Here is a 915,563-nt window from a genome sequence, read left to right as displayed (position 1 = left end):
CCGTTCCAGACGCCCAGGACCGAGCTCGCGACCACCGCCCAGAAGCCGAGGAGGAACAGCCACTCGACCGGGGCGCCGTAGCTCTGCCCGAGCAGGTTCGCCACGCCCACCAGGTCGGCGTTGCCCTCGATGCCGAACTTGGCGATCGTCAGGAACTCCGCGCCCACGATGAGCATCGCGACCGCGAAGATGCCGGCGAGGACGTAGCTGATGATCACGTCCACGCGCATCACCCGCACCCACGGCGGCGAGCGCCAGCCCTTCTCCCGTGCCCAGTAGCCGTAGGCGATGATCGAGAGGGTGCCGCCGAACCCGCCGATGATGGAGACGACGTAGAGCAGCGAGCCGTCGGGCAGCGACGGGATCGATCCCGACAGCAGGTTGCCCACGTTGGGCCGGATCGCGACGGCGACCGCGACCGCGCAGACGAACATCATGCCGACGAGGATCTTCATCACCAGCTCGAAAAGCCGGTAGCGGCCGACGAGCACGACGATGAACGCCACGACGGCGTGCACGATGGCCCAGGCGGTCGGCGACAGCCCGGGGACCATGGCGTTGGCCGCCAGCCCGGCCGCGCTCGGACCGGCCGCGCCGAACACCATCGCCAGCACCAGGACATAGGCGGCGAACGGCACCAGCACCCAGCGGGACAGCGACTGCCACGCGGTGATGAGGGTGGTGCCCGAGCTCAGCGTCCACCGCGCGATGCCCTCGGTCATGAAGAACTTGAGCACGACGGCGAGCAGGATGGCCCACAGCAGGCCCATGCCGTACTGTCCGCCCGCCACCAGCGCCGTGATCATGTCACCGGATCCGACCGCCGCGGCGGCCAGCACCAGGCCGGGGCCGATCGTCCGCAACCAGGCCCCGGTCGAAGCGGGGATCCGCGGTTCCTCGGCGGCGCGCACTTCCCTGGACGTGTCCATGTCTACACCTCGATCTCGTCGACGTGGTCGCTCATGGCCACGTAGTAGGGGTGGCGGCGGGTGAGCAGCCGGATGCCGTTCCGGACCACGAGGAAGGTGAGTTCGTGCTGGTAGCCGCCCTCACCGAGGATGCCGAAAGGCACCTCCACGTTGAGGACCATGTCCTCGCGCAGCGTGAGGTCCCGTTCCCCGGGCCGGAACCGGGGCATCCAGGGCTGGGCCGGGGCGAGCAGCGGCGCGTCCCGGGCCTCGACGCCGATCCCGTGCCCCACGTGCGAGTGCCGGAAGCGGGTGATTCCGGCGGCGTGCATCGTGTCCCGCGCGAGCGTGTAGAGAGCGGACGCCGTCACGCCGGGCCGCGCGGCCGCCAGCACGGCGTCGACGGCGGCGGTGACGGCCCGGTAGTGGTCCAGCTCGGACGGCGACGGCTCGGCGAGGACCTGCACGACGCCGCCCGTGTCGGCGCAGTAGCCGTCGACGACGAGGCCGCAGTCCCAGCGGAACCGTTCGCCTGGGCTCGCCCGCCGGCGGCCGGGGCGGCGGAAGACCGCGCTGCGGTCGCCGCTTCCGGCCATGAAGAACGTCGGCAGGGCTCGTCGCCTGGAGATCGCCTGCCGCCAGGCGAGTTCCACGTCCACGTCGGTGCCGCCCGTCCCGAGCACGGCGAACGCCTCGGTCAGCGCCTGCTGGCTGATCTCGCCGGCCTTGCGCAACGCCTCGACCTCGGCCGGCGTCTTGATGATCCGCGTCCACTGCAGGATGTCCGCGCCGCCGTCGCTCCAGCGTGCGGCGACGTCCTCCTCCCGGAGGCGGCGCCATGCCACTCCGCCGTCGTCGGTGTCGACCCAGATCGCGGCCCGCTCCAGGCCGAGCTCGGTCAGCAGCGCGCGCAACGCGGAGACCGGGTCGGCGTGCAGCCGCCCCTCGACCTCCAGGATGCCGGCGTCGGGGCCGGGACCGGAATCGGCCACTGCGAGGATCGGACGCCCGTAGACGTGCATCCGGTCGGTGCCGATGCCGGCGTCGACCATGTCGGCGATCTCGGCGGAGGGCATCACGAAGTGCGGGCGCTCGGGGTCGTCGGCGGTGACGAGACCCCAGTAGGAGTTCTGCGGGTACAGCCTCCCCGTCGCGGACGCGAAGCCCCCGGCGTATCGGACGTTCGGATAGCTGGTGGCGAGGACGGCGTCCGCGCCGACCTCCTTCATGGTCGCGAGTAGGCGGTCGATGTTCAACGCGCGCTCCTTGGTGGTGTCTCCCGTGGCTACGGCTGATTGCTTCGAGCCCGCGGGCCCGGCACGGCCGCGGCGGGACCTCGGTGGGGGGTGGGCGGGGAACGGTGTCAGGGCTGTGCGCTGGACACCGGATGGAGATGCGCTCGGGGTCGAGGACATCTCATCGACACATAATTTTTACTGGTACCTAACATTGGGCGGCTGGGCCATGAGTGTCAATAGCTGTCGCGTATTGACATATCGGCATCGGAGAGGGTCTACTGCCTGGCAAATTCCGGGGAATCAGGCACGACGAAGCACACCGCCGGCACTGTTCGCGGTGCGCCCACCCCTCCACGCTTTCATCTGACAGATGAATTTCCTGGGAACGGGTGACTCTATAGTCGTTTACGGCCTCGCCCGGGAAGCGCTCAGCGGGAGCGACGGCCGAAGGAACGGATCGCGGCCCGGACGGCGTCATGACCGGGGCCGGTGGGGAAGCCGAGGCGGATGACGACCTCGGCCGCGTCGAGCCGTGCCGCGGCCGCGCACGCCTCCTTCACGAGCTGTTCCGGAGGGCCGCAGAGGAGCCTGTCGCGGAAGTCGGACCAGCCGATCCGCACGCCCGGCTCCTCTCTCAGCCGGCCGGCGCCCACGCTGAACTCCACCAAGGAGCGCTCGACATGCGGCCACCAGATCCGCTCGGACTCGTGGTCGGCGGCCGGCCAGGCGTTGCGCATGAGGATCACCTCGCCCTCCGATCCGGCGGCGGACCAGTAGATCTCGGCGAGACGCTCCAGGGTCGTCAGCGAATGGGAGGGGTCGGTGATCCAGGGCAGGCCGAGCAGGCCGGCGCGGCGCACGCTCGGCTCGGCCATCGCGCCCACGGCGAGAGGGAGCGGCCGGGACGGCCGCGGGTACAGCCGCGCCTCGGCCAGGCGCAGCGAACCCACGTCGGCGGTGACGGTCTCACCTGCCCACAGCCGCCGGATCACCGCGAGGGAGTCGGCGAACCTGCGTCTCATCTCCGCGCGGGGCACGCCCATGGCGGCGTAGTCGCCGTCCAGGCCTCCCATCCCGACGCCGACCCGGTGCAGGCGGTCACCCACGAGCGCGCCGAGAGTGCTCATCTGTTCGGCGAAGGCCAGCGGGTTGTGCAGCGGCAGCAGGGCGACACCGGTGCCGATCCCGATGCGCGGCGTCCGGCCGGCCACATAGGCGGCCAGCGTGAGCGGCGCAGACGGGTAGTCGTCGTCCCTGCCGTGGTGTTCAGGGAAATAGCAGGCGTCGAAGCCCGCCTGGCCGGCCGCCTCCGCCAGTTCGACGGCGCGCGCCAGGCTGTCGCGATGCTCGTCCTGCTCACGGAGCATCTGGGGGACGACGAGCAGGCTCAGTCGTGTCATGGGGTCCCACCTCCTGGGGGGATGGACGGTGGGACGCGCTAGATGAAGTCGGTGCCCCAGGTGAAGAAGGTCTCGCCTCCGTGGTCGGTGACCAGGGTGATGTCCTCCAGCCAGTGACGGGTGCGGATGTCCCCGGGGTAGAAGATGTGCGTCGCGACGACCATCCCCTTCTCCATCCGCCAGTCGAGGGCGCCGCCGGTGGTGTAGCCGCCCCCTCGCGGAGCCTCCAGCTCGCCGTGTTCCAGACCCATCCCGTGGAAGTAGATGAACGCGGCCTCGGGACGCGGCAGCCCGTGCCGCCGCAGCACGTCACGGCCCAGGGCCTGCAGACCGCTCACCGTGCTTCCCGGCACCAGCGCCGCGTTGATCTCCTCCAGGGCCGCGCCGCAGGCGTCCGCCACCCGTTGTCCCTCTCGGGTCGGTTCGTTGCCGGCGATCCAGGTCTTGCCACCGTCCCAGCAGTACTCCAGCCACTCGCCGTGACCGTCGATGACGATGTGCGCCCCCTCGGGGATCACGTAGTCCATCTCACGCAGGCTCTGCATCAGCAGCGCGTCGGGCTCCCCCGGCAGGGGGTTGGCGACGGCCAGCGGGGAGGGACCGCGGACGAATCCGCCCAGCTCGACCGCATGGCGGAAGTAGGAGTGGTTGATCTCCTGCCAGGTCTGGCCCTGCTCCCAGCCGGCCGCCGTCCGCTCGATGGCGAGCTGGTTGATCCGGGTGGCCTGGCGGAGCATGGTGAGCTCCTCGGCGGTCTTCACCGACCGTACGAACTTCATCATCCCGTAGCCGTCGACGATCTCGGCGTCGGGCAGGTCGAGCGAGCCTGCGAAGGACAGGTTGTCCGTGGCGACCCGGCCCCGCCCCAGCCCGAGGTCGGTGATCGCCGACATCACGGCGGCCTTGAGCCCGATGTAGTAGTTCGCGGCGGCGTGCTTGCCGGCCTCGGTCTCCGCCCAGGCCTTCGGGAGGAACCGGTGCAGCCCGTTGTGCTCGTCCGGCAGGTCGAGCTGGCGGATGCCGCCCGCGTACGCACGGATGTCGGTGATCCAGGTGGGCTGGTTCAGGAAGAAGGGGAACTGCTGGTCACCGACCAGCATGATCGGGTGGTCGGGGGCGTGCCGCGACAGCACGATCGCGGCCAGGCCGTTGGCCTCCTGGAGCGCGTGCCTCGCGGACGGGGTGAAGCCGGAGAAGTAGTAGACGTTGGTGTCGTAGTAGCTGACGAATCCGTCGATCCCCCGCTGTTCCATGACCTCGAACATGCGGTCGGTGTTGCAGAACTTCGCCGGCCGGACGGGGTGCCCGAACTCCGGCAGGTTCCGCCGCTTGACCTGGGCAGGTTCCATGCTGTTCTCCTCGGCTGATCTCCTGGGGGTCACGCCTGACCGGCGACCACGTCGACGGTGGCGGCGCCGGATTCGTAAAGGAAGACGGGGTTGAGCTCCACGAAGCCCAGCCGGCCGGCGGCCACCGCGTCGAGCGCCGTGGCGACGACGTCGAGCAACGCGTCGACGTCCAGGACGGGCCGGCCCCGGTATCCGTCGCACAGCCGCCCCACCGGTGAGTCGAGCAGCCGGCGCCGGCGGGTGGGAGCGTTCCATCGGTGCGAGATGATCGCTTGGCCGGGGATCAGCTCGGTGAGCAGACCTCCCGGTCGTACGAGCGCGAACGGCCCGACTTCGGGGTGTTCCATCGCCGAGACGAAGAACTCCGTCCCGCCCGGCGGCGCCATGCGCTGTACCAGCACGTCGTCGTCGTGCTCCCGGCAGGCGGCGGCGACTCTCGCGAACGCCTCCCGCAGCTCGTCCTCGCCCGTCACCACGGCGACCGCGCCCAGCTCGGACCGGTGGACGATGCCGCGGCCGGCGGCCTTGACGACGGCCGGGAAGCCGAACCGGCGGGCGGCCTCCGCCGTCGGCGCGGGCGCCCAGTCCACCCAGGGCAGGCCCGGCAGGACGGCACGCGCCTCGTCCAGTCCGAGACCTCCGCCGCGGCTCGGGACATGTGCGCCCGAGCCGCCGTCCGGCGCTCGCGTGCGAGGGGCGGAGGTGAGGGCGAGTGCGGCGACGGCCCGCTCGACCGTGGGGACCACCGCGACTCCCGCGGCGGCGAGCCTGGCCGTCTCCTCCTCCCCGAGCCGGTCGTCCTCGGACAGGTGGCACAGGACGAGCGGCGCCACGGGCGCGGACGGCCCGCGATCCTGGGCCACCAGATCGGAGACGAGCGTCGCGGGATCGTGAGCCAGACCGGAGGTCACCGCCACGGTGACGTCGAAGATCCCGGAGGCGCGGTAGGCGCCTATGGCGGAGGTGAACACGCCGGTCTCGTTCAGGAAGGGGATGTCGAGCGGGTTGGCGGACTCCAGCCGCGGGTCGAGCCGTACGGCCTGCTGGTCCTGGCCGGGTTCGGCGAGCCTCAGGCCGGGCGCCTCGTGGACCCGGTCGGCGCCGATCACGCCGCTCGCGCCCGAGACGGTGACGATGCCCACGGCCGCGTCGCGGTGCCCGGTCCCGCACGCCGCGGAGACGACCAGGCAGTCGGCGAGGGTCGCGAGGTCGTCCACCTCGGTGAATCCCGCCTCCGCCAGGACGGCCGTGGTGGCGTCGTTGGGGCCGACGAGCCGCCCGGTGTGTCCGCCCGCCGCCGCGCGACCGGCCGCCGTACGCGCGGCCTTGTAGACGAACAGCCGCTTGCCGCAGGCGTGGGCCGCTGCTGACACGCGGTCGAACCAGTCGATGTCGGTCAGGCCCTCCAGGAAGATCCCGACGACGTCGACGTCGTCGCGGGCCAGCAGGCCGGCGGTCAGCTCCATGGCACCGGTGTCCATCTCGTTGCCGGTGCTGAACCAGTGGGCGATCCCGGCCCCGCGCCGGAGCAGGCCCATCAGCAGGCCGTTGCCCAGCGCGCCGCTCTGGGTCACCAGGCCGATCCGGCCCAGGCGGGGGGCTCGCCGCGTCAGCACGGTCGAGAAGTTGAGGTGCGCCCCCGAGCCGACCGACATGGTGCCCACGCAGTTCGGGCCGATGACCCGCATCCGGAAGCCGGGCCGCCGGATCACCTCCTCCAGTTCCCGCCGTGGCCGGCTGGACGGCGATTCGAAGCCGCTGCCGATCACGACCGCGGCGCCCGCGCCGGCCTCGTCGAGGTCCGATACGGCCGCGGGGACCAGGTGCGCGGGGAGGTTGACGATCGCGACGGCGCGTTCGAGCCGGGGCAGCGCCTTGGTCCTGGGCACGCACGGCACCCCCAGGATCGACTCGTGCCGCGGGTGCACGACGTGCAGTCCGCCGCGGTAGCCGTACCGCAGCAGGAAGGCCAGCGCGCGGCTGGAGAGCTTCGACTCGTCGGCGGAGGCGCCCACCACGACCACCTCGGAGGGCGCGCACATCAGGTCCACCAGCCCGGCGCCGTCGAGACGCGAGCTCCCGGCGGTTTCGCGGGCGCCGGTCACGCTCATTCGTCACCCCCGAAGGAGACGGTTCCGGTCCCGTAGTGCAGGCGGCGGTACTGGACGCTCACGGCGCGATGGTCGATGGGGACGTCGACGAGGGTGGGCGCCGGCTCGGCGACGAAGGCGGCGACGGCCGCGCGGAGTTCCTCGTCGGAGTCGCAACGCTCGGCCCGCAGCCCGAAGGACCGCGCGGTGCGGGCCAGGTCGGTCCGGCCGAACACCGCCTGCTCGCCGCTGATGCCGCGGGCGGCGAGCTTGTGGTACTCCGCGCCGTACGCGCCGTCGTTCATGACGATGACCAGCAGCGGGATGTCGTGCCTTGCGATGGTCTCCAGTTCCTGCACGTTCATCAGCAGGCTGCCGTCGCCCTCGATCACCGCGCTGGGAGTGTCGATCCCGGCGGATCTCCGGGCGACGGCCACGCCGATGGCCGTGGGCACCGCCTGCCCGATCGCGCCGAAGTCGTAGGTGAAGTGGTAGCTCGCCGGGCCCCGGCCGGTCATCCCGGGCACCACGTAGTTCCAGAAGTGGCCCACCCCGACGGTGATCGACGCGTCCTTCGGCAGGGCCCGGTCGATCGTCGCGACTGCGGCTTCGGGACGGTGCGTGCCGGGCGCCGGGCCGTCCGGCTGATCGTCCGCCCGGTCGGGCCGGGGCCGCCCGGAGGGGGCGTCACGGGCCGCGCCGCGTGGTGGCATCAGTTTGAGTATCTCGGCGACGGCTTCGGCCGCGTCGGCCCGCGTGTAGGAGTCCGCGACCCGCTGACCGTCGAGGTAGCCGGCCGGATCGGTGTCGATCTGGACGACGCGGGCGGCGGGGAAGAGGTATCCGCCCTCGGTGGTGTAGTAGCCCATGCGGGCCCCCACGCCGAGCACGAGATCCGCTCCGGCGAAGATCTCCCTGGCCGCCTCGGACGCGAAGGCGCCCGCGAGTCCCACGTCACGCGGCTCCCCTTCGAACCAGTCCTTGGCCCGCAGGGTCGTGGCGACGCGCGCGCCCGCCCGTTCGGCGAGTTCGAGGATGTCGGCCCGGCAACCGGCCCGGACCGCTCCGGCGCCCGCCACGATGACGGGAGAGGTCGCGGCGCCGAGCAGGTGGGCGATCTCGGCCGCGGACTCGGGTGACGGCCGGAGCGGTGCCTGCTCAGGCACCAGCGCGGCGGAGGTGGTGATGACCTCGGTCCAGGGCTGGTCGGTCTCCTGGAGGTCGTACGGCACGCTGAGCACGACCGGCGCCCGGTGCGTGCGGGCGGTGAAGAAGGCCCGCGCGACCGCGTCGAGGGCCTGGTTGACGGTGGAGACCCTGATGAACTCCGCGCCCGCGGCGCGCACCAGGGGTTCCTGTTCGAGTTCCTGCAGGTGGAAGGCGGCCTCGACCGGTGTCTGCCCGGTCAGGATCACCATCGGGGTGCGGTGCCGTACCGACGCCGTGAGCGAGGTGAGAACCTGCGTGAGGCCGGGGCCGCAGGTCACCGTGGCGACGCCCACGCGTCCGGAGGCTCTGGCGTAACCGTCCGCCATGGCGACCGCCGCGTTCTCGTGACGGGCGTGGATGACGGTGACGCCGGGCCGCTCGGCCATGGCGGTCATCCAGAACATGTTGCCGTCGCCCATGAGCCCGAAGAGTGTGTCGACGCCCTCGGCTTCGAAGGCGGATGCCAGGTAGTCGTACAGGAGCACGAGTCCTCCCGGTGCCCGTCGAGGTGCGGGCCTCGACGTGTTTGCTAGCAGCAAATATTGAGTCAGAGGAAACACCGCGTCAAGAGGCAGCGGAGATCTCCTGCCGATCACGCCTCGTAGAGCAGGGAAAACGTGGCGAGCCGACGAAAGTTCTAGCTTGACTCTTCGCTCAGAGAAAATATGTTGCTATACAAGACTCCGTCGAGGACCCCTCGACCCGTGCCGGCGGAGACCGGCCGGTCTCCGCCCCAGGAGGTAGCAGGCGATGGCATCCAGACTCGGACTCGCGCCCCAGATCGATCCAGAGCAGTTCGCCCACATCGAAAGCCTGGTCGGCACACCGATCCGCATCGAGCCCTTCAACCACGAGGCGACCCGGGACACCATCCGCCACTACGCGCTGGGCATCGGGGACGACAATCCCCTGTGGTGCGACCCCGCCTACGCAGCCGCCGGGCCGCACGGCGACCTGCTCGCCCCGCCGACGTTCCTCTATTCGGCCTTCGACGGCGCGATCGGCGCAGGCCTGCCCGGCGTGCAGCCGGTGTACGCGGGAACCGAGTGGGTGTTCCATCGGCGCGTACGCCGCGGTGACGAGGTCGATCCGAGTGCCGTCTTCAGCGGTGTCCGCCGGCTGAGCGGCTCCACGAGCAGCGACATGGTCCTGCAGAGCTGCGACATCGGGTACCGCGTAGCCGGTTCGCCCGTCGCGACCGCCCGCGCCCACACCTTCCGCCTGCCGCGCCGGGACGCCTCCGGCGGTGGGCTGGCCTACGAGCCCCGCGAGGAGTACGTCTACTCCGACGCGGAGCTCGACCGGATCCGCGAGCACGCGCTGTCGGAGTACCGGCGGGGCTCCGCGCCCCTGGTCTTCGGCGAGCTCGCGCCCGGCACACCGATCCCGTCCGTGGTCAAGGGGCCGATCGACCGCATCACGATGACCTCGTACTACGCCGGATGCATCGGATCGCCCGGCTACAAGGCGTGCGAGGTCGCCTGGAAGTACCGCGACTGGGCGCTCAACGACCCCTCCCGGCTGCCGTCCAACTACGACCCGAGCTACTTCGCCGAGACCGTGCTGCCCAGCCTCGGTCACCAGGACGCCGACGTCGCGCGCGAGATCGGCATGCCCAACGCCTACGACAACGGCCCTCAGCGGTGCGGGTGGTTCTCCCACGCCGTCACCAACTGGATGGGAGACACCGCCTTCCTGCGGACGCTGTCGATCCGGCTCCGGCGGCCCGACATCCTGGGGGACACCGTCTGGATCGGCGGGGAGGTCGAGACGCTCACCGAGCAGGACGGCCTGGGAGTGATCGGCATCCGGCTGGAAGCCGTCAACCAGCTCCGGCAGGTCGTCGCCACCGGCGCCGCCGAGGTGCTCTGCTCCCTGACCCCGTCGGATGTGCCCGTCGAGCCGGCGGACGAGACGCGGTGAAGCTGGAGCAGTCCGTCGTCATCGACGCCGACGCGGCCCACGTCTGGGCCCTGCTGTGCGAACCCGAGTCGGCCGCCGGCTGCGTGCCGGGAGTCCGGCTCGACGGGCGCGACGACGACGGACACCACCGAGGCGAGCTCACCGTGAGCTTCGGGCCGACGCGGGTGGCGTTCTCCGGCGTGGCGGAGATCGTCATGGCTCCGGAGGACATGAGCGGGACCATCGTCGCGCGGGGCGCCGACCGGCAGGGCCGCAGCAGGGCGTCGGGCACGCTGCGGTTCCGCCTCGTCCCCGGCGACGGTTCGGTACGGCTCGTCTCCTCGGCGGACGTCGCCATCAGCGGGCCGCTGGCCGGTTTCGCGGAAAGCGGCGGGCGGCACGTGGTCGAGCAGCTGCTCGCAGGGATGGCGGCCAACGTCTCCGCCCGGCTGCGGGACGAGCGTCCGGCTCCCGGCACCGTGCGGCTGTCGCTGCGCGAGGTCCTGGCCGCCTGGCTCGCCCGCTTCTCGCGGTGGCCGTGGCGGCGCGGCGGCGGAGACTCCCCGACCCCCGAGGGGCGATGAATGGCCGGATACACCTTCACCCCCCTGACGCCGACCGCGTTCCTGGAGCGCTCGGCCGTGGTTCACGGTCACAGGACGGCGATCGTCGACGGCGACCGCCGTTTCACCTACCGGGAGTTCGGCGAACGCTGCCGGCGCCTGGCCGGAGCGCTCACCGCGACGGGTGTCCGTCCGGGCGACCGGGTGGCCGCCCTCTGCCTCAACAGCCACGTCATGCTGGAGGCGCACCATGGCGCCCCCTGGGCCGGCGCCTCCCTGGTGTCCCTCAACCCTCGTCTGTCTTCGGACGAGCACGCCTACATCGTCAGGCATTCCGGCGCCAGAACGATCATCGCGACCGCCGAGCTCCTGGACCGGGCCCGCGACGTCGCTCTGGCGTGCGACGCCGAGCTCGTCGTGGCCGGCGGCCCGGAGGACGACTACGAGGACCGGCTCGCCGCGGCCGGCCAGACCGTCGTACCCGTCGCGGACGAGGCGGCGCTGGTGGCCGTCAACTACACCAGCGGCACCACCGGCACTCCCAAAGGGGTCATGTACCACCACAGGGGCGCCTACCTGCAGTCGCTGGCCATGGCCTACCACCTGGGGCTCGCCGCCGACAGCGTCTACCTGTGGACGCTTCCCATGTTCCACTGCAACGGCTGGTGCTTCACCTGGGCCGTCACGGCGGCCGGCGCCACCCATGTCTGCCAGCGGTCCTTCGACCCGGCGGGCACCTGGGGCCTGGTCCGCGAGCACGGCGTCACCCACCTGTGCGCCGCCCCGACCGTGCTCACGATGCTCGCCGCCGGGCACCCCGGCGACAGGCGGGAGGGTCTTCGGGTGCGCGTGGCCACGGGCGGCGCGCCTCCGTCGCCGTCGCTTCTGGAGCGGCTGGACGCCCTCGCTATGGACGTCACGCACCTGTACGGCCTGACTGAGACCTTCGGCCCCATCGCGATCAACGAGTGGCTTCCCGAATGGAACCGTGAAGCACCGAGTGAGCGCGCCCGCCTGTTGAGCCGCCAGGGCGTGGGCAACATCGTCGCCGACCGGCTCCGCGTCGTCGACGACGCCGGAGCCGACGTGCCGCGGGACGGCGAGACGGTGGGCGAGATCGCCGTGCGGGGCAACGACGTGATGCTCGGCTACCTGGGTGAGGCGCCGCCTGCCGATGACTGGTGGCGAACCGGCGATCTGGCCGTCATGCACGGGGACGGCTACGTCGAGATCCGTGACCGGCTGAAGGACGTCATCATCTCCGGCGGCGAGAACATCGCCTCGGTCGAAGTGGAACGGGTGCTGGAGAGCCATCCCGCGGTGCTGGAGTGCGCGGTCGTGGGCCGCCCGGACAGCACGTGGGGCGAGGTGCCCGTCGCCTATGTGACGATCCGGCCCGGACAGGCGGCGACGGAGGCTGAACTGGTGCGGTACGTCCGAGCGAGAACGGCACATTTCAAGGCTCCGAAGACCGTACTCTTCGGGCAGTTGCCGAAGACCTCCACCGGTAAGATCCAAAAAGGACTGCTCCGTGAGAACCTCCGCCGGTCGGCGTCCGCCGGCCTCGCGACATCCGATGGCCCGCCGGGTGATTGAACCTCCGGTTGTCCGGGCGCCGAACGCAATACGACCATGACATGCTCGGGGGCAAGGCGATGAAGGAAGAGCCGGGAAGTCTGGAGTCCATCCAGATCGGGTCCAGGCTGCGCAGCTGGCGGCTGGCCTCGGGCCTTTCTCTGCACAAGGTGGCTGACACGTCGGGCCTCTCCCCCGGCTACATCAGCCAGGTCGAGCGGGGTCTGGCCAACCCGTCCCTCGAGTCGCTCAAGAGGCTGGCCGACGCCGTGGGCATGCGGATCGGCGACCTGTTCGTCGATGAGGGCGACGGGTCCCCGGAGAGCTCCCGCTTCGTCGTGACCAAGCGGGGCATGCGCAAGCAGATCCGCTATCCGGGGTCCGGCATCCTCAACGAACTGCTCACGCCGGACCTGCAACGCCAGTTCGAGGCGATCTGGGTGGAGGCGCAGCCGGGGGCGACGAGCGGCGGTCATCCCCACTCGCACGCGGGAGAGGAGTGCGGTGTCGTCATCTTCGGTTCGATGCGGTTCTGGGTGGGCAACGCCGATCTGGAACTCGCCGCCGGAGACTCCATCTATCTCGACTCCACCGTGCCCCACCGCTGGGTCGCCACCGGCACCGAGCCCCTGGTCGCCGTCTGGATGATCACACCGCCGACCTTCTAGAGGAGCCTTCACCGGCTCGGAGCGTCAAGATCGCCCACGTCTGATCCGGGACATCGGCTCGTACCGAGACCGTACTATACGGTATGGTACGGTGCAGGTATCCATCGACCGAGGGACAGACGTGTCAGCATTGCCCGATCCGGTCTGGCCGGTCGTCGTCCTGGCGATCATCCAGGCCGGGGACGCCGTCATGTGCGTCAAGCCCGTTCCGTTCATCGCCCGGTGCTTCGAGGATGTGAACTGGCCGCGGCGCTACTGGTGGATCATGCCGCCGCTGAAGTTCGCCGCCGCGGCGGGGCTGATCCTGGGCATCTGGCTGCCTTACCTCGCCGCCGTGACCTGTGCCGCGCTCGTCCTCTACTTCCTGGTCGCCATCGCGATGCACATCGCGGCCCGGGACTTCGGCCGCAACCTCTTCCTCAACGCCACCGGGATGCTGCTGATCTGCGTCGCCGTGGGCGTCTACAGCTTCATGACGTGACTCTCCGCGAGCGCGGAGCGTTCCATACCAGATGGTACGTTGATCCGATGAGCACGGCACGAGACCGGTGGCTGGACGAAGGCCTGAAGATCCTCGCAGAAGAAGGTGCGGCGGGGATTCGCATCGACCGGATCGCCGCTCGGCTCAACCTGTCGAAAGGGTCGTTCCACCATCACTTCGATGGCGCCGAGGGATACAAGAAGGCGCTTCTCGCCCATGTCGAGCGCCTGTCGGTCGAAGCGCTCAACAGCGCGATTTCCGAGATCGGGGAATCGGCCGGTGCCCGGGCGATCCTCACCCGGCTGACGGAGCTCGTCCGCCCCGGGAACACGGGGCTCTATCGGCCGGAGATCGACACCGCCCTGCGGGCGTGGGCGACGTGGGACGCGGATGTGCGGGTCGTGCAGACCCGCCTGGACGAGGCCAGACTGTCCGCGCTCCAGCGGGTGTGGCGATCAGCCGTCACCAGCGACGAGGAGGCCCGGACCGCGGCCCTGTTGCCCTACCTGCTCGCGGTCGGAGCGAGCGTCGTCTACCCTCCTGTCGACGCCGACCGGCTTCGCGAGCTCTACGAGATCCTCCTGCCACTCGTACCGGACGGCGCGACGCCGCTGCCGTGACCCGCATCGGTCAGGAACAGAAGTCCGTGATGGTGGCGGTAAAGATCCCGGTGAGCCGGTCCAGCGAGGCCAGATCCGCCCACTCGCGGGCCGCGTGCGCGCCCTCGCCGTCGGCGCCGAACAGCAGACAGGGGATGCCGGCGCGGTCCAGCAGGGCCGCGTCCGTCCAGAAGGGCTCGCCGCGCACCACCGGCGGACGCCCGAGGACCGCCTCCGCATGGCGGGTCAGCGTACGGACGATCCGCGCCTCCGGGTCGGCCTGGAACGGTTCGCGGTGCAGTCCTCGCGTGAGGCGGTAGCGGAAGCCGGGCACGGCGGCGGCCAGGCGATCCAGCACGGCCGTCAGCTCTGCCTCCACCGTGTCGGCGTTCTCGCCCGGTACGGTGCGCCGCTCCAGGGTGACGCGGCAGTGCGCCGGGTAGGTGGAGGGCTCCTGGCCTCCGGCGATGACCGAGGCGTGCACGGTGCCGGTGCCGAGCAGGGGGTGCGCCGGGCCCTGAGCGAGACGCGTCCCCAGCTCCTCCAGCGCGACCAGGAAGTGCCCGGCCTTGGCGATGGCGTCCACGCCCAGGTCGGGCCTCGAACCATGGGCCGCACGACCCTCGATCACCACGTCGAACCAGGCGAAGCCCTTGTGCGCCAGGGTGACTTCGAGATGACTCGGCTCGGTGACGATCGCCGCGTCCGCGGTGAAGGACTCCAGCACCTCCTCCGTACCGGTGCTGCCGTGCTCCTCGTCCGCGACGCACGCGAGGAGCACATCGCCGCGCAGCGGCCCGCCGGCCGTGGCCCGGACGGCGGCGATCATCATCGCCGCGAGACCGCCCTTCATGTCGAAGGACCCGCGGCCGTACATCCGCCCGTCACGGATCTCCGGATCGAACGGGTCACCGTCGTAGCCGGCCACACCCACCGTGTCCAGATGACCGTTGAGCATCAGCGACCGGCCGCCACCGGCCCCGCGAGCGATCGCGACCACCGACGGCCGGCCGCCGCGCTTGTCCAGACGGTGCACCTCGAAACCGCGGGCGGCCAGCCACTCGCCGCAGAAATCGGCGATGGCGCTCTCGCCCGCGCCGTCGGCCGCGAGGTCCGGGTTGACGGAGTCGATGGCGATCAGTCTGGCCAGCAGGCCGCGGGGGTCGAGGGGGTCAGCGGCGGAGGGAGTGGCAGGGGGCATGCGGACCTTCCGAAGGGCGGGGCGGTAGATCGACGGTTCGATTATCGGCGTCTCCGGCGTCTCGGGGATCTTCGTGGGAGGCGTCAGGCAGGCTCCGGCGATCACACGGGCGCTCAGGCCGCCTGGAAGGAACGCCGCGACAGGCCGACGCCGTAGCCGTCGAGAGTGGTCACCACCGGGGCGGTGGGGTCGGTGGCCGCGCCGAGGGCGACGAACAGCGGGGTGAAGTGCTCGACGGTCGGGTGCGCGTACGGCATGCCGGGGGCGGCGGTGCGGAAGCGGGCGAGCTCGGCGACGTCACCGCGGGCCAGCGCGTCGGCGGCCCAGGCGTCGAAGTCGGACGACCAGCCGGGCACCTTGTTCTCCAGGAACATCTCCCTGGTCAGGAACGGCAGGCCGTGCGTCATGTGCCCCGAGCCGATCACCAGCACGCCCTGCTCGCGCAGCGGCCGCAGCCGCTCGCCGATGGACAGCAGCCGATCGGGGTCCTCGGTGGGCAGGCTCAGCTGCAGCACCGGGATGTCGGCGGCCGGGTACATGATCTTCAAGGGGACCCAGGCGCCGTGGTCAAGCCCGCGGCTGGTGTGCCGGTGCACCTGCCCGGTGTCCGGCATGACTCCCACGACCTGCCGCGCCAGCTCCCCGGCGTCGGGCGTGTCGTAGCGGAAGGTGTAGTACAACGCGTCGAAGCCGCCGAAGTCGTACACCAGCTCGCTGGGTCGTTCGGCGCTCACCGACAGCGGCGCTGACTCCCAGTGCGCGGAGACGACCAGGATCGCCTTCGGCTTGGGCAGGGCCCTGGCCCAGTCGTGCAGCGGAGTGAGCCACTCGGGGCTCTCGAAGGGCATGGGTCCGCCGCCGTGGGACAGGTAGAGGCTGGGCAGCGGCCCGTCCTGGGCCGTCCACGGCCGGTGCGGTTCGGCGGCCTCGAGGGCGGCGGCGCGCTTCAGGTGCGTGGCGAACGGGTGCGCGGCGGGTATGCGGGCGTCGGCGGCGGTCGTGGTGGTGGTCATCGGGGCTCCTCGTCGGGGAGATCATGGGTGTCTCATCGGGCCGAGGGCCGCCGGGGGCGCGGCCGTCGGTCATCCCGCGCGGGGTCGCGGGGGCGGCTGTCAGGCGACGACGGCGAACCCGCCGGTCCAGGCGATCTTCTCGCCGGCCGCGAGGCCGATCTGCAGGAAGCCGAGGGCCTCCAGCTCGCGGGCCCGGCTCAGCGGGCCGGTGTCGACGGCGCGCAGGCCAGCGTCGGTGACGATCTGGGCGAGCGCGGCCTTGGCACCGGCGTCGTCGCCGGCGATCAGCACGGTCGTGGGCTGCTCGCCGACGTTGCCCTGGGACAGGGTGGCGGCGAAGTTGGTGTTGAACGCCTTGACCACCTGGGAGCGGGGCAGCGCCTCGGCGATCTCGGCGGTGGCCGAGCCGTCGGCCGCGACCGTCAGGGAGTCCATCGTGGAGAAGTCCACCGGGTTGGTGATGTCGACGACGACCTTGCCGTCGAACTGTCCTTCGCGCTGGGCGATGACTCCGGCCACCCCTCCGTACGGGACGGCGAGGACGACGATGTCACCGGTGACGGGCTTGCCTGTGTCGTCCCGGCCGAGAAGTTCGACGGTGTTGCCGCTTCTGCGGACCAGGTCGGCGATGGCCGAACCCATGGCGCCGGGGCCGATGATGCTCACCTGTGTCATGTCGGTGCTCCTTGTAGTGGTTGTTGCACGACTGGTACCCATGAGAGCAAACTTGTCGCTACAACTATTCCTGGACGAGGGACCTGACCGTGGACACTCCGTGGCTCGACCGGCGGCAGCTACGCGCCTGGATCCGCCTGCGGGCGGTGCTCGAACTGCTCCCCGGGATCCTGGACGCGCAACTCCGCCGTGACTCCGGGCTGACCGAGTTCGAGTACTACACGCTGGCGATGCTGTCCGAGGCGCCCGGCCGGACGCTGCGCATGACCGAGCTGGCCCAGCAGACCAACGCGACGCTGCCCCGGCTCTCGCACGTGGTGACCCGCCTGGAGGGCCGCGGCCTGCTGGAGCGCGTCCCCTGCCCTGAGGACCGCCGGGCGATCAACGCCCGGCTCACCGACCACGGGTGGGCGAAGGTGCGGCAGGCCGCGCCCGGGCACGTGGCCACCGTCCGGCACCACATCGTCGACGTGCTCACCGACGAGCAGCTCGACCAGGTCACCGCCATCAGCGACGCCATCCTGGCCGAACTGGACCCGTCGCGGGCCGTGGCCGCGCTCTACACCCGCTACGACGAGGCCTCAGACGGGGATGACGGCCCACCAGACGACGCCGAAGCGCGGCGCGGCGACGGCAGGACGGACAGCTCGCAGGCGTAGGAATCGGCCGGCCCGTCCAGCCGTCCGACATCGCGCCCCGCCGAACGGGAACGGGTCGTCGAGGGCCGGTTACCAGGCCGCCTCGATCACCGGGCGGGACCCCAAGAGCTCGGGATCGGGAGATCCGGGGTGGACCAAGGACGTGACGTGTCCCTCGTCGACTCTGCTCAGTGGATGGAAGTTGCCCGCGAGCAGCAGGTGGCGCCCGGTGCCGTCGTAACGGATCAGGTTCCAGAGCGCGATGCTCTCGCCCTCGTGGTCCCTGCTCAACAGGGTGCGGATCTTGCGTCCGTCTGTGACGGAGTACTCGTCCACGGTGTAGCGGTGCGGTCGCCGGCCGTCGGACAGCCGGCTGTGGCCGATCAGCATGCTGCGGCCGTCCGGGTTGATCGTCGAGGCCGTGACCTCCTGCCCTGGCGCTACGACGCGACTGGCCGCGAGTGTGGTGCCGGAGGCGGCCGTGTCCAGGACCCGGGCCTCGGATCCGACCACGAGACCGAGGGTGCGGCGATCGGCCGCCCATGACAGGCTCTCGATCTGTCCCGCGACGTTCGTCGTCCACGTGCGTGTCGTACCCGTGGGCAGATCGACGACCGTGAGCTGGGCCCCGGGGCAGAAGCGCAACGTCTCCCCCTTACCGCACACCTTGCCGTCGAGGCTGTAGGAGAGCCGGGTGCCGTCGCCGGTGACAGCAAGGGAGCTCGCCGTCGTACCGAGCACCTTGGGGATCACGTCGTGAACCAGCTCGGCCGGCCTCCCTTGTCCGTCGACCCGCGCTCGGTGGAACCTTGTGCTGCTCACCTGCGTCTCGCGCGACTGGACGCTCTGGGCGATGTAGAAGGTCTCACCGTCGCCGGCGCCCGCGAGCAGATATCCACCGGGCTCCCGGAAGCTTCCCTCAGGGGTGGGGGGCAGCCCGAGCCGGCTCGTGACCTTCCCGGTACGGGCGTCGTGGACCGTCACGCCGTCAGCGCTCGCCATCAGCAGGAAACGCGGGCCGGTGAGAGCGTGCGTCGCGGGCGCGGTAGGCGCGCCTCGTGTCCCGGCCACCATGGCGGCGACCGCGCCGATGACCACGACGACGAGCGCGGCCGCGAGCGGGACCGCCAGGGCGAGCCGGCGCGCGGGAAGGGCCCGCGCCGCCGGGCGCAGGGTTTCCGGGCGGATCCGCTCGGCGTCGGCGGTGAGGGCGTCCTTGAGCTGATCTTCGAGCCAGGAAGTCATCGGTTTCCCTCCAGTTTGACGGTGAGTGCCTTCAGGGCTCGAAAGACGGTCGATTTCACTGTTCCGCGGCTGACTCCCATGGCTTCGGCGATCTCGGCCTCGGACAGGTCGAGGTAGTAACGCAACACCACGGCTTCTCGCTGGCGGCGGGGTAAGGCGCGTACCGCGTCGGACACCTCCCGGCGCGTCTCCCCCAGCAGCGTGACAGCCTCCGCCGACCGGAACGGCTTCTGCCGATCGCCGGTGAACCTGCTCATGATGGACCGGCGGCGGTGGACCATGCGGCATCCGTTCACCACACTCGCCCGCAGGTAGGGCAGCGCCCGATCACGGTCGGTCAACCGGCTCCATCGGCGGTGCAGCGCCGCGAAGGCGTCCTGGACGACGTCCTCGGCCGTCTCCTGATCGCCCACCAGCAAGTACGCCAACCGGACCAGGCCCAGCCGCTGAGTCAGGAAGAGTTCGGCCACGACAGCCTCGTCCATGGCCGGGGCAGGCGGTGGCTCCGGCTCCTCCACCGTTCGTTGAATCGCGAATCGCATACCTCTTCCATGCACAGTCGCCGTCCAGGTTGCCTCGTGAGACGGAAGTCACCATCATGCGCCCCGGGCGAAATCCGGATGAGTGTGGCGCCTCAAGGCTGCTAACGTGGCCGTCATGGCACGAGGTATCTGGTCGCAGAAGATCCGCTCCGCCCGCTGACGGCGGCGCCTTCTTCCTGCTGAATCCGCGCTCGCCGTCCCGGTTCCCGCCGGGCGGCCCTTTGCTGTTGCCCGGCTCCACTGCGAGCTGCGGAGCACCGTTGAACCTCATCCCCAATACCGAAACCATGTCCCTGCCCGTCGAGGCGGGTGACAGCGCACACGTACGCGCCACGGGCGTCACCGTCACCCGCGGGTCCCGGCGTGTCCTGAACGACGTCTCGATCACCGTCTCCGCCCGGTCGCGGGTCGCCGTCGTCGGCGAGAACGGCCGCGGCAAGACGACGCTGCTGCACGTCCTCGCCGGACTGATCACACCGGACGACGGCGCCGTGCACCGTGCCGGCACGATCGGACTGGCCCGCCAGGAGCTGTCCGCGCGAGCGGGCGAGACCGTCGGCACCCTGACGTCCGAGGCGCTGGCCGCGTCGCTCGCGGCCCTCGACGCGCTGGAGGAGGCGACCCTCGCCATGACCGAGGGCGACCCCGCCGCCGACGACCGCTACGCCGCCGCGCTCGACGCCGCCACCCGGCTCGACGCGTGGGACGCCGAACGCCGCGTCGACGTCGCCCTGGAAGCCCTCGGCGCCTGCACCGACCGCGACCGTCCGCTGGCGACGCTGTCGGTCGGTCAGCGCTACCGGGTGCGGCTGGCCTGCCTGCTCGGCGCGCGGCACGACGTGCTGCTGCTCGACGAGCCGACCAACCACCTCGACGCGGGCGGGCTGGACTTCCTGACCCGCAGGCTGCGCGAGCACGACGGCGGCCTCGCCGTCGTCAGCCACGACCGGGCGCTGCTGCGCGACGTCGCGGACCGGTTCCTCGACCTCGACCCGGCCCGTGACGGGAAGCCGCGGCTGTACGCCGGCGGCTATGACGCCTGGCAGGACGCCCGGCGTCGCGAGCGTGAGCGCTGGGAGCAGGACCACGAGCAGCAGCAGGCCGAGCACCGGCGGCTGCAGGACGCGGTGTCGAAGGCCCGCGACCGGCTCTCCACCGGCTGGCGGCCGGACAAGGGGACCGGCAAGCACCAGCGCCAGTCCCGCGCGCCGGGCGTCGTGCAGGCCCTGAACCGTCAGCGGGAAGCCCTGCTGGCGCACCGGATCGACGTGCCCGAACCGCCGCCGTCGTTGCGGTGGCCGGACCTGGGCGTCCGGCCGGGGGCGCCGCAGCTGCGCGCGCATGGCGTCGCCGTCGGCGGGCGGCTGGCCGGGCCGGTCGATCTCACCCTCGACGGAGGCGACCGGCTGCTCGTCACCGGGCCGAACGGCGCCGGGAAGTCCACGCTGCTCGCGGTGCTGGCCGGTGCGCTCCAACCCACCGACGGGCACGTCTGGACGGCGCAGGGGGCACGGATCGCCCAGGTCACCCAGGAGACCGCCGGGCAGGACCCCGCGCTCACCGCCCGCGAGGTGTACGCACGCCACGTGGGGCGGCTGGTGGCCCACAAGGGACTGCGCGACGCCGACGCCGTCCCGCTGGGATCGCTCGGGCTGCTGGACTCCGAGGCGATGCGCACGCCGGTCGGGCGGATGTCCCAGGGACAGCAGCGGCGCCTCGACCTGGCGCTCGCGCTGGCCGGCCGGCCCGGCCTGATCCTGCTGGACGAGCCGACCAACCACCTGTCACCGGCGCTTGTCGACGAGCTGACCGACGCGATGCTCAAGACGAGCGCCGCCGTCGTCGTCGCCACGCACGACCGGCAGCTCCTGCGGGACCTCGCCGGCTGGCCGCGTCTGGAGATAGGCCCGCCGTAGCGAGGGCTGCCGCCGGGTCGCGGTGCTCAGAGAAGATCGTCGATCGTGATGGGCACGGAGCGGATGCGCCTGCCCGTGGCGTGGAAGACGGCGTTGGCGATGGCGGCGGCCATCCCGACGAGCCCGATCTCGCCGACGCCCTTCACCCCGACCGGGTTGTACGCGTCCGGGACCCCGACGAAGGTCACGTCGAGGTCCGGGACGTCGGCGTTCACCGGCACGAGGTAGTCGCCCAGGGTGGCGTTGGCGATCCGGCCGGTGCCCGGATCGGTGACCGTCTCCTCGAACATCGCCATGCCGATCCCGCCGACCGTGCCGCCGATGATCTGACTCCTGGCCAGCTTCTCGTTGAGTATCAGGCCGCCGTCGATCACCGACACGACCCGCGCCACGCGCAGCCGCCCCAGCTCGGGATCCACCCGGACCTCCACGAACCGCGCGCCGAACGGCCCGGCGGGAGCCATCCCGGCCTCCTCCGCCCGGCGCGGCTCGCTGTCGCCGTCCGCGCTCAGCTCCTCCAGCCCGTGCGCGGCCAGGATGCCGGTGTAGGACTCGCCCCGCCCGGGCTCGCCGGCGCGGTGGATCCGTCCGTCCGTGACGGTGACGTCGTCGGCCCCGCAGCCGGCCAGCGGCGAGGCCGGGTCGGCGCCCGCCAGGTCGAGGAAGGCCCGCAGAAGGGCACGGCAGGCCGCGTGCACGGCGTTGCCCAGGGCCGCGGTGAGTCCGGAGCCGCCCGCCTGGGGCCCCGGGGGCATGCCGGTGTCGCCGAGCCCGAACGTGACGCTCCCCGGCTCCAGGCCGAGCAGCTCGGCCGACAGCTGCGTCATGACCGTGTACGTGCCGGTGCCGATATCGGTCACCGCGCTGCGCACGTACGCCGTCCCGTCGCCGCGCACGGTCGCCCTGGCCCGGCAGGGGGCCTGGTACCAGAAGTAGCTGACCCCGGCCAGGCCGTACCCGACGAGCCAGTCGCCCTCGCGCATCGAGCCGGGTTCGGCCCCGCGCCGGGCCCAGCCGAAGCGGTCGGCGCCGACCTCGTAGCACTCGCGCAGCGCCTTGCTCGACCACGGCAGGCCGGAGCGCGGGTGGACCTCGGCGTAGTTGCGCAGCCGCAGCTCCAGCGGGTCGAGGCCGAGCATGTAGGACAGTTCGTCCATCGCCGACTCGAGCGCGAAGTTGCCCTGGGCCTCGCCCGGCGCGCGCATCGAGTTGGTCCACGGGATGTTCAGCCGTACCTGCTGGTCCCGGGTGGAGACGTTCGGGCAGGCGTACGCCGTCGTGGAGACGGATGAGCACGGCTCGATGTTGTCCCCCTCGATCGAGAGGGTCGACACGCTCTCGTGCTCGATCGCGGTCAGCCGGCCGTCGCGGGTGGCGCCGAGCCGGACGCGCTGCGCCGTGGCCGGGCGATGGCCGATGCCCGTGAACATCTCCGGGCGGGCCAGTTCGAGCCTGACCGGCCGCCGGGTCCGCCGCGCCGCCATCGCGGCGAGCACGACGTGCGGCCAGACGCGCAGCCCCGCGCCGAAGCCACCGCCGACGTACGGGACCAGCACCCGCACTCCCGCCTCCGGCACGCCGAACATCCGCGCGAGCGTGGCCCGCACCAGGACGGGCCACTGGGTGGAGTCGTGCACGGTGAGCGCGTCGCCGTCCCACGCGGCCAGCGTGGTGAAGAGGCCGAGCGGGTTGTTGGTGTTCTCGGCGGTGGTGTACGACGCGTCGACGACGGCGTCCGCGCGGGCGAGCCCGGCGGCCACGTCACCCCATGAGGCGTCGCTGTCCCACGGGTCCGCCACCCGCTCCGCCCGCGGGTCGTCGAGATCCAGCAGCGGCTCGGCCCGCTCGTAGCCGACCTCGACCCGCCGCGCCGCCGCCCTGGCCTGCTCGGGCGTGTCCGCCACGACGACGGCGACGTACTGGCCGTAGGAGAGGATCCGGTCGTCCTGCAGCGGGGGCGGCGGCGTACGCAGGAGGGACTCCGGGCCGGAGCCGAGTCGCGGCGCGTTGAGGTGCGTGAGCACCGCCAGCACGCCCGGGGCGCTCTCGGCCGTGCCCGTGTCGAGCCGGGTGATCCGCCCTGAGGCGATGGTGGCCCGCACGACGGCGGCGTGGGCCATGCCGGGCAGGCTGACGTCGTTGGGGTACGGCGCCGCGCCGGTCACCTTGAGCGGGCCGTCCACCCGGTCCGTTCCGGCGCCGACGATCCGGGGCCGTTCGACGGTCGTCATGACGCCACCCCCGCGACGGTACGCAGCGCGCGCGTCAGCGTGCGCTTGGCCAGCTCCACCTTGAAAGCCGTGCCCGGCACGGTGAACGGGTCACGCACCGCCCGCTCGGCGGCCTCCCGGAACGCGGCCGGGCCCGCCGGCGCGCCGCGCAGGATCTCCTCCGCGTCGCGGGCCCGCCACGGTACGGTGCCGACCCCGCCGAGCGCGACCCGTGCCTCCCGGATCAGGCCGCCGTCGAGCAGCAGGGTCACAGCCGCTGAGGTGAGCGCGAACTCGTAGGACATGCGGTCGCGGACCTTCAGGTAGCCCGACCGGGTGCCCTCCGGAGGCAGCGGGACGTCCACGGCGGTGATCAGCTCACCCTGGCCGAGCATGTGCTCCACATCGGGCGTGGCCTCCGGTAGCAGGTAGAAGTCGGTGAGCGGGATGGTCCGCTCCCCCGCGGACCCCCGGACGCGCACGATCGCGTCGAGCGCCACCAGCGGGACGGCCAGGTCGGAGGCGTGCGACGCGATGCAGTGCTCGCTCGCTCCGAGGATCGCGTGCATGCGGGCGGCGCCGGTGACGGCCGCGCAGCCGGTGCCGCGGCGGCGCTTGTTGCAGTCGGGCACGGTCGGGTCGCGGAAGTAGCGGCAGCGGGTGCGCTGCAGCAGGTTGCCGCCGATGGTGGCCATGTTGCGCAGCTGGACCGACGCGCCGAGCAGCAGCGCCTCGCGGACGAACGGCGCCCGCGCGCTCACGTACGGGTCGGCCGCGAGTTCCTCCATCGTGGTCAGCGCCCCCACCCGCAGCGTGTCGCCGTCGAGCCGGACACCGCGCAGCGGGAGCCTGGTGATGTCCACCAGCCGTCCGGGCTCCAGCACGCCGTCCTTCATGAGGTCGAGCTGGGTCGTGCCGCCTGCCAGGTAGCAGGCTCCCGGGTCCGCGCTCACCGTGGCGACGGCCTGCCCCACCTCGGCCGCCCGGACGTAGGTGAACTCACGCATCGCCGCCACCCGCCCCGGCGACCTCCCGGATGGCCGCCACGATGTTCGGATAGGCGCCGCAGCGGCAGAGGTTGCCGCTCATGAACTCCCTGATGTCCGGGTCCGAGCCCGCGCGCCCCTCGGCCAGCAGGCACACCGCCGACATGATCTGCCCGGAGGTGCAGTAGCCGCACTGGAAGGCGTCGTGCCGCACGAACGCCTCCTGCATGGGGTGCGGGCCGCCTTCGGAGCCCAGCCCTTCGATCGTGGTGATCGCCCGGCCGTCGCACTGGGCGGCGAGCGTGAGGCAGGACAGGATGCGCCTGCCGTCCGCGATCACCGTGCACGCGCCGCAGGCGCCCTGGTCGCAGCCCTTCTTCGTGCCGGTCAGACCCAGCCGGTCGCGGAGCGCGTCCAGCAGGGTGAGGCGGGCGTCATCCAGGTCGAGCGGATAGTCCCTGCCGTTGACGGTCAACGTCGTCATGTCCCCGAATCCCCCGAACGCCGAGCCGGTCCCGGCGCTCAGGCGGCGCCGGGCCTTCCGGGGGGAGATCCGTTTCGTACGGTACCCGCGTACTCCGATGATGTACCCGACGTCCCCCGAGCGTCTCGGACCGGACTCCTTTTCGGTCACCTGCAACACGCTGAAGGGTGCCGGACATTTACCAAGGTGTCCGGCACTTTTCGCGAGGAGACGTTGTGACACATCAAGATCGCTTCGAGGCGATCTATGACGCGTACTACCCGGCCATCCATCAGTACGCAGCCCGCCGTACCGACTCGGCCGACGACACCGCCGATGTCATCTCCGAGACGTTCCTCACCGCCTGGCCCGACGGTGAGCGGGGCTGCTGTGGCTGTACGGCGTGGCCGCGAGGTGCCGGCGCTGGACTGCTGGGAGGGGCTGACCAGCGAGCAGATCGCCAGGCGGTCCGGCGACCGAGTACGCCAACGCGGCGGTCTCCATCAACAAGTCCGGCGACTATTTCGCCGTGACCATCACCGACCCCACGGCCGACCGCCGGCGCTTCGAGGAAGCATTCCGCGCGGTCGGGCTGAACGTCACGGTGAAGGTCATTCCGGTGGCGCCGGACGAGGTCGGCAACCTGATCGGCCCGGCCGTGCCGGAGGGCTTCGACTGGCACGGAAGCATCGGGACGCAGGCGGATCGTCAACGGATCGCGCGACCACAGCTCCGACACCGTCGACCTCTTCGTCATCCCCGGATCCGGTTCCGCCCCCGATCCCCGGGAGGTCGCCACACCCAAGTGGTACGACGACCAGCCAGGTTGATCGTCAGTCCGAAGCGTTCTGTGCCTAGCTCACCTGGCGCCAGCCGGGTGGAGGGTCCTCGCCGGCCCGGCCGTCGACCGCCTCGCGCAGGAGGTCGGCGTGGCCGGTGTGCCTGCCGTACTCCTCGATCAGGTCGCAGACCAGGCGGCGCAGGCTGGCGTGCCGCCCGTCGGGAGTGGAGACGTGGGCGAGCTGGTCGAGGCCGCCGTCGGCCAGCGCGGCGGCGAGCGTGGCGCGGGAGCGGGCGACCGCGTCGTCCCAGAGCCGGTACAGGTGCTCTGGACTGTCGGTGTCGGCGGAGGTGAACGGCCAGTCGTCGCCGCCCTCCCAGTCCTCCCACGCCGAGCCGATCGGCTTGCCCCGGAACTTGACGTTGAACATGTGGTCCTCCACCACGGCCAGGTGCTTGAGCAGGCGGCCGAGGGTGAGCGCGGAGGCGCCCACCCGGGTCCGCAGCCCGTGCTCGTCCAGGCCGTCGGCCTTCCAGCGGAAGGTGGTGCGCAGCCGATCGAGCGCGCCGAGCAGGTGGGCGCTCTCGTCACCGGCCAGCGGCGGTTCCCATGGCGTATCGGTCATGTCGTAACCCTGGCATGGGATCGAGGGCGGTCAGCCGTCCAGTCGTACGCGATAAATCCGGCGACGTCGTTGGTCATCCCGAGATAATGGCCGATGTGGAGGAGGTCGAGGTCGTCGTCGCCCATCAGGAGCGCGCGACCCTGCGCGTCGGCGACGTGTTCCTGAAGATCGACGCTGATCGGACGCGCGCCGACGTCGAGGTCGAGGCGATGGCCATGGCGCCGATCCCCACCCCGGAGGTCCTGTGGCGGAAGCCGCCCGTGCTCGCCCTCGCCGCCCTGCAGGGGACGGCGCTCGGCCGCCTCGGCGAGCCGTCGACCGCGTCGTCGGCGGCGTGGGCCGCAGCGGGTGCCGCCGCACGCACGCTGCACGACGCGCCGCCGCCGCCCTGGCCCGGCCGGAGCCTCGACGAGGTCGCATCGCGCCTCGACGGCGAATGCGCGTGGCTCGTCGCGAACGGCGTCCTCCCCGCCGACGTGGTCACGCGGAACCGCCGGGTCGCCGAGGCCGCGCTCCGGCCGTGGACACCGGTGTTCACGCACGGCGACCTGCAGGTCACCCACGTGTTCGCCGACGGTGACGAGATCACCGGCGTGATCGACTGGTCCGAGGCGGGGCCGGGTGACGCCCTGTTCGACCTCGCCACCTTGACGCTCGGACACGAGGAGCGCCTCGGCGACGTCGTCGCGGGCTACGGAACCGACGTCGACCTCGACGTGATCCGCGGGTGGTGGTCCTTACGGAGCCTGCGGGCGGTCCGCTGGCTGATCGAGCACGGTTTCGACCCGTGGCCCGAGGTCGCCGTGCTGAACGCCCGGCTGTGAGGCCGCACGAGCCCGACGACTACGCCATGTCCTGACGCGAGCGGCGCACACCCAGGTGAAAGTTTCAGTCTCGACGTGCGCGGACGCCTGCCCGCGCCCCCGGCGCTGGTCGGCCCGGCCTGCCCGGTTCTATGGTGACGATCTCGAACCTCCTCGCGAGAGGGACACCATGGCACTCAGCGCTCGTCGTCCTGCCCAGGTTCTGCGCCTCGTCCTCGTCCTCGCCCTGACGCTGACCGCCGGCGCGGTGCTGTCCGCTCCCGCCGCGCTCGCCGCCGCCTACCGCTCGGCCACCTCCTCGGGCTGGGGCCCCAGCCCGGCGGCGGGAAAGGCGGCCGCCGAGGCCAACGCCCGCGCCGCGCTGAACCAGCAGGCCGCCGCGGCCGGCGAGGTCTGCTCGGGCGTGTCTGTCACCACCAGGCACCTCTACACCGCGCCCGACGGTTCGGCGTGGATCTACGAGGCGACCGCGTCAGGCAACTGCGAGGTCCCGCCGCCGGTGTCGTACACCGTCCCGCGCACCGAGACCCGTCAGGCCGGCGGCACGAGCCCGAACGTCGCCGTCGAGAACGGCGCGCAGGCCGCCCGCGCGGCGCTCCTGGCCGCGGGCCAGGCGTGCACGGGCTACGCCACGACGTCGTCCCTGGTCTACACCGCGCCCGGCGGCGTGTGGTGGATCTACGACGTCACCGTCTCGGCCACCTGCACCCACTGACACCGGCACCACGAAAGACATCGACCGGCCACTCTACGTGCTAGAAAAGTCGCTCCGAGTAACATGCGTCCATGACGAGACCGTTCCGCAGCTTGACCATGCTGTTCACCGCCGCACTGGCCCTCACGGCGGTCCCACACCCCGCCTCCGCGTCCTCGCAGAACCCTCCCCGCGGCTGCGCCATGAAGGAGATCACCTCCGGCAACTACTCCGCCAGGGCCACGATCTGCCTCACCGAGGCGTGGAAGACCCACACCTTCGGCGAACGCACCCTGGAGCCGACCAACACGCTCACCCTGGAGTGCTGGCACGGCGTCGCCCTGTGGTCCAACTCCGACTGCTCGATGAGCTCGAAGCTGTCCCTGTCGAAGGACGGCGTCCCCGCCTGGACCGAGTCGCGCAGCAACAGCGTGTACATCGCCCGTTCCGGCAACACCAGCACCTACACCGACCACTACGCGTGCCGGGGACGGGGCGAGTACGAGCTGCGGTTCGAAGGCGGCACGGTCCACGTCACCCCGCATTCCAGCAGCGCCAGCCTGACCATCCCGGCCTTCTCCGTGAAGGCGCGCGGCTGCGCCTGAACGCCGACCGCAGGTGAGGGGCTCCCCCGGACGACGGGGCAGCCCCTCACGCCGAACGACGTGACGGCAAGCCACCGGAGCCCGGGAAGGTCAGGGCGGGGCCGTTCCGTCACTCGCGGCACAGGCGGCGTCGAGGCGCTCGAACGGCCCCGGACCGTCGTGCGGCTTCGGCGGGGCACCGAGGTGGCGGACGCGAAGCTCGTCCATCAGCTCCTCGACGAACGCCGGGCCCTCATCGCGCATGAGCCGCTGCCGGCTCCGGAGCTCGTCGCCGCCCGGCCGCCAGTCGAGGCCCCAGTTGCCGAGGGCGTAGATGATCGGAACGGTCTGGATGCCGGCTTCGGTGAGGCTGTAGCGGGCGCGCTGCCCCCGCACGGCGGTGCCGCGGGTGAGGATCCCCGCCTCGACGAGCCGTACGAGACGGTCGGCGAGGATGTTCGAGGCGATGCCCTCGATCGACCCGGTGAGCAGCGCCCGGAAGTAGCGGCGGTCGCCGAAGATGACGTCGCGCAGCACGAGCAGCGACCAGCGATCTCCGAGCACCTCGACGGCGGCGTTGATCGAACACCCGGACCGTGGTTCCACTTGTTCCTCCTTGACAGGTATTTCGCCCCCCCTATAGTAGTTGCACACTGCAACCACTTTGGAAGAGGAGCTGATGGGTCGCTTCATCTACTCGATGCAGGTATCCCTCGACCTGCGGATCGAGCAGGTTCCGGGGGACAACGGCGCCGGCGAGTGGCTGCGCGTCGACGAGGAGCTGCACCGCGAGGCCAACGCGCGGACGCGGACGCTCGCGCTCATGGTCCACGGCCGGGTCTACTACGAGGCCATGGAGGAATACTGGCCGCGGTCAAGCGAGGACGCGTCGCTGCCGGACGTCATGCGCGAGTACGGTGAGATCTGGACCGCCAAGCCCAAGGTGCTCGTCTCCCGCACCCGCCGTAGCGCCGGCCACAACACCCGGATCATCGGCGGGGACGACGCGATCGAGCGGCTCGCCGCGCTGCGGGCCGAGACCGACGGCAGCATCAGCGTGGGCGGCGCGGCGCTCGCGACGCAGCTGCTCCGGGCGGGGCTTCTTGACGAGTTGCTGCTCTTCACCCATCCCTCGATCCTCGGCTTCGGCAGGCCGCTGTTCGACGACTATGACCTGCCGATCGATCTCGACCTGCTGGAGCAGCGATCGTTCGAGCAGGGCGTCACGATGCATCACTACGCCGTACGGGACGCGAAGGAGACGAGCTCGTGCTGAGGCAGGTCGCGGAGGGTGTGCTCGTCCATCAGAGCGAGCTGCTCCAGAACAACACCGTCGTCGTGCTGGGCCGGGCCGGCGTGATGCTCATCGACCCCGGGATAACGGGCGACGAAATGGCGTGCCTCGCGAACGACCTTCGCGAGCTGGGCCGGCCTGTTGTGGCAGGCTTCTCGACGCATCCTGACTGGGATCACGTGCTCTGGCACGCAGCGCTCGGCGACGCGCCCCGTTACGGTACGGCCCGCTGTGCGGCTTCCATGCGAGACCTGCGCTCGAACCCGGATTGGAAAGACCGCGTCGCCGAAGGGCTGCCGCCGGAGATCGCCGACGAGACACCGCTGGACCTGTTCGGCCTCATCACCGCTCTGCCTGCCGGAACCACCCGGATTCCGTGGGATGGCCCTCAAGTCCGGATCATCGAGCATCCGGCTCATTCCCCGGGCCACGCGGCGCTGTTGATCGAGGAACGCGGGGTTCTCGTCGCCGGCGACATGCTGTCCGATGTCCTGGTTCCGATGTTCGACGACTTCAACGGCACCAACGACCCGGTCGAGGAGTACCTCGCCGGGCTGCGGCTGCTTGAGGACGTGGCGGGCGATGCCGATGTCCTCGTCCCCGGTCACGGGTCCGTCGGCGGAGCCGACCAGATACGCGCGCGGATCGAACTGGACCGCGCGTACGTGCACGCCTTGCGTGACGGCCGTACTCCCGACGACCCACGACTCGGCCCGTCGGCCAAGCCCGGCTGGGAATGGGTGAGCGACATACACGCGGGCCAAGCCCAGAGCCTCGCCCGGAGAAGCGAGCGCGACGGGACGCCCGGCTAGCGCTCGGCGTGCGGCACAGCCGGTACGCGCGAACGCGAGGAAGCTCCGGCGGCCTTGGGGACGCTCAGGTGGTCCACCAGCCCCGCAGCGTGTCGAGCGCCGGCGTGGACAGCCAGTTGACGACGAAGCCGAGCAGGAAGGCCAGGACCAGGAAGACCACCTGCTGCACGAGCTGCGCCCTGGCCTGGCCGACCAGGTGCTTGCCGATGACGACGTCCACCATCCTGGTCTGCTCCTCCGTCAGCTGGACGAGTCCGAGGATGAGGCCCACGACGATCGCCCACCCGAACATGACGGCGAGCACGACGCTCGCACCGGCGGCGAACCCCCTGAGGAGCTCCGACCCCCATGCGAAAAGCGTCTCGGCCGGCGGCCGGTTCTGCGCGCCCCGCCCGGGGTCACCCTCGGAAGACGGAGATGTCTGCACTCCATCAGGGCTCGTCCGGACCACCGAACGCGAGCTCACCGGCGAGTCCGCCAGGTGCCGGAGGTGAGCAGGACGCCCACGACGAGCCAGTAGAGGCCGGCGATCAGCCCGCCGCCGAGCTGGGCGAGGATGATCTCGCACGCCCAGAGGGCCGGAAGGGCCGCCGCCACGGCGCGGGGCACCTGCCCGGCCCGCCACAGCGACACCGCCATCATGATCGCCCCCACGAGCATGCCGAGGTTCGCCGGTACGGCCACGAAGGGGAACCACGCGTAGTCCTCGCCGCGCAGGTTCGACGACGTGGCGCCGAACGCCAGCAGGACGTGGCCGGCCGAGACGACGACGGCTCCCACGAGGGCGGCACGGCCGCCGTGGCGGGCCAGCGCGACGAGGCCGGGAACGAGAAGGATCAGCGAGGCCGCGAACAGGCCCAGAAGGAGGTGCTCCTCACCGAGCACGCGAGGATCATCGTCCATGGGCCGCATCGCCTGCATCACGCCCGTGACGGCCATGGCCAGCCCGCCGGCGGACGCCGCCAGCCCCGCCGCCACCCGCCCGCTCTGCGCCGTTTCGTTGATGGTCACGGCGTCACGGTAGGAAGCGGCGGCGGCCGGGCGCGTCCACCACGGGAGCGCCGCCTTCGTACGACCGGAGGCTGATGCGACTACGCCGCACGGCTGACGCCCTCGGACCGGCGGTGGGGTATCCCGGCGCAAGGGGGCCGTCACGGCGAGCGGATCAGCGTGCCGAGGTCAGCGACCTGCCTCTTTACGGGGCCGGCGGGCGGCCAGCTCGACCTGGAGGAACAGGGCGGCCAGCACGGCCAGCACGGCCGAAGGGGCCAGGAGCCACAGCCAGCGCTGGGCCCACCAGCCGGCGGTGGGCTCCGCCGACAGGGTGCCGCCCAGCCCTTCATAGGCCCACAGCACCACCAGGTAGGCGGTCATGTGCCAGAGAAAGATGGTCAACGCGGCCACGTTGAGGGCCACCACCGGCTTCCAGGCAACCGGCCGGCGCAGCAGGCGCTCGGCGGCCGGCGTGATCAGGGCCAGCAGCCCGAGTTGGAAGACGGCCAGGGCGGCGATGGCGGCGTTGGTCGGGAAGATGTTGGATTCGGCGCCGGTGGTGCCCACCATCGAGAGGGGGTAGCCCGCTCCCACGGTCAGCCCGGCCAGCCCGGCCAGCCCGATCCCGGCGACGGCCAGCCGTTGCGCCGGCGGCCGCCGCCCCAGCTCCCAGCCGCGCCAGGCGTAGCCGAGCTGGTGGCAGAACAGCCACACCAGGGCGGCGGTCACCCAGCCCGCCCAGACCAGGCCGGCGCCGCGGTTCGCCACGCTGCCGAGAGCGATCAGCAGCACGAGCGCCGCCAGGACTCCGGCTCCGTAGCGGTCGTGCAGGCTCGCGGTGATCGGCACCACGGCGATCAGCAGGCCGTACACGCCCAGGAACCACAGCGGCGTCAGGTAACCGGGGAACCACTCCCACATCCATCGGTGCGGGCCTGGCAGGGCGGCGGCGATCAGCTCGCCGGCGAGCCAGACCAGGGCCCAGACGGCGGTCGGCCACAGCAGCCGGCGCAACCGGCCCCGGACGAACTGGCCGGCGGTCGTCCCGCGTGCCTGGGCCCGCTGCCGGCCGACCAGGTTGGCGTACCCGCCGACCAGGAAGAACACCGGCATGATCTGCAGCACCCAGGTGGCCAGCCAGCCACCGGGCACGGCATCGATCGGGTTGGGCATGGCCAGGCTGCCGTCGGCGGTGCGATGGTTGACCGACAAGGTCCAGTGCCAGAGGGTGACGACCACGATGCACAGCGCGCGGGCGGCGTCGACCACCCGGTCACGGGACGCCGGCGTGTCCGCCACCATCCGGTCCAGCGTCGATCGCCTGCCCGCGACGCGGCCGGTCTGCCGGTCCTGGCGTCCGGCGCTCAGCGGTACAGCTCCTCGATGTCCGCCGCGAAGTCCTTGTGGACCAAGGAACGCTTGACCTTCAGGGTCGGGGTCAGATACCCGTTCTGCTCGGTCAGGTCGACCGCGAGGATCCGGAACCTGCGGATCGACTCGGCCCGGCTCACCGCCCTGTTGGCCTCGTCCACGGCCGTCTGCAGCCTGGACAGCAGATCCGGATCGTCACGGAGCTCGGCCGGGCCGGCGTGCTCGGGCCTGCCGGCGGCCCGCTTCCATGACGCCAGCGCCTCGGCGTCCAGGGTGATCAGGGCGGCGGTGTACGGCCGCCGATCGCCCACGACCACGGCCTGACTGATGAGCCGGTGGGTGCGCAGGCGGTCCTCGAGCGGCTCCGGGGCGAGGTTCTTGCCGCCGGCGGTGACGATGATCTCCTTCTTGCGGCCCGAGATCGTCAGGAACCCGTCCTCGTCCAGGGCGCCGAGGTCGCCGGTGAGCAGCCAGCCATCGGCGGTCTGGCTCTCCCTGGTCTTCTGTTCGTCGCGCCAATAGCCCTGGAACAGGATCGGGCCCCTGATCAGAATCTCCCCGTCGTCGTCGATCCGGACCTCGACCCCGGGGAGGGGCGGCCCGACCGTGCCGATCTTCTGTGCGTGGGGCAGATTGACGGTCGCGGCGGCACTGGTCTCGGTCAGCCCGTAGCCTTCCAGCACGGTGATGCCGATTCCTCGGAAGAAGTGGCCCAGCCGTGCGCCCAGCGGCGCTCCGCCGGAGATGGCGTAGCCGACCCGGCCGCCGAGCGCGGCCCGCAGCCGTCCGTACACCAGCCGGTCGGACAGGCGGTGTGCCAGCCGCAGGCGCAAGCCCGGCCGCCCGTCGTCCAGCGCCTGGCTGTAGGCCACGGCGGTCCGCTCGGCCCAGTCGAAGATCCTGCCCTTGCCCTCGGCCTGGGCCCGCTGCTGAGCACTGTTGTGGACCCGCTCGAACACTCTGGGCGCCGCCAGCAGGAACGTCGGTCGCAGGGCGGCCAGGTCCTCGGTCAGCCTGGCCCGGTCGGCGCTGTGCGCCAGGCACACACCCCGTTCCACGCAGGCCACCTGGATCACCCGCGCGAACACGTGGGCCAGTGGGAGGAACAGCAGGGTCGAGGCGTCCCGGCCGAAGATCCGCTCCAGGCTGTCGATCGCGACGCGCGCCTCGTACAGCAGGTTGCCGTGACTCAGCATGCAGCCCTTCGGGCGGCCCGTGGTGCCCGAGGTGTAGATGATCGTCGCCAGGTCGTCGGCCGACACCGCCCGTCGGCGCTCACGCAGCCGGGCCTCGTCCACGGCCAGCCCGTCCTCGCGGAGACGGTCCAGCCCGCCGTCGTCGATCTGCCACACCCGCGGCCGCCCGGGCAGGCCCTCGGCCGCGTCCTCGACCAAGCGGCGATGCGTCTCGTGCTCGACCACCGCCGCGACCGGGCCGGCGTCCTCCAGCACCCAGCGGACCTGCTCGGCCGAGGAGGTCTCGTAGATCGGGACCGGCAGCGCCGCCACCGCCCACAATGCGTAGTCCACCAGCGTCCACTCGTAGCTGGTGGCGGCCAGCAGCGCGACCCGATCGCCGGGCTGTATCCCGGCAGCGAGGAAACCGGCCGCCAAGCTGCGGACGTCGGCCGCGAACTGCCCGGCCGTCACCGGACGCCAGCCGCCGGCCGACCGGCGCCGGAACAGGACCATGTCGCCGTCGACCCGGTCGTCGGCGAACACCACGTCGGCGAGCTGGGCGTCGGGGGCAACGGTCATCGGGGCCGGGACTTCACGGACACGCACCATCCGTCCTCCTGTGCAGAAGGGGCGAAGCAATTAGCCTGCTTCCCCAGGTCACCGGGCACACACGTGACAGCCGTCGCCGACCGTGGACCTGGTGAACCGGCTCGCCCATCCCACCGACGCCGACATCGCCGCGGTCGACGCGTGGTGGGCCCCGGGCACCGGCGTCCCATCGACGCCTTCGGGCGGGGCCGCTGTGTCCGGTGAATGTCCTCAGGGTGTCCTGGGCTGATCTATCCGTACCGCATGAGGATGAAGCCCAGAACTGACAGTCAGGAGGACTGATGGGAACTCGCAGCATTCCCGGCCCCAGGCGCGCGCTCAGGGCACTTGTCATGCTCATCGGGTTGGCACTGGTGGTGCCGACCATGATCGTCGCGTCGACGACGTCGGCGACGGCCGCATCGACGGCCACATCGACGGCCGTCGCGACCGCGGCCTGGACCCCTCGGGTCGTTCCGCTCTACTCCGGCGAGCCTCGCATGGACCTGAGTTTCCCTGAGATGCGGGAGGAGTTCCTGGATATCTGCGAGACCGAGCAATTCAATGGTTACGCATGCATCACCGTGGGAGACGGCGACGGAACGCACACCGGCTTCCCTATGTTCAAGTGCGGCTGGCGGAAGGTCTACAACTTCATCAACGCGGGCGCTGTCGTGAACAACCAGTACGGCGGCGCGAGGGTGCGGCTCTACAACGCCTCACAGGCGGAGATCGCGTCCTACGGAAACGGCAGGCACGGCATCCCCAACGAAATCCTGTACGCGACGGAGTGGATCAGCGTCTGCTGAACCAGCCTCCTTGGAACGACGACGTACGCCCCCGCCCGTCACCAGGTGGGGGCGTCTTCGTCTTCTCGAGGGTTAACCGTCCCGCCTCAATACCGCGCCGCCGCGCCCGTACTCCAGACGCCATCCCGGCGGCCATGTGTTCCCAGGATTCGGGTGCGTCACCCGGACGTCTGTGCAGGTGACGCGGCCGGCGAAGGTCGCCTTGTCGAACGAGACAGTGCCGCTGAAGGTCGCCTGATCGAAAGAGGTGGTGCCCTTGAAGGTCGCCAGGAGGAACGAAGCCTCCTCGCTGAAGGACGCCTTCTCGAACCAGGTCGAGCCGCCGAAGGTCGCTCCGTAGAAGTCGGCGTAACTGGCGAAGGTGGCGCCCCGGAACGCGGTGTAGTCGGTGAAGGCCGCCCCGCCGAAGTCGGCGTGGCCGGTGAAGGTCGCGCTGTGAAACGAGGCATAGCCGGTGAACGAGGCGTCGCCGACGAAGGTCGCGCGGCTGAACGAGGTGCGGCCGATGAAGGTCGCCCCGTGGAAGTCCGCGTGAAGGACACGGCAGTTGGCGAGACCGAAGTCGAGCAGGGTGGCGTAGGACAGGTCGAGGCGCATGCCCGGCCAGAAGCGCGGGTTGACCGAGGTGGGGCGCTGCCACCAGCGGCGTTCGCACCAGGCCAGGTGGTCGGCGAGAAGGCGCTGCGCGGTGAGCCGAACCTGGCGTTCCTCCTCCGGCGCCCGGCCGGCCCGGGTCTCGGTACGGCCCAGCGAACGGGTGCGGGCGGCGCGCTGGGCGGCGCGGATCCGCTGCTGCCGGTCCTCCTCGCGCGGCGGCGTCCACGGCATCCGGAGATACGCGCAGATCACGTCCACGACTGTCTGCCTCAGCCTCGGGTTGTTCTGCGCGAGCTGTTCGAGCGCGTACAGGCCACCGAGCCGGACCGGGGCCGAGCCGCCGCCGAGCTGTTCGACCGCCTTGCTGAAGCGGTCGGTGTCATGGCCACGCTCGCCGAGCCGGAAGGTGCGCCGCGCGGTGTCGGCGTTGCGCGCGGTGTAGAACACCGCCAGCAACGCGGCCAGGCCGGTGGCCACGGCCAGGACGTTGCCGCGAACGGCCGCGACGGCGGCGGCCCAGTCGGTGCCGGTCAGCTCGTTCGGGGGCGAGGTCGCCGGTGGTGGGATGCCGTCATCGAGGGTGACGCCGTCGATGTTCTCCAGAACCCAGGTGGCTCCCGGGCCCAGCATCCACACCAGCGCCGGGACGGTCACGAGCACCAGCACCGCCACGATGATCGACGAAGGCTTCACCGTCCGGACTGCCGCTTCGCGTTCTTCTTGGCCATGGGCTTGATGATGCTCAAGCGGCCAGGACGCCGGAGGTCGCGTGACAAGATCGTGACCCCTCGGGGAAGGCCGCGCCATATCGCCGTTGACACTTTCCCGTTAGCGCCTCTTGACCGCATCATCGTTAACGAAATACTGTTGCCATCGATTACATGTCATCCGGTCACCGGCCGGAAGGCTCTCCCGGGACCAGGGACCGGGCCCTGTCGCAGAGCCGGTTCCGTACGGAGAAGGAGCATGATGATCTTCCACGGCAGCGGATCCACCTCCGAACCGGACGTGCCACCGGGACAACGGACGAAAGCCCCTGAAACGCCCGCGCCCAGCCGTCGTGCGGTGCTCAAGGCCGCCGCGGCGGGCACGGCCGTGGCCGCTGCGGGCGTCGCCGCTCCCGCCGCCGCGACTCCCCCGGCCGCCACCGCTCAGGCGTACGCCGTCGCCCCGGGGGCGTCGGTGGAGGTCGCCATGACGGTCAACGGGCGGCTGCGCAAGGTCGTCCTGGAGCCGCGGGTGACGCTGCTGGACACGTTAAGGGAGCGGCTCGGCCTCACCGGCACCAAGAAGGGCTGCGACCGGGGCGAGTGCGGGGCGTGCACGGTGCTGGCCGACGGCGAGCGGGTCAAGTCGTGCCTGACGCTGGCGGTGATGCGGCAGGGGGCCGAGATCACCACGGTGGAAGGGCTGGCGCGGGGAGAGGAGCTGCACCCCGTACAGGAGGCGTTCATCCGGAACGACGCCTTCCAGTGCGGCGCGTGCACTCCCGGTCAGATCATGTCCGCCGTGGCCTGCATCGACGAGGGGCATGCGGGCTCGGAGGCGGAGATCCGCGAGTGGATGAGCGGCAACCTGTGCCGGTGCGCGGCCTACCAGAACATCGTCGCCGCCGTCGCCGACGCCGCGAAGGAGGTGCGGCGATGAGGGCCTTCGGTTACACGGTCGCGCGCGATCCGGCCGAGGCGGTGCGGCTGGCCGCGACCACCCCCGGCTCGACGTTCGTGGCAGGCGGCACGGACCTGCTGAACCTGATGCGCGACGGCGCGGAGGCGCACGACCACCTCGTGGACGTCAACCGGCTGGACCTCGGCAAAATCACCGTCGGCTCCGGCTCGTTGCGGATAGGCGGGGCGGCCCGGATGCGGCAGGTCGCCGAGCACCCCGGAGTGCGGCGGGAGTTCCCGATGCTGTCGGAGGCGCTGCTGGCCTCGGCGTCCCCGCAGATCCGCACCATGGCCTCGATCGGCGGGAACCTGTTGCAGCGCACCCGGTGCGGCTACTTCCGCGATGCGGCCTCTCCCTGCGCCAGGCGGGTACGGGGCAGCGGCTGCCCGGCGATCAGCGGGCAGAACCGGGGACACGCGATCCTGGGAGGCAGCGAGCACTGCATCGCCACGCACCCGTCGGACCTGGCGGTGGCGCTGACCGCCCTGGACGCGACCGTGCGCCTGCTCGGTCCCGGCGGCGAGCGCGCCGTCCCCATCGCCGGCTTCTACCTTCTCCCCGGGTCCACGCCGGACCGGGAGACCGTGATGCGCCCGGGTGAGCTGATCACCAGGGTGGACGTGCCGCGCACCGCCCTGGCCGGGCAGTCGCGCTACCTGAAGCTGCGCGACCGGGCCACGTTCGAGTTCGCGGTGGTGTCGGTGGCGGCCGCGCTGCGGACGAGGGGCGATGTCGTACGGGACGTACGGCTGGCTTTCGGCGGCGTGGGCACCCGCCCGTGGCGGGACACCCGCGTCGAGGCGGCGCTGCGGGGCCGGCCGCTCACCCGGCAGGCGATCGACGAGGCGGGCCGGATCCTGGTCAGGGACGCGAAGCCGTACGAGGGGAACAGGTTCAAGGTCGAGCTCGTCCAGCGGGCGCTGGTGAGCGTTCTCGGCGAGCTGGGAGGGCTTCGATGAGCGGGCTGGTGGGGCAGGGCGTGGCGCGGGTGGACGGCCGGGCGAAGGTCACCGGCGCGGCCCGCTACGCCGCGGACCAGGAGGTGCCCGGTGTGCTGCACGGCGCCCTGGTGATGAGCACGATCGCCCGCGGCGAGGTCCTGGAGATCGACCGCAGGGCGGCGCTCGCGCGTCCCGGCGTCGTCGCGGTCCACACCCACGCCGACATGCCGCGGCTGAACCTGCCGAACTTCCCGTACAACAGGCCTTTCATCCCCATGCAGGACACGCGGGTGCACCACCACGGGCAGCCCGTCGCGTACGTCGTGGCCCAGACCCTGGAGCAGGCACAGGAGGCCGCCGGCCTGGTGAAGGTGCGCTATCGGGCGGAGGATCCGGTCGCCCGGATGGCCGACGTGCTCGACGAGGCGTTCCTGCCGGACGATTTCCGCGACAGGCCCAACGAGTACAGCCGCGGCGATGCCGCCGCGGCGCTCGGACAGGCCGCGGTACGCGTCGACCGGACCTACAGCAGCCCGATGCAGCACCACAACCCGATCGAGCCGCACACCACCACCGCCGTCTGGGAGGACGACGGCACGCTGATCCTGTACGAGAGCACCCAGGGCGTGGTCTTCGCCCGCAACACCGTCCAGATCGCGTTCGGGATGCCCGAGGGGAGCGTCAGGGTCGTCTCCCCCTACCTGGGCGGTGGTTTCGGCGCCAAGGGCCCCACCTATCCGCACACGTTGCTCACCGCGGCGGCGGCGCGACTCTGCGGCCGGCCGGTGAAGCTGGTGCTGACGCGCGCGCAGATGTACACCTCCAACGGTCACCGCGCCGAGTACCGCCACCACCTCCGGCTCGGCGCCACCCGGCAGGGCGCGCTGACCGCCGTCGTCAGCACCTCGACGGCTCAAGTGACCCGCGTCGACGAGAACGTCTACAACGGCGGTGACTCCACGGTGCGCCTGTACGCCTGCCCGAACGTCCACGTACGGCAGCTGGGTGTGCGGCTCGACCTGCCGACGTCGAGCTACATGCGCTCGCCGGAGACGACCGCTCACTTCGGCCTCGAGACCGCCATGGACGAGCTGAGCTACGAGCTCGGCATCGACCCGGTGGAGCTCCGGATACGCAACCACACCGAGGTCGACCAGCAGCCCGATCCTCCCGTGCCGTACGCCGACAAGCGGCTGCTGGAGTGCTATCGGGCCGCGGCCGAGGCGTTCGGCTGGGCCCGGCGCAACCCCCGGCCGGGCACAACCAGGGACGGAGACGAGTACGTCGGCTGGGGCATGGCCACCGAGACCCACACGCACACCGTCATCCCGTCCCGGGCTCGCCTCACCATCGGCCCCGACGGGCGCGCGACCCTGCGGGCCGCCACCCAGGAGATCGGCACCGGCACCTACACCGTGCTCACCCAGATCGTCTGCGAGGGGCTCGGCATGCCGCTCGACCAGGTCACGACGCTGCTGGGCGACACCGCCTACCCCGACGCGTCCTTGTCGGCGGGGTCGTCCACCATGCCCAGCGTGGCGGCCCCGGCGGCCGACGCGGCGGCGAAGGCGCGGAACGCCGTGATCGCGCTCGCCGTCGCCGACCCGCGCTCCCCGCTGCACGGCGTGCCCGCCGAGGAGGTCGTGGCCCGGGACGGCCGGCTGTCCGCCGGGGGCGACCGCGTGGACACCTACCGCGCGGTCATGACCCGCCACGGCCGCTCCGTCGAGGTGACCGGCGACAAGCGGAACAGCACGCCCGGGCACTCGTTCGGCGCGGTGTTCCTGGAGGTGCGGATCCAGCCGAGGCTGGGCAGGTTGCGCGTGACCCGGGTGGTGACCGCGCACGACCTGGGGCGGGTGCTCAACCACCGGACCGCGCGCGGGCAGGTCATCGGCGGTGTGATGTGGGGGCTCGGCTTCGCGCTGATGGAGCACACGATGGTGGACCCGGCCACCGCCCGGGTCGTCAACCCGAACCTGTCCACCTACCTGGTCCCGGTCTGCGCGGACGCGCCGTCGGTGGAGGCGTTGTTCGTGGACCGGCCGGAACCGGACGCCGAGCTGGCCGGGATCCGCGGATTCGGCGAGACGCCCGGGACCGGCGTGCCCGCGGCCATCGGCAACGCGATCTACCACGCCATCGGCCGGCGCCTCAGGGACGTCCCCTTCACCCAGGACAAACTGCTCTGACCTCGGCGCGCGGGGGTCAGCGGCTCTGTCGAGGAGCTCGTCCGTGGGCCGGCCGTACATGGGTGTCCTACGCCGTGGTTTCAGCCGAGCGGGGTGAGGATGCCGGCCAGTTCGCCGGGCTTGGAGAGGAAAGGCGAGTGGGAGGCGTCGAGCGTGACGACGGAGGTCGGGTTGTCCGGGAACGCGGCGTCGGCCTCCGCGACGAACTTCGCCTGCAGGCCCGGCCGGATGGCCATGTCCCGCGTACAGACGATGTACGTGCGCGGCACCGACCCCCAGCCGTCGCGGGTCAGGGTGGTGGCGCCCAGCATGACGCCGATCGGGCCGTCGGGTGTCAGCAGGCCGGTGGCGGCGTCGGCGAGGACAGGGTCCACGTCTCCGTAGAACGCCTCGCGAAGCCCCTGCCGGTAGACCGCGTCGTCCGTGGCGAAGTCGAGCCGCAGCGCGCCTATGGCGGCCGGGTCACCCTGCAGCAACGGCGCGACCCGGTCGTCGGCGGCCTCGGGAAGCCGTGTGTACGCCGCCGCGGACACGCCCGACGCCGGCATGTACGCGGTGAGGTAGACGGCGTGCGCCACCAGTTCGGGTGTCCGCTGCGCCGTTCGGGTCAGTACGGGACCGGCCGCGCTGTGGGCGACCACCGTGACCGGCTCGCCACCGCCGATCCGCTTGATCTGCGAGGTCAACAACTCGGCCGCCTCGTCGAGAGTCACGTCCGCCACGGGCGAGACCTCGGTCCCGACCGCCTCGGGGGTGTACGGCTGTTCGGTTGACCATCGAGGACGGCGGGCGTACAGCCCATGCCCCGCCATGTCCACCGCGACGGTCAGGCGGCCGCCGGCCACCACATGGGGGACGACTTCGTTCCAGCACCAGGCGCCGTGCCAGAAACCGTGGACTAACACCAGCGTGGACATGAACACTCCTTGGGTGATCGGGTGAACGACGGCCGCGGAGCCGGCCGGAATCAGATGATGGTGAAGGCGGTGAGCGCGCCGATCCAATAAGGATCACCTTTCGCTCGGGCGGCGATCCGCCGTTGCCAAGGGTTCTATCTGATCGACTACGCCACCGGCGGTTTGGTTCATCATCACATCGACGTTTTTCAGGCTCCCGACGTCAAGGCGCGTGGGAGGGCGTGGACCCCGCTAGCCTCTGGTGATCACACCGCAGGCGATGCGGCTGCCGGAGTCGCCGGCCTTCAGAGTCTCGGCGTCGGGCCCGGCCTCACCTTCCGCGTTCCGGTAGCGGTCGGGGATGTTGGCGTAATTGTCGGCCAGGGAGTGGATCATGATGGCGCTGCCGTCGCCGTCGAAGAGCTGTGCCACCTGGAAACGGTCGGTCACCGATGAGGCGGTGGCGGTGCCGTCCGCGCCGACCAGCAGGTTGGGCAGGTCTCCGGTGTGCCGGTCGTGCGGTTGCGAGCCCAGGTCGAAGTGTCCTCCCGCACTGAAGAAGGGGCTGCCGGTGTCGGGGTCCTTCGACTGCGCGTCGCAGACGCCCTTGGCGTGGACGTGGAAGCCGTGAAAACCGGCCGGCAAGTTCGTCACCCCGACCGTGATCCTGGACTTGCCGTTCCCGGCGTCCTCCACCTGGAGCGAGCCGACCGTCTGGCCTTCGGCATTCTTGATCACGGCACCGGCCGGCGCACCGTCCCGCGCCGGCATCATCGCTCCCAGCGCGGCCGCGCTCAGGGCGACCACTCCCACGCCCAGCATCACGACCAGAGCCAGACGAGCCTTTCGTACCATCGGAAGTCTCCCCCTGTGTGGCGTCTTCCCCAGGTGAAGACGACGGCGGCACCGTTGGACGCGAGAACGGCGAGCCGCGATGTCCAAGGGGCCTCGCCACAGAAATCCCCCCGGCTTCGTCCACTGCCCCGATGCCGGAGGTAAAAGTTCGCCATCGCCAGAGCGTCCGGCTCGAAGCCTTGGGAACTCGTCACAGAAGTGCCGTCAGGGCTCCCCTGAGACGCGGGGATACCCTGACACTGGACCGCTCAACGGCGGCGTCGTCTACTGCGGCGGCGTCGGCGTGACGCTGATTCGCCGTTTTCGAAGCCGTCTCCCGGCTCCGGCTGCACCAAGCGGATGGACGCGCCGACTAGGTAGTAGCGGATAGCCATGGTCATCCCCCCAAAGCGATCGGCGGCTGGGAGAGCACCAGGCCCACAGTCGGGTACCGCTTCAGCACCCTCCCGTAGGTACAAACCCAACGGCTCGCCCGTACCTTCCCCAGATATCCCCTGAACGGGGCTGCTGGCTGGGCTTTTACCAGTCGGGTCCCGGGCTGCGACAACCGGTTCCCGCGCGTGACTTCTTCGGTGTGAAAAGATCACGGCCATCGACAGCACTCCGTAACCCACCACCTGGAGAAGGCGTCTTGGGGAACGCCCCAGGTCGAGAGGCAGCCATGCGGTCACGAACCTATCTGTACGACCTTCTCGTCTCGACGATCTTCACCGAGGGACTCGACGAAGACGACCTGTGGATGCTGGGATTCTGCGCCCTGTGGATCAAGGGTACGGACCTCGACACCCTCGCCCCGGCCTTCCGCCTGGACCTCGCCACCCGTACCCCCTGCTACCTGAGCGAGATCCTCGACCACCACATCGACGACGGCTCCCGCTGGGTGGCCGAGGTCAACGGGTGGATCGGGATCGTGCCGGGGCCCTACGACGATGACGCGCGATTGCTGTCCGTCACCCAGGGCGGCCGTCAGGCCATCAGCTTCAGCATGGACATCCACGGCAGGGAGTACTTCAAGTACGCCCGCGACGGGCGCATGATCGTCTCCTTCGAGCCCGACTCTCCTGATCGTAGATTCGGCGACGATCCGCACGCGCTCGACCACCTGATGGACGGGCTGCGCTTCGAGATCACCGATGACAACGTCGACCCCGTGGAAGCGCACGAGAGCGTCAGCTCCGCCTTGGCACTGATCGGACGGATCACCGAAACCGACCTCGCCACCGGCTGGTTCCAGGCGCGGCACTCGCGCATCCGCGACCTCGACACGCCTTCGTACCCCGACGGCTGAACGTCCTGACGGACAGGGGCTACATCTGGTCCCCGTTCTCGGCCATGGGGTTCACGCCGGGGTGGGGGCGTCGTGGCAGTGGCGTGCCGCGGCGGTCCGGGCGGTGCTCGAAGTGCCACCACTCGTTGTCGTAGACGCGGTAGAGGTCGTAGCGGGCGCCGTGCTCCTCCAGCCAGCGCGCGCCTTCGCGGGGGCGTACGTCCAGCGCGATGCCCTTGACGTGGCCGGATTCCGCCGGCGGTAACACGAGCATGCGGGCCGAGGCCGGGGAGCCGGAGCGGCGTACCTCCTCGTCGAACATGCGTTGCTGGACCTGGGGGTCGCGGTATCCCGAGGTGAGGCCGACGAGCTGGCCGTGACGCCAGAGCGCCTCGGTGCGTGCCGCGGTGAACGCCGCCATGGCGCCGTCGGTGAGCCCGGTGAGGTCCTCGGCGGGGAATCGCATCCCCAACGCCCAGCGGCACGCCAGTTCGCGGGCACGGCCCGGATGGCGGACGAACCCCACGGGCAGCAGGAGCACGGCGAGCACCAGCGTGACCGCGGCGAACAGCCGGTCACGGGGCCGGAGTGGGATGGTTCGCGGTTCGTTCATGACGAACAACGATCGGCGCCGGATGCGCGCGCGCCGTCCGCCGCATGTCACCGTTCGTCGACGGCGGCCGGCGCCGGGTGCGACCGTGATACAACCATGACACGGTGCTGACGAGGCGGGGACACGGCTGGCCGACAGTGGAGGGATTGACCGGCGGGCGAGGTACGGAGCGTGCTGTGAAACTCGGCGGCGTGTCGCGAGTGTTGCTGATCGAAGATGACCCGGCCGTACGGGAGGGCCTGGAGCTGGCCCTGACCCGGCATGGACACCGGGTGCGGGCGGTGGAGTCCGGCGAGGAGGGGCTGGACCGGCTGCGCGTGGACCTTCCCGACGTCGTCGTGCTCGATCTCATGTTGCCTGGCATCGACGGGTTCGAGGTCTGCCGCCGCATCCGGGCCGCCCGGGAGGTGCCGATCATCATGCTGACCGCGCGCGGCGACGACATGGACGTGGTGGCCGGGCTGGAGGCGGGCGCCGACGACTACGTGGTCAAGCCGGTGCAGCCCAGGGTGCTGGAGGCACGCATTCGCGCGGTTCTCCGGCGGATCGGGCGGGACCAGGCGGAGCTGGAGCGGTATGGGGACCTGACCATCGATCGCGCCGGGCTGGTGGTCGCCAAGCGCGGCGCGCCTGTCAGCCTAGCCCCGACCGAGCTGCGCCTGCTGCTCGAACTCTCCGGCACGCCCGGCCGGGTGCACAGCCGCCAGCAGCTGCTGGAGTCGGTGTGGGAGCACGGGTACTTCGGCGACTCGCGTCTCGTGGACGCGTGCGTGCAGCGGTTACGCGCGAAGATCGAGGACGACTCGGCGGCGCCCGTCTACGTTCAGACGGTGCGTGGGTTCGGGTACCGGTTCGGGCCGGTGTGAGCCGCCGGTGGCACGGTGGCCGAGCCTGGGGTTGCGTGCCCGGCTGTTGTCCGCGTTCGCCCTGCTGTGTGTGGTCACCGCGGCAGGGGTGGCCGGCGGGATCTACGTCCATGCCCGCAACGACATCCTGCAGCGGACCCAGGATGCCGCGGTGGAGGCGATGCGGAGCCGGCTGGAGGCGCTCTACCCCTTGCGAAGTGCGACGCCGGGCCCGGCCGAGCTCGGCGAGATCGCCCGTGCCATGACCGACCGGAACAGCTCCGCGGTCGCCTTCTACCAGGGTGCGCAGTCACCGGCCGGCCCGCCGCCGGGACAGGCGGTGCCGGGCCGTCCGCCGCGTGCGCCGGGCCTGGCTCCCGGAACGATCTCACCCGAGCTGCGGCGGACGGTGGCCGAGGGCGGCATGGCGTGGCAACGCGTGGTGTGGCAGGGCGAGCCCTTCCTGATCATCGGCGCGCCTCTGGTGATCACCGAGCCGGACCGGACGACGCGGGTGTCGGGCATCGAGGTCTACACCGCCCACAGCCTGGTTCCCGAACAGCGCAGCATCGACGGGCTCGCCGCCTGGGCCTGGCTCACCGGCGGGGCGGCCCTGGTGTTCGCGGTCGTCCTGGCGTCGCTGGCCACTCGTGGCGTGCTGCGCCCGGTGCGCGAGCTCGGCCGGGCGGCGCGCCTGCTGGGCGAGGGCGACCTGCGGGCCAGGGTCGCGGTCCGAGGCTCCGACGAGCTGGCCGACGTGGCGCGCACGTTCAACGACACCGCCGCGGAGCTGGAACGGCACGTCGAGCAACTCCGTGAGATGGAGGCCGACTCGCGCCGGTTCGTGGCCGACGTGTCCCACGAGCTGCGCACCCCGCTGGCCGCGCTCGCCGCGGTCGCCGACGTCCTCGACGAGGAGGCGGCCGGGCTGCCCGAGCACGCCGGCAGGGCCGCCAGGCTGGTCAGCCAGGAGACGCTCAACCTCACCGGGCTGGTGAACGACCTCATCGAGATCAGCCGGTTCGACTCGGGCGTCGCGACCCTCGCGCTGAACGAGGTCGACGTGGCCGAGCTGGTGCGCGCGACCCTGCGTGCCCGGGGCTGGTCGGAGTCCGTGCACACCGAGCTTCCCCCCGGGGTGACGGCGCGCCTGGACCCGCGCCGAGTGGACGTCATCCTCGCGAACCTGGTCGGCAACGCCCTGCGGCACGGCGAGCCGCCGGTGTCGGTACGGCTTTCCGCCGATCCGCGGTGGGTCGCTCTCGAGGTCCGCGACCACGGACCGGGGCTGGACGAAGCGGTGCTGCCGCACGTGTTCGACCGGTTCTACAAGGCCAGCGCGGCCAGGGCCAGGTCGGAAGGCAGCGGCCTCGGCCTCGCCATCGCGCGGGAGAACGCGCGCCTGCACCGAGGTGACCTCACTGTCGTCAACGCCCCGGACGGCGGCGCCGTGTTCACGCTGCGCCTGCCCTGCCGGACCCACGATCCGGACGGAGGCTCCGCGTGAGGACCGGGCCGGCCCGCCGCGTGCTCGCCGCGGGTCTCGTAGCGCTCGTCGCCGTGGCCGGCTGCGGTGTGCGGCCCAGCGACGTCATCCCCGCCGGCGACCCGCCGAGCGGAGGCGTCGCGCCCACCACGACGATCACCCTCTACCTGGTGAGGAACGGCCGGCTCCTGGCGGTGACGCGGCCCGGACCGGGTGGTCGTCCACTGTTCGAAGCGGACACGCTCGCGCTGCTCGCGGCCGGACCCACCGCGAGGGAACAGGCGCGCGGATTCACCACCGACGTCCCGTCCGAGGCCGGCCCGTTCTCGGTGACCGCCGAGCCGGTCGGCCACGTGACGGTGACCCTGTCCACTCCTGCCGGCGAACTGTCCCCGCTGGCCGTCGACCAGATCGTGTGCACGGCCGGCGCCACGTCGCCGGAGAAGCTCCTCCAGGTCACCGTCGTCGGTGCCGGGCAGAGCGTCGGCCCCCGGACGTGCCCGGAGTGACGGCTGCGCCCTGTCACGCTCGCGCATGACAGGGCGGGCGTAGCTCAGTGGTGCACCGTGATGTTCCCTCCGGTGACGGTCTGAGGATCGAAGCGGTCGATGTCGAACTCGTCGACCCGCCGGTTGTCGTACGCCGGCGGGCCGCCCGGGTACGGTGCCTGGCTGAGCGGCCACACGACCAGACGCAGTCTGTCCGGCTCGTCATGGCCGTACAGGACGAAGCCGTACCCGCTCCGACCGGCCACGGTCGCCTTGCCCTTGACCGCCGCCTTGCCGTCCGGCGTGATCACCAGCCACTCGAGTTCGGTGGCGTCGAGGTCGAAATCGGTGCCGGTGAGGCGGGCGCTCACCTTGCCGCCGCCCGGCGCGGCGAAGGAGTCCGTACGACCGTCGTCCCAGACGATCGCGCAGGTGTGGGTGTCGTTGGCGCCCGGATCGGTGAAGGGCGCCGTGAGGCTGACCGGCGTGCCCGCACGATGGACGGACCACGGCGCGGGACCGGTGATGGACGGCCGCGGCGGCGCGTTGCGCAGCCGGACCCGCGCCGAGTCGCTCACCGGCGCGTTGACCCCGTCGCTCGCGGTGAGCGTGACGGTGAACGTGCCGTCGTGGGGTGGGTCCTGGCGCCGCCCGGCTTGGGCGGGCAGCCCGGGCATCCGGCGAACTGGTCCACCTCCCACTGTCCGACATTCTCCGGCCATCGGCGAAGTGACTTGGCCCCGGCACGCTTCGGCGTCGACCCACGCGGCCGAGGACGGCGCCGACACCTCCACCTGCCGGGTCTCCAGAAGCGCTCATCGCGTTCAGCCCTGACGGCCGCACCCTCGCCACCGGCGCCAACGACAAGACGGTCCGCCTGTGGGACGTGACGACTCGGACCGCGACCGGGGAGCCGCTGACAGGCCACACCAGTGTGGTGCGTGACGTCGTCTTCAGCCATGACGGAAGGCTGCTGGCCAGCGCGGGCGACGACAAGACCGTTCGCTTGTGGGACATCCCCGACCGCAGGCTGATCGCCACGATGACGGGCCACACCGGCGAAGTCCTCAAACTGGCCTTCTCCCCGGACGGCCGCGAACTGGCCAGCACATCCCTGGACAAGACAGTCCGGTTGTGGAACACGGCCGATCGGTCGACGACGACGATCCTCAGCGCGGGCACCGGCTTCGCGGGCGTCGCGTACACCCCGAACGGCCTGATGACCGGCGGAGTCACCGGCGACGTCCTGCTGTGGACCACCGATCCGGAGCGGGTGGCCGGGCAGGTATGCGCGGCCACCCGCTCCGACCTGTCCGACCAGGAATGGCACAGATACGTGCCGACATGGCCGAAGCCAGTGCTCTGTTCCCCCGATGACCACGGCTGAGGTGGCTGCCGAAGAGGGCCACGCTGGCTCAGCAGGGCGAATCCCAGTACACCGCGAGAGCTACGCCGCCACCGCCGCTTCCGATGCCGGGGTGCCGCTGGCCGAGGTCCAGGAGCTGTTCGGCCACACCGCCGGCCACCACCCAGCGTTACAGCCGTTGCCGGCTCGGCTACTGGCCGACCTTCGCGCACGTCGCCCAGGGCCGGATCCGGACCACCTCGTCGCTCACGTTTCTCACACGCACGTGCCAGTACGTGTTGAAGGGACCGGTACCCATGTCCGGGATCCGGACCTCGGCATCACTGTAAAGCTCACGGGTCTCCTCAAGCAGCTGGTACCGGCCCCCGATGACGATCTTGCCCGGCGGGCACTGCGCGGTGGAGTTATCGGAACCGCCGGGGGCGATGGACACCGTCGACCCCATCACCGTCTCCACCTCCGACAGACCGGGAGCCCCGCGATCCCCCTGTGGTCCCTGGGCACCGATGTCTCCCTGCGGGCCCGCGGGGCCGACCGGGCCGGACTGGTTCCAGGTGATCTCCCGCTCACGGACCCCGCAGACGCCTCCGCTGGTGGGAAACGGCGTGGGGCTTACCGTGGCGATCGACTGCGGCGCTGTCGACTGCGGCAGGGCCCCCGGGGGGATCCTGACCGTCCCGTCTTCCCGCACACAGGCAGTGATCACTCCTGTGTCCGTGTTCTGCGTTGACGCCACGGCCATCCCCGTCGCCCCGAGACAGAGTCCCGCCAGCACTCCGGCCGTCAAACCTACGCGAGCGCGCATGACATGTCCTCCCGTTATGGTTACGGCCCCATCATGATCAATGGATCTTGTGGGGGACTTGCACGCCACAAGGAGCGTCCTGAAGACCAGGTCGGCATTGCCGGCTCACCCTTTTTGCTTCGAGCCGGCCACACAAGGCCGGATACGTGCTCCCCAGAGAAATGAGAATGATCCTCGCCGCGCTCCCGACGTTGCTGCCCGCCGTAGGCGCCGGCCTGTTTACGTGATCGTTCGTACCTCTTCTCGGGAAAGCGTGTCACCCGTGTCTTCGCAGGTAGTCATGCCACGCTTGGAGCCACGAGTGGAGTTGCCTCCCGCTCCGCGAGGCTGTCCACCCTCACATGGCGATGAAGGAGCACCGATGCTCACCACCCGGTTCGTGCCCGGCTCACCGTGCTGGGTCGAGCTCGACAGCCCGCACCTGGAGACCGCCGAACGGTTCTACGGCGGCCTGTTCGGCTGGGAGTTCGAGGAGCAGGTGCCCGAATACGCCTTCTGCCAGCTCGGCGGCAGGAACGTCGCGGGAATCGGCGCGCTTATGGGAGAGGCGGTCACCACTGCCTGGACCCCCTACTTCCTGGTGTCGGACTGCGAGGCCACCAGCCAGACGGTCGAGCGGGCGGGCGGCACCGTCCTCATGCCGCCGGTGGACATGGCATCCCAGGGACAGATGGCACGGTTCAGGGATCCGGCCGGCGCCGAGTTCGCGATCTGGCTGCCCGGCGACGTGCCGGGCGTGGACCTGGTCAACGAGCCTGGCTCGATGGCCTGGATCGAGCTCCGCGAGTCCGACACTTCGGCCGTCCGCGGCTTCTACAAGTCTGTCTTCGGCTGGCGGTTCGAGGACGCGCGGATGGGTGATGTGACCTATCAGCTGATCTCTCCGTTCGGCAGCGCGCCGGGCACCGGCTCGTCTGTGGCAGGTCTGGCGCCGCTCGCACCCGGCGACCGGCCCCACTGGCTGACCTACTTCGAAGTGCCCGACTGCGACGCGGCAGTGGCCCGGTGCCAGGAGCTCGGCGGCACGGTCCGCAGCCCGGCGGAGGAGGTGAAGGGCGTGGGCCGGATGGCATCCCTGTCCGATCCGCACGGTGCCCGTTTCGCCGTCATCACCAGCTCCGGCTGACGCACCGCGCCGGGCCGGCGGGTTGGGCGGAACCGCACTGCCGGCCCTCGCCGCCTGGGGCGTGAGCCGTGCTCGAAGCACCGGGGACAGCCTCCCGCCCGAAGTCCGTACTCACCTCCGGTATCGACAGGCGACGCTGATCGACGGGCGATTGGTTCTGCAGTCGCAGCTCATCGATTGCACGCGGGTAGTTGAACGGCGATGCCGAGCCCGCCCGCGGGGCGCGCGACGATGGTGAGTGTTCCGTCGTGCGCGTGGGTGATGCTCTTGACGATGGCCAGGCCGAGTCCGACGCCCGCGTGGTCGTCGCGTACTCTTCCCGTGCCGCGCTGAAACGGTTCCGTGAGTGCCGGGACCACCTCTGGAGACAGCTTCTCGCCGGTGTTCTCGACGGTGAGCGCCTCAGGGCCGATGCCGGTTCTGATCCACACGGTTCCCTGTACGGGCAGGTTGTGCACGATCGCGTTGTGCACCAGGTTCGTCGCCAGTTGCAGCAGGAGCGCCTGCGACCCCTCAACCGGGGTGATCTCACCTGAGGTCTCGATGGTGACACCGCGTTTCTCCGCGAGCGGGAGCAGTGTCTCGACGGCCTCTTCCACGACCAGGGACAGGTCGACGCGTTCCCGTACGAAGGATCTCCGGTCGGCGCGGCTGAGCATGAGGAGCGCCTCGGTGAGGTCGATCGCCCGGGTGTTGACGGCGTGCAGGCGTTCGACGAGTTCGCCGGTGTCACGGTCGGGATCGCGGCGGGCCACGTCGAGAAGCGTCCGTGAGATCGCCAGCGGGGTGCGGAGTTCGTGTGAGGCGTTGGCCGCGAATCGCTGGTGCTCGGCGACGTGTGCTTCGAGCCGTACGAGCATGGCGTCGAAGGCGTCGGCGAGTTCGCGGAACTCGTCCGCGCGGCCGGGCAACCGGATCCGGTGGGAGAGCGATCCGTTCGCGGCCATGCGCGTGGCGTCGGTGATGCGGGTCAGGGGGGCGAGCATGCGTCCGGCGAGAAACCATCCTCCCAGCAGGCCGAACACCAGCAGGAACGCCATCACCGCGGCCGCCGCGGGGGCGAAGGCCCCCAGGAGGAGGATGCGGTTGGGCGCCACGTAGAGAAGGGCGGGCCAGCCGTCGGGCACGTACCGCAGGAGGAACACCCACACGGCGGCGAGCAGCAACGCGCCCGCGAGCATGAGGAACCCGGCGTAGCTGAGGGTGAGCTTGAGCCGGACGCTCGTCCCGCGCGCCCTATCCACCCTCGTCTCCCACGTCGATGCGGTAGCCGACGCCGGGCACGGTGGCGATGAGCCACGGTTCGCCGAGCCGTTTGCGCAGCGCCGAGACCGTGATGCGGACGGCGTTGGTGAAGGGGTCGGCGTTCTCGTCCCAAGCCCGCCGCAGGAGTTCTTCCGCGCTGACGACACCGCCTTCGGCGGCGACGAGGACTTCCAGCACGGCGAACTGTTTGCGGGTGAGCGCGACGTAGCGGCCGTCGCGGTGGACCTCGCGGCGGAACGGGTCCAAGCGCAGGCCGGCGATCTCGCGTACGGGCGGCCTGTTGTGCGCGCGCCTGCGGTCGAGTGCCCGGAGGCGGAGCACGAGCTCCTGGAAATCGAAGGGCTTGGTGAGGTAGTCGTCGGCCCCGAGCCCGAACCCGGAGGCCTTGTCGTCGAGCCGGTCGGCGGCGGTGAGCATGAGGATGGGCATGCCGCTGCCCGAGGCCACGATGCGCTTGGCGATCTCGTCGCCCGAGGGGCCGGGGATGTCGCGGTCGAGGACGGCGATGTCGTAGGCGTTGACGCTCAGCAGCTCCGTCGCGGTGTCGCCGTCACCGGCGATGTCGGCGGCGATCGCCGCCAGGCGCAGCCCGTCGCGGATGACCTCTGCCAGGTAGGGCTCGTCCTCGACGATCAACACACGCATGCACTCGATGCTAGGAGCCCGGGCGTATCGCCGGCGTATCGGAAACCGCATACGCGCTGACAACACCGCGCCGCCTTGACTACGGGCATGGCCCACAGCGAAGCGAGGACCCGGCAGTGACCGGCTCACGGCATGACCCGGCCGCGCGGCTTCCCCGGACGGCCGCGAGCCCCGGCGCCGTGGCCGCCCGCGCGCGGAACCTGACCAAGACCTACGGCCGGGGCGAAACCCAGGTCCATGCACTGCGCGGCATCGACCTCGACCTCCCGCGAGGCGGGTTCACCGCGATCATGGGCCCGAGCGGATCGGGTAAATCCACGCTGATGCACTGCCTGGCCGGACTCGACCAGGCCAGCGGCGGCACCGTCACGGTGGCAGGCACCGACCTCGGATCGCTCGACGACGACGCGCTCACGATCTTCCGCCGCGAGCACGTCGGCTTCGTGTTCCAGTCGTTCAACCTGCTGCCGATGCTCACCGCGGGCGAGAACATCGTGCTCCCGCTCGAACTGGGCGGCCGCCGGATCGACGACGCTGCGCGGGAACGCGTCCGCCTGCTCGCCGACATCCTCGGCGTGGCCGACAGGCTCGCGCACCGGCCCGCGGAGCTGTCCGGCGGACAGCAGCAGCGGGTCGCGATCGCGCGCGCCCTGATCACACAGCCGGACCTGCTGTTCGCCGACGAGCCCACCGGAAACCTGGACAGCACCACGTCGGCGGAGGTGCTGGACCACCTGCGCCGCTCGGCACGCGAACTCGGCCAGACCGTCGTGATGGTCACCCACGAGCGGGACGCGGCGGCGTACACCGACCACGTGGTCACCATGCAGGACGGGCGGATCGCCTGATGCGTGCCGTCTTCCTCGCGTCGCTGCGCACGTACAGCCGCAGGTACGTCGCGGCGGCGGTCGCGGTCACCGTCGCCGTCGCCTTCGTCGTCGTGGTCGGCATGCTCTCCTCCGGCGCGCGAAGCGGGCTCATGGACGGCTTGGGGGCGCCGTACCGCAATGCCGAGCACGTGGTCTCCCCCGAGGGGTGGCCGTCGTCCGAGCTGGACCCGGAGGCCGTGATCGCCTTCACCGAGCGGCACGGCGAGAACGCGTCCGCGATCGGCCGGGCGACGCTTCCGGCGCACGCCGGGAGCCGGAAGCTCTCGGACACGACGACCGTAGGGCCGATCGCCACCTCGCAGGTGTGGCGCTGGCAGGAGCTCAGCTCGGGCCGTTTCCCTGCGCGTACGGGCGAGGCCGCGGTGGACGTGTATGCCGCCTTGGCCGAGGACCTCGCGGTCGGCGACCGGATCACGATCGGGGTGGGAGCCGCCGCGGCCGACGTCCAGGTGGTCGGTCTCGTGGAGTCGCCCTCTCCCCCGGCCCAGGCCTCGATGTACGTCACCTGGCCCCAGTTGCTGCTGTGGCGCGACCACCTCCATCTGGGCTCGGTGGCGGTGCGCGGCGAGGTGGGCCCGCTCCCTGAAGGCGCGAAGGCGCTGTCGCCGGAGGCGTTCACCGCTGAGCGGCTGACCCACGTGCAGAACAGGGTCGACAGCCTGTCGGTGATGTTGCTGTTGTTCGCCGGCATCGCGCTCTTCGTCTCGATCCTCGTCATCGCGAACACCTTCTCCATCCTGTTCGCGCGACGACTCCGCGACTTCGCGCTGCTGCGCTGCGTCGGCGCGACCCGGCGGCAGGTGGTGCGTTCCGTACGCCGCGAGGCGGCCGTCGTCGGCGTGCTCGCGTCGCTGACCGGGACACTGGTCGGCGTCGGTCTCGGCCACGGGCTGATCGCCCTGATCGACGCCCTCGCGTCCGCCGTGCCGATGGGCGCCGCCGAGCTGCCCGTGCCCTGGCTGCTGGGAGGGTTCGCCGTCGGCCTGGCGGTCACCATGGTCGCGTCCTGGTTGCCGACCCGGCGCGTGATCCGGGTGAGCCCGCTGGCGGCGCTGCGCCCGGACGCCGGGGTGGACGCGCGCACCCGCACCGGCCTGGCGCGACCCGCGCTCCTGCTGGTCATCGGACTGGCCCTGCTGGGGGTGGCGATGGACAGGAGCAGCACGGCGCTCATGCTGGCAGGCGGAGGATCGGTGTTCGCCGGGGTGTTGCTCTCCGGTCCGGTGCTCGTCCCCCGCCTGGTCCGGATCGCGGGCGCGCCGCTCGGCCCCACCGTACGGCTCGCGGCCGAGAACGCCGCACACCATCCGCGCCGGACCGCCACCACCACCGCCTCCCTGCTGGTCGGCGTCACCCTGACGAGCGCCGTACTCACCGGGATGGCCACATGGCGGACGTCCTTGAACGAGCAGATCGGCAGAGACCACCCCATAGACATCACGCTCACGTCGCCCAAGGGTCCGCTCACCACTGACCTCCTCACCCGGATACGTCGCACTCCCGGTGTGGAGCGGGCGATTCCCGTGTATGGCGCCGTGGCCCAGGTGGCCGGGCTCCACGACCCCATCCCGGTCGTCACCGCGCCCACCGCCGGGCAGGTGGCCCGCGACGGCGGAGTGTTCGCACGGGTCGAGCCAGGGAAGATCAGAATTGATTTTGACGCCTTCGGCAAGGGCCTGACTCCGCGGCCGGGTGACCGGGTCACGGTGCGCGCCGGCGACCGGCGAATCCAGCTGCAGGTGGCCGTCGGCACCGGCTGGGGCCCGGCCGGCGTGGTCGCGCCCGAGACGCTGGCGACGCTCACCGACGCCCCCGAGCCGCGTGCCGTCTGGATCCGCGCCTCCACCGGCGCCGACCCGGCTCGGCTCGGCGCCGACCTGGACGAGCTGTCCGATCCCGTCGGCGCGACGATCGAGAACGGTTTGCGCACCTGGGAGTCGCTGGACCAGCAGCTGCAGATCTACACCTGGTCAGCGCTCGGCCTGCTCGGCATCGCCATCGTGATCGCCCTGATCGGGATCGCGAACACCCTCGGGCTCTCCGTGCTCGAACGTGCCCGCGAACACGCGATGCTGCGCGCGCTCGGGCTCACCCGCGGGCAGCTCCGGCGGATGCTGGCGGCCGAGGCCGTCCTGCTGTCGCTGGTGGCCACCGTGCTCGGCACCGTGCTCGGCGTCGGTTTCGCCTGGGTCGCCTGCGAGACGATCGTGAAACCGGCCCTCCGCGACGCCACCATGCACATCCCTTGGCTGTCGCTCGGCGTCGTCGTCCTCATCGCCGCCCTGGCCGGACTCCTCGCCGCCGTTCTCCCCGCACGCCGGGCCGCCCGGGTGAGTCCGGTCGCAGGACTGTCACTCGGCTGAGGGTCTACGGATGACCGGAGGTTCAGGGAAGACGTAGACCACCTGCGCCTTCGCGGTCGCAGATCATCGGCGGCGAGGCGCTCCGGCGATCCACGCGCAGGCAAGGCCTTCTTCAGTCGCCGGCGGCCGGCGCCTCGTCGGCGCTGAGCGTCCGCAAGATGTCGACCAGTGTTGACAGTTGCTCGGCGGTGAGTGGCCTGAACAGCTCTTCCGCCGCCAGTTCATAGCCGGCCGTCCAGTCCTGAGCCAGGGCGGCCCCTTGCGCCGTCACTCGAAGGAGTACGGACCGGCGGTCGTCCGCGCTGGTCTGGCGTTCGAGCAGTCCGTCGCGGACGAGCGCGTCGACCAGGGTGGAGGCGGTCCCCTGCGCGATGCCGACCGCGAGAGCGAGCTCGGTGAGACGAACCGGCTGCGACCGCGCCACCTCCACCACCAGGCGGGATCTCGGTGTCGACACCCCGTGCTCGCCCAGACGCTCGTTGAAGTGACGTACGAGAACCTTCGCCGTACGGCTGAACTCGTCGGCGACCTGTGCTGCGGTCACGCCCTTGTCCGCGTGTGGCATCGCCCACCTCCCACTTGACGCCCCCATCGTACGGGAGGTTACATAGACGTAGATGCATTGATATCAAACTATTTGGTGCCGATGCATTTGAGGTGGCTGAAGCCGCCTTCAGAACTCAGGGCGCGCGATAAGTGTGCGCTCAATCACAAGGAGTGAACACATGAAGATCTTCATCACCGGCGGCAGCGGTTTCGTCGGCGGAACTCTCCTCCACCGACTCGTCGCCGAGGGACATGAGGTCATGGCACTGGCCAGATCAGGCTCGAGCATCCAGCGGGTACGTGCGGCCGGCGCCGAACCCGTGTCCGGCGATCTCGCCGAGCTCGGCCGGGCCGGCTCCCCGGCGCCGAAGTGGCTCGCCAAGCTGCGCGAGGCCGACGCGGTCGTGCACGTCGCGGCGTACATGGAGTTCTGGGGGCCCGACTCGCTCTTCGAACAGGCCAATCACGTGCCGACGGCCGCCCTGCACGCCGCGAGCGTCGCGGCCGGGGTGCGACGCTTCGTGCTCATCAGCGCCGCGTCCGTCTCCACGGGCAGCCAACGCCGTCCCGTCGTCGACGAGTCGACGCCGGAGGGCCGGCCGAACATCGCCTACAGCCGGGTCAAGCTGGCCACCGAGCGCGCGCTCCTGGAAGCCCGCAGCGGGAAGACCGAGCTGGTGGTGCTCCGCCCGCCGTTCATCTGGGGCCGCGGAATGACGACGATCAACGAGATGGTCGAGGTCGCCGAGGCCGGACGGTTCGCCTGGATCGACGACGGCAAGCACATCGTCGACTTCGTCCACGTCGAGAACCTGGCCAGTGCCGCGATCCTCGCGCTCACGCGGGGCCGCCACAAGGGGGTCTACTACGTGACGGACGGCACGCCGATGCCCATCCGAGACTTCCTCACCCCCTTGCTGGCGACCCGCGGCGTGGATCTGTCCAAGAGCCGCAGCGTCCCCCTGGCGATGGCGGCGCCCATGGCGGCGATGATGGACCGCACGGCACGCCTGCTTCGCCGGAAGACGGCGCCGCCGCTGACGAACTGGCTCGTCAGCTTCACCGGCCGTGACCGTTCCTACGACATCACCGCCGCCACGAAGGAGCTGGGCTACTCGCCTGACGTGACGCTGGAGAAGGGCCTGGCGGAGATGAGCTTCTCGTGAGGTGACGACGAAGAGCCCGTACTCGCGGGCCAGCCGCAGAACCTCGGTGCCCGGCAGGACCGTGTACGGCGATCCGTCGTCGCCGACCAGGATGAGTCCGGGCAGATCCCGCTCGGCGAGCAGCCGCACCGCGTCGCCGACAGATGCGTTCAGGTCGAGCACGGGAAGGTCGATGATCAGGTCACGAGCGCGCACAGTGCATCCTCAAGCCTCGACAGCATGACGCGCCGACCAGACTTCCCCGCTCACCTGAGACGGCCCCATCCACACATACGTAGGGCGCGGCACCGGTGGGGGTGTGGTCGGCGCCGCGCACGACACCCAAGACCCCACGGGAGATAGCTGCGACCTCACTCGGTGAGACGCGCGAGCGCTCTACTGTTCATCTCGCGTTCGCGCACGCTACATCGACCTCGGTCAATATAGACGCCAGTCGATGCCATTCGGGAGTGAACGATGTCCAGCACGCACAAGCGAGGCGATCTCGCAATCGACCAACGGCTTGCTCTCGCCACCGCCGCCCGTCGCCTGGCCGAGGCGTTCGCCGGCACGTTCGGCGCGGAGACCATCGAGCGGTTCCTTCACACCAGCTACGACCAGTTCGCCGGCAAAGCGGTCGTGCCCCACTACCTGCCCTTGCTCGCCGAGCGGTTCGCCCGCCAGCGCCTGCACGCCCTGGCCCGGGTCGAGGGACATCACGACGGTCGTCCGATCGTGCTGTTCCTGTGCGTGCACAACGCCGGACGCTCGCAGATGGCACTGGGCTTCTTCGAGCAGTCGGCCGGAGATCGTGCCGTGGGCTGGTCCGGTGGCTCAGAGTTCGCCGTCGAGGTCAACCCGGCGGCCATGGAATCCATGGCCGAGCTCGGCATCGACATCTCACGCGAGTTCCCCAAGCCGTGGACCGATGAGATCGTCCGCGCCGCCGACGTGGTGGTCACGATGGGGTGCGGCGACGCCTGCCCGGTCTATCCCGGCAAGCGCTACCTCAACTGGGAGCTCGACGACCCCGCGGGCAAGAGCGTCGAGGACATCAGGCCGATCCGCGACGAGATCGAGCACCGGGTCCGCCGGCTCCTCGCCGACCTCGAGATTCCAGCGAGCCGAACCTCGGGTATCGAGACTCAATAGATGTCTGTCAATATAGACAGTGGTCCATGTCAGATGCGAGGAGACGCGATGGAACCACTCGAGGTGCTCCAGTGCAGCCCGCCCCTGGCGCGCGAACCGCTCGACGCCGAACAGGCCGCCGGCCTGGCGCGGGTGTTCAAAGCGCTGGGCGATCCCGTACGGCTGCGCATCCTGTCGATCGTGGCCAGTCACGAGGGCGGCGAGGTGTGCGTGTGCGACATCACCGACGCGTTCGAACTGTCCCAGCCGACGATCAGCCATCACCTGAAGGTGCTCAAGGACGTCGGCCTGCTCACCTCCGAGCGCCGCGCCTCCTGGGTCTACTACCGCCTGGTGCCCGAACGACTCGGCGAACTGTCGGCCCTGCTCGACACCCCCGCCGCCGTCTGAGGAAGGAAAGCGGCTTTGTCATCGACCGACGTGACAGCCAGAACCCCGGCGGTCATCGGCGGCCTGTCCACGCTCGACCGGTTCCTGCCACTGTGGATCGGCTTGGCGATGGGCGCCGGACTGCTGCTCGGACGGACGGTGCCCGGCCTCGACGCGGCCCTGGAAGCGGTCAAGATCGGTGAGATCTCGCTGCCCATCGCGCTCGGCCTGCTGCTCATGATGTATCCGGTGCTGGCCAAGGTCCGCTACGACCGGCTCGACACCGTCACCGCCGACCGCCGGATGCTGCCGGCCTCCCTGGTCCTCAACTGGGTCGCGGGCCCGGCTCTGATGTTCGCCCTGGCCTGGGCCCTCCTGCCCGACCTGCCGGAATATCGCACCGGGCTGATCATTGTCGGCCTGGCCCGATGCATCGCCATGGTCCTCATCTGGAACGACCTGGCCTGTGGCGACCGTGAAGCCGCCGCCGTCCTGGTCGCGCTCAACTCGATCTTCCAGGTGGTGGCGTTCGGCGCCCTCGGCTGGTTCTATCTGCAGATCCTGCCCGGGTGGCTGGGTCTGCCACAGGCGGCGCTGGACGTCTCGATGTGGGACATCGCCCAGTACGTGCTGATCTTCCTGGGCATCCCGCTGATCGCCGGCTATCTCTCCCGCAAGCTGGGCGAACGCGCTCGGGGCCGGGAGTGGTACGAGTCCCGCTTGCTGCCCAGGATCGGCCCCGTCGCACTGTACGGTCTGCTGTTCACCATCGTGATCCTGTTCGCACTCCAGGGCGAGACGATCACCTCCCGGCCCGGTGACGTGGCCCGTATCGCCCTTCCCCTGCTGGCGTACTTCTTCCTCATGTTCGGTGGCTCGTTCCTCGCCGGCCGCGTGATCGGTCTCGGGTACGAGCGGACCACCACGCTCGCCTTCACCGCGGCGGGCAACAACTTCGAGTTGGCCATCGCGGTCGCGGTCGGCGTTTTCGGTGTCACCTCCGGGCAGGCGCTGGCCGGGGTGGTCGGGCCGCTGATCGAGGTGCCCGTGCTGGTCGCGCTCGTCTACGTCAGCCTGTGGGGCCGCCGATTGTTCCGAGGCGAGGAGACCGTTCATGCCTAGCGTCCTGTTCGTGTGCGTGCACAACGCCGGCCGCTCCCAGATGGCCGCCGGGTGGCTGTCGCACCTGGCCGGCGACCGGATCGAGGTCCGCTCGGCCGGCTCGGCCCCGGCGGACCGGATCAACCCGATCGCCGTCGAGGCGATGCGGGAGGTCGGCGTCGACATCGCCGCCGCACAGCCGAAGGTCCTCACCACCGAGGCCGTCGAGGCATCCGACGTGGTGGTCACCATGGGCTGCGGGGATGCCTGCCCGATCTTCCCGGGCAAGCGGTACGAGGACTGGAAGCTCGACGACCCTGCCGGTCAGGGCATCGAGGCCGTCCGGCCGATCCGTGACGCCATCCGCGCCCGCGTGGAGAAGCTCATCGCCGAGCTCACCGGCTGATCTGGGCGACCGTGTCTCTCGCGGTCCGGCCGGCGCCGATGAGGGTGGCCGAGGCGGGTCCGGTCCAGTCGCCGTAGCCGAGCAGGTGCAGCCGGGGCTCGCCGATGGCGCGGGTGCCCTCGGTGGGGATGAGCCCGTCGGGACCGCGCAGGCGCAGCGGTGCCAGATGGCCGAGCGCGGGCCGGAACCCGGTGCACCACAGGATGACGTCGCAGGCCAGTTCGCTGCCGTCGGCCCAGGAGATGCCTCTCGGGGTGATGCGCGTGAACATCGGCTCGGCCTTGAGCACGCCCCGCTCGCGTGCCTCGCGCACGGGCGGCACTGCCACGATGTCGCCGAGGTCTCCGATACCCGGGACGGTCTCCCCCGCGAGGGCGGCGCGGTGGCGGCGAGTGGCCAGCTCGAACAGCGCGCGTCCGTCGAGCTCGTCGGGCAGCAGGCGCGGCGGGCGCCGGGTCACCCAGGTCGTCGTGGTGACCGTGGAGATGTCGGCGAGCAGTTGGGCCGCGGAGTTACCGCCACCGACGATCACCACATGACGGCCGCGGAAGGACTCCGGATCCCGGTAGTCGACGGTGTGGAGTTGCTCGCCTCCGAAGTGGCGCATGCCGGCGTAGTGCGGCACGTACGGACGCCACCAGGTTCCGGTCGCGCTGATCACCGTCTTGGCCTGCCAGACTCCCCGATCGGTCTCCACGACGAGGTGGCCATCGCCTCTCCTCACGGCGTTCGCGATGACCGGCCTGAGCACGGGCAGCTCGTACCGGCGTTCGTAGTCCGTGAGGTAGGCGACGGTGTCGGCCGCGCTCGGGTAGCCGCCATCGGGCGGGACGGGCATCATACGGCCCGGCAGCGAGCTGTACTGGGCGGGCGAGAACAGGCGTAGCGATGCCCAGGCGTGCTGCCACGCTCCGCCCGGCCGCTCCCCGGAGTCGAGGATGACGAAGTCGGCTCCGGCTCTGCGCAGGTAGTAGCCTGCCGCCAGCCCCGCCTGCCCGCCGCCGATGACCAGGACGTCGACCTGGCGGATCACGCGTTGGCCGCGGGCTCGGCCAACGGGCTGAACAGCTCGCCGAGCCTCGCGACCTGGGCGGGCACGATCCAGTAGTAGACCCAGGTGCCGCGCCGCTCGCCGTCGATGAGCCCAGCATTGCGCAGGGTCTTCAGGTGGTGCGAGATGGTGGGCGCGCTGAGGTCGAAGGCGCCGGTCAGGTCGCACACGCAGGCCTCGCCATCGGGATGCGAGCCGATCATTGACAGCAGGCGCAGTCGTGCCGGGTCGGCCACGGCCTTGAGCAGCGCGGCCAGCTCGACGGCCTCGGACTCCTCCAGCGGCTGCTTGGCGATCGGGGCACAGCACGCGACGGGGCTGACGGTCATCGAAGACACCTCTTATTAGAAGGATGTCTAATCGTAGGCGATGGTAGGCGACCAGGGCGAATGCCGGAGAACATCGCGATCCGCCCCGACAGGCTGGCGTAGGCGGCGCTCCCGTACCGCTCGGCCAGCAGGTACGGGAGCGTGATCGTACCGACGCCGAACCCGATCCCGAACAGCAGCACGCACCCGATCGCCCCCGCCGCGCTCTCCCCCACCACCGGCAGCAGCAGCGCGCCCAGCCCTTGCACGGCGAAGACCGCGGCGGCCACCGGAGCGGCCGCCCAGCGACGGCGCAGCCCCGTGGTGACCACCCGGCCTGTCACCGACAGCACGCCGAGCAGCCCGGCCACGGTCGCGGCGAACACCGGCGCGTGACCGAGGTGGATCAGGTACGTGACCAGCAGGACACCGATAACGGCGACCCCGCCGCCGTGCGCGGTGAAGGCCGCGACCAGGAACCAGAACGGCCGGGCCCGCACCGCCTCCCGCACCAGGTCCGCTCGCCGCCCGGGCTTGGCGGCCGGCATCCTGGACCGCCGCACGACCAGGGCGTCCAGCCATCGCCCGGCCCGGGGCGCGCACAGCGCGGTGGTCAGCACGGCGAGGGTGAGCGCGGCGGCGATCTGCGTGCCGGTGGCGCGCAGGTCACGGCTCATCGGCATGAGGAAGACCGAGAAGGCGTAGTAGAGCACGCCGTAGCCGATGGTCTGGGTGACGGCGAGGGCGGCCACGATGCGCCACCCGTGATCGAGGCGGCCACCGCCCCCGGCTCCGGGGGCGGTGGTCTCGACGCCGGGGTTCACGTCGTACAGGCGATCACGTCGCGACCGGCGGCCGTCGTCCGCCACGTGCCGGCGCCCGCCTCGGCGATGAAGCCCTGAGCCTCCAAGCGCCAAGCCAGGGTGCCGGCCATCCGCCGGATGGCCGCGGCATAGCCGGGGTGGGCGCCCGGCTCGCGCGCGGCGAGCAGTTCCTCGGCCAGCAGATCACCAGGGATCAGACCATGCGTGCAGATCAGGCGCAGGGCCTCTTTCCGCGCTGCCGTGGGATAGCCGTCGGACATGTCGCGCTCCTTTCAGCCACAGCAGCTTCCACCGGAGGAGACAGTCGCCAGCGGGAGAGGTGTGGCCAGCAGCCCGCCGCTGATACCGGTGGCCAGGCCGATCCGCTGCTCCTGTGCCTCGGCCAGGTTGCTGGAGCACACGCCGGTCTCCGGCAGCTCGAGCTGGACGTCGCGGGCCGCCTCCCAGTCCCCCGCCAGCGCGGCGGCCACCGAGCGGGCCTGCTCATATCCGGTGGCCAGCAGGAACGTGGGGGCGCGGCCGTAGCTCTTGACGCCGATCGCGTAGTAGCCCGGCTCGGGGTGGGCCAGCTCGTCGGCGCCGTGCGGAGGGACGGTGCCGCAGGAGTGCTGGTTCGGGTCGATGAGCGGGGCCAGAGCACGGGTGGAGCCGAGGATCGGGTCCAGGTCCAAACGCAGTTCGGAGGCGATGGAGTGGTCGGGACGGAAGCCGGTCGCGCCGATGATCCGGTCGACGCTGATGTCTCGCCCGTCGAGACTGTTCACCCGTACCCGCTCGCCGGCCTTCTCGACGCCGTGCGTGAAGAAGCCGGTGAGGAGGCGGACGCGGCCGGAGGTGACGAGGGCGTGCAGGCGGGTGCCGAGAGCGCCGCGGGCGGGGAGCGCGTCGGCCCCGCCGCCGCCGTAGGCGCGGGCGGCGTCACCGGCGCGGATGGCCCAGGTGATCTCGGTGTCGCCGAGCTGGGCGAGGGCGAGCAGGGTGGTGGCCGCGGAGTGCCCGGCACCCACGACCAGGGTGTGCTTGCCCTGGTAGGCCTCCCGGTCGGCGCCGAGCACGTCGGGCAGTGCGTGCTCGATCTCGACCTCGTCCTCGCCGCGCGCGGGCAGGCCGGATGCGCCGAGCACGTTGGGAGTGGTCCAGGTGCCGGAGGCATCGACGACCGCGCGGGCCCTGATCTCCTCTCCGTCGTCGAGCCGGATCAGGAAGGGCGCCTGATCGCGCCCATTGGTGCGGACGCGGTCGTAGCCGAGGCGGCTGATCGCGGTCACCTTGGAGCGGAAGCGGACGTTCGGGCCGAGGGCCTTGGCGAGTGGGGCGAGGTAGTGGCCGACGATTTCGGCGCCGGTGGGCAGCCACTCGGGGTCGGGGGCGGTCCAGCCGTGCGCCTCCAGCAGGCGGCGGGCGGCGGCGTCGATGTCGTACTTCCACGGGCTGAAGACCCGCACGTGTCCCCACTGCGCGATGGACGCGCCCGCCTGCTCGCCTGCTTCGAGTACGAGGAAGTCCAGGCCACGCTCGGCCAGGTGGGCGGCAGCGGCCAGCCCGACCGGCCCCGCGCCGATGACGACCACGGGAAGCGCCTCGGCGTCGATGGAGATCCCGGGCTGCTCGCTCTCCAGGGACGTGGTGGTGCCGCAGCATGCGTCGCTCATGATCACCGCTCCTGATTAGATATCTTTCTAAACAGAGCCCATCATGCGGCGCTGGTTAGAAGAATGTCAAATCAGCCGCATGGGCCGTCCGGCGGACAGCACGCCCGCAGGGTCGCCTGCAGATCCGCGAGCGCCCGCGCGATCCCATTCGGATCGACCCGGTAGTAGACGGTCTTCCATTCCCGCCGCGCCACCAGCACGCCACTGTCACGCAACGTCGCCAGCTGCGCGGACGCGGCCGACTGGGCCAGGCCGAGACGCTCGGCCACCTCGCCGACCGTCAGCTCGGACTCGCCACTGAACAGCAGCAGGATCTGCTGGCGGGTATCACTGGCCAGCGCCTTGAGGAAGCCGCGCGCGGCGTCGGTCAGCTCGATCCCGTTCGTCGTCTCCACAGGCCGACTCTACTGCCTCGTATTGTCAGTTCATGATTTCACGATTTGACGATACGATGCCGAACATGGACACGATCATCATCGGCGGCGGACAGTCAGGGCTGGCCGCCGCCCGCGCCTTGCGCCACGCCGGCCTGGCCCCCGTCATCCTCGAAGCCGGCGAGCGGCCCACCGGCTCCTGGGCGGGCTACTACGACAGCCTCACCCTCTTCTCGCCCGCCCGCCACAGCGCCATGCCCGGCCAGGACTTCCCCGGCGACCCCGACCGCTACCCCACCCGTGACGAAACCGTCGCGTACCTGGAGAGCTACGCCGCCACCCTCGACGTCGAGATCCGCACCGGCACCAAGGTCGCCACAGTCGAATCCGACGGCGCGGGCGGGTTCCTCGTCCACACCACGGCCGGCGAGACCCTGCGAACCCGTGGCATCGTCGCGGCAAGCGGCTCGTTCAGCAACCCGTACATCCCCGACCTGCCTGGACACTTCACCGGACAGTCGCTGCATGTCGCCGGGTACCGCAACCCCAAGGAGTACGCCGGGCAACGCATCGTCGTGGTCGGCGGCGGCAACTCGGCCGTCCAGGTGGGCTACGAACTCGCCGAGGTCGCCACCGTCACCCTCGCAACCCGGCAGCCGGTCCAGTTCATGCCGCAGATGGTCGGCGGCCACGACATCCACCACTGGCACACCGCCACCGGCTTCGACGACCTGCCCCCACACTGGCTGGCCCGCCTGGCCGGCGGCACCCTCGTCCTGGACACCGGCGACTACGCCACCGCCCTGCAGGCTGGACGGTTCGACCGGCGGCCGATGTTCACCGCCTTCGACGGCGACGAGATCGTCTGGGCCGACGGCACCCGAGAAGTCGTGGACACCGTCATCTTCGCCACTGGTTACCGGCCCAGCCTGGACTACCTGCGCCCGCTCGGCGCCCTCGACGCCCATGGGCTGCCTTTGCAGGTCGAAGGCCTGTCCACCACGCATCTCGGGCTCGCGTATGTCGGGCTGGAGTTCCAGCGCTCGTTCGCCTCCAACACGCTGCGTGGCGTGGCTCGCGACGCCGCCCACCTCGCCACACCCTTGGCCGTCTACGCCGGCGAGGCCCTGGCGGCATACGGCTTCTGACGTGGAATCCCCTCTGGTCACGGTCGCTCTGCTGCTGCTCCTGGTGGCGACCATGCTGACCGTCGGAACGCTGCGGGCTGGACCGCCCCGGATCCGGACGAACTGCCCACCGGCACCGAACTGGCCGATCATTATCTACGACCCCTGGCCCAGGTTCCCGGCATCGCACCGTACGTCCGCTACTCAACCAGGGTTGAGGGGATCAGCCGCCTGGACACCGACCGCCTGCGTACCCATGGACGGGAGACGGCACCGTTCGTGCTGCTCCTCAACGACGGCGAAGAGCTGCTCGCCCGCGCCGTCATCGACGCGTCAGGCGCCTGGCTCACCCCCAACGTGATGGGCGCCAACGGACTCCCGGCCGCAGGAGAGGCCGACGCCGGGCCGTGGATCGACCATGCGCTACCCGACGTTCTGGGCGCCGAGCGTTACCGCTACGCGGGCAGGCACACCGTCATCGTGGGCGCCGGTCACTCGGCGGCCACCACGCTCCTCGCCCTGGCGGAGCTGGCCGACGAGGAACCGGACACGCGGCTGACTTGGGCGATCCGCGCCGACGCGCCCGAGCGGGCCTACGGCGGCGGGGACGACGACGCGCTGCCCGCCCGCGGCTCGCTCGGCTCCGGCCTGCGGCTGCTGGTCGACAAGGGTGTGGTGGAGCTGGCCGCGTCCTTCAAGGTCCGAGGCGTACGCGCACGACCGGACGAGACCGGTGTCGAGCTGGTCTCCCGGCACGCCGGGAGACCTGGATCCGATCCTCGGCACCACCCGCCTGCTGGCCACCGGATATGAGCAGGCCCGCTCGGTCGTCGCCGCCCTGGCCGGTGACTGGCAAGCGGCCCGCGACGTCCAGTTGGACCTGCCCGCCACCGGCGTCTGCTCGGCCACCCTGGGCGTCAAGGCCGTCGCCGAACAGTTCGGCCTCGCCCATGACACGCCCGCCCGGCTGATCGCCGCCACCACCCGCCATCTCGACGGGCACACCAGCGCGGCCGACGCGGTGCTCGCAGCGGCTGCCGAACTCGGCATCGACAAGAGTGCGGCCCTCCAGCTCGCGGCCTTCGCCGCCGACCAGTTCGGCAGTGCGTCCATCTCGTGACAGCGGCGTCTATCTGACGTACGAATCCATCACGAGGAAGGCACGACCATGACGGCATGCTGCCCGCCCACCACGATGACGACCTGCTGCGAGGGTGAGGCCAAGGCCGAGTGCTGCGGCACCCGGCAGACCACGACCGGGGGGACGGCGGAGAACGAGGCGCCGAGCACCTGCGGCTGTCGGTAACCATGGAGGGAGGGGCTCGGAGCAGTTCGTGCCCCTCCCTCGGCAGGAGGCCACCTCATGCTCTCCAGAACCGAGGACCTGGTCGATGCGTGGCAGGCGATGCGCGATCAGCTGCTCGCCTTCGTCATCGTCCGCGTGGGCAGCCGCCCGGACGCGGAAGACATCGTCCAGGACGTGTTCATCAAGGTCGGCGAAGGCATCAACGGACTCCGTGACGGCAAGCGCCTGGAGGCGTGGATCTACCAGGTGACGCGCAACGCGATCATCGACCACCAGCGGGCCGCGGCACGCATGCGCAACGCCGAAGTCCGTGCAGCGGCCGAGGAACGGCTCACCACCTCGGAAGAGCCGGACGAGCGCGAAGCCTTGACCTCGCTGACCGGCTGCCTGGCCCCGCTGCTCGCCTTCCTGGGCGAGCGCGACCGGCAGGCGATCACCATGGTGGAGTACGACGGCCTCACCCAGACCGAGGCGGCACGACGCCTGGGCATCTCGACCTCGGGCATGAAGTCACGCGTCCAGCGCGCCCGCGCCCGCCTGCGCGATCTTCTGACGCAGTGCTGCCAGATCGCCGTGGACGTCCGCGGCGACGTACGCGCGATCCGCCCCTCAGGCCCTTGCACCTGCGCTCCCCTGTCATCTCACCCCTCCGACACGAGTGACCCGTAACAGCTCCTCGCTGCCGCTGTGCGACTTTCCGTCTGGCGCTGCTGCGTGCCGGCGGTGTGCTGCGAGCGACCAAGACCGGCCGGACCGTCCTCTACGAGATCGAGTTGGACGCACTCGCCGAGGTCTTCCGGGGCATCGCCGACGCTCTCGACCGCGCGCACGACGAGTACAACCGCGCCGGCGCATGCGAGCCGACGGCCACAACGAAAAATGACCAGTACAGTCGTCGATCACGACGCAGATCTCACCCATTCCGACGTCTCACCATCCAGACCTCGCCTCGCTGTTGAGTACTGGACAGTGGCCATGGAGGGCCAGTCCTCCTGCGGCTCCTGCGATGCGACCCTCACCGTGCTCGGTGAGATTTGCGCCTGCTGACTTGGCGAGGTGGCACGGCGCAGGGCCGTGCCACCCGCTGTGGCGTCAGCCGGACTTCGGCTGGGATCGGCCGCACTTGAGTGTCGTGCCTTCCCAGCGGCACCACTCCTGGTAGCCGGAGGTGAAGGGCGCGCCCACCCACGGATATCTGTCGTCGGGGAGCTCGGCGGGCATGACGCCGGTGAAGTTGGCCGCGTCGTCGATGCTGCCGCTGCCGGTGTACTTCGTCTGCATGGGATACGGGTAGACGGGGCGGGTGCGTACGACGTCGTCGCCGTTCTTCTTGCCGGCGATGACCTTCTGCGGGGCGATGCCCTTCTCCACCCAGTCGTACAGCGGGCTGAACAGGTCGAAGGTGTCGGGGCCGTGGCCACCGGTGCAGTGGTAGACGCCGGGGAACATGAACAGGCGGGCGAACTGCTGGGTGGCCTGCGAGCCGCCCATCCGCTTGGTCACCGCGTCGTAGTAGGCGAGCGTGCTGCCGGCCGGGATGGCCGGGTCGGACCAGCCGTGCCAGAGGATGAGCTTGCCGCCGCGATTCTTGAAGGCGCGCAGGTCAGGGTCGGTGGAGTCGTAGACGCCGCGCATGTCACGCAGCTTGTCGAGGGTCTTGCGGTCGAAGCGGTGGTCGGCGAGCGTGAAGGATGCGGGCGGGTTGCGCCAGGAGCCGAAGTACTTCAGATAGTCGAGTCCGAGTGAGGCGAGCACGGCGCGCTGGCCGGCGGGGGCGACAACGTACCCGAGCCAGGCCGGCTCGGTGCCCCTGGGGAGGCCGGAGGGGAACAGGCGACGGCCCTTGTCGTCCACCGGCCCCTGGTAGAACTTGCGGACCACGTCCACCTGCGCGTCCGTCAGGCAGTCGGCCTGTGGGCCGGCCGTGCAGCGCAGGCTCGCTGGGTCGAACGAGCACCGGCGGGGGTCGTCGATCTGGCCGTCTTGCAGGCCGTCAACGGTGTCGCAGGCATCCAGCACCTTCTGGTGCAGGAGCTGTATCTTGTCCACGCCGAGGATCTGGCCGCCGTCGGGGGCGGTGTTGGCGTTGGCGATCCACGGGAAGAACATGCCGGCCAGCGCGGTGAGGTTGTTGCCCGGCGCTCCGGCGATGATGCCGTCGAAGTCCTCGGGGTGACGCTGGGCCTCCATGAGGGCCTGGCGTCCGCCGTTGGAGCAGCCGGCGAAGTAGGAGTACCTGGGCGCCTGGCCGTAGTACGCCTTGATGAGGGCCTTGGCGGCCAGTGCGGTGACGTGTTCGGAGCGGTAGCCGGCGTCGACCCGCAGCTGTGGGCTGGAGTGCGCCCACAGCCCGTCGACGGAGCTTGCCCCGATGTGGCCGCTGTTGTCGGCTCCGATGACGACCTTGCCGTCGTCGGGTGGGGCGCAGTTGCCGGGCAGGTGGTGGTTGGAGTCGTCCGGGTCGGCGAACCCGCAGAAGCCGCCGCAGCCGAGTTGCAGGTAGCGGCCGCTCCAGGCTTCGGAGGGCAGCCGGACCTCGAACTGCACCTGTGGTGAGACGTACCCCTTGACCTGGCAGTACGCGGGTTTCTGCGCAGTGGCGGAGACCGCGGTCGCGCTCAGGATTCGGGTGGGGGCTTCGGGGAGGCCCGTGAGGTCGATCCCGCCGAGTCGCTGACAGGTGATGGCGGGGGTGAGGTCCGTGCTCGTGCTGGCGGCGACCTGGCCGGGGACGGCGCCCGTGGCGAGGATCAGCAGCAGGACGGAAGCTAAGAGCCGGGCTGTGCCTTTCATGGCCTTGTCCTTTTCGGGGGTGCGGTCAGTTGACCTGGCGGCGGCGCCCGGCCCAGTACGGGGCGCGCAGCGATCTCTTGTCGATCTTGCCGGAGGGGTTGGCCGGCAGGGCGGGGGCGAAGTCGATGCTCTTGGGCGCCCACACGCTGCCCTTGCGCTCCTTGACCAGAGCGATGAGCTCTTCGGCGGCGACCTCGGCGCCGGGCCGGGTGACGACGACGGCCTTGACGGCCTCGCCCCACTTGTCGTCCGGGACGCCGATGACGGCGCACTGGGCGACGGCGGGATGGGTCACCAGGACATCCTCGATCTGCCGGGGGAAGACGTTGAACCCGCCCGTGACGATCATGTCCTTCTTGCGGTCGACGATGAAGACGTAGCCGAGCTCGTCGACGAAGCCGATGTCGCCGGAGCGGACCCAGCCGTCCTGCATCACCTCCGGGTCGAGACCGCTGTTGACGTAGCCGGCCATCTGGCCGGGCTGGGCGGCGCAGATCTCGCCGATCTCGCCGGCGGGCAGGGCGCGGCCTTCGGGGTCGCGGATGGTGAGCTCGACGTGGTACATCGGCCGTCCCGCGGAGGCCAGCCGTTCCTCCCATTCGAGGGTGTCGAGCCGGTGGTCCTCCTTGCGCAGGCAGGTCATGTAGCCGGGCTCGGTGCCGGCGTAGGTCTGCACGAAGATCGGGCCGAACGCCTCCAGCGCCCGGCGCAGGCCCTCCGGGGCCATCGGCGATCCGGCGTAGATGACCGTGCGCAGCGACGACAGATCGGCGTCGGCCCGGCGCGGGTGGTCCAGGAGCATGTAGACGATCGTGGGCACGACGGCGGTGGCGGTGACCCGTTCGCGCTCGATGGCGTCCAGGAGCAGATCGAGGTCGAGGCCGGGCAGGATGACGTTCGTCCCGCCGCGCATGAAGACCGGCATGACGAAGGTCTGCGTGAAGTGGGTCAGGGGCGCGCCGTGGGCGAACACCTCGCCCGGCCGGATGTCGCCGATCTCGAGCCCCGCGGTGATGGCGTAGTGCGACCAGGTCGCGTGCGTCTGCAAGACGCCCTTGGGCACGCCGGTGGTGCCGGAGGTGAAGCCGACGAACGCCAGGTCGTCGTCGGCGAGCTCGATAGCGGGCGGCGCGGTCGGCTGAGCGGCGAACGTCTCCTGGTAGTCCAGGATGCCGGGAATGGTGTCGCCTCCACTGGCCAGCCGGACGACGTGCTTGAGGTTGGGCAGCCGATCCCGGATCTGGGCGATGGCGTCGTCGAAGGCCTGGTGGTAGATGAGCGTCGAGGCCTGCACCTCCTCCAGGAAGAAGCAGAAGTCCTCGGCCGTGGCCCGGGGGGGCATCTGGGTCATCGCCGCGCCGGACTTCCAGATGCCGACCATGGCGGGGACGAACTCCAGGCAGTTGGGCATCAGCAGCCCCACCCGGTCGCCCTTGCCCACGCCGAGTTCCGACAGGCCGTTGGCGATGCGGTTGGCCCAGCCGCTCATCTCCTGGTAGGTGAGGCGGCGTTCTCCGTCGACGAGTGCGGTGCGCTCGGCGTAGTACGCGCACGCCATGTCGAACACTCTCGGTGTCGAACCCCACATGATGGTTACCTCCCTGTTCCGGCGAGCGTGGCCGCCGTCGCCTGTCGCGCTTGCTCGTACTCCCGGCGGGTACGCCGGACGAGCTCCGCGACGCTGGTGATCTCCGTAACCCCCGAGACGCTGTGGCCGGCGCTCCACACGTGGCGCCGGGTCAGCAGGCGATGCTGGGTGAAGCCCTTCACCGGGGCCGCGGCCTCCGCCGTCTGCTCCTCGAGCCAGGCGCGCAGGAAGTTGGCGGGCAGGCCACTGAGCGCAGTGGACAAGGTGACGTCGTCGAGGGTCGCGTCGACCAGCGCGGCCCGGAAACGCTCACCGGCGAGGCTCTCGTGCGTGGCGATGAACTTGGTCCCCATATAGGCCAGGTCGGCGCCGAGGACCTGCGCTGCCCAGACGGCGGCTCCGTCCGGCACCCCTCCCGCCAGGACGATCGGCCCGTCGAACCGAGCGCGGACAGCGCGGACGAACGACAGCGGATTGGCCCAGCCGGTCTGGCCGCCCGCCCCGGCGGTCAGCAGCACCAACCCGTCCACGCCTGCCTCGATCGCGCGCTCCACGTGGTGCAGGCTCGCCACGTCGGCGAAGACCAGGCAACCGGCGTCGTGCAGCGGCTCCAGCACCGGAACCGGGGAGCCCACGCTGGTGACGACCAGCCGAGTGCCGTGGCGGACCAGGCACTCGACGTCGGCTCGCAATCGCTCGTTGGAGCGATGGACCACCAGGTTCGCGGCGAACGGCGCGGCGTGGTCCTGTTCGGCGATCGAAGCGGTGATCTTCCCGAGCCAGGCTTCGAGCTCCTCCGATGAGCGGGCGTTGTGCGTCGGGAAGGCGCCGATGACCCCGCTGCGGCACGCCGCGATCACCAGTTCCGGTCCCGAGACGTCGGTCATCGGCGCGGCCATGAGCGGTAGCGCCAGCCGCGACAGCGGCGACGGTAGGGCCATCGTCCCTCCACTAGTGAAGATCAAATATTGCGTTGATGAGGCTCACATGCCTGCTTCGCTGCGTATTTGATATCGTAAGTAAATATGGATTAATGTCGCTTTGGCAAGAGTGAGTCGTCGGCTCCAGTCCCGTGGAGGACAGAAGATGGACCGTACCGTCCAGATCGCGGGCGTCGGGATGATCCCGTTCGCCAAACCCAGCGCAAGCGAGCCCTACGACGTGATGGCCGGGAGCGCCGCGCGAGCCGCGCTGGCCGACGCGGGCATCGACTACCGCCAGGTGCAGCAGGCCTACGCCGGCTACGTGTACGGCGACTCGACCTGCGGACAGGCGGCCCTCTACGACCTGGGCCAGAGCGGCATCCCCATCGTCAACGTGAACAACAACTGCTCGACCGGCTCCTCGGCGCTCTGGCTCGCCCGGCAGGCGGTCATGTCCGGAGTGGCCGACTGCGTGCTCGCCCTGGGTTTCGAGCAGATGCGCCCCGGCGCGCTGGCGAACGTCTGGGACGACCGCCCCAGCCCGCTTGCCCGGAGCGCGGACGCCATGACCGCCATCCAGGGCATCGACGACCACGCCCCGATCGCCGCGCAGTACTTCGGCGGCGCGGGGATGGCTTACGCCGACAAGTACGGCACCGCTGACGAGACCTTCGCCAAGATCGCGGTCAAGGCCCGCCGGCACGCCGCGAACAACCCCTACGCCGTCTTCCGCACCCCCGTGAGCGAGGAGGAGGTGCTGGGCTCTCCCCCCATCTACGGGCCGCTGACCCGACTGCAGTGCTGCCCGCCGACCTGCGGCGCGGCCGCCGCCGTGGTGTGCAGCCAGGAGTTCGCCCGCCGGCACGGCCTGGACGCCACGGTGACGATCCGGGCGCAGGCGCTGACGACCGACACCCCGACCACCTTCGACAGCGGCGACATGACCAAGGTCGTCGGCTATGACATGACCCGGGCCGCCGCGACCCGCGTCTACGAGGAATCGGGCGTCGACCCGCAGGACATTCCCGTGGTGGAGCTGCACGACTGCTTCACCACCAACGAGCTCATCAGTTACGAGGCCCTCGGCCTCACCCCGGAGGGAACGGCCGAGAAGTTCGTGCTCGACGGCGACAACACCTACGGCGGCCAAGTGGTCACCAACCCCTCGGGCGGGCTTCTGTCCAAGGGCCACCCGCTCGGCGCCACCGGTCTGGCGCAGTGCGCCGAACTGGTGTGGCAGTTGCGCGGGCAGGCCGGGAAGCGCCAGGTAGACGGCGCCCGGCTCGCCCTCCAGCACAACCTCGGACTCGGCGGCGCCTGCGTCGTCACCCTCTACGAGCGGACGGCCTGACATGACCGCGGACCTGCGCACACCCGCCTTCACCGTGCCCGCCGAGCGGGGCCGCCTGCGCTTCTTCGCCCAGGCCATCGGCGAGCACGACCCCGTCTACAGCGACCTCGACGCCGCCCGCAAGGCCGGGCACCCGGACCTCCCCGTTCCGCCCACGTTCCTGTTCTGCCTGGAGATGGACCGGCCCGACCCCTTCTCCTTCCTCGCCGAGGCCGGGATCGATCTCGCCCGAGTCCTGCATGGCGAACAGCGCTTCACCTACCACGCCATGGCTCACGCCGGCGACGAGCTGACCTTCGAGTCGCACATCGCCGACACGTACGAGAAGAAGGGCGGTGCCCTGCGCTTCCTCGTCCGGGAAACGCGCGTCACCCGAGCCGGCGAGCCCGTCGCCGACCTGACCAACGTCATCGTCGTCCGCGGGGAGGCAGCCGCGTGAACAATCTCCATGACATCGCCGTGGGAACGGAGCTGCCGCCGCTGCGCGTGCCTTCCATCTCGCGTACGACGCTCGCGCTCTACGCCGGCGCCTCCGGCGACCACAACCCCATGCACATCGACCTGGACGCGGCCCGGGCCGCAGGCATGGACGACGTCTTCGCTCACGGCATGCTCTCCATGGCCTACCTCGGCCGGCTGCTGACCGGCTGGGTGCCCCAGGAGCGCATCCGCTCCTACAGCGTCCGTTTCGCCGCCATCACCCCCGTCCACGGACAGCCGACCTGCACCGGCCGCGTCACGGCGATCGAAGAGGCCGACGGCGAACGGCGGGCCCGGCTGGACCTGCGAGTGATGCTGAAGGACGGCACCGTCACCCTCGCCGGCCAAGCCCTCGTCGCCCTCATCTGAACCATCGAAAGGACACCCGTGGGAACGCTCGACGGAAAGACCGCCCTCGTCTCCGGCTCAGGGCGCGGCATCGGCCAGGCCATCGCCCTGAAGCTCGCCCAGCAGGGAGCCCGCGTCGTCGTCAACGACCTGGACCCCGACCCGGCCGAGGAGACCGTACGACTGATCAAAACCAGCGGCGGTGAAGCCGTCGCCTGCGTCGGCAGCGTCACCGACGACGGCTTCGCCGACCGGTTCGCCGCCACGGCCGCCGACACCTTCGGCGGCGTCGACATCGTGATCAACAATGCCGGATACACCTGGGACAACGTCGTCCAGAAGATAACCGACGAGCAGTGGGACGCGATCATCGACGTCCACCTCAAGGCGCCCTTCCGGATCCTGCGCGCGGTCCAGCCGATCATCAGCGCCCGCGTCAAGGAGGAGCGCACCCGGGGCGTGCACGTCCAGCGCAAGGTGGTCAACATCTCCTCCATCGCCGGGCTCAGCGGGAACGCCGGGCAGGCCAACTACGGCGCGGCCAAGGCCGGCGTCGTCGGGCTGACCAGGACCCTGGCCAAGGAATGGGGGCGGTACGGGGTGAACGTCAACGCTGTCGCCTTCGGTCTCATCCGCACCCGGCTCACCGAGGCGACGGCCGGCGGCGACGCCACCATCGACGTCCAGGGCCGGGAGATCAAGGTGGGCGTGAACCCCGACCTGTTGTCCGCCATGGAACGCATGATCCCGCTCGGACGGGCCGGCACCCCGCAGGAGGCCGCCGGCGCGGTCTACCTGCTGTGCACGCCCGAGTCCGACTACATCAGCGGCGAAGTGATCGTCTGCGGGGGCGGGTACCGCTGACGTACCGGCCTACGATGCGCAGGTGGCTTCGACCGAGGGGAAGACGATGAAGGCGCGGACCGCGGCGGCGCCGGCCCGGGGCAGCCGTCCCCGCAACCGCAAGGCGCAGATCGTCTCCATCGCCGCCGAGCTCTTCCATCGCCAGGGCTACCACGCCGTGACGATGGAAGAGATCGCGAGCGCGGTCGGCATCACGGCGGGTGCCCTCTATCGGCACTTCCGCAACAAGCAGGAACTGCTGGCGCGCACCGTCCTCGACGGGCTCCTGGCGTTCGAGACCCTCGTCGACAACCACACCGCCGGTGACGTCGACGGCCTCCTGCGCGCCATGGCCGCCCTGACGCTGGACCGGCGCGACCTCGGCGTGCTGTGGCAGCGGGAGTCCCGCAATCTCCCGGTGCCCGAGCGCGACCAGCTCCGCCGCCGCTTTCGCTCCATCGCGGCCCGTACGGCGACGACCCTCGTCGCTGCCCGTCCCGGCCTCTCCCCCGCCGACGCCGACCTGCTGGTGTGGGCGATCTTCGCCACGTTCGCCAGCCCGTCCCACCACTCGGTGACCCTGCCGCGCGCCCGTTTCGAAGACCTGCTGCACGCGATGGGCAGCACCCTCACCGAAGTCGCCCTGCCTCAGGCGCCGGGCCCGTCAGCCGGCGCGACCCCGTCCGATCAACCGCGCCCGGGGCTGGCTCGCGCCTCCCGCCGGGAAGTCCTCATGGACGCGGCCGCCCGGCTGTTCAACGAGCGCGGCTACCAGGCCGTGAGCATGGAGGACATCGGCGCTGCCGCGGGCATCAGCGGCGCGGGCATCTACAACCACGTCACCGCCAAGTCCGACCTCCTGGTGGCCGCGCTCACCCGCGCCGCCGACGCCCTGCAGCTCGACGCCTCCCGCGCCTTCGCCACCGCCACCAGCCCTCGGGACGCTCTCGACCTGCTGCTGCGCTCCTACATCGACCTGACGGTCAGCCACAGCCACCTCACCGGCACGTTGATCACCGAGGTGATCCACCTTCCCGCCGAGCAACGCCACACGATCCGGCGCCTCCAGTACGACTACGTCAGCGAGTGGGTGCACCTGCTCACCGCCGAGCGACCCGAGCTGATCGAAGCTGAGGCCCGGGTCGTCGTGCACGCGGTCTTCACCACCATCAACGACATCGCCCGGATCGACCATCTGCGCGAACGGGGTGATCTGTCTGGCGATCTTCTTGCCGCCTGCCAGGCTCTCCTGCTCGCACGCCCCGGGTGAGATCAGCGGCCGGGTTCTGCGTCGAGCCGGCTCAGTGGCGCTCCGCGAGCTTGGCGAGAACGTCCAGTTCGAAGAGCCACGGCGGTGCCTCCGGCGTTGACGTACTCAAGCCACACGGGGACGCTCATGACGCAAGGGTCGCGCCTTGTTCGTGGGTGATGCAGGCGATGCGTCACGTGCCTTGTCCTCGCCGCCGGCATGGCGCGGCCGGCGCACGTTCGACAAACGTGCTTCTCAGGGCTTTCGCTGTTCCCTTTGATCTATTATCGTCGATTAACGATGAGCGAGGAAACGGGGCCGCTGCCGCGCGCGGAGGCCGAAGAGTACGCGAGCTGGTTCAAGGCACTGGCAGACGCGTCGCGGATCCAGATCGTGTCGCTCCTGGCCCGGCGGCGCGCGCCGATGAGCGTGGGCGAGATCGTGGCCGCCTCAGGGGTGGGCCAGTCCACCGTCTCGCACCATCTGAAGATTCTGGCCGAGGTGCGGTTCGTGCTGGTGGAGCGGCGGGGCACCGCCGGCCTGTACCGGATCAACGAGGTCTGCGTGAGCTGTTTCCCGACCGCCGCCGACGTGGTCATGGGCAACTCCGCCCCGACCCCGCCCACCTGCGAGTAGAGGAGCGATGCCATGGCGCAAGAGGAGATCATCAGGCGCTATTCCGCGCTGGCCCGCGACGCCGCGGCCGGCCGGACGGTCGCCGACTGCGGCCCGGAAGCCTTCGACCAGGGCCGATTCGGCGCCGCCGGCTACGACGACCTCGGTCTGCTGCCCGAAGCGGCGGTACGGGCGAGTCTGGGCTGCGGCAACCCGGTGGCCGTCGCCGAGTTGCGGCCCGGTGAGACCGTGCTCGACCTGGGCTCGGGCGGCGGCATCGACGTGCTGCTGTCCGCCCGTCGCGTCGGCGAGCACGGCAAGGCCTACGGGCTGGACGCCAGCGCCGACATGCTGGCCCTGGCCCGCCGCAACGCCGAGCAGGCGGGCGCGCGCAACGTGGAGTTCCTGCACGGCACGATCGAGCGGGTGCCGCTGCCGGACCGGTCGGTGGACGTGGTCATCTCCAACTGCGTCATCAACCTGTCCAGCGACAAGGCCGCGGTGCTGGCCGAGGCGTTCCGGGTGCTGCGGCCGGGTGGCCGGTTCGGTGTCAGCGACGTCGTGACGGACGGCGAACCGGACCCCGATCGGCGGGCGGCCGTCGAAGAGCGGATCGGCTGTGCGGCCGGGGCGCTGCCGGTGGCGGAGTACCGGCGGCTGCTGGCCGCATCGGGGTTCATGGACCTGCACATCACGTTGACCGCCGGCCACGGCGACGGCGTGCACTCGGCGATCGTCCAGGCCGCCAAGCCCGCCGCCCCGCCGGGGACGGAGATCAGGCCCATGCGCGACGACGACGCCGACCAGGTGCTGGCCATCTACCAGGCAGGGCTGGACACCGGCCAGGCCAGTTTCGAGACCACCGCCCCGAGCTGGGAGGGCTTCACCGCGGCCAGGCTCCCCCACCTGCGCTACGTGGCCTTCGACACCGGCACCGGCCAGGTGCTCGGCTGGGTGGCCGCCTCCGCGGTCTCGGCCCGGCCCGTGTACGCCGGGGTGATCGAGCACAGCGTCTACGTCCACCCGGGATGCCAGGCCCAGGGCATCGGCCGGGCGCTGCTGTCGGCGTTCATCGCCGCCGGCGAGGACGCCGGAATCTGGACGATCCAGTCCGGCATCTTCGCCGAGAACGCCGCCAGCCTGGCCCTGCACCAGGCGCTCGGCTTCCGGGTGGTCGGCACCCGGGAACGCATCGGCCGCCACCACGGCGTCTGGCGGAACGTCCTGCTGATTGAGCGCCGCAGCCCCGCAACCAAGAACAGACGGCCGTAGAACCGTTTCGCGGTCTCCAGGTGCGGACTGTCGAGTTCGATCCAGCACGGCGAGCCTGGCACGAACCGGGTGGTGAGCATGCGTACTCCCTCACGACAAGCGAGGGCGATCCACCCTGGTGCAGCCGATGTCGTGGACGACGGGTTGTCCCCGTCACACGCGCCCCTGACTCTTGTCTTGACATGGCGACAATCCCCGAGGTGTGCTGGATGTAAGGCCTATATCGCCGCATGTCAGTGAGGCGATGAGGATCTCGACGGGGGCGTCATGGCGACTTATGCGTATCGCTGTCTGGAGTGCGGGCCGTTCGAGGTGCGCCTGCCGATAGGGACCGCTGAGGCGGTTGCCGACTGCCCGGCGTGCCGGTCTCCGGCTCGTCGCGTCTTCACCGCGCCGAGCCTCGCCCGGCAGTCCCCGGCGATGTCCGCCGCGCTGGCCCGGGACGAACAGAGTCAGGAAGCACCCGAGGTGGTCACGCACGTGACTCCCGAGCGGCGGCGGACACCGCAGCACCCGGCGCTGTCGCGCCTGCCTCGGCCTTGAGCAGGCATGACGATCGATCCGAACGTTGCGTACGCCTGGACTCGTGGCGTTCCTGAACACACCGCCCGTCCGGGGCGTGAGGAGGTGTGTGGGGATGGGAGCCGTCGGACTCCTGTACGTGGGCGCAGTGCTCTTCCTCAATGGTCTGATGCTCCTGGGAAAGGTCGAGCCGCGCGCAGCCGGGATCTTCAATCTCTTCGTCGGAGCCTTGCAGGTGGTCACACCGACCCTGCTGATCGTCTTCAGCCCCGGCGATCCGGCCGTGCTCCTGAACGCGTCGGGACTCTACCTCTTCGGGTTCACCTATCTCTATGTGGGGATCAATCTGCTGGGCGGATTCGACACCACAGGTGTCGGCTATTTCTCGCTCTTCGTGGCCATCATGGCGCTCGGATACTCCTACGCCAACTTCCAGCTCCTCGGTGATCCGGGCTTCGGAGTCATCTGGCTCTACTGGTCCTTCCTGTGGACGCTCTTCTTCGTCCTGCTCGGCTTGAAACGCACGCAGATCACCAGGTACACGGGCTGGGTCGCGGCTATCCAGGGATGGGTCACGGCGGCGATCCCGGCATTCATGATCCTCACCGGATCCTGGCGCACCACAGCCCTCTTCGCGATCGTTCTCGCCGTGTTCGGCCTGGTGGTGTTCGCCGTGCTGTGGCCGCTGACGAGACACGGGGAACCGGCCGGCGAAACTTCGGAGGCGCAGGGGACCACCGGCACGCATCGCTTCCACCGGACCTGACCGAGCTCGAAGAGAGGTGAGGCGACACGCTGACCGCGAAGGAGTCATCGACAAAGGAGGGGAAGCTGTCATGCCGAAAGTCGTATTCAGCGTCGACCAGTCGAAGCCGATGAAGGACCAGGCGACCCCAGGCCACAACCGCTGGCACCCGGATATTCCCGTGGTGGAAATGGTACGTCCCGGTGAGGAGTTCCGGGTCGAGTGCCGCGAATGGACGGACGCCCAGATCGGCAACAACGATTCGGCGAACGACGTGCGCGATGTCGACCTGAGCTTCGCGCACATGCTGAGCGGGCCCATCGGGGTCGAAGGAGCCGAGCCCGGAGACCTCCTCATCGTCGACATCCTCGACCTCGGCCCGGTGCCGCAGCAGGTCGGGGACGCACCAGGACAGGGCTGGGGCTACACCGGCATCTTCGCCAAGCGGAACGGCGGCGGATTCCTGACCGACTACTTCCCCGACTCGTACAAGGCGATCTGGGACTTCCACGGTCAGGTCGCGACATCCCGCCACCTGCCGGGAGTCCGGTTCACCGGGATCACCCACCCTGGACTCTTCGGCACCGCGCCGTCGGCCGAGTTGCTCAGCTCCTGGAACCGCCGGGAGCAGGCGCTCATCGACACCGACGCGGGACGCGTTCCGCCGCTCGGCCTGCCGCCGTTGCCCGAGCACACGCTCGCCGGCACCGCCAACGGCGACCTGGCACAGCGGATCGCCGCCGAGGGAGCACGCACCGTGCCGGCGCGGGAGAACGGCGGTAACCACGACATCAAGAACTTCACCCGCGGCGCCCGGGTCTTCTACCCGGTCCACGTCCGTGACGCCAAACTCTCCGGAGGCGACCTGCACTTCAGCCAGGGCGACGGGGAAATCACCTTCTGCGGCGCCATCGAGATGGGCGGCTACATCGATTTCCACGTCGACCTCATCAAGGGAGGCATGGAGAAGTACGGTGTCACCACCAATCCGCTGTTCATGCCGGGAAACGTGGAGCCGAGATACTCCGAGTTTCTCTCGTTCATCGGGATCTCGGTGGACCACGACACCGACACCAACTACTACCTTGACGCGACGGTGGCCTACCGCAGGGCCTGCCTCAACGCCGTCGAGTATCTCAAGAGGTGGGGTTACAGCGGCGAACAGGCCTATCTGCTCCTCGGCTCGGCGCCGATCGAAGGGCGTGTCAGCGGGATCGTCGACATTCCCAACGCCTGCTGCTCGCTCTACCTGCCCACCGAGATCTTCGACTTCGACGTACGTCCGAACATGGAAGGGCCCGTCAAGCAGGACCGGGGCAAGTGCGCCGTGACGAGTTGAGCGGGGGACATCACCGAGACCACGACGGCGGGGCCGACCGGGCCTCGCCGCTCGTCGCTTGGACCCCGAGAGGTCGGCGATCAGGTCGGTGCTGTGGCTGAATGCCAGGATGCGAGGCGAGCTTCACCTCACGGCGTGCCGCCGATAGCGCATGCACGGCACGGAGGACGACCGCAGGTGCACTGCGTGATGGCATCGAGGACACCGTGGTCGTGGTAGAGGCACTGGTCGTAGCAGGTGTGACGGGGAATGAACCCCGCCTGGATCTCGTCCGGCCACGGGTCTTCGCCTTCACGGCAGCGTACGAACTGCTCCGGGTGCGTCGCGTGCAGTCCCTCCAGGCGGGTCCGAGCCTGGGTCTCCAGCGTGCGGGCCTCCGCCACCAGGGTCTTCAGCTGGGAGGCGAGGTCGGAGTACCGGTCGTCGCCGGTTCGTACGTGGGCCGCCCGCAGCGCCATCATGGCGTTGCCCAGGAAGCGGCCGGCGTCCTGCAGGTCCGTGGAGTGGTGCAGCTGCATACCTGTCACGCCCCGAACCCACACGGCGTCGTTGTTCATTGATCAACCTTTCGAAGGTGCGAGCGCTCCTGTTCCGGAGTTGTACGAGGCTGTCAACGAGGGTAACTGGAATTGTGGGTGAATTGCCGCATTTGTGAGGTTAGCCATGGGTGGTGGAAGTGACTTTGAAATAGCTTTGCCAGAATTTTGGCCAGTGGCCATCCCATCCAAGGTGGCTTGCACGCCGGTGTGCGGGTGTTCAGGAGTCGCCGACCACCACGACCACAGCCCTTGCCGTGTCCCCGGCCGCGCAGCCGTAGACCAGGCTCGATCCGTACGGGTTCATCCGGTCCAGCGGGAATCCGGTCGTTCACGGCGAACGGGTTGTGCGTGGTCACCACGCCGATGCCGGAGATGTCCAGAAAGGCGTCGCGCAGGGCGGCGCGGGCGGCCGAAACCGGCGCCTTGGGCATCCGCACGCTGATGTGTCGCCTCTGGTGACGGACGTGATCGATCACTCCGCTTACCAGCCGGTGTTTTCGGGATGTCTCAGTCAAGGGCGGGAAGCGAGGGAACAGGAGCGAGGCCGAGATAACGGCCTGCCGCGCTCAGAGCCGTGCGAACATCATCGGCGACCTGCTGAATGGCGGAGTCCCTGGAGACTTCAGGGGAGTGACCGAAGCCGATCCAGACCTCGGCTGTGGTGCGGCCACGAGAGATCCGCTCGCTGTAGACGCCCGGCACGAGTTCCCCGAAGACGAGCAGTTCCTGCAGGCCGGCCTGACGCCACCAGGCGAGCCACTCCGGAGCCTCGTTGACAGCTTGGACAAGGTGTCCGGCGACATCGGCGTAGGCGCTGTCGTGCGGCAGACTCTGGTCGGTGGTGCTCCAGAACACCTGGAGCCAGTGCTTGCCGGGGCGGGAGAAGTCCACAACGAACGGGGCCGCCGGCTCCTGAGGTTCACCGAACAGGGCCTTGCGGTAGGGCTCCAGATGCTCCAGGAACACCGGCCAGTCCGCGGCCCGGACCTCGCGGAGATAGTTGTCGTCGGCACGGGTGGCCACATTGAACGCCACGGCGGCCAGGCGACGCAGGTCGTCGGAGACGGTGAAGGGGTTGCGGTCCAGCCAGTGATGAGCGGCCTCATCGGGAGCGATTCCCGAGATGCGGGCCGCGATCAGACAGGCGATCGCCAGGGCGGCCTCCACTTGGCCCTCCTCGGCATAGTCCTCGCTGTCGCGGACGAACTCGTCGAGCACCGCGATCATCGCCGTCGCGATGTCATCGCCTTCTTCCAATTCCGCGATGGCGTCGGCGGCCTCGTCGCTGTCGAAGGGGCCTTCGAAGAAGGGCGTCGGGTCATCCATGCTGCGGCTCCTTAGCGAAGAGGCGATCAGGGTATGGGCAGGGGTCACGGTCATGTCGGGCGAAGTGGTGTACGTAAGCCGATCCTCAACCGTGGAGATAGGGCTCCCAGGTCATGGTTTTGTCGGCCCCGCGCGAACGGGGATGGTCCCAGGTGGGCGACGACCAGGCGGGCGTGCTCGCCTGGTCGTCGCCGCACGCGTGACAGGTCCCGCCCGAGGGCGGGGATCCCGCACGTGATCTGCGCCTTCGCGTGCTTGTCGATCACTGAGCCGTTTTCATCCCTGTGCGGCGGGCGGGACCCAGCACACAGCAGGGCCGTCGTCCCCTGCCCCCGTTCCGAGGGCGACATAGGAAATCGATGATGCCATGCGACCTTGAATGTCCTCTTGGCGAACCTCTGACAGACGATCAACAAAGTCGCGACTCAGCTCCCGCTTACTCGGGGCACCCAGGGCAGGTCACGGCCTACGGCGAGTGCCCGTCTTCTGTCGGCCGCACCTCGCTCAGGACAGAAGAGGGACATGGGATGGGTTGATGAAGCCCGGAGAGAAGGCCGCCATATCCGGTTCCTTTACGAGTTCGGTGCGGATTTCCAGGCCTTCACGCCGGGGGCCGGCTGGGAAGACCTCAAGATCGGCCTTGGCTCCATCCGGCTGTTCGAGGGCTGCGCGATGGTGAGCGACATCGGCTGGATCCGCGAATCGAGTCGGCTCATGGGCTTTCTGATGCCGTGTCCGGTGCGTGTCTTCGGTAACCAGGAGCGCGACGAGGCACTGCGCTGGCTGAGTTCGCTGCCTGAAGGTCCCGGTGTCTCCCACCGTCTCGTACCCGAGTCCGGGGTCATCGTGGTCGAGGTCAAGGAGCCCTTGCGAACCCAGGACTTCGATGCGCTGGCGTTGACAGCCGACGGCTGGCTCGAAACACACGCTGGATTGGCGGGCGTCGTCGTCCACGCTCGCAAGTTCCCCGGTTGGGAGAACATCGCGAGCCTGCTTCGACATGTGCGCTTTGTTCGCGACCATCATCGGAAGATCAGAAAGGTTGCCCTGGCATCCGACAGCGAGCTCGCCGGCTTGGCGCCTCACCTTGCGAACCACTTCGTCCAAGCCGAAGTGCGGCCCTTCCGATACGACGAACTCGATGACGCCATCGCGTGGGCGGCGAGCCCTCCCGAGCAGCGCGCGACCCGGCCGGACTGATGCGGTGGCCGTGGCCTTCCAGGATTCTGTTGTGCATACCCATCCGAGGCGGTGACACCATCGATCCGGAGCGGGCCACCGCGGTGGCCGGCATACAGAGAGCCGGGCATCGCGCCGAGCAGGAACGAGGACACCGCGCTCAGGTCGTAAGCGGTGGCGGGGGCCGGCACGTCGATGAGTCCCCCACCGATCCGGTCTGGCCGCGATTGCCCCGCAGATTGTTCAGGCAGCGGCATCACCCGGTTCCCGGGCGAGTGGCCTGAGGTGACGGTCAGTTACGGGGCAGAGCGAACGGGCCGGGAAGCCGAAAGAAGCACCCGCGGTGATGGACCATGGTCTCGCCAAAGAATAAAGATCACAGCCATATGGGTGCATGGAGCATGCATACGGGTTCGGCCCTGCTCGGGCTGAATAGGTGTGCGGTGGCACTGCAGGTCATGCTGGAGTGCAGCGACCGTGACGCCCGTGACGACATTCCGTTCGGAAACATCCGAACAAACCGATATGCTTGGCTCGTGAGTGTCGATGAGTTCGTGGAGGATGCCGGGCTCTTCTACGAGCGGCTCGGGCTGAGCCGCACGTCAGGCCGGGCGATGGGCTGGCTGCTGACCGCCGGCACCTCCGGCGCCGACGCGCCGGAGCTGGCCGAGGCGCTGGCCGTGGCCAAGAGCAGCATGAGCGTCGCGCTGCGGCAACTGGAGCAGGCAGGGCTGGTCGAGCGGTTCCGGGTACGCGGCGAGCGGCGCGATCGCTATCGGCTGGCCGAGGACGTCTTCGCCCGAGCTTTCCGCGCGAAGATGGCCGAGTTCGAGAGCTTCCGCGCCCTGGCCGAGCAGGGACTGCGGGCGGTTGGCGACGATCCGGCGCGCAGGCGGCGGCTGGAACTCATGCGCGACATGTACGCGTTCATGATGGACCGCTTCCCCCGCCTGCTGGAGGAGTGGGACGAGCTGAAGGACCAGCGATGAGACCCTTACTGATCACCATGGGCAGCCGCGGGGACGTCCAGCCGTACCTCGCCCTGGCCCGCGGGCTGATGGCCGCCGGTCACCGGCCGCTCCTGGCCGCGCCCCGGCGGTTCGGGCCGCTCGCCGCCGCCCACGAGGTGGAGTTCGCACCGTTGACCGACGAGATGCTCGCGCTGCAGGACACCGTACGAGGACAGGGCGTGCGCGCCGCGATCACCGCCGCCGGCGCGGTCAAGCCGATGCTCCGCCGCCTGCTCGACGACCAGGCCGCGCTCACCGCAGGCCCGGCCGACGTGGTCGTCTACCACCCCAAATCCCTTGGCGGACCGTACGTCGCGGAGAAGCTCGGCGTCCCCGCCCTCGCCGGACTGCTGCTCCCGCTCTACCTTCCCACCGCCGCCTTCCCCTCCCCCATCCTTCCCGTACGCGTGCCGCGCGCACTCAACCGGGCGAGCTGGCGCATCTCCTCCGCCGTCGAGGCGCCTTATCGGGGCACGGTACGGGAATGGCGGGCCGGGCCGCTCGGTCTGCGCGGCCGGTGCCGGCCGGTGGCCGACCTGGTCAGGGCCGGCGGCGTGCTGCACGCCTGGAGCCCCTATCTGCTCCCTGCCCCCGCCGACTGGCCCGCCGATGCCCAGCCCACCGGGTTCTGGACGCTGCCCACTCCCGGCAGCTGGACGCCGCCCGAACGGCTGGCCCGGTTCCTGGAAGACGGCGACCCGCCCGTGTACGTCGGCTTCGGCAGCTCATACAGCGGCGACGCGGAGAGGCTGACCGCGACGGTGCTGGAGGCCGTCCGGCTGACCGGGCGCCGCGCGGTCCTGGCCACCGGTTGGGGCGCCCTGCGACAGGGCTCGGAGCCGGACGGCGTTCTGATGATCGACGAAGCTCCGCACGATTGGCTGCTGCCCCGTGTGGCCGCCGCGGTGCACCATGGCGGGATCGGCACGGTGGCCGCCGCGCTGCGCGCGGGCGTCCCTCAGGTGATCCGGCCCTTCCTCGGGGACCAGCCGTTCTGGGCCGATCGGCTGCACCGCATCGGCGTCGCGCCGGCTCCCGTCACCGGCCGCCTCACGCCCGGCAAGCTTGCCGCCGCCGTCGAGGCCTCGGCCGTGCTGGCCTCGGCCGCCCGCGCGCTCGCCGCACAGGTCGGGGCCGAGGACGGCGTGACCACCGCTGTCGCCCGCATCGCTCGCGCGAAAGGAGCGCGAGGCCCGGCTCCGCGAACCGACGGTGACACATCACCTTTGCCCTGAGGCGAGGCCGCCGGCCACGAAGTCGATCAGCTGGTCGAGGATCTTCGGGTATGCCGGCCTCCGTCGTACCCGTCGGAGCCGGTACGCGGCCGGGCACCCTGAGGATCCTCGGCCAGGAGCAGCGGAGCATGTTCGAGGAGAGGGTGGAAGGCTCCGACGCGGTCCCATGCCTCGACGACGCCGTCGGTGAAGACAGGATGCGCTCCCCGTCCCCGAAGGGAACGCGGTACAGCTTGGGCCGCCGAGATGCCTGGCCAGGCTCGCCTCCAGCCGGTCTCCCACCTCGGCCAGGTCGGGCTCGTCGTGAGCGGCTCAGCGGAAGGCGCCCAGAACCCAGGCCACCGCCTCCAGGCCTTGCCCTGGACGTCTCTGACGAGCAGACGCACCCCGTGCGGGGCGGTGACGACCTCGTACAGGTCTCCCCCGATCCAGGCTTCGGCCGCTGCGGAGGTCGGCCGCCCTGCGGGGCACCGGCCGCAGCAGCACGCGCTGGGCGGCCTCAGTGACCAGCCTGACGTTGGCCGGCTCGCGCTCCCGCCGCAGCCGCAGCGGGCATGGCCTGCGGCACGAAGCGTACGAAGGGAATCTGCCGCCCGACCTCGAGGTAATCCTCCACGCTGCCGTCCACTGCGAAGCCCATGATGGCGCAGAGCCGGCGGGCGGCGGCCTGATGGCGTGGCGCGTACCGAGCCATGATCTCACCACCCTCCTCAGCAGGCAGCAGCCGGGCGACGGCGGGGAAGGTTCTGCCGCCCACCTGGAGGACGACCTCCGGTGTCTTCGTGATGTTCCTGTACCAGTCGGCGCGCGGGCCGAAGCCTGAGGCCGCCACGTAGCCGCGCCCGTCGCGCTCCACGACCTCGATGACGGCCTGGCGGGGCTTTCCCGAGACGCGGCCGACATGGATGAGCAGCATCACCCTGCTCCCCAGCAGCCGGCCCAGCCCCAGCCGGTACAGGTGAATGGGCAGCCGCCACAACGTGCGCCGCAGCCCCGACGGCGGATCAGGCCTCTTCACGATGTCCATGCTGTTCCTTCCTGACTGTTTCCGATTGAGGGCTCAGCAGGTCCTCGACGGCCGCCATCGCCTCGCCGGTGTCCAGGCCGGGGTCGAGCATGCGGTGGAGCATCAGTCCGTCGATCAACGCGGCGACCAGGGTGGCCGCGCCGGAGCGACGCCCCGTCGACCAGTCCGGATGCAGCTCACCGAGCCGCCGCCCGAGCCGCTCACGCGCCCGCCGCAGCTCGTCCCGCAGCACCTCGCCGAGCGCGGGGTCGCGCATCGCCCCCGCGATGAGCTCGACGCCCATCCGGATCATCCGTTCGTCACCGGCGGTCTCGGAGGTGAGCCGTTGGACGACCGTGAGCGCCTGCCGGTCGTCCTCGGCGGCGAGCAACTCGTCCAGGAGCGGGCCGATGATCAGTTCACCGGCCCTGCGGGCGATCGCCGTCCGCAATCCCGGCAGACCCCCGAAGTGGTAATGAATCAGGCCCGGTTTGGTCATGGCCCGCTCGGCCACGGCGCGCGTGGTGACGGCCGGCCAGCCTCCTTTGCACAGGAGCGCGACACCAGCGTCGACAAGCTGCTCCCGGCGGCGGTTCCCGCGGGCGGAACTTGGTCGTTCGACCAACTTGGCCATGTGGCCAAGATACCACTCACCTCTCGGCCATTCACCCCCCGTCCCCCTTTGGTGGACAGGCGTCCGACCTCCATCAGCGCCCCGACCTCCCGGTCAGCGTCCCCAGGACAGAGCGAGCGATGATGGAGTGAGAGCAGTGAGGAGGTCTCTCCATGGCGAACCTTCCTGCACCCTTCGTCCTGGTGGGAGTGAACGGCTCGGACACCAGCAAGGATGCTCTGCGCTGGGCGGCACGCCAGGCCGAACTGACCAGAGCCGAACTCCACGTCATCCACGCCTGGCGCCTTCCGACCAGCTATGGCTACTCCATGGACTTCTCCGATGCGGACTTCGCCGGTGCGGCGCGCAAACTCCTGGAGCAGGTGGCGGACGAGGTCCTGGGCGATTCCATGTCCGTACCGGTCACCCTCCAGGTGTTCGAAGGCCATCCCGCCACGGTGCTGATCGACGCCGCGCGTGACGCCTCTCTGCTCGTCGTGGGCAACCGGGGGCACGGGCCGGTCATCGGCACGCTGCTGGGATCGGTGGCCCTGCACTGCGTGCACCACGCACCGTGTCCGGTCGTCGTGTTCCGGCACCCGCCCGACGCAGTCAGCCCCACTGGAAGCGAACGGTAGGAACGGCGCACGCAGGGTATTCAAGGCATGCCGCGGCGTCAGACAGGAAACGGGGATCGGGGTGCTTCTCGAGTCAGGGAGTGAACTCCTCCATCTCGCCGGCCGCGACATCGCTACCGTTCAACCGCCAAAACGGTCATGTGTGGCGTGGCGAACACCGGCCAGGTGATCAAAGCGGAGTCTGCGGACGATCGTCCAAGGAACGGGATAGACGATGGGGCCATCCGATCTTCGGGGCAGGCTGGCTGTCCTGGGAGACATGCTGCGCACCCAGCTCTGGCTGCTGCCCTCCCTCGGCGTGGGTCTTGCTCTGGGTCTTGGAGTGGGACTACCCCGACTGGATGCGAGGCTGGGACCCGACGTCCCCTCGTGGGCGGCGCCCTACCTGTTCGGCGGGGGTGCCAGCGCGGCCCGGGCAGTGCTGGGCGCCATCGCCGGCTCTCTCATCACGGTGACGTCGCTGACCTTCTCCATGACGGTGGTGGCCCTGCAACTCGCGAGCAGTCAGTTTTCGCCGCGCCTCCTACGCACGTTCACCCGGGACCGGGTCGTCCAGTCCACCCTGGCGCTGTTCCTGGCCACCTTCACCTATACCCTCACCGTGTTGCGCACGATCCGATCCCCCGGCGAGTCAAGAGACATCTTCGTGCCCCAGATAGCGGTGACCACGGGATTCGTCCTGGCTCTGGTCAGCGTTCTCGCCCTCGTGCTGTTTCTCGCGCACCTGGCCCGGGAGTTGCGGGCGGAAACGACGTTGCTCAGGGTGCACGCCGAGGCGAACGAGACCATCCACCGGGTCCTTCCGCCGCGGAGTTCCACGTCGCTGGATGTGAAACCCGTGTCGCCGCCTCCTGACACGTTGCCCCTGCGCGCTGGGGCCTCCGGTTTCGTGCTGAGGATGGATGAGAGCTCACTGCTGTCCGCGGCGGTGGAGGCCGACGCCGTCCTGCTCATCGACTGCTGTCCAGGCAGCCTGCTGGTCGCAGGGACCCCGCTGGGAGCCGGCTGGCCGCGTGCCGCGGGATCGTTCGACACCGATGTCGAACTCCGGCTCACCCGGCAGGTCGCCGGGGCGATAAGCACGGGGCCCGAACGCACTGCGGCTCAAGACGTGACGTACGGGCTGCGGCAGCTCATCGACGTGGCCGTCAAGGCGCTGTCGCCGGGGATCAACGATCCCACCACGGCCGTCCACGCCCTGGGCCATGTGTCGATCGTCCTGTGCGAGCTGGCAGGCCGTCAGCTCGGGCCACGGCCGCTGCGTGACGAGCGGGGCGACGTACGGGTCATGCTGTATCAGCCGAACATCGCCGACTTGCTCACGATGACGCTGGTGCAACCCCTCCACTACGGCGCGCACGACTCCACCGTCCTGGCCCAGATGTTCTTCCTGCTGCGTGACCTCGCCTGGCACGTTTCCGCCGACCAGCGCCCGGCAATCACCCATCAGCTGGAGGTCCTGCGCGCCCAAGCCGCCGGGCAACGATTCGGATCGAGGGAGATGGCGCGTTTCGACATGCTGTCCACTCAGGTCGAACAGGCACTGGCCGGCCGCTGGGCACCCGCGTGGATTCCGTCGTGAACATGCTCCTCCCTGAAGCGCCGCGACGGTGGCGGGGCGGCGATCGATCGATCTCGCCTACCGGCTCCGTGACTCTCCGGCCAGGCTGAGGATGTCCTCCGGGAGGCCTCGTGCGGCGGATCCGGCGCGCGGGCCGTCGGCGGCGGCCGCCATCCTGGTGTGGGTGGCGGCCAGGCGTATGGCGTCGGCGAGCGCGTCCGAGGTCAGACGGCGCTGCGGCCGGGACGGCATGGCGGCGCCGGCCAGGAACACTGCGGCGATGCCGCAGCACTCCTCCTGCCGCAGCCCTCGACACCACGAGCATGCAGGCCAAGGCATCGGCGCCGATGCCCATCCCGGCAGCTCAGGCCGCAGTTCGGTGGTCACGTCCGCCGCCTGGCGCGCGACTGCGAGACCCTGCCGGCAGAACCCAGGATCAAACACCCACTTACAGCACGCCTCCTGCCAGACACCCCGCTCCTCCGACAAGCGGCCCCGGCGGTCCGCCCAAGGCAAGCGATGGCCGCCCTGGGACAAGCAGGCCGCCGGGTATTGCTTCAAGAGCCCCCGCAAGGCGCTCGGTCCGAGGAGCGCCGGGCGTCCCCGATGGCGCGGGCTGCGTTGATCAGGCCGATGTGGCTGAGGGCCTGAGGGTAGTTGCCGATCGCCTCTCCTGTGGTGGGGTCCGCCTCTTCGCTGAGCAGGCCGACATCATTGGCGCAGGAGGCGGCGGTCTCGAACGCCCGCCTGGCCGCGGCGTCCTGACCGATGAGGGCCAGCGCGTGGGCGAGCCAGAAGGTGCACAGCAGGAACGGGCCCTCCTGGCCCGCCAGCCCGTCGGCGGAACGGTAGCGGTACACCAGCCCTCTCGCGTCGGTCAGCCGGGTGGCGACAGCCTGCACGGTGGAGCGGATTCTCGGGTCGTCCGGCGGCAGGAATCCGACCAGAGGCATCATCAGGGTGGCGGCGTCGACATGGGTGCCACCGAACGTCTGGGTGAAGGCACCCGCCTGCTCGTTCCATCCGTGGGTCAGGATCGCGGTGTGGATCTCGTCCCGGACGCGCGTCCAGTCGGCGACCCGGGAGGCGGCCCCCAGCACGGGGGCCAAGGTGATCGCTCTGTTGAGTCCCACCCAGCACATCAGCTTGGAGTGCGTGAAGTGCCGGCTGGGGCCACGGACCTCCCACAGACTCTGATCCGGCTCCTGCCAGCGGCGCGCGGCGGTCTCGGCCACTCCGATCAGCAGCGAGCGCGTGAGGGGGTCGAACGGGCCGATGTCCCGGTAGGTCTGGTGGGCGGCATCGAGCAGTTCGCCGTACACATCGAGTTGGCGCTGGCGCCAGGCGTCGTTGCCGACCCGTACGGGGGCGCTGTCCCGCCATCCCCGCAGATGCGACAGCTGCCGTTCGCTCAGGTCGCGCTCGCCGCCGATGCCGTACATGATCTGCAGGTCCGGGTCCGCGTCGACCTGGGTCGCGCAGGCGCGGGACAGGAAGGTGAAGAAGGCGGTTTCTTCCTCCTCGCAGGTGGCCGTGTTCAGGGCGTGCAGGGTGAAGCTGGCATCGCGGACCCAGGTGTAGCGGTAGTCCCAGTTGCGCTCCCCGCCGATGCTCTCCGGCAGGGAGGTCGTGGCCGCGGCCACGATGGCCCCCGTCGGGGCGTAGGTCATCGCGCGCAGAACCCGGCCGCTGTGGTTGACCTGCCGGCGCCAGGGGCCCTCGTAGTCGCCGTGCCCGCGTGACCAGGAGCGCCATCCCGCGACGGTGTCGCGGATCCGGCGCGCGACGGCCCGGGAGGTACGGCGCGGCGGGTCGGGCGCCCAGGCCCGGTCGGTCTGCAGGGCCAGGCCCACGTTCTGTCCCGCGCGCAGGGTGAGAGCGGCGTCCGCGACCGAGCCGCTGGTACGGAACTCCACCGGACTGGACAGGGTAAGCACGTCGGAGCCCCCACGGGCGATCAGGCCGCCGCGGACCGGTTGCATCAGCGGGCGGACGAGCCCGAACTCGGGCCGGGGCGCGTACACGATCTCCACCGGCACTCGCCCTTCGGTGCAGGCGAGCCGACGGAGGAGCAGGCCAGGGGAAGACGTGCCCAGCGCGTGGGCGCGTTCGCCACGACCCAGCGCGAGCGCGTCCAAGAGCACCAAGGTGCCGTCGCGCGTCCTGAACGTGGTCTCCAGCACAAGGGTGTCCTCGACGTACCGACGGGTCACCTCGGCCGGACATGTCGGCCGGATCGTCCAGAATCCGGCCTCTTCGTCCAGCAGCCGGGCGAAGAGCGCCGGACTGTCGAAACGCGGCAGGCACAGCCAGTCGACAGAACCGTCGGACGTGACCAGCGCGGCGGACCGGCAGTCCGACAGCATCGCGTAGTCGCCGATCGGCCGGGCACTCAATGTCCGGCCCGCCCCACGTCCAGGCGTCGCAGCACGTGGAGCAGTGCCGAGACGGCGAAGAGCACCAGGGTGACCAGGATCCATCGGTGGAGGTAAGGGAGGGTACTCAAACCGACCGCCGCCCTGTAGTTGGGCTCGGCGCCGCGCAGGATGAGTGGGGACCACACCACCAGCAGCAGGAGGGAGAACGCGGCCGGCACGCGCAGGTAGTTGACCGGAGCCGGCCGCCGCCCCGCCGGCCGGGGCCTGCGCCGAGCAGTCGTACGACGGCGGCGGGTACGGGCAGCGGCAGACCGTGCGGCGAGGTCAGCGGCGGAGTAGAGAGGGAACAGCACCAGATCGTGGAGGATGACGGCCCCCACGAGCCACACCAGAAAGCCCCGCCAGATCCCCACCTCGACCACCCGGGTGGCGGCGTAGCCGGCGACCAGGAAACAGAGGGCGAGGACGAGCAGGTGCCACGGCGGAGCGCCGTAGGTCCTGGCCCACCGGCTGTGGCCGTTCACGATCGCTCCTGGATGAAGTCGAGCTCGCGCACCCACTTCGTGTTGTGCACGCCGGGGGCGTTGGGGACGATGACCCGCGCCGGATAGCCGTGGTCGAGAGACAGGTCGGCGCCGTTGACCCGCAGCGCCAGCAGCGAGCGCGGGTCGGCGACCTGCGCGCCGCTGAGCGAGGCCCGACCGAAATAGCCCCCGCGTTGCAGAGAACTGGTGGTGACACCTGTCGAGCCGGCCCGGATCCCGGCGAGGCGGGCGAGGTCGGCCAGCCGTACACCGGTCCAGGTCTGGACGGTCGACCAGCCTTCCACACAGGCGATCGGCAAGGCGTAGGTGTACAGCGGCATCGCCAGCAGGTCTTCACGGAAGAGGTGCACCCGCTGTGGTCCGACGAGTGCCAGCCGCCAGGACGCGCCGGTCTGAGCTGCTGTCACGCCGAGGCTCGCCGCCGTCTTGTTGACCTGGAAATCGTTGGGGCCAGGACCGTAGAGGCGCCCATGAGGAGCGAGCAGCGCGGTACGGCGCAGCGGCCCGTCGATGCACTGGCCGACGGACAGGCCGAACATGATCAGCGAACCGCCGCCGGCGAAGGCCAGCAGGCCGCGTCTGGACATCGTGGGGGGCGCCGGGTCGACGGCGACCAGGCCATCGGGGTCCGGCGGCTCCGGGCGGGTGTCCGCCACGGAGCTGCGCAGGTGGTCGCGCAGGCCGTACGTCCGCAGGGTGTGGATGACTCGGGGCAGCTTGATGACGACGTGGACGACGAAGGCGGCCAGGAAGATCCATGCGCCGTAGAAGTGGGCCGGGTAGAAGGAGAACGGGAAGACGTAGAAGAGCTGGATGTTGAGGATTCCGGTCACGAACTGGAAGACCGCGCCGCCGACCAGCAGCAGCAGGCTGGCCCGTTCGACGGCCTCCGCGACGGAGCGGGCGGGCGGCCAGGAGAACAGCTTGGGGATCACCGACCACAGCTTGGCCAGCAGGATCGGCACCAGGGTCAACCCGCCGACGACGTGCACGCCCTGGGTGACCCGGTACAACCAGACGGGGTCCGTGGGCCAGTCGAACAGATAGAAGCCCAGCAGTCCCCTGCCGGGGGTCGTGTCGTTGCCCGGCAGCCGGGGCTCGTACGCGGCGTACGACACCAGCCCGGTGATCGCGACGAGGGTGATCCCGGCCAGCAGGACCAGTCCGAGCACCGAGGTCAGCCAGGGGCCGCGGAGCGGACTGCGCCAGAACTCCGGCCGGAACGGCCCGGGCGGCCCGCTCCACCCCTTGAGGCGCGCGGCCAGGCGGCCCTTCTTGCCGGCTTTCGCGCCGCGCCACACATCCGGCACCGATCCCCCCGAAATCCCACGTCGACTGTCCGGTCTCCTTACCGGAAGCGGTCTTTCCAATGCCACGCCCTCGCACCCATTCGGCAATATCAGGCCGTCCGCCGTGCTGCCGGTGAGGGACGGACCACGCGTACGACCACCCCTGCGGCCACCGCCAGCGCGGCAAGGGCGTAGGCGACGGTCCCCGAGCCGGTGCCCAGGTACGCCGCGCCGCTCGCCAGCGGGACGCCGAGCCACTCCCACCGGCCGTCGAGGGCGACCAGCGCGACGACCAGCACCGCGTACCAGGAATAGCCGGGTGTGAACACGAGGAACCCCACCCCGGTCACCACCAGCGCGCCCTGCCACGGCCGGTCCGCGTCACCGTGGCGGAGGACGTGGAAGATCGCGATCCCGACGATGACCAGGGCCGCGGGCAACGCCCACGAGTCGGGAAGGACCAGTCGCAGCAACGCATACCGGTCCCTGCTGCCGGCATCGTCGTAACCCTCCTCGGTCAGGTACCCGAAGAGGTATCCGAGTACCGAGCCGCGCGAGGCGAGTGCGTACGGCAGATAGGCGAGCGCCACGACGAGGGCGGCGGGGCCGAGGACGGCCAGAGTGTCGAGCATCCGGCGCGCCGGCGTCCTTCCGTCTGCCGCGAGGACCCCGGAGAGCGCTCCGGGGGCGGTGACGGCGGGCAGCAGCTTGGCCGCGGCCGCCGCGCCGAGCAGCGTGCCGCCGAGGACCCTGTGCCTGTTCACCGTGGTCAGCACGATGACGGTGAGCAGGACGCCGAGCCCGTCGACGTGGGCGTTGTTCACCAGTTCGAGCGGGACGGCGGGACACCACGCGTAGCAGGCGGTGTACGCCGGAGCGTTACCCCGGGTGCCGGCCCGCCGGCCGAGCGCGATCAGCAACACGGCTGAGGTCGCGAGCGCCAGGAGCGCGCCGCCGACCTGCAACGGCTTGTGCCGTGCCCCTTCGGGAGAGAGCCCGTGCACCAGCAGGAAGTACGCCTCCGCCAGCGGCGGATAGATCGTGTGCACGCCGGGACGGTTGATCCGCGTGCACGACGCGACCGTGTCTCCGGAGGGGATCGGGTAACGATCGGGCCCCTCGCAGCCATCGCCGCTGGGGAAGAGCCAGCGGTCGCGCAGCCGCGCCAGCGCCGCCTCGGCCGGTGTGTGATCGTAGGGCGAGACGCCCGCGGCCTGCACCCGTCCGTCCCAGGCGTAGCGGTAGGAGTCGGTGCTGGTGGCGGGCGGCGAGAGGAGGCCGGTGGCGGTCACGGCGATCCCACCGGCGATCAGCAGGCACGTCGCCTGGCGTGTCGGCAGCCCGCGCACAGCCCATATGGCCGCGTAGAAGAACGCCCACGCCAGCGCGTACGGCCAGAACAGGCCGCGGCGGTCCGCCGGAACGGCGTCCTGGCCGATCGCCCACGCGAGCGTCCCGGCCAGGGCGACCAGCAGGACGGCCGTTCCCGCCGTGCGGCGGATCACGCCGGGCAGGCCAGGGGTGCGGTGGCGAACTCCTTCATTCCCTCGTCGAACCCGATCCGGGCGTGGAAGCCGAGCTCCGCGCCCGCCTTGTGCGGAGCTGCCACGATGTGCCGGACGTCACCCAACCGGTACTCCCCCGTCGTCACCGGCTCCGGCCCGCCACGCTGACCGGCCAGTGCCGCCGCCAGGTCGCCGATACTGCGCGGCTCCCCGCTGGCGATGTTGAACGCGTCCAGCAGGCCGGGCCGGCCGCCGGAGAGCGCGGCGACGTTCGCGCGGGCGACATCGCGGACGTGGACGAAATCCCGCAGTTGCCCGCCGTCCTCGAACACCCTGGGTGCTCGACCGGCCTCCAACGCGGATCTGAAGATCGCCGCCACCCCGGAGTACGGCGTGTCCCGTGGCATCCGCGGCCCGTACACGTTGTGGTAGCGCAACGCGACGGCCGTGCCGCCGGTCTCGCGCGCCCAGTTGGCGGCCAGATGCTCCTGCGCCAGTTTGCTGGTGGCGTACGCGTTGCGGGGATCCGTCGGCGCGTTCTCATCGATGGTGGCGTGGACCACCTCCGAGTCGCACCGGGGGCAACGAGGTTCGAAGTGCCCGCGTGCCAGAGCGGCGGCGGAACGCGGCGCGGGCCGTACCCTGCCATGACCCGGGCAGTCGTAGGCGCCCTCGCCGTAGACCACCATCGAGGAGGCCAGTACCAGCCGCCCGATCTCGTGCCGGGCCATCGCGGCGAGCAGCACGGCCGTGCCGTACACGTTGACCGAGGCGTAGTCCGGCAGGTCGGCCACGTTCACGCCGAGCCCGACCTTGGCCGCCTGGTGCACGACGACGTCGGCCCCTGTCATCGACCGGTCGAGCGCGGCGCCGTCGCGCACGTCGTCGCCGGTCCTGAGGTCGAGACGGATCACCTCGTGCCCGGCCGCTTCCAGCGCCTCCGCCACATGGCTTCCGATGAACCCGGCCGCGCCGGTGACCAGCACCTTCGCCTCGCGAGAAGGGGTCATCACGACACCGCCGTCCCGGCGAGCGCGGCGGCGAAGCGGGAGTGGGGAGCCAGCGCCGCCACCTCGATCGCGTCCGCCATGGTGTCCACGTCGGTCAGGCAGGGCAGGCAGGCGACGCTCATCCCTGCCTCGGTCAGTCTGTTCAACTGGATCTCTCCCGTGATCGGCTCGGACATCGGCACACCGAGCAGCAGATCGGGGTCGGGGGCGCGCAGCCCGAGCAGCCAGAACCCGCCGTCCGTCGCGGGGCCGAAAACCGCGTCGTGGGCGCCGAGCAACGACACGGCGTCGGCCAGCAGGCCGGCGGTCACCTGCGGGGTATCCATGCCGATGAGCACGATCGGGGTGGGCGAGAGCCGGTGGGCGTCGTCGAACGCGGCGGCGAGCCGTTCGTCCAGGCCGTCGCCGCGCTGCGGGACGACCGTGAACCCAGTGGGCAGCCACGCCCCGGGAGACCCGTCGAGAGCGATCACGCGGCGGGCCACCGGAACCCGGGCGACCGTCCGCAGCGTATCCTCCAGGGCGGCGCCGGCCAGTGCCGCAGCCTCGCGCGGCGTGCAGGGCGGGGTCAGGCGGGTCTTCACTCTCCCTGGTACGGGCTCCTTGGCGATCACCAGGAGTTGCGCGCCGTCGGCATGGTGCGAACTCACGTCATACCGCCCTGTCTGCCATGACCCGGCGCATGTCACCGATCGTCCGTAGCGTGCCGCGCACCGTACCGGTCACCTTCGACCTCCCCGTACGGGCCAGATAGTCCACCTCGACCTCGGCGATCCGCCAGCCGGCCGCACCGGCGCGCAGCACCATCTCCAGGGGGTAGCCGAACCGCCGGTCCACCAGTTCCAGGGCCGACAGGGCGGCGCGTCCGCACGCCCGCATCGGCCCCAGGTCGTGCAGGTCCGCGCCGGTACGGCGGCGCAGCTCGCGAGCCAGCACGGCGTTGCCGAGCCGGGCGTGCACCGGCCAGGAGGCGCCCGGTCCAAGGACGCGGCGACCGAGGACAAGATCGGCCTCACCCGCCCGGACCGGGCCGGCGACGCGCGGCAACTGTCCAGGATCGAGGGACGCATCGGCGTCCATGAAGCACACCACGTCCGCCGTCGCGGCCGTCAGCCCCGCGTGGCACGCGGCGCCGAATCCGGGCCGGGGCTCGGCCACCACCATCGCGCCGAACTCCGTCGCGACTCTCGCGGATCCGTCGGTCGAACCGTTGTCGACCACGATCGGGCGGAAGCCGGGCGGCATCCGCCCGAGCACCCAGGGCAGGGCCGCCTCCTCATTCAGACAGGGCAGAACCACGTCGATCTCCATGGGCCGACGCTAACGCGGCGACAGCGCCGTTCTTCTTACGAAAGGATGACGTCGTTCCGAGAAATGACCGGCTCGGGTCCGCGGAAACACAGTTTCATGGTCGGCCTCGCGGTTTGGGCCGCTGGGCCCCGTGCCCTGGCAGGACATGCGACGTGTCGTAATCGGTCATATTTTGGCTTTCCACTGAGGGCATGTTGGACGCACTTTTGCCCGACGGTCGTGGCCTCGTGCCCGTAACAGCCTCGTAAGGATCGGCTCCGACCCGTCGGGGTAGTGTCTGCAGCGTGATCATCGGTAGCCGTGCGAACGTCGTCCTCCACTGGGGAAAAGCCGCGTGATCGGCGCTTTCTATGAAGAAAGTCTCAAAGGCAGAGACGTAGAAATCGAATATTCCGACGGCCTGATACGACCGCTCTCCGCCGAGCGCTGGCTCCGGTACAACGAGGGCGACGAGCACATTCTGGCCCGATGCGGCGGCCCTACGCTCGATGTCGGTTCGGGACCCGGAAGACTGACCGTTGCGCTCACCCGGATGGGGATTCCCGCCATGGGCATCGACATCGCGCCGTTGGCCGTGGAGCTGACCCGCCGCGCCGGCGGTCTGGCGCTGCGCACGTGCGTCTTCGAGCCCCTTCCAGGAACCGGGCGGTGGGCCGAGGCGCTCCTGGCCGACGGCAACATCGGCATCGGCGGCGACCCGGCAGCCCTCCTCCGGCGCATGCGCGAGCTGGTCAGGCCAGGAGGCACAGTGATCGCCGAGCTCTCACCACCGAGGTCACAGAGCAAGGTCCAGACCGTACGGCTGCGCCAGGCCGGGCGTACGGGCGACTGGTTCACCTGGGCGACCGTCTCGATCGACGATATCGCCGCCCTTGCCGGGCGATCCGGGTTCCCCACCGTCGAACGCTGGAACGCGGCGGGGCGATGGTTCGCATCCCTCTCATGACCCGTCCGGCCGCGCGGCCCCGCGCCCAGCCGACGACGGGGTGCCCGAGGTGACCGCCAGCCTGCTGCGCGCGGAGAAGGCGGCCCAGCGCACGAGAGAGAGCCAGGCCCGCATCGGCGACGCTCATCGAAGGGCGGCCGGCCGAGACTGAACCGGTCCGGGGGCGGTCTTACGAACGCTGATCCAGCTCGCGCCGTCCCTGGGGTTGCGCCTGCTGCTGCGTGACCTGGGCGGCGGCTACGGCTTCACGGCCTCGACGAAGCGCTCGATATCCGACACCGTCAGCTCCCGCCCGGCCAGCTCCCCGGCCGGCGCCAGGTAGCGGTGCCGGTATTCGGCGCTGCCGACCTGCTCCCGCTCGATCCAGCCATAGCGTCCCAGCAGAGCGCCCACCTCGTCCGGAGCCAGGCCGAACCGCCACACCCGCCGCTTCGTCACGAACTCCTCATGCAGCGCCGCCGCCCCGTGGCCGCCGCTGTGCAGGAAGTCGGCCAGCACGTAGGTGAACAGCAGACGGCTTCCCGGGGCCGCCCGGGACAGAAACGCCAAGGCGGCGTGCACGGCCTCCTCGCTCAGGTACTGCGTGACCGCCTCCCACACGAACACCGCCGGCCGGTCGGCCTCAAAGCCGTGCACGGCCAGCGCCGTGGCCAGTACGTCGGCCAGTTCGGCGGTCTCGAAGTCGACCTCGATGAGCCGCACCCGTTCCGGCACGCCGCCGGGCAGCGCCCGCAGCCCCTGCCGCTTGCCGGCCACGTTCACCGGCAGGTCCAGCTCATAGGCCCGCCCGCCCGGCGGCGTCAGCCGGCAGGCCCGGGTGTCCAACCCGGCCCCGAGCACCACCAACTGCTCGATCCCGGCGCCGAAGGCTTCGGCGACCTTGTCATCGGCGTACCGCTTGCGGCACAGCACGCCGCCCCACACCCCCGGCGCGCGCCGGTCGGACGCGCCGGCCATCCACGCGCGCACGGCCTTCCACCGGCACGCCCGCACGGCAGCGCGCGCGGCCACCGGCAGGAGCCCGGCCGCCAGCCCGTCCTCGATCAGCCGCCGGCCGGGCGGCTCGTACTGCTCGACGGCGGCGATCACCATGGGGCCGAGCGCCGTCTGCGCCGCTGCGGGCCGTCGTGTCATGCGTCATCCCTCCGAAATCCCTCTGAACGGTCCGGTTGCGAGGGTGGCGGCGGGGCGTCGTCGAACACCTTGGCCATCCACTCGAACATGGCGTGCGCCTGCCGCACCCGGGCGGACCGCTCCTCCTCCGGGCCCTCGTCCTGGCCGGCCAGCGCCAGTCCGTCCCGGGTGATGTCCAAGAACGCGGCGATCGAGGCGATCTGCCGTTGCACCACGATCGACCAGGCGTCCTCGGCCATCCGGTAGTAGACGGTCCGCTCACCCGGCCGGGTTCGCCAGGCGAGGAATCCCATGCTGGTCAGCAGCCGCAGGTTGGAGGTCAGGGAGGCGCGGCTGGCGCCGATGGCCTCGCTGATCTGCCCCGCTGACTGCTCGGCCGGATCGCAGATCATCAGCCAGCCCAGCACTCGGCCGGCGATCGGCGGCACGCCGTCACGCGCGAGATACATGGCGATCCGTTCCGCCCACTCCACCTGCTGATCCCGTCGGCTGGTCATGCATCCTCCCCTCTTGCAGCTATTTCAGTATGAGCTAAAATACCTGCATTGATCAAGGATGCGCCCGGCTGGGGGTGCTGTGGTGAGCCGGGAAGTCTGGTCGGCCCGCGACGCCGTCGCGGAGAAGCAGGAGGACTTCCCGCATGACCACCCGCACCCTCAACGCGCTGCTCGGCAGCGGGGTCGTCGCCGGTGTGCTGATGCCGGCGCTGCTATGGGCCGACGGCGCCACCCGCCCGGGCTACAGCCTGTGGCACCACGGCGCCAGCCAGCTCGGCACCGGCGAGCGCGCCTGGCTGCAGACGATCAACTTCACCCTCGGCGGGCTGCTTCTGGCGGCCTTCGCACTCGGGCTGCGCCAGGTGCTGCGCGCCGGTCGCGGCGCCACCTGGGGGCCGACCCTGCTCGCCACCGCCGCGGTCGGTCTGGTGGTGGCCGGGCTGGTGCCGACCGACCCCGCGCTCGGTTATCCGCCCGGGCAGCCCACCGGCGTCACCACGAGCGGCCTCATCCACCAGGCGGCCGGCTTCGCGCTGTTCGCCGGGCTCAGCGCGGCCGCCGTTGTCCTGGCCCGACGGCTGCGCGAGCACAGCCGCGGCTGGGCGCGCTACTCGCGCCTGTCCGGTCTCCTGATCATCGCCTTCGCGTTCGCCGCCGGCATCGCCTACCGGCTCGACACCCTCGGCCGATGGCAGCCCGCCCCCGCCGGCCTGCTCGAACACCTGTCCCTGCTGACCGGCTTCTGCTGGATCATCGCCGTCGCCACCCACCTGCTGCGCATGCCCATCCCTGACGCCACTTCCAGATGATCAGCTTCCCGAAGGTGCCCGTTCCAAGATCACTATCTGGGTGTCGATGCTCGACCTTCAACCGGCCAGGATCTCGGTGACGACGACATACAGCGCCCACAGCGACAACCCGGCCATGATGACGATCTCGCGCCAGCCGAGGGCGGGCCTGGCCTGGATGGCGTACGACATGGTGATGTTGGGCGCCGCCGGCGCGGGCGGGCGCCGGTTCTCGGCCAGGGGCTCGTTGAAGCGGTGGATGAAGATCTGGATGAGGTTCATGCCGGCGACCAGCCCCGCCGCGAAGCTCAGCGCGCTCAACCCGGCGGCGAACTGCAGGGCGATGATGGCCACGACGCACAGCAGCGTGAGGGTGTCGTAGATGCCGATGAGGCGCTGCGAGCGCGCGTAGTAGGCGGCGATCCGCTTGATCCGGACGTCATAGGGGACCAACAGCCACAGGCCGAACTTGGCCAATGCCTGCAGATAGAACAGCGCGATCACGATACCCAGCGCGATGGTCATGTCGACGTCCTTTCATAAGGTCGGGATGTCGTCGCCGCCGGTGGGGGCGGCGGTGAACCACGGGCTCAGCACGGCGGGCTCGACCAGCACGACGGAGTCCTCGGCCAGGCCGAGGATCCGCTCCAAGGCCTGGGTGTGGGCAGCGACCGTATCCTGGGCGCCGGACAGGTCCGGCCGGCCGGTGGCGTCGAAGGAAAGGACCAACTCGGCCAGCCGGTCGTTGAGGTCCTGGATCAGCGCGACGAGGACGCGGCCGGTGGCCTCCGGATGCGTGACGGCGAGCGTGTTCTCTCGCGCGCCTTGCTCAAGGATGCCGGCCAGCAGCGGCGCGATGCGGTCGGCGATGGTCGGGCGCAGCTTTTGCCGGACGACAGCGTTGTCGTCGGACTGCCAGACGCGTAGCAGCGCGACGAGCAGGTCGCGCCGCTGGTCCTTCCAGCGGCCCAGCCCGGTGAGGAAGCTCTGCAGCTTCTGCAGCGCCGGTGCGTCCGGGTCGGTGGCCAGTGGCGCCAAGGCGGCGGCAATCTGGTCGGCCATGCGTTCCATCACCGCTTCGACGAGCGCCTGCTTGGAGTCGAAGTAGTGGTAGAAGGCGCCCTTGGAGGCGCCCACCTGGGACCACACGTCCTGCACGCTCATCCGTTCGTAGCCCTTGGTGCGCAGCAGGATCTCTGCCGCGTCCAAGAACTGCGTCCGCCGTCCGGCATGCGCGGCCTGATCAACTGTTCGCGCCACTCGGTCCTCCCACTCCATTAACAAACCGGCTGCCGGTTTATTAATAGCATGAAGGACCCGGCCGCGTCTTGGCCCACCGGACAACAGTCACGGGTGCACATGCCGTTTCTCTTCGGGAGCCCCCTCTTCCGTGAAGTAACCCGGTCTGGTGCCTTCACAGAAGCCCAGCTCGGCCGTTCCGGCCCAAGGGCAGGATCGCCGCAAAATCACTTCACGAAAGGTCGTCGGCCTGCCCGACGCCCTCGCCGGGGCCGACGACAGCCTCGGTGAGTGGATCGAGCGCTACCTCGAGCTGGCCGTGCGTGGGGTCCGTTCGGCGGAGGTCACCGCCAAGATCGCCCGGCACCTGGATCACTAGCCTGCTACTGGCTGGCACAGCCTCTTCTCCTGCGCGACGTGCGGGCGTGTGCCCGGTGCAGGCCGACGAGTAGCGGCCTGGATCCCTTCATGTACTGCCTGGACCTGCTGGTGCCGTTGATCAGCCTGGGCCACGACACCACCTGGGACCCTGCCGAGCGCACGCCAGGCCCCGGAGCCTGTACACCACTCCACCCGACGACATCGCCGCCGGCTGTGTCGAAGAGCCGTGATCACGAGGCCCGGGCATCTGGCAGGAGCAGCGACGCTAACCGTGGCGCGTCACCGCCAGGGTGCGCAGGACGCAGAACTCGTTGCCCTCGGGGTCGGCCATGACCACCCAGCTTCGGTCTGGGCCTTGGCCCACGTCTCTCTTGGTGGCGCCGAGGCCCAGCAGTCTGGTCACCTCGTCGTCGGTGCTGCCGTCAATGGGGCTGATGTCGAGGTGGAGCCGGTTCTTCACGGTCTTGCCCTCGGGCACCTGAATGAACACCAGGGTGGGCGGCATCTGACGGGCCCGGACTTCCTCGATGGTCGGCTCCCAGGAGCCTATCTCGACCTTGCCCTCGTTCCGGTCGATCACCTTGAAGTCCAGGACCGCGCACCAGAAGGCCGCGAGTCTCTCCGGATCGTGGCAGTCGACGGCCAACTCGGTGAATCTACTGGTCATGTCTCCATTCCCTCTGTTTCACGGCGTTCCGAACCATGCGGAGAGTGCCTCGCGCAGCGGGGGCATGGCGCTGTCCGTGGATTCGTCGAGGCCGGCGGCCCAGGCGACGTGGCCGTCCGGGCGGATCAGCAGCGCGTCAGCCGGCCGATCGTCGGTCTTGGCGGTGTGGACGTCGAGGAGATGCCGCCAGTCCCGGGCGATCTGGCGGAGCTCTGGGCGGTCGGCCAGGTCGAGGAGGACGGGCCGGGCGGTGTGCAGGAGGTCGGCGACGCTGGTGACGCCCTGGTCGGTGTGCAGGGTGAGGTCGGGGGCGAAGGTGCCGGCCAGCGGGTGGTGGTGGGAGCCGGGCATCGGGTAGCGGATGTCGGTTCCGGCGACGAGGGCTCCCATCCGGCGTAGCGGCTGCTCGTCGGTGAGCAGTTCGGTGAAGACGTCGCGGAGTGCTTCGGCGGCCGCGTCGTGCCCGCGCCGCAGCGCTACCTGCGCTCGGGTATGCAGCAGGGTGCGGGCGCCGGCCAGGTGACGTTCGGTGTGGTAGGTGTCCAGCAGGCCGGCCGGGGCCGTGCCGTGGAGGTCGGCGGCCAGCTTCCAGGCCAGGTTGACCGCGTCCAGCATGCCGGCGTTGAGCGCCACTCCGGTGGCGGGGAACAGGTGTGCCGCGTCGCCGGCGAGCAGGATGCGACCGGCACGGTATCGCTCGGCCTGGTGGGCTTTGAAGGTGAACCGGGACAGCCGGGTCGATCCGGCCAGGGGCAGGTGTGCGCCGAGCACGCGGTGGACGCTGTCCTGCAATTCGGCCAGGGTCATGGGGACGTCGTCGTCGTATTCGGTGGTCTCGTCCTCGACGGTGTAGAGGGAGACGGACTGGGTGCCGGGTGAGGAGCCGACGCCGAGCAGGCCATGGTTCGTGCGGGTGAAACCGGCGCGGATCGTGCCGAAGCCGGGGATGTCGAGATCGCCGTTGCCCAGAACGGTGACCGTGTGGGGCAGGGTGACCTGGGCCAGGCGGTTGACCTCGGGATAGGTGGTGCCGGGGAACGGAATGCCGGCCCAGCCACGGATGCGGCTGCGCGCGCCGTCGCACCCCACGAGGTACCGCGTGCTCGTCCGGTAGGGGCCGTCCGGGCCGCGCACGTCCACGGTGACCGCGTCGTCGTCCTGGGTTACCCCGGTCACCTCGTGTCCTCGGCGGAGGTCGACGCCGAGTTCGCCTGCTCGTTCGCCGAGCAGCCGCTCGAGCAGTTGCTGCGGCAGCGGCAGGGCGTGCATCGGGGGATCCGGCAGCTGGGTGAAATCCAGGTGCACGCCGCCGAACGGGAACCGGGGAGCCGGCGCAGGGCCGGTGCAGGCCGCTTCGAAGCGTTCCAGCAACCCCCGGTAGCGCAGCAGCTCCAGGATCTGCCCGCCCAGGCCCCCGGCCTTGGGGGTGTCGCGGGGACGCGGCTGTCGTTCCAGCACCAGCGGCCGCACTCCGGCCAGGCACAGCTCGGCGGCCAGCATGAAACCCGTCGGACCGGCCCCCACGACGATCACGTCGGCGTCCCCCGCCGGCCGCTCCTCTCGCAGGTCTTCTTCTGCGGGCCGGGCGGCATCGTGGTGCTTCATCATCTATGACCTTTCGATCGTGTCGTTCGTCGCGTCGGAACGCGCGAATCGGGACGGAGCTGTCAGCCGGGTGCCAGGCGGCTGAGGTGTTCCCAGGCGCGGTACTCTTCGGCCCTGGCCTGGTTCATCTGCTGAACCAGATCGAAGGACCGGCTGCCGACGATCAGCCGCAGGGGCGGGTCGGGCAGGTCCACGAGCCGCATGACGACCGGCGCGGCCGTGCTCGGGTCGGAACCCGCTTCGTCGCCCCACATCTCGGTCAGCTTCGCCCGCAGCGGGTCGTACGCCGGGTCGGGCATGGTGGCCGTCGTGCCGATCGTGAACAGGCCGGTGTCGTAGCCGCCCGGCTGGACGATGGTGACCTTGACGCCGAAGGGTTCGACCTCCATGGCCAGCGCCTGGCCGAGGGAGTCGATGGCCGATTTGCCGGCCGCGTACAGGCCGGCCGAGGCCATCCCGCCGCCCGTGCCCATCGTCGTCACCAGGAGGATGTGGCCCGAGCCCTGGGCGCGCAGGTGGGGCAGCACGGCCTGGATGACCCAGATCTGCCCGAGGACGTTGACGTCGAAGTGGGCTCGGATCTGGGTCTCCGTGGCCTCTTCAACCATGCCGTACAACATCGCGCCGGCGTTGTTGACCACGATGTCGAGCCTGCCGAACGCGGCCACCGCCCGATCCACACCCTCGCGCACCGCGGCGCGGTTGGAGACGTCGAGCGGAACGCACGCCAGGGTGTCGGGATGGCGGGCCCGCAGGCCCTCCAGCGGCGCCATGTCGCGGGCCGCGGCCACGACGCGATCTCCCCTGCTCAGCGCGGCCTCCGCGAACGCCCTGCCCAGCCCTCTGGACGCGCCCGTGATGAACCAGACACGCATGACACTCACTCCTTGCATCAGTCTTCGAGAGCCTGGTAGACGGTGGTCCAGAAGTCGCTCATCAGGTGGGCGGGGTCGGGCACGCTGTAGCCGAGCTGGCAGAGCAGGATGCCGGTGAGCTGGTTGGCCGGGTCGGCGTAGGCGGAGGTGCCGCTGCCGCCGTCCCAGCCGAACTGGCCGATCGGGGCGTAGTCGCCGCGGTAGGTGCGCACCGCCATGCCCAGGCCCCAGCCGCCCTGCTGGCCCTGGCCGAAGGAGATGTGCACGGCGTTGCGGGCCAGCGCGGTACGGGCGGCGTTCTGCTCCGGGGTGAGCCGGTTGGTGGTCATCAGCTCCACCGCCGGCCGCGACAGGATCCGCCGGCCCTCGTGAACCCCACCGTTGAGCAGCATCCGGAAGTAGGCGTGGTAGTCGTCGGCGGTGGAGACCAGGCCGCCACCGCCGCCCTGGAACGCCGGGGGCTTGCTCCACCTGCCGCCCTCGGGTTCGTCCCACGCGAGGAACTCGCCCGTGACGGGGTCGGGGGCGTACAGGGTGGGCAGCCGGTCGATCTGGCCGGCGGGCACGTGGAAGCCTGTGTCCTTCATGCCCAGGGGCTCGAAGATGCGCTCGCGCAGGAAGTCCTCGAAGCTCTGGCCGGTCACCCGGGACACCAGCACGCCGACCAGGTCGCTGCTGATCTGGTACTGCCACTGCTCGCCGGGCTGGTGCATCAGGGGCAGCTCGCCCAGGCGGCGCATCCACTCGTCCTGTTCCGGAACCTCGGTCGGCAGGTTCGGGGTCAGCCCTCGCTCGAAGATGGCGTTCAGGATCGGGGTGCCCAGCGCGGTCATGTCCATGCCCAGGCCGAAGGTGGAGGTCAGCACGTCGCGGACGGTGATCGGGCGGCGGGCCGGCACGATGGCGTCCAGCTCGGCGTCGATGCTCTTGAGCACCTGCCGGCCGGACAGCTCGGGCAGCCACGGGTCGACCACGTCGTCCAGCCGCAGCCGGCACTCGTCCAGCAGCACCATCGCCGCCGCGATCGAGACCGGCTTGGAGGTGGAGGCCATCCGGAAGATCGTGTCGCGGCGCATCGGCGCGCCGCCGCCGTGCCGCATCGTGCCCAGCGTCTCCACGTGGGTCTGGCCGCCGCGGCTGACCAGGGCCACCAGGCCGGGGATCTTCCCCGAGTCGACATGCCGTGCCAGCACCTCACGCAGCCTGCGCAGCCCTTGCTCAGAAAAGCCGTTTCCGCCGATTGCCATGATCCTTGTCTCCTTGTCGTCATGATTGGTCCGCCGGTTCCGTTCCGACCGGCGTTCGTGCGTTCACCCTCGCGAATGGGCCTGACATCGGGCCGTGCCGCCGTCGTGCGATCGAGCCCTTCCTGCGGAGGCGCGCCCAGGAAGAACTGGTCGGCGCCTTCGCGCCCCAGGTGCTGGTGCTCGGCGACGAAGCCGCGCGTCTCCCGCTCGTAGGCGGCGAACGCCCGCGCGTGGCCGCCGCCGGCGGCCAGCTCACCGGCCAGGATGTAGGCGCCGATCAACGCCTGGGAGGCGCCGCGACCCGACGCCGGCGCCGCACGGTGCCCGGCGTCCCCGAGCAGCACCACCCGGCCCGGGAACCAGCGGTGCATCTCCACCTGGGCGTTCGCCTCGAAGAAGAGGTCCTTCGCCCCCCGCATCTCCTCCAGCAGGCGCCGGACCAGCCGGCCTTCGTCGGCGAACCGCCCGGCCACGATGCGCTTGTGCTGCCCGGCGTCATCGCGGTCGTAGGCCAGCGGCCCGGAGGCGAAGCGCAGCGCCGCCCGGGCTCGGGCGCCGTCGCGGGTGCCGAGCACCGCGGTCGCCTTGCCCGGTACGCGGTGGACCCGGCCGCCGTCTTCGGCGCCGCAATGGCCGGGCAGGCCGAAGACCGCCGTGCAGAGGCCCAGGTGCCGGACAAAGCGCTCGGGCGGCCCGAAGACCAGCGAGCGGGTCCCCCGAATACAGCCCGTCAGCGCCGGCCACCAGGTCGTCCCTGAGGATCCCCAGGTCGCCCGCACGGACCGCCACGGGCAGCGCGGCGTACTCGGGCGCCATCGCCGCATCACCCAGCCGCAGGTCCAGCGCTTCGGCCCGCTCCAGCAGAGCCATCCGGTCCAGCACGTCCAGCGCCTCGCCGCGCAGGCCCGCCGCACACCCGCCCGCGCGCACCCGCGGGGCGCGCTCCACCACGGTCGGGGTGAACCCGTGGTGGAGCACCCAGTACGCCAGTGCGGCCCCGGCGACGCCGGCACCGCAAACCAGGACGTCCATCCACGTGCTCCCTCGACCAGGCGAATCGTACGCATCGAGGATCAAGTACGGTGAACACCCGAAACAACGACGAACCCCGAAAGATCACCTTCAGCGGGAGTGAACGGAGCAGGTCAGGCGTGGAACTGCGGGACATCGAGATCTTCCTGACCCTGGCCGAGGAACTGCACTTCGGCCGCACCGCCACCCGGCTGTGCCTGTCACCCGCTCGCGTCACCCAGACGATCCAGAAGCAGGAACGGCAGGTCGGCGCTCCGCTGTTCGAGCGCAACAACCGCACGGTCCGGCTGACACAGGTCGGGCGGCAGCTCCGGGACGACCTCCGGCCGCTGTATGCCGGGCTGAGGGACAGCATGGAACGCGCCCAGCTCGCCGGCCAGGGCATCACCGGCATCCTGCGGGTCGGCATGCTCCCGCTCAACGCCCACGACCTTCGCCCCTACTGGGACGTCTTCCGCCTGCGCCACCCGCTGTGGAAGCTGCGCGTCCACAAAGCACAGGTGGGCGAAGCCTTTCCCGCGCTGCGGCGCGGAGACATCGACGTCCTGGTGAGCTGGCTCCCCGTCGACGAACCCGACCTCACCGTGGGGCCGGTCGTGTTCGCCGAGCAGCGCGTGCTCGCCGTCGCCACCGACCACCAGCTCGCCTCGCGCGCGTCGGTCTCGCTGGAGATGGTCTCCGACTTCCAGCACCCGCACGCCGACACCGGGCCAGGCTACTGGTACGACGCCTACGCCCCGCGCCTTACCCGGCGAGGCCGTCAGATCGAGCGCGGTCCCGTGGTGCGGGACGCGGAAGAGGCCATGACCCTCGCCAGCATGGACGGGCTTGTCGTGCTCTTCCCCGCCCACGTCACCCGCTACTGGGTACGGCCGGACATCGCCTACCTGTCGGTCACCGATATGGAGCCGCTGTCGTACGCGCTGGTGTGGCGGAGCGAGGCTGAGAGCGAGCCCGTCCGGGCCCTGGCCGGGGTCATCCGCGATCTGGGCCCTCTTCCGTCGGCCCCTGCCCCTTGAGGTGGCCTCGGCGCGACCGCGATCGCCGGCAGCGAAATAATACGAACGCAAACCCCAGCACAGCGAGGCACACCTGAACTGGGCCACCGTGACCATGATGACCAGACGGCTGACCAGGAAAAACACGCGACGGTGGGACAACCACCCGAAGTCGCACCGCCTCCGCCGCACAAACCCTGGACCAGGCGTACGTCGTCACGGCCTGCTGGCGGCGGCATGACCCGGCAGCCCGGTTCTGGTCGAACGTGATGCGTTTGCGGGTGCGCCATCCGGAGGCGATCTGCCGGTCGGTGCTCGCCTCCAGCCGGTCCAGCGCCGCCCGGCTCCGGTCCCGGCCGCTGGCCAGCCGATCGCCGGCGGCGCTGGCCTGCTGGTCCCCGGCGACGTCGTCCTGCTCCTGGCCCAGATCGCGATCGGCGGTCAGCCGCTGCTCGCGCATGGCCTGCACCGCATGCGGCATCGCGGGGAACGTGCCGTCCCTGGCCCAGCGCCGGAACCGCGTGTACAGGCTCGAGCTCTGCGAACGGAGAGACAGCCTGATCTCTCGGCTCAGCGAACCTGGCGCCACCGCCTGGATGCGGGGAGGCACAGTAAGCGTGGGGGAAAATCACCTTATTCTGTCGTTCGTGGGGAATCGAGGGCGTTCGGCATCGGGGAGCGTGCGCATCACGCGTGCGAACGCGCGGTTCCCGCAGTGGCGGGCGCTGCTGAGCTATCGGGCCATGCGGCAGCGGGCCGGGCAGTTCGTGGTCCAGGCAGTGCGCCCGATCAGCCTGGTGGTGGAGTTCGGCTGGCCGGTGCGAGCGCTGATCGGCCACGCCGAGCGGCCGCTGTCGAACTGGGCCGAGCAGATGCTGCAGACGGCCGGCGGCGAGCGGGTGGCCGTGGCCCCCGGCCTGCTGGGTGAGCTGGGCGGCAAAGACGAGGACACACCCGAACTGGTGGTGGCCAGCCCGGGGGACGCTGAGCTGTCCCGCATCCAGGTGGGCCCGTCCTTCCTGTGCGCGGTGTTCGACCAGCCGAGCAACCCCGCAAACATCTGGACGATGGCGCGCTCACTGGACGCTTTCGGCGGCGGAGGCCTGATCGTCACCGGGCACACCGCCGACCCCTACGATCCCCGATCGGTGCGAGCCTTGCCCGGGTCGCTGCTGACGCTGCCGCTGGTGCGGTCCCCCTCCCGGCAAGTACTGGCATGGGCGGAGCGGCTGCGCGCCCAGAGGCAGCCGCCGACGGTGGTAGGCACTGACGAGAACGGCACCTGCGACGTCGCCGAGCCGGGCCTGACCAACCTCACCCTGCTGGTCATCGGCGACGAGACCAACGGACTGAGCGCGGGATGGCGACAAGCGTGCGGCACGATAACGCGCATCCCGATGGCCTGTTCAGCCAGCTCCCTGAACGTCGCCAGCGCGGCGACCGTGGTGTCGTACGAGGCCGCCCGTGAGCGTCGCGGCCCCACAGCATGACCTACCGTCACGCGATTGCCCGGACCAGCCATGAGGACCTGGCCAGCGGCGCGGTGCTGCATTCAGCCCCGGGCTATCCCGCGTTCCCCGTCCGGCTGGCCAGCGAGATCTTCCAGCGGGCGCTGGCTCTGCGCGGCGGCGACCAGCCCGCCGTGCTCTGGGACCCGTGCTGCGGCAGCGGTTACCTGCTGACCGTGCTGGCGTTGCTGCACCGGCGCCAGATCGCTGCGGTGCTGGCCTGCGACCTCGATCCTGAAGCACGGAACCTGGCCGAACGCAATCTCGCCCTGCTGAGCCAGGCCGGTCTGGCGGCTCGCGCCGCCGATCTCAAGGCCCGCGCTGCCCGCTTCGGCAAACCGGCCTACGACTCGGCCGCGCGTGCCGCCTGCCGTCTCGCCGCCGAACTCGACGCCGCCGGAGGGGACGTGCCGCACGCGGTGCGCCAAGCCGACGTGTTCGACCCTGCCCAGCTCCAGCGGACACTCGGCCAGCACGCACCCGACATCGTGATGACCGACGTCCCCTACGGCGAACAGACCCATTGGCGCGGTCCCAGCGCGGCGGCAGGGGTCAGCGGCATGGTCGAAGCTCTATCGGCCGTGCTCCCGCACGGCAGCGTGATCGCGGTGACGGTGCGGGGCCGCAAGGTTCCCATGGACCGCGGGCCGCGGCCCCAGGCGTCCTTCAAAATCGGTACCCGAGCCGTCGCGCTGTTCCGAACCTCCTAACGTTCTCGTGCTTCCGCACGTGCGTGACAGCCGGAGGACGGCACACATTCGTGGTGAGGTCCTTGCCCGCGGGCGTCGGCGATGCGAACGGTTCACGCTTGAGACGCCGTCCTCATCCACGACAGCAGCACGCCCTCGGCGCGTAACTGGTCGTCGATCGCCGACAGATAGCGTGAGTTCCACAAACGACGGCGCTGGCTATGACGACAAGTCCCCGGCGGCGACCCGGCGAGATCGTCCTCGCGCAGGCACCCGACCGAGCTGTCCTATCGATGTCGAGCGCGTCGACCGTGCCCAGCAGGACAGGTGCACGCTCGGCGGGTGGTGGCGTGCGGACACACCACCGCACGGGCGGCCTCCTCGGCACAGGCTGCTCTGACCTTGGACGCGAGAGCGTGCCACACGCCCAACCGGGCGCGGAGGCACAGGGGCGCATCATCGACGATCCAGCCTCGTGTCATGGTGCCGTGGCCGGACGCCTCCGGCCTTCCCGAGGGGGCGGTGCGCCGCCGCGCCGAGGGCGAGAACGGCGTATCCGCAAGTCACCGCCAGACCCGCCCATGGCGGAAGCGGGTGGTAGCCGCTGATCGGCGACAGGTCCACGTCCACATGCGCGAACGTGGGGACGCTCTGCGTGATCGCGAACCCGGCGGCCGGGGTGACCATCAGCAGCCAGGGCGCCGAACCCCAGGTCGCCAGCAGGTAGGGCACGACGACCAGCGCGACGGTCAGCCCGATGGCGACGACAACCCGCCTGACCACCGCCGCCAGGGCCAGCGCCAGCACGGCAGCGGCCGCCTCGCCCGGGTCCGCCGACGCGGTGCCCCGTCCCCGAAACGGGCCGTCCCGGAAACGGTCGTTCACGGGACGGTTCAGAGGCGTCTCGAGTTCGCCCGCCGCCGCTTCGCCGCCTGACGGCTCGTATCAAGCAGGCAGGACGAGGGACGGTCTTTTCGAGCAGGCTTCTCAGCCCCGCGGGCTCAGGCCCGCCACGGCCAGCCGGAACAGCCGGTCCGCACGGGCCGCCGGGTCAGTGTGGTGCTCCGTCGCGAGGACGATGCCGACGATCAGCGCGATCAGGTCGGCGACGGTGACGCCTTCCGCCACCGTCCCGTCCTGCACGGCGCGCTGCAGCAAGGGATTCCCCGCCTCTGTCATCCTCGCCGAGCAGGTGTTCTCGTGTACGGGGTCGGGCTCGGCCCCGTCGTAGGCCAGTGCTGCCGCCAGCCCGCGGGCCGCGACGCAGTAGGCGACGACGTCACTGAGCCATTCCAGGAGCGCGTCACGGCTGTCACCTTTGCCTGTTAGCTCACGGGCGCGGGTGGCCAGGGCCTCGATGCGTTGATGGGAGACCGCCTCCAGCAGCGCCCGGCGGGTCGGGAAGTGGCGGCGCACGGTGGCCGAGCCGACCCCCGCGATGCGCGCGATCTGTTCCAGGGAGGCGCCGGCCCCGTACGCGGCGACCTCCTCCTCGGCCACGGCGAGGATGCGCGCGTAGTTGCGCCGGGCGTCCGCGCGCTGTCGGTCGGGCATGGGCGTCATCTCCAGAGTTGCTAAATGGCGGGGCCCGCCATATCGTATCGCACAGAAAACGGCGACCCCCGCCGTTTATGGCCCTGGGGAGCACTATGCCTGCAGATTCCGCACCTGTCCTGGTCACCGGCGCCACCGGCAGGCAGGGCGGCGCCACCGCCCGCGCCCTGCTCGCTGCAGGCGTTCCCGTACGCGCTCTGGTGCGTTACCCCGACACCGAGCGAGCCAAGGCCGTCGAGGCGCTGGGCGCCGATCTGGTCACCGGTGACCTCCACGATCGCGATGCGGTGGTGCGGGCCGCCACGGGTGTCCGCGCCGTCTTCTCTGTTCAGATGCCCGCCCTGGCTGCCGAAGGTTTCGATTTCGACGGAGAGGTGGCCCAGGCCGTCAACCTCATCCAGGGCGCGCAAGCTGCGGGAGTGCCGCAGTTCGTACACACGTCCACCAGCGGCGCCGGTCAGCACACCGAGGCTCCTGGCTGGATCGCAGGCCAGTGGGGCTCCCTGGACGCCAGCCTGGGAGCCAAGAGCACGATCCAGGACCGGGTTCGCGCGGCCGGCTTCTCCCGCTGGACGATCCTCAAGCCGGGCTTCTTCATGGAGAACTTCCTGCCGTCCATGGCTTTCCTGTTCCCGCGGGGCGTTGAAGGCGGTCTGGTGAGCGTCGTGAAGCCGGACACTCGGCTCTCCCTCGCCGCGGTGGACGATATCGGCAGGGCAGCCGCCGCAGCCATCGCCGAGCCCGAGCGGTTCCACGGGGTCGAGCTGGAGCTGGCGAGTGACTACCTGTCGATGACGGAGATCGCCGAGGTTCTCTCCCGCGCGCTGGGCACGCACCTGTCCGCGCCGGACATGACCGAGGAGCAGGCACTAGCCGTCGGAATGCCGGCGATGGGCGCCTCACACGAGTGGATGAACATAGCCGGCCAGCCGGCCCGCCCGCAGTACGCCAGGGACCTCGGTCTCTCGCTCACCAGCTTCGAGGAATGGGCTCGGCAGTACCTGCGGCCCGCGGCTTGACCAGAGACGGCCGCCGGCTGCTTGGCGTCACCCGGCCCTGGTCCTCATCCCTCCCCGGCCATCGTCTCGCTGATCTCAGCCGTCAAGATGGCCCGCCACGCCTGACTCCTGCCTTACGTGCCTGACACGCCTGAAAGCATCTGACCAGCCATTTCGCTCGTCAACCAAGATAAGTCCGGCTGACCGGGGGCCCCGTATGTGCTTCGTGACGGGTTCGTCAGTGACAGGGCGAAACCGGGTATCCGGGTCAGGATCCCCTCGTCTGCCAGCTTGTCAGGTCGGATGGAGGGGTGCCATGTTCCCGGCCAGCGACGTCCCGATCCAGCACTCGTCGTCAGGATGCTCCACGCCGGGTGGGCTTCCGGCGAGTTCTACCCCGGAGCCGTCTGGACCAGCCCAGAGACCGGCCGGGCGGCGGTGTGCCGGGCGAGACACGCTGGTCCAGCGCTCCCGTGCGGAAGGCCCGATCGCATCGGCGACATCGACGCCGGCGAACGCGATGACGTCGGCCGCGGTCGCGAGCTCCAGCGCGCGTTCCGGAGCCCGCTGACGGGTATCGCGATCGCCGAACTGATGGGTCAGCAAGGCGATCACGGCCGTCAGATCGCCTACCGGCGGTTCGAGCCCGCGATGCGCGATCACCGCCGAGGTGGGAGGGAGGTACGGGGCGGCGCGGTTGAAAAGGGATCAAGCCGCTACCAGCCACGCCGGTGTGATACCGGCGCTCTCTCCAGGAGCGGCGGCCACACGTCCGGAGCCGCTTGGCAGCCGACGGACGACAAGCCGGCTGCCGAGCCATGCATCACCGTGTGGGCAACCGCTGCGCGCTCACTTTCGCATCATGCCACTCAGCCATGCCCATCCGGTGCCGGGGCGGCAGCGGGCCGTGCCCGCGTCCGAACGAGATTCGAACGGTGAGAGTCGAGCACGTCACCGGGTCGCTTACGCACCACAGTGAGGGGGTGGTCCGGTCCGATGCGCGGGGCGGTCTCCGCGGGCCGGACCTGCCGACGGGTGATGTGCCGTCGTTCGTCTGGGACGAAACCGCGCCGCGGCGGCGCATGAACACCATGGCCGCCGCAGTCCACCCATGCCGCCAGGGGCGGCGTCATGTTTGGCATGCGGCCGTTCGAGGATCCGCCGGATGAGCGGACCCAGACGCTGGTCGTCCTCGGCGCGCGGGGCGACCTGACAGCACGGCTGCTCCTGCCGGGCCTGGGCGGCTTGGTTGTCGCGTCTTCGCTCGCCGACCTCTCCTTGTAGGCAGCGACAAGGGCGAAGGGAGCGACGAGGAGTGGCGGGCGGTCGTCGCCGGGACGTTCTCGACGGGCGAGGCGAGAGGACCGGCCGCCGACGCCGTCGTCCGCAACGCGTGCTACGTGGCCGCGGACGTCACCGACGACGGCGACTTGCGCCGTCTGCTGGCGTGCCGTCGTGGTCGCCTCACGCTCTACTTCGCACTGCCGCCGGCGGTCACGGTCGAGTCCTGCCGGGCGACTCCGGTGGCGATGAGGCTCGCGAGGAAAGGGCTGGCGGTGACATCGATACCCGGCCCGGTGGCGTTGACCAGCCAGCCGACGTCGAGGCCGGTCATGGCTCCGTCCAGGTCGGCGCGGATGCGCAGCCCGTCCGTGGCGGGCTCGGCGGTGAGCAGGCTGCCGCGCAGCAGCCGCAGCCGTCCGCCGGCGCGCAGGTCGTCGATGGCGGTCGCCGAGTGGGGCGGGATGCGGTGCCGGTGGATCTCCCAGTAGCGGGCCACCCTGCGCAGGAACAACCGCCGCTCGTCCGGCCCGAGCCGCTGCCACAACTCCTGGACGTGCGGTCGCAGCCCTTCCAGCACGCCCTGCCAGTCGCCGCTCGCCCGTACGGCCTTTCGGGTGGCGGCCAGCAGGTCCGTGACGCGCAGCGGGCCGTCGGGGATGGTCACCGGGAGGGGCAGGGCCGGGCGTACCAGGTGCGGGCGAGGGAGGAGGGCGCGCCGGGACAGCGCGTACACCACGGTGTCCGGGTCACGGTGAGGGCCACGTCCACCATCGTCAGGCCGGTGCCGAGGACCAGCACGGGTGCGCCGTCGTCGATGCCGGTCAGGGCGCCCGGCGCCCATGGGTCGGCGATGTGACGGGGGTGCGCGGCCACGCCCGGCAGCGGGGCGGGGCTGCCGTTGCCGAGGGCCAGAACGACCGCGTCGGCGGCCATGCGGCGGCCGTCGGCCAGCCGTACCGCGTGGTCGGCGTCCAGAGCGACGGCCGCGGCGGTGACGCGGTGAAGCGGGCGCGTGGGTAGATCTTCGGCGGCGGCCAGCACCTCGCGCAGGTAGCGGCCGTAGATCGCGCGTGGCAGGTAGTCGTAGGCGTGCACGCCCGTGGTGCGCGCCCAGGCCAGCAGGTGATCCGGTTCGTCGTCGAGGGCGCTCATCCGCTCGACGCGGGTGTTGAGCAGGTGGTGCGGGTCGGTGGTGGAATAGGCCTGGCCGAGCGCGTGCCGGCCGCCTTGGTCGATCAGCGTGACCGCCACCGGGGTGCCGGTGGCGCGGGCGAGTCTTAGCAGGTGGATCGCGGTCAGGGCGCCGCTCGCGCCGCCCCCGACGATGATGACCGAAGGTAGGAGCATAAACCCACTATACCAGTGGGGTATATAGGATTCAGGTATCAGAACGGGGTCCTGTCGTATCCGGCCGGACATTCCGCTGAGCAATGAGGCGCTGGTCAGCGGGGCTCGTCCCGGGTAGTCCAGCCATGTTTGGTGATGAGCTTGGAAGCGCATTGCGGAGTTGGTTGATGCGTTCTTGGGCGTCGAGGCCCTGGATGCCGATGGTGAGGGCTGAGTCGGTGGCGTAGTAGGTGGTGTGGCATCCTTCGGCGGCGACCCGAGCCGCGGCGTGGATCCGGCCCCGGAGCCGGATGAGCTTGCGCTGGTCGGTTACGCGGTCGAGGCCGTCGATAGTGAGGTAGCGCAGGAAGGGGCCGGGAATAGTGAAGAATCCGTCGGGTAGCCCGGCCTCGCCGCCGCCCGGGCCCACCGGGCGCGCGGCCAGTCCGTCACACAGATCGCCCGCGAGTTCGGCGTCGGCAGGTCAGCGCTGTACCCGGCGCTGGGCAGCCCCCGTCGACAATCGGCGCTGCCCAGGAGGTAGCGCGGTGAGCGGCGGCTATCCAGCGGGCTTCGCCGCCTTCGGGCGCTCGTGACCCGGTGCAGGGGAGGTTGGCGTACTCGCCGCCACCCCATGCCCTGCGCGGCCCACCCCAGCCAGGCTCTGACGGGCCCGGCGGCGGGCGCAGAAGGCAGGACGAGGGCAGCGGCAGTCACCGCCCCCGCCCCGCCCTGCCCGCCAGGAAGGAGAGCCGATTCATGGGCCTGGCATCGCGCTGGTCTGGCTGGCCATAGGCGTACGCCCGCCGGGTAAGCCCGTCTGCCTGTCTGATCAGGGAAGCGGCAGTTCTCTGAGCTGCCGGCGGGAGGTGATACCCAGCTTGCGGAAGATGTTGCGGAGGTGGGCTTCAACCGTGCGTGGGCTGAGGAACAGTTGCGCAGCGACCTCCCGGGAGGTCGCCCCGGTGGCCACCAGCCGTGCGATGTGCAGCTCGTGGGCGGTGAGGGAGTCGGTGGGCTGGGCGGTCCGTTTGCGGGGATGCTCACCGGTGGCGCGCAGCTCGCGGGCGGCGCGCTCGGCGAACGCCTCCATGCCCATGCCCGAAAGCAGCCGGTGGGCGGTGCGGAGCTGTTCACGGGCGTCCTGGCGGCGGCCCTCGCGGCGCAGCCACTCGCCGTAGACGAGGTGGGTGCGGGCGAGGAAGACGGCCCACCGGCAGTTGGTGAGCCGTACGATCGCCTCGCGGTAGTGCTCCTCGGCGGCAGGACCAGTAGTGGTCAGCGCACGCGATCTCGCGGCCAGCCCCAGCGCGAAGTCCGTCCCACTGGCGCGAGCCCGGGAGCTGAGCTGCTCCAGCGCGGCTGCCGCACGCTCCGGCTCACCGGCGCGGGCTGCCGCTTCGACGAGCTCGGGAAGGGCCAGGCTGCTGTACGCCAAGTCGTCGTGCTCGCAAGGCGGTGTCGCGGCGGCGAGAGCGTCGTCGTAGTTGCCCAGGCCGTTGTGCAGCACTGCGAGTGTGGCATGGGCCAGGTCGACCGTTGTGCCCTCACCCCGCTCCGTCGCCTCCTTGACCATGGCCGCGTACAGTTCCAACGTCTCGGGCTGTCGGCCACGCCAGGCAGCTAGCATGAGCCGGGCGTTCGGCAGCGGCGGGGCCCCGGTTGCCTGCGTGATCGCGGCCTCCTCGGCGGCCAGCTCGGTGGCACGGGCGAGCTCACCGGTGAGCACGAGTATCGACGCGACGGCGTTGAGCGCGGCAGGCAGCGTGGACAGCGCGCCGGCCTCGCGGGCGAGCCGGACCGCGCGGCCGGCCAGTACGTAGAGTGCCTCGTCGTCCCACAGCATCGACGCGACATAGCAGGCCAGCCACAGCCAGCGGCGGTCGTCGTCGTCAACTCGGGATTCGTGGTCAAGAAGTGTCGCCAGTGACCGCTGCAGGGTGGGAACACTCGCCTCAAACCCTTGCGTGAACCTCGTGGCCAGCCCGTCCAGCAGCAGATCGACCGGCTGCGGCGGCGTCGGTGGTGAGGGCGCGTCGTGGGCGGCTTCGGCCGCCTCGGGTAACCCGCAGCCGCGGGCGAGGTGACCGGCGTGGATCGCGGCATCAAGCGCGTGCAGGTAGGTTTCGCGGGCCAGCGTCGGGTCCAGTGGGGCGAGTGTCTTGGCGGCGTCGAGCAGCATCCCCGGCATGTCGCTGCCTCGCGTCAGGTGGAACGCGATCTGGGCGCGCAACAACTCGAGCCGCGCGTGTTGCAGGGCGTCTAATGGCCCGGTCGCGGCGCCGGCCAGTAGTTCCAAGGCGGCCTCGGATGCGCCGGCGTCGTGCTTGGCGTGCGCGGCTTCGAGTGCCCGCGTCGCACGGGCGGCAGGATCGGGGGTCAGCTCGGCCGCGTGCTTCAAGAACGCGGCTGCTGCGGCCACCCCACCGCGGGCACGGACCCGGCCGGCCGAGCGCTCCAGCTCGGCGGCGGCCTCCTCGTCGGTGCCCAGCACGGCCTGCGCGCGGTGCCAAGCGCGCCGGTCAGGGTCGACCTGTGGGTCGGTGGCGTCGGCCAGCGCGCGGTGGGCTCGACGCTGATCCGGCGCTGTGGCCGCCTGGTAGACCGCGGAGCGGACCAGCGGATGACGGAACCGCACCCGAGCGCCTACCTCCAGCAACCCGCCGGCCTCCGCGGGTAGGGCCGCCTGAGGGGAGATGCCCAGGTGGGTGGCCGCGCGCCACAGCAGCGCCGTATCGCCGGTCGGATCGGCCGCCGCGACCAGCAGCAGCAGCCGCGCCTCGGCGGGCAGGCCGGCCGATCGGCGTTGGAAGCTGTCCTCGATGCGGCGGGGAACGCTCAGCGCATCTGGCAGCTCGAACCCTCCGGCCAACTTCGCCGGGTGTGCGCCTCGGGGCAGTTCCAGCAGCGCCAACGGGTTGCCTCGTGCCTCGGCGAGGATCCGCTCGCGTACGGCGTCATCCAGCGGTGTGTGTACGCCGGCGGTCAACAACACGCGGGCGTCGGTCTCTCCGAGCCTGTCCAGGCGGAGTGCCGGCAACCCGGAGAACTGCTCGACGTCACCCTCGTCGGAGTCGCGCACCGCGACCACCAACGCCACCCGCTCGGCCTCCACCCGCCGTGCCACGAACGCCAGGACCTGCGCGGACGCTTCGTCCAGCCACTGCGCATCGTCGACGAGACACAGCAGAGGCCCCTCCTCGGCGACCTCGGCCAGCAGGTTGAGGACGGCCAGCCCGACCAGGAAGCGGTCCGGCGTGGTACCGGCTCTCAGTCCGAACGCCACACCCAGGGCGGCCTCCTGCGGGTCGGGCAGCGCGTCCGCGCGGCCCAGCAGCGGCGCGCACAGCTGGTGCAGACCCGCGAACACGAACTGCGTCTCCGACTCCGCTCCGACCGAGCTCTCCACCCGGAAGCCCGAGGGGGCCGCGGTCTCGCGGGCGTACTCGAGCAAGGCCGTCTTACCGATGCCAGCTTCCCCGCGCACCATGAGCGTCCCGCTGCGCCCGGCCCGTGCCTGCTTGAGCAGTTGTTCGACCGCCTCGCGCTCCGCACGCCGACCCAAGAGGTTCGTCAGCTTCGCTCCTTCGAGTACGTACCGGATTAGGTGATTCTTACCTATGCGAACCGCAGCCCGCCAGGCCGGGCTCGGGATGTGGGCGTGATGACCGGCGAAAGACATCGGGGCTTCCACCGAGGCGAAGACACCGCGTCCGGCGCGAGTCTGGTGACACGGCACGAACCGGCATGGGGTCAGCCGGACCTCCTCGGCCCGGGAACGGGCCTGACCCGTGACGCCACCGGCTCGTGGACACGAAAGGAAACACCATGCCCGCCACTCCCGTCATCGACGTCGAACGTCTGAACGTCACCTACGGCGACTTCGCCGCCGTCCGTGACCTGTCCTTCCACGTGCGGCGCGGCGAGTTCTACGCGTTGCTGGGCACGAACGGAGCCGGCAAGACGTCCACCCTGGAGGTGGTCGAGGGTCACCGCCGGGCCGCCTCCGGCTCGGTGCGGATCTTCGGTGAGAGCCCGCAGGATCGGCGCGCGGTGCGGCCGCGGATGGGCATCATGCTGCAGGAGAGTGGCTTCTCCCCCGATCTGACGGTGCGGGAGTCGGTCGGCCTGATCGGCACGCTGAGCGGGAGACGCGACGACGTGGACCGGGTGCTCGGCATCGCAGGCCTCACCCGCAAGGCGAGCACCAGGGTCTCCCAGCTGTCCGGTGGCGAGAAGCGCCGCCTGGACTTCGCCACCGCCGTGTACGGCGGGCCCGAGCTGGCCATCCTTGACGAGCCCACCACCGGGCTGGACATCCAGTCCCGCGACGCCCTCTGGGCCGCTGTCGACAGGCTGCGCGAAGAGGGGTCCACGATCGTGCTCACCACTCACTACTTGGAGGAGGCCCAGCAGCGCGCCGACCGCATCGGCCTCATGCACGAGGGCACGCTCCATCGGGAAGGCACGGTCGCGGAGCTGACGCAGTCCCTGCCGTCGGTGATCAGGTTCGCGCTTCCACCCGGCGCTCCTGAGCCGCCGACCGTGGGTGCGCTCAACGGGGCCTTCCACATCGAGACCTTCAGTCTGCAGGACGACCTCTACCGGTTGCTGGGTTGGGCGCATGACACCGGGGTGGAGCTGCGAGACCTGCAGGCCGGCCCGACCCGCCTCGACGACGTCTTCCGCGCCATCAGCCGCGGCTGAAACCACACGGCACTTCGCCACGAGAGGAACCGCCAGCATGTTGGAGATCGCTCGCAGTGAGATGATCCAGATCTTCCGGAACCGGCTGGTCCTGGTCACCGGCCTTGTCATCCCGGTCGTCATCAGCGGCTACTTCGTCTACCAGCACGAGGTGTTCTCCGATCTCGGCAGCCTCGGCTACATCGCGGCGGTCGTGATGTTCAGCGTGCTGGCCTTCGGGCTGTACACCGGGGCGGTGATCACGCTGGCCTCGCGCCGGCAGAACCTCTTTCTCAAGCGGCTGCGCGCCACCGCCGCGGGCGACGCGGCCATCCTCGCCGGGCTGGTCCTGCCGGTCACCGTTATCGCGCTCATCCAAGCGGTCGCGATCCTGATCGTGCTGGGTGTGGTCGCCACCGCACCGGCTCAGATCCCGCTCCTCGTGGTCGCGATCCTGGCGACGACGGCCATGCTGGTCGCCCTGGCTCTGGCCACCGCAGGACTCACGAACTCTCCAGAGCATGCCCAGGTGACCACCCTTCCGGTGAGCCTGTCCGTGATCGCGGTGGCCAGCTGGGTGGGAATCACCGGCACCGAGGACCTCGCCCTGCTCAAGCGGCTGCTTCCCGGAGGCGCGGCCACCGAAGTGGTCGTCAACGCCTGGAACGGCGGCGTCCCGCTCGCCGACTCCCTGCCCCTGCTGCTGATCACCATGGTCTGGGTTCTCGTCGCCGTGGCACTGGCTGTCCGGCTCTTCCGCTGGGAGCCGCGCCGATGAGCCTGACGTCCGCCGAAGGGGCTCAGCCGGTCTCAGCGACACGATCACTATCAGACGGCGGAGAAGGACTGATGAATGCGGGTCGAGTCATTGACGGCCGGTACGAACTGGGTGACGTCATAGGTCGGGGTGCTACGGCCCACGTCCACCGCGGGCGCGACATCCGCTTGGGCCGTCCGGTTGCCATCAAGATGCTCCGCAAGAACCTCGTGCGGGATCCCGTGTCCTGGTCCCGCTTCGGGCGCGAGGCGATGACGGTGGCTGGTCTCAGCCATCCCGCCATCGTCTCCATCTACGACACCGGGCACGAGGAAGTCGGAGGTGGCTCGGCGGGCGAAGTCCGGGTTCCCTTCATCGTCATGGAGTACGTCGAGGGGCGGTCCTTGCGGGATCTCCTCAGGATGCGCGTGCTCACGCTCAACGAAACGATTCAGTACCAGGTCGGGATCCTCTCGGCGCTCGATTTCAGCCATCGAGCAGGCATCGCCCATCGCGACATCAAGCCGGCCAACGTGATGATCACGCCCGAGGGCGCGGTCAAGGTCGTGGACTTCGGAATTTCGCGTGCCACCGGCGATCCGGCCGCGACCCTGACCCAGGCCCAGGTGGTCCTCGGAACTCCTTCGTACCTCTCTCCCGAGCAGGCGCGCGGTGAAACCGTGGACGCCCGCAGCGACCTCTACTCCGCAGGCTGTGTGCTCTACGAACTCCTGACCGGGCGGCCACCGTTCGTCGGAGACAACCCCTTCTCCGTTGCCTACCAACACGTCTACGAGCAGCCCGCGCAGGCCGGCACCGCCCTGCCGGCACTTGACGCCGTACTCGCGAAGGCTCTCGCCAAGGAGCGGGAGGACCGTTTCCAGGACGCGCGCTCGTTCGAGGCGGCGCTCTTGTCCGCGGTGAGAGACACCAGGCACGTCCATCACGGCGCTCTTGTGAGCACCTTCGACACCGACGCGCCCTTGGCACTGGCCACGGGCAGCCGCATCGGCATGGCCGACGTCGGCTGTTGACCAGCACAACAGAACCGAGCAACGAGGAAAGGAACCATCATGGGATTCATCACCGTCGGGAACGAGAACAGCACCCGCATCGAGCTCTACTACGAGGATCAGGGCGCGGGACAGCCCGTGGTCCTCATCCACGGGTACCCCCTGAACGGTCGCAGCTGGGAGCGCCAGGCGCGCAGCCTGCTCGCCGCCGGGTACCGCGTCATCACCTACGACCGTCGCGGCTTCGGCCAGTCGTCCAAGACCGGGTCCGGCTACGACTACGACACCTTCGCCGCCGACCTTCACATCCTGCTCGAGACCCTCGACCTCCGCGAGGTCGTCCTGGTCGGTTTCTCGATGGGCACCGGGGAGCTCGCCCGCTACGTCTCGCGGTACGGCCACCAGCGGGTCGCGAAGCTCGCGTTCCTCGCCTCGCTGGAGCCCTTCCTCATCGCCCGCGACGACGACCCCGAGGGCGTGCCGCAGAAGGTCTTCGACGGAATCGAGGCCGCGGCCAAGAGGGACCGCTACGCCTGGTTCACACAGTTCTTCTCCGACTTCTACAACCTCGAGGAGAACCTCGGCAGCCGGATCAGCCAGGAGGCGGTCGCCGGCAGTTGGAACGTCGCCATCTCCAGCGCTCCGGTGGCGGCCCACGCCGTCGTCTCCTCGTGGATCGAGGACTTCCGCGCCGACGTCGAGGCGGTCCGGGCCAGCGGCAAGCCGGCCTTGATCCTGCACGGTACGGCGGACAACATCCTGCCGATCGAGGCCACGGCGCGCCGCTTCCGCAGGCTCCTCCCGGACGCCGAGTACATCGAGATCGAGGGCGCGCCGCACGGGCTGCTCTGGACGCACGCCGACGACGTCAACGCCGCGCTGCGGTCCTTCCTCGGCTGACCGATGAGGGGCACCGCGAGGAAGAGCCCATGGGCAAGAAGCTGACGTCGGTCCGAGGCGATCCAGACCTCGCGCAGCGCGGCGGCGGCAACGAGCGCACCGCCGGAGGATGCCGGATGCCGTCCCGACCACCGCGGTGCCGCGCCACCTCCTCCCCACGTGGGAGATGCACGGCCGCACCGCACCTCACACACCCGAAGGAGCACGTCCATGACGCTCATTGCAGTCCTCGGGCATCTGCTGTCAGAGCAGCACCCCGACCCGACACACCCGGCCACCGTCGCGTGGCCGCGACAAGGAGCTGAGACCCGATGACCAGCCCGGTGACGACGAGTTGGCCGAGCCTGCGGGTCTCGGACTGGACCCCCACCCGCGAGACCCTGCACATGTGGACCCAGATCGTGGGCAAGATCCGCATGGCCCACGCCCCGCTGCTCAACCACTGGTGGCAGGTGACCCTCTACGTCAGCCCGCGCGGGTTGACGACCTCGACGATCCCGTACCGAGCGGGGGCCTTCGAGATCGAGTTCGACTTCCTCGGCCACCGGCTCGAGGTCCGCAGCAGCGACGGCGGCGTGCGGAGCCTCCCGCTCCGGCCGATGCCGGTCGCCGAGTTCTACACCCGGATCCTCGACATGCTCGACCAGCTCGGGATCGAGGCGCCGATCCGGCCGCACCCCAACGAGGTCGAGCCGGCGATCCCCTTCGCCGACGACCACGTCCACGCCTCCTACGACGGTGAGGCGGCCGCCCTGTGCTGGCGGCAGCTGTTGCAGGCGAACCGGGTGATCGGCGAGTTCCGGTCGCACTTCGTCGGCAAGGTCAGCCCGGTGCACTTCTTCTGGGGCGGGATGGACCTCGCCTGCACCCGCTTCTCCGGGCGGTCAGCTCCCCCGCACCCCGGCGGAGTGCCGAACTGCGGGGACTGGGTCATGGTCGAGGGCTACTCGCGGGAACTGTCCAGCTGCGGGTTCTGGCCCGGCGGCGGAGAGGAGGGCGCCTTCTACTCCTACGCCTACCCCGAACCCGACGGGTTCGCCGACCAGCCGATCGGCCCCGAAGGCGCGTACTTCAGTTCTGAGTTCCAGCAGTTCCTGCTGCCCTACGAGGCCGCCCGCGCCGCACCGGACCCAGACCGCGCCGTCGCCGAGTTCCTCCACACCACCTACGAAGCCGCCGCCGACCGCGGACGCTGGGACCGCTCCACGCTGGAGGACAACCCCTTCCGGTGGCGCTGAGCTGCTGCGCCCCACGGAACGACCCGAGCACGAGAACGCTCCCCAGAAGGAACCGTGAGCACCCTCAAGCTCGCGATCGTCTACTACTCCGCCACCGGCACGCGCCACGCCGCGATCAACAGCGGCCACCACCTCCTCCAGCACCACCCGGGCCGCAAGACGAGCCAAGCGGCACCCAGACAGGAATACGCACCCAAGCCGAACGCCAGTGCCTCAGCCCGATCCCTGCGGCGCAGATCAAACCGATCCGGATCGGTCCCGACGGCCCGCCCATGCCCATCTCGTTCGTAGAAAGTGATCACATGCGAAAAGCCCTGACAGCCCTGACCGTCGCCGCCGTGGCGACGGCCCTCCTGCCGGGAGTGCCCGCCGCGGCAACGGCCAAGCCGAGCGCGGTGCGGTGGGGGCCGTGCCCGGAGAGCGTCGCCGCGTCCAATCTGGAGTGCTCGACGCTCAAGGTCCCGCTGGACTACCGCAAGCCGAACGGGCGGACGATCGACATCGCGATCTCCCGCCTGGCGAGCAAGGACCCGACACGACGGCGCGGCGTGCTGCTCCTCAACCCGGGCGGCCCCGGCGCGGCGGGCCTGCGGTTCCCGGCCGATCTCGTGGCCGCCGGCATGCCGCGCAGCGTGCTGGACACCTACGACGTGATCGGGTTCGACCCGCGCGGCGTCGGCCACAGCACACCGGTGACCTGCGCTCTGACACCGGAGCAGCAACTACGGGGCAACATCCCCCCGTACGCGCCCACCCCGGCCGACGTCGCCAAGCAGGCCAAGCAGGCCAAGGCCATCGCCAGGCAGTGCGCCACGTCGAAGACCGGGTTCATGCTGCCGTACGTCACCACCGCCAACACCGCCCGCGACATGGACCGCATCCGGCAGGCACTGGGCGAGCCGAAACTCTCCTACCTCGGCTACTCCTACGGCACCCACCTCGGCGCCGTGTACACCACACTGTTCCCGCAACGCGGCGACCGGATCGTGATCGACAGCAACCTGCCCCCCAGAGGCGTCAACTACGAGGACAGGAGCCTGTTCGCCCAAGGCGTCGAGGACCGCTTCCCCGACTTCGCCGAGTACGCCGCCGCCCACCCCGGGCACGGGCTGGGCAGCACACCGGAACAGGTGCGCGAAAAGTACTTCGAACTCGCCGGACGGCTGGACACGACACCGTTCCAGGGAGCCGACGGCGCGCTGTTCCGGCTGCTCACGTTCTCCATGCTCTTCAACGACGCGAACTTCCCCGCTCTGGCCGGGCTCTGGCAGGCGTTCGACACCGGCCAGATGCCGGCGGGGGCGGCGGATGATTCCGTACTGTATCCGGACAACTTGATGTCCAGTCACCAGTACGTGGTCTGCGACGACTCGCGCTGGCCCCGGTCGATCCCTACGTACCGGCGCGCCGTCGAGGCCGACCGAAAGCATTACCCGATGTTCGGCGCGGCGTCGGCCAACATCCGGCCGTGCGCGTTCTGGCCGTCCGGCCCCATCGAGGCGCCGGTGCGCGTCACTGACCGGGGCCCGTCGAACGTCCTCATGGTGCAATTCCTCCGCGACCCGGGGACACCGCTGGCCGGCGCCAGGAAGATGCAGCGGGCGCTCGGCAACCGGGCCCGGATGGTGACCGTCGATCAAGGCGGCCACGGCGTTTACCTGCTCGGCAAGAACACGTGCGCGGACACCGCGGTGACGACGTTCCTGACCACGGGGAAACGCCCGGTCCGGGAGCTGGCCTGCGCGGCAGAGCCCGCCTGATCCGAGTCGCCACGTCGGGCCTGCTCGGCGAACCGGCTCGCAGGCCCGACGAGTACAAGAAGTACAGGCTGTCGAAGGCGCCGCACCGAATCGGCACGCCGGTGCAACAACGTACCCGGCGTTACGAACAGCCGCAGGCGACCGGGTGCAGACAGTAGCCGCACCAACGCGCTGGGTCGCGCCTTCAGAAGATCCGAGTGTGCCGCGATCGACCGTGGCCCCGTGCTGGCCCTGCTCGCCCCCTGGCTGCGCAAACACCCCGCCGGCCAGGGAGGGCGGCTTCGCCCCGTGGAAGAGGTGGGAGCAGGTGGCAGGACCACAGCAGTCCCCGTCGCGTACCAGCGGGACAGGTAGACGTACGCGGCTGGCGCCGTCGGTGAAGTACAGCACAGCAGCTAGGTACGCATCGCCCGATGCAGTTGCGAACTCCCGCAGTGGGATGAGCGCTCCGGAACACGGATCCACCGGACGCCGGGGTACGTCCTGGCCTCCATGCCGAGGCAGTTCAGGGGAGCCCAGGCGGGCGAAGGCGTCCGGCGTGACGATCGGGATGCCGTACGCGCGGGCTCTGCGGGCCTTGCCGGACATCGAGTCGGGATCGGCGGCGACCAGCAGCCGCACCCGCTTGGTGATGTTCCCGTACGGGACGTAACCGGCCCGGCGTGCCCGCTCCTCCTAGCTCTCCCGGCCGCCGTCCATCTCGCCGGTGAACACGACTGGATCCCCGGGCTCCAGGCGGAAACCGCCCGCGCCGGGCGGATACCCGGGCGGCGCGGACAGATCGACATGACCTTCGCCCAGATCGCACAGATCGTCGGGAACGATCTTCCACCCAGCGCCTTCAAGTATCCAGCCTGGTGGGCGAGCGATCCGAAGCACACGCAGGCCGTATGGCTCGATGTCGGCTACGTTGCCAGGCCGGACCTCGGGACAAGGCAGGTGAGATTCGTGAAGGCCTGAACGAAGCATGCTCCCGGCGTGAGCCCGGGTGGGCTACTGGTCATTGTCCTCACCCTCCTCGTCCACTAGAACGACACGTCTTGACGACTGAGGGTTGAGGCATGGACACGGATTGTGACTATCTTGAGATGATCAGCATATGCCGCTTGCTCGTCGCCTTTACGACGTAGATCACAGCCAAGCGTCGCCCGGAGGGGAACTCGGTCAGGGTATGCCGGTTGAACATCGCCGGCCGAGCATGGTCGTCGGACGAGCCCGCAGCCTGCCGTCCCATGGCGGCCCGAGGGAGGGGGTGACGGATCACCCGGGGGTCAGATCGGGGTCAGACGATCGGAAAAGCCGGATCCCGATCTCGGAATCCGGCCTCTGACCTGCTGCGATGTGGTGGGCGATACTGGGATCGAACCAGTGACCTCTTCGGTGTGAAGCAGACATACTGATTATGTGATCAGGCGTTTGACCTGGTAAAGCCCGTGATCATAGTGCACTGAGGCGCATGATCAGACCTTGCTGAGCGCCCCGGATGTCACGCACTTTGTCACTCGCTCGCGCGATGGGACTCGAACCAGGATCTTGGTGTTCTGATCCATTGGGGAGGGTTCTGAGGATCCGCAGATCGGGCATTCAAGTGCAGCCCGGTTCAGACTCGTTCACCTGGCATGGCTCCTTACGTGGCGCCCCTGTGGCCTTCAAGCCAATCATGGCTGCTGAGTAGGAACGCCGCCTTGGGAGGTCTTGTCGTTGCTGTCGGACGGCAAGGCTGGAGGTTCATGGCGGTGGCGAACTAGAGCACTGAAGATCTTCCAAGCCATATCACGACGGAACTTCTTCTTTGAGCTCATCGCGACGGTGGCCGATGCAGCCATTAACAGTATGTACAGCACCGGAGGCAAGAGCATGACTACCGGCAAGCCCTGAAGGATAGAGAAAAACCCCACCTGCATCTCCGTCAGCGTGTCTGTCGTCCCAGCGCTGACGTGGCGGGTTTACCGACGTACGGAAGCGTCGGGCTCGATGATCAACATCGACCGACAGCGACCTGGCTTATGGGGCCAGGCTCCCGTACGTTGTCCTTCTTGTGATCGTGAGTCACACGTCCGGCAGTCCGGATGAAGGTCTGACATCCCCATACTAGGGGACCGGCCTGCCATCCCGCTGCGAGTTGCGCGATCTCTCGCTCGTAGAGCAGCTAGTCGATCACCGGGGCTGGCGTTTTCGCTGCTCACGCCTACACTCGTGGGCGCTCTTGTACCTGGCAGCGCTGCGGCGGGCATCCTGGCTATCACTCAGTCGGCCGCTCAAGCTCATGATGCCCTTAGTTCACTCAAGCCTTCTCGACAGCGTTCAGGCTCATGGTGCACAATGATGTGCTATGCCGATTAACGATACTCACATAAGAAGATATCTGCCACATGTTATGCTAGGCGGAATTATTGCCCTGATGGCAATGACAAGCATTTTCGAAAAGACCTGCAAGCGCGCACCGAAGAGAAATATTGAGGATTCTGAGATAGTCAAAATCGAAGCATCTGTTACAGCGGATGACTTGGATAAAGAACAGATAGACCAGCTACATGCGGCGACTCTTAAGGCGTCCGACTCCTGCTTTGAATTAAAAAAGATCTGCGCCACTGTCCTAGTTCCCGCCTCAAGCCTAGTGTCATTGCTATCTGGCCAGAAACTAAATGGGGCTGTCTTTGTTTCAGCCCTGCTTATAATCACAGCTTTTTGGTTGGCTGACGCAGTAGGGTACTTTTATCAACGCAAACTAAGGGCTAATATGACGAGGATATGGCAGCGTCGGGCGGCACGCTGCCCAGATGGATACGAACACATACCAGCTCCTCAAAGAGTCGGAGCTTTTAGATCGGCATTCAACTCTTCAATGATCTATTACCTGCTGCTATCAAGCCTCGTTGGCCTTGCTTTCCTTCTGTACTTTTTGGGTTTTATCTCTCCAGGACTAAGCAGTAAACCGTGAAAATCTTTGTGAGTTACGCGCGGCGAGATAATGACATTGAGAGATTGTATGCCATCAAGCAGGAGCTTGTCCACCTAGGCGAAGTATACATAGATGATCTACATGACCACGCTGACCAGGATCGCCAAAGCGTGGTTGAGCAGGCAATGCATGAAGCGGAGCTTTTCGTGATAGTAGAGTCCCCCCATTACCGTAAAACAGAATGGACCAGTCGGGAGTTCCTATTTGCCCTCGACAGTAAGCGACCAACCCTAACGTTGAAGATCTGCGAGGGCAATATTAACCTTGCGCAATAATGTCTGTGCACAGCGCCTGAATAGTTTTCTGGCTGCTAAATGCCTGAGAGCAAGTCGCACCAGAACTGTAATGTCGAATGTTGAATGTAGTCCACTTCTGAATGTTCTGTGTTTTGCACCATAAATCCTTCAACGCGAGCGTCAGCACGCAACTCCATCCATCCCATCTGCCGTCGACCCACCGCGGAGCGGCAGCGGGCCGGCGACGGAGGTCGTGCGGTGGTGGCGTGGCTGGTGTGCCATCCCGTCTGCCATCGACCCAGGCAAGCCCCGGCAGACCACCTCCTCCGTCGCAAGCCCGGCCGTGACCGTTGGGCGCAAGCCCGGCTTGACGTGTCCCTGCGCCTGGGCGCCTTCCACGGTCGTGCGACAAACGGACACAAACCCGACATTTGTGGATCAGCTCGTTTCATGTGGCCCTCGGCTTGGTTCCGTTGCAGCCCTTCGGTCGATTGTGCTCCTTGGGTGACGGCATACTGGTTTGGTGACAACAATCGAGATCGACGACGAGCCGTCCGAGCTCCCCAAGGAACCTCTCCAATCGGTTGATCCCTATCTCGACATGTTTCTACACCGCTTGGTGGAGATGGGTTCGAATGCGTCTGTATCGGTCACTCTGTTCATCGGCGGGTCCGTACTCACAGGTGACCTCATTTCCTACGACACGTGGCAAGATCACTTGGTTGACTCCCTCGCTACTGCGGCGCCGGGGCTAGCGGCAGGCATGCGAGAGGGGATAGACGCCGCGAAAGAAGAAGCAGAGCAAGGTCGGCAGGTTGGCGACGAGCAAGAAGAGAGCGATGGCGCGTTGGGACCGCCGCGACGTTTCGTTCATCTCAAAGACGCAGTCCTCATCAACGGTGGAAGCACCGTAGCGGTTCCGCTTTGGCGCGGACGGATGGAATGCGTAGATGGGTGGATGCTGGGACGGTTCCAGAACTTTTAGCAGCTTAACCACAAGTGTGACGTTTTGCGACGTTCATGGAGTGGTTGATGCCCAAGGCGCACGACCCGTCTTCACCTGTCCGTCTGCCGTCGTACCATCCGAAGGGGTAGCGGATCAGCCGTAGGGCTGCCCTGGCCGCGCGCCCGGGCCTCCAGGCCGCGATGAGGAGGCGGTCATGCGGCTGGTCTACTAGGGCTTGCCCTGGGACGGCGGCAGGCGGGGCAAGCTTTCACCGCAACCGTCCACCGCCGCACGCCCCACTCTCCCCCGCCCCCGCTAGCTGACCCTGGGTCGCGACTGGACGCCAGGTTCTGTCAAGGCAGGCTTCGCGTGTACATGAGCCTGTGAGGTTCCACGTCCGCCGTGCTTCCAACGGCCACAGCCTGCCTTGACAGGTTCTGGTGGCCCGCGAATCCTCGGGCAGCGGGGGCGGGGGAGAGCCCACGACGCTTCCACAGTCATCCGCCCCCACCGGAGGCATGCAGTAAGGTCCGCCGGCGACTGCGCGGGCATGCGCTTAGCGAGCTCGACCCCGTGACTTGAGTCGTGCGCCCTCCCAAAGAGCGGCCCTGTCCTCGTCCGCGCCAGCCGACCGACGTTCTGCGGGTCGGGCATGGAGCCCAAGTGGAGTGCCCGGCCCGCGTCGCGTCGGCGGCGCGTGCGGCCCGGTCAGGGCCGCTTTAAGTTTGTAGAGAAAGTTCTCACACAGGGGTCACACAACTACGTCGATACTGCGGAGGCAGGAACGGAACGCCTCACCGAGGTAGTCAAGGACGGCTCGGCCTTTTTCAGCGGTGGCTAGTGAGGGCCGACCGATGACACCCGTTTTGGTGTATGCCTCCATGCCGACGGTCAGGAGATCCTTGCGGTCGTTGGCTACGTGATCGACTGTGTCATAGCCATCTCGCACCAGCTCAGGATTGGTGGCCAGCAGGATGGAAACCTCAAGCTCGCCAGCGTGCATATCTTCGTGCCCGCTGGTCTCCATGTTGGCCTTGGTTCGTGCTGTTTTCCAGTCAGTGCTAGTTGGAAAGAGCGCCATACATCGTTCGGCGATGGTGGCTTCCTGCACGATGTTAGAGAGCACGTAATTGCCGCCATGGGCATTGATCAAAATTAGCTTATTGATGCCGGAAGCCCGTAGCGATGTTTGGATGTCAGCGACGAGAGCGAATAGCGTTTTGGCTGAGATGCTCACCGTTCCGGGCCAAGCTTTGTGTTCGTGGGAACAAGAGATGGTGATTGGCGGCAAATAGCGCACTGGATAAAGCTGTGCGATTTCGCGGGAGATGATGGAAGCGATGGCCGCATCGGTGGCCAGCGGCAGGTACGGGCCGTGTTGCTCGAAGCTGCCAATCGGCAGGATAGCGACGTGCGCATCTCGCACGTGTTCATCCTTCGTTGTTTGAGTTGGCAGCAAATGATTCACGAAGGCTCCTCGCCGGAGTGTGTTGCTCACGCAGCATGGCGCGTGAGCTGGGCTAAGCGCTTCGTCAAGTCTTGCACGAGAGGCAGTTTGGCGACAGGTGTTAAGTGATCGCGAAGGGCTTCCAGTTGCGTCCGGATGCGTGCTGAACCGGTCCGCTGGGCGATGGTCAAGGCTTCGCTTCCAGCCTGAACGGCGCGCTCGACCTCGCCTTGAGCCGCGGCTGCGGTGGCCAACCGCGCCAGGCAGAGACCCTTGTCGCGGGTCTGGGTCGCTTCGGGCCACTGCGTGAGACTTCGCTCGAAGACCGGCAAGGCAGCGTTCGGGTTGCCGAGGAGCACCCATGACATTCCGGCTTCCATCTGGACGTACGACGGTGTGCAGTAGCGGGCTTTGTCCGTCGCGAGTTGAGCAAGTCCCTCGGTGGCGTACTGGATGGCTTGATCTATGGCGGACTCGAACTCGCGAGGCTCGCCGAGAAGAGCGTGTGCATTGGCGAGCTGCCGGAGGGACACTGCCCGAAGCCGTGGCGTGAGGTCCTGGGCAGCGTTGAGGGCAGCGTTGGCTAGGCCCAGGCCCTGTCCAGGGTGGCCGGCTTCAGTGGCGATATTGCTCTTTCGCATAAGGATGTAGGCCACAGCTTGAGGATCAGCCAGTTCTTGAGCGTAATCGAGTGCTCGGTTGGTCCAAATCATTGCGCAATCAGGGTCACCAGAGTCCTGATAGAGCCAGCCGCAAAACTCGGCGAATTGCGCAGCGACTTCGAGCATCTGGCGGCGATCCGCTCCACGTGTTGATTGCACTAGGCGGTCTATGAGTGGAAGTTGAGCCTGGACGGCCGGTGCCAGGTAGAGCGGGCCAAGAAGGGTGTCTGCCCGAGTGTGCTCAGCCAGCACGTTTGAGAGATAAGTGATCACCTCGGGAGAAGGAGCACCTGGCAGAGCTTGTGGCAGCACGGGCAGTGGCGCCACGGTCATCGGGGACTTGGAGACAAGACCGAGATCACTCTCGGAGGCTCGGTACAGCTCGCAAAACACCCGCCGGTAAGGCTCGGGGACTTCTCGGCGGTTGTTCTCGTACATGGAGACCAGGGTTCGCAAGCTGGCCCGAGAAGGAATGTCGATCTTCAGAGCATGGCCGATCTTTTCAAAACGGACGATGGCCTGCTCTTGAGACCAGCCATGCCGCTTCCGGCACTGTTTGAGCAAGTTCGGCATATCCATCACACCTCGTAATGGTCCGGCCTACGGTTGCCATTTCCTCGGTGAACCTATGATGCATCATAAATGTGCTGCTCGCGCGGGGTTAACAGACTTAACGAAGCCTGTTGGGGTTTGTCCTCTACCGTAACGATGCGCGCTGACAGTTTCATGGAGCAAACAGGGAGTTCGCGCCACAAGGGTGCGGCCCTCGATTCGGAGGTGAGCTTCGTGAAGCTCTTGATCGATGTCACCGGCAAGTCGTTCATGGTGACGAAGGAAGCGGTCGAGAAGACCGACCAGAACGGGCGTCAGAAGTCCGAGCGGGAGACCGGCCGACCGATGTGGGTCACGCAGGTCATGGCGCTGGACGAGACGGGCGGCGAGATGATCAACGTCACCACGGCCGGTGAAAGGCCCACGGTGAACGTCGGTTCTCAGGTCGCCCTGTTCAAGCTGGAGGCACTGCCTTGGGCGACCAACGGTCGCAACGGCGTGGCCTTCCGCGCGGCTGACATCAAGCCCGCTGGTGCTCCGGCCAGCAAGTAGACCGCATTCCCTGACCTACGCCAAGGACAGCGTTCCGAGCTGAAGGTCGGACCGAAGTCCGCTCACATCAAGCAGGTGATCAGTGGCCTACATAGGGCCCTGTCGTCCGGAGAGTTTCTGCTACCCCTCCGGCCTGATCTGCCTGATCCGCCAGGGATCGGTTCTGACATCTACGTGAGGACCGATCTCGGCGGTCACCCCGATGAGGGGTCTCACCTGGCTATCCAGGTTCCTGCCGAGCCGTGATCGGTTCAACCCCCGTTCTCAGAGGAGTCGTCATCGTGACGAACACCGCCGATTTCGCTGCGGTTTTTGTGACGCTCTACGTCGCACACAGCGTAGGAGATCACTGGGTTCAGACCCACCACCAGGCGTGCGCCAAGGGCGCACCCACCATGGCGGGACGACTGGCGTGCCTTCGGCACGTGGCCACCCTGACCATCATCAAGGCCGTCGCCTTCGTCGCGCTCGCCCTGGCCACCGGCCTGACGGCAGAGCCACTGCCTCTGCTCGCCGGACTCGCGGTGGACGCGCTCTCGCACTACTGGGCGGATCGCCGTACCACCCTCGCCCGTCTCGCCGAGCTCATCGGCAAGGGTGACTTCTTCCGGATGGGCCTGCCCCGTCCCGGCACCGACGACGCCCCGCACCTCGGCACCGGCGCCTACGCCCTCGACCAGTCCTGGCACGTGGGCTGGCTCTTCATCGCCGCACTCATCATCACCGCGTAATTCGATCAGAAGGGATATCTCTCATGGGCTGGCTCTTCAAGAACCGCGAAGACGCGATCACCTGCAACTCCGACGCTGCCGCCGATGCGTGGCGCAAAGCCGCCAAGGCCAAGAAGGCCGGCGACCAGAAGACCGCCAAGGCATGGACCGACTGGGCGCGTGACTGCGACCAGACCGCAACCAAATTCGCCAACGGCGACTACGACGACGTTATCCAGAATCCCTGATCACGGGTCATAAGGCGTCGTTATTCGACCTCGCCGTGCTTATCACGATCTACGCAAGCGGGACCGTATCGCCTGCTACAACGCACGGTCCCGCTCTCAACCCCCACCCCTCATGATGAGGAGGAGAGTCATGTCCAAGCGTACCTTCGGGACGCACAACAACAACAGAGGCGGTTCCGGCCGTCGCGGTAGCTCCGTCACGGTCATTCAGACCAACGTTCAGTACAGCTACCTGCGCACCGCGAAGATCACCTTCTACGTGATCTTGGCGGTCGTCGGCATTTTCGCCGCCGTCATCTCCACCTACTACCTGCCCCCGCTCGCCGCCGTCCCCATTGGCCTCGCGGCCGGAACCCTCGTCGGCGGGCTCATCGCTGCCATCGTCGCCATCTGGCCCGTGCTTCGGGCTATCTGGTGGTGGCTGCCGGAAATCACTCTCGTCCTGGTCGTGGTCGGCGGCTGGGTGTACCTGCAAGAGCAGACCAACCCGCTCATCACCGGCGCGGCCTACGCCAGCGTCATCGCCGGTTGCGGCCTTGTGCCCGTCTCGCGCCGTTACACGCTGGCGCTGCTGTGGTGCCTCATCGTCCGGCACCGCCTGCGCACCTGCTTCGCCACCTTCCTGCCGACCGACCGGCACGGCCATCTGCCGTTCATCGGGTGGGCCAAGCCCATCCCGGTCGGGGAACGCGTCTGGGTCTGGCTCCGTCCTGGCCTGTCGCTCGATCAGATCGAATCCCAGCTCGGCAGAATCGCCGTCGCCTGCTGGGCCGCCTCGGTCACCGTGACCAAGGCCCGCTCCTCCAACTCCGCCGCCATCTACCTGGACATCAAACGTCGTGATGTCCTCGGCGGCCTGGTCGGCTCCCCTCTCACCGAGGACCTGCCGACCGACGTCCCGGCCATCACCCGGCCGGTTGCCACCGTTCCGGCTCAGCTCGATCTGGCTGACGTGCCGGACACCGACGACACCGACCCTGCCGAGCGTCCAGCCGCCCGTAAGAACGGCCGGCCCCCGGCCGCCAGCGGCATTCCTGCCAAGACGGCCACGGACAACCCTGACCTCGACTGGATCTGACGCGTCGCTCTGCTACCGGGGGAACCTCGTTCATCTCTCCCGGTAGCGCCTCTCATTCGCCTGACCTGTAAGAGGTGACGCTGCCATGCACGCGGCTCTTTCCGAACTCCAGGCCACGATCCCGGTAGCGCCGTCGATGTCCATGTTCGACCCGGTGTTCATCGGGATCGACGAATTCGGCAACCCTGTCTATCTCGACCTGGTGTATCACAACCTGCTGGACGCCGGAGAACCCGGCGGCGGCAAGTCCGTACTGATCCAGAACCTCGTTGGGCACGCCTTCCTGTGTCACGACTTCACCCCCGTCCTGCTCGACCCCAAATGGGTGGAGCTGGGGATGTGGATGGAAGCCGCCCAAGCAACCGGCGGCGTCTTCGTCGGCCCCGACATCGACAAGGGCCTACGCGTTTTGCGGCGCCTGCAAAAGGTGATGGACCGCCGTTACGCCTGGCTGGTCGCACACGGCCGCCGCAAGTTCCTGGCCAGCGATGCCATCAAAGTCATCGGCGTCTTCATCGATGAACTGGCCTACTACACCGCCACCACCGGCACCCCCGAGCAGCAGAAAGAGTTCATCGCGCTGGTGCGTGACTTGGTCGCACGTGGCCGCGCCTGCGCCATGCCGGTGATCGCTGCCACTCAACGCCCGAGCGTGGACATCATCCCCACCTCGCTGCGCGACCTGTTCGGCTACCGGGCGGCCTTTCGCTGCACCACCCCGAACAGCTCGGACATCATCCTCGGGCACGGCTGGGCCTCGGCTGGATTCAACGCCCAAGCCATCAGCCCCCGATCCCCCGGCGTCTTTTACCTCATCGCCGAAGGCGGCATCCCGCACCTGGTCAAGGCCGCCTATCTCACCGACGAGCAAATCCATCAGCTCGTCGACTACGTCACCTGGAGCCGCCGTAACGGCGACCAGGCCCCGATACCTCTCGCCGCTTGAACGGAGAACCCGTCATGCCCCACGATCACGACACGGTCTCGGCCCTGGATGAGGTGCCCTGGCCCGACGAATCATCCCATGAGCTCAACGGGGAAACGCTGCCTCTGTGCTGCGTCGAGTGCAGCAACAGCAGCTTCACCGAGATCACGATCACGACCGACCAGGGCCGTCAGAGCGCCCTGGAATGCGCCTGGTGCGGGGAGGTGTACCTCGATGCCTCCTGAGGTCACCCCCGGTATCGCCTGGCTGGAAAGCCCGCCGATCATCCAGCACAACCGCTGGTACGACACGCTCAGCCGCCCCTACAGCTGGCAACTGCCGATGTTCTGGCTCAAGAACGACATCGACACCAGCGAGACCACGACGAAGGCCATGACCGTCCCGGCCTCCGCCTACGACGACCCCCACTGGAGGCCGCTGTGATCTACAAGGCCTACCGCCCTGACGGCAGCCCCGACCTGCGTAACTGGATCGTCCAGTGCGACAACCAGTGCCGCAACACCGTTGCCCTGTTGGAGGCGACCCCCGCCGGCTGGTTCGTCGGCCACCGCGACAACGGCCGTATCTACTGCCCGGCCTGCATCGAGGTCCTCGCCATGGGCCTCATCTCCTGGGTACTGGCCTGCCCGTTCTGCCAATCTTCCAGGCTCATCATCGGCACCGACAGCGACGGAATCGCCGAGTTCGTCTTGTGCGACGGACAGTGCCGCTCCACCTACCTGGCCGCCGACGGCTGGCACTGCAGCTGCTGCGGCGACCCCATCACCTAGATCCGGCGTGGGGCCGGACCTCTCGCCAAAGATCCCCGGCCCCCGCCTCAGCTCACTCCCAGCGATTAAGCAAAGGAGCAGAACCATCATGCACTCTATCCCCGCTTCGGCTGCCCGGATACCGCAGCTCGAACGGCTCAATGCCACCCCCGGCACCCGGGTCGTCTTCTACGACCCCACCGGTAGTCAGTACCGGCTGCCCACCTACCCGTGGAAGTGGGCGCCCAAGAACCTGAAGACCCGGCGTCAACTCGCCGCCCTCGGTCTGCGCCCCGGCGGACAAGCCCCCGTCGCTCAGATCCTGTGGCGTAACGGTGGCCGTGTCGCCTACCTCTACGACGTCACTCGCGCGCTGCCCAAGCGCAAGCCCACCCGCAAGCAGCTGGCCGCTCTCGACAAGGCCCAGCGCGTACGCCGCATGAAGCGGAGCGCCTCATGAGTCGCTCCATCGAAACGCCCGACTACGCCGCCTTCCTCAAGAGGATCATCCGCGCCTACAGCAAGCGCATCGCCGAAGGCGACATCGAAGCCCTCGCCGACCTCGCGGGCGTCGTCGCCGAACTCGACCACGCCATCGCCCAGGCCGTCACGCAGCTGCGCGCTGACTACGGCTACTCCTGGGCCGACATCGCCCGGCCCCTCGGCATCACCCGCCAGGCCGCCCAACAGCGCTGGGGCGGTGAACGCTGATGACTGCGGGGATCGTCTACCTGCTGCACTTCGAGCGGCCCTACAAGCACGCTCGTCATTACATCGGCTGGACCCCTGGCGACCTCAACCGCCGCCTGCGCCAGCACCGTAACGGCACCGGTGCCCGCCTCATGGCCGTCATCACCGCCGAAGGCATCGACTTCGTCGTGGCCCGCACCTGGACCGGCGGACGTAACCTCGAACGCTCCTTAAAACGGCGTGGCGGAGCCTCACGCTGCTGCCCCCTGTGCGGCATTACCCCTCGGGTCACCGGCTGGGACCAGCCTGACACCGAACCCGCCACGGCAGACACAACGCTGCCTTACTCGATCAACGTCGTGCCCGCCATCTGCGCGTGCAACCGGATCACCCACATCGCGGCCTCACTGATCGCCACAGTCTCGATCACCTGTAGCGACTGCCACGAACCCGTCGTCCCCCAACGCGACGCTCAGGAGGAACACCATGTCCTCACCCGCTAACCGAACCGAACGCGTCGAATCCGGCGTCCAACTCGTCATCCTGCTCCTGGTCGGCCTCATGGCCGGAGCCGCCTCCTTCACCCACGTCCACGACTGGACCATGGCCAACAGCCCCGAAGGAACCGGCGAATGGTTCGGCTGGGCCAACGCCGTCATCTCCGAACTCACCCCCACCGCCTCCGGCCTGGAAGTCCGGCGACGCAAGCGCAACGGCCAATCCATCACCTACCCGATGATCGTCCTCATCGCCTCCGCCGGTCTGTCCATCGCGGCCCAAATCGCCGTCGCCAAACCCCATCCGACCGGGTGGCTGATCGCCGCCATCCCCGCCCTGGCCTTCCTGGCCCTTACCAAGCTGGTGCTCTCCCGCACTCCCACCACGCAACCGGCGGCAACCCTCACCACGACACAACCGGCGGCACTCGACACGGCCACCGTGCCGGAACCTGACCCCGAAACCACGCCTCAACCTGCGGACACGTCCCTCGGCCACGAGCGCCAGGACCACGCGCACACCGACGCGCGCACCGACCGCACTGTCCAGGAGCGGACCCCGGCCCTGCCGGTCCTGCACCTACCCGTTCCCGCCCTGGAAGGACAGCACTGACTCATGACCCTCCAGCTCGACACCGCTTCGGCGCTGGCTCTCACCCCCGGGACCACTTCCCTGGCCCCGGGCGTGGGGGCGAACACCGAAACCCCCTGCTCCGGCCTCTTCGACCATGAAGGCCGCCAGCACATCCGCACCGCCCTGGAACGCGCCGCACGCCCCGACTACCCCGCCTGGCTCGGTCACGTCGAATCAGCCGCGGCTTGCACCCGCCCCATCCGGCTGCATGGCAACCTGGCCACCGTCGACACCCGCACCGGCGAACTCCTCACCGTCCGGCACACCTCCACCCTGCCGGACGGCGTCATCTACAAAGCCTGCGGCAACCGCCGCCACACCGTCTGCCCCGCCTGCGCCACCACCTACCAGCACGACGCCTACCACCTCGTCCGTGCCGGACTCGTCGGCGGCAAGACCATCCCCGAAACCGTCCGCACCCACCCGGCCGTGTTCGCCACCCTCACCGCCCCCTCCTTCGGCCCCGTCCACACCCGCGACGTGCGCCACTGCGCCTGCCGAGACAAGACCCGCTGCACCTGCCGCCCCGCTCCCTGCCACGCCCGCCGCGACGCACCGAGCTGCCCGCACGGACGACCGCTGGCCTGCTGGCAACGCCACGCTGTCGGCGACGAGCAGCTCGGCCGGCCCCTGTGCCCCGACTGCTACGACCACAACCACCACGTCGTGTGGAACCACCACGCCGGAGAACTCTGGCGCCGCACCAAGCAACACGCCGAACGCCACCTCAACCAGCTCGCCCGGCAACGCGGCCTGCCACGAGTCCGGCTCTCTCACGGCAAAGCCGCCGAATACCAAGCACGCGGCGCAGTCCACTTCCACATCCTGCTGCGCCTGGACGGCATCGACCCCGGTCAACCCGAGGTCATCACCCCGCCCCCGACCGGCATCACCGTCGACGACATCACCGCCGCCGTCACCCTGGCCGCCACCACCATCACCTACACCACCCCCGCCCACCCCGACCAGCCCGGCGGCTGGCCCATCGCCTGGGGCCACCAGCACGAGATCCGGCCCATCACCCTGTCGGCCTCCGGCGACGCCCTCGACGACCAAGCCGTAGCCGCCTACCTCGCCAAGTACTCCACCAAGGGCACCGAAGCCACCGGCCACACCTCCCGACGGCTGACCGCCGACACCATCGACCTGTACGCCAACCCCACCGGCACCCACCCCGAACGGCTCATCGCCGCCGCCTGGAACCTCGGCCACACGCCAGAATGGAGAGGACTACGCAGGTGGGCGCACATGCTCGGCTTCGGCGGACACTTCCTCACCAAAGCCCGCCGCTACTCGATCACCTTCGGCTCCATCCGCGAACAACGAGCCGCCTACAAACGCGCACACGCCCTCAACCGAGGCCAGCCAAGGCCAGAGGGACACCCCGAAACAGCGCGATTCCAGCGTCAAGCCGTCCTTGACACCAAAACCGAGGAAACCACCCTCGTCATCGGATTCCTCACCTACGCAGGCACCGGCTGGCACACCACCGGTGACCAACTCCTCGCCAACACGGCAGCGGCCCAAGCCCGCGAACGCACCCGAGCAGGACGCGAAGAACTCGCCCACCAACAGGCATGCAGTTCGTCCACACCGCTCGCCGCCTGACCAACCCTCAGACCGCGAACGGAGCACCACCATGCCCACCGAAGGTAAGGACGTCCGCTACCCGGGCCAAGCGCTCTACGACGTAGACGAAACCGTCCTCGTCCTGCGCCTGTCCCGGCGCTACCTCTACCAAGAGATCCGCGCTGGACGCCTCCGCACCGTCAAAGCCGGACGCGCGCGACGCGTCCCGGCCGACGCCATCGCCGAGTACGTCAAGCTCCTGGAGCAGGAAACGCAGGTCGCCTGATGCCCAAGCAACGCGCACACGGCGACGGTGGCCTCTACTGGAGCGAATCCCGCCAACGATGGATCGCCGAAGTCACCACCGGTTACAGCCCATCAGGCCGACGCATCACCCGCAAAGCCGCCGGTCGAACCAAGACCGAGGCCAAGACCAAACTCAAGGACATCATCCGAGACCTTGATGACGGCCTGAGTCTCGCCCCAGGCCAAGACACCGTGGCGGACATAGTACGGAATTGGCTGGACTTCGGCTTGTCCGGCCGTGCGGCTTCAACGATCAAGACAAAGCGGACACTTGCTGAGAAGCACATCGTTCCGGACCTCGGGGCGTGCAAGGTCCGGCAGCTCACCGCCGACGATGTCGATCGCTGGCTTGCACGCAAAGCGCAACAAGTGAGCACGCGTACTCTGCAAGAGCTCCGTTCGATACTCAAGAGATCGATCAATCGGGCTCAAGCACGCGACAAGGTCAAGCGGAACGTCGTGCTCCTATGCGAGCTGCCAACGGGGAAGTCTGGACGTCCCTCCAAGGCGCTCACAATGGAGCAGGCGGCAGCAGTCCTGGAGGCGAGCGAGACGGCCAAGCCGTGGCTTCGGGCCTATGTCCTCGTGTCGCTGCTCGTCGGCCTTCGCACCGAGGAGGTTCGCGCCCTACTCTGGGCGTACGTCGTCGTCCTGGACGAAGAAACCGCAACCTGGACGCCCGTCAAGGATGCCGGATGGGATCACAACGAGTTTGGCGTCTACGTGTGGAGATCCGTTCGGATCGGTGGTGACACCAAGACCGCTCGGTCACGCCGAACCCTGAAGCTGCCCCAGCGTTGCGTCACCGCGTTGCGGGCTCTCTGGGATCATCAACGCTGTCTCCGCGATACGGCCGGCGATCGGTGGCAGGACAACGATCTCGTCTTCGCCACGCGGACTGGAACCAATCTTAGTGCCGCCAATGTCCGGCGAGAGGTCCGGCGTGTGATCGAGAGGGCGGGCCTGGCTGCCCAGGAGTGGACTCCGCGCGAACTGCGGCACAGCTTCGTCTCTCTGCTCTCCGCTGACGGCGTGCCCATCGAGCAGATCGCTCGCCTGATCGGCCACACAGGAGGCTCGGCGGTGACGGAGAAGGTCTACCGCCAGCAGATCCGCCCCGTGATGCAGGAAGGGGCTGCGCTCATGGATCGCATCTTCCCTGCCCACGGCCACGGCCTTGAGGAGACGTAAAGTCACTCAGTTTGTCACTCGGAAGATCAAAAAAGGCCGGTTCCTGATATGGAACCGGCCTCTGAGCTGGTGGGCGATACTGGGATCGAACCAGTGACCTCTTCGGTGTGAACGAAGCGCTCTCCCGCTGAGCTAATCGCCCGCCCCGCCTGGCCCCCGTGGGGCCCGACGGGGAAAACCATACCGCACTCCGGCACCCGCTGGCGAAACGATAGACGGCAGGGTGAGGATTCGGGGTGAAACGCGGCGGTTGCCCACCGCCGTGGCAGGCTCGTGGCATACCATCGTCGTGTCCCGGGTAGACGCCCGACGTGCTCACTATCGAGAACGGTCGTCGGCGGCTCCCTGAACGAGATCCACTGCACGCAAAACCCTTGCAAATACGGCCCAACTGATCCCGTTTAGCCAGGTAGATGCCTAAATGTCCAGCTGTGAGTTGCGTTACAGAAGGCCCTCGGAGCGGAATCTTTCCAACGGGTTTCTTCGTTCCGCCGTCATAGCTCGGACGAGGACGAAGTACGCCCGAGCAGTGAAAGCCCCGTAGAGGGGACCTACGACGAAAAGGTTTGGCTGACGATGAACAGCACCACCGTCTCCGCCGAGCTTGGCCTTCGGCTTGTGGTCCCCGACCGTACTACCGTCCCCCTTCTCGCCGGGCTCAGCTACACAGCCGACGACCCGTACGCCATCCGCATGGCCTTCCACGTGGGGAACGACGAGCCGGTCGAGTGGATCTTCGCCCGTGAGCTGCTGACCGTCGGCATCGTCCGGCGGGTCGGCGACGGCGACGTGCAGGTGTGGCCGGCGCGCGCCGACGGCGAGCGCACGCTGCACATCAGTCTGACCTCCCCCTTCGGGCAGGCGCTGTTCGAGGTGCCGCTGGCCCCGCTGACGGAGTTCCTGCACCGCACCTACGAGAAGGTGCCGGCCGGGCGGGAGACCGACTACATGGATCTGGACTCCGAGCTGTCCAACATGCTCTGGTCGAGCTGAGCGGGTCAACGGGCGGGCAGTTTGTCCAGGATCTTGCGCATCCTGGCGATCTCGATGCCCTGGCCCGCGTACATGTCCCTGGCCATGAGACGCATCCGCTGGTCCCTGCCCCCGGCCAGCTCCTCCTCCGCCATCTTGAGCGCGCCCTCGTGGTGCCTGATCATGAGCTGCAGGAACATGCGGTCGAAGACGCCGCCCTCGGCCGCGCGTAGCGCCTTCAGCTGCTCCTCCGTCGCCATGCCGTAGCCCTCCATGCCCTGGTGGTCGTGACCGGACGGGACGCGGCGGCCCAGGGCGGCCAGCCAGTCCGACATGATGGTGATCTCGGGTTGCTGGCTGAGCGCGATCTGCTCGGCGAAGCCGAGCACCGAGGCCGTGGTGGTGCGGTTCGCCGCCAGGGCGGTCATCTCCAGCGCCTGCCGGTGGTGGGGGATCATGCCTTCGGCGAAGCGCACGTCCGCCGCCGTGGGGGTGGCCGGCACCTGCCCGATCCGTTCGCCGGGGGTCGCGGTGCGGGCTGTCGCGCCGGGGCTCTGCGGCACGATCACCGGCGCCTCGGTGCCGACCGGTGACGGCTGCGGCGCCTCCGCACCGCAGGCCGCGAGGGCCGACGATGTCAGCAGAACTGTGACCAATAGCGCGCGCATTCCGGACCTCTCTGGCATAGCTTCCATACTGAGCTATGAGACGAGGGGGACAGGCGTGATCTTCGCCAAGGTTCGATGGGCCGCGCTGGGGGCGGCCTTTCTGCTGGTCACCGCATGCGCGGGGAGCCCAGAGCCGGAGGCGGAGGCGCCGCCCGCCAGCCAGCGGCCTCAGTCGTCGCAGAGCGAGGCCTCGCCGGGTGAGGTCATGACGAGCGAGAACGTCACGCACGTGGCGAACGTGCCGCGCACCGCCCCGCTCAACGGCCCGATGGACTGGAACACCGACCTCGCCTTCCAGGGCGACTACCTCTACATGGGGAACTTCGGCGGGTTCTCGATCTTCGACATCAGCGACCCCACCGCCCCGAAGATCGTCAGCCAGGTCACCTGCCCGGCGCAGCAGAACGACGTGTCGGTGCACGAGAACCTGGTGATCCTGTCGATCGACGCGCCGCGCAGCGGCGAGGGCTGCGACTCGACGGAGGACCGGGGCGCGTGGGAGGGCCTGCGCATCTTCGACGTCAGCGACAAGAAGAACCCGAAGTACGTGGGAGCCGTCGCCACCGAGTGCGGCTCGCACACGCACACGATGGTGCCCACGGACGACAAGCTGCTCGTCTACGTCTCCTCCCCCGGGCCCGAGCCCTCCTCCGACACCTGCCCGCCGCCTCACCAGCTGCTGCAGATCGTGGAGATCCCGATGGACGACCCGGCCTCCGCCAAGGTGCTGGCGACCCCGGAGATCCCGATCGAGAACCAGGGTGAGGGCACCGGCTGCCACGACATCACCGCCTACCCGGAGAAGAACCTGGCCGCGGCCGCCTGCTTCGGCGACGGCTTCCTGCTCGACATCACCGACCCGGTGAGCCCCAAGCTGATCCAGCAGGTCACCGACCAGGAGAACTTCCAGATCTGGCACTCGGCCACCTTCAACAACGACGCGACCAAGGTGCTGTTCACCGACGAGCTGGGCGGCGGCTCGTCCCCGACCTGCACCTCGGAGATCCCCGCCACCAAGGGCGCGAACGCCGTGTACGACATCGTCGGCGGCAAGCTGGAGAAGCGCGGCTACTTCAAGATCCCGCGTGAGCAGCAGGAGACCGAGAACTGCGTCGCCCACAACGGCTCGCTGCTGCCGATCCCGGGCAAGGACATCATGGTCCAGGCCTGGTATCAGGGTGGCGTGTCCTTCCTCGACTTCACCGACTCCAACGCCATCAAGGAGATCGGCTTCTTCGAGCGCGGCCCGTACCCGGAGGAGGGCATCGCCGGGTCGTGGTCGGCGTACTACTACAACGGGTACGTGTACTCGGCCGACATCCAGATGGGCCTGGACGTCCTGAAGATCGACGACCCGCTGACGGATCCGGCCAAGGACGTCAAGATGGACGACTTCAACGTCCAGACCCAGAAGAGCTACTGACCTGAGCGGGGCCGCCCCGGCAGGGGCGGCCCGGCGCGGGACTCAGGGGTCGAGGTCGGCGGCGGCGCGCTCGGCGAACACCCGCATGGCCTTGGCGGTGATCGGGCCGGGGGCGACGGGCAGCACGGTGTCGTCGACGCGGGCGATCGGCTGGACGTCGCGGGTGGTGGAGGTGAGGAACGCCTCCTCCGCGGAGTAGAGGGCGGACAGCGGCACGTCGGCCTCCTCGGCCCCGGACCACTCGACGACCAGCGCGCGGGTGACGCCCGCCAGGCAGCCCGCCTCCAGCGTCGGGGTGAGCAGCCGTCCGTCGCGGACGATGAAGATGTTGGAGCCGGTGCCCTCGCACAGGTTGCCGGCCAGGTTGCCGAAGATCGCCTCGCCGCCGCCGCGGGCCTTGGCGTAGGCCAGGGCCTTGGCGTTGTCGCCGTAGGAGGTGCTCTTGACGCCGGACAGGGCGCCGCGCTCGTTGCGCGGCCAGGGCACGACGGTGACGTCCGCGGCGGCGGGGAACGGCTTCTGCTCGTCGACGATCACCACGGAGGTCGCGCCCTGGTTGCCGCGGTCGGAGCCGAGCGGGCCGGGGCCGCTGGTGTAGGTGACGCGGATGCGGCCGAGCGGCCAGGCGGGGGCGGCGGCCAGGCACTGCTCGATGCCGCCGGCGATGGCATCCAGGTCGGGCTCGGGCAGGTCCATGCGCCGGGCCGAGAGCCTGAGCCGGTCGAGGTGGCGGGTGAGGGCGAAGGACCTGCCGTTGACGATCTTGATCGTCTCGAACACGCCGTCGCCGACCATGAGGCCGTGGTCGAAGACCGAGACGGTGGCCCGCGCGGGGTCGTGCAGTTCGCCGTTGACCCAGACCGGGACGTTCATCGCTTTCCTCCTGAGGATGCCAGTGTGATCAGCCTGGACGCCTTGAGCTCGGTTTCGAGCCACTCCCGCCCGGGGTCGCTGCCCCAGGTGATGCCCGCTCCGGTGCCGAAGCGGATCTGGTCGGCGCGGATCCAGAACGTGCGGATGCCGACGGCCAGCGCCGCGGTGCGCCGGTCGGCGTCGACCCAGCCCACGGCCCCACAGTAGGGCCCGCGCGGCTCGGGTTCGAGTTGATTGATGATGCGCAGAGCCGAGGATTTGGGCGCGCCGGTGACCGAGCCGGGCGGGAACGTGGCGGCGAACAGCTCGGCCCAGCCCACTCCCGGCTCCAGCCGGGCGCGGACGGTGGAGACGAGGTGGACGAGGCCGGGGTGCTCCTCGACGGCGCACAGCTCGGGCACCTCGACGCTGCCGGGGACGGCGACCCGGCCGAGGTCGTTGCGGACCAGGTCGACGATCATGACGTTCTCGGCGTGGTCCTTCTCCAGCAGGTCGCCGGCGGTGACGCCGGTGCCCTTGATGGGGCGGGACTCGACCACGTCGCCGTCGCGCGACAGGTAGAGCTCGGGCGAGGCGGAGACCACGTCGAGGCCGGGCAGGTGGATGACGGCGGCGTGCGGGGCGGGGTTGCCGGCGGCGAGCCGGGCGGCCAGCGCCAGCGGGTCGGACCCGGCGGGCAGCGGGGCGGTGAGGACGCGGCAGAGGTTGGCCTGGTAGACCTCGCCCTGCTCGATGTGGTCGCGGATGGCGCGCACGCCGGCCTCGTAGGCGGCCCGGTCGAGGGAGCTGTGCCACTCGCCGGGGCGCGGGCCGTGCCAGGGACCGCGCGGCGGGGGCAGCGGGGCCCGGCGCACCCGGTCGAAGCGGGCGCAGGTGACCTTGCCCTCGTAGTCGACCACGACGGCCCACCAGCCCTCGCCGTCGAGCGCCGCGAGGTCGGTCGTCACGTCGCGCAGCCCGGAGGCGAACCGATCTCCTAAGTGCGCGTATCCGTCGTACACGCCTTCCATTCTCCCAGCATTCCGGCGAGCTCCGTCGCCGCCGGGAGCGCCGGGTCGGGCAGGGCCGCGTACACGGTCCGCGCGGGCAGCTGCCCGCGCAGGCGGCGCAGGACGAGCGAGGCCGGCACGGCGCGGGCGGCCAGCTCCGGCACGAGCGTGACGCCGAGCCCCGCGGCGACGAAGCCGAACTTGCCCGACCACTCGGCGACCCGCAGCCCGCCGCGCGGGGTGAAGCCGGCGGCGGCGCAGGCGGCCAGGAGCAGGGTGGGCTGGCCGCGCGGGGCGGCCTCGATCCACGACTCCCCGGCCAGGTCGCGCAGGTCGACGTCGTCCTGGCCGGCCAGCGGGTGGTCGCGGGGCAGCGCGACCAGCAGGCGGTCCTCCAGCAGCGGGACCAGGCGGAGCCCGCCGGGCGGCGTGACCAGGTAGTCGCTGATCACGGCCACGTCGAGCGCCCCGGCGTGCAGGCGCTCGATCAGGCGCGGGCTGAGCGCTTCGGCGAGCCGCAGGTCGACGGCCGGCCGGCGGTCGGCGAACCGTTTGAGGGTGGCGGGCACCAGGTCGGCGTTCGCGGTGGCGAACGAGCCGACGCGCAGCGTGCCGCCGCTGCCGCGGTGCAGCGCGGCCAGCTCCTCCCCCGCCCGTTCGAGCCGGTCGAGGACCCCGGCGGCGTGCCGGTGCAGCAGGTGACCGGCGGGGGTCAGCCGGACGCCTCTGGGCAGGCGTTCGAAGAGCGGCCCGCCGGCGGCGCGTTCGAGCGCGGCGACGCGGCGGGAGACGGCGGACTGGGTGTAGCCGAGCAGCTCGGCGGCGGCGGTGAACGACCCGCTCCTGGCGACCTCGTCGAACAGGCGGAGCGTGGCGGTGTCGAAGGCATTCGTGTCAGGCATGGCTGCCATGCAATCTAGTCGCTGGTGGAATACCACGCGTTCGGCTTCACTGTGGGACGTGATCGCATTTCTCGGACAGGGACGCATGGGCGTCCCCATGGCCCGGCGGCTGGAGCGCGCCGGGCACAAGGTGACCACGTGGCGGCGCGGGACCGGGGTGACGGCCGCCTCGGCCGTGGAGGGCGCCGGCCTCGTCATCACGATGCTGCGGGACCCGGCCGCGGTGCGTGAGGTGCTGGCGGCGGCGCTGCCGGGGCTGCGGCCCGGGGCGACGGTGGTGGAGATGTCCACGATCGGCCCGGAGGAGGTGCGCGGGCTGCGCTCGCTGCTGCCGCCGGAGGTGCGCCTGGTGGACGCGCCGGTGCTGGGGAGTGTCGGCCCGGCCGCCGAGGGCGCGCTGACGGTGCTGGCCGGCGGTGACGTGTCCGGCTGCCGCGAGGTGCTGGAGGTGTTCGGCACGGTGCGCGAGTGCGGCCCGCTCGGCGCGGGCGCGGCCATGAAGCTCGCCGTCATGAGCGCTCTCGTGCCCGCCCAGGTGCTGGTCGCGGAGACGCTCGCGTACGGGACCGCGCACGGGGTGGATCGTGCGGCGCTGCTGGAGGTGCTGGCGGGCACCCCGCTCGGACCGGTGGCGGAGCGGCTGCGCGAGCCCGCGCGGGAGACCCGCTACGCGCTCGGGCTGGCGGCCAAGGACCTGGGCCTGGCCGCGTGGCCGGGGGCGACGCTGGCGAGCGCGGCCCACCGGCGGCTGCGGGAGGCCGAGGCGGCGGGCCTGGGCGAGCGGGACCTGACCGCCGTCGCCGGGCACGTCGAGGGCGGGCGTGACCCGGTCGCGGGAGAACGGCGGGCGGTGCCGCTCAACCCCGCGACGGTGCCGGCCACGAACGGGATGTACTCGCACGCGGTGCGCGTGGGCGACATGCTCTACGTGTCCGGCCAGGCGGCCTTCGACGAGCGGGGCCGGCTGGTCGGCGAGGGGTCGATGACCGAGCAGGCCGAGCACGTCTTCCGGTGCCTGGGCGAGATCCTCGCCGACCAGGGCGCGGGGTTCGGCGACATCGCGTTCCTGCGCACGTACCTGACCGACATGGACGACCGTGTCGAGTACGGGCAGGTGCGCAGGAAGTACATCACCGGCACTCCCCCGGCCAGCACGACCGTGGAGGTGTCGAAGCTGTTCATGCCGGGGCTGCTGCTGGAGGTGGACGCGATCGTCGCGCTGCCGTCCTAGCCCAGCGGGCCGGTGACGGACTCGGCCGCCGCGACCACGCCGTCCTCGGCCACCAGCCGCACCGCCGCGTCGATCTCGGGGGCGAGGAACCGGTCGGGACCCGGCCCCGGCACGGTCTCGCGCAGCGCCCCGACCACGGCGGCGGTCGCCGGGGCGGGCGTGAGCGGGCGGCGCAGGTCGAGCGCGCGGGCGGCGGTGAGCACCTCGACGGCCAGCACCCGGGTGAGTCCGTCGACGGAGCGGCGCAGCTTGCGGGCCGCCGACCAGCCCATCGAGACGTGGTCCTCCTGCATGGCGCTGCTGGGGATGGAGTCGACGCTGGCGGGCACGGCCAGCCGCTTCAGCTCCGAGACGATGGCGGCCTGCGTGTACTGGGCGATCATGTGACCGGAGTCGACCCCGGGGTCGTCGGCCAGGAACGCGGGCAGGCCGTGGTTGCGCGCCACGTCCAGGAAGCGGTCGGTGCGCCGCTCGGACATCGAGGCCAGGTCGGCGGCCACGATGGCGAGGAAGTCCAGCACGTACGCGAGCGGCGCGCCGTGGAAGTTGCCGTTGGACTCGACCCGGCCGTCGTCGAGCACGGCCGGGTTGTCGACGGCGCTGGCCAGCTCGCGCGCGGCGACGGTGGCGGCGTGCGCGATCGTGTCGCGGGCGGCGCCGGCGACCTGCGGGGCGCAGCGCAGCGAGTAGGCGTCCTGGACGCGGGTGCACGCCTCGGGGTCGCGGTGGCTGGCCATGATGCCGGAGCCGGCCAGGATCCTGACCATGTTGGCGGCGGCCGCGGCCTGGCCGGGGTGCGGGCGCAGGGCCTGGAGCTCGGGGGCGAACACGCGGTCGGTGCCGAGCAGCGCCTCGACGCTCATCGCGGCGCTGACGTCGGCGGTCCTGGCCAGGCGGGTCAGGTCGTCGATGGCGAGGATGAGCATGCCGAGCATGCCGTCGGTGCCGTTGATGAGGGCCAGGCCCTCCTTGGCGGCGAGCTCGACCGGCTCGATGCCGGCCTGCTTGAGCGCCTCGGCCGCCGGGGTGACATTTCCGGATTTGTCGCGTACGACGCCCTCGCCCATGAGCGTGAGGGCGACGTGCGCGAGCGGCGCGAGGTCGCCCGAGCAGCCGAGACTGCCGTACTCGTGCACCACCGGCGTGATGCCCGCGCTGAGCAGCGCGGCGAGGGTCTTGGCCGTGGTCGGGCGGATGCCGGTGTGGCCGGTGGCGAGCGTGTGCAGGCGCAGCAGCATGAGGGCGCGCACCACCTCGGTCTCCACCTCGGGGCCGTTGCCCGCGGCGTGCGAGCGCACCAGCGAGCGCTGCAGCTGCGCGCGGAGCGCCGGGTCGATGTGGCGGGTGGCCAGCGCGCCGAACCCGGTCGAGATCCCGTACGCGGGGACGGGGGCCTCGGCCAGGTCGTCCACCCGCTGACGGGCGGCGGCGACCGCGGCGACCGCGTCGTCGGTGAGCCGGACGGGGGCGCCGTGTCTGGCCACCCGGATGACGTCGTCGAAGGTGAGCGGATCGGGACCGACGTTCACGACCTCGTTGTCGCGCATGATGTGCTTCTCCCGCTTAGGTAACCGGCGAATGCGATGTTAGCTCCTTACCGGAGAACAGCGCGGCCAGCCCCTCCCGTCCCTCCCCGGTGAGCACGACCGCGCGCGGCAGGCTGCCCCTGCGGTACCAGCCGCGCTCCAGCAGCACCGCGGTGACGGCCGCGCCGAGCGCGCCGCCGAGGTGGGCGCGGCGCTCGGTCCAGTCGAGGCACTCGGGCGCGAACCTGCGCTTGGCCCGGCGCGCCCGCGCGACGTCCACGCCCAGCTCCGCCAGCAGCCGCTCCCCCTCCGGGGTGACCCGCTCGCCGTCCAGGCAGCCCTGCCCGCGCAGCGCGTCCAGCAGCGCCACGCCGGCCCGCCCGGCCAGGTGGTCGTAGCAGGTGCGCGCCTCCTCCAGCAGCCGGGCCTGCCGCGACTGCCGCAGCGACCGCACGGGCGGCCGCGCGCTCACCCTGGCCAGCACCTCCAGCACCTCCGCGACCTCGTGCCCGGCCAGCCGGTAGTAGCGGTGGCGGCCCTGCCGCACCACGCCGACCAGCCCGCCGTCGAGCAGCCGGGCCAGGTGGGCGCTGGCGGTGGCCGCGCTCACCCCGGCCACCCGGGCCAGCTCGCCGGCCGCCAGCGCGCGCCCGCCGAGCAGCGCCGTAAGGATCGCGGCCCTGGTCGGGTCGGCGATGAGCGCCGCGACCGGCGCGATGTCCGCATCGGATGGGTTACCCATACCGTGACCGTAGCCCAGGTACGTTTCGACGCCGGTCGAAGCGTCACCGGTGCCGGGTCCCGAGCGTGCGGCGGCCGAGCAGCCCGCCGATCACGATCATGCCGACGCCCAGCACGAAGTGCAGCCAGTCGTCCGCGGTGTTCAGCGGCACGAAGTTGGCCGCGCTCTCCTTGTCGACGAGCAGCCCGTAGACCCACAGCAGCAGGTAGATGACGCCGCCGCCGATGAGGAACGCCTTGGCCGCGGCCGCCGTGCGCGCCATGAGCAGACCGGCGACCCCGAACAGCAAGTGCACGATGTTGTGCAGGACCGACACCTGGAACAGGCCGAGCAGCCGCGCGTCGGAGTGGTGCCCGGCGAACTGCATGGTGTCGTAGTTCGTGGTGACGCCCGGCACGAAGCCGAGCAGGCCGACGATCAGGAACGCCACCCCCACGAGCAGCGCCGCCTTCTGTACGGGCGAGCGCGTGGTACCGGCGTGAGACTTCGGGGTGACCATGAGACCCTTCCCCCTCGTACGGGTTTCCGGCTCCCACACCGCTACCCCGCGATGCGCGCCGCATGCGCCTCGATAGGGTGGCGGACGTGCATGAGCAGGGAAGAGTCGCGCTGGTCACCGGCGCATCGCGCGGCCTGGGCGCCGCGATCGCGCGCCGGCTGGGCGCCGACGGGTGGGCCGTCGCGGTCAACTACCGTTCCGACACGGCGGGGGCCGAGGTGGTGGCCGGTGAGATCAGGGCGGCCGGCGGGCACGCGGAGGCGTTCCAGGCGGACGTGACGGACGAGGCCGCCGTCACCGGCCTGGTGGCCCGGGTCGCGCGGGCGCTCGGGCCGGTCGAGGCGCTGGTGCTCAACGCCACCGGCCCGCAGCCCGAGCAGGGCGTCGAGGAGCTCACCTGGCAGGCGCAGCTCGACCAGCTCACGTTCTTCGTCAAGAGCCCCACGCTGCTCGTCCAGGCCTGCCTGCCCGCGATGCGGGAGCGCGCCCGGGGCCGGGTGATCCAGATCGGCTCCGACATCGTGGACCGGTCGCTGCCGCGTACCTCCGCCTACACCGCCGCCAAGGCGGCGCAGCACGCGATGACCCGCTGCTGGGCGCGCGAGCTCGGCCCGTACGGGATCACCGTGAACGTGGTCGCGCCCGGCTGGATCCCGGTCGAGCGGCACGCCGGTCTGGAGGCCGGCGACTACGTCGCGGAGGTGCCGGTGGGGCGGATCGGCACGCCGAGGGACGTCGCGGCGGCGGTGGCGTTCGTGGCCTCCGACGAGGCCGCGTACCTGACCGGGCAGCGCGTCACCGTCAACGGCGGGCACACGTCGATCCCCGTCTGACGGACAATCCGGTTTGGGGAGTCGGCGAGTATTCGCTATGGTTCTCTCGTCACCCGGAGTTCATCCGGGCGGGCGCGGAAGTGGCTCAGTGGTAGAGCATCACCTTGCCAAGGTGAGGGTCGCGGGTTCGAATCCCGTCTTCCGCTCGGTTTCCCCACGCGGACGATTAGCTCAGCGGGAGAGCGCTTCCCTGACACGGAAGAGGTCACTGGTTCAATCCCAGTATCGTCCACCACCAGCCCTCGGCCCCGCCGAGGGCTTCTCTGCGGGCGACACTGGTTCATCGGGACACCAGCCTCGCTTGAGACGACCAGAATCTGTCGGTCACGGTGGCGTCATCGAGCTGGATGCTTGATTCAGCCCGGGCAGGTTTCCCGATATGGAGGGCCGAACCCCGAAACGAAACTGCGCCACTCCTGAGCGTTGAGGCCACGCTCGACGACGACGCAGGCGACCCGCACCGGATCGGCGGCAACCTCATTGAGGAAGCTGAGGTCCCAGAGGACCAGCTTCCGATCTCTGAGATTGGTGGCGGCTACCCGCCCATCACTGCTGAAGGCGATGGGACTGGTCACCCTGGATGCCAGGTCCCAGGTCTGAGCCACGGGATAATCTGGAGAGATCAGGTCCCAGAAGGCCACCGCCACACGCGGAGTTGTCCACCCGGTCTTGTCTCGCACATACGTGACTTTGTTCGTGAAGGCGAATCTTCCATCGCGGCTGAGCGACAGGTCGTAGGCGTATGTGTCGGTGGCGCCCTGCAGCGAGTAGGGCCGGGGGGCGTCGAAATCGGCAAGGTCCCAGTAGCGCAGGTCCCCGTGAACACCGACCTCGTCGGAGTCCCCCCACTGGCTGCTGTGACCGGCGGTCATGGCATGCGTCCCGTCAGAACTCAGCGTGATGCTGTATGTGGTGTCGCTCTCCTTCGGCAGAGGCAACGCCTTTGATTTCACATCGCGCCAATCCCGAAGGTCCCAGGCGGTCACGCCGCCACTTCGACTCTGCGACTGGCTGCTGCTCTGGTCGGCAGTCAGAGCGCGGCCGCCGTCCGCGCTCAGTGCCACCTCGTAGGTGGTGTCAGGCCGGTGGGGCAACGGGAGTGGCAAGGATTTCGGCTTGTTCGGGTCCCCGAGATCCCAAAGTGTCACTGCGCCACGAAAGTCGGTGCTGTATTCGTTGCTTCGATCGGCCACGAGGGCGTGGCGGCCATCGGCGCTGAGCGCGATCCCGTACACCGTTCCCTTCCGGTCCGGTGTCGGCAGTCTCCAGGAGCGCGGTCCGCTCTGCGCGGTGAAGTCCCAGAAGAGCACGCTGCCGGTGAAGTCGTCCCGCCCTAGATCGCTGTTCGCGGTGAGACCGTATCTGCCGTCGGCGTTGAGCGCTACGGCGTGACGGCGCCCAGAGCTCGCGGGCAAGGGCAGGGCGGTGGGCTGCGGCGCAGAGCCGTCGCGGGTCTCCCAGAGGGTCACACCGCTCCCAGAAGTCGAGACTTCGACGGCGACGAGAGCACGCACTCCGTTCTCGCTGAGCGCCACGTCGATGACCTCTGCGCCCTCCTGGACGGGCACCGCCCGCGGAGTCGCCCGGTAGAGCAGATTCCACAAGGTCATGGCGCCCTTAAACCTGGCGCCCAGGGCTCCCCTGTACGTGGCGATCATTGCGTGTCGACCATCGCCGCTGATCTCGAAAGCCGCTATGTCCTCGCCTTCGAGAAGCGGCAGGCGCTCCCAATAAGGAAGCCCGGGATCGGTGATGTCCCAGACCGTCACCGTATTCCTCTGTGTCACGGTTCCACTATGGTTGCGGGGATCCGGAAACGCTGCTATCAGCGCGCGGCTGCCGTCAGCGCTGAGCGCCGTTTCGAAAGTCATGCCATTACGGTTGGGCAGCGGCAACAGCCACGATCGCGGAGCGCTTGGAACCGTCACATCCCACAGGATCACGCCACCCGCGCCGTTCTTGCCAATGCTGTCGAAGGACATGAGGGCGCGGCGGCCGTCAGCGCTGAACGTCGTCCCGAAATTCGTTCCCTTGTCCCTGGGCAGTGGCAATGACCAGGATCGCAGCGCGTGCGGGTCGGTCAAATCCCAGAGTGAGACACTTTGCTTGAAGTCGTTACCAAGGCCGCAAGCCACGTCGGTCACTAGCGCGCGACGGCCGTCGGCACTGAGCGAGGGGAAATACAACGTGTCCGGCCGCAGTCGGAAAGATAGGGCTGAGGACCGCGGATTACGCGGGTCCGTGAGGTCCCAATGAGTCACTCGTTTCGTCATGCAGCTCTTTCGGCTGATGCGCTGTTCCACGGTAAGGGCATGGCGGCCGTCGGCACTGAGCTCTGCGGCGTATGTCGTGTTCTCGCCCCTGGGCAGCGGAAGCATCCAACTGCGCGGTGCGCCCGGATCCGTGAGGTCCCAAACTTCGACGACTCCGATGAGATCCGGGGCTGGCGTGCCACCGAATGTGCCGGCATAGTTGCTGGTCAGCGCGCGCCGACCGTCTGCGCTGAGCTGCACGGTGTAGTCAATACCGTCTCCGCCGGGTCGGAGGACCCGTTGTCGCGGAGCGGCGGGATTTTCCAGGTCCCAGAGGACCACATCGTTCCCCTGAACGCTGGCGGATGTGCTGGCGTCATCATGGCTCACGACGAAGTGCTCGCTGCTGGAAAGGGCGTAGTCGCCGTTGCCGCTGAGCACTATGGAGGTCGCCCGGCTGTCCCCGTCCTCGAAGAGTCTGGTTTGCGGCGGGGTCGTGACCAGCAGCGAGGCCAGGCTCGATCGAGTGTCTGCGCTGTCCGGATCGAGCGCGACCCCGGCAATGCCCAGGCGCAGTGAGGTTATGCCCTGTGTCTCCTGCAGCGACTCCGACTGAGCCGTGAAATCACGGCCTACCGCTATGTCGCGCTGCTGCTCGACCAGCCGCAACGACGCCTCCGCCGACCGCCACTGAGCGACGGCGGCTCCGCCGGCCAGCATAGTGCTCGTCAACAATGTGGCGAGGACCACCATGAGCAGGTTGCGCCGGCGGACGCGCAGTCGCGCCGCACGCTGCTCCGACGCCTCGCGTTCGATGCTCGCGTCAATGAAGTCGGCCGAAACGTGGGTGAGGTTCGCTCGATGGGGCGGCTCGGCCAAGTAGCGGGCCAGCGCCAGGCGACCCGTCTGGTAGAGCTCCCCGGCATCTCGGCCACCGCGATCCCATGCCACCGCCGCCTCAGTCAGGTGCTGCTCGATCAGCAGCCTGGCGCGATCGGTGTCCAGCCACAGCCGCAGCCGTGGCCATGCCCGGATCAGCGCCTCGTGAGTAACCTGGACCTCGTTCTCGCTTACCGTCACCAAACGGGCGGCGGTGAAGGCCTCCAGGACAGCCCGCGGGTCGCCGACTCCTGGCGTTTCCGCCATGGATAGCACGTCGTCGACCGGGACGACGCGGCGGCTGTCGTCGGTCGCGTCCCCGAGACGCACGAGACGCACGAGCATGCGACGGGCCGTCTCCTGATCAGCCGCAGGAAGGGCGTGCAGGGTGCTGTCCGCCGTACGAGCCAAAGCCTGCGCGATCCCGCCCGTAGCCCGATACCCGCTGAGGGTGAGCACTCGATTCTCCCTGCGCTGCCAGGTGGCCAACAGCGCATGCGAGAGCAGAGGCAGTGGTGTGGTGTCTGCACCGCCCCCTAGATCCTCCAAAAGCAGATCCACCAGACCATCGTCCAAGGCGAGCCCTGCCAGTTCGGCCGGCTTTTCGATCACTTCACGAAGCTGCTCGGTTCGCAACGGGGGCACGATAACGGCGTGCTCCAGCGCTGTGACCAGGGCGGGATAGGGGGTGCAGCGGCCGAAAAAGTCGGCCCGCAGGCCCAGCGCTACCGTGCAGCGCGCCGCTGACGTGGTCAACGCCTCGATGAACGCCTTGCGCCAGTCCTCCCGCTCACATACCACGAACAGCTCTTCGAACTGGTCGACCACGATGACCAGGTCAGCGGGGAGCGACTCGTGTCCGGCCACCATGGTCGGATCGAGCGCCGACAGGCGGCGCTGAAAGGCATCGAGCGGATCCGAACCCGGTGTCATCACCATGTACGGCCGTGGCGCGAGGGCCGTGAGGAGCCCGGCACGCAGGACAGACGACTTTCCCGAACCTGAAGGCCCCGTCACCAGGAGTGGCCCTGGTCTGGCCTCCATTACCTGCGAGACGAGCGTGCGGACGAGTTGGTCACGTCCGAAGAAGAACGCCTCATCCTCCACTCCGTAGGCGGCCAGCCCGCGATACGGGCAATCCTGGATATCCTGATCAGGGCCGGGGTCGGCAGGCAACGGACGGCCCTGGGGGGCGCGATAAGCGCCATTGACCGCCAAGGGCCGGCCGCCACTGACGTCGGCGGCCTGGCGCCGCGGCAGCGGCAGACCTCGAGCCCCCAAAGCCCGGCGCAGACTGCGGTGCACATCGTCGAGGGTCAGCAGGCGGGGCGCCTGGGGGTCGCCCGCCACCAGCAGGTTGACCAATGCTCCGGTGAAGGCCGGATGTCCGTCCCCGTCGGGTACCCAGGCTGCCTCTTCGCGGCTGGTGGCAGTCAGCAGGTAGCAGCCCGGCCATGACGTGGCACGGCCCGCCCAGCAGCAGTCCAGGATCACCAGGGCATGGGGCGCGGGACTCGACGATAGGATCGTGCGCACCTCTGGGTACGGCAGCGCCTGGTTGCGCGCCACCCCGCGCGTGAGATCGACGCTGGCCTGAGTGGCTAGATACAACTCGTTGTCGACGCCGATGAGTCCATGACCCGCGTAGGCGAACACCAACAGCTCTTCGGCCTGCTCCGCCAGCAGGGCGACGGCTTCTGCCAGCTCGTGCGGGGTCTCTGGGTCCGGAAGGACCGTCAACCGGCTGGCCGCGAGGCCCGCGTGCCGCGTCAGGGCGTTCGCCAAGTCAAGCACGCCAGACTTGACGGCGGGAACGCCGACGACACGCGCGTCGTCCCGGTGCGAGCTCGAGCCTACTAACAGCACTCGCGCTCCTGGTTGGGCCAGCAGCAGAGGCGCCATCAACGGGCAACCAAGATTGAACTGGTCGAAGGTCCATCGATCGGCCTGTCGTGGGTGCCGAGGGCCGCGGCCAACTCACGCATCCCTGTGGCGAGCACGTCCCCGATCAGCGCCTCGGAGCCGTGCCGGCTTGACCGGACCTGTTGGGTGCACGGTCCCGACCCCGCCAGCAGCCCCGCCACCTGGCTAGACATCTGGGGGTCCCTTGGAGGCACTGTCCTCCAGGGCGGTGAGCACCTCGGCGATGACGGCTCGAGTTTGTTCGTTGCTCAGCGTCCTGACCCGGCTGGCGCTGACCGTCACCTCGGTGCCGTCCGGGCGCTTGGCCGTGATCTTCACATCGCTGGTGCGGTACCGGAGCCAGGCGATGGTCACTCCAGCCAGCGTCGCGATGATCTCGGGCGAACCAGTGATGATCTGCACCGCCTCGGCTACCGGTCCCAGCGCGCCCGGCGGTGGTCGTGTCTCTACTAGGCGCACGGCACCGCGCAAGTCCGGCTCCCGCTGTAACCAGGCGTACAACTCCCGCACCTCGGCCGATGTCCCCGCCACCAGCCGTACCGTTCCCTCCGCTCCGCCTGTGCCACCCGTGCCAGCCATCCGGCCCCCTACATACTCACGCCCGCCGTCGGCTCGCTGACGGCTACTGGCATATCGGTCGGCAACACCTTCGCGCTACTCATGACGACTGTCATTCACGCCCTGTAAGTCGTTGAGGTGATCGGCTCACCGCCCGGTCGTCGTGAGACGGGGGTTGCGTCCACGACGTTGCGCAACCAGTCACCATTGGGGCCGCACGTGAGGGGATACCTGGCTGACGCCACGATGCCGACCGCGCTCCGGCTATCTGGTGGAGCGCCGCCAGGCGCTCTCTTCCGGCGGGCTGTCCGAGCGGAGCGAGAGCCTTCAGGGGCCGGCCGCCAGGCCGGCTGGAAGTAACGCCTGAGCTGAAGGGCGCGGAGCGCCTCCTGGGCGAAGCCCTTTGTGTCGGGTGGGTGCCTGGGGTTGGGGTCGAGGGTGCCTGGGGAGGGGGCGCTGCACCGCCCGTATCGGTCCCAGGAGGTCGCCGGGTCAGGTGGACAAGCCGTGCAAGCGGAGCAGGTTCTCGCCGAGGATCTTGCGTTTGGCCTGGTCGGTGAGCTGGGGGTAGCCGTAGCCATCGCAGAGGTCCTGCGGGATCTGGAAGTCCTTGAAGGTGCGCAGCGCCCACTGCGGGTGGAAGATGGGCGCTTCCGACCCGTACACGATCTTGTCTTCGCCGCACCAGAAGAGCAGTTTGTCGATGATCTCGGCGAACATGCGGGGGGCGCGCACGACGAAGTCGATATCGGGGAAGTTGGCGGCGGCGCCGTCCATGTCCCAGGTCTGGGTGTGCTCGATGGGCTGCGGGCCGAGGCACGCCCTTGTGCACGCCGATGAGGTTGACGCCGAGGTCGCGGGCCTTTTCGAGGTCGGGGAAGGCGACGCGCGGGTCGTCCATGCGCCACGGGTAGGGGGAGCCGTAGTCGTAGCGGACGTCGTAGAGCTTGAAGGCGCGGGCGTTGTGCTCGCCGACCTGGCGGTCCATGAGGCCGAGCGCCTTGCGGCCCTCCAGGGGGTTGATCGAGCCCCAGAAGACGGTGCGTTCGGGGTCGCGGGCGGCCAGTTCTGCGCATGCGCGATGCTGTCGAACACGAACATGTCGTCGATCACCGCAGCTCCTCCCTGATATATGCCGATTTGTCGGGCACAGACGCGGAGTCGGGCACGCGGGCGGCGAACGGGCACCCGCCGGTCGTCAGCAGCAGCTCCACGCGGGCCCGGCCGCCGCTCAGCTCGACGGAGCGGACCAGGCCCATCTCGACGACGGAGATGCCCTTCTCGCGGCAGCACGAGTCGTAGACCGAATCCAGCGCTCGGTATGCCATGGCGGTATGTCCGGCATAGCCCCATCGTCGGCCTAGGGTGTCGCCCGGGGTAACCTGCCCGTTTTCAGATGACGCACGTTCTGGGTACGGCGGATGCTGGTGTGCTTGACATCCTCCCCCTCCTGAAGGAGGGGGAGTCCCACGGTCGCCCGTGAGGGTTCCTGTTTCACCGCCGGTCGCCCGCCCGAGAGGACTCTCGTTGAGGTCTTACACCAGCTCCACAGGCGTTTCAGCTCTCCGCCAGCCCGGCGGCGAGGATGTTCTTGGCCGCGTTCACGTCCCGGTCGTGGACCACGCCGCAAGCGCAGGTCCAGTCGCGGACGTTCAGCGGCATCTTCTCCCGCTGTGCCCCGCACGCCGAGCACAGCTTGGAGGACGGGAACCACCGGTCCACGACCACCAGCGTGCGACCGTACCAGGCCGACTTGTACTCCAGCATGCCGCGCAACTCCCGCCACGAGGCGTCCGAGACGGCACGGGCCAGGCCGCGGTTCTTGACCATGTTGCGGACGGTCAGGTCTTCCACGGCGATCACTTGGTTTTCGCGAACAAGCCGTGTGGTGACCTGGTGCAGATGGTCGCGTCGCCGGTCGGCGATCCGGGCGTGCACCCGCGCGACCTTGACCCGGGCTCTGGCCCGGTTGTTCGATCCCTTCTCCTTGCGGGCCAGCGCCCGCTGGGCCTTGGCCAGATTGCGCCGATCAGCCCGCTCATGCTTCGGGTTGATGATCTTCTCGCCGGTGGACAGCGTGGCCAAGGCGGTGATGCCCGCATCCACGCCCACCGACCGCCCGGCCGGAGCCAGCGGCGTGATCTTCTCCTGCACCAGGACGGACACGAACCAGCGTCCGGCCGCGTCCTTGCTCACGGTCACCGTGGACGGCTGCGCGCCCTCGGGAAGCGGGCGCGACCACACGATGTTCAGCGGGGCGTCCATCTTCGCCAGCGTCAACCGGCCGTCTTGCAAGCGGAACGCCGAGCGGGTGTACTCCGCCGCTGCCCGCGACTTCTTCCTGCTCTTGAACGTCGGGTACTTGGCCCGTTGGGCGAAGAAGTTGGCGAAGGCCGCTTGAAGGTGGCGCAGTGCCTGCTGCAAAGGCACCGAGGACACCTCGGACAGGAAGTCGGCCTCGCCGCTGCGCTTCCATGCTGTGAGCATGGCCGAGGATTCCACGTAGGAGACGCAGCGGCCTTCCTGTGTGTAGGCGCGAGTGCGCTCGTGCAGTGCCTTGTTGTAGACGAGGCGGACGCAGCCGAAGGTCCGGGCCAGCTCGGAGGCTTGCTCGGGGGTCGGGTAGAAGCGGTATTTGTAGGCCCGCTTCACGATCTGCGCCACGCCCCATACTCTACGTCAACGATCAGTCACGAGTCGTGTGTTTGTTCGATATGCCGGTTCGCCTGGCGGCGAATCGGCTGCCCCTGTCCTGCTTCACAAGGGTCCGATTCCTCCCCCGCCTGAAGGCGGGGGTCTCCTCGGAGGTACACGATGAAAGGCGAGGAACCCAGTGATCTCATCCGTAGCGTGTCCCGCGCGCTGCGCGTGCTGGAGGAGGTCTCCCAGTCCGACCGGCCGCTGACGGTCAAGGTGATCGCGCGCCGGTGCGGGCTGAATCTGTCGACGTCCTACCATCTGGTGCGCACGCTCTGTTACGAGGGTTACCTGCATCGGCGGCCCACCGGGGACTACCTGCTCGGGCCTCAGGTGGCCGAGCGCTTCCACGACATGCTGGACGCCTTCCGCCGGCCTCCGGAGGCGTGGGCGGTGCTCACCCACCTGGCGGCGACCACCGGGCACACCGCCTATCTGGCGCGGCTGGCCGACAGCCGGCTGGTGGTCGCGGGGGTGGCGGAAGGGCCGGCGTCGCCGTACCTGGAGGATCTGCAGACGGGGCTGGAGGCGGCGCCGCACGCGACGGCGCTCGGCAAGGCGCTGATGCTGACGCTCCCCCGGGAGGCGCGGCGGGCGCTGCTCGCCGAGACCGGGATGCGGCGGTTCACGCCCGCGACGCCGGTCCGGCCGGAGGAGCTGGAGGCGGAGCTGGGCGGGATGCGCGAGGACCAGGTGGTGGAGGAGCACGGGCAGTTCCGCGAGGAGGTGGCGTGCGCCGGCGTCGCGGTGCCGGGGGCGACCGCGGACCCGCGCTGGGCCCTCGCGATCTCGACGCGAGGGCTGGACATCCCGCCGTGGGTCCGCCGCAGGCTGCGCGAGGCGGCCGCCGACCTGGGGGGTTAGGCTGCGGTCATGAGGGTCGTCGTGTTCGGCGCCACCGGCATGCTCGGGCAGGGCGTGCTGCGCGAGTGCCTGGCCGACGACCGGGTGGAGGCGGTGCTGACCGTCGGCCGCTCCCTCACCGGGCTCGCGCATCCCAAGCTCCGCGAGATCCGGCACGCCGACCTGCTCGACCTGGCGCCCGTCGCGGGCGAGCTGGCCGGGTACGACGCCTGCTTCTACTGCCTGGGGGTGTCCTCGGCGGGGATGGGCGAGCGGGAGTACCGGCGCGTCACGTACGACTTCACGCTGTCGGTGGCGGGCACGCTGGCCGGCCTCAGCCCGGGCTCGACGTTCGTGTACGTGTCGGGGATCGGCGCCGACGCCCGGAGCCGCACGATGTGGGCCAGGGTGAAGGGCGAGACGGAGAACGCGCTGCCGGCGCTGCCGCTGGAGGTTTTCGTGTTCCGCCCCGGATACATCCAGCCGCTGCACGGGGCCACGTCCAGGACCCGGCTCTACCGGCTGGCGTACGTGGTGGCGGCGCCGTTCTATCCGATCCTGCGGCGGGTGTTCCCGTCGTCGGTGACCACGACGGAGCAGATCGGGCGGGCTATGATCGCGGTGGCCGCGCACGGTGCGCCCGTCCGGGTTCTCGACGCGGCCGCGATCAACGCTCTGTGACACCCTGGAATAACGCGGTATGCCCGGACGCTTACATAGCTGTTGAAACTTCAACAGTACAGGTGGGTGACTAAAATGCAGTTTGGGATCTTCAGCGTCGGCGACGTGACCACGGATCCGACCACGGGGCGGACCCCCACCGAGGGCGAGCGCATCAAGGCGATCATGCGGATCGCGCTCAAGGCCGAGGAGGTGGGCCTGGACGTGTTCGCCACCGGGGAGCACCACAACCCGCCGTTCGTGCCGTCCTCGCCGACGACCATGCTCGGCTACATCGCCGCCAGGACCGAGCGGCTGGTGCTGTCCACCGCCACCACCCTGATCACCACGAACGACCCGGTCAAGATCGCGGAAGACTACGCGATGCTGCAGCACCTGGCCGACGGCCGGGTGGACCTGATGATGGGGCGCGGCAACACCGGGCCGGTCTACCCGTGGTTTGGGCAGGACATCCGGCAGGGCATCCCGCTGGCGGTCGAGAACTACGCGCTGCTGCACAAGCTGTGGCGCGAGGACGTGGTCGACTGGGAAGGCCGCTTCCGGACCCCGCTGCAGGGCTTCACCTCGACGCCGCGCCCGCTGGACGGGGTGCCGCCGTTCGTGTGGCACGGCTCCATCCGCACTCCGGAGATCGCCGAGCAGGCCGCCTACTACGGCGACGGGTTCTTCGCCAACAACATCTTCTGGCCGAAGGAGCACTTCATCCGGCTGATCAGCCTCTACCGGCAGCGGTACGCCCACTACGGGCACGGCACGCCGGAGCAGGCCATCGTCGGGCTCGGCGGGCAGGTGTTCATGCGCAAGAACTCCCAGGACGCGATCCGCGAGTTCCGCCCGTACTTCGACAACGCCCCGGTGTACGGCCACGGGCCGTCGCTGGAGGACTTCATGGCCGAGACGCCGCTGACGGTCGGCAGCCCGCAGCAGGTCATCGACCGTACGCTCCAGTTCCGCGAGTATTTCGGCGACTACCAGCGGCAGCTGTTCCTCATGGACCACGCCGGGCTGCCGCTGAAGACGGTGCTGGAGCAGCTCGACATCCTCGGCGAGGAGGTCGTGCCGGTGCTGCGCAGGGAGTTCGCGATCGGCCGCCCGGCCGGCGTCCCCGACGCCCCCACCCACGCCTCCCTGGTCGCCGCCCGGGAAGCCGAGAACGTCAAGGAGGTCAACGCATGAAGCTCGTCGTCGTGACGGCCGGGCTGACCCAGCCGTCCTCCACCCGCCTACTCGCCGACCGCCTCGCGCAGGCCGCCGGCGAGCGGCTCGGCGGCGCGGCCGAGACGACCGTCGTCGAGCTGCGCGACCTGGCGGTGGACATCGCCAACAACTTCGTCACCGGCTTCCCGAACACCCGGCTGCGGCAGGCGATCGACGCCGTCACCGGGGCCGACGGCCTGATCGCCGTGACCCCGGTGTTCACCGCCTCCTACAGCGGGCTGTTCAAGTCGTTCTTCGACGTGATCGACCCGCAGGCGCTGGCGGGCAAGCCGGTCCTGATCGGCGCCACCGGCGGCACGCCCCGGCACTCGCTGGTGCTGGAGCACGCCATGCGTCCGCTCTTCGCGTACCTGCGCGCCGTGGTGACGCCGACCGCCGTGTACGCGGCCTCCGAGGACTGGGGCGGCGGCGACGACGCCTTCACCGACGGGCTGTCCGACCGGATCGCCCGCGCGGCGTCGGAGCTGGCCGACCTCATGGGCCGCCGGGCCCCGCACGCCGCGCCGCCGGTGAACGGGAACGGGAACGGGAAGCGGGCCGGCGGCGCGGAGGCCGAGGAGGTCGTCCCGTTCGAGGAGTATCTGGCCTCGATCCGGCCCTCGTCCTGACGGTCAGCGCCTGGCATTGACGGACACCACGTCGTAGGCGGTGTCGGGGGCCGGTGGGGTGGTGAAGCGGGCGTTCGGCAGGTAGAGGCGCCCGCCGAAGGCCGCCACCGTGGTCGGCACGTCGAACCGGTCGTCGGTCAGCCGGTCGACGACCCGTCCCGACGAGCCGTCGGCGCTCATGCGGACCACGGCCACCGTGTTCAGCCGGTTCTGCACCACATACAGGGTGCGGCCGCGCAGCAGCAGGCCGTCGCCGTTGGCGAGCGACTCGCCGCCGAGGTCGACCTCGGTGGTGACGCCGCTGCGCGGGTCGGCCTTGAACAGCTTGCCGGTGTTGGACTGCACGACGAGCAGGTTCCTGTGGTCCGGCGTGGGGGCGATGCCGTTGGCGTTGGTGCCGGTGGCGAACTGGATCGCGCCGGTGAGCGGGATGGTCACCGCCTCCCGCGGGAGCCCGCCGTGGCGGCCGAGCGGGAGCTTGTAGAGCACCGGGTTGGCCGAGTCCGTGATCCAGGCGGCGTCGCGGAAGAGCAGCACGTCGTTGACGAACGCGGTGCCGGTGGCGAGCTGGTACGACCTGATCACCGCGCCGGTGCGCAGGTCGATGACGCGTGCGTCGCCGGCGTTGCCCCCGGCGACGAACAGCCGCCCGCGGTCGTCGGACTTGAGGCCGAGCGACTGGGTGCCCGGGCCCTTGCTGATGATCTTCCCCTGGCCGGTGCGCAGGTCGGCGCGGTAGATGTCGCCGGTCGCCCGCGATCCGAAGTAGGCGTGCGGGCCGGGGCCGATCTCGATGCCCTCCGGCTGGAACCCCGCCGGCAGCGGGAAGGCGGCGGGCGGGGCGGCCGCCTGGGCGGGCGGGGCCAGGAGCGCGCCCGCGAGCGCCGCGCAGAGTGCGGTCTTGAGGATCGCTGATCTCATGCGGCCCACGATCCCCCTGCCGCAGGCCGCCGCAAAGGCCCAGGAGCGGGCTTCACAGGGACCTCTGAGGATTGTTCACTCCCCGTTGCGCAGATCGGTCAGCCGTTCGGACGCGTACCGGATGTCCTCGAAGCGGACCGTGGCGCCCTGTCCGGTGGGGCTCTGGGCGAGGAAGCCGGCCTCGGGGTCGCCGTCGAGCGCGAAGTATCTGATGAGGCCCCAGGGGCCGGCCCCTTCGGCGACGTGGAAGGCGAAGGCGGCGCCGACGCGGGAGACGCGGAGCCTGATGTCGTCGCCGGTCATGGGCACGGAGTTGCAGTCGTCGGAGACGCCCCGGGTGACCACCGAGACGACGGTGGGCGTGCCCTGCGGGGAGAGTTCGAGGCAGAGCTTGGCCCACCGGTCGCCGTCGGCGTACAGCAGCAGGACGCCCGCGTCGAAGGTGGAGCGGAGGTCGAGCTTGACCCGGGCGCTGAGGGTGAAGTCGCCATCGAGCCGTCCCACCAGGGCGGGTGCGTTGGCGTAGCGGTTCGGCTCGCCGGGGTCGGAGAACAGGTCGGTGCCCGCCGCCGCGGTGATGACGAGCGTGTCGTCGCCGTCGGCGCGCCACCCTTCGGGCTCGTTCAGCCAGCGCAGCGGGGCGGGGAACGCGGGCAGGGATACGGCAGCCATCAGGCGTCTTCCTCCAGAGTCGTCACGCGACCGGTCCGCCCTCACCCTAGCCCTGATTGGGAGCGCTCCCAATAGATCTGGCGCTCTCGTCCGTGATCCCGGTGTCGGCGGCCAGCAGGAACGCCTTGCCGAGGATGAGCGCGAGCGTGCCGTCCTCCTCGAAGGGCAGGAAGATCCGCCCGCCGGGCTTGCGTGCGCCGGCGATGGACAGGGGGACGTCGCCGGGCTCCATGAGGACGCCCGCACTGCCCAGGTGGATCTTGTAGGTGCGCAGGTCGCCGCGGACGACCAGGTGGCGGTCGGTGAGCGTGCACCGGCCGGCGATGGCGGTGCCGGGCAGGATGCGCTCCAGCGCGTCGCGGCGCACCCGAGCCGACGCCGGCAGCTCGTACGCCTCGGCGGAGCGCGCGTGGCGGTCGCCGTCCAGGGCGGGGTCGGCCACGAACAGGTCGACGTCGCGCATGGCCTCGCTGAAGACCAACGGCGGCACCCCGGCCAGGGGCGTCTCCCGCCACTGGCGGCCGTCGCGCCGGTCGAAGCGGACCTGGGCGGTGGTCGCGTACGCGGCGTCGCCGGTCAGCTCGTAGCCGAACCGGACCCGCCACGCGCCCTCGGCCAGCTCCTTCCACGCCTCGCCCGGCTCGCCGTGGTGGCGCAGCCAGGCGGGCTGCCAGCCGCGCTGCTTGGCGAGCGCGTAGAGGCGGTCGTGGCCGACGAGGCGGGCGGCGAACCTGCCGGAGGAGGCGGCGTGCTCCTCGGCCGGGGTGAGCGCGTAGACCTCGCGGTAGGCCTGCTTGAACGGCTGGCGCAGCCGCCGCTCGGCGACGGTCTCGCGCCAGGCGCGGATCTCCTCCATCGGGGCGCGGGCGGGGTGCCAGAGGGTGACCTCGCCTCCGGGCTCGCGGTCGCCGGGCAGGAACGGGGCGCCGTCGTGCCAGATGAGGGCGCGGGCGACGGCGCCGGTGACGGGGTGGTCGCGGTAGAGGCGGGCCCACTCCCCCGGCGGCCAGGACCGTTCGACGCCGAACAGGGCCTCCAGCCGGTCACGCTCGGCCGACAGGGTGTGCCGCACCTCCTTGACCAGGGCCTTGATCTCGCCGGCGGCGGCGAGCCCGGAGGGCAGGCCCCGCCTGGTGCGCCCGCCGGCGTCGCGGGCGGTGACGCGCACGGTCCTGGCGTCCTCGACGGTGACGGTGACGGTCCACGCGCCGTCGGCCCAGGCGCGGCTGCCGTCGGCGGACAGCCCGTGGCCGGGGACGCCGCGCTCGACGAGCTGGGCGGCGGTGACGCCGTGACGGGCGGCGGCCGTGGCCAGGGCGGCGGCGATCTGCTTGAGCAGGGATCTGCTCCTGACGTCCTGCTGGAGGCGGCGCAGCGCGTCGACGGCGCCCTCGCACTCGGCCAGCGCGTGGACGACGCCGCTGGCCAGTTTGAGGTCGGGCTCCGTGCCGCTGCCGTGGCCGCCCGCCGCGAGGACCAGCCGGGTGAGGGCGGGCGCCGCGCCGCCGGCCCCGGCCAGGGCCGCGGCCCAGGCGAAGCCGCGGGCGACGTCGGTGTTGACGTCGGTCATGAGGAGGCGGGCCGGGCCCCCGTGACGGCCGCCCTCGTAGCGGGCGCCGTCGAAGGCGCGCAGACCGGCCGCGACCAGCTCGCCGGCGCCCTCGCCCGCCAGCAGCTCCAGGCAGCGGGCGCGCCACGCCTTGGCCGGGCGCGGGCCGCCGGCCACGCTCAGGTGGTCGACGAGGGCGACGAGGTGCGGGGCGGGCGGCTCGCCCAGATGGTCGCGTACGGCCGCGCCCCAGCCATCTCTGCCCAGGGGCAGAGCGAGCGGGCTGGGATTGACCCGGGCGAGCGCGCGCTGCATGCCCTTGCGCTCGTCGGGGCTGAGCGGGCACTCCTCGATCGCGTCGAACAGCGGCTCGACCGCCTTCCACGGCTCGTGCCGCGCCTCCGCGGGGAGCGCGGCGCTCTCGCCGGCCAGATGGCTGATCCAGCCGACGTCGCCGTGGTCGAGCCGGCGCTTCCTGGCGGCGGCGAACAGCTCGGTCATCTCGGCCGGGGTCCACGCCCCGCCGCGGTGGACCGCCAGCGACAGCTCGCGGCCGTATGCGTCGGCCCGCAGCCGGGCGAGGCGGACGGCGGCCTCGCGGCAGGTGGCCCGGTCCGCCTTCGCCAGGTGGCGGTGGACCACCTCCAGCACGGTGTGCGCCTTCGCGCGGATCCGCTCCCGCTCGTCGTGGGCGGTGATGTGGAGGTCGTCCATGGCGCGGTCGAGCGTCTCGAGCTTGTCAAGCCATTCCAGCATGGCGCCGATCATGCCCGACGGCACCGACAAAGACGCCGCCCCCGGCTGTCCTGCCGGGGGCGGGGTTCCGGTACGGATCAGCGCAGGAACGCGGCGGCCACCCCGGCGTCGACGGGGACGTGCAGGCCGGTGGTGTGCGACAGGTCGCCGCCGGTGAGCGCGAACACGGCCGCGGCCACGTGCTCCGGCAGCACCTCCTTCTTCAGCAGCGTCCGCTGGGCGTAGAACTCGCCGAGCTTTTCCTCCTCGACCCCGTACACGGCCGCCCGGTTGGCGCCCCAGCCGGAGGCGAAGATGCCGGAGCCGCGGACCACGCCGTCGGGGTTGACGCCGTTCACCCGGATGCCGTGGGCGCCCAGTTCGGCGGCGAGGAGCCGTACCTGGTGGGCCTGGTCGGCCTTGGCGGCGCCGTAGGCGACGTTGTTCGGCCCGGCGAAGACGCTGTTCTTGGAGGAGATGTAGACGATGTCGCCGCCCAGGTCCTGGTCGATCAGCACGCGGGCGGTCTCGCGGGAGACGAGGAACGAGCCGCGCGCCATCACGTCGTGCTGGAGGTCCCAGTCGTCGAGCGTGGTCTCCAGCAGCGACCGCGACAGCGACAGCCCGGCGTTGTTGACGACGAGGTCGACGCCGCCGAAGGCCAGCACGGCCTGCCGGATCGCCTCCTGGACCTGCTCCTCGGAGGTCACGTCAACGCCGGCCGCGATCGCCACGTCCCGCCGCAGGTGAGCGGCGGCCCCCAGCTCGGCGGCGACCTTCTCGGCGGCGGCCAGGTCGCGGTCGGCGACCACCACGCAGGCGCCCTCGGCGGCCAGCCGGCGGGCGGTGGCGGCGCCGATGCCGGACCCGCCGCCGGTCACCAGGGCGACCCGCCCGGCCAGCGGCCTGGGCTTCGGCATCCGCCGGAGCTTGGCCTCCTCCAGCTCCCAGTACTCGATGCGGAACTTCTCCGCCTCGTCGATGGGCCGGTAGCTGGACAGCGCCTCCGCGCCGCGCATCACGTTGATCGCGTTGACGTAGAACTCGCCGGCCACCCGGGCGGTCTGCTTGTCCTTGCCGAAGCTGAACATGCCGACGCCGGGCACGAGCACGATGGCCGGGTCGGCGCCGCGCATCGGCGGCGAGTCCGGGGTGGCGTGCCGCCGGTAGTAGGCGGCGTAGTCGTCGCGGTAGCGGGCGTGCAGCTCGCGCAGCCGGGTCACCGCGTCGGCCAGGGGGGCGTCCGGCGGCAGGTCCAGCACGAGCGGGGCGACCTTGGTGCGCAGGAAGTGGTCCGGGCAGGAGGTGCCGAGCGCCGCCAGCCGGGGGTGTTCGGCGCGCGACAGGAAGTCGAGCACCTCGGGGGTGGCGGTGTAGTGGCCGACCTGCCGGGCGTCCGTGCCGGCCAGGCCCCGGACGACGGGGAACAGCTCGGCGGCGCGGCGGCGCCTGGCCTCCTCCGGCAGCGGCTCGTGGACCACCGGCCCGAACGGGTCGGGACGGCCGTGCGCGGCGATGTGGGCCTCGGCGGTGCGGATGATGTCGAGCGAGTTGCGCTCGCACTCCTCGCTGGTGGCGCCCCAGGCGGTGATGCCGTGGCCGCCGAGCACGCAGCCGATGGCCCGCGGGTGGTCCTTCTTGATGGCGGCGATGTCCAGGCCGAGCTGGAAGCCGGGCCGCCGCCACGGCACCCACACCACGCGGTCGCCGAAGATCCGCTCGGTCAGCTCGGGACCGTCGGCGGCGGTGGCGATCGCGATGCCGGAGTCGGGGTGCAGGTGGTCCACGTGAGCGGCGTCGACCAGGGCGTGCATGGCGGTGTCGATCGACGGGGCCGCGCCGCCCCTGCCGTGCAGGCAGTAGTCGAACGCGGCGACCATCTCGTCCTCGCGCTCGACGCCCGGGTAGACGTCCACCAGGGCGCGGACCCGGTCCAGGCGGAGCACGGCGAGGCCGGCGGCCTTGAGCGTGCCGAGGTCGCCGCCGGAGCCCTTGACCCACATGAGCTCGACGTCGCCGCCGGTGACCGGGTCGGTCGCGGAGCCCTTGGCGGAGGTGTTGCCGCCGGCGTAGTTGGTGTTGCGGGGGTCGGCGCCGAGCCGGTGGGAGCGGGCCAGGAGTTCGTCGGGCGTGGTCATCAGGCGCCCCACCCGGCCTGGGCGCCGCCCACCCGGTCGGCGGCGATTTTCTCGAAATATCCGGACTTGGCGTACGCGGCCATCGGGTCCGGCGCCAGCCCCGACTCCTCCCGCAGCTCCGCCAGCAACGGCCGCACGTCGGTGTTGTAGGCGTCCATCAGCACGGCGTTCGCGCCGAGCACGTCACCGGCCCGCTGGGCCGCGGCCAGCGCCTCCCGGTCCACGAGCAGCGCCTTGGCGGTGGCCTCCTGCACGTTCATCACCGACCGGATCTGCCCGGCGATCTTCGGCTCGATGTTGTGGCACTGGTCGAGCATGAAGGCGGTCCGCTCGGTGAACCCGCCGCCGCCGATCACCTCGTACATGATCCGGAAGAGCTGGAACGGGTCGGCGGCGCCCACCATGAGGTCGTCGTCGGCGTAGAAGCGGGAGTTGAAGTCGAAGCCGCCGAGCTTCCCCTCGCGCAGCAGGAACGCCACGATGAACTCGATGTTGGTGCCCGGCGCGTGGTGGCCGGTGTCGACCACGACCTGCGCCTTCGGGCCGAGCTTCACGCAGTGCGCGTACGCGGTGCCCCAGTCGGGCAGGTCGGTCATGTAGAAGGCGGGCTCGAACAGCTTGTACTCCAGCAGGAACCGCTGGTCGTCGCCGAGCCGCTGGTAGACGGCGGCCAGCGCCTCGGCCAGCCGGTCCTGCCTGGCCCTGATGTCGTCCTGACCCGGATAGTTGGTGCCGTCGGAGAACCACAGCTTGAGCGTGTCGGACCCGGTGGCGTCCATGATGTCCACGCATTCGAGCAGGTGCGCCAGCGCCTTGGCCCGCACCTTCGGGTCCGGGTGGGTGACGCTGCCCAGCTTGTAGTCGTCGTCCTGGAACACGTTGGAGTTGATCGCGCCGATGCCCACCCCCAGCCCGGCTGCGTGACTTGCCAGGTCGGCGTAGTCGTCGACCTTGTCCCACGGGATGTGCAGCGCCACCGTCGGCGCCACCCCGGTGAACGCGTGCACCTGGGCGGCGTCGGCGATCTTCTCGTACGGGTCGCGTGGCACCCCCCGCTGGGCGAACACCTTGAAGCGCGTGCCGGAGTTGCCGTACGCCCACGACGGCGTCTCGATCCGCTGGGCGCGGAGCGATTCCTTGATCATTCTCATATCCCCGATTCAATCCAGATGGAAGACTTCTCCGAGCAGGACCCGGCCCTGGTCGGCCCGGCCCGACTCGAAGAACGGCGCCATGTCGGTCTCCCACCGGGTGCTCACCCCGGTGGCCGCCATCGCCCGCTGCGCCGCCTCGAAGTCGTCGGTCTCCAGGTAGCCGACCAGCAGGCCGTCGTCGCTCAGGAAGAGCGAGTAGTTGCGCCATCCGGCCCCGCGCAGCGCGTCGAGCATCTCCGGCCACACGTGCCGGTGCCGCTCGCGGTACTCGTCGAGCCGGTCCGGCCGGACCTTCAGCAGGAAGCACACCCGCTCCACAGATCTCTCCTTCCCGCGCACGCGCGCCCCGGGCCGGTCCCGGGACGCGCGCGCACTGTGTGTCGATGCGTGAGGGTCAGAAGTCGAAGTCGTCGATGTTGGACGCCTCGAAGGTGAACGGCGGGCCGAGGATGACCTCACCCTTCGCGCCGATGGTCCGCTCGCCGAGCTTGCCCGCCTTGAACGTCTCGCCCTCGGCGCCGGTGATCTGGCCGGACACCAGCGCGGCGGCCGCGTAGGAGGCCAGGTAGCCGAGGTCCTTCGGGTTCCACAGGGCGAACTTCTCGACGGTGCCGTCCTTGACGAACTGGCGCATCTGGTTCGGCGTGCCGAGGCCGGTGAGCACGACCTCGCCCTTGTACTTGGAGCCGGAGATGTAGCGGGCCGCCGCCGCGACGCCGACGGTGGTGGGCGAGATGATGCCCTTCAGGTCGGGGTAGGCCTGCAGCAGGCCCTGCGTCTCGGTGAACGACTTCTGGTCGTCGTCGTCCCCGTAGGCGACCTTGACCAGCTCCATGTCCTTGTACTCGGCCTTGGTCAGCTCGTCCTTCATGAACTCGATCCAGGTGTTCTGGTTCGTGGCGTTGGCCGTGGCCGACAGGATCGCGATCTCGCCCTTGTGGCCGATCATCTCGGCGAGCAGCCGGACCTGGCTGCGGCCGACCTCCTCGGAGCCGGCCTGGTTGATGAACAGGTCACGGCACTCGGGCGCGGCGTCCGAGTCGTACGAGACGATCTTGATGCCCTTGTCCCTCGCCTGCTGGAGCGGGCCGCACACGGCGTTGGGGTCGTTGGCCGAGATGAGGATGGCGTCGTGGCCCTGCTGGGTGAGCGTGTTGATGTAGGAGATCTGCGAGGACGCGGACGCGTCGGACGGGCCGACCTCCTTGGCCTCGCCCTGGAACTCCCCGGCGGCCTCGGCCCCCGCCTCGGCGACGATCGTCATGTAGGGGTTGTTGATCTGCTTGGGCAGGAAGGCCAGCTTCAGGCCCTGCTTGATCGGCGCGTCCGGGTCGGCGGCGGCCGCCGCGGACGAGGCGGGCGGCTGGGCGGGCGCGGACGTGACGCTCGACTTGGTGGTGCCGCCGCAGGCCGCGACGCCGAGGGCGAGCACTGCCGTGAGTGCGGCGAGGCGCATCGGTCTCATGGGGTTCCTTTCAGTGCCGACGTGCCGGATCTGACCGGTCTGAGCAGGGAGATGAGACGGGGGGTGAGCACCGAGACGATGAGCAGGAGGCCGGTGACGATCGACTGGATCTCGGTCGAGACGTCGTTGAGCATGAGCAGGTTGCGCAGCAGCCCGATGAGCAGCACGCCGGCGATGACGCCGCCGAGCGTGCCCTTGCCGCCGTCGAAGTCGACGCCGCCCAGCAGCACGGCCGCGATCACCGCCAGCTCGATGCCGAGCCCGTTGTCGGCGCGCGCGGACCCGTAACGCAGGGTGAAGACGACGCCGGCGAAGGCGGCGACCGTGCCGGAGAACACGAACAGCAGCAGCTTGATCCGCTTGACCCGGATGCCGCTGAAGAACGCGGCCTGCTCCTGCGCGCCGATCGCGAACAGCGCCCGGCCGAAGCCGGTGGCGTGCAGCACCACCGCGACGACCACGGCCAGCAGGACGAACAGCGCGACCGGGTACGGGACGAACGTGCCGGGCACGTCGTCCACGGCCAGCGCCGTGTACTGGGGCGGGAACTGGGCCACCGCCTTGTCGCCGAGCACCACGTACGCCAGCCCCCGGTAGAGGGCGAGGGTGCCGATCGTGACGGCCAGCGACGGCAGCCCGAGCCGGGTGACGAGCAGCCCGTTGACCAGCCCGCAGAGCGCGCCGGTGAGCACCACGAGCGGGATGATGGTCTCGATCGCCATGCCGCCGTCCCACAGCGCGCCGACCAGCGCGCTCGACAGGCCCAGCACGGACGCGACCGACAGGTCGACCTCGGCGGCCACCACGAGCATGGTCATGGCGAGCGCGATGAGCGCGATCTCGCCGAGGTCGCCGAGCGCGAACGACAGGTTGCCCGCGGTGGCGAACGAGGGCGAGCCGAGGGCGCCGCCCGCGAACACCGCGACCAGCAGCAGCCCGATGATCACGTCCCAGCGGAGCACTCTAGCCATGGCGGCTCCTCCTTCTGAGCAGCCGGGCGACCCGCAGGGCCAGCACCCGGTCGACGCTGATGGCGATCAGGAGCAGCGCGCCGGTGATGGCCTGCTGCCAGAACGGGTTGACCCGGAGCACGACCAGGGCGCCGCCGATCACGGTGAGCAGCAGCGCGCCGAGCGCCGCCCCGTACACGCTCCCCACGCCGCCGGTGATGGCCACGCCGCCGACCACGACCGCGCTGATCACCAGCAGTTCCCAGCCGTTGGCGGAGTCGGCGACGACGGTGCCGAAGCGGGCCAGCCAGAGCACTCCGGCGAGCCCGGCCAGGCAGCCGCTGACCAGGTAGGCGGCCAGGACGCGGCGGCGGACCGGGACGCCGGCCAGCCGGGCGGCCTCCGGGCTGGACCCGATCGCGTAGAACTCCCGCCCGCTCGGGTAGGCCCGCAGGTAGTAGCCAATCGCGAACATGATCACCACGGTGATGAGCGGCAGGTACGGCACGCCGAGCACGGCCCCGTTGCCCAGCGACAGCAGCGCGGGCGGCAGGTTGACCGCGTTGATCTGGCGACCGGCCGCGACGTAGTGGCACACGCCCTGGAAGACGTAGAGCGTGCCGAGCGTCACGACCAGGGCCGGCACCCGGCAGAAGCTGACCAGCAGCCCGTTGAGCAGGCCGCAGGCGGCGCCGATGGCGACGCCGAGCACGACGCCCGGCACGACCCCCCAGCCGCTCGCGAGCGCGTCGCCCACCACGAACGCGACCAGCCCGACCACGGAGCCGACGGACAGGTCGAGGTTGCGGGTGATGACCACCATCGACTGGCCGACGGCCAGCAGCGCCAGGATCGCGGTGTTGAGCAGGATGTCCTCGACGCCCTGCCCGGACAGGAAGTTCGGGTTGACGGCGGCGGTGCCGCCGACGAGCGCGGCCAGCGCGAGGACCAGGCTCAGCTCGCGGGCCCTGAACACCAGGTCGACCAGGTTGCGGGCGCTGCGGTCGCGGGCCGCGGGTTCGGGCCGGGTGGTGGTGGCGGTCACGCGGCCCTCCCGGTGGCGGCGGACATGACGCTCTCCTCGGTGGCCTCGGCGCGCGGGATCTCGGCGGCGATCCGGCCCTCGTGCATGACCAGCACCCGGTCGGCCATGCCGAGCACCTCCGGCAGGTCGGAGGAGATCATCAGCACCGCGATGCCCTGCCCGGCCAGCTCCGACAGCAGCCGGTGCACCTCGGCCTTGGTGCCGACGTCGATGCCGCGGGTGGGCTCGTCCACGATGAGCACCGACGGGCCGGTGGCCAGCCACTTGGCGAGCACGACCTTCTGCTGGTTGCCGCCGGACAGCACGCCGACGCCGTCGCGGAGACCGGCGAACTTCAGCCGGAGCCGGACCGCCCAGTCCCTGGCCCGGTCGCGTTCGGCGGCGCGGGAGATGGTGAGGCCGCGGCGCAGCGAGCGCAGCCCGGTCAGGCCGATGTTGCGCTCGATGGACAGCTCCATGACCAGGCCCTGCTGCCGCCGGTCCTCCGGCACCAGGGCGAGCCCGGCGGCCATGGCGGCGGTCGGGCTGGCGGCGGGCAGCGGCCGGCCGTCCACGTGCACGGCTCCGGCGTCCCACCGGTCGATGCCGAAGACCGCCCTGGCCACCTCGCTGCGGCCGGCCCCGACCAGGCCGGCGAGCGCGACGATCTCGCCGCGCCGCACCTCGAACGAGACGTCGGTGAAGACGCCCTCCCTGGTCAGCCGCTCGACACGGAGCGCCACCGCACCCGCCTCGGTGTCCTGCTTGGGATAGAGGGCGCCGAGCTCGCGGCCGACCATCCGGCGGATGAGGTCGTCGTGGGTGAGCCCGCCGACGGGCTCGCTGGCGATCCAGGCGCCGTCGCGCAGGGTCGTGACCCGCTGGCAGAGGGAGAAGATCTCGTCCAGCCGGTGCGAGATGAACAGGACGGCGCACCCCTGCCCGCGCAGCGCCTCCACCACCGAGAACAGCCGGGCCACCTCGTTGCCCGACAGCGCGGCCGTCGGCTCGTCCATGATCAGGACCCGGGCGTCCCTGGAGATGGCCTTGGCGATCTCGACGAGCTGCTGGTCGGCGATGGACAGGCCGCGGGCCGGCTGTTCGGGGTCGACGGTGACGCCGAGCCGGGCGAACAGCTCAGCGGACCGGGCCCGCATGGCGCGGCGGTCGATGCGGCGCAGTGAGGTGCGGGGCTGGCGGCCCATGAAGATGTTCTCGGCCACGGACAGGTCGGGGAAGAGCGTCGGCTCCTGGTAGATGACGGCCACACCGGCCCGCTGGGCGTCGGCCGGGTTGTGGAAGACGACGGGCTCGCCGTTCAGCAGCACCTGGCCGCTGTCCGGGCGGTGGACCCCGGCGAGCGTCTTGACGAGGGTGGACTTGCCGGCGCCGTTCTCCCCCGCGAGCGCGTGCGCCTCCCCTGCGAACAGTTCCAGCGACACCTCGCGCAGGGCCCGCACGGCGCCGAACGACTTGCTGACGTTGGCGAGCGCGAGGGCGGGGGGACCACTCATGCGTCCTCCGGACGACAAACGTTTTAACTGGATGTTTCCGGAATCTAGGTGCTGCACCCGTGGCCGTCAATGCCTTCAGCCGATGTCTGGCGCAGATGGAGTTGCTACGTTTTAATCAAGGTCGTGCGATTCACAGCTGTTGATCTGGGCGCCTCCAGCGGGCGGGTGATGAGCGCCGGCGTGTCCGGCGGACGGATCGAGCTGGAGGAGGTGCACCGTTTCCCCAACCGGCCCGTACGGGTGGGGGGAACCCTGCACTGGGACATCCTCTCCCTCTACCAGGGGGTGCTCGACGGGCTGCGCGAGGCTGGCCCGGCCGAGTCCGTCGGGGTCGACTCGTGGGCGGTGGACTACGGGCTGCTCGACGGCGACGGCAGGCTGATCGGCAACCCGGTGCACTACCGCGACGCGCGCACCGCCCGCTTCACCGAGCGGGTGGACCCGTACGAGGTGACGGGGATGCAGTTCCTGCCCTTCAACACCGTCAACCAGCTGCTCTGCGAGCCGCTCGACCGGGCCGAGACCATGCTGCTGATCCCGGACCTGCTCGGCTACTGGCTGACCGGGACCATCGGGGCCGAGCGGACCAACGCCTCCACCACCGCCCTGTACGACGTGAGCGGGCGGGAGTGGGCCTGGGAGCTGATCGACAAGCTGGGGCTGCCCAGGCGGATTTTCCCGAGCTTCGCGGACTTTCTGGAAAGCGCTTCCCCGTTGCGGGAGGACGTGGCGGAAGAGGTCGGCTACCGCACGGAAGTGGTCAAGGTCGCCTCCCACGACACCGCCTCGGCCGTGGTGGCCGTGCCCGCCGGGACCGACCGCTTCGCCTACGTCTCCTGCGGCACCTGGTCGCTGGTCGGCGTCGAGCTGCCCGCGCCCGTGCTCACCGAGGAGAGCCGCCTGGCCAACTTCACCAACGAGGCCGGGATCGACGGCACCACCCGCTACCTGCGCAACGTCATGGGCCTGTGGATCCTCCAGGAGTGCCTGCGCGCCTGGGGCGGCCCGCCCCTGGAGCCGCTGCTGGCCGAGGCGGAGACCGCGCGCACGGACACGGTCGTCGACCCGGACGATCCGTCGTTCCTGCCGCCGGGCGACATGCCGGCCAGGATCGCCGCCTACTGCGCCCGCACGGGGCAGCCGGCGCCGGAGGGGCGCGCGCAGGTCGTACGATGCATCCTGCAGAGCCTCGCCCTCGCCTACCAGCGGGCGATCGCCGACGCCGTCCGGCTGAGCGGCCGGCCGGTCGAGGTCGTCCACCTGGTGGGCGGCGGGTCGCTGAACACGCTGCTGTGCCGGCTCACCGCCGACGCGACCGGGCTGCCGGTCGTGGCCGGTCCCGTCGAGGCGGCCGCGCTCGGCAACGCGCTGGTGCAGGCTCGCGCGCGCGGCCTGGTCGGCGGCCTGGCCGAGATGCGGGAGCTGGTCCGGCGCAGCGCGGGCGTGCGCACCTACGAACCACGGGAACGCGGATGAGTATCGACGGTTGGGACGAGACGCCGGCCGGGGCAACCCGGCCGAGCCCGTCCATCAAGGATGTCGCGGCCCTGGCGGGGGTGTCGCCCGGCACCGTCTCCAACGTGCTCAACCGGCCCGAGAAGGTCGCCGGGGCCACCCGCGACCGGGTGGAGAACGCGATCAAGGAGCTGGGCTTCGTCCGGCACGGCTCGGCGTCCACGCTGCGCGCCGGCCACAGCCGCACCATCGGCCTGTCCGTGATCGACATCGGCAACCCGTTCTTCACCGACGTGGCCGCCGGGGTCGAGGACCTGGCCAGCGAGCGCGGCTACGCCGTCATCCTGGGCAACTCCTCGGGCAGCCGGGTCAAGGAGGAGCGCAACCTGCTCGTCTTCGCCGAGCAGCGGGTGCGCGGGGTGCTCATCACCCCTTCCGACCAGGACCCGATCCGGCTCGACCGGCTGCGCGAGCGCGGCATCAGCGTGGTGCTCGTCGACCACCCGGCCGAGCGGCCCGACCAGTGCGCGGTCGCGGTCAACGACGTGACGGGCGGGGCGATGGCCGTCGAGCACCTGCTGGCGGGCGGCGCCGACCGGGTCGCCTACGTCACCGGGCCGGCCGCCATGCGCCAGTGCCAGGACCGGCGGCGCGGCGCCGAGCGAGCGCTGGCCGCCGCCGGGCGCGACCCGCGCGACCTGCGCGAGGTGGCCATGCCGGCGATGACCGCCGCCGCCGGGCAGCAGGCCGCCGAGAAGCTGCTGGCCCAGGACGTGCTGCCGGACGCGCTGTTCTGCGCCAACGACCTGCTGGCGCTGGGCGTGCTGCGCGGGCTGCTGCAGGCGGGGGTGCGGGTGCCGGAGGAGGTGTCGCTCATCGGGTACGACGACATCGACTTCGCCTCGGCCTCGACCGTGTCGCTCAGCTCGATCAGGCAGCCGACCTACCAGCTCGGGCGGGCGGCCACCGAGCTGCTGCTCGACGAGTGCGACAACCCCGACACGCACGCCCACCAGCAGATCATGTTCCAGCCCGACCTCGTCGTGCGGGAATCCACGCGGTAGCTTGGGGGGCCAACCGAACAACGGGGAATGTCATGACCAACGGTGTTCGTCACGTGCTCGGGTTCGTCGCCGGCCTGTTCCTCCCGTCGTTGATTCTGGTCGGCCTGCTGTACGGCACGGGCGAGATCACCCTCTCCGCCCAGCGGTTCTTCGCCGTCTCCTGGGCGGCGATCGGGGTGCTGGTGGTCACCGCGATCGGGCTGGCGTTCCTGGTGGGGTCGCGGCTGTCCCCCGTCGCGTCGCTGCTGGGCGGGCTGCAGTACACGGTGCTGGGCCTGCTGCCGATCCTGGAGCTGGGCGGCACGCGCCTGCTGCCGACGAACTGGCTGCCGCTGCCCCTGGCCAGGGGCTACATGAACGCCGGTTACCTGGGGTTCCTGCTGCTTCTCGGCGTGCTGCTGCTGGCGGCGTCGGCGTTCCCGTCGCGGTGGCGCGGCCGGCCCAGGACGGACGGCCAGCCCGCGCCCTACTACGCCCCCGGTCCACATGCCTACTCCGGCCCCGCCGGTCCTTCCGGCCCGCCGCCCGCCGCCGAGCGCGACCCGTACGCCGGTGAGCCGTGGCGCGGGGACGACGCCACCCGCCCGATGCGCCGCGACTGACCGGCCGGAGGCACGGGGCTGGCAGAATGCCTGGCATGCGTGACACCACCATCGCCGCCTTCCTGTCCGAGCTCGCCGGCAAGGTGCCCGCGCCGGGCGGGGGCGCCACCGCGGCCCTGCACGCGGCGCAGGCCGCGGCGCTGCTGGGCATGGTGGCCCGCTACTCCACCGGCGAGAAGTACGCCGAGCACGCGGCGGTCGTCTACGCCGTGATCGGCGAGACCGACGAGCTGCGGGCGCGGGCGCTGGACCTGGCGGAGGCCGACGCGGCGGCGTTCACCGCGGTGAGCGACGCCTACCGGCTGCCCAAGGGCGAGGAGCGCAGCCTCTCCATCGCCCGCGCGCTGGCCGGCGCGGCCGAGCCGCCCGCGCGGGTGGCCGAGACGGCGTACCGGCTGGTGGAGCTCTGCGAGGCGCTGCTGCCGATCGGCAACCGCAACCTGCTCACCGACGTCGCGGCGGCGGCCGAGGCGGCGCGTGCCGCGCTGACCACGGCCCGGGTGAACGTCGAGGTCAACCTGGGCGGCATCACCGACGAGGGCACCCGCGGCGCGCTGCTGTCGCGCCTGGCCGAGGTCGACTCCGCCGCCGCCCGCGCCGAGCGGGTGACGGCCGAGGTACGCACCGGTCTGAAGACGTGAGCGACCCCTTCGCGCCGTAGGACTGGCGCAGGGAAACGGACGGGAGTTGAGGACACTGGCGGGCGAGAGGGCGGGCGCGTGAGGAAGCTGACCGGCAAGGAGCTGGCGCAGGCGATCAGGGCGCAGACGGCCGCCGAGGTGGCGGCCGGGCCGCAGCCGCGGCTGGCCGTGGTGGTGGCGACCGACGACGAGGCGAGCCTGTGGTACGTGCGCTCGATCGCCAAGGCGGCGGCCGGGGTGGGCATCGCGGCCGACATCGTGGACCTCGGCCCCGCCGCGAGCCCCGGGCAGATCCGCGAGAGCCTCGTCAGGCTCAGCGGGGACGGCGGCGTGCACGGCCTGATGCTGCAGACGCCGCTGCCGCCGGGCGCCTCGGCGCAGGAGCTGGCCGGGGCCATCGACCCGCGCAAGGACGTCGACGGCGCCAACCCGCTCTCGCTGGGCAGGCTGGCCGCCGGGCTGCCCGCGTTCGCGCCCGCCACGGCGGCGGCGGTGATGGCGCTGCTCGACCATTACGGCGTCGAGCTGAAGGGCAGGCGCGCGGTGGTGGTGGGCCGCTCCACGGTGGTCGGCAAGCCGCTGGCCCACCTGCTGCTCGACCGGCACGCCACGGTGACGGTGTGCCATTCGCGCACCCACGACCTGGCCTCCGTCACCGCCGCCGCCGACGTGCTGGTCGCGGCCGTGGGCCGGGCGGGGCTGATCGGCGCCGATCACGTGGCCCCTGGCGCGGTCGTCATCGACGTCGGCACCAACCCCACCGACGACGGCGGCCTGGCCGGCGACGTCGACTTCGAGCCGGTGTCGGCCAGGGCCGGGGCCCTCACCCCGGTGCCGGGCGGCGTGGGGCCGGTGACCACGGCGCTGCTGCTGCGCCACACCGCGAGGGCGGCGAACCTTCCGTGAGCCGTCATTCCGGCGGCTTCGGGCTCGGCCGGGCCGGGGACGTGGACGAACTGATGCTCGGCTCGATGGCGGAGGCCCGCGATGCGTGACGTCCTGGTGGTGCAGAACAGCCGGAGCGGCGGCCCGGGCCGGTGGGGCGGCTGGCTGGAGGAGGCGGGGCTGCGGCTGGACGTGGTGCACGCCTACGACGGCGAGCCGGTGCCCGACCGGCTGCGGCACGACGCCATGATCATGCTGGGCGGCGGCTACCTGCCGGGCGACGACGACCGGGCGCCGTGGCTGGCGCCGACCCGCAAGCTGGTGGCCGAGGCGCTGGCGGCGGAGGTGCCGCTGTTCGGCATCTGCCTGGGCGGGCAGATGATCGCCGAGGTGGCGGGCGGCGAGGTGACCGCCGACGCGGGCGCCCCCGAGAACGGCAGCCTGCCGGTCACCATCCGGCCGGAGGCCGCCGATGACCCGCTCTTCCACGACCTGCCCGGCGTGGTGCCGGCCATCGAGCACCACGTCGACGCCATCACCGCGCTGCCGCCCGGCGCGGTGTGGCTGGCGGAGACCGCGCGCTGCCCGTACCAGGCGTTCCGGGTGGGCGGCCGGGCGTGGGGGGTGCAGTTCCACCCGGAGGTGCCGCCGGCTCGGATCAGGGAGTGGCGGGCCGACGGGTTCGACCCGGACGAGGTGTACGCGCGGGCGGTGGCGGACGAGCCGGTCTCCGCGCCGATCTGGCGGGAGGTGGCCCGCCGCTTCGCCGGGCTCGTCTGAACGGCGGTCAGCTCGTGTACGCGTCGTAGCCGAGCTTCACCGCGACCGCCAGGCCGCAGGCGGCGGCGAGGTAGCGGAGGCTCTGGCCGGGAAGACGCCGGGCGATCTTGGGGCCGAACCAGCCGCCGAGCAGGAACCCCAGGGCCAGCGGGACCGCCGCGCCCCAGTCGACCGGCCCGAACACCGCGAAGCCGGTGGCGGCGACCGCGTTGGCCATCCCGGACAGCACGTTCTTCAGCGCGTTCAGCTTGGCCGGGCTGCCCTCCAGCATCGACGACAGGACCGCCAGCATGAGGATGCCGCCCGCCGCCCCGAAGTAGCCGACGTAGATCGCGACGGCGAACAGCGCGCAGCGCATGAGCGGCCCGTGCTCGCTGTCGAGCTCTCCCCGGGGCGGGCGGATCAGCAGCAGCGAGGCCAGGCCGATCAGCCACGGGGCGATCTGCTCGAACGTCTCGGACGGGGTGACCAGCAGCAGGAAGGCGCCCGTCGCGCCGCCGAGCATGGTCAGCCAGCCCAGCCTGAGCACCCGCGGCCCCTGCCCGGCCAGCTCGGGCCGCGAGCCGAAGGCCGCGCCGAGGCCGGTGAACAGCAGCGCGACCGTGTTGGTGACGTTGGCGGTGAGCGGCGGCAGCCCGAACGCGAGCAGCGCCGGATAGGACACGATCGAGGCGAGGCTCACCACGGTGCTGACCACGCCGGCGAACGCGCCGACGGCGAGCAGGCCGAGCACCTCTCCCACGATCACCCGGACATGCTAGGCGGCGTCCGTCCTCACGCGGTGGCCGGGGCTGTCAGGATCGCCTCACCTGCCGCGCGCCGTACGGGCTCGCGGTGGCCGGGGCCGTCAGGGTCGCCTCACCTGCGGCGCGCCGTACGGGTGAGTCCGGCCGCCAGGATGGCGGCGGCCAGTCCGGCGGCGGCGGCCCAGCGGCGCTGGCGGGTGACGCGCCGCTCCACCTCGGAGTACGGGGTCGTGGAGAACGACACCAGCTCGTAGCGGGACGCGTACCGGCCGGGCAGCGCCCGCTCGAGCGCGTGCTCCAGCCGCTTGCCGGCCAGGAACAGGCGGGAGCTGACCTTGTCGCGCATCTCCACGAAGTTGTCCAGCGCCAGCCGGGCGATCACGTCGGTGTCGGCCTTGCGCCGCTCGAACAGCTCCAGCGCCGCGGCGAAGTCGTCGCCCGTCTCGTCGAGGCACCGGTCGAGCTCGACGCAGTCCTCGAAGCCGCAGTTGGCGCCCTGGCCGTAGAAGGGGACGATGGCGTGCGCGGCGTCGCCGATCAGCCCCGCCGTCACCTCGCCGGTGGTCACGTGCCAGGGGCTGCAGCGCATGGTGACGAGGTGGCCGACGGGATTGGCCTGGTAGTGCTCGACCAGGCCGGGCATCAGCTCGAACGCGTCCGGATACTCACCGGCGAAGCGCGCCCTGATCCGTTGCGGGGTGTCGAGGGCGGCCAGGTCGTCGTGCGGCCAGAACAGGGTGCAGGTGAACGACCGGTCGGGGTTCGGCAGGGCGATCATCATGGCGCGGCCGCGCGGCCAGATGTGCAGCGCCCCCGGCTCCATGGCGTACGCGCCGTCCCTGGGCGGGATGGTCAGCTCCTTGTAGCCGTAGTCGAGGTACTCCTGCCTGAAGTCGACGCCCGGCAGGGCCTGCAACCGGGCCCTGACCGCGCTGTGGGCGCCGTCGGCGCCGATCACCATCCGCGCGCGGGCGGTGGCGCCCGAGCCGAACTCCAGCCTGCCGGTCCGCTCGTCCAGCCCGGTCAGCCGGTGCTCGAACAGCACCTTGACCCCCGGCATGGCGGTGGCCGCGTCCAGCAGGATCCTGTTGAGCTCGGCGCGGCCGATGGAGTTGATCGCGTGCCCGCGGTCGGCGCTGTAGGGCTGGAAGGTGAGCTCGCCGTCGAGGGCGTGCATCATCCGGCCCGGCATCGGGATCGCGGCTCCGAGCACCTCCCGGTCCAGGCCCAGCCGGCGCAGCGCGTCGACGCCCCGCTCGGAGATCGCCAGGTTGATGGACCTGCCGCCGTCGGCCCCGGCCCTTCTCGGGTCCGGGCGTCGCTCGTACAGGGTGACCTCGTGTCCGCGGCGGGCGAGGAAGCAGGCGAGCAGGCACCCGACGAGCCCCGCGCCGACGATCGTGACCTCCATCACTCCTTCGTACGGGCGAGGCCGCGTGATGTCCAGAGCTAGTGGAGCGCTTCGGCGATGGCGTGGGCGGTGGCTTCCCAGATGGGGGTGCGGGGGTCGATGACGGCGAAGTGGTCACCCACCATTTCCAGATAGGTCACCTCGTCTCCGGCGTTCGCCGCGGCGCGCGCGTACCGTCGGCCGAAGTCCACCAGGTCCAGGTCGTCGCCGGAGCCCTGCACGATCAGCTGCCGCACCTTGATCGGCACCCGTACCAGCGGCGACGCCCCGCCGTAGACGCGTTCGGCGGTGGAGCGTTCCCGCTCGGGGAGGTCGTCCCAGGTGGTGACGCCGAGCGCGGCGGCCACGGCGCCCGTGCCGACCCAGCGCCGGTCGCCCTCGACCAGGTCGAGCACCCCGGCCAGGGACACGGCCAGCGCCACCCCGGCACCGTCGGCGGCGGCCCGCAGCGCGAGCTGGCCCCCGGCCGAGTGTCCCGCGACCGCCAGCCGTCCCAGGTCGAGCGGCGCGTCCAGGCGGGTGAGCGCCTCCACCCCGGCGGCCACGTCGGCGGTGGTGGCGTCCCAGCCGTGCAGGTCGGGGCGGCGGTACTCGAGGTTCCAGACGGCGAACCCGCGGGCGGTCAGATCGGCGCAGAGCGCCTCCATGAGGTCGGCCGCCCAGACGGACCGCCAGTATCCGCCGTGCACCAGCACCACCACCGGCGACGGACCCCCGGCCACCTCCCCTGCACGAACCCCCAGCACCGCGGCACGCCTGCGGGGCAGCAGGGGGACCCCATGCTCCCCCGAAGCGGCATCACCTTCCGCGACCGGGATCGCGGACCCCACGTCGCCGGCCGGCGAGGGATCCCCGGAAGGGACATCACCCTCCGGAACCGCACGCGCGGGCCCCGCGTCGCGCGCTGACGGGAGGTAGAGGTGGCCCCACTGGTCTCGATGCGGGCCGTACGGGATGCGGACGTGGGGGTGTCTGATGCGGTGGACCGCGTGGCGGACGGCCCACCGGAGGCCGGCGAGGCCGCGGCCGTGGAGGTGGGTGGCGTCCTCGGCCACCTCGACGCCGTCCGCCCGCCAGATGTCCAGCCAGGTGACGGGCCCGAGCGGCTCGGCCATCAGGGTCCGCAGCTCGCCGGGTCCCGGCAGGATGACGACCGCGTGGCCGGCCGAGTTGTGCCGCTCCCCCTGCCCGCCGCCCGAGCCCGGATGGCGGCGGCGGGTGCGGGCCCGGACGTCGTCGGGGTCGCGGACGCGGGTGATGACCCCGCGCACGCCCAGGGAAACGAACTCGCGTTCGGCGATCTCGCCCAGGAGGGCCTCGTCCGCGGCCAGTCCAGGGCCGATCAGCACCAGGACATCGCTCATGACTTCCGACACTACAGAAGTTTCACCATCTGGGCCTTTGCTTAATCTTGTATCGGTATAGAAGTGGCCCGGCGTAGGTTGACCGGGTGCGTGTCGATCTTCTTCATCCCTGGCCGGAGAGCGTCGCCGAGGCGGAGGCCGTCCAGGAGCTGCTCCGCCCGCGCGTCGAGCTGACCGGCCCGGACCGGTTCGCCACGGTCGCGGGCCTGGACGTGCACTACCACGGGGACGACGACCTGTCCGCCGCCGTGGTGGTGCTGGACGCGGCCACGCTGTCCGTGGTGGAGCAGGTGGTGGTGAACGGCAAGGCGGCCTTCCCTTACGTGCCGGGCCTGTTCGCCTTCCGCGAGCTGCCCGCGCTGGTGGAGGCGCTGGAGCGGCTCACCGTCACGCCGGACCTGCTGGTGTGCGACGGGTACGGGCTGGCGCATCCGCGCGGCTTCGGCCTGGCCTGCCACGTGGGCGTGCTGACGGGCCTGCCGGCGCTGGGCGTCGGCAAGACCCCCTTCGTGGGCGCGCACGAGCCGCCGCCCCCGGAGCGCGGCGCGTGGTCGCCCATCGAGCTGGACGGCGTCGTGGTCGGACGTGCCCTGCGCACCCGTGACGGCGTCAAGCCGGTGTACGTGTCGCAGGGGCACCGCATCTCGCTGGAGACGGCGACCGGCCAGGTGCTGGCCCTGACGCCGCGCTACCGGCTGCCCGAGCCGATCCGCAGGGCCGACCACCTGGCCAGGCATCGGGACCCGGCCGCTAGGGCCGCCACGACCAGGTCACGAGCCACACGCTGACCCCGAACAGCGCCGCCCCGAGCGGGACGTGGACCAGCACCTGGCCGGAACCGCCCAGCATGGTCTGCACGAACCCGAGCAGCAGCGCCACCAGGCTGACCAGAGCCGGCCAGCCCGCGCCGCGCCCCGGCCGCCACAACAGGACAGCCGTGACCAGCAGGACCAGGCCGAGCACGTGGACGGCCCCCGAGCCCGCCCCGTGCATGCCCGGCCCCGCGCCGCCGAGCATCTGGCCGGCCGTGACGGCCTGGAAGAGCACCGCCGCCGCGTTGAGCAGCGCCGCCGCCCGGAACGCCGTCAGATATCCGCTGCGCTGCACGACCTGGGTGACCACTGGTTTCTCCTTCGACCTCGTACGAGATCACCAGGATCGCGGCCCCCGCCCCCGCGGACATCCGCCGCCGGTCGTCATCGCGTGTACACCAGGAGTCGTACCCGGGGCCCGTCAGGCGGGCGGGTGGGCGCCGGAGTGTTCCAGGGGCGGCAGCACCGCCTGGGCGTCGGCGCCGCCGGACCAGAGGCCGATCATGAACGCGGCCGTCGCCTCCAGCAGCTCGGCCCGGCCGAGCCCGCCGCCGTCGACCGGTGCGCACCCCAGGTCCTCGGCCAGCCCGCGGGCGAGCGCGAGCGCGTCCGGGTCGTCGCCGCAGAGCGGCACGGCGAGCGGGCGCCCGCCGAAGACGGGCGGCGTCATCCGCCACACGTCCACGTGACACAGGTTGAAGGCCTTGACCACGTGCCCGCCGCTCAGCCGGGCGATCTCGCGGGCGACGGGCCGGAAACCGTGCGGTCCCACGTCGTTGGTGACGTCGATCACCGGCTTCCCCCGCGCCGCGTCCCCGGCCTCGGCGAGCACCGCGGGCACCGCCTCGGCCAGGACCGCCACCACGGCGACGTCCCCGAACCCGGCCGCCTCCCGGAACGTCCCCGCCCGGGCGCCCGTCGTCGCGGCCAGGGCCGACGCCCTGGCCGGGTCGCGCCCGCTCACCATGATCTCGTGCCCGGCCCTCGTCCACTGGGCGCCGAGGGCGCCGGCCATGTTCCCCGCTCCCAGGATCCCGATCCGCATGTCACTCCTCCACGTGCTGGTACATGTAGGAGAGACCCTAGAAAGCCCGATACGCACCATCCGGTGCCTTACGGAGGCCGCGTTGTTCCTCGCCGACTGCCAGGCCAGGCTCGCGTTCGACCTGCTGGCCAACACCTGGAACGCGGTCGTCCTGTGGTCGCTGCGCCACGGCCCCCGCCGCCCGGCCGACCTGCGCGTCCAGATCGGCGGCATCAGCCAGAAGGTGCTCACCGAGACGCTGCGCCGCCTGGAGTTCAACGGCCTGGTCCACCGCCGGGCCTACGCCGAGGCGCCGCCCCGCGTCGAGTACGAGCTGACGGACCTGGGCCGGAGCCTCGTCGGGCCGATCGGCGCGCTCGGCGCGTGGGCGTTCGAGCACGCCGAGGAGGTGATGGCGGCGCAGGACAGGGCGGGCGCATGACGTGGTCAGCCTTTCAGCCCGGTGTGCGCCAGCCCTTCGATGAACTGGCGCTGCGCCAGCACGAACACCACCAGGACGGGCAGCGCCGTCATGCTGGCCGCGGCGAGCTGCACGTTCCACATGGGCCCGCCGTAGGCGTCGACGAACTGGGTGAGCGCCTGCGGGAGCGTGAAGTTGGCGGGCGTGGACAGGTAGACGATGGGTTCGAGGTAGAGGTTCCACGAGTGCAGGAAGGTGAAGATGGCGACGGCGCCGAGCGCGGGCCGGGCCAGCGGCAGCGCGACCCTGGCGAAGGTGCCGAACCGGCCGAGCCCGTCGACGCGGGCCGCCTCCTCCAGCTCGCCGGGCAGCGCGATGAAGAACTGCCGCATGATGAACGTGGCCAGCACGCTCGGCGCGCCCAGGATGGGCACCAGGATCAGCGGCCAGTGCGTGTCGGTCAGACCGGCGGTGTGGAACATCTGGAACAACGGGACGATCGTCACCTCGCTCGGGATGAGCAGCCCGACCAGCACGACCACGAACAGCGCGTTCTGCCCGGGGAAGCGGATGCGGGCGAAGGCGTAGCCGGCCATGGCGGCGACCGCCATCGTGCCCACGGTGACGACGGCCGCGATGTAGAGGCTGTTCCAGTACTGCTGGGCGAACGGCTGCAGCTCGAACACCCGCCCGTACGAGGAGAAGTCCCACCGGCCGGGCAGAAGCGACGGCGGGAAGGAGAAGATGTCGCTGATCGGCTTGACCGACGAGGTGACCATCCACCAGGTCGGGAAGACGAACGGCACGCACAGCGCGCACAGCGCCCCGTACAACGCGAGCTTGACCCTACGACTCATGGAAGACCCACTTCCGGCGCATCCGCCACTGCACCAGCGTCAGCACGGCGACGATCAGGAACAGCAGGACCGACAGCGTCGCCCCGTACCCGAAGTGCCGGAACTGGAAGGCCTGCTGGTAGAGGTAGTAGACGAGGACCGTGGTCGACATGCCGGGCCCGCCCTGGGTGAGCACCGCGATCTGGGCGAACACCTGCAGCGACCCGACCACGGTGATGATCGAGGTGAGCAGGATGGTCGGGCTGATCAGCGGCACCGTCACGCGGCGGAAGCGGGTCCACGCGCCGGCCCCGTCGAGGTGCGCGGCCTCATAGAGCTGCCTGGGCACGCCCTGCAGCGCGGCCAGGAAGAGCACCATGTTGAGGCCGACGTTCTTGATCACCTGGACGACGACGACCGACAGCAGCGCGGTGCCCTCGCCGCGCAGCCAGTTGGGCCCGTCGACCCCGGTGACGGCGAGCAGCCCGTTGACGCCGCCCTCGCCCTGGAGCAGGAACTGCCAGACGATGGTCCAGGCGACCAGCGACACCAGCACCGGCGAGAAGAACAGGGTGCGGAAGAACGTGGTGCCGGCGAGCTTCTGGTTGAGCAGGATGGCCAGGGTGAGCGCGAGGGCGAGGTTGAGCACGACCAGGCCGACCGAGAACAGCGCGGTGCTGGTCAGGACCGCGCCCATGTTGGGGTCGGCGAGCAGCTTCTCGTAGTTCCGGCCGCCGACGAACTCGAACGTGCCGGCCAGCACGTTCCACTCCTGGAGGCTGTACCAGACGACGAGGCCGAGCGGCAGCAGCACGAACAGGACACTGCCGGCGAGCTGCGGCGAGACGAGCAGGTAGCCGACGAGGGCGTCGCGGCGCGGGATGGTCCAGAAGGGGCGGCGCCGGGCGGCGGCGTGACCCGCCACCCGGTCGCCGATGTCCGTCGCGGTCATGTCACGCGCCGAGCATGGGCTGGATCTTCGCGCACACGCCATCCAGCACGGTCTTGACGTCGGCGTCGGCCACCCACAGCGCGTCGAGCGAGGCCCGGACGGTCTGCGCCAGCTCGGCCTGGCCGGTGTGGCTCGGCTTGACGACGCCGGTCTCGATGCCGTCGATCACGACCTCCTGGAGCTGCTCGGGCTTGAGCAGCGGGCTGGTCTTGGCCATGGTCTCGGCGGTGAGCAGGGAGTCGCGGGCGGGCGGGAAGTAGGCGGCGAGCTTGGCGGAGTTCGCCTCGTCGGTGAAGAAGGCGAGGAAGTCGGCGGCCGCTTCGGCGTTGGGCGACTTCTTCAGCACGCCGATCCCGGCCTGCCCGATGACCGCGTACTGACCCTTGGGCCCCGCGGGCAGCGGCACCAGGTCCCAGCCGAACTCGCCGTCCTCCAGCATGGCGGCGCGCGAGATCTGCGCGACGACCATGGCGGCGTCGCCGGCGAAGAAGTCGGCGACGGTGCCGGGGGCGGGCATGGCCTTGTCCTTGAAGATCATCGTGTGCAGGAACGTCATCGCCTCGACCATCTCGGGGCTGTTGAACCGGCAGGCGGTGCCGTCCTCGCTGTAGGCGGTGGCGCCCCAGCCGCGCCAGATGGTGGCCAGGTTGTCCCAGCCCTTGTAGTCGAAGTCCCAGATGGTCAGGCCGTGCTTGCCCTTGGCGGCCACCGCCTTGTTGATCTCGTTGGCGTGCTCCCAGTCCCACTGGCCCGCCTTGATCAGCTCCTGGGGCGTCTTCTGGCCGGCGGCCTTGACCAGGTCGGTGTTGACGAACACGCCGAACGGCGAGGTGGAGAACGGGTAGGCGAACAGCTCGCCGTCCTTCTCCCACAGCTTGGTCGCGGCGGGGACCAGCTCGCCCGGGTTCTGGATCTTGCTCTTGAGCGGGACGAGCGCGCCTGAGCCGACGAAGTCGGGGGCCGAGTTCTCCAGGATCCAGGCCAGGTCGGGCGGGTTGCCGCCGGCGATCTGGGTGGTGAGCGTGGTCGTGTAGTTCTCGAACGGCAGCGGGTCGAAGGTGATCTCGCCGGTCTCCGGGCGGGTCTTGCGGTAGTCGTCGGCGATCTCCTTGAACAGCTTGAGATGGGCCTCGTTCGAGGTCCAGATCGTCATCCGGAGCGGCTGCGGGCCCTGCGCGGCCGGCGCGTCGCCGCCTCCGCCGCCGCAGGCGGTGACCGTGAGCAGGGCGCTCAGCGTGAGGGCGGCCAGCTTCGTCTTCATAGGGGGGTTCTCCTTCGTCAGTATCCGGTGACGTCGGGCCAGCGCAGCTCCACCCCGTCGCGGGTGAGGCGGTGCTGGTAGTCGGCCAGGAGCCGCTCGTCCTCCCGCACGGCGTGCGGGGTGGTGGCGTGGTCCAGGCAGAACGCGGCGAGCGCGCCGGCGGCCTCGCCGACGTTCCACTCCACCGGGTGCAGGCGGTAGGCGCCGTTGGTGATGTGCGTGGTGCCGATGTTCTTGCAGGCGGGCAGCAGGTTGACCGTCCGCCGCGGGATGAGCGCGCCGAGGGGGATCTCGAACGGGGAGCAGGCGACGTCGATGTAGTTGTCGCCGCCGGTCGAGGGGTGCAGGTCGATGCGGTACATGCCGACGCCCACAGAGTCGGGGTAGGAGACGGCGCCCTTGTCGCCGCGCACCGCCGCGGACAGGTCCTGCTCGGTGACGGTGGTGAGGGCCCGGATGCGCCGGGACTCGCGGATGTAGGGGGCCATGGCCAGGCCGTCGGCGCCGCCGGTCACGTCGCCGCGCGGGCGCAGGCCGGGGTAGCCGGTGCCGCCGTCGTGGCGGGGCGCCTCCGTCTGCAGCCAGTAGAGCACCGACAGGGACAGCTCGCGGGCCGCCGCCAGGTGCCGGCCGGCGTCCGGCACGTCGATGACGGGGCCTTCGAGATAGTCGATCATCGGCCAGTTGACCAGCGTGATGTCGCTCTCGTACGCGCCGGGCAGGAAGTTGTCGCGGGCGGCGATCCTGCGGAAGGTCCACAGGTTGGCGTCGCCGGGGTTGACCCGCTGGTCGGCCTCCACCAGCCGGGGGTCGTCGCCGGGGTTGGGGGTGAAGGAACGCTCCACGATCTCCAGCGTGCGCGGGCTGGGGCAGCGCCACGACAGCAGCTTGTCGCCCCAGAACGACGGCTGGTAGGACCGCCAGAAGTCGTACGAGGCCGGCCGGTCGACGGTGTGGTCGCCGTCCACGTGGTCCATCGCGAAGCACACGGACACGGCCTGCATGTTGAGCGGCTGGGCCTCCTGCGGCGCGCTCGGCTCGCCCGTCTCGGCCTGCGACTCGAACCCGGTGACGTACTCGACCCCGGCCAGCGGCAGCAGCTCGCCGGTCTCGGTGGCGTCCAGCACGTACGCGGCGGTCGCGGTGATCTCGCCGCCGCCGTCTCGGTGCGCGAGCCGCACCGCCGTCACGCGGTCGCCGTCGGTCTCGGCCGCCACCGGGCGGTACGGCTGCAGCACGCGCAGCCTGCCCGACCCGCGGTACTGGGCGAGCATGGCCTCGATGACCGCGACCGCGACCCTGGGCTCGTGGCAGAGCCTGCTGACGTGGCCGGCGCCGGGGTTCAGCTCGCCCCACGCCCGCGCCCGCTCGGTCAGCGGGTAGTGGTCGCGGTAGTAGCGGCGGATGCCGTCGCGCAGCGCCCGATAGCTGGCGGTGACGCCGAACCGCTCCACCCAGGTGTGCTCGTCCGGCGGCACCGCCTGGCTGGTGAGCTGGCCGCCCAGCCAGTCGTACTCCTCGGTGAGCACCACCGAGCGGCCCGCCCGCAGCAGGGCGAGGGCGGCGGCCACGCCGCCCAGCCCGCCGCCCACGACGAGCGCGTCTGCCGATATCTCAACCACGTGGGGGATCACCTTTCGTCGGGGACGGGCGCCAGCGTCGATCCGTCGACGAGCTCGCACGCCAGCAGTTCCTGCGGGTTTCCGCCGCGTTCCAGCACCCGGGTGAGCAGCTCGACGGCCCTGCGGCCCATCTCGCGCCGGGGGATGCGGAACCCGGTGAAGTCGATGTCGGTGGAGACCGGCCTGGTGGGCGCGCCGAGCGCGACGATCGACAGGTCGCGCGGCACGTCCAGGCCCCGGGCCAGGGCCGCTTCGGCGATGGCCGCGCCGTCGGCCAGCTCCTCGGCGAACACCACGGTCGCGCCGGACTCGAACAGGCCGGCGGTGGTGGTCAGGTGCAGGCCCTCCGCGCCGGTCTCCGCGACGCCCGCGATGAAGCCGCGCAGCCGGTCGGCGTACGACTCCGCGCCCCGGCCCACGCCGACGTAGGCCATCCGCCGGTGCCCGAGCGCGGCGGCCCGCGCGACCAGCGCGCGCACCGCCGGCGGATACTCGGCGCCCACGTACGGCACGGGCCCGCCCGCGTCGTCGCGGCGGCCGACCGAGACGAACGGGATGCGCTCGGCCAGCAGCCTGGCCAGGTCGTCGCGGTCGACGGTGCGGCCGAGCAGCACGCAGCCGTCGGCCAGCCGGATCCGGCTCTCCGCGCTGAAGATCCGCCGCCGCTCCCCCTGCGCCGCCTTGGCGCTGGTGAACAGCAGCAGGTCGCAGCCCGCCTCCTCGGCGCACTCCTCGATGCCGACCAGGAACGGGTGGTAGAAGTCGGCGCTCTCGGCGGGGAAGACCGCCTCGTAGGTGAACACGCCGTAGATGCGGTTGCGCCGCTCGGCCAGCCGGCGCGCCGCCGGGTCGGCCACGTAGCCGGTGTCGCGGATCACCTGGAGCACCCGGTCGCGGGTCTCGGGCGAGATCCGCACCTCGCTCTCGGCCTTTCCGTTGAGCACCAGGGACACCGTGGTCTGGCTCACCCCGGCCATCCGCGCGATGTCCTGCTGCGTCAGACGCCGCCCCGAACTCGTCACAGTCCGTCACCCGTTCCGTTGCTAATGCGCATTAGTGCGACATTGTGCGACCGCACGCACTGCGCGGTCAAGAACTAATTCGTATTAGCACAGCGGATCGGTCGAGCGGCGGCCTACAGCCGCATCTGCGCCGGCATCAGGGTCTCGGCGTCGGACAGCTCCACGCCCAGCAGCTCGCCGCCGCCGCCGAAGTCGAGCACCACGCCGTCGGCGACCACCTGCCGCGCCGCCTCGCCCGCCACGATCTCATGCTTCATCGATATATAGGCGATGTTGTGGTAGCGGTCCCAGCTGGTGTAGACGGTGCACGGACGTCTGCCGCCCGGCTCCTCCTCCGAGGCGAGCAGGCCCTCCCTGGATTCGTGCGAGCCCGCCAGCGCCGCCCGCACCATCGCCATCGCCAGCTCCACTGCCTGCAGGGATTCGGCGCCCGTGGCCTTCCGCTCGTGCTCCCAGCCGGCCAGCCCGTCGATCCGGTACGGGCAGGACCAGTCTCCCCCGGCCTCCGCGTACGGCATGCCGATGGCGGCGACCACCTCCCGAGGGGGCTCGGTGCGCAACGTCAGCGTGCGGCGAGCGATCTCGTACATGTTCGTCGCTTTACCCGGAGCGCCCGCTCGGGAAGACTGCCCATGCGACTTCACGAAGGGGGCGTGTGATGACCGAGTCGTTCGGAACACGGTTACGAGCCAGGATCGACAAGTACGGACCGCTCTGCGTGGGGCTGGACCCCAGTCCCGAGCTGCTGCACGCGTGGGGGCTGGACGACTCCCCCGCCGGTCTTGAGCACTTCAGCCGGGGTGTGGTCGACGCGGTGAGCGACCTGGCCGCCGTGGTCAAGCCGCAGTCGGCCTTCTACGAGCGCTGGGGCAGCCGGGGCGTCGCGGTGCTGGAGCGCACCGTCGCCGACCTGCGCGACGCCGGCCCGCTGGTGCTGCTCGACGTCAAGCGCGGCGACGTCGGCGCCACCATGGCCGCCTACGCCGAGGCCTACCTCGACCGGGGCAGCCCGCTGGCGGCCGACGCGGTCACGCTCAGCCCTTATCTCGGGTTCGGCAGCCTGGCGGGCGCGATCACCTCGGCGCTGGCCGCCGACGCGGGCGTGTTCGTCCTCGCCCGCACCTCCAACCCCGAGGGCGCGCGCCTGCAGGAGGCGGTGGCCGGGGAGATCTACGAGGGGGTACGTGCCGCGAACGCCGGTCGCGACCCGCTCGGCTCGGTGGGCGTGGTGGTGGGCGCGACGGTGACCGACCCCGGCTACCCGCTCGACCGCCTCAACGGCCCGATCCTGGCGCCGGGGCTGGGCGCCCAGGGAGCGACTCCGGCCGACGTCGGACGCTTGTTCGCGACCGTACGGCACGCGGTGCTGCCGTCGGCCTCCCGGTCCCTGCTGGCGGACCAGACCGGACTACGGGCCCGTACGGAACGCTACCGCGACGAGTGCGCCCACCACCTGAGCCCCTGACACCACCCGTCGCTTTCCCACACGCCCGCCCCTTGCCCCCGTCAGCCCACCCGTCCCTGCCGCTGCTCCACAGCTCCGAGGCGTGGAACGCGAACCGATCGAACAGGCCGTCGTCCTGATGACGTCTCAGGTGCAGCATGGGCGAGTCGTGTCCGACCAGCTTGGCCAGGTGAGGCGTCACAAGCATCTCGGAGTCGAACCGGAACACGCTCATGGCGATGTGCTCGTCGCCGTACCTGGCCTCGATCCCAGGGACGTCGCGTAGCCGCTCGATCTCCGACAGCGTGATCCGGATGCGTGTGGACACGGTCAAGGGGACGTTCTCCGCTTCCTCACGGCTCCGTGTGACGTCACTCTCCGGGTCGCCGACGAGGAAGCGGATCTTGCAGCCCTGTTGAGCCTTCCGCTTGAGCGCCTTCGCCAGGTTGGGATGTTCCAGCCACAGGAAGTAATTCGTGTAACCGGCGAACACGATCTCGTTGCGTGCCGCGTTGATGAGATTGCGCCAAATCGATTTCGGGCATGCAGAGCGATACGGATAAACTGACAAGACTTCTTTGTCCGGCCCCGTTTTCACTGTGTTGCGGATTGCGTCTGGCCATAGCACGGCTGCCTCAACTCCTAGTGCCTCTGCGGCGGCCCACCGGTGCCGCAGGTGCGGATACGAGCTTCGTCCTGCAACCAGCGTTCGACCGTCTTGACGTCAACTCCACACCGGTCGGCCAAGCTCTGGTTCGCGACCTGGGCGTTCAGCATGGCGGCGCGTAGAGAGACGTTGGTCGCGATACACCTCGGACTGGAGGACGCCAGGGACGTTCTGAGCGTAACGCCATCACATCCCGGACGCCTGAATAACGTGGTGGATTCGTCACTCTTGAGTAAGCAGTCTTACCGCATGTCCACACCGGTAATTCTCGAAGACCTCCAGGTGACTTTTCCTGATTGGTGCATGTGGCGCAGTTCCGCAGGACGCCTGTGGGCGACCCGGAACGGCCGACGCCTGTCGCAGCACGAGATCCGACACGGTCTCTGCCAGACGATCGACGCTGACGACGTCGCCCAGCTCGCCGAGCTGTTGCGGCAGCAGGAGGCGGCGGAGCGGGCATTGTGAGCACGCCCGGCGCGTTCCCGCCCCGGCTGCGCGTGACCGGCTGTCCCGCGTACGTCTCTCCGAAGGGCTGCCGCACGGACTGTGCCCCCCTGACAGGGACGGCGTCGCGACTGCCCGGTGGCTGTTACAGCTTGCCGAGGGCCTTGGCCAGGGCGGTCGCGGCGGAGGCGATCACCTTGTCGTCGTGCGGAGTGTCGTCGTCGTTGCGGTTGGTGAAGACCGACAGGATGATCGGCGCGCTCGATCCGGGTGTCCAGACGATCGCGAGGTCGTTGGCCGTGCCGTGGTTGCTAGCGCCGCCGGTGCCGGTCTTGTCGCCGACCGTCCAGTCCTTGGGAAGTCCCGCCTTGATCCGGTTGGCCCCGGTGAGACTGGCCTTCAGCCAGCCGACCAGCCGCGCCCGGTCCTGCGCGTGGAGGGTCTTGCCGGTGGTCAGCTCGGCGAAGGTCCGGGCGGCCGCCGCGGGGGTGGTGGTGTCGCGCTTCTCGCCGGGCGCCCAGTGGGTGAGCGTGGGCTCCGTACGGTCCAGGCGGCTGGTCCGGTCACCGGTGGCGCGGAAGAACCGGGTGAGGCCGGGCGGCCCGCCGATCTGCTTCAGCAGGGTGTTGCCCGCGAAGCCGTCCGATTTGGTGATGCCGGCGCGGCACAGCTGGGCGGGTGTCATCCCGGTGTCGGTGTATTCGGTGGTCTCCGGGGAGTTCCCGGTCAGCTCGGCCATGTCGGCGGGCTTCCAGCGGATCACCTTGTCCATCAGCCCGGGGGCGCTGGTGCGCGCCTTGTGCAGCACCGCCGCGCACGCGAACACCTTGAAGCTGGAGTTGAACGGGAAGCGCTCGCCGGCCCGGTAGCCGACTGTCCTGCCGGTCGCCAGGTCGATGCCGACCGCGCCGATACGCCCGTCGTAGGTCTTCTCCAGTTCCCGCAGCGTCTTGTCCAGTTCGGAGCCGGTGGCGGCGCCCGCCCCGGGCGCGAGACCGCCCAGCAGCACGGCGACGGCCGATGCCAGAACCCCTAGTCGCAGTCGTGTCATGCCGAAAAGAAGATCAGAAACCGGCCGGGTCCGTCCAATAGTGGTATTGGGCTGGCTTTCATACCGGTGTGGATATCGTCGCCTGTACGGTGCGGGCTACCGAGCGAAATCAGACCGTTCGCGACACATGAGACGTGGACGGAGGCTGCCCTCTGTCACCGTTCCCCCATGACACGCATCGAGCTGGTGGAGCGGATGCGCGGCTCCGGGGTGCTGTGGCGGGGCTCTCTGGACGGGGTACGGCGGCTGGTGCCGCTCGCGGTGCCCGGCGCGCTCGTGCATGCGCCTCTGTCCGGGTTCGTCCTGCTGCTGATGGTGGTGTGGGCGGGCCGGTCGGCGGCGGTGGTCGACGGGCGGCTGGACCTGATCGGGGCGTCCGGCGGGGAACTGCTGGCCTGGACGGTGACACTGGCAGTGCTGGTGGTGCTCGCGCAGGCGGTGGTGTTCCCGGCGACCGTGGTGCTCGCGGCGGGGCTGCTGGTGGGCCGGCGGGTTCCGCCGGTGGTGGCGCTGCGGATGGCCGCGCGGCGGTTCCCGGCCATGTTCCTCCTGGTCGTGCTGGCCTTCGTGGCCTACACGGCGATCGTGGCCGCCGGGTCCAGCGTGCTGGTGGTGACCGGCCGGGAATGGCCGGCCACGGTGGTCATGGTGGTGCTGGGGCTGGTGGCGATGCCCGGCCTGCTGGCCGTGCCGTCGGTCATGCTGCACGGGTGCACGGCGCCGGGCGCGGTCGTCCGCGCCTACCGGTTGGTCCGCTACCGGGAACTGCCGACGGCCTGCACGCTGGCTCTCGGGGTGGTCGTGGTGCCCGTGGCGGTGGCGCGGGCGGCGGAACATGCCCTGGCGCCGCTGCCGGGGCCGCTGTCCACGGCGGGGTGGGCGGTGGCCGGGACGGTCCTGGCGCTGGCCGTGACGCCGGTCCAGGCGGCCGTGGTGGCGCGGCAGTTCCTGCACTGCGTGGCCTGGCGCACCGAGACGCATGACGAGGATCTGGAGCACGGCGTGCCGGCCGGGACGGCGCGGCCGGTCAGGGCGGCGCTGTGGCCGGTGGTGCTGGCGCCGGGGCTGCTGTTCGGCGGGATCGTGCTGGTCAACCCGTTCGGGTGGACAGAGGTCACCGAGACGGTGGTGTCCGGAGGCGAGGATTCCGAGGCCCGGGGATCGGGAGCCGGGACGCTGTCGTTCCGGCCGTGGGAGCTGCGGAGCGCGCACGCCGGTCACGACGGCGAGCTGAAGGTGGTGGTGGACGGGTTGTACACCGCCGGGGGCGTGCTGACGTGCGGCGATCCTTCGTGCGAGCGGGCCGGCCTCGCCTGGGCGGACGACGTGGCGGATCTCTCCGACAAGGCGAGGAACGGGTACGCCGCCGCGCGGCTGCCGGACGGCAGGATGGCGGTGACCACCTGGTCGGGGCCGCGGCTCAGGGTGTCACACTGCGGGACCTTCGCCTGCGCGGCGGCCCCGGGCGGGGCGGTCGTCGCGGAGGCGCGCGACCGGCCGTTCCACGCGGGGGTGGCGATGGCGGTACGACGGGACGGCGGGCTGGTCGTGGCCTTCGCCGACAGGGAGCGGGCGGACGACGGCGACGACCTCGTCACCCTCATCTCCTGTGCGGACGCGGCCTGTTCCCGGCCGGAGCCGACCGAGGCCGCGCGGCTGGCCCCGGCCGCGTATCTGCACGGCCCGCCCGTCCTGGCGGTCGCGGCGGGGCCCGGGGGCCGGCGGGTGGCCGCCCGGTTCGACGTCGTCACCGGCCAGATCCACGTCATCTCGTGCGCGGACGCGGGCTGCCGGCGACCGCGCGTGACCAGGCCGGTGCCGCCGTATCCGGCGCGGGACGACGCCGGGCTGCGCCAGGAGACCGGGCTCACGCTGGCGGTGCGGGCGGACGGCCGCCCGGTGATCGCGTACCGGGACGTACGCGACCGTGCGGCCAAGCTCCTGGACTGCCGCACCCCTGACTGCGCGCGGGCGGACGTCGTCACCCTGGACGCCGGCGACACGGACCTGGCCACCCCGGCGCTGGTCCTGGACCGGGCGGGCCGGATCCTGGTCGCCTTCCAGAACGCCGAGGGGACCCGGATCATGCTGGCGACGTGCACCGGGGGCCGTTGCACGAGCACTCCTGTGGCCAGGATCCGCGGCGGCGCCGGCGAAACCCTCGCGATGACCCTGGACGACAGGGGCAGGCCGGTGATCGTGTGGCTGGACTACGACGCCGCCCCGGAACCCGGCTGGGAACTGGTCATCACCACACCACTCAACCTCACCAACTGACCGGCATCAGCCGACGAGGCCGATGCCGGGGAGATCTACGAGGGGGTACGGGCCGCGAACGCCGGGCGCGACCCGCTCGGCCTCAACGGCCCGATCCTGGCGCCGGGGCTGGGCGCCCAGGGAACGACGCCGGCCGACGTGGGGCGGGTGTTCGCCGCCGCGCGGCACGCGGTGCTGCCCTCGGTGTCCCGGTCCTTGCTGGCGGACCAGTCGGGGTTGCGGGCGCGCGCGGAGCGTTACCGCGACGAGTGCCTCCTGCACCTGTCGCGCTGACCCTGGTTACCTGCTCACCACCGGCCAGGCCATGCCGTACGGACGCTCGCCGGCAATTGCGGCGAACTGGCCGCTTTTCAGAGATCCTCTTCTATAGAGTTCCCCGATGACTGACACCCCTGTGGCCCATGATGTCCGTGGGAAGTCACGTCCGCTGAGACTCAGCGCCGCCGCGTGCGCCCTGGCCGTGTTGACGTCCTGCGGTGTGCTGCCCCAGCCGGATCGCGCCGCCTCTCCGGCCGCGGACGCGTCGGCGCCCGCTCCGGCTGAGCCCGACACGCCCCAGCCCTCGCAAGGCACAGCCACCCCTGCCGCTTCCACGAGCCCCTCCTACAGCGATCCGCACTCCGACGCCCGCCGGCCCCTCGCCAGCGCCCTCGCCACCCACGCGGACCACGGCAAGCGCACCGTCCGGGCCGACCTCGTCGGACTCAACCGGATCGGCGACCATGTCGCGGTCCAGGTACGTCTCACCGAAACGGGCGAACGCTCCATGTACGTGTGGCACCACGTCGAGGACCGCATGGCAAGCGGGCGCGACAAGGACGACATGGCATCCGGCCTCGGCATCATCGACGCCGCCGCCGGCCGCCTGCTCATGCCGTCGACCACGCCTGACGGCGGCTGCGCCTGCACCGTGGAGGACGACTTCGAGAGGCCGTGGCTCGAACCGGGCAAGCCACGCACCTTCTTCGCGCTGGTGCCCGCGCCCTCTGGGGGCGCCACCTCGGCGACCGTGTACACCCCGTTCGCCCCGCCCTTCGTCAACGTCCCCATCAGCGACGAACCACCGCAGCCGCCGCCCAACCAGCAGATCCCGGACCCGGCAACAGCCCAGCTCACGCCGCTCTCCTATCCGGTGGAACTGCCCTCGGCCAGCCTAGACAACAGCATGGAGACGACCACGGACGATCGGCGGGTACGCATCAATCTCTCCTCCGACGTGCTCTTCAAGGTGAACAAGGCGGACCTGTCCGCGGGCGCGCGCCACGTGCTCGAACGCACCGCGGGCCAGATCGACGAGTCGGATGCCGCCGAGGTCGCGATCGACGGCCACGCGGACTCGACCGGCACCGACGCCATCAACCAGCCGCTCTCCGAACGCAGGGCCGACACCGTGCGCAAGGATCTCGCATCGCTGGTCACCCGGGAAGGGGTGACGTTCCGTGCGCGGGGCCACGGTTCCGCCCAGCCGCTGTACTCCAACGCCGACGCGGACGGCCGGCGCAAGAACCGCCGGGTAACGGTCAGTTTCGACCGGCCGGGAACACTGCCCGCGCCTTCCCCGAGCAGCACGCCGAGCCCTGTCGAGTCGGGGCGTCCCGGCGGTAGCAGCAGCACGAACGTCAAGGGACAACCCTTCACGGTCGAGGTCGACCCCATCCGCGTCATCGGCGAGGGGATCGGCCTCATGGTTTTCAGGACCACCAACAACGGCATCAAGGAGACCTGGCTGCACGACCTCAGCGATCGCCCGACGGCCCTGCCGGGCAGGGGCGGCATCGGCGGCGCCACGAACGTCGACGTGGTGGACCCCCGGGGCGAGACCCTCCACGGGGCCGCGGTCGTCTACGGCCGGCAAGGCTCCCGGCTCTACTGCCTGTGCACCCCCACCAAGTACAAGAGCGACCACCTAGCGCAGGAGACCAAGGAGCACTGGGCCGTCATCAGCCTGCCGCGGGACCCGTCGAGCGTGCGGGTCCGAGTAGCGGAGTTCCCGCCTCTGGCCGATGTGCCGGTCATCTAGACCGCCAGCCGCCGCGGCGCGTTACGCGACGAGTGCCTCCGCAACTGTCGCGTTCCGGGTAGCGACCAAGGAGGTGCGGCTGTTCGGCCTCGGGCCCTTCCCGCGCGGCCGGATGAACGCCGCCCGCCGCGCGATGGACCGCAGGGAACTGGCTGCTCGCCCTGCTGGCCGCGGCCGTCTCCGGCGGCGGGCTGGTCTGGCTGCTGGCCGGCGCCGCCGAGGGACGGTTCACCGTCGGGGACGTGTCCGTCTTCATCGCCGCGGTCGCGGGCGTGCAGGGCTCGCTCGGCGGCTCGGTCACCGCCGCCGCCTCGGCGCACCGGCTGCTGCTGTTCGGTCACTACACCGCGATCGTCAGGAGCGGCTCCGACCTGCCGGAGCCGGCCGAGCCTCGCGCCCTGCCGCCGCTTCGGAGCGGCATCGAACTGCGCGACGGCTGGTTCCGCTACAGCGACGAGCACCCGTGGGTGCTGCGTGGCGTCAGCCTGCGCATCCCGCACGGCTGTTCGACGGCGCTCGTCGGGCGCAACGGAGCCGGCAAGAGCATGCTGGTCAAGCCGCTGCGCGCGAGGCGCGATCCTGTGGGACGGAGCGGACATCCGGGACGTCCCGGCCACCGAACTGCGCGCCCGCATCGGCGCCGCCTTCCAGGACTTCGTCGCGTACGACTTCAGCGCCGCCGACAACCTGGCCGTCGGCGACCTGTCGGCGGCGAACTCCCCTGCCAGGATCGAGGAGGCGACCCGCCGCGCCGGGGTGCACGACGTGCTGGTGAGCCTGCCGCACGGCTACGACACGCTGCTGACCCGTATCTTCGCCGGCACGTTTCCCGAAGAGGACCCGCAGGTTGGGGCCATGCTGTAGGGCGGGCAGTGGCAGCGGGTCGCGCTCGCCCGGGCCTTCCTGCGCCGCGACCGCGACCTGATGATCCTCGACGAGCCGAGCGCCGGGCTGGACGCCGAGGCCGAGCACGACATCCACACGCGGCTGCGGCGGCTCCGGCGGGGCGGCACCACCCTGCTCATCACGCACCGGCTCGGCGCCGACCTCATCGTCGGCCTCGACGACGGACGGATCGCGGAGCAGGGTGACCATGACTCCCTGATGAGGGCGGACGGCCCCTACGCCCGCATGTTCGCCCTCCAGGCCGCCGGGTACGTCTCGCCCGCGGAGCTGCCATGATCGCGGCGGGGCTCGCGGCCGTGCTGTGGCTGCGCCGCCGCCAGGCCGGATACCATGCCCCCCGGGGCGGCTCCTGGGCGTGGTGACCCGCCGCCTGGGCGCCACTTCCTGACCCTGTTCACGGTCGAGGTCGGGCCCATCCGCGTCCACCGGCTACGGCATCGGAAAGACCTCCTCGGCGATCAGCCCGTGGGGCCGATGTCGGGGCGTTCCTCCTCGCCCTCGGCATGGTCTCGTTCCTCGGGGCGGTCCTCGTCGGGCCGCTCCGGCTCGTCGCGGGCCTCGGGAGGGTCCGCGGGGATGGGGCGGCGGGACTTCTCGGTGCTGGCGCCGGAGCGCTCCGCGACCACGTCGCTCTCCGCGCCGAGGCCGTCCGCCGCAGGGGGCGTGTCGCCGGGGTTCTCGCTCATACCTTCCCCGTGCCCTCACCTCATGGTTCGATGCGGGCGGGCCCGGATCCGATGGGGCCGGCGTCAGCCGGGCGCGGCGGCGAGCTCGGCGTCGATCTCGGCGCGGAGCGGCATCGAGGTGGACGCCCCCTCGCGCCGCACGGAAAGCGCCGCCGCCGCCGCGGCGAAGCGGAGAGCCTCCGCCGCAGGACGCCCCTCGGCGCGGGCCACCGCGAGCGCCCCGGCGAACGTGTCGCCCGCCGCCGTGGTGTCGACCGCCTTGACCGGTACGGCGGGCACGTGGAGCCGCTCCCCCGCGCGCGATCCGTACAGCGCGCCCTGGGAGCCGAGCGTGATGACCGCCTCCTCGACCCGTTCGAGCAGCTTGTCCAGGGCGGCGCCGGGGTCGGCGGCGCCGGTGATGCCGGCGGCCTCGTGCTCGTTGGGCAGCAGCAGGGTGACAGCGTCCAGCAGGGCCTCGGGCAGCGGCTGCGCGGGGGCGGGGGTGAGGATGACGGGCACGCCGGCCTCGCGGGCGGCGCGGGCGGCGGCGGTGACGGCCGGCATCGGCAGCTCCAGCTGGAGCAGCAGGGCCCGCGAGGCGGCGATGACGGCGCGCTCGGCCGCGGTGGGGCCGGTGACGGTGCCGTTCGCGCCCGGGACGACGATGATCGAGTTGCCGCCCTCGTCGTCGACCACGATGTGCGCGATGCCGCTCACGCCGGGCGCCCGGCGCAGCAGCCCGACGTCGACGCCCGCCCCGGCGAGGGTGTCACGCATCTCGGCGCCGAAGACGTCCTCGCCGACCGCGCCCAGGAACGTCACCGGGGCGCCCGCGCGGGCGGCGGCGATGGCCTGGTTGGCGCCCTTGCCGCCGGGCACGGTGCGGAAGTCGCGCCCGGTCACGGTCTCGCCCAGTTTGGGCGCGCGGCCGACGTAGGCGACCAGGTCCATGTTGGCGCTGCCGAAGACGGTGATCACGGGTGCATCAACTCCTGGGTGCGGCGGGCCAGCTGTTCCAGGCCGATGCCGTCGAAGCCGGTCAGGCTGCTGGCCAGGCTGTCGCGCAGCGCCCACTCGCTGGGGACGCCGCCGTTCAGCGCGCCGGCGATGGAGCCCGCGGTGGCGCCGGCGGAGTCGGTGTCCCAGCCGCCGGCGACGGCTCCGGCGACGGTGGCGGTGAAGTCGCCGCGGCCGTGCACGAGGGCGGCGGCGATGAGGGCGGCGTTGTTGATCGTGTGCACCCAGTGCAGGTCGCCGTGCCGCTCGTGCAGCAGGTCGACGACGCGCTCGAAGTCGTCCTCGCGGGCGGCGTCCTCGGCCGCCTGCCGGACCGCCCGGTGCAGCCGGGATCGGGGCGGCACCACCGACAGCCCCGCCTCGACGACCTCCTCGGCGGAGCCGGCGACCATCGAGGAGGCGCACATGGCGGCCGCGAACATGGCGCCGTAGAGTCCGTTGGCGGTGTGGGTGAGCCGGGCGTCCCGCCAGGCGTACTCGGCGGCGGTGCCGGGATCGCCCGGGTTGACCCACCCGTACACGTCCGCCCTGATCAGCGCGCCGATCCACTCCCTGAACGGGTTGCGGCGGGTGGCGGTCCGCGGGGGCTCGACGCCGTCGAGGAGGTTGCGGTACGCGACGCGCTCGGCGGTGAACGTGCGCCCGGCGGGCAGCTCGTCGAGCCAGAGCCTGGCCACGTCGTCGGTGGAGAACCCGCGGCCGTGCCGTTCGAGCACGGACAGGGCGAGCAGCGGGTAGTTGAGGTCGTCGTCCTCGGGGATGCCGTCGATGTTCTCGGCCAGGGAGTTGACGGCGCTGCGCCGGTTCCACGGCCACCGCGCGGCCACCTCGTCCGGCAGGCCCTCGGCGGTGAACCAGCCGCGGATCGGCCAGTTCCCGGTGGCCTCGGCGATCTCCCTGATGCCCGTACGCGGGATCTTCTCGACCGGCTTGCCGAGCACGCACCCGGCGGCGCGGCCCTGCCAGGCGCCCAGCACCCGGTCGTGGGCCGCTACGACGCCGCGCGCGGGCCGCGGCCAGCCGGGGCAGGCGGCGATGATCGCGAGCAGGTCGCCGGGCTCGTCGAGCGGCGACGGGAGGGCGGCCAGCTCGTCCAGGAGCTCCTCGGCGAGCGGGCGCAGCGCCCGCGCGCCGGGCTCGGACGCGCCGGCGCGGGGCGGGGCGTCGTGCCCGCCGGCGGCGTGCCAGCGCTTCGCGACCAGCGTGGCGTCCCTGCCGTCCTCGGCGGCCTGCCTCAGCTCGTGGCCGACCAGGTCCTCGGGCTGGACCCAGGTGAGCCGGATCATCGATCCTCCAGGAGCGCGGCGAACGCGGCCTCGTGGGCGCGGCGCCGGGCCACGTCGCCGGCGTGCACGCGGCGGGCGACGGCGGCGAGGGCGCGGCCGGGCGCCACCAGGTCGGTGCGGCTGGCGATGCCCACCCGCTCGATCCACTCCTGCGGGACCGCGCCGAGGCCGCCGAGCGCGCCGGCGATGGCGCCGCCCATGGAGGCGATCGAGTCGGCGTCGCGGCCGTAGTTGACGCCGCCCAGCACCGTCTCCCGGTAGTCGCCCTTGGCGATCACCAGGAAGGCCAGGGCCAGCGGCAGCTCTTCGATGCTGTGCACGCGGCTCGGCCTGCGGGCGCCGAGGCCCTGGTCGCGGTAGGTGTCGGCGACCGTGTCGTAGGGCCGCACGGCGGTGCGGAGCGCCTCGAACGAACCGTCCCAGTGGCCGAGCCCGCGAGCCGTCTCGCACACGGCCTCGATGGCGGCGCGGGTGCCGTCCTTGGCCAGCCGGATACAGGCGGCGACGACCGAGTCGGCGGTGGCGCCCGGCCGCATCGCCTCGGCCACCGCCGCCGCCATCACCCCGGCTGCCTCGCGGCCGTAGCTGGACTGGTGCGCGCCGGTCAGGTCGACGGCCTCGGCGTAGGCGGCGTCGGGGTCGCCCGCGTTGACGACGCCGACGGGGGCCACGTACATGGCGGCGCCGCAGTTGACGATGTTGCCCGTGCCGGCCTCGCGCGGGTCGGCGTGGCCGTAGTGGAGGCGGGCGACGATCCACTTCTCGGCCAGGAAGATCCGCTGCAGCGGCAGCGCCTCGGCCTCCAGCTCGGGGATCCACTGACGCTCGGCCATCAGCTCGGGCACCATGTGCTCGGCCATCGCGTACGCGTCGAGGTGGCCGCGCGCCTTCTCGTACACGCGGATGAGCGCGTGCGTCATGAGCGTGTCGTCGGTGATGTGGCCGTCGCCCTTGTGGTACGGGGCGATGGGGCGGGCGTTGCGCCAGTCGTCGTTGAACGGCGGCACGATGCCCTCGACCCGGCCGCCGTAGCGTTCCACGATCTGCTCGGGGGTCCAGCCCTCGGTCGCGCCGCCCAGCGCGTCACCGACCGCCGCCCCCGCCACGCAGCCAGTCGCCCTGTCTTCAAGCGGCGTCATGAGAGTCCTTTCAGAAGTTCGATGAGATCTTTGCCCGCCAGCTCCGGCAGGCAACAGCCGGCGAGCGTGCGGGCTGGTGTGATCCACCCCTCCGGGATCGCACCGTACCCCCCGCAGGCCCCCGTGAGCGCGCCCGTGAGCGCGGGGGCCGAGTCGGCCAGCGCCGCCAGGCACGCGGCGGCGGGCACGGCCCGGCCGAGCTCGCCGTCCGACGCCTCGGTCAGGGCGAGCGCGGCGGGCACGGTCAGCGCGGCGCCCACCCCGTAGCTGTAGACGTGGTCGAGCAGGGCCGCGTCCAGCGCGGGCACCGCGCCGAACGGGTCGCCCGCCGCGCGGGCGGCGGCCAGTGCCAGGCGGGCGTTGTGCCCGATGGCGGTGTCCTCCGGCAGTACGGCGAGCGCGGCGCCGACGGCCTCGGCCGCCGAGCCGGTGGCGACGGCCTCGGCCACGGCGGCGGCGACGGCGCGGGCCCCGAGCAGGCCGTCTCCGGCGTTGGTGACCTGGGCGTCCTCGTCCGGTGCCGCGCCGCGCAGACCGTAGGCGACGGCTCTCACGGCGGCGGCGTCGTCGAAGTGGTGCGGGTTGTCGTGGCCGCTGGCGGGCGGCTCGACGCCTCTGGCCAGGTTGTCCAGTGCGGTGGCGACCGAGACGCGGGCCCTGATGTCGTCGCGGCCGACGAGCGCCCGGAACGCGTCGGCGCGTGGCGTGCCCATGGTGAGCAGCGTCCAGGCGAGCCATTCCGCGTCGTCGGACGGGCCGACGGCCAGCGGCGCGGTCGGCTGGTTCAGCGCGAACGGCACCGGCAGCGTGGTGACCCGGTGCTCCTCGGCGAAGGCGTCCAGCTCCCGGTGGAGCCTGCGGCTCCAGGGGGCGTGCAGGGCGGCCCGATGCCTGGCCGCGGGCCAGCCCGCGGCGTCTCCCACGGCGAGCCCGATGACGGCTCCCGCGATCCTGTCCCCCGACATGCGTCCTACAGCCCTTCCATCCGCTCGTCGCCGGCATCCGGCCCCGCCGTTCCGCCTCCGGCCGCATCCGCGGATCCGCCCGGCCCCGCCGGAGGCCGTCCAGCCGCACCGGCAGATCCCGCCGGGCGGGGAAGTGCCGCCGATCCCGGCGTACCCGCGGATTCCGTCGTGGTTCCCCCGGGAGGCCCCGATCCCGCCGGGTTCTCGCCGGCACGGCCGGGTCGCGTCGCCCGGGTGCTCGCGGTTGCGTGAGCGGTGGCGAGGTCGTCAGCGACGTCCCGTATGTCCCGGCCCGCTACGACCGGCAGGCACTTCCCGGTGGCGGGGCCGATCCTGGCCGCCCAGCGCGCGGGCACGCCGCGCTCGCCCCGCGACGCGCCCGCGACGGCGCCCGCGATGGCGCCGATGGTGTCGGCGTCCCTGCCCAGGCTCACCCCGAAGGTGACGGACTCCTCCACGTCGCCCGCGCCGTACAGGTAGGCGGCCAGAGCCAGCGCCACCGCCTCGGGCGCGAGGTCCGTCCACGGGTAGTGCCTGACCACGACGGCCTCATGCAGCGCGACGGCCGGGTCGGGGGCGGCGAGCGCGGCGCGCGCCCGGACGATGTTCCTCGCCGTCCACGAGTCGGCGGCCACCGCCGACAGCGCCGCCTCCACCGCGTCGGACGGATCGGCCCCGGCCATCGCGGCGGCGACGGCCGCGGCGACCGCGCGGCCGCCGAGTATGCCTTCGCCCGACTGGCTGACCCGCCCGTCCTCGGTCACGAGCCGGGCCGCCTCCGCCGGGTCCCCCGGGCAGAACATCCCGTACGGGGCGGCCCGCATGGCGAGCCCGTCGGACCACCCGTGCTGGTGGACCAGCCCGGTCAGCGGCGGCTCCAGCCCGCGCCGCAGCGCCTGGACGGTGCCGAGCTCGGAGAACCCGGCCCCGCGCATCGGCCCGGTCACGGCCGGGATCACCCGCTCCCGGTACGCGGCCGCGACCAGCGCGGACGTCAGCCCGTGCCCGTGCTCGGCCAGCAGCCCGGCGGCGAAGATCGCGTACTCGGTGTCGTCGGTGCCGCCGCCCTCGATCTCGGTGAGCCGCCCCCAGCGGTGACGGATCTCCGCCGGGGTGAGGTTCTCGGCGGGCGCCCCGAGGGCGTCGCCGGCCGCCAGGCCGAGCAGACACCCCCGGGCCCTGTCGCGATACGTCACCGCTGATACCGCTCCAGCACGTCGTTGCCCTCCTCGACGAGCCGCTTGGCCGCCTCGTCCAGGGTGACCTTGTTGGCGAAGAACTCCTGCAGCACCGGCGTCGCCACCTTGCTCTTCCACTCGTCGTAGCCGTTCACCTTGAGGAACGGCGCCACCACGAGGTCCTTGGCGGAGGCGGTGGCGACGTCCCAGCCGTCCTCCTGGCCGGTGATCGACGGGTCGGAGGCGGCCTCCTGCGAGGTCGGCAGCAGCCAGTCGCCCTTGGCGAGGCGGGCCTGGTTCTTGCCGTTCAGGAAGAACGACATGAACTGGATGGCCTGCTCCTGGTGCTCGCTGTCGGCCGACACCGACAGGGTCTGCGACACCGCGCCCTGGTTCGAGGTGGTGCCCTTGAGCGGCGGCAGCGTCACCCACTCGAAGCCGTCGGGGGCCTGCTCGGCCACCTGCTGGCGCAGGTAGACGCCGACCGGGAGCATCGCGTACTTGTCGGCGAAGAAGCCGGGCAGTGGGTCGGCGGTGCCCATGCCGAGCGCCGCCGGGTCGGCCGTCTTGTCCTTGTAGAGCTGGTCGTGGATGCGCTGCAGGACCGCCTTCTCCTCGGGGCCGACCTTGACGGTGGTCTTGCCGCCGGCGGTCTGGAAGAAGGTGCCGTCGAAGTTCAGCGCCAGGTTGAGCACCTTGTTGACCGGCGACTTCATCGGCCAGGCGACGCCGTACGTGTCGCCCTTGGTGAGCTTCTTGCTCGCGTCGGCGAACTCGTTCCACGTCCACGGCTCCGCGGGCGTGGGCATGCGCACCCCGGCCTCGGTGAGCAGCTTCTTGTTGGCGATGATGACCTGCGACTCCTGGAGGAACGGCACGCCGAACACACCCTGGTTGCCGCTGCCGTCGTCGAAGGTGACGGTGTCCCAGGCGGCCTGCGGGATGTCGTTCTGCAGGGAGGCGGGCAGCTTGTCCTTCAGGTCGAGCAGGTAGCCCTTGGACGCGAAGCCGGCCAGCGCGGGCGAGTCGTCGTGGAAGACGTCCGGCGCGTCACCGCCCTCGAACGAGGTGACGAGCTGGTCGTTGACGTTGTCCCAGCTGCCCTGGACGTAGGTGACCTGAATCTCCGGGTTGGCCTTGTTCCACTCCTCGACGATCGCCTTGTTGGCCTCCACCGACTCCTTCTGCCAGGCGAGGCTGAGGAAGTCCAGCTTGACCGGTTCGCCCGACCCGCCCGAGGAGTCGCCGGTGTCCCCGCCGCCGCTGCCGCACGCGGCGGCCAGCGCGACGACCGCCACCGCCGCCAACGCGGATTTGATACGCATCTGAGCCTCCTAGCCCTTCACAGCGCCGGCCATCAGGCCGGACCTGAGCCGTCGCTGGATGATTGCGAAAAAGATCAAGCTCGGGATCGTCGCCATCAGCGACGCCGCGGCCAGCGGGCCGAGCCTTGCCACTCCCTCGGGGCCGGTGAACCGCACCAGCGTCAGCGGGAGCGTCATCACGTCCGGGTCCTTCAGGACCACGAGCGCGAACAGGAACTCGTTCCACGACGAGATGAACGAGAACAGCAGCGTCGCCACCACGCCCGGCGCCAGCAGCGGGGCGACCACCTTGACGATCGCCCGCATCCGGCCGGCGCCGTCCACCGCCGCGGCCTCCTCCAGCTCGCGCGGCACCGAGCGCACGTACCCCTGGAGCATCCACAGCGCGAACGGCAGCGTGAACGTCACGTGCACCGCCACCAGCCCGGCCAGCGTGTTGACCAGGTCGAGCTCCCGCATGACCATGAACAGCGGGATGATGATCAGGATGAACGGGAACACCTGGCTGACCAGCACCCATCCGAGCGCGATCCGCTTCAGCACGCCCTGGTAGCGGGCGAGCGCGTACGCGGCGGGCAGCGCGACCGCCACGGTCAGGAACGCGCTGGCCAGCGCCACGACGAGGCTGCGCAGCCCGGCCCCGACCAGGTCCTGCTCGCCGAACGCGGCGGCGAAGTTGGCCAGCGTCGGCTCCCGGGGGATCCAGGCGGGGTCCAGGCTGGCCATCTCCTGCGGCGTCTTCAGCGCCGTCGACAGCAGCCAGACCAGCGGGAAGCCCAGGAAGACCAGGTAGACCAGCAGCGCCGCGTACTGGGGGATCCTTCTCATGACGCCTCCCTCAGCTGCCGCCACAGGTAGACGCCGAGCAGGGCGAGCACGACGACCACGATGGCGACGCCGAGCGCGGCCGCGTAGCCGAAGAAGCCGTAGCGGAACGCCTCCTCGTACGCGAACAGCATCGGCAGCCGCGTCCGCCCGCCGGGCCCGCCCTGGGTGAGCACGTAGACCAGGCTGAACTGGTTGAAGTTCCACACGAAGTCGAGCGAGGTGATGGCCACGATGACCGGGCGGAGCTGGGGCAGCGTGATGTTCCAGAACCGGCGCCAGGTGCCCGCCCCGTCCATCGCGCCCGCCTCGTACAGCTCCCTCGGGACGGTCTGCAGGCCCGCCAGCAGCACCACCGTGGTCTGCGGCATGCCGCTCCAGACGCCCATGACGATGACGGCGGGCAGCGCCCAGGTGAAGTCGGCCAGCCAGTTGATGTCGGTGCCGAGCGTGCTGTTCACGATGCCGGCGTCTGGGTGGTAGACCAGCCGCCACATCAGGCCGATCACCACGGGCGGCATCGCCCACGGCACCATGGCCAGCACCCGGGCCACGCCGCGCAGCGCCAGCCGCTCGTTGAGCAGCAGGGCCAGCCCCAGCGAGGCGAGGAACTGCAGCGCGGTCACCGAGACCGCCCAGATCATCCCGACCTGCATGGACTGCCAGAAGTCGTCGTCGCCGAGCAGCGCGGCGAAGTTGTCCAGGCCGGCGAAGCTGGTGACGTGGTTCCTGCCGGACTCGGCGTCGGTGAACGCCAGCGAGATCCCGTACAGCAGCGGCCCGACGCTGAAGATCAGCACCGGCACCAGCGCGGGCAGCAGGAGCACCCACATCTCGCGGTTCCTGCGCGGCCCGCGCCCGCTCCGCCGGCGACCGGCGGGCGGCGCGGGCCGCGTCGCCGTGGCCGTCACGGCGTCCCCCTCTCCGCGCCGGGCGCCTGGTACGGTGCGGGCTCCTCCCCCGTCGTCGAAGCCCGTACCGCGAGGCGCGGCGGCACGGTCACCCTGCGGGGCTCCCTGTCGCCGTTCTTCAGCCGGTCGACCAGCAGCTCGGCGGCGGCCTTGCCACGTTCGGCCGACCCCAGAGAGACGCTGGTGAGCGACGGCCAGGAGGCCGCCGCCAGGTCGGTGTCGTCCATGCCGGCCACCGCCACGTCGTCCGGCACCCGCCGCCCGGCCGCGCGCAGCACGTCCAGCGCGCCGAGCGCGATCAGGTCGTTGGCGCACATCAGCGCGTCGACGTCGGGCCGCCGCTCCAGCAGCGCCGCGACGGCCCTGCCGCCCTCGGCGCGGTAGAAGTCGCCGATCTCGACCAGCTCCTCGTCGTACGGCAGCCCGAGATCTTCCAGCGCCTCCCGGTACGCGGCCCCGCGCGCGGCGCCGGGCACCGTGTCGGTCGGGCCGTTGACCATGCCGATCGTGCGGCGGCCGAGCCGGTAGAGGTGGTCGATGGCCAGCTTCACGCCGGTGCGCGAGTCGGCCCTGACGTTGTCCACGGGCGTGCCCTCCGGCACCGACCCGATGATCACCACCGGGGCGCGGGCCGCGGCCAGCATGTCCAGGTGCTGCTCGGTGACGCGCAGCGGGCTCATGATCAGCCCGTCCACGTACCGCTCCCCCAGGCTGTGCAGCACGTCGATCTCGTCGGCCACCACCGCGTCCGTGGAGTGCAGGACGAGGCGGTAGCCGGCGGACTTGAGCACCGGCTGGATCTGGCGCAACATGGCGAGGTAGGCCGGGTTGCCGACGTCGGCCATGGCGAAGGCGACCTGGTGGGTGCGGCGGGACTTCAGGGAGCGGGCGACGGCGTTGCGCACATACCCGAGCTCCTCGGCGGCGGCCATCACCTTCCGCACGGTCTCCTGCCGGGTGGGCAGGCCGTTGAGCACCCGCGACACCGAGGCGATGGAGACACCGGCGCGCTCGGCGATCGTGGTGATCGTGGGTCCGTCGGCCAAGGCTGTCCCTTCCGTGTACGTAAACGATTTCAGCAAAGAGACTGTAAACGTTTACTGCGTGTGCGCCATGTAACCCGCCCGCCACGTCCCCGGTCAAGTCACGATCCCATCACGCGCGACACGCCCGGAAAACAGAAGTGTGATGAAAACCACGCTTCAGGGGCAAAACCGGGCCTCGGGGGCATGACTCACCGGGTGCGCGGGCCGAGCGGGACGATCATCGGAGAGCGGGCGTCCCGGACCGGCGGGCGGCACCCGCGCGAGTCTCCGCCCGGAGTCCGAATCCGAGGACGTCATGCCTGGTCAAAGGCCCTTTCGGCACCATCTGACGCCGTATCCCGGCACATCGGGGCTACGGTGAGACGTCAAGCGTGGCCGGCGGCGCGATCCTCCGCGGCGGCGCGCCCGGGTGGGAGACGGCGTGCGGCGGAGCGGCCGCCACGGCCCCGCGGACACGTTGAGCGGCGCTTTCCGCTACACGAACCGCTGGTATCCGCCATGATTAGCCACTGCACTACGGGTAACAGAATCCCCGATCGTTAACTCCCCGAGGAGAACTACTGATGGCACTTCCTACTCTCACCCCCGAGCAGCGCAAGGCGGCGCTGGAGAAGGCCGCGGAGGCCCGTGCCGCCCGCACCGCCCTGCTGGCGAAGGTCAAGGCGGGCGAGCTGTCGTTCTCGCAGCTGCTCGAGCGCGACGACGACATCGCCAAGAAGATCAAGGTGTCGCAGGCCCTGCGCGCCGTGAAGGGCGTCGGCCCGGCCAAGGCCACCGCTCTGATGGAGGAGGCCGGCGTCGACGAGAAGCGCCGCCTCGGCGGCCTGGGCGCCCAGCAGCGCAAGAAGCTGGTCGAAGCGCTCGGCTGACCACCGGGCGGCCAGGTCCGCGCGATGCCCGCGCGGACCGGCCGGCGACACCGGGATCGGCCGGCGCCGAGGGATGCCGGCCGTCGCACAAAGGGGATGACCGGGCCGAGTGGGGGCTGACGGGCGGATGTCACCGCCCCGAGGCGGGCCCGGTTCCGGCTGGCGCGACCAACGGGCACGCCAGCTGCTCCGGCCCTCGCCGGGGCAGGCCCGGCGGTCGGCACGGCCGCCCGCCGCACCGGCACGACCACCGCCCAGGGCGGCCCCGGGTCGCGCCGCGGGGATGACACGCGCTCAGGAGCCGCGCGGCAGAGCGACGCGCTCAGGCGCGCGTCATCATCACAGCGCGCTCAGGACCGCAGATAGGCCAGGACGGCCAGGACCCGGCGATGCTGGTCGCTGTCGTCGGCGTAGAGGCCGAGCTTGCTGAAGATGCTCCTGATGTGCTTCTCCACGGCCCCGTCGCTGATGACGAGCTGCCTGCCGATGGCGGGGTTGGACTTCCCCTCCGCCATCAGGCCCAGCACCTCGCGCTCGCGCGGGGTGAGCGAGGCGAGCGGGTCGTCCCTGCGCCTGCGCACCATCAACTGCGACACCACCTGCGGGTCGAACACGGTCCCGCCCGCGGCGACCCGCCGCAGGCCCTCCAGGAACTCCTCCACGTCGACGACCCGGTCCTTCAGCAGGTAACCCACCGCGCCCCTGGCGTCGGCGAGCAGGTCGTCGGCGTACGACACCTCGACGTACTGCGACAGGATGAGCACCGGCGCCCCCGGCACCAGCTCCCTGGCCCGCACGGCGGCGCGCAGCCCCTCGTCGGTGAAGCTCGGCGGCATCCGCACGTCCACCACCGACACGTCCGGCCGGTGGGCGGCGACGGCCTCGACGAGGGCGTCGCCGTCGCCGACGGTCGCCACCACCTCGCAGCCGAACTCCTCAAGCAGCCTGACCAGGCCCTCCCTGATCAGCACGGCGTCATCGGCCACGACTACACGCACGGCACCTCCGCTACGATCACCGTCGGCCCGCCTTCGGGCGAGCTCACCGCGAGCTCCCCGTCGACGGCGCGGAGCCGGTCGGCCAGCCCGGCGAGACCGTGTCCCTTGGCGACGTGCGCGCCGCCGACCCCATCATCCCCGATGCTCAGCACCAGGCGATCACCGGTGTGCACCAGCCGGATGGTGCAATGGGATGCCCGGCTGTGCTTGGCCACGTTGGTGAGCGACTCGGCGACGACGAAGTAGACCGCGTTCTCGACCGCGGCGTCGTACCGGCCGGTGGCCCGCACGTCCAGGTCGACGGGGACGGTGCAGCGGCCGGCGAGGGCGGCCAGGGCGGGCGCGAGCCCTCGGTCGGACAGGACGGGCGGGGCGATGCCGCGCGACAGGGCGCGCAGCTCGTCGAGCGTCTCGCGGGTCGAGGTGATCGCGGACCTGATCGTCGCCTGGGCGGCCTCGGGGTCCTTGTCGAGCTGCCGCTGCGCACGCGACAGCTCCATGGCCAGCGACACCAGCCGCTGCTGGGGGCCGTCGTGGATGTCGCGCTCCAGCTTGCGCAGCGCGTTGGCCTCGGCGGAGACCGCGGCGGCACGCCCCTCGGCCAGGTCGTCGATGCGCTCCTGCAGCTCGGCCACGCCGGTGAGCAGCACGCGGCCGAGACCGGCGCGCAGCAGCGAGGAGCCGCGCACCACGAACGGCATGATCAGCAGGAACAGGAACCCCAGCGTCACGTAGAAGACCAGGTTGACCAGGTAGCCGTCGCCCAGGCCGAGCAGCTCGGGCAGCTCGACGTTGCCCGGGATGCGCGAGGTGACCAGGCCGTAGATCGGATAGGTCAGACCGGCCAGGGGCACCGCCCAGAAGACCGTGGTGAGCACGAACGACACCAGCGCGAGCGGGAAGTTCACGATGGCGTGCAGCAGGTCGAGCCAGGACTGGCCGCTGGTGAGCGGGTTGATGATCCGGCGGAAGCGGCCGGCGCCCGGCGGCGGCGCCTTGTAGCGGGGGCGTACGGGCGGGCGCTTGAGCACGTCGGAGAGCCAGCCGCGCTCCGCGTCGGCGAACAGGCGGGCGGCCAGCATCGTCCCGGCCAGCACCGGCACGCCGATCCACACGACCATGCCGCCGAGGCCCGCGGCCAGCCCGGCGATCGAGATCACGAAGGCGAGCGCCGTCGCGGGGAACCCCACGAGCGTGTAGCGGGTGTCCAGCAGAACCCGCCTTGTCAGGGAGCGCATGCCCCAAACGCTAAGGCCCCCGCGTGCCCTTTTCGACCCGGTCTGCCGGTGTCAGGGGGTGGGGACAGCCCTACCCCCGGCGGTCCTGCCGGCCTGCCCGGAAGACGGTGGCGCGCGTCAGTGTGCCCGGGAGCCGCCGACGGAAGCCTTGAACCCATCGTTCCCCCGATGAATCGAGGCATCCCCGATGACCGTCCTGCTGGAGCGGCCGCGCACCGCGCCGCCCGCCGCACGCGATCCGTTCATCGACGTCCTGCGGGTGCTCGGCATGGCGCTGGTGGTGCTGCAGCACTGGACCATCCCGGTGCTCGGCTTCGACGGCGCCCGGCTGACCACCGGCAACGCGCTGGCCACGCCGGGCGTGTGGGTGGTGACGTGGATCAGCCAGGTGATGCCGCTGGTGTTCTTCGCGGGCGGGGCGGCGAACGCGATCAGCTTCCGCCGTTCCGCCGCCGGCGGGCCGCGCTGGCTGACGGGCCGGCTCCGGCGGCTGGCCTGGCCGCTGCTGCCGCTGGCCGCGGTCTGGATCCCGCTGCCGCACCTGCTGCTCGCGCTGGGCGTGCCCGAGCAGCCGCTGCAGGTGGGGGCCCGGCTGACGGGCCAGCTGCTGTGGTTCCTCGCCGTCTACCTGATCGCCGTGGTCGCGACCCCGTACCTGCTGGACCTGCACGAGCGGTACGGTGCGCGCGTGCCGATGGCGCTGGCCGCCGGGGCGGTACTAACGGACGTGGCCCGGTTCGCGTCCGGGATCGACGCGGCCGGCTACCTGAACGTGCTCTTCGTGTGGCTGGCGGTGCACCAGCTCGGGTTCCTGTACGCGGACGGGCGGCTGGCGCGGCCGGGCCTGATGGCGGCCTGCGGGTACGGGGCGGCGGCGCTGCTGGTCGCGTTCGGCCCGTACCCGGGCAGCATGATCGGGCTGCCCGGCGCCGAGACCTCGAACATGGCGCCGCCCACGCTGCCGATCATGGCCGTCGGGTTCGGGCAGGTGGGGCTGGCCGTCCTGCTGCGGGAGCGGATCCTGCGGCTGCCGCTGCGCCGCCTGCTCGCCTGGGCGGGGCCGCGGATGATGACCGCGTACCTGTGGCACATGCCAGCGCTGTTCGCGGTGACGGGCGTGGTCGTGGTGGGGCTGGGCGTGCCCACGCCCGAACCCGGCGGCGGGGACTGGTTCGCGGGGTGGCCGCTCTGGTTCGGGCTGCTGTGCCTGGTGCTGTGGCCGCTGATGCGGTGGTTCGCCCGGTACGAGGAGCCGCCCGCGTTCGCGTACGGGATCGCCGGCTGGGGCATCGCGCTGGCGGCGGCCGCGCTGGTCGGCGGCGGGCTGCTGACGCTGACCGTCGCGGGGTTCGCGCCGGGGGCGGCGCCGGTGGCGGCGGTCGCGGCGATCGCGGGCGGGCTGTGGCTGACGAGGGTGAGCGCGCCGAAACGCGACCGTCATCTCGCCGGGGCAGAATGACACGCCATGACGACCATCCGCCCGCCGGTCGAGTCCGATCTGCCCGCCGTCGCCGCGGTCTACGCCCACTACGTCACCGAGACCGTCGCCACCTTCGACGAGACGCCGCCGACCGTGGACGAGTGGCGGGCGAAGGCGGCGGCGATCACCGGGGCGGGGCTGCCGTTCCTGGTGGCCGAGGAGGACGGCGAGGTGCTCGGGTTCGCCTACGCAACCCGCTACCGGCCCAAGCCCGCCTACCGGCACACGCTGGAGGACACCGTCTACCTCGCGCCCGGGGCGACCGGGCGCGGGCTCGGCGGGATGCTGCTGGCCGAGCTGATCGCCGCCGCCCGGCAGGCCGGCGCACACCAGCTCGTCGCGGTCGTCGCGGGCAGCGGCGACGAGACGGCGTCGCTCAACCTGCACGCCGCCTTCGGGTTCGTGGAGGCGGGCCGGCTGCGCCGGGTGGGGTTCAAACACGGCCGCTGGATCGACACCACGCTGCTCCAACTCGGCCTGGGGTCCTAGCATCCCGCAGACTTCGGCAGGATAGAGGTGTGAGCCTTCTCATCGACCGCCTGCCCGACGAGATCGACGCCGATCCCGACACCATCTACGAAGCGTTCGCCTCCTGGAACGCCGAGAGGGGGCTCACGCTCTATCCCGCCCAGGAGGAGGCGCTGATCGAGGTGGTCTCGGGCAGCAACCTGATCCTGGCCACCCCCACCGGCTCCGGCAAGAGCCTGGTCGCCGCTGGCGCCCACTTCACCGCCCTGACCCGCGACCAGCGGACCTTCTACACCGCGCCCATCAAGGCGCTGGTGTCGGAGAAGTTCTTCGACCTGTGCGCCGTCTTCGGCACCGAGAACGTCGGCATGATGACCGGCGACGCCAGCGTCAACCCGGGCGCGCCGATCATCTGCTGCACCGCCGAGATCCTGGCCAACGTGGCGCTGCGCGACGGCGCCAGGGCCGACATCGGCCAGGTGGTGATGGACGAGTTCCACTTCTACGCCGAGCCCGACCGCGGCTGGGCCTGGCAGGTGCCGCTGCTGGAGCTGCCGCACGTGCAGTTCGTCCTGATGTCGGCGACGCTCGGCGACGTGTCCATGTTCGAGCGCGACCTGACCCGGCGCACCGGCCGCCCGACGGCCGTGGTCAAGAACGCCGAGCGGCCCGTCCCGCTGGTCTACTCCTACCGGATGACACCGCTGCACGAGACGCTCGAGGAGATGCTGTCCACCTCCCAGGCCCCCGTCTACGTGGTCCACTTCACGCAGGCGGCCGCCATGGAGCGGGCCCAGTCGCTGATGAGCATCAACATGTGCACCAAGGCCGAGAAGGAAGCGATCGCCACGATGATCGGCGGCTTCCGGTTCACCACGCGCTTCGGCCGCGCCCTGTCGAGGCTGGTCCGCCACGGCATCGGCGTCCACCACGCGGGCATGCTGCCCAAGTACCGGCGGCTGGTCGAGCGGCTGGCCCAGGCAGGGCTGCTCAAGGTCATCTGCGGCACCGACACGCTCGGCGTCGGCGTCAACGTGCCGATCCGCACGGTGCTGTTCACCGCGCTGTCCAAGTACGACGGCAACAAGGTGCGGCGGCTGCGCGCCCGCGAGTTCCACCAGATCGCCGGCCGGGCGGGCCGCGCCGGGTTCGACACCATCGGTTACGTCGCCTGCCAGGCCCCCGAGCACGACATCGAGAACGCCCGCGCGCTGGCCAAGATCGGCGACGACCCGAAGCGGCGGCGCGGCTACGCCCGCAAGAAGCCGCCGGAGGGGTTCGTCGGCTGGAGCGAGGAGACGTTCCAGAAGCTCCAGCAGGCCGAGCCCGAGCCGCTCCAGTCCCGGTTCAAGGTGAGCAACGCGATGCTGCTGGCCGTCATCAACCGGCCCGGCGACTGCTTCCAGGCGATGAAGCACCTGCTGACCGACAACCACGAAGACCGCAAGTGGCAGCGGCGGCACATCAGCCAGGCCATCGCGATCTACCGGTCGCTGCTGGCCGGCGGCGTCGTCGAGCAGCTCCGCGAGCCCGACGAGCAGGGCCGCCGCGCCCGGCTGACCATCGAGCTGCAGGAGGACTTCGCGCTCAACCAGGCGCTGTCGACGTTCGCGCTGGCCGCCTTCGAGCTGCTCGACCGCGAGTCGCCCGGTTACGCCCTCGACATGGTGTCGATCGTCGAGTCCATCCTGGACGACCCGCGCCAGATCCTGTCGGCCCAGCTGAAGAAGGCGCGCGGCGAGGCCGTCGCCGAGATGAAGGCCGACGGCGTCGAGTACGAGGAGCGCATGGAGGCGCTCGCCGAGATCATGTACCCGATGCCGCTGGAGGACCTGCTGCTCGGCGCGTACGAGACCTACCGGCGCGGCCACCCGTGGGTCGGCGACTACACCGTCAGCCCCAAGTCCGTGGTCCGCGACCTGTACGAGCGGGCGATGACGTTCAGCGAGTACATCCAGTTCTACGAGCTGGCCCGCTCCGAGGGCACCGTGCTGCGCTACCTGGCCGACGCCTACCGCACGCTCTCGCGTACCGTCCCCGAGCACCTGAAGACCGAGGAGTTCGTCGACCTGATCGAGTGGCTCGGCGAGCTGGTGCGCCAGGTCGACTCCAGCCTGATCGACGAGTGGGAGAAGCTCGCCAACCCCGGCGAGGCGCTGGAGCGGCGCGACCAGCTGGAGACCAAGGTGCGCCCGGTCACCGGCAACCCTCGGGCGTTCCGGGTGCTGGTGCGCAACGCCATGTTCCGGCTCGCCGAGCTGTGCGCGCTGGAGAAGGAGGCGGAGCTGGAGGAGCTCGCTCCCGACGTCGACTGGGGCGCCGCGCTCGACGCCTACTACGACGAGCACGAGGAGATCCTCACCGACGCCGACGCCCGCGGGCCGGCGCTGCTGCGCATCGAGGAGGAGCCCGGCGTGTGGAAGGTCCGCCAGACGGTGAAGGACCCCGCGGGCGACGGCGACTGGGGCATCGACGCCCAGGTCGACCTGACGGCGTCCGACGAGGAGGGCCACGCCGTCATCCACGTGCAGGGGCTCAACCGGCTCTAGGAAGTCAGCGCCCTCGTCATGAACACGCTGTTGGGGTCGGGGCGGTAGTCCGCGAACGGCTCGCAGAAGGTGAAGCCGAATTTCTCGTACAGCCGCCGCGCCGGCAGGTAGAACTCGGCGGAGCCGGTTTCGAGGCTCAGCCGCCGGATCCCCATCCGCTCCGCCTCGGCGATGATGTGGGCGAGCAGGAAGGACGCCACGCCACCGCGCTTGCGGGCGGTGGCGGTGCGCATGGACTTGAGCTCGGCGTGTCCGGGGTCGAGCCGCTTGATCGCGCCGCAGCCGACCAGCGTGCCGTCGTCCCACACGGACCAGAACGTGATCTCGGGGCGGCGCAGGCCGTCGAGGTCGAGGGCGTGTTTGCTCTCGGGCGGCGTGGTGGACAACATCTCTCTGACGTGCTCGTCCAGGAATTTGGCGATCTCGTCGCCGGTGAGGTCGTCGACCACGATCTCCATTTTTGCCGCCCCCTCCGCTCGCCGATTGACGGTACATCTCCCGCGTTAAGGGGATGTTTCGGCGTTTTCACGGAGGGAGACTCTCTCCCCGGGGTCCTGGGCTGGCCCCCGCGAAGAGCAGCCCCGGCTCCCGGCGGGGAAAGAAAAAGCCGTGTGCCGGAATGGACTGGCAAGGGCATTCCGGCACACGCCTGTTAATTCATAATCGCTTCACGATGTTCGGCGTCTCGTCATGACAATGTCCCAAGATCGTGACATTTCGCCTTCCGGGCCTCTCAGCAGGCGGCAATCCTGCAGATCTTGCCCAGCATCTTCTTGCTGTCCTTGATCTGCATCTTGAAGTCCGAGGTGGCGGGCTTGCTCCACTCCCCCGCGACTGTGTAGATCACCAGCGCGTTCGCGCGCCGCGTCACGATGCCGCGCTCGCCGCCGATGGCCACCCGCCTGCCGCTGTAGGCCTGGCCGGTGACGGCGATCGACTCGTCGCCGAGCTTCACCCGCTTGCCCGTGAACCGGTAGCTCTTGGTGCCGCAGGCGGAGACCGCGGAACGGATGTCCCGCATCGCCTTCTCGGCCCCGGCCTTCGAGGTGTAGAGGATCACCTGCTCGGACTTCGAGTAGTCGGGCACGGCCGTGTAGATGAGGGTCTTGGCGGCCTTCCGGCCGGACCGGGCGAGCGTGGCCCTGTCACACGGGTTGACGACGAGCCGCGCGGCGGTCCGACCGCTCACCGCCCAGCTGTGCTCGGGGTTGTCATCCTTCTTGGCGGCCGCCTTCTCGTACAGCATGAAACCGTCGGGAATGGCGACCGCTGCGGCTAACAGGAGTATGGAGATCATGGTCCCCGATGGTACGAGCCGCCGATGCAGGGATTCTTGCAGCCCGCTTGCTCAGCCGCCGGAGACGTCGGACTCGGCGTCCTCGGGGACGACGGTGTCCCAGGCGTCGTCGAGCCAGCCTTCAGGCAGGTGGACCTTGGTCCGCTCGCCGGACTTGCCGCGCGGCGTGTCGGTGTGCGGCGGCCACGGCTGGTCAGGGTCCAGCTCGGCCAGCCCGGCGCGCAGCTCGTCGAGCGAGTCCGCCGTCGTCACCCGCCGCCGCGCCTCGGCGCCCACGGTGAAGCCCTTGAGATACCAGCCGATGTGCTTGCGGAAGTTGGCGATGGCGTAGCGCTCGGTGTCGAACGCCTCGACCATCATCGTGGCGTGCCTGGCCATCGTCCGCGCCACCTCGCCGAGTGACGGCCTGGCCCGCTCGGCGCTCCCGTCGAACGCACTCCGCAGATCCCTGAACAGCCACGGCCTGCCGAGGCAGCCGCGGCCCACGACCACGCCGTCGCATCCCGTACGGGCGACCATCCGCAGCGCGTCGTCGGCGGACCAGATGTCGCCGTTGCCCAGCACCGGGATGTCGGGCACCGCCTCCTTGAGCCGGGCGATGGCGTCCCAGTCGGCCGTCCCGCCGTAGTGCTGGAGCGCGGTGCGCGCGTGCAGCGCCACCGCCGCGACGCCCTCCTCGGCCGCGATGCGGCCGGCGTCGAGGTAGGTGAGGTGGTCGTCGTCGATGCCGGTCCGCATCTTCATGGTGACGGGCAGCGGTCCCGCGTTCGCCACCGCCGCACGCAGGATCCGCCGCAGCAGGTTGCGCTTGTACGGGAGCGCTGAGCCGCCGCCCCGCCTGGTGACCTTGGGTACGGGGCAGCCGAAGTTGAGGTCGACGTGGTCGGCCAGGTCTTCCTCGGCGACCATCTTGACCGCCCGGCCCACCGTCACCGGGTCGACCCCGTAGAGCTGGAGGCTCCTGGGCCGCTCCGGCTCGGCGAAGCGGATCATCTTCATGGTCTTGGCGTTCCGCTCCACCAGGGCGCGGGAGGTGATCATCTCGCACACGAACAACCCGCCGCCCTGCTCGCGGCAGAGCACCCGGAACGGCGCGTTCGTGATGCCCGCCATCGGCGCCAGCACCACCGGCGGCCACACCTCGATCGGCCCAATCTTCATCCTTGAAGTTGTAGCGCAGGTCCGGCGGGAAGCGGTATTCGCACGGGTGAGGCGGGGCGGCGGGAAATTCGCTAGAGTAGTCGGGCAACGCGGAAGTGGCTCAGTGGTAGAGCATCACCTTGCCAAGGTGAGGGTCGCGGGTTCGAATCCCGTCTTCCGCTCGGACAGGTTGCCCGGTGGAGTGGCCGAGAGGCGAGGCAGCGGCCTGCAAAGCCGTGCACGCGGGTTCAAATCCCGTCTCCACCTCGACGGACGATTAGCTCAGCGGGAGAGCGCTTCCCTGACACGGAAGAGGTCACTGGTTCAATCCCAGTATCGTCCACCATCTCCACGAAGTCGCGGGTTCGGCATGCGTCCAGCGCTTCGCCGTTCCAGGTGATCGCCTCGGCATACCGTAGACATACCGGGCGTTCCTAAGCTTGCGCGGGTGTCTCGCAACGATCGCTGGATCAGAGGTCTCGCCCTCCTGATCCTGGCTGCTCCCATGCTCGTGACAGGTCCGCAGGCCGGGGCGAAGGCCCTGTCGGACGTAGGCTTCTTCGGACGGTGGCTGGATGGCGCCTGGGACGTCGGATCGCGGTTGTCCTACAGCCATCCGGGCCTGACGGCCATGCAGAACGCGGTCAAGGCGGGTGACTACGGCCTGGCAAAACAGCGGTTGCTCGACTATTTCCGGACACGTCCAGGGATATCGGCGGGCAGCTTCTCCCACCCGGACTGGCCGGGAGCCGTGGAGCTGACCCCGGACCACATCTGGACGCTTGACGGCGGCGAGGTCTACATCAGGACGCTGACGATCGGCACGGCGGAGACGACGGTGACGACCGACGTGACGAGCAGCGTCACCGGTGGCCGGAGCGGATTCTTCCTGATGAGCCGGTACAAGGACCCGGTCGTCGCGCACTTCCACAGCAGGAGCAAAGGCTCCGGCAAGCCCACCCTGCGCTTGACCTTCGCCGACGGCTCGGCGAAGAGCCTCCACCCGACGGACGACACCCACATCTGGGCGGGCCATCCCGGCAACGTGTACGGCGACAAGTACCTGCTGCAGGTCAGCGACCAGGGCGCGGGCCCGTTCACGGCCGCCACCCGCAAGGCCTACCTGCAGTTCGACCTCGACGGCCTGCCCGAGGTGAAGAAGGCCGAGCTGACGCTGACCGCCAGGGCGGACGCCAGTAAGCAGGTCATGCTGTTCGGCAACGGCGAATCCTTCGACGAGGACACCCGCACCTGGTCCAACACCGTGCAGTACACGTACTCCTGGGAGGGTGACCCGGGCGGCTTCGACTGGAAGAAGCCGGCCGGCGCCGACAAGGAGTACCACGTCCAGCTCCCCCGCTTCTCCTTCGCCGGGCCACTCGCCACCGCCTATCAGCGGACCGGTGACGAGAAGCACGCCCGCGCCCTCATCGGCCTGATGACCGACTTCATCGAGGACGCCGACACCTACGACTCCGACGAGGGCGCGGGCTCGTACCCGAACAGCCTCTCCGTGGCCCGCCGCATCCAGAACTGGATTCCGGCGTACGAGATCCTGCGCAAGAGCCCGTCGCTGACGGCCGAGGCCAACGCCGAAATCCTCAAGGCGTTCAACCGGGCGGGCATGCACCTGCAAGAGAGCGTCCAGGGCGCGCCGAACTGGAAGCAGACGCAGAAGGTCACGTTGCTGCACGCCGCGGTGTACTTCCCGGAGTTCCGCGCGGCCACGGGGTGGCGCGGCAACGCGGTCGACTTCCTGGGGTCGCAACTCGACGACTCGACCTACCCCGACGGCGGCTACTGGGAGGCGACAGACGGCTACGCCCGCTCCTACGCCTCGCAGTACGTGGACATCGCCCTGTTCATGCGGCCGCACGGGATCGAGTTCAGCGACGCCACCAAGGCCAAGCTGCGCAAGCTGGGCCGTTTCCTGATGGATCAGACCTACCCGAACGGCTACGGGCCCGGGTACGGCGACGGCGAGAGCAGGGACATCCGCTCGACGCTGAGACGGCTGGGCGAACTGCTGGGCGACCAGGAGCTGATCTACGTCGGCACCTCCGGCGCCTCGGGGCGGAAGCCCGCGCACACCTCGTCGCTGTATCCCGACACCCGGGTGGCGGTGTCCAGGTCCGGCTGGAGCCGCGACGACTCCCACCTGCGGCTCAACATCGACCGGGGCAACCACAGCCACACGGACGAACTGGCGGTCACCGCCTACGCGTACGGCAGGGCTCTGCTGCCCGACATGGGGACATACACCTACAGTTCTGACCCGCGCGCGCAATGGCTGCGGTTCAGCACAGAGGCGCACAACACCATCGAGATCGACAACCAGGCACAGGATTCGAAGGCTCCGGGAGCGATCACTCACCTGGTCACCAACCCGGTCTTCGACCGGATCGGCGCCCACACCGAAGCCTCCGGCGGCGCGCGCCACGAGCGATCCGTCCTGGCCCTGCACTCGGGCCTCTGGCTCGTCTCCGACCGGCTGAAGCCCACCGACGGCGCGGCACACCGCTACGAGCAGAACTGGCACTTCGGCGCGGAGGCCGGCCCCGCTCTCCGATCCGGATCGAAGGTCGCGACCACGGCCTTCGACGGCACGGGTCCGAACATCAGCGTCCTACCCGCCGACCCGGGCCAGATCAGCGCCTCGCTGCGGGACGGCCACCACGCGCCGTACATGTACCGGGTGGAGAACGCCAAGTACGCGTCGTACGTCAAGACGGCCGAGGGCGGGACGACCTTCGACACCCTCCTGCTGCCCTCCAGAGGAGCGGCGGACCCGGCGGCGGCGGTGGAGCGGCTCCCGGTCAGCGGCACCTCGCCGTACCGGGCGACCGCGCTGAGCCTGGACCTCGGCGCGCGCGGCGACGCGGTCTACTACAAGTCGTGGTCCAGCCAGCCCTCGCGCTCGTTCGGGCCCTACACCTACGACGGGAAGATGTTCTACACGGAGAACGGCGCCACCGGCCGGACCATCGTCATGGTCCACGGCACATCCGTCGAACGTGACGGCCAGACCCTGGTCGAGTCCCCGGCCGAAGTGGCCGACCTCGCCGTGCGCATCAGCGCGGACGGAACCGTCCGCATCGACGGCACGGGCCTGACCGCGAGCACCGACCGGGCGCGAGCCATCGCGATCGACGCATCGCACGCCACCGAAGTGGTCCTCAACGGCACGCAGGTGCCCTTCACCCGCGACGGCGCACTCATCTACGCGGCGGCCGTCGCGTGACGACGGGTTCGGCCGGGCATGCCCTCATGGCGGGCGAGTGGGCCGCGGCCGCGCGGCTCACGCGGGCCGGTGACCCGGGCCGTCAGCGGACGCCGCGGGGGCGGAACTGGATGCTGATGCGCGGGCCCGCCGGGCGGGTGGTCTTGGGGACGGCGTGTTCCCACGTGCGCTGGCAGCTGCCGCCCATCACGATGAGGTCGCCGTGACCCAGGTCGTAGCGGAGTGACGAGCCGCCGCCGCGCGGGCGGAGCAGCAGGGGGCGCGCGTAGCCCACGGACAGGATCGCCACCATCGTGTCGTGGGCGGCGCCGCGGCCGATGGTGTCGCCGTGCCAGGCCACGCTGTCGCGGCCGTCGCGGTAGTAGCACAGGCCGGCCGTGGCGAACGGCTCGCCCAGCTCCTCGCGGTAGTGCTCGTCGAGGACGCGCCTGGCGTCGGCGAGCACCGGGTGCGGCAGCGTCTCGCCCTCGTCGTAGAACTTCAGCAGCCGCGGCACGTCGACGACGCGGTCGTACATCTTGCGCCGCTCGGCCCGCCACGGCACCGACTCGGCCAGCCGCTCGAACAGCTCGTCGGCTCCCGACAGCCAGCCCGGCCGCACGTCGACCCAGGCGCCCCGGTCGAGAGGGACGCGGCGGACCGTCGAGCCGAGCGGCCCCACGGCGAGTTCCTCGTTCAGGCTCAGCAGAGATGCTTGGTAAACAGCCGCCATACCACCGAGTGTAGGTGATCGTTCAAACATGTTTTCGACTGTGCCGGATCCCGCGGGCGGGGCATGAAGGACGAGAAGAATCGCGTGGCGTCGTCCCGGGCCGCAGCGGGGCCGCCACATCCGATCGAGGAGCACGTCATGCTCACCACTGAGTTCCTGCCGGGCAGCCCGTGCTGGGTCGATGTCGGCAGCCCCGACATCGAGGCGACCGCCGGCTTCTACAGCGACCTGTTCGGCTGGCGGTTCCAGCCGGCGATGGAGGGATACGGCTTCTGGCAGGCCGACGGCAAGACGGTCGCCGCGGCCGGGTCGGTGATGGAGGAAGGGGCCGCCGCGTCCTGGATGGTGTACTTCCAGACGCCTGACTGCGACGCCACCGCCAAGGCGGTCGAGCTGGCCGGTGGGCTGGTCCGCGCCCAGCCGTTCGACATCGAGGGGCAGGGGCGGATGGCGCAGTTCACCGACCCCGCGGGGGCGGAGTTCGCGGCCTGGCAGCCGGGTGGCACGCGCGGTCTCGACGTGGTGACCGATCCGGGGTCGTTCGCCTGGGCCGAGCTGTTCGTGCCCGACACCGACGGCATCCGCGGCTTCTACCGGTCGGTGTTCGGCTGGCGGTTCGACGACGTCGACATGGGAGATCTGACCTACCCGGTGGTCTCGCCGGCCGAGGGCGGCGCCGACTCGTCGATGGCGGGGCTGGTGGGGCTGCCGCCGGGTGACCGGGCCCACTGGGTGCCGTTCTTCGAGGTGCCCGACTGCGACGGGGTGGTGGCCAGGTGCCAGGAGCTCGGCGGCACGGTGCGCACGCCGGTGGACGACGTGCCGGGGGTGGGGCGGATCGCCTACCTGTCCGATCCGCACGGGGCGCGGTTCGCGGTGATCACCAGCACGGCCTGAGCGCGCCGGTGTAACGTCTCCTGAGTGTTGACACGTTACATGCTCGGCGCCCTCGCCTCCCGTACCGGCGACGAGATGTCCGGGCCCGCGCTGCTGGTCGCCGGGCTGGCTGTCACCGGGTCGCCGGTGCTGGCGTCGTCGCTGCTGGCGGGGCTGACCGTGTCGGCGGCGGCCGGGGGGCCGCTGCTGGGCGTGGTGCTCGACCGTACCCGCAGGCCGGGGCGGGTGCTCGGGTGGTGCCTGGTGGGTTACGGCGCGGGGCTGCTCGTGGTGCTGGCCGGGCTGGGGCGGCTGCCGGACGCGGCGCTGATCGGGGTGGCGGTGCTGACGGGGTTGCTGGGGCCTTCGCTGAACGGTGGGTGGACGGCGCAGCTGCCGTTGGTCGTCGGGGCCGGGAGGCTGCCGCGGGCGAACGCGCTGGACGCGATGAGCTACAACGTGGCCGCGCTGGCCGGGCCTGCGCTGGTGGGGGTGATCGCGACCGCCGCGGGAGGAGAGGCGGCCGTCGTGGCCGGCGTGGTGCTGCTGGTGGCGGCCCTGCCCGCGGCCCGGGTGCTGCCGGCGCGGGAGGAGAGGCTCGGGAAGCCGGGGGCGGTCCGGGAGGAGCTCGCGGCCGGGTTCCGCGCCATCGCGGGGAACCGGGCGCTTCGGCGGGCGACCGTGACGTCCATGGTGTCGATGGCGGGTCTGGCCATGCTGATCGTGGCCGCGCCGCTGCTGGGCCTGCGGCTCGCGGGCGACGCCGGGTACGGGGCGCTCCTGCTGGCGGTGACGGCGGGAGCGGCCCTGGCGGCCAACGCCGTGATCGCGCGGGCGGGGGTGCGGTGGCGGCCTCTCCGGGCGGGACGGCAAGGCAGTGCCGGGGTCGCGCGGGCGGGGATGGGGTGGGACACGGTGATGGTCGTGTCCACCCTGTTGATCGGGATGGGGACGCTGGTGGCGGCGGTGGCGGGGGCGTTCGCGGTGGCGGTGGTGGCCGCTGTGGTGGTGGGCGTGGGTGAGGGGCCGCAGCTCACGGCGCTGTTCGCGGTGCGGCACCGGGAGGCGCCTGAGCGGGTGCGCGGCCAGGTGTTCACGACCGGGGCCAGCTTGAAGATCACTTCGTTCGCGGCGGGTTCGGCGCTGGCGGGGCCGCTGGTGGCCTTGTCCCCGGGAGCCGCGCTGCTCGCGGGGGCGGGCGTCCAGCTTCTGGCCGTGGCGGCGTACGGTCTGCTCTCGCTCCCCCGGTCGGCCCTGGAAGGACCTACGCCGTACGGTCCTGACGAAGAAACACAGTCGGGTGATCAAGCTGGGCGGGTGGAGCGGTAGGCGGCTACGCGTTCGCGGGTGGCGCAGCGTGGTGTGCAGTAGCGGCGAGGGCTGCCGCCGCCCGCGTGCAGGAAGGGGCGGCGGCAGGTCGCCGACGCGCACAGGCCGCCGGGGACGCGCTGGTGGTCGGCCAGGAGGACGGCGAAGGCCATCGCCGAGGACGCCTGGAACCATTCGCCCCAGGGCGCGTCGTCGTGGCCGTCGACGTGCACGTGCCAGCCGGTCGTGCCGTCGTGGCTGGTCAGGCGGGGCGGCCCGGCGGCGGTCGCCAGGAGGCCGTTCAGCAGGGCCGCCGCCGCGCCGGGGCCGGGCGCGGCGAGGACCTCGACGAGCCGCCCTGCCGCCTCCCGCATCGCCCGCACGTCGGCCCCGGTGAGGTCGAGCGGCCCCCGCTCCCCGTGGGCGCGCAGCACCCGGGCCACCGACTCCGCCGTCGCGTCCTCGTACAGCAGGACCGTGCACAGGTCGACGGCCCTGGCCGCGATCGCCTTGGTCGAGTGATCCTCCACGTTCCCGAGCGTAGGGGGTCAGCCGCCGCAGGCGGCGACCACGAGCGAGTCCTTCAGCACCGTGTAGCGGTCCCTGAGCCTGACCGCGCCGGTCCCGGTGTCGATCTGGACGACGCTCGTCCGGCCGGCCTGGGTGGTGAGGTGGAGCGTGACCTGCCGGTCGCCGGTCCAGTCGATGGCGTTGAGGTCGCCCTTGGGCAGCTTGACCGGGACCCGGCCGAGCACCTGGTCGGTCTCGACGTCGTACAGCACGAGCTGGGACTTGCCGGCGACGAACGCGGCGGCGGTGCGCCCGTCGGCGGCCAGGGCGAGCGGCATGTTGGCGGAGACGAGCTGCGGCGGGGTGGCGCGGGAGACGAGCTCGCCGGTGTCGGCGCGGACCACGACGTCCGTCACGGACTCGTCGGCGTCGACGGTGGTGAGGACCTCGCCGCCGTCGCCGCTGAAGTCCACCAGGGTCTCGCCGCGCGGGAGCGTGCCGAGGCGGGCGCCGTCGGAGGTGCCGAAGATCCGCACCTGGCCGGTGCCGATCGTGACGGCGAGCCGGCCGCCGTCGTCGGACAGGACGAGCCCGACCTCGTACTGCGGCACCCGGGGCACCGCGCCGGCCGGCAGCCGGGTGACGCCGCCGCCGAGGGTGCGGACGGCGAGGCGGTGGGAGTTCTTCGCGAAGTACGCGACCTTCGTGCCGTCGCCGCTGACCGCGACGGGCGCGGGGAGGTACTTGTAGGGCTTGCCGTCGGCCTTGAGCGCGACGGTCTGCGCGTCGGCCAGGACGCGCTGCTCGCCGCTGTGCATGACCAGCCGCCACGGGCCGCAGGGCAGCCGGCCGTCGTCGCCCCTGTCGCAGCCCTTGATGGAGGCGTAGCGGACGGCGTCGTGGTGCGGCGCGGCGTGGGCCGGCGCGGTCAGGGGCATGGTCAGGGGCACGGCCAGCAAGGCGGCGGTCAGCAGGATGACCTTCATGTCACTCTCCCGCGACGGTGTAGAAGTAGGGGTCCTTGCCGGTCGTGTAGCGCTCGGTCTGCTTGACGGCGCCGGTCGCGGGATCGGCGGTGAGCACCCGGACCACCGCCGTGCCGCCCTTCCCTCTCCCGGGCACGGCGACCGTGAGCTTGCCGCCCTCGCCCCACCGGGCGGTGAACGGGGTGTCGCCGGGGGCGAGCGCGAGGTCCACGCCCTCGGTCAGCTTGCCGGTCGCCAGGTCGTACAGGCGCAGCCTGGGCGGTTTGCCGCGTTCGGGGTGGCCGGAGACGACGACCGCGACGGTCCGCCCGTCGCGGGCCAGCGCCTTGACCGGCGCGTTGGCCACGACCTGCGGCGGCGTGCGCCTGACGGAGGTGCCGTCGGGCTCGTGCACGACGAGCGCGGTGGTGTTGTCGGCGGTGACGCGCTCGGTGAGCACCCGGTCGCCGCCGGGGCTGAAGCCGATCGGGGTGTCTCCCCCGCGCAAGTCGGAGGTCCGGCGGGTGGCGAGGGTGTAGAGCTTGGTGGGCACGCGCTCGGCCTGGTCGAGGTAGTCGACCAGCACCCGGTCGCCGGCGGGCGACAGGGTGAGCGAGACCAGGTCGGTGCCGGCGCCCTTGGGCAGCAGCGACCTGGGCAGCAGGGTGCGGCGGCCGCTGGGCAGGTGCCACACGACCAGGCGGTGGTCGCCGGACCGCTGGTGGGCGACGGACCGGCCGTCGGCGCTGACGGCGAGCGGGGCGGCCTCGCCGGTGCTCCTGCCGCGCCGGTCGACGCTGACCCCGGCGACGGCGGAGCTGGTGGTCACGCCGCCGCCGGGGGCGAGCAGCCGCCAGGTGGGACACGGGACCGTGATGCCGGATCTCTCCGTACAGGTGGGGATCCACGCCAGGCCCACCTGAGCGGGCCGGGCGTGCGCGGCGGGCGCCCAGGCGACCCCGCCGAGGACCGCGGACGCCAGGAGGGCGGCGGTCGCCGAGCAGATTCTCATGCTCACTTGGACAACCGGCGGGCCGCACCCGCGGATCACGGATGCGTCACGTTCGGGGCAACGGCCGGCGGCCGGGGAAGCCGAGCTCCGAGCGGTGGTACCAGCCCAGCTCCGGCTCACCCTCGATCCAGCACAGCCGTACGGACGCGCCGTCGAGCACGGCGGGGAAGTCGAGCAGCACGGGCGCGATGCCCTTCACCTCCAGGCCGAGGCCGGCCCAGCGGGACAGGATCTCCTGCATGCCCGCCTCGATGCCCTTGATCTCGGGCAGCCCGCCGAGCGGGGAGACGCCGCCGGTGTCGCGGTCGTAGGTGATCTCGGCGAGGTCGGCGCGGGCGGCGACGAGCTCGCGGGCCTCGGCGAGGATCCGCGGCATCAGCGAGCGCGCCTCGGCGACGGAGAAGAGCCTGTCCATAGCCGGGAACGTTAGCGGTTCGGCTCGTAGGCGCGGAGCAGGAGCTGCTCGGCGTGGTCGAGATAGCCGTCGAGGTAGGCGGCGGCGCGGTCGGGCTCGCCGGCCTCGATGAGCTTGAGCAGCTCGCGGTTGCGGTCGAGGAACGGCTCGTGGAAGTCGCGCGGGTTCTCCATCACGTGGAAGACCAGGCGCAGCTCGGCGAGGAGCTGGCGCATCGCCTCGTCGAGCCTGGGGCTCTGGTTGAGGGTGACGAGGGCCTGGTGGTAGCGGATGTTGGCGGTGCCGACGGCCCGCCAGTCGCCGGCCTCGGCGGCCCGCTCGGCGTCGGTCATCGCCTCGCTGATCTGCGCCAGCGCCTGCGGCGTCGGGGGGCGGCGGACGGCCGCGCCTTCGAGCACCCGGCGCACGCGGTAGAGGTCGGAGACGTCCTCGGCCGACAGCACGCGGACGAACACGCCCCTGTTGAGCCGGTGGTCGAGCAGCCGTTCGTGGCTGAGCAGCCGGAACGCCTCGCGCAGCGTGTTGCGCGAGACGCCGAGGGCCTCGCAGATCGACTCCTCCGACAGGCGCTGGCCGGGCATGAAGAGGCCTTCGATGATCCGGTCGCGCAGGATGTCGGCGACCCGCTCGGCGGTGCTGCTGCGCCCGAGGCGGGATCGGTCTTGTGCGAGGCCGGCTACTGCGTCGTCCACAGGCAACAGGAAATCATCGAACAAACCTCTTGTCGAATCGTTCAACGATCCTTACGTTGAAACGGTGACCCTCTGAACGAAGGAGCGATCGATGTCCGGCTCCACCCCCCAATCCCGGCGGGTGATCCTCGCCAGCCTGATCGGCACATCGCTGGAGTGGTACGACTTCTTCCTGTACACGACCGCCGCCACGCTGGTCTTCGGCAAGCTGTTCTTCCCTACCTTCGACCCGCTGAACGCGACCCTGCTGGCCCTGACCACGAACGCGGTGGCGTTCGTCGCCCGGCCGCTGGGCGGGATCGTGTTCGGCCACTTCGGCGACCGCACCGGGCGCAAGACGGTCCTGGTCGTGACGCTGCTCGTGATGGGCGTCTCGACGTTCCTCATCGGCGTGCTGCCCGGATACGACACGCTGGGCGTGCTGGCGCCTGTCATGCTCGCCACGCTCCGGTTCGTGCAGGGGCTGGGGCTCGGCGGCGAGTGGGGCGGCGCCGTGATCATGTCGCTGGAGCACGGCGACCCGCGCCGCCGCGGATTCAACGCGAGCTGGCCCCAGGTCGGCGTCCCGGCGGGATACGTGCTGGCCACCGGCCTGCTCGCGATCCTGTCGTTCACGCTCCCCGACGCCGCCTTCATGTCGTGGGGCTGGCGGGTGCCGTTCCTGCTGTCGGGGCTGCTGGTCCTCGTCGGCCTGTGGGTGCGCCTGAAGATCACCGAGTCGCCGCTGTTCGCCGAGGTCGAGCAGAAGGGCGCCAAGGCGCGGATGCCGCTGCTGGAGGTGCTGCGCACGCACCCGCGCGCGCTGCTGTCGGCCTTCACCGCCCGGATCGGCGTGGACGTCGCCTTCTACACCTTCACCGCGTACATCCTGGTCTACCTGACCGGCCCGCTGGGCCTGGATCGGCAGGTGGGGCTGAACGCGGTGCTGATCGCCTCGGCGCTGCAGCTCGGGCTGATCCCGCTGTTCGGCTCGCTGTCGGACCGGTACGGGAGGCGCCCCGTGTACTTCGCCGGCGTCGTGGGCGCCGCGGTCTGGGTGTTCGCGTTCTTCCCGCTGCTGGAGACCCGGTCCACGTTCCTGATCATCGTGGCCGCCGTGGTCGCGCTCGTCACCCACGCGGCGATGTACGGGCCGCAGGCGGCGTTCATCGCCGAGCTGTTCAGCACCCGGCTGCGCTACAGCGGGGCCTCGATGGGCTACCAGGTGGCCGGCATCGCGGGCGGCGCGCTCGCCCCGGTCATCGCGATCAAGCTCGTCGACACGTTCGGCACCACGCTCGCGGTGTCGGTGTACGTGGTGATCGCGCTGGCGATCACCGCCCTGGGCCTGGCCATCGCGCCGGAGACGCGGGACCTGGACCTGGCCGCCGAGCCGATGCCGCAGCGCACCTGAGACCGCCCCTCCTGGAGTTGCCGCGAGAGCCGCGGGCGGCGGCTGCCACCGCCGCCCGCGGGGGGAAGGACGACCATGCGAACCGCCCTGCTCGTGATCGCCGCGCTGATCTGCGTGCCGACGCTCGTCGGACTCGTCGGGGGCCTGGAGAGGACCGACGCCGGCGAGGTGGCCGTGGTCCGCGACGGCGGCTGGTTCGACGACAACCAGGTGCGCGCGGTCATCCCGCCGGGCTCCGGCCTGACCTGGGCCGGCCTGTGGTCGTCGGTGCACCCGTACCCGGCGCAGCAGCGCTTCTACACGATCACCGCGGACGCCAGGCGCGCCACCACGCTGGGCGTGGACGTGGTGACGGTGCCCAGCGGCGACGGCGTGAACCTGGGCGTCGAGGGCACCCTGTACTTCACGCTCAACCTGGATCCGGCGACGCTGAAGACCTTCGACGACAAGTACGGCACCCGTACCTTCCGCGGCCAGGACGACTCCTTCCTGTACGCGTGGGAGGGCGACGAGGGGTGGACCGCGTTCTTCGGCCAGGCGGTCCGGCCGGTGATCGACAACGCGCTCCGCACCGAGGTGGGCGCCCGGCGCTGCGCCGAGCTGGTGCCGTCGTGCGCACTGCTGGAGAGCTCGGCGCTGAAGCCGCGCGACAGCAACACGAACATCAGGGCGGTGCAGGACGGGGTGAACGCCGCGCTCGCCCGCGACCTGCCGCGCACGCTCGGCGGCGCGTTCTTCACCGGCATGACCTTCTCGCTGTCGCGGATCACGCTCCCGGCCGAGGTGCAGAAGTCGGTGGACCGCTCGCTGGCGGCCGGCGCCGCCGTCTCCGAGGCGCAGGCGAGGGTGGCGCAGGCCGAGGCGGAGGCCAGGGCCAACCAGGCCAGGCAGGACGGCTACGACAAGTGCCCCGCCTGCGCCGAGATCGACAAGCTGAAGTCACTCCCCCAGGGCATCACCGTCTACGCCCCGGGGAACCAGGACGCGGTCGTCGTGCCCACCCGCTAGGCCCGGGGCTCGCCCGGAACAGGGGCACGGGTGAGCCACGGGCCCTTGAAGGCGGCCAGGGTCAGCAGGAACAGCACCTGGCCGCCCAGCCCGACCATCAGCCACGTCTCCCAGCCGGCCGCGGCGACGACCTGCGGCGAGACCACCAGCATCGCCACGATCATGACGCGGACGACCATCCCCCACAGCCCGAGCGCGGAGCCCTGCAGGCGGGCGTCCACGTCCTCGGCGTTCTCGGAGAAGTTGGCCATCCACGGCACGTACGCGATGCCCAGGGCCAGGAACAGCATCGCGTACACGACCACCACGTGGGTGGCCGAGGCGCCGGCGCCGACCAGGCCGATGAAGTAGGCCAGCGCGGCGATGGTCAGCACGGTCCCGGCGGCGGTGAACGGCTTGCGCAGCCGCAGCCGGTCGGAGATCCGGCCGACCGCGATGACGGCCAGCGCGTTGAGCACGATGCCGAGCGCGACCACGCCGTTGGCGGCCGCCGCGGCCATGCCGAACGCGGTGACCAGGATCGTCTGGCCGAAGATGGCGAAGGTCCAGTAGAGCACCTGCCAGCCGGTGTTGCCGAGCACGTGCGCCCACAGGTGCGGGTGCCGGAACAGCTCTCTCAGCTTGCCCGGGTCGATCTTCTCCTCGGCGCTCACCTCCGCCTCGGCGTCCATGACCTGGGCCCGCAGCGCGGCGGACGGCTCGGCGATCTGCCAGATGATGATCGCGCAGAGGGTGAGCGAGACGACGCCCATGAGGATGGCCTGCGACTGCCAGGCGTTGCCGAACAGCGGCAGCGTCAGGCTCGCCAGCGCGGAGGCCAGGAACGAGGCGCCGACCGGGCCCCAGGTCCAGAACGCGAACGCCTGCGCCCGTCCCATCCGGGGCGAGAAGTCGCGCACCAGCGAGGCGGTGATGGTGATGCCCGCGCCCTCGATGAACAGCATCAGGCAGCGGACCGCGAGCAGCCCGCTCACCGAGTCGACGGTGGCGAGCAGGAAGTTGCAGGCGGCGGTGACGGTGAGCGTGGGCACCAGGATGGCGACCCGGCCCCACCGGTCCGACAGGATGCCGCCGAACCCGGCGGACACCCCGCCCACCAGCACCGAGAGCGCCGCGATGAGCCCGTACTCCTCCAGCGACATGCCGAGGTCGGTCATCAGCAGCGGCAGGATGGTGGCGATCGTGGTCTCGAAGTTCGCCACCAGGCTGGCGAGCACCGCGATGGCGAGCAGGCGGACGCGGCGGGCGCCGACGGGATAGACGCTGAGCTCGCGGACGTAGAACGGCTTCATCCCCAACCTCCGGGGCACGAGCGGGACAAAGGGTCGCTCTAGAACGCGTTTCTAGTAGATCCACAGTTTGCTGCTGAACGCGCGCAAGTCAACGCCCACGAGCGTCACGATGTGATCTCGGTCACCATTTCGCACGTTGTAACGCAATCGCCGCCGATTCCCAGAACCTGATCGACCGTTTACGCATAAACTGCGCGCCTGTGAGCCTCCCTGTACGTGAACGTTCCCCCCGCCCGGGCGGCGGCCGGCACCGGCGGCCGGTCCCCACGTCCCTCCCGCCGGACGCGCCCGTACTCGTGCTCGCCGCGCCCGGCAGCGCCACCGGCGTGGCGGCGGACATCGCCGCCGTGGTGCGCGTCGACAACCCCCAGATCGAGGTACGGCTCACCACCGTGGACGAGCTGGCCCCGGCGCTGCCGGAGGGCCGGGACGCGATCGTGGTGCCCCTGCTCACCTGGGACGATCCGGCCGTCCTCGGCCAGATCGGCCGGGCCGTCGCCGACAGCGGCTCGGGCGCCGTCGTGACGGGCGCGCTCGGCCCGCACCCGCTGCTGGCCGAGGCGCTCCACATCAAGCTGGCCGAACGCGGCCTGGCCAGGGCCGACCGGGTGCGCCTGCTCAACGTCCACAGCCCCGTCGACGCGGTCATCCTCGGCACGACCGGTGGCGAGCAGGCCGTGCACGCGGCACAGGCGACCGCGGTGCTGCTGGCCTCCCGGCTGACGCTCCCGGTGGTGGCCGCCTCGCTTGACAGCGAGCCCGGAGTCGCCGTGGCCGCGGACCGGCTGCGCGCGGCCGGCGCCCAGCGGCTGGCGCTCTCGCCGTGTGTGATCGGCCACGAGGCCCCGGCTGACCTGGGGCGACGCGCGGCGGAGGCGATCGGCGCCGGCCACGCGGAGCCGATCGGCGCGCACAGCATGATCGCCGAACTTGTCGCCCGCGCTTACGGCAGTCAACTGGCCACTTGACAAGGGCTTGTAGAGATCACTCAAGTAGCGTTACCGTCGGCCCATGTGCGAGGTCGTGTGCAAAGGTGAGCGTTTGTGGCTTCGTGAGGTCACCGAGTCGGATGCCGCGCCACTGCACGCGATCTACGGAGATCCGGCGGCCACCCAACACATGCCGTTCCCGCCCCGCACGGTCGGGCAGGTGGCCGAGGTCGTGCGGGAGGCGGTGGCCGCCGCCGCCGAGAAGCCGCGCCGCCTGTACGCGCTGGCCGTGCTCGACGCCCACGACCGGAGCGTGATCGGCGTCGCGCGGCTGCACGTCGACGCCGAACGCCCGCACTGCGCCGAGATCGGCCTCGGCCTGCGCCCCGACCACTGGGGCCGGGGCATGGGCACCGACCTGGTACGGCTGCTGCTGACCTTCGGCTTCAAGCAGCTCGGCCTGCACCGCATCTGGGGCGCGCGGGCCCCCGCCAACCTGCCCGCCCAGCTGGCCATGCTGACGGCGGGCATGGTCGAGGAGGGTCGCCTGCGCCACCACGTGGCCGCCCCCGACGGCTGGCGCGACTCGGTGATCCACGCCGCGATCGAGGACGAGTGGCGCGGCCGCTGACTCAGCGGACCAGCCCGAAGAACGCCCGGACGTCCTCCACCAGCAGGTCGGGCGCCTCCATCGCGGCGAAGTGCCCGCCGCGGTCGAACTCCGACCAGTGCACGATCTTGTGCTCGCGTTCGGCGACGCGGCGGACCCCGGGGTCGCCGGGGAAGACGGCCACCCCGTGCGGGAGCGCCGACGGCTCCTGCCCGCGGCCCCAGGACGCGGCGCTCTCCTTGTACAGCCGGGCCGAGGAGCCCGCGGTCCCGGTGAGCCAGTAAATGCTTATGTTGGTGAGGAGCTGGTCGCGGTCCACCGCGTCCTCGGGCAGCTCGCGGGCCGGGTCGGTCCACTCCTTGAACTTCTCGGCGATCCAGGCGAGCTGCCCTGCCGGGGAGTCGTGCAGGCCGTACGCGAGCGTCTGCGGCCGGGTGGACTGGATCATCGCGTATCCGGAGCCGTCCTGGTCGCCGTAGACGGCCAGACGGGCCCGCTCGGCCTCGGTCAGGCCCTCCAGCTCGGCCGGATCCCCGCTCGGGAAGCCGAGCCCGCCGTTGACGTGCACTCCCACGACCCGTTCCGGGTCGAGCCTGCCGACCATCGGGGAGATGACGGCGCCGGTGTCACCGCCGTGCGCGCCGTACCGCCCGTAGCCGAGCCGGCGCATCAGCTCCTTCCACGCCGCCGCGACCCTGGCCATGTCCCAGCCGCGCTCGCGGGTGGGCCCGGAGAAGCCGAAGCCGGGGAGGGACGGGGCGACGACGTGGAAGGCGTCGGCCGGGTCGCCGCCGTACGCGCGGGGGTCGGTGAGCGGGCCGACGACCTTCATGAACTCGGCCACCGACCCCGGCCAGCCGTGCGTGACCAGCAGGGGCAGCGCGTCCGGCTCGGGTGAGCGCACGTGCAGGAAGTGCACGTTCTGTCCGTCGATCTCGGTGGTGAACTGCGGGAAGGCGTTGAGTGCCGCCTCGTGCGCGCGCCAGTCGTAGCCGGTGCGCCAGTACTCGGCGAGTGCTCGCGCGTACGGGACAGGCACCCCGTACGACCAGCCGGCGCCGTCCAGCTCGTCGGGCCAGCGGGTACGGGCGAGGCGCTCGCGCAGGTCGTCCAGGTCGGCCTGCGGGACGTCGATGCGGAAGGGCCGGATGTCGTTGTCCATGACGCCCACGCTAGAAGCCGGTTAGGACAGGTACGGTCCTAGGTGTGCTGGAGACCTCGGCTCGACTGCTGAAACTGCTGTCCCTGCTGCAGACGCGGCGCGACTGGCCCGGCGCGGAGCTGGCCGGGCGGCTCGGCGTCTCGGCCCGTACGGTGCGCCGCGACGTGGAGCGGCTGCGGGAGCTGGGCTACCAGGTGCACGCGTCGGCCGGGGTGCCCGGTTACCGGCTCGGCGCGGGCAGCGACCTGCCGCCGCTGCTGCTCGACGACGAGGAGGCGGTGGCGGTGGCTGTCGGGCTGCGCACGGCCGCGCAGGGCGGCGTGGCGGGCATCGAGGAGACCTCGGTGCGGGCGCTGGCCAAGCTGGAGCGGGTGCTGCCGTCGCGGCTGCGCCACCGGGTGAACGCGCTGCAGTCGATGACCGTGCCGCTGACCGGCGGCGCGCCCGCGGTCGAGGCGGGCACGCTGTCGGCCATCGCGGCCGCCTGCCGCGACCACGAGGGCCTGCGCTTCGACTACCGGGCCGGGGACGGGACGGTCACGGAGCGGCTGGTGGAGCCGCACCGGCTGGTGGCGTCGGGCCGGCGCTGGTATCTGGTCGCGTTCGACCGCGGGCGGGACGACTGGCGGGTGTTCCGGGTCGACCGGCTGCGGCTGCGCACGCCGAACGGGCCGCGGTTCGCGCCTCGGGAGCCGCCTGCAGAGGACCTGGCGGCCTACACCTCACACAGGATCTCCAGCGCGCCGTACCGTTACCGGTGCCAGGTCATCGTGCACGCGCCCGCGGAGACGGTCGTGGCGCGCATGCCGCCGTCGGTGGCCGCCGTGGAGCCGCTCGACGGGGGCGGTTGCCTGCTGACCAGCGGCTCCAACTCGCTGGACGAGCTGGCGTTCTGGCTGGTGTCGCTGGGGATGGCCTTCGAGGTGCGCGAGCCGCCCGAGCTGGCGGCGCACCTGCGGGTGCTGGCGCGCAGGCTGGCCGACGCGGCTGACGGCTGAGACGGCGGGTGTCGGCGCGGGGAATTGTCGGTGGCGGGCCCTACCATGAGCCTCCTCACGGAGGGATGGCCCATGCTCGACTCGCTGATCGTTCCCCTGTTCGTCACCACCGACCTGCCGCCCCGGGCCGAGCTGGCGGAGTTCGGCGAGCTGGTCGCCGGCGCGGCGCGGACGCTCGGCTACGACGCCTTCCTGTCGGGCAAGGTGTTCTGGCTCGACCGCCCGGTGCTGCCGGGGCAGCGGCCCGCCGCCGAGACCGAGTCGCGCTTCGCCGGGATGCTGGGCCACCTGGCGGTCTCGGGAGACGCGCATCCGGTCCGTGAGGTGGTGGCCGACCTGCGCACGGCGATCGGCGCGGCCGTCTCGGTCCGCTACGGCGACGCCGGCGCGCCGCCCGCCGTGTTCGCCATCCGCGACCGCGACGTCCGCGAGCGCACCCCCGAGACGGCGCTCCACGTCGGCACCCGCGACGCCCCGGCCGAGCTGGTGACGGTAGCGCGGCCTTACCTCTGACGGCCCGGCCTGCTTGTCGTGGCCCTTCAGGCGGCCAGTCCTATCAGGGTGTAGGGGGCCCACAGGTCCGGGCGCGACGACCCGTACAGCTCGCGTGACTCCAGCATCGCCGCCCTGAGCGCCCTGCCCGGGCCGGCGGCGGCCAGCCGGGCGTGGAAGGACGGCAGCAGCTCCCGCGCCACCTCGGGGTGCGCCGGCCACTGCGGCAGCAGCGCGGCGACGGCGCCCGCGCGCAGCAGGGCGTGCCCGAGCGCTGTCACGCCCGCGCCGCCGGGTGGCGGCTCGCAGCCGCTCACGGCGACGAGCCGGGCCTCGATCCGCAGGTCCATGAGCGCGCGGGCGTTCAGCAGCCCGCCGGGAAGGCGGATCCCCGAGCCGTACGGGTCGGCGCCGTCGTAGCAGGCCGGGCAGGCCAGGTGCACGGTGTCCCAGACGCCTTCCAGATCGCGGGCGGCCGCGGTGACCGGCGGGCTGCCCAGCACCGCGGCGACGGCGGCCGCGTCCTCGCCCTGGCCCGCCACCAGCGTCCGGCCGCCGTGACCGGCGCGGCGCAGCGCCTGCCGGGCCAGCGCGGCCGCCGACGGCGCGTACGCCACGGCGTAGCGATCGAGCAGCAGCCGCCCGCCCGGGGCGAGCGCGTGCAGCGGCAGCCCGTGCAGGTCGCCGTGCGGCAGCAGATACAGCACGTCGAGATCGTCGCCCAGCTCCTCGATCGCCTCGCCGAGCAGCAGGTCGGCGACCACCCGCCACAGCTCGGCCCGCCTCCGCCCGCCGTCGCCGGCCCTCGCCGTCGCGGCGAACTCGGCCAGCAGCTCCGGCCCTGCCGAGGTGGCGAACGCGCGCGGCCTCGCCCATCCCGCGCGGTGCGCCACCACGCTGACGAGCGCCTCGCCGGTGTGGAACGCTACGACGCCGCTTCCTTCCGGCAGCAGGTCCAGGAGCCGGCCCGGGTCGACGCCGATGGACCGCGCGACGTTCTCCTCCAGCCCGAGCAGCGTCTCCTTGGCCCGTTCCGCATGCGCCCAGGCCCTGGCCCCGCGCCCCAGACGGACGGCCAGCCCCACCGCCCTGGAGCGGAGCCGCTCGGCCGCCGCCGAACCCGTGTCGTCCAGCTCACCGGCCCGCTCGGCGTCCGCCAGTGCGGCCGCCAGCTCACCCAGCTCCTCGCCTGCCGCCGCCCTGGTCGCATACGCGGCGGCCAGCTCCGCCCGATGCGCCCCGCCGAGCCCCGGCACGCGCCCCCCGCCATCGTCCCCGTCCGACCACAACACCCCACCCACAGCCGCCCCTGGCCCCTGCCCACCCAGACCCGACCGGCCCACACCCCCGGCAACCGACCCTTGGGGCTCAGCTGCAACCACGTCCGACCGCCCCGCGCTCTCGACGGCCGAACTCTGCACCTCACCATCCGACTGCTGCGCGCCCTCGACAACCGACCTCTGCTGCTCACGTGCAGCCAAGTCCGACCGCCCTGCGCCCTCGACGGCCGAACTCTGCACCTCACCATCCGACTGCTGCGCGCCCTCGACAACCGACCTCTGCTGCTCACCTGCAGCCAAGTCCGACCGCACCGCGCTCTCGACGGGCGGATTCTGCACCTCACCATCCGGCTGCCGCGCGCCCTCGACAACCGGCCCGGATCCCTGCGGCTCATCGCCAACCGGTTCCCGCTGGTGTAGGCCGCCGACGCTCGGCTCCGGCGGCTGTCCGCCGGCGGCGGCAGTCGGTCGCTGGGTGCCGCCGCTGAACGGCGTCGGCCGCTGAACGTTCCCCGTTGTTGGCTGGGTGCCGGACTCTAGGAGGTCGATGGCTGCCGAGGCGCGGGCACGGGCGGCGCTGAACCGGCCGGCGCGCAGGTCCAGAGCGCCGAGTTCGGCCAGCGCCACGGCCTGGCCCTCGCCGAAGCCGATCCGCTGTGCCAGCGACAGCGCCTCGGCCAGGCGGTCGACGTCGCCCAGCCGGCCCAGCGCGATCAGGTCGCGCACCACGGCTCGCTGCCGTCCGCGCGCCCGGTCGATGTCCAGGGCCCGTTCGGCGAGCCGTGCCGCGCTGTCGCGTTCTCCTCTGGCCGCGTGTACGGGGGCCAGTTCCCCGCACACGGTGGCCACGGTCGCGTCGTCGCCGACGGCCTCCCCGAGCGCCAGCGCCTCCTGGTAGAGAGTTGCGGCCTCGTCCACGTCTCCCTGGCGGAAGCGCGTCCTCGCCCGTACGGCCAGCAGAGACGCCCGCATGCCGCGCCAGGCGGGGCCGGCGGCGAGCGCGAGCGCCTCGGCGAGCACCGCCCCGGCGTGCGACCAGCGCCGGTCCTCCGCCAGCGCCGCGCCGAGCGCCCCGAGCGCGGCCACCAGCCGCACCGGCATCGCCTGCCCGGACTCGCGCGCCAGCCGGACGGACTCCGCCAGGTGACCGATCGCCTCGGCCGTGCGCCCCAGCGCGACCGCGGCGGCGCCACGCCCGCGCAGGTGCTCGCTCAGCAGGCCGTCACGCAGGTCGCACCCTTGCTTCGCGTACTCGTACGCGGCCTCAGGATCGTCCGCCTCCAGCGCCAGCGCGCACAGTTTGGCCAGCAGCCCGGAGCGGCGGCGCGGGTCGGCGGCGGCGCCGGCCGCCTGCCGTGCCAGCGCGAGCGCCCCGGACAGATCGCCTGCCGCCTCGGCCTCCTCGATGCGTACGCGCTCGGCCAGCCGTTCGGCCAGCTCCGGGTCCGCGCCGCCGCGCCGCACCGCGGCCAGCGCCTGCGCCAGCGCCGCCCGTCCCCGCGCGACCTCCCCCGCCGCGAACTGCAGCTCCGCCAGCCGCACCAGCACGGCCGGATCCGCTCCCCCGACCGGGATCACCTCGTACGGTGCGTCCCCCGTAGGCCCGGTCACCGCGCCACTGAGCCCCTCTTCCAGCGCCTTCCTCGCCCGGCGCAGGTCGCCCCGCTCCTCCAGCGCGAAGCCGAGACGCAACGAGGCGAGCGCGGCCAGACCAGCGTGCCCGGTCGCGCGAAAGCCGTCGGCGGCCAGCCCTAGATGCTCCACCACAGCCGCCGATCCCCCCGCACGAGCAGCCCCCCAGCCACCGTCCTCCCGCTCCCCCAGCCCGCCCACCCCGGCGACCGGCCCACCTCCGGGCCCCACCGGCAGACGCCCCCCCACCCCCACTGCGCGGTCCACCGCAGAACCAACCGACGGACGCTCCCCCGCCGCCGCACCACTCTCGGAACCCGCCGGGGGATGATGGCCGACTTCGGTTGCGCGGTCGCCCACAGAACCCACCGGCGGACGCTCCCCCGCCCTCGCTGCGCGGTCCGCTGCAGAACCAACCGACGGACGCTCCCCCGCCGCACCACCGCCAGAACTCACCGGCGGACGCTCGTCCCCTGCTGCGGCTGCCTGGTCCCCCGCCGAACCGACCGACGAACGTTCCCCCGCCGCCGGACCAAGCCCGGAACCTGTGGGGGGATGCTGGCCGACTTGGGCTGGGCGGTGCTTCGGCGCTGGGCGGTTGTGTGCGTGGACTACCGCGAGGCGTTCGTGGACTACCGCTTCCCTCAGGGGGTCGCCCGCTCCCAGGCCGAGGGCGGCTCGGAGCCGGTCGAGTGCGTCGTCCGGGTGGCCGGTGCGGAGGTCGGCGGTGGCGCGTACCAGGGCGATGGAGAACAGGGCGCCGATGTCGCCTTCCGCCACGGCGGGGCGCATCGCCAGGTCAAGCTCGGCCGAGGCCTCGTCGCAGCGGCCCAGCTCAACCAGGCAGGCGGCGCGCATCGTCCGGGCGGCGGCCACGCGTTCGGGGGCCGCGAACGCCTCGGCGGCCGTCCCGAAGTCCTGGGTGGCCTGTTCCATCCCGGCGCCGGTGAACCCGATCACGCCGAGGTGGTAGCGCACGGCGGCGACCCCGTCCCGGTGGCCGAGCTGGTTGTAGGCGCGCTCGGCCCGCTCGAACGCCCGCCTGGCCCCGGGCACGTCGGCGCGGGAGAGACGGCGGCGGGCGATGTGGTACCACTCGTCGGCGGCCTCGCGCCGCTGGCCGCGCCGCCGGACCACGTCCACGATGGCGGCCTCGCACGCCGCCGCGTGATCCGCGTGCCCGAGCTCGTACAGCAGCACCGCGTGCCCGTCCAGCGCCTGGCAGGCGTCGTCCCACTTGCCGATGGCCTCCAGCTCGGACGCGCAGGTGCTGATCAGCTCGGCCGCGGCGGGCAGGTGGCCCAGCTCGGCGCCGGCCCGCGCGCCCGGGATGAGCGCCCGCGCGGCCCGCTCGGCGTCGCCGCGGGTCAGGTGCAGCTCGCGGGCGCGGCCCGCACGTTCCAGCGCCTCCGCCCGGTCGCCCGCGTCGAGGTACGCCGCGGCGGCCCTTTCCTGGTACGTGGCCTCGTCCGCGTGCAGGCCCGCTTCCCGGCACAGTTCGGCGGCCCGCCGGTAGCAGGCGGCGGCCCGGCGTGGCTCCCCTGCCCGGGCGCAGGCGTTCCCCATGGCGGCCCGCTGAGCCGCCTCCTCCCGAGGGTGTCCGAGGGCTCCGTAGCCGTCGGCGGCGTGTTCGAACGCCCGTAACGCGGCCTCCCAGGCGCCGAGTTCCTCGTGCTCGTTCCCGATCCTGGAGTACGTGTCGGCCGCCTGGACCGGTTCACCCGCCTCCGCGAACGCCTTCCCTGCCCGCTCCAGCAGTTCGATCGCCATTCTCCGGCCCCTATGCCCGGCCAGGCCCGTTGCGGCCCTCACCAGATACGTCGCGGCGCGTACGTTCTTGCTTTCGTCGCCGGGGCCTTCCTCCGCGGCTCTCCCGCCGATCCCGGTAGCGCGACCGGGATCGGCGCTGTCGCCGGTTCCGGCCTCGTCCCCGCTTCTGGCGGCGATGTAAGTGGGCCCGGCAATGACGTCGGGGGGGCCGGCAGTGGCATTGGCGGGGCCGGTGACGACGTCGGGGGTCCCGGCAGTGACATCGGCTGGGCTGGCGACGTTCCAGGAACCGGCGCCGCCGCCGGTCCCGAATACGGCGCCATCGTCAGTCCGGGAAACGCCTCCGGCTCCAGCGACGTGGGCAGTAGCAGTGGTGTCGACGGAACTGTCGCTGTCGTCCGTTCTGGCGACGCCCTCGGTTCCGGCGGAGATGTCGGCGGTACCGGCAACGTCGGTGGTTGTGCTGGTACCAGTGGTGGCTCGTGACTGCGATGCGCCCGGGGTGTTGGTCTGACCGCCGGTTCGGGAGTCTCTGGCTGCCCTGGCGTGGCGTTCGCCGAGGCGGAGCAGGTCTCGGGTGGTTTCCTCGTCGTCGCAGACCATGGCGAGCCGGGTCGCTGCCTCGGCCAGCGGCTTGTCCGGCGTCCCTGACAGGGCGCCGAGCGCCAGGCGGAGCAGCGAGGTGAGCTCGGGATCGCCGCCGGGCACGTTCCCGGCGAGTTCCAGCGCCTCGACCAGGTCCTGCTCGTCACCTCGTACGGTGAACCGCACCAGCAACCCCTTGACCAGCGCAAGCGGTACGAGCGACGCTCCCGCCCCCGTGGGCGGCGGTGCTTCGAGAGTGCGTGGCCGAGGCGACGGCTCTCGCACCGCACTAGCCGGGGTGCCTTGCGCCGAAGGCAAGCCGCCGAACGGGTCCCTCGGGGTCACGGTCTGCGATGTGGGTGATGCGCCCGGCGGCGGTACCGCTGAGGGAGGGCCGGACGGAGGCGCGGTGGTTCCGGTGGCGAGGTAGGCCAGCTCTGCGGCTTTGCGAGCCGCCTGAACGGCAGCGTCCAGGTCCGCGATCTGACGGGCCGCCTGAACGGCACCCCCCGCGTCGGCGGAGCTGCGAGCCTTCTGGATCGAACCATCCCAGTCCGCAGAGCGCCCGGCCGCCTGCACCGCCACACCCGACTCGGCGGGTCCGCGTACCTCCCGAGCCGCAGGATCCCGGTCCGCAGGGCGCTCGACCGCCTCCACGGCGTCCCAATCGGCGGGTCGGCGTCCCGCCGGGGCCGCAGCGTCCCAATCGGCGGGCTGGTGTCCTACCAGGGCCTCAGCGTCCCAATCCGCAGGGCGCCCGGCGGCCTGCACCGCCTCGTCCCAGGCGGCCGGCCGGCGTCCCGCCAGGGCCTCAGCGTCCCAATCCGCAGGGCGCCCGGTCGTCTGCACCGTCACGTTCGGCTCGGCGGGTTCGCGTACCTGCTGGGCTGCGGCGGCGAGGGTGGCGCGGTGGCGTAGTACGTCCGAGAGGACTGTGTGCGCTTCCGCCTGGAAGCGCGGGTCCGTATCCGCCGCTAGTGCCTTCCGGAGGGTTGTCACGGCCTCGGCGGCGGTGTGCGCGGTGAGGTCCAGGCGCAGGGCCTGGCCGAGCAGGAGGAGGACTCGGGGGCGCTGGGGGTGGCGGCCTGGGCAGGCTGCGACGGCGGCGCGGGCGGCGGAGATGGCGGTGCGGGCGTCTCCTGTTCGTGTGGCGCGGTGGAGGAGGACCCCGGCCAGGCCGGTGAGGAACGCGGGCCGTTCCGGATGTCCCTCTGGTGCGCGTACCACCGCCTGCCGCAGGGTCTGTACGGCGATCTCCAGGTCCGCCAGGTCGCCGCTCCCCCGGTAGCGCCGCCAGTGGCGGCGGCCGAGCAGGTCGAGCCGGGTCGCCGCGTCGTCCAGCCTGGCGGCGGCGTTCCCCAGCTCCGATGATCCCGTCCAGGCCACCGGATCCTCCGGCCAGGTGCCTGTGTGACCATACGGACCCGGAAGGCCCTCAGGTTGGCTCGCGGAACGGTCCGGTCCCGGGGCGGTTTCCGGGGCATCCAGCGGGGCTGGGGATGCGGGGTCGTGCGGATGGGATGCGGGATGGGCGGGAGGCACCGGGGGGGTCGGAGCGGGGGGTAGGGCGGCGAGCATGTCGCGGCCGGCTTCGAGGGAGCGGAGGTCGCCCGTGACCACGTACCACTCCACCAGGGCCGTGCCGTAGCGGGACAGGACCGCCGGGTGGGCGCCGGCCTCGTGCCAGTGGTCGAGGCAGGCCTGGCCCACCCGCAGCAGCGCCAGCAGGTCGGCGTCGGCGCAGGACGCGGCGGCACGGGTGGACGCCAGGAGGAGGAGGTCCAGGAGCGCCGCGGAGCGTTCCGGTCCCAAAGGGCGGCCGGCGGCCAGGAGGTACGCCCTGATCAGGGGGGTGTCGCCGGGCAGCGCGTGCCCGAGCGCCGCCGCCAGGTCCGTCACGTGGCCCGGGCCGGCGAGCGCGGCCCGGAACAGGGCGTGCACCGCGTCGTCGAGCGCGCCGCCGTCGCCGGCCGTCCGGTACAGCCGCACCAGGCCGTTGCCCAGGATGGCCAGCGCCTCGGCGGCCCAGGCTGGTGCGGGCATGTCAAGGGCCTGCTCCAGCAGCACCTGCCCGAGCCGGTCGCACACCTCCGCCGTGGGCGTGGCGAGCGCGCGGCGGAGTATGGCGTGCAGGAGCAGCCCCACGTGCGGGTACGCGTCCACGTCCACGTGGCGGAAGACCTGCTCCGCCAGCTCCGCCCAGGTCTCGGCGGTGGCGGCGGCGGGGACGTGCGTCCCGCGCAGCCGTTCCGGCAGCCCGTCGGGGTCGAGCACGGCGACGGCGGCGAAGAACACGCCTGCCACGGCCGCCTCGCCGTCCTCCTCGGGGGCGAGCCGGTAGCGGGCCAGGTGGAGCACCCCGGCCAGCCGCCAGACGGCGGCGTCGCGTGGCCCGCCGTCGCAGGCCAGCATGGCGTCCTCGGCGTCGTCCAGCGCCGCGTCGTCCAGCACCAGCCGGGGGTCCGCCGCCCGCTCGAACTCCTCGATTCGGGCAGCGAGCACCCTGGCCGGATCTTTCATGGGGCCTAGGCTCTCATCAGCCCGTCCTTCACGTACAGCACCGTTCCGGACGAACCGCCGCGAGCCTGGCCGATGGGGCGAACGCCACGAACGAGGTCAACATCTCGTACAGGCCCCGGCGTGCCCGGGTGAGTGCCGGGCGCGCCGGGGTAGGTGCCTGGGCATGCTCTATGGCAAGGAACACGTCCGGCGCTACCGCGAGACCGGCGGCGCCGAAGGACACGACTGGAACGGCACCACGACCCTCCTGCTCACCACGAAGGGCCGCAAATCCGGCGAGCCGTACACGACGCCGCTCATCTACCAGCCGCACGGCGACGACTTCGTGGTGGTCGCCTCCAAGGGCGGTGACCCGTCGCACCCCGACTGGTACAAGAACCTGGCCGCCGACCCCGAGGTCGAGGTGCAGGTCAGGAGCGACCGGTTCAAGGCGCGCGCCCGCACCGCCACCGACGAGGAGCGGCCGGAGCTGTGGCGGCTGATGACCGCCACGTGGCCCGACTACGACGAGTACACCAAGAAGACCGACCGCAAGATCCCGGTCGTGGTCCTGGAGCCCCAGCGCTGATCAGAACGTCACCAGCGGCTCCCCGACGAAGTCCGCGATGAAGTTCACGAAGAAGAACCCGAAGAACAGGAAGTTGAGCACCAGGATGACGTGGTGCCACCAGCGCGCCCGCGCCGGCTTGGGCAGCTTGCTGTTGAGGTACATGAGCATGAACGGGTAGATCAGCGCGCCGAGGTTCGACATGTTCGCCGACCACTCCACCAGGGCCACCGGCAGCGACAGGTGGATGACGATCGCGATCACGATCAGCAGCACGATCATGAACGGGTAGTAGAAGCGCCGCGGGTCGCCCTCGATGAGCCTGCGCAGCCTGGGGCTGGTGGCATGGGCGGCGTCGGTGGTGACCCGCACCATCGCCTCGAAGATGCCCAGCTGCGTGCTGAACAGGATGAGCACGCCCATGATCAGCGCTAGGACGAACATCGCCTGCCCGTACTCGTCGCCGAGCGCGGCGGCGACGAAGGTGGGCACGGTCGCCCGGGTGGGCTGCTGTCCCGACAGGTTGACCGCGTGCGCCATGAGGATCGTCGGCAGGAGCATGCCGAGCATGGCGCCGACGAAGAACACGCCCCACATGTCGACCATGATCAGCCGGTACCACCGCCGCCACAGCCCCCGGTTGCGCTCGTCGTCGGGGAAGGTGACGCCGCTGGCCAGGATCTCCTGCCGGCCGCCGCGCAGGCCGGCGATGTAACCGGCGCGGTGGCCCATGCCGTAGCCCTTGTCGCGGTAGTGGCCCATCACGTACCAGTTCAGTCCGGAGGCCAGGGCGGTGAAGCCGGCCAGGCCGCCGAGCTGGGTGGCGGTGATCCCGGCGGGCGGGGCGGCCGGGGTGAAGAAGCCCCTGATGCCCTCCCACCACAGCTCCCACGGCACCACGAACAGGTCGATGAGCAGCAGGGCGACCAGGATGGAGCCGACCATGATCCAGTTGGCCAGCTCCAGGGCGCGGCTGACCCGCCGGGCCGCCGCGGTGATCAGGAAGACCAGCACGAGCAGCGCGATGGCCCACAGCCGGGGCTCCTCGGCCCCGGCGGGCGGGATGTCGCCGTGGACGAGCGCGTACACGCCCTGCCCCGCGGAGGCGGCCCAGCCGCCGGCGATGAACGCGAAGATGACGATGAACACCGACAGCGGGACCCACAGCTTCCAGCCCGGCGGCACCCTCCCCCAGCCGACCACCGGGGTCTCGCCGGTGGCCGTCACGTAGCGGGCGCACTCGACGTTGTAGAACGTCTGGAGCACGGCCGAGACCAGGATGACCCAGCCGACGCCGACGAAGCCGTACTGACCGACGCTGAGCGGGCCGAGCAGCCATTCGCCGCTGCCGATGGAGATGCCGAGGGCGATCAGGCTGGGCCCCACGGCGAACTTGAACAGCTCTACCTTGCCGATCCGGGGGACCTTGAAGACCTCCTCCGGCGTCGGCAGATCGGTGACTTCGAGGTCCGGGCGGCTGACTCCGAGGGGATGCGTCATCTCTGCCTCCTGCCGTTCAGGGTGATCCCGTACGGCGGGCAGGACAAGGCCCAAATGAGACCTACGTCACATAAGTGACGCGTACAGCTCCATCGTGCGGCGGGCGATCGCGGGCCAGGAGAAGTGTTCGACGGCCCGCGCCCGTCCGGCGAGCCCCATCGCGCGGGCCCGCGCCGGGTCCTCCAGCAGCGTGTTCACCCGCCCGGCGAGGTCGGCGGCGAACCGCTCGGGGTCGTGCGGAGTGCCGTCGGGGCCCTGGTCGATCGGTACGAGCAGGCCCGTCTCACCGTCGGCGACCACCTCGGGGATGCCGCCGGTGGCCGTCGCGACCACGGCGGTCTCGCAGGCCATGGCCTCCAGGTTGACGATGCCCATCGGCTCGTAGACCGACGGGCAGACGAACACCGAGGCGTGCGTGAGCAGCTGGATCACCTCGGGCTTGGGCAGCATCTCGGAGATCCAGAACACGCCCTTGCGGTCGAGGCCGCGCACCAGCCCGGCCACCTCGGCGGCGATCTCCGGCGTGTCGGGCGCGCCCGCGCAGAGCACGAGCTGCGCGTCGGGGGCGAAGGACCGCGCCGCGTGCAGGAGGTGGACCAGGCCTTTCTGGCGGGTGATCCGGCCGACGAAGATGACGTACGGTCGATCGCGGTCGATGCCGTACTTTTTCAGGATCTGATGGTCCTGGTCCGGGGCGTACTCGGCGGTGTCGATGCCGTTGTGGATCACGCTCACCTTGGCCGGGTCGATCTGCGGGTAGGCGGCCAGCACGTCGCGGCGCATGCCGGCCGACACCGAGACCACCGCGTCGGCGGCCTCCAGGGCGGTGCGCTCGGCCCACGACGAGATCGCGTAGCCGCCGCCCAGCTGCTCGGCCTTCCACGGGCGCAGCGGCTCCAGGCTGTGCGTGGTGACCACGTGCGGGATGCCGTGGAGGAGCTTGGCGGCGTGCCCGGCGAAGTTGGCGTACCAGGTGTGCGAATGGACCAGGTCGGCGCCCTCGCAGGCCGCGGCGATCTCCAGGTCGACGCCGAGCACCTGGAGCGCGGCGTTCGCGCCGGTCAGCCCGGCGGGCGTCCGGTAGGCCGACACCCCGGGCTCCTCCCTGGCGGCGCCGAAGCACCGCACCCGCACGTCGGCGAGCTCCCGCAGCTCGCGGGAGAGGTACTCCATGTGCACGCCCGCGCCGCCGTAGACCTCCGGCGGGTATTCGCGGCTGAGCAGATCCACTCGCATGACTCGACTTTACGAGGAATCGCGGGCGTCCGGACACGGTGACAGGCGCCCGAGCGGGAAACAACCGGTGCGCTGATGGCGGCACATAGAGGGATCACTCCGGACACCTCGGGAGAGGGCCGGACAGAGTTACGTCGATAGATGCGCCGATTGGGGGTAGCGTCCTGGACATGAGGTCCCGGAGGGTGCTTGCGGTCGTGCTGGCGGGTGGAGAGGGAAAGAGGCTGATGCCTCTCACGGCGGACCGGGCGAAACCGGCTGTGCCGTTCGGCGGGATGTATCGGCTGATCGACTTCGTGCTGTCCAACCTGGCCAACGGCGACTACCTGAAGATCGTCGTGCTGACCCAGTACAAGAACCACAGCCTGGACCGCCACATCTCCCGCACCTGGCGGCTCTCGGCCATGCTGGGCAACTACGTCACCCCGGTGCCCGCGCAGCAGCGGCTGGGGCCGCGCTGGTTCTCGGGGTCGGCCGACGCCCTCTTCCAGAACCTCAACCTGATCTACGACGAGATGCCCGAGCACGTGATCGTGTTCGGCGCCGACCACATCTACCGGATGGATCCCCGGCAGATGGTCGAGCAGCACGAGCAGTCGGGCGCCGACGTGACCGTGGCGGCGATCCGCCAGCCGCTGTCGCTGGCCGACCAGTTCGGCGTGATCGAGACCGACCCGCAGGGCAAGCGCATCGTGGCCTTCCGGGAGAAGCCCAAGGACGCGGTGGGCCTGGCCGACTCCCCCGACGAGGTCTACGCCTCGATGGGCAACTACGTGTTCAAGACGCAGGCGATGATCGACGCGCTGCGCGAGGACGCGCTCGACCCGACCAGCAGACACGACCTGGGCGGCAACATCATCCCGATGATGGTCAAGTCGGGCGGGGCCGACGTCTACGACTTCGCCCACAACATGGTGCCGGGCTCCACCGAGCGCGACCGCGGCTACTGGCGCGACGTCGGCACGCTCGACGCCTACTACGAGGCCCACATGGACCTCATCTCGGCCCACCCGATCTTCAACCTCTACAACGACAAGTGGCCCATCCACACCGGTCACGACCCGCTGCCGCCGGCCAAGTTCGTGCACAACGACGGCGACCGGGTCGGGCGCGCCCTGGAGTCGCTGGTCTCCCCCGGCGTGATCGTCTCGGGCGGCACGGCCGTCCGGTCGATCCTGTCGCCCAAGGTCGTCCTCCACTCCCACTCGCTGGTGGAGGACTCGGTGCTGATGGAGAACGTCAAGGTCGGCCGGGGCGCGATCGTCCGCAAAGCCATCATCGACAAGAACGTCGTCATCCCCGACGGCGCCCGCATCGGCTTCGACCTGGAGTACGACCGCACCCGCTTCGCCCTGACCCGGAGCGGCGTGGTCGTGATCGGCAAGAACGAGATCGTCGACCGCTGAGAGCGTTCGCCTAGAGTGGGCGGGTGCATCCTGATCTCCGCCGGTCCCTGGTCAAAGAGCTGAGCGAGTCGGAGCGGCCGCGGCGTTACTGGCGCGGCGACGACGAGCGCGGCGGGGTGTGGCTGTTCGAGAGCGTCGAGGGCGACGGCGAACACTGGGCGATCCGGCAGGCGGAGATCGACGGGGCGCGGCGACTGCGCCGCTACTGGTGGCGCCACCCGCAGGACGAGCACGGGTTCCTCACCGACCAGCCGCTCGACATCTGGGACCTGACCGAGATCGACGGGGCCGCGTTCGAGGCCGTCTGGACCGCCGGCGAGTGACCCGCGCCGGGTCCGGCCGGTAGGCGTGGTCCCTGGTCACCCGCTACCGTCCCAGGTCGGCGGGGTGAGCATGGTGTCGATGCGGCGCAGCTCGTCGCGGTGCAGGGCGCTCAGCAGGGCCAGGACCCGCTCCCCCTCGGCGGTCAGCAGCACGCGGACCGCCCGGCCGTCGTCGGGGTGGGCGCTCCGGCGTACGAGGCCCTGCCGCTGGGCGCGGCTGACCAGCTCGACCACGCTGTGGTGACGCAGGAGCAGCCGTTCGGCCAGCTCCCGCACGGTCGCCCAGTCGCGGCCGGGGAACCCTTTCAGCGCCAGCATGAGCTGATACTGCTGGGGGGCGAGGCCGGCCGCGCGCACCGCGTCCTCGCTGAACCGCAGGTAGCTGCGGATCCCGAAACGGAACCGGGCGAGCGCCTCGAAATCCTGCTTCGACAGCGGCTCGCTCTCCGCCGCCGCCTCTCGAATCCCCCCATCACCATCCATGGGATCCATTTTATATCGTGCTACGATGTAAATCATTCAGGTGGGATACGAGATGAGATCGCACCTGGCGCGAGCGCCCAGGAGGTGTGTCGTGCTCGACGACCGCGAACGCGACGAGTTGCGTAGGATCCAGCGCCGGCTGCGCGACGAGGATCCGGATTTCACCGAGTCCTTCCACAGTGACGCGCGGCACCTGCCCCGGCGAGCGCCCGACCTGTCCAGACGGACCTACACGGTCCTGCTCGTCATCAGCTCCACGTCCTGCCTGATCATGATGGCGGCCGGGTCGCCGTTCATCGCCCTGCTGTTCGCCGGGCTGGCCGCGTGGGTCTGGTACGCGCGCGCCCACCCCTACGAGGACGACCAGTGACGACCGCGGACCTCGGCGCATGAGGATTTGAGGTCTTCGGCATCACTCGGTGTTGTAGTACGTTGGCGGTGATTTCCTTTCATCCGCCTTTTCTGGGGGTCCGCTTGATGCGGTCGCGCCACGTCATGGTGGCTGCAACGCTCCTTCTCTCCGCCGCCTGCATGAATGACAGCTCTCCAACTCGGCCACAGCCGACCCAGGCCGCCGTCGATTCCGTCACCACGGCGCCGTGCGAGTTCCGGGCCGTCAAGGGCGAACCGCCATCCTGGGCCCGGACAGGATTCACCCCCGGCGTGGAGATGCATTATGCCTCCAGCAGCCGCGGTGACATGCTCGCCATCCTTTTCGGCTATCCGCTTTACAGCCCACCGCTGCCGGGGCGGGGCAACAAAATTCTGTGGCGTTCCAGAGCGCCGCTGATTCCGTCCGAGCCGTTGCGCATCGAGGCCCGGCTGAACGGCGTGGGCGCGCCGACGCGCATCACCGTCGAGGGCGGCCCCGGGCCTTCTGCGGTCGACCTGCCGAGCCCCGGATGCTGGCGCCTGGACCTCGCGTGGAGCTCTCACACGGACTCCATCGACCTGGAGTTCGTCAGTCGATGACCGGCTCCCCCGCCGCCGCGTCGAACAGCACCGTCCGCCAGTCCCCGACATTGGCGAAAACGGCGCCGCGGGTCCGGACACCGAACCGGCGGGTGACCCGCGCGGCCTTGATGTGCGCCGGGATCCTCCCCATCTGGTAAACCTGGCCGAGGTTGTGGAAGAGGGTGACGCTCAGCACCCTGCGTGCCGCCACGTCCGTACGGGTCGCGATGAAGACGAGCCCTTCGAGCCGCGGCGTGATGCGCGCCGAGATCCAGGCGTGCGCGATCCGGAAGGCGAGCAGCCGCCACAGCCCGCCACAGTCGAACCTGGTCACGACGACGACACCACCGTCTGGATCCGGGGCACAGCGCCCGGCGGCGGCGGCCACTACACGATCTGGAGCAAACCCAGGCATATCAGCACTACTCCGCTCAAGGCCCGTACAGTACGGATGAACACCCGCTCTCCGCCCAGGAACGCCCGGCCGGGAACGTGGTTGAGTGCCGTCCCAATCACCGTCCCCGCCACCGAGCCGATCACCATCCCGACCAGGAACACCGGTGCCGCCATGGGGTTGAGCAGCACCGTGACCACGAGCGCGCCCCAGATGAGCGACGTGGTCTTCTGCGTGGTGAACAGCAGACCGAGGTCGACGCCCCAGAGCACACCGCGCCAGCCGGGCCGGAGCGCCCGCGCGTAGTCCTGGGGCACCTGCCGCATCACGTGCGGAGTGCGGTTCAGCACGTCCGCGACGCCCACCCCGACCAGCAGCGTGCCCGCCGCCACCTCGCGCCACCGGAGCGGGAGCACGCTCCCGAGCCCTTCCGCCACGACGGCGGCCAGCAGCGCGATGACCGTTCCGCCCACCACGAGACCCACGGAGTAGCCCGCGATGAAGCGGCGTGCTGCGCCAGGCGACCGCCTGGACAATGGACCGGCCACGCCGACCATCGAGCGGCCTCAAGGGCTCCAGTACTGCAGGACGAAGCCGGCCAGGGCCAGTGCCACGATCGCCGGGACGTCCATCAGACGAGGTCCTTTCCCGGCGCGACGCTCACGCCGCCCGCTGCGCCGGAGGGGTCGTCGAGGGCGGCGATCCAGCTCGACAGGGCGTTGAAGGAGCTGAACACCACAGCGGACCGCACGACCCCCTCGGGGGAGAGCGCCACCGCCGCCGGGCTCATGCCGACGCCGAGCGCCGACATGCTGAATTGTCCTGAGACGTCCACGTAGCCGGGCAGGTCAGCCAGCCCGTACTGCGCCACGAACTCCCTGCCCGAGGCGGCCGACGCGCACGACACCACGACGCCGACGAGGTCCACGCCCGAGGAGGCGAAGAAGCCACGCGCCTCGGGAGCCAACTCCTGGCACGCCCCGCAGGTCGTACTGAGGACGAGGAGCACGCCCGGCGGCCGGGCGAGCCCGTCGGGGAACTCGATGACCGTCGCGCCGAGCTTGGCGTCGGGCAGCGGCTGCACGGACTCGGGGCGCCTCGTCCCGCCGCCCGCGGACGACTCGGAGATCCGCGCGTTGAGCTCGCCCAGCATCGCGAAGAGGATCACGACCGCCAGGCTGAGCAGCACGAGCAGGGTGACCATCAGTGCCGTGATCATGTTTCGGTCCGTTCGCGCGCCATGGTCCCTCTCACGAAGACGATCAGATGGCGGCGGTTCGCCCAGACGGGGACGAACATCGCCGTGTTCAGCGCGAGCAGCAGGACAGCCTGATCGTAGGCGGTCTCACGCAGCGCCGGCACCAAGGCCCAGGCCAGGATCGCGGCGCCGGCCAGCACGTTCCAGGCCCCGAACGACCGCGAACCGCTCCGGCCGAAACAGCCGCAGGGCAGTGAGCTCGCCCGCAGCCGTCCCAGGACCCCCACCACCGCGAATCCCGTTCCCAGCAGGGCCGCCAGCAGCAAGGTGAGCAGGTGCTCCTGGCCGAACACGGCCAGGACGGCCAGCGCGATCTCCGCGGCGGCGACCGCCCGGACCAGGGCCACAGGTGGCGGTCTCCGTGCGCCGGTCAGCTCACCGAGAGCCTCGGCCAGACCGTGCGGGCTGACCAGCTTGCCGGCGCCCGAGCTGAGCAGGGCCGCTGCGAGCAGCGCGCTGAGGACGGCAGGCAGCACCCCCATCGCCGGCTACGACCGGAGCCCGGCCGCGGTCAGCCCTTCGCCCACGGCTACCTTGCGGAGGTGGACCACGTGGTCCTCCCCGTAGACGGCGACGGGCGCGGTCGAGTAGCGGGCGCCCTTCTCCCCGGTCAGCTGAACGGCCGTATCGACCTTGATCTGCTTGGTACGGAAATGAATGGCGATGACGTCGACAGGCTTCTCGTCCTCGATGCGCGCGCAGACCGCCACGTTCACCGAGCCTTCGTTCTCGAAGATGTAGGCGTAGCCGTGATTCGTCGGGGTGATCGACATTGCGGGCCTCCGGATCGTCCGTCCGTTGCTCAGGGATAGCAGCTGATGGAGGCCCTTCCGGAGGCCTCACAGCATTGACAGAAGGACGCCCCCGAATAGCAGCCCCAAATGTAGTACGCGTTGTTCGCGCACGTGCTGTAGGGGAAGGTCGGGCAGTAGACCAGGCGGCAGCACAGGTATTCACAGATGGCCTGTGCGGAAGCGGGCCGCGCCTGAGTGGCGACGGTCGTGGCGGCGGCCAGCGCGCTGGCGCCCATGGCCCGGGTGAAGAAGCGACGAGTCAACCGGCGGTTGCGCTGCGGGGGCTCATGAACTGCCACGGCCACTCCATCAGAGTCGATCGTTTTGAATTGATCTCTTCAGGAGAGTACAACATCATTCACCCATCAACAAGAATATGTTTTTGGAGGAGTCGGACTTTCTGTGTTAACGTAAAACACCTATTAAGGTCAGGCTGCAACGACCTTCAGGAATTCGATTCCCGCTCTTCTTCGGCCGGACAGCGGCCTCGCCAGCTGATAGGTCCGGGCACCAGCGGTTTCACGGCGAGCCGGGCTCGACGACCGCGAACGCGACGAGGATCTGCGTCAACCGGCGAGGCGGTGGCGGGCGAGCGCGTCGTAGAACGGCTGGTGGTGCTCGGCGACGCGGCGCAGGTGCTCGTTCGTGTCGGGCGTCTCACGTCGCTCGGGCGCCTTCCCGGCCACCAGGCCGCTGCTCTCGGCCACCTCCGCGTGCCACTGGTCGGTGCGCCGCCAGTTGTCCCGTCGACCGGGTTCCCAGCGCATCGCCTCGGGCTTGAAGTCGAGCCCGACCCGCTCGCAGTACGCCCGGACCGTCGCCTCCGGATCGGCCACGAGATCGTCGCCGTCGATCACCAGCGGGATCTCGCCGGTGGCCGACCGCACGGCGTCGAAGATGGTGTGCAGGTACTCGAAGCCGTACTCGTCCAGGGTGGCCCCGGGGTTCATGGCGTAGTGCGAGGAGATCGCGGCCCGCGGCTCCCGGATCATGAACGTGTTGACGACGTCGCTGAACAGGCGCTTGTCCTCGAGCAGCGGCGTGTAGGTGTAGTCGGAGGTCTCCTTGGCGAACACCCGGCGCTCGCCGGCGCTGACGTCGAGCATCAGGTCGAGCATCTCGATCGGCGAGGTGACCCGCCTGCCCGCGAACTCGACGTGGCCGTCCGCCTGGAGGTACGAGAACGGCTCGTGGGCCACCTCCAGATCGCCGCGCTCGATCATGACGCGCAGGAACGCCGTGGATCGCGATCGGGGCACGGCCCACAGCAGGATGGGCTTGCGCGCGGCGCTCATTGCGACCACTCCGTGGGCCGGCGGTCCCAGCGGAACCCGCGCAACCGCGCCATCAGCTCCTCGCTCAGCGGTTCGGCGTCGCTGGTGGCGATGTTGGCGCGTACGTGCGTGAGTTTGCGCATGCCGGGGATGACGGTGGCGACGTCGGGGTTCTGGAGGATGAAGCGGAGCGCGAGCTCGGGCATGGTCATGTCCTCGGGCACGATCCGCGCCAGCCGTTCGGCGCGCTCCACGCTCGGGACGAGGTTCTCGGGGACGAAGTACGTGTTGCGCCAGTCGCCCTCGGGCCAGCGGGAGTCGCGGGTGAGGGTGCCGGTGAGGGTGCCCTCGTCGAAGGGCACCCGGGCGATCACCGCGACGTCCAGCTCACGGCACGCGGGGAACAGCTCGTCCTCGGGGGCCTGGTCGAAGATGTTGTAGATGACCTGCACCGTGTCGATCAGCCCGGTGCGCAGGGTCTCCAGGACGTTCCAGGGCTCCCAGCGGTTGACGCTGATCCCGACGCCTCTGATGAGCCCGCGTTCCTTCATCTCGATGATCGCGTCCTGCCAGGCCGCGTCGTGCGCCCAGGCGTCCTCCCAGACGTGGAACTGGAACAGGTCGACGGACGGCGTGCCCAGCCCTTCGAGGCTCCGGTGCAGGTACTCCCACAGGTGATCAGGCGGGTAGACCTCGGACAGTTTGGAGTCGCGGGTGGACGGCCAGGCGCGGTCCATGGGCGGCGGCTTGGTGGCCAGGTGGAGGCGGCGTTCCGGGTGCCGTTCGACCAGCCGCCCGAGCATCCTCTCGCTGTGTCCCCGGCCGTAGATCCAGGCGGTGTCGAAGAAGGTGCACCCGAGCCGCACGGCCTCGTCCAGCGCGGTGTCGCCGGTCTCGTCGTCGGCGCCCGTCCAGCCGCCCTCTCCACCTGCTATCCCCCACATTCCGTAGCCGACCTCGCTGACCTTCCAGCCGAGCCGGCCGAATCGACGCTCACGCATCACCTGCTCCTTCCTTTCTGTAAGCCTTCTCTTGCCGTCTAGCTCCAGCGGTTCCCGCCGGAGCCGAACCGGGTCTGCCGCACCACGGGGCCGGCGACCTTCATCCGCTCGACCCGGACGACGCCCCGGTGGACGGACAGGGTCACGCTGCCGTCGATCTCGCCGACGAGCCGGTCGATCGCCTCCCGCGCCGCCCGCGCGGCGGGTTCGAGCCACCGCGCCTCGTACATCGCCGAGCCCAGGACGGCGGACAGCCGGTCGTAGAGCTCGCGGCTCGCCCCGTCGAGGCTCGCCTGCAGGACGCGGGTCCACGCGCGGTCGAGCAGCTCCAGGCCGGGCGCCTCGTAGACGCCCCGGCAGACCGTGCCGATGATGCGCCGCTCGACCACGTCGCGCAGCCAGACCCCGTGCCGCGCGCCGAGGTCGTTGGCGCGCTTCATCCACTCGACCGGGTCGGGCCCGCTCCCGTCGAGGTCGGCGACCCGTCCCTCGCGGAAGAGGACCGTGACGGTCTCGGGTTCGGCCGTGGCCTGCTCGGGCCACGCGCTCCACCGGGGGTCGAGCCGGGTGACCGGCGTTTCGAGGTCTTCCAGCTCCGCCGACTCGTGCGAGACGCCGGCGAGGCTGGCATCGGTGGACCGTTCGGCGCCGCTGCCCGGGTCGAGGCTCAGCCCGTGCTCGGTGACGGCCGCGAGCATAGTCTCGCGGTCGGGGAACCGTTCGAGCGCCCGCTGATCCGTCCACGGCTCGACGACCGGCAGGTCCGGCGCGACGTGGGCGCCGTAACGAGCGAAGCGGCGCTGGTCGTTGCCCCCGCCGACACAGCCGTGCGCGAGTGCCCGGCATCCGTCGGCCCGCATCAGCGGCGCGAGCCCGCTGACGAGCACGAAGCGCGCCGCGCCGGTCGTGTTCCAGTAGCCGCCGTCGTGGCGGGCGCGGTACCGCAGGAGATCCGACGCCACGGCGGCGATGGACGGCCGTAAATCCACGACCACGGATTCGTCCCCGAATCGTCGCAACGAAGAAGCGAGCGCGTCCAAATCCGGGGGATCCGCCTGGCCGATGTCGGCGATATAGTGCCTCGCCGGCGTCGGCAGTTCACGAAGCCAGACCCCGACGGCCAGGGAGGAAAGTCCTCCCGATTGGAATAATCCGAGAGGTGCGTTGTCGCCGGTTTGCCGCACGACTCCCCCTTACGTCGACAGATGGGGCGCGATGCCGGCGCTGAATGGGCCGACCGTCACCGACCCTACCCATGGATTCGGGACCTTCACGTCCGGAGCGCCCGGGATCGCGGACGCGAACTGTCCGGCCCTTGTCGAATTTCAGCGCCGTCGAGGCGTTCTGCTGCGGCTCGCCTCCGGCCTCATTCTTCGGGCCGGGACGTGCGCTTACCTGGTCATTGACAGGCGACGATCATTTCGCGGGCGTCCGCTGATCATTTTTCGCTCTTCGGCAGATTGTCACAAAACAGCGCGTCCGCAGATTGGCGCGCGCCGCCTCGGGTAACGCCGAATATGCTCTTCGCGACTTCCCCCAGGCCGTGCCTGTCCGGCGTGCCCGGCGCCGCACGGCGTCCGGCCGGCCCGGTCGTCGCTCCACACCGATTTCAGTCCGCGGCACATTCTCGTTCCCGCAGGCCATACCGCCTCGCACACCGGCATCCTGGCCCGCGGCGGCGACACCCGGGTTGCGCATCCCGGTCTCATGTTCCAAGATGTGAGTAACTTGTAATCCAACTGATATCGGTTACTTCGGTTCGAACGTGCGGCACTCCGGTCGTCTGACGAAAGGAGGAAACACGTGGTCAGCGCACGCCCGAAGGCGCCACCCGCTTGATCGGCCGGGCTCGCGATATCCGGCGGGCCGCTCATGCCCGCGGGCAATTCTGTGGATTTCCGGCGCCCGTACCCGGCCGCCGAAAACTCCGAATCTCACCAGAACCCTCGCCATGCCTGCCGAAGGACCGGTTTCCGCTGTCCGGAAACCACAAATCCGAATGGTCACCGATCTGCCTGACACGACGATCTGTTGCCGTCGAGAACATCGGGAGCACGATGACACGCCAACCGCATGAGAATCCAGACGAACACCATCTGGCCGCCATTCACTTATTCCTTGGGCCGCACCACGATTTCCCCCGGCGGAGCACCGTCCTCGATCTGTTCCACGCACAAAAGGAAAACGCGCCGGACCGTCCCGCGATCCGCTATCGGGACATCACGGTGAGTTATGCCGACCTCGACGCCTGGGCCAATGTGACGGCCAATCGACTGATCAGCGGCGGTGTCCGGGCCGGACAATTGATACCCGTGTTGATAGCGGACGGGCCCGAATTCCCGATCTCGCTCTTCGGGGTGATGAAGACAGGATCGGCGTTCGTACCGCTTGATCCTGCCTGGCCGGTCGACCGTCTCCGCGCGATCGTGGCCGAGTTGTCGCCGCCCGTCGTCGTGGTGTCGCCGGCGACCGCGGGCATCATCGGCGAACTGGAGCAGGCCCTCCCGACGGTGATCGTCGACTGCGCGGAGCCACCCGGTCCGGCCGACCGGAAACCGCCGCCGGCCGGTCGCGCGCCGGGGCCGGAAGACCTGATCTACGGGTTCTACACCTCCGGCTCGACCGGCGCGCCCAAGTGCGCGCTCAACCACCACCGCGGCCTGGTCAACAGGCTGACCACGATGTCGCGCCGGTTCGGTGACGGGGCCGATCACGTGACGCTGCAGAACAGCCGGTCCACGTTCGACTCCTCGATGTGGCAGGTGCTGTGGCCGCTGGTGTCGGGCGGGCAGGTCGTGCTGCCGCACCGCGACGGCATCCTCGACCTTGAGGAGACGGCCACGACCATCGGCCGCTACGGCGTCACGATGACCGACTTCGTACCGTCCGTGCTGGAGGCGTTCGTGTCGCTGCTGGAGGTGCGCGAGGACCTGCGTGAGGCGACGTCGAGCCTGCGGCGCATGCTGATCGGCGGGGAGGCGGCGGGCGCCGGCGTGGTGCACCGGCTGCGCGCGCTGCTGCCGGGGCTGGAGGTCACCAACACGTTCGGGCCGACGGAGTGCTCCATCGGGTCGGTGTTCCACGACGTCACGGACGCCGACGCCGACCGGATCCCCCTCGGGCGGCCCATCGACAACACCGCCGCGATCCTGCTCGACGACGACCTCAAGCCCGTCCCGGTGAACACTCCCGGCGAGATGTATCTCGGCGGCGAGTGCGTCGGAGCGGGCTACCTCAACGATCCCGAGCGCACCGCGCGGGTGCTCGTGGCCAACCCGTTCCCCCAGATCCCGGGTGGGAAGCTCTATCGGACCGGCGATCTGGCACGCCTCGACGAGGACGGCCTGATGTACTTCATCGGCCGGCGCGACGAACAGGTGAAGCTCGGCGGGGTGCGCGTCGAGCTGGGCGATGTCGCCTCGGCCGTGGCCGACCATCCGCTCGTGGGCAACGCGGTGGCGATCGTGCTCGGCGAGGCGCCCGAGTCCACGCTCGTCTGCTGCGTCACGCCGCGCTCGCCGGACGACCCGCCGTCGCCGGAGCTGCTTCGCGGGTACGCGGCGGAGAAGCTGCCGGCCGAGCAGGTGCCGCACCGGATCGTGGTGCTCGACGCGCTCCCCCTCAACCACAACGGCAAAGCGGACCGCAAGGCGCTGGCCGCCCTCATCGTGGCCCAGACGGCGACGCAGGAGGGCCCGGCGGAGCCTGTCGAGCCGCCGGCCGACCCGATGGAGGAGCTGGTCTGCTCCGCCTGGCGCGACGTGCTCGACCGGGAGCAGGTCTCGGTGGTCGTGCCGTTCTCCGACTACGGGGGCACCTCGCTGCTCGCCTACCGGCTCACCGCCGCGATCAGCGAACGGCTGGGGAAGCCGGTGCCGCCCCGGGACCTGCTCGTCGCCTCGACCGTGCGCGCGCAGGCGGCGCGGCTCACCCAGGGCGTCGACGACGACTGCGCCGAGCTCGCCTACATCAGGCACGACCTGGCCTGGAGCCCGCCGCAGACCCTGCTGCTCACGGGCGCGACCGGCTTCGTCGGGGCACACGTCCTGGCCGAGCTGCTGACGCGCTCCAACGCCGGGCTGATCTGCCTGGTGCGGTGCGCCGACCCCGCCGACGGCGCCCGGCGGCTGACCGAGGTCCTCGAACAGTACGGGCTGACGTCCGCCTGGCAGCTGCTGCCCACGGCGCTCAAGACCGGACGGGTCGAGGTGATCCCCAGCGACCTGGGCAGCGAGCTGCTCGGCCTGCCGCAGGGGCGGTTCGACGCGATCGCCTCCACGGTGTCCGGCGTCGTCAACGCCGCGGGCGCGGTGAACTTCCTGTCCGGCTATCTGGACCACCGCCCCGCCAACGTGCTCGGCGTACAGGAGATCATCAAACTCGCCTCGGGCGGCGCGCGCGTGCACACCCTGTCGACCTTGAGCATCTTCCCGCCCGCCGGGCCGGGCGCGCCGCCCGTCACCGAGGACCGGCTCCCGGCGACGGAGGAGGTCGCCGCGGACGGCTACAACCGATCGAAGTACGTCGCCGAGTCCCTGCTCGCCGACGCGCACCGGCAGGGCGTCAGATCCGTGGTGTACCGCCTCGGCGAGGTCTGGCCGCACCGCGCGACCGGCGTGGCCAACCCGGACTCGCTGGCGCACAACCTGTTGTACGCGTGCGCGCGCACCGGATGCGTGTTCCCGACCGGGGCCGAGATCGACGTGACGCCCGTCGACGTGGTCGCCGAGTTCGTGGCCCACGCGGCGACCGGCGACATCGAGGTGCCCGACGGCGCCATGCACGTGCTGTGGCCGGCCCGGCTGCGCTTCGCCGAGGCGTTCGGCGTGCTCGCCGAACGGTCCGCGCTCGACCGGGTCGGCTACCCCCGGTTCCGCGACCGCCTGGAGGCCATCGCCGAGACCGACGAGCGGCTCGCCGGGCTGCTCCTGCTGCTGCCGCCCCCGGTCGCCGACCAGGACGCGGCACCGGCCGAGTTCGACCGGATGTTCACCGACGGCTCCCGGCACTTCGACACCCGGCGGTTCAGCCGCCACGCGACCTCGCTGGCCAGGCCGGAGACGGACGGGCTCAGGACGCTCGACCGCTACCTCGGTGAACTGACCGGCATTCACGCCTTCGTACCACAAGAAAGGTGAGCGTCATGGAAGAGAGATTCGTCGTGGTGATCAACCACGAGGAGCAGTACTCGATCTGGCCCGCGGGCCGGGAGATTCCGGCCGGCTGGACCGAGGCCGGTGCGGAGGGAAGCAAGAGCGACTGCCTTGCACACATCGCGCGGGTGTGGACCGACCTGCGCCCGATGAGCGTGCGACGGTGAAGGAGGAGAACGAGATCATGTCCACACCCGACAAGCGTGACGCAGCCGACATCAGACGCGCCCTGCTGGAGAGGAAGGTCCGCCAGCGCGTGGCGGAGAAGGCCGAGCGGGAGCGGATCGTCCCCGTCCCGCGTACGGGCAAGATGGCCATCGCCGAGCAGCAGCGGTTCCTGTGGTTCCTGCACCAGATGGTCGCGGGCGCGCCGGTGTACAACGTGCCGTTCGCGATGCGCCTGCGCGGCCCGCTCGACGTGCCCGCCCTCTCCAAGGCGCTGCGCGGCATCGTCACGCGGCACGAGAGCCTGCGCACCCGGTTCGGCGACGAGCACGGCGTGCCTTTCCAGACGGTCGATCCGCCGCCCGAGACGTGGGACCTGCCGGTGACCGACGGGACCGAGGAGTCCGTCCAGGACTGGATCGACGGGCAGGTGCGCGAGGAGTTCGACCTGCGCAACCACCCGCCGTACAGGTTCGCCCTGCTGCGGCTGGGCCCCGAGGAGCATGTGCTGTCCATCGTCTGGCATCACATCGTCATCGACGGATGGTCCTCGCGGCAGTTCGCCGAGGAGCTGACGGCCCGTTACACCGATCCGGACGGCTCGGAGTTCCCCGAGCTGACCCTCCAGCCCGCCGACTTCGCGGCCTGGCAGCGGCTCTGGCTGCTCAGCGACGGACCGGCCAAGCAGATCGACTACTGGCACTCCGCGGTGGACGGCATGGAACCGCTGGAGTGGCGCACCGACCGGCAGCGCCCGTCGGCGCCCACCGGTGCCGGCCGCATCCACGAGACCCGCCTGCCCGACGACCTGGCGCGGAAGATCCGCGACATGGCTCAGGCCGAGGGGGTCTCCCTGCTCGCCCTGACGATGGCCGGCTACCAGGTGCTGCTGAACCGCTACACCGGTCAGCAGGACATCGCGCTCGGGTCGGTACTCTCCGGGCGGACCCGCTCGGAAGTCGAGCCCATGATGGGGTTCTTCGCCAACACGGTGGTGGTCCGCGGGAACCTGGAGGGCGATCCGGTGTTCCGCGACCTGGTGCACGCCGCCAACGACAACATCCTGGAGGCGATGGCCAACCAGGACGTGCCGTTCGGCCGCCTGGTGGAGGAGCTCAAGCCGGAGCGGCTGCCGGGGCGGAACCCGCTGGTCGCCCACCTGTTCACGCTGCTGCCCGAGCCGATGATCGCGCGCTGGCGGCTGCCCGGCGTCGAGGTCGAGATGCTGACCCCGCAGCCGGAGACGACCCGGTTCGACATCACGTTCCAGATCAACGACCTGCCGGACGGCGGCCTGGGCGTGTGGATCGAGTACTCCTCCGAGCTGTTCGACCACGAGCGCATCGAGCAGCTGGTGGAGCATTTCAGCACGGTCATGGCCGACGCGCTGTCCCGGCCGGACGCCCGGGCGAGCTCGCTGGACATCATGCCCGACAGCGAGTACCTGCGCGTGCTCACCGCGTGGAACCCCGAGCCCGGTGAGCGCGACGAGCGCCTGCTGCACGAGCTGTTCGCGGCGCGCGTGGCCGAGGCGCCCGACGCGGTCGCGATGCGTTTCGCGGGCGAGGACCTGACCTACGCGCAACTGGACGAGCGGTCCAGCAGGCTGGCGCACGCGCTGGTCGAGGAGTTCAAGGTGACGCCGGGGCGCGTGGTCGGCGTGCTGCTCGAACGCGGCTTCGACCTGCCGGCCGCCGAACTCGGCGTGCTCAAGGCGGGCGGCGCGTGGCTGCCGCTCGACCCGCAGTACCCGGCGGAGCGGCTGGCCTACCAGCTCGGCGACGCCGACGTGGCCGCGGTGGTGACGACCTCGGATCTCGCCGACCGCCTGCCCGCGGAGGTGGAACGGATCCTGCTGGACTCCGACACGCTCGACGGACGGCCGGTTTCGCCGCCTTCCGTGCAGGTGGCGCAGGAGGACACGGCGTACGTCATCTACACCTCTGGCTCGACCGGCACCCCCAAGGGGGTCATGGTCCCCCACCGGGCGGTGGTGAACTTCTGCACCACCTTCCAGCGGATGTTCTCGGTGACGCCGGACGACCGGATCCTGCAGTTCTCCAACCCCGCCTTCGATGTGAGCGTGTCGGACGTGTTCTCGACGCTGACCGCCGGCGGGACCATCGTGGGCGCGCCGCGCTCCGAACTGCTCGACCCGGAGGCGCTGCAGGGGCTGCTGGCCCGCGAGCGGGTGACGATGGTGGACATCCCGCCCGCCGTCCTGGGGCTGCTCGACCCGTCCGAGCTGGACGCCCTGCGGGTGTGCTTCATCGGCATGGAGCCGTTCGGCCCCGACCTGGTCAACCGGTGGAGCAAGCCGGGACGCGAGTTCCACAACGGGTACGGGCCGACCGAGGCCACGGTGACCTGCGTGGACTACCTGTGCCCGCCGGAGCCTCTGGAAGGAACGCCGCCCATCGGCCGGGCGATGGCCAACCAGCGGGCCTACGTCCTGGACAAGGGCCTGCGGCCGGTGCCGGTCGGCGTGCCCGGGGAGCTCTACATGGCGGGCGCCGGGCTGGCGGTCGGCTACCTCGGCCGGCCCGACCAGACCGCCGAGAAGTTCCTGCCCGACCCGTTCGCCACCACCCCGGGCGAGCGCATGTACGCCACCGGCGACCTGGTGCGCTGGAACGGTGACGGCAACCTGGAGTTCCTGGGCCGGGTCGACCGCCAGGTGAAGCTGCGCGGGCTGCGCGTGGAGCTGGGCGAGATCGAGCACGCCATCGAGAGCTTCGACGGCGTGCGGCAGTGCGTCGTGACCGTACGCGACGCGGGCACGCCCTCGGCCTGGCTGGCCGCGTACGTGGTCGGCGACGTCGAGCCGGACGAGCTGCGCGAGTTCCTGAGCGGGCGGCTGCCGCTGCACATGGTGCCCACCGACTACGTGCGGCTGGACCAGCTCCCGCTGACCTCGACCGGGAAGGTGGACCACGGGAAGCTGCCCGACCCCCGCCCCGACGGCGGCGCCGGTCAGGCCGAGCTGACCACCGAGACGCAGCGCAGGGTGGCCGATATCTGGCAGAGCCTGCTGAGCCTCGACCCCGGCAGCGTCGGCGCGCAGGACAACTTCTTCCTGCTCGGCGGCAACTCCCTGCAGGTGACCCAGATGATCTCGCGGGTGCGCGACGCCTTCCAGGTGACGCTCGACCCGCGGCGGCTGTTCAGCTACCCGCTGCTCAGCCAGTTCGCCGCCCAGATCGACGACGCGCAGCACGCGCTGCTCGGCGAGGACGAGGTGGCGAAGCTGGAGGCGCAGGTCGCCGATCTGCCCGAAGAGGAGGTCGATCGGCTGCTGAAGGAGTCGAGCTGATGGCCGGGTCGCACCCCTCCGCCCTGGCGGAGAAACGGCGCGCGCTGCTGGACCTGCGGCTGCGGCGCCGGCGGGAGGAGGCCCTCGCCCAGCAGGAGGCCGCGCCGCCGGAAGGGCGGCCGCGGCCCTCCGGCCGGACGGTGTCCCCGCTCGTGCCGCTCGGCCCGGCGGGCACCGAGCCGCCGCTGTTCCTGGTGCACGCGGCCGGCGGATCGGTGGCCCCCTACGTCGCGCTGGCCGGGCTCCTGGGCGACGACCGCCAGGTCTGCGCCCTGGAGGACCCCGGCCTGCACGGCGGCGCGATCGGGGAACGCTCGCTCGCGGACCTCGCGGCCACCTATCTGGCCGCGGTCCGCGAGGCCCGGCCCGACGGGCCGCTGCACGTGGGCGGCTGGTCGGTCGGCGGCGCGGTGGCGCTGGAGATGGCACGCCATGACGGCGACGTCGCGCTGACGTTCGTGCTCGACACCGCCGTCCCGGACGCGCCGTCCCGTCCCGGCGACGACGAGCTGAGCGCGTGGTTCGCCTCCGACGTCGCGGCCATGGGCGCCGAACCCGGCGAGGCCGAGCTGGCCGAGCGGTTCCCGGTGTTCGCCGCGAACGTGCGCGCGCTCCTGACGTTCCGTCCGTCGCGGGTGGACAGCAGGGTCGTACTGCTGTGCGCCGAGAAGTCCGAGGGCGAGAAGCTCAGCCGGTGGCGGCCCTACGCCGACGAAATCCAGGTGGTGCCGGGCGACCACTACACCATGCTCCGACCCCCACACATCGAGGCGCTGGCGGAAGCCATGCGCCACAGATTGAGCGAGGTGAGTGTCCGATGATCCCGGCCTTCACGCCGGAACAGGACGACTTCCGGGAAGAAGTCTGCAAGCTCCTGTGCGAGGACGAGGTGCGCGCGGAGATCGCGCGGTCCCGGCGGACGCCGTACGGGCAGGAGACCGGCCTGCTCGACGTGCATCGGCGGCTGGGCAAGCTCGGCTGGCTCGCGATCAACTGGCCCGAGCGCTACGGCGGAGCGGACGCCACGATCGTGGAGAAGGCGATCCTCACCGAGGAGATGATCCGCCACGGCGTGCCCGACAACGTGCACTCGCTGGGCGTCGACATCGTCGGGAACGCCATCCACCTGTTCGGCACCGAGGAGCAGAAGGAGCGGTTCCTGCCGGGACTCGCACGCGGCGAGATCACGGCCAACGTGCTCTTCAGCGAGCCGGACATCGGGTCCGACCTGGCGTCGCTGACCACACGCGCCGAACCCGACGGCGACGGCTGGCGCCTGCACGGCCGGAAGATCTACAACATGAAGGCGCAGCACAGTGACTTCGCGCTGTGCGCGGCCCGCACGTCGACCGGGCCGGTGAACTTCGCCGGGATCACGCTGTTCCTGGTGCCGCTGCAGTCCATGGGCGTGGTCATCGAGCCGGTGTGGAACCTGTCCGAGGAACGCTTCGACCTGGTGACGCTCGACGGGATCCGGATCGGGCCCGAGGACGTGCTCGGCGAGGCCGACGACGGCTGGCAGGTGCTGGGCAAGGTGCTCCCGCTGGAGCGCACCGGGCTGGACCACTCCGCCAAGGCGGAACGCACGCTGGCCGCGCTGCGCGAGCACGCCCCGCCGGGGTGCGAGCAGCGGCTCGTCGAGCTGGACACGCGGGTGCGCGCGGCCCGGCTCCTGGCCTGGCGGTGCGTGGCCAACCTGCACGAGGGCCGGCCCGACGAGGTCCACTCGGCGACCGCGAAATGGTACACGTCGGAGACGGCCAAGGAGGTGTCGGTGGCGGCGGTCGAGATCCTCGGGCCGCGGGCGCTGCTGGACGCACGCGATCCCGACGCGATCGCCGACGGCGTCCTGGACGCCGCGTTCCGGGAGGCGCCGGGGCTCACGCTCGCCCAGGGTTCCTCTGAGATCATGCTCTTCTTCGTCGCCACATCGAAACTGGGGTTGCCGTCATGACCACGATGATCGCCGACTTCTTCGACGAGGAACTGGCCCCGCTGGTGCGGCGGATGGCCGACCGGCCGCGCGCGGAGGGCTGGGACGACGACGACAGCCGGGAGACCCGCGCGATGGTGTGGCAGGGGCTGGCCGAGCTCGGCGCGCTCGACGCGTCCGGCCCCGACGCCGTGCGGCTGGCCGAGCTCCTCGGGTCCGTGCTGTACCAGGGCCCGCTGCTCGACACGCTCACCGCGCGGGAACTGCTCGGGGACGACCACATCGGCCGGTCCCCGGTGGCGCTGGCGGTGGCGGACGAGCCGCTGTCCGAGCAGGACGGCGTGGTCTCCGCGCGGCGGACCTTCGTCGGGTTCGCCGCGGAGGTGGACCACTTCCTCCTGGGCGGCGCCGGACCGCGCCTGGCGCTCGTGCCCGCCGGCCATCCCGCCATCACGACGCGCCGGTACGAGGAGACGAGCCGGGGCGAGGCGTACGAGGTCGTCTTCGACGGCGCCCCCGTGACCGCGTGGGCCGACCCCACCCGGTGGGAGGCGGCGCTGGCCGGCGCACGGGTGCGCCAGGCCGCGTACCTGGTGGGCCTGGCCCAGGCGGCGCTCGACCACGCCGTCGGCTACGCGAAGACCCGCCGCCAGTTCGGCCAGCCCATCGGCAAGTTCCAGGGCCTGGCGTTCCGGCTGGCCGAGCTGGCGATGCACATCGACGCGACGCGCCTGCTGGTGCACGACCGCGACGCGGCGGCGCACGCGGCGGCCGACCTCGCGGCGGCGTCGGACCTGGCCCGCACCGTCACGACGCGGACCATGCAGGTCCACGGCGCCGCGGGCATGCGGTCCGACGACGACGCCCAGCTGTACTACCGGCGGGCCGCGGCCGAATCGGTCCGCCTCGGCACGCCGGACCAGTTGCGACGCGAAAGCCGGGAGACGCGATGACGATCGTCGTGGCGCAGGAAGAGGAAACCAATGGACCTGGTGATACAGAAGTACGGCGGAACATCACTGGGTGACGCGGGCAAGATCCGTCGCGTGGCGCGGCGCATCGCCGCCGCGGACGGGTCCGTGGTCGCCGTGGTCTCCGCGATGGGCCGCACCACCAACTCCATGATCGAGCTGGCCCGGGACCTCACCGACACGCCGCACGCCCGGGAGCTGGACCTCCTGCTCAGTACCGGTGAACAAGCCTCCGCCGCCGCGCTCGCCATAGCGCTGCACGAGCTGGGCGTGCCCGCCCGCTCGTTCAGCGCCCACGACTGCGGCATCATCACCGACGGAGTGCACGGCCGCGCGCGTATCGTCAACGTCGATCCCGTACGCATCCGCGAATGCGTCCAGGACGGCCACGTCCCCGTCGTCTCCGGCTTCCAGGGCCTGTCCGCCGACAACGGCGAGCTCACCACCCTGAGCCGGGGCGGCTCCGACACCACCGCCGTCGCCCTGGCGGCGGCGTTACGGGCCAGGGTGTGCGAGATCTTCACCGACGTCGAGGGCGTGTTCACCGCCGACCCGCGACACGTCGCCGACGCCCGCAAGGTGGACCGCCTCTTCTACGAGGACATGGCCGAGCTGGCCGCCTGCGGCGCCACGGTGCTCGCGCATCCCAGCGTGGAGTACGCCGGCGCCCACCGCGTTCCCGTGCACGTCCGCTCCAGCACGACCGAGGCCGCCGGCACCTGGGTGACCGGCTTCCGCTCGGCCGCCCCGCTCGACGGGGAGCGGTTCACCGCCGTCGGCGTGGCGCACCGGACCGGTCAGCTCCGCTGCCGGCTCGACGGGGTCGACCCCGGCGCCCTGACCACGATCGCCGCCGCGCTGGCCGATCCGATGCCGCCGGTGGACATGCTCGGCCAGCCGGCCGCCGACGCCTCCGCCGGTTCGCTGGGGTTCATCGTGAACGCCGCCGACCGGGACAAGGTGGACGAGGCGCTCGCCGGCCTGCGCGCGGCCGACGCCTTCACCGGATGCCACTGGTCCGGCCCCATGGCGAAGGTGTCGCTGGTGGGCTGCGGTTTCTGTGCCCACCATCCGCAGGTGCGGCTCCTCGTGGACGCGCTCAAGGCCCGCGGCGTCACCGTGACGGACGTGATCGTCCGCGCCCGGCGCATCTCCATCACCTGCGCCGAGCACGACGTGCTCAACGCCGTGACGCATCTCCACCGCATGTTCCTCGGCCCCGGCACGCTCGCGGACGCCCATCCGCACGGCGGTCGCCGCCACGCGGAGCACCGCGCCCACGCGCCGGGACCGCAGCGGAGACATCCGGACCCGCAGTCGACAGAAGCAGAGGGGATACGCCATGAAGGAAGCATCGGCGCGCACGGCCGGAAGGGATGAACGCACCTTCCGGTCCCGGCATCTCTGGCAGCTCACGGTCATCTGCGGCACCCAGTTCCTGGTCGCCCTCGACTATTCGATCATCAATGTCGCGGCTCCGAGCATCCGCGAATCCATGGACTTCTCCTCCGGTGGAGGCGTCGCGTGGGTTCTTTCCGCCTATCCGCTCGCCTTCTGCGGCTTCCTCCTTCTCGGGGGGAGGATCGCCGATCTGTACGGAAGAAAGCGGGTGTTCATCTGGAGTCTGGCCGGATTCCTGCTCGCCTCGCTGCTGGCGGGCCTCGCCTGGTCGCCGGCGGCTCTCATCGCGGGCCGCGCCCTGCAGGGGGTCGCCGCCGCGTTCATCGCTCCGGCGGGTCTGGGGCTGCTCCAGGCGGCCATCCCGGAAGGACCGCCACGGGAGCGCGCCCTCGGCATCTACGGGTCGGCGCTGTCGGCGGGATTCGTCTCGGGCATGGTCCTCGGGGGCGTCCTCACCGAGTTCGCCGGATGGAGGTCCGTCTTCCTGATCAACGTGCCCATCGTCGTGGCGTTCGGCCTGCTGGCCAGAGCGCATCTTGAGGAGAGCCGGGACAGGCACGCGTCCCGCCACCTCGACCTCACCGGCGTCGTCCTGGCGACCGTGGGCATGGTCGCGTTCGTGTTCGCCCTCACCGAAGGGGAGAAGTACGGCTGGTCGTCGGTCCCGATCCTCGCCTGCGCGGCGGTCGCGGTGCCGGCCGTCGCCCTCTTCGTCTGGGTGGAGTCCCGCAAGGACAACGCCCTCGTGCCGATCTCCATCTTCCGCACGGCCGCCATCGGCGCGGCCAACCTGGTCAACGTCCTGCTGATCTGCTCCTACGGGGGAATGCTCTTCGTCCTCACGCTCTATCTGCAGACGCATCTCGGTCTGGGCGCGCTCCAGACCGGCCTCACGTTCGCGGTCTCGGGCGCGATCGCCATCGTCGTCGGAATCTACGCGGGCAGGTACGTCGAGCGCTTCGGGCTCTACCGCGTGCTCCTGTGCGGGATCGTCATCGAGACGGCCGGCATTCTGATCATGGTGGGCCTGCCGGAAGGCCACGGGTTCGCCCTCGTCCTGATCGGCACCTCCGTGAACGCGTTCGGCCACATCATCGCCCTGGTCACGACGAGTATCGCCGGCACGAACGGCGCCGAGGAGGGGCGGCGGGCCACGGCCGGCGCGCTGCTCAACGTCTCCCAGCAGCTGGGACTGGCCGTGGGGGTGGGAGTGGTCACCTCGGTGGCGGCCCACTTCGCCGCGGCCTCCGGCGGAGCCGTCGACGGCTGGCGCTGGGCGCTCTGGTGCTCGGTCGTGTTCGCGGTGGGGGCGATCGTCGCGACCGTCCTTCTCCGGAAGCGTTTCCAGGGGGAGGCCACGGCTCCGGCCTGACGCCTAGCCAAGGGCCGCGTAACCATTTAAACTAGACGTAATGGTTACTCTAGCTATCAAGGCCCAGTCTCCCTGGCAGGACGCCCACTTCGTCGGCGGCCACCCGGTCCTGGACCTCACGAACACCGTCTTCGACCGCAACCACCCGGCGGAGGACGGCGAGCTGTTGAACACGCCCTCGGACGTCCTGACGTGGTGCGCGTCCGCGGGGCTGTTCGAGGAGACGCCGCCCTTGCCGGAGGCGTCCGCCAAGGATCTCGTACCCGAGGTCCAGGCCGTCCGGGAACAGGCGTGGGCCGTGTTCAGCGCGATCGCGCGCGGCGAGGCGGCGCCGGCCGGGCCCTTCGGCGCGCTTCTCGAACGGGCCGGAAAGGGCGTGGGAGCCGACCAGGTTCAGCGGATCGACGCCGCGCTCGACCGGTTCACCGCGGACTGGACGGCGCCGGGAGCGATTCCGGCCGTCCTGTCGCTGCTGGCGGTCCACGCGGTGTTCACCCTTCCGTCCGGCCGCGTCAGGGCCTGCGGGAGGTGCGGCTGGCTGTTCCTGGATTCCTCGCGGGGCGGACGCCGCCGCTGGTGCAACATGAGCATCTGCGGGAACCGGGAGAAGGCGCGCCGCCACCGTCAGGGCCGGACGCCCTGACCGGCGCGCCTTCCCAGGGATCAGGTGAGCTGCCGCCGCATGATCGGCCGGTCCTTGCGCGGGCGAGCCACCTCGGCGAATCCGGCCTTGAGGAAGGCGCTGGCTATCCCCGTCATCGCCGTGTCCGAGCCCGCGCGTTTCCCCTCGGGAGGCTCGACCGGATACCCCTCGGCGGTCGTGTAACCCTCGGACGCCGCGTACGCGCAGACGGCTTCGAGGATGCCCGGCAGCAGCCCGGAGCCACGGTGCTTCTTGTGGACGAAGACGCACGCGAGCGCGCAGACCGGCTCGTCGTCCACGCTCGACAGGAGCGGCGAGCGTTCGAGCCTCGGGAACGCGGAGCGCGGCCCGAGTGAGCACCACGCCACCGGCGCGCCGTCGTCGTAGACGATGACGCCCGGCACCGGTTTCCGCTGGGCGAGACGGCTCATGGCCTTCTTGTTCCCTTCGCCCTTTCCTTCCGTCCACTCCGCGATGGAGAGCCGCCAGTGCATGCACCAGCACCCCCGGGCGCCTCCGTTGTCGCCGAGAACCGTCTCGAAGTCGTTCCAGGTCTTCTTGGACAGCTCTTCGACGGTCAAAGAGCCGTTCCGCTTGCCACGAGCGTTCATCCGCCACACCGCCGATCTGGTTGTTCGTAGCGTTTCCGGCCGCGCGTCCTGGGAAGTTGATGACCTCTCCTCCGCTCGGCCGGTCCGGGTCTTGCGTGAGACCGAGTAACCCGATATCACCTATTTATAGGTTACTATAGACACGTACGGCCGCGAAGACGGTCTATCTGGCACAGCGACGACGGAGGGTCTGCACATGGCCGGAGAAGACGTCCTGGACATGCTCGAAGCCGAGGCGATCCATGTGCTGCGCGAGGTCGCCGGCGCGTTCCGCCGCCCGGTGCTGCTGTACTCGATCGGCAAGGACTCCTCGGTGCTGCTGCACCTGGCGATGAAGGCGTTCGCGCCGGGCCGGATGCCGTTCCCCGTGGTGCACGTCGACACCGGCTGGAAGTTCCGCGAGATGATCGCCTTCCGGGACGAGACGGCCGAGCGGCTGGGGCTCGACCTGCGGGTGCACACCAACCCTGAGGGAGCCACGCCGTTCACCCACGGCGCTCACGAGTACACGCGGATCATGAAGACCGTCACGCTGCGCCGGGCGCTCGACGACGGCGGGTTCGACGCCGCGATCGGCGGCGCGCGACGCGACGAGGAGCGGTCACGGGCCAAGGAGAGGATCTTCTCTCTGCGTGAGCCCGGTCATCGCTGGGAGCCGCGCTCGCAGCGTCCGGAGTTCTGGTGGCGGGCGAACACCGAGCTGGCGGAGGGCCAGACGATGCGGGTGTTCCCCCTGTCGAACTGGACGGAGCTGGACGTCTGGCGCTACATCAAGCGAGAGGACATCCCCGTGGTGCCGCTGTACTTCACCGCACCCCGCCCGGTCGTCGAGCGGAACGGCTCGTTGATCATGGTGGACGACGAGCGCTTACCGCTGGAGCCCGGCGAAGAGCCGCGACTGCGCCACGTACGGTTCCGCACACTCGGCTGCTACCCGCTGTCCGCGGCGGTCGAGTCGAAGGCGGCGACCGTCGACGAGGTCATCGACGAGATGAGACGCGACCGCAGGTCCGAACGCGCCGGCCGGCTCATCGACGGTGAGGGCGGCACCTCCATCGAGAGCAAGAAGTCGGAGGGATACTTCTGATGATCTCCATGCTTCGAGTGGTCGCGTGCGGCTCGGTCGACGACGGCAAGTCCACCCTCATCGGACGGCTGCTCGCCGGCACCGGCGGCGCCACCGACGACCAGCTCGACTACGCGCGGCGGACCAGGCGCGGCGGTTCCACGATCGCTGCGGGCGCGGTGGACTACTCACTGCTGACCGACGGGCTGGAGGCGGAGCACGAACAGGGCATCACCATCGACGTCGCCCACCGCTTCCTGGACCTGCCGTCCGGGCGCCGGGTGATCATCGCCGACGCGCCGGGACACGAGCAGTACACCCGCAACATGGCGGTCGCGGCGTCCACCGCGGACGTCGCCGTGTTACTCGTCGACGCCACCAAGGGGGTCCGCGAGCAGACCCACAGACACCTGGCGATCTGCGCGTTGATGGGTGTGCGGGCGGTCATCGCGGTGGCGAACAAGCTCGACGCGGTGGACTACGACCAGGCGGTGTTCGAGAAACTCGCGAGCGAGGTCCTGGCGGCGGCGAACGGCCTCGACATGGCGGCGAGCGTGATCCCGGCCAGCGCCGTGCAGGGCGACAACGTGGTCGAGCCCTCGCCGAACCTGCCCTGGTACGACGGGCCGACGCTGCTCGGCGCGCTGTCGGAGTGGGAGCCGGCCGAGGGGTCGCGGGCGGACGACGCCGGCGGCTACCGGCTGCCCGTCCAGTACGTGATCCGGGCGGACGACTTCCGCGGTTTCGCGGGCACCGTGATCGGCGCCCCGGTCCGGCGGGGCGACGCCGTCGCGGTCGCCGGCAGCGGGGTCGCGTCCAGGATCGACCGGCTGATCGGCCCCGGCGGCGGCGACCTCGACCAGGCCGCCCCCGGCACCCCGGTGACGGTGACGCTGGCCGACGACGTCGACGTCCGGCGCGGAGACCTGCTGACCACGCCGGAAGCCCTGGGCGACGGACTGTCCCCGGCCACGGCGTACTCCGCCACCCTGATCTGGACCGCCGGGGAGCCGCTGCGGCACGGCCGCTCCTACCTGATGCTGGCCGGGCCGCGGACCGTGCCCGCCACGGTCACGGCCGTGCGCGGCCGGATGGAGGTGGTGTCCGGCAAGCGGCTCGCCGCGCGCGCCCTCGGCCTCAACGACATCGGCACGGTCGAGCTGGCCACCGACACCCCTCTCTGCCTGGACGGTTACCAGGAGTGCCGGGACACCGGCAGCTTCCTGCTCGTGGACCGGGTCAGCAAGGAGACGGTGGCGGCCGGCATGGTCCGGCACGCGCTGCGGCGCGGCCGCAACGTCGTCCGGCAGACCTTCACCGTCGACCGCGACGCCAGGCAGGAGCTGAAGGGGCAGCGGGCCAAGGTGCTGTGGCTGACCGGTCTGCCGGGCTCCGGGAAGTCGACCATCGCCAACGCGCTGGAGCGGCGGCTCCACGCCATGGGGCTGCACACGTACGTGCTCGACGGCGACAACGTCCGCAGCGGACTCAACAGAGACCTCGGGTTCACCCCGGGAGACCGGGCGGAGAACGTGCGCCGGGTCGCCGAGCTGACCCGCATCCTGCTGGACGCCGGGCTGATCGTGATCGTCGCGCTGGTCTCGCCCTTCCGGACGGACCGGGCGGCGGCGCGGAGCCTGTTCCCGCCGGGCGACTTCGCCGAGGTCTGGGTGGACACCCCGCCCGAGGTGTGCGCGAGCCGGGACCCGAAGGGCCTGTACGCCCAGGCGAAGGCCGGCAGGCTGCCCAACATGACCGGCCTCGGCCAGGCCTACGAACCGCCGGAGCACCCTGACCTGGTGGTCGACGGCTCCGGATCGCCCGACGAGGTGGCGGAGAAGCTGGCCGGACTGCTGCAGGGTTAAGAGGGTGGGCCCCGGGCCGGGCTGGCGTGGGCCGTGCCCGGGGCGGAGGGCCGTGTCCGGCCGGGGGTCGCCACTCCCGCCGGTCCAGATCAGTGCCCGCGGCCCTCTTCTTTCAGGGCCGGTGTCCGAGTGGCAGGATTCGAACCTGCGACGCTCCTGCTCCCAAGGCAGGCGGGCTGCCAAGCTGCCCCACACCCGGGTGGTGAAGAACCGCCTGTGAACCCCGGCGGCCGGGTCGGGTCAGCCGGATGCCGGGCAGGCGCCGGGAGACGGGGGAAGCGGTTCGCGCTTCAGGCCGGTCACTGCTCGCCCCCTTTCTCCTCGGTCTTGACGCTGTCAACGCTAGACCGATGATCGGCCGGAGCGCCAGCGGTTTTACGGCGAGCCGGGTGCGCCGGGCCAGGGGACGCCCGCGCGGGTCTCGGGCGACTCGACGCGGAAGCGGGGCATGGCCTCGGGGTGGTTCTCGCGCACGTACGTGATGAGATGCTCGCGCACGTCGCACTTGAGATCCCAGGCGGAGGCCGAGTCCGCGGCGCTCATCAGCGCGCGCAGCTCGACCAGGCCGTTCAGCTGGATGTCGGTGACCTGGAGGGTCCAGTCCTTCTGGTCCCACAGCGGGTTGGTCTGCAGGTAGCGGTAGAGCTCCTCACGCAGCTTCTCGACCGGTACCGACCAGTCGACGCGCAGGTAGACGACGGCGAGGACCCGGCTGCCGTGCCGGGTCCAGTTCTCGAACGGGGTCTGCGTGAAGTAGGAGACCGGCAGGACCAGGCGCCGCTCGTCCCACAGCCGCACCACGACGTAGGTGAGCGTGAGCTCCTCGATCCTGCCCCATTCCTCCTGCACCACGACGACGTCGTCCAGGCGCAGCGCGTCGCTGAAGGCGAGCTGCAGCCCGGCGAGCATGTTGCCGAGCGTCGGCTGGGCGGCGATGCCGACGACCGCGCCGGCGATGCCCGCGGACGCGAGCAGACCCGCGCCCAGCGCCCGCACCTGCGGGAAGGTGAACAGCATCGCGCCGAACGCGATCACCACGACGGTCGCGGTGGCGGCCCGGCGCACCAGCGTGATCTGCGTCTTGATGCGGCGGGCCCGCCGGTTGCGCTCCCCCTCCACGAGGTCCAGGCGCTCCAGGGCGACGTCCGTGAACGCGTACGTCGCCTGGATGATCAGCCAGGTCGCCGCGCCGATGATGAGCAGCGTGACGACCCGCTCGACGGACTCGCCGAACGCCCGCTGCTGCGGCTCAGGGCCGATCATCAGCGGGTAGAACATGATGTTGAACGTCATCAGCAGGACGGTCGTCACCACCGGCCAGTGGCAGTGCTTGACCAGGCGGCTGCTGAAGGTCCACTTGCGCCCGACCCTGAGGAGCACCTGCCGGGTCAGCTCCAGGACGATGACCGCCCCGATCATCGCGCCGGCCAGGTTCAGCCAGGCGCTGGAGAACTGCACGTGAGCGACCCCCCGAAGATTCAGAAGTTCTCGTCAAAACTCACATTGCCCTCAACCGCCACCTGATAAGCGGACACCCGGCGTTCGAAGAAGTTGGCCAGCTCCTGCACGTCCTGGAGCTCCATGAAGGCGAACGGGTTCTCGGTGCCGTAGCGGCGGGGCATGCCCAGCCTGACCAGCCGCTGGTCGGCGACGTACTCCAGGTAGGCGCGCATCTGCTCGGCGGACATCCCGGGCATGCCGTCGCCGCACAGGTCGCGGGCGAAGGCCAGCTCGGCGGCGACCGCCTCCTCCAGCATGCGGCCGACCTGCTCGCCCAGCTCCTCGTCGAACAGCTCGGGCTCCTCCGCCCGGACGGTGTCGACGACGCTGAACGCGAACTCCATGTGCATGGACTCGTCGCGGAACACCCAGTTCGTCCCGGTGGCCAGCCCGCTGAGCAGGCCGCGGGAGCGGAACCAGTACACGTACGCGAAGGCGCCGTAGAAGAACAGGCCCTCGATGCAGGCGGCGAAGCAGATGAGGTTGAGCAGGAACCGCCGCCGGTCGCCCGCGTTCTCCAGGCTCCGCAGGTCGCCGATGGAGTCGATCCACCGGAAGCAGAACTCGGCCTTGTCGCGGATCGACGGGATGTGCTCGATCGCGGCGAACGCCTTGACCCGCTCGTCCGGGTCGGGCAGGTAGGTGTCGAGCAGCGTCAGGTAGAACTGCACGTGCACCGCCTCCTCGAACAGCTGCCTGCTCAGGTAGAGCCGGGCCTCGGGGGCGTTGACGTGCTGGTAGAGGTTGAGCACCAGGTTGTTGGCGACGATCGAGTCACCGGTGGCGAAGAACGCGACCAGCCGGTTGATCAGGTGCCGTTCCTGGGCGGTCATCTTTGCCAGGTCGGCCACGTCGGAGTGCAGGTCGACCTCCTCCACCGTCCAGGTGTTGCGGATGGCGGCCCGGTAGCGCTCGTAGAAGTCCGGGTAGCGCATCGGGCGCAGGGTGAGGTCCATTCCGGGGTCGAGAAGCATGAGGGGATCTCCTTACTGGCAGGCTTCGCAGACGTCGGGGTTCTCCAGCGAGCAGGCCACCTGCTCGACGGCGGCGGCCGGCTGGACGGTGGTCTGCGCGATGCGGGTGGCCGGGCGGGAACGCAGGTAGTAGGTGGTCTTCAGGCCCTGCTTCCACGCGTAGGCGTACATCGACGAGAGCTTGCCGATGGTGGGGGCGGCCATGAACAGGTTGAGCGACTGGCCCTGGTCGACGTACGGCTGGCGGGCGGCGGCCAGGTCGATGAGCGCCTTCTGCGGCAGCTCCCAGGCGGTGCGGTAGAGCAGCTTGAGGTCGTCGGGGATGCCCGGCAGGTGCTGCACGGACCCGTCGGCGCGCTTCAGCCCGTCGCGCGTCGCCTGCGTCCACAGCCCGCGTTCCCGCAGGTCGGCCACCAGATAGCGGTTGACCTGGAGGAACTCGCCGGACAGCGTCTCGCGCTTGAACACGTTGGACACCTGCGGCTCGATGCACTCGTAGCAGCCGGCGATGGACGCGATGGTGGCCGTCGGCGCGATGGCGATCATGAGCGAGTTGCGCAGCCCGGTGGCGGCGATCTTCTCGCGGAGCGCGTCCCAGCGCGGCGAGCCGGCGGCGGCGTAGTGGTCGGGGTGCAGCACGCCCGCCGCGGCGCGGGTGTCGTCGTACGAGGGATGCCGCCCGCGTTCGGCGGCCAGGTCGGCCGAGGTGTCGTAGGCCGCCAGCGCGATCTCCTCGGCGATGCGGGTGGACAGCTCCAGCGCCCGGGGCGAGTCGAACGGGAGGCGGAGCGCGAAGAACACGTCGGCCAGCCCCATCACGCCGAGCCCGATCGGCCGCCAGCGCCGGTTGGCCGCCCCGGCCTCGGGCGTCGGGTAGAAGCCGAGGTCGATGGTGCGGTCCAGGAAGCGCACGGCCGTCCGGACGGTGGCGCGCAGCCGCTCCCAGTCGAGGCCGTCGCGCCCGTCCAGGTGGGCGGCGAGGTTGACCGAGCCGAGGTTGCACACCGCGGTCTCGGCGTCGCTGGTGACCTCCAGGATCTCGGTGCACAGGTTGGACAGGTGGATGACGTTCTCCGGCCGGGCGGTCTGGTTGGAGGTGCGGTTGGCCGTGTCCTTGAACGTCATCCAGCCGTTGCCGGTCTGCGCGAGCGTCCGCATCATCCGCCCGTACAGGGTCCTGGCCGGGATCCGCCGGGTGTGCCGGCCCTCGGCCTCGTAGGCCCGGTAGGCGCGGGTGAACGCCTCGCCGTGCAGGTCGGGCAGGTCGGGGACGTCCTTGGGGTCGAACAGCGACCAGTCCTCACCGGCCTCGACGCGGCGCATGAACTCGTCCGGCACCCAGTTGGCCAGGTTGAGGTTGTGGGTGCGGCGGGCGTCCTCGCCGGTATTGTCGCGCAGCTCCAGGAACTCCTCGATGTCGGCGTGCCAGGTCTCCAGGTAGACGCAGGCCGCGCCCTTGCGCCGGCCGCCCTGGTTGACCGCCGCAACGGAGGCGTCCAGGGTGCGCAGCCACGGCACGATGCCGTTGGAGTGGCCGTTGGTGCCCCGGATGAGCGAGCCACGTGAGCGCACCCGGGTCCACGAGATGCCGATGCCGCCCGCGTACTTCGACAGCCGGGCGACCTGCGCGTACCGGTCGTAGATCGCCTCCAGCTCGTCGCGCGGCGAGTCGAGCAGGAAGCACGACGAGAGCTGCGGGCGGCGCGCGCCCGCGTTGAACAGGGTCGGCGAGCTGGGCAGGTAGGACAGCGTCGCCATCAGCCGGTAGAGCTCGGCGGCCTCCGCGACGGTCTCCGACAGCCCGCAGGCGACCCGCAGGAAGAAGTGCTGGGGCCGCTCCAGCACGGTCCGGGTGACCGGGTGGCGCAGCAGGTAGCGGTCGTAGACGGTGCGCAGCCCGAAGTACTCGAACCGCTCGTCGGCGGCGTCCGAGACGAGCGCGTCCAGCTCGGCGGCGTGCGCGGCGACGAACTCCGCCAGGCCGTCCTGGATCAGCCCCGCCGCGTGGGTGGCGGCGATCGAGCCGGAGAACGACCGCACCCCGTGCGCGGCCGCCTCGTCGGCGATCTCCTCGGCGAGCAGCCCGGCGGCCACCCGCGAGTTCGCCGGGTCGGCGATCACCCGGGCGGCGGCCTCCTCGATGGCCAGGCGCCGATCACCCTCGACGATCTGTGTCACGTGCTCTCTCCTCGCGAGCTCATCCCCGTGAGGGCGCGCGAGAGCACGGCGGCGCACGCCGCTAGGCCCCCGGGCCCTCCCTCGAGGCCCTGGACATGGTCCATCGCCGGCAGGTCTTCGGGCTCGCGGGCGTCTCGCACTCTCCTACTGGCCGTCGCTTCCCGGATCTTTCCAGTGCTCGTTGACGGCGGTCGTTCCCGCTCACCGCTGCGGGGCAGCCCCGGAATCGCACCGGGTTCCCTTTTGCTCCGCCCCGGGCGGGGGCGAACCGGCGAACGATCGAGATCCTACATCTAGTGGCTGCTTTCGCAACCGCCACATCATGTTGTGCCCTTGCCGCTTTCGAGGAGGCCGAGATCGCGGAGCACGGCCTTGGTGCGGCGGACCTCGGAGACGACCCAGGCGGCGAAGCGGTCGCCGGCCAGCGGGATCGGCGTCCAGTCGCCCTCCCGGCAGGTACGCTGCCAACCGGGCGAGCCGGTCACCTCCTCGCACATGCCGATGGCCGCCTCCCGGCTCTCCTGCGGCATGCCGCCGGGCCCGACGGCGGCGCACCAGCTCGCGAAGTCCACCCGGACCCCGAGCTCCAGCAGGCTGGGCGCGTCCAGCCCGGGGAACCGCTCGGCACAGGACACGGCCAGCACCCGGACCCGGCCCCGGTCGATGTACGGGCGCCAGCCGGCGAGCGGGCCCGTCGCGGCGACGGCGCGGCCGGCGAGCAGCGCGGTGGCGACCTCGGAGATGCCGGGGTAGCCGGTGTAGTCCACCTGCCGGGTGTCGGCGCCGAGCCCGCGCGCGATGAGCCCGAACAGCAGGTGGTCGGGGGCGCCCTGCGGCCCGCCGGCGAGCGGGGTGCCCGTGGGGTCGGCGCGCAGGCGGGCGCCGAACGCGTCGAAGGTGGCCAGACCCGAGTCGCGCGGCACCAGCACCACCTCGACCTCGCCGGCCAGCCGGGCCAGCGGGGTGGTGCCGTGCAGGGGCGACTCGGCCGCGTTCAGCTCGGCGGCGGCGAGCGCGGGCAGCCCGGTGATGGTGATCGTGGTGACCGGCCCGGCCCCGCCGACCGGGTAGCCGGCTCCGCGGGCCACCTGGGTGAACGCCTCGGCGACGCGGCTCCAGCGCTCGCCGCCGCCGAGGATCTCGTACGCGCCGGGCGCGCGTCCGGCGTGACGGTCACCGCAGCCGGCCAAGCAGGCGGCCATTCCCAGGCCTGTCACGAGGAACCGCCTGCGCCGCATGACCCGCCTCCCCCGAAGTGTCCACTTCAGGTTATTTACAGATCACGCAGAGTTACACATGCCGGATATCACCTACTAAGGTTTCCAGGCCATCCCGGCCAGCAGCGGCAGCCGTGTGGCGCCGACCAGGCGTGGCCGGTCGGGCCGCCACTCGTGGGCCTGCACCAGACCGGGCTCGATCATGACGAAGTCACCGAAGAACGCCTGGATCTCCTCCGGTCCCCTGCCGGTGCCGCCCGCCGGGGCGTCGCCCGACGAGGTGGCGTGCGCGATGGCCAGGTGGCTGCCCGGCGCCAGCGCCTCCCGCAGGAGGGCGACCACGGCGTGCGGGTTCATGCTGTCGGGCACGAAGTGGAGCACCGACACCAGCAGCACCCCGACCGGCCTGGCCGGGTCGAGGAAGCCGGCGGCGCCGTCGAGCATCCGCGCGGGGTCGAGCAGGTCGGCCTCCACGAAGACAGCTCCGGCCTGCTCCTCCAGCAGTTCGCGGCCGTGCGCGGCCACCACCGGGTCGTGGTCGACGTAGACGACCCTGGCGTCCGGGACCACCTCGTGCACGTTGCCCTGGGTGGGCAGGCCGCTGCCCACGTCCAGGAACTGGGTGACGCCCTGCGCGGCGGCGTAGCGGACCGCACGCTGGAGGAACTCCCTGGCGGCGCGCGCCTGCGGCACCGCCTCCGGTATCAGGTCCGCCAGCCGGTCCAGGGCCTCGCGGTCGACCGCGAAGTTGTCCTTGCCGCCGAGCAGGTAGTCGTACATTCGGGCGAGATTGGGAGTGTCGGGGTCGGACTGGGGCACATTTTCGACCCTAGGCGCTCCCCTCCCGGGGCGACACCGGCCGGATTCCGACTATGACCCAGCCGAACGGTAAGGATTTGCTAACCCCCTCTTGCCGCTATTCCACCGTGACACTCTTGGCCAGGTTGCGCGGCTTGTCCACGTCCCTGCCGAGGGCCACCGCGGCGTGGTAGGCCAGCAGCTGGAGCGGGATCGTGAGCAGGATCGGGTCCAGCTCGATCTCGTTCTTGGGCACCACGATGCAGTCCTCGGCCAGCTTGGTGTCCGGCTCGCGGTGGCCGACCATCAGCACGCTGCCGCCGCGGGCGCGGATCTCGCCGAGCGTGGTGAGGTTCTTGTCGAGCAGCTCGTCGTCGGGGACGACCGCCACCGTCGGCATCTCCGGGCCGATCAGCGCGAGCGGGCCGTGCTTGAGCTCGCTGGCCGGATAGGCCTCGGCGTGCACGTACGAGATCTCCTTGAGCTTCTGGGCGCCCTCGCGGGCCACCGGATAGCCGCGGACCCGGCCGACGAACATCATGCTCGCGTGCTTGGCGTACTTCTGCGCCAGCTCGGCGATCTTGTCGCCCTGGGTGAGGATCTCCTCGATCTGGCCCGGCAGCCTGCGCAGGCCCTCGCAGATGCGCCGGCCGTCGGCCGGCGACAGGTCGCGCACCCGGCCCAGGTGCAGGGCGAGCAGCGCGAACGCGACCGCGGTCGAGGTGAACGCCTTGGTCGAGGCCACCGACACCTCGGGGCCCGCGTGCAGGTAGACGCCGCCGTCGACTTCGCGGGCGATGGCGCTGCCGACCGCGTTGACGATGCCGATCACCCGGCCGCCCTTGCGCTTGAGCTCCTGCACGGCGGCGAGCGTGTCGTAGGTCTCGCCTGACTGGCTGATGGCGACGTAGAGCGTGTCCTGCTCGACGACGGGGTTGCGGTAGCGGAACTCGCTGGCGGGCTCGGCGTCGGCCGGGATGCGGGCCAGCTCCTCGATCAACTGGGCGCCGATCTGGCCGGAGTAGTACGCCGAACCGCAGCCGATGACCTTCACCCGGCGGAAGGAGCGGGTCTCGCGGGCGTTCATGTTGAGCCCGCCCAGGTGGGCCACGTTGAAGCGCTCGTCCAGGCGGCCGCTCATCGTGCGGGCGGTGGTCTCGGGCTGCTCGGAGATCTCCTTGAGCAGGTAGTGCTCGTAGCCGCCGGTGTCGTAGTGACCGGCGTCCCAGTCGACGGTCAGCGGCTCCTTGGCGGTCTCGCGGGCGTCGCTGGCGAAGGTGTGGAACCCGTCGGCGCGCAGCACGGCCAGCTCGCCGTCCTCCAGGTGGACCACCTGGCGGGTGTAGCGGACGAGCGCGGCCACGTCGGAGGCGGCGAACATCTCCTTCTCGCCGATGCCGAGCACGATCGGGCTGCCGTTGCGGGCCACGACCACCTCGCCCGGCCGCTCGGCGTCGATCACCGCGATCCCGTACGTGCCGACGACGCTCTTGAGCGACTTGCGTACGGCCTCCTCAAGGGAGTCGTTCTCGTCGACGGCGGCGGCGATCACATGGGCGAGCACCTCGGTGTCGGTCTCGGACCGGAACTCCACGCCGTCGGCGACGAGCTTGGCCCGCAGCTCCCCGGCGTTCTCGATGATGCCGTTGTGCACCACCGCGATGCGCTCATCGCCCGACAGGTGCGGATGCGCGTTCTCGTCGCTGGGCACGCCGTGCGTCGCCCACCGGGTGTGGCCGATGCCGAGAGCGCCCTTGAACCTGGCCGGCACCACCTTGGCCAGGTCGGCGACCCTGCCCTTGACCTTGCGGACCTTGAGTCCTTTGCTGGAGACGACGATCCCGGCCGAGTCGTAGCCGCGGTACTCCAGCCGCTGCAGCCCTTCGAGCAGGATGGGTGCCGCGTCCTTCGGCCCCACGTACGCGACGATTCCGCACATCCGAGTCTCCTATCCGTAGACGATCCGGCGCAGTTGCCGCAGCGACAGCTCGGGCGCCGCCACCCGGCGGGCCCTCAGCTCGGCGGCGATCCTGGGAAAGATCTCATCGTTGGTGAAGCCACGGGCCTGCAACTCCCCGTGGCGACGCCGGACGAACTCCTCCGAGGGCTCGGAGAAGTACGACAGCACGTCGGCCACCACGCGCGCCGCCTCGCCGGGCCCGAGCGGGCTCGTCCGGGTGAGGTGGACGATGAGGTCCTCGTAGGGATGCCGCGCCGTAGACACAGACGAGGACATTACGCAGATGGAACGAGACACGCCAACATCCTGCCCGATTTCGGGCAGAATCAGCTCGGACGAGGGCTCAGCTTCTCCCAATCAGGTGTGCGGCTTTAGGTAGATCCCATGCGGGCGCGGGAATGGTGACGCACAGTGTTCGCGTCGTACCGTCGCGTGGAGGTCCGTCATGCTGTTGCAGGTCGCCGTCGCCGCCGCCGTCCTGGCCGGCCAGCCGGGGGGACGCCAGGACGACTTCGCCTCGGCGGCCAGGGAGTACGGGGTGCCGGTCAGCGTGCTCCTGGGCGTGTCGTACCTGCAGTCGCGCTGGGACGCGCACGCGGGCGAGCCCTCCACGGCGGGCGGTTACGGCCCCATGCACCTGCTGGACCCCGCGCTCATCACGGGCGCCGGCCCCCGCTCCGGCGGCCGGCCGCACGGCCCCCTCCCCCGCTCCGCCGCACCGGGCCACCAGCACGGCGACGCCCGCGGCGACTCCGCCCGCCCCCGCCCGCACCTGGATCCCCGGGGCGAACCCGCGACGGGCCCGGCGGAAGGCAAGGGGACGACACCCCACGAGACCACCCGGCCGGCATCCGGCTCCCCGCGAGCGACCTCGAAAGAGGCGGCGCGGACCGGAAGCGGCGATCGGCGAGAGGCGGCGCGCCCTGGAAGCGGCGATCGGGGCGCGACCCTCGGCGAGGCGGCGCGGTCCGGAAGCGGCGGCCAGGGCGCGACCGCGGGCGAAGCGGCGCGGACCGGAAGCGGCGATCGGGGCGCGACCGCGGGCGAAGCGGCGCGGACCGGAAGCGGCGATCGGGGCGCGACCGCGGGCGAAGCGGCGCGGACCGGAAGCGGCGATCGGGGCGCGACCGCGGGCGAAGCGGCCTCGTCCGGAGGCGACTGGGGGGCGACTCTTGGGGAGGCCGCGCGGTTGACGGGGGTCAGCGTCGAGCGGCTGCGCAGGGACGCCGCCGCGAACATCCGGGCCGGCGCCGCCCTGCTCGCGTCCTACCAGGGCGTGCCCAGCGCCGACCCGGCCCGCTGGCACGCCGCGGTCGCCCGCTACTCGGGCTCGCCCGCGTTCGCCGACGAGGTGCTGCGGGTGATCCGCGACGGCGCGGCCCGACGGGCGGACGACGGCTCCCTGGTCCGGCTGCCCGCGCACCCGGCGCTCCGCTCCCCCGTCCGTCCGACCGATCCGGGGGACGGGGCCGAGTGCCCGCCGTCGCTGGAGTGCCGATGGATGCCCGCCGCGTACGCCAGGACCGGCGAGCAGGACTACGGCAACCACGACCGCATGAGCCGCCCCCGCCGAATCGACTACATCGTCATCCACGACACCGAGGGCCCCTTCCGGGGCATCCCACGCCTGATCCGCGACCCGGAGTACGTGAGCTGGCACTACACGATCCGCTCCCGCGACGGCCAGATCGCCCAGCACGTGAAGACCCGCGACATCGCCTGGCACGCCGGCAACTGGGACGTCAACACCCGCTCGGTCGGCATCGAGCACGAGGGCTACCTGGCCAGGGGTGGCACCTGGTACACCGAGGCCATGTACCGCGCCTCGGCCCGGCTGGTCCGCCACCTGGCCGCCGAGCACGACATCCCGCTCGACCGGGCCCACATCCTGGGCCACGACAACGTCCCCGGCACCACCCCGGACACCCTCGCCACCATGCACGAGGACCCCGGCCCCTACTGGGACTGGGCCCACTACTTCGACCTGCTCGACGCCCCCTTCGACAAGCGCCCCCGGCGACTCGACACCCTGAGGAAGGCAACCACCGACGAGCCCGCCACCTCGTACGGCGAAGAACCAGACCACCCCGACACCACCAGTCCCTCCCACGCCCAGCCTCCGGCGGCCCCAGCCATACGCGACCACACCACCGCAGACCTGCCCATGCACCACACCGCCGCGGACCCGACCGCGCACGACGGAACCGCCGCGGACCACCACACCCCTGCGGATCCTGCCGCACATGGCCGGACCGCCGCGGACCCCGCCATGCGTCACCACACCGCTGGAGATCCGACCGCGCATGACCAGACCACCGCGGACCGTGCCACGCACCACCCCACCGCTGCAGACCTAGCCGCGCATGACCGAACCGCCACGGACCCCGCCATGTGCCACCACACCGCTGGAGATCCGGCCGCGCACGACGGGACCGCCACGGACCCTGCCACGCACCACCGCACCCCTGCGGATCCGGCCGCACATGACCAGACCACCGCGGACCCTGCCACGCACCACCACACCCCTGCAGACCTAGCCGCGCATGACCGGCCCGCCGCGGACCACCACACCCCTGCAGACCTAGCCGCGCATGACCGGCCCGCCGCGGATCCGGCCGCGCGTGATCAGACCGCCGCCGACACCATCGGGCTTGATCAGGCCACAGCGGACGCGGTCGTGCATGGTCAGAGCGGCCCGGTCGTGCGCGACCAGACCTCCATGCGCGACCAGACCGCCGCAAGCTCGGTCGTGCGTGATGGGGTCGGGTTCGGCAGGGTTGTGCGGGAACGGCCCGGGCGTGGGGGATCCGTCCTGATCCTGCCGGAGTACGACGAGCACCGGCCGCGTTTCACCGGCTGCAAGAGCGCCAAGCCCGACCGGCCGTGCCCGCCGCACGGCGCGTCCGCGGTGTGGCTGCACACGGCGCCCCGCCACGACGCGCCGCTGGTGGACGACATCGGCAAGCGCGTCGGCGAGCCCAGCACGTACAGCGTCTACGACCACAGCGCCCGCGCCTCCGCCGGGCAGCGGTTCGCGGTGGCCGGGCGGCGCGGCGACTGGACGGCCATCTGGTATCTCGGCCGCCGCGCCTGGTTCCACGACCCGCACGAGCACCCGACCGCCGTCCGCGCCCGCGGCCCCGTGGTGGTCCCGCGCGGACCGGACGTCAAGGTGTACGGGCGCGCCTACCCGGAGAAGTCGGCCTATCGCGGCACGGGAGTCGCCTACCAGCCTCACGTCGCGCTCCCGTACCGGATCGGCCCCGGCGAGGCGTACACGGTCGGCGACACCCTGACCGGTTCGTACCATGCGGCCGGATACAAGCCCGCGAGCCACGTCACCGTGAGGGGCAGGCAGCGCTACCACCAGATCCAGCTCGGCCACCGCGTCGCGTTCGTCAAGGCGGAGGACGTCCGCCTCGTCCGCTGATTTTCGCCCCGGGAGGTGCTCCATGGACACGGGCACTCCCGGAAAGCGATATGGTTTTCTTCGTAACCGGCTGGCGCCGGAGACACGCGGAAGTGGCTCAGGGGTAGAGCATCACCTTGCCAAGGTGAGGGTCGCGGGTTCGAATCCCGTCTTCCGCTCGGAGTTCAACTCCTGGTGGAGTGGCCGAGAGGCGAGGCAGCGGCCTGCAAAGCCGTCTACACGGGTTCAAATCCCGTCTCCACCTCGGCAGGTTCGGCGGATCTCACGAGATCCGCTAAGGTAAGAGCAGTGCCATGCGGAAGTGGCTCAGGGGTAGAGCATCACCTTGCCAAGGTGAGGGTCGCGGGTTCGAATCCCGTCTTCCGCTCTGAGTGACAACTCAATACGGACGATTAGCTCAGCGGGAGAGCGCTTCCCTGACACGGAAGAGGTCACTGGTTCAATCCCAGTATCGTCCACCCCACAAAGCCCCAGATTCTGGCACCCGCCGGGTCTGGGGCTTTCTCGTTGCACCGGTCCAGGGCGAATCATCGAGCGGTCTTGACCTCAAGGGCGTCCATCATCACGCTCCGTTTACCATTTGGCCGCTTCTGCGCAGATTGCGTCACGCTGCGTGCATATAGCCACTCCGAGCGGGTAGCGCGCTGACATTGGCTCCTCGGAGGGGGAAACCGTGGACATCAACATAGGCCAGGGCATATCCGATGCCTGGCGAATGATCGCGACATTCGTACCAAGACTCATCGCGTTCCTGGTCATACTCATCATCGGCTGGATCGTGGCGAAGCTGCTGGAGAAGGTCGTCGACAAGGTTCTGGAGCGGGTCGGGTTCGACCGGGCCGTCCAGCGCAGTGGCGTGCAGAGGTGGCTGGAGCGCAGCCAGTACGACGCGAGCAGCCTGCTCGCCAGGATCGTCTTCTATGCGATCATCCTGGTCACCCTGCAGATCGCGTTCAGCGTGTTCGGGCCGAACCCGATCTCCGCGCTGCTGAACGCCGTGGTGGCGTGGCTGCCCATGGCGATCGTGGCCATCGTGATCATCGTGGTGGCCGGCGCGATCGCGAAGGCCGTCGGCGACATCATCAGGGGCGCGCTCGGCGGGCTGTCCTACGGCCGCCTGCTGGCCGTGGCCGCGGAAGTGTTCATCTGGGCGCTGGGGATCATCGCCGCGCTCAACCAGATCGGCGTGGCCACGGCGGTCACCACCCCGGTCCTGATCGCGGCGCTCGCCACAGTGGGCGCGATCGCGGCCATCGGCGTCGGCGGCGGGCTCGTGCGGCCCATGCAGCAGCGGTGGGAACGCTGGCTCAGCCGGATCGAGGAGGAGGCGCCGCAGGCCAGGGCGCACGCGGAGGCGTACCAGCAGGGGCGTGAGCACGCCCGTGCCATGACGCCCGAGGAGATGGCCGAGCGCGGCACGTCGGAGCAGCGGATCACGCCGCAGACCGGCACCGGGACGGTCGGCTCCACCCGGCCGGACATCCGGGAGCCCTGACTCCCGCCGACCTCCGGGACGATGCAGGGGCGGCCGGGCCGACTCGGCCCGGCCGCGACCCCGCGTTCACCGGGGGCCGTGCTGGTCACAGGCGACGGACCCGCACCCGAAGGCTGAACGAGCTCATGGCAGAGGCGGGCGGGCGGTTCGAGATCCCGCCCACCGACCCCTCCGCATCACCAACAGGCGGTAAGGAGGTCTGGACGCTGTGACACCGCGCCGACCCTGGGCAGGGGGAAAGCAGAGCGAGCGCTTCCTGGGAGGTGGGTCAGATGTCCGAGCCCCAGCCTGACGTGGTTTCTTCAGAAGAACGAACGCATGCGCTCGAGGCCGAGCTGAACGCTCTCAGGGCCCGGGCCGACAAAGTCGACCAGCAGCTCCAGGCGTTGGCGGAGGCGAGTCTGGCCCTGGCCCGCGGCCTGGAGAGCCCTCCGGTGGAGGAGCCCGGGCAGCCGCATGCGGAGCGGGCCGCACGACTCGCCCACGAGCTGCTGCTCGCGGCCGGCCTGGGCCGGAGGAGGAGCGAGGGGAGCGAGGGGAGCGAGGGGTAGGCGCCCCGCCATAAGCGGAAGTGGACCACACCGATGACACTGCAGATCGTGGCGGGAACGGCCAACCACGCGCTGGCCGGCTCCGTGGCCGGGATTCTCGGCATCGCGCCGGTCTCCGCGGCGGTGGAGCGATTTCCGGACGGAGAGCTCCGGCCCGTCGTGGGCGGGATGCGGGGTGCGGACGTCTATCTGGTCCAACCCACGAGCCCGCCGGTCAACGAGCACGTGATGGAGTCGCTGTTGCTGATCGACGCCTGCCGTCGGGCGGGCGCGGCGCAGATCACCGCGGTCATGCCGTACTTCGGGTACGCCCGTCAGGACCGTCGTGGCCGGTCCGGGCAGGCGATCGGAATCCGCGTCGTCGCGGACGCGCTCGCGTCGGCCGGGATGCGGCGTCTGATCGTGACGGATCCGCACACGACCGCGCTGGAGGCGATCTGCGCTGTTCCGGTGGAGATGCTGACGGCCGTGCCGTCCCTCGCCCGCGTGCTGGGTGAGCAGGTGCCGGACGAGGCCGTGGTGGTGGCGCCTGATCTCGGCGCGGTCAAGCTGGCGGAGCATTACGGCGCTCTGCTGTCGTGTCCTGTGGCGGTGGTGCGCAAGACCAGGCTGAGCGGGACACGTGTGGTCGCCGAGGAACTGGTGGGGGATGTACGGGATCGTCCGGTGGTCATCGTCGACGACATGATCAGTACGGGCGGCACTATCGAAGCTGCCGCGGAGGTGGTGGCCGGCCACGGTGCCGCGCCGGAGATCGTGGTGGTGGCGACGCACGGGTTGTTCGTGGCATCGGCGGCCGAGCGCCTCGGCCGTGCCATGATCCGGCGGATCCTGGTCACCGACACCGTCGCACAGCGGCCCGACTCGGGAATGCCGCTTGATGTGTGCTCGGTGGCGCCGCTCCTGGCCGATGCCATCGGGCGCCTGTACCGGAACGAGCCGCTGGACAAGCTGCCGGCGCGGGCATGACGGTCCCGCGGACGGCCTAGGCGGGGAGGTCGCCGGTGAGGAAGCCGTGCCGGTGGGCGAGCCAGCACGCGGCCGTCAGGCGGAGCGCCGGGGGGTCGGGCAGGCCGTCGTAGAACCAGCCCCACTCGCGCAGTCCGTCCAGGAAGCCCAGCACGTAGTCGCCCAGGATCTCGGGGTCGAGCGGGATCGTGTCCCGCAGGATCGCGGCGTGCTGGTCCACCGCGGCGACCAGCGCGGGGTCGGTGGCCATCCTGGCGAGCTGGTCCTGGCCCAGCTCCCCCATCACCCACTGCAGGGGCGCAGCCGCCCACCCATCCTCGAAATGCACCTTTAAACCATAAACCACCCCAAAACCCCTTTACCCTTCGGCGTCGATGTCCGCGAGCGTGCGCTGCGCCACCGCGAAGGCCGAGTTGGCCGCCGGTACCCCGCAGTAGACGGCGGTCTGCAGCAGCACCTCCTTGATCTCTTCACGGGTGAGCCCGTTCCGCAGAGCCGCCCGTACGTGCATCGCGAGCTCTTCCATGTGACCGCGCGCCACCAGCGCGGTGAGCGTGACGACGCTGCGGGCGCGCCGGTCGAGGCCGGGACGGTTCCAGATCTCGTCCCAGGCGTAGCGGGTGATGAAATCCTGGAAGTCGCGGGTGAAGTCGGTGATGGCGGCGTTGGCCCGGTCGACGTGCGCGCCGCCGAGCACCTCGCGCCGGGTCCGCATCCCGTCGGCCCGGCTCTCCCCCGCGGCCTTGCCCGCGCCCGCCGGCCAGGTGTCGGAGAGGTGGCGCAGGATCGCGGCCGTCGCCGGGACCGGACGCTGGACGGTCGCCAGGTGCGAGGCCGCCGGGATGGCCGCGAGCAGGGCGCCCGGGATGCCGGTGGTCAGGGTGAGCGCGTGCTCCAGCGGCGTCGCCGGGTCGTCGGCCCCCGCCACGATCAGCGCGGGCGCGGCGATCTCCGGCAGCCCGGCCCGCAGGTCGTAACCGGCCAGCGCCTCACAGCAGGCGGCGTAGGACTCGTCGTCGACCTGGCCGAGCATGTCGATGACCCAGCCTCCGTCGTACCCGTCGGTGAACCAGCGTGAGGCCAGCACGGGCCCGAGCGACCGCACGCCCGCGTTCCGTACCTGTGCCGCCCGCTCCCGCCACGGGCCCGGCTCGCCGAACCTGGCGGACGAGCAGCACATGATCAGGCTCCGCACCCGCTCCGGTGCCCTGAGCGCGGCGGTCGCGGCGACCGCGCCGCCTACCGAGATCCCGCCGATGGCGAAGTACGGCTCGTCCACCAGGTCGAGCACGGCCAGGGCCAGGTCGTCGAGCGTGAACCCGCCGGCCGCGGGCGAGCCGCCGTGACCCGGCAGGTCGTACCGCAGCACCCGCCACCGGTCGGTCAGCGCCGGCAGCTGGGGCTTCCAGACGTCCAAGGTGGTGCCCAGCGACGGGCCGAGCACGAGCAGCGGCCCGCCGGCGGGGCCGTCGACGCGATGATGGAGCTTCACTGGTGTCCTTCTCTGTCTCGGTACGCGGCCAGGACTCGGTCGGTGAGGGCCGGGGCCGCGCCCAGGTAACCGGACGGGTCCAGCAGGTCGGCGGGGGCGTCGAGGGGGCCGTCCCGGCGGAGCGTCTGGGTGAGCGCGTCCCGGCCGAGGTGGGCGGCCAGGCGTTCGGAGACGATGCGGCCGCCGGTGAGCCCGGCGTTGGCGCGCATCTGGCCCGGGAAGACCTGGAGGCCGGCGGTCAGTTCCGCGGCGGTCTCCGCGGCGCCGCCGGTCAGCCGCAGGCACTCGCGGAGCGGGCTCCACTCGGCCTGCCAGGCGCCCGCCGCGCGTTCGTGCTCCCCCACCTGGGCCAGCGCCTGCGCGTAGACGGGGACCTGGAGCGAGGCGGCGCGGATCAGGACGGACAGGGCGGGGTTGCGCTTGTGCGGCATGGCGGACGAGCCGCCCGGTGACGCCTCGGCGACCTCGCCGACCTCGGTCTGGGACATGAGCACGACGTCGGCGGCGATCTTGCCGAGCGCCGTCGACACCCCGGCCAGCGCCGCGCCCAGGTCGGCGACGACCGACCGTTCGGCGTGCCACGGAATCTCGGGCGCGACCAGCCCGGTCTCCTGGGCGAACAACTCGACGACGCGCAGGGCCCGTTCCCCTGCCGAAGGCGGGTGTCCACCGACGCCAGAGGCCGCCCGCCCTTCACGCGTACGACCTTCGCCGGGCTGGTGTGGAGTGGGAGAGGGTGTCTCTGCGGCTCCCGCTCCTTCGGAAGACTGCGCCCTCGCGGAAGCGCCTTCGGTGGCTTCGGTGAGGGCGGAGAGGGTGCCGGCGGCCCCGCCGAGCTGGGCGGGGAGGGGGACGGCCGCCAGGCGGTCGCGGGCGCGCAGGACGCCTGCCAGCCAGGTGGCCGCCTTCAGGCCGAAGGTGGTGGGGACGGCCTGCTGGCCCAGCGTGCGGGCGGCCATCACCGTGGTGCGGTGCCGCTCCGCCAGGCCGGCCAGGGACGCCGCGACGGCGTCGAGGTCGGCGAGGATGGCTTCGGATGCCCGGCGGGCGACCAGCATCGCGGCGGTGTCCAGGATGTCCTGGCTGGTGGCGCCCAGGTGCACGTGGGAGGCCGCCGCGCCGGCGGCCTCGCGCAGGTCGGACACCAGCGGCACGACGGGGTTGGCCGACCGGCGGGCGCGTCGGGCCAGGGCGGGCACGTCCACGTCCAGTTCCGCCGCCGCGCGGCCGATCAGCGCCGCCGCCTCCTCCGGCACCAGACCCGCCCGCGCCTGCGCTCGGGTCAAGGCCGCCTCGGCGTCCAGCATCGCCCGTACCCAAGCCTGGTCGGACGTCAACTCCTCGACGCGGACGCCCGCACGCACCGGCGCCAGGAGCCCGCTATCGAGCGCCCCGGAACCCTCTCCGGAGCCGCCCGCGACGGCGGCGATCCCCCAGGAGGCAGCACCAGAACCCCCGGACGCGCCCGCTGCCGCACCGCCGAAACCCCCGGAAGCAGCACCAGAACCTCGGGACGCGCCCGCTGCCGCGCGACCGGAGCCCCCGGAGGCAGGACCGGAACCCCCCGATGCGCTGTCGGGGGTGTCGTCAGAAGTCAAGGAACACCGTCTCCCCTTCGCCCTGCAGGCGTACGTCGAACTCGTAGGTGTCCCCCTTCCCCGTGGCGAGGAGTGTCGCACGCCTGGCCGGGTCGAGTCCGTCCAGCAGCGGGTCAGGAAGGTCCTCCAGGTACACGCGGGTCAGGACGGAGCGCAGCAGGCCGCGGGCGAAGATCTGCAAGGAGAGGTACGGCCCGGAGGGACGGATGGTTCGAAAGCGGTAGCGGCCGTCGGGATCGGTGGCGCAGCGGCCGAATCCGGACACGCCGCCGTCGCCGCGGCGGAGCGCGCCCCGGTCGCCGGTGCGGCCGAGCCACAGCTCCAGCAGCGCGTCCGGGACCGGCTCGCCGGCGCCGTCCCAGACGCGGCCGGTGAGCGTGATCGCCTCCGGGTGCCGCTCGGGGACGAGCTCCCAGTCGTGCTCGTACGGGAGCGCGTGCGCGAAGAAGGGGCCGACGGTCTGCGAGGGGGTCGCGGGCATCAGGACTCCATGGGGGTACGGCCGAGGACGACGTCGAAGGTGTAGCCGAGCGCCCACTCGGGCTGGGTGACGTCGTGCGCGTACGAGGACACGAGCCGCTGGCGGGCCGCCTCGTCCGGGATGGACTGCATGATCGGGTCGAACGGCATGAGCGGGTCGCCGGGGAAGTACATCTGGGTGACGAGCCGCTGGGTGAAGGCGGTGCCGAACACCGAGAAGTGGATGTGGGCGGGCCGCCAGGCGTTCGGGTGGTTACGCCAGGGGTACGCGCCCGGCTTGATCGTGACGAACCGGTAGCGGCCCTCGTCGTCGGTGAGGCAGCGGCCGGCGCCGGTGAAGTTCGGGTCGAGCGGGGCCGGGTGCTGGTCGCCCGCGTGCGCGTACCGTCCGGCGGAGTTGGCCTGCCAGACCTCCACGAGCGTGCCGCGGACCGGGCGTCCGCCGTCGTCCAGGATGCGGCCGGTGACGATGATCCGCTCACCGATCGGCTCGCCGGCGTGCTGCCGGGTCAGGTCGGCGTCCAGGGAGCCGACCTCGTCGTGCCCGAAGACGGGGCTGCTCAGCTCGATCGCGTCGGGGTCGGCCTTGAACGCCACCGGGGGCCGCGACGGGGCGCGCAGCACGGTGCTCTGGTAGCCGGGATACAGGTAGGGCGGATGAGTCATGGTCTGTCCTTCGGTCACCATTCGTAGCCGACGTAGTTCTCCGCCAAGGTGGTCGCCGCCGCCTCGGACGAGGTCACGTAGTCCAGGTAGGAGAGCTGCAGCCGCCGCCCGTAGGCGTCGTCGGAGTCGAACGTGTGCAGCAGCGTCGTCATCCACCAGGAGAAGTGCTGGGCCCGCCAGACCCGCTTGAGGCAGGCGGCGGAGTAGCCGTCGAGCAGTTCGGCCGAGCCGTCCTCGAAGTACGCCGCCAGCGCCTCGGTCAGCACGCGCACGTCGGCGACGGCCAGGTTGAGGCCCTTGGCGCCGGTGGGCGGCACGATGTGGGCGGCGTCGCCGGCCAGGTAGAGCCTGCCGTACTGCATGGGCTCCACGACGAAGGAGCGCATCGGCGTGACGCCCTTCTCCACGATCTCACCGGTGGTGAGGGTGAAGCCCGGCACGGTCTCCAGGCGGGCCTTCAGCTCGTCCCAGACGCGCCCGTCGGGCCAGTCGTCGACGTCGGCGTCCGGCGGCACCTGCAGATAGAAGCGGCTGACCGTGGGTGAGCGCATGCTGTGCAGGGCGAAGCCGCGTTCGTTGCGCGCGTAGATGAGCTCTTCGGACGAGGGCGCGACGTTGGCGAGGATGCCGAGCCAGGCGAACGGGTACTCGCGCTCGTACGCGGTCAGCACGCCCTCGGGCACGGCCGGTCTGGACACGCCGTGGAAGCCGTCGCAGCCGGCGATCACGTCGCAGTCGAGCCGTTCGCCGCCGAAGGTCAGGTAGGGCCGGTCCTCCAGGGAGTGCAGCGCCACGTCCTCGACCTCGAACCGGATGTCGCCGCCCGCCTCCAGCCTGGCGGCGATGAGGTCCTTGACCACTTCCTGCTGCCCGTACACGGTGATGGCCCGGCCGGGCACCAGCTTCTCGAACGGGACGCGGTGTCCCGCGCCGCCGTACCTGAGCTCGATGCCGTGGTGCGGCAGCCCCTCCCGGAGCATCCGCCCGCCGACGCCCGCCTCGACGAGCGTGTCCACCGTGCCCTGCTCCAGCACCCCGGCGCGGACGCGCCGCTCGACGTAGTCGCGGCTACGCCTCTCCAGCACCACCGAGGAGATGCCGCGCAGGTGGAGCAGGTGAGACAGAAGCAGGCCGGCGGGCCCGGCTCCGATGATCCCTACCTGAGTCCGCATGCGGAAAGCATCCTGCCTTCCCGCCCCGCGGATCGAGGGGGCGCTTCCACTGAGCGGAAGAATCCTGCGAGGATGGGCGCATGGCAGGTGGAGCACGGGAGCCGGGCAGGAGCGTGACGTCGAAGGTCCTGGCGATCCTCGGCGCGTTCGACGCCGCGCACCCGCGGCTGACGCTCACCGAGGTGGCGGCGCGCAGCGGGGTGCCGCTGACGACGGCGCACCGGCTGGTGGGCGAGCTGGAGCGGTGGCAGGCGCTCGGCCGCGGCCCCGACGGGCGGCTGAGCGTGGGGCTGCGGCTGTGGGAGCTGGGGCAGCTCGCGCCCGGCCGGTTGCAGGACCTGGCGCACCCGTGGCTGCAGGAGGTGTTCGCCGGCACCGGCGAGAACGTCCACCTGGCCGTCCGCGAGGGCCTGGAGGTGCTGTACGTCGACAAGGTGTACGGGCGGCGGGCGGTGCCGATCGTGTCCAGGGCGGGCGGGCGGCTGCCGATGCACCCGACCGGGGTGGGCAAGGCGCTGCTGGCCTACGAGCCCGACTGGTTCGTCCGCGCCTATCTGGCGCGCGAGCTGGAGCGGCCCACCCCGCACACCATCACCGAGCCCGGCCGGCTGGCCCGCGAGCTGTCCACGGTCCGCGCCCAGGGATACGCGCTCACGTACGAGGAGATGACCTTGGGCTCCTGCTCGGCCGCCGCCCCGGTGCTGGTGGAGGGCCGGGCCATCGCCGCGCTGGGCATCGTGCTGGCGTCCCGCCGGGCCCGCGAGCTGCCGCGCCTGGTCGACATCCTGCGCACGGCGGCGGGGGGCATCGCCGAGTCGTACTCCGCCGCCGCCTGAACCCGCAGGTGGGGGGTAGTAGCCCGGCATGCGCATTCTGATGTCGGGAGCGGGCGGGGCGCTGGGCAGGGCGACCGTGCCCGCCCTGGTCAAGGCGGGTCACGAGGTCCGCGCGCTGGGCCGGGGACCTGGTGAAGGCGGCGACTCCCGGTGGTTCCCCGGCGAGCGGGTGAAGGACGCCGTGCGCGGCTGCGACGCCGTCCTGCTCCTGCCTGAGCGGCGCGCGGACCCGGCGGCCGCTCGCGCGCTGGTGGCCGCCGCGTGCGGGGCGGGCGTGCCGCACCTGCTGCGGGTGGCGGCGCCGGCGACCGGGCGGGAGCGCCGGCGCCGGGAGGACGCCGAACGCGTCGTCAGGAGCAGCGGCCTGGGCTGGACCCTCGTCCGCCACAGCCACCTGCACCAGTCGCTGGACCTGCTGCTGCGGCAGTGGGCCGCCTCTCCCGTGCTCCCGGTGGACCCGTCGCTGCCCTGGCAGCCGGTGGACGCCCGGGAGGTGGCCGGCTACCTGACGGGGCTGCTGGCGGGCGAGCCGCGCCGGGCGGCGCTCGCGTACGGCGGCCCGGAGGTGCTCAGCACCTCCGAGCTGGTCAGGACCTGGCTCAGGGCGCGCGGGCTGCGCCGTCTGTGCCCGCGGGTGCGCTATCCCGGCAAGGCGGCGGCCGAGCAGCGGGCGGGCCGGCTGATGGTCAGGAACGCCCCGCTGGGCACGCTCGGGTGGCGGGAGTGGCTGACGCCGGCGGCCGAGCTGTCGGACGACTTCGCCGAGGAGCACACCGCGTCGCCGACCAGCCCGGCGAACCAGCCGGAGCGCGATCCGGATGTGCGGGTGTACGGCGGCGACGAGGGTTACCAGCGGCAGACCCGGGCGTAGTATGCCGTTTTGCTGGGGTTTCTCCTAACCTGTACGGTCCCTTCCGTTACACTGAACACCTTGTTCAGTGCCGCCGACCGAGGGTTCGATGACGGAGCCAGAGACCGCCCGCCTGGGTGCGCGCATCCGGACGTACCGGAACATGCGCCGCATGACCGTGCGCGGACTGGCCGTCGAGGCGAAGGCGAGCCCGAGCTTCATCAGCCAGCTTGAGCGCGGCCGGACCAGCGCCAGCATCGGCATGCTCAGGCGGATCGCCACGGCGCTCGGCCTGACCGTGGCCGACCTGTTCAGCGAGGAGGACGAGATCGGGCACCGCGTGGTGCGCCGCCCGTCGCGTCCCGAGTTACGCACCGCCCCCGGCACCCGCAAGTACCTGATCTCCCAGCGTCCCCTCCAGAACGTGGAGGTGTACGCGGGCGAGTTCGACCCCGGTGCCTCCACCGGGGACGAGCCGTACTCCCACGGCGAGTCGCAGGAGATCCTCCTCGTGCTCCACGGCCGGATCACCGTGTGGCTCGGCCCGTCGGGCTCTGCCTCCCCGCACGTGCTCGGGCCGGGTGACAGCGTGGAGTACCGGACCTCGGTGCCGCACCGCGTGGCCAACGAGGGCGACCAGCCGGCCGAGGTCATCTGGGTGATCAGCCCGCCCACCCCGGCCTGAGCACCCGGATCACCGACGGGGCGCCCGGCTCCGTTCCTCTCTTCCCCACTAGCCTGACATGGAAGGCGGTTTCAGACGTGAATGGGATCCCGCTGACGGGGGACTTCGCCAACGGCGGGGTCTCGTTCTGGTACCGGCAGGCCGGACTGCCGGCGCGCCGGGCGCCGCTGCCCGGCCCGCGCGTGTACGACGTGGCGATCGTGGGCGGCGGTTACACCGGCCTGTGGACGGCCTACTACCTGAAGAAGGCCCAGCCTGACCTGCGGATCGCCGTGCTGGAGAAGGAGTTCGCCGGGTTCGGCGCGTCCGGCCGCAACGGGGGCTGGCTGTCGGCGGAGTTCGCCGGGTCGCGCAAGCGGCACGCCAGGGCGCGCGGCCGCCAGGCCATGATCGACCTGCAGCACGCCATGTTCCGCGCGGTGGACGAGGTCATCGACGTGGCCCGTGAGGAGGGCATCGACGCCGACGTCCACAAGGGCGGGCTGGTGCACGCCGCCACCAACCCGGCGCAGCGCCGCCGCCTCCGCGCCGAGGTCGCCGACCTGCGCACGTGGGGGTACGGCGAGGACGACATGCGCCTGATGGACCGCGACGAGATGGGCGAGCGGCTGCACGTGGCCGGCGCCATCGAGGGCGCCTACTCGCCGCACTGCGCCCGCATCCAGCCGGCCAAGCTGGCGATCGGGCTGGCCCGCGCCGCCGAGGCGCTGGGCGTGGACATCTTCGAGAGCACCACGGTGACCGAGATCCGCCCGCGCGAGGCGGGCCGGGCGTCGGCCGTCACCACGCGCGGCACGGTCACGGCCGAGTACGTGATCCGCGCGACGGAGGGCTTCACCGCCAGCCTGACGGGCCAGCACCGGCAGTGGCTGCCGATGAACAGCTCGATGATCGTCACCGAGCCGCTGCCCGCCGAGATGTGGAAGCACATCGGCTGGTCGGGCAACGAACTGCTCGGCGACCAGGCGCACGGCTACATCTACGCGCAGCGCACGGCCGACGACCGGATCGCCATCGGCGGGCGGGGCGTGCCCTACCGGTACGGGTCGCGTACCGACGTCTGGGGGGCCACGCAGGCGCAGACGGTCGCGTCGCTCTGGCGGATGCTCGTCAAGTTGTTCCCCGCCACCGCCGACGCGCGGGTGCAGCACGCGTGGTGCGGCGTGCTCGGGGTGCCGCGCGACTGGTGCTCGACGGTGCACCTGGACCACGAGACGGGGCTCGGCTGGGCGGGCGGCTACGTCGGCAGCGGCGTGACCACCACCAACCTGGCCGGGCGCACGCTGCGCGACCTGGTGCTGCGGCGCGACACCGAGCTGACGTCGCTGCCGTGGGTGGGCCGCCAGGTGCGGCAGTGGGAGCCGGAGCCGCTGCGCTGGATCGGCGTGCAGCTGATCTACGCCCTCTACAGGGCCGCCGACCGGAGCGAGAACGACCACGGCACCACCACCTCGCCCTACGCCCGCATCGCCGACCTGATCTCCGGCCGCTAACTCCAGGGGTCGTAGTCGACCTCCAGCGGCTCCTGCGGCGGGCGCTCCGCCTCGGGGACGTGCTGGAGGTTGACGCGAATCCGGTACCACACACTGCTGCGCCCGCGCATGCCGTCGACCAGCACGTCGGCGGGCTCCAGGCGGGCGGCGACGCCGGGGTGGCGGGCCTTCCAGCGTTCGAGGCCGGCCAGCGCCTCGTCCTTGTGCTGGGCCTTGGCGATCTCGATGACGGGTCTGGTCTGCCGCCTGCGGCCGGTGCCCTTGGGCGGCTTGGCCGGTGGGCCGAGCTCCTCGGCCAGCGCGAGCAGGCCGTCGAGGGAGCCGGGGTGCAGGTCCATGTCCTCCCACGGGTCGCCCGACTCGGCCAGCCGGGCGGGAACGGTGTCGACGGTGAACGCCTCCGGCCGGCAGCCCGGCACCTCGTCCCAGGTGAGCGGGGTGGAGACGCGGGCGTCGGGGACGGCGCGCACCGAGTAGGCGGAGGCGACGGTGCGGTCGTAGGCGTTCTGGTTGAAGTCGACGAACACGCCGTGGCGCTCCTCCTTCCACCACCGGCTGGTGGCCAGGTCGGGGGCGCGCCGCTCGACCTCGCGGGCCACGGTCTCGGCCGCCTTGCGCACCTGGGCGAACGGCCAGCGCCGGTCGATGCGGGCGTAGACGTGGAAGCCGCGCGAGCCGGACGTCTTGGGCCAGGCGGTCAGGCCGTGGTCGGCGAGCACCTCGCGGGCCACCTGGGCGGTGCGCAGCACGTCGTCCCACTCGACGCCGGGCACCGGGTCGAGGTCGATGCGCAACTCGTCGGGGTGGGCCAGGTCGTCGGCGCGCACGGGGTGCGGGTTGAGGTCGACGCACCCGAGGTTGACCACCCAGGCGAGCTGGGCCAGATCGGTGCAGACGACCTCCTCGGCGCTGAGCCCTGACCGGTATTTCAGCTCGGCCACCTCGATCCAGCCGGGCCGCTTGGCGGGGGCGCGCTTCTGGAAGAACGGCTCCTCCTCCACGCCGCGCACGAACCGCTTGAGCACCATTGGCCGCCCGTGGACGCCGCGCAGCGCCGCCTCGCCCACGGCCTGGTAGTAACGCACCAGGTCGAGCTTGGTGTGGCCGGTGCGGGGAAAGATCACCTTGTCGGGGCTGGTGATGCGGACTTCGCGGCCGGCGACCTCGATGTCAGACATGTGGTCACGATACGCGCACCCCCCGACATCCCCACGGCACCGGCACGACGCGCTTCCGGACAGGGAGACGCTGTCCCGGCCCGATCGGCGCGGACTGGACGGGGTGCGCGCCGTGCCGGCTGGTTCGGGGTTCTATGACCGGGGGTTCGCTCGTTCGGTGGCGGACTGCCACTGGTCGTGGCTGTGCTGTTCCCAATACTGCAGGCCCAGCCGCTGGTGCGCGGCGATCGCGGCCCGCGCGTGCTCCGCCGCCTCCTCCGTACGGCCGAGCCGGAGCGCGAGCTGGGCCAGCGCGTCGCGGACCGAGCCGAAGACGGCGCTGCCCGAGCCCATCACCACGAGCTGGTCGGCGATGGGCAGCAGCCGGGCGTAGAGGTCGTCGGGCGAGGGGGTGCCGAGCCTGGCGGCGACCAGGCCCCACACCGGCCACAGGAAGTCGGCCGACCAGTCTTCCCGCAGGGTGCCGCCCCATCGGGCGAGCAGCTCGCGGGCCAGGACCTCGCGGCCGTTCTCCAGGGCGGCCAGGATCGCGACGGGGCGTACCGGCGCCATCAGCGCGGGCTCGGAGGCGGCGACCAGCTCGTCCACCAGCCCGGCGGCCTCGCCCCGCGCGCGCCCGCACAGGTAGCGGGCGATCAGGCGGCGCGCGTCCAGGCCCCACAGGCTGGCGCCGTAGCGGGGCGCGGGGAAGCGTTCCAGCAGCGACTCGGCCTCCGCCCAGCGGGCGCGCAGCATGAGCCCGCCCGTCTGCGCCACCCGGACCATCGCCTCCAGCTCGGGCCTGCGCAGCTCGCGCAGGAGCTGCTCGCAGCGGGACAGCTCGTGCTCCCACTCGGCGAGGTCGCCGGCGCGCAGCAGGCACGACATGCGGATGACGCGGGCGACCAGCCTCTCCTCGCGGCGCAGGCACGGGATGGCGAGCAGCTCGTCGACGGCGCGCAGCCGCTCGTGGTTGCGTCCCGGTACGAACGCGGCCAGGAGGTAGTTGTTCAGCGTCCTGGCCAGCAGGGCGGGGTCGCCAGTGGCGCGGGCCAGCTCGACCGCCTCGGCGGCCCGGCGCTCCCCTTCCGCGCGGCGCGGCCCGTAGTGCAGCTCGACGCCGAGCGTGCCGAGCAGGGCCGCCCTGTCGTGGTCGCCGAGCGGGCCGGCGAGCAGGTTCTCCAGCACGTCGGCCAGGTCGTCGTCGACGAACCCGTACGGCCGCCAGTTCCACACGGCGGGTGCGCCGAACGCCGTCACCGCCGGCACCAGCGCCGCCCGGTCGCCGATCCGCTGCGCCTGCGCGACGGCCTCGGCCAGGTCGCGGAACGCGCCCTCGGCGTCGCCGACCGCACGCCTGGCCTGGCCCAGGCCGGTGAGCGTGCGGCAGCGGGCGGCCGAGTCGCCGGGCGGCAGGTGGGCCAGCGCCAGCTCCCACAGCGCGACGGCCTCCTGGTAACCGTGCCGCCCGGCTGCCTGGCGCGCGGCCTCGGTGGCGTACGCGACAGCCTTCCCGGCCGGAGCCAGCGGAGCGGCGGCGGCGAAGTGCGCCGCGAGCACCGCAGGATCAGGACCCGCGCTCCGCCCCCCGAGATCCCCACCCCACGCCCGCTCCGCCGACCGGCCCCCGGCATCGGCGCCCGACGCCCGCTCAGGGCGCCGTCCTACGTTGTCGTCCGGGCGGCGTTCCAGGTGGTCGGCGGGCTCGGTAGCCGACGCGCCTTCCAGATGGTCGGCGGGGCCGGGAGCTGACGCGCGTTCGAGGTGTTCGGCGGCGCGGAGGTGCAGGCGGGCGCGGTCGAGGCGGGTGAGGCCGGTGTCGAGGGCCTCGCGGACCAGGGCGTGGGAGAAGCGGTAGCCGGTGGCCGACTCGGTGATCAGGCCGGTGGCGAGGGCGGGCTCCAGGGTGGTCATGACGTCCTCGACCGGACGGCCGGCGAGGGCGGACAGCAGGTCCACGTCCGCCTCGCGGCCCGCCACGGCGGCGGCTTTGAGCAGGTCCTGGGTGGGGCCGGGCAGCCTGGCCAGGCGGCGGCCGATGACGTCGCGGGCGCCGGGCGGCACCCGGTCGCGCTCGCTCTCCGGCAGCCGGAGCAGCTCCTCCAGGTAGAACGGGTTCCCGCCGGACCGGTCGAGCAGCGCCACCGGGTCGGCGCGCACGTCCCGCTGCCGCAGGTAGGCGCGTACCTCGTCGGCACCGAAGGGGACGAGAGGCAACCGCAGCCCTTCTCTCGACAGCGCGCCCAGCGTCTCGCCGAGCCGCTCCCGCTGCTCGTCCGGCCGGAGCGTGACGATCGCCAGCGTGGCGGTACGGGGCAGCTCGGCGGAGACGTACTCCAGGAGCTTCAGCGACGAGGCGTCGGCCCAGTGGAGATCCTCCAGCACCAGCAGGGTCGGCTCCTCGCGCAGGTAAGCCAGGACGTCGTCGTACAGGTCGAACAGCTCGGCGTGCGGCCGCGCGGGCAGCACCCCCGCCTGGCGCCAGGGCCAGAACGCGGGCGCGCCGCCCTCGTCGGGGCACCGTCCCCAGACGACCCGGAACCCTCGGGATCCGGCGACGTCGGCGGCGGCGCGGGCCAGGCTCGTCTTCCCGATGCCCGCCTCGCCGCTCACGATGACCAGCCCGCCACGCCCTCCCCTGGCCTCGGCGAGCCGCTCCTCCAGCGCCCGCACCTCTCTCTCCCGCCCGACCAGCCTTTCGCGTCCGCCCTCCCGATGCCGCGCCACCCCGGCCGCCGCACCCGGCTGCGGCCCCGCCTCGGTCGCCGAAGGGGTCTCCAGCTCGGGCGACTGGGTGAGGACAGCCTGTTCCAGGCGCCTGAGCGCCGGTCCCGGCTCGATGCCGAGCTCGTCCGACAGCAGCGCGCGCACCCGGCGCAGGGCGGACAGCGCCTCGGCCTGCCGCCCCGCCCGGTAGAGGGCCAGCACCAGCAGCGACCACGCCCGCTCCCGGTACGGGCCGGCCGAGACCAGCTCCTCCAGCTCGGGCACGCTCGCCTCGCCGAGCTCCAGCCGGGCGGCGAGCCGGTCCTCGACCACACCCGAGCGCAGCTCCGACAGCCGCGCCGCCTCCGCCCCGGCGAACCCCAGCCCGGGAAACTCCGCCAGCGGCTCCCCGCGCCACAGCCCGAGCGCGCGGTCCAGCACGCCCGCCGCCTCGGCGGGCCGCCCCGCCGCCAGCAGCCGGCGCCCGTCGGCCGCCCACGCGGCGAACCGGCCCGCGTCGGTCTGGGCAGGGGTGATGTCCAGCAGGTAGCCGGGCTCGCGGGTGAGCAGCAGGCGCGGCGGGGTGCGTGGCCGGCGGCCCGGCTCCAGCACCCGCCGCAGGTGGGAGACGTACGCCTGGAGGGTGGCCGTCGCCTTGGCCGGAGCCTCGCCCGCCCACAGCTCCTCGACGAGCCGGTCCAGCGAGACCGGGCGGCCGGGGCTGAGCGCGAGCATGGCGAGCACGGCCCGCTGCTTGCGGGTGCCGGGGTCCAGCCGCGCCCCCGAGGCGTCGGCCACTTCCAGGGGGCCGAGCAGTCGCACGTCCACGAACCCCAAGTCAACCCCAAGTCAGCCGCAAACAGGAAAACGCATGCTTGTCCCCATGAACGAGCTGAAGAACATGATCAAGGGCAGACTGTGGCTCCCGGGTGACGCGGGGTTCGACGAGGCTCGTACGCCGTGGAACCTGTCGGTGGACCAGCCGGTCGCGGCGGTCGTGGAAGCGGCGGGCGCCGACGACGTCGCGGCGACGGTCGGCCACGCCGCGCTGCACGGGCTCACCGTGACCACCCAGGCGAGCGGGCACGGCGCGGTGACGGCCGAGGGCGTGGTCCTGCTGCGCACCCACCTGATGGACACCGTCGAGATCGCGGACGGCGTCGCGCGGGTCGGCGCGGGCGCGAAGTGGGGCCAGGTGCTGTCGGCGGCCGGGCCGCTCGGGCTGACCGGCGTCGCGGGCAGCTCCCCGGTGGTGAGCGTGACCGGGTACACGCTGGGCGGCGGGCTGGGCTGGTTCAGCAGGAAGTACGGGTTCGCGTCCGCGAGCGTGCTGGCCGCCGACGTGGTGGACGCCACCGGGGCGCGGGGGCGGGTGACCGCCGAGTCGGACCCGGAGCTGTTCTGGGCGCTGCGCGGGGGCGGCGGCGACTTCGCGGTGGTGACCGGGCTGGAGTTCGCGCTGAGCCCGGCGCCCGTCCTGTACGGCGGGCGGATGATGTGGCCGGCGGAGCGGGCGCCCGAGGTGCTGGCGGCCTTCCGCGAGGTCACGGCCGGCGCGCCCGAGGAGCTGACGGTCTGGTTCGACCTGCTGAAGTTCCCCGGCGCCCCGGGGCTCGTCGCGGTGGACTGCACGTACCTGGGCGAGGACCCCGGTGAGCTGCTGCGCCCGTTCGACGCGATCGGCGGCGCGATCGGCGACACCAGGGCGGTGCTGCCCGTCGCCGACCTCGGCTCGATCTGCGCCGAGCCGACCGACCCGACCCCATCGGCCGGGCGGGTGGAGCTGCTGACCGGGCTGGACGACGCGGTGGCGGCCGCGCTGCTCGCGGACCCGATCGATCCGCTCTTCAGCGTCCAGGTGCGGCACCTGGGCGGCGCCCTGACCCGCCCCTCGGGCGGCGCGGCCGGCGAGCTGACCGAGCCGTACCTGCTGTACATGGTGGGCCCGGCCATGCCCGGCACCGCCGAGCGGATGGACGTCCTGTCGAAGGCCCTGGTGCCGCACACGAGCGGGCGCAAGCCGTACACGATGCTGCACAGCGGGGAGCAGGCCGCGTCCGCCTTCGACGCCGGGACCCTCGCCCGGCTGCGCGACCTCAAGCGGGCCCGCGACCCGCACGGCGTCCTCAGGGCCAACTACCCGGTCCTGGGCACCGCGTAGGAGCCCGGGGTCAGATCGCTCCGAAGTCCCCGTGCCGGCCCGCGCCCCCGGCGAAACGCGCGGCACCGGAGGCGGCGTCCGGCAGGGAGACCAGGCCGTGCCGGAGCTCGTTGCGCATGGCCTCCCGCTCCCCCAGCCCTTCCTGCTCCAGGACGGACATCCGATCCCCCCGCAGGCACGCCTGCGGGAATCGGGCGATCTCCAGGGCCAGCGCCTCCGCCTCCCGGCGGGCCGTCCCGTCGGCCACCACCCGGTTGGCCAGGCCCATCTCGTACGCCTCGCGCGCGCCGACCGGGCGGCCGGTGAGGATCAGGTCCATCGCCCTGCTCCGGCCGATGAGGCGCGGCAGCCTGACCGTGCCGCCGTCGATGAGCGGCACCCCCCACCGCCGGCAGAACACCCCGAACACCGCGCTCTCCTCCGCCACCCGCAGGTCGCACCAGAGCGCCAGCTCCAGCCCGCCCGCGACCGCGTGGCCCGAGACGGCGGCGACGACCGGCTTGGACAGCCGCAGCCTGGTCGGCCCCATCGGCCCGTCGCCCTCCTCGCCGACGTGGTTGTCCAGCTTCTTGAGGTCGGCTCCGGCGCAGAACGTGCCGCCCTCGCCCCAGAGCACGGCCACGTCGGCGTCGGACGCGTCGAACTCGCGGAAGGCGGCGGCGAGCGCGCCGGCGGTCTCGCGGTCGACCGCGTTACGCGCCTCCGGCCTGCTGATCACCACCGTGGTGACCTGGCCCCGGCGCTCCACGCGTACGGTCATGCTGCCTCCTCGGGGAGCCCGTGCCGAGCCTACGACGCCGATGTCACGAGCCATGAGGCGGCGGCGGCCACGATCGCCCGCACCCCGGTGTCGAGAGTGGGCTGGATCACCGGGGCGAAGCGGGCGTTGTGGTTGACCGGGATGTCGCTGTCCAGGGTGCCCTGCTCCGCCGCGCGGGCGTACCGGCCGGGGTCGGTGCCGCCGATCCCCCAGTAGGTGTACGGGACGCCGAAGGCGTCGGGGATCCTGCTGAAGTCCTCGCTGGCGGTCTGCGGGTCGAGAGTGCCGGCCCGGTCGCCGAAGTGCCGGGCGAACGCGTCGGCGACCCGGCGGGTGGCCGCCTCGTCGTTGACGGTCGGCGGGAAGCTCCCGAAGCGCTGGATGTCCGGTGGTTCGGGGGCGCCGGCCGCGGAGCACTCGGCCCTGGCGATGCGCTCGACGGCCGCGCGCACCTTCGCCCGGGTGTCTTCGTCGTAGGTGCGGACGTTGATCTCCATCTGGGCCGACTCGGGGATGTTGTTGGGATTGGTACCGGTATGCAGGCTGCCCACGGTCACCACGGCGAGGGTGAGCATGCCGATCTCACGGGAGACGATGGTCTGCAGCCGCACCACGATCATGGACGCGATCACCACCGGGTCGATGCCCGACTCGGGCCGCGAGCCGTGCGCGCCGCGCCCGTGCACGGTGATCCGGTAGTTGTCGGCCGACGAGAGCACCGGGCCTGGGCGGGTGCCCACCCGACCCGACGGGAACGGCAGGACGTGCTGGGCCAGGCACACGCCGGGCCGGGGGACACGGTCGGCCAGACCGTCGGAGAGCATGGCGTCGGCGCCGTCGCCGGGCTCCTCAGCGCACTGGAAGAGCGCCACCAGGGTGCCGTTCCAGGCGTCGCGGGCTTCGGCCATGAGCCGGGCGGCGCCGAGCAGGCAGGTGACGTGGACGTCGTGCCCGCAGGCGTGCATCACCGGCCGCGGCTCGCCGCCGTCGCCCGGGGCGGTGACGGTGCTGGCATAGGGCAGGCCGGTCCGCTCCCGGATCGGGAGCGCGTCCATGTCCGCGCGGACCAGCACCACCGGCCCGTCGCCGTTCTCCAGCACGCCGGCCACTCCGGTGCCGCCGATCCCGGCGCGCACGTCGTAGCCGCAGCCGGTCAGCCGCCTGGCGGCTTCGGCGGACGTGCGGCGCTCGGCGTGGCCGAGTTCGGGGTGGGCGTGCAGGTCCTTGTAGAGCGCTTCCAGGCCGGGCCTGATCCGGTCCAGGCCGGCGAGGATCTCTGTGCCGCCCGGCATGCCGTGCCCCTCTCATGAGTACGGACATACCTGGTCATCCCCGACGGGCCGGTTCGTATACGCCAACCTGCGGCAACATCCTTACCAACACCCGCGACCCCGGACACGGTGATCATTACCCTCGGGAGGGTGCGGATGGACACGGCCACCACGGTCCTCGACCTGGTCGGGGTGTTCCTCAACGCCCTGCTCGGCGGGACGGTGGCGCGGCGCGACCGGCTGGACCTGTTCGGCTTCCTCGTGATCGGGATCGCCTCCGGGCTCGGCGGCGGGCTGATCCGCGACGTGCTGCTGCAGCACGGCCCTCCGGCCGCACTCACCGACCCCGCCTACATCCCCACCGCGCTCGCCGGCACCGGGGTCGCCTTCCTGCTCGACATCTCACCGCCCGACTGGAGCCCGGCGTTCAAGTTCCTGGACGCGGCGGCGCTCAGCGTGTGGGCGTCCGTCGGGGCGCAGAAGACCATGGGGGTCGGCCTGGGCTGGCTCCCGGCGATCCTGCTCGGCACGATCACCGCGGTCGGCGGCGGCGCGATCCGGGACCTGCTCCTGCAGCGCGTCCCCGCGGTGCTGCAGGACACCCGCTGGTACGCCTCCGTGGCCGTCCTCGTCGCCGCCGTGGAGGTGCTGGGCATCGCCACCGGATTCCCGGTCGCGGGCACCGTCGCCGCCATCACGCTCGGCGTTCTGCTGCGGATCGTCGCCGAGTGGCGCGGCTGGACCGTGCCCCGCGGGCTGGAGGTGCGTCCGTCGGCGGTGCTGCGCCGCAGGCGACGGCGCGACGGCGACCCGTGAGCCTCTCTGACCCCACCGTGATTTGTCACCCGCCGCTGCTATGAAGAACGTGATCATCCAACCCCCCACGGAACGGGTGCGTTCATGACGACGGTGACATTTCGCGATGAGACCGCGACAGGCCGGGCTCTGGAGGAGTTCTCCCTGCCCGGGCTGCCGGAGCGGATCTCCGCCAGAGAGCTGGTACGGCTCCGCGTACGCGAGGAGGTGGCCCGGCACAACGCCGCCCCCAGCCACCACTTCCGAGGCCTGGTCAAGCCCACCGACGCCGAGACCGAGCTGAACGGCTACCGGATGCGCACCGCACGCAGGCTCGACTGGGAGAGGCAGGCCGACGCGGCCGAGGCCGCGTTCGCCCGCAACGGGTTCCTGCTGCTGGTGGGCGACCGGCAGATCGAGGACCTGGACGAGGAGGTCGTCCTCACGACCGACCCGGTGGTGTCGTTCGTCAAGCTCGTCCCGCTGGTCGGGGGCTGACGTGGACTATCAGATCCTCAAGGACTCGCCGCTCAACAACGACTACACCTCCGTGTACTTCGCCAACGACCACCGCGACCTGTTCGACCGCCTCGACGCCGCCTTCGCGGCGGAAGAGGAGCTGGTCTGCGGGGAGGACGAACGCGTCCCGTTCGCCGTCTGGGCGCAGATGCGGCTCAGCCTCGGCTGGGACGGCGGCCACGAGCACGACGAGCGCCGCTTGGCGGTGATCCGCGACGTGATCGACCGGATGCCGGACCTGCCCATGGAGACCGTCAAGCAGTTGTGGGGCGTGGCCGACAGGCTCATGACCTGGGAGCACACCAACATCCACGAGCTCTACAGGCTGCCGCTGGACGCCACCGCCCGGCTGCCGTACCACGAACGGCGTGACGTGCTCAACCACCGGCCCAGATGGCTGGCCCAATACTGGAAACCCGCCTGGGAGGTGCTGCGCGAGCCGATCGGGACGTTGCTCACCGAGCCCGAGACCGGTGACCCCGCCGCGACCGTCCGCAACATCATGTGGGAGGACGACGCCTTCGCCCGGCGCATGATCGAAGCGCACGCCGCCCGGCTGGCCGCGCCCGAGGTGCTGCCGCTGCTGCGCCACTGGAACACGGCGACCGCGTCGAAGCCGAGCGCCCGGTGGCTGAAGCGGGCCGCCGCGCTGCTGAGCCCGGAGGCGGACGAGGTGATCCGGGACGTGCTCCGGATGCTCGTCGCGCACCGGGAGGTCACCCACCGCCACCAGTACCGCGGCGGCGGCGAATGGACCGAGACCGTCTTCCTGCGCGAGCGCACCGCCGTGCCGCTGCGCGGCATGGTCTGGACGTGCGAGCTCGTCGACCAGCCGTGGGTGACCTCGCTGCTGGGTGACGTCGCCGTGACCACGGGCACCGGCATCGGCGGCACGGGCGCCAACGCCCGCAGCGAGAAGCTGGCCAACGCCGCGGTCGGCGTGCTGGGCCGGCGCGGCGGCCTGGAGGTGGTCGCCCAGCTCGCCCGCGTCCAGGCCAAGGTGCGCAAGAAGACCATTCTCGCCGGAGTGGCCAGGACGATCGGCGCGGTGGCCGCGCAAGCGGGGCTCTCCCCGGAGCAGCTCCTGGAGCGCACCGTGCCCGGCTTCGGGCTGGGGCCCGACGGCGTCCGCACCGAGCAGGGCCTGCGCCTGGCCGCCGACGGCACCGTGACCTTCACCGATCCATCCGGCAAGATCCGCAAGACCATCCCCAGGAGCGTCGATCGGGAGCTTCTGGCCGAGTTCAGGGCCGCCGCCAAGGAGCTGAGGAAGACCCTGCCGGCCGAACGGTTCCGGATCGAGCGGGCCCTGGCCACCGAGCGCGTCTGGCGCTGGCGCGACGTGTGTGCGTTCTATCTGGACCATCCGGTCACCGGCACGCTCGCCCGTACGCTCATCTGGGAGATCCTCCAGGGCCCCGCCGGGATTCCGGTGCGCCGCGAGGACGGCTGGGAGCTGACCGGCCCGGACGGGCGCCGCATCCAGCCCGGCCCTGACACCCCGGTCCGTCTGTGGCATCCCATCACGCACGGCGTGGAGGAGGTCCGAGCCTGGCGCGACCATCTCATGGACGCCGGCCTGCGCCAGCCGTTCAAACAAGCCTTCCGCGAGGTCTACCTGCTCACCCCGGCCGAGGAGGCGAGTCACGACCACTCACGCCGCTTCGCCGGTCACCTCCTGCGGTACGGCACGGCCAAGGCGCTGCTGACCGAGCGCGGCTGGACCGGCATGTCGCTGGGCCACTGGGGCTGGGAGTACGGCTCCGACCAGGCCGAAGCCACCCGCGAACTGCCCGGCGGGCTGGCCGCGCACTGGGACTTCCACCTCGACGAGCACTCCTTCGACCGCGACGGCGTCGGCACGGTCTCCATCTGCGTCAGCGGAAACCTCCGCTTCACCGGCGCGGACGGCCGGACCATCCCCCTGGAGCGGGTCCCTCCCCTGGTGCTCTCCGAGACGCTGCGCGACGCGGACCTGGCCGTCGGCGTCACCTCCACCGGCCTCGACCTCCAGGGCCACGGCGACTACTGGCAGTCCTACAGCTTCGGCGCGCTGTCGGAGACCGCCCGGATCCGCCGCGACGCCCTGACCCGGCTGCTGCCCCGCCTCTCCATCGCGAGCCGCTGCGAGCTCACCGAACGTTTCCTCCGGGTCCGCGGCGACCTGCGCACCTACAAGATCCACCTCGGCTCGGGAAACATCCTCATGGAGCCCGACGACGCCTACCTGTGCATCGTCCCCGGCGGCGTCGGCGACCAGGTCTTCCTGCCCTTCGAGGAGGACGGCGGCATGCTGTCGGTCGTGCTGTCCAAAGCGTTCCTCCTGGCCGCCGACACAGCCATCGCCGACCCGTCGATCACCCGGCAGCTCACGAACCGGAGGCCTTCTTGACCTTCGTGCCGACGCCCCCGAACAGGGCGAGGCCGCTGACGACGATCCGCGGCGCCCCCCGCTCCCGGCGCACGGCGCTTCTGTCGAACGCGCCGAACAGGCCGAAGCCCTTGACCTCGACCTCCACGTCGTCGGGCACGATCACCTCGGTGTAGCCCCACAGGGCGAAGGCGCGCACCCGGATCTCCCGGCTCGCGAAGCGGGCGTCGCGCAGGTCGATCTCCCCGCCGCCGAACACCGCCAGCGAGGTGAACGCGGGCGGCGCGACCCAGCGGCCCCTGCGGCTGAACCAGCCGAACACGCTCAGCGCGAACCGGGAACTCGGCTCGTCCCGTACCACCAGCGTCTCCGCGCGGGCGGGCTCGGGGAGGCCGCGGCCCGCGTACGCGAGCTCGTCCTGGGTCCTCGCCTCGTAGATCTCGCTCAGCCGCTGATCCAGCTCGCCCAGCTGGATCCTGCCGGTGGCGGCGGCCGACTGGAGCCGCTGGGCGGCCTGGTCACGCTCCTCGTCGGAGGGGCGTACCTGCCGGCTCGGGGGGTGCTCGACCATGCTTCGGAGTCCTGTCTGTGCGGTCAGCGTGACCACACCATCTTATTCTCCAACTGGAGAACAGGACTCCTCCACCATGTGCGCCCCCATCATCCGGGCGAGCTGAACGCGGAACTCCGCTTCGTACGCCGGGTCGTCGGGATCGTGGCCCAGGCCCGCCAGCCACGACCGGCCGCCGATGGCGAACCCGTACGCGGCCGACAGCCCGACCAGCACGACCGCCTCGATGCGCGCCCGGCTCGGCACCGGCCCTCCCGCGAGCGCGGCGCGGATGCCGGCCTCCATCGTGTCGACCAGCTCCACCAGCTCCGGACGCGCGGCGCCGCGGTACTCCGCGTGCATCTCGGCCCAGACGAACAGACGCAGATAGCGCTCGTCCGCCAGGGTGTCGAACAGCACCCCCATGATCCCCGCGGCGGTGGGCACGCCGTCCTCGGCCTGGATGCGCTCGCGCACCCGCGCCTCGATGCGATCGTTCTCGGCCCGCAGCACCTCCCGGACCAGGGCGGCATAGGTGCCGAAATAGTGGGAGGCGAGCCCGTGCGCGACCCCGGCGGCCTCGGCGATCTGCCGCAGGCTGACGTTGTCCGGACCTCGCTCCCTGATCAGCCCGGCCGCCGCCGCCAGCAGCTCGGCGCGCGATTCCGCGGGACTCCGCCTGCGTCTGGGTGCCATGACCGGCAGTTTATGGTCCGCCGGACGATCAAGACCGGCAGCAGGGCGCTTATTCAGCATGTTCCAAAAGCAGTATGCTTACAGCATGGATGCCACCTTGCAAGTCAGAGGCCTGGACGAGGAAGTCGTCGCCGAGCTCAAGGCGAGGGCCGCCCGCAAGCGGATGTCGCTGTCCGCTTACGTGGCCGGCATCCTCACCGAAGTCGCTGCCACTCCGGCTCCGGACACGATCAGAGAACGGCTGGAGGCCCTCCGGTCGCTGGGCGGCGGCGCGAGTCGCGACGACGTCGTCGCCGAGATACGGAAGACCCGCGAGTCGTGATCGTCATCGACAGTTCGGCGCTCGTCGAGGCCCTGGCCGGACACTCCCCCGCCGACGAACTGCTCGCCCGCGTCGCCGAGAACCGGCTCCACATCCCTCACCTGCTCGACTACGAGTTCCGTAACGCCCTGCGCGGCCTGCTCCTCGGCGGGAAGATCAGTGAGGCCCGCGCCGAAGGTGCCCGGATGGTCAAGGCGGGCCTGCCCTTCACCCGTCACGCCGACGACCTCACCGCCGATCGCGCCTGGGACCTGAGGGCCAACTTCAACGGCTACGACGCCACTTACGTGGCCCTGGCCGAAGCACTGGACTGCACTCTGGTCACCACCGACGAGAAAATCCACAAGGTGGCCCGCAAGTACGTCAACGTCGACTTCTGCTGATCTGTCGTCGCAGGCGCGTCGCTCCCCAGCGGGGTGACGGCCCGCGGCCCTTCCGTCTCAGAGGCAGGCCGGCGCGGTGCCGGGCTGAACGCGGACGAATGACGGGCGGCTGAATTCCGGCGGTACGAACCCGCGCCCCACGCACAGCACCAGGCCGGCGCCGGACTGGTTGACGAGGACGGCCTGGCAGCCGGGAGGCGGCTGGTTGCGGAACGACTGGAGCTGAGAGAGCTGCGGCTGGAGCGGTCTCGGAGGCTGACAGCTCTCGTAGACGATCGTGCGGCTGCCGGTCTCGCTGATCAAGGTCAGCTGCCCGTCCGCCGCGTGGGCTGCGCCCGTGCCCGCCAGGGTCAGAGCGGCCAGGGCCGCCCCGGCGATGAATGTCACCTTCGGAAATCCCATGCGCCCAAGCCTGATTCACCGCAAGAGGGGGCTCCAGGACGGCAGCCGGACTTCAGCCGGTCATTTCCACTGCCTTCACCTGCGCGGCTACTGAACGGTTCGGCGGGCGCCGCGATCTGACGCGCCGGAACCGTCGTCCTCGACCGCCGGGGACTCTCCGCCCGGGTCGCGGCGGCGTGACTCGGCCACGCGGGCGCCGGAGAGCCGCTCCGAGGGCCGCGCCGCCGTGGCGCAGGTCGTAGCCGTGACTCTGGCTCGCGCCCGTCTCGGCCAGGGCGATGAGCACCGCGGCGGTCTGCGCGGAAGGGCGTCGCGCTCGTGCCATCTGCAACCCCTGGTCACGTGGTACGGGTGTCGTACTGCTCCCGGTTGGCGAGGACCTCGTCCATGTGCGTCTCCGCCCACGCCTTGATGCCGTGCATGAGGTCGCGGAGCGAGAGGCCGAGGTCGGTCAGCTCGTAGGTGACCGTGACGGGCACGGTGGGCGTCACCGTGCGGGTGATCAGGCCGTCGCGTTCGAGGCTGCGCAGGGTCTGGGTGAGCATCTTCTGGCTGACTCCGGCCAGGCGGCGGGACAGCTCGGAGTAGCGCATCGGTCTCGGCTCACCGGCGCAGTCCCCGCCGGGGCGCGGGCCGTCGCTCCCGAGCGCGGCCAGGATCAGGGACACCCACTTGTCGGAGATCCGGTCCAGGAGCCGGCGGCTGGGGCAGCCGGCCAGGAACGCGTCGTACTCCATCTTCGCCTGCGCCCGCTGCTGGGCCGCCGTCGTCGTCGGCATCGGCCGCTCCTTCCTACCGCCGGGTGAGATACGCACTCCGGAGTGCGTACTTCCCGTCAGAGAGTAACCCCTCCATGGTGGTGCAAAAGCTCCCGTTTCTCCATAGGAGGCGACATGTCCACCACCTTCCGCACCGCCGTCGTCCGCACTCCGGGCGGCCCCGACTCCATCGAGATCATCGACGTGCCCCTCGTCGAGCCCGGACCGGGTCAGGTCCGGGTCGAGATCGCCGGGGCCGCGGTCAACCCCGTCGACCTGGCGGTCGCCGCCGGGGTGTTCCACGGGCGCGGGCTGGTCGACCAGCCCCACCACACCGGTCTGGGCTGGGACTTCTCCGGTACGGTCGCCGCCGCCGGACCGGGCGTCGGCTGGACGGTCGGCACCCGGGTCGCGGGACTGATCGACGGGTTCGACCGCGACTTCGGCACGTACGCCGAGCAGCTGATCGTGTCGGCCGACGACATCGCGCCCGTGCCCGCCGGCCTCGACCTGGTCGCGGCGGCCGCCGTCCCGCTCAACAGCCTGGCCGCGGCCCAGCTCGTCGACCTGCTCGGCGACGGTGACGGCCGGAGCCTGCTGGTGACCGGCGCGGCGGGCGCTGTCGGCGGCTACGTGCTCTCGCTGGCCCAGGATCGCGGGTGGCGGGTCACCGGACTGGCCCGTACGCAGGACGAGGAGTTCGTGCGCGACCTCGGCGCCGGCTTCACCACGCGGGCCACGCCCGGCTGGGACGCGGTGGCCGACGGCGCCGCGATGCAGGAGCAGGGCATGCCCCTCGTCCGCGACGGCGGCCTGTTCGTCGGCGTGCAGCCGGGGGCGGCGCCGGCGGAGGTGCGGGGCATCACCGTCCGCGTAGTGGTGGCGCGGCCGGACGGCGCCCGGCTCGCGCAGCTCCTGGAGGCCACCGCCGATGGCCGCCTCCCGGTGCGGGTGCACGCCGTCGTGCCTCTCGACGAGGTCGCCTCCGCCCACCGCGCGGTCGCCAAGGGCGGCGTACGCGGAAGGTACGTTCTCACGCCGGGCACAGCGGCGGGCTGACAATATGTGACCGCACTCATCACCGGTCGGGAAGATCACCACCGGCGGGCATGGGAACAATCGACGTACTGGTGATCTCCGACCGGCGCCCCGAGCCTCGCTATGGAAAGAACGAGGCGCCATCGAGCAGGCGACCACGCCGTACGGCCGCCACATCACCCTTCTGCTCGGATAGTCTCGCCCGCGCTATCCGAGGAGCCGCTGGGTATCCCGACGACCTCGACGATCACCCCGTGGTCACGCCGGAGCGTATCGGCGAGCGCGACAAGGGCGACCTGGGCGAACGGGTAAAGCGAGTCGGGCGTCAGTTCCTTGCCCTTGAGGAGGATGGCCAGCACGACCTTGCCCGGCACGAAGTTCTCCGGCACGGTGAGCTGGCCATCGCTCAGCTCGGCCACCTTCGCGCTGAACTTCGCGCGGGCGTCCGGCTCGTTGTACAAGGTCCGGGTGGAGATCAGCGCCTGGGCGAACTGGTGGCTGAGAGGCTCCGAGCTCTCCGCCGCCTTGACGTGCACCAGCGTGTGCCGGTCAGTCAGCCCGTCGCACGCCTCGTAACCCTTGCCCCTGGTCTGCTGCCGGGTCCGATTGAACTTGCGGTCGAGGCACAGGTACCGGCAATGCAGCAGCGCGGTTGGGAGGTGGGCCACCACTCGGACTATAGAGTCGACCTGGGTCTGGTCAGCGCCGACCTGTTCACGTTCATCGGCGCGGCCCAGATCGATGAGTGGAACGAACTCCTCGCCCGCTACGGCCACGACCCCGACCTCGCCCAGCAGGGTTTCGTCAGCCGAGTGAACCAGGTGATCGCCACCGAAGGCGTCCTTGAGGCTCTGAGGAACGGCGTGAAGGATCGCGGCGTCAAGGCGGAGACTGCCTGGAGGCCAAGCACCTGTCCGACGGCCGCGTCGCCTTGCGTGACACCGAGCAACCAGACACCGAGCCCTGGGTGCTCCGCCGCGCCGTCTGGGACAAGTTCGTCGCCGGCGCAAAGAACGGCATCTTCGACTTCTAGGGTCAGCGGCCCTCGGCGACCCGCTGGGGGCCGACACCCGAACTCAGGCGAGCCTGTACTTCCGCCTGATGGAAGCGGCCTCCTCCTCGGTCACCTCGCTCGGCGTACGATTCAGGACCTGACGCAACTCATCCACGATCGCCTGCCCTGAAGTGCGGGCACGGGAGCTGAACTGGGCGAGCTGGGCGTCGAACTGCTTGGCGGCCGGCCCGGTCCAGACCTTAGCCGAGTGGAACATCCGGCAGGGACGGTCGACGTCCGCGTTGATCTGCTCGATCATCGGGCCGATGGTGCTGACGGCCTGCTGGAGCGCCTCGTACAGGGGATTGCGCACCATCGCGGCCATCGGCTCAGTCCTTGGTCTTCTCGGGAGCGGGGGTCGCGTCGAGGATCAGCTTCGGCGCCACCAGCTTCATCATGGCCACCACGTCTGCGGCGTTGTCCCGTCCCTTGACGCCCTGGATGAGTTCCACGATCACCCGGTCGGAGCCATGCACCAGCATCGCAGCCGCCTGAGCTTCATCGGCGCTGCCGTTCTGCCCGTAGGAGCCAATCGCACCGGGAACGATCTCTGGCAATCGCCGGGCTCCATGACTGACTTCCCACGCGACCTCACTTTCCGATCCAGCGGGAGAAAGAGTTATTTGTAGTACTTTTGGCTTGTTTCCGGTGGGCTCGTAGACGCGGCATGAACCCGTGCCATAGTCCAAACCGTCAAGTTCCCTTCCCACTGTGAGGTCGAAGAACCCCTCGACAATTGGATCCCGTAGCCCTGTCATGAGCCGCACCGCATCGAGCGGCACATAGTCGCAGACATAGGGCGCAGCAGCTATCGACGGAAGTGGCCTCCTGTCGACCGGCGGGCTTTTTTGCTGCTCGCACGCGGTGAGTAAGATCATTGCGCTTAGCAGTACGACCGATACGGTGCGAGGAATTCTCCACATCACTGGTGCTCCGGCTTGCCATCCTCGAAGCCCCAGCGCGACTCGTTGCGGGCCCGATTCCATTGCTGACCGGCGAGCCCGTCGTATAGCCACGTCTGGTAGGCATCCAGTCGAGGCTGGACATCCCCCGGATAAGGTGCCATCTCATGCTGTGTCATCAGACTATTTCCGTCATCCTTCAGGAAGTTGTTCGGCGACTTACGCGGGTCGTCCCCCTTCTCCACTCCATCCAGGGATCCCCATGGATGCGTGGGAGCGGCAGGCTCGCTCTTGCCGAACAAACCGTTTCTAAGCATGGCGTCGGCAATCAACTGATCGTGCAGATAATGTGCCTCACCCATAGCGATGTTGGCCTCGTACGTGGCCTTGACCCTGTTCAGATCGGTCTTGGCCGAGTCCTCGATCAAGCTGGTCCACGAACCCAGAGTGGTAGCCGTTATCGCCCATGCAGCCGTCTGCGGGATGCCGAGCCCTGTGTTGACCGCAGCCATGAATACCTTCATGTTCCGCTCCTGCTGCTCGTCCAGTTTCGTTCCCAGCTCGATTTTGGCTAGCCCGCTTGCATGTGTGATCAGTCCGAGACCCGCCCCGGTTTCCCGTATGTTGGCCAGGAGCGATTTCGTGCTCTTTCCTGCCGCTGCTTGTGCGGCGCCATGGTCGATCAGTTTCCTCGACCACGCAATCTGAGCCGCCATCACCGTTGCCAGCGCCTTGGCATCATGCTTGAAAACATCTTCCATGACCTTGTGGAGGGCCGGCTTCTCGAACTGCGCGCCCCATAGCTGATCACTCGCCAGCAAATGGGGACGATCGTTCACGAACACGCTGGATTTCCCGCCGGTCTTAGGTGCTTCGGCAATACGATTGACATCGTTTATATACGCGCTGATGATACGTGCCGCACTGCCGGTCGTGGCAAAGGCAGGCCCTTCGGTTCCGGCCAGAACGCGCTCGGCCTCCCAGCGGATGAAATCCGAGGCGATCTTGGCCGAGATGAATCCCGGCGACGGTTCCGGGGGTGAGCCGTCGCGATCGCGGTAGGTCATCGTCGCCGCTTCCAGCGCCGCCCCGAACGCCGCCCCGTCGTCATGCATCCGCCGTTCGGTGACGTACCGCTTCATGATGCCGGGGTCGCCGACGAAGACGTCCTGGGCTGCCTTGGGGTGGTTGGCGAGCGCCTTCATGACCCCGATCATCGGATCGTGCGGAATGCCGGTCGCTGGCTTCTCGTTCCAGGTCTTCCGGTCCAGGCCCTCAAGCGTTTTGGCGGCGGCCACCAGGAAGTCCCGGCTGAACTTCCCGTACGGGAGCACCGCCGCGAGCGCGTGCTGATCCACCGGCACACGCAGATGGTCGAGCAGTTCCTTCCGCCATGACTCGCTCAGCCGCGGGCTGGCCGCGCCGAGCGTCTTGCCCAGCGCCGCCTGTAATCGCTGCCTCCGCTCGTCCTTGTGGTAGACCAGCGCCGCCATGAGGTGGCGGAACCTCTCCGTCCCGAGCGCGTACATCAGGGAGGTGGCGAATCCTGCGTCGCCCGCCCGTTTCTCCAGCTCGGCGACGGTCTTCTCGTCAACTTCGCCGTTACGGTCGACCTCACGCAGCTTGAGTGCCGCCGCGTACACATCCGGCTGGCTGGAGGCGGCGCTGTACAGGTGCTCGTCGAACGGCGCCAGCCCGCCGGCCCCCACCGCGCCCCACTCCGGTTTCGCCGCCTGGATGGTCTCGTTGCGGCGGCGCAGTTCCGGCCGCTTGGCGCCGATCCAGTTGCCCAGTTCCCGCAGCGCGTTCAGCCGTGAGGTGTCCAGATCGAGGTCTTCCAGGGTGCGGCGGATCCGCGGTTCGTGCCTGCCGAGCGTGCTCTCCGCCTGGCCGAGATCGCGCTCGAACGCGTGCATCAGTTCCGGGTCGATCCCCGAATACTCCCAATCGGGCGGCTGCGCGACCGCCGGTGGGGTCCGGGAAGGCTCCGCCGGGCCTTTCTCGGTGCGTGCCTGGGGCTTGTCCGGCGGCCGCTCGGGTGACGGCTGAGGATTCGGCGACGGGGTCGTCATCAATAATCTCCGGCACGGTACGTAGTCGGTGCTCGCAAAGGTTCGCCGTTCCTTCAGACAGCTTCAGCACACCTATCCGCATACCGCAGTATGCTTGCCCTATGGCGGACACGACACGTATCACTGTGACCTTGCCGAGCGATCAGGTGACCGAGCTCAGAAAGCTCACCGACAACGTCTCCGGCTACGTCGCCGAGGCGGTGGCACGCCAGTTGCGGCACCAACTCCTCGGCGAAGACCTGCGGCGTCACCAGGAAGAGCACGGGGAGTTCACCGATGAGGAACTGGCTCGCGCTCGCGCCAGGATCTTCGGGTCCTCCGACCACGACGGCGCGGCGGACCCGTCGTGATCAAACGTGTCGAGACCGTCGTCCTGGACTGTCAGGGCCTGTCCGCCTGGATCGCGGAGGACCGTAAGATCCTCGCGATGTTGCAGGTGTTCCACACCATGGGTGCCGACTTCGTCATCGGGGCCAACACCATCGTCGAAGTCAGCCACGCCCGGGTGAACATGTCCCGACTGCAGTGGGTGCTCTCCCGGGTGAAGGTTGAGCCGGTGACCCAGGGCACGGCGAAAGTGTCCGCGAAGTTGCTCAAAACCGCAGGGCTGCACGGCCACCGGCACGCGATCGACGCGACGGTCGCTGAAGTAGCTCTGCGCCAACCGGCTCCGGTCGCCATGCTGACATCCGATGTCGACGACATGGCCCGGCTGTGCGGCGACCGGGTCAAGATCATCGGCATCTGACCAAGCCCGTCGCACATAGAGCCCGGAGGACTGGATCAGTCGGCGACGAGTGCTCAGGGCTGGCTCCACAGGCGGCTCGCTCGTACCCTGGTGATCCCCCACTCACTCCCCCAGGAGGTCTCCTCGTGCCACAGCTCGCCTTCGCCAGCACCTTCTGGGAGAGCTATGACGCCCTGGAGAAGGACGTCAAGGCGGGGGTGCGCAAGGTGATGCGGCGGTTCCAGGAACTCACCGTCAACCAGCTCCACGGGAAGAAGGGCGTGCACCTGGAGTCGGTCGCACAGGCGAAGGACTCCCGCATCCGGACCGTACGGATCACCGGCTTCTGGCGAGGTGTGGTGCTGGCAGCGACGTCTTCCTGCTGCTGAACATCCTGCCGCACGACGACGCCGACGAGTGGGCGAAGAAGCGCCGGGTCAGCGTCAACAGCGCCACCCCGGCGCCGGAGGCTTTCGCGAGCCTGTTCCCGGAGGGCCAGTTCGAGGTGCTGCAGTATCTCGCCGAGGGCTTCGCGCCCGAGGAGGTCTACCGGGACATGGTCGCCGAACGACGGCCCGGCGGCGATCAGGTCGGCCAGCCGAGCCTGGAGATGGCGATCGCCAACACCATGAGCCACATCACGCTGGCCACCGGGCCGCAGGGGCCGGCCGACATCCTGGAGAAGCCGTTCGCGGCGTGGCGGGTCTTCCGCGAGGGAGTCGTTGCACGTGTCGTGGAGCGGGACGCCGAGTCCGTTCCTGCCGATCAGCGCCGCGCCGAAGGACGCAGCGCGCCGCTGGTGAGACCGTCGCGGGCCGGCGAGGCCGCTCGATCACCCAGTTCGGCACCCTGGCGTTCGAACTCTTCGAGCGCCAGGAAGGCTTCCCCGTACAGCCGCTGCTCCTGCCCTGGGTTCTCCGCCGGGCCGTCTGGACCAAGTTAGTGGCAGGCGCGAAGAACGGCATCTTCGACTTCTGACGTTACGGCCATGCGACTCCCGGCGATTCCCCCTCAGGGTCGAAGCGTTCTCAGGTGGTGCACCGAAAAGGGAGAACGGTGCTTCCGTCGAGCCGCAGGAGCTTGTGGCGAAGCGATCCACTGTCCGCGGCCCATGGGGGAGCCGCGGACAGTTGATCTGCTCACCTTCGCAGGGGAACGCATCCGTACAGGTACGTGGCCTACGTTGCCGAGCATTCCTGCCGGGCTTTTCCGCCATGCGAGGGCTGGTGCACACCGGCGGATAGAGCAAACCTTTTGCCCTGTTCCAAGCAGGCTTTTCGAATGCGCGCTTAGTAGCAGCGCTCCTTGACGGTGATGGTGACGGGGTCGGACAGGGTTTGCGTCCCGTCCGAAGCCGTCATCTGCGCCGTGTAGACGCCGATCGGGAGCGGGTCGAACTCTGCGAAGACCCAGCCGTTGATCGTTGTCGAACCGTTCGAGTTGGTGTGATTCGAGCCGGGTGGGATTTCGTCGGCCTGGGTGACGACAGCCCCGGGGGGCAGATTCTCCACTGTGACATGGACGGTCGACGACCAGCTGCCGACGACAGCGGCCACGAAGTATGTCCAGTGAGAGTGGCCGTGTTTGATGCAGATTTGGTTTTCCCCCATGAGGTCCCACGTCGCCGCCGAAGCGGGGGTGCTGCCGGCCAAGGCGATGGCCAGTCCTGCCGTCGCGCCGAGCGCCGCTCTGGCGGCGCGGTGACTGATTTTCACGGCTGCCTCCCTTGGTTCTTGTTCCACAGAAACCTCTGACTCAGCAATCATTGATGATTAAAGAACCTTCTGACAAGAAAGTTTCTGTGTTCTTATGAAATTTTCATTCGAGAGTAAAGGGAAGATCGTCCAGCCGGGCGAGGGCGGTCAGGCCGAGAGGGCGGCCGCCGCTTCCCGGTAGATGACATCGGGGTCCTCGGACAGCCATGCCTTCACCTGGCGGCTCCAGTCGTCGGCGAGCACTTCAGGCCGGTGCGCCTCGATGCCGTCGAGGGCCGCCGCGACGATCGCCTCGGGAGCGCTCTTGTCGCCGTCGTACCAGGCCATCATGTCGGTGTCGGCGGCGCCCAGGTGCAGGCCCGTGACCAGGGTGCGCTGTCCGGCCAGTTCCAGGCGTGCGCTGTTGGTGAGCGCCCACTCCGCGGCCTTCGCCGCGTGGTATGCGCCCGCACCGGCGGAGGCGAACCATGAGATGGCGGACAGAACGTTGAGGATCGCGCCGTCGGCCAGCTGGGGCGCGAAGGCACGGATCACGTGGAGAGTGCCGTAGAAGTGGGTGTCCATCTCGCGGCGGATCACGTCCAGGTCTCCGGTGACCAGATTCGTCCCGGTCGAGATTCCCGCGTTGTTGATGACGATCTTGACGTCGGATGCCGCTGTCACCGCGGCGGCGACCGATGCCGGATCGGTGATGTCCAGCCGCAGCGGGACGACTCCCGGCACGTCGATGAGGTCGGGACGACGGGCGGTGGCGTACACCTTGCCGGCGCCGCGGTCGAGGAGGGACAGGACGAACTGCCGGCCCAGGCCGCGGTTGGCCCCGGTGACCAGCACATGTGCTCCGTTGATCTGCATGCGGATACGCTAAGACCTGACGTTGACGTCAGAGGCAAGTCTTGTGATGGAGGTCATGGTGCGGATCGGCGATCTGGCGGCGAGGTCGGGCGTCAGCGTGCGGGCGCTGCGCTACTACGAGGAGCAGGGACTGCTGGAGGCGCACCGGAGCAGCTCCGGGCAGCGCCACTACCCCGAGTCGGCGGCCGACCGGGTCCATCTGATCCAGATGCTGTACGCGGCCGGCCTGTCCAGCCGGACCATCGCCGAACTGCTCCCCTGCGTCGAATCCAAGGTCAGCACTCCCGCCACGCGTGCCCGGCTCGCCGCCGAACGCGATCGCATCGATGCCCAGATCGCGGAGTTGACCCGTACCCGTGATCGTCTGGACACGGTCATCCGCGTCTCCGAAAGCCCGGACAGCGACTGCACCAGACTCGCGTATCAGGACGTCCCCGCAGAAGCGGGTCGCTCCGCGACCCCGTGATGCCGTGCGGCCAGGGCAGGGCACGGCCCCGAAGCCCGGTGGGGGGCGTCAGGTCTCGATCGTCCCGATCTCCTCGTACTGCTCGATGGCGGAGGTGGTGTCCATGCCAGGCGCCTCGCGGTCGGAGTGGGCGGCTTTGAACGAGTCGGAGCGCAGCCAGGCGATGAAGTCCGCGCGGGAGTCGAACTCCATCGTGGACACGTAGGGCTGCCCTTCCTCCGTGGGGCGCAGGAGGGAGCTGCGCCGCAGGCCGGGGACGCCGGCGAGGGTGGCGCGCATGCTCTCCATGAAGGTGGCCTCGAACGCCTTGGCGTCCTCGGCGGGAACGTCGATGCGGTTCATGATCATGTGCATGGGGGATGCCCTTCTCCGTAGCGCCATGGCTCCTTTTCCCGACGCCCTGTCGGGATGATACCAACGCACCGTCGATAAGTGGTCGCCGAGTTGCAAGCGAACCCTGCGACTGGGCACGCCTGGGTGATGATGCGGATACCAACTCAGTGCGAGGCCGCCGACGGTGGCGCCGGCTTCGGCGGCGACTGACCGGGAGACCGGCTCGGCCGCGTCTCAGTCGGTGTCGGTGGCGGCGAGGACGTGGACCAGGAGGCGGTCGGGGTCGAGGGCGGCGATGCCGACGTCCCAGGCGACCTGGTAGAACCAGGCGGTCGAGGCGTCGAACAGGACCCAGGTGCGGCCGGCGGCGTCCTCGACGCGGGTGCCGCCCGCCAGGGCGGTCATCGACTGCCAGGCCAGCAGCCTGCCGTAGGCGCCGCCCCGGCCGCTGCCGTAGGCGGAGCCGATGGCCGCCGCCGCGAACAGCACCCGCATCACCTCCGACGGCGTGGCGGCGCGCACGGTCACCTCGCCCTCGCCGGCGAGGCAGGTCAGCCCGAGCCCTTCCAGCAGCTCCGCGTCCAGCTCGGCCGGCATCGCGAGCCGGAACGCCCGCGCCTCGATCCGGCCGTTGGAGTCCTCCGCCCAGTTCTCCACGGCTGCCGTGAGCAGGCCGGGCGCGAGCAGCTCCACCGCCGGCATCTGGTGGCCGGGCCGCCGCGGGAAGCCGGACCGCTCGACGGGACCGAACGGGATCGCGTACGACGCCCCGCGCAGGCTGTACGAGGGCAGGTCCAAGGCGTCCTCGAAAGGCAGCAGGGCCGGCGGGAGGATGGCCAGGGGGTGGTTCGCGTCCGCCAGATGGGCGGTCACCCGGCGGACGGCGCCTTGCTGGCCGATGTCCGGGTGACGCAGCACCAGCTCCTGCGTCAGGCACGCGAACAGCTCCGGCGCCTGCTCGTACTCCTCGTACAGCGGCAGCAGGTTGTCCACCGGCTGGGCGGAGGCGAGCTGGGCGGCGGCCAGGCGGACCCGGGAGTCGAGCTGCTCGGTCGCGGCCAGGCGCACGGCGCAGGCCGCGTTGCCGGGGCCGGGGGTCAGCGCCAGGGCCTGCTGGATGTGGAGGAGGACGGCGTCGCGCTGCCAGCCGGGCTCGGCGGCGCGCAGGGTCAGGGCCAGCTCGTACAGGTCTCCGGCCCGTCCCTCGGCGGCGGCCCGCTCGACCAGGTCGTAGTGGCGAGTGACGTCCTCGGCCTCGTGAAGTCCGGCCGGCAGCTCATCCAGCGACATGGGCGTCCTCGTGTAGGTCGGGCCACGCAGCATACAAGCGGACGTGATCTACGGCGAGCCCCGCGACCGGACTGGACGGGCTAGCGCTGCTTGAGGCGCTGCGCCTCTTTGCGGACCTCGGCCTGGGTGGAGCGCTCCTGCTCCAGCCACGCGGGGTTCTCCGCCTTGAGCGCGTCGATCTCGGCGGTGGTGAGCGGGTCGGTGATGCCGTTTCTCATCAGGCCGGAGATGGACACCCCGAGCTTCGCGGCGACGACCTGCTTGGGGTGGGGGCCGTTGCGGCGCAGGTCGGCGAGCCAGGCGGGGGGTGAGGCCTGCAGCGCGTTCAGCTCGCTCCGGGAGACCACGCCCTCCTGGAACTCGGCGGGGGTGGCCGAGAGGAGGATGCCCAGCTTCTTGGCCGCCGTCGCGGGCTTCATCGTCTGGGTGGTCTTGGGCTTGGGCGTGGTCATGGAGTCCAGCGTAGTCAGGCGGAACCGGTCCTTCTCACATCGGTACGCTGACGGGGTGACTCTTGAGGAGACCGGCGGGGTGTTCCGGCTGGCGTACCCGCCCGGCGTGACACCGGCGAAATGGGTCGGCGTCTGGGCCGAGAGGGTGCCCGACGTGCCGCTCACCCTGGTCCCGGCTCCCGCCGCCGACGTGGTGGGTCTGCTGCGCGGCGGAGGCGCCGACGCGGGGTTCGTGCGGCTGCCGGTCGACCGTGACGGGCTCAGCGTGATTCCCCTGTACGTGGAGACCACGGTGGTCGTGGTGCCGAAGGATCACGTGGTGACCGCGGCCGACGAGGTGACCGTCGCCGATCTGGCCGACGAGGAGGTCTTCCACCCGCTGGACGACGCCATCGAGTGGACGGTCCGCCCCGGGCAGCCCGCGTTCGAGCGGCCGGCCACGACGGCGGACGCGGTCCGGCTGGTGGCGGCCGGGGCGGGGCTGCTGGTCGTCCCGCAGTCGCTGGCGCGGCTGCACCATCGCAGGGACCTCACCTACCGGCCGGTGCCCGGCGCGCCGCAGTCGCAGGTGGGGCTGGCCTGGCTCACGGACGCGACGACCGACCTGGTGGAGGACTTCATCGGGATCGTCCGCGGGCGCACGGCGAACAGCTCGCGGGGCCGTGCGCCTCAGCCTTCGGCGGAGAAGCCGGCGCGGCGGGAGGCGGCGAAGCCGGTCCAGCGCGGCTCCGGACGCCGGGGGATGGCGACCGGCGGCCGGAAGAAGGGCCGCCGGGCCCGCTGACCGTTCGAACAGAAGTGCGGGTGGTCAGAAGGTGAAGGCTCCTCGGGTGAGTGTGTCGAAGTGGTCCAGGTCGTCGGCGGGGCGGTCGAGGCCGCGGAGGGGCCCGTGGTCGGCGAGGTGGGCGTCGGCGTAGAGGCGGGCGACCAGGGCCTTGCGGGAGCCGTGGCCCGCGCGCTCCTCCCAGCCCGCCTGCTCGGCCAGCAGCGCGGCGGCGTACACGTCGGCCATGAACTGGGCCAGCGGGTAGAGCCGGGCCTCGGCCACGGCCGGGTCGAGCGAGGACCAGGCGGTGATCGCCTTGCCCAGGTCGTCGACGCGGCCGCGTACCAGGGACCAGTCGCCCGAGGGAGCCTGGTCCACGGCGGCGGCCAGGCGGTCGAGGAACGGCTCGTGGGCGTTCTCGCGCAGCATGGCCCGGCGGACGTCGAGGCAGAGGATGTGGTCGCCGCCCTCCCAGATGGGGTTGACCTGGGCGTCGCGGAGCAGCCTGGCGACCGGCCACTGCTCGATGTAGCCGTTGCCGCCGTGCACCTCGACGGCGTCGCTGGCGGCGGTGAGGCCGAGGCGGGCGGCGCGCAGCTTGATCAGGGCGGGGGCCAGGCGCAGGCGCGGCCCGACGTGGCCGTCGAAGACGAGCGCCTGGACGGCCTCGACCTCGACGATGAGCTCGGTCAGCTTGCGGCGCATGAGGGGCTGGTCGGCGAGCGGCCGGCCGAACGCCTCGCGGGCGCGGGCGTAGCAGAGCGACTCGGTCAGGGCGCGCCGGGCGATGCCCGCGCCCATCATGGCGACGCCGAGCCTGGAGGCGTTCGTGAGCTTCATCATCGTGCCGAGGCCGGAGCCGGAGCCGGGCCCGGCCAGCAGGAACGCCTCGGCGCCGCTGAACTCGACCTCGGCCGAGGCGACCGAGCGGGTGCCGAGCTTGTCCTTCAGCCGCCTGATGCGTACGCCGTTGCGGGTGCCGTCGCGGCGCTCCCACAGCACCAGGAACGGCGCCACGGAGCCTTCGTGCCTGGCCAGCACCACGAACGCGGACCCGTTGGCGTTGGAGGCGAACCATTTCAGCCCGGTCAGCGACCAGGCGTCGCCGGACGGCTCGGCGGTGGTCTCCAGGGCGGCCAGGTCGGAGCCACCGGTCCGCTCGGTGAACATCTGGGCGGCTTCGCCGGAGTAGTCGCCGTTGGCGAAGATCTCCCGTACCCGTTGCTTGACGTCGTCGGGCGCGTGGCGTTCGGCGAGCGAGACGACCATGTCGCCGCCGGTGCCGAGCGCGCAGCCCATGCCGATGTCGGCCTGGTCGAGCAGGTAGGTCCAGGCGGCGGCGAGCGCGGCCGGGTCGGCGCCGTGGGCCCGGGCCTGCTCGGCGAAGGCCGGGGAGGTGAAGTTGTCGGCCATGAGCGCGTCGCGGGCGGCGTGGAACGAGGGCGGCATGACGACCTCGCTGATGTCACGCCCCCATTTGTCGTACTTCTCCAGCCGGGGCGGGTTGCGGTCGGTCTCCTCCGCGTGCGCGGCGATCGGGCCGCCCATGAGCGCGCCGAGGCGGTCGAGGTGCGGCTCGGCCCAGGCGTAGCCGTCGCCGAGGTGGCGGCGCATGAGCAGCTGGAGCGACGGGTCGCAGCGCCACCAGTTGCGTCCCGCGGCTCCCTGGTAGCGCTCGGTGGCGTAGCGGTCGCTGGAGTCGAAGGGTTCGACGAGATACCTGCCCATACCACCGAGCATTACATATCATCGACACGCGATGGAAGAGCGTAATACACTCAGCGCCCGCTCGGCCGTGCTCAGCGCGCTGCTGGGCAGCCATCCGCCGAGCCTGCCCGCCCGCCGCCTGGTGCGCGTCGGCGCGCTGTTCGGCATCGCCGAGGGCACCGTACGGGTCGCGCTGTCGCGCATGGTGGCGGCCGGCGACCTGGTCCAGTCCGGCGGCCGCTACGCGCTGACCGAGCGGCTGGCCGAGCGCCAGGCCAGGCAGGACGAGAGCCGCGCCCCGCACACCCGGCCGTGGGACGGCACGTGGGAGATCGCCGTGGTCACCGCCGAGCGGCGCGCGCCCGCCGACCGGGCCGCGCTGCGGCACGCCATGACCACGCTGCGCCTCGCCGAGCTGCGCGAGGGCACCTGGATGCGGCCCGCCAACCTGCTGCGGGAAGAGTGGCCGGCGGTCGTGACCGCCCAGTGCACGCTGATCGACGGCCGCCCGCACGCCGACCCCACTCCCCTGCTGTGGGATCTCGACGGCTGGGCGGCCGAGGCGCGCGGGCTGCGGCGCTCGCTCGACCGGGCCGAGGGACTGGCCGAGGGGTTCCTGGTGTCGGCGGCGGTGCTGCGCCACCTGCTGGCCGACCCGCTCCTGCCGCCCGAACTGCTGCCGGACGACTGGCCGGGCGCCGGGTTGCGGGCCCGCTACGACGACTTCGACCGCCGCTTCCGCGAGCTGCTGGACCGGCATCTCAGAGATTGACGCCGAACACCACCCGTTTGCGCCGGAACTCGGCCAGGCTCCACACCTTGCCGCCCCGGGCGGTCAGGTCCTCCGGGCCGATCGGGAACGGCCGCCGGGCGAGCTTCCCGTTCTCGTACACGAGCAGCCTGCCGTTGGCGCCGGAGCCGGCGGACTGGCTCAGGTACCACCGGCCGTCGCGGGAGATCGCGCCCTGGATCTTCTCGTGCCCCATGACGAACGCGTCCGCGGGCTCGCCGTCCAGCTCCAGGTTCCAGCGCACGACCCGGCCTTCGCGGTGGTCCTCGGCGTACTCGCCGGAGATCAGCGTGTGCGGGGTGGTGCTGCGGTCCAGGCCGACGAACGAGAACCTGGCGCCCTTGACCGCGACCCTCCAGAAGTCGGTCTGCGGGATGACGTAGCGGTAGCCGAAGGCGTGCAGCCGGCCTCCGTGCCGGCCCACCCGCTCCCCGTCGCCCACGCCGGCCTGCGCGCTGGTCAGGTCGAGCACGTTGTTCAGGTCGAAGACCCGCAGGCCCCTGGTGGTGTCGGCGACGTAGAGCAGGTCGCCGTAGCAGGCGACGCCGCCCGCGTGGATGTCGATGGGCTTGTACGACCCGTCGGGGGCGGCCTCGACCAGCAGCGCGTGCCGGTATTTCAGCGTCGAGGGGCTTAAGAACGTCACCCTGATCCCCCGCTCGCCCGCCTCCGGCCGGTAGTACCACGTGGCGACGAACACCGAGACCGGGATCGTCCCGGAGTCCGCCCCGCAGGTCAGCCCTTGCGGGTACCAGTCGGCGGTCTCCTGGTCGCCCTGGTCGAACGCGTACCACACCGACGGCTTGGGCATCGACCCGAACGCCTCGGGCGCGCCCTTGCGCACGGCCTTCCTGTTGGCCTGGGCCAGCACCTCCTCGATCGGGGCGGCGCGGATCTCGCCGGCCAGCTTCGCCGCCCCCTCCGCCAGGGTCCCGGTGTCACGCACCAACCGGAAGGGGGTCCCGTCGGTGGGTTTCATCCCCGTGTCAGCCATGCATCCCTCGCTTTTCCCGTCTGTACGCAAGAGTCTGACGGAAGGGGTGACGAGAAGGTTGCGTCACTACGACCACAGGTGTACCGGCAGCCCCGACAGTGCCAGCTCCCGGTAGCGGCGCACCAGCCGGGCCCGGTCGCCGCCGAACTCGGCCAGCTTCTCCCGCTGCCAGGCCGCGCCGGTGCGGCGCAGCCGGGTGCGCTGCTCGATGATGCCGAGCGCGTCGTCGGCGTCCTTCACCGACACGCCGTTGGCCAGCAGCGCGGCGCGCGCCTCGGGCAGCAGGCTCAGCACCAGGTCGGCGGCTTCGAACTCGCCGTCGCGGCCCGGCCACGACAGCTTGGCGTCCAGCCCGTGCATGGCCGCGCGGTAGAAGTTCTGGTACGCCTCCGCGAACCGGTAGCCGGTCAGGTCGCGCTCGGCCTGCGCCAGCGTCAGCCCGAGCAGGAACGCGGTGTTGGCGGTCATGTCGGCGCACGACGGGCCGGCGGGCAGGGCGCGCATCTCGATGCGCAGGTGGCCGCCGTCGGCGGGGTCGTAGACGGGCCGGTTCCACTGCCAGATCGTGCCCTGGTGCAGCCGCAGCTCGGGCACGTCCGTACGGTCGCCGTCCTCGACGAGGTTGGGCACGACCGGGTCGTAGTCGTTGACGTACCGTTCGAAGAGCTCGTACGCGCCCTCGCGCACCCAGTCGGAGCCGAAGGTCACCCGCCCGTCCTTGCGGTAGAGCCGCTCCACGTCGCGGTCGTCGGCCGCCTCCTCGAACAGCGCGATCCTGGTCTCCTCCCACAGCGTCCGGCCGAGGAACGCCGGCGAGTTCCCGCAGGCCGCCAGCACCGGGCCGATCGCCAGCTGGGCGGCGTTGAACAGCCGGGCGAACCGGTTCGGCGGCACCCGCAGGTGCACCTGCCAGGAGGTGTTGGCGCTCTCCAGGATGACGTTCTCCACGCGCAGTTCCAGGTCCTCGACCTTGACCAGGAACGGTTCCAGCCGCAGCCGCCGCAGGCCCCTGCGCAACGCCTCGTAGCGGTTCTCCTCGCTCATCGCGTCGGCGGTGAAGTCGCCCACGTCGAGCGTCGGCAGGATGCCGATGGGCAGCGCCCCGCCTCCTTCGACGGCCTCGTCAACCATGCACATCGTCTCCTGGATCTCCGCCCCCAGCCGCTCGAACGGCCGCCCGGCCAGCGGGATGGGGGTGAGGTTCACCTCGATGTTGTAGCGGCCCAGCTCCAGCACCACGCGGGGATCGCCGAGGCGGTCGCGCACCTCGCTGTTGCGCGGCAGCGGCCTGCCCTGCTCGTCGACGAGGAAGAGCTCCAGCTCCGCGCCGATCGTGACCGGCCCCTCGCCGAAGCCGGGGCGGTCGAGCAGCTCGCGCAGCACCGTGAGCTGCTCGTGGAGCCGCTCGCCGAACCGCAGGAATTCGTCCTCGGTAAACCGTGCTTTATCCAGATCCTGTCCCATGCCCCTCATCTGTCCTGGGAAGGGGGGTTGACACCCGTCACCAGGTCACAGTGCGCTGTCCTGCGGAACGGGACCGTGACGCGAGGCCTGTGCGAGCTGCGGCGGCTCACTCTAAGCTCATGAGATGCGTGCTGTTGTCTACGACGAATTCGGTGGCGAGCTCGACCTGCGCGAGCTGCCCGACCCGGCGCCCGCCCCGCACGGGGCGGTGATCCGCGTCGAGGCCACCGGCCTGTGCCGCAGCGACTGGCACGGCTGGCAGGGGCACGACCCCGACATCCGGGTGCTGCCGCACGTGCCCGGCCACGAGCTGGCCGGGGTCGTGGAGGCGGTCGGGGCCGAGGTGCGCGGCTGGCGGCCGGGGGCGCGGGTGACGGTCCCGTTCGTGTGCGCGTGCGGGTCCTGCGCGGCGTGCCAGGCGGGCGAGCAGCAGGTGTGCGAACGGCAAACGCAGCCGGGGTTCACCCACTGGGGCTCCTTCGCCGAGCTGGTGTCGATCGACCACGCCGACGTCAACCTGGTCGCGCTGCCGGAGGAGATGTCGTACGCGACCGCGGCCTCGCTCGGCTGCCGGTTCGCCACCTCCTTCCGTGCGGTGGACCAGGTGGCCGGGGTTCGGCCGGGCGAGTGGGTGGCGGTGCACGGCTGCGGCGGTGTCGGCCTGTCCGCCATCATGATCGCCACCGCGGTGGGGGCCAGGGTGGTGGCCGTCGACATCAGCGGCGACGCCCTCCACCTGGCCGAGCTGGCCGGCGCCACCCACTTCGTCGACGGCTCCGCGGGCGACTCCGCCACCCAGGTGCGGGAGCTGACCAGGGGCGGCGCGCACGTGTCGATCGACGCGCTGGGCAGCCCGCGGACCTGCGCCGCGTCCGTCGAGAGCCTGCGCCGCCGGGGCCGCCACGTCCAGGTCGGGCTGCTGCCCGGCGCGGCGACGCCGGTGCCGATGGGCCGGGTGATCGCCCAGGAGCTGCGGCTGCTGGGCAGCCACGGGATGGCCGCGCACGCCTACCCACGCATGCTGGAGCTGATCAGGGCGGGCGTGCTCCACCCCGACCAGCTCGTCACCCGTACGGTCGGGCTGGCCGACGCGGGCAAGGCGCTCGCGTCGATCGGCTCCGTGGCGGGCGTGACCATGATCATGCCCCGCGGCCCGTTCTGAATCGCGCTTTTCCGGCCTACATGGCTGGGTATGTAGCCCCGCAGTGACCAGGACCCCACAGAGCGCGAGGAATCCGCGATGATCCGCACCATACTGGCTGAGGATATGCATCTGGTCCGGGGGGCGCTCGTCGCCCTGCTCGCCTACGAGGAGGACATCGAGATCGTCGCCGAGGTCGACAGAGGCGACAAGATCCTGCCCTCCGCGCTGGAGCACCGGCCGGACGTGGCCGTGCTCGACATCGCGCTGCCCGGCAAGGACGGGCTGGCCGCGGCGGGCGAGCTGCACGACGAGCTGCCGGAGTGCGGCGTGCTGATCCTCACCGGGGTCGGCACGCCCGGGCTGCTCAAGCGGGCGCTGGACGTGCACGTGCGGGGTTTCATGGCCAAGGACGCGCCGCCCGGCCACCTGGCGGACGCCATCCGGCGGGTGGCCGACGGGGAACGGGTGATCGACTCGGAGCTGGCGATCGCCGCCATGCGGCCGCCGGACGCGCCGCTGACCCGGCGGGAGCTGGACGTGATCGGCGCGGCCGCGGAGGGCGCGTCGGTGCCGGAGATCGCCGCGTCCCTGTTCTTAGGGGAGGGAACCGTCCGCAACTACCTGCACCGGACCACCGCCAAGCTGGGCGCCCGCAGCCGCATCGACGCCATCCGCATCGCCCGCGAGGCCGGCTGGATCTGAGGTGTGCCGCGCGATGAACGCCAGCGCGTCGGCCGCCAGCGCGATCGAGCGGCTCGCCGCCCGGGCGCCGTGGCCGACGTCCGGCTCGTGCCGCAGCAGGATCGGCCGGTCCCCCGAGGTGGCGTGCTGCATCGCCGCGCACATCTTGCGGGCGTGCATCGGATCCACCCGGGTGTCGGCGGCCGACACCGTGAACAGCGTCGCCGGGTAGTCCACCCCCTCCCTGACCCGGTGGTAGGGCGAGTACGCGAGCAGCCAGGGGAGCTGCTCCGGGTCGTCGGCGCACCCGTACTCGGCCACCCAGGACGGCCCGAGGCCGGAGTGGTGGTAGCGGACCATGTCGAGCAGGCCCGCCGAGCAGACCGCGGCCGCGAACAGGTCGGGCCGCTGGGTGATGGCGGCGCCGACGAGCAGGCCGCCGTTCGACTCTCCCCAGACGGCCAGCCGGTCCGGGGTGGTCCAGCCGTCGGCGATCAGCTTCTCGGCGGCGGCGACGAAGTCGTCGAACACGTTCTGCTTGCGCTCCAGCATGCCGTCGCGGTGCCAGGCCTCGCCCTCCTCGCCGCCGCCGCGCAGGTTGGCGATGGCGAGCACGCCGCCGGCCGCCACCCAGGCGAGCGAGTCCGCGGCGTAGCCGGGCAGCAGGGGGACGCCGAACCCGCCGTAGCCGTTCAGGATCGCCGGGCGCGGCCCGCCCCCGGTGTCCGGGCGGGCGATGACGATCATGCGGATGCGGGTGCCGTCGGCGGATTCGTACTCGACGTGCCGGCTCTCCACGTCCGGCGCGGGCGCCTGGCCGGGCGGCGCCGCCCACAGCTCCGCCGTGCCGTCGCGCGCGTCGTACCGCCACACCTGGGGCGGGGTGACCGCGTCGGTGTAGCTGAACCAGGCCTCGTGCCCGCGGCCCGGCCGGGACGTGAACGCGCCGACGGAGCCGTTGCCCGGCAGCGGCACCGGCCCGGCGGCCTCTCCCGTCTCCGCGTCGTACACGGTGATCTCCGCGACGGCGTGGCGGACGGCCGAGACCAGGAGCCTGCCGCCCTCCAGAACGGTGAAGGCGCCGAGCACGGCGTCCGGGTCCTCGGGGACCAGCTCGCGCCAGCGGTCCGGCTCGGCCGGGTCGGCCACGCACAGCCTGCGCCGCGGCGCGTCCCGGTCGGTCAGCAGGTAGAGCCGGCCGTCCGGGCCGATCCCCGCCGCGGTGCGCGCCCGCACGCCCCGCTGGGCGGCGCGCAGCGACGGCTCCTCCGGCCCGCCGCGCGCCAGGTCGGCGACCCACACGTCCTGGTACGCGGACCCGCCCGCGGAGACGAGCAGCCACCGGCCGTCGGGGCTGATCGAGATCCCGTACCCCACGGCGCCCGCGCCGCACACCGGCACGTCCTCGGCGACGCCGAGCCGGTGCAGGAACACGCCCTCGTGGAAGCGCACGTAGTAGAACGCGTCGCCGCCGGGCAGCCACGCGACCGGGGAGTAGCGGCAGCCGCCGATCGGGCCGTCGAGCACCAGGCCCGTGTCGAGGTCGCGCACGTAGAGGTCCGCCCGCTCGTCGCCGCTGCGGGAGAGCTGGTACGCCAGCAGTCTGCCGTCCGGGCCCGGGTGCCAGTCGTCGAGGGTGGTCAGGCCGGCGGGGTCGAGCTCCATCGGGTCCAGCACCGGCACGCCGTCGCGGTACAGCACCGGGTGCTCCTGGCCGGCGGACTGGCTCTGGTGGAAGCAGCGCTCGCCGCGCCACACGGGCGGCGTGACCATGCCGACGGCGCCGAGCTCGGTCAGCCGCGCGTGGAACGCCTCGCGCAGGGGCGGGGCGGCGCCGCGCCACAGCTCGTCCTGCTCGGCGAGCCACGCCTTGGTCTCGGGGCTGCCGGGGTCCTCCAGCCAGCGGTACGGGTCGGCGACGCGGTGGCCGTGGAGGTCTTCCACGAGCGGCAGGCGCACGGTTTCTGGATATCTCATGGCACATCCCGGGTCTCTCAGGGGACGGTCTCCGGTTGCCAGTGACCGGCCAGGTCGGCGTAGAGCGGCGATCGGCTGATCAGCTCCTCGTGGCTGCCCACTGTCGTACGTGAGCCGTCCATGAGCAGGATGCGGCGGGCGCGCAGGGCCGAGGTGAGCCGGTGCGCGACGACCACCAGCGTGCCGCCGCGCCGCGTGAACGCATCCTCCACGCGGGCCTCGGCGGCGGGGTCGAGGTGGCAGCTCGCCTCGTCCAGGATGATCAGGCGGGCGGGCGACAGGTAGGCCCGCACCAGCGCGACGAGCTGCCGTTCCCCGGCGGACAGCGCCTTCGGCTCGACCAGCGCGCCGTACCCGCCGATCCGCTCGACGAGCCACTCCGCACCCAGCGCGGCCACCGCCGGCCCGGGGTCCGCGCCGTCGCTCAGGTAGGTGAGGTTCTCCCGCAACGTGCCGCGGAAGACGTACGCCTCCTGCGGGATGAGCACCCGCGCGGAGTGGTCGGCCGCGTGCGCGGGGACGCCGCCGATGGTCACCTCCCCCGCGCCGGGCCGCAGCACCCCGGCCATGAGCGCGGCGAGCGTGGACTTGCCCGCCCCGCTCGGTCCCACCACGGCGAGGTGGTCGCCTTCCGGCACCCGCAGGTCCAGGCGGTCCACGACGGGCTCCGAGTGCGGCCCGTACGCGAACGTCACGCCGCGCAGCGTCACCTCCGCGCCCGCGGGCCGCGCGCGCGGGGCGGCGGGCGGCTCCGGCGGCGCCCCGGCGACGATCCGCGACAGCGTCGCCACCAGCCGCACCCCGCTCACGCCGAGCCCGTGGACCAGGCCGTTCAGCGCGGGGACCAGCGACTGGGTGAGGTACGCGAGCATGCCGACGATGACGCCCGCGCCCGCTCCCCCGGAGGCCAGCCACGGGGTCCCGGCCAGCACCAGCACGACCGGCAGCCACCCGCCGACCCCGAGCGCGGCGGTGCGGACGGCGGTCACGCGGGCGAGGGCCCGGGCGGCGGCGGCCTGCGCCTCCACCCGGCCGGCCAGCCGGTCGGCCACCCGGTCCTCGTCCCCGCACGCGACGATGTCCCGCAGGCCGCCGGCGGTGACGGCCATGGCCGCGGCCAGCTCCTCGTCGGCGATCAGGAAGGCCCGCTGCCGCCGCGCCAGCAGCGGCAGCGACATCAGGAACAGCCCGAGCCCGGCGGCGAACGGCGGCAGCACCAGCACCAGCGCCCCCGGGGCCAGGGTCAGCATGCCGAGCAGCACGCCGCCGGCGGTGAACGCGAACCCGCGCACGGTGGTGACGACGGCGGCGAAGGCGTCCCTGGCCAGCTCGACCTGCATCCCCGCCCTGGCGACCGCCGAACTGTCCTGGCCTTCCCGTACGGCGCCCTCCACCACGCGGGTCAGCAGGTCGTCGCGGAACGGCTCCGCGACGGCCGCCACCGCGAGCACCACCTGGCGCGCGGCCAGCGCCGCCACCACCCACGCGCCTCCCAGCGCCGCCAGCCAGCCGAGCCCCGTCCCCACACTGCCGGCGGCGAACCCGTCCTCGATGGCCCGCGCCACGGCGTGCCCGATCAGGAACGCGGGCAGCGCCTCCAGCACGGACCACGCGCCGATCCTGGCAACCTGCCCCGGCCGCCGCCACACCGCCTGCCACACCATCCCCGTCACCCTGCACCTCCCCGCGTCCAGGGAGTGCCCGGGCGCCGAGCGGCGGCCATCGGCGTGGTGCAAGCGACCGAGATACGGCGGACAACGCGAGGCCGAGACTTGGGCCCCCGCGTTCCCTTCCGAGGAGTGACCGGGTGACGGGCGGCGGCCATCGGGGTGGCGCGGGCGGCTGAGGTCCGGCGGACGACGCCCGGCCTGGACCCAGGCCTCCTCGTTCCCTTCCGAGGAGTGACCGGGTGGTGGGCGGCGCGAACGGGGGTGATCTGGGAGGGCGGTCTGGTTGGAGGGCGGCCTGGGTGCTGGGTGGGGTGGAGGGTCATGGGGTGGCTCCCTGGAAGACCGCGCGGTAGTCGGGGTCGGGCCACAGGTCGTGGTGCGGGGCGACGGCGCGGACGGCGCCGTCGTGCAGCCAGACGACCTGGTCGGCGCGGGCGGCGGTGGCGAGGCGGTGGGCGACGACGATCCGGGTGCGGCCGCGGGGGTCCGCGGTGAGCGCCAGGGAGACCTGACGTTCGGTGACGGTGTCCAGGCTGGAGGTGGCGTCGTCGAGCACCAGCAGCCGCTCGCCGCGGGCGAAGGCACGGGCCAGGCCGAGCCGTTGCCGCTCACCGCCGGACATGGGCGCGGCGTCCAACGGAGTGTCGTAGCCGGAAGGCAGCCGGCGTACGAAGTCGTCGGCACGGGCCGCTCGTGCCGCCGCCTGTACGGACCCGGGGCCGATGGCCTCGCCGACGGTCTCGCCGACCAGGACGGGCCGTTCGAAGGCGTACCCGACGGCGCGGCGCAGCCCGGCGCGCGTCAGCTCGGGCAGCGGGACCCCGTCGAGCAGTACGGTGCCGCGCGCCGGGTCGGCCAGCCGGGCGGCGAGCGCGGCGAGCAACGACTTCCCGGACCCCGAACGACCGACGACGGCGGTGACGGACCCGCCGGGGATCACCAGCCGCGGCACGGCGAGCCCGTCGACGACGACATCCCGGAACTCCACCGTCCCCCGCCCACCGCGCCCCGGAGCAATACGAGGCGAACCGGCCGCCTTCCCCCCGCACGGGCCAGACACCCCTGCCATGGACGAAGAGGAGACAACGCCACCCTCCGGAGATGCCGGGACCTCGGCGGGTGAGGTAACGGTCTGTGGAGAGGGGGGTCCGTTGGGGGACTCGGGGAGGGTTCGGGTGCCGTAGGAGGGGGTGGGGGTGGTGAGGATGTCGTTGACGCGGGATGCCGCCGATCGTGCCCGGGCCAGGCCGCCGAAGTAGCCGAGGGCCGAGCTGAGGGAGGCGCCCAGCACCGCGTACCGGGCGGCCGCGTACAGCTCGCCGACGGTGAGGTCGCCGGCCGCGAGCAGGAGGCCGCCGGCGGCGAGGACCGCCACCTCGACCAGGGGCACGACGAGACCGGCCCGCACGCCGGAGGAGGCGTTGGCCCGCCACAGGTCCATGCCGTGCGCGCGCAGCCGGGGCAGCGGCGCGAGGACGCGGCGCGCCTCGGTGGCGGCGGTGCCGGCGGCGGCGATGGTGCGGGCGCCGTCGAGCGCGTCGACCAGCCGGCCCGCGATCTCGCCCTGCGCCTCCTGGTAGCCGCCCGCGATGGCGGTGCTGGCGCGCAGGAAGGCGCGGAGCACGACCAGGATGACCGCCACTCCGCCGACGAGGGCGAGCGCGAGCCGAGGGTCGATGAGGACGAGCGCGACCAGCGCCCCCACGGTGGGCACCATGAGCGACAGCGCGCCGGTCACCGCCTCGGGCGCGCGGCCGACCTCCTCGGCGTTCAGGCCGGCGCGCGTGACCAGCTCCCCTTCGGGGAACCGGCGGGTCATCAGGGGTCCGGCGCCGAGCACGTGCCGGAGCACGCGCAGCCGCAGCCGGGACGCGGCGTGCGCGACGCTGGCGCCGCGCGCCCATACGCCGAGGCTCTCGCACAGCGTCGCGGCGGCGACCAGGGCCACGCACAGCCCGAGCCAGAAGACCCGGTCGGGCCCGGTGGCGAGGAGGGCGTCGACGGCGCGGCCGATCGCGTACGGCAGGGCCAGCTCGGCGGCGGCGCCGCCGAGCGCGGTGCCGGCCAGGACGGCCGGCCACGGGCCGCCGCGCCGTACCGCGTCCAGCACCAGCCGGTCTTGGGCCCGCACCGGGAGCCTCCTTGGGGGTACCTTGGTACTACGGGGCTGAGTTGGGAAGGGCCCCCGTGCCGGTATCAGCGGTACGGGGACCCTAGGCCACACAGGATCAGTGGCAGATGGCGACGCTCAGGTTGCTGGGCTTGCCGGAGTGGCACGTGAGGACAGTCAGCGAGCTGCCGCCGCTGGCCACGTCGGTCGACGCCGGAGCCTCCAGACCCTGCAGGTCGAGAAGAACCATGTGATTACACCTCCTTCGGGGACTCGGTGCCGAGAGGCCGCTCGGGTGCGGCCTCGAGGAACGGCAGACGGCACGGACGTTCGCCCTGGGCCGTGCCGATGGCGAACAGCACGCCCGCCGTTCCGGTCGAGAAATCCATGGACAGCCGCAAAAGCTGGTCACCGGGGAAGGCGAGCCCTTCCCCGTACGGGAGCGCGTGCCAGCTCAGGGACTTGATGTGCGGTTCGATCACGGGGTCGCCGGCCAGCGCGGCGATGATGCCGGCGCGGCCGGTGAACATGCCGGGCTGGACGAAGAACCCGGACCGGGCCACCAGCTTGAGCTCGGCCAGGGCGGTCGCCAGTTCGTCGTCGTGGCGGTGGGCCAGGTAGCGGGCCAGGACGGCGGCGATGCCGACGGATCCCTCGTCGAGGTACGGCAGCAGCCGCCAGCCCTGGTTGACCTGGAGCGAGCCGTCCACCGCGTGGGCGCAGCGGCGCAGGTCCTGCCGGAGGGCGCGCTCGGCCAGGTCGAGCAGCGCCGTGTCGCCGGTGTGCTCGTAGGCGTGCAGGAAGAGCAGGGCGGGCCCGGACGAGCCGTACAGGAGCCCGGCGCGCGGGTGCTCGCCGCCGCTGGTCTCGGGCACGTCGCCGACGTCGCCGAGCCGGTCGGCGCAGATGCCGGCGGCGCGCAGCGCCTCGTCGGTGCGGCCCAGGCGCAGCAGGTTCAGCCCGATGCCGGACAGTCCCGAGTGCAGGGCGGACTCCAGGCGCTCCCAGTTCTCGCGCATGGCGATCTCGACCAGGTCGTGCGCGTCCTGCCGGTGCCCGAGCAGGTCGAGCACGTACGCGATGCCGTGCAGCCCGTCGTACAGCCCGATCCCGGAGCCGGGGACGGGGTGCGGCGCCCGCTTGCGCAGCCACTCCTCGTGCTCGGGGAAGCGGCCCGCGCCGGTGGCGTGCAGCGCGTAGAGGACGCCGGCGGCGCCGGTGGCCATGTTGAGCCCGCCGCCCGGCCGGAACTGGGTGACGTCTCCGGGGAAGAGCCTGTCGTCCCGCTGCGGCGTGGCCGACGCCAGGATGGCCCGGCACATCGCGTCGCGCAGTTCCGGCCAGGGGGCGGAGCCCGGCAGCGGCATCGGCGCCGGCTCACCGGCGTCGCCCGCGATGATCCCGACGGTCTCGTCCAGGTACGCGGGCGGGACCGGGAACGTCTCGGCGACGAGCCGCCCGAGCTGGACGACCTTGGGGCGGTGCAGCGGCAGCATGATCGTGCACTGGGGGGCGAACAGCCCCAGCCGCAGGCAGGCGAGCGCGTACTCGTCGACGCCGGCGCCGCGCCGGTCCTCGGGGGCCGCGAAGGCCGGGTGCCCGAGCGCGGGGCGGGTGTCGTCGGCGAGCAGGGTGGCGACCTCGTAGTCGATGAGCACCACCCGCCCGCTCTCGGTGAGCAGGATGTTGTCGGGGTGCAGGTCGCCGAAGACCACGCCGCGCTCGTGCAGCGCGGCGACGGCCCGCCCGACCTGCTCCAGGGTCTCCAGCGCCCAGTCCGTGTACTCGGCGAGGTCCCGCTCGGTGCAGGTGGCGCGGGTCAGGGGGAAGCGGTGGACGAGCCGCCGCTGCAGCGCCACGCCGTCGACGAACTCCTGCACGAGGAAGTGGTGCTCGCCGAGGACGAAGTGGCCGCGGAGCGCGGGGACGGCCGCCAGCCCGTCCAGCCGTTCGAGGATGGCCCGCTCGTGCTCCAGCCGGGCCACGGCGTCGCGGCCGGCCGCGTCCAGTCCCGCGTACGGGCGCGCTTCCTTGAGCACGACCTGTTCCTGGGTGCGTAAGTCGCGGCCCAGGTAGACGCCGCCGCCGTTGGAGAAGTGGAGCACGCTCTCGATCCGGTACGGGAGCTCCGAGGTGGTGACGGCGTTGCGCGCGGCCAGGTGGGGCTGGAGGAACTCGGGCAGCGTCGTCCAGGGCGGCACCGTGAAGGTCGAGCCGCGCACGTCGGGCACCAGCCGGCCGCCGCCGTCCTCGACGGCGAGCACCCGCTCGCCGGAGCCGGACAGGGTGTGCCGCTCGGCGAACCCGCCGTAGCGGACGTACAGCGGGCCCTCGCCGTAGCGCAGGTCACTCAGGATGTACGGGCCGCGCACGTCCTGCAGCAGCTCGCGCAGCTCCTTCAGGACGAGCTCCAGCTGGGCCTCGTCGCGGGGGTAGATGGTGACGAGCTTGCCGCTGGAGGCGCGGGAGGCGGCCTTGGAGTTCGTCATGACCAGCACGGCGAGGCCGCGCAGGAACTTGAACGCGATCCCGCGGGGCACGCAGTAGTCCCAGACCGTCTCGATCGCCTTCTCGGCGTCCTCGACCCGGGCGGAGACGTGGATCTTCCAGCCTTGGGCGGGCAGGGGCGGGGCGCCAGTGGGAGCAAAATAACACCATGTGTCGGTCTTCTCGTGAAACCAATTCGCGGGAAGGGCCCGGCCGAGAATGGCGAATTCGGCATCCGCGGCGTCAGTGTGCTCAAGGTTGTCGTAGAAGACGGGATCGGCCAGGCAGTACAGCTCGTGCTGGTCCATCAGGTGCGACCTCCGGTGCGTTCTCGTATGAGATTGCTCCAGAAGCCCGCTTGACGTCTAGTAGCACATTACATGACTCATATCTGTTAAAATAATTCTCTATTGTGTGTTTTTCATCAATCAACGGTTGTGCGGCAGATAAACCGTGAAGGTGAACGACCCCTCGGGCGCCGGCGTCGCCTCCAGCCAGCCCCCGAGCATGGCCATCCTCTCGGCCACGTTGAACAGCCCCTGACCGGCGCTCTCGGTCTTGCGCCGCGGGCTCGCCCCGTCGTTGCGGATGGTGAGCCGGACCAGATTGTGACGTTCCATAAGATGGATCGAGCACTCCTTGGCCTCCGTGTGACGCAGCACGTTCGTCACGCCCTCGCGCAGCGCGTGGGTGAGCGCCTCGGCCTCACCCGGGGAGAGCTCCCGGCAGGACACCTGCACCTGGCAGCGCACGCCGACGGACTCCAGCAGGGCGGAGGCCGAGCTCAGTTCGGCCTCCAGCGACAGGCCGCGGGTGCCGTGCGCCACCGCCCGCACGTCGGCGGCGAGGCCGCGTACCAGGGAGATCGTCACCTCCAGCTCGGCGCCCGCCTTCTCGTCGTCCTCCTCCACCAGCCGCTGGAGGAGCTGGAGCTTGAGCACCAGGGCGGTGAGCCGGTGCCCGAGCAGGTCGTGCAGGTCCCTGGTGAAGCGGCGGCGCTCCAGCGAGACGGCCTTGCCGATGGCCTCGGCATGGGCGTCCGACAGCCTGTCACCGCGCAGGACCAGGTGGACGATCACGTACTCCAGCAACCCGACCGCCGGCGCGGCGACGGCCCAGCCCCGGTCGGCCACGTCCGGGAACGCGAGCAGCACCGGGCCGCACGCCAGCGCGAGCGCCACCAGGACCGGCGACCTGATCCGGCCGGTCAGCAGCAGCAGCCCGCCGGCCAGCAGCCCGCACACGGGCGTCCAGGCCGCTCCGAACAGCGGTAACGGCAGGTACGTCAGCCAGACCTGCGCCCCGAAGATCCACCACCGCCCGTCGCCGCCCAGCAGCACGCCCAGCACGAACGAGGCGTGCACCGCCAGCAGGGCGAGCAGCGTGAGCGACCCTGCCACGGCGTCGCCGGAGCCCGCCAGGCCGGAGAACACCGCCGCGGAGAGCCCCAGCGCGCCGGCCGCCAGCCCGATGCCGCCGATGACGAGCGGTGAGTACGCCGACGAGCGCAGACGGTGAACGATGTCGGCTACGTTCACCCGTCTCCCCGTTGAGTGGCCCGATCCCGCCCTGGCGGGAAAAGGCCCGCCCCCATCCCAATCGACCCGATCCGAGCGGGTCTGTAAAGGGTTCTTTCCGCTTTTGGACACTCCGTTGTACAGAACCTCCCGGCGCATCGCAACGCCGCAGGCTGCCCTAAAGTTGCCCCATGGAATACACACGGCTCGGTGACACCGGCTTGAAAGTTTCTCGTATTTGCCTGGGCATGATGAGCTATGGCGATCCGGGCAAGCAGGAATGGGCGCTGACGGAGGACGCGGCGGAGCCGATCGTCCGCCGGGCGGCCGACGCGGGCGTGACGTTCTTCGACACCGCCGACATCTACTCGCGCGGCGTCAGCGAGGTCGTCACCGGCAACCTGCTGCGCAAGATCTTCCGCAGCCGCGACGACTACGTGCTGGCGACCAAGGTGTTCTTCCCGATGGGCCGGGGCGCCAACGACGGGGGCCTGTCACGCAAGCACGTGCACGCCTCGATCGACGCCTCGCTGCGCCGGCTCGGCACCGACCACGTGGACCTCTACCAGATCCACCGGTGGGACCCCGAGACGCCGATCGAGGAGACCATGGAGGCGCTGCACGAGGTGGTCAAGGCGGGCAAGGCCCGCTACATCGGGGCGTCGACCATGTGGGCGTGGCAGTTCGCCAAGGCGCAGCACGTGGCGGAGCTGCACGGCTGGACCCGGTTCGTGTCGATGCAGAACCACTACAACCTGCTCTACCGCGAGGAGGAGCGCGAGATGCTGCCGCTCTGCCTCGACCAGGGGGTGGGCGTGATCCCGTGGAGCCCGCTGGCGCGCGGCGTGCTGGCCCGCGCGGGCGCGCCCGCCGAGACGGCGAGGACGGGCTCCGACGCGCGCATCGAGGCCCTGTACGCGCCGGAGGCCGACCGCCAGGTGCTCGACCGGGTGGCGGAGCTGTCGCGCGAGCGCGGGCTGCCCGCCGCGCAGGTCGCGCTGGCCTGGCTGCTGCACCAGCCGGCGGTCGACGCGCCGATCGTGGGCGCCACCAAGGACCGCCACGTGGACGACGCGGTGGCGGCCGTGGGGGTGTCGCTGTCGGACAAGGAGCTGGCCTTCCTGGCGGAGCCGTACCGGCCGCGTGAGGTCCGTTTCTGACACGTCCGATCGGTACAAGACGCGGAGGCGGCGGACGGCGGAGCATGGACGCATGAGTCACGACCGTTCGTCCGCCGCCTCCTTCATGGCGGGGCATGCCAGGGTTCTCGACCGCCGCCGCTTCGAGCTGATGGGGGGCGGCGGCGACGTGGCCGGCGTGCTGGCCGCGCTCGACGCCTACCGCAATCCCGACGGCGGCTACGGGTGGGGCCTGGAGCCCGACCTGCGCTCGCCGGAGAGCCAGCCGGGCGCGGCGCTGCACGCGTTCGAGGTGCTGGAGGAGATCGCTCCGGCGACGTCGCCGCGGGCGGCGGAGCTGTGCGGGTGGCTGGAGTCGGTGACGCGCGACGACGGCGGGCTGCCGTTCGCGCTGCCGCTCGGCCTGCCCGCCGCGACCGCGCCCTGGTGGGCGGGCGCCGACCCGTCGGTCTCGTCGCTGCAGATCACCAGCGTGTCGGCGGCGGCGGCGCACCGCGTGGCCGCGCACGACCCGGCCGTCGCCGCCCACCCGTGGCTGCGCCGGGCCACCGACCACTGCCTGGAGGCGATCGGCGCGCTGCGGGAGCCGCCCGGCGCCTACGTGCTGGCGTTCGCGGTGCGTTTCCTGGACGCCGTGTACGAGTCGCGCCCGGAGGCCGCCGGGCTGCTGGCGCGGCTGGCGAAGCTGGTGCCCGCGGACGGGCGGGTGCCGGTGGCGGGCGGCACGGCGGACGAGGCGCTGCGGCCGCTCGACTTCGCCCCGTACCCCGGCCGCCCGGCGCGTGAGCTGTTCGCGCCCGGCGTGGTCGAGGCGGACCTGGACCGGCTGGCCGGCGAGCAGCGCGACGACGGCGGCTGGAGCGTCGAGTACGCCCGCATCTCGCCCGCCGGGGCGCTCGACTGGCGGGGCGCGATCACCGTGTGGGCGCTGGGCGTGCTGCGCCGCAACGGCCGCTGAATTGTCGGAGCGGCCCCCTAAGCTGGGGCGCATGGCACGGGCAAACGACGAGGCGGCCGCCGCTCTCCAGGAATACGCGGAGCTGTTCGCGCTCACCGGCGGCGACGCCTTCCGGGTGCGGAGCTACCAGAAGGCCGCGAAGGCGATCGCCGGCTACCCCGACGACATCGCGGCGGTCGACGTGCGCGGCGTGCCCGGCGTGGGCGAGGCGATCGCCAAGAAGATGGAGGAGTTCCTCCGGCGTGGCAGCTTCCGCCAGCTCGACGACCTGCGCGGCCGAGTGCCCGAGGGGGTCAGGCGGCTGACGCGCGTGCCGACGCTGGGCCCGAAGACCGCGATCATGCTCTACGAGGAGTTCGGCGTCGACTCGCCCGCCGCGCTCGCCGAGGCGATCAGCGGTGGCCGGCTCGACGGGGTCAAGGGTCTCGGCCCGAAGACGCTGGCCAACCTGCTCAAGGGCGTCGAGCAGCTGGAGCAGTCCGGCCTCCGGGTCCACATCGGGGTCGCCATGGCCCTGGCCGAGCAGGTGATGGCCTCGCTGTCCGCCGAGCGCGTCGCTTACGCGGGGTCGCTGCGCCGGATGCGCGACACGATCGGCGACATCGACATCCTGGCCGTCGCGCCCGAGTCGATCATGGAGGAGTTCCGCGCCCAGCCCTACGTCGCCGAGGTGATCGCGGCGGGCGCGAAGAAGACGTCCGTCCGCACCACCTCCGGCATGCAGGTCGACCTGCGCGTGGTGCCCGCGGAGTCGTGGGGCGCGGCGATGCAGTACTTCACCGGGTCCAAGGAGCACAACGTCGCGGTCCGGGAGATCGCGGTCAAGAAGGGCTGGAAGCTCTCGGAGTACGGGCTGTTCGAGGGCGAGCGGGTGATCGCCTCGGAGTCGGAGGAGGAGATCTACGCGGCGCTCGGCATGCGGTTCGTGCCGCCGCCCATGCGCGAGGACGGCGGCGAGGTGAAGGCGGCGCTGGCCGGCGAGCTGCCCGTCCTGGTGGAGCTGTCCGACCTGCGCGGCGACCTGCACACCCACACCGACCTGACCGACGGCATCGCGTCGCTCGACGACATGGTGGCGGCCGGGGCCGCCCTGGGCTACTCCTACTACGCGGTCACCGACCACGCCCCCGACCTGGCGATGCAGCGGATGACCCTCGACAAGGCGCTGGAGCAGCGCGAGCGGGTGGCCGCGCTGCAGGCGCGCCACCCCGGCATGCGGCTGCTCCACGGCACCGAGCTCAACATCGCGCCCGACGGCTCGGTCGACTGGCCCGGCGAGATCCTGCGCGGCTTCGACGTGTGCGTGGCCTCGGTCCACTCCCATTTCACGATGGGCCGCGACGAGATGACCCGCCGGTTCATCGCCGCCTGCGAAAACCCGTACGTCGACATCATCGGCCACCCGACCACCCGCAAGATCGGCAAGCGCGGCATGGTCGACGCCGACTGGGACGCCGTCTTCCGCGCGGCCGCCCGCACGGGCACCGCCATGGAGATCGACTCCTACCCCGACCGCTCAGACCTGCCGGCCGACCTGGTGCGGCTGGCCAAGCACCACGGGGTCAAGTTCTCGATCGACAGCGACTCCCACGCCATCCCGCACCTCGCCCACCAGAGGTTCGGCATCGGCATCGCGCAGCGGGCGTGGCTGACGACCGACGACGTCATCAACACCTGGCCGCTCGATCGGCTGCTGAAGTTCCTGGGGCGCTGACCCGCCCGCAAGAAATCTCCGTTGATGTCACCTATGTCGGCAGTTCCCATGGGGTTGCCGATGATGGGCTTCGGTAGGAAGCAACAAACAGGACGTCCCGCCGTCGCAGAGGCCGTTCGCCTGCCGGTGATTTGGGTATGTCCCGGTCGTATCCGGCTGGAGCGATCCACTGCGGCCGGTTTTCCCCTCGTACGCCCACAGTGACATGGCCAGGAGGTGAAAGGCGTTGAGGGGGACTCTGGGCGCGGTCGTCAAGCCGCTGCCCGACCAGCTGTTCATCCGGCACGCCGCGGACGCCGACAGCGTCGGCGAAGACGGCGGTCCCTCTTCGCGTGCCCTGGCTCTGGGCAGCGGGAACGCCGAGATGCGGTGGGAGAGCATGGCGGGGCAGGGCTACCACACGCCCACCGACCGCTTCTTCGTGCGCCACCACACCTTCACCCCGCGGCTCGACGCGGCGACGTGGCGGCTGCGGGTGCACGGCCGGGGGGTGCGGCGGCAGGTCGAGTTCGGCTACGACGACCTGCTGCGCATGCCGGCCCGCACCCTCGACGCGGCCATCGAGTGCGCGGGCAACGGCCGGCGCTTCTACGCGACCCAGCAGGGCACGGCCGCCCCCGGCGCGCAGTGGGGGCTCGGCGCCATCGGGGTGGCCCGGTGGCGCGGCGTGCCGCTGAGCGAGGTGCTGCGTGAGGCGGGAGTGCGTGACGAGGCGGTCGACGTGGTGGCCTGCGGGCTGGACGCGCCGTTCGAGAGGTACGGGCGCGTCCGCCGGCCGCTGCCCGTGTGGAAAGCCATGGACGATGTGCTCGTGGCCTATGAAATGAATGGCGAGCCGCTGCCGCCGGACCATGGATTTCCGGCCCGGCTGGTCGTCCCCGGCTGGGCCGGAATCGCGTCGATCAAATGGCTCGGCGATATTGAAGTCTGTACGACCACGGTTCTCACGCCGTGGAACACGGTCTTTTACCGGGGGGTCGCGCGGCAGCCGGTGAAAAGCGCTTTCGAGCTCGCCTGGGACGCCCGGGTACAACTGGGCGAGCCGCTGGTGCTGCGCGGCCGTTCGTGGTCGGGCCGGGGGCGGATCGTGCGCGTGGAGGTCAGCTTCGACGGCGGCTGGAGCTGGCGCGACGCCGATCACCGCGGACATCACCTGGTCGGCGCCTGGTTGCCGTGGCATGTCATGTGGGTGCCCGACCATCCGGGCCCGCACGTGCTCATGGCCAGGGCCACCGACGCGTCGGGCGTCACCCAGCCGCTGGTCACCCCCTGGCATCCGGCCGGCTATCACTTCGACGCCGTCGTGCAACATCCCATTTACGTGGTGCGTGGTTAGGAAAATGTCACGCATCTCGGTTGAGCTGGGTATTCGGGCACGGCGCGCACAGCCCCCGGCAATTCATCTGAAAGACTCGCGCAGAAACGTTATGGAAATCCCTTCGTGTAATGCTGACCACACCCTAGGGAAATGGGAGATCAGATGCGCCAGCTGACCGCGCTCGACGCGCAGTTCCTCAACGTCGAGACGGCGACCACCGCCGCGCACGTGGCCGGACTGGCGATCCTCGACGCCGCCGACGGCCGCCTGAACCGTCAGGCGCTCGCCGGCCTCCTGCTGGAGCGCCTGCATCTGGCGCCGGCGCTCCAGCTCCGGCTGGTGGAGGTGCCGCTCGGTCTGGATCACCCGTACTGGGCCGGCGATCCGGAGTTCGACATCGACAACCACCTGTTCGAGATGACGCTCCCCGCGCCGGGCGGCGAACGGGAGCTGGCGGAGGCCGTGGCGGAGATCCACGCCCGCCGGCTGGACCGGACGCACCCGCTGTGGGAGATGCATCTGATCAACGGGCTGGCGGGCGGGAAGGCCGGCGTCTACACGAAGGTCCACCACGCGGCGATCGACGGCGTCTCGGGCGCCGAGACGCTCGCCGCCCTCCTCGACCTCGCTCCCGAGACCGGTCCGCTCCCCCACTGCGCCACCCGTACGGGCAAGACCTCCAGGCCGGCGGCCGTGTCCGGTGACGAGGGCGACGGGGTGGTGAGGGAGATGGCGTCCGCGCGGCCGAAGGCGGGCGCGGCGGGCGAGGAGGCGCCCGGGCTGCTCGCGATGCTGGCCGGGGCCGCCGCCAACGGGGTGGCGCATCCCGGGCGGGCGCTGCGGTCGGTCATGCGGGCGGCCGGCGATCTCGACGCCATCCCGCTGGCCGCGACCGTGCCCGGATCGAGGCTGATCGCCAGGGCCGCCCGGAAGGTGGCGGGCGACCCGCGCGAGCGTCCGCCCCTGCCCAGCCTGACCGCGCCGCGGACCCCGTTCAACGGGCCGATCAGCCCGCGCCGCCACCTCGCGTTCGGGTCGGTGTCCTGGAAGGACGTCAAGAACGTCGCCAGGGCCAACGGCATGAGCGGCAACGACGTGGTGATGGCGCTGTGCACGACCGCGCTGCGGGCCTGGCTGCTGGAGCGTGACGCGCTGCCGGACGAGCCGCTGATCGCCGCCGTCCCCGTGGCGGTGCGCTCGGCCGGTGCGCAGGAGCGCGTCGGCAACCAGATCTCCGCCATGATCGCCCCGCTGCCGACCACCACGGCCGATCCCGAGGAGCGGCTGCGGGTCGTCGGCCAGACGATGAGCGCGGCCAAGCGGCGCTTCGCGCTGGCGCCGACGAGCTGGCTGAGCGAGCTGTGCGCCGTGCTGCCCTCGCCCGTCACGGGCCTCGTCACGCCGGCGATCTTCCGGTTCGTCTCGGCGGCCCGCCCGCCGGTCAATCTGATCATCAGCAACGTGCCGGGCCCGCAGTTCCCGCTCTACCTGTGCGGGAGCCGGGTGCTGTCCTACTACCCGATGTCGGTGCTGAGCGACGCGACCGGCGGGGTCAACATCACCTGCTTCTCCTATGACGGGATGCTCGACTTCGGCGTGGTGGCCTGTCCCGAGCGGATGGACGACGTGTGGAGCCTGCTCGACCACCTGCGGCGGGCGCTGGACGAGCTCGTGGACAGGCCGGACGAGTACCACGGAGGACGCGACGCCTTCCCGCACTGAGCGTCTTTGTTGTATCGTCTGAGACATAATTGTCTCAGACGATATGAAGGTGTCTCATGAGTGTGGGCCGCGAGCAGATACTCACGGCGGCGATCCGTCATCTGAACGAGGACCCGACGGCCTCCATGGCGGAGCTGGCCGAAGCCGTCGGCATCAGCCGGGCCACGCTGCACCGCCACTTCAGCAGCCGTGACGAGCTGATGGTGGCGCTGGGACACCGGGCGCTGGCGGAGTGGGAGCAGGCCCAGGAAGCCGCCGGGGTGGCCGAGGGGGCGGCCTCGACCGACCCGGAGGAGATCCGGCGCGTGCTCGACGCGTTGCTGGAGCGGCTGATCGAGGTGGCGGACGCCTACGGGTTCGGGCTGACCGACCACGCCATGGCGGTCCACCCCGACCTGCTGCGACGGTCGGACGAGTTGGAGGAGCGGGAGGTGGCGCTGTTCGCCGCCGCCCAGCGGGCCGGCCTGCTCCGCGCCGACCTGCCGCCCCGCTGGATCAGCAACGCGGTCTTCGGCCTGCTGGTGGCGGTCCGGGAGAGCCTGCGCCGGGGCGAGGTGGCCCGCCGAGACGTCCGCCACCTGCTCACCACCACGTTCTTCCAGGGCGCGGCCGGCGACGGGGGGCGGGCATGACCGTGGCCGGGCCGGAGCCGTCGACGCGGCGGCGGTGGGCCGGGCTGGCGGTGCTGTCCGCCAGCGTGCTGATCGTGGTCATGGACATGACCATCCTGAACGTCGCGCTGCCCGCCATCTCGGAGGCGCTGCTGCCCGGCTCCGCCGAGCTGCTGTGGATCGTGGACGTGTACGCGCTCGTCCTGGCGGGGCTGCTGGTGACGGCCGGGGCGCTGGGCGACCGGTGGGGACGCAAGCGGATGCTGCTGGCCGGGTTCGCGGTGTTCGGCGCGGCGTCGGCGGCGGTGCTGCTGGCCGGGGGGTCCGCCGAGCTGATCGCGGTGCGTGCGGTGCTCGGCGCGGGCGGGGCGATGATCATGCCGTCCACGCTGTCGATGATCCGCACCCTGTTCACCGACCCGCGCGAGCGGGCCACCGCGCTGGGCGTGTGGGCGGCGATGGCGGCCGTCGGCGCGGCGCTCGGTCCGATCCTGGGAGGCGCGCTGCTGGAGGTCTTCAGCTGGCAGTCGGCGTTCCTGGTGAACGTGCCGATCATGGCCGTGGCCATCGTGGCGGGGCTGTTCCTGCTGCCCGAGTCGCGCGCTCCCCGGCCGGGCGCGTGGGACGCGACGGCGACCGTGCTGTCCATCGTCGGCATGGGGTCGCTGGTGTACGGGATCAAGCGCGTGGGCGAGTACGGCCTGGGCGACCTCACCGGGACGGCCGCGGGAGCGGTGGCGGTGGTCGCCCTGGGCTGGTTCACCTTCCGGTGCCTGCGCCGGCCGGATCCGCTGCTGGAGCTGCGGCTGTTCCGCAGCCGGCCGTTCACGGCGGGCGTGGTGACGGCGCTGGCCACATCGATCGCGATCGCGGCCACGCTGCTGCTGCTGGCGCAGTGGATGCAGCTCGTGCGCGGCTACGGCCCGCTGGAGACGGGGGCCAGGCTGCTCCCCGCGGCGGTGGCGGCCGCGGTGGCCTCGCCGCTGGCGCCCCGGCTGGCGGCGCGCGTGGGCGCCCGCGCGGTGCTGGCGGGCGGGCTGGCGGTGTCCGGGCTGGGGTTCCTGGTGCTCTTCGTCGCGCCGGCGCTCCTGGGGGACGCCTCCGGGTCCTTCGCGGCGGGAGCCGTGGCGTCCGACGGGCTCGGGTACGGGACGGTGGCGGGCGCGCTGGCCCTGATCGGGGCCGGGCAGGGATCGCTGGCCGTCGCCTCGGCGGCGATCATGTCGGGGGCGCCCGTGGCGAAGGCCGGGAGCGCCGCCGCCATCGAGGAGACCAGCTACGAGATCGGGGGCGCGCTCGGCGTGGCGATACTCGGGAGCGTGGCGGCGGCGGTCTACCGCACAGGGCTAGACTACCGGGGGCCGTCGGCGGAGGTCGCGAGCGAGTCTCTCGGGGGTGCGCTGACCGTGGCGGCCGAGCTCGGGCAGGCGGGGATGCGGCTCGCCGAGCAGGCCAGGAGCGCGTTCACCGAGGCGCTGACGCTCACCTCCGGGGCGGGCGGGGTGCTCATGCTGCTGGCCGGGCTGGGAGTGTGGCTCATGCTGCCGCGAGGCCTCGACCTGTCGCGCCACTGATGCCGCCGTGCCGCGCGAGGCGTGTGGTGACCGGTGCGGATAATGGGGTGATGAGATCGATAGGCACCACAGATCTGTCCGTCCACCCCATCGCACTCGGCACCAACGTGTTCGGCTGGACCGCCGACAAGGAGACGTCCTGGGCGGTGCTCGACGCCTACGTCGAGGCCGGCGGCAACTTCATCGACACCGCCGACAGCTACCCGTACTGGGCGACGGGCGAGTCCACCTCCGAGATGCTGATCGGCGAGTGGATGGAGCGCCGGGGCAACCGGGACCGCCTCGTGCTGGCCACCAAGGTCGGCATGCTGGAAGGGCTCAAGGGGCTGGCGCCGCGGACGATCAGGACGGCGGTGGAGGCGTCGCTGCGCCGGTTGCGCACCGACCGCATCGATCTCTACTGGGCGCACGTCGACGATCGTGACACCCCGCTCGGGGAGACGCTGGAGACGTTCGGCGAGCTGATCCGCGAGGGGAAGGTCCGCCACGTCGGGGCGTCCAACTACGGGCCCGAGCGGCTGGCCGAGGCGCTGAAGGTGGCCGACGAGAGCGGGCTGCCCCGGTACGTGGCGCTGCAGCAGCCGTACAACCTGGTCGAGCGCGCGTACGAGGGAGAGCTGCGCGACGTGGTGGCCAGGGAAGGGCTGTCCAGCACGCCCTACTGGGGGCTGGCCAGCGGGTTCCTGACCGGGAAGTACGCGGGCGGGGCGGCGGTCGACAGCCCGCGGGCTTCGAGGGCGGCCGTTTACCTGCGGACGGAGCACGGGCGGCGGACGCTGGAGGCGCTGGGCAAGGTGGCGGCCGAGCGCCGGGCGGAGCCCGCGACGGTGGCGCTGGCGTGGCTGGCCGCGCAGCCCACGGTGGCCGCGCCGATCACCAGCGCGCGCAGCGTGGAGCAGCTGGCGCCGCTGATGGCCGCGGCCACGCTGGAGCTGACCCCGGAGGAGCTGCGGCGCCTCGACGAGGCCTCCCGCCCCTGACCGCACGCGCCCGGCCGATGAGGTCCTGTCGAGGGCGGGGGTCGGCCGGGTCAGTGGATGCGGTCGGCGAGGGAGACGCACAGGGCGCGGAGGTCGGCGGCGCCGGGGAGGCAGTCGTCCACGGTGGCCAGGGCTGACGACAGGTAGCGGTCCGCCAGGGCCTCGGCCTCGGCGCGGCCGCCGGCCTCCTCGACGAGGCCGGCGGCGCGCCGTACCGAGTGCTCGTCGGCGGCGCCCGCGTGGAGGAGGGCGGCGAGGTCGTGGGCGGCGGCGCCGTCGGTGGCGAGGGCCGCGAGCACCGGGTAGGTCTTCTTGCCGCGGCGCAGGTCGCTGTCGGCGGGTTTGCCGGTGACGCCGGGGTCGCCCCAGATGCCGAGGATGTCGTCCACGAGCTGGAAGGCGACGCCGAGCTCGCGGCCCATCTCCCACAGGCGCGGGGCCAGGTCCGCCCGGCCGCCCAGGATGACGCCGGTGGCCGCGGCGGCGCCGAGCAGGCCGCCGGTCTTGCCGAGGGTCATCTCGGTGTACTCGCCGGCGGTCACCGCGCCGGGGCCGCGCCACGGGCGGTCCTCGAAGGCCATGTCGGCGGTCTGGCCCTGGACCAGCTCGACGAGGGCCCGCGACAGGTAGTTCATGGCCTCGCCGGAACCGGCGAGCTGGGCGACGGCGAGCGCCAGGAGGGCGTCGCCGGCCAGCAGGGCGGGGCCGGTGCCGTACGCCTTCCACAGGGCCGGGCGGTGCCTGCGCCGCTCGTCGAGATCGATGATGTCGTCGTGCACCAGCGAGAACGCGTGCACCAGCTCGACCGCGACCGCCGCGGGCACCGCCGACTCGGCCGGCGCGCCGGCGGCTTCGGCGCAGAGCAGGGCGATGGCCGGGCGCACGCCCTTGCCGCTGTTGCCCTCGTACGGCCTGCCGTCGGCGTCGGACCAGCCGAGCGTGAACGCGGCCATCCTGGCGCTCCAGGGATGCAGCGAGGACACCGCCTCACGCAGGGCGGGCTCGAAGAGACTCCGGCAACGCGCTATCGCCGCGTCGCTCCCCGGCGTGCCAGGATCCCCGAGATCCACTGGTGCTCCTTCTGCCTCGATCTTGAATGTACCGCCAAGATCATGTGATACTCCATCCTAGATTTGGCTTTTGTGGGCAAATGTCCGTCCCGGTGGGGGCGGGGTGCTGTGGGCTTGGAGGCACGACTGTGGCGACCGGCGCCGCACCGACCAGAACCGTTCCCTTTCTCACCAGACTCACCAAGCACCACCGGATCCCGGTCAACGCCCTCGAAGAGGCATCGGTGCAGGCCGGAGGCGAGCTCGTCCGGCTCCACATGGGCCCGTTCCGCCCCTATCTGGTGACCCATCCCGACCACGTCCAGCACGTGCTGACCCAGAACCAGACCAACTTCGTCCGTGAGGGCATGTTCTGGGACCCGCTGGCGCCGCTGCTCGGCGAGGGCATCCTGTCGGATGGCGAGACCTGGGCGGAGAGCCGCCGGATCCTGCAGCCGCTCTTCACGGCCAGGTACGTCAACTCGCTGGCCGAGCAGATGGCCGTGATCATCAACGAGCTGATCGAGGAGACGATCGTCCCCGGGCGGCCGATGGACATCTCCCGCGGCGTCTCGGCGATCGTGCACCCGACGATCGTCCGGCTGTTCTTCGGCTCGAAGATCTCCACGGCGGACATCGCCCGGCTGGTGCCGGCCTACGACGTCGCCGTCACCGCCAAGGCCGTGCGCCTGGTGATGCCGTTCGTGCCCGAAGGCATGCCGATGCCCGGCGACCGGGCGTTCCGGCGCGCGATCAAGGACATCGACGCGGTGGTGTACCCCCGCATCCGCGAGGCCAGGGCACGGGCGCGGGAGGGCCTGGACCAGGACAGCACCGACGTCGTCGCGCGCCTGGTCAGCGCCCGCGAGGACGTCCCCGGCGAGGAGGGCGACCGGCGGATCAGGGACGACCTGGTGGCCATGCACGGAGCCTCCACCGAGACCTCGGCCACGGCGCTGACCTGGGTCTGGCCGGTCCTCGACGCCTACCCGGGGATCGCCGCGAAGGTGTACGAGGAGATCGACCGGGTGGTGGGCGGCGACCCGGTCAGCACCAGTCACCTGCCGCACATGCCGTACCTGAGGATGTTCGTCAACGAGCTGCTGCGGCTCTACCCGCCGGGCTGGATCCTGCCGCGCAAGGCCGTGGAGGCGGACGTGGTCGGCGGGGTCGAGGTCGAGGCCGGGGCCACCATGCTGCTGAGCCCGTACCTGACGCACCGGATGCCGGACTTCTGGGAGTCGCCGACGGTGTTCGACCCGGAGCGGTTCGCGCCGGGATGGGAGGCCGGGCGGCACCGCTACGCCTACTGGCCGTTCGGCGCGGGGCCGCACGTGTGCCTGGGGCAGCACCTGTTCCAGATGGAGGCGCCGCTGCTGATCGCCGGGATCCTGCGCAAGTACCGGCCGGTGGTGCACGTCGACCGCCCGGTGACCCCGCGGCTGGCCTCCTCGCTGCGGCCCCCGCCCGGGCTGACGATGACCCTCGTGCCGGCGGGCCGGTCATGAACGATCCCGGCGCGCTGTTCGCCACCGGGCGGACGTGCGCGCTCGCGGTGGCGGGCGGGCGCGACCTCGAACGGCACGCGGCGCGCTACGAGGGCCTGTTCCCCCGCGAGTCCTTCGACTCCGGTCTCTTCGGCTCGCTGGCGATGGCCGGCGCGTTCGGCTCGCCGTGGGCGAGCCCGGCCTCGCTGCGCGTCGTCAACCGGGCGTCGCTGCTGGTGTTCGCCGTGGACCGGCTGTTCGACGAGGAGGCGGCCGCACGGGACGACGTGGCGGCACTGACCAGCACGTGCCTGGCCGCCGCGGACGGGTTCCCGGCCGCTTCGCCCGTCGCCCGCTTCGTGGGGGACCTGCGGGCCGAGCTGGGCACCGTGGCCGCCTTCGCCGCGCTGGAGCCGGCCTGGCGTGAGCGGCTGGAGCTCATGGTCGCCGCGATGGCCCGCGAGTGGGAGTGGAGCAGGGGCGGCGGCAGGCCCTCCCCCGAGAAGTACCTGTCGAACGCCGACAGCAGCGGCGCCCTGTTCATCGCGGTCTCGCACTGGATCTACACCGGCGAGGTCACGACCCCGGAGGACCTGGCGGAGCTGCGGGCGGCGGGCGAAACCGTGCAGCGCTACCTGCGGCTGCTCAACGACCTGGCCACGCACCGCAGGGAGTCGGCGTCCGGTGACGTCAACGCGCTCACCCTCGGCATGACGGCGGACGAGGTGAGGACGCGGATGGCGGAGCTGGCGCGAGAGGCCGCCGAGCTGATCGGGCCGCTGCGCGACAGCCGCCCGCGGGCCGCGGACCACCTCTGGTGGCAGATCCACTACAGCGCCGGCTTCTACGGGCTGTCCGACTTCTGGGCTTCGGGGGCGGCATGAGCACCGACATCACCCGGCGTGCCGCCGAGCTGGTCGCGGGCCTCATGGTGACGCCGTGGGGCCAGGTCTCCCCTTCGGTGTACGAGACGGGGCGGCTGGTCACGCTGGCCCCCTGGCTCGGCGGTCATGCGGAGCGGATCGCGTTCCTGCTGGCCGAGCAGGGTGCGGACGGCTCGTGGGGCCCGCCCGGCGGGTACCGGCTCGTACCGACGCTGAGCGCCACGGAGGCGCTGATGAGCGCGGCGCGCGACGGCGACCGCGAGGTGCTCCTGCCGGCCGCGAAGGCGGGGCTGGAGGCGCTGCGGCGCATGCTCGCGCAGCCGCCCGAGCTGCCGGACACGCCGGCCATCGACCTGATCGTGCCGTCGCTGGTGGCGCTCATCGACGGGCACGGGTACGGCGAGCCGCTGCCGCATCCGCCCGGGATGGACGGATCCCGGCTCGAACTGGTCAAGCGCCTGCTGGAGTCCGGCGCCCAGCCGCCGCAGAAGGTGCTGCACGTGCTGGAGGCGGCGGTGCCGCAGCGGGCGGACGGCGTGCTGCCCACGTCGATCGGCACGGTCGGCGCCTCGCCGGCGGCGACGGCCGCGTGGCTGGGCGGTTCCGCGCCGGCCGACTCGTCCGACTCCGCCAGGCACCACCTGGAGGCGGTGGCCAAGCGGTTCGGCGGGCCGGTCCCGGTCGGGCTGCCGATCACCGTGTTCGAGCGCGGATGGGTGCTGAGCTGGCTGGCCAGGGCGGGCGTGCCGGTGGAGGCCCCGCCGGAGATGATCGCCGACCTGCGGGCGGCGATCGGCCCGCAGGGCACGCCGGCGGGCGCCGGCCTGCCCGCCGACGCCGACACGACCAGCGTCGCCCTCTACGCGCTGGCCCTGCTCGGCGTGCCGTCCGATCCCGAGTCGCTGCTGCTGTTCGACACGGGCACGCACTTCTGCACCTGGCAGGGCGAGGACGGCTTCTCGCCCAGCGTCAACGCCCACGTGCTGGACGCGTTCGGCCAGTACGTGCGGGCCAGGCCCGCCGCGGCCGAGCGGTACGGGCCGGTGATGGCGCGGGTGGCCGGCTGGCTGGCCGGGCTCCAGCGGCCCGACGGGAGCTGGGACGACCGGTGGCACGCCTCCCCCTACTACGCGACGCTGGGCTGCGCGCTGGCGCTGGGCGAGTTCGGCGGGCCGGAGCACGCCGGCGCGGTGCTGCGGGCGCGGGAGTGGGTGCTGGCCAGCCAGCGGGACGACGGGTCGTGGGGGCGGTGGGCGGGCGTGCCGGAGGAGACCGCCTACGCCGTGCAGACCTTGCTGCTGTCAGGACCGGAGCCGGACGAGCGGTGCAAGCGGGCAGCAGGGCGTGGATACGACTATCTTCTCCAGGTGGTCGATTTACCGCATTTCACACCATTGTGGCATGACAAGGACCTTTACTCGCCGACAGCGATCGTGCGAGCCGCGGTCCTGGCAGCCTTACACGTCGTGGAGACCCGCATGCAATACGAATTTAACCCGAAAAACGGGACATAGCGTCTCATTCGCGCCGTTTTGTGTTGAGGCAGCAATAGTACATTGCTAGGGTGACCCGAGTGTCAGATTCCTGGTTTGCCCATTTCGCCGCCTTGACAAGGTATGCTTACCGCGCTTTTCCGACGGGTGGGCCCGATGCGCTTCCGTAACGCCAGCGTCCGCTCGAAGGTCACGGCGCTGATCGTGTCGCTCATCCTGCTGTGGGCGTTCGCCGCCTGGGTCACGCTGCGGGAGGGCGTCAACCTGCTCGGGGCCGCCACCGTCGACTCGCAGGTGGTCGAGCCGAGCGAGCCGCTGCTCGTCGAGCTGCAGCGCGAGCGCCGCCAGACGATCGCCCGCATCGGCGCGGGGTCCAGGGGCGCCGACAAGGCGCTGCGCGACCAGCGCGCGCGCACGGACGCCGCGCGCGCCGAGTTCGCCGCCTCCATCGACAGCACCGCCGTGTCACTGGCCGCCGAGGACTCCCTGATGGAGCGCATCGCGGACGTGCGGGCCGAGCTGGCCAAGCTTGACCAGGGCAGGAAGTCGATCGACTCCGGCCGGGCCGGTGGCGCGCAGGCCGCCGCCGCCCCGTACAACAACGTGATCGACTCCCTCTACCAGATGTACGACTCGGTGGCGGCGTTCGACGACAAGGAGATCGCCAAGGACGGACGGACCCTTTCGCAGATCCACCTCTCCCGCGAGTGGCTGGCGCGCGGGGACGCGCTCATGGCGGGCGTCTTCGCCAGGGGCGGGTTCACCCCGGACGAGCACGCCGAGTTCATCACCACCGCGGGCGTCTTCCGCCACACGCTGTCCACGGCCATGTCCCAGCTCCCGGACGAGGACTGGACGGCCTTCGACCGGTGGATGAAGAGCGACCCCGCCACCCGGGTGCAGGCGATGGAGCAGCGGCTCATCCAGCACGACCCCCGCGTCGGGCCGCTGCCGGTGGACGCCGAGGAGTGGCGCAAGGCGACCGAGTCGACGCTGGCCGACATGCAGCGGGTGACGCTCGCGGCCGGTGACCGGCTGGCGGAGCGCATCGTGCCCATCGCCGTCGGCGTCGTCGTCCGGCTCCTCCTGGCCGGCGGCCTCGGCCTGGTGGCGGTCATCGCCTCGATCGTGCTGTCGATCACCACGACCAGGCAGCTGCTCGCCCAGCTCAGGAAGCTGCGCGACGCCGCGCACGAGCTGTCGGACGAGCGGCTGCCGCGCGTGGTCGAGCGCATCGGCCACGGCGAGGTGGTGGACGTCTCGAAGGAGGTGCCCGACCTCGACTTCGGCGACAACGAGATCGGCCAGGTGGGCCAGGCGTTCAACGCCGTGCAGCACACGGCGATCAGCGTCGCCGCCGAGCAGGCCGAACTGCGCCGCAGCATCCGCGACATCCTGCTCAGCCTGGCCCGCAGGACGCAGGGCCTGGTGCACCGCCAGCTCACCGTGCTGGACGTGATGGAGCGGCGCGAGACCGACCCGGAGGAGCTGAAGGAGCTGTTCCGGCTGGACCACCTGGCCATCCGGATGCGCCGCAACGCGGAGAACCTCATCGTCCTGTCCGGCTCGTCCCCCGCCCGCACCTGGCGGCGCTCGGTGCCGATGCTGAACGTGGTGCGCGGCGCGCTGGCCGAGGTGGAGGACTACACCCGGGTGACGATCCTGCCGCTGGGCGACGTGGTGCTCGTCGGCCGCGCCGTCGGCGACGTCATCCACCTGCTCGCCGAGCTGATCGAGAACGCGGTCTCGTTCTCCCCGCCGTACACGGCGGTGCAGGTCAGCGGGCAGCTCGTGGCCAACGGGTACGTGATCGAGATCGAGGACCGGGGCCTCGGCATGAAGCCGGAGGACCTGGCCTCGGCGAACGAGCGCATCGCCGACCCGCCGGAGTTCCGGATCACGGGCACCGCACGACTGGGCCTGTACGTGGTGAGCCAGCTGGCCAGGAGGCACGACATCCAGGTCAGGCTGAAGGCTTCCCCGTACGGGGGGACGACGGTCGTGGTGCTGCTGCCGCAGGACCTCGTCGAGGTCGACACCGACCCGCATCCGCACGAGGGCGAGGCGTCGCCGGCCCTGCCGCGCAGGGCCGTGGCGGTGGCGGAGCGCGCGCCCGCGACGCACAACGTCCGCCAGCTCAAGGTCGCCGCCGATCCGGCGCGGCCGCAGCCCCTGCCCCAGCCCGTACGCGACCAGCCTCGTCAGGCCCCGAACCAGCAGCCGGCGCCGCGCGCCGTGCCCGCGCGGACCGGCGAGTCCGAGGAGACCGTGGAGCCGAAGCAGCCCGAGTTCACCCCCGGAGGCCTGCCGCTGCGCGTGCCGCAGGCCAACCTGGCCCCCGCCCTGCGCGAGGAGGGGCCGAGCACGCTGGACGACACCGAGGAGGACGATGAGCGTTCGCCGGAGGAGATCCGGGCGATGATGGGATCCCTGCAGTCGGGCACCCGTCTCGGCCGGACCGAGGCCGCCAAGCTGATGGGCGAGCAGCCGGGAGGTGACTCATGAGCCCCGGCACCGACCTCAACTGGCTGCTCGACGACCTGGTCGGGCGGATCGGCGACGTCGAGCACGCGATCGTGCTGTCCTCCGACGGCCTGCTGATGGCCTCCTCGGCCGGGCTGGTACGCACCGACGGCGAGCACCTGTCGGCCGTGGCCTCCGGGCTGCAGAGCCTGGCCAAGGGAGTCTCCGAGCACGTGAAGGGCGGCCCCGTCAAGCAGACGGTGGTGGAGTGGAAGTCCCAGTTCCTCATCGTCACCACGGCCGGCGAGCGCGCCTGCCTGGCCGTGCTGTGCGGGCAGCAGGCCGACATCGGCCTCGTCGCCTACGAGATGGCGATGATGGTCGCCCGCGTCGGCCAGTACCTCACCTCGGGGGCGCGGGTCGAGGCCGCGCAGGTCGAGGCGGGGAGGGAACGGTGAGCGCCACCGACGGCCCCACGGACGAGCACTGGATCGACCCGGAGATCATCCGCCCGTACGTGGTGACGCGCGGCCGGACGGCCCCCACGCGGGGCAGGTTCGACCTCATCTCCATGGCGCTCGCGATCGGCCCGCCGCCCGGCCCGGACGCCGGGCTGGACCCGGAGCACCTGTCGATCCTGCGGCTCTGCCGCGAGCCCAAATCCGTGGCGGAGATCGCCGCCCATCTGAACCTGCCCGCGGGCACCATCCGCGTGCTGCTCGGCGACCTGTTCGACAGGGAGCTCGTCTCGGCCCAGGAACCGCAATCCGAGGTGGACATGCATGACGTGAAGATGTACAGGGCGGTGCTCGATGGTCTTCGATCGCTCTGAGCGGCCGCGCCTCCCGCGGGCCATCAAGATTCTCGTGGCCGGCGGCTTCGGCGCGGGCAAGACGACCATGGTGGGCGCGGTGTCCGAGACCCGGCCGCTGCGCACCGAGGAGATCCTCACCGACCGCAGCGTGGGCGTGGACGACCTGTCCAGCGTCGAGGCCAAGCGGACCACGACCGTGGCGATGGACTTCGGCCGCATCACGCTGAACGACGAGTACGTGCTCTACCTGTTCGGCACGCCCGGCCAGGAGCGGTTCTGGTTCGTCTGGGACGAACTGGCGGAGGGGGCGCTGGGCGCGGTCATCCTGGCCGACACCCGGCGGCTGGCCGACTGCTTCCCCTCGGTCGACTACTTCGAGCGGCGCGGCACGCCGTTCGTGGTCGCGGTCAACTGTTTCGAGGGGGCTCCCTCGTACGACCTGCCCGAGGTGCGGCTGGCGCTGCAGCTCAACCCGTCGATCCCGATCGTGATGTGCGACGCGCGCAAGCGCGACTCCAGCCGCGAGGTGCTGATCACGCTGGTGAAGCACTCGGCGCGGCTGCGCGCGGAGCCGGTGGGCTGACCCTCGGCTGACTCCGTGCGAGCGGGCCCGGCCACCCGGCCGGGCCCGCTCGGCGGTTCTAGTGCTTGACGGCCTTCTCCGCGCCGACGCCGGTGAGGGATCGCACCTCGATCTCGGCGTACTTGGCGGCGTTGTACTCCTTGCTCATGATCGTGCCGAGGTAGCCGCACAGGAAGCCGAACGGGATCGAGATGATGCCCGGGTTGCTGAGCGGGAACCAGGCGAAGTCGGCGTCGGGGAGCAGGGCCCTCTCTCCGCCGGAGACGACCGGCGAGAAGACGACCAGCAGCAGGGCGGAGAGGAGACCGCCGTAGATGGCGCTGACCGCGCCCGCCGTGTTGAACCTCTTCCAGAACAGGCTGTAGAGGATCGCCGGCAGGTTGCCCGAGGCCGCCACCGCGAAGGCCAGGGCCACCAGGAAGGCGACGTTCTGGTTCTGCGCGAGGATGCTCAGGCCGATCGCCACGGCGCCGATGACCAGGGCGGAGATCCGCGCCACCACGACCTCCTGCCGCTCGCTGGCCTGGCCGCGCCGGAAGACGTGCGCGTACAGGTCGTGGGCGAAACTGGAGGATGAGGCGAGCGTGAGGCCCGCCACCACCGCGAGGATCGTGGCGAAGGCGACCGCGCCGATGAAGGCCAGCAGGATCGTGCCGCCCACCGAGCCGAAGATCTCCTCGCCGATCCGCAGCGCGAGCAGCGGCGCCGCCGTGTTGCCTCCCGGATCCTGGGCGACGATCTCCTCCCGGCCGACGATGGCGGCGGCGCCGAAGCCGAGCACGAGCGTCAGCAGGTAGAAGGTGCCGATGATGCCGATGCCCCACATGACGGACTTGCGGGCGTCCTTGGCGGTCGGGACCGTGTAGAAGCGGATGAGGATGTGCGGCAGGCCGGCGGTGCCGAGCACGAGCGCGAGGCCGAGGCTGATCAGGTCGATCTTGCCGGCCAGGCCCTGCTCCTCGGTGCCGTACCTCAGGCCGGGACTGAGGAAGCTGTCGGGGTTGGCCCCCGGGCCGCTGGTCGCGGCCGCCTGACCGAGCAGGCCCGACAGGTTGAAGCCGAACTCGGCGAGCACCAGGATGGTCACCAGGGCGGCGCCGGTCATGAGCAGCACGGCCTTGACGATCTGGACCCAGGTGGTGCCCTTCATGCCGCCGAAGACCACGTACACGATCATCAGAGCGCCGACGGCGACGATCGTCCAGACCTTGCCCGCCTCGGAGGTGACGCCGAGCAGCAGGCCGACCAGGGCGCCGGCGCCGACCATCTGGGCCAGCAGGTAGAAGATGCTGACCACGATGGTGGACACGCCGGCGGCGGTGCGGACCGGGCGCGGGCTCATCCGGAAGGCGAGCACGTCGGCCATGGTGAACTTGCCGGAGTTCCGCATCAGCTCGGCCACCAGCAGCAGCGCCACCAGCCACGCCACCAGGAAGCCGATGGAGTACAGGAACCCGTCGTAGCCGAACAGCGCGATGATGCCCGCGATGCCCAGGAAGGAGGCCGCCGACATGTAGTCGCCGCCGATGGCCAGGCCGTTCTGCGCGCCGCTGAAGGACCGGCCGCCCGCGTAGTAGTCGGCGGCCGTCTTGGTCTGGCGGCTGGCCCAGACCGTGATGCCGAGGGTGGCCGCGACGAACGCCAGGAAGAGGATCGTTGAGAGGGTGGTCGAGCTCACTGAGTCTTCTCCTCCACCTCGTGCCGCAGCTTGTCGGCGATGGGGTCGAGCTTCTTCTCCGCATGGCGGGAGTAGGCCCAGGCGATCCAGAAGGTGGACACGAACTGGAGCAGGCCCAGGACCAGCCCGACATTGATGTCACCGAGCAACTTGATCCCCATGAAGCCTCGGGCCCAGCCCGACAGCACCACATACAGCAGGTACCACGCCAGGAACGCCACCGTCATGGGGAACGTCCAACGCCGGAAACGCCGCTTCAGCTCTTGGAATTCAGTGCTCTCCTGCATTTGTTCATAGACGGACGCGTCATGTTCTCTGGTCGTCACGAGACCTCCATTGTGATGAGGATCACGCTCACGGTAAGAGCCCGGAGCGCCCCGCGTGGAGATCTCGCGCGACGCCTGTCGCCGAGCCGCCGACGAGCGGCGTTCAACTGGAGAGCTGTTGCGGTGAATGGTCAATTGAGTACGACGAACGGTAGATCGGCCTCTCACCGTCCCACCGCTCGTGGACGGACAGCGCTGTCAGGCGTTCCCCATCCGCTCCAGCGCGCCGCCCAGGTCCTTGATCAGCGTCTCGGCCGGTTCCAGGCCGACCGAGAGCCGCACCAGCCCCGCCGGGATGCCCATGGTCGCCCGCACGCTCTCCTCGGTGGACAGCGCCGGCGCGTTGACCAGGCTCTCGAAGCCGCCCCACGACACCCCGACGCGGAAGTGGCGCAGCTCGTCCAGGAAGGCGGCGACCTCGTCGCGCTCTTCGGTGGCCAGCTCGAAGCTGAACAGGCTGGAGAAGCCCGACATCTGGCGCAGCGCCAGCCGGTGCCCGGGATGCGAGGGCAGCCCGGGGTGGTTGACCCGGCGCACCGCCGGGTGGCCCTCCAGGAACGCCGCCACCGCCAGCCCGCGCTCCTGGTGCGCGGCCATCCGCACCGGCAGCGTGCGCAGTCCCCTGATGACCTTGGCCGCGTCGTGCGGTGACATGGCGGCGCCGTAGAGCTGGTACTCGGTCAGGGCCAGCGGCCTGATCAGCCGGGACGGGCCCGCCACCACCCCGCCCACCAGGTCGCTGTGGCCGCCCGCGTACTTCGACAGCGAGTGCACCACCAGGTCCACGCCCATGGTCAGCGGCTTCTGGAAGATCGGGGTGGACCAGGTGTTGTCCATCACGGTGACCAGGCCGTGCCCGGCCGCCCAGCGGGTGACGGCGGGGATGTCGAAGATCTCGTACCGCATGTACGAGGGAGACTCGAAGTAGAGTAGGCGGGTGTGGTCCTTGATAGCGCTGTCACACGCGTCGAGATCGACCACATGCGTATGCGTCACGCCGAACTTCTCCAGGTAACGCAGAAACTGGGTGGTCGGCCCGTACACCGCGCCCAGCACCAGCACGTGATCGCCCGCCGACACCAGCGAGGAGATCGTCGCGGAGATCGCGCCCATGCCGGAGGCGAAACACTTGGCGCGCTCGGCCCGCTCCAGCGCGGCCAGCTTGCGCTGCGCCAGGTCGACGGTGGGGTTGGTGCCGCGCCAGTAGACGTACCGTTCGTCCTCGTTCCTGATCGCCTCGCCCAGCTCGGCCGCGTTGGCGAAGGTGAACAGCGAGTTCTCGAAGATCGGCGGGTTGACCGCGCCCAGCATCCAGGGCTCGTCCTCGCCGAGGCGTCCGCAGATCCATTCATCGTCCATGAGGGGACACTATGACAGCGACCCCGGGGAAACCGACCATGGTGGACGTCGCCCGGCACGCGGGCGTGAGCCTCAAGACCGTCTCCCGGGTGGTCAACCAGGAGCCGCACGTGAGCGCGGCGCTGCGGCAGCGGGTGCGGGCGTCGATCAGCGCGCTCGGCTTCCGGCGCAACGAGGCGGCCAGCCGGCTGGCGCGCGGCGCCACCATGCTGACGCTCGGGCTGATCATGGAGAACATCTCCAACGAGTTCTACTCCCGCCTGGCCAAGGCGGTCGAGGCGGCGGCGGCCGAGCACGAGGCGCTGGTCGTGTTCGGCTCCTACGAGGAACGGCCGGAACGCGAGCGCATGCTGGTGGAGTCCATGTACGCGCGGGGCGTGGACTCGCTCATCATCGTCCCCTCCCCCGCCGACCATTCGTGGCTGGCCGGGCATCCTGGGCTGGAGGCGGTGTTCGTGGACCGGCTGCCGCCCGGGCTGGAGGGGGCCGACGTGGTGGCGCTGGACGACGTCAGGGGCGGGCTGATCGCGACCGAGCACCTGCTGGCGCGCGGCCACCGCCGGATCGCGCTCATCTCCGACGACGACGGGCTCAGCTCGGTGCACGACCGCGCGACCGGCTACCGCACGGCGCTGGGGGCGGCGCTGGACGAGTCCCTGGTGGTGCGCGGGGTGTTCGACCCGTGGCGGGTCTCCCGCGAGGTGGAGCGCCTGCTCGGCCTGCCCTCGCCGCCGACGGCGTTCTTCGCCGCGAACAACCGGGCCGCGATCGGCATCCTGCAGGCGCTGCGCGAACGCCCGGAACGCCCCGCTTACGTGGGATTCGATGACTTCGCGCTGGCCGACGTGTTCGACCCCGGCGTGACCGTGGTCCGCTACGACGTCGACCGGCTCGCGCGCGGCGCGGTGGACCTGCTGCTGGACCGCTCGGGTGCGGGCCGCCGGGTCAAGATCCCGGTGGAGCTGGTCGCGCGCGGCTCCGGCGAGATCCCGCCGCCCTAGCCCGGCCCTCCGGCGGCGAAGGCGGTGGCGTACGCGGTGCCGGGGTCGACCAGCACGCCGTAGCCCTCGGGGATGAGGTCGAGCAGGTCCTTTCCGGTGGCCGAGAAGAAGCGCGGCTCCGTCTCGTCCTTGCCTGCCGCCGCGAACGCGGCCAGCGCTTCGGGAAGGGTGAACGCCGGCACCAGCCCGGCCCCCGGCGGCCCGACGGCGACGACGCCGGGGCTCTCGGTGGCCTGGCAGTAGAGGCGGGTGCGCAGGAAGGCTTCGTAGGTGGACCTGCTCACCCGGACCGGCTCCTCGCCCGCCAACGTGGCGATCGAGTTCTCCAGCCGCAGCAGGTAGGCGAGCCAGCCGGAGCCCGCGCCGCCCCTGGAGGCGGCGTTCAGGCCGTCCGTGAGGTCGTCGATCTCCTCCGGGACGAAGCCGGTGACGTGCAGGAACGCCGCCAGGACGTCCTCGGGGGCGCGCCCTGGGCTCGGCCGCGCCAGCACGGCCACGTCGCGACGGTCCCGCCGCCGACGTTCCACCAGCGCCACCTCGTCCCCGGAGTTGAGGCGCAACGGCAGCCAGAGGCCGCCGTCGTCGGATCGGTGGAAAATGGCATGGAGCCGGTCGCCGACCTGGTGCTCGTCCAGGTGCAACCGGGCGATCTCCCGGCAGTCGCCGAGATCCGGCCACGTGTCCCCCCGCATGACGAGGAACGGCAGCTCCGGCCAGGGTCGCAAGGATTCCATGCGCTCGAGCACGCGGCGCAGGAAATCGCGGACGTCATGCTCGCTACGCGGTACCGGTGGATCCGGCATCAGATCGAGGAGCGGCTCCTCACTGCTCAGCGCCTCCTGGAGCGCCTCGTACAGCTCTTCCCGCCCGAAGCCGCTGAACGGCTCCAGCACCAGCCCTCGGGCCCTCCACTCGACAAGGTCGTCGTCGAGGACCGGCTTGAACTGCACGGTATAGAGCAGGGACCAGACCACGCGGCGCCAGCCCCAAGGCGGCGGGAAATCACCCACTGGTATATCCCTCCTTGCTCACGCCCGTGAAGTCGACTCCGGCACTTCTCAGGCGGTCGATAGCCTGCCGTAGAGCCTCGGGACCTGGGCGGTAGTGGCCGCTATGTCGGGAAATCGCCTTCAGCACTCCATCTTTCACTTCAACGTCTCCTGCTGCCGCCACTTCGCCGCCGCGCAGGAAGCTGGAGTGATGGAATTCGCCTACGACGTGCTTGGAGTTCGCGTACAGGTTCCCATATCGGTCCATCACGAAGATGGCGCGTCCCTTTCCCGAGAAGTGGGCATGCGCTCGGGTGGTGTCGAACGGCCTCCCGTAGACGTCGTAGAGCTTTCCGTCGTGGATCACCAGTCGTCTGCTCGCCAACCCCTTCTCGTCGAGGTAGCGCACGCCGGTGCGCTCCTCCCCCACGTGCTGGCGCCGCATCGGGATGGTTCTCAGGGGCGGGCCGTCGGCGGCGGTCCTGGGCGGGGGGATCGGGGAACCGTCCGGGAGGCGGGGACCGGCCCGCGTGGCCGCGCCGGTGAGTCGGCCCGCGCGGGTGGCGGCCGTGCCGGCCCCGAGCAGGACCTCGGGGATGAGGCGGCCGAACCAGCGGGCCGGGTTCTCCGTCAGCGTCTCCCAGTCGACAGCGGACTTGGCGAACTCCAGCGGGTGCTCGGCCGCGAACTCGCCCGCGTCGTACGCCGCCCGCGCGCGTTCCACCGGACCTGAGGGGTTCGTGATGAGGCCGCCCAGCGAGTGCTCCCAGCCGAACCGGGCGGCGCCGATGACGGCTTCCGCGGCGCCCTGGGCCAGGGGTACGGCCACGCGCTCCGCGTACTGGTGGGCGAGGCCGCCCGCGGCGGGCACGAGGCCGGCCACCTGGTCGGCCCAGAAGGCGCCGACGCGGGACAGCGTGTCGGTGACCGCGTCGGCCGCCGCGTCACCCACCGTGCCGGTGGCCGCGTCCGTCGCCGTGCCCGTTGCCCTGTCCGTCGCCGGGTTGGTCGCCGGGTCGGTCGCCGGGTCGGTCGCCGGGTTGGTACCAGGGGTGGTCGCCGGGTCGGTCGCCGGGTTGGTACCAGGGGTGGTCGCCGGGTCGGTGGCCGACCGCGGGGGCGGCTCCGGCTGGGGCGTGGTCTTGAGCAGGTCGGCGCGGCGGCGGCGCAGGTCGGGGCGCTGGTCGGCCAGCCAGGCGCCGGCGCGGGCGACGTCCTGGCCGGGCGCGCTGTCGAGGCCGACGCGGACGAGCGTCGCCGCCAGGCTCTGACCGGCAAGCTGCCAGGATTCGGCGACCTCGGCCAGTTCGGCGTCGATGGCCTGCATGAGGTCGGGGTCGCCGCCCACGAAGCCGCCGGGCGGCTCGCGCAGCGGCACGGGCGGGCGGCGCGGGTGCGGGGCGGGCACACGGGACGGGTCGCCGCGGGCCGTGGCGAGGCGTTCGACCTGGCGGAAGGCCCGGGTAAAGGCCTGGCCGACCTCAGTGCAGCGGTCCACCAGCCCGGCGTGTAATCGGGCGGCCCTGGGGCCGAGCAGCGCGCCGTCGCCGAAGAGCCGGAAGGCCCGGTCGAGCGCGTCGCCCTGCTCCTCGGCCAGGCGGGCGACGGCGCGCAGCGCCCGCGCGGCCTCGTCCGGGGTGGCCATGGCGTCCCCCCGCCTGTCGGTGGACAAGCCGAGCGTAGGAGGGCCGCGCGACGATCGCCCGGCGATATGCCCGATTTCTATGGGTTGCCGCTACGAGCTCACGTAGTGGTGGAGCAGCGCCGGCTCACCGCCCGCGTTGATCCAGTCGGCACGGCTGCTGCGCACCCTGCGCCAGCCCGACCGCTCGTAGAACGCGATGGCCGCCTCGCCTTCGGCGGAGACCTCCAGCTTCAGCGGCCCGCGCACGGCGGCACGGACCGAGCCCAGCAGCCCGGCGGCCAGGCCGCGCCCGCGCGCCGCCGGGGTCACGAACAGACGGGTGACCTCACCGTCCCGGGTGAGACCGACGTGGCCCAGCACGGCGCCGGCCTCCGCCGCGATCCAGGCCGACGCCAGGTCGGCCGGGCTCAGCCAGCCCCGGGGGTCGTCCGGCCAGTCCACCGGGTAGCGGTCGGCGCGATGGACCTGGGCGAGCGCCTCGACACAGGCGTCCAGGTCCGCGGGGTCTCTGGGACGGATCAGCATACGGGCCAGCCTAGAACCGTCATCCGCGCGGAGCCGTCCGTCAGGAGGAACGCGGACGCCAGTCGCCGCGGTCGAGGTCGAGGTTCTCCGGGGTGTGCAGGCGGACCATGATCCTGGCCACGCCCCTGGGCACGCGGTGCTGGGTGACGAACGACACCACCACCATGACCAGGAACGCGATCGGCACGGTCCACGCGGCGGGCTGGGCCAGCAGGGCGCCCAGCATCCCGTCGTACGGGCCGCCGGTGATCGTGACGAGCACCGCCAGGCAGGCCAGCCCGCCGCCGGCGAACAGCCCCGCCAGCGCGCCGGTCGTGGACAGTCTTCGCCACCAGATGCCGAGCACCAGCAGCGGGCAGAACGACGAGGCGGCCACCGCGAACGCCAGCCCGACCACGTCGGCCACCGGCAGCGCCCGCGCCCACAGGGCCAGCGCCAGCGGCACCGCGACCGCCATCAGCGTGGCGATCCTGAACGAGCGCACCCCGCCCTTGAGCAGGTCCTGCGCGATCACGCCGGCCACGGAGACGGTCAGCCCGGAGGAGGTGGACAGGAACGCGGCGAACGCTCCGGCGGTGACGAGCGCGGTCAGCAGGTCGCCGAGGGTGCCGCCGATCATCCGGGAGGGCAGCGTCAGCACCACGGTGTCCGTGCGGACCAGGTCGGGCGCGTACAGCCGGCCGAGCCAGCCGTACACGGCCGGCAGCAGGTAGAAGGCGCCGAGCAGCGACAGCACGACGAGCGTGGTGCGGCGGGCGGCCCGGCCGTCGGGGTTGGTGTAGAAGCGGACGAGCACGTGCGGCAGCCCCATCGTGCCCAGGAAGGTGGCCAGGATCAGGGAGTACGTCGAGTACACCCCGTACTCCCTGGGCCCGCCCAGCGGGGTGAGCCAGAGTTCGGTGTCCTCCGCGCTCAGCGGGGGCGCCCCGTCGGCCCGCCAGGCGAGCAGCAGGAACACCACCGGCACGGCCAGCGCGGTCAGCTTGAGCCAGTACTGGAACGCCTGCACGAACGTGATGGAACGCATCCCGCCCGACAGCACGTTGAGCACCACCACGCCGGCGACCAGCAGCCCGCCCGCCCACACCGGCGCCCCGGTGATCGTCCGCAGCACCAGGCCCGCGCTCTGGAACTGCGGCATGAGGTACAGCCAGCCGATGAGCACCACGAGCACGCTGGCGGTGCGCCGTACCATCATGGACTCGAGCCGGGCCTCGGCGAAGTCGGGCAGCGTGTAGGCTCCCGAGCGGCGCAGCGGCGCCGACACCAGCACGAGCAGCACCAGGTAGCCGCCGGTCCAGCCGACCGGCAGCCACAGCATGTCGACGCCGTACGACAGGATGAGCCCGGCGACGCCCAGGAACGACGCCGCCGACAGATACTCGCCGCCGATCGCCGAGGCGTTCCACAGCGGGCTGACGGTGCGGGAGGCGACGTAGAAGTCGGAGGTCGTGCGGGAGACGCGGATGCCGAACGCGCCGATGAGCACGGTCGCCACCACGACGATGAGGACGGCGGCCAGGCTCACTGACGGTCGACCAGGTCGGCGAAGTGGCGCTCGTTGCGCTCGGCCTGGCGCACGTACAGCCAGGCCCCGATGACGAAGGCCGGGTAGATCAGCCCCGCCAGCACGGCCCACGGCAGCGGGATCCCGAGCACGTCGACCTCGGCGAGCTCGGGGATGAGCAGGAACAGCAGCGGCAGCCCGCACACCACGCAGGCCAGCACGGTGCAGACGAACATGGCCAGCCGGAACTGGGTGCGCAGCAGCGAGCGCATGTAGACCTCGCCGAGATCCGTCTGCTCGTCGATCTCCCGGGTCGCCGGGAAGCGGGGTCTGCGCGTGGCGGCGGTGTGGGGGCTGGTGACCGCCACCCGGCGGCCGGGACGGGGTTCAGGGCTCACAGGTCTGACGTCTCCTGGGGCAGTGGCTCAATAGGATCTCCCCTTCCCTGGCGCGGCTCATTCGGGCCTGTGCCGCCGGGCTCGGCGGACGAGGAGGTCGCGCAGCTCACGGGTGTGGCGGCGGCTGACGGGGATCTCGGTGTCTCCGACCCGGACCGTGCACCGGCCGGAGTCGATGTGCAGCTCGACGATGTGCTTGACCGCGACCAGGTGGCTGCGGTGCACGCGGACGAACCCGGCCGCCGCCCACCGCTCCTCCAGCGTGGCCAGCGGGATGCGCACGAGGTGGCTGCCGGTGGCGGTGTGCAGGCGGGCGTAGTCGCCGTGCGCCTCCACGTAGATGACGTCGGCGCTGGACACGAACCGGGTCACCCCGCCCAGCTCGACCGGGATCGTGTCGGTCTCGGCGCCGTCGACGGGCACGTCGGCCGAGACCGCGACCCGTCTGATCGCCTCGGCCAGGCGTTCCGGGCGCACGGGTTTGAGCAGGTAGTCCTCGGCCTTGATCTCGAAGGCGTCGACGGCGTGCTCCTCGTACGCGGTCACGAACACCACCCGCGGCGGGTTGGCGAACTGGGACAGCAGCCTGCCCAGCACCACCCCGTCGAGGCCGCGCATCCTGATGTCGAGGAAGACCGCGTCGATCGGCCGGCCTTCGGCGATGGCCCGGTCCAGCAGGCGCAGCGCGGCGGCCCCGTCGCGGGCGGTGGCCACCTCGCCGATCCGTGGGTCGGCGCGGAGCAAGTAGGAGAGATCTTCCAGGGCGGGAAGTTCGTCGTCCACCGCGAGCACCCGAAGTTGCGCCATGTACAGTGATAAAACCGACAACAAAGATCCAGGTCAACGGGCTGAGACGCCTGGGTGATATTTCGGCAACCTGACGTTGACCTTCGTGCCCGCTCCGCGGCCCGTCTCGACGACCAGCCCGTACTCGTCGCCGTACACCTGGCGCAGCCGCAGGTCGACGTTGGCCAGCCCGACGCCGCCCGCCGGCGGGATCTCACCTGCGAGGATGCGCCGCAGCCTGTCGGGGTCCATGCCGAGACCGTCGTCCTCGACGCTGATGCGGCACTCGGCGCCGGCGTCCTCCGCCATGATCGCGATGCGGCCGACGCCGTCCTTGCTCTCCAGGCCGTGCCTGACGGCGTTCTCGACGAGCGGCTGCAGGCACAGGAACGGCACCGCGACCGGCAGCACCTCCGGCGCGATGCGCAGCGTCACCTGGAGCTGGTCGCCGAAGCGGGCGCGCTCCAGGATCAGGTAGCGGTCGATGGAGCGCAGCTCCTCGGCGAGCGTGGTGAACTCGCCGTGCCGGCGGAAGGAGTAGCGGGTGAAGTCGGCGAACTCCAGCAGCAGCTCCCTGGCCCGCTCCGGGTCGGTGCGGACGAACGAGGCGATCGTGGTGAGGGAGTTGTAGATGAAGTGTGGCGAGATCTGCGCGCGCAGCGCCCGCACCTCGGCCTCCATCAGCAGCGTGCGGGAGCGGTCGAGCTCGGCCAGCTCCAGCTGGGAGTCGACCCAGCCCGCCACCTCCTGGGCGGCGCGGACCAGCCCGGCGGAGGCGTGCTGGCCGTAGGCGGCGAGCGTGCCGACGACCCGGTCGTCGGTGGTCAGCGGCACCACCACGGCCTGCCTGATCGGGCATTCGAGCAGGTCGCAGGAGATGCTCAGCACCTGCGTGCGACCGTCTCCGAGCGTCGCGCGGGCGTGCTCGAACGCCTCCCCCGCGTGGTGCTCGCCCTCGCCGTCGTACACCAGCAGCCGCTCGCCGTCGGTGATCGCCAGCGCGGGCGAGCCGAGCAGCCGGCGCAGGTGGCGCGAGGCGCGGTCGGCGCCGTCGGCGGTGAGGCCCGCGCGGAGCGGCGGCCCGGCGAGCGAGGCGGTGTGGAGGGTCTCGAACGTGGCGCGCTCGGCCGGGCTGGTGCCGAGCTCGCGCCGGCCGCGCAGGACCCGCCACAGCACGATCGCGGGCACGGCGACGATCGCCGCCACGACCGCGATGCCGACCAGGAGCTCCACGGCTCAGCCCGCGGTGAGCGCGCCGGCGACGCGTCCGGCGTAGTCCTGCGCCTCCTCGGGGGAGGCGTACTTGGTGCGCGGCCAGAAGAAGCCGCGCAGGCCGTCCTTGGGGTTGCGCGGGACGACGTGCACGTGCAGGTGGGGGACGCTCTGGCTGACGCGGTTGTTCATCGCGACGAAGGTGCCGCCCGCGCCCAGGCCCTCCTCGACGGCGCCGGCCATGGCGCGGACCCGGTCGAAGAAGGGGCCGACGTCGGCGAGGTCGGCCAGCGTCTCGATGTGCGCCCGCGGCACGACGAGCACGTGGCCCTTGAAGACCGGGCGGGCGTCGAGGAACGAGACGGCCACCTCGTCCTCGTGGACCAGGGTGGCGGGCCGCTCCCCGGCGATGATCTCGCAGAACAGATCGGTGCTCACCGGCGCACCCTACTCCACGGCCGTCGCCGGGGTCGCCTGTCTCCGCACGGTCACCCGGGCAGCGAATCGGGCTTCGGCGGGTCCCTGGGGACGGCGTACGGCTCCTGCTCGGCGGGCTTCCCCTCGGCCACCCGGCGCTCCCTGATCAGCTCGGCGTCCAGCTCGGCGCCGAACAGCAGCGCCATGTTCGAAAGCCACAGCCAGATCAGGAAGACCACGACCGTGGCGAGCGTCCCGTACGTCTTGTTGTAGGAGCCGAAGTTGGCCACGTACACGGCGAAACCGGTCGAGACGATCAGCCACAGGACGACCGCCAGCAGCCCGCCGGGCGTCAGCCAGCGCACCCCGGGCTGGCGCACGTTCGGCGCGGCCCAGTACAGCACCATGATCAGGCCGACCGCGATCAGCGCGAGCACCGGCCACTTGGCCACGTTCCAGACGGTCACCGCGGTCTCGCCCAGGCCGAGCGCCTCACCGGCGACGCGGGACAGGTCGCCGGTGAGCGTGACCGCGACGGCGGCGGCGGCCAGCAGGACCATCAGCATGATCGTGAGGCCGAGCCGGAGCGGGGTGAGCTTGTAGAACGGGCGGCCCTCGTCGATGTCGTAGATCTCGTTGCAGGCCCTGATGAACGCCGCGATGTAACCGGACGAGGACCACAGCGCGACGGCCAGGCCGAGGATCGCCGCCAGGCCCGGCCGGCTCGCCTGCTGGACGCCCTGCAGGCCCTGGGTCAGCAGGTCGCGGACCTCGGCGGGGGCCAGCGTGACCACGTTCCCGAAGAGCGTGCTCGCGCTCTGCTGGCCGAACAGGCCGAGCAGCGACACGAACACGATCAGGGCGGGGAAGATGGACAGCACCGCGTAGTAGGTGAGCGACGCGGCCAGGTCCTGGACGCGGTCGTTCTTGAACTCCACGGCCGTGCGCCTGACGACGCGCCACCAGGACCGGCCCGTCAGTTCGGCGGGGGTCTCGGGGGGTGTCACGTCATAGACCCCGGCGGCGCCGGTCGGCACGGCGGAGGATCAGCGCGACCACCGCGCCGGCGACCGCGAATCCCAGGACCGGCCGCAGGTAGTCGTTGCCGGCGGCGTTCTCCCGTGCCTTGTCCTTCAGTTCGAGTGCCCTGCCGGACATCTCGGCCGCCCTGACCCTGGCGGTCCCGCCCATCTCGGCCGCTCTGGTCTTCGCGGTGCCGCCCATCTCGCCGGCCCTGGCCTTCGCCGTGCCGCTCATCTCGGCCGCCTTGGCCTTGGCGGTGCCGACCATCGCGGCGGCGCGCTCCTTGGCCGACTCGGCCGCCTCGGCCGCCCGGCTCTTGACGTCCACCTTGTGGGCCAGCGCGCTCACGGTCTCGCCGAGTTCGCGGCGGGTCTCCCTGATGCTCTCGCGGACCTGTTCCTCCTCGTCGCCGCTCACGGCGGCCCGGCGCGCGCGGTCGGTGAGCGGCGTCGCGATGGAGCCCCGGTCCTGGTAGGGAGTGGTCGACTCGGGGACCCGCGTGCCGCCGCCGCGCAGCGACTCCTCCTCCACGGCGCGGGAGTGGATCGCCTCCGCGCGGTCGTCCGGCTCCGGCCCCTCGGGGATGAACGTCTCGTGCGGCTCGCGGCGGAGCTCCGCCTCGTGCGCGTTCTCGGCCGCGCCGCCGCGTGTGACGGGCACGTTGATGGATTCGGGGTCAGTCGGGGTGCCGACCGTCGCCCTGCGTGAACCCACGTCGCCCGCGTACTGGTCGTCGGAGTATCCCGGGTTCGTCTCACTCATCGGTGTGCTCCCTCCCTGACCGCGCCGATGTCGGCCTTCACGCTGGCGATCGTCTCCCTGGGAACGGGCGGGGTGGCCTGCTGGACCTGCTTCTTGCCGGCCAGGCCCAGCACCGCCGCGGTCGCGAGCAGCACCACGGCCACGATCGCGGCCGCCAGCCAGGCGGGCATGACGAGCGCGAGCAGCATCACGACGGCCGCCACGAGCACGGCGCCGCCGAAGAGCCCGACGATGCCCGCGGCGCCCACGATGCCGGCGCCGAGGCCGGCGCGCTTGCCCTTGCGCGTGAGTTCGAGCTTGGCCAGCCGGAGCTCGTCCCTGACGAGCCGGGAGACCTGCTCGGACAGATCGCTGACTAGTTTCTGGGTGTCGTTCACGACGTCGCCTCCTCCGTCGAGGAGTGCGCCTACCCACCTATACCGCCTTCTATCACGAGTCTTCAGGCCGGTGATCAGCGCGGATTCCGGGCAGCGCGAGGCCGCGCGACCGCTCGGGCCGCGCGGGCTCTCTCAGCGCTTGGCGGCGCGCAGCAGGAAGCCGACGACCCGTACGACGGGCGAGGCGGGCGCCTCGCACCAGTTGGCGGGCTGCTTCGGCTTGCTCCACGGAGAGGGGAGCTCGCACGAGGGAGCCTGCGGCTTGGGCCGCTCACACCACGATCCGGGAGGATTCATACTTCCACTGTACAACCGGGCATCACGCTTTCAGCGGCTGAATGGAGCGGGACGCGCGCACGACCGCCGCGAGGGCGTCCGGGTCGGCGGTGCGTTCGTACACGTCCAGCGCGGTGTCGGCGAGCTTGATCACGTGCTCGTCGCCGTGCGCGACGGCCCGGTCGAACGCCTCCTGCGCGGAGCCGGGCGCGGCGGGCAGCTCCCGCCCGGTCACCGCCCCCGCGGGCCCGTACGCGGCCGTGACCGCGGCGGCGGCGGCCCACGCCGCGTCGAGGCTCGGCACCCAGAGGGAGGCGGGCAGGGCGGGCAGCGTGCGGAGCACCGCCGTGGGGGCGGTCGCCGAGTGGATCAGCATGACGGGCGAGCCGTGCGCGTGGGTGAGATAGCGCAGGGTGGCGGCGTCGGCCAGCGCGGCGAGCCGGTCCCTGGCCTCGCCGGCGCCCGAGGCCGGGGCCAGCGCGGCGACCGACGGCTCCCAGCCGCCGGTGCCGGCGAGCTGGCGGAGCCGGTGGTCGATGTCCCGGCTCTGGTCGGCCACCCGCGGCACCCCGGCCAGCGCGCCCGACGGCGTCTCCATGCCGGACGGCGGGGCCGCTCCGGCCACGGGCTGCCAGCGTGCCGCCCAGTAGCCGAGCGCCTGCCCCAGCTCGGCGAGCCGTGGATCGTCCTCCAGCTCCAGCAGGGCGTGGACCGCGTGGCCGGTGCGGATGACGCCGTGGGTGGCCCCGGCCGCGATGCCGGGCAGCAGCCGCGGCCACCACTCCTCCAGCACGGCCCGCCACGGCCGTTCCTTCGTCTCCCGCTCGAAGAACCGCAGCCAGTCGCCGAGCCGTCGCGGGTCGCCCAGCGCTTCCCGCCAGTCGTCCCCGATCGCGCGGGTGCCGCCGGGAGCCTCCTCCAGGCGGGCGGTGTAGGCGTCCAGCCAGCGGTGGACCTCGCGGGCGTGCCCGCGCCTGACCATCGACTCGACCGCCATCGGGCCGTGGTTGCTCAGCCAGCCGTCGAACTCGGGGCCGGTGCGGTGCAGCCGCTCGAACGCCTCTTCCAGGGTGCCGCTGTCGTCCATGCACCCGACGCTAGCCCCGCCCGCCCCCGCCGCGCCTCGGTCCATGGACCTAGGCGCCCTCCTCCGTTCGTCCTATGACGGATCGCCGGAGCTCCGGCGGGTAACCTGCCGGGGTGCTGGTCGTACACGGGGTGTGGGCGGGAGAAGGGCTGGCCTTCTGGGCGGAGCAGCCCGCGCGGGGTGCGGGCGGGCCCGGCAGGCATCCGTTCGCCGCGCCGGTCCCCGCGCTGCGGGAGGCGCTCGGCGTCGACGGCGGGGGCGAGCCGGAGCTGGCGCTGCTGCTGCCGGGGACGGCGAAGGAGCCGATGCCCTCGCCCGAGACGGGGCGGCCCGCGACCGCGACGCGGCCCCGGTTGCGGGTGTGGCGGGTGCCCGCCGTGGTGCCGCCCGTCCCGGCCGCCCTGCGGGTGGTGGACGCCTGCGACGGCAGCGCCACCGTCCGTCACTGGGCGGCCGCCGCCGGGTTCGCCCGCGATCTGGTACGGCGCGGCCGGGTGGTCCCGCGGCTGGTGGCGGCTCCCGGCGGCGCCTGCCGTGCGGTGTGGGAGCCGGTGGTCACCCGGGGTGACGCGGCGTACTTCAGGGAGCTGGCCCTGGCGATGCCGCCCGCGTCCCGTACCTCGGAGGTGGAGCGGCCGTCCAGGGAGGTGCTGTGGGAGGCGCTCGGGGCGTTCACCGACGCGCTGGTCCGTGAGGCGCTGCCCGAGCCGCTCGTCGAGCGGGCGGTGACGGCGCGCGAGCGGTGGCTGGCCGCCCTGACCGGCCCCGACGGCTCGTGCCCCGACGTGCCTGGCCTGCGCGAGGAGCTGGACCGGTGGCGCGAGACGGTGGTGGCCGCCGAGGGTGCCGCGCGGGTGTGCTTCCGGCTGGTCGAGCCGGCCGAGGAGGACGAGGACGACCGTGACCTCGACGCGGGGTGGCGGGTGGAGCTGGCTCTGCAGGGGGTGGAGGACCCGAGCCTGTACGTGCCCGCCGCGCGGGTGTGGCGCGGGGAGCCGGTGGCCGGGGTCCCGGCGGCGGAGCGGGAGCTGCTGGCCGGGCTCGGCCGGGCGGTGCGGCTCTATCCGGAGCTGGAGCGGGCGCTGCGCGTGGCCGAGCCGGGCGAGCTGGTGCTCGACACCGCGGGCGCGTTCGGATTCCTCAGGGAGGCGGCGCCGCTGCTGCAGGCGGCCGGGTTCGGGGTGCTGCTCCCCCGCTGGGCCGGGCGGAACCGGCTGGGGCTGAAGGTGACGGCCAGGAGCAAGGACCCGGGGGCGGTGGCCGGGCAGGGGCTGGGGCTGCGCGAGCTGGTCGGCTTCCGGGTCGACCTGGCCGTGGCCGGGGAGACGATCGGCGAGGAGGAGCTGGCCGAGCTGGCCCGGTTGAAGGTGCCGCTGGTCCGGGTGCGCGGCCGGTGGGTGGAGCTGGACGAGCGGCAGCTGGCGGCCGCGCTGCGGATGGTCGGCGGCGAGCGGGCCGGTGAGACGCGGGCGGCCGACCTGCTGCGGCAGGTGGTCCGGGGCGACGGCGAGCTGCCGCTGCTGGAGGTGGACGCCGACGGGGTGCTCGGCGACCTGCTCTCGGGCGAGGCGGAGCGGCGGCTGCGGCCGATCGGCACGCCCGCGGGCATCGACGCGACGCTCCGCCCGTACCAGGAGCGGGGGCTGGCCTGGCTGAGCTTCCTGTCGGAGCTGGGGCTGGGCGGGATCCTGGCCGACGACATGGGGCTGGGCAAGACGATCACCACCCTGGCGCTGCTGGTCCACGAGGGGACGGGGCCGACGCTGCTGGTGTGCCCGATGTCGCTGCTGGGCAACTGGCAGCGGGAGGCGGCCCGGTTCGCGCCGGGCCTGCGCGTGTACACCCACCACGGCCCCGGCCGCGACCCCGCGCTGATCGCCGGCGCCGACCTGGTCCTCACCACGTACGGCACGGCGCAGCGGGACCTGGAGGCGCTGCGCGAGGTCTCCTGGCGGCGGGTGGTGTGCGACGAGGCGCAGGCGATCAAGAACAGCGGCACGCTCCAGGCCAGGGCGGTCCGGGCGATCCCGGCGGCGCAGCGGCTGGCGCTGACCGGGACCCCGGTGGAGAACCACCTGGCCGAGCTCTGGTCGATCATGGAGTTCGCCAACCAGGGGCTGCTGGGGACGCGGGCCGGGTTCAGGGAACGGTTCCAGGAGCCGATCGAGGCCCGGCAGGACGAGGAGGCGGCGCACGCGCTCAGGCGGGCGACCGGGCCGTTCATCCTGCGGCGCGTCAAGACCGACAAGTCGGTGATCAGCGACCTGCCGGAGAAGCTGGAGATCAAGGAGTGGTGCCCGCTCACCACCGAGCAGGCGTCGCTCTACCAGGCGGTCGTGGACGACATGCTGGGCAAGATCGACGGCAGCGAGGGGATCGAGCGGCGCGGGCTGGTGCTGGCTACCGTGGCCAAGCTCAAGCAGGTCTGCAACCACCCGGCCCACCTGCTCAAGGACGGCTCCAGGCTGGCCGGCAGGTCGGGCAAGCTGCAGCGGCTGGAGCAGCTCTCCGAGGAGATCCTGGCCGAGGGCGAGAAGGCGCTGGTGTTCACCCAGTACACCGAGTTCGGCGCCATGCTCCAGCCCTACCTGGCGCGGCGGCTGGACCGGCCGGTGCTCTGGCTGCACGGCGGCCTGCCGAAGAAGGCCCGCGACCGGCTGGTCGACCGCTTCCAGGAGGACGGCGAGCCGATGCTGTTCCTGCTGTCGCTCAGGGCGGCGGGCGTGGGGCTCAACCTGACCGCCGCCAGTCACGTCGTCCACGTCGACCGCTGGTGGAACCCGGCCGTCGAGGACCAGGCCACCGACCGCGCCTTCCGCATCGGCCAGCGCAAGAACGTGCAGGTCCGCAAGCTGATCTGCGCCGGCACGCTGGAGGAGCGGGTCGACGAGCTGATGGAGCGCAAGAAGGCGCTGGCCGAGCGGGTGGTGGGCACCGGCGAGGACTGGCTGACGGATCTGTCGACGCGGGAGCTGCGCGAGGTGTTCCGGCTGACTTCGGAGGCGGTGGCCTGAGATGCGGTACGGGACCCCGATCAAGGTCGAGGGCGGCCTCCGCGCCCGGTCGAAGCGTGGCTCGATCGGGTCGGCGTGGTGGTCGCGGCGGTTCATCGACATCCTGGAGCGCGTCTGCGACCGGGGCAGGCTCTCACGCGGGCGCGGCTACGCCAGAGCCGGGCAGGTGCTGTCCATCGACCTGTCGCCCGGCCTGGTGTCGGCCGCCGTGCAGGGTTCGCGGCGCACCCCGTACGAGGTGACGATCGCGATCGAGGCGTACGGCGAGGACCGCTGGGAGACGCTGGAGTCGGCGATCGCCGAGCAGGCGGTCTACCGGGCCAAGCTGCTGGCCGGGCAGATGCCGGAGGAGATCGAGGAGCTGTTCGCCTCGGTCGGCGTCGACCTGTTCCCGCGCGATCTCGGCATGGACTGCTCGTGTCCCGACTGGGGGTTCCCGTGCAAGCACGTGTCGGCGGTGCTGTACCTGCTGGCGGAGTCGTTCGACGAGGACCCGTTCCTGGTGCTGGCGTGGCGCGGGCGGGGGCGCGCTGAGCTGCTGGGCTCGCTCGCCGCCCGGCCGGCCGCGGGCGTCCCGGCGGTGGCGGACGTGCCGTTCGCGGAGCGGCTGGCGGACTTCTACACGCCGGGCGGCAGCGCGCACCCGCCGGAGCGCCGCCCGGCGGGCTCGGACCTGCTCCCCCGGCTCTTCCCGCCGCCCGCGGACCTGGCCGCCCCGCTCGGCGTCGCCTACCGCCGGCTGGGTGAGTGAGCCGGGGTCAGCGGTCCTCGAAGTCGGCCGGGACCATGACGCGTACGCCGTTGGGCACCACGCGGAGCCTGATCGGGGTGCGGAGCCGCACCTCGCCGTCGACGTCGGCGGCCATCGGCGGGTCGGTCTCCAGCAGCATCTCCCGGCCGGTCACGAAGGGACCGCCGGCCAGGCTCCGCCACCGGCCCGTGGTGGCGCGGGCGAGCGTCTCGACCAGCAGCCGCAGCTTCTTGCCCGAGCCGAGCTGGTAGGCGACGAGCATGCCGTCGTCGATGCTGATGTCGCGGGCCACCTGCCAGCCGCCGTGGAAGCGGCCGTTGGCGATGTTGAGCTGGTGGGTGAGGAGCTCGTGGCGCTGCCCGTCGACCGTGATGTAGGCCCGGAACGGGCGGTGGCCGGGCAGGATCGTGAGCGCGGTCAGCGGGTAGGCGGGCCGGCCCACCCACCGCTTCAGCCACGGCCTGACCTTGCCCGCCACCTCCACCGACACCCCGAAGCTGGCCAGGTTGGCGAACGGCCGGTCGTCGGCCATGCCGAGGTCGATGTCGGCCACCTTGCCGGTGGCGAACACCCGGATCGCGCCCGAGAGGTCGAGCGGCAGGCCGAGGCTGCGGGCGAAGTTGTTGGTGGTGCCGAGCGGCAGGACGCCGAGCGCCACGTCGCGGTGGGCGACGTGGCGCACGGCGGAGGAGAGCGTGCCGTCGCCGCCGCCGACGATCAGCAGATCGGGCCCCGTCGCCAGGGCCGTGTCGAGCAGCTCGCGCAGCCGTTTCGGGTTGTAGACGCCGATCTCGGCCAGCGGCTCGAAGCCCAGCTCGTGGACCTGCTCGATCACCTCGAAGTAGTGGCGGCGGCCGCGTCGTGAGCGAGTGTTGATCACCACTGCCACACGGCGATCCTTGAGGATCGCCGCGGTGTGCTCGGCCTTGGTGCGCAGTTCGCTCATGGTCATCAATCGTAGGTCCAGAAGCCCCTGCCTTCGCACGGCGACCGTGTGAAGACAGGGGCTCGCGACCCGCCTGATCTACTTCTTCGGCGGGGTCACCTGGACGATGGCGCCGAGGTCGCCGGGGAGCGGGCTGATCAGCTTGATCCCCACGCCCAGCGCCTTGCCCTCGTCCCCGGGGTTACCGGAACCGAGCACGTGGCCGCCGCCGATGTCGAGGCCGTAGTACTCGGTGGCCGGGGTGCCGTCCACGTTCACCACGCGGGTGCTGTACGGCTGGTCGCCCTTGGACGGGACGACGGTGGAGGCGTCGAAGTCCCGGTAGAACAGGCCGCCGTCCTGGACTTCCAGGCCGGGGTACCAGGTCTTGGCGTCGGTGAACTCCTTGACGCCCTTGAGCCCGCCGATCCGCGTGCAGTACTCGCTGAACGGCTCGTCCGGCGCCTCCAGGCACTCCTTGAGCGGGTAGGTGTTCCTGAACGAGAACGCCGCGTTGGACGTCTGGGTGCGGCCTTCCATGTTCTTGTGCCTGGTCGGGTCCTTCGCGGCCGCCTCGCCGGTGCGGCGCAGCGGGTCGAAGTGGGAGTCGACGAGCAGCAGGGTGCCCTTGGAGCCGATGCTCGGCGCCGCCTCCAGGTTGTTCACCAGCACGTTGTTGGTGTAGGTCGAGTCGCGGTACCAGACCAGCAGGCCGGGCGCGTTGTACTTGACCTTCTCCACCTTCCACGCCCCGTCACGCGAGTACGTGGTGTCGTAGGCGTACTGCAGGCCCTTGTCGAACCCGTCGAAGTTGCGCCACTCGGCGAGGTAGAACCGCTGGATCTCGCGCTCGCCGTTGTTGATCGTCCAGCCCTGGCCGCTGGTGTTGGTGAAGGTGCCGCCGGTGGCCCGCCAGCCGTTCTCGCCGCCCTCGACGTCGTCGCTCCACACGGTGGCGCCGTCGCTGGTGAGCTCGAAGTCGTCGGCGTGCCAGCCGCGCGGGGTGAAGGCCGCGTCGGTGTTGTACGTCAGCCGCAGCTTGATCGATTGGCCGGCGAACGAGGTCAGGTCGACGTAGTCGTGCCGCCAGCCGCCCGTGTCACCGGTGATGCCGTACTTCTTGTCGCCGAAGGTCGCGAGGTTCTTGTTCGGGTCCGGGTAGTCGTCGGGCGTGGTGATCTCGTCGCCGGCCTCGTCGAAGACCTTCTGCTGGGCCCAGGTCGCGCCGCCGTCGGTGGACACCTCGACGAAGCCGAAGTCCCAGTCGGACTCGATCTCGTAGTTGTTCCACATCCAGAACCGCACGTCGGACCCGGCGGGCACGTCGATGTCGCGGCCCACCGAGACGTTCGCCCACTCCTGGTCCATGCCGGACCACCAGGCGTTGCCGCCGCTGTGCGGGTCGACCATCTTGAGCGGCTCGGAGGCCAGGTTCACCCGGACGCCGTCCTGGGTGAGCTTCGGCGTGCGGGAGGACTGGCCGACGGTGACCAGGCTCTTGCGGTCACCCGGGTCGAACACCTTGGGGCTGGCCCAGCCGAGCACCCACTTGTCCCACAGGCCCATGTGCGTGGGCATGGACTGGAAGATCGGGCCGGAGTGGGAGCCGCTGGACATCAGGTCCCAGAAGTCCACCGCGGAGCTGCCCGCGCCGGAGGTGTCGTACAGGTCGGGCAGGCCGAGGTCGTGGCCGTACTCGTGGGCGAAGACGCCGACGCCGGAGTCCTCGGGCTGGACGATGTAGTTGGAGATCTTCATGTCGGTGCCGGGCACCTGGTAGCCGCCGGCGACCGCGCTGGAGTGGGCCCAGATGGCGTAGGTGCCCTCGGCGCCGCCGTCGGAGGACTTGTCCTTGCCGGCGTGGACCAGCACGAGGTGGTCGATCACGCCGTCGGGCTCGGCGAAGTTCCCGTCGCCGTCGGCGTCGGAGACGTCCTCGAGGTCGTAGTCGGCCCACGGGAAGTCCGGCTGGGTCTGGGCCAGCACGTTGACGGCGTCGATGGCGAGCTGGCCGGCGCCGAGCGGGTTGTCCGGGTGGCCGGACATGTCCTGCGGGTTGCCGCCGCAGGCCGCGGCGCCGTACCAGGCCTCGGAGTGCGGGGCCTTGATCCAGCCGACGGCGGAGCCGGTGACGGAGTAGGCGCCCTTGGACATCTCCTCGTACATCTTCTTCAGTGTGAAGCCGGAGATGTCGATGCCTGGCCTGCCGTCGCGGGGGTCCTTCAGGTCCTTGCGGACGCGCTCGGTGATGCCCTTGTCGGTGTAGAGCATCTTGTTGAAGTGCTCGGGGCTGAAGTCCTTGACCCAGAAGGAGTTGTTGTCCTTGTTCGGCAGCGTGGCCGGGTCCGGGATGTTGTTGTGCAGGGGGCCGTTCTTGAGCGTGCCGGCCGGCTCGACGAGGCAGTCGTCGGGGGCGCTGTCGACGGTTCGCAGCCGGTTGTAACCGGAGAAGTCGTCGTCGGCGTTCTCGTTGAACTCGACCAGCAGCGTCAGCAGCTTGGCGGTCCTGGTCTGCTTGGTCTTCTTGAAGATGAAGTCGGCGGGGTTGCGGCCGGTCCTCAGGGCCTCCTGCTCGCGGGCGGCGAGCACCCGGGCGGCCGCCGGGTTGCCCAGGCTGTGCTTCTGGTCGATCTCCCGTGCCCGCGACCGTGAGCGCTTGTCACCGCCCGGCGCGCCCGGTTCCTCGGGCGTGGCCTCGTCCCTGGGCGGGGCGTAGTTGATGTAGAAGTCGGACGGACCGGGCTCGTAGCGCGCCACGGAGGACGCTTGCGCGGTGGGCGCCGTGAGGGTGGCGCCCAGCAGGGCTACTGCCGGGATCGTGGCTAAGAGGCGCGTCTTTCGGGACACCGAGTACCCCTTCTGCCCGGGGTCGCCGGGCGATGGCCGGAGGGTTTCGCAAGCCGGACGGTAGACCCCGGATAAACTCGGCGTAAAGTCGCGAGTCGAAATATCACGAAACCAGGACATTCACCACAGCAGCCATGCCGCGACGGCGGCACCGCCCAGTGCCCCGCCGTAACACACCACGGCGATCGGCAGATCGAACCGGGCCAGGCCCAGCAGTTCCTCGCTGGTGTGGCGGATCCGGTGCGCCGCGTGGAAGAGGCAGAGCGCCACGACCGCCACCAGCGCCACCCGCGTCGGCAGGGGTTCGAGCGCGCCCGCGAGGTGCGCGGCGGACGGCCAGTCGAGCACGCCGAGCGGCATGAGCACGCCGAACAGCAGCACGAGCACCGGCAGCAGCAGCGCGGCGACCACGCCGCCGCCGCTGAAGAGCAGCCACAGGTACGGTTCCAGCACGCGTCTCATGGCGACCTCAGCACGACGTACGCGACGACCGCGGAGACCAGCAGCCAGGCCGAGTGGTTGCCGCCCTGGATCATCCAGGCGGGCACCCGCCAGCCGTCCAGCCGGACCACCGTGGCCTTGGGCGCGAGGTTGAGGAAGGTGATCGCGTGGAAGCAGGTCGCGGCCAGCGCCACCACGTTGACCGCGATCATCCACGGTTGCCCGGCGAGCGCGACGAAGCCCGCGTACCCGCCGCCGGTCAGGGCGGCGATCATCAGCAGCAGGAACGCGACCGTCCAGGCCACGAACACGCTGGTCAGCTCCCGGAGCACGAAGATCGTATAGCGCCGCGAGCGGGCGAACCAGAGCCGGTCGCGGCCGCGTACGTAGGGCGCGGTCATCGACGGCTCCACGGCAGCACCGAGCGGAGCGCGGCGGTCAGCTTGTAGCGCTGGATGGCCTCGGCCGGGTCGACGTGCTTGGGGCAGGCGTTCGTGCACTCGCCGACGAACGTGCACCCCCAGACGGCGTCCTCCTGGCTCAGCACGTCGAACCGGTCGTCCATGTCGCGCGAGTCCAGGTTGTAGCGCTGCGCCAGCGCGATCGCCGCGGGCCCCAGGAAGTCCGGGTCGAGCACGTAGACCGGGCAGGCCGAGTAGCAGAGCATGCAGTTGATGCACATGCTGTACTGCTTGTAGGCGTCGAGCTGCGCCGGGGTCTGCGCGTACTCGGCGGTCAGCGGCAGTTCCTCTCCCTCCCTGACCAGCCACGGCCGCACCGACGACAGCTTGGCCAGGAAGTCCTCGATGTCCACCACCAGGTCCCTGATGACCGGGAACCCCTTGAGCGGCTCGATCCTGACCGGTCCGTCCCCGTACTCGGTGAGGAAGGTCCCGCAGGTCAGCCGGGGTTCGCCGTTGACGGTCATGCCGCACGACCCGCAGATGCCCATCCGGCACGACCAGCGGAACGACAGCGTGCCGTCCAGCCGGTCCTTGACGTAGGTGAGCCCGTCGAGCACCGCCCAGTCGGGCATGAGCGGCACCTCGTACGACGCGAAGACGGGCTCGGCGTCCTGCCCGGGGCGGTACCGGGCGACCTCCAGCCGGATCGACTCAGTCACGGCCATAGACCCTTTCCCCTGGGGGCCAGCGGGTGATGGTGACGGGCAGCAGCCCCACCGAGGGGGTGCCGTCGGGGGCGCGGTGGACCAGCGAGTGCGCCAGGAAGGCGCCGTCGTCCCTGACGGGGAAGTCGGTGCGCTGGTGGGCCCCGCGCGACTCCTGCCGGTTCAGCGCGCAGGCCACGATGGTCCGCGCGACGTCGAGCATGGCCCGCAGCTCCAGCAGGTTGATCATCTCGGTGTTGAAGACGGCGCTGGTGTCGTCGACCCGCGCCTCCAGGGCGCGCTCGCACAGCTCGGCGAGGGTGTCGGCGGCCTTGGCCAGCACGTCGCCGCCGCGGTAGATGCCGGCCGCGCCCTCCAGCGTGTGCTGCATCTCCTCGCGCAGGACGGCGACGCGCTCGCCGTTCGCGCGGCCCTCGCGGGCGCGGGTCAGCCTCCGCCTCTCGTCGTCGCCCTGGCTGCGCACCGCGGGCGGCTCGCCCTCGCGGTGGGTACGGGCGAACTCGGCGGCGGCGATCCCGGCCCGCCTGCCGAAGACGAGGATCTCCGGCAGCGAGTTGGAGCCGAGCCGGTTGGCGCCGTTGATGCTCACGCAGGCGGTCTCCCCCGCCGCGTACAGGCCCGCGACCGGGGTGGCCCCGTCGAGGTCGGTGTGCACGCCGCCCATCATGTAGTGCACGACGGGACGGACCGGGATGAGGTCGGTGGCCGGGTCGAGGTTCTGGTAGCTGCGGCACAGCTCGCGCACGAACGGGATGCGGGCGTCGATCTTGTCCTCGCCGAGGTGGCGCAGGTCGAGGTAGACGACGGGCCCGTACGGGGTGTCGGCCGTGCGCCCTTTGCGCTGCTCGTGGACGAACGCCTGGGAGAGCCGGTCGCGCGGGCCCAGCTCCATGCTGCGCAGCTTCGGGGCGGGGGTGGGCCGGCCCAGGTCGTAGTCCTGCAGGTAGCGGTAGCCGTCCTTGTTGATCAGCCAGCCGCCCTCGGCCCTGGCCGCCTCGGTGATGAGGATGCCGGTGAACGGCAGCCCGGTGGGGTGGTACTGGACGAACTCCATGTCCTTCAGCGGCGCGCCCGCCCGGTAGGCCAGCGCCATGCCGTCGCCGGTCTTGATGGTCGCGTTGGTGGTGAACGGGAAGGCCCGGCCGCAGCCGCCGGTGGCCAGGATCACGGTCCTGGCGGGGATCGCCTCGACGCGGCCGGTCCTCATCTCGACGGCGACCACGCCGTGCACCCGGCCGTCGTCGACGATGAGCTGGGTGACGTACCACTCGTCGTATCGCACGATGTCGGGATATTTCAGGGTGGTCTGGAAGAGCGTGTGCAGCAGGTGGAAGCCCGTCTTGTCGGCCGCGTACCAGGTGCGCTGCCGTTTCATGCCGCCGAACGGGCGGACCGCGACCCGCCCGTCGGGCTCCCTGCTCCACGGGCAGCCCCAGTGTTCCAGCTGGATGAGCTCGCGGGGCGCCTCGGCCACGAACGCCTCCACCGCGTCCTGGTCGCAGAGCCAGTCGCCGCCGGAGATCGTGTCGTAGCAGTGCTCGTCCAGGCTGTCGCCGGCGCCGATCACCGCGGCGGCGCCGCCCTCGGCGGAGACCGTGTGGCTGCGCATCGGATACACCTTGGACAGCACGGCCACGGTCAGGGACGGGTCGGTCTCGGCGACCGCGAGCGCGGCGCGCAGGCCGGCCCCGCCGCCCCCGACGATGAGCACGTCGATCATGCGATCAGCTCCCGCGGTCGGGCTGGATCGGGTCCTTCACCCGCCTGCCGTCGTGGCGGACGGCGGACAGGTGGATGCTGCCGTCGTGGTACTCGTGCCGGATCCGGCGGCAGCCGCAGTCGAAGAACTGGTCGCGGATGACGAGGCCGTAGCCGTCGTCGTCGACGAGGCGTTCGCCTCCCGACTTCTTCCCGCAGGGGGCCGTCTCGGGGGTGAAGGGGATCTTGGTGCCGGTCATCGCCGATCTCCTTAGACAGGCGACTGAATGGGCGGATCGTCACATCAACAGAAGCACCGCGACCTCTCGGGGGAAAGGTCTCACTTTGTTTCGCGGCGCTTGATCGCGGCCTGCTGGGCCTCCTTCAGCTCCGGCTTGTCGTCGGGCGGGTAGTGCAGGTCGAAGGCGGGCCGTTCGGAGCGGATCGGCGGCATGAAGGTGAAGTTGTGCCGGGGCGGCGGGCAGCTCGTGGCCCACTCCAGCGAGCCGGCGAACCCCCACGGGTCGTCGACGGTGACCTTGGGCGCCCGTCTGGCCGTCCTCCAGACGTTGTAGAGGAACGGCAGCGTCGAGGCGCCGAGCAGGAACGCCCCCGCCGAGGAGATCTCGTTGAGCAGGGTGAACCCGTCGCCGGGCGAGTAGTCGGCGTAGCGGCGCGGGAACCCGAGCATGCCCAGCCAGTGCTGCACCAGGAAGGTGGTGTGGAAGCCGATGAACAGCGTCCAGAAGTGGAGCTGGCCGAGCCGGTCGTCGAGCATCCGCCCGGTCATCTTGGGCCACCAGAAGTAGAACCCGGCGAACATGGCGAACACGACCGTGCCGAACACCACGTAATGGAAGTGGGCCACCACGAAGTAGGAGTCGGTGACCTGGAAGTCCAAGGGAGGCGAGCCCAGGATGACGCCGGTGAGCCCGCCGAGCAGGAAGGTGACGAGGAACCCGATGGCGAACATCATCGGCGCCTCGAAGGACAGGTGTCCCCGCCACATGGTGCCGATCCAGTTGAAGAACTTCACCCCGGTCGGCACCGCGATGAGGAAGGTCATGAAGGAGAAGAACGGCAGCAGCACCTGCCCGGTGGGGAACATGTGGTGCGCCCAGACGGTCATGGACAGCCCGGCGATGGCGATGGTCGCGCCGACCAGCCCGATGTAACCGAAGATCGGCTTGCGGCTGAAGACCGGGATGACCTCGGTGATGATGCCGAAGAACGGCAGCGCGATGATGTAGACCTCGGGATGGCCGAAGAACCAGAACAGGTGCTGGTAGAGGATCGGCCCGCCGTTGGACGGGTCGAACACCTGGGTGCCCAGCCGCCGGTCCGACTCCAGCACCAGCAGCGCGGCGGCCAGCACGGGGAACGCCATCAGCACGAGCATGCTGGTCAGCAGCACGTTCCAGGTGAAGATCGGCATCCGGAACATGGTCATGCCGGGCGCCCGCATGCCGATGATCGTGGTGATGAAGTTGACCGCGCCGAGGATCGTGCCGAGTCCGGCGAGGGCCAGCCCCATGATCCACAGGTCGCCGCCGACGCCGGGCGAGTAGGTGGCCGACGACAGCGGCGTGTAGGCGAACCAGCCGAAGCTCGCCGCCCCGCCCGGGGTGAAGAAGCCGGCCACCGCGATCAGGCCGCCGAACAGGAACAGCCAGAAGCTGACCGCGTTGAGCCGCGGGAAGGCCACGTCGGGCGCGCCGATCTGCAACGGCATGACCGCGTTGGCGAACCCGGCGAACAGCGGGGTGGCGAACAGCAGCAGCATGATCGTGCCGTGCATGGTGAACATCTGGTTGTAGGTCTCGGCGTCGACGACCTGCAGTCCCGGCGCCGCCAGCTCGGCCCGGATGATCATCGCCATGACCCCGCCGATCAGGAAGAACCCGAACGAGGAGATCAGATACAGGTAGCCGATCACCTTGTGATCGGTGGTCGACAGCCAGGACGCGATGACCGTCCCGGTGCGCCGTCGCCTGACCTGTTCGATCGAGGTCTCGCGAACGGTGGTCACGGCTGCTCCCTCCAGTAGAGGTGGCGTGCCTACCCATTCCACGCCAACGATCGACGTGCGTGAAGGAGTTTTTCGAAGATTGCCGATATGTCCCCTTCTCGGATGGCGGACGCGGGCCAGGACCGGCCCCAGGATCTTCTATCCTTCGTGTCAACCCGATCGGAGGAGAGATTTCGTGACCGCTTCGCGTGACTACGCCGCCCTCGCCCAGCGTGGGCTCTCGCTCGACCTCACCAGGGGGAAGCCGTCGCCGCGTCAGCTCGACCTCTCCAACGACATGCTGAGGCTGCCGGAGTCCTACCACGCGGCCGACGGCACCGACGCCCGCAACTACGGCGACCTGCAGGGCCTGCCCGAGCTGCGCGAGCTGTTCGGCCCGCTGCTGCAGGTGCCGCCGGCGCAGGTCGTGGTGGGCGGCAACGCCAGCCTCGCGCTCATGCACGACACGGTCGTGCACGCGCTGCTCGGCAAGGTGCCGGGCGCCGAGCGGCGGTGGGTGGAGGAGCCCGAGATCACCTTCCTGTGCCCGGTGCCCGGCTACGACCGCCACTTCACGATCTGTGAGCGGCTCGGCATCACGATGGTGGCCGTCCCGATGGGCCCTGACGGCCCCGACATGGACCTCGTCGAGCGGCTCGTGGCGAGCGACCCGAAGGTCAAGGGCATGTGGTGCGTGCCCAAGTACAGCAACCCGTCCGGCGTCGTCTACAGCGACGAGACCGTGCGCCGGCTCGCCGCCATGCCGGCGGCCGCCCCCGACTTCCGGATCTTCTGGGACAACGCCTACGCCGTCCACCACCTCACCGACACCCCGGCCGAGCTGGCCGACCTGCTCGCGCTCTGCGCCGCCCACGGCAACCCCGACCGGGCCCTCGTGTACGGCTCCACCTCCAAGGTGACGCTGGCCGGCGCGGGCGTGTCGTTCTTCGGCTCGTCCCCGGCGAACGTGGAGTGGTTCCTGGCCAACACCCGCAAGCAGTCCATCGGGCCCGACAAGCTCAACCAGCTGCGCCACGTCGAGTTCCTGCGCGACGCCGACGGGGTGGCCGCCCACATGCGCCGCCACGCCGAGCTGATCGCGCCCAAGTTCGAGCTGGTCGACCGGGTGCTGACCAAGGAGCTCGGCGGCCTCGCCACCTGGACCAGCCCGCGGGGCGGCTACTTCATCAGCCTGGAGGTGCCGCACGCCGCCGAGGTGGTGGCCAGGGCCAAGGCGGCGGGCATCGCGCTCACGCCCGCCGGGGCCACCCACCCGTACGGCGAGGACCCGGACGACCGCGTGATCCGGATCGCCCCCACCTACCCCGAGCTGGACGAGCTGGAGCAGGCCATCCTCGGCCTGACCGTGTGCGTGCGGCTGGTGGCGGAAGAGCGCGCCTGATCAGAGCTTCCCGGCGGGGGGCCGGAAGCCGAAGATGTACTGACGCGTCTCGTGCGGGTGGAAGGTGACGTCGACCCCGGGCTCGAAGGCGACGTTGTCGCGGGAGCAGTAGCAGAGGCTCTCCCAGACGGCGTACGCCTTCTCCCGGGCGGGCCCCTCGGCCTCGTCGCGCTTGCGCGCCCCGTACGCGCCGAGCACGAGCAGCAGCCCGACCCCCCAGAACACGCCGGTCAGGCAGAACGGCGCGAGCAGCACCTCCGCCCAGCCGGAGAACTTGCCCATCGCGATCACCAGCGACACGACCAGGTGCAGCAGGGCCGCCACGCCGAGCAGGACGTACCCCTGGTTCCTGGTCCAGGGCGTGTAGTGGCGGCTGGGGAACGACAACCAGACCGCGAGCTGCGTACGGCTCATCTGGTGTTTGGACGCGCCCAGCGCGGCTCGCGAGGGCAGGTCGGCGACCTCACGATCGCCGGGCAGCCTGACCCGCCCGATCCGATACGTCGTGCCCGCCGCCACGACCCCCGGCACCGCGATGACCTGATCTACCAGCCCGCATGCCGGACACTTCACTTCCACCCGCCGCAGTCTCTCCGTAAAACGACACTCCATGCAAACCGTAAGGTTCTTCATGTGAGACCCATTGACGCCCTGGTGAGTTCCCTGCCCGACGGCCGGGTCGTGACCGACCCCGACGTGATCGACTCCTACGCCCGCGACCGCACGTTCGTGGAGCCCGGCAAACCGCTCGCCGCGGTGCTGGCCGGCTCGCGCGACGACGTGGTGGCCACGCTGCGCTGGGCGAGCGAGCACCGGGTGCCGGTCGTGCCGCGCGGCGCGGGCACCGGGCTCGCCGGCGGCGCGACCGCGGGCGACGGCGCGGTCATCCTCTCCCTGGCCAGGATGGACCAGATCAGGGAGCTCGCCCCCGCCGACGAGATCGCCGTGGCCGAGCCCGGCGTGATCACCGCCGACCTCGACCGGGCCGCCAGGGAGCACGGGCTGATGTACGCGCCGGACCCTTCCTCGTACGAGATCTCCACGATCGGCGGCAACCTGGCGACGAACGCGGGCGGGCTGCGCTGCGTCAAGTACGGCGTCACCCGCGACTCGGCGCTCGGGCTGGAGGTGGTGCTGGCCGACGGGCGGATCCTGAACACCGGGCGGCGCACCATGAAGGGCGTCACCGGCTATGACCTGACCGGCCTGTTCGTCGGCTCCGAGGGCACGCTGGGCGTGATCACCGCCGCCACCGTGCGGCTGCGGCCGGTCCCGGCGGCGGCGCCGGCGACGTTCGCGGCCGAGTTCGGCTCGCTGCGCGACGCGGGCGCGGCGGTGTCGGCGATCATGGCGGCGGGGTGCCAGCCGTCGCTGATGGAGCTGCTCGACCGGGCCACGCTGGAGGCCATCGACGACTGGCGCAACATCGGCCTGGAGGCGGGCACGATGGCCATGCTCATCGGCCAGTCCGACGCCTCCGACGGCCAGGCCGCCGCCGCCCGCATGGAGCGGCTCTGCCTCGACAACGGCGCCACGTTCGTGGCCGTCTCCTCCAGCCCGCAGGAGACCGAGGAGCTGATCGGGCTGCGCCGGATGGCCTACCAGGCCAAGGAGCGGCTCGGCGCGTGCCTGGTCGAGGACGTGTGCGTGCCCCGCTCGGTGCTGCCCGACATGATCGGCGCGATCGAGGCCGCCGCCGCCCGGCACGGCGTGCGCATCTGCACCGTGGCGCACGCCGGCGACGGCAACCTGCACCCGGTGTTCGTCTTCGAGCACGGTACGAGCGAGCCGCCGCCCGAGGTGTGGGCCGCGGCGGACGAGGTGTTCACGCGGGCCCTGGAGCTGGGCGGCACGCTCACCGGCGAGCACGGGGTCGGCGTGCTCAAGCGGCGCTGGCTGGCGCTGGAGACGGGGCCGGTGGCGCGGGAGGTGCAGCACGGCATCAAGGCCGTCTTCGACCCGCTGAACATCCTCAACCCGGGCAAGGCGATCTGACCGGTGGCCGGTTGTTCACCAAGACGTGACCTCGGCCGCGAATCCCGTAACGACCTGCGTGAAAACGCTGACACGCGAGCGTCAGACAGAGAAGATATTCCAGGTAGCGACTCATACCAATAGTCACGCTGGTAGCGTTTTGCCCCAGCGATCGTTCTGTATGGGGGTCCGGGGTGAGTCAGTTCCAGCCGTTGATGGCGGACGACCCGCAACGGCTGGGCGCGTTCGAGATCGTCGCCCGGCTAGGCGAGGGTGGCCAGGGGGTGGTCTACCTTGGCCGGACGGCGTCCGGCGAGCAGGTCGCCGTCAAGCTTCTGCACAATGCCCTGGCGGCCGACCCGGAAGCCAGGAGCCGCTTCCTGCGCGAGGTCGCGGTGGCCCAGCGGGTCGCCCGGTTCTGCACCGCGCCGGTGCTCCACGCCGACCTGGAGGGCAGCCGGCCGTACATCGTCAGCGAGTTCGTGCAGGGGCCGTCGCTGCGTGAGCTGGTGATCAACGAGGGCCCGCGCCGGGGGGCGGCGCTCGAACGGCTCGCGATCAGCACCGCGACCGCCCTGGCGGCCATCCACCGGGCGGGCATCCTGCACCGCGACTTCAAGCCAGCCAACGTGCTCATGGGCCCCGAAGGGCCCGTGGTGATCGACTTCGGCATCGCCCGCGCCCTCGACGCGCCCGGCGCGACCGCGACCGGCATGGCCATGGGCACCCCGTCCTACCTCGCGCCCGAGCAGCTCACCGGCACCGCGCCGGTGTCGGAGGCGGCGGACGTGTTCGCGTGGGGCGTCACCATGGTGTACGCCGCCACCGGCAAGCCGGCCTTCGGCGCCGACTCGATCCCGGTGGTGATGAACCGCATCCTCCACCAGGAGCCGCAGCTCGGCGGCATGGAGGGGCGGCTGGCCGAACTGGTGGCGCTCTGCCTGTCGAAGGACCCCGGCCAGCGGCCGTCGGCCGACCGGCTGATCGTCGAGCTGACGGGCCAGCCGGCGCCCAACGCGGCCATCGAACCGGTCTCGGGCCCTCAGGCCCAGCGCCCCTACGAGCCCGCCCCGTACCCCTCCCCCGAAGGAGCCACCCCCTTCGGCGCGGGCCCCTCCGAGGGCCTTGGAACGCGGCAGACCCCCGCCCACCCAGGCCACGCGGCAGCAGCCCACCTGGCCGCCCATCCCGGCACGAACCAACCCGGACCGGGCCAACCTGGGTCGGGCCACCTGGCCGCCCAGCCCGGAGCGGGCCAGCCGGGCGCCCAGCCCGGAGCGGGCCAGCCGGGCGCCCAGCCTGGGACAGGCCAGCCGGGCGCTCAGCCTGGGACAGGCCAGCCGGGCGCTCAGCCTGGCACGGGATACCCGGCCGGTCAGCCTGGGACGGGCCAGCCGGGCGTGCAGCCCGGACCTAGCGGTCCGCAGAATCCGTGGATGCCTGGGGCCGCGGCCGACGCCATGCCGCACACGGGCGCGTACGGCCCGCCCGGAGGCGCGCCCGAGACCACCGGCGGCGGCGCTCCCGGCGGGCACCCGGCGATGCACGGGTCGCCCGGCATGGGCGCCCAGCCTCCGTTCCCGGGGGCGCAGCATCCCGGCCAGGCGGGACCCGCCGCCCACGGCCAGGGCGGCCCTGGACACGCCGGTCCTGTCGCGCAAGGCGGACCGGGATCCGCGGGCCAGGGCGGACCGGGGCACCCGGGATCCGCGGGCCAAGGCGGACCGGGGCAGGGCGGGCCTTTCGGCCCCGGTCAGCAAGGTCCCGGGCAGCAAGGTCCCGGGCAGCAAGGTCCTGGGCGGGCGCCGCGTGAGCCGATGTCCAAGCAGCGGCGGTCGCTCACGTTCGCGCTCTCCGGAGCCGCGGCCGCGGCGCTGCTGGTGGTGGTCGGCGCCGTCGTGGTGCAGGCCAACGCCAAATCCACGCCCGTGATGAACGTGGACAACGCCACCGCCTCCACGGCCCCCGCGTCCCAGCCCCCGCCGACCCCGGACACGTACTCCCCGGTCCCCACCCCGGACCTGGAGGAGCCGAAGCCGACCAAGACCCGGAAGAAGAAGACCGACGAGGCCACCGCCAGGCCCGACACGATCACGGTCCCCACCACCCGCCCGACGACCACCAAGCCGTCATCGTCGCCGTCGCCCACGAAAAAGAAGAAGAAGCGGAACACCCTCGTCGAGCCGGACCTGGAGCCGACGACGCAGCCCACGAGCGGCGGCGAGCAGACGGACCTGCCGACCAAGCCGCGACCCAAGCCGCTGGTCAAGAACACCACGAACGTGGTCGCCCTCTGCGGCACCGGCTACAAGGTGATCAACCAGCGCAAGCTCGCCGACAAGTCCGGCCGGGACACTGCCATGATCTACCTGCTCTACCACACCGGTCAGGGCAAGAACTGCGTGGTGACCAAGTCGCTCTACGTGCATACCGACAAGGTCGCGATGAGCGCCCACCTCCAGGTCAAGGGCGGCGCGCAGGCCGACGACCCGGGCCGCTTCACCCGGCACGCCGGCCCGATCCGGCTGGCCGCCAAGAAGAAGTGCGTCATCTGGGGCGGCACCTTCGAGGGCGTGAGCTGGAAGTCCGGCTGGAGCCACTGCGGCTGAGCCGCGAGCCTCGCGGGCCGCGCTCCCTCCGGGGGTGCGGCCCTTCTCATGCGGGCAGGATGGCGCTACCGTTCCTGACGTGATCGTCAAGTCTCTGACCCAGCGGGGGAAGCGGACCCGCGCCGCTCTCCTCACGGCGGGGCGGGACGCGTTCGAGGAGTGCGGGTACGACGGGGTACGGGTCGACGACGTGTGCGCGCGGGCCGGGGTCTCCCATGGCACGTTCTACACGTACTTCGACTCCAAGGAGGCGCTGTTCGCCGAGGTCGCGGAGGCGGTGGTGGGCGAGATGTTCGCGGCGAACGTGGTCGGCCCGTCCGCGCCCGCCGACCCGTACGCGCGGATAGCCGCCGCCAACCGGCTCTACCTGCGGGCCTGGTCGGCGAACTCGCGCCTGGTGCGGATGCTGGAGCACGCGGCCACCGTCGACGACCGGTTCGGCGGCCTGCTGCTGGAGCTGCGCGAGGTGTTCGTGCGGCGCGGCGAGGAGGGGCTGCGGCGGCTGCAGCAGCAGGGCCTGGCCGACGCGTCGCTCGACCCCAGGCTGACCGCGATCATGCTCGGCGGCATGGTGGAGCAGTTCGCGCACGTGTGGCTGGACCTCGGCGAGCGGGCGAGCGAGGAGGCCGCCGTGGACCATCTCACGCGGCTGTGGGCGCGGGCCATCGGGCTGACGCCGCCGTCAGGTTCCGGGGAGGAAGCGTGATCATCAGCAGGCTCGACCCCGGCGCGGACGACTACGCGCGCCGCCGCGAGGCGATGCTCGCCAAGCTGGCGGAGCTGGACGCCGAGCACGCCAAGGCGGTCGCGGGCGGCGGCGCCAAGTACGTCGAGCGCCACCGCCGGCGCGGCAAGCTGCTCGCCCGCGAGCGGATCGAGCTGCTCGTCGACCCCGACTCGCCGTTCCTTGAGCTGTCACCGCTGGCCGCCTGGGGCAGCGACTTCCCGGTGGGGGCGAGCGTGGTGACCGGCATCGGGGTGATCGAGGGCGTCGAGTGCCTGATCAGCGCGAACGATCCGACGGTCAGGGGCGGCGCGTCCAACCCGTGGACGCTGCGCAAGACGCTGCGGGCCGCCGACATCGCCTTCGAGAACCGCCTGCCGTACGTGAACCTCGTGGAGAGCGGCGGCGCCGACCTGCCGACCCAGAAGGAGATCTTCATCCCGGGCGGCCGGATCTTCCGCGACCTGACGCGGCTGTCGGCCGCCGGGATCCCGACGATCGCGCTGGTGTTCGGCAACTCCACGGCCGGCGGCGCGTACGTCCCGGGGATGAGCGACTACACGGTGATGGTGCGCGAGCGCGCCAAGGTGTTCCTGGGCGGGCCGCCGCTGGTGAAGATGGCGACCGGCGAGGAGTCCGACGACGAGTCGCTGGGCGGGGCCGAGATGCACGCCCGGGTGAGCGGCCTGGCCGACTACCTCGCCGCCGACGAGCACGACGCGCTGCGCATCGGCCGCCGCGTCGTCGGCTCGCTCCACTGGCGCAAGCAGGGCGCCGAACCGTACCCGGTGCGGGAGCCCGCGTACCCGGCGGAGGAGCTGCTGGGGATCGTGCCGGAGGACCTGAAGGTGCCGTTCGACCCGCGCGAGGTGATCGCCCGGGTGGTCGACGGCAGCGCGTTCGAGGAGTTCAAGCCGCTGTACGGGGCGTCGCTCGTGACGGGCTGGGCCCGGCTGCACGGCTATCCGGTGGGCGTCCTGGCCAACGCCCGCGGGGTGCTGTTCAGCGAGGAGGCGCAGAAGGCCACCCAGTTCATCCAGCTCGCCAACCAGACCCGCACCCCGCTGGTCTTCCTGCAGAACACCACCGGCTACATGGTCGGCAAGGAGTACGAGCAGGGCGGCATCATCAAGCACGGCGCGATGATGATCAACGCGGTGTCCAACTCGACCGTGCCGCACCTGACCGTGGTCATGGGCGCCTCGTACGGGGCGGGCAACTACGGCATGTGCGGTCGCGCGTACGGGCCCAGGTTCCTGTTCAGCTGGCCGAGCGCGAAGTCGGCGGTGATGGGGCCGGCGCAGCTCGCCGGGGTGCTGTCGATCGTCGGCCGCGCCGCGGCCGGGGCGCGCGGCCAGGTGTACGACGAGGAGGCCGACGCGGCGATGCGGGCGATGGTGGAGGCGCAGGTGGAGGCGGAGTCGCTGCCGTTCTTCCTGTCGGGCAGGCTCTACGACGACGGGGTGATCGACCCGCGTGACACCCGTACGGTGCTCGGCCTGTGCCTGTCGGCGGTCAACAGCGCGCCGGTGCCGGAGCCGGCCGGGTTCGGGGTGTTCCGGCCATGATCAGGCGTCTGCTGGTGGCGAACCGGGGCGAGATCGCCCGCCGCGTCTTCCGTACCTGCCGTGAGCTGGGCGTCGAGACCGTGGCTCTCTACTCCGACGCGGACGCGGACGCGCCGCACGTGGCGGAGGCCGATCTCGCGGTGCGGCTGAGCGGGGTGAAGCCCGCCGGGACGTATCTGGCGATCGACCGGGTGATCGAGGCGTGCCGGGTGTCGGGGGCGGACGCGGTCCATCCCGGCTACGGATTCCTGTCGGAGAACGCGGCCTTCGCCCGTGCCGTGCTGGACGCGGGCCTGACCTGGGTCGGGCCGCCGCCGGACGCCATCGCGGCGATGGGCTCGAAGACCGGGGCCAAGCGGCTGATGGCGGAGGCCGGGGTGCCGGTGCTGCCGACGCTCGACCCGGCCGCGCCCGGGGAGTTCCCGGTGCTGGTGAAGGCGTCGGCGGGCGGCGGCGGGCGCGGCATGCGGGTGGTGCGCGACCCCGCGGACCTGGCTCGGCAGGTGGAGTCGGCGCGGCGGGAGGCGGAGGCGGCGTTCGGCGACGGCGGCGTGTTCGTCGAGCCGCTGCTGGAGCGGGCCAGGCACGTCGAGGTGCAGGTGCTGGCCGACGGCCACGGCACCGTGTGGGCGCTGGGCGAGCGGGAGTGCAGCGTCCAGCGCAGGCACCAGAAGGTCGTCGAGGAGTGCCCGTCGCCGGCGGTGACGCCGGAGCTGCGGGCCCGGCTGGCGGACGCGGCCGTGCGCGCCGCCCGCGCCATCGGGTACACCGGGGCGGGGACGGTCGAGTTCCTGGTGGCGGGCGATCGGGTGGCGTTCCTGGAGGTGAACACCCGGCTGCAGGTCGAGCATCCGGTGACCGAGCTGGTCTACGGGGTCGACCTGGTCCGCCTGCAACTGGAGGTGGCCGAGGGCGCCCGCCTGCCGGAGGCCCCGCCCGAGCCGCGCGGGCACGCGGTGGAGGCCCGGCTGTACGCCGAGGACCTCGCGTACCTGCCGCAGTCGGGGGTGCTGCACCGGTTCGAGGTGACCGGCGCGGTGCGGGTGGACGCGGGGGTGGAGAGCGGGTCGGTGGTGTCCCCGCACTACGACCCCATGCTGGCCAAGATCGTCGGGTACGGTGCGACGCGCGGCGAGGCGGTGCGGAAGCTGGCCTCCGCCCTGCGGGGCGCCCGCCTCCACGGGGTCACCACCAACCGGGACATGCTCCTCCAGGTCCTGAAAAATCCTGCTTTCGAGCGAGGCGACACCCACACCGGCTTCCTCGACGAGCATCCGCCCTTGCCTCCCCCGCCTCCCGGCGCCCGGGAGGCGCTGGCCGCCGCCCTGGCCATGGCCCGCGCCGGCCGCGACCGCGCCCCGGTCCTGCGCAGCCTTCCCTCCGGCTGGCGCAACGTCCGCTCGCAGCCTCGTACGGCCCGCTTCGAGGAGACCGAGGCCACCTACGACCCCCTCCCGCCCGGCACCGCCGTGGTCGCGGTGACCCCTCTGCCCGTTGTCCGGACCGGCTCCGACGGCGGGGCGTATCGAGTGGTCCTGGAGACGGACGGGGTGCGGCGGGCGTTCGAGGTGTGCTGGTACGGGGACGGGAAGGTGTACGCCGACGGGCCGGAGGGCGCCGCCGTGCTGACGCCCGTGCCACGCCTGCCGGAGCCGGTGGAGCACGTCGCCCCCGGCTCGCTGCTGGCCCCGATGCCGGGCAGCGTGCTGCGGGTGGAGGTGGAGCCGGGTGACCGGGTGGCGAAGGGCACCCCGATCCTGGTGCTCGAAGCGATGAAGATGGAACACGCGGTCACCGCCCCCGCGGCGGGCGTGGTCGCGACCGTGCACGTGGAGAAGGGCCGGCAGGTCGACGCGGGCGCCGTGCTGGCGGTGATCAGGGAGAGTGACGATGACGGAGCTGGTGCACAGCGACCTTGAGCACGGGGTCGCGACCGTGACCCTGGACTCGCCGAAGAACCGCAACGCGTTGTCCACCAGGCTGCTGGGCGACCTGGAGTCCCACCTGAAGCAGGCGATCGCCGACGACGCGGCGCGGGTGATCGTGCTCACCGGCGCCGGTCCGGTGTTCTGCTCGGGCGCGGACCTGAAGGAGCAGCGCGACCCGGACGCCGCGCCGGTGACCACGTCGCTGCCGGACATCCTGACCATGATCTGGCACAGCCCGAAGCCGGTGGTCTGCCGCCTCAACGGCACCGCCCGCGCCGGCGGCATCGGCCTGGTGACGGCGTGCGACGTCGCGATCGCGCCCGACACGGCGTCGTTCGCGTTCTCGGAGGTGCGGCTCGGCGTGGTGCCCGCCATGATCGCGGTGCCGGTGCTGCGCAAGGTGAACCCGCGGGCGGCGTCGGAGTACCTCTTGACCGGCGAGGTGTTCGACGCGGCCAGGGCGGTGGAGATCGGCCTGCTCAACCGGGCGGTGCCCGAGGCGGAGCTGGACGCGACCGTGCGCCACTACACCGGCATGCTGGTCAAGGGCGGTCCCGAGTCGCTGGCGATCACCAAGATGCTGCTCTGCGAGCTGCCGGGGGTGTCGTTCGAGGAGGGCGTGCGCCGGATGGCCGCCCTGTCGGCCGAGCGGTTCACCTCCGAGGAGGGGCAGGAGGGCATCGCCGCCTTCATGGACAAGCGCCCGCCCCGCTGGGTCCCGTGAGTCATCCGGTGGATCGCGCTGTGGACCACTCTGTGCTCCGGGTGGCCAACTGCAGCGGCTTCTACGGCGACCGGCTGTCGGCGGCCCGCGAGATGGTCGAGGGCGGCCCGATCGACGTGCTCACCGGCGACTGGCTGGCCGAGCTGACCATGCTCATCCTGGCCGGCAACCGGCTCAAGGGCCGGCCCGGCTACGCGCCGACGTTCCTGCGTCAACTGGAGGACGTCCTCGGCGCCTGCCTGGAGCGCGGCATCAAGATCGTGTCCAACGCGGGCGGCCTCGACCCGGCGGGCTGCGCCGACGCGGTGCGCGAGCTCGCCGCCAGGCTCGGCCTCTCCCCCAGGGTCGCGCACGTCACCGGCGACGATCTCACCGGCCGCGACCTGGACCTGGTCAACGCCGACACCGGCGAGCGCCTCACGGCCACCCCGCTCACGGCCAACGCCTACCTGGGCGGCCGGCCGATCGCCGCCGCCCTGTCGGCGGGCGCCGACGTCGTGGTCACCGGCCGCGTCACGGACGCGGCCCTGGTGACGGGTCCGGGCATCTGGCGGTACGGCTGGGGGCCCGCCGATCTCGACCCGCTGGCGGGATCGGTGGTCGCCGGCCACATCATCGAGTGCGGCTGCCAGGCGACGGGCGGCAACTACGCGTTCTTCCAGGACGTCCCGGACCTGGCCCGCTGCGGCTTCCCGATCGCCGAGCTGCACGCCGACGGCTCGTGCGTGATCACCAAGCACCCCGGCACGGGCGGGCTGGTCTCGGTGGGCACGGTCACGGCGCAGCTGCTGTACGAGATCGCGGGCCCGCGCTACCCCGGCCCCGACGTGGTGGCCAGGTTCGACACCGTCGCCCTGTCGTCCGACGGCCCCGACCGGGTCCGTGTCACGGGCGCCCGCGGCGAGCCGCCGCCTGACACGCTCAAGGTCGCGGTCAACTACCTGGCCGGTTACCGCAACACGATGACCCTCGTGCTCACCGGGCTCGACATCGAGGACAAGGCCCGGGTGGCGGAGGAGACGATCTGGGCGCGGATCCCGAAGGACTCCTTCGACCACGTGGACGTCACGCTCACCGGCCACGGCCTGCTCAGGATCACGGTCATGGACGCCGACCAGCGCAAGGCGGGCCGGGCGTTCTCCTCCGCCGTGGTGGAGACGGGCCTCGCCGGCTACCCCGGCTTCTACGGTCTCACCCCTCCAGGCCCGGCGTCCCCGTACGGCGTCTACTGGCCTGTCCTGGTGCCGGCGTCGGAGGTCCGCCCCGAGGTGTACATGGACGGCGAGCGGGTCCCGCTGGACGCCCCCGAGGACGTCGGCGAGCCCACGGACGCGCCGCCGCCACCCCGGGAGCCGGAGACGCCCGAACGTCTGGAAGGCGGGGCGAGTGTGCGGATGCCGCTGGGGCGGATCGCCGGGGCGCGGTCGGGGGACAAGGGCGGCAACGCCAACCTGGGCGTGTGGACCACCACTCCCGAGCGCTACGCCTGGCTGGCCGCCCAGCTCACCACCGAGCGCCTGAAGTCCCTGCTGCCCGAGCTGGCCCCGTACCGAGTCGACCGCTACGCGCTGCCCAACCTCAACGCGCTGAACTTCGTGATCCACGGGCTGCTCGGCCGCGGCGTGGCCGCCAGCCCGCGCATGGACCCCCAGGCCAAGGCGCTCGGCGAGGAGCTGCGTGCCTGCCCGGTGGAGGTGCCCGCGCGCCTCGTGTAAACCATTTGAGCCGGTATGTCCCCGTACACGAGGATGACCGGCATGCCGGTGCGCCGATTGACCCTCGACGACCTGGACGACTGCGGCCGGTTGGCCGAGGACCGCGGCTGGCTGCCGGAGCGGCACAAGTGGACGCTGCTGTTCGAGGTCGGCGAGGTGTACGGGATCGACGCGCCCGACGGCGACGGCCTGGCCTCCACGACCGTCCTGACCCGTTACGGCGACGGCCACGCGGTCGTCAGCATGGTGCTCACCGCCGCCAGGTACGCCCGCAAGGGGATGGCCCGCGGGCTGATGGAGCACGTGCTCGCGCGGGCCGGCGACCGCGTCGTGTCGCTGCACGCCACCGAGTACGGCAGACCGCTGTACGAGAGCCTCGGGTTCCGCACGGCCGGCCGGGTGGCCAGGCGCACCGGCGTCTTCCGCGGCGCGCCCTCGGGCCGCACCCGGGTCGCCACGGAGTCGGATCTCGGCGCGATCCTGGCGCTGGACGCGGAGGTGTTCGGCACGGACCGGTCGGCGTTGCTGCGCCGCATGGCCGGGTTCGGGAAGCGGGTGCGGGTGGCCGAGGGCGGGTTCGGCCACTGCTGGCGCAACGACGACAACGTGGTGATCGGCCCGGTCGTGGCCCGCGACGAGGAGACCGCCCGCGCCCTGATCGGCGACCTGGCCCTGGACGCGGGCGGCGAGGTGCGGATGGACCTCGACCTGGCACAGGACGGCCTGACGCGGTGGGCCGGCGAGCACGGCGTCGGCGCTCCGTGGGAGGTGTCGCTGATGGTGCGGGGCGGCGACCTGCCCGGCGACCGGTCGCGGCAGTTCCTGCCGTTCATGCAAGCGCTCGGGTGACTTCGCAGCGTTAGGATGAGGCTTTCCAGAATGTGATTCGGGTCGAAAGGCGGCCATGTCCTCCACCCATATCGACGTCAGCGCCGTCGACCTCGATGAGCTCGGCGCCTGGATGGACGAGCAGGGCCTGCCCGGAGGCCCGATCACGGCGGTCGCGCCGGTCTCCGGCGGCACCCAGAACGTGATGGTCCGCTTCGAGCGCGGCGGGGTCCCGTACATCCTGCGCAGGCCGCCGCAGCACGCGCGGGCCAAGAGCAACGAGGTGCTGCGGCGCGAGGCCCGCGTGCTGGCCGCGCTGCGCGACACGCCGGTCGCGGCGCCCCGGCTGGTGGCCGCGCAGGCCGTGCGGGAGCCGGTTTTCTACCTGATGGAGCCGGTCGACGGGTTCAACCCCTCGACCGGGCTGCCGGAGCCGCACGCGAGCGACGCCGCCATCCGCCACCGGATGGCGCTGGAGGCGGCCTCGGCGCTGGCCGAGCTGGGCCGGGTGGACCCGGGCCTGCTGCCGGGCTTCGGCCGGCCTGAAGGGTTCCTGGAGCGCCAGGTGCCGCGCTGGATGCGCGAGCTCGACTCCTACGGCGAGCTCGCCGGCTATCCGGGGCCTGACATCCCCGGCCTGGAGGAGACGGCGCGCTGGCTGGAGAGCAACAGGCCCGCCTCGTTCCGGCCGGGGATCATGCACGGCGACTTCCACTTCGCGAACCTGATGTTCGCGCCCGACGGCCCGCGCGTGGCGGCCATCGTCGACTGGGAGATGTGCACGATCGGCGATCCGCTGCTCGACCTCGGGTGGCTGGTGGCGATGTGGCCCATGGCCGACGGTTACGTCCCCGGACTGGCCTCGCCGCGCGAGATCGTCGACTGCTACGCGGCGCTGTCCGACCGCGATCTGTCCGCCATCGACTGGTACGCGGTCATGGCGTGCTTCAAGCTGGGCATCGTGCTCGAAGGCACCCATGCGAGGGCATTCGCCGGGAAAGCCCCCAAGGACATCGGTGACCTGCTGCATGCCGCCACACTCGACCTCTTCGCCCGTGCAGGGCACATCATGCGTAACTCTCTCGAATCACCCACATAACATCCAATATCCTGATTTTCCCGAAAAACGATCACAGGGCAGCCCACGGACCGTACAATTGCGCGCAATTGCCGCGTAGTTCGGGGAAGGGTCGTCATGCGGATGCGGTTCCTTGGGTCCACGTCGGAGGCGGGCGCCTGCCCCACCCTCTACGAGACGGATCGCGGCACGATCGTCGTCCAGGGACTTCAGGTCTCGGACCCCGAGGCGCTCGCGGACCTGCGTGACGTGCTCGACGGCGAGACGGCGGTCGAGGTGCCGCGCGAGCTGCTCACCGAAATCGCGGCCCGGGTCCTGCCCGAAATCACGGCAACCGCTTTCCAGGGCAGTGCCCCCGTACAACCAGCGACCGGCTGATCACAATTGCGCGAACAGGCCTGGCATGATCCGGGATCACAGGTCTAGCCTCTAGCGACGTGAGCTCGTTTCAGCAGGCGCGCATCGACCTCGGCAGCCAGCTCCGCCAGTTGCGCGAGTCGGCGCACCTGTCCGGCAAGGAGCTGGCCGAGCGGCTGCGCTGGCAGCCGTCCAAGGTCTCCCGCCTGGAGAACGCCCGCCAGACGGCGACGGAGGACGACGTGGTGGTGTGGGCCCAGGCGGTGTCCGCCTCTCCGGAGACCACCGACGAGCTCATCACCCAGGCCATCGCGCTGCTGGAGCGGCACGACGGCTGGAAGCAGCGCCACCGCAGCGGCCTGGCCGCCATCCAGGAGGACCTGCGCGACCTGGAGGCGCGCACCAAGCTGTTCCGCGCCTTCGAGCCGGGCATCCTGGTCGGCCTGCTGCAGACGGCCGAGTACGCGCGCCACGTGTTCAGCAAGGTCAAGCGCCTCTACAGCGCGCCCGACCAGATCGACGCGGCGGTGCGGGTGCGCATGCAGCGCCAGGAGATCCTCTACGACCGCTCACGCACGTTCCGCTTCGTGGTGCTGGAGGCCGCCCTGCACACCCGGCTCGCCCCGGCCGACGTCATGCGCGGCCAGCTCGACCGGCTGCTCGCCGTCAGCACGCTGCCCAACGTCGAGTTCGGCGTCGTCCCGTTCACCCGGGAGCTGCCGGCCAATCCGGTGCACGGTTTCTGGATCTTCAACGAGGCCCTGGTCACCGTCGGCACCCTGACGAAGGACCTGCTCTTCCGCGATCCGGACGACGTCGCCTTCTACACCAACGCCTTCGAGGACTTCGCCGAGGCGGCACAATTCGACGAACCTGGCCGTGACATCATCATCAAGGTTCTTGACCAGTATCGAAAACATTCATCACATTAACCGGCGCAATTGCTTGCCCTCCTATCAAGATCGTGCAATTCTTTGCCCGAGACGTTGCGGAGGTGATGCATGATGCTGGATTCCGCGCTCTGCCTCGAGCAATTCGCTTGGCATGCGGGTCGTCACGCTGACCTGTCGGTTCAGCATGTGTCGCTGGCCAGCGACCCCGCCTACGTCTCGGTGCGCAACCGCTTCTCGGCCACGCTCGCCGAGAGCGTCACCTGTTCCGAGGATGGAAGTTTCATCACCTCATGGGGTTACCGTCTCGGCACCGCCGACGACGTGGAGGCCGCCGCCGCCCGCCTCGCCTTCCTCCTGGCCGCGCTGCCCGCCTGAGCTCACGCCCGCGCGCCGGGGGCAGGCGTGCCCGGCAGGGTCATCGTCGCGACCACGCCGCCGTCGGCCGCGTTGCGGAGCCTGATCTCTCCTCCCACCTCCTTGACGGCCTGGTGGACGATGGCCAGGCCCAGCCCGGAGCCCGGCAGCGACCGGGCCGAGGGCGAGCGCCAGAACCGGTCGAACACGTGCGGCAGCTCCTCCTCAGGAATGCCCGGCCCGTGGTCCCGTACGGTCAGCTCGCCGTCCCGGAGGGTCACCTCCACCTCGCTGTCAGGGCTGAACTTGGCGGCGTTGTCGAGGAGGTTGAGCACCGCCCGCTCCAGCGAGGCGGCCCCGCCGACCACGTACCACGGCTCCAGGTCGGCGGCGATCTCGGCTCCGCGCAGCCGCGCCCGCTCCACCGCGGCGGTGACCACCTGCTGGAAGGCGAGCTCGGCGTGCGGCTCGTGGTCGGTGTCGCCGCGGGCCAGCTGCAGCAGGTCGCCGACCAGCGTGGTCAGCTCGGCGAACTGCGCCTTGACGTTGACCAGCAGCCGCTCCTTGGCGCCGGGGTCGAGGCTGCGGCCGGTCTGCTCGCTGCGCAGCAGCAGGTCGATGTTGGTGCGCAGGGTGGTGAGCGGGGTGCGCAGCTCGTGCCCGGCGTCGGCGACGAGCTGCCGCTGCCGGTCGCGTGAGCCGGCCAGCGCGGCCGTCATCGCGTTGAAGGAGGCGCTCAGGCGGGCGATCTCGTCGCCGCCCTCGACCGGGATCCGGGTGTCGAGGTCCTCGGTCTGCGCGATGTGCTCGACGGCCCTGGTCAGGCGGCCGACCGGGCGCAGCGCGGCGCGGGAGACGAGCAGCCCGACCGAGGCGGCGACCAGCACGCCGAGCGCGGCGACGCCGGCCAGCAGGACCGTCACCCTGCGCAGGGTGTCGTTGATCTCCTCCACCGGCCTGCCGACGACGAACGCGGCGTTCTCGTCCACGTTCCTGACGTAGACGCGCAGCGGGGTGCCGTCGTCGGCGCGGCCGTCGTAGAACTCCCACTGGCCGTAGTAGCCGGCCGCGATCCGCCTCTCGTGGGGGGTGACCTTGATCGCGGTGTTGCCCATGACGCAGCGCTCGCCGCCGGGGAAGACGATCTGCATCGGCTCGGTGAACGCCGGGTGCCCGTCGAGCGCGGCCGCCGGCTCGGAGGAGCAGTTGCGCACCGCCCCCTGCATGGCCTTGACCGGCACGGCGATGTCCCGCAGCGACTGGTTGAGCTGCCAGGACAGCTCCCGCCGGACGAAGTACCAGCAGCCCACGGCGGAGACCGCGACGGCTATCGCCACCGCCGCGGCGACCAGGAGCGTCAGCCGCGAGCGAAGACTGCGTCTCCTCATGGCGAGCCTCTGAGCACGTAGCCGACGCCGCGCACGGTCTGGATGACGCGCGGCTCGCCGCCGGCCTCGGTCTTGCGCCGCAGGTACATCACGTACACGTCGAGCGAGTTGGAGGTGGGCTCGAAGTCGAACCCCCACACCTCGGCCAGGATCTGGTCGCGGGTCAGCACCTGGCGCGGGTGCGTCAGGAACAGCTCCATCAGCAGGTACTCGGTCCTGGTCAGGTCGAGCCGCCGCGCGCCCCTGGTGACCTCGCGGGTCACCGGGTCCATCCGCAGGTCGGCGAAGGACAGCGCGTCCTCGGGCGCGTTCGGGCCGCTGAGCGCGCCGCGCCGGAGCAGCGCGCGCACCCGGGCCAGCAGCTCGTCCAGCTCGAACGGCTTGACCAGGTAGTCGTCGGCGCCCGCGTCCAGTCCGGACACGCGGTCGCCGACGGCGTCGCGGGCGGTGAGCATGAGCACGGGGATGTGGTTGCCGCCGGCCCGCAGCCGGCGGCAGGCGGTCAGCCCGTCGAGCCGGGGCATCATGACGTCGAGCAGCACGGCGTCGTACGGGCTGCCGGCCAGCTCGTCCAGGGCCTCCTGCCCGTCGTCGGCGGTGGTGACCTTGTAGCCCTCGAACTCCAGGCTCGACTGCAACGCCTCGCGCAAGGCGGGCTCGTCGTCCACCACCAGCAACCGGGCAGCCTCGTTCATGCGCACCACGCTAGAGGAACATTCTGAGAACCCGATGAAGGCAGGTCAGCGCCCCAGGACCGCCATGGCGGCGTTGTGGCCGGGGATGCCGCTCACCCCGCCGCCGCGCCGGGCGCCGGCCCCGCACAGCAGGATGCGCTCGTGCTCGGTCTCGACGCCCCAGCCGCCTTCCTCCCCGTACGGCCAGCTCAGGTCCCGGTGGAAGATGTGACCGCCCGGCAGGCCGGCCTCGTTCTCCAGGTCGACGGGGGACTTGGCCTCGATGCACGGGGTGCCGTCGGGGGCGCGCAGCAGGCAGTCCTCGATCGGCTCGGCCAGCACCGAGTCGATCGAGGCGAGGGTGGCGCGCAGCGCGCGCTCCCTGGCCCCGTCCGGGTCCTGGCGGAACAGGCGGGCGGGCATGTGCAGGCCGAACAGCGTCATCGTCTCGGCCTTGCCGCGCAGGCCGGGGCCGAGGATGGACGGGTCGGTGAGCGAGTGGCAGTAGACCTCGGCGGGCGGCAGGTCCGGGATGTCGCCGCCGGCCGCCTGGGCGTGGGCGCGGGCGAGCTGGCCGCCGCTCTCGTTGATGTGGAACGTCCCGCTGAAGGCCGCCTTCGGGTCCACGCCGGCGTCCTTGAGCCGGGGCAGCCGGGAGAGCACCATGTTGACCTTGAGCTGCGCCCCCTCCGGCAGGCCCGGCGCGCGGCCGAGCACCCGGTCCAGCACTGTGGGGGGCAGGTTGACCAGCACGTGCCCGCCGGTGACCGTGTGCTCGCCATCGTCCGTACGGAACGTCACCTCGCCGGAGGGCGCGATGCCGACGATCTCGGCGCCGGTCCTGATCTCCGCGCCGGCCGCGCGGGCGGCGGTCTCCAGCGCGCCGGAGACGGCGCCCATGCCGCCCACCGGGACGTTCCACTCGCCGGTGCCGTCGCCGATCACGTGGTAGAGGAAGCAGCGGTTGGCCCGCAGGTCGGTGGCCGGGTCGGCGAACGTGCCGATCAGCGCGTCGGTGAGCACCACGCCGCGCACGACGTCGTCGGCGAACCGCTCGTCCACCGCCTCGCCGATGGGGCGGGCGAACAGGTCGCGCCACGCCTCGGCGCCGACCAGCTTCTCCACCTCCGCCGCCGGCCGCAGCGGCTCCAGCAGCGTCGGCGCCAGCGCCCGCGCGGCCGTCGCGGTCATGCCGTAGAACGCCTCCCAGGCGGCGTGGTCGGCCTCGCCGCCGGTGACGGCCCGGAACGAGGCCCTGGTGCGGTCCGCGTCCTCGCCGTCGACGAGCAGCCCGGTGTCGCCGACGGGCGTGTACGAGGAGTAGCGGCGGCGGCGGAGCTCCAGCTTCAGGCCCAGATCCTTGACGATCTTCGTCGGCAGCAGGCTGACCAGATAGGAGTAGCGCGACAGCCGCACGTCCACGCCCGGGAACGGCCGGGCCGAGATCGCCAGGCCGCCCGTGTGGTCCTGCCGTTCCAGCACCAGCACCCGCCGCCCGGCCCGGGCGAGATAGGCGGCGGCGACCAGCCCGTTGTGCCCGCCTCCGGCGATGACCACGTCGAAAGTCCCCATTCTCCGCACTCTAGGACCTCCGATCCCGGCCCCGCCATCGGACCCGGGCCGCTCTTCCGTCAGGCCGGGCGGGCGGCGATGGAGAGGAGAGTGGCGGCGGAGCCGGTGAGGGGGCGGCCCCTGCGCCAGACGGCCCGCAGGGTGCGTGCCAGGTCCAGCCCGTAGAGCGGCACCTCGACCAGCCGCCCGGTGGTCAGCTCCGCCTCCACCGCGTACACGCTGAGCACCGCGGGGGCCACCCCCGCCTGGGCGGCGCCCTTGACCGCCGCGTTGGACCCCAGCTCCAGCCTCGGCCTGGCCCGGTGCAGCGCGCTGAACACCACGTCCAGCGTCTCCCTGGTGCCCGACCCGCGCTCCCGTACCACCAGCGGGGTGGCGGCCAGCTCGGGACCTCGCAGGAGGGTGCGGCGGCGCGCCCACGGATGGCCGGGCGCGACCACGACCACCAGCCGGTCGCCGCCCACCACCCGCTCGGCCAGCCCGTCAGGCACGGCCGGCCCTTCCACGAACCCGAGCTCCACCTCCCCGGCCAGCACCCGGGCCGCCACGTCGGCGGAGTTCATCACGTCCAGCCCGGCCTCGACGTCGGGCTCCCGGCTCTGCAGCTCGCCCAGCCAGCGCGGCAGCAGGTACTCGGCCACGGTCATGCTCGCCGCGACCCTGAGGTGCCCGGCCCCGCCGCGCCGGACGGCCTCGGCGGCGCGCACGAGCTCCTGGGCGGCGCCGACGACCTGCGCGGCCCAGCCGGCCACGATCTTCCCTTCGCCGGTGAGCGCCGACCCGCGCGGGGTGCGCTCCAGCAGGGGCAGGCCGAGGCGGCGTTCGAGCCGGGCGATGCGCTTGCTGGCCGACGGCTGCGCGATCCCGGCCGCCCTGGCCGCCTGCCCGAGGCTGCCCAGCTCGCCGACGTCGACCAGCAGCTTGAGCGAGACGAGATCGGGCAATTCACTCATAGCCCCAGGCTATGGCCTGCCATCCGGCGAGCGGCTACCGGCGTTCCCCGTCCCGCCGAAGACTGGATGCCGTGCCCCTGCCTGCTCTCCGGTCCCTGCCCGCCCTGCTGCCCGGGGTGCTCGTGTCGGCTGCCGCGCTGGGGGTCGCGCTGGCGGTGAACGCGGCGGTGCCCGCGGTGAGCGCGGCGGTGGTCGCGGTGGTGCTGGGGGCGGCGCTGGCGGGCTTCGGGGGTGCCGGCCGGCGGCTGCTGCCGGGGCTGCGGTTCGTGTCGAGGCCGGTGCTGCGGGCGGCGGTGGTGCTGCTCGGGCTGCAGGTCTCGGTGCCGCAGATCCTGGGGCTGGGCTGGCAGACGGTGGTGGTCGTGGTGGTGGCCACCGGGGTGACGTTCGCGGTGACGCCGGTGGCCGGCCGCAGGCTCGGCGTCCCGCCGGGCGCCTCGCTGCTGGTGGCGACGGGGGTGGCCGTCTGCGGGGCGGCGGCGATCGCGGCCATGCACGACAGCGCGGGCACCGAGGACGACGAGGCGGCCGCCGCCCTGGCGGTGGTGGTCCTGTACGGCACGGGCGCCCTGCTCGCGATCCCCCTCGCCGCCTCCTGGCTCGGTCTCTCCCCCTCGCAGCTCGCCGTCTGGGCGGGCGCGGCGGTTCACGAGGTGGCCCAGGTGGCGGCCATCGGGGCCGCCACGGGCGTCCTGACGACGGCCGTGACGGTCAAGCTCGGCCGGGTCCTCCTCCTGGCTCCCCTGGTCGCCCTCGTCTCGTACACGGGGTCTCACGCCACGCCCGGGAGGCGGCTCCAGGTCGCGCATGCCGGACGGGTGGGCCTGCCCGCGGGTCCACCGGTTCGTCCCGCACGGGCACCGCGCGGGAAGGCGGGGCGGGTGGCCGGGGTGCCGCTGTTCGTGGCCGGGTTCGTCGTCATGGCATGCGTGCGCGGCACGGGGATGGTGCCGGACGGGGCCGTCGCGGTGGCGGGGCAGGCGGCGAATATCCTGTTGGCTGCCGCGATGTTCGGCCTCGGCACCGGGATCGACGTGCGGAGACTGCTGCGCGGGGGGCGGACCGTGCTGCTCGGCGGGATCGCCACCGGGCTCGTCGGCGGGGTGTCGCTCGCGGGTGTGCTGCTGCTCGTGTGATCCCCCGGGCGGACGGCGGCGCGGGGGTGCCGCCGTCCGGGTGAGCACGGGTGGACGCGGACGCGGTCCCCCCGTACGCTGCTCGGTTCGGAACAAATTCCTCGAAACACTCCGTTCCGACAATGCGCCACAAGACCACTCAAGGAGTACGAAACACACATGCGCCGCACCACCGACTCCCTTCTCCAGCCGTCCGACGAGGTCGCCGAGGCTCTCGACTCGGGCGCACCGGTCGTCGCGCTGGAGTCCACGATCATCTCGCACGGCCTGCCCCGGCCCCGCAACCTCGAGGTCGCGCGCGAGCTGGAGGAGATCGTACGGCGCGAGGGTGCGGTCCCCGCCACGATCGCGGTGCTGGACGGAGTGGCCAGGATCGGCCTGGACGAGGCCTCGCTGGAGCGCGTCGCGATGGAGCCGGGGCTGCGCAAGCTGAGCCAGCGCGACCTCCCGCTCGCCGCCGCGCTGAAGGTGAGCGGCGCGACCACGGTGGCGGCGACGTCGTTCCTGGCGGCCCGGGCGGGCATCCGCCTGTTCGCCACCGGCGGCCTGGGCGGCGTGCACCGCGGCTGGACGGACGACCAGGACGAGTCCGCCGACCTGGACACCCTGTCCAGGACCCGCGTCACCGTGGTGTGCGCGGGCGTCAAGTCCATCCTGGACGTGCCCGCCACGCTGCAGCGCCTGGAGACGCGCGGCGTGACCGTGGCCGGCTACCGGACCGACGAGTTCCCCGGCTTCTACCTGCGTTCCTCCGGCCGTCCCGTGGAGTGGCGGATCGAGACGCCCGAGGAGGCGGCCGCGGTCATGCGCGGCCAGGACGCGTTCGGCGGCCAGGAGACGGCGCTGATCGTGGCCAACCCGATCCCGGAGGACCAGCAGCTCGACCCGGCGCTGCACGACCGCGTGCTCGCCGAGGCCCTGGCCACCGCCGAGCGCGAGGGCGTCACCGGCCAGGCGATCACCCCGTTCCTGCTGGGCTACCTGGTGCGCGGCACCGGCGGGGCCTCCCTGGAGGCCAACCTGGCCGCGGTCCGCGGCAACGTCGCGCTCGCGGCCCGTATCGCGCTGGCCTGGTCACGATCGTGAACGGCCAGGGCCTGCTGGTCATCGGCGACGTGGTCACCGACGTGGTGGCCATGCACGGCGCTCCGGTCATGTCGGGCCCCGACATCCCTTCCGACATCGCCGCCGACATCGCGCTGCGCCCCGGCGGCTCCGGCGCGAACACCGCCGCGTGGGCGGCCTTCCTGGGCGCCGACGCGAGCCTGCTGGCCCGCTGCGGATACGACAGCAGCGAGTGGCACATCACCGAGCTGACCAAGACCGGGGTCCGCCCGCACATCCGGATCGACACCGCCAACCCGACCGCCGTGGTCATCTCGATGGTCGACAGCACCGGCGAGCGCTCCATGCTGACGAACCGGGGCGCCGGCGAGCTGATCTCCCCCCTCGACTGGGACGACGCGCTCCTCGACGGCGTGACGCACCTGCACGTCTCCGGTTACACCCTGTTCAGCGAGCCCGGCCTGGCCCTGAGCAGGCTGGCCATGGCGAAGGCGACCGGCGCCGGGGCCTCGATCAGCGTCGACCCGGCCTCGACGGGCCCGCTCGCCGAGTTCGGCGTGACACGGTTCCTCGGCGAGACGGCGCTCGCCGGATTGATCTTTCCCAATCGTGACGAAGCTCTCCTTCTCAGCGGCGCCGCCACGCCCGAGCGGGCGGCCGAGACCCTCAGCGAGCATTACGGGACAGCGGTCGTAAAGCTGGGGCCCCAGGGCGGTCTCGTGGCGGTGGGCGGGCAGGTCGTGGCGAAGGCGGACGCGGTGCCCGCGGAGGCCGTGGACTCCACGGGAGCCGGTGACGCGTTCGCCGCCGGCTACCTCGCCGCCACCCTGTCGGGGGCGGGCGAGAGGGAGGCTCTGGAGTCCGGTTGCCGTGCGGGTGCCGAGTGTGTGGCCCTCGTAGGGGGTCGTCCACGGTACGGTTTGGACATGAAGCGTCTTTACCCTATTCACACCGATTGATAGCTTGCCGCGTAGGCTGCACCATCAGTCACATGCGTATCGCGGCACACTGGGGAGGATAAGGTCCCGCCGATGGACGTCGAGTCATCGATCTGCCTGAGCGACCTGGTCCCTGCCCTGCGCTGGAGTCGGCCGCAACAGGTCGCGGAGGCGCTGTCCGATCCGCGCCTGCCGTCCGCGTGGTGGTCGTCGATGCCGCTGCAGAGGGCCTTCGCCGCGACCGGTCTCGACTGGGTGTGCGAGCGGCTCGCGCTCCTCGCCTCCTCGCGCTGGGATCATCTGCCGCTGGGCGACGTGCTGCCGGCCATGGCGCTGCATCCGATCGATCCGACGCTGCCGGGCTATCCCGAGCCCGCCCGGACGGCGATCGTGGGCCTGGGCGGCTGGCACCGCCTGCGCCGCCTGACGCCGGCCGACCTGAAGGCGCCGGGGTCCACTCCCGAGACGGTGATGGGTACGGTCTTCCGTGAGGTGCTCGGCAGGCTGGCGGCCCGGCCGGAAGCCGTGGCCGGGCATCCCGAGGTCACCAGGCCGGTCCAGCGCGGCGCGTCCGGCACCGGTTCCTTCCCCGCCGCGGGCGAGCGTCCGGCGGCCGCGTTCGAGGGCACCGGCGCCTTCGCCGGCCCGAACGGCGGCCCCGCCAAGGGCGAGCCGCTGCCGCAGCGCGCCGACGAGCGCCGCAACACCGGAGCCTTCCCCGCCCCCGCCGACGAGCGCCGGAACACCGGCTCCTTCCCCAGGGTGGGCGACGACGCGCGGCCGGGCGGCGAACCCCGGCGTCCGGCGGCCTCCTTTCCGGCCGAGGAACAGCGGTCCCCCGGGTCCTTCCCCGGCGACAGCCGGCGCGCTCCCGGCTCGTTCCCCGGCGACCCCCAGCGGTCGCAGAGCTCGTCCCCGGACGAGGGCCGGCGCTCCACCGGATCCTTCCCCGCCGTCGGCCGCGACCAGCGCTCCACGGGCTCCTTTCCCGCCGTCGGCCGGGACCAGCGGTCCACCGGTTCCTTCCCCGCCGTGGGCGGGGGCCAGAGCCCGCTGCCGCAGCGCCCCGCCGCGGCCGACTCCTCCGGCCCGCACACCGGCTCCCTGCCGAGCCTCCCCGGCGGGTCCGCCTCGTACGGCTCCCAGCCCGCCCCTGTGCCGTCCGACACCGACCACGCGATGGTCAGAGTGGTCGACAGCCTGTTCCGCGGCCTGAACAAGCTGGAGCTGGCCGTGGCCGAGCACCGCCTGTTCGCCGAGGACCCGGTCAGCCTGCGCACGCTCGCGCACAAGATGCTCGTCGAGCGCGAGATCCTCTCCCAGGCGCAGCGCACCGCCGAGGAGCGGGTGCTCACCTGGCTGCGCTCGTCGGAGTCGGCCCCGATCACCGGGCACATGTTCCGGCTCACCGAGTGGCTGGGCGCCGCCGCGACCGAGGATCAGCTGATCGGCGCGGACCCCGCCCATCCCGCGACCGTGCCGTCCCTGCGCACCCCGCTGTGGCGGGTGCTGGTCACGCTGATGCCGGACCGCCGCCTCCAGGACGGCTGGCTGGTCGTCGGCGACATCCAGGGACTGCAGGCCCGTACCCGCAGGCTGCTGGCCTCGGCCCAGCCGGACGCGGACATGGTGGAGCTGATGGCGGAGCTGGGCATCCGCGCCCACTCGGCCAAGGCGTGGCTGGACGCGCTGCCGCCCGAGCAGGTCCACGACCCGGTCGCCGCGTCCGATGGCCCGCCGCAGCCGCTGCCGCGCCGCACCCCCGGCGCCAACGGGCACCACCACAGGGGCGGCCAGCCGATCCCCGCCGCCGCGGCCAACTCCATCGACCCGTCGGCCGCGCTCGCGACGCTGTCGGCCCTCTCCAACGGCCGCTCGCCGATGCTCCAGGGCCACCTGGCCGGCACCCCGGCCACTCCCCCGCCGCCGCCTCCGAGCCCGTCGTCGGATCCGCGCCGCTGGCAGCGCATCGAGGTCAAGCCCGAGCACCTGCGCGGCGGCCCGGTGCCGGTGCCGCAGAACTACGCGGCCCAGCTCGGCATGCGCCCCGGCACGCTGCTGTCGGTCACCGGCCCGGGCGACAACGCGATCGTGCTGGTGTGGCAGGGTCAGCAGCCGGTGTTCGACTCTCTCCAGCCGGTGCTGATGCGGCTCAACGCCCGCCCCGGCGACCAGGTGTACGTGACGGTCGACGGCTACCGCCTGGAGGCCCAGCTCACGGGCTGAGGCCGCTCACTCGCCGAACAGGCGCAGCGCGTGGGCCTTGGCGGCGGCCTCGCCCCGGGAGGCGACGCCGAGCTTGGCGAGGATGTTGGACACGTGCACGCTGACCGTCTTGACGGCGATGAACAGCTCGGCGGCGATCTCGCGGTTGCTCCGGCCCCTGGCGACGTGGCGCAGCACCTCCAGCTCGCGGGCGGTCAGGCCGAGCGGCGGCCCGCCGGGCGCGGACTGGTCCGCCAGGGCGATCCCGGCCCGCCTGGCCAGCGCGTCGACCCGCGCCAGCAGCGGCCGCGCGCCGAGCCGCCGCGCCAGCTCGTCCGCCGTGGCCAGCCGCGCCGCCGCGTGCTCGCGGTCGCCGCACGCCAGCGCGGCGTGCGCGGCCCCCTCGCAGACCCTGGCTCGCGCGTACGGGTTACCCAGCGCCTCCCAGGCCGCCACGGCCGCGTCCCAGGCCTTGAGCCGGGCCTCGGGGTCGTCCTCCGTCACGGTCATGGCGGTGACGGTGAGCCGCTGGGCCTGCTGCAGGTCGCCGTCGGCGGGCAGCCGCTCGGCGAGCGCGCGGACCTCGGCGACCACCGGGCCGCCCAGCTCGGCCAGGGACGCCAGCAGCCCCCACGAGTAGCGCGGCTCGGCCCTCAGGTCGTGGGAGCGCAGCAGGCGCAGGCCCGCCTCCCGCGCCTCGTCGACCCGGCCGCGGGCCAGCAGGAGCTCCGCCTCGCGGCGGCCGTGGGGCAGCACGGTCTGCTCGCGGAACGAGCCTCGGGCCACGATGCGCCCGATGGCCGCCAGCAGCTCCGCGGCCTGGTCGAGCCGGCCGCGGGCCAGCGCGATGTCGGTGGCGAAGCCGCGCAGCCCGGTCTGGTGGGGCGGGGGCGGCACCAGCTCCAGGGCGTGCTCGATCACCTCCAGCGCCTCGTCCCAGCGGCCGAGCGACATCAGCGGCTCGGCCAGGTTGATCGACAGGAACGTGCCGGACGTGCGGGCCAGCCCGTAGCGCTCGGCCAGCGCGATGCCGTCGCGGGCGACCTGGGCCGCCTCCTCGTGGCGTCCGGCGCCCTCCAGGCTGTCGGACTCGGAGATGGCCACGCGCATGAGCGCGTTGTAGGCGTCGGCGCGGACCGCCAGCCGGCGTGCCTCGGCGTAGCCGCCGCGGTGCTCGTCGATCTCGGCGAAGCGCAGGCATCTGGTCCAGGTGAGGCTGATCAGGGCCTGTGCCTGGACGGTGTCGTCGCCGGCCCGGCGGCCGATCTCGATGGCCTGCTCGGCGGTGGCGATCCGCTCGGCGCGCCGGTCGGGCCGGTGGAGCATGCGGGCCAGCGACTCCAGCACCTGCCCGCGCAGCCTGCTCGGCGGCTCGGCGGGGACCAGGGCGGCCGCCTCGTACAGGTCGTCGATGTGGCCGGGGCGGCTCAGGTCGTAGCGGATGAGGCCGCGCAGCCGCAGCACGCGGGCGGCCGCCACCGGGTCGGCGGCGCGGTCGATCTCGCCGAGCGCGGCCGAGGCGAGCGCGGCGGCGCGGTCGTACTCGCCCGCGAGGTGGGCCACGACGGCCGTCTGGCGCAGCACGTCGGCGTGGCCGCGGCCGGTGCGCTCCGCCGCGTCGGGCACGTGGTCCCACAGCTCCAGCACCCGCGAGAGCATGCGCAGCTGCTCGTCGTAGGCGGTGGAGCGACGGGCCGCTGCGGCGGCGTGCCAGGCGCTGGTGAGCGCCCAGGTGGTGTCGCGGGCGGCGTGCCAGTGGTGGGCCAGCTCGATAGCGCCGCGCGGCGCGGGCAGGACCGACAGGTCACGCTCCAGCGCCTCGGCGAAGCGGGTGTGGAGCCGGGTGTGCTCGCCGGGCAGCAGGTCGTCGTGAAGCGCCTCGCGGATCAGCGCGTGGCGGAAGGCGTAGCCCTCGCCGTCGACGGCGAGCACGTTGCCCGCCACGGCGGGGCGCAGCCGGGCGGCGAGCGCCGCCTCGTCGAACCCGGTGACGGCGGCCAGCAGGTCGTGCTCGATGCGCTGGCCGCCGGCGCTGGCCATGCGCAGCAGCTCCTGCGTCTCGTCGGGCAGCCGCTCCACGCTCGCGAGCAGCAGGTCGCGCAGTGACTCCGGGAGCACGCCGCCGGAGCCGTCCTCGCTCAGCAGCGCCTCCACGAACAGCGGGTTGCCCTCGCTGCGCGAGTAGACCCGCTCGATGTCGGCGGGCGACGGCTCGCGGGCGAGGATGCCCGCCGCCTGGGCGGCGACCTCGCGGCGGCTGAGCCGGCTCAGCTCCACCCGGGTCACCCACGCGACCCTGGACAGCTCGGCGAGGAGCGGGCGCAGCGGGTGGGCGCGGTGGAGCTCGTCGGAACGGTAGGTGACGACGATCATCAGGCGGCCGGTGCCGCGCTGGTAGCGCACCAGGAAGGAGAGCAGGTCGCGGGTGGAGCGGTCGGCCCAGTGGGCGTCCTCCACGACCAGGATGACCGGCCGGTCCTCGGCCAGCCGCTCCAGCAGGCCGAGCAGCTGCTCGAACAGCCGCGCCCTGGCCTCGGCGCCGTCGCGGTCGGGCTCGCCGAACTCGGGCAGCAGCCGCGCCAGTCCTCGGGTCGTGCCGCCGGGCACCAGCTCCGCGACCCGGTCGCGGCCGAGCGTGCGCACCAGGGAGCGCAGCACGGCGGTGAACGGGGCGAACGGCAGGCCCTCGGTGCCGAGCTCCAGGCAGCCGCCGACGAGCACCAGCGCGTCGCCGGCCCGGTCGGTGAACTCCCCCATGAGCCGGGTCTTGCCCACCCCGGCCTCGCCGCCGACCAGCACGGTGGCCGCGGCGCCGCCGCGCGTCTCACCCAGCACACCCAGGAGCAGGTCGAGCTCGCCGGCACGGCCGACGAACAGGGGGCTCACCTGGTGGATGGTCACGCACCAAGCATGCCATCCCCCTACGACAAGGTCAGCGCAGCACCTTACGGTAGAAAGTGGCAGAAGCCTCGTAACCGAGCGCGTGATAGAACTCCGGCGCGCGCCGGGTCGCCATCGCCACGTAGCGGGCGCCGCGGTCGCGCGCCCACTTCTCGAACTCCACGAGCAGGCCGCGCCCGATGCCCTGCCGGCGCGACCCCGACTGCACCATCGCCTCCTCCACCCAGGCGACGGGCCCGTTGGCGAAGAGCGTCAGATGGACGTAGCCGAGCAGATAGCCGTGGACGCGCCCGTCGACGACGGCGGCGAGCAGCAGGGTGTCTTCGTCCTTCAGCAGCAGCGGCAGCGCGGCGTCGAAGGCCTCGCGCTCGGGCCGGAAGGTGAGACCGAACTCGCGCGCCAGCGCGAACACGTCGTCCGCGTCGGACTTCTCCACCCTCCGGATAAGAAGATCGTCAGCCGTCATGACGTATGACACTAGATCGTGCCCCGTTCCCGAGTCCAACACTCATGAGTCGCGGATCGCCCGGACCCGGCCTGCCGAGGGTGGCGACAGGGTGCGCGGCACAAAAACGACATTCATACCATACACGAAGAAGTGCCGCGACACCTTCGACGGAACGCGGGCGGGCCGGGGTGGCAAGGATTTACCACTCCGGTACGCATAGCCCCTCCGAGGTAGAACATAAGAAAAGCTAGACTCTTTCATATTCCCTCTGCCTCGCCTAAGCTTTCATGAGAAAGGGCCTCCTGTCTGCACAATGCGACGTCGGCCGACAGGAGGCCCCTCCTCCCTCGCTACGGGAGGGATGGGTTGAAACAGACACACAACCGTACGGCTCGGAGGATCACCCCGAGACAGTTGCACTCGATGGATACGGCTGTACGGACTCATACCCTGACGCTGACGGCGGTTTCACAAGAACGACATTAGTCGCGCCTGGCGACCGTCTTCGTCAAACCCAGCGTAGAAGAAAAGCCCTAGCCACCACAAGTGGCGACTTTCGGGGTCAGCTAGAAAAAGGTACAACTCAGGTACATAAAATCACACTACGGGCATTGTTCCTACTTACCCGTAAATTCGCATATGTCGCCACTCTGACAACATTCGAGCGATATGTCCCCTATGACAAGCAGCAGAGTGACGGGTCGAACCCGCCGGCACGACGAGAACGCCCCGGCCACCCGCCGATTGCGGGCGACCGGGGCGCGTTCAACTCCTTCTACCGTCGGAGAACAGATAGCTCCCGACGATGATCATGCCTATCTGGAAGGTCCAGAGTCTGATATCCGCGAGCTCCGGCTTGACCTGGGCCCATGCCTTCTCGTCCAGGAAAGCCCCGGCGAGCACAGTGACCATGATCAAACCGGACAGAATGATCATATAGATTTTCAGGAACCACCATCGCAGGTGATCCTGTGACGGATCCAGCATTTCATCCTCATGGTTAAGGGGAAACGAGGCAGTCCGTCATCACCGCGCCGGAGATGGACCAGTGTGCTCCTTGTGGGCTCACCCCAGAGTCCGCCCTCCGCCGATCGAGTGCGATGCGCCGAATCCTAGCGCCCTGCGGCGACAGACATCCGCCAATTCACAGATCACCCAATCCCAGCTGGCGGGCGATCAGCATGCGCTGCACCTCGGACGTTCCTTCGCCGATCTCCAGGATCTTCGCGTCGCGGTAGAAACGGCCCACCGGAAACTCGTTCATGAATCCGTACCCGCCGAAGATCTGCGTCGCGTCGCGGGAGTTGTCCATGGCCGCGTTGGACGAGACGAGCTTGGCGATCGCCGCTTCCTTCTTGAACGGGACGCCCGCGAGCATCTTCTCGGCCGCGTGGTAATAGGCCAGGCGGGCGGTGTGGGCGCGGGCCTCCATGTCGGCGATCTTGAACTGGATGGCCTGGTAATGGCCGATCGGGTGGCCGAAGGCGCGGCGCTCGCGCACGTACTTCAGGCACTCGTCCACGCAGCCCTGCGACAGGCCGACGCTGAGTGCGGCGATCGCGATGCGGCCCTCGTCCAGCGTCTGCAGGAACTGGGCGTAGCCGCGGCCGCGCTCGCCGAGCAGGTTGGCGGCGGGCACCCGGCAGTCGGAGAACGACAGCTCGCGCGTGTCCGAGGCGTTCCAGCCGACCTTGGAGTACTTCTTCGACACGGTGAAGCCCGGCGTGCCCGCGGGGACGAGGATGGTCGAGATCTCCCGCTCGCCGGTCAGCGCGGCGACGCCGACGACGCCGGTGATGTCGGTGCCGGAGTTGGTGATGAACGCCTTCGTCCCGTTGATCACCCACTCGTCGCCGTCGAGCACGGCGGTGGTGCGCATGCCGCCCGGCACGTCCGAGCCGCCGCCCGGCTCGGTCAGGCCGAACGCGCCCAGCATCTCCCCCGCGGCCAGCTTCGGCAGCCAGTGGTCGCGCTGCTCCCCGGTGCCGAACCGGAGGATGGGCATCGCGCCGAGCGACACCGCCGCCTCCAGGGTGATCGACACGCTGGAGTCGACCCTGGCCAGCTCCTCCAGCGCCAGGCAGAGGGCGAAGTAGTCGCCGCCCATGCCGCCGTACTGCTCGGGGATGGGCAGGCCGAACAGGCCCATCGCGCCCATCTGGCGGACGATGTCGTACGGGAACTCCTCGCGCTCGTAGTAGTCGCCGATGACGGGGGCGACCACCTCGCGGGCGAACGCCTCGACGGTCTTGCGCAGCTCTTCGTGTTCGGGTGTCAGCATGGGTCAGCCTTTCGCGAGGGCCTGGACGACGCGGGAGGGGCTGGGCCGGCCCAGCCGGGCGGCCAGCCAGGTGCTGGTGGCCACGAGTTTGTCCAGGTCGAGGCCGGTCTCGATGCCGAGCCCGCGCAGCATCCAGACGAGGTCCTCGGTGGCCAGGTTGCCGGTGGCGGACTCGGCGTACGGGCAGCCGCCGATGCCGCCGGTGGAGGCGTCCACGGTGGTGACGCCCGCCCTGAGCGCGGCCAGGGTGTTGCCGAGCGCCTGCCCGTAGGTGTCGTGGAAGTGGACGGCGAGTTTGTCCGGCGAGGTGAACGCCTCGATGAGCGCGGTGACGTGGCCGGGCGTGCCGACGCCGATCGTGTCGCCCATCGACAGCTCGTAGCAGCCCAGCCCGAGCAGCCGCTCCCCGACCGCGACCACCTGGGAGACGGGCGTGGGGCCCTCCCAGGGGTCGCCGAAGCACATCGACACGTACGCGCGCACCCGCACGCCGTTCTCCAGCGCCCGGGCGACCACCGGCTCGAACATCTCGAACTGGCTCTCCAGGCTCCGGTTGAGGTTCTTGGCGGCGAACGTCTCGGTGGCGCTGGCGAAGACGGCGATCTCGTCGACGCCCCGCTCCAGCGCCCGGTCCAGGCCGCGCTCGTTCGGCACCAGCACCGGGTAGCGGACGCCGGGCCTGCGGTGCAGCCGGTCGAGCAGCTGCTCCGCGTCCGCGAGCTGGGGCACCCACTTCGGGTGCACGAAGCTGGTCGCCTCGATGACCTTGTGCCCGGCGTCCGCGAGCCGGTCGATGAACTCGGCCTTGACCTCGACGGGCACGATCGCCGCCTCGTTCTGCAGGCCGTCGCGGGGGCCGACCTCGTAGACGGTGACCTGCTGCGGCAGGCCCTCCATCGGGTACGCGCGCGCCATCATCCCTCCTCCACCACGGCCAGCACCGCGTCCATGTCGACGGGCCGGCCGGCCTGCGCCGGCAGCTCGGCGACGCGGCCGTCCCGTGGGGCGGTGACGGTGTGCTCCATCTTCATCGCCTCCACGATCACCAGCGGCTGGCCTTCCTTGACCTGGTCGCCGACCTGGGCCTTGACCACCAGGACGGTGCCGGGCATCGGGCTCCTGACCACGCCGTCGCCGCTCCCCGCGGCGCCTGTGCGGTCGCCCGGGTCGCCGATCAGGTGGCGGGTGACGGGCCAGGCGTGCCCGTCCCGGCCGAGCCAGACCGTCTCGCCGTCCCGGGCGCACACGTAGTGCGTCGTACGACCGTCCACAGTGACGACGACCCCACCCCCGTACGGCCGGACGGCAGGTCCGCCCGGCGATCCGGGACCGTCCGCGTACGTGCGGAGGACGGCCGGAACGGGCGGGCCGTCCGCCACCCTGACCTCGGCGCCTTCCCGGGGCAGGCCGCGCACGTGGACGGCGTGCACGCCGTCGCGGGTCTCCAGCCGCCACGTCGTCCAGGCCCGCTCCCCGACCCGCCAGCCGTCCATGACCTCCCACGGGTCACGCCCCACCGGCTGATCGTGAAACACGAGCGCGGCGGCCGCCAGCGCGTCCAAGGGCACCCCGCGCCCCATACGAGCCACGGCGACCCCAGCCACGTCCGCGTGAGCCACATCTGTACGGCCCCGGTCCGCGCGGGCCGCATCTGTACGGTCCCCGTCCTCGCGGGCCTGATCCGCACCACCCGCGTTCGCGCGAGCCGCATCCGCACGACCCCCGTCCTCGCGGGTCTGGTCCGTGCGGGCCGCTTCTGCGCGGGTTGGGTCGGTGGGGAGGAGGTCTGGGAGGGCCCGTTCGACCAGGCCGGTGTCCAGGTCGCCGGCGCGGACGGTTTCGTGGGCGAGCAGGGCTCGCAGGAACGGCACGTTGGTGGTGACCCCGAGCACCACGGTCTCGCTCAGGGCGCGGTCCAGGGCACGGAGCGCTCCCGCCCGGTCCGGCGCCCAGGCGATGACCTTGGACAGCATCGGGTCGAACTCGCTGCCGACCACTCCGCCCTCCAGCAGCCCGGAGTCGACCCGTACCCCCGGACCGGAGGGCTCGCGCAGGGCGAGGACGCGGCCGCCGGTGGGCAGGAAGCCGCGCGCCGGGTCCTCGGCGTAGACGCGCGCCTCGACCGCGTGGCCGTCGAGCCGCACCTCGTCCTGGGCGAACGGGAGAGGCTCGCCGGCCGCCACCTGGAGCTGCAGCTCCACCAGGTCGAGGCCGGTGACCAGTTCGGTGACGGGGTGCTCGACCTGGAGACGGGTGTTCATCTCCATGAAGTGGTAGGCGCCCGTGGCCCCGTCGACGATGAACTCGACGGTGCCCGCGCCGACGTAGCCGACCGCGCGGGCGGCCTCCACGGCGGCGGCGCCCATGCGGGCCCTGGTCTCCGCGTCGACGAAGGGCGACGGGGCCTCCTCGACGATCTTCTGGTGCCTGCGCTGCAGGCTGCACTCGCGTTCGCCCAGGTGGACGACGGTGCCGTGGCCGTCGGCGAGGACCTGGATCTCGATGTGCCGGGGCCGCTCCACGTAGCGCTCGATCAGCAGGGTGCCGTCACCGAAGGCGGCCGTGGCCGTGCGCCGGGCGGACTCCAGGGCGTCAGGCAGCTCCGCCGCCGACCTGACCAGCACCATGCCCTTGCCGCCGCCGCCCGCCGACGGCTTGATCAGGGCGGGGAAGCCGGACCAGGTCGAGAGCTCGTCGCCGGGTTCGGCCGCGCCCGGCACCACGGGCACTCCGGCGGCCGACACGGTGCGCTTGGCGCGGATCTTGTCGCCCATCGCCTCGATGGCGTCCGCCGGCGGCCCGACGAACACCAGCCCGGCCTCCGCGCAGCGGCGGGCGAAGGCGGCGTTCTCGGCCAGGAAGCCGTAGCCGGGGTGGACGGCCGCCGCACCGGAGCGCCGGGCCACCTCCACGATCGCCTCGATATCCAGATATTTCGGGATCTGGTGGGCCTCGTCAGCCTCGATCACGTGGCGCGCGCCCGCGTCGGCGGCCGTGTGCACGGCGACCGCGCCGATGCCGAGCGCGCGCAGGGTGCGGATGACCCGGACGGCGATCTCGCCCCGGTTGGCGACCAGCACCCGGCCGAACAGGGAATCAGTCATGATCACATCCGGAAGACGCCGTAGCCGGCGGGTTCGAGCGGGGCGTTGGCCGCCGCGGACAGGGCCAGGCCGAGCACGGTGCGGGTGTCGACGGGGTCGATCACGCCGTCGTCCCACAGCCTGGCGGTGGAGTAGTACGGGTTGCCCTGGTGTTCGTACTGGGCCCGGATCGCCTCGGGATCGGCCCCGCCCGCAGAGGAGCCCACCGTGGTGAGCACGTTCGCCGCCTGCTCACCGCCCATGACCGAGATGCGGGCGTTCGGCCACATCCACAGGAAGCGCGGCGCGTACGCCCGCCCGGCCATCGCGTAGTTGCCGGCCCCGAACGAGCCGCCGATGACCACCGTGAACTTGGGCACCCGGGCGCACGACACGGCGGTGACCATCTTGGCGCCGTGCTTGGCGATGCCGCCCGCCTCGTACGCCTTGCCGACCATGAACCCGCTGATGTTCTGCAGGAACAGCAGCGGGATCCGCCGCTGGTCGCACAGCTCGATGAAGTGCGCGCCCTTGAGCGCGGACTCGGCGAACAGGATGCCGTTGTTGGCCAGGATGCCCACCGGGTGGCCGTGGACATGGGCGAACCCGGTGACCAGCGTGGGCCCGTACTCGGCCTTGAACTCCAGGAACCGGGACCCGTCAACCAGCCGCGCGATCACCTCGCGCACCTCGTACGGCCGGCGCGTGTCGGCGGGGACGATCCCGTAGAGGTCGCGCGGATCGTGGGCGGGCGGCTCCGGCGCGGCCACCGGCCACGGGCGCGGGGCGCGCGGCGCGAGCGTGGAGACGATGTCGCGGACGATCGCCAGCGCGTGCGCGTCGTCCTCGGCGAGGTGGTCGGTGACGCCGCTGACGCGCGCGTGCAGGTCGCCGCCGCCGAGCTCCTCGGCCGTGACCTCCTCGCCGGTGGCCGCCTTCACCAGGGGCGGGCCGCCCAGGAAGATCGTGCCCTGGTTCCGTACGATGACGGCCTCGTCGCTCATGGCGGGCACGTACGCGCCGCCCGCGGTGCAGGAGCCGAGCACGGCGGCGATCTGCGGGATGCCCCGCGCGGACATCGTGGCCTGGTTGTAGAAGATGCGGCCGAAGTGCTCGCGGTCCGGGAACACCTCGTCCTGTTTCGGCAGGAACGCGCCGCCGGAGTCGACGAGGTAGACGCACGGCAGATGGTTGTGCAGCGCCACCTCCTGCGCGCGCAGGTGCTTCTTGACGGTCATGGGGTAGTAGGTGCCGCCCTTGACGGTGGCGTCGTTGGCCACGACCACGCATTCGCGGCCGGAGACCCGGCCGACGCCGGTGATGATGCCGGCGGCGGGCGCCTGGTCGTCGTAGAGGCCGTTCGCGGCCAGCGGCGACAGCTCCAGGAACCGCGAGCCCGGGTCGAGCAGGCCGTCGACGCGCTCGCGGGGCAGCAGCTTGCCGCGCTCGACGTGGCGGCTGCGCGACCGTTCTGGCCCGCCGAGCGCGGCGGTGGCCAGGCGGTCGCGGAGCTCTGCGGCGAGCCGCTCGTTGAGCTCGGCGTTGCTCCTGTACGCCTCGCTCCCGGGGTCGGCGGCCGACTTGAGTATCGGCCAGTCGCTCATCTCTGCCCTCTCGTCATGGTCGTGATGTTAGTGGCCATTAACTCAACCGTCTAGCATGATGTGACTGTGACGACTGCCCCGACACCTACCCGCAATCGCGGCAACAGGCGTGCCGAGATCCTCGACGCCGCCGCGAGGCTGTTCGCGGCGCGCGGTTTCCACGGCGTGCCGATCGAGGACATCGGCGGCGCGGTGGGCGTCTCGGGGCCGGCGCTCTACCGCCACTTCAGCGGCAAGGAGGCGCTGCTGGCGGAGCTGCTGCTCGACATCAGCTCGCGGCTGCGCGAGTCTGCGGTCGCGGTCGTCACGGCCTCCGCCGGCCCGGCCGAGATCCTGGACGCGCTGCTCGACGCGCACATCACGTTCGCGCTCGAGCAGCCGGCGCTGATCACCGTGCACGACCGCGAGCTGGGCAACGTGCCGGAGCGGGAGCGGCGGCAGATCCGGCGGCTGCAGCGGCTCTACGTCGAGGAGTGGGTGGCGGTGCTGGCCGAGCTCCACCCGTCGTGCCCGGCGTCCCGGCTGCGGGCCGCCACGCACGCGGTCTTCGGCCTGCTGAACTCGACGCCGCACAGCGCGGGCGAGCTCCCGCCCGGGGCGATGCGCCCGCTGCTGCACGCCATGGCCGGGGCTGCGCTCCGGACAGCTGTTAACGAGCGCTAACACGGACGAGAGTCGCCAGAAAGGGCATTGCCGCCTCAACTATCTAGATATATCGTCAGAACATCTCGATAGTTGGGAGATGTAATGATTGATCCACATGGACGACACGGATTCCCGCACCCCCCGATGCCGCCGCCCCCGCCGGGCACCCCCGGCATGGAGGCGGGGCCGCGGGTGCGGCGCGGCGACGTCCGGGCGGCGCTGCTCCTGCTGCTCGGCGAGGAGCCCAAGAACGGCTACCAGATGATCCAGGACATCGAGGCGCGCAGCCGCGGCGTGTGGCGGCCCAGCCCCGGCTCGGTCTACCCCGCGCTCCAGCAACTGGAGGACGAGTGCCTGGTCACCGGCGGCGAGGCCGGCGGCAGCCGCACCTACCGCCTGACGGAGGAGGGCCGCGACGAGGCGGGACGCCTGAGCGCCGCCCCCGCGCCGTGGGACGAGGTGGCGAGCACCGTGCCGGAGGACCGGCACGAGCTGCGCCTGCTGTGGGGGCAGCTCGGCGAGGCGTTCGTCCACCTGACCAGGACGGCCAACGACCGCCAGGTCGCCGAGGCCAAGAAGCTGCTCAGGCAGACGCGCAAGTCCGTGTTCCAGATTCTGGCGGAGGATTGATGAGCGAGGACGCGGCCGTCGTCGTACGAGGGCTGACCAAGACGTACGGGAAGGTCGAGGCCGTCAAGGGCGTCGACTTCGAGGTGTCGCCGGGCGAGGTCTTCGGATTCCTCGGCCCCAACGGCGCCGGCAAGACCACCACGATCAGCATGCTCTGCACGCTCGCGAACCCGACGGGCGGCACCGCCTCCGTCGCCGGCCACGACGTGGTCAGGGAGCGCGACGAGGTGCGCAGGAACATCGGCCTGGTCTTCCAGGACCCCACCCTCGACGGCTATCTGACCGCCGAGCAGAACCTGCGCTTCCACGCCGAGCTGTACGGGGTGCACAAGAGCGTGGTCGACGAGCGGATCAAGCGCGTCATGGAGATGGTGGCGCTCTGGGACCGCAAGGACGCCAAGGTGATGACGTTCTCCGGCGGCATGAAGCGGCGGCTGGAGATCGCCCGCGGCCTGCTCCACTCGCCGCGGGTGCTGTTCCTGGACGAGCCGACGGTCGGGCTCGACCCGCAGACCCGGTCGGCCATCTGGGGCTACATCAACGAGCTGCGGGTCAGCGAGGACATCACGATCTTCATGACCACCCACTACATGGACGAGGCCGAGTACTGCGACCGGATCGCGATCATCGACCACGGCGAGATCGTGGTGATCGACTCTCCCGAGCGGCTCAAGGCCAGCGTCGGCAAGGACCGGGTGCAGATCCACACCCGTGACGACGAGGCCGCGATCAAGGCGCTGCGTGAGCGGTTCGGGCTGGAGGCGGCGGTGCACGAGGGGGCGGTGACGTTCGCCGTGGCCTCGGGCGAGGAGTTCGTGCCGCGGCTGTTCGCCGAGCTCGGCATGCCGATCACGTCAGTGAGCGTGTCGCGGCCGTCGCTGGACGACGTGTTCATGAACTACACCGGCTCCACGATCCGCGACGCCGAGTCCGGAGACGACCAGATGGCCTTCATGCGCGCGATGGCGAGGCGGTGAACGATGACGACACAGGCGATCCGCGTGCGGGTGCCGGCCCGCAGCGCCGCGCACGACCTGCGGGCCATCAAGGTGGTCCTGCACCGTGAGATGCTGCGCTTCCTCAACGACCGCACCCGCATGCTCTCGATGCTGCTGCAGCCGGTGCTGTGGCTGTTCGTCATGGGCACCGGCCTGGGGTCGCTGGTCCAGGCGTCGATCCCGGGCGTGGACTTCCGCACCTTCATGTATCCCGGCATGATCTCCATGACGGTGATCATGACGGGCATGTTCTCGGCGGGGTCCATCGTGTGGGACCGCGAGTTCGGGTTCCTGCGCGAGATGCTGGTCGCGCCGGTGTCGCGCACGGCCATCGTGGTGGGCAAGTGTCTCGGCGGCGCGATCGTGGCCACCGGCCAGGGCATCGTCATCCTGGCCATGGCGGGGATGGTGGGGGTGCCGTACTCGCCCACGCTGATGCTCACGCTGCTGGCGGAGATGTTCCTGGCGGCCTTCACGATCACCGCCTTCGGGGTGATGCTGGCGGCGCGGATGAAGAACATGCAGTCGTTCTTCGGGCTGATGCAGATGGCGATCATGCCGATGATGTTCCTGTCGGGCGCCATGTTCCCGCTGGCCAACCTGCCGTCGTGGCTGCACGCCCTGACGGTGGTCAACCCCATGACGTACGCGGTCGACCCGATGCGCCAGGCTGTCTTCTCCCACCTGGACGTGCCGCCGGAGGTGAACGCGACCCTGAACCCGGGGGTGCAGTGGTTCGGCTGGCAGGTGCCCGTGCCGGTGGAGCTCGGGCTGGTGGCGGCGCTGGGGCTGGGGCTGCTGGCGGTGGGCATCGCCCAGTTCAAGCGGGCCGACTAGCCGAGGCGGCCCTCTCGGGTTCGAACACAAGCACCCTTCACGGAGAGTATTCTTTCCGATGCAAGGAGCGACGTCACCCCCTCGAGAGGATCACTCCATGTTGGATCTGCAGGCGAAATTCGATGACCTGGAAATCAGGGTCTCGGCTCTCGAACGGTCTACAGTGAGCGGTGTGCCCAACCTGAGCATCGAACAGCGCTTCTCCGCCCTGCACGACCGTGTCGACGACGTCGGGCGCAACGTTCTCAACAAGATCGACAAGCTGGACAAGCGCATGGACAAGTTCGACCAGCGCATGGACGGGTTCGAGCGGCGTCTCGACGACCTCCAGCAAGACGTCAACCTGCTCAAGCAGGACGTGAGCCTGCTCAAGCAGGACGTCGGCCAGCTCAAGCAGGACGTCGGCGAGCTCAAGCTGGGCATGGTCGACATCATGTCCATGCTCGCGAGCCTGGGGGCGACCGCGCCGGAGCGACGGGTCAACTGAGGACATGGTGAGGCCCGGGGCGCTGATGCGGCGCCCCGGGCCTCGTCGATGTCAGCGCCGCACGCGGACGTAGTCGGAGCGGCTGGTGTCGCCGTTCGTCCTGTCGTCGCCCTCGTAGACGAAACGCCAGCGGCCGGAGGTCCAGGCGCGGACCTCGGTGAACAGCCTGCCGCTGTCGCTGGACCAGGCGGACTTCACGAGCCTGTACTCGTCGGACCGGTTGGACTTGAAGTACAGGTCCACCTTGCCCTTGTAGCCCTTCCAGGTGCCGTCGTCGTCGACCTGGAGCTGGGCCCAGATCTTCAGGTCACGGCCGCGCTTGACCGGCTCGGGGTAGGCGTTGAAGCCGAGGACCCGGGTGTCGGCCTTCTCGACCGGCTCGGTGACCCGCACGAAGTCGGGGCCGCTGACCGAGCCGTCGACCCGGCGGTCGCCCGCGTACACCGCGCGCCACCAGCCGCTCTGCTCGGCGGTGGTGGAGGCGTGGAAGCGGCCGTGCCGGCTGGTGCGGTCGCCGGTGACGTCCGTCCACTGGCGGGAGGTGACGGCCCTGAACTGGATGGTCACGCGCTCACCGCGCAGCGCCCGCCGGCCGTCGGCCTGCAGGGTGCCCTTGAAGCGCAGCTTGTCGCCCTTGACGACGGGCTCCGAGTAGGCGTCGAAGCCGACGATCCTGGTGTCGATGGTCCGGGAGCGGACGCGGACGCCGTCGCTGTCGCTGACCGACGCCTTGGCCTCGGCGTTGCCGGCGAACTCGGCCCGCCACTCGCCGCTGCGCCACGGCTTCACGCTCGCGGAGAACCAGCCGTTGCGGCTGGTCTTGTCCGTGGTGACCTTGCGGAAGTCGTCGGAGCCGCGGGAGCGGAAGCTGATCGCGACCTCCTGGCCGCCGTAGCCCTGGTCGCCGGCCCTGAGCTGGCCGGAGAGCCGGACCCGGTCGCCCTTCGTGACCCTGTCGGGGTTGGCGTCGAACCTGACGATCTTGGTCTCGAGCGCCTTCTTGACGTCGAACGTGCCCTTCAGCTGGCCCGTCTCGTCACCCTTGACGGCGGTGGCGGTGTAGTTCCACGTGCCTACCGTGCCGACGGAGTGCTCGACCTGGAAGGTGTCCGTCCCGACTTTCTTGGCCTCGATGATCGGCTGGGTGCTGACACCCGGCGGAGTGAAGACCATGGTGGCCTTTTCGGCGTCCTTCGCCTGGATCGTGAAGGTCACCTTGGCGGTGCTTTCGAAGAGCACGACCGGGGATGCCGGGTTGAGCGTCACCTTGGTGACGGCCGGCGCTGCTGCAGTGCTGACCTGCGCTGACGCGGGTGGCGTAAGGACCAGCGCACCGGCCCCCACCGCCATCGCGACGGCGATCGTACGGATGCGTTGTAACGACATTCGGGTTCCTTTCCTGGATACCCAGTTGGTTTCAACGCGGCTTTGAGGGCGCCACGTGTCAAACCAGTAGACGTGGTGGCGAATGGCGAAGTTCACCATTCTGACAAGCTGTTATAGATCTATGTCAAAAGGACCGGTCCAACACATGTCGCCCGTGACTGGCAGACGAACACGGTGCTCAGCGGCCATAATCGGCATGTGGCGCGCGACATGGTTGAGACTCATTTCGTCCAGGCAGTGGAGACCCTCCAGACGGGCCCGGCCCGCGGTCCCGGCGATCCGGTGCGGGAGGGCGCCACGCTCACCGGAGAGCAGTGCCGGACGCTCTACCAGCGCCAGCTCGACAGCCGGCTGCTCGACATCGCCGCCCGCTGGCTGCGCGAGCAGGACGAGGGCTTCTACACGATCGGCTCGGCCGGCCACGAGGGCAACGCGGCCGTGGCCGCCGCGCTGCGCCCGGACGACCCCGCGCTGCTCCATTACCGCTCCGGCGCGTTCTACCTGACCAGGTCCGAGCAGGCCGGGCGGCTGCCCGAACAGGGCATCAGGGACGTCCTGATGGGCCTGACGGCGGCCGCCGAGGAGCCGATCGCGGGCGGCAGGCACAAGGTGTTCGGCCATCCCGAGCTGGCCGTCATCCCCCAGACGTCCACGATCGCCAGCCACCTGCCGAGGGCGGTGGGCGTGGCGTTCGCCATCGAGCGGGCCCGCGCGCTCGACACGGCGGGCCTGTGGCCCGACGACGCGATCGCCGTGTGCAGTTTCGGCGACGCCTCGGTCAATCACGCCACGGCCCTGTCGGGCTTCAACACCGCCGCCTACGCCACCTACCAGGGGCAGCGGGTGCCGATCCTGTTCGTGTGCGAGGACAACGGCATCGGCATCAGCGTCAGGACCCCCAGAGGCTGGGTGGAGGCGTCCGCCAGGCGGCCCGGCATCGAGTACTTCGCGGCCGACGGCTGTGACCTGGCTTCCGCGTACGACACGGCGGTGCGGGCGGTGGAGCACGTGCGCTCCCACCGCACCCCCGCGTTCCTGCATCTGTCGACGGTGCGGCTGATGGGGCACGCCGGCTCCGACGTCGAGTCCGCGTACCGCACCCAGCGCGAGCTCCGCGCCGACCTGGCGCGCGACCCGCTGCTGCGCACCGCGCGGCTGCTCGTCGAGGCGGGCCTGACCACACCGGAGGAGCTGCTCAGACGGTACGAGCTCGCCCGCGAGCACGTGCTGCGCATCGCGCTGGAGACCACCCGGCTGCCCCGGCTCCGCTCGGCGAAGGAGGTCATGGAGCCGATCGCGCCGCACGACGCCGACCTGGTCGCCAAGATCAGCCCCGTGGCGGCGGAGGGCGCGGTGCGGGAGCGGACGTTCGCCGGGACGCTGCCGGAGTCGGAGAAGCCGCTGACGCTCTCGCAGTCGATCAACCGCACGCTCGCCGACGCGCTCGCGGTCTACCCGGAGATGATGGTCTTCGGCGAGGACGTCGCCAAGAAGGGCGGCGTCTACGGGGTGACCCGCGGGCTGCAGAAGAGGTTCGGCCCCGCCCGGGTGTTCGACACCCATCTGGACGAGCAGGCCATCCTCGGGCTGGCCCTGGGCGCGGGGGTGTCCAGGCTGCTGCCGGTGCCGGAGATCCAGTATCTGGCCTACCTGCACAACGCGATCGACCAGATCAGGGGCGAGGCCGCCACGCTGTCGTTCTTCTCGCAGGGTGCCTACCCGAACCCGATGGTGGTGCGGATCGCGGGCTACGCCTACCAGAAGGGGTTCGGCGGGCACTTCCACAACGACAACGCGATCGCGGCGCTGCGCGACATCCCCGGCCTGATCATCGCCTCGCCGTCCCGGCCCGACGACGCCTCCGCCATGCTCCGCACGTGCCTGGCGGCCGCGCGCACGCAGGGGTCGGTGTGCGTGTTCCTGGAGCCGATCGCGCTCTACCACACCAGAGACCTGTTCGAGGAGGGCGACGGCGGCTGGCTGGCCCCGTACGCCCCGCCGTCGCGCTGGGCGGAGACGCACGTGCCGATCGGCGGCGCCCGCTCCTACGGCGACGGGCGCGACCTGACGATCGTGACGTTCGGCAACGGGGTGCGGATGAGCCTGCGGGCGGCGGTGCGGCTCACCCAGGAGGGCTTCAGCTGCCGGGTGCTGGACCTGCGCTGGCTGGCGCCGCTGCCGGTGGCCGACCTGCTGCGCGCGGCGGAGCTGACGGGCAAGGTCCTGATCGCGGACGAGACGCGCCACTCGGGCGGCGTGTCCGAGGGCGTCATGGCCGAGCTGCTCGACGCCGGCTACCAGGGTCAGGTGGCCCGGGTGACCTCGGCCGACAGCTTCGTCCCGCTGGGCGGGGCGGCCGACCACGTGCTGCTGTCGGAGGAGGAGATCGAGCAGGCAGCCCGCAAGCTGCTCTCCTGACCTGGCCCGGCGCTACAGCCAGCCGCGCCGTTTGAAGATCACGTACAGGATGACGCACACCCCCGCCATGAGGGAGATCGCGAACGGGTAGCCCAGGGCCCAGTGATACTCGGGCATGTGGTCGAAGTTCATCCCGTAGATGCCGCCCACCACGGTCGGCGCGAAGAGGATGGCCGCCCAGGCGGAGATCTTCTTGACCTCCTCGCCCTGCTGGATGCTGACCTCGGTCATCCTGGCCATCTCGGCGTTCTGCGCCTGGGTGACCAGGGTGGAGTTGACCACCAGGATGTCCTGGAGCTGCTGGCGGAAGGAGGCCACCCGCTCGTTGACCGTGATGGCGTGGTCGGCCACGTCGCGCAGGTAGCTCTGCAGCTCCTCGTCGACGCCGTACTTGTCGGCGCCGGCGATGAACCCGTCGATCAGCCGCACCAGCGGCGCGGTGGCCCGCTGGAACTCGATCACCTCGCGCGACAGCTCGTAGACGCGGCGGGACACGGCCGGGTCGCCGCCGAACACCTGGACCTCGATCTCCTCGATGTCCTCCTGCAGCCCTTTCACGACCGGCGCGTAGTCGTCGACCACCGCGTCCAGGATCGCGTACAGCACCGCCTGCGGGCCCTTGCGCAGCAGGTCGGGCTCCGACTCCATACGCCTGCGCACCACCTGAAGGTCGGGCGCCTCGGAGTGGCGGACGGTCAGCACGAAGTCGGGGCCGACGAACACGTTCAGCTCGCCGAAGGCCACCTCCTCCACCTCGTCCCGGTAGGTGGCCGCGCGCAGCACCACGAACAGGGTCTCGCCGTAGCGGTCGGCCTTGGGCCGCTGGGAGCCGACGATGGCGTCCTCGACGGCCAGCTCGTGCAGCTGGAACTCCTCCGCGAGCTTGACCAGCTCCCACTCCTTCGGCCGGTACAGGCCGATCCAGGCGAGCGCGCCGGGTTTGTCCTTCAGGCACTGGAAGGCGTCGGCCAGCGAACCGGGGTTGTCGATGGCGCGGCCGTCCTGGTAGATCGTGTTGTTGATGACCGTCGGACGGTAGGGCTGTTCCTCGCTGGGCCGGGGGTCCATCGACTTCTCGGGAGCCGGCTCGCGTGTCAGCCTGCCGCGCCGGCGCCCTCTCGCCCTGGTCATGCCACCTCCTGTGTGTCGCTCCCCGTGTCGCTCCCTGTGTCGCCCCTAGGTCGCGAAGTCGTCGAGCTGTGCCATGGCGCGCTCGCGGATCATCTGCCGCCATCTCGGCGTCCACCCGAACAGCAACCCGTGCGGGCGGCCCAGCGCCATCTTGGACCAGCGTTTGAAGTCGAACTCCTCGTGATGTCTGATGATCAGGTCGTCCTCGAACCGGAACATCGCCTCTATCTCGTTGACCACCTGCCGCCCCGTACTGGGCATGCGGTAGCGGGCCGTCCAGCGGGCGGTGCCGGAGAAGTCGTCGGCCGTCGCCCCGTGGAACTCGGCCTTCATGCCGACGCCCCGGCTGAGCTGGAGTCGCCACATCGCCATCACCCTGTCGCGGCCCTCCAGCTCCTGGAAGACGGGATCGCCGAAGCTGACCTCGGGGTGGTAACAGCTCTCCATGGCCGCCGCATCAGCACGGCCGAGTGCCTCGTAGAAGGCGCTTATCAGCGCCACGTGCCGATCGTTCACTCTGCTATCGAATCATGGTCAGGCCGTTGTCCCAGCACACGGCCCTGAGCCAGTCGTCGCCGAGGCCGAGCCGGTCGAGGGCGTGCAGCTGGTGTGCGTACGGGTGGGGGATCGTCGGGAAGTCACTGCCGAGGACCACCTTCCCCGCCAGCCCGAGTTCACGCAGGGCGGGGCGGAGCCGGGCGGGAAAGGGCATGCCGAGCTCGGCGAAGTCGGTGAAAGCCATCGTGGTGTCCAGTGCCACCCGCTCGTAGCGCTCGGCCAGCGCGAAGAACGGATCGTACTCCGGCATGCCGAGGTGGGCGATGATCACGCGCAGCCGGGGATGCGCGCGCAGCACCTCGCCGATCGGCTCGGCGCCGACGTACCCGCCGGGCACGGGCACCGAGCTGGCGTGCACCACCACGGGGACGCCGGCCTCGGCCAGCAGCCCCCAGATGCCGTCCAGCTCGGGCAGGCGCGGGTCGAAGTCGCCCACCTGGAGGTGCACCTTGAAGATCTTGGCCCCCTGGTCGAGGGCCTGCCGGACGTAGGCGGGGGCGCCGGGCTCGGGATAGAAGGTGGCCGAGGGCAGGCAGCCGGGCGTGCGGCCGGCGAAGCCGAGTGTCCAGGCGTTGAGGTCGGCCGCCATGCCGGGCTTGTGCGCGTACGCGAGCGCGGGGAAGGCCGTCACCCCCAGCTCCCGCAGCCGGGTCACGCGCTCGGCGACCGGCCACTCGTACTCGATCTTCCAGCCGCTGCCCATGAGGGGTCCGCCGTGGTGGAAATGGTGCCAGACCCGGCGTTCCATCCGCTCGGGCAGGAAATGCACGTGCAGGTCCACCAGGCCGGGCAGTCCGAGCGCCGCCCACCAGGCGCGCACCCCTTCATCAGAATCAAGTTCTGTGGCCACGACCGTGACTTTACCCGGATAGGGTTCCTAATCGATGGACAAGCTCTGGGCTCAGCTGATCGAGGCGCAACCTGACCCCGACCCCTGGGTCGTGGTCGTCTCCGCGCTGGTCGCGCTGGCGATCGTCACCTTCACCGTGCCCTGGCAGCTCACCAGAGGGCTGATCACGATCGCCCACGAGGGCGGCCACGCCGTCATGGCGCTGCTCACCCGGCGCAAGCTGGAGGGCATCCGGCTGCACTCCGACACCTCGGGCGTGACGCTGACCAGGGGCAGGCCCACCGGGCCCGGCATGGTGCTGACCGCGCTGGCGGGCTACCTGGCGCCGTCGCTGCTCGGGCTGGCCGCCGCCTGGCTGACCGACCAGGGGCACATCACGCTGCTGATCTGGGGGATGCTGCTCTTCCTGGTGTGCATGCTCCTGCTGATCCGCAACCTGTACGGCGCGCTCATCCTGCTGGCGTCGGGCGGGGCGGTGTTCGCGCTGTCGATGTACGCGCCCGGCGAGGTGCAGCAGATCGTGGCCTTCCTGGTGGTGTGGTTCCTGCTGTTCGGCGGCGTCCGGCCGATCCTGGAGCTGCAGCGCAAGCGGCGCAGGCGCCAGGCGCGCGACTCCGACGCCGACCAGCTGGCCCGGCTGACCCTCCTGCCCGGCGGGTTCTACGTGTTCTTCTTCCTGCTGGTGGCGGGGGCGTCCGTGGTCGGGGGCGCTTACCTGATGAACCCGCTCGCGTAAGTAAGCCGGTCAGACCACGTCCCGGGTGGACAGCTCGAACGGCCCGGTGTCGATCCCCCAGCTGCGGACGCGGCGCGCACGGATACGGATCCAGGCCGGGTCGAACGGCATGTTCGCGCCGATGCGCTCCCCCAGCTCGGCGCCGCCGGTGGTGTGCGTCTCCGCCAGCCCCCGGATCTCGATGCCGCGCGGCGTCCACGGGTCGACAGAGGCCAGGTCGTCCACGATGAACGCCACGTCGGGATGCCGCCGCGCGTCGCGGAACTTCTTGCTCTCGGACATGCCGGTGCCGGCGTGCCCCCCGATCACGACGCAGCCGGACTCCGGGTCGTAGAAGACGCCCACGGTGACCAGGTGCGGCCGCCCGCCGGGGCCCACGGTGGCGAGGCGGCCCAGCAGCTGGCCGTTCAGGTAGGCGATCTCGTTGGTCGTCATGCTCATGCCCCGAGTCTCGGCCCTGCGCTCACGGGGAGGGAGACCACGTCAGGACTGGCCCTGTCAGGGCCACCCTCGTGTCCCTCAGGTCATGAAGCAGGACGGCGCCGGCGTGCTCGTTCAACGTGGGCGCGAGCCGTACCACCGGTTCATGAGACGCCGCACGACGTCGCCGGCGCTCAGCCCGGGGGGAGCTGACCCTCAACGCCGCGCACCCGCCCATCCTGCTCAGCTGATCGACCTGTCATCGAGGTCGGCTGTCATGGCCGCCTCCCGGCCGCGCTCGAACCCGGTCTCGTCGTAGAAGGAGGACGCGCCTGGCTTGGTGTCCCAGCGCTCGAACTCCGCGCGCACCGCCGCCTCGCGCCCGGCCAGCACCAGCTCACCCGCGCCGCCGGAGACCTCGTCGGCGACCTCCCGCACCCGGGCCCGCATCTTGTCGGCCAGGCCCGTGCCGAAGCCGCGGTAGAAGCCCCGCTGGTACAGCGTCCGCTTGCGGCGCAGCAGCTGCGCGGGCAGGCCGGGATGCCTGGCCCGCTCGGCCCGCCAGGCGAGACCGAACCGCAGCTCCATCTGGATCAGCACCGAGGGCAGCAGGATCTTCAGCGACTTCAGCACCTCCACGGGGCCGACGAGCCGCACGTGTGAGACCCGGTCGCGCCGGCGTCCGCCCTCGTGGCAGCCCATGCAGCCGAGCGCGCTGCTCACCAGCCAGACGGCCTCGGCCCGCTCGACGTGGTGACCGCCGCTGGTGTCGATCGGCAGCCGCCACGTGCCGACGGGGCTCGCGGCGTCGCGGCGCACGGTGTCCGCGTCCAGCCCCATCCGGTAGAGGATCTTGGCCGCCAGGGCGGCCGCGCTCTCGGCCTCCTCGCGGTCGGATCCCTTGCCCTCGGCGATGTCGAGCAGCGCCCGCACCTGGTCGACGCCCCAGCTCTTCCGTTCCCCCACGACCTCACACCCTCTCATCCCGCTCCCCCGGCGCGCGGCGGACCGGTCGCGGCGGAGAATGTCGGCCGGAGGCCGTACCTTAGTGCGCGTGCCCGAGCAGCCCTTGACCCTCGACGCCGCGCTCAGCGATGAGGCGGTGCTGTCGACCTACCGCCGGATGTTCGCGGCGCTGGCCCGCGACAGCGGCGCGGTGGTCGACGACCCCGTGCTGGTCGACATCGCCGAGACGCTGTTCGCCGCGTTCGCCGACGCGGGCGAGGAGTGGCTGACGCACGAGCAGATGCGCCTGGCCTGCGGGGCCTATCCGGCCGACCAGTTCGACAACCGGCTGCGGGTGCTCAAGGGGCTGGGCGCGATCCGCGAGGTGTTCCCCAAGCCCAACCAGCTCCGTTACCGCGCGTCGTTCACCAGCGTGGTCGGCCTGATGTTCATCCGGCGGATGATGGACGACGGCGGCCAGTCGGAGATGCACCGGCTGCTCGCCCTCGAAGACCTCAACGTCGCCGACCCGCGCACCACGATGGAGGAGGCCCGGCAGAGCGCGGCCGGTCTGGCGCGGGCGTTCCGGCTGTGGGCGCTGGAGCTGATCACGCTCACCACCGGCACCATCGAGGAGCTGCGCGAGCAGGCCCCCAAGCTGTGGGGCACCGAGGAGATCGCCCGCCGCGCGCAGAGCGTCCACGGCACGATCCTGACCCGCTGGCCCGAGCTCGACCGGGTCTGCACCGACCTGCGGGCGGCGATCTACGCCTACAGCGACGCCTCCCGCCGCGCGGCCGGGCGGCTGGCCGACTCGGCCGGCACCACCCGCAACCTGACGCTGCTGCCGACGGAGACGTGGCGCACGTTCGCCCAGACGGCGACCAAGGAGCGGCTGGCCGCGGTGCTCGACGGGTTCGTGTTCGACGCCCCGGCGCCGTGGCACGATCCGGCGGCGATCGCCCGCGCCGTCGACGAGGCGCCGCGGCCGGCGCCCGCCCAGCCCACGCCGCCGCGCTCCACGCTGCCCGACCCGGGCCCCGACGGCTCGCTCGGCGCCGCGCGGGAGGCGGCCGTCGAGCGGCTGCGCGAGCTGGCCGAGTCCCTGCTGGGCGGGGAGTCGCGGGTGGCGCTGGCCGACCTGCTCGGCCCCGACTGGGCCACGGCCCGCCGGGTGCTCGCCGACCTGACGACCGTCGACCTGCGGCCGGAGCTGCCCTACCGGCTGGCCTGGTCGGACGGGCTGACGATCGACCCGTCCCGCGAGCCGTCCTGGCTCTCCCACGGCCATCTGGAGCGTACGCCGTGACCGCCGATCAGGCCGCGCACGCGCGGGCGCGCGCGCAGGGCCCGCTGCGGCTCGGGCCCGGCGCGCCGGCCCCCGCGGGCATGACCAGGCTGAGCGGCCCGGACTCCTCGGGGGTGGCGCTGCCCGTGTGGCCCGACGGGGTGACGCCGTCGCTGCTGGAGGAGCACCAGGTGCCGCCCATGCCGGTGGAGCGGGCCGGGGAGACCCGGCGGGTGCTGGCGGCGGTGCTCAAGTGCTGCTGGGCCGACCAGTCGGCCGACCCGTGGCCGGGTGAGCCGGCGCCGCTGGAGCGGGTGCTCGACACCTACCGCGCGCTGATCGGCCGCACCGACGACCTCATGCGCAACTGGGCCATCGGGGCGCTGCGCCGGCTGCACGACTCGGCGTGGGTGGTGGTGGCCGGCGGCATCGTCTCGCTCGGCCCGCGGTGCGCGCTGTGGCCTGTGGAGTCCCACGCGGTGCTGAAAGACCTGGTGCGCCGCATCCCCGAGCCGGAGCGCCGCGCCGTGCCGGTGGTCCCCGACGCGGGCCTGGTCGCCGCCGCCCTCCCGGAGCCCGCCGCTCCCGACCAGGGCGCGGGGAGCCGGGCGGAGCCGGGCGTGGCCGAGTTCGACGACCTGCTGAGCGGCTACGACGAGCGTCGCAGGGCCGAGCTGGTGTCCGCCTTCATGGTGGTGGAGCACGCCGCCGAGCCCGTGCAGGAGGCGAGGTTCGCCGCGCTGCGCGACCCGGCGCTGCGGCGCACCCTCACCGAGATGCTCGCCCGCCGCGGGCGCACGCTCGTCCAGCAGCGCGAGCGCTGGATCTCGGGTTACGCCGACGAGCTCGTACGCGACGAGCCGCCGGGAGGGGGGCCGGGCGAGAGCGAGCGGGCGGTGCTGACCCTGGTGCTGGTCCATTCGGTGGCCATCCCCCGCGCCGAGGGCCTCCTGCCCGAAGACTCGTGGCTGTCGCCGCACCCGGCCCCGGTCGACGAGTTGCGCCGCCACACCCAGCTCCCGATCGGCGAGCTGGAGTCGGCGCTGCGCGCGCTGCGCCACGCGGGGCTGGTGACCCAGGTCAAGGCGGGCGAGGAGGCCGGGGGTTACGTCCCCGGCCCGCAGTTCCACCGCCTCACGCCGGAGGCGCGCAGGCGGCTGCAGGAGGAGCTGATCCTCGCGGCGGGTCCCGACACGCCGCTGGCGGTGGCCGTACGAGCACGCAGGGCAGCCCGATGACCGGGGCGGCCGACCGAAGGAAACGGGGGTAGTGGTGGCGCAGGTGGAGAACGTCGTGGGAGATCGGGTGCTGGTCGCCGTGCAGGCGGTCAACATCTCCCGGCTGTCCACCCATCCGGTGCCCGTCGTGCCCGGCACGCTGATCGTCGTGGCGGGAGCGGGCCCCAAGGACTCCAACGGCGCCGGCAAGTCGTCGTTCATCGCGTCGATCACCGCGCTGCTCGGCGACGAGCAGTGGCGGTTCGCCTCGGGCGCCAAGACGGTGTCGGAGCTGCTGTTCAACGCGGAGCTGGCCAGCGGGGCGGGCGCGCGCCAGTGGGCGAGCGCCGGCCACGGCTACATCGTGGGCGTGTTCGCGCCCGCCGCCGGCACCGAGAGCCTCGACGCCTACACGGTCGATCCGGGCGACGACGACGGCGAGCTGTTCGGGGTGGCCGGGCGGCCCGACGCGCCGCTGACCGTCTGGCTGCGGGTCAACCAGGAAGCTCCGCATCTGGAGATCCGCTGGCGGGAGGGGGTCCGGCTGGCGGCGGCGCCGTCGGAGGCCGAACGCGTGGCGCGGGCCGACGAGATCTGGGCGTCGCTGCCCCGTTCGGCGGGCCGGCGCGACGTCGTGGCCCGCGACCTCACCAAGGTCCTCTACGGCGACCGGGTGCGGTGCGTGTCGTTCCTGTCGACGAGCGTGCGCAGCAAGGTGGCCACCAACCTCCTGTCCCAGCCGCTCAACGAGATCTCGCCGGAGCGGGTGTTCGAGGCGATCGCGGCGCTGACCGGGCTCGACGCGGAGCTGGAGCAGGAGCGGGAGGCGCGGCGCGACGAGCACGCCAAGCGGGTGCGGGCGGCGCAGGCGGCGGAGCGGCTGGCCGAGTTCGAGACCGAGTCGCGGGCGCTGCTGTCCACGTTCGACCGGCGCGACCAGGCGAGGGTGGGCCTGGCCGGGGCGTTGCGGTGCTGGCAGGGGCGCCAGGCGCGCAAGCTGGCCGACGCGGCGGCCAAGGACTCCGCGCTGGCCGCCGAGCTGGCCGGGCACCAAGCGGCGGGAGAGACGGCGGCCGAGGCGATCGCCGAGGTCAAGGCGGAGATCGCCACGCTCAAGGACGACACGCTCGACCGGCGCGTCACCGAGGCGCGCAAGGAGCTGGCCGCCCTCCAGGCGCGGGCGGCCAAGCTCGACGCCGACCGTGCGGTCGCGGAGAACTCCGCCGACGAGCTGCGCGGCCGGATCCCGGCGCTGGAGGAGACACGCAGGTTCGCCGACGGGCGCGACGTGCCCGCGGCGGAGGGCGAGCTGCGCGAGTCCCGGCTGCGGCTCAACGAGGCGCTCAAGGCGCTGGGCGTGGCCGACCAGGAGGTGGCCTCGGCCCGCGCGGCGCTGGACGACGCCGAGGGCGGCCCTGCCGCCGCCCAGCTCGACGCACTCGCCGGGGCGGGTGTCCCGGCGTCCGGCCTGCTGGACGCCCTTGACGTCGCCGAACAGGCCCGCGACCACGCCACGAGCGCCCCGCCTTCGACCTCCGGCCGTGCGTCCGCCGGCGGCAGGACCGGCAGCCTGGCGGATGCCGCCGGCGTCACCGGCGGCGCGGCGGGAGGCGGGCTGGCGCTGGACGAGCTGCGCAACTGGCCCGGTGAGCACGCCGTGATCGTCGACGCCGGCCGGCTGACGGAGGCGGCCGAGGCGCTGCGCGAGCTGCCCGGGTCCGTGCTGGTCAGCGCGGCCGGGGTGAGCGTGGTGGGGGCGTTCGACGGGGTGGCGACCGGCAGGGAGGCCCGCATCAAGGCCGCCGAGCAGCGCCTCAACCGCGCCGTCGACTCTCAGGACACCGCCGCCGAGGCCGTGCGCGACGCCGAGGAGACGGTGACGCTGGCCCAGCGCAGGCTCGACGGGGCCAAGGCGGGCGTGCGGCTGGAGGAGCTGGAGCGGCGGCTGACCGGGCAGCGCGCCAGGCTCGGCGAGCTGGCCGCCGCCCTGGAGGAGCTGACCCCGAGGGTCGCGGAGGCCGAGCGGGAGACCGCCGCGCTCGACTTCCGCGCCCGCACCAGAGACCTGGAGATCGAGCGGCTGGAGAGCCGCCGCCGGCAGCTCGACGGCGAGCGGGCGCGCGCCCGCGAGCAGGAGACGCGGGTCACGGCCGAGCGGGAGGCGCTGAAGCTCGGCGCGCTGACCGCCGAATGGGGCGGCACCGCCGAGTCGGCCGCCGAATGGCTGGGCGAGCTGCCCGAGGAGGAGCGCCCGCGCACCGCCGACGAGTGGTGGCGGGTCGCCGAGCGCCGGCTCGACCAGGCGCTGCGCGACACGTTCCCCGAGGAGGACGCGGAGGTGCCGGAGGAGCTGCGGTTCCTGCTGGCCGAGCGGGGCGGCAGCGCGGCGCGGGAGCAGGCGACGTTCGCGGGCGTGTGCGGCGCGCTCGCCTCCTACCTGCGCGGCCAGGAGGAGTACGAGAAGCACCAGCGCAGGCAGATCGAGGCGCAGCTGGTGTCGAGGCAACGTGACCTCGCGGCGGCCGACAAGGGCGCGGAGGAGGCGGCGCAGTCGACCGCCGTGCACCGGGCGGCGCTCTCGGCCGCCATCAAGGCCAGGCTGGAGCGGGTGGCCGAGGAGTTCGAGAAGCTCGACGTCTCGTACGGCGGCTACGGGGCGACGCTGGAGTTCCCGGTGCCGCCCGCGCCCGCGGACCCGGAGCAGCGCTGGCAGTGGCGGGTGACGCCGAAGTGGCGCCGCGGCGAGGGCCAGGGCTTCGTGCCCTACAACCGGCGGGCCAACACCGCCCTGATGGACGAGAAGGCGGTCAAGCTGGTGTGCGCGGCGGCCATCGCCTCGTCCGGGGGCGGCCACCTGTGCCTGGTGCTCGACGAGCTGGGCCGCAACCTGGGCAAGGAGCACCGGCGGGAGGCGGTGGCGCTGTTCCGGCGGATCGGCGAGACCTACGGCATCACGGTGATCGGGGCGCTGCAGGACGACATGGAGCCGTACGCCATCGACGCCTGCGGCCAGTACGTCAAGCTGCGCCGTTCCTCCGACGCGATGCCCTACAACGAGCCTCCGGTGATCGTCGGCCACGACCAGCACGCTGACCGGGTCAAGGCCCTGGCGGCCTACGTCGACAGGTCCGGCGAACAGCCCGGCTGAGCGCCGGAGCGGCCGGGTTCAGGGTCTGGGGATCGGCGGGCCGGTGTAGGAGGCGCGCAGCCGCAGGAGGGAACCTCGGGCGTACTCCTCCATGGCGTGGGCGAGCCAGCCGGCGGTCCTGGCGACGGCGAAGATCGCCTCGCCCGCGCCGGAGGTCATGCCGGCGACGGCGGCGAGGGTGGCGAGGCCGAAGTCGACGTTGGGCTCGGGGAGCCGTCGCCGGCGCGCCTCGGCCAGGACGGCTCGGGCGGCGGCGAGCCGGTCATGGCCGGGGGCGGCCTCCGTCACCAGGTCGAGGAGCGTGGTGGCGCGGGCGTCGCCGTTCTTGTAGACGGTGTGGCCGAAGCCGGGGATGCGCTCGCCGCGGCGGATCCGGTCGGCGATCACGCGGGGCACGTCGGAGGGGCGGGTGACCTCGGCGAGGAGGCGTTCTGCGGCGTAGGAGGCGCCACCGTGCAGGGGGCCGCCCAGCACGCCCAGACCGGTGATGACGACGGCGTACGGGTCGGCCTTGGCGGAGGCGGCGACCCGCGCGGCCAGCGTGGAGGCGGCCAGCTCATGGTCGGCGAGCAGAACGAGCGCGGCTTCCAGTGCCCGGAGCAGGGACGGGCTCGGAGGGTGCGGCGTCAGGCGGGGCCACAGCCGCTCGGCGATCGAGCGAGGCACGGGACTGCTGCTCTCCGCGGCAGTGCCTGCTTCCGGCTCTCGCTGCCCGGCCCCCCGCCCGCGTTCCGGCACGGCCTGCCCAGCGTCGTCACCGAGCCACTCGACCTCGGGTCTGAGCCGCCCGCCCTCGTCACGGCGTCCCGGTCCGAACCCGCCGGACTCATCGCCCGACCCGGGTCTGAGCCGTCCCGGCGCGTCTCCCGACCTCGGTGCGGGCCGTCCCGGCTCATCTGCCCATCCCGGTGCGGGCCGGCTGAACTCATCGTCGGGCTCTGGCCTGGATGGGTCATGGGCGTCTGGTGGGCCCAGTACCGGGAGGGCGTCGACGAGGCCGGTGATGAGGCGGCGGGCGGTGGCGGTGACCGAGGGCGGGTCTAGCTGGAAGCGGAGCAGGTCGGTGGCGCCGAGGACGGTGGTGATGACCTGGAGGCGGTCGAGCGGGAGGAGCGACTCGGGGAGGCCGCGTTGCGCGGCGACGGCGGCCTGGACGGCATCCGCGTCGGCCTGCCAGGTGGGCGCCGTCCCGGGCTCCCGGTCGGGGGGATCGTCCCTTCCGACCCCGGAACGATCCTTCGTGACCGTGCCGGGGCTGTCGGCCGAGGGGCCGGGGGGGCTTTCTGGGCCGGCCGGGGAGGCGTGCTCGGTCCAGAGCCATTCGGCCGTCGCCTCGAAGCCGGCGGTGCGGGCGAGGGTGAGGGCGTCGTGGCCGCGGTAGTAGGGGCGGTCGGCCCCCAGAGCGGTGACGGCTGACTCGATGACCAGCTCGGGCGGCTGGCCCCGGGGCCTGCCCCGCCGGGCCAGGGTCTCGATCTCGGCGGCGTCGAAGAGGCTGCGGCGGCCCTCGTGGCGCCGCTTGAGCACCCCGCGGCTCACGTACGCGTACAGGGTGGCCCGTTTGACGCCCAGCCGGTCGGCGGCCGTGGCCGCGTCGATCCACTCCACACCCATCTCCATATGTTGATGAAAATCAATATTGATACACATTGAAGGAACATGTCAACGTTGCTGCATGCCCAAAGTTCACTTCCTTGACGTGACGAACCGGGACGGCGTGCAGACCGCGCGCACCGGCCTGTCGAAGTTCGGCAAGACCATGGTCAACTTCTATCTGGCCAGGCTCGGCGTGGCGCAGTCGGAGATCGGGTTCCCTTTCCTGTTCCACGAGGTCCCGTACGTGCGGGCGCAGGTGGCGCTGGCCGAGGCGGGGGCGTTCGGCGAGCTGCGGCTGTCCGGGTGGTGCCGGGGCGTGGCGGCGGACGTGGAGAAGGCGGCGCCACTCGGTCTCAGGCACTACAACCTGTCGATCTCCACCAGCGACTACATGATCCAGAACAAGTTCCGCGGCCGGCTCGACCGGGGCGCGATCATCCGGGAGATGACCGCCGCGGTGCGCACCGCAAAGGCGGCGGGCGCGCGGACCGTGGGGGTGAACGCCGAGGACGGGTCGCGGACCGACGACGGGTTCCTGCTGGAGTTCGCGCTGGCGGCGAAGGAGGCGGGCGCGGACCGGATCCGCTACTGCGACACGATCGGCGGCGACACGCCTGACCGGATCAGGGAGCGGTTCGCCAAGCTGGCCTCGGCGGTGGCGCTGCCGGTGGAGACGCACTGCCACAACGACCTCGGCATGGCGGTGGCCAACTCGGTGTCGGGCGCGCTCGGCGACCTCGACGCGGGCCAGGACGCGTGGATCAACACCTGCGTCAACGGCATCGGCGAGCGCTCCGGCAACGCCGACCTGCTGTCGACGATCCTGGCGTTCCGGCACGGCTTCGGGCTGGCCGCGGAGATCGGCGACGCGCTGGACCTGACGTGGGCCAGGAGGTTCGGGCTGTGGGCGGCCCACGCCTTCGGCCAGCCTCTCCCGTACCACCAGGTCGGGGTGGGGCGGAACGCGTTCGCGCACGAGAGCGGCATCCACGCCGACGGGGCGCTGAAGGACCACGGCAACTACGAGCTGTACGACGAGGCGACGCTCGGCCCGTTCCCGGAGGACTGGCACGCGCGCGACGGCCGGGTGGTGCTGACGGGCGAGTACGGCGGGAAGGCCGGGTTCCGGCACGTGATGGACGGGCTCGGGGCGGAGGTGGCGGACGAGGACCTGAGCTTCAAGCTGGTGCAGCTCTGCAACGCGATGACGGGCAGGCCGCTCACGGACGACGAGCTGCGCCTGATCGCGGCCTACCCGCGCGAGCTGTCCCTGCTCTTCCCCGGCCAGTTGTGACGGTCACGACACGGGGATGTCCTTCACCTCGCCCAGGTCGGCCGCCTCCAGGGTGATGGACGTGACGTCGTCGCCGGGCGCCGGATAGTAGACGTACGAGCGGTTGACCTCACCCTTCTCCAGGACGAACACGGAGTTCTCGACGAACTCGGTGTGCATCTTGAGCGGGTGGTAGCGCGCCTGGGTCTCCGGATCCACCAGGATGAACGCCCCGTAGTCGGACGCGGCCGAGAAGTTGTGGGCGAACCCCTTGAACGGGTCGGGTATCGGGATGTAGTGGTCCTTCACCGACACCACGTCGAACACCGCCACCAGATAGGCCCCGTCACGGTAGAAGGGGTGGAAGTCCACCCGCAGCCGGCCCCCGGAGCGCGGCCACTCCAGCGAACCGACGACCGGCCCCGCCTCGGCCCGGTAAGGGGCGGGCTCGCGGGTGGAGCCCCTGACGTCCGTCGCCGTCCCCGTGGTGACCGTGACGTCCGGCCGATCCCGCTTGATCGTGTACGAGATCTCGACCCGCCGGTTGCGGGCCCGGCCCTCGGGGTCGTCGCCGCCGTCCCGCTTCTCGTTCCTGGCGATCGGCTCGTTCTCACCCTTGCCTTCGGCCTTGTACGTGTAGTCACCGCCGAGCTCGGCCACCAGGTAGTCGCGGACGGCCTCGGCACGCTCGACCGACAGCCGCTGGTTGTAGGTGCCGCCGCCCTTGCTGTCGGTGTGCCCTTCGATGAGGATGGGCGGCTTGTCCGGGTCGGCGCGCTCGCGGGTCTCCGCGACGGCCTCGTCCAGGACGGCCGCGGCCTTGTCCGACAGCGTCGCCTCGTCGAAGGCGAAGAGCACGTCGGTGCGGAGCGCCACGGTCTCCTGGCCGCCTTCCTGGAACGTGGTCTTCTCCGGGGTCTCGACCAACTCGTTCAGCCCGGACACCCCGGACCAGTGGTCGCCCTCGGGGAGCACCACCGGCCACTGGTGTTCCCCGCCCTCGCCGCGCTTCCTGGCGACGGGCGGCGGGGCTCCGTCGGTGACGGGGATGCCGGTGGTGGGGGCCATCGCCAGATCGGGTACGAGCGAGACGCTCTTCACACCGCCGGGCAGCGGCGGGAAGTACACCTCGACCGGATAGCGCACGCCCGGCTCGAAATCCTCGGGATACCCGTCGCCGTGGCGGGTGCCGAACGCCCGCTCCCCGGACTTCTCCCGCAGCGTGAGGTACATCTTCCCGCCCACGGGGTCAAGCAGCCGGAACCTGCCGAAGGTGACGCTCTGTCCGGGGAGCCCGTCGTACCCGAACCCGCCTGGCGTCTTGGTGTCCTCCGTGGTCGAGATCTCCATCCTCAGCACGGTCAGCTCCTCGTGCCGTTCGACCGCACGGACCTCGACCCGGAACGGGTTGGACGCGTGGAACCCGACCAGGCCCTCGCGCGCGTAACCGGCTCCGGAAACGGAGGCCGAAGGCGCGGCGGAGGGCGACACCGCAGTGGGCGACGCGGCGGCGGGAGAGGGCGACGGCGGGCCGGCCCGCTCGGGGGCACCGCCGCATCCCGCGACCGCGGTGACCAGGAGCACGGCTGTCAACCCGGCGCCACGCATACGATCAGACCTCCCGATCGACGACGTGCGGGAGTATACGGAGCCGTCTGGGCCGTTACGTCGCATTCGGCGGTATTCGCGGGGTCCAGGCCGCCCCACCTGGCCTGCCGCGTTTCCGCACGTGCCACATCGTCGCAGATCAGCGATTACGGTGATCCGCGGGAACGGGGCCTAACCGGTGGTCGCCGCCAAGGTGGAGCCGGTGCGGGTCTTGGTCACCTTGAGCTGGGCGGGGATGCGAGAGCGCAGCTCGGCCACGTGGCTGACGATGCCCACCGCGCGGCCCCCGTCACGCAGGCCGTCGAGGATGTCGAGCACGCCGTCGAGGGTGTCCTCGTCCAAGGTGCCGAACCCCTCGTCGACGAAGAGCGTGCCGATCTCGGCGCCGCCCGCCTCGGCCGTCACCACGTCGGCCAGGCCGAGAGCCAGCGCCAGAGAGGTGATGAAGCTTTCCCCGCCGGACAGCGTGGCCGGATCACGCTCGACCCCGGTCCACCCGTCGAACACCCGGAGACCCAGGCCGCCGCCGGAGCGCGACCGGGACCCGGCGGTCTTGGCCAGGTCGTGGCGGAGCAGGTAGCGCCCGCCGGACATGTGGTCGAGGCGGTCGTTGGCGGCGTCCACGACCTGGCGGAGGCGTTCGCCGAGCACGTAGGAGGACAGGCTCATGCTCCACTGGTTGTCGCCGGACGTGCCGGCGGCCAGCGCGGCCAGTTGCTCGGCCAGCTTGTGGCGCTCGGCGGCGGGGCGCCACCGGGCCACGCATCCGGCCAGCTCCTCGCGCAGCTCGGCCAGCCGGTCGGCCCTGGCTTCGGCCCGGTCGCGGGCGGAGGCCAGGGCGGTCCGGGCCCGCTCGGCCTCGTCCCTCTCGGCGGAGAGCCGCGCCAGGTCAGGCGCCGGCTCCGCGGCCGCCGCTATCAGCTCCGGGTCCTCGAGTACGGCGGTGACGGCGGCGAGCTGGTCGTCCAGCCTGCGCAGCGTCTCGGCCTTGCTCTCCAGCTCGGCGGCGCTCCTGGCGGCGGCCGAGGCGTCGGCGGTGTCGGCGAACCCGGCCTCACGCGCCGCCTCCTGAGCGGCGTCGTGTGCCGTGACCCGCTCGCCTTCCGCGGCCACGGCCGCCCTGGTCGCCTCCAGCGCCTCCCCCAGCAGTTCGGCCTCGTCGGTGAGCCTGGTCAGCCGGGCCGTGATCGTGGGATCGTCGCCGCGCGCCTCGTCCAGCCTGGCGCCCAGCCGGGCGGCATCGGCGCTCAGCTCCTCCTGGCGGGTCCGGCCGGCGGCCAGCCTCGTGGCCACCCGCCGCGCCTCCTCCTGGAGCGCCTCCCTCTCACGCCCGCGCCGCGTCACCTCCGCGACCAGCGCGCCCTCCTCCCCGGCGACCTCCCGCAGCCGGGCGACCTCCCGATCCAGCAGGCGCAACGCCTCACGCACGTCCTCCTGCCGGACCTCCTCGCCATCCGCCAACCCACGCAGGTTCTCCTGATCGAGGCCTCTTGCCTCGTCGGAGGTGTCCGGGTGCTGTGTGGCGTTCTCAAGGTGACGTGGGGCGGCGTTCTCGATGACGTCGCGCAGGGTGAGGCGGGTGTGGAGGCGGGCGCGTTCGGCTCGCAGGTGGGCGGTGTGGGTGCGGTGGGCGGCGAGGGTCTCGCCCAGTTCGCGGGCGCGGTCGCGGACCTGTTCGCGCTCCGCCTCCGCCCGCTCCAGCTCGGCCGCCAGGCGCGGCTCGCGGTCGGCGACCTCGCGGAGGCGGGTCAGCTCCCGTTCGGCCTCCTCCACCCCGGCCTCGGCGTCCTCGACGGCCAGCCCCGCCGTGGCGGCCAGCGCGTCGGCGTGGCGGGAGTCCAGGGAAGCGAGCACCCGCTCGGCGGACTCGCGCTCGGCGACCGCCGCCTCGTGCTCGCGCTCGGCGTCGAGCTCGTCGTCCGGTGAGGGCGCGCTGGGCGCAGGGGACGCCGGGTGCGGGTGGTGGTCGGAGCCGCAGACCGTGCACGGCCGCCCGTCGGCGAGGTCGCGGGCCAGCTCGGCGGCCATCCCGTCGATGCGGGCCTGACGGACGTCGAGCCAGCGCTCGCGCAGGTTCTGTGCCCGGTCGACGACCTCCTGGTGCACGGCCCTGGCGGCTTCCAGCTCGGCGGCGAGCGCGTCGCGGCGGCGGGCCTGGTCGAGCGTCGTGCGGGCCGAGTCCAGGACGGCCGCCGCCGCCGGGATGCCCGCCGCCTCGGCGCGCACCTCCGCCAGCCGGGCGGCGGCCTCGGCGACCCGCTCGGGCAGCTCCGCCTCGGCGGCCGCGACCTCCGCCTCCTGCTCCCCCAGCGCCTCCAGCTCGGTGGCCAGCCGGGCGAGCTCCCGATCGGTCTCGATCAGGCGGGCCGCGACCTCTCGTACGGCCTCGACCGCCGGGATCCGGGCGGCGGCGGCGCGCGCCCCGGCCAGCCTCCGCTCGCCCTCCTCGATGAGCGCCGGCAGGTCGGCCAGCCGCTCACCCACCTGCACGTCCTCGCGTCCGAGAGCGGTCAGCTCCTCCTCCAGCCGGCTGAGGTCCCGCCTTACGACGAGCAGCCGTGCTTCCTCGGTGAGCAGCTCGGACAGGCGGGCGATCTCGCTCCGGCGTTCCCTTTCGAGGACGGCGAGCCGCTCGGGAGCCACCCACCCGGCCACGGAGACGTCCCCTTGCGACGGCTCGGCGAGGCCCCCGGGGGTACGGAGGAGGATCGGCCGCGCGCGGGCCAGGGCGTCGGCGGCGAGGGCACGGGCCTTGGCCGCGGCTTCCGTGCGCTGGCGGGCGGCGGCGATGAGCGGGACGACGGAGCCGGCGCGGTGGGCGTCGTCGAGGATGGCCTGAAGCTCGGCGCGTTCCTCGGCCCGCTCGTCGAGGGTGCGGCGCAGGGTCAGGGCCTCGGCGTGGCGGCGCTGCCGTTCGGCGAGAGCGGACGCCCGGTCGAACCGCCCGGTCGCGGCCCGCCACGCCTCCTCGGCCTCGGCCTGGTCATCGGCGCCGCGGGAGACGGCGGCCTCGGCGGCCTTCAGGAGAAGACCCGCCCAGGACACCGGGTCCTCCTCCGGAGCAGGCGGCTCAGGAGCGACACCGGCCTCCAGCGAAGCAGCCCTCTCCGTCGGAACGGACCTGACGCCCGGCGGAGTGGAACCGGTCGCGTTCTCCGCCGAGGTGAGGTGGAACCCGGCAGGGGCGGGGGTGGGCTCAGGAGGGGTGGGGTGGAGGAGGGCGGGGCCGGCGGCTTCGGCGACTCGGTGGACGGCGTACTCCACCTGCTGGCGCAGCTCCTGCTGCGACCGGAACGCCTGCTTGCGGTGCTCGGCCAGCCACGCCTCGGCCTGGGTGAAGATCTTGACGGTGAACAGCCGTTCCAGCAGCTTGCGACGCTCCAGCCCGTCGGCGCGCAGGAAGCGCGCGAAGTCGCCCTGCGGCAGCATCGCCACCTGGCAGAACTGGTCGGCGTTCATCCCCAGCAGCCCGCCCACCAGGTCGCCCGCCTCGTCGGCGCGGGTGGTCAGCCCGGCCCAGCCGGAGCCGCGCCGCTCCTCGACGATGACCTTGGCCTTCTCCTCGGTGTAGCCGGTGCCGCGGAGCTTGGGCCGCTGCCAGGCCGGGGAGCGGTGGATGCGGAGTAAGCGGCCCCGGATGCTCACTTCGAGCGTCACGGACGGCCCCGCCCCGGGCGGGGCGTGGTCGCAGCGCAGGCTGCGGGCGCTGTTGCGCTGGCCGGGCACCTGCCCGTAGAGGGCGAAGCAGAGGGCGTCGAGGACGGTGGTCTTGCCCGCCCCCGTCGGCCCGTGCACGAGGAACAGACCCGATTCGGTCAAGGCGTCGAAGTCGACCGTCTCGGGCCGGGGGAAGGACCCGAACGCCGTCAGCGAGAGCCGGTGCGGCCGCATCTACGCCATCGTCTCCTTCACCCTCGACTCCTCGATGGCCCGTCTTAGCAGCTCTTGCTCTTCGCGTGTGGCAGGCTCGCCGCGCACCTCGCGGACGAAGTCGAGCGCGACCTCCGCCTCCGGCCGCCCGTGCAGCCTGGCCGGCGCGGGCGCGGCCCGCTCGCCTTCCGGCTCGAAGGACAGGGCCAGCGTGTGGGGGAAGCGGGCGCGTAACCGGTCCATGGCGGCGCGCGGCCGTACGGGGTCGGTGAGGACGACCTGCAGCCAGTGATCCTCGACGTTCTCGTACCGGGGCGAGGTGAGCAGGTCGTCGAGCCGGCCCGAGAGGCGGCCGACGGGGCGCGGCACCGGCGCGGGCACGAACTCCGCCGCGGCCTCCTTCCCCGGGCCGAGCGTCACCAGCCAGGACCCCTTGAGCTGCCCCGCCTCGGAGAACGAGTAGGCCAGCGGGGAGCCGGAGTAGCGGACCGTCTCGGACATGCGCTGGCGGCCGTGGAGGTGGCCGAGCGCGACGTAGTCGACCCCGGCGAAGGCCGCCAGCGGGACGTGGGCGACCCCGCCGACGCTGATGTCGCGTTCGCTGTCGCTGGCCGCTCCCCCGGTCACGAACGCGTGCGCGAGCACCACCGAGCGGGGGTGGCGGGCGGCGTCGGCGCGGACGCGGTCCATGGCGTGGGTGAGCGCGGCGGTGTGGCTGCGCTCGGTCAGCTCCCAGGGGCGGCGGACCAGCTCGGGCTCCAGGTAGGGGATGCCGTAGAAGGCGACGTCGTCGATCACCACGGGCTCCCACGCCTGGGCGGGGTCGGTGCGGAGGTGGACGCCCGACGCCTCGATCAGGGCGGCGCCGAAGCCGAGCCGGCGCGCCGAGTCGTGGTTGCCGCTGATCAGGATCGTGCGCGCGCCCGCCTCCCGCAGGCGGCGCAGCGCCTCGTTGCACAGCGCGACGGCGTCGACCGGCGGCAGCGCCCGGTCGTAGACGTCGCCGGCGACGAGCACGACGTCGACCCGCTCGGCCCGCACGGTCTCCACCAGGTGGTCGACGAACGCCGCCTGCCCGTCGAGCAGGCTCTCGCGGTGGAACGAGCGGCCCAGGTGCCAGTCGGAGGTGTGCAGGATCCGCATTCGCAGGAAGCTAACAGGTCCCGCTGACAAATGCGGCCCCCTGCGCCACATGAGCTGGGAGTAAGCTGAAAGATCGACGGGCAAACCAACGCACATGGGGAGGCCGATGCGGACTGGCCGTGGCATTCTGAGCGTTGCCGCCGGTCTGTTGCTGGTGGCTCTGGCGTCCGTCGGGTACATCCTGCCGCCCGCGTTCGACCCGCCGCCGCTCAAGGCCGATGTCGCATTACAATCGCTGCCTCCCCAGCCCCCCGCGGAGCTGCGCCCGGTGACGAGGGTCTCCGACTTCCGGGAGGAGGAGATCTCGGTCCGGGCCGAAGGGCAGACGCTCCACGGAACGGTCCGATTTCCGGTGAAGCCGGGCCGCTACCCGGCGATGGTGTTCGTGTCGGGCTCCGGCAACGGGTCGCGGACGGAGTTCACGCCGCAGGCGGAGTTCCTGTCCCGGTCGGGCGTGGTGACGCTGGCGTTCGACAAGCGGACGGTCGGCTACAACTTCCGCGACCGCGACTTCTCGCTGCTCGCGGACGACGCGCTGCGCATGGTCGAGTATCTGCGCACCCGCTCCGACGTCGACCCGGTCCGCGTCGGCGTCTGGGGCGTGAGCGAGGGCGGCTGGGTGGTGCCGATCGCCGCGGCCAAGAGCGCGAGCGTCGGGTTCGTGGTGCTGGTCTCGTCGCCGAACGTCTCGCCGCTGCGGCAGGTCGCCTGGGCGCTGAACGAGCAGCTGCTGCGGCTGCGCGCCCCCGTGGGCGTGCGCGACCTGCTGACCAGGGCGATGGGCGCGGTCGGCTTCGACTTCCTGCGCTATGACGCGCAGCCCGCGCTGGACCGGATCGAGCAGCCGGTGCTGGCCTTCTACGGCACCACCGACCCGTCGATCCCGTTCGTGGAGTCGACGGACGCCCTGCTGCGCGGCATGAAGGCGGCCGGGAACGACCGCTACACGATCCGCTTCATGGCCGAGGGCGACCACGCGATGCGGGTGCGCGGCGGCGACTTCACCGCCGGTTACCTCGACACGCTCGCCAACTGGATCCTCGGCCTGCCGGCCACCGCCAAGCCCACGGCGCACGTCGCGGGGGCGACGCCGGTGCAGCGGTTCCAGGCGGCCGACGTGCCGGCCGCGCCGTGGTACGCGGGCGGCACGATGCTGGGCCTGACGATCTGCCTGGCCGCCGTCGGCTACGTGGCGGGCCCGGTCGCGGCGATGGTGGTACGGCTGCGCGGCCGGCATCACATCCCGGAGCTGAACGCCAGGCTGTGGCCGCCGATCAGGCGCAGGCTGGCCAAGATGGTGTGGACCGGTCTCGGCCTGCTGCTGTCGGTGGTGGCGTTCATCATGCTGCTGGTGCTGTTCAGCATCAACCAGGCGGGGGCCTGGCCGGCGGTGCTGGCGGGCTGGCTCGTGGTGCGGGTGCTGGCGGTGCTGATGCTCATCCAGGAGGTCACCGCGGTGGCCGCGGTGGTGTCGGGCCTGCGCGAGGGCATGCGGCCGAGCCGCTGGCAGCACGTGGCGATCGCGGGCGTGCTGGGCGGCACCGGCCTGCTGCTGGTCGCGGCGGCCTACTACGGACTGTTCTCGTTCCCCTGGTAGGGGACCGCGCGGACTACGTCAGCCCGGCCGCTGGACGCGACCCGACATAGGTGGCCATCCAGCGGTCGAGCTCGGCGAACACCTGCTTGCGCACCGGCTCGGCCGACAGCACCAGGTCGTGCACGCCGCCGTCGACGCGCACGCACGTGACGTGCGGGCCGAGCGAGGTCGCCCAGCGGGCCATGTGTTCGGGGTCGAGCACGATGTCGGCCGAGCGTGCTTCCGGTACGAAGTCCCGTACCCGCAGGCCCTTGCCGGCGGCGAGGACGAGCACGGGCACGTCCACCTTCAGCCCGCACTGCAGGCGGCGCTGGGCGCGCCGGATGGCGGCCAGCCAGGTGGCGTGCACCGGGAACCCGCCGAGCGGCTTCAGCTCCAGGTCGTAGTGCCACTCGCCGCCGTGGTCGCGGTGGAGGCTGTGGCCGTAGGCGTGGCTGGAGCCGAGCGGGAGCGGCCTGAGCACGTACGAGAGCGGGGTCTTGAGCAGGTCGGCGGCCAGGCGGAGCGGGCGGGAGACGTTGAGGTCGAAGAAGGGGCTGTTGAGCACGAGCCCCTGCACCAGGCCGCGGCCGCGGACCCGGTCGGCCCAGAGCGGGGCGATGAGCCCGCCGGTGGAGTGGGCGTTGATGGTCAGCTCGTCGTGGTCGCGCCGGATCAGGCGGACGGCCTCGTCGATCTCCGGGAAGTACTCGGTGACGCTGCGCACCAGGCCCCGGGTCTGGTGCGGCAGCAGCGAGCGGCCGTACTTGCGCAGGTCGAGCGCGTAGAAGTCGATGCCGTGCCCGACGTAGTGGTCGGCCAGGTGGTCCTGGAAGAAGTAGTCGGTGAAGCCGTGGATGTAGAGCACCGCCCGGCGCGATCCGGTCCGCTTGGAGATCAGGGTCGCCACGACCTCGCCCTCGTAGTCGGGCGGCATGGCGAGCACGGTCGTCTCGTACATGTCAGCCACCATACGGATCATCGGGCCACGACGGCACTCCCGGGGGGAGGTCCTCGCCGACGGACATCGGAAAGGCGGGCGGCCGCTTCTCCAGGAACGCGGTGACGCCCTCGGCCGCGTCGGCGGCGGGGCCCAGCTCGGTCATGAGCCGGGAGTCGGCCGCGTGCGCCTCCCACGGCGAGGACGCCGACAGCCCCGACCACATCAGCCTGCGCACGGCGGCCACCGACACCGCGGAGGTGTTCTCGGCGATCTCGCGGGCGAGCGCGTACGCGGCGGGCAGCAGTTCCTCTCCCGGGTAGACGCGTGACACCAGCCGGCCTTCCAGCGCTTCGGCGGCGCCGAAGACCCGGCCGGTGGCGGCCCACTCCATGGCCTGCGCGATGCCGACGATCCTGGGCAGGAACCAGCTGGAGGCGGCCTCGGGCACGATGCCGCGGCGGGCGAAGACGAACCCGAGCTTGGCGGTGTCGGCGGCCAGCCGGATGTCCATCGGCAGCGTCATCGTGAGGCCGACGCCGACGGCGGCGCCGTTGATCGCGGCGATGACGGGCTTGAGCGATCGGGCGACGCGCAGCGCGACGGTGCCGCCGCCGTCACGCGGATAGCCGTTCACCAGCTCGGCTTCGCGTCCGGACCGGCCGAACGTGCCGCCGCCGCCGCTCAGGTCGGCGCCCGCGCAGAAGGCCCGGCCCGCGCCGGTGACGACCACCGCGCGCACCTCGTCGTCGGCGTCGGCCAGGTCGAAGGCCTCGATCAGCTCGGCGCGCATGGTCAGCGTGAACGCGTTGAGCCGGTCGGGGCGATACAGGGTGATGGTCGCGACCTGGTCGGCCACGCCGTACTGGATCTCGGTGAACGCCATGGACCGAATCTTATTCGGTGACAGATGTTCATCCATTCATAAACATAGATTTCGTATTTTGTCCGTAGGCTGCCGCCTCGATTCGGGCCTATGTGATGAACTTCGGGGAAGCGGTGATCTGGTGTTCCAGGGGAGGATTCGGGTGGGTGCGCTACGGCTCGTCGGCTGGCTGGTGCTCGCTGCGCTGGCGCCCGGCGCCGCCCACCTGAAGGCGGGGTGGCGCAGGACGGGCCTGACGCTGCTCAGCGTGTACGCCGCCGCCCTGCTCGGGCTCCTCGCCCTCTGGCTGACCACCGACCTGGGCTCCCTGGCCGGGGTGCTCGTCGACGACACCTCGCTGGTGCTGGGCACCTTCGCCGCGGGCCTGCTGGGCATCGCGTGGTTCACCCTGATCGTGCACTCGTTCACGGTGCTGCGGCCCGGCCTGCTGCGCCAGGCCGAGCAGATCGTCACCGGGGCGCTCGCCGGGCTGCTCGCCGTCGCGGTGCTCACGCCGTTCGCGCTGGTCACGCAGTACGCGTGGACGGGCCGGGAGACGATCAACCACATCTTCAAGAACCCCGGGACGGACCCCCAGGCCGACGGCGACCGGCCGGTGCCGGCCGAGGACCCGTGGGCCGGCCGGGAGCGGGTGAACATCCTGCTGCTGGGCGGCGACGCCGACGACCACCGGCCGGGCGTCCGCACCGACAGCATGCACCTGGCCAGCGTGGACGTGAAGACGGGCAACACGGTCCTGTTCAGCCTGCCGCGCAACCTGGAGAACGTGCGGTTCAAGCCGGGCACGCCGATGGCCGAGCGCTTCCCCGACGGCTTCCGCCTGCCGGCCGACGCCGCCGGCGGCCGCAGCGACCTGCTCAACAGCGTCTGGGAGTACTCCGACGCGCACCCGGAGATCTTCGGCGGCAAGCGTGACCAGGGCCCCGGGGTCCTGATGGAGACCATCGGCCACACGCTGGGGCTGGAGGTCGACTGGTACGCGCTGGTCAACATGTGGGGGTTCGCCCGGCTGATCGACGCGATCGGCGGCGTCACCATCACCGTCGAGCAGGACGTGGTCTTCGGCAAGTACAACGAGGGCCTGGTGAAGGCCGGCACGCGCAGGCTGAAGGGCGCGGACGCCATGTGGTACGCCCGCTCCCGCACCAACAGCGACGACTACACCCGGATGGGCCGCCAGCGATGCGTGATCAGCGCGCTGCTCCACCAGGCGGACCCGGCGACGGTGCTCTCCAGGTTCACCGCGATCGCCGGGGCGACCGAGGATCTGGTCGAGACCGACATCCCCCGCGACATGCTGACCCATCTGGTGCCGCTCGCGCTGAAGGCACAGGACGCGAAGGCGACCAGCGTCCAGTTCGTGCCGCCGCTGATCAAGACGTACGACCCCGACTGGCGGGAGATCCGCAAGCTCGTCCGCAAGGCGCTCCGCGAATCCACCGGCGCCGCGCCGGTCGCGGCCTCGGCCACCCCCGAGGCCAGTTCCGAGGCCACCCCCGAGGCCACCCCGGACGCCACCCCCGAGGCCACCTCTGCGGCCACCCTCGCGGCCACCGCCACGCCGTCGCCCTCGAAGACGCCGAAGAAGACCGCGGACCCTGACGAGAGCTCCGCCACGGACCTCTCGGCGGGCTGCGGCAAGGCCTAGCGCCCGCTCGACCGAATCCGGCTCAGCCGGTGAAGGTGAAGTAGTCCTTCGCCAGGCGGCGCAGCCGGGTCTCGTCGACGGTGTGGCCGAGGCCGGGCTGGGTGAACGGGACGGCGATGACGCCCGCGTTCGCGCCCACGACCGGGGTGACGATCTGGTTGTTGCGCGGCGGCTGCGTCACGTCGCACGGCAGCGTGCAGCCCGGCAGGCTGCCGACGGCGACGGTGGCCGCCCTGGCCAGCCCGGCGCCCTGACCGCCCGCGCACTGGATGTCCCACCCGGCCGCGACCGCGCGGTCATGGGCGCGGCGGGTCTCGCTGATCGACGGGAAGGCGGACGGCCGCAGCAGCAGCACCCTGGCCGCGCGCAGCGTCAGGTAGTCGTCGAGGTCGGCGGTGCGGTGGACCTCGACCGCGACCGAGGCGCTCACCTGGTCCTGCAGGTCGGCGTGCGCGTACACGTCGCCGGCCGGGAAGGGGCGCTCGATCACCTCCAGCCCGTAGGAGTCGAGCGCGACGAGCTGGCCGCCGTCGGTGTAGGCGTTGCCGCAGTCGACGGCGAGCGTGAGCGCGGGGTAGGCGGCGCGCACGGCCCGGACCGGCTCGACGTCCCAGCCGGGCCGCACGTCGAGCGTCACGTGGCCGTAGCCGGCGCACACCTGCTGGTTGACCCGCGTCACCAGGCTCTCTATCGACAGGTCGGGGGTGAGCCGCACGGTCGCCATCAGCGAGGTGCGGGTGCCGCCGATCGCGTCGGCGAGCGGCACGCCGCGCATCCGGGTCCACAGGTCCCAGCAGGCCATGTCGACGGCCGGGTCACCGCTGGGCACGCTGTCGGGGTGTTCCCAGTCGACGCCGATGAGCACCGCCCCGAGCGTCTCCTCCAGCCTGGACCAGGACTTGGGCGCGGGGCTGACGGCCTCGCCCCAGCCGGTCATGCCGCCGTAGTCGGTCAGCTTCACCAGCAGGCACTCCGTGCGCCTGCCGTAGGGCAGCACGACACGAAGCACCTCCAGCTCCCGCACTCGCGGCATGAGCCCCCCTCTTATGACGCGGCCTCCTCCAGTGTGCCTGCCCCGGCGGGGTGGACGAAACGGGGGGCCACCCACGCGGCGCCGAGGGCGAGCACGACGGTGAAGGCGAGTCCCACGAGGTAGCCCTGCCCGGTGGCGGTGAACAGGGCGCCGCTAACGGCGACGGCGACCACGGTGAACACCGACTCGCCGACCCCGAGCGCCGCCGCGTTGCCGCCCTCCTCGCCCTTCGCCGACATCTCCAGGACCAGCACCGACACCGTGGGGTGGAGCATGCCGATGCCCAGCCCGGAGATCGCCATCGCGACGTGCGCGAGCCCGATCGGGACCGCGTCGACGAGGACGAGCGAGACCAGCGAGATGCCGGCCGCGATCATGAGGGCGCCGCCGCGCAGGGCGGTCATGTTGCCGATCGTGCCGCGGCCCTTGATCCAGGAACCGGCGGACCAGCCGAGCGCGCCGACCGTCAGCACCACCCCCGCGGCGGCCAGCGACAAACCGCGCTCCTGGGTGAGCATGAGCGGGATCAGGACCTGGGCGGCCATGAGCGAGCCGTAGGCGAGACCGCGCAGCACGGGCCCGCTCGGCAGGCCGCGGGCGGCCCGGAGCGAACCGGCGGGCAGCAGCCGGGGCAGCGCGACGGCCAGCAGCGCGCCGCCCGCGGCCAGCAGCGGCACGCCGCCCAGCCCGAGCGCGCTGCCGTACTGGATGAGCGCGGCGGCGACGGCGGTGAGCGCGGCCCAGGCGAGCTTGCCGCCGATCGCCGGGGCGTCCGCCGCGCCGGCCCCGCCCGTGGCCCGGTCGCCGCCGCCCCGCCAGAGCAGCAGTGCCGCGGGCACCACGATCAGGGACACGCCGTAGAAGATCCACCGCCAGCCGGCGTGCTCGGCCACCAGCCCGGCGATCGTCGGCCCCACCATCGAGGGCACCACCCACGCGGCCGAGAACAGGGCGAAGACCTTCGGGTGCAGCTCCGGCGGGTACACCCGGGCCACGAACACGTACAGCGCCACCTGGATCAGCCCGGCCCCGAGCCCCTGCACGAACCGGCCCGCGACGAGGACCTCCATGGTCGGCGCCGCGCCCGCGAGCAGCAGGCCCGCGACGAAGGCGGCCACCCCCGCGGCGATGGGCGGCATCGGCCCGCTCCTGTCGCTCCACCGCCCGCCGAGCACGGTGGCGATCACGCTCGCCGCCAGCGTGGCGCTGAAGGCCAGGTTGTACAGGTGCAGGCCGCCGAGCTCGCGGGCCACGACCGGCATCGCGGTGGTCACCGCCATCGCCTCGAAGGCCACCAGCATGATCAGCGCGACCAGCCCCACGCTGAGCCCGCGGTATCGGGAGGAGAGCACGCCGGGGGCGCGCTCCGCAGTCATCGTCATGATCCGTCAAGCTACGCGAACCGGCGGGCCGGCACATCGGGCGCAGGGCGTAGGCCGTCCGCCCTAGGGACCTGCCTGGCCGGGGCCGCCGAGGTTGCGTTCGGCCCACCGGCCGATGTCGCGGCGCTCGATCGCCGCGGCCATCAGATCGGGGAAGGCGTCGGGGGTGCAGGCGAACGCGGGCACGCCCATCGCCGCCAGCGCCGCCGCGTTCTCGTGGTCGTAGAACGGCGCGCCCTCGTCGGACAGGGCCAGCAGCACGATCACCTGGACGCCGGCCTGGGTCATCGCGGCCACCCGGCGCAGCATCTCCCGCCGGATGCCGCCCTCGTACAGGTCGCTGATCAGCACGAAGATCGAGTCGGCCGGCCGGGTGATGAGGCCCTGGCAGTAGGCGATGGCCCTGTTGATGTCGGTGCCGCCGCCGAGCTGGGTGCCGAACAGCAGCTCCACCGGGTCGTGCAGCTGGTCGGTCAGGTCGGCCACGGACGTGTCGAAGACCACCAGCGACGTCTTGAGCGAGCGCATCGAGGCCAGGACGGCGCCGAACACGCTGGAGTAGACCACCGAGGCCGCCATCGACCCGCTCTGGTCGATGGCCAGCACCACCTCGCGCTGGACCGCCCGCTGTCTGCGCGCGTAGCCGACGAGCCGCGACGGGACGACGGTCTCGCGCTCCGGCAGGTAGTTCTTCAGATTGGCGCGGATCGTGCGGTCCCAGTCGATGTCGGCCGCGCGCCTGGGGCGGTGGTTCCTGGCGCTGCGGTCGAGCGCGCCGGTGACGGCCGCCCTGGTCTTCTGGGCGAGCCGTCTCTCCAGCTCGGCCACCACCGCGCGGACCACCGCCCTGGCGGACTCGCGGGCCTGGTCGGGCATCACCCTGTTGAGCGACAGCAGCGTGCCCACCAGGTGGACGTCGGGCTCGACGGCGTCCAGCATCTCCGGCTCCAGGAGCAGGCGGGTGAGGTCGAGCCGCTCGATCGCGTCCTTCTGCATCACCTGGACGACCGTGGCGGGGAAGTAGGTCCTGATGTCGCCCAGCCAGCGGGCCACCCGTGGCGCCGACGCGCCCAGCCCGCCTTCGCGCCCGCCCGCCTTGCCGCCCCCGCCGCCCTGCCCGTAGAGGGCGGCCAGCGCCGCGTCCATCCCCGCGTCGGCGCCCCGCAGGCCGTGGCCGGTGCCGTCGGCGTCGCCGCCGCCGAGCACCAGCCGCCACCGGCGCAGCCGCTCGTCCTGGTCAGCCATGCGCACTCCCCAAGATCTCCAGCACGGTGCGCGCGGCCGCTCCCGCGCGCCGCTCGTCCAGCTCCGGCTCCGCGGCCTCCGCCGCGCGCCCGCCCTGCCGCACGCGCTCCCCCACCGCTCTCCTCTCGGGTACGGCGAAGCTGCCGAAGGTACGCCGCAGCAGGGGCAGCACCTCGACGAACTGCTCCGCGCCGAGCCCCGTGAGCCACTCGTCGACCAGCCCGAACAGGCGCGGATCGTGCACCAGCAGCAGGCCGCCGCCGGACAGGAACCCCTCGACCCAGGCGGCCGTCCTGGCGGGCGCCTCGCCGCGCGACGCGGCCCTGGCCATCCGGTCGCCGGCGTCGCCGATCTCCCCGGCGTCGAGCAGGATCCGGGTCAGCCGCCCCTCGACCAGGCCGTGCAGATCCTGACGCCCGCACAGCCCGAGCAACGTGGCGAGCCACCGCTCACGCGGCGACGCCGCGCCGCCGCCGGGCTGCCCGCCCGGCCCCTCGTCCAGCAGGCCCATGGCCGTGTGCACGGCGTCGACGTGGCCGAGCAGCCCGGCCGCCGCCTCGTCGTCCAGCCGGGTCACCGCGACGGGCAGGCCCACGCAGATCCGGTCGAGCATCGACCGCACGATCACCGTCAGCCCTTCGGCCGAGGTCCCGCGCACGTCGCCGTACCGGTGCGCGCGCACCATCGCCGGCAGCGCCGCCATCAGCCGGGTGACGTCGGTGTCGAGCGCCGCCTTGGCGGACAGCGCGGCCAGCACGTCGGGCAGCGCCCCGGGCAGGTCGGCCAGCAGGCACTGCTCCACCAGCCCGGTCAGCTCCGCCAGCGACACCCCACCGGACCTACCGCCCTGCGACGCCCCTCCGGACCCTTCGCCCTGCGACGCCCCGCCCGGCCCACCACCGGACCCGGGAGAACCCCCTGCCGTCCCACCGGGCCCCGGCGGACCACCGGGCATCGGTCCGGGAGCGGGCGTGCCGGTGGCGCGGTCGCGGGCGTGGCGGGTCGCGGCGGTCGCGACCGTGGTGCCGAGAGCCGCCCGCTCGATCAGCGCCAGGTCGAACTCCGGCTCCCACCGCAGCCGCCACGTCTCCCTGAACGTGCCCTTGCCCCGCGCCTCCCCCGGCTCCCCCCAGCCGACCCCGAGCAGCCGCAGCCGGTGCAGCAGATGGCTGCGCGCCAGGTCGAGCGGCTTGCGCAGGTCCAGATCGAGCTCACGGTCGAGGGCCTCGGGCTTGAGCCGCACCTTGCGCTGCTGGTCGCGCAGGTCACGCTGGAGCGGCACCATCGGCGTGCCGTCGGTGACCAGCCCCAGCCGGTCGCCGACGACCAGCCGCCGGTGGATCAGCTCGACGGCCAGGTCGTCGCCCTCGCACAGCACCGCCCGGGCCGCCTCGGTCACCTCGCCCAGCCCGGCCAGCGGCCGGCCGCGCAGCGCCGCCAGCCCGTGGGCGAGCCGCGACGCCTCGATCACGTGCGCCGGCGACACCGCCAGCCCTTCGTCGCGCAGCACCCCCGCCGCCCCGGTCAGCCACCGCTCGATCGGCCGGTCGGGGGCCGTGAACAGGTGGTCGTACCAGCCGGGCGAGGTGATGCCCGCCCCGTAGCCGCTCCACCAGGCCAGCCGCCCATACGTCCACGGCACCCAGGTCAGCTCCGCCTTCACCCTGGGCATCCCGCGCAGCACCGCGTTGTCGTCCTTGACCGGCGGCAGCGGCCCGGACAGCGCGGGGACGTGCCAGGCCCCGCAGATCACGGCGATCCGCCCGTGCCCTTCCTTGATCGCCGCACGCAGGGTCTTGCGCATGTACGCCTCGCGCCTGGCCTCCCGCCCGGCCGGTACGTACCCTTCCCGGACGGCGGCCACGGCCTCGGCGATGACCTCGAACGGCGTGTCGCCCCGGTGCTCGACCACGTCCTCCCACCACCGCTCCGGGTCGTCGTATCCGGCGGCGTGGGCCAGCGCCCCGATGGGGTCGAGCCGCGTCGTCTCCTCCGCGGACTCCGGAGCGGGCTCGGCGGGCTCCGAGGGCTCCGAGGGCTCCGCGAGGGTGTGGGCGGCGGGAAGGTCGCAGAAGCGGACCGGGACGCCCGCACCGACCCCGTACAGGATCGCCTGCCATTCCGGGGAGAAGCGGGCGAACGGCCAGAAGGCGGCGCTGGACGCGCTGCCGGGGACGTGGGCCAGCAGCGCGACCGGCGGCTCCAGGTCAGGGGCGAGGCGGACGAGGGAGTCGGCCTCCGGCGGGCCCTCGACGAGGATGACGTCGGGGCGCAGGCGTTCGAGCTCGGCCCGGACGGCGCGGGCCGAGCCGGGGCCGTGGTGGCGGACGCCCAGGACGGAGACGCCGCTCATGAGACCTCGCGGCAGGCGCGGTAGAAGTCGCGCCAGTCGGACCGCTCGCGCACGACCGTCTCCAGGTACTCGCGCCACACCACCCGGTCGGACACCGGCTCCTGCACCACCGCGCCGACGATGCCGGCGGCCACGTCGGCGGGCCGCAGCACGCCGTCGCCGAAGTGGGCGGCCAGGGCGATGCCGCTGGTCAGCACCGAGATCGCCTCGGCGGTGGACAGCGTGGCGCTGGGCGACTTGACCTTGGTGCGGCCGTCCTCGGTCAGGCCGGCGCGCAGCTCGCGGAAGACGGTCACGACGCGGCGGATCTCCGACAGCGCGGTCGCCGTCTCGGGCAGCTCCAGCGAGCGGCCGAGCTGGGCGACGCGGCGGGCGACGATGTCGACCTCCTCCTCGGCCGTGGCGGGCACCGGCAGCACGACCGTGTTGAAGCGGCGGCGCAGCGCGCTGGACAGCTCGTTGACGCCGCGGTCGCGGTCGTTGGCGGTGGCGATGACGTTGAAGCCGCGTTCGGCCTGCACCTCGCGGTTGAGCTCCGGGATGGGCAGCGTCTTCTCCGACAGCACGGTGATCAGCGCGTCCTGCACGTCGGACGGCATGCGGGTGAGCTCCTCGACCCTGGCCACCCGCCCCTCGGCCATCGCCCGCATCACCGGGGACGGCGTCAGCGCGTCCAGGGACGGGCCCTCGGCCAGCAGCCGCGCGTAGTTCCACCCGTACCGGATGGCCTCCTCGGCGGTGCCGGCGGTGCCCTGGACGAGCAGCGTCGAGTCGCCGCTGACGGCGGCGGCGAGGTGCTCCGACAGCCAGGTCTTGGCGGTGCCGGGCACGCCGAGCAGCAGCAGCGCCCGGTCGGTCGCCAGGGTGGCGACGGCGACCTCGACGATGCGGCGGGCGCCGACGTACTTGGGGGTGACGCGGTCGCCGTCGCCGAGGATGTAGGTGGTGACCGCCCACGGCGAGAGCTTCCAGCCGGGCGGGCGCGCCCGGTCGTCCTCCTTGGCGAGCAGGGCCAGCTCGTCGGCGTACTGGTCTTCCGCGTGGGGACGCAGAACGGTCATGACAGCTCCTTGAACATGTCGGCGCGGAAGCGCAGCGAGGCGGCCACCCGCTGGACGGCCGGCGCGGGCGAGTAGCTCTCGGCCAGCGGGGCCAGGCCGGGGTCGAGGCGTTCGCCGGCCAGCCGGACCAGCTCGTCGAGGTTCCACGGCTGGCTGGCGGCCACTTTGACGATCTTGTGCAGGACGGCCGAGGCGAGCGGCTCCCGCCAGTAGGGCGACACCCCGCCGAGCACCATGATCAGCTGGCTGTCGAGGTCGTGGCCCAGGGTGAACCCGGCGGCGAGCTCCTGCTGCTCGTCAGGGCCGAGCGCCTCCAGCAGGTCGGCGATCGGATCCCAGGCGAACATCGCCCGCGCCCAGGCCGGGTCGCGCTGCAGCACCGCGGCGCGCACCCAGCCGGCCTTCACCTCGCCGTCCCACTCGGGGATGCGGCGGGCGAGCAGGCTCTCGGGCGGCTCGCCCCACATCGTCAGCGGCGCGCGGGCGATCACCTGCTGCAGCCACCAGGCCCGCTCGCCGAACCCGCGCGGCGGCTTGGCCCTGATGCCGTCGCGCTCCATCACGCCGTCGCACCCCGCGGGCGGCTCGACGAGGATCGCGGCGGGCGTGACGGTCAGGCAGGCGCGGGCCCGTTCGGCCATCCGCCGCGACAGCCGGGACCCCGGCAGGCGGGTGAGCAGGTTGGCGGCCTCCTGGCGCACCTCGCGCCGCCGGTCGTCGAGCGCCGACTCCAGGAACGGCTCGTCGTCCATGGACAGCCCGTCGGCCAGCATCTCCGTGAACGCGGCCCGGTCGTCGGGCGTCTCGCGCTCCCACGTGGTCTCGAGCAGCCGCCGTGCCCCGGCGGGGTCCTGCTTCCTGAGCCGCCGCAGGTGGGCGCGCCGGTCCGCGGCGCTGCCCAGCTCCCACGTCTCTCCGGTCGGCTCGTCCAGGAGGTAGGCCCACGCGGGGTTGCGCGCGGCGAGCCACCGGCCGCGCCGACCGGCGATCACCCCGAGGTGGGCGCGCACGGATCGGTCCCACCGGCCGCGTTCGAGCAGCTCGGGCAGCACGTAAGGCGGCACCCTGCGGCCCGTCGCGGCGGCGACGGCCAGCCATTCGGGCAGCAGCCTCTCGTGCTCGCCGCCCACGATGCGCGCCAGCCGCTCGGCGGCGCGCCTGCCGACCGGCTCCTGCTCCTCCCCGGGCGCGGCCTCCTCGCCCTCGGGCTCCACGGGCCGCCGCCCGGCGCGCCGCCGCACCGTCTCGACGGCGGCGGCGCCGAGCAGGTCTCCGGGGTACGGCCGGCGATCGGTCCCGACGAGGGCCGTCGAGGCCAGCTCCTCCCAGTCGTTCGCCGTCGCCCGGAGGGCCGCCGAAGGGTCGCCGGTCTTCACAGGATCACCACCGTCCCGTCCTCGTCCCAGGTCGTCAGGGGGCGCAGGCCGCGCGGCGTCCACTCGGCGGCCACCGTCACCGGCCGCCCGCCGGACACGGCGAGCAGCCGCCACACCCCGCGCCACGAGGCCAGCAGCGGGAACCCGGCCAGCGTGGCCTCCCCCGGCACCACACCGGTCAGCACCAGCGGCCACGACTCGGTCCACGGGTCGGCGGCCAGCGCCGCGGCGACCTCCCCCATCGCGTCGTCGGCACTCATCCCCGGCACGACCCCGCCCGCTTCCGAAGAAGCCCCGCGCGCATCCCCCGCAGACGACCCCGTCTCAGCGCCCGATCCGCCCATCAGAGGCGCCTCTGGGGAGTCGGCGCGCACGCCCGTACGAGGAGAGCCGGCTCCCGAAAGGGACGGCGACGCATGCCCCGCGAGCGTTCCCGAAGGAGCCGAGGGCTGCGGCGCGTGTTCTGCGACGGCTTCCCGAAGGGCGGGTGGGTGGCGGTGGGCGACGAGGGCGCGGAGGGGGGCGGCGCCGGGGTAGAAGGCGAGGTCGGCGTCGATGGCGGTGCCCGTCACCAGGGAGGCGTCGAGGGGCTGGCCGGAGGGGGCGAAGGACAGGATGAGCGCGGCGCGGCCGGTCGAGCGGCCGCGCAGCCAGACGCGGCGGGCCGTGAGCCGGTCCTGCTCCTCGTCGCGCCGGCCGAGGACGTCCCACCGGTCGCGCACCACCGGACGGGCCAGCACCTCCTCCCGGGTGACCGGGAACCCGACCCGCATCAGCACCGTCTCGGCCAGCTCCGGGGGCAGCTCGGCGCGCCTGCGGTAGGCGACGGCGAGGAGGTGGAGCAGGGCGTGCTCCTCCAGCAGCCGGCCCGGCCACTCGTCCTCGTCCCTGACCCGGGCGAGCCTGGTCACCATGCCGGCCGCGCCCGGCGCCTGGGCGTCGATGAGCCGTTTGGCCAGACCTTCCCAGTCGTGCGGCGCGGCCGTGGCCAAGCCCTGACGGATCTGGTCGGCCAGCCAGCGCTCCAGCTCCGCCAGCCCGGCCGCGACCCGCCCGTGCCGCAACGACTCGCCGTTGCGGGGCGGCGGGGACGGCGCGGCTTCGAGGCGGGCGGCCGAGCGGGCGGCGCGGGCCTCGCGCTGGGCCAGCCACTCCCCCGCCCACGCGGGCAGCCCGTCCGCATGCGGGACGCCGTCAGAGGACCACAGGAGCAGCAGCCCCAGGGCGTGCTTGCAGGGGAACTTGCGGCTCGGGCAGCTGCACCGGTAGGCGGGCTCGCCCAGGTCGACGCAGGCCTGATAGGGCGTGGCGCCGCTGCCCTCGCACTCGCCGAACAGCACCTCGCCCGTCAGACCGCGCACCGGCCACCTGCCCGGCGCGGCGACCCCCTGGGCGGCCTTCCGTGAGGACGCGTCGGGGGCGAGGGAGAGGACCTGATCACGGCTCCACCGTTCGATCACTCGCCGCACATTAGCCACGCCGACCGACATTCCGCGACCGTGCGAAGACGATCGACCGCGCCCCCGTAAAATCTGCCGGATGGAGCTGATGATCTATCCGGACGGGCCGGTGTTCGAGGTGGCCGGCGAGGAGGACGCGCTGGCGCGGGGGCTGGAGGGGCAGCTCGTGCTCGACGGGACGCGGTTCCTGCGGCGGGACGTGAGCGGGGCGCCGGTGGGGTTCGAGCCGCGGCCGCCGGTCGCGCGGGCGCTCGACCTGCTGCCGCATCCGGAGGGCGGGTGGTTCAGGGAGACGTGGCGGGCCGGGGTGACGTTCCGGCCCGACGGGTACGAGGGCGCCCGGGCCTCCGCGACCGGGATCTACTTCCTGTTGCAGCCGGACGAGGAGTCGGTGCCGCACATGGTGCGCTCCGACGAGGTGTGGCTGTGGCACCGGGGCGGTCCGCTGCGGCTGACGATCGGCGACGAGAGCGTGATCCTGGGGCCGGACGTCGAGCGCGGGCAGGTGCCGCAGGCCGTGGTGCCCGGCGGCGTGTGGCAGTCGGCCAGGCCCGCGGAAGATCAGGAGGTCCTGGTCAGTTGCGTGGTGTCGCCGGGGTTCGACTTCGCCGACTTCACGGCGCTGCCGCCGGGCCGTCGGTGACGACCAGGTCGCGCGGCACCTGGCCGGCCGAGCCGAGGCCGCACAGGGTGAGCGCGTTGGCCAGTTCGGCGCGGAGCAGCGCCAGCACGTGAGCGACGCCGTCGGCGCCCGCCACCGACAGCCCCCACACCACGGGCCGGCCGATCGCGACGGCGCGGGCGCCCAGGGCGAGCGCCTTGACGACGTCGGTGCCGCGCCGCACGCCGCCGTCCAGCAGGACGGGCACGCGGCCGCCCACCGCGTCGGCGACCGCAGGGAGGCGGTCGATGGTGGCGGCGGCGGAGTCGAGCTGGCGTCCGCCGTGGTTGGACACGATGATCGCGTCGGCGCCGTGCGCGACCGCCAGGGCGGCGTCGGCCGGGTGCAGGATGCCTTTCAGGACGATCGGCAACGAGGTGGTCCGGCGCAGCCGGTCCACGTGCTCCCACGAGATCTCCGGAGAGAGCGTCACCTGCCGGATGTCGCCGTCGCCGCCCAGGTTGGGGCACGACAGTCCCGCCGGCAGTTCCAGCAGCGCGCTCCTGGCCCGCTCCCCTGTCCGCAGCGCCGGTGAGTCGACGGTGATCACCAGCGCCCGGCATCCCGCCGCCTCCGCCCGCCGCACCAGGTGCTCGGTGTAGCCGGGGTCCGGCTGCAGGTAGAACTGGAACCAGAGCTCGGCGCCGGTGGCCGCCACCTCCTCCATCGCCACCGTCGACAGCATCGCGGTGATCATGATGCCCCCGGCCGCGGCGACCGCCCGCCCGGTGGCCAGTTCCCCTTCCGGGTGCGCCAGCCGGTGGAAGGCGGTGGGCGCCACCAGCACCGGCATCGACGCCGTCCGTCCCAGGATCGTGACGTCCAGCGCGGGCTCGCCGGCGCCGGTCAGCACCCGGGGCACCAGCATCAGCCGCCGGAACGCCGCCTCGTTGGCACGCAGCGTCACCTCGTCCTGGGCTCCGCCGGCGAAGTAGTCGTAGAGATCGGGGTCTAATCTGTCCTTGGCCGCTTGCTCGTACTCGCGCAGGTTGACCGGATCCATGCGCTCAATGTGCCCGTACGATGGCGGGGCTGGCAATCGTGGCTTGCAGGACGTACGCTCCAGTAGCGCTGAGTCACATCGTTGACGCGCAGCGGCGAGATTAACGGGACTCGGCGCATGTTGGCGTTGTTTCTTGGGTACTGCCTGGATTCATTGCATTGTGCAATGGTGAGCTCAAGGGTGAAATGTCACACTTTAGGAGGGCGGAGACATGCAGCCCGGCTTCTCCTGGATCATCACCCCCAACGGCGGCGCCGCCGTCCTCAGCCTGTCGGGTGAGCTCGACATCGCTACGGCCGCCGAGTGCGGCCGCTGCATGGCCGAGGCCATCGCGAGCACCGAGCCCGCGAAGGTCGTCGTCGACATGAAAGGCGTCGAGTTCTGCGACTCGTCGGGGCTCAGCGTCCTGATCGCGGCGGCGAGCGGGGCCGAGGCGTCCGGCGGCGTCCTGGTCCTCTGCGAGCTCCATCCCCGGGTCCAGCGGGTGCTCGACGTCACGGGCCTGACCAAGCGGTTCAGGTCGTACGGCACGGTCCAGGAGGCGATCGCCGCCCTGCCCAAACCGATCACGTCCTAGCCCTCGGGCCAGCCCAGCGGGTGCGGGCCCTCCCCGGGAGGCTCACCGGCCGCCGTGTTGAAGGCGTTCATGGCCGCGACCAGCGCGCGGCACTGCTCCGGCGACATGCGCGCCACGATCGTGCCGATCTCGGCGCGGCGGCGGGCGGTCACCTCGTCCACGACGTGCAGGCCTTCCGGGGTGAGCCGCATCAGGCTCTCCCTGCGGTTGAGCGGGTTGACCTCGCGCACGATCAGGTCGGCGGCGGCCAGCCGGTCGGCCATCCGCATGGCCGTGGAGGGGTTGACGTTCAGCAGGTCGGCCATCGTGACGAGCTTGGTCTCCCCCTGGGTGGCCAGCACCACCAGCATCCTGAACTGCGACAGCGTGACCCGGTCCGCCACCGCGCCGAGCGAGCGGGCGGCGATGCCGACGAGCAGGCGGGTGCCCGTCAGCACCGCCGAGATCACCGCGGAGAGATCGTCCGCCCGCTCTGGCATAGCCCTCTTTGTACACGCTTCACATCACGGGCTGCCGAATGATGCGATATTTCACACAAGGCTGCGCTGGTGGCGGTAGGTCCTGCGGAACGTGTGCCGCTTCTTCCCCGAGCGGAAGGCCGCCGACCCGGTGACCAGTCCGCGCCCGGGAACCCGGAAGGTCGCGCTGGTCTCCTCGCCCGGCAGCAGCTCGGCCACCTCCCTGCGGGCCGTCACCTTGCCCCCGCGCGGCAGGGTCAGCCCGAGCCGCACCTTGCGCCACGTGACGGCCGAGCCGTTGACGAGCGTCACGGTGACGCGGTCGCCGGAGGCCGTCACCCTGAGCCCGTACGGGCGGCGCGGGTCGGGGCCGATCGACCGGTCGAGCAGGTCCATCAGCTCGGAGACCACGTCCGGCCTGATGGCGGCCAGGTCCTTCCGCTCGCCGAGGTCTTCGTCGAGGTCGTACAGCTCGATCCTGCCGTCGGGGCCCGCGCCCTCGACGCCGGGCGCGAACCTGATCGCCTTCCAGCGGCCGCGGCGGATCGCCTGCGCCTTGCGCGGCCGGTTCCAGATCAGGTGGTCGTGGTCGGGCCCGGAGCCGCCGCTGAGCATGCCGCGGAACGAGCGGCCGTCGATCCCGTCGGGCACCGGCACCTCCGCCAGGTCGGCCAGCGTCGGCATCAGGTCCCAGTAGGCCACCGGCCGCGTCTCCACCCGGGAGCGCATCTTCGGCGACCAGGCGATCAGCGGCACCCGGATGCCGCCCTCGTACAGATCGCGCTTGTCGGCGCGGAACGGGCCGTTGGAGTCGAACAGCCTGGGCGTCACGCCCTTCTCGCGGTGCGGGCCGTTGTCGCTCATGAACAGCACGATCGTGTCGTCGGCGACCCCGGCCTCGCGCAGCGCGCCCACGAGCTCGCCCACGTATGAGTCGAGCAGCGTGACCTGGGCGGCGTGGCGCCGGTTGGCGCGGCTCCACGGCTTGTCCTTGTAGCGGCCGGCGTTGCCGGGGACCTCGCTCGGCGAGTGCGGCAGGTTCGTCGGGAAGAAGAGCAGGAACGGCCGGTCGGACGGCTTCTTGATGAAGTCGACGGCCTGCCGCAGGAACAGGTCGGGCGCGTACTTCTTCCCGGTGATGGGCACCTTGCCGCCGTTGCGCCACAGGTAGCTGGGGAAGTACTGGTGGGCGTGGCGGTGGCTGATGTAGCCGAAGAACTCGTCGAAGCCGCGCTCGTTCGGATGGGACGGCTGGCCGGGCAGCTCGGGGCCGAACCCCCACTTGCCGATGCACGCCGTGCGGTAGCCGGCCAGCTGGAGCAGCTCGGCGAAGGTCAGGTCGCCCTCCCGCAGCGCGCGCTGGGGGCCGCCCTCCGGGTTCTCCCGTACGGTGGAGTGGCCGGCGTGCAGGCCGGTGAGCAGCGAGCAGCGCGACGGCGCGCACAGCGGCGCCCCCGAGTAGGCGGCCTCGAACCGCACCCCGTCGGCCGCCAGCCGGTCGATGTTCGGCGTGACGATCTTCTTCTGCCCGTTGATGCCGATCTCACCCCACCCCAGGTCGTCGGCGAGGATGACCAGGAAGTTGGGCCGGGAGACGAGCGCGGCCTGCGCCGGCGACGCGGCGGCGGGGACGGACAGGCCGGCCAGCGCACCCGCCAGGAGGGTGCGACGTGAGGGAGCGGGGATCATGCAGGACACCTTTGGTGCAGTGTGAGATCGGGGTGCGAACCACGGGAGAACGGCAAGCGAACTCTGCCGGAGCCGGATAACGAAATGGCCGCGCTCGTCAGCAGTAGTCCCAGAGCCTGCAGATCTCCTCGAGCTCGGGAGGCAGCTCGTCGTTTGGGGGCAACGGGCGGCCAGCGACGACCGTACCGCTCTTGATCTTGTCGCGCCAGTCGCCCACCCCTTTCTGGAACGTCCCGTGATCCTTGTCTCCATAGTTGAGCATTCCGGGCTCCCAGGACACGCCGAGGAAGGCGCAGAGGTCCTTCAGCGTCCCTTCCGGCTCCGCTACCAGGTCCTCGTAGCGCAGGGTGTGGCCCTCCAGTTGGGTGCGGGCCTCCTGGAGGTAGTTCATGTACGCGAGAGTCCGCGGCACGGCCTCCGCCATGGGGCGCTTGACGGGGTCGGCCTCGTGCCAGGACTGCACGATCGACATCGGGTGCCGCAGCAGGAAGATGAACCTGGCGTCGGGCCAGCACGTCCTGAGGCGCTTCCACACGAACACGTTGCTCGGCGTCTTCTCCACCAGGATCGGCTTGCCGCTGCGCGACAGCTCCCGGTGCAGCAGCCGGTCCCAGACGAGGTGCTCGACGTCCGCGTGCGTGTGGCCGAGCAGGCGCATCGCCTGCCGTACGGGGTCGGTGCCGAACGCCACGGTCATGCGGCGGAAGTGCGTCTCGATGGGCGAGTGGATCCGGCTGTGGGAGTTCAGGATCACCCGCAGCAGGGTCGAGCCGGACCGGACCGACGACAGCAGGAAGACGGGCTCGCGGAGCAGCCGGTCGTGCGCCGGGTCCACCGGCTCGCGCACCACGTCGTCGGGCAGCCGCTGCGTCTCCGGCGCCGGCCTGGGCGCGGGCCTCGGCTCGGGCGCCTTGGCCGCCCGCCGCCTCCCGGCACGGGTGATCGTGTAACCGGTCAGTCCTTCTAGCGTCGCGTTGGCCCTGTACTTCCAGCTCATGGCCCGTCAACGTACGGGTGACCGGTGAACCCCCGGTTAACCCGCCCTGTGAGGTTCGGCCTGACCGTCCGGGTCCTCCCAGACCGCCAGGGTCTGAGCGGGTCCGCCTATGCGCTGCCAGGCGCCGGTGTCGCGGGTCCAGCGGAGGATCCGCGAACGATCCCGGGTCAGGACGTACGCCGCCCGGCCGCCCACCCGCGTCTCCGCGCCCGCCGGGCCGATGTCCTGCCAGGCCCCCGGTCCCGGCTCCGGCAGGACGCGCAGCCTCGCGCCCGGCGGGTCGGTGGAGAACAGGCCCGCGGCGCCTCCGTACAGCTCGCCCGCGGGGCCCGCCGCGTGCACCCATCGCCGCCGTGACGCCGGCGGCTCCCCCTCGGTCCAGCGGTTCACCGCGCCGTGATCCGGGGTGAGGCCGTACAGGCCCTGGCCGGTGACCGCGAACGAGGCGCCCTCGGTGCCGGCGAAGTCCCAGTGGCCGGGTCTGCCCCGGTAGAACCAGATCCAGCCGGTGCCGGGGGCGACGGCGAACAGGCCTCGCGTGCCGCCGTACAGGCGTGTCGCCGGCGCGCCGATCCAGGTCCAGGAGGTGCCCTGCCCGTCCCAGACATGGACGGACTGGCGGTCCGCGGCCAGCCGGTGCAACCGTGGACCGGCTACGGCGAAGTCGGCGCCCGGCTCGCTGATGGGTGACCAGACGCCGGGACTCCCGCCGTACACGTAGAGCCGGTCGTCCATGCCCGTCGCGAACAGGCCCGCGGGACCGGCCCAGAGGCGTTTCGCGGCGTCCCCGATCTTCGTCCACTCCTCCCCGCCGTCCCACCGGAAGACGCCCCGGCCGCCCGGCCCGACGGAGAACACCCCGGCGCCCGAGGCAGGCGGGGCCGTCACGACGCCGCTGGCCGGGACGCCGGGCGCGCTCGGCGGCTCCCACCCGGCCAGGGCGACGAGCACGGCGAGCACCACGATCCCGGCGACGCCGATGACCAGCAGAGGACGCCGCCTACGCCGTCCCACCGGCACCCCACCCGCCGCGGGACCGATCGGTTCGACGGACGCGGGAGAGTCGGCGGGCGGGGCCGGTTCGGCGGACGTGGGATGGCCGGCGGGCGGGGCCGCCTCGACGGACGCGGGAGAGGCGGGGGGCGGTTCCGTGAGGGCGGTGGAGGGCTGAGGGGTTGTGGCGAGGGCTGCCGCGTGCAGGCGCTCGGCGGTCTCCAGGCGCGTCCGGCGGGTGCGCTCGTCCGGGGTGCGGTCGCGTACCAGCCGCCGCAGCAACTCCAGCGGGATGATCTTCTGACCGGAACGGTACTCGCCCCAGAGCGTCTTGCTCACGTGGTAACGCCCGGCCAGCTCGCGGAGAGTCGTCCCGCCGGTGAGCCCGAGCAGGAACTCCGCCAGCGCGTTGGCCTGTTCCGTGCTCCCTCTCGGCCGGCCCTGGGGTCTGCCCGCCCTGCGTTCCATCGCGACCGCCCCCTTCCCGCCCCCTCTCCGATGATCATCTGACGAGAACCGGTTTGTCCACGGACAACTCGTTGTCCGCACTTCACGCCGGACGGTTCCGGACAATCGCCCCGCCCCGCACTCTCGTGATCACCGTCCACGACTCGGGAGGACATCTCATGATGAGCAGAACCACGGCAGGACTCGTCTCGGCGGCCCTGCTCGCCACCGCTCTGACCGCCTCACCGGCCGCCGCGCACGGCGGGCACACCCCCGAGCAGGTGTGCGGTCCCGGCTTCGGGAAGGTGGCGAACGGCACCCGGCCGGTGACCGACCCCGAGGGCGTCGTCTGGGCCCACGTCCACCTGCTCTACAGCGCGCGTACGGGAGAGAACTGCGTCGTCACCATCAAGTCGAGGCACGTGGGAGTGCCCACCTGGACCACCGCGACCCTCTGGGTCGAGACCCCCGACCGGACCTACCAGGACAAGAGTGACTACAAGTACTACGCGGGACCGGTGAAGGCCTACGCCAAGGACAAGTGCGTCGCCTTCGAGGGGACGACGCGGACCGGCAGGACCGGCTGGCACGTGTTCTTCGACGACCGCGCCTCCGGCGGCTCCGACGGCTACGGCAACTGCGGCGCCCGGGCCAAGCGCCGGGGTGGCGGCTGACCCGGCGCCGGCTACGGCCGCACCGACAGGGCGTGGCGGAAGACGTCTCGGGGGTCGTAGCGGCGCTTGACCCGCTGGAGGCGGGCGTAGTTCCCGTCGTAGTAGATCGTGGACCAGGGGACGCCGGAGGTGTTCCAGGCCGGGTCGGCGTGGTCGCTGTCGGGGTAGTTGATGTAGGCGCCGCCGCAGTTGCCGCCGGGGACCGGGACACCGCCGGTGCTCGCGAACGTGTCCCTGTGCAGGCCGCGCACCCACGCCATGCGGGCGTCGCCGTCCTGGCCCTCCTCCCAGGTGACGAGGTGCAGCGCCTTGAGCACCGACCGGCGTTCGGCGGTGGCGGTGGCCTCCGGCGGCACGGTGTTGACCTTCCCGCCGTACGACAGCAGCCAGAGCATGCCCTGGGAGGAGATCTCGCCCGGTTCGCCGAGACGGTCGTAGGCCACGTCGGCCTGCTCGTCGGTGAACCGCTCCCGCAGGTAGGCCGACTTGCCCTTGTACCGGCCCCGTTCGGCGTCCGCGCCGAGTGAGAGCTCCCGTACGGCCTCGTACCAGGGCTGGCGGACCAGCGGCGGGACGTACTGCGGCGGCGCGACCCCGTCGGCGACGAACGCGAAGTGGTCGCGCAGCAGCTTCTCGGCGCCGGGCAGGTCGCCGTCGATCTGGGTGGGCATGATCATGCCGCCCGGGTCGTCGCCCGCCTGCCTGCCGGGGATCATCAGGGAGCCCCACAGCGACAGGTTCGGGCTGCCGGGCTCGCTGTTGCGTACGTGCCAGTCGGCGTAGTTGCGCAGCAGCCTGCGGAACGAGGCGCGGTCCATCCCCTGCCACGACCAGATCGCCACTCCGGACAGGACGGTGCGGGGCGGCCTGGGCAGCAGCTGGGCCGGGTCGTTCCCGCGGGCGCGCGGGTCGCGCATCCAGTAACGGGTGACGACGCCGAAGTTGCCTCCTCCGCCGCCGGTGTGCGCCCACCACAGGTCGTGGTGCGGATCGCCGGGGTCCCGGGTGGCGACGACGGCGCGGGCGCGGCCGTCCCGGTCGACGACCACGACCTCGACGGCGTGCAGGTGGTCGACGGTCAGCCCGTCGCGGCGGGACAGCGGGCCGTACCCGCCGCCCGCGATGTGCCCCCCGGCGGCCACGCCCCCGCATTGGCCGCCGGGGATGGTGACGCCCCAGCCCAGGTAGAGCGTCCGGTACGCGTCCATCAGCGTGGCGCCGGCCTCGATGACGAACGCGCCGCGCCTGGCGTCGAAGTACACGCCGGACATCTCACACAGGTCGATGACGACCTCGGTGCCGTCGCCGACGAAGTTCTCGTAGCAGTGGCCGCCGCTGCGCACGGCGATCCTGCGGCCGGCCCGGACCGCCTCCTGCACCGCCTTGACGACCTGCTCGGTGGAGCCGGCCAGGTGGAAGTACTCGGGCTCGTGCCGGAAGCGCAGGTTGGTCCTGCGGACCGCCAGGTACTCGTAGCGCGGGTCCCCGGGCCGCACCACGACGGGTCCTGACAGTGGTGCCTCCCTGGCCGGCGTCGTGACCCCGCCGGCCGCCGCCACGCCCCCGGCCGCGGCCCCGGCCCCGATGAACAGCCGCCGCGTGATCTCGCTCATGACCGGTCCCCCGTCTCGTCGAAGCCCTCGCTGACGACGCTAGGGATCGCGGCCCGCCCCGTGAATGGATTCAGGTGCACGACGGGGGTGGAGATGGCTCCACCCCTTGATCTCGGAGGGTCGAGCGGGTATGGTTTCGGCGTCCTTGTCGCCGACCCCTGAGGTGATCCTGTTGGAGATCTGAGGCCGAGACGCCGCGCCATTTCGCTGTGCGCATGCCCGACCTCAGACGATCGCCTCTCTTTCGGCCATCTCCTTTCCGGTCTTCCCGGCCTGCGCGCGCGGTGTCTCCACGTGTCCCGAAATTTCTAGACACGTCAGGGAGCCGCCCTTATGTCTTTTTCCATCGTCTGTGACGCCATCTCGTTCGAGTGGACCGACGGCACGCCCGTCCTGTCGGACCTCGACGTCGCCTTCGGCCCCGGCCGCACCGGCCTGATGGGCGTCAACGGGTCGGGCAAGTCGACCCTCCTCCGGCTGATCGCCGGCGAACTGCGCCCGTCCTCGGGCACGATCAGCGTGGCCGGCGAGATCGGTTACCTCCCGCAGAACCTCCCGCTGGCCACCGGTAGCACGGTCGCCGACCTGCTCGGCATCACCGCGCGGCGGGCCGCCCTGCACGCCATCGAGAACGGGGACGTCGCCGCCGAGCACTTCACCGTGATCGGCGACGACTGGGACGTCGAGGAGCGCGCCCGCGCCGAACTCGACCGGCTCGGCCTCGGCCACCTGGACCTGGACCGCACCGCCGCCACGCTGTCCGGAGGCGAGGTGGTCATGACCGGGCTGGCCGCGCTCCTCGTACGCCGCCCCGACGTGCTGCTGCTCGACGAGCCCACCAACAACCTGGACCTGGACGCGCGCCGCCGGCTCTACGCCGCCGTCCGCTCCTGGTCCGGGGTGCTGGTGGTCGTCAGCCACGACCGCGCCCTGCTCGACCTCGTGGACCAGGTGGCCGACCTGCGGGACGGCGCCGTACGGATGTTCGGCGGCAACCTCACCGCGTACGAGGAGGCGCTGGAGACCGAGCAGGAGGCCGCCGAGCGCACGGTCCGCGCGGCCGAAAGCGACGTCCGGCGGCAGAGACGCGAGCTGGAGGAGGCGCAGACCAAACTGGACAGGAGGGTCCGGTACGGCAACAAGATGAACGCGACCAAACGCGAGCCCAAGATCGTCATGGGCGGCCGCAAGCGGGCGGCGCAGGTCTCGGCGGGCAAGCACCGCACCATGCACGCCGAGAAGCTCGACCAGGCCCGCGACCGCCTCACCGAGGCCGAGCAGGCGCTGCGCGAGGACGACGAGATCAGGGTCACCCTGCCGGAGACGGCGGTCCCGGCCGGCCGCACGGTGCTCACCCTGCCGGACCTGACGGGCCTGTACGAGCTGCGCGGCGGGCCTGAGGAGGACGGCGAGCCGATCGCGGAGCTGGTCGTCCGCGGCCCCGAGCGGATCGCCCTGGTCGGCCCGAACGGGTCCGGCAAGACGACCCTGCTGCGGAGCGTCGCGGACGGCGACCACCTGGTCCCGACCGGCTATCTGCCGCAGCGGCTCGACCTGCTGGACGACTCGCTGAGCGTGCTCGGCAACGTCCGCCGCTTCGCGCCGTCAGCGCCGGTGAACGAGGTGCGGGCGCGGCTGGCGCGCTTCCTGTTCAGGGGCGAGCGGGCGGAGCGGGCGGCGGGCACGCTGTCGGGCGGCGAACGGTTCCGCGCGGTGCTCGCGGCGCTGCTGTCGGCCGAGCCCCCGCCGCACCTGCTCCTCCTGGACGAGCCCACGAACAACCTCGACATGTCCAGCGTCCGCCAGCTCTCCCAGGCGCTGTCGGCCTACCGGGGAGCGCTGATCGTGGTCAGCCACGACCTGCCGTTCCTGGAGACGCTGGGCATCACCCGCTGGCTGCGGAAGGAGCGGTGAACGCCGGGGCCTTGGTGATCATGCGTCCGTCCTACGTGCCGGCGAACATGTCGTAGTGGTCCACGGTCAGCTCCTTGTCGACCAGGAAGCGCTCGTCCTCGGGGTAGAAGACGGCCACGGACGGGTCCTCACCGGCGAACGCCTTCACCGCCTCCCACGAGTCCCACATGGTGATCAGGAAGAACTCGGTGCGGTCCCCGGCGTCGCGGCGGGTGAAGTAGGCGCCCTTGTTGCCGGGGGTGGCGGTGTACTCGGCGTATCCGGTGCGCATCAGGTAGGCCTCGTAGTCGGCCGCGTCGGCCGCCCGCGTCCAGCCTCTCCAGGTACGGATGATCATAAGCAGCACGCTAGCGCGACCGGCGCGTGCCCGTGGCGAACGAGCCGGTGGTGAAAGTTTCACCCGCACCGCCGCGCGGACGCGACCGCGACGACACCGTCGCTCCCCGTCACGAGGCCCGCGACCGGCCGGTTGATCCGCCGGGCGAGGTCGCCGGGCGGATACGGGCCGCCCGGAAGCCGCGATACGACCACCAGGGCGCCGGTCGCCACCCGAAATGGGCCTGTCCCGACCCGCGGTCGTCGTGTGACTCTCGCCCAAGAACCCCCCGCCCCAGAGGCAGTAGGGAGAGATGACTTCTTGAAACCTCACCGTGCAAGGCGCGCCCTCGCACTCGGCGCGGCAGCCGCCCTGGCGCTCGGCGTGTCACCCGCCCAGGCGGCGAACGCGGCCGGCGCCTCGGCCCTGAGCTGCACCATCACCATCACCAACCCGACCCAGTTGTACACGACGAACGTGTACGCCTACGTCGAGGTCTCGTGCAACCAGAAGGTCTCGTTCATCGGCGGCTACCTCTCCCTGTACCGGGACGGCACCTTCCTGAACTACGCCGAGATCTACCAGTACAACCTCGCCTACGTCTACAAGCTCAACATGGTGTCCTGCGTGCCGGGGAACTACCACGTCATGGGTTACGGCTTCGCCAACCTGGACGGCGGGGCGCCCGACTTCTCCCAGCGCGTCGCCACCACGCCGATCGCCATCACCTGCACCTGAAGCACCCGAGCCCGTACCGGCTCAGCCGCCGGAGCTCACAGAGGCGGTTCGGAGCCGGTCCGGCCAGACCATGGCGTGCGCGAACAGGACCGCCCCACTGACAAGGGCAGACATCAGCGCGCACCCTGCGCCCGCACGACACCCGCCGTACCGTGCACGGTTGGGGGTCAGTCGAGATGACTGTGGTCGAGCGACGTCAAGCGGGCGGCCGCGTCGGGGTCCGCCTGGCCGATGCGGTCCAGCAGGCGGTGCAGGAGGCCGCGGAGGGTCTCGAACTCCTCGGGACTGGTCAGTTCGGCCCACCGCTGTTCGATCCTGTCTCCCATGCCCGCCGCCAGCGGCCGTACCGCCCTTCCCCGTTCCGTGAGGACGATCAACCGTGACCGGCCATCGCGGGGATTCGTGCGGCGTTCCAGATAACCGGCACGTTCGAGCTGGTCGACCGACTGTGCCATGGTCTGCTTGCGCACGCCGGCCTGGACGGCGAGCTCGCGTATCGCTATTCCCTCGGGCGGGACGAACGGGAAGACCTTGGCATCCCCCGAGCGAATGTCGCCGAAGCCCGCCTCTGCGAGGGACGCCTCGATGTCATGGGCGTATTCGCGGTGGAGGAGGCGCAGGAGGAGGGCGAGCCGCAGGCGCTTGGCGGACGGATCTCGGCTCATATTGACAGCCACCTGTCTAGTTCTAGTATGGTCAGGTACCTGTCTAGTATGCCATCTTCGCAGAGAGACCTGCCATGCCCGCTGCCCATGTTCTTGATTCCACGATCTTCTACCGGGAGGCCGGCGCGGGGACGCCGATGGTCTTCCTGCACGGCAACCCCACCTCGTCCTACCTGTGGCGGCACATCTTGCCCACCGTCAGCCAGTACGGCCGGTGCCTGGCACCCGACCTCATCGGCATGGGCGAGTCAGGCAAGCCCGACATCGCCTACACCTTCCACGATCACGCCCGCTACCTCGACGCGTGGTTCGACGCGCTCGGTCTCGATCAGGTCGTGCTGGTCGGTCACGACTGGGGCGGCGCCCTGGCCTTCGACTGGGCCGCCCGCAATCCCGGACGGGTCCGGGGCATCGCGTTCACTGAGACGATCGTCAGGCCGATGTCCTGGGCAGACTTCCCCACCGGTGCCCGCCCGCTGTTCGAGTCCATGCGCACGCCCGGTGTGGGCGAGGCCATGGTCCTGGACCAGAACGCGTTCATCGAAAAGGCGCTTCCTGCCACCATCGCCGGCGGGCTGAGCGAGGAGGACCACGAGGTCTACCGCCGCCCCTACCCGACCAGGCAGAGCCGGCTGCCGCTGCTGCAGTGGCCGCGGGCGATGCCCTTGGAGGGGGAGCCGGCCGACGTCGTGGCCAGGGTCGCCGCCTACGACGAGTGGCTGGCCGACAGCGCGGAGGTGCCCAAGCTCCTGCTCACCTTCGAGCCCGGACCGGGCACGATGATGGGCAAGGAGACCATCGACTGGTGCGCCGCCCACGTGTCCGCGCTGGAGATCGTGACGCACGGGCCCGCCGGCCATCACACCCCCGAGGATCAGCCCGAGGCCATCGCCGCCTCGCTGCTCGCCTGGCTGGTCAAGCACAACCTGCGCGGCGAGGGCTGAGCACGATGCGAGCGATCAGGCAGCACGCGTTCGGCGGCCCCGGGGAACTCCGGTTGGAGGAGGTGCCCGATCCCCATCCCGCCGACGGCGAGGTGCGGATCCGGGTCGAGTCGGCCGGTGTTCACCTCCTGGACACGGTGATCCGCCAAGGAGGAGGCGGGCCGCGGGTCGCGCCCCGCCTGCCCATGACCCCGGGCCGGGAGGTCGCCGGACTCGTCGACGAGATAGGCTCCGGCGCGGACGCGCACCTCATCGGCCGACGCGTCGTCGCCGACCTCGGCTTGGCCAGTGGCGGGTACGCCGAGCTCGCGCTGGCCCCGTCGGCGGCCCTCCACGTCCTGCCTGACGACGTCGACGCCGACTCCGCCGTGGCCATGATCGGCACCGGCCGGACGACCATGGCGATCCTCGAACTCGCGAGCCCGGTCGCCGGCGACGTCGTCCTGGTCACCGCAGCCGCCGGAGGAATCGGAACCCTGCTGCTCCAGGCAGCGTTGGCCGTCGGCGCGACGGTCGTCGGCGTCGCGGGCGGCCCCGACAAGGTGGCGCTCATCCGCGGGCTGGGCGCCGACTACGCCATCGACTACAACCGGCCCGGCTGGCCCGACGCTGTGCGCGAGGCGTTGGCGGGCAGGCCGGTGACGCTGGTCCTCGACGGAGTCGGGAGCCAGATCGGCCGGGACGCGCTGGAACTGCTCGAGGTGGCCGGACGCCTGGTGATGTTCGGTTCCGCTTCGGGATCCCTGACCGAGTTGTCGGCCCACGACCTGTTCGCCCGAGGGATCAGCGCCGCCTCCGCCGTCGGGGCCCGAGTCCTTCAGCGCCCAGGAGGCATCCGGGCGTTGGAGCTCAGCGCCATGGAAGCGCTGATCAGCAAGCGACTCATCCCCGTGATCGGCCGGCGGTTCGCCCTGGCGGACGCCGCCGCCGCGCACCTCGCTCTGCAATCGCGCGCCACCACCGGAAAGACGGTCCTGCGACCGTGACCCCTCTTCCCACGAAAGGGACCCTTGTGCTCCACCGCATCCTTCTCGCGGCCACCGCGGCCGGCCTGCTGGCTGGTCTGGTGACCGCTGCCCCTGCCGGCGCCGACACGTCCACGCCCACCGCGCGCTGCCGGGACGTCACCGTACCCGTGTCGATCGCCGCTGGGCAGCCACGGAGCCATCACATCTGGGGGCGACTGTGCACGCCTGCGGGCCGTGCCGCCTCAACGGTCCAGGTCCTGATCCATGGCCTGAACTACAGCCATGTCTACTGGGATTTCCCCTTCCGCGCCCACCGGTACTCCTACGTCAAGCGGGCGAACCAGACCGGTTACGCGACGTTCAACCTGGACCGCATCGGAGTCGGACGCAGTTCACACCCGGCGAGCAAGGATGTGACGTTGCAGTCCAACGCGCTGACCATCGCACAGGTGGTGGCGGCGCTGCGGACGGGCGAGGTGGGCCCTCGGGCGTTCGCCGATGTGGTGCTCGTCGGGCACTCTTTCGGCTCTGAAGTGGCGAAGTTCGCCGCGTCGCGCTTCCAGGCCGCGGACGCGCTGATCCTGACGGGCAACGCGCACCGTGTGTCGCCGAGCGGTGCGGAGCTTGCCGGACGGTACGGCCAGCCGGTGAGCGAGGTTCCACGGTTGGCCGCGCAGGTTCCTCCGGGTGACGACGGCTACGTGACGGTCAAGGACGAGCAGCGGCCCGCGGTCATGTACTACGTGCCGGGCGCCGACCCTCAGGTCATCGCGCGCGACAGCGCCAGGAAAGAAACGAATACGATGAGCGAGATCTTCTCGCTCGGCGATGCCGGCGCACCCGGCGTGACAGAGGCGATTCGCGTGCCGGTGCTGTTCGTCGTCGGCAACCGGGACCGGCTGGTCTGCGCCGCCGACGCCAACGACTGCACGTCACCGGCTGCTCTCGCGGCGGACGAACGGCCGCTCTACCCGGCCGCGCCCCGAGTGGATGCCGTGGTGCTGGACGACGTCGGCCACGCGATCAACCTGCACCGTCGCGCTCCTGCTGCCTACGCCAACGTACTGAACTGGCTCGACCGGAGTATTTGAACAACGGATCCCGGCAGCGACGGCGCAGGAAGCTCAAGGCGGCGGCGCAGTTCCAGGTTCTCCCCTTGAGCCACCTCCAATGCTCTGCTCTTCCTCAAGCTCGCGCGAGAGCACTCTCACGGCAGCCGAGGACGAGACACCGGGCTCGGCGAGCCTTGTCGGTCGGCTGCTGCTGTTCGCGCAACAGCCGATTGCCTCAGATGCCCGGGCAGGCTGTTCACTGCGTCGCGCCGTGGAGCTGGGCGTGAACCACATCGACACGGCGGGCTTCTACGGCCGAGCCGCTGCGCGGACCCAACGGTGTGCCGAGCGAGCAGGCGACGCCTGATCAGTTGCGCGGCCTGGTCGAGGCGGATCTGCGCTCTCTCGGCCTGGACCGGCTCGACCTGGCATATCTGCGGGTCGGCGGGATGGGCGAGTCGATCGCCGAACGGTTCGCGGTAGTGGCCGAGCTCCGCGCGGAAGGGCTGATCCGGCACCTGGGCGTCAGCGACGTTGACGCCGCGCAGTTCGCCGAAGCTCAGGCGATCGCGCCCGTCGCGGCGGCGCAGAACCGGCACACCGGTGACACCGCGCTTGGAAGGTTGTCCCTCGTGGGTTGGGGATTTTCCGGGGAGATGATTGTCTGTCCGGAGAAGCTACGAGGAGGGCACCGGTGACCCGTCAGATTGTTTCCGTCGTGGGTGGCAAAGATGCCGCCGGCTCGGACACGTACACGTCTGCCAATCCCGCGCGGCTCGACGAGGCGGTGGCCCGGGTGGGGCTGGCCGACGCCGGCACGTTCGCCGCCGCCTGCCGTACCGCCAAGGACGCCCAGCGGGAGTGGGCGAAGGTGCCGGCTCCGGTGCGCGGCCGGGTGATCGCGTCGATCGGCCGGCTGGTGGAGGCCAACGCGGAGAGCCTGGCAGCGCTGGTGACCGAGGAGATCGGCAAGCCGTACGCGGAGGCGCTCGGCGAGGTGCGGGAGATCGTCGACACGTGCGACTTCTTCCTGGGCGAGGGGCGCAGGCTGTACGGCCAGACGGTCCCGTCGGAGATGCCGGACAAGAATTTGTTCACCTTCCGCAACCCGGTCGGCGTGGCCACGGTGATCACGGCGGGCAACTTCCCGGTGGCGGTCCCGTCGTGGTACCTGGTGCCGGCCCTGCTGTGCGGCAACGCCGTGGTGTGGAAGCCGGCCGAGTACGCCGCCGCGTCGGCGCACGCGATGTACCGGCTGTTCGCGGCCGCCGGGCTGCCCGACGGCGTGCTGAACGTGGTCTTCGCCGACGGCGCGCAGACCTTCGAGGGCCTGGAGCGGGCGCTCACCGAGGGCACGGTCGACAAGATCGGGTTCACCGGTTCGAGCGAGGTCGGCAGGAAGATCGGCGAGCTGGCGGGGCGTCACCTGCAGTCGCCCTGCCTGGAGCTGGGCGGCAAGAACCCGATGGTGATCATGCCGGACGCCGACCTGGACCTGGCGGTGGAGGGCGCGCTGTTCGCCGGGTTCGGCACGGCCGGCCAGCGCTGCACGAGCCTGGGCACGGCCATCGTGCACGAGAGCGTCCACCAGGACTTCACCGACCGTTTCGTACGGGCGCTCAAGGCGGCCCGCGTCGGCGACCCGCGCGAGGACGTGCTGGCGGGCCCGCTGCTCGACCGGAAGTTCGCCGACCGGTACGAGGAGTACCTGACCTGGATCCAGCCCCACCACCGGGTCGTCTCGGGCCCGACGGGGCGGATCACCGAGGACAACCCGCGCGAGGGCTTCACCGGCGAGGGCGGCCTCTACTACCACCCGGTGGTGGTCGACGGGGTCCGGCCGGACGACCGGATCTTCCTGGAGGAGACGTTCGGCCCGATCGTCGGCGTCACCACGTTCTCGACCATGGCCGAGGCGGTCGAGCTGGCCAACCGGCCCGGATACGGCCTGTCCAGCTCGATCTACACGACGAACCCGAAGCACGCGTTCGCCTTCCGCGAGGGCGTCTCGGCGGGCATGGTCAGCATCAACAACTCCACGTCCGGGGCCGAGGCGCACCTGCCGTTCGGCGGCAACGGCAAGTCGGGCAACGGCAGCCGCCAGTCGGGGATGTGGGTGCTCGACCAGTTCACCCGCTGGCAGTCGATGAACTGGGATCACTCCGGCCGCCTGCAGAAGGCGCAGATGGACGTGGCGGAGATTACTCCCGATCACGGGTTCCGGCTCTAGTTCCTTAATACCGGGTGTAAAAGAAGCCACCCCGCCGAGAAGGGGGCCCTTCCCGGCGGGTGATGGCCGTGTCACGATGACGGCGCCTTCGATCACGGGGAGAAGCCGATGCGTGACTATCCGAGACCATTACCTGGTCAGCCGGTCCTCCGCCTGCGGGCCGGCGTCCCATGCCGCTGGAGCGTCCGCACCCTCGACGGGCGCGGCTGGTGCCCGCCCGGCACGCCCCCGGCGCGCGATCTCGACGGCCTGCCGTACTTCCACGGCGACGATCTCGTCCTGCCGGTGCCCCGCGAGCCGGTCCAGGTCCGGGCGGCGCGAGGCGTGGAGCACGGGTGCGCGGAGACCACGCTGCTTCCGGGCGAAGGAGAGACGCTGGTGGAGCTGGCGCCGCCCCGCCTGTACGACGCGGCGGCGCGCGGCTGGTACGGCGCCGATCTGCACGTGCCGCTGAACCGGCCGCCCCGGTGGGTGGCCTCCGCCCAGCACGGCGAGGACCTGCACGTCGTCAACGTGCCGCCCGGCGACGGCGACACGCTGGCGCGGTGGTCGGGCCGCGACCTGCCGTGGTCGGACGGCGCGCACCTGGCCCGGGTGGACCTGGTCCACCAGGTGCTGGGCCTGGACTCGTGGCCGCTGTCCACCGTCGCGCTGAGCGAGCTGCACCGCCGGGGCACGCTGGTGTGCTACGCGAACTCCTGCTGCGGGCCGGCGGAGACGGCCGACCAGCTGATGAGCGGCGGCGACCCGGGGTTCGACGCGCGGCTGGCCGTGGTGGACGCGGCGCTGGGGCTGGTCGACGGCTTCCCGTCGGTGATCGGCTCGCCCTGCGCGTACCGCCGGCTGATCGGCGCGGGCAACCGGGTCGCGGCGACGGGCGGCCGCACGCACCGGCTGGGCCCGATCGGGCGCGAACGCACGTACGCGCGCGTCGAGGGACGGCTGACCGCCGGCGCGTACGCGGAGGCGGTGCGGCGGGGCCGCACGTTCGTCACCACCGGCCCGTTCCTGGAGCTGGAGGTGGACGGCCGGGGCCCGGGCGACACGCTCGACCTAGCGCCGGGCGAGACGGTCCGGGTGTCGGCGCGGGTGCTCGGCGACGGGGCGGAGCGGGTGCGGCTGCTGACGGCCGACGGCGAGCTGGCGTCGGGGCCGCCCGGCGAGGTGGCCGCGCGCCTGTCCGTGGTGTGGCCGACGTACGTGGTCGCGGTCGTCGAGGGCCGCGGGCGGGTGCTCGCCCACACCAGCCCGGTCCACCTGGACGTGTGCCACCGGCGGGTGGCCAGGGAGGAGGACGTGACGTTCTGCCTGCGCTGGCTCGACCTGCTGGAGAAGCAGATCAGGGACCGGGTCGACGAGGACGGCCTGGAGGTGCTGGAGGAGGCGCGGCGCGTCTACCAGTCCCGGCTGCGCTGAAGAGGAGAACGCGGGCCTCAGGGGTGCCCGCGTTCTCTCCCCTCCTCGAACCCGGGTCAGACCTGGCCGGCCTTCTCCAGGGCGGTGCAGCAGGTGTCGACCAGGAGGCGGGCGACCACGTACGGGTCGACGTTGGCGTTCGGGCGGCGGTCCTCGATGTAGCCCTTCTTGTCGACCTCGACCTGCCACGGGATGCGGACGGACGCGCCGCGGTCGGAGACGCCGTAGGTGTACCTGTTCCACGGGGCGGTCTCGTGCGCGCCGGTCAGGCGGCTCTCGATGTCGGCGCCGTAGTGCCTGACGTGCTCCATCGGCTTGTCGCCGTCGCCGAGGGCCTCGCAGGCGGTGATGATCGCGTCGTAGCCCTCGCGCATGGCCTTGGTGGAGAAGTTCGTGTGCGCGCCGGCGCCGTTCCAGTCGCCGCGGGCGGGCTTGGCGTCGAGCGTGGCCTCCACGCCGAACTCCTCGGCGGTGCGGTAGAGCAGCCAGCGGGCGATCCACAGGTGGTCGCCGACCTCCAGCGGACCGGCGGGGCCGATCTGGAACTCCCACTGGCCGGGCATGACCTCGGCGTTGATGCCGGACACCTTCAGCCCGGCGGCGAGGCAGCGGTCGAGGTGGAGTTCGACGATCTCACGGCCGAACACGGCCTCGGCGCCGACGCCGCAGTAGTAGTGGCCCTGCGGCGCGGGGAAGCCGCCCTCGGGGAAGCCGAGCGGGCGGCTGCCCTTGAAGAACGTGTACTCCTGCTCGATGCCGAACCACGAGTCCTGCTCGGCGAACTGCTCGGCCACCGGGCGGAGCTGGGCGCGGGTGTTGCTCTTGTGCGGGTCGCCGCTGACCTCCTCGACCTCGCACAGAACGAGCACGTGGTCGCCGCCGCGGATCGGGTCGGGGCAGGTGAGCACGGGGCGGAGCACGAGGTCCGACTTGAAGCCCTTCGCCTGGTTGGTGCTGGAGCCGTCGAAGCCCCAGACCGGAGGCTCGGCCCCGTCGGCGAGGATCTTGGTCTTCGAGCGCAGCAGAGCGGTGGGCTCGGTGCCGTCGATCCAGATGTACTCAGCCTTGTAGCTCACAGCGGGTCCCTTTCCCATGTTCATCAGCCACGCCGAGTCTTATGGACCGCCGTTTCCCGGTTTTTGCCCTTATGTGAACGCCGTGTTAAGGCCGTCGCTTCTTGTCACCCGTCGTGAGGCGGTATTCCGGGCCGAGCTCGCGCCGTCCGTTCCCGTCGTAGCCGAGCAGCCGCATCGCGGTGTCCGGGTCCAGCGCCGCCGCCAGGAGCTGGGCGCGGGCGTGCGCCTCGTCCCGGTCCCGTTCCGCCTTGGCCTGGGCCACCCGGACGCCTTTGACGGCCACGGTGGTGAGCCCGACGCCGACGACCACCGCGACCACCACCACGAAGAGCGCGATCAGCAGCCACGGCGAGGCGATGCCCGGCGCGGGGCCGGGGGCGGCGGCCGCGCCGGTCTCCGTCCCTGACGCGGGGCCTGCGGTCAGCACGCCGGTCAGCGCGAGCGCGAGGATGATCGCCAGCCCGACGAGCATGAACAGGCTGGCCGCGACCACCCACAACCGTCCGGTACGACCCCGCGGCGGCGGCTGCTCGACCGTGTCGTCCACGATCAGCGGCACTGCCCTCGGCGGTGGCGACGGCTGCTCCGACCCCCACGGCACGATCTCGGGCCGCCCTTCATCACTCTCACCCGCGGCGAGGGAAAGGGGCGCCGGACCCCTCACCACAGGAGACGCGCCGGACCAGCCAGCGTCCGGAGGCGACGCACCGACCCCGGCGTGCGCCGCGGGCCAGGCGGGATCCGACCCGGGGGTGTCGCCGCCGGAGGCGCCGGGCCAGGCGGGGGCCGTCCCAGGGGCTCCCGGCCAGGCGGGGGCCGTGCCGGGGGCTCCCGGCCAGGCGGGGGCCGTGCCGGGGGCGCCGATCCAGTCGGGATCCGTGCCGGGGACCGCGAAGGCGAGGGGGTTCGCCGTTTCCGGGGCCGGCGCCGTGGAGCCGTCGCCTGGTGGGACGGGGGTGACGGTCTCCGCCGCGCCGGGCAGGTCGCGCGCCACCGGGCGGTGTTCGCGGTGCGCCAGGGCGGCCTCCGCGTGGTACTCCTCCAGGTCCCGGTAGAACTCGTCGGAGGCGTACATCGTGCCGTCGACGACCGGCCCCCGCCGCCGCCGGAGGATCGCCACCACGTCGTCGCCGTCCAGCGTCCGGTGCGTCTCCAGGGCGTGCGCGAGGCACAGCACGTCGCGGCGGTGCTCCGCGAGCAGGTCCCCGGTCTTGGCCAGCAGCCGCGCCAGGTTGTCCTCGATCCGCTCCCCCAGCACGCCGGTTCGCCCGCCGCTGATCCCCAGCTCCCGGAGGGCGGGCAGCGAGGTGACGCCCGAGCCCATCCCCCAGGACGACTCCATGAGCGCGCTCAGGCAGGTCGCCGCGTGCAGGTCGCCGCGGACGCCCGACGAGCTGTCCTCGCCGAAGAACATCCGCTCCCCCGCCAGGGAGGCGAGCGAGACCATGATGTCCGCCTCGTACTCCGACTTCCAGCGGGTGGACCCGTTCGACGGGCCGAGGTCGCCGGCGCCCTTCTCGATGGTGGCGAGGCCGATCTCCTGGTGGGAGCGCGTCACGTACGCGACCACCGCGTGACAGGCCTCGTGCACGGCCACAGCGTGGCGCTCGCGTTCGACGTGCTCGTCCGGGCCGAGCCGCTGCCGCCTGGCGCGCAGCACGTCCGGCCAGGTGATGGTCTCCCGCCCGTCGCGCACGGCGCTGATCAGCGACTCGTTGACCAGGTCCTTGATGGTGGCGCCGGTCGCGTACGGGGTGATGGCGGCGAGCCTGCCGATCTGTTCCGCGGTCAGCTCGTGCGCCACCTCGGCGAAGTAGCCCTGGTAGGTGCGGAGCCGCCCGGCCCTGGACGGGTGGCCGACCCGGTGGACGCGGTCGACGCGCCCGGGCCTCAGCAGCGCCCGGTCCAGCGCGTCCGGCCGCTCGGTGGCCATGATGACGAGGACGCGGTACGGGGGCGGCGGCTTGGGCCGCATCCCGAGCAGCCGCCTGACCGTCCGGTTGAAGAGCCCGCGCGGCTCCTTCAGCCCGGACAGCTCGGTGAGCAATGCCCGCTGCGTGCGGGCGTCGCCGCCGCCTCCGCCGAAGGGCTCGCCGGGGAAGGCGAGCACCGAGCGGCTCTCCTCCGACAGGTAGTCCGGTCCGTGGCAGCCGGAGAGGCCGCCGCCCTCGGCGGGCGGTCCCGGCCGGCCGCGCCCGCCCAGCGCGTCGGCGTCGTCGAAGAGGACGACCACGCCTCCGTAGCGGAGCGCGAGCCTGCGCAGCTTCCTGAAGAGCGTCCTGACCTTCAGGGCGCCGACGCCCGCGAACGCGCCGGTGAACGCGCCCGAGTCCACGACCACGTACGGCTTGCCGGCCTCTCCCGCGACGGCCTCGGCGATCAGCGTCTTGCCGGTGCCCGGCGGCCCCCACAGCAGCAGACCGCCCGGCACGTAGCCGCCGCGCCGCTCGATCTCCCCGGGTCTCTCCAGGAGGACGAGGCTCTGCCTGATCCGCTCGACCACGTGGTCCTGCCCCCACACGTCGGCGAAGCGGGTCGTGACCTCGCCGGGGAAGTACGTCTCGACGCCGCCCCGGGACAGGAACCAGAGCAGACCGGCGGACACGACGATGATCACAACGAGCGGAACGGCGATCTGGAACACGAGCGGCAGCGCCCGGGACAGCAGCGCCGGAGCCTCGAACAGCGCGACCGCCGGGCCGGTGCCGAGCACCGCCGCGAGCACCAGGGCCAGCAGCGCCACCCAGACAGCGATCTTCGCCAGGCGGGCCAGGCGGAACCTGGTCCAGTCGTCGAGACGCCGGTGCGACCAGCGCTCCCACCCGCCGAAGACCCGCCGGCGCCAGAACCGCCGGTAGCCCGGCAGGCGCTCGGCGGCCAGGAGGTGGAGCTGCCGTGCCGCCTCCGCACCGAGCAGCCAGAAGATCCACTGATGGTCCCTGGCCACCACCCGGACCGCGTCGGCGAACGGCACGATGCCCGGGTGATCCGCCATCACCTTCAGGGCGAGCACCAGATAGACGGCCGTCAGGCCGGCCAGGACCCTGCTCCGGTCCCAGAGCCGCCGCCTCTCAGCCGTGGCGGCGTCCTGGTCGGCGGGCCCGCTCCCGGGGGCGCGCAGCCCTGCGTGGGGCGTGGTCTTCACGGGGTGCTCCCTCATCCGGGCAGCCTGAGCAGGTTGAAGGAACCCGCGATCTGGTCGAACTCGGCGGCGCGCCGGGTGAAGCAGGTCGCCTCGCACGCGAGGAACATCACCGACAGGCTCGTTCCCTTGCCGTCGAGGATGACCGTCTGGTCGAATGTCTGGATCTCGCCGCCGATCCGGTAGTTGTAGCGGACCCGGACTCCCCTGGCCCCGTCGCCGAGGGTGAGCTCCCTGTCCATGAGCGGCTCGAAGTGGCTGAACGCCGGCGCCCGCCCCGCCCGCAGCACGGACATCAGGTACGCCGTGCGGGTCTGCTCGGTCACCGGCAGGAGGAAGTCGCGCATCCGGTTGAGCGAGATCTCGTTGCGCTGCCCGTCGGTCAGCTTGCGCACGGTCACGTACACGAACGGGTCCCGCGAGCCGAACAGGTGCTCCACGGCGGGCCGGGCCGCCTGGTCGTAGGCCGCCGACCAGACCTGTTGCCTGCGCAACCGCGCCGCCGCCGAGCTCGGGTGGTCGTCCGACAACAGCCGTTCGAGCGGGGACGCGTCGAGCCGGGAGAAGGAGGACGGCACCTTGAAGTAGGTGGTGCCGTCCCGGTCGCGCACGTAGTGGAACTCGGGTTGCCCGCAAGCGGACATGGTCGCCGCCGCGGCGATGAGCGCGATCCACGCCCGCGTCGTCTTCACCAGGGATTACCTCCGCATGACGAGGCACCGCAGTTGTTGTGCCCGTTTTCTCCCGACTGAGCCGTGCGCGGCATGAGAAATCTTGACCAAAACTTGGCCGTGCGTTGGTCTCACTTGTTACAGATCAACAGGTCTTCCTGTCGTCCAGGTCTGACTTCCGGCCGGGCCTCTTGGTCATCGCGCGGTGGGTGGCCGAAGATGAAGCCACCCCCCTCACGCGACCGGAGCGCACGATGACAGAACCGGCCGGACCGGCCACGGAGATCGTCGACTCGTACGGGATGACGGCGGAGCGCGCCTTCGCCGACCTCTGGTCGCGGGAGACGCTCACCCTCAGAGAACGCCGCCTGCTCCTGCTCGGCCTGCTCGTCGGGCAGGGCATCGACGACCAGGTGGAGCTGCAGCTCGACGCGGCGCTGCGCACGGGCGACCTGGACGAGGCCGAGCTGCGGGAGCTCGTCGTCTTCCTCACCCACTACGCGGGCTGGACGCGGGGGACCCGGCTCGGCAAGCAGGTCGAGGACCTGATCGAGTTGGTCAGGCGGGATCGATCCGGTAGACGGGGCCGGCCAGGCTGAGCGCGTACAGCTCGCCGTCGTGGTCCTCGCCGAACGAGGACAGCTGCTCCACCTCGCCCACGCGCCGGTCGCGTGCCGGCTCGTCGACGGGCGCCGCCCTGATCCACCCCGCGCAGAAGTCGCCGTAGAGGAACTGGCCGCGCAGCCACGGGATCTTCGCGCCGTGGTAGACGAATCCGGCGATCACCGAGCAGTTGCCGCCCTCGTTCAGCGGGTAGACGATCACCGGGTCGGTCAGCTTCCCGGCCGGGCCCTGGCGGAAGCGTTCCCTGCCCTCACGCAGGTTCCAGCCGTAGTTCTCGCCGCCTTCGGAGCCGGCCGGCTGGTAGTCGACCTCCTCCCACGCGTTCTGGCCGACGTCGCCGATCCACAGGTCGCCGTTGGCCCGGTCGAAGCCGAACCGCCACGGGTTGCGCAGCCCGTAGGCCCAGATCTCGGTCCGCGCGCCCTCCTTGCCGACGAACGGGTTGTCCTCCGGCACCGCGTAGGGTTTCCCGCCGCGCGGGTCGATGCGCAGGATCTTGCCCAGCAGCGTGCCCAGGTCCTGGCCGTTGCCCTCCGGGTCACCGCCGCCGCCGCCGTCGCCGAGCGCGATGTAGAGGTAGCCGTCGGGGCCGAAGGCGAGCTGGCCGCCGTTGTGGTTGGCGAACGGCTGTTCCTGCGTCAGCACGTCACGCCTGCGGGTGGCGCGGGCGCCGTCGTAGGCCCATTCGGTGACGTGGGTGGTGCCGGCCTTGTCGGTCCAGTCGAGGTAGAGCCAGCGGCCGGACGGGTGGAAGGCGACGCCGAGCAGGCCCTGCTCGTTGCCGCCGCTCACCTCTCCGGACAGGTCTACGATGGTGTCGCCGTCGGTGGTGCGCAACCTGCCGCCCTGCTCGGCCACGTACAGCCGCCGATCCCCGCTCCGGACGGCGAACGCCACCGGCCGCTCCAACTCGGCGATCCGCGTGAACCGCAGCCCGCCCTGCGCGGGCATACTCGCCGCGGGCGAACCGGACGGACTCGCCGCCTCCGCGTCGGCCGGAACGGACGCGGACGGACTCACCGCCTCAGTGCCGGCCGGAACGGACGCGGACGGCGGGACGGGGGCCCCTTCCGGCGGCGCGGCGGAGCAGCCGGTCAGGACGACGGCGAGCACGGCCACAGCGAGGCGCACGCCGCCCATCCTCGCACGCCCCAACCGCCCTCACCACCGCCCAACGCCACCACCCCGCCCCAACCCGCTCTTCGCCACCGCCACGCCGTCCCAGCCTGTAGTTCACCGCCACGCCGTCCCAGCCTGTAGTTCGCCACCACCCGCCCCCGCCCGCAGTTCGCCACCACCTGCGTTACCCCGCTCTTCCCCACCACGCCGTCCCAACCGCGCTCTTCGCCACCGCCGCGCCGTCCCCGCGCGCTCTTCGCGACCCGGCGCCACTACCCACGTGGTGCGGAGGGTACGTGACCTCCCGCTTCTCCATCGCGAGCAGCCCGAACCCGGTCAGGCTCCGCGACCCGGACTTGCACCCCCTCCCCACTCCGTTTTCCGGAGCTACGGCGGGCTGAGCGGGCCGTAAGGCACGCATGACGGCGCCCAGCCCGAGGGGGTTCCCGAAAAAGGTTGTCGATGTTGATTCTCCGGTCGCCGCCGGTCCGCCGCGAACGAACCGGAACGATCGGCTCCAGCGATCGCGCGCCCCCGCCGCGTTAGGGTTCTTGGCATGCCTACCGCATTGATCACCGGCGCCACGGCCGGCATCGGCGCCGCCTTCGCCCGCCGGCTGGCAGCCGACGGTTTCACCCTGGTCCTGGTGGCGCGCGACGAGCGGCGGCTCGGCGAGGCCGCCGCTCAGCTGAAGCTGAGGTACGGGGTCGCGGTCGAGGTCCTGCCCGCCGACCTGGCGACCGACGACGGCCTGGCCCTGGTGGAGGCGCGCTGCCGTGCCGGGGTCGATCTGCTGGTCAACAACGCCGGGTTCGCGCAGCGGCACGACTTCCTCGACACGCCGGTGGAGGACGAGTTGCGGATGCTCAAGGTCCACTGCGAGGCGGTGCTGCGGCTGACCCTGGCGGCGCTGCCGGGGATGCGCAAGCGCGGCAAGGGCGCGGTGGTCAACGTCGGTTCGGTGGCGGGCTTCTTCACCCGCGGCACCTACAGCGCGTCCAAGGCCTGGGTGGCCAACTTCAGTGAGTCCGCCGCGGCCGAGATCAGCGAGCCCGGCGTCAAGGTCATGGCGCTCTGCCCGGGTTTCGTGCGGACGGAGTTCCACCAGCGCGCCTCGATCGACATGTCCGGCATGCCGGGGTTCATGTGGCTGGACGCCGACAAGCTCGTCGCCGAGGCGCTGCGCGATCTGGCGCTGGGCAAGTGGGTCTCGGTGCCGAGCCTGCGCTACAAGGCGGTCGTCGCGGTCGGCAGGTTCGTGCCGCGCCGCCTGGTCGCGGAGGTCTCCGCCCGCATCGGCCGCCGCTGACGGACGTCCCGGGAAACGGGTCGGGCCCTCTTCGCGGGAGGGGGTCGCGATGAGGGCCCGGACGGCCGCGGGCGGGCCCGCGGCCGGGAATCGGTAGCCGGAGTACGGCTGCGGTCAGCGGCCGACGTTGGCCGGGTGGCCGACGGCCAGGCCGGAGGCCGGGTCGAAGAAGTGCAGGTTGTGCGTGTCGACGACCAGGTCGATGGTCTGGCCGTGGCGCACGTGGCTGCGGGCGTTGACCCGGGCGGTCCACAGCGACTTGTCGCCGGCCAGCGGCAGCGTGGCCTCCTCGTCGTCGCCGGTGTCGGCCGCGGCCACGGTGTCCTTGTGCTCCACCGGCGGGGCGTCGATCAGGAACAGCACGTTGATCTCGGAGCCGAGCTCCTCGGTGACCTCCGCCTTGGCGGACAGCGTCGCCCAGCCGTTGTCGGCGTGGGCGCCGGCGGAGGCGGCGTCCTCGAAGTCGGACGGGCGGATGCCGAGGATGAGCTTCTTGCCGATGTACTGGTCGAGGCCGGGCTTCTCGGTGAACGTGGACTCGGGGATCGGCAGCTTGTAGCCGGCGAAGGCCACGGCGGCGCCGCCGTCGCGGACCAGCTCGGCGTTGACGAAGTTCATCGACGGCGAGCCCATGAATCCGGCGACGAACAGGTTGACCGGCTTGTCGAAGAGGTTCTGCGGGGTGTCGACCTGCTGGAGCAGACCGTCGCGGAGCACGCAGACGCGGTCGCCGAGGGTCATGGCCTCGACCTGGTCGTGGGTGACGTAGACGGTGGTGACGCCGAGGCGCTCGTGCATCTGGTTGAGCGAGGCGCGCATGGAGACGCGGAGCTTGGCGTCGAGGTTGGACAGCGGCTCGTCCATGAGGAAGGCCTGCGGCTCGCGGACGATGGCGCGGCCCATGGCGACACGCTGGCGCTGACCACCGGACAGGGCGGCCGGCTTGCGCTTGAGGTAGGTCTCGAGGCCGAGCATCTTGGCCGCGTCCTGGACCCGCTGCTGGATCTCGGCCTTGGGCATCTTGCGCAGCTTGAGGCCGAAGGCGAGGTTCTCCTCGACCGTCATGTGCGGGTAGAGCGCGTAGTTCTGGAAGACCATCGCGATGTCGCGGTCCTTCGGCGGCAGGTGGTTGACCACCTTGTCGCCGATGGCGATCTCGCCGCCGCTGATGTCCTCGAGGCCGGCGATCATCCGGAGGGCGGTCGACTTGCCGCAACCGGAGGGGCCGACCAGCACCATGAACTCGCCATCCTTGATCTCAAGGTTGAGCCCGTTCACAGCCTTGACGCCACCGGCGTAGATCTTGTCGACGTTGGTCAAAACGATGGATGCCATGACAGTCCTTCGCGCAGGGCGATGGCCCCGATAGTCGATGATGCGTATGTGGATACGTTTTCAAGCATCTCATCGTGAAATGGATATCCCTGTCAAGAGTTCCCCTATGAACAGCCATCGCGGGACCGGCGGTCTTCCGGAAATCGGGAAAGCATGATGGAATCGTTTCCATGGATAAGCGGGCGACGATCAAGGACGTGGCCGAGGCCGCGGGGGTGGGCATCGCCACCGTGTCCCGGGTGCTGTCAGGCGGCTCGGCCAGTCCCCAGACCAGGGAGCGGGTGCTGGCGGTCGCGGCCCAGCTCGACTACCGCCCCAGCGCCGTCGGCCGCAACCTGCGCCAGCGCCGCACGGGCGGGCTCGGGCTGCTGGTCCCCGACCTGACCGACACGTTCTTCGGCCAGCTCGCCGAGGGGGCGCTCGCGTACGCGCGCTCGGCCGGCGAGCCGGTCGTGCTGGGCTCCACCGGCGACGACCCGGAGCAGGAGTCGGAGATGATCGGCATGCTGCTGGAGCAGAGCGTGGACCGGGTGGTCGCGGTGCCGTCCGGCGACGCCGAGACCTGGCAGCCGGCCCTCAGGGCGGGCATGACGGTGGTCTTCGCCGACCGCCTGCCGGTCGAGGGCGCCGATCCGGCCGGCGAGGGCCCCGACCGCGACCTCATGCTCCTCGACGGCCTGCCGCCGGCCCGGCCGTCGCGCCCGCTGGACGTGCCCGCGGTCCTCGCCGACGACCGGTCGGGCATCCGTACGGCGGTGCGCTACCTGAGAGGGCTCGGCCACCGGCGCATCGCCTATCTCGGCGGCCCCGGGCACGACCGGCGGGCGGAGGCGTTCCGCGAGGCGGTGGGGGCGCCGGCGGACGAGGAGCTGATCGTGTTCGCCACCGGGAGCCGCGACTCCGCCTACGCGGCCGCCTCCGGCCTGTTCCAGAGCCGTCCGGACCTGTCGGCGGTGGTGGCCGGGGGCAACGTGCTCGGCGAGGCCGCCGTCCTCGCCGCCCGCGAGCTCGATCTGCGGGTGCCGAGGGACGTGTCGCTCGTGATGTACGACGACGTCCCCTGGGCGGAGCTCTGCTCGCCTCCCTTGACGGTGATCGCCCAGCCGGGGCGCGACATCGGCTACCGGGCGGCCGAGCTCGTCCTGCGCACGGGCGCCCGCCGCCCGCGCACGGTGGTGCTGCCCACGGAGCTGATCGTCAGGGGCAGCTGCGGCCCGTACCCCGGCCGGCCCGGCGCCGGGGTCAGGGCCTGAGGGTGCGGGCGGCGACGAGCCGCCCGGACTGGAAGCCCTCCACGCGGACGACCTGCGCGGCGGCGAGGCCGGGGACGGTCACGGTGACCGTCTCCTGGGTCAGGTCGACGGTGAGCCGCGGCCTGCCGTCCAGGTAGACGTCCGCCCGGTCCAGGAGGCCGGTCCGCAGGGTCAGCTCGTCCGCCGCCCCCGCGACGCGCACGTCGAGGCGGCGGGCGGGAAGGGCCGCGAGGAGCTCGCCCGCGCGGTCGAGCAGGTCCTGGTTGCCGGCCAGGATGTCCCGGCGGGTCAGGCGGTGGCGGTGGCCTGGCCGTACGCCGAGGTCCTCGACGGGCGTGCCGGCCAGTTCGTGGACGCGCAGCGTGCGGCGGACCGACACGCGCATGCCCGCTCCGCCGGGCAGCGGCCGGTACGGCGAGCCGGGCGCCGGGCTGGGCAGTTCGAGCAGGAGCTTGAGCAGCTCGTGCGTCCAGACGTTGGCGCCGCCCGCGCCGGTGTTGTCGTCCACGCCGAGGACGGGGCCGATCCCGTGGTCCTGGAAGCCGGCGGCGAAGATGTCCGTCGCCGAGTAGCAGCGGGCGTCGGTGATCAGCACGACCGGGCCGTGATAGCACTGGCCGATGGCGTTGGCCCCGGCCTCGGGGGTGATGGCGAAGCCGGCCGAGTGCACGGCGCCGATCTCCAGGGCCTGGTTCATGGACGGGCACCACGGCCCGAGGTCGATCTGCCCGGTCGGGTTCTCCTCGTGCTGCGCGCAGATCCGCACGTTCAGCGGCGTGGTGACGAACTGGGTCGGCTCGGGCGTGATCCGGTGCGGCGTCAGCGTCTGCAGCAGGAACTCGGCGGCGTGGATGTGCCCGCCGCCGTTGCCCCGCACGTCGACCACGAGCCCGTTCCGCGGCAGCAGGCCGGCGAGCCGGACGAACTCGCCGACGAACGCGCCGGGGTCGTTGGTGTTGAAGGTGAACACGCGGATGTGGCCGAAGGTCCCCGACGGCGTGTCCACGGCCCGCGCCTTGAAGAACGCCGGCATGGACGTCGGGAGGTCCGCTCCCGGGGCGTCGGTCCCGGTGGCGTCGACGATCTCCGCCGTGAGCGTCCGGGGGACGTACAGCATCCTGAGCGCGCGGGAGATCGCGTCCGTGCCCAGGTCCAGCCCTTGCGACACGGCGGCCTCGGTGAGCGCCCCGGCGTCGACGAACGGCGGCGGGTTGTCCGTCACCCGCCACGGCTCCCGCAGCTCGCGGGCTATCCCGTCCCGGCCCAGGTAGCCGAGCGTCACCCAGGACTCGCCGGGCGGCAGGTGGATCACCAGCGGCCGGATGGTCAGCGACTGCAGCCCGCGCGAGTGCCGCGCCGCGGGGTTGCCGCCCGCGTACCGTGCGGCGTTCGCGTCCACCGCGGCGCCGATCGGGGTCCCGTTCCAGTGGGTGACCTCGGCGCCCGGCTCCAGCCCCGGCGCGGAGAACCCCTCCACGAGCCTGGTCACCAGGTAGCGGGGTCTGCCGTCCTCGTGGCACTCCTCGATCAGGAACGGGAGGTAGGCGACCTTGCTCGCGTACGGCTGCGGGAGCAGGTAGTTCGTGTGCAGGTCGCGTACCGAGTGGAAGATCTCCGACAGCTCCGCGTGGAAGCGCGGCTCGGGGTCGGCGGTCGCGGCGGTCTGGCGGCTGAGCCTCAGGGCCAGCAGCCGGAGCCGCTGCACCGGGTTGACCGCGTACATCGCGATCTTCAGCGGGAGGTGCGCGTAGTTCTGCTCGATCAGCACCAGCGCCTGCTCCACGAGCGTGCGCCGGTCGGCGAGCGTGAGCGTGCCCGCCGTGTCCAGGAAGTCCCGCAGGTCCACGGCGTCGGCCAGCCGCTTGGCCTGCCCGGTCGCGCCCTCGCTGATCCCCATGCCGCCTCCCGGTCCGCGCGCCTGCCCGACAGGGGACAAGCTCTCAGAGCACGGCGGCGGCCGCGTCAGGAGGCGCCCCAGGGATTTCCCTAGGGCGCCTCCTCCCGAGCGGTCAGAGGACCTTCTCGATGGCGGCCAGGACCGCCGGGTCCGTCGGCACGGTGCGGGGGCGGAAGCGGGCCACCACCCGGCCGTCGCGGTCGACGAGGAACTTCTCGAAGTTCCACTGCACGTCGCCGCTCTCGCCCTCGGCGTCCGGCGCCTGCACGAGCCGCTCGTACAGGGCGTGACGGTCGGGGCCGTTCACGTCGGCCTTGGCCAGCAGCGGGAAGTCGACCCCGTACGTGGTCGAGCAGAACTCCTGGATCTCCTCGGCGCTCCCCGGCTCCTGCCCCATGAACTGGTTGCACGGCATGCCGACCACGGTGAACCCGCGCGGGCCGTACTCCTGGTGGAGCTTGACGAGGTCGGTGTACTGCGGGGTGAGCCCGCACTTGGAGGCCACGTTGACGATGAGCAGGGCCTTGTCGCCGGCCACGCCGGCGAGGGTGGTGGGTTCGTCCGTCAGGGTGCGGACCGGGATCTCTCGAACGTTCATGGTCCGACCTTACGAGATGCCTGTCAGCCCCAAAACGTGACCTAATCCACATTTATCCCCCGAAGGCCCAGCAACAGGCATATATCGAGATCTTTACTGACGATCTACATTTCCATGGTCAATTCGCAGTAAAGGTGACAAGTCCGGCAGGGTGGCGCGGTCCCCGATTCCTGCGAAAGGGAACCCGAATGCCCATGCTCCGCCGTACCAGCGTCCTGCTCATGAGCGCCTCGCTCATGGTTGCGGGCGGCGCCACGGCCGCACAGGCGCAGAGCTCCCAGACGAGTGCGACCAGCACGAGCAGCAAGAACAAGTCCATGGCCAAGAAGATGGTGAACAAGCGCGGCTGGGCCGCCACCCAGTTCAGATGCCTGGTCAAGCTCTGGGAACGCGAGAGCGGCTGGAACCACCGGGCCGGCAACCGCTACTCCGGCGCCTACGGCATCCCCCAGGCGCTGCCCGCCGGCAAGATGGCCTCGCACGGGAGCGACTGGCGCACCAACCCCAGGACACAGATCGCCTGGGGCCTGAGCTACATCAAGAAGAGGTACGGCACGCCGTGTCGCGCCTGGGGCCACTTCCAATCCCACCACTGGTACTGATCCAAACCTCAGGCTTGCGCGAGTTTCGCGGAAAGCGCCGGCCATCGAGGCGCCGGGCCGATCAATCCGGGCCCAACGAGAGCGCCCTTTATCCGCATCGATCCCGCAAACACCTGTCCTTGGCGTGTCCCGGGTTCTGACCCTGCGCGGTCGCGCGTACTAGAAACCGGCTCAGAGGACATGTCGTGGAGCCCTCCGGGCCGTCCGGTGAGAAGCCGGGCGGATCAAGGATCCCGGAGGGCCGCGCGGACCCTTCTCGTCCGAGCCACGGACGCGGACCGGCAGGGGCGCCGGGGAAGCGAGAGCGCCCGTCCGCACGCGACCCGACCGCGAGGATCGACTTGAACAGCAAGCGCACGCTACGCAGCACGATCGTGACCCTGGCCGCGCTCACCGCCGCACTCGGCGGGATGGAGGTCGCGGCCACGGCCGAGACGGAGGGCGCCGACGACGCGCCCATGGTGGTCCGTACGTGGCGGACCAGCGCGGAACCGCGCGTCCCTGCCCACCGTCCGAGAAGCACCAGCAAGCGTTTCGCCCTCGACCAGGTGGTGCGCAGGTCATGGGGCCTGCGCGAGTTCCACTGCCTGGACAACCTGTGGACCAGGGAGAGCGGCTGGAACCACCGCGCCGTGAACCGTTCGTCCGGCGCCTACGGCATCCCGCAGGCACTGCCCGGCGGCAAGATGCGGGGAGCGGGCAAGGACTGGCGGCACAACCCGAGGACCCAGATCCGCTGGGGCCTGTCCTACATCAAGGGGAGGTACGGCAAGCCGTGCGGCGCCTGGGGGCACTTCAGGTCGCACAACTGGTACTAGCCGGACGCCGGAGGGCATCCGCGGGTCACCGGGTGCCCTCCCTCCTCGCCGGGTGCACCGCGATCGCCTGGACGAACAGCTCCACCCCGAACGCGAACTCCGCCTCGTGGTCGCAGGAGCCCAGCAGCTCGGACAGCGCGCTCACCTCGGGGAACAGCTCGGGATCCACCTCCTCGGGGTCGATCGTCGAGCTGCGGCCGGGGGCGAAGGCAGGCGTCACGCCGACCTCGCGCAGCAGCGAGCCGACGATGAACGCGATGAACAGCCGCAGCACCCGCACCGCGTCGGCGCCGTCGAACCCGGCGCTGCGCAGCGTGGCCAGGGCCCGCTCGACGGGCAGCAGCCCGGCGTGGCTGTGGAGCTGGCGGCTGACGACGAGCATGGTGCAGCGCGGGTAGTGGTGGGCGATCTGGCGGAAGGCGCGCGCCTGCATGCGCACCCGGTCGGCCCAGTGGGCCTCCGGGTCGTCGGTGAACTCGATCTCGCTGAGCACGCTCTCGGCCACGCCGTCGAGCAGGGCGCCCTTGTTGGGCACGTGGTTGTAGAGCGACATCACGCCGACCCCCAGCTCGGAGGCGATGCGCCGCATGGAGACGGCGTCGGCGCCCTCGCGCTCGATCAGCTCGACCGCGGCGGCGACGATCCGGGCCCGGGACAGCGGCTGGGTGGTCACACTGCATTCTATTGACGCGCGTACAGCGTACGTGCAAGCCTCCAAGGAACGTACGGTGTACGTCACCCCCCTCCGGAGGTCCGATGTCGACCCACGAGCTCTACACCATCCCCGCAGGCCTGGCCACGTGGAACGTGGAAATGGCCGGAACCACGAAGTTCACCTGGGAGTACGACGACGGCAGGGACCGCATGCTGGCCTTGTACCAGAAGGGCAAGGACAAGCAGTGGGACTCCACCAAGCGGATCGACTGGGACCTCGAAGTCGATCCGTACGACATCCTCGGCATCCCCGACCAGACCATCGCCATCTACGGCACCCCGCTGTGGGAGCGGATGGACGACAAGCAGCGCAAGGACGTGCGGCTGCACAACGCGTCCTGGCAGTTCTCCCAGTTCCTGCACGGTGAGCAGGGTGCGATGATCTGCTCGGCCAAGATCGTGGAATCGGTGCCTGACCTCGACTCCAAGTTCTACGCGGCCACCCAGACGATGGACGAGGCGCGCCACGCCGAGACCTACGCCCGCTTCCTCCAGGAGAAGGTCGGCCTCGCCTACCCGATCAACCCGTACCTGAAGTCCCTGCTGGACTCGACGCTGAGCGACTCCCGCTGGGACATGCCCTACCTGGGGATGCAGGTGCTGATCGAAGGTCTCGCCCTCGCGGCCTTCGGCGTGATGCGCGACATCACCACCAAGCCGCTGCCCAAGCAGATCCTCGCCTACGTCATGCAGGACGAGGCCCGGCACGTCGCCTTCGGCCGGATGGCGCTGCGCGACTACTACCGGCAGCTGTCGGAGGCCGAGCTGCGCGAGCGCGAGGACTTCGTCATCGAGGGCTGCTACCTCATGCGCGACCGCCTGCGCGGCCGGGAGACCTGGGAGAACCTCGGCCTGAGCAGGGCCGAGGTGGACGAGGCCATGGTCGCGGTGGACCAGTCGGAGTACCTCCGGCTGTTCCGGTCCCTGCTGTTCAGCCGCATCGTGCCGTGCGTCAAGGACATCGGGCTGTGGAGCCCGCGGCTGCAGCAGGCGTACGCGGACATGGGCGTGCTGGAGATGGCCGGCCAGTCACTGGAGGCGCTGATGAAGCAGGACGAGGAGATCGCCGACAAACTGGACGAAGCCCGCTTCGCGGAGGAGGAGGCCGAACGGCACGCCGAGGTGTCGCAGACCATCGCCATGGGCTCCGACGGCTGACCCCTCCAGGTGCTCTCCGCGTCGGTCCGGTCCGGCGTCAGGTAGCGATGAGGAGTTCGGCCTGGGCGGTCAACCGTGGTGGGAGCGGCTTGCGGCTCGCACTCTGCTGGGCGCGCCGGGCCAGACGAGCCGCTTCCAAGTCCTGCCCGGCTTTCTTCATGACGCGTGCGGTCCGCAGCAGGGTTGTGGCGTCGCTGTCCGCGTCCAGTCGTGGCAGCGCCCGGACCGCCGCGACCACGTCCCCGCTCAGCGCCAGGGCGAGCGCGTAGGCGGCGCGTGTCGAGGCCAGCTCATGAGGCCGGACCCGATCGAGATCGCGCAGCGCGGACTGAGGCGCGATGTCCGAGAGGATCTCGCCCCGGACCCGCAGCGCCTCGGCCGGGTTGTTCCCGGAGCGGAGCGCCGCGTCCAGCATGTCGACCGCGCCGCTTTCGTGCCCGATGTACCACAACGCCCAAGCCAGCTCCGTCAGGATCACGGGTTCCGGACTCCGCTTCACCGCCGCCCGCAGTTCCCTGATCGCTTCCTGGTAGGCGCCTTGATCGACCAGGATCCGGCCGATGGCGGCCAGAAAGGTGGCGACGATACGGTCGGTGCCGCGCATCGTGGCGTACATCATCGCCGCCTCGCGATAGTGCGCGATAGCCCCGTCGAAGTCATCCAGCAGGTAGGCGGCATCTCCGGCCAAGGACTCGGCACGAGCCCGTGATCTGCCGTCGGCGGAGTTCCGGAGAGCCCTCTCCGCCTGCTTCGCGGCGAACTCGAACCAGCCGCGCTGCAACGCGGCTTCGATGGTCGAAACGTGGTTGGGCGGTTCCGGCTGCTGCCGCCCGAACGAGGTGCTCAAGAAGGGTCCTACGAGGCGTGCGGGCATCTCGTAGCGCCCTTTCTCCCCGCGGCGCAGGATTCGGCCTCGTGTCAGCGCCTGCGCGACCCGGGGAGGAAGGTCCTCGCCATCCGTCCCGTTCGTCACGATCGGGCGCAGCAAGGCGACCAGCTGGTCCACATCCCCGTCCAGCAGGTCCCGCGCCACCTCCTGGATGGTCCGGTCGCAGTGGTCGGCCAGCACCTTGTCCACGTCCACCAGGTCGGCGTCCCCGATGGGGGTGTCCTTCTCGTTCGTGGACTTCCAGAGTGCCTCGCAGACCAGTTGCAGGTGAGCCGGTTCCACCGTGGTGGAGCGGTCGGCCCGCAACTCGTCGACGAGCTTCTCGGCCACCCCTGGAGCGAGTTCCCGGCCGCAGCTCACGAGTGGCCGTCGGCATGCCTCCAGTGCCGCGTCCACGGCGAAGGGCTCCAGCCGGATGAACGACTCAGAGGTCATGTGCGTGCGCATCCCCTCATGGCGCTGCAGCGGCTCGAGGTGCTCATCGGCGATGACGATGAGGAGGTGGAGCGGGGGATCGCCGCTGAGCGCGTCGCTCAACTGGTCGAGAAGGTGGATGTGGCCGTCAGGATGCCGGCGGTGGGCGGTGAAGAGTTCCTCGGCGTGGTCGAAGACGGCCATGACCGTTCCGCCGTCCGGGTTCCAGTGATGCCAGCGCAGGTAGGTGCTGATCGTGAGGCCGGAGAGCCGGAGAGGGTGCTCGTGCGGCGACCATGACGACATCAGCGCGAAGGCGTGTGGGTCGCTGTCGTCGAGGATGGCGGCAGCCGGTAAGACGGAGGGCCGCCGCACACTTCCCAAGGGCAGTACGTCGGAACCTGCGAGAAGAGGCAGCACACCGGCCGTCACCAGCGACGTCTTGCCCACGCCCGAAGGGCCGTGCAGGATCGTCACCCGGTGATTCCGCCACAGGTGCGCGAGAGCGGCGGCCTCGGCCTCGCGGCCGAAGAATCTCGTCGCGTCCTCCCGGCGATAGGCACTCAGGCCGACGTACGGCTCGAAGCCGCTGCCGCTGGAAGGCATTGCCACACCCGCCCGCAGATGTAATCGCACCAGTACGTCGTTCGTCATCACCGCTCATGACGAAGATCCCGCACCCGAGTTGCAGGGAGTTGCGGTGACTCAACCATACTTGGCCGGAGCACGCGAGTTGCGAAACGCGCAACCAGAAAGAGCACTCAGGCCGCATCCGATCGCCGGCCCGCGGCGGCCTCGGAGTCCCCTTACAGGTGATCACGGAATGTTGCCTTCATTCAAACCGGACAGTGCCCGAAGCGTGAGCCGGGTGTGGGGATGGTCGCTGCCCAGGACTTGCTGTTGCTGCTTCAGCAGTTGGCGGAAAAGGCGTTCGGCTTCGGCCCGGTCTCCCTGCTGCACCAACACCCTGGCGATCTCATAACGCGTGGCCAATGTCGCCGGATGCTGGGGTTCCAGCCATGCCTCTTGGTCCCGGAGCAGATCCCGGAAGCGATTCTCGGCCTCGGCGAAATCCCCCCGGCCCGCCAAGGTCCGTGCGATCTCGTACCGCGTGGCCAGTGTACGCTCGTCATCGGCGCCCAACGCCGACTCCTGGTCCCGCAGCAACTCCTGGAGAAGATTCTCGGCCTCGGCGAACCTCTTCTGCTCCGCCACCACCACCGCGAGATCAGCCCGTATCTCCAGTGATTCCATGCTGTTGCCGTCCGACGCCGTGGACAACAACTCACGATAGATGCGATCGGCCTCGGCCAATCTGTTGACGAACTGGTACGCGCCTGCCTGTACGCGCCGCAACGGCCGCGTGACAGGGTGATCAGAACCGAGACGGGTCAGGCGTTTCAGCGCGGCCTCCGAAATCTTCACAGAGGCGTTGTACGAACCGGCCCACAGCAGCATCGTCGCGGTGACGCATGCGGTGCAGACCAGGTTCGCCAAGACGGGTTCACGAACCAGTGGGCCGGCGGCGTTCAGCATTTCTTCAAGATGGGCCCACCATTTCTGCCAGGCCGGCCAATGCGCGGGCTTGTCCACCTGTAAATCCGCGGTCGCGTGTATCAGCAGTTCGGTGGCGGCGGATACGGCACGGTCGGTTTCCACGTGGTCGAGATCCTCACGGACCGTCTCGGCGACCAGCGGATGCACCATCACCCCGGCGATCGCCTCCGCCGTCGCGCCTTCTGCCGCGGGCAGCGAGGTCTGGATCAGCCCCACCGAGAGCAGGGCTTCCAGCCCTGCCACCACGCCGGCCGGATCAGGACTGTCACAGGCCCGGCCGAGTATCTCGTGATCCAAACCGCTGACCGGGATGGGAACGGCGGGCGCGAACCAGGCCAGCACCCGCAACAGCCCTCGTGCCTGCCCCACGCCCGCGGCGTCCAGCTGAGCCAGCGACAGTTCCCATGTCCGGCCCACCACGGCGCGATCGTCCACGTCGCCTGCCGTGCCGCCCAGCACGGCTGTTCCCTTGGACTCCAGGACCTGTTGGTAGCCGGAGAAGGATTGCCGCTGGGCGAACGGGGACGCCAGCTGCGATCCGGCGTGATGCAACGCGAGTGCGAGACCGCCCAGCCGCTCTGCCAGTGCTTCGGCCTCGGTGATGTCGCCGGCCCAGGGAACCAGGTCCACCAGCACCTGGCCGCCCTGCTCTTTGCTCAGCCAACCCACGGGATGGAGCTCGGCCCCACGGCCCCAGTGCCGCGGATCGCCGTCGCGCGTGCTGACCACCACCAGCCCGGACCTCGACCCGCGCACCCACCCGTTGCCGTCGCGCACCGTGCGACCGGCTGTCTCCAGCTCCGCGACGTCGTCGGCGTCGTCGATCACGAGCAGCCAGTCGCGATGGCGTTCCAACGCCTGCCACAGCACGTCGCATGCGGCCAAGCGGCCGGTACGCGCCGCGTCCACCTGCGCGTCGTCGGCTCCCAGCGCCTGCGCCAGCACCAGCAGCGAGTCGGACAGGGCCGCCGCGTCCACCGCCGAGGCCCACCAGACTGGCCGGCGGGCCTGTACCGCTATATCGGCCAATTGCAGGGCCACGGTGGATTTGCCCGTGCCGCCCAGCCCCGCCAGCACGTGCACCCGGCCGTCCGGCGCCCCCAGCAACGTCCTCAGCTGCTCCAGCAGAGGTTCGCGACCCCGTACACGCTTCGGCAGGCGCCCCAGCGGAGGCCACAGCACTCCGTGCCCACCCGGGACCACCGGCGTGCCCTCGTCGGCGGAGCGGTACGTGATGTGCAGGTCACGGCCGGCACTCAGCGCATCCCGCAGTGCGGCGATACCTTGCCGCACTCTGGTTTCATCTGCTGGGAAAGGCTCGTCAGTCATCTGGCGACGGCTTCGCGTCAGGACGCTGCTGCACGGTCATGTCCCGACCTGCCGTATACGCGTCCCGGCCGGCGCGCACGTTCTGCACGACCTTCCCGGAGGAAGCAGTCTGCCGAGCCCATTCGGCCATTTCATCGGCGAACGCCCGATCGCGCTCGGCATACCAGCGCAATGCCTCGGCCAGTTCATGAAGCGCGCTTTCGTCCTCAGGTGTCGCCACGGCACGCTCCAGCGCGTCCGCCGACCGCGGGTCCCCGCCGAAAACGATGCGAATGCGTTCCCGGATCTTCGCCACCAGGCTCAGTGCCGCGCTTTCTCCCAGCCCTTGGACCGCCCCGGTCCCCGCGACCAGAGCCACCGCACTTGCCATCGCCGCCACATCCACCTGCGCCCGCCCCTCCCCGCATCGATCGAACCAAATCTACAGATAAAGAGGCAATGGGCCGGACGAACGGCGGGAGATACACTACATACCTTTTTGTTCTCGCATTCTCGCACGACCTCTTAAATGATCCAGGCACCCACGGCACTGGTTATCGCAGGCAACAGCCGACCTCGCCGGACGGAAAGTTCGGTGATGACGGCAGGAATCAGACCGATGATTGGAAGCTGGCCACGATGACACCCTCATCGGCCAGTCGCTCCAAAACCCTGTTCAGAGCCGGTATGTCGAGCCCTTTCAACGCCTCCAGATCGATATCACTGACATCGATCAAGCCCGTCCCGTGCGTGTCAGCCATGCCGCCCCCTCTTGCCCGATTACGGCTGCCCTTAACTTCCAAAACCGTCGTCCCGGCTATGGCACCTCACTTAGAGTGTGTGACCGCCCATCGCCAAAAGCAATCATCCGAGAGAAAATCGGGCTGACAGGAGGTGTCGGTTCATGGATCAGAAGACGGCTCCAGAGGCGTCACACCAGGTACCGGCGATCTGGGGGAAGAAGATTCCGGGCCGGAACAAACACTTCACCGGCCGGGAGAATCTCCTCGACCAGTTACGCACGAGCATCATCTCCACCGCCAAGGCGGCAGTCGTGCCTCAGGCGTTGCAAGGACTGGGCGGCGTCGGGAAGACACAACTGGCGATCGAATACGTGTGGCGTTACCGCAGTTTCTACGACCTGGTCTGGTGGGTGCCGGCGGACCAGCCGATGCTCGTCCCCAGCACGATCGCGGCCCTCGCCGACCACCTCCGATTGCGCCCGGCCAACAGCGTCGGCATCGAAGAGGCCGCCGCGTCCGTCCGTGACGCGCTGCAGCGCGGCGACCCGATCGACCGGTGGCTGCTCATATTCGACAACGCGGACGAGCCGGAGGAGATCCGCGACTTCATCCCCGAAGGCGGGCCCGGGCATGTGCTGATCACGTCGCGGAACAGCCGGTGGAGCGGTGTGGCAGAAACCGTCCCCGTGGACGTCTTCTCCACCGAGGAGAGCGTGGAGTTCCTCCGCAAGCGGCTGCAGAAGGACGTTCCGCAGAAGGAGGCGGAGCACCTGGCGAGTGAGCTCGGTGACCTTCCTCTGGCCCTGGAGCAGGCCGCGGCCCTTCAAATAATGACCGGGTTGTCCACCGAGGAGTACATCGAGCAGCTCGCCCTACAGACGAGGGAACTACTGAACCTCGGCAAGTCGACCGAATACCCGCTGTCGATGACGGCCGCCTGGCAGCTCTCAGTCAACGAGATCGAGAACCGGCTGCCCGAAGCAGCCATGGTGCTGCGCTGCCTGGCCTTCTTCGGGCCGGATCCGATCCCGCGCGCCGTCTTCCGCCGGGGAAGCAAGAGCGGTGTCAAGCGCATGGCGCCCATACTGGCGAATCCCGTCCTGGCCGCGAAAGCGTTCGGCGAGCTCAACCGGTTCGCCCTGGTGAAGATCGAGCAAGAGGCGGGGACCGTTCAGGTGCACCGCCTCGTCCAGGCCCTCCTGCGGGACTCGCTGGTGGAGCCGGAACGTGAGGAGATTCGGCACGAGGTTCATCTGCTGCTCGCGGGGGGCGCCCCTGCCGACCCCGAGGACACCGTCAACTGGCCCGACTTCGCCGATCTGGTCCCTCATGTACGCCCGGCGGGCGTCGCTCGATGCGCCGATCGCCAGGTGCAGCGATTCGCTATCGACGTCATTCGTTACCTGCACCGGGTGGCGAACTACTCCTCGGCGAAGAACTTCGCCGAGGAGTTCCGCGCGCACTGGACGGCCGCCCACGGGAAGAAGGACGAGAACGTCCTGCGGCTCTGCCGGCATCTGGGCAATGTCCTGTGGCAGATGGGAGCGTTCTCCGAGTCGCGAGCGCTGAACGAGGAAACGTTCCCCTGCATGCGCGAGGTTTTCGGCGAGGAGAACGAGGAGACGCTGCGCATCCGGCTCACCGTGGCCGCGGACCTCCGGGCCAAGGGGATGTTCAGGGAGGCGTTCGAACAGGACACCGAATCGCTGGACCTGCACACCCGGGTCTTCGGCGCTGTCGCCCCCGCCACCTTGCGGGTGCTGAACAACCTGGCACTCGACAACGTCCTGCTGAGCCGGTTCGACACCGCCCTGGATCTCGCGCAACTGGTCTTCATCGAGCAGAGCAGCGCCAGGGACGGGATCCGCATATGGGAACTGCAGAGTTCCTGGAACGGACTGGCGCGCACGGTCAGGTTGCTCGGCGACCATGCGCAGGCCTGCGACGTCGGAGAGGAAGCGTACGCCCATGGGATCAGCCAGTTGGGCATCGAGCATCCACTCACTCTCATGACCGCCCGTGACCTGTCCATCGCCCGCCGCCGGATGGGTGATGTCGAAGGCGCTCTGGAGCTCGTCGAGGAGACCTTCACCAGGATGGATAAGCTCTTCGGCCCGGACAGCCCGGAAACCATGGCCACACAGGTCGCGTTCAGCAGGGCCTTGCATCAGGCCGGACGCTCCGAAGAGGCGATGGCGCTCGCCCGGCAGGCCCTCCCCCGCTATCGCAGGATCTACGGCGACCAGCACCCGTTCACCAACGGCTGCCTGATGAATCTCGCGCTGCTCTACCAGCTCCGCGGGGATGTCATCCAGGCGAAGGAGATGGACCGGCAGGCGTACGAGAGCTTGCTCGACAGGCTGGGGCCCAATCACGGCTACGTGTTCGGCGCCACCCTCAACCTCGCCAGTGATCTGGCCGCCCTGGACGACGTCGCCGGCGCACGCGAGCTGGGCGAGGACCTCTTGGCCCAGATGCGCGCGTTCTACGGCCCCGACAACTTGCTCACGCTGGCCGCCGCCGTCAACCTCGCGCTCGACCTTCAGGCCGATGGGAAACCGGAACAGGCGGAGACCCTGTATACGGACACGATGCGACGCTACGCGAGGTACGACCTGGGCCACCCCGAGAGAATCCACGCCGAGAGCAAGAAGCGCTTCAACTGGGACTTCGACCCCATCAGCCTCTGACGACCGATCACCCGTTACGGGCGAGCCACGCCTCCCGGTGCGCGGCCGCCTCCCTCCCGGCGGCGTCCAGCGCGGCGGGAGGGACGCTCTCCGCCATCCAGTCCGCCAGCGTGCCCCGCATCGCCGTCACGAACCGCTCGCCGGGCGGGGTGAGCCGCCCGCTGTCCAGGAGCGTCCCCGTCGCCTCGAACGCGGCCTGCCGCCAGTGCGCGAACTCGACGTGCGGCTGCGGGCCGGTCTCGTCCGCACGCTGACGCCGCCAGAAGCCCGCGACCCCGAGATGCGCGTACGTGCCCTGCAGCAGCCCCGCCAGCGGGCGGGGGTCGGGCCGCCAGGGCGCGTAGTACCTGCCGTCGTCGGGCTCCAGCAGTTCGACCGTGTCCAGCACCGCGCCGAGCTTGGCGTGCTGGCCCTCGTGCGCGAACGTGGACGCCATCCAGCGCCAGTCCCGCGGCGTGGAGATCCCGATGGCGCCGAACCTGTCCCTGGCCGTGGCGCTGTTCATGCGGTAGGCCGGGCCGGTGATGGGCGTGAGCACGGAGACGATCGAGGCGGTCTCGCCGGCGAGCGTCCAGTGCCGGGCCTTCATGACCTGCCAGGAAATCCGGAGGTGCTCGCGCCAGACGTCCAGCTCGGCCGGGGGCAGCCGCCCGTCCGGCGCCTCGTCGGGAGACCAGCGGAACGGGTCCAGGTCGTCCACGCACAGGCTGAAGCCGTCCGCCGTGATGCGTCGCAGCGGAAGCCAGCCCGGTTCCTCCCGCTCTTCCGCCCGCCGTCCGGCCGTCCGCTCCGCCGCGCGTACGCGGCATCCGCCCGCCTCCAGGGTCCCGTCGGGGTGGACGCGGAGGTCCACCAGGTCGGCCGGGTCGGCGGTCACGATCTGGCCGAGCGAGGGCAGCGTGATCCGGCCGTCCGGAGCGGGTGCCTCGACCCGGGCCGGAAGCCGGGCCAGGATCGCCGCCGCGGCGGCCAGCGCGCCGAGTTGGGTGGCGGTCCCCCGCGACCGGATGACGTGCGCCGCCCACGCGCCCACCGCCGGATGGCCCAGCACGGTCTCCACGGCCTCCGGCGCCTTCTTCTCTATCCAGGCGAGCAGGTCGTAGGCATGGCCCACGGCCGGGTGGGAGCCCGCGAGCCGGACGACGCCCAGCACGAGGAGCCGATGCTTGCTGCGCTCGGCGGCCACCAGATGGCGCGCGGCCTCCGCGCCGCCGCCACCGGCCGCCAGCCGGGCGAGGATCTCATCGGGCAACCGGTGGGGCCGCGGTCTCATGGGCGTCCCTTCGGGAGTCGGGCTCTGCGGAGATCGGCCAGGAGCCGGTCGCGGATGTGACCGATCAGCCGGTAGAGGTCGGGGCAGTAGACGGACGGGTTCAGGAAGCCGGTGCCGCGGCGGTAGCGGTGGGTGTAGAGGCCGGCCCCGCAGACCCTGCTGTACGGGCACGCCTTGCACGTGTCGCTCAGCCCTTCGAAGGCGAGTTGCCTGGCCACCACGCCGGGGTGCAGGAGCGCGTCGTCGAACGGATGGTCGACGACGTTCAGCCCGGTCGCCGGCGCGTCGTGCCGCACCGCTTTCAGCGAGTCCGTCTGCTCCATCGTCCCGTCGGTTTCGATCACGACCAGGGTGGACGGGGTGAGCCCGACCGCTTCACTGGCGGAGGCGCGGCCGAGGAGCAGGTGGATGATCTCCTGGAAGAGCCGGACGACGGTCTCCCCGCTGGCGCCGTACCAGCGGTCGAAGACGGCCACGAGCCAGTCCGCGTACGGCGTCGCGGCCGGATCCGGCACTCGGCCCGGGGGCGGCGCGTCCCAGGTGCCGTGCGGGAGGAGGAAGTCGATCACCGGCGGCTGGAAGTGCAGCAGCGCCTCGTACGTCTCGACGGGGTCGTTCGCCAGATCCACCGTGCACAGGAGGCCGTTGTAGACGTGCCGGAACTCCGGCTCCATGAGGAGGGAGAGCGCTTCGGCGACGGCCGGATAGCTGCTGCGCCCGTCCGCGTAGCGGCGGTTCCTGTCGTTGCCGCGCGGCGTGCCGTCCAGGCTCACCCCCACGTCCACGCCCTCGTCGGCGAAGGCGCGCAGCACGTCCTTGTCCAGGAGCACGCCGTTGGTCTGGACGACCGCCTCGACGCGCACGTCCGGGCCGGCCCTGTCACGGACGAGGCGGACGGCCCGTACGAGGTAGTCGGCGCCCGCGAGCAGGGGTTCGCCGCCGTGCAGGATCAGCCGGACGGAGTCGAGCCGGTGGGCCGCCGCGTGCTCGGCGATCCGGCCGGCGACGGCGCTCACCAGTTCCGGCGCCATGATCATCGGCCGGGACCGCCAGCTCTGGTCGGCGAGCGTGTAGACGTAGCAGTAGTCGCAGGCGAGGTTGCAACGGCTGTGCGCCTTGAGCAGGAATTGCCGGAAGGGGTGGGCACGCCACCCGTTTCTCAGCATTTCGGCGACGTCGAGGGTGCCGGGCCACTCCCTCCTCGGGTCTTCCACCTGGTAGGTCACCCTGGAACACCCCGCACCCGCCGGAAATATCGGAGTGATTCAAGATATTAACCGAGAAATCGAGCTATTGGGAGGAGCTGGTCGGCGGGTCATAAATGTCAGGACTTAATCACCATTATTGTATTAACGGCGTTCGTGAAAGCGGCGGTGCAGCTCCCTGACCTCTTCCGCGAGCTCGGGCGCCGGCCCCTCCACCACCGCTTCCGGCACCACCTCCCGGATCGCCAGCGTCCGCACCGGCGGCGGAGCCACCCCCAGCTCCCCCAGCCACCCCGACAGCTGCTCCGACGACGCCGCGTACACGATCCGGCCCAGCCCCACCCACCCGTGGGCGGCCGCGCACATCGGGCAGTGCTCCCCCGAGGTGTACATGGTGGCCGCCGCCCGCTCCTCCGGGCTCAGGTTGGCGGCGGCCCAGCGGGCGAGTTCGAACTCCGGATGGCGGGTGTGGTCGCCGGTCGCGACCACGTGGTTGTGGTCCTCGCCCAGGACCGTGCCGTCCGCGCTCACCAGCACGGATCCGAAGGGCTCGTCGCCGGAGGCGAGGGCCTCGGCGGCGAGTTCGACGCATCTGCGCAGGTGACGAAGGTCTGTCTCGTTCATGAGATCCACCATGCCACGTCCGAAAATGGGTTGAGGGGCGGTACTAGCCTTAGAAGGATGCCTCCTGATACGCGCGCTCCTCGTCGTCCCCTGCTCGAAAACATCTCTCTATGGCGGTTACGGCGCTATCTCCGCCCGTATGTCGGAAAGCTCGTCTTCATCTGGCTGGCCGCGATCGTCGGCATCAGTGCCAGCATCGCGCTGCCCCTGGTCGGCGAGCGGGTCGTCGACGGGCCGGTGCGCGACGGCGACAGCCGGGCGCTGCTGCTGCTCGGGTCGCTGGCGCTCGGTCTCGGTGTCCTCGAAGCGCTTCTCATCTTCCTGCGCCGGTGGGCGCAGATCGGCCCGGTGCTGGGGCTGGAGACGCGCATCCGCGACGACCTGTACGCACAGCTGCAGCGGCTGCCGATGAGGTTCCACGGCGAGTGGCAGTCGGGCCAGCTGCTGTCGCGGGCCACCACGGACCTGTCGACGATCCGCAGGTTCCTCGGCTTCGGCATGCTCTTCCTGGTCATGAACATCCTGCAGCTGATCACGGTGACCGTGCTGCTGCTCAACATGTACTGGCCGCTGGGCGTGCTGGTGGCCGTCTCTGCGGTGCCGATCGTCCTGCTGTCGATGCGGTTCGAGAAGCGCTACATCCGCATCTCCCGGCAGGTTCAGGACGAGCAGGGCGACCTGGCGACGCTGGTCGAGGAGTCGGCCATCGGCATCCGTACGATCAAGGCGTTCGGCCGCCGTCACCACGTCTTCGAGCGCTACGACGAGGCGGCGCGCAGGCTGTACGGGACGTCGATGGAGAAGGTGCGGCTGTCGGCGCGGTTCTTCACCTTCCTGGAGGTGATCCCGAACGTGACGCTGGCGATGGTGCTGCTGCTCGGCGCGCTGGCCGTGGGGCAGGGCTCGCTGACGCTGGGCGCGTTGTTCGCGTTCACCACGCTGGTGCTGCAGCTGGTGTGGCCGATCGCCAGCCTCGGCTACATCCTGGCCATGGCGCAGGAGGCGATGACCGCCGCCGACCGGGTCCTGGAGGTCCTGGACACGGTCCCGGAGATCACCGGCGGCCGGGAGCGGATCGAGCGGCCGCGCGGTCACCTGCGGTTCGAGGGGGTGGAGTTCCGCTTCCCCGGTGCCGACCGGCCGGTCCTGCACGACCTGTGGCTGGAGGTGCGGCCGGGTGAGACGGTCGCGGTGGTGGGCGCCACCGGCTCGGGCAAGACCACGCTGACCGCGCTGGTGCCGCGGCTCCTCGACGTCACCGGGGGCCGGGTCACGATCGACGGTCACGACGTGCGCGACCTGGAGCTGCCCGAGTTGCGCTCCATCGTGGCGACCGCGTTCGAGGAGCCGACGCTGTTCTCCATGAGCGTGCGCGAGAACCTGACGATGGGCCGCCTGGACGCGACCGAGGAGGAGGTCGACGACGCGATCCGCACCGCGCAGGCGATGTTCGTGTACGACCTGCCGTGGGGTCTGGACACCCGGATCGGCGAGCAGGGCATGTCGTTGTCCGGCGGCCAGCGGCAGCGGCTGGCCCTGGCCAGGGCGGTGCTGAGCAGACCGAGGATCCTGGTGCTCGACGACACCCTCTCGGCGCTGGACGTGGAGACCGAGGCGCTGGTGGAGGCGGCGCTGCGGGAGGTGCTGCGCGAGGCGACCGGCATCGTGGTGGCGCACCGGGCCTCCACCGTGCTGCTGGCGGACAAGGTGGCGCTGCTCGCGGGCGGCACGATCACGCACGTCGGCCGCCACCACGACCTGCTGGCCGAGGTGCCCGAATACCGGCAGCTCCTGGCCCAGGACGCCGATCTGGACCCGTCGGAAGGAGCCTTGCGTTGACATCCGCCACGACCGGCTGGCGCGGGGTCGCCTCCGAGGACCAGGACGAGCTGCCGGACAAGGTGAGCGGCCTGCTGCGGGCCCGTTCGCGCAGGCTGCTGGGCGACCTGCTGGCCCCGCACCGCAAGGGCATCATGGTGCTCACCGCGGTCATCATCGCCTCCAGCGGGGCCGGGCTGGCCATCCCCTACCTGGTGAAGGTGGGCATCGACGCGGGCATCCCGCCGATGCTGCGCGGCGAGGGCACGGGCACGCTGCTGACGGTGGTGGGCGTGATCCTGGCGGCGGCCGCCGCGCAGGCGCTCACCCGGCAAGCGTTCCTCAAGATGTCCGGCCGGATCGGTCACCAGATCCTGCTGGAGCTGCGCAGGCGGGTGTTCGACCACTTCCAGCGGCTGTCGCTGAGCTTCCACGAGAAGTACACCTCCGGCCGGGTCATCTCGCGGCTCACCTCAGACATCGAGGCGATCGCCGAGCTGCTGCAGGCCGGTTTCGACGGGCTGGTCACGGCGGTGCTGACGATGGCCGGCACCGCCGTGCTGCTGCTCGTGCTGGACGTGGAGCTGGGGCTGGTGGCGCTGGTGCCGCTGCCGATCCTGCTGCTGTTCACCCGGTGGTTCCGCCGGCAGTCCGCGATCGTCTACCGGCGCACCAGGGAGACGGTGGCGCTGGTCATCGTGCACTTCGTCGAGTCGATGACCGGCATGCGGGCGGTGCAGGCGTTCCGCCGCGAGCCGCGCAACCAGGAGATCTTCGAGCGGCTGAACGACGACTACCGCCAGGCCAACGCGCGCAGCATGAGGCTGATCGCGGTGTTCATGCCGGGCATCAAGCTGATCGGCAACCTGACGGTGGCGGCCGTGCTGTTCTACGGCGGCTGGCTGGCCTTCCACGGGGAGGTCACGGTGGGCGTGCTCACCGCGTTCCTGCTCTACCTGCGCGGCTTCTACGAGCCGATGCAGGAGATCAGCCAGTTCTACAACACGCTGCAGTCGGCCAGTGCGGCGCTGGAGAAGCTGTCGGGCGTGCTGGAGGAGGAGCCGGCGGTGCCGGAGCCGCGCGCGCCGCGCCCGCTGCCGCAGGCGCGCGGCGAGGTGCGCTTCGAGGACGTACGGTTCGCGTACGTGGAGTCGATGCCGATCCTGCCCGGCCTGGACCTGGCGATCCCGGCGGGGCAGAGCGTGGCGCTGGTCGGCTCGACGGGGGCGGGCAAGACCACGCTGGCCAAGCTGATCTCCCGCTTCTACGACCCGACGGCCGGGCGGGTGCTGCTGGACGGGGCCGACCTGCGGGAGCTGGACGAGCCCACGCTGCGCCGGGCGGTGGTCATGGTGACGCAGGAGAACTTCCTGTTCAACGGGACCGTCCTGGACAACATCATGTTCGGCCGGCCGGGCGCGACCGAGCGGCAGGTGCGCGAGGCGGCGCAGGCGATCGGCGCGCACGACTTCATCGCGTCGCTGCCCGACGGCTACCACACGGACGTGGGCAAGCAGGGCGGGCGCATGTCGGCCGGCCAGCGGCAGCTGGTGGCGTTCGCGCGGGCGTTCCTGGCCGACCCGGCGGTGCTCATCCTGGACGAGGCGACCTCCAGCCTGGACGTGCCGAGCGAGCGGCTGGTGCAGCGCGCGCTGCGCACGATCCTGGCCGACCGCACGGCGCTGATCATCGCCCACCGGCTGTCGACGGTGGAGATCGCCGACCGGGTGCTCGTCATGGAGCGCGGCGAGATCGTCGAGGACGGGCCGCCGGACCGGCTGGTGGCCGCCGACGGCCGCTTCGCGGGCCTGCACCGCGCCTGGCTGGAGAGCCTCTCCTAGTGCGGCCGCCAGGCCGCCCTGACTAGTGCGGCCTGGCGGCCGCCATGACGCGATACACCTCGTACGCGGCCACCAGCACCGCCGGGACCCCGAGCACGACCAGGAGCCGGTGGTGGCGCGGCGTCCGGCCCGCCGCCACCGGTACGGGATCGGGGTCGGGCACCCGCGGCCGCTCCGGCTCGGGCTCGGGCGAGGACAGCAGCTCGGGGTGGCGGGCGAGGTAGCCGTCGGGGAACGACGTCACCGCGAACCCGCCGCAGGCCGGGCAGCAGGCGCCCGACCAGGGCGGCTGCACCACCACGCCGCCCATCAGCCAGATCTCGCCCCGGTCACCGAGCCTGACGGTGTAGGCCTCCTCCCAGACGTGCCAGCAGCGCAGGCACTCCAGCGGCCACAACCGGCGCCCACCGGTTCCTTCGTGCACCAGGACCACCCCCCGGGTCAGGGACCGTCATCCGCACCGAGTGTCCGCCCTGCCTATTGACACGGCAAGATGGCCCTTATAACACTCTCTGTTAGTCAAATATGACCATCTGTTACGTCTCAAGCCAACGCGGGCGTTTCCGCACCGGGCTGATGAGCGGGGTGGCGTCGGAGCCGGCGGGCCGCGTGGACCTCATCAGCTCCGGGTGGTGGGCCAGGTAGCCCTCGGGGAACTGGACCGCCTGGTAGCAGCCGCACCTCGGGCACTTCTCGGCCGGCGTCGGGGGCGGCACAGGGACGTTTCCGCGCAGCCAGACCTCACCCCGGTCGCCGAACCTGATGGTGTATTCCTCTTCCCACACGTGCCAGCAGGCGCGGCATTCGAAGGGGACCTTCCGCAGTTCTTCTCTCATGAGGTCACCTCCCTCTCTTCGAGTGTCCGCCTTCCTCCCGCGGCCCCGCAACCCGCCCTCAGCGCATGGACAGCACGAACACCACTGCCCCGGCGACCAGGGCGAGCGTGCCGAGCCAGGCGAAGACCGCGTCGGCCCGGTGGTCCAGCGGCCGGCCGCCGTGCAGCGCCTCCTGCACCCGGAGGAAGCGGGTGCCGGTGCGGATGAGCAGGACGGCGCCGCAGAGCGCCGCCAGCGCGAACGCGGCCGCCGCCGCGAGCGGCAGCCCGGCGCGCGCCGACAGCCCGGCCGCGCCGAGGCCGCCGGTGGCAAGCATGACGGCGGTGCGGACCCAGGCCAGGCGGGTGCGCTCGCTCTGCAGCCCCTGGTCCCAGATCTCGTGCGGATCGCCCACCGGTCAGGCCGCCAGCAGGATCATCACCAGGGCAAGCACCGCCACGGTCGCGACCCCGTACCCGAACACGGACGCCAGCGCGGGCGGCGGGAGCGGCGCCTGGGCACGCAGCGCGCGCTGGATGTTGCGCCAGCGCGGATAGGCCATGCCGGCGGCCAGCGCCGACAGCGTGACCAGGATGACGGCCAGGGTGGTGCGCAGCCATGGGACGAAGTCCGTGGAGGGCACCGCCGCCATGGCCACCCCGGCGGCGCTGAGCGCCAGGGCGGTGCTCAGCCAGGTGAGAAAGGTTCGCTCGTTGGCCAGGGTGAAACGCGGGTCAGGCTCCATGAGCCCCACGCTATTTCGCGACCATTCTCCCTAGAGAAAGCGGGGTTCAGCCTCCGGAGCAGGCCTCGGCGACCTGCTTGACGTAGGCGGCCGTGTCGCTGCCGACCTTCTGGGCGGCGTCGACGGCGTCGTTGACGGTTTGCACGTTGAGGCCGGACAGGGTGCCGGCGAGCTTGTCGGACGCTTCCTTGATGGTGGTGTTGGCGGCCGAGTCGGCGAGGTCGTTGAGCTTGGCGGCCGTGTCGTCGAGCGCCTTCTCCATGGCCTGCGGGTCGTTGGCCAGCTGGGTCAGCTGCGACGTCAGCTCACCGACGATCTTTGGGGCCTCCAGGCAGGCCTGGGCTCTGTCGATCGTGGTGTTGACCTCGGCGCAGCCGGCCGCGGCGAACGCGAACGCGGGGATGACGGCGAGGGACGCGAACCGGCGGTAGCGGCGAGACATGTCCCGACCCTACCCAACCGACCGCGTCCCCCGCGTGATCACAGCTTGGCGAAACAGGGACCGTCGAAGGTGTAGGACTCGGCGGTGGGGCCGGTGAAGAAGTCCCGCACCTCGGTGACGCCGGTCGGCGCCTTCTCGTCGAGTTTGTTGATGAGCGTCTGGCGGAACGTGGCGGTGTTGGGATCGTCGGCGTAGTTGCCGGCCTCGGGAGGCAGCATGCCCTCGTAGTCGACGGTCTTGAGCGACTTGACGGCCGCGAGCAGGCCGGCGCGGCTGACGTCGCCGCCGGCGACCATCTTCTCCAGCGCCGCCTTCATCGGGTACGCCCACGCCCAGCCGGAGGTGTAGCCGTCGTTGGGGGTGACGCCGGGCAGCGCCTCCCGCATGGCCTGGTGGCCGGGCGTGTCGGCGTTCCACGGCTTGCCGGGGGCCGACTGCTCGTACAGGGCCTTGAGCGCCTCGGCGGCGGGCGACTGGAGCAGGGCGGGGTTCCAGGTCGGGCCGGTGCCGATGAAGCGGCCCTTGAATCCGGCCGCGGCGCTCTGGCCGACGATGGTGGCGGCGTCGGCCGGGCCGGTGGTGAGGATCACCAGGTCCGGCTTGACGCGGGTGATCTCGGTGATGGCGCGGCCCTGCTCGGTGGCGCCCGGCGGGGTCTCGACGCCGGTGAACTCCAGCCCGTGCGCCTCGGCCGCGATCTTGGCGCCGGCCGCGGCGTCCGCGCCGTAGTCGCCGGCCAGGTGGACGGCCATCACGGACTTGGGCTGGTACGCCTCCATGGCGTAGTCGACGGAGTTCATCGCCTCGACGCAGTAGTTGGCGCCGGTCTCGATCACCACGTCCTCGAACTCCCAGGCGGAGGTCCAGGATGCCGGGGCGGAGACGACGCTGCTGGCCTTGAGGTCGCCGATGATGGCGGCGGTGGTGGGCGAGCCGAGCGTCTGGGCGAGGCCGAGCACCTGGTCCTTGATCTCGTTGTAGACCTGCCGGTGGACCTCCGGGTTGTACTTGTTGTCGCGGACGTAGCGGGTGACGTCGACCTCGTACTTGCCGCCGATGCCGCCGGCCTTGTTGACCCGGGCCCAGAACGCCTTCTGCGCCTCGGTGATCGGCACGGCCAGCGCCGCGAACGGCCCGGCCGTCAGGTCGGAGATGGAGCCGAGGTAGATGCATCCCTTGGCGCTGTCGACAGCGGAGGGACAGGGCTCACTGGTGACTCCTGTCGTCTGGGCGCTCTGTCCGCCCTCGTCGTCCCCCCGGAAGACGCCGCACGCGGACAGAAGGGCCACTGCTGCAGTGATGGCCACCACATAGCGACTCTTCATGAAATGACCCTTTCTAGTAGGAGAAAGGCCAGGCTTTCCAGTAATTCCGTACGCGGATCCAGAGGCCGAACAGGCCCCGCGGTTCGAAGATGAGGAACAGCACGATCAGCAGGCCGTAGAGCACGGTCTCGACCTGGAACACGTTGGGCGTCTGCGTGGTGTCGCCGCTGATCAGCGGCACCAGGGCGGGCAGCGTACGGGTCAGCGGCTGCAGCAGCGAGATGAACAGGGCGCCCGCGATCGCCCCCGACACGGTGGCCACGCCGCCGATCAGGACCATCGCGATGAACTGCACCGACAGCAGCAGGCTGAACGAGCCCGGCTCGACGTACCCGGACACGGTGAAGAGCAGCCCGCCCGCGCAGCCCGCGTAGAAGGACGAGACGCCGAACGCGAGGACCTTGTAGCGGGTGAGCGGCACCCCGATGACGGCGGCGGCGATGTCGCGGTCGCGGATGGCCGCGAAGGCCCGGCCGACGCGGGAGCGGGCCAGGTTGCGCGCGGCGACCGCGAAGACCACGAGCAGGACGAGCATGAGCAGGTAGAGCTGCTGCTCCCGGGTGCCGAGCGCGCCGTCCTGGTCGAGCCTGACGCCGAGGAACGCGGGCACGGCCGCCTCCCTGCCGACGCCGACGCCGCCGGTCAGCTCCTGCCACTCCTTGAAGACGTGCTCGCCGAGGAAGACCAGCCCGAGCGTGACGATGGCCAGGTAGAGCCCGCGCAGCCGGGTGGCCAGCGGCGCGACGAGAACCCCGGCCGCGGCGGCGACGAGCCCGGCCGCGGGCAGCCAGATCCAGATCTCGGAGATCCCGTACCCGATGGTGTCGCCGCCGGGCGGCCCGGACAGGGCGGCGGCGGTGTAGGCGCCGATGGCGACGAAGAAGGCGTGCCCGAGCGAGACCTGGCCCGCGTACCCGGTGACGATGTTGAGCCCGATCGCCCCGATGGCGAGCACGTACGCGACGGCGAGCACCTCCAGCGCCGGGTCGGTGAGCACCGCCGACAGCGCGAGCGCCAGCAGGACCAGCGCGCCCGCCGAGACCCGCTTGGCCCGGGTGTCGAGCAGCGCCATGTCCTGGGCGTAGGAGGTGTAGAGCAGCGGCCGACCGCGCACCCTCCGGGACCGGCCGGTCGGTAAGGCCGGGTCTCCGGTTCGCGTTCCGGTCATACCCGCTCGACCTCCCGGGTGCCGAACAGCCCGTACGGCCTGACCAGCAGGACGACGAGCATGACCACGTACGGGGAGACGACCGCGAAGTTCTGCCCCAGCCACGGCAGGTAGGCGCCCTGGTACGACTGGAACAGCGACTCGACCACCCCGATCACCAGCCCGCCCGCCACGGCGCCGCCGAGCGAGTCGAGCCCGCCCACGATGATCGCTGGCAGCGCCTTGAGCGCGACGATCCAGGTGGTCTGCTCGATGCCCTGCCCGGTGCCGACGAACATGCCGGCGACCGCGGCCAGGAACCCGGCCAGCGCCCACGACAGCGCGAACACCGCCCCGACGGAGACGCCCTGGGCCAGCGCCGTCTCCTGGTCGTAGGCGGCGGCCCGCATGGCGAGCCCGTACCTGCTGTACCGGAAGAACGCGAACAGCAGCGTGACCAGCACCGCGGCGGCGGCCATCATGGCCAGCCAGCGCTGCTGCACCACGAGCGGCCCGAGCGAGACCAGGTCGAACCCCCACGGGTCGCCCACCTGGCGCACGTCCCTGCCGATGAGGCCGTTGACCACCACCCGCACCACCACGTCGACGCCCAGCGTGATGATCGCCACCACGAACACCGGCCGGCCCACCATCGGCCGGATCGCCGCCCGCTCGATGCCGAGCGCGACGGCGGCGATGAGCAGCGCCCCCAGCAGCGCCCCGAGGTAGAACCCGGTGACGGGGGCGAGGTAGCTGACCGCGACCGCGCCGGCCAGCATGAGCGCGGGCTGGGCGAAGCTGATCACCCGGGTGGCCTTGTAGATGATCACGAAGCCGAGGGCGAGCAGCGCGTACACCGACCCGTTGCCCAGCCCTCTGATGATCGTCTCCAGCGTGCCGGTCACCGCGCGTACATCCCTTCGACCAGGTCCTCGAAGAGCTTGGCGACGGCGCTCCGCTTGACCTTCTGGGTGGCGGTCAGCTCGCCGTCCTCGTGGTCGAGCTCCTTGGGCAGGAACGCGAAGCGCTTGACCTGCTCGGCCCGCGCGAACCGGGCGTTGACCTCGTCGACGACGCCCTGCACCAGCGCCCGCGTCTCGGGCTTCCCGGACAGGTCGCGGTAGGTGGTGTACGGGATGCGCCGCCGCCTGGCCCACTCCCCCACCGTGTCCAGCTCGATGCCGATGAGCGCGACGAGGTGGGGGCGCTGGTCGCCGATGACGACGGCCTCCTTGACGTACGGGGACGCCTTGAGCGCGTTCTCGATCTCGCTGGGGGCGACGTTCTTGCCGCCGGCGGTGATGATGATGTCCTTCATCCGGTCGGTGATCCGCACGTGGGTGCCGTCGACCCATTCGCCGACGTCACCGGTGTGCAGCCAGCCGTCCGGGTCGAGCACGTCGGCGGTGGCGCCCGGCTTGCCCCAGTATCCGGCGAACGTGCCCCGGTGCCTGGTCATGATCTCGCCGGTGGTCTCGTCGATCCTCAGCTCGACGCCGGGGTGCGGCTCGCCGACGGTGCCGAGGCGGACCCGGCCGGGCCGGTTGGCGGTGGCGACGGCGGTGTTCTCGCTCATCCCGTACACCTCGTGCATCGGGATGCCGATGCCCATGTAGAACTTGAGCACGTCCGGCGCGATCGGGGCGGCGCCGGAGGCGGCGTAGCGGACGCGGCGCATGCCCAGCCGCTCGCGCAGCGCCCGGTAGCAGAACACCCACCCGACCGCGTACAGCAGCCGGGTGGCGGCGGTGTGCGTGCCCCCGGTCCGCACCAGCGTGTCGCCGATGCGGTCGGCGACCCGCAGCCAGAACCGGCCGGTCGCCCGCTTGACGGGCGAGGCGGAGCCGAGCCGGATGTCGACCTGGGCGAGCACCTTCTCCCAGATGCGCGGCACCCCGAACAGGATCGTCGGCTGCACCTCGCGCAGGTTGGCCTGGACGGTGTCGATGGACTCGGCGAAGTTCACCTGGATGCCGGCGCCGGCGTTGAACCAGACGGTGAAGGCCCGCTCGGCGACGTGGCACAGCGGCAGGTACGACAGCGTCAGGTCGCGCGGCGAGGGCGGCGGGTCGGCGAAGCCGCCGCCCAGCACGAGCGTCTCGACGCCGAACTCGATGTTGCCGACGGTGAGCATGACGCCCTTGGGCGGGCCGGTGGTGCCGGAGGTGTAGATGAGGGTGGCCACGTCGTCGGGGCGCGCGCCGGCCGTCCGGCCGTCGAGCGCGCCGGGGTGCGCCTCGCGGTGCCGGGCGCCGAGCGCGAGCAGCTCCTCCCACGGCATCAGCCGCGGGTCGGTGTAGCGGCCGCGGATGCCGCGCGGCTCGATGTAGACGACGTGCCGCAGCTCGGGGCACTCGCCGATGACCGCCAGCGCCTTGTCGACCTGCTCCTGGTCCTCCGCGATGAGGATCTTCGCGCCGGAGTCGGCCAGCAGGTACGCGACCTCGGCGGGCGGGTTCGTCGGGTAGAGGCCGACGGTGACGCCGCGGGCCGCGACCGTGCCGAGATCGCCGTAGAGCCATTCGGGACGGTTCTCGGCGTGGATGGCGACCCGGTCGCCGGGCTCGACGCCGAGCGCGAGCAGCGCGTGCCCGACCAGCTCCACCCGCGACCAGTAATCGGCCCAGGTCACCTCCTTCCAGATGCCGAAGTCCTTGTGCCGCATGGCGACCGCGTCCGGCGTCGCGGCGGCCCGGTCGCGGACCCTGGTGACGAGGCTGGTAAGCGTGGCGGCGACGGGGGTGGCGGTCATGCGGTCCCTCCCAGGTAGGCCTCGATGACCCGCGGGTCCTGCTGCACCTCGGCCGGGGAGCCGAGCGCGACCGGGCGGCCGAAGTCCAGCACCAGCACCCGGTCGGCCAGGTCCATCACGAGCCCCATGTCGTGGTCGACGAGCACGATCGGGATGCCGAGCTCGTCGCGGATGTCGAGGACGAACCTGGCCATGTCCTCGGTCTCCTCCAGGTTCATCCCGGCGACCGGCTCGTCGAGCAGCAGCAGCTTCGGCTCCATGGCCAGCGCCCGGCCCAGCTCGACCCGCTTCTGCACGCCGTACGGGAGCAGCCGCACGGGATGGCGGCGCCACGCCTCCAGCTCCAGGAAGTCGATGATGTCCTCGATCTGGGCGCGGGCGGCCAGCTCCGCCCGGCGGGCCCGGCCGAGCCACCACAGGGCGGACAGCGCGCCGTAGCGGAAGTGGTGGTGGCGGCCGAGCATGAGGTTGTCCAGCACGGTCAGGTTGTGGAAGAGCTCGACGTTCTGGAACGTCCTGGCCAGCCCCATGGCGGCGATCTCGTGCGGGCGGCGGGCCAGCAGGTCCTCGCCGAGGAAGGTGACCCGCCCGGACTGCGGCCGGTAGACGCCGGACAGCACGTTGAACACCGAGGTCTTGCCGGCGCCGTTGGGCCCGATGACGGCCAGCAGCTCGGCCGGCCTGACCTCGAACGAGACGCCGTCGATGGCCTTGACCCCGGCGAAGCCGAGGTGCACGTCCTCGACCCGCAGGATGCTCACGACAGCCACCGCTTCCTGCGCTTGTAGTGCTTGACCTCGCGGAAGGAGCGGACCGCGCCGAGGTAGAACTCCTTGATGTCCTCGTCGGCGAGCAGCTCGGCGGACGGCTTGTCCATGACGATCTTCCCGGTCTCCATCACGTAGCCGTGGCTGGCGATGGACAGGGCCATGGCGGCGTTCTGCTCGACGAGCAGCACCGTGGTGCCCTGCCTGTTGATCTCCACCACGAGGTCGCGCACCTGGGCGACCAGCGACGGGGCCAGGCCCAGGCTGGGCTCGTCCAGCAGCAGGTAGCGGGGGCCGGCCATGAGGGCGCGGCCGACGGCCAGCATCTGCTGCTCGCCGCCGGACAGGTAGCCGGCCACACTGCCGCGCCGCTCGCGCAGCACCGGGAACAGGCCGTAGACCCGGTCCAGGTGCGACCGCCCCGCGGTGTGGCCGCCGACCCTGAGGTTCTCCTCGACGGTCAGCTCGGCCAGGATGCGCCGGCCCTCCATGACCTGGCTGATGCCGCGCCGGACGATCTGGGCGGGCCTCAGGTGGTGGATCGGCTCGCCCTCAAGGGTGATCGCCCCCTTGGTGACCTCGCCGTCGTGCACGTCGAGCAGCCCCGACAGGGCGCGCAGCAGCGTGGTCTTGCCCGCGCCGTTCGCGCCGAGGAGCGCCACGATGGAGCCGGGCGGGACGGCGAGGCTCACGCCGCGCAGCACCAGCATGACGTCGTCGTAGACGACCTCGAGATTGCGGATTTCGAGCACCGCGGCTCCCGGGATTGTGGTCCAGATCACTCCCCGATGAGCACAGGGTCCACGTTCACCCGACACGCAGCAAGAGGCGCGGCCGAAATCGCTGCCAACCTGTGTTTAGGATCGCGGACATGGCTATGTGCGAACATCTGATTCAGGCGGACGATCCCGAGGCGCGCACGCCCGAGGGATGCGAGGAATGTCTGGCCGAGGGCGGCCGGTGGGTGCACCTGCGCCGCTGCCTCGACTGCGGCCACATCGGCTGCTGCGACTCGTCCCCGGCCAAGCACGCCACCGCCCACTTCCACGGCACCGGTCACCCGGTGGTGCAGTCGTTCGAGCGGGGTGAGACCTGGCGCTGGTGCTACGCCGACAGCCAGATGGGCTGACGCCGGGCGGTCACCACTCGCGGCGGTCGCGCGGGTCGTCGTACCGCTGGTCCGGGCGCAGGCGCTCGCCGGTCGAGAACAGCGGCTCGCCCAGGTACGGGCGAGTCCTGTCGGGCTCCTGCTGGCCCATCGACAGCAGCGGGTCTACCGGGTTGGGGACGCCGCCGCCGTAGCGCTCCTGCCCGTAGGCGGCGTTCTGGCCGTAGCCGGGGTCCTGCCCGTACGAGGAGTCGTGCCCGTAGCCCGGGTCCTGGCCGTACGAGGGATCCTGCCGGTAATGGGGATCCTGGCCGTAACCCGGGTCCTTGGCGTAGCCCTGGTCCTTGGCGTAACCGGGGTCCTGGCCGTGGCCGTAGCCCGGGTCCTGCCCGTAGGAGGGGTCCTGGCCGTAGGCGGGCTCCTGGCCGTACGTGGGCTCCTGGGCGCGGAACGGGTCCTGGCGGCGGCCGGCGCCCGGGATGCCGTGCATGGGCGTGCCCAGGCCGGCGCCGCCGCTGGGCGAGGTGCGCGGCTGCGCGGGTGGTGCGGCCTGCTGCTGGTACTGGCCGCCGCCGTAGGAGTCGCCGCGCTGCTCGTAGGCGGGCTCGGCGGGGCGGGCCTGCGACGGGAAGCCGAGCGGGTCGGTGTGCGGGGGCTGGCCGCCGGGCAGCTGGTAGGCCGGCTCGTCGGCGTACTGCGGGCCGGCGAACGGCTGCGCGTCGTGCTGCACGTACTGCGGGCCCGAGTAGGGGTCGCGGTAGCCGGCGTCGACGGCGTACTGGGGGCCGGTGAACGGGTCGTTCGCCTGCTCGGCGTACTGCGGGCCGGCGAAGGGCTGGGCGTGCGGCGGCGTGGTCTCGGCGCGCGAGGCGACCAGCTTGTCCTGGTGGTTGGGGTTGCCGCGGGCGACGAGCACGTCGTTGGGGCCGAGCGGCGCGGCGGGCCGCTCGTCGTGGAGGGGCGGCGGGGCGGGCCGGTGGTAGGTGCCCGTGCCGGGGATGACCTCGGCGGCGGGGTCGGCGGCGGGCACGTCGGCCGCGTGACCGTCGGGCTCGTGCTCGCCGGTGGCCTCGGCGTATCCCTCGTCAAGGGTGTCGAGCAGCCTGCCGACGTCGTCGAGCGGCATGCGGAAGCTCGCGGTGCACATCTCTCCCCGCCACAGGCTGAGCACCAGGGTGCCTTCGTGCCAGGTGACCCTGAGGCAGCGCTCCTGGCCTCGGGCATCGAAGAAGACTTCGCCGAACGACGGCAACGGGACAACTTCCGACATGGCAGACATACTGCTAGTACCAGCCTTTATCCGTCCACTCAACCCCGGAAAACCCTACCAAAACGGACTTCCCATCCCCACCTTGAACCCACTTTTTCCCATGGTCCCCAGGTGGAGTTCCACCGCCAGTGTGCCACGGGACGCGGCGGAGAGGTCCGCGAATTCCGGGATGCGCATGGCCGATCACCTCACGTCCGGCGCTACGGGCGCCGGAATGCGGGTAGCGTTTACTGCCGTGCCGGACTCCCATCTCCCGTCAGCCGACTCCCTGCTCAGCGTCGCGGTCGACGCGCTCGGGGGGACCGAGCGGCAAGGCCAGATCACGATGGTGAAGGCCGTGCAGCAGGCCATCGACGACGGCGACCACCTGGCCGTCCAGGCCGGCACCGGCACCGGCAAGTCGCTGGCCTACCTGGTGCCGTCGATCCGCCACGCGATGGACGCCGACAAACCCGTGGTGGTCTCCACGGCCACGATCGCGCTGCAGCGCCAGCTCGTCGACCGCGACCTGCCCCGGCTCGCCGAGGCGCTCGGCAAGGAGCTGCCGCACGAGCCGACGTTCGCCATACTCAAGGGCCGCCGCAACTACCTGTGCCGCTACAAGCTGACCGCCGCCTGGCCCGAAGAGGACGAGCAGGACCAGCTGTTCGACGCCCGCGACGTGAGCGCGACCGGCCGGATGGTGCAGCGCATCCAGGAGTGGGCCGAGGAGACCGAGACCGGCGACCGCGACGAGCTGGTGCCCGGGGTCAGCGAGCAGGCCTGGCGGCAGTTCTCCGTCAGCGCCCAGGAGTGCCTGGGCGCCAGCCGGTGCCCCAGCGGCGCCGAGTGCTTCGCCGAGCTGGCCAGGGCGCGCGCGGGCGAGGTCGACGTGGTCGTCACCAACCACGCGCTGCTCGCCATCGACGCGATGGGCGACCTGCCGGTGCTGCCCGAGCATCGGCTGGTCGTCGTCGACGAGGCCCACGAGCTGGTCGACCGGGTCACCTCGGTGGTCACCGGCGAGCTGTCGGAGACCACCGTCGCCCTCGCGGTGCGCCGGGTGGGCCGCCTGATCGACCAGCCGGTCGCCGACCAGCTGATGGAGGCGAGCGAAGACCTCAAGGCACTGCTGGCCGCCGCACCGCCGGGCCGCGTCGACGAGCTGCCCGAGGTGCTCGGGCTGACGCTCGCGCTCGTCCGCGACAGCGCGGCCCGCTGCCTCACCGCGCTCGGGCCGCGCGGCGGCGACAAGGACGACCCCGACAGGGCGGGCCAGCGCAAGGCCGCGTTCACCGCGCTGGACGAGGTGCACGACACGGCCGTGCGCATGCTGGAGGCCTACGGGCACGCCTCGGAGTCCGACCGCGCCGAGGTGGTGTGGCTCGACGGCGGCACCGACCGCCGCCCGCCGACCCTCCGCGTCGCCCCGCTCAACGTCGGCGGCATGCTCCGCGACAAGCTCTTCGGCGACCGCACCGTCGTGCTCACCTCCGCCACGCTGGCGCTCGGCGGCAGCTTCGACGGCATGGCCCGGCAGTGGGGGCTCGCCGACGACGACTGGCAGGGCATCGACGTCGGCTCCCCGTTCGACCACCCCCGCGCGGGCATCCTGTACGTCGCCAAGCACCTGCCGCAGCCGGGCCGCGACGGCCTGCCGCAGGCCTACCTCGACGAGATCGCCGAGCTGATCGAGGCGGCCGGCGGGCGCACGCTCGGCCTGTTCTCCTCGATGCGCGCCGCCAAGGCCGCCACCGAGGCCCTCCGCGACCGCCTCGACGTGCCGCTGCTGTGCCAGGGCGACGACTCGACGATGCTGCTCGTCAAGCAGTTCGCGGAAGACGAGCCGACCTGCCTGTTCGGCACGCTGTCGCTGTGGCAGGGCGTCGACGTGCCGGGGCCGTCGCTGCGCCTGGTCATCATCGACCGCGTCCCGTTCCCGCGCCCCGACGACCCGCTCACCTCGGCCAGGCAGCGACACGTCGCCGCCAAGGGCGGCAACGGCTTCATGACGGTCGCGGCCACCCACGCGGCGCTCCTCCTCGCCCAGGGCACGGGGCGCCTGCTGCGCTCCCAGGACGACAGGGGCGTGATCGCCGTGCTGGACCCGCGCCTCGCCACGGCGCGCTACAGCGGCTTCCTGCTGGGCTCGCTGCCGCCGTTCTGGCGCACCACCGACCCGGGGGTTCCCCGCGCCGCCCTGCGCCGGCTCTCGTCCGGCGACTGAACCGTCAGGGCGACAGTCAAGATCTTTTGGGAACCCCCTCGGGCTGAGCACCGATAGCGAGCCTTCGGCCCGCCTGTCCCGCCGTCACTCCGGCGAAGAGCGTCGAACCTCCCGTCGTAGCCGGCCGTGGTCGGTGTAGAGGCGGTCTTCGGGGACGCCGGGGGTCGAAGTCCCCTCCACGACACGCGCCTTTTTGGGATCATCAACACCGACCGTCAAGATCTCAACGCGGAAAGCGGTGCCATGGCCAACCCCCTACGCGACGGCGACCCGAACCAGATCGGCCCGTATCGGCTGCACGCACGGCTCGGCGGGGGCGGGATGGGGCAGGTGTTCCTGGGCCGTTCCCCGGGCGGGCGCCTGGTGGCCGTCAAGGTGGTACGCCCCGAACTGGCCGACAACGCGGACTTCCGGCGCCGCTTCGCTTCCGAGGTGGAGGCCGCCCGCAAGGTCGGCGGGTTCTACACCGCCCAGGTCGTGGACGCCGACACCGAGGCCGCCCGGCCGTGGCTGGCCACCGCCTACATCCCGGGTCCTTCCCTGCACCAGGCCGTCGAAGAGCACGGGCCGCTCCCCCTGGAGTCGGCCGCGGTGCTGGGAGCCGGGCTGGCCGAAGGACTCGCCGCCGTGCACGCCTGCGAGATGGTGCACCGCGACCTCAAACCCGCCAACGTCATCCTCGCCGAGGACGGGCCCCGCCTGATCGACTTCGGCATCGCCCGCGCCCTGGACGCCACGAGCCACACCCAGACCTCCACCGTGCTGGGCACCGCCGCGTTCATGTCCCCCGAACAGGCCATGGCCCAGAAGGTCGGGCCGCCCTCGGACGTGTTCTCGCTCGGCTGCGTGCTCGCCTTCGCCGCGACCGGCCGCAGCCCTTTCGGGACGGGGCCCGTCCACGCGGTCGTCTTCCGGGTCGTGCACGGCGACCCCGACCTGCGCGGAGTGCCCGCCCCGCTCGCCGCTCTGGTGGCGGCCTGCCTGGCCAAGGACCCCGCCGCCCGGCCCGGCCTGGAGCACGTGCTGGCCCGGCTCACCGCGCTCGCCTCGCCCGGCCAGGGGCGGTGGCTGCCTGAGGCGCTCACCCAGGTCATCGCCGAGCGGCGGACCCTGGCACTGACCGCCCTCCATGACCCGGCCACCGGGACCGGCGCTGTCCACCCCCGGACGACGGCGCCACCACCACCCGTGCACGCGGATCAGCCGCGGGCACCCCAGCCCTTGCTGGTCCACGAACGCCGCCTCATGCGCGGCCGCGACCCGGGGTCCCATGCCGCCGCCTACCAGATCGCCATCTATGTGCTCCTTGCCCTCTTCGCCGTGGTCTCCGTGAGCACGGTGGTTCACCAGTTCGACATCGCCGACGACGCGGGGCGGTGGCGCTCGGTGGAGACCTACGGCGACCTTCACGAGTCCGACGAGCTGATCAGCACGATCACGTGGGTGGCCCAGATCGTCTCCGGCCTGGCGCTGACGGCCTGCTGGGTGCTCTGGTTCTTCCGGGTACGAGTCGTCGCCGAACAGTTCGCGCCTGGCCGGCTGCGCTACCGCCCCTCCATGGCGGTATACGCCTGGTTCATCCCGATCGCCGGCCTGTGGCTTCCCAAGCAGATCGCCGACGACGTCTGGCACGCCTCCAGCCCGCCCGGACGCGGCCGCGCGACAGCCCCGGCCGGTCTCCTGCACACGTGGTGGGCCATGTGGCTGGTCACGTTCCTGACCTGGCCCCTCTTCTGGATCGACTGGACGACACTCCTCGCCACCCAGTACGAACGCAGGGAGGACAACGACCTCTACCGGATATACGAGTTCACGCCGGCCGGCTGGGCCAGCCTGGCCCTGCACATGGCGGTCGTGCCGACGGCGATCGTCACCGCTCGGTTCGTGCGGCGGCTGAGCGCCATGCAGGCGGCCAGACTCAACGGCTGAGCGGGCCGCCGGGCAGAAATCCTCCGGGATGTGAACGGGGTTCTACACCGTCCAGTGAGACAGCTCCGGACGCTTGGGAGACACCCCGTCGCCGGAGGAGACGCCGCGGACTCGGCGCGACACCCACGGGACGAGATACTCGCGGATCCACTGGGCGTCCTCGCGACGGCGGGCGCGGGGGTCGACGACGCGCTCCGGCCACACCTTGTGCCACTCGTCGAACGGCACGCCGAGGACGTCGAGGACGCGGGCCGCCACCAGGCGGTGACCGTCGGCGTTCATGTGGAGGCGGTCCGGGCTCCACGCCCGCCAGTCGCGCAGCCCCTGCATCGACCACTGGTCGACCAGCCGGCACCCGTAGAGGTCGGCGATCGAGCGGATGTGCAGGTAGTAGATGGCGAAGCGGCCGCGCAGGCGGCGCATCAGCGGCGTGTCACGCGGGTCGACCCCGGTGAACAGCAGCACGTCCGCGCCGGTGGCGCGCAGCGCGCGGACCGCGCCGGAGAGCTTCTTGGCCATCACGTCCGGGTCGCTGCCGGGACGCAGGAGGTCGTTGCCGCCGGCGCAGAGGCTGACCAGGTCGGGCGACATCTCGACCGCCTGCGGCACCTGGTCGGCGACGATCTGGTCGAGCAGCCTGCCGCGCACCGCCAGGTTGGCGTAGCGGAAGGACGGATCGTCCAGGGCGAGCCGTTCGGCGACGCGATCGGCCCAGCCGCGGAAGTGGCCGTTGCTGCCGGGGTCGTTCAGGCCTTCGGTGAAGCTGTCACCGAGAGCGACGAAGGAGCCGTAATGCCTCATGACCTGATGTTCATCTCCGCGTTTCTCGTGCTGCGGCGTGGGCCCCACGACTGTAGTGGCTCGCCCGCGCCCGCGCGCGCCGCCACCCCGGCGCGCGCCCGTTTCATGACCGCCCGATGACCTTGTACGCGTCCTCCAGGAGCTCCTCGGGCGGGCCTTCCAGCCGGGCGGGCACGGCCAGGTCGTCGAGGACGACGAAGCGCTGCTTGGCCCCGCGGTTCTTCTTGTCGAGGCGCATGTGGTCGCGCAGCCGGGGCCAGGCGTCGGCGTGGTAGCCGGTGGGCAGGCCGACCGAGGTGAGGATGGCCCGGGTGCGCTCGACGAGGTCGGCGCGGCCGTCGAGCCTGGACAGCTCGGCCGCGTACATCATGCCGATGGCGACGGCCTCGCCGTGGCGCATCCGGTAGTGCTCGGCCCGCTCGATGGCGTGGGCGAGCGTGTGGCCGTAGTTGAGGATCTCGCGCAGGCCCGACTCACGCAGGTCGGCGCCGACGACCTCGGCCTTGACCCGGATCTTGCGCTCGATCAGCTCGCGGGTGTGGGGCCCGCCGGGCCGGGCGGCGGCCTCGGGGTCGGCCTCGACCAGGTCGAGGATGACAGGGTCGGCGATGAACCCGCCCTTGATGATCTCGGCCAGGCCGGCCACGTAATCGGCGCGGGGCATGCCGTCGAGCACCGACAGCTCGCACAGCACCCCGGCAGGCGGCAGGAAGGTGCCGACGAGGTTCTTGCCCTCGGGGGTGTCGATGCCGTTCTTGCCGCCGACCGCGGCGTCGACCATGGCGAGCAGCGTCGTGGGCACCAGCACCACCTGGACGCCGCGCAGCCAGGTGGCGGCCACGAACCCGGCCAGGTCGGTGGTCGCCCCGCCGCCGACGCCGACGACCGCGTCGGACCGGGTCATGCCGTGGCGGCCGAACGCCGACCAGAGGCCGGCGGCCACCTCCGCGGTCTTGCACGCCTCGCCGTCGGGCACCGGCAGCGCCACCACGTCGTAACCGGCGCCGGCCAGGACGGCGGTGACGGGGCGGGCCAGCTCCGGCAGGCTCTCGGGGTGGATCACGGCGACGGTGGAGACGCCGGGCCTGAGCAGGCCGGGCAGCTCGCCGTGGACTCCGGTGCCGACCACGACGTCGTACGGGCTCTCGCCCTTCACGGTGATGCGGGTAGCCGCGGTCATCGGCCCAGCCCTTCCACGATCTCGTCGGCGAGCTCGGCGGGCTCGCGCTTATCGGTCGCCACGGTGAGCACGGCGAGCCGCTCGTAGACGGGCCGCCGCTCCTCCATGAGCTTCTTCAGCCGGCTGCGCGGGTTGAGCACGAGCAGCGGCCTGGCCGAGCCGAGGCCGACGCGCTGGACCGCGTCGGCCAGGCCGACCTGGAGGTAGACGACGGGGCGGCCGTCGAGCATGGCCTGGGTCTCCTCGCGCAGTACGGCGCCGCCGCCGAGGGACAGGACGCCGTCGTGCTCGTCCAGCGCCCTGCGCACCGCCTCCAGCTCCAGCTCGCGGAAGTGTTCCTCGCCGTCCTCGATGAAGATGTCGCTGACGGGCTTGCCCGCGACGGCCTCCACGTCGGCGTCGGTGTCGCGGAAGGTGACGCCGAGGCGCTCGGCGAGCAGGCGGCCCACGGTCGTCTTGCCGGACCCGGGCGGGCCGATCAGCACGGCCTTGATCATTTGATCACCATGGATGAGAGGTAGCCGGACAGGTTGCGGGCGACTTCCTCGACGGAGTCGCCGCCGAACTTCTCCACCGCCGCGTCGGCCAGCACCAGCGCGACCATCGCCTCGGCCACGACGCCGGCGGCAGGCACGGCGCACACGTCGGAGCGCTCGTGGTGGGCCTTGGCCGCCTCGCCGGTCTTGACGTCGATGGTGGCCAGCGCCCTGGGGACGGTGGAGATGGGCTTCATGGCGGCGCTGACGCGCAGGATCTCGCCGTTGGTCATGCCGCCCTCGACGCCGCCGGCGCGGTTGGTGAGGCGCCGCACGCCGTCTTCGGAGGTGTATTCGATCTCGTCGTGGGCCTCGGAGCCGGGCCTGCGCGCGGTCTCGAAGCCGTCGCCGACCGCCACGCCCTTGATCGCCTGGATGCCCATGAGGGCGGCGGCGAGACGGGAGTCGAGCCGGCGGTCCCAGTGGGTGTAGCTGCCGAGGCCGGGCGGCAGGTTGTAGGCGAGGACCTCGACGACGCCGCCGAGGGTGTCGCCGTCCTTGTGGGCCCGGTCGATGCGCTCGACGATGGCGGCGCTCCCGTCCGGGTCGGCGCAGCGGACCGGGTCGGCGTCGATGCGGGCCAGCTCGCCGGGGCCGGGCAGGGTGGTGGCGGGGCTCTGGACGCCGCCGATGGAGGTCACGTGGCTGAGGAGGTCGACGCCGAGCGCCTGCTTGAGGAAGCGCCTGGCGACCTCGCCGAGCGCGACGCGGGCGGCGGTCTCGCGGGCGCTGGCCCGGTCGAGGACGGGGCGGGCGTCGTCGAAGCCGTACTTCTGCATGCCGGCCAGGTCGGCATGGCCGGGGCGGGGCCGGGAGCGCGGCGCGTTGCGGGCCAGGCCCTCCAGCTCGGCCGGATCGACCGGGTCGGCGGCCATGACCTTCTCCCACTTGGGCCACTCGGTGTTGCCGATGCGGATGGCCACGGGGCTGCCGATGGTGCGGCCGTGGCGGACTCCGCCGACGATCGTCACCTCGTCCTGCTCGAACTTCATCCGGGCGCCGCGGCCGTAGCCGAGACGGCGGCGGCGCAGGGCCTCGTCGATGGCGGCCGTGGTCACCTCGACGCCTGCGGGCAGGCCCTCCAGGATGGCGACGAGCTCAGGGCCGTGGGACTCTCCGGCGGTCAACCAACGCAACATGAGTCCAAGTCTTCCATGCGCGGCCGGGTGCGACGTCCGCGCGTTCACCTGCCGAGACGTTCCGGGATCGAGACTTTCGTCGACGGAGACGTTCAGGGCTGGAGACAGAGCGCGGCGAACGCTCCGAGCAGCATGAAAGGACCGAACGGGAACTCGGTGCGCCGGTCGCCGCGCCGGGTGACCAGCAGCAGGATCGCGTAGAGCGCGCCGAGCAGCTGCCCGCCGACGGCGGCGACGACCCACGCCTGCCAACCGGCCGCGGCGCACGCCATGCCGATCAGCCCGGCCAGCTTGACGTCGCCGAGGCCCAGGTCGGCGGGCCTGATCAGCCAGAGCAGCCCGTAGCAGGCGGCCAGCGCGAGCCCGCCGAGCAGCGCCCTGGCCGGCTCGCCGGTGGGCAGCAGGGTGAGCGCGAGGATCGGGTACGAGGGCAGCGTGATCACGTCGGGCAGCCGGGTGGTGCGCCAGTCGACCGCGGCCAGCGCCGTCCCGGCGACGGCCGCGTACGCGTACGGCCATCCGGCCCGCCACACCACCAGCGTCAGCACGACGGCGGTGATCAGCTCGTACGTGGGCGGCCAGGCGGGAACGGGCACCGTGCGCAGAGTGGCCAGGAGCGCCCCACGCCCCTCGGCGCGCGCGTCGGCCGGTTCCTGCTCGAACGCCCCGGCGAGCGTCCGCACATAACGCCCCGCCACGACCCCCAGCAGTACGAGGGCGGCGGGCGCGAGCCAGGACGACGGTCCGGCGAGCACCAGGGCGTCCGGCGATACAGCCTCCACCACCGGGTGTACGAGCACGCGCCGCACTCTAATGCGCGACGGCCCGCCCCGCCGGAAAAGCCGGGACCGGACACCTGACCACCACCGGCCGCGGCGGAGCCGAGACGGGTGCTGTCAGCAGTCGCCTTCCAAGGGCCGGGACCGCCGGTCGGGAACCTGGGACCGCGTGCTGGTCGTTAGCGCCCGCGGGCGACCTTTCTGGCGAACCAGCCGCGCTTCCTGACCGGCTCGGGTCTGGCCACGGTGAGGCCGTCGAGGGTGCCGGACTCGATCGCGGCCAGGGCGCGGAGCACCTCGCCCTCGATCACGAACTGGACCGGCCCGGCCACGTCGACGACCACGGCGGCGGCGCCCTCGGCGGCGGCGGCGCGGCAGACCTGGAGCGTCGTGGCCTGGATGGGCCGGGCGTCGGGCCGCCACAGGCGCAGCGGCTCGGTGCCGGTGAAGGCCAGCACCGCCTCGCGCCCGTCCTTGCCGACCAGCTTGGGGAGCGCCATCTCGCTCTCCTTCTCCTGCCGCACGCCGTGCGCCCCGATCTCGGACGAGGTCAGCAGGGCGACGACGGGCACCAGCAGCCGGCTCTCGCCGAGCGCGTTGAGCACCCGCTCGGGCCCCGCGGCGCCGGCCTGGTAGGCGGCCAGCGCGACGCTCACCAGCGACGGCGTGCTGCCGTCGTCGCCGGCGTCGAGGGGATCGGGAATGGTCAGCACGCCTCCGACCCTATCCGGACGCGGCCCCGCCCCCGTCCCCGGAGCGTGCGGCGTTCCTCGCCGGAAGACTGGAGCGCGCGGGCCGCCCGCCCGGCCCACAGGCGAGCGGGTCGTGCGCCGCCACCTTCTCCCGCATCCCGTCCTTGAGCTCCAGCAGCCGCTCGGCGGCACAACACTCATGTCAGGTCGTCGAGGCCCTTGCCCGACTCGCGCATGGCCCGCTCCATCGCCGCCCTGCCCTGGGTCCTGGGCTCCCTGCCGGGCTCCTCCACCGGCTCACGGTCGTCCTCCGCCGGCTCCAGCAGCGGCTCGGCGTCGGTCTTCGGGGCGTTCTCGTCGGGCGTGCTCATCGGTCGTCCTCCCTGGTCAGAGCCGTTGACTGCGCTCTTCTACCCGTCGGGGGACGAGGGAACCCGCACGCGGCCGTCAGCCGGCCACCGGCGGCAGCGCAGCGGAGCTCTCCTCCTGGTCGGATCCGGTCGCCCGCAGCAGGTCGACGACGATCGACCGCAGCTGCGCCACGATCACCGCGGAGGAGAAGCCGACGCCGTCGTCGGGCCGCTGCCGGGTGGCCACCGCCAGCAGGGCCTGCCGGGCGAGCACGGGCTCGCGGCCCGCCCCCAGCTCCAGCTGGAGGAGCAGCGCCGCCTCCGACACCTCGCGCATGGACTCGGCCAGCGACGCCGGCGGCGGCTGCGGCTCGCCGAGGGCGGCGATCGTGCGCCGGGCCAGCACCCTGGCGTTCCTGAGCGCGTGGTCGACCGGCTCGGCGGCGGTCTCGTACCGCGCCAGGATGGCCCGCCGGTGCCAGTGCATCGGCGAGATCAGGATGATCTCCTTGCTGGTCTCCAGCGCCTGCTCGAACTCCGCCACCACCGCCTGCGTGCCGCGCGCCTCCTCCAGCGCCTCGGCGGCCAGGTCGGCGTCGCGTTTCTCGATCGCCTCGGCCGCCTGTTCCAGCGCGGTGGACAGCGCGTCCAGCACCCCGGAGGCGTGTTTGGCCGCGAGGGCGAGCGGGCTGGCCGGCATCAGCGCGACGGCGGCCAGGCCCACGGCGCCGCCGACGAGCGCGTCCACCATCCGGTCAAGGCCGCCCATGTCGTCGCCGGGCAGCACGGCCGCGACGAGCACGGCGGAGGAGGCGACCTGCGCCACGAACAGCGCCCCGCTGTCGAGCAGCACCGCGGTCGTCATGGCCAGCGCCACCACGAGCGCGATCTGCCACGGCCCGGACCCGATCCAGGCCACCAGCAGGTCACCCACGCCGACGCCGAGGCTGACGCCCACCACCAGCTCGGCCACCCGGCGCAGCCGCTGGCCGAGCCCGATGCCGACGCTGATGAGCACCGCGATGGGCGCGAAGAACGGCCGGACGTGGCCGAGCAGCTGGGTGGCGACGAGCCATGCCACGCCCGCGCCCACGGAGCTCTGCGCGATGGCGGGGGCCATCAGCCCGAACGTCCCCACCCGGCCCCGCATGTGATCGCCGAGCTTCGTTCCCACCCTTGTCATCCTTGCCGATCATAATGACATTCCGGTCACCTCGGCCATAGTGGCCGATATCGGCCCAGGATGCGCATGGCTATTGTCGTGAGCATGAGACCGAGGAGCCGGGAGGGGACCCGGCGGCGCATCCTCGACGCGGCCCGCCACCTGTTCGCCGAGAACGGCTACGACCAGGTGACGATGCGCATGCTGGCCGCCGAGGCGCACGCGAACGTGGCGCTGATCAACCGCTACTTCGGCTCCAAGCGGAAGCTGTTCGCGGAGGTGCTGGCCGAGCAGGGGCGCTTCCCCGGCGTCCTCGGCGACGGCGGCGGCGACCTGGCGGTGCGGCTGGCCGAGTACGTCGCCGACCGGCTCGGCTCCGACTCCGACAACCCGGTGCTGGCGACGCTGACCCGATCGGCCTCCAGCGCCGAGATCGGCACGCTCGCCGCCGACCGGGTGCGCACCGCCCTGCTGGAGCCGCTGACCGCCCGGCTGGACGGCGGGCAGGCCGAGCTGCGCGCCGCCATCGCCACCGCGCTCATCATGGGCATCGGGCAGTTCCGCCAGCTCATGGGCCCGGTCACGCCGGTGCGGCGCGACGAGCTGGTGACCCGGCTGACCGCCGTGTTCCGCGCGTGCCTGGACTAACCGCCCAGGAAGTCGTCGACCACCTGCCGGAAGGCCACGCGCTCGGTGGTGTGCACCAGGTGGCCGGCCTCGATGGTGACCAGGCGGGCGCCGGGGATGCGCGCCGCCAGCAGGTCGGCGCGGAACGGGCTGGCCTGCCCGCCCGAGATCACCAGGGTCGGCGCGGTGATCCGGGCCAGCCCGTCGAGCCAGGCCGGGTCGGGGTGCAGGAACTGCCGCTCGGTGTCGTGCATCATGCGCCAGTCGAAGCCGGTGGAGTCGTCCTCGACCAGGACGGGCCGGTCGCGCATCGGCACGGGCAGCGCCGAGTCCTCCACCACCAGCCGCGTCACCCGCTCGGGGTGACGCATGGCCAGGTGGTAGGCGACCATGCCGCCGAGCGAGTGGCCGATCACCGTGGCGGTCGCGGCGTCGTGCAGGTCGAGCAGGGCGGCGACGTCCTCGGCCATCTCCGGGATGGGGTAGGTGCCGGGGAAGTCGCTGGCGCCGTGGCCGCGCAGGTCGGGGACGAGCACGTGGTAGCGGCCGGCGAAGTGGCGGGTGAAGCCGTTCCAGTCGTTGTGGTCGGCGGTCCGGCCGTGCAGCAGCACCAGCGCGGGCGCCGCCGGATCGCCCTCTTCCCGGTAGACCAGCCGGATCCCGTTGACGTGGGCTTCACGTATCACATCAGGGACCCTACGGCACCGGGATGCGCTCGACGCGGATGGAGAAGACCTCCTCGCGCGGCACCACGACCTCGTAGGCGCCATGATCGACCATCCAGTAGCCGAGTGCCTCGGCCTTCATCCCGCTGTGGCCGGTGTAGGCGATGTGGAGGCCGTCGTCGTCCTCGTCGAGCACGATGCAGGGCTCCCCGCCGAACGTGCCGACCGTGCGGATGAGCACCAGCCACTCCAGCTCGGAACGGGCGACCGTGCGCCGCCAGTAGCCGGAGGCGGGCTCGAACCCGTCGAGCTCCTCCTCGCTCAGCAGCACGACCCGGTCGTCGGGCCCGAGCGCCGCGGGCAGCGTCAGCTCTCCGAACCGGGCGACGAAGCCGGAGGCGACCGGCGTGATCTCCTCGCTCATGCCGAAGGCCGCCACGTCAGCCCGTCGTACTCGGCGAACGGCCGCTCGCCCGAGCCGGTGACATGCATGATCCGCGCGCCGGCCGGGATCGGCATCGGGACGGTGTGGAACTGCGGCACCACGTGCTCGCGCGAGGTGGTGAACCCGTTGCCCGCGAACGGCGGCGCGTCGCTCCAGTCTCCGCCCATGTGCGGGCCGTACGGGACGGAGTAGGTGTCGACGTCGCGGGCGTGCCAGCGCAGCACGTAGAGCTCCGGCACGTCGGAGGTCAGCTCCGAGCCGTCGAACGACAGGTCGAGGCCGTGGTAGAAGTCGCGTGGGGTGGTCAGTCGCGCGCAGTCCTGCACGCGGTAGACGTAACCGGAGATGACCGTGCGCTTGCCCGACAGGTAGGGGACGAGCAGACGCGGCGGGACCACCTTCTGCATCTGCGTTCCGCTCACGATGACCACTTTACGATCTGTTGACCCCGAGAACGCGATGTTCGAGGCAGGGCAGGGCGGACCTGGCCCGGGCGGTGACCTCCGGGTCGAGCTCCACCACCTGAACCGCGGCGGACGAGCCGAGGTCGGCCCTGACGACGCCCATCGGGTCGACCAGCATGCTCCGCCCCACCCCGTAACCGTCGGACGACTCGGCCGGGTTGGGCGCCTGGCCGACGGCGGCGGTCCACATGGTGTTCTCCAGGGCGCGGGCGCGCACCAGCGTCACCCAGTGGTCCTCCTTCAGCGGCCCCGAGCCCCAGGCGGCGATCACCGCGAACATGTCGGCGCCCTGGTCGACCAGCGCCCTGGTCAGCTCGGGGAAGCGGACGTCGTAGCAGGTGACCAGCCCCACCCGCAGACCCGCCAGCTCGACCACGACCGGCTCGGCGCCGGGCGCGACGAGCCCCGACTCCTTGGCGCCGAACGAGTCGAACAGGTGGATCTTGCGGTAGGCGCCCCGGAGCTCGCCGGACGCGTCCAGCGCGACGGCGGTGTTGTGGACCAGGCCCTGGCCGGGCTCGAAGACGCCCGCGATCACCGCCACGCCGTGCCGCCTGGCGGCCTCGGCCACGCCGGTGACGAACGGCCCGTCGAGCGGCTCGGCCAGGTCGGTGATGCGTTTGCCGTAACGCGTGAGCGTCGCCTCCGGGAAGATCGCGAGGTCGGCGCCCTCGGCCCGGGCGAGCGCCTCGCGCACCCGTGTGAGGTTGACCGAAGGGTCAGGTGACACCGGGACCTGGCAGAGGGCGATTCTCGTCACGGCCCGACTCTAGCCGGTTGGGCACGCGGCGGAACCGGGTGAGCATGCGCCAGATCCATTCCAGCGGCCCGTAACGGAACCGGCGCAGCCACCACCGGCTGAACACCGCCTGCACGGCCACGGTGACGCCCGCCACGGCGAGCACCGACCAGCGGGTGGGATCGGCGTCGACCAGCCCGCCGGCGAAGAAGATGACGAGCGTGCCCGTCACGTAGTTGGTCAGCGCCATCCTGCCCAGCGGTTCCAGCACCGCCGACAGCCATGGCCGCAGCACCAGGACCAGCCCGGTCGAGTAGGCGGCCGCGCCGGCCAGCGCGCCGAGGGTGTAGAGCGTCCAGTCGCCGGACAACGACGCCGCCGCGGCGAGCAGCACTCCGCACACCGCACTCACCCCGAAGGCGGGCAGCAGCAGCTCCCGCGGCGGCCGCAGCTGCATCAGCGCCATGCCGACGAGGAACATCCCCGGGATGAGCAACACCCCGCCCCCCGCCATCACTCCCCACGCCGTCACGCCCAGCCCGAGCAGCAGCACCGGCACCCCGCGCGACAGGAACGAGGCGGGCAGCAGCACGATCAGCCCGTAGAAGGCGTAGTCGGTGAGCACCTCGCCCGGGTACCAGATGTGCTGGACCAGCCCGAAGACCATCAGCCAGAGCAGGCGCGACAGCAGCGACCACCGCCCGGCCCGCTCCAGGTAGAGCACGAAGCTGATGCCGAACAGCAGCGAGAAGATCGGGTAGAACCGGCTCTGGAAGAGGGCCTCGACCGTCCAGTCGATCCCGGTGTAGGTCTCCTTGGCGGCGTGCTGCCACGTGTTGACCAGCATGATGCCGCCCACCGCGAAACCGCGGAGAGCGTCCAGCTCACGAATACGCGATGGGGAACTCAGGTGAACCACCCTACTGAGGGAACTCCATGACCCGGCCCGCGCGCGTCGGCCCGCCCGGCCGACACCTTACTGTGAACATGTGACGGAACCACTTGTCTCCAGGATGCGCTCCTTCGGCACCACCATCTTCGCCGAGATGAGCGCGCTAGCCGTGCGGACCGGAGCGATCAACCTGGGCCAGGGTTTCCCCGACACCGACGGCCCGGCCGCCATGCTCGACCACGCCGTGCACGCGATCCGCTCCGGCGCCAACCAGTATCCTCCTGGCCCCGGCGTGACGGAGCTCAGGCAGGCGGTCTCCGAGCACCGCGAGGAGCACTACGGCCTCTCCTACGACCCCGACGGCGAGATCCTGGTCACCGTCGGCGCCACCGAGGCCATCGCGGCCTCGATCCTGGCGCTGTGCGAGCCGGGCGACGAGGTGATCGCCTTCGAGCCCTACTACGACTCGTACGCGGCCTCGATCGCGCTCGCCCAGGCGCGGCTGGTCGGCGTGACCCTCCGCCCGGACGGCGGGCGGTTCACGTTCGACCCCGGCGAGCTGCGCGCGGCGATCACCCCGCGCACCCGGGTGATCCTGGTCAACTCGCCGCACAACCCGACCGGCACCGTCTTCACCCGCGAGGAGCTGACGCTCGTCGCGGAGCTGTGCCGCGAGCACGACCTGATCGCCGTCACCGACGAGGTGTACGAGCACCTGACGTTCGACGGCGTGGAGCACGTCCCGCTGGCCACGCTGCCGGGCATGCGCGAGCGCACCGTGATGATCTCCTCGGCGGGCAAGACGTTCTCCGTCACCGGCTGGAAGACCGGCTGGATCTGCGCCCCGGCCCCGCTGGTGGGCGCCGTGCAGACGGTCAAGCAGTTCCTCACCTTCACCGCGAGCGCGCCCTGGCAGGCCGCGGTGGCCTACGGGCTGCGGCACGAGCGCGAGTGGGTGGCGGCGCTGCGCGCCTCGCTGCAGGACAAGCGCGACCGCCTCATGGAAGGGCTGGCGGCGGCCGGGTTCGAGGTGTTCCGCCCGGCCGGCACCTACTTCGTGCAGACCGACATCCGGCCGCTCGGGTTCGACGACGGGGTCGCGCTCACCCGCCGGCTGCCCGAGCTGGCCGGCGTCGTCGCCATCCCCACCCAGGTGTTCTACGAGCACGCCGAGCGGGGCCGCCCCTTCGTCAGGTTCGCCTTCTGCAAGAAGGACGAGGTCATCGACGAGGCGGTGACCCGGCTCAAGCGGCTCTCGGGCTAGTCGGCGCCCAGGTCGATGATGGCCGCGACCGGGCCGCCGCCCGACGGGCCCTGGTGCACGGCGGCCACCGACACGAACACCGCCGGGTCGCCGGTGACCGCCGCGGCCACGCCGCCGACCGTCGCCTTGATCTGGCGGTGCCAGTGCACGTCGGAGTCGTCGAGCATGATGTTGCGCCGCCCGCGCACCCGGCCCGACGGGTCGGCCTCACACTTCATGAACACGTTGACCAGCCGCCCGCCGAGGTCGGAGTGGTGGGGACGCTCCGGCAGCGGCAGGCCCGCGTCGCGGATCGCCTCCCAGATGCCGTCGGCGTCGAGCGCGTCGCGCATGACGCTGTGGCCGATGCGGTAGCGGCCGCCGATGCCGCGCACGTTGCCCACCAGCACGATCTGCGCCCGGTCCAGCTCGACGCCGGACGAGCAGGACGCCACCGACGAGTACAGCGAGAGGTCCTTGTGGATCTGGTCGGCGCGCGGCATGTCGATCTCGCCGAGCGCGACCGCGATGCCCAGCGCGGTGGTCGAGTTCGACAGGTCCATCGACGGGCCCGTCTCCTCGATCGCGGTGTCCTCGCCGCGGCTCTTGGCGTCGGTGATCGTGGCCAGCGTCAGCAGCGGCGTCTTGGTCTGCACGTAATGGACGTCGCGCGGGTCGTCGATGCCGGCGATCTTCATGGCCTCGCGCACGCCCGCCGCGACCTTCTCCACCATGGCCGGCCTGCCGATGTCCTCCGGCAGGATCACCTCGCTCATCGCCACGCCGACCGACAGCCGCGGCTCGTCCGACGGCGGCGCCGACGCCGGGTCCACGCTCGCGAAGATCGTGGCGTGCGGGCTGAGCACCCCGTCGGTGCCGCCCGACCAGACCAGCGGCACGCTCTCCGGCGCCGGATGACCCTTGGCGGACAGCACGTCGCGGAACGCCCGATCGGCCAGGATGCGGGTGTAGTCGTTCACCCCGCCGTTGCCCTCGGTCTTCCCGATCACCGCGAGCACCCGCCGCGCCTCGATCACCCCGTCGTCGATGAGCCGCTCCAGCCCCGAGGCGTCCGTGACGCTCTCGATCGGCACCTTGCGCACGTCAATCGGATCCGGCATCCCGCGCCCCTTCTCACCAGTGCAACCGCGTCGAACGGCATACCCGGGGTTCACACTAATGACGCAGGAAACGGTCTTTCACTGGCAATGTCTGCCAACTAGCCGCCCAGGTTGCGGTAGCGCTCCAGCCGGACGGCCTTGCGGTCTGCCGGGCTCCGCCGCAGCAGCATGGCGATCTCGTACTCCAGAGCCCGCCCCACCCGCTCGCTGAAGGCGTGGTGCTCGTACGCGGCGTCCGGGCGTTCCGGGATCACCCGGTCCACGATGCCGTCGCAGCGCAGGTCGGTGGCGCGCACGCGCTGGGCCTGGGCGATCTCGGGGGCGAAGTCGACGCTGCGGTAGAGGATCGTCGAGGCGCCCTCGGGCGGCAGCGGCGACAGCCACGCGTGCTGGGCGCTCAGCACCCGGTCGGCCGGCAGCAGCGCCAGCGCCGCGCCGCCCGCGCCCTCGCCCAGCAGCAGGCAGACCGTCGGCGCGTCCAGCATGACCAGCTCGGCGAGACAGCGCGCGATCTCGCCGGACAGGCCGCCCTCCTCGGCCGCCTTCGACAGCGCCGCCCCAGCGGTGTCGATCACCGTCACCAGCGGCAGCCGCAGCTCCTCGGCCAGCCGCATGCCGCGCCTGGCCACCCGGAGCCCGCCGGGGCCGAGCGGCGAGCGGGCCCGCTGGCCCCGCCGGTCCTGCCCCAGCACCACGGCCGGGGCCGCGCCGAACCTCGCCAGCGCCAGCACCAGCCCCGGTTCGTTCTCGCCCGCGCCGCTGCCGCTGAGCGGGGTCACCTCGGTGGCGGCCAGCTTCAGCAGCTCGCGCACGCCCGGCCGGTCGTCGCGGCGCGACCGGGTGATCGCCTCCCACGCCTCGACCGGCCGCAGGTCCTCCTCCGGCTCCTCGCCGGCCGGGACCCGCTCGCCGCCGGCCGTCAGCACGCCGAGCGCCCTGATCGCCACCTCGCGCACGTCCTCGGCCGGCACCACCGCGTCGATCAGGCCGTTCTCGTACAGGTTCTCCGCCACCTGCACGCCCGACGGGAACGAGTAGCCGTACAGGGACTCGAACACGCGCGGCCCGAGGAACCCGATGAGCGCGCCCGGCTCCGCCGCCGTGACGTGACCGAGCGAGCCCCACGAGGCGAACACCCCGCCGGTCGTCGGATGCCGCAGGTAGACCACGAACGGCAGGCAGGCCGCCCGGTGCTCCTGCACGGCCACCGTGATCTTGATCATCTGCGCGAAGGCCAGCGCGCCCTCCTGCATCCGGGTGCCGCCCGACGCCGGGGCGGCCAGCAGCGGCAGGCGCTCCCTGGTGGCCCGCTCGACCGCCGTGACCAGCCGCTCGGCCGCCGCCACCCCGATCGACCCGGCCATGAACGAGAACTCGCACGCCACCACCGCCACCCGGCGGCCGCCCAGCAGCCCCTCCCCCGTCACCACGGCCTCGTCGTAGCCGGACTTGGCCCGCGCCGCGGCCAGCTCCTCGGCGTAGGAGGAGCCCGGCTCGGCCGGCTCGGCGGGCGGCGCGTCCCATGACCGCCACGACCCTCTGTCGAGGACCGTCTCGATCATCGTGCGCGCGTCCGGACGGCTCACCATCGCTCCTTCGTGTCGGCCCGCGGGCGAAACCTGATCATCGCTCACGCTCTTGGAGCCAGTTCAGCACGGCCTCCTCGTCCTGGCCGAGCATCGGCGGCGCGGTGTGGCGCATCCCCGTCAGCCCGTCGAAGCGCAGCGGCGGCCCCGGCAGCTCGATCCTGCCCAGCACCGGGTGGTCCACCTCGACCAGCAGGCCCTGGGAGCGGGTCTGGTCCCACGCGTAGACCTCGTCGATCGAGCGGATGGCCCCCGCCGGCACCCCGGCCTCGCCCAGCCTGGCCAGCCAGTGGGCGCGGTCGTGGGCGCCCAGGGCCTTCTCCATGTCGGCGATCAGCTCATCCCGGTGCGCGAATCTGTCCCTATTGCTGGCATATTTCGCCATATCAGGATCGATGTCGAGTAGCTCGGCCACCTTTCTCCACTGGCCGTCGTTCGCCGCCGCGATCTGCAGCATCCCGTCGGCGCACCGGAAGGCGCCGTAGGGGGCGATCGAGGCGTGGTGGTTGCCGTTGGCCCCCGGCACCTTCCCGCCGACGGTCCAGGCCGTGCCGTGGTAGGAGTGCACGCCGGTGACCGCCGCCAGCAGCGACGTGCGCACCACTCTCCCCTCACCCGTACGCTCCCGCTCGTACAGCGCGGCCACCACCCCGTACGCGCCGTGGATGCCCGCCAGCAGGTCGGCGATCGAGGCGCCGACGCGGTAGGGCTCGTCAGGCGACGGGCCGGTCAGCGACATCAGCCCGGCCTCGCCCTGGGCGATCTGGTCGTAGCCGGGGCGGCCGCCCTCCGGCCCGTCGTGGCCGAACCCGGTGATCGACAGGATCACCAGGCGCGGGTTCAGCTCGTGCAGCCGGTCGGCCGTGAAGCCCAGGCGGTCGAGCACGCCGGTGCGGAAGTTCTCCACCAGCACGTCGCACTGCCGGACCAGGCGCTCGACCAGGTCCTTGCCCTCCGGGGTCTTCAGGTCGACGGCGATGGACTGCTTGTTGCGGTTCGCCGCCAGGAAGTATGTCGATATTTCGTGATCCGGGCCTACGAAGGGCGGGCCCCAGCCGCGCGACTCGTCCCCGCCCTCCGGATGCTCCACCTTGATCACCCGCGCGCCCAGATCACCCAGCATCTGCGCGGCATGAGGGCCCGCCAGAGCCCGCGACAGATCGAGCACCACGATGTCACCGAGGGGTCCGGGCAACGTCAACCTCCTGCGTGCGGGTCGGAGCGGGAGCACATTGTCTCAGCCCCACCACCCCAGTCATCTACCCTGGGCCCGTGGAATCCCTGGCCCGCCGCATCCGGGCGCTCCCCCCGTCATGCGGCACGGTTCGGCTGGTCGCCGTCGACGGCCCCGCGGGGTCCGGCAAGACCACGTACGCCAACGCGCTCGCGGCCACGCTCGGCTGCCAGGCCGTGCACGCCGACGACTTCCCCGTACCCTGGCACGAAGGCCCCGCCACCTGGTTCGCCGCCCTCTTCGACCAGGTTCTCGAACCGCTCCGGCAGGGACGGCCCGGCGGTTTCCGACGCTATGACTGGGTTCGCGGCGCCTACGCCGAGCCGGTGGCGGTTCCCGTCGCGCCGGTGCTGATCATCGAAGGCGTGGGCACGGCCAGGAAGTCCGCCGCCGATCTGCTCGCCTACGGCATCTGGCTGGAGGCGCCCGACGACATCCGGCTCCGGCGGGTGCTGGAGCGCGACGGGCCGGGGCTGGAAGAGCGGTGGCGGGTGTGGTTCGAGGCCGAACGCGCCTGGTTCGCCGCCGACGGCACGCGCGCCCGCGCCGACCTGATCGTCTCCACGGCGCCTCCCGGCGGTGGCCCCATGGGTGACGCGCCGGGTTGACGACGGTCCTATAGGCGACGCATCGCCTGCCGACGCCTTTACAAAGTAGATTCGCGCCCGGGACGCGGCGCGGCGCTCAGGACTTCAGCACCTTGGCCAGGGCCTCCGCGATGTCGGCGGCGCGGGCCGGGTCGTCCATGAGCATCGCCTGACGCACCCACACCACGCCGGCGGCCGCCTCGTCGGCGGCGGGGCACGGCCCGGTCCTGGCGCCCTCCGCGGCGAGCGCGGCCATGGTGCCGAGCGGCGGGTATCCCGCGTCCAGCGGCACCCCTTCTGCGGCCATGGCGGACAGCAGGAAACCGCGCTCGACGGGCGTGCCGATCCGCAGCATGACCAGGTGCCGCGAGTCCCGCGTCGTGCCCGGCGGCGGCCCCAGCATCGTCACCGGCAGGCCGGCCAGCTCGCGTTCGAGCGCGGCGCAGAAGGCGGCGCGGCGGGCGAGCTCGTCGTCCAGGCGGTCCAGCCACGGCAGCAGGAGCGCGGCCTGGATCTCCGTGAGGCGCAGGTTCCAGCCGACCGAGGGGTGGCCGTACCACTGGCCGCCGGGGCGGCGGCCGACGTTGCACACCGACCAGATCGCCTCGTACGCGGACTCGTCCCGGCAGACGACGAGCCCGCCCTCCCCCGCCGTCATCGCCTTGCTGGACTGGAAGCTGAACACGCCCGCGTCGCCCAGCCCGCCCACCGGCCGGTCCTTGTAGGCGGCGCCGTGTGCCTGGGCGGCGTCCTCGACCACCACGAGGCCGTGCCGGGCGGCGAGGTCGGTGATCGGGTCCATGTCGGCGGGGCTGCCGGCCAGGTGGACGGGCATGACGGCGGCCGTCCTGGGGGTGAGCGCGTCTCGTACGGCATCCGGTGACAGGTGGAGGTGGGCCGGGTCCACGTCCGCGATCACCGGGACCGCGCCCGCGAGCAGCACGGCCGTGGCCGAGGCGACGAAGGTGTAGGCGGGCACGATCACCTCGTCGCCGCGGCCCACGCCCAGGCCCTTGAGCGCGGCGAACAGGCCCAGCGTGGCGTTGCCCGCGGCGACCCCGTACGGGACGCGGGCGGCGCGGGCGAACGCGGCGACCAGGTCCGTGACCACGGAGCCGCCCTGGGTGGCGCCCCACCGCCCGCTCTCCAGCACGTCCATGACGAGCTCGCGCTGGCGGGGGTCGAGCGGCGGCGGCCACGCGGGCCAGGGGTCGGTGCGGACCGGCGAGCCGCCGTGGATCGCGAGCGTCACGGGAGGTCCCTTCTTCGGCGCGGATTTCGGTACGGGCGGGCCGGGTGCGACTGAGGTCCCGGCGTGGGCGGGCGGGTGCGGCGTGAGGTTCCGGCGTGGGCGGCGGGCGCGACGTGAGGTCCCGGCGTGGGCGAACGGGTTCGGCGTGAGGTTCCGGCATGGGCGGGCGGGTGCGGCGTGGAGGTCAGGGGAGGCGCGGGCCCAGGATGCGGGCCAGGTTGCCGCCCTGGATGAGGGCGCGGTCGGCGGGGGCGAGGGGAGCCAGGGCGACGCGGCCGTAGCCGATCCTGAGGTCGAGGAAGCAGGCGTCCGAGCCGAAGACCACCCGCTCCGCCCCCGCCAGCGAGGCCAGGCGGGCGATCCAGCGGCCGGTCGACTTGGAGCCGCACACCTCCAGGAACACGTTCGGATGCCCGGCCACGAGGCGGGCGGCGCGGGTGAACCCGGACGGCCACAGGCCGGTGTGGCCCATGAGGATCGGCACGTCCGGATGCCGGGCGGCGACAGTGGCGAACTGTTCAGGGTCGCTCCACGCAGAGTCCGTCTGCCCGTGGGAGAGCACCGGCAGGCCGAGCTCCCAGACCGGGTCGTACCGAGGGTCGTCGAGGCGGCACTGGTGGACGTCCGGGTGCAGCTTGACGCCCCACACGCCGTCGAGCGACAGCGGGGTGCGGTGGTGCGGGTTGTAGACCTGCCAGACGCCGAACCGGCCGGGGTGGCGTTCGGCGATCTCGCGGGCCAGCCGGTTGCCGCGCCCGGCGTCGGGGCCGACGGCGAGCAGGTGGCTGATGCCCATGGCGGTCACGCCGATCCGGTCCATGGCGGCGACCAGGCCGCCGGCGGTGGGGTCGGGGATGAGGAAGTCGGGCCAGGTGCCGACGTGGCCGTGCGCGTCGAGGATCATGGGCGGCCTCCGAGCAGCCTTTCCAGGGAGCCCGCCGCGATCAGGTCGGTCTCGCGCGGGGTCAGGCCGAGGTGGTCGAGGAGGAAGCGCGGGCCGCAGTCGTCGGCCACGGGGGCGCCGGTGCCGAACACCAGCCGCTCCGCGCCGAACCGCTCGGCCAGCCACTCCACGCCGCCCTGGGTGTTCACCGTGCCGGTCTCCACCCGGACGCCCGGCGCCTCGGCCATCAGCTCGGCCAGCGCGCGCAGGCGGCGGTAGCCGGGGTTGAGCACGAGGATCCGCAGGCCGGGCAGCCGCTCGGCGAGGGTGCGGAGCTGCGCCGTCGAGGTCTCGTCGAGGTCGACGGCGACGGCCGGGCCGGGCGCCGCCCCCGCGCCCAGGGCGGCGAGCCAGCGGAGCGCGACCGGGCCGGTCAGGTCGAACCGGTGGCGCTCCGGGCAGAGCCGCACCATGCCCACCCCCCACGCCCGCACGGCGTCCGGCGTGGCGGGCGCGCACGCCCCCGGCACGCCGGGCACCACGACGGGCACCGGGACGAGCCGGGGGTCGCCGAGCGCGAAGAGGGCGTCGTTGCCCGCCTCCGCGTCGGAGTAGAGGCTGAGGGTGTGCGTCACCAGCGCCCTGGCGATGCCCAGACGGTCCAGGTCGGGCCGCGGGTCCACCGGCAGGTCGTCGAACGGCACGGGGCCGGCCAGCCGGTGGGCGTCCACGATCAATTTCGGCACAGACCGAAATCTAAGACCCGGGAGTGGGAACCGTCAAGGCGGGGCAGCGCGGGTCCAGCCGGATCCGCGCCAGGTCGCGGCCCGCTATCGCCCAGGCGTGCCAGGAGCCGGGCTCGAAGTGGAGCTGCGGGTTGGTGTGCCACTCGTCGCCGAGACCGGTGGCGAGCAGCGTGGCGCCGCGCTCCGCGTCGAGCTCGTAGGCGTTGCCTCCCTCCCGGAACACCGAGGCGAAGACCCGCCCGCGGTGCACGGTCAGCTCGCCGTACCCGGACAGTTTGCCCTGCTGGACGATCTGCCGGGTGGCCGGGTCCAGGGCGATCCAGGCGCCCGAGTCCCGCTTGTACGACGCGTACAGGAGCCCGTCGTGCACCAGGACGTCCTGGAAGGTGCGGTGGCCCGGCACCGGGTCGGCCTGCCACTGGACGGTGCGGGTGCGCAGGTCGAAGGCGGCGATGGACGCGGTCGGCGTGCTCGTGCCGAACACGTCGCCGGCCAGGTAGACCACGCCCTCGTCCGCGTCTAGTGACAGGCTCATGAGGTTCTGGCCGGGGATGACGTCCTGGTAGACGTCCGCCTCGCCGGTGCGGGGGTCCACGACGGACAGCGCGCCGGGGATGGACGCCGACAGCGACGAGGTGGCGACCAGGAGCTTGCCGGTGCGCGGGTCGTACTCGATGTCCCAGGGCCGCTTCTGCTCGTGGCCCAGGTAGCCGAGGCTGCGCACCTCGTCGGTGCGGATGTCGACGGAGACGATCTCGCCGGTGGGGTACATGGCGGCGTAGATCTTGTTCCCGTGCCTGACCATGGCCTTGGGCTCGCCGGGGACGCGGATCCTGCGCTGCTCGCCGGTGCGGAGCGCGCGGACGTCCATGGCGAAGTGGCCGCCGACGTACAGGGCCCGGTTGGGGACGAGCACCATGCTCTGCGGCCGTTCGGCGCCGGCCGGCATCCCCGCGTCGATCAGGTCGGTGAACTCGGCGGCGCCGGTGCGGGCGTCCAGCGACCACAGTCCGCCGCTGCCCGCGAACGACAGCAGGGTGTCCTCGCCGGTCACGTGGAGCAGGCGGGTCTCGTCCCCGTAGGACGGCGGGTCCACCACGCGGGTCAGCGCGGTGTCGCCGGTCCGGTAGCGGTAGACGGTCCCGTCGGGGCGCGAGGCGGCGTAGACGGTGCCGTCGGCGGTCACGGTCAGGGCGTCGAGCAAACCCGACTCGACGGTGACGCGCCGCAGGTCCGTGCCGTCCTTGCGGACGTCGATGAGCTCGCCGCCGGCGGCCGCGAGCACCCGGTCGCCGTTGAGCGTGACCACCCCGAACGCCGCGCCCGCGTCGGCGAGCTGCCGGATCTCGCCGCTCGCGCGGTCGATCCGCATGAGGAGCCGCTTCTCCAGCAGACCGGCGTACACGTGGGTGTCGTCGGCCGCCACCGCGCGGACGTAGTGCTCGCCCGGGGCCAGCACGCCGAACCTGCGGACCGCGCCGCTGCCCGGGACGTACTCCCAGACACGGCCGTCGGAGGAGGTGCCGGCGTAGAGCGTGCCGTCGGGGGCCGCGGCCAGGCTCCACACGAAGCCGCCGACGGCGCCGAAGGAGTGCAGGTGCGCCACCTCGCCGGTGGCGATGTCGAAGCTGTAGAGGTCGGGCACCGGATACGTGCCGACGTAGACCTTGCCGCCGGACACGGCGACCGCCCAGCCGCCCTCGGGCTCGCCCGTGGCCGGTCCGTCGGGCAGCGTGACGCTTCTGATCACCTTGCGCGTGGCCAGGTCGAGCTCGGCCAGCACCGGCGGCTTGGGGCCGCGGCTGACGAGGTAGGCGCGGCCCTCGTGGACGGCGGCGCCGACGACGGCGGCCGTCACCGAGGCGGGCCCGTACGTGGTCACCGCCGGGTCGCCGCAGCGCGACGGCGCGGCGGAGGCGGGCGCCGGGAAGACGAGCGCGGGTAACAGGACCGCCGCCACGGCGAGCAGGGATCGGATCATGCCCATACCTCGTTCATTCGTGCTTGATTTTGGGCCAGACCGTAACTTTATGAACGGGATACGTCAATGGCATGATGGCCCGCATGTCGATGGAGGAGGGGGCCGCCATGGCTTTCGACGCGTGGAGTCTGATAGGCGATCTGGAGGTGGCGCTGGACGTGGACGTGCTGGTCGGGGCCTATCCCGACCGCGACGGGCCGCCCGGCGCCGCGGAGTCGGTGGGCGGCCTGCTGGCGGAGCACCGCACCGCGGCCGGGGCGGTGGCGAGCCTGCGGGCGGCCCTGTTCGACACGCGGTCCGGCAACGACGAGGTGCTGGCCCTGGGCGGCGACCCGCGCTGGCTGCCCGTCGGCACGGTGGACCTGCGCGACCCGATCGGCGCGGGCCGCGAGCTCGACCGGCTGGCGGGCGCGGGGGTGCGGGCGGTGCGGTTGTTCCCTGACGAGCAGGGCGTGGAGGCGTCGTTCCCGTCGGTCCGGCATGTCGCCCGGCGGGCCTCGGAACTCGGGCTGGTGGTGCTGACCGGCGGGGACGTGCGCCGCTTCTGGCAGCCGTTCGCGGGTCTCGGCGCCCGGGTCGTCTTCCTCGACACGCACTTCTACCATCTGGGCGACTTCCTGGTGGCCACGCTGGACGAGCCGGGGTTCCACACCTCGACCCGGCTGCTCAACTCCCCCGACGCGCTGGAGACGGTGGCCGCCGAGGTCGGCGCGGAGCGGCTGCTGCACGGCACCCGCGCGCCGCACTACGAGCCGATCGTGCCGCTGCTCCGGCTGGCGACGAGCGGGCTGGGTCCTGACGAGGTGGCCGCCGTGGCCGGGGGCAACGCGAGGAGGCTGCTTTCATGATCATCGACGTGCACGCGCACTGGGGGCCGTGGTTCTTCACCATGGACGTGGCCGGGGCGAGCCTGGCCACCATGGACCGCTACGGCATCGGCAAGGCGATCGTGTCGGCCACCGAGGCGGTGATCTACGACGCCCCGGCGGGCAACCGGGCGCTGGCCAGGGTGCTCGACGGGCAGGATCGGCTGTACGGGTACGTCACGGTCAACCCGCGGCGGCTCGGCGAGGCGGCCAGGGACCTGCGGGAGCTGACCGGCCCCTGGGTCGGGGTCAAGATCCACACGGACTACACGGGCTCCCCGGTGACCTCGCCGCGGATGCGGGCCGCCCTGGAGCTGGCCGCAGAGGCGGGCCTTCCGGCGCTCGTGCACACCTGGGGCGCCTCGGTGCTGGACCTGGCCCAGGTGTGCCTGGACATCCCGGAGCTGCGGGTGATCGCGGGTCACATGGGCGCCGACGGTCACCGCCACGCGATCGAGGCCGCCAACGCCTGCGACCGCCTCTACCTGGAGCCCTGCTGGTCGCACGCGCCGGCGGGCCGGATCGCCGAGGTGGTGGCGGCCGTGCCCGACCGGCAGGTGCTGTTCGGCACCGACTCGACGCTGATCGACCCGTCGTCGGCGTTCGGCGCGGTCGCCGCGGCCGGGCTGACCGGCGTGACGGCGGAGCGGGTCGCCTGGCACAACGCCGCGGAGCTGTTCAAGATATAGACATTACGGCCCAGTCCGTTATAGCGTGCGGCGAAACTTCACCTGGGAGCCGCACATGATCCCCCGCCGTCGATTCCTGCAGGCGGCCGCCGCGTCCACGGTGGCCGCCGCCCTGCCCGCCGCCCTGCCCGCCGCGCTGCCCGCCGCATCCGCGCACGCCGCGCCGGTCCCCGAGGGGACCCTCACCGACCTGGGTCCCGCCAGCGTCGCCAGCCCGCTCGGCAACGCCGAGTTCGTCGGCGGCGTGCTCTACGCGGGCTCGCGCGGGCTGTCGCCCAACGTGGTCGGCGCATACGATCTCGCCGAGGATTCGGTCACCGCCCATTTCGACATCCCGACGGGCATCGGCGTGTGGGCGATGTGCAAGTCGGGCACCGACGTCTACGTCGGCACCCACTCCAAGTCCGACCTCTACAAGCTCGACACGGTGGCGGGCACGCTGACCAAGGTCGCCTCGGTGCCCGACCACTTCATCTGGAGCCTGGCCGCCTCCCCCGACGGCAAGGTCTACCTGGGCACCTCCGAACCGGGCAGGGTCAAGGAGTACGACCCGGCCACGGGCGTCGTGCGCGACCTGGGTGAGGCCGCGCCCGGCGAGGCGTACGTGCGCGCCGTCCAGGCCGACGACCGCTACGTCTACGCCGGCGTCGGCGCCAACGCCCACCTCGTCGCCATCGACCGGGCCACCGGCGAGCGGCGCGACCTGCTGCCGCCCGAGCTGGCCGACCGCGACTGGGTGTCGAGCATGAGCGTCTCCGGCACGCACATCGCCGGCGGCATGAACTCCCTGGCCGAGCTGCTGATCCTCAGCAAATCCGACCCTTCCGACCACAAGGTCGTCAAGGCCACGGCCCCGGGCGAGAAGTACATCGTCTCGGTGCTCATCCACGACGGCTACGTGTACTTCGCGGGCCGCCCCTCCGGCACCTTCTACCGCTGCCGCCTGGACTCCGGCGAACTGGAAGTGCTCGGCGTGCCGTACTTCGAGGCCGCCACCCACCGCATCCTCGCCCACGAGGGCCGGATCTACGGTGTGCAGGACAACGCGGTGTTCGTCTACGACCCCGAGACCGGCGCCATCGACTACCGCAACCTGGTGCAGCGCGGGTTCAGGGCCGCGCCCGAGGAGCCGATGTCCGTGCACAGCGACGGCCGGCGCGTCTACGTGGGCGGCAAGAGCGGTGCCGACATCCACGACCTGGCGACGGGCGAGGTCACCAGGCTCGCCATCCCCGGCGAGCCGAAGACCATGCTCACGCTCGGCCACACCACCTACCTCGGCGTCTACACCCAGGCCGCGCTCTACGCGCACCGCTCGGGCCAGGCCGAGGCGGAGTTGCTCGCCCGGGCCGGCAACCAGCAGGACCGCCCGCGCGACCTGGCCTACGACGCCAGGACGGGCCTGATCGTGATGCCCTCCCAGCCGGAGCCCGGCCACATGAACGGCGCGCTGACCCTCTACTCCCGCCGCACCGGCGAGTACACCGTCCAGCGGCCCGTCGTCGAACGCCAGACCGTCTACTCGGTCGCCACCAGGCACGGCACCGCCTACCTCGGCACCCTGATCCAGGAGGGCCTCGGGCTGCCTCCGGTCACCACCACCGCCCGTCTGGCCGCCTACGACCTCGTCCGGCGCAAGCTGCTGTGGGAGCTCGAACCCCTGCCCGGCGCCCGCTCGATCATCTCGCTCTCGCTCGGCGTCGTGAATCTGTACGGCATCTCCAGCACGGGCGAGGTGTTCGAGTTCGACCTGCTGCGCAAGAAGGTCACCAGGACGCTCAAGGTCGGCAACCGCGGCAGCGACCTGCACGTCGTCGGCCGGGTGGCCTACTGCACGGACGGCGACAAGGTGTACAAGATCGACCTGGTCACGTTCACCGTCAAGCCGATCGCCGAGGGCCTGGCCGGGCAGTGGTTCGGCGGTGAGCCGAAGCTGGCGCTGGATCCCTCGCGTAAGGCGTTGTACGGCGTGAAGGGCCGCGACCTGGTCCGCATCGCCATCACCGGCCGCCGATGAGGCGGCGTGAATCCTGTGGTTTCGGATGATCCACGGGTGATAGGACGAGGGGATGCGATATCCATCCCCTCTACGCCCCGGTGACCGGATCGGCGTCACCTCCCCGTCCAGCGGCGTGGACAAGACCCTGCACGACCGGCTCCGGGTCGCGATCCGTACCGTCGAGGCGCGCGGCTACGAGGTCGTGACCGGGTCGTGCATGGACGGCGCCGGCCACGTCAGCGCGCCCGCGGCCGAGCGGGCGCGCGAGCTGACGGACATGCTCACCGACCCCGCGATCAAGGCCGTGGTGCCGCCGTGGGGCGGGGAGACCGCGATCGACCTGCTCCCCCTGCTCGACTGGGAGGCGCTGCGCGCGGCGGAGCCGACCTGGGTGGTGGGCTACTCCGACCTGTCGACGATCATCACCCCGCTGACCCTGCTGACCGGCGTGGCGACGATCCACGGCAACAACCTCATGGACACGCCGTACCGGGTGCCGGACGGGCTGCTCGGCTGGCTCGACATCGTGGCGCTGCCGCCCGGCGCCACGTTCACCCAGACGCCGCCGGGCCGCTACCGCGCGCAGGGCTTCGACGAGTGGCAGATCTCTCCCGAGGCGGACGAGTTCACCCTCGACACGCCCGGCGGCTGGACCCGGCTGGACGGCGACGGCCCGGTGACGGCCGAGGGCCGGCTGATCGGCGGCTGTGTCGAGACGCTGTGCAACGTCGCCGGGACGCGGTACACCGACACCTCTTTCTTGTCCGCCGACGGGCTCATCGTGTACGTCGAGGCGGACCAGCACGACGCCGGCACCATCTGCCGCCACCTGCACGGGATGCGCCTGGCCGGGTTCTTCGACGGCGCCACCGCGATCCTCGCCGGGCGCACCCGCGCCCCCGGTCTGCTCACGCTGACCCAGCACGAGGCGGTGCTCGACGCCCTCGGCGGGCTCGGCGTGCCGATCATCGCCGACGTCGAGTGCGGGCACGTCCCGCCGTACCTGCCGCTGGTCAACGGCGCCCGCGCGCGCGTCTCGTACGCCGGAGGCCGGGGCGAGATCACCCAGACGCTGGCGTGACGCGCTCGTGCAGGGTCAGCAGGGTGTAGGCCGCGACCGACCCCGAGTCGCCCACCTCGCCGGCGCGGAGCATGTCCTCGAACTCGGCCCGGCTCACCCACCGCCGGCGCATGTCCTGCTCGGTGTGCTCGCGCTCGGCGGCCCCCGCCTCCAGGCCGGTGGCGAGGTAGACGTGCAGCCGCTGGGTGGCCAGGCCGTGGGCGTTGTCGAGCGCGCCCAGCGGGGTCCAGGTCCGCGCGCGCAGGCCGGTCTCCTCCGCCAGCTCCGTCCGGGCGACGTCCTCGGGGGTGGGCTCGGCGGCCGAGCCCTGCGGGAAGCTCCACGACCGGCGGCGCACCGGGTAGCGGTACTCCTCCACCAGGTGGAAGCCGTCCCGCTCCATCGGGATGACCAGGGCGAAGTCGGGCTTGTCGACGTAGCCGTAGGTGCCGCGTGATCCGTCGGGACGTTCGATCTCGTCCTCCCGGACCTTCATCCACGCGTTGGCGTAGACCACCTTGGTCGAGAGCTGCCTGATCGTTCCGGCTTCCGCATCGCGCATGATCCGATGCTAGCTGTCTGGTTTGTCCGCTGGTGGTGTGACGGATCGGAGTACGGTCTCGCGCTCGCCGACCGGCAGGGCGGGGCCGTACGGGTCATGGGCGTGATCGGGCGGGATGCGGCCTTCGGCGGCGGCGAGCCAGAGCATGCGCTGGACGTAGCCCTCCATGGGGTCGGTGAACGTGGCCGCCGCCAGGCGGTCCAGGCGGGACGACGCCTCGTGGAAGGCGGGCAGGTCCGGACCCCGGAAGGCGCGCATCACGGCGGCGGTCAGCCCGACCTGCGCGGCGGCGATACCGACCAGGGCCGCTTCGGCACCCCACAGCAGGGACGGGGCGAACATGCGGTCCTCGCCGGTGATCGCGAGCCGGCCCGCGTCCCTGGTGAGGGCGATGGCGCGCTGGCAGCCCATCGCGTCCGAGAGCAGGGCCGTCTTGAGGCCCGCCACACCGGGATGGGCGAGAAGGCCGCGCATCACCTCGGGCGGGCAGGGCCGGGTGTAGAGGTCGAAGGCGATCATGGGGAGCCGGGCCGCCCGCCAGACGGCGTCATGGTGCGCGAGCCGGTCACCGGGCGACGGGAACACCAGCACCCCGGTGGCCCCCAGCTCCGCTGCGAGCCTCGCCTGCTCTGCGACGCCGGCAGGCCCGCCGCCGTCCCTCCGGATGGTGCCCTGTTCGGGCGTGCCGCCCACGCCGACCAGGACCGGGACGCCGAGGGCGACCGCGCGCCCGATCACGGCGGCGCGCGTGTCCGGCGTCAGGAAGGGGCCGCGGCCCGTGTGGGCGAGGACCGCCAGGGCGCCGGCGCCGTCCGTGACGAGGGAGGCCAGGTAGCGGGTCACGACGTCCGGGTCCACCTCGCCCGCGGCGGTCATGGGCGTGGCCGCGGCGGCGATCAGCGCGCCGCGGAGGCGATCCCGGAGCTCACGTGCAGCAATATCCACATAAATGAGCTTATTTGAACCCGGTCATCGCGATGCTGTTCACCAGATACCGCTGCAGCAGGAAGAACACCAGCAGGCACGGGATCACCGAGATCGTCGCCGACGCCATGAGCATCGACAGCTGCATCTCCTCGGTGCGCAGCGTGGTCAGTCCCACGGTCAGCGTCCTGGTGGCGTCGCTCTGGCCGACGACCAGCGGCCAGAGGAAGTCGTTCCAGTGCCACAGGAACACGAACACCCCCAGCGTGGCCATGATCGGCCGGGTCAGCGGCACCACGATCGTCAGATAGACCCGCAGCTCCGACGCCCCGTCCACCTTGGCCGCGTCGAACAGCTCGTCCGGCAGCCCCATGATGAACTGCCGCATCAGGAAGACCGCCTGCGAGTTGGCCAGCGTCGGCACGATCAGGCCCCAGAACGTGTCCACCCCGTCCAAGCTGTTGACCAGCACGAACGTGGGGATGAGCGTGGCCTGGAACGGCACCATCATGGTCGCCAGGAACGTCCAGAACATCGTGTCGCGGCCGGGGAAGCGCTTCTTGGCGAACGCGTAGCCGGCCATCGACGCGGTGAGCAGGATGACCACCACGGACACGACGGAGTAGACGAGCGAGTTGACCGTCCACTCCACGAACCCCGACGCCGACAGCACCCTGGTCAGGTTGTCCAGCGTGAGCGTCTCGGGCCACCGCGCGGGCAGCGTCGGCTGACCCGCCGGCGACAGCGCCACGATCAGCATGGCCAGGAACGGCGCGACGGTCAGCACCGACAGCACGGCCAGCAGGACGGCGAGCGGCCACCTGGCCCGTCGGCGCGGCGCCCGTCCGGCGGCGCGGTCGCGGGCGAGCGGCCTGGATGCGGTGAGCGTCACGTGTTCCCCCGGTCCAGGAAGCGGCGCTGGATCAGCGACACGGCCAGGACGATCGCGAACAGCACCACTCCCCAGGTCGCGGCGTAGCCGAAGTCGAAGGAGCGGAAGCCGTGGTCGTAGATGCCGTAGATGAGCGTGTACGTGGCCCGCGCCGGGCCGCCGCCGGTCATCACGTAGATGGTGTCGAACACCTGGAAGGCGCTGATCGTCTCGATCACCAGGACGAAGAAGAGCGTCGGTTTGAGCAGCGGCAGCGTGATCCGGCGGAACTTCTGCCAGGCGCCGGCCCCGTCGACCGTGGCGGCCTCCAGGTAGCTGGCCGGGATCGACTTGAGACCGGCCAGCAGGATGAGCATCGAGTAGCCGAACCCCTTCCACACCGACACCACTGCCAGCGCGGGCAGCACCAGCGACGCCTGCTCCAGGAACGCCACCGGGCCGAGCCCCAGCTTGCCGATCAGGCCGTTGATCAGCCCGTCGAACTCGTAGATCCAGCGCCAGACGATGCCCGCCAGCACGAAGCTGGTCACGTACGGCAGGAAGAGCATGCCGCGGAACAGGCCGCGCATGAACACCACCTGGTTGAGCAGCAGCGCGGTGCCGAGCGCCACCAGGACGGTGAGCGGCACGTAGATCGCCGCGTACACCAGCGAGACCCGCAGGCTGAGCCAGAAGTTGACGTCGCCGAGCAGCCTGGCGTAGTTGTCCGCGCCGACGAAGCTCCACTCGCCGCCGATGTTCCAGTTCGTCAGGCTCATGCCCGCCGCCCCCAGTGAGGGGAAGATCCGGAAGATCAGGAAGAGCACGAACACGGGCAGCACGAACAGCAGCCCGGTGACCGGGTCACGCAAGCGATGACGCACGGCGTTCCTTTCTCGTTCAGCCGCCGTTGGCCAGCAGCGCGTTGGCCTCCTCGGCCGCCGCGTCGAGGGCCTGCTTGGCGTCCTCCTGGCCGAGCAGGGCCGCCTGGATGTGCGGCGCGATGAGGCCCATGACCTGGCGGGCCTGGGGGTGGGTGTCGCCGGGGAAGGCGTACTCCAGGGACTTGGCGAACTCCTTGGCCGACTCCGACTGGTCCGGCACGGTGACGTCGGTGCGGGCCGGGAAGAAGCCGGACTCCTTGGCCAGCTCGCCCGTGACCTCGGGCGAGGCCAGGTAGCCGGCCAGCTTCCTGGCGGCGTCCTTGTGCTCGGAGTGCTTGGCCAGCACGACCCCGCCGGGGATGCCGAACGCGACCCGCTTGGCACCTTCGAGAGGCAGGCCGATGCCGACGTTCTCCTCGCCGATGACGGCGCCGAGCTGGACGGCCTGCCCGGCGGTGGCCGCGTGGTACATGGCGGTCTTGCCCGCCGCAAGCGCGCCGCCCTCGATGTCGTTGCCCTTGCTGGCGGTGTTCTCCGGGAGCCCGCCCGCGGCCTTGAGGTCGAGCAGGAGCTGCAGGCTCGCCACGCCCTCCGGGCCGTTGAACGCCACGCTCTTGCCGTCGGGGGCGAACACGGTGCCGCCGTTGGCCCACAGGAAGGGGTAGAAGCTCTGGTTCAGGCTGACCTCGGGCTTGCCCGGGTAGTCCAGCACGGCGACCTTGTTCGCGGCGAGCTTGGGGGCGGCCGCCTTGAGCTCGTCCAGCGTCTCGGGGACCTTCTCGACGCCCGCCTCGGCGAACAGCTTCTTGTTGTAGATGGGCGCGGTGATCGTCTGGTAGATCGGCACGCCGTAGAGCTTGCCGTCGACGGTCAGCGCGGTGAGCGAGCTGGGCAGGTAGGCGTCCTTCGCCTCGGCCACCACGTCGTCGACCGGCTCGATCGTGCCCTGCTGGGCGTACTGCGGGATCTGGTCGGGGCCGAGGACGACCAGGTCGAAGCCCTTCTTCGAGACCAGGGCGGTGGTGACCTTCTCCTGACGGCCCTCCCACGGCTGCTGGTCGACGGTGACGTCGACGTCCGGGTTCTTCGCTTCGAAGTCCTTCTCGACCTTCTGCCAGAACGCCTGGCTCTTGGCCTGGTCGCCGATGACCGGATACATCCACAGGGTCACCGTGCTCTTGTCCGAACCGCTGGACGATCCGCACCCGGCGGCGGCGATGCTCAGCGCGATCGCGACGCCCAGGGTCGCTGTCTTTCTCATCGGCGGCAACCTTTCCTTAATACCGGTCCTGACCGAAACCTAGTAACGCGATCCTCCTCGGGTCAATCCCCGATATCCGACCGTGACGAGGACGGGGCCAGAAATCTGGTCATCTCCCGCGCGATGAGGTGGACGTGATCGGGTGTGTAGTTCTCGTTCCAGTCGATGACCATCAAGGTCTCCGCGACCATCCGCTCGGCCTCCGGGCAGGGCCGGGGGGCGTACCCCTGCAAAGGGTAGCGAGAGGCCCCGTATATCGGCCCTTGCCATACGGGGGCGTGGTTCAGCGGCTCGTCCAGATATCCGGCCCGAGCCGGTATCCCGGCCGCCCGCAGCTTCCCGGCCAGCTCCGCCGCGCCGCCGCCGGGGAGCACGACGGGGAAGAGCCACCAGGCGTGCCCCTCCGGGCGCGGCAACCGTACGCCTGGAAGCCCCTGCAAGGCCTCCAGGAGCTGTACGGCCGTACGGCGGCGGGCGGCGACCACCCCGGGCAGCTTGGCGAGCTGGGCCCGCGCGACGGCGGCCTGGAGCTCGGTCATGCGGTAGTTCAGCCCGAAGGCGGCGTGCGAACGGCCCGCCGAGCGGTCCCAGCCCTTGTCGGAGAACAGCCGCATCCGGCGGGCCAGCTCGTCGTCGCCGGTCAGCGTGAGGCCGCCGTCGCCGCAGGTGATGTGCTTCCACTGCTGCAGGCTCAGGCAGGCGACGTCGCCGACCGTCCCGGCGAGCCGTACGTCCCTGCCGCCTCCGCCCGCCGGGTCCGGCAGTTCGGTGAGCCAGGCCTGGGCGCAGTCCTCGATCAGGGCCAGGCCGTGCGCGTCCGCCAGGGCGCGCAACTCGTCCACCCGCGCCGGCGCGCCGAACAGGTGCACCGCCATGATGGCCCGCGTGCGCGGCCCGATGAGCGCCGCGACGGCGGCCGGGTCGAGATTGCCGTCGGACGGATCGACGTCGGCGAAGACAGGGACGGCGTTCTGCGCCAAGATGGGGGCCACAGTGCCGAAGTCCGTGATCGGTGTCGTGATGATCTCGTCGCCGGGGTCCGGCGCGGCGGCCACGACGGCGAGATGGAGGGCTGCGGTGCCCGAGCTGCACGCGATCGCGTGGCGCACGCCGTGCAGCTCGGCGATCTCGCGTTCGAGCGCCCGCGCCTCGGTGCCCCAGACGGAGTTGAGCATGCCCGAGCGGATCACCCGCTCCAGGGCGGCCACCTCCTCGTCGCCGAGCGTGCGGCCTTCCGGCTCGGCCATGGACGGGAACTTCACAGAGCACCTCACAGGATAAGATTGCGGCCTTGACCGTAATAAGCGAGAGGGGAGCATGGGTGGCGATCGTCATCGGCGTCGTCGGCCCGCATGACCTGGTAGACCAGGTCGCGGCCACCTGCGAGGAGCAGCCGGGCGTCAGCGCCCTGCGGCTGGACTACGACCACGAGTCGCAGGCGCCCGCGATCGTGGAGGCGCACACCGCGGCCGTCGAGGGATGGCTGTTCACCGGCATCGTGCCGTACATGCTCTCCCGCGACGCCGAGGCGCTGACCCGCCCCGCCGCGTTCGTCGACTACACGGGCGCGACGCTGCTCAGCGCCCTGGTACGACTCCAGCACCAGGGCGTGGACGTGACCCGGCTGTCCATCGACACGCTGCCGGCCGCCGACGTCGTCGCCACGTTCGCCGAGGCCGGGCTGCCCACGGGCGAGCTGCGCACGCTCCCCTACCGGCCGGAGATGACGTCGGAGAAGGCCGTCGCCTTCCACCGGCGCGGCCCCGCCCACCCGGTGATCACCTGTCTGAGCAGCGTCCACGAGGCCCTCCGCGACGACATGCGCGTGCTGCGGCTGGCCCCGTCGACGCACTCGGTGCGGGTGGCGCTGCGCCAGCTCCTGCTGACCGCGCAGGGCCAGGCCCAGGAGGACGCGCAGATCGCGCTCGGCCTCGTCGAGGTGGTGAACGACGAGGGCCTGCTGCGCGAGGCCACCGCGCTGGGCGGCACCGTGGCCGCCTTCCGGGGCGGCACCCACCTGCTGGTGACCACCCGGGGCCCGCTGCACGACGCCACCGGCGGCTTCACCGGTCTGCCGCTGCTGGCCCGCCTGGCCGTCCAGAACAGCGTGGTGCGCGTCGGCTTCGGCCTGGGACGCAGCGCCGCCGAGGCGGAGAGCCTGGCCCGCCGCGCGCTCGCCCGCGCCCGCCGCATCGGCGACGTCGCGGCGGTCCTGTCGCTGCGCGCCGACACCGACATCGTGCTGGAGTCGGTTCCCACCGGGCCGGCCGGCGAGCAGAACCTCTCCGTCATCGCCCGCCGCGTCGGCCTGTCGGTGCCCACGCTGGAGAAGCTCCTGGAGGCGCGCCGGGCCGCCGGCGACGAGCCGCTGACGACCCGGGAGATCGCCGACCGGCTCGCCGTCCAGCAGCGCACCGCCCGCCGCATGCTCCACCGCCTGGAGCTCGCCGGGCTCGCCGAACGCACCGGGAATCTGACCAGCGGGTCCAGCGGGCGGCCGCTCACGCTGTACCGGCTGACACTGTGACACCCCGCGGCCTCCTCCCGCTCATGGACGGAAGCCGTCAGGACAGCCAGCGGGTCAGGCCCTCGGCCACGAAGTCGTCGTCCCTGAGCCACGGGTAGGCCGCCCAGACCCGGTCGATCTCCGCGAGCTGCCCCGGCGACAGCTCCTCCGCCGGGTCGAGGCACCAGCGCCCCTCCAGCAGACCCTGGCGGCGCAGCACCTCGTGGATCCCGGGGATGCACCCGTGGAAGCCGTTGACGCTGTCGAAGATGGCCGCGTTGGCGTCGGTGAGGTGCCCGTCGAGCGTGAGCAGCCGCCGGACGGCCGCGTCGTCGCCCGCCCTGGCCCTCTTGGCCTCCTCCAGCAGCTCGACCGCCCGCCGCACCCAGACCGCCCACTGGCCGAGCAGGCCGCCGACGAACTCGACCTCCACCTCCCGCCCGTCCACGACCACCCGGTGCGGGGTGATGAGGTCGGCCAGGATGTGGTCGTCGTTGCCGGTGTAGAGCGCGACCTCCTCGGCCCGCCCCGCGCGCACGACGCCGTGCAGCACGTCGAGCGTGCGGTAGCGGTCGAACGGCGCGACCTTGATGCCGGCCACCGACTCGACCGCCGCCAGCCTGGTCCAGAAGTCCCGCGACAGCGGCCGCCCGCCGACCGCGGGCTGCAGGTAGAAGCCGATCACCGGCAGCACCTCGCCGACCGCCCGCGCCCGCTCCACCAGCGCGTCCTCGCCGAGCTCCGCGTACGGGCTCAGCAGCACCATGTGGTAGCCGAGCGACCGGGCCAGCTCGGCCTCGGCCACGGCCTGGGCGGTCGGCCCGGTGGCGCCCGCTATCAGCAGCACCTCGCGCTCCGACTCGCGGGCGGTGTCCGCGGCCAGCTCCAGCACCGGCGGCAGCAGGTCCGTGCCGTGGATCGCGAACTGCGTGGTGTGCACGCCCACCGCGAGGCCGCCGGCGCCCGCCTCCACGTAGTAGCGGGTCAGGGCGCGCTGGCGGCGCTCGTCGAACGTCCGGTCCGCGGTCAGCGCCAGCGGGTGCGCCGGGATGACCAGGCCGCGCCTGAACAGGTCGCGCGCGGACGTCTTGGCCTCTGGAGCCGTGCTGAGCACGTGGGTCCCCCTCGTCATGTGATGTCGCCAGTCTCAGAAACGGCCGTCACGGCGTTCGAACTTGGTGGGCTTGCCCAGCAGCGGCCCGCCGCCGGCCACCCAGCCGGCGATGTGGTCGATCAGCTCCAGCGGCGTGATCCCGGGATACCCGAACAGCCGGTGGCACCGCGACGCGTCCGACAGCAGCGCCGTCGGCGCCTCCTCGCCGGTGAACACCGGCTCCACCCCGAGCCGCGCGCCCAGCTCCAGCGCGGCCCACCGTACCGAGATCCGCTCGGGGCCCGTCACGTTGAGCACGTACGGCGGGGTCGCGGCGAGCCGCAGGGAGCGGAGCGTCACCTCGTTCGCGTACCCCTGCCACACCACGTTGACCTGACCGGTGGTCAGGTCGACGGGCTCGCCGGCCAGGACCTTCTGCGCCAGGTCGACCAGCACCCCGTAGCGGAGCTCGACCGCGTAGTTGAGCCGGATCAGCGCCATCGGGGTGCCGTGCGCCTCGGCGAAGTGCGCCAGCGTGCGCTCCCGGCCGAGGCAGCTCATCGCGTACTCGCCGACGGGCCCGGCGGGGTCGTCCTCGACGCTGCCCCCGCCGGCGACCGGGACGAGCGGGTAGACGTTCCCGGTGGACAGGGCGGCGATCCGGCTGCCGCGGAACCGGTCGGCGACCCGGCCGGGCAGGTAGGTGTTGGTGAACCAGGTGGCGTGCTCGCGCCCCTGGGTGCCGAACTTGGCGCCGACCAGGAACACCACGTTGGGCGCTTCGGGCAGCTCGCGCAGCGCCCGGTCGTCGGCCACGTCGGCGCTCACCACGGTGGCGCCCGCGCCGGCGAGCGCGTCGGCGAGTCCGGGCTCGGAGAAGCGGGAGACGGCGATGATCCGCCGGTCGCCCCCGGTGGCGTTCAGCGCCAGCCGCACCAGGCTGGGGCCGAGCTTGCCCCCGGCGCCGAGGATCATGATGTCGCCGTCCAGCGCGGCGAGGTCCGCCACGAGCCCGGCGCTCGGCCGCGCCAGCCGCTCCTCGAGTTCCGCTGTGGTCCGCACGCGGGGTCCCCCTTTGTCCTTATTTACGGTCCAGACCGTAACTGGGAGGGACCGCCGCTGTCAACGGACGGGCACGCTCTCGCGGGCCGAGACCAGGACGTCGAGGATGGCCCGGGTCTCCGCCCACGGCACCGGGCTCGGCCCGCCGCCCGCCATCTCCAGGAACGCCTCGATCGTCCCCGCGTAACCGAGGCCCAGCACCGGGTCGTCACCGGCCTCGATCACCACGTGCTCGTCCCCGCCGCGCCGGTGGACGGTGACGGCGTACGACTCCTCGTCGCTCACGCCGACGACCTCCACCACGCCCGTCACGCCGCTCCCCCACCGCAGCGCCATGACCCCGGTGTCCTCCGACCGGAGCGTCCCGTAGTGCCGGACGGCGCCCGCGGCGCCCGCCAGCCGCACGTCCGGGCCGAGCAGCGCCACCAGCAGCTCCACCCCGTGCACCCCCATGGTCACCAGCGTCCCGCCGCCCTCGGACGGGTTGTCCTGCCAGGCGTTGTAGCCGGTCGCCCAGAGCCCCACGTCATGCCGTACGGTCGCGCGCACCGACAGCACCCCGGCCGGATCCGCCGCCCACCCGGCGAAGGCCGGCGCGAAGCGCAGCACGGACCCCGACATCACCCGGTCGTGGATCGGCAGCCGGTCCAGCCGGTCGAGCTGCTCCCTGGTGGCCGCCGCCGGCTTGTTCACGAAACACGCCGCCCCCGTCTCCAGCACCGCCGCCAGCGCCTCCGGCACCCGCGGGTTCGGCACGGTCAGCACCACCCCGTCCGGCCCGCCGTCCAGCGCCTCCCCCAGGCTTCCGGCCACCCGTGCCTCCGGGTGCTCCTCGGTGAACCTCCGCAGCCGTTCCCCGTCCGGCTCCCACACCACGAGCTCGGCATGCCTGGCCAGGGTCCTGGCGTCGGTGTACGGGTGGCTGGTGGCGAGCCCGGCGAGAGCGATGCGCACGATGTCCTCCGATGTCGCACTTCACGAAACGCGCCCATCATGGCAGCCACCGCATTCAGGTGACACTGGGTACGCAGACGGGTACGCTTACGACTGCCGCCCATCGCTGATGGGCCGGAAGTGAGCCCGGGTGGACTGCCGGACGACAGGAGCCCGGGCTTTGCGCTGTCCGGGCTCAGCCGGCCGCCACGAAGACCATCTCCGCCCCCGCGCCGAGCCCTTCCCAGAGCTCGGCCTCCCCCGAGGCGGCCAGCGACGCCGCTCCCGCCACCACGTCGGGCAGCCACGTCAGAGGCTCCTCCACGGCCGGCGCCCACAAGGCGCGCAACCTCGGGCTGATGGCATGACGGGTACGCAGGATGTCGATCAGCTTGCGGTCGGCCGCGTCCAGCCAGGGGCCGCGTGACTCGAAGAAGATCTCCGTCACCGGCCGCCGGCCGAGCTCCAAGAGCAGGTGTTCCATGCACTTGCGGCGGCCCCGCTCCTGCCGCCTGGCGTCGAGGCCCGTCCCCACGACGACGAGCGCGGACGGCCGCAGGCCGGCGACCGTCTCGATGATGAGAGTCCGCCGCTTGGCGTTCTCGTCGCGCCAGTGCAGCCGCCGCTGGCGACGCAGGAGCAGCCCGCGCAGCGCGGCTCGGTGGAAGTCCGCCTGCGCCGGCGGGACGAGCACCGCGGCCATCAGGTAGAGGCCGTGGGACAACCGCATCGACTCATCGACATAGGCGGAGAACGGGGGGTTCATGAGGGGTCATGTTATCCCCGGCGATCACGTACGGTGATTGTCTTCTTACAGTTCGTCTACCTCCGCGAAGGTGCGGCCGCCGGACAGTTTCGGGTAGCCGGGGCCGCGGTCGAAGAAGCGGTCGGCCGGAGGGCGGAGGCGGGCGCGGAGTTCGGCGGTGCCCTGCTCGTCGATGCGGTCGCCGTCGAGGACGACGCCGTAGTCGCCGAGCGCGCCGGCGATCGAGACCTTGCCGTCGCGGACGTCGGCCGCCACCGCGCGGGGGTCGCGGTCGTACGGGGAGCCCCAGCCGCCGCCGCCCGTGGTGCGGATGCGGATGGTCTCGCCCGCCTGGACCGGGTGGTCGTCGACCAGGCCTTCCATCTCCTTGCCCGCGATCTCCACGCGGAACGGCCGCCCGGCGAGGCCGCCGTTGACGCCCCAGCAGGACAGGATGGAACGGTCGGCGATCGACATGTAGGAGGCGTCGCGCAGCATCCGGATGTGCTTGTCGTAGCCGAGGCCGCCGCGGAACATGCCGGGCCCGCCCGAGTCGCAGGCCAGGCCGAGGCGTTCGACCCTGAAGGGCCAGCGGGCCTCGGCGAACTCGACCGGGATGTTGCGCGAGTCCGGGACGACGTGGATGGTGTCCTCGCCGTCGGCGTACCAGCGCCCGCCGGAGCCGCCGCCGAGCACCTCCCGCATCAGGTAGGGCTGCCCGCCGGCGTCCGTGCCGTACACGCCCGTGTAGCGGATCGTCTCCTGGTCGGCCGGCATCCGCCCGCCGGTGGCCTTGGCCAGCACGCCCGCCAGCACGCCGAGCAGGCGCAGGATGACGAACGTGCGGGCGTTGGTGGGCGCGGGGAAGACCGGGGTGAGCAGGGTGCCCTTCTCCGGGAAGACCATCTTGATGAGCGGCACGACGCCCTCGTTGACGTCGAGCTCGGCCATCCGCTCGGGCGTGTCGGCCAGGTTGCGCAGGATGGGCGCGAGCCACTTCTTGAGGAAGACGCCGTCGGCGTAGTCGCCCGCGTGGTTGATCGGCCCCTTGGCCTGCGGTGAGGTGCCGGTGAAGTCGATGGTGAGCGGCGCGTCCGCGGCGTGGTCGACCGTGAGGGTGATGCGCTGGGTGTGCAGGCGGGGCTCGTCGACGCCGTCGTGCTCGGCGTAGTCCTCCCAGACGTAGGTGCCCTCGGGGATCTTGGACAGCAGCTCGCGCCGGAACGTCTCGGTGGTCTTGCCGATGATGGCGTCGAAGCACGCCTCCACCTCGTCGCGCCCGTACCGGTCGAACAGCTCGCCCAGCCGCCGCGCGCCCATGAGGCAGGCGGAGCACTCCGCGTCCAGGTCGCCGGCGAGAGAGTCGGGCATGCGGGAGTTGCGGGTCATGATGCGCAGCGCGGCCTCGTTGGGCACGCCCTGGTCCCACAGCTTGATCGGCGGGACCATCAGCCCTTCCTCGAACGCCGACCGGGCGTGCGACGGCATCGAGCCCGGCACCGCGCCGCCGATGTCGTCGTGGTGACCGAACGCCTGCACGAACGCCACCACCTCGTCGCGGTGGAAGACGGGCACGGTGACGCACAGGTCGGGCAGGTGGCCGATGCCGCCTTCGGACAGGTAGACGTCGTTGTGGAAGTAGACGTCGCCGGGCTTCATCGTCTCGATCGGGAAGTCGCGGACGACCGGCTGGACGAGCGCGCTGTAGGAGCGGCCGGTCAGCTTGCGCATCTTCCTGTCGTGGATGCCGGCGCGGAAGTCGTGCGCGTCGCGGATCATGGGCGACCGGGCGGTGCGCGCGATGGCGGTCTCGACCTCCTTCTCCACGGAGGCGAGGGTGCCCTCGACGATCTCGATGAGGATCGGGTCAGTCACGACGGATCTCCACGTTGCCGTATTCGTCCACCGTGGCGGTGAACCCGGGGTGCAGGGGGATGGTGGAGCCGTACTCCTCGATGACGGCCGGGCCGTGGACGACGGCGCCGGCCTCCAGCGCGGCGCGCTGGAGGATCGGGGTGTCGTGCGGCTCGTCGAAGATCACGCGCCGGCTCGCCTCGACGGGCTCGGTCTTCGGGTACGGGTCGCGCCGGATCACCGGCCGGTTGATCGGCCCGATGCCGGAGACGCGCAGGTTGACCCATTCGACGGCGTGGCGTGGGTCGTCGCGGTAGGCGTAGCCGTACAGCTTCTCGTGCGCGTCGTGGAAGCGGCCGGTGACCTCGCGCAGCCAGTCCTCGTCGAGGGGGCCGGCCGGGGCGGGCACCCGGACCTCGTACGCCTGCCCGTAGTAGCGCAGGTCGGCGCTGCGCGCGAAGACGGGCTCGTCGAAGCCCTCGCGTTCGAGCTCGTCGGCGGCCTGGCTCTCCAGCTCGCCGAAGATCTGCGCGGCCTTGTTCAGCGCGAGGTCGCGGGTGACGTACGTGCGCACGTAGTCGTTCTTGACGTCGACGGTGAGCAGGCCGAACGCGGAGACGTTGCCGGGCTCGGGCGGGACGATCACCGCGGGCAGGTCGAGGATGTCGATGAGCCGGCAGGCCAGCAGCGGCCCGGACCCGCCGAACGTCACCAGCGGGAAGTCGCGCACGTCCAGCCCGCGCTTGACGGTGAGCTGGCGGATCGCGTTGCTCTGGTTGAACGCGCTGATCTCCAGGATGCCGGCGGCGGTCCGCTCGGGGGTGAGGTCGAGCTTGTCGGCCAGCGCCTCGACGGCCATCCTGGCGGCGTCGTAGTCGAGCGGGATCTCGCCGCCGAGCAGGTGCGGAGGGATGCGGCGCAGGTAGACGTGGGCGTCGGTGACGGTCACCTCGGTGCCGCCGCGGCGGTAGCAGATCGGGCCGGGGTCCGCGCCGGCCGAGCGGGGGCCGACCTTGAGCGTGCCCTCGGGCGAGATCCACGCGATCGAGCCGCCGCCCGCGCCGACGGTGACGATGTCGATCATCGGGATCTTGCACGGGAAGCGGCCGACGCTGCCCTCCGTGGTGACGGACGGGTCGCCGTCGACGACCACGGTCACGTCGGTGGAGGTGCCGCCGCCGTCCAGGGTGATCACGCTCCGGTGGCCGGCGGTGGCGGCGATCAGCGCCGCGCCGAGCGCGCCCGCGGCGGGGCCGGACAGGACGGTGGTGATGGGCTGGTTGACGACCTCGCGGGCCGACAGCACGCCGCCGTTGGACTTCATCACCGAGAACGGGCGGCCCAGGCGGCTGGACAGGTTGGCGATGTAGGCCCGCATGCCGGGCTTGACCGCGGCGTCGACCAGCGTGGTGACGGCCCGCTCGTACTCGCGGTACTCGCGCAGCACGTCGCTGGAGAGCGACACGACCGCCTCGGGGAACTCGCGGGCCAGGACCTCGCGCATGCGCCGCTCGTGTTCGGGGTTGGCGTAGGAGTGGAGGAAGCAGACGCCGAGCGTGGTGATGCCGCGGGAACGGTACCAGCGGGCGACCTCGACGGCCTGGGTCTCGTCGAAGGGGCGCACTTCGCCGCCCTGGTGGTCGAGCCGGCCGCCGACGGTCTTGACCAGGTGGACGGGCACGATGCGGGACGGCTTGACCCAGAAGTAGGAGTTGCCGTAGCCGTCGGGCACGCTCTGCCGGCCGATCTCCAGGATGTACTCGAAGCCCTCGGTGGTGATCAGCCCGAGGCCGGCGATGCGGTCCTCGAGCAGCTGGTTGGTGGCCACGGTGGTGCCGTGCACGATGCCGGCGACATCCAGCTCGCCGAGCTTCTCGATGCCGGCGATGAACCCGTCGGCGGGGTTCGCGGGGGTCGAGGGGGTCTTGGTGGTGACGATCTCACCGGTCTCCTCGTCCACCGCCACGACGTCGGTGAAGGTGCCGCCGGTGTCGACTCCGATTCGGACGCTACGCATGGCTCCTCAGCTTCGGCGCTTGCCGAGCACTTCGTCGATGACCCGGGGCGCGTTGTCGGTGCCGACGTAGGCCGCCAGCCTGACCACGAGCTCCTGGGTCCTGCCGAGTTCGGCCTCCACCCTGGCCTTACCCGACTGGCCCGCCTGCACGCCGAAGTACGCCCCGATGATGGTGCCGACCACGCCCGCCACGCCGGCGAACAGGGCGGCCGACTCCCCGGTGGCGTACACGGCCGCGCCGAACGCGACGAGGGTCGCCACGATGCCCGTCAGCACCACGTAGAAGCCGTACCGCCAGCGCGCCGCGTCGGCCTGGGCGGCGGTGAGGTCGTCCGGCGTCATCATGGCGTCGAGCGTGGGGGGTTTATCTGTGACCACTAGATTTTCCTCCTGATACTCCAGAGGAGAAATCTCCCATGAGGTCAGGGAACAAGCCAAGCGCTAAGGTGGCACCCCGTGACCGAACTGTCCGCGTTGTCTCCTGCACCCCATGCGCCACGTGATGCCGTGCTCAAGTTCTACTTCGGGCCGATGGACTGTGGGAAGTCCACCCTGGCCCTGCAGATGAACTACAACCACGGCCGTCAGGGCAGGAGAGGGCTGGTGCTGACCAAGCACGACCGGTCGGGCGAGCCCAGGGTCACCAGCAGGATCGGCCTGGGCCTGGAGGCCGTCGAGGTGGTGGACTCGATGGACCTGGTGGAGCTGGTGCGCGGGCACGACCGGATCGACTACCTGATCTGCGACGAGGCGTGCTTCTACACGGTGGAGCAGATCGAGCAGCTCGCCGACCTGGTCGACGGGCACGGCGTCGACGTGTACGCGTTCGGGCTGGCCTCCGACTTCCGCTCGGTGCTGTTCCCGGCCTCGCGGCGGCTGTTCGAGCTGGCCGACGAGGTGTGCCGGCTGCAGGTCGAGGTGCTGTGCTGGTGCGGGCGGCCGGGGCAGCTCAACGCGCGCGTGGTGGGCGGGGAGATGGCGCGTACGGGGGAACAGGTGGTGATCGGGGACACCGACGCCTCGCCGGTGCGTTACCAGGTGCTGTGCCGCCGCCATCACCGGGCGGGGCTGCTCGGCGAGGGCACCGGCGTCGGGGGCGGGACGGTTCAGACGGCTCCTCAGACGGCGCAGTAGCCGTCGTCGCAGCCGTCGGCGGGGGCGGCGAGCTGCTGGATCGGGGTCTCGCCGATGCGGTCGGCCACCTCGTCGATCGCGGCCGTCATCGTCTCGTACGGCTGCGCGCCGGACACCGCGAACTGCCCTTCGAACAGGAACAGCGGCACACCCGTGATGCCCAGCCGCCTGGCGCGGCCGATCTGCTCGCGCACCTCGGCGGCGCCCTCTCCGGTGTCGCGCACGCCCGCCTCGGCGGCGAGCTCGGCGAGCACCCCGGCGTCGCCGACGTTCAGTCCGTCGGTGAAGTGCGCGCGGAACAGCCGGTCGGCCATCTCCTCGCCCAGGCCCTGGCCGGTGGCGACCTCGACGAGCCGGTGCGCCTCCAGCGTGCCGGTACTGATCGCCCGGTCGAATCGGAGGTCGAGCCCTTCCTCCGCGGCCACGTCCGTCACCCTGGAGGTCATCTGCGCCACGCCGGCGCCGAACTTGCGCTCCAGCGCGGGCAGCAACGGCTCACCCTCGGTGGACGCGTCCGGGTTCAGCTGGAAGGGGCGCATGGTGACCTCGATGGACCCGCCCTTGTCGCGGAACGCCTGCGCGGCGCGGGCGAAGCGGGCATGGCCGACGTAGCACCACGGGCAGACCACGTCGGAGAAAATCTCAACCTTCATGTTTCTTGACAACGACTTGGCACAGCGGTCCATTCCGGTCCGCCGGTTCAGCCGCGGGCAAGGGCCGGGTCAGCCCGCGGCCAGCTCCTCCAGCCGGTAGGGAAGGTACGCGGAGTCGTCCACCAGCGCCGACGCGCCGCGCCACCAGCCGAACCACTCGCCGCTGCGCCACATCCAGTCGACCCGCTCGATCGCGGCCACCACGTCGCCGACGGTCTCCCAGCGCTCGCCGAGCTGCTGGTCGGTGGCGCCATGCCTGAGCGCCCAGGCGCGCAGGACGCGGGCCGCGTAAGCGTCCACGCGGCGCGCGTACGGGTCGGGCTTCTCCCCCGGAAGCCGGTGCGGCCCGAGACCGGCGGCCACCCCCCAGCTCCACTGCGCCTCGGCGGGGCGTGAGTAGCGCAGCGAGTGGAAGTCCAGGTTGGAGCCCAGGTTGTCGTCAGTCCTGCGCGTCACCACCGCGTCGAGGCGGCCGCCGGCGTCGAAGTGCACCACCAGCCGCTGCCCCGGCCGCACCCCCGGCGGCAGGCCGAACCGGTCCTCCGCCTGCCAGGAGTTCAGGTCGACCTGGGCGACGGGCCTGCCCCACAGCTCGTCGGCGGCGTCGTCGGAGATCCAGGCGGCCAGCATCTCCAGGGCGGTCAGGTCCGTCCACGGCTCGATCGCCACCGCTGTGTGCAGCACCTCGTCGGGCGCGGGCAGCTTGCCGCCCCTGGGCCGGGTCCACCACTGCTCGCCCAGCTCGCGGGTGCCGACCAGGAGGGCGGCGAGCGCGGCCAGCTCGGCCGAGCGCCGCGTCAGGGACGCGCCCAGCGCCAGCCCGACGCACCGGTCGCAACGCTCGTCGCCGATGACCGGCCGGGCTGCGGCGATCAGCGCGTCGGCGGTGGGGTGGTCCTCGCCCAGCAGGTTGCGGACAACCCGCCGGGCCTCGGTTCGCGCGTCTTCAGCATGAGCCTGCCGCATATTGCCACGCTACGCCCGGAGATCCTTTTCCGCGAGAGGCTCTGACCTGGTCGTTTCCCGCATCCCCTGAGGGCGCGCCCCTGCCCTGCCGAGCCCGCCTTCCTCGAACGCGGACGGCCGCCGCCTTCTCGTCCACCACCCACTCCCCGACGCGCGATCCGCCTTTCACGGCGTCACATGGCCGAGGAGGGCGCGCATACGAAAGGACGGGGTTCGAAGGAGGCGCCCCCGCACCAGGCTCGCCTCCTCCGGAACCGCCCGGGCCGGTCAGCGGCGGGCTCGGCCGAAGAGCCAGCCGATGGCCGCGCTGCCGAGCGCGACGCCGGCGCCCATGCCGAAGGCGGCCAGCATCACCCACGGCGGAGTCTCCGTACGGCGCTTCTCCGCGACCGGGGGGCGCTCGTAGACGGCGGGGCGGCTCGCCGCGGGTGTCAGGGCGGAGGGCTCCCGGAGAGGCCCGGGGCCTTCCGCGGTGGGGCGTGGGACCGGTACCGCGGCCGGGGTTCCCGCAGGGGCCAGGGCTTCTTCTGGAGGCAGGGTTTCCGCTGGGGTGCACAGGTGGCGTTCGACGGCGGCGAAGAACTCGCCGGCCGTCTTCCGGGCCACCGAGCCCAGCATCCGCTGCCCCACCCCGCCGATCATCCCTCCGATGACCGCGTCGGCGTCGTACTCGACCCGGGTCCCGCCGTCGATCTCGCTCAGCCGTACCAGGACGGTGGCGTCCACCGTCCCAGGGGCGCCCTGGCCGCGCGCCCGCAGCACGAAGCTCACCGGGGCCGCCGGTTCCGCGAGGGCCACCTCGCCCTGGTAGACCCCTTTGAGCGAGGCCACCCCGGCGTTGACGGTCATCCGGTACGTGTCGGGCCCGCACTCCTCCAGGCGCTCGCATCCGGGGATGGTGCGCACCAGGACCGCCGGGTCCTGCAGGGCTGCCCACACGCGGTCTCTTTCGACGCCGATCTCGGCGCTGCCTGCGACTTTCACACCGTCACTCTAGAAAGCCACCGCCCGCCGGGATAAGGGCAACACCTGCCCAACGTCCCCGCGTCGCCCTGTGGCCGGGTCCACCGCCCGGTGTACGCGGGAATCCACCCGGCGGGTGACGCGGCGGGACGGGCCGGAACGGCATCGTGGGATGGGCTGAAGGGGGCCGGTGTGACCAAGGTCGCACCACATTGCTCTACAGCGTGTAGTACTACTTCAAGTAGATGTACTACAAGCCGTAGAGCTCGTTGACCCGATGAGGGGACATGGACGCACTTGATCTCGCACGGTGGCAGTTCGGGGTGACCACCGTGTACCACTTCCTGTTCGTGCCGCTGACGATCGGCCTGGGCATCTTCGTGGCCGGGCTGCAGACCGCGTGGCACCGCACCGGGAAGGACCACTACCTGCGGCTGACGAAGTTCTTCGGCAAGCTCTTCGTGATCAACTTCGCGATGGGCGTGGTCACCGGCATCGTGCAGGAGTTCCAGTTCGGCATGAACTGGTCGGAGTACTCCACGTTCGTCGGTGACGTGTTCGGCGCGCCGCTGGCCTTGGAGGCGTTGCTGGCGTTCTTCCTGGAGTCCACGTTCATCGGGTTGTGGATCTTCGGGTGGGACCGGCTGCCGAAGCGGCTCCACCTGGCCTGCATCTGGGCGGCGGCGCTCGCCTCCAACCTGTCGGCGTACTTCATCCTGGCCGCCAACGCGTGGATGAAGCACCCGGTCGGCTACGAGGTGGTCGACGGCAAGGCCAGGATGACGGACCTGTGGGCGGTGCTGACCAACTCGACCGCGCTCGCGCAGGTGCCGCACGTGGTCGCCGCCGCGTTCGTGGTGGCCGGCGGGTTCGTGCTGGCGGTGTGCGGCTACTGGCTGCTGCGGACCCGGGCGGAGATGTGGCGCGGCGCCGCCAGGGCGGCGCTGGTGATGACGGCGGTCGCGGGCGCGCTGGTCGCGGTCACCGGCGACACGTCCGCCAAGCTGATGTACGAGCAGCAGCCGATGAAGCTGGCCGCCGCCGAAGGGCTCGAACGCGACACCGCCGGAGCGCCGTTCACGGTCGCCCCCGGCATCGAGATCCCCAAGGTGCTCAGCTTCCTTTCCACGAACGACCCCGACGCCGTCGTCCAGGGTACCGAGGACCTGCAGCGGCGCTTCGAGCAGGAGTTCGGCCCCGGCGACTACCGGCCGGACCAGACGATCGTGTTCTGGTCGTTCCGGCTGATGATCGGGTTCGGCATGGCGACCGTCGGGCTGTCCGTGCTCGGGCTCTGGCTGACCCGCCGCCGGAGGCCGATGCCGCCCTGGCTGTCGCGGGTGTTCCTGCTGGCGCTCCCGCTGCCGCTGCTCGCGGTGACGGCCGGCTGGCTGCTGAGCGAGATCGGGCGCCAGCCGTGGACGGTCGCGGGCGAGCTGCTCACTGCGGCCTCCGTCTCACCCGGGGTGAGCCTGGCCGAGGTCGCGATCTCCCTGACGATCTTCACCCTGCTGTACGGCGCGCTCACCGTGGCCGAGATCGTGCTGCTGGCCCGGCACGTACGCAAGGGCCCCGAGGAGATCGAGCCCGCTCCCGCGGCCGAGAAGCGCCAGCCGTCGCTGATGTACTGAGGAGCAGACGTGATCGACCTGTGGTTCATCATCATCGCCTTCCTGTGGACGGGATACTTCGTCCTGGAGGGGTTCGACTTCGGCGTGGGGCTGCTGGCGCCGTTCGTCAGCGGCGACGGCGAGGAGCAGCGGCAGAGCCTGCAGACGATCGGGCCCGTGTGGGACGGCAACGAAGTGTGGCTGATCACCGCGGTGGGCGCCATGTTCGCCGCGTTCCCCGCCTGGTACGCGGGCATGTTCAGCGGCTTCTACCTGCCGGTGCTGCTGGTCCTGGTCGGCCTGATCGTGCGCGGCGTCGGTCTGGAGTGGCGCGGCAAGGTCGAGAACCCGGCCTGGTGCGACCTCGGCATCGTGGTCGGCAGCGCGCTGCCCGCGTTCGTGTGGGGCACGGTCTTCGCCGACCTCCTGTACGGGAGCGCGGTGGCGGCGATGCTGGGCGGCGCGTTCTCGCTGACGGTGTGCCTGCTGCACGGCGCGATCTTCCTGGCGCTCAAGACGGACGGCCCGGTGCGCAAGCGGGCCAGGTCGGCGGCGGTCGCGCTGAGCGCGGTGACGCTGCCGATCGGCGTGGTGGCGCTGTCGGGCATGGGCACGATCCCGGCGCTCGCGGCGGTGGCCGCGCTGGCCGCCGCACCGGCGCTGGTGTGGCGGCGCCGCGAGGGCTGGGCGTTCGTGGCCATGGCGGCCACGATCGTGCTGGTGTCGGTCGCGGTCTTCGCCCAGCTGCGGCACGCCCCGCTGCCGGGGCTGACGCTGGCGGAGGCGGCCTCCGGCCCGTACACGCTGACGATGCTCAGCTGGATCGGCCTGATCGCGCTGCCGTTCGTGCTCGGTTACCAGGGCTGGACGTACTGGGTGTTCAGGAAGCGGGTCCGGCCGGCCGTCCAGGTCGCGGAGGCACGGCCGGGTCAGTAGCCGGTCCCGGCGTCGTCGCCGGGGGCGGGCGACTGGCTGACGCGGTGGTCGCTCAAATGCAGGTCGCCGTCGAGCGGGATCTGCAGGGCCTCCAGCACCTCCAGGTCGGCGAGCACGGTCCACCTGGGGCCGACGAGGTGCGGCTTGTACTCGGGCGCCTGGTCCATCCAGGCGTCCTTGCCGTCCTCCGTGGCGAAGGTGCTCACGAAGAACTCGCCGTCGTCCGTCTTGCAGTAGCCGGTGCGGATGTCGGAGGCGTCGACCTGGATGCGCGGGGCGCAGCCCACCTTGTCGGCGAGCTGCTCCACGGTGAGCGCCGGCAGTTGCTCCTGCTTCTGGCCCGCGGCGACGTAGTCGCCGTCGCCGCCGGGGGTGCATGCGACGAGGAGCCCGGCCAGCAGCCCGAACGCGGCCAGACGTGGAAAAGTCGTCATGTGCCGAGATACGCAGCATCCGTGAGGACGGTTCACCCGTTCAACGCAGGATGACGCAGCCGCGGGCGGCCAGGTCGCGCAGGGCGGGCGGTTCGTCGTCGAGCTTGTTCCAGCGCAGGTCGAGCTTCTCCAGGGCGGGCGGCAGCGCCGGAAGGCGGCGCAGCCGGTTGTTGCGCAGGTCGAGATGGGTGAGCCGGGTGAGCGGCGACAGGTCGGGCAGCTCGCGCAGGACGTTGTCGCGCAGGTCGAGCACGCGCAGCTCGCCCAGCCCGGCGATGGACGGGGGCAGGGCGCCCAGCCGGTTGCCCCTCAGGTGGAGCTCGCGGAGCCGGCGCAGGCCGCCGATGCCCGCCGGGAGCGACTCCAGCCGGTTGCCGTAGAGCCTGAGCTCGACCAGGGAGGCCATCCGGCCGAGGCTCTCGGGCAGGGCGCGCAGCCGGTTGTCGGTGAGGCCGAGGTAGGCGAGCCGGTCCAGGCGGCCGATGGCGGCGGGTACCTCGGTGAGCAGGTTGTCGCTCGCGTACAGGTAGTCGGTGAGCGGCAGGTCGCCTAGCTCCGCGGGGAGGGACGTGAGCCGGTTGTGGCCCACGTCGAGCATGCGCAGCGACGTGAGGCCGGCGACGGCGGGCGGCAGCTCGGTGAGCGCGTTCTCGGCGACGTTGAGCGTCTCCAGCCGGGTCAGCCGCCACAGCGCCGCGGGCAGTCCGGTGATCCGGTTGCCGCCGACGGACAGGTGGCGCAGCCGGTCGCCGAGACGGTCCGGCAGCCGCTCGACGGCGTTCCCGTACAGGGAGAGGGTCTCCAGGGCGGGCGGGAGGGGCGGGACCTCGGTGAGCCGGTTGCCGTCGGCGTGGAGAGCGCGCAGGGCCTTCAGAGGCGACAGGTCGGGCAGCGCGCGCAGCCGGTTGCCGTCGAGGCGCAGCTCCTCCAGCTCGGTCAGCTCCCCGGCCCACGCGGGCAGCTCGGTGAGCTCGTTCCAGGCCAGGTCGACCAGCCGGACGCGGGCCGCCCCGGCCGCGTCGCCCGGGAACCGAGTCAGCCCGGCGCCGGGCACCCGCAGCTCGACCGCCTGTTCTACCGCCTGTCCGGCCCCGTGACCGGCCCCGTGTCCGGCCGCCTGTCCGGCCGCCTGTCCGGCCGCGTGTCCGGTCGCCTGTCCGGCCGCGTGTCCGGTCGCCTGTTCTGCCGCTGTGGTCTGGGGGCCAGGGGCGGCGCCGGGCCGGTCCGTTCGCATGCCGCAGATCCTGCCATGGGCGGACGATCAGCCGCGCAGGTCGAACAGCTCGGACGGGGAGATCGGCATGCGGTCGATGTCGACGCCCTCCGCGTCCTCGATCGCCGAGGCGATGACCGCCGACACCGGGATCACCCCCGCCTCCCCCGCGCCCTTGATGCCCAGCGGGTTGAGCGGCGACGGGGTCTCCAGGTGGGCGGTCTCGACGTGCGGGATCTCGGTCGCGTACGGCATGAGGAAGTCCATGAAGGAGGCGTTGACGAGCTGCCCGTGCGAGTCGTACACCATCCGCTCGTAGAGCGCGCCGCCGATGCCCTGCGCCACCCCGCCGTGGATCTGGCCCTCGACGATCATCGGGTTGATCAGCTTGCCGCAGTCGTGCACGACCGCGTACCTGAGGACCTTGATCTCGGCCGTGAGCGGGTCGGTCTCCACGATGGCCGCGTGCATGCCGGCGGCGAAGGTGGAGCGGATCGGCGAGTAGTAGTCGCGGCCCTCCAGCCCCGGCTCGTCCCCCTCGGCGACCGGCGGCCGGTCGGGCGAGGCCCCGCCCGACGACTGGCCGGAGAACTGGGTGGCCTTGGCCGCCTCGTCGTCGAACGCGTACCGCAGCGGGTTGGCCAGCACCGCGACCGTGGACAGCGGGACGGCCGCCTTCGGGTCGCCGACCACGTGCACGATGCCTTCGGTGATCTCCAGGTCGGCCGGGTTCGCCTCCAGCGCGTCGGCGGCGATGCGCAGCGCCTTCTCGCGCACCTTGCGGCAGGCGAGCGCGATCGCGTTGCCGCTCATGACCGCGGCCCGGGAGGCGAACGTGCCGACCGCGTACCCGAACCTGCGGGTGTCGCCGGTGACCACGGACACCCGCTCGATCGGCACGCCCAGCTCGGTGGCGGCGATCTGGGCGAACACCGTCTGGTGTCCCTGCCCCTGGGAGGTGAGCCCGGTGGAGACGTGCACCCGCCCGTCCGAGGTGATCTGCACGTGCCCGCCCTCGTACGGGCCGACGCCGGTGCCCTCGACGTAGCAGCCGATGCCGATGCCCCGGTTGGGCGCGGGCTCGAAGTCGTCCCAGCCGATCAGCTCCTTCACCAGGCGGAGCATCTCGGGGTAGTCGCCGCTGTCGTAGATGAGCGGCCGGCCGTCCTGGAAGGTCATGCGCTGGTCGTACGGGAACTCGTCGGGCTGGATGAAGTTGGCGGCGCGCACCTCGGTGCGGTCCCTGCCCAGATGGCGGGCGATCTTGTCCATCGTCCGCTCCATGCAGAACACGCCCTGCGGGCGGCCCGCGCCCCGGTACGGGGTGACCTGCACGGTGTTGGTGTAGACGGAGGAGAACTCGACCCGGTAGGCGCCGAGCTTGTACGGCCCGAGCAGCTGGGTGGAGGTGATGATCGGCACGATGATCCCGTACGGGGTGTAGGCGCCGTGGTCGTGCAGGATGCGCACGTCCATGCCGAGCACCCGGCCGTCGTCGTCGAAGCCGACCCGCACGTGCTGCACCTGGCCGCGCTCGTGGGCGGAGGAGATGAAGTGCTCGCGCCGGTCCTCGGTCCACTTGATCTCGCGGCCGAGCAGCATGGCGGCCCACGGCACCAGGATCTCCTCCGGCCACGGGTGCACGATCTTCACCCCGAACCCGCCGCCCACGTCGGGCGCGATGACCTCGACGCTGGTCAGCGGCAGGCCGAGCGCGGCCGCGATGGCCATGCGGACGCTGGTGGAGGTCTGGGTGCTGGAGTAGACGCGCAGGTCGGCGCCGTCCCAGCGGGCGTACACGCCGCGGCCTTCGAGCGGGGTGCTGGCGCTGCGCTCGATGTCGAGCCGGAACGACAGGGTGTGCGGGGCGGCGTCGATCGCCTCCCCCGCGCTCAGCCCGGACGCGGAGGGCACCTCCTGCACCAGGTGGGCGCCGATGTTGCCGGGCACGTCCTCGTGCACGAGGTGGCCGCTCTGCACGGCGTCCTCCAGGCCGACGACCGGCTTGAGCGGCTCGTAGTCGACCTCGATGAGCCCGCAGGCGTCCTCGGCGAGGTAGCGGTCGGTGGCCACGACCATGACGACGGGCTCGCCGACGTGCCGCACCGTCTCCCTGGCCAGCGGGTAGGCGGTGCGGCCGTGGGTGAGCGCCGGGTGCGGGATGAGCAGCGGCAGCGGCCGGCCGACCCGCTCGGGCAGGTCCTCCCAGGTGTAGATGGCGATCAGGCCGTCGACGTCGAGCGCGGCGGTGACGTCGACGTCGCGGATGCGGGCGTGCGCGTGCGGGGAGCGCACGAACGCGGCGGCCAGCGCGCCGGAGCCCAGGTCGTCGAGGAAGCGGCCCTGCCCGGTGAGCAGCCGGGGGTCCTCGCGGCGCTGCACCGGCTCTCCGAACAGCCTGGTGGTCATGACTCCTCCGCCCTCAGCTCGGCGGCGCGGTGGACGGCCTTGACGATGTTCTGGTAGCCGGTGCAGCGGCACAGGTTTCCCGAGATGCCCTCCAGCACCTCCTCGTCGGTCGGCGCGGGGTTCTCCTCCAGCAGCGCCGTCACCGTGCAGAGGAAGCCGGGCGTGCAGAAGCCGCACTGCAGGGCGTGGCTCTCGCCGAACGCCCGCTGCACCGGCGACATCCCGTCCGGCCCGGCCAGCCCCTCCACGGTGGTGATCTCGTGCCCGTCGGCGGTGACGGCCAGCATCAGGCAGGAGCGCACCGGCCGGCCGTCGAGCAGCACCGTGCAGCAGCCGCACACGCCGTGCTCGCAGCCGACGTGGGTGCCGGTCAGGCCGAGGTCGTGGCGCAGGCAGTCGGACAGCAGCCGCCTGCCCGGCACCCGCACGCGGCGGGCGGTGCCGTTCACGCCGAGGGTGATCTCGTGGCTCGAATCCGTCCCGGTGCTCATCCAGCCGCCTCCCTGGCCGCGTCCTTGACCGCCTGCTCGGCCAGCACCCCGATCAGGTGGAGCCGGTACGCCGCGGAGGCGTGCACGTCGCCGTCCGGCTCGGCACGCTCCCGTACGGCCCCGGCGACCCGCTGCCAGGGGACGGTCGCGGCGGGCCGGCGTTCGCAGGCCTCGGTCACGTCGACCACGACCGGGACGGGGCCGACGCCGACGCAGCCGACCCGGGCGGCGCTGATGTGCAGGTCCTCGTCGAGCGTCACCACCGCGCACACCCCGGCGAGCGCGTAGTCGCCGTGGCGCCTGGCGATCTCGCGGAACGCGGTGCCGGTGCGCGGCGGCAGCGCGGGGAAGAACGCGGAGACGGCCAGCTCGCCCGGCTCGGCCGCCGACTCCATGGGGCCGGTGAAGAACGCGCCCGCGGGCACGTCCCTGGTCACCACCCCGTCCGGCAGGCCGGACGCCGACGGCTCGCCGGGCGCGCGGCGTGCCAGGCGCACCGAGCCGTCGAGTACGGCGAGCACGGCGGGCAGTTCGGCGGCCGGGTCGGCGTGCACGAGGCTGCCCACCACGGTGCCCCGGTTGCGGATCACCGGGTGGGCCACCAGCCGGAGCGCCTGGACCATGAGCGGGTGCGGGGCGGCCCGCTCCACCTCGGCGTGCCGGGCCAGCGCGCCCACGGTGACCCCGCCGGGGCCCGCGTCGATCGAGCTCAGCGCGCCGAGCCGGTTGATGTCGACCAGGTGGTCCGGCGCGGCGATCCGCATGTTGAGCATCGGGATGAGGCTCTGGCCGCCGGCGAGCACCTTGCCACGCGGCCCCGCCCCGGCCAGGATCTCCAGCGCCTCGCCGAGGTCGCGGGGGGCGTGGTACTCGAACGGCGGCGGCTTCACCCTGCCTCGATCCTGACGGGTTCGGGGGTGCGGCGGGCGATGACCCGGAGCAGGTGCCAGCCGCCCACCACCACGATGGTGCCGAGCGCGATGCCCTCAAGCCTGAAGTCGCTGCTGATCAACTGCTTCACCGGTCCGATGGCCAGGATGATGCCCGCGCCGATCGGGACCATGTTCACCGGGTCGGCGAAATCCACCCTGTTCTCGATCCAGATCTTGGCGCCGAGCAGGCCGATCATCCCGTACAGGATGACCGTGATGCCGCCCAGCACGCCGGACGGGGTGGCCGAGACCAGCGCGCCGAACTTGGGCATCAGGCCGAACAGGATCGCGATGCCGCCGGCGATGTAGTAGGCGGCGGTCGAGTAGACCTTCGTGGCGGCCATGACGCCGATGTTCTCGGCGTAGGTGGTGGTCGGCGAGCCGCCGACCGAGCTGGCGACCACGGTGGCGACGCCGTCGGCGGCGATCGCCCGGCCCATGTACGGGTCGAGGTCCGTCTTGGTCATCTCGCCGACGGCCTTGACGTGGCCGATGTTCTCCGCGACGAGCGCGATGACGGCGGGCAGGACCAGCAGCACGGCCGAGGTGTGGAAGCTGGGCCAGGTGACGGGCGGCAGACCGAACCAGTCGGCCTCGGCCACCCCGCTGAGGTCGACCCGGAAGTGCGCGGCGACCTGCACGGCGCCGTCGTCGTAGGCGGGCACCATGCCGAAGACCCGGTCGGCGGCCCAGGAGAGCACGTAGCCGGCGACGAGGCCGACGAGGATGGCGACGCGGCCGACGAAGCCCTTGAACGCCACCACCACGACGAACGTGATCAGCATCGTGAGCAGGGCCATCCACTGGTCCTGCGGCCAGTAGACGTCCGCGACCACGAACGCGAGCCCGAACCCGATGAGCATGACCACCGCGCCGGTGACCGGCGGCGGGAAGATCTTGTTGATGACCTGGACGCCGAGGAAGTGGACCGCGAGGCCGATCAGCGCCAGCACGAACCCGGCCACCAGGATCGCGCCCACCACGACGGAGCTGGCCTCGGGCGAGTCGCCGCCGAACAGCGCCCTGATCGCGAGCACGCCGCCCACGAAGGAGGCGCTCGTGCCCAGGTAGCTGGGCACCTTCCCCTTGACGATCAGCAGGAACAGGATCGTGGCGACCCCGGACATCATGATCGCCATGTTCGGGCTGAGCCCCATCACCAGGGGGAAGACGAACGTGGCGCCGAACATCGCCACGACGTGCTGGGCGCCGAACCCCACCATGCGGGGCCAGCTCAGCCGTTCGTCCGGCCTCACGACCTCGCCTGGTGCCAGATGCTTGCCGTCGCCGTGCTTGGTCCACCCGAATGCCATGTGAACCCCTTTTCACCGGGCCGCTGCTTGCGGGCACATTAGGCCAGCAGGCGCGCTGGTACACGGGCATGATCTGCCAAATCTGCCCGGTTGACCAGTGGTCCCGTTGCGCACTTCTGCCCGGCGGGGCCGGTGATCGTCAGTGGACGTGGATGGTGAAGCCCTCACCGGTGACGACCTGGCCGGAGCGGATCTTGGCCGTCTTGCGCAGCTCCACCTCGCCGTCCACCTCCACCATGCCTTCGGCGACGAGCATCTTGGCCAGGCCGCCCGTCTCGGTGACCCCGCAGTACTTCAGCAGGTCGCAGAGCGGGATGTAGTCGGAGCGCAGTTCGAAGTCCACGCCTGCCAACCCTAGATGCCGCGCATCCTCAGCACGTGCAGGGCCAGGGTCAGGTTGAGCCGCAGGTGCGGGTCGTCGGTGAAGTTGCCCAGCAGCCGCTCCAGTTTCCCGATGCGGTAGCGGAGCGTGTTGTAGTGGAAGTGCAGCCGGCGGGCGGTCTCGGCCACGTTGAGGTTGGTCTCCAGCAGGACCTGCAGGGTGCGGCGCAGGTCGGCGTTCTCGGCGTCGTCGTCGGAGGCCAGCGGGCCGAGCGTCTCCCGGACGAACGCGTGCAGTTCGTCGGTGTCGTTGACCAGGGACAGCAGCCGGTAGACGCCGAGCTGGTCGAAGTGCGCGACGGCGCCGGGCCCGTGCAGCTGGCGGCCCACCCGGGCCGCCTTCAGCGCCTGCGAGTACGCCTCCGGTAACGTCTCGGGGCCGCGGCTGGGGCGGGAGGTGCCGGTGGAAAAGGTCACGGGCGGCGTGTCGGCGAAGGCCGAGGCGGCGTCCTTGGCGATGCGGGAGGCGTCCACCGAGGCGTCCACCACGGCCACCACCTCGTGGGAGAAGCCGGCCACCGCGCCGCGCGGGTCGTGCCGGCGCATCGCGGCCGTCCAGCAGGTCACCAGCCGGTCCTGGGCGGTGCGCTCGTCGCCGTCGGGGTCGAGCTCGGCCACCAGCACGGTCACCGGCCGCTCCAGGTCCCAGCCGAACGCCCGCGCCCTGACCACCACCCGCTCGGCGGAGCCGGCCCGGCCGGTGAGCACGTCGCGCAGGAAGTCGGCGCGGTACTTGCTCTCGACCGCGTTGACCGCCTCCTGCCGGGTGACGGCGAGCGCGGCCACGGTGGCGGCCCGTTCCAGGATGCCGACGTCGCTGTCGCGGATGTCCCCGGACGGGCTGTAGGCGACGATCCGGCCGTGGTGGTGCCCGCCCGCGATCACCGGCACCGACACCGCGGTGCGGGCGCCGGGCGACGCGGCTGCGCCGGGCGGCCAGTCGCGGGTGATGGACTCGCGCAGCGCCGCCTCGTGCGGGCCCGCCGACGCCAGCACCCGGCCGCGGCCGTCGACGGCGGCCACCGACACGTCCAGCAGCGCCGCCACCTCCGTGGTGACCTCGTCCAGCCCGCCGCCGGCCAGCACCACCTGCACCAGCGCCCGGTGCGCCTCCTCGGCGCGGACGAGCACGGCCGCCTGCCGGTTGAGGATGTCGGTGAGCACCTGGTTGAGGATGTCGTCGAAACCGACGTCGTTCGGCAGCAGGATGAGCGGGAAGCCGAGCCGGTCCGCCTGCTCTGCCATCGCCGACGGCAGCTCGTCGACGTACCGCCCGAGCTTGATGGCCAGCGCCGCCAGCCCGCGCTCGTCCAGGTCGGCGACCAGGCGGCCGAGCGACTGCGGCGTGTTGCGCAGCGGGTAGCCGGTGGTGAGCAGCAGCTCGTGCGGCTTCACCCAGGCCAGGATGTCGGGCACCTCCATGACGTTGAGGCGTTGCACGATACGGCCCAGACCGCTCTCCCCCGCGATCAGCCGGGCCTCCGCGAGAGTCGACACGCCCAGCAACTCTCCGACGGACACGCCGTGGATGATCGTTCCCGTGCTGGCGAGACGAACTGGGGGCTCCATGTACAGATTGTGGCCCCACATACCGTCTGTCAGGAAGAGCCAGTCTTCCCGCTGACTGTTGGCAAATTTCTCCGTACGGGCGGTTGCCGGGCCCGTTCTACGGTCAGGTCCAGGGTCGGTAGGGAGGTCCGGTGACGGTCGGTACTCACGTGAGGCGGGTACGCGCGCACGTCACGGGCGCCGCGAGCACCGCGGTGCGCCCGGTCCTGGAGGCTTCGAGGCGGCCCGCCCGGGTGCTCGCGGCGTTCCCCGCCGGGATCTACCTGGAGGTCAGGACCGAGCTGGAGCCCGCGGTGATCGCCGTGGTGACGGGACCGGCCACCCGGCTGCCGAACTCGATGCTGCTCGCCGGAGCGCTGCCGCGCGTGACCATGGGTGACGAGGCCTTCGTGGGCGACGGCTCGGTGGACGTCGGCGGGCTGAGCCTGCGCGCCCGCCGCTGGTGGGACCCGTCTCCGCGGCTGGGCGAGGTCGATCCGGCGACGCTGCCGCCGCCGTCGGCGCTGGCCGGGCGGGGCACGCCGGGCCTGGACGGCAACGACGCGGTCGAGCTGCTCGCGGCCAGTTGCGCCTCCGGGTGGCTGCTGGGCGCGGTGACGGCGGCCGAGCGGCTGGTCGGCCTCGGCCCCGGGCTGACGCCGAGCGGCGACGACGTGCTGGCGGGGCTGCTGGTGACGCTGCGCCACCTGGGTGCGGCGACCGGCACCGGGCGGGCGGTCGACCTGGCCGGGTGGCTGGGGGCGACCGTCACGTTCGACGCGCGCACCCGTACCACGCCGATCTCCGCGACGCTGCTGCACTGCGCGGCGCGCGGCGAGGCGTGCCCGGAGGTGCTCGCGGTGCTGCGCGGCCTGACCGGGCGGCAGCCGCTGGGGCCGGCGCTGCGCCGGCTGTGCGGGCTGGGCCACACCTCGGGCGCCGACCTGGCGCAGGGCATCGCGATCGGGCTGGAGACCGTACGCGCGCTGGGGGGACGGGGATGAACGACACGGTCTTCGTACGCGAGGGCGTCTACCACGACTCGGTGGCGCTGATGCGGGTGAGCAGGGCGCTGTCCGAGCTGCCCGGCACGCGGGTGGCGATCGTCGCCATGGCCACGGAGCTCAACCTGGAGCTGGCCCGCGACCTGGGCTTCGAGCTGCCTCCGGCCGGTCCGGGCGACCTGCTGGTCGCGCTGCGCGGGCCGGACACCGCGGCGGCGGCGCACGAGCTGGACCGCCACCTGGCGGAGCTCTCCTCGGCGGGGCCGGCGCGGGAGGCCGAGCAGCCGCCGCTGACCACCCGCTCGGCGGCGCGCGGCGGCGGCGCGGACCTGGCGCTGGTGTCGGTACCGGGCGAGCACGCCTTCGCCGAGGCGATGGACGCGATCGAGGCCGGGCTGCCCGTCATGGTCTTCAGCGACGGGGTGCCGGTCGGGTCGGAGCGGCTGCTGAAGGAGCGCGCGGACGAGCGCGGCGTGCTCGTCATGGGACCCGACTGCGGCACGGCCGTGGTCGGCGGGGTGGGGCTGGGGTTCGCCAACGTGCTGCGTCCCGGGCCCGTCGGGCTGGTGGCCGCGTCGGGGACCGGCGCCCAGCAGGTGAGCTGCCTGCTGGACCTCGCGGGCGTGGGGGTCAGCCACGTACTCGGCGTCGGCGGCAGGGACCTGTCGGCGGCGGTCGGCGGGCTCTCGACGGTGCGCGCGCTGCGCATGCTGGACGAGGACCCGGCCACGGAGCTGATCGTGCTGGTCTCCAAGCCGCCGGACCCGGAGGTGGCGGGGACCGTGCGGGAGGTCGTGGAGTCGCTGCGCACGCCGGTCGTGGAGGCGCTGCTCGGCTCCGGCACCGACCTCACCGCCGCCACCGAGGCCGCGCTGCGCGCCCTCGGCCGCCCGGTGCCCGCCTGGCCCTGCTGGGACGGCTCCGCCCGGAGCACCGTGACGGTGGCCGGCGAAGATCCCGGGCCGCTGATCGGGATCTACTCCGGTGGGACGCTGTGCGCCGAGGCGGCGCTGATCGCCGGGGCCGGGGAGTTCACCGACTACGGGGACGACGTCTACACCCGGGGCCGGGCGCACCCGATGATCGACCCCACGCTGCGGCTGGAGGCCCTGGGCAAGGTGCCGCCGGGCGGCGTGGTGCTCATGGACGTGGTGCTCGGCCACGCCGCCGACCCCGATCCCGCCGCCCGGCTCGCCCCCGCGATCGCCGCCCTGCCCGCCGCCGTGGTGGTCGCGCTGATCGGCACCGAGGCCGACCCGCAGGACCTGCTCCGGCAGGCCGCGGCCTTCCGCGACGCCGGCGCCGTCGTGTTCACCTCCAACGCGCAAGCCGCCCGGCACGCCAGGGACTCGCTATGACACTGCTCGACGGCCCGCCCCACGTCATCACGGCCGGCGCCGGTCTGCTCGCGGACGCGCTGCGCGAGCAGGCCGCCGCCGTCACCGGCGTCTCCTGGCGCCCGCCCCTGGCGGGCACCGCGGACGCCCTGGCCAGGGTGCTCGCCGACCCACGCAGGCAGGCGGCCAACGACCTGGCGGTGCGCCGCCTGGTCTCGGCCCGCCCGGAGCTGGCCGGCGTACGGCGGGCGTCGGAGGTGCTGCGGACGGCGGAGCGCACGTTCCTGCACGCGGGCCCGCCGATCACCTGGGAGCGGGCGTCGGGCCCGATGCGCGGCGCGCTGATCGGCGCGATGCTGTTCGAGGGGTACGCGGACGACGAGCGGGAGGCGGCGGCCAGGCTCGCCGCCGGGGAGGTGCGGCTGGAGCCGTGCCATCAGCACGCGGCCGTGGGCCCGATGGCGGGCGTCGTCAGCCCGTCCATGTGGCTGTTCGAGGTGCGCGACACCGAGCACGGCGGCACCGCGTACTGCTCACTCAACGAGGGCCTGGGCAAGGTGCTGCGCTACGGCGCGTACGGGCCCGAGGTGCTCGACCGGCTGCGCTGGATGGACGGCGTGCTCGGGCCCGCGCTGTCGGCGGCGATCGGGCTGACCGGGCCGCTGGACCTGCGGTCGCTCATCGCGCAGGCGCTGCAGATGGGCGACGAGCTGCACAACCGCAACCGGGCGGCGACCTCGCTGCTGCTGCGCGAGCTGGCCCCGGCGATCTCGGACGCGGCCCCGGGGCACGCGTCGGAGGTGCTGCGCTTCATCGCCGGCAACGACCACTTCTTCCTCAACGCGGGGATGGCCGCGGCCAAGGTGAGCACCGACGCGGCCCGGGACGTGCCGGGTTCGACCCTGGTCGTGGCCATGGCGCGGAACGGCACGGACTTCGGCGTGCAGGTGTCGGGGCTCGGCGGCCGGTGGTTCACCGGGCCGGCCGGGGTGCCGGACGGCCTGTACCTGGGCGCGTACGGGCCCGGCGACGCCAACCCGGACATCGGCGACTCCACCATCACCGAGACGTCCGGGCTCGGCGGGTTCGCGATGGCGGCGGCCCCGGCCATCGTCCGGTTCGTGGGCGGCGAGGTCGCGGACGCGGTGGCCGCCACGCGGTCGATGTACGAGATCACGCTGGCGGAGCATCCCGCCTACCAGATCCCGGGGCTCGGCTTCCGCGGCACGCCCACCGGCATCGACGTCACGCTCGTCGCCAGGACCGGTCTGCTGCCCGTGGTGAACACCGGCATCGCGGGCAGGATCGCGGGCACCGGGCAGGTCGGCGCGGGGCTCGTCAGCCCTCCCGCGGAGGCGTTCACGGCGGCTCTGCGGGCGTTGTCGGACGCGGTGGCTGATCCACTCGAGGTATAGCGAAACCGCACGTCAACCCCCGAAAAGCGACACTATGGTTTCGCCCCGGTTCACGTACCTATATGGTGACGAATCCCATGATGTGAAACCACGGCGTGACTTGTGTGACCTTTGAGGCTGGAGATGGGGGCGGGACATGGCAGCCGACCGCGTGCTCAGCGGCCCCGGCGCTGAAGGCGGCACTCCACAGAGCCAGGGCAAGCTCGTCGGCAGGCGTTACCGGCTGATGTCGCCCGTCGGCCGGGGCGGCATGGGCATGGTGTGGCACGCCCACGACGTGCTGCTCGACAGGGACGTGGCGGTCAAGGAGCTCATCCTGCCGTTCGGCCTGGACCACGCGGGCAAGCAGGCGGCGCACCGGCGGGTGCTGCGCGAGGCCAGGTCGGCCGCGCGGCTGCAGCACCCGGGCATCGTCACCGTGCACGACGTGGTGGAGGAGGACGGCCGCCCGTGGATCGTCATGGAGCTGGTCCGCGCCTGGTCGCTGGAGCAGGCGGTGCGGCAGAGCGGCCCGCTGCCGGTGATCCAGGCCGCCGAGATCGCCATCCGGGTGCTCGACGCGCTCCGGCACGCGCACGCCTCCGGCATCCTGCACCGCGACGTCAAGCCGGGCAACGTGCTGCTCACCGCCGACCGGGTGGTGCTGACCGACTTCGGCATCGCCGCCGTCGAGGGCGACGTCACGATCACCCAGACCGGGCTGCTCATGGGCTCGCCCGCGTACATCCCGCCGGAGCGCCTGTCGGGGCAGCCGATCTCGGCGGCGGCCGACCTGTGGTCGTTCGGGGCGACGCTGTACGCGGCCGTCGAGGGCCGTCCCCCGTACGAGGGTCCTGACGCGGTCGCGGTGCTGGGCGCGGTGCTCACGCAGGAGCCGTCCAGGCCGCAGCGCGCCGGCGCGCTGCTGCCGGTGATCGAGGGGCTGCTGCAGAAGAACCCGGCCGCGCGGCTCACCGCCGACCAGGTCGCCGACCGGCTGGAGCGGGTGCTGCTCGCGCACGGCTCGGTACGGCCGCGCACCCCGGAGACGCCCGCGCCGCTGCCCACGCTGGGCGACTCGACGCCCGCCGGGCTGCTGCCGCCGCTGGAGCCGCCGTCGGGGCCGCTGCCCTCGCGGATCGTGGAGACCCCCTCGGGCCCGGTGCGCGTCCCGTACGACCCGGAGAACAACCCTTCCGACGGGTACGGCATTCCCTACGACACGACGTCCGGTCACCGGACCGACCAGGTGCGGCAGCCGGGGTTCGACGCGTTCTCCTCGGGCCCGCACTCCCTTCCGGGGCTCGGCGGCTCGGCGGCCCCGAGGTCGCTGTCGGACCCGGCCCCGGGCGGCTACCCGTCACCGGGCAGCACGTCAGGCCCGTACCCGCTGCCCGGACACGACACGTCCGGCCCGTACCCGTTGCCGGGACAGGAGACGTCGGGCCCCTACTCGACGCCGGGAGGCGCGTCCGGACCGTACGCGACGCCGGGCGGGGCGTCCGGCGCCTACCCGGAGCCGGACGGCCTGTCCTTCCCCGGCGTGGGCCACGCGCGGGGGCCGGGTGACTCCGGTGAGCAACCGGCGCCGCCCATCCTGCCGCTGACCAGCGACAGCCGCAGCGTGAGCGCCTCCGGCCGGTGGCCGCTGGCGACCGACGACGACCTGCGCGACCAGTCGCACAGGCTGTCCAAGGACGTCGGCCGCAGCCGCCTGGCCCAGCTGCCCGGCGGTCCCCATCGGACCTCCGCCGGCCGGCCCACCACCAGCCGGCGCAGCCCGGACGAGAACGGCAACGCCTGGGTGCGCGACGGGCGGCCGACGCCGCTGCTGATCGTCGCCGCCGTGGCGGCCGTGGTCGCCGTGGTGGCCGCGCTGATGATCTACGCGTCGAGCGGTTCCGTCGAGCCCGTGACGACCCCGCTCTCGGTCGCCGGCAGCGCCCCGGCGCGGGCCGAGGCCTCCCCGGTGCCCGACGGGTACGTCGAGGAGACCCCGCCGGGGTTCAGCGTGGGCGTGCCCGACGGCTGGAAGCTGAGCACCTCGGGCGGCCAGACCACGATCACCGGGCCGAAGGACTCGGGCATCGAGGTGATCGTCGCCCAGGTGGCGCCCCAGGCCGACGGCGGCCTGTCGGAGCTGACCCGCGAGGAGGCGGACGGCGGCAGGGACGGTTACATCCAGGTGCAGCTGCAGGAGACCGACTACCGCGGCTGGAAGGCGACCGACTGGGAGTACACCTACGCCGCCGAGAACGAGGTGCCCATGCACGCGCTCACCCGGTTCGTCACCGTCGACGACAAGACGGCCTTCACGATCACCTTCGACATGCCGGAGCTCGTCTGGGACGACCAGTCCGGGGCCCGCAAGGTCTTCTTCGACACCTTCCGCCAGTCCACCTGACCCGGCGTCCTTCCTGGTGGAAGGCCCGGAAGTCAGATCGTGATGTTGTACGGTCTGCACATGAGGCTGGGGAGCATCTTCTTTTATCCCATCAAATCCACCTCTGGGCACGAGGTGGCCGAGGCCGAGGTGCAGCCGTGGGGGCTGGCCGGCGACCGGCGCTACCTCGTCGTGGACGAGCGCGGCGAGCCGATCACCGCCCGCGAGCATCCGATCATGCTGGCCTGCGTGGCCCTGGCCGACGGCGCGGCGATCAAACTCACCGGCCCGCACGCCGCCCCGCTGCGCGTCGTCCCCACCTCGCGCAGGTTCACGGCGAACGTCTGGGGGACGCCGGTGGAGGTGACCGACTGCGGGGACGACGCGGCCGCGTGGATGGCCGCGCTGATCGGGCGGCCCGCCAGGCTGGCCTGGCTGGACGACCCCACCCGGCGCCCGGTCGATCCCGCGTACGGCCTGCCCGGCGACCGGGTGAGCCTGGCCGACGGCTACCCGCTGCTGCTCACCACGACGGCCTCGCTGGCCCGGCTCGGCGACTGGGTCGCGGAGACGGCGGCCGAGCTGGGCGAGGAGATCCCGCGGCCGCTGGACATGCGCAGGTTCCGGCCCAGCGTGGTGGTGGAGGGCGCGGACGAGGCGTTCGCCGAGGACGGGTGGCGGCGGCTGCGGATCGGCGAGGTGGAGTTCCGGGCCGCCAAGGGATGCGACCGCTGCGTGCTGACGACCGTCGACCCGGACACCTACGCCAAGGGCAAGGAGCCGATCCGCACCCTGAGCCGTCACCGCAGGTGGGACGGCAAGGTGTGGTTCGGCGTCAACCTGATCCCCGACGGCACGGGCGTGATCAGGCGAGGTGACCCCGTCACAGTGCTGTAGTCCCAAAAACAACGTTTTGGGGTGATCTCTGGGGCTATGCGAGACTTCACGGGTGACCAGCACCCCCACGACCGCTGACGCCCCGCCCTCCGCCCATCTCCGGGCCGTCCAGCGCCGCACTCTGATCGTGCTCTCCGCCGCGCAGATCGTGGGCGGCGTCGGAGTCGCCGTCGGCCTGGCGCTCAGCTCGGTGGTGGTCGACCAGCTCTCCGGGTCGACGATGATCAGCGGCTTCGCGGGGACCGCGACGGTGCTGGGGGCGGCCCTGCTCGCCCTGCCGACGGCCAAGGCGTCGAGCAAGGGCGGCAGGCGGTCCGGCCTGGCGCTGGCGTACCTGGCGGCGCTGCTCGGCTGCGCCATCTCGGTCGTCGCCATCAACCTCGGCAACTGGCAGCTGCTGCTGGCCGGGCTGGTGCTGGTCGGCGGCGGCAGCGCGGGCAACCTGGCGGCCCGCTACTCGGCCACCGACCTGTCGCCCAGGAACCACGCCGCCCGGCACCTGTCGCTGGTGGTGTGGGCGGCGACGGTCGGCTCGGTGGCGGGCCCCAACCTGGCCGAGCCCGCCGACCGGATCGGCATGGAGGCCGGGCTGGTGGGGAAGGCCGGGCCGTTCGCGTTCGCCGCGCTGGCGTTCGCGCTGGCGCTGCTGATCGTCTTCGCCGGACTGCGCCCCGACCCGCTCAAGCTGGCCAGGGAGCACGACGGCAGGAAGCCCTCGACGGAGGCGGGCAACCGGACGGTCCGCACCGCGTGGCGGATCCTGCGCACCACGCCGATGGCCCGCCAGGCCCTGGTGATGATCGCCGTCAGCCACACCGCGATGGTGTCGATCATGTCGATGACCCCGGTCAAGCTGCACCACGACGGCGCCGAGCTGGACGTGATCGGCATCGTGATCAGCCTGCACATCGCCGGCATGTACGTGATGTCGCCGGTGGTCGGCTGGCTGGCGGACAAGGCGGGCCGGGTGCCGGTGCTGCTGCTCGGCATGGGCCTGCTGCTGGTCTCCGCCGTGCTGGCGGCCACGGCGGGCCACCAGGTGTGGCAGGTGACGGTGGCGCTGTTCGTGCTCGGCCTGGGCTGGTCGTGCGGGCTGGTGGCCGGCTCCGCGCTGGTCAGCGAGTCGGTCACGATCGACGGCCGCACGGCCGTCCAAGGACTGTCGGACCTGCTCATGAACGTGTGCGGGGCGACCGGCACGGTGCTGGCCGGCGTGATCGTGGGCGGTCTGTCGTACGGGGTGCTCGGTGCGGGCGTGGGCGTGATGGTGGCGCTGGCCGGGGTGTGGCTGGCGCTGGCGGCCCGCCGGTCGGGCGCTATTTGGCGTCCGCGTAACAGCTGACCGCGACCGCCTCCATCGGGAAGCGCACCGGAGTGGCCCCGAACAGCAGCCGGGTCGCCTCGGCCGCCGCGGCGCCCACCGCGTCCGCCACCTGCTCGGCCAGGTCGAGCGGGCAGTGCACGATGACCTCGTCGTGCTGGAAGAACACCAGCCTGGCCGGGCCGGGCAGCAGGCCGCGCAGCACCCCCATGAGCGACAGCGCCCATTCGGCGGCCGTGGCCTGGACCACGAAGTTGCGGGTGAACCTGCCCCGGTCGCGCGCCGCCCGGCCGCCCTCGGGGCCGGAGACCAGCTCGCGCCACGACGCGGACGGCGGCGGGCTGGTGCGCCCGAGCCAGGACCGCACGAGCCGGCCCTCCTCCCCGGCCTTGGCGGCGTCCTCGACGAACTGGTAGGCCTTCGGGAAGCGCCGGCGCATGACGGGCAGCAGCCGGGCGGCGTCGCCGCTGGTGCCGCCGTACATCGCCGACAGCATCGCGATCTTGGCGTGGTCGCGCTGGCCGCCGAACGAGCCGGCCAGCGCCGAGTAGAGGTCGATCTCCCCCGCCGCGGCGGCCAGCCCGGCGTCGCCCGCCATCGCGGCGAGCACCCGCGGCTCCAGCTGGGCGGCGTCGGCGACGACGAGAGCCCACCCGTCGTCGGCCACCACCACCCTGCGCAGCACCTTGGGGATCTGCAGGGCGCCGCCGCCGCTGGTCGCCCAGCGGCCGGAGACCACGCCGCCGACCACGTATTCGGGCCGGAAGCGGCCGCCGCGCACCCACTGGTCGGCCCACGCCCAGCCGTGGAAGCTGTGGAGCCTGGCCAGTTCCTTGTAGGCGAGCAGCGGCTCGACCGCCGGATGGCCGACCTGCTTGAGCTCCCAGGACCGGGTGGACTTGATCGCCACCCCGGCCCCCTTGAAGGCCTTGACCAGCTGCTGCACCGAGTCGGGGTTGACCGGACGGCCGAACGCCGCCGACACCCGGTCGGCCAGCGCCTGCAGCTTGGCCGGCCGCATGCCGTGGACCGGCCGGGGCCCGAGCATCTCGGCGAGCAGCGCGTCGTGCACGTCTCTGCGCCAGGGCATGCCGTCGTGGCTCATCTCGGCGGCGATGAGCGCGCCGGCGGACTCGGCGGCGGCCAGCAGCCGGAACCGGCCGGGATCGGGCAGCGCCGCGATCCGGGCGAGCTGGTCGGCGAGCACCTCGGCCACCGCCTCCGGGGGCAGCGGCTCGGGCGCGAAGAGCGTGCCGGGATCTTCCGGCGCGTCGTCGGGGACGGGCCGGCCGTGCAGCCTGGCGTGCGCGGCCCTGGCCGAGCGCGGCTCCCCGTGACGCCCTTCGTACGCGAGCAGCAGGGCCTCGGTGAGTGCGAGGTCGTGGCAGCGGGAGACCCGCACCCCGGCGGCGAGCAGCGGCGGGTAGGCCTCGCGGGTGTCGGCCCACACCCACCGCGGCCGCGACGCCTCCAGCTCGCGCACCGCGCCGGGCCCGGCGGGGCGGGGCGGCCCGCCCGCGGGAAGGAGCCGCTCTCCGGCCAGCACCACGTACACGACTCCAGGGTGCCAGGCGGCTACGACAAAGAGATGCGCACCTCGTCCTCGATGGGGGGTTCGAGCTCCTGCCGCAGGCACCCGGTGGCGGCGTGGCACCGGATGGTGAGCGCGTCGGGGGTGACCGACAGGCGCAGGAACTGCTTGAAGAACGGCGGGGTGTCCCAGTCGGACAGCTCGGACAGGAAGTGCTGGAACACCCGGTCCACCGGCAGCCGGAACGGCCACGGCCAGGACCCGAGCAGCCGCGCCGCCCACCGCATCCGCCGGGTGATCGTCACGGCGCCGCCGGCCGGCCGCACCGGCGTGTTCTTGATCTGCTCGGCCATGATGCAGGCGGCCTCGTCAGGGGTGAGGCAGAGCCACTTCATCCGCAGCCGCTTGGCGTAGAGCTGGCTGTAGAAGGACAGCGAGTCGCCGCGCAGCGGGTAGCAGCGGTAGTCGTCCTCGTGCACGCCGCCCACGTCGACGCGCCGGATGGTGTGGGTGGCGTGCATGAACGCGCCGCCGCCGCCGGACACGACGTACTGGATGACCCGGTCGCCGACCTGGACCGGGTAGCGCTGGTAGTTGTGCACGTCGCCGCCGATGGCCGCCACGTAGCGGTGGCGCGGGTCGCGCACGATGTCGTCGATGGTGCCGCCGCCCTCCAGCGCGGAGGGCTTGTAGGCGTTGCCGGTGTAGATCGGCTTGCCGGTGACCAGGAGCTTCGGCCGGGGGTCGAGCGACACGCGGCGCAGCCACGCGGTCTGGCCCTTGTCGATGGTGCCCTTGATGCCGGTGTCGACGCCCACGATGAGCAGGCTCGGGGTGTCGATCACCCAGTACGGTCCGGGCTGCGTCGCCTGCTGGGCCGGGCGGCCGCGCAGCGCGCGGGCCTCGGCCAGGGCCGGTTCGTCGATCGTCTCGGGCTTGCGCCACAGCAGCCCGCGCAGCCCCCGGTCGGGCCTGGGCTTGAGCGAGGCGTCGCAGAAGACCCGCATGAACCCGCCGAGCCCGTCGTACCAGTCGTGGTTGCCGGGGATCGCGTAGATCGGCGCGTCGAAGTCCTGGTAAGGGCGGAAGAACTTGTCGCGGTAGTCGTTGCCCGACCCGGCCGGGTAGATGATGTCGCTGGCCAGGATCGCGAACGCGGTGCCCTCCCCCGCCTTCAGCATGCCGGGCACCACCGCGTACTGGGACGCGTCGCCCTCACCGGTGTCGCCGACGAGCAGGAAGTCGAAGCTCTCGCCGACCTCGGGCGCGATCCGGAAATCGGGGTCCGTGCCGCGCCCGCGCAGGGCGGCCACCCACTGCTCGCGCACCTCGCCGGACGGGTCGCCGAACAGGCCGGCGAGGATCTCGTTGCGGGACTTCCACAGAGTGACCGGGTTCAGCCAGGTGAAGCCCTCGTCCTTCGGCCGCAGCCGGTCGAACGTGCCGATCTCCTGGCACACCCATCCGGCGCCCTCCTCGGACACCCGCGAGGATGCCCGCTTCCCCCGTTCAGCCGTTGATTCCACCATGACCCCATCTTTGCCCGTAGATCACGCCGCGCGCATCCGAACAGAGCGTGCCGTTGCCGACACAGCTGGTTCACGATGGTGTAACCTCAGTCGCCCCAAGCAAGCGGTTGTCGTCGCCAAGGGGAGGGCTAGCCATGGCCCGGAACGGTTCCGATGACGCGCTCAGGCGGAACACCACGCAGGTGGATGCCGTCGAGGGCCTGCTCGCGTACGCCGCCACGAGGAGCGCGCGCGAGGCGCTGCGCCAGGTGAGCCGTGCCGTGGCGATGAGCCGCGATCTGGCGGCCGAGCACCCCGAGCACACCTCCCTGCTGGTGCGCGCCCTGATCATGGAGGCGTCCCTGCAGCTGAGACGTAAGTGCCCGGCCGAGGCGCTGCCCCCGGCCGAGGAGTCGGTGGCGCTGGCCAGGAGGGCGGGCGGGGCCCCGCTGGCGCGCTCCCTGCACGCGCTGGCCGCCGCCTACAGGGCGCTCCGCCGCTTCGGCGAGGCCGCCGAGGCGGCGGAGGAGGCGTCCAGGGTCGTCGAGCTCGACTAGACGAGCGCTCCCGGGTTCAGCACCCCCCGCGGATCCACCCGGTCCTTGACCGCGCGCAGGATCGCCACGCCGAGCGGGCCGATCTCGGCGGCGTAGGCGGCGCGGTGGTCGCGGCCGACCCCGTGATGGTGCGAGATGGTGCCGCCCGCCTCGACGATGGCGGTGTTCGCCGCCTCCTTGGCCCGCTCCCACTGCGCCACCGGGTCGTCCTCCTGCGCGGTGACGACGGTGAAGTAGAGCGACGCGCCGGTCTCGTACACGTGGGAGATGTGGCACATGACCAGCGGCGAGCCGAGCGCGCCGAGCAGCGCGAGCCGGACCGCGTCGTACAGGCGCGGCAGGTCGGCCCAGAAGCCGGCCGTCTCCAGCGTCTCCACGGTGGCGCCCGCGGCGAGCAGCGAGTCGCGCAGGTACGGCGCGGAGAAGCGGCCGTGCGCCCATCCTTGACCGGGCTCCTCGCCGAGAGGGACGCCGCCGTGGCCGGACAGCACCGCGGCGGCGGCCTCGCGGCGGGCGGCCACCGAGGCGCCCTCGTAGCCGGCGATCACCAGGCAGCCGGCCTCGCCGCCGCCGATCCGGTCGGGGCGGGCCAGGCCGATCATGGTCTCGGTCTCGTCGGAGAGCCGCAGGACCGTGGGTAGCGGGCCGTCCTGGGCGAGCGCCCGCAGCGCGGCCGTGCCGGCGGCGAAGCCGGGCAGGCGCCAGCCCTCGTACACCTTCTCGGCCGGGGCGCGGCGCACCCGCAGCCGGAGCGAGGTGATGACGCCGAAGGCGCCCTCGGACCCGAGCACGAGCTGGCGCAGGTCGGGCCCGGCCGCCGACTTGGGCGCCCGGCCCAGGTCCAGGTCACCCTCGGGGGTGGCGACGGTCAGCCCGGTCACCATGTCGTCGAAGCGGCCGTATCCCGCCGACGCCTGGCCGCTGGAGCGGGCCGCGGCGAAGCCGCCCAGCGTGGCGTACTCGAAGGACTGGGGGAAGTGGCCCAGCGTGAGGCCGTGCGCGGCCAGCAGGCGCTCGGCCTCGGGGGCGGGCACGCCGGGCTCGAACACCGCGGTCATCGACTCGGCGTCGACCTCGACCAGCCGGTCCATCCGGCCCAGGTCGAGCGAGATCACCCCGGCGAAGCCGTCGCGGGCGGCGGTGAGCCCGCCGACGACGGAGGTGCCGCCGCCGAACGGCACGACCGCGATCCGCTCGGCCGCGCACAGCCGCAGCACCCGCGCCACCTCGTCGTGGCCGCCGGGCAGCACGACGGCGTCCGGCGCGCCGGCGCCGTCCCCCGCGCGCATCCGCAGCAGGTCGGGGGTGGACTTGCCGCGGGCGTGCCGGACCCGCGCCTCGTGCGTGGTCAGCACGTGCCCGTCGCCGACCAGGCCGGCGAGCGCGTCGAGCAGCCGGGGCTCCAGCGCGGCGGGCGGCATCCGTACGGACTCCAGCCCGGCGGCGGGGACCGCCGGCGCGCGCACGCCCAGCAGATCGTGGAGCAGCCGGCGGACCTGTTCTGGAAGCTCGCGGGCCTTGGCCGGGTCGCCCCAGCCGGACCAGAGCATCGGTTCCGATCGCACGGTTACACTGTGACACATGACGGCTATTCGTCACAATGACGGCGTGCTGGACGCGGCCCGCGACTGCGTGCTGGCCTACGGGGTGCGCCGCACCACGCTCACGGACGTGGCGCGGCGGGCCGGGGTCTCGCGGATGACGATCTACCGGCACTGGCCGGACATGCGGGCGCTGGTCGCCGACCTGATGACGCGCGAGTGGGTACGGGTGATCAGCGGGCTCGACCTGGCCGATCCGGTGGGCGCGGTGGTGGCCGGGGTGCGCGGGCTGCGCGGGCACCCGCTCTGGCGCAAGATCGTGGAGGCGGATCCCGAGCTGCTGCTCCCCTACCTGCTCGACCGGCGGGGGGCCAGCCAGGAGGCGGTGCTCGCGGTGCTGGAGCCCGCCCTCGGCGACCCGCGCAGGGCCAGGGCGGTGCTGCTGGTCGCCCAGTCGTTCCTGCTGTCGGCGCCCACCATGCTCGATCCGCTCACGCTCGACGACCTCGACGCCGAGCTCGCCGCCCTGCTGGAGTCCTACCTCGCGCGCCCGGCGGGACGGTGAGCGGGGTCGTGCCGGGCAGCTCGCTGAACGCCGCCCGGAGGGCGCGCGAGCTGGCCCGCACCGCCGAGGAACGGGTGGACGTGCTGGTGGTCGGGCTGGGCGCGACCGGGGCGGGCGCGGCGCTGGACGCGGCCTCGCGAGGGCTGGGCGTCGCCGCGATCGACGCCCAGGACCTCGCCTTCGGCACCTCCAGGTGGAGTTCGAAGCTGATCCACGGCGGCCTGCGCTATATGGCCAAGGGGCAGGTGGGGGTCGCGTACGAGAGCGCGGTGGAGCGCGGCGTCCTGCTCACCCGCACCGCCCCGCACCTGGTCAGGGCGCATCCGTACGTGCTGCCGCTGACGCCGGGGGTCACCGGGGCGCGGGCCGCGACGGTGATGACCGGTTACCTGCTCGGCGACGGGCTGCGGCGCGCGGCGGGCACGCCGCGGCGGCTGCTGCCGGGCCCGTCGGCGCTGCCGGCGGGCCGGGTCCGCGAGCTGGCCCCGGTGCTGCGCGCGGACGGGCTGCGCGGCGGGCTGCTGTCGTGGGACGGGCGGGTGCTCGACGACGCCCGGCTCGTGGTCGCCGTCGCCAGGACGGCGGCCGCGCACGGGGCCCGGATCCTGACCCGCTGCCGCGCGCTGGAGCTGCGCCCGGACGGCGCCCGGGTGCGTGACGAGCTGACCGGCGAGGAGTTCGAGATCAGGGCGCGGGCGGTGGTCAACGCGACCGGCGTGTGGGCCGGCGGGCTGGACCCGAGGGTGCGGCTGCGGCCCTCGCGCGGCACCCACCTGGTGCTCGCGCCGGGCGCGCTGCCGGGGCTGCGGGCCGGGCTCCACGTGCCGATCCCCGGCGAGAGCAACCGTTTCGCGCTCGTCCTGCCGCAGGCGGACGGGCGGGTGTACGTGGGGCTCACGGACGTCGCGGTGGACGGGCCGGTGCCCGACGTCCCCGAGGCGCCCGAGGAGGACGTCAGGACGCTCCTGGACGTGCTGAACGGCGTCCTGGAGATCGAAGTGCCGAGGAAGGCCGTGGCGGGCGCGTACGCGGGCCTCAGACCGCTCCTGGCGGGCGGCGGGCACACGGGCGGGCACGCGAGCGGATACGGGGACGGGTACACGGACGGATACGGGGACGGGCGCGGGGACCCGGGGGCGGGCGGGTACGGGGACGGGCGCGGGGACCCGGGGGCGGGCGGGCGCACGGCGGATCTGTCGCGGCGGCACGCGGTGCTGTCCTCGGGCGGGCTCGTCACGGTCGTCGGCGGCAAGCTGACCACCTACCGGCGGATGGCCCAGGACGCCGTGGACCGGGCGGTCGCGGTGCGCGGGCTGCGCGCGGGCCCGAGCCGGACGGCCGCCATCCCGCTCGTGGGAGCGGGCCGGCCTGCCGCGGGGACGCCGCGCGGGCTCGCCGAGCGCTACGGCGCGGAGGCGGCGGCGGTCCGGCCGCTGGTGGAGTCCTGCCCCGAGCCGGTCGGTCTCGGCCTGACCCGGGGCGACCTGCTCTGGTCCGTGCGGCACGAGGGCGCGCTCGACGCCGGCGACCTGCTCGACCGGCGCACGCGGATCGGCCTGGTGGCGGCGGACCGCGTACGGGCTCTGGAGGCCGCGGAGGGCATGTTCGGCTGATCCTCCCCAACCCGTTAGGTTAGTCTTACCTAACCGTTGGAAGGGGGAAGGTGTGGCGAAGGGCTGCGAACACGCGAGGGGATGTCACACGGGTGGCGTCCCCACTCTCGCGAGCGCCACGGCGGGCGCGCGGCTCTGGCTCCTCGTCGAGTACGCGGGCCCGTGGCCGTCACACCTGGAAAGCTTCGAACTTCCTGAGAACATCGCCGAACTGGTGGCGCGGGCGCTCGCCCGGGGCATCAGGCCGCAGCTCATCCGCCGACCGGGCCGCCGCACCCGGACGCGGGATCAGGGCATCCGCGTGCTAGTCGGGTACGGGATCGGCGACCGGCCGTGGCTCGCCGGCGGCGTCATCGCAGGTCCTGACGATCTTGACCTGGACGCGCTGGTGGCCGGAGTGGTCCCCGAGTCCTGCATACTTGAAGACGAGCCGGTATTTCTGGTGTGCACGCATGCCAAGCGCAACGCGTGCTGCGCCCGCATCGGACTGCCCCTCGCCCGTGCTCTGGCGGAAAAACTGCCAGAAAGGGTGTGGGAAACGTCACACGTTGGCGGCGATCGGTACGCCGCCAACCTCGTGTGCTTGCCACACGGAATTTTCTACGGCAGCATGTCTCAGGCTGCTGCGATCGCAGCGGCTAACGCGTACCGGTCGGGCGAGATCATTCTCGACCGTTTCCGGGGACGCGCGGGTATCCCTGAGCCATTGCAAGCCGTCGAGCACTTCGCCCGAACCCATACGGGAGAGTGCTCCGTCGGCGCGGTGACCGTGGAATCCTCCAAGTCGGACGGCGACGTCACCGAAGCCATCGTGCGCTGCGGCGACGTCCGGTTCAAGGTTGTGGTCCAGCCCTCGGCGCGGCAAGCGCCGTGTGGCTCGGTTTGCGCCGACAAGGCCGCCACCTACCGGCTGGTTTCGCTGGACAGGCTTTCGCCTGTGCGGTATGCCACGCCTGCCTACGCCTGACAAAGGGAACATCACGGTCCTCCATTGCGTTGGAACAGTGACGCCCAAAGCGTCCGATGCGGCTCAATTACCGAAATACCTCTCACGAAGGTGGTTTTCTCATGTCTCAGGTACGTCGGCAGCTCGCCCGCCCGCGCCCCAGCTGGGGTTGGCAGGATGATGCCGCGTGCCGGGGTGAGGACCTCGTGCTCTTCTTCGGCCCCGACGGGGAGCGGCAGCCCGAGCGTGACGTACGTGAGCGGAAGGCCAAGGCGATCTGCGCCCAGTGCCCCGTCCGCACGGAGTGCCTTGACTACGCACTGTCCCGTCCGGAGAAGTACGGCACGTGGGGTGGCCTCAACGAGGACGAGCGCGCCTCCGAGCGTCGCCGTCGCATGCGCCGCGCCGCCAGCGCCGGCATCTCCGCCGCCTGACACACCCGGCAGCGTCTCCGAAGATCGTGTGATCACGCAGTTGTCCCGATGACCGGGGCCCGGCACGCCGGGCTCCGGAGAACCCGGTCGGGACAACTGCCTGATCAGGCGGACCTCGCCCCGCACGAAAGAACCGCGCATGAAAGAAGCCGCCGTCCGATCCGGACGGCGGCTTTCGCGTGCCCGCCGGTCGGCGGGCCAGGGCTGGTCACACCAGCAGGTCGTCGAACTCTCCGTCTTTGGCGCCCAGGACGAACGCGGTGATCTCGGCTCGCGTGTAGACGAGCGCGGGACCGTCGGGAAACCGCGAGTTGCGCATGGCCACCTCCCCTGTGGGCAGGGTCGCCACCTCGACGCAGTTGCCGTTGGGATTGCTCCGCGCGCTCTTGCGCCAGTCGGCGGAGAGTCGACCGGCGGGCGTTCCGTTGCGGAACTCGTGCATGGGTGTTGCTCCTCGGCCCTTACGGATGCACGTGCATCCGTGCTTACGAGCCGAGAATAGAGGGACGAACCGGAGGCCATATACCGGATGGCCAAAAATCCCTATGTGATGGGTCACAGGGACTCAGCAGTTCAGCAGCCGCTCCAGGAACGCCCGGGTCTGCCGCGGCTGCTCCGCCTGCACGCTCAGCCGGTCCATGACCTTCACGTAATGCTCGGAATCGGCGACCTTGTCCAGGTAGAGCGCGCTGGTCAGCTGCTCCATGTAGACCACGTCGGGCAGCTCACGCTCGGGGAAGCGCAGGATGCTGAACGGGCCGCCGGCGGCGGCGTGCCCGCCCCGGTCGAACGGCATGATCTGCAACGTGACATTGTGGTGGGCGATGAGCTCCAGCAGGTGCTCGATCTGCTCGCGCATGACCTCGGGCCCGCCGAGCACCCGGCGCACCGCCGCCTCGTCGATCACCGCCCAGAGCGTGAGCGGGCTCTCCCCGGTCAGCCGCCGCTGGCGGGCCGTCCGCAACTGGACCCTGCGCTCCAGTTCGCCGGCCGGGGCGTTCTCGTGGGCCAGCTCGATCACCGCCCTGGCGTAGGCGGGCGTCTGCAGCAGGCCGGGCACGAACTGGTTCTCGTAGGTGCGGATGACCGAGGCGGCGCCCTCCAGCCCGATGTAGATCTCGAACCAGCTCGGCAGCAGATCGCTGTACTTGTGCCACCAGCCGGGCTCGTTGGCCTTCCTGGCCAGCTCCAGCAGCGGCGCCCGGTCGCCGGGGTCCGTGACGCCGTAGAGGGTGAGCAGGTCGGCCACGTCGCGCTCCTTGAAGCTGACCTGACCCAGCTCCAGCCTGCTGATCTTGGCATGGGACGCGCGGATGGAGTAGCCGGCGTCCTCCCGGGAGATCCCCTTGCCGGTGCGGAGTCTGCGGAGCTGCGTGCCCAGCAGGATCCGCAGGACGGTCGGGCTACCCGGAGAATGTCGCAGAATGTCGCTTTCCATCCGCTTCGCCCGCTCCGCGCTCACGCTCACCGCTCCCTATCGCATCTGCACGTGCAGATGCGATTTGCATCCGTAAATCACGAAAGAGTCTTGCATCGCCGACGTCACGCCGTAAAGATGGTCTTGGACACCAGAACGCGCTTCGGGGGCCAGCATGACGACTTTCGACCCGGGACCGCAAACCGCCAGCGGTCTCAGGCCACCAGGATGGCTGACGGCCGTCCTGATCGAGGGTCGGCCCGCCGAGCGCGATCGCCTCTTCGGCTTCCACGAGCTCAGCACGTTCGAGCCCGGGTGCGTCTCGGTGGCAAGACGGTTCGTCGACCAGACGCTCGGCTCGTGGGGGGCCGAGCGGGCCGTGTTCGACGCCCAGCTCATCACCTCCGAGCTGGTCACCAACGCCATGCGCCACGGCGGCGGCGCGATCGACCTGCGGCTGCTGATGGACAGGACCGAACTGGCCTGCGTTGTGAGCGATCACAGCACGGCGCCGCCGGTCACCGGCGGCGCCGACGTTTTCGCGGAGTACGGTCGCGGGCTGCGCCTGGTGGGCGCCCTCTGCCGCGCCTGGGGCTGGCTCACGCCCGGCGGCGCGCGCAAGCTCGTGTGGGCGGTGCTGCCGCTCTAACCCGGCGCCGGGTTCCGGGCCAGCACCTCCAGCACGTCGGCGTCGGAGAGCTGGCCGAAATGCTCGTACCACTGCCCGACCGCGCGGAAGTCGGCCGGCACGCAGAGCACCACCACCTCGTCGGCCTCCTCCCGCATGGCGCTGACCGTGTCCCTGGCGCCCACCGGAACGGCGAGCGTCACCCTCCCGGGCCCGGCAGCGGCCACCGCCCGCAGCGCGGCCCGCGCGGTCACCCCGGTGGCCAGCCCGTCGTCGGCCACCACCACCTCGCGGCCCGCCAGGTCGGGCAGCGGCCGGTCACCCCGGTACACCGCCACCCGGCGGGCCAGCTCCCGCCGCTCGGCGGCCACCTCGCCGGCCAGGTCCTCCGGCGTCAGCCCCAGCCGGTGCAGCAACGGCAGGTCGAACACCGGCTCACCGCCCTCGGCGATCGCCCCCACGCCGAACTCCGGCGACGGCGGGTAGCCGATCTTGCGGGTGACGAGCACGTCCAGCACGCCGCCGAGCCGGCGCACGATCGGCTCCGCCACCTCCACCCCGCCACGCGGCAGCGCGAGCACCACCGGGCCGGGGATGCCCGCCAGCCGCTCGGCCAGCCGCTCCCCCGCCTGCGCACGGTCGACGAACACGCACTCCATACGGAAACCCGTACCCACGCCGCCGACGGGCAGGCCCGCCGGGGAGGGGCCCGTGCGGGCCCGCTCCCCGGGAGGGCGTCACGGCCGGTTGCGGCCCGAGCGGCGCATCTCCTTGTGGATGGACTTCCACTTGCTCTGCAGGTCCTTGCGCAGCCTGGCGTCCGTCCGGGAGGCCATCCACGCCGCCTCCCGCTGGAGCTTGCGCCAGCTCTCCAGCCGCCGCTCCGGCAGCTCGCCGTTCTCCAGCGCGGCCAGCACCGCGCACCCGGGCTCGGTCTCATGGCCGCAGTCGTGGAAGCGGCACTCCGCGGCCAGCGCCTCCAGGTCGGAGAAGACCCGCTCCACGCCCTCGTTCATGTCGTACAGGCCGACCCGCCTGATGCCAGGCGTGTCGATGACGAGGCCGCCCCCGGGCAGCGGGATGAGCTCCCGGTGGACGGTGGTGTGCCGGCCGCGCCCGTCGGCGGCGCGCACCCGCTGGGTCTCCATCACCTCGCCGCCCGCGAGCGCGTTGACGAGGGTGGACTTGCCGGCCCCCGAGGGGCCGAGCACGACGGCGGTACGGGACCCGTCCAGATAGTCGCGGACGAGCTCGACCCCCTCCCCGCGGATGGAGGAGACCGCGTGCACGTCGACGCCGGGCGCGGCCTGCCGCACGTCGTCGAGCAGATCGCCCAGGCCGGGCCCGAACAGGTCGGACTTGGTGACGAGCACCACCGGAGTGCCTCCGGACTCCCAGGCGAGCGCCGTCAGGCGCTCGATGCGGCCCAGGTCGGCCAGGTCGGTGGCGTGCATGGACGGTTCGGCGACGAACACGATGTCGACGTTGGCCGCGAGCACCTGGCCCTGGCCGTCGCCGGACAGCCCGCCGCGGGAGTCGCGGCTGACGCCGCCGCGGACGAACGCGGTCGTCCTGGGCAGGAGCTCGGCGAGCTCGTAGTCACCCGCGGGCAGCGGCTTGAGCGCGGCCCAGTCGCCCACGCAGGGCAGCGCGACCGGGTCGGCGGCGGACGCCCTGCGGACGCGGGCGCCGTAGCGGGCGTGATGCCGGCCGGCGTTCGTGACGACCTCGGCCGCGCCGCGGTCGACGCGGGAGACGCGGCCGGGCACGGTGTCGGAGGGCAGCTCGGCGGCGCGGGAATCGGTCCAGCCGAGCAGAGAAAGATCGTAAGACAACGGAATTGCACCCTTGAGGTTGAGAAGGAACCCGGGTGGTCTCAGGCGAGCACCCGGAGGGGGACTGACGGCAGGCAGAACAGGACGACCCGCATAGTCCTCACCTCCTCGATCCGTTGCCGGTGACTCTACGCACCGGCCGCGCGGGACCGCAACGGGTTTTCGGCCACCCCGCGGTTGAACCGTCGGGGCGCCGTGGTCCGTACCACCTGCCGACGGACTCGAGAAAGGGGAATGATGCGACTGAGCACGTATCCCCCACCCTCGGCCGAGGGAGCAGCCCCCATGGGCAAGCCGCGGTTACGGCAGTGGTTGAGGCGCGTACGGCCGGACCCGGAGATGGTCGTGTCGGCTCTCTACCGGCAGTACCACCGGCCGTTGCTGGCCTTCGTCGTGCGGCTGACCGCGGGTGACCGGCAGTGGGCCGAGGACGTCGTACAGGAGACCATGATCCGCGCCTGGCGCAGCGCCGAGCAGCTCGATCCCGACGCGGCCTCGCTGATGCCCTGGCTGGCGACCGTCGCCCGACGTATCGTGATCGATGACCGGCGGCGAAGGGACGCCCGCCCCCAGGAGCAGGGCGACGGCCCGCTGGAGCACATGCCCGTGCCGGATGAGATGGAGCAGCTGCTGCACCAGGTGGTCGTGTCCGAAGCGCTCAAGGCCCTGTCGCCCGCGCATCGCGAGATCCTCAACGAGACGATCCTGCGTGATCGTTCCGTCAACGACGCCGCGCGGGCGCTCGGCATCCCCGTGGGCACCGTCAAGTCCCGGGTCTACTACGCGGTGCGCGCGCTGCGCGTGGCACTGGAGGAGAGGGGGGTGACGGCGTGACCTCGCGAGTGGAGCACACCGACGTGGGCGCCTACGCCCTGGGCCTGCTGGACGACGACGACCGGATGGCGTTCGAGACGCACCTCCTCGGCTGCCGTGCCTGCGCCGCCGAGCTGTCCGACCTGGCGGGGGTGGCCCAGGCGCTGCACGGGCTGGGGCCGGTGACCGACGACCCCCCTGAGGAGGAGCCGGCCGAGGTGATCGACCTGCTGCACCGCAAGCAGGCCGCCGACCGGCGCTCGCGCAGGGGGACGTTCCTCGTCGGGATCGCGGCGGGCATCTCGCTGGTGGCGGGCGGGCTGGTGCTCGGCGCCCAGATCGGCGCGCAGAACGCCCCGCCGGCCGCCCACACCCAGCTCGGTCCCGCCGAGCAGTTCTACGCGATGGGCACGCCGGTGCCGGGCACCGGCAGGGACGGCGTGACGGGCGGGCTGGTGCTGGAGTCCAAGGGCTGGGGCACCCACGCGGCGCTCAAGCTGTCGGGGGTGAAGGGGCCGCTGGAGTGCGAGCTGGTGGCCGTCGGCAAGAGCGGCGACCGCCGGGTCATGATGGGCTGGTCGGTGCCGCCGGCCGGTTACGGCACCGAGGCCAACCCGGAGCCGCTCTACATGCACGGCGCGTCCGCGCTGACCGTCGACAAGATCGACCGGTTCGAGGTCATCACCGCGACCGGCCGCAACCTGCTCACCGTCGACGTCTGACGCTTCCGCCACGAGACCTCTCACCTGCGGTGGGAGGGCTTTTCCGAGGGTACGGGAGAATTTTTCGCGAATCGTTGAACCCGGGGCGATCCGGGGGCCGTACTGCCTGTCAGAACAGGGATTCCCTCCAAGGAAGTGACCGGCATGTCAGGGGACATGCCGGTCACCCCGAGTTCGCACCGGCCCGCCGGGACGTTCGGGAACCGTCCGGACGGGTCCGCCGGCCAGTGGCGGTCTTCCCCCTCACCGCCACCCGGCCGTCGCCCCGGGGCCGTCCGGCCCGCCCCGGCCGCGACGACGCCCCGCCGCACCACGGGAGCCCGTGCGGCGGGGCGTCCCCTGCCGGAGGCGTTCCGGCCGGCCGTAAAGCGTGCTCTTTCAGAACACCGTGGCGGGAACTCCGTGAGGGTTACAGGCCGGGGGCCGGGAACTGGGCGGTGAGCTCGCTGACCTCGCGGTGGACGCGGGTGATGACGTCCTCGGCGTCGCCCTTGGCCAGGGCGGTGACGACCTCGTCCATCCACGCGCCGATCTGCCGCATCTCCGCCTCCTTCATCCCGCGCGAGGTGACGGAGGGGGTGCCGATGCGGATGCCCGACGGGTCGAACGGCTTGCGGGTGTCGAACGGCACCGCGTTGTAGTTGGTCTCCAGGCCCGCCCGGTCGAGCGCCTGGGCGGCCGGCTTGCCGCCGATGCCCTTGGGGGTGAGGTCGAGCAGGATCAGGTGGTTGTCGGTGCCGCCGGAGACCAGGTCGAAGCCGCGCGAGGCGAGCTCTTCGGCCAGGGCCTTGGCGTTGGCGACGACCTGGTGGGCGTAGGCCTTGAAGTCGTCGGTCGCGGCCTCGCGCAGCGCGACGGCGATGGCGGCGGTGGTGTGGTTGTGCGGGCCGCCCTGCAGGCCGGGGAAGACGGCCTTGTTGAGCGCGGTGGCGTGCTCGTCGGTCGTCGCCATGAGCATGGCGCCGCGCGGGCCGCGCAGCGTCTTGTGGGTGGTGGTGGAGATGACGTCGGCGTGGCCGACCGGCGACGGGTGGGCGCCGCCGGCGACGAGGCCGGCGATGTGCGCGATGTCGGCGGCCAGGACGGCGCCGACCTCACGGGCTATGGCGGCGAAGCCCTCGAAGTCGATGGTGCGCGGGATGGCGGTGCCGCCGCAGAAGATCAGCTTGGGCCGGTGTTCGAGGGCGAGCTCGCGCACCTGGTCGAGGTCGATGCGGCCGGTGTCCTGGCGGACGCCGTAGCGGACCGGGTTGAACCACTTGCCGGTGGCGGAGACGGACCAGCCGTGGGTGAGGTGGCCGCCGAACGGCAGGCCCATGCCCATCACGGTGTCGCGCGGCTGCAGGAACGCCATGTAGATGGCGAGGTTGGCGGGAGAACCCGAGTAGGGCTGGACGTTGGCGTGGTTGACGCCGAACAGCGCCTTGGCCCGCTCGACGGCGACGGTCTCGACCTGGTCGATGACCTGCTGGCCCTCGTAGTAGCGCTTGCCGACGTAGCCCTCGGAGTATTTGTTGGTCAGGACGGTGCCGGTGGCTTCGAGCACGGCCTTGGAGACGTAGTTCTCCGAGGCGATGAGCTTGACCGTGTCGGCCTGGCGCCGCTCCTCCGCCTTGATCAGCTCGGCGATCTCAGGGTCGACGCTAGCGAGAGAACCCATGACTCTCCTGTCATATTGACGTGTCTTGCGAAGACCCAGGCGCCCGGCCTCCGCTCCTTCCCGCTCCCCGGTGGTCGTTCCCACCTGATGCGCCAGTCGCGACGTCATTGACGATATCGGATGCCGGGGAGCTCACTCCGCCGTGATCTGGGCCTTCTCCGCGGTCATCGGGGGCCCGATCTCATTTCGCGCGGCCGTCGCCGGGCCAGAGCCGGTCGACCTCGGCGTTGAGTATCGCCCCGATGAGCACGGCCAGGGCCGTGATGTAGAGCCACAGCAGCAGGGCTATGGGCGCCGCGAGCGACCCGTACACGGACACGGGCGAGAACCAGGCGGCGAGCACCGCGCGCAGCACCGCGGCGCACACGATCCACAGGAACAGCGCCAGGATGGCCCCGGGCAGCTCGCGGAACCAGCGGGTGCGCACGGGCACGCTTACATGGTAGAGCACGCACAGGAACAGCACGGAACCGACGACCACCACGGGCCAGTAGAGCAGGTCGACGGCGGCGGCGTAGTCGGCGGGCAGCGCCCCTTTGAGCAGCGTCGGGCCGATGACCAGGATGGGCATCACGACGATGCCGACGACCAGGCCGATCACGTACAGGCCGAAGGACATCAGCCGGGTGCGGATGATGCCGCGCTCCTCCCCCAGCCCGTAGGAGACGGAGATGAGGTCGACGTAGACGTACAGCGCACGCGATCCGGACCAGAGCGACAGCAGGAAGCCCAGCGAGATGATCGACACCTTGCTGGCGTCGTCCCTGAGCACGTCGGCGAGCAGCGGGCGGACCACGGTGTCGATCGTGTCGGCGGTGAACAGCAAGCCGGCCTGATGGATGACCCACGCCTCTATGTCGACCACGGCCTGCTTGCCGATCCAGCCGCCGAGCTTGGCCAGCACGCCGATCAGGCCGAGCACGAACGGCGGCAGCGACAGCAGGGCGAAGAACGCCGCCTCGCCCGCCAGGCCGGTGACGCGGTAGTTGACCCCGGCGTTCGTGGTGGCGCGCACGGTCGCCCACGACCTCGTGTCGCGCACCCAGCTCAGCCTGGCCCGGGCGGCCGAGGCGGCGGGCCTCTTGGACCCGCTTGGCGCTTCCGTGGACGTCATGGCACCCAACGCTCTGTCGCAGTGACTCTCCGGCTCAGCTTACGTCCCAGCTTGTCCTGCCCTAGTCGTTGTCCTCGATGCGCGCTCCCAGCGGCAGCAGCGAGACGGGGATCATCTTGATGTTGGCGATGCCCATCGGGATGCCGATGATCGAGATGAACAGCGGGATCGACGTGAGCACGTGCCCGATGGCCAGCCAGATGCCGGCCACGACGCACCAGATGATGTTGCCGATGAGCGAGAAGACGCCGGCCTCGGGGTCGCGCACCACGGTCCGGCCGAACGGCCACAGGGCGTAGGCCGCGATGCGGAACGAGGCGATGCCGAACGGGATCGTGATGATCAGGATGCAGCAGATGATCCCGGCGACGGCGTATCCGATGGCGAGCCAGATCCCGGCGAAGACGAGCCAGATGACGTTCAGGAGCGTGCGCATGCTTCCAGCATGTCACCGGGCGCCCGTCAGCGTGATCCCGGCGGGCGTCCCCGCCCCGGCGGGCCCGCGTACGCCTGCGCGATCGGCATCCACGCGGCCGCCGGCTCGCCGGTGACCTCCAGGGCGGTGTCGGAGAGGTGGGCGCGCTGGGTGACGGCGAGGCAGAAGTCGAGCATCGGCCCGCGCACCACGCCCGCGGCGCCCTCCGGGCCCGCCGTCCACAGCTCCCCGCCGGGCGTCGTCAGCTCCACCCGCACCGGCTCGGCCGGCACGGGCAGGCCGCGTACGGCGAACGAGTAGGGCAGGGCCATGACCCCGATGCGGGCCACGTGGCGGAGCCTGTCGGTGGGCTCGCGGGTGCGGCCGAGGGCGTCGGCGACGTCCTGGCCGTGCGCCCACGTCTCCATCAGCCGGGCGGTGGCGAACGACGCCGCCGACATGTCGACTCCGTACCAGGGCAGCCGGTGCTTGGGCGGCAGCGGGGCGAGCGCCTCGACGAGCCGGGCGCGCGAGGAGGCGAACCAGGCGCGCAGCTCGCCGGCGGGCATCTCGCGCGATCGCGCGGCCAGGTCGTCGGGGGTGGTCGTGGCCGCGGCGGCGAGCAGGCCGCGGAAGGCGTCCGGATCGGTGATCGCGGTGCGGGCGGCGTCGTCGAACCAGGCCAGATGGCTCACCTGGTCGCGCACCGCCCATCCGGCGGCGGGCGTGGGCAGCTCCCAGTCGCCGGGACGCAGCGGCTCCAGGAGCGTTTCGAGTGAGGCGGTTTCGGCGCGGAGGTCGTCGAGCAGCTCGGCCATGAGATCCACGACGCCAGCCTAGCCCGGGGCGATAATGCTGTCGTGATCTGCGACAGCTGCAAGGACAGACGCCACGACGACTGCCGGGGCGGCTCGTGGTGCGACTGCCAGCATCTGCCCGCCGAAGAGGCCCAGGAGTCGGAACTCGACTGGCCGCGTCAGGGATGATCGAGTCCAGACTCTGGACCCGGTATTGGACATCTCGGACGGCCAGAGTATCTTCATAAGCATGCCAGCGGACCCCATGCTTGTCGGCCGACGCCACGTCGACCTTCTGCGTGTCCGCAGTGCCATCTGTTGCGACGCCCGGTAACCACTCGTTTCCCACCGCTGAGCGCGTCGCACTCCTTCTTTCCCTGCACTCGATGACGAGGCAGGAGGACATCCGCGTGCGCGCGCCCATGATCTCTAAGGACGCGCAATGAGCACCCCTGCCAGCCGGCATCACAAGCGCCCGCGCGGCGAAGGTCAGTGGGCTCTCGGTTACCGGGAGCCGCTGAACAAGAACGAAGAGCTGAAGAAGAACGACGACGGGCTGAACGTCCGCCAGCGGATCATCGACGTCTACTCCAAGCGGGGCTTCGACTCGATCGACCCCGCCGACCTGCGCGGGCGCATGCGCTGGTACGGCATCTACACCCAGCGCAGGCCCGGGATCGACGGCGGCAAGACCGCGATCCTGGAGCCGGAGGAGCTCGACGACCGCTACTTCATGATGCGCATCCGCATCGACGGCGGCCAGCTCGACCTGCGCCAGCTCCGGGTGATCGCCGACCTCTCCAACGAGTACGGGCGCGGCACCGCCGACGTGACCGACCGGCAGAACATCCAGCTCCACTGGATCGAGATCGAGTCGGTGCCGGACATCTGGCAGCGGCTGGAGGCCGTGGGCCTGTCGACCACGGAGGCCTGCGGCGACACCCCGCGCACGATCCTGGGCTGCCCGCTGGCCGGGATCGAGGAGGACGAGGTGCTCGACGCCACCGAGCAGATCCGCGAGATCCACGAGCGCTACATCGGCGACCCCGCCTACTCCAACCTGCCGCGCAAGTTCAAGACGGCGCTGAGCGGCTGCCCATCTCACTGCACGGTGCACGAGATCAACGACGTGGCGTTCGTCGGCGTGGTCAACGAGCGGGGCGAGAAGGGCTACGACCTGTGGGTCGGCGGCGGCCTGTCGACCAACCCGATGCTGGGCAAGCGCCTGGGCGTGTTCGTGGCGCCGGAGCAGGCGGGCGACGTGTTCGGCGGCGTCATCGGCATCTTCCGCGACTACGGCTACCGGCGGCTGCGCCACCGGGCCCGGCTGAAGTTCCTGATGAACGACTGGGGGCCGGAGAAGTTCCGCGAGGTGCTGGAGACCGAGTACCTCAAGGAGCCGCTGCCCGACGGGCCCGCGCCCGAGCAGCCGCGCGCCAACCGCCGCGACCACGTGGGCGTCTTCCGCCAGAAGGACGGCCTGTTCTACGTCGGGTTCGCGCCCAGGGTCGGCCGGCTCAGCGGCGACCAGCTCCACCTGATCGCCGACATCGCCGAGCGTCACGGCTCCGGCCGGGTGCGCACCACGGTCGAGCAGAAGATGGTCATCCTCGACGTCGCCCCCGAGCGGGTCGACTCGCTGGTGGCCGATCTGGAGGCCAACGACCTGCGGGTGAAGCCGTCCACGTTCCGCCGCCAGACGATGGCCTGCACCGGCATCGAGTTCTGCAAGCTGGCCATCGTCGACACCAAGAACACCGCCGACCACCTGATCGACGAGCTGGAGCGGCGCCTGCCGGAGTTCACCGAGCCGCTCACCATCAACGTCAACGGCTGCCCCAACTCCTGCGCCCGCATCCAGACGGCCGACATCGGGCTCAAGGGCCAGCTCGTCCTGGACGAGAACGGCAAGCAGGTCGAGGGCTTCCAGATCCACCTGGGCGGCTCGCTGGGCGTCAACTCCGGCTTCGGCCGCAAGGTGCGCGGGCTCAAGACCACCGCGGCGGCGCTGCCCGACTACGTGGAGCGGGTCGCGCGCCACTTCGACGAGCAGAAGAAGGAAGGCGAGACCTTCGCCGACTGGGTGCAGCGCGCCGACGAGGCCGATCTCAAATGAGCGGCCGCGCGGTCCCGTTCCACTGCCCGTACTGCGGCGACGAGGATCTGGAGCCCTACCAGGATGACGGGGGCTGGTACTGCCGCTCCTGCGCTCGTGCGTTCAAGCTGAAGTTTCTCGGAATCGGGGTCAACATATGACGCTCGCCGACATCGAAATCGATCTGCGGCAGCAGCGCGGCGTCCTCGACCTGCAGGACATCGTCGAGTCCGCCGCGGTCTTCCTGGAGGACGCCTCCGCCCGCGAGGTCATCCGCTGGGCGGCGGCCACGTTCGGGGACCGGCTGTGCCTGACCTCGTCCATGAGCGACGCGCTGCTGATCGACCTGGTGAGCCGGGTGAAGCCGGGGGTGGACGTGCTGTTCGTCGACACCGGCTACCACTTCGCCGAGACGGTCGGCACCCGCGACGCCGTGGAGCAGGTCTACGACGTCAACGTGATCGACGTGAAGCCGTCGCGCACGGTCGAGGAGCAGGATCGCGACCTCGGCCCGCGGCTGTTCGGCCGCAACCCCGACCTGTGCTGCTTCCTGCGCAAGGTGGAGCCGCTCAACCGGGCGCTGGAGCCGTACCTCGCGTGGATCAGCGGCATCCGCCGCGACGAGTCCCCCTCGCGCACCGGCACGAAGGTCGTGGAGTGGGACGCCAAGCGGCAGATGGTGAAGATCAACCCGATCGCCTCCTGGACCCAGGAGGACGTCGACAACTACATCTCCGACAACGGGGTGCTGATCAACCCGTTGCACTACGACGACTACCCCTCCATCGGGTGCGCGCCGTGCACCCGGCAGGTCCTGGAGGGAGAGGATCCGCGCAGCGGCCGCTGGGCGGGGCTGGGGAAGGTCGAATGCGGCATTCACCTGTGACCCCCGGCCGGCCGGTTCCGTTGGCAGACGGGGCCGGCCCGAGCGTCCCACTGGTGGCGGTCGCGCACGGTTCGCGAGATCCCCGTGCCGCCGCCACCGTGGAGGCGCTGCTCGAAGAGGTGCGGCGGCTGCGCCCCTGGCTTCCGGTGCGCTCCGCCTACCTCGACCACGCCACTCCCACCCTCGGGCAGGCGCTGCACGGCCTGACCGACGCGGTGGTGCTGCCGCTGCTGCTGACCGAGGCCTACCACAGCCGGGTCGACCTGCCCGCGGCGCTGCGTGAGGCGCGCGCCCGCGAGCCTCGGCTGAGCGTCCGCTACGGCACGACCCTGGGTCCGCACCCGCTGCTGACGGCCGCCCTTGAGCGGCGCCTGGAGGAGGCGGGCGTGCCCGCCGGCGACCCGGACACCGCGGTCGTCCTGGTGTCGGCGGGCTCCAGCGACGCGCGCGCCAACGAGGTGATCGCCCGGCTCGCCCGCGCCTGGCGCCGCCCCGCCGCCGCGCCGTCCTTCGCGGCCCGCTCCTTCGCCGCCCGCCCCGGCGCCGCCCCTTGCGCGGCCGGGTCTCCCGAGGGGGTATGGGAGCCCGCGCAGTCCCGCGCCACAAGCTCGGGTGCCACGCGATCCCGCACCGCGGGCTCAGGTGCCGCGCAGTCCCGCGCCGCGGGTTCGGGCGCGGCGTGGGCGGAGGTTGTGCCGTCCCACGCCGGGCGGTTCGACGGCGGCTCTGTATGGGCCGCCACGGGGGCGGGGTGCGGGTGGTGGGCCGTGGAGGCCGCCTACGCGTCGGCGGCGGCGCCGACGCCCGCTGAGGCCGTCGCCAGGCTCAAGGAGGCGGGTGCGCCTCGGGTGGCGGTCGCGCCCTATCTGCTGGCGCCGGGCTACTTCGCCGACAAGGTGCGCCGCACCACCCTGGAGGCGGGCGCCGACGTGGTCGCCGACGTGCTCGGGCCCGCGCCCGAGCTGGCCCGGGTGCTGCTGGAACGGTACGAGTCCGCGCTGCGGTCCCCGGCAGGCGACCTCAGGACGGCCTGACCGTACGAGACGCCGATGTGCGGAGCCGTGCCCACGGACGCCGATCACTCAGGCGCGCCACCGCATGCCGTGCGGGAACGCGCCCGGGGCGCCGGTGCCGGGGTGGGGTCAGTAGCCGCGGCCGAGGGAGCGGTCGCCGTGGTCGTCGCCGTGGAGCTGGCGCCAGTGCTCGCGCCAGGCCGACCAGCCGCGCTTGATGGGCTTGGCCCGGGAGTCGCCGAGCACCTTCACGTCGCCCATGATCGCGTAGGCGTGGACCCGCACCATCGGCACGTTCATGCCCCGCGGCGCCTCCTGCACGTCGACCCGTTTGTCGCCCATGATGGCCATGCCGTCGAGGTCGACGTTCACCCCGTCGGGGACGATGATCTTCACGTCGCCCATGACGGAGACGGCCATGATCTCCACCACGTCGGTGCGCACCTCGGCCTCGCGCAGGTCGAGCACGACGTCGCCCATCACGGCCACCGCCCCCAGCTCCTGGTCGATGCGCCAGGTGCCGCGCCGTTTGGTGTCGCCCATGACGCCGACGAACCAGCGCCGTTTCTTGCCCTCGCGCCGCTCCGCGGGCGGCGTGAAGGCCGCGGTGGCGGGCAGGTCCTGCGTGAGCAGGGCGAGCTCGGTCTGGGTGGTGGCGGTGTAGGCGGCCTCGGTGCGGTCGGTGAGCTCGGCAAGGGTGAGCCTGCCTTCGACGGAGGCCTCGCGAAGCAGCTCGACCACGGCCTCGCGCTCGGCGTCGGAGGCGCGTACCTCCCCGGGGTCAGTCATACTCGCAACATATCGCGTTTTGACGGTGTCGCGGTCCTCCCCAAGGAGGAAATGGGGTGAACCACTATCGACACGCACCCCGTACCAGATAGTGACACGGACCCCAGCATGGTCCCGGGGCGCGGCCGGGCCAGGCTAGGGTCCGTTGTCATGCATGAGGAACAGCTCTACCGGGCCGCGCTGGACGGCGACGAGAAGACCGTCGGCGAGCTGCTCGCCGAGGGCGCCGGCCCCGACCGGCCGTACGAGGGCGACGAGGGCGGCCTGCCGCTGTGCGCGGCCGCCGCCCGCGACCGGGTGGAGGTCGCCGGGATGCTGCTGGCCGCCGGCGCCGGCGTGGACACCAGGGAGAGCGGCGGCTGGACCGCCCTGATGTGGGCCGCCACCAACGGCGCGGCGGGCACCGCGCGGGTGCTGATCGAGGCGGGCGCCGACGTCGACGCCGCCAACGAGACGGGTGACACGCCGCTCACGCTCGCCGCCCGCCGCGGCGCGCTCGGCGTGGTCCGTGAGCTGCTCGACGCCGGCGCGGACGCCGCCAAGTACGACGGCGACGGCGACACGCCGCTGGAGATCGCCGCCGACTGGGTGGGCGTGCACCTGGAGAGCGCGCTGCTCGACCAGGTCGAGCAGGAGGGCTGGACGTACGCGGTGCACCGCCAGTGGGCGGGCGACGGCACCGGGCTGGTCACGGTCACCGCCACCTCGCCCGACGGGTCGGAGATCGAGCAGGTGCAGGCGCAGCGCGGCCACGCCGCCATCGCGACCCTGCTGGAGGCGGCGGCGGGCGAGTGGGCGCCGGTCGAGCGGCTGCTGGGGCGCGCGCTCGCGCACCGCGACCTGGACGAGGACGCCGAGACGTGGTGGGCGGCGGCCGACGCGCTGGCCGCGCGGGGCGACGAGGAGACGTACGAGGCGCTGGCGCGGCTGTGCGTGAGCGAGGACGCCAGGGAGCGCGAGTTCGGCGTGGACGCGATCGCCCAGTTCGGCGTGACCGGCGACGACAAGCCCTACCTGGAGCGGACGCTGCCGCTGCTGCGGCGGATGACGGTCACCGAGTCCGGCCCGCAGGTGCTGCGTTCGGTGCTGGCCGCGCTCGGCCACCAGGGCGACCCGCGGGCGCTGCCGCTCGTGCTCGGCCTCATCACCCGCCCCGGTCACCAGCGCACCATGACCGACGCCATCGCGCTGGCCGACGTGCTGACGCCGGACCACGCCGAAGGAGTGGCGCTGCTGGTCGAGATGACCGGCGACGACGACGGCGAGGTGCGCGACTGGGCCACGGCGGGCCTGGCCGGGCTGGACGCGGACACGCCCGGGATCCGCGACGCGCTGGCGGCCCGGCTGGACGACGAGGTGCTGCGCACGGTGGCGGAGGCGGCGCGCGGCCTGGCCAGACGGGGCGACCCGCGCGCGGCCCGCGGCGCCGAGCGGGTCCTGGCCGAGTCCGACGACCCCGAGCTGCACGAGCTGGTCGGCGACGTCCGGAACGCCTGAGCGATCCCCGGGGCCGTCAGGGTCCTGACAGGGCCGGGGCCGTGCGCAGCACGTCGCGGGCCAGGCCCACGTCGCCGTCCAGCCGCGCGGGGAAGCGCTCGGGGTCGCCCCGGCCGCCCAGCAGGAAGCAGAACTCGACCACGCCCGCGGTGATCCGCGCGTCCGGGGGACCGGACGCGGGGGCGTCCTCGACGCCCAGCGCCACGTGCCACTCGCCGCCGCCCGCTCCGGTGAGCGTCACCAGCACGCTGCGCCCTGACCCGTCGAGCCCGGACAGCAGCATCGTCCACGGCAGCAGCCGGGCGCACAGGTCGGCCGTCGGGTGGACGTGCTCGGGGACGGGCTCCGGCAGCCTGACTCCGGCCACCCTGGCCGCGTCGTCGGTGTGGATCCAGGTTTCGAGCATCCTGGCGAGCACGTGGTCGCGGACCGGGACCGTCAGGCCGTCGACCGAGGCTGTGGTGCCGGGCGGGACCGTGGCCAGGTGGCGGCAGAGGGCGTCGGCCTGCGCCCGCCAGTCGCGGCGGGTCTGCTCGGGGCTGCGCGCCCGCTCGTACGCCTGCACGTCGGCGGTGCGGCCGAGCGCGTCGGCGGCGGCGAGTTCGGGCCCCAGGACGGGGGCGCCGACGCCGGCCGCGACCAGGCCGTCCTTGGCGGCCAGGTGGGCGACGAGCTCCTGCAGCGTCCAGCCCTCGACGATGACGCGCGACCAGTCGTCGTCCACGGCGGCGGCCAGCAGGGCGTCCATGGCGGCGACCCGGCCCGCGTAGGGCTCCGCCCACGGCGCCGTGGGAGCCGCCGGGCGGCGCCGCGCCCGGGCCCCGGCCAGCAGCTGCGGCCGCAGCGAGCCCTTCGGCTCCGCCGGCTCTTCGAGCAGCGCGTCCAGATACAGACGCTCGAGCGGCTCCATCACACCTCTTCCTCCGCCAGCGCCTCCGCCAGGCGGCGCAGCGCCAGCCGGATGCGCGACTTGGCCGTGCCCTCGGGCACGCCCAGCTCCTCCCCCACCTGCCGGTAGGTCCTGCCCCCGAAGTAGGCCAGCTCGACGGCCTGGCGTAACGCGTCCGGCAGGGCCATGACGGCCTGCCGCACCCGATCGGCCTCGTCGCCGGCGAGCACCGTGTCCTCCAGCCTCTCGGGCTCCCGCTGGAAGAGCCTGGGACCGATCACGGACACGCGCCTGCGCTCCTCCGCGCGCACGTGGTCGACGGCGCGGCGGTGCGCGATCGTGGCGAGCCACGCGCGCAGGGTGCCGCGCTCCGGGTCGTACGCCAGCGGACGCTCCCAGAAGACCAGGAAGACCTCCTGGGTGATGTCCTCGGCGATCACCCGGTCCCTCGTCACGCGCAGGGACAGGCCGAAGATCAGCGAGGCGAGCCGATCGTAGATCTCTCCGAGTGCGGCCTCGTCGCCGCCGACCACCCGCTGGTGCAGCAGGCGGTCGTCGTACGGTGCCTCCACTGGCACCACACTCCCGATGATCCGGACTAGACGGCGGGTGCGCCGCGACCCAGCATTTCATCATTCGCCGCGAAACGGCAGACGGATGTCGGCCACGGCCGCTTTCCCGCCCCGCGATAGGGTCGGAAGGTCGTCCATCAACAAGAGGGAGCACTCGCATGGCCACGACCCGCACCGCCACGACGCAGTGGAAGGGCGCGCTGCTCGACGGTTCCGGCACTGTTTCGCTCGACACCTCAGGGGTCGGGAGCTTCGAGGTGTCCTGGCCGTCCAGGGCCGAGGCCGCCAACGGCAAGACCTCGCCCGAGGAGCTCATCGCCGCGGCCCACTCCGCCTGCTTCTCCATGGCGCTCTCGCACGGGCTGGCCGGCGCGGGCACGCCGCCGGAGTCGGTGCAGACCAGCGCCGACGTCACCTTCCAGCCGGGTGAGGGCATCACCGGCATCGTGCTCACGGTCAAGGCCCACGTGCCGGGCGTCACCGCCGAGCAGTTCCAGCAGGCGGCCGAGACCGCCAAGGTCAACTGCCCGGTCAGCAAGGCCCTGACCGGCACCACGATCACGCTGAACGCCGAACTGCTGTAGCAAGACCCGATCGCATGCGACAATAAGGTCACATGCGCGACGTCTGGCCGGGCGAACCCTATCCACTCGGCGCTACCTGGGATGGCGTGGGCACCGGTTTCGCGGTGTTCTCCGAGGTGGCCGAGCGGGTCGAGCTGTGCCTGTTCCACGATGACGGCTCCGAGGAGCGCGTCGATCTGTCCGAGGTGGATGGGTTCGTCTGGCATGGTTACCTGCCCGGCATCATGCCGGGCCAGCGTTACGGTTACCGCGTGCACGGCCCCTACCAGCCCGCGCACGGCCACCGGTGCAACCCCGCCAAGCTGCTGCTCGACCCGTACGCGAAGGCGGTCGACGGTGAGCTGCAGTGGAACGAGGCGGTCTTCTCCTACCACTTCACCGACCCGGCGAAGGTCAACCGGGTCGACAGCGCTCCCTTCATGCCGAAGAACGTGGTGATCAATCCGTTCTTCGAGTGGGGCAACGACCGTCCGCCGCGCGTCCCGTACCACCAGACCGTGATCTACGAGACGCACGTGCGCGGGCTCACCATGCGCCATCCGGACGTGCCGGAGGAGCTGCGCGGCACGTACGCGGGGGTGGGGCATCCGGCGGTCGTCGACCACCTGCTGTCGCTGGGGGTGACGGCGGTCGAGCTCATGCCGGTCCACCACTTCATGCCGGAGCACTTCCTGGTGGCGCGCGGGCTGACGAACTACTGGGGCTACAACACGATGGCCTACCTCGCCCCGCACGGCGACTACTCCAGCTCCGGCACGCGCGGCGAGCAGGTGCAGGAGTTCAAGGCCATGGTGCGGGCGCTGCACGAGGCGGGCATCGAGGTGATCCTCGACGTGGTCTACAACCACACCGCCGAGGGCGACCACATGGGGCCGACGCTCGGGTTCAGGGGCATCGACAACGCCGCCTACTACCGGCTGCACGACGCCGACCGCCGCTACTACCTGGACTACACGGGCTGCGGCAACTCGCTGAACGTGCGGTCCCCGCACGCGCTGCAGCTGATCATGGACTCGCTGCGCTACTGGGTGCTGGAGATGCACGTCGACGGGTTCCGGTTCGACCTGGCGTCGGCGCTGGCGCGCGAGCTGCACGACGTCGACCGGCTGAGCGCGTTCTTCGACCTGATCCAGCAGGATCCGGTGATCTCGCAGGTCAAGCTGATCGCCGAGCCGTGGGACGTCGGGCCCGGCGGCTACCAGGTGGGCAACTTCCCGCCGCTGTGGACGGAGTGGAACGGCAAGTACCGCGACACGGTCCGCGACTTCTGGCGGGGCACGCACTCGGCGCTGCCGGACTTCGCCTCGCGGCTGACGGGCTCGGCCGACCTCTACGAGACGTCGGGGCGGCGGCCGGTGGCCTCGATCAACTTCGTGACGTGCCACGACGGGTTCACGCTCACCGATCTCGTCTCGTACAACCGCAAGCACAACGAGGCCAACGGCGAGGACAACCGCGACGGCACCGACGACAACCGGTCGTGGAACTGCGGCGCCGAGGGGCCGGTGGAGGATCCGGCGATCGTGCGGCTGCGCCACCGGCAGCGGCGCAATTTCCTGGCCACGCTGTTCCTGTCGCAGGGCGTGCCGATGCTGTCCCACGGCGACGAGCTCGGCCGCACGCAGCGGGGCAACAACAACGCCTACTGCCAGGACAACGAGATCGCCTGGGTCGACTGGTCGGCGATGCGCACGGAGGCGCAGCTGCTGGAGTTCGTGCGCAAGCTGGCGAAGCTGCGCAGCAGACACCCGGTATTCCAGCGGCGGCGGTTCTTCCACGGCCGTCACCCCGAGAACGGCGAGCGCGACCTGGTGTGGCTGACGCCCGGGGGCGCCGAGATGACGGCGGCCGACTGGCACGTCGGCTACGCCAAGTCGCTGATGGTCTATCTGAACGGTGACGCGATCACCGAGCCTGGGCCCCGCGGCGAGCGGATCTCCGACGACTCGTTCCTGCTGCTGATCAACGCCCATCACGAGGACATGGCGTTCACGCTGCCCGGCGAGACGTTCGGGGCGGGCTGGCTGCTGGAGCTCGACACCGCCGACGACAGCTCGGAGGGGCTGTTCGGCGACGAGCGGTGGCGGGCGGGCGACGTGGTGGCGGTGACGTCGCGTTCGATGCAGGTGCTGCGCAGGCCGCGAGAGTGACTTGTCGGAGGCGTGTGCCAAGGTAGAGGGGTGCGCCGCATCCATCCCGACATAAAAGACGATCCGGACATCGTGCAGGCCTACGCCTACCCGGAGGGCAGGCCCTGGCTGCGCCTCAACATGGTGGCCAGCGCCGACGGCGCGGCCTGGGACAAGGGGTTGTCCGGAGGGCTGTCCGGCAAGGCCGACAAGCGGGTGTTCGGGGTGCTGCGCGGGCTGGCCGACGTGGTCCTGGTAGGCGCCGCGACCGTGCGGGCCGAGGGCTACGGGCCGGTCAGGCCGCGCGAGTCCTGGCGCGAGCTGCGCGCGGGGCGGCCGGCGGCCGCGCCGCTCGCCGTCGTCAGCCGCGGCCTCGACCTCGACTTCGGCGCGCCGCTGTTCCGCGAGGCGGTGAGCCCGACCCTGGTGATCACCTGCGAGAGCGCGCCCGCCGACCGGCGCGAGGCGGCGGCCGAGGCCGGCGGGGTGATCGTGGCCGGCGGCGAGCGGGTCGACCTGGCCGGCGCGGTGGCCGCGCTGCACGCGCGCGGGCTGACCCGGGTGCTGTGCGAGGGCGGGCCGCGGCTCAACGCCCAGCTCGCGGCCGCCGGGCTGGTCGACGAGCTGTGCCTGTCGGTGAGCCCGCTGCTGCTGGGCGGGGACGCGGCGCGGATCCTCGACGGTGAGCCGTCGCGGGAGCGGCTCCGGCTGGGCCAGGTGCTGGAGGAGGAGGGCGTCCTCTTCTGCCGCTACACGAGGGAGATGTGACCATGAGCGAGCCGACGACGCCCAGGCCGGCGCGGAAGCCCAAGGAGCCGGAGCCGATCCCCGATCTCGACCTGCCGGTCAGGCCGCCGGTGGGGCCGATGCTGGCCAAGCCGGTCAAGGCGATGCCGAAGCAGGACGGCACCCTGTTCTACGAGCCGAAGTGGGACGGGTTCCGGTGCATCGTGTTCCGCGACCGCGACGAGGTCTATCTCGGCAGCCGCAACGAGCGGCCGTTCACCCGCTACTTCCCCGAGCTGGTCGAGGCCGTCAAGGCGGAGCTGCCCGAGCGGTGCGTCGTCGACGGTGAGATCGTGCTGCCGAGCGGCTCGGAGCTCGACTTCGAGGCGCTGCAGCAGCGCATCCACCCCGCGGCCTCGCGGGTCAAGATGCTGTCGGAGCAGACCCCGGCCTCGTTCGTCGCCTTCGACCTGCTGGCCGTCGGCGACGAGGCGCTGATGGACGCGCCGTTCGCCGACCGGCGGGCCCGCCTGGAGGAGCTGTTCCCCCAGAAGGGCCGGTCGGTGCGGCTCACCCCGGTGACCAAGAGCGACGAGCAGGCCGGCGAGTGGTTCGAGATGTTCGAGGGCGCCGGGCTCGACGGCATCATCGTCAAGCCGGGCGACCAGCCCTACACGCCCGACAAGCGGGTGATGTTCAAGGTCAAGCACGAGCGCACCGCCGACGTGGTGATCGCCGGCTACCGCGAGCACAAGACGGGGCCGATCGTGGGCTCCATCCTGCTCGGCCTCTACGGCGACGACGGCAGGCTCCACCACGTGGGGGTGGCGGCCTCGTTCCCGATGGCGCGCCGGGCCGAGCTGGTGGAGGAGCTCAAGCCGTACCTCGCCGAGCTGGGCGAGCATCCGTGGGGCCACTGGGCCGAGCAGGCGCAGGCCAACCTGGGCCGGCCGGCCGCCACGCCCGCCACCGGGGGCCAGCGGGTGCCGGGGGCGATCTCGCGCTGGAACGCCAAGAAGGACCTGTCGTTCATCCCGCTCCGGCCGGAGCTGGTGATCGAGGTCGCCTACGACCAGATGGAGGGCGACCGGTTCCGCCACACCGCGCAGTGGCGGCGCTGGCGGCCCGACCGCACGCCGGAGTCGTGCACGTACGAGCAGCTCGAACGGCCGGTCTCCTACAACCTTGACGACATCCTTGCCCGCTGACCCTGACCATCGTCTATATATCGCTGTATGAGCAGCAGTGAAGAACTGAAGGCGGCCCTCGCCGCCCGCCGTGATCTCGGCCCCGACTTCGAGGAAGCCATCGCGGCGTCGTTCCTCGACAAGGTGGGGCAGGAGGTCGACCGGCGGGTCGACGAACGTCTCCGGGCCGCTCCCGCCAGGCGACGGCCCGGCCCGACCGACGGCCAGCGGCTCGCGCTCGCCATCGTCTCGCTGGCGCTCGGCACGGGGGCCACGATCGCGCTCGCCGCGCTCGGCGCGCTCAACCCCGCGCTCCTGGTGATCTGGCTGGGCATCGTCGCGGTCAACTTCGTCTTCAACCGCCCCGGCGCCTGACCCGGACGGCTCGCCCTGAGGTCGCCCTCGCCCGTTTCCGCTTCCTTCGTCATGTCCGGCGAACGTCCTCATGACGCCCTGGCCCGGTCCATCCAGGCGCATGAGGATGAAGATCGCACCGAGTGACTCCGCTCCATACAGGGCGGAGAGCAAACCGAAGGGAGCAAGACGATGATTCGCAAGAGGACCGTCACGACCCTGTTCGCGGGCCTCGTGACCGCGGTCGGACTGTGCCTGGCACTCCCCGGGAACGCCGGCGCGGCGTCGCAGGACTGCGAGGCGCCGGCGCAGCTCTCAGGGGTCTCCGCGCCGTTCGTGTGGTGGTGCGAGGGCTATTACATGACCTGGCAGGAGTGCCGGGACACCGGGGTGGCCTACGTCGGCGCCCAGGGCGCGAAGGCGTGGGCGTGCGATGAGGTGGGCCCCGCGAACTATCCATGGAGACTCCGCATCCTGGACTGAACGCATGCCGGCCCGGCGTGCGGGCTTCCGTCCACGCGTCAACGGATTCGCCAAGGCTGAACCGCTGTGTGACCAGCGATCCCGGCGTCCATGGACTGGACCAGATCTTCGCGGGCTAGGCGAGCCAGATGAGTCCCGCGAAGCGGCCGGCGTCCCGGCGGCGGTGGGAGTAGAGCTCGCCGGACTCGATGGTGCAGCGGGCGTCGTGGCGCACGTCGGGCACGCCCGCGTCGCGGAGCTGCGCCTCGATGCCGGCGCGCAGGTCGAGCGCGGGGGTGTCCCAGGAGGTGGTGGAACGGGCGGGCGGCACCTTCGCGGCCACCTGGTCGCGGAGCTCGGCGGGCACCTCGTAGCAGCGCCCGCACGCCCCGGGCCCGACGAACGCCACCATCCGCCCCGGCTCGGCGCCCTTGGCCGCCATGGCCTCGACCAGCGCAGTGGAGATCCCCGCTTCCGTGCCGGGACGCCCGGAATGCGCGGCACCGGCCATGCGGGCCACCGGATCGGCCACCAGCACCGCCGGGCAGTCGGCCCCCAGGGACGCCAGCGCCAGCCGCGGCTCCGTGGTGAACACCGCGTCGACCGGCGGCGGGTCGTCGCCGAACGGCTCGCTCACGTACGCGACCCCGGCGCCGTGGACCTGCCTCATGAACACGATCGCCCGCACACCCAGCTCGGCCGCGACGCCGTCGCGGTTGGCGCGCACGGCGGCGGGGTCGTCGCCGGTCAGGCCGCCGAGGTTGCGCGTCGCGTACGGCGGGACGCTGACGCCGCCATGGCGGTCGGTGACGGCGACGTGCACGCCGGGGGCCAGTTCCATGCCCCGATCCTATGACCGCCCCGGACGGCGGGCTGCGGTGGCGGCGAAAGGGCGTCATGATCGACAAAGGGCCGATAGATTTCCCCCCATGAGCGAGGAGATCAACGAGGGCGCGGCCCGGTCGCGGGCGTCGGTGCTGCGCAGCCGCGCCGAGTCGTACATCGCGCTGGGGCGGCACGACGCGGCGATCGCCGACCTGACCGAGTCGATCGCCCTCGTGCCGGACAACGCGCGCGCCTGGCGGCTGCGCGGCGAGAGCCACCGGCTCATCGAGCGGTACGAGGCCGCGATCTCCGACTTCGACGAGGCGCTGCGGATGGAGCCCGACAGCGCGTACGCGCTGGGCTCGCGCGGCCAGGCGTACGCGGCGCTCGACCGCCACGAGGAGGCCATGGCGGACTTCGAGCACGCGCTGACCCTGTCACCGGACTCGCTGTGGATCCTGGAGGCCAGGGCGGACGCGCTCGCGGACCTGGACCGGCTGGACGAGGCGCTGGCCGAGCATGCCAAGATCATCGAGCTGGACGGCAGCCTGGCGCACTCCTGGGTGTCCAGGGGCGACCTCTACCAGCGGCTGGGCCTCTACTCCGAAGCCATCGCCGACTACACCAGCGCCCTGGAGATCGACCCCGACCTCGTGCGCGCCCTGAGCCGGCGCGGGGAGGCGCTGCGCATGATCGACCAGTACGAGGACGCGCTGGCGGACCTGAACCGGGCCGTCGAGCTGGCTCCCGACCACGACCGCGCGCTCGGCAGCCGCGGCGCGGTGCTGAGCGAGCTGGGCGACAACGAGGCCGCGCTGAAGGACCTCGACCGGGCGATCGAGCTGGACGCCGAGTACGTGTGGGCCTACCGGGTGCGCGGCGAGATCTTCCAGGAGGAGGACCGCCACGAGGAGGCGATCGCCGACTTCACCCACGCCCTGCGGCTGGAGTTCGGCGACTGAGGACCCGTGTGCTGTGGCGCCTTCTCAGCGGGACGCGCGCAGGGAAGCGTCCAAGGTGCTCATGAGCTGCGCGACACGGTTCTTGGCGGTCGGCGCGAGGGGATACCGGCACAGAACGGCGATCAGGGTGGGCGTGGCGCGCTGCCGCGCCTGGTCGATCATCATGTCGCCGACCGCGGGATCGCCGCCCGCGTTCAGCTCGGCGACGCGCGCGGCACTCGCGGCGGCACGCAGGATGTGGCCCACCTGGGTGGCCTTCGCTATCGGGTGCAGGTAAGCGGCGGACGCGGCGTCACCGGCGGAGCGCGCGGCGAGACGCGCGGCTTCGGCGCCCGCCTCCCTGGCGGCCCGATGGGCGTCCAGCGAGGTGACGCGCTGCAGCTTGGTCCTTCTCGCGCCGTTGACGAACTCCCATGCGGCGTCGATGGCCGCGCGCGGGCGGAGATCACCCGACACGATCGTCATGAAGCCGATCTTTCCATGGTCCGGGAGCGCCGCGACGCCATAGCTCTGCCGGGAGCGGGCCGGCTGTCGAGGGCCCCGGGGGTCGCCCGGGGCCCTCGGGTCACAGCGAGAGCAGCGCGCCGACCCGCAGCCGGTCGTCCGACAGCGGTCGCATCGCGATGCGGACCAGGGCGAGCGCGTTGTCGTCGCCCGCGATGCGGTTGGCGCTGAGCCCGCCGCACGTCTGGCAGTGGTGGATGATCAGCCACTCGCCGTCGTCCCGCACCGTGACGCTGACCGGCGCCATACGGCCCCGGCACGCCGCCCGGCGGTCACCGGGGACGCGGTGGTCGACATGTCTGCTGGTCAGGCAGTTCGGGCAGTGGTTGCGGTGCGCGGTGCCCGGCGCGGTGACGGGCACGTCGAGGCGGCAGCCGACGCACCGGAACGCGTCGCCCGGCTCGCCGTGCCTGACGTCCTTGCGCCGCTGCGGCCGGCGCTCCGCCGGTTTCCTGCGTGGCATGCGGTCCGCTCCCGTCACAGGTCGCCGAACGTTTCCAGCGGGAACGGCGGCTCGGCGAGCGGGCGGACGGCCATGCGCATGAGGATGAGCTGGTTGTCGTCGCCGCTGATCGGGTTGGACGTCAGCTCTCCGCAGCGGGTGCAGCGATGGATGAGCATCCAGTCGCCGCCGCGCAGCACCGCGATGGAGATCGGCGCCATGCGTGATCCGCACTCGGACGGCCCGCCCTCGGCACGGTCGAGCACGTGCAGCGAGTGCAGGCAGCTCGGGCAGTGGTTGCGGCGGCCGCCTCCGGGGGCGGCTCCGGTCACGGTCAGCCCGCACCGTACGCAGGTGAACGTATCGGTCAGGACCTGACGGGTCTTGTGGGTGGACACCCTGGGGTACTCCTTGCCGGACATGATGGGAAAGGGCAGCAAGGAAGCGCCGTGCGGGCCTCGGGACGGTCAGGGATGACGTGTCACGTACGGGTCCGTATGACGGTACGACGAGGCGCGCGTGGCGCGGTCCCGGGCATAAACCCCCCGCTTTCCAGGGCGTGACCGCCCGTATGACTCGTGCATGGACATCGGGAGCGTAACCAGGCCCGGTCCGGGACCGCCACCGATTTTCCCCGCCCCGGCTTCACGTTGGGGGTGGAGAAGGACCGAACAACGTTCTAGGTTCGGTCCATGGGAATCGGGCTGACCACTGACCATCGGGCGCTCGCGGGGTCCGTGCGCGGGCTGGCGGAGCGGGGTGCGGACCATGGTGCGCTGGCCCGGCAGGGGGTGCTCGGGCTGCACCTGCCGGAGGAGCGGGGCGGGCAGGGGTACGGGCTGCTGGAGCTGTGCGTGGCACTGGAGGCGCTCGGCGAGCTGCGCGTCCCCGGACCGTACCTGCCGACGGTGCTCGCCGCCGCGGCGGCGGCCCGCTCCCCCGCCGCCAAGGACCTGACCGACGGCCTCGCCAACGGCTCCCTCACCGCCACCGTCGTCCTACCCCTCACAGACGGTCCCGCCGCCCCGGTGTCCGGGGCGAGCGACCTCACCGGCGCTCTGCCACCCCGCGCGGACCGCCCGGCCGCCCTGCTCGCGCTCGGGGCGGCGGGGGCTGATCTGTTTCTGGTGCCGGTGGGGGCGGATGGCTGGGCGTTGCTCGATCGCGGGGATGTGGTGGCGGAGCCCGCCGCAGGTGTGGACCTGGACCGTGACCTGTGCACTGTGACCGTCATGGACGTGCCCCGGGAACGCGTGCTCGGCGCGGTGCCGGTACGGGAGCTGGCCGCCGTGCTGCTCGGCGCGGACGCCTGCGGGGTCGCGGCCTGGGCTGTGGCCACGGCATCGGAGTACGCCGAGGTACGTGAGCAGTTCGGCCGGCCCATCGGGCAGTTCCAGGGCGTCAAGCACCGGCTGGCCGCCGCCCTGGTAACCCTGGAGCAGGCCCGCGCCGCCGTATGGGACGCCGCCAGAGCCCTGGACGACCCCGGACAGCACGGAGTCCACGGGCAGACTGGGATCACCTTGCCGCCCGAGGTGCGGCTTGCCGAAGAGGCGACCATCTTGCCGCCGCAGGAACAGCTTGCCAAGGAGGTGGCTGCGTTGACGCCGGAGGTGCGGCTGGCTGTGGGGGTGGCCGGGGTGCTCGGGGCGGAGGCCGGGGTGCGGTGTGCGGCGGATGCGATCCAGGTGCTCGGCGGCATCGGCTACACGTTCGAGCACGACGCGCACCGCTACTACCGCCGGGCGCTGTCGGATCGGATGGTGGCCGGGGATCCGGGGGTGTGGGCCGATGAGGTGGCGGCGCTGGCCCTCGCGGGGGTGCGGCGGACGATGGAGCCTGATCTGCCCGAGGACGCCGCCCCGGTCAGGGACTCGGTGCGGGCGCACGCCGCGTCGCTTCGGGCCGCCGATCCGTCCGAGCGCCGGCGGCGGTTCGCCGAGGAGGGGTGGATCATGCCGCACCTGCCGGAGCCGTGGGGCCGCGGGGCGTCACCGCTCGAACAGGTGATCATCCACGAGGAGTTCCGCGACCTGAGACGCCCGAACCTGGGCATCGGCGCGTGGGCCGTGCCGTCCATCGTCCGGCACGGGACCCGGGAGCAGCGGGAACGCTTCCTGCCCGGGACGTTCGCCGGCGAGATCGTGTGGTGCCAGCTGTTCAGCGAGCCGGGCGCCGGCTCGGACCTGGCGGGGCTGTCGACCAGGGCGGTCCGCGTGGAGGGCGGCTGGACGCTGACCGGGCAGAAGATCTGGACGTCCCTGGCCCAGTACGCCCACTGGGGCATCTGCCTGGCCAGGACCTCACCCGGCAAGCCCAAGCACGAGGGCATCACGTACTTCCTCGTGGACATGGCCACGCCCGGCGTCACCGTCAGGCCGCTCAAGGAGATCAACGGCGACGAGTTGTTCAACGAGGTCTTCCTCGACGACGTGTTCGTGCCGGACGAGCAGGTCGTCGGCGAGGTGGACGGCGGCTGGCGGGTGGCCCGCGACACCCTCTCGCACGAACGGGTCGCGCTCGGCGACTCGTGGGGGCCGGGGTCGAGGCACACGGACATGGCCGCGTTCGCCGCCCGGCTGCCGCTGCGGGCGGCGCAGCGCGAGCAGGCGGGCCGGCTGTGGGCCGAGGGCCAGGCCATCTCCGCCCTCGGCCTGCGCGTGACCCTCGCCCAGCTCGCCACCGGCGCAAGAGGCGGCATGGAGAGCGGGGTCGCCACCAGCAGCAGAGGCGGTAAGGAGAGCAGCGTCGCCACCGGCGCAAGAGGCGGCAAGGAGAGCGGGGTCGCCACCGCGTCCAGCGTCCGCAAGCTGCTCGGCATGCGGCACGCCCAGGCGGTGGCCGAGTTCTGCTGGGCGCTGGCGCCCGCCGACCCCTACTGGAGCCGCATGATCCTCACCACCCGCGCCTTCACGATCGGCGGCGGGACGACCGAGGTGCAGCTCAACATCATCGCCGAGCGCGCGCTGGGGCTCCCGCGCGACCCGTGACCACTCCCCCGCCGGGAGCACGGAGTGGTCAGTCGTCGCGGGCCTTGCTGGGCTGCACGCGCTTCGGCTCGCCGGGCATCTTCGGATAGTTGGGCGGATAGGGCATGTCGCCGCGCTCGTCCTTCGCGTACAGGTCGAGGAGGGTCTCGATCGAGTAGGCCTGGTCGTCGATGGCGGCGTGCACGTCCCCCAGCTCGGCGAACCTCGCGGGGACCGTGCGGATGTCGAAGTCGCGCGGGTCGGCGTCTTCGAGCTCGGACCAGGTGAGCGGGGTCGAGACCGGCGCGTGCGGGCGGGCCCGGACCGAGTAGGCGCTGACCACCGTGCGGTCGCGGGCGTTCTGGTTGAAGTCGATGAACACCCGGTCGCCCCGCTCCTCCTTCCACCAGGCGGTGGTGACCAGGCCGGGGTCGCGCTCCTCGACGGCCCTGGCCAGCGCGATGCCGGCGTGGCGCACCTGCACGAAGTCCCACCTCGGCTCGATGCGCACCGCGATGTGGACGCCGCGGTTGCCCGAGGTCTTGACGAACCCGGGCATGCCGAGCTCCTCCAGCACGTCCCTGGTCAGGAACGCGGCCTTGCGCACCGCGTCGAAGCCCACGCCGGGCTGCGGATCGAGGTCGACGCGCAGCTCGTCGGGGTGTTCGACGTCGGGGGCGCGGACCTGCCAGGGGTGGAAGTCGATGGTGCCCAGGTTGGCGCAGTAGGCGATGGCGGCGACCTCGGTGACCTTCAGCGACTCGGCCGTCCGGCCGCTGGGGAAGGTGACGGTCGCGGTCTCCACCCAGTGGGGGCGCTTGGCGGGCATCCGCTTCTGGTAGATGGCCTCGCTCTGCACCCCGTCGGGGTGGCGCTTGAGGTTGGTGGGCCGGTCTCTCAGCGCCCGGAGCGCGCCCTCGCCCACACTGACGTAGTACTCGACCAGCTCGCGCTTCGTCGCGCCGATCTCCGGAAAGTAGATCTTGCCGGGATTCGTCACCTTGACGGTGCGGTCTCCCACCTCAAGCTCGATGTACGGCGATGCCATGGGAACGAACCTACCCCGCGCCTCCGACAAACCACCGGGCGAGAGAAGGGGGCCCGTCCCGGAGCCGCACCGGTGGCGGGACCGGGAGCTCGACGGAACGGGCCCGTCAACGAGACCACTCGCGCCGCCGTTCCGGGCGCTGGCGCGCCACCCGGCCGGCCGTGGCGATCGCCGGCGGCGCCAGCACGGGCGTGGGCTGTGCCGCTCTGGCGATCCGGCGAGTGGTCTCGCCCCTTTGCAGGAGGCGATGACACCCCCTTGCTGACAAAGACGCGAATTCGCCCCAGAAAGGATGCTCCCCCTATGGAGATCTCTTTTTGCCGCATCTCGTACGCTGAACGTATGGACAAGGTGGTCAAGAGCGAGACCGAATGGCGGGTCCAGCTCTCTCCGGAGGAGTTTCATGTGCTGCGGGAGGCGGGCACCGAGCGCCCGTTCACCGGCGAGTACGTCGACACCAAGACCGAGGGCGTCTACGCCTGCCGAGCGTGCGGCGCCGAGCTGTTCAGGTCCGACACCAAGTTCGAGTCCCACTGCGGCTGGCCGAGCTTCTTCCAGCCGTCCGACTCCGACGCGGTGACGCTGATCGAGGACCGCAGCCACGGCATGGTCCGCACCGAGGTGCGGTGCGCGCGCTGCGACTCCCACCTGGGGCACGTCTTCCACGGCGAGGGCTACCCGACGCCGACCGACGACCGCTTCTGCATCAACTCGATCTCGCTGAGACTCGAACCCGTGGAGTGACAGCTCGTTGACACGGCGTATCGGACAGAGGTGGCGGGTAGACCATCGCCGTGAGCCGGATCCATTTTCGTCACCGGTGGGTGACGATCGAGACGATCGGCCGCGTCGTCACGCAGCGGTGCGAGGTGTGCACGAAGACCCGGGTGCGGGTGCGGTGAGATCAGGGGACGCGCGGGCGCCGCGCGTCCCTAGGCGGTCGCGAAGAAGTCCACCATCAGGGAGTTGACCTCGTCCGGCTGCTCCAGATACCCGTAGTGCCCGCACTTGGCGACCTGCGCGTACCTCGCGCCGGGGATGGCGGTGGCGACCTCCTGACCGAGGTGCGGCGGCGTGATGAGGTCGTCCTCGAAGCCGACGACCAGGCAGCGGCCGCGGATGGCGCGGTAGTCCCCCAGCCGGTCGTCCATGATCTCCAGTTTGCTCTGGGCGCGCATGACCGCCTTGGCCGTCGGGAAGAGCTCGAAGAGGTCCAGCCAGTGCCGGGCCCGGCTCTCGTCGTTGAGCGTGTGCGGCGACAGGCTGAGCACCGCGCGCAGCGCCGCGCCGTAGGCGGCGGGCAGCTCCACCGGACCGAAGTTCAGCTCGGCCTCGGCCGCGGCGAGCCTGGCGCGGAAGTGGTCGGGCCGTCCGCGCGTGGCCATCAGCACGGCCTGCTCCACCAGTTCCGGCCGCTGCAGCAGGAGCTCCTGGACGACGTGCGCGCCCATCGACACGCCGACGAGGCGGCAGCGCCCTCCGCACAGGGTCTCGGCCAGCCCGGCGAGGTCGCCGACCAGGTCATCGATCTCGGGCGGCGTCCCGGAGTCCGGCGTCAGGCCGCGGTTGTCGAAGGTGATGACGCGGTAGCCGGCGGCCAGCAGCGCGGGCGCCTGGTGCAGGTGCCAGACGTGCCCGGGGCTGCCGGTGCCCATCACCAGGATCACGGGGTCACCGGTGCCCTGGTCGGTGTAGGTCAGGGTGGTCCCGTTCACTCGCGCCACGGCCATGCCGCTCTCCGTTCTGTTCTGGTGCTCGCTCGAAGGCCGCCCGCAGCAGCGGTGGCGCCAGCAAGGAGGTGGCCACCGCGATCAGGACGACGATCGAGTACGCGGCCGGTGTCAGGATGCCCAGCCGGAGTCCGACGGTGGCGACGATGATCTCGATGAGGCCCCGCGAGTTCAGCCCCGCGCCGATGGCGAACGACTCCCAGCGGGGCATTCCGCTGGTGCGGGCGCCGATGTAGCCGCCGGCCAGCTTGCCCGCCACGGCCAGGGCCAGCAGTCCCGCCGCGGTCAGGGCGACCACCGGCTCGGCCAGTGCCGCGAGGTCCAGGTGCAGCCCGGCGAAGGCCAGGAAGACCGGGGCGAGGACGGCGATGACGGCGGTGCGCAGCCCGGCCAGGTGCCGCGCGCCCTCGCCCTTGGCGGCCCCGGCGACCAGCCCGGCGACGAAGGCGCCGACGACCGGCTCCAGTCCGGCGAGGTGCGCGGCGAGCGCGCCGGTGATGATCACGACGGCCGACATGGTCATGACGGGCGCCGGGTCGGCCACGCTCAGCACGCGCCGGGCGACCGGCCGCAGCACCAGGGCCGCCAGGAGCATGACCGCCAGCCACAGCAGCGGCATCCCGATCGTTTCCGGCCCCGCGCCGCTGGTGGCCATCGCGCCGACGACCGCGAGCAGTATCCAGGCGACCGAGTCCTGGCAGGCGCCGGAGGCCAGGGTGATCTGGCCGACGCGGTGGCCGAGCAGGCGCAGGTCGCTGAGCGTACGGGAGATGACCGGGATGGCGGTGACCGACAGCGCCACGCCGAGGTAGGCGGCGAACGTGACCCGGTCGGCGGCCGGCCCCAGGAGGGCCGCCGGCACCACGAAGCCCGCCGCCGCGCCCAGCACGAGCGGCAGGACCAGCGCCCAGGCGCTGACCCGGGCCAGCGTGCCCGCCTGCTCGCGCAGCCTGCCCAGGTCGAGCTCGGCGGCGGTGAGCCCGACGAGCAGCAGGAGCCCGAGCTGGGCCACGGCGTCGATGAGCGCTCCCGAGCCGGGCCGGGGCAGCCACTGGGCCCAGCCCGGCGCCAGCTGTCCCAGAACGGCGGGCCCGAGCAGGACCCCGGCCGCCAGCTCGCCCACGATCGCCGGCTGGCCGAGCCGGGAGGCCAGCCGGCCCAGGAGGACGGCCGAGGCCAGGATCACGACGAGCTGCAGGAGGAACAGCGGGACCCCAGTGAGCATGACCCTCAGCCTAGGAAGCCTCCGTACGGCCCCGGCCGGGGCGGCGAGCGAATGGCGATTTCTCGCCACAACGGCGGCGGACGCTTCTCCGGCCTCCGCCACGGTTCTACGGTCCGAGGCAGCGAGATCCCCTCAGGAGAAGCGAAGGATCCCCGCAGTGAATGCCCGAATTGTGCAGGAGCTGAACCAGCACGTACGCCACGCCGAATTGTCCGGCGAGGTGGCGGCCGCCCGGCGCGAGTTCGCCGAGCGCGGATTCGCGATGGTGTCGTTCCTGGCGCCCGCGAGTGTCAAGCAGGCCGTGGCCGACGACGTGCTCTCCCTCATCGAGGAATCCGGGGTCCGGCGCGACCTCAGGTTCAAGGAAACCGGCGGCACGCCCCGCCGGATGCGCAACGTGACGCGATCGGAGATCGCCGAGCACAGCGCCCTCATCCCCGCCGTGTACCGGTCGGAGGCCCTCGTCGGCCTGCTCGCCGAGATCGTCGGCGAGCCCGTGCTGGCCTGCCCGTACGAGCCCGAGCAGTATGTGATCACCCGTCTGGAGCACAGCGGTGACACCCACGGCTGGCACTGGGACGACTACAGCTTCGCGCTGGTGTGGCTGGTGCAGTGCCCGCCGCCGGAGCACGGCGGGTTCGTCCAGTGCGTGGCCGGCACCAGCTGGGACAAGAGCGACCCCGCCATCCACCGCGCGCTGCTCGACAACCCCATCTGGTCGTTCGAGGTGGGGGCCGGCGACCTCTACGTGATGCGCACCAACACCACGCTGCACCGCGTCTATCCGATCACCGCGGGCGTGCGGACGATCGTCAACATGGGGTACGCGTCCAAGCCCGACCTGGAGACGGTCACGTCCCACGAGACCATGGACGCGCTGTGGGCGGAGCAGGTGTGAGCACGATGCCGACCGAAATGGAGAACCCGATGCACACGGCTTTCACCCGCGGCCCGGTCGCCGACGTCTTCTCGTCCTACCTCGTCGCGGTGTCACTGTCGGCCGCCGGCGAGCTGGGCATCCTCGACGCGCTCAGGCGGGAGGACAGCTACTCGATCGAGACGGCGAACGCCGACGGGCTCGACCCGCGGCTGGTGCGCCAGCTGCTGGTGACGCTCTCCTGGGCGGAGATCGTCGAGGTCGCCGACGACAAGGCGGTCACCGGGCCGCGCTTCGACGACGCCTACCGCGCGCGGGGATACTTCTACTGGATGGTCCGCGGCTGCGGCGAGCTGTTCTCCGTCCTGCCCGAGGTGAGCAGGACCGCGAACCGCACCGGCGACTTCTACACCAGGGACATGCGGGCGGTGGCGGTCGGCTCCAAGCTGATCGGCGAGACCGAGGTCGAGCCGCACTTCGTCGAGCTGCTCGGCGAGCTTGACTACTCGGCCATCGCCGATCTCGGCTGCGGTTCCGGCCAGCGGCTGATCGACGCGGTCTCCCGCCGGCCCGGCGTGCGCGGGGTGGGCGTCGACATCGCGCCCTCGGCGGTGGAACTGGCCGCGTCCTCGGTGGCGCAGGCCGGTCTCGCCGGCCGGATCGGCGTCGTCACCGGCGACGTGCGCGACCTCGAACCGCTGCCCGAGTTCGCCGGCGTCGACCTCATCACCTGCGTCTTCCTGGGCCACGACTTCTGGCCCAAGACCACCTGCGTGGCGGGCCTGCGCAAGCTCCGCACGGCCTTCCCCGACGCGCGGCGGCTGCTGCTGTGCGACGTGGTCCGCAGCGAGGAACCGCCGGGGGCGGACACGACGATCTTCACCCTGGGCTTCGAGCTCGTGCACGCCGCGATGGGGGTCTACCTCCCCACCCGTACGGAGTGGCGTGAGGCGTTCCGCGAGTCCGGCTGGGTGCTGAACGGCGAGCGGGACTTCGCCGCACCTCCCCGCGGCGTCCTGTTCGACCTGAGCCCGGAGAGCTGACATGAGCAACCCGTTCGACGACGAGAACGGCTCCTTCCTGGTCCTGGTGAACGCCGAGGAGCAGCACTCGCTGTGGCCGTCGGCCTTCCCCGTCCCCAGCGGCTGGAGCGTCGCCTTCGGCCCGGCCTCCCGCGCCGAGAGCCTGGAGTACGTCGAGAGCAACTGGACCGACATCCGGCCCGCCGGCGTGAGGAGCGCACTGGCATGAGCGCCGACACGATCGAATACGTCCTCGACGGCAAAGAGGTGGACTCGATCACGGCCGTCGGCGAGCGGGTCAGGGCGCTCGGCGAGGATCCCGCCGACCCGGGCTTCTTCGACCGCTGCTGGCACATCCGCGAGGAGCTGCCGGTCGGGCTGCGCCGGTTCCTGGAGGACTTCCGCCGCACGGAGCCGGCCGCGTTGTGCCTGGTGCACGGCTTCCCGATCGACGACGACGCCGTCGGGCCGACGCCCGGCCACTGGTCGGTCCCCTCGCAGTCGGCCGCCGCGGGCGACGCGGAGGTCTATCTCGCCCTGTGCGGGATGGTGCTGGGCGAGCCGTTCGCCTGGTCCACCCTGCAGGGAGGGCGGATGATCCAGAACATCGTGCCGATCCGCGGCGACGAGATGCAGCAGAGCGGTCACGGCAGCCAGTCGTCGCTGGAGTTCCACACCGAGGACGGGTTCCACCCGCTGCGCTGCGACTATCTTCTGCTGTTCGGGCTGCGCAACCACGAGCGCGTGCCCACGGTCGTGGCGTCGGTGCGTGACGTGGAGCTGTCGCCGGAGCAGGCCCGGCTGCTGTCGCGCCCGCGCTTCCACATCATGCCCGACGACGAGCACCTGCGGCAGCTGGAGGCGACCCAGCCTGGCCATCCCGCGCTGGCGCTGATGCGCGAGATGCGCGACAGGCCCGAGGCCGTCCCCGTGCTCGTCGGCGAGCCGGGCAACCCGTACCTGCGGCTCGACCGCCCGTTCATGACCTGCGCGGACGGGGATCCAGAGGCCGAGAGCGCGCTCGACGCGCTGGTGGCCGGGCTGGAGGCCGGGCAGCAGGACGTGGCCGTCGGGCCGGGCAGCCTGCTGATCGTCGACAACTACCTCGCCGTCCACGGGCGCAGGCCGTTCCATCCCCGCTACGACGGCACCGACCGGTGGCTGAAGAAGCTGACGGTCAGCAGGAACCTGCGCAGGTCCATCGGCAACCGGGCGACGACCAGCCCTCGGGTGATCTTCTAAGGGGTGCTGCCATGCGTACCGTGGTCATCTCCGGCGCGTCCAGCGGGATCGGGTTCGCCGCCGCCGAGCACTTCGCGCGCTCCGGTGACACCGTCTTCAACCTCGACGTGCAGCCGCCGATCGCCGCGCCGAGCCCGGGTGTCACCTGGGTCGAGGCCGACGTGACCGACTGGCCGGCGATAGAGGCGGCCGTGGCGGCGGTCTGGACGGACCAGGGCCGGCTGGACGTGGTGATCGCCAACGCGGGCATCAGCGTCAGGCACGGCGTGCTCAACCTCGACGAGGCCACCGCCCGCCGCGTCGTGGACGTCAACCTGCTGGGCGTGCTGGGCCTCTGGCGCTGCGCGGCCGGTTACATGACGAGGCAGGGGCGTGGCGTGCTGCTGGCGACGGCGTCCGTCAACGCCTCACGCGCCTATCCGTACTACGCCGACTACAACGCCACCAAGGCCGGCGTCCTCGCCCTGTGCCGTACCTTCGCGCTGGAGCTCAGCCCGAACATCAGGGTGGCGTGCGTCAGTCCGGGCGCGGTGCTGACGCCCATGCAGGAGGCGGAGTACACCCCGGAGATGCTGGAGGAGGTCAACCGCTCGATCCCGCTCGGCAGGCACGCGCAGCCGGCGGAGATCGGCGCGGCCTTCCACTACCTGGCCTCGCCGGCCGCCGCGTTCCTGACCGGGCAGGAGCTGGTCGTGGACGGCGGCGAGATCGCCGGCGCGACCACGTCCGCCTTCGGCACGGGCGGCACCACGGATGTGCCGGGGCCCGCGGCCTGGCCGCTCTCCTCGACCCTGCGGGCCGGCGACGTTACTTTTTAGCGGGACCCACGTGACAGATCGACACTTCTCCGAGAAAGGACTCCCATGAAGCGCCGCATCACCTTGGTGAGCATCGCGACCGCCTTCCTCACCGCCCTGCTCGTCTCGCCCGCCGTGGCGCAGCCGGATGTCGATCCGTTCAGGAACTTCCACTGGACCGGCGAGCGCGACATCCAGCTGCCCTGGCCAGGCGAGCGCATGATCGGCAAGCTTCCCTGACGTAGCTCAGTGCCCCTCGTCCTCCGCGAGCAGGGCGGCCGCGCGAGCCCACAGCTCGTGGGCGCCCTGGTCGTTGCGGAGCATGGCCTCCGTCGCCGCCAGCGCCTCCAGCGCCCGCGCGTGCCAGATCCTGGCGCCCAGCTCCTCGAAGACCTTCGAGGCGAGCGTCAGGTTGTTGCGGGCCGACGTCGCGTTCCCCGTCCCGAAGTAGAGGTTGCCCAGCGCGAGCGAGGTGCCCCCCACCACGAACTGCTCACCGACCCGCTGGGCGATCTGCCGGGAGGTGAGCAGCGCGCCTTCCGCGGCGTCCGTACGGCCCTGCTGCGCGTAGGTCTCACCCAGGACCCGCAGCACGTAGGACTCGCCCACCACGTCGCGCAGCTCCCGCACCGTCTCCAGCGCCTTCTCCAAGGTCTGGCGGGCGGCGTCGACGCGCTGGGTGAGCAGCAGCACCTCGCCGAACCGGTAGAGCGCCTGGGCCAGGCCCCGCTGGTAGCCGATCTCCTCGAAGGTGCTCACCGCGGCCCTGAGCAGGGGTTCGGCCTCGCCGTACGCGCCCCTTTCCAGGAGCACCTGCGCGGTGCTGGCCATGACGTGCGCCCCGGCGGCGTGGTCGCCGAGCGCGCGCAGCATCTCCCCAGCCCGCGCGTAGCGCTCGAGCGCCAGGTCGAACCGGCCGGCGATGCGATCGAGCAGGGCGAGGTTGCGCAGGGCCAGCGCGTGACCGTGCTCCTCGCCCTGTTCCTCGAACATGCGCACCGCCTTACGCAGGAGGCTGTCGGCGTCGTCGTAGCGCTGGCGGAACAGTTCCAGGCTGCCCAGGCCGTAGGTCATGGCGGCCTCGCCGCGGACGTCGCCGTCGCGGCGGGCGGCGGCGAGCGCGAGCTCGTGCGCCGAGCGCCAGTCGTCGTAGTAGCCGCGTACCTCGAAGAACGTCGCCGAGGTCATCGTGAGGTCCCAGCAGAGCGCGCTGAAGCCGAGCGCGGCCGCCTGGCCGATCGCCGCCAGCAGGTGCGGGCGCTCGGCCTCGAACCATTCGATCGGGTCGGGCATCATCCGGTCGATCACGGCGAAGGGCAGCCTGCGGCGCTCCGCGGGGCCGTGCAGGACGGCGTAGTCGCCGCCGAGCAGGCGGGCGTGGGCGGCCTCGGCCAGGGCCAGCCAGCAGCCGAGGGCCCGGCGCAGCGCGGCGTTGCGCTCCTGCTCGCTCTCCTCGATCAGGGCGCGCTCGCGCGCGTAGAGGCGCAACAGGTCGTGGAAGCGGTAGCGGGCCTGGCCGCCGGGCCAGGGCTGGCTCAGCTCCAGCAGCTGCGCGTCGACGAGCTGCTCGATCAGGTCCTGGGCCCGCTCCGGATCCATCTCCAGCAGGGCGGCGCCCAGCCACGGGCCGAACTCGGCCACGTCCAGCAGCGCCAGCCGCCTGAACATGATGGCCGCCTGCGGTGACAGGTCGCGGTAGCTGAGGATGAACTTGGTGCGCAGGTCCACCTCGCCCTGGCTGAGCTCGTCGAGCCGGCGGCTCTCGTCGGTGAGCCTGGCGACGAGGTCGGCGCTGGTCCACGACGGCCGCACGGCCAGCCGGGCGGCCGCCACGCGCAGCGCCAGCACCAGCCCGCCGCACAGCTCGCTGAGTTGCCTGGCCCCCTCCGGGTCGGCGTGCACCCGCTGCTCCCCCGCGATGCACGCGAGCACGTCCACGCCCTGGTCGGGCGGCAGCACGTCCAGCCGGAGCGGGGTCGCGCCCTCCAGGGTGATGAGCCCGGCGAGCTGGTCGCGGCTGGTCACGATCACGGCGCAGCCGGGCGCGCCGGGCAGCAGGGGCCTGACCTGGCTGGAGTCGCGCGCGTTGTCGAGCACGAGCAGCAGCCGGCGCCCGGCCAGGACGGTCCGGAACAGGGCGGCCCGTTCCTCCAGCGTGGTCAGGGGATGCTGGCGGGTCACGTTCAGCGCGCGCAGGAGGGTGTCGAGCACGTCGAAGGGTGAGACCGGCGGGCCCGTCTCCGAGTAGCCGTTGAGGTCGACGAAGAGCTGGCCGTCGGGGAAGCGCGGGGCGACGCGATGCGACCAGTGGACGGCCAGTCCGCTCTTGCCGACCCCGCCCATCCCGGTGATGACGGCGATGAACGGCTGGCACGCCTGGGACTTGCGGTCGAGGAGCGCGTCGAGCCGCCCGAGCTCGGCGTCGCGGGCGACGAAGCCGGTCACGTCGGGCGGCAGCTGGGCGGGCACGGCCGGCGCCGCCTCCGGCGCGGCGTGTTCCATGACGAGGCGGCCCTGCCGCCGGCCCGTCTCCCCGCGCAGGATCGCCTCGTTCAGGCCGGCCAGCTCGGCGCCGGGTTCGAGCCCCAGCCGCTCGATGCTGAGCCGGTAGCCCTCCTGGTAGGTGGCCAGCGCCTCGGCGCGGCGCCCGGCCCTGCTCTGGGCCAGCATGAGCAGGCCGCGCAGGCGCTCGCGCAACGGGTACTCGGCGACCAGCGCGGCCAGCTCGCCGACGATCTGGAGATCGTGCGACAGTTCCAGCTCGACCTCGAAGTACTCCTCCAGGATGGCCAGGCGCCACTCGCCGAGCCGCTCGGACTCGGCGCGCACCAGCTCTCCCTCGACGCCGGTCAGCGGGTCGCCCCGCCACACGGCCAGGGCCGAGGAGAGCTGTTCGGAGGCCTTCTCCAGGTCGCCCGCGGTCCGGGCCGTGCGCGCCTGGCGCAGCGCCTCCTCGACCTGTTTGACGTCGAACCTGTCGTCGTCGGCGAGCCGCAGCAGGTAGCCGGAGGAGACGGTGACGATGGGGTCGTGGGCCACTCCCGCGGCGGCGAACTCCCGGCGCAGCCCCGACACGCAGATGGCCACCTGGTTGCGGGCGGTGGCGGGCGGGTTCTGGCCCCAGATCGCGGCGCTGAGCCTGTCGGTCGAGACGACCCGGCCCACGTTGAGCAGGAGGGTCGCCAGCATGATGCGCCGTCGCGGCCCGCCCAGCGGGATCTGCAGGTTGCCCGTGATCACCGTCAGTGGACCGAGGACGCGGAACTCCATGCACACACCCACTGGGTCGTCTCAGCTAGGGCCATGGCGTTCCCGCCGACTCCATACGGGGAAATCGTAAGATATCCACGCATAGGCGATATAACAAGAAATGACAAAAAATGTCCACATCTACTGTGATGACACTTCAGTCAGAGTGACCGATAACGCACCGAAATCGCATGCACATACCTCCCCTCTAGCGTGCGAAGTAGTGATACTTCGACTGGCAACCGGGTTGGTATCGATGTCTCCTAACACCAGCAGAACCCTCCCCTTCAAACCCGCCGACCACTCCGCGGCGCAGCTCGGGCTCCCCCTCCTGGAGCTGGAACTGGCGGAGCAGACCCACGCCGAGTTGCTCGTGCTGTCCGCCGAGCCCGAGCGCATACACCCCGCCCTGCCGCGCCTGTTCGCCCAGCTCGCCCGGCGCCGGGTCGCCGTCCGCATCCTCCACGGACCCGGCCGGCCCGGCCGCACGTCCCCTCTCGCGCAGGCCTGGCAGGCGGGCGCGACCGTCCGGGCGGTGACCGGCCTGCCCTATCAGGTGCTCGTACGGGATCGCGTGGTCGCCTACGTCGCGCACCCCGGCCCCGCCCACACCGGGCGGCTGGAGAGGATCCCCCATCCTGTGGTCGCGGCCTCCGTGGCGGGTGTCTTCGACACCATCTGCCACATCCTCGACGACCGGCGCAGCGGCGCTCACGAGGACGAGGGGCAGGACGAGGTGCTGCGGGCGCTCGACGACGGGCTCACCGACGACCGCGCCGCCGCCCGGCTGCACCTCAGCAAGCGCACGTTCGCCAGGCGGGTGGCGGGAGTGATGGAGCGCCTCAACGCCACCAGCCGCTTCCAGGCCGGGGCGGAGGCCGTCAGGCGCGGCTGGATCTGACCCAGCGCGCCAGCGGGACCAGCGTCTCCCCGTCGCTGATCGCCCCGTGCTCGTAGGACAGTCCGGGATCGGGGAGCGGGAAGCGCGGTGAGGTGGCGATCGCCATCACCGCGCCGAGCCGCTCCCGCACCGGGCCGGCGGACTCCATCAGGCCCAGCTCGCCGAGCGCGGTCGCGGGCAGCACCATGGCATGGCCGTCCAGGGCCTCGGCGAGACGTTCCGCCACCTCCCGCTCCCTGCCCGGGTGCGGGTAGAGCCAGCGCACCCGGCCGGCCCCGCCGCCCGGCAGCTCGCACAGCTCGGGCGTGTCCACCTCCGCCCAGCGTCGCGCCAGGCCGGGGTCGGAGGCGACGGGAACCAGGCCGTGGTCGGCGTAGGCGAGCACGTGCCACCCCCTGCGAGCCCAGGCGGTCGCCTGCCGCTCCAGCTCGGCCAGCGCCTGTACGGCCCGCTCGTCGTAGCCGTGCCGGTGCAGGTGGTCGTCGAGGTTGACGTAGACCCACAGCAGCAGCGGGCGGGTCCGCCGCGCGCCGATCGCCGCTCCGACGTCCGCCGCCACCCCCGCCACCAGGCGGTACGGGTCACGGGTCAGCGCCTCCCGCGCCGGCTGCCGCGCCGCGCCGCGGGTGAGCGCGTCCACCCAGGGACCGGACAGCAGGTCGAGCTCGCGGCCCACCACCACCGCCTCGGCGCCCTCCGCCCGCTCGAAGACCGTGGGCAGCGGGCGGACCGGTTCGCGCGGCGCCGCCGCTCCCGCCAGGACGTCCCCGGTGATCGCGTTGACGAGCGGACCGCCGGCCCGCTCGCGATAGGCGGCGCCCACCGTCAGATGCTCGGTCACCGGCGCGCCGGTGACCGAGGTGAGCCAGGCGGTGGCCGAGGTGCTGGGAAAGGTGGAGGCCAGGCAGGAGAGCTCGGCGGACCGCCAGACCCGCCGGGCGACCAGCCAGGAGAGCCCGTCCACGGCCAGGACGAGCACGCCGCGACCGCCCCGGTCCAGTTCCGACAGAACCAGCCCGGGGACGGCACGCAGGTCGAGCCCGGGGCGCGCGAACGTCCCGGCCTCGGTCATGTCAGTAGTTCGGCACGCAGTCGGTGCACGTCGTGCGGAACTTCACGACCTGAACTTCCTGGCGCGCGGCGAGCATCTTCTCGACGAATTCCGGAGTCGTCATGATGGGGGTTTTCACACTGGTCTGGATGCTTTCATGCAACACGGGCGCCTCCTGGAATTGAGCCGGGCCTCTCAGCCCATTTTCTGTGATTCAACGATAAAAATCGTAATTGTTTTGGTCAATCAACTTTCGCCAGGATGGCATCAATCCGCCACCCTCGCCCCACCAGCACTGACGCGGTCACCATGGCGAAAATCACCGCCGCCGCCGCGTAGATCACCCGGAAATCGAGGAACCCCACGACGAGCGCCCCGATCCCCATGGACATCACGAACGGCAGGTCGATGATCGCGTCCATTGCGGTAAGCGCGCGGCCCTGCATACCGCTCGTGGTACGGCGCTGCACGAGTGTCGTCGTGGCCACCATGAAAATCGGGATGGAAAGGCCCACCAGAACGCCGCTCGCGCACATCGTCACCTCCGTCGCGGGAATCACCAGGGCCAGGCCCGCCGCGCTGAGCCCGAAGCCCACAGCCGCCGCGCGATGCTCCCCGTACCGCCTGATGAGCACGGCGACGACGAAGCCCCCGGCGACCGAACCCGCGCCCTGGAAAGCGGCGATGACCCCGACGAACGCGGCCGGCCGGCCGAGCCCCTGCTCCACGGCGGCGAACATGGCCGGGTTGACCAGCCCCGCCGCGCACAGCGCCGCGGCCACCGCCAGCACGCCGCCGCGCAGCTCCCGGTCGCCCATGATGTGGCGCACCCCCGCCAGCACATCGGCGCGGAACCGGCCGGGCTCCCGCGGCGCCGGAGCGGCCAGGTCGGGCGCCCGCCGCAGCATGAGCAGCACCAGCACCGACACCAGGAACGTCGCCGTGTCCAGGATCGCCACCGCGGACAGCCCCAGCGCCACGTACAGCGCCGCGCCGATCAGCGGGCCGAGCACCCGCAGTCCCTGGCCGAGTGAGCTGAGCAGCCCGTTCGCGTCGCCGAGCAGCCGCTCGGGGACCATGGAGTGGATCAGTCCGCCCCTGGCCGCGTTGAAGACGTGGTTGGCGAAGCCGTAGCCGAGCGTGACCGCGAACACGATCCACAGATCGCCCGGATGCCTGACGAGCAGCAGGCAGAGCACCAGCGCCCCGGCCAGCAGGTCGTTGACGATCAGGACCTTGCGCCTCGGGAACCTGTCGACGAGCAGCCCGGTCAGCGGCGCGAAGAACGACGGCACCGCCAGCAGGATGAACACCACCCCGGCCATCGTGTCCGAGCCGGTCAGCTCCTTGACGTAGATGCCCAGCACCACCAGGAGCGCCCGGTCCCCGATCATGTTCACCGTCTGACCGAAGAACAGCAGCAGGAACCGGCGGTCGCGCAGCAACTCGCGCATCAGCCCTCCTTCGCCCAGCCGGCCTCGACGAGCACGGCCAGGAACTCGTGCGCGAACTCCTCCGGCACCGGCAGCTCGGCCGCGCACTCCGCGTAGGCGGCGAGCGCCGCCCGGTCTCTTGCGCCGTCGATGCCGTGGGCGAGGGCCAGCATGAGGGCGTAGGAGCGGGCCCGGGCCCGCGCCGCCTGCCGATCCAGCCACACGCGCCCGGCGGGACTCGCCGCCTCGGCCAGCCCGCGCAGGTTGAACGGCCCTTCCCAGGCACGACTGAGCGCCGGCCCGGCGAACACCTCGCCGCCTTCACCGACCGGCGACAGCGCGGCGCCCGCTCCGGCCGGTGAGAGCGCGGCAACGTGATTTGCGAGCCCGGCCAGCCAGGCGCGTGCCCGGCCGCCCGCGCGGCCGTGGAGCGCCTCCGCGCCGTCCAGGGCGCCCAGGGCGACGGCCGTACGGTGCCGCAGCAGCGCCCGTGACCCCTGCCGGCAGCCGAGCAACCGCGCCGCCCCCCAGCCCACCGCGATGTCCTCCAGTTCGGCGCGCTCGCCCGCGAGCCCGGCCAGCACCGCCGCGACCGCGCCCGCGACCGTGGCCGTACGGCGCAGCTCCGCCGGGTCGAGCTTGTCGAGCGTGTCGGCGGCGCTGTGGTTGAACCGGTCGGGCCAGTGCCCGAGCGACACCGTCGGGCAGCCGATGGAGGCGTCCACGAGCAGGCTGTGGTCGGAGGCCCCGACGAACGGCGTGGCACGCCAGGCCCAGGTGTCGCAGGCCACCGCACCCGAGTAGGAGCGCGCGGCCTGCGGCAGCGCCGCCACGACGTGCTCGGTGAGCGCGTTGACGAAGCCGGGCAGGTGGTCGGGGCTGCGCTCGACGATGAGCGGCCCGCCGCACCGGCGCTGGTCCTGCCCCGCCATGTCCACGTTCACGGCGGCCACCGGCGGGCGGGCGGCGACGTCGTGCAGGTAGGCGGCCATCCCGGTGAACTCGGGACCCCAGACGAACCTGATGCCGCGCCTCCCCCGCCGCCCCGCGAGCACCCTGGCCACGCTGAGCAGCGCGGCGGCCCCGGAGGCGTTGTCGTTGACGCTCGGGCGCGGATGGCACAGGTGCGCCGAGAGCAGCACCTCCTCCGGCCCGGTCCCGGGCAGCAGCCCGGTGACGACGGGCATGGCCGCCCGCCGGTGCGTCTCGACCTCGACCCGGACCCGGCCGCGCCGCAGCAGCTCGGCCGCCTGCTCAGGGGTGACGCTGAAGGCGGCCAGGCCGCTCCCGGCCGGCAGCTCGACCCTGCCGGGGCCGGGCAGGCGGTCGGTGACCAGGCCGAACGCCCCGGCGCTCGCGGCCCGCGCGATCGCGACGGGCACCGGCGTGCCGGGGTCGTCGTGTACGGCCAGCGAGCCCTCACCGGCGTCCGCCAGAGGCGCCACGGTGACGGTGACGCCGCCGGGCGGGGTCGCCGCCGAACCCGCCGCCAGCGCGAACGGCTGCTCCGGGTAGCGCACGAGGTCGTCGATCGCGGCCCGCACCGGGGTCCAGGAGAGCGGGGCGCGGAAGCTCCACCAGCGCCTGGCGCCGTCGGCGGGGAACTCCAGGAGCCGCACGTCGCTCAGGCCCGCCCGCTCCGCCCGGCCGGCGACGTACTCGGCGGCCGCGCGGATCCCGTCGGACGCCTGGTATCGGTCGAACGCGGCCAGCTCCGCGACGTCCTCGACCGCCCGCCGCACGTCGCAACGGTCGAACGCATCCTGTACGGCGTCGCCCACGGTCCTCATGCCGCGGCCCGGCGGAGCGCGGCGCGGCGGACGGCCGAGAGCGGCACGCTGACCCGGGTCAGGCCCGGCAGCCGCCGCCCGGCCAGCCACGGCGGCAGCTCGTCCTCGGTCACCACCCAGGGCAGCGCGGGATGCCCACGTTCCACCCGGCAGCCGAGCCCGCTCAGCATCTCCACCAGCTCCGGCTTGGCCGCCGCGACGGCCTGCCGCAGCGGGGCCAGCACGTCGCCCTGGTCGAGCAGCCGCAGCGCCACCTCCAGCGACAACGCCGACATCCCCAGGGGCGGCACCGCCTGGCGAACCGCGCCCGCCACATCAGGGGAGCACATCGCGAAGCCCGCGCGCAGCCCGCCGCAGCAGTAGCCCTTCGACAGGCTGCGCAGCACGACCAGGCCGGGCACCCGGGTGGTCAGCGGCACCGCGCTGGCCCGCGGGCCGAGGTAGCTGGCGCAGGCCTCGTCGACGACGAGCATCCCGCCCGCGGCGGCGGCGGCCTCGGCGAGCTCCGCCACCTGCTCCAGCGGCAGCACGTCACCGCGCACGCCGGGCCGTTCCAGCAGGACGGTCGTCGGCCGTTCGCCCGCCACGTCCTGGCCGGGCGTGTACACGCGCAGCTCCGCGCCGCGCTGCGCGGACCAGGCGGGCAGGTCGGGGTGGGCGTGCGCGGTGTGCAGCAGCCTGCCGGGCCCGGCCAGCGCGTGGAGCAGCCCGGTGGTGCCCGCCCCCGTCACCACCTGGCCGGGGTCGAGCGGCACGCCGAAGTGGCGGGCGAGCACCGGGGCGGCGCTCCCCGACCCGTACGGGTCGTCCAGGGAGTAGGCGCGGGCGGGTTCCCGGGGATCACCGACGGCGGCCCAGGCGTCGTCGATCGCGTCCCGTACGAAGTCGATCTCGTCGGGCGCCCATCGCAGGTCCACCTCGGCGCCGCGGCCCCGGTGACCGAGCACGGCGGGACGGGGGCGCGGCGCCGCGACGGCGAGGATCTGGACGTAGCGGGTCTCCGGCTGGACGGCGGCGCCGGCGGTGAAGCCGGCGTCGGCCCGTACCAGCTCGAAGCCCGCCGCCCGCACCAGCGACACGACCTCGCTCGGCAGGTAGAGCCTGACGTCGTCGCGCAGCACGGCGACGCGGCCGTCGGCGTGCGCCACGCGCAGCTCGCCGCGGCTCCGGCCGTCCAGCGGGTCGTAGGAACGCAGGAAGTCGAAGGTGTCGCCGGCCGCTTCGAAGCGGTCGCGGGCCCGGTACCGGCTCAGGATCGCCGCGACGTTCGAGTGGTCGAGAACCAGCAGCCCGCCCGGCACCAGGCGTTCACGCACCCGCCGCAGCAGGGCGAGCTGCTCGTCGTCCCGTCCCCAGCCGAAGGCCTGCACGCAGATCGCCGCGTCGGCCTCCGGCAGCTCGACCCGCTCCAGCAGGTCGCCCTCGATCAGGCCGACCCGCACGCCCTCCCGGGCGGCCGCCGACCTGGCCTGCTCCAGCGCCCACGCGCACACGTCGACCCCGGTCACCCGGTAGCCGTGGCGGGCCAGCTCGACGGCGTGCCGGCCGGTGCCGCACCCGAGGTCGAGCAGCCGCCGTCCCGGCGCGTGCTCGCTCAGGACCTGCAGCAGGTAGGCGGTCTCCGCGGCGGTGCGCTCCCTGGTGTACTCGTGCCGGGCGAAGCTCCAGTAGTCGGCGGTGAAGTACTCGGCGTACCAACGGGTCACGCGTACTCCTGGCGCGCGAAGAAGTCGCACACGTCGCAGATGTCGACGGGGTTGCGCACGCCCTCCTGCGCGACGTAGACGCCTTCGCAGACCCGGCACTTCTCTTCGACCAGCGGGAACATGTAGCGCTGCATGGTGGAGAACGACTCGAACAGGTAGTAGTCGATGCCGGGCCACAGGCCGTACAGGTGGTCGGCCATGGCGTAGGCCATCGAGCGCTCCTGCGGGCCGGTGGTGAAGCGGCCGGGGGTGCCCTGGCGGTTCAGCTCGGGAGCGACCAGCTCCAGGTAGATCGTCAGCTCCTTCTTCGGGATGCGGTAGAGCGGGAAGACGTAGCGCATCCCGCCGATCTGCCTGACCGGGATGCCGCCCATCCGGAAGCCGCTGGTGAGCCACGTGACCATGCTGGCCACCAGGTCGTCGCCGTTGAACCCGAACGCGACCGTCCCGGCGCCGATCCGCTGGGCGTGGTCCTCCAGCATGCGCCGCAGCACCTGGTGGCCCACGACCATGTTCAGGTGGCTCCGGTCGCCGCCGACCACCTCGTTCATCGCCTCCACGAAGGGGCGGCGGAGCTTGAAGACCCGCTCGATGTCGGAGGCGTCGACGATGACCTGGTCGATGCCGAGCCCTTCGGCCGAGGCGCGGGCGGCGGCGAAGGTGGCCGGCTCCTCCCAGTCGGGCAGGCCGGTGATCGTGACCGAGGTCATCGTGAAGGCGGGCAGCCGGTGCCTGGTGCGTTCGAGCAGCTTCAGGAAGGCGACGCTGTCGCGGCCGCCCGACAGGCCGATGACCACGTTGTCGTCCGCCTGGAGCACGCCGTGGCCGAGCACGCTCTGGACGAAGGTCTCCTCGACGTAGCGGACGAAGCTCTCCTCGTCGAACTGCTCCACGCGCCGCTCCAGGCGGCCCATGGTGTCGAACAGGATGGACTTGGTGTAGATCGGGTCGGGCGTGCCGTACACCGTGGTCGCGGGCCGGCGGGTGACGTCGAGGTCGTAGTGGCGCACCTGGCGCAGTTCGAGGACGTCGTGCTCGCCGACGATCGTCGTCTCCTCGGGGACGATCTTCCCGTTGCGGGTGGTGATGACCGCGTTGACGGGGATGCCGTGGGCGGTCAGGACCTCCGTGAGCGGCCGGCCGGCGGCGGCCTCCAGAGTTTCGGAACCGCCCACCTTGTTATGGAAGACGACTTGGGCCACGGCTTTCTCCTCGCTGTTCATTGTGCTTAATATCGTTTCTACAGTCGGCGAAAGGGCGACATGAGCGACAGCCTGGAAATTGGCATCTTCACGTCAATCGACGCCCTTGACGGCGCGGAATGGGATGCGATTGTCTCGTCCTGCGGGGCGCCGGTTTTCTATCGGCATCGCTATTTGCGGTCCTACGCCCGTCATCCGCTGGCGGCCGTGCAGTCATTCCGCTATTTGGTGGTGCGCGAGGGCGGGCGTCCGGTCGCGGTGCTTCCCGTCTCGCTGATGGACGGGCTGGACCCCCTGGGCCAGCTGCGTGCCCGCTACCCGGTGACCGGCGCGGAGCGCGGGCTGCTGAGCCACGTCTGGCACTGTTACGACGCCTGGCTGCCCGGCGCGCCGGCGCTGGAGGCCGTGGCCGACGCGATGCGCGGCCTGGCCCTGGAGCTGGAGGCCGACTGGTACGGCTTCGTCAACGTCGCGCACGACTCGCCGCTCCGCGCCGGTCTCGTGGAGCTGGGCTTTTCCGCCGAGCACATCGAGGACCGTTTCCGTCTCGACCTGCGCGGACTGCCGCACCCCTTCGTCCACGCCACCCGGAAGGCGCGCGCCAACCTGCGCCGGGGCCGGCGCAGAGCGGAGGAGTCCGGCGTGTGGCAGCGGGTCGGGATCGCGGGCGAGGCGGACCTCATGGAGATCGGGCGGCTGTGCGCCAGGACCGCGGCCAGGCACGGCACCGGCGGCTTCTACCCGCCCGAGCTGTTCGCCGGCTTCGTCACCGGGCTGGGCGACCTGGCGCTCGCCATCGAGATCCGCCAGGAGGAGCGGCTCGTCGCCGCCGGGATCGCGCTGCGCGACGGCCGCCGCTTCCACGCCTGGGCGTGCGGGGTGGACTACGACGTGACGGGCGGGTTCAGCCCGTATGCGCTCCTGCACGCCGCGACCGCCGAGCAGGCCGTGCGCGAGGGATGCGAGGTCCTGGAGGGCGGGCGGGGCAACCCGCGGTTCAAGCTCAGGCACGGGCTGAGCCGGCTCGGGCTCGACGCGTGCCTGGTGAAGGTCTGATGCGGGTGACCGCCGGGCTGCTCCCGGCCGAGGGACCGCTGTTCAGCGCCGGCCGCTGGCTGGCCGCCATGGGCGGGCGGGTGCCCGGCTCGCCGTACACCTTCGAGCTGGGCGGGGCGATCCTGCACGGGACCGTCGCTGAGCGGCCGTGTCCGGGCGAGGTGTTCGACCTCGGGCACCTGCTGACGGCGGACACCCCGAAGCTGCCGCTGAGCGCGGCCACCAGGGCGGCGCGGGCCCGGCGGGCGGCCTGGCCCGGATGCACGCCGCACCTGGTGGTCATGCTGCCCGGGTACGAGTGTCACGCGCTCGGCCCGGCCGGGGACGACGCCGCGGCGGTGGAGACCCTGGTGTCCGAGATCGTCGTCTGGGCGCGGGCACGCGGGCTGCGGGCGGTGGCGTTCCTGTACACGCGGGGGCCGGCGCTGGAGCGGGCGCTCGGCGGGCAGGGCTTCACCGGGATGCCGATGTCGTACTCGTGCGAACTCACCCCGGGCACGCCCTTGCCGGCGCGCCGGGCGAAGGAAGCGCGGCGGGAGACGCGGCGGCTGGCGGAGGCGGGGGTGCGGCTCCGTATGACCGAGATCGGACGGCCTGTGCCGGGGATGGTCGAACTGAAGTGCGGACATTCCCGGAAATATGGCGGCAGCCCCGATCCGGCGGCCGTGGCCCGCCGTCTGCGGGCGCTCTGCTCGGGCGGCGCGCTGCTGTTCGGCGCGGAGCTCGGCGAGCGGCTCGTGGGATACGGGCTCTTCGTCCCCCACAGGGGCACCTGGTACTGCGTGAGCACGGCCATGGCGTACGACCTCCACGAGGCGCGGCACACGTACTTCGCGACCGCCTTCTACGAGCCGGCCCGCCACGCCGCCGAGGCCGGGGTCAGCCGCCTGCACTACGGGCACGGCGCCTGGCGGGCGAAGCTGTCACGGGGATGCCGGGCCGTCGAGCTGCCGATCTGGGTGCTGGCGCTGGACCCGGAGCTCAAGCCGCTGATCGAGTGGAGCGCCAGGACGACCACGCTGTCGCCGTGACGGGCTCACTGCCAGCGGCGCAGCGGCGGGAACAGCATCGACGTCTGCAGCACCGCGTGCTCCCATCGGTCCATCGACACCCCGTGGACCGCCAGCTTGGCCGCCGCCCGCCGCAGGTCGAGACGCTCGCCTTCCGGCAGGAACTCGCAGGCCAGGAGCTCGGCCAGCGGATGGCCGGCGGGGAGCAGCGCGGCGAGCTCGGCGCCCGCGCCGTCCCTGGCCGACACGGCCAGCTCGGGGGCCAGCTTGCGCGCCCCGTCGTCGAGCTCGTGCCAGAGCGCGGCCACGACCCGCGAGCGCAACCCGGCGCGCACGTCGTCGAACTCCCTGCTCTCGCGCGGCACACCGGCCTCCAGGAGCGCCACCAGGTCGCGGAGCGGCCCCTGGTCGCCGTGGAGCGCCGTGCCGTGGCCCTCGCCCATGAAGATCCCGGCCTCGTGCCGGGAATCCTCCGGGCTGTCGGAGCTGTGCACCAGGTCCAGCAGCACGTTGACGCCGCGCAGGTCACGCCTGATCGTGCCGGGCTCGGCCGCCGCCGGGTCACTGGCGCCCTTCAGGGCACGCAGCCGCCGGTGCGGCTCCGGCGCGGACGACCTGTCCTCTACCAGCAGGGCGAGGCTCGGCCCGAGATCGAACACCACGTCGACCTGCCGGTAGAAGTAGGCCTTCCAGACGGAAGTGATCTTGGTTTCCTGGAAGGCGTCCTGCCCGGGCGGCCGGTGCCACAGCACCTCGTAGCGAGTCGGCTCGAACCCGTGCTCCTCCAGCCGTTCCAGGACCGGAGTGACGAGATGCCGCATCAACGCGTCGGGCGGAAACAGGAACAGGATCGTCCTGTCCCACACGATCTCGGCCATCCGTCACTTCCTCAGTTTCTAGCTCTTACGGGATTTCCGGACGCGGGGGCGTTTGATGACAATGTAGATGTGCCGATCCACGGGATCGTCTCACTTTCTCCGGAGCTTGGGACGACGGACGACGAAATGGCGCCGGTCCATGTTTTCCTGCCTCATTTCCTGGTCAGCTTGGGGCGAAGACTGACTCGACGCTGCCGGTCCATTTCTCTCCTTTCCACACGGCGATTTCCTGGGCCCCATGGTCGCTGTTTCCCGCAGCCTTCTCGCGGGCCGCCGCGTTTGTTGGCAGCAAGACGCCATTACGCGCCGCCCGCGGTCGCCACGGCGAGCGGGCCAGGGATCTCGGCCAGGCCGGGTTCGCGCACCGCCTCGATCGCCGCCAGCTCGTCGGCGAGGGTCCAGTGGGGTGTGCCCGCCACCAGGGCGTGCTTGCCGTACAGCAGGACCTCTTCCAGCGACTGCTCCGCTTCCAGCCGCAGCAGCCCGGCCGCGCGCCTGGCGGCCCGCGTCAGCTCCGCCTCCGTCCAGCGCGGCTCGGCGAGCAGTTCCGTCGCGCGGTCGACGACCTCGTCCAGATGTTCGGGCGCGGTGGCGAGGAAGACCCGCCAGGTCCCCGCGTCGCGGTAGGGGGCCACCATCGGCCACAGTTCGTAGCAGAGCCCCCGCCGGTTGCGCAGCTCCTCGGTGAGCAGCGCCGAGCTGGCCCCGGCCAGCAGCTCCATCAGCACGGGCCAGCGGTGGCGCAACGGATCCCGGTACGCGGCCGCCGGGCCGCCCAGCACCACCCCGGTGGTGTCGGCGTTCAGCCTCAGCGCTTCGCGCCCGCCGCCCCAGGCAGGGGGCTCGCCGGGATCGATCTCCTGCCACGGCGGCAGCGCGGCCAGCGGTCCCTTGTCCAGGACACGCAGCAGGTCGTCGGGGTCGGCGCCGCCGCACACCACCACGCCGGCCGAGCCGAGGAAGCGCCGGTGATGGTCGCGCAGCGCGTCCAGCTCCAGCCGGTCGACCTCCTCGATCGTCCCGCCGACCGGCCTGCCCAGCGGGTGGCCCGGATAGGCCAGCCCGAAGAAGATGTCGTGGACCACGTCCAGGGGGTCCGCCGCGGCCAGCCGCAGCTCCTCTTGGACGACCTTGCGCTCGGCCTCCAGCACCGGCGCGCTCAGCTCGGGCTCGGCCAGGGCGCGGGCCAGGATGTCCAGCGCCGCGGCCGCCTCCTCGCTCGGCACCCGCGCGTACAGGACCAGATGCTCACGGCTGGTGATCGCGTTCGCCTCGCCGCCGAGATCCTCCAGCAGGTCGATCACCCGCTCCCCGCCGGCCGACGGGACCTGCATCAGGATGTGCTCAAGCAGGTGGGTGCCGCCCTCGACGCCGGGCCGCTCGTGCCGGGAACCGGCGCGCAGCCACACGCTGACCGTGGTCACCGCGGCGCCGGGCCGATGCGCCAGCCAGGCGGGCGCCGCGCCGCGCTCGGCGACGTGGACCGGGCGGCTCACAGCGCGCCCACCGGCTCTGCCCCGGCCAGCAGGTCCTCGTCCACCTCAGTCCCGTGGACCAGGATGAACCGTCCCACCGGCGTGTGCGCCCACATCGCGCCGCCGTACTCCCGCAGCGTCAGCACGTCCGCACGCTCGCCGCCCTCGACCGGCAGCGCGAAGAGGATCAGCCCCGCCTCCAGCGCGGCCCGCGGGCTCAGCCGTTCCAGGATCGCCGTTCCCGGCCTGCGCAGCTGCAGCGTCGTGGCCGCCAGGCGGAGCGGCCGGCGCAGCGCCCTCAGCACCCTGGCCCGCCGCCGCGACCGGCTCTGCCTGACCTGTGCCCGGCGCTCGCCCGGCAGGTCCGGCACCTCGAACGGGCTCTGCCGCAGCAGCCGCGCCAGCTCGGCGTACTCGGGCCAGAGCTCCGCCGCGCCGACCGCCGGCGCGCACCGGGCGAGCGTGGCCTCGTCCGCGCCGCCGAGCAGCAGCGCGGCGTCGATCAGGTCCCTGACCCGGTACGGCTGCTCGAACCGCTCGTACAACAGTGCCAGGAGGTTCTTGACCACCGGGTCCGCCGGCGCCTCCGTGCGGTGCGGCGCCGCGATCCCGTCGCCGATGTAGGCGAGCGTGCTCAGCTCGATCCCGTACGGCAGGGCGTACGGATCATCCGGCAGGCGTCGCAGGCTGACGATCACCTGGGTCGCGCCGCCGAGCCTGACGAACGAGGCGGTGTGCATCGACCAGCCCTCGGCGAGCAGCCACCCGGTCAGCGCCCACAGCCGGTCGCGGTCGGGTATCCAGAGGTCGAGGTCGTTCATGTACCTGAGCAGGCCGCCCGGATAGCGGTCGGCGAACTCCAGCCCCTTGAGCGAGACGGGCCGGTCGGGCAGGCGCGCCCACTGGTCGCGGTAGAAGGCCATCCGGCCGCGCTGCTGCTCCAGCTCGTGCGCCAGGGCCGGGCTGAGCCGCCGCCCCTCGCTCTCCCAGGCGCTGAGCAGCGTCGCCACCAGAGAGGGCTGCTCGCGCCTGGCGGCGTAGAGCACCTCGCCGGGCGTCTCCAGCTCCTGGCCGGTGATCAGCTCAAGGGTCGCGACCACCTGCTCCGCGCTGACGACGGGCGCGTTCATGCCGGCCTGCGCAGGCACCACACGGCCGTCGAGGAACCGGGCGCGAGCGGCTCGCCGGTGAACCCGGCGTGCGCGCTCTCCACCTCCCAGCCCGTCTCGCCCGCCCACCGCTCGATCTCGGCCATGGTCAGGAAGCACATCCGGATCGGCGGGAAGTAGCGCCGGTCCACCACCCGGCGCTCGTCGAGCGCTTCGAGCAGCCCGATCATCTCCACCTCCAGCCCCTGCTTGTCCAGCATGCGGGTGACCTCCCACACGGCCCGCCGCTCGTCCCAGACCCGCAGCCTGGGCACGCCGTCCCGGGCCTTCTGCCGCTCGGGGCGCGGCTGGACGACCTCGAAGGCGAGCCGCCCGCCCGGCAGGGCGTTGCGGAACGCGCAGGCCAGCGCGTCGCGGACGGCCCCGCGCGGCAGATGGTTGAGGGTGTTCTGGCCGCAGTACTGCAGCGCCACCGGCTCGGGCAGCTCGCAGGCCGCCAGGTCGGCCTGGATCAGCCGGACGCCGTCGCCCAGCCGCTCGCGGGCCGCGCGCAGCATCGCCGCCGAGACGTCCACCCCGACCCGGGGTTTGAGCTCGGCGGCCAACCGGCCCGCGCCGATGCCGAGATCGGCGACGGACCCGTCCGCACTGCCGGTCAGCCGCTGGTAGTAGGCGATCTCCCGTGGATCGGCGCCGCCCATCGCGGTCCAGGCGAGGTAGAGCTCCGCCCAGTGGTCGAAGTCGTGCATCACGCTCTCCGGTGTCGGGACTTCGATCACATCACCGGGCCCGCAGGCCCGGCGGGCCCGGCCGCGTGACTGGCACAAAGATGCCGTCTAGCCGGTCGTCAGCACGAGCGGCCGGCGGCGGGAGCTGACCAGTGAGCGCCTCGGCCGGGGCATCGGATCGGTTCCGGTCTCGGCCAGCACGAGGCTCATCGCCCGCTCCCCCTCGGTGAAGATCAGACCGCGCTCGCGCAGCTCGCCGAGGTGCCCGGCCTGCTCGGGGGTCAGACGGTCCACGCGGGTGGGGCGTTCGAGGACGAGCAGCGTGCGCGCCACCGCCTCGTCCAGCGCGTACCGGGACGCCGTCCCCGGGCGGGAGTCGCGCACGAACCACGACCCGGCTTCCTCCTCCAGCCGCAGGACGGGCGGGTCGCCGTCCTCCCAGCCGCGTGACCAGTCGGCCACGGCCGCGGTGAGCGGCCGGATCCACCTGGCCACACCGATCATGTACGGTGCGACGGCCCGGTCGTTGAAGTAGTAGGCCAGCCGGCTCAGCGACTCCTCGGGGAAGGGGTAGGTGAGCCGGTAGTGGTCCACCGGGTGCAGGTCGAGGCCGAAGTCGCCGGCCTGGTTGAAGTAGGGGCTGTAGCGGTCGAACCGTACCGGGAAGACGCCTTCCGGCGGCGGCAGGTGGGCCAGCGACGGCAGGTCGTCGAGATACTTGGCGAAGGTCGACTCCGGCTCGCCGGGGAAGCCGATGAGCAGGTTCCACGCCGGGGCGATGCCGTACCGCACGCAGTTCTTCAGCAACTGGATGTTCTGGAACGCCGAGGAGCCCTTCTTCATCAGTTTCAGCGTGCCCGTCGACAGCGCCTCGATGCCGGGCTGGATCCGGTCGACGCCGGCCCTGGCCATCTCGCTCATGTCCTGCTGGTCGAGGCCGACCTTGACCTCGTAGAAGATCGACGCGCCGGAGGGCGGCCGCAGCCGGGGCAGGACCTCGGTGAGGTACTCCAGCGGCATGATGTTGTCCGTGCAGGAGTAGACGGTGCACCAGGGCGCGTACTCGAAGAGCCGCTCGAACTGGGCGACGGCCCGGTCCGGCGCCATCGCGCGATAGGCCATGCCCTGCCCGTTGAGCCCGCAGAACGTGCAGTGCGAGCGCTCACCCCACCAGCAGCCGCGCGAGGTCTCGAAGAACAGGATCGGCTCGACCTTGTCCTCGACGGCCGCGGTCAGCTCGTCGAAGGACGAGACGAACGAGGCGTAGTCGGGCTCCAGGCAGTCGTCGATGTCGGTGTCGGCGCCGATGGCCCGCCGGTAGCGATCCTCCTGGCAGTTGCGCCGCGACACGACGCCGGGGATGCGGTGCGGGGTCTCCTCGTCGCCGTCGATCACCGCGCGCAGGAAGCGGGGGAAGCTCCGCAGGGCGGGGCCCGAGAAGGCGTAGTCGAGCTGACCGGCGTGCTCCACGAGGGCCGCGCCCATCGGCGCCTCGCAGTTGGCGCCGCCCATGACCGTGACGGTGCCGGGAGAGCGCTCCTTGACGACGGCCGCCATGGCCAGGCTGGGCACGGTCTGCATGAACATCGAGCTGAACCCGACCACGTCGGCCTCGGCCAGCCGGTACTTCTCCGCCAGGTGGGCGCAGAACTCGCCCAGCCGCTCGCGGTGCCGCATCAGCCGGGCCCGCAGAGCCGCGTGCGCGGGGCCGGCGAAGTAGCGGCTGAAGTACTCCTCGCCGTTGTCGGGCGCGTCCGGGAAGGCGACCTGGCGGAAGAGCCAGTCGCCGATGCCGGCGACGTGGTGCTCCATGCCCTCGGCGACGGCGTCGTACAGCTCGGCGCCGAAGAAGCGCACCACGTCGTGGTTGAGGTAGCAGACCCGTACTCTGGCCTCGTCGCCGAAGTCGCGCTGCACCAGCGAGGAGAGCTGGCTCAGCGCGAACGACGGCCGCCTGCGGTCGGCGAACGGCATGTTGACCAGGGCGATGTCAAGCACGAAGGGTCCTTTCCGCGTCCCGGTGCCACGTGGCGTATTCCCGGAAGCCGTACATGAGCGGGGATTCGGGGTCACTGGCGATGTCGACCACCCGGCCGAGCACGACCGCGTGGTCCCCGACGGTCAGGACCTGCTCCACCGCGCACTCCGCCCAGCCGTGCAGGTCCTCCTCCAGCCGGGGCAGCCGCCGCGGTCCCGCGGGAGCCCACCGGATTGCGGAGAACCGGTCGGCGGTGAGCGACGAGAACAGCTCGGCGGCCGGCCGCGACCTGGCGGGCAGCAGGTTGACGCCGAATCCGCCGGCGTCGACGGTGGCCGCCAGGGTGCGGCTGTGCACGTTCATGCTGACCAGCAGCGTCGGCGGGGTGAGCGTGACGCTGATCAGCGAGGAGCAGGTGAGCCCGCAGGGTTCGCCGTCCGAGCTCATCGCCGTCACCACCGCCACGCCCGTCGGATAGGCGCTCATGAACGCGCGGCAGGACTCGGCGAGCGGGGTCAACGCAAGCTCGTCAGGTACTCGTGGGCGGCGGGCAGCGCCGCCGCCATCCGCTGGGCCCCGGCGCGCAGGTCGGCGAACTCCGCCCTGGCCCCCGCGGGGTCGAGATGGGCGAGCGCGGGGCGCGGGCCGGGCTTGTAGTGGCCCAGGCCGAGCAGCATCGTGATCCACGAGTAGAGCTCGAACCCGTGGTAGTAGGGGTAGATCGTGCTCTCGTCCGGGAGCCGGGTGGCCGCGACCGGCAGGAACCCGGCCAGCCACTCCGGGATCGGGCGGACCTTCGTCTCCTTCCAGAACGGCGTGTCGGCGCGGGCGGCGGCGCGGTAGTGCAGCACCAGGAACTCCCGCACCCCGTCGATCACCCTGGCGACCCTGTCGTTGTAGCCGTCGATCAGGCGCGGCTCCCACCGCTCGTCGGGGAAGTGCTTGACCAGCTGCTCGATGGCGTGCTGGATGAAGAAGATGCCGGTCGACTCCAGGGGTTCGACGAACCCGCTGGACAGGCCGACCGCGACGCAGTTGCCGACCCAGGAACGCTCGTTGCGGCCGATCCGCATCCGGATGTGGTTGGCCTCCAGGTCGTCGCGGCCGGGTGCGGCGAAGGCGCGCAGCGTGCGCTCGGCCTCCTCCGGGGAGCAGTACTCGTCGGAGTAGACGTAGCCGGTGCCGTTGCGGCCGTAGAGCGGGATGGTCCAGATCCAGCCCGCGTCCATGGCCGTCGCCGTGGTGTACGGGTTGATCAGCTCCTGCTCCTCGCGCGGGACGCGGAGCGCGACGGCGCGGTTGTTGGGCAGCACGTCGGTGAAGGAGCGGAAGCGCTCGCCGAGCGTCTGGTTGATCAGCAGGCCACGGAAGCCGGTGCAGTCGACGAAGAGCTGCCCGGTCACGTCGCCGTGCTCCTTGGTGGAGACGTGGCTGATCCAGCCCCGCTCGTCCCGGCCGACCGCGGTGACGTCGTCGAGCACGTGGCGCACGCCGCCCCGTACGCCGATGCCGGTGAGGTAGGCGGCGAGCTGCGCGGCGTCGAAGTGGTAGGCGTACGGGAACTGGGCCCGCTGCTCGTCCAGGGTGGAGCGGCCCAGCGAGCCGTCCAGCCCGGAGGCGAAGAGGCTTCCGTCGAGGAGCCTCGGCGAGCGCCGGGCCTCGCACAGCCACGGGGTGAGGTAGCAGTGCCGGTCGAACGGCTCGGCCGCGCCGTTCAGTTGCAGGTGCCAGTCGGCGAGGGTGAACCCGTTGCTCACCCGCAGCCGCTCGAACGGGTGGTAGAAGTGGGTGCCGTCGCCGCGCCAGTTCTGGAAGCGGATGGCCAGCTTGTAGGAGGCGGAGCACTGCGGCATCCACTCCCGCTCGTCGAGGCCGAGATAGTCGAAGAAGTGGCGGACGGTGCTGAAGGTCGCCTCGCCCACCCCGATGGTGGGGATTCGGGGCGATTCGACCAGGGTGACGGAGACCCGGTCGCCGAAGGCCCTCTTGAGGTAGGTGGCGGTCATCCAGCCCGCGGTCCCGCCGCCCACGATCACCACGTCGTTGATCATCAGTGCTGTCCTCTCAGGCTGAGCGGCCGCATGTCGGTCCAGATGGCCGAGATGTGCTCCAGACACTCCTCACGGCTGCCGCGGACCCCCTCGTCGGTCCAGCCGGCGGGATTGTCGCGGCCCTCGGGCCAGACGGAGTACTGCTCCTCGTGGTTGACGACGACTTTGAACATCGCTTCATGCCTCCCGGCAGTGTCCGGCCACGATCGGCCCGATCAGGGCCATCGCCTCGGCCCTGGCCATGGCGTCGTGGTCGCAGTCGATCTCGTGTACGGCCAGCCGTCCCGCCACGTGCGGCGCCCAGATCCCGGCCGCCGACAGCCCGGCCGGCCAGGTCCGGGTGGCGACGAACAGGTGAGCGTCGCCGTCGTAGCGGCCGGGCCGGTGGGTGTCGAGCAGCTTGGAGTTGCGCAGCACGGTCTCCGTCATCGACGCGACGAGCTCCTCGTCGAGGTCGGCCGCGTAGCCGACGGAGTCCATGAGCAGGGCGCGGGCCTCGGCGGCGTCCTCGATGCCCGGCCGCTCCGCGCCCGAGAAGGCGGGATAGCCGTCGAGCAGGGCCAGCAGCCCGACCTCACCCGGCAGCCGCTCGGCCATGGCGTGCGCCACCAGGCCGCCGAACGACCAGCCGAGCAGGTGGTAGGGCCCTTCCGGCCGCACGCGGCGGATGACCTCCAGGTAGCGCTCGGCCATCTCGGCCACCGAGCCGGGCTGGTCGGGTCCGGTGGCCTGCAGGCCGTAGACCGGCCGGTCCGGCTCGATGTGCGGCAGCAGACTGCTGTAGCACCAGCTGACGCCGCCGACCGGATGCACGCAGAACAGCGGCGGCAGCGTGCCCGAGGGCCGCAGCGGCAGCAGCACGTCGAACGGGTCGTCGCCGGCGCCGCCGCCGGACAGGCGCTCGGTCAGTTCGGCCACCGTGGGCGCGGCGAACAGGTCGCGGATGCTGAGCGAGGCGCCGAGCGTCGAACGCACCCTGCTGATCAGCCGGGCGGCCAGGATGGAGTGGCCGCCGGCGGCGAAGAAGTTGTCGTCGACCCCGAGTTCCGGCCGCTCCAGGACCTCGGTGAACAGGCCGAGCAGGGTGTGCTCGCGCGGGGTGCGCGGCGGCCTGTGCCCGGTGCGCGGCGGTTCCGGCAGCGCCCGGCGGTCGAGCTTGCCGTTGGCGTTGAGCGGCAGCTCGGGCAGCGGCAGGTAGGCGGCGGGCAGCATGTGGGTCGGCAGGTGGGCCAGGGCGTGGCTGTGCAGCCGCGCCGGGTCCGCGTGCTCGGGGGTCACGTAGGCCACGAGCTGGTCGTCGCGGACGATGACCGCCGCCTGGGCGACGCCGGGCGCCTGCCCGAGCGTGTTCTCGATCTCGGCCAGCTCGATGCGGTGGCCGCGCAGTTTGACCTGGTTGTCGGCCCGGCCGACGAACTCCAGCGCGCCGTCGGCCCGCCGCCTGGCCTGGTCGCCCGTGCGGTACCAGCGCCGCCCGCCGGGGGCGGCCACGAAGCGCTGGGCGGTCAGGCCCGGCCGGCCGAGGTAGCCGCGGCCGACGCCGGGGCCGCCGATGTACAGCTCGCCGCGCACGCCGGGCGGCACCGGCAGCAGGTTGTCGTCGAGCAGCAGCACCTCGGTGTTGGCCAGCGGGTGGCCGATCAGCGGGATGTCGCCGTCGCGCACCCGGTATCCGGTGCTGTCGTTGGTGCACTCGGTCTGGCCGTAGTAGTTGTAGCTGTCGGTGACGGGCGCTTCCCGCATCGACCGCCACAGCCCCGCCGAGACCGCCTCGCCGCCGACCATCAGCGCCTTCGGGTGGTGCCTGCCCGGCGCGAACAGCCCGGCGGCGACCAGTTGCTCCATGAAGACGGGGGTGAGGTCGACGAAGCCGATGCGGTGCACGTCGATGTAGTCGACCAGGTCCTCCGGCGTCCGGCGGGTGACGTCGTCGATGACGTGCAGCTCGTGGCCGTCCATCAGCCACAGCATCGAGTCCCACGAGGTGTCGAAGGTCAGCGGCACCACGAAGCCGATGCGCAGCCGCTCGCCGCGGGCCGCGGTGAACAGCCCGTGCCGGTGCGCGCCGAGCAGGTGCGCCAGGCCGCGGTGTTCCAGCACCACGCCCTTGGGCCGCCCGGTGGAGCCGGAGGTGTAGATGACGTAGGCGGCGTGCCCAGGGCGCGGCGGCGTGCCCGGGTCGTGGCCGGGGCCGTCGGGCACCTCCTCCAGCAGCGCGGTCCGCTCGTACGGCACCGCGCTCTCCCGCGTGGCCAGCACCAGCAGCGGTCGCGCGTCGTCCAGCGTGTAGGCGATGCGCTCCGCCGGGTGCTCCAGGTCCAGCGGCAGGTAGGCGGCGCCCGCCTTCAGCACGCCCAGCACCGCCGCGATCATCTCGGCGCCCCGGGGCAGCGCCAGCGCGATCAGCTGCTCCGGTCCCGCGCCCCGGGCGCGGAGGTGGTGGGCGATGGCGTTGGCCCGGCGGTTGAGCTCGGCGAAGCTCCACCGGCGGTCACCCGCCACGACGGCGACGGCGTCCGGGGTCCTGGCGGCCTGCCGTGCGAAGCTCTCCGGCACGGTCAGCTCCGGCGGCTCGATCCGGGGACCGCGCGAGCGGGCGAACTCCAGCTCCAGCTCGTCGAACGTGAGCACGGGCAGCGCCCCGACGCGGGTGCCCGGGTCCTCGACGGCGGCCTCCAGCAGGCGCAGCAGGCGCTCGGCCATGGACTCGGCTGTCGAGCGGTCGAACAGGTCGACGGCGTACTCCAGGTAGGCGTCCATCCCCTCGGGGCGGCCGCACTCGTCGTAGCGCTCGATGACGTCGAGGGTCAGGTCGTAGTCCGCGGTGCCGTGCCGTACCGGCTCGTGGGCCGAGCGCACGCCGGGGAAGGACAGGTCGGCGGCGGCGTTGTTCTGGAAGACCAGCAGCACCTGGAAGAGTGGGAAGCGGGCGAGCGTCCTGGTCGGGTTGACCGCCTCGACGACCCGCTCGAACGGGGTCTCCTGGTGCTCGTAGGCGGCCAGGTTCGCGTGCCGCACCCGGGCGAGCAGCTCGCCGAAGCTCGGGTCGCCCGAGGTGTCGGTGCGCAGCACCAGCGTGTTGATGAAGCAGCCGACCAGGTCGTCGAGACTCTCGTCCGTACGGCCGGCCACCGCGGTGCCGATCGGGATGTCGCTCCCCGCGCCCAGCCGGGTGAGCAGCGCGGCGAGCGCCGCCTGCGTGACCATGAAGAGGCTGACGCCGTGCTCGCGCGCCACCTCGGCCATGCGCCCGTGCACCCCGGCGGGGATGGTGAAGGGCACGGTGTCGCCGCGGTAGCTGGCGATCGCCGGGCGCGGCCGGTCCGTGGGCAGCTCCAGCTGGTCGGGCAGGCCCTCCAGGGTGGTGCGCCAGAAGTCCAGGTGGTCGTCGCCCGGGTCCTGCCAGAGCGCGAAGTCGGCGTAGCGCACGGGCAGCGGCCGCCAGCCGGGAGCCCGGTTCTCCAGCCTGGCGCGGTAGGCCTCGGCCAGGTCGCGCGCGAGCGGCGCCATCGACCAGCCGTCGCAGGCGATGTGGTGCACGACCAGGAGCAGCACGTACTCGTCCGCCGCCGGCTGGAAGAGCCTGGCGCGCAGCGGCGTCTCGCGGGTCAGGTCGAAGCCCTGCGAGGCGACGTCGGTCAGCAGGCCGGGCAGGTCGTCCTCGGTGACCGGCTCGGGGGCCAGGCCGAGGACGGCGGGGGCGAGAATCCGCTGGTACGGACCGCTGGCGTCCTCGGGGAAGACGGTGCGGAGCGGCTCGTGCCTGGCCACCACGTCGGTGAGCGCGGCGGCCAGCGCGGTGGTGGCCAGCGGCCCGCGCAGCCGCAGGCAGGTGAGCGTGTTCTGGGCGTGGTCGCCCGCGTCCTCCAGCCGGTTCAGGAACCACAGGCGGCGCTGGGTGAAGGACAGCGGCAGCCGGTCAGGCCTGGCCATCGGGCGCAGCGCGGGCCTGGCGTCCTCGCGCAGCACCTCCGCCAGCCCCGCCACGGTCGGATGGTCGAACAGGTCGCGGATGGTCAGCGTCGCGCTCAGCGCGCCGCGGATGCGGCTGATCAGCCGGGTGGCCAGGATGGAGTGGCCGCCGTTGGCGAAGAAGTCGTCGTCGATGCCCAGGTGGGTGGCGTTGAGCGTGTCGTTGAACAGCCGCAGCAGCGTCTCCTCGCGCGGCGTGCGGGGCGGCCGGTGCCGGGTGGCCGGCGGCTCGGGCAGGGCGGCCTTGTCGAGCTTGCCGTTGGGGGTGAGAGGCAGCGCGTCCAGCGGCAGGATCGCCGCGGGCAGCAGGTGGGTGGGCAGCTGGGTGCGGGCGTGCGCCATGACGGCGGCCGGGTTGGCGCGGGCGGGCACGACGTAGGCGATCAGCTGGTCGCCCCGGGAGATCACCGCCGCCGAGGTGACGCCGGGCGCCCGGCCCAGCGCGTGCTCGATCTCGGCCGGTTCGATGCGGTGGCCGCGCAGCTTGATCTGGTCGTCGGCGCGGCCGAGGAACTCCAGCGCGCCGCCGGGCAGCCGCCGGGCCAGGTCGCCGGTCCGGTAGAGGCGGGCGCCGCCGTGCCAGGCGACGAAGCGCGCCGCGGTCAGCCCCGGCCTGCCGAGGTAGCCGCGGCCGACGCCGGGGCCGCCGACGTACAGCTCGCCGCGGCTGCCGGGGGGCACCGGCTGGAGGGCGGCGTCCAGCAGGTGCGCCTGGACGCGGGGCAGCGGGTGGCCGATGAGCATGGTGCCCGGCTCGCAGCGCCAGGCGGTCGCGTCGACGGTCACCTCGCTGGGACCGTACGCGTTGATCATCGTGCGGCCGGTGGACCACCACTCCATCAGCCCGGCCGGGCAGCCCTCGCCGCCGACGACGAGCACGCGCAGGTCGGGGAACGGCTCGCGCGGCACGGTGGCCAGGATCGCGGGCGGCACGTGGGCCAGGCTGATCCGCTGCTCCCGCAGGAAGGCGCCGAGCTCCTCGCCGGTGTACGTGGCCGGCGCGACCACCAGGCAGCCGCCGCGCGTGAACGCCGTCGCCAGTTCGGAGACCATCACGTCGAAACCGGGAGAGACGAGCTGCAGCACCCGGTGCGCGGGCCCGCCCGCGGCGTCCAGCCGCTCCCCCAGGTTGGCCGTCAGGTTCGCCAGACCGCGATGCTCCAGCACGACGCCCTTGGGGGTGCCGGTGGAGCCCGAGGTGTGGACGACGTAGGCCGCGGTCTCCGGCGTCAGCGGCGTGCCCGGATCGTGGTCGGGTCCGCCGCCCAGCTCCTCCACCAGCAGTCTGCGCTCGTACGGCACGTCCGCCGCGCGGCAGGTGAGCAGGAGCCCGGGCCGGGCGTCGCGCAGCGTCGACGCGACGCGCTCGGCGGGGTGGCTCACGTCGAGCGGCAGGTAGGCGGCGCCGGCCTTGAGCACGCCCAGGATGGCGGCGATCAGCTCGGCCGAGCGCGGCAGGGCGAGCGCGACCACGCTCTCCGGTCCGGCGCCCGCCGCGATCAGGTGGTGGGCGATCCGGTTGGCCTCGCGGTCGAGCTCGGCGTAGGTCCACGTGGCCGTTCCGGCGACGAGCGCCGGGGCGTCCGGCGTACGCGCGACATGGCCGGAGAAGACGTGCGGCAGCGGTTCGGGGTCCGCGTCGCGGCGGGGGCCCTCCGCCCAGCCGCTCTCCTCGGCGCTCAGCAGCGGCAGCCGCGAGACCGGCTCGGCCGGTCCGGCGACGGCCGCGCCGAGCAGCCGCGTCAGCCGGGCCGCCATCGCCTCGGCCGTCGGCCGGTCGAACTGCTCGCACGCGTAGTGCAGCGCGCCGTGCAGCCTGCCGCCGGTCTCGTGCACGGCGAAGGTCAGGTCGAACTGGGCTGTGGGCACCCGGGTGTCCAGGCGCTCCACGTCCAGGCCGGGCAGCGTCCAGACGTCGCGGCGCTCCTCCTTGGAGTAGGTGACCAGCACGTCGAACAGCGGGTTGCGGCCGGGCACGCGCACCGGGTTGAGCCGCTCGACGATGCGCTCGAACGGGGTGTCCTGGTGGGCGAACGCCTCCAGGACGGTCCGCCTGGTGCGCCGCAGCAGCTCGGCGAAGTCCGGGTCGCCCGTGGTGTCGCCGCGCAGCACGAGGGTGTTGACGAAGAAGCCGATCAGCGGCTCGGTGGCGGGGTGGTCGCGGCCGGTGACCGGGGTGCCCACGGCGACGTCGTGCCGGCCGGTCAGCCGCGACAGCAGCGCGTGCACGGCGGCGAGCAGCACCATGTAGACGGTGACGCCGTGCTCGCGGGCGAGCCGGTGCATGCCGTCGGCGGGCAGGTCGAGCGGGACGTGGTCGCCGTGCCCCGCGACCGTGTGCGAGCGCGGCCGGTCGGCGGGCAGGTCGAGTGGTTCCAGGCCGGCCAGCCGGGCCGTCCAGTGCTCCAGGCTTCCCGGCTCGGCCGCGGACCGCTGGTGGACGGCGTGGTCGACGTACTGGACGTCGAGTCGCGGCAGCTCGCGGCCCTGGTAGAGGGCGGCCAGCTCGTCCCACAGGACGGGCAGCGACCAGCCGTCGCAGGCGATGTGGTGGAAGACCAGCAGCAGCACGTGCGCGCCGTCCGGCTCACGGTGCAGCCTGGCCCGCAGCACGGGTCCGTGCTCCAGGTCGAAGGGCCGCTCCAGGGCGTCGTCGAGCCCGTCGCCCAGCTCGACAGGGGCGGGCGGGTCGATGACCTGGCGGGGCCGGCCGTCGGTCTCGACGTAGCGGGTGCGGAGGATCTCGTGCCTGGCGACGACGCCGCTGAGCGCGCGGGCGAGGGCGGCCCGGTCGAGCGGGCCGCGCAGCCGTACCGAGACCGGCATGTTGTAGGCGGTGCTGCCGGGCGCGAGCTTCCACAGGAACCAGAGCCGTTCCTGCGCGAACGACAGCGGCAGCGCGCTCACGCGCGGTGCCGGCTCGATCGGGGCGGGCGCCGGGCGGGCGGCGGCGACGCGGGCGGCCATGGCGGCCACGGTCGGCGCCTCGAAGACGGTGGTGACCGGGAGGTCGGCGCCGAGCTCCTGCCGCAGCGCGAACCGGAGCCGCGTGGCGAGCATGGAGTGGCCGCCGAGGTCGAAGAAGTCGTCGTGCGCGCCGATCTCGGCGCCGGGAGTGCCGTCGAGGTCGAGCACGCGCCGCCAGATCGCGGCCACGGCCACCTCCAGCTCCGTGCGCGGCGCCTCGTAGGCGGCCCGCCTGCCCTGCGTCCCCGGGCCCGGGTCCGGCAGGCGCGAGCGGTCGACCTTGCCGCTCAGCGTGCGCGGCAGCTCGTCCACCAGGACCACGGACGACAGCCACATCGGCCGCGGCAGCCGCTCGTTGCAGAAGTCGCGCAGCGCGGCGGCGTCCGCTGCGCCGTCCGGCACGGCGTAGCCGACCAGGCGGTGGTCACGCCCGTCCGGCCAGGCCAGCACGTGGCAGTCGGCCACCGCGGGATCCGCGCGCAGGACGGCGCGCACCTCGCCGGGCTCCACCCGGTGCCCGCGGATCTTCACCTGGTCGTCGTCACGGCCGAGGAACTCGATGCTGCCGTCGGGCAGCCGCCGCCCTCTGTCCCCCGTCCGGTACAGGCGTGAGCCGGGCGCCGCGGCGAACGGGTCGGGCACGAAGCTCGCGGCGGTCGCGGCGGGCTGGTTCGCGTAGCCGCGCGCGACGCCGGGGCCGCCGACGTGCAGCTCCCCCACGACGCCGATCGGCACCTGGCGGCCGTGTTCGTCGAGCACGTGGACGGCGGTGTTGGCGGCGGCGAGGCCGACGGGCACGATCCCCGAGACGGTGCGGGCGCCCCGGCGCGCCTCGTGGATGGTGCTGTCGATGGTGGTCTCGGTGGCGCCCCACGCGTTCAGCACCCGCACCCGGGGGCCGAACGTCGCCATGAGGGCGTCGCAGTCGGCCACCGGCAGGGCGTCGCCGCCGGAGACCAGCAGCCGCAGCTCGGGCAGCTCCGGTCCACCGGCCGCCACGTGTCCCGCCAGGCCGTGCAGGACGGCGGGGATGCTGTCGAACGCCTCGATCCGCTCGGCGGCCAGCGCGCCGGCCAGCGCGGCCGGGTCGAGCGCCAGGGCGCGCGGCGCGATCACCAGGCTCCCTCCGAAGGTCAGGCTCCTGACCACGTCACCGAGGAAGACGTCGAAGGACGGGCTGGCGACCGTCAGCCAGCGGCGGACCGCGAGCTCGCGGGCGGCCCAGTCGGCCCGGAGGTTGGCCAGGCCCCTCCTGGTGCCCATGACGCCCTTGGGCGTGCCGGTCGAGCCCGAGGTGTGGATGACGTAGGCCAGCGCGTCGGGGTGCACCCGCCGTCCGGGCCGGTGCGCGGGCCGCCCGGCCGCCCCGGCGACGTCGGCGACGCGCCAGAGCCCCGGCGGGACATCCGCGCCGAAGCCGGGCCCGGTCAGCACGACCGCGGGGGCGACCCCGGCGAACATGGCGGCCAGCCGGTCCGCGGGCTGGTCGGGGTCGACGGGGAAGAAGGCGGCGCCCGCCTTGAGCACGGCCAGCGGGGCGATCACCGAGTCGGGGCCGCGGCCCACACAGACCGCCACCACGTCGTCGATCCCGGCGCCGAGCTCGGCGATCAGGTGGGCGAGCCGGTTGGCCCGCTCCTCCACCTGGCCGTAGGTCAGCCGCTCCGCGCCGCACAGCAGGGCCAGGTCGCCGGGCGCGGCGTCGGCGCAGGCCTCGAAGCGCGCCTCCAGCCCGGTCTCCGGATCGAAGGCGAGCCCGGTGGAGTTCCATCCGGCCAGCCGCCGCCGTTCGGCCTCGCTGATCAGGTCGTACGCGGAGACGGGGCGGTCGGGGTCGGCCGCGGCCTGCCGCAGCAGCTCGGCCAGCCGGCCGGCCAGGCGCTCGGCGGTGCCCGGGTCGAACAGCTCCGCGTCGTACTCCAGCGTGCCCGCGAAGGAGTCGTCCAGGCTGAAGGTCAGGTCGAACAGGGCGCCGCCGCCGTCGCACGGGTACGGCTCCACCGCCAGCCCGCCGAGCTCGGGCCGCGCGCCCGCCGCGTCGCTGTCGCCGGTGACCATGACGTCGAACAGCGGGTTGCGCCCGGCCTCGCGCACCGGGTTGAGCCGCTCGACGACGCGCTCGAACGGGATGTGCTGGTGGGCGAAGGCGTTCAGGACGCTTTCCTTGGTCCTGGCCAGCAGCTCGCGGAAGGTGGGGTCGCCGGCCGTGCCGGTCCTGACGACCAGCGTGTTGACGAAGAAGCCGATCAGCGGCGCGACGTCCTGCCGATCCCGTCCCGCCGTGGGGGTGCCCACGGCGATGTCGTGCTGACCGGTCACCCGCGACAGCAGTGCCTGGACCGCGGCGAGCAGCACCATGAACGGGGTCGAGCCGTTCCGCCTGGCCAGCTCGCGCAGCCGCGCGGCGCTGTCGTCAGGCACCCGGACCGGCACGAGCTGCCCCCGGTGGGCGGGTTCCGGGGGGCGCGGCCGGTCCAGCGGCAGGGCCAGTTCCTCCACCCCGGCCAGTTGGCCGCACCAGTGGTCCAGCCCGTCGCCGCCGGATTCGGCACGCTGGCGGTGGGCGTGGTCGGCGTACTGGATCTCCAGCGCGGGCAGGTCCTGGCCGCGGTAGAGCGCGTCCAGCTCCCGCCACAGGATGGGCAGCGACCAGCCGTCGGCGGCGATGTGGTGGAGGACCAGGAGCAGCACGTGGTCGTCCGGCGCCAGCCTGAACAGCGTGGCGCGCAGCACCGGACCGCGCTCCAGGTCGAACGGGGCCGCGCACTCGCGGTCGGCCAGCCGGCGCAGCTCGCCCTCCGTCACCGGGACGACCGGCAGCCCGACAGGGGCGGCGGGGTCGACGACCTGGGCGGGCACGCCGCCCTCCGCGACGTAGCGGGTGCGCAGGATCTCGTGCCTGGCCACCACCCCGTCGACCGCCCGGCCCAGCGCCTCGGCGTCGAGCGGGCCGCGCAGCCGTACCGCGGCGGGGGCGTTGTAGGCGGAGCTGTCCGGCGCCATGGACCACAGGAACCACAGCCGTTCCTGCGCGAAGGAGAGGGCCGACGGCTCCCCGGTGCGCGGCGCGCGCGGCCGCCGCTCGCCTGCCAGCCGCTCCAGCAGGAGCTTGCGCCGCTCCGGCGGCAGCTGCGCGATCCGCGCGGCGAAGGTCTCCGACATGCGTGCGGGTCCTCTCATGACTCGGACGGCAGGAGCCGCGCGAGCTCGTCGTCCGGCAGGGCCAGGACGAGCCGGTCGAGCTCCGCGGCGAGACGTACGGCCAGCGCCGAGATGCGGGGTTCGGCCAGGATCTGCTTGATGCCGAGATCCACGCCGAACGCGGTGCGGATGCGGAAGGCGATCTGGACGGCGTCGAGCGAGTTGCCGCCGAGCTCGAAGAAGTCGTCCTCCACGCCGGGCCGCTCGATCTGCAGCACGTCGCGCCAGATGTCCGCGATCGCCTCCTCGACGGGGTCGCGGGGCGCCACGTACGGGGTGCGGGCGGCGGGCCGGTCGGCGTCGGGGACCGGGAGCGCGGCGCGGTCGATCTTGCCGTTGGGGTTCAGCGGGAGCCGGTCCATGATCATGACGGTGGTGGGGACCATGTGCTCCGGCAGCCGTTCGGCGAGGTGGCCGAGCAGTTCCTCGGCGCTGACGGCCGCGTTCGGCTGGACGTAGGCGAGAAGCCTGCCCGCGGGCGCGGTCACCACGCACGTGGCCACCGCCGGGTGCGCGGCCAGTGACGCCTCCACCTCGCCCAGCTCCACCCGGAAGCCCCTGACCTTGACCTGGTGGTCGCGGCGGCCGAGGAACTCCAGCGTGCCGTCGGGCCGCCAGCGGGCCAGGTCGCCGGTGCGGTAGAGCCGGGCCCCCGGCGTGCCGGAGAACGGGTCGGCGACGAAGCGGTCGGCGGTCAGGCCGGGCCGCCGCCAGTAGCCGACGGCCACGCCGGGGCCGCCCAGCCACAGCTCGCCCGGCACGCCGACAGGGGCCGGGGAGAGGGTCGTGCTCACGACCCAGGCCTGGGTGTTGGCGATCGGCGGGCCGATCTGGCCGTTGGTGGCGGGGATGTCCGCCAGCGGCAGGCAGGTGGAGATGCTGGTCACCTCGGTCGGGCCGTAGATGTTGTGCAGGCCGGGGTGATCCGCCTGGCGCAGGCTGGCCAGGTTGACGCGCTCGCCGCCGATGTAGACCTGGCCGACGGTGGAGAACACGGTGGGCTCGGCGCCGACCGCCGAGTTGAACAGCGCGGTGACCAGGGCGAGCGTGGTGACGCCTTCCGTCTTGACCAGCTCGGCCAGGCGGGGCGGCGACAGCACCGTCTCGTTGGGGACGATCACCAGGCGGCCGCCGTTGAGCAGCGCGCCCCACAGCTCGAACAGCAGCGGGTCGAAGGAGGCGTTCGACAGCTGGGCCACCACGCTGTCGGGGCCGAGCCGCACGTAGTCGGTGCCGCACACCAGGCGCACGATGCCGCGGTGCGCCACCGCGACGCCCTTGGGCCTGCCGGTGGAGCCGGAGGTGTAGACGACGGTCGCCACCCGGTCGCCGCCGCCGTGGCCCGTCCCCTCCACCGTGCCGGTCTGCTCGGCGATGTCCTCCAGGGGCATGCCCTGTCCTTCGGAGAGCGGCAGGCCGGCCAGCAGGCGGCGGTGCCCGAGCACCACGCCCGCGCCGGTGTCGGCCAGCATGAACGACAGCCGCTCCGCGGGGTACGACGGGTCGAGCGGGACGTACGACCCGCCCGCCCGCAGGATGCCGACGATCGCCGTGACCAGGTCGGCCGAGCGCTCGGCGCACAGCCCCACGAGGTCGCCGGGCCGCACGCCCGCCTCGCGGAGCCGCCCGGCGACCGCTCCCGCGCGCTCCCACAGCCGCGCGTAGCTCAGTCGTACGTCTCCGTCCACCACGGCCACGCTTCCCGGCCTGAGCCGTACGTGCTCGGCCACCAGCTCTTCCAGCGACCGCTCCAGCGGCGCCGGGCGTCGCGTGGCGTTCCAGCGTTCCACCTGCGCCAGCTCGGCCGGGGCGGCCAGCGACGCGGCGGCGACCGGCGACCGGGGGGCGGCGACGACCTGGTGCAGGGCGGTCAGGTAGGAGTCGCGGATGCGGCGGACCTGCTCGGGCGCGAACTCGCCGGAGTGGAAGTCGAGGCTCATCAGCAGCCCCGTGCCCGAGCGCGGGTTGCGCAGGAAGCCGCAGACGAACGGGTAGTTGGTCGGCTCGACCCGCACCGTGGTGAAGGCGTCCAGCTTGGGGTCGACGAAGGCGACCTCGCCGCCGTCGAGCACGTCCTTCAGCACGTGGAAGTGGTTGTAGACGAAGTGCGTCTCGTACAGCGGGCCGCCGCCCACCAGCTGCTGGATCTGCGACATGGGGAAGCGGCGGTGCGGCAGCAGGGCGTTCTCCTCCTCGAAGACGGCCCTGATGAGCTCCGCCCAGGTGCCGCCGACCCGCGCCCTGATCGGCAGCGAGTTGAGGAACAGGCCGCGCGACTCGGTGCCGTCGGCCTCCTCCAGCCGCCCGTTGAACGCCATGCCGGTGACGACGTCCTCGGTACCCGCCAGGTAGGCGAGCACGCGCAGGTGCACGGCCAGCAGCACGCTCTTCAACGGCACCCCGAGCTGCTCGGCGACCCGCTCCAGCCCCTGGCACAGATCGGCCGGGATCTTGGTCTCGCGCCAGGCGTAGAACTCGCTGCTGCCCTCGGGAAGGGTCCAGTCCTCCACCGTGTACGCCGGGTCGATCTCGTCGGCGGGGCACTCCACCGGCCAGCGGGGCAGCGTCAGCCGCTCCAGGCCGGCCAGCCGCTCACTCCACCAGGCGCGCTCCTCGCCCGACTCCACCGCCTGCCGTTCCGCCTCGACGTAGTCGCGGTAGGTGGAGGCCGGAGGCGGCTCGGCCGCGGCGGCGGGGTCCTTCAGCAGAGCGAGGTATCGCTCCAGGATCTCGGCGATCGTCGAGTGCAGGCTCCAGCCGTCGAGGATGGCGTGGTGCTCGACCAGCGTCCACTGGAAGGTGTCGTCGCCGCGCCGGTGGACGAAGAAGCGCCACAGCGGAGGCCTGGCCAGGTCGAAGGGGCGCTCGCGCTCCCGGTCGACCAGCTCGCCGATGATCCGCCCCTGCTCCTCGGCGTCCATCCCGCGCAGGTCCGCCACCTCGATCGGCAGCTCGGCGGCGCGGTGGACGAGCTGCAGCATGTCGCTGTAGCCGCTGAGGTGGAACGAGGTCCGCAGGATGTCGTGGCGCCGCACCACCTGCGCGGTCGCCTCGCGGAACGCCTGCTCGTCCCACGGCGCCCGCAGGTGGAAGCTGTCGACGTTCTGGTAGAGCATGCGGTCGTCGGACTCCATGTGGAAGACCATCCCGACCTGAAGCGCGGCCATCGGGTAGGCGTCGACCACGTCCTCGGGCAGCCTGGCCCGGTCCTGCTCCGACACCAGCGCGAACAGCTCCCGCTCCCGCTCCACCGGCGCGGCGGGCGTGATGCCGGTGGCCAGCTGCGCCACGGTCGGCAGCTGGAAGAGCCGCTGCAGCTCGAAGTCGAGCCCGCGCTCGCGGGCCAGCGCCAGCACCTGGACGCTGCGGATGGAGTCGCCGCCCAGGTGGAAGAAGTTGTCGGTGACGCCCACCTGCTCCAGTTCGAGCACCTCGGCCCAGACGGCGGCCAGCACCCGCTCGGTCTCCGTGCGCGGCGCGACGTGGGCCCGGCCCAGCGCGGGCCGCTCCTCGGCGGGGTCGGGCAGCGCGGCCCGGTCGATCTTGCCGTTGCGGCTCTGCGGCAGTTCGTCGAGGATGATCACGACCGAGGGGATGAGGTGCGCGGGCAACCTGGGCTCCAGGAACTCGTGCACCTCCTCGACGCTCAGCTCGCCGCGCGACTCGACGTAGGCGACCAGGCGTCGCTCCGGCGAGCCGTGCGCGACGACGACGCACCGGCCTGCCCGGGGGTGCTCGCAGACGGCGGCCTCGACCTCGCCCGGCTCGATGCGGAAGCCGCGGATCTTGAGCTGGTGGTCGGCGCGGCCGTGGAACTCCAGTGTGCCGTCGGGCCGCCAGCTCGCCAGGTCGCCGCTGCGGTACATGCGCGCCCCCGGCCGGCCCGAGAACGGGTCCGGCAGGAAGCGCTGGGCGGTCAGGTCGGGTCGCTTCCAGTAGCCGCGCGCCACACCGTCGCCGCTGACGTGGATCTCGCCGATCACCCCGGCCGCGACCGGCAGCCCGTCGCGGTCCAGGACGTGGATGCCCAGGTCGGGCAGGGGCACGCCGATCGGGCTCGTCCGCCCGGCCAGCAGTTCACCGGTGAGCGGGGCGTAGGTGCTGTGCACGGTGGTCTCGGTGATGCCGTACATGTTGACCAGCCGCGGGGAGTCCTCGGGGTGGCGCTGCCACCAGCGCCGCACCGAGTCCCGGTCGAGCGCGTCACCCGCGAAGACGACCAGCCGCAGCGCCAGCTCGGCGGCCCGGCGCTCGTCCACGCCGACGAACTGGCGGAAGACGGCCGGGGTGGCGTTCAGCACGGTCACCCGCTCGCGGGCCACGAGGTCGTAGTACGCCTCGGGCTCGCGGCTCTCCCAGTGGCTCACGACGACCAGCCGGCCGCCGGTGGCCAGGCAGTTCCACACCTCCCAGACGGAGACGTCGAAGGAGCTGGAGTGCAGGAGCGTCCAGACGTCATCGGGGCCGAAGCCGTAGGCGGGCCGGGTGCTCTCCAGCAGCCTGACCACGTTGTGGTGGGTGACCATGACGGCCTTGGGCGTGCCGGTGGAGCCGGAGGTGTAGATCAGGTAGGCCAGGTCGCCGGGGTCCGGCCCGCGGCCGTCGTAGTCGGCCTCGGCGGCCGGCGCGTCGGCCAGGACCGTGCGGTGGTCCCCGTCCGGCAGCTCGACGCCGCGCTGCGTGACCACGATCTCCAGCTCGGCGTCGGCCAGCATGAACGCCAGCCGCGCCGCCGGGTAGGCGGGGTCGAGCGGCACGTAGGCCGCGCCGGTGCGCAGGATGGCGAGCATCCCGACGACGAGCTCCGCGCTGCGCCGGCAGGCCAGGCCGACCAGGTCGCCCGGCCCCGAGCCCAGCCGCGCGGCCAGGGCGCCCGACCGCTCCCACAGCTCGGCGTAGGTGAGCCGCAGCGGTCCGTCGGTGATGGCCACGGCATCCGGCCGCGCCCTGACCTGCTCGGCGACCAGACCGGGCAGGGTCGTGCCCGGTTCGATCCGGCGGGCCGGGCCCGACCAGCCTTCGATGAGCCGCTGCTCGGCTTCCGGCAGCGCGCTGATGCGCGAGACGGGCAGGTGGGGCGCGGCCAGCAGACCGGCGAGCAGGGTCTGCCACTGGTCGGCCAGCCGCCGCGCGGTCCCGGCGTCGAAGAGCGCGGTCGCGTACTCCAGCTCGACGCGCAGCTCGCCGTCGCAGTCGACCACGGTGACGGTCAGGTCGAACTTGGCGGTGCCGGTGTCGGCGGGCAGCTGGACCGCCTCGGCGGCGCCCAGCCGCCAGCGGGAGCGCTCCTGCCTGTGCAGGCCGAACTGCACCTGGATCAGTGGCGGGTGTGACAGCTCGCGCTCCGGCTGCAGCGCGTCGACCAGCGCCGCGAACGGCACCTGCTGGTGCGCCTGCGACTGCGCCGACGACTCGCGGACCCGCTCCAGCAGTTCGGCGAAGGTGGGGTCGCCGCTCAGGTCGGCCCGGACGACGAGCGTGTTGACGAAGAAGCCGACGAGCTCCTCCAGCTCGGGAGCCGGCCTCCCGGCGACCGGCGTGCCGATCACCAGGTCGGTGCGCCCGCTCCAGCGGCCGAGCACCAGCGCGAAGGCCGAGAAGAGCACCTCGAACACGGTCGCGCCGGACGCCCTGGCCAGGTCGCGGACCCGTTCGGGGGCGAGAAGACGGAAGTGCTCGGTGGCGCCGCCGTACTCCTGGACCGGCGGGCGGCGGCGGTCGGCGGGCAGTTCGAGCAGCGGCGGCAGGCCCTCCAGGTGCTCACGCCACCAGGCCAGCCCCTCCTCCAGCGGCCTGGCCCGCTCCCACGCCGCGTAGTCGGCGTACTCGACGGGAGGCTCGGCGGGCTCGCCGCCCGCCAGCTCGTCCAGCAGCAGCCCGAGCGACCAGCCGTCGACGGCGATGTGGTGGAAAGAGATCCACAGCAGGTGGTGCTCGGCGGTGCGGCTGATCAGGCCGGCGCGCAGCAGCGGCGCCGCCGCCAGGTCGAAGGGCTCCCTGACCCGCTCGCCGGCGAGCCTCGTGGCGTCCGCCCAGGCGGACGCCTCCTCGTGGCGCCACGGCACGTCGGCCCGCTCGTGGACCCGCGTGCGCGGACGGCCGTCGGCGCCCACGGTGAAGGCGGTGCGCAGCACCGCGTGCCGGTCGGCCAGCCCCTGTACGGCACGGCGCAGCTCTTCCGGGTCGGCGGGACCGCGCAGTTCCAGCAGCACGGGCACGTTGTAGAGGGGGGTGCCGGGCCGCCACTGGTCGAGGAACCAGAGCCGCTCCTGGCCGGACGACAGCGGGTCGTCGCCCGGCCGCCTGCGGGGCACCGCCGGCGAGGCGGCGACCGTGTCGCCGAGGCCTGCCTCGGCGAGCAGCTTGTCGATCAGCAGCTCTTGTGCGCGGTCAGTGTGCATCTGCGATCTCTTCCTCCGCGCCCACGCGGGCGTGCCGTACCTGCAGGACGATGGCGGCTATCCGGTCCAGCCGGTCGGGATCCGCCTCGCGTAACGCGGCGGCCAGACGCCGGACGGTCTTGTGCCGGAACAGGTCGCGGACCGACATCGAGGTGCGCAGGGCGCGCTCGGCCCGAGTGGTGACCTTGACGGCGTGCAGCGAGTGGCCGCCGAGCTCGAAGAAGTCGTCGGTGGCGCCCAGCCGCTCCAGGCCGAGCACCTCGGCCCAGATCTCGGCGAGCAGTTCCTCCACCGGACCCGCGGGGGCGACCGCCTCGGTCTCGGCGCGCCCCTCCTCGGGCACCGGCAGCGAGGACGTCTCGACCTTGCCGTTGGGGCCGAAGGGGATCCGGTCCACCAGGATCACGTGGGCGGGCACCAGATGATCGGGCAGCTCACGTGCCAGGGCCTCGCGCACCGCCCCGGACGTCAGCCCGGCTCCGCCTGCGGGCTGGAGGTAGGCGATCAGCTCCACCGGGGCGTCCTGCGGGTTGCGCGCGACGACGGCGCAGGCCCGCACGCCGGGCAGCGCCGACAGGGCCAGCTCGACCTCGCCGGGCTCGACGCGGAATCCGCGGATCTTCAACTGCCTGTCGATGCGGCCGAGGTATTCGAGGGTCCCGGCGGGCGTCCAGCGCGCCAGGTCACCGGTGCGGTAGAGCCGTCGCCCCGGCTCGACGGAGAAGGGGTCGGCAACGAAGGCACCGGCGGTGGCGCCGGGCCGCCGCCAATAGCCCCAGGCCACGCCGGGGCCCCCGAGCCACAGCTCGCCCGGCACCCCCTCGGGGGCGAGGTCACCGGTGTCCAGGTCGACCACGTAAGCGGTGGTGCCGGAGATCGGCCGGCCGATGGGGCCCCGGGTGGTGGGCGGCTCGGCGAGCGGTTGGCAGACGGAGAAGGTGGTGACCTCGGTCGGGCCGTAGGCGTCGTACAGGGTGCGCGGACCGCGCCCGCCGCGCAGCACCTCGCCCACCCTGGCCACGTCGAGCGCTTCACCGCCGACGCAGAGGTGGTCGACGGTGGCGAAGGCGCCCGGCTCCTCGGTGGTGACGGCGTTGAACAGGGAGGTGGTCAGGAAGAGCGTGGTGACGTGCTCGGCCCGGAGCAGCTCGGTCAGCGCCGACGGCGCCAGGACCGTCGCGGGCGGGACGACGACCACCCTGCCGCCGTTGGCCAGCGCGCCCCAGACCTCGAAGGTGATGGCGTCGAAGGAGGCGTTGGACACCTGGGCGAGCACGGTCGTGGTGTCCAGCGGGACGTAGTCGGCGCCGTGCACCAGGCGGACGACGCCGCGGTGCGGGACGACGACGCCCTTGGGGCGGCCCGTGGAACCGGAGGTGTAGATGACGTAGGCGGCGTCCTCGGGACGGATCGGCACCTCGGGTCCGGTCGCCGGGCTCAGGTCGCCGTCGATCGCGATCGTCTCGGTTCCCGTACGCGGCAGCGCGGCCAGCAGGTCGCGGTGGCCGACGAGCGTGCCCACGCCGGTGTCCTCCATCATGAAGGACAGCCGGGCCGCCGGGTAGGAAGAGTCGAACGGCACGTAGGCCGCACCGGTGCGCAGGATCGCGAGCATGGCGACGACCAGGTCGGCGCCGCGGTGGCAGGCCAGGCCGACCAGCTCGCCGCGACGCGGCCCGAGCCGTGCGGCCAGCGCTCCGGACCTGGCCCAGAGCTCGGCGTAGGTGAGCTGGACACGTCCCGCCGACACGGCCACCGCGTCACCGCGATCGGCCACCTGCCGGGCGACCAGCTCCGGGATCGTGGCACCGGCGTCCGTGACGCGGTCCCAGCTCGCCTGCTCGTCAGCGGCGCGGGCCCAGCTCGTGAGCCGGCGTCGCTGGCCGGGAGGCAGCACACCGATCCGCGACACCGGCTCCCCCGGCCCCGCCAGCAGCCCGCGCACCAGCTCCAGCCACTGGTCGGCCAGCCGGTCGGCGGTGGCCGCGTCCAGCAGGTCGGCGGCGTACTCCACCTCCAGCAGCATCTCCCCCGGCGCCTCGTGCAGGGTGAACATGAGGTCGAACTTGGCCGTCCCGGTGTCGGCCTGCCGCAGCCGTGCCGCCAGCCCGTCGGCCAGTTCCCAGTCGTGGTGCGAGGGCCGGTAGTGCGCGAAGGCCACCTGCACCACCGGCGCGTGGCTCAGCGCCCGCTCCGGCTGCAGCGCCTCCACCAGAAGGGAGAACGGCAGCTCCTGGTGGCCGAGCGCGGCGGTCGCGCTGTGCCGTACCCTCTCGACGAGCTGCGCGAAGCTCGGGTCGCCGCTCACGTCGGCGCGGACGACCAGGGTGTTGACGAAGAAGCCGACGAGCGGCTCCAGCTCGGGCAGCGGCCTGGCCGCCACCGGGGTGGCGATGGGCAGGTCGCTCCGGCCCGTCCAGCGGCGCAACAGCAGCGCGAAGGCCGACAGCGCCACGTCGAACACGGTCGCCGAGCGCGACCGCGCGAAGTCCGCCAGGGCCGCGGCCAGATCCGGCGGCAGCACCCGGCGTCCGGTGCCGCCGAGGAAGCTCTGCACCGCCGGGCGCGGCCGGTCACCCGGGAGCTCCAGCACCGGCGGCAGCCCCGCCAGATAGGAACGCCACCACCGCAGGTCGTCGGCGACGGGACGGCCGCGCTGCCAGGCCGCGTAGTCGGCGTAGCCGAACTCGTCCGGCGGCGGCAGCGGCAGCCCGCGGTAGGCCGTGCCCAGGTCGTCGAGCAGGTGACCCAGCGACCAGCCGTCGACGGCCAGATGGTGGATGCACAGGTACAGCAGGTGCCGGTCCGCCGCGAAGCTGACCAGCCCTCCCCTGACCAGCGGCGGAACGCTCAGGTCGAACGGCTCGGCGACGTGTTCGCGCACCAGCCGCCAGGCGTGCGCCCGGTCGTCGGCCTCCTCCCGCCGCCACGGCACCTCGGCGTCGCGGGTCAGCGGCCGCGGCCGGCCGTCCACGCTCTCGAACGCGGTGCGCAGCGCCGGATGGCGGTCCGCCACGCGCTGCAGCGCCTCCCCCAGCCGGCCGGGGTCCACCGGTCCGGTCAGCTCCAGCACCAGCGGCACGTTGTAGAGGGCGGTGCCGGGACGCCACTGCTCCAGGAACCACAGGCGCTCCTGCTCCAGCGACGCCACGGCGGGCCCGGACGCGCCGGTCAGCGGGCGGGCCGGGCCGGCCGCGGCGCGTTCGACGACCTTGGCGCAGGCGGCCAGCGTCGGGGCGGTGAACAGCTCGTCGAAGTGCACCTCGACCTCGAAGGCCGCGCGGATCCTGCTCAGCGCCATGGCGGCCAGGATGGAATGGCCGCCGACGGCGAAGAAGTCGTCGTCGGCGCCGACCCTGGGGACCTCCAGCACCTCGGCCCAGATGGCCGCCAGCTTCCGCTCGGTGGGGGTGCGCGGTGCGACGTAGGGGATCTCGTCCCAGTCCCGGGGCGCCGCCACCGGTTCGGCGGCGACCACCACATCCGCCAGCGGCGTGTCCGGCTCCTCGGCGAGGAGCAGCAGGAGCGTCTCCAGGCGGTCCAGGTGCCAGCGCATCGCCGGCTCGGTGTAGCGGTCGGCGTCGTAGTCGCACTCCAGCAGCCAGCCGTCCGCGGCGTCGTTCAGCAGGAACACGCAGTCGCAGTCACGCAGCTCCAGTGCCACCCGCTGGGCCTCGGCCCACCCGATCCCGGCCGCCACGAGCATCCGGGGCTCGTCGTCCCGGTCCCCGCCCAGCCGGGCGCCGTCGCGCGAGGCGGAGCTCAACAGGTCGTCCAGCCGGATGCCGGGACCCACGGCGGATCTCAGTGCCACCAGCCCGGCGTCCGCCGCGCCCGCCGTGCCCGCCGCGCCCACCGCGCCCACCATGACCTCGTCCGAGTCCGGCGCGGCGATCAACGCCATCGCCGCCGCCGCGAGCCAGGCCAGGGGCGTCCCCGGTGCCGCCGGGACGGAGAGGCCGGCCGACAGGTGCCCGCGGACGTAGCCGGGCCGTACGGTCGGCGCGACGTCGGCCGGGAGCGTGGTCGCGCGGTTCACGACGTGCCCCCCGGCAGCACCACGTGGTCGCCGATGACCAACCGGTCCAGGCCGGCGCGCAGGAAGGTGTCGACCGCCTCGCGCGGCGTGCGCACGATCGGCTGGCCGCGCATGTTGAACGAGGTGTTCAGCAGCACGGGCATCCCGGTGCGCGCGCCGAAGGCCTCCAGGAGGCCGTGCAGGAGGGGGTTGGCGTCGGGCCCGACCGCCTGGACCCGGGCGGTGCCGTCGACGTGGGTGACGGCGCCCAGCCGGTCGCGGTGCTCGGGGCGGGTGCGCGTGGTGAACAGCATGTGCGCGTACTGCCGTTCCCGCCCGCGCCCGATCTCGAAGAACGTCGACGCGTCCGCCTCGGTCACCACCGGGGCGAAGGGCCTGAAGTCCTCCCGCTTCTTGATCAGGTTGTTGATGTGGTCGCGCATGCGCGCCTCGCGCGGGTCGGCCAGGATGCTGCGGCAGCCGAGCGCGCGCGGGCCGAACTCCATGCCGCCCTGGAACCAGGCCACCACCTCGCCCCGCTCCAGCGCCTCGGCGGTCTCCGCCAGCAGCTCCGCCTCGTCCGTCACCCGCCGGGCCCGCACGTCCTCCCTGGCCGCCAGGTGCTCGGCGATCTCGCCGGACTCGTACGCGGTGCCCCAGTACGGCATCCGCATCGGCTGGATCGGCGTCTCCGGCTTGCGCGTCGCGTGCAGGTAGAGCGCCGAGCCCACCGCCGTCCCGTCGTCGCCCGCGCCCGGCGGCACGAAGACCCGGTCGAACAGGCGGCTGCGCAGGATGAGCCCGTTGGCCGTGCAGTTGAGCGCGACACCGCCCGCGTAGCACAGGTCCCGCAGCCCGGTCTGGCGGCGGAAGTGCCGCAGCACGTGCAGCAGGCAGTTCTCCAGCGCCGCCTGCGCCGCCGCCGCGACGTCCATGTGCCGCCGCTCGATCGGCCCGCCCGGCTCCCTGGCCGGTCCGAACGTCTCTTCCAGTACGGCCAGCACGCCCCGGTGCGTCTCGCGCTGCAGCAGGTCGCCGTCGCGGGCCAGCAGCGGGAGGGCGAACTCGGGGCCGGGGCGCAGGCGCACCAGCTGCCGCATTTCGCGCTCGTAGCGGGTGCGGTCGCCGTACGACGCCAGGCCCATCATCTTGTACTCGTCGAGAGCCATCTCGAAGCCCAGGTACAGCGTGAACACGCCGTAGAGGGTGCCGAGCGAGTGCATGGCCGGGACCGTGTGCAGGACCTCCAGCTTGCCGCCGGTCCCGGCGAGCACGGTCAGGCTGTCGGTCTCGCCCCGGCCGTCGGCCACGAGCACCAGGCAGTCGTCGAACCCGCTCACGTAGTAGGCGCTGGCCGCGTGGGCCAGGTGGTGCGGGACCGGCGTGAAGCGGGAGCGCACCGCCGCGCCGGGGAAGTGCTCTGCGAACCAGCCCACCTGGCGTTCCGGGTCGTACACCTCCGTGAAGCGCCTGGCCAGGTAGCCGTCGCCGGACTCCAGCTCGGACCGCTCGTGGGCGAAGCCGTGGCCGATCAGGTCCAGGTCGTCCAGGCCGAGCCCGGCCCTGTCGAGGCAGAACCTGATGGCGTTGACCGGGAAGCTCCCGGTGGACTTGTCGCCGGTGAACCGCTCCTCGGCCGCGGCGGCCACGATCCGGCCGTTCACGACCAGCGCGGCGGCCGAGTCGCGGCCCTGGCTGATGCGGTACTCCCGCTCCGACAGCCCCGGCAGTTCGCGCCGCTTGAACTCCTCGGAGTCGTGCAGGCCACTGATACCCAGGATTCTCATCGCGCCTCCACGAGGGTCTCCGCGTGCGTCTGGAGCGCGGACCTGTCGATCTTCTGGCTGCCGGTCAGGGGAAGGGCGGGCAGGATCGCGACGTGCTGCGGCATCAGCGCGCGCGGGAGCCACTGCTCCAGGTGCTCCCGCAGCTCGGCCCCGCGCAGGCCGTCCGCCTGCGCGTACAGGACCAGCCGCTTGTCGTTGGCGCCGTGCTCCACCACCACCGCCGCCGCCCTGACGACCTGCCGGTGCCGCTCGGCGACGGCCTCGATCTCCTCCAGCTCGACGCGCTGGCCGCGCAGCTTCACCTGGTGGTCGACGCGGCCGTGGTAGGCCAGCGTGCCGTCCTGGCGCCACGCGCACAGGTCGCCGGTCCGGTACACCCGGCCCAGGCCGGGATGCTCCTGGAAGACGGCGGCCGTCCGCGCGGGGTCGCCGACGTAGCCGAGCGCGAGCTGCGGGCCGCTCAGCACCAGCTCGCCGATCTGCCCGACGGGGGCCGCGCGGTCCCACTGGTCGAGCACGGCGGCGCGGATGCCGGGCAGCGGCCTGCCGATCGGCACCGGGTCCGCCGGCGGATCGGGCACGTGATGGAGGACCGTGTAGATGGTGGTCTCGGTCGGCCCGTAGCCGTTCCACACGCGGGCTCCGGTGCGCTGCAGCCCGGCGGCCAGGGCGGCGCTGAGCGCCTCGCCGCCCGCGATGACGTCCGCGCCGGCCAGGCTGCCCGGCTCCAGGTACGGCACGGTCATCCGCCAGGTGGTGGGCGTGGCCTGGACCAGGTCCAGGCGTCTGCCGGAGAGCCAGGCCGCCAGTCGTTCCGGGTCCCGCTGCAGGTCCTCGCCGACCAGCAGGAGGCGGCCGCCGGTCGCGAGCGGCAGGAAGATCTCCATGGTCGACATGTCGAACGTCAGCGTGGCCATGCAGGTGACGCGCGGACGGTCGGCGCCGATCAGGTGAGCGATGGCGCCCACGCAGTGCCGCAGCGCGGCGTGCGGGATGGCGACCGCCTTCGGCGTGCCGGTGGAGCCCGACGTGGACAGCGCGTAGGCCACGCCGTCGAGCTCCACCGGAAAGTCCGGCGGTGCGACCGCGGCTTCGGCGCCGGTGTCCAGGCTGAGCTGGACGCAGCCGGGGACGTCGACGCCGGACGGCAGCACCGCGAAGCGCGCTCCGGCCGCCTCAAGCTGGCGGCCCAGCCGGAGCGGCGGGTGCGCCGGGTCGAGCGGCAGGAAGCCGGCGCCCAGCGACCAGGTGGCCAGCAGCGCCGCGATGGTCTCGATCCGGCGCGGCAGGCCGATGCCGACGAGGTCGCCACGGGCGACCCCGGCCCGCGCGAAGCCCGCGGCGACGGCCGCCGTCAGCTCGCCGAGCCGCCGGTACGTGACGACCTCGCCACCCTGCTCGACGGCCACCTCGCCGGGCCGGGAGACCATGTGCTCCCGGATCATCGACGCCACGGTGCGGTCGGTGTCCCAGGCGCGCTCGGTGTGGGCGCCCGCGACGACGCGCTCGTCCTCCTCGCCCCACAGCCACGCCCGCCCCGCCGGCTGCTCGGCGTCCGCGGCGAGGACGGCGGCCAGGTGCCCGCGCAGCAGCGGCTCCGCCTCGACGGAGCGGGCGCCGAGGTCGGCCACGAGCGTCCGCCCGCCCGCGCTCACCGGCACCACAGGACCGGCCACCCCGGGCACGGCCGCGGCGTGCCCGGCCACCGCGCTCAGGGGCGCCCGCCACGGCAGCCGGACCTCGTGCCCGCAGATCTCACCGCTCAGCTCATCGGCGCCGGCCCGGCGGGCGAGCACCACCAGCCCGGCCGCCGCGACCACCGCACCGGAAGGGACGTCGAGTTTATCCGCGAGCCGTTCCGCGGCCTCGAATATCTGATTTTCCATGTGGACCACGCCAATTCGCAAGAGTGGGAATTCCACGAAACTCCGCGTGCTGAGCAGGAAGCTATCCCGGGGTCGCGCCCCGCCACGAGCAGGGGGACGGCAAGGTGGCAAGTTCGCGCCAGGTTGGGCCGGGCCGCCTCCGGCCGGTGTTACAGTGACGCCCGATAAGCAGCCGCGATGGGAAGAGAGCCGAAAATGGCGCAACTACTCAAGCGCCCGCAGATGCGCTTCTACATTCTCGGTGACGTGCTTTCCAATCTCGGCGACTACGCGCTATTCCTGGCAATGGCCATTTGGGTGAAAACGCTCACGGGAAGCACGCCAGCCGCCGGGCTCGTCATGTTCGCCTTCGCCGGCGGCAGCCTGGTGTTACCCCTGTCGGGCCTGCTGGTGGACCGCTTCCGCCGCCGCCCGCTCCTGGCCGCCTCGTACCTGTCCTCGGCGGCCGTCGTCCTCCTGCTCCTGCTGGTCGACGACCGGGACGACGTCTGGCTCGTCTACGTGATCATGTTCCTGTACGGCGCGCTGGGCAGCGTCACCGGACCCGCGCAGAACGCCCTCCTGCCCGCCGTCGTCCCGGAAGACCAGCTCGGCGACGCCAACGGCACGGTGCAGGCGATGCGCGGCCTCCTGCGGGTGTTCGCCCCGATCATCGGCGCCGGGGTGTTCGTCTGGCAGGGCGCCCAGGTCGTCGTGGTGATCGACGCGGTGGTCTTCGTCGTGGCGGCCGTGGCCGTACTCCTCATCCGGGTCTCCGAGCCGCGCCCCACCAGGACCGGCCAGTCGCTGATAGCCGAGACCACGGGCGGGCTGCGCTTCCTGCGCGACGCCGCCAACCTGCGCAGGCTCGTCATCGCCTGCGCGCTCACGATGCTCGTCATCGGCTTCTTCGAGTCCATCGCCATCGCCGTCGTCACCGAGGGGCTGGCGCGCCAGGCCACCTTCCTCGCCGTGCTCGCCGGGGCGCAGGCGGTCGGCACCATCGCCGGCGGCGCGCTCGCGGGCGGGGTGATCCGCCGCGCCGGCGAGCGGGGGCTGGTGGTCGTCGCGCTCGTCATGGTCGGCGCGAGCAGCCTGCTGCTGACCGTGCCGATCGCCCCGGTGGTCATCGCGGGCATGCTGGTGCTGGGCGTGGCGGCGCCGTGGATCGTCATCGGCGCCACCACCTCGCTCCAGCGGCGCACCCCGGAGGACCTGCGCGGACGCGTCTTCGCCGCGTTCGAGTTCGGGGTGACCGTGCCGCAGGTCGCCTCCATCGCCGTGGGCGCCAGCTTGATCGCGGCTCTCGACTACCGGGTGATGCTGGGCGTGGTCTGCGCGGTGGTGCTGCTGGCGGCGCTCGTCCTCGGCACCGGCCGCCCGGACGAACCGCCGGCCGCGGAGTCGCCGGACGCCGAGCAGGACGCGGTCACCCGCTGAGACAGCCGGGAAGGCTCAGGGCAGATCGGCCACCAGCTCGCGGACCGGCTTGCGGGTGCCGGTGTAGAAGGGGATCTCCAGCCGGGTGTGCCGCCGGGCCTCGGCGCCGCGCAGGGTGCGCATCAGGTCGACGATGCGGTGCAGCTCGTCGGCCTCGAACGCCAGCATCCACTCGTAGTCGCTGAGCGCGAAGGAGGAGACGGTGTTGGCCCGCACGTCGGGGTAGTCGCGCGCCATCCGGCCGTGCTCGGCGAGCATCGCCCGGCGCTCGGAGTCCTCCAGGAGGTACCACTCCAGCGAGCGGACGAACGGGTAGACGCACACGTAGGCCCGCGGCTCCTCCTCGGCCAGGAACGCCGGGATGTGCGACTTGTTGAACTCGGCAGGCCGGTGGAGCGCCATCGCCGACCAGACCGGGCGGCTGTGGCGGCCCAGCTCGGTGCGGCGGAAGCGGGAGTAGACCTCCTGCAGGGCCTCCGCCGTCGGGGCGTGCCACCAGAACATGAAGTCGGCGTCGGCGCGGAACCCGCCCACGTCGTAGAGGCCCCGGGTGACGACGTCCTTGCCCGCGGCCTGCTCCAGGAGCTCCTCGACCTCCTCGCCGACCGCGTCGCGGGCGCCGGTGACAGGCGCGCTCGCCTGGAACACCGACCACATGGTGTAGCGGATCACCTGATTGAGATCGCGGGCCTTCGGCCGCGCTGCGTCCTGCGTCATGATGTCGATTCTCCTCGTCGGGACAGGTGGTCCAGGATCCGGGAGGCGGCCGTGCGCGCGGTCGCCAGGCAGGCGGGGATCCCCAGCCCGTCGTAGGCGGCCCCGCACACCGCCAGCGCCGGCTGCCCGGCGACGGCGGCGTGCACGCGCGCCACCCGGTCGATGTGACCCACGTTGTACTGCGGCAGGGCTCCGCCCCACCGGGTGACGCGGGTGTCGAGCGGGAGCCCGCGCGCTCCCATGACCTCGCTCATCTCGGCCATGGCCACCGAGACCAGCTCCGCGTCGTCGCGTTGCAGCAGGTGTTCCTCGCCGATCCGGCCGATCGAGCAGCGCACCAGCACGAGGTCGCGCGAGAGGTGGGGCCACTTGACCGAGCTGAACGTGACCGCCTTGACGGCCCGCCCCTCGACCGGCGGCACCAGGTAGCCGCTGCGCGCGGGACGCTCGGGGAAGGCGCCGGCAGGGTAGGCGAGGGTGACGACGGCCATGCTGGCGTACTCGACGCGCGCCAGCTCGGCGGCCGCCCCCGGCACCTCGGCCTTCAGCATGCGGGCCGCGGCGGGGGCGGGCACGGCGACGATCACCGCGTCGGCCTCGATGGTCTCGGGCCTCGGCACCGGCCCGGCGACGAGCCGCCAGCCGTGCGGGGTGCGGTGCAGTTCGCGTACGGTGACGCCGGTCCTGACGTCGGCCCCGGACGCCTTGGCGACGGCCTCCGGCAGGCTGCCCATGCCGTTGCGGAGCGTGGTGAAGACCGGGCCGGCGTCCTTCGGGGTCTCTGCCACGATGTGGCGGGCGGCGGCGAGCAGGGAGCGCTCGGCCCGGGCCGCGGCGGCGACGCGCGGCATCGTCGCCTCCAGCGAGAGCATGTCGGAGCGGCCCGCGTAGACGCCGCCCAGCAGCGGCTCGACCAGCCGGTCGAGCACCTCGCCGCCCATCCGCGCCCGGATGTAGGCGGCGACGGACACGTCGGTGCGGACCAGGGTCGCGGGCATGATCTGGTCGAGCGGCACCCGCAGCAGGCCGCCCGCCGACAGGATGCCGGACCTGGCCAGCTCGGCCAGGTCGGACGGCACGCCCATGACCTGGCCCTTCGGCAGCGACCGGAGCGTGCCCCTGGTGTAGATGGCCGACGAGGCGGCGCCGGGGGTCATCAGGTCGTCGCCGAGCCCGACCGCCCCGGCGAGGTCCTTGCCCTCCGGCCGCCTGGCGAGCATGGCCTCGGCGCCGGCGTCCAGGCTCACCCCGGCCACCTCCGTGGCGTACAGCTTGCCGCCGATGCGGGGGGCGCCCTCGACCACCGTCACCTTGACCCGCTCGCCCGCGCTCTGCCTGAGGTGCCAGGCGGCGGCCAGGCCGGAGATCCCGCCGCCGATGACGGCCACGTGTGCCCGATTACCTTCCACGCTTTCCGACGCTACCGCCCCGGAGGGCCGGTCAGCTGCTCGGGGGCGTGACCGTAACGTGATCCTTGCCATCAAACCGGCCCAGGCCGGGAGCCGTCTCAGGGGCATGAGGAGAGCACAGATGATCGCCGCGCTGGTGACGGGGTGCGCGGCCCTGCTGGTGACCGGCTGCGCCGGCGGCGGCGGGTCGGCGGCCGACTCCGCGGCCGCCCCGGCCTACGCGACCGGCGAGGCCTCCGTCATGGCCTCGGAGGCTCCGGCCAGGGCCGAAGCCCAGAAGCAGGACTCAGGCGGGCGCAACCCCGCCTCCGGGGTGGAGGTCACCCGGCAGGACCGGCAGGTCATCTACACCGGCCGGATGACGGTGCGGGTCAAGGACGTGACGGCGGCCGCCCAGCAGGCCAAGGACGCCGTCACCGGGGCGGGCGGCCATCTGGCCAAGGAGGAGAGCCGGTCGTCCGAGCGGGCGAGCGCGTCGGCGGAGCTGGAGTTCAAGATCCCGCCCGCGCGTTACCCGGACGTGCTGACCCGGCTCGGGCGGGACCTGGGCGAGCGGCTGTCGCTGAACCAGGAGACGGAGGACGTCACGGTCCAGGTGGCCGACGTGGAGAGCAGGGTGAAGTCGGCCGAGCGGGCGCTGGAGTCGCTGCGCACGCTGCTCACCAAGGCGGACACGATCGGCCAGGTGCTGGACGTGGAGCGCGAGATCGCCACCCGCGCGGCCGACCTGGAGTCGCTGCAGGCCCAGCGCAAGAGCCTGGCCGAGCAGACCGCCATGGCCACGCTCACGCTGCGGCTGGTGGGCCCGGCCGCGGCGGTGGCGCTGCCGGCCGACGAGCCCGCGGGGTTCCTCGGCGGCCTGCGCGTGGGCTGGGAATCTCTCGTGGACTTCCTGATGGTGCTGGTCACGGCGCTCGGGGCGGCCCTGCCGTGGCTGGCGGTGATCACCCCGCCGGTCGTGCTCGCGCTGGTGATGGTACGGCGGCGGCGACGTCGCAGGACACCCGCGCCGGACCCGTCGGCGGCCTGACCCGCTCAGAACTCGTGGACCAGGTCCGTGAGCCGCTTGAGCTGATCGGGGTCGACGGACGGCAGCACCCCGTGGCCGAGGTTGAACACGTGGCCCTCGGCCGCCGCGCCGCGCCGCAGCACCTCGCGGGCCTTGCGCTCGACGACCTCCCACGGGGCCAGCAGGACGGCCGGGTCGAGGTTGCCCTGCAGCGCCTTGCCCGGCCCGACCCGGCGGGCCGCCTCGTCGAGCGGCACCCTCCAGTCGACGCCGACCACGTCGGCCCCCGCCTCGCCGAGCAGCCCCAGCAGCTCGCCGGTGCCGACGCCGAAGTGGATGCGCGGCACGCCCAGGCCGGCCAGGCCCTCGAAGATGCGGCGGGTGTGAGGCAGCACGAACTCGCGGTAGTCGTCGGCCGCCACCGCGCCCACCCAGGAGTCGAACAGCTGGACGGCGGAGGCGCCGGCCCGGATCTGGATGCGCAGGTGTTCGAGGACGATGCCGGCCAGCCGGTCCATGAGGTCGTGCCACAGCTCGGGCTCGCCGTACATCATGGCCTTGGTGCGGTCGTGGTTCTTGGACGGCCCGCCCTCGATCAGGTAGGAGCCGAGCGTGAACGGGGCGCCGGCGAAGCCGATCAGCGGCGTGCCGCCCAGCTCGCCGGTGAGCGCCTCGATCGCCTCGGTGACGTACGGCACGTCGCCGGGCTCCAGCGGGCGCAGCGCGCCGAGCCCGGCCCGGTCGCGGATCGGGTCGGCGACGACCGGGCCGACGCCCGGCTTGATGTCGAGGTCGATGCCGATGGCCTTGAGCGGCACCACGATGTCGCTGAAGAAGATGGCCGCGTCGACGCCGTAGCGGCGGACCGGCTGCATGGTGATCTCGACGATCAGGTCGGGCGTGGCGCAGGCGGCGAGCATGGGCACGCCCTCGCGCACCTTGAGGTATTCGGGCAGCGAACGCCCGGCCTGGCGCATGTACCAGACAGGGGTGTGCGGGACCTCCTGGCGGCGGCAGGCGCGCAGGAAGGCGGAGTCGTCGAGGTTCACCCTTCAAGGGTGCCATGACGGGGTGGCGGTCCCGCCATCGGCGCGTTGTGCGGAAAATCCCGCCGGTTCACCCCCGATTCATGATCAGATGTGGGGGTGGACGTTTCAACGCCGGCCCGCGGGGTCGAGGTCGCCCCTCGGGACGGCAGGATGCCGGTCTCGGGTGGGCCAATTATCGGCAAAGGCGCCGCGCGGCATCGATTCGGCATCCACTTTCGGGACACGCCGAGCGCGTTGCGCGGAAATGTCAGTCGCTCGTGCCACCGTCGGAGCCACGACCCGAAGAAAGGCCCCGGTTCATGACAGCGTTGTGGAGTTCCGCGGAGTGCCGCAGCGAGCACTGCGCGTCCTGTGCCGGCGAGCGGCCGTTCGAGCAGCCGGGCTGCGCCGACGGGCACGAGCCGGGCGAGTGCCCGGAGTGGGCCTGCGTCTCGTGCGGCCACGCGATCCTCCTCGGTTCGGCTCAGACCGCCCGCCCGGTCCGCCTGCTGGCGACGGTGTGACCACGCACGATGAGCACCCCCGTGGTCCCCTTCCGTCCCGCTCCGGCCTACTCTTCGACTATGACCCTCGGTGACGGGCCGTCGGCTCCCGCGGCGTTCCTCCGCGCGGTCGAGAGCCTGCGTCCGGCCGAGGTCAGGCCGGAGATCGAGCTGGAGGAGCTGCCCGCGCCGCAGCGCCTGGCCCCCCACTCGGCGGCCATCGGCGCCTCGGTCTACCGCGACGACGACGAGCTGGCGGTCGGCCGGCTGATCCTGCTCTACGACCCCGACGGCCAGCGCGGCTGGGACGGGCCGTTCCGGCTGGTGGCCTACGTGCGGGCCGACATGGAGCCGGAGATCACCTCCGATCCGATGCTCGGGCCGGTCGCGTGGAGCTGGCTGACCGAAGCGCTCGACGCTCACCACGCCGACTACTCCGCCGCCGGCGGTACCGTGACAAGAGCGGTGTCCGAGGGTTTCGGCAACAAGGCCGACGATCCGGTCACCACCGAGCTCGAGCTGCGGGCGTCCTGGTCCCCCGCGCAGGAGGATCTGTCCGGACATGTCGCCGCCTGGTGCGACCTCATGTGCGTGGCTGCCGGGATCCCGCCGCTTCCCCCTGACGTGGCCGCCATGCCCCGCAGACCCGAAGATCCGGAGAGTGACCGAACGACGTGAGGGCACCAGACAACACAGCACCGGTGTCACGAGGGCGGTGACCTCATGACCGAAGAGAGAACCGTCGTCCCGCTCCTGGAGCCGCGCGACGGCATCCCGCCGATCGTGGCCGACGACGCCGCCTACTCCCGCACCGTCGAGGCGTTCGCCTCCGGCTCCGGGCCGGTGGCCGTCGACGCCGAGCGCGCCTCCGGCTACCGCTACGGCAACCGCGCCTACCTCGTGCAGCTGCGCCGCGAGGGCGCCGGCACCGCGCTGATCGACCCGGTCTCCTGCCCCGACCTGTCGGGGCTCGACGCGGCCGTCGCCGAGACGGAGATCGTGCTGCACGCCGCGTCCCAGGACCTGCCGTGCCTGCTGGAGCTGGGGTTCCGGCCGCGCTACATCTTCGACACCGAGCTGGCCGGCCGGCTGCTCGGCTACGAGCGGGTGGGGCTCGGCACGATGGTGGAGACCGTGCTGGGCCTGCGGCTGGAGAAGGGGCATTCGGCCGCCGACTGGTCGACCAGGCCGCTGCCCGAGGCGTGGCTGCGCTACGCCGCGCTCGACGTGGAGGTGCTGGTGGAGCTCCGTGACGCGCTCCACCGCGAACTGGCGGAGGCCGGCAAGCTGGAGTGGGCGCGCGAGGAGTTCGAGGCGGTGCTCAACACGCCGCCGCCGATGCCGCGGGCCGACCCGTGGCGGCGCACGTCGGGCATCCACAAGGTGCGCAACGTGCGCGCCCTGGCCATCGTGCGCGAGCTGTGGACCATGCGCGACCGGATCGCCAGCGAGAACGACCTGGCCCCCGGCCGGGTGCTGCCCGACGCCGCGATCGTGACGGCCGCGCTGGAGGTCCCCCGCACCAAGAAGGCGCTCACCGAGATCACCGCCTTCACCGGGCGCAGCGCCCGCCGCCACATGAACGACTGGCTGGCCGCCGTGGCCAGGGCGCGCAACCTGCCCGACAGCCAGCTCCCGCAGCCGAGCACGCCCGGCGACGGGCCGCCGCCGGCCAACCGCTGGCCCGACCGCGACCCGGCCGCCGCCAAGCGGCTCGCGGCGGCGCGCGCCGTGGTGGCCGCGCTGGCCGAGGAGCACCGCATGCCCACGGAGAACCTGCTGCAGCCCGACGCGGTGCGCAGGCTCACGTGGGAGCCGCCCGAGGACATCACCGACGAGAGCGTCGCCGCCCGCCTGCGCAAGCTCGGCGCCCGCGAGTGGCAGCTCTCGCTCACCGCCCACCCGATCGCGAAGGCGCTGGCCAGGCTGGAGTCCGCGAGCGAGGGCTGAGCGGCTCTTGACGCCTCAGGCGGCTCCGCCGTACGGTTCGGGAAAGCGCTTTCCCTGAAAGGATCCCCATGAGCGTGCGCACCATCGGCGTCGTCATGAACGGCGTCACCGGACGGATGGGCTACCGGCAGCATCTGGTCCGCTCCGTTTTGGCGATCAACGAACAGGGCGGTGTGACGCTCTCCGACGGCAGCAGGGTCACCCTCAGGCCGGTGCTCGTCGGCAGGAACGCCGACAAGCTCGCCCGGATCGCGGCCGCCCACGGCATCCCCGACCACACCACCGACCTCGACGCCGCGCTGGCCGACGACGGCAACCTGATCTACTTCGACGCCCAGGTCACCTCGGCCCGGGTCAAGGCCGTGCTCAAGGCCGTCGACGCGGGCAAGCACATCTACGCCGAGAAGCCCACCGCCGAGTCGGTGCAGGAGGCGCTCGCGCTGGCGGAGGCCGCCGCGGCCAAGGGCGTCAAGAACGGCGTGGTGCAGGACAAGCTGTTCCTGCCGGGCCTGCTGAAGCTCAAGCGCCTGGTCGACGGCGGCTTCTTCGGCCGGATCCTGTCGGTGCGCGGCGAGTTCGGTTACTGGGTGTTCGAGGGCGACTGGCAGGAGGCGCAGCGCCCGTCGTGGAACTACCGGTCGGAGCACGGCGGCGGCATCGTGCTCGACATGTTCCCGCACTGGCACTACGTGATGGAGAACCTCTTCGGCCGGGTCACCTCGGTGTACGCGCACGCCGCCACGCACATCCCCGAGCGGGTGGACGAGCGGGGCGACCGCTACGCGGCCACGGCCGACGACGCCGCCTACGGGATCTTCGAGCTGGAGGGCGGCGTCGTCGCGCAGATCAACTCCTCCTGGACGGTCCGCGTCAACCGGGACGAGCTGGTGGAGTTCCAGGTGGACGGCACCCACGGCAGCGCCGTCGCGGGCCTGCGCGACTGCCGGGCGCAGCATCGCGCCGCCACCCCCAAGCCGGTCTGGAACCCCGACCTGCCGGTGACCGCCCGCTTCCGCGACGACTGGCAGACGGTGCCGGACAACGCCGAGTTCGACAACGGCTTCAAGATCCAGTGGGAGCTGTACGTCCGCCACGTCCTGGAGGACGCGCCGTTCCCGTACGACTTCGCGTCGGGCGCGCGGGGCGTGCAGCTGGCCGAGCTGGGCCTGCGCTCGTCTGCGGAGGGCCGCAGGATCGAGGTGCCGCAGCTGTGAGGATCGACCTGCCCGGCGGCCCGTACACGCTGAGCGAGCCGGTGACCTGGCCGGCCGGCGGCGGCCCCGCCGCCGGCCGCGTGGTGTACGCGGCCGCGCACGTGGTGGCCGACCCGCTCGGCGACAACACCCCCGGCGCGCCCGCCGCCGTCGACTGGGAAGCCACGCTGCGCTTCCGCCGCCATCTGTGGTCGTACGGGCTGCGGGTGGCCGACGCGATGGACACCGCGCAGCGCAACATGGGCCTGGACTGGGCCGCCACCCGTGAGCTGATCAGGCGCAGCGCCGCCGAGGCGGCCACGCTCGGCGACCCGGCGGAGCTGGTCGCGTGCGGCGCCGGGACCGATCACGCGCCCGGCGCGGACGACCTGGACGCCATCGTCGCCGCGTACGCCGAACAGGTGGAGACCGTCCAGGAGACCGGCGCCGGAGTGATCATCATGGCGTCGCGGCAGCTCGCCCGGGTGGCGGGCGGCCCGAAGGACTACCACCGGGTGTACGGGAAGCTGTTCGGGCTGGCCGACCGGCCGGTGATCCTGCACTGGCTGGGCGAGATGTTCGACCCCCAGCTGGCCGGCTACTGGGGGGCGCGCGACGTCGCGGCGGCCACGGAGTCGTTCCTGGAGCTGGTCCACGCGCACGCCCCGATGGTGGACGGGGTGAAGGTGTCGCTGCTGGACGAGGAGCACGAGGTGCGGCTGCGCGCCGCGCTGCCCGCGGGCGTCAGGCTCTACACCGGCGACGACTTCAACTACCCGTCGCTGATCAGGACGGGCTCGCACGCGCTGCTGGGCATCTTCGACGCGATCGCCCCGGCCGCCGCCGCGGCGCTGCGGGCGCTGGACGCCGCCGAGGCCGCGCCCGCCGGGCCGGACAGGGACCGGCTGCTGGCCTCGTACGAGGAGATCCTGGCGCCGACGGTGCCGTTGTCGCGCAAGATCTTCGAGACGCCGACGTTCCATTACAAGACCGGGATCGTGTTCCTGGCGTGGCTGAACGGGCACCAGGACGCGTTCGCGATGGTGAACGGCGCGCAGTCGGCCCGGTCGCTGACGCATCTGGCGGAGGTGTTCCGGCTGGCCGACCGGGCGGGGCTGCTGGCCGACCAGGAGCTCGCGGTGCGCCGGATGCGGGCGCTGCTGGAGGTGAACGGGCTGTGAGCCTGTCGCTGAACCAGTGGACGACACGGCGGTGGTCGCTGCCCGAGGCGGTCGACGGCTGCGCCAGGCACGGGCTGGAGGCCGTCGGCCTGTGGCGGGAGAAGGTGGCCGAGACGGGGCTCGCGCGCAGCGCCAAGCTGGTGCGCGAGGCCGGGCTGCGAGTCTCGTCGCTGTGCCGGGGCGGCTTCCTGACGGCGGGCGGGCTGCCCGGCGAGGAGGGCCGGCGGGCGTTCGCGCAGGCGCTGGAGGACAACCGGCGGGCCGTCGACGAGGCCGCCGAGCTGGGCGCGGCCTGCCTGGTGATGGTGGTCGGCGGGCTGCCGGGGGTGCGGCCGGGAGAGCCGCTGCCGGCCGGGTTCTCGCGCGATGTCGCGGGGGCGCGGGAGCGGGTGGCCGAGGCCCTCGCCTCGCTGGCCCCGTACGCGGGAGAGCGCGGGGTGAAGCTGGCCCTGGAGCCGCTGCACCCGGTCTACTGCCCGGACCGGGCCGTGCTCTCCACGCTCGGGCAGGCGCTCGACCTGGCGCTGCCGTACCCGGAGGAGCAGGTCGGCGTGGTGGTCGACACCTTCCACGTGTGGTGGGACCCGGCGCTCCACGAGCAGATCGCCAGGGCGGGCCGGCGGATCGCCTCCTACCAGGTGTGCGACTACCTGCACCCGCTGCCGGCGGACGTGCTGCTGGGCCGGGGCATGATGGGCGACGGGGTGATCGACTTCCCGCCGATCACCCGGGCGGTGGCCACCGCCGGCTACGCCGGCGACGTCGAGGTGGAGATCTTCAACGCCGACGTCTGGGCGGCGGACCCTGACGAGGTGGTGGCCACGATGAAGGAGCGCTACGCGGGCGTGGTGACCGTGCCGACGGCGCCGTTCACCGTGACCTGAGCGCCCGACGCGATGCGGTGGGTGGCGTCGGGGACGCCGACGACGGCGGGGATGCCGTACTCCCGCGCCACCACCGCGCCGTGCGACATGGCGCCGCCCATCTCCATGACCAGGCCGCCCGCGGTCAGGAACAGCGGCGTCCAGCCGGGGTCGGTGGATGGGCAGACCAAAATCTCGCCGGGCTCCAGCTGGGCGCCGACCGGGTCGAGCACCACCCGCGCCGTCCCCGTGACGGTGCCCGACGAGGCGGGGGTGCCGGTGATCGCCCCCTCCGGCGCCGCGCCGGCCATCGCCGCCTCGGGCTCGGTGCCGTCCGACAGCATGACCCGCGGCACGTGCCTGCGGCGGCGCTCCCGCTCGTGGACGGCCCGGCGGGCGGCGACGGTCTCCCGCACGTCACCGCCCTCCCCGGCCACCGCCGCCTCCAGCTCGGCGAAGTCCAGGAAGAACACGTCCTGCGCCGAGTCCAGCACGCCCTCGCCCACCAGGTGGCCGCCCACCTCCAGCAGGCTCGCCCGTACGCCCGCGATGGCCTTGACCGCGTAGAACTTGGGCAGCTCGCGGAGCCCGGCGAACTGCCGGGCGCGGCCCAGCGCGAACCGGACGACAGCGGCGCGGAGCCGGCCGCGGCGGCGCGCGGCGGCCACGGCCTCGTCCACCGCCCGCCGGGCCGCCACCTCGCCCCTGGCGAACAGCGCGGCCGGGGCGTGGTCGGCGTCCGCGTCCATGCGCAGGTAGTTGGCCAGCGCGCCGAGGATGTGGCCCGGCTCCTCCGACCAGCGGGGCACGCCGATGTCGATCTCGGCGACGCCGCGGTGCCCGTACCGGCCGAGGAACGCGGTGATCTCGCGCTGGGCGACGGGAGGCAGCGTGCCGGCGCGGTAGCGGCGGACCAGCTCGGCGACCGGCTCGCGCCGGAACACCTCCGGCTCGATGCGCGTGGCGAGCCGCCACAGCTCCAGGTCCATCTCGGTGGTCGGGTTGTTCGGGACGCTGCGCAGCACCTCCTGCATCTCGCCCAGCGGCGTCCCGGACAGCCTGGCGGCCAGCGCGTACAGCCCGTATCCGGTGAGCGCCGTCGGCATGATCGAGATGATCGCCGGGAAGGCGCCGCCGAGCATCCGCTGGGCGTGCCGCAGCCGGTCGGCGGGCGTGGCCGTCTCGGGCAGCCGCAGGTGCCCGTCGAGGTCCTCGCCCAGCTTGCGGGTGTACGCGAGCGCGCGTTCCGGGCGGGTGAGCGCCCGCAGCACCTTGGCGGGGACCCGCAGGCGGCGGCCGAAGTGGGCGGCGGCCCGCAGGAGCGGGCGGCGCGAGGTGTGCGTCACCGGCAGCCGGGGGTCGGCGGCCAGCTCGCGCACCAGCGCCACGGTGCGGGCCTCGCCCACCTGCATGACCCGGGGCAGGATCACCCGTCCCGCGCGGCTGCGCAGCGGGGTGGTGATGTCGATCCAGAGCCGCTCCCCCGCCGAGACCAGGACCGGCGGCCCCTCGCGCGGGTCGGCGGGCGGGCGCCCGAACGCGCCCGCGGCGCCGGAGGCGAGCAGCTTGATCGTCGCCTGCCCCAGCGGCGTGAGCGGACCCATGACGCCCTGCGCGACGTTGAACGAGAAGTACACCCGCAGGCCGTCCCGGGGCTCGGGCAGCGGGTACAGGGTGGTGATCGGCCTGGCCTGGGTGAGCCACAGCCCGCCGTCGGCGCCGATGGCCCACTCGGTGTCCTGCGGGGCGCCGTAGTGCTCCTCGACCCTGGCGCCCAGCGCGGCCAGCTCCCGCACCTGGTCGTCGGTGAGGCAGAACCCGTCGCGCGACGGCGTGTCGAGCCGCTCGGTGCCGCCGCCCGGCAGGGCCCGGATGAGCAGCCGCTTGTCGCCCGCGCGGCGCTCGCGGATCTCGCCGGTGCGGGCGTCGGCGACGAACCGGTCGGGGTTGACCGCGCCCGACACGACGGCCTCGCCGAGACCGGGGGCGGCGTCGATGACCGCCTCGTGCCGCCTGCCGGTCACCGGGTTGGCGGTGAACATCACGCCGGCCACCCGGGCGTCCACCATCTCCTGCACCACGACGGCCAGGCTGACGCCGGCGTGATCGACGCCGTTGGCCTCGCGGTAGGCGACGGCCCTGTCGGTCCAGAGCGAGGCCCAGCAGCGGCGCACCGCGTCGAGCACCGCCTCGGCGCCCGTCACGTTGAGGTAGGTGTCCTGCTGGCCGGCGAAGCTGGCGTGCGGCAGGTCCTCGGCCGTGGCCGACGACCGCACCGCCACCGCCGCGCCCGCCGGCAGCTTCTCGTACGCGACGGCGACGGCCCGCGCGATGTCCGGCGGGACGGGGGTGGCGAGCAGCCGTTCCCTGGCCTTCTCCGCCAGCCCGTCACCGCCGGCGGCGATCAGCCCGTCCAGGCCCGCCTCGGCGGCGACCCGCCGGTAGGCGTCGGTGGTCACCACCCAGCCCGGCGGCACCGGCAGGCCCGCCCCGATCAGCTCGCCGAGGTTGGCGGCCTTCCCGCCGGCTTCCGCCAGCATCCCGCCGCGCACCTGGGAAAGGTCAAGCACCATCGGGCCTCCCGCCCCTCGTGGTCCCTGAACACGAGTCTTCCCCTAGTGGGCGAGAAATTCAACACTTGATGAACAATCAGATCGGAAGCGGCACACCGTCCAGGTCCCACGCCGGGTCCACCGGGATGCCGAGCTGGGCCAGCGCCGTCGGGCCCACGTCCACCGGCCTTGGCCGCGCCAGCGGCACGCCGCCCAGGTCGGCGCCCAGCCGGGCGGCGATGACGAACACCGTCCGCTCCTCGTCCGACGCGCCGCCGTGGCCGCCTTCGTCGACGTGGCCGTGGTCGGTGGTCACCAGAACCGTCCACCGCTCCCCCGCGTACGAGGGCCGGCCGCGGATCGCGTCGAGGAAGCCGCCCAGGGCGGTGTCCTGGGTCATGAGCGCGGCGGTGTACTCGGGGCAGAACGGCCCCAGCTCGTGCGCCACCTCGTCGGTGTCGCCCAGGTAGACGAACGACAGGTCGGGGCCCGCCTCCGCCAGGTGGCGGCCGGCCTCGGCGGTGACCTGCTTGTCGGCGCCGGCGAAGGTGAGCGCGTAGCCGTCGAGCACGAGCCGGTGGCCGATGGTCCGGCCGAAGGCGCCGTGCTCGTCGAGGGCCGCCCAGGAGAAGAACGCCGCCGTCGTGAGGTCGGGGCGCGCGGCCTGCGCCCGCGACAAGAAGTCCGGATATTTCGTGAACTGTGCTCCGGCGAACCCGTTGTCCACCACGCCATGCTTGTCCGGCCACACCCCGCTGGCGATCGACGACCAGCCAGGCCCGGAGTCGGTCCGCGCCCTGATCACGCGTTCCCCGGGCGGAGCCGGCTCCGCCGGCGGCTCGGGGACGACCTCGCCGGGCGACTCGGTCCGCGGCGCGTCCTCCTCCCCGTACGGGAGCAGGCTCGTGCCGTACGCGCCCGCGGACATCAGCGACGTCAGGACCGGCGGGCGCAGCGCGCGCAGCCGGTCGAAGCGCAGGCCGTCCATGCCGACGACGAGCACCTTGTTTCTCAGCTGGGACATTCTCCCATCTAAGCGCCCTCGTCTGGATGATTGATTCCAAGGGGTGTGGAATCAATCATCTAGCAGCGGTCAGAACCGGCCCGACCGCCGAAGCTCGGCCGGCCGCCCGTCCGGGTCCACCGCGAACCGGTAGAGGGGCATGGCCAGCGCCTTCTGCAGCCTCGACAGGGTGGGCTCCGGGTGCGGGCGCAGCCGGCCCGGCGGGCGCGGCCCTTCCTCGCCGCCCCGGTGCCACTCCTCCAGCCGGGACGCGGCCCGCGCGAACGCCGCGAAGGCGGCGGCCGGATCGCACAGCTCGTCCTGCTCGCCGCCGGGTAGGTCCAGGTGCTCGGCCATGAGGGTCAGCCGCAGGTCGCGGGCGAAGCGCAGCGCGCCGTACGGCGGACGCGGGTCCTCCCGCTCGTCCAGCACCGCGCAGCTCAGCTCCGAGTCGTACGTCCACGAGCGCAGGTTGACGTTGTCGGAGCCGACCGTGGCCCACACGTCGTCCACCACGCAGGCCTTGGCGTGCACGTAGATCGGCGTGCCCCGGTGGTTCTCCAGGTCGTAGACGGCGACCCGGTCGCCGCCGGCGGCGCGCAGCCGGGCCAGGGCGTCCGCGCGGCCGATCAGGCTGGCGGGGCCGGCCAGCAGGCCGTCCTGGTCGGGATGGCGCGGCACGACGACGATCATGCGCAGGCCGGGCTCGCGCTCCAGCGCCTCCGCGAACGGCTCGATGACGTCGGTGGACCACAGGTACTGGTCCTCCAGATAGACGATGGAGCGGGCGCGGGCCAGCACCTTGCGGTAGGCGCGGGCGATGCTGCGCTCGCCGTCCGGCGCGAACGGATAGCGGTCGCGCCGCGCCGGATAGGTACGCAATAACTGCACCGCGTGCCGCCCGGCCGGCGGCGGAGGCGGACCCGGCTTCGGCAGCGGCGGGGCGTCGTCCAGCCGGCCGATGTGGTCGCGCAGCCGGCGCAGCGGGTCGCGGGTCTCGGGGGCGGGGTCCTCCCAGCGTTCACAGAAGACCGCCTCCACCTCGGCGACGGCCGGCCCCTGGATGGCGACCTGGACGTCGTGCCAGGGCGGGCGGCGACCGTACACGGCGGGCATGGGGCAGCTCTGCGGGTCGCCCAGATGGTCCGCGTCGTCGCGGCGGCTGTGGCACAGGTCGATGCCGCCGACGAAGGCGACGTCCCTGGCGGGGTCGCCGTCGTGGCGCAGGATGACGAACTTCTGGTGATGCGCGCCGCCCGGCTTGGTCCGCGTGTCCAGCAGGGCCTGGCCGCCGGAGTCCTCGATCTCCCTGCCGAGGCGGCGGTTCTCGGCCGAGCTGAAACGCAGCAGGTCCATGTGGGAGCGCCAGATGAGGCCGCGTACGAGGGCGCCGCGCCGCGCGGCCGCGGCCATCGCCTCGCCCACGGTCGGGCCGTCGGGGGTCAGGCGCTCGTCGGGGTCGCCGCGCCAGTCGGCGAACAGCAGCAGGTCGTCCTCGCCGAGCCGCTCGACGCAGGCCCGCAGCTCGGCGAAATAGGTCGCTCCGTGGACGAGCGGGCGTACGTCGTTGCCGGTCGTCCACGGGCCGAGCCTGGTCGCCCCGTTGCCGCGTTCCTCCTCGGTCAGGAACCAGTCCTCGATCCGCATCCCGTACCGGTTACCCCGTACGGGGGCGGTGATGTGCGTCTGCGCGGCTGTCTCCTTGTCGTCCCTGGTCAACCCGCGTGAACGTCGCCCCGCGCGCACTCCTCGACCAGACGCTCGACTGCCACCCGCGTCCCGGTACGCCAGCCCTGCTGCCCCTTCGGGCAGGTCGGCGAGCACCTTCGCCGGCTCCCAGGCAGGGCTCGCCGGCCCTCAGCGCGGCTGGGGCGACGTCGCCGGTATCAGCCACGGACGTCGACGGCTCGGAGGTCATTCGCGTTGGCGTGGATGTCTTGTTCGAGGATCTGGTGCATCACGTCGGCGAGGAAGGATATCCCACACCCCTGGGAATCAATCGTCTAGATGCCGAACCGCCGCACCCACGCGGCGGCCCCCGGCAGGATCTCCTCCACCGGCGCGACCTGCGGATACCAGGTGCGCTCCCACTCCAGCGACACCCAGCCGCGGTAGCCGGCCGCGCGGAGCAGCTCGCCCGCCTCGTCCAGCGGCACGGAACCGGTCCACATCGGCACCGGGGTGGTGTCGGCGGCCGACACCGCGTCCTTGACCTGGACGTAGGCCAGGCTCGGGCCGAGCGCGGCGAGCGTGGCGGCCGGGGACTCGCCGTGGCGCCACGGGTGGAGCAGGTCCCAGAGCGCGCCGGACGTCGCGGGGGTGCCGGCCTCGGCCAGCAGGGCGGCCACCGCGGCCCCGGTGGCCATCTTGTCGTGGGTCTCCACCAGCACCCGCACGCCCAGCTCCGCCGCCGTACCGGAGACCGCCTTGAGCCGGCGCGCGCCCAGCGCGGGATCGTCGCCGCGCGGGAACACCCGCACCGCCGGCGCGCCCAGGTCGGCGGCCAGCTCCAGGTCGGCGCGGAGCGCCGCCATCACCGCCTCGTCGTCCGCCGGCTCGCAGACGCCGACGTAGCCGGCGAGCGCGGCGATCTCCAGCCCGGCGTCCTCGACGCGCCGCCGCACCGACAGCCGCTCCGGGCCGCCGAGCCCCGCGTGCACGCCGGTGTCGGGATGCAGCCGCAGCTCCAGCCCCGCGCAGCCGGCCCGCAGGCCGGTCTCGATGGCCTCGTCCAGGCCGGCGCCCGGCATGCCCAGGGTGCTGAAGGCCAGTCGCATCAGGTGGGTTCTCCCGTCACCGCAGGTCTCGGACGCTCTCGCGGAGCACGACCTCGCCGGCCACCCGCTCCACGACCACGCCCTCGTCGGTCGTCAGCGCCAGCTCCAGCGCCCGCGCGCCCATGTCCTTCAGCGGCAGCCGGACCGTCGTCAGCGCGGGCACCTGGTCACGCAGCGTGGCGATGTCGTCGAAACCGGCCACCGACACGTCCTGCGGAACCCGGATGCCGTGCTCCCGGTAGGCGGCGAGCGCGCCCACCGCCATCACGTCGTTGACCGCGAACACGCAGGTCGCGTCGCCGGTGCGCCGGGCCGCCGCGTAACCGCCGTCGCGGTCGAACGGGCCGTGCAGGACGAGCGGCTCCGGCAGTCCGAGCTCCCGCAGGGCCGAGGTGAACCCGGCGCACCGGTCGGCGGCGGTCATGAGGTGGGGCGGCCCGGCGAGCACGGCGAAGCGGGTGTGGCCGAGCCCGGCCAGCGCGCGGGCCAGGGCGGCGGAGCCTTCCCGGTTGGCGGGCGCGACGGTGTTCACGCCCAGCAGGTCCTGGCCGACGCAGGCCACCCGCCCGCCGCTCGCGCGGTAGGCGGCGAGCTCGGCGGCCAAACGGCCGGTGACCTCGGGGTCGGCCATGCGGGACCCGGCCAGCAGCACGGCGCGGACCCGCTGCGCGTGCAGGGTGGACACGTACGCGATCTCCTGCTCGGGGTCGCGGTGGGTGGTGCCGACCATCACCAGCAGGCCCTCTCCGGCGGCGGCCCGCATGGCGCCGTCGGCCAGGGCCGCGAAGTACGGGTCGGTCAGGTCATGCACCACGATGCCGATGACGTTGCTGGCGCCGCGGGCGAGCGTCTGGGCGGCGATGTTGGCGCGGTAGCCCAGTTCGTCGGCGGCGCGCTCGACGCGCGCCCGCAGCGTGGCGCCCACCTGGCGGGTGCTGCCGTTGAGCACCCGCGAGGCGGTCGCGAGCGAGACGCCCGCCTGCTTGGCGACGTCTTCCAGCGTGACCAAGAGACCCTCCAGGAAAACGGTTTCCAGTATGCCGGAAAACAAGCGTCCGGAACCGCATCCTTACACGTCTCAGCCCCAGGGGAACAGGATGTCCAGCAGGCCTCGCCTGGTCTCCTCCGGCTGCGGCATGTCGGTGACGGGATCGCTGGTCGGCGCGCTCGACTCGGTGTCCTCCGTCCGGTCCGGCTCGGGCCGGGCGCTGACCTTGGCCTCGTTCATCTCGTTGACCGGCGCGCGGGTGGCCCTGCTCGACGGCTCCGGGTCCGGCTCGGCGGCACGGGTCCGCGTGCGGGTGGGCTCGGGCTCGGGCTCCGGTTCGGCCGAGGCCGTCCGGGTCGGGCGGACCCTGGTCTGCGTCGTGGGCGCGGTGGTGGGGGTCTCGGAGACCTCGGGCTCGGGAGTGGCCGTATCGGTCGCCTCCTCGATGGGGACGTCCGTCTCCGCCTCCTCGTCGGCGGAGGGCGAGCTGAGGTCGCTGACGGAGGCGCACCGCCCGTCCGCGCAGGGGTCGTCGGAGGAGGTGCTGGTGAGCATCCAGCCGCCGCCCACGCCGAGCACCACCACGGCCGCGGCGGCGGCCAGCAGCAGCCTGGTGCGGCGCCGCACCTCGCCGTCGCCGTTGTCGTAGTCCTTGCCGTAGTCCTTGCCGTGGTCGCCGCCGTCGCCGGAGGAGCCGGTCCAGCCGGAGCCGAGGAACCCGCGCTTGGGCTCCTCCTCGGGCTCCTCGTAGCCCCGGTCGAGGGGCAGGTAACCGGCCCCATCCGGGTCGTCGGCGGGCCTGCGCGGGTCGCTCGGCTCGTCTCCCGCGTACTCGCCGGCCGCGCTCTCGGCGAAGGCGTCGGTGTACACCGGACCCTGGGAGTCGGGGTAGCCGTCGATGTAGGAGGCGCCCTGGTCGTCGGTGTAACCGCCGCTCGCGCCGTACGGACCGCTCTCGGCGTACGAGGTGCCCTCGGCGTACTGGGTGCCCTCGGCATACGGGCCGTTCTCGGCGTACGGGGCGTTGTCGGCGTACGAGCCGCCCTCGGCGTACGGGGCGTCGAGGTAGGAGGGCTCGTCCTTGGCCGGGTACGGGTCGCCGGCGGGGGTGTCGTCCGGGGGCAGGATGTACGTCTCGTTGCCCGAGACCTGGATGGCGGGCTGCTCGTCGGTGTCATCCGTGCTCCAGCGCGGAGACAGGACATCGCCGGTCAGGTCCGGGTTCACCGGCCTGCCCTGCCCGTCGTCGTATGGCCTGTCGTTGTCGTCGCGCGCCACGCTGAACCTCTTCTAGTGCGAATACGGAGTGCAACCTTTCATAACAGATTTAACCAACATCTGTCCGGATATTTCACTCGTTTCCCGAAGACTACTCACAGTCACATCGGCCCCTGCCGTGACTCGACGTCCCACCCCCGGAGACGCCGGAGGGCCTTCAGCGGATCCCGGCGAGGAGGGCGTCGAGCGCGGACCTGACCCGCTCGGGCGTCACACCCTCGCGCAGCCGGTGCGCCAGCAGCGGCGCGGCGAACGGCGCCAGCAGCGCGTCGGCCAGCGGGGCGGCGTCGGCGCCGGGCGCCGCCTGCGCGACCAGCATCGCCAGGTGGGCGTGGTGGGCCTGGTAGGCGCCGCCGAAGCGGGCCAGCGGCGCGGCCGTCTCGGCCATCAGCAGCAGGTCGAGCTGCTCGACCGTACGCTCCAGCAGGGCGTGCAGGAACGCGCGGATACGCACGCGCGGCTCCGCCCCCGGCCCGAGCGGCGGCGGCCCCGCGACGAAGGCCGCCTGGAACTCGCGCTCCCGCTCGTCGATGAGCGCGTAGGCGAGCCCGGAGCGGTCGCCGAAACGGCGGTAGAGCGTGCCGACGCCGACCCCTGCCGCGGCGGCGACCTCCGCCATCGCCAGGCCCTCCACCCCCCGCTCGGCGACGATGCCGGCGGCGGCGGCGAGGATCTTCGCCCGGTTGCGGGCGGCGTCGCTGCGCTCGCTTCTCACGGCGTCCATCCTTCCACCCGAGACAAACGGAATGGATTCCGGTTATTATCTCAAGCGGAATCCATTCCTTTTCATTGGAGGAATCATGGGACGCAAGGTCGCGCTGGTCACCGGAGGCAGCAGGGGGATCGGCGCCGCCATCGCCCGCCGGCTCGCCGCCGACGGGTTCGACGTGGCGATCACGTACGCCGCCGAGGCCGGCCGGGCGGCGGCCGTGACCGCGGAGGCCGAGGCGCTGGGGCGGCGTGCCCTGGCCGTCCGGGCCAGGGCCGAGGACGCGGGCGAGGTGGTGGCGGCGGTCGAGCGCACGGTGGCCACCCTGGGCCGGCTCGACGTGGTGGTCGGCAACGCCGGCATCGCCCCGTACGGGCCACTGGAGGATGTCACGCTTGAGGAGGTGGACCGCGTGCTCGCGGTGCACGCCCGCGCGTCGTTCGTGCTGGCCCAGGCCGCGGCGCGGCACCTGCCGGAGGGCGGGCGGATCATCATGATCGGCAGCAGCCTGGCCGAGCGCGTCCCGTACCCGGACTGGACGCTGTACGCGATGAGCAAGTCCGCGCTCGTCGGCCTCACCAAAGGGCTGGCCCGCGACCTCGGCTCCCGCGGCATCACCGCCAACCTGGTCCATCCCGGCTCCACCGACACCGAGATGAACCCGGCCGACGGGCCGGGCGCCGACGAGGAACGCTCGTACACCGCGCTGGGCCGCTACTGCTCACCGGAGGACATCGCCGCGACCGTGGCCCACCTGGCCGGCGAGGGCGGCCGCAACATCACCGGCGCCGCCATCCCCGTGGACGCCGGCGTCACAACCTGACGACACCCCCAACGCTCCCAACTCACGCAGACGGGAGGTCACGACCTGACGGGGACCACCGACCTCACGCGGACGCCCGCGTCGCGAGTTGACGGCACCCGCTCGCTTGGACGCGGGCGGGACCGTTGACGATTCCGCCTCGCTTGGGCGCGGATTCGGGAGTCGGTGGATCGGTGACTCCAGCTTGCCGAAACCGGGACGTCACGGAGCGTTGTCCCGCATCATGACCACCATGCTCACGAGCGAGATCGCGCCCCCTCCCGGCGCCGTGGCCGTGGCGGCGCTGCGGGCGCGGGTCCGGGACGCGCGGCGCCGCGCCCGTGTGGCGCTGGCCGCCGCACTCCTGTTCCCGGCCGCCACGCAGGTGCTCGCCGAGCGGGCGGACGGCGTGTGGGCGGCGCCGCTCGCCCTGCTCTCGCTGGCGTCCTTCGCCGGCGCGCTGGCCGCGCTGGCCGTCACGCAGGTGGTGTGGGGGTCGCGGGTGCGCGCCGCCCGGCGCCGGGAGCGGGAGCTGTACGCGGTGCCGCCGCCCCCGCCGCTGCTGCCGGTGGGCAGGCTGGTCATGGCGTGCGGGTGGGCGGTGGTGCTGCTGCTCGGCGGCACGCTGCCGGGCCTGTTCGGGGAGTCCCCGCTCGCCGCCGTCCTGGAGAGCGCGATGACGGCGCTCGGCTGGGCCGGGGCGGGAGCGGCGGTCTGCTTCGCCGCCTGGTGGGCCCGTGACCTCGCAGCGCGCGTCGCCCACCCGGGCACACCTCCCAGCGACCCCTGGGACCCCGCCCGGCTCGCCGGGAACCTCCCCGGACGTCAGGCCCCCACGAGCGGGAGGACGCCCAGGCATCGAGCGGGTCCCCGCCTCGGGCGCGTGCGGGCGGTGACACGGAGAGCAGGGGTGATGGTGGCTGTGACCGGGGTGCTGGGGGTAAGGGGGAGGGTGTGGGACCTCGATCCGGTGGTGATCTGCGCCCTGGTCGCCGCGGGGGTCGCGTGCGCGGTAGTTACTGATGAGTAGCATAAGGGCGGAAGCTGTCCAGCAACGAGGAGCTGATCCGTGCCTTCCTCTCGTGACGTCGTGTTCGTCGACGGCGTGCGCACCCCTTTCGGCAGATCCGGGCCGAAGGGGCTGTATGCGGAGACCCGCGCTGACGACCTGGTCGTGCGCGTCATCCGCGAACTCATGCGGCGCAACCCCGCCCTGCCGCCCGAGCGGGTGGACGAGGTCGCCATCGCCGCCACCACCCAGATCGGCGACCAGGGCCTGACCATCGGCCGCTCGGCGGCGGTGCTGGCAGGGCTGCCGAAGTCCGTGCCCGGCTACGCGATCGACCGGATGTGCGCGGGCGCGATGACCGCGGTGACCACGGTCGCCGGCGGCATCGCCTTCGGCGCCTACGACGTGGCCATCGCGGGCGGCGTCGAGCACATGGGACGCCACCCGATGGGCGAGGGCGTCGACCCGAACCCGCGGTTCCTGTCGGAGAAGCTGGTCGACCCGAGCGCCCTGGTCATGGGCATGACGGCGGAGAACCTGCACGACCGCCATCCCACGATCACCAAGGAGCGCGCCGACGCGTACGCGGTGCTGTCGCAGGAGAAGGTGGCCAAGGCGTACGCGGACGGCAAGATCCAGCCCGACCTGGTGCCGACCGCGGTGCGCACGGCGGAGAAGGGCTGGGGCCTGGCCACCCAGGACGAGGCGCCGCGTCCCGGCACCACCCTGGAGGCGCTGGGCACGCTGAAGACGCCGTTCCGCCCGCACGGCCACGTGACGGCCGGCAACTCCTCGGGCATCAACGACGGCGCGACCGGCTGCGTCGTGGCGGCCGCCGACGTCGCCGCGGAGCTCGGCCTGACGCCGAAGATGCGGCTCGTCTCGTACGCGTTCGCCGGTGTGGACCCGGAGGTCATGGGCGTCGGCCCGATCCCGTCCACGGAGCGCGCCCTCCGCCTGGCGAATCTCGAAATGTCGGATATTGGGCTGATCGAGATCAACGAGGCGTTCGCCGTCCAGGTCCTCGCCTTCCTGGAACACTTCGGCCTCGCCGACGACGACCCCCGGGTGAACCCGTACGGCGGCGCGATCGCGTTCGGCCACCCGCTGGCCTCCTCCGGCGTACGGCTGATGACGCAGCTCGCCCGCCAGTTCGGCGAGCGCCCCGACGTGCGCTACGGCATCACCACCATGTGCGTCGGCATGGGCATGGGCGGCACCGTGATCTGGGAGAACCTGACGTGAGCGAGCGAAGCGAGAGAACCATGAGACACAGCAGCATGCTCACAGGACCGACGGAGGAGGGCCTGTGAGCACTCTGGACACCTGGCGCGCGCTGCTGACCGAGCGGGCCACGGACGAGGTCGTCACCAAGGCCCTGGTCCGCGACGTGGAACTGCCCGGCGGCGCGGGCACGATGGCGCTGATCACGCTCGACAACGGCTTCGACCACACCAAGCCCAACACGTTCGGCCCGCACGGCCTGTTCGCGCTCAACGGCGCGCTGTCGGAGATCGCCGAGCGGACCGACCTGGCGGCGGTGGGCGTCACCGGCAAGCCGTTCGTGTTCGGCGTCGGCGCCGACCTGAAGGGCGCGGCGGCGCTGACCACCCGTGAGGAGGCGCTGGCGATCGGCGCCCTGGGCCACCACGTGTTCCGCCGGCTGGGCGAGCTGGACGTCCCGTCGTTCGCGTTCGTCAACGGCGCGGCCATGGGCGGCGGCCTGGAGGTGGCGCTGCACTGCACCTACCGCACGATCTCCTCGGGCGTCCCGGCGGTGGCGCTGCCGGAGTGCTCGCTCGGCCTGGTGCCGGGCTGGGGCGGCACGCAGCTGCTCCCCCGCCTGACAGGCCCGGCGAACGCGATCAAGCTGATCGTGGAGAACCCGCTCGCGCAGAACCGCATGACCAGGGGCCGCGAGGCGTTCGAGCTGGGCGTCGCGGACGCCCTCTTCGAGCCGGCCGACTTTCTGGAGGAGTCGCTGCGCTGGGCGGCCCGGGTGCTCAGCGGCGAGGTGACGGTCGAGCGCCCCGACCACACCGCCGCCGACTGGGACAAGGCGGTCGCCGACGCCCGCTTCCTGGTCGACATGAAGCTGCACGGCGCCGCTCCCGCGCCGTACCGGGCGCTCGACCTGGTCGCGCTGGCCCGTACCGCCTCCCGCGACGAGGGCTTCGCCGCCGAGGACGAGGCGCTCGCCGACCTGCTGCTCAGCGACGAGCTGCGGGCCGGGCTGTACTCCTTCGACCTGGTGCAGCGCCGGGCCAGGCGGCCCGCGGGCGCGCCGGAGTCGTCGCTGGCGCGCAAGGTGACCAAGGTCGGCGTCGTCGGCGCGGGCCTGATGGCCTCGCAGATGGCGCTGCTGTTCGCCCGCCGGCTGCAGGTCCCGGTCGTGCTGACCGACCTCGACCAGGGCAGGCTCGACAAGGGCGTCTCGTACGTGCACGCCGAGGTCGACAAGCTGGCCGGCAAGGGCCGCGTCTCGCCCGACCAGGCCAACCGGCTCAAGGCGCTGGTGACGGGCTCGCTGACCAAGGACGCCTTCGCCGACGCCGACTTCGTGATCGAGGCGGTCTTCGAGGACCTGACGGTCAAGAAGCAGGTGTTCGCCGAGGTGGAGGCCGTGGTGCGGGCCGACTGCGTGCTGGCCACCAACACCTCCTCGCTGAGCGTCACCGCGATGGGCGAGGACCTGGCGCACCCGGAGCGGCTGGTCGGCTTCCACTTCTTCAACCCGGTCGCGGTCATGCCGCTGCTGGAGATCGTCAGGGGCGGCGCGACCGACGACGCCACGCTGGCCACCGCGTTCGCCGTCGGCAAGGCGCTGAAGAAGTCGTCGGTGCTGGTCAAGGACGCCCCGGCGTTCGTCGTCAACCGGCTGCTCACCCGGTTCATGGGCGAGGTCATCGGGGCCGTGGACGAGGGCACCCCGCTGGAGACGGCCGAGCACGCGCTGGACCGGCTCGGGCTGCCGATGACGCCGTTCGCGCTGCTGCAGCTCGTCGGCCCGGCGGTGGGCCTGCACGTGGCGGAGACGCTGCACGAGGCGTTCCCCGACCGGTTCGGGGTCTCGGCCAACCTGGCCAAGCTGGTCGCCGCCGGCAAGCCGGGCGTGTACCGGCCGGACTTCTCGCTGGACGAGGAGGCGGTCGCGCTGTTCGCGGGCGGCTCCGGCGTCGCGGACGGGCCGTCCACCGCCGATCAGGTACGCGTGCGCGTGCTGAGGGCGCTGGCCGGGGAGATCCGGATCATGCTGGACGAGGGCGTCGTGGCGGCGCCGCAGGACATCGACCTGTGCATGATCCTGGGCGCCGGCTGGCCGTTCCACCTGGGCGGCATCACCCCGTACCTGGACCGCGCCGGTCACTCGCCGTCACGGTTCCTGCCGCCGGGAGTCGCCTCGCTCCCCGCTTGACCTGCCTTTGGGGAGGCTCGCCCGGCGGGCCTCCCCTCCGGCCGTCACTCTCCGTCGTAGCCTCTGATGCCGTGTGCTACGAAGGGAAAAGATCATGATGAAGGCGTTCGGCGCGATCGCGCTGTGCGGGTCCCTCCTGACGGTCCCGGCCCCGGCGGTCGCGGCAAGCACGCCGGGAGCGGTCCTGCGGATCCTGGTCACGGTGAAGAACGGTCCCACGCGGACGGCCACGCTCACCTGCCGTCCGGCGGGCGGCACCCACCGGTCGGCGAGCGCGGCCTGCAAGCTGCTGGCGCGGGCCGGCGGCGATCCGGCCCGGCTGGTGGGCAGCTCGAAGGCCGCCTGCACGCGCGAGTTCCGGCCCGCCGCCGTGGTCGTGACGGGCCGGTGGCGCGGCGAGCCGATCTCGTTCGGCCGGATGTACTCGAACGCGTGCCTGATGAAGTCGGCAGGCGGGGCGCTCTTCACGCCCTGATCCGCGGGTCTCGGCGGGGGCGGCTCCGGCCGCCCCTCACGACCGCCGGTCGGGCCCGGCCACCATGCTGTGGCGGTAGCCGTACGCGAAGTAGAGCACCGTGCCGATGACCATCCAGATGAGGAACCGGAGCCAGGTCTCGACCGGCAGGTTCAGCATCAGGTAGAGGCAGGCGAGCACCGACAGGATCGGCAGCAGCGGCACCAGCGGCGCCCTGAAGGCCCGTGGGAGGTCCGGACGGGTGCGCCGCAGGATGATCACACCGGCGGACACCACCACGAACGCGAAGAGCGTGCCGATGTTCACCAGCTCGGCCAGCGCGCTCAGGGAGATGAACCCGGCCAGCAGGGCGGCGACCACGCCGACGATCGCGGTGAGCAGCGCGGGCGTGCCGGTCCTCGGGTGGACCTTGGCCAGCGGGCGCGGCAGCAGCCCGTCGCGGCACATGGCGAACAGCACCCGGGTCTGCCCCAGCATGAGGATCATCACCACGGTGGTCAGGCCGGCGATCGCGCCGATGCTGATGAGCGCCGCCGCCCAGGGCTGCCCGACCGCGGTGAACGCGTCGGCCAGCGGCGCGGCGGTGCTCAGCTCGGTGTAGGGCTGCATGCCCACCACCACCAGCGAGACCGCCACGTACAGCAGCGTGCAGATCACCAGCGAGCCGAGGATGCCGCGCGGCAGGGCGCGCTGCGGCTCGATGGTCTCCTCCGCGGCGGTGGCCACGATGTCGAAGCCGATGAAGGCGAAGAACACGATGGCCGCGGCGGTGAAGATGCCCAGCACGCCGAAAGCCACCGGCGTGATGCCGAAGAGCACCTGGATGAGCGGCGCCTGCACGCCCTCCACCGCCGGGGTCGGCTGCGGCTCGGGGACGAACGGCGTGTAGTTGGCCATGGAGATGAAGAACAGCCCGGCCAGGATCACCAGCAGGACGACCGTGACCTTGATGATCACGATGACCAGGTTGACCCGGGACGACAGCTTGATGCCGGCGATCAGGACCGCGGTGAGGATGAGCACGACGGCCATCGCGGGCACGTCCACCACGGGGTCCTCGCCCGCGATCGACGGGGGCAGGTGCACGCCGGCCGAGGTGAGCAGCGCGCTGAAGTAGCCTGACCAGCCGACGGCGACCACGGCGGCTGCCAGCGCCATCTCCAGCAGCAGGTCCCAGCCGATGATCCAGGCGGGGAACTCGCCCAGCGTGGCGAAGGAGAAGGTGTAGGCCGATCCGGCCACGGGGATCGTGGAGGCGAACTCCGCGTAGCACAGCGCGGCCAGCCCGCACACCACCCCGGCCACCACGAACGAGATCGCCACCGCCGGCCCGGCCATCTCCCTGGCGACCTGACCGGTCAGCACGAAGATGCCGGTGCCGATGATCACACCGATGCCGAAGACCGTCAGGTCGACGGCGGTGAGACGCTTGCGGAGCCGGTGCTCGGGCGCCTCGGTGTCACGGATCGACTGCTCGACACTCTTCGTGCGAAAGATGTCCACGGTCGGTGATCCTTCCCGGGTCCGGGGCGATCATGCGAGGTGCGGAATCTCACGTGAGCGTAACCCGGGAAGGCTCTCCTACGAAGGACTGACGACCTGCGAGCTGCGCTTGGCGACCGCCTCGGTGATCTGGCGGGCGAGGTCCTGGCCGTTGAGTCCGATCCGGCCGAGGATGACGGCCCGCTTGGCGTGGTCGAGGAAGCGCTGCGGGATGCCGAAGTTGCGCACGGGCACGTCGACGTCGGCGTCGCGCAGCAGCCGCGAGACCGCGTCGCCCACGCCGCCGACCCGGCCGTTGTCCTCGACGACGGCGACGAGCCGGCGTCCGGCCGCCGCGCCGATCAGGGCCTCGTCGAGCGGCTTGACCCAGCGCGGGTCGACCACCGTGGCGCTGATGCCCTGCGCGTCGAGCAGGGTGGCGGCCTCCAGGCAGACGTGCGCCATCGGGCCCACGCCGACCAGCAGCACGTCGGGGTCGGAGGTATCGGGGTCGCGCAGGACGTCCATGCCCCCGAGCTTGCGTACGGGCTCGATCGCCTCGGCGACGGGGCCCTTGGGGAAGCGCAGCACGGTCGGCCCGTCGGTGACGGCCACCGCCTCGCGCAGCAGCTCGGTCAGCCGCTCGCCGTCGCGCGGGACGGCGAGCCGCAGGCCGGGCACGACCTGGAGGATGGAGAGGTCCCACATGCCGTTGTGGCTGGCGCCGTCGTCGCCGGTCACGCCGGCCCGGTCGAGCGCCACGGTGACGGGCAGCCGGTGCAGGGCGACGTCCATGAGGAGCTGGTCGAAGGCGCGGTTGAGGAAGGTGGCGTAGACGGCCACGACCGGGTGGAGTCCGCCCATGGCCAGACCGGCGGCGCTGGTCAGGGCGTGCTGCTCGGCGATGCCGACGTCGTAGGTGCGGTCGGGGAAGGCGTCGGCGAAGCGCGCCAGGCCGGTCGGGTGGAGCATCGCGGCGGTGATCGCGACCACGTCCTCGCGCTCCTTGCCGAGCCGGACCAGCTCGTCGCTGAACACGTCGGTCCAGATGCGGCCCTTGGGCTTCTCGGCGCCGGTGGCGCGGTCGAAGGCGCCCGGCGAGTGGAACTGGTCCTCGTCGTGGTTCTCCGCCGGGCTGTAGCCGCGGCCCTTCTGGGTGAGCGCGTGCACGATGACCGGGCCGCGGAAGCCGCGGGCCCGGCGCAGCGCCGCCTCCATGGCCTGCTCGTCGTGGCCGTCGATGGGGCCGACGTACTTGAGGCCGAGGTCCTCGAACATGACCTGCGGGGCGATGGCGTCCTTGACGCCCTTCTTGAGGCCGTGGAGCGCGTCGTAGAGCACGGGAACGTTCCCGAGCTTCTCCTTCACGAACTCCAGCGCGTCCTCGTAGCGGCGGTCGACGCGCAGCGACGACAGGTGGGAGGCGAGGCCGCCGATGGTCGGCGAGTAGGAGCGCCCGTTGTCGTTGACCACGATGACGACCGGCAGGTCCTTGACGGCGGCGATGTTGTTGAGCGCCTCCCAGGCCATGCCCCCGGTGAGCGCGCCGTCGCCGATCACCGCGACGGCGGTGCGGTCGCGCTCACCGCGCAGCTTGAACGCCTTGGCCAGGCCGTCGGCGTAGGACAGGGCGGTGGAGGCGTGGGAGTTCTCCACGAAGTCGTGCTCGGACTCGGCCTGGCTGGGGTAGCCCGACAGGCCGCCCTCCTGCTTGAGCGCGCCGAAGCCGGCCACCCGGCCGGTGAGCAGCTTGTGCACGTACGCCTGATGACCGGTGTCCCAGATGACCGGGTCGCGCGGCGAGTCGAAGACGCGGTGGATCGCGATGGTGAGTTCCACCACACCGAGGTTGGGGCCGAGGTGGCCGCCGAAGCGCGCGCACGAGTCGACGAGCAGGTCGCGAATCTCACCCGCCAGCAGCGGCAGGTCCTCCGCCGCGAGCCGTTTGACGTCGTGCGGTCCCTTGATCGAGCCCAGCAACCCGCTCACGGATCCGGCTCCCCTCTGCTCTTGTTCGCCGACTGGGTCGAGTCTAGTTCGCGGATGCCGCACTAGACCCATCGACTTAAATCCACCCACATTTGTCAGCTCTTGACCTAGTCTTTGGCACATTATGAACACTCTCCCCATGAAGAAACTGGCGTCACTCACGGCGGCCGGCGTGGTCATCACGCTGGCCGGCACGGGGACGGCGGTCGCACAGACGCACAGCGCCCAGGCCGGGGTCCAGCAGCGGGTCACGACCCAGCCCGCGGCGGCGCAGCAGGTCGCGGCCCTGCAGGCCGCGCCCAAGTCCGCGGCGACGAACAGCCGGCTCTACCGGACTGGCCGCCTGGCCGCCACCAACTGCTCGCCGGGCGAGATCCGGCGGGGCAGCACTGCCGCGTACAAGCGCTTCCTCCAGCGGATGACGAACTGCCTGAACAAGGCGTGGGCCACCCAGTTCCGCAAGGCGAACCTGCGCTTCAGCAAGCCGAGGCTGCGCATCGTCACCAGGAAGGTCAACAACGCCTGCGGGCGCTGGGTCTCGGGTGCCGCCGGCGTGTACTGCAGCGCCGACCGCACCATGTACATGCTGATCACCAAGCGCGAGCTGCGCGACCCGTTCGCGGTCGGCATCGCCCGGCTGATGGCCCACGAGTACGGCCACCACGTCCAGCAGCTGGCCGGCATCTCGAACTACTACTTCCAGGCCAGGCAGCGGGCCAGCCGTTCGGCCCAGCTGCAGCTGTCGCGCCGCCACGAGCTCCAGGCCGAGTGCTTCTCCGCGGTCTTCATGCGGACGATCGCCCACTCGCTGCCGGTTCCCCAGGAGCACTGGGACCACACCGTGAACTGGTTCCGCGAGAACGGCCACAAGGGCTGGGCGCAGAACGACCACGGCAAGGGCCGGAGCCAGGCGGCCTGGATGGAGCGGGGCTACAACTCCGCGCAGCCGGGCTCCTGCAACACCTGGAAGGCGTCCTCCAGGGCGGTCGCCTGACGTCGTGACACACGGCCGCGTCACCGGGCGCGGCCGTGCCTTCCGCGGCCGAATGCCAAGGTTGCGTAAACAAAACACCATGAACTGGTCTAAGATCCGCGATCGTGCGTATTCCCTTTGTCGCAGTGGCGTCCTGCATGATCGCGGGTCTGGGCCTCACGGGTACGGCGAGCAGCGCGGCGGCCGCGAGCACCACCGCGACCGCCGCGCTGCCGGCCGTCCTCACCAAGAACAAGATCTACCGGTCGGGCACCGCGGCCCCCATGTCCTGCGCGACCTCCGAGGTCAGGCCGGGCAGCGCCGCCTCGGTGAAGAGGTTCCAGCAGGAGCTGGCCCGGTGCGCCAACCGCTTCTGGGCCGCCCGGTTCAAGGCCGCGGGCCTGCGCTACAGCCCGCCCAAGCTGCAGATCACGACCGGAAGCCGCTCTGTCTGCGGGAAGATCACCACCAACGGCGCGCAGTACTGCCCGCAGCAGCGCACCGTCGCGATCCGGATCATGAAGCGTGACCTGCGCGACCAGATCAAGCTGAACCTCGCGCACTCGGTCGCGCACGAGTGGGGCCACCACGTACAGGAGCTCACCGGCATCCTGGACGCGCAGAACACGCTCTACTGGCGCTCCGGCAAGACCCGGCGCGCGGCGCTGAGCCGCCGGCTGGAGATGCAGGCCGAGTGCTTCGCCGGCGTGTTCTACCGGTCCACGCTCGACACGCTCAACTCCGACATCACCTGGGCGCAGTGGATCGACGGGGTGAAGCGGAGCCGCGAGAGCGAGATCCACGGCAAGCCGCGCAACCTCGCCTACTGGCAGGACCGCGGCTACGACGCCGGCTCGGCCGGCGCCTGCAACACCTGGACGGCGCCGAACGCGCGGGTCGCCTAGCCGCCCGCCCTGGCCAGCACCTCCAGCGGGTCCGCGAGGACGTGGGCGAAGGCCAGCTCGGCCGCGCCCACCAGCGTCGCGTCGTCGGCCAGTGCCGAGGTGCGCAGCCGCAGCCGCTCGCGCTGGGGGGTCATGGCGTGCAGGGTCAGCTGGCTGCGCACCCGCGCCGCCGAGCCGAGGTAGATCTCCCTGAGCATGCCGCCGAAGATGACCATCTCCGGGTTGAAGATGTTGATCAGGTTGGCGACGCCCAGGCCGAGCCAGTCGCCGACCCGCTTGAGCGCCTCCTGGGCCACGATGTCGCCCCGGTCGGCGGCGTCGACGACGGCGCGCACCGCCTCCCGGCCGTGCTTGCCCTGCTGGGCGTCCCCGTTCTGGTCCGACTTGGCCCGGCCCGCCGCCTCCAGCAGCGCCCGCTCCCCCACCTCGGCCTCCAGGCAGCCGTGCGAGCCGCAGCCGCACGCCCGGCCGCCGGGGTTGACGACCATGTGGCCGACCTCGCCGCCGTAGCCGTCGTGGCCGCCGAGCAGGTGGCCGCCCGCGATGATGCCGCCGCCGATGCCGACGTCGCCGTGCAGGTAGATGAGGTCCTTGACGGACACGCCCAGGCCGCGGCTGTGCTCGGCCAGCGCGCCCAGGTTGGCGTCGTTGCCCACGCTCACCGGCAGGCCGAGGCCGAGCCTGCGGCCCAGTTCCTCACCGAACGGCACCTCCTGATGGGGTTTCATCAGGTTGGGGCCGAAGGTGATGACGCCGTCGCCCTTGCGCACCCCGCCGGCCACGGCCGCGGCGGCGCCCACGCACACGGTGTCGGGCCTGGTCTTGCGTCGCATCTGCCGGGCGAACCCGGCCAGCGCGCCGACCAGCTCCGGCAGCTCGAACGGGCCGCGCCGGCGTGGCAGCTCCCGCCGGTCGAGGATCACCCCGCCCAGCCCGACACGGGCGGCCACCAGCCGGTCGGGCCCCACGTCGAACGCGAACACGTACACCCGCGACGACTCGGGACGGACCACCAGGGAGGGCCGCCCGGCGCGGCCTGTCTCACGCGGCAGTTCCTCGCGCACCAGCCCGGCCGCCGTCAGGTCGGAGGTGAGCGCCATGATGGTGCTGCGGTTGAGCCCCATCCTGGAGGTGAGCTCGGCGCGCGAGATCGGCCCGCCCAGATGGACATGACGCAGCAGCGCGCCGAGGTTGTGGCGCCTGATGTCCTCCTGGGACGGACCGGCACGCATAGGCTGTGGTTCCTTCAACGGGTGGAAGTCGCTGATCACCTTAGACCAGCGGCGGAGGCCCGTTTGCGCGCGATGGCGTCCACGCCCGCGGCGAGCAGCAGCACCGATCCGGTGACCAGATACTTCACACTCGCTCCGTACCCCATCAGGCCCATCCCGTTCTCGATGACCGCCACCACGGCGCCGCCGAGTATGGCGTCGAGCACCCTGCCCTTGCCGCCGAACAGGCTGGTCCCGCCGATGACGGCGGCGCCCACCGCGTAGAGCAGCACCGAGCTGCCGCCGGTGTTCGGGTCGACGGAGCTGGCCCGCGAGGCGGCGATGATGCCGCCGACCGCGGCCATCGAGGAGCAGATGACGAACGCGGCGACCTTGATCCGGTCCACCGGGATGCCGGCCCTGCGGGCCGCCTCCGGGTTCCCGCCGACCGCGTAGATGTGCCGGCCGAACGCGGTACGGTGCAGCACGAACGTCCACAGCACCAGCAGCGCCAGGATGATCGGCACCACGATCGGCACACCGGTCAGCGAGGTGAGCAGCGGGTTGCGGCTGCGTTCCAGGTTGAGCACGTACACCGCGAGGCCGCCGATGACCACGAGCGCCCCCACCCGGGCGGCGATCAGCGACATCGGATCGGCCACCAGGCCGCGCGCGGCGCGCTTCCTGGCCCGGAGGAGCTGGATGCCCGCGTAGACCGCCACGCAGACCGCGAACAGGGCCCAGCCGAGCCACGGCGGCAGGTTCCTGGTGGCGATCGCGACGATCACGTCGTCCCTGATCGAGATGTTCGTGCCTTCCCTGACCAGCACCAGCACCAGGCCCTGGAAGGCGAGGAACGCGGCCAGCGTGACCACGAACGACGGGATGCCCACCTTGGCGACCAGGCCGCCGAGCATGACGCCGATGACCACGCCGGTGACGATCGCGGCCAGCACGCAGACGTACCAGGGCAGGCCCAGGCTGGTGAGCGTCACCGCGAGCACCGCCGCGCAGACGCCGCTGGCGAACCCGGCCGACAGGTCGATCTCGCCGACGAGCAGCACGAACACCAGGCCCATCGCGATGACCGTGATCGCGGCGCCCTGGGTGAACAGGTTGGCGAAGTTGATCGCCGTGAGGAAGGCCGGCCGGGCGACGGCGAACACCGTGCAGAGCACGATCAGCCCGAGCACCGCGGGCAGCGCGCCCATGTCCCCGCCGCGCACCCGCTCGGCGTAGGCGCGGACGCTGAGGCCGATCGACGGCGACGTCTTCGCGGCGGCGATCGCGTCGCCGGGCAGTTCTTTGACCTTGTTCATTGCGTGATCCCCAGGTCTCCGCTGCGGCCGGATGTGATCAGTTCGACGACCTGCGCGTGAGTCACGTCGGCGGTGCGGACCTGGGCGGCCATCCTGCCGAGGTAGAGGGCCGCGATCCTGTCGGACACCGCGAACACGTCGTTCATGTTGTGCGAGATGAGCACGACGGCCAGGCCCTTGTCGGCCAGTCTCCGCACCAGTTCGAGCACCTGCGCGGTCTGGGCGACGCCCAGCGCGGCGGTGGGCTCGTCGAGGATGACGACCTTGCTGTTCCACAGCACGGCCTTGGCGATGGCGACGGTCTGACGCTGGCCGCCGGACAGGCTGGAGACCTGCTGCCTGATCGACTTGACCGTGCGGACCGACAGGCCGGTGAGCGTCTCCTGGGCCTGTTCCTCCATCGCGGCCTCGTCCAGCATGATGCCGCGGCGGCGTTCGCGGCCGAGGAACATGTTCTGGACGATGTCGAGGTTGTCGCAGAGCGCCAGGTCCTGGTAGACGATCTCGATGCCGAGCGCCGCCGCGTCGCGCGGGCCGTGCACGTGCACCGGCTTGCCGTCGAACAGGATCTCGCCCGAGTCGATCGGGTAGATGCCGCCGATGCACTTGACCAGCGTCGACTTGCCGGCGCCGTTGTCGCCGACCAGTGCGGTCACCTCTCCGGCGTTGGCCGAGAACGCCACGTCGTGCAGGACTTGCACGGGACCGAAGCTTTTGTCGATCCCGCGGACTTCGAGCAGGGGGGTCATGGGGCTCCCTCACGAGGGGCACGGCCCGCGCCCCTGAGCGCGAGCCGTGCCTTCTACCGGTTCTACGAGGTGCCTGGTTGTTACTGGATTCCCGCCTCGGTGCACTTGTCGGCGAAGTCGCCGGTGCACAGCTCTTCCTTGGTCACGTAACCGTCGGCCACCACGTCCTTGACGTTCTCGGCGTAGATGGCCTGCGGGTCCAGCAGCTCGGCGGGGACGTCCTGGCCCGTCTCCGGGTCCTTGACGCTGCCGCTCGCGGCCGGCTTCTCGCCCTTGGCCAGCGCGACCGCGAGCTTGGCGGCGGCGTCGGCCTCCTTCTTGACGGCCTTGTAGACGGTCATGCACTGGTCGCCCGCGAGGATGTTCTGCAGGCCCTGCACGGTGGCGTCCTGGCCGGTGACCGGCACCTTGCCGTTGAGCTTGTTCTTCTTCAGCACGGTGATGGCCGCGTTGCCGAGGCCGTCGTTGGCGGAGAGCACGCCGGCGATCTTCGGCTCGCTGGTGAGCATCTGCTCGAAGAGGGTGCCGGCCTGCGTGTTGTCCCAGTCGGGCACGGACTGCTCGGGACCCTTGACGTACTCGCCGGAGTCGAACTTCGGCTTGAGCACGCCGTCGTAGCCCTGCTTGAACAGCGTCGCGTTGTTGTCGGTCGGCGAGCCGTTCAGGTAGGCCACGATGGGCTTCTCCGCGCCCTTGTCGGCCAGGCACTTCGACAGACCCTCGCCCTGGAGCTGGCCCACCTTCTCGTTGTCGAAGCTGACGTAGTAGGCGGCGTTGCCGCCCAGCGTCAGGCGGTCGTAGTCGATGGTGGCCACGCCCTGCGACCTGGCCTTGTCGATCACGGTCTTGCCGGTGCCGCTGTCCAGGTTGACGATCATCAGGACGGTGGCGCCGTTCGTGATCATCTGGTCGGCGATGGTCTGGAACGCGGTCTTGTCGTTCTGCGCGTTCTGGATGTCGTACTCGACGCCGGCGGCCTCGAAGGCCTCCTGCAGGTACTTCCGGTCGGCCGTCTCCCAGCGTGCGGACGACTTGCTGTCGGGCAGGATGACGCCGATCTTGCCTGCGGCCGGCTGTGAAGCCTCCGCCGAAGCCTCTGCCGAGGTCGTCGTGGAGGTCTGACCGCCGTCGCCCCCGCAGGCGGTGAGACCGAGAGTTAGTGCGGCCGCCGCGGCGGTCAGACTGAGGATCCCCTTGCGCATGGGTGCAGGGTCCTTTCTTCCGGAGGGGCCCGGATGAATGTTGTTTGCGGCAACGTATTCCGGTACAGCCTGCTTTGGAAGACCTCTCGGAGGGGGAGTTTGTTGTTTCCGGTAACAATCCAGAAACGCCAGGGACGCCGGATCGACACCTCGGCCCAGCTCGTCACCCGGCCGTGGGGGCACGGGCTCGGCGTCGGTCCAGCCCGAGGCGGGGACCACCTCCGTCCTGCCGCCATATCTGCCGATCCGGAGATTTCTTTCCCGCCTGCCCGATGTTTGGGTGGACCCCCTGGGGCACTGCGGCAGGTATGGCTACGATCGCATCCGAACTGCTCATCGAACGCCTGGCCGAATGGGGCGTCGACACGGTCTTCGGGATACCGGGCGACGGCATCAACGGCATCATGGAGGGCCTGCGGCGCCACTCCGACCGGGTCCGGTTCGTGCTCGTCCACCACGAGGAGGCGGCCGCGTTCATGGCCGCCGGGCACGCCAAGGCCACCGGCCGGATCGGCGTCTGCCTGGCCACCAGCGGCCCCGGCGGCATCCACCTGCTCAACGGCCTGTACGACGCCAAGCTGGACCACCAGCCGGTCCTGGCGATCACCGGGATGCAGGAGACGAGCGTGCTGGGCACCGGCTACCAGCAGGAGGTCCACCTGCAGCACCTGTTCGCCGACGTCGCCGAGTACAACCTCGTCGTCGACAACCCGGCCCAGCTGCCCGGCGTCGTGGACATCGCGATCAGGACCGCCTACGCCCGGCGCGGGGTCGCGCACCTGACCCTGCCGAACGACGTGCAGATCGCCGAGGCGGGCGCCGACCCCTACCCGCAGGTCGCGCCCGCGCGGCCGCCGGCCACCGCCCCCGTCTACCTGAGCCCGCCCGGCGTGCCCCGCGCCGAGGACCTGCAGGCCGCCGCCGACGTGCTCAACCGGGCCGAACGCCCGGCGATCCTGGCCGGGGCCGGAGCCCTGCACGCCCGCGCCGAGGTGCTGGCCGTGGCCGAGACCCTCGGCGCACCGGTGATCAAGACGCTGCCCGGCAAGGCCGTCATCCCCGACGACTCGCCGTACGCGGTGGGCGGGATCGGCCTGCTCGGCACCCGTCCCGGCGAGGAGCTCGTCGAGGACTGCGACACCCTGTTCATGATCGGCACCAACTTCCCCTACACCAGGCACCTGCCGGAGCCGGGGGCGGCACGGGTGGTCCAGCTGGAGGCGGACCCGGTCAGGGCGGGCGTGCGGCTGCCCACCGAGGTGCCGATGATCGGCGACGCGAAGGAGGGCCTGCGCGCCCTGCTGCCGCTGCTCAAGCACGCCGGCGACCGCGCTCACCTGGCCAGGTACACCGAGCTGATGAACGCCTGGCGCGCCGACATGCGGGCGCTGGAGTCGCCGCGGCGCTCACCGATCGCGCCGCAGTACCTGATCAGTTGCGTCGACCGGGCCGCGACCGGCGACGCGATCCTCACCTGCGACTCCGGCACCATCGCCACCTGGGCCGCCAGGCACTGGACCATCCGCGGCGACCGCGGCTTCTACCTCTCGGGCAACCTGGCCACGATGGCTCCGGGGCTGCCGTACGCGATCGCGATGCAGCACGCGTTCCCCGGCCGGCAGGTGATCGCGTTCGTCGGCGACGGCGGCTTCGCGATGCTGATGGCCGAGTTCATGACGGCGGTCCGGCACCGGCTGCCGATCAAGGTGGTCATCAACAACAACAACGCGCTCGGCCAGATCCTGTGGGAGCAGATGGTGCTCGGCTATCCCGAGCACGGTGTCCGTTTCGCCGAGCCGGTCGCCGACTTCTCGGCCTGGGCGCGCTCCTGCGGCGGGTACGGCAGGAAGGTGACCGATCCGGGCGAACTGGACGATACCGTCCGCGCGGCCCTCGCGCACGACGGACCGGCCCTGGTGGACGTCGACGTGGATCCCGACGAGCCGCCGATGCCGGGCAAGGTCTCCTACGAGCAGGCCAAGAAGTTCGCGGAGGCGTTCCTGCGCGGCCAGCCCCGCAGGGCGTCCATCGCCTCCACCCTGTTCAAGGACAAGATCTCGCAGCTGCGTTCCGGCTGAGCCGGGATCAGCCGGACGACGGCAGGTCGATCAGGCACAGGCCGGTCTCGGGGTCGTGGCGCTTGCGCAGCCAGACCGGCGACTCCCGCACGATGACCTCCAGCGTGGGCCAGACCGTGGCCTCCAGGAGGTGGCCGCCCCGGGTGGCGCCGTCGCGCAGGCCGACGACCGCGTGCGCGTGGATCTGCGGGCGCCCGTCGGCGACCGCGATGTCCCCGGTCAGGCTCAGGACCTCGACCTGCTCCCTGACGGGGATGCGGAGGTAGCCGCCGCGCTCCGGGTCGAAATAGCCGAGCGTGGCTCCGCTGAACGCGCCGATCGCGGTGAGCGAGGCCGCCGTGACCTCGTGCTCCTCCGCCCAGCGCTGCAGCTCGGCCATGGCCTCGTCGCCCTTGTCCATGATGATCGCGTGCACGCTCACGCCGTCGGAACTCGTCAGAACTCGTGACTTCATGCGGGAGCGCCTGCCCGGACCCGGCGGGCCTACGCATGCGCAGGAAGAGCGCCGGGAGCGCCCGTCGAGGCACTCCCGGCGATCAGCGCTGGAGAAACGCTCACCAGTACGGGTTCTGGTACTTCACGCTCTCGCCCCACCTGATCTGGCCGGTGGGCGGATAACGCAGGCCCACCGCGACTTTGATGGTGTAGAGGCGGGTCTTGTTGATGGTCTCGTCGACGAACTTCTTCGTCAGGTAACCGCAGGTCTCCCTGCGGAAGGTGCCGGCACCGGGGAACCCGTCGTTGACGGTTACCGACACCATCGCGCACCAGCCGTCGACCTGCGTGTCGTGAACATGTCCTCTGAGGAACACCTCCCTCTGGGAGTGGAAGATGAGCCACGCGGAAAGGTGAGGCTCCGGCCCGGCGAAGTTCCCCGCGTAGTCCACCCCGTTGTGCGCGACCAGGTTGAAGTGGCGATGCTCCTCCGCACTGGACGGGGTCGCCGTGAAGAGCACGAGAGTGAGGGCGCCGAGCGCGGCTCCCGCGGTTGAACGGATCCGTCGCGACCAGGTCATCTGACTTCGTCCTCCCGATTTCGTCCAGTGATCCGCCCGGAGGTCTCCGGCTGGACCAGTGTGCGACGCGGGGGTTATCGCGACGCTTATGCGCGGGCTTTGTACGCTCGTGCCCGGCGGGTGCCGGGGAGCGCGGCTCAGTCGCCGGTCTGGAGCTTCGCGCGGACTCGTCCGGCGCCGGGGTGGCCGAGCTCGTCCAGGATGGCCAGCGCGTCGCGCCAGGCCTGTCGCGCCGGCTCGTCACCGCACAGGGCCGCGTACGCGTCACCGAGGTGAACGAGCGTCTCCGCCTCCGTCACGGGGTCCAGCCCCGTCCGCAGGAGAGCGAGGGCCCGGCGGTAACAGGTGACGGCCTCGTCGTGGCGGCCGAGACGGTAGTGGGCGTACCCGAGACTGTCCCAGGCCCCGCCCTGCGCCCGGGGGTCGCCGATCCGCTCGAACAGGGCGAGCGCCTGCCGGCAGCATCGCACGGCCCGGTCGCCTTCGCCGAGCTCGGCGTACAGCCGGCCCAGCCCGTCGAGCGCCTCGGCCTGCCCGAACAGCACGTCAGCGGCGCGGTACAGGTCGAGGGCGAGTCGCGTGTGACGGACGGCCTCGCCGAACTCGCCGCGCTGCCCGTGGATCCAGGCGAGCGTGTGGTGCGCCTCCGCCTGCCCCCGCTCGTCCGCGCGCTCCGCCGCGAGTTCCATGGCCCGCCCCGCATGGGTCCGGGCGTCGTCGTACCGGCCGAGGCTGCAGAGCGCGCACCCCAGGGCCAGGTGCGACAGAACCTGCTGGAGGACATCGCCCAGTCGCTCCGCCGCGGCGAGAGCGACGCGCTGCGTCCCGGCGAGGTCGTCCCACTGAGCCTGCCAGTCAAGGTGGTTCTCAAGAGTCCAGGCGATCCGCCACGCCGTGGTGTCGAACCGCTCTGCCGCCGCCCGCCCGACGGCCGCGAGCAGAGCGGGACGCTCGTCCGAGAACCAGGTCCGCGCCTGCCGGTCGTCGGTGAGCTCGTCAACCGTGACCCCGTGGGCGGGATCGCCGAACTCGATCGCGCTGCGCGCCGGGTTGATCAGCAGCGCCGCCCGATGGCCCGTGTGCGCGTAGTGGTCGAGCACCCGGCGCAGCGCCTCACGCGATCCGGCGCCCGTCTCCTGGTCCCGGACGAGTTCGCCGGCGTAGGCGCGGAGCAGGTCGTGGAAGCTGAAGCGGCCCGGACGGTGCTCGACGAGCAGCTGGGCGGCGGTGAGGGTGTTCAGCAGGGGCCGGACCTCGGCGACCGGCACGCCGGCGAGCCCGGCGGCCGCGGCGACGGAGACGTCCGGGCCCGGGTGCAGTGCCAGAAGCCGGAAGAGCCGGGCCGCGCCCGCCGGGAGCCTGGTGTAGGAGAGCGAGAAGACCGCTCTGAGGTCGGTGGCGGGATCGGTGCCCGCGAAGGCGTCGAGGGCGGCCGCGGCGTCGCACAGCTGCCCGGCCAGCGCCCGCAAGGGGAAGCCGGGCTGGACGGCGGCGCGGGCGGCCATCACCGCCAGCGCGAGAGGGAGCCGCGCGCAGCGGGAGACGATGGTGTCGACGGCCTGCGGCTCGGCGGCGACCCGATCGTGGCCGAGCCGGCGCGCGAGCAGCTCGCGCGCCTCGGCACCGGTGAGCAGGCCGAGACTGACCGGCCGGGCGGCCTCGGTCGCGACGAGGCCGGCAAGACGGTCGCGGCTGGTGATCAAGGCGAGGCAACCCGGTGAGGCCGGGAGCAGGGGCCGTACCTGTTCCTCGTCCCGGGCATTGTCCAGCAGGACGAGCACGCGTTTGCCGGACAGCAGGCTGCGGTAGAGCCCTGCCTGGGCGTCGACGTCGGCGGGGATCCGCCGCGGTGATACCCCGAGGGCGTCGAGACATCGGCGCAGCGATTCGGCCGGCGTCAGCGCGTGACCGGCCGGGTCGAAGCCCCTCAGGTTCACGTACAGCTGACCGTCGGGAAAACGGCCGGCGACCCGGTGCGCCCAGTGCACCGCCAGCGCGGTCTTGCCGATGCCGGCCGTACCGGACACGGCCGAGATCACCACGGCCCGCGGGGCGGGGCTCTCGTCGTCGGGGAGCAGGCCGTCGAGCAGCTTGACCTGCTCGTCCCGGCCGACGAAGTCACCGGTGCCCGCCGGAAGCTGGCGCGGGACGACCGGCGTCTCCCTGAGCCCGTGCCCGCCGGACGGATCCGGTGGCGCCGGTGGGCTCGAAGCCGGCGGGACGTCCAGATCGGGTGCGCCGGCGAGCATCCGCCGGTGCAGCCGTCGCACGCTCGGGCATGGCTGGACCCCCAGCTCCTCGTCGAGGAGGCGGTACAGCCGCTGGTACTCCTCCAGAGCCTCGGCCTGGCGGCCAGACCTGTACAGCGCGAGCATGAGCCGTTCGCGTAACGACTCGCGCAGCGGATGTCCGGCCACCAGCGCCGTCAGCTCGCCGGCCAGCTCGGCGTGGCGGCCGAGCGCGAGATCGGCGTCGATCCTGTCGTGCAGGACGGCCAGTCGTCGCTCCTCAAGCCGTGGCCGCTCGAGGATGACCAGCGGGCCGGTCGTGTCGCCGCACGCCGGACCTCGCCACAGATCGAGCGCGGCGCCGAGGTCACGAGCGGCGTCCGACGGCCTGCCCTCGACGAGCGCGGCGCGGCCACGCTCGGCGAGGCGCTCGAAGGCCGCGACATCGCTCGCCGCCTCGTCCAGCCACAGGACGTAACCCGCCGAGCGACGCACGAGCGGGGACGCTCCGGTGGCGTCCCCGCCCAGCACCCGGCGCAGCTTGGACACCGCCTGCTGGACCTGGTTGGCGACCGTCGCCGGCACGGCGTCGCCCCACAGCGCCGCGATCAGCCGGTCGAGGGGTACGACGCGGTTGGCGTTGAGCGTCAGGAGCGCGAGCAGCGCACGGTGCTTCGCACCGCCGAGCGGCACCGTCGCCCCGTCCCTGCGGACCTCGACGGGTCCGAGAATGCGGATCTCCATGCTCCTGTTCTCCCCAGCGTCGTCATACGTACCGAGCCGGTCAGCGGTTCCCGGTCGGGCGATGGCGAAGGAGATCCACCGATCTGGGGGACGACGACGGTCGATCAGGATGAGGCCGGTCCGGGGCCGCGCCTACCTGCTCTCATGATGTTCCCGATATCGATGGAGTACCGATATCACTATTGGACAGTTTGCCGGAACCTCTGGTCTGCTCGTTCTCGTACGAGATCGAGATCTGAATCAGGGGGCTTTGACATGCCGCGCTATTTCCGGAGGACCCGAGCCAAGCTCGCATTCTCCTTCCTGACGTTGTCCGCGGTGCTCGCCGGAGGCGCCTGGGGACCGCAGGCCGCCGTCGCCGCGCCGGCCGGCCGTGAGGACGGCGTCCGCGCGGAGCTGCGCCGGCTCGAAGCCTCCTACCAGGGACGCATCGGCGCCTTCGCCATCGACACGGGCACCGGCAAGACCTTCGGCCACCGGGCCGGCGAGCGGTTCCCGAGCAACTCCACGTTCAAGGCCGTCCTGTGCGGCGCGATCCTGGACAAGGCCCGCACCGAGGACCCCGGCCTGATGAAGCGCGTCCTCCGCTGGACGAAGAAGGACGTCGTCGACCACTCCCCCGTATCCGGCCTTCCGGAGAACATCAGAAACGGGATGACCCCGGATCGGCTGTGCCACGCCACCATCACCCAGAGCGACAACACCGCCGCCAATGTGCTGCTCAAGCAGATCGGCGGGCCGGCGGGCATGACCCGCTACTACCGCTCGCTCGGCGACCGGGCCGGACGGCTCGACCGATGGGAGACCGAGCTGAACGACTGGAAGCCGGGCGAGAAGCGCGACACGATCACGCCCGCGTCGATGGCCCGCGACCTGAAGAAGATCACTGTCGGGGACGCCCTGGTGGCGGCCGACAGGAAGCGGCTGACCGACTGGATGCGGGCCACCGAGACCGGGAAGGAGCGCATCTTCGCCGGTCTGCCCAAGGGCTGGACGGCAGGCGACAAGACGGGCACGGGCGGCGTGTACGGGACCGCCAGTGACATCGCGATCGCCTGGCCGCCGTCGGGCGCCCCGGTGATCATCGCCGTCTACATCCAGCGCCCCTCCGCCGACGCCGAGGTGGACAACGGCGTCATCGCCAGGACCGCCTCTCTCCTGGTACGGGGGCTCGGCAAGGCCTCCTGACCCGCGTCCGGCGGGCTCACGCGCCCGCCAGGCTCTGGCCGACCAGGACGACGGCCGACACCGCCGCCACCACGAGGACGGCGATGCGGACCTTGCCGCCGTCGAGATAGCGGCGCAGCGGGCCCGAGACGAGGAAGCCGGCGATCATCGGCAGGACGAGCACCGCGCCCGCGCCCAGCGCGCGGGCGGGCAGGTGGCCGACCAGGGCCAGGATGACCAGAGACTGGGCGGCGCTCAGGAAGAAGAACATCGCCAGCGTCGCCCGGATCTCCGGCCCCTTGGCGGTCTGGTAGACGAGGGCGATGGGCGGCCCGCCGATGCCGGTGGCGGTGCCCGTGATGCCGGAGACGAAGCCCGCGGAGGTGATCGTGAACCCGTTCCGCGGCAGGCTCACCGCCCGCGCCGTGAGGATCACCGCGACGAGCACCATGGCGCCCACGAAGATGCCCAAGTGGTGGATCGAGATGTAGACCACGATGGCGGCGCCGATGACGCTGCCCGGCAACCGGCCGAGTACCGCGAACCCCAGCCCCCGCCAGTCCACGCGCCGCCACTCCACCGCCAGCGTGAACAGCGGCAACGTCATGTTCGTCACCTGGATCGCGCCCGGCATCAGCGAAGGGTCCAGCAGCGTCAGCACGGGAGCCGCCACCAGGCCCATCCCGAAGCCCACGCTCCCCTGGACCACCGCCCCCACGAAAACCGCCAAACTGCCGACTAGCAGCACTAACGTCAGATCATCCATGCGGACTACTCCATCATGCTCACCCTCCGTCGCCCCACCTGGCACGAAGTGATGATCTTCCGCGGGCGACGCGATCGGCGACCGGGTCATCCGGGAGAGCCGGCGACGGCCTTCAGCAGGTCCCCGGTGTACGCGGCCAGCCGGTCGGCGTCGTCCGGATCCAGCGTACGCAGCGACAGCGGGACCGGTTTTCCGCGGTCGACGGCGGTGAGCGGGGCCGGCGGCGGGGCGTCGATCCACGCCACGACGGGGGCCACGGCGTCGGCCACCGGCCGGGCGAAGAGCCGGCCGAGCGTCTTGAGCCCGGCGCGGACCAGCGGGTTCGGGTGCCCGTCCAGGCCGCTGCGGGTGAACCCCGGGTGATAGAGCACGTACCTGGCGCGGCTTTCCGCGTGCCGGGCGAACGCGACGCCGAGCAGGTCGTTGGCCCGGCCGGCCTGGAGCTGGGCGCGTACCTGACCGTAGCCGCGGGTGAGCTGCGGGTCGTCCCAGAAGATCCGGCCCGTCGTGACGCCGACGCCGGCCACGTTCACCACGACCGGATCGGGCGCGGCGTCGAGCAGCGGGCGCAGGCCGTGGCTCAGCAGGTAACGGCTCAGGTAGTACAGGGCGAACGTGGACTCCAGGCCGTCGGCGGTCTCCAGACGGCGGGCGTTCACCCGGTTGGCGAACAGCGCCAGCGCGTCCACCGTCCCGTGCCGCCCGGCGATCTCCGCGATCGCCCGGCGCGCTTCGGCGATCGAAGACAGGTCCGCCCGCAGGAACCGCAGGCGATCGCTGTCCGCCTCGGCCAGCAGGGCGCGGCCCTTGGCGGCGCTGCTGCCGATCACGGTGACCTGGTCGCCCCGCGCCAGCCGGGCCAGCGCGGTCGCGCGGCCCATCCCGTCCGTGCCCCCGCTGATGATCACATTCTTCGGCATCGTACGCCTCCCCCGTAAGGTCAGATCATGGCCCGCCCATCCTGGGCGGATCCAGGCAGAGGGCGAAAGAAGGCAGTTTCATGTCCGATACGCACACCGGTGTTCCCTCCGCGCTCGCGTACGAGCTGCCGCGCCCCGTGCCGGCGGACGAACTGGCGGCCTGTCCTGCCGGTGAGGTGTTCCGGCGCGTCGGAGACAAGTGGAGCGTGCTCCTGGTGGTCCTGCTCGGCGGGCGGCCGCACCGGTACAACGAGCTGCACCGCGCCGTCGAGGGCATCAGCCAGCGCATGCTCACCCGTACGCTGCGCGGCCTGGAGATCGACGGGCTGGTACGGCGGGAGGTGCTTCCGACGGTGCCGCCGAGCGTCGAGTACAGCCTGACCCCGCTCGGCCGGTCCCTGCTGGTCCCCCTCTCGGCGCTGGCGGACTGGGCGGTACGGCACGAGGGTGACATCAGGCGGGCCAGGAGCGACTCGACAGGCCGATGAGGGCCCGGACCGGCGGGGGCCGCGGATCCTCTAGGCTGCGTGATCGTGCGAGTCCGATCTGCGTTCCTGGGGCTGTGCGTGGTCGCCGCGGCAGCCGTGCCCGTCTTGCCCGCGCACGCGGCCCCGTACAAGGACCCGTTCGCCGGGAGCGGGAAGCTGGCGCGGGTGGTGTGCCCCGAGCCGGCGATCACGTACGGCGGGATCCCGCGGACGCGCGAGTATCTAGCCACAGTCGTGAAATGTCTGGATAAGTCATGGAAGGCGCACTTCGCCGCCGACCGGCGTCCCTTCCGCAAGCCCGCGGTGCGCTTCTACGACGAGCCCGAGCGGCGCGTGTGCGGCGTGCCGTGGCCCGAGAGCGCCGCCGCCTTCTACTGCACCAACCGCCGCGTCCTGGTGTTCCCGCTCACCGGCGACTGGATCGAGAACCGCACGGACCTCTACCCGCTGAAGGTCGCCGCCCACGAGTACGGCCACCACCTGCAGTCGCTGACCGGCGCCCGGCGCCACTACGAGGCCCGGGTCAAGGCGAGCCCCGGTCGCCAGGCCGAGCTGGGCCGCCGCTACGAGCTGCAGGCCGACTGCCTGTCGGGGGTGTTCCTGGGCGCCGTGTGGGGGTCGCTGGAGCGTACCGGCGACGACTGGACAGCGCTGCTCGACGCCACCCGCGCCAGCGGCGACGACGAGCACCGGCGCAGCCACGGCGCGGGCGCCACCCGGGTGCGCTGGCTCAAGCGCGGCCATCACGCCGTCTCCCCCTCCGCCTGCGACACCTGGTCGGCCCCGCCCTCGGCAGTGTCCTGACGTGGAGAGCCGCCCGGCGACGGGTGTGTCGCCGGGCGGCGTCTCGTGGGCACGGGTGATCCCCCGATGCGGGCGCGACAGGATCTCGCCCTGGCCCGCGCCTCCGGCCGGCTGGTGGCCGGGCGGAGGCGCGGAAGGCTCACTTGGCGAGCAGGCCGCGCAGAACGTACTGCATGATGCCGCCGTGCCGGTAGTAGTCGGCCTCGCCCGGCGTGTCGATGCGCACGACCGCGTCGAACTCGACGTCACCGGCCTTGACGTGGACGGTCCCGGGGACGGAGCCGTCGTTGAGCGCCTCGACTCCGGTGATGTCGAACGTCTCCTCGCCCGTCAGGCCGAGCGAGTCGGCCGTCTGGCCCTCGGGGTACTGCAGCGGCAGCACGCCCATGCCGATCAGGTTGGAGCGGTGGATGCGCTCGTAGGACTCGGCGATGACGGCGCGGACGCCCAGCAGCGCGGTGCCCTTGGCGGCCCAGTCGCGCGAGGAGCCGGAGCCGTACTCCTTGCCCGCGAGCACGACGAGCGGGGTGCCCTGGGCGGCGTAGTTGACCGAGGCGTCGTAGATGAACGACACCGGCGCCTCCGGCCGGGTGAAGTCGCGCGTGTAGCCGCCCTCGGTGCCGGGCGCGATCTGGTTGCGCAGCCGGATGTTGGCGAACGTGCCGCGGATCATCACCTCGTGGTTGCCGCGCCGCGACCCGTACGAGTTGAAGTCCCTGACCTTGACCCCGTGCTCGCGCAGGTACTCGGCGGCGGGCGTGCCCACCTTGATGGAGCCGGCCGGGGAGATGTGGTCGGTGGTGGTCGAGTCGCCGACCTTGACCAGCACGCGGGCGCCTGAGATGTCGGCGACGGGCTCAGGCTCGCGCGGCATGCCCTCGAAGTAGGGGGCCTTGCGGACGTAGGTGGAGTCGGGGTCCCACTCGAAGGTGTCGCCGGTCGGGATCGACAGCGACTTCCAGTGGTCGTCGCCCTCGAACACGTCGGCGTAGTCGCGCTCGAACATCTCGCGGCCGATGGAGGAGTTGACCACGTCGGTGATCTCGTCGGGCGCCGGCCAGATGTCGCGCAGGTAGACGGGCTCGCCGTCGTTGCCCGTGCCGAGCGGCTCGTTGTCGAGGTCGATGTCCATGGTCCCGGCCAGCGCGTAGGCGACCACGAGCGGCGGCGAGGCCAGGTAGTTCATCTTGACGTCGGGGTTGATCCGACCCTCGAAGTTGCGGTTGCCGGACAGCACGGCGGTGACCGCGAGGTCGTTGTCGTGCACCGCCCTGGAGATCTCCTCCGGCAGCGGGCCCGAGTTGCCGATGCAGGTCGTGCAGCCGTAGCCGACCAGGTTGAAGCCGAGCTTGTCGAGGTAGGGCTGGAGGCCCGAGCGCTCGAAGTAGCCCGTGACGACCTGCGAGCCGGGCGCCAGCGAGGTCTTGACCCACGGCTTGCGGGTCAGGCCCTTGTCGACGGCGTTGCGGGCCAGCAGGGCCGCGCCGAGCATCACGTACGGGTTGGAGGTGTTGGTGCAGGAGGTGATGGCGGCGATGGCCACGATGCCGTGGTCGATCTCGAACGAGGTGCCGTCGGCCAGCGTGACCGGCACCTTGTTGTGCGGCCGCTCGCGCTCGAGGTGGGCGGAGTGCGGCTTGTCGCCGTTGCCGCTGTGGCTGACCGCCGGGGAGTCGGAGGCGGGGAACGACTCGGCGGACGCCTCGTCGGCCGGGCCCAGGATGCTCGCCGCGTAGTCCTTGACGGCGGACCGCCAGGCCTGCTTGGCGTCGGAGAGCGCGATGCGGTCCTGCGGGCGCTTGGGGCCGGCGATGGACGGCACGACGGTGGCGAGGTCGAGCTCCAGGTATTCGGAGAACTGGGGCTCGGCGGCCGACGGGTCGAGCCACAGGCCCTGGGCCTTGGCGTAGGCCTCGACGAGCTCGATCTGCTCCTCGGAGCGGCCGGTGAGCCGGAGGTAGTCGACGGTCTGGCCGTCGATCGGGAAGATGGCGCAGGTGGAGCCGAACTCGGGGCTCATGTTGCCGATCGTGGACCGGTCGGCCACCGGCACGGACGACACGCCCTCGCCGTAGAACTCCACGAACTTGCCGACCACGCCGTGCGCGCGCAGCATCTCGGTGATGGTGAGCACCAGGTCGGTGGCGGTGGCGCCGGCGGGCAGCTCGCCGTTGAGCTTGAAGCCGACCACGCGCGGGATGAGCATGGAGATCGGCTGGCCGAGCATCGCGGCCTCGGCCTCGATGCCGCCGACGCCCCAGCCGAGCACGCCGATGCCGTTCTCCATGGTGGTGTGGGAGTCGGTGCCGACGCAGGTGTCGGGGTAGGCCTTGCCGTCGCGCGTCATGACCACGCGGGCGAGGTGCTCGATGTTGACCTGGTGGACGATGCCGGTGCCGGGCGGGACGACCTTGAACTCGTCGAAGGCCGTCTGGCCCCAGCGCAGGAACTGGTAGCGCTCGCCGTTGCGTTCGTACTCGCGCTCGACGTTGCGCCGGAAGGCGTCGGGGTGGCCGAAGTAGTCGACGATGACCGAGTGGTCGATGACCATCTCGGCGGGGGCCAGCGGGTTGATGCGGGCCGGGTCGCCGCCGAGGTCGCGCACCGCCTCGCGCATGGTGGCGAGGTCGACCACGCAGGGCACGCCGGTGAAGTCCTGCATGATGACGCGGCCGGGGGTGAACTGGATCTCCACGCTCGGCTTCGCGTTCGGGTCCCAGCCGCCGAGCGCGCGGATGTGGTCGGCGGTGATGTTGGCGCCGTCCTCGGTGCGGAGGAGGTTCTCCAGCAAGATCTTCAGGCTGTACGGGAGGCGTGCAGCACCTTCGACGGCGTCCACCCGGAAAATCTCATAAGACGCGTCGCCGACGCGCAGCGTGTCACGGCTGCCGAAGCTGTTCGCGGACACGGTGATTCGCCTCCTCCATTGACGGTTAGCTCACTAAGAATCCTGCCGCACCGGGGAAGCGTTCTTCACGTTAGGTGAACCTAAGTCACGCCGGCCGCAGATTGTCTCGACATCAAGATATCTCTAAAGTATCTCGACATCAAGTTAAAGCGGCCCGAGCCGCCAGAAGAGCAGGCCGACGATGGCGACGGAGAGCACGGGAGCCAGGATCTTCTGCTCGAACTTCCTGCCCGTCTTGATGCCGATCTTCCACGGCAGCACGAACTTGACCGACAGCGGCCAGAGCACCGGGCAGCCCCGCTCGGTCATGCAGTCGCCCACCACGTGGATGAAGGAGCCGATGCCCACGGCCAGCCCCAGCCAGGCGTACCCGACGTCCATGGACAGGAAGACGGCGTAGAGCCCGGCCGTCATGCCGATGTTGACCATGGCCGAGGCGAGCTTCTTGCCCGGGATGCCGATGCCGATCGCGCGCAGGGCCAGCCCGATGAGCAGCACCACCATGATGTCGCGGCCGATCGGGTAGGCGGCGGCCAGCCAGTGGGCGCCCAGCCCGATCGCGATCGCGAACGCCAGCGAGTGGGTGGCGCCCCGGTGTCCGCCGCTCAGCCACGAGACCGCCTTGCTGAGCAGCCAGGTGACGGGACCGAAGGTCTGGGCGATGGTGGCGCTCGGGTGGTCGAGGTCGGGGAGCATGGCGGCGCCCGCGCAGATGATCGCGCCGGCGATCAGCTCGGCCGGGCTCAGCGCGGTGGCCATGATGCCGGTCTCGATGAACCGGGACGACTCGTTCAGCAACGGCAGTGCGGCGAGCGGGGGCGCGAGCCCCAGCCAGGCGATGGCCCCCGTCAGCGCGTGCGTGTGCCCCATCATGATCGGGATGCTAGCGCCCCGCGCCCGCTTCCGCCTGTCGCCCGGAAGTCCCTAGAACGTTCCGAAAATGCAGACGAGGCCGTCTCCAGCGGCGACAGCACCCCCCAGCCCTGCCGACGCGGAACGACCTCGTCTGATGGGAACAACGTAGTACCCCTGGATCCTGTTCCCGGCCCTCTCGAAGTTTTTGGTGATCTGAGTCACTTGTCGGAATTGGTTGCTATCGACACACTGTCGATATATCTTTGAAGCATCGTAGAACGGTCGAGAGGAGTACGACATGACATCCGCCCACGCCATGGGAGGCCAGTGGCCCGAGGCGCACGAGGTGAAGAAGGCTCTGCGCGACACGGTCAAGGCCGTGGCCGAGGCGTTCGAGCAGGGTCACCATCACCACCACGAACACCGGCACGAGCACCGCCACCGCGGGCGCAGAGGCCCTGGCCCGTTCCCGTTCGACCTCGGGCGCGGCCCGTGGGGTCCCGGCGGCCCGTTCGGCGGCCACCGCGGCTGGGGCGGCAGGCCCCGCAAGGCCAAGCGCGGTGACGTACGAGCCGCGATCCTCGCGCTGCTGGCCGAGGAGCCGCGCAACGGCTACCAGATCATCCAGGAGATCGCCGAGCGCAGCGAGGGCGGCTGGAAGCCCAGCCCCGGCGCCGTCTACCCGGCGTTGCAGCAGCTCACGGACGAAGGGCTGATCATCGCGGAGGAGAACGAGGGCCGCAAGACCTTCCGCCTCACCGACGAGGGCCGCGCCTACATCGAGGCGCACGCCGACGAGATCCGCGCCCCGTGGGACGAGATGCGGCCCGACATCGACGACAACACGGCCGATCTGTGGGACACCGCCCGGCAGTCCGCTTTCGCGATGATGCAGATTCTCCAGTCCGGGAGCGACGCACAGATCCGCGAAGCGCGTAAGACTCTGGTTGAGACCCGGCGCAAGCTCTACCAGATCCTGGCCGACGGCGACCCGGGCGAGGAGTGAGGCGATGAGCCGGCCCGGCGAGAGCGAGGCATCCGTGATGGACCATGACGACCTCCGCATCGGCGACGCGGAGCGCGAGCAGACCATGACCGCCCTGCGCGAGCACTTCGCCCAGGGCCGTCTGACCCACGAGGAGCTCGACGAGCGCCTCGACCAGGCGCTGGCCGCCCGCACCGGCCGCGACCTGGCCCGCATCACGGCCGACCTGCCCGGCCACGGGCCCGCCCGGCCCCCCGGGCTTCCCCCCGTCGCCGACCTGGGGCCCTGGCCGGACGCCGCCTCCTGGCAGGAGGCGATGCGGGCGCACCGCAAGCAGATGAAGGCGTTCCGGCACCAGATGCGACACCACCATCGCGGGCCGATGCACCCCCGGCACCACGGCCACCGGGGGCCGGGGCCGATCGTGCCGATCCTGTTCGTGTTCCTGATGGTGGGGCTCTTCGCGGGCGGCTTCGGCGTGCTGAAGTTCCTCTTCTTCATCTGGATCGGCGCCATGGTCTTCATGTTCGTCCGCCGCCGCTTCGGCTCCCGGCGGTGAGAGCGCCCGGGGCCGGCGGCTAGCCCATCTCCTCCAGCCTCCGGCCCTTCGTCTCCTTGATCCACCTGGTGACGAAGAGGAACGACAGCACGGCGAAGGCCGCGTACATCGCGTACGTGAGCGACAGGTTCCACTCCGACATCGCCGGGAACGTGACGGTGATCACCCAGTTGGCGAGCCACTGGGCGGCGGCGGCCACGCCCAGCGCGGCGGCGCGGATGCGGTTGGGGAACATCTCACCCAGCAGCACCCAGACCACGACACCCCAGGACAGGGCGAAGAACAGCACGAACAGGTTCGCCGCGATCAGCGCGATCGCGCCCTGCGGGTTGGGCAGCGCCATCGTGCCCTCGATCGGCCGGGCGAAGCTGAACGCCCAGGCGGCGGTGGCCAGCGAGACGGCCATGCCGGCCGAGCCCAGGAGCAGCAGCGGCTTGCGGCCGATCCTGTCCACCAGGGCGATGGCGATGAACGTGCCGACGATGTTGATGATCGAGCTGGAGAAGCTGATCAGCAGCGAGTCGGCCTGGTTGATGCCCACCGACTGCCACAGCACCGACGAGTAGTAGAAGATCACGTTGATGCCGACGAACTGCTGGAAGACCGACAGGATGATGCCGATCCAGACGATCGGCAGCAGTCCCAGCGCCCGGCCGCGCAGGTCCTTGAGCGTCGGCCGGTGCTCGGTCCTGAGCACGTGCTGGATCTCCCGTACGCGCTCGTCCAGGTCGCCTTCGTCGCCCTCGACCTGGGCCAGCACCTCCTTGGCCCGCCGGGGCTCCCCCGCCATGACGAGGTAGCGCGGCGACTCGGGGATGACGGAGGCGAGCCACAGGTAGGCCAGCGCGGGCACGACACAGGCGCCGAGCATCCACTGCCACGCCTGCAGGCCCCACAGATGGTTGTTCACGTCGCCGCCCGCGAGCCGGGCGATCACGTAGTTCACCAGCTGCGACGTGGCGATGCCGAGCACGATGGCGAGCTGCTGGAACGATCCCAGCCTGCCGCGGTAGGCGGGCGGGGCCACCTCGGCGATGTAGGCGGGGCCGAGCACCGACGCCATCCCGATCCCGACCCCCGCCAGGGCGCGCCACAACGTCAGGTCCCAGACGGCGAACGGCAGCATCTGGCCGATGGAGCTCACGGCGAAGACGATCGCCGCGATCTGCATGGTCCTGGTGCGCCCCCACCTGTCGGCGAACCCGCCGCCGAACCAGGCGCCGACGACGGAGCCGAGCAGCGCGACGGCGACCACGAAGCCGATCTCGACGCTGCCCACCTCGAAGTGGTTCTGGATGCCCACGACGGCGCCGTTGATGACCGAGCTGTCGTACCCGAACAGGAAGCCCCCGACGGCCGCCGAAGCGGCGATGAAGATGACGCGCCCGAGTTTCTCCTGACCGGTGTGCCGGCTTACCATGCGAGCCCTCCCCTGGATGGGGAGGCAACTACCCGCGATCGCCTTTTCTAGCGCCTTGTCTTCGGAAAACCCGATCTGTCCCGGCGCCGGGTCCCCGCCGAGGTCACAGCCTCGGGTCCACGGGCTCCGACTCCAGGGCGAGCACGGCGAACACCGGCTCGTGCACCCGCCAGCCCGGCTCGCCGTCCGCCAGCCGCGCCAGCGCCTCCAGGCCGAGCGCGTGCTCGCGCAGCGCCAGTGAGCGCTTCTTGCCGAGGAAACGCCTGCGCAGCACGTCCAGCGACTCGGTGTAGTCGGGGCCGTAGATGATCCGCAGGTACTCGCGGCCCCTGACCTTGACGCCCGGCTGCACCCGCCCCGCCACGTGCGCGGCCGGCTTGACCACCATGCCCTCGCCGCCGGCGGCGGTCAGCGACTCCCACCACGCGACGGCCGCGGCCCTGGACCCGGCCGAGCCGAGTGTGACGAAGACGTGCCGGGTCGGGGCGATGATCGGCGCGGTGAGCGTGGCCAGCGTCTCCAGGTGCCAGGCGTGCGGCTCCAGCGCCGTGGCCCTCCCCTGGCACGCCAGGATCTGGAAGGGCGCGACCCGTACCCCCTCCAGGCCGTCGACCGGCCAGCAGTAGCGCGCGTACGCGTCGCGGAACAGCGCGGCGTTGCCCGCGCGGCGGCGGGTGCGGTCGAGCAGCCCGGCCACGTCCAGCCCGCGCCCGGCCGCCGCCTCCAGCGCGGCGACGGCGTCGGGCAGCGCGGCGCGGGCGGCGGCGCCGACCGAGGCGTACTGGCGCCTGATCAGCTCGCCTGCCTTGGCGGACCAGGGCAGCAGCTCGCAGTCGAGCGCGACCCAGTCGGAGCCGAGCGCGTCCCACAGCGGTTCGCAGGCCGCGCGCAGCCGTTCCACCAGCGGCCCGGTGTCGGCGAAGAACGGCCGGCCGGTGCGGGTGTAGACGGCGCCGGAGCTGCCGTCGGTGACGCCGAACCGCTCGGCGGCCGCCTCGGGGGTCCTGGCGAGCACGGCCACGGCGCGCGAGCCCATGTGCTTCTCCTCGCACACGACCTCCTCCACCCCGGCGGCGGCGAACTCCTCGAACGCCTCGTTCGGGTGCTCCAGGTAGCCGTCGAGGGCGGACGTCTCGGGTGGCGCCATGGTCGGCGGCAGGTAGACCAGCCAGCGCGGGTCCACCGCGAACCGGCTCATCACCTCCAGCGCCGCGGCGGCGTTCTCCTCGTTCACCTTGACCCGGCCGCCGAACCTGGTCTCGACGTGGCGGGTGCCGCGGACGTCGTCGACGGCGAGCAGGTCCGGGTCGCGCTCGGGGGCGGCGAGCGGCTTGACCGGCTCGTACCAGACCTGCTGGGCGGGCACCTGGACCAGCTCCCGCTCCGGGTAGCGCAGCGCGGTCAGGCTGCCGCCGAAGACGCAGCCGGTGTCGAGGCAGATCGTGTTGTTGATCCACTCGGGCCGCACGGTCGGCGTGTGGCCGTAGACGACCATGGCCGTGCCCCGGTACTCCCGCGCCCACGGGTAGCGGACCGGCAGGCCGTACTCGTCGGTCTCTCCGGTGGTGTCGCCGTACAGCGCGAAGGCCCGCACGCGACCGGAGGCCCGCCCGTGGTACGCCTCCTTGAGCCCGGCGTGCGCCACCACCAGCCGCCCGCCGTCGAGCACGTAGTGGCTGATCAGCCCGTCCATGAAGGCCCGCGCCCGGTCAGCGAACTCCGGCGGCTCGGCGGCGAGCTGGTCGAGCGACTCGCGCAGGCCGTGCGCGGGCGTGACCTTGCGTCCGCCCAGCGCGCGGGCCAGCTTGGCCTCGTGGTTGCCGGCCACGCAGATCGCGGTGCCGGCCTCGACCATGTCCATGACCAGGCGGAGCACGCCCGGCGTGTCGGGCCCGCGGTCGACCAGGTCGCCGACGAACACGGCGGTGCGGCCCTCGGGATGGCTCACGCCCTGGGGGCCGTGCCGCCAGCCGAGCTTCTCCAGCAGCGCCTCCAGCTCCGCCCGGCAGCCGTGCACGTCGCCGATCACGTCGAACGGGCCGGTCAGCTCGCGCCGGTCGGTCCAGGCCTTCTCGTACGAGACCGCGGCGTTCTCGATCTGCTCCACGCCCCGCAGGACGTGCACCTTCCTGAACCCGTCGCGGGAGATCCTGCCCAGCGAGCGGCGCAGCTCCTTGCGCTGGCGGATGACGACCCGCGCGCCGAAGTCGCGGTCGGGCCTGGCCGCGTTGCGCGCGACCGCCACCTCCTCCGGCACGTCCAGCACGATCGCGTCGCACAGCACGTCGTGCCGCCTGGCCAGGTCGACGAGGCTCTTGCGGGCGGCGTACTGCACGTTGGTGGCGTCCACGACGGTGAGCAGCCCGCGCGACAGGCGCACGCCGACGATGTGGTGCAGCAGGTCGAAGGCGTCCGGGGTGGCGCTCTGGTCGTTCTCGTCGTCGGAGACGAGGCCGCGGCAGAAGTCGGACGAGATGACCTGCGTCGGCCTGAAGTGGCGGGCGGCGAAGGTGGACTTGCCGCTGCCGGAGACGCCGACGAGCACCACCAGGGAGAGCTCAGGAACGCTGATCACGGGTGAACACTCCCATCTGGGTGGGCGGGCCGAGCTCCGGGTCCTCCTCGCCGACCGGCCGCAGCTCGGCACGGTAGCCGTAGCGCTCGCCCACTCTCGCGGTCCAGGCGGCGAACTCGGCGCGGGTCCACTCGAAGCGGTGGTCGGGGTGGCGCAGGCCGGTGAGGAAGGGGTAGCGCGGGTTGTACTCGACGTTGGGCGTGGTGACGACGACGTGGCCGGGCTTGGCGTGGCCGAACACGACCTGTTCGAGCGCGGCCAGGCGCGGCGGGTCCACGTGCTCGACCACTTCCATGAGCACGGCGGCGTCGTAACCGGCCAGGCGCCCGTCGGTGTACGTGAGCGCGCCCTGGAAGAGAGTGAGCCTGGCGCGCTTGCTGTCGGGCATGCGCTCCAGCCTGAGCTTGCGCGCGGCGATGGTCAGCGCCGTCGCCGAGACGTCCATCCCCGCCACGCGGGCGAAGCGCGGCCTGGCCAGCAAGGCGCCGACCAGCTCGCCCTGACCGCAGCCGAGGTCGATGACACTGGTCGCCCCGAGCTCCTCCAGCACCTCCAGCACGGCGGCCCGCCGCCGCGCGTGCAACGGCACCCGCTTCCCCCCAGGCACTTCAGCACCGGCGCCCGCCGCATCAGGGGCGTCCTCTCCGGCCGCGCCACGCACCTCCGCACCAGCGTCAGGGGCGTCCTCTCCCGCCGCGCCACGCGCCGCGGCCTCGGCGGCGGCCGCCTCGTCGGCCGCCGTCTCGCCCTCCGGCGCCTCCTCGGCGAGCGCGGGCGCCAGCCGCTCCTCGGGCTCGTCGCCCAGCTCGGCGAGCCGGGCCAGCGCGGTGCGGGCCAGCGCCCAGCGCCGCCCCAGGTAGCGGCGGGTGATCAGGGACCGCTCCGGATGCCCGTACAGCCAGCCCTCTCCGGCCCGGACCAGCTTGTCGATCTCGTCGGACGCGATCCAGTAGTGCTTGCCGTCGTCGAGCACCGGAAGCAGCACGTACAGGTGGTTGAGCGCGTCGGCCAGCCGCACCGTGCCGGACAGTTCCAGCCGCACGTACCGCGAGTCCCCCCACTCGGGGAAGCCCTCGTCGAGCGGCACCGGCCGGGCGCTCACCCGCCAGCCGAGCGGCGCGAAGAGCCGCTCGGCCAGTTCGGGGCCGCCTCTGCAGGGCAGCGCCGGCAGCCGGATCTCCAGCGGCAGCGGCGCCGCCGCCAGCTCGGGCCGGGCATGGCAGCGTCCGGCCCGCGCGGTGCGGAACACGTCGGCCAGCGCCACCGCCAGCAGCGAGGACGCGGCGTAGGGCCGGTCGTTGACGTACTGGGCCAGGCTGAAGTCGGGCGTGTTCTTGCCCCGCGACCTGGCCAGCGTGACCGAGTCGACGTCGAGCAGCAGCGCGGCGGTGCACCGCTCCTCCCCCGCCTCTGGATAGAACACGGTCGCCTCGCCGAACGACTGGCCGAACCGCTGCACCCGGTCAGGATGCTTGTGCAGCAGGAAGCCGAGGTCGGTGGCGGGCCGCGCCGTCGTGGAGATCGTCAGGAGCACGCGGACAAGTGTGCACCAGCCCGGCGAAACGCCGCCATCGAGTTACACGTGCGGCAGCACCTCGGCGGCGATGAGCTCCAGGTGCTCCAGATCCCCCAGGTCCATCACCTGCAGGTAGATCCGCTCGGCGCCGAGCGAGCCGAACGCGCCGATCTTCTCCAGCACCTCGGCCGGGGTCCCGGCCAGCCCTCCTTCGCGCAGCTCGTCCAGCGGCGTGCCGACGGCGGCGGCCCGACGCTCCAGCTCGGCCTGGTCACGGCCCACGCACACGGTCTGCGCCGCCGACATCAGGATGTCCCGGCCCGTCTCCTGGGCCGCCCGGCGCACCCGCTCGAACGCGGTCGCGGTCTCCTCCACGGTGTGGAAGGGCACGTTGTACTCGTCGGCGTACGTCGCGGCCAGGCGCGGGGTGCGCTTGGCGCCGAAGCCGCCGACGATGATCGGCGGGCCCGGCCGCTGCGCCGGCTTGGGCAGCGCGGGCGAGTCGACGACCCGGTAGTAGGGGCCGTCGTGGGAGTACGACTTCTCCGCCGCCCACAGCCCCTTGATGATCTCCAACTGCTCCTCGAAACGGCCGAACCGCTCGGCCGTGGGCGGGAACGGGATGCCGTACGCGGCGTGCTCGCCGTCATACCAGCCGGTGCCCAGACCCAGCTCGACCCGGCCGCCGCTCATCTGGTCGACCTGGGCAACGCTGATCGCCAGCGGCCCGGGGAGCCGGAACGTGGTCGGCGTCACCAGGGTGCCCAGCCTGATCGTGGAGGTCTCGCGGGCCAGCCCCGCCAGCGTGATCCAGGCGTCGGTCGAGCCGGGGCCCGGGTCGCCGTCCCCGATGCGCTGATAGTGGTCAGACCGGAAGAACGCGTCGAAGCCAAGCCGCTCGGCGGTCCTGGCCACGGTGAGCAGCTCGTCATAGGTGGCGCCCTGCTGGGGCTCGGTGAAGATCCTCAACTTCATGACGCCATTATCGATCCAAAGCGGACGTCATCCGGAGATTGACCGCGCGCCACCCCGAACGCTTGCTAACGTCCACCCTCGACCGCGTTCCGTAGTCATGTGATCACTCGGAGTGGCTCATGTCGGCCTCACGGCGCAGAAGACCCGCAGGTACGCTCCCGCGTCCGCTCGCTTTCCTGGCCGCGGGCGTCCTGGCGGTGGCCACCGGGGCGGCGCTCTCGCTGCTGCCCGCCCGGGCCACGCTCCACCAGACGACGCCCCGGCCCTCTCCCCCGCCTGCCCGCGCCACCCCCGCGCCACCGCCGGTCCCGCCGGGGCCGTCCGGATTCGTGACGTTCGTCGACACCGCGGCCGACCCGGGCTTCGACCTTCCCACCGACGCGCGCCGCACCGGCACCCGCTGGTACGCGCTCGGCCACCTGACGGCCGCGCCCGACGGCTGCGCGCAGCGGTGGGCCGGGCGGCTGGCGTTCGGCCACGACCCGGTGGCCAACCGGATCGCCGGGCTGCGCGCCCTCGGCGGCGACGCCGGGCTGGTCTTCGGCGGCCCCGCCGGCGAGGCCGCCGCCACCTGCACCAGGCCGGGCGCGCTGGCCGCCGCCTACCGGCGGGCCGTCGGCGCCTTCGACGCCCGCTACGTCGACTTCGACCTGCCGCGCCCCGGTGATCAGGCGACGGTGCTGCGCCGCGCCCGCTCGATCAGGGCCGTGCAGCGGGAGCGTCGGCTGAGCGTCGGCTTCACGCTGCCGCTCCACCCCGACGGGCTGTCGGCGCGCGACGCGCTGATGCTTCGGCTCACCCGCGAGGCGGGCGCCCGCGTCGCCACCGTGAACGTGCTGGCCGAGATCGAGCCGCAGAATGCCCCCGAGGGCCGCCTGCTACGACTCGCCAAGGCCGTACGAGCCGCCCAGGCCCAGCTCACGAGCCCGTACGGACCGACAGTCGCGAACAAGACCACCACCCGCCAACCGTCCAGGCCGACGGGCACGGCCGCAGCCGCCACCGGCGAACGGCCCCGGTCGGCGGCCACGGCCCAAGCCGCCATCGGCGAGGCGTCCAGGCTGACCGGCACGGCCGCAGCCGCCACCGGCGAGCCTTCCGGGCTGACGGGCGCGGACAGGGCCGCCACTGGCGCGCTGGCCCGGGCGGCGGGCGCGGACGGGATCGGTGGCGGGCCGCCTCGGCTGGCGTTGACGTGCGTGCTGGCCGATCCGGGAGATCTGAGCGTGACGGACGCGCGGAAGCTGGCCGCGTTCGCCGCCCGGCATGGGCTGGCGTGGCTGTCGCTGAGGGGCGCCGCCCCCGACCCGGAGGTGGCCAGGGCCTTGCGGAGCTGACCATTACAGCCACCCTTGCCGGAACTATAGGCTTTCGCTGCGGGACGCGGCCTATGAGCGGTTAGGGGAGTCAGGGTGGCCACCAGGCCGGAAACGGCGAAGAAGATCCTCATCTACTGGATGGACGGCATGGTCCTCCTGATGGGCATCGCCTTCGTCGCCACGATCGCCGTCGCGGCCCAGATGAGCATGATCGGCTGGGTTGGCGCGGCGGCCTCCATCACGTGCCTGACCGTGGTCCTCGTCATGTTCTCCCTCATCCTCAGGGACGCCTTCGACAACCGGCCCCGGCCCACGGTCAAGCTGCTCGTGTCCGGGGTGGCGGTGGTGGCGGTCCTCCTGCTGCCGATGCCGCGGGACGGCTCGTTCATGACCTGGGAGGTCGTGGCGTACCTCTGGCTCAGCGTCGTCCTGCTCCACCTGCCGTTCTGGGCGACCGCCCTGATGGGCACGGCGCTGGTCACGGCCATCACCGTCATGCAGACGGGGCACGGCGGTCCGTGGCAGGCGGTGCTGCTGATCCAGCTGTCCGGCGCCGTGCTGATGCCGCTGGCCATGTGGTCGTGGCGCTGGCTGTGGTGGACGATCAGGGACGCGCACGACAGCCAGGCGGCCAAGTCCAGGCTCGCCGTCGCCGAGGAGCGGCTGCGCTTCGCCCGCGACCTGCACGACCTGCTCGGCCACAGCCTGTCCGTCATCACGCTCAAGAGCGAGCTGGCCGCCAAGCTCGCGACCAAGGACGCCGCCAAGGCCGCGGCCGAGATGGCCGACGTGCGGCGGCTGACCGGCGAGTCGCTGACGGAGGTCCAGCTCGCCGTGGACGGCTACCGGTCGCTGGACCTGGACGAGGAGCTGGCCAGGGCGCGCGCCGTGCTGGAGGCCGCCGGCACCCGGTGCGTCGTCGAGGCGGGCACCGGCGAGCTGCCGCCCGCCGCCCGCGCGCTGCTCGCCTGGGTGGTGCGCGAGGGCGCCACGAACGTGCTCAAGCACAGCTCCGCCTCCCGCTGCTCGATCACCTTCGCCGACGGCGTGCTGGAGATGCGCAACGACGGCGTGCACGGCACGAAGATCAGCCCCGAGTACGGCGCCGTGAACGGCACGCCGAACGGCGCCGGGAGCGGACTGCGCGGCCTGGCCGAGCGGATGACCGCCGCGGGCGGCGCCTTCTCCGCCGGGCCGGTGCGCGACGGGGAGTTCGTGCTGCGGGCCCGGGTGCCGGCATGAGGCGCGCCACCAAGCTCGACAAGGTCCGCTGGCTCATCGTCTACTCGACGGACTTCGTCCTCGCGCTGGGCCTGATCGGGCTCGTGATGGTGTACGCGGCGTGGGAGGGCGGCATGCCGGGCCCGCTGGCCGCCGCCGGGGCCGTGCTCGTCGTCTCGGTCGTGGTGCTCGGGATGCGGGTCTTCCGGCTGGCGGTCAGGGGCGCGGCCCGGCCGACCAGGCTGCTGGCCGCCGGCGGGGTGATGGCGCTGCTGCTGACGCCGTTCGCGGCCGTGCCGACGATCGCGCTGTGGCCGGCGATGGTGTCGCCGTGGGTCCGCGGGCGCACCACCCTCCTGCTGTCGGCCGCGTCCATGGTCCCGGTGACCGTCCTTTTCCTCGTGCTCGGCGCGTTCGAGCCGGCGCTGCTGCTCATGCAGGTCCTGTTCACCGGCCTGCTCGCCGGCGGCATCCCGGTGAACCTGTGGCTGTGGCGCATCACCAGGGAGGCGCACGAGGGCCAGGAGGCCCGGGCCCTGCTGGCCGTGTCGGAGGAGCGGCTGCGCTTCGCCCGCGACCTCAACGACCTGCTCGGCCAGAGCCTCACCGGCATCGCCGCCAGGACGGCCACGGCCGAGGAGCTGCTGCGCGCCGACCCCGAGGCGGCCTCCCGCGAGATGTTCGAGGTACGCGACGTCGCCCGGCGGTCGCTGCGCGAGGTGCGCGCGGCCGTGCAGAACTACCGGGCGCTCGACTTCGACGAGGTGCTGGCCAGCGTCCGCGCGGTGCTGGAGGCGGCCGACGTGCGCTGCACCGTGGAGTGCGACGCCGGCGCGCTGCCGCCCGAGACCCGCACCCTGCTGGCCACCGTGGTCCGCGAGGGCGCCACCAACGTGCTCAAGCACAGCAAGGCCGAGCACTGCACGATCACCATCAAGGAGGGGATCCTGGAGATGACCAACGACGGCGTCATCGGCCCGCCGGGCGAGCACGCGCCGAACGGCCTCGGCGGGCTCGCCCAGCGCGTGCGCGGCGCCGGGGGCACGCTCTCGGCCGCGCCCACGCCCGGCGGCTCGTACGTGCTCAGGGTGGTGGTGCCGGCATGACCACGCGCGTGCTGCTGGCCGACGACGAGCACCTCATCCGGGGCGCGCTGGCGGCGCTGCTCGACCTGGAGGACGGCATCGAGGTCGTGGCCCAGGTGGGCAGGGGCGACGAGGTGGTGGACGCGGTCGCGGAGCACCGGCCGGACGTGGCCGTGCTGGACATCGAGATGCCCGGCATGGACGGGCTGAGCGCCGCCGAGCGGATCAGCTCCAAGTGCAAGATCGTGATCCTGACCAGCCTGGGCCGGCCCGGCTACCTGCGCAGGGCCATGGCCGCCGGGGTGAGCGGGTTCCTCGGCAAGGACGCCTCCGCCGAGGAGCTGGCCATGGCGATCCGCAAGGTCCAGTCGGGCGGGCGCTATCTCGACGCCGAGCTGGCCGCCGCCGCGATGGCGGCCGGCGACAGCCCGCTCACCGACCGGGAACGCGACGCGCTGCGGCTGGCCGCCGACGGCCACCCGATCGCGCGGATCGCGGGCGAGCTGCACCTGACCGAGGGCACGGTGCGCAACTACCTGTCGAGCGCCATGACCAAGCTGAACGCGCAGAACCGGCTGGAGGCGATCAGGACGGCGCAGCGCATGGGCTGGCTCTAAGGCTGTCCGGCTCTGACCAGCAGGGCGACGCACTCCACGTGGTGGGTCATCGGGAAGGCGTCGAAGGCCCGCAGGTCGGCCAGCGGATAGCCGCGCTCGGCCAGCCAGGCGAGGTCGCGGGCCAGCGTCGCGGGGTCGCAGGACACGTACACGACGCGTGACGGCTCCAGGGCGGCGACGCGGGACACCACGTCGCGGCCCAGGCCCGCGCGGGGCGGGTCGACGACCACGAGGTCCGCGCGCTCGATCTGGTAGCGGTCGAGGGCGTCCTCGACGCGGCCGCGCTCGATCCTGGCCTGGGGCAGGTCGCGCAGGTTGGCGCGGGCGTCGCGCACGGCGGCGGCCTCCGACTCCAGGCCGAACACGGCGCCATCGGGGCCGACCGCCTCGGCCAGGCCGGCCGCGAACAGGCCGGCGCCGCAGTAGAGGTCGAGCGCCCACTCCCCCGGCTCGGGGGCGGCGTAGGCGAGGACGGCGTCGAGGAGGGTCTCGGCGGCGCCCGGGTGGACCTGCCAGAAGCCGCTGCCCGCGACCCGGAACTCGCGCTCGCCCACCCGCTCGTGCAGCACGCCGGAACCGCGCCGCGCGGCGGTGCGGCCCTTGCCCTCGTCGAGCAGGACGGCGGCGGGCGCGTCGAGGTCGGGCACGGCGACGGGGCGGCGGTGGCGCGGGGTGACGACGACGGCCCGCTCGCCGCCGGACGAGGCGATCACCTCGACCGCGCGGGCGCCCGGCCAGTCGTGCGACTCGGCGCCGACGGCCTCCACCTCGGGGTGGGCGATCAGGCAGGCGTCGATCGGCTGGATCTCGTGGGAGCGGTGCCTGCGCAGGCCGAGCCGGCCGTCGGAAAGGGCGGCGAACTGGACGCGGGTGCGCCAGCCGAGCCCGTCCTTGGCGCCGGGCACCTCCTCGACGACGACCTCGCGCTCGATGCCGGCGAGGCGGCGCAGCTGCTCGGCCACCACGTCGGCCTTGAGCCGGCGCTGCGCCTCCAGGGTGGCGTGCTGCCAGTCGCAGCCGCCGCACAGGCCGGGGCCGGCGTACGGGCAGGGCGGCACGACCCGGTCGGGCGACGCCTCGATGACGCGCACCGCGTCGGCCCGCAGGAAGCGGCTCGTCTCCTCGGTGACCTCGGCCACGACCCGCTCCCCTGGCAGCGCGTGGCGGACGAAGACCACACGGCCCTCATGGCGTGCCACGCACCAGCCGCCGTGGGCGACCGGACCTACCGTCAGCTCGAGCGATGCCTGTTCCACATCCGACAGCCTATGCCCGGAGGGGTCCCGCCCGGCCCGCTCGACTACGGTTGACGATCGTGACGGAGTCGGGGCGGGTGGTACGCAGGAGGCTCGGCTTCGCCGGGACGCTCCTCGCCACGCTGTTCTTCTGCGCCTCGCTGACGCCCTCGCTGCTGCCGCGTACGTGGGAGTACCAGGGGGTGATGGGGGCCGTCACGGCCATACTCGGCTACGGCGTGGGCGCGTCGATCGGGGCCGGGTGCCGCGCGGTGATCCGCTACCGGCCGCCCGCGCGGTGGGTGCGGCGGGCCTGGGAGGTCATGCTCGGGGTGTGCGCGGCGCTGACGGTGTCGGCGCTGTCCTACAGCTACGGCTGGCAGCGCGACCTGCGGGCGCTCATGGGCATGGACACCGTGATCCCCTGGTATCCGCCGGTCATCATCGGGCTGGCCACCGTGCTGTTCTGCGTGTTCCTGGCGCTGGCCCGGCTGGTGCGGCTGGGCGGGCGCAAGCTGATCGGGTGGCTCGACCGCTACGTCCCGCACGTCGTGGGACACGCGATCGGGGGGATCCTGGTGGCCTTCCTGATCGCGGTGTTCTTCAACGACGTGCTGTTCTCCGGGTTCGTCGCCGCGATGAACAACGTCTCGTCGGTGGCCAACGAGAGCACGCAGGCGGGCGTGCGCCGCCCGGCCTCGCCGGAGCTGTCGGGCGGTCCGCGGTCGCTGGTGGGCTGGCAGGAACTCGGCAAGGAGGGGCGCACGTTCACCGGCGCCGCGCTGACCCCGCGCGAGCTGGAGACGTTCTCCGGCAAGCCCGCCGAGCAGCCGATCAGGGTGTACGTGGGCCTGGAGTCCGCGCCCACGCCGCGCGCGCGGGCCGACCTGGCGGTGCGGGAGCTGGAGCGCACCGGCGCGTTCGAGCGGCCGGTGCTGGCCGTGCTGGGCACCACCGGCACGGGCTGGGTCGATCCCGGCCTCTGCGAGGCGCTGGAGTACATGTACAACGGCGACACGGCCACGGTCGCCGTGCAGTACTCGTACCTGCCGAGCTGGGTGTCGTTCCTCGTCGACAGGGACCGGGCGGCGGTGGCCGGCCGGACGCTGTTCGACGCGGTCCGGGAGCGCTGGGAGCGGCTGCCCGCGGACGACCGGCCGCTGCTCCTGGTGGGCGGCGAGAGCCTCGGCTCCTACTCGATGGAGAGCGCGTTCAGCGGGCTGGACGACATGGTCGCCCGCACGGACGGCGCCCTGTTCGTCGGCTCACCGTACGCCAACCCCATCTGGTACGAGCTCACGACGGAGCGCGACCCCGGCAGCCCGGTCTGGCGGCCCGTCTACGGGTCGGGCGAGATCGTACGGTTCGCGCAGCGGCCCGCCGACCTGGCGGGCGAGCCGCGCCCGCGGGTGGTCTACCTGCAGAACGCCTCCGACCCGGTGGTGTGGTGGACACCCCGGCTCATCTTCGACCGGCCGGCCTGGCTGGAGGAGCCGCGCGCGCCGGCGATCAACCCGCAGATGAACTGGTTCCCCCTGGTGACCTTCTGGCAGGTGCTGGGCGACATGACGGCCGGGCTGGGCACCCCGCCCGGCTACGGCCACCGCTACGGGTCGCTCATCGTGTACGGGTGGGCGGCCGTCGCCCCGCCCCCCGGCTGGACCGCCGCGGACTCCGCGCGCCTGGGCGTCCGCATCAGCGGCGGTTGACGTCCTTCTCGCCGGACGAGCGCTGCAGCGGGCGGCGCACCCCGCCGGGGGCGAGCGGCTCGGGACGGCCGGACAACCGGGTGGACGAGTGGAGCTGCCACGGCACGCTGGTCACCATCACGCCCGGCTTGAACAGCAGCCGCGCCTTCAGCCGGAACGCGCTCTGGTTGTGCAGCAGGTGCTCCCACCAGTGGCCGACCACGTACTCGGGGATGAAGACGGTCACCACGTCGCGCGGGGAGCGGCGGCGTACGGACTTGACGTAGTCGAGGATCGGCTGGGTGATCTCGCGGTAGGGCGAGTCGAGCATCTTCAGCGGCACCTGGATGCCCCGGCGCTCCCAGTCCTCCCGCAGGCGGCGCGCGTCCTCGCCCTCGACGCCGACCGTGATCGCCTCCAGCGTGGAGGGCCGGGTGGCGCGGGCGTAGGCGAGCGCCCGCATGGTCGGCTTGTGCACCTTGGACACCAGCACGATCGCGTGGTTGCGGGCGGGCAGCGTGGTCATGTCGACGTCCTCGGTGAGCTCCAGCTCGGCCGCGACGTTGTCGTAGTGGCGCCTGATGCCCTTCATCATGAGGAACAGCAGCGGCATCGCGATGCACACGATCCACGCGCCCACCGCGAACTTGGTGACCAGCACGACCACCAGCACCAGCCCGGTCATCACGGCGCCGAAGAAGTTGATCGTCCGCGACCGGTGCATCTGGTGGCGGGCCTTCAGGTCGTCCTCGGTACGCAGCCGGCGCGTCCAGTGGATGACCATGCCGGTCTGGCTGAGCGTGAAGGAGACGAAGACGCCGACGATGTAGAGGTTGAGCAGGCGGCTGACGTCGGCCTGGAAGCCCCACAGCAGCAGGCACGCCGCCAGGGCCAGGATGATGATGCCGTTGGAGAAGGCCAGCCGGTCGCCGCGGGTGTGGAGCTGGCGCGGCAGGAAGCGGTCCTGGGCCAGGATCGAGGCGAGCACGGGGAAGCCGTTGAAGGCGGTGTTGGCGGCCAGGAACAGCACCAGCGCGGTCACGCCCGAGATGACGTAGAACGGGGCCGAGCCGCCGCCGAAGACCGCGTCGGCCACCTGCGAGATGATCGGCTGCTGGTGGTAGCCGGGGCCGACGGGAGTGCCGTCGGGCCGCAGCAGGTCGGTCGCGGCGACCGACGGCTCCGCCACCTTGACGCCGGACGCCAGGCCGAGCGCGGTGATGCCGCCGAACATGGCGACCGCGATCAGGCCCATCATGAGCAGCGTCTTCGCGGCGTTGCGGCTCCTGGGCTTGCGGAAGGCCGGCACGCCGTTGCTGATGGCCTCGACGCCGGTGAGCGCCGCGCAGCCGGTGGAGAAGGCGCGCAGGATCAGGAACGCCGCGGCGAAGGCGGTCAGGTCGCTCTGCTCGGCCACGATGCCGAAGTCGGCGGTGGGGGCGCGCAGCTCGATGCCGAGGAAGACCAGCTCGTACGAGCCGATCGCGATCATGCCGAGCACGGCGAACATGAACGCGTACACCGGCACCGCGAACGCCAGCCCCGACTCGCGCAGCCCGCGCAGGTTGACCAGTGTGAGAAAGATCACGATGCCGATCGCGACCCCGGGCTTGTGCTCGGCGACGAACGGGATCGTGGCGCCCACGTAGTCGACACCGTTGGCCACCGACACCGCGACGGTGAGCACGTAGTCGACCATGAGCGCGCTGGCCACCGTGAGCCCGGCGTTCTGCCCCAGATTGGTGGAGGCCACCTCGTAGTCGCCGCCGCCGCTGGGGTAGGCGTGCACGTTCTGCCGGTACGACGCCACCACCGTCATCATGACGACGATGACGGCGATGGCGATCCACGGGCTGTAGGAGTAGAACGCCACACCCGCCAGGGACAGGATGACGAGGATCTCCTGGGGCGCGTACGCCACGGAGGAGAGGGCGTCGCTGGCGAAGACCGGCAGCGCGAGGCGCTTCGGCAGGAGCTGCTCGTGGAGCTGGCCGCTGCGCAGGGCTCGTCCCACGAGCAGGCGTTTGACGAGATCCGATGCTTTCGCCACGTTACGGAATGTTAGCCCGCTCCCGGATCCAGGCAGACGGCGAGCGCCCGGCGCGGTCCATACTGGTGTCGAGCGTCCAGATGACCGCGAAGTGCGGGGGAGTATGCATATTGTGATCATGGGATGTGGCCGGGTCGGCTCGACCCTCGCCCACATCCTCGAGGACAACGGCCACTCGATCGCGATCATCGACCGCGATCCACAGGCGTTCCGCCGCCTGCGGGCCGGGTTCCGCGGCCGCCGGGTGACCGGCATCGGCTTCGACCGCGACGTGCTCACCGAGGCCGGCATCGAGTCCGCCTCCGCCTACGTGGCCGTCTCCAGCGGCGACAACTCCAACATCATCTCCGCCCGGGTGGCCCGGGAGACGTTCGGCATCGACAACGTGGTGGCCCGCATCTACGACCCGCGCCGGGCCGAGGTCTACCAGCGGCTCGGCATCCCCACCGTGGCCACCGTGCGGTGGACCGCCGACCAGATCCTGCGCCGCCTCCTGCCGGAGGGCACCGAGCCGCTCTGGCGCGACCCGACCGGCACGGTCGTGCTGGCCGAGGTGAACGTCAACCCGGCGTGGATCGGCACCCGCGTGGTCGACCTGGAGGACCGGGCGCGGGCCCGGGCGGCGTTCATCAACCGGATGGGCGAGGCCGTGGTGATCACCGGATCGACGGTGGTGCAGGAGGGCGACGTCCTCCACATGATCGCCGCCGAGCGCGACATGGACCGGGTCAACAAGCTGCTGGCCGCGTCGCCGGAGGAGGGAGACTGATGCGGGTCGCCATCGCCGGAGCGGGGGCCGTCGGCCGCTCCATCGCCGCCGAACTCCTGGAGAACGGCCACGAGGTGCTGCTCATCGACAACAACCCCAGAGCGATCAAGATCGACAGTGTGCCGCGGGCCGAGTGGCTGCTCGCCGACGCGTGCGAGATCGCCTCGCTCGACGAGGCCGGGCTCAACAACTGCCATGTGGTCGTCGCCTCCTCCGGCGACGACAAGGTCAACCTCGTCGTGTCGCTGCTGGCCAAGACCGAGTACGGCGTGCCGCGCGTGGTGGCGCGGATCAACCACCCCAACAACGAGTGGTTGTTCAACGAGTCGTGGGGGGTCGACGTGGCCGTCTCGACGCCGCGTCTGCTGAGCGCGCTGGTCGAGGAGGCGGTGAGCGTCGGCGACCTGGTGCGGCTGATGACGTTCCGCCAGGGTCAGGCCAACCTGGTCGAGCTCACGCTGGCCGAGGACGCGCCGGTGGTGGGCCAGCGGGCGGGCTCGGTGCCGTGGCCGACCGACGCGGCGCTGGTGGCGATCCTGCGCGAGGGCAGGGTGCTGGTGCCCACCTCCGACGATCCGCTGGAGGCGGGCGACGAGCTGCTCTTCGTGGCCAACCAGGAGGTGGAGCAGGAGCTCGCCCGCCTGCTCTCCCAGCACTGACCCGTCTCCCGGCGCGGGACCCCGCCATGGAGCGCGGGGTCCCGGCAGGGCGGGGTCAGGTGGCCGGTGGAGTGATCGGGGTGCGGCCTCGGCCGAGCACCCAGACCATCGCCGTCAGGGCCGCCACCTGGAGCGGCCACCCCATGACGATCTTCGCGAAGCCCAGCGCCGCCACCGCCTGGTCGCCGCCGCCGAACAGGTAGACCGGCAGCTGCACCGCCACCCGCACCACACACGGGAGCATGAGCAGCCAGGTCAGCCGGGTGCAGAGCTTGACGATGCCCGGGTCCTTGCGCCATCCGACCGGGTCGTTGGTCACCGACCCGATGAGGAATCCGACGACCGGCCACCGGGTGACGATCGAGACCAGCATCGCGACCGCGTAGGCGCCGTTCCACAGGATGCCGGGCAGGAAGTAGTCCTTGGCCTCACCCGTACGGCTGGCGAAGAACGCGCCGATGGCGATGCCGATCAGGCTGTTGATGACGAACTGCGGCGTCGACCGCTGCACCAGCCTGACGACCAGGAGCAGCACCGCCAGCGCGATGCTGATCATGAGCGACAGGCGGAGCTCTTCGGTGATGATCCAGGTCAGGGTGAAGGCGATCGTCGGGACGGCAGCCTCGGCGATGCCCCGGACGCCGCCGAACGCCTTGGCGAGCTGGGCTCGGACCGCCGCCTCGACGGTCTGGTGGGCGGCCTCTTCGGCCTCGGCACTCACCTGATCAACTCCCTGGGCGCAGCTCGTATCGCGGATTGAACATCACCTTGCGTCCGTCCTGGATGCTCACCAGGCCCTCGGCCTTGACCGGGCGGCCCGGCTCGATGCCGGCGATCTTGCGGCGGCCGAGCCAGACCAGGTCGATCACGTCGGAGCCGTCGTAGAGCTCGGCTTCGAGCGCGGGCGCCCCGCCTCTCGGGCGCAGGGTGACAGTACGTAGCGTACCGGCGACGCAGAAGCGGCGGCGGCCGCCACACGCGGCGATGGGGGTGGCGCCGGCCTCGTCGGCGTCTTCGCGCAGCTCCTGGGCCTCGATCTCGGACTGGCTGGAGGTCAGCCGGCTCAGGAGACCGCGCAATCCCCCACGTTTGGGAGGCTCTGCCGTACTCATGATGAATCAGCCTATGTGATGAGGGCTGATCAGCGAATCTCGCTGATCTCCGGCCCTCGCCTGAAGGGGTTGTCACGCACCTCGGGCTGCTCGGCGGCGGCCTGGTCGTTCGGACGGCGCAGCGGGATCGACTCCTCGCGGGCCATCGGCTCGTCGCCGCGCACCACCACGATGTCCTTGATGAAGTCGACGAACGCGGCGGCCAGCTCGTCGTCGACCGCCGCCCGGCCGTTGACCACGGCCAGCAGGAACCAGCGCGACCCGTCGACGCCCATATAGCGGGCGGCCCTGTCGGAGCCCTCCACGGTCACCTTGCCCACCAGCTCGGCACCGAACGGCCCCTCGCGCTCCTCCAATGTCTTGGCGGCGCTCTTGATCTTGGCTCTGACCTCCTCCCACAGCCCGGACGACTTGGGCGCGGCCAGCGCCTGGAGCTGCAGCGAGCTCTCCTCCCACAGCACGACGACGCCGACGTGCTGGTCGCCCACCGAAGCCAGGCGGACGTCGAAGGCCGGGTTGTGGGGCAGGCGCAGGCCGCCCAGGTCGATCCGCTCGGTGTCGGGGTGGGGCTCGTCGGCGTCCCACGGGCCGGACTCGCGGGTGGGCGCCTGAGCGGTCGCCTCGGCCACCTGCTCCTGCTGCTCACGACGGCGACGACGGAACACTGTGTCTCACTCTCCCTGTATCAACGTCCTGTGGAACCGTGGCCGCCCGTGCCCCGCGCCGACCCGGGCAGCTCGCCGACCTCACGGAAGGCCGCCGTCTCCACCCGCTGGAAGACGAGCTGGGCCATCCGGTCGCCGCGGCGCAGCCGGAAGGGCTCCTTCGCGTCGGTGTTGATCAAGGTCACCTTGATCTCGCCGCGGTAGCCGGCGTCGACCGTGCCGGGGGCGTTCACCAGCGTGACGCCGTGGCGCGCGGCCAGCCCCGAGCGGGGATGCACGAACGCGGCGTAGCCGTCGGGCAGCGCGATCGCCACGCCGGTCCCGATGACGGCCCGCTCACCCGGCAGCAGCTCGGCGTCCTCGGCGGCGTAGAGGTCGGCGCCGGCGTCGCCGGGATGGGCGTAGGAGGGCAGCGGCAGGCCGGGGTCGAGCCGCTGGATGAGAACCTCCGGCTCGCTCACGGGTTCACCTCGTAGTCCTGGTGTTCGGCCTGCAGGGCCGCGAGGTCGCCGTGTTCGGCGAAGTGCGTCATGTCCACCTCGATGAACAGCGCCGCCGCCCGGACGGCGACCGGGCCGCCCGGGGCGCCCACGCGCCCCTCAGCCTCAAGGTACGCCTTCCTGCCCGCTATCCCGGTGCACCAGGCGCGCAGGTGGAGTGTCGTGCCCACGGGAACGGGGAGAAGGTAGTCGGTCTCCAGCCGTGCCGTGACATAGGGCTTACGGAGCAGCCAGATGGACATTCCGATGACCTCGTCCATGGCGCTGGCGAGCACGCCGCCGTGCGCCAGCCCGGGCGCGCCCTGGTGCGACTCCCCCACGGTGAACGCGGCCTCGACGCTCGCGCCGTCGGGGGTGACGGCGGCGATGTGCAGACCGGTGGGGTGGTCGTCGCCGCAGCCGAAGCAGCGGCTGAAGTGGGAGCCGAGCGAGCCGCCCGCGGACGGCCCGTCAGGGTGCGTCTTCGGGGGCTCGGCGCCGGGTGGCGGGGTGGTCAGGGTGGAGCGGGTCACGGGTGATGAGATTACTCGCTGTCAGCACCGGATCGTCCCGCCGCACCGGGTTTCCCGTCGTCGGCGGGCCCTTGGGAGCCGGCCGGGCCGCCGGGCAGCTCCGGGCCGGCGGCGACCGGCGGGGCGACCGGTGGGGCGACCGCCACCATGGAGGGTGGTGGAAGCGCCGGCAGGTCGGTCATCAGCTCGGGGAGCGCCCGGTAGATGACCGCGGCCACCGGCACGGCCACCACGGCCCCGGCGATGCCCGCCAGGATGCCGCCCACCGACAGCGCCAGGATGATCGCCAGCGGGTGGAACTTCAGCGCCCGCCCCACGATGAGGGGCTGCAGCACGTGGTTCTCCAGCTGCTGCTCGACCACCAGGATGCCGACGAAGATGAGCGCGTACACGATGCCCTTGGCGCCGAGCGTGACCAGGGTGGCGACGGTGCCGGCGAAGAAGATGCCGACGATCGGGATGAAGCTGGCCAGGAAGATCAGCACGGCCAGCGGCGCCCAGAGCGGCACCCCCATGCCGGCCAGCACGATGCCCATGACCACGCCGTGCACGGCGGCGACGAGCACGCTGCCCTGCACGTAGTGGGAGAGCGTGCTCCACGCGGCCCGGCCCGCCCTGTCGACCCGCGGCGACATCCGCCCGAAGCCCTTGAGGAACCAGCCCCAGATCCGGTCGCCGTCCTTGAGCAGGAAGAACGTGACGAACAGCAGCAGCACGATGGAGGCGAGCACCTCGACGGCCACGGCCCCGGCGGTCAGCACCGTGCCGGTGATGGCCGTGCGCTGGGCCTCGATGAGGGCGACCACCTCGTTGAAGTACTGGGTGATCTGCGTCTGCTGCAGGTGGAGCGGCCCGGTCACGAGCCATTCCTGCACGTCGCCCACCGTGGCCTGGACCTGCTTGACCAGGTTGGGGAACTCGTCGGTGGCGCGGGCCCCGACGAGCCAGCCGGTGCCGGCCAGGACCGCCAGGGCCGCGATCATGGTGAGCCAGGTGGCGTAGATGGGCCGCATGCCCGCCTGGCGCAGGCTCCTGGTCATCGGGTAGAGCAGCGCGGTCAGCAGCAGGGCGATGGCCACGGGCAGCACCACGAAGCTGAGCCGGGCGATGACCTGGACGAAGTAGAAGACGACCACGCCGGTGAGGATCAGGCACAGGCTCCAGGCCGCAATCTTGGCCAGCACGGGCGGCACGAGTTTGGTGGGGCGGTCGCTCAGCACACTCCAAGACTGGCACGTCCAAGCGCGGGACGCGCGCCTATCGACCGCCCCGTATTCCTCCCGCGGCGAGCCCGCCCGCGGGGAAACTCCCGCGTCAGCCCAGCTCCACCTCGATCGAGGTCTCCTCGCCGTGCTCCAGCACGAACTCCTCGACGTGCCCGGCGCCGCACAGGTCGTCCTGGGCGAGCCGGACCAGCCCGGCCCTGGGCGAGGTCACCGTGAGCCTGGACACCTCCGCCCGCATCGACTGCTTGGCCTCGGACTTGGCCTTGCGCACCTGGCGGAGCACCTCGGACGCGGCCTCCAGCACCGCCGGGTCGCCCGCGACGGACCCGGGCTCCGGCCAGGCGGCGCCGTGCACCGAGCCCTCGCGCCACCAGGACCACACCTCTTCGGTGACGAACGGCAGGAACGGCGCGAACAGCCGCAGCTGCACGTCGAGCGCGCGGCGCAGCGCCTCGTGGGCCGACGCCGCCGCCGCGTCGCTCCCGTAGGCTCTGGCCTTGACCAGCTCCAGGTAGTCGTCGCAGAAGGTCCAGAAGAACCGCTCGGCGACCTCCAGCGCCCGCGTGTGGTCGTAGCCGCCGAAGGCCTCGGTGGCCTCGCGCACCGCGCCGGACAGCGCCGCGAGCATCGACAGGTCGACCGGCTCGGTGACCTCGCCGCCGCCCTCGCCGAGCCCGAGCACGAACTTCGACGCGTTGAGGATCTTGATGGCCAGCCGGCGACCGATTTTGAGCTGTCCGGCGTCGAAGGCCGTGTCGACGCCGTAGCGCCCGTTGGCCGCCCAGTAGCGGACCGCGTCGGAGCCGTGCTGCTCCAGCAGGTCCATCGGGGTGACCACGTTGCCCTTGGACTTGGACATCTTCTTGCGGTCGGGGTCGAGGATCCATCCGGAGATGGCCACGTCGCTCCAGGGCAGGCCGCCGAACTCCAGGTGGGACCGGACGACGGTGGCGAACAGCCAGGTGCGGATGATCTCGTGGGACTGCGGGCGCAGGTCGGCCGGGAAGACCCGGCGGAACAGGTCGTCGTCGGTCTCCCAGCGCCCGGCGATCTGCGGCGTGAGCGACGAGGTCGCCCAGGTGTCCATGACGTCGGGGTCGGCCATGAAGCCGCCGGGCACGCCCCGCAGCTCCTCGGCGTAGCCGGGCGGGGCGTCGGACGACGGGTCGACCGGCAGCGCCTCCTCCGGCGGCAGGATCGGCTCGTCGTAGACCGGCTGCCCGTCCTGGTCGAGTGGATACCAGACGGGGAACGGCACGCCGAAGAACCGCTGACGGGAGATCAGCCAGTCACCGGCCAGGCCGCCCACCCAGTTGTCGTAGCGGGCCCGCATGTGCGGAGGGTGCCAGGCCAGCTCGCGCCCCCGCTCCAGCAGCCGCTCGCGCAGCGCCTCGTCGCGCCCGCCGTTGCGGATGTACCACTGGCGGGTGGTGACGATCTCGAGCGGCTTGTCGCCGCGCTCGTAGAACTTGACCGGCCGCCGCACCGGCCGCGGGTCGCCCTCCAGGTCGCCGGACTCGCGCAGCAGCTCCACGATCCGCTCGCGGGCGCTGTGGACGGTCTTGCCGGCCAGCTCCTTGTAGGGGTCGGTCTCGACGCCCTCGGGCGGCTCGGGCAGCAGCCGGCCGTCCCAGCCGATGACCGGGCGGGTCGGCAGGTCGAGCTCGCGCCACCAGGTCACGTCGGTGACGTCGCCGAACGTGCAGATCATCGCGATGCCGGTGCCCTTGTCGGGCTCGGCCAGGTGGTGGGCCAGCACCGGCACCTCGGCGCCGAACAGCGGGGTGAGCACGGAGGTGCCGACCAGCGACCGGTAGCGCTCGTCGTCGGGGTGGGCGACCAGCGCCACGCAGGCCGGGATCAGCTCCGGCCGGGTCGTCTCGATCCAGACCGGCCCCTTCTCGCCGTAGAACGAGATCTTGTGGAAGGCGCCGGGCCACTCGCGGTCCTCCAGCTCGGCCTGGGCGACGGCGGTGCGGAAGGTGACGTCCCACAGCGTCGGCGCCTCGGCGAGGTAGGCCTCGCCGCGCCGCAGGTTGCGCAGGAACGCCCGCTGCGACACCCGGCGCGACTCGTCGCTGATCGTGGTGTAGAGCAGCGACCAGTCGACCGACAGGCCGACCCGCCGCCACACCTCCTCGAACGCCCGCTCGTCGATCTCCGTCAGCTTGTGGCAGAGCTCCACGAAGTTGCGCCGGGAAATGGAGACCTCACGTTTGCCGGGCTTCTCCGGTGGCACGAAGTCGGGGTCGTACGGCAACGACGGATCGCAGCGCACGCCGTAGACGTTCTGGACGCGGCGCTCGGTGGGCAGGCCGTTGTCGTCCCAGCCGATCGGGTAGAACACCGACTTGCCGATCATGCGCTGGTAGCGGGCCATGATGTCGGTGTGGGTGAAGGAGAAGACGTGACCGACGTGCAGGGAGCCGGAGACGGTGGGCGGCGGCGTGTCGATCGAGTAGACCTGCTCGCGCGGCCTCGACCGGTCGAACCGGTAGGTGCCCTGCTCTTCCCAGCGGGCTACCCATACCTGCTCCAGGCCGTCGAGAGAGGGTTTCTCGGGCATGGACGCATGGCGTAGTCGCTGCTGAGTCATGCCTCCTTATGGTACGGCTTGCCGGGGCCTCGAAGCGGCACAGACTAGGGTTCGTTACAAAGGGGAAGGAGAGATCGCATGGCGGATGACAAGCCCGACATCGCCTGGCGAGTCGTCGGGGGCCTGGTGGGGCTGGTGACAGCCTGGGCCGCCAGGAAGCTGCTCGGGTTCGCCTGGGTGAAGGCGACCGGCAAGGAGCCGCCTATCGACCCAGACTCGCCCGAGGTCAGCATGGGTGAGGCGATCGGCTACGCCGTCGTGATGGGCGTCGGCATGTCCGTCGCGCAGATCGTGGTCAACCGGACGGCCAAGAAGCGCTACGACTCATGGCGGGCTCTGAAGCGGACGGTGACTCCAGAGAGCTGAGAAACTCGCTGGCCCAGCGGTCCACGTCGTAGGTGGCGACCCGGCGGCGCATCGTACGCATCCGCCGGGCCAGCTCGTGCGGCGTGGCCCGCATGGCGGCGAGCATCTGGCGCTTGAGGTCCTCCACGTCGTACGGGTTGACCAGGAACGCCTGGCGCAGCTCGTCGGCCGCCCCGGCGAACTCGCTGAGCACCAGCGCCCCGTTCAGATCGTGGTGGCAGGCGACGTACTCCTTGGCGACCAGGTTCATCCCGTCGCGCAGCGGCGTGACCACCATGACGTCGGCCGCCAGGTAGAGCGCGGCCAGCTCGTCCTTCGGGTACGACTGGTGGAAGTACTGGATCGGCTGGCTGCCGAACTCCGAGGTCTCGCCGTTGATCCGCCCCACCTGCAGCTCGATGTCGTCGCGCAGGCGTCTGTATTCCTCCACCCGCTCCCGGCTGGGCGTGGCGATCTGCACGAACACCGCCTCGCCGGGGGTGATCCGGCCGTCCTTGAGCAGCTCGCCGAACGCCTCCAGGCGCTGCCCGATGCCCTTGGTGTAGTCGAGCCGGTCCACGCCGAGCAGCACGTGCTCGGGGTCGCCCAGCTCCATCCTGATCTCCTTGGCGCGCGAGACCACCTCCGGCCGGCGCACCATCTCGTCCAGCTCGCCGAAGTCCACGCTGATCGGGAACGCCTGCGTGCGGACGATCCGGTCCTCCAGGAAGATCTCGCTGCCCTTGTACGGGACGCCGAGCAGCCTGCGGCACAACCGGCGGAAGTTCGCGGCCCCGCCGGGCAGCTGGAAACCGACCAGGTCGGCGCCGAGCAGACCCTGGACCAGCTCGCGCCGCCACGGAAGCTGCCAGAACAGCTCGACGGGCGGGAACGGGATGTGCAGGAAGAAGCCGATGCGCAGGTCGGGCCTGAGCTCGCGCAGCATGGCGGGCACGAGCTGCAGCTGGTAGTCCTGCACCCACACGACCGCGCCCTGCTCGGCGTGCGCGGCCGCCGCGCGGGCGAAGCGCTCGTTGACCGCCCGGTACGCCTCCCACATCGACCGCTCGAACACCGGCGGCGCCACCACGTCGTGGTAGAGCGGCCAGAGCGTCGCGTTGGAGAAACCCTCGTAGTAGAGCTCGATCTCCTCGGCCGTCAGCGGGATCGAGATGAGGTTCATCCCGTCCTGCTCGAACGGCTCCAGCTCCTCGTCCGGCGCCCCCGGCCAGCCCAGCCAGGCGCCGTGGCGACGCTGCATGACCGGCGCGATGGCGGTGACGAGACCACCAGGGCTCCGGCGCCACGAGGCCGTTCCGTCTTGCTCGACGACCCGGTCGACGGGCAACCGGTTCGCGACGATCAGAAACGAACTACGGCCAACCACCCAATTCCTCCTAGACTCACTGTCACGGAAGGCGCGAAGCGCGCCTCACAGCGGCCACCACCGAGTCCGGCCCCGCATGGGGGACGATCGCGGCGATATGGGCATCGGGCCTGATCAGCCACGCCTCATCGGGTCTGGCGCCGAGCCTCTCAGCGAGCACGCCCGACCCATCCACCTCCGCGAGCTCGCGGACGACGAGCGGCGCCGTACAGACCTTGCCCAGGACCTGCGCAAACAAACCCGAATCACACATTTCGCCCAGGAGTACCAGGAAACCGTCGCGGCAGAACTCGCGCAGCCGCCCCCCGGGCACCGGCACGTCGGGCACGATCACCCCGGGGCAGGGATCGCACAGCGCGCCCTTGGGCGGCCTGCCCGCGAACGGCCGGCCGGGATCGGGGGTCGTGAGCGGCGAGTCCACGTACCAGAAGGGCTCGGCGAACCGCCCGGAGTCGACGCCGTCGGCCCGCCCGGTGGCCAGCGCGGTCTCCAGCGCCGCGCGCCTGCGCGCCCGCTCCTCGTCCGTACGGGGCGTGAGGAAGCGCATGGTGGCCGCCGTGACCTCCAGGTTCTCGCGGGCGGCGGCGTGCCGCTCGTCGTGGTACGTCTCCAGCAGCTCCTCCGGCGCCCACCCGTTGAGCACGAACGCCAGCTTCCACGCGGCGTTCTCGGCGTCGGGCACCCCGGAGTTCAGGCCGCGCGCCCCGAACGGCGCGACCAGGTGGGCGCAGTCGCCCGCCAGCAGCACCCGCCCGGCCCGCATCCGCGAGGCGACGCGCGAGTGGAAGCGGTAGGTCGTCTGCCACAGCAGCTCGTAGTCCCGGTCGCCGACGATCGTCCGGATCTTCCGCGCCACCTCCTCGTCGGTGGGCACGGCGTGCGGCGGGATCTGCCAGTCGATGCGGTAGGTGGAGCCGGGGCAGGGGTGGACGAGCACCTGGCGGCCGGGGTTCCACACCGGGTCGAAGTGGAAGCGCCGCTCGTGCTCCCAGCCGGGCAGGTCGGCGCGGACGTCGCAGATGAGGAACTGGTCGTCGAACGTCTCGCCGTCGAACGTCACCCCGAGCGCCTGCCGCAGCTCCTGGCCGCGGGCGCCCGCGCAGACCACCGCGTACGGGGCGCGCAGCACGCGGTCGCCGCAGCGCACGGTCACGCCGCCGCCGTCCTGTTCGAGACCGGTCACCCGGTGGTCCCACCGCACCTCGGCCAGTGGCTGGGCGGCGAGCGCCGCGTCGAGGATCTGCTCGGTGCGGGTCTGCGAGATGTTCACGCACGCGGGCAGCCCGGGCCCGCCGTCGAAGGTCCAGGAGAACAGCTCCTCGCCCCGGTAGTACGTGCGGGCCGTGGTCCAGGCCAGGCCCTCCTCCGCGATCCGGCCGGCGCCGCAGGCCGCCCAGATGTCGAGCACGTCGCGCTGCTGGCAGATCGACTTCGACCCGGCCGGCTCGCGCCCCGGCCGCCCGTCGAGGACCAGCACCCGCACCCCCCAGCGGGCCAGCAGCAGCGCAGCGGTCTGCCCCACCGGCCCGGCGCCGACCACGATGACCTGCGCGTCCTGCATCGGACCTCCTCAGCTCTGGAGCCGCGCCCACACCTCGCGGTCGCGCTCCGCCGTCCAGACGCGCGGCCGTTCGACTCCGTCCAGCTCGTCCCACAGCCGGGAGACGTTGAACGGCATGCAGTGCTCGAAGATCGGCCAGGCGCCGTAGCGGGGTTCGAGCGCCCGATGGGCGGCCTGGAACGCCTCCTTGAGCGTGCCGCCGCGCTCGTGGGCCGCGCCGACCTCACGCAGCATGACCCGCAGGAAGTCGCGGGTCTGGGCGATGGCCGCGTCGACCTCCGACCGGCCGCGCGCCACCGCTCCCCTGCCGCCGACCAGCGTCCGCGCGCCGAACGAGGCCACCCGGTCCAGCGTCGCCGACGCCCATGCGCGGTGGAAGGCGTCGCCGGTGTAGAGGGCGGCCCGCGACTCGACCAGGTCGCCGGCGAACATGACGCGCTGCTCCGGCAGCCACGCCACCAGGTCGCCCTCGGTGTGGCCGCGCCCGCAGTGGTGCAGCTCCAGCCGGCCGCGCCGGCCGCCGAGGTCGATGGCGAGCCGGTCGCCGAACGTGAGCGTCGGCCAGGTCAGGCCAGGGATCGACGCGGGCTCCTTGAACAGCCGGGGCATGCGGGCGTACTCGCTGGCCCAGTCCTCCGCACCGCGCTCGGCGATCAGCTCGCGGGTCTTCTCGTGCGCGACGATCACGTCCGCGCCGAACGCCGACGCGCCCAGCACCCGCACCGCGTGGTAGTGGGACAGGACGAGGTAGCGGACCGGTTTGCCGGTGTGCTCGCGCAGCAGCGCCAGCCATTCGCGGGCGGCCACGGGGGTGGCCATGGCCTCGAAGCAGACGAGGAAGTCCTCGCCCTCGACGGCGCCGACGTTGGGGTCGCCCTCGGCGGTCAGCGCGTACACGCCTTCGGCCAGTTCCTCGAAGGAGCGCGTCTTGTCGGCGAGGTCCGCCGACGAGGCGAACGGCTTGGCCATGGTCCCTCCCGGTCAGGCGACGGCAGCTAGGACATACCCGGCCATCATCCGCTTCTTCCCGCCGATCCTCTTCGAAGTCGACGGGTGACGGCCCGCGTGCTTGACAGGCGCCGTCAGGCGTGAAGTGATTACCGAACAGTCGGTCGGTATCGGGAGGGTCCATTGGAGACCGCGCGTCGCATGATGGACGACGACACCGCCTCCGCCGCGCTCGGCATCGAGCTGGTCGAGCTGGATCCCGGCCGGGCCGTGTGCCGGATGAAGGTCACCGGCCAGATGATCAACGGGCACGCGCTCTGTCACGGCGGCTACGTGTTCCTGCTGGCCGACACGGCGTTCGCGTGCGCGTGCAACACCTACGGCGCGGTCACGGTCGCGGGCGGCGCCGACATCACCTTCGTCTCGCCCGTCCGCGAGGGCGACGTGCTGGTGGCCGAGGCCGCCGAGCGCACCCGCTACGGGCGCAGCGGCGTCTACGACGTCACGGTGCGCAGGGCGGACGGCAAGGTGGTGGCGGAGTTCAGGGGGCGGAGCAGGGAGCTGAGATGAGCGGGGGCAGAGGGCAGGGGGACGTGCGGTTCGGCGGGCTACGGGCCTAACCGCTCGCGCTGCTGGCCGGGCGGCAGCGTCTTGACCCGCAGGTCGTCGCGGATGGCGGCGGCGAGCTTCTTGGTGGCCATGCGGTTGAGGGTGCCGCCGGCCACGGCGCCGGTGAGGAACGGGCCGAACGTGGTCAGGTGGCGCCCGAGGACCCTCAGCAGGCGGTTGCGCAGCGCGGTCTTGGTCGCGGCGCCGAGCGCCAGCGTCACCGAGGAGGGGGCCAGCGGGTCGATCCCGCGCTGCTTGGCCCAGGCGGCGGTGAACGCGATCGCGCGCTGGGCGCCGGTGCCGTCGACGTGCACCCCGTACACCTCGTGCAGCTCGGCGAGGAGCTTGACCTCGATGGCGGCCACCACGATGGTCTCGGCGACGAGCTGGGCGGGGGCGGAGAGGAGGAGAGGAGGAGCGGCGAACTCGGCCGCCGCGACCGCGCCGCCGATGGCGCCGACCGTCATCGTGCCCTTCATGGCGGTGCGTACCAGGTCGTCGGCGAGCTCCTCGCCGGTCAGGCCCTGGTGGTGCTGGGAGAGCGTGTGCAGGTCCCTGATCGGGATGCGGGGCGCGATGTTGAGGAAGACGTCGGCCAGCCAGCGGCCGCGGCCGGCGCCGGACTTCCTGGCTCTCGCCGCGCCCACGGAAAGCACGCGTGTGAGTCGGCCGAGCAGTTTGCGCCGCTCGGCCGGTTCGAGCTCACCCGGCTGGGTGAGCCTGCCCACGAGTTCGCCGACCTCTTGACCGGGGTCGGCGGCCTCGTCTTCTGAGTGTCGATCAGGTGATGCCACGCGTATGCCTCCTTATCAGGCGGCGCACTCCCGGCAGATCTGCTGGCCGTTCTTCTCCGAGGCCAGCTGGCTGCGGTGGTGCACCAGGAAGCAGCGCGCGCAGGTGAACTCGTCAGCCTGACGCGGGATCACGCGCAGGCTGAGCTCTTCGTTCGACAGATCCGCACCGGGCAGCTCCAGCGACTCGGCCAGGTCGGTCTCGTCGATGTCGATGCTGCCAGACGACTTGTCAGTGCGCCGCGCCTGGAGTTCCTGGAGGCTGTCTTCGCCCAGGTCGTCGTCGGTCTTGCGCGGGCTGTCGTAGTCGGTAGCCATCGTGCTTACTCCATCCCCCTCATCAATATGTGTTCGCGCTCATCGCGCGTGTTCTAACGTCCGGGAAGCTCATCTTGTGCCCGTTCCGCCGGGGAGATTTCCTCTCGGTACCCCGAGGAAACGGACGACGAACCTCCCAACACGTCAGGGCCTGCTGCCGACGGCAGTGGTTAGCCAAATATGGCGAAACCCACAGCCTTGGCGTCATGCGCCACCGTGTTCGACGGCACATCCAACCACATGTGCGACGCGAACGAGACGCCCCCCGTGGGGCAACACGCCGGATCAACGTCGCGGCAGCCGGATCGTCACCACTAGTCCGCCACCCTCCCGCGGCACCGCGTTGACGTTGCCGCCGTGAGCCTGCACCACAGCACGGACGATGGACAGCCCGAGACCCGCTCCCTTGGCCGAATCCACCCGGTCGGCGTTGAGCCTCCTGAACGGTTCGAACAGGCTGTTCACCTCGTACGCCGGGACATGCTGCCCCGTGTTGGCCACCTGAACAACCAAGGCCCCGTCCACCATTCCCGTACGGATCCAGACTTTTCCGTTTTCGGGAAGGTTGTACTTGACGGCGTTCTCCAGCAGATTGCTGACCGACCGTTCCAGGAGCACCGGATCGCCGATGGTAGGGGTGCTCACCAGTTCGGTGGTGAGCGTGACGCCGTGCTCCGCGGCGAACGGCGTCACCTGGTCCACGGCCGTCTGCGCGACCTCCTTGACGTCCACCGGCTTGCGCACCGCGAGCTCGCGCTCGCTCCTGGCCAGCAGCAGCAGGCCCTCGATGAGCTTCTCGTTGCGCGCGTTGACCTCCAGGAGGGTACGGCCGAGCGCCTTGAGGTCCTCGGACGCCTCCGGGTCGGACAGCGCGATCTCCAGCACCGTCCTGTTGATGGTCAGCGGCGTGCGCAGCTCGTGGGAGGCGTTGGCGACGAACCGGCGCTGGGTGTCGAAGGCGACGTTGAGCCGGGTGAGCATGTCGTCGAAGGTGTCGGCGAGCTCCTTCAGCTCGTCGTCCGGGCCTTCCAGGCCGATGCGCTGGTGGGCCAGCGTGCTCTCGGAGAGCTTGCGGGCGGTCGCGGTCATCTGGGTGACGGGCCGCAGGGCCCGGTCGGCCACGAAGTAGCCGAGGATGAGCGCGAGGATGCCGACGCCGAGCAGCACCAGGATCGACTGCCTGACGAGGGTGTCCAGCACCTCGCTGATCTGGTTCACCCGCAGCAGCTGCACCTGCTGCTGCAGGTCGGCCGCGAACTCCGGGGAGATGTAGCCGGGCACCTGGAGCTGGAACTCGAACCCGGTGTAGAGCGTCGAGCGGATGATGAAGTACATGACCACGAGCAGCATCGCGCCGGCCGTGAAGAACATCGCGCTGTAGGTGAGCGTGAGCCGCCAGCGGATGCTGACCTTCCCGGTCAGACCCTTGATGCCCGCCGCCGGGTCGTGCTTCACCGGGCCGTACTCGGGCGGCGGCGGGCCGTCCCAGGCAGGCGGCCCGCTCGGCGGGGGCGGCGGCCCCTGCCTGGCGGCCCGCGCCGAGTGCGGGCTGATCATCGGATGCGTCGGCACCGACTCACGGCCCGGCTCCCGATCCGACGGTTCTGTCACAACTTGTACCCCACGCCGGGGACGGTCTCGATCACCTGAGGCTCGCCCAGCTTCTTCCGCAGCGTCATCATGGTCACCCGCACCACGTTGGTGAACGGGTCGATGTTCTCGTCCCATGCCTTGTCGAGCAGGTCCTCCTGGCTGACCACCGCGCCCTCGGCGCGCAGCAGTTCCTCCAGGACGGCGAACTCCTTCTTGGTCAGCACGACCTCCCTGCCGTCACGCTCCACGAGCCGCTTGCCCGGGTCGAGCCGGATGCCGGCGCGCTCCAGCACGGGCGGCAGGGCCGGCGCCGACCGGCGGCCGAGCGCCCGCACCCGGGCCACCAGCTCGACGAACACGAACGGCTTGGCGAGGTAGTCGTCGGCGCCCAGGCCGAGCCCCTCCACCTTGTCGTCCACGTCGCCCGAGGCGGTCAGCATCAGGATCCGCGACGCGGTGCGCTGCCCGACCAGGCGGCGGCAGACCTCGTCGCCGTGCACGACCGGCAGGTCACGGTCGAGCACGATCACGTCGTAGTCGATGTAGGAGGTGCGTTCGAGCGCCCCGCCGCCGTCGTAGGCGACGTCCACGGCCATGGCCTCGCGCCGCAGACCGGTCGCGATAGCGTCGGCGAGAACCTTCTCATCCTCGACCACCAGTACGCGCACGCTGCCACACCTTCCTCTGGTTCTGATGACTCATTGTGCCCCTCGCTTCGATAAGCGCACGGTAAGGCATGTCCAGGGACAGGTGACGCAGCCCACAGGGAATTCCATGTTTCGGACGGCGAGCGGTCTGGGTATGCCTGCGAGACACCCATGCGCCCGTGTCCCCCTTCGGGCTCCGCACGGGCGGGTGGGCCTTCGCCCCGCACGAATCGAACCCCTGAGAGAGTAGGTGAGATGGGCGAGTTCACGACCACGATCGAAAGCCGCCTCGACCAGGCTTACAAGGGTCTTCGGGAAGCCAGGAGCGCCGGTGACGACTACCTCGCCGACACCCTCACCGCCGAGATCGAGGATCTGCGCCGCCTAGCGGACGATCACGGTATCCCGTTGCGCTGACGTGGTTTCACGCCGACGGCCGGAGCCCCGAGGGAGTGGCTCCGGCCGTCGGCGTCCTCACCTCAGGAGTCGCGTGCCGGGTCGAGCGCCGCGAGCAGGTCGTGCAGCTCCTCGAACAGCCCCGGCGGCGCGCAGAGCGCCATCTCGCCGCCGCACGGCCCGCCGTGCAGGCCGCCGACCCTGGCCCCGGCCTCGGCGGCGACCAGCCCGCCCGCCGCGTGGTCCCAGTAGTTGACGCCCCGCTCGTAGTAGGCGTCGACCCTGCCGAGCGCCACCGAGCACAGGTCGACGGCGCACGACCCGCCGCGCCTGATGTCGCGTACCCGCGGCAGCACCCCGGTCAGCACCTCGGCCTGGACGGCCCGCCGCGCCGCGCCGTAGGCGAACCCGGTGGCGACCAGCGCCTGCCCGAGCGGCGGCGCCGGGTTGCACCGCAGCCGCTCGCCGCCGAGCCAGGCGCCCTCGTCCAGGGCGGCGGTGAACACCTCGCCGCGCGGCGCCACGTTCACCACGCCCGCCACCACCCGGCCGCGCACCTCGACCGCGATGGACACGGCCCAGTCGGGCAGCCCGTACAGGAAGTTGACCGTGCCGTCGATCGGGTCGACGACCCAGCGCACGTCGGTCTCGCCTGGCCGGTCGCCCTCCTCCTCGCCGAGGATCCGGTCGCCCGGCCTGACCGCCAGGATGCGCTCGCGGATGAGCTGCTCGGAGGCTCGGTCCAGGACGGTGACGACGTCGGTGGGGCTGGACTTGGTCTCGATGTCGGCCGAGCGGGTGGACATCGAGGGCCGCTTGGCCAGCAGCATGTCGCCGGCCTCGCGGGCGATGTCCTCGGCCAGCCGCAGGAAACCGGCGGGTGTGGTGGTGCCGGGCATCAGGCCACCGACTCCGGTCGCTTCCACTCCTCGCCCAGCACGTGGTGGGCGAGGAAGGCCAGGACGGACTCGTACCAGGCGACGACGTTGCCCGGCTTGAGTATCCAGTGGTTCTCGTCGGGGAAGTACAGGAACTTCGACTCCACGCCGCTGCGCCGCAGGTCCCACCACAGGCGCAGGCCCTCGCCGATGGGCACGCGGTAGTCCTTGTCGCCGTGGATGACGAGCATCGGAGTGGTGATCTTGTCCAGGGCGAGGTGCGGCGAGAGGTCGCTGTAACGTTCCGAACCCGCGGGGCCGAACTCGCGCTGCCAGTACATGGCCGCGTCGGTGGTGCCGGCGAACTGGTCGAGGTGCCACAGCGAGGCGTGGGTGACGATCGCCCGGTAGCGGTCGGTGTGGCCGGCGACCCAGTTGGCCATGTAGCCGCCGAACGAGCCGCCCATCGCGGCCGTGCGCCCGGCGTCGAGGTCGTCCCTGGTCAGCGCGGCGTCCACGATGGCCTCAAGGTCGGCCATGGTGCGCGGGCCCCAGTCGCCCCAGCCGCGGTCGATCATGCCCTGACCGTAGCCGGTGGACAGCGCGGGGTCCGGCATCAACACGGCGTAGCCGTGCCTGGCCATGATCCACGACTGCCAGCGCCACTGCCAGTCGTTCCAGGAGGCCACCGGGCCGCCGTGGATCCACAGCAGCAGCGGCGCCGGGTCGGCGGCGGAGGCGCCTTCCGGCAGCACGAGCCAGCCGCGGATGGTGACGCCGTCGTCGGCGGTGGCGGTGACCTCGGTGAGGGTACCCGGGGTCTCGGGGCGTGGCGCGGGCGAGGGCAGGTCGGTGATGGTGCCGCCGAGGCCGATCCTGGCGGGGCCTGGGGCCAGCGCGACCCCGCTGCGCAGCGCGTACAGGGACTCGCCGTCGGACGAGACGTTGAGCCCGAGGTACGAGGCGTCGTCCGCGGTGAGCCTGGTCACCTCGCCGTCCTCCAGCGTGACGCGGAAGACCGGGCGGCGGCCCTGGTGGTCGGCGGCGATGTGCACGGCGGCGGAGTCCGGCGCCCACACGACGTCCGAGGGGAACAGGTCCGGCGCGTACGCGCGCCCCTGGCCGGTGGCCAGGTCGCCGATCCACAGCTCGATGCGGACGGACCGGTCCAGGGCGGCGTGCCGCTCGCGGACGCAGGCGATCTTGGTGCCGTCCGGCGAGACGGCGAGCGGGCCGCCGAAGTCGTGGCCCTCCTCACTGGCGAGCGTGCGCCGCTCCCCTGACTCCACGTCGATCGCGACCAGCTCGACGCGCTGCTCGGCGTGGGACAGCGGGATCCGCCAGGTGGAGATCACCGTGCGGCCGTCGGGGGTGAGCGTGAAGGCGGCGTCGCGCAGCGCCTCGCCCGGGTCGGGGGTCAGGTCGCGGACGTCCTCCAGGCCGTCGGGGCCGAGCCTGCCGGCGAACAGGCGGGTGCGGCCGGGGCCGAGGTCGTGGTCCCAGTAGCGGACGGGGTAGCTCTCGTGCAGGATCGCGCTGATCCCGGCGTCCTTGCGAGCCTTGCGCCGCTCGGCCTCGTCCGCCTCCTCGCCGTCCAGCACGTCGGAGGCGAACACGACCGTGTCGCCCGCGGTCCTGAAGGAGCCGACGCCGCCGGGGCGGGCGGCGATCCGGCGGGCCTCGCCGCCGCCAGCGGGCAGCAGCCAGAGCGCCGCCACCTCCTCGTCGCCGTCCTTCACGGTGGGGTCGGGGCGGGGGCTGGTGAACAGCAGGTCGCCCGTGGCGGTGAACTCGGCCGCCGTCTCGCCCTTGGCCGACCGGGTGAGGCGGTACGGCTCGCCCTCCAGGGGGCCGCCAAGGGGGATCGCCCAGAGCGCGGTGCCGTACGACTTGCCGTCCGGGTTGAGTGTCTGGACCACGGAGACGAGCCGGGAGTCGTCGGGGGAGAGCTTCAGCGAGTGGACACGTGGGATGGCCACATAGTCACGGATATCGTCAAAGGGGCTCACTTGTCCGAACCTACCTCCTGGCGGGACCACCGGCACGCCGCCATAGGCTTGTTCACGTGGCACATTACGACGCGTTGCTGGTGCTGTCGTTCGGCGGTCCCGAGGGTCCCGACGACGTGATGCCCTTCCTGGAGAACGTGGTGCGCGGCCGGGGGGTCCCGCGCGAGCGGCTGCTGGAGGTCGCCGAGCACTATCAGAGCTTCGGCGGCGTGAGCCCGATCAACGGCCAGAACCGCGACCTGGTCGAGGCGCTGCGCCCGGTGGCGGGCGTGCCGGTCTACTGGGGCAACCGCAACTGGCACCCGTTCGGCGAGGAGACCGTGCGCCGGATGGCCGACGACGGGGTGCGCAGGGCCGCGGTGTTCGCCACCTCCGCCTACGCGGGTTACTCGAGCTGCCGCCAGTACTACGAGGACATCGCCAGGATCTCCTTCGACGGCGGCCCCGAGCTGGTCAAGCTGCGCCACTACGGCGACCATCCCGGGTTCGTCGCGGCGATGGCCGACCACACCCGGCAGGCGCTCGACCGGCTCAAGGACAGGGCCGGCCACGACCACGCCCGGCTGGTCTTCACCGCCCACAGCATCCCCGTCTCCATGGCCGAGACCGCCGGGCCGTCGGGCGGCCTGTACGAGGCGCAGCTGCGCCGCACGGCCGAGCTGGTCAACCGGGCGCTGGGCCGCACCGCGCCGTGGGACCTGGTGTGGCAGTCGCGCAGCGGCCCGCCGCAGGTGCCCTGGCTGGAGCCGGACGTCTGCGACCACCTGCGCGAGCTCGACGCCGAGGCCGCGGTGCTGGTGCCGATCGGGTTCGTCTCCGACCACATGGAGGTCGTCTACGACCTCGACACCGAGGCCAGGCAGGTGGCCGAGGAGCGCGGGCTGCCGATGGAGCGGGCGTCGACGGCCGGCACCCACCCGGCGTTCGTGCGGATGGTGCGCGAGCTGATGGACGAGCCGGAGCCGGTGCCCTGCGCGCTCACCTGCTGCCCGGCGCCGAAGCGCAGGCAAGCTCAGGTGCCGGATCAGGTGTAGGAGCGGGCGTAGGCGTCGGCGATGCCGAGCACCTTGTTCACGTAGTCCCACGAGTGGTTGTAGTGCCAGACGGCCTTGCGCAGCTTCTCGCCGCCCTGGCCGGCGCCGACGGCGCACAGGTAGTTCGCCGCTCCCGGCACCGCGTCGTACGGGCTCCAGATGTCCTTCTTGCCGTCGCCGTCGCCGTCCACGCCGTAGGCCTTCCAGGTGGCGGGCATGAACTGCATCGGCCCGAGCGCGCCCGCGCTGGAGGGGCCGTTGTTACGGCCGTGGCTGCTCTCCACCTGGCCGATGGCGGCCAGCACGGTCCATGACAGGCCGGGGCAGCGGGTGGCCGCCTGCTGGTACAACTCCAGGTAGCTGCCCGGCCTGCCGGTGGTGACGGCGGCCCGCTGCGGCTGCTCGCGTTCCCGGTGAGCCTTGTCGAGCATGACGACCTGGGCGCCCCGGCCGAGCGCCTTGCGCACGCCCGCCTCGCTGATCTTGCCTTCCTTGCCGTGCAGCAGCACCGCCACGCCGCGGGCCAGCCCGAGCGCGCGGCCGAGCTCGGTGCCGACCAGCGCGTCGACCCCGGTCAGGCCGAGCGGCGCGGAGGCGGCCAGCCGCAGCCGGGGCCCGCCGTCCAACTGGTAGTACGCGCCGAGCTTGAGGTCGTACTTGCGCACGGCCGCCGCGTCGGCCACGAACTCTCCCCTGGCCAGCGCGCTCCACACGCCGGGGTGCCCGGCGACCGCCTCGGGTGTCCAGGAGCGGAACTCGGCCTGGTCCACCGCGAGCAGGTTGAGCCCGGTGCCGGCCACCTTGACCGAGCCCGCGTCCACCACGATGGCCTTCTGCACGTGCTTGAGCGCCGACAGCGCGAAGCGGGTCTCCTTGGGCACCTCGCCCGGCGCGATGGCGAGCACGCGCGGCGGGGTGGGGGTGACGCCGGCGCCGCCCTCGCCGAACTCCTTCACCGGAGCGGCGGTCGGGGGCGTGGTGGGGACGAGCTTGTCCAGGCCCGCGGTCTGCCTCTCGGGCCGTTTCTCCGTCTCCCGCGCCGCCGGGCCGGCGGACGGATCCTCCCCCATGACCAGCACCACGCCGCCTGCCGCGATCGTGACCGCGAGCACGGCGGTGACCATGAGCAGCACCGCGCGCAAGGAGGGAAGACCGGACACCCGGGACACGTTAACCCACTCGCCAAGAAATCTGTTGCCATCCGGACAGACGATGCGCGAAGTTATGCCTGCACAGTAAGGAGACAGTGAGATGGTCGGGCCTTACCGGGGGTTGTTCACAGGGCCCGGCGTCAAGGGATTCGTGCTGGCCGGCTTCTTCGGCCGGATGCCGATGTCCATGCTCGGCATCGGCGTGGTGCTGCTGGTCCAGGGCCTCACCGGGTCGTTCGCGATGGCCGGGGCGGTGTCCGCGGTGCTGAGCATCGCCTTCGCCGTCGCCGCCCCCCTGTCCGGCCGGCTCGCCGACCGGTTCGGGCAGGGCCGGGTCATCCTGCCGTTCGCCGTGGTCAACGCGCTCGCGCTGGTCGCGCTCATGCTCAGCGCCGGGCTCGGGCTGCCCGGCTGGACGCTGTACGCCGCCGCGCTGGTGACCGGCGCCACGTCGCTGTCGCTCGGGTCGATGGTCCGGGCGCGCTGGTCCCACCTGCACCCCGGGTCGGCGAAGCTGCACACCGCCTTCGCCTTCGAGTCCGTCGCCGACGAGGTGATCTTCGTGACCGGGCCGGCGCTGGTGACCGTCCTGGCCACGGCCGTGAACCCGTACGCGGGCCTGACCGTGGCACTGGTGGCGATGCTCACCGGGTCGGTCGCGCTGGCCCTGCAGCGGCGCACCCAGCCGCCGGTGCGGCCGGTCCGCTCGGCGGGCGGCACCCCCATCCTCATCCCCGGCGTCGCCCTGCTGTCCTGCGTCTACCTGGGGCTCGGCGCGGTCTTCGGCTCGGTCGACCTGATCACGGTGGCGTACGCCGACGAGCACGGGGTCAAGGGCGCCTCCGGGTTCCTGCTGGCCGCGTTCGCGGGCGGGTCGATGGTGTCGGGGCTCTGGTTCGGCTCGCGGCGCTGGCGGATCTCGCTGCGCGGCCGGTTCGTCCGGGCGCTCGGCGTGTTCGTGGTCGGGCTGCTGCCGATCATGTTCGTCGGTGACGTGCGGGTCATGGCGGTCACGCTCTTCGTGGCCGGGCTGGCCATCTCGCCGACGCTCATCACCGGCTTCTCGCTGACCGAGCGGCTGGTGCCGCCGTCGCTGCTCACCGAGGGCATGGCGTGGATCTCGACCTCGATCGGGTTCGGCGTGGCGATCGGCGCGTGGGCGGGCGGCCGGCTCACCGAGATGGTCGGGGCGTCCGGCGCGTACGGGTTCTCGGTGGCGTGCGCGGCGCTGGCCGTGGTGGTGGGGATCGGAGGTTCGGGTTTGCTGAGACTTCCCGGAGCGCCTTCACCGGCGGAGAGCTGATCCGCTACCGTCGGGACATCCCTCGCATCACCCTTCACATTGGAAACTACAGTTATGTCCCGACATTTGACTTCACTCCTGGCTATCGCGGCGGTTGCCGTGATGGCGGCCCCCGCGCCGGCGGTCGCCGACCCCAAGGCGAAGGAGGTCGACTGCACGCGGGTGAAGTGCGTGGCGCTGACCTTCGACGACGGGCCCGGCAAGTACGCGGGCAAGCTGCTGGACATCCTGAAAGAGCACGACGCCAAGGCCACGTTCTTCCTCGAAGGCCAGTACGTGAAGAGCCGCCCGGCCTACGTCAAGCGGATGGTGAAGGAGGGGCACGCGGTCGGCAACCACAGCTACGCGCACCCCGACTTCACCAAGTCCACCGCGGCCACGATCCGCAGCGAGATCAAGAAGACCAACGACGCGATCAAGAAGGCGGCCGGGGTCGAGCCCAAGCTGCTGCGTCCCCCGTACGGGATGTCGGACCTGCAGGTCCAGGACATCGCGGTCGAGTTCGGCATGCCGATCATCCTGTGGACCGGCGGCTCCCGTGACTGGGAGTCGAAGAACGAAGAGAAGATCAAGAAGCAGACCCTGTCGGTCGCCAAGGGCAACAGCATCGTCCTCATGCACGACTGGGTGAAGCAGACGGTCGACGCGATGCCGTCGATCATCAAGACCCTCCAGCGCAACGGCTACCACCTGGTCACGGTCGACGACGTCATCAAGCACGAGGAACTCAAGCCGGGCGACGTCTTCCCGCTTCCCGAAGGCTGGGAACAGTGAGTATCGTTCACGTTTGACCGGAACGAAGCCCCAGCCAGGAGAACCCGCGCGCATGGCGTTCACCAACTGGGCAGGCAACCAGACCTGCTCCCCCGCCGAGGTGCGCACGCCGGCCTCCGCCGACGACGTGGCGCGGGCCGTGCGGGACGCCGCGGCGGGCGGGCGGCGGGTGCGCATGGCCGGGACGGGCCACTCCTTCACCGGGGTGGCCCTCACCGACGGCATCCTGCTGCGCCCCGAAGGGCTGACCGGCGTCCGCTCCTGGGCGGACGGCCAGGTCACGGTCATGGCCGGCACCCCGCTCAAGACGCTGAACACGCTGCTCGACGGGCGCGGCCTGGCGCTGGCCAACATGGGCGACATCACCGAGCAGACGGTCGCGGGCGCCATCCAGACGGGCACGCACGGCACCGGACGCGACAGCGGCGGCCTGGCCGACCAGGTGACCGGCCTGGAACTGGTGCTGGCCGACGGCTCGCTCGTCACCGCCGCGCCCGGCGAGGACCTGTTCGACGCCGCCAGGGTCGGGCTGGGCGCGCTCGGCGTGCTGACGGCGGTGACGTTCCGGGTGGAGCCCGCGTTCCTGCTGCACCACCGGCGCAGGCGGCTGCCGCTCAGCCGCATCCTCGACTCGCTCGACGCCCTCACCGCCGAGAACGAGCACCTGGACTTCTTCTGGCTGCCGCACACCGACGCGTGCCTGGTCAAGACCAACAACCGGCATCCTGGCCCGCCCGCCCCGCCGAACGCGTTCCGTCACTGGCTGGACGCCGTGTTCCTGGAGAACACCCTGTTCGGCGCCGCCTGCGCCGTCGGCGCCCGCCTCCCCGGCCTGATCCCCCGGATCAACGCCGTCAGCGCCGCCGCCCTGAGTGACTCCGAGGCCGTCGACACCTCGTACAAGATCTTCACCGCGCGGCGGGAGGTGCGCTTCCTGGAGACGGAGTACGCGATCCCGCGCGAGCGGCTCGGGCAGGCGCTGCGCGAGACGCGTGACCTGATCGACCGGATGGGCTGGCAGATCAGCTTCCCCGTCGAGGTGCGGGTGACGCCGCCGAGCGACGTCTGGCTGTCGACCGCGTACGGCAGGCCGAGCGCGTACGTGGCCTGCCACATCTACCGCGAGACCCCGAACCCGGCCTACTTCGAGGGTGTCGAGGAGATCATGACCAGGCTGGGCGGCCGCCCGCACTGGGGCAAGCTGCACACCAAGGACGCCGCGTACCTTTCGGGCGTCTACCCGCGCTTCGCCGACTTCACCGCCCTGCGCGACCGCCTCGACCCGGACCGCCTTTTCGGCAACGCCTATTTGGACCGGGTGCTCGGGCAGGTCTCCCCCAGGTAAAGAATGGGCGCGGACGCGTGTCCCGCCGTGCCTCCGCCCGGCGGGGGCGGCAACCTCGTCGATCGTGCCCCGACGTTCCGGCCTGCCCTCCCCGTACGCGACCGCGGCCCTCACCGCGCCGGCCGCCTCCCGCCCGAAGTGCGAACCGATTCGCCAGAATCCGACGAGGACGTCTAACCTCCTCCTGCGCACGGGCGGGCTCTGAGAGGATGGACTCGTCAAATGTGACTGGCGTCACAACGCCCCGCGGCTATCCCAGCAAGGCGATGTTCGGACATGCCGGGTACGGTGCTGGCAGGCAACCGGCACACGCGAGAGACTCAAGGGTCCGGGGGAAGAATGGCGACGCTGACGAAGGGACTCGCATGCAGGAGCTCCGACTCGTCGCGGTGAGTGAGGACGGCACCTATCTCGTGCTGGCTACTGCCGGGCGGGGCACGCGCTTCACTCTTCCTGTGGACGACCGGCTCCGTGCTGCCGTCCGTGGCAACTTCTCCCGTCTCGGCCAGTACGAGATCGAAGTGGAGAGTCCGTTGCGCCCCAAGGAGATCCAGGCCCGCATCCGTGCCGGGGAGACCGCGGAAGAGATCGCCGCCACGGCCGGGATCCCGGTCGAGCGGGTCCGCTGGTTCGAGGGGCCGGTGCTCCAGGAGCGCGAGTACGTCGCGCAGCAGGCGCAGCGCGTCACCGTCCGCATGCCCGGCGAGACCGCGGCCGGCCCGACCCTGGGCGAGCTGGTCGCTGAGCGGCTCACCCGGCGCGGCGTGCCCGCCGACGAGATCGACTGGGACTCCGCCAAGCGCGACGACGGCCTGTGGCGGGTCAAGCTCGGCTACGTGTGGAACGGTCACACGCGCCACGCCGAGTGGCTCTTCGACCCGCGCCGCCGCCACGTCAGCCCGCACGACGACGAGGCCCACCGCCTGTCCTCGGCCGACTTCGACCCTGATCCCGTGGTGGAGGACACCACGGTCACGCCGTTCGCGCCCCGGATGGCCAAGCTGCAGCCGGTGCCGCCGCTGACGTCCGACCCGCTGCCGTTCCCGTCCGTCATCAGGCCCGGCTCCCAGCCCGAGGAGCCTGCGGTCGGCTACGACCCGCCGGCCCGCGAGCTCCCCGTGGACCTTCCGCCGGCCGCCTTCGACCGCGACCCCGACCCGGCGCCGCCCGCCCGCGACGACACCCGCCGCGGCGGCCCTTCCCCATGGCTCCCGGACCTCGGCCCGTCCCGCCCCCAGCCCTTCTACGCCCCCGCCGACGACCGGGTCTCCCCCGACCGCACGACCGGTCCCGGCCACCGCCCCACCGGCCCACACCCGGACCGGGGTACGGTGCCGGGCGCAGACTCACACCCCGACCGGAGCGTGGCACCGGGCGCAGACCCGGGCACGACCCGTCAAACCGGCTCATACTCCGACCGGAGCCCCATTCCGGGGACAGACCCCGGCACGACTCGTCCGACCGGTTCACACCCGGACCGGAGCACGGCGTCGAGGCCGGAGCGTCCGACGGCGGCTCAGTCGGCTTCGGACCGGTTCGTCCCGCAGGCGCGCACCGACGCCGCTCCGGCGGGGCCGTCCTCCTCCGGCGCGCCTAGTGGCTCCCCCTTCCGGGAGACCACGCCCGAGAGCACCGTGCCCGTGGAGTCGGCTCCGACCGCCGCGTCCTCGGAGACCGTCGGGCGACCTTCCGCTCCTGAGGCGACTCAGGCGCCGACCAACGACTCGCCCGCTGCCCAGACTCCGGCGGCACCGGCCGCGCCCGTACAGGATCAGGGCTCCGCCGCGTCCACTCAGACGCCCTTCGCCGAGACCTCCGCCTCCGCCGAGCCGGGCGGAGCGGCCCAGCGTCCGGAAGCCGCCATCGCCCAGTCCGCCACACCGGCCCAGCAGCAGGAAACGGACATGGCACCGGCCGAGCAGTCTGGGACGTCACCCACACAGCAGCCGGAATCCGCACCCGCCCAGGCGCAGACACCCGCCGCTGCCGACGCCGCCACCCGGCCCACCGATGCCCCGGCACGTATCACCGACGGCACCGACGACCACGCGGACGTCTCGGCAGACGCCGTGACCACCGGCCCTCCGGCAAGCGACCACCAGCCGGAAGCCGCTTCCGTCAGCGCCGACGCACCTGCTCAGCAGCAGGAAACACCGGCCACCCAGACGGCATCGACCGCCACAGAGACTCCGGCACCAGCCACCCAGACGCCGCCGTCGGTGGCTCAGACCCCGGCACCCGCCGCGCAGTCGGCGCCGTCGCCCGCACAGGACACCACACCCCCTGCGCAGACGGCACCGTCGCCCACACAAAGCACCACACCTGGCGCGCAAGCGGCATCGTCGCCTGCGCAGGGCGCCATACCTGCCGCGCAGGCAACGCCAACCACTGAGCAGGGCATCACACCGACCGGGCAGTCGGCGCCCGCGGCTGAGCAGGGCACCACACATGCGACGCCAGCCACTGAACAGAGCACCGCACCTGCCGCGCAGGCGGCGCCTACGGCTGAGCAGCCTGGTACGTCACCCACGCGGGAGCCGGAATCCGCGCCCGCCCAGGCGCAGCCATCCACCACACCCGCCGCCGACACGACGACCCAGACTGCCGAGGCTCCGGTGTCCGACGCCACCGATGCCGAGACCCATGCTGCCGCCGACGGCGGGACCGCTGCATCGGCTGCCGCCGCCGAGCCTCCCGCTGCCACGGAAACGCAGAGCCCGGGATCGACCGGCGACGCCTCCGGGCCCGCCTCGGAGGGCCCCGTGACGGCCGGCGCTCCCGCCGCGCGAAAGGCTCCCGAAAGCGACCCCTCGCCCGTACGGGAGACCGAGGCGGCGGAGAAGAAGGCTCCCGAGGTCCAGGCCGAAACGGAGACCGGTGTCGGCCGCAAGCATCAGCCCAAGGGCGCCAAGCCGGCGGCGAAGGCGGTGCCCGCGGCCCGGCCGAGCAAGGACGACCAGGCCGAGCAGGAGCCTCCGGCCAAGGAGGAGCCTCCCGCGCCGACGCCCGCACCCAAGCCGGCCCGCCAGTCCCGCAAGGGCTCGCGCGGACGCCGCGCCTCGGTGCCGACCTGGGACGAGATCATGTTCGGCGCCCGCCGCCAGGACTGACAGCGACGGATGCACGTGAGCGCACCCGCCTGAACTCGCAGGGCCCGCCAGGTCTGTACTGCCCCAGCCCACAGGGCCCGCGAGAGTCCGTGCGCGCCGCGACCTCAGCACGGCCTCTGAAGGGCTGCCCGTGCCCTGTCACACCCGGGGCAGGGGTCAGCCGGTGGACGGAGGATCGGAGGGGGTGTGCGGGCCGGATGGAGGGTTGAGGAACGGGGCCAGCCACTCGGGTGTCACCTCGGCGGGGAAATCCCTGCCCTGGGCTTCGGAGACGTCGATGGCCGAGTATCCGCCCTTGCCGGCGCCGGCCCCCACCGTCAGGGTGAGGACGCCCGCCCGCCGCTGGAACCACGTCTGGTGAAGCCGCCAGCCCACCACGGCGCGGCGTTCCACCACGGCCGTCGACCGTCTGAGCGAGCCCGAGCGGACCGCCACGCGGTCGCCGTCGTAGCCGTGACCGAGGGAGCGGTAGCGGTCGAGGCCGAGAGGAACCCCCAGGGCCGCCATGACGAGGGAGACCACGAGCAGCACCCACCACACGGTCAGCCCCGTCAGCAGGAGCAGCAGGCCGGCCAGCGCCGCCGGGACGAGCCACGGGAAGACGGCCCTGAACAGGCGGCGGTTGCGGGCGACCGGCGGGTGGGGCCGCAGCTCGGCCTGGTAGGGGCCGATGGCGTCGCCGGTGACCGCCGTGGCGTCCGCGCGGGGGACCACCGGCAGGAGCTGCCCGCGGGTCTCGGAGTCGCCGAGCCCGGTCACGATGGCCCAGGCGCGGACGACACCGGCCCAGCGTTCGGCGAGGCCGTCGACGATCTCGTAGCCGCGCACCCGCCGGGACTCCAGCGACACGCTGCGCCGGTTGATCAGCCCGCGTTCGGCCACCAGGTAGCCGTCGCGCCGCTTGAGCCGGAAGTCCCAGTTGAAGACCGCGTACATGACGCCGCCCGCGATCGGCATCGCCACGATCAGCAGCACCATGGCCGCCACCAGCAGCGAGGGGCGCTGCCACAGCCATTCTCCGACGCTCCATGCGGCGTTGCGGCCGAAGCCGAGGTCGTCGCCCCACTGGAAGGCCAGGCCGACGGCGCCGCCCGCGAGCGCGAACGGGGTCAGCAGGTACGCGCCCGACAGCGGCCCGTACAGCAGCCACCTGCGCGGGACGGCGAAGATGACCCGCTCCGACGGCACCCCCTCCGCGTGCCTCTCCTCCTCGGGTCTGGCGGTGGGGGTGGCCTCTGTGCGGGCGCGGCGCAGCAGGAGGGGTTTGAGCCGTTCGGCCTCTCCGACGGTGACGCCGTCGAGGGTGGCCTCGCCGTCGCCCCCGCTCGCGCCGGTGTCGATCTTCAGGACCGCCAGGCCGAGGAGGCGGTGCATGGGCGGGGTGGACACGTCGACGCCGCGCACCCGTTCCAGCGGGATGGTGCGGATCGAGCGGCTGATGAGCGAGCGCTTGATCTCCACCCGGTCGCCGGCGATCTCGTACGTGAACGTCGCCCATCGGATGAGGGCGAACACCACGGTCCCGACCAGGCCGAACGCCGCCCAGAGGTAGGACCTGGGCGAGAACCCGCCCACCACCAGCACACCGACCAGGGGCACCAGCAGCGAGGGCAGCATCCGTACGGGATCGATCAGCAGCACCTTGGGGCTCAACCGCAGTGGCACCGAGAACGGCCCCGGCGGTCCTCCCACATACGCCCCTCCAGCAGACGCATACGGCCCACCAGGAGACGCATACGGCCCCTCAGGGGATCCACCCCCGTATGGCGCCCCACCCGCACCGGACCCGGCCTCCCCATGCGGACCCACCTCAGAGAGGCTGCCCTCACGAGGCGGGGTGTCATCGCGAGGTGGAATGCCCTCCCGAGGCGCGGCGCCCTCTCGGGATGCGTCCTCGCCGGGTGCGGTGTCCTCGCGGGGTGCGGTGTCCTCGCGGGGTGCGGTGTCCTCGCGGGGTGCATGGTTCCTATGAGGCGTCTGCTCTGTGGGGTCGGCGCCCGGGGCCGGGGTGTCCTCGCCGGGAGTCCTCTCGGGCGGTGGGTCGGCGGGCGGCTGCGGGTGGCCGGTGGGGCCGGTCATGTCGCGTCGTCCCTGAGCTGCTCGGCGCGGTGCGCCAGCGCCTCCGCGAGCTCCGCCGCCACCCGGAAGTCCAGCCCCTTGATCGTCGACGACCCGGCGTGGGAGGCGGTGCGGATCTCCAGCGTCGCCAGCCCCAGCATCCGTTCCATCCATCCCTGCCCCTTGTCCACGGTCTGGATGCGGCTCACCGGCACGAACACCCATTCCCTGGACAGGAACCCCTGCCGGGCGTAGACGACGTCACCGGAGAGCTCCCACCGGTGCACCGCGTACCGCACGAACGGCTCGGCCAGCAGGAACGGCGTGGTCAGGACCGCCACCGTGACCGGCAGCAGCCACGGCCGCGCGGCGAACCACTGCGGCACCCACGGCCAGCCGCTGCCGCCGACCCAGCCGGCGACCAGCACCGACCCGCCGACCAGCAGCACGAACCCGATCAGCGCCTCCAGCAGCCAGAGCCCGCGGGCCCGGGGCGAGACGCGGTTGGCGGGGTCGCGCAAAGGACCTGATGACGTCACAAGGCCAGCTTAGGGCTCGTGGCATATCGCTGATCTGTCACCGGTGTCCGGAACCGGATCCGAAGAATGTCGGTGGGCTCAGGCAGAGTGTCCCCATGACGGGGAACCACTACGCGATCGAGGCCGAAGGCCTGGTCAAACGTTACGGGGAGACCAGGGCGCTCGACGGCGTCGACCTGACCGTGCCGCCCGGCAGGCTGCTGGGCGTGCTGGGCCCCAACGGCGCGGGCAAGACCACCGCCGTGCGCGTCCTGGCGACGCTGCTGACGCCCGACGCCGGCCGGGCGTCGGTGCTCGGGTTCGACGTGACGAGTCAGGCCCACCAGGTGCGCTCGCTGATCGGGCTGACGGGCCAGTACGCGGCGGTCGACGAGATGCTGACCGGCGTCGAGAACCTCGTGATGATCGGCCGGCTGCTGGGCCTGTCCAGGCGTGAGGCGCGGGGGCGGGCCACGGCCCTGCTGGAGCGGTTCGACCTGTCCGACGCGGGCGGGCGGGCCGCGAAGACCTACTCGGGAGGCATGCGCCGCCGGCTCGACCTGGCGGCGAGCCTGGTGGGCAGCCCTCAGGTGCTGTTCCTGGACGAGCCGACGACCGGCCTCGACCCGCGTAGCCGCACCGAGCTGTGGGGCGTCGTGCGAGGGCTCATGGCCGACGGCGTGACCGTCCTGCTGACCACCCAGTATCTGGAGGAGGCCGACCAGCTCGCCGACGACATCGTGGTGTTCGACCACGGCAAGGTGATCGCCTCGGGCACGTCCGACGAGCTCAAGGCCACCACGGGCGCGCAGGTGCTGGAGGTGCGGCCGATGGCCGGACACCAGGTGCCGGTGGTGTCGGAGGTGGTCGAGGAGATCGTGGGCGAGGTTCCGGAGGTGTCGGGCGGGCGGCTGACCGTGGCCGTGCGCGACCCCGCCGTGGTGCCGGCCGTGGTCCGCCGCCTCGACGACCTGGGGATCGTCGCCTCGGAGCTGACGCTGCGCAAGTCCAGCCTCGACGAGGTGTTCCTGGCGCTGACCGGGCACCGCGCGGAGGAGCCGGCCAAGGACGACGAGGAGGCCTACGCGTGACCGCGACCACGTTGCCGGCGCCGCCCAGGCGGGTGAGCCCCGGCGCCACCGTGAGCCAGACCCTGACGCTGGCCTGGCGCAGCCTGGTGCAGATCAAGCACAACCCGTGGGAGCTGCTCGATCTCAGCATCCAGCCGATCATGTTCCTGCTGCTGTTCACGTACGTGTTCGGCGGCGCGATCTCCGGATCGACCGGTGACTACCTGCAGTTCGCGCTGCCCGGGCTGCTGGTGCAGAACGCCCTGTTCTACACGCTGTCCACGGCCATCGGCCTCAACACCGACATCGCCAAGGGCGTCTTCGACCGGCTGCGCAGCCTGCCGATCGCGCGGTCGGCGCCGCTCGCGGGGCGGATCATCGCCGACACGTTCAAGCAGGTGTGGGCGTTCGCGTTGCTCATCGGCTTCGGCATGGTGCTGGGGTTCCGGGTGACGACCGGGGTGACCGGCCTGCTGGGGGCGCTGGCGCTGCTCGTGGTGGTGGCGCTGGCCATGTCGTGGATGTCGGTGCTGATCGGGCTGACGGCGTCCAATCCGGAGAAGGTGCAGATGTTCTCCTTCTCGGTGATGATGCCGCTGACGTTCACCAGCAGCGCGCTGGTCAACCCCGACACGTTCCCCTCCTGGCTGGCGGCGTGGGCGGGGGTCAACCCGGTGACACATCTCTCCGACGCGATCCGGGGCCTGCTGATCGGCGGCGAGGTGGCCCGGCCGGCGCTGATCTCTTTGCTGTGGGCGGCCGGGTTCATGGTGGTGTTCGCGCCGCTGGCGATCAGGGTGTTCCGGCGGCGGGCGTGAATGATCTCATTCACGCCCGACGATCCGAGGCTGACCATCCGGTTCTCCGGCGGCAGGCTAGGCGTTGGCATGAACCTTCCCCTAACCGACGAAGCCGGGCATTCAGACTGCCGTTCGGGCATCCGCTCGGGAGGCACTGACCGCCCGGTTCTGAAGAAGGGACGACCTTCCGAGCCATCCTCTCGGACGCCCGGCGTCCCACCGGAAACCATCCTCAAGGCGGGTAGCTCCCAAGCGCCCCCGGAGGCGACGCGGCGCGCGTCCGTCACGCCGCTCGACCCGTGGTCGGATCGAGCAGTATCGAATCAGCCGGCCGGATCGCGTACGGATCGGTCAGTGGTTGTCGGGTGGTGATCGGCGAGGGCTTCGGGGGCGGTTTTTTCGGAGGGTGGTTCGCGGGCGCGGCGGCGGTGCCCGCGGCGTTTTCCGCGCCGCGGACGGCATCCGGTCGTCCCAGAAACAGGCGATCAGCCGGTCCGGCGGCGCGGGGTGGCCCGCGTCGAGAAGCGGCAGGCCAGACACGGCGCGGAGGCGGTGGTAGGTGATCTTGGCAGGCGGGACGTCTCGCCCCCGCTTCCCCTGATCGAGGACGGCGGAGCTCGCGACCGCGCCCGCCGCCACCCCTCTGCGGCTCCGGCCGGTAGCGGATTTGCCGGGCTTTACCGGCCACCGACCCTTCCGAAACGGTCGGCGCATGCCCGAGACGCGCGTAGCATCGTGCGGCATGGGGCTGTGTAACAGGACGAGGCGAGTGCGACGTGCCGCCGTCATGGTGACGGCGGTGGCGTCTGTGCTCACCGTGTCCGGTTGCGGCACCATCATCGGCACGTCCGAGGCGCAGGAGATCGCGCGGATCAACGTCTCGAGCCCCGATCTGCGCGAGGGCAGGCCGCTGCCGCGGCAGTTCTCGTGCCAGGGCAGCCAGGGCAGCCCGCCGCTGCGCTGGTCGAGCCGGCCTCTTGAGGAGGCCGAGACCGTCGCGATCGTCGTCGACTCCAACTCCGCCGAGTCGTCAGGTGTCTACTGGGTGCTCTACAACATCCCGGCCACCACGACCGAGCTGGGGCCCAACGCCGCCGAGAGCCCGCCGGAGGGGTCCGGTCAGGCCAAGGTCACCAGCGGCAAGGCGGGCTACGAGCCCCCATGCGTGGGCAAGGGCACCTACCGTTTCAGCGTCTACACGTTGAGCGGGAAGGTCGACGTGGAGGAGGGCGCGTCCCTTTCCACGGTCCTGAAGAGGATCGCGGATCGCACCATCGCCCGTGGCCGGCTCACGGCGGTGAACATCGAGTGAGACGGACGACACGGAGCGTAGTTCTGGTTACCAATTCTTCACTTAGGGTGTGACAACGCTCGTCGTGGTCCGACAGAATCAGATCCAATTGTTAGGTGCTGGTGATCAAAGGGGGCAGGTCGCGTCGATGGCCGCGCGATCTCACCGGTGCCGAAGGCAGGCCATGGCTTTGAGGGTGGTGCAATGACTGCGGTCGTAGTGAGCTTGGTCGCTGTTGTGCTCCTCGTGCTTGTCGTCGTGGCACTGGGCATGCGTTCGATGAATCGCAGGGAGAGCTCGCTTCCTCCTGAACGTCTGAAGGAGATGGCCGAGAAGGAGGAGCGGACGGTCACCCGCTCCACTGATCAGTTCGCGGCCGCCGAGCCGAAGATGACCAAGTTCAGCCCCGACTTCAGCCCCATCGACGAACCGAAGCCCAAGCCGGTCCGCACCGGCCAGCGGGGCAAGCGGGGCGTCGACGAATGGGGCAACCCTCGCTCGGACGACGACGACGAGGAGTTCTGGGCCAACATCCGCAGCGACGCCGAGGAGGGCGGGTTCGGCGCCGGCGGCACGGTCGCGGCCCGCAAGGCGGCGTCCAGGCCGGCCGAGCGCGAGAGTGAGCCGGCTGCCAGGGACCGTTCCACCGAGTCCCAGCGCCCCGCCCAGCGTCCCGCTCCCCGTCGCACCAGGCCCACGCCGGTCGACGCCGCCGCCGTCGACCCCAACGCGGCCACCGTCCAGGCTCCGCTGCCCCAGCGGCCGGCGAAGGCGCCGAGCCCCGCCGCCGCCGGTCTGGCCGACCTGGTGGAGCCGGTGCAGCGTCCCGCACCGTCCGCCTCCGACCTGGCCGACCAGCGCACGGTCACGTTCACGGCGCAGACGTCGGACGTGATGAGCATCCTCGGCGCGGGCGCCCAGCCGGTGCCGTCACCGCGCCCCGACGCCCGGCAGACCGGCGGCTCCCGCGCGGCCCAGGGCCGCGGCCAGAGCCGTGCCCAGAGCCGCGCCCAGAGCGCCCCCCAGCAGTCCACCGGCGGATACGCCGCCGCGCCCGGCGCGGGCAGCGGCTCCTTCCCCGCGGTCGACCCCGCCTCCAGCGGCTCCTTCCCGGCCGTGCCCGCCTCGCCGATCAACGCCGCGCCGACCAGCGACCCGTTCCCCGCCTACAACGGGGGCGCCCCCGCCACCGGTCCGGGCGGCTCCTGGCCCGCGCAGCCCGCCGCCACCGCGTCCGGAGGCTGGCCCGCCACCCCGTCGCCCGACATCCTCGACGACCCGGCGCCCGGCGCCACGAGCGGCTCCTGGCCCGCTTTCCAGGAGCCGCAGCAGCCGTACCGCTCCTCCTACGAGGTGCGCGCGGGCTGGGCGGTGGCCGACGACTCCGACGCCCTGTCCGGGCCCTCCCCCGCGAGCGCCGCCCCGGCCGCGCCCGCCAGGCCCGTCCCGGCCTACGACGACGTGCTCGCCGCGCCGACGTCCACGCCGATGCCCGCCCCGTCGCCGCAGTCGTTCGCGTACGAGACCGGCGACTTCGCCAACCCGGCCACCTCCCAGGCGGCCTGGCCCGCACCTCCGGCGAACGCCGGTTACGGCGCGGACACGTACGGCGCGGGCGAGACCGGTCGCGACGGCGGCGGTCACCGGCGCACCACGCCCGAGCAGGAGTTCCCCGACTACTACCGCTGATCGGCGTCGCGGGAGCGAGACAGGAATCCGTAAAACCCCTAGCGGGCCACTCAAATGAGGGTCGGCCCCGCTAGGGTTTGCGCATGGTCCACCTTACGCAGAGTAGCCTGCTGAGCACACTCCGCCATGATGTGCCCGCTTCGATCGTGGTCTTCCTCGTCGCGGTGCCCCTCTCGCTGGGCGTCGCGATGGCCTCGGGCGCCCCGCTCGCCTCGGGGCTGATCGCCGCCGTGGTGGGCGGCGTGGTCGCGGGCGCGCTGGGCGGCTCCGCCGTCCAGGTGAGCGGCCCGGCGGCCGGCCTGTCGCTGGTGGTGGCCGACCTGGTGCAGACCTACGGCTGGCGGGCCACCTGCATGATCACCTTGCTGGCGGGGGCGGTGCAGCTCCTGCTGGGGGTGTTCCGGGCGGCCAGGGCGGCGCTGGCGGTCTCCCCCGCGGTCGTGCACGGCATGCTGGCCGGGGTGGGCGTGGTGATCGCGCTGTCGCAGCTGCACGTGGTGCTCGGCGGCAGCCCGCAGCGTTCGGCGCTGGCCAACATCATCGAGCTGCCGGGCCAGCTCGTCGAGCCGCACGGCCACAAGATCGCGGTCGGGATGCTGACGATCGGGGTGCTCGCGCTCTGGATGCGGCTGCCCAAGCAGGTCAAGGTCGTGCCGGCGCCGCTGGCGGCGTTGCTGGTCGCGGCGGTCACGGCCTGGGCGTTCGGCTGGGACGTCACCCGCATCGACCTGTCCGGCGCGTTCACCGAGTGGACGTTCCCGGTGCTGCCGCAGGGCGACTGGCACATGGTCGTGGCGGCGGTGCTGCTGGTGGCGCTGCTGGCCGGGGTGGAGTCGCTGCTGTGCTCGGTGGCGGTCGACAGCATGCACACCGGACCGCGCGCCGACCTCGACCAGGAGCTGACCGGGCAGGGCGTGGCCAACATGGTGTCCGGGGCGCTGGGCGGGCTGCCGCTGGCGGGCGTGATCGTGCGGAGCACCACGAACGCGCGGGCGGGCGCCCGCAGCCGGGTCTCGACGATTCTGCACGGGGTGTGGGTGCTGGTGTTCGCGATCGGGTTCGGGTGGTCGATCCAGCTGATCCCGATCGAGGCGCTGGCGGCGCTGCTGGTGTTCATCGGCGTGCAGATGGTCAACCTGGGCCACATCCGCAAGGTCCACGGCCATGGCGAGGTGCCGGTCTACATCGTGACCATGGCGGCGGTGATCCTGCTCGGGCTGGCCGAGGGCGTGCTGTTCGGGCTGGCGCTGGCGGCGCTGCTGGCGCTGCGCAGGCTCACGGGGGTGACGGTGCGGACGCGGCAGCTGCCCGACGGCCGCTACCACGCGACGATCTCCGGCTCGCTCACGTTCCTCGGCGTGCCGAGGCTGACGCAGGAGCTGCGCGCCATCCCCGCCGGGGCGCCGGTGGACCTGGACCTCAACATCGACTTCATGGACAACGCCGCCTTCGAGGCGATCCACGCGTGGCGGCTGGACCACGAACGGCTCGGCGGCACGGTCGACATCGACGAGCTGCACGACGAGTGGTATGCGATGGCGGCCAGCGGGGTGCGCATGTATCCGGCGAAGACCCTGTCGAGCGGCCCCGACCGGTCGTGGCTGCCGTGGGCGCACCGCCGCTCCCGCGCCTCGCAGCGGGTGGAGCCGCCGCACGGCACGCCCGGTCAGGCCGACTGCCGGCTCACCGAGGGCGCGCGGGAGTTCCACCGGCGCACGGCTCCGCTGGTGCGGCCCATCTTCACCGAACTGGCGCGCAAGCAGCAGCCGACACACCTGTTCATCACGTGCGCGGACTCGCGGATCGTGCCGAGCCTGATCACCGCGAGCGGCCCCGGAGACCTGTTCACCGTGCGCAACATCGGCAACCTGGTGCCGCGCCGCGGGACCGAGCCGCACGACGACTCGATGGGGGCGGCGATCGAGTACGCGACGCAGGTGCTGGGCGTGCACACGATCACGGTGTGCGGCCACTCGGGCTGCGGGGCGATGGCCGGGCTGCTGAGCGGCGGGGTGAAGGCGGGCAGCATGCCGTCGCTGCGGCGCTGGCTGCGTCACGGCAACCACAGCCTGGCGAGGTTCATCGAGACCGCGGGCGACCGGCTCGACGCCGACGCGCTCGACCTGCTCTGCAAGGTCAACGTGCAGCAGCAGCTGGACAACCTGCGCACCTACCGGAAGGTCGACGACCAGGTCCGCGCGGGCCGGCTGAAGCTGGTGGGGCTCTACTTCGACATCGGCTCGGCGCGGGTGCACATGCTGCCGCCGATGTCGTCCTCGCTCTCCGTGAAGGCGTGAGCCCTTGATGCCCGTTCTGCGTACTCCTGCACAGACTCGACCGGCCGCCCGGGGTTAGCGTGCGGGGTACGCGAGGTGGCTCTTCGCGGAGGTCCTGACTCCCAGGGGCCGGGAGGGCGGAGGCGGCGGCGAGACCACCGCCTCCGCCCTTCACCGCGTAAGCCCCCGGGTCTCAGGCGTCGGCCCGCACGGCCGCCGGATAGTACGCGGCCCACGCCGCGTCCCCCATGCGGAGGATCTTCAGCCCTGTCCAGCCGAGGCCGATGACGGGCAGGGTCCAGAAGACCGCCGTCAGCGGTCCGTACGGCACCGGGAAGGACAGCACGTACCCGCCGGCGACCAGCGCGGGAACCCACCAACCGACGAACCCTGCCCGCCACACCGCCGCGGTAAGAAGGGGCAGCCCGAGGGTCCCGAAGAGCAACCATGGCAGCTGGAAGCCCCAGATGATGCCGGGCAGGCCGAGCATCTCCTCCATGATCCGCTGTGACTCCTCCGGCGGGTACCGCTGTCCCAGCCACCACTCGACGGGGTCACTCATCAGCAGGGCCGAGGCCGAGATGTAGCCGACGACCGTGAAGGCACCGGTCACGTGGCCGAAGGCGGTGGCCTTGCGCCGGGTGAGATGGACGAGCCCGAGGGCGGCCAAGGCCATGAGGATCCAGCTCCAGTGGTAGAGCACCGACTGGAGCTGGGCGAGCGCCGGGTTGTCGCCGAAGCTGACGGCTTCCCTGTCGTCGCCCCAGGTGCCGGGGTCGACGACGACGGCGACGGCCTGGAGCAGCGGGGCCAGGATGAGCAGGATGCCCGCCGCGGTGCGGCGGAAGGTCACGGGGTTGCCTAACATTCCGCCCAAGCTAGGGTGGGGACGCGCCGGTGGTCGTCCTCCTGACGGCTGACCGGCGGTCGCCTTCCCGGCGGACGCTCAGGCTTCCGCCGGCAGGCGCTCCTCGGGTTCGGCGAGGCCGGCTCGGCGGCGTACGAGATAGCCGAAGACCAGCGTGGTGCCGAACATCAGCACCCCGTAGACGGCGGGCGGCACCGCCATCGTCGAGTTGGCCAGCAGCGAGGGGCTCAGCGCGATCGTGATGGCCAGCGTGCTGTTGTGGATGCCGATCTCCATCCCGGACGCGATCGCCTGACGCCGCTCCACCTTGAACAGGCGGGGCAGCCAGTAGCCCACGGTCAGGCTGATCACGCTGAACAGCAGCGCCACCAGCCCGACGGCGGCGATGTAACCGCCCAGCCGCTCCCGCTCCTGCACGATCGCCCCGACGATGACCGCCGCCAGCACCAGCGCCGACAGGATCCTGACCGGCTTGTCCATCCGGTCGGCGAACCGCACGCTGAGCCGCCGTACGAGCATGCCGATCACGACCGGCACCAGGACGATCGCGAAGACCTGCACCACCTTGTCCGTCTGCAGCCCGATGTCCTGGCCGTCGCCGAGGAAGTGGTTCAGCGACAGGTTGACGACCACGGGGAGCGTGAAGGCGGCCAGGACAGAGTTGACGGCGGTGAGGGTGATGTTGAGCGCCACGTCGCCGCCGAACAGGTGGCTGTAGAGGTTGGCCGTCGTCCCGCCGGGTGAGGCGGCGAGCAGCATCATCCCGACGGCGAGCAGCGGGTCCAGGCCGAACAGCACGACCAGGCCGAAGCAGGCGGCGGGCAGCACGAGCACCTGGGCGACCAGGGCCACGATCACGGCCTTGGGCCGGGTCGCCACGCGGGCGAAGTCGCCGAGGGTGAGGGACAGCCCGAGCCCGAACATGATCAGTGCGAGCGCGGCGGGGAGCATGACTGTGGTGAGAACGGACTGCTGCATGGGGGGACCACCGTTCCTCGGGCCTGAGCAACCGCTGCCCCTGTCTAACAGCCCGGCGTCGGGCCGATCAAGACATCGATCCCATTCGTGACCTTCTGTGTTGTCAGGGCTCCTCCACGAGCACCGTCAGGCCGTCGAGGAGGGTGCGCAGGCCCAGCTCGAACAGCCGGTCGAGGTCGAGGTCGTAGCCGTCGCGGCCGAACGCGGCCATGAGCCGCGAGAAGGCCGGATAGGCGCCGGTCGCGGCGATCGACCCGAGGGCGGGCCCCTGGCTCTCCATCCACTGCTCCTCCGACAGGCCGGTGGCGGCCTCGGCCAGGACCTCGCGTTCGAGGTGGACGGCCAGGCCCTGGACGTGGCTGTAGATCACCACCTGGAGGTCCATCCTGGTCGTCTCGTCCAGGCCGAGGCTCTCCAGCGCGGCGAGCAGCTGCTCGCCGTGGGCCAGCAGGTTGGACAGCGGCAGCGGCCGGAAGAGCGAGTTGAGCTGGGCGAGCCACGGATGGCGGCGATGCACCGCCCACAGGGTGCGCGCCGCGCGCTCGACCTGGGCCCGCCACCCGGCTCGCGGCTCGCCCGGATAGCCCAGCTCGCCGAACGCGGCGTCAGCCATGAGGAGGACCAGCTCCTCCTTGCCCGCGACGTAGCGGTAGATGGTCATGGTCGCCACGCCGAGCCGTGCGGCGACGCCGCGCATGGACAGCGCGTCCAGCCCTTCGGCGTCGGCCAGCTCGATCGAGGCGCGCACGACGCGGTCCCGGCTCAGCTCGCCGTCGGGCTGCCCGGACGGCCGCGGCCCGCGCCGCTGCGACCGCTCCCCGGCCTCGCGCGCCCGCGCCGGGGCACGCGCAGAGGCGGGGGTGTGATCACCCGCCTCTGCGGGATCGGGGGGCTGAGCAGGGTCAGGCGGCTCGGCGGGTTCGCGCGGCTCGGCGGGGGCGGCGACCACCGTGCCGGCGCGGGGTCTGGAGTGCACGAGCCCTTCGTCGCGCAGGCGGTTGAGGACCTTGGTGGCCGTGGCGAGCGCCACCCCGTGCTCCCTGGCGATCTGGCGGGTGGACGGCACCCGGTCCCCCGGCCTGAGCCGGCCGTCGGCGATGCTCCGGCGGATCTCCGCGGCGATGCGCAGATAGGGCGGCCCGGTGGGATCGGTCACGACGTGCTCCTTCGTCCATCTGTACTAGCACAGAAACTAGCACAGCCCTCGCTGTCCTAGTACATAAACGCAGTTCAGAGCGTTGCACTCGCAATTAGTACGCTGTACATTCAGGTCCGCGAAGACCGCAACACAAGGAGCGAGACATGACCACCGTCCTCATCTCCGGCGCGAGCGTCGCCGGCCCCGCCCTCGCCTACTGGCTGCGCCGCCACGGCATCACCCCCACCGTCGTCGAGCGGGCGCCCGCGCCGCGCGCCGGCGGTCAGGCCATCGACATCCGCGGCGTGGCCCTCGACGTGGTCGACCGGATGGGCCTGCTGGCCCCGCTGCGCGAGGTACGCACCCGGATGCGTGGCATGTCCATGCTGGACGGCGACGGCAACGAGATCATGCGGTCCACCGAGCACGCCATCAGCAGCGGCCGACTCGACAACGACGACATCGAACTGCTGCGCGAGGACCTGACCAATCTCCTGCACGACCGGACCAGGCAGGACGTCGAGTACGTCTTCGACGACTCGATCATCGCGCTGGAGCAGGACGAGCACGGCGTGCGCGCGACGTTCGAGAAGGGCGGGCCGCGGACCTTCGACCTGGTCGTGGGCGCCGACGGGCTGCACTCCACGGTGCGGCGGCTGGCGTTCGGCCCCGAGGAGGAGTTCGTCCACCACCTCGGCACCTACCTGTCGATCTTCACCGCCGACAACTTCCTCGGCCTGGACGACTGGCAGGTCTGGATACGCGAGGGCCGCGCCGGCGGCGGCGTCTACCCCGTGCGCGACAACACCGAACTGCGAGTCAACCTGGGCTTCGAGTCCGATCCCGTACCGTACGACCACCGCGACCTCGACGCCCAGCGCCGGCTCGTCGCCGAGCGGTGCGGCGGGCTGCGCTGGGAGGTGCCCAAGCTGCTCGCGGCCATGGAGACGGCGCCGGACTTCTACTTCGACGCCATGGCACAGGTGCGGATGGACTCCTGGTCGCGCGGCCGGGTGACGCTCCTCGGCGACGCCGGCTACTGCGCCTCGCCGCTGTCGGGCCAGGGCACCGGCCTCGCCCTCGTCGGCGCGTACGTGCTCGCCGCCGAACTCGCCGCCGCCGACCACGCGACGGCGCTTATCCGGTACGAGACGCGCATGCGTCCCTTCGTCGAGCTCAACCAGGCGCTCGCGACCGAGAACCCGGGCGGGCCGGCCTCGGAGGAGTCACTCGACCGCGCCAAGAACGCGATCGCCCTGTAGATGTCATCCGCGCTCAGCTATCAGTCCTCTCGATGGACCGGCTGCTGTCCCGGTTCGTCGAGATCCCACTCCTGCCGAACCTTCGCAGCGCGAACTCGGCACGGCAGCCGCCATAACCCGTTGCCCCTCAGCGAAGTGACACACCTCCCCTAACCGGCACTGATCGCCAGCCCCAGTCTGCGTTCCTCACGCTCTGAAGGGATATCCGATCTCAACCCGGTCTTCTTCAAGACCAGCGAGATCGACCTCTGGACTCAGCGCGGACACGACACTCCGCGTCAACGGCCGGAGCGCATAGACCCATCGCACCGCCTCAAGGTCCACCGCGACCTCGTAATGCTCCTGCGCGAACTGCTGATACGCCTCCGGTCTGCCATCGAGCAGAACGTCGAACAGCAACTCAGCGCTGCCGTCGTCATTCATCCCCGTGGGCAGGCTCTGAATTGCGCCGCTCTTCCACTCCACGTCGCCACGCTCGCGCCAGAAGCAAACTGTCGCCATGGGCGTCCCTACCTCGTCGCTGAACGCAGGCTCCGTGATCAGGCTACGAAACACCTCCGGCACCGTTTCGAACAGGCCGGGCCAGGGTGCTGGAGGATCAGTGCGATACGGACTCATCGGGGACTCATGGTCGAAGCCTCGCGCGAACGCACCTGCCGACGAGAAGATGATCGAATACTCGTTCCCGCAGCCGTCACGCATCGAGGCCATCTCCTCGCTGGGCGACCACCGACAATTGAACGAGTAGAACCGAGACTCCCACTCTGGGCTCATGATCGCATCCAGCATGGCCAGGGCACGGGAGCGATCTCGCACCATCGCGATGCCGGGCAGTTCACGGACAACTTCATGGACGGACACAGGGCCATCCAAGCCGATCTCACCGACAACCCACACCGCCTACATCACTCGCTGCCGCACCCAAGGCAGCCGCCATCGTCCAAGCCGTCTCGTGGATCACGCCATCGGTGGAACGGCCGACAAAGGCGGGCCCAGCCGCGACGCAGAACTCGTAGCAGGGCCCGCAACGGCTACACGTGTGGCGGCGCACCCTAACCCACTCGCACCGGGCGGCAGGGCTCACCCATTCGAGCCGCTCATGATCCTCCCCGGCAGGGGCCACATGGAGGCCGTGATACTCCTTCAACGGATCCTGCGCCCCGTCTACCGGCGATCCGCCTGAGGCAGCGCGAACCAGGTCGCCTTTCCCTCCACCTCAGGGCACGTGGCGAACGTCTGTGGGATGCAGCCGTAGAGACCGGCCGACAGCTCCGCCACGATCAACAACCCCCGGCCGTTCTCGGCCTGAGCATCCGTACCTCGGAGTATCGGGAGAACGGCCCCGGCGTCGACCACCGTGCAGACCACTTCGGCCGGATCGACCCGTACCACCAGCTCGTACGGCGCGGCACCGTACAGCACCGCGTTGGTGACCAGCTCGCTGACCATCAGAACCGCGTCGTCCACGAGATCCCGCCCCAAACCGACCAGCAGGAGCGCACGCCGGAGGAGGTTGCGGGCATCACCCACCGCTCGCGCATCGTCACGGAGCCGCCAGACCAGGCTCTGCCCGAGAGAACTCGAGTGTTCCGCAACCCCAGGCGCCGCTGATCTCATCGGGTCCCGCAGACGCTTGGGCCGTCCACATCGTGTCGTTCTGTCAGTGTCCGCAAGGTAGCCGTCCTTACCGTGGTCCGTAGCTGATGGCACGCTCCTTGAGCATCGCCAGTCCCGGCCCCGCTGGATACGACCCGCTGTCGCACTTCCGTTGCACTTCCGTAGGCCCTCGGTAACTCTGCGTGCTTTCATGACCGTGGAAGGGAGCAGTGACGTGACGACCGTGCATGAGTGGACCGGACGCGAAGCGCATGCACTCCGTCTCGCCTTGCGGATGAGCGTGCGGGCGTTCGCCCAGCACCTGGGCGTGGCTCCCCGTACCGTGGCGAAGTGGGACCAGTTCGGCCCCGCCACTCGGCCACGCCCCGACACCCAGGCCATCCTGGACACCGCGCTCGCTCGCGGGGACTCGGCGACCCAGCTGCGGTTCGAGACCCTGCTCATGGAGCTCGGCCAGGACTTGGACCGAGGGCTGCGAGTCGCACGCGTGGGGCCACGGGTCTCGGACTACGAGACATGGACCGACGACCTCGACCGGGCCGTGATCGCCCTCGGCCGCCAGAGTTTCAGCTACGCCGCCGAGCTGCTGAACCGATGGCTCACCCGCTACAACCCACATGTGCTGGACGACAAAGGCCTGTACCTGTTCGCACGATCCACGACACTGCACGGCGACCTCCAACGCGACCAAGGCGCAGTCACCGGCCCTCTGTCCGCCCGCCGCTCCTACCTCAACGCTCGCTCGATCTACAGCCAGATCGACATCCCGCGCCGCGTCGCCCAACTCGACCTTTCGCTGGCGGTGGTCGCCGAGATGTCAGGTCTGTTGGACGACGCAGCCATGGATTATGAGGCGCTGGCGGTGGATGACCGGCTCTCACCACGCGACCGGACGCGAGCGAGGCTGTGGGTCGGGACCGCTCTGAGCAAGAACGACAAGAACGACTACGCCGTCCGCCTGATGACGACTGCTATCCGCGAGTTCGAGAGCCTGGGCGAGCCCGAGGACTGGTCCGTCGCGCACCAGAAACTCGCCCTGGCCCACCGTGGCGCCGGGAACCTCTCGGAGGCGCTACGCCTGATCGACCTCGCCCGCGCCACCGCCGTCACCGATGTGCCCATGCAGCGCGTACGGCTGGAGACGGCTTACGGACACATTCTGCTGTCCGACCCGGTCACCCTTCACGATGGGCTGATGATCCTCGACCGTGCCGCACGCGAAGCCGCGCAGCATAGGCTCGCACACCAGTCGCGCAGCATCGAGGGCATCCGGCGGACCATCGAGGGGGAAATCCGTCTCCCTCTGCCACGGCGATCAGGGAGCAGGCGAGTGAGCGTCAAGCAGCAGGTCGTCACCGACGAACAGTGGCAGCACGCCCGTACCATCTGGGACTACCACCAGATGCACCACGACCTACGCCGCTGTGACGTTGCCATCGGTCTGGGCAGCCACGATCTGGGAGTCGCGAGAGCAGCGGTCGAGCTGTACCGCGCCGGCTGGTTCCCGCTGCTCGTCTTCTCCGGGGCCACCAGCCCCACCACTGCGGCCCGCTTCCCCCGTGGCGAGGCCGTCCACTACCGCGAGCATGCGCTGGGCCTCGGGGTGCCTGACGAGGCTATCCTGCTGGAGCCGAGCGCGACCAACACTGGTCAGAACATCGGCATGTCCCGTCAGGTGCTGGCCGATGCGGGTATCGAGCCTGATTCGGTGCTCCTGATCTCCAAGCCGTACATGGAGCGCCGGGCGTATGCCACAGCACGGAAGGTGTGGCCCAAGGTCGAGGTGGTGTGCGCCTCCGAGCCGCTCGAACTGGACGACTACGTCGGCTCGATCGGTGATCCGAAGCTGGTTGTCGACATGCTCGTCGGCGACCTCCAGCGCGTGATCGAGTACCCCGAACTCGGCTACGCCATCGAGCAGCCCGTCCCGGCAGAGGTCCATGATGCCTACCAGGCTCTTCTCCGCGCCGGGTTCGACAGCAGGCTTCTCACGCCCTGACCTGCCATACGGCGAGGTGTGCGCCATCCCCAGCCCAACCTCCTCCCCGGCTCGCGACCTCGCCGACTGCTAGATCGTCCTGGACGGCGTGCCCCTGGCTACCAGTCCGGGCCGCCGAAGCCACTTGGACAAGCATCGTGCACGGTCAAGCCTGATGATCGCTGACCATCAGAAGCGCGTCGTCCATGAGATCACGCCGCAGATTCCTCTACTGTCGCGCGCTGTCGATCGGCGAACCGGCCTTGTTCCCTGAAGGGCCGCCTGGCATCAATGGAGAAGAGACCGACACCGAGGACGGTGATCCTACGAACCGCCGAGACGCCCTCAGATTCGCCGCCCTCCTGCCTGCTCTCGCCAGCCTGCCGGAGGACACCGAGCCCGGCGAGTTCACCCGCCACAGCGAGGAAACCGACGTGGGAGCGACAACGCTTGACCAAGTACGGCAGGCCATCGCCACGTACGGCACCGACTACGCGACGCAACCCGCCTCGGAACTGTGGGAGCCAGCGCGGCAGGACCGTCGTCACGTCGCCGCCCTGCTCCAGCGCCGTACCACGCTGCGCCAGCGCCGTGATCTCTACGTGGACGCCGCCTGGCTCTCGACCATCCTCGCCTGGTTCGCCCACGACGGTGGCAAGCAACGAACCGCCCTCGCCTACGCCCATGACGCCTGGCGACACGCCGACGAGGCAGAGCACGCCGAAACGGCAGCGTGGGCCAAGGACGTGGAGGCGACCATCCTGCTGTACGGCAATCGCCCGGCCGAGGCCCTTCGCGCGGCGCGAACCGGCGCAGCCCGCGCGCCCGCCGGTGGTCCGGCCGCCGCGCGCCTGGTTTCTCAGGCGATGCGGATCAGCGCCAGGCCCGGCAGAGGCCTTGGAACACTGGGCTCAGCGCCAGATCACCTGCCTGCTCACCAGGCCGGGCTGTTCTCCGCCGACGTCGCCCGCTTCCATTCTTTCGCCGCCACCTCGTACCTGTGGCTGGGTGATCCGCGGTCGGCCGAGACGCACGCGAAGGAAGCACTCGACCTCTACGCCTCCGCCCCCGGCATCTCCCCCACCCGGCGGGCAATCAGCCTGCTCGACCTTGCCATCGCCAAAGCACAGCTCCGCGACCTCGACGGCGCCCTCTCCTTGGGCGCTTCCGCCTTGCAGCTCTCGCGCCCGGCTTCTGCCATCGCTGATCGGAGCAAGGATCTGGGCACAGTCCTTGGCGAGAAGTTCCCGCAATCCGTCCAGGTCAAGGACTGGCAGGCGGCATCCGGGTTCAACGGTCTCCGACATTGAGCAGTGGCCTCAGACCCGCGCCGTTCTCAGCATGTGTCTATCGAGCTGTTCAGAAAGGCAACCAAGGCACGGACGTGAACGTGAGGGGTTGATCGAACGGCTACGGTCAACGGCGCGGCGAAGCGGGTTTGAGCGGGGGTCTGGGGGGCCGTGCCCCCCCAGGAAACACAGCCTGAGCTCTTGGGCGCGGAGCGCCTGGTGGGCGAAGACGATGCTTTGCGCATCCGGCGTGACCCTGGGGTGCTCCTTGATCTCGACTCTGAGCTGCGAACTGGCTTTCAGCGGCTGCCTGCGGCTTCTTGCGTCGTCTGGGTCGTGGTGGAACAGAGACGGACCGACGCTTGCTTCAAAGGTCTCTCGTCGACAGCCCCGGAGTCCATCGTGCAGATAGGCGCGAACTTTCGGGTGCGGGCGGCGGTAGAAGCCGCTGGGGCTGCCTCTTCGTCCCGAACTCGGGGCGTAACGGTCGTTGGGGGTCGATGCAGTGCTCAAGCGAGCAATATGGATCATGAACGGGTGCTGTGGCACGGTGAGATTGCTGCACTTCCTTGATGCATGATGCTTGCCATCGAGTCACACAGGTCAGAGGAGGGCGACTCGAACCCCTTGTTCACTATCAGCGATTGATGGCGAGTTGGTTTCAGATTCACCTTGGGTACATGGGCGAGAGTCCCCCTGGATGCCCACTTTCGGTCCCGAAGGTTGTGGCAGTACTCGCGCAGCTGGTCGTTCACCCGGTGTCGGCGCCACCTTGAGGCTGGCATCCCCCTGATTGCGAGGTATCCGGCGCGATACACCTTTGAAAACCCTGTACGTAGACGGAGGTGCAACACTCCCTCTATCTGGAACGATGCACAGGCAAGACGCAGTCATCCTCATCCACAGACAGCTCAGGTGGCATCACCGAGTCGAGCGGGGGCATCATCGTGCAAGTCAACAATTTCGGATCAGTGACCAATCAGACCAACATCGACCGCAGCATCTCCCTCCCTCAAGCTGACATTCAAGCCGGGATCGAACAACTCAAGCAATTGATCGCAGCCGGATCCATCCCACAGACCGTGGGGACGGAGATCGTCGCTGATGTCGAAGACAGCCTAAACGAGGCAGGCGGGCGACCTACCAGCCGTCTCAAATTCTCGTTGCTGAGACTTAGAGACATGCTCGCAGCCGGAGGGGCGTCCGCCGATGACGTGGCCAAGGTCGCTGGCGCGATCGCCGCAGTATCGGGGATCATCGGCGGATGAAATGACGGATCTCGCTAACGACAAGGATACTGCCGGCCCTGAACCGAGCGAGATGCAAGTAAATAATCACGCCACGGTCAACCATCAGCAGAACATCGAAAACTTCTATTCGGAAAGCCGCAAACCACAAGAATATCTTGATGCGGCTCGCCGAGCGCTGGCGGAGCACCAGTGGATACAGGCCTGCCAACACTATATGGATTACCATAAGCGCGAACCGGCCTCTCCGCCCAAGGAGATGGCCGAGACGCGAACAGAGCATGCCTTTGCCAGATTGCAGGGGAGACGTCCTCGCGCCCATCTAGATCAGACTCAAAATGAGATTCATATGCTGCTGGCCAAAGCTTGCGAACTCGATCCAGACTCAGCAGCAGCTGCCGTTCTCATGGCCATCTACAACGAAGATCTCGATCACGCCTTTCTTCGCGAGGGAGGCTTCTCTGACGAGGCTCAAAGGGCGAGCACGGACCTGGACCTAGAGTGGGCACGACGCATCGTAACGACAATCAAGGTTCACGAATCACCAACGTGGCAGGCTCTCGACCAACGGGTGACCCCCGGCGGCACCATACCGATTCGCGTCCTGTCGCTCAGCGATGACGAAAGACTCGAGCGCGAGCATCGCATGCGTACCCTGTTCACACCGGTACCAGCAGTACCGGTGCGGGAACTACGCCTGAGTCCCCTCTATGGGCTTCTTCCCTTGACTGGCGGTGGCGTCATTCTCTGGGTCGCCATCACGCTTTTGACAGAGTACGGCAATCCTTTGTGGTCACTACTGTCACCGGCTCCTTACATTGGCGTCACTGGCGTCGCTACAGTTTCCCTAGGCGGATGGTTGACCTTCAAAGCCGTGTTTGCCAACTGGTGGCACAACCGTCTGTTCCATCGCGCCATGCATGACTATCGGGAAAAGTTGCGTACGTATGAGGAGAACCTTCCTTCGGATGCACAGATCAGCCGATGGTTGAAGCATGACGTCAATGTCATCGTCGATCGTGCACTCACGCGTCTAGGTATCGTAATGGAGGAGCTGCACAACACCGGACGGATTACTGACCCGCTTGTGATCGTAGGTCCCGCTGATCCTCCGAAAACCAAGCTGGTACGGCACCACCGGGTCGGTGACGGCTACATCGCATCCCGATATACCGTCTTCGTTGTATGCATGGCCGATCAAAAACTAGGCGCATACCGCACGGTGTTGGATTCCATTACGGGTAAACGAGAACCCGAAGAACAGACTAGCGAATATCGATATAGGGATATCGTTTCGGTGAACGTGAACACCGTTCGGCTAGATCTTCCGCCTGACGCGAAGAAAACCGATGATGCCGAACCAACTTACGCTTTCGTAGATGCACGGGAGAAAGATACCGTGGCCGAGCGATTCACTCTCATCGTACCAGGAGACCGTTTCACTGTGACGACCAAGGTCAGCACAGATGATGGGAAAGGATCCCGCGTCGACTTCTCTCGAGCGGATCGCGCACTAGCCGCCATTCGGCGCCGCATCGCAGCTAGTACTGGGCCGATCTAACCCGTTACGCCAAGGCGACAAACGAAAGGTGTTCATTCTCGATTCTTGGAATATAGACTGCCGGAGGATCGCCGTTTCGCCGCTCGCTAGCCAAGTGCGTCAGCGACTTCAGCAGGGGGACGTACCTTTTTCACATCGACGAGCTGGGAAGCTGAAGCCCGGGCGGAAGGCACGAAATAGGCGGCGACGTCGATCCCAAACGGTTGCTTGTTACGGACGTACACGCTCTTGCCCGGTGCGCCCTGGACAAAGCCTTGGGGCGCGTACGGCGTCGAACAGCGCCTTCGCGGAGCTGGCTTCCCTCGACAATGCCCCCGATGTGCCCTCCGAGGGCTTTGACGCTGCCGACTGAGGGTTCCGCCGCAGGTCAGAGGAAGGTCTGAGGGACGAGCCGGCCTGTAGGCCGGGTTCTGTCCTTCGCCGAGGCGAAGGGGCGACCATCCATCTAGGGCCGTCGTTGCCGGCGGCCTCGAGCGGTCTACCCGTGCGCCTCGGGCGGGCAGCCCTCAAGCGGCGCACGCGGGACGGTCCCCGAGGGGAACATCCCTTCTTGACCTTGCTCCGGGTGGGGTTTACCGAGCCGCCCACGTCACCGTGGGCGCTGGTGGTCTCTTACACCACCCTTTCACCCTTACCTCCCGGAAATCCGGAAGGCGGTTTGCTTTCTGTGGCACTTTCCCGCGGGTCGCCCCGGGTCGGCGTTACCGACCACCCTGCCCTGTGGAGCCCGGACCTTCCTCGGCGGGCCTCGTGAAGAGGCCCGACGCGGTCGCCCGGCCGGCTCGTCCGGTGTCGAGGTTAGCGCATGCAAGCGGTCCGCAACCAAATGACAAGATCCGCACGATGAGATGACGGGGTGTCATCGCCTGAGGGGGGCGGTGGCGCCAGGGGTCGTGCCGGGTGTTCTGGCGGCGCCCGGCACGACCGGCTCCTGGACTTGTACGAGAGCGCGAACCGTCAGCGGAGGTGGGCGGTGTCGTTGAAGGACTTCACCACCGGGTTGCCGTCGGCGTAGTGCTCGATGAGCGACAAGCAGGCCAGGTCCAGGTGCATGCGGTAGAGGGCGGCCGGGGGCGCGTCCAGGGCCAGGCGCAGTAGGGTCTTGATGGGCGTCACGTGGGAGACCAGCAGGACGGTGCGGCCCTCGTACCTGTCGATGAGGCGGCGCTGGGCGCGGGTGACGCGGTCGGCGACGGCGGTGAAGCTCTCGCCTTCCGGCGGGGCGACGTCGGGGTCGGCGAGCCAGGCGGCCAGCTCGGCGGGCCATCGGCGCTGGATCTCGGTGAACGTGTGGCCTTCCCACGCGCCGAAGTCCGTCTCCCTGAGGTCCTCGTCGGTCTCCACCTCCAGGCCGGCGCGGTCGGCGACGGTCTCGGCCGTCTGTCTGGCGCGGGTGAGCGGGGAGGTGACGACGGCGTCGAGCTTGTACGGGTCGCGCGTGAGCCTGGCGGCGGCCGCGGCGGCCTGGGCGAGGCCGTTGGCGGTGAGCTCGGGGTCGCCGAGGCCGGAGAAGCGGCGTTCGACGGAGAGCGGGGTCTCGCCGTGGCGCAGGAGGACGAGCGAGGTGGCGACCCGGGTGGGCGGGGCCCAGCCGGTGCCCTTGGCGGTGCGCTGCTGGGCGGTGGCGACGGAGGCGGTGGGGCCGGACAGGTCGAGGAGGTCGGTCTGCTCCACGAGGCGGGGGGCTCGGGTGGAGGGCCGGGGCGTGGTGCCCGGCGCCGGCGTGCCTCCGGACGGCGGGCCCGTGTCCGAAGCGGACGCGCCCCCGGACGGCGTCCCGCCGGACTTCCAGGAGAGGCCCTGGGCGGCCGCGTCCATCGCTTCGTTGGCCAGGCGGTCGGCGTGCTCGTTGCGGGCGCGCGGGATCCAGGTCCACTCCGTCACCCGCAGCCGCCTGGCCAGCTTGCCCGCTTCGAGGGCGAGCGGGCGCAGGCCCTCGTGCTTGACCTTCCAGCGGCCCGCCATCTGCTCGACGACGAGCTTGGAGTCCATCCGCACGGCCACCCGCGCGCCCTCGCCGCCGACGTCGAGCGCCAGGCGGAGGCCGGCGATGAGGCCGCGGTACTCGGCGACGTTGTTGGTGGCGACGCCGATGGCCTCGGCCGACTCGGCGAGGGCCCGGCCGTCGGCCGCGTCGCGGAGGACGGCGCCGTAGCCGGCCGGGCCGGGGTTGCCGCGGGAGCCACCGTCGGCCTCGACGATGTAGGCGGTCACTCTTTCCTCTCAGCGCGGGGGGACGGGGTCACAGGCCCGACTCCGCCGTGCGGACGAGGATGCGGCGGCACTCGTCGCAGCGCACCACCTCGTCGGCGGCGGCGGCCTTGATCTGGTTCATCTCGGCGATGGACAGCGCCACCTTGCAGCCCTGGCAGCGGCCGCCCTGCAGCATGGCGGCGCCGACCCCGTACTGCTCGCGCAGCTTGTCGTACAGCTTGAGCAGGTCGGCGGGGATGTCGCCGACGACGGCGGCGCGGCGGGACCGGACCTCGCCCGTCTCCTTGTCGATCTCGGCGAGGGCGGCGTCGCGGCGGGACTCGGCGTCGGCCAGGGTCGCCCTGGCCTCGTCGCGCCGGGTCTTGAGGTCGGCGGCGCGGGCGTCGGCGGCCTCGCGGCGCTCCATGATCTCCAGAACCACCTCTTCGAGGTCGCTCTGCCGCTTGTTCAGGGAGACGATCTCGGACTGGAGGCCGGCCAGGTCGCGCGCGGAGGACACGGCGCCGGAGTCGAGACGCTGCTGGTCGCGTTCGATGCGGGTGCGGACGGTGTCGACGTCGCTCTCGGCCTTGGTCTGCTCCCGCGCCAGGTCACCGGCCTCGGTCTCGGCCTCGATGACCTCGGTGGCGTGCTTGGCGTAGCGTTTGGACTGGTCGTCGATCTCCGCCAGCTCGGGCAGGCTGCGGCGGCGGTGGGCCAGCCGGTCGAGCGCGGAGTCGAGCTCGGCGAGGTCGAGGAGCCTCTTCTGGACCTCGGGGGCTGCTTTCATGATCAATATCCTCTTGTCCAAGCATCGGTGACCGTGGCGGAGACACGTGTCTCAACGTTAACGCCCCTGGCGGTGAGGATGGACGCGGCGGTGTCGAGCCAGGGCCATTCGGTGGCCCAGTGGGCGGCGTCGATCAGCGCGGGCCCGCCCGCCTCGACGAACTCGCTGGCCGGGTGGTGGCGCAGGTCGGCGGTGAGGAACACGTCGACGCCCGCCGCGCGCGCGGTGGCCAGGAGCGAGTCGCCGGCGCCGCCGCTGACCGCGACGCGTGAGACGCGGCGGGACAGCGAGCCGGCGACGCGGATGCCCCAGGCGGTGGCGGGCAGCCCGGCTGCGGCCTGGGCGGCGAACTCGCCCAGCGTCAGCTCCTCCGGCAGGTCGCCGACGCGGCCCAGGCCGCGCCACGGGTCGTCGGCGAACGGCTGCAGCGGCACCAGGTCGCCGGTCAGCCCGACGGCCCGGGCCAGGGCGTCGGAAACGCCCGGGTTGGCCACGTCGGCGTTGGTGTGGGCGGTGAACAGGGCGATGTCGTTCTTGATGAGCCGGTGGACGAGCCTGCCCTTGGGCGTGGTGGCGGCGACGGTGGTCGTGCCGCGCAGGTAGAGGGGGTGGTGGGTGACGATCAGGTCGGCGCCCCACTCAACGGCCTCGTCGGCGACGGCGGCGACCGGGTCGACCGCGAACAGCACCTTCTCCACACTCTGGGCCGGGTCGCCGCAGACCAGGCCCACGGCGTCCCAGGATTCGGCCCGGCCGGGCGGGTAAGCCGCCTCCAGCACGTCGATCACGTCGGTCAGGTTCCATGCAGCCACCAGGGCAGACTATCGGCCAGCGCGATCTCCGTCGGTCATGGCGGCGAGTCCGGGCGAGGGGTGGGCACTGAACCTGGTTCGGCGTAATGTAAGTGGATCCTGACTCGGTGGAGGGGTGGCATGACACCTAGGGTCGCGATCATCGGCGCGGGCTTCGGCGGACTATGCATGGCGATCCGGCTCGAACGCGCCGGGATCCGCTCGTACACGATCTTCGAGAAGGCGGGCGGGCTGGGCGGCACGTGGCGGGACAACAGCTACCCCGGCGCGGGCTGCGACATCCCGTCGCATCTGTATTCGTACTCGTTCGAAAAGTACGCGAGCTGGACCCGGAGATATCCGGAACAGCCGGAAATCTTGGGCTATTTAGAACACTGCGCCGACAAATACGACGTCAGGCGAAAAATCAGGTTCAGCACCGAGGTCACCGACGCCACCTTCGACGGCTCACGGTGGCAGCTCACCGCCTCGGGCACCACCGAGGCCTTCGACGTCCTGGTCATGGCGGTCGGCCAGCTCAACCGCCCCCGCCTGCCCGACATCCCCGGCATGGACGACTTCGCCGGCACGTCCTTCCACTCCTCCCGCTGGGACCACTCGCAGGATCTCACCGGCCGCAGGGTCGCGGTGATCGGCAGCGGCTCGTCGGCGGCCCAGCTCATCCCGCCCGTCGCCCGGCAGGCGGAGCGCCTGGAGGTGTTCCAGCGCACCCCGAACTGGGTGATCCCCAAGCCCGACGCCACCTTCAACGCCGCGGCCAGGCTGGTGTTCCGGTTCGTGCCCGGCCTGCAGCGCGCCTACCGCGAGTACATCTACCGGTACGCGGAAGCCACGCTCTACCCGGCGCTGGCCCGCGGCTGGAGCGAGGACCTGCTGCGCAGGCGCGCCCTGAACCACCTGCGCGACCAGGTGAAGGACCCGGAGCTGCGGGCCAGGCTCACCCCCGACTACCCGCCGGGCTGCAAGCGGGTGGTCATCGACAGCCGCTTCTACCCGGCCCTGACCAGGCCCAACGTGGACGTGGTGACCGACAAGATCGTGCGCATCACGGAGAAGGGCGTGCAGACGACCGAGTCGGTGCACGAGGCCGACACGATCGTGTACGCGACCGGATTCCGCAGCACCGAGTTCCTCGCCCCGATGCGGGTCACGGGCCGCGACGGCGTGGACCTCGCCACCCGGTGGGCCGGCGGCGCGGAGGCCTACCTGGGCATCGCGGCGCCGGGCTTCCCGAACATGTTCCTGCTGTACGGGCCCAACACCAACCTCGGGCACAACTCGATCATCTACATGATCGAATGCCAGGTGGACCACATCATGAACTGCCTGCCGCACCTGTCGGACGGCCGCCGGCTGGAGGTGCGGCCGGAGGTCATGGACGCCTGGCGCCGGCGGCTGGACGAGGCGATGGCGCGCATGGTGTGGGGCGACGGCTGCCGGAGCTGGTACAAGACCGCCGACGGCCGGGTCACCAACAACTGGCCGGGCACCACGATGCTCTACCGCAGGCTGACCGCCAAGCCCCCGCGCGCCGCCTACAGGGAGGTTTGAATCCGCCGACCAAGAAGGGGGCCGGAGCTCGTGCGGACCGACATGGCGGCGGCGCGGGCCCGCGCGGTAGCGTCCGGCTCATGACGTCTTCCCTGCACCGTCGCTCCGTCGTCGCCGACACCCACAACGACCTGCTGATGGCGGTCTCGGCCAGGCCGCCCGAGCGCTGGGCGGCGTTCTTCCGCGAGCGCTGGCTGCCCCAGCTCAAGGAGGGCGGGGTGCGGCTGCAGGTGCTGCCGGTCTTCATCGACGACCCGTACCGTCCCGAGGGCGCGCTGCGGCGGACGCTGCGCATGATCGAGTGCGCGCACGTGATCGCCGAGGGGAACGCGGGCGACGTGCGGCTCTGCACGGACGCGGCGGGCGTCGACGCGGCGCTGGACGACGGGCTGATCGCCCTGGTGCTGGCCATGGAGAGCATGCCGGGGCTGGACGCCAGCGTCGAGCTGATCCCCACCCTGCACCGGCTGGGCGTGCGGATCGCCTCGATCGCCCACTGGGGCCGCACCCCGCTGGCCGACGGCAGCGGCGAGGACGCCACCGGCAGCGGGCTGACCTCGCACGGCGTGGCCGCGCTGCGCGAGATGGAACGGCTCGGCATGATCTTCGACGTGTCCCACCTGGGCGCGTCGGGCGTGGCGCACGTGCTGGAGCTGGCCACCCGGCCGGTCATGGCGACACACTCCTCCGCGCGGGCGCTGCGCGACCACCACCGCAACCTCACCGACGAGCAGCTGCGCGGGGTGGCCGCCACCGGCGGGGTGATCTGCGTGAACTTCTTCGCCGGGTTCCTCACCGAGCACGAGCACGAGGCGACGCTCGACCACCTGCTCGACCACATCGAGCACGTCGCGGGCGTGGCCGGGATCGACCACGTCGGCCTGGGCCCGGACTTCATCCGCGAGGTGATGGCCGACGTGATGCCGCCGTGCGAGGAGGTGAGCTACGGCGTCGACGTGCTGGCCGCCGTCCCCGGCCTGGAGGGCCCGTCGGGGCTGCCCATGGTGACCGAGGGCCTGCTCGGGCGCGGCCTGCCGGAGAAGGACGTGCAGAAGATCATCGGCGGCAACGTGCACCGCTTCCTCACCGGCACGCTCGGGTAGACCCACCAGGTGGAGATACACGAGCTGCGCCGGTTGGAGGAGTTCCACGCGGCGTACCGGCTCTTCGACGACATCTGGCACCCGGACCCGCGCAACGCGCCCGTCCCGGTCGAGCTGATGATCGCCTTCGCGCACGCGGGCGGCTACGTCGCGGGCGCCTTCGAGGGCGGCCGGCTCGTGGGCGCGTCCGTCGGGTTCCTGGCGGCGGACCGGGCCCTGCACTCGCACGTGACCGGCGCGCTGCCGGGGCGGGGCGCCGGGTCCGCGCTCAAGCTGCACCAGCGGGAGTGGTGCCTGCGGCGCGGGCTGGAGCGGATCACCTGGACGTTCGACCCGCTGGTCCGCAGGAACGCCTGGTTCAACCTGGTCAAGCTGGGGGCCAGGCCGGAGGCGTACCTGGAGCGGTTCTACGGGGTGATGGCCGACGAGATCAACGAGGGCGACGAGTCCGACCGGCTGCTGGCCGTGTGGCGGCTGGACCGGCCGCCGGGCACGGCGGTGGAGGCCCGCTACCCCGCCGTGCTCGCCGACGCGGGCGGGCGGCCGCTGGTCAAGCCGGCCGAGGGGCGCACGGTGCTGGTGGCGACGCCGCCCGACATCGAGACGCTGCGCGGGCAGGACCCCGGCGCGGCCCGGGAGTGGCGGCTGGCGACCCGCGAGACGCTGGGCGGGCTCATGGCCGCGGGCGCGCGCGTAACCGGTTTCACCCGTCACGGAGAATATGTCGTGGAGCGGAATTAACCGGGTAGTTCCACTTCCGTTACGGATGCCTGTCATAAGGAGATCCGCATGACGGAGTTCACCCCCACGGTCCCCTCCCGCGTCCTGCCGCCCGTCACCGTCCGCGACCTTCCCCCGCCGCCCCGGTCGGCGTGGCCCATCATCGGCCCCGGCCTGGTCGGCGCGGGCGTCGGACTCGCCTCGGGCGAGTTCATCCTGTGGCCGTACATCGCCTCCCAGGTCGGTCTCATCTTCGTCTGGGGCGCGCTGATCGGCATCATCACGCAGTGGTTCATCAACATGGAGATCGAGCGCTACACGCTGGCCACCGGCGAGACCGCGCTCACCGGGTTCAGCCGGTTATGGCGCCACTGGGGCCTGGTCTTCGTCCTCATGACGCTCTGCTCGAACCTCTGGCCCGGCTGGGTCACCACCTCGGCCACCATGGTCACCTACCTGACCGGCACCGGTGAGGGCAGCGTGCGGTGGATCGCCATCGGCATGCTCGTCGTCATCGCGCTCGGGCTGACGCTGGCGCCGGTGATCTACACGGTGCTGGAGCGGGTGATCTTCATCAAGATCGCCCTGGTGCTCACGCTGATCGTCGTGGCGATCGTGTTCGCGATCAACGCCGACGCCTGGGCGGGCCTCGGCCGCGGCCTGACGGTCGACGCGAGCTTCCCCGTACCGCCGCTGGAGTTCGCGCTGCTCATGGGCGCCATCGCGTACGCGGGCGCGGGCGGCGGGCAGAACCTGTGCCAGAGCAACTGGATCCGCGACAAGGGCTTCGGGATGGGTCTGTACGTGCCGCGCCTGGTCAGCCCGGTGACCGGGCAGGAGGAGGCGGCGCCGTCGACCGGCTTCCAGTTCGCGCCCACCAAGGAGAACCTCGCCCGCTGGCGGCAGTGGTGGCGGGTGGCCAACATCGAGCAGGCGTCCACGTTCGCGCTGGTGTCGTTCGTGACGATCGCGCTGATGTCGATGCTGGCGTACTCCACCGTGTTCGGGCGGCCGGGGCTGGAGAACAGCATCGACTTCCTCGGCGTCGAGGGGCAGGTGCTGCAGCAGACGGTCGCGCCGTGGTTCGGCGTCCTGTTCTGGGTGATCGGCGCGCTGGCGCTGTTCGCCTCGGCGATGGGGATCGTGGACTACACCTCGCGGCTGGTCGCCGACACGATCAAGACCGTGTATCTCCGGGGGAAGCAGGTCACGGAGAACCGGGTCTACTTCGCCGTGGTGTGGGCGCTGGCGCTGACCGGCATCGTGATCCTGCTGCTTGGCTTCGACCAGCCGCTGGTGCTGCTGGTGCTGTCGGCGAGCTTCGCCGCGGTGATGATGTTCGTGTACTCGATCCTGCTCATCTGGCTCAACCGGAAGGCGCTGCCGGCGCCGATCAGGATCCGCTCGTACCGGCTGGGGGCGATGGTGTGGTCGATCGCGTTCTTCGGGACGCTGACCGTGCTCACGCTGATCCAGCAGGCGCAGCGGATGTTCGGCGGCTGACCGCTGAACGAGGAACCGCGCTTTCCGCGATAGGGGGCAGACTGGCGGGCATGCTGGAGACCTCCGCCCGCCTGCTCAAGCTGCTCTCTCTGCTCCAGGCGCACCGGGAGTGGACCGGCCCCGAGCTGTCGGCGCGGCTCGGGGTCACCACCAGGACGATACGCAACGACGTCGAGCGGCTGCGCAGCCTCGGCTATCCGGTGCACGCCACGCCGGGCGTGGCCGGCGGCTACCGCCTCGGCGCTGGGGCGGCGCTGCCGCCGCTGCTGCTGGACGACGAGGAGGCGGTGGCCGTCGCCGTCGGGCTCGGCCGGGCCGCCGGGGGCGGCGTGGAGGGCATCGAGGAGTCGTCGGTGCGCGCGCTGGCCAAGCTGGAGCAGGTGCTGCCGTCCCGGCTGCGGGCGCGGGTGGGCGCGCTGAACGCGTACACGGTGCAGATCCCCGGCGAGGCCCCGTCGGTGCCGCCCGCGCTGCTGACCACGATCGCCAACGCCGCCCGCGACCGGGAGCGGCTGCGCTTCGACTACACCGGGCACGACGGGTCGGCGACCGTCCGCGACGTGGAACCGTACCGGCTGGTGCACCGGCGCGGCCGCTGGTATCTGGTGGGCTACGACGTGACCCGGCAGGACTGGCGGACGTTCCGGGTCGACCGTCTCAGGCCGCGCGTCCCGTCGGGCCCCCGGTTCACCACGCGGGAGCTGCCGGAGGACGGCGACGTGGCCGCGTACGTGGAGCGCGGCGTGAACACGGCCATGTGGCGTCACCGCGGCACCGTGCTGCTGCACGCCCCGGCCGAGCGGGTGCGGGAGCTGGGGCTCGGCGACCGGATGGAGATCGAGCCGGCCGGGCCGGACACCTGCGTCCTCAAGCTGGGCAGCGACGACCTCGACGGCATGGCCGTCTGGATCGGCTTCCTGGGCCTGGACTTCGAGGTGCTGGACCCGCCCGAGCTGGCGGAGGCCGTGCGGCGGCTGGCGGAGCGTTACGGGCGGGCGGTCAGCGAGCGGTAAGGGCCCGGTCAGCGGCGGGCGGCAGCCTCGGCGGCATGAACATCACCCAAGTCGCGGGCGGCAGGGACGACTTCCAGCTCGTCCGCCACATGACCGTGGAGGGCGGCCAGACCGAGATCGGCCGCCGCCTCACCGAGGAGGCGCTGCGGCTCGGCTGGCGGCCGCAGCCGTCGCACCCCACCGTGAACCGGGCCAGGCGGGCTTGGTTCGAGCGGCACTGGCCGCAGCAGCACGCCCGGATGGACGGCGCGGCCGAGGCGCTCGGCCTGGACCCGGACCAGGACGAGCTGGCCCTCGACGGGCTCGGGTACGTCCCGGCGGGCTCCGCCTGCTCGGCCCTGTGGGTGCCGCCGTCGGCGTCGGCGGACGGGCACGGCAGGATCGGCCGCAACTACGACTTCTTCACGCTGACCACCAGTGAGGTCATGGGCGGTGACCCGGCGCCGGGCGAGCCGCCGATGGCGTCGCGCCCGTACGTGATCACCACGGTCCCGGACGACGGCCTGGCCTCCACCGTGATCACGATGTCCGACCTGGACGGGTGCATGGACGGGATCAACGAGGCGGGGCTGGCGGTGACGCTGCTCATCGCCGACATCGACCAGGCGTCCCCGCCGGAGAACGTCTCCCCCCAGGTGGGGCTGAGCAGCGTGCAGCTGCCCCGGTTCCTGGTGGAGACCTGCGAGACCGCCGAGCAGGCCAAGCAGGCGCTGCTCTGCGCCAAGCAGTACGACCACGGCACGCCGCTGCACTACCTGGTGGCCGACGCGCACGGCGGGGCGTTCGTGTGGGAGCGCGGCAGGGACGGCTCGGAGCACGTCGTGGAGTTCGGCGGCGGGCCGCTGTGCGTCACCAACCACCTGCTGCACCGCAATCCGGACCCGATGGCGCTGCCCGCCGACACCGAGAACACGCTCGGCACGTACGGGCGGCTGCGCGCGCTGTACGAGCGCAGCAAGGGCGTCACGCTGTCGGGCCGCGACCTGCGTGACAGCCTGGAGGCGGTGCGGCAGCCCGAGTTCGGGCCGTTCCGCACGCTCTGGAGCACCGTCTTCGACACCGCCGAGCGGACCCTGTCGACCTCCTTCTATCTGGGTGCGGAGCGTTACACCGAGGAGCTGGTGTTCAGCCCGCGTCGAGGTACTCCTGCCTGACCTTGGACCGCGACAGCTTGCCCGTCGGGGTGCGGGGCAGCCGCTCCCGGTACTCGATCACCCTCGGGTGCTTGAACCTGGCGATGCGCGGGCCGCAGTGGGCGAGCAGCTCCGCGGTCAGCTCCGCGCCGGCGGCGACGCCCTCGGCCGGCTCGACGAGGGCGACCACCTTGTGGCCCCACTCCTCGTCGGGCACCCCGATGACGGCGACGTCGGCGACCGAGGGGTGTTCCAGCAGCGCGGCCTCGATCTCGGCGGGGTAGATGTTGACCCCGCCGGAGATGATGAGGTCGGTGCGCCGGTCGCACAGGAACAGGAAGCCGTCCTCGTCCAGGTAGCCGATGTCGCCGGGGGCGTACCACTCGCCGCGCATGCTGGCCGCGGTCTTGGCCGGGTCCTTGCGGTATTCGAACTTGCCGAGGCTGGACTTGACGTAGACGAGGCCGGGCTCTCCCGGGGGCAGCTCGGTCCCGTCCTCGGCGAGGATCCTGGCTTCGAAGGTGGGCGCGGGCCGCCCGACGGTGCCGGGCCTGGCCAGCCAGTCGTGCGGCTTGACGGAGAAGGCGATGGTGGACTCGGTGGAGCCGTAGTACTCGTAGAGCACCGGCCCCCACCAGTCCATGATCCCTTGCTTGACGGCGACCGGGCAGGCGGCGGCGGTGTGGATGACCTGCTGGAGGCTGGAGAGGTCGTGGCGCCGCCTGACCTCGGCGGGCAGTTGCAGCATCCGGTGGAACATGGTCGGCACCATCATCGCGTTCGTCACCCGGTGGCGCTCGATCAGCTCCAGCACGGTCTCCGGCTCGAACCGGGGCGCGATCACCACGGTGTGGCCGAAGTGCAGCGCGAACTGGGTGTGGGCGCACGGCGATGAGTGGTACATGGGCGAGGTCACCAGGTGGATCCCGTCGCCCGGCTTCAGGTCGACGACCTCGCCCAGGAACCAGGTGTACATCGGCACGATCGCCTCGGGCTCGGCGCCGGGCAGCGGCCGCTGCACCCCCTTGGGGCGGCCGGTGGTGCCGGAGGTGTACCACATGACGGCCCCGGCGGTGCGGTCGCCGGGCGCGGTGGCGGGCTGCCCGTCCGCGAGCCCGGCGGTGCCGATCTCGGCGCCGGGGACCGCGTACTCCTGGCTGGTGACGACGAGCTTGGCCTCGGAGTCCTTGACGATGTAGTCGATCTCGGGCGCGGCGAGGTGCCAGTTGATCGGCACGTAGTACAGGCCGATCTGGCCGGTGGCCATGAGCATGATGACCTGGTCGAGCCCGTTGGGCAGCACGCCGGCCACCACGTCCCCGGTGCCGAGGCCGCGCCCGCGCAACCCGTGGGACACCTGGTTGACCAGCGCGTGCAGCTCGCCGTACGTGGTGCGCGAGCCGTCGGTGTCGATGACGGCGACCCGGTCGGGGTCGGCCTGGGCGATGGCGTAGAAGCCGGGCGACTGGCTGATGTCCATCACAGCTCCAGCAGGTCGGCGATCCTGGCACGGTGGATGCGGGGCGGGCCGAGCAGCACCTCGTCGGTCTTGGCCCGCTTGAAGTAGAGGTGGGCGTCGTGTTCCCAGGTGTAGCCGATACCGCCGTGCAGCAGCAGGCTGTCGCGGGCCACCTCGAAGCAGGCGCGGCCCACGTACGCCTGGGCGAGCGCGGCGGCGCCCGGCAGCTCGTCCGGGGCCTCGTCGGCGGCCCAGGCGGCGTAGCGGACGATCGACTCGGCCTGCTCCAGCTTGCCGTGCATGTCGGCGAGCTTGTGCTTGACGCCCTGGTACGAGCCGATGTAGCGGCCGAACGCGACCCGGATCTTGGCGTAGCCGACGATGGCGTCGAGCGCGGCCCGCAGCACGCCCAGTTGCTCGGCGGCGAGCGCCACGGCGAGCCGGTCGGCGATCCCGTCGGCGGGCTCGCCGAGCGTCCGGGCGGGCGCGCCGTCCAGGACGACCCGGGCCTGGCCGCGGGTGATGTCGAGGGTTTCCAGCGGGGTCCTGGTGACGCCCTCGGCGGTGAGGTCGACGGCGTGCAGCGCGGATCCGGCGGTCACGAGCAGCACGTCCGCCTCCATGCCGGACAGCACCTGCGGGAGCGTGCCGCTGAGGCGGCCCGTGTCGTCGGCCGTGACGTCCGCTCCCGGCAGGGCGAGGGTGGCGGCGACGCGGCCCTCGGCGATGCCGGACAGCAGCTCCTTGTCGGGCGCCCGGGTCAGCGCGACCGCGGCGAACACGGTGGCCAGGAAGGGCCCGGGGAGCAGCACCGCCCCGGTCTCCTCCAGCGCGACCGCCAGCTCGGCGAAGCCCGCGCCCGCTCCCCCGTACTCCTCGGGGACGATCAGCCCCGACAGGCCGAGCTCGCCGTTGAGCCGCGCGTACACCTCGGGGTCGTGGCCCTGGCGGGCCTTGGCCGGCGGCGAGGCGGCGGCGAGGAAGTCGCGGACGGCGGCGCGCAGCTCGCGCTGCTCCTGGCTGGGTACGAGTTTCACGCCTGCGTCCCCACCTTCAGGTCCTTGAACGGCACGGTCTTGTCCACCCGGGGTTCGGGCGGCAGGTTGAGCACCCGGTCGCCGACGATGTTGCGCATGATCTCGTTGGTGCCGCCGCCGAGCGCCAGCCCCGGCGCGGTGGCGAGCACGGTGCCGAGCGGGTGGCCGCCGACGACCGACTCGGGCCCGGCCAGCCGGGTGGCGAGGTCGGCCTGGTAGAGGGTCAGCTCGGCCAGCAGCAGCTTCGCGGCGCTGCCGCGGGCGCCGGGGAACACCCCCGCCTCGGTCTCCTGGGCGAGCCGCTGGTTGAACAGGGCCAGGGCGCGCGAGCGGATGTGCAGCTCGACGAGCTCGTCGCGGACCAGCGGGTCGCTCGTGTCGACGGTGCGGCGCAGCGCCTCCAGCGAGGCGGGGTTGTCCTTCTGGCCGCCCATGCCGACCCCGGCGGAGATCGACAGCCGCTCGTGCAGCAGTGTCGTGACGGCGACGCTCCAGCCGTCGTCGACGTCGCCGACCCGGTGCTCGTCGGGGATGTGCACGTCGTCGAAGAAGATCTCGTTGAAGTTGGACCGGCCGCTCATGTCCTTCAGCGGCCTGACGGTGACGCCGGGGTGGTGCATGTCGACCACGAACATGGTCAGGCCCTTGTGCTTGGGCACGTCCACGTTCGTCCGGGCGAGCAGCAGCCCCCAGTCGGCGTGCTGGGCGACCGACGTCCACACCTTCTGGCCGTTGACGATCCAGTCGTCGCCGTCGCGCTCGGCCCTGGTCTGCAGGCTGGCCACGTCACTGCCGGCCCCGGGCTCGGAGAAGAGCTGGCACCAGATCTCCTCGCCGCGCAGCAGCGGCCGGACGAACCGCTCGCGCTGGGCGTCGGTGCCCCGGTCGACCAGCGTCGGGCCGGTCATGCCCAGGCCGATGGAGAACACGTAGACGGGCAGGGTGAAGTCGCGGGCCGCGGCGGCGAACGCGCGCTCCTCCTGCTGGGTCAGGCCCTGGCCTCCCCACCGCTCCGGCCAGGTGATGCCGGAGTATCCGGCGTCGTAGAGCCGGGCCATGAAGTCCTTGGCCTGGGCGATCGGATCACCGTCCGCGCGCCCTTCCGACGGGACGTTCCGCTCCAGCCAGTCCCTGGCGGCGCGCTGGTAGTCCGCTGGGTTCACATCGACTCCCTCGCATCAGTGCTCACTTACTCTAGCCACGCCTTCGCGGACCGTACAGAGCAATGATCTGGTGGAGATTTGCACCATTTGTCGCCGAATCTCCGCTAAGTGGAATTAGAGTGACTCTATGTGATGACATGACCACGGAGGGGAGTAGGTGGTCACACGGTTCATAGGGTCCATGCGCGGGCGGCTGACGCTGATCGCCACCGCGTACATGGCCGTGCTGTGCGCCGCGGCGGGCGGCTACCTGCAGTACGCGCTCTACCAGACGGCCGCCGACCACCAGCGCGACGCGCTGGAGCGCAGGGCCATGCGGGTGGTCGAGCTGATCCAGCACGGGGAGGCCCCGAAGCGGCTCGCGTCCGACCATCGGATCGACATCCAGGTGGTCGACGAGACGGGCAGAGTGCTCCTCTCCAACTCCGACATCGCCGGGAAGCCGCGGATGAGCACGCTGGTGCCGCCGGAGCGCGCCGTCAGCAGCACCGAGGAACAGTGTGACCTGCCCCTCTACCCCGGCCAGTGCAACTGGGTCGTCGCCTACCGCTTCGCCGGGCCGACGGGCGGCGACTGGGTGGTCTACACGACCGAGAAGGCCGTTCCCTGGTACGTCGCGCCGCGGGTGCCGCTCGCCCTGACCGCGATCTTCTTCGCGCCGGTGGCGCTGACCGCGATCGGCGCGTGGCGGGTGGTCACCAAGACGCTGAAGCCGGTGGACCGCATCCGCGCCCGCCTCGCCACGATCACCGCCACCGATGTCGGCATGCGGGTGCCGGTGCCCCGCCACGACGACGAGATCCGGGCGCTGGCCATCACCGCGAACCACACGCTGGAGCGGCTGGAGTCCGCGGCCGAGCGGCAGCGCAGGTTCGCCTCCGACGCCTCCCACGACCTGCGCAGCCCGATCACCGCGATGCGCACCCGGGTGGAGGAGGCGCTGCTGTATCCCGAGGAGGCCGACTGGCCGAGAACCGGCCGCGAACTGCTCGACAGCCTGGACCGGCTGCAGGCCATCGTGACCGACCTGCTCATGCTGGCCAAGCTGGACGCGGGCGCGCCGGGCGAGCGGGAGCCGCTGGACCTGTCCGAGGTGGCCCGGGCCGAGGCGGCCAGGAAGCGCGGCAAGCGGGTGATCACCACCCTGCAGCCGGGCGTGCTGGTGACCGGCGACCGGCTGAGGCTCAGCCGCCTGATCACCAATTTGGTCGACAACGCCGAGCGGCACGCGGAGTCCACGATCATCATCACCGTCCGGAAGGACGGCGAGGCCACGCTGGAGGTGCTCGACGACGGCGCCGGCATCGCGCCAGAGGATCGCGAGGTCGTCTTCGAGCGGTTCGCCCGCCTGGACGCCTCCCGCAACCGCGACGTCGGCGGCACCGGGCTCGGCCTGCCCATCGCCCGCGAGATCGCCCACGAGCACGGCGGAAGGCTCACGATCGAAGAGTCCGACCGCGGTGCCCGCTTCGTCCTACGATTGCCTCTGCGGGGTGATTAGAGTTACGGCCTGTGACTCCAGGTTTTGGCCGGTTACGGCGTGATGACTTGTTGAAGGCGTCCTGCGAGGTGATCGCCGCGCAGGGGTTCGGGCACACCAGGACCATCGACATCGCCAGAGCAGCCGGCGTCAGCCAGGCGCTGCTCTTCTACCACTTCGAGACCAAGGACCGGCTGTTCGCCGAGGCTTTCGCGTACGCCGCACGACGCCATATGGAGTCGCTCGCCGCCGTCGAGCACTCCCCGAAGCCGCCGCTCGACCGGCTGCGGGCGCTGCTCAGGCTCTCCTCCCCCACCGCCTCCCCCGAGGGGTGGCGGCTGTGGATCGACGCCTGGGCGGAGTCGATGCGCAACAAGGACCTGCAGCGCACCTCCCGCAGGCTGGACGTACAGAGCAGGCAGGTGATGCAGAGCATCATCGAGGCGGGGGTGGCCGCCGGGGACTTCACCTGTCCCGACCCGGAGGGCGCCACCTGGAGGATCTTCGCGCTCGGCGACGGTCTGGCCATACAGATGAACGTGCACGGGCGCGTGCTGCCCCGGCGCCGCGTCACCGAGCTGGTCAAGACCGCCGCCGCCAGGGAGCTGGGCCTGTCCGCCGACGACCTGTGAGGGGCTCAGGGGCGGTGTGCGGGCCGTCTCAGAGTTTTCTCAGGTCGGGAAAGTAGGCTCCCCGCATGAAACGTACGGCCGCGCTGGTCGCGGTGCTCGCTCTGCTCGGGGTGACGGTGTGGCTGGTGTGGCCGTCCGTGCCCGAGGTGCGCGGACAGGCCCAGCGCATCACCGCCGTGGACGGGCCGTCCGACGACCAGCGGGTCGAGCTCGACGTCACCTTCTTCCCGCCGCCGGAAGGCGGCAGGGCGCCCGCCGTGCTGCTCGCGCACGGCTTCGGCGGCAGCAAGCGGAGCGTCCGCGCGGAGGCGACGGAGCTGGCCCGGCAGGGCTACGCGGTGCTGACCTGGTCGGCGCGCGGCTTCGGCGGCTCGACCGGCGAGATCGCGCTGAACTCGCCGGACTACGAGGTCAAGGACGTCAAGCAGCTCATCGACTGGCTGGCCGGGCGTCCCGAGGTGCTGCTCGACGCGGCGGGCGACCCGCGCGTGGGCATCACCGGCGCCTCCTACGGCGGCGCCATCGCGCTGCTGACCGCGGCCCACGATCCCCGCGTGGACGCGATCGTCCCCCAGATCACCTGGTCCGACCTGGGCGACGCGCTCTTCCCCGACGCCGCGGGCGGCGGGCCCGCCAACGGCGTGTTCAAGCGCATGTGGGCCGGCATCTTCTTCGGCCAGGGCGGCGCGGTCCAGGGCGGCGCCGCCGAGGGGCTGGAGGCGCTCACCCGCCAGCCGCAGCCGATGACCGCCGAGCAGGCGCGGTGCGGACGCTTCCTGCCCTCGATCTGCGAGATCTACCAGGACGTCGCCACGACCGGCAAGGCCACCCCGGAGGCCGTCGAGCTGCTCAAGGCCTCCAGCCCGGTCCACGTGGCGGGCCGCGTCAAGGCGCCGACGCTGCTCATCCAGGGCCAGCGCGACTCGCTGTTCCCGCTCGGCCACGCCGACGCGAACGCCAGGGCCATCGCCGCCGCAGGCACCCCCGTCTCCCTGGCCTGGTACGACGGCGGCCATGACGGCGGCGACGGCGAGGCCGACTGGCTGCGTGAGCAGACGCTGGCCTGGTTCGGCCGCTACCTGAAGGGCGACGACACCGCCGCGGTGAGCGCCTTCACCATCACCCGCGACGGCGGCCGCGACCCCGGCACCCGCCAGCGCATCCGCCTGCACCCCGAGGCCGACGCCTACCCCGGACTCGGCGGCACCGACGTCACCGCCGTCACGCTGAGCGGGCCGGAGCAGCACGTCGCCAACCCGCCGGGCGGCTCACCCGCCGCCGTCTCCACCGTGCCCGGCGTGAGCGGCCTGCTCGGCGGCGGAGGCCAGGGCACCACCGGTCTGTCGATCGACATGCCCGGCCAGAGCGCCGCCTTCGAGTCGGCCGCGCTCACCGCGCCGCTCCAGCTCACCGGCAGCCCTTCGGTCAAGGTCAGGGTCCACGGCAGCGGCGAGGTGACGCTGTTCGCCAAGCTCTTCGACGTGCCGGACTCGTTCCAGCCGCCGGCGCTGCCCGCCGGGCTGGTCGCGCCGTTCCGGGTGACGATCCCCGAGGGCGCCGGCAGCGCGGAGGCCACCGTCACCCTGCCGGCGGTCGACCACCGCTTCGAGAGCGGCCACCGGCTGCGGCTGGTGGTGTCCACGACCGACATGGCCTACGCCACTCCGGCCGAGCCCGCCTCCTACCGGATCGGGCTGGTCTCGCCCGCCCTGTCGGTGCCGACCGTGTCCTCGCTGGCCGCCCCGCCGTCCGGGATCGCCTGGTGGGTGTGGGCGATGCCGCTGGCGGCGATCGCCGTCGCCGCGGTCGTGCTCGCCACCGGCCGCACCGGCGCCCGCCGCGCCGCCGGGCCGCCCGCGACCGAGCGCGTCCCGGCGCCGGACGACGCGCCGCCGCTGGAGATCAGCGGGCTCACCAAGGCCTACCGCAACGGCGAGCTCGCCGTCGACGGCCTGTCGTTCCGCGTCGAGGAGGGCCAGGTGCTGGGCCTGCTCGGCCCCAACGGCGCCGGCAAGACCACCACGATGCGCATGATGATGGGCCTCATCCGCCCCGACGGCGGCGGGGTCCGCATCTTCGGCGAGCCCGTCACCCCGGGCGCGCCGGTGCTGTCCAGGCTCGGCTCGTTCGTCGAAGGGCCGGGCTTCCTGCCCCACCTGTCCGGGCGCGACAACCTGGAGCTCTACTGGGCCGCGACCGGCCGCCCGGCCGCCGACGCCCGCTTCGACGAGGCCCTGGAGATCGCCGGGCTGGGCAAGGCGCTGGAGCGCGCGGTGCGCACCTACTCCCAGGGCATGCGCCAGCGCCTGGCCATCGCCCAGGCCATGCTCGGCCTGCCCGACCTGCTCGTCCTGGACGAGCCCACGAACGGCCTCGACCCGCCCCAGATCAGGGAGATGCGCGAGGTGCTCAAGCGCTACGCGCGCGACGGCCGCACGGTGATCGTCTCCAGCCACCTGCTGGCCGAGGTGGAGCAGACCTGCAGCCACGTGGTGGTGATGCACCGCGGCAAGCTCGTCACCACCGGGCCGGTGTCGGTGCTGCTCAGCACGGCCACCGTGACCAACGGGCACGGCCCGCGCCTGGAAGACGTGTTCCTCGACCTGATCGGAGACAAGGCATGACGGCCGCACCCGGCTACGCGCCGCGGCGTACGCTGCCGCTGCGGGTCGAGATCGTCCGGCAGTTCAAGCGGCGGCGCACGATCGTCGCGTTCGGGCTGCTGCTGGCGCTGCCGTGGATCCTGGTCATCGCCTTCCAGTTCGGGCCGCAGGGCCCCGGCAACGGCCAGGGGCTGCGGATCTCCGACCTGGCGACGGAGAGCGGGCTCAACTTCGCCGCGTTCGCGCTGTCGGCCTCGGCGAGCTTCCTGCTGGTGGTGGCGGTCGCGCTGTTCTGCGGCGACACCGTGGCCAGCGAGGCGAGCTGGTCCTCGCTGCGTTACCTGCTCGCCGCGCCGGTGCCGCGCGACCGGCTGCTGCGGCAGAAGCTCGTCGTGGCGCTCGGCTACTCGGCCGCCGCGGTGATCTGCCTGCCGCTGATGGCCCTGCTGGCGGGCACGCTGGCCTTCGGCTGGGACGACATCCAGGTGCCCGGCACCGGCGAGACCATCCCGGCGCTCGACGTGCTGCCCCGTTTCGGCATCGTGATCGGTTACGCGCTGGTCAGCCAGCTCGTCGTGGCGGCGCTGGCGTTCCTCATCTCCACCGTCACCGACTCGCCGCTGGGCGCGGTGGGCGGCGCGGTGGGGCTCTGGATCGTCTGCACCATCCTGCAGGCGGTGGAGGCGCTGGGGGTGCTACGCGAGTTCCTGCCGACGTTCTGGAACAACGCCTGGATCGACGCCCTGGCCCCCGAGCTCGACTGGAGCGGCATGGCCAAGGGCGCCTCGGTGTCGATCACGTACGCGGCGATCCTCATCGCGATCGCCTTCCGCCGCTTCCGGGTGAAGGACGTCGTCAGCTGAGTAGGGTCGGCCCATGCGGTTCAGGGTGCTCGGGCCGTTGGAGGTACGCCGGGCGGCGGGCGAGCCGGTCTCCGTGCCGGGGCGGCGGCCGCGTGCGCTGCTGGTGATGCTGCTGCTGGGGGCCGGCCGTCCGGTCGCGGTACAGGACCTGATCGACGGGCAGTACGGCGCGGACCCGCCGGCGGGGGCGGCCAACGCGGTGCAGGCCCAGGTGTCGCGGCTGCGGCGGGTGCTGGAGCCGGGGCTCATCGGGTTCACCGGCGCCGGCTACCGGCTCGACGTCGACCCTGACGACGTGGACGTGCACCGCTTCGAGCGGCTGGTCCGCCAGGGACGGCGGGCGGCGGAGGCGGGGGATCCGCCGCTGGCGGCCTCCCTCCTCCGTGAGGGGCTGGCGCTGTGGCGGGAGCCGCCGCTGGCGGACCTGCCGTCGGCGGTGGCCGCCGCGACGCGGCTGGAGGACCTGCGGGTGTCCGCCGCCGAGGACCTCGCGGAGGCCGAACTGGGCCTGCCCGGCGGCCCCTCCGTGGGCGAGCTGCGGCGGCTGGTGGCCGCCCACCCGCTCCGGGAACGCCTGCGCGCTCTCCTCGTACGGGCCCTGGCGGCGCAGGGGCGGCAGGCGGAGGCGCTCGGGGCGTTCGAGGAGGGGCGGCGGCTGCTGGCCGACGAGCTGGGCGTGGACCCGTCCGGCGAGCTGGCCGCCGCCCACCTCGCCGTACTGCGCGGCCCGGAGTCCGCCCCGCCCGCCGGGGGCGGGCTGCCCGCGCGGCTGACGAGCTTCGTGGGGCGGGAACGGGAGCTCCACCGGCTGGCCGCCCTGCGCGGCTCCCGCCTGGTGACGGTCGTCGGGTCCGGCGGCACCGGCAAGACCCGTCTCGCCGTCGAAGCCGCCTCCCGTGACCCCCTGCCCGCCTTCTTCGCGGACCTCTCCACCCTCCCGGCCTTCCCCTCCGCAGGGAGCACGCCTTCGGTGGGTGAGGTGGCGCGGGTGGTCCTGTGGGCGCTCGGGGCGCGGGAGGGCGGGTTGCGCGCGCCGGGCGGCGGGGATCCGGTGCGGCGGCTGGTGGCGGCGCTGGCGGGGAGGCCGGCGCTGCTCGTCCTGGACAACTGCGAGCACGTGGTCGAAGCCGCCGCCGAGCTGGTGCGCGCGCTGCTCGACGAGTGCCCGGACCTGAGGATCCTCGCCACCGGCCGTGAGGCGCTGGGGATCACCGGCGAGGCCCGGCTGGACCTGGCGCCGCTCGGCCTGCCGCCCAGGGAGGACTCGCCCGTGCGGGACGCGCTGCGGTACCCGGCGGTCAGGCTGTTCGCGGAGCGGGCGGCGGCCGTGCGGAGCGGGTTCGCCGTGGACGAGGGCAACGTGGCCGACGTCGTGCGCGTCTGCGCGGCGCTGGACGGGATACCGCTGGCGATCGAGCTGGCAGCGGCCCGGCTGCGCGCCTTCGGGGTGCGGGAGGTGGCGCGGCGGCTGGCGGAGGACGGCCGGTTCCTGGCGCTGGACCGGGGCGAGCGGGGCGCCGTCGGGCGGCACCGGACGCTGCGGGCCGCCGTGGAGTGGAGCTGGTCCCTGCTCACGCCGGACGAGCGGGCGGTGGCCGCGCGGTTCTCGGTGTTCACCGGGGGCGCCGCGCTGGAGGCGGTCCTGGGCGTGTGCGGGCCGGACGCCGCGGACGCGCTCGAAGGGCTGGTGGACAAGTCGCTGGTGCTGTTCGACGGAGACCGCTACCGGATGCTGGAGACCATCCGCGAGTTCTGCGCCGGGCGGCTCGACCGGGCGGGCGAGCGGGAACGGGTGCGGGAGCGGCACGCCGGCTGGTTCGAGGGCATGGCGCGGGAGGCCGACCCGTGGCTGCGGCGCGGGGAGCAGATCGGCCGGCTACGCCTCCTGTCGGCCGACCACGGCAACCTGATGGCGGCGCTCACCTGGGCCGTCCGGCACGACAGGCCGCTGGCCTTGCGGCTGGTGTCGGCGCTGGCGACGTACTGGTGGCTGAGCGGGCGGCAGAGCCAGGCCGCGTCGCCGGCCGCCGCGCTGCTGGACGGCCCGGTCGAAGGGCTGGAGGAGGAGTACGTGCTGTGCGTGGTGCACGCCGCGCCCCTCGCCGGCCGGGAGCACTGGGCGCGGGCCGAAGCGTACATACGGGGGTTCCGGCGGCCGTTGCGCAACCCGTTCACCGCGGCGCTGTGGGGGATGACGGTCGGCCCGTTCGCCTCGGGCGTGCGGCCGGCCGACGATCGGGTGCTGGGGTCCGATCCGTGGAGCATGGCGCTGGGCCGGCTCGGCTGGGCGCTGGTCCGGTGGCTGGACGGGGAGCCCCGGGCGGCGGAGCGGGAGCTGGAGGCGGTACTGGCGCTGTTCCGGCAGGTCGGCGAGCGGTGGGGGACCGCGCAGGCGCTCGACGCCCTGGCCACCATCGCGGGGCGGCGCGGCGAGTGGGCGCGGGCGCGTGAGCTGTGGCGGGAGGCGCTGGAGCTGCTGGACGAGCTGGGCGCCCTGGAAGAGACCGCGGATGTGCTGGCCCACCGCGCCGAGGCCTTCCTGCGCGAAGGAGATCCGGCTCAGGCCCTGGCGGGCTACCGGCGGGCCGAGGAGGCGGCCCGGCGGGCGGGGCGCGAGGTGCCGGTGCCGGTGTCGGCGGGGCTGGCGGAGGTCGCGCTGCTCGAAGGGGACCTGCGGGAGGCCCGCCGCCTCCTGGAGGCGGCGCTCGCGGCGTCGGACGGCGCGGTGTTCGGGGCCCGGCACGCCCGCGTGCGGGTGCTGCTCGGGCTCGCCCGCCTGGCCGAGGCGGGCGACGCCGGGGCCCTCGGCGCGGCCGCCGTCTCCGGCGAGATCCTCGCCGTCGCGCGCGATGTCCCGCTCGGCACGGTCCTGGCCGACGCCGCCGAGGCCCGGGCCGCCGCCGTCCTCGCCGGGACGAGGACCCGCCCATCGGACACGCGCACCGCCGGAGAGTCCGGCGCCGGTGAGGTGGACGCCGGGGAGCCGGTCGCGACGCCTGCGGAGCCCGGCGCCGGTGAGGTGGACGCCGGGTGGCTGGTGGGGGTGTTGCTGGGGGCGGCGGTCGCGCTGCGGGGGGCGCCGGTGACGGGTGATCGGCACGCCGCGCGTACCGCCGCCGGAGGGCGGGCGCTGTCCGGGGCGGAGGCCTTCGCCGAGGCGTACGCGCGAGGGAAGGCGATGAGCAGGCAGGAGGCGCTCGCGCTGCTGGAGGGCGGAGCGCCCGCGAGACGCTGACGACGCTGTCAGCGGACCGGGGGCGGGTTGTCAGCGGCGGGCGGCAGCCTCGGACACATGCGGAAACTCAAGATTCTCGTCTCCGGCGCCGGCATCGCCGGGCCCGCGGTCGCGTACTGGCTGAGCCGGTACGGGTGCGAGGTCACCGTCGTGGAGAAGGCGCCGGGATCGCGGCCCGGCGGGCAGGCCGTGGACTTCAAGGGCGCCGCGCAGCTGGAGGTCCTGGCGCGGATGGGCGTGCTGGAGGAGGTGCGGCGCCGCCAGACCGGCGGGAGTGACCAGGTCATCGTGGACGGCGCGGGCAGGCGGCTGGCGGTCATGCCGGCCGAGTTCACCGGCGGTGAGGTGGAGATCCTGCGCGGCGACCTGGCGGCGCTGCTCCACGAGCGGACCGCCGGCGACTGCGCCTACGTGTTCGGCGACTCGATCGCCGCGCTGGAGGAGGCGGCGGACGGGGTCCGGGTCGCGTTCGAGCGGGGCGCGCCGGGTGTGTTCGACCTCGTGGTGGGCGCGGACGGCATCCACTCGACCGTGCGGGGGCTGGCGTTCGGCCCCGAGGAGCGGTACGTGCGGCACCTGGGCTACTACTACGCCCTGGCCCGGCTGGACGTGGACGGCGCCGGCGAGATGTACAACGAGCCCGGCCGGATGGTGTCGCTGGGCGGGCCGGAGGCGGCGTCGTTCTTCGTCTTCGCCTCAGGGCCGCTCGCCTACGACAGGTTCGACGTGGACGAGCAGCGGCGCGTCCTGGCGGACGCGTACCGGGGCGGTGGCTGGCGGATCCCGGAGGTGCTGCGGGAGATCGCCGCCGTGGACGACGTGTACGTGGACGCGATCAGCCGGACGGAACTCGGCCGTTACGCGCGCGGCCGGGTGGTGCTGCTGGGCGACGCCGCCTACGGCAACACGCTGGGCGGCTTCGGCTCCGGGCTGGCCTTGCTGGGCGCGTACACGCTGGCGGGCGAGCTGGCCGCGGCGGGCGGGGACCACCGGGCCGCGTTCGCGGGGTACGAGGAGGTGATGCGCCCCTACGCGAAGGCCGCCATGAAGGGCAACGCGGGGCCGTTCCTGGCCCCGCCGACGCGGGCGCGCATCGCGCTGCGCAACCAGGTCTTCAAGCGGCGGCTGCTGCTGCGCGGCATGCTGAAGCTGACCGACGCCTTCGCCACCCGCGGCGAGCTCCGGGACTATCCCCAGTGAGGGGGGCGGTTGTCGAGGTAGAAGGCGTCGGGGTCGTCGTCGCGCCAGTCGCCCCAGCCGAGGTCGGTGTCGTCGGAGGTCTGCTCCGGGAGAAAATCCTGCACGGCAATCATGCTACTCGGTGCTACAAACCTCCTCCCGGGCCGGAATCCGGTGCCGGGACACCCCGCGGGAGCGGCGGTACGATGCGAGGGCAGGTTGTCGCCTATCCCCCGTGAGGTCGTTGATGGCCACCCCGACAGGATGGCGGCGAGACGGCAATCTACCGGCGGAGCTGACGAGCTTCGTGGGGCGGACCCGCCTCCTCGCCAACCTCAAGCGACACCTCGGTGAGTCGCGACTGGTCACCGTCACGGGCATCGGCGGAGTCGGCAAGTCCCGCACCGTGCTGCGGCTGGCGCACCAGGTCCGCGGTCTTTACCCCGACGGCGTGTGGTTCGCCGACCTGGCCCGGCTGCAGGACGCGGGCATGGTCCGCCACACGATCGCCTCCGCGCTCGGCATCGCCGACCAGTCCTCGCGCGCCGAGTCCGAGACGCTCTCGGAGTGGGTCGGCGACCGCGACATGCTGCTCATCATCGACACCTGCGAGCACCTCGTGGAGGGCTGCGCCGAGCTGGTGCACGAGCTGCTGGAGGCGGCGCCCAACCTGAAGGTGCTGGCCACCAGCCGCCAGTCGCTCCACCTGCCCTACGAGCAGGTGGTGCCGGTGCCGCCGCTGCAGGTGCCCGACGACGACCCGATGGAGAACCTCTTCACCAACGAGTCGGTGCAGCTGTTCACGGCCCGGGCGGTGGCCGTCCAGCCCGACTTCGTGCTCGACGAGGACAACATCAACGCGGTGGCCGAGCTGTGCCGCCGGCTCGACGGCATCCCGCTCGCGATCGAGCTGGCCGCGGTGCGGCTGCGCGCGCTGTCGGTGGAGCAGATCCTGGGCCTGCTGGCCGACCGGTTCAGCCTGCTGGCCGGGGCCAGCCGCACGGCCCTGCCGCGCCACCAGACGCTGCGGGCGGCCATCGGGTGGAGCCACGAGCTGTGCGAGCCCGCCGAGCGGCTGCTGTGGGCGCGGCTGTCAGTGTTCGCCGGCGACTTCGAGCTCGACGCGGCCCGGTTCGTGTGCTCCGACGAGCGGCTGCCGTCGGAGGACATCACCGACCTGGTGACCGGGCTGGTGGAGAAGTCGATCCTGCTCATCCGCAGCAACCACGCCGGGGTCCGCTACAAGCTGATCGACACGCTGGCGGAGTACGGCGAGGAGTGGCTGGACAAACTCGGCCAGAGCCAGGTCATGCGCCACAAGCATCTGCAGTACTACCTGTCGCTGGCCACCCGCAGCGAGGACGCCTGGTCGGGGCCGCGGCAGATCTACTGGTTCATCCGGATGCGGCAGGAGCACGACAACGTACGGCTCGCGCTGGAGCACGCACTGCGCACCCCCGGCGAGACGCTCATGGCGCTGACCCTGCTGTCGTCGCTCTGGTTCATGTGGGTGTGCTGCGGCTTCGTCCGTGAGGGCCGGCTCTACCTGGAGCGGGCGCTGGAGGCCAACCCCGGCGTGAGCAAGGAGCGCTGCAAGGCGCTGTGGGTGCTGTCGTACGTGCGCAGCGCCCAGGGTGACAGCGTGGGCGCGCTGGAGGCGGCCGAGGCGTGCAGCACCGAGGCGGTCCGGGTGGGCGACTCGCGGGCGGTCATCCTGGCCTCCAAGATGCAGGGCACGGCCGCGCTGCTCCAGGGCGACCTGCAGAAGGCGAGCGCGCTGCTGGGCGTGGCGATCGAGTTCAACACCGACAACAAGGAGCTGAACCCGGGCCTGCTGCCCGCCATCGTCGAGCTGTCGCTGGTGCTGTCGGCCCAGGGCGAGGTCTACGAGGCCGAGTCGCTGCTGCAGGACTGCCTGCAGGTGTGCCGTGAGCGGGGCGAGCTGTGGGTCGGCTCGTACGCGCAGTGGGCGATGTCGCTGACCAAGCTGGCCACCGGCCGTCCCGACGAGGCGCTGCACAGCGCACGCGAGGGGCTACGGGTCAAGCGCCACTTCCACGACACGCTCGGCACCCTCCTGGCGCTGGAGACCACGGCGCGCATCTGCGTGGCGCGCGACCAGGACCGGGTGGCCGCGGTGCTGCTCGGCGCGCTCCATCAGAACTGGAAGACGGCCGGGCTGCCCATGCTGGGCGCCCCGTTCCTCACCACCGACCACGACCAGTGCGTCAAGGAGTGCCAGAAGTCGCTGGGCGAGAAGGCCTACTGGGCGGCGTTCGAGGAGGGCGGCAGGCTGGACCTCGACGAGGCGTCCGCGCTCGCGCTCGGCGACCTGGACGCCCCGGAGGACCCCACCGGCTGAGACGGTGAACGCCGTGCCCGGAACTGGCACGGCGTGAGGGGGGCCGGATCAGACGGCCTGCGGCCAGCGGGTGCCGGTCGGCCAGGCGTGCACGTAGCGCGCGCTGCCCAGCGAGAACTCGATGTGGCCGCGTACCCAGTGTTCGAGGCCCAGCACGTACTTGCGGACCGGCAGCGGCGCCCAGGTGTCGAGGCGGGCGCGCCGCTCGACGAAGGCGTCGATGGCGGCGTTGTGCATCCTCGAGACCTCGTGCAGCGCCTCCTGGAGGGTCAGCGCCCGGTGCGTGGCCAGCACGGTGACCAGGTTGTGCCGGGCCTTGTCGTTGCCGCGTTCCTTGGCGTACGAGAGCAGGTCGTTGTCCCAGCCGATGAGGTCGCAGGCGAGGTCGGACAGGGCGCGCACGTCGGGGTGGTGCCACTCCTCGGCTTCGAGGCGGTAGCCGCCGCCGACGTCGATGAGGGCGAAGCAGGTGAACGTGGCGCCGGTGATGCGCCGCATGAGGACGTAGTCCTCGGGGGTGGGGATGAGGTCGGCCTCGCGGTTGGCGGCCTCCCAGATCTGGGCGAAGAGGTACTCCTTCACGGTCGTCCGCCACCGGTCGACCTGGGCGGGGGTGCCCAGCTCGGCGATGCGGTCGAGCAGCTCGCGCAGGGTGACGCCGAAGGGGTCGCCGGGGGCCGGTTCCCTGCGCCTGTCGAGGACGTCGAACAGGGGCGGCAGGGCGCGGGCCAAGGCGGAGGGCCGGTGGCCCATCAGCTCCCCTTCGCAGAACGCGTCGTCGAAGGCGAACAGCCAGTTGTACCAATCGTTGATCAGTCTGAGGCTCTCGCGGGGCACGGGCGGGTTCGTCCGCGCCGCGAGCATGCCGATCTTGGAGCGGCGGAAGTGCTCGATCGCGCCGGTTCCGTCGAGCATGGACGAGGCGGCCAGCCACAGATGGCTCTCGGCGTCGACCTCGGCCGCGTGCTCGTTGATCTCGTTGGGGAAGGGGCACGGGAGCGGAGGGATGCGGAGTGGTCGCCTACCAAAGGAGTGCGCAGAAGTAGCCACCCACCCAGCATGACGAGAGAGTGTCCGAAAGGCCACACTCGGCTACCATCATGCATTTGCAGGTTATTTCATACTGTGAACCATTCGCCCCCTCCGTTGCTCAGGCCCTCCATGCCACCGGAACTGGCGGGGTCGAACAGCCTGGTGGCGGACTCTTCGGGCTCCGGGTCCCCGTCCCTGTATCCCGTTGTGTCTCGATAGGGTGCCCTGCACGGAATCGTTCCGGCTCGCCGTGGGTTCTGGATGTGAGTACCTAGGGAAAGGCTGTCCAACGTGTTCGACCCGACGGATCTATACAGGCTCGCCGAGGACCTCCCCGAGCTGACCGATCCGGTGTTGCTGTATCACTTCGACGGCTTCGTCGACGCCGGGGCCGCCGGACGGCTCGCGCTGCGCCACGTGCTGGACGAGCTGGAGCACCGGGTCGTCGCGACGTTCGACGTGGACCGGCTGCTCGACTACCGGTCCAGGCGGCCGATCATGGTGTTCGACACCGACAGGTGGGTGGAGGTCGAGACGCCTGAGCTGGTCGTCTACAGCGTGAAGGACGCGACGGGCACCCCCTTCCTGCTGATGACCGGCCCCGAGCCGGACCGCGCGTGGGAGCTGTTCATCCGGGCCGTCGGCACGCTCGCCGGCCGGTTCGGGGTGAGCAAGATGGTGACCATGCACGGCATCCCGATGGCCGTGCCGCACACCCGCCCGCTGGGCCTCACCATGCACGCCAGCCGGCCGGAGCTGATGAGCGGCAAGCCGAGCACGTTCGGCCGGGTGCAGGTGCCGGGCAGCGTGGCCGCCCTGATGGAGTTCCGGCTCGGCGCGGAGGGGCGTGACGCGATCGGCTTCGCCGTGCACGTGCCCCACTACCTGTCGCAGGCCGAGTACCCGACGGCCGCGGTCGCCGCGCTGGAGGCGGTCACCAGGAACACCGGGCTGATGTTCCCGCTCGACGCCCTGCGCGAGGCCGCGGAGCGCACGACCGTGGAGATCGAGGAGCAGATCAGCTCCTCGGCGGAGCTGTCCAGCGCGATCAGCGGGCTGGAGCAGCAGTACGACGCGTTCGCGGCCGGCGAGGAGCGCGAGAACCTGATCGCCGAGTCCATCCCGATGCCGACCGGCGACGAGCTGGCGGCGCAGTTCGAGCGGTTCCTGGCGGAGCGCGACGACGATTGATCACCCCAGGTAGCCTGGGGCGATGGACGAGATCCAGGTCGGGCTGATCGGTTACGGCACGGCGGGGGCGGTCTTCCACGCGCCGCTGATCGAGGCCACGCCCGGGCTGCGGCTGACGGCCGTGGTGACGCGCGATCCGGCCCGCCGCGACGAGGTGTCCGCCCGCTACGGCGCCGAGCCCGTCTCCGAGGCCGCGGCGCTGTGGGGCCGGTGCGACCTGGTGGTGGTCGCCTCGCCCAACCGGACGCACGCGAGCCTGGCGGCCGAGGCCCTCGACCATGGCAGGGCGGTGGTGGTCGACAAGCCGTTCGCGCGCACCGCGGAGGAGGCCCGCGCCGTCACCCGGCTGGCCGCCGCGAAGGGCCTGATGCTGACCGTCTTCCAGAACCGGCGCTGGGACGGCGACTTCCGCACCGTACGCCGGCTGGTCGCGGAGGGCGCGCTGGGCGAGGTGCGGCGGCTGGAGTCGCGCTTCGAGCGCTGGCGGCCGGCGCCCAAGGGCGGCTGGCGCGAGACCGGAGGCCCCGGCGACGCCGCCGGGCTCCTCTACGACCTGGGCAGCCACCTGGTCGACCAGGCGCTCCAGCTGCTCGGCCCGGTCACCCACGTCTACTGCGAGAGCGACGTGCGGCGCGCCGGGGTGGCGGCCGACGACGACACGTTCGTCGCGCTGACGCACGCGGGCGGGGCGCGCTCCCACCTGTGGGTCAGCGCGGTGACCCCGAGCCTCGGGCCGCGCTTCCGCGTGCTCGGCTCGTCGGGCGCCTACCTGAAGTACGGGCTCGACGTGCAGGAGGAACGGCTGCGCGAAGGACGGTCGCCGGCCGCGGCGGGGTTCGGCGAGGAGGACGCGGACCGCTGGGGCGTGGCGGGAGCCGGCGACGACCTGCGCGAGGTGCCCACCGAACCGGGCGCCTACCTCGACTTCTACCGCGAGGTGGAGTCCGCGCTGCGCGCCGGCGGGCCGCCTCCGGTGACTCCCGAGAGCGCCGTGGAGGCGCTGGCCGTGATCGAGGCGGCCCGCCGGTCGGCCGGCGAGCGGACCGTGGTGCGGGTGGGCTAGCCGCGCAGGCGGTCGTACATCGCCTGGCTGTCGTCGTCGGTCCAGCCCTGCCGCGCCAGCCAGCCGAGCGGGCCGCCGAACCTCTCGTCCAGCACGCTCAGGAACTGCTCGATGTAGCGCGGGCGCGGCATGTGGTCGTCGGCCGGGCGCGAGTCGAGGTCGTCGCGGTAGGTGGAGCTGCCGCGCAGGCGGCGCAGGATCAGCTCCAGCCGCTCCCCCGTGGCCGCGTAGTCGGCCACGATGGCCTCGCGGGTGGCGCCGGCCACCTCCAGCGCGAGCGCGCACAGCACGCCGGTGCGGTCCTTGCCCGCGGCGCAGTGCACCACGGCCGCGCCGTCGTCGCGCGCCATCGTGCGCAGCGCCCGCACCACCGCGTCGGGCCGGTCGCGCAGGTAGCCGTAGTAGAAGCCGGTGACGCGCAGCTCCACGTCGCCCTGGCGCTCGTGCCAGGGCAGCACCCGGTCGGCCTCGATGGTGTCGGCCTCGACGTCGGTGCGCCGCCCGCCCTCGGGGAAGAGCGTCAGGTGGTGATGGGTCACCTCGGGCACCTCGGCCAGCGGCCCCGGGCCCTCCAGCGTCACCTCGGGGGTCGAGCGCAGGTCGACCACGTGCCGCAGCTTGAGTTCGCCGACCAGCCGGGAGACGTCGGCGGGGGTCAGTCCCTGGAGGTTGTCCGACCGCAGGATGCGGCCGAACTGTGTGACGCCGCCGTCACGCGTCGGAATCCCGCCCAGGTCACGGACGTTGACGGCGCCGTCGAGATCGATCCATCTGCTCATCACGTTCACCCCGCCGACCCTATATGTCCCGCAAACATGAGCGGATTCGCGGTTCATAACGCAGCATGAACGTATGGATCCACGTGCTCTGCCCCCTCGGCTGGTGATCGATCCATCGCTGCCCCCGGACGTCTCCGTCGAGCTCCGGTCGAGCCCGCACGTGCTCAGACTGGCCAGGTCCGGCTGGCGGATGGCACCTCGCAACCTCACCTGGCTGTTCGTCCTGCCCGGTTTCCTGTTGCTGCTGTGGATGGTGACGGGCACCGGCGCGGTCATCACGGCGGCCGTCGGCGCCGGCCTCTTCGGACTGATCCGCTGGCTCTCCGTCGGGTCGTACAACAGGGCGACCCGCCGCAGGCTCGCCCTGGCCTACGAGTACGCCAACTACTACATCCTCCCCGAGGACCTCGACTACCCCTGCCAGGTGCTGCTGCGGCGCGCCCAGCGGGCGGCCGAGGCGATCCTCGGGTCGCAGGTGCACAGGGAAGGGCTGATCGACACCATCGACAACCGGGTGACGCTGCCGGAGGAGGTCTGGCAGATCGCGCAACGGCTGCGCAAGCTGTCGGCCATGCACGCCGAGCACGGCAAGCTGGTCCCCCGCGAGCTGCCCACAGGGCTGAAGGACGCGTTCAAGCCGTACAGCACCGCGCTGGACGCGGCCTGGACGTCGTTGTCGAAGCGGGTGCGCAACCTGGAGCAGTACGCCAAGCAGGTGGTGAAGGCCGACCGGGTGTTCCACGCGCACCGGCGGCTGGAGGCGCTGGCCGCGCGCACGCCCGACTACCAGGAGCTGATCGCCGACACGGTGCGCGACGACATGGCGCGCGCGCACCTGCGGGAGCTGACCGACCAGGCCGCGCACGCGCGCAAGCTGTTCGAGGAGAGCATCCACCAGGCCAGGCAGGCGGCGGGCGAGCTGCTCAGGCCTCCGCGGCCTTGAGCAGCTCCAGCGTGCGGCGCACGCCGGCCTCGTTGCCCAGGCTGCGGTAGATGTCCCTGGCCTGGCGCAGCGGCGGCCCGGCGGCGCTCCCGGCGCCCGCGTCCAGGTGCGCCTCGCCGATGTACTGCAGGCCGCGCGCCATCCACCAGCGGTCGCCCAGCCCTTCGAAGGCGTCGACGGCGCGGCGCAGCTCGCGCTCGGCCTCCGCCACGCGGCGCAGCCTGCCGAGCACCCGGCCGACCGACAGGGCCGAGCGGGCGACGCCCCAGGAGTCGCCGAGCGCCTCCAGGATCTCCCCCGCCCGGCGGGCCACCTCCAGCTCGCGCAGGCCGCTGGACGGGTCGCCGACCTCGCCGGCGGCACGCAGGCAGCGGGCCTCCTCCCACAGCTCGCCGCGCCGCCGGAACATCTCGGCCGCCCGGTCCAGGCTGTAGCCGGCCTTGGTGAAGGTCTCGACGGCCGCCCGCTGGTCCCCCGCCCGGTGCAGGCCGCGGGCCTGGGCGGCGAGCACCTCGCCGTACACGCGCAGCGTCTGCGCCTCGGAGTAGCGGTTGCCCTCGCGCTCGAACACCTCCAGCGCGTCCTCCAGCAGCTCCCTGGCCTCCTCGGGGCGCCGTTCCGCCAGCCGCATCTCGGCGAGGTTGCGTTGCGTACGCGCCATCCACCAGAAGTCCTCGACGCCCTTGAACGCGGTGATGGCGGCGACCAGGAACTCCTGGGCCCGGTCGAGGTGGCCGTCGCTGAACAGCGTCATGCCGATGGTGCGCAGCGCCCTGGCCGCCCACCACGTCTCGCCGAGTTCGGTGAACGCCTCCAGCGCCTGCTCGGCGTCCGCCCGGCCGCGCTCCTGGCCGCCCTGCCCGCCCCAGACGGCGGCGCGGTCCAGCGCGGCGATGGCCCGCGCGCGCCGGTCGCCGGCCCGTTCGGCGGCCTCGCAGCCGATGTCGGCGGCCTCCGCCCAGTCGGCCCAGTAGGCGCGCAGCGAGTGGCACAGCGAGCAGAACGCCCGCGACAGCCCCCACGTCAGCTCCCACAGCTCCAGCCGCCTGGCGATGCCGATCATCGCCATGAACGTGAGCCGCTCGGCGTTCAGCCAGTCGCCCGCGTGGATCTGGCCTTCGGCGGTGGAGCGGCGGCCGCCCTTGCTCCAGTCCTGCGGCCAGCGGTTCTGCGCCGCCTCCTCGGCGCGGCGGCGGTAGCCGTGCAGGACGCGCTCGACGGCGTCGCCGCGCCTGGCCGGGTCGTCGTCGCCCGCCGGCTCGGCGGCGAACAGGGCGACCAGGTCGTGCAGCCGGTAACGCATCGTGCCGGTCAGGTCGGTGCCCGAGCACTCGGCGAGCTGGGCGTCGATCAGCGCCTCCAGCTGGTCGGCGCCGTCCAGGGTGGAGATGTCGAGCAGCTCGCCCGCCACCCAGCCGGGCACGTCGGGCGCCGAGCTGAGCGCGCTGAGCAGCCGCAGCAGCCGCCGCTGCATGCCGGTGCAGTCGTCGTAGCTGAGCTGCACCGAGGCCCGCACGCTCTTGTCCACCGTGGGCGCCAGCTCCAGCTGGTCCAGGCGGCGGCGCTCGTCGGCCAGCCGGTCGGCCATCTGCCGCAGCGTCCACTGCTCGCGGGTGGCCAGGCGGCCGCCGCAGATGCCGATGGCCAGCGGCAGGTAGTCGCAGAGCCGCACGATCTCCTTGGCGGACTCCAGGTCCTCGAAGACCCGCTCGCCGCCGGCCAGCCTGGCCAGCAGTTCGACGCCGTGCGCCTCGCTGAACGGTCCGAGCCGGGTGTCGTGGGTGCCGCCGAGGAACAGCGGCTGGCGGGAGGTGACCAGCACGGCGCAGCCGCGTTCGGCCGGGATCAGCGCCTTGACCTGATCGGCGCTGTGCGCGTTGTCCAGGCCGATGAGGATCCTGCGGTCCTTGGTCCAGGTCAGCCAGAGTTTGCGCAGTTCCTCCAGCCCGCCGGGGTCGATGGCCAGCCGGACCCCGAGCGCGCGCAGGAATCCGATCAGCACCTCCTTGGGCCGTACCGGGGAGTCGACGCCGCCGCGCAGGTCGGCGTAGAGGCGGCCGTCGGGGAACGATCCGGCGACCTCCTGGCCGAACCGGGTGATCAGGGATGACTTGCCGACGCCGCCCCTGCCGTACACGGAGACCACCAGCGCCGGTGCGGGGGCCGCGGCCTTCCTGCGGGCGGCGAACACCTCGCGCAGCTCGGCCAGCGCGTCGGCGCGGCCGGTGAAGTGCTCCGGCACGGGCGGCCACTGCTCGGGCGCCCTGGAGGCGGGCTCGGCCGGTGTCACGCGGCGGGGCCGCACCTCGGTGGTGGCCCAGGTGGCCACGCCCACCAGGAGGGCGGCCGCCGCCGTGACGCCGACCTTGGCCACCGGCGGGATCTCCCACTCCAGGGCGGCCGCGAAGATGCTGGCCGCGGCGGCGGCGAAGCCCGCGGCGACCGGCGCGGCCACCCCGATCTTCCTCAGCCGCCGCGGTCGCGGTTTGTCAGGCAGGTCACCTGTCATGATCGGATTCAAACCGATGGGGCACGGCTCGCGCCAGCCGTACCCCATCGTTCATTCAGACGCCCACCACGAGACACGTGGCGGTCGCGGACTTGGCCGGGTCGCTCTCCGAGGTGGCGGTGAGCTTGACCCGGGCCAGCCGGTCGCCGCCGGAGCCGCGGACGGCGTTGACGGTCACGGTGTCGTGCCCGCCGAACTCGACGGTGGCCAGCGCGTTGGGCGTCTGAGCGGTCCACCCCTTGCCCGAGACCTCCGCGGTGAGGCGGTAGACGTCGGACTTCAGGTAGGCGCTGACGTCCTCGGGGTGCTGCCCCTGGGCGGGGGCCGACCTGCCGGTGTTGAACAGCGGGAATCTGCAGGTGGACAGGTTCTTGCCGGACGGGACGCCGGCGCCGGGCAGCAGCCGCACGCCGCGCCGCTGCGGGCCCGCGCCGTCGAGGGAGCGGATCGCCACGGTGTAGGACAGGATGCCCTTGCGGTCGCGGTGCACGTCAGTGATGTAGAAGTGCAGCCGGTTGGCCTCGTCGACGTACTCGTACTCGCTGCCGGAGTCGGTGCCGGCGTGGAAGAGCGCGTCGGACAGCTGACGGTAGTCGCCGATCGTGATCGGCACCTCGGTGCCGTCGGGCATCACGTAGTCGGTCATGCCGATGTCCTGCGGGTTGGCGTCGATCACCCACTCGAACGGTGCCCGGTCGGCGTTCTTGGTCTTGGCCAGGAGCACGCCGGAGTCGGGGGTGAACGAGTCGCTGCCCATCCGGTCGACGACCTCGACCGTGTAGTTGTCGTAGCCGCCGCCGTCGCACATCGGGTCGGTGCCGGGGTCGCAGGCGGGGCTCTTGTCACCGGTGTCGAAGGCGATGTTGATCCCGGACAGGCCCTTGTCGCCCGGCTGGACGGCGCGGGCGGTCACCTTGGCCGTGACGAGGCCGGACTCGTCCAGCGCCTCACGGGACAGGCGCAGCACGTTCCGCTCGTCCACCATCTCCAGCTTGATCTTGTTGCGGAGCATGTGCTGCGCGCCCATGGACGCGCCCGCGGTGGGCGGGATCAGCCAGCGGGAGTGCGGGCCGCCGGGCCCGTTGAAGCTGCCCCGGCTGAGCATCTCCCAGATGCCGGTGTACGCGCGCCGCGGCGGCACCCCGTACGGGTTGTTGTAGTTGTCGGCGATGCCCATGATGTGGCTCAGCTCGTGGGCGTAGACCGCCATGCCCGAGCTCTCGGCCTGCACCGAGTCGATGCCGAAGCGGGCGTTGGGCCAGAACGTGGAGCCCGCCTGCCAGGAGGTCCACTCGACGTAGCGGGTCCTGGACCAGTTGGGCAGGGCGGGGTCGTTCTCGGGGCCCCACGCGTCGGGCACGTCCTCCTTCGTGGGGAACTTTATCATGCCGAACTCCTGCCAGGTGGACGACTCGTCCTGGCCGGCGCTCACGTAGAAGACGAAGTCGAACTGGTCGGCCACCTCCTGGCCGACGTCGGCGAGCCAGGCGGCGTTGCCGTCGGTGCGCAGGTTGCGGTTGCAGGTGTCGCCGGCGGGGCAGGCGTCCCGCTGGTACTCCAGCGCGTACTCGTGGTCCTTGCCGGGCATCGTGTACGGGCCGAACCCGGTCAGATCGACGCCGTAACGCCCGCCGGAGTCCTCCATCCAGTACTCGTGGATGGTGTGGCCCTTGTTGAGGTCGTTCGGGGTGTTGAGGAAGTCCTGGTAGAACTTGGCGACCTGGTCGCGGGGCACGTCGTGGGCCTGGGCGCTGGGGTTGCCGAAGATGGTCGAGCCCTGGGGCTGGGTGACCACGAACGGCTGGTTGGGGTAGTCCAGCAGCACCAGCGCGCCCTTGAAGGTGCGCACGGAACCCTCGGCGGAGGGGTCGTTCCAGGTGGTGCCGGGGATCTTCTTGTAGTCGGCCCACGTCATGTGGTCCGGGTTCTCCCAGTTCTGCGGGTCGATCGGCTCGAAGCCTGCCGAAGGCCGGCCGCGCAGGGCGCTGGGGTTCTCCGCGGGCGCGTCACGCTGCCAGGGCTGGGTCTGGGGCCAGTGGTCGAGCCGCCAGGGATGCTCGGGGTCGTCTGCGGGGGGTGCTGCGGAAGCGGGGGTCGCCATCAGGCTCACCGGGATCAGCACGATGGCCGACAGCACGGCTCCCAGCAGTTTCTTCGGGACAATCACGGCTCGACGGTATAGAGCATATTGACCGAGATCACCGTTCAGTTGTAGGGAAGACCTGTAGCAGCGCTTCCAACAAATGATGAAAAGTCCTGATCAAGGGGCGCCCGTGGCGGATCTTCAGCGGATCGTCGACGACCTCGCGGCCCGGCTCGGCCGCCCGCTCCTGCTGGAGGACCGGTTGCAGCGGGTCATCGCCTACAGCGAGCAGAACGGCGCCATGGACGACATCCGCCGCGACTCCATCCTGCGCCGCCGCACCACGCCGGAGGTCCGGCAGTTCCTGCGCGCCGCGGGGGTGCACGACGCGCAGGACCCGCTGCGCACGCCGGGCGCGCCGCAGCTCGGGCTGCTGCCGCGGTGGTGCGTCCCGGTACGGCACGAGGCGGCGCTGCTGGGATTCCTGTGGTTCATCGACACGGCGCCGGCCATGTCGGGCCCCCAGGTGGCCGAGGCCGCCGCGGCCGCTCCGGCGCTGGCCCTGGCGCTGTTCCACGAGAGCCTGGCCACCGGCCTGGCCTCGCACCGGGAACTGGAGGCGGTCAGCGGGCTGCTCATGGGCGAGCGGGAGGCGGCGCTCCAGCTCATCGAGGCGGGCGCCTTCCCGCAGGCGCAGCCGGTGACCGTGCTGGTGGCCAGGCCGCCGGCGGGCGAGCCGGACGACGCGCTGCGCCTGGCGCTGGAGCAGGGGCTGCTGGCGCTGCGGCGGCGGCTGAGCGGGCACCACCCGCTGCATCTGGTCCGCTACGACCACGCGGCGCTGCTCGTGGCCGGCCCGCCGATCGCCGCCGACGAGGTGCACGCGGCCATGTCGGTGCCGGTCGTGGTCGGCATCGGCCGCCCGAGGCCGGCGCTGGCCGAGGCGGCCGGGTCCTACGCCGAGGCGCGGCACGCGGCGGACGTGGCCGCGCGGGTGCCGGGCCTCGGCCGTTCCGCGCTGTGGGAGCGGCTGGGCGTCTACCGGATGCTCACCCGGCTGCCCGACTCCGAGCTGCATCCCGGGCTGGAGCCCCTGCTGGGCGACACGCAGCACCTGCCGCTGCTGGAGACGCTGGAGACCTATCTGGACCTGGCGGGCAGCGCCGTCGCCACCTCGCGTGCGCTGCGGCTGCACCGGACCTCGCTGTACTACCGGCTGCGGCGCGTCGAGGAGCTGGCCCGTACCGACCTGAAGGACGGCGGGGAGCGGCTGGCGCTGCACCTGAGCCTCAAGCTGGCCCGTCTGTCAGGCCGCTACCGGCCGCGCGACGGGATCGGATGATTGCGGTGTGCACGCGCGCTCACGTTTAATGCATAAAAGGGATATTTGCCACGGGAGTATCGATGGGGGTCGTGAAGCGCGCGCGTCCGGCTCTGAACCCCCGTGTGTCCAGACCCGTGGTCCTCCATTCCGCGACGCTGGTGCTGCCCATCGCCACCGAGCCGATCAGGAACGGCGCCGTCGCCGTGCGCGGCGAGCGGGTCCTGCGCGTCGGGCCGCGCGACGAGCTGCTGGGCCGCTACCGCGTCACCGAGGAGCACCACTGGCGCGGGACGATCGTCGCCGGGCTGGTGGACGCGTACGCGGCGGGCGGCGCCCCCGGACCCGGGGTGGTGGCCCGTGCGGCCGAGCTGGGCGACCCCGCCGCCGCGCCGGGACCGGCCGCGGGCGTCGCGTACGTGCCCGTGACCTGCGAGTCGGAGCGGGAGTGGGAGGAGAGCCGGCGCGACGCGCTCATCACGGCCATCCGCGAGATGGACCGGCCCGTCGGCATCGCCCCGCACACGCGCGACCCGCACGTGCTGGAGGACGTGGCCCTGCTGGCCAGGACGTTCGGCCTGCGGCTGCTGGTCGACCTGGACCGCCATTCCCTCGCCGGGCTGGACGAGGCGGGCGTGCTCGGGCCGCACTGCCACGCGGCGTGCGCCCGGCCGCTGGACCCGGGCGAGCGCAAGCTGCTCAAGCTGCGGGGCACGACGGTGGCGCTGCGCCCCGGGCCGGGCGTCGACGAGTGGCCGGCGCTGGTCGAGGAGGGCATCCCGCTCGCCATCGGCACCGCGCCGGCGCACGGGGACGTGCTGGCGTGCGCGGCGGCCGTCCGGGCGCGGGTGCGGGAGCTGGGGCTGCGCCCGCGCGGGCTGGACCGCGCGCTGGTGGAGGCCGCCACGCTCGGCGGCGCCAGGGCCCTCGGCATGGCGGGCGGGCCCGGCGGCCTCGGCACCCTGCATCACGGCGGCCGGGCCAGCTTCGCGGTGTTCGAGGCCCGCGGGCGCTATCCGTACTCCGCCCTCATGCACGGCCCCGCCTGCCTGGCCACGATCATCAGCGGCCGCGTGCACCCCGCCTGAACAGCGAGGCCACGGTTTACCACCATTCCTACCTGCCCTACCCGGAGCGCAGGCGGCTGCTCGGGCTCGGCGCCGAGAAGCGGTTCCCCGCCGGGCAGGTCCTGATGCGGCAGGGCTAAACCTTCCCACGGGGTGAAATGGCGCACATTTCGGTCATTCCGGAATCCAGCTTTCGGAGCGGCGTGTTCCCCCCTCGGCCGCACCGTCAAATCCGGGACAAGTCTTGTCGCTCACCGCCTCTACTTTCCGTGCCCTGCGTCATCACAACTACAGGTTGTGGGCAGGGGCGGACCTCGTCTCCATCACCGGCACCTGGATGCAGGTGCTGGGCGTGAACTGGCTCGTCCTCACGATCACCGGCTCGGCCACCAGCGTGGGGCTCAGCCTGGTCATGCAGGCGCTGCCCACGCTGCTGCTCGGCATGTGGGGAGGGGCGCTGGCGGACCGGCTGCCGACCCGCCCCGTCGTGGTCGCCGCCCAGCTCGCGCAGGCCGCGCTCGCCGCCGTGCTGGCCGTGATCGCGCTGACCGGGGTGCGGTCGCCGCTGCCGATCTACGCGGTGGCGCTGGCCGGCGGGGTGGTGTCGGCCCTGGGCGGGCCGGCGCTCGGCCGGTTCGGGGCGGAGGTGGTGCCCCGGGAGGACCTGCCGAACGCGATGGCGCTCGGCTCGATCATCAACTCGGCCGGGCGCATCCTCGGCATGTCGGTGGCCGGGATGATGCTGCCCCTCACCGGGAACGCCGTGCTGTTCGCGGCGAACGCGCTCACCTTCTTCGCGGTGATCGTCGCGGTGATGCGCATGCGGTCGTCTGAGTTCCACGAGCTGGCCGCCGAGGAGCACCGGCCAGGGGCGGTGCTCGCGGGGCTGCGGTACGTGGCGCGTACCCCGTGGCTGCTCGTCCTGCTCGCGCTGTCGATCGTGCTGGGCAGTCTGGGCCGCAACTACCAGGTGACCATGGCGGCGATGAGCGCGGGCCCGCTGGCGGCGGGCGCGGGCGGGTACGGGCTGCTGTCCACGGTGTTCGCCGCCGGGACCGTCGTGGGCGGGTTCCTCGCCGCCTCGCGGCCTCGGCTGACGATCCGGCTGCTGCTGATCTCCGCGTTCGCCATCAGCGTGCTGCAGGCGCTGAGCGGCCTGATGCCGTCGCTGGCCGCCTTCGCCGCCTTCATGCTGCCCATCGCGGCCGGCGCCATCCTGGTCGACACCACGGTCTCGGCGCGGGCGCAGCTCGACAGCCCGGACGCCATGCGCGGGCGGGTGCTGGCCGCGCTGGGCATGGCCGGCGCCGCGTCGGGTGCGCTGGGCGGGCCGGTGCTGGGCTGGCTGAGCGACTCCTTCGGCCCCCGGCTGGCGCTGCAGGTGGGCGGCGTCTCCTGCGTCGTCGCGACGCTGCTGGCGGCGGCCGCGCTGGCGCGGTTCAGGAAGACCGCCACCGGCCCGGCTCCGGCGCGTGTGGCGATGGAGAACGCCTAGTCTCGACGGGTGCGAAACACCCGATACGCCCCCTCTGGGATGGTATGCAGCATCGACCATCTCGCGTCCGCCGCCGGGGTGACGGCGCTCGACCGCGGCGGTTCCGCCGCCGACGCCGCCATCGCCGCCAACGCCGTGCTCGCCGTCACCTCCCCGCACATGTGCGGGCTCGGCGGCGACCTCTTCGCCCTCGTCCACGACGGCCCCGCGCCATCCGGCCCGCGCCCCGGTCCCGTACGAGACGGCCACCCGACGGACGGCGGGCCGGGCCACGCGCTCAACGCGTCCGGCAGGTCCGGGGGCGGTGCGGACGGCGGGCCGGTCCACGCGCCCAACGCGTCCGGCAGGTCCGGGGGCGGTGCGGACGGCGGGCCGGTTCACGCGCTCAACCTGTCCGGCAGGGCCGGGACCGGTGCGGACCGCGGGCCGGTTCACGCGCTCAACGCGTCCGGCAGGGCCGGGAGCGGTGCGGACGCCGGGCGGTTGCGTGCGGAGGGGCACCGGCGGATGCCGCACCGGCTGGACGTCAGGTCCGTGCCGGTGCCCGGCTGCGTGGACGGCTGGCTCGCGCTGCACGCCCGGTACGGCCGGCTCCCGCTGGCCGACGTGTTCGCGCCCGCCGTACGGCTGGCCCGCGACGGTTTCCCGGCCTCGCCGCTGCTGGCGCCGATGGCGCGGGAGATCGCGGACCGGCCGGACGCCGGCGACCTCGCCGAGATCCGGGCCGCCGGGGACCGGGTCCGCAGGCCGGGCGTGGCCCGCGCGCTGGAGGCGGTGGCCGAAGGCGGGCGCGCCGGGTTCTATCTGGGCGAGTTCGGCGAGGGACTGCTGGAGCTGGGGTCAGGCGAGTACACGCGGGCCGACCTGGAGCGGGACAACGCCGACTGGGTGGAACCCCTGCGGGTGCGCGCGTTCGGCCACGACGTGTGGTCCGCCCCGCCCAACTCCCAGGGTTACCTGCTGCTGCTCTCGCTGGGCATCCTGGACGGGCTGGAGCTGCCGCCCTCGACCGCGCACGCCGCCTGGGCGCACGCGCTGGCCCGGTCCGCCCGCGCCGCCGCGCACGACCGCGACGCGCTGCTGCACGAGCACGCCACCGGCCTGCTCTCCCCCGCCGAGATCGAGCGCCGCCGGGCGCTGACCGGTCGCGGGGACCTCAAGGTGCCCGCCGCCGACGGCGACACCACGTACCTCTGCGCGGTGGACGGCGACGGGCTCGCCGTCTCCCTCATCCAGTCGAACGCCTCCGGTTTCGGCAGCTTCCTGTTCGAACCCCGTACCGGGATCAACCTGCACAACCGCGGCATCGGATTTTCGCTGGAGCCGGGCCACCCCGCCGAGTACGGCCCCGGGCGGCGGCCGCCGCACACGCTCACGCCCGCGCTCATCACCCGCCCCGACGGCTCGCTCCGCTCGGTCGCGGGCACGATGGGCGGTGACGCGCAGCCGCAGATCCTGCTCCAGATCATCACCAGGCTGCTGCGGTACGGGCAGAGCCCGGGAGAGGCGATAGCGGCGCCGCGCTGGCGGTTCGGCAGCGGCACCGGCTTCGACACCTGGCGCCGCGCCGAGGGGGCGGTGGTGGAGCTGGAGGACGGCACCGGCTGGCGCGACGGGCTGGCCGCGCTCGGCCATCGGGTGTCCGCGGTGCCCGGCGGCGCGTTCGGCCACGCGCACCTCATCGACGTCCTGCCGGACGGGATGCTGGCCGGTGCGACGGACCCGCGCGCGCTGACCGGCGCGGCGATTGGGCGGTGAGGGAAGGGGTAGCCACGGACGTCATGGCAACCGACGTCATCACCCTGATCACGAATGACCACCGCAAGGTCGAGGCGCTCTTCGAGCGGCTCAAGAAGGAGGAGGGCGACCCCAAGGCGGCCGTGACCGAGTTGCACGCCCTGCTCATCGCGCACGCCCGCGCCGAGGAGGACCGGGTCTACCCGGACCTCGACGCGCACCACGGCCTGGAGGAGCACAAGGAGGCCGAGGTGCTCCTCGACGAGCTGGTGCGGTCCCGGCCCGGCACCCCCGAGTTCCGCCGGACGCTGGACAAGCTCGTCGAGTCCGTCAACCACCACGTCGAAGAGGAAGAGGGCGAACTGCTCCCGCAACTGGCCGAGCAGGCCGGCGAGAAGCGGCTGCGGGAGCTCGGCAAGGCCTTCGAGGAGCGCCGGGACGAGGAGCTGCGGGCCCTGACGGCCGGCGGCGCCACCAAGGCCGAACTGTACGAGCAGGCCCAGAAGGCGGACATCCCCGGCCGTTCCCAGATGGACAAGGAAGAACTGCAGGAAGCCGTACGCAAGACCACCTAGCCGACCCGGCGGGGCGGGTCAGGCGGACCACGTCCTGAGCCCGACCGGCGGGGCGGGTCAGGCCAGGCGGCGCAGCGCCGGGAGCAGCGCGTGCAGGTCGTCGGCGATCACGTCGGCGGCCTCGCGCGCCTCCGGCCGCGCCGCGTGCAGGTAGCCCCACGGGCCGCGGCGCAGCAGGGCGGTCCGCATCCCGGCCGCGGCGGCGGGGCGCACGTCGTTGTCGAGCCGGTCCCCCACGTAGAGGATCTCCCCCGGCTCGCGCCCGGCGACCGCGGCCACCTTGGCGAAGAACCCGGGCGCTGGCTTGGACACCCCCCACCCGTCGGAGGTGTGCACCGAGTCGACGGGCAGCTCCATCGCGACCAGCGCGTCAAAGGCCCGCACCGGCTGGTTGCCCGCCAGGATCACCTGGTAGCCCGCCTCCCGCAGCCCGCCGAGCGCCTCGCGCACGTCGGGGTAGAGGTCGTCGGCGTCGAAGTGGTTGCGCAGGCTGTCAGGCTCGTCGCGCTCCCAGGCCGCGATCTCGGCCTCGACGTCGAACCCGGGCCGCACCAGCTCGAACCCCTCGCTGAAGGACTGGTCCAGCGCGGCCATCCCGCCGAGCACGCCCATCAGCACGAACCTCGGCACCCCGAGCCGGTCGGCCCACCGCGACCAGATCCGCGTCTCGTCGATCACGGTCTCGCCGACGTCCAGCACCACAGCCTTGATCATCAAACCCATCCGTCATGTGGAATTTTTCCTCCACTGTACGAGTCGCGCCCAGGGCTCGGATTCGTGGAATACTGAGCGTGCCCGTTCGAGTACGGAGGGACAGATCTGATGGTTGCCATGGCGATCCGGCACGACGAGTACGCGAAGCTCGCCCCCACCAGCAAGAAGCGGATGCCGGAGACCGGTCGAGAGCTGTTCGACGCACTCCCCGAACTCCCCGGTTTCCGGGCCGACGTCATCGAAGGGAACCTCATCGTGAGCCCCGTCGGAACCCCCGCACATGGCCGCTCCGCCATGCGCCTCAACCGAGCACTGGCCCCTCTCATGGATGAGCGGGGATGGGAAGCGTGGGTCGGGAACGTCGATGTGTGCGTCGAAGGCCCGCGTGAGCCTGTGGAGCCGGACTTCGTGCTGGCACCGCTCAACTGCCCGCTCTGGGGCGAGCGCGAGCTGCGGTCGTCCGGGCTGATCATGGTTGCCGAGGTCGTCTCGACCGGTAGCGCGATCAGGGACCGTGAGGAGAAGCCGCCCCTCTACGCCACCGGTGGCATCCCGATCTACCTGCTGATCGACCTCGTCGCCAAGACTCCCTCCGTCACCGTCTACAGCGAGATCGGCGACAGCGGGTATCTCGCCCGCGCCACCGTCCCCATCGGCACGCCCTTGCGACTGCCCGCGCCGATCGACTTCGAGCTCGACACGTCGATCTTCAAGGCCTGAGGCGGTCCATCGCCTTGGCGATGCGCTTCTCCGACACCGGGGTCGGGGTGCCGAGTGTCTGGGCGAAGAAGCTGACCCGCAGTTCCTCGATCATCCAGCGGATCTCCGCCACGTCCGGGTCCGCGCGCCGGCCAGGGGGCAGGCGTTCCAGCAGGTCGTGGTAGTCGTCCTCGACCTTGTGGACGCGGTCCATCCACTCCTCGTCACGCCACGGGTCCTCCGGCAGCTTGGTGAGCCGGCGGTCGACGGCGCGCAGGTAGCGCAGCACGTCGGGCAGGCGGGCGTGGCCGGTGGCGGTGACGAAGCCCGGGTAGACGAGCCTGCCGAGCTGGTCGCGGACGTCGTCGGCGGAGGCGCTGGAGCGCATGGCGTCGAGCTGGATCCCGGCGGCGTGCCACACCGTCAGGATCTGCTCCACCCGGCCCAGGATGCCGGCCGCCGTGTCGTACAGCTCGGCGCGGACGTGCTGGTAGAGGCGGTCGTAGGCGGCGGGGTCCCAGACGGGGCCGCCGAGGTCGCGCATGAGCTTGTCGGCCGCGGCGTCGACCACGTCCTCGAAGAGGGCCACGGCGCCGCCGTGCGGGCTGCGTGACAGGGCCAGCTTGGCCTGGTTGGACAGCCCCGACAGCAGCGGCTTGGCGGGGTTGGCGACGTTCAGCAGGAGCAGGCGGCGGGTGCCGGTCCAGTGGGAGCGGCGCTGCTCCGCCTCCGTCTCGAAGATCTTGATCGAGACCGAGTCGCCGGCGTCGGCGAGCGCCGGGTAGCCCTTCATCCGGCCCTGCTCGAACACCTTGGGCAGGGTGCCGAAGCTCCACGTGCGCAGCCCGGTGCGTTCGAGGCCGTCGCCGGCCTCCGAGAGGGTCTTGCGCAGGCGCGGGGCGAGGCGGCGCTTGAGCGCCGCGAGGTCCTTGTCCTCGGCGATGGCGCGCCTGCGCTCGTCGATCACCCGGTACGTGATGCGCAGGTGGTCGGGAACCTGGTCGAGCTGCCAGGCGTCGCGCGGCACCCGCACGCCGGTCAGCCTCATCAGCTCGCGCTCGACGGCCTCCAGCATCGGCTCGGCGCCCGGCTCGGCGTTGGCCAGCACCTGCCTGGCGTAGTCGGGGGCGGGCACGAAGTTGCGGCGCAGCTGCTTGGGCAGCGACCTGATCAGCGCGGTGACGAGCTCCTCGCGCAGGCCGGGGATCTGCCAGTCGAAGCCGTCGGAGGTCACCTGGTTGAGCAGGTGCAGCGGCACGTGGACGGTGACGCCGTCGGCGCCCTGCTGATCGTCCGGGTCGGGCGCGAACCGGTAGGTCAGCTTCATCCGCTGGCCGAGCTGCCGCCAGGTGTCGGGATAGTCGCGGGCGCTGACGTCGGCGCCCTCGTTGACCAGCATCTCCGGCGAGAAGGTGAGCAGGTCGGGCTGGTCGGCGCGGGCTTTCTTCCACCAGGAGTCGAAGTGGCGGGCGGAGACCACGTCGGCGGGCAGGCGCTGGTCGTAGAAGTCGAACAGGGCTTCGTCGCCGACGAGGATGTCGCGGCGGCGGGCGCGGTTCTCCAGCTCCTCGACCTCGCCGAGCAGCCGCCGGTTGTCCTTGAGGAACTTGTGGTGGCTGTCCCAGTCGCCCTCGACGAGCGCGTGGCGGATGAACAGCTCGCGCGACAGCTCGGGATCGATGCGCCCGTAGTTGACCTTGCGCCCGACGACGAGCGGCACCCCGTACAGCGTGACCTTCTCGTACGCGATCACCGCCCCCTGGTTCTTCTCCCAGTGGGGCTCCGAGTAAGTGCGCTTGACGAGGTGCTGCGCGAGCGGCTCCACCCAGTCGGGCTCGATCTTGGCGTTGACCCTGGCCCACAGCCGGGAGGTCTCCACGAGCTCGGCGGACATCACCCACTGGGGCTGCTTCTTGGCCAGCGCGGAGCCGGGGAAGACGGCGAAGCGGGCGTTGCGGGCGCCGAGGTACTCCTGGATGGGGCGGCGGCCGTCGGAGGCGCGCTGGCGGTCCATCACGTCCTTGACGCCGACGTGCGACAGCAGGCCGACCAGGAGCGACTTGTGGACCAGCTCGGGGTCGGCCGGGTTGCTGTTGGGGTGCGCGCCGAGCGACTGGCGGATCTGGCTGTAGATGTCCTGCCACTCGCGTACGCGCAGGTAGTTGAGGAACTCGGACTTGCACAGGCGGCGGAAGGCGCTGGAGGAGAGCTCCTGCTGCTTGTCGCGCAGGTGGTTCCACAGGTTGAGGTAGGTGAGGAAGTCGGACTCGGGGTCGGCGAAGCGGCGGTGCTTCTCGTCGGCCTGCTGCTGCTTGTCGGCGGGGCGCTCGCGCGGGTCCTGGATGGACAGCGCGGCGGCGATCACCATGACCTCGCGCACGCAGCCGTTCTTCTCCGCCTCCAGCACCATGCGGCCGAGCCGGGGGTCGACGGGCAGGGTGGCGAGCTTGCGGCCGATCGGGGTGAGCTTGCCGTGGGCGTCGAACGCGCCGAGCTCGTGGAGCAGGTTGACGCCGTCCTTGACCTGGCGGCGGTCGGGCGGCTCGACGAACGGGAACGCCTCGATGTCGCCCAGCCCGATCGAGGTCATCTGGAGGATGACCGAGGCCAGGTTGGTGCGCAGGATCTCGGGGTCGGTGAACTCCGGCCTGGCGAGGAAGTCGTCCTCCTCGTAGAGGCGGACGCAGACGCCGTCGGAGGTCCGGCCGCAGCGGCCCTTGCGCTGGTTGGCGCTGGCCTGCGAGATCGCCTCGATGGGCAGGCGCTGCACCTTGGTGCGGTGGCTGTAGCGGGAGAGGCGGGCGTAGCCGGGGTCGACGACGTACTTGATGCCGGGCACGGTCAGCGACGTCTCGGCCACGTTGGTGGCCAGGACGACGCGGCGGCCGGTGTGGCGCTGGAAGACGCGGTGCTGCTCGGCGGCGCTGAGCCGGGAGTAGAGCGGCAGGATCTCGGTGTTGCGGAAGTCGGCCTTGGCCAGGGCGTCGGCGGCGTCGCGGATCTCGCGCTCGCCGCTGAGGAAGACGAGGATGTCGCCGGGCCCCTCGCCGGTCAGCTCGCGGCAGGCCTCGACGATGCCCTGGGTCTGGTCGTCGTCCTCGCCCAGCGGGCGGTAGCGGACCTCGACGGGGTAGGTGCGGCCGGACACCTCGATGATCGGCGCGTCGCCGAAGTGGCGCGAGAACCGCTCGGGGTCGATGGTGGCGCTGGTGATGATGACCTTGAGGTCGGGGCGTTTGGGCAGCAGCTGCTTCAGGTAGCCGAGGATGAAGTCGATGTTGAGGCTGCGCTCGTGGGCCTCGTCGATGATGAGCGTGTCGTACTGCTCCAGCATGCGGTCGTGCTGGAGCTCGGCGAGGAGGATGCCATCGGTCATCAGCTTGACGAGGGTGCGGTCGCTCGCCTGGTCGGTGAAGCGGACCTTGTAGCCGACGACCTCGCCCAGCTCGGTGTGGAGCTCCTCGGCGACGCGCTCGGCGACGGTGCGGGCGGCGATGCGGCGCGGCTGGGTGTGGCCGATGAGGCCGCGCACGCCCCGGCCCAGCTCCAGGCAGATCTTGGGGATCTGGGTCGTCTTGCCGGACCCGGTCTCACCGGCGATGATCACGACCTGGTTGTCGCGAATGGCTTCGAGGATGTCGTCCCTGCGCTGGGAGACGGGCAGCGCCTCCGGATAGCCGATCTCCGGCACGCTCTCGCGGCGGCGCTGAAGGCGCCGCTCGGCACGTTCCACGTCGGCGAGGATCTCCGCGGCGATCTTCTCCCGCGCTTCGCGGGAGCGCACCCGGCGCACGCCGTCGAGCCTGCGCCGCAGCCGCCGCTGGTCGCGCGGCATCAGGTCGGGCAGGCGGGCCTGAAGCTCTGTGAGAGAGGAGGACGGAGAGGACAACGCAGGAGTTCCCATACTGCTTTCAGGATATTCGGGCCCCGCGTGCCGGGAGCCAACGGCCCATCGTGCCCGACGGGCGCGTCGCGCGCATCTCGAATTCCGTTGACCGTGATCGCCCGCGACCGGCCCACTCTCCCCAGAGTTGCATCGTGGGCGACCACGGTCATAGATGAGACTCCCCTAAGCGGAGATCGGTTGCCATGAGTCATGGTCACGTTTTGGCCCGTGGTGTGGGCGGTCCGTCACCCAGCGTGCGCGCCGGCCTGGGACGCCGCCCGGGCGGCGCCGATGATGCCCGCCTGGTTCAGCAGGGCGGCCGGGACGACGGGCGTGTCGAGGCTGATGTGCGGCAGGAACTTGCCGGCCTTCTTGCTCACGCCGCCGCCGATGACGATCAGGGAGGGGGTGAACAGCATCTCGACGTGCCTGAGGTACTCCTCCACCCGCTCGGCCCACTTGTGCCAGCCCAGGCCGTGCTCCTCGCGCGCCCGGTCGGAGGCCCGGTGCTCGGCGTCCGTGCCGTGCAACTGCAGGTGACCCAGCTCGGTGTTGGGCACGAGCACGCCGTCCGCGAACAACGCGCTGCCGATCCCGGTACCGAACGTCAGCATGAGCACGACGCCGGGCTGCCCCTGCCCCTTGCCGTACGTCATCTCGGCCATGCCGGCGGCGTCGGCGTCGTTGAGCACGGTCGCGCCCCCGAACAGGTCGCCCGCGTGCACGCCCGCCCACGAGCCTTTCAGGTTGACCGCGGTCCTCACCACGCCGTCCACGACCACCCCGGGGAACGTCACGCCGACCGGGCCCGTCCAGTCGAAGTGCCGGACGATCCGCGCCACCGCGTCCGCGACGGCACCCGGCTCGGCGGGGTGCGGGGTGGGGATGCGCAGCCGCTCCGCGGTCAGCTCGCCGGCCCGCACGTCGACGGGCGCGCCCTTGATCCCGGAGCCGCCGATGTCGATGCCCAACGCGTCCATTCCCCTTCACTCCCCTTCAGACAGCGCGAAAACCTGCTTCGAGACCGTACTGAACCGGAATCCCGGATCTCGCGTATCTCGCGTCACAAGCGCTAACAAGGAGGCACGGATGCGGTTACGCATCATCACGGCCTGCGCTGTCGCCGTCTCGACGGCAGCCACCCTCACCATTCCCGCGCAGGCCACCACACCGAAGCAGAACCGGTTCGACGTCGTCGGCCTGGTGTCCGATGTCCGCGGGAAGGCGGCCGTCACCGATCCCAAACTGGTCAACCCGTGGGGGCTGGCCATGGGCAAGACCCTGTGGGTCTCCAACGCCGGGACGGGAACCGCCACCGTCTACTCCGGCCAGGGCAAGAAGGAGCGGACCGAGGTCGCCATCCCCGGCGGCGCCCCGACGGGGCAGGTGTTCAACGGCGGTGAGGGCTTCACCGTCAAGGGCAAGCCCGCCACCTTCATCTTCTCCAGCCCCAGCGGCGCGATCACCGGCTGGAACGCCGAGGTGGACCCGAAGAACGCGATCATCGGCGCCTTCACCCGCGGCGCCGACTACAAGGGCCTGGCCATGGCCGAGACCGACGACGGCGCGTTCCTGCTCGCCGCGGACTTCGCGGGCGGCCGTCTGCACGCCTTCGACGAGGACTTCCGTCGCATCAGGCTGTCGCGCTCGCAGTTCAGGGACCGCACGGTCCCGGCCAACTACCACCCGTTCAACGTGGAGGTCGTGAACGGGAACGTCTGGGTCGCCTACGCCCTGCGCGACTCGGAGACCGGCAAGTCCGTGGCCGGCAGCGGCAAGGGCTTCGTCAGCCGCTTCGACCTGAACGGCCGCCTGACCGGCCGCATCGCCCGGGTCGGCCTGAACGCGCCGTGGGCGATCACCAAGGCGCCGCGCGGCATGGGCAGGTACGCGGGCGCGCTGCTGGTCGGCAACTTCGGCGACGGCACCATCCACGCCTACCGCGGCAACCGCCACCTGGGCGCCCTGCGCGCGGCGGACAACCGCCCGATCACGCTGCCGGGACTGTGGGACCTGGAGCCCGGCACGGCCGCCATCGGCGGCGAGAACACGCTCTGGTTCTCGGCCGGCTCGGACGGCGGCAAGCACGGGCTGCTCGGCATGATCAGGCCCGCCGGGACGAAGGCCCCGACGCCGGCGGCGACGCCGACCACCGACAGCGGCAACCAGTCGAAGTCGCCGTACCGCGGCTACTGACCCCCGCCTTTCCGGCACGGCGGACCCGGGCCGTGCCGGGAAGGGGGTCACGACGGCGGCAGCACGGCCGCGAGGTCCGCGACGCTCCGGAAGTGCACGCCGGTCATGCCGAGCGCCCTGGCGGCCACCACGTTCTCCAGCCGGTCGTCCACGAACAGGCAGCGTCCGGGCGCGACCCCGGCCAGGTCGGCGGCGAGCTCGTAGATGCGCCGGTCGGGCTTGGCCAGGCCGACCCGCGCGCTGCTGACCACGGCGTCGGCGAAGGCCGTCAGCTCCAGCCGTTCGAGATGATCCTCCAGGGTGTCCATGGCGTTGGTGACGAGCACCAGGGGCATCCGCGCCCGCGCCGCCGCCAGCAGCGCCCGCACCTCCTCGTCCACCCGGAACGGCACCGCCATGAACTCCTCGACCGCCTTCTCGGCCTGCTCTCCCCCGCCCAGCGCGACGACGATCGACTCGGCCCACTGCGCCTCGGTGATGTGGCCGAGCGTCGCGGGCATGATGAGCGCCGGGTCGAAGGCGGTGGACGCCAGCGGCAGGCCGTAGCGGGCCTCGATGTCGGCTTGAACGGCATGGTCGAACTGGCGCAGCACGCCGTCGAGGTCGCACAGGATGGCGTCGAAGGTCGTCACGACCCCCATTGTGGCCGAACGCCGGAAGCCCGGCCGATGACGGTGCGCGGGATTCGTTGATACGGGATCGCCCAGGACAAAAGTCCTGAAGCGAGTGGCGGCACTACCATCTCGGAGGCAGGATTCCGTCTCGGAATGGTAGGGCATGAACGATCATCGGCTGCCGGGCGAGCTGTGCCGGCTCTTCGCCGACGGCGGCAGGGGGCGTGGCCTGTCGGCCGGGCTGCCCGAGGGTGAGGTGATCTGGCCCGATCCGGGCTACACCGGCCAGGGTGAGCCCGTCAGGCCCGCGTTCTGGATGAGCGACGAGCCCGCGACGGGCGACGACTGGCGGCGCTTCCGCGAGGAGCATCCGCGCAGCGGGCTGTGGCCGGTCCTGCTGGACGAGTCGGCCCAGCCGTGGTCGGTGGGGCAGGTGGTGCCGGACGATCCGGTGCAGATCGACCACTTCACCGCCGAGGGCTTCATGGCGGAGGTCTGGGAGGAATGGGTGGCGCAGATGCCGGCCGACGCGCTGGCCGAGCTGGAGCCGTACGGGGCGATCTGCCCGGGGCTCGCGCCCGCGGGCCGGCCGGTCGCCGATCCGGACGTGGTGGCCGCCTGGTACGCGGACGAGCTGGCGGTCAAGGGCATGCCGCTGGGGCTCGTGGCCGCGGAGAGGGGCGCCGACGCGCTGGCCGCGATGGGCTGGCAGGGCGCGCTGCACCACAACGAGTGGATGGTGCCGCTGGCCGCCGTGGTGCGCAGCTGGGAGGACCGCTTCGGGGCGCGGGTGGTCGGCGTCGGGTTCAACACGCTGGAGATCAGCGTGGCCGCGCCTCCGGCCGATCAGGAACACGCGCTGCACGTGGCGGCCGAACACTGGACGTTCTGCCCTGACAACGTGCTCCAGGGTCCCGGCGACCTGCACGGGTACGCCGGGCAGCTGATCGGCTCGCACGCCTGGTCCTTCTGGTGGGACTGACGTGCGGGCGCCGCCGCCCCGGGCCGGGGCGGTGCCCTCGGCCCGGACGGCGGTGTTCCGCGGATCATGGCAGCAGCGCCACCGCCCCGTAGTTGCCCGAACTGCCGGGCTGGTCGGCGCAGGCGTCGTCGTCGCCGTCCGGCCGCCACTCCGGGACCCACACCAGCCCCGGTTCCAGCAGTTCCAGCCCTTCCAGCAGGGCTTCGAGCTCCTTGCGGGTACGGACCGCGTGTCCCGGCAGCGTCATCGCCAGCAGATCGTTGATCGCCGGCAGCAACTCCCGCGGGATGCCGTCGAACGTGGTCTGCAGCAGGGCCAGGTAGCTGCCCCGCGGCGCGTTCTCCCGCAGCCGCTTGATGACGTGACGGGCCTGCTCGTCGTCGCTCACGTTGTGGCCCGAGACCACGACCCAGGCCATGGGCCGGTTCCAGTCCACGAACGTGCGCACGACACGGTCGTCCAGGATCTCGTCGATCTGCGGGATGTCACCCTCGACCACCCGCACGAGATCGGTGATCGGCTCGATGGTGGCTTGCGCGTTGGCCAGCACCATCGGGTCGTTCTCGATGTACACGACCCGGGCGGACGCCGTGCGCGGCGTCTCGCGTGCGATGTCGTGCAGTCTGCGGCCCGGTGGCAGGCCGCTCGGCACCCCGCTGCCCACGATCAGGAACTGGTCGACGCCCTCCAGCGCCAGGTGGCGTACGACCCGTGATAAATACCCGAGAATGGCTTGTGCGGCAGCAGTGGTGATCTCGGCGGCCACGTCGTAGCGGTTGACCGCCTCCCTGTCGGCTCTGAAGTTGTTCTTTCCTCCCGTCGCCGCGTCGAGTATGCGGGTAACCCGTGCATGGGTAGTGTCGAGATTGGCCAGGTTTCGGATAGCCCGCTGGCGCATTGGGTGTCGCCCCTTTCCCCTCGCCCACTTTCTGTTGGGAAAGTTCCGGTTACTGACCCCACTCGGTTGCCCAAATTCATAATCGTGGAAAAATCCCTTTATCCAAGCACCCAGCCCTAGATTTTTTGGGATTTATGCTCTTTCGTTCTATCGGGTGTGGTGGAACGATCAATTCCCCACGGCGCGGGCGAGCCTGTCGCGGTGGGCGCACAGCGTCTCAAGGGTCTCGTCGCGGGTGGTCGTGGTCACCGACAGCTTGGTGAAGGCCTGGTGATAGGCCTCCACCTGAACGGCGTCCGTGATCAGTTCGTCCGCCTCCAGCGCGTGCGCGCACGCGATGTCGGGCTCGAACGCCTCGTCGAAACGCCAGAGCGTGAACGGGCCGGTACGCGGGACGTAAGCGGGATCCTCCATCGGCACGATATGCAGAGAGATATTGGGGCGTTTGGCGAACTCGATCAGCCGGTTGAGCTGATCGAGCAGCACGGGGGTCTCGGTGATCGAGCGCAGCAGCACGCCCTCGTCCATGACCGCCCACACGACCGGTCCGTTCGGCCCCAGGATGAGCCGCTGGCGGGCGGCCAGGATGTCCACCGCCGAGTCGGCCGTGGTGTGCCGGAAAGATCCCATGTCGGCCGCCGCGATCGCCGCGAGCGCGTAGTCCTCGGTCTGCAGCAGCGGCGGCACGAAGTGGGTGTGATAGGTGCGGATCACCGACGCCCTGCTGTCGATGGAGCAGGTCGTGGCCAGCCATACGGGGAAGTTGCTCGAGTCGTACCATTCGAGCTCGCGCTCGCCGCGCGCGATCGACAGGACGTACTCGCGGGCGGGCATGGCGGTGACGCCGTACAGGGTGAGCAGGCGCTCGACCGTGGCGGGGGCCGGGGCGATGCGGCCCTGCTCGACCGCCTCTACCGCGATGGCGCCCTTGCCGAGCACGGCCTCCACCTTCTCCGGCGACAGCTGCGCGGCCAGGCGCAGCGAGTGGAGCCGCTCGCCGAGCGCGCGGCGCACGGACTCCTCCAGCGGCGCGGCCGCGTCGGGGATCTCCATGGCGGGCTCCGGGTCCGCGGGCAGGTCCTCCGCCTTGCGGGCCAGCTCGATCACCCCCCGCAGGACGGACAGCGAGCTCTCGGAGAGCCCGGACGCGGACAGGCCGATGCCGGCCGCCCGGAGCTGCAGGTCCTCGACCGTGCCGGCCTCGACGTGATCCTCGCCCACCAGCCAGCCCACGCTCACCTGGAGGCACGCGGCCAGCGCCCGCAGCACCTGGAGGGTGGGGTTGGTCTGCTTTCCCGTGCGCAACTGGCTGACGTAGGCGCGGGTGATGGGGATTCCGGCCTCGGTGAGCGCTGCGGCGACCTGAGCACCCGTGAAACCGCGCTTGGCCAGCGCCAGGTCGAGTCGCTCGGCGAACTTCGCCACGCATGCCTCCTGCTACCCGTAATACGCAATCATGCGTAGACCTGACCCCTCGGCGGGACGTCCTGACCGGACAGGTCACCCTTCCCGCACCCGGGGCATCTTCTTTCGGCGAAAACTGAGAGTTGACACACTATCCCGCATCTAGCCAGTATCGTACGACACGTGGAAACTGTTACCTGACAGCCGGACGCTCAACGGAGCCGCTCGGCAGGGAGGTGGCCGGACGTGACCATCGATCACCAGGTCAGTCCCTGGTTCACCAGAACCCCGGTCTCGCCAGTGCAGGAGCGGGTGATCCAGCGCATCTGCGCGCGGTCATCCCCCGACGGCGAGCCGGTCAACGTGTCAGACCTGCCCTTCGGCGGCGTCCAGATCTGGATCGACGGCGACGGTGACAGGTGGAGCCTGTACCACCGGATGGCCCGCGAACTGCGGCTCGCGGGCTGGCATGTCGAGCCGGCCGCCGACCGGCTGCTGGTGCTCGGCTGGAGCGCCGACGGCCTGACGCACCGCGTCCAGGTGCTCGCCGCCGCGCTCGCGGGCCGGCTCGCCGACTACGACCTCACCATCTTCACGGCGGTCACCATCGCCACCCGGCTGCGCCAGGAAGGGCGGCGGGCCGGGAGCATCGTCGCCGAGGTGGAGGCGCGGCTGCGCGAGGACCTGCGCTGGCCGGACCGCCTGGAGGACCTCGACGGCCTGCAGCGGACCGCCACCCTGGAGCCGCTGCGGCTCCGGCTGGCCCAGGTCGTGGGCCTGGAGGCGAAGGTGCGGCGGCGCTGCGCCGAGCACCTGTCGCTGGCCGTCCGAGTGGCGACGACAGTGGCCGGTGGCCGGGTGCCGCCGCGCGTCCGCCCGGCCCGGCTGACGACCTGCCTGTCCGAGCGCGTGGTCGCGGCCAGCGTGCCCAACCGGCCGCCCGGCCTCTCCGTCCCTCCACTCCCGGACGCCTGCGCGCCGTCGCGATGACCCGCCCCCCGGCGCACCACTCCCCCGGCCCGGCCCCCGGCCCGGACCGTCGCCCCGCGCCCGCCCGGCCGCCAGGCGAACCTCACCGGCCCACGTACGCCCCCATGACCCCGTACGAGCCGGAACCCGCACACCATCACCGGGACGCCGCACAGCCCGGCGGCGTGCCCCGTGTGCCCTCCCCCATCTCGGCCGGGAAGCGCATCCAGGCGGGAAGCCCCGACTCCCCGGTCTCCGGGCGGGCCCGCCGGAGCGAACCAGGGAGGAGAGGTGTTCCCCGGCGGACCTCCGCACCCGGGCAGCGGCGTTCCGACGTGCGGGTGGGCGTGCGGCGGGTGTCCGCTCCGCGCGGGCGGGGGTTCGTGGGGTTGCGGGTGGTCGCCGCCGGGGTGGCCGGTGTCGTCATGGGGGATTGGGTGGCCGGGATGCTGGCCGCGCCGATGCTGGACCTCGATCCGCTGGCGGTGGCGCTTCCGGCGGCCGGGGTCGCGTGGGCGGTCACCGTGAACCTGGTCGCGATGGCGGCGCTCCCGGCCGTCGCCGGGCGGATGGCCGACCTGGCGGGACGGCGGGGCGTGCTGGCCGTCGGACTGGCCCTGTACGTGCTGGGAGCCTCGGCGGTGATCGTCGCACCGTCGTGGCCGGTGCTCGTCGGGGCCCGGCTGGGGCAGGGGGCGGGTATCGCGCTCATGGTCCCCGCCGCGCTGGCGATGCTGCTCGCCGCGCTGCCGGAGCGGCGGCGGCCCGGCGGGGTGGCGCTGTGGATCGCGGCCTGCGCGGCCGGGGTGCTGGGGATGCAGGCGGGCGGCGGATGGCTGCTGGCCACGTTCGGATGGCGCGGACTCTTCCTGCCAGGGGCGGTGCTGGCGGCGGCGCTGTTGCTGTTCGCCCCCGCGCTGCCCCGGTCTCTCGGTGCTCCGGCCCACGCCTCGGCCCCGCGTGCCCTGGCGGGCGCGGTCCTGGTCGTCACGGGGATCGCGGCAGCGGTGCTGACCCTGGCCAGGGGCGGCGTGTGGGGCTGGACCTCCGCACTGACACTCGGCTGCGCGAGCGCGGCGACGCTGCTCCTCCTGACGGCGACGCTGACCCTGAGACACACACCCGACCCCGAAGCCACAGACTCCGCGACCACACGAACCGACCTCGGCTGGACCGCAAGCTCCGCAGAGGCACGGGCAGGGCTCGGACGGGCGGCTAACTCTCCGGACACGCAGGCTGGGCTCGGGTGGGCGGCGGGCGTGTCCGGGGCGTTCGGTGCCGTGTTCTTCGCTCTGCTGGCGACCGGGCCGGCCTACGTGGCGGGAGTTCCCGTGCTGGGCGGGAGTTCCGGTGCCGGGCCCGGGTGGCTCTGGCTGGTGCCCGTTCTGGTGGGGATGGCCGCGGCGGCTCCGCTCGCGGCCCGGGTGGGCCGGCGTCACGGGATGAACGGGGTCGTGCTCGGCGGCGCGGTGGCGCTGGCCTCCGGGTGCGGATCGCTGCTGGCTGGTCCGTACCCGCTCCTGGTCCTCGCCGGCGCCCTGCTGGCGGGGGCGGGGCTGGGCGCGCTGGCGACCGACGCGCTGACGACGGGCACGGCCGCGGCCGGGCGGGGGAACCTCTCGGCCGGTGTGGGCGCGGTCGAAACCGCCCGCGTGGTGGGCGCGGCGGCCGGGCTGGCGGGCGCGGCGGTCCTGACGACGAGCGGCGTCCCAGGGATCACCGGCGCCGGGCCGGACGCCGTCCTGCTCGCCTGCGTGGCGGTGGCGGTCCTGACGGCCGCCGCCGCGTCGTGGCGGATGGTGACGGCACGACGGCACCGCGCCGTACAGGCCTCTCTGCGCGCGGCGCGGCAGGAGGCCGAGTCACTGCGCGGGCTCCTGCTGGAGCTCCGCGCCACCTTCACGGAAGTACGTGGCCAGGCCGATCGAGAGCTGGTCCGCCTCGGCCTCCAGGACGTTCCAGCCCCTTGGGGCAACCCCCATGGACAGGAGTGATCATGCTCACCGACGAGGTCCGCGGCCCGCGGCACCACGGCGTTCCGGTACGCGGGACCCGGCCGGCCGATCAGCGCTCCGCGAGGACGGCACACCGGCTGCACGGCATCCGGCACGTGTCCGGACGGACGGTCGCCCCGGCCGACGGCTTCCCGGACAGAACGCCTGACGTGCCGCCCGAGGAACCCGGCGGGAGGGCGGCATGAACCGCGGCAGGGTGGGCGTGCTGGTGCCGCCCGCCAACCCGTCGGCGGAGCCCGAGCTGACCCGCCTGCTCGGCTCCCGCGCCGACATGCACGTCAGCCGGTTCCCGGTACGCCCGGGGCTGGCGATGGCCGAGCGTCTGGAGAGCTACAACGCGGCGCTGCCCGCGATGGCCTGCTCGTTCGGCGACCTGGCGCTCGACGCGCTCGTCATGGCCTGCGACGGCCCCCGCTACCTGCTCGACCCGGACGAGGACCAGGACGAGTGCGAGCGGATGAGCGAGCGGTTCGGGGTGCCGTTCGCGACCGCGACGGTGGCCATCATGGAGGCGATCGGGCACCTCGGGGTGGAGGAGGTGCACATCGTCTCGCCGTACCAGCCGTGGCTGACGGAGCTGGCCGAGCGGTTCTGGAAGGCCGCGGGCATGCGGATCGCCGGGGTCGTGCCGGTGCGGGCGCAGGGCGGTTTCTCCCCGTACGACATCACCCCTTCGGAACTGGTCGACCAGGTGAAGCAGGCGGACCTGCCCGTCGACGCGGTGCTGCTGTTCGCCTGCAGCGGAATGGCGACGCTGCCGGTGCTGGGCACGCTCGGCGCGGGCAACGACCGGACGCTGCTCACCTCGAACCTGTGCAGCGCGTGGTGGGCGCTGTCGCGGGCGACGGGCCGCCCGGTCACGCTGAACCGGCCGCCCTCGCGGGCGGCCGCGCACGGGAGGGCGTCATGACCGCCTTCCCCGCTCCTTGGACGGGGGTCGCCGGCACCACGCCCGCGGCCGGCGTGGACGGTGCCCGATCCGGCGCCGGCGACCCCGAACCCACCCTGCCGGAGGCCGTCTAGCGGGCCCCTGACGTAGCCAGGGGCCGGGCGAGGGACGCCGTGCTAGCTGGAGGAGTAGTCGATCATGTGGCGGACGCTGTCCAACGAGGCGCGCGAGGCCATCGGCAGGCTGTGCGAGCAGCATGGAAGGCACCTCTACGACTACTGCCGCACGGGCCTGTCGGCCTCCGACGCGGAGCTGGCCGTCGCCGGGGCGCTGCTGTCGGCGCACGTGCACGGGGAGCGGCTACGCGATCGGAAGCGGATGCGTCCGTGGCTGTACGCGCTCGCGCGGTGCCATCGCGCGGCCGTGGCGGCGTCCAGGCCGGCCAGCCCCGGCTCGTGGACCCGGCCGGGCGCGCCGGGCGAGGTGGCCGACGCGCTGCGGGCGCTCGACCCGCCGCATCGGGAGCTGCTCGACCTCTCGGTACGGCACGAGCTGGCGAGCGCGGACATCGCCATGATCTTCGACGTCTCCGCGATCGAGGTGAACACCATGATCGCGGAGGCCGCCGACCGGCTGGAGGAGTGGGTCGCGGCGGTGCGCGCGGCGCGGACCCGCGACGGGTGCGCGCGGCTGGCGGTGCGGGTGACGGACTGGGCGAGGGCGCCCGGCCGGCGCAACCGCACCCGGATCGCCCGGCACGTCCGCTCCTGCCAGGCCTGCCAGGCGGCGCCCCGCGAGGGGGTGCGGGCCGGTGTGCTGCTGCTCGGCCTGCCGCTGGCCGCGATCCCTGACACGTTACGCGACCAGCCCGCTTGGGGTGACCCGCTGCCCGGCGATCCGGCGGCGTGGCGCTCCGACGGGTTCCCGGCGCAGGCGCGCGGTCTGATGGAGCCGCCGCCCGCGCTGATCTCCCTGGTCCCCGGCCCCACGACGGGCACCAGGGAAAACTCCTGGCCGGTGGCGGGCGCGGCCGCCACCGGCCAGGAACCCTCCGGCGGCGGCCCGCCGGAGCCCGACGAGCCCGCCTCCCGGACGCGCCGGGGACCGTCCGCTTCACCGGGCACGGCCGAGGCTCTGCTGCGGGCGGCCCACCAGACGGGCGAGCGCCTGGTGCCCACCGGCACCACGGGGCTTCCCACGCCGCCCGCGGGCCACGACTCCTCCTCGGGCGACACCATCCCGTACCGCAAACGCGGCGACTTCCCCCCGATGCGCGTCCCCACCGAGAAGAAGACCGCCCCGCCGCACTGGGGCACGGCACAGGAGGAACGTCCCGCCGAGGCGCCCTTCGGGGAAGACCCCTTCGACACCGGCGCGTCACCGGACCGGGGCGACTCCGCCGCCCCGCCTGACGAACCGCGAGACGGTACGGACGAGAACGCGGAAGCCGCCGAGGTGAGCGGTGACACGGACGGGACACGGGACGACGGGAGCGCGCCGAATACGGGTGACGAGAAAGCTCCGCCGAACGCCCCCGCGCCTCCCCGGGGCGAACGCGGAATCGACCCCACGACCCTCCGACGCGGGAACAAGACACCACCTCGGTGGGACGCGACCGAACCCGGCACGCCGGCCCGCTCGGGCGATGGCGAGCACGGAGGCGACACAGTCCCCCGCCGGAGCCTCCCCGGACTAGGTGGCAAGACACCGCCACGCTTGAGCCCTGACGGGGCCGGGGACAAAAGGCATTTGAGCTCTGGCGGGCTCGGCCCCAAGAAGCCGCCCTCCTGGAGTCCGAGCGGGTTCGGGGATGAGACACCACTTCGCTTGAGCCCCGACGGACTCGGGACCAACAAGCCACTTCCCTGGAGTTCCGGCCCGCTCGGGGACGAGACACCACCTCGCTTGAGCCCCGACGGACTCGGGACCAAGAACTGGGGTTCAGGCGAGCTCGGGGACGAGACACCAACTCCCGACGGGCTCGGCCCCGAAAAGCCGCACTCCTGGAGTTCTGGCGGGTTCGGGGATGAGACGCCGCCTCGGTTGGGTGAGGGCGGGGTGGACGGGTGGATCAGTGTGCCGTTGCCGAGGCGGAGTGACGACCCGCCGCGGCAGCACGCGCCGATGCGGACGCTGGATCCCGGGTGGCGGAGCGGCAGGACGCCGGTGACCCAGTACGGGGACAAACTGGTGTTCGCGAACGCGCCCGTGGAGAGTCCTGCCGGGGGCCACGGGGAGACGTGGGACGAGTTCTGGCGGGAGCGGCCGGACGAGGACGACCCGGAGGCCAGGATCTCGCTGCAGTGGCTCGTACGGGCGGCGCTGATCGTCGGTGTGGTGATGCTGGTGGCGGGCCTGGTCTGGGCCGGGATCCAGAGCCGCCAGCGCCAGGCCCCGGCCACACCGGACCCGGCGACCGGCCAGTCCCCGGCGGATCCAGGAGCAACAGCGGGCACGGAACAGGCACCGGCCGACCCCCAGGCCACGACAGACCAGGATCAAGCACCCGCCGACCCCGGAAGTACCCAGGTACCGGCGGACACCAGCGCGCCCGCGGACTCGGCAGACACCCAGGCGCCCGCGGACACCGGCCCGTCCGGCAACGCGCCCGCCGACGCCCGTACGTCCGATGACCCCGGAGGCACCCAGGCGCCCGCGGACACCGGCTCACCCGCCGACCCCGCGGACACCGCAGCACCGGTGGACGCGGAAGGGCGGGGAAAGGCGTTTCCCCCGGCGCCCGTGGCCTCGATCTCGCCCACGTCCGTGAAGCTGGGCGAGAAGCGGTCCGGGACGTTCAGGCTGACGTGCACCGGGGACTGCCGCGTCACCTCGTTCTCCGGCACGAACGGCATCGCCGTCTCCGGCAACGCCTTCACCGTCGCCGCCCCGGCCGCCCGCCCCGGCTGCCTGGGCCCGCCTGTCACCGAGTCCGGCGTCGTCACCGTCCACTGGACCGGCACCGCCAAGGGTGACGGCGAGACCACCGAAGGCACGACCACGGCGGACGGAACCCTCACGCTCATGGTGTCGTGGACCGTCACCCATGACAGAGGCGCCCTCATCCCCGACGCGAACGGAGGCGGCTATTGGAGCAACTGCCCACGAACACGTGAATGACCAAGGCGAAGATGCACACACGAGCAAGAGGGCCTCGGGCGGCGATCCGCCCGAGGCCCGGTCACTGCGGCAGGTCAGGTCAGAAGAACGAGAACTCCCGCTCCGGCTCCGGCAGGGTCAGCTCCCGCGGTCCGATGAACCTCGCCCTGTCCTGCGGCACGCTCTCCAGCGGCGTCCCGAGCACCACCGGGAACGCGATCGAGCTCTTGGACAGGTCGACGGTGACGTTCGCCCCGGTGCCCGTCTCGTTGCTGTAGTTCGAGTCGGTGCCGGCGATCACCAGCCCGATCCGGTGTCCCTTCTTGAAGATGTAGTCCTGCGGCAGGGTCTCCCACTTGACGCTCCCGTACGTGCCCACGGGCAGCGGTGCGGAGCGGCTGAGCGAGAGGCGGTTCTGCACGTCGATCCAGCCGCGCGCGACGATCTCGACCGGCCGGTTGACGGTGTTGGTGACGACCTTGCGGTAACAGGCGTCGTCCCCGGCGGTGCTGTCGCCCCAGCAGTCCTCCTCGGTCAGGGTGGTGATGCCCCCGCCGCGCCGCCAGTCGACGCGGGTGTCGTCGCCGAAGTCGACGAGCAGCGCGGTCAGGTTGGCGGTCGGCTTGTCGAGCTTGACCCGCAGGTCGGCGACGGGGGTGCCGGACAGGCGCAGGTCGAGGGGCAGCTCACCGGTGGTGTACGCGATCCGGCCCGGCTTGGCGGTGCCGACGTCGGACACCATGTCGGACTCGGTCATGCGCACGTCGGTGAAGCTCGCGGTCGCCTTCTTGCCGGGCAGGAGGCGGAGCGAGCCGTCGGCGGCCGGGCGCAGGGTCAGCTTGTGGCCGCGGGGCGCCGGCCAGTCGCGCTCGGTGATCCACTGTGCGGGAGCGACCTCGATGTCGGCGCGGGGCTCGCGCATGATGTCGTTGCGCACGCCGTGCAGCCAGTGGTCGAACCACCGGTGCAGCGTGTCCACCCAGAGCCCTCTGCGGCCCTCGAAGTCGAACGGGTCCACGTGGGCGGTCTGGCCGAGCCAGATCTTGCGGGGCACGCCGCGCTTGGCCAGCGCCTCCCACCACTCGGAGAAGTTGTCGGGCTTGACGTTGAGGTCGTTGACGGTGTGCGCGACGAACACGCTCGCCCGTACCTTGGAGACGTCGCCGAGCAGGCCGTTGATGTAGTCGCGCTCGGCCCAGAAGGCGTTGTAGTCGCCGGTGTCGTCGCCGTCCTCGGCGTCCATCCGGTCGCGCACGGCCTGACACTTGGGCTCGGGGTCGGTGTCGATGTAGTTGGCCAGCCAGGAGGCGTAGTCGTAGTTGTAGATGACGCCGTTGGAGCGCTGGTACTTGTACCAGGAGCTGATCGCGGAGATGGGCACGATCGTCTCCAGGCCGCGCACGCCGGTGGCGGCGACGGCGTTGGCGAGCGTGCCGTCGTACGACTTGCCGATCATGGCGGACTTGCCGGTGGTCCAGTCGGCGACGGCGGGGCTGCCGTCGGCGCGGTAGGCCTTGGCGCGGCCGTTGAGCCAGTCGATGACGGCCTTGCCGCCCAGCACGTCGGCCTTGCCCCCGACGTCGGGGCAACCGTCGGACTTGGTGGTGCCGAGCATGTCGACGTTGAGCACGCCGTAGCCGCGCGGCACGAAGTAGTTGTCGTAGAAGAGCGGGAACTTCACGACGTTGCCGGCGTCGTCGTAGACCTTCCGCTCGCCTTCGTTGCCTCGACCGGAGTTGTCGTAGTACGGGCTCTCGTCGATGATGACGGGCACCCTGAGGCCGGGGCCGGACTCCTTGGGCCTGATGATGTCGACACGCACCCGGTCGAGCCTGCCGTCGGCGTCGCTGTCGACGGTCGACTCGACGTACACGTGCTCGCGGATGGCGTCGGCGTAGGAGAAGACCGGCTGCGTGCGGCCGTTCTCGACGGTGATCTCTGGAGCGGTTGCCGCCTGGACGGGGGTGGCCGTCCCCACGATGAGGGCGGCGGCGATGAGGGCCGGGCGTAAGGGTGGCACGCGTGACCTCCGGGGGGCTGACAAAGTACGAGCAATCTCTCAGACCCCCGACGCCCTGACAAGATCTACCCACCGCCGTCCAGCCCCCTGTCCGAGCCCTTTGCCACACCCGTTACGAACCCCACGAGCCGAAACACCGCCCGCACCACGCCACACACCCGCACGGCCCGCGCGCGGCCATGGCCACCGCGGGCCGACACGAGCAGCCCGCCGCCGACAGCGACGACGTGCGCGGAACATCACCTCCAGAGCGGGCGGGCGCTCCCCGGAGATGACGATCGTCTCCGCCTCGTCCTCAACCTGCGGACCAGCTCCCGCCCGACGCCACCACCGCCAGCAACCCGCCACCCGCTGCGGCGAGCAGCATCATGTACGGGGACGTCCGTGATCACCTCCAGAGCGGTTCGGGCGCTACCCCGATCGTGTCCGCCTTGTCACCGACCCGCGGGTCCGGCTCGCGTCCCCCGGCGTGGCAACCGCAGCGCCACCACCGCCAGCAACCCGCCACCCGCCGCAACCGCCAGCAGTCCGTACGGGGAACGCCCGTGATCACCCCTGAAGCGCGGCGTACGCCTACCCCGAGATGACGATCGTGTCCGCCTTGTCGTCGACTGGCGGGTCCGGTTCGCGTCCTCGGCGCGGCAACCGCAGTGCCGCCACCGCCAGCAGAGCGCCGCCTGCTGCGGCGAGCAGGAGTGTGTACGGGGGGACGCCGACGGTGGATGTTACTGGGGCGGGCGCGGCAGAGGCGGCGGGTGCAGCGGAGGCGGTGGGGGCGGATGCCGCGGTGGGAGGGACTGGGGAGGCCTCCGGTACGCCTTCGAGGTCGGGGATGCCCGGGGGACGGATCACGCCCCAGTAGTCCACGGTCGGCTCACGAAGGGCCTTGACCAGCTCGGGGTCGAGGGGGTTGATCTCGATCCGGCCCGGCACGGTGAGGGTCCCGATCTCGTACGGCTGGAACATCCCCTGCACGCCGGTCAGCTTGTGGACGCCCTCGGGCACGTTGACGGCGGCCGCGTAGTGGCCGGGCTCGGGCAAAGGGCTGCCGGGGAACTCGCGGACGAGGCCGTCGGCGCCGGTCAGCCGCAGCGCGGTCGGGCCCAGCTCGCCCTCGAACGGGTGGGTGCCGTGCTGCAGGACCCAGAAGCCGATCGTGTACGACGTGCCGGGAGCCAGCGAGGACGGCACCGGATCGAGATACGTGAGCGCCCACCCGCCGGACGCCGAGGCCGGGGGCGCGCCCGCGATCAGCGCGGCAGCGGCGGCCAGGATGACCATCAACCTTCTCATGTCACACCTCCGGCCGTGATACACCGCCCGGCGGTCCCAGGTTCCCGAGGGCGGTGCGTTTCCCGCCCGCGCGACGCAGAATTGAGGGGCCATGCGGGGGATCCGGCGAGATGCGAGGAGGCCCGCGCCGTGTTCGCCACCGGACGCGAATACCTGACGGGGATGCTCGACGTCCTCGTGCACGAGGGGATGCTGGCCGAGTGGCGGCGCGAGTCGCCCGACGGCTACGTGCTCCGCACGCATGAGGGCGAGGAGGTCACGCTGACGTCGTCGCAGGCCGCGATGTGGACGCACGGCGCGTTCGCCGCCTATCTGGCCCTGGTCGACCAGGGCCGCATCAGCCCGCGGCTGCCGGGCGGCACGTGATCAGGGGTTGCGTGCCCGGCCGAGGATGTGGGCGAGCGGGGGCGCGCCGGGGATCCGGTGGGTGAACCGGTCGTGCTCCTCGATGACCAGGCCCGCGGCTCCGATGGCCGCCGCCGTGTCGCGGTTGGGGTGGCAGCCGCCGGCCACCCGCGACCACAGCGGGGTGACCAGGTCCTGCAGCAGCCCGCGGACGGGCCGGTCGGAGCGCACGTGCTCGAAGAAGCGCAGCTCGCCGCCGGGCTTGAGCACCCTGCGCAGCTCGGCGAGCGCGCCCGCCGGGTCGGGGACCGAGCAGAGCACGAGCGAGACCACCACCGCGTCGAACTCGACCGGCCCGGACGGCAGCGCCCCGGCGTGGCCGGGCACGACGCGTACCGGCACGGGGGCGGTGGCCGCGGCCCGCTCGGCGGCGGCGCGGAGCACGTCGTCGGGCTCGACCGCGACGACCTCGCGCACGCCCCGCGGGTAGTGGGGGAAGCTGAGCCCGTTGCCGGCGCCGACCTCCAGGACGCGGCCGCTCAGCCCGTCCAGCAGGCGGGTGCGCAGTTCGCCCGTGACGGGCTCGGCCCGCCGGCTCATCCGGTCGTACGCGCGGGCGAACCGGGGATGCTGGAACCGCGAGAGATCCTGCATGGCTCCCACCGTATGCGGACAAGCCGGGCGACGGCGCCCGGCGTGCCGGGCGCCGTCGCCTCGTTCAGGACGCGCTGTTGCTCATGTAGCGGTCGATCTTCCAGGAGTCGTTGTCCTTCATCAGCAGGAAGAACCCGCGGGTCGCCTCGGCGCCCTGTCCGGAACTCGCGAAGACGAAGGCGCTCTTGCCCATGGTCTCCGACTCCTCGATGCTCGGCGTGCCGCCGGCGCCCTGCTGACCCTTGAAGAGCTCGGTCAGCGCCTGCGTGCCCTCCGCCGTCTCGTGTCCCTGCACCGCCGCCACGCCGTCCGAGGTGAACATCTTGGCGGCCTGCTCGCCGTTGCCCGAGGCGAGCGCCTGGTAGAACTTCTCCACCACCGAACGGGGCGAGCCCTTGCCGGTCTCGGTCGGTGTCGCCGTGCCCGTTTCGCCGGGCATCGGGCTTTCGGTCATGCCGGTCTCGGTGCCCGTCGGCGAGGCGGGGCTCGCCGCGCCCTTCATCGCTTGTCCGGTGCCGCCCGCAGCGCAGCCGGCGGTGAGGAGGGCAGGAACGACCATGGCCAGCAGGACGCCCCTGCGCAGGAATTTCATGCTCATGGCCGCAGTGATGCCCGCCCCGGTCGTCCGGGAATGCGCGCTTGATCCAGTCCGGACGAGTCCTTTACCGGCTGCGGATTACTCACACGAATGGTTCACCCGATTTGTCGAGATCGTTCAGAGGTGCGATCGTTGCCACCTCGATACCAATTTGGCGAGGCGTCGCCTATAGCGTCCCTTCAGTGCCGCAAATTAAGGCGAACCTAAGCACGGAGCCCGAGCCCCTGCCCCTGCGTGAGGAGGCCGAGCGCTGTGCCGCGGTCGACGCCGGCCGACGCTGCGTGCTCCCGGCGACTCACCCGGGCGCCCACGTCTACCCGCCCACCGACACGAGCCCGCGATCCTGAGCGCGGGCGCCGGACGGCGGAACACTGACGGACACCTGCACCGCGCCGTCGCGGACGCGCGCCCGGTAGACGGGGACCGCGACCGCGGGCTCGTCCAGGCAGCGCCCCGTGACCAGCGAGAACACCTGCTTGTGCAGCGGCGAGGCGACGGTCGCCTCGCCCTTCCTGGTGCCGACGATCCCGCGTGAGAGCACGTACGCCCCGCTGAACGGGTCGCGGTTGCCCAGCGCGTGCACCGTGCCGTCGTAGGTGCGGAAGAGCGCCACCTGCTCGCCGTCCACCAGCGCGCACACGCCGCGCTCGGGCAGCAGGAGGTCGTAGCCGCAGATGCCGATCCAGTTCATGACATCACCACCGGTTTGATCTGGTCTCGCTCTGTCGCGAAGACGATGGACGGGTCGGGGACCCCTGGTGCGTTGACGAAGCTGACGAACCGGCCGAGCTTGTCCGGGTCCTCCAGCGTGGCCCGCCACTCGTCGGCGTAGGTGGCGACGTGCCGCTCCATGTGCGCGTCGAGGTCGGCGCAGATGCCGAGCGAGTCGTCCATGATGACCGAGCGGAGGTAGCCGAGCCCGCCGTCGAGCGACTCCAGCCACGCGGAGGTGCGCTGCAGCCGGTCGGCGGTGCGGATGTAGAACATCAGGAACCGGTCGATGGTCCTGATCAGCTCCTCGCCGGTCAGGTCGGCGGCGAGCAGGTCGGCGTGGCGGGGCTTGAAGCCGCCGTTGCCGCCCACGTACAGGTTCCAGCCCTGCTCGGTGGCGATGACGCCGAAGTCCTTGGACCTGGCCTCGGCGCACTCGCGGGCGCAGCCGGAGACGGCCGACTTGAGCTTGTGCGGCGAGCGCAGCCCCCGGTAGCGCAGCTCCAGCGCGATGGCCATGCCGACCGAGTCCTGCACCCCGTACCGGCACCAGGCCGAGCCGACGCACGACTTCACCGTGCGCAGCGCCTTTCCGTAGGCGTGGCCGGACTCGAACCCGGCGTCGACGAGCCTGCGCCAGATCTCCGGGAGCTGGTCGACGCGGGCGCCGAACAGGTCGATCCGCTGCCCGCCGGTGATCTTCGTGTAGAGGCCGAAGTCGCGGGCCACCTCGCCGATGACGATGAGCTTGCCGGGGGTGATCTCGCCGCCGGGGATGCGCGGCACGACCGAGTACGTCCCGTTCTTCTGGATGTTGGCGAGGAAGTGGTCGTTGGTGTCCTGCAGGGCGGCGTTCTCGCCCTCCAGCACGTGCCCGTTGTGCAGCGAGGCGAGGATGGAGGCCACGGCGGGCTTGCACACGTCGCAGCCACGGCCCTCCCCGTGCTCGGCGATGAGCTGGGAGAACGTGCGGATGCCGCGCACCCGTACGATGTCGAACAGCTCCGCCCTGGAGTGGGCGAAGTGCTCGCACAGCCCCTTGCCGGTGTCCACGCCGGCCTTCTCCAGCAGTTGCTTGAGCATCGGCACGCAGCTCCCGCAGGTGGTGCCGGCGCGGGTGCACGCCTTGACGCCGGGCACGTCGGCGCAGCCCTGGTCGTGGATGGCGGCGCGGACGGCGCCGGCGCTGACGTTGTTGCAGGAGCACACCTGCGCGTCGTCGGGCAGGTCGAGCTGGACCCCGCCGCCGGCGAACAGCAGGTCCGCGGGGGGTGCGGGCAGCGGCTTGCCGACGTAGGAGCGCAGCGTGCCGTACGGGGACGCGTCGCCGACGCAGATGCCGCCGAGCAGGGTGGTGGCGTCGTCGCTGATGAACAGCTTCTTGTAGACGCCGCCCACCGGGTCCATGTAGGTGACGTCGAGCGCCCCTTCCATGGCCCCGAACTGGGCCACCTCGACGCCGAGCAACTTGAGCTTGGTGGACAGGTCGGCGCCGCCGAACGCCGCCCCGCCGCCCGTGATCCGCTCGGCGGCGACCTCGGCCATGGTGAAGCACGGCCCGGCGAGCCCGTACACCATGCCGTCGTGCAGGGCGCACTCGCCGACGGCGTAGATGTGCGGGTCGGAGGTGCGCATGGCGGAGTCGACGACGACGCCGCCGCGCTCCCCCACCGCCAGGCCGCACTCCCTGGCCAGCTCGTCGCGCGGCCTGACCCCGGCGGAGAAGACCACGATCTGGGCCTCGACGAGGGCGCCGTCCGGCGTGCGGAGGCCGGTGACCTTCCCCCGGCCGTCGGTGACGATCTCCTGTACGCCGGAGCCCGCGTGCACGCTCAGCCCGAGCGCCTCGATGTGGCCCTTGAGCACCGCGCCGCCGCCCTCGTCCACCTGGCGGGGCATCAGCCACGGGCTCATCTCCACGATATGGGTGCGCAGCCCGAGCCCGCGCAGCGCGTCGGCGGCCTCCAGGCCGAGCAGCCCGCCGCCGACCACGACGCCGTCGGTGGCCCCCTCGGCCGCCGCCCTGATCGCGTCCAGGTCGTCGATGGTGCGGTAGACGTGCGCGTGCCCGGCCCCCGGCACCGGCGGCACGAACGGCCTGGACCCGGTGGCGAGCACCAGCACGTCGTACGGCTCCGGCTCGCCGCCCTCGACGGTCACCCGGCGGGCCCGCCGGTCGATGCCGGTGACGCGGCTGTTCAGCCTGGTCACCACGCCGGGCGGCACCGGGTAGGACAGCTCCTCGGCCGAGACGCCGTCCAGGTACGAGGTGAGCGCCACCCGGTCGTAGGCGGGCCTGGGCTCCTCGCCGATGACCGTGATCGTCCCGTCGAAGCCCCGCTCCAGCAGGGCCTCCACGAGCCGGTGGGCGGCCGGCCCGTACCCGGCCACGACGATCTTCCTCATGCGGGAACCCCTTCCTGTTCGCACAGCCAGCCGACGATGCCCGCCACGGCGTCACGGCAGGTACCGCAGCCGGTCGTGGCCCTGGTGGCGGCGGCCACGCCGGCCACGTCCCTGGCGCCCGCCTCCCAGCACGCCCTGATCTGTCCCTTGGTCACGTCGTTGCAGTGGCACACCTTGGCCGCGTCGGGCATCAGCGTCGGGCTGTCAGCTCTCGCCGCCGGCGCCGGCCCGGGGAACAGCAGCCCGGCCCGGTCCCCCGGCAGCGGCCCGCCGCGGTCGTAGAGCTGGGTGAGGGTGCCGACGGCGTCGGTGTCGCCCAGCAGGATCGCGCCGACGAGCCGGTCGTCGCGGATGACGAGCTTGCGGTAGGTGCCCCGCGCCCGGTGGCTGAAGCGCACCACCTCGGCCTGCTCGTCGGTGAGGTGCGTCTCGCCCATCGCGGCCAGCTCGACGCTGCTCGCCTTGAGCCGGGTGACCAGCCGGGAGCCGCGGTAGCGCGACGCGCCGCCGGTGATCACGTCGGCGGCCACGGCGGCCTGTTCCCAGGCGGGCGCGACCAGCCCGTACACGGTGCCGTCGTGCTCGGCGCACTCGCCGATGGCCAGGATGGACGGGTCGTCGGTGCGCAGCTCGTCGTCGACCACGATGCCGCGCCGCACTTCCAGCCCGGCCTCGGCGGCCAGCGCGGTGAGCGGGCGGACGCCGCAGGCGAGCACCACCAGGTCGCCCTCGACCAGCTCGCCGCCGGCCAGCCGGACGCCGCCGTCCTCGACGGCGACGGCGCTGGCGCCGGTCCTGATCTCGACGCCGAGCCCGGCCAGCGTCTCGCCCAGCACCAGGCCCGCCTCGGGGTCGAGCTGCCGTTCCATCAGGTGGCCGGCCAGGTGCAGCAGCGTCACGGGCAGCCCGCGCCCGGCCAGCCCGCGGGCGGCCTCGACGCCGAGCAGTCCGCCGCCGATCACCACCGCGCGGCGGCTGTCGGCGGCGGCCTTGACGATGCGGTCGCAGTCGTCGAGCGTCCGGAACGGGATGGCGCGCCCGGCGCCGGGGATGGGCGGCACGATCGCCTCGCTGCCGGTGGCCAGCACGAGCAGGTCGTACGGCGCGCGCCGGCCGTCGGCGGTGTGCACGGCGCGCGACTCGCGGTCGATCCAGGCCACGGCGCTCCCGAGCACCGCCTCCACCCGGTGCGTGTCGTACCAGGACAGGTCGTGCAGGCCGAGCTGCTCGGGCCTGGCCTGCCCGGCGAGCACGTTCGACAGCAGCACCCGGTTGTAGGGGCTGCCCTGCTCGGCGCCGAACACGGTGACCGGCATCCGCGGGTCGCGCGCCCGTACCTCGCTGACCAGGCGCGCGCCCGCCATCCCGTTGCCGACGACGACGAGCCTCATGTGACCCGCTCCACCCGTACGGCGCAGACCTTGAACTCCGGCATCCGGGACGTGGGGTCGAGCGCCGGATTGGTCAGCCGGTTCGCCCCCTCCCAGTGAAACGGCATGAACACGGTGTCGCTCCTGATCGCGTCGCTGATCCTGGCCACGCCCTGTCCCTGGCCGCGCCTGCTGGTGACCCGCACCAGGTCCCCCGCCCCGATGTCCAGCCGCCCGGCCAGATCGGGGTGGAGCTCCACGTACAGTTCGGGCACGGCGGCGGCGAGGGCGGCGATCCTGCGGGTCTGCGCGCCGCTCTGGTAGTGCGCGAGCACGCGGCCCGTCGTGAGGTAGACGGGGTAGTCGTCGTCGATCTCCTCGGCCGGGCCCCGGTGCTCGACCGGCACGAACCTGGCCCGCCCGCCGGGGGTGGCGAACGAGCCGAGGAACGGCCGCGGCGTCCCCGGGTGCCCCGGCTCGGGACACGGCCAGAAAACCCCGACTTCCGCCCCGCCCCGATCATCCGCGCGGTCCCGGGCCTCTCCTCCGTACGGGACGTCTCCCTCATCGCGGGTTTCCCGGGGCTCTTCCGTTTCTCCCGTGATGCGGTCGTACGTGATGCCCGAGTAGTCGGCCGGGCCGCCCGCGCTGGCGCGGCGCAGTTCCTCGAACACCTTGCCCGGCTCGTCGGCGAAGTCGTGGCCGAGCCTGCGGGCCAGCCCGGCGATGACCTCCAGGTCGCTCCGCACGCCGGGCGGCGGCCGGACCGCCTGGCGGCGCAGCAGCACGCGGCCCTCCAGGTTGGTCATGGTGCCCGTCTCCTCGGCCCACTGGGTGACGGGGAACACCACGTCGGCCAGCGCCGCCGTCTCCGACATGACCACGTCGCAGACGACGAGCAGGTCCAGCGACCGGATCCGCTCGGCGACCCGGGCGGAGTCGGGCGCGGACACGACCGGGTTGGAGCCGAACAGCAGCATCGCCTTCGGCCCCGCCGGTGTGCCGAGCGCCTCCAGCAGCTCGAACGCCGACCGCCCAGGACCCGGCAGGTCGCCGGGGTCGACGCCCCACACGCCGGCGACGTGCTCGCGGGCCGCCGGGTCGTCGATCCTGCGGTAGCCGGGGAGCTGGTCGGCCTTCTGCCCGTGCTCCCTGCCGCCCTGGCCGTTGCCCTGCCCGGTGAGGCACCCGTACCCGGAGCCGAGCCGTCCGGGCAGGCCGAGCGCGAGCGCCAGGTTGACGAACGCGGTGACGGTGTCGGTGCCCTGGGCGTGCTGCTCGGCGCCGCGCCCGGTGAGCACGTACGCGTTCTTCGCGTACGCGAGCGCGCGCACGGCCTCGCGCATCCGCGGCACGGGCACGCCGGTGATCCGCTCGACGCGCTCCGGCCACCAGGCGGCGAGCGAGGTCCGTACGGCGTCGAACCCGCTGGTGCGCTCCTCGACATACGCGGCGTCGACCAGGTCCTCGGCGACGGCCAGGTGCAACAGGCCGAGCGCGAGCGCCAGGTCGGTGCCGGGCGCGGGCCGCAGGTGCAGCCAGGCGAGCCTGGCCGTGGCGGTGCGGCGCGGGTCGATGACGATGAGCCGCGGCCCGTCCAGGTGGCGGACGAACGGCGGCATGGTCTCGGCCGGGTTGGCGCCCGCCAGCAGCACCACGTCGGCCCCGGCCAGGTCGGTGACGGGGAAGGGCATGCCGCGGTCCATGCCGAACGCCCTGATCGAGGCGGCGGCGGCCGACGACATGCAGAAGCGGCCGTTGTAGTCGATCTGGCTGGTGCCGAGTGCGACCCTGGCGAGCTTGCCCAGCAGGTACGCCTTCTCGTTGGTGAGCCCGCCCCCGCCGAACACGGCCACGCCGTCGGGGCCGTGTTCGAGCCTGATGGCGGACAGCCGGTCGGCGACGTGGCCGAGCGCCACGTCCCAGTCCACCGGCCGCCCGTGCAGGAGCGGGCTGGTCAGGCGGGCGCCGTTGGTGAGCAGGTCGGCGGCGGTCCAGCCCTTCTGGCACAGGGCTCCGGCCGCGTTGGCAGGGACGTCGGTCCGCGGCGTGATCGTGATCCCGGACGCGGTGGCGCTGATCGCCATCCCGCACTGCAGCGCGCAGTACGGGCAGTGGGTCTTCACCGGCTCGGCCATCCGGTCAGACCCTCGCGTGGGCGAGGCTGGCCACCCGAGAGACGCCGACGGTGCGCAGGTAGCACCACCAGGTCAGGCCGGCGCAGCTCGCGTAGAAGAGGCCGAAGGCGAGGAACGCGCCCGCCGGGCTGCCGGTGGCGGCGAACGACATGCCGAACGCCCGGTTGATGAGGAAGCCGCCGAGCGCGCCGACGGCGGAGATGATGCCGATGGCGGCGGACGCCTGCCGCTTGCCGTGCAGCAGCGCCGCCTCGTCGTCGCCCTTCTCCGCCACCGCCTTGGCCTGGAAGATCGCGGGGATCATCCGGTAGGTGGAGCCGTTGCCGATGCCGGCGGTCAGGAACAGCGTCTGGAAGGCGAGGAAGAACAGCCAGAAACTGCCCGATCCGGACGCCGCCCAGACGAGCAGGACGCCGCCGCCCATGGCCGCGAAGTTCCACAACGTGACCGGGGCCCCGCCGAGCCGGTCGGCCAGCCACCCGCCCACCGGCCGGATCAGCGACCCGATCAGCGGCCCGGCGAACGCCACCGCGGCCCACGGCGCGTCCGGGAACAGGCTCGTGCTGAGCAGCGGGAAGGCGGTCGAGTAGCCGATGAACGAGCCGAACGTGCCCACGTACAGGAACGACATCACCCACGTCTGTGCCTTGCCGGCCACCGCGAGCTGCTCGCGCGGGCTGGCCTTGGCGCTGGTGAGGTTGTCCATGAAGAACCAGGCGCAGACGGCGGCGACCACGACGAACGGCAGCCAGAACCACCCGGCGGCGGCCAGCCCGAACGCGCCGATCACCAGCGGCATCACGAGCTGCACCGAGCTGACGCCGATGTTGCCCCCGGCGGCGTTCAGGCCGAGCGCGACGCCCTGCTTGCTCCGCGGGTAGAAGTAGGTGATGTTGGCCATGCTGGAGGCGAAGTTGCCGCCGCCCACCCCGGCCGTGGCCGCGATCAGCAGGAACATCCAGTACGGGGTGTCCGGGCTGCTCACCGCGACCCCGAGCAGCACGGCGGGCACGACCAGCAGCAGCGCGCTGACGACGGTGAAGTTGCGTCCGCCGAACCTGGCCGGCCCGAACGTGTACGGCACCCGCAGCACGGAGCCGATCAGGTTCGGCAGCGCGACCAGCCAGAACAGCTGGTCGGTGGTGAACTCGTAGGCGCCCATCCGGGCGGCCACGATGCTCCACAGCGTCCAGACGGTGAAACCGAGATGCTCGGCCAGGATCGAGAAGACCAGGTTGCGCCGGGCGACCTTCCGGCCGGTGGTCCGCCAGAAGGCCGCGTCGTCGGGATGCCACTCGGCGATCCAGCGCGCCATCATTCCTCCTACGTTCTGAGCTGACTCGAACGTAGGAACCCGGGGTTACGCACAGAGGCGGATCGGCGCTGTGCGTTCGTTACGGGTGACTCACCCGGGCAACAGGCGATACACAAGCGTCACGCCGGAAACACGCCGTTAACGAACGCTCCTGAAGAAGGCCCGGATGTCGCGGACCAGCAGCTCCGGCTCCTCCATCGCGGCGAAGTGGCCGCCGGTCTCGAACTCGGTCCAGTGCACCACCTTGTCCGTCCGCTCGGCCAGCCTCCTGATCGGCAGCACGATGTCGTGCGGGAACACCGCGACGCCGAGCGGGGTGGGCGACGACTGCGGCATGGACCAGGCGTGGGAGAACTCCCAGTAGATCTGCGCCGCCGAGTCGGCCGTGTTCGTCAGCCAGTAGAGGCTGACGTTGGTGAGCAGCCGGTCCCGGTCCACCGGCCGGTCGGTCCATTCGCGGAACTTCTCCGCGATCCAGGCGAGCTGCCCCGCCGGCGAGTCGGCCAGCCCGAACCCGAGCGTGTGCGGCCGGCTCGACTGGATCGCCATGTAGCCGCCCATGTCCCCGGTGAACTCCTCCAGCTTGGCGAGCCGCGCCTTGTCGGATTCGCTCACCTCGCCCAGGTCGCCCGACGGGAACGTCATGAGGTAGTTCACGTGCACGCCGATCACGTGCTCGGCGTCGGTCAGCCCCAGCTCGCGGGAGATCCCTGACCCCCAGTCGCCGCCCTGCGCCCCGTACCGCTCGTACCCGAGCCTGGCCATCAGCGTGGCCCAGGCCCGGGCGATCCGGCCGAGCGTCCAGCCGGTGCCGCGCAGCGGGGCGGAGGGTCCGAAGCCCGGGACGGACGGGATGACCAGGTGGAAGGCGTCGGCCGGGTCGCCGCCGTGCGCCTCCGGGTCGGTCAGCGGCCCGATCACGTCGAGGAACTCGACGACCGAGCCCGGCCAGCCGTGGGTGAGGATCAGCGGGGTGGCGTCCGGCTCGGGCGAGCGCACGTGCAGGAAGTGGATGTCCTGGCCGTCGATCTCGGTGACGTACTGCGGGTGGGCGTTGAGCTCGGCCTCGTGCGCCCGCCAGTCGTAGCCGGTGGCCCAGTAGCCGGCCAGCTCGCGCAGCTCCGCCACGGTGACGCCGCGCTCGCTGCCGGCGCCCGGGGTCTGTACGGGGTAACGGGTCCGGCTCAGCCGCTCGCGCAGGTCGTCGAGGTCGGCCTGGGGGATGTCGAGGTGGAACTCCCTGATGGTCATAGATGTACCGTCCCAGGGATTGTGGCAAGCTTTTTGCCGCTTTTTCCGGGAAAATCGGCAAATGCCGGAAACCTCCGCGCGGCTGCTGCGCCTGCTGTCGCTCCTGCAGACCCGGCCCGCCTGGACCGGCGCCGAGCTGGCCGAACGCCTCCAGGTGAGCCCCCGGACCGTCCGCTACGACATCGGCAAGCTGCGCGGCCTCGGCTATCCGGTCCACGCCACGCCCGGGGTGGCCGGGGGTTACCGGCTGGGCGCCGGGGCCGAGCTGCCGCCGCTGCTGCTGGACGACGAGGAGGCGGTGGCGGTCGCGGTGGGGCTGCGCACCGCCGGTGCGGTGGAGGGCATCGAGGAGACGTCCCTGCGCGCCCTGGCCAAGCTGGAGCAGGTGCTGCCCGACCGGCTGCGCCGCCGGATCCGGGCGCTGCACGCGGCCACCGTGTCCCTGGCGCCGGGCGGGCCGGCCGTCCCCGCCGAGACGCTGACCGCCGTCGCCACCGCCTGCCGCGACCGGCTCCGGCTGCGGTTCGACTACCGGACGCACGACGGGTCCGTACGAATGCGGGACGTGGAACCGTACCGGCTGGTGCACACCGGGCGGCGGTGGTACCTGATCGGCTGGGACGTGGAGCGGGACGACTGGCGCACCTTCAGGGTCGACCGGCTCGCGCTGCGGACGCCCGGCGGCCCGCGCTTCACCCCCCGGGAGGCGCCGCCCGCGTCGATGGTGCCGAAGGGGGTCGACACGGCGCTGATGCGGCACCGGGCGCGGGTCACGGTGCATGCCCCGGCCTCCGTCATCGCCCCGCACCTGCCGGAATCGGTGCTCGTCGAGAGCGCCGGAGACCGTACGTGCGTGGTGCACGCGGGCGGCGAGACCCCGATGCGGCTGGCGCTGCACATCCTCGCCCTCGACGCCGATTTCACCGTCGACGACCCCCCTGAGCTGCTGGAAGCCCTGCGCACCCTCTCGGCGCGGGCCGAGGTTACGGCGCTCGGGACAGGGGAACAGCATTCACAGCAAGGGGGGACATCATGATCAAAATGCTCCACAAGATGGGCATCAAGTCAAATCACATGTATCTGGCAGGAATCGGCTCCGTCGGCCTGGCCCTGGCCAGCTGGATGATGTCGAAGAACTACGAAGGCGCGGATCTGGATCGCGCCGACCGCTGGGGGATCTTCATCGGCGAGTGGGCGCCCACGTTCTTCGCCATGGGCGTGGCGCTCCGCATCGAGGAGACGCACCGCGAGCTGGGTGAGGGGCCGGAGGAGATGTACGGCCAGACCGGCCGCCAGCCGGAACGGGTGCACGCGGGCACCGGCATGTGACTTCCGAGAAGGCCCGCAGCCCGCCAGGTCTGCGGGCCTTCTCGCGTCCCGCCCCGGCTCGTGGTTCAGGTCTGGGAGCCGGCCGTGCCCAGGGTCCGGACGACCACTTTCCCGCGGACGCCGCCGGCTTCCAGCGCGCGGTGCGCCCCGGCGATGTCCGCCAGCGGATGGACGGTGTCCACCACCGGCCGGATCGCCCCGATCTCCACGAGCCGCGTCAGGTCGGCGAAGAGCTCGTGGGTGGGGTTCCCGCTGAAGAACCGTACGCGTCGCGAGCCGTACACGGTGGAGACCAGGATGGAGGCCAGGGACGGGACGAGGCGGCCGAGGTCGAAGCTGATCGTCACCATGCGTCCGCCGGGTGCGAGGAGCCGGCGGTAGGCGCTCAGGGCGGTGCCGGCGGTGTCGAGGATCACGTCGAACCGGCCGAGGTCGCCGGGGCTCGTGGTCGCGTAGTCGACGGCTTCGCCGGCGCCGAGGTCCCGTACGAAGTCGAGGTTGCCCTTCCTGGCCAGCCCCGTGACGTGCGCGCCGTACGCCCGGCCGAGCTGGACGGCGACGCTGCCGACGCCGCCGCTCGCGCCGCGCACCAGCAGCCGCTCCCCCGCCCTGAGCCCGGCCCGGTCGCGCAGCGCGGTGATCGCGGTCGTGCCCACGCCGGGCAGGGAGGCGGCCTCGACCAGGTCCGTCCCGGCGGGCGCGAGGGCCAGGTGGCGCGGGCGGACGACGACGTACTCGGCCGCAGCGGAGCTGATCGCCCGGCCTCCGCCCCACACCCGGTCGCCCACCGCGAGGCCGCGCATGGGCGAGCCCAGGGCGGCGACCTCTCCGGCGAAGTCCATGCCGAGGGTCTTCGGGAAGCCCCGGCTCATCAGGCCGGTCAGCGGGCGGAGCCGTCCGGCGCGGGCCGCAAGTTCGCCCCCGTTGACGCTGCTGGCGTGCACCCGCACCAGCACCTCGCCCGGCCCGGCGACCGGTTTCGGCACCGTGGCCTCGTACAGCACTTCCGGGGGCCCGTACCTGTCGTAACGGGCGGCGCGCATCTCGCTCACTGGTCCTCCTCGGGTGTCAGGCCCGACCCTAGGCCGCAACCGGAGGGGGTGCTCCACTTGGCGCTAATGTGAGAAGAGTGCCTGCCCGTTCCTCTCGGATAACGCTGCGCGCCGACGCGCGGCACAACCGCGACCGCATCCTCCAGGCGGCCCGCGAGGCGTTCGCCGCCCGCGGGCTCGACGTGCCGACGGCGGCGATCGCGCGCCGCGCCGGGGTCGGCGTCGCGACCCTCTACCGGCGCTTCCCCACCCGCGAGTCGCTGGTCGCGGAGGTGTTCGCCGACCAGCTCTCCGCCTGCGCCTCGACCGTCGACGACGCCCTGGAGGACCCCGACCCGTGGCGCGCCTTCCGCACGGTCATCGAGACGCTCTGCGCCATGCAGGCCGCCGACCGGGGATTCACCGCCGCGTTCCTGACCGCGTTCCCCGAGGCCCTGGACTACGAGGACAAACGCGCCCGCGCCGAGCGGGGCTTCGTCGAGCTCACCCGTCGCGCCAAGGCCGCCGGACGGCTGCGTCCCGACTTCGACCTGGCCGACCTCGTGCTGCTGCTCCTGGCCAACAACGGCATCGTCACCGAGTCGTCCGAGGCCGCGGCGGCCGCCTCCCGCCGCTTCGTCGCCTACCAGCTCCAGGCCTTCCAGGCCGACCGCGCTGGACCGCTGCCGCCCCCGCCCCCGCTCGGCCTCGACAGCCTGTACGCCTCGCCGTCCACGGGCCGGTAGCTACTTGCCGAACCGCTCCAGGGCGTCGCCGCTGAGCCGGTAGCGGATCCACTCGTCGCAGGGGATGGCGCCGATGGACTTGTAGAAGTTGATCGTTGGTTCGTTCCAGTCGAGCACGGACCATTCGAAGCGCCCGTACCCGCGCTCGAGGCAGATCCGGGCCAGCTCGGTCATGAGAGCCTTGCCGTGGCCGCCGCCCCGATGCTGGGGGCGCACGAAGATGTCCTCCAGGTAGAGGCCGTGGGTGCCCGTCCAGGTGGAGAAGCTGAGGAACCACATGGCGAAGCCGGCCACCTCGCCGTCGTCGTTCTCGGCCATGTGGGCGAACACCTTGGGCTCGGGGCCGAACAGCGCCTGGCGCAGCTGCTCCTCGGTGGCCTCGACCTCGTCGAGCGACTTCTCGTATGCGGCCAGCTCACGGATCAGCTGGTGGATGGCGGGCACGTCGGCAGGGGTGGCAGAGCGAATCACGCACACAGATTAGGACATATCCACTAGAGCAGCAGATTCAGGAGCAGCGTCAGCAGCACCGACAGCACGACCGACACGATGATCATGATCAGGCAGCCCAGCCCGCCGCCGGCCGGCCGGATGTCCCAGTTCCCGAGTCTCATGCCTGACGGCTGCCCCGGATACATCCATCGATGTATCCGAGATCAGCCCATGTGAGGACCTTCTCCCCGCTGGGCGACGGCATCGTGGAAAGGTGACAGGCAACAGGATCGAAGCACTGGACGTGCTCAGGGGCGCGGCGATCGCGGGCACGCTGGGCACGAACATCTGGATCTTCACCAGCCCGGGCGGGCCCGCCGATCTGGCGGGGGCGCTGGGGCAGGCGGGGGCGCTGGAGTCGTTCCTGCGCTTCCTCGCCAACGGCAAGTTCCTGGCGCTGCTGACCCTGCTGTTCGGCGTCGGGCTGGAGCTGCAGTACCGCTCGGCCCGGCGGCGCGGGCTGCGCTGGCCGGGGCGCTACCTGTGGCGGGCGGCGCTGCTGTTCGCCGAGGGGCTGCTGCACTACGTGCTGGTCTTCGAGTACGACGTGCTCATGGGGTACGGGGTGACCGCGATCGTGGTCGCGTACCTGATCGGGCGGAGCGACCGGGTGGTGACCGCCTGGATGGCGGCCGTCGGGTCGCTGTTCGTGCTGTTCGTGGGGCTGGCCACGGCCGCGCTCCTCTACAGCGGAGCCTCCCTGGCCGGATCCTCGCCGGGTTCGCTGTTCACCGAGGGGTCCTACCTGGACCAGGTGGCGTCCCGGATCGAGCTGGCCGGGGTGTACCGGGCGGAGGCGGTGTTCATCGTGCCGCTGGGCGTCGTGCTGTTCCTGCTGGGGGCCCGGCTGCTGCGGGCGGGCGTGTTCGACGGCACCGAGCGCGGCGCGGCGCTGCGGCGCAGGCTCATGGCGATCGGCCTGGGCGCAGGGCTGCCGCTCAACCTGGTCACCACGTTCGCCGGCCCCGGCTGGTTCCTGGTGGACCGGTACCTGCTGCCGCCCCTGGTGGCGCTGGGCCTGCTCGCCCTGATCACCTCGCTGGTGCGCCGGGACGCCGCGCCGGGGCCGCTGCGCCGCGGCCTGTCCAACGTGGGCAGGACCGCTCTGAGCTGCTACGTCTTCCAGAACGTGGTCGCCTCGGCCCTCTGCTACGGCTGGGGGCTCGGGCTGGCCGCCCGGCTCGACTGGCTGCGGCCCTGGTGGGTGCCGGTGGCGTGGCTGGCCATCTGCGCGCTGTTCATGGCCCTGTCCACGCTCTGGCTGCGGCGGTTCAGCCGGGGGCCGATCGAGGCCGCGTGGCAGTGGGCGTACCAGCTGCCGTGGCGGTCGGCGCCGGCCCCCGCGCGCTCCGGGTCCGCCTAGACCATGCGCACCACGTGCAGCAGGTACTCCTTCCGGTTGCGGCTGGTAGCGGTCGAAGGCGGTCTCCAGGACGCCTTCGCCGCGGGTCAGCGACGGCAGCGCCCGCTCCAGCCCGTGCACCAGCGCCGCCGGCACCGTCCCCTCGATCCGGTACGTGTCGCCGTGCGGCCGCGAGCCCGTCGGGACGGCGCGCAGCCGCGACAGCACCGGCAGCACTCCGCCCAGCAGGTCGGCGGGGATCTCCAGGTGGAAGCGGTGCAGCGGCTCGTGCACGCGGGTGCCGGCCTGCTTCAGCGCGTCCATCAGCACCAGCGGCGTCAGGTTGCGGAAGTCGCCGGCGGTGCTGGACATGCTCTTGTCGAACACGCCGTGGGAGTGGCTCTGCCGCGCCCAGTAGCCGGTGTGGGTGAGGGTGACAGCGCAGTCGATCACCTCCCAGCCGTGCAGTCCCTGCTGGAGCGTCTGCCGCGCCGTCTCCTCGACGGCGCGCATGAACGTGTACGGCATCGACCCCAGCTCGACCGCCAGCCGGAACGTCACCCCCGACCCGATCGGCCCGGGTTCGACGCGCAGCCCGACCGTGCCGAGGAACGGGTTGCCGCCCTGGGCGATGAACTCGGCCGCCGCGCCGGTGCCGGCCGGGCGTTCGACGCAGATCGTGGTGGTCTCCTCGAACGTCACCTCCAGCCCGAACTCCTCGGCCAGCGTCTGCTGGATGACCTCCTTCTGCACCTCCCCGTACAGGGAGACGTAGGTCTCCTGCCGGACGTCGTCCTGCCGCAGGCCGATCAGCGGGTCCTGCTCGGCGAGCTGGGTGAGCGCGGCGTGCAGGGCACCCCGGTCGGCGGCCCGGACGGGCGTGACGACGGTCTCCAGCGACGGCGGCGCGAAGTGTCGGCGCACCCGGCCGCGAGCCGGTCCGACGCGAATGCCGACGCGATCGGCGACACGATCGGCGTGGTGATCGATGACGTGATCGATGACGTGGTCGGCGGCGTGGTCGGCGGCGTGGTCGGCGGCGTGGTCGGCGTGCTGATCGGCGAACTGGTCGCCGATGTAGTCGCCGACGCGGATGCCGCCGAGCCCCGACAGCAGGCCGATCCGACCGGCGCCGACCGCGTCCGCGCGGACGGCGGTGCCGCGGTCGAACACCCCGATCGCCGTCACCTTGCCGTGGCCGGGAACGGTGTCGCGGACCCGGAGCGTGCCCGAGAACATGCGGACGTAGGCGAGGCGCTCCCCCGCGGGCCCGCGCTCGACCTTGAACACGGCGCCGGACGGCGGCCCCGACGCGTCGCCTTCGGCGGCGGGCAGCAGGTCGCGGATGCCGTCCATGAGCGCGGGCACGCCCGCCCCGGTGATGGCCGAGCCGAAGAACACCGGATGCGCCAGACCGTCGCGCGCCTGCCGGGTGAGCGCCTGGCGCAGCCGCCGGTCCGTGATGGGCCGGTCGTCCACGTACGCGGCGAGCAGGGTCTCGTCGTGGTCGGCGAGCAGCTCGGCCAGGCGCGGGTCGGCGGCGGGGGTGGCGGCGGCGGCGCGGGTGCCGAGGCCGGTGACGGCCGACATGGCGACGCCCGACGGGGCCAGCCGGGCCCTGACCGCGTCCAGCACCTCACCGTACGCGGCGCCGCGCCGGTCGATCTTGTTGACGAAGATCAGCGCGGGGATGCCGAGCCGCCGCAGCGTACGCATGAGCACGCGCGTCTGGGCCTGCACGCCCTCGACGGCGGAGACCACCAGAACGGCGCCGTCGAGCACGTCCAGCACGCGCTCGACCTCGGCGATGAAGTCGGGGTGGCCAGGCGTGTCGATGAGGTTGACCGTCACGTCGCCGATGGGGAAGGAGACGACGGCGGATCTGATCGTGATGCCGCGCCGGCGTTCGAGCGCGAGGGTGTCGGTGCGGGTGCTGCCCTGGTCGACGCTGCCGAGCTCGTCGATGACCCCGGCGGCGTGCAGCAGCCGCTCGGTCAGGCTCGTCTTACCGGCGTCGACATGCGCGAGGATCCCGAGGTTGAGTGTTCTCACGGAGCGTCATGTCCTGTGCGTAGAAGGAAGTCTTCAGCTGGGTGGACATGAAAGTTGCTCGCATTTCTGCTCCTCGCTCGCGGGATGCCGTTCCGCCGCTCAGCTCAGCAGACCGGCGCGCGCGATCACAACCGATTTAATTTCGGGAGTTTCACCTCATATCCCGCATTCTGACTCGTACGGAGAAATTTCGTGATATGAAGTGTCATGGAGATCCTGGGAGATCAAGCGCGACAGGGCCCCGGTCAGTGAGCAAGGACCGGGGCCTTTCGCGTGCCGTGATCAGTCGCCGTTGAGCACCGGTGTGATCCACTTCAGCGTGCCGGTGCGCAGCGCCTCTTCCGCCAGGCGCTTGCCGGTGACGGTCCTGAGCGCGGCCAGCGAGCTGTCGATCCACGGCTGCACGTTCTGGTTGCCCTGCTCGCGATACTCGACCGCCTGGATCAGGCACTCCAGCTTGTCGGCGTCACGCGCGCACACCGCCTCCAGGCTGTCCTTCTCCTCGTACTCACGGACCGCGCCGCTCACCATCTCCGCCACCTCGCCGGGCAGGCCGCGCGTCTGGTCGGCCGTGACCTCCTCGTTGGAGGCGGGCTTGAGGTAGCGCTTGCCGATGTACGGGATGTCGGTGATGCGGGTCTCCTGCGTGTCGTGGAAGAGACTCATGAACGCGGCCCGTTCCGGGTTGCCGCCCTCCAGCTTGGCGATCATCCCGGCGATGACGGCGGTGCGGAAGGAGTGGTCGGCGATGCTCTCCGGATCGCGCACCCCGGCCACCAGCCAGCCGGTGCGTTTGTAGCGTTTGAGCAGCCCGAACTCGTACAGCAGCCCCGCCACTCCCGCGAGTTCGCCAGTCACGGAGATTCCCCCTCAACCTCGGTCCGGCTCGTGAGCCGAGCGTAGACGACGCGTGCCCGTCCCGGCGTGACGCGAAACCTCGCGGCGGGGCGGCGGCGGCGCGGTAGGCGGCGGCTCCCGGTTGTCCCCGGTTTCCGTCATGATCGTGCCGGGGCGCGGTTCACCGAGGAGGGCCCGGGTAGCGGCCAATCATGTCCACTGGCATGTCAGCGCGGCTGCTCGCCTGCGCCGCCGCACTGGTCCTGGCGTCGACCGGCTGTTCCAGCTCGGTCGACCCGAACGACCCCGCCCGCCTGAACCGCCCGCAGAACGACGGGGCGAACGGCGACGTGCAGGGGGTGCACGTACGCGACGCGTTCCTGCTCGGCGAGATGTCCACCGCGTCACCCGCGGGCCAGCAGGCCCTGTACGCGGTGCTGATCAGCAACCGCGACCGGCCCGACCTGCTGGAGCGGGTCACCGTGGAGGGCGGCGGGACCGTCCGGCTGGTGGGGCCGGTCGAACTGCGCCCCTACGAGGCCGCCACCCGGCCCGACCAGCCCATCGGCATGGCCAGCGGCATCCCCGGCAACTACGTGCCGATGACGTTCACGTTCCGCGACGCGGGCGCGGTGCGGATGGCGGTGCCCGTGATGGCGCGGCAGGGCAGGTTCGCCAGTCTGCCGCCGTCGCCGGCCGGCACGCCGACGCCCACGTCGACCCCGTCGCCCAAGCGGTCCGGCCCGACGCCGAAGCCGACCGTCCCGCCGGAGCACGCCACCCGCGAGCCGGGCTGATCAGGCTCGCCCGCCCTACCATCGGTGAGGACCCCGTACCGTAACGAGAGAGAACAAATGATCTTCATCACCGCGAAGTTCCGCGTCCGGCCCGAGTCCGCCGACCGGTTCGCCGAGGTCACCGCCGAGTTCACCCGGGCCACCCGCGCCGAGCCCGGCTGCCTGTGGTTCGACTGGTCGCGCAGCCTGGACGACCCGAACGAGTACGTGCTGGTGGAGGCGTTCAAGGACGCCGACGCGGGCGCCGCGCACGTCCAGTCGGACCATTTCAGGAAGGCCCAGCAGGACCTGCCGCCGCACCTGGCCGAGACGCCGCGGATCGTCAACACCACGATCCCGCAGGACGACTGGTCGCTGCTGGGCGAGATGGCGGTCGACTGACCCGGCGCGGGGCCGGCGGCTCGCCCGCCGGCCCCGCGAGGGTCAGGACTTGGCCGCGTCGCGCAGCGCCCGCACGTCGATCTTGCTCATGCCCATCATCGCCTGCGCCACCTTCCCCGCGACCTCGGGGTCGGGGTGGCTCAGCAGCTCGGGCAGCTCCCTCGGGATGATCTGCCAGGACAGGCCGTAGCGGTCCTTCAGCCACCCGCACCGACCTTCCTCGCCGCCCTCGGTGAGCCTGCCCCACAGCTCGTCGACCTCCTCCTGCGACTCGCAGTCGACGAGCAGCGAGATCGCCTCGTTGAAGGTGTGGGCCGGGCCGCCGTTGAGCGCCAGGTAGCGCTGCCCCGCCAGCTCGAACGTGACCATCATCGCCCCGCCGTCCGGCCCCGGCTGGATCCCCACCACCCGGGAGCCGGCGAAGAGCGAGGTGTAGAAGGTGGCGGCCTCCTCGGCCTGGTGGTCGAACCAGAGGTAGGTGGTGATCTTCTGCATGACAGCGTCCTTTCAGGGTGCCGTTCGTCGTCTCACCGACGCGTCGAACGCCTCCGCGCCGGATCGACACGGCCGCCAGAAGTTTTTCCGGCCCGGGACGCTCACACCGGCAGCACCGCCCGCACCCGGAACCCGCCCTCCGGGACCGGCCCCGCGGCGAGCGTCCCGCCGAACATCGCCACCCGCTCGCGCATCCCGACCAGCCCGTAGCCGCTCTCACCCGGCCGGGGCGGCGGGCCGGACGGCCCCCGGTCCACCACCTCCAGCGTGAGCTCGCGCGGCCGGTAGCCGACCGTCACCGTCACGTCGGCCGGCCCGGCGTGCTTGAGCGTGTTCGTCAGCGCCTCCTGCAGGATCCGGTAGGCCGACAGGTCCAGCGCGGGCGGCAGCGGCACCGGTTCGCCGTGGATCTCCGTCTTCACCGTCAGGCCGGCGGCGCGTACCTGGTCCACCAGTTCGTCCAGCCGGTCGAGCCCCGCGATCGGCACGGTCCCGTCGCTCTCGGGCCCGCGCAGCAGGTTGAGCATGAGCCGCAGCTCCTCCACCGCCTCCCGGCCGGTCGCCTCGACGGTGGCCAGGATCTCCCGCTCGGGCGCCCGCTCCTGCCCCAGCATGAGCCGGACCCCGCCGGTGCGCATGGTCATCACGCTCACGCTGTGGACCACGATGTCGTGCAGCTCGCGGGCGATGCGGGCGCGCTCGGCGGAGACGGCCTCGCGGGCGAGCAGCTCGCCGCGCTCCGCCGCCCGCACGGCCAGCGCCCGGTAGCGGCGCACCGCGATGCCCGCGCCGGCCGCGACGGTGGTCATGACCACGGCCACCGCGACGTCGCCCCACCCGGGCGCGTTCGAGGACGCGGCCAGCATCGCCGCCACGAAGACGCCGGTCATCGCCAGCCCCGTCACCGCCCGCCGGTCACGCGGGCGCACCTCGCTCAGCAGCGTGAACAGCAGGAGCAGCTGCGTGTAGTACTGCCACGCCGCCGCCACGTCCGCGACCAGCAGGAACCCGGCGACGTTCGCGATCGTGTACGCGGACAGCACCCCGAACGGCGCCCGCCTGCGGAACAGCACGAGCACCGCCGCGGCGACCCCGGCGGCGATCCACCACGCCGCCTCCTGCCTGTCAGGGGCGGCGGTGCGCTCGCCGATCTCTTCGGCCACCGCGAACAGCCCGACGACGCCCGCCACGAGCCAGTCGACCGGGGAGGGGATACGCGGCGCCATGCCGGAAGTATGACCTGTGACCGGACCGGATCACGTGCCGGGTGGGCAACGGTCGTCCGGTTTCCGGTCCGTGCGGTTCCCCGTATGTGGGACAACCCGAACACCTGCCGTCGCGGGCGCCTGCCTCGTCCTGGCGGCCCGGAACGCCTGCGGGCGGGCGCCGCGCTGAACGCGGCGCCCGCCCGGGCTGGAGGGTTGGTGCTCCGTCAGCGATGATCCGCTACGCGCTGTGGACGAGGGACGGGCAGCTGGCCGGCAGGGAGTTGCCGCCCGCGACCGCGCACGCCGTCTGCTGCATGTTCCTGTACGGCAGGAAGAACTGCTGGGCCGGCGAGAAACCGAGGAGCGACGCCAGCGAGAGCCGGCCGTCCTCGCTCAGCTGGTGGGCACTCCGGCCGTCCAGCTTCTGGCCATCCACGTCCTGACCTTCGACGTCCTGAGCCTCGGCGTCCTGGCCCTCGACGTCCTGGCCCTCGGCGTCCTGAGCCTCGACGTCCTGGCCCTCAGCGTCGGGACCCTCGACGTTCAGGTCCTCAGCGTCGGGACCCTCGACGTTCAGGTCCTCAGCGTCCGGACCCTCCACGTCCTGAGCCTCAGCGTCCTGGCCCTCGACGTCCTGGCCCTCGACGTCCTGAGCCTCGACGTCCTGGCCCTCAGCGTCGGGACCCTCGACGTTCAGGTCCTCAGCGTCCGGACCCTCCACGTCCTGAGCCTCAGCGTCCTGGCCCTCGACGTCCTGGCCCTCGACGTCCTGAGCCTCGACGTCCTGGCCCTCAGCGTCGGGACCCTCGACGTTCAGGTCCTCAGCGTCCGGACCCTCCACGTCCTGAGCCTCAGCGTCCTGGCCCTCCACGTCCTGAGCCTCGACGTCCTGGCCCTCGACGTCCTGAGCCTCGACGTCCTGGCCCTCAGCGTCAGGACCCTTGACGTACAGGCCCTCCATGGTCTGGCCGAACGCGTTCTGGCCGAAGGCGTTCTGTCTGTCCGCGTTCAACTGGTCCACGGTGGCCAGCCATGGGGTGAAGAGCGCACCGTAGCTGGGGAGGATCACCGACACGTAGTTGTTGGTGGCCTGTGCGTTGTTGGCGCTCCGGTCCTCGGGCCGGGCGGCCTTCTCGGCCTCGTTCTCGGCCTGGGTCCCCACCGGCTCGGCGTCGCTGGGCTCCGGCTGGTCCTGCGGGTCAGCGACCTCGGCGATCATCGGCTCGCGGTCCGCGGGTCCCTGACGGTCCCAGGAGTCCTCGTGGTCCGGCCCGTCCTCGCGGCTCCAGGCGTCCTCGTACTCCGGCTCGTCCTCACGGCCCCACGACTCGTCGTACTCGGGCTCGTCCTCGCGGTTCGCGGCTTCCTCGTAGTTCGGCTCGTCGTCGCGGCTCCAGGCGTCCTCGTACTCGGGCTCGTCCTCACGGTTCCAGGAGATCTCGTGCTCCGGCCCGTCCTCACGGCTCCAGGCGTCCCTGTACTCGGGCTCGTCCTCACGGTTCCAGGAGATCTCGTGCTCCGGCCCGTCCTCACGGCTCCAGGCGTCCCTGTACTCCGGCCCGTCCTCGCGGTACGAGGCGTCCTCGTACTCCGGCCCGTCCTCACGGCCCCAGGCGTCCTCGTACTCCGGCGCGTCCTCGTGGCCCCAGGATTCGTGGTGGGCCGGCTCGTCCTCGCGGTATTCCGCTTCCTCGTAGCCGGGCTCGTCCTCGCGGTATTCGGCCTCCTCGTAGCCGGGCTCGTCCTCGCGGTATTCGGCCTCCTCGTAGCCGGGCTCGTCCTCGCGGTATTCGGCCTCCTCGTAGCCAGGCTCGTCCTCGCGGTATTCCGCCTCTTCGTAGCCGGGCTCGTCCTCTTGGTTCCAGGAATGCGGGTGGTGCGCCGACTCGTGGGCTTCCTCGCGGTGCCGGGTGTCCTCGTAGTTCGGGGAGTCCTCGCGGTGCCCGGCGTCCTCGTGGTCGCGGGATTCCCAGGCCTCCTCGGCCGAGTCGTCCTCGTGCCACTGGTCGTTGCGCTGGTCGGACATGGTGCTGTTGGGGCCCGGCCAGTCGGCCGTGCCTGCGTACGCGGGTCCCGTCGAAGCCAGGGGAGCCGCGAGAGCGACCGTGGCCGCGGCTACCCACAGCAGGCCGTTCCGGCGATTTGTCTTTTGCGTGTTTGGTCTGGTCATTTTTCTTTCCGTATACGTCTAGGGCTCTGCTATTACTTTCTTGGCGCTTCGCCTCTGCACGACTTGTACGGAAATACCCGTGGCCCTCTGGCCGAACCCGCCGATATTGCCAGCTACCAGCAAAGTACTACCATGTAAGATAATCAGGCCAGCCAGTGCCGAACTACAAAAATCCCCATTTAGACCGATTTACCACGCCGCCCATTTGTCCATATTTGCGCCGATTCTGGAGAGCAGTCGAACCGTCTCCCGACCGGCGCCGCCAGACCTCCCAGGAGCGACGCCGAGGGCGGCACCACGGGCACAGAACGGGTCATCGTTCCTCAATCCAGTCGCATGGTCTCAAGAGGGCATGTATCTGGATACGATCAACGACCGTGCAGAGACTGAGCGGAGTGTTGATCGGGGCCGTGTTCGGCATGGTCTTCGTGGCGATCAACGCGAACGCGCCCCTCCCCCCGTCAGCCGGTACGGCGCTCCGCGTCATCGCGGGGCTCGCGCTCGCGAGCGTGGTCGTCCTGTGGTTCCTCGCCGGCCGCCGCACCCGGGGCGGCGCCGCGGAACCCGGCGGCGCGCCCGGCGGCATGTTCAACCGCAGGTACGTGGTGATCGTCGTACTCGAAGCGCTGGCCCTGTTCGGCGGCCTCCGCGTGCTGGACGCCCTCGGCTGGCCGGAGCAGTCGGGCGTGGCCTGGATCGCCCTCGTGGTCGGCATCCACTTCGTCGCCCTGTGGCCGGTGTGGCGGGAGGTCAGCATCCTCGTCCCCGGCGCCGGTCTCACCGTCCTCGGCCTCGCGGGCCTGGCCATGGTGTGGACGGAGGCGGTCGCCTGGGTCCCGATCGTCAGCGGGGTCCTCTCCGGCCTGCTCCTGCTCGCCGGCTCCGCCTACTACGCGCAGCGGGTCTTCCGCGCCCTGCCACGCGGCTAGCCGCCCCGGCACCGGGGCCCGGTAGCCCGCGGAGGAACGCCCAACGCGAGCCGCGGGTGCGGGACGAGGCGGGCTCCGGTCCTCACCCAGCACCGTCTCCCGGTGCGCGCATCAGCTTCTCGATCTCGTCGGCGGCGGCGGTGGCGCCGCCCGCCGCCTCGATCTCGCCGCGCATCCAGTCGAGCCTCTCCCGTACGCGGGGGTCCGAGGCCACGTCCTCGACCGCCTGCCACAGCGTCCCGGCCGTGACCTGGCCGGGCGGGAGAGTCTTGCCGAGGCCGAGTTCGGCGATGCGGTCGGCGTTGGCGCGCTGCTCGGCCATCTGCGGCACCGCCACCAGGGGCACGCCGTGATGGAGGCCCTCCATGGTGCCGCCCATCCCGGCGTGGGTGACGAAGGCGCGGGCGTGCCGCAGCACCGCCAGTTGCGGCACCTGCCGGTGCACCTCGACGTTGGGCGGGACCGGGCCCAGGCCGGCGGGGTCCGCCGCGCCCGTCGCGAGCACGACGCGCCACGGGCGGCCGGCCGCCGCTTCCAGGACCGTACGGTAGAAATCGGGCCGGTCGTTGTACCCCGTGCCGAGAGAGACCAGGACCACGGGCAGGTCGTCCGGCGGCTGCCAGTCACCCTGGAAGGCGCGGCCGGTCAGGGCGGGGCCGACGAAGCGGTAACCGGGGCCGAAGGTCTCGCCCGCGTATTGGAAGGCTCGCGGCAGCATGACCAGCCGGAGCTCCGCCCGCGAGCCCTGCATGAATCCCTGGACGTCGGCGCCCAGCCCTTCCCTGCGCAGGAAGGCGGCCAGGCGCGCGAACAGGACCAGGAAACCGGGGCTGAGCGGGTTGAAGGTCGTGTACTTGAGGTGCATGGACCAGTGCTCGTTGCCGACCAGGTTCGGCCAGGTCTCCACGGACGGGACGTTCCACCGGTGGGCCAGGACACGGCCCCACCAGGCCATCGGGCCGTCGTGGACGACCAGGTCGGGGCGCTCGCCGTCGCCGAGCTGGGCGAGCACGGCCTTGGTCTCGCCGAGAAGCATGCGGGTGGCGCGGATGAACTCCCGGCCGTGCATCTGCGGCGCCGGCCGGCCCTTGAGCGCTTCCCAGGACGAGGTGAACGGGACGACCTCGGCGCCGGTCTCGGCGACCCGGGGCGCGTACTCCTCCGTGGTGGCGTACGTGACGCGGTGGCCCCGCCGCACCAGCTCGGCGGCCAGGCCGAGAGTGGGGTTGACGTGGCCGGCGGCGGCCGGGGCGAAGAATGCCAACGTTCCCATACTGCTGTATGTTAATACACGGGTATGAAATAAGGGAGGGCCCGTGCCGAAGAAGGTCGACCACGACGAGCGCCGCCGGCACATCGCCGAGGCCGTGCTGCGCATCGCGGGCCGTGACGGTCTCGACGCCGCCACGCTGCGGGACGTGGCGGCGGAGGCGGGCATGTCACTCGGCGCGGTGCAGTACTACATGCGCACCAAGGACGAGATGCTCCGGTACGTGGTCGCCTACCTGGGCGAGCAGGTCACGGCGCGGATCACGGCCGGGGTCGACTTCGCGTCCGTGGACGTGCGGGGCTTCCTGGTGTCGATGGCGACGGAGATGCTGCCGCTGGACGACCGCCGCAGGGCCGAGCGGCGGACGGGGCAGGCGTTCGGGGCCCGCGCCGGAGCCGTGCCCGAGCTGGCCGAGGCGCTGCGGGAAGGTCAGGCCTGGCTGCACGACCGGGTGGCGGATCTGATCAGCGAGGCGCAGCGGACCGGCCAGGCGGCGGGCGACCTCGATCCCGGGCACGAGTCGGTGGTGTTCCTGGCGCTGGTCGAGGGCCTCACGGCGGAGATCATGCTCGGCCTCCGGGACCCGGACGCGGCCCTGGCCGCCGTCCGCTACCACGTGGGCCGCCTCCTGCCCTGACTGTCAGGACCGGCGCCGCTCCCAGCGGTCCCAGAGGGCGGGGAGCTCGCTCTCCAGGAAGCGGTACAGCTCGGCGACGTTCGCCAGCCGCTCGCGGCGTCCGGGCGCGGCGCCGGACAGGACGGTGAGGCCGCGTTCGGTCACCTGGCGGAAGGCCGTGGTCTTGGCGTAGCGGTTGGCGAGCATCCGGCTCCAGCCGTCGGCGGCGATGCGGAAGTACTCCTGCCGGTCGCCGCGCCTGCGCACGCCCTCGACCAGGCCGCTCGGCGTGAGCAGGCGGGTCGTGGAGCTGATGGAGCTCCGGCTGACCTGCAGCGCCTGCGCGAGCTGGGCGGCGCTCTGCTCCGGCGGGTCGCAGATGAGCAGCCACCCGATGACCCGCCCGGCGATGTGCGGCAGGCCCTCGGCGGCGAAGAAGGCCGCGACGTCGTCGACGAAGTCGAGCTCGGCGTCCGTTGGCTCGGTCATGGTCTCATTGTCGTGTTCTCGCCGGGGTCCCCGCGCCCATCGGCCGGTGATTCGCGCAGGAAGCCGGTGATGAGGGCGTTGACCCGCTCGGGCTCCTGCCGGTTGGACCAGTGGCCCGCGCCCTCGATGAGCTCGAACCTCGCCCCGGGCACGAGCCCGGCCGCGGCCCGGGTGTGCCGGGGCCGCACGCCCGCGTCGTGGCTGCCCTGGATGAACAGCGTGGGGCAGCTGATCGTGGGCAGCTCGGGCCGGAGGTCGACGCGCATCCGGCGGAACCCGATCGAGTCGTTCTGCCAGTCGGAGGAGCCGGCCCCGTTGGCGAGGACGTCGGCGTGGTACTCGTCGACGATCTCCTCGAAGTCGGCGACCGGCCCGGCGAACAGGGCTCGCCTGGCGAACCACGCGCAGGTGGCCCGGCTCCGGAAGACGAGCGACGGGATGGTCCGGTTGAGCAGGCGCGACTTGGCGGTGAGCCAGAGCATCTGGTGGACGACGGGCGGGAACGAGATCACGCCCGCGGGCGCGAGCGCGACGAGCCGCGACACCCGCTCCGGATGCCTGATCGTGTACGCCAGCGCGATGGCGCCGCCCTGGGACAGGCCGACGAGCGCCGCCTGCCGCAGGCCGAAGTGGTCGAGCACGGCGGTGACGCACTCGATCATCCGGTCGTGGCCCGCGAAGCCCTGCCACGGCTTGCTTTCGCCCTGCTTGGGCCAGTCGAGGGCGAGGACCCGGTGCTCCGCGGCGAGAGCCGGGATCGCGTGCCGCCAGCTCAGCAGCGCGTTGTCGTTGCCGGCGCCGCTGAGCAGGAGCACGGGAGGACCGGTGTCGCCGCGCACGATGACGCGCAGGCTGCCTTCGGGCTGAGGGATGTGGACGCTCTCACCAACCATGCCTCCACCGTACAGTCATTGCAGTAATGACTGCAATGACTGGCATCATCAGGGCCGGCATCGCGGCGCGATCGCCGCCGTCAGGACGGGCGGAGATCCTTGTGGTAGATGCGGAAGTCACAGGAACCGGCCAGATGCGGCGCGAGGTCGGGGTGACTCTCCTCCAGGGAGCCGACGCGCACGACCCGGTAGCCGATCCGGGTGTACCACTCGTTCAGGTACTCCTTGAAGGGATGCGTCCACTCCCGTGGCGCCAGCAGCTCCAGCTGCATGACCTCCGCGCCCCGCTCACGGCCCAGCTGCTCGGCGAACCCCACCAGCCGCGACCCGATGCCGGCGCCCCGGTAAGCGGGATCGGTGGCCAGCATCCCGAACTCGGCCTCCCCGCCCTCCAGCCGCCGCACCCGGACGCCGCCCACGACCCGGCCGTCCAGCCAGGCCACCGCGATCTCCCCGGCGCGGATCAGCTCCGCCATCTCCTCCGCGCTCGTACGGGAGACCTCGCGGGCCCACAATCCCTCTTCCGAGGCGGTGTAGACGCGGTTGACCAGCTCGGTCAGCTCACCGACGAGCGCCGCGTCGCCACCGGCGGCAGCGGGCAGCAACCGGACCTCGACCTGCGACATCGATCCTCCGTACCGGTTCTCCTGGCGCCAATCTACCGTCGCGCCCTGTCGATGTCGCCGGGCCGGACGGGCCCCGCGTCAGGTGGCGACGGCGTCGGTGTAGGGGACGCGGAACGTCGCCGAGAACTCGGCGAGCAGCGCGGCGTCCCCGCTGAGCGTCACCGCCCCGGACGCGACGGCCGCGCCGGCGTCGAGCACGCCCGCGAGCAGGTCGCGGAAGCCCGGCCCGGCGACGACGACCAGGTCGGGATCGGGATGCCCGCCGGCCTCGACCGTGACCGTGCCGTCGCGGACCGTCGCGCACGCGACCGCCTCGCCCGACCTCACGACGTACACCCGGCTCCGCCCCTCCGGCGGAGCCTCTCCCCCGCCCGCGGCGACCCTGAGCCCGGCCACCAGGGCGGCCTCGGTGACCACCTCGCCCTCGTGCGGATCGCGCATCGCGGCGGCGCCCCAGCGGCCGAGCGCGTCCAGGGCCGGCGCGAGCTCCCCGGCCCGCGGAGTCGCCCGGTAGACGACCGATCGGCCCTGCCCGCCCTGCAGCTCCCTGGTCACCAGCCCGTCGCCTTCGAGCTCCTTCAGTCGCGTGGCAAGGATGTTGGTCGGTATGCCGGGAAGGCCCGCCGCGAGGTCGGAGTATCGCCGCGGCCCCACCAGCAGGTCGCGGAGGATCAGCAAGGTCCAGCGCTGCCCGAGGACTTCCGCGGCGCGGGCCAGGCCGCAGTACTGGCCGTATTCGCGAGTACGCACGAGCACATCCTAGGTCGTTGACTTCACTTCTACAAGCATGCTTCACTTTTGCAAGTAGCTACCCCGGACAGAGGAGCGGACCATGACCAGTGACCTGATCGTCGACATCTTCCTGTCGGTCGACGGATGGGCGGGAAGTGATGGGCTGCCCGGATACTTCGGCTACTTCGGGCCCGAGCTCGAGGAGTGGATCAACGCGGAGAGCGACGCGCCACAGCTGGTCGTGATGGGCCGCCGCACCTACGAGGCGCTGGCGGGGCTTCCCGAGGAGGCCAAGGACGCGTCGTGGCAGCGGCTGACCGGGCTGGACAAGGTCGTGTTCTCCACGACCTTGACCCGGGTCGCCTGGCCGAACACCAGGATTCTCCGGGGCGACCTGGCGCACGAGATCCGGCGGCTGAAGGCCGGGAGCGCGGTGCCGCTCCGCACGATGGGGAGCCTGTCGCTGGCCCGTCAGCTCGTCAGCGCGGGTCTGGTCGACCGGCTCCGGTTGATGACCTTCCCGCTGTTCGCGGGCGACGCGGGCCGCGACCCGGCGTTCGCCGGCATCACGTCCGCCGACCTCGAACTGGCCGGCCACCGCGTTCTGGACGGCCGGATCCTGCTGAGCGAGTATCGGCCCACGGGCAAGGACATCCCCCGGGCCTGAGGCTCAGGACGAGGTTCTGACCCGGGCGGCCTGCTCCTCCTGGACCTCGCGGGCGGTACGCAGGAAATCGAGGATGACGGCCAACTCGTCAGGCCCGTACTTCTGCAGCGCCTGGGCGCCCGCCCGGCCGACCGGGACGAAGATCTCCGCCTCGGCCGAGCGGGCGGCGTCGGTCGCGGCGACCAGGACGCGGCGGCGGTTGCCCGGATCGGGCGCACGCGACACCATGCCCGCCCGCTCCAGCCGATCGATGACCGTGGTGGTGGCGGCCGGGCTGAGCTTCAGCGCGGCGCTGAGCCGACCCGCGGGCAGCGGGCCGCCGGCCAGCACCACGTCGAGGCAGCGCAGGTCGGTGCGGTTGAGCCCGAGCCTGTCGGCGGCCGCCTCGTCGAAGGCGTCGAAGCTCCGCTGCAACCGCCGGAGCTCCATGGCGATCTCTCCGATGACGCTATTCTTCGACATTCGAAACTTTCTGATATCGTACATTTCGCTGATCGAACCAACGATATCATCCTGCGGAGGCACCGCCATGCGCCCGACCACCCTCACCGACACCGCCCAGATCGAAAGGCTCTTCGCCGACTTCCTGGCGGCCTGGACGGCGGGTGACGCCGAGGCGTTCGGCGCGCTGTTCACCGACGACTCCGACTACGTCTCCTATGACGGCACCATCGCCCGCGGCCGCCTGGAGCACGAGCGCAACCACGACAAGCTCTTCCGCGGCGTCCTGGCCGGCTCGGCGCTGGTCGGCGAGCTGGAGTCGGTCCGCCACCTCACGCCGGACGTGGCGGTCGCGCACGGCACGGCCTCCGTCCTGATGCCGTGGCGCGCCACGCTCCCGGCGCGGCGGCTGTCGCGGCAGACCATCGTCCTGGCGCGGACGGCGGCCGGCTGGAAGATCAGCGCCATTCACAACGGCCGCGTCCGCCCCGTCACCGTCCCGGAGCCCGACGCGTTCCCGTCCAAGATGTCCCAGCTGATGGCGCGCGTCGCCCGCCGGCTCGGCCTCGGCCACCGCTGACCCCTATGTCGTGTGCGCGCAGCCCGGAGCCGGACGGCGGGCGACGCCGGCGAGCACCAGGTCGAGTTCGGCCAGCGACTCCTCCAGCGCGGCACGCGGGTCCGGGGCGCGTGCGATGTCCAGGGCGCTCTCGCAGATCCCGCCGTACAGCAGCGAGGTGGCGGGGTCCAACGGCCGGTCCGGGATGCACCCGGCCTCGATCGCGATGGCGAGCCCGCGCCGCATCTGCTCCTTGCACCCGGCCTGGATGTCGCGCATCGCGGACCAGCCGAGCGCGCCCGGCGCCTCGACCAGGGTGATCTTGCGTACGGCGGGTTCGAGTGACGCCTCCAGCAGCCGCCGGCAGCCCGCCGCCACCCCGTCCCACGGATCCGGCTGGGCCTGGAACGCCTGCCTGACGATCGCCGCGAGCGCCTTCTGGTCGGCGGCGTAGACCTCGCGGAAGATGTCTTCCTTGTTGCTGAAGTGATGGTAGAACGCGCCGCGGGTCACGCCGGCCCTGGCGCAGATCTCGTCCACCGCGGTGGCGGAGAAGCCGTCGCCGATGAAGAGCTCGCGCGCCGCCGCGACCAAGGCGCCCGTGGTCGCCCTGGTGCGTTCGTGCTGGCTCCGCCGCACACTCGTGTTCCCTGCCACCCGCGCATCTCCTCCTGCTCCGAACCCGAGGTTAGAAGAACATACGCGGCGAACGTGTCGCCCCGACCGTGCAGCGGCATCACGTCGTCATGCGGTCGCCTCTAGGATGTCCGCCAGTGCCCGCGGCGCGGTGACCATGGCGTCGTGGCCGGCGTCCAGGACGGTGGCCGCCCAGCCGTGCTCGCCGGCCAGCCGCGGGAACGGCATGGGGCCGCCGGGTGTGCAGAGCACCGCCCGGCACGCGATCGCGTCGACGGCCCCGGACAGCCTGGTCGGCTCGGAGAACGTCCGCCGGGGATGGGCCGTCAGCAGGGGCTCCAGCCATGCCACCTGATCCGGTTCCGTCACCCCGACGGCGGCCGCCGGGGAGGGCGGGATCATGCCGTCCACGGTGACCGACTCGATCCAGTCGAGAAAGAACGCGGGAGCCAGGTCGTCCAGCGACTCCCCGTCCCGGCCCGCCCAGGCGTCGACCATGACGATCCGGGAGACGCGTTCCGGCACCCGGTCGGCGGCCTCGCGCACGACCAGGCCGGCGTAGCTGTGCCCGACGAGCACGACGTCCCGCAGATCCTCGTACCTCAACAGGCCCAGCAGGTCGTCCACGTGCGTCCGCAGCCCGATCTCCGGGCCGGCCAGGTGGGCCCGCTCGCCGAGACCGGTCAGCGTCGGAGTGTGGACCTCATGACCCGCCTCCCGCAGCCGCGCGGACACGTGCCGCCAGCACCAGCCGCCGTGCCACGCCCCGTGGACCAGCACGTACGCCGTCATCGCGCCACCGCCTCCGCCCGCTCCCGCCAGGCGGCGAACCGCGCCGCGGCGTCGGCGGTGGACAGCCCGAGTTGCTCGCACATCTGATGGAAGTCGAAGAAGAACCGCTCGTGGCGGATCAGCCCGTCCCGCACTCTCCAGTGGCAGGCGAACGGCAGCGCGAAGGCCCTGCCCGTGGGCTCGATCCCCACCAGGCTCTCCATCATGGTGGCCCGGATCGTCCCGGCGCCGACGACCAGGTCATCCGCCTCGGCGAGATAGTCGAGCTCCACCCCGTAATCGGGAAAGGCGCGCAGGAACGCGGTGGTCTGCCGGGCGACCTCGTCGAGGCCGGTCGCGACGGCCTGGAACGCGATCGTCTCGAAGACGGTGTCCTGGCCGCAGTACAGCAGGGCCTCCTGGACATCGGCGCGGCTCTTGGCCCGCGCGTAAGCCCGGACGACGTCAGCCGGTGTGGTGTGCTGTTCCGACACTGCTCCCCCTCAGTTCGTCTCGCCGACGGCGAGCACGACCTTGCCCCTGGTACGCCCCGAACCGAGGAGGTCGTGCGCCTCGGCCGCCTCCGCCAGCGGGAACACCGCGTCGACGTGCACCTTCAACCGCCCCTCGGCCACGAGGCCGGCCAGCGCGTCGAGCCCGGCGCCGTCGGGATCGACGAGGTAGCCCGCGGCACGCACGCCGAGCTCGCCGGCGCGCTCGTGCAGCCCGGGGGTCCAGGCCGCCTGCCCGCTGACCAGGATGCCGCCCGGCCGCACGCACTCCAGCGCCCTGAGCCCGGCCTCGCCGCCGAACATCTGGACGACGACATCCATGTCACGCGCCACGGTCGTGTGGTCGATCACTTCGTCCGCCCCCAGCCCGCGGACGAAGGCATGCTTGGCCGGGCTCGCGGTGCCGGTCACATGGGCGCCGCGGGCTTTGGCGATCTGGACCGCCAGGTGCCCCACGCCCCCGGCCGCGCCCGACACGAGGACCCGCTGTCCCGGGGGCGACGGCGGCGACCTCGGTGAGCATCTGCCACGCCGTCAACCCGGCCAGCGGCAGCGCCGCCGCCTCGGTGAAGCCCAGGCCCTCCGGCATCCGGGCGAAGTGGCGGGCGGGAGCGGTGACGTACTCGGCATAACAACCCGCGGCCCGGGGGAACCACGGCATCCCGAACACCCGGTCGCCGGGCCGGAACCGGGTCGTGCCGTAACCGGTCCTCACCACCGTCCCCGCGACGTCCCAGCCGTTGACGAACGGCAGGTCGAGCACCCGGTTGTACGCCTGCCCCCGGCGCGTGAAGACGTCCACCGGATTGACCCCGGCCGCCATGACCCTCACCAGTACCTCGCCGAACACCGGCACAGGCTCCTCCACCTCGACCAACGCCATGGCCTCGGCCTCTCCCCACGCCGCCTGCCGCATCGCCCGCATGACCGCCCCTCCTGGATTGATGACGTCAAGGACGATACATACATACACCATGTATGTAAATGTGGAGGCATGGTCGTACGGCGGCCGCCGTGGACGCTCGCAGGACCTGGCAGGCCTCTCCATCACGTCGGGTCCAGGCCGAAGCCGTGGCAACCTCAACGTCTGCGCATCGTCCAGTGGCCCACCTGTCCGCTACGGACATGGCAGGGTGCACCAAGCCAGCACCGCGGCCCTGCCCTCAGGGCATACACGGATGACACTCCGAAGGGAGCACCGTGAACAACTTCCTCGCCCGCCTGTGGCTGCTCATCCGCGGACCGCTGCAATGGCGGCTGCTGTGGTTGTGGAACGCCAAGTTCATGATCGGCGTCACCGGCGTCGTCAGGGACGAAGAGGGCCGCGTGCTCCTCCTGCGGCACCGCATGTGGCCGCCCGACCGGCAGTGGGGCTGCCCCACCGGGTACGCCAACCGGGGCGAGAAGTTCGAGGACACCGTCATCCGCGAGGTGCGGGAAGAGACCGGTCTGCACGTCAAGGTGGGGAGTCTCATCCACCTCAAGAGCGGATACCGGCTGCGGGTGGAGGCGGCTTACGAGGCCGCGTTCATCGGCGGCACACTCGCGATCGATCCCGCGGAAATCCTGGAGGCGACATGGTTTTCGCCCCACGACCTCCCTCAGGGGCTGCAGGAGTCGCACAGGCTCCTCATCCAGCGCACACAGCCCTGAGCCCGGGACCCCTGTCTAGTCGCTACCCGGTGAAACGGGAACGCGCTTCGGAGTCGATGAACCGCAGGACGCGGGTGTTGACCAGTTCCGGCGCCTCCAGTGGAAGCCCGTGGCCGATGCCCTGCACGATCTCGGCGCGTACGCCGGGGATGAGCGCGCTCGCACGGCGTAGCGCCTTCTTAGGGCTGAGCAGCATGCTGCGCCCGGCGAGCAGGACGAGCGCGGGGACGCGTATCGAGCTCAACTCCTCGTCGGTGAAGGGCCTGGCCGCCGGACGGTAGGAGGGACGGTACGTACGCGAGCTCAGCACGATCGGCGCCATCAGCCGGGCCGGGGCGATCAGCGCGTGGTTGGCCAGCACTCGCGCGAACCAGGGTCGGCACCGGCGAGGAAAGAGCATCGCGAACAGGCCGCCGATCGTGCCGGCCAGGAAGCGGAGGGGGACCTTCTGCAGACCGCCGGGGTCGAGCAGGGTGACGGAGGCCAGGCGTTCGGCGCCGTAAACGGCCTGGTTGAGCGTCAGCCAGCCGCCGTAGGACAGGCCGACCAGATGGACCCGGTCCAGGCCCAGCCTCTCAAGCACCTCGTTCACCCAGGCGGCGTTGTCCCGGGAGTCCTTGACCACGGTGTGCTGGACGCTGCGACCGGGGTCGTCGATGGTGTCGATGGCGTAGACGGGGTGGTGCTCGCCGAACGCCTCGATCTGCGGGTACCAGTTGGAGGAGTTCGCGCCGTGACCGTGCAGCAGCACGATGGGCTCTCCCCGCTCGACACCCGCGCGATGCACATGCACGACGCCGAAGCGGGTTTCGACGTCGCACTCCTCCCGAGGCTCGGGCCACAGGCTCATGGCCTCCTCGTAAGCCTTCAGGAACCTCTCTCTCGCCTCGTCGCTGACGAAGCGGCCGACGGCGGTCCTGGTCATCGAGCTCTCCTCATTTTTGGTAGTACTATCGTACTACCAAAATCGTACAAGAAAGTGAGTCGCATGCCGAAGCTGGCTGACCATGGCGAGCGTCGCGCCCAGATCGCCGAGGCACTCCTGCGCATCGCGGGGAGCAGGGGGCTGCATGCCGTCACCATGCGGTCGGTCGCGGCGGAGGCGGGCTTCGCGGTGGCTGTCGTGCAGTACTACTTCGAGTCCAAGGAGAAGCTGCTGCTGTTCGCGCTGCGGCACCTGGCGCAGCGGGTGGGCGAGCGGGTCCGGGAGCGGGTGGCCGAGGCCGGCTCGAACGCGAGCCCCCTGCGCGTCGTCGAGGCCGTTCTCGCTCAGGCGGTTCCCGCGGACGAGGAGAGCCGGATCTTCCACCTCGTGTACACGGCGTACGCGGTTCTGTCGGTGACAGATCCGGCGCTGGCTGCCCAGCCCTTCCTGGACGCCCCCGACCAGATGCAGACCTTCGTCGCCGACCGGCTGCGCGAGGCCCGGGACGCGGCAGAGGTCGCCGCCGACCTCGACCCGGAGAGCGAGGCGGCCGGGCTGCTCGCCATGTCGGCCGGTCTGGGCACCAGCGTCCTGCTCGGCCAGCGCAGCGCCGAGCAGGCCCTGGACATCCTGCGCTACCACCTCGCCCGCATCGCCCTGCCTGACATCCCGAACGCCGACACCGCAGGCGCGGCCCACGAGCCGAATGCCGGCCACCGAGAAGCCCGTCCGACCTGATCTTCTCCAGCCTGGCCTCCGCAGCTACCAGGCCGATACAGGTCGCCCAACACGGCGCTTGGAGTCGTCCCAGTCGGGGAGCAGGTCGGCGTTGGTGTAAGAGTTGATCTCCAGCCGGGCCGAAGCGCCGTGGATGGCGGCGGTATGGCCTCGGCACCCCTCGCGGTCGCGTTGAGCGAGGTCCCAGCCGAATGCTCGGACATCCGGGTGGTCGCCGGGGGCGGCGAGGTCGGGCCGGTCGCGGTCGGTGATGAGGATGGTGCGGCGTTCGGGCATGGGGCGGACGAAGGAGCCGTGTCCCCATCGAGGACATCTCACGCCTGGTCGGACACTCCAACACGGTGGTCACCGAGACCGTCTACCGGCACCCGTCCGACCCGTGATCATGCAGGGAGCTGCGGCTATGGACAAGATCTTCGGGGGTTAGTCACTCAGCCGCTGTTATCAAGATCGAATATTTTACGCAGGTGGGCGGTACTGGGTTCGAACCAGTGACCCCTCGCTTGTAAGGAGCCATGATCGACTGGGCGTGCCACTTGACCTGGACCTGCTCCCCTCCGCCGTCGCCTCCTCAGGAGCCATCCGTCAGAGCTAATGGCACGCTAATGGCACGGTGATCATGTCTCTCGCCCCTGCGGCCGTAGCGGTTGATCAGGGCTTCTCTGCCGAGCTGGGGCAGTTGAATGGCACTCGAATGGCACGCGCCTCTATGACCTTCGGGCTGGCATCCCAGGCAGCGCCAGAGTCCCGCACGATGATCAGCCTCGTTGTCCGGTGGGCCAGGGTGAGGAACGAACCCTGGACCTTCGATCGCCCCCAGCCACATACAGTGACCGGCCACGCCATGGCGATCGTAGGGCTGCATCCGTGCGGCGGCGCGGCAACTCCGGTCGGTGCCTTCGGGTAGGTACGGCGGGGCCGGCGTGCGGTGCCCGGCCCGGTGTCCCGCCGCCGTCCGGGACCGGCCCCCAGGCCGCACGCCCGGACGGCGGGCGGGCGGAGGGCCGAGGGTACGGCGGCGCGCCGCGCCGCCGCTTGATCCATAAAAGATTAATTCGGCAAGTTCTCCAAGGTCAGCGGTAGGACTGCAGCATCTCGCCTTCTTTAGTCTAGCGATGACGAGCCTGCTCAAAAAGGCGTTGCCTTATATCTGCTGTAAGCCCTGACATGCCAGCTTCACCCATACTGCCAAGTAGCATGCGAGCATCCTCAAGAGTGTCGCGAATCTTGCGATTGACCACATTGGGCGGCAAGTCGGATAGTTCCTTGCGCAGATCATCTGCAAGAACTAGGAGTTCGTTCGGCACCGCATCCAGCACTGACATATTCATCATCAGTGGAAGCGACTCTTCGGTTCTCTTCGAGAGTCTCGCCCGCACCGGGCCGACAGAGAGGTAGTGCAGCATGAAATCTGGGCTAAGCGCTGGCGACGGTGGAACCCTATCGTCCATTCGGGGAATTAGTAGATCATTCATACGAAATGCAGTTCTGTCAAAAGTAAGCCACCAGCTTTTATAACCGAAGGCGCTTCGACGTTCTCGTCTTTTTTCTCGCCTTACAATGATGCCTACGTAGTTCTCAACATCATGGTTGACGAGTTTGGCCTTTGTATTCGGATCTACAGGAAGGAATCCGAGCTGCTCGCGGCGTCGGTCTCGCGCCTCTCGGACTTCATGCCATACTTCGCTGACAGAAGCCCTGAGTAGATCGCTTGCCTGCGAGGCGAACTCCTCCAAGTCAACAACATCAATCTTGTATGTGTCTTCAAGAAATTCGGCAACATCATCTTCAGGCGACCTATTACCCGCAAACGTCTGAAGCCAGGTCTCGACATTTGTTGGGTCATAGCCAGCCTGCTGATATGAACTCAACAGGTAGGGCATCTCGCCCTGAGCAACACCTTGCTCAACAAGTCGCCGGAAGCTGCGGCACCGTTGCACATGTGTAGCGATCTCTTCAACGACACCGCTTGTTACGTGTAGTTTCAGCCCACACTCGATCGCCGCACGCATCAACTGCGTATGCGCACGCAACTGATCGTCCAGAAGCGTCTCTGTAAACATGGGAAGAATTACGGAGGTATCCAGCCAGATATCACCCTCCGAAAAAATCTTCACAACCGCAGACTGCACGTCAGGCGTTTCTCGCATGAAGGCAAATAGGGTATAGGTATCCGCAAGACCTTTCAGATACTTGCGAACTTCATCTCGCTTGCTTCCAAGAATGTCCTGTATTACGGCAACTACAATGGATCGCTGAAGGTTTTGAGGAATACGGCTAGTAATCAAGATGCGATCCACAATGGCATCGACGTCTTCGAACCTTACAAATGCGCCCTTATCATGTGCAACGGCATCTGCGAACACTTCTCCACGTGTCAACAGGACCTGCTCCAGAACCTTTCGTATAAACTCAATGAGCTGAACCTTATCCGTGGACAATTCGACTTCCATTTCGCTGACCGTAGTAACCAGCGATTGGAGCAATTGGTCCTGTAGGGCTTCGTCCAAGGCTGCGACTTCCGCGAGTCGTGAAGCTAGCCTCGTTCGTTCCGCCCATGTCAAACAGAACTCGTCAGGCTTCTGCCAGTGACGGATATATCGCTTCGCGAGCCGACCCAGCGCGCCATCAACTTGGCCTTTTAACGTAGGGTAGTGAGCGGCAGGAAGAAGCTTCTTGATCTGTTGGTGTATTTCATCACGATGCATCCGCTTGTCGGCATTCGTATCCCGAAGCACGGACCGAACAAGCGCATCGAAGCATAGCCGAGTCAGTCCCTTTTCTCGAGTATCGTCTTCCCATTGGAGCCCCAGATATACGAACGCCGCTTTGGTCTCGAGATCATTGAGTGCTTGAGCTCGATGCTCAATGCTGTGGGTACTAAAGAGTTGCGGGTCGCCCACAAGGGTACAGAAGGAGTCGGCTTCCGCGATTACCTTTGTACTAGCATTCCTTTGTACAAGAAACCATTCACGATCACGAATATCTAGGAAAATTCCATATTTTTGTCGCACCTTCCTCTTAAGGTCATTTCCTGCTGGGCCAATGTTGTGATTCGACGCATAGATCAGGACGCCCGTGTTGGGATGCGTAATCTGGAGCCGAGCACAAGTTTGAGTCACTTTGGCCGCCCAATCCTTTCTAACCGAAAATTGCAGGGCGGTTTGCGAATCATCAGAAGGGAAGAAAAGTCCGGCATCCATTCCTTCGTCGCCACTCTCGCTTGCCAAGGGCCTCAAACTGGGGTATTCGTCCGAAATAAACACATTTGAGAGCTTCTCAAATAGGCGCCACTGAGTGCCGTCAAGATTCGCCAACGCGTACTTGAATCGACCATAGTCAATCATCACGCCTCCAATTATGGACGGAGAGCGGCCTCATTGCAGAGAAACGACACATGGCATGTTCATGGTAGAGAGCTTTTAGCCTATAGCACAGGACCGGACATTACCACCTCGTACCCCTATTTCGTGCTTGACGGTGTGAGTGTTACATACTTGCCATAAGGTCGCTAGCCCAGCGATACGACTCGGGCAATGCCGACCACGGACTGGCCAGGCAGCGCAAGGCGAGGTCAGCGCATCCGTCGGAACTCCACGAGGTATGCGCTGATCAGGTGATGGAGGGTCTTCATACCTAGTCGAGCAAATCCGGACGACGACTCGCGAGCGCCCGCCGTGCAGTCACGAATCGCTCATGAAACTCTTCGGCCAACGCCTCTCGTCGGTAGCGTTGCCGAAGGACTCGATAGAGGTCTCCCGCTCGATTGACGAGGTCAGTAAGGGAGCGTCGTTCGATATCGAACGCGCTCATACCTTCCTCAACTGCAGCATCAAGATCGCCGCGTCGAGCGTGGACAATGCCCAGGTCGATATGGGCGTCAGCAACACGCATCGGGGCGTTGGACGTGCCATCTGGGCGAGTGTGCATCTGGATGGTTTCGCGGGCGTGTTCTTCGGCGCGGTCGTTATCGGCGAGCCAGGTGTAACAGGTGGCGGCGTAGAAGACCCACTTGGCGTGGTCGAACACAAAGTGGTGGTCTGGGTGGTCCGGCATGGGCAGGCTGCCGAGTACCTCAGCTCCGCGGGTCAGGGCACGGTCGGCTTCGCGGCGGTCGCCGATGCGGGCCAGGCCGCGGGCTTCTTGGAGGGTGAGTTGGACCATTGCGCTGCTGGTGCCGGCCACGGCCTGGCCCATGCGCGCGGCGGTGACGACGTCTTCGTAGCGGCCATCGACGAGAGCGAACCAGGCTGACATTTCGTGGGCCCAGCCCATGAGTTCACCGTGTCCGACCTGGCGGCCCATCTCGAAGGCGGCTCGCCGGGCTGTTTCGGCCTCTTCCCTCTCACCCAAGTCATAGTGAACGCAACCCAGCAGAGCAGTGAGCCAGCCGGTGATTACCAGCAATTCGCGATGTTGGTCCAGGGTTAGGCGTCCGGCAAGCAGGCGGTTTATCTGCGCCAGACGCTTTTGCGTGCGGTCTCGTAGCGTGGCTGCCGGCACGACCGGATAGACACGACACAGGAGATCGACGGCTTCGGCGAGTGCTTCCAAGGTTCCGGTCCCGACGTCGGACGCCTGGAGTTGCTGGGCGAGTTCCATGGTCCCGTACAGCTCCGCCTCGGCCCGCAGGGCATCCACCGGCATCACCTGGGCCTCGATGAGGCGGCTGCCTGTCTGCCTGTTCTGCGAAAACCCCAGTGCTTCCGGCTCCAGGCCGGTCAATTGGGTGAGCGCTAGCCGGTAAGGCGTGCGGGGCCATCGGACTTCACCGGCCTCCCAGCGCCGGATTCGCTCCTCGTCACACGCCAGTCGCTCGGCGACGCCGATCGGGGTGGCGTTGATCCGCTCAGCCATCTCCCAGCGGGAGAGCCTGTTCTCGTTTCTCCAGGCACGTAGCCGCACGTTGGGGATGTAGTCGGGCATCTGCGGGCCTTCCTCCCGGCTGGGGGCTCGAAAGGGGAAACAAGGGGGCCGATCAGGGGTCCTGTTCAGACGCGGTTGCCGGTGGACTTGTCATCGATCAACCACGGTACGTCACGCGGCCTCCCGCACACAGGGAACGCCGGATGAACGAGGAGATGGCGACGGTGATCCGGCCTGATGAGAAGAGTGAGACCTTGCCCTGCCCGGCTTGCCGGGGACGCGGGATCAAACTGCGTGTTTCGCGTCGTGCGCTTCTCGTCAGTGACGGCCACGGAGATGAGTTCTCAAGCAGGGAGCGGACGTGTCTCGACTGCCTCGGAAGCGGCCGGGCCGAAGGGAGCGCGAAATGAATTCGATCATGGCGGCGGTAGCCGGTTTCCCCACCGACAGGGAGGAGGCCGACGCGCTGATCCGGTTGCGGGATCGGCTCGTGGGCCTGGGCGTCAACGCCGAGCTGCGCGACAACAACTCCGCCCTGATGGTGCACCGGCCGGATCCGGGGCTGCCGGTGTGGGTGTTCGTCGGATACGGCGGGGCCTACTACTCCTGGCAGAACGCCGAGAAACGGCACCCGGCCAACGATGTCGAGGGCGCGGCGAACGTCCTGGCGGAGCACGTCGCCAGGTGAAGACGGACGCGACGAGGCTGGTGATGGAGTCCCGCCGGGAGGGGACGGGCCGTCACTGGTGCCTCGTCGCGTCCCCTGTCCCGGCAGGTGGCCTCAGCGGCGCCCCCGCGGCTACCTTCCCAGGCCGGCCGCTGCGCCGCCTGCCGGGCTTTCTCGTGTACGGCTTGGCTTCCGGCAACGGCGTGGACAGGCAGCGACGAGCCGCAAGTTTGGTAAACAACTTGTCGGCTGTTGGACGGTCATGATGTCGCTTGAGTCCGTACCCCCGAAGTATGCGCAGCTTGTGCAGACTCTCCAGAGGCGCATCGAGTCCAGGGACTACCCGCCCGGCGAGAACCAGCTCATCCAGGAGTTCGGCGTCTCCCGTCCCACCGTGGTCGCCGCTCTGCGCGTGCAGCGCGAGCAGGGCTGGATCGAGTCCCAGCAGGGCAAGGGCCGCTTCGTACGGGGCCGCCCGGCGATGGCCTCGATCGAGCAAAACGCCCTGGACAGACCTACCTCACCCAGCCGGAGATCGACTCCACGGGCGAGATTGTCGAAGTGGGCGCGGTGGCCGCATCGAACCGGGTTGCCGTGCTGCTCGATGCGCAGCCCAAGAGCAAGGCGTTCATACGTCGGCGGCTGATCGTGCGCGAGGGCGTGCGGTTCGATCACATCGTGGAGCAGATCACCGCGCGCATGCCTACAACCGCAGATGCCGGGCAACTGGCCATGCCCAAGAACGCCCCGCTCCTGGCGGTGTTCGGCGCGGTCCGTGACGCTTCCGGCCGACCTCTTGTAGTCGTCGAGGTCCTGCTACTGCTGACCGGCACGAGTTGGAAGACGCCTACCCGATCATGTGATGGGCCTGCCGTCTATCCGCAGCGGAGGTCCCCGGGAAGCAGCGTGAATGCCTCGACGTGGCGTGGGCGCACGACTCGGAAGTGCCGGTGGTCGACAGTCGCCACCTCCCTCAACTGCAGGCGCTCGGCAATCGCGATGACGGCGGCGTCCACCAGTCCTAGAGGAAGATCGACGTACCTCTCGACGAGTTCCGCCATTCGCGGAAGATCCTCGTCCTCCAACTCGGCCACGTGAAACCCATCGCCACCGAAGGACTTCAGGAACGTGACTTCAGCCTGCGGGCCGACACGTGATTCCAGGAGATAGCCGACCTCTCCCATCACCGGCGACGGCACGAGCAACGGCCCCTCCGCCTGGCGGAGCAACTTCAGACAGGCCTGGTGGTGCTCGTCCTTGGCGTTGCCGGCAGCGAGCAGAACCCCCGTGTCGCACAGGAGCACGTCAGCGGCCCATCTCGGAGCGCAGGATCTCCTCATGACGTTCCGCGAGATCCGGCTCAGCCTCGAACGACGCGAAGAAGGGGAGGTCACGCTCC

Annotated in this window: 828 protein-coding genes, 11 tRNA genes, 1 other RNA gene, 5 pseudogenes and 1 riboswitch (2 of these 846 running past the window's edge); of the genes and pseudogenes, 386 read left to right on the top strand and 459 right to left on the bottom strand. The window is 71.7% G+C overall.

Translation table 11 applies throughout. The annotated features are described in order from the left end of the window. The 6 genes from FR742_RS11300 to FR742_RS11275 form a co-directional block, all read right to left on the bottom strand. On the bottom strand, window positions 1-929 hold the 5' portion of the coding sequence (locus tag FR742_RS11300) for an Nramp family divalent metal transporter (protein WP_148030909.1). The gene continues 358 nt to the left of window position 1, outside the view; 929 of the gene's 1,287 nt are visible here — the first part of the coding sequence; its start codon is at window positions 927-929; its stop codon lies off the left edge, out of view. Between the two features lie 2 nt (window positions 930-931). Continuing rightward, complete coding sequence (locus FR742_RS11295) at window positions 932-2,164, bottom strand: M24 family metallopeptidase (RefSeq protein ID WP_187281093.1); 1,233 nt, start codon at window positions 2,162-2,164, stop codon at window positions 932-934. 410 nt (window positions 2,165-2,574) lie between these two features. After that, the gene (locus FR742_RS11290) at window positions 2,575-3,546 is read right to left on the bottom strand and encodes an LLM class flavin-dependent oxidoreductase (protein ID WP_148030907.1); all 972 of its coding nucleotides are present in this window, start codon (window positions 3,544-3,546) and stop codon (window positions 2,575-2,577) included. A gap of 38 nt (window positions 3,547-3,584) precedes the next feature. After that, window positions 3,585-4,895, bottom strand: a complete 1,311-nt coding sequence (locus FR742_RS11285) for a M24 family metallopeptidase (RefSeq protein WP_148030906.1) — start codon at window positions 4,893-4,895, stop codon at window positions 3,585-3,587. A 29-nt stretch (window positions 4,896-4,924) separates the two neighbouring features. After that, window positions 4,925-7,006, bottom strand: coding sequence for an acetate--CoA ligase family protein (locus FR742_RS11280; protein ID WP_148030905.1), 2,082 nt, complete (start codon window positions 7,004-7,006; stop codon window positions 4,925-4,927). Continuing rightward, window positions 7,003-8,679, bottom strand: coding sequence for a thiamine pyrophosphate-binding protein (locus FR742_RS11275; RefSeq protein WP_148030904.1), 1,677 nt, complete (start codon window positions 8,677-8,679; stop codon window positions 7,003-7,005). Before FR742_RS11275 ends, FR742_RS11280 begins: the two co-directional genes overlap by 4 nt. 265 nt (window positions 8,680-8,944) lie before the next feature. On the opposite strand from FR742_RS11275, the gene FR742_RS11270 reads away from it, so the two are divergent. The 6 genes from FR742_RS11270 (at window position 8,945) to FR742_RS11245 (ending at window position 14,003) form a co-directional block, all read left to right on the top strand. Then, window positions 8,945-10,117, top strand: a complete 1,173-nt coding sequence (locus FR742_RS11270; RefSeq protein WP_148030903.1) for a MaoC family dehydratase N-terminal domain-containing protein — start codon at window positions 8,945-8,947, stop codon at window positions 10,115-10,117. Further along, window positions 10,114-10,680, top strand: coding sequence for an SRPBCC domain-containing protein (locus FR742_RS44470; protein ID WP_187281092.1), 567 nt, complete (start codon window positions 10,114-10,116; stop codon window positions 10,678-10,680). Before FR742_RS11270 ends, FR742_RS44470 begins: the two co-directional genes overlap by 4 nt. After that, the gene (locus FR742_RS11260; RefSeq protein ID WP_148030901.1) at window positions 10,681-12,255 is read left to right on the top strand and encodes an AMP-binding protein; all 1,575 of its coding nucleotides are present in this window, start codon (window positions 10,681-10,683) and stop codon (window positions 12,253-12,255) included. Between the two features lie 41 nt (window positions 12,256-12,296). After that, a complete protein-coding gene (locus tag FR742_RS11255; RefSeq protein ID WP_148030900.1) occupies window positions 12,297-12,902 on the top strand; it encodes a helix-turn-helix domain-containing protein in 606 nt (201 codons plus the stop codon). 121 nt (window positions 12,903-13,023) lie between these two features. After that, a complete protein-coding gene (locus FR742_RS11250; protein ID WP_148030899.1) occupies window positions 13,024-13,383 on the top strand; it encodes a DoxX family protein in 360 nt (119 codons plus the stop codon). Beyond that, entirely contained in the window at window positions 13,380-14,003 is a 624-nt protein-coding gene (locus FR742_RS11245) for a TetR/AcrR family transcriptional regulator (RefSeq protein WP_148030898.1), read from the top strand. Before FR742_RS11250 ends, FR742_RS11245 begins: the two co-directional genes overlap by 4 nt. 10 nt (window positions 14,004-14,013) lie before the next feature. Here FR742_RS11245 and FR742_RS11240 read toward each other — a convergent pair whose 3' ends face one another. From FR742_RS11240 to FR742_RS11230, 3 genes are all read right to left on the bottom strand, one after another. Beyond that, entirely contained in the window at window positions 14,014-15,183 is a 1,170-nt protein-coding gene (locus FR742_RS11240; protein WP_148030897.1) for an ArgE/DapE family deacylase, read from the bottom strand. Between the two features lie 113 nt (window positions 15,184-15,296). Then, a complete protein-coding gene (locus tag FR742_RS11235) occupies window positions 15,297-16,196 on the bottom strand; it encodes a dioxygenase (RefSeq protein ID WP_148030896.1) in 900 nt (299 codons plus the stop codon). A 99-nt stretch (window positions 16,197-16,295) separates the two neighbouring features. Beyond that, entirely contained in the window at window positions 16,296-16,871 is a 576-nt protein-coding gene (locus FR742_RS11230; protein ID WP_148030895.1) for an NADPH-dependent F420 reductase, read from the bottom strand. A gap of 89 nt (window positions 16,872-16,960) precedes the next feature. Here FR742_RS11230 and FR742_RS11225 point away from each other — a divergent pair, with 89 nt between their 5' ends. Beyond that, on the top strand, window positions 16,961-17,530 hold the full coding sequence (locus FR742_RS11225; protein WP_148030894.1) for a MarR family winged helix-turn-helix transcriptional regulator: 570 nt from the start codon (window positions 16,961-16,963) through the stop codon (window positions 17,528-17,530). A 69-nt stretch (window positions 17,531-17,599) separates the two neighbouring features. On the opposite strand, the gene FR742_RS11220 is transcribed toward FR742_RS11225, so the two are convergent. Together FR742_RS11220 and FR742_RS11215 are read right to left on the bottom strand one after the other, a co-directional pair. Beyond that, window positions 17,600-18,754 carry a hypothetical protein gene (locus tag FR742_RS11220; RefSeq protein ID WP_148030893.1) on the bottom strand — a complete coding sequence of 385 codons (1,155 nt, stop codon included), beginning with the start codon at window positions 18,752-18,754 and terminating at the stop codon, window positions 17,600-17,602. Continuing rightward, the gene (locus FR742_RS11215) at window positions 18,751-19,224 is read right to left on the bottom strand and encodes a SigE family RNA polymerase sigma factor (RefSeq protein WP_261808476.1); all 474 of its coding nucleotides are present in this window, start codon (window positions 19,222-19,224) and stop codon (window positions 18,751-18,753) included. The genes FR742_RS11220 and FR742_RS11215 overlap by 4 nt, the downstream gene beginning before the upstream one ends. Window positions 19,225-19,583: 359 nt before the next feature. Between FR742_RS11215 and FR742_RS11210 the strand changes: the two genes are divergently transcribed. Continuing rightward, window positions 19,584-21,212, top strand: coding sequence for an ABC-F family ATP-binding cassette domain-containing protein (locus tag FR742_RS11210; RefSeq protein ID WP_222708895.1), 1,629 nt, complete (start codon window positions 19,584-19,586; stop codon window positions 21,210-21,212). A gap of 26 nt (window positions 21,213-21,238) precedes the next feature. Here the strand turns inward: FR742_RS11210 and FR742_RS11205 are convergent, their stop codons facing one another. The 3 genes from FR742_RS11205 to FR742_RS11195 are packed head-to-tail and all read right to left on the bottom strand — an operon-like array spanning window position 21,239 to window position 24,892. Further along, a complete protein-coding gene (locus tag FR742_RS11205) occupies window positions 21,239-23,443 on the bottom strand; it encodes a xanthine dehydrogenase family protein molybdopterin-binding subunit (RefSeq protein WP_148030890.1) in 2,205 nt (734 codons plus the stop codon). Beyond that, entirely contained in the window at window positions 23,440-24,429 is a 990-nt protein-coding gene (locus FR742_RS11200; protein WP_148030889.1) for a xanthine dehydrogenase family protein subunit M, read from the bottom strand. Before FR742_RS11200 ends, FR742_RS11205 begins: the two co-directional genes overlap by 4 nt. Continuing rightward, entirely contained in the window at window positions 24,422-24,892 is a 471-nt protein-coding gene (locus tag FR742_RS11195; protein ID WP_148030888.1) for a (2Fe-2S)-binding protein, read from the bottom strand. Before FR742_RS11195 ends, FR742_RS11200 begins: the two co-directional genes overlap by 8 nt. 167 nt (window positions 24,893-25,059) lie before the next feature. Here FR742_RS11195 and FR742_RS46530 point away from each other — a divergent pair, with 167 nt between their 5' ends. After that, entirely contained in the window at window positions 25,060-25,404 is a 345-nt protein-coding gene (locus FR742_RS46530) for an RNA polymerase sigma factor (RefSeq protein WP_148030887.1), read from the top strand. Window positions 25,405-25,725: 321 nt separating this feature from the next. Here the strand turns inward: FR742_RS46530 and FR742_RS11185 are convergent, their stop codons facing one another. Further along, window positions 25,726-26,277 carry a DUF664 domain-containing protein gene (locus FR742_RS11185; protein WP_148030886.1) on the bottom strand — a complete coding sequence of 184 codons (552 nt, stop codon included), beginning with the start codon at window positions 26,275-26,277 and terminating at the stop codon, window positions 25,726-25,728. A 95-nt stretch (window positions 26,278-26,372) separates the two neighbouring features. Here FR742_RS11185 and FR742_RS11180 point away from each other — a divergent pair, with 95 nt between their 5' ends. From FR742_RS11180 to FR742_RS11170, 3 genes are all read left to right on the top strand, one after another. Beyond that, window positions 26,373-27,101 carry a phosphotransferase gene (locus tag FR742_RS11180; RefSeq protein WP_148030885.1) on the top strand — a complete coding sequence of 243 codons (729 nt, stop codon included), beginning with the start codon at window positions 26,373-26,375 and terminating at the stop codon, window positions 27,099-27,101. Window positions 27,102-27,270: 169 nt separating this feature from the next. Then, window positions 27,271-27,816: a hypothetical protein gene (locus FR742_RS11175; protein WP_148030884.1), complete on the top strand. Its 546-nt coding sequence runs from the start codon at window positions 27,271-27,273 to the stop codon at window positions 27,814-27,816. A gap of 71 nt (window positions 27,817-27,887) precedes the next feature. Further along, complete coding sequence (locus tag FR742_RS11170; RefSeq protein ID WP_148030883.1) at window positions 27,888-28,400, top strand: hypothetical protein; 513 nt, start codon at window positions 27,888-27,890, stop codon at window positions 28,398-28,400. Between the two features lie 90 nt (window positions 28,401-28,490). Here the strand turns inward: FR742_RS11170 and FR742_RS11165 are convergent, their stop codons facing one another. After that, entirely contained in the window at window positions 28,491-28,985 is a 495-nt protein-coding gene (locus FR742_RS11165) for a helix-turn-helix domain-containing protein (protein WP_222708894.1), read from the bottom strand. 73 nt (window positions 28,986-29,058) lie between these two features. Here FR742_RS11165 and FR742_RS11160 point away from each other — a divergent pair, with 73 nt between their 5' ends. Together FR742_RS11160 and FR742_RS11155 are read left to right on the top strand one after the other, a co-directional pair. Next, window positions 29,059-29,655: a dihydrofolate reductase family protein gene (locus tag FR742_RS11160; protein ID WP_148030881.1), complete on the top strand. Its 597-nt coding sequence runs from the start codon at window positions 29,059-29,061 to the stop codon at window positions 29,653-29,655. Next, window positions 29,649-30,485: an MBL fold metallo-hydrolase gene (locus FR742_RS11155; protein WP_148030880.1), complete on the top strand. Its 837-nt coding sequence runs from the start codon at window positions 29,649-29,651 to the stop codon at window positions 30,483-30,485. Before FR742_RS11160 ends, FR742_RS11155 begins: the two co-directional genes overlap by 7 nt. A gap of 64 nt (window positions 30,486-30,549) precedes the next feature. Here FR742_RS11155 and FR742_RS11150 read toward each other — a convergent pair whose 3' ends face one another. From FR742_RS11150 to FR742_RS11135, 4 genes are all read right to left on the bottom strand, one after another. Further along, entirely contained in the window at window positions 30,550-30,789 is a 240-nt protein-coding gene (locus tag FR742_RS11150; RefSeq protein ID WP_148030879.1) for a hypothetical protein, read from the bottom strand. Between the two features lie 158 nt (window positions 30,790-30,947). Next, window positions 30,948-31,496 carry a hypothetical protein gene (locus FR742_RS11145; protein ID WP_148030878.1) on the bottom strand — a complete coding sequence of 183 codons (549 nt, stop codon included), beginning with the start codon at window positions 31,494-31,496 and terminating at the stop codon, window positions 30,948-30,950. A gap of 168 nt (window positions 31,497-31,664) precedes the next feature. Then, entirely contained in the window at window positions 31,665-32,780 is a 1,116-nt protein-coding gene (locus FR742_RS11140; RefSeq protein ID WP_261808475.1) for an acyltransferase, read from the bottom strand. Window positions 32,781-32,842: 62 nt separating this feature from the next. Next, the gene (locus FR742_RS11135; RefSeq protein WP_261808474.1) at window positions 32,843-34,636 is read right to left on the bottom strand and encodes a long-chain fatty acid--CoA ligase; all 1,794 of its coding nucleotides are present in this window, start codon (window positions 34,634-34,636) and stop codon (window positions 32,843-32,845) included. Window positions 34,637-34,917: 281 nt separating this feature from the next. Here FR742_RS11135 and FR742_RS11130 point away from each other — a divergent pair, with 281 nt between their 5' ends. Next, on the top strand, window positions 34,918-35,424 hold the full coding sequence (locus FR742_RS11130) for a hypothetical protein (RefSeq protein ID WP_148030877.1): 507 nt from the start codon (window positions 34,918-34,920) through the stop codon (window positions 35,422-35,424). A gap of 72 nt (window positions 35,425-35,496) precedes the next feature. On the opposite strand, the gene FR742_RS11125 is transcribed toward FR742_RS11130, so the two are convergent. Next, window positions 35,497-36,714: a pentapeptide repeat-containing protein gene (locus FR742_RS11125; RefSeq protein ID WP_187281089.1), complete on the bottom strand. Its 1,218-nt coding sequence runs from the start codon at window positions 36,712-36,714 to the stop codon at window positions 35,497-35,499. 501 nt (window positions 36,715-37,215) lie between these two features. Between FR742_RS11125 and FR742_RS11120 the strand changes: the two genes are divergently transcribed. From FR742_RS11120 to FR742_RS11110, 3 genes are read left to right on the top strand one after another with little or no spacing between them, the layout of a single operon-like run. Then, entirely contained in the window at window positions 37,216-37,668 is a 453-nt protein-coding gene (locus FR742_RS11120) for a (2Fe-2S)-binding protein (RefSeq protein WP_219547344.1), read from the top strand. Then, on the top strand, window positions 37,665-38,648 hold the full coding sequence (locus FR742_RS11115) for a xanthine dehydrogenase family protein subunit M (protein ID WP_148030875.1): 984 nt from the start codon (window positions 37,665-37,667) through the stop codon (window positions 38,646-38,648). The genes FR742_RS11120 and FR742_RS11115 overlap by 4 nt, the downstream gene beginning before the upstream one ends. After that, a complete protein-coding gene (locus FR742_RS11110; protein WP_187281088.1) occupies window positions 38,645-40,822 on the top strand; it encodes a xanthine dehydrogenase family protein molybdopterin-binding subunit in 2,178 nt (725 codons plus the stop codon). The genes FR742_RS11115 and FR742_RS11110 overlap by 4 nt, the downstream gene beginning before the upstream one ends. Before the next feature lie 80 nt (window positions 40,823-40,902). On the opposite strand, the gene FR742_RS11105 is transcribed toward FR742_RS11110, so the two are convergent. Both FR742_RS11105 and FR742_RS11100 read right to left on the bottom strand, forming a co-directional pair. After that, a complete protein-coding gene (locus FR742_RS11105; RefSeq protein WP_148030874.1) occupies window positions 40,903-41,739 on the bottom strand; it encodes an alpha/beta fold hydrolase in 837 nt (278 codons plus the stop codon). A 231-nt stretch (window positions 41,740-41,970) separates the two neighbouring features. Next, a complete protein-coding gene (locus tag FR742_RS11100) occupies window positions 41,971-42,573 on the bottom strand; it encodes a superoxide dismutase family protein (protein ID WP_148030873.1) in 603 nt (200 codons plus the stop codon). A 661-nt stretch (window positions 42,574-43,234) separates the two neighbouring features. Between FR742_RS11100 and FR742_RS11095 the strand changes: the two genes are divergently transcribed. After that, a complete protein-coding gene (locus FR742_RS11095; RefSeq protein WP_148030872.1) occupies window positions 43,235-43,861 on the top strand; it encodes a DUF6461 domain-containing protein in 627 nt (208 codons plus the stop codon). Window positions 43,862-43,880: 19 nt separating this feature from the next. On the opposite strand, the gene vanY-N is transcribed toward FR742_RS11095, so the two are convergent. Then, the gene (gene vanY-N, locus FR742_RS11090) at window positions 43,881-44,453 is read right to left on the bottom strand and encodes a D,D-peptidase/D,D-carboxypeptidase VanY-N (protein WP_148030871.1); all 573 of its coding nucleotides are present in this window, start codon (window positions 44,451-44,453) and stop codon (window positions 43,881-43,883) included. Window positions 44,454-44,644: 191 nt separating this feature from the next. Here vanY-N and FR742_RS11085 point away from each other — a divergent pair, with 191 nt between their 5' ends. The 3 genes from FR742_RS11085 to FR742_RS11075 are packed head-to-tail and all read left to right on the top strand — an operon-like array spanning window position 44,645 to window position 47,293. Continuing rightward, window positions 44,645-45,319 (top strand): response regulator transcription factor, encoded by a 675-nt coding sequence (locus FR742_RS11085; protein ID WP_187281087.1) that lies wholly within the window; start codon window positions 44,645-44,647, stop codon window positions 45,317-45,319. A gap of 7 nt (window positions 45,320-45,326) precedes the next feature. Continuing rightward, entirely contained in the window at window positions 45,327-46,805 is a 1,479-nt protein-coding gene (locus FR742_RS11080) for a HAMP domain-containing sensor histidine kinase (protein ID WP_148030870.1), read from the top strand. Continuing rightward, entirely contained in the window at window positions 46,802-47,293 is a 492-nt protein-coding gene (locus tag FR742_RS11075; RefSeq protein ID WP_222708893.1) for a hypothetical protein, read from the top strand. The genes FR742_RS11080 and FR742_RS11075 overlap by 4 nt, the downstream gene beginning before the upstream one ends. Before the next feature lie 44 nt (window positions 47,294-47,337). Here the strand turns inward: FR742_RS11075 and FR742_RS11070 are convergent, their stop codons facing one another. Beyond that, entirely contained in the window at window positions 47,338-47,949 is a 612-nt protein-coding gene (locus FR742_RS11070) for a hypothetical protein (RefSeq protein WP_148030869.1), read from the bottom strand. Window positions 47,950-48,089: 140 nt separating this feature from the next. On the opposite strand from FR742_RS11070, the pseudogene FR742_RS46525 reads away from it, so the two are divergent. Together FR742_RS46525 and FR742_RS11060 are read left to right on the top strand one after the other, a co-directional pair. Next, window positions 48,090-48,152 (top strand): annotated as a pseudogene (locus FR742_RS46525) (hypothetical protein); the annotation flags it as partial. 6 nt (window positions 48,153-48,158) lie between these two features. After that, the gene (locus FR742_RS11060) at window positions 48,159-48,659 is read left to right on the top strand and encodes a WD40 repeat domain-containing protein (RefSeq protein ID WP_148030868.1); all 501 of its coding nucleotides are present in this window, start codon (window positions 48,159-48,161) and stop codon (window positions 48,657-48,659) included. Window positions 48,660-48,828: 169 nt separating this feature from the next. Here the strand turns inward: FR742_RS11060 and FR742_RS11055 are convergent, their stop codons facing one another. After that, on the bottom strand, window positions 48,829-49,071 hold the full coding sequence (locus FR742_RS11055; RefSeq protein ID WP_148030867.1) for a hypothetical protein: 243 nt from the start codon (window positions 49,069-49,071) through the stop codon (window positions 48,829-48,831). 733 nt (window positions 49,072-49,804) lie between these two features. Here FR742_RS11055 and FR742_RS11050 point away from each other — a divergent pair. Continuing rightward, window positions 49,805-50,569 (top strand): VOC family protein, encoded by a 765-nt coding sequence (locus tag FR742_RS11050; protein ID WP_148030866.1) that lies wholly within the window; start codon window positions 49,805-49,807, stop codon window positions 50,567-50,569. A gap of 170 nt (window positions 50,570-50,739) precedes the next feature. Here the strand turns inward: FR742_RS11050 and FR742_RS11045 are convergent, their stop codons facing one another. Beyond that, window positions 50,740-51,813: a HAMP domain-containing sensor histidine kinase gene (locus FR742_RS11045; protein WP_222708892.1), complete on the bottom strand. Its 1,074-nt coding sequence runs from the start codon at window positions 51,811-51,813 to the stop codon at window positions 50,740-50,742. Then, window positions 51,806-52,480 (bottom strand): response regulator transcription factor, encoded by a 675-nt coding sequence (locus tag FR742_RS11040; RefSeq protein WP_148030865.1) that lies wholly within the window; start codon window positions 52,478-52,480, stop codon window positions 51,806-51,808. The genes FR742_RS11045 and FR742_RS11040 overlap by 8 nt, the downstream gene beginning before the upstream one ends. 116 nt (window positions 52,481-52,596) lie before the next feature. Here FR742_RS11040 and FR742_RS11035 point away from each other — a divergent pair, with 116 nt between their 5' ends. Both FR742_RS11035 and FR742_RS11030 read left to right on the top strand, forming a co-directional pair. After that, window positions 52,597-53,328, top strand: a complete 732-nt coding sequence (locus tag FR742_RS11035) for an ABC transporter ATP-binding protein (protein ID WP_148030864.1) — start codon at window positions 52,597-52,599, stop codon at window positions 53,326-53,328. Continuing rightward, a complete protein-coding gene (locus FR742_RS11030) occupies window positions 53,328-55,733 on the top strand; it encodes an ABC transporter permease (protein ID WP_148030863.1) in 2,406 nt (801 codons plus the stop codon). The genes FR742_RS11035 and FR742_RS11030 overlap by 1 nt, the downstream gene beginning before the upstream one ends. Window positions 55,734-55,845: 112 nt before the next feature. Here the strand turns inward: FR742_RS11030 and FR742_RS11025 are convergent, their stop codons facing one another. After that, window positions 55,846-56,277 (bottom strand): MarR family winged helix-turn-helix transcriptional regulator, encoded by a 432-nt coding sequence (locus FR742_RS11025; RefSeq protein WP_261808473.1) that lies wholly within the window; start codon window positions 56,275-56,277, stop codon window positions 55,846-55,848. 181 nt (window positions 56,278-56,458) lie between these two features. Between FR742_RS11025 and FR742_RS11020 the strand changes: the two genes are divergently transcribed. The 5 genes from FR742_RS11020 (at window position 56,459) to FR742_RS11000 (ending at window position 60,452) form a co-directional block, all read left to right on the top strand. Then, window positions 56,459-57,445: an NAD(P)-dependent oxidoreductase gene (locus FR742_RS11020; protein ID WP_148030861.1), complete on the top strand. Its 987-nt coding sequence runs from the start codon at window positions 56,459-56,461 to the stop codon at window positions 57,443-57,445. A 456-nt stretch (window positions 57,446-57,901) separates the two neighbouring features. Next, on the top strand, window positions 57,902-58,576 hold the full coding sequence (locus FR742_RS11015) for an arsenate reductase ArsC (protein WP_148030860.1): 675 nt from the start codon (window positions 57,902-57,904) through the stop codon (window positions 58,574-58,576). Window positions 58,577-58,624: 48 nt separating this feature from the next. Further along, complete coding sequence (locus FR742_RS11010) at window positions 58,625-58,966, top strand: metalloregulator ArsR/SmtB family transcription factor (protein ID WP_148030859.1); 342 nt, start codon at window positions 58,625-58,627, stop codon at window positions 58,964-58,966. 30 nt (window positions 58,967-58,996) lie between these two features. Continuing rightward, complete coding sequence (gene arsB, locus FR742_RS11005; RefSeq protein ID WP_315970609.1) at window positions 58,997-60,067, top strand: ACR3 family arsenite efflux transporter; 1,071 nt, start codon at window positions 58,997-58,999, stop codon at window positions 60,065-60,067. Next, window positions 60,060-60,452, top strand: coding sequence for an arsenate reductase ArsC (locus tag FR742_RS11000; protein WP_148030858.1), 393 nt, complete (start codon window positions 60,060-60,062; stop codon window positions 60,450-60,452). Before arsB ends, FR742_RS11000 begins: the two co-directional genes overlap by 8 nt. Here the strand turns inward: FR742_RS11000 and FR742_RS10995 are convergent. The 6 genes from FR742_RS10995 to FR742_RS10970 all read right to left on the bottom strand — a co-directional run bounded on the left by FR742_RS10995 (window position 60,442) and on the right by FR742_RS10970 (window position 64,682). Next, a complete protein-coding gene (locus FR742_RS10995; RefSeq protein ID WP_148030857.1) occupies window positions 60,442-61,485 on the bottom strand; it encodes an ArsO family NAD(P)H-dependent flavin-containing monooxygenase in 1,044 nt (347 codons plus the stop codon). The genes FR742_RS11000 and FR742_RS10995 overlap by 11 nt on opposite strands. After that, on the bottom strand, window positions 61,482-61,832 hold the full coding sequence (locus tag FR742_RS10990) for a metalloregulator ArsR/SmtB family transcription factor (protein WP_148030856.1): 351 nt from the start codon (window positions 61,830-61,832) through the stop codon (window positions 61,482-61,484). Before FR742_RS10990 ends, FR742_RS10995 begins: the two co-directional genes overlap by 4 nt. Then, the gene (locus FR742_RS10985; protein WP_261808472.1) at window positions 61,829-62,635 is read right to left on the bottom strand and encodes an MFS transporter; all 807 of its coding nucleotides are present in this window, start codon (window positions 62,633-62,635) and stop codon (window positions 61,829-61,831) included. Before FR742_RS10985 ends, FR742_RS10990 begins: the two co-directional genes overlap by 4 nt. Continuing rightward, window positions 62,632-62,895: a hypothetical protein gene (locus tag FR742_RS10980; RefSeq protein ID WP_148030855.1), complete on the bottom strand. Its 264-nt coding sequence runs from the start codon at window positions 62,893-62,895 to the stop codon at window positions 62,632-62,634. The genes FR742_RS10985 and FR742_RS10980 overlap by 4 nt, the downstream gene beginning before the upstream one ends. A gap of 12 nt (window positions 62,896-62,907) precedes the next feature. Further along, entirely contained in the window at window positions 62,908-64,287 is a 1,380-nt protein-coding gene (locus FR742_RS10975) for an FAD-dependent oxidoreductase (protein ID WP_148030854.1), read from the bottom strand. A gap of 71 nt (window positions 64,288-64,358) precedes the next feature. Next, window positions 64,359-64,682 (bottom strand): helix-turn-helix transcriptional regulator, encoded by a 324-nt coding sequence (locus FR742_RS10970; protein WP_148030853.1) that lies wholly within the window; start codon window positions 64,680-64,682, stop codon window positions 64,359-64,361. A 65-nt stretch (window positions 64,683-64,747) separates the two neighbouring features. Between FR742_RS10970 and FR742_RS10965 the strand changes: the two genes are divergently transcribed. The 4 genes from FR742_RS10965 (at window position 64,748) to FR742_RS10950 (ending at window position 67,763) form a co-directional block, all read left to right on the top strand. Beyond that, window positions 64,748-65,809 carry an NAD(P)/FAD-dependent oxidoreductase gene (locus FR742_RS10965; protein ID WP_222708891.1) on the top strand — a complete coding sequence of 354 codons (1,062 nt, stop codon included), beginning with the start codon at window positions 64,748-64,750 and terminating at the stop codon, window positions 65,807-65,809. Window positions 65,810-66,067: 258 nt separating this feature from the next. Continuing rightward, on the top strand, window positions 66,068-66,601 hold the full coding sequence (locus FR742_RS10960; protein ID WP_148030852.1) for a lysine N(6)-hydroxylase/L-ornithine N(5)-oxygenase family protein: 534 nt from the start codon (window positions 66,068-66,070) through the stop codon (window positions 66,599-66,601). Continuing rightward, window positions 66,522-66,908 (top strand): hypothetical protein, encoded by a 387-nt coding sequence (locus FR742_RS10955; protein ID WP_148030851.1) that lies wholly within the window; start codon window positions 66,522-66,524, stop codon window positions 66,906-66,908. The genes FR742_RS10960 and FR742_RS10955 overlap by 80 nt, the downstream gene beginning before the upstream one ends. A 243-nt stretch (window positions 66,909-67,151) precedes the next feature. After that, the gene (locus FR742_RS10950) at window positions 67,152-67,763 is read left to right on the top strand and encodes a sigma-70 family RNA polymerase sigma factor (RefSeq protein ID WP_148030850.1); all 612 of its coding nucleotides are present in this window, start codon (window positions 67,152-67,154) and stop codon (window positions 67,761-67,763) included. 423 nt (window positions 67,764-68,186) lie between these two features. Here the strand turns inward: FR742_RS10950 and FR742_RS10945 are convergent, their stop codons facing one another. Genes FR742_RS10945 through FR742_RS10935 form a run of 3 tightly spaced genes read right to left on the bottom strand, consistent with a single transcriptional unit; the run spans window position 68,187 to window position 72,416 of the window. Continuing rightward, window positions 68,187-69,887: a tannase/feruloyl esterase family alpha/beta hydrolase gene (locus tag FR742_RS10945; protein WP_148030849.1), complete on the bottom strand. Its 1,701-nt coding sequence runs from the start codon at window positions 69,885-69,887 to the stop codon at window positions 68,187-68,189. 25 nt (window positions 69,888-69,912) lie between these two features. Then, a complete protein-coding gene (locus tag FR742_RS10940) occupies window positions 69,913-71,475 on the bottom strand; it encodes a long-chain fatty acid--CoA ligase (RefSeq protein WP_148030848.1) in 1,563 nt (520 codons plus the stop codon). A gap of 5 nt (window positions 71,476-71,480) precedes the next feature. Then, on the bottom strand, window positions 71,481-72,416 hold the full coding sequence (locus FR742_RS10935) for a nitronate monooxygenase family protein (RefSeq protein ID WP_148030847.1): 936 nt from the start codon (window positions 72,414-72,416) through the stop codon (window positions 71,481-71,483). Between the two features lie 145 nt (window positions 72,417-72,561). Between FR742_RS10935 and FR742_RS10930 the strand changes: the two genes are divergently transcribed. The 10 genes from FR742_RS10930 (at window position 72,562) to fmdA (ending at window position 81,162) form a co-directional block, all read left to right on the top strand. Next, window positions 72,562-73,749: a lipid-transfer protein gene (locus FR742_RS10930; RefSeq protein ID WP_148030846.1), complete on the top strand. Its 1,188-nt coding sequence runs from the start codon at window positions 72,562-72,564 to the stop codon at window positions 73,747-73,749. A 1-nt stretch (window position 73,750) separates the two neighbouring features. Continuing rightward, window positions 73,751-74,188: a MaoC family dehydratase N-terminal domain-containing protein gene (locus FR742_RS10925; RefSeq protein WP_148030845.1), complete on the top strand. Its 438-nt coding sequence runs from the start codon at window positions 73,751-73,753 to the stop codon at window positions 74,186-74,188. Next, a complete protein-coding gene (locus FR742_RS10920) occupies window positions 74,185-74,598 on the top strand; it encodes a MaoC family dehydratase (protein WP_148030844.1) in 414 nt (137 codons plus the stop codon). The genes FR742_RS10925 and FR742_RS10920 overlap by 4 nt, the downstream gene beginning before the upstream one ends. Before the next feature lie 18 nt (window positions 74,599-74,616). Beyond that, complete coding sequence (locus FR742_RS10915; protein WP_148030843.1) at window positions 74,617-75,441, top strand: SDR family NAD(P)-dependent oxidoreductase; 825 nt, start codon at window positions 74,617-74,619, stop codon at window positions 75,439-75,441. A gap of 22 nt (window positions 75,442-75,463) precedes the next feature. Further along, on the top strand, window positions 75,464-76,690 hold the full coding sequence (locus tag FR742_RS10910; RefSeq protein WP_148030842.1) for a TetR/AcrR family transcriptional regulator: 1,227 nt from the start codon (window positions 75,464-75,466) through the stop codon (window positions 76,688-76,690). Between the two features lie 279 nt (window positions 76,691-76,969). Then, window positions 76,970-77,305: a helix-turn-helix transcriptional regulator gene (locus FR742_RS10905; RefSeq protein ID WP_148030841.1), complete on the top strand. Its 336-nt coding sequence runs from the start codon at window positions 76,970-76,972 to the stop codon at window positions 77,303-77,305. 12 nt (window positions 77,306-77,317) lie between these two features. Next, the gene (locus FR742_RS10900; protein ID WP_148030840.1) at window positions 77,318-78,556 is read left to right on the top strand and encodes a GNAT family N-acetyltransferase; all 1,239 of its coding nucleotides are present in this window, start codon (window positions 77,318-77,320) and stop codon (window positions 78,554-78,556) included. A gap of 267 nt (window positions 78,557-78,823) precedes the next feature. After that, the gene (locus FR742_RS46520; protein WP_148030839.1) at window positions 78,824-79,099 is read left to right on the top strand and encodes an FmdB family zinc ribbon protein; all 276 of its coding nucleotides are present in this window, start codon (window positions 78,824-78,826) and stop codon (window positions 79,097-79,099) included. Window positions 79,100-79,193: 94 nt separating this feature from the next. Continuing rightward, window positions 79,194-79,844, top strand: coding sequence for an AmiS/UreI family transporter (locus tag FR742_RS10890; RefSeq protein WP_148030838.1), 651 nt, complete (start codon window positions 79,194-79,196; stop codon window positions 79,842-79,844). Window positions 79,845-79,914: 70 nt separating this feature from the next. Further along, a complete protein-coding gene (fmdA, locus tag FR742_RS10885; protein ID WP_148030837.1) occupies window positions 79,915-81,162 on the top strand; it encodes a formamidase in 1,248 nt (415 codons plus the stop codon). A gap of 128 nt (window positions 81,163-81,290) precedes the next feature. Here the strand turns inward: fmdA and FR742_RS10880 are convergent, their stop codons facing one another. From FR742_RS10880 to FR742_RS10870, 3 genes are read right to left on the bottom strand one after another with little or no spacing between them, the layout of a single operon-like run. Then, entirely contained in the window at window positions 81,291-81,719 is a 429-nt protein-coding gene (locus tag FR742_RS10880) for a hypothetical protein (RefSeq protein ID WP_148030836.1), read from the bottom strand. 53 nt (window positions 81,720-81,772) lie between these two features. Next, complete coding sequence (locus FR742_RS45125; protein WP_222708890.1) at window positions 81,773-82,177, bottom strand: hypothetical protein; 405 nt, start codon at window positions 82,175-82,177, stop codon at window positions 81,773-81,775. Between the two features lie 31 nt (window positions 82,178-82,208). Further along, entirely contained in the window at window positions 82,209-83,027 is an 819-nt protein-coding gene (locus tag FR742_RS10870; protein ID WP_187281086.1) for a DUF4259 domain-containing protein, read from the bottom strand. Between the two features lie 522 nt (window positions 83,028-83,549). On the opposite strand from FR742_RS10870, the gene FR742_RS10865 reads away from it, so the two are divergent. From FR742_RS10865 to FR742_RS10855, 3 genes are all read left to right on the top strand, one after another. After that, window positions 83,550-84,227 (top strand): STAS/SEC14 domain-containing protein, encoded by a 678-nt coding sequence (locus FR742_RS10865; RefSeq protein ID WP_148030834.1) that lies wholly within the window; start codon window positions 83,550-83,552, stop codon window positions 84,225-84,227. Window positions 84,228-84,742: 515 nt separating this feature from the next. Beyond that, window positions 84,743-85,195 carry a GbsR/MarR family transcriptional regulator gene (locus tag FR742_RS10860; RefSeq protein ID WP_187281085.1) on the top strand — a complete coding sequence of 151 codons (453 nt, stop codon included), beginning with the start codon at window positions 84,743-84,745 and terminating at the stop codon, window positions 85,193-85,195. After that, a complete protein-coding gene (locus FR742_RS10855; RefSeq protein WP_148030832.1) occupies window positions 85,192-86,451 on the top strand; it encodes a glycosyltransferase in 1,260 nt (419 codons plus the stop codon). Before FR742_RS10860 ends, FR742_RS10855 begins: the two co-directional genes overlap by 4 nt. Before the next feature lie 499 nt (window positions 86,452-86,950). Here FR742_RS10855 and FR742_RS10845 read toward each other — a convergent pair whose 3' ends face one another. Further along, window positions 86,951-87,478 (bottom strand): nitroreductase family deazaflavin-dependent oxidoreductase, encoded by a 528-nt coding sequence (locus FR742_RS10845; protein WP_148030831.1) that lies wholly within the window; start codon window positions 87,476-87,478, stop codon window positions 86,951-86,953. Continuing rightward, window positions 87,456-88,091, bottom strand: coding sequence for a TetR/AcrR family transcriptional regulator (locus tag FR742_RS10840; protein ID WP_148030830.1), 636 nt, complete (start codon window positions 88,089-88,091; stop codon window positions 87,456-87,458). The genes FR742_RS10845 and FR742_RS10840 overlap by 23 nt, the downstream gene beginning before the upstream one ends. 152 nt (window positions 88,092-88,243) lie before the next feature. On the opposite strand from FR742_RS10840, the gene FR742_RS10835 reads away from it, so the two are divergent. Both FR742_RS10835 and FR742_RS10830 read left to right on the top strand, forming a co-directional pair. Further along, complete coding sequence (locus FR742_RS10835) at window positions 88,244-88,708, top strand: universal stress protein (RefSeq protein ID WP_148030829.1); 465 nt, start codon at window positions 88,244-88,246, stop codon at window positions 88,706-88,708. Between the two features lie 259 nt (window positions 88,709-88,967). Beyond that, window positions 88,968-90,290, top strand: coding sequence for a DUF2254 domain-containing protein (locus FR742_RS10830; protein WP_222708889.1), 1,323 nt, complete (start codon window positions 88,968-88,970; stop codon window positions 90,288-90,290). 57 nt (window positions 90,291-90,347) lie between these two features. On the opposite strand, the gene FR742_RS10825 is transcribed toward FR742_RS10830, so the two are convergent. The 8 genes from FR742_RS10825 to FR742_RS10790 form a co-directional block, all read right to left on the bottom strand. After that, window positions 90,348-90,608, bottom strand: a complete 261-nt coding sequence (locus tag FR742_RS10825) for a hypothetical protein (RefSeq protein WP_222708888.1) — start codon at window positions 90,606-90,608, stop codon at window positions 90,348-90,350. Window positions 90,609-90,826: 218 nt separating this feature from the next. Further along, on the bottom strand, window positions 90,827-92,665 hold the full coding sequence (locus tag FR742_RS10820) for a glycoside hydrolase family 15 protein (protein ID WP_148030827.1): 1,839 nt from the start codon (window positions 92,663-92,665) through the stop codon (window positions 90,827-90,829). Continuing rightward, entirely contained in the window at window positions 92,662-93,171 is a 510-nt protein-coding gene (locus FR742_RS10815; RefSeq protein ID WP_148030826.1) for a hypothetical protein, read from the bottom strand. The genes FR742_RS10820 and FR742_RS10815 overlap by 4 nt, the downstream gene beginning before the upstream one ends. Further along, on the bottom strand, window positions 93,168-94,502 hold the full coding sequence (locus FR742_RS10810) for a molybdopterin-dependent oxidoreductase (RefSeq protein ID WP_261808471.1): 1,335 nt from the start codon (window positions 94,500-94,502) through the stop codon (window positions 93,168-93,170). The genes FR742_RS10815 and FR742_RS10810 overlap by 4 nt, the downstream gene beginning before the upstream one ends. A gap of 89 nt (window positions 94,503-94,591) precedes the next feature. Further along, entirely contained in the window at window positions 94,592-95,986 is a 1,395-nt protein-coding gene (locus FR742_RS10805) for a glycosyltransferase 87 family protein (protein WP_148030825.1), read from the bottom strand. Then, window positions 95,983-96,996: an NAD-dependent epimerase/dehydratase family protein gene (locus FR742_RS10800; RefSeq protein ID WP_148030824.1), complete on the bottom strand. Its 1,014-nt coding sequence runs from the start codon at window positions 96,994-96,996 to the stop codon at window positions 95,983-95,985. The genes FR742_RS10805 and FR742_RS10800 overlap by 4 nt, the downstream gene beginning before the upstream one ends. After that, on the bottom strand, window positions 96,996-97,646 hold the full coding sequence (locus tag FR742_RS10795; RefSeq protein WP_148030823.1) for a TIGR04282 family arsenosugar biosynthesis glycosyltransferase: 651 nt from the start codon (window positions 97,644-97,646) through the stop codon (window positions 96,996-96,998). Before FR742_RS10795 ends, FR742_RS10800 begins: the two co-directional genes overlap by 1 nt. Window position 97,647: 1 nt before the next feature. Beyond that, window positions 97,648-98,307, bottom strand: a complete 660-nt coding sequence (locus tag FR742_RS10790; protein WP_148030822.1) for a glycosyltransferase family 2 protein — start codon at window positions 98,305-98,307, stop codon at window positions 97,648-97,650. Between the two features lie 334 nt (window positions 98,308-98,641). Here FR742_RS10790 and FR742_RS10785 point away from each other — a divergent pair, with 334 nt between their 5' ends. After that, entirely contained in the window at window positions 98,642-99,253 is a 612-nt protein-coding gene (locus FR742_RS10785; RefSeq protein WP_148030821.1) for a methyltransferase domain-containing protein, read from the top strand. Between the two features lie 237 nt (window positions 99,254-99,490). On the opposite strand, the gene FR742_RS10780 is transcribed toward FR742_RS10785, so the two are convergent. Next, window positions 99,491-100,387 (bottom strand): SAM-dependent methyltransferase, encoded by an 897-nt coding sequence (locus tag FR742_RS10780; RefSeq protein ID WP_148030820.1) that lies wholly within the window; start codon window positions 100,385-100,387, stop codon window positions 99,491-99,493. Then, window positions 100,384-100,884: a GbsR/MarR family transcriptional regulator gene (locus FR742_RS10775; protein ID WP_148030819.1), complete on the bottom strand. Its 501-nt coding sequence runs from the start codon at window positions 100,882-100,884 to the stop codon at window positions 100,384-100,386. The genes FR742_RS10780 and FR742_RS10775 overlap by 4 nt, the downstream gene beginning before the upstream one ends. 143 nt (window positions 100,885-101,027) lie before the next feature. Here FR742_RS10775 and FR742_RS10770 point away from each other — a divergent pair, with 143 nt between their 5' ends. Then, complete coding sequence (locus FR742_RS10770; protein WP_148030818.1) at window positions 101,028-101,693, top strand: DUF998 domain-containing protein; 666 nt, start codon at window positions 101,028-101,030, stop codon at window positions 101,691-101,693. Window positions 101,694-101,750: 57 nt separating this feature from the next. Here the strand turns inward: FR742_RS10770 and FR742_RS10765 are convergent, their stop codons facing one another. After that, window positions 101,751-102,197: a hypothetical protein gene (locus FR742_RS10765; protein WP_148030817.1), complete on the bottom strand. Its 447-nt coding sequence runs from the start codon at window positions 102,195-102,197 to the stop codon at window positions 101,751-101,753. A gap of 12 nt (window positions 102,198-102,209) precedes the next feature. Further along, entirely contained in the window at window positions 102,210-102,881 is a 672-nt protein-coding gene (locus FR742_RS10760) for a TetR/AcrR family transcriptional regulator (protein WP_187281084.1), read from the bottom strand. Between the two features lie 199 nt (window positions 102,882-103,080). On the opposite strand from FR742_RS10760, the gene FR742_RS10755 reads away from it, so the two are divergent. Further along, window positions 103,081-103,290, top strand: coding sequence for a hypothetical protein (locus FR742_RS10755; RefSeq protein WP_148030815.1), 210 nt, complete (start codon window positions 103,081-103,083; stop codon window positions 103,288-103,290). A 267-nt stretch (window positions 103,291-103,557) separates the two neighbouring features. On the opposite strand, the gene FR742_RS10750 is transcribed toward FR742_RS10755, so the two are convergent. The 4 genes from FR742_RS10750 to FR742_RS10735 form a co-directional block, all read right to left on the bottom strand. After that, window positions 103,558-103,959, bottom strand: a complete 402-nt coding sequence (locus FR742_RS10750; RefSeq protein WP_148030814.1) for a VOC family protein — start codon at window positions 103,957-103,959, stop codon at window positions 103,558-103,560. Between the two features lie 18 nt (window positions 103,960-103,977). Next, window positions 103,978-105,564 (bottom strand): FAD-dependent monooxygenase, encoded by a 1,587-nt coding sequence (locus tag FR742_RS10745; protein WP_261808470.1) that lies wholly within the window; start codon window positions 105,562-105,564, stop codon window positions 103,978-103,980. A gap of 62 nt (window positions 105,565-105,626) precedes the next feature. Then, window positions 105,627-106,439, bottom strand: coding sequence for an SDR family NAD(P)-dependent oxidoreductase (locus tag FR742_RS10740; protein WP_148030813.1), 813 nt, complete (start codon window positions 106,437-106,439; stop codon window positions 105,627-105,629). A 17-nt stretch (window positions 106,440-106,456) separates the two neighbouring features. Next, window positions 106,457-107,686 carry a serine hydrolase gene (locus tag FR742_RS10735; protein WP_148030812.1) on the bottom strand — a complete coding sequence of 410 codons (1,230 nt, stop codon included), beginning with the start codon at window positions 107,684-107,686 and terminating at the stop codon, window positions 106,457-106,459. A 170-nt stretch (window positions 107,687-107,856) separates the two neighbouring features. Between FR742_RS10735 and FR742_RS44465 the strand changes: the two genes are divergently transcribed. After that, entirely contained in the window at window positions 107,857-108,444 is a 588-nt protein-coding gene (locus FR742_RS44465) for a hypothetical protein (RefSeq protein ID WP_187281083.1), read from the top strand. A gap of 393 nt (window positions 108,445-108,837) precedes the next feature. Then, entirely contained in the window at window positions 108,838-109,737 is a 900-nt protein-coding gene (locus FR742_RS10725; protein ID WP_148030810.1) for a LysR family transcriptional regulator, read from the top strand. On the opposite strand, the gene FR742_RS10720 is transcribed toward FR742_RS10725, so the two are convergent. Next, window positions 109,694-110,197 (bottom strand): hypothetical protein, encoded by a 504-nt coding sequence (locus tag FR742_RS10720; RefSeq protein WP_187281082.1) that lies wholly within the window; start codon window positions 110,195-110,197, stop codon window positions 109,694-109,696. The genes FR742_RS10725 and FR742_RS10720 overlap by 44 nt on opposite strands. A 199-nt stretch (window positions 110,198-110,396) precedes the next feature. Here FR742_RS10720 and FR742_RS10715 point away from each other — a divergent pair, with 199 nt between their 5' ends. Both FR742_RS10715 and FR742_RS10710 read left to right on the top strand, forming a co-directional pair. Continuing rightward, window positions 110,397-111,206, top strand: coding sequence for a TrmH family RNA methyltransferase (locus tag FR742_RS10715; protein ID WP_261808469.1), 810 nt, complete (start codon window positions 110,397-110,399; stop codon window positions 111,204-111,206). Further along, window positions 111,203-111,934 (top strand): rRNA methyltransferase, encoded by a 732-nt coding sequence (locus FR742_RS10710; protein ID WP_148030808.1) that lies wholly within the window; start codon window positions 111,203-111,205, stop codon window positions 111,932-111,934. Before FR742_RS10715 ends, FR742_RS10710 begins: the two co-directional genes overlap by 4 nt. A 435-nt stretch (window positions 111,935-112,369) precedes the next feature. On the opposite strand, the gene FR742_RS10705 is transcribed toward FR742_RS10710, so the two are convergent. Together FR742_RS10705 and FR742_RS10700 are read right to left on the bottom strand one after the other, a co-directional pair. Beyond that, the gene (locus tag FR742_RS10705) at window positions 112,370-112,798 is read right to left on the bottom strand and encodes a hypothetical protein (RefSeq protein WP_187281081.1); all 429 of its coding nucleotides are present in this window, start codon (window positions 112,796-112,798) and stop codon (window positions 112,370-112,372) included. A 102-nt stretch (window positions 112,799-112,900) separates the two neighbouring features. Further along, entirely contained in the window at window positions 112,901-113,467 is a 567-nt protein-coding gene (locus FR742_RS10700) for a TetR/AcrR family transcriptional regulator (protein ID WP_148030807.1), read from the bottom strand. 77 nt (window positions 113,468-113,544) lie between these two features. On the opposite strand from FR742_RS10700, the gene FR742_RS10695 reads away from it, so the two are divergent. Beyond that, on the top strand, window positions 113,545-114,486 hold the full coding sequence (locus FR742_RS10695) for an NmrA family NAD(P)-binding protein (protein ID WP_315970608.1): 942 nt from the start codon (window positions 113,545-113,547) through the stop codon (window positions 114,484-114,486). 273 nt (window positions 114,487-114,759) lie between these two features. Here the strand turns inward: FR742_RS10695 and FR742_RS10690 are convergent, their stop codons facing one another. Beyond that, on the bottom strand, window positions 114,760-115,128 hold the full coding sequence (locus tag FR742_RS10690; protein ID WP_148030805.1) for a hypothetical protein: 369 nt from the start codon (window positions 115,126-115,128) through the stop codon (window positions 114,760-114,762). Window positions 115,129-115,605: 477 nt separating this feature from the next. Between FR742_RS10690 and FR742_RS45120 the strand changes: the two genes are divergently transcribed. Continuing rightward, window positions 115,606-115,749, top strand: a complete 144-nt coding sequence (locus FR742_RS45120) for a hypothetical protein (RefSeq protein WP_222708887.1) — start codon at window positions 115,606-115,608, stop codon at window positions 115,747-115,749. Between the two features lie 187 nt (window positions 115,750-115,936). On the opposite strand, the gene FR742_RS44460 is transcribed toward FR742_RS45120, so the two are convergent. Continuing rightward, window positions 115,937-116,413 carry a hypothetical protein gene (locus FR742_RS44460; protein WP_187281459.1) on the bottom strand — a complete coding sequence of 159 codons (477 nt, stop codon included), beginning with the start codon at window positions 116,411-116,413 and terminating at the stop codon, window positions 115,937-115,939. Next, entirely contained in the window at window positions 116,410-117,096 is a 687-nt protein-coding gene (locus tag FR742_RS10680; RefSeq protein ID WP_187281080.1) for an FAD/NAD(P)-binding protein, read from the bottom strand. Before FR742_RS10680 ends, FR742_RS44460 begins: the two co-directional genes overlap by 4 nt. Before the next feature lie 415 nt (window positions 117,097-117,511). Here FR742_RS10680 and FR742_RS46515 point away from each other — a divergent pair. Continuing rightward, window positions 117,512-117,619 (top strand): annotated as a pseudogene (locus FR742_RS46515) (helix-turn-helix domain-containing protein); the annotation flags it as partial. Between the two features lie 288 nt (window positions 117,620-117,907). On the opposite strand, the gene FR742_RS10670 reads toward FR742_RS46515, so the two are convergent. Next, entirely contained in the window at window positions 117,908-120,757 is a 2,850-nt protein-coding gene (locus FR742_RS10670; RefSeq protein WP_148030803.1) for an AAA family ATPase, read from the bottom strand. A gap of 146 nt (window positions 120,758-120,903) precedes the next feature. Between FR742_RS10670 and FR742_RS10665 the strand changes: the two genes are divergently transcribed. From FR742_RS10665 to FR742_RS44455, 7 genes are all read left to right on the top strand, one after another. Beyond that, complete coding sequence (locus FR742_RS10665) at window positions 120,904-121,782, top strand: ABC transporter ATP-binding protein (protein WP_148030802.1); 879 nt, start codon at window positions 120,904-120,906, stop codon at window positions 121,780-121,782. A gap of 37 nt (window positions 121,783-121,819) precedes the next feature. Continuing rightward, window positions 121,820-122,539, top strand: a complete 720-nt coding sequence (locus FR742_RS10660; protein ID WP_148030801.1) for an ABC transporter permease — start codon at window positions 121,820-121,822, stop codon at window positions 122,537-122,539. Beyond that, complete coding sequence (locus tag FR742_RS10655) at window positions 122,536-123,552, top strand: protein kinase domain-containing protein (protein WP_315970607.1); 1,017 nt, start codon at window positions 122,536-122,538, stop codon at window positions 123,550-123,552. The genes FR742_RS10660 and FR742_RS10655 overlap by 4 nt, the downstream gene beginning before the upstream one ends. A gap of 39 nt (window positions 123,553-123,591) precedes the next feature. Next, window positions 123,592-124,431: an alpha/beta fold hydrolase gene (locus FR742_RS10650; RefSeq protein WP_148030799.1), complete on the top strand. Its 840-nt coding sequence runs from the start codon at window positions 123,592-123,594 to the stop codon at window positions 124,429-124,431. Window positions 124,432-124,742: 311 nt separating this feature from the next. Beyond that, on the top strand, window positions 124,743-125,669 hold the full coding sequence (locus FR742_RS10645; RefSeq protein WP_148030798.1) for a DUF5996 family protein: 927 nt from the start codon (window positions 124,743-124,745) through the stop codon (window positions 125,667-125,669). A gap of 302 nt (window positions 125,670-125,971) precedes the next feature. Then, window positions 125,972-127,429 carry an alpha/beta hydrolase gene (locus tag FR742_RS10640; protein ID WP_148030797.1) on the top strand — a complete coding sequence of 486 codons (1,458 nt, stop codon included), beginning with the start codon at window positions 125,972-125,974 and terminating at the stop codon, window positions 127,427-127,429. 492 nt (window positions 127,430-127,921) lie between these two features. Then, on the top strand, window positions 127,922-128,389 hold the full coding sequence (locus tag FR742_RS44455) for a hypothetical protein (protein WP_187281079.1): 468 nt from the start codon (window positions 127,922-127,924) through the stop codon (window positions 128,387-128,389). Between the two features lie 698 nt (window positions 128,390-129,087). Here the strand turns inward: FR742_RS44455 and FR742_RS10630 are convergent. Beyond that, complete coding sequence (locus FR742_RS10630; protein WP_148030796.1) at window positions 129,088-129,333, bottom strand: hypothetical protein; 246 nt, start codon at window positions 129,331-129,333, stop codon at window positions 129,088-129,090. Window positions 129,334-129,761: 428 nt separating this feature from the next. Between FR742_RS10630 and FR742_RS10625 the strand changes: the two genes are divergently transcribed. The 3 genes from FR742_RS10625 (at window position 129,762) to FR742_RS10615 (ending at window position 131,612) form a co-directional block, all read left to right on the top strand. Beyond that, window positions 129,762-130,370 carry a hypothetical protein gene (locus FR742_RS10625; protein ID WP_148030795.1) on the top strand — a complete coding sequence of 203 codons (609 nt, stop codon included), beginning with the start codon at window positions 129,762-129,764 and terminating at the stop codon, window positions 130,368-130,370. Then, window positions 130,367-130,666: a toll/interleukin-1 receptor domain-containing protein gene (locus FR742_RS46510; RefSeq protein ID WP_148030794.1), complete on the top strand. Its 300-nt coding sequence runs from the start codon at window positions 130,367-130,369 to the stop codon at window positions 130,664-130,666. The genes FR742_RS10625 and FR742_RS46510 overlap by 4 nt, the downstream gene beginning before the upstream one ends. A gap of 484 nt (window positions 130,667-131,150) precedes the next feature. Further along, window positions 131,151-131,612 (top strand): hypothetical protein, encoded by a 462-nt coding sequence (locus FR742_RS10615; RefSeq protein WP_148030793.1) that lies wholly within the window; start codon window positions 131,151-131,153, stop codon window positions 131,610-131,612. Window positions 131,613-132,324: 712 nt separating this feature from the next. On the opposite strand, the gene FR742_RS10610 is transcribed toward FR742_RS10615, so the two are convergent. Both FR742_RS10610 and FR742_RS45700 read right to left on the bottom strand, forming a co-directional pair. Continuing rightward, on the bottom strand, window positions 132,325-133,041 hold the full coding sequence (locus FR742_RS10610; protein ID WP_261808468.1) for a creatininase family protein: 717 nt from the start codon (window positions 133,039-133,041) through the stop codon (window positions 132,325-132,327). Between the two features lie 26 nt (window positions 133,042-133,067). After that, window positions 133,068-134,255: a hypothetical protein gene (locus FR742_RS45700; RefSeq protein WP_261808467.1), complete on the bottom strand. Its 1,188-nt coding sequence runs from the start codon at window positions 134,253-134,255 to the stop codon at window positions 133,068-133,070. Window positions 134,256-134,390: 135 nt separating this feature from the next. Here FR742_RS45700 and FR742_RS10605 point away from each other — a divergent pair, with 135 nt between their 5' ends. The 15 genes from FR742_RS10605 to xerC all read left to right on the top strand — a co-directional run bounded on the left by FR742_RS10605 (window position 134,391) and on the right by xerC (window position 143,404). Then, a complete protein-coding gene (locus FR742_RS10605) occupies window positions 134,391-134,786 on the top strand; it encodes a hypothetical protein (protein WP_222708886.1) in 396 nt (131 codons plus the stop codon). A 242-nt stretch (window positions 134,787-135,028) separates the two neighbouring features. Further along, window positions 135,029-135,517, top strand: a complete 489-nt coding sequence (locus FR742_RS10600) for a DUF3307 domain-containing protein (RefSeq protein ID WP_315970605.1) — start codon at window positions 135,029-135,031, stop codon at window positions 135,515-135,517. Window positions 135,518-135,540: 23 nt separating this feature from the next. Beyond that, window positions 135,541-135,744, top strand: a complete 204-nt coding sequence (locus FR742_RS10595; RefSeq protein ID WP_148030790.1) for a hypothetical protein — start codon at window positions 135,541-135,543, stop codon at window positions 135,742-135,744. Between the two features lie 130 nt (window positions 135,745-135,874). Beyond that, window positions 135,875-136,822 carry a hypothetical protein gene (locus tag FR742_RS10590; RefSeq protein ID WP_148030789.1) on the top strand — a complete coding sequence of 316 codons (948 nt, stop codon included), beginning with the start codon at window positions 135,875-135,877 and terminating at the stop codon, window positions 136,820-136,822. An 85-nt stretch (window positions 136,823-136,907) separates the two neighbouring features. Further along, window positions 136,908-137,768 (top strand): FtsK/SpoIIIE domain-containing protein, encoded by an 861-nt coding sequence (locus FR742_RS10585; protein ID WP_148030788.1) that lies wholly within the window; start codon window positions 136,908-136,910, stop codon window positions 137,766-137,768. A gap of 14 nt (window positions 137,769-137,782) precedes the next feature. Beyond that, window positions 137,783-137,992 carry a hypothetical protein gene (locus FR742_RS10580; RefSeq protein WP_148030787.1) on the top strand — a complete coding sequence of 70 codons (210 nt, stop codon included), beginning with the start codon at window positions 137,783-137,785 and terminating at the stop codon, window positions 137,990-137,992. Beyond that, a complete protein-coding gene (locus FR742_RS10575; protein ID WP_148030786.1) occupies window positions 137,982-138,191 on the top strand; it encodes a hypothetical protein in 210 nt (69 codons plus the stop codon). The genes FR742_RS10580 and FR742_RS10575 overlap by 11 nt, the downstream gene beginning before the upstream one ends. Further along, on the top strand, window positions 138,188-138,538 hold the full coding sequence (locus tag FR742_RS10570) for a hypothetical protein (protein WP_148030785.1): 351 nt from the start codon (window positions 138,188-138,190) through the stop codon (window positions 138,536-138,538). Before FR742_RS10575 ends, FR742_RS10570 begins: the two co-directional genes overlap by 4 nt. 88 nt (window positions 138,539-138,626) lie before the next feature. Next, window positions 138,627-138,977, top strand: coding sequence for an RRQRL motif-containing zinc-binding protein (locus FR742_RS10565; RefSeq protein WP_148030784.1), 351 nt, complete (start codon window positions 138,627-138,629; stop codon window positions 138,975-138,977). Further along, window positions 138,974-139,228, top strand: a complete 255-nt coding sequence (locus FR742_RS10560; RefSeq protein WP_148030783.1) for a hypothetical protein — start codon at window positions 138,974-138,976, stop codon at window positions 139,226-139,228. Before FR742_RS10565 ends, FR742_RS10560 begins: the two co-directional genes overlap by 4 nt. Continuing rightward, window positions 139,228-139,710: a hypothetical protein gene (locus FR742_RS44450; protein WP_187281078.1), complete on the top strand. Its 483-nt coding sequence runs from the start codon at window positions 139,228-139,230 to the stop codon at window positions 139,708-139,710. The genes FR742_RS10560 and FR742_RS44450 overlap by 1 nt, the downstream gene beginning before the upstream one ends. Beyond that, a complete protein-coding gene (locus tag FR742_RS10550) occupies window positions 139,694-140,317 on the top strand; it encodes a DUF2637 domain-containing protein (protein ID WP_148030782.1) in 624 nt (207 codons plus the stop codon). The genes FR742_RS44450 and FR742_RS10550 overlap by 17 nt, the downstream gene beginning before the upstream one ends. A 3-nt stretch (window positions 140,318-140,320) precedes the next feature. Beyond that, window positions 140,321-141,946, top strand: a complete 1,626-nt coding sequence (locus FR742_RS10545; RefSeq protein WP_148030781.1) for a replication initiator — start codon at window positions 140,321-140,323, stop codon at window positions 141,944-141,946. 31 nt (window positions 141,947-141,977) lie between these two features. Further along, complete coding sequence (locus FR742_RS10540) at window positions 141,978-142,193, top strand: helix-turn-helix domain-containing protein (RefSeq protein ID WP_148030780.1); 216 nt, start codon at window positions 141,978-141,980, stop codon at window positions 142,191-142,193. Continuing rightward, the gene (gene xerC / locus FR742_RS10535) at window positions 142,193-143,404 is read left to right on the top strand and encodes a tyrosine recombinase XerC (RefSeq protein ID WP_148030779.1); all 1,212 of its coding nucleotides are present in this window, start codon (window positions 142,193-142,195) and stop codon (window positions 143,402-143,404) included. The genes FR742_RS10540 and xerC overlap by 1 nt, the downstream gene beginning before the upstream one ends. A gap of 67 nt (window positions 143,405-143,471) precedes the next feature. On the opposite strand, the gene FR742_RS10530 is transcribed toward xerC, so the two are convergent. Further along, window positions 143,472-143,546 (bottom strand) — tRNA-Val (locus FR742_RS10530). Between the two features lie 434 nt (window positions 143,547-143,980). Between FR742_RS10530 and FR742_RS10525 the strand changes: the two genes are divergently transcribed. Beyond that, window positions 143,981-144,397 (top strand): SsgA family sporulation/cell division regulator, encoded by a 417-nt coding sequence (locus FR742_RS10525; RefSeq protein WP_148030778.1) that lies wholly within the window; start codon window positions 143,981-143,983, stop codon window positions 144,395-144,397. A 5-nt stretch (window positions 144,398-144,402) separates the two neighbouring features. Here the strand turns inward: FR742_RS10525 and FR742_RS10520 are convergent, their stop codons facing one another. Then, window positions 144,403-145,044, bottom strand: coding sequence for a DUF305 domain-containing protein (locus FR742_RS10520; RefSeq protein ID WP_261808466.1), 642 nt, complete (start codon window positions 145,042-145,044; stop codon window positions 144,403-144,405). Between the two features lie 55 nt (window positions 145,045-145,099). Between FR742_RS10520 and FR742_RS10515 the strand changes: the two genes are divergently transcribed. Further along, the gene (locus FR742_RS10515) at window positions 145,100-146,467 is read left to right on the top strand and encodes an LVIVD repeat-containing protein (protein WP_148030777.1); all 1,368 of its coding nucleotides are present in this window, start codon (window positions 145,100-145,102) and stop codon (window positions 146,465-146,467) included. 42 nt (window positions 146,468-146,509) lie between these two features. Here FR742_RS10515 and FR742_RS10510 read toward each other — a convergent pair whose 3' ends face one another. From FR742_RS10510 to FR742_RS10500, 3 genes are read right to left on the bottom strand one after another with little or no spacing between them, the layout of a single operon-like run. Continuing rightward, window positions 146,510-147,340 carry an aminotransferase class IV gene (locus FR742_RS10510; RefSeq protein WP_148030776.1) on the bottom strand — a complete coding sequence of 277 codons (831 nt, stop codon included), beginning with the start codon at window positions 147,338-147,340 and terminating at the stop codon, window positions 146,510-146,512. Then, window positions 147,337-148,341 (bottom strand): chorismate-binding protein, encoded by a 1,005-nt coding sequence (locus tag FR742_RS10505; RefSeq protein WP_396989220.1) that lies wholly within the window; start codon window positions 148,339-148,341, stop codon window positions 147,337-147,339. Before FR742_RS10505 ends, FR742_RS10510 begins: the two co-directional genes overlap by 4 nt. Continuing rightward, window positions 148,317-149,231, bottom strand: coding sequence for a LysR family transcriptional regulator (locus FR742_RS10500; RefSeq protein ID WP_261808465.1), 915 nt, complete (start codon window positions 149,229-149,231; stop codon window positions 148,317-148,319). Before FR742_RS10500 ends, FR742_RS10505 begins: the two co-directional genes overlap by 25 nt. Before the next feature lie 58 nt (window positions 149,232-149,289). On the opposite strand from FR742_RS10500, the gene FR742_RS10495 reads away from it, so the two are divergent. Continuing rightward, on the top strand, window positions 149,290-150,462 hold the full coding sequence (locus tag FR742_RS10495; RefSeq protein ID WP_261808464.1) for a Rid family hydrolase: 1,173 nt from the start codon (window positions 149,290-149,292) through the stop codon (window positions 150,460-150,462). On the opposite strand, the gene hutH is transcribed toward FR742_RS10495, so the two are convergent. Genes hutH through FR742_RS10480 form a run of 3 tightly spaced genes read right to left on the bottom strand, consistent with a single transcriptional unit; the run spans window position 150,459 to window position 153,229 of the window. After that, window positions 150,459-152,009 carry a histidine ammonia-lyase gene (gene hutH, locus FR742_RS10490; protein WP_148030772.1) on the bottom strand — a complete coding sequence of 517 codons (1,551 nt, stop codon included), beginning with the start codon at window positions 152,007-152,009 and terminating at the stop codon, window positions 150,459-150,461. The two genes, FR742_RS10495 and hutH, sit on opposite strands and share 4 nt — an antisense overlap. A gap of 16 nt (window positions 152,010-152,025) precedes the next feature. Then, on the bottom strand, window positions 152,026-152,730 hold the full coding sequence (locus FR742_RS10485; RefSeq protein WP_148030771.1) for a helix-turn-helix transcriptional regulator: 705 nt from the start codon (window positions 152,728-152,730) through the stop codon (window positions 152,026-152,028). A 43-nt stretch (window positions 152,731-152,773) separates the two neighbouring features. Further along, entirely contained in the window at window positions 152,774-153,229 is a 456-nt protein-coding gene (locus FR742_RS10480) for a DUF4383 domain-containing protein (protein WP_148030770.1), read from the bottom strand. 86 nt (window positions 153,230-153,315) lie between these two features. Between FR742_RS10480 and FR742_RS10475 the strand changes: the two genes are divergently transcribed. From FR742_RS10475 to FR742_RS10465, 3 genes are all read left to right on the top strand, one after another. Further along, on the top strand, window positions 153,316-154,062 hold the full coding sequence (locus tag FR742_RS10475) for an SDR family oxidoreductase (protein ID WP_261808463.1): 747 nt from the start codon (window positions 153,316-153,318) through the stop codon (window positions 154,060-154,062). Window positions 154,063-154,136: 74 nt separating this feature from the next. Then, window positions 154,137-154,208: transfer RNA gene (locus FR742_RS10470), tRNA-Gly, on the top strand. A gap of 14 nt (window positions 154,209-154,222) precedes the next feature. After that, window positions 154,223-154,297, top strand: a tRNA-Val gene (locus FR742_RS10465). 121 nt (window positions 154,298-154,418) lie between these two features. Here FR742_RS10465 and FR742_RS10460 read toward each other — a convergent pair. The 3 genes from FR742_RS10460 to FR742_RS45115 all read right to left on the bottom strand — a co-directional run bounded on the left by FR742_RS10460 (window position 154,419) and on the right by FR742_RS45115 (window position 160,451). After that, window positions 154,419-158,978, bottom strand: coding sequence for an NACHT and WD repeat domain-containing protein (locus tag FR742_RS10460; RefSeq protein WP_148030768.1), 4,560 nt, complete (start codon window positions 158,976-158,978; stop codon window positions 154,419-154,421). Window positions 158,979-159,281: 303 nt separating this feature from the next. Beyond that, a complete protein-coding gene (locus FR742_RS10455; RefSeq protein WP_148030767.1) occupies window positions 159,282-159,647 on the bottom strand; it encodes an effector-associated constant component EACC1 in 366 nt (121 codons plus the stop codon). A gap of 519 nt (window positions 159,648-160,166) precedes the next feature. After that, window positions 160,167-160,451, bottom strand: a complete 285-nt coding sequence (locus tag FR742_RS45115; RefSeq protein WP_222708885.1) for an amidohydrolase family protein — start codon at window positions 160,449-160,451, stop codon at window positions 160,167-160,169. Between FR742_RS45115 and FR742_RS45110 the strand changes: the two genes are divergently transcribed. Then, the gene (locus FR742_RS45110) at window positions 160,450-160,803 is read left to right on the top strand and encodes a hypothetical protein (protein WP_222708884.1); all 354 of its coding nucleotides are present in this window, start codon (window positions 160,450-160,452) and stop codon (window positions 160,801-160,803) included. The two genes, FR742_RS45115 and FR742_RS45110, sit on opposite strands and share 2 nt — an antisense overlap. Here FR742_RS45110 and FR742_RS10445 read toward each other — a convergent pair. Beyond that, window positions 160,784-161,002 (bottom strand): iron-sulfur cluster assembly protein, encoded by a 219-nt coding sequence (locus FR742_RS10445; protein WP_148030766.1) that lies wholly within the window; start codon window positions 161,000-161,002, stop codon window positions 160,784-160,786. The genes FR742_RS45110 and FR742_RS10445 overlap by 20 nt on opposite strands. Window positions 161,003-161,145: 143 nt before the next feature. Beyond that, window positions 161,146-162,338, bottom strand: a pseudogene (locus FR742_RS10440) (RNA-guided endonuclease InsQ/TnpB family protein); the annotation flags it as partial. 186 nt (window positions 162,339-162,524) lie between these two features. Here FR742_RS10440 and FR742_RS10435 point away from each other — a divergent pair. The 4 genes from FR742_RS10435 (at window position 162,525) to FR742_RS10420 (ending at window position 165,721) form a co-directional block, all read left to right on the top strand. Beyond that, complete coding sequence (locus tag FR742_RS10435; RefSeq protein WP_187281077.1) at window positions 162,525-163,235, top strand: IclR family transcriptional regulator; 711 nt, start codon at window positions 162,525-162,527, stop codon at window positions 163,233-163,235. A gap of 9 nt (window positions 163,236-163,244) precedes the next feature. Next, on the top strand, window positions 163,245-163,895 hold the full coding sequence (locus FR742_RS10430; RefSeq protein ID WP_148030763.1) for an epimerase: 651 nt from the start codon (window positions 163,245-163,247) through the stop codon (window positions 163,893-163,895). 75 nt (window positions 163,896-163,970) lie between these two features. Then, window positions 163,971-165,071 carry an LLM class flavin-dependent oxidoreductase gene (locus FR742_RS10425; RefSeq protein WP_148030762.1) on the top strand — a complete coding sequence of 367 codons (1,101 nt, stop codon included), beginning with the start codon at window positions 163,971-163,973 and terminating at the stop codon, window positions 165,069-165,071. After that, a complete protein-coding gene (locus FR742_RS10420; RefSeq protein WP_148030761.1) occupies window positions 165,068-165,721 on the top strand; it encodes an FMN reductase in 654 nt (217 codons plus the stop codon). Before FR742_RS10425 ends, FR742_RS10420 begins: the two co-directional genes overlap by 4 nt. Before the next feature lie 3 nt (window positions 165,722-165,724). Here the strand turns inward: FR742_RS10420 and FR742_RS10415 are convergent, their stop codons facing one another. The 10 genes from FR742_RS10415 to FR742_RS10370 form a co-directional block, all read right to left on the bottom strand. After that, window positions 165,725-166,642 carry a superoxide dismutase gene (locus FR742_RS10415; RefSeq protein WP_148030760.1) on the bottom strand — a complete coding sequence of 306 codons (918 nt, stop codon included), beginning with the start codon at window positions 166,640-166,642 and terminating at the stop codon, window positions 165,725-165,727. Between the two features lie 75 nt (window positions 166,643-166,717). After that, window positions 166,718-167,314 (bottom strand): DUF1349 domain-containing protein, encoded by a 597-nt coding sequence (locus FR742_RS10410; protein ID WP_148030759.1) that lies wholly within the window; start codon window positions 167,312-167,314, stop codon window positions 166,718-166,720. Window positions 167,315-167,360: 46 nt separating this feature from the next. Then, complete coding sequence (locus FR742_RS10405) at window positions 167,361-169,619, bottom strand: DUF4132 domain-containing protein (protein WP_148030758.1); 2,259 nt, start codon at window positions 169,617-169,619, stop codon at window positions 167,361-167,363. A gap of 77 nt (window positions 169,620-169,696) precedes the next feature. Further along, on the bottom strand, window positions 169,697-171,736 hold the full coding sequence (locus FR742_RS10400; RefSeq protein ID WP_148030757.1) for a bifunctional aldolase/short-chain dehydrogenase: 2,040 nt from the start codon (window positions 171,734-171,736) through the stop codon (window positions 169,697-169,699). Continuing rightward, the gene (gene rhaI / locus FR742_RS10395) at window positions 171,736-172,887 is read right to left on the bottom strand and encodes an L-rhamnose isomerase (RefSeq protein WP_219548202.1); all 1,152 of its coding nucleotides are present in this window, start codon (window positions 172,885-172,887) and stop codon (window positions 171,736-171,738) included. The genes FR742_RS10400 and rhaI overlap by 1 nt, the downstream gene beginning before the upstream one ends. 9 nt (window positions 172,888-172,896) lie before the next feature. After that, window positions 172,897-173,208: an L-rhamnose mutarotase gene (locus FR742_RS10390; protein WP_148030755.1), complete on the bottom strand. Its 312-nt coding sequence runs from the start codon at window positions 173,206-173,208 to the stop codon at window positions 172,897-172,899. 76 nt (window positions 173,209-173,284) lie between these two features. Further along, window positions 173,285-174,355: a rhamnose ABC transporter substrate-binding protein gene (gene rhaS, locus FR742_RS10385; protein WP_148030754.1), complete on the bottom strand. Its 1,071-nt coding sequence runs from the start codon at window positions 174,353-174,355 to the stop codon at window positions 173,285-173,287. After that, window positions 174,352-175,326, bottom strand: a complete 975-nt coding sequence (locus tag FR742_RS10380) for an ABC transporter permease (protein ID WP_148030753.1) — start codon at window positions 175,324-175,326, stop codon at window positions 174,352-174,354. Before FR742_RS10380 ends, rhaS begins: the two co-directional genes overlap by 4 nt. Further along, window positions 175,319-176,350 carry an ABC transporter permease gene (locus tag FR742_RS10375; RefSeq protein ID WP_148030752.1) on the bottom strand — a complete coding sequence of 344 codons (1,032 nt, stop codon included), beginning with the start codon at window positions 176,348-176,350 and terminating at the stop codon, window positions 175,319-175,321. The genes FR742_RS10380 and FR742_RS10375 overlap by 8 nt, the downstream gene beginning before the upstream one ends. Continuing rightward, window positions 176,347-177,843 carry a sugar ABC transporter ATP-binding protein gene (locus FR742_RS10370; RefSeq protein ID WP_148030751.1) on the bottom strand — a complete coding sequence of 499 codons (1,497 nt, stop codon included), beginning with the start codon at window positions 177,841-177,843 and terminating at the stop codon, window positions 176,347-176,349. The genes FR742_RS10375 and FR742_RS10370 overlap by 4 nt, the downstream gene beginning before the upstream one ends. Window positions 177,844-178,011: 168 nt before the next feature. On the opposite strand from FR742_RS10370, the gene FR742_RS10365 reads away from it, so the two are divergent. From FR742_RS10365 to FR742_RS10340, 6 genes are all read left to right on the top strand, one after another. Beyond that, window positions 178,012-179,319, top strand: coding sequence for a rhamnulokinase family protein (locus FR742_RS10365; protein WP_261808850.1), 1,308 nt, complete (start codon window positions 178,012-178,014; stop codon window positions 179,317-179,319). Continuing rightward, a complete protein-coding gene (locus FR742_RS10360; protein ID WP_148030750.1) occupies window positions 179,316-180,362 on the top strand; it encodes a LacI family DNA-binding transcriptional regulator in 1,047 nt (348 codons plus the stop codon). Before FR742_RS10365 ends, FR742_RS10360 begins: the two co-directional genes overlap by 4 nt. Before the next feature lie 32 nt (window positions 180,363-180,394). Further along, entirely contained in the window at window positions 180,395-180,964 is a 570-nt protein-coding gene (locus FR742_RS10355; RefSeq protein WP_148030749.1) for a hypothetical protein, read from the top strand. A gap of 35 nt (window positions 180,965-180,999) precedes the next feature. Next, the gene (locus FR742_RS10350) at window positions 181,000-181,605 is read left to right on the top strand and encodes a cyclodeaminase/cyclohydrolase family protein (RefSeq protein ID WP_148030748.1); all 606 of its coding nucleotides are present in this window, start codon (window positions 181,000-181,002) and stop codon (window positions 181,603-181,605) included. 78 nt (window positions 181,606-181,683) lie between these two features. Continuing rightward, entirely contained in the window at window positions 181,684-182,511 is an 828-nt protein-coding gene (locus FR742_RS10345; RefSeq protein WP_148030747.1) for a bifunctional 5,10-methylenetetrahydrofolate dehydrogenase/5,10-methenyltetrahydrofolate cyclohydrolase, read from the top strand. 81 nt (window positions 182,512-182,592) lie between these two features. Next, a complete protein-coding gene (locus tag FR742_RS10340) occupies window positions 182,593-183,270 on the top strand; it encodes a type 1 glutamine amidotransferase (protein ID WP_148030746.1) in 678 nt (225 codons plus the stop codon). Window positions 183,271-183,277: 7 nt separating this feature from the next. Here the strand turns inward: FR742_RS10340 and FR742_RS10335 are convergent, their stop codons facing one another. The 3 genes from FR742_RS10335 to FR742_RS10325 all read right to left on the bottom strand — a co-directional run bounded on the left by FR742_RS10335 (window position 183,278) and on the right by FR742_RS10325 (window position 186,791). Continuing rightward, entirely contained in the window at window positions 183,278-184,018 is a 741-nt protein-coding gene (locus tag FR742_RS10335) for a sulfite exporter TauE/SafE family protein (protein ID WP_261808462.1), read from the bottom strand. Between the two features lie 110 nt (window positions 184,019-184,128). Further along, on the bottom strand, window positions 184,129-185,427 hold the full coding sequence (locus tag FR742_RS10330) for an NAD(P)/FAD-dependent oxidoreductase (RefSeq protein ID WP_148030745.1): 1,299 nt from the start codon (window positions 185,425-185,427) through the stop codon (window positions 184,129-184,131). Window positions 185,428-185,465: 38 nt separating this feature from the next. Next, window positions 185,466-186,791: an alpha/beta hydrolase gene (locus FR742_RS10325; RefSeq protein WP_222708883.1), complete on the bottom strand. Its 1,326-nt coding sequence runs from the start codon at window positions 186,789-186,791 to the stop codon at window positions 185,466-185,468. 86 nt (window positions 186,792-186,877) lie between these two features. On the opposite strand from FR742_RS10325, the gene FR742_RS10320 reads away from it, so the two are divergent. Beyond that, on the top strand, window positions 186,878-187,579 hold the full coding sequence (locus FR742_RS10320) for an endonuclease V (protein ID WP_148030744.1): 702 nt from the start codon (window positions 186,878-186,880) through the stop codon (window positions 187,577-187,579). Here FR742_RS10320 and FR742_RS10315 read toward each other — a convergent pair. Together FR742_RS10315 and FR742_RS10310 are read right to left on the bottom strand one after the other, a co-directional pair. Next, the gene (locus FR742_RS10315) at window positions 187,542-187,913 is read right to left on the bottom strand and encodes a hypothetical protein (protein WP_148030743.1); all 372 of its coding nucleotides are present in this window, start codon (window positions 187,911-187,913) and stop codon (window positions 187,542-187,544) included. The two genes, FR742_RS10320 and FR742_RS10315, sit on opposite strands and share 38 nt — an antisense overlap. A gap of 111 nt (window positions 187,914-188,024) precedes the next feature. Next, entirely contained in the window at window positions 188,025-188,648 is a 624-nt protein-coding gene (locus tag FR742_RS10310; RefSeq protein WP_148030742.1) for an NADPH-dependent F420 reductase, read from the bottom strand. Between the two features lie 82 nt (window positions 188,649-188,730). On the opposite strand from FR742_RS10310, the gene FR742_RS10305 reads away from it, so the two are divergent. Beyond that, the gene (locus FR742_RS10305) at window positions 188,731-189,069 is read left to right on the top strand and encodes a helix-turn-helix domain-containing protein (protein ID WP_261808461.1); all 339 of its coding nucleotides are present in this window, start codon (window positions 188,731-188,733) and stop codon (window positions 189,067-189,069) included. A gap of 5 nt (window positions 189,070-189,074) precedes the next feature. Here FR742_RS10305 and FR742_RS10300 read toward each other — a convergent pair whose 3' ends face one another. The 6 genes from FR742_RS10300 to FR742_RS10275 form a co-directional block, all read right to left on the bottom strand. After that, the gene (locus FR742_RS10300; protein ID WP_148030740.1) at window positions 189,075-189,905 is read right to left on the bottom strand and encodes a carbohydrate ABC transporter permease; all 831 of its coding nucleotides are present in this window, start codon (window positions 189,903-189,905) and stop codon (window positions 189,075-189,077) included. Then, a complete protein-coding gene (locus FR742_RS10295) occupies window positions 189,895-190,836 on the bottom strand; it encodes a carbohydrate ABC transporter permease (protein WP_148030739.1) in 942 nt (313 codons plus the stop codon). Before FR742_RS10295 ends, FR742_RS10300 begins: the two co-directional genes overlap by 11 nt. A 1-nt stretch (window position 190,837) precedes the next feature. Continuing rightward, window positions 190,838-192,097, bottom strand: coding sequence for a sugar ABC transporter substrate-binding protein (locus FR742_RS10290; protein ID WP_148030738.1), 1,260 nt, complete (start codon window positions 192,095-192,097; stop codon window positions 190,838-190,840). Between the two features lie 17 nt (window positions 192,098-192,114). After that, window positions 192,115-193,719 carry an FAD-dependent oxidoreductase gene (locus tag FR742_RS10285; RefSeq protein ID WP_222708882.1) on the bottom strand — a complete coding sequence of 535 codons (1,605 nt, stop codon included), beginning with the start codon at window positions 193,717-193,719 and terminating at the stop codon, window positions 192,115-192,117. Between the two features lie 8 nt (window positions 193,720-193,727). Beyond that, on the bottom strand, window positions 193,728-194,741 hold the full coding sequence (locus tag FR742_RS10280) for a LacI family DNA-binding transcriptional regulator (RefSeq protein ID WP_148030737.1): 1,014 nt from the start codon (window positions 194,739-194,741) through the stop codon (window positions 193,728-193,730). A 113-nt stretch (window positions 194,742-194,854) separates the two neighbouring features. Next, window positions 194,855-195,331 carry a DUF6968 family protein gene (locus tag FR742_RS10275; protein WP_148030736.1) on the bottom strand — a complete coding sequence of 159 codons (477 nt, stop codon included), beginning with the start codon at window positions 195,329-195,331 and terminating at the stop codon, window positions 194,855-194,857. Between the two features lie 68 nt (window positions 195,332-195,399). On the opposite strand from FR742_RS10275, the gene pyrF reads away from it, so the two are divergent. Beyond that, window positions 195,400-196,206: an orotidine-5'-phosphate decarboxylase gene (gene pyrF / locus FR742_RS10270; RefSeq protein WP_148030735.1), complete on the top strand. Its 807-nt coding sequence runs from the start codon at window positions 195,400-195,402 to the stop codon at window positions 196,204-196,206. Window positions 196,207-197,101: 895 nt separating this feature from the next. After that, window positions 197,102-197,317 (top strand): hypothetical protein, encoded by a 216-nt coding sequence (locus FR742_RS10260; protein ID WP_148030734.1) that lies wholly within the window; start codon window positions 197,102-197,104, stop codon window positions 197,315-197,317. Window positions 197,318-197,441: 124 nt separating this feature from the next. Here the strand turns inward: FR742_RS10260 and bla (FR742_RS10255) are convergent, their stop codons facing one another. Next, window positions 197,442-198,347, bottom strand: a complete 906-nt coding sequence (gene bla, locus FR742_RS10255) for a class A beta-lactamase (protein WP_148030733.1) — start codon at window positions 198,345-198,347, stop codon at window positions 197,442-197,444. A 168-nt stretch (window positions 198,348-198,515) separates the two neighbouring features. Here bla (FR742_RS10255) and FR742_RS10250 point away from each other — a divergent pair, with 168 nt between their 5' ends. From FR742_RS10250 to FR742_RS45685, 6 genes and pseudogenes are all read left to right on the top strand, one after another. Beyond that, window positions 198,516-200,624: a hypothetical protein gene (locus tag FR742_RS10250; protein ID WP_148030732.1), complete on the top strand. Its 2,109-nt coding sequence runs from the start codon at window positions 198,516-198,518 to the stop codon at window positions 200,622-200,624. 138 nt (window positions 200,625-200,762) lie between these two features. After that, window positions 200,763-200,897 (top strand): hypothetical protein, encoded by a 135-nt coding sequence (locus FR742_RS45695; protein ID WP_261808460.1) that lies wholly within the window; start codon window positions 200,763-200,765, stop codon window positions 200,895-200,897. Between the two features lie 106 nt (window positions 200,898-201,003). Further along, window positions 201,004-202,644 (top strand): OmpA family protein, encoded by a 1,641-nt coding sequence (locus FR742_RS10245; protein ID WP_148030731.1) that lies wholly within the window; start codon window positions 201,004-201,006, stop codon window positions 202,642-202,644. Between the two features lie 242 nt (window positions 202,645-202,886). Then, window positions 202,887-203,180: pseudogene (locus FR742_RS46505) on the top strand (ABC transporter ATP-binding protein); the annotation flags it as partial. After that, complete coding sequence (locus FR742_RS45690) at window positions 203,119-203,508, top strand: hypothetical protein (protein ID WP_261808459.1); 390 nt, start codon at window positions 203,119-203,121, stop codon at window positions 203,506-203,508. The pseudogene FR742_RS46505 and the gene FR742_RS45690, both read left to right, overlap by 62 nt. 60 nt (window positions 203,509-203,568) lie before the next feature. Further along, window positions 203,569-203,826 (top strand): hypothetical protein, encoded by a 258-nt coding sequence (locus FR742_RS45685; protein WP_261808458.1) that lies wholly within the window; start codon window positions 203,569-203,571, stop codon window positions 203,824-203,826. Window positions 203,827-204,008: 182 nt separating this feature from the next. Here FR742_RS45685 and FR742_RS10235 read toward each other — a convergent pair whose 3' ends face one another. From FR742_RS10235 to FR742_RS10190, 10 genes are all read right to left on the bottom strand, one after another. After that, window positions 204,009-204,236 (bottom strand): hypothetical protein, encoded by a 228-nt coding sequence (locus tag FR742_RS10235; protein ID WP_148030730.1) that lies wholly within the window; start codon window positions 204,234-204,236, stop codon window positions 204,009-204,011. 63 nt (window positions 204,237-204,299) lie between these two features. Next, window positions 204,300-205,196 (bottom strand): ribokinase, encoded by an 897-nt coding sequence (rbsK, locus tag FR742_RS10230; protein ID WP_148030729.1) that lies wholly within the window; start codon window positions 205,194-205,196, stop codon window positions 204,300-204,302. Further along, entirely contained in the window at window positions 205,193-206,521 is a 1,329-nt protein-coding gene (locus FR742_RS10225) for an ADP-ribosylglycohydrolase family protein (protein WP_148030728.1), read from the bottom strand. The genes rbsK and FR742_RS10225 overlap by 4 nt, the downstream gene beginning before the upstream one ends. Then, entirely contained in the window at window positions 206,518-207,660 is a 1,143-nt protein-coding gene (locus FR742_RS10220; RefSeq protein WP_148030727.1) for an ADP-ribosylglycohydrolase family protein, read from the bottom strand. The genes FR742_RS10225 and FR742_RS10220 overlap by 4 nt, the downstream gene beginning before the upstream one ends. Further along, window positions 207,657-208,625, bottom strand: a complete 969-nt coding sequence (locus FR742_RS10215; RefSeq protein WP_148030726.1) for an ADP-ribosylglycohydrolase family protein — start codon at window positions 208,623-208,625, stop codon at window positions 207,657-207,659. Before FR742_RS10215 ends, FR742_RS10220 begins: the two co-directional genes overlap by 4 nt. Before the next feature lie 5 nt (window positions 208,626-208,630). Further along, entirely contained in the window at window positions 208,631-209,821 is a 1,191-nt protein-coding gene (locus FR742_RS10210; RefSeq protein WP_261808457.1) for an ADP-ribosylglycohydrolase family protein, read from the bottom strand. After that, window positions 209,818-211,128 (bottom strand): sugar ABC transporter substrate-binding protein, encoded by a 1,311-nt coding sequence (locus FR742_RS10205; RefSeq protein ID WP_148030725.1) that lies wholly within the window; start codon window positions 211,126-211,128, stop codon window positions 209,818-209,820. The genes FR742_RS10210 and FR742_RS10205 overlap by 4 nt, the downstream gene beginning before the upstream one ends. 9 nt (window positions 211,129-211,137) lie before the next feature. Further along, complete coding sequence (locus FR742_RS10200; RefSeq protein ID WP_148030724.1) at window positions 211,138-211,956, bottom strand: carbohydrate ABC transporter permease; 819 nt, start codon at window positions 211,954-211,956, stop codon at window positions 211,138-211,140. Beyond that, the gene (locus tag FR742_RS10195; protein ID WP_219548259.1) at window positions 211,953-212,864 is read right to left on the bottom strand and encodes a carbohydrate ABC transporter permease; all 912 of its coding nucleotides are present in this window, start codon (window positions 212,862-212,864) and stop codon (window positions 211,953-211,955) included. Before FR742_RS10195 ends, FR742_RS10200 begins: the two co-directional genes overlap by 4 nt. Continuing rightward, window positions 212,861-213,910 carry a LacI family DNA-binding transcriptional regulator gene (locus tag FR742_RS10190; RefSeq protein WP_148030723.1) on the bottom strand — a complete coding sequence of 350 codons (1,050 nt, stop codon included), beginning with the start codon at window positions 213,908-213,910 and terminating at the stop codon, window positions 212,861-212,863. The genes FR742_RS10195 and FR742_RS10190 overlap by 4 nt, the downstream gene beginning before the upstream one ends. A gap of 563 nt (window positions 213,911-214,473) precedes the next feature. Between FR742_RS10190 and mihF the strand changes: the two genes are divergently transcribed. Beyond that, entirely contained in the window at window positions 214,474-214,779 is a 306-nt protein-coding gene (mihF, locus tag FR742_RS10185) for an integration host factor, actinobacterial type (RefSeq protein WP_101784984.1), read from the top strand. Between the two features lie 350 nt (window positions 214,780-215,129). Here the strand turns inward: mihF and FR742_RS10180 are convergent, their stop codons facing one another. Further along, entirely contained in the window at window positions 215,130-215,777 is a 648-nt protein-coding gene (locus FR742_RS10180; protein WP_148030722.1) for a response regulator transcription factor, read from the bottom strand. Beyond that, on the bottom strand, window positions 215,768-217,015 hold the full coding sequence (locus FR742_RS10175; RefSeq protein ID WP_148030721.1) for a sensor domain-containing protein: 1,248 nt from the start codon (window positions 217,013-217,015) through the stop codon (window positions 215,768-215,770). Before FR742_RS10175 ends, FR742_RS10180 begins: the two co-directional genes overlap by 10 nt. A gap of 187 nt (window positions 217,016-217,202) precedes the next feature. On the opposite strand from FR742_RS10175, the gene FR742_RS10170 reads away from it, so the two are divergent. From FR742_RS10170 to FR742_RS10160, 3 genes are read left to right on the top strand one after another with little or no spacing between them, the layout of a single operon-like run. Further along, window positions 217,203-218,474, top strand: a complete 1,272-nt coding sequence (locus FR742_RS10170; RefSeq protein WP_148030720.1) for an acyltransferase — start codon at window positions 217,203-217,205, stop codon at window positions 218,472-218,474. Window positions 218,475-218,480: 6 nt separating this feature from the next. Beyond that, window positions 218,481-218,984 (top strand): GNAT family N-acetyltransferase, encoded by a 504-nt coding sequence (locus tag FR742_RS10165; RefSeq protein ID WP_148030719.1) that lies wholly within the window; start codon window positions 218,481-218,483, stop codon window positions 218,982-218,984. Window positions 218,985-219,013: 29 nt separating this feature from the next. Further along, complete coding sequence (locus FR742_RS10160) at window positions 219,014-221,512, top strand: RNA helicase (protein ID WP_148030718.1); 2,499 nt, start codon at window positions 219,014-219,016, stop codon at window positions 221,510-221,512. Here the strand turns inward: FR742_RS10160 and FR742_RS10155 are convergent. The 3 genes from FR742_RS10155 to dusB all read right to left on the bottom strand — a co-directional run bounded on the left by FR742_RS10155 (window position 221,509) and on the right by dusB (window position 223,970). Then, window positions 221,509-221,970, bottom strand: a complete 462-nt coding sequence (locus FR742_RS10155) for a GNAT family N-acetyltransferase (protein WP_148030717.1) — start codon at window positions 221,968-221,970, stop codon at window positions 221,509-221,511. The two genes, FR742_RS10160 and FR742_RS10155, sit on opposite strands and share 4 nt — an antisense overlap. A 275-nt stretch (window positions 221,971-222,245) precedes the next feature. Beyond that, window positions 222,246-222,809 (bottom strand): hypothetical protein, encoded by a 564-nt coding sequence (locus tag FR742_RS10150; RefSeq protein ID WP_148030716.1) that lies wholly within the window; start codon window positions 222,807-222,809, stop codon window positions 222,246-222,248. Window positions 222,810-222,860: 51 nt separating this feature from the next. Next, window positions 222,861-223,970 (bottom strand): tRNA dihydrouridine synthase DusB, encoded by a 1,110-nt coding sequence (dusB, locus tag FR742_RS10145; protein ID WP_148030715.1) that lies wholly within the window; start codon window positions 223,968-223,970, stop codon window positions 222,861-222,863. An 89-nt stretch (window positions 223,971-224,059) separates the two neighbouring features. On the opposite strand from dusB, the gene FR742_RS10140 reads away from it, so the two are divergent. The 4 genes from FR742_RS10140 (at window position 224,060) to FR742_RS10125 (ending at window position 227,190) form a co-directional block, all read left to right on the top strand. After that, window positions 224,060-224,131, top strand: a tRNA-Gly gene (locus FR742_RS10140). Window positions 224,132-224,145: 14 nt separating this feature from the next. Continuing rightward, window positions 224,146-224,216: transfer RNA gene (locus FR742_RS10135), tRNA-Cys, on the top strand. Window positions 224,217-224,220: 4 nt separating this feature from the next. After that, window positions 224,221-224,295 (top strand) — tRNA-Val (locus FR742_RS10130). Window positions 224,296-224,397: 102 nt separating this feature from the next. Then, window positions 224,398-227,190: a heparinase II/III family protein gene (locus FR742_RS10125; RefSeq protein WP_148030714.1), complete on the top strand. Its 2,793-nt coding sequence runs from the start codon at window positions 224,398-224,400 to the stop codon at window positions 227,188-227,190. Window positions 227,191-227,272: 82 nt separating this feature from the next. Here FR742_RS10125 and FR742_RS10120 read toward each other — a convergent pair whose 3' ends face one another. Then, window positions 227,273-227,902: an alpha-ketoglutarate-dependent dioxygenase AlkB gene (locus tag FR742_RS10120; RefSeq protein ID WP_148030713.1), complete on the bottom strand. Its 630-nt coding sequence runs from the start codon at window positions 227,900-227,902 to the stop codon at window positions 227,273-227,275. Between the two features lie 138 nt (window positions 227,903-228,040). Here FR742_RS10120 and FR742_RS10115 point away from each other — a divergent pair, with 138 nt between their 5' ends. Continuing rightward, window positions 228,041-228,799, top strand: a complete 759-nt coding sequence (locus tag FR742_RS10115; RefSeq protein ID WP_148030712.1) for a VOC family protein — start codon at window positions 228,041-228,043, stop codon at window positions 228,797-228,799. Between the two features lie 24 nt (window positions 228,800-228,823). Then, window positions 228,824-230,107 (top strand): MFS transporter, encoded by a 1,284-nt coding sequence (locus FR742_RS10110; protein WP_261808456.1) that lies wholly within the window; start codon window positions 228,824-228,826, stop codon window positions 230,105-230,107. Here FR742_RS10110 and FR742_RS10105 read toward each other — a convergent pair. From FR742_RS10105 to FR742_RS10085, 5 genes are read right to left on the bottom strand one after another with little or no spacing between them, the layout of a single operon-like run. Further along, the gene (locus tag FR742_RS10105; protein ID WP_148030711.1) at window positions 230,083-230,616 is read right to left on the bottom strand and encodes a CGNR zinc finger domain-containing protein; all 534 of its coding nucleotides are present in this window, start codon (window positions 230,614-230,616) and stop codon (window positions 230,083-230,085) included. The genes FR742_RS10110 and FR742_RS10105 overlap by 25 nt on opposite strands. Before the next feature lie 18 nt (window positions 230,617-230,634). Further along, window positions 230,635-231,582 (bottom strand): hypothetical protein, encoded by a 948-nt coding sequence (locus FR742_RS10100; RefSeq protein WP_148030710.1) that lies wholly within the window; start codon window positions 231,580-231,582, stop codon window positions 230,635-230,637. A gap of 1 nt (window position 231,583) precedes the next feature. Then, window positions 231,584-232,579 carry a hypothetical protein gene (locus FR742_RS10095; protein ID WP_222708881.1) on the bottom strand — a complete coding sequence of 332 codons (996 nt, stop codon included), beginning with the start codon at window positions 232,577-232,579 and terminating at the stop codon, window positions 231,584-231,586. 40 nt (window positions 232,580-232,619) lie between these two features. After that, entirely contained in the window at window positions 232,620-232,988 is a 369-nt protein-coding gene (locus tag FR742_RS10090) for a DUF2203 domain-containing protein (RefSeq protein ID WP_148030708.1), read from the bottom strand. A gap of 11 nt (window positions 232,989-232,999) precedes the next feature. Continuing rightward, window positions 233,000-233,680, bottom strand: coding sequence for a GntR family transcriptional regulator (locus FR742_RS10085; protein ID WP_315970604.1), 681 nt, complete (start codon window positions 233,678-233,680; stop codon window positions 233,000-233,002). Between the two features lie 91 nt (window positions 233,681-233,771). Between FR742_RS10085 and FR742_RS10080 the strand changes: the two genes are divergently transcribed. Together FR742_RS10080 and FR742_RS10075 are read left to right on the top strand one after the other, a co-directional pair. Further along, a complete protein-coding gene (locus FR742_RS10080) occupies window positions 233,772-235,073 on the top strand; it encodes an MFS transporter (RefSeq protein ID WP_148030706.1) in 1,302 nt (433 codons plus the stop codon). Window positions 235,074-235,148: 75 nt separating this feature from the next. Then, window positions 235,149-236,081 (top strand): SPFH domain-containing protein, encoded by a 933-nt coding sequence (locus tag FR742_RS10075; protein WP_148030705.1) that lies wholly within the window; start codon window positions 235,149-235,151, stop codon window positions 236,079-236,081. Here the strand turns inward: FR742_RS10075 and FR742_RS10070 are convergent. Continuing rightward, window positions 236,078-237,373, bottom strand: coding sequence for an MFS transporter (locus FR742_RS10070; protein ID WP_148030704.1), 1,296 nt, complete (start codon window positions 237,371-237,373; stop codon window positions 236,078-236,080). The two genes, FR742_RS10075 and FR742_RS10070, sit on opposite strands and share 4 nt — an antisense overlap. 200 nt (window positions 237,374-237,573) lie before the next feature. On the opposite strand from FR742_RS10070, the gene FR742_RS10065 reads away from it, so the two are divergent. Beyond that, the gene (locus FR742_RS10065; protein ID WP_148030703.1) at window positions 237,574-238,341 is read left to right on the top strand and encodes a sirohydrochlorin chelatase; all 768 of its coding nucleotides are present in this window, start codon (window positions 237,574-237,576) and stop codon (window positions 238,339-238,341) included. A 73-nt stretch (window positions 238,342-238,414) separates the two neighbouring features. After that, a complete protein-coding gene (locus tag FR742_RS10060; RefSeq protein ID WP_261808455.1) occupies window positions 238,415-238,933 on the top strand; it encodes a GNAT family N-acetyltransferase in 519 nt (172 codons plus the stop codon). 1 nt (window position 238,934) lies between these two features. Here the strand turns inward: FR742_RS10060 and FR742_RS10055 are convergent, their stop codons facing one another. Then, window positions 238,935-240,074 (bottom strand): epoxide hydrolase family protein, encoded by a 1,140-nt coding sequence (locus FR742_RS10055; protein ID WP_148030701.1) that lies wholly within the window; start codon window positions 240,072-240,074, stop codon window positions 238,935-238,937. Between the two features lie 44 nt (window positions 240,075-240,118). Here FR742_RS10055 and FR742_RS10050 point away from each other — a divergent pair, with 44 nt between their 5' ends. Together FR742_RS10050 and FR742_RS10045 are read left to right on the top strand one after the other, a co-directional pair. Then, window positions 240,119-241,072, top strand: coding sequence for a YafY family protein (locus FR742_RS10050; protein WP_148030700.1), 954 nt, complete (start codon window positions 240,119-240,121; stop codon window positions 241,070-241,072). A gap of 72 nt (window positions 241,073-241,144) precedes the next feature. Beyond that, window positions 241,145-241,585: a hypothetical protein gene (locus FR742_RS10045; protein ID WP_148030699.1), complete on the top strand. Its 441-nt coding sequence runs from the start codon at window positions 241,145-241,147 to the stop codon at window positions 241,583-241,585. Window positions 241,586-241,611: 26 nt separating this feature from the next. Here the strand turns inward: FR742_RS10045 and FR742_RS10040 are convergent, their stop codons facing one another. Next, complete coding sequence (locus FR742_RS10040; protein WP_148030698.1) at window positions 241,612-249,351, bottom strand: tetratricopeptide repeat protein; 7,740 nt, start codon at window positions 249,349-249,351, stop codon at window positions 241,612-241,614. Between the two features lie 163 nt (window positions 249,352-249,514). On the opposite strand from FR742_RS10040, the gene FR742_RS10035 reads away from it, so the two are divergent. Beyond that, a complete protein-coding gene (locus FR742_RS10035; RefSeq protein WP_148030697.1) occupies window positions 249,515-249,919 on the top strand; it encodes a nitroreductase family deazaflavin-dependent oxidoreductase in 405 nt (134 codons plus the stop codon). On the opposite strand, the gene FR742_RS10030 is transcribed toward FR742_RS10035, so the two are convergent. Both FR742_RS10030 and glgA read right to left on the bottom strand, forming a co-directional pair. Then, entirely contained in the window at window positions 249,920-251,398 is a 1,479-nt protein-coding gene (locus FR742_RS10030) for an Nramp family divalent metal transporter (protein WP_148030696.1), read from the bottom strand. Between the two features lie 66 nt (window positions 251,399-251,464). Beyond that, window positions 251,465-252,634, bottom strand: a complete 1,170-nt coding sequence (glgA, locus tag FR742_RS10025) for a glycogen synthase (RefSeq protein ID WP_148030695.1) — start codon at window positions 252,632-252,634, stop codon at window positions 251,465-251,467. Between the two features lie 170 nt (window positions 252,635-252,804). On the opposite strand from glgA, the gene glgC reads away from it, so the two are divergent. After that, window positions 252,805-254,040, top strand: a complete 1,236-nt coding sequence (gene glgC / locus FR742_RS10020) for a glucose-1-phosphate adenylyltransferase (protein ID WP_148030694.1) — start codon at window positions 252,805-252,807, stop codon at window positions 254,038-254,040. Between the two features lie 23 nt (window positions 254,041-254,063). Beyond that, window positions 254,064-254,363 carry a hypothetical protein gene (locus FR742_RS10015; RefSeq protein ID WP_148030693.1) on the top strand — a complete coding sequence of 100 codons (300 nt, stop codon included), beginning with the start codon at window positions 254,064-254,066 and terminating at the stop codon, window positions 254,361-254,363. A 36-nt stretch (window positions 254,364-254,399) separates the two neighbouring features. Here the strand turns inward: FR742_RS10015 and FR742_RS10010 are convergent, their stop codons facing one another. After that, complete coding sequence (locus FR742_RS10010; protein WP_148030692.1) at window positions 254,400-254,846, bottom strand: MarR family winged helix-turn-helix transcriptional regulator; 447 nt, start codon at window positions 254,844-254,846, stop codon at window positions 254,400-254,402. A 91-nt stretch (window positions 254,847-254,937) separates the two neighbouring features. On the opposite strand from FR742_RS10010, the gene FR742_RS10005 reads away from it, so the two are divergent. Both FR742_RS10005 and FR742_RS10000 read left to right on the top strand, forming a co-directional pair. Then, the gene (locus tag FR742_RS10005; RefSeq protein WP_187281075.1) at window positions 254,938-255,216 is read left to right on the top strand and encodes a DUF3040 domain-containing protein; all 279 of its coding nucleotides are present in this window, start codon (window positions 254,938-254,940) and stop codon (window positions 255,214-255,216) included. 62 nt (window positions 255,217-255,278) lie between these two features. Next, the gene (locus FR742_RS10000; protein WP_148030690.1) at window positions 255,279-255,818 is read left to right on the top strand and encodes a hypothetical protein; all 540 of its coding nucleotides are present in this window, start codon (window positions 255,279-255,281) and stop codon (window positions 255,816-255,818) included. Here the strand turns inward: FR742_RS10000 and FR742_RS09995 are convergent. The 8 genes from FR742_RS09995 to FR742_RS09960 form a co-directional block, all read right to left on the bottom strand. Further along, window positions 255,808-256,134: a hypothetical protein gene (locus FR742_RS09995; protein WP_148030689.1), complete on the bottom strand. Its 327-nt coding sequence runs from the start codon at window positions 256,132-256,134 to the stop codon at window positions 255,808-255,810. The genes FR742_RS10000 and FR742_RS09995 overlap by 11 nt on opposite strands. Window positions 256,135-256,187: 53 nt before the next feature. Next, window positions 256,188-256,670, bottom strand: coding sequence for a hypothetical protein (locus FR742_RS09990; protein ID WP_148030688.1), 483 nt, complete (start codon window positions 256,668-256,670; stop codon window positions 256,188-256,190). Window positions 256,671-256,825: 155 nt separating this feature from the next. Then, the gene (locus FR742_RS09985; protein WP_148030687.1) at window positions 256,826-257,413 is read right to left on the bottom strand and encodes a hypothetical protein; all 588 of its coding nucleotides are present in this window, start codon (window positions 257,411-257,413) and stop codon (window positions 256,826-256,828) included. Beyond that, window positions 257,410-257,934, bottom strand: a complete 525-nt coding sequence (locus tag FR742_RS09980) for a MauE/DoxX family redox-associated membrane protein (protein WP_148030686.1) — start codon at window positions 257,932-257,934, stop codon at window positions 257,410-257,412. Before FR742_RS09980 ends, FR742_RS09985 begins: the two co-directional genes overlap by 4 nt. A 6-nt stretch (window positions 257,935-257,940) precedes the next feature. Further along, complete coding sequence (locus FR742_RS09975; RefSeq protein ID WP_148030685.1) at window positions 257,941-258,225, bottom strand: hypothetical protein; 285 nt, start codon at window positions 258,223-258,225, stop codon at window positions 257,941-257,943. 587 nt (window positions 258,226-258,812) lie between these two features. Continuing rightward, window positions 258,813-259,541 carry a sulfotransferase gene (locus FR742_RS09970; protein WP_148030684.1) on the bottom strand — a complete coding sequence of 243 codons (729 nt, stop codon included), beginning with the start codon at window positions 259,539-259,541 and terminating at the stop codon, window positions 258,813-258,815. Beyond that, complete coding sequence (locus FR742_RS09965) at window positions 259,538-260,521, bottom strand: aldo/keto reductase (protein WP_148030683.1); 984 nt, start codon at window positions 260,519-260,521, stop codon at window positions 259,538-259,540. Before FR742_RS09965 ends, FR742_RS09970 begins: the two co-directional genes overlap by 4 nt. A gap of 38 nt (window positions 260,522-260,559) precedes the next feature. Next, window positions 260,560-261,705, bottom strand: a complete 1,146-nt coding sequence (locus tag FR742_RS09960; protein WP_148030682.1) for an argininosuccinate synthase domain-containing protein — start codon at window positions 261,703-261,705, stop codon at window positions 260,560-260,562. An 873-nt stretch (window positions 261,706-262,578) separates the two neighbouring features. On the opposite strand from FR742_RS09960, the gene FR742_RS09955 reads away from it, so the two are divergent. The 9 genes from FR742_RS09955 to FR742_RS45680 are packed head-to-tail and all read left to right on the top strand — an operon-like array spanning window position 262,579 to window position 275,472. Further along, complete coding sequence (locus FR742_RS09955; RefSeq protein WP_148030681.1) at window positions 262,579-265,659, top strand: non-ribosomal peptide synthetase; 3,081 nt, start codon at window positions 262,579-262,581, stop codon at window positions 265,657-265,659. 5 nt (window positions 265,660-265,664) lie between these two features. Then, entirely contained in the window at window positions 265,665-265,841 is a 177-nt protein-coding gene (locus tag FR742_RS09950) for an MbtH family protein (protein WP_148030680.1), read from the top strand. A 17-nt stretch (window positions 265,842-265,858) separates the two neighbouring features. Further along, window positions 265,859-269,152, top strand: a complete 3,294-nt coding sequence (locus FR742_RS09945) for a non-ribosomal peptide synthetase (protein ID WP_148030679.1) — start codon at window positions 265,859-265,861, stop codon at window positions 269,150-269,152. Next, entirely contained in the window at window positions 269,152-269,973 is an 822-nt protein-coding gene (locus FR742_RS09940; protein WP_148030678.1) for an alpha/beta fold hydrolase, read from the top strand. The genes FR742_RS09945 and FR742_RS09940 overlap by 1 nt, the downstream gene beginning before the upstream one ends. Continuing rightward, window positions 269,970-271,106, top strand: a complete 1,137-nt coding sequence (locus FR742_RS09935; RefSeq protein WP_148030677.1) for an acyl-CoA dehydrogenase family protein — start codon at window positions 269,970-269,972, stop codon at window positions 271,104-271,106. The genes FR742_RS09940 and FR742_RS09935 overlap by 4 nt, the downstream gene beginning before the upstream one ends. After that, complete coding sequence (locus FR742_RS09930; RefSeq protein WP_148030676.1) at window positions 271,103-272,038, top strand: acyl-CoA dehydrogenase family protein; 936 nt, start codon at window positions 271,103-271,105, stop codon at window positions 272,036-272,038. Before FR742_RS09935 ends, FR742_RS09930 begins: the two co-directional genes overlap by 4 nt. Before the next feature lie 30 nt (window positions 272,039-272,068). Then, window positions 272,069-273,436 carry an aspartate kinase gene (locus tag FR742_RS09925; RefSeq protein WP_148030675.1) on the top strand — a complete coding sequence of 456 codons (1,368 nt, stop codon included), beginning with the start codon at window positions 272,069-272,071 and terminating at the stop codon, window positions 273,434-273,436. After that, the gene (locus tag FR742_RS09920) at window positions 273,399-274,829 is read left to right on the top strand and encodes an MFS transporter (RefSeq protein WP_148030674.1); all 1,431 of its coding nucleotides are present in this window, start codon (window positions 273,399-273,401) and stop codon (window positions 274,827-274,829) included. Before FR742_RS09925 ends, FR742_RS09920 begins: the two co-directional genes overlap by 38 nt. A gap of 40 nt (window positions 274,830-274,869) precedes the next feature. After that, on the top strand, window positions 274,870-275,472 hold the full coding sequence (locus FR742_RS45680; RefSeq protein WP_148030673.1) for a CGNR zinc finger domain-containing protein: 603 nt from the start codon (window positions 274,870-274,872) through the stop codon (window positions 275,470-275,472). Between the two features lie 20 nt (window positions 275,473-275,492). Here the strand turns inward: FR742_RS45680 and FR742_RS09910 are convergent, their stop codons facing one another. Next, window positions 275,493-276,083, bottom strand: coding sequence for a GNAT family N-acetyltransferase (locus tag FR742_RS09910; RefSeq protein WP_148030672.1), 591 nt, complete (start codon window positions 276,081-276,083; stop codon window positions 275,493-275,495). Between the two features lie 196 nt (window positions 276,084-276,279). On the opposite strand from FR742_RS09910, the gene cysD reads away from it, so the two are divergent. Then, a complete protein-coding gene (cysD, locus tag FR742_RS09905; protein ID WP_148030671.1) occupies window positions 276,280-277,170 on the top strand; it encodes a sulfate adenylyltransferase subunit CysD in 891 nt (296 codons plus the stop codon). Further along, window positions 277,170-279,014 (top strand): adenylyl-sulfate kinase, encoded by a 1,845-nt coding sequence (gene cysC, locus FR742_RS09900; protein ID WP_148030670.1) that lies wholly within the window; start codon window positions 277,170-277,172, stop codon window positions 279,012-279,014. Before cysD ends, cysC begins: the two co-directional genes overlap by 1 nt. Before the next feature lie 124 nt (window positions 279,015-279,138). Here the strand turns inward: cysC and FR742_RS09895 are convergent. The 8 genes from FR742_RS09895 to FR742_RS09860 form a co-directional block, all read right to left on the bottom strand. Further along, window positions 279,139-279,213 (bottom strand) — tRNA-Pro (locus tag FR742_RS09895). Between the two features lie 176 nt (window positions 279,214-279,389). Further along, window positions 279,390-280,472, bottom strand: coding sequence for a mechanosensitive ion channel family protein (locus FR742_RS09890; RefSeq protein WP_261808454.1), 1,083 nt, complete (start codon window positions 280,470-280,472; stop codon window positions 279,390-279,392). Window positions 280,473-280,492: 20 nt separating this feature from the next. Then, the gene (locus FR742_RS09885) at window positions 280,493-281,488 is read right to left on the bottom strand and encodes a ribonucleotide-diphosphate reductase subunit beta (protein ID WP_148030669.1); all 996 of its coding nucleotides are present in this window, start codon (window positions 281,486-281,488) and stop codon (window positions 280,493-280,495) included. A 12-nt stretch (window positions 281,489-281,500) separates the two neighbouring features. After that, window positions 281,501-283,666 (bottom strand): ribonucleoside-diphosphate reductase subunit alpha, encoded by a 2,166-nt coding sequence (locus tag FR742_RS09880; RefSeq protein WP_222708880.1) that lies wholly within the window; start codon window positions 283,664-283,666, stop codon window positions 281,501-281,503. A gap of 90 nt (window positions 283,667-283,756) precedes the next feature. Continuing rightward, window positions 283,757-283,954: riboswitch (cobalamin riboswitch) on the bottom strand. A gap of 32 nt (window positions 283,955-283,986) precedes the next feature. Continuing rightward, window positions 283,987-284,904: a tripartite tricarboxylate transporter substrate-binding protein gene (locus tag FR742_RS09875; protein ID WP_148030667.1), complete on the bottom strand. Its 918-nt coding sequence runs from the start codon at window positions 284,902-284,904 to the stop codon at window positions 283,987-283,989. Window positions 284,905-284,979: 75 nt separating this feature from the next. Then, on the bottom strand, window positions 284,980-285,702 hold the full coding sequence (locus tag FR742_RS09870) for an SAM-dependent methyltransferase (protein WP_261808453.1): 723 nt from the start codon (window positions 285,700-285,702) through the stop codon (window positions 284,980-284,982). A gap of 97 nt (window positions 285,703-285,799) precedes the next feature. Then, window positions 285,800-287,620 carry a glutamine--fructose-6-phosphate transaminase (isomerizing) gene (glmS, locus tag FR742_RS09865; protein ID WP_148030666.1) on the bottom strand — a complete coding sequence of 607 codons (1,821 nt, stop codon included), beginning with the start codon at window positions 287,618-287,620 and terminating at the stop codon, window positions 285,800-285,802. Between the two features lie 9 nt (window positions 287,621-287,629). Beyond that, window positions 287,630-287,917, bottom strand: a complete 288-nt coding sequence (locus FR742_RS09860; RefSeq protein ID WP_148030665.1) for a hypothetical protein — start codon at window positions 287,915-287,917, stop codon at window positions 287,630-287,632. Window positions 287,918-288,086: 169 nt separating this feature from the next. On the opposite strand from FR742_RS09860, the gene FR742_RS45675 reads away from it, so the two are divergent. The 8 genes from FR742_RS45675 (at window position 288,087) to FR742_RS09820 (ending at window position 294,086) form a co-directional block, all read left to right on the top strand. Then, on the top strand, window positions 288,087-291,071 hold the full coding sequence (locus FR742_RS45675) for an N-acetylmuramoyl-L-alanine amidase (RefSeq protein ID WP_261808451.1): 2,985 nt from the start codon (window positions 288,087-288,089) through the stop codon (window positions 291,069-291,071). An 86-nt stretch (window positions 291,072-291,157) separates the two neighbouring features. Further along, a tRNA-Gly gene (locus FR742_RS09850) sits at window positions 291,158-291,229 on the top strand. 15 nt (window positions 291,230-291,244) lie between these two features. Then, window positions 291,245-291,315: transfer RNA gene (locus tag FR742_RS09845), tRNA-Cys, on the top strand. A 51-nt stretch (window positions 291,316-291,366) separates the two neighbouring features. Further along, window positions 291,367-291,438, top strand: a tRNA-Gly gene (locus tag FR742_RS09840). A 19-nt stretch (window positions 291,439-291,457) separates the two neighbouring features. Next, window positions 291,458-291,529 (top strand) — tRNA-Val (locus FR742_RS09835). 221 nt (window positions 291,530-291,750) lie between these two features. Next, entirely contained in the window at window positions 291,751-292,566 is an 816-nt protein-coding gene (locus FR742_RS09830) for a mechanosensitive ion channel family protein (protein ID WP_148034451.1), read from the top strand. A gap of 272 nt (window positions 292,567-292,838) precedes the next feature. Next, on the top strand, window positions 292,839-293,117 hold the full coding sequence (locus FR742_RS09825) for a hypothetical protein (protein ID WP_148030664.1): 279 nt from the start codon (window positions 292,839-292,841) through the stop codon (window positions 293,115-293,117). A gap of 33 nt (window positions 293,118-293,150) precedes the next feature. Next, complete coding sequence (locus FR742_RS09820) at window positions 293,151-294,086, top strand: ribose-phosphate pyrophosphokinase (protein ID WP_148030663.1); 936 nt, start codon at window positions 293,151-293,153, stop codon at window positions 294,084-294,086. Window positions 294,087-294,102: 16 nt separating this feature from the next. On the opposite strand, the gene FR742_RS09815 is transcribed toward FR742_RS09820, so the two are convergent. From FR742_RS09815 to FR742_RS09790, 6 genes are all read right to left on the bottom strand, one after another. Further along, window positions 294,103-294,414, bottom strand: coding sequence for a DUF6401 family natural product biosynthesis protein (locus FR742_RS09815; RefSeq protein WP_219547587.1), 312 nt, complete (start codon window positions 294,412-294,414; stop codon window positions 294,103-294,105). A gap of 30 nt (window positions 294,415-294,444) precedes the next feature. Beyond that, window positions 294,445-295,578, bottom strand: coding sequence for a 4-carboxymuconolactone decarboxylase (pcaC, locus tag FR742_RS09810; RefSeq protein ID WP_148030662.1), 1,134 nt, complete (start codon window positions 295,576-295,578; stop codon window positions 294,445-294,447). Further along, window positions 295,575-296,942 carry a lyase family protein gene (locus FR742_RS09805; protein ID WP_261808450.1) on the bottom strand — a complete coding sequence of 456 codons (1,368 nt, stop codon included), beginning with the start codon at window positions 296,940-296,942 and terminating at the stop codon, window positions 295,575-295,577. The genes pcaC and FR742_RS09805 overlap by 4 nt, the downstream gene beginning before the upstream one ends. A 223-nt stretch (window positions 296,943-297,165) precedes the next feature. Next, the gene (locus FR742_RS09800) at window positions 297,166-297,657 is read right to left on the bottom strand and encodes a protocatechuate 3,4-dioxygenase subunit alpha (protein WP_148030660.1); all 492 of its coding nucleotides are present in this window, start codon (window positions 297,655-297,657) and stop codon (window positions 297,166-297,168) included. Next, entirely contained in the window at window positions 297,657-298,322 is a 666-nt protein-coding gene (pcaH, locus tag FR742_RS09795) for a protocatechuate 3,4-dioxygenase subunit beta (protein ID WP_148030659.1), read from the bottom strand. Before pcaH ends, FR742_RS09800 begins: the two co-directional genes overlap by 1 nt. 14 nt (window positions 298,323-298,336) lie before the next feature. Further along, on the bottom strand, window positions 298,337-299,494 hold the full coding sequence (locus FR742_RS09790; protein WP_148030658.1) for a 4-hydroxybenzoate 3-monooxygenase: 1,158 nt from the start codon (window positions 299,492-299,494) through the stop codon (window positions 298,337-298,339). A gap of 80 nt (window positions 299,495-299,574) precedes the next feature. Between FR742_RS09790 and FR742_RS09785 the strand changes: the two genes are divergently transcribed. The 4 genes from FR742_RS09785 (at window position 299,575) to FR742_RS09770 (ending at window position 303,358) form a co-directional block, all read left to right on the top strand. Continuing rightward, window positions 299,575-300,330, top strand: coding sequence for an IclR family transcriptional regulator (locus FR742_RS09785; RefSeq protein WP_148030657.1), 756 nt, complete (start codon window positions 299,575-299,577; stop codon window positions 300,328-300,330). Window positions 300,331-300,358: 28 nt separating this feature from the next. Beyond that, entirely contained in the window at window positions 300,359-301,201 is an 843-nt protein-coding gene (locus FR742_RS09780; protein WP_148030656.1) for an SDR family oxidoreductase, read from the top strand. Between the two features lie 88 nt (window positions 301,202-301,289). Then, entirely contained in the window at window positions 301,290-301,865 is a 576-nt protein-coding gene (locus FR742_RS09775; protein WP_148030655.1) for a helix-turn-helix domain-containing protein, read from the top strand. A gap of 77 nt (window positions 301,866-301,942) precedes the next feature. After that, the gene (locus tag FR742_RS09770; RefSeq protein WP_148030654.1) at window positions 301,943-303,358 is read left to right on the top strand and encodes an FAD-binding oxidoreductase; all 1,416 of its coding nucleotides are present in this window, start codon (window positions 301,943-301,945) and stop codon (window positions 303,356-303,358) included. Here the strand turns inward: FR742_RS09770 and ligD (FR742_RS09765) are convergent. Both ligD (FR742_RS09765) and FR742_RS09760 read right to left on the bottom strand, forming a co-directional pair. Then, on the bottom strand, window positions 303,355-304,536 hold the full coding sequence (gene ligD, locus FR742_RS09765) for a non-homologous end-joining DNA ligase (protein WP_148030653.1): 1,182 nt from the start codon (window positions 304,534-304,536) through the stop codon (window positions 303,355-303,357). The genes FR742_RS09770 and ligD (FR742_RS09765) overlap by 4 nt on opposite strands. Window positions 304,537-304,668: 132 nt before the next feature. Then, window positions 304,669-308,049, bottom strand: coding sequence for an AfsR/SARP family transcriptional regulator (locus FR742_RS09760; RefSeq protein WP_148030652.1), 3,381 nt, complete (start codon window positions 308,047-308,049; stop codon window positions 304,669-304,671). A gap of 55 nt (window positions 308,050-308,104) precedes the next feature. Between FR742_RS09760 and FR742_RS09755 the strand changes: the two genes are divergently transcribed. Then, window positions 308,105-309,382: an FAD-binding oxidoreductase gene (locus tag FR742_RS09755; protein ID WP_261808449.1), complete on the top strand. Its 1,278-nt coding sequence runs from the start codon at window positions 308,105-308,107 to the stop codon at window positions 309,380-309,382. Window positions 309,383-309,392: 10 nt separating this feature from the next. Here FR742_RS09755 and FR742_RS09750 read toward each other — a convergent pair whose 3' ends face one another. After that, window positions 309,393-310,142: a crotonase/enoyl-CoA hydratase family protein gene (locus tag FR742_RS09750; protein WP_148030650.1), complete on the bottom strand. Its 750-nt coding sequence runs from the start codon at window positions 310,140-310,142 to the stop codon at window positions 309,393-309,395. Between the two features lie 29 nt (window positions 310,143-310,171). Further along, window positions 310,172-311,434 carry an amidohydrolase gene (locus tag FR742_RS09745; RefSeq protein WP_148030649.1) on the bottom strand — a complete coding sequence of 421 codons (1,263 nt, stop codon included), beginning with the start codon at window positions 311,432-311,434 and terminating at the stop codon, window positions 310,172-310,174. 135 nt (window positions 311,435-311,569) lie between these two features. Here FR742_RS09745 and FR742_RS09740 point away from each other — a divergent pair, with 135 nt between their 5' ends. The 3 genes from FR742_RS09740 to FR742_RS09730 all read left to right on the top strand — a co-directional run bounded on the left by FR742_RS09740 (window position 311,570) and on the right by FR742_RS09730 (window position 315,119). Beyond that, window positions 311,570-312,229, top strand: a complete 660-nt coding sequence (locus tag FR742_RS09740) for a trimeric intracellular cation channel family protein (RefSeq protein ID WP_148034449.1) — start codon at window positions 311,570-311,572, stop codon at window positions 312,227-312,229. A gap of 84 nt (window positions 312,230-312,313) precedes the next feature. Then, window positions 312,314-312,706 (top strand): hypothetical protein, encoded by a 393-nt coding sequence (locus FR742_RS09735; RefSeq protein WP_148030648.1) that lies wholly within the window; start codon window positions 312,314-312,316, stop codon window positions 312,704-312,706. A 1-nt stretch (window position 312,707) separates the two neighbouring features. After that, window positions 312,708-315,119 (top strand): DUF4132 domain-containing protein, encoded by a 2,412-nt coding sequence (locus tag FR742_RS09730; RefSeq protein ID WP_148030647.1) that lies wholly within the window; start codon window positions 312,708-312,710, stop codon window positions 315,117-315,119. On the opposite strand, the gene FR742_RS09725 is transcribed toward FR742_RS09730, so the two are convergent. Together FR742_RS09725 and FR742_RS09720 are read right to left on the bottom strand one after the other, a co-directional pair. Then, window positions 315,097-315,669, bottom strand: a complete 573-nt coding sequence (locus FR742_RS09725; RefSeq protein WP_148030646.1) for a DUF1707 domain-containing protein — start codon at window positions 315,667-315,669, stop codon at window positions 315,097-315,099. The two genes, FR742_RS09730 and FR742_RS09725, sit on opposite strands and share 23 nt — an antisense overlap. A 42-nt stretch (window positions 315,670-315,711) precedes the next feature. Then, window positions 315,712-316,344: a TetR/AcrR family transcriptional regulator gene (locus FR742_RS09720; protein WP_261808448.1), complete on the bottom strand. Its 633-nt coding sequence runs from the start codon at window positions 316,342-316,344 to the stop codon at window positions 315,712-315,714. A gap of 85 nt (window positions 316,345-316,429) precedes the next feature. On the opposite strand from FR742_RS09720, the gene FR742_RS44445 reads away from it, so the two are divergent. Together FR742_RS44445 and FR742_RS44440 are read left to right on the top strand one after the other, a co-directional pair. Next, on the top strand, window positions 316,430-316,666 hold the full coding sequence (locus FR742_RS44445) for a FitA-like ribbon-helix-helix domain-containing protein (protein WP_187281071.1): 237 nt from the start codon (window positions 316,430-316,432) through the stop codon (window positions 316,664-316,666). Continuing rightward, entirely contained in the window at window positions 316,663-317,049 is a 387-nt protein-coding gene (locus FR742_RS44440) for a type II toxin-antitoxin system VapC family toxin (RefSeq protein WP_187281070.1), read from the top strand. Before FR742_RS44445 ends, FR742_RS44440 begins: the two co-directional genes overlap by 4 nt. Before the next feature lie 57 nt (window positions 317,050-317,106). Here the strand turns inward: FR742_RS44440 and FR742_RS09710 are convergent, their stop codons facing one another. Both FR742_RS09710 and FR742_RS09700 read right to left on the bottom strand, forming a co-directional pair. Then, window positions 317,107-317,451, bottom strand: a complete 345-nt coding sequence (locus FR742_RS09710; RefSeq protein ID WP_148030644.1) for a hypothetical protein — start codon at window positions 317,449-317,451, stop codon at window positions 317,107-317,109. Between the two features lie 338 nt (window positions 317,452-317,789). Next, window positions 317,790-318,230, bottom strand: a complete 441-nt coding sequence (locus FR742_RS09700; RefSeq protein WP_148030643.1) for a helix-turn-helix domain-containing protein — start codon at window positions 318,228-318,230, stop codon at window positions 317,790-317,792. Between the two features lie 114 nt (window positions 318,231-318,344). On the opposite strand from FR742_RS09700, the gene FR742_RS09695 reads away from it, so the two are divergent. Then, window positions 318,345-319,268 carry an NADP-dependent oxidoreductase gene (locus FR742_RS09695; RefSeq protein ID WP_148030642.1) on the top strand — a complete coding sequence of 308 codons (924 nt, stop codon included), beginning with the start codon at window positions 318,345-318,347 and terminating at the stop codon, window positions 319,266-319,268. A 155-nt stretch (window positions 319,269-319,423) separates the two neighbouring features. Here the strand turns inward: FR742_RS09695 and FR742_RS44435 are convergent, their stop codons facing one another. After that, on the bottom strand, window positions 319,424-320,023 hold the full coding sequence (locus FR742_RS44435; RefSeq protein WP_187281069.1) for a DUF6119 family protein: 600 nt from the start codon (window positions 320,021-320,023) through the stop codon (window positions 319,424-319,426). Between the two features lie 155 nt (window positions 320,024-320,178). Between FR742_RS44435 and FR742_RS09690 the strand changes: the two genes are divergently transcribed. Further along, entirely contained in the window at window positions 320,179-320,280 is a 102-nt protein-coding gene (locus FR742_RS09690; RefSeq protein WP_261808447.1) for a hypothetical protein, read from the top strand. 43 nt (window positions 320,281-320,323) lie between these two features. Here FR742_RS09690 and FR742_RS09685 read toward each other — a convergent pair whose 3' ends face one another. From FR742_RS09685 to FR742_RS09675, 3 genes are read right to left on the bottom strand one after another with little or no spacing between them, the layout of a single operon-like run. After that, entirely contained in the window at window positions 320,324-320,626 is a 303-nt protein-coding gene (locus FR742_RS09685) for a hypothetical protein (RefSeq protein WP_148030641.1), read from the bottom strand. Window positions 320,627-320,630: 4 nt separating this feature from the next. Further along, window positions 320,631-321,179: a hypothetical protein gene (locus FR742_RS09680; protein WP_148030640.1), complete on the bottom strand. Its 549-nt coding sequence runs from the start codon at window positions 321,177-321,179 to the stop codon at window positions 320,631-320,633. Between the two features lie 44 nt (window positions 321,180-321,223). Beyond that, window positions 321,224-323,275, bottom strand: a complete 2,052-nt coding sequence (locus FR742_RS09675) for a hypothetical protein (protein ID WP_148030639.1) — start codon at window positions 323,273-323,275, stop codon at window positions 321,224-321,226. Window positions 323,276-323,376: 101 nt separating this feature from the next. Here FR742_RS09675 and FR742_RS09670 point away from each other — a divergent pair, with 101 nt between their 5' ends. The 4 genes from FR742_RS09670 to FR742_RS09655 all read left to right on the top strand — a co-directional run bounded on the left by FR742_RS09670 (window position 323,377) and on the right by FR742_RS09655 (window position 324,945). Continuing rightward, a complete protein-coding gene (locus tag FR742_RS09670) occupies window positions 323,377-323,625 on the top strand; it encodes a type II toxin-antitoxin system CcdA family antitoxin (protein WP_148030638.1) in 249 nt (82 codons plus the stop codon). Further along, window positions 323,622-324,023, top strand: a complete 402-nt coding sequence (locus FR742_RS09665; protein ID WP_148030637.1) for a DNA-binding protein — start codon at window positions 323,622-323,624, stop codon at window positions 324,021-324,023. Before FR742_RS09670 ends, FR742_RS09665 begins: the two co-directional genes overlap by 4 nt. Before the next feature lie 125 nt (window positions 324,024-324,148). Beyond that, window positions 324,149-324,391, top strand: coding sequence for a hypothetical protein (locus FR742_RS09660; RefSeq protein WP_148030636.1), 243 nt, complete (start codon window positions 324,149-324,151; stop codon window positions 324,389-324,391). A gap of 116 nt (window positions 324,392-324,507) precedes the next feature. Further along, entirely contained in the window at window positions 324,508-324,945 is a 438-nt protein-coding gene (locus FR742_RS09655; protein WP_148030635.1) for a hypothetical protein, read from the top strand. A 346-nt stretch (window positions 324,946-325,291) separates the two neighbouring features. Here the strand turns inward: FR742_RS09655 and FR742_RS09650 are convergent, their stop codons facing one another. Together FR742_RS09650 and FR742_RS09645 are read right to left on the bottom strand one after the other, a co-directional pair. After that, window positions 325,292-325,717 carry a DUF5980 family protein gene (locus FR742_RS09650; RefSeq protein WP_148030634.1) on the bottom strand — a complete coding sequence of 142 codons (426 nt, stop codon included), beginning with the start codon at window positions 325,715-325,717 and terminating at the stop codon, window positions 325,292-325,294. Between the two features lie 147 nt (window positions 325,718-325,864). Further along, entirely contained in the window at window positions 325,865-326,572 is a 708-nt protein-coding gene (locus tag FR742_RS09645; RefSeq protein WP_148030633.1) for an SDR family oxidoreductase, read from the bottom strand. Between the two features lie 58 nt (window positions 326,573-326,630). Between FR742_RS09645 and FR742_RS09640 the strand changes: the two genes are divergently transcribed. Continuing rightward, window positions 326,631-327,038 carry a MerR family transcriptional regulator gene (locus FR742_RS09640; protein WP_148034446.1) on the top strand — a complete coding sequence of 136 codons (408 nt, stop codon included), beginning with the start codon at window positions 326,631-326,633 and terminating at the stop codon, window positions 327,036-327,038. A gap of 48 nt (window positions 327,039-327,086) precedes the next feature. On the opposite strand, the gene FR742_RS09635 is transcribed toward FR742_RS09640, so the two are convergent. The 3 genes from FR742_RS09635 to FR742_RS09625 form a co-directional block, all read right to left on the bottom strand. Further along, on the bottom strand, window positions 327,087-327,380 hold the full coding sequence (locus FR742_RS09635) for an antibiotic biosynthesis monooxygenase (RefSeq protein ID WP_261808446.1): 294 nt from the start codon (window positions 327,378-327,380) through the stop codon (window positions 327,087-327,089). Window positions 327,381-327,605: 225 nt separating this feature from the next. Continuing rightward, complete coding sequence (locus FR742_RS09630) at window positions 327,606-328,661, bottom strand: DUF6183 family protein (protein ID WP_148030631.1); 1,056 nt, start codon at window positions 328,659-328,661, stop codon at window positions 327,606-327,608. Between the two features lie 80 nt (window positions 328,662-328,741). Next, window positions 328,742-329,113, bottom strand: coding sequence for a DUF5997 family protein (locus tag FR742_RS09625; RefSeq protein WP_148030630.1), 372 nt, complete (start codon window positions 329,111-329,113; stop codon window positions 328,742-328,744). Between the two features lie 55 nt (window positions 329,114-329,168). Here FR742_RS09625 and FR742_RS09620 point away from each other — a divergent pair, with 55 nt between their 5' ends. Continuing rightward, complete coding sequence (locus FR742_RS09620; protein ID WP_261808445.1) at window positions 329,169-329,897, top strand: LysR substrate-binding domain-containing protein; 729 nt, start codon at window positions 329,169-329,171, stop codon at window positions 329,895-329,897. 24 nt (window positions 329,898-329,921) lie between these two features. Here FR742_RS09620 and FR742_RS09615 read toward each other — a convergent pair whose 3' ends face one another. Beyond that, a complete protein-coding gene (locus tag FR742_RS09615) occupies window positions 329,922-331,607 on the bottom strand; it encodes an acyl-CoA dehydrogenase family protein (protein ID WP_148030628.1) in 1,686 nt (561 codons plus the stop codon). Window positions 331,608-331,638: 31 nt separating this feature from the next. Here FR742_RS09615 and FR742_RS09610 point away from each other — a divergent pair, with 31 nt between their 5' ends. Continuing rightward, window positions 331,639-332,358 carry a PaaX family transcriptional regulator C-terminal domain-containing protein gene (locus FR742_RS09610; protein ID WP_148030627.1) on the top strand — a complete coding sequence of 240 codons (720 nt, stop codon included), beginning with the start codon at window positions 331,639-331,641 and terminating at the stop codon, window positions 332,356-332,358. Here FR742_RS09610 and FR742_RS09605 read toward each other — a convergent pair. After that, complete coding sequence (locus tag FR742_RS09605; RefSeq protein WP_148030626.1) at window positions 332,348-333,370, bottom strand: hypothetical protein; 1,023 nt, start codon at window positions 333,368-333,370, stop codon at window positions 332,348-332,350. The two genes, FR742_RS09610 and FR742_RS09605, sit on opposite strands and share 11 nt — an antisense overlap. A 66-nt stretch (window positions 333,371-333,436) precedes the next feature. Then, window positions 333,437-334,834: a glutamate--cysteine ligase gene (locus tag FR742_RS09600; RefSeq protein ID WP_148030625.1), complete on the bottom strand. Its 1,398-nt coding sequence runs from the start codon at window positions 334,832-334,834 to the stop codon at window positions 333,437-333,439. A 124-nt stretch (window positions 334,835-334,958) separates the two neighbouring features. On the opposite strand from FR742_RS09600, the gene FR742_RS09595 reads away from it, so the two are divergent. Both FR742_RS09595 and FR742_RS09590 read left to right on the top strand, forming a co-directional pair. Continuing rightward, complete coding sequence (locus FR742_RS09595) at window positions 334,959-335,996, top strand: zinc-dependent alcohol dehydrogenase family protein (RefSeq protein WP_148030624.1); 1,038 nt, start codon at window positions 334,959-334,961, stop codon at window positions 335,994-335,996. 78 nt (window positions 335,997-336,074) lie between these two features. Then, window positions 336,075-336,680 (top strand): DNA-binding response regulator, encoded by a 606-nt coding sequence (locus tag FR742_RS09590; protein ID WP_148030623.1) that lies wholly within the window; start codon window positions 336,075-336,077, stop codon window positions 336,678-336,680. Here FR742_RS09590 and FR742_RS09585 read toward each other — a convergent pair. The 6 genes from FR742_RS09585 to FR742_RS09560 form a co-directional block, all read right to left on the bottom strand. Continuing rightward, window positions 336,573-338,636, bottom strand: coding sequence for a prolyl oligopeptidase family protein (locus tag FR742_RS09585; RefSeq protein WP_148030622.1), 2,064 nt, complete (start codon window positions 338,634-338,636; stop codon window positions 336,573-336,575). The genes FR742_RS09590 and FR742_RS09585 overlap by 108 nt on opposite strands. A gap of 17 nt (window positions 338,637-338,653) precedes the next feature. Further along, window positions 338,654-340,300 carry an ABC transporter ATP-binding protein gene (locus FR742_RS09580; protein WP_148034445.1) on the bottom strand — a complete coding sequence of 549 codons (1,647 nt, stop codon included), beginning with the start codon at window positions 340,298-340,300 and terminating at the stop codon, window positions 338,654-338,656. A gap of 325 nt (window positions 340,301-340,625) precedes the next feature. Then, on the bottom strand, window positions 340,626-342,437 hold the full coding sequence (locus tag FR742_RS09575) for an ABC transporter ATP-binding protein (RefSeq protein ID WP_148030621.1): 1,812 nt from the start codon (window positions 342,435-342,437) through the stop codon (window positions 340,626-340,628). Between the two features lie 97 nt (window positions 342,438-342,534). Further along, window positions 342,535-342,666: a SapB/AmfS family lanthipeptide gene (locus FR742_RS09570; RefSeq protein WP_148030620.1), complete on the bottom strand. Its 132-nt coding sequence runs from the start codon at window positions 342,664-342,666 to the stop codon at window positions 342,535-342,537. Between the two features lie 4 nt (window positions 342,667-342,670). Further along, window positions 342,671-345,211, bottom strand: a complete 2,541-nt coding sequence (gene lanKC, locus FR742_RS09565; RefSeq protein WP_148030619.1) for a class III lanthionine synthetase LanKC — start codon at window positions 345,209-345,211, stop codon at window positions 342,671-342,673. A 120-nt stretch (window positions 345,212-345,331) separates the two neighbouring features. Then, window positions 345,332-346,441 (bottom strand): sensor histidine kinase, encoded by a 1,110-nt coding sequence (locus FR742_RS09560; RefSeq protein ID WP_187281068.1) that lies wholly within the window; start codon window positions 346,439-346,441, stop codon window positions 345,332-345,334. 170 nt (window positions 346,442-346,611) lie between these two features. Here FR742_RS09560 and FR742_RS09555 point away from each other — a divergent pair, with 170 nt between their 5' ends. The 8 genes from FR742_RS09555 to FR742_RS09520 all read left to right on the top strand — a co-directional run bounded on the left by FR742_RS09555 (window position 346,612) and on the right by FR742_RS09520 (window position 356,436). Continuing rightward, window positions 346,612-347,580: an aldo/keto reductase gene (locus FR742_RS09555; RefSeq protein ID WP_148030617.1), complete on the top strand. Its 969-nt coding sequence runs from the start codon at window positions 346,612-346,614 to the stop codon at window positions 347,578-347,580. 52 nt (window positions 347,581-347,632) lie between these two features. Next, window positions 347,633-348,517, top strand: coding sequence for a hypothetical protein (locus FR742_RS09550; RefSeq protein ID WP_148030616.1), 885 nt, complete (start codon window positions 347,633-347,635; stop codon window positions 348,515-348,517). Between the two features lie 31 nt (window positions 348,518-348,548). Next, the gene (gene polX, locus FR742_RS09545) at window positions 348,549-350,231 is read left to right on the top strand and encodes a DNA polymerase/3'-5' exonuclease PolX (protein WP_148030615.1); all 1,683 of its coding nucleotides are present in this window, start codon (window positions 348,549-348,551) and stop codon (window positions 350,229-350,231) included. A 226-nt stretch (window positions 350,232-350,457) separates the two neighbouring features. After that, entirely contained in the window at window positions 350,458-351,567 is a 1,110-nt protein-coding gene (locus tag FR742_RS09540) for a sulfite oxidase (RefSeq protein ID WP_246640623.1), read from the top strand. Window positions 351,568-351,711: 144 nt separating this feature from the next. After that, complete coding sequence (locus FR742_RS09535) at window positions 351,712-353,271, top strand: wax ester/triacylglycerol synthase family O-acyltransferase (protein ID WP_148030614.1); 1,560 nt, start codon at window positions 351,712-351,714, stop codon at window positions 353,269-353,271. A 56-nt stretch (window positions 353,272-353,327) separates the two neighbouring features. After that, window positions 353,328-353,903, top strand: coding sequence for a TetR/AcrR family transcriptional regulator (locus FR742_RS09530; RefSeq protein WP_148030613.1), 576 nt, complete (start codon window positions 353,328-353,330; stop codon window positions 353,901-353,903). Beyond that, window positions 353,900-355,456, top strand: a complete 1,557-nt coding sequence (locus FR742_RS09525; RefSeq protein WP_148030612.1) for an MFS transporter — start codon at window positions 353,900-353,902, stop codon at window positions 355,454-355,456. The genes FR742_RS09530 and FR742_RS09525 overlap by 4 nt, the downstream gene beginning before the upstream one ends. A gap of 50 nt (window positions 355,457-355,506) precedes the next feature. Beyond that, entirely contained in the window at window positions 355,507-356,436 is a 930-nt protein-coding gene (locus FR742_RS09520) for an aldo/keto reductase (protein WP_148030611.1), read from the top strand. 50 nt (window positions 356,437-356,486) lie between these two features. Here the strand turns inward: FR742_RS09520 and FR742_RS09515 are convergent, their stop codons facing one another. After that, window positions 356,487-357,506, bottom strand: a complete 1,020-nt coding sequence (locus FR742_RS09515) for a polyprenyl synthetase family protein (RefSeq protein WP_261808444.1) — start codon at window positions 357,504-357,506, stop codon at window positions 356,487-356,489. Between the two features lie 128 nt (window positions 357,507-357,634). Here FR742_RS09515 and FR742_RS09510 point away from each other — a divergent pair, with 128 nt between their 5' ends. From FR742_RS09510 to FR742_RS09480, 7 genes are all read left to right on the top strand, one after another. Next, window positions 357,635-358,993, top strand: a complete 1,359-nt coding sequence (locus FR742_RS09510; protein WP_187281067.1) for a cytochrome P450 — start codon at window positions 357,635-357,637, stop codon at window positions 358,991-358,993. Further along, on the top strand, window positions 358,990-359,856 hold the full coding sequence (locus FR742_RS09505) for a terpene synthase family protein (RefSeq protein ID WP_148030609.1): 867 nt from the start codon (window positions 358,990-358,992) through the stop codon (window positions 359,854-359,856). The genes FR742_RS09510 and FR742_RS09505 overlap by 4 nt, the downstream gene beginning before the upstream one ends. Next, window positions 359,853-361,370 (top strand): prenyltransferase/squalene oxidase repeat-containing protein, encoded by a 1,518-nt coding sequence (locus FR742_RS09500; protein ID WP_148030608.1) that lies wholly within the window; start codon window positions 359,853-359,855, stop codon window positions 361,368-361,370. Before FR742_RS09505 ends, FR742_RS09500 begins: the two co-directional genes overlap by 4 nt. Window positions 361,371-361,505: 135 nt before the next feature. Continuing rightward, complete coding sequence (locus tag FR742_RS09495; RefSeq protein ID WP_148030607.1) at window positions 361,506-363,854, top strand: nitrate- and nitrite sensing domain-containing protein; 2,349 nt, start codon at window positions 361,506-361,508, stop codon at window positions 363,852-363,854. After that, window positions 363,851-364,270 (top strand): roadblock/LC7 domain-containing protein, encoded by a 420-nt coding sequence (locus FR742_RS09490; RefSeq protein ID WP_148030606.1) that lies wholly within the window; start codon window positions 363,851-363,853, stop codon window positions 364,268-364,270. The genes FR742_RS09495 and FR742_RS09490 overlap by 4 nt, the downstream gene beginning before the upstream one ends. Then, window positions 364,267-364,644 carry a DUF742 domain-containing protein gene (locus tag FR742_RS09485; protein WP_148030605.1) on the top strand — a complete coding sequence of 126 codons (378 nt, stop codon included), beginning with the start codon at window positions 364,267-364,269 and terminating at the stop codon, window positions 364,642-364,644. Before FR742_RS09490 ends, FR742_RS09485 begins: the two co-directional genes overlap by 4 nt. Continuing rightward, window positions 364,625-365,209 (top strand): ATP/GTP-binding protein, encoded by a 585-nt coding sequence (locus FR742_RS09480; protein ID WP_148030604.1) that lies wholly within the window; start codon window positions 364,625-364,627, stop codon window positions 365,207-365,209. Before FR742_RS09485 ends, FR742_RS09480 begins: the two co-directional genes overlap by 20 nt. Before the next feature lie 58 nt (window positions 365,210-365,267). Here the strand turns inward: FR742_RS09480 and FR742_RS09475 are convergent, their stop codons facing one another. The 3 genes from FR742_RS09475 to FR742_RS09465 form a co-directional block, all read right to left on the bottom strand. Continuing rightward, window positions 365,268-366,887, bottom strand: coding sequence for a cation acetate symporter (locus tag FR742_RS09475; RefSeq protein ID WP_148030603.1), 1,620 nt, complete (start codon window positions 366,885-366,887; stop codon window positions 365,268-365,270). Continuing rightward, window positions 366,884-367,213: a DUF485 domain-containing protein gene (locus FR742_RS09470; protein WP_261808443.1), complete on the bottom strand. Its 330-nt coding sequence runs from the start codon at window positions 367,211-367,213 to the stop codon at window positions 366,884-366,886. Before FR742_RS09470 ends, FR742_RS09475 begins: the two co-directional genes overlap by 4 nt. Window positions 367,214-367,411: 198 nt before the next feature. Next, window positions 367,412-368,572 (bottom strand): PLP-dependent aspartate aminotransferase family protein, encoded by a 1,161-nt coding sequence (locus FR742_RS09465; RefSeq protein WP_148030602.1) that lies wholly within the window; start codon window positions 368,570-368,572, stop codon window positions 367,412-367,414. Between the two features lie 11 nt (window positions 368,573-368,583). On the opposite strand from FR742_RS09465, the gene FR742_RS09460 reads away from it, so the two are divergent. Next, window positions 368,584-369,573: a LacI family DNA-binding transcriptional regulator gene (locus tag FR742_RS09460; protein ID WP_148030601.1), complete on the top strand. Its 990-nt coding sequence runs from the start codon at window positions 368,584-368,586 to the stop codon at window positions 369,571-369,573. Here the strand turns inward: FR742_RS09460 and FR742_RS09455 are convergent. From FR742_RS09455 to FR742_RS09395, 13 genes are all read right to left on the bottom strand, one after another. Continuing rightward, a complete protein-coding gene (locus FR742_RS09455; protein ID WP_148030600.1) occupies window positions 369,570-370,583 on the bottom strand; it encodes an SseB family protein in 1,014 nt (337 codons plus the stop codon). The genes FR742_RS09460 and FR742_RS09455 overlap by 4 nt on opposite strands. After that, on the bottom strand, window positions 370,576-372,234 hold the full coding sequence (locus FR742_RS44430; protein ID WP_187281458.1) for a hypothetical protein: 1,659 nt from the start codon (window positions 372,232-372,234) through the stop codon (window positions 370,576-370,578). Before FR742_RS44430 ends, FR742_RS09455 begins: the two co-directional genes overlap by 8 nt. A gap of 63 nt (window positions 372,235-372,297) precedes the next feature. After that, a complete protein-coding gene (locus FR742_RS09440) occupies window positions 372,298-372,732 on the bottom strand; it encodes a GNAT family N-acetyltransferase (RefSeq protein ID WP_222708878.1) in 435 nt (144 codons plus the stop codon). 40 nt (window positions 372,733-372,772) lie between these two features. Continuing rightward, entirely contained in the window at window positions 372,773-374,260 is a 1,488-nt protein-coding gene (locus tag FR742_RS09435) for a cation acetate symporter (RefSeq protein ID WP_148030599.1), read from the bottom strand. Next, entirely contained in the window at window positions 374,257-374,637 is a 381-nt protein-coding gene (locus FR742_RS09430) for a hypothetical protein (protein ID WP_148030598.1), read from the bottom strand. The genes FR742_RS09435 and FR742_RS09430 overlap by 4 nt, the downstream gene beginning before the upstream one ends. A gap of 57 nt (window positions 374,638-374,694) precedes the next feature. Beyond that, on the bottom strand, window positions 374,695-375,444 hold the full coding sequence (locus FR742_RS09425) for a LytTR family DNA-binding domain-containing protein (protein WP_148030597.1): 750 nt from the start codon (window positions 375,442-375,444) through the stop codon (window positions 374,695-374,697). 33 nt (window positions 375,445-375,477) lie between these two features. After that, window positions 375,478-376,656: a sensor histidine kinase gene (locus FR742_RS09420; protein WP_148030596.1), complete on the bottom strand. Its 1,179-nt coding sequence runs from the start codon at window positions 376,654-376,656 to the stop codon at window positions 375,478-375,480. Between the two features lie 3 nt (window positions 376,657-376,659). Next, window positions 376,660-377,073: an HIT family protein gene (locus FR742_RS09415; protein ID WP_148030595.1), complete on the bottom strand. Its 414-nt coding sequence runs from the start codon at window positions 377,071-377,073 to the stop codon at window positions 376,660-376,662. Between the two features lie 50 nt (window positions 377,074-377,123). Next, window positions 377,124-378,059: a YihY/virulence factor BrkB family protein gene (locus FR742_RS09410; protein WP_261808442.1), complete on the bottom strand. Its 936-nt coding sequence runs from the start codon at window positions 378,057-378,059 to the stop codon at window positions 377,124-377,126. Window position 378,060: 1 nt separating this feature from the next. After that, window positions 378,061-378,837 (bottom strand): DUF3618 domain-containing protein, encoded by a 777-nt coding sequence (locus FR742_RS09405; RefSeq protein ID WP_148030593.1) that lies wholly within the window; start codon window positions 378,835-378,837, stop codon window positions 378,061-378,063. After that, entirely contained in the window at window positions 378,834-379,214 is a 381-nt protein-coding gene (locus FR742_RS09400; protein ID WP_148030592.1) for a phage holin family protein, read from the bottom strand. Before FR742_RS09400 ends, FR742_RS09405 begins: the two co-directional genes overlap by 4 nt. 132 nt (window positions 379,215-379,346) lie before the next feature. Then, window positions 379,347-379,511: a hypothetical protein gene (locus FR742_RS44425; protein ID WP_187281066.1), complete on the bottom strand. Its 165-nt coding sequence runs from the start codon at window positions 379,509-379,511 to the stop codon at window positions 379,347-379,349. A 22-nt stretch (window positions 379,512-379,533) separates the two neighbouring features. Further along, window positions 379,534-380,577: a questin oxidase family protein gene (locus tag FR742_RS09395; RefSeq protein ID WP_148030591.1), complete on the bottom strand. Its 1,044-nt coding sequence runs from the start codon at window positions 380,575-380,577 to the stop codon at window positions 379,534-379,536. Between the two features lie 113 nt (window positions 380,578-380,690). On the opposite strand from FR742_RS09395, the gene FR742_RS09390 reads away from it, so the two are divergent. Beyond that, window positions 380,691-383,591 carry a DEAD/DEAH box helicase gene (locus FR742_RS09390; protein ID WP_148030590.1) on the top strand — a complete coding sequence of 967 codons (2,901 nt, stop codon included), beginning with the start codon at window positions 380,691-380,693 and terminating at the stop codon, window positions 383,589-383,591. A 1-nt stretch (window position 383,592) separates the two neighbouring features. Beyond that, the gene (locus FR742_RS09385; RefSeq protein ID WP_148030589.1) at window positions 383,593-384,342 is read left to right on the top strand and encodes an SWIM zinc finger family protein; all 750 of its coding nucleotides are present in this window, start codon (window positions 383,593-383,595) and stop codon (window positions 384,340-384,342) included. A gap of 7 nt (window positions 384,343-384,349) precedes the next feature. Here the strand turns inward: FR742_RS09385 and FR742_RS09380 are convergent, their stop codons facing one another. From FR742_RS09380 to ctaD, 8 genes are all read right to left on the bottom strand, one after another. Further along, window positions 384,350-385,288: a diacylglycerol kinase family protein gene (locus FR742_RS09380; protein WP_148030588.1), complete on the bottom strand. Its 939-nt coding sequence runs from the start codon at window positions 385,286-385,288 to the stop codon at window positions 384,350-384,352. 78 nt (window positions 385,289-385,366) lie between these two features. Then, the gene (locus FR742_RS09375; protein ID WP_222708877.1) at window positions 385,367-388,114 is read right to left on the bottom strand and encodes an immune inhibitor A domain-containing protein; all 2,748 of its coding nucleotides are present in this window, start codon (window positions 388,112-388,114) and stop codon (window positions 385,367-385,369) included. Window positions 388,115-388,234: 120 nt separating this feature from the next. Beyond that, the gene (locus tag FR742_RS09370; protein ID WP_148030586.1) at window positions 388,235-388,576 is read right to left on the bottom strand and encodes a fumarate reductase subunit D; all 342 of its coding nucleotides are present in this window, start codon (window positions 388,574-388,576) and stop codon (window positions 388,235-388,237) included. Continuing rightward, window positions 388,573-388,956 carry a fumarate reductase subunit C gene (locus FR742_RS09365; protein WP_148030585.1) on the bottom strand — a complete coding sequence of 128 codons (384 nt, stop codon included), beginning with the start codon at window positions 388,954-388,956 and terminating at the stop codon, window positions 388,573-388,575. Before FR742_RS09365 ends, FR742_RS09370 begins: the two co-directional genes overlap by 4 nt. Next, window positions 388,953-389,678: a succinate dehydrogenase iron-sulfur subunit gene (gene sdhB, locus FR742_RS09360; protein ID WP_148030584.1), complete on the bottom strand. Its 726-nt coding sequence runs from the start codon at window positions 389,676-389,678 to the stop codon at window positions 388,953-388,955. The genes FR742_RS09365 and sdhB overlap by 4 nt, the downstream gene beginning before the upstream one ends. Then, window positions 389,671-391,404, bottom strand: a complete 1,734-nt coding sequence (gene frdA, locus FR742_RS09355; protein ID WP_148030583.1) for a fumarate reductase (quinol) flavoprotein subunit — start codon at window positions 391,402-391,404, stop codon at window positions 389,671-389,673. Before frdA ends, sdhB begins: the two co-directional genes overlap by 8 nt. A gap of 4 nt (window positions 391,405-391,408) precedes the next feature. Next, window positions 391,409-391,642, bottom strand: a complete 234-nt coding sequence (locus tag FR742_RS09350; protein ID WP_148030582.1) for a hypothetical protein — start codon at window positions 391,640-391,642, stop codon at window positions 391,409-391,411. 80 nt (window positions 391,643-391,722) lie between these two features. Continuing rightward, the gene (ctaD, locus tag FR742_RS09345; protein ID WP_148030581.1) at window positions 391,723-393,411 is read right to left on the bottom strand and encodes a cytochrome c oxidase subunit I; all 1,689 of its coding nucleotides are present in this window, start codon (window positions 393,409-393,411) and stop codon (window positions 391,723-391,725) included. 175 nt (window positions 393,412-393,586) lie between these two features. Between ctaD and FR742_RS09340 the strand changes: the two genes are divergently transcribed. Then, window positions 393,587-394,792 (top strand): aminotransferase class I/II-fold pyridoxal phosphate-dependent enzyme, encoded by a 1,206-nt coding sequence (locus tag FR742_RS09340; protein ID WP_148030580.1) that lies wholly within the window; start codon window positions 393,587-393,589, stop codon window positions 394,790-394,792. Here the strand turns inward: FR742_RS09340 and FR742_RS09335 are convergent, their stop codons facing one another. Further along, window positions 394,793-395,371 (bottom strand): hypothetical protein, encoded by a 579-nt coding sequence (locus FR742_RS09335; RefSeq protein WP_148030579.1) that lies wholly within the window; start codon window positions 395,369-395,371, stop codon window positions 394,793-394,795. A 54-nt stretch (window positions 395,372-395,425) separates the two neighbouring features. Between FR742_RS09335 and FR742_RS09330 the strand changes: the two genes are divergently transcribed. From FR742_RS09330 to FR742_RS09275, 12 genes are all read left to right on the top strand, one after another. Then, a complete protein-coding gene (locus FR742_RS09330) occupies window positions 395,426-396,787 on the top strand; it encodes an FAD-binding oxidoreductase (RefSeq protein WP_261808441.1) in 1,362 nt (453 codons plus the stop codon). A gap of 173 nt (window positions 396,788-396,960) precedes the next feature. Then, complete coding sequence (locus FR742_RS09325) at window positions 396,961-399,375, top strand: serine/threonine-protein kinase (protein WP_261808440.1); 2,415 nt, start codon at window positions 396,961-396,963, stop codon at window positions 399,373-399,375. A 79-nt stretch (window positions 399,376-399,454) separates the two neighbouring features. Continuing rightward, window positions 399,455-400,081 (top strand): TetR/AcrR family transcriptional regulator, encoded by a 627-nt coding sequence (locus tag FR742_RS09320; protein ID WP_187281064.1) that lies wholly within the window; start codon window positions 399,455-399,457, stop codon window positions 400,079-400,081. A gap of 53 nt (window positions 400,082-400,134) precedes the next feature. After that, window positions 400,135-401,667: an acyl-CoA carboxylase subunit beta gene (locus FR742_RS09315; protein WP_148034438.1), complete on the top strand. Its 1,533-nt coding sequence runs from the start codon at window positions 400,135-400,137 to the stop codon at window positions 401,665-401,667. Continuing rightward, complete coding sequence (locus FR742_RS09310; protein ID WP_148030577.1) at window positions 401,664-403,586, top strand: biotin carboxylase N-terminal domain-containing protein; 1,923 nt, start codon at window positions 401,664-401,666, stop codon at window positions 403,584-403,586. Before FR742_RS09315 ends, FR742_RS09310 begins: the two co-directional genes overlap by 4 nt. Continuing rightward, window positions 403,558-404,319, top strand: a complete 762-nt coding sequence (locus FR742_RS09305; protein ID WP_148030576.1) for an enoyl-CoA hydratase/isomerase family protein — start codon at window positions 403,558-403,560, stop codon at window positions 404,317-404,319. The genes FR742_RS09310 and FR742_RS09305 overlap by 29 nt, the downstream gene beginning before the upstream one ends. 20 nt (window positions 404,320-404,339) lie before the next feature. Beyond that, window positions 404,340-406,034 (top strand): acyclic terpene utilization AtuA family protein, encoded by a 1,695-nt coding sequence (locus tag FR742_RS09300; protein WP_261808439.1) that lies wholly within the window; start codon window positions 404,340-404,342, stop codon window positions 406,032-406,034. Window positions 406,035-406,049: 15 nt separating this feature from the next. After that, a complete protein-coding gene (locus tag FR742_RS09295; protein WP_148030575.1) occupies window positions 406,050-406,883 on the top strand; it encodes a GNAT family N-acetyltransferase in 834 nt (277 codons plus the stop codon). Window positions 406,884-406,938: 55 nt separating this feature from the next. Continuing rightward, window positions 406,939-407,961: a phosphotransferase family protein gene (locus tag FR742_RS09290; protein ID WP_148030574.1), complete on the top strand. Its 1,023-nt coding sequence runs from the start codon at window positions 406,939-406,941 to the stop codon at window positions 407,959-407,961. A 102-nt stretch (window positions 407,962-408,063) separates the two neighbouring features. Continuing rightward, window positions 408,064-408,318 (top strand): hypothetical protein, encoded by a 255-nt coding sequence (locus FR742_RS09285; protein ID WP_315970603.1) that lies wholly within the window; start codon window positions 408,064-408,066, stop codon window positions 408,316-408,318. Window positions 408,319-408,377: 59 nt separating this feature from the next. Beyond that, window positions 408,378-409,229: a helix-turn-helix transcriptional regulator gene (locus FR742_RS09280; RefSeq protein WP_148030572.1), complete on the top strand. Its 852-nt coding sequence runs from the start codon at window positions 408,378-408,380 to the stop codon at window positions 409,227-409,229. A 69-nt stretch (window positions 409,230-409,298) separates the two neighbouring features. Next, window positions 409,299-409,565 carry a hypothetical protein gene (locus FR742_RS09275; RefSeq protein ID WP_148030571.1) on the top strand — a complete coding sequence of 89 codons (267 nt, stop codon included), beginning with the start codon at window positions 409,299-409,301 and terminating at the stop codon, window positions 409,563-409,565. A 2-nt stretch (window positions 409,566-409,567) separates the two neighbouring features. On the opposite strand, the gene FR742_RS09270 is transcribed toward FR742_RS09275, so the two are convergent. From FR742_RS09270 to FR742_RS09255, 4 genes are read right to left on the bottom strand one after another with little or no spacing between them, the layout of a single operon-like run. Next, a complete protein-coding gene (locus FR742_RS09270; RefSeq protein WP_148030570.1) occupies window positions 409,568-410,932 on the bottom strand; it encodes a cell wall metabolism sensor histidine kinase WalK in 1,365 nt (454 codons plus the stop codon). Beyond that, window positions 410,929-411,627: a response regulator transcription factor gene (locus tag FR742_RS09265; RefSeq protein WP_148030569.1), complete on the bottom strand. Its 699-nt coding sequence runs from the start codon at window positions 411,625-411,627 to the stop codon at window positions 410,929-410,931. The genes FR742_RS09270 and FR742_RS09265 overlap by 4 nt, the downstream gene beginning before the upstream one ends. Before the next feature lie 45 nt (window positions 411,628-411,672). Continuing rightward, window positions 411,673-413,178, bottom strand: a complete 1,506-nt coding sequence (locus tag FR742_RS09260; RefSeq protein WP_148030568.1) for an NAD(P)/FAD-dependent oxidoreductase — start codon at window positions 413,176-413,178, stop codon at window positions 411,673-411,675. 59 nt (window positions 413,179-413,237) lie between these two features. Beyond that, window positions 413,238-414,131, bottom strand: coding sequence for a LysR family transcriptional regulator (locus FR742_RS09255; RefSeq protein ID WP_148030567.1), 894 nt, complete (start codon window positions 414,129-414,131; stop codon window positions 413,238-413,240). A 71-nt stretch (window positions 414,132-414,202) separates the two neighbouring features. Between FR742_RS09255 and FR742_RS09250 the strand changes: the two genes are divergently transcribed. The 4 genes from FR742_RS09250 to FR742_RS09235 all read left to right on the top strand — a co-directional run bounded on the left by FR742_RS09250 (window position 414,203) and on the right by FR742_RS09235 (window position 419,496). Further along, entirely contained in the window at window positions 414,203-415,267 is a 1,065-nt protein-coding gene (locus FR742_RS09250; protein ID WP_187281063.1) for a YeiH family protein, read from the top strand. Window positions 415,268-415,426: 159 nt separating this feature from the next. Next, entirely contained in the window at window positions 415,427-416,353 is a 927-nt protein-coding gene (locus tag FR742_RS09245) for a pseudouridine-5'-phosphate glycosidase (protein WP_148030565.1), read from the top strand. Beyond that, entirely contained in the window at window positions 416,350-417,291 is a 942-nt protein-coding gene (locus FR742_RS09240) for a carbohydrate kinase family protein (RefSeq protein ID WP_148030564.1), read from the top strand. The genes FR742_RS09245 and FR742_RS09240 overlap by 4 nt, the downstream gene beginning before the upstream one ends. Window positions 417,292-417,363: 72 nt before the next feature. Next, the gene (locus tag FR742_RS09235) at window positions 417,364-419,496 is read left to right on the top strand and encodes a hypothetical protein (RefSeq protein ID WP_148030563.1); all 2,133 of its coding nucleotides are present in this window, start codon (window positions 417,364-417,366) and stop codon (window positions 419,494-419,496) included. A 6-nt stretch (window positions 419,497-419,502) separates the two neighbouring features. Here FR742_RS09235 and FR742_RS09230 read toward each other — a convergent pair whose 3' ends face one another. The 7 genes from FR742_RS09230 to FR742_RS09200 form a co-directional block, all read right to left on the bottom strand. Beyond that, window positions 419,503-422,376, bottom strand: a complete 2,874-nt coding sequence (locus tag FR742_RS09230; RefSeq protein ID WP_148030562.1) for a helix-turn-helix transcriptional regulator — start codon at window positions 422,374-422,376, stop codon at window positions 419,503-419,505. Between the two features lie 31 nt (window positions 422,377-422,407). Beyond that, on the bottom strand, window positions 422,408-422,812 hold the full coding sequence (locus FR742_RS09225) for a GNAT family N-acetyltransferase (protein WP_261808438.1): 405 nt from the start codon (window positions 422,810-422,812) through the stop codon (window positions 422,408-422,410). A gap of 777 nt (window positions 422,813-423,589) precedes the next feature. Next, window positions 423,590-423,811, bottom strand: coding sequence for a hypothetical protein (locus tag FR742_RS09220; RefSeq protein WP_148030560.1), 222 nt, complete (start codon window positions 423,809-423,811; stop codon window positions 423,590-423,592). A 157-nt stretch (window positions 423,812-423,968) separates the two neighbouring features. Next, window positions 423,969-425,105 (bottom strand): acyl-CoA dehydrogenase family protein, encoded by a 1,137-nt coding sequence (locus tag FR742_RS09215; RefSeq protein ID WP_148030559.1) that lies wholly within the window; start codon window positions 425,103-425,105, stop codon window positions 423,969-423,971. 3 nt (window positions 425,106-425,108) lie between these two features. After that, a complete protein-coding gene (locus FR742_RS09210) occupies window positions 425,109-426,023 on the bottom strand; it encodes a hydroxymethylglutaryl-CoA lyase (protein ID WP_148030558.1) in 915 nt (304 codons plus the stop codon). After that, window positions 426,020-428,209: a biotin carboxylase N-terminal domain-containing protein gene (locus FR742_RS09205; RefSeq protein WP_222708876.1), complete on the bottom strand. Its 2,190-nt coding sequence runs from the start codon at window positions 428,207-428,209 to the stop codon at window positions 426,020-426,022. Before FR742_RS09205 ends, FR742_RS09210 begins: the two co-directional genes overlap by 4 nt. A gap of 2 nt (window positions 428,210-428,211) precedes the next feature. After that, window positions 428,212-429,792, bottom strand: a complete 1,581-nt coding sequence (locus FR742_RS09200; RefSeq protein WP_148030557.1) for a carboxyl transferase domain-containing protein — start codon at window positions 429,790-429,792, stop codon at window positions 428,212-428,214. A gap of 66 nt (window positions 429,793-429,858) precedes the next feature. On the opposite strand from FR742_RS09200, the gene FR742_RS09195 reads away from it, so the two are divergent. The 5 genes from FR742_RS09195 (at window position 429,859) to FR742_RS09175 (ending at window position 433,389) form a co-directional block, all read left to right on the top strand. Beyond that, window positions 429,859-430,455 carry a TetR/AcrR family transcriptional regulator gene (locus tag FR742_RS09195; protein ID WP_148030556.1) on the top strand — a complete coding sequence of 199 codons (597 nt, stop codon included), beginning with the start codon at window positions 429,859-429,861 and terminating at the stop codon, window positions 430,453-430,455. Window positions 430,456-430,581: 126 nt separating this feature from the next. Then, window positions 430,582-431,067 (top strand): PadR family transcriptional regulator, encoded by a 486-nt coding sequence (locus FR742_RS09190; protein ID WP_187281062.1) that lies wholly within the window; start codon window positions 430,582-430,584, stop codon window positions 431,065-431,067. Continuing rightward, on the top strand, window positions 431,067-432,044 hold the full coding sequence (locus FR742_RS09185) for an ATP-binding cassette domain-containing protein (protein WP_148030554.1): 978 nt from the start codon (window positions 431,067-431,069) through the stop codon (window positions 432,042-432,044). Before FR742_RS09190 ends, FR742_RS09185 begins: the two co-directional genes overlap by 1 nt. Before the next feature lie 3 nt (window positions 432,045-432,047). Next, window positions 432,048-432,902, top strand: coding sequence for an ABC transporter permease (locus FR742_RS09180; RefSeq protein ID WP_148030553.1), 855 nt, complete (start codon window positions 432,048-432,050; stop codon window positions 432,900-432,902). A gap of 172 nt (window positions 432,903-433,074) precedes the next feature. Further along, window positions 433,075-433,389, top strand: a complete 315-nt coding sequence (locus FR742_RS09175) for a hypothetical protein (RefSeq protein WP_148030552.1) — start codon at window positions 433,075-433,077, stop codon at window positions 433,387-433,389. Between the two features lie 51 nt (window positions 433,390-433,440). On the opposite strand, the gene FR742_RS09170 is transcribed toward FR742_RS09175, so the two are convergent. Next, window positions 433,441-434,775 carry a hypothetical protein gene (locus FR742_RS09170; protein ID WP_148030551.1) on the bottom strand — a complete coding sequence of 445 codons (1,335 nt, stop codon included), beginning with the start codon at window positions 434,773-434,775 and terminating at the stop codon, window positions 433,441-433,443. A gap of 210 nt (window positions 434,776-434,985) precedes the next feature. On the opposite strand from FR742_RS09170, the gene FR742_RS09165 reads away from it, so the two are divergent. Then, the gene (locus FR742_RS09165) at window positions 434,986-437,193 is read left to right on the top strand and encodes an alpha-ketoacid dehydrogenase subunit alpha/beta (protein ID WP_148030550.1); all 2,208 of its coding nucleotides are present in this window, start codon (window positions 434,986-434,988) and stop codon (window positions 437,191-437,193) included. Window positions 437,194-437,205: 12 nt separating this feature from the next. On the opposite strand, the gene FR742_RS09160 is transcribed toward FR742_RS09165, so the two are convergent. From FR742_RS09160 to FR742_RS09150, 3 genes are read right to left on the bottom strand one after another with little or no spacing between them, the layout of a single operon-like run. Further along, a complete protein-coding gene (locus tag FR742_RS09160) occupies window positions 437,206-438,324 on the bottom strand; it encodes a magnesium and cobalt transport protein CorA (RefSeq protein WP_148030549.1) in 1,119 nt (372 codons plus the stop codon). A gap of 45 nt (window positions 438,325-438,369) precedes the next feature. Beyond that, window positions 438,370-438,825 (bottom strand): nuclear transport factor 2 family protein, encoded by a 456-nt coding sequence (locus FR742_RS09155; protein WP_261808437.1) that lies wholly within the window; start codon window positions 438,823-438,825, stop codon window positions 438,370-438,372. A gap of 19 nt (window positions 438,826-438,844) precedes the next feature. After that, window positions 438,845-439,732 (bottom strand): amidohydrolase family protein, encoded by an 888-nt coding sequence (locus tag FR742_RS09150; protein WP_261808436.1) that lies wholly within the window; start codon window positions 439,730-439,732, stop codon window positions 438,845-438,847. A gap of 34 nt (window positions 439,733-439,766) precedes the next feature. Here FR742_RS09150 and FR742_RS09145 point away from each other — a divergent pair, with 34 nt between their 5' ends. After that, window positions 439,767-440,468 (top strand): M50 family metallopeptidase, encoded by a 702-nt coding sequence (locus FR742_RS09145; RefSeq protein ID WP_148030547.1) that lies wholly within the window; start codon window positions 439,767-439,769, stop codon window positions 440,466-440,468. Window positions 440,469-440,477: 9 nt separating this feature from the next. Here FR742_RS09145 and FR742_RS09140 read toward each other — a convergent pair whose 3' ends face one another. Continuing rightward, complete coding sequence (locus FR742_RS09140) at window positions 440,478-440,909, bottom strand: PPOX class F420-dependent oxidoreductase (protein WP_148030546.1); 432 nt, start codon at window positions 440,907-440,909, stop codon at window positions 440,478-440,480. A 222-nt stretch (window positions 440,910-441,131) separates the two neighbouring features. Continuing rightward, the gene (locus FR742_RS09135) at window positions 441,132-441,854 is read right to left on the bottom strand and encodes a hypothetical protein (protein ID WP_148030545.1); all 723 of its coding nucleotides are present in this window, start codon (window positions 441,852-441,854) and stop codon (window positions 441,132-441,134) included. Window positions 441,855-441,942: 88 nt separating this feature from the next. Between FR742_RS09135 and FR742_RS09130 the strand changes: the two genes are divergently transcribed. The 3 genes from FR742_RS09130 to FR742_RS09115 are packed head-to-tail and all read left to right on the top strand — an operon-like array spanning window position 441,943 to window position 447,486. Further along, window positions 441,943-443,142 (top strand): hypothetical protein, encoded by a 1,200-nt coding sequence (locus tag FR742_RS09130; protein WP_261808435.1) that lies wholly within the window; start codon window positions 441,943-441,945, stop codon window positions 443,140-443,142. Beyond that, window positions 443,139-444,359, top strand: coding sequence for a helix-turn-helix domain-containing protein (locus FR742_RS45665; protein ID WP_261808434.1), 1,221 nt, complete (start codon window positions 443,139-443,141; stop codon window positions 444,357-444,359). Before FR742_RS09130 ends, FR742_RS45665 begins: the two co-directional genes overlap by 4 nt. Window positions 444,360-444,402: 43 nt before the next feature. Beyond that, window positions 444,403-447,486: a chromosome partitioning protein ParA gene (locus tag FR742_RS09115; RefSeq protein ID WP_261808433.1), complete on the top strand. Its 3,084-nt coding sequence runs from the start codon at window positions 444,403-444,405 to the stop codon at window positions 447,484-447,486. A gap of 18 nt (window positions 447,487-447,504) precedes the next feature. Here the strand turns inward: FR742_RS09115 and FR742_RS09110 are convergent, their stop codons facing one another. Next, a complete protein-coding gene (locus FR742_RS09110) occupies window positions 447,505-449,100 on the bottom strand; it encodes a citrate synthase (RefSeq protein WP_261808432.1) in 1,596 nt (531 codons plus the stop codon). Between the two features lie 61 nt (window positions 449,101-449,161). Between FR742_RS09110 and FR742_RS09105 the strand changes: the two genes are divergently transcribed. Further along, window positions 449,162-450,376 (top strand): LeuA family protein, encoded by a 1,215-nt coding sequence (locus FR742_RS09105; RefSeq protein ID WP_148030543.1) that lies wholly within the window; start codon window positions 449,162-449,164, stop codon window positions 450,374-450,376. A 3-nt stretch (window positions 450,377-450,379) separates the two neighbouring features. Here the strand turns inward: FR742_RS09105 and FR742_RS09100 are convergent, their stop codons facing one another. The 3 genes from FR742_RS09100 to FR742_RS09090 form a co-directional block, all read right to left on the bottom strand. Then, entirely contained in the window at window positions 450,380-451,939 is a 1,560-nt protein-coding gene (locus tag FR742_RS09100) for an OmpA family protein (protein ID WP_261808849.1), read from the bottom strand. A gap of 195 nt (window positions 451,940-452,134) precedes the next feature. After that, window positions 452,135-455,854, bottom strand: coding sequence for an AAA family ATPase (locus tag FR742_RS09095; protein ID WP_148030541.1), 3,720 nt, complete (start codon window positions 455,852-455,854; stop codon window positions 452,135-452,137). Then, window positions 455,855-456,976: an exonuclease SbcCD subunit D gene (locus FR742_RS09090; protein WP_148030540.1), complete on the bottom strand. Its 1,122-nt coding sequence runs from the start codon at window positions 456,974-456,976 to the stop codon at window positions 455,855-455,857. A gap of 106 nt (window positions 456,977-457,082) precedes the next feature. On the opposite strand from FR742_RS09090, the gene FR742_RS09085 reads away from it, so the two are divergent. After that, window positions 457,083-458,573, top strand: a complete 1,491-nt coding sequence (locus tag FR742_RS09085) for a S9 family peptidase (protein ID WP_148030539.1) — start codon at window positions 457,083-457,085, stop codon at window positions 458,571-458,573. Window positions 458,574-458,586: 13 nt separating this feature from the next. Here the strand turns inward: FR742_RS09085 and FR742_RS09080 are convergent, their stop codons facing one another. Beyond that, on the bottom strand, window positions 458,587-459,513 hold the full coding sequence (locus FR742_RS09080; protein WP_148030538.1) for an alpha/beta hydrolase: 927 nt from the start codon (window positions 459,511-459,513) through the stop codon (window positions 458,587-458,589). Window position 459,514: 1 nt separating this feature from the next. Continuing rightward, entirely contained in the window at window positions 459,515-460,378 is an 864-nt protein-coding gene (locus FR742_RS09075) for an enoyl-CoA hydratase-related protein (protein ID WP_148030537.1), read from the bottom strand. A gap of 142 nt (window positions 460,379-460,520) precedes the next feature. Between FR742_RS09075 and FR742_RS09070 the strand changes: the two genes are divergently transcribed. Further along, window positions 460,521-462,026 carry an LCP family protein gene (locus FR742_RS09070; protein WP_261808431.1) on the top strand — a complete coding sequence of 502 codons (1,506 nt, stop codon included), beginning with the start codon at window positions 460,521-460,523 and terminating at the stop codon, window positions 462,024-462,026. Between the two features lie 22 nt (window positions 462,027-462,048). On the opposite strand, the gene FR742_RS09065 is transcribed toward FR742_RS09070, so the two are convergent. The 7 genes from FR742_RS09065 to FR742_RS09035 all read right to left on the bottom strand — a co-directional run bounded on the left by FR742_RS09065 (window position 462,049) and on the right by FR742_RS09035 (window position 471,936). Next, a complete protein-coding gene (locus FR742_RS09065) occupies window positions 462,049-463,059 on the bottom strand; it encodes an enolase C-terminal domain-like protein (RefSeq protein WP_187281060.1) in 1,011 nt (336 codons plus the stop codon). A gap of 11 nt (window positions 463,060-463,070) precedes the next feature. Continuing rightward, entirely contained in the window at window positions 463,071-464,441 is a 1,371-nt protein-coding gene (locus FR742_RS09060; protein WP_261808430.1) for an MFS transporter, read from the bottom strand. A 63-nt stretch (window positions 464,442-464,504) separates the two neighbouring features. Beyond that, window positions 464,505-465,686 (bottom strand): VWA domain-containing protein, encoded by a 1,182-nt coding sequence (locus FR742_RS09055; protein WP_148030536.1) that lies wholly within the window; start codon window positions 465,684-465,686, stop codon window positions 464,505-464,507. Further along, window positions 465,679-468,039, bottom strand: coding sequence for a DUF5682 family protein (locus FR742_RS09050; protein WP_148030535.1), 2,361 nt, complete (start codon window positions 468,037-468,039; stop codon window positions 465,679-465,681). The genes FR742_RS09055 and FR742_RS09050 overlap by 8 nt, the downstream gene beginning before the upstream one ends. Further along, window positions 468,036-469,100 (bottom strand): AAA family ATPase, encoded by a 1,065-nt coding sequence (locus FR742_RS09045; protein ID WP_148030534.1) that lies wholly within the window; start codon window positions 469,098-469,100, stop codon window positions 468,036-468,038. The genes FR742_RS09050 and FR742_RS09045 overlap by 4 nt, the downstream gene beginning before the upstream one ends. Beyond that, a complete protein-coding gene (locus FR742_RS09040) occupies window positions 469,097-470,476 on the bottom strand; it encodes a DUF5691 domain-containing protein (protein ID WP_261808429.1) in 1,380 nt (459 codons plus the stop codon). The genes FR742_RS09045 and FR742_RS09040 overlap by 4 nt, the downstream gene beginning before the upstream one ends. After that, window positions 470,473-471,936 carry an SWIM zinc finger family protein gene (locus FR742_RS09035; RefSeq protein ID WP_261808428.1) on the bottom strand — a complete coding sequence of 488 codons (1,464 nt, stop codon included), beginning with the start codon at window positions 471,934-471,936 and terminating at the stop codon, window positions 470,473-470,475. The genes FR742_RS09040 and FR742_RS09035 overlap by 4 nt, the downstream gene beginning before the upstream one ends. A 79-nt stretch (window positions 471,937-472,015) precedes the next feature. On the opposite strand from FR742_RS09035, the gene FR742_RS09030 reads away from it, so the two are divergent. Next, window positions 472,016-472,579 (top strand): cupin domain-containing protein, encoded by a 564-nt coding sequence (locus FR742_RS09030; protein WP_187281059.1) that lies wholly within the window; start codon window positions 472,016-472,018, stop codon window positions 472,577-472,579. On the opposite strand, the gene FR742_RS09025 is transcribed toward FR742_RS09030, so the two are convergent. Then, window positions 472,551-473,600 (bottom strand): alpha-hydroxy acid oxidase, encoded by a 1,050-nt coding sequence (locus FR742_RS09025; protein WP_148030532.1) that lies wholly within the window; start codon window positions 473,598-473,600, stop codon window positions 472,551-472,553. The genes FR742_RS09030 and FR742_RS09025 overlap by 29 nt on opposite strands. Before the next feature lie 211 nt (window positions 473,601-473,811). On the opposite strand from FR742_RS09025, the gene FR742_RS09020 reads away from it, so the two are divergent. Next, a complete protein-coding gene (locus FR742_RS09020) occupies window positions 473,812-474,177 on the top strand; it encodes an anti-sigma factor antagonist (protein WP_148030531.1) in 366 nt (121 codons plus the stop codon). Here the strand turns inward: FR742_RS09020 and FR742_RS09015 are convergent. The 4 genes from FR742_RS09015 to FR742_RS09000 all read right to left on the bottom strand — a co-directional run bounded on the left by FR742_RS09015 (window position 474,174) and on the right by FR742_RS09000 (window position 478,782). Further along, window positions 474,174-474,656, bottom strand: coding sequence for a MarR family winged helix-turn-helix transcriptional regulator (locus FR742_RS09015; RefSeq protein WP_148030530.1), 483 nt, complete (start codon window positions 474,654-474,656; stop codon window positions 474,174-474,176). The genes FR742_RS09020 and FR742_RS09015 overlap by 4 nt on opposite strands. 51 nt (window positions 474,657-474,707) lie before the next feature. Beyond that, window positions 474,708-476,324: a sulfatase-like hydrolase/transferase gene (locus FR742_RS09010; RefSeq protein WP_148030529.1), complete on the bottom strand. Its 1,617-nt coding sequence runs from the start codon at window positions 476,322-476,324 to the stop codon at window positions 474,708-474,710. A 97-nt stretch (window positions 476,325-476,421) separates the two neighbouring features. Beyond that, entirely contained in the window at window positions 476,422-477,321 is a 900-nt protein-coding gene (locus FR742_RS09005) for a sulfotransferase (protein WP_148030528.1), read from the bottom strand. Between the two features lie 36 nt (window positions 477,322-477,357). Then, window positions 477,358-478,782 carry a hypothetical protein gene (locus FR742_RS09000; RefSeq protein WP_148030527.1) on the bottom strand — a complete coding sequence of 475 codons (1,425 nt, stop codon included), beginning with the start codon at window positions 478,780-478,782 and terminating at the stop codon, window positions 477,358-477,360. 158 nt (window positions 478,783-478,940) lie between these two features. Here FR742_RS09000 and FR742_RS08995 point away from each other — a divergent pair, with 158 nt between their 5' ends. Next, on the top strand, window positions 478,941-479,435 hold the full coding sequence (locus tag FR742_RS08995; protein WP_148030526.1) for a hypothetical protein: 495 nt from the start codon (window positions 478,941-478,943) through the stop codon (window positions 479,433-479,435). An 11-nt stretch (window positions 479,436-479,446) separates the two neighbouring features. Here the strand turns inward: FR742_RS08995 and FR742_RS08990 are convergent, their stop codons facing one another. Further along, a complete protein-coding gene (locus tag FR742_RS08990) occupies window positions 479,447-481,048 on the bottom strand; it encodes an FAD-binding protein (protein ID WP_148030525.1) in 1,602 nt (533 codons plus the stop codon). A 333-nt stretch (window positions 481,049-481,381) separates the two neighbouring features. Between FR742_RS08990 and FR742_RS08985 the strand changes: the two genes are divergently transcribed. Then, complete coding sequence (locus tag FR742_RS08985) at window positions 481,382-482,962, top strand: ABC-F family ATP-binding cassette domain-containing protein (protein ID WP_148030524.1); 1,581 nt, start codon at window positions 481,382-481,384, stop codon at window positions 482,960-482,962. 31 nt (window positions 482,963-482,993) lie between these two features. Here FR742_RS08985 and FR742_RS08980 read toward each other — a convergent pair whose 3' ends face one another. Then, complete coding sequence (locus FR742_RS08980; RefSeq protein WP_148030523.1) at window positions 482,994-483,299, bottom strand: hypothetical protein; 306 nt, start codon at window positions 483,297-483,299, stop codon at window positions 482,994-482,996. A 300-nt stretch (window positions 483,300-483,599) separates the two neighbouring features. Between FR742_RS08980 and FR742_RS08975 the strand changes: the two genes are divergently transcribed. After that, the gene (locus FR742_RS08975; RefSeq protein WP_148030522.1) at window positions 483,600-484,016 is read left to right on the top strand and encodes a hypothetical protein; all 417 of its coding nucleotides are present in this window, start codon (window positions 483,600-483,602) and stop codon (window positions 484,014-484,016) included. Between the two features lie 167 nt (window positions 484,017-484,183). On the opposite strand, the gene FR742_RS08970 is transcribed toward FR742_RS08975, so the two are convergent. After that, on the bottom strand, window positions 484,184-484,681 hold the full coding sequence (locus tag FR742_RS08970; RefSeq protein ID WP_148030521.1) for a MarR family winged helix-turn-helix transcriptional regulator: 498 nt from the start codon (window positions 484,679-484,681) through the stop codon (window positions 484,184-484,186). Between the two features lie 74 nt (window positions 484,682-484,755). Here FR742_RS08970 and FR742_RS08965 point away from each other — a divergent pair, with 74 nt between their 5' ends. From FR742_RS08965 to FR742_RS08940, 6 genes are all read left to right on the top strand, one after another. After that, on the top strand, window positions 484,756-485,625 hold the full coding sequence (locus FR742_RS08965) for a haloalkane dehalogenase (protein WP_148030520.1): 870 nt from the start codon (window positions 484,756-484,758) through the stop codon (window positions 485,623-485,625). Window positions 485,626-485,630: 5 nt separating this feature from the next. Then, complete coding sequence (locus FR742_RS08960; protein WP_148030519.1) at window positions 485,631-486,611, top strand: zinc-binding dehydrogenase; 981 nt, start codon at window positions 485,631-485,633, stop codon at window positions 486,609-486,611. 26 nt (window positions 486,612-486,637) lie between these two features. Beyond that, window positions 486,638-487,684, top strand: coding sequence for an alpha/beta hydrolase (locus FR742_RS08955; RefSeq protein ID WP_148030518.1), 1,047 nt, complete (start codon window positions 486,638-486,640; stop codon window positions 487,682-487,684). 302 nt (window positions 487,685-487,986) lie between these two features. After that, entirely contained in the window at window positions 487,987-488,343 is a 357-nt protein-coding gene (locus FR742_RS45660) for an aldo/keto reductase (RefSeq protein ID WP_261808427.1), read from the top strand. Window positions 488,344-488,363: 20 nt separating this feature from the next. Then, the gene (locus FR742_RS08945; RefSeq protein ID WP_261808426.1) at window positions 488,364-489,875 is read left to right on the top strand and encodes an aldehyde dehydrogenase family protein; all 1,512 of its coding nucleotides are present in this window, start codon (window positions 488,364-488,366) and stop codon (window positions 489,873-489,875) included. A gap of 108 nt (window positions 489,876-489,983) precedes the next feature. Continuing rightward, window positions 489,984-491,291, top strand: a complete 1,308-nt coding sequence (locus tag FR742_RS08940; RefSeq protein ID WP_148030516.1) for a CehA/McbA family metallohydrolase — start codon at window positions 489,984-489,986, stop codon at window positions 491,289-491,291. A 56-nt stretch (window positions 491,292-491,347) separates the two neighbouring features. Here FR742_RS08940 and glnII read toward each other — a convergent pair whose 3' ends face one another. The 3 genes from glnII to FR742_RS08925 all read right to left on the bottom strand — a co-directional run bounded on the left by glnII (window position 491,348) and on the right by FR742_RS08925 (window position 496,201). Continuing rightward, window positions 491,348-492,367 carry a glutamine synthetase gene (gene glnII / locus FR742_RS08935; RefSeq protein WP_148030515.1) on the bottom strand — a complete coding sequence of 340 codons (1,020 nt, stop codon included), beginning with the start codon at window positions 492,365-492,367 and terminating at the stop codon, window positions 491,348-491,350. Window positions 492,368-492,452: 85 nt separating this feature from the next. Next, complete coding sequence (locus tag FR742_RS08930; protein WP_261808425.1) at window positions 492,453-495,512, bottom strand: AAA family ATPase; 3,060 nt, start codon at window positions 495,510-495,512, stop codon at window positions 492,453-492,455. An 11-nt stretch (window positions 495,513-495,523) separates the two neighbouring features. Continuing rightward, window positions 495,524-496,201: a hypothetical protein gene (locus FR742_RS08925; RefSeq protein WP_148030514.1), complete on the bottom strand. Its 678-nt coding sequence runs from the start codon at window positions 496,199-496,201 to the stop codon at window positions 495,524-495,526. A 233-nt stretch (window positions 496,202-496,434) separates the two neighbouring features. Here FR742_RS08925 and FR742_RS08920 point away from each other — a divergent pair, with 233 nt between their 5' ends. Beyond that, window positions 496,435-496,779, top strand: coding sequence for a carboxymuconolactone decarboxylase family protein (locus FR742_RS08920; protein ID WP_148030513.1), 345 nt, complete (start codon window positions 496,435-496,437; stop codon window positions 496,777-496,779). On the opposite strand, the gene FR742_RS08915 is transcribed toward FR742_RS08920, so the two are convergent. Further along, entirely contained in the window at window positions 496,739-497,935 is a 1,197-nt protein-coding gene (locus tag FR742_RS08915) for a sorbosone dehydrogenase family protein (protein ID WP_261808424.1), read from the bottom strand. The two genes, FR742_RS08920 and FR742_RS08915, sit on opposite strands and share 41 nt — an antisense overlap. Before the next feature lie 544 nt (window positions 497,936-498,479). On the opposite strand from FR742_RS08915, the gene FR742_RS08910 reads away from it, so the two are divergent. After that, on the top strand, window positions 498,480-499,232 hold the full coding sequence (locus FR742_RS08910; RefSeq protein WP_148030512.1) for an SDR family oxidoreductase: 753 nt from the start codon (window positions 498,480-498,482) through the stop codon (window positions 499,230-499,232). 114 nt (window positions 499,233-499,346) lie between these two features. Here FR742_RS08910 and FR742_RS08905 read toward each other — a convergent pair whose 3' ends face one another. Next, on the bottom strand, window positions 499,347-500,567 hold the full coding sequence (locus FR742_RS08905; protein ID WP_148030511.1) for an ABC transporter ATP-binding protein: 1,221 nt from the start codon (window positions 500,565-500,567) through the stop codon (window positions 499,347-499,349). A gap of 170 nt (window positions 500,568-500,737) precedes the next feature. On the opposite strand from FR742_RS08905, the gene FR742_RS08900 reads away from it, so the two are divergent. Then, window positions 500,738-501,820, top strand: a complete 1,083-nt coding sequence (locus FR742_RS08900) for a LacI family DNA-binding transcriptional regulator (RefSeq protein ID WP_148030510.1) — start codon at window positions 500,738-500,740, stop codon at window positions 501,818-501,820. Here FR742_RS08900 and FR742_RS08895 read toward each other — a convergent pair. Beyond that, entirely contained in the window at window positions 501,810-503,717 is a 1,908-nt protein-coding gene (locus FR742_RS08895) for a S41 family peptidase (RefSeq protein WP_148030509.1), read from the bottom strand. The genes FR742_RS08900 and FR742_RS08895 overlap by 11 nt on opposite strands. A gap of 112 nt (window positions 503,718-503,829) precedes the next feature. After that, window positions 503,830-504,315, bottom strand: a complete 486-nt coding sequence (locus FR742_RS08890; protein ID WP_148030508.1) for a glutathione peroxidase — start codon at window positions 504,313-504,315, stop codon at window positions 503,830-503,832. Between the two features lie 188 nt (window positions 504,316-504,503). On the opposite strand from FR742_RS08890, the gene FR742_RS08885 reads away from it, so the two are divergent. Continuing rightward, a complete protein-coding gene (locus tag FR742_RS08885; protein WP_308248950.1) occupies window positions 504,504-504,917 on the top strand; it encodes a transglycosylase SLT domain-containing protein in 414 nt (137 codons plus the stop codon). A 341-nt stretch (window positions 504,918-505,258) separates the two neighbouring features. Then, on the top strand, window positions 505,259-505,735 hold the full coding sequence (locus FR742_RS46370) for a transglycosylase SLT domain-containing protein (protein ID WP_315970602.1): 477 nt from the start codon (window positions 505,259-505,261) through the stop codon (window positions 505,733-505,735). 25 nt (window positions 505,736-505,760) lie between these two features. Here the strand turns inward: FR742_RS46370 and FR742_RS08875 are convergent, their stop codons facing one another. Next, a complete protein-coding gene (locus FR742_RS08875; RefSeq protein ID WP_148030507.1) occupies window positions 505,761-506,408 on the bottom strand; it encodes a TetR/AcrR family transcriptional regulator C-terminal domain-containing protein in 648 nt (215 codons plus the stop codon). Window positions 506,409-506,491: 83 nt separating this feature from the next. On the opposite strand from FR742_RS08875, the gene FR742_RS08870 reads away from it, so the two are divergent. Continuing rightward, a complete protein-coding gene (locus FR742_RS08870; protein WP_148030506.1) occupies window positions 506,492-507,607 on the top strand; it encodes a ferritin-like domain-containing protein in 1,116 nt (371 codons plus the stop codon). Window positions 507,608-507,644: 37 nt separating this feature from the next. Here FR742_RS08870 and FR742_RS08865 read toward each other — a convergent pair whose 3' ends face one another. From FR742_RS08865 to fxsA, 4 genes are all read right to left on the bottom strand, one after another. Next, complete coding sequence (locus FR742_RS08865) at window positions 507,645-509,564, bottom strand: tetratricopeptide repeat protein (protein ID WP_148030505.1); 1,920 nt, start codon at window positions 509,562-509,564, stop codon at window positions 507,645-507,647. A 162-nt stretch (window positions 509,565-509,726) separates the two neighbouring features. Continuing rightward, entirely contained in the window at window positions 509,727-511,796 is a 2,070-nt protein-coding gene (locus FR742_RS08860) for a tetratricopeptide repeat protein (protein WP_148030504.1), read from the bottom strand. After that, a complete protein-coding gene (locus FR742_RS08855; protein ID WP_148030503.1) occupies window positions 511,789-512,181 on the bottom strand; it encodes a hypothetical protein in 393 nt (130 codons plus the stop codon). The genes FR742_RS08860 and FR742_RS08855 overlap by 8 nt, the downstream gene beginning before the upstream one ends. Window positions 512,182-512,386: 205 nt before the next feature. Beyond that, on the bottom strand, window positions 512,387-512,536 hold the full coding sequence (gene fxsA, locus FR742_RS08850) for an FxSxx-COOH cyclophane-containing RiPP peptide (protein ID WP_148030502.1): 150 nt from the start codon (window positions 512,534-512,536) through the stop codon (window positions 512,387-512,389). Between the two features lie 143 nt (window positions 512,537-512,679). On the opposite strand from fxsA, the gene fxsT reads away from it, so the two are divergent. Continuing rightward, window positions 512,680-515,208 carry an FxSxx-COOH system tetratricopeptide repeat protein gene (gene fxsT, locus FR742_RS08845; RefSeq protein WP_148030501.1) on the top strand — a complete coding sequence of 843 codons (2,529 nt, stop codon included), beginning with the start codon at window positions 512,680-512,682 and terminating at the stop codon, window positions 515,206-515,208. Between the two features lie 7 nt (window positions 515,209-515,215). On the opposite strand, the gene FR742_RS08840 is transcribed toward fxsT, so the two are convergent. The 3 genes from FR742_RS08840 to FR742_RS08830 all read right to left on the bottom strand — a co-directional run bounded on the left by FR742_RS08840 (window position 515,216) and on the right by FR742_RS08830 (window position 518,310). Then, window positions 515,216-516,481 carry an HEXXH motif domain-containing protein gene (locus FR742_RS08840; protein ID WP_148030500.1) on the bottom strand — a complete coding sequence of 422 codons (1,266 nt, stop codon included), beginning with the start codon at window positions 516,479-516,481 and terminating at the stop codon, window positions 515,216-515,218. Then, window positions 516,478-517,707: an FxsB family cyclophane-forming radical SAM/SPASM peptide maturase gene (locus FR742_RS08835; RefSeq protein ID WP_261808423.1), complete on the bottom strand. Its 1,230-nt coding sequence runs from the start codon at window positions 517,705-517,707 to the stop codon at window positions 516,478-516,480. The genes FR742_RS08840 and FR742_RS08835 overlap by 4 nt, the downstream gene beginning before the upstream one ends. A 123-nt stretch (window positions 517,708-517,830) precedes the next feature. After that, complete coding sequence (locus FR742_RS08830; RefSeq protein WP_187281058.1) at window positions 517,831-518,310, bottom strand: nucleoside deaminase; 480 nt, start codon at window positions 518,308-518,310, stop codon at window positions 517,831-517,833. Between the two features lie 57 nt (window positions 518,311-518,367). Between FR742_RS08830 and FR742_RS08825 the strand changes: the two genes are divergently transcribed. Together FR742_RS08825 and FR742_RS08820 are read left to right on the top strand one after the other, a co-directional pair. After that, on the top strand, window positions 518,368-520,149 hold the full coding sequence (locus tag FR742_RS08825) for an ABC transporter ATP-binding protein (protein ID WP_148030498.1): 1,782 nt from the start codon (window positions 518,368-518,370) through the stop codon (window positions 520,147-520,149). After that, on the top strand, window positions 520,146-521,969 hold the full coding sequence (locus FR742_RS08820; RefSeq protein WP_187281057.1) for an ABC transporter ATP-binding protein: 1,824 nt from the start codon (window positions 520,146-520,148) through the stop codon (window positions 521,967-521,969). The genes FR742_RS08825 and FR742_RS08820 overlap by 4 nt, the downstream gene beginning before the upstream one ends. A gap of 22 nt (window positions 521,970-521,991) precedes the next feature. Here the strand turns inward: FR742_RS08820 and FR742_RS08815 are convergent, their stop codons facing one another. The 11 genes from FR742_RS08815 to FR742_RS08765 form a co-directional block, all read right to left on the bottom strand. After that, entirely contained in the window at window positions 521,992-522,393 is a 402-nt protein-coding gene (locus FR742_RS08815) for a hypothetical protein (RefSeq protein WP_148030497.1), read from the bottom strand. Between the two features lie 112 nt (window positions 522,394-522,505). Continuing rightward, window positions 522,506-522,805 carry a hypothetical protein gene (locus FR742_RS08810; protein ID WP_148030496.1) on the bottom strand — a complete coding sequence of 100 codons (300 nt, stop codon included), beginning with the start codon at window positions 522,803-522,805 and terminating at the stop codon, window positions 522,506-522,508. 58 nt (window positions 522,806-522,863) lie between these two features. Continuing rightward, window positions 522,864-523,199, bottom strand: coding sequence for a DUF202 domain-containing protein (locus FR742_RS08805; protein WP_148030495.1), 336 nt, complete (start codon window positions 523,197-523,199; stop codon window positions 522,864-522,866). Between the two features lie 3 nt (window positions 523,200-523,202). Further along, entirely contained in the window at window positions 523,203-523,529 is a 327-nt protein-coding gene (locus FR742_RS08800; protein WP_148030494.1) for a YidH family protein, read from the bottom strand. 46 nt (window positions 523,530-523,575) lie between these two features. After that, window positions 523,576-523,971, bottom strand: coding sequence for a hypothetical protein (locus FR742_RS08795; protein ID WP_148030493.1), 396 nt, complete (start codon window positions 523,969-523,971; stop codon window positions 523,576-523,578). 38 nt (window positions 523,972-524,009) lie between these two features. Beyond that, window positions 524,010-525,296, bottom strand: a complete 1,287-nt coding sequence (locus FR742_RS08790; RefSeq protein WP_148030492.1) for an ABC transporter substrate-binding protein — start codon at window positions 525,294-525,296, stop codon at window positions 524,010-524,012. Between the two features lie 13 nt (window positions 525,297-525,309). After that, complete coding sequence (locus FR742_RS08785) at window positions 525,310-526,410, bottom strand: branched-chain amino acid ABC transporter permease (protein ID WP_148030491.1); 1,101 nt, start codon at window positions 526,408-526,410, stop codon at window positions 525,310-525,312. Between the two features lie 50 nt (window positions 526,411-526,460). Beyond that, complete coding sequence (locus tag FR742_RS08780; RefSeq protein ID WP_148030490.1) at window positions 526,461-527,348, bottom strand: branched-chain amino acid ABC transporter permease; 888 nt, start codon at window positions 527,346-527,348, stop codon at window positions 526,461-526,463. Beyond that, on the bottom strand, window positions 527,345-529,195 hold the full coding sequence (locus FR742_RS08775; RefSeq protein WP_148030489.1) for a long-chain fatty acid--CoA ligase: 1,851 nt from the start codon (window positions 529,193-529,195) through the stop codon (window positions 527,345-527,347). The genes FR742_RS08780 and FR742_RS08775 overlap by 4 nt, the downstream gene beginning before the upstream one ends. Continuing rightward, on the bottom strand, window positions 529,192-529,956 hold the full coding sequence (locus FR742_RS08770; RefSeq protein ID WP_148030488.1) for an ABC transporter ATP-binding protein: 765 nt from the start codon (window positions 529,954-529,956) through the stop codon (window positions 529,192-529,194). The genes FR742_RS08775 and FR742_RS08770 overlap by 4 nt, the downstream gene beginning before the upstream one ends. Continuing rightward, entirely contained in the window at window positions 529,953-530,744 is a 792-nt protein-coding gene (locus tag FR742_RS08765; RefSeq protein WP_261808422.1) for an ABC transporter ATP-binding protein, read from the bottom strand. The genes FR742_RS08770 and FR742_RS08765 overlap by 4 nt, the downstream gene beginning before the upstream one ends. Before the next feature lie 89 nt (window positions 530,745-530,833). Here FR742_RS08765 and FR742_RS08760 point away from each other — a divergent pair, with 89 nt between their 5' ends. Continuing rightward, window positions 530,834-531,091, top strand: coding sequence for a UBP-type zinc finger domain-containing protein (locus FR742_RS08760; RefSeq protein WP_148030487.1), 258 nt, complete (start codon window positions 530,834-530,836; stop codon window positions 531,089-531,091). 10 nt (window positions 531,092-531,101) lie between these two features. Here the strand turns inward: FR742_RS08760 and FR742_RS08755 are convergent, their stop codons facing one another. Further along, entirely contained in the window at window positions 531,102-532,340 is a 1,239-nt protein-coding gene (locus tag FR742_RS08755; RefSeq protein ID WP_148030486.1) for a hypothetical protein, read from the bottom strand. 214 nt (window positions 532,341-532,554) lie between these two features. Here FR742_RS08755 and FR742_RS08750 point away from each other — a divergent pair, with 214 nt between their 5' ends. Continuing rightward, a complete protein-coding gene (locus FR742_RS08750; RefSeq protein ID WP_148030485.1) occupies window positions 532,555-534,546 on the top strand; it encodes an ATP-dependent DNA helicase in 1,992 nt (663 codons plus the stop codon). A 243-nt stretch (window positions 534,547-534,789) separates the two neighbouring features. Continuing rightward, a complete protein-coding gene (locus FR742_RS08745; RefSeq protein WP_148030484.1) occupies window positions 534,790-536,475 on the top strand; it encodes a protein kinase domain-containing protein in 1,686 nt (561 codons plus the stop codon). Between the two features lie 42 nt (window positions 536,476-536,517). Here FR742_RS08745 and FR742_RS08740 read toward each other — a convergent pair whose 3' ends face one another. The 8 genes from FR742_RS08740 to FR742_RS08710 form a co-directional block, all read right to left on the bottom strand. After that, a complete protein-coding gene (locus FR742_RS08740) occupies window positions 536,518-537,276 on the bottom strand; it encodes an SGNH/GDSL hydrolase family protein (RefSeq protein ID WP_148030483.1) in 759 nt (252 codons plus the stop codon). A gap of 103 nt (window positions 537,277-537,379) precedes the next feature. Further along, window positions 537,380-538,456 (bottom strand): 3-dehydroquinate synthase, encoded by a 1,077-nt coding sequence (aroB, locus tag FR742_RS08735; RefSeq protein WP_148030482.1) that lies wholly within the window; start codon window positions 538,454-538,456, stop codon window positions 537,380-537,382. Beyond that, window positions 538,453-538,953 carry a shikimate kinase gene (locus tag FR742_RS08730; protein WP_148030481.1) on the bottom strand — a complete coding sequence of 167 codons (501 nt, stop codon included), beginning with the start codon at window positions 538,951-538,953 and terminating at the stop codon, window positions 538,453-538,455. The genes aroB and FR742_RS08730 overlap by 4 nt, the downstream gene beginning before the upstream one ends. Next, a complete protein-coding gene (gene aroC, locus FR742_RS08725; RefSeq protein ID WP_148030480.1) occupies window positions 538,950-540,131 on the bottom strand; it encodes a chorismate synthase in 1,182 nt (393 codons plus the stop codon). The genes FR742_RS08730 and aroC overlap by 4 nt, the downstream gene beginning before the upstream one ends. 92 nt (window positions 540,132-540,223) lie before the next feature. Next, window positions 540,224-540,931: an A24 family peptidase gene (locus tag FR742_RS08720; protein ID WP_187281056.1), complete on the bottom strand. Its 708-nt coding sequence runs from the start codon at window positions 540,929-540,931 to the stop codon at window positions 540,224-540,226. Window positions 540,932-541,089: 158 nt separating this feature from the next. Next, window positions 541,090-541,623, bottom strand: a complete 534-nt coding sequence (locus FR742_RS08715) for an SseB family protein (protein ID WP_148030478.1) — start codon at window positions 541,621-541,623, stop codon at window positions 541,090-541,092. A gap of 176 nt (window positions 541,624-541,799) precedes the next feature. Further along, entirely contained in the window at window positions 541,800-541,973 is a 174-nt protein-coding gene (locus FR742_RS44420) for a hypothetical protein (RefSeq protein ID WP_187281055.1), read from the bottom strand. Between the two features lie 76 nt (window positions 541,974-542,049). Then, entirely contained in the window at window positions 542,050-543,135 is a 1,086-nt protein-coding gene (locus tag FR742_RS08710) for an aromatic acid exporter family protein (protein ID WP_187281054.1), read from the bottom strand. A gap of 84 nt (window positions 543,136-543,219) precedes the next feature. Here FR742_RS08710 and FR742_RS08705 point away from each other — a divergent pair, with 84 nt between their 5' ends. Further along, window positions 543,220-543,762 (top strand): TetR/AcrR family transcriptional regulator, encoded by a 543-nt coding sequence (locus FR742_RS08705; protein ID WP_187281053.1) that lies wholly within the window; start codon window positions 543,220-543,222, stop codon window positions 543,760-543,762. Here the strand turns inward: FR742_RS08705 and FR742_RS08700 are convergent. From FR742_RS08700 to FR742_RS08680, 5 genes are read right to left on the bottom strand one after another with little or no spacing between them, the layout of a single operon-like run. Then, window positions 543,759-544,427 (bottom strand): alpha/beta fold hydrolase, encoded by a 669-nt coding sequence (locus FR742_RS08700; RefSeq protein WP_187281052.1) that lies wholly within the window; start codon window positions 544,425-544,427, stop codon window positions 543,759-543,761. The two genes, FR742_RS08705 and FR742_RS08700, sit on opposite strands and share 4 nt — an antisense overlap. A gap of 10 nt (window positions 544,428-544,437) precedes the next feature. Further along, a complete protein-coding gene (locus FR742_RS08695; RefSeq protein WP_148030475.1) occupies window positions 544,438-544,830 on the bottom strand; it encodes a hypothetical protein in 393 nt (130 codons plus the stop codon). Then, window positions 544,827-545,273 carry a hypothetical protein gene (locus FR742_RS08690; RefSeq protein WP_261808420.1) on the bottom strand — a complete coding sequence of 149 codons (447 nt, stop codon included), beginning with the start codon at window positions 545,271-545,273 and terminating at the stop codon, window positions 544,827-544,829. The genes FR742_RS08695 and FR742_RS08690 overlap by 4 nt, the downstream gene beginning before the upstream one ends. A 10-nt stretch (window positions 545,274-545,283) precedes the next feature. Continuing rightward, window positions 545,284-546,075, bottom strand: coding sequence for a carbon-nitrogen hydrolase family protein (locus FR742_RS08685; protein ID WP_148030474.1), 792 nt, complete (start codon window positions 546,073-546,075; stop codon window positions 545,284-545,286). Continuing rightward, entirely contained in the window at window positions 546,035-546,901 is an 867-nt protein-coding gene (locus FR742_RS08680) for a DUF418 domain-containing protein (protein ID WP_148030473.1), read from the bottom strand. The genes FR742_RS08685 and FR742_RS08680 overlap by 41 nt, the downstream gene beginning before the upstream one ends. 142 nt (window positions 546,902-547,043) lie before the next feature. Here FR742_RS08680 and FR742_RS08675 point away from each other — a divergent pair, with 142 nt between their 5' ends. Continuing rightward, window positions 547,044-548,210: a pyridoxal phosphate-dependent aminotransferase gene (locus tag FR742_RS08675; RefSeq protein WP_148030472.1), complete on the top strand. Its 1,167-nt coding sequence runs from the start codon at window positions 547,044-547,046 to the stop codon at window positions 548,208-548,210. Here FR742_RS08675 and FR742_RS08670 read toward each other — a convergent pair. The 3 genes from FR742_RS08670 to FR742_RS08660 all read right to left on the bottom strand — a co-directional run bounded on the left by FR742_RS08670 (window position 548,207) and on the right by FR742_RS08660 (window position 552,091). Beyond that, window positions 548,207-549,310 (bottom strand): ring-opening amidohydrolase, encoded by a 1,104-nt coding sequence (locus tag FR742_RS08670; RefSeq protein WP_148030471.1) that lies wholly within the window; start codon window positions 549,308-549,310, stop codon window positions 548,207-548,209. The genes FR742_RS08675 and FR742_RS08670 overlap by 4 nt on opposite strands. A gap of 98 nt (window positions 549,311-549,408) precedes the next feature. Then, on the bottom strand, window positions 549,409-550,899 hold the full coding sequence (locus tag FR742_RS08665) for a carboxyl transferase domain-containing protein (RefSeq protein WP_187281051.1): 1,491 nt from the start codon (window positions 550,897-550,899) through the stop codon (window positions 549,409-549,411). Window positions 550,900-550,933: 34 nt separating this feature from the next. Further along, window positions 550,934-552,091, bottom strand: a complete 1,158-nt coding sequence (locus tag FR742_RS08660; protein WP_148030470.1) for a CaiB/BaiF CoA-transferase family protein — start codon at window positions 552,089-552,091, stop codon at window positions 550,934-550,936. 77 nt (window positions 552,092-552,168) lie between these two features. Here FR742_RS08660 and FR742_RS08655 point away from each other — a divergent pair, with 77 nt between their 5' ends. Then, window positions 552,169-552,738, top strand: a complete 570-nt coding sequence (locus FR742_RS08655; protein ID WP_148030469.1) for a uridine kinase — start codon at window positions 552,169-552,171, stop codon at window positions 552,736-552,738. Between the two features lie 76 nt (window positions 552,739-552,814). Here FR742_RS08655 and FR742_RS08650 read toward each other — a convergent pair whose 3' ends face one another. The 4 genes from FR742_RS08650 to FR742_RS08635 all read right to left on the bottom strand — a co-directional run bounded on the left by FR742_RS08650 (window position 552,815) and on the right by FR742_RS08635 (window position 557,579). Continuing rightward, complete coding sequence (locus FR742_RS08650; RefSeq protein WP_148030468.1) at window positions 552,815-553,969, bottom strand: DegT/DnrJ/EryC1/StrS aminotransferase family protein; 1,155 nt, start codon at window positions 553,967-553,969, stop codon at window positions 552,815-552,817. Between the two features lie 184 nt (window positions 553,970-554,153). After that, on the bottom strand, window positions 554,154-554,873 hold the full coding sequence (locus tag FR742_RS08645) for an amidohydrolase family protein (RefSeq protein WP_148030467.1): 720 nt from the start codon (window positions 554,871-554,873) through the stop codon (window positions 554,154-554,156). Continuing rightward, complete coding sequence (locus FR742_RS08640; protein WP_148030466.1) at window positions 554,870-555,598, bottom strand: amidohydrolase family protein; 729 nt, start codon at window positions 555,596-555,598, stop codon at window positions 554,870-554,872. Before FR742_RS08640 ends, FR742_RS08645 begins: the two co-directional genes overlap by 4 nt. 10 nt (window positions 555,599-555,608) lie before the next feature. Next, window positions 555,609-557,579, bottom strand: a complete 1,971-nt coding sequence (locus FR742_RS08635; RefSeq protein WP_261808419.1) for a PQQ-binding-like beta-propeller repeat protein — start codon at window positions 557,577-557,579, stop codon at window positions 555,609-555,611. Window positions 557,580-557,662: 83 nt separating this feature from the next. Here FR742_RS08635 and FR742_RS08630 point away from each other — a divergent pair, with 83 nt between their 5' ends. The 4 genes from FR742_RS08630 to FR742_RS08615 are packed head-to-tail and all read left to right on the top strand — an operon-like array spanning window position 557,663 to window position 562,214. After that, window positions 557,663-558,427, top strand: coding sequence for an amidohydrolase family protein (locus FR742_RS08630; protein ID WP_261808418.1), 765 nt, complete (start codon window positions 557,663-557,665; stop codon window positions 558,425-558,427). Beyond that, window positions 558,424-559,134: an amidohydrolase family protein gene (locus FR742_RS08625; protein WP_148030463.1), complete on the top strand. Its 711-nt coding sequence runs from the start codon at window positions 558,424-558,426 to the stop codon at window positions 559,132-559,134. Before FR742_RS08630 ends, FR742_RS08625 begins: the two co-directional genes overlap by 4 nt. 55 nt (window positions 559,135-559,189) lie before the next feature. Continuing rightward, on the top strand, window positions 559,190-561,151 hold the full coding sequence (locus FR742_RS08620) for a hypothetical protein (protein ID WP_148030462.1): 1,962 nt from the start codon (window positions 559,190-559,192) through the stop codon (window positions 561,149-561,151). Between the two features lie 52 nt (window positions 561,152-561,203). Next, window positions 561,204-562,214 (top strand): S66 peptidase family protein, encoded by a 1,011-nt coding sequence (locus tag FR742_RS08615; protein WP_148030461.1) that lies wholly within the window; start codon window positions 561,204-561,206, stop codon window positions 562,212-562,214. On the opposite strand, the gene FR742_RS08610 is transcribed toward FR742_RS08615, so the two are convergent. Together FR742_RS08610 and FR742_RS08605 are read right to left on the bottom strand one after the other, a co-directional pair. Continuing rightward, complete coding sequence (locus FR742_RS08610; protein WP_148030460.1) at window positions 562,195-562,755, bottom strand: NUDIX hydrolase; 561 nt, start codon at window positions 562,753-562,755, stop codon at window positions 562,195-562,197. The two genes, FR742_RS08615 and FR742_RS08610, sit on opposite strands and share 20 nt — an antisense overlap. Before the next feature lie 9 nt (window positions 562,756-562,764). After that, the gene (locus FR742_RS08605; RefSeq protein WP_396990163.1) at window positions 562,765-563,652 is read right to left on the bottom strand and encodes a dihydrodipicolinate synthase family protein; all 888 of its coding nucleotides are present in this window, start codon (window positions 563,650-563,652) and stop codon (window positions 562,765-562,767) included. On the opposite strand from FR742_RS08605, the gene FR742_RS46500 reads away from it, so the two are divergent. Further along, a complete protein-coding gene (locus FR742_RS46500) occupies window positions 563,630-563,704 on the top strand; it encodes a hypothetical protein (protein WP_396990161.1) in 75 nt (24 codons plus the stop codon). The two genes, FR742_RS08605 and FR742_RS46500, sit on opposite strands and share 23 nt — an antisense overlap. A gap of 6 nt (window positions 563,705-563,710) precedes the next feature. Here the strand turns inward: FR742_RS46500 and FR742_RS08600 are convergent, their stop codons facing one another. From FR742_RS08600 to FR742_RS08585, 4 genes are all read right to left on the bottom strand, one after another. Next, entirely contained in the window at window positions 563,711-564,571 is an 861-nt protein-coding gene (locus FR742_RS08600; RefSeq protein WP_261808417.1) for a carbohydrate ABC transporter permease, read from the bottom strand. Further along, window positions 564,568-565,434, bottom strand: coding sequence for a carbohydrate ABC transporter permease (locus FR742_RS08595; RefSeq protein ID WP_148030458.1), 867 nt, complete (start codon window positions 565,432-565,434; stop codon window positions 564,568-564,570). The genes FR742_RS08600 and FR742_RS08595 overlap by 4 nt, the downstream gene beginning before the upstream one ends. Window positions 565,435-565,450: 16 nt before the next feature. Then, window positions 565,451-566,695 (bottom strand): sugar ABC transporter substrate-binding protein, encoded by a 1,245-nt coding sequence (locus FR742_RS08590; RefSeq protein ID WP_148030457.1) that lies wholly within the window; start codon window positions 566,693-566,695, stop codon window positions 565,451-565,453. Between the two features lie 62 nt (window positions 566,696-566,757). Continuing rightward, window positions 566,758-567,957 (bottom strand): DegT/DnrJ/EryC1/StrS aminotransferase family protein, encoded by a 1,200-nt coding sequence (locus tag FR742_RS08585; RefSeq protein WP_148030456.1) that lies wholly within the window; start codon window positions 567,955-567,957, stop codon window positions 566,758-566,760. A gap of 59 nt (window positions 567,958-568,016) precedes the next feature. Between FR742_RS08585 and FR742_RS08580 the strand changes: the two genes are divergently transcribed. Beyond that, complete coding sequence (locus FR742_RS08580; RefSeq protein WP_261808416.1) at window positions 568,017-569,222, top strand: hypothetical protein; 1,206 nt, start codon at window positions 568,017-568,019, stop codon at window positions 569,220-569,222. 37 nt (window positions 569,223-569,259) lie between these two features. Here the strand turns inward: FR742_RS08580 and FR742_RS08575 are convergent, their stop codons facing one another. The 7 genes from FR742_RS08575 to FR742_RS08545 form a co-directional block, all read right to left on the bottom strand. After that, window positions 569,260-570,333 carry a dihydrodipicolinate synthase family protein gene (locus FR742_RS08575; protein ID WP_148030455.1) on the bottom strand — a complete coding sequence of 358 codons (1,074 nt, stop codon included), beginning with the start codon at window positions 570,331-570,333 and terminating at the stop codon, window positions 569,260-569,262. 15 nt (window positions 570,334-570,348) lie between these two features. Further along, window positions 570,349-571,356 carry an NAD(P)-dependent oxidoreductase gene (locus FR742_RS08570; protein WP_148030454.1) on the bottom strand — a complete coding sequence of 336 codons (1,008 nt, stop codon included), beginning with the start codon at window positions 571,354-571,356 and terminating at the stop codon, window positions 570,349-570,351. Window positions 571,357-571,416: 60 nt separating this feature from the next. After that, complete coding sequence (locus FR742_RS08565) at window positions 571,417-572,310, bottom strand: Gfo/Idh/MocA family protein (protein WP_148030453.1); 894 nt, start codon at window positions 572,308-572,310, stop codon at window positions 571,417-571,419. 175 nt (window positions 572,311-572,485) lie between these two features. Next, entirely contained in the window at window positions 572,486-573,055 is a 570-nt protein-coding gene (locus FR742_RS08560; protein WP_148030452.1) for a hypothetical protein, read from the bottom strand. Window positions 573,056-573,100: 45 nt separating this feature from the next. After that, window positions 573,101-574,909 (bottom strand): hydantoinase B/oxoprolinase family protein, encoded by a 1,809-nt coding sequence (locus FR742_RS08555; protein WP_148030451.1) that lies wholly within the window; start codon window positions 574,907-574,909, stop codon window positions 573,101-573,103. Then, window positions 574,902-576,905 carry a hydantoinase/oxoprolinase family protein gene (locus tag FR742_RS08550; protein ID WP_148030450.1) on the bottom strand — a complete coding sequence of 668 codons (2,004 nt, stop codon included), beginning with the start codon at window positions 576,903-576,905 and terminating at the stop codon, window positions 574,902-574,904. The genes FR742_RS08555 and FR742_RS08550 overlap by 8 nt, the downstream gene beginning before the upstream one ends. A 6-nt stretch (window positions 576,906-576,911) precedes the next feature. Further along, window positions 576,912-577,250 (bottom strand): hypothetical protein, encoded by a 339-nt coding sequence (locus FR742_RS08545; protein WP_246639159.1) that lies wholly within the window; start codon window positions 577,248-577,250, stop codon window positions 576,912-576,914. Between the two features lie 111 nt (window positions 577,251-577,361). Here FR742_RS08545 and FR742_RS08540 point away from each other — a divergent pair, with 111 nt between their 5' ends. Further along, window positions 577,362-578,039, top strand: coding sequence for a thymidine kinase (locus FR742_RS08540; RefSeq protein ID WP_261808415.1), 678 nt, complete (start codon window positions 577,362-577,364; stop codon window positions 578,037-578,039). On the opposite strand, the gene FR742_RS08535 is transcribed toward FR742_RS08540, so the two are convergent. From FR742_RS08535 to FR742_RS08525, 3 genes are all read right to left on the bottom strand, one after another. Then, window positions 578,024-578,692 (bottom strand): DsbA family protein, encoded by a 669-nt coding sequence (locus FR742_RS08535; RefSeq protein WP_148030448.1) that lies wholly within the window; start codon window positions 578,690-578,692, stop codon window positions 578,024-578,026. The genes FR742_RS08540 and FR742_RS08535 overlap by 16 nt on opposite strands. 69 nt (window positions 578,693-578,761) lie before the next feature. Beyond that, on the bottom strand, window positions 578,762-579,658 hold the full coding sequence (locus tag FR742_RS08530; RefSeq protein WP_148030447.1) for a hypothetical protein: 897 nt from the start codon (window positions 579,656-579,658) through the stop codon (window positions 578,762-578,764). A gap of 267 nt (window positions 579,659-579,925) precedes the next feature. After that, the gene (locus tag FR742_RS08525; RefSeq protein ID WP_148030446.1) at window positions 579,926-580,642 is read right to left on the bottom strand and encodes a carbon monoxide dehydrogenase subunit G; all 717 of its coding nucleotides are present in this window, start codon (window positions 580,640-580,642) and stop codon (window positions 579,926-579,928) included. Between the two features lie 266 nt (window positions 580,643-580,908). Between FR742_RS08525 and FR742_RS08520 the strand changes: the two genes are divergently transcribed. Both FR742_RS08520 and cydB read left to right on the top strand, forming a co-directional pair. Then, window positions 580,909-582,252 carry a cytochrome ubiquinol oxidase subunit I gene (locus tag FR742_RS08520; RefSeq protein ID WP_148030445.1) on the top strand — a complete coding sequence of 448 codons (1,344 nt, stop codon included), beginning with the start codon at window positions 580,909-580,911 and terminating at the stop codon, window positions 582,250-582,252. Window positions 582,253-582,261: 9 nt separating this feature from the next. Then, the gene (gene cydB, locus FR742_RS08515) at window positions 582,262-583,167 is read left to right on the top strand and encodes a cytochrome d ubiquinol oxidase subunit II (RefSeq protein WP_148030444.1); all 906 of its coding nucleotides are present in this window, start codon (window positions 582,262-582,264) and stop codon (window positions 583,165-583,167) included. Here cydB and FR742_RS08510 read toward each other — a convergent pair. From FR742_RS08510 to FR742_RS08475, 8 genes are all read right to left on the bottom strand, one after another. Then, window positions 583,161-583,601: a hypothetical protein gene (locus FR742_RS08510; protein WP_148030443.1), complete on the bottom strand. Its 441-nt coding sequence runs from the start codon at window positions 583,599-583,601 to the stop codon at window positions 583,161-583,163. The two genes, cydB and FR742_RS08510, sit on opposite strands and share 7 nt — an antisense overlap. A 40-nt stretch (window positions 583,602-583,641) precedes the next feature. Continuing rightward, the gene (locus tag FR742_RS08505; RefSeq protein WP_148030442.1) at window positions 583,642-584,835 is read right to left on the bottom strand and encodes a leucine-rich repeat domain-containing protein; all 1,194 of its coding nucleotides are present in this window, start codon (window positions 584,833-584,835) and stop codon (window positions 583,642-583,644) included. A gap of 27 nt (window positions 584,836-584,862) precedes the next feature. Beyond that, a complete protein-coding gene (gene cutA / locus FR742_RS08500) occupies window positions 584,863-587,223 on the bottom strand; it encodes an aerobic carbon-monoxide dehydrogenase large subunit (protein WP_148030441.1) in 2,361 nt (786 codons plus the stop codon). Beyond that, window positions 587,220-587,714, bottom strand: coding sequence for a (2Fe-2S)-binding protein (locus tag FR742_RS08495; protein WP_148030440.1), 495 nt, complete (start codon window positions 587,712-587,714; stop codon window positions 587,220-587,222). The genes cutA and FR742_RS08495 overlap by 4 nt, the downstream gene beginning before the upstream one ends. Beyond that, window positions 587,711-588,604, bottom strand: coding sequence for a xanthine dehydrogenase family protein subunit M (locus FR742_RS08490; protein WP_148030439.1), 894 nt, complete (start codon window positions 588,602-588,604; stop codon window positions 587,711-587,713). Before FR742_RS08490 ends, FR742_RS08495 begins: the two co-directional genes overlap by 4 nt. After that, window positions 588,601-589,959, bottom strand: coding sequence for a uracil-xanthine permease family protein (locus FR742_RS08485; protein ID WP_148030438.1), 1,359 nt, complete (start codon window positions 589,957-589,959; stop codon window positions 588,601-588,603). Before FR742_RS08485 ends, FR742_RS08490 begins: the two co-directional genes overlap by 4 nt. 139 nt (window positions 589,960-590,098) lie before the next feature. Then, on the bottom strand, window positions 590,099-590,302 hold the full coding sequence (locus FR742_RS08480; RefSeq protein WP_148030437.1) for an RNA-binding S4 domain-containing protein: 204 nt from the start codon (window positions 590,300-590,302) through the stop codon (window positions 590,099-590,101). A gap of 11 nt (window positions 590,303-590,313) precedes the next feature. After that, complete coding sequence (locus tag FR742_RS08475) at window positions 590,314-591,909, bottom strand: PucR family transcriptional regulator (protein WP_148030436.1); 1,596 nt, start codon at window positions 591,907-591,909, stop codon at window positions 590,314-590,316. 131 nt (window positions 591,910-592,040) lie between these two features. Here FR742_RS08475 and FR742_RS08470 point away from each other — a divergent pair, with 131 nt between their 5' ends. From FR742_RS08470 to FR742_RS08445, 6 genes are all read left to right on the top strand, one after another. Next, the gene (locus FR742_RS08470; RefSeq protein ID WP_148030435.1) at window positions 592,041-592,892 is read left to right on the top strand and encodes a DUF2877 domain-containing protein; all 852 of its coding nucleotides are present in this window, start codon (window positions 592,041-592,043) and stop codon (window positions 592,890-592,892) included. After that, complete coding sequence (locus FR742_RS08465) at window positions 592,889-594,250, top strand: FdrA family protein (protein WP_148030434.1); 1,362 nt, start codon at window positions 592,889-592,891, stop codon at window positions 594,248-594,250. Before FR742_RS08470 ends, FR742_RS08465 begins: the two co-directional genes overlap by 4 nt. Then, a complete protein-coding gene (locus FR742_RS08460; RefSeq protein WP_148030433.1) occupies window positions 594,247-595,644 on the top strand; it encodes a DUF1116 domain-containing protein in 1,398 nt (465 codons plus the stop codon). Before FR742_RS08465 ends, FR742_RS08460 begins: the two co-directional genes overlap by 4 nt. Window positions 595,645-595,780: 136 nt before the next feature. Continuing rightward, window positions 595,781-598,027, top strand: a complete 2,247-nt coding sequence (locus tag FR742_RS08455; protein ID WP_148030432.1) for a serine/threonine-protein kinase — start codon at window positions 595,781-595,783, stop codon at window positions 598,025-598,027. A 60-nt stretch (window positions 598,028-598,087) separates the two neighbouring features. Beyond that, complete coding sequence (locus FR742_RS08450) at window positions 598,088-598,903, top strand: MOSC domain-containing protein (RefSeq protein ID WP_148030431.1); 816 nt, start codon at window positions 598,088-598,090, stop codon at window positions 598,901-598,903. A 52-nt stretch (window positions 598,904-598,955) separates the two neighbouring features. Beyond that, window positions 598,956-600,245 (top strand): MFS transporter, encoded by a 1,290-nt coding sequence (locus tag FR742_RS08445; RefSeq protein ID WP_148030430.1) that lies wholly within the window; start codon window positions 598,956-598,958, stop codon window positions 600,243-600,245. Here FR742_RS08445 and FR742_RS08440 read toward each other — a convergent pair. Next, window positions 600,220-601,779 carry a bifunctional 3'-5' exonuclease/DNA polymerase gene (locus FR742_RS08440; RefSeq protein WP_148030429.1) on the bottom strand — a complete coding sequence of 520 codons (1,560 nt, stop codon included), beginning with the start codon at window positions 601,777-601,779 and terminating at the stop codon, window positions 600,220-600,222. The two genes, FR742_RS08445 and FR742_RS08440, sit on opposite strands and share 26 nt — an antisense overlap. A gap of 20 nt (window positions 601,780-601,799) precedes the next feature. Continuing rightward, the gene (locus FR742_RS08435; RefSeq protein WP_148030428.1) at window positions 601,800-603,284 is read right to left on the bottom strand and encodes a metallophosphoesterase; all 1,485 of its coding nucleotides are present in this window, start codon (window positions 603,282-603,284) and stop codon (window positions 601,800-601,802) included. 134 nt (window positions 603,285-603,418) lie between these two features. Between FR742_RS08435 and FR742_RS08430 the strand changes: the two genes are divergently transcribed. Continuing rightward, window positions 603,419-603,820 carry a hypothetical protein gene (locus FR742_RS08430; RefSeq protein WP_148030427.1) on the top strand — a complete coding sequence of 134 codons (402 nt, stop codon included), beginning with the start codon at window positions 603,419-603,421 and terminating at the stop codon, window positions 603,818-603,820. On the opposite strand, the gene FR742_RS08425 is transcribed toward FR742_RS08430, so the two are convergent. After that, window positions 603,817-605,370 (bottom strand): FAD-binding oxidoreductase, encoded by a 1,554-nt coding sequence (locus FR742_RS08425; protein WP_148034415.1) that lies wholly within the window; start codon window positions 605,368-605,370, stop codon window positions 603,817-603,819. The two genes, FR742_RS08430 and FR742_RS08425, sit on opposite strands and share 4 nt — an antisense overlap. 31 nt (window positions 605,371-605,401) lie before the next feature. Here FR742_RS08425 and FR742_RS08420 point away from each other — a divergent pair, with 31 nt between their 5' ends. From FR742_RS08420 to FR742_RS08405, 4 genes are all read left to right on the top strand, one after another. Beyond that, window positions 605,402-605,926: a TetR/AcrR family transcriptional regulator gene (locus tag FR742_RS08420; protein ID WP_148030426.1), complete on the top strand. Its 525-nt coding sequence runs from the start codon at window positions 605,402-605,404 to the stop codon at window positions 605,924-605,926. Beyond that, a complete protein-coding gene (locus FR742_RS08415) occupies window positions 605,923-607,539 on the top strand; it encodes a glycerol-3-phosphate dehydrogenase/oxidase (RefSeq protein ID WP_148030425.1) in 1,617 nt (538 codons plus the stop codon). Before FR742_RS08420 ends, FR742_RS08415 begins: the two co-directional genes overlap by 4 nt. Window positions 607,540-607,591: 52 nt before the next feature. Then, window positions 607,592-608,506 (top strand): sucrase ferredoxin, encoded by a 915-nt coding sequence (locus FR742_RS08410; protein WP_148030424.1) that lies wholly within the window; start codon window positions 607,592-607,594, stop codon window positions 608,504-608,506. A 101-nt stretch (window positions 608,507-608,607) separates the two neighbouring features. Next, window positions 608,608-608,919 carry a WhiB family transcriptional regulator gene (locus FR742_RS08405; RefSeq protein ID WP_101784355.1) on the top strand — a complete coding sequence of 104 codons (312 nt, stop codon included), beginning with the start codon at window positions 608,608-608,610 and terminating at the stop codon, window positions 608,917-608,919. Window positions 608,920-609,127: 208 nt separating this feature from the next. Here FR742_RS08405 and FR742_RS08400 read toward each other — a convergent pair whose 3' ends face one another. Then, entirely contained in the window at window positions 609,128-609,361 is a 234-nt protein-coding gene (locus FR742_RS08400; protein WP_148030423.1) for a DUF397 domain-containing protein, read from the bottom strand. Between the two features lie 123 nt (window positions 609,362-609,484). Continuing rightward, complete coding sequence (locus FR742_RS08395; RefSeq protein WP_148034414.1) at window positions 609,485-610,357, bottom strand: helix-turn-helix transcriptional regulator; 873 nt, start codon at window positions 610,355-610,357, stop codon at window positions 609,485-609,487. A 154-nt stretch (window positions 610,358-610,511) separates the two neighbouring features. Here FR742_RS08395 and FR742_RS08390 point away from each other — a divergent pair, with 154 nt between their 5' ends. Further along, complete coding sequence (locus FR742_RS08390; protein ID WP_148030422.1) at window positions 610,512-610,985, top strand: ATP-binding protein; 474 nt, start codon at window positions 610,512-610,514, stop codon at window positions 610,983-610,985. On the opposite strand, the gene FR742_RS08385 is transcribed toward FR742_RS08390, so the two are convergent. Next, complete coding sequence (locus FR742_RS08385) at window positions 610,982-611,623, bottom strand: phosphoribosyltransferase (protein WP_148030421.1); 642 nt, start codon at window positions 611,621-611,623, stop codon at window positions 610,982-610,984. The two genes, FR742_RS08390 and FR742_RS08385, sit on opposite strands and share 4 nt — an antisense overlap. 78 nt (window positions 611,624-611,701) lie before the next feature. Further along, on the bottom strand, window positions 611,702-612,799 hold the full coding sequence (rsgA, locus tag FR742_RS08380) for a ribosome small subunit-dependent GTPase A (protein ID WP_148030420.1): 1,098 nt from the start codon (window positions 612,797-612,799) through the stop codon (window positions 611,702-611,704). 345 nt (window positions 612,800-613,144) lie between these two features. Between rsgA and FR742_RS08375 the strand changes: the two genes are divergently transcribed. Then, window positions 613,145-613,633, top strand: coding sequence for a sigma-70 family RNA polymerase sigma factor (locus FR742_RS08375; protein WP_219543287.1), 489 nt, complete (start codon window positions 613,145-613,147; stop codon window positions 613,631-613,633). Continuing rightward, window positions 613,630-614,334 carry an anti-sigma factor gene (locus FR742_RS08370; protein WP_148030418.1) on the top strand — a complete coding sequence of 235 codons (705 nt, stop codon included), beginning with the start codon at window positions 613,630-613,632 and terminating at the stop codon, window positions 614,332-614,334. Before FR742_RS08375 ends, FR742_RS08370 begins: the two co-directional genes overlap by 4 nt. 409 nt (window positions 614,335-614,743) lie before the next feature. Here FR742_RS08370 and glyA read toward each other — a convergent pair whose 3' ends face one another. The 4 genes from glyA to FR742_RS08350 all read right to left on the bottom strand — a co-directional run bounded on the left by glyA (window position 614,744) and on the right by FR742_RS08350 (window position 618,341). Next, window positions 614,744-615,994 carry a serine hydroxymethyltransferase gene (gene glyA, locus FR742_RS08365; RefSeq protein WP_148030417.1) on the bottom strand — a complete coding sequence of 417 codons (1,251 nt, stop codon included), beginning with the start codon at window positions 615,992-615,994 and terminating at the stop codon, window positions 614,744-614,746. A 181-nt stretch (window positions 615,995-616,175) separates the two neighbouring features. Then, window positions 616,176-617,108, bottom strand: coding sequence for a YihY/virulence factor BrkB family protein (locus FR742_RS08360; protein ID WP_261808414.1), 933 nt, complete (start codon window positions 617,106-617,108; stop codon window positions 616,176-616,178). A gap of 61 nt (window positions 617,109-617,169) precedes the next feature. After that, the gene (locus tag FR742_RS08355) at window positions 617,170-617,544 is read right to left on the bottom strand and encodes a YccF domain-containing protein (RefSeq protein ID WP_148030416.1); all 375 of its coding nucleotides are present in this window, start codon (window positions 617,542-617,544) and stop codon (window positions 617,170-617,172) included. A 26-nt stretch (window positions 617,545-617,570) separates the two neighbouring features. After that, the gene (locus FR742_RS08350) at window positions 617,571-618,341 is read right to left on the bottom strand and encodes a TIGR03084 family metal-binding protein (RefSeq protein WP_148034412.1); all 771 of its coding nucleotides are present in this window, start codon (window positions 618,339-618,341) and stop codon (window positions 617,571-617,573) included. A gap of 42 nt (window positions 618,342-618,383) precedes the next feature. Here FR742_RS08350 and FR742_RS45655 point away from each other — a divergent pair, with 42 nt between their 5' ends. The 6 genes from FR742_RS45655 (at window position 618,384) to FR742_RS45645 (ending at window position 622,335) form a co-directional block, all read left to right on the top strand. Next, window positions 618,384-618,509 (top strand): hypothetical protein, encoded by a 126-nt coding sequence (locus FR742_RS45655; protein WP_261808413.1) that lies wholly within the window; start codon window positions 618,384-618,386, stop codon window positions 618,507-618,509. 61 nt (window positions 618,510-618,570) lie between these two features. After that, entirely contained in the window at window positions 618,571-618,654 is an 84-nt protein-coding gene (locus tag FR742_RS46495; RefSeq protein ID WP_354532976.1) for a putative leader peptide, read from the top strand. 108 nt (window positions 618,655-618,762) lie between these two features. Next, window positions 618,763-620,436 (top strand): nitrite/sulfite reductase, encoded by a 1,674-nt coding sequence (locus FR742_RS08345; protein WP_148030415.1) that lies wholly within the window; start codon window positions 618,763-618,765, stop codon window positions 620,434-620,436. Further along, entirely contained in the window at window positions 620,433-620,576 is a 144-nt protein-coding gene (locus tag FR742_RS45650) for an Insertion element protein (protein ID WP_148030414.1), read from the top strand. Before FR742_RS08345 ends, FR742_RS45650 begins: the two co-directional genes overlap by 4 nt. Continuing rightward, window positions 620,573-621,301: a phosphoadenylyl-sulfate reductase gene (locus FR742_RS08335; protein WP_148030413.1), complete on the top strand. Its 729-nt coding sequence runs from the start codon at window positions 620,573-620,575 to the stop codon at window positions 621,299-621,301. The genes FR742_RS45650 and FR742_RS08335 overlap by 4 nt, the downstream gene beginning before the upstream one ends. Window positions 621,302-621,354: 53 nt before the next feature. Beyond that, complete coding sequence (locus FR742_RS45645) at window positions 621,355-622,335, top strand: sirohydrochlorin chelatase (protein WP_261808412.1); 981 nt, start codon at window positions 621,355-621,357, stop codon at window positions 622,333-622,335. A gap of 108 nt (window positions 622,336-622,443) precedes the next feature. Here FR742_RS45645 and FR742_RS08325 read toward each other — a convergent pair whose 3' ends face one another. Next, on the bottom strand, window positions 622,444-623,103 hold the full coding sequence (locus FR742_RS08325) for a DUF1707 domain-containing protein (protein WP_148030412.1): 660 nt from the start codon (window positions 623,101-623,103) through the stop codon (window positions 622,444-622,446). 150 nt (window positions 623,104-623,253) lie between these two features. On the opposite strand from FR742_RS08325, the gene FR742_RS08320 reads away from it, so the two are divergent. Beyond that, on the top strand, window positions 623,254-624,600 hold the full coding sequence (locus FR742_RS08320) for an ankyrin repeat domain-containing protein (protein WP_261808411.1): 1,347 nt from the start codon (window positions 623,254-623,256) through the stop codon (window positions 624,598-624,600). A gap of 16 nt (window positions 624,601-624,616) precedes the next feature. On the opposite strand, the gene FR742_RS08315 is transcribed toward FR742_RS08320, so the two are convergent. Continuing rightward, the gene (locus tag FR742_RS08315; RefSeq protein ID WP_148030411.1) at window positions 624,617-625,510 is read right to left on the bottom strand and encodes a maleylpyruvate isomerase family mycothiol-dependent enzyme; all 894 of its coding nucleotides are present in this window, start codon (window positions 625,508-625,510) and stop codon (window positions 624,617-624,619) included. After that, on the bottom strand, window positions 625,510-626,070 hold the full coding sequence (locus FR742_RS08310; protein WP_219543210.1) for a sigma-70 family RNA polymerase sigma factor: 561 nt from the start codon (window positions 626,068-626,070) through the stop codon (window positions 625,510-625,512). The genes FR742_RS08315 and FR742_RS08310 overlap by 1 nt, the downstream gene beginning before the upstream one ends. A 149-nt stretch (window positions 626,071-626,219) precedes the next feature. Between FR742_RS08310 and FR742_RS08305 the strand changes: the two genes are divergently transcribed. The 6 genes from FR742_RS08305 to FR742_RS08280 all read left to right on the top strand — a co-directional run bounded on the left by FR742_RS08305 (window position 626,220) and on the right by FR742_RS08280 (window position 631,524). Beyond that, window positions 626,220-626,645, top strand: a complete 426-nt coding sequence (locus tag FR742_RS08305; protein ID WP_148030409.1) for an OsmC family peroxiredoxin — start codon at window positions 626,220-626,222, stop codon at window positions 626,643-626,645. Between the two features lie 32 nt (window positions 626,646-626,677). After that, window positions 626,678-628,795: a glycogen debranching protein GlgX gene (gene glgX, locus FR742_RS08300; RefSeq protein WP_148030408.1), complete on the top strand. Its 2,118-nt coding sequence runs from the start codon at window positions 626,678-626,680 to the stop codon at window positions 628,793-628,795. A gap of 30 nt (window positions 628,796-628,825) precedes the next feature. Beyond that, complete coding sequence (locus tag FR742_RS08295) at window positions 628,826-629,542, top strand: pyrimidine reductase family protein (RefSeq protein WP_148030407.1); 717 nt, start codon at window positions 628,826-628,828, stop codon at window positions 629,540-629,542. 2 nt (window positions 629,543-629,544) lie between these two features. Continuing rightward, window positions 629,545-630,708: an ATP-dependent DNA ligase gene (locus tag FR742_RS08290; RefSeq protein WP_148030406.1), complete on the top strand. Its 1,164-nt coding sequence runs from the start codon at window positions 629,545-629,547 to the stop codon at window positions 630,706-630,708. A gap of 27 nt (window positions 630,709-630,735) precedes the next feature. Next, window positions 630,736-631,062, top strand: coding sequence for a hypothetical protein (locus FR742_RS08285; RefSeq protein WP_148030405.1), 327 nt, complete (start codon window positions 630,736-630,738; stop codon window positions 631,060-631,062). Window positions 631,063-631,233: 171 nt separating this feature from the next. Continuing rightward, window positions 631,234-631,524, top strand: coding sequence for a hypothetical protein (locus tag FR742_RS08280; RefSeq protein WP_148030404.1), 291 nt, complete (start codon window positions 631,234-631,236; stop codon window positions 631,522-631,524). 115 nt (window positions 631,525-631,639) lie between these two features. Here FR742_RS08280 and pgeF read toward each other — a convergent pair whose 3' ends face one another. Continuing rightward, window positions 631,640-632,344 carry a peptidoglycan editing factor PgeF gene (gene pgeF / locus FR742_RS08275; protein WP_187281048.1) on the bottom strand — a complete coding sequence of 235 codons (705 nt, stop codon included), beginning with the start codon at window positions 632,342-632,344 and terminating at the stop codon, window positions 631,640-631,642. An 88-nt stretch (window positions 632,345-632,432) separates the two neighbouring features. On the opposite strand from pgeF, the gene FR742_RS08270 reads away from it, so the two are divergent. After that, window positions 632,433-633,290 (top strand): lipopolysaccharide assembly protein LapB, encoded by an 858-nt coding sequence (locus FR742_RS08270; protein WP_187281047.1) that lies wholly within the window; start codon window positions 632,433-632,435, stop codon window positions 633,288-633,290. Window positions 633,291-633,314: 24 nt separating this feature from the next. Here the strand turns inward: FR742_RS08270 and FR742_RS08265 are convergent, their stop codons facing one another. The 3 genes from FR742_RS08265 to FR742_RS08255 form a co-directional block, all read right to left on the bottom strand. After that, on the bottom strand, window positions 633,315-633,755 hold the full coding sequence (locus tag FR742_RS08265) for a putative immunity protein (protein ID WP_148030402.1): 441 nt from the start codon (window positions 633,753-633,755) through the stop codon (window positions 633,315-633,317). A 100-nt stretch (window positions 633,756-633,855) separates the two neighbouring features. Continuing rightward, on the bottom strand, window positions 633,856-634,257 hold the full coding sequence (locus tag FR742_RS08260; protein ID WP_148030401.1) for an RNHCP domain-containing protein: 402 nt from the start codon (window positions 634,255-634,257) through the stop codon (window positions 633,856-633,858). Window positions 634,258-634,271: 14 nt separating this feature from the next. Next, complete coding sequence (locus FR742_RS08255; protein WP_148030400.1) at window positions 634,272-634,658, bottom strand: RNHCP domain-containing protein; 387 nt, start codon at window positions 634,656-634,658, stop codon at window positions 634,272-634,274. A 270-nt stretch (window positions 634,659-634,928) separates the two neighbouring features. Here FR742_RS08255 and FR742_RS08250 point away from each other — a divergent pair, with 270 nt between their 5' ends. Continuing rightward, a complete protein-coding gene (locus tag FR742_RS08250; protein ID WP_148030399.1) occupies window positions 634,929-637,226 on the top strand; it encodes an acyl-CoA dehydrogenase in 2,298 nt (765 codons plus the stop codon). A 28-nt stretch (window positions 637,227-637,254) separates the two neighbouring features. Here FR742_RS08250 and ligD (FR742_RS08245) read toward each other — a convergent pair whose 3' ends face one another. Further along, window positions 637,255-638,253, bottom strand: coding sequence for a non-homologous end-joining DNA ligase (ligD, locus tag FR742_RS08245; protein WP_148030398.1), 999 nt, complete (start codon window positions 638,251-638,253; stop codon window positions 637,255-637,257). A gap of 342 nt (window positions 638,254-638,595) precedes the next feature. On the opposite strand from ligD (FR742_RS08245), the gene msrB reads away from it, so the two are divergent. Next, window positions 638,596-638,997, top strand: a complete 402-nt coding sequence (msrB, locus tag FR742_RS08240) for a peptide-methionine (R)-S-oxide reductase MsrB (RefSeq protein WP_148030397.1) — start codon at window positions 638,596-638,598, stop codon at window positions 638,995-638,997. 188 nt (window positions 638,998-639,185) lie between these two features. On the opposite strand, the gene FR742_RS08235 is transcribed toward msrB, so the two are convergent. Next, window positions 639,186-639,983, bottom strand: coding sequence for an alpha/beta fold hydrolase (locus FR742_RS08235; RefSeq protein ID WP_148030396.1), 798 nt, complete (start codon window positions 639,981-639,983; stop codon window positions 639,186-639,188). Further along, on the bottom strand, window positions 639,925-641,208 hold the full coding sequence (locus FR742_RS08230; protein ID WP_148030395.1) for a cation:proton antiporter: 1,284 nt from the start codon (window positions 641,206-641,208) through the stop codon (window positions 639,925-639,927). The genes FR742_RS08235 and FR742_RS08230 overlap by 59 nt, the downstream gene beginning before the upstream one ends. A gap of 157 nt (window positions 641,209-641,365) precedes the next feature. Between FR742_RS08230 and FR742_RS08225 the strand changes: the two genes are divergently transcribed. The 6 genes from FR742_RS08225 to FR742_RS44410 are packed head-to-tail and all read left to right on the top strand — an operon-like array spanning window position 641,366 to window position 645,386. Then, window positions 641,366-642,106 (top strand): hypothetical protein, encoded by a 741-nt coding sequence (locus tag FR742_RS08225; RefSeq protein ID WP_148030394.1) that lies wholly within the window; start codon window positions 641,366-641,368, stop codon window positions 642,104-642,106. A gap of 29 nt (window positions 642,107-642,135) precedes the next feature. Beyond that, window positions 642,136-643,128 carry a methyltransferase domain-containing protein gene (locus tag FR742_RS08220; protein WP_187281046.1) on the top strand — a complete coding sequence of 331 codons (993 nt, stop codon included), beginning with the start codon at window positions 642,136-642,138 and terminating at the stop codon, window positions 643,126-643,128. A gap of 1 nt (window position 643,129) precedes the next feature. Beyond that, a complete protein-coding gene (locus FR742_RS08215) occupies window positions 643,130-643,336 on the top strand; it encodes an MbtH family protein (RefSeq protein ID WP_148030392.1) in 207 nt (68 codons plus the stop codon). Beyond that, on the top strand, window positions 643,333-644,349 hold the full coding sequence (gntD, locus tag FR742_RS08210; protein ID WP_148030391.1) for a guanitoxin biosynthesis L-enduracididine beta-hydroxylase GntD: 1,017 nt from the start codon (window positions 643,333-643,335) through the stop codon (window positions 644,347-644,349). The genes FR742_RS08215 and gntD overlap by 4 nt, the downstream gene beginning before the upstream one ends. 11 nt (window positions 644,350-644,360) lie before the next feature. Then, a complete protein-coding gene (locus FR742_RS08205; RefSeq protein WP_148030390.1) occupies window positions 644,361-645,167 on the top strand; it encodes an SDR family NAD(P)-dependent oxidoreductase in 807 nt (268 codons plus the stop codon). Between the two features lie 45 nt (window positions 645,168-645,212). Then, window positions 645,213-645,386, top strand: coding sequence for a hypothetical protein (locus FR742_RS44410; protein WP_187281045.1), 174 nt, complete (start codon window positions 645,213-645,215; stop codon window positions 645,384-645,386). A 6-nt stretch (window positions 645,387-645,392) separates the two neighbouring features. Here FR742_RS44410 and FR742_RS08200 read toward each other — a convergent pair whose 3' ends face one another. Then, window positions 645,393-648,416: a BTAD domain-containing putative transcriptional regulator gene (locus FR742_RS08200; protein ID WP_148030389.1), complete on the bottom strand. Its 3,024-nt coding sequence runs from the start codon at window positions 648,414-648,416 to the stop codon at window positions 645,393-645,395. A gap of 235 nt (window positions 648,417-648,651) precedes the next feature. On the opposite strand from FR742_RS08200, the gene FR742_RS08195 reads away from it, so the two are divergent. Further along, on the top strand, window positions 648,652-649,296 hold the full coding sequence (locus tag FR742_RS08195) for a hypothetical protein (protein ID WP_148030388.1): 645 nt from the start codon (window positions 648,652-648,654) through the stop codon (window positions 649,294-649,296). Here the strand turns inward: FR742_RS08195 and FR742_RS08190 are convergent. The 5 genes from FR742_RS08190 to FR742_RS08170 all read right to left on the bottom strand — a co-directional run bounded on the left by FR742_RS08190 (window position 649,277) and on the right by FR742_RS08170 (window position 656,478). Beyond that, on the bottom strand, window positions 649,277-650,368 hold the full coding sequence (locus FR742_RS08190) for an alkaline phosphatase family protein (RefSeq protein WP_148030387.1): 1,092 nt from the start codon (window positions 650,366-650,368) through the stop codon (window positions 649,277-649,279). The genes FR742_RS08195 and FR742_RS08190 overlap by 20 nt on opposite strands. A gap of 221 nt (window positions 650,369-650,589) precedes the next feature. Continuing rightward, on the bottom strand, window positions 650,590-651,801 hold the full coding sequence (locus FR742_RS08185) for an MFS transporter (protein WP_148030386.1): 1,212 nt from the start codon (window positions 651,799-651,801) through the stop codon (window positions 650,590-650,592). Further along, entirely contained in the window at window positions 651,801-653,561 is a 1,761-nt protein-coding gene (locus FR742_RS08180) for a DUF4910 domain-containing protein (RefSeq protein WP_187281044.1), read from the bottom strand. The genes FR742_RS08185 and FR742_RS08180 overlap by 1 nt, the downstream gene beginning before the upstream one ends. A 5-nt stretch (window positions 653,562-653,566) precedes the next feature. After that, window positions 653,567-655,276: an aminotransferase class I/II-fold pyridoxal phosphate-dependent enzyme gene (locus FR742_RS08175; RefSeq protein ID WP_148030384.1), complete on the bottom strand. Its 1,710-nt coding sequence runs from the start codon at window positions 655,274-655,276 to the stop codon at window positions 653,567-653,569. Continuing rightward, complete coding sequence (locus FR742_RS08170) at window positions 655,273-656,478, bottom strand: hypothetical protein (RefSeq protein WP_148030383.1); 1,206 nt, start codon at window positions 656,476-656,478, stop codon at window positions 655,273-655,275. Before FR742_RS08170 ends, FR742_RS08175 begins: the two co-directional genes overlap by 4 nt. 207 nt (window positions 656,479-656,685) lie before the next feature. Between FR742_RS08170 and FR742_RS08165 the strand changes: the two genes are divergently transcribed. Both FR742_RS08165 and FR742_RS08160 read left to right on the top strand, forming a co-directional pair. After that, window positions 656,686-657,534, top strand: a complete 849-nt coding sequence (locus FR742_RS08165) for a GNAT family N-acetyltransferase (protein ID WP_187281043.1) — start codon at window positions 656,686-656,688, stop codon at window positions 657,532-657,534. Continuing rightward, the gene (locus tag FR742_RS08160; RefSeq protein WP_148030381.1) at window positions 657,534-658,565 is read left to right on the top strand and encodes a GNAT family N-acetyltransferase; all 1,032 of its coding nucleotides are present in this window, start codon (window positions 657,534-657,536) and stop codon (window positions 658,563-658,565) included. The genes FR742_RS08165 and FR742_RS08160 overlap by 1 nt, the downstream gene beginning before the upstream one ends. Before the next feature lie 5 nt (window positions 658,566-658,570). Here FR742_RS08160 and FR742_RS08155 read toward each other — a convergent pair whose 3' ends face one another. From FR742_RS08155 to FR742_RS08095, 13 genes are all read right to left on the bottom strand, one after another. Then, window positions 658,571-659,422 carry a nucleoside-diphosphate kinase gene (locus FR742_RS08155; protein WP_148030380.1) on the bottom strand — a complete coding sequence of 284 codons (852 nt, stop codon included), beginning with the start codon at window positions 659,420-659,422 and terminating at the stop codon, window positions 658,571-658,573. 299 nt (window positions 659,423-659,721) lie between these two features. Next, window positions 659,722-660,918 carry a pitrilysin family protein gene (locus tag FR742_RS08150; RefSeq protein ID WP_148030379.1) on the bottom strand — a complete coding sequence of 399 codons (1,197 nt, stop codon included), beginning with the start codon at window positions 660,916-660,918 and terminating at the stop codon, window positions 659,722-659,724. Beyond that, entirely contained in the window at window positions 660,915-662,027 is a 1,113-nt protein-coding gene (locus tag FR742_RS08145; protein ID WP_148030378.1) for a nucleotidyltransferase family protein, read from the bottom strand. Before FR742_RS08145 ends, FR742_RS08150 begins: the two co-directional genes overlap by 4 nt. After that, window positions 662,024-662,755: a class I SAM-dependent methyltransferase gene (locus FR742_RS08140; protein WP_148030377.1), complete on the bottom strand. Its 732-nt coding sequence runs from the start codon at window positions 662,753-662,755 to the stop codon at window positions 662,024-662,026. The genes FR742_RS08145 and FR742_RS08140 overlap by 4 nt, the downstream gene beginning before the upstream one ends. Window positions 662,756-662,842: 87 nt before the next feature. Then, complete coding sequence (locus FR742_RS08135) at window positions 662,843-664,732, bottom strand: RiPP maturation radical SAM C-methyltransferase (protein ID WP_148030376.1); 1,890 nt, start codon at window positions 664,730-664,732, stop codon at window positions 662,843-662,845. After that, window positions 664,725-665,231 carry a flavin reductase family protein gene (locus FR742_RS08130; protein WP_148030375.1) on the bottom strand — a complete coding sequence of 169 codons (507 nt, stop codon included), beginning with the start codon at window positions 665,229-665,231 and terminating at the stop codon, window positions 664,725-664,727. The genes FR742_RS08135 and FR742_RS08130 overlap by 8 nt, the downstream gene beginning before the upstream one ends. Then, entirely contained in the window at window positions 665,228-666,763 is a 1,536-nt protein-coding gene (locus tag FR742_RS08125) for a tryptophan halogenase family protein (protein WP_148030374.1), read from the bottom strand. Before FR742_RS08125 ends, FR742_RS08130 begins: the two co-directional genes overlap by 4 nt. Then, window positions 666,763-666,936 (bottom strand): MbtH family protein, encoded by a 174-nt coding sequence (locus tag FR742_RS08120; protein ID WP_148030373.1) that lies wholly within the window; start codon window positions 666,934-666,936, stop codon window positions 666,763-666,765. Before FR742_RS08120 ends, FR742_RS08125 begins: the two co-directional genes overlap by 1 nt. Before the next feature lie 4 nt (window positions 666,937-666,940). Next, on the bottom strand, window positions 666,941-676,864 hold the full coding sequence (locus FR742_RS08115) for a non-ribosomal peptide synthetase (protein WP_187281041.1): 9,924 nt from the start codon (window positions 676,862-676,864) through the stop codon (window positions 666,941-666,943). 14 nt (window positions 676,865-676,878) lie between these two features. After that, entirely contained in the window at window positions 676,879-683,304 is a 6,426-nt protein-coding gene (locus tag FR742_RS08110; RefSeq protein WP_148030371.1) for a non-ribosomal peptide synthetase, read from the bottom strand. Beyond that, the gene (locus FR742_RS08105) at window positions 683,294-687,343 is read right to left on the bottom strand and encodes a non-ribosomal peptide synthetase (protein ID WP_148030370.1); all 4,050 of its coding nucleotides are present in this window, start codon (window positions 687,341-687,343) and stop codon (window positions 683,294-683,296) included. Before FR742_RS08105 ends, FR742_RS08110 begins: the two co-directional genes overlap by 11 nt. Continuing rightward, entirely contained in the window at window positions 687,340-689,109 is a 1,770-nt protein-coding gene (locus tag FR742_RS08100) for a carbamoyltransferase C-terminal domain-containing protein (protein ID WP_148030369.1), read from the bottom strand. Before FR742_RS08100 ends, FR742_RS08105 begins: the two co-directional genes overlap by 4 nt. Next, the gene (locus FR742_RS08095) at window positions 689,106-690,995 is read right to left on the bottom strand and encodes an amino acid adenylation domain-containing protein (RefSeq protein WP_148030368.1); all 1,890 of its coding nucleotides are present in this window, start codon (window positions 690,993-690,995) and stop codon (window positions 689,106-689,108) included. Before FR742_RS08095 ends, FR742_RS08100 begins: the two co-directional genes overlap by 4 nt. A 177-nt stretch (window positions 690,996-691,172) precedes the next feature. Between FR742_RS08095 and FR742_RS08090 the strand changes: the two genes are divergently transcribed. Beyond that, window positions 691,173-692,414 (top strand): MFS transporter, encoded by a 1,242-nt coding sequence (locus FR742_RS08090; protein ID WP_148030367.1) that lies wholly within the window; start codon window positions 691,173-691,175, stop codon window positions 692,412-692,414. 15 nt (window positions 692,415-692,429) lie between these two features. Here the strand turns inward: FR742_RS08090 and hemQ are convergent, their stop codons facing one another. Continuing rightward, window positions 692,430-693,131, bottom strand: coding sequence for a hydrogen peroxide-dependent heme synthase (gene hemQ / locus FR742_RS08085; RefSeq protein WP_148030366.1), 702 nt, complete (start codon window positions 693,129-693,131; stop codon window positions 692,430-692,432). Then, on the bottom strand, window positions 693,128-694,540 hold the full coding sequence (gene hemG / locus FR742_RS08080) for a protoporphyrinogen oxidase (protein ID WP_261808409.1): 1,413 nt from the start codon (window positions 694,538-694,540) through the stop codon (window positions 693,128-693,130). Before hemG ends, hemQ begins: the two co-directional genes overlap by 4 nt. Window positions 694,541-694,661: 121 nt before the next feature. On the opposite strand from hemG, the gene FR742_RS08075 reads away from it, so the two are divergent. Next, complete coding sequence (locus FR742_RS08075; RefSeq protein WP_187281039.1) at window positions 694,662-695,570, top strand: DUF4349 domain-containing protein; 909 nt, start codon at window positions 694,662-694,664, stop codon at window positions 695,568-695,570. Window positions 695,571-695,575: 5 nt separating this feature from the next. Here FR742_RS08075 and hemE read toward each other — a convergent pair whose 3' ends face one another. After that, complete coding sequence (gene hemE / locus FR742_RS08070; protein ID WP_222709112.1) at window positions 695,576-696,574, bottom strand: uroporphyrinogen decarboxylase; 999 nt, start codon at window positions 696,572-696,574, stop codon at window positions 695,576-695,578. Between the two features lie 323 nt (window positions 696,575-696,897). Here hemE and FR742_RS08065 point away from each other — a divergent pair, with 323 nt between their 5' ends. The 6 genes from FR742_RS08065 (at window position 696,898) to FR742_RS08040 (ending at window position 702,288) form a co-directional block, all read left to right on the top strand. Beyond that, entirely contained in the window at window positions 696,898-697,101 is a 204-nt protein-coding gene (locus tag FR742_RS08065) for a hypothetical protein (RefSeq protein WP_148030362.1), read from the top strand. 60 nt (window positions 697,102-697,161) lie between these two features. Beyond that, a complete protein-coding gene (locus FR742_RS08060) occupies window positions 697,162-697,758 on the top strand; it encodes a DUF3000 domain-containing protein (RefSeq protein WP_148030361.1) in 597 nt (198 codons plus the stop codon). Window positions 697,759-697,803: 45 nt separating this feature from the next. After that, the gene (locus FR742_RS08055) at window positions 697,804-699,030 is read left to right on the top strand and encodes a ribonuclease D (protein WP_148030360.1); all 1,227 of its coding nucleotides are present in this window, start codon (window positions 697,804-697,806) and stop codon (window positions 699,028-699,030) included. 68 nt (window positions 699,031-699,098) lie between these two features. After that, window positions 699,099-700,244 carry a Gfo/Idh/MocA family protein gene (locus FR742_RS08050; RefSeq protein WP_148030359.1) on the top strand — a complete coding sequence of 382 codons (1,146 nt, stop codon included), beginning with the start codon at window positions 699,099-699,101 and terminating at the stop codon, window positions 700,242-700,244. Continuing rightward, window positions 700,241-701,404, top strand: coding sequence for a dihydrodipicolinate synthase family protein (locus FR742_RS08045; protein ID WP_148030358.1), 1,164 nt, complete (start codon window positions 700,241-700,243; stop codon window positions 701,402-701,404). Before FR742_RS08050 ends, FR742_RS08045 begins: the two co-directional genes overlap by 4 nt. Continuing rightward, the gene (locus tag FR742_RS08040; RefSeq protein WP_148030357.1) at window positions 701,401-702,288 is read left to right on the top strand and encodes a sugar phosphate isomerase/epimerase; all 888 of its coding nucleotides are present in this window, start codon (window positions 701,401-701,403) and stop codon (window positions 702,286-702,288) included. Before FR742_RS08045 ends, FR742_RS08040 begins: the two co-directional genes overlap by 4 nt. On the opposite strand, the gene FR742_RS08035 is transcribed toward FR742_RS08040, so the two are convergent. The 7 genes from FR742_RS08035 to FR742_RS08005 form a co-directional block, all read right to left on the bottom strand. After that, complete coding sequence (locus FR742_RS08035; protein WP_148030356.1) at window positions 702,240-704,840, bottom strand: PEP/pyruvate-binding domain-containing protein; 2,601 nt, start codon at window positions 704,838-704,840, stop codon at window positions 702,240-702,242. The genes FR742_RS08040 and FR742_RS08035 overlap by 49 nt on opposite strands. A gap of 76 nt (window positions 704,841-704,916) precedes the next feature. Further along, a complete protein-coding gene (locus tag FR742_RS08030) occupies window positions 704,917-705,843 on the bottom strand; it encodes an alkaline phosphatase family protein (RefSeq protein ID WP_148030355.1) in 927 nt (308 codons plus the stop codon). 69 nt (window positions 705,844-705,912) lie between these two features. Beyond that, window positions 705,913-707,541: a phospholipase D family protein gene (locus tag FR742_RS08025; protein WP_261808408.1), complete on the bottom strand. Its 1,629-nt coding sequence runs from the start codon at window positions 707,539-707,541 to the stop codon at window positions 705,913-705,915. Between the two features lie 284 nt (window positions 707,542-707,825). Continuing rightward, window positions 707,826-708,599 carry a sugar phosphate isomerase/epimerase gene (locus FR742_RS08020; RefSeq protein WP_148030354.1) on the bottom strand — a complete coding sequence of 258 codons (774 nt, stop codon included), beginning with the start codon at window positions 708,597-708,599 and terminating at the stop codon, window positions 707,826-707,828. A gap of 16 nt (window positions 708,600-708,615) precedes the next feature. Continuing rightward, complete coding sequence (locus FR742_RS08015; protein ID WP_148030353.1) at window positions 708,616-709,608, bottom strand: LacI family DNA-binding transcriptional regulator; 993 nt, start codon at window positions 709,606-709,608, stop codon at window positions 708,616-708,618. Between the two features lie 69 nt (window positions 709,609-709,677). Then, window positions 709,678-710,865 carry a hypothetical protein gene (locus FR742_RS08010; protein WP_148030352.1) on the bottom strand — a complete coding sequence of 396 codons (1,188 nt, stop codon included), beginning with the start codon at window positions 710,863-710,865 and terminating at the stop codon, window positions 709,678-709,680. A gap of 157 nt (window positions 710,866-711,022) precedes the next feature. Then, the gene (locus FR742_RS08005; protein ID WP_148030351.1) at window positions 711,023-711,589 is read right to left on the bottom strand and encodes a TetR family transcriptional regulator; all 567 of its coding nucleotides are present in this window, start codon (window positions 711,587-711,589) and stop codon (window positions 711,023-711,025) included. Between the two features lie 76 nt (window positions 711,590-711,665). Between FR742_RS08005 and FR742_RS08000 the strand changes: the two genes are divergently transcribed. The 5 genes from FR742_RS08000 to FR742_RS07980 all read left to right on the top strand — a co-directional run bounded on the left by FR742_RS08000 (window position 711,666) and on the right by FR742_RS07980 (window position 717,275). After that, entirely contained in the window at window positions 711,666-712,397 is a 732-nt protein-coding gene (locus tag FR742_RS08000) for an SDR family NAD(P)-dependent oxidoreductase (protein WP_187281038.1), read from the top strand. A 223-nt stretch (window positions 712,398-712,620) separates the two neighbouring features. Next, entirely contained in the window at window positions 712,621-713,406 is a 786-nt protein-coding gene (locus tag FR742_RS07995) for a hypothetical protein (RefSeq protein ID WP_148030350.1), read from the top strand. A 39-nt stretch (window positions 713,407-713,445) separates the two neighbouring features. After that, window positions 713,446-714,630 (top strand): thiolase family protein, encoded by a 1,185-nt coding sequence (locus FR742_RS07990; RefSeq protein ID WP_148030349.1) that lies wholly within the window; start codon window positions 713,446-713,448, stop codon window positions 714,628-714,630. Between the two features lie 64 nt (window positions 714,631-714,694). Continuing rightward, entirely contained in the window at window positions 714,695-716,800 is a 2,106-nt protein-coding gene (locus tag FR742_RS07985; protein WP_148030348.1) for a 3-hydroxyacyl-CoA dehydrogenase NAD-binding domain-containing protein, read from the top strand. A 94-nt stretch (window positions 716,801-716,894) separates the two neighbouring features. After that, entirely contained in the window at window positions 716,895-717,275 is a 381-nt protein-coding gene (locus FR742_RS07980) for an SSI family serine proteinase inhibitor (protein WP_148030347.1), read from the top strand. A 36-nt stretch (window positions 717,276-717,311) separates the two neighbouring features. On the opposite strand, the gene FR742_RS07975 is transcribed toward FR742_RS07980, so the two are convergent. Continuing rightward, the gene (locus FR742_RS07975) at window positions 717,312-718,778 is read right to left on the bottom strand and encodes an amino acid permease (RefSeq protein ID WP_148030346.1); all 1,467 of its coding nucleotides are present in this window, start codon (window positions 718,776-718,778) and stop codon (window positions 717,312-717,314) included. A 78-nt stretch (window positions 718,779-718,856) separates the two neighbouring features. Beyond that, a complete protein-coding gene (dxs, locus tag FR742_RS07970) occupies window positions 718,857-720,737 on the bottom strand; it encodes a 1-deoxy-D-xylulose-5-phosphate synthase (RefSeq protein ID WP_261808846.1) in 1,881 nt (626 codons plus the stop codon). Between the two features lie 148 nt (window positions 720,738-720,885). Between dxs and FR742_RS07965 the strand changes: the two genes are divergently transcribed. Both FR742_RS07965 and FR742_RS07960 read left to right on the top strand, forming a co-directional pair. Then, window positions 720,886-721,740: a neutral zinc metallopeptidase gene (locus FR742_RS07965; RefSeq protein ID WP_148030344.1), complete on the top strand. Its 855-nt coding sequence runs from the start codon at window positions 720,886-720,888 to the stop codon at window positions 721,738-721,740. A 104-nt stretch (window positions 721,741-721,844) separates the two neighbouring features. Then, window positions 721,845-722,624 (top strand): neutral zinc metallopeptidase, encoded by a 780-nt coding sequence (locus FR742_RS07960; RefSeq protein WP_148030343.1) that lies wholly within the window; start codon window positions 721,845-721,847, stop codon window positions 722,622-722,624. Here the strand turns inward: FR742_RS07960 and FR742_RS07955 are convergent. The 4 genes from FR742_RS07955 to FR742_RS07940 form a co-directional block, all read right to left on the bottom strand. Further along, window positions 722,621-723,856: an ROK family transcriptional regulator gene (locus FR742_RS07955; RefSeq protein ID WP_148030342.1), complete on the bottom strand. Its 1,236-nt coding sequence runs from the start codon at window positions 723,854-723,856 to the stop codon at window positions 722,621-722,623. The genes FR742_RS07960 and FR742_RS07955 overlap by 4 nt on opposite strands. Window positions 723,857-723,891: 35 nt before the next feature. Continuing rightward, window positions 723,892-725,154: a sugar ABC transporter permease gene (locus FR742_RS07950; protein WP_148030341.1), complete on the bottom strand. Its 1,263-nt coding sequence runs from the start codon at window positions 725,152-725,154 to the stop codon at window positions 723,892-723,894. Then, entirely contained in the window at window positions 725,151-725,903 is a 753-nt protein-coding gene (locus FR742_RS07945; RefSeq protein WP_148030340.1) for an ATP-binding cassette domain-containing protein, read from the bottom strand. Before FR742_RS07945 ends, FR742_RS07950 begins: the two co-directional genes overlap by 4 nt. Window positions 725,904-725,983: 80 nt before the next feature. Further along, window positions 725,984-727,105, bottom strand: a complete 1,122-nt coding sequence (locus FR742_RS07940; RefSeq protein ID WP_148030339.1) for a sugar ABC transporter substrate-binding protein — start codon at window positions 727,103-727,105, stop codon at window positions 725,984-725,986. A 308-nt stretch (window positions 727,106-727,413) separates the two neighbouring features. Here FR742_RS07940 and FR742_RS07935 point away from each other — a divergent pair, with 308 nt between their 5' ends. After that, entirely contained in the window at window positions 727,414-729,183 is a 1,770-nt protein-coding gene (locus tag FR742_RS07935) for a thiamine pyrophosphate-dependent enzyme (protein WP_148030338.1), read from the top strand. Between the two features lie 7 nt (window positions 729,184-729,190). Here FR742_RS07935 and FR742_RS07930 read toward each other — a convergent pair whose 3' ends face one another. The 3 genes from FR742_RS07930 to FR742_RS07920 all read right to left on the bottom strand — a co-directional run bounded on the left by FR742_RS07930 (window position 729,191) and on the right by FR742_RS07920 (window position 733,171). After that, window positions 729,191-729,637, bottom strand: a complete 447-nt coding sequence (locus FR742_RS07930; RefSeq protein WP_148030337.1) for a PPC domain-containing DNA-binding protein — start codon at window positions 729,635-729,637, stop codon at window positions 729,191-729,193. Window positions 729,638-729,737: 100 nt separating this feature from the next. Then, a complete protein-coding gene (locus tag FR742_RS07925) occupies window positions 729,738-730,199 on the bottom strand; it encodes a hypothetical protein (protein ID WP_148030336.1) in 462 nt (153 codons plus the stop codon). A gap of 137 nt (window positions 730,200-730,336) precedes the next feature. Further along, on the bottom strand, window positions 730,337-733,171 hold the full coding sequence (locus FR742_RS07920) for a BTAD domain-containing putative transcriptional regulator (RefSeq protein WP_148030335.1): 2,835 nt from the start codon (window positions 733,169-733,171) through the stop codon (window positions 730,337-730,339). A gap of 255 nt (window positions 733,172-733,426) precedes the next feature. Here FR742_RS07920 and bla (FR742_RS07915) point away from each other — a divergent pair, with 255 nt between their 5' ends. Continuing rightward, complete coding sequence (gene bla / locus FR742_RS07915; RefSeq protein WP_148030334.1) at window positions 733,427-734,359, top strand: class A beta-lactamase; 933 nt, start codon at window positions 733,427-733,429, stop codon at window positions 734,357-734,359. Window positions 734,360-734,375: 16 nt separating this feature from the next. Here the strand turns inward: bla (FR742_RS07915) and FR742_RS07910 are convergent, their stop codons facing one another. Both FR742_RS07910 and FR742_RS07905 read right to left on the bottom strand, forming a co-directional pair. After that, entirely contained in the window at window positions 734,376-735,068 is a 693-nt protein-coding gene (locus tag FR742_RS07910; protein WP_308248761.1) for a sulfite exporter TauE/SafE family protein, read from the bottom strand. A 122-nt stretch (window positions 735,069-735,190) separates the two neighbouring features. Further along, window positions 735,191-736,024 carry an SDR family NAD(P)-dependent oxidoreductase gene (locus FR742_RS07905; RefSeq protein WP_148030332.1) on the bottom strand — a complete coding sequence of 278 codons (834 nt, stop codon included), beginning with the start codon at window positions 736,022-736,024 and terminating at the stop codon, window positions 735,191-735,193. Between the two features lie 80 nt (window positions 736,025-736,104). Between FR742_RS07905 and FR742_RS07900 the strand changes: the two genes are divergently transcribed. Further along, a complete protein-coding gene (locus tag FR742_RS07900) occupies window positions 736,105-736,512 on the top strand; it encodes a helix-turn-helix domain-containing protein (RefSeq protein WP_148030331.1) in 408 nt (135 codons plus the stop codon). A gap of 45 nt (window positions 736,513-736,557) precedes the next feature. Beyond that, window positions 736,558-737,316 (top strand): neutral zinc metallopeptidase, encoded by a 759-nt coding sequence (locus FR742_RS07895; protein WP_148030330.1) that lies wholly within the window; start codon window positions 736,558-736,560, stop codon window positions 737,314-737,316. A 139-nt stretch (window positions 737,317-737,455) separates the two neighbouring features. Here the strand turns inward: FR742_RS07895 and acnA are convergent, their stop codons facing one another. Beyond that, complete coding sequence (gene acnA, locus FR742_RS07890; protein ID WP_222709111.1) at window positions 737,456-740,230, bottom strand: aconitate hydratase AcnA; 2,775 nt, start codon at window positions 740,228-740,230, stop codon at window positions 737,456-737,458. Window positions 740,231-740,368: 138 nt separating this feature from the next. Beyond that, a complete protein-coding gene (locus FR742_RS07885) occupies window positions 740,369-741,097 on the bottom strand; it encodes a metal-dependent hydrolase (RefSeq protein ID WP_148030328.1) in 729 nt (242 codons plus the stop codon). A 280-nt stretch (window positions 741,098-741,377) separates the two neighbouring features. Here FR742_RS07885 and FR742_RS07880 point away from each other — a divergent pair, with 280 nt between their 5' ends. Both FR742_RS07880 and FR742_RS07875 read left to right on the top strand, forming a co-directional pair. Further along, window positions 741,378-742,085, top strand: coding sequence for a PadR family transcriptional regulator (locus tag FR742_RS07880; RefSeq protein ID WP_148030327.1), 708 nt, complete (start codon window positions 741,378-741,380; stop codon window positions 742,083-742,085). A 4-nt stretch (window positions 742,086-742,089) separates the two neighbouring features. Continuing rightward, on the top strand, window positions 742,090-742,623 hold the full coding sequence (locus FR742_RS07875) for a DUF1707 domain-containing protein (RefSeq protein ID WP_148030326.1): 534 nt from the start codon (window positions 742,090-742,092) through the stop codon (window positions 742,621-742,623). Between the two features lie 19 nt (window positions 742,624-742,642). Here the strand turns inward: FR742_RS07875 and FR742_RS07870 are convergent, their stop codons facing one another. The 4 genes from FR742_RS07870 to FR742_RS07855 all read right to left on the bottom strand — a co-directional run bounded on the left by FR742_RS07870 (window position 742,643) and on the right by FR742_RS07855 (window position 749,109). Continuing rightward, window positions 742,643-744,043: a sugar porter family MFS transporter gene (locus tag FR742_RS07870; RefSeq protein WP_148030325.1), complete on the bottom strand. Its 1,401-nt coding sequence runs from the start codon at window positions 744,041-744,043 to the stop codon at window positions 742,643-742,645. Window positions 744,044-744,146: 103 nt separating this feature from the next. Further along, a complete protein-coding gene (locus FR742_RS07865) occupies window positions 744,147-746,618 on the bottom strand; it encodes a polynucleotide kinase-phosphatase (RefSeq protein WP_148030324.1) in 2,472 nt (823 codons plus the stop codon). Beyond that, window positions 746,602-748,152, bottom strand: a complete 1,551-nt coding sequence (locus tag FR742_RS07860; protein ID WP_148030323.1) for a 3' terminal RNA ribose 2'-O-methyltransferase Hen1 — start codon at window positions 748,150-748,152, stop codon at window positions 746,602-746,604. Before FR742_RS07860 ends, FR742_RS07865 begins: the two co-directional genes overlap by 17 nt. Before the next feature lie 42 nt (window positions 748,153-748,194). After that, a complete protein-coding gene (locus FR742_RS07855) occupies window positions 748,195-749,109 on the bottom strand; it encodes an LLM class F420-dependent oxidoreductase (RefSeq protein WP_148030322.1) in 915 nt (304 codons plus the stop codon). A 119-nt stretch (window positions 749,110-749,228) separates the two neighbouring features. Here FR742_RS07855 and FR742_RS07850 point away from each other — a divergent pair, with 119 nt between their 5' ends. The 4 genes from FR742_RS07850 to FR742_RS07835 all read left to right on the top strand — a co-directional run bounded on the left by FR742_RS07850 (window position 749,229) and on the right by FR742_RS07835 (window position 753,351). Then, entirely contained in the window at window positions 749,229-750,446 is a 1,218-nt protein-coding gene (locus tag FR742_RS07850) for a hypothetical protein (RefSeq protein ID WP_148030321.1), read from the top strand. A 75-nt stretch (window positions 750,447-750,521) separates the two neighbouring features. Next, window positions 750,522-751,670 carry a sensor histidine kinase gene (locus tag FR742_RS07845; RefSeq protein WP_148030320.1) on the top strand — a complete coding sequence of 383 codons (1,149 nt, stop codon included), beginning with the start codon at window positions 750,522-750,524 and terminating at the stop codon, window positions 751,668-751,670. Continuing rightward, window positions 751,667-752,755, top strand: coding sequence for a sensor histidine kinase (locus FR742_RS07840; protein ID WP_148030319.1), 1,089 nt, complete (start codon window positions 751,667-751,669; stop codon window positions 752,753-752,755). The genes FR742_RS07845 and FR742_RS07840 overlap by 4 nt, the downstream gene beginning before the upstream one ends. Next, window positions 752,752-753,351 carry a response regulator transcription factor gene (locus FR742_RS07835; RefSeq protein WP_148030318.1) on the top strand — a complete coding sequence of 200 codons (600 nt, stop codon included), beginning with the start codon at window positions 752,752-752,754 and terminating at the stop codon, window positions 753,349-753,351. Before FR742_RS07840 ends, FR742_RS07835 begins: the two co-directional genes overlap by 4 nt. Here FR742_RS07835 and FR742_RS07830 read toward each other — a convergent pair. Next, window positions 753,348-754,607: a class I SAM-dependent RNA methyltransferase gene (locus FR742_RS07830; protein WP_396989219.1), complete on the bottom strand. Its 1,260-nt coding sequence runs from the start codon at window positions 754,605-754,607 to the stop codon at window positions 753,348-753,350. The two genes, FR742_RS07835 and FR742_RS07830, sit on opposite strands and share 4 nt — an antisense overlap. 59 nt (window positions 754,608-754,666) lie before the next feature. Between FR742_RS07830 and FR742_RS07825 the strand changes: the two genes are divergently transcribed. Further along, window positions 754,667-756,295 (top strand): alpha/beta-hydrolase family protein, encoded by a 1,629-nt coding sequence (locus FR742_RS07825; protein WP_261808407.1) that lies wholly within the window; start codon window positions 754,667-754,669, stop codon window positions 756,293-756,295. Here the strand turns inward: FR742_RS07825 and FR742_RS07820 are convergent. Further along, entirely contained in the window at window positions 756,282-758,324 is a 2,043-nt protein-coding gene (locus FR742_RS07820; RefSeq protein ID WP_148030315.1) for an APC family permease, read from the bottom strand. The genes FR742_RS07825 and FR742_RS07820 overlap by 14 nt on opposite strands. 103 nt (window positions 758,325-758,427) lie before the next feature. On the opposite strand from FR742_RS07820, the gene FR742_RS07815 reads away from it, so the two are divergent. Further along, window positions 758,428-759,093 carry a TrkA family potassium uptake protein gene (locus tag FR742_RS07815; RefSeq protein ID WP_148030314.1) on the top strand — a complete coding sequence of 222 codons (666 nt, stop codon included), beginning with the start codon at window positions 758,428-758,430 and terminating at the stop codon, window positions 759,091-759,093. Further along, window positions 759,093-759,752, top strand: coding sequence for a TrkA family potassium uptake protein (locus FR742_RS07810; RefSeq protein WP_148030313.1), 660 nt, complete (start codon window positions 759,093-759,095; stop codon window positions 759,750-759,752). The genes FR742_RS07815 and FR742_RS07810 overlap by 1 nt, the downstream gene beginning before the upstream one ends. A 55-nt stretch (window positions 759,753-759,807) precedes the next feature. Here FR742_RS07810 and FR742_RS07805 read toward each other — a convergent pair whose 3' ends face one another. The 7 genes from FR742_RS07805 to valS all read right to left on the bottom strand — a co-directional run bounded on the left by FR742_RS07805 (window position 759,808) and on the right by valS (window position 766,333). Further along, window positions 759,808-760,473: a DUF3159 domain-containing protein gene (locus tag FR742_RS07805; RefSeq protein WP_148030312.1), complete on the bottom strand. Its 666-nt coding sequence runs from the start codon at window positions 760,471-760,473 to the stop codon at window positions 759,808-759,810. Window positions 760,474-760,477: 4 nt separating this feature from the next. Then, complete coding sequence (locus tag FR742_RS07800; protein WP_148030311.1) at window positions 760,478-760,864, bottom strand: OB-fold nucleic acid binding domain-containing protein; 387 nt, start codon at window positions 760,862-760,864, stop codon at window positions 760,478-760,480. A 29-nt stretch (window positions 760,865-760,893) separates the two neighbouring features. Then, the gene (locus tag FR742_RS07795; protein WP_261808406.1) at window positions 760,894-761,529 is read right to left on the bottom strand and encodes a DUF3710 domain-containing protein; all 636 of its coding nucleotides are present in this window, start codon (window positions 761,527-761,529) and stop codon (window positions 760,894-760,896) included. A gap of 20 nt (window positions 761,530-761,549) precedes the next feature. After that, entirely contained in the window at window positions 761,550-761,990 is a 441-nt protein-coding gene (dut, locus tag FR742_RS07790) for a dUTP diphosphatase (protein ID WP_148030310.1), read from the bottom strand. Next, window positions 761,987-762,541, bottom strand: coding sequence for a PaaI family thioesterase (locus FR742_RS07785; RefSeq protein ID WP_148030309.1), 555 nt, complete (start codon window positions 762,539-762,541; stop codon window positions 761,987-761,989). The genes dut and FR742_RS07785 overlap by 4 nt, the downstream gene beginning before the upstream one ends. Window positions 762,542-762,552: 11 nt before the next feature. Continuing rightward, window positions 762,553-763,761, bottom strand: a complete 1,209-nt coding sequence (locus FR742_RS07780; RefSeq protein WP_148030308.1) for an AI-2E family transporter — start codon at window positions 763,759-763,761, stop codon at window positions 762,553-762,555. Window positions 763,762-763,855: 94 nt separating this feature from the next. Continuing rightward, window positions 763,856-766,333 carry a valine--tRNA ligase gene (gene valS / locus FR742_RS07775; protein ID WP_148030307.1) on the bottom strand — a complete coding sequence of 826 codons (2,478 nt, stop codon included), beginning with the start codon at window positions 766,331-766,333 and terminating at the stop codon, window positions 763,856-763,858. Between the two features lie 108 nt (window positions 766,334-766,441). Between valS and FR742_RS07770 the strand changes: the two genes are divergently transcribed. After that, window positions 766,442-766,729, top strand: coding sequence for a DUF4235 domain-containing protein (locus FR742_RS07770; RefSeq protein ID WP_148030306.1), 288 nt, complete (start codon window positions 766,442-766,444; stop codon window positions 766,727-766,729). Here FR742_RS07770 and FR742_RS07765 read toward each other — a convergent pair. From FR742_RS07765 to FR742_RS07755, 3 genes are read right to left on the bottom strand one after another with little or no spacing between them, the layout of a single operon-like run. Further along, the gene (locus FR742_RS07765; protein WP_148030305.1) at window positions 766,659-768,095 is read right to left on the bottom strand and encodes a trehalose-6-phosphate synthase; all 1,437 of its coding nucleotides are present in this window, start codon (window positions 768,093-768,095) and stop codon (window positions 766,659-766,661) included. The genes FR742_RS07770 and FR742_RS07765 overlap by 71 nt on opposite strands. A gap of 22 nt (window positions 768,096-768,117) precedes the next feature. Then, window positions 768,118-769,656 (bottom strand): FAD-dependent monooxygenase, encoded by a 1,539-nt coding sequence (locus tag FR742_RS07760; protein ID WP_148030304.1) that lies wholly within the window; start codon window positions 769,654-769,656, stop codon window positions 768,118-768,120. A 9-nt stretch (window positions 769,657-769,665) separates the two neighbouring features. Beyond that, the gene (locus tag FR742_RS07755) at window positions 769,666-770,625 is read right to left on the bottom strand and encodes an MBL fold metallo-hydrolase (protein WP_148030303.1); all 960 of its coding nucleotides are present in this window, start codon (window positions 770,623-770,625) and stop codon (window positions 769,666-769,668) included. A 180-nt stretch (window positions 770,626-770,805) separates the two neighbouring features. Here FR742_RS07755 and paaI point away from each other — a divergent pair, with 180 nt between their 5' ends. Beyond that, window positions 770,806-771,174 (top strand): hydroxyphenylacetyl-CoA thioesterase PaaI, encoded by a 369-nt coding sequence (paaI, locus tag FR742_RS07750; RefSeq protein WP_148034405.1) that lies wholly within the window; start codon window positions 770,806-770,808, stop codon window positions 771,172-771,174. Window positions 771,175-771,212: 38 nt separating this feature from the next. On the opposite strand, the gene FR742_RS07745 is transcribed toward paaI, so the two are convergent. The 4 genes from FR742_RS07745 to FR742_RS07730 all read right to left on the bottom strand — a co-directional run bounded on the left by FR742_RS07745 (window position 771,213) and on the right by FR742_RS07730 (window position 774,583). Further along, entirely contained in the window at window positions 771,213-772,007 is a 795-nt protein-coding gene (locus FR742_RS07745) for a hypothetical protein (protein ID WP_261808405.1), read from the bottom strand. 15 nt (window positions 772,008-772,022) lie between these two features. Continuing rightward, a complete protein-coding gene (locus FR742_RS07740; protein ID WP_148030302.1) occupies window positions 772,023-772,322 on the bottom strand; it encodes a DUF4193 domain-containing protein in 300 nt (99 codons plus the stop codon). 285 nt (window positions 772,323-772,607) lie between these two features. Further along, window positions 772,608-773,879 carry a cell wall metabolism sensor histidine kinase WalK gene (locus FR742_RS07735; protein WP_148034403.1) on the bottom strand — a complete coding sequence of 424 codons (1,272 nt, stop codon included), beginning with the start codon at window positions 773,877-773,879 and terminating at the stop codon, window positions 772,608-772,610. 50 nt (window positions 773,880-773,929) lie between these two features. Then, window positions 773,930-774,583, bottom strand: coding sequence for a response regulator transcription factor (locus FR742_RS07730; RefSeq protein WP_148030301.1), 654 nt, complete (start codon window positions 774,581-774,583; stop codon window positions 773,930-773,932). 234 nt (window positions 774,584-774,817) lie between these two features. Here FR742_RS07730 and FR742_RS44405 point away from each other — a divergent pair, with 234 nt between their 5' ends. Beyond that, a complete protein-coding gene (locus FR742_RS44405) occupies window positions 774,818-774,979 on the top strand; it encodes a hypothetical protein (RefSeq protein ID WP_187281037.1) in 162 nt (53 codons plus the stop codon). A 62-nt stretch (window positions 774,980-775,041) separates the two neighbouring features. Here the strand turns inward: FR742_RS44405 and FR742_RS07725 are convergent, their stop codons facing one another. Together FR742_RS07725 and FR742_RS07720 are read right to left on the bottom strand one after the other, a co-directional pair. Continuing rightward, window positions 775,042-775,857 carry an inositol monophosphatase family protein gene (locus FR742_RS07725; protein ID WP_148030300.1) on the bottom strand — a complete coding sequence of 272 codons (816 nt, stop codon included), beginning with the start codon at window positions 775,855-775,857 and terminating at the stop codon, window positions 775,042-775,044. Next, on the bottom strand, window positions 775,857-777,815 hold the full coding sequence (locus FR742_RS07720) for an alpha/beta fold hydrolase (RefSeq protein WP_148030299.1): 1,959 nt from the start codon (window positions 777,813-777,815) through the stop codon (window positions 775,857-775,859). The genes FR742_RS07725 and FR742_RS07720 overlap by 1 nt, the downstream gene beginning before the upstream one ends. Window positions 777,816-777,901: 86 nt before the next feature. On the opposite strand from FR742_RS07720, the gene FR742_RS07715 reads away from it, so the two are divergent. Beyond that, on the top strand, window positions 777,902-778,879 hold the full coding sequence (locus FR742_RS07715) for a ferrochelatase (RefSeq protein ID WP_148030298.1): 978 nt from the start codon (window positions 777,902-777,904) through the stop codon (window positions 778,877-778,879). Here FR742_RS07715 and FR742_RS07710 read toward each other — a convergent pair. Continuing rightward, complete coding sequence (locus tag FR742_RS07710) at window positions 778,870-780,039, bottom strand: lytic transglycosylase domain-containing protein (protein ID WP_148030297.1); 1,170 nt, start codon at window positions 780,037-780,039, stop codon at window positions 778,870-778,872. The genes FR742_RS07715 and FR742_RS07710 overlap by 10 nt on opposite strands. 91 nt (window positions 780,040-780,130) lie before the next feature. Between FR742_RS07710 and FR742_RS07705 the strand changes: the two genes are divergently transcribed. The 4 genes from FR742_RS07705 (at window position 780,131) to sepH (ending at window position 786,562) form a co-directional block, all read left to right on the top strand. Next, on the top strand, window positions 780,131-781,333 hold the full coding sequence (locus FR742_RS07705) for an MFS transporter (protein ID WP_148030296.1): 1,203 nt from the start codon (window positions 780,131-780,133) through the stop codon (window positions 781,331-781,333). 102 nt (window positions 781,334-781,435) lie between these two features. Next, complete coding sequence (locus FR742_RS07700; protein ID WP_261808404.1) at window positions 781,436-782,107, top strand: polysaccharide deacetylase family protein; 672 nt, start codon at window positions 781,436-781,438, stop codon at window positions 782,105-782,107. A gap of 52 nt (window positions 782,108-782,159) precedes the next feature. Next, a complete protein-coding gene (locus tag FR742_RS07695) occupies window positions 782,160-783,452 on the top strand; it encodes a D-arabinono-1,4-lactone oxidase (protein WP_148030294.1) in 1,293 nt (430 codons plus the stop codon). A 365-nt stretch (window positions 783,453-783,817) separates the two neighbouring features. Further along, window positions 783,818-786,562, top strand: a complete 2,745-nt coding sequence (gene sepH, locus FR742_RS07690; protein WP_148030293.1) for a septation protein SepH — start codon at window positions 783,818-783,820, stop codon at window positions 786,560-786,562. Between the two features lie 156 nt (window positions 786,563-786,718). Here the strand turns inward: sepH and FR742_RS07685 are convergent, their stop codons facing one another. Together FR742_RS07685 and FR742_RS07680 are read right to left on the bottom strand one after the other, a co-directional pair. Beyond that, entirely contained in the window at window positions 786,719-788,254 is a 1,536-nt protein-coding gene (locus FR742_RS07685) for a PH domain-containing protein (RefSeq protein WP_261808403.1), read from the bottom strand. Between the two features lie 383 nt (window positions 788,255-788,637). Beyond that, window positions 788,638-789,159, bottom strand: coding sequence for a PH domain-containing protein (locus tag FR742_RS07680; RefSeq protein WP_261808402.1), 522 nt, complete (start codon window positions 789,157-789,159; stop codon window positions 788,638-788,640). A gap of 95 nt (window positions 789,160-789,254) precedes the next feature. On the opposite strand from FR742_RS07680, the gene FR742_RS07675 reads away from it, so the two are divergent. From FR742_RS07675 to FR742_RS07655, 5 genes are all read left to right on the top strand, one after another. Next, entirely contained in the window at window positions 789,255-790,229 is a 975-nt protein-coding gene (locus tag FR742_RS07675) for an ATP-binding cassette domain-containing protein (RefSeq protein WP_148030292.1), read from the top strand. Next, window positions 790,226-791,026 (top strand): ABC transporter permease, encoded by an 801-nt coding sequence (locus FR742_RS07670; protein WP_148030291.1) that lies wholly within the window; start codon window positions 790,226-790,228, stop codon window positions 791,024-791,026. Before FR742_RS07675 ends, FR742_RS07670 begins: the two co-directional genes overlap by 4 nt. Window positions 791,027-791,807: 781 nt before the next feature. Next, on the top strand, window positions 791,808-792,320 hold the full coding sequence (locus FR742_RS07665) for a YbhB/YbcL family Raf kinase inhibitor-like protein (RefSeq protein WP_261808401.1): 513 nt from the start codon (window positions 791,808-791,810) through the stop codon (window positions 792,318-792,320). A 303-nt stretch (window positions 792,321-792,623) separates the two neighbouring features. Continuing rightward, window positions 792,624-793,988: a hypothetical protein gene (locus FR742_RS07660; protein WP_148030290.1), complete on the top strand. Its 1,365-nt coding sequence runs from the start codon at window positions 792,624-792,626 to the stop codon at window positions 793,986-793,988. Between the two features lie 131 nt (window positions 793,989-794,119). Continuing rightward, a complete protein-coding gene (locus tag FR742_RS07655; protein WP_261808400.1) occupies window positions 794,120-796,285 on the top strand; it encodes a SulP family inorganic anion transporter in 2,166 nt (721 codons plus the stop codon). Between the two features lie 172 nt (window positions 796,286-796,457). On the opposite strand, the gene FR742_RS07650 is transcribed toward FR742_RS07655, so the two are convergent. The 3 genes from FR742_RS07650 to FR742_RS07640 form a co-directional block, all read right to left on the bottom strand. Beyond that, on the bottom strand, window positions 796,458-797,132 hold the full coding sequence (locus tag FR742_RS07650; RefSeq protein ID WP_148030288.1) for a hypothetical protein: 675 nt from the start codon (window positions 797,130-797,132) through the stop codon (window positions 796,458-796,460). Window positions 797,133-797,210: 78 nt separating this feature from the next. Further along, a complete protein-coding gene (locus FR742_RS07645; protein WP_148030287.1) occupies window positions 797,211-798,110 on the bottom strand; it encodes a bile acid:sodium symporter family protein in 900 nt (299 codons plus the stop codon). Between the two features lie 103 nt (window positions 798,111-798,213). After that, a complete protein-coding gene (locus FR742_RS07640) occupies window positions 798,214-799,266 on the bottom strand; it encodes a TetR/AcrR family transcriptional regulator C-terminal domain-containing protein (protein ID WP_148030286.1) in 1,053 nt (350 codons plus the stop codon). A 146-nt stretch (window positions 799,267-799,412) separates the two neighbouring features. Between FR742_RS07640 and FR742_RS07635 the strand changes: the two genes are divergently transcribed. Further along, window positions 799,413-800,510, top strand: a complete 1,098-nt coding sequence (locus tag FR742_RS07635) for an FAD-dependent monooxygenase (RefSeq protein ID WP_148030285.1) — start codon at window positions 799,413-799,415, stop codon at window positions 800,508-800,510. Between the two features lie 186 nt (window positions 800,511-800,696). Here the strand turns inward: FR742_RS07635 and FR742_RS07630 are convergent, their stop codons facing one another. Then, window positions 800,697-801,371, bottom strand: a complete 675-nt coding sequence (locus FR742_RS07630; RefSeq protein ID WP_222708873.1) for a hypothetical protein — start codon at window positions 801,369-801,371, stop codon at window positions 800,697-800,699. Window positions 801,372-801,674: 303 nt separating this feature from the next. Continuing rightward, window positions 801,675-802,127: an ATP-binding protein gene (locus FR742_RS44400; RefSeq protein WP_261808399.1), complete on the bottom strand. Its 453-nt coding sequence runs from the start codon at window positions 802,125-802,127 to the stop codon at window positions 801,675-801,677. Window positions 802,128-802,341: 214 nt separating this feature from the next. On the opposite strand from FR742_RS44400, the gene FR742_RS46365 reads away from it, so the two are divergent. The 4 genes from FR742_RS46365 to FR742_RS07605 all read left to right on the top strand — a co-directional run bounded on the left by FR742_RS46365 (window position 802,342) and on the right by FR742_RS07605 (window position 808,202). After that, a complete protein-coding gene (locus FR742_RS46365; protein WP_315970599.1) occupies window positions 802,342-804,126 on the top strand; it encodes a YdcF family protein in 1,785 nt (594 codons plus the stop codon). A 185-nt stretch (window positions 804,127-804,311) separates the two neighbouring features. Next, a complete protein-coding gene (locus FR742_RS07615) occupies window positions 804,312-805,415 on the top strand; it encodes a tetratricopeptide repeat protein (RefSeq protein WP_148030283.1) in 1,104 nt (367 codons plus the stop codon). An 824-nt stretch (window positions 805,416-806,239) separates the two neighbouring features. Then, window positions 806,240-806,662 (top strand): hypothetical protein, encoded by a 423-nt coding sequence (locus FR742_RS07610; RefSeq protein ID WP_148030282.1) that lies wholly within the window; start codon window positions 806,240-806,242, stop codon window positions 806,660-806,662. 1 nt (window position 806,663) lies between these two features. Beyond that, window positions 806,664-808,202 (top strand): hypothetical protein, encoded by a 1,539-nt coding sequence (locus tag FR742_RS07605; protein WP_148030281.1) that lies wholly within the window; start codon window positions 806,664-806,666, stop codon window positions 808,200-808,202. Between the two features lie 383 nt (window positions 808,203-808,585). On the opposite strand, the gene rnpB is transcribed toward FR742_RS07605, so the two are convergent. From rnpB to FR742_RS07585, 4 genes are all read right to left on the bottom strand, one after another. Continuing rightward, an RNA gene (gene rnpB / locus FR742_RS07600) (RNase P RNA component class A) lies at window positions 808,586-808,987 on the bottom strand. A gap of 172 nt (window positions 808,988-809,159) precedes the next feature. Beyond that, the gene (locus tag FR742_RS07595; protein WP_148030280.1) at window positions 809,160-810,416 is read right to left on the bottom strand and encodes a bifunctional RNase H/acid phosphatase; all 1,257 of its coding nucleotides are present in this window, start codon (window positions 810,414-810,416) and stop codon (window positions 809,160-809,162) included. Window positions 810,417-810,444: 28 nt separating this feature from the next. Further along, the gene (locus FR742_RS07590) at window positions 810,445-811,185 is read right to left on the bottom strand and encodes a zinc ribbon domain-containing protein (protein ID WP_148030279.1); all 741 of its coding nucleotides are present in this window, start codon (window positions 811,183-811,185) and stop codon (window positions 810,445-810,447) included. Between the two features lie 2 nt (window positions 811,186-811,187). After that, complete coding sequence (locus tag FR742_RS07585; RefSeq protein ID WP_261808398.1) at window positions 811,188-811,997, bottom strand: Nif3-like dinuclear metal center hexameric protein; 810 nt, start codon at window positions 811,995-811,997, stop codon at window positions 811,188-811,190. A gap of 120 nt (window positions 811,998-812,117) precedes the next feature. Between FR742_RS07585 and FR742_RS07580 the strand changes: the two genes are divergently transcribed. The 6 genes from FR742_RS07580 (at window position 812,118) to FR742_RS07555 (ending at window position 819,041) form a co-directional block, all read left to right on the top strand. Continuing rightward, window positions 812,118-813,548 (top strand): NAD(P)/FAD-dependent oxidoreductase, encoded by a 1,431-nt coding sequence (locus tag FR742_RS07580; protein ID WP_148030278.1) that lies wholly within the window; start codon window positions 812,118-812,120, stop codon window positions 813,546-813,548. Between the two features lie 80 nt (window positions 813,549-813,628). After that, on the top strand, window positions 813,629-814,651 hold the full coding sequence (locus tag FR742_RS07575; protein WP_148030277.1) for a dipeptidase: 1,023 nt from the start codon (window positions 813,629-813,631) through the stop codon (window positions 814,649-814,651). A gap of 9 nt (window positions 814,652-814,660) precedes the next feature. Beyond that, window positions 814,661-815,392, top strand: a complete 732-nt coding sequence (locus FR742_RS07570) for a GNAT family N-acetyltransferase (RefSeq protein ID WP_148030276.1) — start codon at window positions 814,661-814,663, stop codon at window positions 815,390-815,392. Between the two features lie 48 nt (window positions 815,393-815,440). Further along, window positions 815,441-816,874 carry an Nramp family divalent metal transporter gene (locus FR742_RS07565; protein WP_148030275.1) on the top strand — a complete coding sequence of 478 codons (1,434 nt, stop codon included), beginning with the start codon at window positions 815,441-815,443 and terminating at the stop codon, window positions 816,872-816,874. A gap of 50 nt (window positions 816,875-816,924) precedes the next feature. Then, window positions 816,925-817,887, top strand: a complete 963-nt coding sequence (locus tag FR742_RS07560; RefSeq protein WP_148030274.1) for a YafY family protein — start codon at window positions 816,925-816,927, stop codon at window positions 817,885-817,887. 35 nt (window positions 817,888-817,922) lie between these two features. Next, on the top strand, window positions 817,923-819,041 hold the full coding sequence (locus FR742_RS07555; protein WP_148030273.1) for a C45 family autoproteolytic acyltransferase/hydolase: 1,119 nt from the start codon (window positions 817,923-817,925) through the stop codon (window positions 819,039-819,041). Here the strand turns inward: FR742_RS07555 and FR742_RS07550 are convergent. From FR742_RS07550 to FR742_RS07540, 3 genes are read right to left on the bottom strand one after another with little or no spacing between them, the layout of a single operon-like run. After that, on the bottom strand, window positions 819,013-820,500 hold the full coding sequence (locus tag FR742_RS07550; protein ID WP_148030272.1) for an AMP-binding protein: 1,488 nt from the start codon (window positions 820,498-820,500) through the stop codon (window positions 819,013-819,015). The genes FR742_RS07555 and FR742_RS07550 overlap by 29 nt on opposite strands. Next, window positions 820,500-821,516: an acyl-CoA dehydrogenase family protein gene (locus tag FR742_RS07545; protein WP_148030271.1), complete on the bottom strand. Its 1,017-nt coding sequence runs from the start codon at window positions 821,514-821,516 to the stop codon at window positions 820,500-820,502. The genes FR742_RS07550 and FR742_RS07545 overlap by 1 nt, the downstream gene beginning before the upstream one ends. Then, on the bottom strand, window positions 821,513-822,679 hold the full coding sequence (locus FR742_RS07540) for an acyl-CoA dehydrogenase family protein (protein WP_148030270.1): 1,167 nt from the start codon (window positions 822,677-822,679) through the stop codon (window positions 821,513-821,515). Before FR742_RS07540 ends, FR742_RS07545 begins: the two co-directional genes overlap by 4 nt. 157 nt (window positions 822,680-822,836) lie before the next feature. Between FR742_RS07540 and FR742_RS07535 the strand changes: the two genes are divergently transcribed. The 7 genes from FR742_RS07535 to FR742_RS07505 all read left to right on the top strand — a co-directional run bounded on the left by FR742_RS07535 (window position 822,837) and on the right by FR742_RS07505 (window position 835,033). After that, window positions 822,837-824,180: a cell wall metabolism sensor histidine kinase WalK gene (locus FR742_RS07535; protein ID WP_261808397.1), complete on the top strand. Its 1,344-nt coding sequence runs from the start codon at window positions 822,837-822,839 to the stop codon at window positions 824,178-824,180. 47 nt (window positions 824,181-824,227) lie between these two features. Next, window positions 824,228-824,791, top strand: coding sequence for a TetR/AcrR family transcriptional regulator (locus FR742_RS07530; protein WP_261808396.1), 564 nt, complete (start codon window positions 824,228-824,230; stop codon window positions 824,789-824,791). Between the two features lie 65 nt (window positions 824,792-824,856). Beyond that, on the top strand, window positions 824,857-827,415 hold the full coding sequence (locus FR742_RS07525; RefSeq protein WP_148030268.1) for a CocE/NonD family hydrolase: 2,559 nt from the start codon (window positions 824,857-824,859) through the stop codon (window positions 827,413-827,415). After that, on the top strand, window positions 827,412-828,257 hold the full coding sequence (locus FR742_RS07520; protein WP_148030267.1) for an ABC transporter permease: 846 nt from the start codon (window positions 827,412-827,414) through the stop codon (window positions 828,255-828,257). The genes FR742_RS07525 and FR742_RS07520 overlap by 4 nt, the downstream gene beginning before the upstream one ends. 13 nt (window positions 828,258-828,270) lie before the next feature. Further along, window positions 828,271-831,492 (top strand): BTAD domain-containing putative transcriptional regulator, encoded by a 3,222-nt coding sequence (locus FR742_RS07515; RefSeq protein ID WP_148030266.1) that lies wholly within the window; start codon window positions 828,271-828,273, stop codon window positions 831,490-831,492. Between the two features lie 57 nt (window positions 831,493-831,549). Beyond that, complete coding sequence (locus FR742_RS07510) at window positions 831,550-832,692, top strand: FAD-dependent monooxygenase (protein ID WP_148030265.1); 1,143 nt, start codon at window positions 831,550-831,552, stop codon at window positions 832,690-832,692. Between the two features lie 214 nt (window positions 832,693-832,906). Then, window positions 832,907-835,033: an AAA family ATPase gene (locus FR742_RS07505; protein ID WP_261808395.1), complete on the top strand. Its 2,127-nt coding sequence runs from the start codon at window positions 832,907-832,909 to the stop codon at window positions 835,031-835,033. A gap of 48 nt (window positions 835,034-835,081) precedes the next feature. Here the strand turns inward: FR742_RS07505 and FR742_RS07500 are convergent, their stop codons facing one another. Continuing rightward, window positions 835,082-836,083, bottom strand: coding sequence for a terpene synthase family protein (locus FR742_RS07500; RefSeq protein WP_148030264.1), 1,002 nt, complete (start codon window positions 836,081-836,083; stop codon window positions 835,082-835,084). A 273-nt stretch (window positions 836,084-836,356) separates the two neighbouring features. Between FR742_RS07500 and FR742_RS07495 the strand changes: the two genes are divergently transcribed. Both FR742_RS07495 and FR742_RS07490 read left to right on the top strand, forming a co-directional pair. Beyond that, entirely contained in the window at window positions 836,357-837,256 is a 900-nt protein-coding gene (locus FR742_RS07495) for a proteasome assembly chaperone family protein (protein WP_148030263.1), read from the top strand. 22 nt (window positions 837,257-837,278) lie between these two features. Further along, a complete protein-coding gene (locus FR742_RS07490; protein WP_148030262.1) occupies window positions 837,279-838,319 on the top strand; it encodes a Gfo/Idh/MocA family oxidoreductase in 1,041 nt (346 codons plus the stop codon). Here the strand turns inward: FR742_RS07490 and FR742_RS07485 are convergent. Next, the gene (locus FR742_RS07485; RefSeq protein ID WP_148030261.1) at window positions 838,316-839,098 is read right to left on the bottom strand and encodes a tyrosine-protein phosphatase; all 783 of its coding nucleotides are present in this window, start codon (window positions 839,096-839,098) and stop codon (window positions 838,316-838,318) included. The genes FR742_RS07490 and FR742_RS07485 overlap by 4 nt on opposite strands. Before the next feature lie 73 nt (window positions 839,099-839,171). Between FR742_RS07485 and FR742_RS07480 the strand changes: the two genes are divergently transcribed. After that, a complete protein-coding gene (locus FR742_RS07480) occupies window positions 839,172-840,041 on the top strand; it encodes a hypothetical protein (RefSeq protein ID WP_148030260.1) in 870 nt (289 codons plus the stop codon). Here the strand turns inward: FR742_RS07480 and FR742_RS07475 are convergent. Next, window positions 840,022-842,550, bottom strand: a complete 2,529-nt coding sequence (locus tag FR742_RS07475) for a tetratricopeptide repeat protein (protein WP_148030259.1) — start codon at window positions 842,548-842,550, stop codon at window positions 840,022-840,024. The two genes, FR742_RS07480 and FR742_RS07475, sit on opposite strands and share 20 nt — an antisense overlap. Window positions 842,551-842,605: 55 nt before the next feature. Next, complete coding sequence (locus FR742_RS07470) at window positions 842,606-844,717, bottom strand: M6 family metalloprotease domain-containing protein (protein WP_261808394.1); 2,112 nt, start codon at window positions 844,715-844,717, stop codon at window positions 842,606-842,608. A gap of 106 nt (window positions 844,718-844,823) precedes the next feature. Here FR742_RS07470 and FR742_RS07465 point away from each other — a divergent pair, with 106 nt between their 5' ends. From FR742_RS07465 to FR742_RS07440, 5 genes are all read left to right on the top strand, one after another. Then, window positions 844,824-845,975 (top strand): CdaR family transcriptional regulator, encoded by a 1,152-nt coding sequence (locus FR742_RS07465; RefSeq protein WP_148030258.1) that lies wholly within the window; start codon window positions 844,824-844,826, stop codon window positions 845,973-845,975. Between the two features lie 104 nt (window positions 845,976-846,079). Further along, window positions 846,080-847,042, top strand: a complete 963-nt coding sequence (locus FR742_RS07460; RefSeq protein WP_148030257.1) for an imidazolonepropionase-like domain-containing protein — start codon at window positions 846,080-846,082, stop codon at window positions 847,040-847,042. Window positions 847,043-847,265: 223 nt separating this feature from the next. Then, window positions 847,266-848,516, top strand: a complete 1,251-nt coding sequence (locus FR742_RS07455) for an MFS transporter (protein ID WP_148030256.1) — start codon at window positions 847,266-847,268, stop codon at window positions 848,514-848,516. A 9-nt stretch (window positions 848,517-848,525) separates the two neighbouring features. Next, on the top strand, window positions 848,526-850,274 hold the full coding sequence (locus tag FR742_RS07445; protein ID WP_261808393.1) for a gamma-glutamyltransferase: 1,749 nt from the start codon (window positions 848,526-848,528) through the stop codon (window positions 850,272-850,274). A gap of 23 nt (window positions 850,275-850,297) precedes the next feature. After that, window positions 850,298-850,828 (top strand): hemerythrin domain-containing protein, encoded by a 531-nt coding sequence (locus tag FR742_RS07440; RefSeq protein WP_148030255.1) that lies wholly within the window; start codon window positions 850,298-850,300, stop codon window positions 850,826-850,828. A gap of 57 nt (window positions 850,829-850,885) precedes the next feature. On the opposite strand, the gene FR742_RS07435 is transcribed toward FR742_RS07440, so the two are convergent. Next, window positions 850,886-851,542, bottom strand: coding sequence for an HAD family hydrolase (locus FR742_RS07435; RefSeq protein ID WP_148030254.1), 657 nt, complete (start codon window positions 851,540-851,542; stop codon window positions 850,886-850,888). 117 nt (window positions 851,543-851,659) lie between these two features. On the opposite strand from FR742_RS07435, the gene FR742_RS07430 reads away from it, so the two are divergent. Beyond that, the gene (locus tag FR742_RS07430; protein ID WP_148030253.1) at window positions 851,660-852,262 is read left to right on the top strand and encodes a Uma2 family endonuclease; all 603 of its coding nucleotides are present in this window, start codon (window positions 851,660-851,662) and stop codon (window positions 852,260-852,262) included. Here the strand turns inward: FR742_RS07430 and hrpA are convergent. Together hrpA and ppgK are read right to left on the bottom strand one after the other, a co-directional pair. Continuing rightward, window positions 852,252-856,145, bottom strand: coding sequence for an ATP-dependent RNA helicase HrpA (gene hrpA, locus FR742_RS07425; protein ID WP_148030252.1), 3,894 nt, complete (start codon window positions 856,143-856,145; stop codon window positions 852,252-852,254). The genes FR742_RS07430 and hrpA overlap by 11 nt on opposite strands. A 227-nt stretch (window positions 856,146-856,372) precedes the next feature. Then, window positions 856,373-857,107 (bottom strand): polyphosphate--glucose phosphotransferase, encoded by a 735-nt coding sequence (gene ppgK / locus FR742_RS07420; RefSeq protein WP_148030251.1) that lies wholly within the window; start codon window positions 857,105-857,107, stop codon window positions 856,373-856,375. Between the two features lie 109 nt (window positions 857,108-857,216). Between ppgK and FR742_RS07415 the strand changes: the two genes are divergently transcribed. Then, window positions 857,217-858,323 (top strand): TIGR03118 family protein, encoded by a 1,107-nt coding sequence (locus FR742_RS07415; protein WP_187281035.1) that lies wholly within the window; start codon window positions 857,217-857,219, stop codon window positions 858,321-858,323. Between the two features lie 47 nt (window positions 858,324-858,370). Here the strand turns inward: FR742_RS07415 and FR742_RS07410 are convergent, their stop codons facing one another. Next, window positions 858,371-858,955, bottom strand: coding sequence for an HAD-IA family hydrolase (locus tag FR742_RS07410; protein ID WP_222708871.1), 585 nt, complete (start codon window positions 858,953-858,955; stop codon window positions 858,371-858,373). 145 nt (window positions 858,956-859,100) lie between these two features. On the opposite strand from FR742_RS07410, the gene FR742_RS07405 reads away from it, so the two are divergent. Next, complete coding sequence (locus FR742_RS07405) at window positions 859,101-859,919, top strand: DUF4253 domain-containing protein (protein ID WP_148030248.1); 819 nt, start codon at window positions 859,101-859,103, stop codon at window positions 859,917-859,919. A gap of 64 nt (window positions 859,920-859,983) precedes the next feature. On the opposite strand, the gene FR742_RS07400 is transcribed toward FR742_RS07405, so the two are convergent. Then, window positions 859,984-860,817 carry an SAM-dependent methyltransferase gene (locus FR742_RS07400; RefSeq protein WP_148030247.1) on the bottom strand — a complete coding sequence of 278 codons (834 nt, stop codon included), beginning with the start codon at window positions 860,815-860,817 and terminating at the stop codon, window positions 859,984-859,986. A 168-nt stretch (window positions 860,818-860,985) separates the two neighbouring features. Then, on the bottom strand, window positions 860,986-862,242 hold the full coding sequence (locus FR742_RS07395; RefSeq protein WP_148030246.1) for a helix-turn-helix transcriptional regulator: 1,257 nt from the start codon (window positions 862,240-862,242) through the stop codon (window positions 860,986-860,988). Window positions 862,243-862,467: 225 nt separating this feature from the next. Here FR742_RS07395 and FR742_RS07390 point away from each other — a divergent pair, with 225 nt between their 5' ends. From FR742_RS07390 to FR742_RS07370, 5 genes are all read left to right on the top strand, one after another. Continuing rightward, window positions 862,468-863,211 carry a hypothetical protein gene (locus FR742_RS07390; RefSeq protein WP_148030245.1) on the top strand — a complete coding sequence of 248 codons (744 nt, stop codon included), beginning with the start codon at window positions 862,468-862,470 and terminating at the stop codon, window positions 863,209-863,211. 314 nt (window positions 863,212-863,525) lie between these two features. Continuing rightward, on the top strand, window positions 863,526-865,184 hold the full coding sequence (locus tag FR742_RS07385; protein WP_187281034.1) for an MFS transporter: 1,659 nt from the start codon (window positions 863,526-863,528) through the stop codon (window positions 865,182-865,184). Between the two features lie 2 nt (window positions 865,185-865,186). Next, window positions 865,187-865,390 carry a hypothetical protein gene (locus tag FR742_RS07380; protein WP_148030243.1) on the top strand — a complete coding sequence of 68 codons (204 nt, stop codon included), beginning with the start codon at window positions 865,187-865,189 and terminating at the stop codon, window positions 865,388-865,390. Beyond that, window positions 865,387-866,115, top strand: coding sequence for an arylmalonate decarboxylase (locus tag FR742_RS07375; protein WP_148030242.1), 729 nt, complete (start codon window positions 865,387-865,389; stop codon window positions 866,113-866,115). The genes FR742_RS07380 and FR742_RS07375 overlap by 4 nt, the downstream gene beginning before the upstream one ends. Before the next feature lie 177 nt (window positions 866,116-866,292). Further along, window positions 866,293-869,214 (top strand): hypothetical protein, encoded by a 2,922-nt coding sequence (locus FR742_RS07370; protein WP_148030241.1) that lies wholly within the window; start codon window positions 866,293-866,295, stop codon window positions 869,212-869,214. Between the two features lie 79 nt (window positions 869,215-869,293). Here the strand turns inward: FR742_RS07370 and FR742_RS07365 are convergent, their stop codons facing one another. Beyond that, on the bottom strand, window positions 869,294-871,213 hold the full coding sequence (locus tag FR742_RS07365; protein ID WP_148030240.1) for a Xaa-Pro dipeptidyl-peptidase: 1,920 nt from the start codon (window positions 871,211-871,213) through the stop codon (window positions 869,294-869,296). A gap of 573 nt (window positions 871,214-871,786) precedes the next feature. Then, the gene (locus FR742_RS07360) at window positions 871,787-872,506 is read right to left on the bottom strand and encodes a hypothetical protein (RefSeq protein ID WP_148030239.1); all 720 of its coding nucleotides are present in this window, start codon (window positions 872,504-872,506) and stop codon (window positions 871,787-871,789) included. A 129-nt stretch (window positions 872,507-872,635) separates the two neighbouring features. Between FR742_RS07360 and FR742_RS07355 the strand changes: the two genes are divergently transcribed. Further along, window positions 872,636-872,872, top strand: coding sequence for a hypothetical protein (locus FR742_RS07355; RefSeq protein ID WP_148030238.1), 237 nt, complete (start codon window positions 872,636-872,638; stop codon window positions 872,870-872,872). Here the strand turns inward: FR742_RS07355 and FR742_RS07350 are convergent, their stop codons facing one another. The 8 genes from FR742_RS07350 to FR742_RS07315 form a co-directional block, all read right to left on the bottom strand. Continuing rightward, window positions 872,873-873,505: a class I SAM-dependent methyltransferase gene (locus FR742_RS07350; RefSeq protein ID WP_148030237.1), complete on the bottom strand. Its 633-nt coding sequence runs from the start codon at window positions 873,503-873,505 to the stop codon at window positions 872,873-872,875. Window positions 873,506-873,569: 64 nt separating this feature from the next. Then, window positions 873,570-874,103, bottom strand: a complete 534-nt coding sequence (locus tag FR742_RS07345; protein WP_148030236.1) for a DUF4878 domain-containing protein — start codon at window positions 874,101-874,103, stop codon at window positions 873,570-873,572. A gap of 313 nt (window positions 874,104-874,416) precedes the next feature. Then, entirely contained in the window at window positions 874,417-874,794 is a 378-nt protein-coding gene (gene nirD / locus FR742_RS07340) for a nitrite reductase small subunit NirD (RefSeq protein WP_148030235.1), read from the bottom strand. Next, window positions 874,791-877,220: a nitrite reductase large subunit NirB gene (gene nirB / locus FR742_RS07335; RefSeq protein ID WP_148030234.1), complete on the bottom strand. Its 2,430-nt coding sequence runs from the start codon at window positions 877,218-877,220 to the stop codon at window positions 874,791-874,793. The genes nirD and nirB overlap by 4 nt, the downstream gene beginning before the upstream one ends. Further along, window positions 877,217-878,611 (bottom strand): FAD-dependent oxidoreductase, encoded by a 1,395-nt coding sequence (locus tag FR742_RS07330; protein WP_148030233.1) that lies wholly within the window; start codon window positions 878,609-878,611, stop codon window positions 877,217-877,219. Before FR742_RS07330 ends, nirB begins: the two co-directional genes overlap by 4 nt. Continuing rightward, a complete protein-coding gene (locus tag FR742_RS07325) occupies window positions 878,608-880,728 on the bottom strand; it encodes a molybdopterin oxidoreductase family protein (protein ID WP_148030232.1) in 2,121 nt (706 codons plus the stop codon). Before FR742_RS07325 ends, FR742_RS07330 begins: the two co-directional genes overlap by 4 nt. A gap of 4 nt (window positions 880,729-880,732) precedes the next feature. Next, window positions 880,733-882,043: an MFS transporter gene (locus FR742_RS07320; RefSeq protein WP_148030231.1), complete on the bottom strand. Its 1,311-nt coding sequence runs from the start codon at window positions 882,041-882,043 to the stop codon at window positions 880,733-880,735. Window positions 882,044-882,181: 138 nt separating this feature from the next. Then, window positions 882,182-883,294: an epoxide hydrolase family protein gene (locus tag FR742_RS07315; protein WP_148030230.1), complete on the bottom strand. Its 1,113-nt coding sequence runs from the start codon at window positions 883,292-883,294 to the stop codon at window positions 882,182-882,184. A 61-nt stretch (window positions 883,295-883,355) separates the two neighbouring features. Here FR742_RS07315 and FR742_RS07305 point away from each other — a divergent pair, with 61 nt between their 5' ends. Continuing rightward, complete coding sequence (locus tag FR742_RS07305) at window positions 883,356-884,330, top strand: YafY family protein (protein WP_187281033.1); 975 nt, start codon at window positions 883,356-883,358, stop codon at window positions 884,328-884,330. Window positions 884,331-884,368: 38 nt separating this feature from the next. Then, a complete protein-coding gene (locus tag FR742_RS07300; protein WP_261808392.1) occupies window positions 884,369-884,623 on the top strand; it encodes a hypothetical protein in 255 nt (84 codons plus the stop codon). A 65-nt stretch (window positions 884,624-884,688) separates the two neighbouring features. Here the strand turns inward: FR742_RS07300 and FR742_RS07295 are convergent, their stop codons facing one another. Next, a complete protein-coding gene (locus FR742_RS07295) occupies window positions 884,689-885,666 on the bottom strand; it encodes an NAD(P)-dependent alcohol dehydrogenase (protein ID WP_148034392.1) in 978 nt (325 codons plus the stop codon). An 86-nt stretch (window positions 885,667-885,752) separates the two neighbouring features. Between FR742_RS07295 and FR742_RS07290 the strand changes: the two genes are divergently transcribed. Next, a complete protein-coding gene (locus tag FR742_RS07290) occupies window positions 885,753-886,400 on the top strand; it encodes a TetR/AcrR family transcriptional regulator (protein WP_261808391.1) in 648 nt (215 codons plus the stop codon). On the opposite strand, the gene FR742_RS07285 is transcribed toward FR742_RS07290, so the two are convergent. Continuing rightward, a complete protein-coding gene (locus tag FR742_RS07285; protein WP_148030228.1) occupies window positions 886,401-886,871 on the bottom strand; it encodes a GNAT family N-acetyltransferase in 471 nt (156 codons plus the stop codon). Between the two features lie 235 nt (window positions 886,872-887,106). On the opposite strand from FR742_RS07285, the gene FR742_RS07280 reads away from it, so the two are divergent. Further along, window positions 887,107-888,255 carry a DUF418 domain-containing protein gene (locus FR742_RS07280; protein ID WP_148030227.1) on the top strand — a complete coding sequence of 383 codons (1,149 nt, stop codon included), beginning with the start codon at window positions 887,107-887,109 and terminating at the stop codon, window positions 888,253-888,255. Between the two features lie 87 nt (window positions 888,256-888,342). On the opposite strand, the pseudogene FR742_RS46360 reads toward FR742_RS07280, so the two are convergent. After that, window positions 888,343-890,286: pseudogene (locus FR742_RS46360) on the bottom strand (GTP-binding protein); the annotation flags it as partial. A 282-nt stretch (window positions 890,287-890,568) separates the two neighbouring features. Next, on the bottom strand, window positions 890,569-891,144 hold the full coding sequence (locus tag FR742_RS07270) for an HD family hydrolase (RefSeq protein ID WP_148030226.1): 576 nt from the start codon (window positions 891,142-891,144) through the stop codon (window positions 890,569-890,571). Between the two features lie 203 nt (window positions 891,145-891,347). On the opposite strand from FR742_RS07270, the gene FR742_RS07265 reads away from it, so the two are divergent. Together FR742_RS07265 and FR742_RS07260 are read left to right on the top strand one after the other, a co-directional pair. Continuing rightward, window positions 891,348-891,920, top strand: coding sequence for a hypothetical protein (locus tag FR742_RS07265; RefSeq protein WP_148030225.1), 573 nt, complete (start codon window positions 891,348-891,350; stop codon window positions 891,918-891,920). A gap of 57 nt (window positions 891,921-891,977) precedes the next feature. Then, on the top strand, window positions 891,978-892,301 hold the full coding sequence (locus FR742_RS07260; protein ID WP_148030224.1) for a putative quinol monooxygenase: 324 nt from the start codon (window positions 891,978-891,980) through the stop codon (window positions 892,299-892,301). Window positions 892,302-892,343: 42 nt separating this feature from the next. On the opposite strand, the gene FR742_RS07255 is transcribed toward FR742_RS07260, so the two are convergent. The 3 genes from FR742_RS07255 to FR742_RS44385 form a co-directional block, all read right to left on the bottom strand. Next, window positions 892,344-892,796, bottom strand: coding sequence for a VOC family protein (locus tag FR742_RS07255; RefSeq protein ID WP_148030223.1), 453 nt, complete (start codon window positions 892,794-892,796; stop codon window positions 892,344-892,346). A 101-nt stretch (window positions 892,797-892,897) separates the two neighbouring features. Further along, the gene (locus FR742_RS07250) at window positions 892,898-894,022 is read right to left on the bottom strand and encodes a sensor histidine kinase (protein ID WP_148030222.1); all 1,125 of its coding nucleotides are present in this window, start codon (window positions 894,020-894,022) and stop codon (window positions 892,898-892,900) included. Window positions 894,023-894,242: 220 nt separating this feature from the next. Next, the gene (locus FR742_RS44385) at window positions 894,243-896,030 is read right to left on the bottom strand and encodes a hypothetical protein (RefSeq protein WP_187281031.1); all 1,788 of its coding nucleotides are present in this window, start codon (window positions 896,028-896,030) and stop codon (window positions 894,243-894,245) included. 521 nt (window positions 896,031-896,551) lie between these two features. Between FR742_RS44385 and FR742_RS07235 the strand changes: the two genes are divergently transcribed. Next, window positions 896,552-897,103 carry a hypothetical protein gene (locus tag FR742_RS07235; protein ID WP_222708869.1) on the top strand — a complete coding sequence of 184 codons (552 nt, stop codon included), beginning with the start codon at window positions 896,552-896,554 and terminating at the stop codon, window positions 897,101-897,103. An 82-nt stretch (window positions 897,104-897,185) separates the two neighbouring features. Here FR742_RS07235 and FR742_RS07230 read toward each other — a convergent pair whose 3' ends face one another. Beyond that, on the bottom strand, window positions 897,186-898,376 hold the full coding sequence (locus FR742_RS07230) for a macrolide family glycosyltransferase (RefSeq protein ID WP_148030221.1): 1,191 nt from the start codon (window positions 898,374-898,376) through the stop codon (window positions 897,186-897,188). A 43-nt stretch (window positions 898,377-898,419) separates the two neighbouring features. Between FR742_RS07230 and FR742_RS07225 the strand changes: the two genes are divergently transcribed. After that, on the top strand, window positions 898,420-899,010 hold the full coding sequence (locus tag FR742_RS07225) for a TetR/AcrR family transcriptional regulator (RefSeq protein WP_148030220.1): 591 nt from the start codon (window positions 898,420-898,422) through the stop codon (window positions 899,008-899,010). Between the two features lie 3 nt (window positions 899,011-899,013). Here the strand turns inward: FR742_RS07225 and FR742_RS07220 are convergent, their stop codons facing one another. The 4 genes from FR742_RS07220 to FR742_RS07205 all read right to left on the bottom strand — a co-directional run bounded on the left by FR742_RS07220 (window position 899,014) and on the right by FR742_RS07205 (window position 901,747). Continuing rightward, the gene (locus tag FR742_RS07220) at window positions 899,014-899,478 is read right to left on the bottom strand and encodes a GbsR/MarR family transcriptional regulator (RefSeq protein WP_148030219.1); all 465 of its coding nucleotides are present in this window, start codon (window positions 899,476-899,478) and stop codon (window positions 899,014-899,016) included. Then, window positions 899,475-900,371, bottom strand: coding sequence for an alpha/beta fold hydrolase (locus tag FR742_RS07215; RefSeq protein ID WP_148030218.1), 897 nt, complete (start codon window positions 900,369-900,371; stop codon window positions 899,475-899,477). The genes FR742_RS07220 and FR742_RS07215 overlap by 4 nt, the downstream gene beginning before the upstream one ends. Before the next feature lie 80 nt (window positions 900,372-900,451). Then, entirely contained in the window at window positions 900,452-900,997 is a 546-nt protein-coding gene (locus tag FR742_RS07210; protein WP_148030217.1) for a GNAT family N-acetyltransferase, read from the bottom strand. Window positions 900,998-901,075: 78 nt separating this feature from the next. Further along, on the bottom strand, window positions 901,076-901,747 hold the full coding sequence (locus FR742_RS07205; RefSeq protein WP_148030216.1) for a helix-turn-helix domain-containing protein: 672 nt from the start codon (window positions 901,745-901,747) through the stop codon (window positions 901,076-901,078). An 82-nt stretch (window positions 901,748-901,829) separates the two neighbouring features. On the opposite strand from FR742_RS07205, the gene FR742_RS07200 reads away from it, so the two are divergent. After that, window positions 901,830-902,396: a dihydrofolate reductase family protein gene (locus FR742_RS07200; protein WP_148030215.1), complete on the top strand. Its 567-nt coding sequence runs from the start codon at window positions 901,830-901,832 to the stop codon at window positions 902,394-902,396. 3 nt (window positions 902,397-902,399) lie between these two features. Here FR742_RS07200 and FR742_RS07195 read toward each other — a convergent pair whose 3' ends face one another. Continuing rightward, window positions 902,400-902,858 (bottom strand): MarR family winged helix-turn-helix transcriptional regulator, encoded by a 459-nt coding sequence (locus FR742_RS07195; RefSeq protein ID WP_148030214.1) that lies wholly within the window; start codon window positions 902,856-902,858, stop codon window positions 902,400-902,402. 67 nt (window positions 902,859-902,925) lie between these two features. On the opposite strand from FR742_RS07195, the gene FR742_RS07190 reads away from it, so the two are divergent. Then, window positions 902,926-903,417 carry an SgcJ/EcaC family oxidoreductase gene (locus FR742_RS07190; protein WP_148030213.1) on the top strand — a complete coding sequence of 164 codons (492 nt, stop codon included), beginning with the start codon at window positions 902,926-902,928 and terminating at the stop codon, window positions 903,415-903,417. Between the two features lie 3 nt (window positions 903,418-903,420). On the opposite strand, the gene FR742_RS07185 is transcribed toward FR742_RS07190, so the two are convergent. The 5 genes from FR742_RS07185 to FR742_RS46350 all read right to left on the bottom strand — a co-directional run bounded on the left by FR742_RS07185 (window position 903,421) and on the right by FR742_RS46350 (window position 906,240). Next, window positions 903,421-904,053 carry a TetR/AcrR family transcriptional regulator gene (locus tag FR742_RS07185; protein ID WP_222708868.1) on the bottom strand — a complete coding sequence of 211 codons (633 nt, stop codon included), beginning with the start codon at window positions 904,051-904,053 and terminating at the stop codon, window positions 903,421-903,423. A gap of 87 nt (window positions 904,054-904,140) precedes the next feature. Continuing rightward, window positions 904,141-904,824 (bottom strand): alpha/beta fold hydrolase, encoded by a 684-nt coding sequence (locus tag FR742_RS07180; RefSeq protein ID WP_148030212.1) that lies wholly within the window; start codon window positions 904,822-904,824, stop codon window positions 904,141-904,143. Then, window positions 904,821-905,297 (bottom strand): ester cyclase, encoded by a 477-nt coding sequence (locus tag FR742_RS07175; RefSeq protein WP_148030211.1) that lies wholly within the window; start codon window positions 905,295-905,297, stop codon window positions 904,821-904,823. Before FR742_RS07175 ends, FR742_RS07180 begins: the two co-directional genes overlap by 4 nt. 9 nt (window positions 905,298-905,306) lie before the next feature. Continuing rightward, on the bottom strand, window positions 905,307-905,726 hold the full coding sequence (locus tag FR742_RS46355; protein ID WP_315970598.1) for a zinc-binding dehydrogenase: 420 nt from the start codon (window positions 905,724-905,726) through the stop codon (window positions 905,307-905,309). Beyond that, window positions 905,638-906,240 carry an alcohol dehydrogenase catalytic domain-containing protein gene (locus FR742_RS46350; RefSeq protein WP_315970597.1) on the bottom strand — a complete coding sequence of 201 codons (603 nt, stop codon included), beginning with the start codon at window positions 906,238-906,240 and terminating at the stop codon, window positions 905,638-905,640. Before FR742_RS46350 ends, FR742_RS46355 begins: the two co-directional genes overlap by 89 nt. A 275-nt stretch (window positions 906,241-906,515) precedes the next feature. Between FR742_RS46350 and FR742_RS07165 the strand changes: the two genes are divergently transcribed. After that, complete coding sequence (locus FR742_RS07165; RefSeq protein ID WP_148030210.1) at window positions 906,516-906,968, top strand: NUDIX domain-containing protein; 453 nt, start codon at window positions 906,516-906,518, stop codon at window positions 906,966-906,968. 22 nt (window positions 906,969-906,990) lie between these two features. Here FR742_RS07165 and FR742_RS07160 read toward each other — a convergent pair whose 3' ends face one another. After that, a complete protein-coding gene (locus FR742_RS07160) occupies window positions 906,991-907,893 on the bottom strand; it encodes an alpha/beta fold hydrolase (RefSeq protein WP_222708867.1) in 903 nt (300 codons plus the stop codon). Window positions 907,894-907,956: 63 nt separating this feature from the next. On the opposite strand from FR742_RS07160, the gene FR742_RS07155 reads away from it, so the two are divergent. Then, window positions 907,957-908,631 carry a TetR/AcrR family transcriptional regulator gene (locus FR742_RS07155; protein ID WP_148030209.1) on the top strand — a complete coding sequence of 225 codons (675 nt, stop codon included), beginning with the start codon at window positions 907,957-907,959 and terminating at the stop codon, window positions 908,629-908,631. A gap of 24 nt (window positions 908,632-908,655) precedes the next feature. Here FR742_RS07155 and FR742_RS07150 read toward each other — a convergent pair whose 3' ends face one another. From FR742_RS07150 to FR742_RS07140, 3 genes are all read right to left on the bottom strand, one after another. Beyond that, a complete protein-coding gene (locus tag FR742_RS07150) occupies window positions 908,656-908,907 on the bottom strand; it encodes a hypothetical protein (protein ID WP_148030208.1) in 252 nt (83 codons plus the stop codon). An 833-nt stretch (window positions 908,908-909,740) separates the two neighbouring features. Further along, window positions 909,741-911,981, bottom strand: coding sequence for a hypothetical protein (locus tag FR742_RS07145; protein ID WP_148030207.1), 2,241 nt, complete (start codon window positions 911,979-911,981; stop codon window positions 909,741-909,743). A 286-nt stretch (window positions 911,982-912,267) separates the two neighbouring features. Continuing rightward, window positions 912,268-913,557, bottom strand: coding sequence for a hypothetical protein (locus tag FR742_RS07140; protein WP_148030206.1), 1,290 nt, complete (start codon window positions 913,555-913,557; stop codon window positions 912,268-912,270). A gap of 346 nt (window positions 913,558-913,903) precedes the next feature. On the opposite strand from FR742_RS07140, the gene FR742_RS07135 reads away from it, so the two are divergent. Continuing rightward, complete coding sequence (locus FR742_RS07135; protein WP_148030205.1) at window positions 913,904-914,185, top strand: hypothetical protein; 282 nt, start codon at window positions 913,904-913,906, stop codon at window positions 914,183-914,185. A gap of 283 nt (window positions 914,186-914,468) precedes the next feature. Beyond that, entirely contained in the window at window positions 914,469-914,810 is a 342-nt protein-coding gene (locus FR742_RS45080; protein ID WP_222708866.1) for a GntR family transcriptional regulator, read from the top strand. 229 nt (window positions 914,811-915,039) lie between these two features. Here FR742_RS45080 and FR742_RS07125 read toward each other — a convergent pair whose 3' ends face one another. Both FR742_RS07125 and FR742_RS07120 read right to left on the bottom strand, forming a co-directional pair. Further along, on the bottom strand, window positions 915,040-915,468 hold the full coding sequence (locus tag FR742_RS07125) for a type II toxin-antitoxin system VapC family toxin (RefSeq protein WP_148030204.1): 429 nt from the start codon (window positions 915,466-915,468) through the stop codon (window positions 915,040-915,042). Window position 915,469: 1 nt separating this feature from the next. Then, window positions 915,470-915,563, bottom strand: the final stretch of a protein-coding gene (locus FR742_RS07120; RefSeq protein ID WP_148030203.1) for a hypothetical protein. The gene runs 110 nt beyond the window's last position; the window shows 94 of its 204 coding nt (coding positions 111-204); the start codon falls outside the window, past its right edge; the stop codon is at window positions 915,470-915,472.

Origin of the sequence: Nonomuraea sp. C10 (assembly GCF_008017515.1) — a bacterium.
Classification (GTDB): domain Bacteria; phylum Actinomycetota; class Actinomycetes; order Streptosporangiales; family Streptosporangiaceae; genus Nonomuraea; species Nonomuraea ferruginea.
The sequence above is the reverse complement of the archived record's forward strand: the minus strand, read 5'-3'. Positions and strand labels throughout refer to the sequence as shown.

Bases quoted from the DNA above. Each gene is read 5' to 3' on its own strand.
- FR742_RS11290 (WP_148030907.1), bottom strand. From the start codon at position 3,546: ATGACACGACTGAGCCTGCTCGTCGTCCCCCAGATGCTCCGTGAGCAG.
- FR742_RS11285 (WP_148030906.1), bottom strand. From the start codon at position 4,895: ATGGAACCTGCCCAGGTCAAGCGGCGGAACCTGCCGGAGTTCGGGCAC.
- FR742_RS11280 (WP_148030905.1), bottom strand. From the start codon at position 7,006: ATGAGCGTGACCGGCGCCCGCGAAACCGCCGGGAGCTCGCGTCTCGAC.
- FR742_RS11270 (WP_148030903.1), top strand. From the start codon at position 8,945: ATGGCATCCAGACTCGGACTCGCGCCCCAGATCGATCCAGAGCAGTTC.
- FR742_RS11260 (WP_148030901.1), top strand. From the start codon at position 10,681: ATGGCCGGATACACCTTCACCCCCCTGACGCCGACCGCGTTCCTGGAG.
- FR742_RS11255 (WP_148030900.1), top strand. From the start codon at position 12,297: ATGCTCGGGGGCAAGGCGATGAAGGAAGAGCCGGGAAGTCTGGAGTCC.
- FR742_RS11240 (WP_148030897.1), bottom strand. From the start codon at position 15,183: ATGCCCCCTGCCACTCCCTCCGCCGCTGACCCCCTCGACCCCCGCGGC.
- FR742_RS11235 (WP_148030896.1), bottom strand. From the start codon at position 16,196: ATGACCACCACCACGACCGCCGCCGACGCCCGCATACCCGCCGCGCAC.
- FR742_RS11230 (WP_148030895.1), bottom strand. From the start codon at position 16,871: ATGACACAGGTGAGCATCATCGGCCCCGGCGCCATGGGTTCGGCCATC.
- FR742_RS11220 (WP_148030893.1), bottom strand. From the start codon at position 18,754: ATGACTTCCTGGCTCGAAGATCAGCTCAAGGACGCCCTCACCGCCGAC.
- FR742_RS11210 (WP_222708895.1), top strand. From the start codon at position 19,584: ATGTCCCTGCCCGTCGAGGCGGGTGACAGCGCACACGTACGCGCCACG.
- FR742_RS11205 (WP_148030890.1), bottom strand. From the start codon at position 23,443: ATGACGACCGTCGAACGGCCCCGGATCGTCGGCGCCGGAACGGACCGG.
- FR742_RS11200 (WP_148030889.1), bottom strand. From the start codon at position 24,429: ATGCGTGAGTTCACCTACGTCCGGGCGGCCGAGGTGGGGCAGGCCGTC.
- FR742_RS11195 (WP_148030888.1), bottom strand. From the start codon at position 24,892: ATGACGACGTTGACCGTCAACGGCAGGGACTATCCGCTCGACCTGGAT.
- FR742_RS11185 (WP_148030886.1), bottom strand. From the start codon at position 26,277: ATGACCGATACGCCATGGGAACCGCCGCTGGCCGGTGACGAGAGCGCC.
- FR742_RS11175 (WP_148030884.1), top strand. From the start codon at position 27,271: ATGGCACTCAGCGCTCGTCGTCCTGCCCAGGTTCTGCGCCTCGTCCTC.
- FR742_RS11170 (WP_148030883.1), top strand. From the start codon at position 27,888: ATGACGAGACCGTTCCGCAGCTTGACCATGCTGTTCACCGCCGCACTG.
- FR742_RS11160 (WP_148030881.1), top strand. From the start codon at position 29,059: ATGGGTCGCTTCATCTACTCGATGCAGGTATCCCTCGACCTGCGGATC.
- FR742_RS11140 (WP_261808475.1), bottom strand. From the start codon at position 32,780: ATGGTGGCGGACACGCCGGCGTCCCGTGACCGGGTGGTCGACGCCGCC.
- FR742_RS11135 (WP_261808474.1), bottom strand. From the start codon at position 34,636: ATGGTGCGTGTCCGTGAAGTCCCGGCCCCGATGACCGTTGCCCCCGAC.
- FR742_RS11130 (WP_148030877.1), top strand. From the start codon at position 34,918: ATGGGAACTCGCAGCATTCCCGGCCCCAGGCGCGCGCTCAGGGCACTT.
- FR742_RS11120 (WP_219547344.1), top strand. From the start codon at position 37,216: ATGACGGTCAACGGGCGGCTGCGCAAGGTCGTCCTGGAGCCGCGGGTG.
- FR742_RS11115 (WP_148030875.1), top strand. From the start codon at position 37,665: ATGAGGGCCTTCGGTTACACGGTCGCGCGCGATCCGGCCGAGGCGGTG.
- FR742_RS11110 (WP_187281088.1), top strand. From the start codon at position 38,645: ATGAGCGGGCTGGTGGGGCAGGGCGTGGCGCGGGTGGACGGCCGGGCG.
- FR742_RS11105 (WP_148030874.1), bottom strand. From the start codon at position 41,739: ATGTCCACGCTGGTGTTAGTCCACGGTTTCTGGCACGGCGCCTGGTGC.
- FR742_RS11100 (WP_148030873.1), bottom strand. From the start codon at position 42,573: ATGGTACGAAAGGCTCGTCTGGCTCTGGTCGTGATGCTGGGCGTGGGA.
- FR742_RS11095 (WP_148030872.1), top strand. From the start codon at position 43,235: ATGCGGTCACGAACCTATCTGTACGACCTTCTCGTCTCGACGATCTTC.
- vanY-N (WP_148030871.1), bottom strand. From the start codon at position 44,453: ATGAACGAACCGCGAACCATCCCACTCCGGCCCCGTGACCGGCTGTTC.
- FR742_RS11070 (WP_148030869.1), bottom strand. From the start codon at position 47,949: ATGCCCGGGCTGCCCGCCCAAGCCGGGCGGCGCCAGGACCCACCCCAC.
- FR742_RS11050 (WP_148030866.1), top strand. From the start codon at position 49,805: ATGCTCACCACCCGGTTCGTGCCCGGCTCACCGTGCTGGGTCGAGCTC.
- FR742_RS11040 (WP_148030865.1), bottom strand. From the start codon at position 52,480: ATGCGTGTGTTGATCGTCGAGGACGAGCCCTACCTGGCAGAGGTCATC.
- FR742_RS11030 (WP_148030863.1), top strand. From the start codon at position 53,328: ATGCGTGCCGTCTTCCTCGCGTCGCTGCGCACGTACAGCCGCAGGTAC.
- FR742_RS11020 (WP_148030861.1), top strand. From the start codon at position 56,459: ATGAAGATCTTCATCACCGGCGGCAGCGGTTTCGTCGGCGGAACTCTC.
- FR742_RS11015 (WP_148030860.1), top strand. From the start codon at position 57,902: ATGTCCAGCACGCACAAGCGAGGCGATCTCGCAATCGACCAACGGCTT.
- FR742_RS11010 (WP_148030859.1), top strand. From the start codon at position 58,625: ATGGAACCACTCGAGGTGCTCCAGTGCAGCCCGCCCCTGGCGCGCGAA.
- FR742_RS11000 (WP_148030858.1), top strand. From the start codon at position 60,060: ATGCCTAGCGTCCTGTTCGTGTGCGTGCACAACGCCGGCCGCTCCCAG.
- FR742_RS10990 (WP_148030856.1), bottom strand. From the start codon at position 61,832: ATGACCGTCAGCCCCGTCGCGTGCTGTGCCCCGATCGCCAAGCAGCCG.
- FR742_RS10980 (WP_148030855.1), bottom strand. From the start codon at position 62,895: ATGTCCGACGGCTATCCCACGGCAGCGCGGAAAGAGGCCCTGCGCCTG.
- FR742_RS10975 (WP_148030854.1), bottom strand. From the start codon at position 64,287: ATGAGCGACGCATGCTGCGGCACCACCACGTCCCTGGAGAGCGAGCAG.
- FR742_RS10965 (WP_222708891.1), top strand. From the start codon at position 64,748: ATGGACACGATCATCATCGGCGGCGGACAGTCAGGGCTGGCCGCCGCC.
- FR742_RS10950 (WP_148030850.1), top strand. From the start codon at position 67,152: ATGCTCTCCAGAACCGAGGACCTGGTCGATGCGTGGCAGGCGATGCGC.
- FR742_RS10945 (WP_148030849.1), bottom strand. From the start codon at position 69,887: ATGAAAGGCACAGCCCGGCTCTTAGCTTCCGTCCTGCTGCTGATCCTC.
- FR742_RS10940 (WP_148030848.1), bottom strand. From the start codon at position 71,475: ATGTGGGGTTCGACACCGAGAGTGTTCGACATGGCGTGCGCGTACTAC.
- FR742_RS10935 (WP_148030847.1), bottom strand. From the start codon at position 72,416: ATGGCCCTACCGTCGCCGCTGTCGCGGCTGGCGCTACCGCTCATGGCC.
- FR742_RS10930 (WP_148030846.1), top strand. From the start codon at position 72,562: ATGGACCGTACCGTCCAGATCGCGGGCGTCGGGATGATCCCGTTCGCC.
- FR742_RS10925 (WP_148030845.1), top strand. From the start codon at position 73,751: ATGACCGCGGACCTGCGCACACCCGCCTTCACCGTGCCCGCCGAGCGG.
- FR742_RS10905 (WP_148030841.1), top strand. From the start codon at position 76,970: ATGAGCGAGGAAACGGGGCCGCTGCCGCGCGCGGAGGCCGAAGAGTAC.
- FR742_RS10900 (WP_148030840.1), top strand. From the start codon at position 77,318: ATGGCGCAAGAGGAGATCATCAGGCGCTATTCCGCGCTGGCCCGCGAC.
- FR742_RS46520 (WP_148030839.1), top strand. From the start codon at position 78,824: ATGGCGACTTATGCGTATCGCTGTCTGGAGTGCGGGCCGTTCGAGGTG.
- FR742_RS10890 (WP_148030838.1), top strand. From the start codon at position 79,194: ATGGGAGCCGTCGGACTCCTGTACGTGGGCGCAGTGCTCTTCCTCAAT.
- fmdA (WP_148030837.1), top strand. From the start codon at position 79,915: ATGCCGAAAGTCGTATTCAGCGTCGACCAGTCGAAGCCGATGAAGGAC.
- FR742_RS10880 (WP_148030836.1), bottom strand. From the start codon at position 81,719: ATGAACAACGACGCCGTGTGGGTTCGGGGCGTGACAGGTATGCAGCTG.
- FR742_RS10870 (WP_187281086.1), bottom strand. From the start codon at position 83,027: ATGGATGACCCGACGCCCTTCTTCGAAGGCCCCTTCGACAGCGACGAG.
- FR742_RS10865 (WP_148030834.1), top strand. From the start codon at position 83,550: ATGGGATGGGTTGATGAAGCCCGGAGAGAAGGCCGCCATATCCGGTTC.
- FR742_RS10855 (WP_148030832.1), top strand. From the start codon at position 85,192: ATGAGACCCTTACTGATCACCATGGGCAGCCGCGGGGACGTCCAGCCG.
- FR742_RS10845 (WP_148030831.1), bottom strand. From the start codon at position 87,478: ATGGACATCGTGAAGAGGCCTGATCCGCCGTCGGGGCTGCGGCGCACG.
- FR742_RS10840 (WP_148030830.1), bottom strand. From the start codon at position 88,091: ATGGCCAAGTTGGTCGAACGACCAAGTTCCGCCCGCGGGAACCGCCGC.
- FR742_RS10835 (WP_148030829.1), top strand. From the start codon at position 88,244: ATGGCGAACCTTCCTGCACCCTTCGTCCTGGTGGGAGTGAACGGCTCG.
- FR742_RS10830 (WP_222708889.1), top strand. From the start codon at position 88,968: ATGCTGCGCACCCAGCTCTGGCTGCTGCCCTCCCTCGGCGTGGGTCTT.
- FR742_RS10825 (WP_222708888.1), bottom strand. From the start codon at position 90,608: ATGCCTTGGCCTGCATGCTCGTGGTGTCGAGGGCTGCGGCAGGAGGAG.
- FR742_RS10800 (WP_148030824.1), bottom strand. From the start codon at position 96,996: ATGACCCCTTCTCGCGAGGCGAAGGTGCTGGTCACCGGCGCGGCCGGG.
- FR742_RS10790 (WP_148030822.1), bottom strand. From the start codon at position 98,307: ATGGAGATCGACGTGGTTCTGCCCTGTCTGAATGAGGAGGCGGCCCTG.
- FR742_RS10780 (WP_148030820.1), bottom strand. From the start codon at position 100,387: ATGACACGACGGCCCGCAGCGGCGCAGACGGCGCTCGGCCCCATGGTG.
- FR742_RS10775 (WP_148030819.1), bottom strand. From the start codon at position 100,884: ATGACCAGCCGACGGGATCAGCAGGTGGAGTGGGCGGAACGGATCGCC.
- FR742_RS10770 (WP_148030818.1), top strand. From the start codon at position 101,028: ATGACCACCCGCACCCTCAACGCGCTGCTCGGCAGCGGGGTCGTCGCC.
- FR742_RS10765 (WP_148030817.1), bottom strand. From the start codon at position 102,197: ATGACCATCGCGCTGGGTATCGTGATCGCGCTGTTCTATCTGCAGGCA.
- FR742_RS10750 (WP_148030814.1), bottom strand. From the start codon at position 103,959: ATGACCAGTAGATTCACCGAGTTGGCCGTCGACTGCCACGATCCGGAG.
- FR742_RS10745 (WP_261808470.1), bottom strand. From the start codon at position 105,564: ATGAAGCACCACGATGCCGCCCGGCCCGCAGAAGAAGACCTGCGAGAG.
- FR742_RS10740 (WP_148030813.1), bottom strand. From the start codon at position 106,439: ATGCGTGTCTGGTTCATCACGGGCGCGTCCAGAGGGCTGGGCAGGGCG.
- FR742_RS10735 (WP_148030812.1), bottom strand. From the start codon at position 107,686: ATGGCAATCGGCGGAAACGGCTTTTCTGAGCAAGGGCTGCGCAGGCTG.
- FR742_RS10720 (WP_187281082.1), bottom strand. From the start codon at position 110,197: ATGCCGCATGCGGTGCAGGCCATGCGCGAGCAGCGGCTGACCGCCGAT.
- FR742_RS10710 (WP_148030808.1), top strand. From the start codon at position 111,203: ATGACCTACCGTCACGCGATTGCCCGGACCAGCCATGAGGACCTGGCC.
- FR742_RS10700 (WP_148030807.1), bottom strand. From the start codon at position 113,467: ATGCCCGACCGACAGCGCGCGGACGCCCGGCGCAACTACGCGCGCATC.
- FR742_RS10695 (WP_315970608.1), top strand. From the start codon at position 113,545: ATGGCCCTGGGGAGCACTATGCCTGCAGATTCCGCACCTGTCCTGGTC.
- FR742_RS45120 (WP_222708887.1), top strand. From the start codon at position 115,606: ATGCGGCCGTTCGAGGATCCGCCGGATGAGCGGACCCAGACGCTGGTC.
- FR742_RS10680 (WP_187281080.1), bottom strand. From the start codon at position 117,096: ATGCTCCTACCTTCGGTCATCATCGTCGGGGGCGGCGCGAGCGGCGCC.
- FR742_RS10670 (WP_148030803.1), bottom strand. From the start codon at position 120,757: ATGTCTTTCGCCGGTCATCACGCCCACATCCCGAGCCCGGCCTGGCGG.
- FR742_RS10665 (WP_148030802.1), top strand. From the start codon at position 120,904: ATGCCCGCCACTCCCGTCATCGACGTCGAACGTCTGAACGTCACCTAC.
- FR742_RS10660 (WP_148030801.1), top strand. From the start codon at position 121,820: ATGTTGGAGATCGCTCGCAGTGAGATGATCCAGATCTTCCGGAACCGG.
- FR742_RS10655 (WP_315970607.1), top strand. From the start codon at position 122,536: ATGAGCCTGACGTCCGCCGAAGGGGCTCAGCCGGTCTCAGCGACACGA.
- FR742_RS10650 (WP_148030799.1), top strand. From the start codon at position 123,592: ATGGGATTCATCACCGTCGGGAACGAGAACAGCACCCGCATCGAGCTC.
- FR742_RS10645 (WP_148030798.1), top strand. From the start codon at position 124,743: ATGACCAGCCCGGTGACGACGAGTTGGCCGAGCCTGCGGGTCTCGGAC.
- FR742_RS10640 (WP_148030797.1), top strand. From the start codon at position 125,972: ATGCGAAAAGCCCTGACAGCCCTGACCGTCGCCGCCGTGGCGACGGCC.
- FR742_RS44455 (WP_187281079.1), top strand. From the start codon at position 127,922: ATGCCGAGGCAGTTCAGGGGAGCCCAGGCGGGCGAAGGCGTCCGGCGT.
- FR742_RS10630 (WP_148030796.1), bottom strand. From the start codon at position 129,333: ATGCAGGTGGGGTTTTTCTCTATCCTTCAGGGCTTGCCGGTAGTCATG.
- FR742_RS10625 (WP_148030795.1), top strand. From the start codon at position 129,762: ATGCCGATTAACGATACTCACATAAGAAGATATCTGCCACATGTTATG.
- FR742_RS45700 (WP_261808467.1), bottom strand. From the start codon at position 134,255: ATGCCGAACTTGCTCAAACAGTGCCGGAAGCGGCATGGCTGGTCTCAA.
- FR742_RS10605 (WP_222708886.1), top strand. From the start codon at position 134,391: ATGCGCGCTGACAGTTTCATGGAGCAAACAGGGAGTTCGCGCCACAAG.
- FR742_RS10595 (WP_148030790.1), top strand. From the start codon at position 135,541: ATGGGCTGGCTCTTCAAGAACCGCGAAGACGCGATCACCTGCAACTCC.
- FR742_RS10590 (WP_148030789.1), top strand. From the start codon at position 135,875: ATGTCCAAGCGTACCTTCGGGACGCACAACAACAACAGAGGCGGTTCC.
- FR742_RS10585 (WP_148030788.1), top strand. From the start codon at position 136,908: ATGCACGCGGCTCTTTCCGAACTCCAGGCCACGATCCCGGTAGCGCCG.
- FR742_RS10580 (WP_148030787.1), top strand. From the start codon at position 137,783: ATGCCCCACGATCACGACACGGTCTCGGCCCTGGATGAGGTGCCCTGG.
- FR742_RS10575 (WP_148030786.1), top strand. From the start codon at position 137,982: ATGCCTCCTGAGGTCACCCCCGGTATCGCCTGGCTGGAAAGCCCGCCG.
- FR742_RS10565 (WP_148030784.1), top strand. From the start codon at position 138,627: ATGCACTCTATCCCCGCTTCGGCTGCCCGGATACCGCAGCTCGAACGG.
- FR742_RS10560 (WP_148030783.1), top strand. From the start codon at position 138,974: ATGAGTCGCTCCATCGAAACGCCCGACTACGCCGCCTTCCTCAAGAGG.
- FR742_RS44450 (WP_187281078.1), top strand. From the start codon at position 139,228: ATGACTGCGGGGATCGTCTACCTGCTGCACTTCGAGCGGCCCTACAAG.
- FR742_RS10550 (WP_148030782.1), top strand. From the start codon at position 139,694: ATGTCCTCACCCGCTAACCGAACCGAACGCGTCGAATCCGGCGTCCAA.
- FR742_RS10545 (WP_148030781.1), top strand. From the start codon at position 140,321: ATGACCCTCCAGCTCGACACCGCTTCGGCGCTGGCTCTCACCCCCGGG.
- FR742_RS10540 (WP_148030780.1), top strand. From the start codon at position 141,978: ATGCCCACCGAAGGTAAGGACGTCCGCTACCCGGGCCAAGCGCTCTAC.
- xerC (WP_148030779.1), top strand. From the start codon at position 142,193: ATGCCCAAGCAACGCGCACACGGCGACGGTGGCCTCTACTGGAGCGAA.
- FR742_RS10525 (WP_148030778.1), top strand. From the start codon at position 143,981: ATGAACAGCACCACCGTCTCCGCCGAGCTTGGCCTTCGGCTTGTGGTC.
- FR742_RS10520 (WP_261808466.1), bottom strand. From the start codon at position 145,044: ATGCGCGCGCTATTGGTCACAGTTCTGCTGACATCGTCGGCCCTCGCG.
- FR742_RS10510 (WP_148030776.1), bottom strand. From the start codon at position 147,340: ATGAACGTCCCGGTCTGGGTCAACGGCGAACTGCACGACCCCGCGCGG.
- FR742_RS10500 (WP_261808465.1), bottom strand. From the start codon at position 149,231: ATGCCTGACACGAATGCCTTCGACACCGCCACGCTCCGCCTGTTCGAC.
- hutH (WP_148030772.1), bottom strand. From the start codon at position 152,009: ATGCGCGACAACGAGGTCGTGAACGTCGGTCCCGATCCGCTCACCTTC.
- FR742_RS10485 (WP_148030771.1), bottom strand. From the start codon at position 152,730: ATGGGTAACCCATCCGATGCGGACATCGCGCCGGTCGCGGCGCTCATC.
- FR742_RS10480 (WP_148030770.1), bottom strand. From the start codon at position 153,229: ATGGTCACCCCGAAGTCTCACGCCGGTACCACGCGCTCGCCCGTACAG.
- FR742_RS45110 (WP_222708884.1), top strand. From the start codon at position 160,450: ATGTCCCAGGTCTGGGTGTGCTCGATGGGCTGCGGGCCGAGGCACGCC.
- FR742_RS45115 (WP_222708885.1), bottom strand. From the start codon at position 160,451: ATGGACGGCGCCGCCGCCAACTTCCCCGATATCGACTTCGTCGTGCGC.
- FR742_RS10445 (WP_148030766.1), bottom strand. From the start codon at position 161,002: ATGGCATACCGAGCGCTGGATTCGGTCTACGACTCGTGCTGCCGCGAG.
- FR742_RS10430 (WP_148030763.1), top strand. From the start codon at position 163,245: ATGAGGGTCGTCGTGTTCGGCGCCACCGGCATGCTCGGGCAGGGCGTG.
- FR742_RS10425 (WP_148030762.1), top strand. From the start codon at position 163,971: ATGCAGTTTGGGATCTTCAGCGTCGGCGACGTGACCACGGATCCGACC.
- FR742_RS10420 (WP_148030761.1), top strand. From the start codon at position 165,068: ATGAAGCTCGTCGTCGTGACGGCCGGGCTGACCCAGCCGTCCTCCACC.
- FR742_RS10415 (WP_148030760.1), bottom strand. From the start codon at position 166,642: ATGAGATCAGCGATCCTCAAGACCGCACTCTGCGCGGCGCTCGCGGGC.
- FR742_RS10410 (WP_148030759.1), bottom strand. From the start codon at position 167,314: ATGGCTGCCGTATCCCTGCCCGCGTTCCCCGCCCCGCTGCGCTGGCTG.
- FR742_RS10405 (WP_148030758.1), bottom strand. From the start codon at position 169,619: ATGCTGGAATGGCTTGACAAGCTCGAGACGCTCGACCGCGCCATGGAC.
- FR742_RS10400 (WP_148030757.1), bottom strand. From the start codon at position 171,736: ATGACCACGCCCGACGAACTCCTGGCCCGCTCCCACCGGCTCGGCGCC.
- rhaI (WP_219548202.1), bottom strand. From the start codon at position 172,887: ATGAGAATGATCAAGGAATCGCTCCGCGCCCAGCGGATCGAGACGCCG.
- rhaS (WP_148030754.1), bottom strand. From the start codon at position 174,355: ATGAGACCGATGCGCCTCGCCGCACTCACGGCAGTGCTCGCCCTCGGC.
- FR742_RS10380 (WP_148030753.1), bottom strand. From the start codon at position 175,326: ATGGCTAGAGTGCTCCGCTGGGACGTGATCATCGGGCTGCTGCTGGTC.
- FR742_RS10370 (WP_148030751.1), bottom strand. From the start codon at position 177,843: ATGAGTGGTCCCCCCGCCCTCGCGCTCGCCAACGTCAGCAAGTCGTTC.
- FR742_RS10365 (WP_261808850.1), top strand. From the start codon at position 178,012: ATGAGCGCCGGCGTGTCCGGCGGACGGATCGAGCTGGAGGAGGTGCAC.
- FR742_RS10360 (WP_148030750.1), top strand. From the start codon at position 179,316: ATGAGTATCGACGGTTGGGACGAGACGCCGGCCGGGGCAACCCGGCCG.
- FR742_RS10355 (WP_148030749.1), top strand. From the start codon at position 180,395: ATGACCAACGGTGTTCGTCACGTGCTCGGGTTCGTCGCCGGCCTGTTC.
- FR742_RS10350 (WP_148030748.1), top strand. From the start codon at position 181,000: ATGCGTGACACCACCATCGCCGCCTTCCTGTCCGAGCTCGCCGGCAAG.
- FR742_RS10340 (WP_148030746.1), top strand. From the start codon at position 182,593: ATGCGTGACGTCCTGGTGGTGCAGAACAGCCGGAGCGGCGGCCCGGGC.
- FR742_RS10330 (WP_148030745.1), bottom strand. From the start codon at position 185,427: ATGGAGGTCACGATCGTCGGCGCGGGGCTCGTCGGGTGCCTGCTCGCC.
- FR742_RS10325 (WP_222708883.1), bottom strand. From the start codon at position 186,791: ATGAGCGATGTCCTGGTGCTGATCGGCCCTGGACTGGCCGCGGACGAG.
- FR742_RS10310 (WP_148030742.1), bottom strand. From the start codon at position 188,648: ATGCGGATCGGGATCCTGGGAGCGGGGAACATGGCCGGCGCCCTCGGC.
- FR742_RS10300 (WP_148030740.1), bottom strand. From the start codon at position 189,905: ATGAGTCGTAGGGTCAAGCTCGCGTTGTACGGGGCGCTGTGCGCGCTG.
- FR742_RS10295 (WP_148030739.1), bottom strand. From the start codon at position 190,836: ATGACCGCGACGGACATCGGCGACCGGGTGGCGGGTCACGCCGCCGCC.
- FR742_RS10290 (WP_148030738.1), bottom strand. From the start codon at position 192,097: ATGAAGACGAAGCTGGCCGCCCTCACGCTGAGCGCCCTGCTCACGGTC.
- FR742_RS10275 (WP_148030736.1), bottom strand. From the start codon at position 195,331: ATGTACGAGATCGCTCGCCGCACGCTGACGTTGCGCACCGAGCCCCCT.
- pyrF (WP_148030735.1), top strand. From the start codon at position 195,400: ATGACCGAGTCGTTCGGAACACGGTTACGAGCCAGGATCGACAAGTAC.
- FR742_RS10260 (WP_148030734.1), top strand. From the start codon at position 197,102: ATGTCCACACCGGTAATTCTCGAAGACCTCCAGGTGACTTTTCCTGAT.
- bla (WP_148030733.1), bottom strand. From the start codon at position 198,347: ATGACACGACTGCGACTAGGGGTTCTGGCATCGGCCGTCGCCGTGCTG.
- FR742_RS10250 (WP_148030732.1), top strand. From the start codon at position 198,516: ATGACACGCATCGAGCTGGTGGAGCGGATGCGCGGCTCCGGGGTGCTG.
- FR742_RS10245 (WP_148030731.1), top strand. From the start codon at position 201,004: ATGACTGACACCCCTGTGGCCCATGATGTCCGTGGGAAGTCACGTCCG.
- FR742_RS45685 (WP_261808458.1), top strand. From the start codon at position 203,569: ATGATCCTCGACGAGCCGAGCGCCGGGCTGGACGCCGAGGCCGAGCAC.
- FR742_RS10235 (WP_148030730.1), bottom strand. From the start codon at position 204,236: ATGAGCGAGAACCCCGGCGACACGCCCCCTGCGGCGGACGGCCTCGGC.
- FR742_RS10225 (WP_148030728.1), bottom strand. From the start codon at position 206,521: ATGATCCGGCTCACCTGGGTCCAGCCCGAGGACCTGGTCGGCCACGAG.
- FR742_RS10220 (WP_148030727.1), bottom strand. From the start codon at position 207,660: ATGACGCCGCTTGAAGACAGGGCGACTGGCTGCGTGGCGGGGGCGGCG.
- FR742_RS10215 (WP_148030726.1), bottom strand. From the start codon at position 208,625: ATGTCGGGGGACAGGATCGCGGGAGCCGTCATCGGGCTCGCCGTGGGA.
- FR742_RS10205 (WP_148030725.1), bottom strand. From the start codon at position 211,128: ATGCGTATCAAATCCGCGTTGGCGGCGGTGGCGGTCGTCGCGCTGGCC.
- FR742_RS10200 (WP_148030724.1), bottom strand. From the start codon at position 211,956: ATGAGAAGGATCCCCCAGTACGCGGCGCTGCTGGTCTACCTGGTCTTC.
- mihF (WP_101784984.1), top strand. From the start codon at position 214,474: ATGGCACTTCCTACTCTCACCCCCGAGCAGCGCAAGGCGGCGCTGGAG.
- FR742_RS10175 (WP_148030721.1), bottom strand. From the start codon at position 217,015: ATGCGCTCCCTGACAAGGCGGGTTCTGCTGGACACCCGCTACACGCTC.
- FR742_RS10170 (WP_148030720.1), top strand. From the start codon at position 217,203: ATGACCGTCCTGCTGGAGCGGCCGCGCACCGCGCCGCCCGCCGCACGC.
- FR742_RS10165 (WP_148030719.1), top strand. From the start codon at position 218,481: ATGACGACCATCCGCCCGCCGGTCGAGTCCGATCTGCCCGCCGTCGCC.
- FR742_RS10155 (WP_148030717.1), bottom strand. From the start codon at position 221,970: ATGGAGATCGTGGTCGACGACCTCACCGGCGACGAGATCGCCAAATTC.
- FR742_RS10150 (WP_148030716.1), bottom strand. From the start codon at position 222,809: ATGATCTCCATACTCCTGTTAGCCGCAGCGGTCGCCATTCCCGACGGT.
- dusB (WP_148030715.1), bottom strand. From the start codon at position 223,970: ATGAAGATTGGGCCGATCGAGGTGTGGCCGCCGGTGGTGCTGGCGCCG.
- FR742_RS10120 (WP_148030713.1), bottom strand. From the start codon at position 227,902: ATGGCGGCTGTTTACCAAGCATCTCTGCTGAGCCTGAACGAGGAACTC.
- FR742_RS10115 (WP_148030712.1), top strand. From the start codon at position 228,041: ATGCTCACCACTGAGTTCCTGCCGGGCAGCCCGTGCTGGGTCGATGTC.
- FR742_RS10100 (WP_148030710.1), bottom strand. From the start codon at position 231,582: ATGAAGGTCATCCTGCTGACCGCCGCCTTGCTGGCCGTGCCCCTGACC.
- FR742_RS10090 (WP_148030708.1), bottom strand. From the start codon at position 232,988: ATGGACAGGCTCTTCTCCGTCGCCGAGGCGCGCTCGCTGATGCCGCGG.
- FR742_RS10080 (WP_148030706.1), top strand. From the start codon at position 233,772: ATGTCCGGCTCCACCCCCCAATCCCGGCGGGTGATCCTCGCCAGCCTG.
- FR742_RS10075 (WP_148030705.1), top strand. From the start codon at position 235,149: ATGCGAACCGCCCTGCTCGTGATCGCCGCGCTGATCTGCGTGCCGACG.
- FR742_RS10070 (WP_148030704.1), bottom strand. From the start codon at position 237,373: ATGAAGCCGTTCTACGTCCGCGAGCTCAGCGTCTATCCCGTCGGCGCC.
- FR742_RS10055 (WP_148030701.1), bottom strand. From the start codon at position 240,074: ATGGACAACGACATCCGGCCCTTCCGCATCGACGTCCCGCAGGCCGAC.
- FR742_RS10045 (WP_148030699.1), top strand. From the start codon at position 241,145: ATGCTCGACTCGCTGATCGTTCCCCTGTTCGTCACCACCGACCTGCCG.
- FR742_RS10040 (WP_148030698.1), bottom strand. From the start codon at position 249,351: ATGAAAGATCCGGCCAGGGTGCTCGCTGCCCGAATCGAGGAGTTCGAG.
- FR742_RS10035 (WP_148030697.1), top strand. From the start codon at position 249,515: ATGCTCTATGGCAAGGAACACGTCCGGCGCTACCGCGAGACCGGCGGC.
- FR742_RS10030 (WP_148030696.1), bottom strand. From the start codon at position 251,398: ATGACGCATCCCCTCGGAGTCAGCCGCCCGGACCTCGAAGTCACCGAT.
- glgA (WP_148030695.1), bottom strand. From the start codon at position 252,634: ATGCGAGTGGATCTGCTCAGCCGCGAATACCCGCCGGAGGTCTACGGC.
- glgC (WP_148030694.1), top strand. From the start codon at position 252,805: ATGAGGTCCCGGAGGGTGCTTGCGGTCGTGCTGGCGGGTGGAGAGGGA.
- FR742_RS10010 (WP_148030692.1), bottom strand. From the start codon at position 254,846: ATGGATGGTGATGGGGGGATTCGAGAGGCGGCGGCGGAGAGCGAGCCG.
- FR742_RS09985 (WP_148030687.1), bottom strand. From the start codon at position 257,413: ATGATCACGGCACTGATGGTCACCCTGCTCGTGCTGCTCAGCCTGGCG.
- FR742_RS09980 (WP_148030686.1), bottom strand. From the start codon at position 257,934: ATGGGGGTGCTGCCTGCCGTCCTCAGCGCGCTGCTCGCAGCGGCCCTG.
- FR742_RS09975 (WP_148030685.1), bottom strand. From the start codon at position 258,225: ATGTCGATCACCCCGACGAATCACGGCTACGCCTACATCTTCGAGAAC.
- FR742_RS09970 (WP_148030684.1), bottom strand. From the start codon at position 259,541: ATGAGCGCCGCGCGCAAGCCCATCCTGCTGTGGGCCGTGCCCCGATCG.
- FR742_RS09965 (WP_148030683.1), bottom strand. From the start codon at position 260,521: ATGCGTGAGCGTCGATTCGGCCGGCTCGGCTGGAAGGTCAGCGAGGTC.
- FR742_RS09955 (WP_148030681.1), top strand. From the start codon at position 262,579: ATGACACGCCAACCGCATGAGAATCCAGACGAACACCATCTGGCCGCC.
- FR742_RS09950 (WP_148030680.1), top strand. From the start codon at position 265,665: ATGGAAGAGAGATTCGTCGTGGTGATCAACCACGAGGAGCAGTACTCG.
- FR742_RS09945 (WP_148030679.1), top strand. From the start codon at position 265,859: ATGTCCACACCCGACAAGCGTGACGCAGCCGACATCAGACGCGCCCTG.
- FR742_RS09940 (WP_148030678.1), top strand. From the start codon at position 269,152: ATGGCCGGGTCGCACCCCTCCGCCCTGGCGGAGAAACGGCGCGCGCTG.
- FR742_RS09935 (WP_148030677.1), top strand. From the start codon at position 269,970: ATGATCCCGGCCTTCACGCCGGAACAGGACGACTTCCGGGAAGAAGTC.
- FR742_RS09930 (WP_148030676.1), top strand. From the start codon at position 271,103: ATGACCACGATGATCGCCGACTTCTTCGACGAGGAACTGGCCCCGCTG.
- FR742_RS09925 (WP_148030675.1), top strand. From the start codon at position 272,069: ATGGACCTGGTGATACAGAAGTACGGCGGAACATCACTGGGTGACGCG.
- FR742_RS09920 (WP_148030674.1), top strand. From the start codon at position 273,399: ATGAAGGAAGCATCGGCGCGCACGGCCGGAAGGGATGAACGCACCTTC.
- FR742_RS45680 (WP_148030673.1), top strand. From the start codon at position 274,870: ATGGTTACTCTAGCTATCAAGGCCCAGTCTCCCTGGCAGGACGCCCAC.
- FR742_RS09910 (WP_148030672.1), bottom strand. From the start codon at position 276,083: ATGAACGCTCGTGGCAAGCGGAACGGCTCTTTGACCGTCGAAGAGCTG.
- cysD (WP_148030671.1), top strand. From the start codon at position 276,280: ATGGCCGGAGAAGACGTCCTGGACATGCTCGAAGCCGAGGCGATCCAT.
- cysC (WP_148030670.1), top strand. From the start codon at position 277,170: ATGATCTCCATGCTTCGAGTGGTCGCGTGCGGCTCGGTCGACGACGGC.
- FR742_RS09885 (WP_148030669.1), bottom strand. From the start codon at position 281,488: ATGCTTCTCGACCCCGGAATGGACCTCACCCTGCGCCCGATGCGCTAC.
- FR742_RS09875 (WP_148030667.1), bottom strand. From the start codon at position 284,904: ATGCGGCGCAGGCGGTTCCTCGTGACAGGCCTGGGAATGGCCGCCTGC.
- glmS (WP_148030666.1), bottom strand. From the start codon at position 287,620: ATGTGCGGAATCGTCGCGTACGTGGGGCCGAAGGACGCGGCACCCATC.
- FR742_RS09860 (WP_148030665.1), bottom strand. From the start codon at position 287,917: ATGTCCTCGTCTGTGTCTACGGCGCGGCATCCCTACGAGGACCTCATC.
- FR742_RS45675 (WP_261808451.1), top strand. From the start codon at position 288,087: ATGCTGTTGCAGGTCGCCGTCGCCGCCGCCGTCCTGGCCGGCCAGCCG.
- FR742_RS09825 (WP_148030664.1), top strand. From the start codon at position 292,839: ATGTCCGAGCCCCAGCCTGACGTGGTTTCTTCAGAAGAACGAACGCAT.
- FR742_RS09820 (WP_148030663.1), top strand. From the start codon at position 293,151: ATGACACTGCAGATCGTGGCGGGAACGGCCAACCACGCGCTGGCCGGC.
- FR742_RS09800 (WP_148030660.1), bottom strand. From the start codon at position 297,657: ATGCCCGCGACCCCCTCGCAGACCGTCGGCCCCTTCTTCGCGCACGCG.
- pcaH (WP_148030659.1), bottom strand. From the start codon at position 298,322: ATGACTCATCCGCCCTACCTGTATCCCGGCTACCAGAGCACCGTGCTG.
- FR742_RS09790 (WP_148030658.1), bottom strand. From the start codon at position 299,494: ATGCGGACTCAGGTAGGGATCATCGGAGCCGGGCCCGCCGGCCTGCTT.
- FR742_RS09785 (WP_148030657.1), top strand. From the start codon at position 299,575: ATGGCAGGTGGAGCACGGGAGCCGGGCAGGAGCGTGACGTCGAAGGTC.
- FR742_RS09780 (WP_148030656.1), top strand. From the start codon at position 300,359: ATGCGCATTCTGATGTCGGGAGCGGGCGGGGCGCTGGGCAGGGCGACC.
- FR742_RS09775 (WP_148030655.1), top strand. From the start codon at position 301,290: ATGACGGAGCCAGAGACCGCCCGCCTGGGTGCGCGCATCCGGACGTAC.
- ligD (WP_148030653.1), bottom strand. From the start codon at position 304,536: ATGTCTGACATCGAGGTCGCCGGCCGCGAAGTCCGCATCACCAGCCCC.
- FR742_RS09755 (WP_261808449.1), top strand. From the start codon at position 308,105: ATGAACGAGCTGAAGAACATGATCAAGGGCAGACTGTGGCTCCCGGGT.
- FR742_RS09750 (WP_148030650.1), bottom strand. From the start codon at position 310,142: ATGACCGTACGCGTGGAGCGCCGGGGCCAGGTCACCACGGTGGTGATC.
- FR742_RS09745 (WP_148030649.1), bottom strand. From the start codon at position 311,434: ATGCCGGGCGGCACAGAGATCCTCGCCGGCCTGGACCGGATCAGGCCC.
- FR742_RS09740 (WP_148034449.1), top strand. From the start codon at position 311,570: ATGGACACGGCCACCACGGTCCTCGACCTGGTCGGGGTGTTCCTCAAC.
- FR742_RS09735 (WP_148030648.1), top strand. From the start codon at position 312,314: ATGACGACGGTGACATTTCGCGATGAGACCGCGACAGGCCGGGCTCTG.
- FR742_RS09725 (WP_148030646.1), bottom strand. From the start codon at position 315,669: ATGGTCGAGCACCCCCCGAGCCGGCAGGTACGCCCCTCCGACGAGGAG.
- FR742_RS09720 (WP_261808448.1), bottom strand. From the start codon at position 316,344: ATGGCACCCAGACGCAGGCGGAGTCCCGCGGAATCGCGCGCCGAGCTG.
- FR742_RS44445 (WP_187281071.1), top strand. From the start codon at position 316,430: ATGGATGCCACCTTGCAAGTCAGAGGCCTGGACGAGGAAGTCGTCGCC.
- FR742_RS09710 (WP_148030644.1), bottom strand. From the start codon at position 317,451: ATGGGATTTCCGAAGGTGACATTCATCGCCGGGGCGGCCCTGGCCGCT.
- FR742_RS09700 (WP_148030643.1), bottom strand. From the start codon at position 318,230: ATGCCGACGACGACGGCGGCCCAGCAGCGGGCGCAGGCGAAGATGGAG.
- FR742_RS09695 (WP_148030642.1), top strand. From the start codon at position 318,345: ATGTCCACCACCTTCCGCACCGCCGTCGTCCGCACTCCGGGCGGCCCC.
- FR742_RS09685 (WP_148030641.1), bottom strand. From the start codon at position 320,626: ATGGCCGCGATGGTGCGCAATCCCCTGTACGAGGCGCTCCAGCAGGCC.
- FR742_RS09680 (WP_148030640.1), bottom strand. From the start codon at position 321,179: ATGATCTTACTCACCGCGTGCGAGCAGCAAAAAAGCCCGCCGGTCGAC.
- FR742_RS09675 (WP_148030639.1), bottom strand. From the start codon at position 323,275: ATGACGACCCCGTCGCCGAATCCTCAGCCGTCACCCGAGCGGCCGCCG.
- FR742_RS09670 (WP_148030638.1), top strand. From the start codon at position 323,377: ATGGCGGACACGACACGTATCACTGTGACCTTGCCGAGCGATCAGGTG.
- FR742_RS09645 (WP_148030633.1), bottom strand. From the start codon at position 326,572: ATGCAGATCAACGGAGCACATGTGCTGGTCACCGGGGCCAACCGCGGC.
- FR742_RS09635 (WP_261808446.1), bottom strand. From the start codon at position 327,380: ATGAACCGCATCGACGTTCCCGCCGAGGACGCCAAGGCGTTCGAGGCC.
- FR742_RS09630 (WP_148030631.1), bottom strand. From the start codon at position 328,661: ATGTCGCTGGATGAGCTGCCGGCCGGACTTCACGAGGCCGAGGACGTC.
- FR742_RS09625 (WP_148030630.1), bottom strand. From the start codon at position 329,113: ATGACCACGCCCAAGCCCAAGACCACCCAGACGATGAAGCCCGCGACG.
- FR742_RS09615 (WP_148030628.1), bottom strand. From the start codon at position 331,607: ATGGGCAGGTATCTCGTCGAACCCTTCGACTCCAGCGACCGCTACGCC.
- FR742_RS09610 (WP_148030627.1), top strand. From the start codon at position 331,639: ATGGAAGAGCGTAATACACTCAGCGCCCGCTCGGCCGTGCTCAGCGCG.
- FR742_RS09605 (WP_148030626.1), bottom strand. From the start codon at position 333,370: ATGGCTGACACGGGGATGAAACCCACCGACGGGACCCCCTTCCGGTTG.
- FR742_RS09600 (WP_148030625.1), bottom strand. From the start codon at position 334,834: ATGGGACAGGATCTGGATAAAGCACGGTTTACCGAGGACGAATTCCTG.
- FR742_RS09595 (WP_148030624.1), top strand. From the start codon at position 334,959: ATGCGTGCTGTTGTCTACGACGAATTCGGTGGCGAGCTCGACCTGCGC.
- FR742_RS09590 (WP_148030623.1), top strand. From the start codon at position 336,075: ATGATCCGCACCATACTGGCTGAGGATATGCATCTGGTCCGGGGGGCG.
- FR742_RS09585 (WP_148030622.1), bottom strand. From the start codon at position 338,636: ATGAGATATCCAGAAACCGTGCGCCTGCCGCTCGTGGAAGACCTCCAC.
- FR742_RS09580 (WP_148034445.1), bottom strand. From the start codon at position 340,300: ATGGTGTGGCAGGCGGTGTGGCGGCGGCCGGGGCAGGTTGCCAGGATC.
- FR742_RS09570 (WP_148030620.1), bottom strand. From the start codon at position 342,666: ATGGTTCTTCTCGACCTGCAGGGTCTGGAGGCTCCGGCGTCGACCGAC.
- lanKC (WP_148030619.1), bottom strand. From the start codon at position 345,211: ATGGACCAGCACGAGCTGTACTGCCTGGCCGATCCCGTCTTCTACGAC.
- FR742_RS09555 (WP_148030617.1), top strand. From the start codon at position 346,612: ATGGAATACACACGGCTCGGTGACACCGGCTTGAAAGTTTCTCGTATT.
- FR742_RS09550 (WP_148030616.1), top strand. From the start codon at position 347,633: ATGAGTCACGACCGTTCGTCCGCCGCCTCCTTCATGGCGGGGCATGCC.
- polX (WP_148030615.1), top strand. From the start codon at position 348,549: ATGGCACGGGCAAACGACGAGGCGGCCGCCGCTCTCCAGGAATACGCG.
- FR742_RS09535 (WP_148030614.1), top strand. From the start codon at position 351,712: ATGCGCCAGCTGACCGCGCTCGACGCGCAGTTCCTCAACGTCGAGACG.
- FR742_RS09530 (WP_148030613.1), top strand. From the start codon at position 353,328: ATGAGTGTGGGCCGCGAGCAGATACTCACGGCGGCGATCCGTCATCTG.
- FR742_RS09525 (WP_148030612.1), top strand. From the start codon at position 353,900: ATGACCGTGGCCGGGCCGGAGCCGTCGACGCGGCGGCGGTGGGCCGGG.
- FR742_RS09520 (WP_148030611.1), top strand. From the start codon at position 355,507: ATGAGATCGATAGGCACCACAGATCTGTCCGTCCACCCCATCGCACTC.
- FR742_RS09505 (WP_148030609.1), top strand. From the start codon at position 358,990: ATGAACGATCCCGGCGCGCTGTTCGCCACCGGGCGGACGTGCGCGCTC.
- FR742_RS09500 (WP_148030608.1), top strand. From the start codon at position 359,853: ATGAGCACCGACATCACCCGGCGTGCCGCCGAGCTGGTCGCGGGCCTC.
- FR742_RS09495 (WP_148030607.1), top strand. From the start codon at position 361,506: ATGCGCTTCCGTAACGCCAGCGTCCGCTCGAAGGTCACGGCGCTGATC.
- FR742_RS09490 (WP_148030606.1), top strand. From the start codon at position 363,851: ATGAGCCCCGGCACCGACCTCAACTGGCTGCTCGACGACCTGGTCGGG.
- FR742_RS09480 (WP_148030604.1), top strand. From the start codon at position 364,625: ATGGTCTTCGATCGCTCTGAGCGGCCGCGCCTCCCGCGGGCCATCAAG.
- FR742_RS09465 (WP_148030602.1), bottom strand. From the start codon at position 368,572: ATGGACGATGAATGGATCTGCGGACGCCTCGGCGAGGACGAGCCCTGG.
- FR742_RS09460 (WP_148030601.1), top strand. From the start codon at position 368,584: ATGACAGCGACCCCGGGGAAACCGACCATGGTGGACGTCGCCCGGCAC.
- FR742_RS09440 (WP_222708878.1), bottom strand. From the start codon at position 372,732: ATGCTGATCCGTCCCAGAGACCCCGCGGACCTGGACGCCTGTGTCGAG.
- FR742_RS09425 (WP_148030597.1), bottom strand. From the start codon at position 375,444: ATGGCGCAACTTCGGGTGCTCGCGGTGGACGACGAACTTCCCGCCCTG.
- FR742_RS09405 (WP_148030593.1), bottom strand. From the start codon at position 378,837: ATGAGTGAGACGAACCCGGGATACTCCGACGACCAGTACGCGGGCGAC.
- FR742_RS44425 (WP_187281066.1), bottom strand. From the start codon at position 379,511: ATGAATCCTCCCGGATCGTGGTGTGAGCGGCCCAAGCCGCAGGCTCCC.
- FR742_RS09395 (WP_148030591.1), bottom strand. From the start codon at position 380,577: ATGGACGACAGCGGCACCCTGGAAGAGGCGTTCGAGCGGCTGCACCGC.
- FR742_RS09385 (WP_148030589.1), top strand. From the start codon at position 383,593: ATGCGGTACGGGACCCCGATCAAGGTCGAGGGCGGCCTCCGCGCCCGG.
- FR742_RS09380 (WP_148030588.1), bottom strand. From the start codon at position 385,288: ATGAGCGAACTGCGCACCAAGGCCGAGCACACCGCGGCGATCCTCAAG.
- FR742_RS09370 (WP_148030586.1), bottom strand. From the start codon at position 388,576: ATGAGACGCGTGCTGGAACCGTACCTGTGGCTGCTCTTCAGCGGCGGC.
- FR742_RS09365 (WP_148030585.1), bottom strand. From the start codon at position 388,956: ATGACCGCGCCCTACGTACGCGGCCGCGACCGGCTCTGGTTCGCCCGC.
- frdA (WP_148030583.1), bottom strand. From the start codon at position 391,404: ATGATCGACGTGCTCATCGTCGGGGGCGGCGGGGCCGGCCTGCGCGCC.
- FR742_RS09350 (WP_148030582.1), bottom strand. From the start codon at position 391,642: ATGACCGGCACCAAGATCCCCTTCACCCCCGAGACGGCCCCCTGCGGG.
- FR742_RS09315 (WP_148034438.1), top strand. From the start codon at position 400,135: ATGCTCGCCAAGCTGGCGGAGCTGGACGCCGAGCACGCCAAGGCGGTC.
- FR742_RS09310 (WP_148030577.1), top strand. From the start codon at position 401,664: ATGATCAGGCGTCTGCTGGTGGCGAACCGGGGCGAGATCGCCCGCCGC.
- FR742_RS09305 (WP_148030576.1), top strand. From the start codon at position 403,558: ATGACGGAGCTGGTGCACAGCGACCTTGAGCACGGGGTCGCGACCGTG.
- FR742_RS09295 (WP_148030575.1), top strand. From the start codon at position 406,050: ATGTCCCCGTACACGAGGATGACCGGCATGCCGGTGCGCCGATTGACC.
- FR742_RS09290 (WP_148030574.1), top strand. From the start codon at position 406,939: ATGTCCTCCACCCATATCGACGTCAGCGCCGTCGACCTCGATGAGCTC.
- FR742_RS09285 (WP_315970603.1), top strand. From the start codon at position 408,064: ATGCGGTTCCTTGGGTCCACGTCGGAGGCGGGCGCCTGCCCCACCCTC.
- FR742_RS09275 (WP_148030571.1), top strand. From the start codon at position 409,299: ATGATGCTGGATTCCGCGCTCTGCCTCGAGCAATTCGCTTGGCATGCG.
- FR742_RS09270 (WP_148030570.1), bottom strand. From the start codon at position 410,932: ATGAGGAGACGCAGTCTTCGCTCGCGGCTGACGCTCCTGGTCGCCGCG.
- FR742_RS09265 (WP_148030569.1), bottom strand. From the start codon at position 411,627: ATGAACGAGGCTGCCCGGTTGCTGGTGGTGGACGACGAGCCCGCCTTG.
- FR742_RS09260 (WP_148030568.1), bottom strand. From the start codon at position 413,178: ATGGGGACTTTCGACGTGGTCATCGCCGGAGGCGGGCACAACGGGCTG.
- FR742_RS09255 (WP_148030567.1), bottom strand. From the start codon at position 414,131: ATGAGTGAATTGCCCGATCTCGTCTCGCTCAAGCTGCTGGTCGACGTC.
- FR742_RS09245 (WP_148030565.1), top strand. From the start codon at position 415,427: ATGCGCCGCACCACCGACTCCCTTCTCCAGCCGTCCGACGAGGTCGCC.
- FR742_RS09235 (WP_148030563.1), top strand. From the start codon at position 417,364: ATGGACGTCGAGTCATCGATCTGCCTGAGCGACCTGGTCCCTGCCCTG.
- FR742_RS09220 (WP_148030560.1), bottom strand. From the start codon at position 423,811: ATGCTGGATCCGTCACAGGATCACCTGCGATGGTGGTTCCTGAAAATC.
- FR742_RS09215 (WP_148030559.1), bottom strand. From the start codon at position 425,105: ATGCTGACACCCGAACACGAAGAGCTGCGCAAGACCGTCGAGGCGTTC.
- FR742_RS09210 (WP_148030558.1), bottom strand. From the start codon at position 426,023: ATGATGGCGCGCGCGTACCCGATGGAGGGCCTGCCGCAGCAGGTCACC.
- FR742_RS09205 (WP_222708876.1), bottom strand. From the start codon at position 428,209: ATGACTGATTCCCTGTTCGGCCGGGTGCTGGTCGCCAACCGGGGCGAG.
- FR742_RS09200 (WP_148030557.1), bottom strand. From the start codon at position 429,792: ATGAGCGACTGGCCGATACTCAAGTCGGCCGCCGACCCCGGGAGCGAG.
- FR742_RS09190 (WP_187281062.1), top strand. From the start codon at position 430,582: ATGCCGCCGCCCCCGCCGGGCACCCCCGGCATGGAGGCGGGGCCGCGG.
- FR742_RS09185 (WP_148030554.1), top strand. From the start codon at position 431,067: ATGAGCGAGGACGCGGCCGTCGTCGTACGAGGGCTGACCAAGACGTAC.
- FR742_RS09180 (WP_148030553.1), top strand. From the start codon at position 432,048: ATGACGACACAGGCGATCCGCGTGCGGGTGCCGGCCCGCAGCGCCGCG.
- FR742_RS09170 (WP_148030551.1), bottom strand. From the start codon at position 434,775: ATGTCGTTACAACGCATCCGTACGATCGCCGTCGCGATGGCGGTGGGG.
- FR742_RS09165 (WP_148030550.1), top strand. From the start codon at position 434,986: ATGGTTGAGACTCATTTCGTCCAGGCAGTGGAGACCCTCCAGACGGGC.
- FR742_RS09160 (WP_148030549.1), bottom strand. From the start codon at position 438,324: ATGACCAGGGCGAGAGGGCGCCGGCGCGGCAGGCTGACACGCGAGCCG.
- FR742_RS09145 (WP_148030547.1), top strand. From the start codon at position 439,767: ATGGACAAGCTCTGGGCTCAGCTGATCGAGGCGCAACCTGACCCCGAC.
- FR742_RS09140 (WP_148030546.1), bottom strand. From the start codon at position 440,909: ATGAGCATGACGACCAACGAGATCGCCTACCTGAACGGCCAGCTGCTG.
- FR742_RS09110 (WP_261808432.1), bottom strand. From the start codon at position 449,100: ATGGGTGTGGAGTGGATCGACGCGGCCACGGCCGCCGACCGGCTGGGC.
- FR742_RS09105 (WP_148030543.1), top strand. From the start codon at position 449,162: ATGCCCAAAGTTCACTTCCTTGACGTGACGAACCGGGACGGCGTGCAG.
- FR742_RS09095 (WP_148030541.1), bottom strand. From the start codon at position 455,854: ATGCGGCCGCACCGGCTCTCGCTGACGGCGTTCGGGTCCTTCCCCCGG.
- FR742_RS09090 (WP_148030540.1), bottom strand. From the start codon at position 456,976: ATGCGGATCCTGCACACCTCCGACTGGCACCTGGGCCGCTCGTTCCAC.
- FR742_RS09085 (WP_148030539.1), top strand. From the start codon at position 457,083: ATGCGGACTGGCCGTGGCATTCTGAGCGTTGCCGCCGGTCTGTTGCTG.
- FR742_RS09080 (WP_148030538.1), bottom strand. From the start codon at position 459,513: ATGTACGAGACGACCGTGCTCGCCATGCCGCCCGACTACGAGGGCGAG.
- FR742_RS09075 (WP_148030537.1), bottom strand. From the start codon at position 460,378: ATGGCGTTCACCGAGATCCAGTACGGCGTGGCCGACCAGGTCGCGACC.
- FR742_RS09065 (WP_187281060.1), bottom strand. From the start codon at position 463,059: ATGCCGCGAGTGCGGGAGCTGGAGGTGCTTCGTGTCGTGCTGCCCTAC.
- FR742_RS09060 (WP_261808430.1), bottom strand. From the start codon at position 464,441: ATGACGATGACTGCGGAGCGCGCCCCCGGCGTGCTCTCCTCCCGATAC.
- FR742_RS09055 (WP_148030536.1), bottom strand. From the start codon at position 465,686: ATGGCTGACCAGGACGAGCGGCTGCGCCGGTGGCGGCTGGTGCTCGGC.
- FR742_RS09050 (WP_148030535.1), bottom strand. From the start codon at position 468,039: ATGAGCGGCGTCTCCGTCCTGGGCGTCCGCCACCACGGCCCCGGCTCG.
- FR742_RS09045 (WP_148030534.1), bottom strand. From the start codon at position 469,100: ATGACCGTTCTGCGTCCCCACGCGGAAGACCAGTACGCCGACGAGCTG.
- FR742_RS09030 (WP_187281059.1), top strand. From the start codon at position 472,016: ATGGAGCTGATGATCTATCCGGACGGGCCGGTGTTCGAGGTGGCCGGC.
- FR742_RS09025 (WP_148030532.1), bottom strand. From the start codon at position 473,600: ATGGATCCGGTCAACCTGCGCGAGTACGAGCAAGCGGCCAAGGACAGA.
- FR742_RS09020 (WP_148030531.1), top strand. From the start codon at position 473,812: ATGCAGCCCGGCTTCTCCTGGATCATCACCCCCAACGGCGGCGCCGCC.
- FR742_RS09015 (WP_148030530.1), bottom strand. From the start codon at position 474,656: ATGCCAGAGCGGGCGGACGATCTCTCCGCGGTGATCTCGGCGGTGCTG.
- FR742_RS09010 (WP_148030529.1), bottom strand. From the start codon at position 476,324: ATGATCCCCGCTCCCTCACGTCGCACCCTCCTGGCGGGTGCGCTGGCC.
- FR742_RS09005 (WP_148030528.1), bottom strand. From the start codon at position 477,321: ATGAGCTGGAAGTACAGGGCCAACGCGACGCTAGAAGGACTGACCGGT.
- FR742_RS09000 (WP_148030527.1), bottom strand. From the start codon at position 478,782: ATGGAACGCAGGGCGGGCAGACCCCAGGGCCGGCCGAGAGGGAGCACG.
- FR742_RS08995 (WP_148030526.1), top strand. From the start codon at position 478,941: ATGATGAGCAGAACCACGGCAGGACTCGTCTCGGCGGCCCTGCTCGCC.
- FR742_RS08990 (WP_148030525.1), bottom strand. From the start codon at position 481,048: ATGAGCGAGATCACGCGGCGGCTGTTCATCGGGGCCGGGGCCGCGGCC.
- FR742_RS08985 (WP_148030524.1), top strand. From the start codon at position 481,382: ATGTCTTTTTCCATCGTCTGTGACGCCATCTCGTTCGAGTGGACCGAC.
- FR742_RS08980 (WP_148030523.1), bottom strand. From the start codon at position 483,299: ATGATCATCCGTACCTGGAGAGGCTGGACGCGGGCGGCCGACGCGGCC.
- FR742_RS08970 (WP_148030521.1), bottom strand. From the start codon at position 484,681: ATGAGCCGAGATCCGTCCGCCAAGCGCCTGCGGCTCGCCCTCCTCCTG.
- FR742_RS08965 (WP_148030520.1), top strand. From the start codon at position 484,756: ATGCCCGCTGCCCATGTTCTTGATTCCACGATCTTCTACCGGGAGGCC.
- FR742_RS08960 (WP_148030519.1), top strand. From the start codon at position 485,631: ATGCGAGCGATCAGGCAGCACGCGTTCGGCGGCCCCGGGGAACTCCGG.
- FR742_RS08940 (WP_148030516.1), top strand. From the start codon at position 489,984: ATGCGTGACTATCCGAGACCATTACCTGGTCAGCCGGTCCTCCGCCTG.
- FR742_RS08920 (WP_148030513.1), top strand. From the start codon at position 496,435: ATGACAGAACCGGCCGGACCGGCCACGGAGATCGTCGACTCGTACGGG.
- FR742_RS08910 (WP_148030512.1), top strand. From the start codon at position 498,480: ATGCCTACCGCATTGATCACCGGCGCCACGGCCGGCATCGGCGCCGCC.
- FR742_RS08905 (WP_148030511.1), bottom strand. From the start codon at position 500,567: ATGGCATCCATCGTTTTGACCAACGTCGACAAGATCTACGCCGGTGGC.
- FR742_RS08900 (WP_148030510.1), top strand. From the start codon at position 500,738: ATGGATAAGCGGGCGACGATCAAGGACGTGGCCGAGGCCGCGGGGGTG.
- FR742_RS08895 (WP_148030509.1), bottom strand. From the start codon at position 503,717: ATGGGGATCAGCGAGGGCGCGACCGGGCAGGCCAAGCGGCTGGCCGAC.
- FR742_RS08890 (WP_148030508.1), bottom strand. From the start codon at position 504,315: ATGAACGTTCGAGAGATCCCGGTCCGCACCCTGACGGACGAACCCACC.
- FR742_RS08885 (WP_308248950.1), top strand. From the start codon at position 504,504: ATGCCCATGCTCCGCCGTACCAGCGTCCTGCTCATGAGCGCCTCGCTC.
- FR742_RS08870 (WP_148030506.1), top strand. From the start codon at position 506,492: ATGTCGACCCACGAGCTCTACACCATCCCCGCAGGCCTGGCCACGTGG.
- FR742_RS08865 (WP_148030505.1), bottom strand. From the start codon at position 509,564: ATGACGAACGACGTACTGGTGCGATTACATCTGCGGGCGGGTGTGGCA.
- FR742_RS08860 (WP_148030504.1), bottom strand. From the start codon at position 511,796: ATGACTGACGAGCCTTTCCCAGCAGATGAAACCAGAGTGCGGCAAGGT.
- fxsA (WP_148030502.1), bottom strand. From the start codon at position 512,536: ATGGCTGACACGCACGGGACGGGCTTGATCGATGTCAGTGATATCGAT.
- fxsT (WP_148030501.1), top strand. From the start codon at position 512,680: ATGGATCAGAAGACGGCTCCAGAGGCGTCACACCAGGTACCGGCGATC.
- FR742_RS08840 (WP_148030500.1), bottom strand. From the start codon at position 516,481: ATGAGACCGCGGCCCCACCGGTTGCCCGATGAGATCCTCGCCCGGCTG.
- FR742_RS08830 (WP_187281058.1), bottom strand. From the start codon at position 518,310: ATGAACGAGACAGACCTTCGTCACCTGCGCAGATGCGTCGAACTCGCC.
- FR742_RS08825 (WP_148030498.1), top strand. From the start codon at position 518,368: ATGCCTCCTGATACGCGCGCTCCTCGTCGTCCCCTGCTCGAAAACATC.
- FR742_RS08810 (WP_148030496.1), bottom strand. From the start codon at position 522,805: ATGAGAGAAGAACTGCGGAAGGTCCCCTTCGAATGCCGCGCCTGCTGG.
- FR742_RS08800 (WP_148030494.1), bottom strand. From the start codon at position 523,529: ATGGAGCCTGACCCGCGTTTCACCCTGGCCAACGAGCGAACCTTTCTC.
- FR742_RS08795 (WP_148030493.1), bottom strand. From the start codon at position 523,971: ATGTCTCGCCGCTACCGCCGGTTCGCGTCCCTCGCCGTCATCCCCGCG.
- FR742_RS08790 (WP_148030492.1), bottom strand. From the start codon at position 525,296: ATGAAGAGTCGCTATGTGGTGGCCATCACTGCAGCAGTGGCCCTTCTG.
- FR742_RS08775 (WP_148030489.1), bottom strand. From the start codon at position 529,195: ATGACCGCCACCCCCGTCGCCGCCACGCTTACCAGCCTCGTCACCAGG.
- FR742_RS08760 (WP_148030487.1), top strand. From the start codon at position 530,834: ATGGCTATGTGCGAACATCTGATTCAGGCGGACGATCCCGAGGCGCGC.
- FR742_RS08755 (WP_148030486.1), bottom strand. From the start codon at position 532,340: ATGTCGGAAGTTGTCCCGTTGCCGTCGTTCGGCGAAGTCTTCTTCGAT.
- FR742_RS08750 (WP_148030485.1), top strand. From the start codon at position 532,555: ATGCGGGTAGCGTTTACTGCCGTGCCGGACTCCCATCTCCCGTCAGCC.
- FR742_RS08745 (WP_148030484.1), top strand. From the start codon at position 534,790: ATGGCCAACCCCCTACGCGACGGCGACCCGAACCAGATCGGCCCGTAT.
- FR742_RS08740 (WP_148030483.1), bottom strand. From the start codon at position 537,276: ATGAGGCATTACGGCTCCTTCGTCGCTCTCGGTGACAGCTTCACCGAA.
- aroB (WP_148030482.1), bottom strand. From the start codon at position 538,456: ATGACCGCGGCTACCCGCATCACCGTGAAGGGCGAGAGCCCGTACGAC.
- FR742_RS08730 (WP_148030481.1), bottom strand. From the start codon at position 538,953: ATGATCAAGGCCGTGCTGATCGGCCCGCCCGGGTCCGGCAAGACGACC.
- aroC (WP_148030480.1), bottom strand. From the start codon at position 540,131: ATGTTGCGTTGGTTGACCGCCGGAGAGTCCCACGGCCCTGAGCTCGTC.
- FR742_RS44420 (WP_187281055.1), bottom strand. From the start codon at position 541,973: ATGAGCACGCCCGACGAGAACGCCCCGAAGACCGACGCCGAGCCGCTG.
- FR742_RS08710 (WP_187281054.1), bottom strand. From the start codon at position 543,135: ATGACAAGGGTGGGAACGAAGCTCGGCGATCACATGCGGGGCCGGGTG.
- FR742_RS08705 (WP_187281053.1), top strand. From the start codon at position 543,220: ATGAGACCGAGGAGCCGGGAGGGGACCCGGCGGCGCATCCTCGACGCG.
- FR742_RS08695 (WP_148030475.1), bottom strand. From the start codon at position 544,830: ATGAGCGAGGAGATCACGCCGGTCGCCTCCGGCTTCGTCGCCCGGTTC.
- FR742_RS08680 (WP_148030473.1), bottom strand. From the start codon at position 546,901: ATGCTGGTCAACACGTGGCAGCACGCCGCCAAGGAGACCTACACCGGG.
- FR742_RS08670 (WP_148030471.1), bottom strand. From the start codon at position 549,310: ATGCCGGATCCGATTGACGTGCGCAAGGTGCCGATCGAGAGCGTCACG.
- FR742_RS08665 (WP_187281051.1), bottom strand. From the start codon at position 550,899: ATGGTGAGCCGTCCGGACGCGCGCACGATGATCGAGACGGTCCTCGAC.
- FR742_RS08645 (WP_148030467.1), bottom strand. From the start codon at position 554,873: ATGATCCTCGACGCGCACGGCCACGTCGGCACCTGGCCCGACTTCCTC.
- FR742_RS08635 (WP_261808419.1), bottom strand. From the start codon at position 557,579: ATGATCCGATCCCTGCTCGCCGTGGCGGCGGTCCTGTTACCCGCGCTC.
- FR742_RS08630 (WP_261808418.1), top strand. From the start codon at position 557,663: ATGTCGATGGAGGAGGGGGCCGCCATGGCTTTCGACGCGTGGAGTCTG.
- FR742_RS08625 (WP_148030463.1), top strand. From the start codon at position 558,424: ATGATCATCGACGTGCACGCGCACTGGGGGCCGTGGTTCTTCACCATG.
- FR742_RS08620 (WP_148030462.1), top strand. From the start codon at position 559,190: ATGATCCCCCGCCGTCGATTCCTGCAGGCGGCCGCCGCGTCCACGGTG.
- FR742_RS08615 (WP_148030461.1), top strand. From the start codon at position 561,204: ATGCGATATCCATCCCCTCTACGCCCCGGTGACCGGATCGGCGTCACC.
- FR742_RS08610 (WP_148030460.1), bottom strand. From the start codon at position 562,755: ATGCGCGATGCGGAAGCCGGAACGATCAGGCAGCTCTCGACCAAGGTG.
- FR742_RS08590 (WP_148030457.1), bottom strand. From the start codon at position 566,695: ATGAGAAAGACAGCGACCCTGGGCGTCGCGATCGCGCTGAGCATCGCC.
- FR742_RS08575 (WP_148030455.1), bottom strand. From the start codon at position 570,333: ATGACGAGGGGGACCCACGTGCTCAGCACGGCTCCAGAGGCCAAGACG.
- FR742_RS08560 (WP_148030452.1), bottom strand. From the start codon at position 573,055: ATGAACCCCCCGTTCTCCGCCTATGTCGATGAGTCGATGCGGTTGTCC.
- FR742_RS08550 (WP_148030450.1), bottom strand. From the start codon at position 576,905: ATGCGTAGCGTCCGAATCGGAGTCGACACCGGCGGCACCTTCACCGAC.
- FR742_RS08545 (WP_246639159.1), bottom strand. From the start codon at position 577,250: ATGATGACGCCGGACGACCTCACCGCCGCCCAGGCCGACGCGGCGCGC.
- FR742_RS08535 (WP_148030448.1), bottom strand. From the start codon at position 578,692: ATGAAGGTTGAGATTTTCTCCGACGTGGTCTGCCCGTGGTGCTACGTC.
- FR742_RS08530 (WP_148030447.1), bottom strand. From the start codon at position 579,658: ATGCGGCAGGCTCATGCTGAAGACGCGCGAACCGAGGCCCGGCGGGTT.
- FR742_RS08520 (WP_148030445.1), top strand. From the start codon at position 580,909: ATGGACGCACTTGATCTCGCACGGTGGCAGTTCGGGGTGACCACCGTG.
- FR742_RS08510 (WP_148030443.1), bottom strand. From the start codon at position 583,601: ATGACGACTTTTCCACGTCTGGCCGCGTTCGGGCTGCTGGCCGGGCTC.
- FR742_RS08505 (WP_148030442.1), bottom strand. From the start codon at position 584,835: ATGCGAACGGACCGGCCCGGCGCCGCCCCTGGCCCCCAGACCACAGCG.
- cutA (WP_148030441.1), bottom strand. From the start codon at position 587,223: ATGACCACCAGGCTGTTCGGAGAGCCGGTGCAGCGCCGCGAGGACCCC.
- FR742_RS08495 (WP_148030440.1), bottom strand. From the start codon at position 587,714: ATGAGCACCGGGACGGATTCGAGCCACGAGATCACCCTCGGCGTGAAC.
- FR742_RS08485 (WP_148030438.1), bottom strand. From the start codon at position 589,959: ATGGCATTCGGGTGGACCAAGCACGGCGACGGCAAGCATCTGGCACCA.
- FR742_RS08475 (WP_148030436.1), bottom strand. From the start codon at position 591,909: ATGGAGCCCCCAGTTCGTCTCGCCAGCACGGGAACGATCATCCACGGC.
- FR742_RS08465 (WP_148030434.1), top strand. From the start codon at position 592,889: ATGAACGACACGGTCTTCGTACGCGAGGGCGTCTACCACGACTCGGTG.
- FR742_RS08460 (WP_148030433.1), top strand. From the start codon at position 594,247: ATGACACTGCTCGACGGCCCGCCCCACGTCATCACGGCCGGCGCCGGT.
- FR742_RS08455 (WP_148030432.1), top strand. From the start codon at position 595,781: ATGGCAGCCGACCGCGTGCTCAGCGGCCCCGGCGCTGAAGGCGGCACT.
- FR742_RS08450 (WP_148030431.1), top strand. From the start codon at position 598,088: ATGAGGCTGGGGAGCATCTTCTTTTATCCCATCAAATCCACCTCTGGG.
- FR742_RS08435 (WP_148030428.1), bottom strand. From the start codon at position 603,284: ATGGTGGAATCAACGGCTGAACGGGGGAAGCGGGCATCCTCGCGGGTG.
- FR742_RS08430 (WP_148030427.1), top strand. From the start codon at position 603,419: ATGGCCCGGAACGGTTCCGATGACGCGCTCAGGCGGAACACCACGCAG.
- FR742_RS08425 (WP_148034415.1), bottom strand. From the start codon at position 605,370: ATGCTCTGGTCCGGCTGGGGCGACCCGGCCAAGGCCCGCGAGCTTCCA.
- FR742_RS08420 (WP_148030426.1), top strand. From the start codon at position 605,402: ATGACGGCTATTCGTCACAATGACGGCGTGCTGGACGCGGCCCGCGAC.
- FR742_RS08405 (WP_101784355.1), top strand. From the start codon at position 608,608: ATGTCTCAGGTACGTCGGCAGCTCGCCCGCCCGCGCCCCAGCTGGGGT.
- FR742_RS08400 (WP_148030423.1), bottom strand. From the start codon at position 609,361: ATGCACGAGTTCCGCAACGGAACGCCCGCCGGTCGACTCTCCGCCGAC.
- FR742_RS08395 (WP_148034414.1), bottom strand. From the start codon at position 610,357: ATGGAAAGCGACATTCTGCGACATTCTCCGGGTAGCCCGACCGTCCTG.
- FR742_RS08390 (WP_148030422.1), top strand. From the start codon at position 610,512: ATGACGACTTTCGACCCGGGACCGCAAACCGCCAGCGGTCTCAGGCCA.
- FR742_RS08385 (WP_148030421.1), bottom strand. From the start codon at position 611,623: ATGGAGTGCGTGTTCGTCGACCGTGCGCAGGCGGGGGAGCGGCTGGCC.
- glyA (WP_148030417.1), bottom strand. From the start codon at position 615,994: ATGGGTTCTCTCGCTAGCGTCGACCCTGAGATCGCCGAGCTGATCAAG.
- FR742_RS08360 (WP_261808414.1), bottom strand. From the start codon at position 617,108: ATGACGTCCACGGAAGCGCCAAGCGGGTCCAAGAGGCCCGCCGCCTCG.
- FR742_RS08355 (WP_148030416.1), bottom strand. From the start codon at position 617,544: ATGCGCACGCTCCTGAACGTCATCTGGCTCGTCTTCGCCGGGATCTGG.
- FR742_RS08350 (WP_148034412.1), bottom strand. From the start codon at position 618,341: ATGGCCGAGCTGCTCGACGACCTCCGCGCCGAAACCGCCTCACTCGAA.
- FR742_RS46495 (WP_354532976.1), top strand. From the start codon at position 618,571: ATGCCAGCGGACCCCATGCTTGTCGGCCGACGCCACGTCGACCTTCTG.
- FR742_RS08345 (WP_148030415.1), top strand. From the start codon at position 618,763: ATGAGCACCCCTGCCAGCCGGCATCACAAGCGCCCGCGCGGCGAAGGT.
- FR742_RS45650 (WP_148030414.1), top strand. From the start codon at position 620,433: ATGAGCGGCCGCGCGGTCCCGTTCCACTGCCCGTACTGCGGCGACGAG.
- FR742_RS08335 (WP_148030413.1), top strand. From the start codon at position 620,573: ATGACGCTCGCCGACATCGAAATCGATCTGCGGCAGCAGCGCGGCGTC.
- FR742_RS08325 (WP_148030412.1), bottom strand. From the start codon at position 623,103: ATGACTGACCCCGGGGAGGTACGCGCCTCCGACGCCGAGCGCGAGGCC.
- FR742_RS08320 (WP_261808411.1), top strand. From the start codon at position 623,254: ATGCATGAGGAACAGCTCTACCGGGCCGCGCTGGACGGCGACGAGAAG.
- FR742_RS08315 (WP_148030411.1), bottom strand. From the start codon at position 625,510: ATGGAGCCGCTCGAGCGTCTGTATCTGGACGCGCTGCTCGAAGAGCCG.
- FR742_RS08305 (WP_148030409.1), top strand. From the start codon at position 626,220: ATGGCCACGACCCGCACCGCCACGACGCAGTGGAAGGGCGCGCTGCTC.
- glgX (WP_148030408.1), top strand. From the start codon at position 626,678: ATGCGCGACGTCTGGCCGGGCGAACCCTATCCACTCGGCGCTACCTGG.
- FR742_RS08290 (WP_148030406.1), top strand. From the start codon at position 629,545: ATGAGCGAGCCGACGACGCCCAGGCCGGCGCGGAAGCCCAAGGAGCCG.
- FR742_RS08285 (WP_148030405.1), top strand. From the start codon at position 630,736: ATGAGCAGCAGTGAAGAACTGAAGGCGGCCCTCGCCGCCCGCCGTGAT.
- FR742_RS08280 (WP_148030404.1), top strand. From the start codon at position 631,234: ATGATTCGCAAGAGGACCGTCACGACCCTGTTCGCGGGCCTCGTGACC.
- pgeF (WP_187281048.1), bottom strand. From the start codon at position 632,344: ATGGAACTGGCCCCCGGCGTGCACGTCGCCGTCACCGACCGCCATGGC.
- FR742_RS08270 (WP_187281047.1), top strand. From the start codon at position 632,433: ATGAGCGAGGAGATCAACGAGGGCGCGGCCCGGTCGCGGGCGTCGGTG.
- FR742_RS08265 (WP_148030402.1), bottom strand. From the start codon at position 633,755: ATGACGATCGTGTCGGGTGATCTCCGCCCGCGCGCGGCCATCGACGCC.
- FR742_RS08260 (WP_148030401.1), bottom strand. From the start codon at position 634,257: ATGCCACGCAGGAAACCGGCGGAGCGCCGGCCGCAGCGGCGCAAGGAC.
- FR742_RS08255 (WP_148030400.1), bottom strand. From the start codon at position 634,658: ATGTCCGGCAAGGAGTACCCCAGGGTGTCCACCCACAAGACCCGTCAG.
- FR742_RS08250 (WP_148030399.1), top strand. From the start codon at position 634,929: ATGGGAATCGGGCTGACCACTGACCATCGGGCGCTCGCGGGGTCCGTG.
- ligD (WP_148030398.1), bottom strand. From the start codon at position 638,253: ATGGCATCGCCGTACATCGAGCTTGAGGTGGGAGACCGCACCGTCAAG.
- msrB (WP_148030397.1), top strand. From the start codon at position 638,596: ATGGACAAGGTGGTCAAGAGCGAGACCGAATGGCGGGTCCAGCTCTCT.
- FR742_RS08235 (WP_148030396.1), bottom strand. From the start codon at position 639,983: ATGGCCGTGGCGCGAGTGAACGGGACCACCCTGACCTACACCGACCAG.
- FR742_RS08230 (WP_148030395.1), bottom strand. From the start codon at position 641,208: ATGCTCACTGGGGTCCCGCTGTTCCTCCTGCAGCTCGTCGTGATCCTG.
- FR742_RS08220 (WP_187281046.1), top strand. From the start codon at position 642,136: ATGCACACGGCTTTCACCCGCGGCCCGGTCGCCGACGTCTTCTCGTCC.
- FR742_RS08215 (WP_148030392.1), top strand. From the start codon at position 643,130: ATGAGCAACCCGTTCGACGACGAGAACGGCTCCTTCCTGGTCCTGGTG.
- gntD (WP_148030391.1), top strand. From the start codon at position 643,333: ATGAGCGCCGACACGATCGAATACGTCCTCGACGGCAAAGAGGTGGAC.
- FR742_RS08205 (WP_148030390.1), top strand. From the start codon at position 644,361: ATGCGTACCGTGGTCATCTCCGGCGCGTCCAGCGGGATCGGGTTCGCC.
- FR742_RS44410 (WP_187281045.1), top strand. From the start codon at position 645,213: ATGAAGCGCCGCATCACCTTGGTGAGCATCGCGACCGCCTTCCTCACC.
- FR742_RS08200 (WP_148030389.1), bottom strand. From the start codon at position 648,416: ATGGAGTTCCGCGTCCTCGGTCCACTGACGGTGATCACGGGCAACCTG.
- FR742_RS08195 (WP_148030388.1), top strand. From the start codon at position 648,652: ATGTCTCCTAACACCAGCAGAACCCTCCCCTTCAAACCCGCCGACCAC.
- FR742_RS08190 (WP_148030387.1), bottom strand. From the start codon at position 650,368: ATGACCGAGGCCGGGACGTTCGCGCGCCCCGGGCTCGACCTGCGTGCC.
- FR742_RS08185 (WP_148030386.1), bottom strand. From the start codon at position 651,801: ATGCGCGAGTTGCTGCGCGACCGCCGGTTCCTGCTGCTGTTCTTCGGT.
- FR742_RS08160 (WP_148030381.1), top strand. From the start codon at position 657,534: ATGCGGGTGACCGCCGGGCTGCTCCCGGCCGAGGGACCGCTGTTCAGC.
- FR742_RS08155 (WP_148030380.1), bottom strand. From the start codon at position 659,422: ATGGCCGAGATCGTGTGGGACAGGACGATCCTGTTCCTGTTTCCGCCC.
- FR742_RS08145 (WP_148030378.1), bottom strand. From the start codon at position 662,027: ATGAACGCGCCCGTCGTCAGCGCGGAGCAGGTGGTCGCGACCCTTGAG.
- FR742_RS08140 (WP_148030377.1), bottom strand. From the start codon at position 662,755: ATGCACGACTTCGACCACTGGGCGGAGCTCTACCTCGCCTGGACCGCG.
- FR742_RS08125 (WP_148030374.1), bottom strand. From the start codon at position 666,763: ATGATCAACGACGTGGTGATCGTGGGCGGCGGGACCGCGGGCTGGATG.
- FR742_RS08120 (WP_148030373.1), bottom strand. From the start codon at position 666,936: ATGTTCAAAGTCGTCGTCAACCACGAGGAGCAGTACTCCGTCTGGCCC.
- FR742_RS08115 (WP_187281041.1), bottom strand. From the start codon at position 676,864: ATGTCGGAGACCTTCGCCGCGCGGATCGCGCAGCTGCCGCCGGAGCGG.
- FR742_RS08110 (WP_148030371.1), bottom strand. From the start codon at position 683,304: ATGCACACTGACCGCGCACAAGAGCTGCTGATCGACAAGCTGCTCGCC.
- FR742_RS08100 (WP_148030369.1), bottom strand. From the start codon at position 689,109: ATGAGAATCCTGGGTATCAGTGGCCTGCACGACTCCGAGGAGTTCAAG.
- FR742_RS08095 (WP_148030368.1), bottom strand. From the start codon at position 690,995: ATGGAAAATCAGATATTCGAGGCCGCGGAACGGCTCGCGGATAAACTC.
- FR742_RS08090 (WP_148030367.1), top strand. From the start codon at position 691,173: ATGGGAAGAGAGCCGAAAATGGCGCAACTACTCAAGCGCCCGCAGATG.
- hemQ (WP_148030366.1), bottom strand. From the start codon at position 693,131: ATGACGCAGGACGCAGCGCGGCCGAAGGCCCGCGATCTCAATCAGGTG.
- FR742_RS08075 (WP_187281039.1), top strand. From the start codon at position 694,662: ATGATCGCCGCGCTGGTGACGGGGTGCGCGGCCCTGCTGGTGACCGGC.
- FR742_RS08065 (WP_148030362.1), top strand. From the start codon at position 696,898: ATGACAGCGTTGTGGAGTTCCGCGGAGTGCCGCAGCGAGCACTGCGCG.
- FR742_RS08060 (WP_148030361.1), top strand. From the start codon at position 697,162: ATGACCCTCGGTGACGGGCCGTCGGCTCCCGCGGCGTTCCTCCGCGCG.
- FR742_RS08055 (WP_148030360.1), top strand. From the start codon at position 697,804: ATGACCGAAGAGAGAACCGTCGTCCCGCTCCTGGAGCCGCGCGACGGC.
- FR742_RS08050 (WP_148030359.1), top strand. From the start codon at position 699,099: ATGAGCGTGCGCACCATCGGCGTCGTCATGAACGGCGTCACCGGACGG.
- FR742_RS08035 (WP_148030356.1), bottom strand. From the start codon at position 704,840: ATGGTGCTTGACCTTTCCCAGGTGCGCGGCGGGATGCTGGCGGAAGCC.
- FR742_RS08030 (WP_148030355.1), bottom strand. From the start codon at position 705,843: ATGTCCCAGCTGAGAAACAAGGTGCTCGTCGTCGGCATGGACGGCCTG.
- FR742_RS08020 (WP_148030354.1), bottom strand. From the start codon at position 708,599: ATGCGACTGGCCTTCAGCACCCTGGGCATGCCGGGCGCCGGCCTGGAC.
- FR742_RS08005 (WP_148030351.1), bottom strand. From the start codon at position 711,589: ATGGACGCCGTGAGAAGCGAGCGCAGCGACGCCGCCCGCAACCGGGCG.
- FR742_RS08000 (WP_187281038.1), top strand. From the start codon at position 711,666: ATGGGACGCAAGGTCGCGCTGGTCACCGGAGGCAGCAGGGGGATCGGC.
- FR742_RS07995 (WP_148030350.1), top strand. From the start codon at position 712,621: ATGACCACCATGCTCACGAGCGAGATCGCGCCCCCTCCCGGCGCCGTG.
- FR742_RS07980 (WP_148030347.1), top strand. From the start codon at position 716,895: ATGATGAAGGCGTTCGGCGCGATCGCGCTGTGCGGGTCCCTCCTGACG.
- FR742_RS07965 (WP_148030344.1), top strand. From the start codon at position 720,886: ATGAAGAAACTGGCGTCACTCACGGCGGCCGGCGTGGTCATCACGCTG.
- FR742_RS07955 (WP_148030342.1), bottom strand. From the start codon at position 723,856: ATGCGTGCCGGTCCGTCCCAGGAGGACATCAGGCGCCACAACCTCGGC.
- FR742_RS07950 (WP_148030341.1), bottom strand. From the start codon at position 725,154: ATGAACAAGGTCAAAGAACTGCCCGGCGACGCGATCGCCGCCGCGAAG.
- FR742_RS07945 (WP_148030340.1), bottom strand. From the start codon at position 725,903: ATGACCCCCCTGCTCGAAGTCCGCGGGATCGACAAAAGCTTCGGTCCC.
- FR742_RS07940 (WP_148030339.1), bottom strand. From the start codon at position 727,105: ATGCGCAAGGGGATCCTCAGTCTGACCGCCGCGGCGGCCGCACTAACT.
- FR742_RS07935 (WP_148030338.1), top strand. From the start codon at position 727,414: ATGGCTACGATCGCATCCGAACTGCTCATCGAACGCCTGGCCGAATGG.
- FR742_RS07930 (WP_148030337.1), bottom strand. From the start codon at position 729,637: ATGAAGTCACGAGTTCTGACGAGTTCCGACGGCGTGAGCGTGCACGCG.
- FR742_RS07925 (WP_148030336.1), bottom strand. From the start codon at position 730,199: ATGACCTGGTCGCGACGGATCCGTTCAACCGCGGGAGCCGCGCTCGGC.
- FR742_RS07920 (WP_148030335.1), bottom strand. From the start codon at position 733,171: ATGGAGATCCGCATTCTCGGACCCGTCGAGGTCCGCAGGGACGGGGCG.
- bla (WP_148030334.1), top strand. From the start codon at position 733,427: ATGCCGCGCTATTTCCGGAGGACCCGAGCCAAGCTCGCATTCTCCTTC.
- FR742_RS07905 (WP_148030332.1), bottom strand. From the start codon at position 736,024: ATGCCGAAGAATGTGATCATCAGCGGGGGCACGGACGGGATGGGCCGC.
- FR742_RS07900 (WP_148030331.1), top strand. From the start codon at position 736,105: ATGTCCGATACGCACACCGGTGTTCCCTCCGCGCTCGCGTACGAGCTG.
- FR742_RS07885 (WP_148030328.1), bottom strand. From the start codon at position 741,097: ATGATGGGGCACACGCACGCGCTGACGGGGGCCATCGCCTGGCTGGGG.
- FR742_RS07880 (WP_148030327.1), top strand. From the start codon at position 741,378: ATGACATCCGCCCACGCCATGGGAGGCCAGTGGCCCGAGGCGCACGAG.
- FR742_RS07875 (WP_148030326.1), top strand. From the start codon at position 742,090: ATGAGCCGGCCCGGCGAGAGCGAGGCATCCGTGATGGACCATGACGAC.
- FR742_RS07870 (WP_148030325.1), bottom strand. From the start codon at position 744,043: ATGGTAAGCCGGCACACCGGTCAGGAGAAACTCGGGCGCGTCATCTTC.
- FR742_RS07855 (WP_148030322.1), bottom strand. From the start codon at position 749,109: ATGAAGTTGAGGATCTTCACCGAGCCCCAGCAGGGCGCCACCTATGAC.
- FR742_RS07850 (WP_148030321.1), top strand. From the start codon at position 749,229: ATGTCGGCCTCACGGCGCAGAAGACCCGCAGGTACGCTCCCGCGTCCG.
- FR742_RS07840 (WP_148030319.1), top strand. From the start codon at position 751,667: ATGAGGCGCGCCACCAAGCTCGACAAGGTCCGCTGGCTCATCGTCTAC.
- FR742_RS07835 (WP_148030318.1), top strand. From the start codon at position 752,752: ATGACCACGCGCGTGCTGCTGGCCGACGACGAGCACCTCATCCGGGGC.
- FR742_RS07815 (WP_148030314.1), top strand. From the start codon at position 758,428: ATGCATATTGTGATCATGGGATGTGGCCGGGTCGGCTCGACCCTCGCC.
- FR742_RS07810 (WP_148030313.1), top strand. From the start codon at position 759,093: ATGCGGGTCGCCATCGCCGGAGCGGGGGCCGTCGGCCGCTCCATCGCC.
- FR742_RS07800 (WP_148030311.1), bottom strand. From the start codon at position 760,864: ATGAGTACGGCAGAGCCTCCCAAACGTGGGGGATTGCGCGGTCTCCTG.
- valS (WP_148030307.1), bottom strand. From the start codon at position 766,333: ATGCCCGAGAAACCCTCTCTCGACGGCCTGGAGCAGGTATGGGTAGCC.
- FR742_RS07770 (WP_148030306.1), top strand. From the start codon at position 766,442: ATGGCGGATGACAAGCCCGACATCGCCTGGCGAGTCGTCGGGGGCCTG.
- FR742_RS07760 (WP_148030304.1), bottom strand. From the start codon at position 769,656: ATGCAGGACGCGCAGGTCATCGTGGTCGGCGCCGGGCCGGTGGGGCAG.
- FR742_RS07755 (WP_148030303.1), bottom strand. From the start codon at position 770,625: ATGGCCAAGCCGTTCGCCTCGTCGGCGGACCTCGCCGACAAGACGCGC.
- paaI (WP_148034405.1), top strand. From the start codon at position 770,806: ATGATGGACGACGACACCGCCTCCGCCGCGCTCGGCATCGAGCTGGTC.
- FR742_RS07740 (WP_148030302.1), bottom strand. From the start codon at position 772,322: ATGGCTACCGACTACGACAGCCCGCGCAAGACCGACGACGACCTGGGC.
- FR742_RS07735 (WP_148034403.1), bottom strand. From the start codon at position 773,879: ATGATCAGCCCGCACTCGGCGCGGGCCGCCAGGCAGGGGCCGCCGCCC.
- FR742_RS44405 (WP_187281037.1), top strand. From the start codon at position 774,818: ATGGGCGAGTTCACGACCACGATCGAAAGCCGCCTCGACCAGGCTTAC.
- FR742_RS07725 (WP_148030300.1), bottom strand. From the start codon at position 775,857: ATGCCCGGCACCACCACACCCGCCGGTTTCCTGCGGCTGGCCGAGGAC.
- FR742_RS07705 (WP_148030296.1), top strand. From the start codon at position 780,131: ATGGTCGGGCCTTACCGGGGGTTGTTCACAGGGCCCGGCGTCAAGGGA.
- FR742_RS07700 (WP_261808404.1), top strand. From the start codon at position 781,436: ATGGCGGCCCCCGCGCCGGCGGTCGCCGACCCCAAGGCGAAGGAGGTC.
- FR742_RS07695 (WP_148030294.1), top strand. From the start codon at position 782,160: ATGGCGTTCACCAACTGGGCAGGCAACCAGACCTGCTCCCCCGCCGAG.
- sepH (WP_148030293.1), top strand. From the start codon at position 783,818: ATGCAGGAGCTCCGACTCGTCGCGGTGAGTGAGGACGGCACCTATCTC.
- FR742_RS07675 (WP_148030292.1), top strand. From the start codon at position 789,255: ATGACGGGGAACCACTACGCGATCGAGGCCGAAGGCCTGGTCAAACGT.
- FR742_RS07660 (WP_148030290.1), top strand. From the start codon at position 792,624: ATGGCCGAGAAGGAGGAGCGGACGGTCACCCGCTCCACTGATCAGTTC.
- FR742_RS07650 (WP_148030288.1), bottom strand. From the start codon at position 797,132: ATGTTAGGCAACCCCGTGACCTTCCGCCGCACCGCGGCGGGCATCCTG.
- FR742_RS07645 (WP_148030287.1), bottom strand. From the start codon at position 798,110: ATGCAGCAGTCCGTTCTCACCACAGTCATGCTCCCCGCCGCGCTCGCA.
- FR742_RS07635 (WP_148030285.1), top strand. From the start codon at position 799,413: ATGACCACCGTCCTCATCTCCGGCGCGAGCGTCGCCGGCCCCGCCCTC.
- FR742_RS44400 (WP_261808399.1), bottom strand. From the start codon at position 802,127: ATGAGATCAGCGGCGCCTGGGGTTGCGGAACACTCGAGTTCTCTCGGG.
- FR742_RS07615 (WP_148030283.1), top strand. From the start codon at position 804,312: ATGAGATCACGCCGCAGATTCCTCTACTGTCGCGCGCTGTCGATCGGC.
- FR742_RS07605 (WP_148030281.1), top strand. From the start codon at position 806,664: ATGACGGATCTCGCTAACGACAAGGATACTGCCGGCCCTGAACCGAGC.
- FR742_RS07590 (WP_148030279.1), bottom strand. From the start codon at position 811,185: ATGAAAGCAGCCCCCGAGGTCCAGAAGAGGCTCCTCGACCTCGCCGAG.
- FR742_RS07580 (WP_148030278.1), top strand. From the start codon at position 812,118: ATGACACCTAGGGTCGCGATCATCGGCGCGGGCTTCGGCGGACTATGC.
- FR742_RS07575 (WP_148030277.1), top strand. From the start codon at position 813,629: ATGACGTCTTCCCTGCACCGTCGCTCCGTCGTCGCCGACACCCACAAC.
- FR742_RS07565 (WP_148030275.1), top strand. From the start codon at position 815,441: ATGACGGAGTTCACCCCCACGGTCCCCTCCCGCGTCCTGCCGCCCGTC.
- FR742_RS07560 (WP_148030274.1), top strand. From the start codon at position 816,925: ATGCTGGAGACCTCCGCCCGCCTGCTCAAGCTGCTCTCTCTGCTCCAG.
- FR742_RS07555 (WP_148030273.1), top strand. From the start codon at position 817,923: ATGAACATCACCCAAGTCGCGGGCGGCAGGGACGACTTCCAGCTCGTC.
- FR742_RS07550 (WP_148030272.1), bottom strand. From the start codon at position 820,500: ATGGACATCAGCCAGTCGCCCGGCTTCTACGCCATCGCCCAGGCCGAC.
- FR742_RS07525 (WP_148030268.1), top strand. From the start codon at position 824,857: ATGAAACGTACGGCCGCGCTGGTCGCGGTGCTCGCTCTGCTCGGGGTG.
- FR742_RS07520 (WP_148030267.1), top strand. From the start codon at position 827,412: ATGACGGCCGCACCCGGCTACGCGCCGCGGCGTACGCTGCCGCTGCGG.
- FR742_RS07515 (WP_148030266.1), top strand. From the start codon at position 828,271: ATGCGGTTCAGGGTGCTCGGGCCGTTGGAGGTACGCCGGGCGGCGGGC.
- FR742_RS07510 (WP_148030265.1), top strand. From the start codon at position 831,550: ATGCGGAAACTCAAGATTCTCGTCTCCGGCGCCGGCATCGCCGGGCCC.
- FR742_RS07490 (WP_148030262.1), top strand. From the start codon at position 837,279: ATGGACGAGATCCAGGTCGGGCTGATCGGTTACGGCACGGCGGGGGCG.
- FR742_RS07485 (WP_148030261.1), bottom strand. From the start codon at position 839,098: ATGAGCAGATGGATCGATCTCGACGGCGCCGTCAACGTCCGTGACCTG.
- FR742_RS07480 (WP_148030260.1), top strand. From the start codon at position 839,172: ATGGATCCACGTGCTCTGCCCCCTCGGCTGGTGATCGATCCATCGCTG.
- FR742_RS07475 (WP_148030259.1), bottom strand. From the start codon at position 842,550: ATGACAGGTGACCTGCCTGACAAACCGCGACCGCGGCGGCTGAGGAAG.
- FR742_RS07440 (WP_148030255.1), top strand. From the start codon at position 850,298: ATGGCAACCGACGTCATCACCCTGATCACGAATGACCACCGCAAGGTC.
- FR742_RS07435 (WP_148030254.1), bottom strand. From the start codon at position 851,542: ATGATCAAGGCTGTGGTGCTGGACGTCGGCGAGACCGTGATCGACGAG.
- FR742_RS07430 (WP_148030253.1), top strand. From the start codon at position 851,660: ATGGCGATCCGGCACGACGAGTACGCGAAGCTCGCCCCCACCAGCAAG.
- hrpA (WP_148030252.1), bottom strand. From the start codon at position 856,145: ATGGGAACTCCTGCGTTGTCCTCTCCGTCCTCCTCTCTCACAGAGCTT.
- ppgK (WP_148030251.1), bottom strand. From the start codon at position 857,107: ATGGACGCGTTGGGCATCGACATCGGCGGCTCCGGGATCAAGGGCGCG.
- FR742_RS07415 (WP_187281035.1), top strand. From the start codon at position 857,217: ATGCGGTTACGCATCATCACGGCCTGCGCTGTCGCCGTCTCGACGGCA.
- FR742_RS07405 (WP_148030248.1), top strand. From the start codon at position 859,101: ATGAACGATCATCGGCTGCCGGGCGAGCTGTGCCGGCTCTTCGCCGAC.
- FR742_RS07400 (WP_148030247.1), bottom strand. From the start codon at position 860,817: ATGCGCCAGCGGGCTATCCGAAACCTGGCCAATCTCGACACTACCCAT.
- FR742_RS07380 (WP_148030243.1), top strand. From the start codon at position 865,187: ATGCTCACCGACGAGGTCCGCGGCCCGCGGCACCACGGCGTTCCGGTA.
- FR742_RS07375 (WP_148030242.1), top strand. From the start codon at position 865,387: ATGAACCGCGGCAGGGTGGGCGTGCTGGTGCCGCCCGCCAACCCGTCG.
- FR742_RS07370 (WP_148030241.1), top strand. From the start codon at position 866,293: ATGTGGCGGACGCTGTCCAACGAGGCGCGCGAGGCCATCGGCAGGCTG.
- FR742_RS07360 (WP_148030239.1), bottom strand. From the start codon at position 872,506: ATGAGAAGGTTGATGGTCATCCTGGCCGCCGCTGCCGCGCTGATCGCG.
- FR742_RS07350 (WP_148030237.1), bottom strand. From the start codon at position 873,505: ATGCAGGATCTCTCGCGGTTCCAGCATCCCCGGTTCGCCCGCGCGTAC.
- FR742_RS07345 (WP_148030236.1), bottom strand. From the start codon at position 874,103: ATGAGCATGAAATTCCTGCGCAGGGGCGTCCTGCTGGCCATGGTCGTT.
- nirD (WP_148030235.1), bottom strand. From the start codon at position 874,794: ATGAACTGGATCGGCATCTGCGGCTACGACCTCCTGCTGCCCGAGCGC.
- nirB (WP_148030234.1), bottom strand. From the start codon at position 877,220: ATGAGGAAGATCGTCGTGGCCGGGTACGGGCCGGCCGCCCACCGGCTC.
- FR742_RS07330 (WP_148030233.1), bottom strand. From the start codon at position 878,611: ATGAGGCTCGTCGTCGTCGGCAACGGGATGGCGGGCGCGCGCCTGGTC.
- FR742_RS07325 (WP_148030232.1), bottom strand. From the start codon at position 880,728: ATGGCCGAGCCGGTGAAGACCCACTGCCCGTACTGCGCGCTGCAGTGC.
- FR742_RS07320 (WP_148030231.1), bottom strand. From the start codon at position 882,043: ATGGCGCGCTGGATCGCCGAGTGGCATCCCGACGACGCGGCCTTCTGG.
- FR742_RS07315 (WP_148030230.1), bottom strand. From the start codon at position 883,294: ATGACCATCAGGGAGTTCCACCTCGACATCCCCCAGGCCGACCTCGAC.
- FR742_RS07305 (WP_187281033.1), top strand. From the start codon at position 883,356: ATGCCGGAAACCTCCGCGCGGCTGCTGCGCCTGCTGTCGCTCCTGCAG.
- FR742_RS07300 (WP_261808392.1), top strand. From the start codon at position 884,369: ATGTATCTGGCAGGAATCGGCTCCGTCGGCCTGGCCCTGGCCAGCTGG.
- FR742_RS07295 (WP_148034392.1), bottom strand. From the start codon at position 885,666: ATGCGCGCCGCCCGTTACGACAGGTACGGGCCCCCGGAAGTGCTGTAC.
- FR742_RS07265 (WP_148030225.1), top strand. From the start codon at position 891,348: ATGTCAGCGCGGCTGCTCGCCTGCGCCGCCGCACTGGTCCTGGCGTCG.
- FR742_RS07260 (WP_148030224.1), top strand. From the start codon at position 891,978: ATGATCTTCATCACCGCGAAGTTCCGCGTCCGGCCCGAGTCCGCCGAC.
- FR742_RS07255 (WP_148030223.1), bottom strand. From the start codon at position 892,796: ATGCAGAAGATCACCACCTACCTCTGGTTCGACCACCAGGCCGAGGAG.
- FR742_RS07250 (WP_148030222.1), bottom strand. From the start codon at position 894,022: ATGGCGCCGCGTATCCCCTCCCCGGTCGACTGGCTCGTGGCGGGCGTC.
- FR742_RS44385 (WP_187281031.1), bottom strand. From the start codon at position 896,030: ATGTCCGACCAGCGCAACGACCAGTGGCACGAGGACGACTCGGCCGAG.
- FR742_RS07230 (WP_148030221.1), bottom strand. From the start codon at position 898,376: ATGGGAACGTTGGCATTCTTCGCCCCGGCCGCCGCCGGCCACGTCAAC.
- FR742_RS07220 (WP_148030219.1), bottom strand. From the start codon at position 899,478: ATGACCGAGCCAACGGACGCCGAGCTCGACTTCGTCGACGACGTCGCG.
- FR742_RS07215 (WP_148030218.1), bottom strand. From the start codon at position 900,371: ATGGTTGGTGAGAGCGTCCACATCCCTCAGCCCGAAGGCAGCCTGCGC.
- FR742_RS07210 (WP_148030217.1), bottom strand. From the start codon at position 900,997: ATGTCGCAGGTCGAGGTCCGGTTGCTGCCCGCTGCCGCCGGTGGCGAC.
- FR742_RS07200 (WP_148030215.1), top strand. From the start codon at position 901,830: ATGACCAGTGACCTGATCGTCGACATCTTCCTGTCGGTCGACGGATGG.
- FR742_RS07195 (WP_148030214.1), bottom strand. From the start codon at position 902,858: ATGTCGAAGAATAGCGTCATCGGAGAGATCGCCATGGAGCTCCGGCGG.
- FR742_RS07190 (WP_148030213.1), top strand. From the start codon at position 902,926: ATGCGCCCGACCACCCTCACCGACACCGCCCAGATCGAAAGGCTCTTC.
- FR742_RS07180 (WP_148030212.1), bottom strand. From the start codon at position 904,824: ATGACGGCGTACGTGCTGGTCCACGGGGCGTGGCACGGCGGCTGGTGC.
- FR742_RS46350 (WP_315970597.1), bottom strand. From the start codon at position 906,240: ATGCGGGCGATGCGGCAGGCGGCGTGGGGAGAGGCCGAGGCCATGGCG.
- FR742_RS07160 (WP_222708867.1), bottom strand. From the start codon at position 907,893: ATGACCAGGACCGCCGTCGGCCGCTTCGTCAGCGACGAGGCGAGAGAG.
- FR742_RS07155 (WP_148030209.1), top strand. From the start codon at position 907,957: ATGCCGAAGCTGGCTGACCATGGCGAGCGTCGCGCCCAGATCGCCGAG.
- FR742_RS07150 (WP_148030208.1), bottom strand. From the start codon at position 908,907: ATGCCCGAACGCCGCACCATCCTCATCACCGACCGCGACCGGCCCGAC.
- FR742_RS07140 (WP_148030206.1), bottom strand. From the start codon at position 913,557: ATGCCCGACTACATCCCCAACGTGCGGCTACGTGCCTGGAGAAACGAG.
- FR742_RS07135 (WP_148030205.1), top strand. From the start codon at position 913,904: ATGAATTCGATCATGGCGGCGGTAGCCGGTTTCCCCACCGACAGGGAG.